Origin of the sequence: Aeromonas sp. ASNIH2, from assembly GCF_002934795.1 — a bacterium.
GTDB lineage: Bacteria > Pseudomonadota > Gammaproteobacteria > Enterobacterales > Aeromonadaceae > Aeromonas > Aeromonas caviae.
Map to the genome: position 1 here is coordinate 626,656 of NZ_CP026406.1, position 743,345 is coordinate 1,370,000.

General features: G+C 61.4%; 636 protein-coding genes, 10 tRNA genes, 2 rRNA genes, 28 pseudogenes, 4 riboswitches and 2 other annotated features (2 of these 682 only partly in view). Of the genes and pseudogenes, 314 read left to right on the top strand and 362 right to left on the bottom strand.

The genetic code is table 11. The annotated features are described in order from the left end of the window. The 3 genes and pseudogenes from C3F36_RS02870 to C3F36_RS02880 all read right to left on the bottom strand — a co-directional run. Positions 1–187: pseudogene (locus C3F36_RS02870) on the bottom strand (ISAs1-like element ISAs1 family transposase) (its annotated part extends 899 nt beyond the left edge of the window); the annotation flags it as partial. Between the two features lie 33 nt (positions 188–220). Beyond that, entirely contained in the window at positions 221–2,656 is a 2,436-nt protein-coding gene (locus C3F36_RS02875) for a DEAD/DEAH box helicase (RefSeq protein WP_104454432.1), read from the bottom strand. A 9-nt stretch (positions 2,657–2,665) separates the two neighbouring features. Further along, positions 2,666–3,313, bottom strand: a pseudogene (locus tag C3F36_RS02880) (DNA methyltransferase); the annotation flags it as partial. Positions 3,314–3,427: 114 nt separating this feature from the next. Here C3F36_RS02880 and C3F36_RS02885 point away from each other — a divergent pair. Then, entirely contained in the window at positions 3,428–4,702 is a 1,275-nt protein-coding gene (locus tag C3F36_RS02885) for an IS4-like element ISApu2 family transposase (protein ID WP_011191341.1), read from the top strand. On the opposite strand, the gene C3F36_RS02890 is transcribed toward C3F36_RS02885, so the two are convergent. From C3F36_RS02890 to istA (C3F36_RS02925), 8 genes are all read right to left on the bottom strand, one after another. After that, positions 4,683–5,792: a site-specific DNA-methyltransferase gene (locus C3F36_RS02890; RefSeq protein ID WP_104454434.1), complete on the bottom strand. Its 1,110-nt coding sequence runs from the start codon at positions 5,790–5,792 to the stop codon at positions 4,683–4,685. The two genes, C3F36_RS02885 and C3F36_RS02890, sit on opposite strands and share 20 nt — an antisense overlap. A gap of 23 nt (positions 5,793–5,815) precedes the next feature. Beyond that, positions 5,816–5,989 carry a DUF4276 family protein gene (locus C3F36_RS24130; RefSeq protein WP_199769702.1) on the bottom strand — a complete coding sequence of 58 codons (174 nt, stop codon included), beginning with the start codon at positions 5,987–5,989 and terminating at the stop codon, positions 5,816–5,818. Between the two features lie 6 nt (positions 5,990–5,995). Next, positions 5,996–6,946: an IS1595-like element ISKpn3 family transposase gene (locus tag C3F36_RS02900; protein ID WP_043851557.1), complete on the bottom strand. Its 951-nt coding sequence runs from the start codon at positions 6,944–6,946 to the stop codon at positions 5,996–5,998. A 70-nt stretch (positions 6,947–7,016) separates the two neighbouring features. Continuing rightward, positions 7,017–7,499, bottom strand: coding sequence for a DUF4276 family protein (locus C3F36_RS02905; RefSeq protein WP_104454435.1), 483 nt, complete (start codon positions 7,497–7,499; stop codon positions 7,017–7,019). Next, complete coding sequence (locus C3F36_RS02910; RefSeq protein WP_104454436.1) at positions 7,496–8,602, bottom strand: AAA family ATPase; 1,107 nt, start codon at positions 8,600–8,602, stop codon at positions 7,496–7,498. Before C3F36_RS02910 ends, C3F36_RS02905 begins: the two co-directional genes overlap by 4 nt. Continuing rightward, positions 8,599–11,346 carry an SNF2-related protein gene (locus tag C3F36_RS02915; RefSeq protein WP_199769656.1) on the bottom strand — a complete coding sequence of 916 codons (2,748 nt, stop codon included), beginning with the start codon at positions 11,344–11,346 and terminating at the stop codon, positions 8,599–8,601. Before C3F36_RS02915 ends, C3F36_RS02910 begins: the two co-directional genes overlap by 4 nt. Positions 11,347–11,486: 140 nt before the next feature. Beyond that, a complete protein-coding gene (gene istB, locus C3F36_RS02920) occupies positions 11,487–12,242 on the bottom strand; it encodes an IS21-like element ISAs29 family helper ATPase IstB (RefSeq protein ID WP_104454438.1) in 756 nt (251 codons plus the stop codon). Positions 12,243–12,256: 14 nt separating this feature from the next. Further along, positions 12,257–13,798 (bottom strand): IS21-like element ISAs29 family transposase, encoded by a 1,542-nt coding sequence (istA, locus tag C3F36_RS02925; protein WP_104454439.1) that lies wholly within the window; start codon positions 13,796–13,798, stop codon positions 12,257–12,259. A 126-nt stretch (positions 13,799–13,924) separates the two neighbouring features. Here istA (C3F36_RS02925) and C3F36_RS23555 point away from each other — a divergent pair, with 126 nt between their 5' ends. Further along, positions 13,925–14,176 (top strand): hypothetical protein, encoded by a 252-nt coding sequence (locus tag C3F36_RS23555; RefSeq protein ID WP_199769732.1) that lies wholly within the window; start codon positions 13,925–13,927, stop codon positions 14,174–14,176. On the opposite strand, the gene C3F36_RS24135 is transcribed toward C3F36_RS23555, so the two are convergent. Then, the gene (locus tag C3F36_RS24135; RefSeq protein ID WP_084202229.1) at positions 14,069–14,296 is read right to left on the bottom strand and encodes a CopG family transcriptional regulator; all 228 of its coding nucleotides are present in this window, start codon (positions 14,294–14,296) and stop codon (positions 14,069–14,071) included. The two genes, C3F36_RS23555 and C3F36_RS24135, sit on opposite strands and share 108 nt — an antisense overlap. A 208-nt stretch (positions 14,297–14,504) precedes the next feature. Next, entirely contained in the window at positions 14,505–14,804 is a 300-nt protein-coding gene (locus C3F36_RS02935; protein WP_104454440.1) for a type IV toxin-antitoxin system YeeU family antitoxin, read from the bottom strand. Here C3F36_RS02935 and C3F36_RS02940 point away from each other — a divergent pair. The 7 genes and pseudogenes from C3F36_RS02940 to C3F36_RS02970 form a co-directional block, all read left to right on the top strand. Then, positions 14,794–15,270 (top strand): annotated as a pseudogene (locus tag C3F36_RS02940) (IS630 family transposase); the annotation flags it as partial. The gene C3F36_RS02935 and the pseudogene C3F36_RS02940 sit on opposite strands and share 11 nt — an antisense overlap. Positions 15,271–15,366: 96 nt before the next feature. Beyond that, entirely contained in the window at positions 15,367–16,623 is a 1,257-nt protein-coding gene (locus C3F36_RS02945; protein ID WP_104454441.1) for an IS256 family transposase, read from the top strand. A 152-nt stretch (positions 16,624–16,775) separates the two neighbouring features. Further along, positions 16,776–18,134, top strand: coding sequence for an NCS2 family permease (locus C3F36_RS02950; protein ID WP_042648085.1), 1,359 nt, complete (start codon positions 16,776–16,778; stop codon positions 18,132–18,134). A 238-nt stretch (positions 18,135–18,372) separates the two neighbouring features. Next, positions 18,373–19,443 (top strand): dihydroxyacetone kinase subunit DhaK, encoded by a 1,071-nt coding sequence (dhaK, locus tag C3F36_RS02955; protein ID WP_043851210.1) that lies wholly within the window; start codon positions 18,373–18,375, stop codon positions 19,441–19,443. Between the two features lie 9 nt (positions 19,444–19,452). After that, a complete protein-coding gene (dhaL, locus tag C3F36_RS02960) occupies positions 19,453–20,082 on the top strand; it encodes a dihydroxyacetone kinase subunit DhaL (protein WP_075112818.1) in 630 nt (209 codons plus the stop codon). 1 nt (position 20,083) lies between these two features. Then, positions 20,084–20,800, top strand: coding sequence for a dihydroxyacetone kinase phosphoryl donor subunit DhaM (dhaM, locus tag C3F36_RS02965; RefSeq protein ID WP_075112817.1), 717 nt, complete (start codon positions 20,084–20,086; stop codon positions 20,798–20,800). 161 nt (positions 20,801–20,961) lie between these two features. Further along, on the top strand, positions 20,962–22,044 hold the full coding sequence (locus tag C3F36_RS02970; RefSeq protein ID WP_104454442.1) for a glycerol dehydrogenase: 1,083 nt from the start codon (positions 20,962–20,964) through the stop codon (positions 22,042–22,044). Between the two features lie 94 nt (positions 22,045–22,138). Here the strand turns inward: C3F36_RS02970 and dhaR are convergent, their stop codons facing one another. From dhaR to C3F36_RS02985, 3 genes and pseudogenes are all read right to left on the bottom strand, one after another. Beyond that, on the bottom strand, positions 22,139–24,040 hold the full coding sequence (gene dhaR / locus C3F36_RS02975) for a dihydroxyacetone kinase operon transcriptional regulator DhaR (protein ID WP_043850361.1): 1,902 nt from the start codon (positions 24,038–24,040) through the stop codon (positions 22,139–22,141). Between the two features lie 178 nt (positions 24,041–24,218). Continuing rightward, positions 24,219–26,525 carry a hypothetical protein gene (locus C3F36_RS02980; protein WP_043850357.1) on the bottom strand — a complete coding sequence of 769 codons (2,307 nt, stop codon included), beginning with the start codon at positions 26,523–26,525 and terminating at the stop codon, positions 24,219–24,221. A gap of 153 nt (positions 26,526–26,678) precedes the next feature. After that, positions 26,679–27,613: pseudogene (locus C3F36_RS02985) on the bottom strand (IS3 family transposase); the annotation flags it as partial. A gap of 87 nt (positions 27,614–27,700) precedes the next feature. On the opposite strand from C3F36_RS02985, the gene C3F36_RS02990 reads away from it, so the two are divergent. After that, complete coding sequence (locus C3F36_RS02990) at positions 27,701–28,798, top strand: ISAs1-like element ISAs1 family transposase (protein WP_010676219.1); 1,098 nt, start codon at positions 27,701–27,703, stop codon at positions 28,796–28,798. Between the two features lie 25 nt (positions 28,799–28,823). Here the strand turns inward: C3F36_RS02990 and C3F36_RS02995 are convergent. The 5 genes and pseudogenes from C3F36_RS02995 to C3F36_RS23705 form a co-directional block, all read right to left on the bottom strand. Further along, a pseudogene (locus C3F36_RS02995) lies at positions 28,824–29,051 on the bottom strand (transposase); the annotation flags it as partial. A 67-nt stretch (positions 29,052–29,118) separates the two neighbouring features. Then, on the bottom strand, positions 29,119–30,189 hold the full coding sequence (locus C3F36_RS23560; protein WP_043852304.1) for a LuxR C-terminal-related transcriptional regulator: 1,071 nt from the start codon (positions 30,187–30,189) through the stop codon (positions 29,119–29,121). 99 nt (positions 30,190–30,288) lie between these two features. Beyond that, a complete protein-coding gene (gene istB / locus C3F36_RS03005) occupies positions 30,289–31,044 on the bottom strand; it encodes an IS21-like element ISAs27 family helper ATPase IstB (protein WP_043851824.1) in 756 nt (251 codons plus the stop codon). 22 nt (positions 31,045–31,066) lie between these two features. Next, entirely contained in the window at positions 31,067–32,632 is a 1,566-nt protein-coding gene (istA, locus tag C3F36_RS03010) for an IS21-like element ISAs27 family transposase (protein WP_043851823.1), read from the bottom strand. A gap of 151 nt (positions 32,633–32,783) precedes the next feature. Next, a complete protein-coding gene (locus C3F36_RS23705) occupies positions 32,784–33,386 on the bottom strand; it encodes a hypothetical protein (RefSeq protein ID WP_233759701.1) in 603 nt (200 codons plus the stop codon). Between the two features lie 669 nt (positions 33,387–34,055). On the opposite strand from C3F36_RS23705, the gene C3F36_RS23200 reads away from it, so the two are divergent. Then, entirely contained in the window at positions 34,056–35,333 is a 1,278-nt protein-coding gene (locus C3F36_RS23200; RefSeq protein WP_128345156.1) for a hypothetical protein, read from the top strand. 140 nt (positions 35,334–35,473) lie between these two features. Here C3F36_RS23200 and C3F36_RS23565 read toward each other — a convergent pair. The 4 genes and pseudogenes from C3F36_RS23565 to C3F36_RS03045 form a co-directional block, all read right to left on the bottom strand. Next, positions 35,474–36,470, bottom strand: a pseudogene (locus tag C3F36_RS23565) (IS481 family transposase). A 205-nt stretch (positions 36,471–36,675) separates the two neighbouring features. Further along, complete coding sequence (locus C3F36_RS03035; RefSeq protein WP_043155092.1) at positions 36,676–38,091, bottom strand: efflux transporter outer membrane subunit; 1,416 nt, start codon at positions 38,089–38,091, stop codon at positions 36,676–36,678. Continuing rightward, positions 38,084–41,233, bottom strand: a complete 3,150-nt coding sequence (locus C3F36_RS03040) for an efflux RND transporter permease subunit (protein ID WP_041213203.1) — start codon at positions 41,231–41,233, stop codon at positions 38,084–38,086. Before C3F36_RS03040 ends, C3F36_RS03035 begins: the two co-directional genes overlap by 8 nt. Positions 41,234–41,250: 17 nt before the next feature. Next, on the bottom strand, positions 41,251–42,432 hold the full coding sequence (locus C3F36_RS03045; protein ID WP_104454445.1) for an efflux RND transporter periplasmic adaptor subunit: 1,182 nt from the start codon (positions 42,430–42,432) through the stop codon (positions 41,251–41,253). A gap of 154 nt (positions 42,433–42,586) precedes the next feature. On the opposite strand from C3F36_RS03045, the gene C3F36_RS03050 reads away from it, so the two are divergent. From C3F36_RS03050 to C3F36_RS03060, 3 genes are all read left to right on the top strand, one after another. Continuing rightward, the gene (locus C3F36_RS03050) at positions 42,587–43,222 is read left to right on the top strand and encodes a TetR family transcriptional regulator (protein ID WP_043155094.1); all 636 of its coding nucleotides are present in this window, start codon (positions 42,587–42,589) and stop codon (positions 43,220–43,222) included. Between the two features lie 91 nt (positions 43,223–43,313). After that, positions 43,314–43,877 carry a class I SAM-dependent methyltransferase gene (locus C3F36_RS03055; protein WP_233759702.1) on the top strand — a complete coding sequence of 188 codons (564 nt, stop codon included), beginning with the start codon at positions 43,314–43,316 and terminating at the stop codon, positions 43,875–43,877. 168 nt (positions 43,878–44,045) lie between these two features. Beyond that, positions 44,046–45,221, top strand: coding sequence for a dicarboxylate/amino acid:cation symporter (locus C3F36_RS03060; RefSeq protein WP_104454446.1), 1,176 nt, complete (start codon positions 44,046–44,048; stop codon positions 45,219–45,221). Positions 45,222–45,284: 63 nt separating this feature from the next. Here C3F36_RS03060 and tesB read toward each other — a convergent pair whose 3' ends face one another. From tesB to rnm, 6 genes are all read right to left on the bottom strand, one after another. Then, entirely contained in the window at positions 45,285–46,148 is an 864-nt protein-coding gene (gene tesB, locus C3F36_RS03065; protein WP_039039188.1) for an acyl-CoA thioesterase II, read from the bottom strand. A gap of 469 nt (positions 46,149–46,617) precedes the next feature. Further along, positions 46,618–47,541: a 23S rRNA pseudouridine(2605) synthase RluB gene (gene rluB / locus C3F36_RS03070; protein WP_039039190.1), complete on the bottom strand. Its 924-nt coding sequence runs from the start codon at positions 47,539–47,541 to the stop codon at positions 46,618–46,620. Continuing rightward, entirely contained in the window at positions 47,534–48,226 is a 693-nt protein-coding gene (gene scpB, locus C3F36_RS03075) for an SMC-Scp complex subunit ScpB (protein ID WP_043155571.1), read from the bottom strand. The genes rluB and scpB overlap by 8 nt, the downstream gene beginning before the upstream one ends. A 41-nt stretch (positions 48,227–48,267) precedes the next feature. After that, positions 48,268–49,149 (bottom strand): segregation and condensation protein A, encoded by an 882-nt coding sequence (locus C3F36_RS03080; protein ID WP_199769657.1) that lies wholly within the window; start codon positions 49,147–49,149, stop codon positions 48,268–48,270. Continuing rightward, complete coding sequence (locus C3F36_RS03085; RefSeq protein WP_010673702.1) at positions 49,142–49,762, bottom strand: L-threonylcarbamoyladenylate synthase; 621 nt, start codon at positions 49,760–49,762, stop codon at positions 49,142–49,144. Before C3F36_RS03085 ends, C3F36_RS03080 begins: the two co-directional genes overlap by 8 nt. 125 nt (positions 49,763–49,887) lie before the next feature. Beyond that, entirely contained in the window at positions 49,888–50,769 is an 882-nt protein-coding gene (gene rnm / locus C3F36_RS03090) for an RNase RNM (protein WP_039039192.1), read from the bottom strand. 424 nt (positions 50,770–51,193) lie between these two features. Between rnm and C3F36_RS03095 the strand changes: the two genes are divergently transcribed. The 6 genes from C3F36_RS03095 (at position 51,194) to trpA (ending at position 58,098) form a co-directional block, all read left to right on the top strand. Next, positions 51,194–52,828 carry an anthranilate synthase component 1 gene (locus tag C3F36_RS03095; RefSeq protein ID WP_104454448.1) on the top strand — a complete coding sequence of 545 codons (1,635 nt, stop codon included), beginning with the start codon at positions 51,194–51,196 and terminating at the stop codon, positions 52,826–52,828. 80 nt (positions 52,829–52,908) lie between these two features. Beyond that, on the top strand, positions 52,909–53,508 hold the full coding sequence (locus tag C3F36_RS03100) for an aminodeoxychorismate/anthranilate synthase component II (RefSeq protein ID WP_069785302.1): 600 nt from the start codon (positions 52,909–52,911) through the stop codon (positions 53,506–53,508). A 10-nt stretch (positions 53,509–53,518) separates the two neighbouring features. After that, the gene (gene trpD, locus C3F36_RS03105; protein ID WP_053288294.1) at positions 53,519–54,532 is read left to right on the top strand and encodes an anthranilate phosphoribosyltransferase; all 1,014 of its coding nucleotides are present in this window, start codon (positions 53,519–53,521) and stop codon (positions 54,530–54,532) included. Then, positions 54,532–56,037, top strand: a complete 1,506-nt coding sequence (gene trpCF, locus C3F36_RS03110; RefSeq protein ID WP_069785303.1) for a bifunctional indole-3-glycerol-phosphate synthase TrpC/phosphoribosylanthranilate isomerase TrpF — start codon at positions 54,532–54,534, stop codon at positions 56,035–56,037. The genes trpD and trpCF overlap by 1 nt, the downstream gene beginning before the upstream one ends. A 64-nt stretch (positions 56,038–56,101) precedes the next feature. After that, entirely contained in the window at positions 56,102–57,295 is a 1,194-nt protein-coding gene (gene trpB / locus C3F36_RS03115; RefSeq protein ID WP_041213214.1) for a tryptophan synthase subunit beta, read from the top strand. Beyond that, on the top strand, positions 57,292–58,098 hold the full coding sequence (gene trpA / locus C3F36_RS03120) for a tryptophan synthase subunit alpha (protein WP_041213215.1): 807 nt from the start codon (positions 57,292–57,294) through the stop codon (positions 58,096–58,098). Before trpB ends, trpA begins: the two co-directional genes overlap by 4 nt. 219 nt (positions 58,099–58,317) lie before the next feature. On the opposite strand, the gene C3F36_RS03125 is transcribed toward trpA, so the two are convergent. Then, on the bottom strand, positions 58,318–59,268 hold the full coding sequence (locus tag C3F36_RS03125; protein WP_043851557.1) for an IS1595-like element ISKpn3 family transposase: 951 nt from the start codon (positions 59,266–59,268) through the stop codon (positions 58,318–58,320). A 367-nt stretch (positions 59,269–59,635) separates the two neighbouring features. On the opposite strand from C3F36_RS03125, the pseudogene C3F36_RS03130 reads away from it, so the two are divergent. The 4 genes and pseudogenes from C3F36_RS03130 to C3F36_RS03145 form a co-directional block, all read left to right on the top strand. Beyond that, positions 59,636–60,642 (top strand): annotated as a pseudogene (locus tag C3F36_RS03130) (IS3 family transposase); the annotation flags it as partial. Positions 60,643–61,011: 369 nt separating this feature from the next. Then, complete coding sequence (locus C3F36_RS03135; protein WP_050498308.1) at positions 61,012–61,308, top strand: helix-turn-helix domain-containing protein; 297 nt, start codon at positions 61,012–61,014, stop codon at positions 61,306–61,308. Further along, positions 61,292–62,608 (top strand): HipA domain-containing protein, encoded by a 1,317-nt coding sequence (locus C3F36_RS03140; RefSeq protein ID WP_104454449.1) that lies wholly within the window; start codon positions 61,292–61,294, stop codon positions 62,606–62,608. The genes C3F36_RS03135 and C3F36_RS03140 overlap by 17 nt, the downstream gene beginning before the upstream one ends. Before the next feature lie 97 nt (positions 62,609–62,705). Beyond that, positions 62,706–62,930 (top strand): annotated as a pseudogene (locus C3F36_RS03145) (DUF3297 family protein); the annotation flags it as partial. Between the two features lie 80 nt (positions 62,931–63,010). Here the strand turns inward: C3F36_RS03145 and istB (C3F36_RS03150) are convergent. From istB (C3F36_RS03150) to C3F36_RS03165, 4 genes are all read right to left on the bottom strand, one after another. Beyond that, positions 63,011–63,766 carry an IS21-like element ISAs27 family helper ATPase IstB gene (gene istB / locus C3F36_RS03150; RefSeq protein WP_043851824.1) on the bottom strand — a complete coding sequence of 252 codons (756 nt, stop codon included), beginning with the start codon at positions 63,764–63,766 and terminating at the stop codon, positions 63,011–63,013. Between the two features lie 22 nt (positions 63,767–63,788). After that, positions 63,789–65,354, bottom strand: coding sequence for an IS21-like element ISAs27 family transposase (gene istA, locus C3F36_RS03155; protein ID WP_043851823.1), 1,566 nt, complete (start codon positions 65,352–65,354; stop codon positions 63,789–63,791). A gap of 499 nt (positions 65,355–65,853) precedes the next feature. After that, a complete protein-coding gene (locus C3F36_RS03160) occupies positions 65,854–66,288 on the bottom strand; it encodes a DMT family transporter (RefSeq protein WP_045524056.1) in 435 nt (144 codons plus the stop codon). Positions 66,289–66,298: 10 nt separating this feature from the next. Next, the gene (locus C3F36_RS03165; protein WP_104454450.1) at positions 66,299–66,787 is read right to left on the bottom strand and encodes a DMT family transporter; all 489 of its coding nucleotides are present in this window, start codon (positions 66,785–66,787) and stop codon (positions 66,299–66,301) included. Positions 66,788–66,887: 100 nt separating this feature from the next. Between C3F36_RS03165 and C3F36_RS03170 the strand changes: the two genes are divergently transcribed. The 6 genes from C3F36_RS03170 (at position 66,888) to tauD (ending at position 72,833) form a co-directional block, all read left to right on the top strand. After that, complete coding sequence (locus C3F36_RS03170; protein ID WP_104454451.1) at positions 66,888–67,781, top strand: LysR family transcriptional regulator; 894 nt, start codon at positions 66,888–66,890, stop codon at positions 67,779–67,781. A 149-nt stretch (positions 67,782–67,930) separates the two neighbouring features. After that, positions 67,931–69,034 (top strand): ElyC/SanA/YdcF family protein, encoded by a 1,104-nt coding sequence (locus C3F36_RS03175; RefSeq protein WP_069785308.1) that lies wholly within the window; start codon positions 67,931–67,933, stop codon positions 69,032–69,034. A gap of 288 nt (positions 69,035–69,322) precedes the next feature. Next, positions 69,323–70,297, top strand: a complete 975-nt coding sequence (gene tauA, locus C3F36_RS03180; RefSeq protein ID WP_069785309.1) for a taurine ABC transporter substrate-binding protein — start codon at positions 69,323–69,325, stop codon at positions 70,295–70,297. Positions 70,298–70,313: 16 nt separating this feature from the next. Then, on the top strand, positions 70,314–71,075 hold the full coding sequence (gene tauB, locus C3F36_RS03185; RefSeq protein ID WP_104454452.1) for a taurine ABC transporter ATP-binding subunit: 762 nt from the start codon (positions 70,314–70,316) through the stop codon (positions 71,073–71,075). After that, on the top strand, positions 71,072–71,902 hold the full coding sequence (gene tauC, locus C3F36_RS03190) for a taurine ABC transporter permease TauC (RefSeq protein WP_104454453.1): 831 nt from the start codon (positions 71,072–71,074) through the stop codon (positions 71,900–71,902). The genes tauB and tauC overlap by 4 nt, the downstream gene beginning before the upstream one ends. A 79-nt stretch (positions 71,903–71,981) precedes the next feature. After that, positions 71,982–72,833: a taurine dioxygenase gene (tauD, locus tag C3F36_RS03195; RefSeq protein ID WP_104454454.1), complete on the top strand. Its 852-nt coding sequence runs from the start codon at positions 71,982–71,984 to the stop codon at positions 72,831–72,833. Between the two features lie 142 nt (positions 72,834–72,975). Here tauD and C3F36_RS03200 read toward each other — a convergent pair whose 3' ends face one another. The 8 genes and pseudogenes from C3F36_RS03200 to C3F36_RS03240 all read right to left on the bottom strand — a co-directional run bounded on the left by C3F36_RS03200 (position 72,976) and on the right by C3F36_RS03240 (position 80,925). After that, positions 72,976–73,344 carry a DUF1428 domain-containing protein gene (locus C3F36_RS03200; protein WP_010673687.1) on the bottom strand — a complete coding sequence of 123 codons (369 nt, stop codon included), beginning with the start codon at positions 73,342–73,344 and terminating at the stop codon, positions 72,976–72,978. 72 nt (positions 73,345–73,416) lie between these two features. After that, a complete protein-coding gene (locus tag C3F36_RS03205) occupies positions 73,417–74,778 on the bottom strand; it encodes an MFS transporter (RefSeq protein ID WP_104454455.1) in 1,362 nt (453 codons plus the stop codon). A 280-nt stretch (positions 74,779–75,058) separates the two neighbouring features. Further along, positions 75,059–75,952, bottom strand: coding sequence for a heme o synthase (gene cyoE, locus C3F36_RS03215; RefSeq protein ID WP_010673685.1), 894 nt, complete (start codon positions 75,950–75,952; stop codon positions 75,059–75,061). An 8-nt stretch (positions 75,953–75,960) separates the two neighbouring features. Next, complete coding sequence (locus tag C3F36_RS03220) at positions 75,961–76,290, bottom strand: cytochrome o ubiquinol oxidase subunit IV (RefSeq protein WP_010673684.1); 330 nt, start codon at positions 76,288–76,290, stop codon at positions 75,961–75,963. Next, a pseudogene (locus tag C3F36_RS03225) lies at positions 76,291–76,938 on the bottom strand (cytochrome o ubiquinol oxidase subunit III); the annotation flags it as partial. It abuts the gene before it with no gap. After that, positions 76,907–78,883, bottom strand: coding sequence for a cytochrome o ubiquinol oxidase subunit I (gene cyoB, locus C3F36_RS03230; protein ID WP_041211612.1), 1,977 nt, complete (start codon positions 78,881–78,883; stop codon positions 76,907–76,909). The pseudogene C3F36_RS03225 and the gene cyoB, both read right to left, overlap by 32 nt. A gap of 3 nt (positions 78,884–78,886) precedes the next feature. Beyond that, positions 78,887–79,975: a cytochrome o ubiquinol oxidase subunit II gene (cyoA, locus tag C3F36_RS03235; protein ID WP_080767819.1), complete on the bottom strand. Its 1,089-nt coding sequence runs from the start codon at positions 79,973–79,975 to the stop codon at positions 78,887–78,889. A gap of 506 nt (positions 79,976–80,481) precedes the next feature. Next, positions 80,482–80,925, bottom strand: coding sequence for a carboxymuconolactone decarboxylase family protein (locus C3F36_RS03240; RefSeq protein ID WP_010673680.1), 444 nt, complete (start codon positions 80,923–80,925; stop codon positions 80,482–80,484). Positions 80,926–81,044: 119 nt separating this feature from the next. On the opposite strand from C3F36_RS03240, the gene C3F36_RS03245 reads away from it, so the two are divergent. Further along, positions 81,045–81,953: a LysR family transcriptional regulator gene (locus C3F36_RS03245; RefSeq protein ID WP_104454456.1), complete on the top strand. Its 909-nt coding sequence runs from the start codon at positions 81,045–81,047 to the stop codon at positions 81,951–81,953. A gap of 90 nt (positions 81,954–82,043) precedes the next feature. Here the strand turns inward: C3F36_RS03245 and C3F36_RS03250 are convergent, their stop codons facing one another. The 3 genes from C3F36_RS03250 to C3F36_RS03260 all read right to left on the bottom strand — a co-directional run bounded on the left by C3F36_RS03250 (position 82,044) and on the right by C3F36_RS03260 (position 83,873). Next, positions 82,044–82,373, bottom strand: coding sequence for a DUF3634 family protein (locus C3F36_RS03250; protein WP_042881649.1), 330 nt, complete (start codon positions 82,371–82,373; stop codon positions 82,044–82,046). A 95-nt stretch (positions 82,374–82,468) separates the two neighbouring features. Continuing rightward, positions 82,469–83,440, bottom strand: coding sequence for a nucleoside hydrolase (locus C3F36_RS03255; RefSeq protein WP_104454457.1), 972 nt, complete (start codon positions 83,438–83,440; stop codon positions 82,469–82,471). Positions 83,441–83,573: 133 nt separating this feature from the next. Then, positions 83,574–83,873, bottom strand: coding sequence for a DUF3861 domain-containing protein (locus C3F36_RS03260; protein WP_042881651.1), 300 nt, complete (start codon positions 83,871–83,873; stop codon positions 83,574–83,576). Between the two features lie 81 nt (positions 83,874–83,954). Between C3F36_RS03260 and C3F36_RS03265 the strand changes: the two genes are divergently transcribed. After that, the gene (locus tag C3F36_RS03265; protein ID WP_104454458.1) at positions 83,955–84,377 is read left to right on the top strand and encodes a MarR family winged helix-turn-helix transcriptional regulator; all 423 of its coding nucleotides are present in this window, start codon (positions 83,955–83,957) and stop codon (positions 84,375–84,377) included. A 129-nt stretch (positions 84,378–84,506) separates the two neighbouring features. Continuing rightward, entirely contained in the window at positions 84,507–85,076 is a 570-nt protein-coding gene (locus C3F36_RS03270) for a HutD family protein (protein ID WP_104455992.1), read from the top strand. Here the strand turns inward: C3F36_RS03270 and C3F36_RS03275 are convergent. Beyond that, positions 85,073–85,276, bottom strand: a complete 204-nt coding sequence (locus C3F36_RS03275; protein ID WP_039039209.1) for a hypothetical protein — start codon at positions 85,274–85,276, stop codon at positions 85,073–85,075. The genes C3F36_RS03270 and C3F36_RS03275 overlap by 4 nt on opposite strands. A 181-nt stretch (positions 85,277–85,457) precedes the next feature. After that, entirely contained in the window at positions 85,458–85,898 is a 441-nt protein-coding gene (azu, locus tag C3F36_RS03280) for an azurin (RefSeq protein WP_043155526.1), read from the bottom strand. 299 nt (positions 85,899–86,197) lie between these two features. Between azu and C3F36_RS03285 the strand changes: the two genes are divergently transcribed. Next, positions 86,198–87,241 (top strand): FAD:protein FMN transferase, encoded by a 1,044-nt coding sequence (locus C3F36_RS03285; RefSeq protein WP_104454459.1) that lies wholly within the window; start codon positions 86,198–86,200, stop codon positions 87,239–87,241. A gap of 41 nt (positions 87,242–87,282) precedes the next feature. Here the strand turns inward: C3F36_RS03285 and C3F36_RS03290 are convergent, their stop codons facing one another. Then, entirely contained in the window at positions 87,283–87,708 is a 426-nt protein-coding gene (locus C3F36_RS03290; protein WP_042864158.1) for an Hsp20/alpha crystallin family protein, read from the bottom strand. A gap of 270 nt (positions 87,709–87,978) precedes the next feature. On the opposite strand from C3F36_RS03290, the gene C3F36_RS03295 reads away from it, so the two are divergent. The 7 genes from C3F36_RS03295 (at position 87,979) to C3F36_RS03325 (ending at position 97,791) form a co-directional block, all read left to right on the top strand. Next, the gene (locus C3F36_RS03295) at positions 87,979–89,625 is read left to right on the top strand and encodes a response regulator (protein ID WP_104454460.1); all 1,647 of its coding nucleotides are present in this window, start codon (positions 87,979–87,981) and stop codon (positions 89,623–89,625) included. Between the two features lie 60 nt (positions 89,626–89,685). After that, complete coding sequence (locus tag C3F36_RS03300; protein WP_052816447.1) at positions 89,686–90,648, top strand: ion channel; 963 nt, start codon at positions 89,686–89,688, stop codon at positions 90,646–90,648. A gap of 252 nt (positions 90,649–90,900) precedes the next feature. Beyond that, complete coding sequence (xthA, locus tag C3F36_RS03305; RefSeq protein ID WP_010673667.1) at positions 90,901–91,707, top strand: exodeoxyribonuclease III; 807 nt, start codon at positions 90,901–90,903, stop codon at positions 91,705–91,707. A 183-nt stretch (positions 91,708–91,890) separates the two neighbouring features. Next, the gene (locus tag C3F36_RS03310; protein WP_069785316.1) at positions 91,891–92,379 is read left to right on the top strand and encodes a hypothetical protein; all 489 of its coding nucleotides are present in this window, start codon (positions 91,891–91,893) and stop codon (positions 92,377–92,379) included. Between the two features lie 283 nt (positions 92,380–92,662). Beyond that, entirely contained in the window at positions 92,663–94,180 is a 1,518-nt protein-coding gene (locus C3F36_RS03315) for an efflux RND transporter periplasmic adaptor subunit (RefSeq protein WP_199769658.1), read from the top strand. A gap of 73 nt (positions 94,181–94,253) precedes the next feature. Then, positions 94,254–97,382, top strand: a complete 3,129-nt coding sequence (locus tag C3F36_RS03320; protein WP_104454461.1) for an efflux RND transporter permease subunit — start codon at positions 94,254–94,256, stop codon at positions 97,380–97,382. 46 nt (positions 97,383–97,428) lie between these two features. Next, positions 97,429–97,791 (top strand): copper-binding protein, encoded by a 363-nt coding sequence (locus tag C3F36_RS03325; RefSeq protein WP_104454462.1) that lies wholly within the window; start codon positions 97,429–97,431, stop codon positions 97,789–97,791. 72 nt (positions 97,792–97,863) lie between these two features. Here the strand turns inward: C3F36_RS03325 and C3F36_RS03330 are convergent, their stop codons facing one another. Both C3F36_RS03330 and C3F36_RS03335 read right to left on the bottom strand, forming a co-directional pair. Continuing rightward, the gene (locus C3F36_RS03330) at positions 97,864–99,558 is read right to left on the bottom strand and encodes a pyridoxal phosphate-dependent decarboxylase family protein (RefSeq protein WP_104454463.1); all 1,695 of its coding nucleotides are present in this window, start codon (positions 99,556–99,558) and stop codon (positions 97,864–97,866) included. A gap of 176 nt (positions 99,559–99,734) precedes the next feature. Next, positions 99,735–100,748: a lipoate--protein ligase gene (locus C3F36_RS03335; RefSeq protein ID WP_104454464.1), complete on the bottom strand. Its 1,014-nt coding sequence runs from the start codon at positions 100,746–100,748 to the stop codon at positions 99,735–99,737. A 468-nt stretch (positions 100,749–101,216) separates the two neighbouring features. Between C3F36_RS03335 and C3F36_RS03340 the strand changes: the two are divergent. Then, a pseudogene (locus C3F36_RS03340) lies at positions 101,217–103,603 on the top strand (diguanylate cyclase domain-containing protein). Between the two features lie 33 nt (positions 103,604–103,636). Here the strand turns inward: C3F36_RS03340 and C3F36_RS03345 are convergent. Genes C3F36_RS03345 through C3F36_RS03365 form a run of 5 tightly spaced genes read right to left on the bottom strand, consistent with a single transcriptional unit; the run spans position 103,637 to position 109,055 of the window. Beyond that, a complete protein-coding gene (locus C3F36_RS03345) occupies positions 103,637–106,819 on the bottom strand; it encodes an efflux RND transporter permease subunit (protein WP_104454465.1) in 3,183 nt (1,060 codons plus the stop codon). Then, positions 106,812–107,831, bottom strand: a complete 1,020-nt coding sequence (locus tag C3F36_RS03350; RefSeq protein ID WP_104454466.1) for an efflux RND transporter periplasmic adaptor subunit — start codon at positions 107,829–107,831, stop codon at positions 106,812–106,814. The genes C3F36_RS03345 and C3F36_RS03350 overlap by 8 nt, the downstream gene beginning before the upstream one ends. Positions 107,832–107,870: 39 nt before the next feature. Beyond that, positions 107,871–108,317 carry a YeeE/YedE family protein gene (locus C3F36_RS03355; RefSeq protein ID WP_199769659.1) on the bottom strand — a complete coding sequence of 149 codons (447 nt, stop codon included), beginning with the start codon at positions 108,315–108,317 and terminating at the stop codon, positions 107,871–107,873. 13 nt (positions 108,318–108,330) lie between these two features. Then, the gene (locus C3F36_RS03360) at positions 108,331–108,744 is read right to left on the bottom strand and encodes a YeeE/YedE family protein (protein WP_199769660.1); all 414 of its coding nucleotides are present in this window, start codon (positions 108,742–108,744) and stop codon (positions 108,331–108,333) included. Continuing rightward, positions 108,741–109,055, bottom strand: coding sequence for an ArsR/SmtB family transcription factor (locus tag C3F36_RS03365; RefSeq protein ID WP_039039225.1), 315 nt, complete (start codon positions 109,053–109,055; stop codon positions 108,741–108,743). The genes C3F36_RS03360 and C3F36_RS03365 overlap by 4 nt, the downstream gene beginning before the upstream one ends. Positions 109,056–109,141: 86 nt before the next feature. Between C3F36_RS03365 and C3F36_RS03370 the strand changes: the two genes are divergently transcribed. The 4 genes from C3F36_RS03370 (at position 109,142) to C3F36_RS03385 (ending at position 112,310) form a co-directional block, all read left to right on the top strand. Beyond that, positions 109,142–109,327 (top strand): YgaP family membrane protein, encoded by a 186-nt coding sequence (locus tag C3F36_RS03370; protein WP_104454468.1) that lies wholly within the window; start codon positions 109,142–109,144, stop codon positions 109,325–109,327. A gap of 52 nt (positions 109,328–109,379) precedes the next feature. Beyond that, positions 109,380–110,651, top strand: a complete 1,272-nt coding sequence (locus tag C3F36_RS03375) for an NAD(P)/FAD-dependent oxidoreductase (protein ID WP_104454469.1) — start codon at positions 109,380–109,382, stop codon at positions 110,649–110,651. Between the two features lie 371 nt (positions 110,652–111,022). Beyond that, entirely contained in the window at positions 111,023–111,400 is a 378-nt protein-coding gene (locus tag C3F36_RS03380) for a hypothetical protein (protein ID WP_039039228.1), read from the top strand. Positions 111,401–111,581: 181 nt separating this feature from the next. Beyond that, positions 111,582–112,310: an MgtC/SapB family protein gene (locus C3F36_RS03385; RefSeq protein WP_041213246.1), complete on the top strand. Its 729-nt coding sequence runs from the start codon at positions 111,582–111,584 to the stop codon at positions 112,308–112,310. A 78-nt stretch (positions 112,311–112,388) separates the two neighbouring features. Here C3F36_RS03385 and C3F36_RS03390 read toward each other — a convergent pair whose 3' ends face one another. The 8 genes from C3F36_RS03390 to grpE form a co-directional block, all read right to left on the bottom strand. Next, positions 112,389–113,399 carry a substrate-binding domain-containing protein gene (locus C3F36_RS03390; protein ID WP_104454470.1) on the bottom strand — a complete coding sequence of 337 codons (1,011 nt, stop codon included), beginning with the start codon at positions 113,397–113,399 and terminating at the stop codon, positions 112,389–112,391. Between the two features lie 27 nt (positions 113,400–113,426). Next, positions 113,427–114,842, bottom strand: coding sequence for a glycoside hydrolase family 32 protein (locus C3F36_RS03395; RefSeq protein WP_104454471.1), 1,416 nt, complete (start codon positions 114,840–114,842; stop codon positions 113,427–113,429). Then, positions 114,842–116,206 (bottom strand): sucrose-specific PTS transporter subunit IIBC, encoded by a 1,365-nt coding sequence (locus tag C3F36_RS03400; protein ID WP_104454472.1) that lies wholly within the window; start codon positions 116,204–116,206, stop codon positions 114,842–114,844. The genes C3F36_RS03395 and C3F36_RS03400 overlap by 1 nt, the downstream gene beginning before the upstream one ends. Positions 116,207–116,289: 83 nt before the next feature. Next, a complete protein-coding gene (locus tag C3F36_RS03405) occupies positions 116,290–117,249 on the bottom strand; it encodes an aminoimidazole riboside kinase (protein WP_104455995.1) in 960 nt (319 codons plus the stop codon). Positions 117,250–117,360: 111 nt separating this feature from the next. Continuing rightward, positions 117,361–118,851, bottom strand: a complete 1,491-nt coding sequence (locus tag C3F36_RS03410) for a carbohydrate porin (RefSeq protein WP_080944225.1) — start codon at positions 118,849–118,851, stop codon at positions 117,361–117,363. A gap of 265 nt (positions 118,852–119,116) precedes the next feature. Beyond that, entirely contained in the window at positions 119,117–120,253 is a 1,137-nt protein-coding gene (dnaJ, locus tag C3F36_RS03415) for a molecular chaperone DnaJ (protein ID WP_010673647.1), read from the bottom strand. A 269-nt stretch (positions 120,254–120,522) separates the two neighbouring features. After that, positions 120,523–122,451, bottom strand: a complete 1,929-nt coding sequence (gene dnaK / locus C3F36_RS03420; protein ID WP_010673646.1) for a molecular chaperone DnaK — start codon at positions 122,449–122,451, stop codon at positions 120,523–120,525. A gap of 284 nt (positions 122,452–122,735) precedes the next feature. Next, positions 122,736–123,311: a nucleotide exchange factor GrpE gene (gene grpE, locus C3F36_RS03425; RefSeq protein WP_029314044.1), complete on the bottom strand. Its 576-nt coding sequence runs from the start codon at positions 123,309–123,311 to the stop codon at positions 122,736–122,738. Positions 123,312–123,574: 263 nt separating this feature from the next. Here grpE and nadK point away from each other — a divergent pair, with 263 nt between their 5' ends. After that, the gene (nadK, locus tag C3F36_RS03430) at positions 123,575–124,459 is read left to right on the top strand and encodes an NAD(+) kinase (protein ID WP_010673644.1); all 885 of its coding nucleotides are present in this window, start codon (positions 123,575–123,577) and stop codon (positions 124,457–124,459) included. 24 nt (positions 124,460–124,483) lie between these two features. Here nadK and C3F36_RS03435 read toward each other — a convergent pair whose 3' ends face one another. Continuing rightward, positions 124,484–125,641, bottom strand: coding sequence for a GGDEF domain-containing protein (locus C3F36_RS03435; protein ID WP_104454473.1), 1,158 nt, complete (start codon positions 125,639–125,641; stop codon positions 124,484–124,486). A 304-nt stretch (positions 125,642–125,945) separates the two neighbouring features. On the opposite strand from C3F36_RS03435, the gene recN reads away from it, so the two are divergent. From recN to C3F36_RS03470, 7 genes are all read left to right on the top strand, one after another. Next, on the top strand, positions 125,946–127,610 hold the full coding sequence (gene recN / locus C3F36_RS03440) for a DNA repair protein RecN (protein ID WP_104454474.1): 1,665 nt from the start codon (positions 125,946–125,948) through the stop codon (positions 127,608–127,610). A 467-nt stretch (positions 127,611–128,077) separates the two neighbouring features. Next, positions 128,078–128,518 carry a universal stress protein gene (locus C3F36_RS03445; protein ID WP_104454475.1) on the top strand — a complete coding sequence of 147 codons (441 nt, stop codon included), beginning with the start codon at positions 128,078–128,080 and terminating at the stop codon, positions 128,516–128,518. Positions 128,519–128,712: 194 nt separating this feature from the next. Beyond that, complete coding sequence (locus C3F36_RS03450; RefSeq protein WP_069785330.1) at positions 128,713–129,876, top strand: efflux RND transporter periplasmic adaptor subunit; 1,164 nt, start codon at positions 128,713–128,715, stop codon at positions 129,874–129,876. Next, on the top strand, positions 129,873–131,897 hold the full coding sequence (locus C3F36_RS03455) for a MacB family efflux pump subunit (RefSeq protein ID WP_104454476.1): 2,025 nt from the start codon (positions 129,873–129,875) through the stop codon (positions 131,895–131,897). Before C3F36_RS03450 ends, C3F36_RS03455 begins: the two co-directional genes overlap by 4 nt. Next, positions 131,894–133,267, top strand: a complete 1,374-nt coding sequence (locus tag C3F36_RS03460; protein ID WP_104454477.1) for an efflux transporter outer membrane subunit — start codon at positions 131,894–131,896, stop codon at positions 133,265–133,267. The genes C3F36_RS03455 and C3F36_RS03460 overlap by 4 nt, the downstream gene beginning before the upstream one ends. A gap of 132 nt (positions 133,268–133,399) precedes the next feature. Beyond that, entirely contained in the window at positions 133,400–134,206 is an 807-nt protein-coding gene (locus tag C3F36_RS03465) for a siderophore-interacting protein (protein ID WP_104454478.1), read from the top strand. Positions 134,207–134,457: 251 nt separating this feature from the next. Further along, positions 134,458–135,564 (top strand): 3-deoxy-7-phosphoheptulonate synthase, encoded by a 1,107-nt coding sequence (locus tag C3F36_RS03470; protein ID WP_104454479.1) that lies wholly within the window; start codon positions 134,458–134,460, stop codon positions 135,562–135,564. Positions 135,565–136,034: 470 nt separating this feature from the next. Here the strand turns inward: C3F36_RS03470 and C3F36_RS03475 are convergent, their stop codons facing one another. Together C3F36_RS03475 and dsdC are read right to left on the bottom strand one after the other, a co-directional pair. After that, positions 136,035–136,442 carry an H-NS family histone-like protein gene (locus C3F36_RS03475; protein ID WP_010673634.1) on the bottom strand — a complete coding sequence of 136 codons (408 nt, stop codon included), beginning with the start codon at positions 136,440–136,442 and terminating at the stop codon, positions 136,035–136,037. A gap of 349 nt (positions 136,443–136,791) precedes the next feature. Continuing rightward, positions 136,792–137,736 (bottom strand): DNA-binding transcriptional regulator DsdC, encoded by a 945-nt coding sequence (gene dsdC / locus C3F36_RS03480; RefSeq protein ID WP_104454480.1) that lies wholly within the window; start codon positions 137,734–137,736, stop codon positions 136,792–136,794. A 215-nt stretch (positions 137,737–137,951) separates the two neighbouring features. Between dsdC and dsdA the strand changes: the two genes are divergently transcribed. Continuing rightward, complete coding sequence (gene dsdA / locus C3F36_RS03485) at positions 137,952–139,283, top strand: D-serine ammonia-lyase (protein WP_104454481.1); 1,332 nt, start codon at positions 137,952–137,954, stop codon at positions 139,281–139,283. 339 nt (positions 139,284–139,622) lie between these two features. Then, the gene (locus C3F36_RS03490) at positions 139,623–139,799 is read left to right on the top strand and encodes a hypothetical protein (RefSeq protein ID WP_010673631.1); all 177 of its coding nucleotides are present in this window, start codon (positions 139,623–139,625) and stop codon (positions 139,797–139,799) included. Positions 139,800–139,865: 66 nt separating this feature from the next. Here the strand turns inward: C3F36_RS03490 and icd are convergent, their stop codons facing one another. After that, positions 139,866–141,119 carry an NADP-dependent isocitrate dehydrogenase gene (gene icd, locus C3F36_RS03495; RefSeq protein WP_010673630.1) on the bottom strand — a complete coding sequence of 418 codons (1,254 nt, stop codon included), beginning with the start codon at positions 141,117–141,119 and terminating at the stop codon, positions 139,866–139,868. 410 nt (positions 141,120–141,529) lie between these two features. Here icd and C3F36_RS03500 point away from each other — a divergent pair, with 410 nt between their 5' ends. Beyond that, on the top strand, positions 141,530–142,621 hold the full coding sequence (locus tag C3F36_RS03500; protein ID WP_039039248.1) for an alpha/beta hydrolase: 1,092 nt from the start codon (positions 141,530–141,532) through the stop codon (positions 142,619–142,621). An 84-nt stretch (positions 142,622–142,705) separates the two neighbouring features. Here C3F36_RS03500 and C3F36_RS23570 read toward each other — a convergent pair whose 3' ends face one another. Further along, positions 142,706–142,855, bottom strand: coding sequence for a hypothetical protein (locus C3F36_RS23570; RefSeq protein ID WP_199769661.1), 150 nt, complete (start codon positions 142,853–142,855; stop codon positions 142,706–142,708). A 558-nt stretch (positions 142,856–143,413) separates the two neighbouring features. Between C3F36_RS23570 and C3F36_RS03505 the strand changes: the two genes are divergently transcribed. From C3F36_RS03505 to pgl, 16 genes are all read left to right on the top strand, one after another. After that, the gene (locus C3F36_RS03505) at positions 143,414–143,707 is read left to right on the top strand and encodes a hypothetical protein (RefSeq protein ID WP_042014257.1); all 294 of its coding nucleotides are present in this window, start codon (positions 143,414–143,416) and stop codon (positions 143,705–143,707) included. Between the two features lie 103 nt (positions 143,708–143,810). Next, on the top strand, positions 143,811–144,593 hold the full coding sequence (locus tag C3F36_RS03510) for a hypothetical protein (protein ID WP_048208058.1): 783 nt from the start codon (positions 143,811–143,813) through the stop codon (positions 144,591–144,593). Positions 144,594–144,750: 157 nt separating this feature from the next. Further along, entirely contained in the window at positions 144,751–146,871 is a 2,121-nt protein-coding gene (locus tag C3F36_RS03515) for a hypothetical protein (RefSeq protein ID WP_104454482.1), read from the top strand. Between the two features lie 3 nt (positions 146,872–146,874). After that, positions 146,875–147,636 carry a DUF3142 domain-containing protein gene (locus C3F36_RS03520; RefSeq protein ID WP_104454483.1) on the top strand — a complete coding sequence of 254 codons (762 nt, stop codon included), beginning with the start codon at positions 146,875–146,877 and terminating at the stop codon, positions 147,634–147,636. Positions 147,637–147,643: 7 nt separating this feature from the next. Then, positions 147,644–147,832 carry a hypothetical protein gene (locus C3F36_RS03525; protein ID WP_233759703.1) on the top strand — a complete coding sequence of 63 codons (189 nt, stop codon included), beginning with the start codon at positions 147,644–147,646 and terminating at the stop codon, positions 147,830–147,832. Positions 147,833–147,834: 2 nt separating this feature from the next. Next, complete coding sequence (locus tag C3F36_RS03530; RefSeq protein WP_104454484.1) at positions 147,835–148,302, top strand: GNAT family N-acetyltransferase; 468 nt, start codon at positions 147,835–147,837, stop codon at positions 148,300–148,302. Positions 148,303–148,384: 82 nt separating this feature from the next. After that, entirely contained in the window at positions 148,385–149,293 is a 909-nt protein-coding gene (locus C3F36_RS03535; RefSeq protein ID WP_049636810.1) for a pseudouridine synthase, read from the top strand. A 64-nt stretch (positions 149,294–149,357) separates the two neighbouring features. Beyond that, positions 149,358–149,825 (top strand): NUDIX hydrolase, encoded by a 468-nt coding sequence (locus C3F36_RS03540; RefSeq protein ID WP_010673620.1) that lies wholly within the window; start codon positions 149,358–149,360, stop codon positions 149,823–149,825. A 303-nt stretch (positions 149,826–150,128) separates the two neighbouring features. After that, complete coding sequence (gene mnmA, locus C3F36_RS03545) at positions 150,129–151,235, top strand: tRNA 2-thiouridine(34) synthase MnmA (RefSeq protein ID WP_010673619.1); 1,107 nt, start codon at positions 150,129–150,131, stop codon at positions 151,233–151,235. A 483-nt stretch (positions 151,236–151,718) separates the two neighbouring features. Beyond that, the gene (gene hflD, locus C3F36_RS03550; protein WP_010673618.1) at positions 151,719–152,330 is read left to right on the top strand and encodes a high frequency lysogenization protein HflD; all 612 of its coding nucleotides are present in this window, start codon (positions 151,719–151,721) and stop codon (positions 152,328–152,330) included. Between the two features lie 30 nt (positions 152,331–152,360). Beyond that, complete coding sequence (purB, locus tag C3F36_RS03555; protein ID WP_104454485.1) at positions 152,361–153,731, top strand: adenylosuccinate lyase; 1,371 nt, start codon at positions 152,361–152,363, stop codon at positions 153,729–153,731. A 152-nt stretch (positions 153,732–153,883) separates the two neighbouring features. After that, the gene (locus tag C3F36_RS03560) at positions 153,884–155,014 is read left to right on the top strand and encodes a ribosomal protein uL16 3-hydroxylase (RefSeq protein WP_104454486.1); all 1,131 of its coding nucleotides are present in this window, start codon (positions 153,884–153,886) and stop codon (positions 155,012–155,014) included. Positions 155,015–155,417: 403 nt separating this feature from the next. Then, positions 155,418–156,830 (top strand): pyruvate kinase PykF, encoded by a 1,413-nt coding sequence (pykF, locus tag C3F36_RS03565; protein WP_010673615.1) that lies wholly within the window; start codon positions 155,418–155,420, stop codon positions 156,828–156,830. 149 nt (positions 156,831–156,979) lie between these two features. Next, a complete protein-coding gene (gene mscK / locus C3F36_RS03570; RefSeq protein WP_104454487.1) occupies positions 156,980–160,297 on the top strand; it encodes a mechanosensitive channel MscK in 3,318 nt (1,105 codons plus the stop codon). Positions 160,298–160,417: 120 nt separating this feature from the next. Next, complete coding sequence (locus C3F36_RS03575) at positions 160,418–161,026, top strand: LysE family translocator (protein ID WP_104454488.1); 609 nt, start codon at positions 160,418–160,420, stop codon at positions 161,024–161,026. 56 nt (positions 161,027–161,082) lie between these two features. Beyond that, positions 161,083–162,081: a 6-phosphogluconolactonase gene (pgl, locus tag C3F36_RS03580; protein WP_104454489.1), complete on the top strand. Its 999-nt coding sequence runs from the start codon at positions 161,083–161,085 to the stop codon at positions 162,079–162,081. A gap of 63 nt (positions 162,082–162,144) precedes the next feature. On the opposite strand, the gene C3F36_RS03585 is transcribed toward pgl, so the two are convergent. Both C3F36_RS03585 and C3F36_RS03590 read right to left on the bottom strand, forming a co-directional pair. After that, positions 162,145–162,885 (bottom strand): dienelactone hydrolase family protein, encoded by a 741-nt coding sequence (locus C3F36_RS03585; RefSeq protein WP_104454490.1) that lies wholly within the window; start codon positions 162,883–162,885, stop codon positions 162,145–162,147. 145 nt (positions 162,886–163,030) lie between these two features. Beyond that, positions 163,031–164,269, bottom strand: coding sequence for a uracil-xanthine permease family protein (locus C3F36_RS03590; RefSeq protein ID WP_041213272.1), 1,239 nt, complete (start codon positions 164,267–164,269; stop codon positions 163,031–163,033). 317 nt (positions 164,270–164,586) lie between these two features. Between C3F36_RS03590 and C3F36_RS03595 the strand changes: the two genes are divergently transcribed. Beyond that, positions 164,587–165,588 (top strand): Hint domain-containing homing endonuclease, encoded by a 1,002-nt coding sequence (locus tag C3F36_RS03595; RefSeq protein WP_104454491.1) that lies wholly within the window; start codon positions 164,587–164,589, stop codon positions 165,586–165,588. Positions 165,589–165,705: 117 nt separating this feature from the next. Here the strand turns inward: C3F36_RS03595 and C3F36_RS03600 are convergent, their stop codons facing one another. Continuing rightward, positions 165,706–167,415 (bottom strand): NAD-dependent malic enzyme, encoded by a 1,710-nt coding sequence (locus C3F36_RS03600; RefSeq protein ID WP_053288261.1) that lies wholly within the window; start codon positions 167,413–167,415, stop codon positions 165,706–165,708. A gap of 221 nt (positions 167,416–167,636) precedes the next feature. Here C3F36_RS03600 and mobA point away from each other — a divergent pair, with 221 nt between their 5' ends. The 3 genes from mobA (at position 167,637) to C3F36_RS03615 (ending at position 170,158) form a co-directional block, all read left to right on the top strand. Next, a complete protein-coding gene (gene mobA, locus C3F36_RS03605; RefSeq protein ID WP_104454492.1) occupies positions 167,637–168,251 on the top strand; it encodes a molybdenum cofactor guanylyltransferase MobA in 615 nt (204 codons plus the stop codon). Between the two features lie 56 nt (positions 168,252–168,307). Next, positions 168,308–168,997: a molybdopterin-guanine dinucleotide biosynthesis protein B gene (gene mobB, locus C3F36_RS24140; RefSeq protein WP_233759745.1), complete on the top strand. Its 690-nt coding sequence runs from the start codon at positions 168,308–168,310 to the stop codon at positions 168,995–168,997. 81 nt (positions 168,998–169,078) lie between these two features. Beyond that, positions 169,079–170,158 carry an FUSC family protein gene (locus C3F36_RS03615; RefSeq protein WP_045523960.1) on the top strand — a complete coding sequence of 360 codons (1,080 nt, stop codon included), beginning with the start codon at positions 169,079–169,081 and terminating at the stop codon, positions 170,156–170,158. A 69-nt stretch (positions 170,159–170,227) separates the two neighbouring features. Here the strand turns inward: C3F36_RS03615 and C3F36_RS03620 are convergent, their stop codons facing one another. The 8 genes from C3F36_RS03620 to C3F36_RS03655 form a co-directional block, all read right to left on the bottom strand. Continuing rightward, positions 170,228–171,601, bottom strand: a complete 1,374-nt coding sequence (locus C3F36_RS03620; protein ID WP_104454494.1) for an HD-GYP domain-containing protein — start codon at positions 171,599–171,601, stop codon at positions 170,228–170,230. An 84-nt stretch (positions 171,602–171,685) separates the two neighbouring features. Beyond that, positions 171,686–172,243, bottom strand: coding sequence for a DUF3332 domain-containing protein (locus tag C3F36_RS03625; RefSeq protein ID WP_104454495.1), 558 nt, complete (start codon positions 172,241–172,243; stop codon positions 171,686–171,688). 144 nt (positions 172,244–172,387) lie between these two features. Then, complete coding sequence (locus C3F36_RS24065) at positions 172,388–173,683, bottom strand: methyl-accepting chemotaxis protein (RefSeq protein WP_104454496.1); 1,296 nt, start codon at positions 173,681–173,683, stop codon at positions 172,388–172,390. Between the two features lie 202 nt (positions 173,684–173,885). Beyond that, positions 173,886–174,350: a GNAT family N-acetyltransferase gene (locus C3F36_RS03635; RefSeq protein ID WP_010673599.1), complete on the bottom strand. Its 465-nt coding sequence runs from the start codon at positions 174,348–174,350 to the stop codon at positions 173,886–173,888. 60 nt (positions 174,351–174,410) lie between these two features. Then, a complete protein-coding gene (locus C3F36_RS03640; protein ID WP_039039366.1) occupies positions 174,411–174,866 on the bottom strand; it encodes a DoxX family protein in 456 nt (151 codons plus the stop codon). Further along, positions 174,863–175,615 (bottom strand): HvfC/BufC N-terminal domain-containing protein, encoded by a 753-nt coding sequence (locus tag C3F36_RS03645; RefSeq protein WP_104454497.1) that lies wholly within the window; start codon positions 175,613–175,615, stop codon positions 174,863–174,865. Before C3F36_RS03645 ends, C3F36_RS03640 begins: the two co-directional genes overlap by 4 nt. Before the next feature lie 53 nt (positions 175,616–175,668). Continuing rightward, positions 175,669–176,511 carry an MNIO family bufferin maturase gene (gene bufB / locus C3F36_RS03650; RefSeq protein WP_104454498.1) on the bottom strand — a complete coding sequence of 281 codons (843 nt, stop codon included), beginning with the start codon at positions 176,509–176,511 and terminating at the stop codon, positions 175,669–175,671. A 59-nt stretch (positions 176,512–176,570) separates the two neighbouring features. Continuing rightward, positions 176,571–176,834: a BufA1 family periplasmic bufferin-type metallophore gene (locus C3F36_RS03655; protein WP_010673595.1), complete on the bottom strand. Its 264-nt coding sequence runs from the start codon at positions 176,832–176,834 to the stop codon at positions 176,571–176,573. 298 nt (positions 176,835–177,132) lie between these two features. On the opposite strand from C3F36_RS03655, the gene C3F36_RS03665 reads away from it, so the two are divergent. Continuing rightward, entirely contained in the window at positions 177,133–179,157 is a 2,025-nt protein-coding gene (locus tag C3F36_RS03665; RefSeq protein WP_104454500.1) for a BCCT family transporter, read from the top strand. A gap of 159 nt (positions 179,158–179,316) precedes the next feature. Here the strand turns inward: C3F36_RS03665 and C3F36_RS03670 are convergent, their stop codons facing one another. Next, the gene (locus tag C3F36_RS03670; protein ID WP_048208075.1) at positions 179,317–179,697 is read right to left on the bottom strand and encodes a hypothetical protein; all 381 of its coding nucleotides are present in this window, start codon (positions 179,695–179,697) and stop codon (positions 179,317–179,319) included. 284 nt (positions 179,698–179,981) lie between these two features. On the opposite strand from C3F36_RS03670, the gene C3F36_RS23210 reads away from it, so the two are divergent. Both C3F36_RS23210 and C3F36_RS03675 read left to right on the top strand, forming a co-directional pair. Continuing rightward, positions 179,982–180,926, top strand: coding sequence for a hypothetical protein (locus tag C3F36_RS23210; RefSeq protein WP_158656069.1), 945 nt, complete (start codon positions 179,982–179,984; stop codon positions 180,924–180,926). Then, a complete protein-coding gene (locus C3F36_RS03675) occupies positions 180,916–183,204 on the top strand; it encodes a UvrD-helicase domain-containing protein (protein ID WP_128345249.1) in 2,289 nt (762 codons plus the stop codon). Before C3F36_RS23210 ends, C3F36_RS03675 begins: the two co-directional genes overlap by 11 nt. A 546-nt stretch (positions 183,205–183,750) precedes the next feature. On the opposite strand, the gene C3F36_RS03680 is transcribed toward C3F36_RS03675, so the two are convergent. The 6 genes from C3F36_RS03680 to C3F36_RS03710 all read right to left on the bottom strand — a co-directional run bounded on the left by C3F36_RS03680 (position 183,751) and on the right by C3F36_RS03710 (position 190,740). Further along, on the bottom strand, positions 183,751–184,017 hold the full coding sequence (locus C3F36_RS03680; RefSeq protein ID WP_010673592.1) for a hypothetical protein: 267 nt from the start codon (positions 184,015–184,017) through the stop codon (positions 183,751–183,753). Positions 184,018–184,513: 496 nt separating this feature from the next. After that, on the bottom strand, positions 184,514–184,936 hold the full coding sequence (locus C3F36_RS03685; protein WP_104454502.1) for a YybH family protein: 423 nt from the start codon (positions 184,934–184,936) through the stop codon (positions 184,514–184,516). Between the two features lie 111 nt (positions 184,937–185,047). Beyond that, positions 185,048–186,322, bottom strand: a complete 1,275-nt coding sequence (gene thrC, locus C3F36_RS03690; protein WP_104454503.1) for a threonine synthase — start codon at positions 186,320–186,322, stop codon at positions 185,048–185,050. Beyond that, positions 186,319–187,299: a homoserine kinase gene (gene thrB / locus C3F36_RS03695; RefSeq protein ID WP_010673589.1), complete on the bottom strand. Its 981-nt coding sequence runs from the start codon at positions 187,297–187,299 to the stop codon at positions 186,319–186,321. Before thrB ends, thrC begins: the two co-directional genes overlap by 4 nt. Positions 187,300–187,312: 13 nt before the next feature. Then, a complete protein-coding gene (gene thrA / locus C3F36_RS03700) occupies positions 187,313–189,772 on the bottom strand; it encodes a bifunctional aspartate kinase/homoserine dehydrogenase I (RefSeq protein ID WP_104454504.1) in 2,460 nt (819 codons plus the stop codon). 57 nt (positions 189,773–189,829) lie between these two features. Next, positions 189,830–189,963, bottom strand: a sequence feature (Thr leader region). A gap of 69 nt (positions 189,964–190,032) precedes the next feature. Further along, complete coding sequence (locus tag C3F36_RS03710) at positions 190,033–190,740, bottom strand: tRNA/rRNA methyltransferase (protein WP_104454505.1); 708 nt, start codon at positions 190,738–190,740, stop codon at positions 190,033–190,035. Between the two features lie 195 nt (positions 190,741–190,935). On the opposite strand from C3F36_RS03710, the gene aceK reads away from it, so the two are divergent. Continuing rightward, positions 190,936–192,663: a bifunctional isocitrate dehydrogenase kinase/phosphatase gene (gene aceK / locus C3F36_RS03715; RefSeq protein WP_104454506.1), complete on the top strand. Its 1,728-nt coding sequence runs from the start codon at positions 190,936–190,938 to the stop codon at positions 192,661–192,663. A 102-nt stretch (positions 192,664–192,765) separates the two neighbouring features. On the opposite strand, the gene C3F36_RS03720 is transcribed toward aceK, so the two are convergent. After that, entirely contained in the window at positions 192,766–193,155 is a 390-nt protein-coding gene (locus C3F36_RS03720; protein WP_104454507.1) for an META domain-containing protein, read from the bottom strand. 166 nt (positions 193,156–193,321) lie between these two features. Between C3F36_RS03720 and C3F36_RS03725 the strand changes: the two genes are divergently transcribed. Beyond that, a complete protein-coding gene (locus C3F36_RS03725; RefSeq protein ID WP_104454508.1) occupies positions 193,322–193,798 on the top strand; it encodes a hypothetical protein in 477 nt (158 codons plus the stop codon). A 3-nt stretch (positions 193,799–193,801) separates the two neighbouring features. Here the strand turns inward: C3F36_RS03725 and C3F36_RS03730 are convergent, their stop codons facing one another. Continuing rightward, the gene (locus tag C3F36_RS03730; RefSeq protein WP_104455996.1) at positions 193,802–194,281 is read right to left on the bottom strand and encodes a putative 4-hydroxy-4-methyl-2-oxoglutarate aldolase; all 480 of its coding nucleotides are present in this window, start codon (positions 194,279–194,281) and stop codon (positions 193,802–193,804) included. Between the two features lie 107 nt (positions 194,282–194,388). Continuing rightward, on the bottom strand, positions 194,389–194,787 hold the full coding sequence (locus C3F36_RS03735) for a DUF3293 domain-containing protein (RefSeq protein ID WP_104454509.1): 399 nt from the start codon (positions 194,785–194,787) through the stop codon (positions 194,389–194,391). A 385-nt stretch (positions 194,788–195,172) separates the two neighbouring features. Here C3F36_RS03735 and arcA point away from each other — a divergent pair, with 385 nt between their 5' ends. Then, positions 195,173–195,892, top strand: a complete 720-nt coding sequence (arcA, locus tag C3F36_RS03740; protein ID WP_010673581.1) for a two-component system response regulator ArcA — start codon at positions 195,173–195,175, stop codon at positions 195,890–195,892. Between the two features lie 136 nt (positions 195,893–196,028). Here the strand turns inward: arcA and C3F36_RS03745 are convergent. Together C3F36_RS03745 and C3F36_RS03750 are read right to left on the bottom strand one after the other, a co-directional pair. Continuing rightward, positions 196,029–196,103 (bottom strand) — tRNA-Gly (locus tag C3F36_RS03745). 94 nt (positions 196,104–196,197) lie between these two features. Then, a tRNA-Gly gene (locus C3F36_RS03750) sits at positions 196,198–196,271 on the bottom strand. A 201-nt stretch (positions 196,272–196,472) separates the two neighbouring features. Here C3F36_RS03750 and cydD point away from each other — a divergent pair. The 4 genes from cydD (at position 196,473) to C3F36_RS03770 (ending at position 200,860) form a co-directional block, all read left to right on the top strand. Continuing rightward, positions 196,473–198,248 carry a heme ABC transporter permease/ATP-binding protein CydD gene (gene cydD, locus C3F36_RS03755; RefSeq protein ID WP_104454510.1) on the top strand — a complete coding sequence of 592 codons (1,776 nt, stop codon included), beginning with the start codon at positions 196,473–196,475 and terminating at the stop codon, positions 198,246–198,248. After that, positions 198,241–199,986, top strand: coding sequence for a heme ABC transporter ATP-binding protein/permease CydC (gene cydC, locus C3F36_RS03760; RefSeq protein WP_104454511.1), 1,746 nt, complete (start codon positions 198,241–198,243; stop codon positions 199,984–199,986). The genes cydD and cydC overlap by 8 nt, the downstream gene beginning before the upstream one ends. Positions 199,987–200,093: 107 nt before the next feature. Then, positions 200,094–200,465, top strand: coding sequence for an Rcs stress response system protein RcsF (rcsF, locus tag C3F36_RS03765; protein WP_104454512.1), 372 nt, complete (start codon positions 200,094–200,096; stop codon positions 200,463–200,465). A gap of 8 nt (positions 200,466–200,473) precedes the next feature. After that, on the top strand, positions 200,474–200,860 hold the full coding sequence (locus C3F36_RS03770; RefSeq protein ID WP_104454513.1) for a DUF488 domain-containing protein: 387 nt from the start codon (positions 200,474–200,476) through the stop codon (positions 200,858–200,860). A gap of 70 nt (positions 200,861–200,930) precedes the next feature. On the opposite strand, the gene C3F36_RS03775 is transcribed toward C3F36_RS03770, so the two are convergent. After that, on the bottom strand, positions 200,931–201,926 hold the full coding sequence (locus C3F36_RS03775) for an NAD-dependent epimerase/dehydratase family protein (RefSeq protein ID WP_104454514.1): 996 nt from the start codon (positions 201,924–201,926) through the stop codon (positions 200,931–200,933). A gap of 316 nt (positions 201,927–202,242) precedes the next feature. Here C3F36_RS03775 and tsaA point away from each other — a divergent pair, with 316 nt between their 5' ends. Continuing rightward, complete coding sequence (tsaA, locus tag C3F36_RS03780) at positions 202,243–202,947, top strand: tRNA (N6-threonylcarbamoyladenosine(37)-N6)-methyltransferase TrmO (protein WP_042864203.1); 705 nt, start codon at positions 202,243–202,245, stop codon at positions 202,945–202,947. Positions 202,948–203,017: 70 nt separating this feature from the next. Here the strand turns inward: tsaA and C3F36_RS03785 are convergent, their stop codons facing one another. The 3 genes from C3F36_RS03785 to C3F36_RS03795 are packed head-to-tail and all read right to left on the bottom strand — an operon-like array spanning position 203,018 to position 206,204. After that, positions 203,018–204,139, bottom strand: coding sequence for a beta-ketoacyl-ACP synthase III (locus C3F36_RS03785; RefSeq protein WP_104454515.1), 1,122 nt, complete (start codon positions 204,137–204,139; stop codon positions 203,018–203,020). Positions 204,140–204,194: 55 nt separating this feature from the next. Next, positions 204,195–205,358, bottom strand: a complete 1,164-nt coding sequence (locus C3F36_RS03790) for a vWA domain-containing protein (protein WP_104454516.1) — start codon at positions 205,356–205,358, stop codon at positions 204,195–204,197. A gap of 3 nt (positions 205,359–205,361) precedes the next feature. After that, the gene (locus C3F36_RS03795; RefSeq protein ID WP_104454517.1) at positions 205,362–206,204 is read right to left on the bottom strand and encodes an AAA family ATPase; all 843 of its coding nucleotides are present in this window, start codon (positions 206,202–206,204) and stop codon (positions 205,362–205,364) included. Positions 206,205–206,367: 163 nt separating this feature from the next. Here C3F36_RS03795 and cysK point away from each other — a divergent pair, with 163 nt between their 5' ends. From cysK to C3F36_RS03820, 5 genes are all read left to right on the top strand, one after another. Further along, positions 206,368–207,336: a cysteine synthase A gene (gene cysK, locus C3F36_RS03800; protein ID WP_010673571.1), complete on the top strand. Its 969-nt coding sequence runs from the start codon at positions 206,368–206,370 to the stop codon at positions 207,334–207,336. A 443-nt stretch (positions 207,337–207,779) separates the two neighbouring features. Further along, the gene (locus tag C3F36_RS03805) at positions 207,780–208,037 is read left to right on the top strand and encodes an HPr family phosphocarrier protein (RefSeq protein WP_005303128.1); all 258 of its coding nucleotides are present in this window, start codon (positions 207,780–207,782) and stop codon (positions 208,035–208,037) included. 44 nt (positions 208,038–208,081) lie between these two features. Beyond that, positions 208,082–209,809: a phosphoenolpyruvate-protein phosphotransferase PtsI gene (gene ptsI, locus C3F36_RS03810; protein WP_041213301.1), complete on the top strand. Its 1,728-nt coding sequence runs from the start codon at positions 208,082–208,084 to the stop codon at positions 209,807–209,809. 43 nt (positions 209,810–209,852) lie between these two features. Continuing rightward, the gene (gene crr / locus C3F36_RS03815) at positions 209,853–210,362 is read left to right on the top strand and encodes a PTS glucose transporter subunit IIA (protein WP_010673569.1); all 510 of its coding nucleotides are present in this window, start codon (positions 209,853–209,855) and stop codon (positions 210,360–210,362) included. A gap of 254 nt (positions 210,363–210,616) precedes the next feature. Continuing rightward, positions 210,617–211,162 (top strand): cytochrome b, encoded by a 546-nt coding sequence (locus C3F36_RS03820; protein ID WP_041214756.1) that lies wholly within the window; start codon positions 210,617–210,619, stop codon positions 211,160–211,162. A gap of 81 nt (positions 211,163–211,243) precedes the next feature. Here C3F36_RS03820 and C3F36_RS03825 read toward each other — a convergent pair whose 3' ends face one another. The 3 genes from C3F36_RS03825 to C3F36_RS03835 all read right to left on the bottom strand — a co-directional run bounded on the left by C3F36_RS03825 (position 211,244) and on the right by C3F36_RS03835 (position 216,761). Next, entirely contained in the window at positions 211,244–214,999 is a 3,756-nt protein-coding gene (locus C3F36_RS03825; protein ID WP_104454518.1) for an AAA family ATPase, read from the bottom strand. Continuing rightward, complete coding sequence (locus C3F36_RS03830; RefSeq protein ID WP_104454519.1) at positions 214,996–216,222, bottom strand: exonuclease SbcCD subunit D C-terminal domain-containing protein; 1,227 nt, start codon at positions 216,220–216,222, stop codon at positions 214,996–214,998. The genes C3F36_RS03825 and C3F36_RS03830 overlap by 4 nt, the downstream gene beginning before the upstream one ends. Before the next feature lie 110 nt (positions 216,223–216,332). After that, entirely contained in the window at positions 216,333–216,761 is a 429-nt protein-coding gene (locus C3F36_RS03835) for a GNAT family N-acetyltransferase (protein ID WP_010673565.1), read from the bottom strand. Between the two features lie 179 nt (positions 216,762–216,940). Here C3F36_RS03835 and rdgC point away from each other — a divergent pair, with 179 nt between their 5' ends. Further along, positions 216,941–217,852 (top strand): recombination-associated protein RdgC, encoded by a 912-nt coding sequence (rdgC, locus tag C3F36_RS03840; RefSeq protein WP_010673564.1) that lies wholly within the window; start codon positions 216,941–216,943, stop codon positions 217,850–217,852. 179 nt (positions 217,853–218,031) lie between these two features. Here the strand turns inward: rdgC and C3F36_RS03845 are convergent, their stop codons facing one another. Further along, positions 218,032–218,649 carry an arylesterase gene (locus C3F36_RS03845; protein ID WP_104454520.1) on the bottom strand — a complete coding sequence of 206 codons (618 nt, stop codon included), beginning with the start codon at positions 218,647–218,649 and terminating at the stop codon, positions 218,032–218,034. A 112-nt stretch (positions 218,650–218,761) separates the two neighbouring features. Between C3F36_RS03845 and ggt the strand changes: the two genes are divergently transcribed. After that, on the top strand, positions 218,762–220,543 hold the full coding sequence (ggt, locus tag C3F36_RS03850; protein ID WP_104454521.1) for a gamma-glutamyltransferase: 1,782 nt from the start codon (positions 218,762–218,764) through the stop codon (positions 220,541–220,543). Between the two features lie 174 nt (positions 220,544–220,717). Beyond that, complete coding sequence (locus tag C3F36_RS03855; protein WP_042017433.1) at positions 220,718–221,758, top strand: IS481-like element ISAs19 family transposase; 1,041 nt, start codon at positions 220,718–220,720, stop codon at positions 221,756–221,758. 25 nt (positions 221,759–221,783) lie between these two features. On the opposite strand, the gene C3F36_RS03860 is transcribed toward C3F36_RS03855, so the two are convergent. Continuing rightward, positions 221,784–222,949 (bottom strand): IS3-like element ISAeme20 family transposase gene (locus C3F36_RS03860; protein ID WP_442778395.1). Its coding sequence is split into 2 segments (ribosomal slippage): positions 221,784–222,682 and positions 222,682–222,949, totalling 1,167 coding nucleotides; the frame shifts between segments, so codons are not numbered across the junction. A 61-nt stretch (positions 222,950–223,010) separates the two neighbouring features. Here C3F36_RS03860 and C3F36_RS03865 point away from each other — a divergent pair. The 5 genes from C3F36_RS03865 to C3F36_RS03885 all read left to right on the top strand — a co-directional run bounded on the left by C3F36_RS03865 (position 223,011) and on the right by C3F36_RS03885 (position 226,292). Next, positions 223,011–223,292 carry a cysteine peptidase family C39 domain-containing protein gene (locus C3F36_RS03865; RefSeq protein ID WP_267893457.1) on the top strand — a complete coding sequence of 94 codons (282 nt, stop codon included), beginning with the start codon at positions 223,011–223,013 and terminating at the stop codon, positions 223,290–223,292. 7 nt (positions 223,293–223,299) lie between these two features. Beyond that, positions 223,300–223,959, top strand: a complete 660-nt coding sequence (locus C3F36_RS03870; RefSeq protein WP_104454523.1) for a hypothetical protein — start codon at positions 223,300–223,302, stop codon at positions 223,957–223,959. A gap of 62 nt (positions 223,960–224,021) precedes the next feature. Next, positions 224,022–224,315 carry a hypothetical protein gene (locus tag C3F36_RS03875; protein ID WP_233759705.1) on the top strand — a complete coding sequence of 98 codons (294 nt, stop codon included), beginning with the start codon at positions 224,022–224,024 and terminating at the stop codon, positions 224,313–224,315. 44 nt (positions 224,316–224,359) lie between these two features. Continuing rightward, a complete protein-coding gene (locus C3F36_RS03880; protein WP_042865359.1) occupies positions 224,360–225,277 on the top strand; it encodes an IS5 family transposase in 918 nt (305 codons plus the stop codon). 94 nt (positions 225,278–225,371) lie between these two features. Then, positions 225,372–226,292 (top strand): transporter, encoded by a 921-nt coding sequence (locus C3F36_RS03885; protein WP_052130402.1) that lies wholly within the window; start codon positions 225,372–225,374, stop codon positions 226,290–226,292. Positions 226,293–226,388: 96 nt separating this feature from the next. Here the strand turns inward: C3F36_RS03885 and C3F36_RS03890 are convergent, their stop codons facing one another. Further along, positions 226,389–227,666 carry an NAD(P)/FAD-dependent oxidoreductase gene (locus C3F36_RS03890; protein ID WP_104454524.1) on the bottom strand — a complete coding sequence of 426 codons (1,278 nt, stop codon included), beginning with the start codon at positions 227,664–227,666 and terminating at the stop codon, positions 226,389–226,391. 49 nt (positions 227,667–227,715) lie between these two features. Further along, positions 227,716–228,324 carry an HTH-type transcriptional regulator PuuR gene (gene puuR, locus C3F36_RS03895; RefSeq protein WP_029314011.1) on the bottom strand — a complete coding sequence of 203 codons (609 nt, stop codon included), beginning with the start codon at positions 228,322–228,324 and terminating at the stop codon, positions 227,716–227,718. Between the two features lie 309 nt (positions 228,325–228,633). Here puuR and C3F36_RS03900 point away from each other — a divergent pair, with 309 nt between their 5' ends. The 5 genes from C3F36_RS03900 to C3F36_RS03915 all read left to right on the top strand — a co-directional run bounded on the left by C3F36_RS03900 (position 228,634) and on the right by C3F36_RS03915 (position 235,147). Further along, entirely contained in the window at positions 228,634–230,097 is a 1,464-nt protein-coding gene (locus C3F36_RS03900; RefSeq protein ID WP_010673552.1) for an NAD-dependent succinate-semialdehyde dehydrogenase, read from the top strand. 231 nt (positions 230,098–230,328) lie between these two features. Further along, a complete protein-coding gene (gabT, locus tag C3F36_RS03905) occupies positions 230,329–231,618 on the top strand; it encodes a 4-aminobutyrate--2-oxoglutarate transaminase (protein ID WP_042014742.1) in 1,290 nt (429 codons plus the stop codon). Between the two features lie 233 nt (positions 231,619–231,851). Further along, entirely contained in the window at positions 231,852–231,989 is a 138-nt protein-coding gene (locus C3F36_RS23575) for a hypothetical protein (RefSeq protein WP_164882979.1), read from the top strand. Continuing rightward, complete coding sequence (locus C3F36_RS03910; protein ID WP_104454525.1) at positions 231,989–233,332, top strand: APC family permease; 1,344 nt, start codon at positions 231,989–231,991, stop codon at positions 233,330–233,332. The genes C3F36_RS23575 and C3F36_RS03910 overlap by 1 nt, the downstream gene beginning before the upstream one ends. A 471-nt stretch (positions 233,333–233,803) precedes the next feature. Further along, the gene (locus C3F36_RS03915) at positions 233,804–235,147 is read left to right on the top strand and encodes an APC family permease (RefSeq protein WP_039039328.1); all 1,344 of its coding nucleotides are present in this window, start codon (positions 233,804–233,806) and stop codon (positions 235,145–235,147) included. A 75-nt stretch (positions 235,148–235,222) separates the two neighbouring features. Here the strand turns inward: C3F36_RS03915 and C3F36_RS03920 are convergent, their stop codons facing one another. Further along, positions 235,223–235,615 (bottom strand): hypothetical protein, encoded by a 393-nt coding sequence (locus C3F36_RS03920; protein ID WP_069651686.1) that lies wholly within the window; start codon positions 235,613–235,615, stop codon positions 235,223–235,225. A 251-nt stretch (positions 235,616–235,866) separates the two neighbouring features. Here C3F36_RS03920 and C3F36_RS03925 point away from each other — a divergent pair, with 251 nt between their 5' ends. The 7 genes from C3F36_RS03925 to C3F36_RS23730 all read left to right on the top strand — a co-directional run bounded on the left by C3F36_RS03925 (position 235,867) and on the right by C3F36_RS23730 (position 242,043). Beyond that, positions 235,867–237,021: a sodium:phosphate symporter gene (locus C3F36_RS03925; RefSeq protein ID WP_104454526.1), complete on the top strand. Its 1,155-nt coding sequence runs from the start codon at positions 235,867–235,869 to the stop codon at positions 237,019–237,021. A gap of 137 nt (positions 237,022–237,158) precedes the next feature. Then, the gene (locus C3F36_RS03930) at positions 237,159–237,629 is read left to right on the top strand and encodes an FKBP-type peptidyl-prolyl cis-trans isomerase (RefSeq protein WP_010673545.1); all 471 of its coding nucleotides are present in this window, start codon (positions 237,159–237,161) and stop codon (positions 237,627–237,629) included. 298 nt (positions 237,630–237,927) lie between these two features. After that, positions 237,928–238,695 (top strand): DODA-type extradiol aromatic ring-opening family dioxygenase, encoded by a 768-nt coding sequence (locus C3F36_RS03935; RefSeq protein WP_103244471.1) that lies wholly within the window; start codon positions 237,928–237,930, stop codon positions 238,693–238,695. A gap of 321 nt (positions 238,696–239,016) precedes the next feature. Then, positions 239,017–239,721 carry a transporter substrate-binding domain-containing protein gene (locus C3F36_RS23715; RefSeq protein WP_233759706.1) on the top strand — a complete coding sequence of 235 codons (705 nt, stop codon included), beginning with the start codon at positions 239,017–239,019 and terminating at the stop codon, positions 239,719–239,721. Next, positions 239,721–240,332, top strand: coding sequence for a transporter substrate-binding domain-containing protein (locus C3F36_RS23720; RefSeq protein ID WP_233759707.1), 612 nt, complete (start codon positions 239,721–239,723; stop codon positions 240,330–240,332). Before C3F36_RS23715 ends, C3F36_RS23720 begins: the two co-directional genes overlap by 1 nt. Further along, positions 240,329–241,549, top strand: coding sequence for a PAS domain-containing sensor histidine kinase (locus C3F36_RS23725; protein WP_233759708.1), 1,221 nt, complete (start codon positions 240,329–240,331; stop codon positions 241,547–241,549). Before C3F36_RS23720 ends, C3F36_RS23725 begins: the two co-directional genes overlap by 4 nt. A gap of 89 nt (positions 241,550–241,638) precedes the next feature. Next, entirely contained in the window at positions 241,639–242,043 is a 405-nt protein-coding gene (locus tag C3F36_RS23730) for a response regulator (RefSeq protein WP_233759709.1), read from the top strand. A 273-nt stretch (positions 242,044–242,316) separates the two neighbouring features. Here the strand turns inward: C3F36_RS23730 and C3F36_RS03945 are convergent, their stop codons facing one another. Beyond that, the gene (locus C3F36_RS03945; RefSeq protein ID WP_104454527.1) at positions 242,317–242,517 is read right to left on the bottom strand and encodes a YbfA family protein; all 201 of its coding nucleotides are present in this window, start codon (positions 242,515–242,517) and stop codon (positions 242,317–242,319) included. A 215-nt stretch (positions 242,518–242,732) separates the two neighbouring features. Here C3F36_RS03945 and C3F36_RS03950 point away from each other — a divergent pair, with 215 nt between their 5' ends. Further along, complete coding sequence (locus C3F36_RS03950; protein WP_233759710.1) at positions 242,733–243,005, top strand: hypothetical protein; 273 nt, start codon at positions 242,733–242,735, stop codon at positions 243,003–243,005. 77 nt (positions 243,006–243,082) lie between these two features. Here C3F36_RS03950 and C3F36_RS03955 read toward each other — a convergent pair. Then, positions 243,083–243,156, bottom strand: a tRNA-Cys gene (locus tag C3F36_RS03955). A 55-nt stretch (positions 243,157–243,211) separates the two neighbouring features. Beyond that, positions 243,212–243,287, bottom strand: a tRNA-Gly gene (locus C3F36_RS03960). Positions 243,288–243,536: 249 nt separating this feature from the next. On the opposite strand from C3F36_RS03960, the pseudogene C3F36_RS03965 reads away from it, so the two are divergent. Continuing rightward, positions 243,537–246,973, top strand: a pseudogene (locus C3F36_RS03965) (response regulator). Between the two features lie 376 nt (positions 246,974–247,349). On the opposite strand, the gene C3F36_RS03970 reads toward C3F36_RS03965, so the two are convergent. Next, positions 247,350–247,439 (bottom strand) — tRNA-Ser (locus tag C3F36_RS03970). Between the two features lie 340 nt (positions 247,440–247,779). Between C3F36_RS03970 and C3F36_RS03975 the strand changes: the two genes are divergently transcribed. Together C3F36_RS03975 and C3F36_RS03980 are read left to right on the top strand one after the other, a co-directional pair. After that, positions 247,780–248,697, top strand: a complete 918-nt coding sequence (locus C3F36_RS03975; protein WP_104454528.1) for a L,D-transpeptidase family protein — start codon at positions 247,780–247,782, stop codon at positions 248,695–248,697. 13 nt (positions 248,698–248,710) lie between these two features. Continuing rightward, a complete protein-coding gene (locus C3F36_RS03980) occupies positions 248,711–249,703 on the top strand; it encodes a DUF481 domain-containing protein (RefSeq protein ID WP_042864215.1) in 993 nt (330 codons plus the stop codon). A 63-nt stretch (positions 249,704–249,766) separates the two neighbouring features. Here C3F36_RS03980 and C3F36_RS03985 read toward each other — a convergent pair whose 3' ends face one another. From C3F36_RS03985 to C3F36_RS03995, 3 genes are all read right to left on the bottom strand, one after another. Further along, the gene (locus tag C3F36_RS03985; RefSeq protein WP_042864216.1) at positions 249,767–250,492 is read right to left on the bottom strand and encodes a MaoC family dehydratase; all 726 of its coding nucleotides are present in this window, start codon (positions 250,490–250,492) and stop codon (positions 249,767–249,769) included. A 236-nt stretch (positions 250,493–250,728) separates the two neighbouring features. Continuing rightward, entirely contained in the window at positions 250,729–251,676 is a 948-nt protein-coding gene (gene rlmF / locus C3F36_RS03990; RefSeq protein ID WP_104454529.1) for a 23S rRNA (adenine(1618)-N(6))-methyltransferase RlmF, read from the bottom strand. Between the two features lie 151 nt (positions 251,677–251,827). Further along, positions 251,828–252,316, bottom strand: a complete 489-nt coding sequence (locus tag C3F36_RS03995; protein ID WP_199769662.1) for a C40 family peptidase — start codon at positions 252,314–252,316, stop codon at positions 251,828–251,830. 276 nt (positions 252,317–252,592) lie between these two features. On the opposite strand from C3F36_RS03995, the gene C3F36_RS04000 reads away from it, so the two are divergent. Together C3F36_RS04000 and C3F36_RS04005 are read left to right on the top strand one after the other, a co-directional pair. Next, positions 252,593–253,315 carry a 4'-phosphopantetheinyl transferase family protein gene (locus tag C3F36_RS04000; protein ID WP_104454531.1) on the top strand — a complete coding sequence of 241 codons (723 nt, stop codon included), beginning with the start codon at positions 252,593–252,595 and terminating at the stop codon, positions 253,313–253,315. Then, positions 253,312–254,160 carry a tetratricopeptide repeat protein gene (locus C3F36_RS04005; protein ID WP_104454532.1) on the top strand — a complete coding sequence of 283 codons (849 nt, stop codon included), beginning with the start codon at positions 253,312–253,314 and terminating at the stop codon, positions 254,158–254,160. Before C3F36_RS04000 ends, C3F36_RS04005 begins: the two co-directional genes overlap by 4 nt. A gap of 143 nt (positions 254,161–254,303) precedes the next feature. On the opposite strand, the gene C3F36_RS04010 is transcribed toward C3F36_RS04005, so the two are convergent. Together C3F36_RS04010 and ribB are read right to left on the bottom strand one after the other, a co-directional pair. Further along, positions 254,304–254,546 carry an Lpp/OprI family alanine-zipper lipoprotein gene (locus tag C3F36_RS04010; RefSeq protein ID WP_010634682.1) on the bottom strand — a complete coding sequence of 81 codons (243 nt, stop codon included), beginning with the start codon at positions 254,544–254,546 and terminating at the stop codon, positions 254,304–254,306. Positions 254,547–254,771: 225 nt separating this feature from the next. Continuing rightward, positions 254,772–255,425 carry a 3,4-dihydroxy-2-butanone-4-phosphate synthase gene (gene ribB / locus C3F36_RS04015; RefSeq protein WP_104454533.1) on the bottom strand — a complete coding sequence of 218 codons (654 nt, stop codon included), beginning with the start codon at positions 255,423–255,425 and terminating at the stop codon, positions 254,772–254,774. Positions 255,426–255,529: 104 nt separating this feature from the next. After that, a riboswitch (FMN riboswitch) is annotated at positions 255,530–255,687 on the bottom strand. Positions 255,688–255,896: 209 nt separating this feature from the next. Here ribB and purU point away from each other — a divergent pair. Then, positions 255,897–256,733: a formyltetrahydrofolate deformylase gene (gene purU, locus C3F36_RS04020; RefSeq protein WP_029313992.1), complete on the top strand. Its 837-nt coding sequence runs from the start codon at positions 255,897–255,899 to the stop codon at positions 256,731–256,733. Positions 256,734–256,791: 58 nt separating this feature from the next. On the opposite strand, the gene C3F36_RS04025 is transcribed toward purU, so the two are convergent. Together C3F36_RS04025 and cls are read right to left on the bottom strand one after the other, a co-directional pair. Continuing rightward, a complete protein-coding gene (locus C3F36_RS04025) occupies positions 256,792–258,060 on the bottom strand; it encodes a DUF945 family protein (protein WP_104454534.1) in 1,269 nt (422 codons plus the stop codon). A 109-nt stretch (positions 258,061–258,169) separates the two neighbouring features. Then, positions 258,170–259,651 carry a cardiolipin synthase gene (cls, locus tag C3F36_RS04030; RefSeq protein WP_010673520.1) on the bottom strand — a complete coding sequence of 494 codons (1,482 nt, stop codon included), beginning with the start codon at positions 259,649–259,651 and terminating at the stop codon, positions 258,170–258,172. Between the two features lie 96 nt (positions 259,652–259,747). Here cls and C3F36_RS04035 point away from each other — a divergent pair, with 96 nt between their 5' ends. Further along, positions 259,748–260,290, top strand: coding sequence for a DUF1439 domain-containing protein (locus tag C3F36_RS04035; RefSeq protein WP_029313991.1), 543 nt, complete (start codon positions 259,748–259,750; stop codon positions 260,288–260,290). 4 nt (positions 260,291–260,294) lie between these two features. Here C3F36_RS04035 and C3F36_RS04040 read toward each other — a convergent pair whose 3' ends face one another. Further along, positions 260,295–260,735, bottom strand: coding sequence for a GNAT family N-acetyltransferase (locus C3F36_RS04040; protein ID WP_223919618.1), 441 nt, complete (start codon positions 260,733–260,735; stop codon positions 260,295–260,297). Between the two features lie 342 nt (positions 260,736–261,077). Here C3F36_RS04040 and C3F36_RS04045 point away from each other — a divergent pair, with 342 nt between their 5' ends. Together C3F36_RS04045 and C3F36_RS04050 are read left to right on the top strand one after the other, a co-directional pair. Continuing rightward, a complete protein-coding gene (locus C3F36_RS04045; RefSeq protein WP_199769703.1) occupies positions 261,078–261,818 on the top strand; it encodes a lytic transglycosylase domain-containing protein in 741 nt (246 codons plus the stop codon). A gap of 14 nt (positions 261,819–261,832) precedes the next feature. Next, positions 261,833–261,936 (top strand): annotated as a pseudogene (locus tag C3F36_RS04050) (lytic transglycosylase domain-containing protein); the annotation flags it as partial. 105 nt (positions 261,937–262,041) lie between these two features. Here the strand turns inward: C3F36_RS04050 and aqpZ are convergent. The 4 genes and pseudogenes from aqpZ to C3F36_RS04070 form a co-directional block, all read right to left on the bottom strand. Then, positions 262,042–262,727 (bottom strand): annotated as a pseudogene (gene aqpZ / locus C3F36_RS04055) (aquaporin Z). A gap of 293 nt (positions 262,728–263,020) precedes the next feature. Beyond that, on the bottom strand, positions 263,021–263,542 hold the full coding sequence (gene ruvC, locus C3F36_RS04060) for a crossover junction endodeoxyribonuclease RuvC (protein WP_010673515.1): 522 nt from the start codon (positions 263,540–263,542) through the stop codon (positions 263,021–263,023). Between the two features lie 233 nt (positions 263,543–263,775). Continuing rightward, a complete protein-coding gene (locus C3F36_RS04065; RefSeq protein ID WP_104454535.1) occupies positions 263,776–264,684 on the bottom strand; it encodes a Gfo/Idh/MocA family protein in 909 nt (302 codons plus the stop codon). Positions 264,685–264,961: 277 nt separating this feature from the next. Next, on the bottom strand, positions 264,962–265,189 hold the full coding sequence (locus C3F36_RS04070; protein WP_010673513.1) for a hypothetical protein: 228 nt from the start codon (positions 265,187–265,189) through the stop codon (positions 264,962–264,964). A gap of 634 nt (positions 265,190–265,823) precedes the next feature. Here C3F36_RS04070 and C3F36_RS04075 point away from each other — a divergent pair. From C3F36_RS04075 to C3F36_RS04085, 3 genes are read left to right on the top strand one after another with little or no spacing between them, the layout of a single operon-like run. Then, positions 265,824–267,362, top strand: coding sequence for an OmpA family protein (locus tag C3F36_RS04075; protein ID WP_104454536.1), 1,539 nt, complete (start codon positions 265,824–265,826; stop codon positions 267,360–267,362). A 17-nt stretch (positions 267,363–267,379) separates the two neighbouring features. Beyond that, entirely contained in the window at positions 267,380–268,975 is a 1,596-nt protein-coding gene (locus C3F36_RS04080) for a hypothetical protein (protein WP_104454537.1), read from the top strand. A 2-nt stretch (positions 268,976–268,977) separates the two neighbouring features. Continuing rightward, positions 268,978–269,811, top strand: a complete 834-nt coding sequence (locus C3F36_RS04085) for a hypothetical protein (RefSeq protein WP_104454538.1) — start codon at positions 268,978–268,980, stop codon at positions 269,809–269,811. A 638-nt stretch (positions 269,812–270,449) separates the two neighbouring features. Here the strand turns inward: C3F36_RS04085 and C3F36_RS04100 are convergent. Together C3F36_RS04100 and C3F36_RS04105 are read right to left on the bottom strand one after the other, a co-directional pair. Next, a complete protein-coding gene (locus C3F36_RS04100) occupies positions 270,450–271,400 on the bottom strand; it encodes a transposase (RefSeq protein WP_104454541.1) in 951 nt (316 codons plus the stop codon). Between the two features lie 70 nt (positions 271,401–271,470). Further along, positions 271,471–271,728, bottom strand: a pseudogene (locus tag C3F36_RS04105) (alpha-amylase family glycosyl hydrolase); the annotation flags it as partial. A gap of 706 nt (positions 271,729–272,434) precedes the next feature. Between C3F36_RS04105 and C3F36_RS04110 the strand changes: the two are divergent. Further along, positions 272,435–273,466 carry an SIR2 family NAD-dependent protein deacylase gene (locus tag C3F36_RS04110; protein WP_199769663.1) on the top strand — a complete coding sequence of 344 codons (1,032 nt, stop codon included), beginning with the start codon at positions 272,435–272,437 and terminating at the stop codon, positions 273,464–273,466. Here C3F36_RS04110 and C3F36_RS04115 read toward each other — a convergent pair. The 5 genes from C3F36_RS04115 to C3F36_RS04135 all read right to left on the bottom strand — a co-directional run bounded on the left by C3F36_RS04115 (position 273,432) and on the right by C3F36_RS04135 (position 282,652). After that, a complete protein-coding gene (locus tag C3F36_RS04115) occupies positions 273,432–274,379 on the bottom strand; it encodes an IS30-like element ISAs2 family transposase (protein WP_104454191.1) in 948 nt (315 codons plus the stop codon). The two genes, C3F36_RS04110 and C3F36_RS04115, sit on opposite strands and share 35 nt — an antisense overlap. Positions 274,380–274,587: 208 nt before the next feature. Continuing rightward, positions 274,588–275,652 (bottom strand): IS481 family transposase, encoded by a 1,065-nt coding sequence (locus tag C3F36_RS04120; RefSeq protein ID WP_104454542.1) that lies wholly within the window; start codon positions 275,650–275,652, stop codon positions 274,588–274,590. 181 nt (positions 275,653–275,833) lie between these two features. Continuing rightward, a complete protein-coding gene (locus C3F36_RS04125) occupies positions 275,834–278,251 on the bottom strand; it encodes a YgiQ family radical SAM protein (protein ID WP_104454543.1) in 2,418 nt (805 codons plus the stop codon). Between the two features lie 196 nt (positions 278,252–278,447). Continuing rightward, positions 278,448–281,600, bottom strand: coding sequence for an efflux RND transporter permease subunit (locus C3F36_RS04130; RefSeq protein ID WP_104454544.1), 3,153 nt, complete (start codon positions 281,598–281,600; stop codon positions 278,448–278,450). Next, positions 281,600–282,652: an efflux RND transporter periplasmic adaptor subunit gene (locus C3F36_RS04135; protein WP_039039307.1), complete on the bottom strand. Its 1,053-nt coding sequence runs from the start codon at positions 282,650–282,652 to the stop codon at positions 281,600–281,602. The genes C3F36_RS04130 and C3F36_RS04135 overlap by 1 nt, the downstream gene beginning before the upstream one ends. Positions 282,653–282,862: 210 nt before the next feature. Here C3F36_RS04135 and C3F36_RS04140 point away from each other — a divergent pair, with 210 nt between their 5' ends. Together C3F36_RS04140 and rssA are read left to right on the top strand one after the other, a co-directional pair. Continuing rightward, the gene (locus C3F36_RS04140; RefSeq protein ID WP_199769664.1) at positions 282,863–284,419 is read left to right on the top strand and encodes a sensor domain-containing diguanylate cyclase; all 1,557 of its coding nucleotides are present in this window, start codon (positions 282,863–282,865) and stop codon (positions 284,417–284,419) included. Between the two features lie 34 nt (positions 284,420–284,453). Further along, entirely contained in the window at positions 284,454–285,323 is an 870-nt protein-coding gene (gene rssA / locus C3F36_RS04145; RefSeq protein WP_029313973.1) for a patatin-like phospholipase RssA, read from the top strand. A 65-nt stretch (positions 285,324–285,388) separates the two neighbouring features. On the opposite strand, the gene C3F36_RS04150 is transcribed toward rssA, so the two are convergent. From C3F36_RS04150 to C3F36_RS24145, 4 genes and pseudogenes are all read right to left on the bottom strand, one after another. Beyond that, a complete protein-coding gene (locus C3F36_RS04150) occupies positions 285,389–286,750 on the bottom strand; it encodes a sodium-dependent transporter (protein ID WP_104454545.1) in 1,362 nt (453 codons plus the stop codon). Between the two features lie 195 nt (positions 286,751–286,945). Continuing rightward, positions 286,946–287,212 (bottom strand): helix-turn-helix domain-containing protein, encoded by a 267-nt coding sequence (locus tag C3F36_RS04155; protein WP_010673503.1) that lies wholly within the window; start codon positions 287,210–287,212, stop codon positions 286,946–286,948. A gap of 222 nt (positions 287,213–287,434) precedes the next feature. Then, a complete protein-coding gene (locus tag C3F36_RS04160; protein ID WP_104454370.1) occupies positions 287,435–288,352 on the bottom strand; it encodes an IS5 family transposase in 918 nt (305 codons plus the stop codon). Between the two features lie 78 nt (positions 288,353–288,430). After that, positions 288,431–288,538, bottom strand: a pseudogene (locus C3F36_RS24145) (IS1595 family transposase); the annotation flags it as partial. Between the two features lie 130 nt (positions 288,539–288,668). Between C3F36_RS24145 and C3F36_RS04165 the strand changes: the two are divergent. Continuing rightward, positions 288,669–289,619, top strand: a complete 951-nt coding sequence (locus C3F36_RS04165; protein WP_043851557.1) for an IS1595-like element ISKpn3 family transposase — start codon at positions 288,669–288,671, stop codon at positions 289,617–289,619. Here C3F36_RS04165 and C3F36_RS04170 read toward each other — a convergent pair. Both C3F36_RS04170 and C3F36_RS04175 read right to left on the bottom strand, forming a co-directional pair. Next, the gene (locus C3F36_RS04170; RefSeq protein WP_233759711.1) at positions 289,528–290,826 is read right to left on the bottom strand and encodes a sensor domain-containing diguanylate cyclase; all 1,299 of its coding nucleotides are present in this window, start codon (positions 290,824–290,826) and stop codon (positions 289,528–289,530) included. The two genes, C3F36_RS04165 and C3F36_RS04170, sit on opposite strands and share 92 nt — an antisense overlap. Before the next feature lie 243 nt (positions 290,827–291,069). Further along, complete coding sequence (locus C3F36_RS04175) at positions 291,070–292,020, bottom strand: IS1595-like element ISKpn3 family transposase (protein WP_043851557.1); 951 nt, start codon at positions 292,018–292,020, stop codon at positions 291,070–291,072. Between the two features lie 184 nt (positions 292,021–292,204). Between C3F36_RS04175 and C3F36_RS23220 the strand changes: the two genes are divergently transcribed. Beyond that, positions 292,205–292,474 (top strand): hypothetical protein, encoded by a 270-nt coding sequence (locus C3F36_RS23220; protein ID WP_158656073.1) that lies wholly within the window; start codon positions 292,205–292,207, stop codon positions 292,472–292,474. On the opposite strand, the pseudogene C3F36_RS04180 reads toward C3F36_RS23220, so the two are convergent. The 3 genes and pseudogenes from C3F36_RS04180 to C3F36_RS04190 all read right to left on the bottom strand — a co-directional run. Beyond that, positions 292,465–292,632: pseudogene (locus tag C3F36_RS04180) on the bottom strand (IS1595 family transposase); the annotation flags it as partial. The gene C3F36_RS23220 and the pseudogene C3F36_RS04180 sit on opposite strands and share 10 nt — an antisense overlap. Positions 292,633–292,669: 37 nt before the next feature. Then, the gene (locus C3F36_RS04185; RefSeq protein ID WP_104454546.1) at positions 292,670–293,899 is read right to left on the bottom strand and encodes a sensor domain-containing diguanylate cyclase; all 1,230 of its coding nucleotides are present in this window, start codon (positions 293,897–293,899) and stop codon (positions 292,670–292,672) included. Between the two features lie 243 nt (positions 293,900–294,142). Continuing rightward, positions 294,143–295,093, bottom strand: coding sequence for an IS1595-like element ISKpn3 family transposase (locus C3F36_RS04190; protein WP_043851557.1), 951 nt, complete (start codon positions 295,091–295,093; stop codon positions 294,143–294,145). Positions 295,094–295,359: 266 nt separating this feature from the next. On the opposite strand from C3F36_RS04190, the gene C3F36_RS04195 reads away from it, so the two are divergent. From C3F36_RS04195 to C3F36_RS04210, 4 genes are all read left to right on the top strand, one after another. Continuing rightward, positions 295,360–295,947 carry a hypothetical protein gene (locus C3F36_RS04195; RefSeq protein ID WP_104454547.1) on the top strand — a complete coding sequence of 196 codons (588 nt, stop codon included), beginning with the start codon at positions 295,360–295,362 and terminating at the stop codon, positions 295,945–295,947. Between the two features lie 305 nt (positions 295,948–296,252). Beyond that, positions 296,253–297,272, top strand: coding sequence for a porin OmpA (gene ompA, locus C3F36_RS04200; protein WP_010673501.1), 1,020 nt, complete (start codon positions 296,253–296,255; stop codon positions 297,270–297,272). Positions 297,273–297,685: 413 nt separating this feature from the next. Beyond that, the gene (ompA, locus tag C3F36_RS04205; protein WP_104454548.1) at positions 297,686–298,687 is read left to right on the top strand and encodes a porin OmpA; all 1,002 of its coding nucleotides are present in this window, start codon (positions 297,686–297,688) and stop codon (positions 298,685–298,687) included. Positions 298,688–298,906: 219 nt separating this feature from the next. Continuing rightward, on the top strand, positions 298,907–299,965 hold the full coding sequence (locus C3F36_RS04210) for an OmpA family protein (protein ID WP_048208140.1): 1,059 nt from the start codon (positions 298,907–298,909) through the stop codon (positions 299,963–299,965). A gap of 74 nt (positions 299,966–300,039) precedes the next feature. Here the strand turns inward: C3F36_RS04210 and C3F36_RS04215 are convergent, their stop codons facing one another. Together C3F36_RS04215 and C3F36_RS04220 are read right to left on the bottom strand one after the other, a co-directional pair. Beyond that, the gene (locus tag C3F36_RS04215) at positions 300,040–301,734 is read right to left on the bottom strand and encodes an NAD-dependent malic enzyme (protein ID WP_039039301.1); all 1,695 of its coding nucleotides are present in this window, start codon (positions 301,732–301,734) and stop codon (positions 300,040–300,042) included. A 55-nt stretch (positions 301,735–301,789) separates the two neighbouring features. Further along, positions 301,790–302,647, bottom strand: coding sequence for a helix-turn-helix transcriptional regulator (locus tag C3F36_RS04220; protein WP_041213342.1), 858 nt, complete (start codon positions 302,645–302,647; stop codon positions 301,790–301,792). 120 nt (positions 302,648–302,767) lie between these two features. Between C3F36_RS04220 and C3F36_RS04225 the strand changes: the two genes are divergently transcribed. Both C3F36_RS04225 and C3F36_RS04230 read left to right on the top strand, forming a co-directional pair. Continuing rightward, a complete protein-coding gene (locus tag C3F36_RS04225; RefSeq protein ID WP_104454549.1) occupies positions 302,768–304,147 on the top strand; it encodes an MATE family efflux transporter in 1,380 nt (459 codons plus the stop codon). A gap of 151 nt (positions 304,148–304,298) precedes the next feature. After that, positions 304,299–304,547, top strand: a complete 249-nt coding sequence (locus C3F36_RS04230; protein WP_010673495.1) for a YciN family protein — start codon at positions 304,299–304,301, stop codon at positions 304,545–304,547. 30 nt (positions 304,548–304,577) lie between these two features. On the opposite strand, the gene C3F36_RS04235 is transcribed toward C3F36_RS04230, so the two are convergent. Then, positions 304,578–305,717: a GGDEF domain-containing protein gene (locus C3F36_RS04235; RefSeq protein WP_010673494.1), complete on the bottom strand. Its 1,140-nt coding sequence runs from the start codon at positions 305,715–305,717 to the stop codon at positions 304,578–304,580. A 243-nt stretch (positions 305,718–305,960) separates the two neighbouring features. On the opposite strand from C3F36_RS04235, the gene C3F36_RS04240 reads away from it, so the two are divergent. Next, on the top strand, positions 305,961–307,358 hold the full coding sequence (locus C3F36_RS04240; protein WP_104454550.1) for a nucleobase:cation symporter-2 family protein: 1,398 nt from the start codon (positions 305,961–305,963) through the stop codon (positions 307,356–307,358). A gap of 100 nt (positions 307,359–307,458) precedes the next feature. Further along, positions 307,459–308,172, top strand: a complete 714-nt coding sequence (locus C3F36_RS04245; protein WP_104454551.1) for a lipoyl protein ligase domain-containing protein — start codon at positions 307,459–307,461, stop codon at positions 308,170–308,172. Between the two features lie 201 nt (positions 308,173–308,373). Here C3F36_RS04245 and C3F36_RS04250 read toward each other — a convergent pair whose 3' ends face one another. Beyond that, on the bottom strand, positions 308,374–309,750 hold the full coding sequence (locus C3F36_RS04250; RefSeq protein ID WP_104454552.1) for an alanine/glycine:cation symporter family protein: 1,377 nt from the start codon (positions 309,748–309,750) through the stop codon (positions 308,374–308,376). A gap of 107 nt (positions 309,751–309,857) precedes the next feature. Beyond that, a riboswitch (glycine riboswitch) is annotated at positions 309,858–309,968 on the bottom strand. A 506-nt stretch (positions 309,969–310,474) separates the two neighbouring features. On the opposite strand from C3F36_RS04250, the gene C3F36_RS04255 reads away from it, so the two are divergent. Beyond that, positions 310,475–311,623, top strand: coding sequence for a type III PLP-dependent enzyme (locus tag C3F36_RS04255; protein WP_104454553.1), 1,149 nt, complete (start codon positions 310,475–310,477; stop codon positions 311,621–311,623). Positions 311,624–311,688: 65 nt separating this feature from the next. On the opposite strand, the gene C3F36_RS04260 is transcribed toward C3F36_RS04255, so the two are convergent. From C3F36_RS04260 to yfcD, 3 genes are all read right to left on the bottom strand, one after another. After that, positions 311,689–312,657, bottom strand: a complete 969-nt coding sequence (locus C3F36_RS04260) for a calcium/sodium antiporter (RefSeq protein WP_104454554.1) — start codon at positions 312,655–312,657, stop codon at positions 311,689–311,691. A 124-nt stretch (positions 312,658–312,781) separates the two neighbouring features. Next, complete coding sequence (locus tag C3F36_RS04265) at positions 312,782–313,252, bottom strand: peroxiredoxin (protein ID WP_041213349.1); 471 nt, start codon at positions 313,250–313,252, stop codon at positions 312,782–312,784. A gap of 112 nt (positions 313,253–313,364) precedes the next feature. Then, positions 313,365–313,895 carry an NUDIX hydrolase YfcD gene (gene yfcD, locus C3F36_RS04270; RefSeq protein WP_080769921.1) on the bottom strand — a complete coding sequence of 177 codons (531 nt, stop codon included), beginning with the start codon at positions 313,893–313,895 and terminating at the stop codon, positions 313,365–313,367. A 177-nt stretch (positions 313,896–314,072) separates the two neighbouring features. On the opposite strand from yfcD, the gene C3F36_RS04275 reads away from it, so the two are divergent. Then, positions 314,073–314,288 (top strand): DUF1107 family protein, encoded by a 216-nt coding sequence (locus tag C3F36_RS04275; protein WP_010673486.1) that lies wholly within the window; start codon positions 314,073–314,075, stop codon positions 314,286–314,288. 95 nt (positions 314,289–314,383) lie between these two features. On the opposite strand, the gene C3F36_RS04280 is transcribed toward C3F36_RS04275, so the two are convergent. From C3F36_RS04280 to C3F36_RS04375, 20 genes and pseudogenes are all read right to left on the bottom strand, one after another. Further along, entirely contained in the window at positions 314,384–315,127 is a 744-nt protein-coding gene (locus tag C3F36_RS04280; RefSeq protein ID WP_010673485.1) for an amino acid ABC transporter ATP-binding protein, read from the bottom strand. Between the two features lie 13 nt (positions 315,128–315,140). Continuing rightward, on the bottom strand, positions 315,141–316,235 hold the full coding sequence (locus C3F36_RS04285; protein ID WP_010673484.1) for an amino acid ABC transporter permease: 1,095 nt from the start codon (positions 316,233–316,235) through the stop codon (positions 315,141–315,143). A gap of 9 nt (positions 316,236–316,244) precedes the next feature. Then, positions 316,245–317,432 carry an amino acid ABC transporter permease gene (locus tag C3F36_RS04290; protein ID WP_223918159.1) on the bottom strand — a complete coding sequence of 396 codons (1,188 nt, stop codon included), beginning with the start codon at positions 317,430–317,432 and terminating at the stop codon, positions 316,245–316,247. 62 nt (positions 317,433–317,494) lie between these two features. Then, positions 317,495–318,514 (bottom strand): amino acid ABC transporter substrate-binding protein, encoded by a 1,020-nt coding sequence (locus C3F36_RS04295; protein ID WP_010673482.1) that lies wholly within the window; start codon positions 318,512–318,514, stop codon positions 317,495–317,497. A gap of 459 nt (positions 318,515–318,973) precedes the next feature. Continuing rightward, a complete protein-coding gene (locus C3F36_RS04300) occupies positions 318,974–319,285 on the bottom strand; it encodes a DUF2845 domain-containing protein (protein ID WP_029313965.1) in 312 nt (103 codons plus the stop codon). After that, on the bottom strand, positions 319,270–320,283 hold the full coding sequence (locus C3F36_RS04305) for an ABC transporter permease (protein ID WP_104454556.1): 1,014 nt from the start codon (positions 320,281–320,283) through the stop codon (positions 319,270–319,272). The genes C3F36_RS04300 and C3F36_RS04305 overlap by 16 nt, the downstream gene beginning before the upstream one ends. A gap of 79 nt (positions 320,284–320,362) precedes the next feature. Then, positions 320,363–321,244: an ABC transporter ATP-binding protein gene (locus tag C3F36_RS04310; RefSeq protein WP_104454557.1), complete on the bottom strand. Its 882-nt coding sequence runs from the start codon at positions 321,242–321,244 to the stop codon at positions 320,363–320,365. Between the two features lie 137 nt (positions 321,245–321,381). Beyond that, positions 321,382–321,993: an FKBP-type peptidyl-prolyl cis-trans isomerase gene (locus C3F36_RS04315; RefSeq protein ID WP_010673478.1), complete on the bottom strand. Its 612-nt coding sequence runs from the start codon at positions 321,991–321,993 to the stop codon at positions 321,382–321,384. 319 nt (positions 321,994–322,312) lie between these two features. Next, entirely contained in the window at positions 322,313–322,432 is a 120-nt protein-coding gene (locus tag C3F36_RS04325) for a copper homeostasis protein CutC (RefSeq protein ID WP_104454559.1), read from the bottom strand. Positions 322,433–322,440: 8 nt separating this feature from the next. Continuing rightward, complete coding sequence (locus tag C3F36_RS04330; protein ID WP_043152365.1) at positions 322,441–323,166, bottom strand: copper homeostasis protein CutC; 726 nt, start codon at positions 323,164–323,166, stop codon at positions 322,441–322,443. A gap of 41 nt (positions 323,167–323,207) precedes the next feature. Further along, positions 323,208–324,110 (bottom strand): ROK family protein, encoded by a 903-nt coding sequence (locus C3F36_RS04335; RefSeq protein ID WP_104454560.1) that lies wholly within the window; start codon positions 324,108–324,110, stop codon positions 323,208–323,210. A 109-nt stretch (positions 324,111–324,219) separates the two neighbouring features. Next, the gene (locus C3F36_RS04340; RefSeq protein ID WP_104454561.1) at positions 324,220–324,726 is read right to left on the bottom strand and encodes a GNAT family N-acetyltransferase; all 507 of its coding nucleotides are present in this window, start codon (positions 324,724–324,726) and stop codon (positions 324,220–324,222) included. Further along, a complete protein-coding gene (locus C3F36_RS04345) occupies positions 324,714–325,529 on the bottom strand; it encodes a M48 family metallopeptidase (protein ID WP_010673474.1) in 816 nt (271 codons plus the stop codon). The genes C3F36_RS04340 and C3F36_RS04345 overlap by 13 nt, the downstream gene beginning before the upstream one ends. A 152-nt stretch (positions 325,530–325,681) precedes the next feature. Further along, positions 325,682–326,656, bottom strand: coding sequence for a PstS family phosphate ABC transporter substrate-binding protein (locus tag C3F36_RS04350; RefSeq protein WP_039039286.1), 975 nt, complete (start codon positions 326,654–326,656; stop codon positions 325,682–325,684). Positions 326,657–326,929: 273 nt separating this feature from the next. Further along, a complete protein-coding gene (gene phoR, locus C3F36_RS04355) occupies positions 326,930–328,225 on the bottom strand; it encodes a phosphate regulon sensor histidine kinase PhoR (RefSeq protein WP_010673472.1) in 1,296 nt (431 codons plus the stop codon). Between the two features lie 72 nt (positions 328,226–328,297). Continuing rightward, the gene (phoB, locus tag C3F36_RS04360; RefSeq protein WP_010673471.1) at positions 328,298–328,987 is read right to left on the bottom strand and encodes a phosphate regulon transcriptional regulator PhoB; all 690 of its coding nucleotides are present in this window, start codon (positions 328,985–328,987) and stop codon (positions 328,298–328,300) included. Positions 328,988–329,089: 102 nt separating this feature from the next. Next, positions 329,090–329,499, bottom strand: a pseudogene (locus C3F36_RS04365) (VOC family protein). Positions 329,500–329,567: 68 nt separating this feature from the next. Next, entirely contained in the window at positions 329,568–330,269 is a 702-nt protein-coding gene (locus tag C3F36_RS23735; protein WP_233759712.1) for a GGDEF domain-containing protein, read from the bottom strand. A 27-nt stretch (positions 330,270–330,296) separates the two neighbouring features. Further along, positions 330,297–330,854 (bottom strand): hypothetical protein, encoded by a 558-nt coding sequence (locus C3F36_RS23740; RefSeq protein WP_233759713.1) that lies wholly within the window; start codon positions 330,852–330,854, stop codon positions 330,297–330,299. Between the two features lie 283 nt (positions 330,855–331,137). Next, positions 331,138–332,814: a sigma-54-dependent Fis family transcriptional regulator gene (locus tag C3F36_RS04375; RefSeq protein ID WP_104454562.1), complete on the bottom strand. Its 1,677-nt coding sequence runs from the start codon at positions 332,812–332,814 to the stop codon at positions 331,138–331,140. A gap of 288 nt (positions 332,815–333,102) precedes the next feature. Between C3F36_RS04375 and exaC the strand changes: the two genes are divergently transcribed. Continuing rightward, positions 333,103–334,620 carry an acetaldehyde dehydrogenase ExaC gene (exaC, locus tag C3F36_RS04380; RefSeq protein WP_039039283.1) on the top strand — a complete coding sequence of 506 codons (1,518 nt, stop codon included), beginning with the start codon at positions 333,103–333,105 and terminating at the stop codon, positions 334,618–334,620. A gap of 51 nt (positions 334,621–334,671) precedes the next feature. Here exaC and C3F36_RS04385 read toward each other — a convergent pair whose 3' ends face one another. Then, the gene (locus C3F36_RS04385; protein WP_010673466.1) at positions 334,672–335,466 is read right to left on the bottom strand and encodes an AraC family transcriptional regulator; all 795 of its coding nucleotides are present in this window, start codon (positions 335,464–335,466) and stop codon (positions 334,672–334,674) included. A 96-nt stretch (positions 335,467–335,562) separates the two neighbouring features. Between C3F36_RS04385 and C3F36_RS04390 the strand changes: the two genes are divergently transcribed. After that, positions 335,563–336,450 (top strand): DMT family transporter, encoded by an 888-nt coding sequence (locus tag C3F36_RS04390; protein WP_104454563.1) that lies wholly within the window; start codon positions 335,563–335,565, stop codon positions 336,448–336,450. 201 nt (positions 336,451–336,651) lie between these two features. Here the strand turns inward: C3F36_RS04390 and C3F36_RS04395 are convergent. Beyond that, positions 336,652–336,951: pseudogene (locus C3F36_RS04395) on the bottom strand (carboxymuconolactone decarboxylase family protein); the annotation flags it as partial. Then, positions 336,948–337,931, bottom strand: a complete 984-nt coding sequence (locus C3F36_RS04400) for an aldo/keto reductase (RefSeq protein WP_104454564.1) — start codon at positions 337,929–337,931, stop codon at positions 336,948–336,950. The gene C3F36_RS04400 and the pseudogene C3F36_RS04395, both read right to left, overlap by 4 nt. Positions 337,932–338,030: 99 nt before the next feature. Here C3F36_RS04400 and C3F36_RS04405 point away from each other — a divergent pair, with 99 nt between their 5' ends. Further along, complete coding sequence (locus tag C3F36_RS04405; RefSeq protein WP_043152344.1) at positions 338,031–338,939, top strand: LysR family transcriptional regulator; 909 nt, start codon at positions 338,031–338,033, stop codon at positions 338,937–338,939. A gap of 114 nt (positions 338,940–339,053) precedes the next feature. Here the strand turns inward: C3F36_RS04405 and C3F36_RS04410 are convergent, their stop codons facing one another. Continuing rightward, on the bottom strand, positions 339,054–339,746 hold the full coding sequence (locus C3F36_RS04410) for a response regulator (RefSeq protein WP_041213368.1): 693 nt from the start codon (positions 339,744–339,746) through the stop codon (positions 339,054–339,056). A gap of 3 nt (positions 339,747–339,749) precedes the next feature. After that, entirely contained in the window at positions 339,750–341,315 is a 1,566-nt protein-coding gene (locus C3F36_RS04415) for an ATP-binding protein (protein WP_103260630.1), read from the bottom strand. 258 nt (positions 341,316–341,573) lie between these two features. Here C3F36_RS04415 and slyA point away from each other — a divergent pair, with 258 nt between their 5' ends. The 4 genes from slyA to C3F36_RS04435 all read left to right on the top strand — a co-directional run bounded on the left by slyA (position 341,574) and on the right by C3F36_RS04435 (position 344,686). Further along, entirely contained in the window at positions 341,574–342,047 is a 474-nt protein-coding gene (gene slyA / locus C3F36_RS04420; RefSeq protein ID WP_010673459.1) for a transcriptional regulator SlyA, read from the top strand. Between the two features lies 1 nt (position 342,048). Then, positions 342,049–343,104, top strand: a complete 1,056-nt coding sequence (locus tag C3F36_RS04425) for an HlyD family secretion protein (RefSeq protein ID WP_010673458.1) — start codon at positions 342,049–342,051, stop codon at positions 343,102–343,104. Positions 343,105–343,114: 10 nt separating this feature from the next. Next, a complete protein-coding gene (locus C3F36_RS04430) occupies positions 343,115–344,143 on the top strand; it encodes a DUF2955 domain-containing protein (protein ID WP_010673457.1) in 1,029 nt (342 codons plus the stop codon). Between the two features lie 183 nt (positions 344,144–344,326). Continuing rightward, positions 344,327–344,686 (top strand): MliC family protein, encoded by a 360-nt coding sequence (locus C3F36_RS04435; protein ID WP_010673456.1) that lies wholly within the window; start codon positions 344,327–344,329, stop codon positions 344,684–344,686. 58 nt (positions 344,687–344,744) lie between these two features. Here the strand turns inward: C3F36_RS04435 and C3F36_RS04440 are convergent, their stop codons facing one another. The 4 genes from C3F36_RS04440 to nrdD form a co-directional block, all read right to left on the bottom strand. After that, the gene (locus tag C3F36_RS04440; protein ID WP_104454565.1) at positions 344,745–345,137 is read right to left on the bottom strand and encodes an energy transducer TonB; all 393 of its coding nucleotides are present in this window, start codon (positions 345,135–345,137) and stop codon (positions 344,745–344,747) included. 133 nt (positions 345,138–345,270) lie between these two features. After that, positions 345,271–345,441, bottom strand: a complete 171-nt coding sequence (locus tag C3F36_RS04445) for a YqaE/Pmp3 family membrane protein (protein ID WP_010673454.1) — start codon at positions 345,439–345,441, stop codon at positions 345,271–345,273. A 57-nt stretch (positions 345,442–345,498) separates the two neighbouring features. Further along, positions 345,499–346,008, bottom strand: coding sequence for an anaerobic ribonucleoside-triphosphate reductase-activating protein (nrdG, locus tag C3F36_RS04450; RefSeq protein ID WP_010673453.1), 510 nt, complete (start codon positions 346,006–346,008; stop codon positions 345,499–345,501). 113 nt (positions 346,009–346,121) lie between these two features. Then, positions 346,122–348,239, bottom strand: coding sequence for an anaerobic ribonucleoside-triphosphate reductase (gene nrdD / locus C3F36_RS04455; RefSeq protein WP_104454566.1), 2,118 nt, complete (start codon positions 348,237–348,239; stop codon positions 346,122–346,124). Positions 348,240–348,678: 439 nt separating this feature from the next. Between nrdD and C3F36_RS04460 the strand changes: the two genes are divergently transcribed. Next, positions 348,679–349,638, top strand: a complete 960-nt coding sequence (locus tag C3F36_RS04460) for an ABC transporter substrate-binding protein (RefSeq protein ID WP_104454567.1) — start codon at positions 348,679–348,681, stop codon at positions 349,636–349,638. A gap of 57 nt (positions 349,639–349,695) precedes the next feature. On the opposite strand, the gene ligA is transcribed toward C3F36_RS04460, so the two are convergent. The 3 genes and pseudogenes from ligA to C3F36_RS04475 all read right to left on the bottom strand — a co-directional run bounded on the left by ligA (position 349,696) and on the right by C3F36_RS04475 (position 356,313). Further along, the gene (gene ligA, locus C3F36_RS04465; protein WP_104455999.1) at positions 349,696–351,702 is read right to left on the bottom strand and encodes an NAD-dependent DNA ligase LigA; all 2,007 of its coding nucleotides are present in this window, start codon (positions 351,700–351,702) and stop codon (positions 349,696–349,698) included. A gap of 91 nt (positions 351,703–351,793) precedes the next feature. Beyond that, positions 351,794–352,924, bottom strand: a complete 1,131-nt coding sequence (gene zipA, locus C3F36_RS04470; protein ID WP_039039273.1) for a cell division protein ZipA — start codon at positions 352,922–352,924, stop codon at positions 351,794–351,796. Positions 352,925–352,939: 15 nt separating this feature from the next. Next, positions 352,940–356,313 (bottom strand): annotated as a pseudogene (locus C3F36_RS04475) (AAA family ATPase). 110 nt (positions 356,314–356,423) lie between these two features. Between C3F36_RS04475 and cysZ the strand changes: the two are divergent. Continuing rightward, positions 356,424–357,188, top strand: coding sequence for a sulfate transporter CysZ (gene cysZ, locus C3F36_RS04480; RefSeq protein ID WP_010673447.1), 765 nt, complete (start codon positions 356,424–356,426; stop codon positions 357,186–357,188). A gap of 135 nt (positions 357,189–357,323) precedes the next feature. Then, positions 357,324–357,938, top strand: coding sequence for a trimeric intracellular cation channel family protein (locus C3F36_RS04485; protein WP_104454568.1), 615 nt, complete (start codon positions 357,324–357,326; stop codon positions 357,936–357,938). 94 nt (positions 357,939–358,032) lie between these two features. Here the strand turns inward: C3F36_RS04485 and C3F36_RS04490 are convergent, their stop codons facing one another. From C3F36_RS04490 to C3F36_RS04505, 4 genes are all read right to left on the bottom strand, one after another. Continuing rightward, positions 358,033–358,284 carry a hypothetical protein gene (locus C3F36_RS04490; protein WP_010673445.1) on the bottom strand — a complete coding sequence of 84 codons (252 nt, stop codon included), beginning with the start codon at positions 358,282–358,284 and terminating at the stop codon, positions 358,033–358,035. A 103-nt stretch (positions 358,285–358,387) separates the two neighbouring features. Further along, positions 358,388–358,933 carry a DUF882 domain-containing protein gene (locus C3F36_RS04495; RefSeq protein WP_039039271.1) on the bottom strand — a complete coding sequence of 182 codons (546 nt, stop codon included), beginning with the start codon at positions 358,931–358,933 and terminating at the stop codon, positions 358,388–358,390. A gap of 148 nt (positions 358,934–359,081) precedes the next feature. Beyond that, a complete protein-coding gene (locus C3F36_RS04500; protein ID WP_052814335.1) occupies positions 359,082–360,563 on the bottom strand; it encodes a L,D-transpeptidase family protein in 1,482 nt (493 codons plus the stop codon). A gap of 91 nt (positions 360,564–360,654) precedes the next feature. After that, positions 360,655–361,422, bottom strand: a complete 768-nt coding sequence (locus tag C3F36_RS04505) for a substrate-binding periplasmic protein (RefSeq protein WP_052814336.1) — start codon at positions 361,420–361,422, stop codon at positions 360,655–360,657. A gap of 309 nt (positions 361,423–361,731) precedes the next feature. On the opposite strand from C3F36_RS04505, the gene C3F36_RS04510 reads away from it, so the two are divergent. From C3F36_RS04510 to C3F36_RS04530, 5 genes are all read left to right on the top strand, one after another. Beyond that, on the top strand, positions 361,732–362,277 hold the full coding sequence (locus C3F36_RS04510; protein WP_104454569.1) for a hypothetical protein: 546 nt from the start codon (positions 361,732–361,734) through the stop codon (positions 362,275–362,277). Positions 362,278–362,334: 57 nt separating this feature from the next. Beyond that, the gene (locus C3F36_RS04515; protein ID WP_041213382.1) at positions 362,335–363,393 is read left to right on the top strand and encodes a glycosyltransferase family 2 protein; all 1,059 of its coding nucleotides are present in this window, start codon (positions 362,335–362,337) and stop codon (positions 363,391–363,393) included. After that, positions 363,390–363,761, top strand: a complete 372-nt coding sequence (locus tag C3F36_RS04520; RefSeq protein WP_010673439.1) for a GtrA family protein — start codon at positions 363,390–363,392, stop codon at positions 363,759–363,761. Before C3F36_RS04515 ends, C3F36_RS04520 begins: the two co-directional genes overlap by 4 nt. After that, positions 363,761–364,927, top strand: coding sequence for a membrane protein (locus C3F36_RS04525; protein ID WP_029313951.1), 1,167 nt, complete (start codon positions 363,761–363,763; stop codon positions 364,925–364,927). The genes C3F36_RS04520 and C3F36_RS04525 overlap by 1 nt, the downstream gene beginning before the upstream one ends. Positions 364,928–365,134: 207 nt before the next feature. Continuing rightward, positions 365,135–367,258 carry an alpha-amylase gene (locus C3F36_RS04530; RefSeq protein WP_104454570.1) on the top strand — a complete coding sequence of 708 codons (2,124 nt, stop codon included), beginning with the start codon at positions 365,135–365,137 and terminating at the stop codon, positions 367,256–367,258. A gap of 64 nt (positions 367,259–367,322) precedes the next feature. On the opposite strand, the gene C3F36_RS04535 is transcribed toward C3F36_RS04530, so the two are convergent. Beyond that, positions 367,323–367,949 carry a glutathione S-transferase gene (locus C3F36_RS04535; RefSeq protein ID WP_104454571.1) on the bottom strand — a complete coding sequence of 209 codons (627 nt, stop codon included), beginning with the start codon at positions 367,947–367,949 and terminating at the stop codon, positions 367,323–367,325. Positions 367,950–368,107: 158 nt separating this feature from the next. Between C3F36_RS04535 and C3F36_RS04540 the strand changes: the two genes are divergently transcribed. From C3F36_RS04540 to C3F36_RS04565, 5 genes and pseudogenes are all read left to right on the top strand, one after another. Further along, the gene (locus C3F36_RS04540; RefSeq protein WP_041214700.1) at positions 368,108–368,752 is read left to right on the top strand and encodes a response regulator transcription factor; all 645 of its coding nucleotides are present in this window, start codon (positions 368,108–368,110) and stop codon (positions 368,750–368,752) included. A gap of 118 nt (positions 368,753–368,870) precedes the next feature. Next, positions 368,871–368,974, top strand: a pseudogene (locus tag C3F36_RS24150) (DNA-binding response regulator); the annotation flags it as partial. 160 nt (positions 368,975–369,134) lie between these two features. Continuing rightward, on the top strand, positions 369,135–369,716 hold the full coding sequence (locus C3F36_RS04555) for a TetR/AcrR family transcriptional regulator (protein WP_104454572.1): 582 nt from the start codon (positions 369,135–369,137) through the stop codon (positions 369,714–369,716). A gap of 72 nt (positions 369,717–369,788) precedes the next feature. Continuing rightward, positions 369,789–370,646 (top strand): alpha/beta hydrolase, encoded by an 858-nt coding sequence (locus tag C3F36_RS04560; RefSeq protein WP_048208776.1) that lies wholly within the window; start codon positions 369,789–369,791, stop codon positions 370,644–370,646. A 117-nt stretch (positions 370,647–370,763) separates the two neighbouring features. After that, positions 370,764–371,924: a patatin-like phospholipase family protein gene (locus tag C3F36_RS04565; RefSeq protein WP_010673432.1), complete on the top strand. Its 1,161-nt coding sequence runs from the start codon at positions 370,764–370,766 to the stop codon at positions 371,922–371,924. A gap of 27 nt (positions 371,925–371,951) precedes the next feature. Here the strand turns inward: C3F36_RS04565 and C3F36_RS04570 are convergent. Next, positions 371,952–373,903, bottom strand: a pseudogene (locus C3F36_RS04570) (cation:proton antiporter domain-containing protein). 187 nt (positions 373,904–374,090) lie between these two features. Here C3F36_RS04570 and C3F36_RS04575 point away from each other — a divergent pair. Continuing rightward, positions 374,091–375,017, top strand: coding sequence for a GGDEF domain-containing protein (locus C3F36_RS04575; RefSeq protein ID WP_039039444.1), 927 nt, complete (start codon positions 374,091–374,093; stop codon positions 375,015–375,017). Positions 375,018–375,059: 42 nt separating this feature from the next. Here the strand turns inward: C3F36_RS04575 and tilS are convergent, their stop codons facing one another. Next, entirely contained in the window at positions 375,060–376,394 is a 1,335-nt protein-coding gene (gene tilS / locus C3F36_RS04580) for a tRNA lysidine(34) synthetase TilS (protein ID WP_104454573.1), read from the bottom strand. 129 nt (positions 376,395–376,523) lie between these two features. Between tilS and C3F36_RS04585 the strand changes: the two genes are divergently transcribed. From C3F36_RS04585 to C3F36_RS04600, 4 genes and pseudogenes are all read left to right on the top strand, one after another. Beyond that, a complete protein-coding gene (locus C3F36_RS04585; RefSeq protein ID WP_104454574.1) occupies positions 376,524–378,554 on the top strand; it encodes a M13 family metallopeptidase in 2,031 nt (676 codons plus the stop codon). A gap of 79 nt (positions 378,555–378,633) precedes the next feature. Then, positions 378,634–379,071 carry a PliI family lysozyme inhibitor of I-type lysozyme gene (locus C3F36_RS04590; protein ID WP_104454575.1) on the top strand — a complete coding sequence of 146 codons (438 nt, stop codon included), beginning with the start codon at positions 378,634–378,636 and terminating at the stop codon, positions 379,069–379,071. Positions 379,072–379,351: 280 nt separating this feature from the next. After that, positions 379,352–381,079: an ABC-F family ATP-binding cassette domain-containing protein gene (locus C3F36_RS04595; RefSeq protein ID WP_104454576.1), complete on the top strand. Its 1,728-nt coding sequence runs from the start codon at positions 379,352–379,354 to the stop codon at positions 381,077–381,079. A gap of 72 nt (positions 381,080–381,151) precedes the next feature. Continuing rightward, positions 381,152–381,684 (top strand): annotated as a pseudogene (locus C3F36_RS04600) (GNAT family N-acetyltransferase). A 36-nt stretch (positions 381,685–381,720) separates the two neighbouring features. Here C3F36_RS04600 and C3F36_RS04605 read toward each other — a convergent pair. The 3 genes from C3F36_RS04605 to C3F36_RS04615 all read right to left on the bottom strand — a co-directional run bounded on the left by C3F36_RS04605 (position 381,721) and on the right by C3F36_RS04615 (position 385,866). Beyond that, on the bottom strand, positions 381,721–383,058 hold the full coding sequence (locus tag C3F36_RS04605) for an IS4-like element ISAeme15 family transposase (RefSeq protein ID WP_041205620.1): 1,338 nt from the start codon (positions 383,056–383,058) through the stop codon (positions 381,721–381,723). A gap of 109 nt (positions 383,059–383,167) precedes the next feature. Next, on the bottom strand, positions 383,168–384,448 hold the full coding sequence (gene yjeH, locus C3F36_RS04610) for an L-methionine/branched-chain amino acid transporter (protein WP_042015548.1): 1,281 nt from the start codon (positions 384,446–384,448) through the stop codon (positions 383,168–383,170). Between the two features lie 125 nt (positions 384,449–384,573). Then, positions 384,574–385,866, bottom strand: coding sequence for an HAAAP family serine/threonine permease (locus C3F36_RS04615; protein ID WP_039039437.1), 1,293 nt, complete (start codon positions 385,864–385,866; stop codon positions 384,574–384,576). Positions 385,867–386,362: 496 nt separating this feature from the next. Here C3F36_RS04615 and C3F36_RS04620 point away from each other — a divergent pair, with 496 nt between their 5' ends. Beyond that, positions 386,363–387,268, top strand: a complete 906-nt coding sequence (locus tag C3F36_RS04620; RefSeq protein ID WP_039039436.1) for a LysR family transcriptional regulator — start codon at positions 386,363–386,365, stop codon at positions 387,266–387,268. Between the two features lie 106 nt (positions 387,269–387,374). Next, positions 387,375–388,766, top strand: coding sequence for an MATE family efflux transporter (locus C3F36_RS04625; RefSeq protein WP_043152313.1), 1,392 nt, complete (start codon positions 387,375–387,377; stop codon positions 388,764–388,766). Between the two features lie 81 nt (positions 388,767–388,847). Here the strand turns inward: C3F36_RS04625 and accA are convergent, their stop codons facing one another. The 17 genes from accA to rpsB form a co-directional block, all read right to left on the bottom strand. Further along, positions 388,848–389,798 carry an acetyl-CoA carboxylase carboxyl transferase subunit alpha gene (gene accA / locus C3F36_RS04630; protein ID WP_010673419.1) on the bottom strand — a complete coding sequence of 317 codons (951 nt, stop codon included), beginning with the start codon at positions 389,796–389,798 and terminating at the stop codon, positions 388,848–388,850. 16 nt (positions 389,799–389,814) lie between these two features. Further along, complete coding sequence (gene dnaE, locus C3F36_RS04635; protein ID WP_042015569.1) at positions 389,815–393,294, bottom strand: DNA polymerase III subunit alpha; 3,480 nt, start codon at positions 393,292–393,294, stop codon at positions 389,815–389,817. A 53-nt stretch (positions 393,295–393,347) separates the two neighbouring features. Next, on the bottom strand, positions 393,348–393,938 hold the full coding sequence (gene rnhB, locus C3F36_RS04640; RefSeq protein ID WP_104454577.1) for a ribonuclease HII: 591 nt from the start codon (positions 393,936–393,938) through the stop codon (positions 393,348–393,350). 72 nt (positions 393,939–394,010) lie between these two features. Beyond that, positions 394,011–395,150, bottom strand: a complete 1,140-nt coding sequence (gene lpxB / locus C3F36_RS04645; protein WP_104454578.1) for a lipid-A-disaccharide synthase — start codon at positions 395,148–395,150, stop codon at positions 394,011–394,013. Next, positions 395,143–395,934, bottom strand: coding sequence for an acyl-ACP--UDP-N-acetylglucosamine O-acyltransferase (gene lpxA, locus C3F36_RS04650; protein ID WP_104454579.1), 792 nt, complete (start codon positions 395,932–395,934; stop codon positions 395,143–395,145). The genes lpxB and lpxA overlap by 8 nt, the downstream gene beginning before the upstream one ends. Before the next feature lie 2 nt (positions 395,935–395,936). Next, positions 395,937–396,398 (bottom strand): 3-hydroxyacyl-ACP dehydratase FabZ, encoded by a 462-nt coding sequence (gene fabZ, locus C3F36_RS04655; protein WP_010673414.1) that lies wholly within the window; start codon positions 396,396–396,398, stop codon positions 395,937–395,939. A gap of 24 nt (positions 396,399–396,422) precedes the next feature. Further along, the gene (gene lpxD / locus C3F36_RS04660; protein WP_039039449.1) at positions 396,423–397,442 is read right to left on the bottom strand and encodes a UDP-3-O-(3-hydroxymyristoyl)glucosamine N-acyltransferase; all 1,020 of its coding nucleotides are present in this window, start codon (positions 397,440–397,442) and stop codon (positions 396,423–396,425) included. Positions 397,443–397,445: 3 nt separating this feature from the next. Continuing rightward, positions 397,446–397,958: an OmpH family outer membrane protein gene (locus C3F36_RS04665; protein WP_029313943.1), complete on the bottom strand. Its 513-nt coding sequence runs from the start codon at positions 397,956–397,958 to the stop codon at positions 397,446–397,448. 147 nt (positions 397,959–398,105) lie between these two features. Next, positions 398,106–400,529, bottom strand: coding sequence for an outer membrane protein assembly factor BamA (bamA, locus tag C3F36_RS04670; RefSeq protein ID WP_041211294.1), 2,424 nt, complete (start codon positions 400,527–400,529; stop codon positions 398,106–398,108). A gap of 34 nt (positions 400,530–400,563) precedes the next feature. Beyond that, positions 400,564–401,916: a sigma E protease regulator RseP gene (rseP, locus tag C3F36_RS04675; RefSeq protein ID WP_104454580.1), complete on the bottom strand. Its 1,353-nt coding sequence runs from the start codon at positions 401,914–401,916 to the stop codon at positions 400,564–400,566. A 76-nt stretch (positions 401,917–401,992) separates the two neighbouring features. After that, the gene (gene ispC, locus C3F36_RS04680) at positions 401,993–403,189 is read right to left on the bottom strand and encodes a 1-deoxy-D-xylulose-5-phosphate reductoisomerase (RefSeq protein ID WP_104454581.1); all 1,197 of its coding nucleotides are present in this window, start codon (positions 403,187–403,189) and stop codon (positions 401,993–401,995) included. Positions 403,190–403,256: 67 nt separating this feature from the next. Next, positions 403,257–404,114, bottom strand: coding sequence for a phosphatidate cytidylyltransferase (locus tag C3F36_RS04685; protein WP_039039428.1), 858 nt, complete (start codon positions 404,112–404,114; stop codon positions 403,257–403,259). 27 nt (positions 404,115–404,141) lie between these two features. Beyond that, positions 404,142–404,918 carry a polyprenyl diphosphate synthase gene (uppS, locus tag C3F36_RS04690; protein WP_039039427.1) on the bottom strand — a complete coding sequence of 259 codons (777 nt, stop codon included), beginning with the start codon at positions 404,916–404,918 and terminating at the stop codon, positions 404,142–404,144. Positions 404,919–404,990: 72 nt separating this feature from the next. Then, positions 404,991–405,548, bottom strand: a complete 558-nt coding sequence (gene frr, locus C3F36_RS04695) for a ribosome recycling factor (protein ID WP_010673406.1) — start codon at positions 405,546–405,548, stop codon at positions 404,991–404,993. Positions 405,549–405,643: 95 nt separating this feature from the next. After that, positions 405,644–406,378, bottom strand: coding sequence for a UMP kinase (pyrH, locus tag C3F36_RS04700; RefSeq protein WP_010673405.1), 735 nt, complete (start codon positions 406,376–406,378; stop codon positions 405,644–405,646). A 71-nt stretch (positions 406,379–406,449) separates the two neighbouring features. After that, on the bottom strand, positions 406,450–407,331 hold the full coding sequence (gene tsf, locus C3F36_RS04705; RefSeq protein ID WP_010673404.1) for a translation elongation factor Ts: 882 nt from the start codon (positions 407,329–407,331) through the stop codon (positions 406,450–406,452). 104 nt (positions 407,332–407,435) lie between these two features. Next, positions 407,436–408,164: a 30S ribosomal protein S2 gene (gene rpsB / locus C3F36_RS04710; RefSeq protein ID WP_010673403.1), complete on the bottom strand. Its 729-nt coding sequence runs from the start codon at positions 408,162–408,164 to the stop codon at positions 407,436–407,438. Between the two features lie 358 nt (positions 408,165–408,522). On the opposite strand from rpsB, the gene map reads away from it, so the two are divergent. The 4 genes from map to C3F36_RS04730 all read left to right on the top strand — a co-directional run bounded on the left by map (position 408,523) and on the right by C3F36_RS04730 (position 413,682). Then, a complete protein-coding gene (gene map / locus C3F36_RS04715; protein ID WP_043152303.1) occupies positions 408,523–409,311 on the top strand; it encodes a type I methionyl aminopeptidase in 789 nt (262 codons plus the stop codon). A gap of 64 nt (positions 409,312–409,375) precedes the next feature. Further along, complete coding sequence (glnD, locus tag C3F36_RS04720) at positions 409,376–412,018, top strand: bifunctional uridylyltransferase/uridylyl-removing protein GlnD (protein ID WP_010673401.1); 2,643 nt, start codon at positions 409,376–409,378, stop codon at positions 412,016–412,018. 178 nt (positions 412,019–412,196) lie between these two features. Next, positions 412,197–413,024, top strand: a complete 828-nt coding sequence (gene dapD, locus C3F36_RS04725; protein WP_104454582.1) for a 2,3,4,5-tetrahydropyridine-2,6-dicarboxylate N-succinyltransferase — start codon at positions 412,197–412,199, stop codon at positions 413,022–413,024. A gap of 274 nt (positions 413,025–413,298) precedes the next feature. Further along, positions 413,299–413,682: a DUF3461 family protein gene (locus C3F36_RS04730; RefSeq protein ID WP_039039426.1), complete on the top strand. Its 384-nt coding sequence runs from the start codon at positions 413,299–413,301 to the stop codon at positions 413,680–413,682. Between the two features lie 163 nt (positions 413,683–413,845). Here C3F36_RS04730 and ptsG read toward each other — a convergent pair whose 3' ends face one another. The 3 genes from ptsG to C3F36_RS04745 all read right to left on the bottom strand — a co-directional run bounded on the left by ptsG (position 413,846) and on the right by C3F36_RS04745 (position 418,038). Next, positions 413,846–415,279 carry a PTS glucose transporter subunit IIBC gene (gene ptsG, locus C3F36_RS04735; protein WP_104454583.1) on the bottom strand — a complete coding sequence of 478 codons (1,434 nt, stop codon included), beginning with the start codon at positions 415,277–415,279 and terminating at the stop codon, positions 413,846–413,848. A 432-nt stretch (positions 415,280–415,711) separates the two neighbouring features. Continuing rightward, positions 415,712–416,581: a MalM family protein gene (locus tag C3F36_RS04740; protein WP_233759714.1), complete on the bottom strand. Its 870-nt coding sequence runs from the start codon at positions 416,579–416,581 to the stop codon at positions 415,712–415,714. Positions 416,582–416,763: 182 nt separating this feature from the next. Beyond that, positions 416,764–418,038: a maltoporin gene (locus C3F36_RS04745; RefSeq protein WP_103244426.1), complete on the bottom strand. Its 1,275-nt coding sequence runs from the start codon at positions 418,036–418,038 to the stop codon at positions 416,764–416,766. 315 nt (positions 418,039–418,353) lie between these two features. Here C3F36_RS04745 and C3F36_RS23225 point away from each other — a divergent pair, with 315 nt between their 5' ends. Then, positions 418,354–418,494, top strand: a complete 141-nt coding sequence (locus tag C3F36_RS23225; protein WP_158654935.1) for a hypothetical protein — start codon at positions 418,354–418,356, stop codon at positions 418,492–418,494. A gap of 71 nt (positions 418,495–418,565) precedes the next feature. On the opposite strand, the gene C3F36_RS04750 is transcribed toward C3F36_RS23225, so the two are convergent. The 3 genes from C3F36_RS04750 to C3F36_RS04760 form a co-directional block, all read right to left on the bottom strand. Next, positions 418,566–419,006, bottom strand: a complete 441-nt coding sequence (locus C3F36_RS04750; RefSeq protein WP_104454585.1) for a flavodoxin — start codon at positions 419,004–419,006, stop codon at positions 418,566–418,568. Positions 419,007–419,190: 184 nt separating this feature from the next. Beyond that, positions 419,191–419,967, bottom strand: a complete 777-nt coding sequence (gene truC, locus C3F36_RS04755; RefSeq protein WP_424930940.1) for a tRNA pseudouridine(65) synthase TruC — start codon at positions 419,965–419,967, stop codon at positions 419,191–419,193. Further along, positions 419,967–420,302 carry a YqcC family protein gene (locus C3F36_RS04760; RefSeq protein ID WP_041211288.1) on the bottom strand — a complete coding sequence of 112 codons (336 nt, stop codon included), beginning with the start codon at positions 420,300–420,302 and terminating at the stop codon, positions 419,967–419,969. Before C3F36_RS04760 ends, truC begins: the two co-directional genes overlap by 1 nt. A gap of 197 nt (positions 420,303–420,499) precedes the next feature. On the opposite strand from C3F36_RS04760, the gene C3F36_RS04765 reads away from it, so the two are divergent. The 5 genes from C3F36_RS04765 to C3F36_RS04785 all read left to right on the top strand — a co-directional run bounded on the left by C3F36_RS04765 (position 420,500) and on the right by C3F36_RS04785 (position 423,448). Continuing rightward, positions 420,500–421,528, top strand: a complete 1,029-nt coding sequence (locus tag C3F36_RS04765) for a DUF3549 family protein (protein ID WP_104454587.1) — start codon at positions 420,500–420,502, stop codon at positions 421,526–421,528. A 68-nt stretch (positions 421,529–421,596) separates the two neighbouring features. Beyond that, complete coding sequence (locus C3F36_RS04770) at positions 421,597–421,893, top strand: DUF3301 domain-containing protein (protein WP_039039421.1); 297 nt, start codon at positions 421,597–421,599, stop codon at positions 421,891–421,893. Between the two features lie 59 nt (positions 421,894–421,952). Beyond that, positions 421,953–422,189 carry a DUF2789 domain-containing protein gene (locus C3F36_RS04775; RefSeq protein WP_039039420.1) on the top strand — a complete coding sequence of 79 codons (237 nt, stop codon included), beginning with the start codon at positions 421,953–421,955 and terminating at the stop codon, positions 422,187–422,189. A 158-nt stretch (positions 422,190–422,347) separates the two neighbouring features. Further along, on the top strand, positions 422,348–422,653 hold the full coding sequence (locus C3F36_RS04780; protein ID WP_052816317.1) for a DNA-binding protein: 306 nt from the start codon (positions 422,348–422,350) through the stop codon (positions 422,651–422,653). 9 nt (positions 422,654–422,662) lie between these two features. Next, on the top strand, positions 422,663–423,448 hold the full coding sequence (locus tag C3F36_RS04785) for a Zn-ribbon-containing protein (protein WP_104454588.1): 786 nt from the start codon (positions 422,663–422,665) through the stop codon (positions 423,446–423,448). 73 nt (positions 423,449–423,521) lie between these two features. On the opposite strand, the gene syd is transcribed toward C3F36_RS04785, so the two are convergent. Then, on the bottom strand, positions 423,522–424,070 hold the full coding sequence (gene syd, locus C3F36_RS04790; RefSeq protein WP_069785577.1) for a SecY-interacting protein: 549 nt from the start codon (positions 424,068–424,070) through the stop codon (positions 423,522–423,524). 105 nt (positions 424,071–424,175) lie between these two features. Between syd and queF the strand changes: the two genes are divergently transcribed. The 7 genes from queF to C3F36_RS04825 all read left to right on the top strand — a co-directional run bounded on the left by queF (position 424,176) and on the right by C3F36_RS04825 (position 433,251). Continuing rightward, the gene (gene queF, locus C3F36_RS04795; RefSeq protein WP_010673385.1) at positions 424,176–425,024 is read left to right on the top strand and encodes an NADPH-dependent 7-cyano-7-deazaguanine reductase QueF; all 849 of its coding nucleotides are present in this window, start codon (positions 424,176–424,178) and stop codon (positions 425,022–425,024) included. 116 nt (positions 425,025–425,140) lie between these two features. Then, positions 425,141–427,411, top strand: a complete 2,271-nt coding sequence (locus C3F36_RS04800) for a hypothetical protein (protein ID WP_104454589.1) — start codon at positions 425,141–425,143, stop codon at positions 427,409–427,411. 85 nt (positions 427,412–427,496) lie between these two features. Continuing rightward, entirely contained in the window at positions 427,497–429,098 is a 1,602-nt protein-coding gene (locus C3F36_RS04805; RefSeq protein ID WP_104454590.1) for a GGDEF domain-containing protein, read from the top strand. A gap of 158 nt (positions 429,099–429,256) precedes the next feature. Then, positions 429,257–430,612: a nucleotide 5'-monophosphate nucleosidase PpnN gene (gene ppnN, locus C3F36_RS04810; RefSeq protein ID WP_104454591.1), complete on the top strand. Its 1,356-nt coding sequence runs from the start codon at positions 429,257–429,259 to the stop codon at positions 430,610–430,612. Between the two features lie 127 nt (positions 430,613–430,739). Continuing rightward, positions 430,740–431,537 (top strand): flap endonuclease Xni, encoded by a 798-nt coding sequence (xni, locus tag C3F36_RS04815; protein ID WP_104454592.1) that lies wholly within the window; start codon positions 430,740–430,742, stop codon positions 431,535–431,537. Between the two features lie 142 nt (positions 431,538–431,679). Beyond that, a complete protein-coding gene (locus C3F36_RS04820) occupies positions 431,680–432,687 on the top strand; it encodes an isocitrate dehydrogenase (RefSeq protein ID WP_049636264.1) in 1,008 nt (335 codons plus the stop codon). A gap of 120 nt (positions 432,688–432,807) precedes the next feature. Beyond that, on the top strand, positions 432,808–433,251 hold the full coding sequence (locus C3F36_RS04825; RefSeq protein ID WP_041211281.1) for a hypothetical protein: 444 nt from the start codon (positions 432,808–432,810) through the stop codon (positions 433,249–433,251). Between the two features lie 66 nt (positions 433,252–433,317). Here C3F36_RS04825 and rlmM read toward each other — a convergent pair whose 3' ends face one another. The 6 genes from rlmM to dinB form a co-directional block, all read right to left on the bottom strand. Continuing rightward, positions 433,318–434,412 (bottom strand): 23S rRNA (cytidine(2498)-2'-O)-methyltransferase RlmM, encoded by a 1,095-nt coding sequence (rlmM, locus tag C3F36_RS04830; protein WP_104454593.1) that lies wholly within the window; start codon positions 434,410–434,412, stop codon positions 433,318–433,320. Beyond that, positions 434,405–434,791: a DUF423 domain-containing protein gene (locus tag C3F36_RS04835; protein ID WP_104454594.1), complete on the bottom strand. Its 387-nt coding sequence runs from the start codon at positions 434,789–434,791 to the stop codon at positions 434,405–434,407. The genes rlmM and C3F36_RS04835 overlap by 8 nt, the downstream gene beginning before the upstream one ends. 43 nt (positions 434,792–434,834) lie before the next feature. Next, positions 434,835–435,470, bottom strand: coding sequence for an alpha/beta fold hydrolase (locus C3F36_RS04840; RefSeq protein WP_104454595.1), 636 nt, complete (start codon positions 435,468–435,470; stop codon positions 434,835–434,837). 12 nt (positions 435,471–435,482) lie between these two features. Further along, the gene (locus C3F36_RS04845) at positions 435,483–436,403 is read right to left on the bottom strand and encodes a transcriptional regulator GcvA (protein ID WP_029313926.1); all 921 of its coding nucleotides are present in this window, start codon (positions 436,401–436,403) and stop codon (positions 435,483–435,485) included. A gap of 286 nt (positions 436,404–436,689) precedes the next feature. Further along, on the bottom strand, positions 436,690–438,825 hold the full coding sequence (locus C3F36_RS04850; RefSeq protein WP_104454596.1) for a methyl-accepting chemotaxis protein: 2,136 nt from the start codon (positions 438,823–438,825) through the stop codon (positions 436,690–436,692). Between the two features lie 67 nt (positions 438,826–438,892). Beyond that, entirely contained in the window at positions 438,893–439,945 is a 1,053-nt protein-coding gene (gene dinB, locus C3F36_RS04855; protein WP_104454597.1) for a DNA polymerase IV, read from the bottom strand. Positions 439,946–440,163: 218 nt separating this feature from the next. On the opposite strand from dinB, the gene C3F36_RS04860 reads away from it, so the two are divergent. Then, entirely contained in the window at positions 440,164–440,376 is a 213-nt protein-coding gene (locus C3F36_RS04860) for a hypothetical protein (protein WP_039040708.1), read from the top strand. Between the two features lie 81 nt (positions 440,377–440,457). Here C3F36_RS04860 and nqrM read toward each other — a convergent pair whose 3' ends face one another. The 9 genes from nqrM to C3F36_RS04905 all read right to left on the bottom strand — a co-directional run bounded on the left by nqrM (position 440,458) and on the right by C3F36_RS04905 (position 448,283). Further along, entirely contained in the window at positions 440,458–440,682 is a 225-nt protein-coding gene (gene nqrM, locus C3F36_RS04865) for a (Na+)-NQR maturation NqrM (RefSeq protein ID WP_010673371.1), read from the bottom strand. Between the two features lie 11 nt (positions 440,683–440,693). Continuing rightward, positions 440,694–441,731, bottom strand: a complete 1,038-nt coding sequence (locus C3F36_RS04870) for an FAD:protein FMN transferase (RefSeq protein ID WP_029313924.1) — start codon at positions 441,729–441,731, stop codon at positions 440,694–440,696. Between the two features lie 3 nt (positions 441,732–441,734). Then, on the bottom strand, positions 441,735–442,958 hold the full coding sequence (gene nqrF, locus C3F36_RS04875) for an NADH:ubiquinone reductase (Na(+)-transporting) subunit F (RefSeq protein ID WP_010673369.1): 1,224 nt from the start codon (positions 442,956–442,958) through the stop codon (positions 441,735–441,737). 17 nt (positions 442,959–442,975) lie between these two features. Then, on the bottom strand, positions 442,976–443,572 hold the full coding sequence (nqrE, locus tag C3F36_RS04880) for an NADH:ubiquinone reductase (Na(+)-transporting) subunit E (protein ID WP_005303538.1): 597 nt from the start codon (positions 443,570–443,572) through the stop codon (positions 442,976–442,978). Between the two features lie 3 nt (positions 443,573–443,575). Further along, positions 443,576–444,208, bottom strand: a complete 633-nt coding sequence (locus C3F36_RS04885; RefSeq protein ID WP_005303545.1) for an NADH:ubiquinone reductase (Na(+)-transporting) subunit D — start codon at positions 444,206–444,208, stop codon at positions 443,576–443,578. Continuing rightward, the gene (locus C3F36_RS04890) at positions 444,201–444,989 is read right to left on the bottom strand and encodes a Na(+)-translocating NADH-quinone reductase subunit C (protein ID WP_052816328.1); all 789 of its coding nucleotides are present in this window, start codon (positions 444,987–444,989) and stop codon (positions 444,201–444,203) included. The genes C3F36_RS04885 and C3F36_RS04890 overlap by 8 nt, the downstream gene beginning before the upstream one ends. Next, on the bottom strand, positions 444,979–446,208 hold the full coding sequence (locus C3F36_RS04895; RefSeq protein WP_010673367.1) for an NADH:ubiquinone reductase (Na(+)-transporting) subunit B: 1,230 nt from the start codon (positions 446,206–446,208) through the stop codon (positions 444,979–444,981). Before C3F36_RS04895 ends, C3F36_RS04890 begins: the two co-directional genes overlap by 11 nt. A 3-nt stretch (positions 446,209–446,211) precedes the next feature. Further along, on the bottom strand, positions 446,212–447,555 hold the full coding sequence (locus C3F36_RS04900; RefSeq protein WP_029313920.1) for a Na(+)-translocating NADH-quinone reductase subunit A: 1,344 nt from the start codon (positions 447,553–447,555) through the stop codon (positions 446,212–446,214). Positions 447,556–447,974: 419 nt separating this feature from the next. Beyond that, positions 447,975–448,283 carry a BolA family protein gene (locus C3F36_RS04905; RefSeq protein ID WP_010673364.1) on the bottom strand — a complete coding sequence of 103 codons (309 nt, stop codon included), beginning with the start codon at positions 448,281–448,283 and terminating at the stop codon, positions 447,975–447,977. Positions 448,284–448,490: 207 nt separating this feature from the next. On the opposite strand from C3F36_RS04905, the gene C3F36_RS04910 reads away from it, so the two are divergent. The 6 genes from C3F36_RS04910 to C3F36_RS04935 all read left to right on the top strand — a co-directional run bounded on the left by C3F36_RS04910 (position 448,491) and on the right by C3F36_RS04935 (position 453,698). Beyond that, positions 448,491–449,624, top strand: coding sequence for a methyltransferase (locus tag C3F36_RS04910; protein WP_010673363.1), 1,134 nt, complete (start codon positions 448,491–448,493; stop codon positions 449,622–449,624). A gap of 24 nt (positions 449,625–449,648) precedes the next feature. Continuing rightward, positions 449,649–450,221 carry a YajG family lipoprotein gene (locus tag C3F36_RS04915; RefSeq protein WP_010673362.1) on the top strand — a complete coding sequence of 191 codons (573 nt, stop codon included), beginning with the start codon at positions 449,649–449,651 and terminating at the stop codon, positions 450,219–450,221. Between the two features lie 14 nt (positions 450,222–450,235). Continuing rightward, positions 450,236–450,787, top strand: coding sequence for a peptidylprolyl isomerase (locus C3F36_RS04920; protein ID WP_104454598.1), 552 nt, complete (start codon positions 450,236–450,238; stop codon positions 450,785–450,787). A 114-nt stretch (positions 450,788–450,901) separates the two neighbouring features. Beyond that, positions 450,902–451,231 (top strand): hypothetical protein, encoded by a 330-nt coding sequence (locus tag C3F36_RS04925; RefSeq protein WP_104454599.1) that lies wholly within the window; start codon positions 450,902–450,904, stop codon positions 451,229–451,231. 85 nt (positions 451,232–451,316) lie between these two features. Next, positions 451,317–452,720, top strand: a complete 1,404-nt coding sequence (locus C3F36_RS04930) for an AmpG family muropeptide MFS transporter (RefSeq protein ID WP_104454600.1) — start codon at positions 451,317–451,319, stop codon at positions 452,718–452,720. Positions 452,721–452,876: 156 nt separating this feature from the next. Beyond that, positions 452,877–453,698 carry a nucleoside-specific channel-forming Tsx family protein gene (locus C3F36_RS04935; RefSeq protein WP_104454601.1) on the top strand — a complete coding sequence of 274 codons (822 nt, stop codon included), beginning with the start codon at positions 452,877–452,879 and terminating at the stop codon, positions 453,696–453,698. Positions 453,699–453,801: 103 nt separating this feature from the next. Here C3F36_RS04935 and C3F36_RS04940 read toward each other — a convergent pair whose 3' ends face one another. Next, positions 453,802–454,284, bottom strand: a complete 483-nt coding sequence (locus C3F36_RS04940; RefSeq protein ID WP_010673357.1) for a YajQ family cyclic di-GMP-binding protein — start codon at positions 454,282–454,284, stop codon at positions 453,802–453,804. A gap of 358 nt (positions 454,285–454,642) precedes the next feature. On the opposite strand from C3F36_RS04940, the gene C3F36_RS04945 reads away from it, so the two are divergent. Then, entirely contained in the window at positions 454,643–455,590 is a 948-nt protein-coding gene (locus tag C3F36_RS04945) for a ketopantoate reductase family protein (protein WP_104454602.1), read from the top strand. 30 nt (positions 455,591–455,620) lie between these two features. Next, positions 455,621–456,196, top strand: coding sequence for a DJ-1 family glyoxalase III (locus tag C3F36_RS04950; protein WP_104454603.1), 576 nt, complete (start codon positions 455,621–455,623; stop codon positions 456,194–456,196). Positions 456,197–456,313: 117 nt separating this feature from the next. On the opposite strand, the gene C3F36_RS04955 is transcribed toward C3F36_RS04950, so the two are convergent. After that, positions 456,314–456,865: a hypothetical protein gene (locus tag C3F36_RS04955; RefSeq protein WP_199769665.1), complete on the bottom strand. Its 552-nt coding sequence runs from the start codon at positions 456,863–456,865 to the stop codon at positions 456,314–456,316. A gap of 100 nt (positions 456,866–456,965) precedes the next feature. Between C3F36_RS04955 and C3F36_RS04960 the strand changes: the two genes are divergently transcribed. Next, positions 456,966–457,916 carry an IS1595-like element ISKpn3 family transposase gene (locus tag C3F36_RS04960; RefSeq protein WP_043851557.1) on the top strand — a complete coding sequence of 317 codons (951 nt, stop codon included), beginning with the start codon at positions 456,966–456,968 and terminating at the stop codon, positions 457,914–457,916. Here C3F36_RS04960 and C3F36_RS04965 read toward each other — a convergent pair whose 3' ends face one another. The 6 genes from C3F36_RS04965 to C3F36_RS04985 all read right to left on the bottom strand — a co-directional run bounded on the left by C3F36_RS04965 (position 457,917) and on the right by C3F36_RS04985 (position 465,096). Continuing rightward, positions 457,917–458,096 carry a hypothetical protein gene (locus tag C3F36_RS04965; protein ID WP_104454604.1) on the bottom strand — a complete coding sequence of 60 codons (180 nt, stop codon included), beginning with the start codon at positions 458,094–458,096 and terminating at the stop codon, positions 457,917–457,919. Between the two features lie 119 nt (positions 458,097–458,215). Further along, entirely contained in the window at positions 458,216–458,713 is a 498-nt protein-coding gene (locus C3F36_RS23745) for a hypothetical protein (protein ID WP_233759715.1), read from the bottom strand. A gap of 23 nt (positions 458,714–458,736) precedes the next feature. Further along, a complete protein-coding gene (locus C3F36_RS23750; RefSeq protein WP_233759716.1) occupies positions 458,737–459,012 on the bottom strand; it encodes a hypothetical protein in 276 nt (91 codons plus the stop codon). Further along, positions 459,012–462,185 carry a T6SS effector BTH_I2691 family protein gene (locus C3F36_RS04975; protein WP_104454605.1) on the bottom strand — a complete coding sequence of 1,058 codons (3,174 nt, stop codon included), beginning with the start codon at positions 462,183–462,185 and terminating at the stop codon, positions 459,012–459,014. Before C3F36_RS04975 ends, C3F36_RS23750 begins: the two co-directional genes overlap by 1 nt. Continuing rightward, a complete protein-coding gene (locus C3F36_RS04980) occupies positions 462,182–463,051 on the bottom strand; it encodes a DUF4123 domain-containing protein (RefSeq protein ID WP_104454606.1) in 870 nt (289 codons plus the stop codon). The genes C3F36_RS04975 and C3F36_RS04980 overlap by 4 nt, the downstream gene beginning before the upstream one ends. Continuing rightward, positions 463,051–465,096: a type VI secretion system Vgr family protein gene (locus C3F36_RS04985; RefSeq protein ID WP_104454607.1), complete on the bottom strand. Its 2,046-nt coding sequence runs from the start codon at positions 465,094–465,096 to the stop codon at positions 463,051–463,053. Before C3F36_RS04985 ends, C3F36_RS04980 begins: the two co-directional genes overlap by 1 nt. A 45-nt stretch (positions 465,097–465,141) precedes the next feature. Between C3F36_RS04985 and C3F36_RS04990 the strand changes: the two genes are divergently transcribed. Beyond that, positions 465,142–465,387, top strand: coding sequence for a hypothetical protein (locus C3F36_RS04990; protein WP_041211262.1), 246 nt, complete (start codon positions 465,142–465,144; stop codon positions 465,385–465,387). A gap of 62 nt (positions 465,388–465,449) precedes the next feature. Here the strand turns inward: C3F36_RS04990 and hcp1 are convergent, their stop codons facing one another. Together hcp1 and C3F36_RS05000 are read right to left on the bottom strand one after the other, a co-directional pair. After that, positions 465,450–465,968 (bottom strand): type VI secretion system effector Hcp1, encoded by a 519-nt coding sequence (hcp1, locus tag C3F36_RS04995; RefSeq protein ID WP_005332563.1) that lies wholly within the window; start codon positions 465,966–465,968, stop codon positions 465,450–465,452. A gap of 231 nt (positions 465,969–466,199) precedes the next feature. Beyond that, entirely contained in the window at positions 466,200–466,964 is a 765-nt protein-coding gene (locus C3F36_RS05000) for a LuxR family transcriptional regulator (RefSeq protein WP_041214665.1), read from the bottom strand. 575 nt (positions 466,965–467,539) lie between these two features. Here C3F36_RS05000 and C3F36_RS05005 point away from each other — a divergent pair. Beyond that, positions 467,540–469,030: a SulP family inorganic anion transporter gene (locus tag C3F36_RS05005; RefSeq protein WP_104454608.1), complete on the top strand. Its 1,491-nt coding sequence runs from the start codon at positions 467,540–467,542 to the stop codon at positions 469,028–469,030. A gap of 144 nt (positions 469,031–469,174) precedes the next feature. Here the strand turns inward: C3F36_RS05005 and C3F36_RS05010 are convergent, their stop codons facing one another. Both C3F36_RS05010 and C3F36_RS05015 read right to left on the bottom strand, forming a co-directional pair. Further along, positions 469,175–470,254, bottom strand: a complete 1,080-nt coding sequence (locus C3F36_RS05010) for an ATP-binding protein (RefSeq protein WP_104454609.1) — start codon at positions 470,252–470,254, stop codon at positions 469,175–469,177. After that, positions 470,251–470,979: a response regulator gene (locus C3F36_RS05015; RefSeq protein WP_104454610.1), complete on the bottom strand. Its 729-nt coding sequence runs from the start codon at positions 470,977–470,979 to the stop codon at positions 470,251–470,253. Before C3F36_RS05015 ends, C3F36_RS05010 begins: the two co-directional genes overlap by 4 nt. 155 nt (positions 470,980–471,134) lie before the next feature. Here C3F36_RS05015 and C3F36_RS05020 point away from each other — a divergent pair, with 155 nt between their 5' ends. The 6 genes from C3F36_RS05020 to C3F36_RS05050 all read left to right on the top strand — a co-directional run bounded on the left by C3F36_RS05020 (position 471,135) and on the right by C3F36_RS05050 (position 481,070). After that, complete coding sequence (locus tag C3F36_RS05020; RefSeq protein WP_199769666.1) at positions 471,135–472,292, top strand: efflux RND transporter periplasmic adaptor subunit; 1,158 nt, start codon at positions 471,135–471,137, stop codon at positions 472,290–472,292. Positions 472,293–472,306: 14 nt separating this feature from the next. Beyond that, complete coding sequence (locus C3F36_RS05025; RefSeq protein ID WP_104454612.1) at positions 472,307–475,441, top strand: multidrug efflux RND transporter permease subunit; 3,135 nt, start codon at positions 472,307–472,309, stop codon at positions 475,439–475,441. A gap of 810 nt (positions 475,442–476,251) precedes the next feature. Next, entirely contained in the window at positions 476,252–477,613 is a 1,362-nt protein-coding gene (locus C3F36_RS05035; protein WP_158656075.1) for a putative glycoside hydrolase, read from the top strand. A gap of 61 nt (positions 477,614–477,674) precedes the next feature. Continuing rightward, positions 477,675–478,964 carry a carbohydrate porin gene (locus tag C3F36_RS05040; RefSeq protein ID WP_039041336.1) on the top strand — a complete coding sequence of 430 codons (1,290 nt, stop codon included), beginning with the start codon at positions 477,675–477,677 and terminating at the stop codon, positions 478,962–478,964. Between the two features lie 74 nt (positions 478,965–479,038). Further along, positions 479,039–479,908, top strand: coding sequence for a MalM family protein (locus tag C3F36_RS05045; RefSeq protein ID WP_039041337.1), 870 nt, complete (start codon positions 479,039–479,041; stop codon positions 479,906–479,908). A gap of 139 nt (positions 479,909–480,047) precedes the next feature. After that, entirely contained in the window at positions 480,048–481,070 is a 1,023-nt protein-coding gene (locus tag C3F36_RS05050; RefSeq protein ID WP_041201452.1) for a LacI family DNA-binding transcriptional regulator, read from the top strand. A 326-nt stretch (positions 481,071–481,396) separates the two neighbouring features. On the opposite strand, the gene C3F36_RS05055 is transcribed toward C3F36_RS05050, so the two are convergent. The 3 genes from C3F36_RS05055 to C3F36_RS05065 form a co-directional block, all read right to left on the bottom strand. Next, positions 481,397–482,728 carry an ABC transporter substrate-binding protein gene (locus tag C3F36_RS05055; protein WP_103244411.1) on the bottom strand — a complete coding sequence of 444 codons (1,332 nt, stop codon included), beginning with the start codon at positions 482,726–482,728 and terminating at the stop codon, positions 481,397–481,399. A 10-nt stretch (positions 482,729–482,738) separates the two neighbouring features. Next, positions 482,739–484,712, bottom strand: a complete 1,974-nt coding sequence (locus C3F36_RS05060) for a methyl-accepting chemotaxis protein (RefSeq protein ID WP_158656077.1) — start codon at positions 484,710–484,712, stop codon at positions 482,739–482,741. A 93-nt stretch (positions 484,713–484,805) separates the two neighbouring features. Next, entirely contained in the window at positions 484,806–487,526 is a 2,721-nt protein-coding gene (locus C3F36_RS05065; RefSeq protein WP_233759717.1) for a glycoside hydrolase family 3 protein, read from the bottom strand. Between the two features lie 799 nt (positions 487,527–488,325). On the opposite strand from C3F36_RS05065, the gene C3F36_RS05070 reads away from it, so the two are divergent. The 6 genes from C3F36_RS05070 (at position 488,326) to C3F36_RS05090 (ending at position 494,824) form a co-directional block, all read left to right on the top strand. Continuing rightward, complete coding sequence (locus tag C3F36_RS05070; RefSeq protein ID WP_232090119.1) at positions 488,326–490,554, top strand: glycoside hydrolase family 9 protein; 2,229 nt, start codon at positions 488,326–488,328, stop codon at positions 490,552–490,554. A 490-nt stretch (positions 490,555–491,044) separates the two neighbouring features. After that, positions 491,045–491,227 carry a hypothetical protein gene (locus C3F36_RS23230; RefSeq protein WP_158656079.1) on the top strand — a complete coding sequence of 61 codons (183 nt, stop codon included), beginning with the start codon at positions 491,045–491,047 and terminating at the stop codon, positions 491,225–491,227. A 152-nt stretch (positions 491,228–491,379) separates the two neighbouring features. Next, positions 491,380–491,685 carry a PTS sugar transporter subunit IIB gene (locus C3F36_RS05075; protein WP_010673339.1) on the top strand — a complete coding sequence of 102 codons (306 nt, stop codon included), beginning with the start codon at positions 491,380–491,382 and terminating at the stop codon, positions 491,683–491,685. A 27-nt stretch (positions 491,686–491,712) separates the two neighbouring features. Then, entirely contained in the window at positions 491,713–493,065 is a 1,353-nt protein-coding gene (locus C3F36_RS05080) for a PTS cellobiose transporter subunit IIC (RefSeq protein WP_010673338.1), read from the top strand. A gap of 57 nt (positions 493,066–493,122) precedes the next feature. Next, entirely contained in the window at positions 493,123–494,502 is a 1,380-nt protein-coding gene (locus C3F36_RS05085; RefSeq protein WP_010673337.1) for a glycoside hydrolase family 1 protein, read from the top strand. 10 nt (positions 494,503–494,512) lie between these two features. Then, the gene (locus tag C3F36_RS05090) at positions 494,513–494,824 is read left to right on the top strand and encodes a PTS lactose/cellobiose transporter subunit IIA (RefSeq protein WP_010673336.1); all 312 of its coding nucleotides are present in this window, start codon (positions 494,513–494,515) and stop codon (positions 494,822–494,824) included. 335 nt (positions 494,825–495,159) lie between these two features. Here the strand turns inward: C3F36_RS05090 and C3F36_RS05095 are convergent, their stop codons facing one another. Next, a complete protein-coding gene (locus tag C3F36_RS05095; protein ID WP_043851557.1) occupies positions 495,160–496,110 on the bottom strand; it encodes an IS1595-like element ISKpn3 family transposase in 951 nt (316 codons plus the stop codon). A gap of 62 nt (positions 496,111–496,172) precedes the next feature. Between C3F36_RS05095 and C3F36_RS05100 the strand changes: the two genes are divergently transcribed. Then, positions 496,173–496,799 carry a family 16 glycosylhydrolase gene (locus C3F36_RS05100; protein WP_104454617.1) on the top strand — a complete coding sequence of 209 codons (627 nt, stop codon included), beginning with the start codon at positions 496,173–496,175 and terminating at the stop codon, positions 496,797–496,799. A 94-nt stretch (positions 496,800–496,893) separates the two neighbouring features. On the opposite strand, the gene C3F36_RS05105 is transcribed toward C3F36_RS05100, so the two are convergent. Continuing rightward, positions 496,894–496,981: transfer RNA gene (locus tag C3F36_RS05105), tRNA-Ser, on the bottom strand. A gap of 198 nt (positions 496,982–497,179) precedes the next feature. On the opposite strand from C3F36_RS05105, the gene C3F36_RS05110 reads away from it, so the two are divergent. Beyond that, on the top strand, positions 497,180–497,929 hold the full coding sequence (locus tag C3F36_RS05110) for a DsbA family protein (protein ID WP_039041345.1): 750 nt from the start codon (positions 497,180–497,182) through the stop codon (positions 497,927–497,929). 47 nt (positions 497,930–497,976) lie between these two features. Here the strand turns inward: C3F36_RS05110 and C3F36_RS05115 are convergent, their stop codons facing one another. From C3F36_RS05115 to C3F36_RS05215, 21 genes and pseudogenes are all read right to left on the bottom strand, one after another. Further along, positions 497,977–499,314, bottom strand: coding sequence for an IS4-like element ISAeme15 family transposase (locus C3F36_RS05115; protein ID WP_041205620.1), 1,338 nt, complete (start codon positions 499,312–499,314; stop codon positions 497,977–497,979). A gap of 174 nt (positions 499,315–499,488) precedes the next feature. Next, the gene (galE, locus tag C3F36_RS05120) at positions 499,489–500,514 is read right to left on the bottom strand and encodes a UDP-glucose 4-epimerase GalE (RefSeq protein WP_104454618.1); all 1,026 of its coding nucleotides are present in this window, start codon (positions 500,512–500,514) and stop codon (positions 499,489–499,491) included. A gap of 85 nt (positions 500,515–500,599) precedes the next feature. After that, the gene (locus C3F36_RS05125; RefSeq protein WP_041211254.1) at positions 500,600–501,619 is read right to left on the bottom strand and encodes a hybrid-cluster NAD(P)-dependent oxidoreductase; all 1,020 of its coding nucleotides are present in this window, start codon (positions 501,617–501,619) and stop codon (positions 500,600–500,602) included. 100 nt (positions 501,620–501,719) lie between these two features. After that, a complete protein-coding gene (gene hcp, locus C3F36_RS05130) occupies positions 501,720–503,369 on the bottom strand; it encodes a hydroxylamine reductase (protein WP_104454619.1) in 1,650 nt (549 codons plus the stop codon). 236 nt (positions 503,370–503,605) lie between these two features. Next, the gene (locus C3F36_RS05135; protein WP_010673329.1) at positions 503,606–504,073 is read right to left on the bottom strand and encodes a Dps family protein; all 468 of its coding nucleotides are present in this window, start codon (positions 504,071–504,073) and stop codon (positions 503,606–503,608) included. Between the two features lie 129 nt (positions 504,074–504,202). Further along, positions 504,203–504,745 (bottom strand): DUF3833 domain-containing protein, encoded by a 543-nt coding sequence (locus C3F36_RS05140; RefSeq protein ID WP_104454620.1) that lies wholly within the window; start codon positions 504,743–504,745, stop codon positions 504,203–504,205. 11 nt (positions 504,746–504,756) lie between these two features. Further along, positions 504,757–505,299 (bottom strand): chalcone isomerase family protein, encoded by a 543-nt coding sequence (locus C3F36_RS05145; RefSeq protein ID WP_199769667.1) that lies wholly within the window; start codon positions 505,297–505,299, stop codon positions 504,757–504,759. Beyond that, complete coding sequence (locus C3F36_RS05150) at positions 505,256–505,474, bottom strand: TIGR02450 family Trp-rich protein (RefSeq protein WP_042880015.1); 219 nt, start codon at positions 505,472–505,474, stop codon at positions 505,256–505,258. The genes C3F36_RS05145 and C3F36_RS05150 overlap by 44 nt, the downstream gene beginning before the upstream one ends. After that, positions 505,471–505,950, bottom strand: a complete 480-nt coding sequence (locus C3F36_RS05155; RefSeq protein WP_104454622.1) for a DUF2878 domain-containing protein — start codon at positions 505,948–505,950, stop codon at positions 505,471–505,473. Before C3F36_RS05155 ends, C3F36_RS05150 begins: the two co-directional genes overlap by 4 nt. Positions 505,951–505,958: 8 nt before the next feature. Then, positions 505,959–507,209, bottom strand: a pseudogene (locus C3F36_RS05160) (class I SAM-dependent methyltransferase); the annotation flags it as partial. A gap of 106 nt (positions 507,210–507,315) precedes the next feature. Then, complete coding sequence (locus tag C3F36_RS05165) at positions 507,316–508,095, bottom strand: DUF1365 domain-containing protein (protein ID WP_042017709.1); 780 nt, start codon at positions 508,093–508,095, stop codon at positions 507,316–507,318. Continuing rightward, positions 508,092–509,351, bottom strand: a complete 1,260-nt coding sequence (locus C3F36_RS05170) for an NAD(P)/FAD-dependent oxidoreductase (RefSeq protein WP_104454624.1) — start codon at positions 509,349–509,351, stop codon at positions 508,092–508,094. The genes C3F36_RS05165 and C3F36_RS05170 overlap by 4 nt, the downstream gene beginning before the upstream one ends. After that, the gene (locus C3F36_RS05175; protein ID WP_104454625.1) at positions 509,348–510,082 is read right to left on the bottom strand and encodes an SDR family NAD(P)-dependent oxidoreductase; all 735 of its coding nucleotides are present in this window, start codon (positions 510,080–510,082) and stop codon (positions 509,348–509,350) included. Before C3F36_RS05175 ends, C3F36_RS05170 begins: the two co-directional genes overlap by 4 nt. Continuing rightward, positions 510,079–510,507 (bottom strand): nuclear transport factor 2 family protein, encoded by a 429-nt coding sequence (locus tag C3F36_RS05180; RefSeq protein WP_010673320.1) that lies wholly within the window; start codon positions 510,505–510,507, stop codon positions 510,079–510,081. The genes C3F36_RS05175 and C3F36_RS05180 overlap by 4 nt, the downstream gene beginning before the upstream one ends. A gap of 1 nt (position 510,508) precedes the next feature. Further along, complete coding sequence (gene phrB / locus C3F36_RS05185; RefSeq protein ID WP_104454626.1) at positions 510,509–511,933, bottom strand: deoxyribodipyrimidine photo-lyase; 1,425 nt, start codon at positions 511,931–511,933, stop codon at positions 510,509–510,511. After that, complete coding sequence (locus tag C3F36_RS05190; RefSeq protein ID WP_104454627.1) at positions 511,930–512,817, bottom strand: MerR family transcriptional regulator; 888 nt, start codon at positions 512,815–512,817, stop codon at positions 511,930–511,932. The genes phrB and C3F36_RS05190 overlap by 4 nt, the downstream gene beginning before the upstream one ends. Before the next feature lie 139 nt (positions 512,818–512,956). Beyond that, entirely contained in the window at positions 512,957–513,901 is a 945-nt protein-coding gene (locus C3F36_RS05195) for a YbgA family protein (RefSeq protein ID WP_010673317.1), read from the bottom strand. 173 nt (positions 513,902–514,074) lie between these two features. After that, positions 514,075–514,704 (bottom strand): outer membrane beta-barrel protein, encoded by a 630-nt coding sequence (locus C3F36_RS05200; protein WP_039041374.1) that lies wholly within the window; start codon positions 514,702–514,704, stop codon positions 514,075–514,077. Positions 514,705–514,882: 178 nt separating this feature from the next. Further along, positions 514,883–515,437 (bottom strand): DUF3157 family protein, encoded by a 555-nt coding sequence (locus C3F36_RS05205; RefSeq protein ID WP_042864298.1) that lies wholly within the window; start codon positions 515,435–515,437, stop codon positions 514,883–514,885. An 88-nt stretch (positions 515,438–515,525) separates the two neighbouring features. Further along, a complete protein-coding gene (locus C3F36_RS05210; protein WP_039041372.1) occupies positions 515,526–516,356 on the bottom strand; it encodes a hypothetical protein in 831 nt (276 codons plus the stop codon). Positions 516,357–516,503: 147 nt separating this feature from the next. After that, positions 516,504–517,103 carry an HAD family hydrolase gene (locus C3F36_RS05215; protein WP_042864299.1) on the bottom strand — a complete coding sequence of 200 codons (600 nt, stop codon included), beginning with the start codon at positions 517,101–517,103 and terminating at the stop codon, positions 516,504–516,506. 191 nt (positions 517,104–517,294) lie between these two features. Further along, positions 517,295–517,428 (top strand) — a sequence feature (Phe leader region). 38 nt (positions 517,429–517,466) lie between these two features. Between C3F36_RS05215 and pheA the strand changes: the two genes are divergently transcribed. Continuing rightward, positions 517,467–518,639, top strand: coding sequence for a prephenate dehydratase (gene pheA / locus C3F36_RS05220; RefSeq protein WP_103244400.1), 1,173 nt, complete (start codon positions 517,467–517,469; stop codon positions 518,637–518,639). 624 nt (positions 518,640–519,263) lie between these two features. On the opposite strand, the gene C3F36_RS05225 is transcribed toward pheA, so the two are convergent. Both C3F36_RS05225 and C3F36_RS05230 read right to left on the bottom strand, forming a co-directional pair. Next, the gene (locus tag C3F36_RS05225) at positions 519,264–519,689 is read right to left on the bottom strand and encodes an LPP20 family lipoprotein (protein WP_010673311.1); all 426 of its coding nucleotides are present in this window, start codon (positions 519,687–519,689) and stop codon (positions 519,264–519,266) included. An 88-nt stretch (positions 519,690–519,777) separates the two neighbouring features. Then, entirely contained in the window at positions 519,778–520,398 is a 621-nt protein-coding gene (locus C3F36_RS05230; protein WP_010673310.1) for a FlgO family outer membrane protein, read from the bottom strand. 265 nt (positions 520,399–520,663) lie between these two features. Between C3F36_RS05230 and C3F36_RS05235 the strand changes: the two genes are divergently transcribed. The 5 genes from C3F36_RS05235 to C3F36_RS05255 all read left to right on the top strand — a co-directional run bounded on the left by C3F36_RS05235 (position 520,664) and on the right by C3F36_RS05255 (position 525,154). Continuing rightward, positions 520,664–521,815, top strand: coding sequence for a flagellar assembly protein FlgT (locus tag C3F36_RS05235; RefSeq protein ID WP_039041370.1), 1,152 nt, complete (start codon positions 520,664–520,666; stop codon positions 521,813–521,815). A 50-nt stretch (positions 521,816–521,865) separates the two neighbouring features. Beyond that, a tRNA-Arg gene (locus C3F36_RS05240) sits at positions 521,866–521,942 on the top strand. A 209-nt stretch (positions 521,943–522,151) separates the two neighbouring features. Next, positions 522,152–523,102 carry a DUF932 domain-containing protein gene (locus C3F36_RS05245; protein WP_104454628.1) on the top strand — a complete coding sequence of 317 codons (951 nt, stop codon included), beginning with the start codon at positions 522,152–522,154 and terminating at the stop codon, positions 523,100–523,102. A 94-nt stretch (positions 523,103–523,196) separates the two neighbouring features. Further along, positions 523,197–524,186 carry a YqaJ viral recombinase family nuclease gene (locus tag C3F36_RS05250; protein ID WP_104454629.1) on the top strand — a complete coding sequence of 330 codons (990 nt, stop codon included), beginning with the start codon at positions 523,197–523,199 and terminating at the stop codon, positions 524,184–524,186. Beyond that, positions 524,183–525,154: a recombination directionality factor gene (locus tag C3F36_RS05255; protein ID WP_104454630.1), complete on the top strand. Its 972-nt coding sequence runs from the start codon at positions 524,183–524,185 to the stop codon at positions 525,152–525,154. Before C3F36_RS05250 ends, C3F36_RS05255 begins: the two co-directional genes overlap by 4 nt. 11 nt (positions 525,155–525,165) lie before the next feature. Here C3F36_RS05255 and C3F36_RS05260 read toward each other — a convergent pair whose 3' ends face one another. Further along, entirely contained in the window at positions 525,166–525,516 is a 351-nt protein-coding gene (locus C3F36_RS05260) for a helix-turn-helix domain-containing protein (protein WP_104456000.1), read from the bottom strand. Between the two features lie 101 nt (positions 525,517–525,617). On the opposite strand from C3F36_RS05260, the gene C3F36_RS05265 reads away from it, so the two are divergent. Genes C3F36_RS05265 through C3F36_RS05280 form a run of 4 tightly spaced genes read left to right on the top strand, consistent with a single transcriptional unit; the run spans position 525,618 to position 530,461 of the window. Then, positions 525,618–526,886, top strand: coding sequence for an IS4-like element ISAeme4 family transposase (locus C3F36_RS05265; protein WP_104454631.1), 1,269 nt, complete (start codon positions 525,618–525,620; stop codon positions 526,884–526,886). A gap of 10 nt (positions 526,887–526,896) precedes the next feature. After that, on the top strand, positions 526,897–527,325 hold the full coding sequence (locus tag C3F36_RS05270; protein WP_199769668.1) for an N-6 DNA methylase: 429 nt from the start codon (positions 526,897–526,899) through the stop codon (positions 527,323–527,325). Continuing rightward, positions 527,322–529,226: an ATP-dependent nuclease gene (locus C3F36_RS05275; RefSeq protein WP_104454633.1), complete on the top strand. Its 1,905-nt coding sequence runs from the start codon at positions 527,322–527,324 to the stop codon at positions 529,224–529,226. The genes C3F36_RS05270 and C3F36_RS05275 overlap by 4 nt, the downstream gene beginning before the upstream one ends. Further along, on the top strand, positions 529,223–530,461 hold the full coding sequence (locus C3F36_RS05280) for a UvrD-helicase domain-containing protein (protein WP_199769669.1): 1,239 nt from the start codon (positions 529,223–529,225) through the stop codon (positions 530,459–530,461). Before C3F36_RS05275 ends, C3F36_RS05280 begins: the two co-directional genes overlap by 4 nt. Before the next feature lie 196 nt (positions 530,462–530,657). Here the strand turns inward: C3F36_RS05280 and C3F36_RS05285 are convergent. From C3F36_RS05285 to C3F36_RS05310, 6 genes and pseudogenes are all read right to left on the bottom strand, one after another. Beyond that, a pseudogene (locus C3F36_RS05285) lies at positions 530,658–531,275 on the bottom strand (IS110 family transposase); the annotation flags it as partial. A 13-nt stretch (positions 531,276–531,288) separates the two neighbouring features. Continuing rightward, complete coding sequence (locus C3F36_RS05290) at positions 531,289–532,563, bottom strand: IS4-like element ISApu2 family transposase (RefSeq protein WP_011191341.1); 1,275 nt, start codon at positions 532,561–532,563, stop codon at positions 531,289–531,291. 69 nt (positions 532,564–532,632) lie between these two features. Beyond that, positions 532,633–533,772 (bottom strand): type I restriction-modification system subunit M, encoded by a 1,140-nt coding sequence (locus C3F36_RS05295; RefSeq protein ID WP_199769671.1) that lies wholly within the window; start codon positions 533,770–533,772, stop codon positions 532,633–532,635. Then, positions 533,769–535,265 carry a type I restriction-modification system subunit M gene (locus C3F36_RS05300; RefSeq protein WP_104454634.1) on the bottom strand — a complete coding sequence of 499 codons (1,497 nt, stop codon included), beginning with the start codon at positions 535,263–535,265 and terminating at the stop codon, positions 533,769–533,771. Before C3F36_RS05300 ends, C3F36_RS05295 begins: the two co-directional genes overlap by 4 nt. 212 nt (positions 535,266–535,477) lie before the next feature. Then, positions 535,478–535,585, bottom strand: a complete 108-nt coding sequence (locus C3F36_RS24080; protein ID WP_323136225.1) for a hypothetical protein — start codon at positions 535,583–535,585, stop codon at positions 535,478–535,480. A 95-nt stretch (positions 535,586–535,680) separates the two neighbouring features. Further along, positions 535,681–536,916, bottom strand: a complete 1,236-nt coding sequence (locus C3F36_RS05310; RefSeq protein ID WP_104454635.1) for a hypothetical protein — start codon at positions 536,914–536,916, stop codon at positions 535,681–535,683. 380 nt (positions 536,917–537,296) lie between these two features. Between C3F36_RS05310 and C3F36_RS05315 the strand changes: the two genes are divergently transcribed. Then, positions 537,297–538,214, top strand: a complete 918-nt coding sequence (locus C3F36_RS05315; RefSeq protein ID WP_104454636.1) for a WYL domain-containing protein — start codon at positions 537,297–537,299, stop codon at positions 538,212–538,214. 44 nt (positions 538,215–538,258) lie between these two features. Here C3F36_RS05315 and C3F36_RS05320 read toward each other — a convergent pair whose 3' ends face one another. After that, entirely contained in the window at positions 538,259–538,447 is a 189-nt protein-coding gene (locus C3F36_RS05320; protein ID WP_050664990.1) for a DUF3283 family protein, read from the bottom strand. Between the two features lie 115 nt (positions 538,448–538,562). On the opposite strand from C3F36_RS05320, the gene umuD reads away from it, so the two are divergent. Both umuD and umuC read left to right on the top strand, forming a co-directional pair. Then, positions 538,563–539,006, top strand: coding sequence for a translesion error-prone DNA polymerase V autoproteolytic subunit (gene umuD / locus C3F36_RS05325; protein ID WP_025327594.1), 444 nt, complete (start codon positions 538,563–538,565; stop codon positions 539,004–539,006). Beyond that, positions 538,987–540,246 (top strand): translesion error-prone DNA polymerase V subunit UmuC, encoded by a 1,260-nt coding sequence (umuC, locus tag C3F36_RS05330; protein WP_104454637.1) that lies wholly within the window; start codon positions 538,987–538,989, stop codon positions 540,244–540,246. The genes umuD and umuC overlap by 20 nt, the downstream gene beginning before the upstream one ends. Positions 540,247–540,277: 31 nt before the next feature. Here the strand turns inward: umuC and C3F36_RS05335 are convergent, their stop codons facing one another. The 3 genes from C3F36_RS05335 to C3F36_RS05345 form a co-directional block, all read right to left on the bottom strand. Further along, on the bottom strand, positions 540,278–541,306 hold the full coding sequence (locus tag C3F36_RS05335) for a Fic family protein (protein ID WP_104454638.1): 1,029 nt from the start codon (positions 541,304–541,306) through the stop codon (positions 540,278–540,280). A gap of 123 nt (positions 541,307–541,429) precedes the next feature. Next, positions 541,430–542,098: an inovirus Gp2 family protein gene (locus C3F36_RS05340; RefSeq protein WP_104454639.1), complete on the bottom strand. Its 669-nt coding sequence runs from the start codon at positions 542,096–542,098 to the stop codon at positions 541,430–541,432. A gap of 428 nt (positions 542,099–542,526) precedes the next feature. Continuing rightward, on the bottom strand, positions 542,527–542,703 hold the full coding sequence (locus C3F36_RS05345; RefSeq protein WP_013724060.1) for a helix-turn-helix transcriptional regulator: 177 nt from the start codon (positions 542,701–542,703) through the stop codon (positions 542,527–542,529). Between the two features lie 474 nt (positions 542,704–543,177). Between C3F36_RS05345 and C3F36_RS23235 the strand changes: the two genes are divergently transcribed. Then, a complete protein-coding gene (locus C3F36_RS23235; RefSeq protein ID WP_158656083.1) occupies positions 543,178–544,140 on the top strand; it encodes a hypothetical protein in 963 nt (320 codons plus the stop codon). 9 nt (positions 544,141–544,149) lie between these two features. On the opposite strand, the gene C3F36_RS05350 is transcribed toward C3F36_RS23235, so the two are convergent. From C3F36_RS05350 to C3F36_RS05375, 6 genes are all read right to left on the bottom strand, one after another. Next, positions 544,150–545,484 carry a tyrosine-type recombinase/integrase gene (locus C3F36_RS05350; RefSeq protein WP_104454640.1) on the bottom strand — a complete coding sequence of 445 codons (1,335 nt, stop codon included), beginning with the start codon at positions 545,482–545,484 and terminating at the stop codon, positions 544,150–544,152. Between the two features lie 408 nt (positions 545,485–545,892). Next, entirely contained in the window at positions 545,893–547,107 is a 1,215-nt protein-coding gene (locus C3F36_RS05355) for an HlyD family efflux transporter periplasmic adaptor subunit (RefSeq protein ID WP_104454641.1), read from the bottom strand. Further along, on the bottom strand, positions 547,097–549,205 hold the full coding sequence (locus C3F36_RS05360) for an ATP-binding cassette domain-containing protein (protein WP_199769672.1): 2,109 nt from the start codon (positions 549,203–549,205) through the stop codon (positions 547,097–547,099). Before C3F36_RS05360 ends, C3F36_RS05355 begins: the two co-directional genes overlap by 11 nt. 52 nt (positions 549,206–549,257) lie before the next feature. Then, the gene (locus tag C3F36_RS05365) at positions 549,258–550,553 is read right to left on the bottom strand and encodes a TolC family protein (RefSeq protein ID WP_158656086.1); all 1,296 of its coding nucleotides are present in this window, start codon (positions 550,551–550,553) and stop codon (positions 549,258–549,260) included. Continuing rightward, entirely contained in the window at positions 550,547–553,183 is a 2,637-nt protein-coding gene (locus tag C3F36_RS05370; protein WP_104454643.1) for a sulfotransferase family protein, read from the bottom strand. Before C3F36_RS05370 ends, C3F36_RS05365 begins: the two co-directional genes overlap by 7 nt. A gap of 152 nt (positions 553,184–553,335) precedes the next feature. Beyond that, on the bottom strand, positions 553,336–559,857 hold the full coding sequence (locus tag C3F36_RS05375) for a beta strand repeat-containing protein (RefSeq protein WP_104454644.1): 6,522 nt from the start codon (positions 559,855–559,857) through the stop codon (positions 553,336–553,338). Positions 559,858–560,216: 359 nt separating this feature from the next. Between C3F36_RS05375 and ppk2 the strand changes: the two genes are divergently transcribed. From ppk2 to C3F36_RS23980, 3 genes are all read left to right on the top strand, one after another. Next, entirely contained in the window at positions 560,217–561,041 is an 825-nt protein-coding gene (gene ppk2 / locus C3F36_RS05380; RefSeq protein ID WP_042864304.1) for a polyphosphate kinase 2, read from the top strand. A 159-nt stretch (positions 561,042–561,200) separates the two neighbouring features. Next, a complete protein-coding gene (locus C3F36_RS05385) occupies positions 561,201–562,262 on the top strand; it encodes a PQQ-dependent sugar dehydrogenase (RefSeq protein WP_104454645.1) in 1,062 nt (353 codons plus the stop codon). Between the two features lie 16 nt (positions 562,263–562,278). Next, entirely contained in the window at positions 562,279–562,434 is a 156-nt protein-coding gene (locus tag C3F36_RS23980; RefSeq protein ID WP_010673301.1) for an entericidin A/B family lipoprotein, read from the top strand. Positions 562,435–562,479: 45 nt separating this feature from the next. Here C3F36_RS23980 and C3F36_RS05395 read toward each other — a convergent pair whose 3' ends face one another. Then, positions 562,480–563,274 carry a DeoR/GlpR family DNA-binding transcription regulator gene (locus C3F36_RS05395; RefSeq protein WP_104454646.1) on the bottom strand — a complete coding sequence of 265 codons (795 nt, stop codon included), beginning with the start codon at positions 563,272–563,274 and terminating at the stop codon, positions 562,480–562,482. Between the two features lie 256 nt (positions 563,275–563,530). Here C3F36_RS05395 and ltnD point away from each other — a divergent pair, with 256 nt between their 5' ends. From ltnD to C3F36_RS05445, 10 genes are all read left to right on the top strand, one after another. Next, positions 563,531–564,439: an L-threonate dehydrogenase gene (ltnD, locus tag C3F36_RS05400; protein ID WP_104454647.1), complete on the top strand. Its 909-nt coding sequence runs from the start codon at positions 563,531–563,533 to the stop codon at positions 564,437–564,439. Further along, entirely contained in the window at positions 564,436–565,686 is a 1,251-nt protein-coding gene (otnK, locus tag C3F36_RS05405; RefSeq protein ID WP_104454648.1) for a 3-oxo-tetronate kinase, read from the top strand. Before ltnD ends, otnK begins: the two co-directional genes overlap by 4 nt. Then, positions 565,679–566,311, top strand: a complete 633-nt coding sequence (otnC, locus tag C3F36_RS05410; RefSeq protein ID WP_104454649.1) for a 3-oxo-tetronate 4-phosphate decarboxylase — start codon at positions 565,679–565,681, stop codon at positions 566,309–566,311. The genes otnK and otnC overlap by 8 nt, the downstream gene beginning before the upstream one ends. Beyond that, positions 566,308–567,081, top strand: a complete 774-nt coding sequence (otnI, locus tag C3F36_RS05415) for a 2-oxo-tetronate isomerase (RefSeq protein WP_010673296.1) — start codon at positions 566,308–566,310, stop codon at positions 567,079–567,081. The genes otnC and otnI overlap by 4 nt, the downstream gene beginning before the upstream one ends. An 11-nt stretch (positions 567,082–567,092) precedes the next feature. Next, complete coding sequence (gene denD / locus C3F36_RS05420; RefSeq protein ID WP_233759718.1) at positions 567,093–568,067, top strand: D-erythronate dehydrogenase; 975 nt, start codon at positions 567,093–567,095, stop codon at positions 568,065–568,067. After that, the gene (locus tag C3F36_RS05425; RefSeq protein ID WP_042017724.1) at positions 568,064–569,569 is read left to right on the top strand and encodes a GntP family permease; all 1,506 of its coding nucleotides are present in this window, start codon (positions 568,064–568,066) and stop codon (positions 569,567–569,569) included. Before denD ends, C3F36_RS05425 begins: the two co-directional genes overlap by 4 nt. A 90-nt stretch (positions 569,570–569,659) precedes the next feature. Beyond that, a complete protein-coding gene (locus C3F36_RS05430) occupies positions 569,660–570,550 on the top strand; it encodes a DMT family transporter (protein WP_104454651.1) in 891 nt (296 codons plus the stop codon). Positions 570,551–570,609: 59 nt separating this feature from the next. Further along, entirely contained in the window at positions 570,610–572,547 is a 1,938-nt protein-coding gene (locus C3F36_RS05435) for a methyl-accepting chemotaxis protein (RefSeq protein WP_104454652.1), read from the top strand. A 680-nt stretch (positions 572,548–573,227) separates the two neighbouring features. Then, the gene (locus C3F36_RS05440; RefSeq protein ID WP_104454653.1) at positions 573,228–574,628 is read left to right on the top strand and encodes an OprD family outer membrane porin; all 1,401 of its coding nucleotides are present in this window, start codon (positions 573,228–573,230) and stop codon (positions 574,626–574,628) included. A gap of 114 nt (positions 574,629–574,742) precedes the next feature. Beyond that, complete coding sequence (locus C3F36_RS05445; protein ID WP_104454654.1) at positions 574,743–575,573, top strand: SDR family oxidoreductase; 831 nt, start codon at positions 574,743–574,745, stop codon at positions 575,571–575,573. A gap of 59 nt (positions 575,574–575,632) precedes the next feature. Here the strand turns inward: C3F36_RS05445 and C3F36_RS05450 are convergent, their stop codons facing one another. Further along, positions 575,633–575,965 carry a DUF1904 family protein gene (locus C3F36_RS05450; protein ID WP_010673289.1) on the bottom strand — a complete coding sequence of 111 codons (333 nt, stop codon included), beginning with the start codon at positions 575,963–575,965 and terminating at the stop codon, positions 575,633–575,635. A gap of 70 nt (positions 575,966–576,035) precedes the next feature. On the opposite strand from C3F36_RS05450, the gene C3F36_RS05455 reads away from it, so the two are divergent. The 6 genes from C3F36_RS05455 to C3F36_RS05480 all read left to right on the top strand — a co-directional run bounded on the left by C3F36_RS05455 (position 576,036) and on the right by C3F36_RS05480 (position 581,753). Then, positions 576,036–576,923, top strand: a complete 888-nt coding sequence (locus C3F36_RS05455) for a TraB/GumN family protein (protein ID WP_041214639.1) — start codon at positions 576,036–576,038, stop codon at positions 576,921–576,923. A 155-nt stretch (positions 576,924–577,078) separates the two neighbouring features. Beyond that, the gene (locus tag C3F36_RS05460) at positions 577,079–577,228 is read left to right on the top strand and encodes a DUF3149 domain-containing protein (RefSeq protein WP_104454655.1); all 150 of its coding nucleotides are present in this window, start codon (positions 577,079–577,081) and stop codon (positions 577,226–577,228) included. A 115-nt stretch (positions 577,229–577,343) separates the two neighbouring features. Then, entirely contained in the window at positions 577,344–577,925 is a 582-nt protein-coding gene (gene smrA, locus C3F36_RS05465) for a DNA endonuclease SmrA (protein ID WP_010673286.1), read from the top strand. 106 nt (positions 577,926–578,031) lie between these two features. Continuing rightward, positions 578,032–579,510, top strand: coding sequence for a carboxypeptidase M32 (locus C3F36_RS05470; RefSeq protein ID WP_199769673.1), 1,479 nt, complete (start codon positions 578,032–578,034; stop codon positions 579,508–579,510). A 261-nt stretch (positions 579,511–579,771) separates the two neighbouring features. Continuing rightward, complete coding sequence (locus C3F36_RS05475) at positions 579,772–581,280, top strand: DNA-3-methyladenine glycosylase 2 (protein ID WP_104454657.1); 1,509 nt, start codon at positions 579,772–579,774, stop codon at positions 581,278–581,280. Next, positions 581,277–581,753 (top strand): methylated-DNA--[protein]-cysteine S-methyltransferase, encoded by a 477-nt coding sequence (locus tag C3F36_RS05480; protein WP_104454658.1) that lies wholly within the window; start codon positions 581,277–581,279, stop codon positions 581,751–581,753. The genes C3F36_RS05475 and C3F36_RS05480 overlap by 4 nt, the downstream gene beginning before the upstream one ends. 22 nt (positions 581,754–581,775) lie before the next feature. On the opposite strand, the gene C3F36_RS05485 is transcribed toward C3F36_RS05480, so the two are convergent. From C3F36_RS05485 to C3F36_RS05510, 6 genes are all read right to left on the bottom strand, one after another. Beyond that, positions 581,776–582,441: a class I SAM-dependent methyltransferase gene (locus tag C3F36_RS05485; protein ID WP_104454659.1), complete on the bottom strand. Its 666-nt coding sequence runs from the start codon at positions 582,439–582,441 to the stop codon at positions 581,776–581,778. A 111-nt stretch (positions 582,442–582,552) separates the two neighbouring features. After that, a complete protein-coding gene (locus C3F36_RS05490) occupies positions 582,553–582,810 on the bottom strand; it encodes a DUF1272 domain-containing protein (RefSeq protein WP_010673281.1) in 258 nt (85 codons plus the stop codon). A 44-nt stretch (positions 582,811–582,854) separates the two neighbouring features. Next, positions 582,855–583,184, bottom strand: coding sequence for a DHCW motif cupin fold protein (locus C3F36_RS05495; RefSeq protein ID WP_041214635.1), 330 nt, complete (start codon positions 583,182–583,184; stop codon positions 582,855–582,857). Between the two features lie 117 nt (positions 583,185–583,301). Next, positions 583,302–585,164: a peptidase U32 family protein gene (locus C3F36_RS05500; protein ID WP_104456002.1), complete on the bottom strand. Its 1,863-nt coding sequence runs from the start codon at positions 585,162–585,164 to the stop codon at positions 583,302–583,304. Between the two features lie 178 nt (positions 585,165–585,342). Beyond that, a complete protein-coding gene (locus C3F36_RS05505; protein WP_039041052.1) occupies positions 585,343–585,954 on the bottom strand; it encodes a LysE family translocator in 612 nt (203 codons plus the stop codon). 128 nt (positions 585,955–586,082) lie between these two features. Beyond that, the gene (locus C3F36_RS05510) at positions 586,083–587,036 is read right to left on the bottom strand and encodes a LysR family transcriptional regulator (RefSeq protein WP_104454660.1); all 954 of its coding nucleotides are present in this window, start codon (positions 587,034–587,036) and stop codon (positions 586,083–586,085) included. Between the two features lie 200 nt (positions 587,037–587,236). Here C3F36_RS05510 and C3F36_RS05515 point away from each other — a divergent pair, with 200 nt between their 5' ends. The 12 genes and pseudogenes from C3F36_RS05515 (at position 587,237) to fumC (ending at position 598,577) form a co-directional block, all read left to right on the top strand. Further along, positions 587,237–588,325: a ketoacyl-ACP synthase III gene (locus C3F36_RS05515; protein ID WP_104454661.1), complete on the top strand. Its 1,089-nt coding sequence runs from the start codon at positions 587,237–587,239 to the stop codon at positions 588,323–588,325. Positions 588,326–588,547: 222 nt separating this feature from the next. Further along, positions 588,548–588,632, top strand: a tRNA-Tyr gene (locus tag C3F36_RS05520). 42 nt (positions 588,633–588,674) lie between these two features. Beyond that, positions 588,675–588,759, top strand: a tRNA-Tyr gene (locus C3F36_RS05525). 31 nt (positions 588,760–588,790) lie between these two features. After that, positions 588,791–588,875: transfer RNA gene (locus C3F36_RS05530), tRNA-Tyr, on the top strand. A 136-nt stretch (positions 588,876–589,011) separates the two neighbouring features. Beyond that, positions 589,012–589,284 carry a hypothetical protein gene (locus tag C3F36_RS05535; protein ID WP_010673275.1) on the top strand — a complete coding sequence of 91 codons (273 nt, stop codon included), beginning with the start codon at positions 589,012–589,014 and terminating at the stop codon, positions 589,282–589,284. A gap of 113 nt (positions 589,285–589,397) precedes the next feature. Further along, the gene (locus C3F36_RS05540) at positions 589,398–590,129 is read left to right on the top strand and encodes an EAL domain-containing protein (RefSeq protein WP_104454662.1); all 732 of its coding nucleotides are present in this window, start codon (positions 589,398–589,400) and stop codon (positions 590,127–590,129) included. Between the two features lie 18 nt (positions 590,130–590,147). Then, positions 590,148–591,525, top strand: a pseudogene (locus C3F36_RS05545) (endonuclease/exonuclease/phosphatase family protein). A gap of 154 nt (positions 591,526–591,679) precedes the next feature. Next, the gene (locus tag C3F36_RS05550; RefSeq protein WP_104454664.1) at positions 591,680–593,374 is read left to right on the top strand and encodes a sensor histidine kinase; all 1,695 of its coding nucleotides are present in this window, start codon (positions 591,680–591,682) and stop codon (positions 593,372–593,374) included. Next, a complete protein-coding gene (btsR, locus tag C3F36_RS05555) occupies positions 593,368–594,105 on the top strand; it encodes a two-component system response regulator BtsR (RefSeq protein ID WP_104454665.1) in 738 nt (245 codons plus the stop codon). The genes C3F36_RS05550 and btsR overlap by 7 nt, the downstream gene beginning before the upstream one ends. A gap of 211 nt (positions 594,106–594,316) precedes the next feature. Next, positions 594,317–596,125 carry a carbon starvation CstA family protein gene (locus tag C3F36_RS05560; protein WP_104454666.1) on the top strand — a complete coding sequence of 603 codons (1,809 nt, stop codon included), beginning with the start codon at positions 594,317–594,319 and terminating at the stop codon, positions 596,123–596,125. 216 nt (positions 596,126–596,341) lie between these two features. Further along, the gene (gene pepE / locus C3F36_RS05565; RefSeq protein WP_104454667.1) at positions 596,342–597,106 is read left to right on the top strand and encodes a dipeptidase PepE; all 765 of its coding nucleotides are present in this window, start codon (positions 596,342–596,344) and stop codon (positions 597,104–597,106) included. 79 nt (positions 597,107–597,185) lie between these two features. Further along, positions 597,186–598,577, top strand: coding sequence for a class II fumarate hydratase (gene fumC / locus C3F36_RS05570; protein ID WP_104454668.1), 1,392 nt, complete (start codon positions 597,186–597,188; stop codon positions 598,575–598,577). Between the two features lie 204 nt (positions 598,578–598,781). On the opposite strand, the gene C3F36_RS05575 is transcribed toward fumC, so the two are convergent. Beyond that, positions 598,782–599,219 (bottom strand): VOC family protein, encoded by a 438-nt coding sequence (locus tag C3F36_RS05575; RefSeq protein ID WP_104454669.1) that lies wholly within the window; start codon positions 599,217–599,219, stop codon positions 598,782–598,784. Between the two features lie 398 nt (positions 599,220–599,617). Here C3F36_RS05575 and putA point away from each other — a divergent pair, with 398 nt between their 5' ends. After that, positions 599,618–603,565 (top strand): trifunctional transcriptional regulator/proline dehydrogenase/L-glutamate gamma-semialdehyde dehydrogenase, encoded by a 3,948-nt coding sequence (gene putA, locus C3F36_RS05580; RefSeq protein WP_104454670.1) that lies wholly within the window; start codon positions 599,618–599,620, stop codon positions 603,563–603,565. Positions 603,566–603,722: 157 nt separating this feature from the next. Here the strand turns inward: putA and alr are convergent, their stop codons facing one another. Next, positions 603,723–604,796 (bottom strand): alanine racemase, encoded by a 1,074-nt coding sequence (alr, locus tag C3F36_RS05585; protein ID WP_104454671.1) that lies wholly within the window; start codon positions 604,794–604,796, stop codon positions 603,723–603,725. Positions 604,797–604,934: 138 nt separating this feature from the next. After that, positions 604,935–606,329 carry a replicative DNA helicase gene (gene dnaB / locus C3F36_RS05590; RefSeq protein ID WP_039040054.1) on the bottom strand — a complete coding sequence of 465 codons (1,395 nt, stop codon included), beginning with the start codon at positions 606,327–606,329 and terminating at the stop codon, positions 604,935–604,937. Between the two features lie 421 nt (positions 606,330–606,750). On the opposite strand from dnaB, the gene C3F36_RS05595 reads away from it, so the two are divergent. Next, positions 606,751–607,605, top strand: a complete 855-nt coding sequence (locus tag C3F36_RS05595; RefSeq protein WP_010673257.1) for a Tim44 domain-containing protein — start codon at positions 606,751–606,753, stop codon at positions 607,603–607,605. Between the two features lie 193 nt (positions 607,606–607,798). Here the strand turns inward: C3F36_RS05595 and ushA are convergent, their stop codons facing one another. After that, entirely contained in the window at positions 607,799–609,469 is a 1,671-nt protein-coding gene (ushA, locus tag C3F36_RS05600; RefSeq protein WP_104454672.1) for a bifunctional UDP-sugar hydrolase/5'-nucleotidase UshA, read from the bottom strand. Positions 609,470–609,716: 247 nt separating this feature from the next. Between ushA and C3F36_RS05605 the strand changes: the two genes are divergently transcribed. The 3 genes from C3F36_RS05605 to C3F36_RS05615 all read left to right on the top strand — a co-directional run bounded on the left by C3F36_RS05605 (position 609,717) and on the right by C3F36_RS05615 (position 611,470). Continuing rightward, positions 609,717–610,055 (top strand): DUF2956 domain-containing protein, encoded by a 339-nt coding sequence (locus tag C3F36_RS05605; RefSeq protein ID WP_045523719.1) that lies wholly within the window; start codon positions 609,717–609,719, stop codon positions 610,053–610,055. Between the two features lie 115 nt (positions 610,056–610,170). Next, positions 610,171–610,506 carry a hypothetical protein gene (locus tag C3F36_RS05610; RefSeq protein WP_010673254.1) on the top strand — a complete coding sequence of 112 codons (336 nt, stop codon included), beginning with the start codon at positions 610,171–610,173 and terminating at the stop codon, positions 610,504–610,506. Between the two features lie 97 nt (positions 610,507–610,603). Beyond that, positions 610,604–611,470, top strand: a complete 867-nt coding sequence (locus C3F36_RS05615) for a tetratricopeptide repeat protein (RefSeq protein ID WP_104454673.1) — start codon at positions 610,604–610,606, stop codon at positions 611,468–611,470. 69 nt (positions 611,471–611,539) lie between these two features. Here the strand turns inward: C3F36_RS05615 and C3F36_RS05620 are convergent, their stop codons facing one another. Both C3F36_RS05620 and fkpA read right to left on the bottom strand, forming a co-directional pair. Next, on the bottom strand, positions 611,540–612,943 hold the full coding sequence (locus C3F36_RS05620) for a sigma-54-dependent transcriptional regulator (protein WP_042881314.1): 1,404 nt from the start codon (positions 612,941–612,943) through the stop codon (positions 611,540–611,542). Between the two features lie 148 nt (positions 612,944–613,091). Next, complete coding sequence (gene fkpA, locus C3F36_RS05625) at positions 613,092–613,901, bottom strand: FKBP-type peptidyl-prolyl cis-trans isomerase (protein ID WP_029313875.1); 810 nt, start codon at positions 613,899–613,901, stop codon at positions 613,092–613,094. Positions 613,902–614,020: 119 nt separating this feature from the next. On the opposite strand from fkpA, the gene C3F36_RS05630 reads away from it, so the two are divergent. Further along, positions 614,021–614,989 carry a WD40 repeat domain-containing protein gene (locus C3F36_RS05630; protein WP_104454674.1) on the top strand — a complete coding sequence of 323 codons (969 nt, stop codon included), beginning with the start codon at positions 614,021–614,023 and terminating at the stop codon, positions 614,987–614,989. 14 nt (positions 614,990–615,003) lie between these two features. Then, positions 615,004–615,219, top strand: coding sequence for a SlyX family protein (locus C3F36_RS05635; protein ID WP_010673249.1), 216 nt, complete (start codon positions 615,004–615,006; stop codon positions 615,217–615,219). Positions 615,220–615,283: 64 nt separating this feature from the next. Here C3F36_RS05635 and C3F36_RS05640 read toward each other — a convergent pair whose 3' ends face one another. Together C3F36_RS05640 and C3F36_RS05645 are read right to left on the bottom strand one after the other, a co-directional pair. Continuing rightward, on the bottom strand, positions 615,284–615,922 hold the full coding sequence (locus C3F36_RS05640) for an FKBP-type peptidyl-prolyl cis-trans isomerase (RefSeq protein WP_010673248.1): 639 nt from the start codon (positions 615,920–615,922) through the stop codon (positions 615,284–615,286). Between the two features lie 146 nt (positions 615,923–616,068). After that, on the bottom strand, positions 616,069–616,275 hold the full coding sequence (locus C3F36_RS05645) for a YheV family putative zinc ribbon protein (RefSeq protein ID WP_010673247.1): 207 nt from the start codon (positions 616,273–616,275) through the stop codon (positions 616,069–616,071). A gap of 39 nt (positions 616,276–616,314) precedes the next feature. Here C3F36_RS05645 and C3F36_RS05650 point away from each other — a divergent pair, with 39 nt between their 5' ends. From C3F36_RS05650 to C3F36_RS05660, 3 genes are all read left to right on the top strand, one after another. After that, positions 616,315–617,001 carry a hypothetical protein gene (locus tag C3F36_RS05650; RefSeq protein WP_104454675.1) on the top strand — a complete coding sequence of 229 codons (687 nt, stop codon included), beginning with the start codon at positions 616,315–616,317 and terminating at the stop codon, positions 616,999–617,001. Between the two features lie 138 nt (positions 617,002–617,139). Continuing rightward, positions 617,140–618,039, top strand: coding sequence for a chemotaxis protein (locus tag C3F36_RS05655; protein ID WP_104454676.1), 900 nt, complete (start codon positions 617,140–617,142; stop codon positions 618,037–618,039). 60 nt (positions 618,040–618,099) lie between these two features. Further along, on the top strand, positions 618,100–619,083 hold the full coding sequence (locus C3F36_RS05660; protein ID WP_104454677.1) for a hydrolase: 984 nt from the start codon (positions 618,100–618,102) through the stop codon (positions 619,081–619,083). Here the strand turns inward: C3F36_RS05660 and C3F36_RS23755 are convergent. Next, positions 619,065–619,589, bottom strand: a complete 525-nt coding sequence (locus C3F36_RS23755; RefSeq protein ID WP_324806584.1) for a diguanylate cyclase — start codon at positions 619,587–619,589, stop codon at positions 619,065–619,067. The two genes, C3F36_RS05660 and C3F36_RS23755, sit on opposite strands and share 19 nt — an antisense overlap. Beyond that, positions 619,575–620,204: pseudogene (locus C3F36_RS23760) on the bottom strand (membrane-associated sensor domain-containing protein); the annotation flags it as partial. The gene C3F36_RS23755 and the pseudogene C3F36_RS23760, both read right to left, overlap by 15 nt. Positions 620,205–620,293: 89 nt before the next feature. Between C3F36_RS23760 and C3F36_RS05670 the strand changes: the two are divergent. From C3F36_RS05670 to C3F36_RS05680, 3 genes are all read left to right on the top strand, one after another. Continuing rightward, a complete protein-coding gene (locus C3F36_RS05670; protein ID WP_010673242.1) occupies positions 620,294–620,539 on the top strand; it encodes a YheU family protein in 246 nt (81 codons plus the stop codon). A gap of 235 nt (positions 620,540–620,774) precedes the next feature. After that, entirely contained in the window at positions 620,775–621,644 is an 870-nt protein-coding gene (locus C3F36_RS05675; protein ID WP_010673241.1) for a phosphoribulokinase, read from the top strand. A 16-nt stretch (positions 621,645–621,660) separates the two neighbouring features. Beyond that, positions 621,661–622,194: a lipoprotein gene (locus C3F36_RS05680; RefSeq protein ID WP_043152620.1), complete on the top strand. Its 534-nt coding sequence runs from the start codon at positions 621,661–621,663 to the stop codon at positions 622,192–622,194. Positions 622,195–622,263: 69 nt separating this feature from the next. Here the strand turns inward: C3F36_RS05680 and C3F36_RS05685 are convergent, their stop codons facing one another. Both C3F36_RS05685 and C3F36_RS05690 read right to left on the bottom strand, forming a co-directional pair. Beyond that, the gene (locus tag C3F36_RS05685; RefSeq protein WP_104454678.1) at positions 622,264–622,563 is read right to left on the bottom strand and encodes a hypothetical protein; all 300 of its coding nucleotides are present in this window, start codon (positions 622,561–622,563) and stop codon (positions 622,264–622,266) included. A 48-nt stretch (positions 622,564–622,611) separates the two neighbouring features. After that, on the bottom strand, positions 622,612–623,016 hold the full coding sequence (locus tag C3F36_RS05690) for an OsmC family protein (protein ID WP_010673238.1): 405 nt from the start codon (positions 623,014–623,016) through the stop codon (positions 622,612–622,614). A gap of 373 nt (positions 623,017–623,389) precedes the next feature. Here C3F36_RS05690 and crp point away from each other — a divergent pair, with 373 nt between their 5' ends. Beyond that, positions 623,390–624,028: a cAMP-activated global transcriptional regulator CRP gene (crp, locus tag C3F36_RS05695; RefSeq protein WP_010673237.1), complete on the top strand. Its 639-nt coding sequence runs from the start codon at positions 623,390–623,392 to the stop codon at positions 624,026–624,028. Between the two features lie 127 nt (positions 624,029–624,155). Continuing rightward, complete coding sequence (locus C3F36_RS05700; protein ID WP_104454679.1) at positions 624,156–624,956, top strand: putative RNA methyltransferase; 801 nt, start codon at positions 624,156–624,158, stop codon at positions 624,954–624,956. 140 nt (positions 624,957–625,096) lie between these two features. On the opposite strand, the pseudogene C3F36_RS05705 reads toward C3F36_RS05700, so the two are convergent. The 4 genes and pseudogenes from C3F36_RS05705 to C3F36_RS05720 all read right to left on the bottom strand — a co-directional run bounded on the left by C3F36_RS05705 (position 625,097) and on the right by C3F36_RS05720 (position 635,117). After that, positions 625,097–627,695, bottom strand: a pseudogene (locus tag C3F36_RS05705) (glycosyl hydrolase family 18 protein). Positions 627,696–627,806: 111 nt separating this feature from the next. Next, a riboswitch (cyclic di-GMP riboswitch) is annotated at positions 627,807–627,893 on the bottom strand. Between the two features lie 201 nt (positions 627,894–628,094). Further along, positions 628,095–631,556 (bottom strand): hybrid sensor histidine kinase/response regulator, encoded by a 3,462-nt coding sequence (locus C3F36_RS05710; protein WP_104454680.1) that lies wholly within the window; start codon positions 631,554–631,556, stop codon positions 628,095–628,097. Between the two features lie 63 nt (positions 631,557–631,619). Then, a complete protein-coding gene (locus C3F36_RS05715) occupies positions 631,620–632,762 on the bottom strand; it encodes a 3-phenylpropionate MFS transporter (RefSeq protein WP_104454681.1) in 1,143 nt (380 codons plus the stop codon). A gap of 261 nt (positions 632,763–633,023) precedes the next feature. Further along, entirely contained in the window at positions 633,024–635,117 is a 2,094-nt protein-coding gene (locus C3F36_RS05720) for a TonB-dependent hemoglobin/transferrin/lactoferrin family receptor (RefSeq protein WP_104454682.1), read from the bottom strand. A 196-nt stretch (positions 635,118–635,313) separates the two neighbouring features. On the opposite strand from C3F36_RS05720, the gene C3F36_RS05725 reads away from it, so the two are divergent. Genes C3F36_RS05725 through C3F36_RS05735 form a run of 3 tightly spaced genes read left to right on the top strand, consistent with a single transcriptional unit; the run spans position 635,314 to position 637,295 of the window. Beyond that, complete coding sequence (locus C3F36_RS05725; protein ID WP_104454683.1) at positions 635,314–636,282, top strand: ChaN family lipoprotein; 969 nt, start codon at positions 635,314–635,316, stop codon at positions 636,280–636,282. 14 nt (positions 636,283–636,296) lie between these two features. Continuing rightward, entirely contained in the window at positions 636,297–636,830 is a 534-nt protein-coding gene (locus tag C3F36_RS05730; RefSeq protein WP_104454684.1) for a cysteine hydrolase family protein, read from the top strand. Positions 636,831–636,887: 57 nt separating this feature from the next. Further along, positions 636,888–637,295, top strand: a complete 408-nt coding sequence (locus tag C3F36_RS05735; RefSeq protein WP_010673229.1) for a hypothetical protein — start codon at positions 636,888–636,890, stop codon at positions 637,293–637,295. 64 nt (positions 637,296–637,359) lie between these two features. Here the strand turns inward: C3F36_RS05735 and hutZ are convergent, their stop codons facing one another. Further along, on the bottom strand, positions 637,360–637,917 hold the full coding sequence (gene hutZ / locus C3F36_RS05740; RefSeq protein ID WP_010673228.1) for a heme utilization protein HutZ: 558 nt from the start codon (positions 637,915–637,917) through the stop codon (positions 637,360–637,362). Continuing rightward, the gene (gene hutX / locus C3F36_RS05745; RefSeq protein ID WP_104454685.1) at positions 637,914–638,426 is read right to left on the bottom strand and encodes a heme utilization cystosolic carrier protein HutX; all 513 of its coding nucleotides are present in this window, start codon (positions 638,424–638,426) and stop codon (positions 637,914–637,916) included. The genes hutZ and hutX overlap by 4 nt, the downstream gene beginning before the upstream one ends. Before the next feature lie 167 nt (positions 638,427–638,593). On the opposite strand from hutX, the gene C3F36_RS05750 reads away from it, so the two are divergent. From C3F36_RS05750 to C3F36_RS05760, 3 genes are read left to right on the top strand one after another with little or no spacing between them, the layout of a single operon-like run. Then, a complete protein-coding gene (locus C3F36_RS05750) occupies positions 638,594–639,439 on the top strand; it encodes a heme/hemin ABC transporter substrate-binding protein (protein ID WP_103260746.1) in 846 nt (281 codons plus the stop codon). Beyond that, the gene (locus C3F36_RS05755) at positions 639,436–640,467 is read left to right on the top strand and encodes a FecCD family ABC transporter permease (protein WP_039040072.1); all 1,032 of its coding nucleotides are present in this window, start codon (positions 639,436–639,438) and stop codon (positions 640,465–640,467) included. Before C3F36_RS05750 ends, C3F36_RS05755 begins: the two co-directional genes overlap by 4 nt. Before the next feature lie 15 nt (positions 640,468–640,482). Continuing rightward, positions 640,483–641,274, top strand: a complete 792-nt coding sequence (locus C3F36_RS05760) for a heme ABC transporter ATP-binding protein (RefSeq protein ID WP_042016790.1) — start codon at positions 640,483–640,485, stop codon at positions 641,272–641,274. A gap of 97 nt (positions 641,275–641,371) precedes the next feature. Here the strand turns inward: C3F36_RS05760 and C3F36_RS05765 are convergent, their stop codons facing one another. Beyond that, the gene (locus tag C3F36_RS05765) at positions 641,372–641,980 is read right to left on the bottom strand and encodes a YitT family protein (RefSeq protein ID WP_010673223.1); all 609 of its coding nucleotides are present in this window, start codon (positions 641,978–641,980) and stop codon (positions 641,372–641,374) included. 292 nt (positions 641,981–642,272) lie between these two features. On the opposite strand from C3F36_RS05765, the gene C3F36_RS05770 reads away from it, so the two are divergent. Together C3F36_RS05770 and C3F36_RS05775 are read left to right on the top strand one after the other, a co-directional pair. Further along, complete coding sequence (locus tag C3F36_RS05770) at positions 642,273–643,622, top strand: UDP-glucose dehydrogenase family protein (RefSeq protein ID WP_104454686.1); 1,350 nt, start codon at positions 642,273–642,275, stop codon at positions 643,620–643,622. Further along, positions 643,619–644,617: an NAD-dependent epimerase gene (locus C3F36_RS05775; RefSeq protein WP_104454687.1), complete on the top strand. Its 999-nt coding sequence runs from the start codon at positions 643,619–643,621 to the stop codon at positions 644,615–644,617. The genes C3F36_RS05770 and C3F36_RS05775 overlap by 4 nt, the downstream gene beginning before the upstream one ends. 41 nt (positions 644,618–644,658) lie before the next feature. Here C3F36_RS05775 and C3F36_RS23765 read toward each other — a convergent pair whose 3' ends face one another. Genes C3F36_RS23765 through C3F36_RS05790 form a run of 4 tightly spaced genes read right to left on the bottom strand, consistent with a single transcriptional unit; the run spans position 644,659 to position 647,435 of the window. Continuing rightward, the gene (locus C3F36_RS23765) at positions 644,659–645,222 is read right to left on the bottom strand and encodes a hypothetical protein (protein WP_233759719.1); all 564 of its coding nucleotides are present in this window, start codon (positions 645,220–645,222) and stop codon (positions 644,659–644,661) included. Beyond that, positions 645,126–646,346, bottom strand: a complete 1,221-nt coding sequence (locus C3F36_RS05780) for an ArnT family glycosyltransferase (RefSeq protein ID WP_233759720.1) — start codon at positions 646,344–646,346, stop codon at positions 645,126–645,128. Before C3F36_RS05780 ends, C3F36_RS23765 begins: the two co-directional genes overlap by 97 nt. Beyond that, positions 646,336–646,695, bottom strand: a complete 360-nt coding sequence (locus tag C3F36_RS05785; protein ID WP_039040033.1) for a lipid-A-disaccharide synthase N-terminal domain-containing protein — start codon at positions 646,693–646,695, stop codon at positions 646,336–646,338. The genes C3F36_RS05780 and C3F36_RS05785 overlap by 11 nt, the downstream gene beginning before the upstream one ends. Further along, complete coding sequence (locus tag C3F36_RS05790) at positions 646,695–647,435, bottom strand: glycosyltransferase family 2 protein (protein ID WP_104454688.1); 741 nt, start codon at positions 647,433–647,435, stop codon at positions 646,695–646,697. Before C3F36_RS05790 ends, C3F36_RS05785 begins: the two co-directional genes overlap by 1 nt. Positions 647,436–647,746: 311 nt before the next feature. Between C3F36_RS05790 and C3F36_RS05800 the strand changes: the two genes are divergently transcribed. From C3F36_RS05800 to C3F36_RS05815, 4 genes are all read left to right on the top strand, one after another. Then, positions 647,747–648,586, top strand: coding sequence for a lytic transglycosylase domain-containing protein (locus C3F36_RS05800; protein ID WP_104454690.1), 840 nt, complete (start codon positions 647,747–647,749; stop codon positions 648,584–648,586). A gap of 198 nt (positions 648,587–648,784) precedes the next feature. Next, on the top strand, positions 648,785–650,452 hold the full coding sequence (ettA, locus tag C3F36_RS05805; RefSeq protein ID WP_010673216.1) for an energy-dependent translational throttle protein EttA: 1,668 nt from the start codon (positions 648,785–648,787) through the stop codon (positions 650,450–650,452). Between the two features lie 111 nt (positions 650,453–650,563). Further along, positions 650,564–650,893: a hypothetical protein gene (locus C3F36_RS05810; RefSeq protein WP_039040029.1), complete on the top strand. Its 330-nt coding sequence runs from the start codon at positions 650,564–650,566 to the stop codon at positions 650,891–650,893. A 255-nt stretch (positions 650,894–651,148) separates the two neighbouring features. Beyond that, positions 651,149–652,504, top strand: a complete 1,356-nt coding sequence (locus C3F36_RS05815; RefSeq protein ID WP_104454691.1) for an NCS2 family permease — start codon at positions 651,149–651,151, stop codon at positions 652,502–652,504. A gap of 85 nt (positions 652,505–652,589) precedes the next feature. Here the strand turns inward: C3F36_RS05815 and djlA are convergent, their stop codons facing one another. From djlA to C3F36_RS05830, 3 genes are read right to left on the bottom strand one after another with little or no spacing between them, the layout of a single operon-like run. Beyond that, positions 652,590–653,414: a co-chaperone DjlA gene (gene djlA / locus C3F36_RS05820; RefSeq protein WP_104454692.1), complete on the bottom strand. Its 825-nt coding sequence runs from the start codon at positions 653,412–653,414 to the stop codon at positions 652,590–652,592. Between the two features lie 19 nt (positions 653,415–653,433). Next, entirely contained in the window at positions 653,434–654,102 is a 669-nt protein-coding gene (gene murU, locus C3F36_RS05825; protein ID WP_104454693.1) for an N-acetylmuramate alpha-1-phosphate uridylyltransferase MurU, read from the bottom strand. Then, the gene (locus C3F36_RS05830; protein ID WP_104454694.1) at positions 654,099–655,109 is read right to left on the bottom strand and encodes an aminoglycoside phosphotransferase family protein; all 1,011 of its coding nucleotides are present in this window, start codon (positions 655,107–655,109) and stop codon (positions 654,099–654,101) included. The genes murU and C3F36_RS05830 overlap by 4 nt, the downstream gene beginning before the upstream one ends. 174 nt (positions 655,110–655,283) lie before the next feature. Here C3F36_RS05830 and lptD point away from each other — a divergent pair, with 174 nt between their 5' ends. Genes lptD through C3F36_RS05860 form a run of 6 tightly spaced genes read left to right on the top strand, consistent with a single transcriptional unit; the run spans position 655,284 to position 662,082 of the window. Beyond that, positions 655,284–657,716: an LPS assembly protein LptD gene (gene lptD, locus C3F36_RS05835; RefSeq protein WP_104454695.1), complete on the top strand. Its 2,433-nt coding sequence runs from the start codon at positions 655,284–655,286 to the stop codon at positions 657,714–657,716. Between the two features lie 30 nt (positions 657,717–657,746). Further along, the gene (gene surA / locus C3F36_RS05840; protein WP_048208296.1) at positions 657,747–659,039 is read left to right on the top strand and encodes a peptidylprolyl isomerase SurA; all 1,293 of its coding nucleotides are present in this window, start codon (positions 657,747–657,749) and stop codon (positions 659,037–659,039) included. Between the two features lie 50 nt (positions 659,040–659,089). Next, positions 659,090–660,085: a 4-hydroxythreonine-4-phosphate dehydrogenase PdxA gene (gene pdxA, locus C3F36_RS05845; RefSeq protein WP_042881321.1), complete on the top strand. Its 996-nt coding sequence runs from the start codon at positions 659,090–659,092 to the stop codon at positions 660,083–660,085. Further along, positions 660,075–660,887, top strand: coding sequence for a 16S rRNA (adenine(1518)-N(6)/adenine(1519)-N(6))-dimethyltransferase RsmA (gene rsmA, locus C3F36_RS05850; protein ID WP_010673207.1), 813 nt, complete (start codon positions 660,075–660,077; stop codon positions 660,885–660,887). The genes pdxA and rsmA overlap by 11 nt, the downstream gene beginning before the upstream one ends. Positions 660,888–660,891: 4 nt before the next feature. Beyond that, positions 660,892–661,254: a Co2+/Mg2+ efflux protein ApaG gene (gene apaG / locus C3F36_RS05855; protein ID WP_039040023.1), complete on the top strand. Its 363-nt coding sequence runs from the start codon at positions 660,892–660,894 to the stop codon at positions 661,252–661,254. 6 nt (positions 661,255–661,260) lie between these two features. After that, positions 661,261–662,082, top strand: coding sequence for a symmetrical bis(5'-nucleosyl)-tetraphosphatase (locus C3F36_RS05860; protein WP_104454696.1), 822 nt, complete (start codon positions 661,261–661,263; stop codon positions 662,080–662,082). A 126-nt stretch (positions 662,083–662,208) separates the two neighbouring features. Here C3F36_RS05860 and C3F36_RS05865 read toward each other — a convergent pair whose 3' ends face one another. Both C3F36_RS05865 and C3F36_RS05870 read right to left on the bottom strand, forming a co-directional pair. Beyond that, the gene (locus C3F36_RS05865; protein WP_041211140.1) at positions 662,209–662,694 is read right to left on the bottom strand and encodes a 2TM domain-containing protein; all 486 of its coding nucleotides are present in this window, start codon (positions 662,692–662,694) and stop codon (positions 662,209–662,211) included. Positions 662,695–662,878: 184 nt separating this feature from the next. Then, positions 662,879–663,868 carry a luciferase-like monooxygenase gene (locus C3F36_RS05870; protein ID WP_010673203.1) on the bottom strand — a complete coding sequence of 330 codons (990 nt, stop codon included), beginning with the start codon at positions 663,866–663,868 and terminating at the stop codon, positions 662,879–662,881. 216 nt (positions 663,869–664,084) lie between these two features. Between C3F36_RS05870 and C3F36_RS05875 the strand changes: the two genes are divergently transcribed. Next, on the top strand, positions 664,085–666,970 hold the full coding sequence (locus C3F36_RS05875) for an HD domain-containing phosphohydrolase (protein WP_104454697.1): 2,886 nt from the start codon (positions 664,085–664,087) through the stop codon (positions 666,968–666,970). A gap of 70 nt (positions 666,971–667,040) precedes the next feature. Here the strand turns inward: C3F36_RS05875 and C3F36_RS05880 are convergent, their stop codons facing one another. The 4 genes from C3F36_RS05880 to rplU form a co-directional block, all read right to left on the bottom strand. After that, entirely contained in the window at positions 667,041–668,411 is a 1,371-nt protein-coding gene (locus tag C3F36_RS05880) for a YjiH family protein (protein WP_104454698.1), read from the bottom strand. Positions 668,412–668,777: 366 nt separating this feature from the next. Further along, positions 668,778–669,980 (bottom strand): Obg family GTPase CgtA, encoded by a 1,203-nt coding sequence (gene cgtA / locus C3F36_RS05885; RefSeq protein WP_104454699.1) that lies wholly within the window; start codon positions 669,978–669,980, stop codon positions 668,778–668,780. Between the two features lie 189 nt (positions 669,981–670,169). Further along, positions 670,170–670,427 carry a 50S ribosomal protein L27 gene (rpmA, locus tag C3F36_RS05890; protein WP_010673199.1) on the bottom strand — a complete coding sequence of 86 codons (258 nt, stop codon included), beginning with the start codon at positions 670,425–670,427 and terminating at the stop codon, positions 670,170–670,172. Between the two features lie 17 nt (positions 670,428–670,444). Beyond that, complete coding sequence (rplU, locus tag C3F36_RS05895) at positions 670,445–670,756, bottom strand: 50S ribosomal protein L21 (protein WP_005304210.1); 312 nt, start codon at positions 670,754–670,756, stop codon at positions 670,445–670,447. Positions 670,757–670,998: 242 nt separating this feature from the next. Here rplU and ispB point away from each other — a divergent pair, with 242 nt between their 5' ends. After that, positions 670,999–671,970, top strand: coding sequence for an octaprenyl diphosphate synthase (ispB, locus tag C3F36_RS05900; RefSeq protein WP_103244303.1), 972 nt, complete (start codon positions 670,999–671,001; stop codon positions 671,968–671,970). Between the two features lie 84 nt (positions 671,971–672,054). Here the strand turns inward: ispB and C3F36_RS05905 are convergent, their stop codons facing one another. From C3F36_RS05905 to C3F36_RS05950, 10 genes are all read right to left on the bottom strand, one after another. Continuing rightward, a complete protein-coding gene (locus tag C3F36_RS05905) occupies positions 672,055–672,243 on the bottom strand; it encodes a DUF2065 domain-containing protein (RefSeq protein ID WP_103244302.1) in 189 nt (62 codons plus the stop codon). A gap of 84 nt (positions 672,244–672,327) precedes the next feature. Next, entirely contained in the window at positions 672,328–673,212 is an 885-nt protein-coding gene (gene hflC / locus C3F36_RS05910) for a protease modulator HflC (protein ID WP_103244301.1), read from the bottom strand. A gap of 3 nt (positions 673,213–673,215) precedes the next feature. Further along, positions 673,216–674,367: an FtsH protease activity modulator HflK gene (gene hflK, locus C3F36_RS05915; RefSeq protein WP_010673195.1), complete on the bottom strand. Its 1,152-nt coding sequence runs from the start codon at positions 674,365–674,367 to the stop codon at positions 673,216–673,218. Positions 674,368–674,460: 93 nt separating this feature from the next. Next, positions 674,461–675,747 (bottom strand): ribosome rescue GTPase HflX, encoded by a 1,287-nt coding sequence (gene hflX / locus C3F36_RS05920; protein WP_010673194.1) that lies wholly within the window; start codon positions 675,745–675,747, stop codon positions 674,461–674,463. A 63-nt stretch (positions 675,748–675,810) separates the two neighbouring features. Then, on the bottom strand, positions 675,811–676,074 hold the full coding sequence (gene hfq / locus C3F36_RS05925) for an RNA chaperone Hfq (protein WP_011704864.1): 264 nt from the start codon (positions 676,072–676,074) through the stop codon (positions 675,811–675,813). A gap of 72 nt (positions 676,075–676,146) precedes the next feature. Beyond that, positions 676,147–677,064, bottom strand: coding sequence for a tRNA (adenosine(37)-N6)-dimethylallyltransferase MiaA (gene miaA / locus C3F36_RS05930; protein WP_080770083.1), 918 nt, complete (start codon positions 677,062–677,064; stop codon positions 676,147–676,149). 92 nt (positions 677,065–677,156) lie between these two features. Then, the gene (mutL, locus tag C3F36_RS05935) at positions 677,157–679,040 is read right to left on the bottom strand and encodes a DNA mismatch repair endonuclease MutL (protein ID WP_104454700.1); all 1,884 of its coding nucleotides are present in this window, start codon (positions 679,038–679,040) and stop codon (positions 677,157–677,159) included. A gap of 106 nt (positions 679,041–679,146) precedes the next feature. Beyond that, positions 679,147–680,664 carry an N-acetylmuramoyl-L-alanine amidase gene (locus C3F36_RS05940; protein WP_202607998.1) on the bottom strand — a complete coding sequence of 506 codons (1,518 nt, stop codon included), beginning with the start codon at positions 680,662–680,664 and terminating at the stop codon, positions 679,147–679,149. Between the two features lie 23 nt (positions 680,665–680,687). Then, complete coding sequence (tsaE, locus tag C3F36_RS05945; protein WP_069651841.1) at positions 680,688–681,161, bottom strand: tRNA (adenosine(37)-N6)-threonylcarbamoyltransferase complex ATPase subunit type 1 TsaE; 474 nt, start codon at positions 681,159–681,161, stop codon at positions 680,688–680,690. A gap of 17 nt (positions 681,162–681,178) precedes the next feature. Further along, positions 681,179–682,681 (bottom strand): NAD(P)H-hydrate dehydratase, encoded by a 1,503-nt coding sequence (locus C3F36_RS05950; protein WP_104456003.1) that lies wholly within the window; start codon positions 682,679–682,681, stop codon positions 681,179–681,181. Positions 682,682–682,780: 99 nt separating this feature from the next. Between C3F36_RS05950 and queG the strand changes: the two genes are divergently transcribed. Continuing rightward, positions 682,781–683,935, top strand: a complete 1,155-nt coding sequence (gene queG, locus C3F36_RS05955) for a tRNA epoxyqueuosine(34) reductase QueG (protein ID WP_104454701.1) — start codon at positions 682,781–682,783, stop codon at positions 683,933–683,935. A gap of 83 nt (positions 683,936–684,018) precedes the next feature. Beyond that, the gene (ppgK, locus tag C3F36_RS05960) at positions 684,019–684,762 is read left to right on the top strand and encodes a polyphosphate--glucose phosphotransferase (RefSeq protein WP_010673187.1); all 744 of its coding nucleotides are present in this window, start codon (positions 684,019–684,021) and stop codon (positions 684,760–684,762) included. Between the two features lie 52 nt (positions 684,763–684,814). Here the strand turns inward: ppgK and C3F36_RS05965 are convergent, their stop codons facing one another. Continuing rightward, positions 684,815–685,270, bottom strand: a complete 456-nt coding sequence (locus tag C3F36_RS05965; protein WP_010673186.1) for a hypothetical protein — start codon at positions 685,268–685,270, stop codon at positions 684,815–684,817. A gap of 472 nt (positions 685,271–685,742) precedes the next feature. Here C3F36_RS05965 and metN point away from each other — a divergent pair, with 472 nt between their 5' ends. The 4 genes from metN (at position 685,743) to rfaH (ending at position 688,845) form a co-directional block, all read left to right on the top strand. Then, complete coding sequence (gene metN, locus C3F36_RS05970) at positions 685,743–686,786, top strand: methionine ABC transporter ATP-binding protein MetN (protein WP_039040957.1); 1,044 nt, start codon at positions 685,743–685,745, stop codon at positions 686,784–686,786. After that, the gene (locus C3F36_RS05975) at positions 686,767–687,420 is read left to right on the top strand and encodes a methionine ABC transporter permease (protein ID WP_029313844.1); all 654 of its coding nucleotides are present in this window, start codon (positions 686,767–686,769) and stop codon (positions 687,418–687,420) included. Before metN ends, C3F36_RS05975 begins: the two co-directional genes overlap by 20 nt. A 26-nt stretch (positions 687,421–687,446) precedes the next feature. Beyond that, complete coding sequence (gene metQ / locus C3F36_RS05980; RefSeq protein WP_010673183.1) at positions 687,447–688,247, top strand: methionine ABC transporter substrate-binding lipoprotein MetQ; 801 nt, start codon at positions 687,447–687,449, stop codon at positions 688,245–688,247. Between the two features lie 97 nt (positions 688,248–688,344). Then, positions 688,345–688,845: a transcription/translation regulatory transformer protein RfaH gene (gene rfaH, locus C3F36_RS05985; RefSeq protein ID WP_010673182.1), complete on the top strand. Its 501-nt coding sequence runs from the start codon at positions 688,345–688,347 to the stop codon at positions 688,843–688,845. 167 nt (positions 688,846–689,012) lie between these two features. On the opposite strand, the gene C3F36_RS05990 is transcribed toward rfaH, so the two are convergent. The 6 genes from C3F36_RS05990 to arcB form a co-directional block, all read right to left on the bottom strand. Further along, the gene (locus tag C3F36_RS05990) at positions 689,013–690,989 is read right to left on the bottom strand and encodes a methyl-accepting chemotaxis protein (protein WP_043152548.1); all 1,977 of its coding nucleotides are present in this window, start codon (positions 690,987–690,989) and stop codon (positions 689,013–689,015) included. A 37-nt stretch (positions 690,990–691,026) separates the two neighbouring features. After that, entirely contained in the window at positions 691,027–692,238 is a 1,212-nt protein-coding gene (locus C3F36_RS05995) for an EAL domain-containing response regulator (RefSeq protein ID WP_041214588.1), read from the bottom strand. After that, on the bottom strand, positions 692,231–696,505 hold the full coding sequence (locus C3F36_RS06000; protein ID WP_199769674.1) for a transporter substrate-binding domain-containing protein: 4,275 nt from the start codon (positions 696,503–696,505) through the stop codon (positions 692,231–692,233). The genes C3F36_RS05995 and C3F36_RS06000 overlap by 8 nt, the downstream gene beginning before the upstream one ends. Before the next feature lie 144 nt (positions 696,506–696,649). Then, positions 696,650–696,853 carry a hypothetical protein gene (locus C3F36_RS06005; RefSeq protein ID WP_041211124.1) on the bottom strand — a complete coding sequence of 68 codons (204 nt, stop codon included), beginning with the start codon at positions 696,851–696,853 and terminating at the stop codon, positions 696,650–696,652. Between the two features lie 293 nt (positions 696,854–697,146). Continuing rightward, positions 697,147–698,523 (bottom strand): dGTPase, encoded by a 1,377-nt coding sequence (gene dgt / locus C3F36_RS06010; protein WP_104454703.1) that lies wholly within the window; start codon positions 698,521–698,523, stop codon positions 697,147–697,149. A gap of 29 nt (positions 698,524–698,552) precedes the next feature. Next, positions 698,553–700,865 (bottom strand): aerobic respiration two-component sensor histidine kinase ArcB, encoded by a 2,313-nt coding sequence (gene arcB / locus C3F36_RS06015; protein ID WP_041214585.1) that lies wholly within the window; start codon positions 700,863–700,865, stop codon positions 698,553–698,555. Positions 700,866–701,056: 191 nt separating this feature from the next. Between arcB and C3F36_RS06020 the strand changes: the two genes are divergently transcribed. Beyond that, positions 701,057–702,055 carry a DUF2860 family protein gene (locus C3F36_RS06020; protein ID WP_104454704.1) on the top strand — a complete coding sequence of 333 codons (999 nt, stop codon included), beginning with the start codon at positions 701,057–701,059 and terminating at the stop codon, positions 702,053–702,055. 61 nt (positions 702,056–702,116) lie between these two features. Here the strand turns inward: C3F36_RS06020 and C3F36_RS06025 are convergent, their stop codons facing one another. The 4 genes from C3F36_RS06025 to C3F36_RS06040 all read right to left on the bottom strand — a co-directional run bounded on the left by C3F36_RS06025 (position 702,117) and on the right by C3F36_RS06040 (position 705,048). Beyond that, a complete protein-coding gene (locus tag C3F36_RS06025) occupies positions 702,117–702,809 on the bottom strand; it encodes a DUF3334 family protein (protein WP_029313837.1) in 693 nt (230 codons plus the stop codon). Between the two features lie 118 nt (positions 702,810–702,927). Next, positions 702,928–703,374: an HIT domain-containing protein gene (locus C3F36_RS06030; protein WP_039040966.1), complete on the bottom strand. Its 447-nt coding sequence runs from the start codon at positions 703,372–703,374 to the stop codon at positions 702,928–702,930. 73 nt (positions 703,375–703,447) lie between these two features. Beyond that, on the bottom strand, positions 703,448–704,071 hold the full coding sequence (locus tag C3F36_RS06035; protein ID WP_104454705.1) for a DUF2057 domain-containing protein: 624 nt from the start codon (positions 704,069–704,071) through the stop codon (positions 703,448–703,450). Positions 704,072–704,145: 74 nt separating this feature from the next. Next, positions 704,146–705,048 (bottom strand): LysR family transcriptional regulator, encoded by a 903-nt coding sequence (locus C3F36_RS06040; RefSeq protein WP_104456004.1) that lies wholly within the window; start codon positions 705,046–705,048, stop codon positions 704,146–704,148. A gap of 97 nt (positions 705,049–705,145) precedes the next feature. On the opposite strand from C3F36_RS06040, the gene C3F36_RS06045 reads away from it, so the two are divergent. Continuing rightward, positions 705,146–705,748, top strand: coding sequence for a short chain dehydrogenase (locus C3F36_RS06045; RefSeq protein ID WP_104454706.1), 603 nt, complete (start codon positions 705,146–705,148; stop codon positions 705,746–705,748). Positions 705,749–705,871: 123 nt separating this feature from the next. Here C3F36_RS06045 and C3F36_RS06050 read toward each other — a convergent pair whose 3' ends face one another. The 3 genes from C3F36_RS06050 to dapA all read right to left on the bottom strand — a co-directional run bounded on the left by C3F36_RS06050 (position 705,872) and on the right by dapA (position 709,143). After that, positions 705,872–706,975 (bottom strand): phosphoribosylaminoimidazolesuccinocarboxamide synthase, encoded by a 1,104-nt coding sequence (locus C3F36_RS06050; protein WP_039040947.1) that lies wholly within the window; start codon positions 706,973–706,975, stop codon positions 705,872–705,874. Between the two features lie 169 nt (positions 706,976–707,144). After that, positions 707,145–708,263, bottom strand: a complete 1,119-nt coding sequence (bamC, locus tag C3F36_RS06055; RefSeq protein WP_029313833.1) for an outer membrane protein assembly factor BamC — start codon at positions 708,261–708,263, stop codon at positions 707,145–707,147. Continuing rightward, complete coding sequence (gene dapA / locus C3F36_RS06060; protein WP_029313831.1) at positions 708,256–709,143, bottom strand: 4-hydroxy-tetrahydrodipicolinate synthase; 888 nt, start codon at positions 709,141–709,143, stop codon at positions 708,256–708,258. Before dapA ends, bamC begins: the two co-directional genes overlap by 8 nt. Positions 709,144–709,331: 188 nt before the next feature. Between dapA and C3F36_RS06065 the strand changes: the two genes are divergently transcribed. The 3 genes from C3F36_RS06065 (at position 709,332) to C3F36_RS06075 (ending at position 711,049) form a co-directional block, all read left to right on the top strand. Continuing rightward, on the top strand, positions 709,332–709,865 hold the full coding sequence (locus C3F36_RS06065) for a glycine cleavage system protein R (protein ID WP_010673166.1): 534 nt from the start codon (positions 709,332–709,334) through the stop codon (positions 709,863–709,865). Between the two features lie 23 nt (positions 709,866–709,888). Beyond that, the gene (gene bcp / locus C3F36_RS06070; protein WP_010673165.1) at positions 709,889–710,353 is read left to right on the top strand and encodes a thioredoxin-dependent thiol peroxidase; all 465 of its coding nucleotides are present in this window, start codon (positions 709,889–709,891) and stop codon (positions 710,351–710,353) included. 195 nt (positions 710,354–710,548) lie between these two features. Then, entirely contained in the window at positions 710,549–711,049 is a 501-nt protein-coding gene (locus C3F36_RS06075; protein ID WP_039040945.1) for a YfbU family protein, read from the top strand. 52 nt (positions 711,050–711,101) lie between these two features. Here the strand turns inward: C3F36_RS06075 and yfbV are convergent, their stop codons facing one another. Beyond that, positions 711,102–711,542 carry a terminus macrodomain insulation protein YfbV gene (gene yfbV, locus C3F36_RS06080; RefSeq protein ID WP_029313829.1) on the bottom strand — a complete coding sequence of 147 codons (441 nt, stop codon included), beginning with the start codon at positions 711,540–711,542 and terminating at the stop codon, positions 711,102–711,104. 301 nt (positions 711,543–711,843) lie between these two features. Here yfbV and C3F36_RS06085 point away from each other — a divergent pair, with 301 nt between their 5' ends. Together C3F36_RS06085 and pta are read left to right on the top strand one after the other, a co-directional pair. Then, entirely contained in the window at positions 711,844–713,046 is a 1,203-nt protein-coding gene (locus C3F36_RS06085; RefSeq protein ID WP_010673162.1) for an acetate kinase, read from the top strand. 70 nt (positions 713,047–713,116) lie between these two features. Continuing rightward, the gene (pta, locus tag C3F36_RS06090; protein ID WP_104454707.1) at positions 713,117–715,270 is read left to right on the top strand and encodes a phosphate acetyltransferase; all 2,154 of its coding nucleotides are present in this window, start codon (positions 713,117–713,119) and stop codon (positions 715,268–715,270) included. Positions 715,271–715,737: 467 nt separating this feature from the next. Here the strand turns inward: pta and ilvN are convergent, their stop codons facing one another. The 6 genes from ilvN to C3F36_RS06120 all read right to left on the bottom strand — a co-directional run bounded on the left by ilvN (position 715,738) and on the right by C3F36_RS06120 (position 720,887). Further along, on the bottom strand, positions 715,738–716,232 hold the full coding sequence (gene ilvN / locus C3F36_RS06095; RefSeq protein ID WP_010673160.1) for an acetolactate synthase small subunit: 495 nt from the start codon (positions 716,230–716,232) through the stop codon (positions 715,738–715,740). Beyond that, positions 716,232–717,950: an acetolactate synthase 3 large subunit gene (locus C3F36_RS06100; protein ID WP_010673159.1), complete on the bottom strand. Its 1,719-nt coding sequence runs from the start codon at positions 717,948–717,950 to the stop codon at positions 716,232–716,234. Before C3F36_RS06100 ends, ilvN begins: the two co-directional genes overlap by 1 nt. Before the next feature lie 390 nt (positions 717,951–718,340). Beyond that, on the bottom strand, positions 718,341–718,493 hold the full coding sequence (locus C3F36_RS06105) for a hypothetical protein (protein WP_010673158.1): 153 nt from the start codon (positions 718,491–718,493) through the stop codon (positions 718,341–718,343). Positions 718,494–718,528: 35 nt separating this feature from the next. Continuing rightward, the gene (locus C3F36_RS06110) at positions 718,529–719,638 is read right to left on the bottom strand and encodes an MJ1255/VC2487 family glycosyltransferase (protein WP_104454708.1); all 1,110 of its coding nucleotides are present in this window, start codon (positions 719,636–719,638) and stop codon (positions 718,529–718,531) included. Continuing rightward, positions 719,635–720,138: a phosphatase PAP2 family protein gene (locus tag C3F36_RS06115; protein ID WP_045523800.1), complete on the bottom strand. Its 504-nt coding sequence runs from the start codon at positions 720,136–720,138 to the stop codon at positions 719,635–719,637. The genes C3F36_RS06110 and C3F36_RS06115 overlap by 4 nt, the downstream gene beginning before the upstream one ends. 125 nt (positions 720,139–720,263) lie before the next feature. Beyond that, entirely contained in the window at positions 720,264–720,887 is a 624-nt protein-coding gene (locus tag C3F36_RS06120; protein ID WP_010673155.1) for a TetR/AcrR family transcriptional regulator, read from the bottom strand. 405 nt (positions 720,888–721,292) lie between these two features. Between C3F36_RS06120 and leuA the strand changes: the two genes are divergently transcribed. From leuA to C3F36_RS06145, 5 genes are all read left to right on the top strand, one after another. Further along, positions 721,293–722,855 carry a 2-isopropylmalate synthase gene (gene leuA / locus C3F36_RS06125; RefSeq protein WP_010673154.1) on the top strand — a complete coding sequence of 521 codons (1,563 nt, stop codon included), beginning with the start codon at positions 721,293–721,295 and terminating at the stop codon, positions 722,853–722,855. A gap of 111 nt (positions 722,856–722,966) precedes the next feature. Further along, complete coding sequence (gene leuB / locus C3F36_RS06130) at positions 722,967–724,052, top strand: 3-isopropylmalate dehydrogenase (protein ID WP_041211114.1); 1,086 nt, start codon at positions 722,967–722,969, stop codon at positions 724,050–724,052. 32 nt (positions 724,053–724,084) lie between these two features. Then, positions 724,085–725,482 carry a 3-isopropylmalate dehydratase large subunit gene (gene leuC, locus C3F36_RS06135; RefSeq protein WP_104454709.1) on the top strand — a complete coding sequence of 466 codons (1,398 nt, stop codon included), beginning with the start codon at positions 724,085–724,087 and terminating at the stop codon, positions 725,480–725,482. A gap of 12 nt (positions 725,483–725,494) precedes the next feature. Further along, the gene (gene leuD / locus C3F36_RS06140; protein ID WP_039041180.1) at positions 725,495–726,094 is read left to right on the top strand and encodes a 3-isopropylmalate dehydratase small subunit; all 600 of its coding nucleotides are present in this window, start codon (positions 725,495–725,497) and stop codon (positions 726,092–726,094) included. 112 nt (positions 726,095–726,206) lie between these two features. Beyond that, complete coding sequence (locus C3F36_RS06145) at positions 726,207–727,136, top strand: hypothetical protein (RefSeq protein ID WP_104454710.1); 930 nt, start codon at positions 726,207–726,209, stop codon at positions 727,134–727,136. A gap of 51 nt (positions 727,137–727,187) precedes the next feature. On the opposite strand, the gene C3F36_RS06150 is transcribed toward C3F36_RS06145, so the two are convergent. Beyond that, entirely contained in the window at positions 727,188–727,478 is a 291-nt protein-coding gene (locus C3F36_RS06150) for a PilZ domain-containing protein (protein WP_039041182.1), read from the bottom strand. A gap of 91 nt (positions 727,479–727,569) precedes the next feature. After that, positions 727,570–727,660, top strand: a riboswitch (TPP riboswitch). Positions 727,661–727,743: 83 nt separating this feature from the next. Here C3F36_RS06150 and thiB point away from each other — a divergent pair. From thiB to thiQ, 3 genes are all read left to right on the top strand, one after another. Beyond that, on the top strand, positions 727,744–728,724 hold the full coding sequence (gene thiB / locus C3F36_RS06155; protein ID WP_104454711.1) for a thiamine ABC transporter substrate binding subunit: 981 nt from the start codon (positions 727,744–727,746) through the stop codon (positions 728,722–728,724). Then, positions 728,700–730,328 carry a thiamine/thiamine pyrophosphate ABC transporter permease gene (gene thiP, locus C3F36_RS06160; protein ID WP_010673147.1) on the top strand — a complete coding sequence of 543 codons (1,629 nt, stop codon included), beginning with the start codon at positions 728,700–728,702 and terminating at the stop codon, positions 730,326–730,328. Before thiB ends, thiP begins: the two co-directional genes overlap by 25 nt. Before the next feature lie 141 nt (positions 730,329–730,469). After that, positions 730,470–731,177: a thiamine ABC transporter ATP-binding protein gene (gene thiQ / locus C3F36_RS06165; RefSeq protein WP_104454712.1), complete on the top strand. Its 708-nt coding sequence runs from the start codon at positions 730,470–730,472 to the stop codon at positions 731,175–731,177. A 66-nt stretch (positions 731,178–731,243) separates the two neighbouring features. Here the strand turns inward: thiQ and C3F36_RS06170 are convergent, their stop codons facing one another. The 3 genes from C3F36_RS06170 to C3F36_RS06180 form a co-directional block, all read right to left on the bottom strand. After that, positions 731,244–732,614, bottom strand: a complete 1,371-nt coding sequence (locus C3F36_RS06170) for a PhoH family protein (protein ID WP_041214576.1) — start codon at positions 732,612–732,614, stop codon at positions 731,244–731,246. Positions 732,615–732,820: 206 nt separating this feature from the next. Then, a complete protein-coding gene (locus C3F36_RS06175; protein WP_010673144.1) occupies positions 732,821–733,504 on the bottom strand; it encodes a TSCPD domain-containing protein in 684 nt (227 codons plus the stop codon). Positions 733,505–733,513: 9 nt separating this feature from the next. Further along, positions 733,514–735,661: an adenosylcobalamin-dependent ribonucleoside-diphosphate reductase gene (locus tag C3F36_RS06180; protein WP_104456005.1), complete on the bottom strand. Its 2,148-nt coding sequence runs from the start codon at positions 735,659–735,661 to the stop codon at positions 733,514–733,516. A 431-nt stretch (positions 735,662–736,092) separates the two neighbouring features. Here C3F36_RS06180 and istA (C3F36_RS06185) point away from each other — a divergent pair, with 431 nt between their 5' ends. After that, positions 736,093–737,658 carry an IS21-like element ISAs27 family transposase gene (gene istA / locus C3F36_RS06185; protein ID WP_043851823.1) on the top strand — a complete coding sequence of 522 codons (1,566 nt, stop codon included), beginning with the start codon at positions 736,093–736,095 and terminating at the stop codon, positions 737,656–737,658. A 22-nt stretch (positions 737,659–737,680) separates the two neighbouring features. Further along, positions 737,681–738,436 carry an IS21-like element ISAs27 family helper ATPase IstB gene (gene istB / locus C3F36_RS06190; protein ID WP_043851824.1) on the top strand — a complete coding sequence of 252 codons (756 nt, stop codon included), beginning with the start codon at positions 737,681–737,683 and terminating at the stop codon, positions 738,434–738,436. Between the two features lie 74 nt (positions 738,437–738,510). On the opposite strand, the pseudogene C3F36_RS06195 reads toward istB (C3F36_RS06190), so the two are convergent. The 5 genes and pseudogenes from C3F36_RS06195 to C3F36_RS06215 form a co-directional block, all read right to left on the bottom strand. Next, positions 738,511–738,951 (bottom strand): annotated as a pseudogene (locus tag C3F36_RS06195) (pullulanase); the annotation flags it as partial. A gap of 82 nt (positions 738,952–739,033) precedes the next feature. Next, entirely contained in the window at positions 739,034–739,789 is a 756-nt protein-coding gene (gene istB, locus C3F36_RS06200; protein WP_043851824.1) for an IS21-like element ISAs27 family helper ATPase IstB, read from the bottom strand. A gap of 22 nt (positions 739,790–739,811) precedes the next feature. Continuing rightward, positions 739,812–741,377, bottom strand: coding sequence for an IS21-like element ISAs27 family transposase (gene istA / locus C3F36_RS06205; RefSeq protein WP_043851823.1), 1,566 nt, complete (start codon positions 741,375–741,377; stop codon positions 739,812–739,814). A gap of 515 nt (positions 741,378–741,892) precedes the next feature. Continuing rightward, positions 741,893–742,007 (bottom strand): 5S ribosomal RNA (gene rrf / locus C3F36_RS06210). A gap of 84 nt (positions 742,008–742,091) precedes the next feature. Beyond that, positions 742,092–743,345 (bottom strand): 23S ribosomal RNA (locus C3F36_RS06215); it runs 1,635 nt beyond the window's last position.

Consider the following 743,345-nt stretch of genomic DNA (forward strand, 5'->3'; position numbering starts at 1 on the left):
TGGCAAAGGGGCGATGCTGACGGAGCCAATCGATCTTTGAATCGCCATAGGTTTCGATGTCATTCCAGCCCTCGGCACCACTCATGATGGCACTGATGACAAGGAACATGACATCAACCAGGTTATGTTTACGATTGATCTCAGAGCGAGTTTCTTCGACAAGGGTAAGGTGTTCAATCAACGTCATAGCGCGTGCCTCCTGCATGGAGACGCGATTAGATCACAGACGATCTGCCTGTTCAAATTTCATTAACAAAGTGCGATCCCGCCCTGGTTCGTTATGGGCATAGTTGAAGGTGGCTGGGCGTAATACATCAAACCCTTTAGTAACGTGGCCAACGTAATCGGTTGGTGTCGTCCACATATGCTGTTTCATCTGCACCCAGATAAAGTCTGCAAGTTGCCGCCCCTGTGTTTTGAGCAGAACCTCTACCTCTTCATCATTCAGGTAGGTTTGCAAATGCGCAACCATTTGCCCTGCAAGGCGGTAAAGCAATCCCGCATGCTCGTCATAATCGATTTCGTCATGGTCGAAGAGATAATGAACCAGGTAGTTTTCCAGACGCTCCTCTGACATGCCGCTTTGAGCCCAACTGATGGTGCTGGAGCTGTTGTCCTGCAGATTTTGCAGCAGCATCTCCTGACTACTTGGCCGCATCGCAATGCTGTTTAACCGACCCAACTCAAACTCTGCAAAACCATAGTTTACATCACGGGTCGGCAGGATCACGATCTGGGGAATGTCGATAGTGTGTTCTGCTACTTTTTCAGAAATCTGGCCAACTAGCTTCGCAATACTCTTCTCATCCAGCTCACGCGGAGCAATTGGAGCAGGGGAAGACATACCGGTCAGCTCCGGTTGAATGGCTGGGCTGGAGATAGGTGGTGATATTTCCTTCATTACCTGCTGAACCTTGCGGGTAACGCTTTGTAGCACTTCAGGTGTCATCAACTCTTTGCTGCTTCCAAGACGCTTGGCTTCATCGCTGATGATCCTGACAGTGATCTCGGCAACTTGCCGCTGAGCCTCAGTTGCGAGAATCGGTGGGAGATTACCTGTGTGTGTACTGTTGCCCTGGTATGGTGGAGCAAAGCCCTCCTTGACTTGATGGCCCTGACCATCAGTAGGAGTTAGTCCCAGCAGCGTATCGGCCTGCGATGGCACGATCACTTGATTCGGCTTATGTTCCGGGATCCCGTCATCGTCATCATCAGCACCGATGAAGAGCGTTTTCTTGATGATGGAGTCTTCCTGGTTGGAACGGTCAATGATCTCTTGAAACCGGTCATGGGCAATGATCGTCAATCGATCCACGGCCTCGACCTCTGTCCGTTTCCCATAGGGCAGGCGCAAGCCCCGGCCAATGGTCTGCTCGGTCAGAATCTCGGAGGCAGACGCACGCAACGGCACTATGGTGTAGAGGTTGGTGACATCCCAGCCTTCTTTAAGCTTGTTAACGTGAATGACTATCTCTGTGCTCTTGTCATGCTCAACCGCCAACAGGCGTTGAGTGTTTTCGTCAGACTCTTGGCCGGTCTGGTTAGAGTGGACGGTAATCACCTTACCCTTATAGGCACCATGGAAAAATTCACTATCTTCTATACGGGCCTTGATGGCTTCGGCGTGGTTGGTATCTTGCGCCACCACCAGCATAAAAGGCTTAACCAATGGCCTACCGGTATTGTTGGCATAGCTGGCCAACTCGGTTTTGACGTATTCATGATGATGGATGCCATCTTCCAGTTTGATGGTTTCAAGCTGCTGTTCGCTGTAACTACTGGCTTTGAAGTCTTTGCGGGTAGCCACTGCCGGAGTCTTGATGTAACCATCATTGAGGGCTCGGGCAAGCGGATAGTGAAACACGATATTCTTGAAATCTCGTGGCTTGGCCCCAGTGGTTTTCGGCGTTGCCGTCAGCTCGATACCCAACACAGGCTTGAGGTCGTTGATTGCGGTTGCACCAGAGTCTGCGTAGTAACGGTGGGCCTCGTCCATCAAGACCACCAGATCAGGCAAATCGGCCAGGTAGTTGAAGTAGGAGTCTCCGATATACTCCTGCAGGCGGCGTACTTTCGCATGCTTGGACTTCTCAGCCCCTTTCTTGTTATCCAGAGCATTGATCTTGGAAACATTAAAAATGTTGATATGCGGCGCGGTCTCGGCAGCAAACAAATCTCCCGTGGCACTCATCGTCTGAACCTGATCCAGACGAACGCCACGTCCCTCCTGATAGTCATCACCGGTGATCAATACCGGCGGTGTCTGAGCCAATTCGGGGATGCCTTGGAACACATACTTGGGCGAGCCGGGCAAAAAATCCTGCTTCAGCTTTTCATAGATTGTCAGGTTAGGAGCCAAGACAAAGAAATGCTGGCTACGCCCGGTCAGATAGAGCCATGCAATCATGGCTCCCATCAGGCGAGTCTTACCAACACCGGTTGCCAGAGCAAAGCAGAGCGAAGGGAAGTCTCGCTCAAAACTCTTGAATGGCAGCTTCTCGGCTTTGAGGAGATCAATCCAGTGTTGTAAATCAGGCTCTTTCTCCAGCTTCAGCTGTTCTAACAAGCGGCAGAGGATCGCGAGCGATTCACTCTGCGGCTTGCGCAGGGAAAGGCGCGCCCCGATCTGGTTGGCGATAGTGGTCCCGTTGCTCATGGCTTTTCCTTATTCTTCGCTGTCATCATCAGCCCACTCTTCGTCCTGCTCTTCTGGCAGCACATTGAGGGTGAAGCTGTAGTCATCATGATCCCACTCGCATTTGTTCAGAATGACTTTGGGGATTTTCTTCAGCGTCAAATTTGGGAAGTCGGCGCCATCCATCATAAACGCCTTACAACAGATCAACAGGGTACGCTCATTCCCCACTTCTTCGCTGATCCGCTTGAGCTGGTCATAGGCCAGTGAACCGGTGGTCACGTAGATATGATCCGTTTCGGTGCTATAGCCATGATTCCAGAACTGGGTTTGGCTCGGTGCGTAAATAAAGCCCATATGCTTGCACATAGCCTCAGCCAGCATCTCGGCGTTATATTCCTTGTTGATCACCCAGTTGCCCCAGTCATCTTTTTTTAGCAAAGAGGGGGCCAAGCGAAGATATCGGAAACCACCACCACCTTGCCAGTTAACCGCCTTGGAAATACCATCTTGATCTAGGCCTGTGATAACATTTTTTAATCTTGGTTGGATATGTGTTAATGCTTGTTCACCAAGCTCAATTGCAATCCAACGCCGGTTCATTTTGTGAGCTACTGCAGCAGTAGTCCCAGAACCAGAAAATGAGTCTAAGATAATGTCTCCCTCTAAAGTACATAGATCAAGGACTCTTCATGTACAGGATCTTTAGCTACAACCAATTGAAATAGATAGAAAAAAGGCTTCGTTTGTGATCTGATTTAATCGCCAAAAAAAACCGACACGCCCGAAGCCATGACTATTATCAATGCAACCCAGTACCTCAAGCAACTTCTTAGCTCTTCTGAACTCAACCGGATCGGTAAATTTACCGGTTTTTGTCAGCGACTCCGGGATATCCAGCCTGCGAGACTACTCCCGGCTCTGCTCTCAGGGCTTGGTTGCGACAAGGTGGATGGTATTGCTGGTTTGCATCGCCATTTCAATGCGTTGCAGCTCCATGATACTGACCAAATAGCGTATAAACCCTTTCACAACCAGTTACGCAAGCAGGGTTTTCCCTTGTTCATGCGCGCACTGGTTGAACGAGCCATCGCCTTACGCCTCAAGGAGTGTCTACCGGACGCCCACGGACTGGCAGGCTTTGAGCAGGTACTGCTGCAGGACGGGTCGTCATTCGCGTTACATCCGCAATTGGCAGAACATTTCCCGGGCCGATTCAATAAGCACAGCCCCGCTGCGGTAGAGTGTCATATGACCATGTCCTTGCTGGACCAGTCGCCGATATCGATGAGTATCACGGCGGATACCGAATCGGAGCGCAAGCATCTTCCGGCCGCAAATTCGTTAAATAACAAACTGTTATTGGCGGATGCCGGTTACATCAGCCGCGAGTACTTTGCTGATGTGACCAAAGCCAAAGGAAGCTATCTGGTCAGAGGGAGTCAAAATCTCAATCCCAAAGTACAGGCAGCTTACCGACAGGACGGCAGGGAAATGCCCAAGTTACTCGGAAAAAAGCTCAAGGATATCGATCGGAGAAGCTGCAGAGCCGAGGTTCTGGATCTGGATGTGAGTTCGGGAAAGTATAAATATCGACTCATAAGACGTTGGTTTGCAGAGGAAAAACGGTTCTGTATATGGATGACCAATCTTCCGCGTGAGCGATGGCCAGCCGAGAAGGTGATGGCATTGTATCGTTGCCGTTGGCAGATCGAACTGTTGTTCAAAGAGCTGAAATCACATAACCGGTTGAAGGCGTTCGCGACACGACAAAAAGCGATAGCGGAAGGCTTGATCTGGGCTAGTTTGCTGGCCTTGCTGGTCAAACGTCGGCTGGCGCTGACGCTGATTGGCAGCGCGGAGTTATCGATGCTGAAGATTGCCAAAAACAGCGCGCTTTGGTTAATGCCGATATTGGCGAGCATCATCCATGGTGCGTGGCAGGAAATAACAGAGAAGTTGGAGTGGGCAATGGTGTATTTATCCAAAAACGGCAAAAAGAGTAGGCAGAGAAAATCCAAGCAAAACAACACGTTAGACGGTATTATTAATTCGCTTGCCGCTTAAGGTTCTGTACATGAAGGACTCTTTTTATCAAGGCTTCTGGTTTTTTCCCTTTGGGGAATTTAACACCACCCTCTTTATGCAAGTTATTTGACAAAATGTCATCCCATAAATTAGTTAATGGCTCTCCAGATACAATTTCCCCATCTATTTCTTTGAGCTTCTTTTTATAAAACAACCAACGCTGGCCGTTTTTAAAGTACATGTCATCATGCTCAAGACGCTGCAGGTAAATGATTGAGTTTGGATTAGCCTTAGACTCATCGATAGCATCCCTTACATTTTGCCCAACTGCATTGTAATCAGGCCTTGCTGGCTGAACTACTTTATGAGCATTTTTTATCACGAATTCACTTAACAAATTCTCATATTGAGAACCAAGTTTTTTCTTCAGCGATTTACTATCCATGCCGTAACTATCAGCAAAGGCTTCACTTAGTGGGATAAGTGTCCATGATTTATATCCACCATCATAGTTATCTATAAACTGGGAGTATCTAGAATCTCGTTCTCTCGATGTAAACAGCCTATTCGGTCGCCAAGCACGTTTGTTTTTAGCATAAATAACAAGATAATTTGTTGTCGATACCAAGCCGGGATTTATAGCTTTATGGCCAGTTGCTGAGCCTTGTTTAAAGGTGACGATGTTGACCCTATTTTGTCGGCCAAAAATTTCATCAAGCAACACAACAAGATATGCCAGTTCATTATCATCTATATGAACAAATAGAGACCCATCTGTAGCAATAAGTTTATGAATTAATTCCAGACGGTCTCTCATTAACGTTAGCCACTGTGAATGTTCTAGGCCATCATCATAGTTTTCAAAGGCTTCGCCAGTGTTAAATGGCGGATCTATATATACGCATTTTATTTTATCAGCGTATTGTAGCTCTAAGGCTTTAAGTGCCAGTAGGTTGTCACCATGGATTAACAGGTTGTCATTAAAGACATTATTGACATCACTCTCACTATTCGTAGAGATTAATGGAGCCTGATAAGAGAGGCCTTTATCCTCCAGAAAAATACGCGGCTCAAGGCGTGGTCGTTTATCCTTGCCAATCCAGGTAAGTTCAAGTTTTTGTTTATTCATAGTGGCTCTAATTCCAATAGAAATTAACGAGGAAGCACCAGCAGGCGCTCAATCCAGCGATTAAAATGTGGACATTGGGCGCGGATCGCATCTAGGCCAATATCTTCAGCAATCAAGGGACCATGCAGTGTCTTTTTATAGTTCGGTACGAGTGCCAGGATCCGCTTGGAAGGCGCAGTTTGCGGGCTGTTATTGATACCTGATTACCCATGACCCTCAGCCAGCTTCAAGAGCCGATATGGCATCGGAGGGCTTGCCACGACTGCATGCCCCAATTCTACCAACATGCTATTGAGGTCAAAACGATGATTAAACCGGAAGCAGTATTCCGCAAGATGCCTTGGTAAATGCTTCGCTCCGAGCGTATGGCAACTGCCCCGCAGCGAGTTTTTCACATTTCCTATCATCGTGTTTACCCAGTTGAATGCCGGATGATCCAGCCAGTCCAGGTTGCCCCCGGTGACAACTCCCAGGTGCTCACAATTGGCCTCCTTGACCGCTTTGAAACAGGCCAATCCATCGGATATCACCGCGCTACCACTGGCAATATGCCGTTTTGCCCAATCAGCAACGGACTTGGTTTTGAAACCATCGACCACCGTCATCCGCATCTTGATTGGATGTCCTTCCTTGTTCAGGGCCACTGCTGCCACAAACGGCGTCTTGCCTGCCGCGCCCCGACCCCGTTTGCCACCACGGCGCTCGCCACCCCAGTAGACATCATCGAGCTGAATGATGCCGCTGATGGGCTGCTTGTCATCGGACTCTTTCATGGCTTGCAGCAGCTTGTGCTTGAGCATCCAGGCGGTGTCATATTTGACGCCCAACTGGCGCTTTAGCTCCATCGCTGACAAGCCTGTTTTGGTTTGTGACAACAGGTGCATTGCCAGAAACCACTTGGTCAGTGGGAGCTTGGTGTTTGCGAAAATCGTGTTTCCAGTCAATGACATCTGGTGACGGCAGTGATTGCATTGCCACACACGTGGCCGCCTTCTCAGGCGACAACAGGTCTTGTTGGCACATTCAGGGCAGACAAAGCCGTTAGGAAAACGCCAAGTGAACAGCGCGTTTTCGCACTGAGCCTCAGTGCCATAGTCCTTGAGAAACTCAAACAGGCTGTAGCCTTTCTGGAATTGGATTTTGCTTTTGGCCATGATCTCGCACCTCGATAACTGTACGTAAGATCAGTATAGTTCGTGGTAACTGACTGCTAATCATGGGTAATCAGGTATTGATATGCTCTGGCGAGTCAAACGCAGCACGAATGGCCTCCAGCTCAGCAACAGGCTCACCATCATCCAACCACTCGGCAAACTTGGCGGGGGCAGAAAAGAGCAGCGCTTCGAATTCATGCAGTAGCAGATTAGGGATAAAGTTGGGCTCATCGATATCCTGTTGTAGCGCCAGCTCTATCTGTAACACGCGTTGATGGGCATCCTGCACTTGGTTGTCTAACGCAGGAAAGTCAGTGGGCAAACCGTAGTAGTCGATCAAGGTGGTAACATAAGCCCCGTGATCTTGTCGACACAAGCGGGTGACTTGATGTTTTACCTTGCCATAGCTGACAATCCCGCCCTTATGACCCGGACTGGTCTGTGCCAGGATGGGGGTGAGATAAATGCCAAGTGGAGCGAAATAGGGCACCAGCAGATCGCGCACAAATGTTTCTTCGGTTTGCCCTTCTACGAAGACCAATACTCGACTCATGATTGTGGTCTCCCGCCCAACAGGTTTTTCTTCCACAAGTCACCAAGGCTGTAATCTTCTAACCATTCGCTTAATGACGCAGTCTCCAGGCGTTTGAAGGTTGAGGAGCCGCCTTGTTTATCTACCACGATCAAATCCTCGGCATCGAACTGGTTAACGAGCTCGACAGATTGTGTCGAAATAATCAGCTGATGCTCATGACTGGCACTTTTTATCAATTCAGCCAAAACATTGATCGCATAAGGATGCAACCCCAGCTCGGGTTCATCTACGATAATTGCGCTGGGCATAAACTCTTCTGGTTGCAACAACACTGTCGCTAACAGAATAAAGCGCAGCGTGCCATCCGACAGCTCACTGGCTTTGAAGGGGATATCGTGATCTTTCTCCGTCCATTCAAGCTGAATGCTGTCTTGGTTATCCGGCGTGGCGCGCAGGTAAAAGTCACCAAAATAGGGGGCTACCATGCGGATGGTACGTATTATCCGCTTGTAGTGGCTGGGATTATTTTTTTGTACCCGGAACAAAAAGGCGGCCAGGTTGGCGCCATCTTCACGCAGATAGTCATTATCGTTGATACGGTGGATCTGCTTGACCTTGGCACTTTCGCTGGTGTCATGGAAGTGGTAGACACGCCAGCGGCGCATGATGTTCAAATCGTGATCAAATTGATCTGATTTATATAAAACAGCCTGAGATTCAAAGTGGCCAGCCCCATCAAAAGCTTCTTCATATTTAAATAAACTATCGGAACCCCATGACAACCGCTCATGAGAGAAAATCATTCGATTGTCATTAGTAGGCTCAAGAATGAAATTATACTTCATATCCCCAAATGAAAAGTGGCCAGATAATAATCCACTCTGCTTTCGGCCAAAATGCAATAGCGAATCAGGTCCACCAGATTTACCAATCAGATATTGCAAACGACTATCCAGCATATAGGCTATTAGCTTGAAAAAGCTGATAAAGTTTGATTTACCTGCACCATTGGCCCCGATTAACACATTCAATCGAGTCATTGGCAGATCGCAGAAGGTGATAGATTTATAGCCATCTATTGAAATGAAACGGAGTTGGTTGCCGTCGCTAACACTCTTCATTTCGCTGCTCCTCTTTCTATCTCAACCAAACACCATGTTACCGCAAAGAGCTCAGTCACGCGGGTTTCGGTAGCTAGGCGTGCCTCAACCTCCTCCAACAGGCGATCCTCCTCCTGTTCAATCAGTTTCTTCTCTTCGTAATAATGCAGCATGGCGTTGTCTCGTTCTCTCTCTAACTGCTTAAGGGCTCTCTTGGCCTCCATCTTCTCCTGTAAGGAGGTCAGCTGCCGGGATGCCTTACGTGCTTCCTTGATCTCTAGATCCAGCTGTTTGATACGCAGGTCCAGAGCAATGCGTTTGTCTTCTGACCAGCGTTCCAGCTTCTCTACTTCCTCGCCATAGTAGGTTTCGTTATCCCGTTCCACCTCACGCTGGAAATCCCCCAGCAGTGTTTGCTGCAGATCTAACAGGGCTGATACATCGGGCTCTGGAATGACGAGTGGAGCCTGTGCTAACGGGAGTTGTAACAGTCGTTCGACCGTCTCGCTATGCAACTGATCGCCATGATGGTTAGTGGCTAATAGCAACAATTGTTCACGTCGCTGCGCCTCTGACTCAATGCTCACCTTGATGACTTTGAGCAAACCGCTATTACCTATCTGCCCCTTCACATCAACCCATTGTCCTTGCTCCGGAGAGCGTTCATAGACAAACTGAAGTGCAGCAGGTGGCAATGGAGCGGTCTTGGCTTGCTCGATCAATGCAGCACCCAGTCCATCGTGGGGGCGGAAAAACTCACCTTCCTCAATTTCCGCATTCTGCCAGTTCAGATTGTACTTGTTCCCTAGCCAGACAAAACCATCCATAGACTCACTAAAGTCACCATTCCCCTGTAAGGTCATACGCGCCAGCAACAACATCTTTTGCTGATAAGCCGTCAATTCCGCTGTTGTTTTGCCGCGACGAAGGTTAAGGCGGCGAACGACATCTGCATCGAAGTGTTCGAAGAGTGAACGCCGAGTGTCGCTGTTTTTGGCTTCCAGATGTTCCCTGAGTTCTTCTTGCAAAGCATTAAATTCAGACTCAATTTGCGCATCACTGCGACAACGCTGGTAGATATCATGGATCCGGCGTTCAATATCGACACCTGATTCGATAGAACCCAGCACTTCATCCGAGGCACCAAAGACGCCCTCGAAGAGTTGGAATTTCTGGCTAAGCAGTTCAAATACGCGCTCATCGGCGCGGTTGCCCTTGTTGATGAAATTGACCACGACCACGTCATTTTTCTGGCCATAACGGTGAACGCGACCAATGCGCTGCTCTACCCGCTGTGGATTCCATGGCAAGTCGTAATTGATCAGCAATGAGCAGAATTGCAGGTTAATACCTTCCGCACCGGCTTCGGTACAGATCATCAAGGTGGCATCATCGCGGAATTTCTCAACCAGAGCGGCTTTCATGTCTGCTGTTTTGGAGCCAGAGACACGGCTTGAACCTCTATGACGTTCAAGCCAGTCCTGATAGATCTGTTTCGACACAGGGTCGCTATTGCTACCGTTCAGCATCACGATTTGGCCGTCATAGCCTTGGGTGGCTAACATCTCTGCCAACCATGTTTGCGTCCGAACCGATTCGGTAAAAATCACTGCCTTGCGTGATCCACCTAGCTCAGCCGTTTTCTCAAATGCACGTTCGAGAACGCGAACAAGCGCATCAGCTTTGGCATTGTTCGAAATACTACTGGCAAGGCCTTGAAAATCCTTAAGTAGATCAATTTCGGCCTGAAGGGCTTGCGGGTCGATCAGCTCCTCGTCACTAATCCCTTCTTCATCCTGAAGGTCAGAGAAATTCTCATAATCCTCCAAGGCATCAAGCAGGGGCAGCTTTTGTTCCAGCCGTGCAATCATGGTCTGTAAAGTACCTTGAATTGCATGCGAAGAGGACGCCAAAATTTTACGAATAACCAGTGTCACCAGATGCCTAGCACCACTTTTGATTGCCAGCAGATCTTCACGCTGCAGGTACTCGGATACCTGCCTGTACAATTGCTCTTCTTGCGCTGACGGTCGATAGTCTTCAGTCATGGAATAACGGCGAGTAAAGCTGATCCCACCTTCTTCTTGGACCTGACGTCTGAGAGTTCGATTACAAACCTTGCTCAATCGAGTTCGCAGCATAGCCAGTTCAACCTGCTCAAGTTGCTGCCGACCATACCGAGCCTTAAACGAAGGTAAATCGCCAAAAAAGTGCGGATCTATGATGGATACAAGTCCATACAACTCCAGCATGCTGTTCTGCAATGGAGTGGCGGAAAGCAGGACCTTCTTGATGCCCATTAAGGCGTTATCAAGTACCTTGGCTGTTTTGGCACCATCACTTTTATAGATATTACGCAGCTTATGCGCTTCATCCATGACCACCAGATCCCAAGGAACTCGCTGTAGTTCCAACGCTTTCCGGGCGGCAAACTCGTAGGAACAGATACAGATTGCAGGCTGGCCAAAGGCACTTTCTATATCGAACGGATTGGCTATTCCTGCCTTTTTCGCCTCATTGAAGGACTTGGCCTCCATGATGAAAGAGGGTAGCGAAAACTTCTCTTCAAGCTCCTGGCTCCATTGTTTGCGCAAAGTTGCAGGAGCGATCAAAAGCAATTTTCGCCGACGCTCAGCCCATTTTTGCGCCAAAACCAAGCTGGCCTCGATCGTTTTTCCTAATCCAACCTCATCGGCCAGAATAACGCCATTAGACAAGGGGGATGCTAAGGCAAACATTGCCGCCTCAATCTGATGCGGGTTCATGTCCACCTTGGCCCCGGCCATCGTTTTGGTTAACGATTCTTCCGCCTTTCCCTCAAGGGTTGCGTATTCCGGCGAAGTTGAACAGCCATTCCGGCCAACGTGAACACCCTGATCCTTAACGCGCTCACGTCACCCCGTTTCTAACTCGAGTGTTCAGATTGGGTCAACTCACTTCTCCTCTTTCTCATCGATTCTCCCTTCAGTGACAGCCGGTGAGCGTTGTGCATCAGCCGGTCCAGGATCGCATCTGCCAGAGTGTTGTCCCCCAAGCTCGCGTACCACTCTTCCGTTGGCAGCTGACTGACCACTACCGTCGAGTATTTCCCGTACCGATCATCCATGATCTCCAGCAGGGCGTTGCGCTGCTCGGCATTCACCGCTTCTAGTCCCCAGTCATCCAGGATCAACAGCTCTATCCTTGCCAGTTGACCCAGCAGCCTGGCGTAACTGCCATCTACCTTGGCCTGGCTCAGCTCAAGTAGCAGACGCGGCAGCCGGTAGTAACGAGTGCTATGCCCTTGCTGACAGGCTTGGTAGCCCAGCGCACAAGCCAGGTAGGTTTTTCCACAGCCACAGGGGCCGGTAATGAGCAGGTTCTGGCCCCGGCGCAGCCACTCTCCTTGGGCCAGGTTTGCTACCTGTGACCGCTCTAGGTTGCGTGCTGACTGGTAGTCCAGCTCCTGCACCGTGGCCTGGAGTTTGAGCCTTGCCTGCTTGACCAGCCGAGCTTGCTTACGCTGCTCCCTGCTCAGTTGTTCGTGTTCGACCAGCAGGCTTAGCCGCTCGATGAAGGGCAGCCCTTCGTAGGTACTCGCCTGTTCAAGTTGTTGTTGCACGGCATCCGCCATGCCGGTCAGTTTCAGGTTTCTCAGGCGGGTCAGGGTTTGTTGGGTCATGGGGCGTATCCTCTTTAGTGGAAGCTCTGGGGGCCACGGATGTTCTCGTGCTCTTGCGGTAACTCTGGGTAGCTCAGCGGGCTTGCGGGCAGTTGGTCGCGGCCACTGGTCAGCACCGACTTGAGCTGCTTGAGCCGCACCAGTCCTTCCCGGTTAGCCAACTGGCAGCAAGCCTCGACCCGTGATGGCGGATACTCTCGACTAAGACTCAGTAGACCCAGGCAGAGTCGGTATGCCTGCTCGGCATGGGCTTTTTCTTCCAGCCGTTCGCTAACCCAGCACAAGGTGCCCGGTCCGATGTCAGCAGCCCACTGCTTAAGACGCCCTGGCGTCCAGCGTTGCTGCTTGCTGTGACGTTCCGGCATGTGCTCAGGGAGCGTGCTCATCCCCGGGATGGTTTTACGTGGATGGCTCGCGACCAGCTGTTGCTGGTGATAGACCTGAAGCAGGGTATCGCCCGCATGGAGCTCCAGTTGCTGACCCACATACTGGTGCGGCACCGAGTAATGGTGCTGCTCATAGCTGACGTGATAGTCGATGTTGACCTTGACCGTTTTGATGGCGACATAGCGATAGGGATGCACCGGTAGTGACCCCAGTGCCGGGCGGTCCAACTGCTCAAACGCCTCGCGTCGGTTACCGGGCAGCTGCTTGAACGGGCGCTCGTTGAGCTCATTCAACAAAGCCCGGATGCACTGGTTGAGTTCGGCAAGCGAGAAGAAGGTCTGATGGCGTAGACGAGCCAGGATCCAGCGCTCGACGATCTGCACTCCCACTTCAGCCTTGGCTTTATCCTTAGGCTTATAAGGGCGAGCTGGCATCACTGCCACCTGATAGTGCTCGGCCAACTGCTGGTAGCTGGGGTTTAGCTCGGGATCGTAACGGCAAGCCTTGCTGACACCGCTCTTGAGATTGTCGGGGATCAGGAGTGCCGGGGTCCCGCCGAAAAACTCAAAGGCACGGACATGGCTTTGCAGCCAGTCCGGCAGTGACTGTGACCAGGTGGCCTCGGCAAAGGTGTAGTTGGACGCACCAAGCACGGCGACAAAGATCTGGGCCTGACGGATCTCACTCGTGGAGGGCGAGACGATGGGCACCGTGGGCCCGCAGTAGTCGATAAAGAGCTTTTCCCCCGCCTTGTGGATCTGGCGCATGGAGCGTTTTTGCAACTGACACCAGGACTTGTAACGGTCGCAGAACTGGGAGTAGCTGTAACAGCTATTGGGATAGCGCTGGGTGTATTCCTCCCAGAGCAGTTGTTTGGAGACCCCCTTGCGCTTGAGCTCCTGATGGACAGAGGGCCAATCCGGCACGACATGGCGGGCCGAGATGGTGGTATCGGCCTGCGGATAGAACAGGGCAGCCAGTCGGGCATCATCAAGCTCGGTGGGCAAGGGCCAGGTCAGGCCGAGCGCCTGGGCACTTTTGAGGAGTTTCTGGATGGAGCCAACGCTGACCTTGGTGCAGCAACTTATCTGGCGAACAGAGAGGTCAGCCTCCAGCCGCAGTCGCAGCACTTCACGAATTTTACGCATTGCAATCCTCTTGGCAGACATAGGCTCTTCCCTGGCAAAAGGGAGAGCGTATCAAAGGTTGTTAAATCAATGCGTTAAGGATGATTCCGGTGAATGTGAACAGTGATTCCGGGATGTTGAACACTGTTTCCGGAAAGGAGGGGCAAAGTGTTCAGGTTGAACCGGAATGAGCGTTCACATTGGTCCGGAAATGGTGTTCACGTTGAACCGGAATCGGTGTTCATGATCAGCCGGAATATGCAAGGGTCAGGTAATGGGCAAGCCAAGCCTGTTGATGTGGTGAATAGAATGTCATTCCTGATTGCCTTCTTGCTGTGCAGTTTTACGCTTGAGGGGGTGGAAATGCTCCTCGTTATGAACTGCCAGAAAATCCCCTACAGCTTGGCGAATAAGCCATGAGATGGACACCTCATTGCTTTCAGCTATCCGCTGCAAGGACTCGAGCTGTGAATGAGATAAAGAGACGGTCGTTCTGACGGATTTCATAGCGCCTAAGTCACAGAGTGATGCGAGATGCATCACATTACATCACGGTATCGCTCGGAATGACACTCCAGATAACAACACCATGATCTTTATCGATAAAATTGGCTGAAGTGTAGCCAATCATCATTCCATGAAAATCCAATTGAGACACACCCATGAGCTATAAGGAGTTGCGCCCAGACGTTACGGGAAGGCCAACTCGTGACCTTCCCAACGATTTACAATCGTGCAGATATCAGAGTTAGCTCTGGCTATTCCTGACATCAGGGGTCGTCCCCATGCTCACTGCAGAGTAAATACAGATATAGACATAGCCGTGGCTACCCAGGGTATCGGCTTCACAGGTGAAACCTGCGTGCTGTAGGGCGATACGCTGCTGACGTCGGGCATCCAGTTCGCCTGTCAGCAATTTGCCCTCCAGTTCTTTGATGATGCGAGGAAAGGCAATTTCCAGCTGGTCTATTGCCTCCTCTGCCCATTCACCTACCAGTGATGCCCGATCTGACAGAAAGTGCAGACGATGATGCAGACGCACGGTCACTGATGTTCATCACCTTACCGGCGCTGCTCGCTCGACCATCGGCCGTTGGCTTCGATGGTATCGAGATGAAGGCATAGATGCGCTAGAAGCCTTACCGGCTGGCCGTGCCCCAGTCTTACCTGTTGCCAAGATTGTCACTTTACTGGTGCTGCTCATGCAGTTTTCTCCGCAAGATTTTGGTTATCAGCGCAGCCGCTGGTGTACCGAACTATTGGCTATCAAAATCAATCGGTTAACAGGCCTCAATATGGCAGCCTCCACGCTCCGTCGATGGTTACCGCGTATGGGCATTGTCTGGCGAAGGCCCGTGCCGACCTTGCGGATAAAAGACCCAGCCTATCAGGAGAAAATGGCGGATATCGACGCTGCGCTGGCCCGCTGTGATGCCGATAATCCGGTGTTTTATGAGGATGAAGTCGATATAGACCTCAATCCCAAATTAGGGGCCGACTGGATGTTCAGAGCGAGTTATGGTGATTTCTGGTGTACGGAGGGATAAAAGGAGTGGCGTATCCTGCTGATTGATTCCTGCAAGAATCTCAATCAACAGAGGTGATACGCCATGAACCATTTTACCCTCAGAACCCTGCCACAACTAGAGGTCAAGGAGTCGACCGACCCGCTCACCGAGTTGCTCCGCTCTGGGGCCAGGGACCTGATTGCTCAAGCTGTCGAGGCCGAGCTTGCTCTCATGCTCGAACAGCATCGAGAACACAGGCTTCCTGATGGCCGTCAGGCCGTTGTGCGGAACGGTTACCTGCCCGAGCGCACCATCCAGACGGGCATCGGGGATGTCGAGATTAAAGTGCCCAAGGTGCGTGACCGCAGTGGTTCCGGCATCAACTTCACCAGCTCACTGCTACCGCCCTATCTCAAACGCACCGGCAGCATCGAAGCGTTGCTGCCATGGCTCTATCTCAAGGGGATATCTACCGGAGACTACCAGGAGGCTCTTTGTGCGCTGCTGGGTGACCAGGCCAAGGGGCTATCAGCCAACACCATCTGCCGGTTGAAGCAAGACTGGCATGATGAGCACCGGGCGTGGCGTCAGCGAGACCTCGCAGGGCGCCGCTACGTTTACTGGTGGGCAGACGGGATATACAGCAACGTGCGGATGGATGACCGGCTCTGTTTGCTGGTCATCATTGGGGTGACAGAGCATGGACGCAAGGAGCTTGTCGCGGTGGAGGATGGCCATCGGGAGTCTGACGCGAGCTGGACGGAGCTCCTCATGGGGCTGCGAGGCAGGGGGCTTACCCTCAGTCCCAAGCTGGCTATCGGCGATGGGGCGCTGGGGTTTTGGAAGGCGCTCGCCAAGTGTTACCCGGACACGGCACATCAGCGGTGCTGGGTTCACAAGACCGCGAATGTGTTGTCAGTGCTGCCTAAATCGGTCCAGCCAAAGGTCAAAGAGGCCTTGCATGAAATCTGGATGGCCGAGACACGGGATGAGGCCTACCGGGCATTCGACCGTACCCTGGTGCGGTTTGAGGCGAAGTATCCAGGGGCCATGGAGCGATTGCGAAAAGACCGGGATGAGCTGTTGGCCTTCTATGATTTTCCGGCCGAGCACTGGGTAAGTATTCGGACGACCAACCCGATAGAGTCGACGTTTTCAACGGTGCGTCTGCGCACGAAGCGAGCTAGGAATTGTGGTTCGCGGGAGACCACGTTGGCAATGGTCTACAAGCTGCTGGAGTCAGCACAGAAGAACTGGAAGCGGCTCAAGGGATTTGGGCTGCTGACGTTGGTAGTGAACAACGTGAAATTCAAGGACGGAGTCCAGGTAGAGGAAGAGTCAGACAGGAACGCCGCCTGACCCCATACACCACATTTGACAATAACTCTCCAATGAGGCTTTAAATGGAAAAGTTCGGGAAAATGGTGCCTGATCCGCTGCAATCTCGCCAAATTCTTGCTATTTTGCGCGCCATTACGCAAACGATTTCCTTCACACATTCAGGATGAGTTATGGCAACGCAAGAAATGACGGCCCGCACCGGCAATAGCGGGTTTCTGGACTCCTATTTCTCCATCACCCAGCGTGGCAGCACTGTCCGCCAGGAGTTGCTGGCCGGTTTGACCACCTTCCTGGCCATGGTCTACAGCATCATAGTGGTGCCGAACATGCTGGGTGCCGCTGGTTTTGAGCAGGGCCCCGTCTTCGTGGCAACCTGCCTGATCGCCGCCTTCGGCTCCCTGTTGATGGGTCTATGGGCCAAGCTGCCGATGGCCATAGGTTGCGCCATCTCCCTCACCGCCTTTACCGCATTCAGTCTGGTACTGGGTCAGGGACTGAGCATTCCGGTCGCGCTGGGCGCCATCTTCCTGATGGGTGTGCTGTTTACCCTGATCAGCGTCACCGGCGTACGCCAGTGGATCTTGGATAACCTCCCCTCCGGCATCGCCCACGGCACCGGCATCGGTATCGGTCTGTTCCTGCTGCTGATCGCCACCAACGGCGTCGGTATGGTGATCAAGAACGAAGGTGCCGGTCTGCCGGTTCAACTGGGTGAAGTGACCTCCTTCCCGGTTATCATGACGGTGCTGGGTCTGGCCGCCATCTTCGGTCTGGAGCGTCGCAAGGTGCCGGGCGGCATCCTGATGGTGATCATCGCCATCTCCATCCTCGGTCTCATCTTCGATCCGAAAGTGACCTGGCAGGGCTTCTTCGCCATGCCGAGCCTGACCGGTGAAAAAGGCTCGCTGGTAGGCAGCATGGATCTGCTGGGCTCCCTCAATCCGGTGGTGATTCCCACCGTGCTGGCGCTGGTAATGACCGCCGTGTTTGACGCCACCGGCACCATCCGTGCCGTAGCCGGTCAGGCGGGCCTTATCAACGAACGTGGCCACATCATCAGCGGCGGCAAGGCACTGACTGCCGACTCCGTTAGCAGCATGGTCGCTGGCGTGGTGGGTGGTGCTCCGGCGGCCGTCTACATCGAGTCTGCCGCAGGTACCGCAGCAGGTGGCAAGACCGGCCTGACCGCTGCGCTGGTCGGCGTGCTGTTCCTGCTGATGATCTTCCTCTCCCCGCTGAGCTATCTGGTACCGGCTTACGCCACCGCACCGGCCCTGATGTACGTCGGTCTTCTGATGCTGGGCAACGTCACCAAGCTGGACTTCAGCGATTCGGTCGATGCCCTCGCCGGCATGCTGTGCGCCGTCTTCATCGTACTGACCTGCAATATAGTCACCGGTATCATGCTGGGCTTCGTGGCACTGGTCGTTGGCCGCATCTTCGCTGCCGAGTGGAAGAAGCTGAACATCGGCACCGTCATCATCGCCCTGGCGCTGGTGATCTTCTATGCCGGTGGCTGGGCCATCTAACTCGTCCGTTTATTCCGGTTATAGTGAAGGGCCCCGCGGGGCCCTTTTTCATGGCTGTGAGACCGCTAACAGTTTCCCGCCCGTTTGCCCCGCATCGTTTCAGATTGAAACGCTGATACCCCCTCTGCTGTTTCAAATCCGAACCAAACCGACCGTCATTTTTATCCTTCTTTCTGTCGTTAGACTGGCTCCATCAACCATTTGCCCACCCGTGCGGTGGCAAGCCAAGGAGTGAGCCATGAAGAAACTGATCAATGCCGTCGATGCCGTGGTCCGTGAACAACTGATGGGGATGGCCGCCGCCCATCCCGAGCTCAAGGTACGTATCGAACCCCACTACATCACCCGCGCCGACTCCCCCGTGATGGGCAAGGTCGCGCTGGTCTCCGGCGGTGGCAGCGGCCACGAGCCGATGCACGGCGGTCTGGTGGGCAAAGGGATGCTGGATGGCGCCTGCCCCGGCGAGATTTTTACCTCGCCGACTCCGGATCAGATGTACGAGTGCGGTCAGGCCGTTGATGGCGGCGCGGGCGTGCTGTTCCTGGTGAAGAACTACACAGGCGACGTGCTCAACTTCGAGACCGCGGTCGAGCTGCTGCACGGCGATGGAGTCAAGGTGGGCTTCTCGTTGATCGATGACGACGTGGCGGTCAAAGACAGCCTCTATACCGCCGGTCGCCGTGGCGTTGCCACTACCGTGCTGTGCGAAAAACTGGTGGGGGCCGCAGCCGAAGCGGGCTATGACCTGGCCCATTGCGAGGCACTGGCCCGTCGCATCAACAACCAGAGCCGCACCATAGGCGTCGCCATGCACGCCTGTACCGTGCCTGCCGCCGGCAAGCCCTCCTTCACTCTGGCGGACAACGAGATGGAGTTTGGCGTGGGCATCCACGGCGAACCCGGTATAGCGCGCCGCCCCTTCACCGACCTCAATACCCTGGTGGATGACATGTTCAGCGAGCTGGCGGACAACACCCCCTATGGCCGTACCCTGCGTCACTGGGACAGAGCCTCCGGCAGCTGGCAGGAAGAGCACACCTTTATCGAACCGCTCAACAAGGGCGATCGGGTCATCGCACTGGTCAACAGTCTCGGCGGCACCCCCATCTCCGAGCTCTATGGCGTCTATGGTCGCCTCGCCACCCTGTGCGAAGAGGCGGGCATCCATCTGGTGCGCAACCTGATTGGCCCCTACTGCACCTCCCTCGACATGACCGGCATCTCCATCACCCTGCTCAAGGTGGATGATGAACTGATGACCCTGTGGGATGCCCCCGTTCACACCCCCGCCCTGCGTCGCGGCTGCTAAGGAGAACCCATGTTAAGCAAGCATCACATCGTCAACTGGCTGCTCGACTGCGAACACATCTTTACCGAGCAGCGTGACTACCTCACCGCACTGGATACCGACATCGGCGACGGCGACCACGGCCTCAACATGCAGCGCGGCTTTTCTAAAGTGGCCGAGAAGCTGCCCGCGGTGGCGGACAAGGATATCGGTCAGGTGCTGAAAACCACCGGTATGACCTTGCTCTCCTCGGTCGGCGGTGCCAGCGGCCCGCTCTACGGCACCTTCTTTATCCGGGCGGCGGCCAGCACCGATGCCTGCCAGAGCCTGAGCCTCAGCCAGTTGTGCAAAATGCTGAGCGACGGGGTCGAAGGGATCGTCTCCCGCGGCCGCGCCGAGCCGGGTGACAAGACCATGTGCGATGCCTGGTGGCCAGCACTGGCGGCCCTGCAACAAGCCCAACAGCAAGAGCTGCCGCTCAACGAGGCGCTGGACAAGGCAGTAGCCGCCGCCGCTGCCGGTACCGAGGCCACCATCCAGATGCAGGCCCGCAAGGGGCGCGCCAGCTATCTTGGCGAGCGCAGCATCGGCCATCAGGATGCCGGGGCCACCTCGACCCTGCTGCTGCTGACCGCCCTGCGTGACAGAGCGAGGTTGTGACATGATCGGAATCGTAGTTGTCTCTCACAGCGCCATGCTGGCGGCCGGATTGAAAGCGCTGGCCGACCAGCTCGGCAGCCCGGCGAAACTGTTGCTGGCGGCTGGGGTCGATGACCCCGACCACCCCATCGGCACCGATGCCATCGCCGTGATGAGTGCGATTGAAGAAGCGGATGACGGCAGCGGCGTGCTGGTACTGATGGACTTGGGCAGCGCCCTGCTCAGCGCCGAAACCGCCCTCGAACTGTTGCCCCCCGAGTTAAGCGCCCGGGTACGGCTCTGCCCGGCCCCCTTGGTCGAGGGCACCCTGGCCGCCGTGGTGGCGGCCGGTTCCGGCCTGACGCTGGATGAGGTGGCCGCCGAGGCGCTCGGCGCCCTTGGCCCGAAACAGGCGATGCTGCCTGCAAGTGCGGCGCAGGCCGCCACGGAGACAGCCCCCGTTGCCGACGACGGCTGGCTGCGCTGCGAGGTAGTGGTGGATAACCCCCACGGCCTGCATGTGCGCCCCGCCGCCCGACTGGTGGCCGCCCTCAAACCCTTTGCCGCTGAACTCAAGCTGCAAAAGGGGGACAAAGAGGCCAACCCCCGCAGCCTGACCCGGCTCGCCATGCTCAACGTGCGTCAGGGCGACATGCTCACCCTGCTGGCGCGCGGAGAGGACGCTAACGCCGCACTGACCTGCTTCCAGCAGCTGGCCGCCGAGCGTTTCGGCGACTGACGCCGCACGCCACTGTTTCAAGGCGCTGCACTCGCTCGCTGAGCCTGTGCAGCACCACTTTCGTGCAAGTAAAAAGAAGACGAAGGCGTCCCCGGCACAGCCGCCCCTTCGCCCCTGTAAGTTTTAAGAGAAGTCTTAATTCATAAAGAGAGGGATAAAATATGGACCGCATTATCATCAGCCCCAGCAAATACGTACAAGGCAACGGGGCCCTCGCCAATATCGGCAACTACGTCAAGGCGCTCGGCAGCAAGCCACTGATCCTGGCCGACGCCTTCGTCACCAAGCTGGTGGGCGATACCGTGGCCACCAGCTTCCACGGCGCGGGCATCAAACCCGAGTTCGACTGCTTCAATGGCGAGTGCTCCCGCCCCGAGATCGACCGCCTGCTGGCGCACTGCAAGCAGACCCCGTTTGACGTCATTATCGGCATCGGCGGCGGCAAGACGCTGGATACCGCCAAGTCGGTCGCCTTCTACCAGAAGGTGCCTGTGGTCATCGTCCCCACCATCGCCTCCACCGATGCGCCGACCAGCGCGCTGGCGGTCATCTACACCCCGGAAGGGCAGTTCAGCGAATACCTGATGATCCCGACCAACCCCAACATGGTCATCATGGATACCGGCGTGATCTCCCGCGCTCCGGTGCGGCTGCTGGTCTCCGGCATGGGGGATGCACTCTCCACCTACTTCGAGGCGCGGGCCAACAAGGTTTCCGGTTGCCAGACCATGGCCGGTGGCGCTTCCACGCTGGCGGCGCAGGCCATCGCCGAGCTCTGCTACAAGACCCTGCTGGCCGATGGCTACAAGGCCAAGCTGGCGGTGGAACAGGGGCTCTGCACCAAGGCAGTGGAGAACATCATCGAGGCCAACACTTATCTGAGCGGTATCGGCTTCGAGAGCAGCGGACTGGCCGCCGCCCACGCCATCCACAACGGCCTGACCCAGCTCGCCGATTGTCACCACCTCTACCACGGTGAGAAAGTGGCGTTCGGTACCCTGGTGCAACTGGTGCTGGAGAACGCGCCGATGGCGGAGATCGAGACAGTGCTGGGTTTCTGCCGCTCGATCGGTCTGCCGACCAACCTGCATATGATGGGGGTCAAGGAGCTGGATATGGCGCGCCTGATGGAGGTGGCCAAAGCCTCCACCGCCGAAGGGGAGACCATCCACAACATGCCGTTCAAGGTCACCGCCGAGGATGTGCTGGCGGCCATCGTCACCGCCCACCAGCTGGGGCTGTAACCGCGCCACCGCTGACCTTGCCATATAACACGGCCCCGCAACTGCGGGGACGTTTCATTTTCTACGGGCTGCTTGGCGACGGCCTCAATAACCGTCAGCCGTGATAGTCGGCGGGATCGATCTCGAGCAGTTTGAGCCGCCGCCAGAGGGTGGTGCGACTGATGCCAAGATGCTGGGCCATCTGGCTCACCTGCCCCTTGCAGGCGTGGGCGCAGCGCAAAATGGCCTGCCGCTCCAGCTCTGCAAGCGTGAGCAGCGGTTGCCCCACCACCTCGTCCGCCACCTGCTGATAGCCGTGACGAATGGCGGCAGGCAGCGCCTCAGGCGGGATCTGCCCCTGACCGGCATGAAGCAGGGCATGCTCGACGGCGCTGCGCAGCTCCCCCAGATTACCGGGCCAGGGATAGGCGAGCAGACAGTCGAGGGCCGCCGGACTGAACTGGCGCACCGGCTCGCGCCCCTGCGCCGCCAGCTGCTGGCTGATAAGGCCCGGCAGATCCGCTGCGCGCTCCCGCAGCCCCGGCAGCCAGAGCTCGCACGCCTGCAGCGCATAGAGCAGCTGGCGGCCAAACAGCCCCTCCTGCACCAGTTGCTCCAGCGGGGCGCTGCTGGTGGCGATGATCCGCACCTTGAGCGGCAGGATACGGGCCGAATCGAAGCGCTGGATGCGACCGGTCTTGAGCAGTTGCAGCAGCGCCGCCTGCATGGGGGCAGAGAGACACTCCACCTGCTCCAGCACTAGCGTGCCACCGTGGGCCAGCTCGAACTTGCCCGCCCGCTCCTGCCCCGCCTCGTCGGAGCCCATCAGCTCCAGCGCCATCCGCTCGCTTGGCAGCGCCTTGCAGTTGAGGGTAATGAGCGGCCCGGCGGCCCGCTCGCTGCCAAAGTGGATCGCCTCCGCCAGCTGGGCCTTGCCCACCTCCTCCTCGCCGCGCAGCAGGATCGGCCCCTGACTCTGGGCCGCCTGCCGGGCATAGCGCAGCAGCTTGCGCATGGCGCTCGATTCGCCCACCAGCGCCGACAGCTCGGGCACCGTCTGGCGCAGCTGGTGAATGGCCCGCAGCCGATCGACCGGGTGCAGCAGGGCGATAAAGCTGACCCCCTCCGGCCCCGGCAGCGGCTTGAGGCTCACCAGCGCATTGATAAACTCCCCCTCCTGCGCGCCGAGCCGCTCCAGCGTCACCTCCACATGACTCAGTGGCGTCTGCCCCCTGATGGCCAGCTGCAACCGCTGGGGCAACAGCAGATGCTGCTCCAGCTGCTGGCCGAGACAGAGCGCCGGATCGAGCCGCAGCCGGTGGGCCGCCAGCGCGTTGAGGTAGCGCAGCCGACCCTGCGGATCCCAGGCCAGCACGCCGTCATCCATACCATCGAGCAGGACATAAAGCTCACTCAGGTGGTGCTGGGACTCCTGCATCAGGGTTTCCATCTGCAGCAGATGGGCCAGCTCGCGCCCCGCGCTGACGGTGAGCGCCAGATCGCCGGCGCTCGCCTCCTCCACCTTGCAGATCAAAGCGATGATGGCGACCTGACGGCCATTGCTGTTGTAAACCGGGCTGGCGCAGCTGTGCCACGGGTGGAGGGTCTGGTTGAAGTGCTGGGGGCCGCTGACGCAGAGCGGTACTCCCTCCAGCGCCGCCAGATTGATGGCATTGGTGCCGATGCGCCCCTCACTGAAAAAGGCGCCGGGGCCAAACCCCAGCTCTGCCAGCTCACGCAGGGTGTCGGGGTGGCCGGTGCGGGCCAGCACACAGCCGCTCTCGTCGGTGAGCAGCAGAGCGCAGGGGCGCCCCTCCATAAATTCGTAGAGATCTTCGAGGGCCATCTCGCCGGTGGTGAGCAGGTCCCGCTTGCGCTGGCGCAGGCTCTGCAAGGTCTGCCCCTTGGCGCTGTGGGGCGGATGCCAGAGGGTGGCACTGGTCTGGTGGGCGCAGCGCAGCCAGGATGCCTGCAAATAGTCGGGCCAAGCGAGCAGCGGCTGAAGGTCAGATGGCATGGTCACAGCAATATCCGGCAAGATGTGAGCCGACCATTTAACCACGTCAGTGCCCCCGATTCAGTGACCTGCCTCAGAGGGTGGCAACCACAGCGCCAGAGATGTAGTCCGTAACACATGCATAACGGGGCCCTCGCGAGCCCCGTTGCCACATCGTTTATATCGCCTCCTTGGCAATTCAAGGGGCCATGGCTACATCAGCATCCACTTCTCGCAGGTACAGTGTTGTGAGTGGATCCGTGTCACTCCAGCGGCGAAATGTCATGATCCCTTTCACCGGGTCAACACTGTCAAGCGAAGTAATACGTTGCTCCCAGCAGGTCCACCAGGCACAGGGTTCCGAACCTATTCCTTTCAGGAGTACCAGAGAAGTCATGCCCCCCGCCTGTTGTAACAACAGGTCCTGTGTGCCGACACGCTGACCATTCACTGTCATTTTTTGTTTGCCAGAGGCACCAAGCCAGCCGTCGTTTGTCACCAGGTAGCCTTTGAACGCGGTGGTAAACAGAGGACCAGACAGCGCAACTTGGTCATAAACCCCCAATCCGGGCAGCTCAGCAGCAGTAATTTGTGCAAAACTCTTACCTTGTGCCAGCAGCGCGAGAACTTTACCTGGGAGATCGAGCACCTCTTGGCTACCCCACTCGGCATAGTTATGCCCTATCCACCACCCTTTCATTGCATCCCCATCAACTTTGTGACGACGCATGACCTTGAACTCTTGGCCAATATCGTCACGGTTGAAGTCATATCCATCCAGCGCAATGTGCTGCCAGGTAACATGGATCTGATGCTCGTCGGCAGAAACTTCTTTTTGTTTTGCTTTGTACTGGTGAAACAGGTAGCCATCCGGGTGCGTATCATCGATCTTGCGCAGCTGTTTCTCCTCATCCAGCAAATAGCGCTTCCCTTCGGTGGTTAACTGTTGCAGCCCATCTCCCAAGGGGACATGTTCGACTACAGTTTCGTACCAGTAAGGTAAACGAGTGCCAGTGTGGAAGTTGTAATCAGCATACTCTTCGAACGAGTCATCAAGAGGGTTGGCCCAGACAATTTTGCCAGACTCATAACGTGTCGTGCCATTTTGGCGGCTGAGCAGTGACTCTCGCTGATTGATGGTGCCATCAGCGTTCCAATCATTCTCATATGTGGTACGTACACCATCAGAGTCTTTAACGTAATGCTCCAACCGGCGGAAACCGGGTTGTCCCGGATTGTCCAGCTTGAACCAGTTACGAGTCGGGGCATCGGTTTTGTACTCAATCATCTCGATGTCGTGGCCTGTGGCATTGCCCGTTTTCGTCCACATCTGAACAAAATCGATAGTACTGTAATCCTGTGCTGCGAACTCAGCTCGCAGGTCTCGCCCTTCATTTATCCGGGTGGGATCATTGCACTGATATTCATTCAGCTCTTTGCAGTTGGTGTCCTCGTCAAAATATTCCACCCACTTGGTGTCATTCCCTACACTCAGCGATTGTCCCTTGAAGTTTCGCTCGCCATCCTTGTTAAAGTCATGTTCCCATTTGGCATAGCGCTCGATAGTTCCGTCAGCTTTACGTGTGGTCTCCAGGCTCCATGTGGTAGCGATCAGTGGCGTACCATTGTATCTCTCATAATCGTTGGCATTTTTATCCCAGTAATATTTGGTCCCCTGGCTTACCTCGACACCGCCCTCAGTTTTACGGGTGGAAAACTCGATGGTGAATGTTGCCTTATGAGTGTTGTAGTCGATTTCACTCTTCAGGGTGGGATTGCCCTGAACAGTGATTTGTTCATCCGTCAATTTGTCGTAAATAGCTGTAGCTTCACCGGTTTTATTGTTAAGCGCCAAAAGCAGGACATCCTGTTTGTCTGCCTCTGCTGGCAACGAGGCTGGCAGAGCATCGGCGATCACTTTGGCAATAAACAGTGCCCGCCCATCTCCCAATGCGACAAAGTCTGCATCCAGCATGGCCGAGGAAATGCCAAGCCTCTGGGCCAGCACCTCCCGGGCCTGTACCGGATCGTTATATTTCAGTGTTTCGAGATGCAGTAACGTGGTCAGAGGCGATACGATTCTTACTGTACCACTGCTGCCTGAGCCTGCAGGAGCAACCATAGTAAAAGCGGTGTCAACCGGTCCCCGTTCCAGATCTACTGTTTCACCGGGAATGGTTTCCACATACACATTGGCGCTCAATTGGCCTGGCTCAAGAGTGAACAGTGCTCTCCCCTCGCTATCTGACTTGGCAAAAGGCTCTGCTGCATCACGCAGGCTATTTCCATTAAGATCGACCCACACCAGAGCACCCTGTAACACACCATCAATTGCTCTTATCTGAAGCGTGGTTTTAGTCTCTGGTGGCGTTGTACTATCACCACTACTGTCTCCGCCACCACAACCGGCAAGTGCGGTAATGATGCTTGCTGCCAGCCATGATTTAGTAAAAAGTTTCATACGTCCCCCAGTCCCTGACTTTTTATATTGCTTGCTGTCATCCATGGCAGATACATCGACAGACCCCTTGTAATACTTGATCGGCCGCTTTAACGACTGTGTTGGTTATAGGCTCCTGGTGAACAAACCGCATCCCCCTATCGGGGGAGCGGTTGCGTGTGAGGGGAGAGAAAATAGCGGTGAATCGCCCCTGGTTTTCTAGACACTCTGTTGCTGAAAAATAAACTGCCTTTCAAACTCTACCGGCGACAGCCCATCATTGGAACCATGACGCCTGATTGGGTTGTAAAACATCTCGATATAATCAAACACATCGCTGCGGGCTTCGTCTCTTGTCGCGTAAATCCTGCGCTTGATCCGCTCCCGTTTGAGCCACTGGAAGAAGCTCTCGGCGACAGCATTGTCGTGACAGTTGCCACGTCGGCTCATGCTGCAACTCAGGTTGTGGGTCTTCAGAAAGTCCTGCCATTCGCCACCGGTAAACTGGCAGCCCTGATCCGAATGCACCAGTACCGGCTGCTTGGGCTTGCGCCGCCAGACGGCCATCAATAACGCATCAACCGCCAAGTCTGCCGTCATGCGTGATTTCATCGCCCAGCCGACGATCTGGCGAGAGAACAGGTCGAGCACCACCGCCAGGTACAGCCACCCTTCTTGAGTACGGATGTAGGTAATGTCAGTCACCCAGGAGAGGTTGGGGGCTGGCACCTTAAACTGACGTGCCAGCGTGTTTGGAGCAACCAGTGGGCTCTTGCCTCCATAATGCCCCTTGCGGCGTTGATAGCCCGTTTGCGAACGCAGCCCTTCCCGCTTCATTAATTTGGCCACTCGGTGCTTGCCGCAGGCTTCTCCCCCGTCACGAAGGTCGCGATGGATCTTGCGATAACCGTAGACAGCACCACTTTCCAGCCAGGATTGCTTGACCAATCCGGTCAGTCGTTCGTCCTCCCGCTGTCGTGGCGATACGGGCTGTTTCAACCACGCGTAGAAGCCACTTCGGTGAACCCCCAAGGTCTGGCACAGGGTAACGACACTGTACCGGTCGAGTCGGGAGGTTATGAACGCGTACCTTTCCTTGACTCGCTGGCAAAGTACGCGGCGGCCTCCTTTAGGATATTGCGCTCCTCGGTGACCCAGGGCGGGATCGCACTTTGTTAATGAAATTTGAACAGGCAGATCGTCTGTGATCTAATCGCGTCTCCATGCAGGAGGCACGCGCTATGACGTTGATTGAACACCTTACCCTTGTCGAAGAAACTCGCTCTGAGATCAATCGTAAACATAACCTGGTTGATGTCATGTTCCTTGTCATCAGTGCCATCATGAGTGGTGCCGAGGGCTGGAATGACATCGAAACCTATGGCGATTCAAAGATCGATTGGCTCCGTCAGCATCGCCCCTTTGCCAACGGCATCCCGCGGCGTCACACGGTTGCCCGCATTCTGCGCTGCATTGTCATCGATACCTTGCTTGAAGCGTTGCTGTGCTGGGTCAATGAACAGCGCACTCATCAGGGCAAACCCATCATTGCCTTTGATGGCAAGGTGTTACGCGGCTCCTTTCGGGGAAATGCCAAGGATGCGCTTCAGTTGGTCACGGCTTACGATACCGAAAATGGGCTGGTGTTAAGCCAGAAAGCAACCCCTAACAAGAAGGGGGAAATCGAAACCGTCAAAGATATGCTGGACATTCTTGAGCTAAAAGGAGCCGTTGTCACACTCGATGCGTTGCATTGTCAGCGTGAGACACTGGAGAAAATCAGCGAGAAGAAGGCTCATGTAGTGGTACAGGTCAAGAATAATCAACCGAAGCTGTATCAAGCGGTTCAATCGCAATTCCAGTCACTGTTTGACGCCCAGAAAGAGAAGATTGTCGTCGAGCACAAAGAGAGTGGACATGGCCGCCAGGAAGAGCGTTATGTATTTCAATTAAAAGCCAAATTACCGCCAGAGTTGACGGAGAAATGGCCGACAATCCGCAGCATCATTGCCGTTGAGCGTCACCGCAGCGCCAACGGAAAAGGAACGGTAGATACCTCTTACTATGTCAGCTCGTTATCCCCCAAGCACAAGCTGCTAGGGCACTATATACGGCAGCACTGGCGGATAGAGAACAGCCAGCATTACATTCTTGATGTGGTGTTCAACGAGGATGCTTCCAGGATAGCGATGGAGGATGCGGTCGAGAATATGGCGCTATTCCGGCGGTTCGTATTGAATATCGTAAAACAGAGCAATTGTGGTGCTCGAAGTCAGAGAAACAAGCTAAAAAGAGCCGGCTGGAATGACGACTATCGGGCTCAGTTATTCTTTGGTTAAAATATCAACAAAGTGTGCTCCCGCCCTGCTCGGTGACCTGGCGCAGTTCGGCTTTCAGGCGGCGTATCTCGGCTTGCAAGGCAGACTCTTCGAGCTGCTGGTCAGCAGGCTTACCGTACTGCCTGAGCCAGGTATACAGACTGTGGCTGGAGACCCCAAGGGCTCGTGCAACGTCAGCCACCGGCCGTCCGCGCTCGGTGATTTGTTTAACGGCTTCGATTTTGAATGTTTCTGGATAACGCTGACGGGTCATAACACCTCCAATAGTTGCCTCATTTTAAGGCTATGAGGTGTCTAGGGAACTGGGGGCGATTCAGTGCTTAATGAGATATATTGAACAGCAAGTTAAGTAGATCGTTTTGATTATTGGTGCCGGTTTTATGCAACAGTGTTTTTATTTGGCTTTTTACAGTCTCCAAAGAGACCCCTCGAAGGCGAGCGACCTCTGCTCCGGTCAGACCACGCGAGAGCAGGGTAAGTACATCCTGTTCGCTCTTAGTCAAACAATAAAGTAGCTCCATACGTTGCAGGTGCCGCTCATGCTCCCATCGAGGATCAATCAACATCAATTCAAACCATCCGCTGGGCTCTGGCAGTGGAGTCCATTCGAGGATCACCTGATGAGACTCTGACAGAGACAGAACAAGACGCCCTTCAGTTCCACGGCTCAACGATTCCCGCCAAAGAGGTAGCCAGCGAGAAGGAATGACCAGTTGATGGTCAACAGGGTTCTGTGTGATGTGATATTCACCCAGCGCCTGCTGCATGGCACGATTGGTCAGTTGTAGATGCCCATATTGATCCACTACAGCGCGTGGGCGATTATCACGCTCCAGCAGTGCCGTCAGTAGTATACGTTCCTCATTGAACCTCTGACGTCGACGATAACTTCTGGCCCAACAGCCAAGTCCGTTGGAGAGCCATTGCAACATCTGTTGCTCAGCCGGAGTGAAAGGGGGTTGAGTCTTATCCCGATGGAGGGTGATCGCAAACTCGTCCCGGGTACTCAGAGGAACCAGAATGCACAGGGCATAACGAGCTTGAAAACGCGGCACCATCTCTTCCCTGAACACTGGATTGTCGATGCGCTCAAAGTTCAAGAGTTGATCAACGATGGCCGCCTTGCCAACCAGCATGTGCTGCATATAGGTGTTGAGAAAAACATCATCGGCCATGCGTTCAAAATAAAAGGCCAGATCAGAGCGAGAATAGCTTTTGGTCCAGACGATAGCATCCTCAGGGGTTTGTCGGGGGGCCAGTACCACGCTAGCAGCGGATGCATTGAACAGAGATCTCAACTCATCAAATATTTTGCACAGGAGGTCATAGTCTTGCTCAGCCTCGTAGAGACGCCCCTGCAATTCCAGTAGCTTCGAGATACAAATTGCCATACACACCAACCTCCATTGTTGGCTAATAACATCATGTCGATCAGCCAATAACATCATGCCGATCACTTTTTTTCTGCCCGCGTTTATAGCGTCTTCCTTTTACTCCGCCTGATCGGCATCGGTCAAGTTGGCGCCCTGTTTTCTCATCGATTCTCCCGTTAAGGTCACGCGCACCGCTCTGTGGATCAGTCGGTCCAAGATCGCCTCGGCGAAGGTTGCCTCTCCGATCATCCCGTACCACTTCTCCACCGGCAATTGGCTCGCCACTATCGTTGAGACGTTGCCGTAGCGGGTATCGATGATCTCCAGCAGGTTGCTGCGTTCGCTCGCGTCCAGCATCTCCATGCCCCAGTCATCCAGGATCAGTACCCCTATGTTGCTTACCCGCTCCAGCAGTTTCGGATAGCTGCCATCCGCTTGGGCCAGTCGCATCTCTTCAAGTAGGGTTTTCAGCCGGTAATACCGCACGCCCACTCCTTGCCGGATAAAGTAACGGCCCAGGGCACACGCCAGGTAACTCTTGCCACAGCCTGCCGCGCCCGTTAGCAGCAGGTTTTGTTGATGACTCAGCCAGTGTCCTTCCAGCAGTTGGCGGATCTGCGCTTTGCTCACGCCTCGACCCGCCCGATAGTCGAGCTGCTCCACCTGTCCGGCTAGCCGGAACCGGGCTTGCTTCTCCAGGCGGTTGGTTTTCCTCTGCTCCCGCTGCACCAGCTCATGGCTCAGTAATAGTTGCAGCCGCTCTTCAAAACCCATATCCAGGTACAGCATGCTCTGGGCCTGCTGCTGGTTCAGAGCCTGTTTCATGCCGCTCAAGTGCAGGCGGCTTAGTTGTTCATCGAGGTGTAATTGCATCGGCTTCTCCTGATCCGTGGGGTTAGTGGAAGTAGTGCTCGCCATGGACATTGTCATGACGGATGTCTTGCAGCGGATCCTGTCGCTCGTTGGCAATGAGTTGTTGCTCCTCCAGGCCATGCTTGAGCATGCTGCGGATGTTGTGCAGCCGGTTGGCGCCGGTCAGGTGCCCCCGGAGGCAGGCCGCTTCCAGCCGCTCCTTGCCATAGGTTTTGCTCTGCCCCAGCAAGGCCAGGCAAGGGCGCACCGCTTGCGTCGAATGCTCTGCCTGCCGGATAAAGCCATCCACCCAATGCGTGGTGTAGGGGCCGATGGACGCCGCCCAGCCAAGCAGTCGCTCTGGCGACCACTCCAGCAGTGCCTGATGATGCGCGGGCATGTGTTCACGCAGGCTGCTGTGCTGGCCTTTGTGATGACTCCGCTGGTGTTCGGCCACGATCTTGCCCGCGTGGTACAGCGTGACGGTATGCTCGGCCAGATGCGCCTCCAGCCGCTTGCCCTGCAAGGCATAGGGCACTGAGTAATAGTGCTTTTCCAGATCGACGTGGTAGTCCTTACCAACCAGCACCGGCACTACTTTGGTGTAGTGATAGGGATAATCCGGCAACGGCTTGAGCGCCGGTGCATCGAGCTCGGCAAACAGTGAGGCACGGCAGCCAGGCAGCTTCTGGAAGGATTTCTGGTTGAGCCGGGTCAGCAGTTCACCCATTCGCTGATTGAGCTGGGCCAGGCTATGGAAGGTTTCATGACGCAGCACCGCCAGGATCCAGCGGGTGACGATCTGCACGCCCACCTCCGCCTTGGACTTATCCTTCGGCTTGCGGGGCCGCGCGGGCATGATCGCCGTACCGAAATGGGCCGCCAGCATCTGGTAGGTAGGGTTGAGATCCGGATCGGTATTGCGCGCCACGCTGACGGCACTCTTGAGGCAATCAGGTACCACCAATTGCGGCACACCGCCAAAGAACTCGAAAGCGCGCTTGTGGCTCATCACCCAGTCATCGAGCTGCTGGGAGCGGGTGGCCTCGGCAAAGGTGTAGTTGGAGGCCCCCAGCACGGCGACAAAGATCTGGGCCCGGTAAAGGATCTCGCCGGTATGCGGATCGACAATGGGCATGGTCTGGCCGCAGTAGTCGACAAAGAGTTTTTCGCCCGCAATATGGGTCTGCCGCATCGAGGGTTGCAGCAGCGCCGCCCACTCTTTATAGAGCCGACAGAAGTGGTTGTAGCTGTAGTGGGAGCCTGGATGGCGCTCGGCGTACTCCTGCCATAGCAGCTCGAGGGTCACGCCTTTTTGACCTGGTTTTTTGAGTTCCTGATGCAACAAGGCCCAGTTGGGAGTGGGTTTGTGCTGAGTTTTATGGACAGAGCAGGTCTTGAGAAATGCGCGCTCCAGGGAGACATCATCCCAGGACTCAGACAGGGGCCAGGTCATGATACCCAGTTGAGCCGCCCGGTTGAGGTAATAGGATACGGTGCTAGGAGAGATATGCAGGCTGAGGGCGATCTGCCGATGAGCCAGTTGAGCCTGATATTTAAGGCGAAGAATTTCTTTGAGTTTTCTCACAGTGATAGGCCTCGCAGACATGCACGTTCCTCTGTTGGAGCAGATGGGAAAGTGCGGGTTTAACGAAGCGGGGAGAAAAAGTCACCAATAACATGGATGCCGATCATGGTTTCCCATCGAGGGTAAAAAGTGATCGGCGTGGGATGTTATTGAGTGATCGGCATGGATGTTATTACGTGATCGGCATGAATGTTATTGAGCGATCGCCATGCGTGGGAATATGCAGAAGGTAACATCGCAGGTCATTCGTCACGATGGCTAACGTTAACTGATCGTAGTAGTCTTCGTGATAGCCGATATCCAATCGGATGACTAATAGCTTGGCATGCTGGTCGAATAGGCTAGTAACATACGTCTCTATACTGAGCTGATTGCGGCATTCAACGCGTTTGAGGTTCTCTAGGCGCTTACGGTGCACCTTACTCTTGAACTCTCTTAGAAACGCATACAGCGCGTTATTGATATCCCTGGCCAATTCGTCACCGACATCACTATCGAGATCTTTCTCATGGATGAGGTGCAATCCATAGACCTCTCGCATATGCGTTAGGAATAGCTCTATCGTTGGATGTGATGACGATATTTCCTCATGACAATAAAAATAATCACACACGGTATCCAACGCATTAAAGAGTTTGGTTGATAGCCTACGACCTATGCAAGTGATGCGTGACTTATCTGGTGCTGAATAAACGGCTCTGACAATAGGAAGCGTTTTATTTTGGAGCAGGTCTGGTATGGATAGGATATCTAATAGTCTGGCTGAGTTAAACATGATGGCCTCACTTAGGCAGGAGTAACCCTACGCAGTGCTATAGACACACGCGTATATAGGGCGATTAGTGGAATGGTATTGGTTATATATGAGAGGCTGTATAGATAACTAGTGTTGAACTAAATAATAAATAAACCTAATGTTCGATACATTCATTTTCCCATCTAAATATCCGAACGAAAACATAAGAGGGAAACCCCATTTTATTTAATTGACAACTATTCAACACATGCGAGTTGTGGCTGTAAGTTATGGAGCTCACTAAGTGTGATAAGTGCACTCCAGACTGACTTCGACGCTATAGCTATAGACAATGTACTCACGAAAACCAATTGAGTACTGAATTGTCTCGGATGGTTTGGGGTATAAGTAGTCATAGCAAGCTAACATTTCCATACCGAACTGATTGATAAGGTCGTTGATGAGCAGATTTTTGTCTTGGCTGATCATGGTTATGTCGTGATTTTTGTCATCAGAAGGGTGTGTCAGTAAAAAAACATTAAGAAAATATGTATAGAATACAGATGGATATCTTAGATAAACAGTTTATCGGTCTACCTGTCGCCTTCACGATCGCGGATAGATGGTATAGGATAGCCAGAACACAAAATCGTAAGCCATTGTTTTTTATGCACTAAAAAAGAATATTAACTTTAATGGGGGGGAATCGTGGAATCAATTAGGTGTAAATATTCCTACCTTTCGGCTATAAATGAAGAGATGAGGCTTGCTTTCTTAAATTTTAATGAGTGTAGCCACTCTATTTACTATCGCATAGATAAGAGTGGCTCAATTTTGATTAATGCATCATCAAAACAACCTTCTGTGATTTTTTTAGGTTCATTTTATAGCGCACTCACTAGTTTTACTTCATGCATTATTAAATTAAACTCAGTTAAAGAATCGCTCCCTCCCCCAAAGAAAACAAAAGAAACAATAAGACCTGAAGCTAAAAGCGTTAACGTTTTGGATGTTGCCTATGAGCTACGAGATGAAATTGAAAAATTAAAAACTCATAAAATAAATCCATTGCTATACTTTTTTATAGAATTCTGTAAGTGCCATCGCATCAATATTTATGATATGCATCCACTTGATATACGTAAAAACTTCATGACGTTTATTTATCATAAACCGTATTACACAAGTGTAGCTAACCCTATAAAGGACATGAGTAAAGAGAGCGTTAATGACAATGAAACTCGCAAAACAAAAGTTATTAACAAGAAACAGATTAAAGAGTTCTATTTTTCTGCAGAGAAAAATATTGCTTCTTGTATAAATTACATTGATGATCTAGTTAAGATTCATGGTGGGTTACGTGTAGTTGCGATGCGACTTGGGATAATACCAAATAAAGACATATTTGATGACCCTTTTAAACGTGCAACATCCTTTTTAGATTGCGAGAGTGATTTAATCAGCATGCTGCATCTGAAAGACCGTCTATTAAGGAACTTAGTTAGAGACGCAACATTAAAAAACATGGTTGGTTATATAATGAAAGTGGATCACTCACCATATATAGGGTTTCATATCCACTTCATCTCTATATTTACCTCTGACATTGAAAGTGATTTACCACTATTAATATATGAATTCTGGAACAATAGGATAACCGAGAAAACTGGGTGCACATGGGGTTATCGTTTTGAGTCCCCTGCCTCAAGAAATGCATATGGTGATGAGTACACTCTTAGCATTGATGATTCCAAGGATAAGCTTGATTTAAAATCATTTATTAGGCAAATGCTGCTGCGAGACAAATTAATCAAGATCGATATTCCTAAGAGGCGTACTTTAGAACGAGGCATAATCCGCGACACCATTGAAAACAGAATACTATTAAGTAGTGAAAAAAGGGATATTTTACGTGATATATTTAGAAAAGCAAAAGATGACAATGTATCTATTAAGTCTCTAGTGGAGTTTTTCTCACAGGTTTAGCTAACACTTGCTTTTGTAAAATCACTACTATTGAAAATATCTCAAAAATCAATTTGTGATTATTTAATGCAGTGTTGTTGATTATAATAACTGTACCGATATGGTTATCACCTGACACCGGCCTCAAACCGGTGTTTTGGTTACGCTGATTTAGAGCGCAGTTCCTTCGGTGTCAACTTTTGCCCCTTCTTGAACATACGATAGGAGGTATGTACCTCCAACATCCTACCCAGATGTGACAGCTGGGTGTTGCAGCGCTCCAGGTAGCGATGTAAGTCTGTCTGAATCTGCCCCACTGACTCATTCCGGGACCTTACGGCTTGGTCGTCCGCCTCTTGATAAGGAAGTGTTCATCCAGCATGGTACGATGCAGTCGTTCGATAAAGTCATTGCTCTGTGGCCTGCGTACCGTGTTAGCCCAGAGTTCAATCCCCCAGTTGCAAGAACAGCTCGTTGGGATGATGGTCAGAGCGTCCGCAGAACGCGCGCCAGTTATCTGACAGGAGATGGGATAGACACACGGTTCATGTGCTTCAAAGAACGGCAGGACCGTTTCATTGAGCACATGAACCGAAGTCACCGGCAACTTGCCGGTATAGTGCCGTCCCCAGGCATGACGGTTTTAGCCGTCCAGCACGATTTCCAGATACACCTTGTCCCCCTTGAGTACACCGACGATGAAGGTATCGCACGCCACCAGTTCCCCAATGTAGTTAACTTCGATCTGGCGTTCGCGAAACTCAGGACTGAAGCGCTAGAGCAGGCGAACTTATTCATCATTGAGCTCCATCGTCTACTCCCGATGGGTTTTCTCGAGGCACAACAAGCGGCCGAGCTTGGAAAGCAGGTCGTGACGTTGTCATACGCCACTCAGATCGCCCGCACTGACGTTGATGCTTTGCAGACACGTCTTTGTGCAGACCACAGCGGGTACTGGGTTGGATTGGTGAGAGAGTTATCGAGGATGGCCTGTTCAATCTCGGGAGCGACCCGGTTGGGATGTGCCCTTTACAGCCGGGCAGTTTGTCGAGCAAGCCCTCGGCCGATCAGCTTGCAGGCTTTGCTTACGTTATTGAGATCTTTGGCGAGCTTTAACAAGCGGAGTTTACAGCGTGCTATTTTCTCGTTGCAGGTCAACGGTGACTCCAGATAACACGGTAGGGATACCGTTTTGTTATCCGGTTTGAAGCCATATGACCACTCCCTTGTGGACAACAGTCAGGTGAATAGCACTTTCATACCTTTGTCACCTGCCTCGATTTGGCTTCTCGACATGACAGATAAAAAAACGGGGCGAACCTAGTGGTTCGCCCCTGATGCTTTTTACGTCAACCCCGAGGGGTCAACCCTGTTTGTCTGATGCCGGCTCTGCGTCCTTCGGCGCCTGCCAGCCGCCACCGACGGCCTTGTAGAGGGCGACCTGGTTACTCAGCTGGGCGAGCCGGGTGCTGATGAGCCCCTGCTTGGCGCTGAACAGGGAGCGCTGGGCATCGAGGCGGGTCAGGTAGCTGTCCACCCCTTGCTCGTAACGCACCTCCGCCAGCCTGAAGTAGGTCTGATTGGCATCCACCAGCGCCTGTTGCGCCTGCAGCTGCTGCGCGTAGTCAGCCTGGGCACCGAGGGTATCCGCGACCTCCTTGAAGGCGGTCTGGATGCTCTTCTCGTAGCTCGCCACCGCCTGCCTGGTCCCCACCTCGGCCACGTCCAGATCCGCAACGCGCTTGCCGCCATCGAAGATGGGCAGATTGATCTGGGGCATGAAGGTCCAGGTGCCGGTGCCGCCGTCAAACAGACCGCTCAGCTGGTTGCTGGCGGTGCCCGCCGTCGCGGTGAGCGAGATGGTCGGGAAGAAGGCGGCACGGGCCGCCCCTATGTTGGCGTTGGCCGCCTTCAGGTTGTGCTCCGCCGCCAGGATGTCCGGGCGTTGCTGCAACAGGCTGGAGGGAGCCCCCACCGGGATCGGCGCCAGTTTCACCTCGGCCAGGGTGGCCGGTTGTGCCGCCAGCACCGGGATATCGGTGCCAAGCAGCAGGGCCAGACCGTTTCTGTCCTGCTTCACCAGACGCTGGTATTGCGCCTGGCTGACCTTGGCGTTTTCCAGTGCCGTGCGCCCCTGGGCCAGCTCCATCTCGGAGGCGGCGCCCAGGCGGTATTTGTGCTCGGTCAGGGCATAGCTCTCCTGCTCGGTGGCGAGGGTCGCCTGGCTCAGGGCCAGCAACTCCTGATCCGCCAGCAGGGTGAAGTAGGCATTGGCCACCGAGGCCACCAGGGCGATCTGGGTGCTGCGCTGGGTCTCGATTTGCGCCAGATAAGTCTCAAGGGCCTGATCTTTCAGGCTCTGGATCCGGCCAAACAGATCCAGCTCATAGGCGGTGATGCCGATGTTGGCGCCATACTGGCTGCTGATGGTGCCCTGCCCAGTACTACTGAGATCGTCGGATCCCTGCTGGCGGGTACCGCTGCCACTGGCGGCCAGGGTCGGCAACTGGGCCGCCCGCTGGATACGGTATTTCGCCTCGTAGGCCTCGACGTTGAGGGCTGCCAGGCGCAGATCCCGGTTGCTCTCAAGGGCGGTGCCGATCAGCGTCTGCAGGGCCGGGTCCTGGAACTGCTGGCGCCAGGGGGCAAGTTCCCCCTTGGCGGCCAAGTCAGCTTGCCAGGAGGCGCCTTGGGGCAGCTCGGGGCGCTGGTAGTCGGGGGCCATGGAGCAGCCCCCCATCATCAGGGTCACGCCCAGGGCGATCAGGGTCTTAGTCATGGTTGATCTCCTTGGTGTGGACACTCTCTTCCCCGGCATGCTTGCGTTCGGTGAAATAGCGCATCACCAGCACGAAGAAGAGCGGCACGAAGAAGATGGCGAGCACGGTGGCACTGATCATCCCTCCCATCACGCCGGTCCCGATGGCGTTTCGGCTGCTGGCGCCCGCCCCGGTGCTGATCACCAGGGGCAGTACCCCCAGGATGAAGGCGAGCGAGGTCATCAGGATGGGGCGCAGGCGCTGACGCGAGGCCTCCACCACCGCATCCCCGAGCCTCATCCCCTTGTCGTGCAGCTCCTTGGCGAACTCGACGATGAGGATGGCGTTCTTGGCCGACAGCCCGATCGTGGTGAGCAGGCCTACCTGGAAGTAGACGTCATTCTCAAGCCCGCGCAGGGTCGCGGCCAAAATGGCCCCCAGCACCCCGAGCGGCACCACCAGCATGACCGAGAACGGAATGCTCCAGCTCTCGTAGAGGGCCGCCAGACAGAGGAAGACCACCAGGAGCGAGATGGCGTACAGGGCCGGCGCCTGGGAGCCTGCCTGACGCTCCTGGAAGGAGAGGCCGGTCCACTCGATGCCGATCCCTTCCGGCAACTGTTTCACCATCTCCTCGATGGCCGCCATGGCATCACCCGTACTCTTGCCCGGGGCCGCCTCACCGACGATCTCCATGGCGGAGACACCGTTGTAGCGCTCAAGACGGGGCGAGCCGAAGCTCCACTCCGTGCTGGCAAAGGCGGAGAAGGGCACCATCTGGCCCGCGCTGTTGCGCACGTACCACAGCTTCAGATCTTCCGGGTTCATCCGGAAAGGGGCATCCGCCTGCAGATAGACCTTCTTGACCCGGCCTCTGTCGACGAAGTCGTTCACATAGGAGGAGCCCCAGGCCGCCGACAGGGTGTTGTTGATGTCGGTGATGGAGAGCCCCTGGGCCAGCGCCTTCTCGTAATCGATCTTGATGTCGAGCTGGGGCGTGTCTTCCATCCCGTTCGGGCGTACCCGCACCAGGTTGGGATCCTGCGCCGCCATGCCGAGCAGCTGGTTGCGTGCCTGCATCAGCTTCTCATGACCCAGACCGCCACGGTCCTGCAGGAAGAAGTCGAAGCCGGTGGCCGTGCCGAGTTCCGGAATGGGGGGCAGGTTGAAGGCGAAGACCTGGGCTTCCTTGATGCTGAACAGGAACCCCATGGCGCGGCCGATGATGGCATTGGCGCTGCGCTCTTCTCCCTTGCGCTCACTCCAGTCCTTGAGCTTGATGAAGGCCATGCCGCTGTTCTGACCGCTACCGGCGAAGCTGAAGCCCGCCACCGTCAGCACGGAGTCCACGTTCTCCTTCTCGTTCTCGAGGAAGTAGTCGCGCATCTCCCCGAGCACCACCTCGGTCCGCTCCTTGGTCGCCCCCACCGGGAGCTGCACCATGGACATGATGACCCCCTGATCCTCTTCCGGCAGGAAGGAGGTGGGCATGCGCATGAAGAGCACCGCCAGCACCGCCAGCATGGCCAGATAGATGATGCCGTAGCGGGTGCCCTGCTTGATCACCTTGCGCACGCCGTTCTGGTAACGGTTGGCGTTGGTGTCGAAGAAGCGGTTGAACCAGCCGAAGAAGCCGCGCTGGGCGCCGAATTCACCGTGCTTCATGGGTTTGAGCAGGGTGGCGCACAGGGCCGGGGTCAGGATCAGGGCCACCAGCACAGAGAGCACCATGGCCGAGACGATGGTGAGGGAGAACTGGCGATAGATGGCACCGGTAGAGCCACCGAAGAAAGCCATGGGCACGAACACCGCCGACAGCACCAGGGCGATGCCCACCAGGGCGCCGGTGATCTGGGTCATGGACTTGCGGGTCGCCTCGAGGGGGGAGAGATCCTCCTCGCTCATCAGACGCTCCACGTTCTCCACCACCACGATGGCGTCATCCACCAAGAGGCCGATGGCGAGCACCAGACCGAACATGGTCAGGGTGTTGATGGAGAAGCCGAAGGCCGCCATCACCCCGAAGGTGCCGAGCAGGACCACGGGCACCGCGATGGTCGGAATAAGGGTTGCCCGGAAGTTCTGCAAGAACAGATACATGACGCAGAACACCAGGAAGATCGCCTCGATCAGGGTCTGCACCACCTCCTCGATGGAGATCTTCACGAACGGCGTGGTGTCGTAGGGATAGACGATCTCCATGTTGGCCGGGAAGTACTCGGAGAGTTCACCCAGCTTGGTCCGCACGTGCTCGGCGGTGTCCAGGGCGTTGGCACCGGTCGCCAGCTTGATGGCGACGGCGGCGGTGGCCTGGCCGTTGTAGAGCGCGGTCGCGTCGTAGTTTTCACCGGCAAGCTCGACCCGGGCCACGTCCTTGAGCTGGACCTTGGAGCCGTCCTGGTTCACCCGCAGCAGGATGTTGTTGAACTCCTCCACGGTGGAGAGCCGGGTCTGGCCCATGATGGTGGCGGTAAATTGCTGATCGCTCACCGCAGGGGTCCCCCCCAGCTTGCCGAAGGCAACCTGGGCGTTCTGGGCCTTGATGGCGGCCTGAATGTCGGCCGGGGTCATCTGCACCCGGTTGAGCTTGTGGGGATCGAGCCAGACGCGCATGGAGTACTGGCTGCCGAACAAGGTGATGTCACCGACCCCGTCCAGACGGCTCAGGGGCTCCTTGATGTTGGCTACCACATAGTCCGCCAGGTCATCGTTGGTCATGGCGCCATCGGTGGAGATGAAGGCGGCCACCATCAGGAAGCTGCTGGAGGTCTTCTGGACCCGCACGCCCTGTTGCTGCACCTCTTGGGGCAGGAGCGACATGGCCTGTTGCAGCTTGTTTTGCACCTGCACCTGGGCGATGTCGGGATCCGTACCCGGCTTGAAGGTGAGGGTCACGCTGACGTTCCCTGACGAGTCGGATTGCGCCGACATGTAGAGCAGGTGATCCAGCCCGGTCATGTTCTGCTCGATGATCTGGGTCACCGAGTCTTCCACCGTCTTGGCGGAGGCCCCCGGGTAGCTGGCGGAGATGCCAACCGCCGGCGGGGCGATGGTCGGGTACTGGGCCACCGGCAGGCCGATGATGGCCATGGCCCCGGCCAGCATGATCACCAGGGCGATCACCCAGGCGAAAATGGGTCTATCTATGAAAAAACGTGCCATGAGGCGACTACTCCATCCTACTGCTTGGTTGCCGGGGTCTGTTGTGCGCTGTTGCCGGCACGTTCAGTGGGCGCCACCACGACCCCGGGTTTGACTTTCTGCAGACCGGCGACGATCACCTTCTCGCCAGCCTTGAGACCGGACTCCACCACCCAGCTGTCGCCGGACATGCGGCCGACCTGCACTTCACGCAGTTCCACCTTGTTGTCCGCAGTCACCACCATGACGGTGGCACCGCCCTTGGGGGTGCGGGTCACGGCAGTCTGGGGCACCAGCAGGCCTTGCGGGCGCTCGCCCTCCTGCAAGGTGGCGCGCATGAACATGCCGGGCAGCAGCAGTTGCTCCGGGTTGGGCACGATCACCCGCAGGGTCACCATGCCGGTCGCCTCGTCCACGGTCACGTCGGAGAACTGGAGGGCCCCTTTCTCGCCATACTGGCTGCCATCTTCCAGCTGGAAGCTGACACCGGCCCCGTCCTTCTCCCCCTGGGTCAGCTTGCCCTCGGCCACCAGGCGCTTGAGGCGCAGCAGGTCGGCGGTGGACTGGCGCACGTCCACGTACATGGGATCAAGCTGGGAGATGGAGGTGAGGCTGTCCGCCTGCTGGGCGGTCACCAGGGCTCCCTCGGTCACCGCCGACTTGCCGATGCGGCCGCTGATGGGGGCCGTGATGCGGGTGTAAGCCAGGTTGATGTTGGCGGTCTGCAATGCGGCCTTGGCGGCCCCGATCTCGGCCAGCTGCTGTTTCCAGGCCGCGTCGGCGTCGTCATACTCCTGGCTGCTGATGGCTTTCACCTTCACCAGCTCGGCGTAGCGCTGGGCCTTGAGGCGGGCGCTGCGCTCGTTGGCCTCGGCCTTGGCGAGGGTGGCCTTGGCGGAAGCCACTTCGGCCTGATAGACGGCGGGATCAATCTGATAGAGCAGCTGACCGGCCTTGACGTCGCTCCCCTCGGTGAACAGGCGCTTGAGAATGATGCCGTTCACCTGGGGACGCACCTCGGCCACCCGCAGGGGGGCGGTGCGGCCGGTGAGCTCGGACAACAGTTGCAGGGGCGCCGTATGGAGGGTGACCACGTCCACGGCGGCGGGAGGCATCTCCCCCATGGCCTGCTGGGCCCCGTCCTTGTCACCACAGCCAGCCAGCAGGCCGCTTGCCAGCAAGGCAAGGCCGACCGAACGTGCGAGAATATGTTTATGCATCAAGTCTCTGAACCTCAGTTTCAATCAAAAAGAAGTGACAAAACCACAGGGTTTATAAGGCCCCTGTTGGTAAAACGGCGAAGATGAGGCAATATACATACATTCATGAATGTATGTAAGAAACTTTTTTCACTTTTAAACAGGACCGGAGTCAATGGCCAGACGCACCAAAGAAGAGGCGCAGCAAACCCGCTGCAACATCATGAGCACGGCCCTGGATCTCTTCTGCCAACAGGGGCTGGCGCGCACCAGCCTGACCGATATCGCCAAGGCGACGGACCTCACCCGGGGCGCCATCTACTGGCACTTCAAGAATAAAGAAGAGCTGTTCGTCACCCTGTGGGAGGAGCTGTGTGCCCCCCTCTCCCACCAGCTCGATGCCTGCGTCGACGAGGCGGAGCCGGATCCCCTGGGCAAGCTGCGCAGCTTTCTCAAGGAGGTGATGCTCAAGATCAGCACCGAGCCCGCCCACCAGCAGATGTTCACCATCATGTTCAATCTGGAATCCATGGAGGGAGAGGCCGCCGTCATGCGCGAGCACATGCACCTGCAATCCATGAATTTCTTCCGGGATCTGGAGATCACCCTGGCCAATGCCGTGCACCGCGGCCAACTGCCCGAGGGGCTGGATCTGCGCCGCGCCGCCACCCTGCTCCACTGCACTCTGGACGGCTACATCATCAACTGGCTGCACTTCCCGGATCGCATCGATCTGATGGAGGAGTCGGACTTCCTCCTCGATACCCTGTTCACCCTCATCGCGAGCCCCACCCTTCGCCGCCACCCCTGAGTCAGCAAGACGCGCCGCCCCCGCCAATGCTCAACAGCCGGGGGCAAACCTGCTAGAGTAACGCCCCCCCACCACGATGAGCCCGACACCCTTGCCACACGCCCCCGCGCCGGCGCACGACGCCGCCCCTCGCCCCGCCCTCGTGGCAGGCGCCCATGCCCCCTTCCTGGCCCTGCTGGGCAACGGCCGTCATCTGCTGGAGGCCGGTTGCGGGGCAGGAGAGGATCTGCGCCTCTTTCGCCAGCAAGACCTCACCGTGACCGCCTTCGATGCGAGCCGGGCGCAGGCCGCTGCCGCCTCGCGCCTGTGCGGTCAGCCGGTGCGAGTCTGCCGCGTCGAGCAGATGCAAAGCGTCGTTCCCTATGACGGCATCTGGGCCAGCGGCTCCCTCCCCTGTCTGCCCGAGCACGAGATAGCCCCGGCGCTCGGTCATCTGGCCACCCTGCTCAAGGCCGGGGGCCCCCTCTACGCCTCCTTCCCCCACGGGAAGGGCGAACCGCTGCCACGGTCGGGGGAATATCCCCTGCAGACCCGGCTTGACGAGGCGGGACTACGACGCCTGATCGCTCCCCTCCCCTTCACCCTGCTCCATGGCTGGGTGGGGGAAGATGAGGTGAACGGCCCCTGGCTGCACGCCTTGCTGGTGCGGCGCTGATCCGCGAAAGCCCCCGGGGGCAGTGATACCTCACGGCATTCAGCCCATTAACAATATTTAACCCTGAGTTAACCACCATAAAGCAGACAAGATGCGGTGTTTGTGTTAAAAAGCGGCATTAAAATCAAAATTAAATAACAAATCAGACACCAACACCTGGATTCCCCCATGAAACTCGTTCTCAATCTGGTTGCCGGTATCCTCGCCGGCCTGCTGCTCGGTCTCTATGCCCCCGAATGGGTCGCCCGCGTGCTGTTCACCGCCAAGACGGTGATAGGCCAGCTCATCACCTTCACCATCCCGCTCATCATCCTCTTCTTCATCATGAGCGGCATCGCCAGCCTGCCGAAGCACTCCGGCAAGCTGCTGGGCAAGACAGTGGGGCTCTCCTACTGCTCCACCATACTGGCGGGCCTGTTCGCCTTCACCGTGGCGAGCCACCTGATCCCGCACCTGACCACGGCCGCCGAGCCCACCGCCGAGGCTGCCACCAAGCTCGCTTCCTACATCAACCTCGAGATCCCGCCCCTGTTCGGGGTGATGTCGGCCCTGGCCGCCGCCTTCGTGTTCGGCATCGGCATCAGTGCCACCCAGGCCACCGACCTGCGCCGGGTCGCCGATCAGGGCCGTGACATCATCGACCGCCTGCTGGCACGCGTGATCATTCCCCTGCTCCCCTTCTACATCGCCGGCGTCTTCGTCGAGATGACGGTGGAAGGCACCGTCTTCGCCACCCTCAAGACCTTCGGAGTGGTGCTGGTGATGGCCATCGTCATGCACTGGATCTGGCTCTGCGTCCTGTTCGTCGGCACCGGCCTCGCTCAGGGGCGCTCCCCCGTCATGCTCATCAAGAACATGCTGCCCGCCTACTTCACCGCCCTTGGCACCATGTCCAGCGCCGCCACCATTCCGGTGGCCCTGCAAGCCAGCAAGCGCAACGGCGTGAGCGACGGCATCGCCAACTTCACCGTGCCCCTGTGCGCCACCATCCACCTGTGCGGCTCCACCATCACCCTGGTGACCTGCGCCACGGCGGTGATGTTCCTCTCCGAACACCTGGCCATTCCGGGCTACGGCACCATGGTGCCCTTCATCATGATGCTGGGCGTCATCATGATTGCCGCGCCGGGCGCACCGGGTGGCGGTGTCATGTCCGCGCTCGGCCTGCTCACTTCCATGCTCGGCTTCGGTGAGGCCTCCATCGCCCTGATGATCGCCCTCTACCTGGCCCAGGACAGCTTCGGCACCGCCTGCAACGTCACCGGTGACGGCGTCATCGCCCTGTGGGCCGACCGCTTCGCCCGGGGCGAGCCAGCACTCAGCACCGAGCAGGACGCAGCCTGATAGCGCAGGCAATAAAAAACGGGAGCCATCGGCTCCCGTTTTTCGTTGGCGCAAGAGGGCGTCTCAGCCCCGGCGACGGATCACCCCTTCCTGCATGGTGCTCGCCACCAATACCCCATCCCGGGTGAAGAACTGGCCGCGCACCAGACCCCGACCGCCGCTGGCGCTCGGGCTGTCCACCACGTAGAGCAGCCAGTCGTCCAGCCGGAACTCCCGGTGGAACCACATGGAGTGATCGATGGTGGCCACCTGCATGTCCGGCTCCCAGTAGGAGACCCCGTGGGGCTGCAGAGCGGCGAACAGGAAGTGGAAGTCGGAAGCATAGGCCAGCAGGTAGTTGTGGACCCGCTGATCGTCCGGCACCGGGCCATTGGCCTTGAACCAGGTGTAGCGAAGGGGCTCGTGAACATCCGGGCGAATGGGGTCCACCAGGGTCACCGGGCGAATTTCGATGGGCTTCTCACACAGGATCTTGTCCCGCAGGGCCGCCGGGATCATCTGCTCGTAGGGACGCACCAGCTCCAGCTCGCTCTTGAGCTGCTCGGGGGGCGTGATGCCGGCCGGCATCTTCGCCTGATGCTCGAAGCCCTCGGCCTCCACCTGGAAGGAGGCGTTGAGGTAGAAGATGGGCTTGCCATTCTGGATGGCCTTGACCCGGCGGGTGGAGACGGTCTGGCCGTCGCGGATGTTCTCCACGTCGTAGACGATGGGCTTGTTGGCATCCCCGGGGCGCAGAAAGTAGGAGTGGAAACTGTGGACCTGGCGGTCGCTTGCCACCGTCTGCTTGGCGGCTGACAAGGCCTGCCCCATCACCTGTCCGCCAAACACGGATCGCAACCCGAGATCCTGGCTCTGGCCCCGAAACAGGCCCTCCTCGATCTTTTCGAGCGCCAGCAACGCCAGCAGCTCATCCAGTACCTTGCTCATTGGTTTCTCCTGTCTTTGTGCGCGAAAGGCTAACAAGCCCGTCCCGACAGGGCAACAGCTCCCTCGGCAGGGTCGAAAAAAAAGAAAGAGAAATTGATGAAAACAAAAATGCATTAGTAAAAGGAATGAAAAAGCCCCCTACGCCGCAATGCTGTTCACTTAAGAGAATTTGAGTTCCAGTCCACGTAGTATCAGGACAAAAAAGCGAGGGAGGCATGATGCCTCCCTCTTTCTATTGCAAGCCCCGCTGGATAAAGGCTGGAGGAAGATCGACTGGACACAGCCTTGCCCCCTCAACTCAAATCCAATTTATGAATAATCAGTCAAAAAAGTGCTTATCTGAACAGCATTGCCCCTACGCCGCCCTCTTTGTCGTACCAGGCCGGGAACATGTCCGGAACACAAAAAAGCCCGCACCTTGGGGTGCGGGCTTGTGGCGTGTCCGGGGCGAGCGACCCGTAGCGGCGGCTTACTTGCTGCCGGTGCCGGAATTGCGGGTGGAGGAGGTCGGCTTGCGACGGGCGGTAGTGGCACGGGCGCGCGGCTCCTTGCCCTGCATCTCCTTGTGGCGCTTCACGGCGCGACGGATCTGGGCGGCCTGCTTGTGGCGAGTGCTCTTGCCATCCTGCTGCAAATCGACCTTGGATTCGGTCTCGTTGGGCAGGTTGACCAGGCCGCGCAGGTAGTTCACTTCGGGCAGTTTCAGCTCCTGCCAGCCGCCGCGGGGGATGCCGCGATCCAGCTTGACGTCGCCGTAGCGGATACGCATCAGGCGGCTCACCTGTACTTCCTGGGACTCCCACAGGCGGCGCACTTCCCGGTTGCGGCCCTCGGTCAGGGTGACATTGAACCACTGGTTCAGCCCTTCACCGCCGGCCGGCTTGATCTTGTTGAACTTGGCCATACCGTCTTCCAGCTGCACGCCCTTGCGCAGGCGCTGCAACATGGCTTCGGTGATCTCGCCAAAGACGCGCACCGCGTATTCCCGCTCCACTTCGTGGCTCGGGTGCATCAGGCGGTTCGCCAGTTCACCGTCGGTGGTGAACAGCAAGAGACCGGAGGTGTTGACGTCCAGACGACCCACCGCAATCCAGCGGGCGCCATCCATCTTGGGCAGACGATCAAACACGGTGGGACGTCCTTCCGGATCGTGACGGGTGCACATCTCCCCTTCGGGCTTGTGGTAGGCCAGCACGCGGCAGATCACTTCCTCTGCGGCGCGGGTCTTGACCTGGTGGCCATCCACCCGGATCACGGCGTTCACTTCGACGCGATCCCCCAGCGTGGCGACCTTGCCATCCACGCTGACCCGACCTGCGGTGATCAGGGCCTCCATCTCACGACGGGAGCCTTGACCCGCGCGGGCCAATACTTTTTGCAGTTTTTCACTCATCGGGTTTACCTGATTGTTGATCGCTGCCCGCCGACATCGCGGACAACCTTGGCTCTTGTGGGACGGCCCCGTTGGCCTCCCCACCATGTTCATGCTCAGCACGGCCTGCCAGAGGCTGACCGTCACCGCCCTCGCCCGGCATGAGCGACAAGGGGGCCTGCAGCTCGGGATCCAGCTCGGGGAGCTGCTCCAGACTCTGCAGGTTGAAATAGTCCAGAAATTCACGGGTGGTGGCGAGCAGCTCGGGGCGACCCGCCACCTCCTTGTGGCCGATGCTGCGCACCCAGCCACGCTCCTTGAGGGTGTTGACGATCTGGCTCGACACCGCCACCCCGCGGATGGCTTCTATCTCCGCCCGGGTGATGGGCTGACGATAGGCAATCAGCGTCAGCGTCTCCATCACGGCGCGGGAATAACGGGGAGCCCGCTCGCTCCACAGGCGCGACAGCTCCTCGGCGTACTCCTGGCGGGCCTGGAAACGCCAGCCGGAGGCCACCTCTTTGAGCTCGACCCCCCGCTCGCTGTAATCCTGTCTGAGCTCTGCCAGCAGCAACTGGACATAGCGGCCGGTGACCGGGTAGTCCGAGAGCACGCTGCCCTTGATTTCGCTCACCGTGAGGGGACGCCCCGCCACGAAGATCGCCGCCTCGATCAGGGTCTTCAATCGTTCAGCAGGCAGCGCCACGGTGGACCTCCCGGGTCCACGCCCCTGGCGCCGCCCCTCGCTCAGTGTAGATGCTCATGCTCCTCCCCTTTCCCCTGACTCGCCAGGGCAAAATGGATGGGGCCCAGGGGCTCCGCCTGCAAGATCCAGATCAATTGCTCCTTGCACAGCTCCAGCAGGGCCAGGAAGGTCACCAGCACCCCCATGCGCCCCTCCTCGGCCCGCAGCACCTGCTCCAGGCGCAGGGTCTGGCCCAGGGAGAGCATGGCGAGGATCTCCGCCATCCGTACCCGGGTCGGGATCTGCTCGCGGCGGATCTGGTGATGTTCAAAATGAGTCGCGCGTTTTACCACACTTTGCATGTAAAGGGCGAGTTCAACCAGAGAAACATCGGGCACCAATGGCTTCAAGACACCAAAATCCGGCGCCATGGCGGCGGCGACGAAGATCTCCCGCTCCACCCTCGGCAGGGCATTGACCCGCTCCGCCCCCAGCTTGTAGCGCTCGTACTCCTGCAGGCGACGAATGAGGGTGACGCGAGGGTCTTCTCCCTCCTCCTCGGCTTCCAGCTCCGGGGCCTTGGGCAGCAGCAGGCGGGACTTTATCTCCGCGAGCCAGGCCGCCATCAGCAGGTATTCCGCCGCCAGCTCGAGGTTGAGCCCCTGCATCAGATCCACGTACTCCATGTACTGGGCGGTGATCTGCAGGATGGGCAGGTTGAGGATGTCGAGCTGCTGGCGCCGGATGAGGTAGAGCAAGAGATCCAGCGGCCCCTCGAAGGTGTCGAGAAACACCTCCAACGCATCAGGGGGGATGAACAAGTCCTGGGGCAGCTCATGGTAGGGCTGCCCCAGCACGGTGGCGATGGGCGGGGGAAGGGAAGCCTCCCCCGTCGTGCCCGCGGGGGTTGTCAGCGCGGGCACGGGGTCGGCAAGATCACTCAAACGGCGTCGGATCCCCGGCACCGCGGCGACGCAGCACGGGCTCGTCGTCGGAGAAGTCCACCACAGTGGTGGGCTGCTCGCCCAGATACCCGCCGTTGACCACCAGATCCAGCTGCTTGCCGAGCTTGTCGGCAATCTCCTCGGGGTCGAACTCCGCCATCTCGGAGCCCGGCAGGATCAGGGTGGTGGAGAGCAGCGGCTCACCGAGGGCCTCAAGCAAGGCCAGCGCGATGTTGTTGGCCGGGACCCGGATACCGATGGTCTTCTTCTTCTCGTTCATGAGGCGGCGCGGCACCTCCTTGGTGGCCTTGAAGATGAAGGTGTAGGGTCCGGGGGTGTTGTTCTTGACCAGCCGGAAGGCGGTGTTGTCCACCTTGGCATAGGTGGAGATCTCCGAGAGATCCCGGCACACCAGGGTGAAGTCGTGGTTCGGCTCGATGCGACGGATGCGGCAGATGCGCTCCAGGGCATCCTTGTTGCCCATCTGGCAGCCCAGGGCGTAGCCGGAGTCGGTGGGATAGACGATGACGCCGCCGTTTTGCAGGATCTGCACCGCCTGGCTGATGAGGCGAACCTGGGGATTGTCGGGATGTACGTAAAAATGCTGACTCATATGCTCTTCTCGCGATAGGGGGCACGCTCGTTGCCCGCTTCATGGTCAAGGGCCCCTTGGCCCATGACACTACCTTAACCTGTTTGACGCAGACTCGCCTGCATCAAAGATGCCGGCCCGGGGGGTCAGCGGCTGGCCAGCAGGCCCGCATGCTCCTCGGGGGTGAGCCCGAAATGACCGGGGTGACCGAGCCACAGCGGCATCCCCTCCTTGGGGAGCCAGAGGTGGCGGCCAAGCTCGGTCCAGTTGGAGGGGAAGTGAAAATCGGACCCCACCGAAATATAGAGATCGTGCTCCCTGGCCCACTGGCCGAGATTCGCCCGCTCCTGTGGGCTCTGCTGGGGCAGGGAGACCTCCATGGCATCCCCCCCGACGGCCTTGAAGGCCACCAGCAGCCGCTTGATCCACTTGGCGGTGAGATTGTAGCGGCTCGGGTGGGCCAGCACCGCCAGCCCGCCTGCGGCGTGGATGGCCTCGATGGCCTCCCCCATCCCGGGCCACTCGGCGGGCACATAGCCCTTGTTGCCCCGGCTCAGGTACTTCTTGAACACCTTCTGCATATTGTCGGCCACCCCGCGCGCCACCAGCACCCGGGCAAAGTGGGCCCGAGTCACGGCGGCGTCACCGGCGAGCTGCTTGGCCTCTTCATAGGTGCCCGGGATGAGGCACTTCTCCAGACGACGCCCGATCTCCTCGGCGCGCGCCTCTCGGCGGGCTCGCTGCCCTGCCAGAAAGGCGAGCAACTGGGGATTTTTCTCGTCCACCCCGAGGGCCACGATGTGGATCTCGTGATGCTCCCACCCGGTGGAGATCTCCACCCCGCTCACCAGGCGCAGTGGCAACTGGTCGGCCGAGATGGTCTGGCGCACCTCCTCAAGCCCGTCGAGGGTATCGTGGTCAGTGACCGCTAACACCTCCACCCCTTTTTCGGCGGCGCGGCGCACCAGGTCGGCGGGGCTCAGCACCCCGTCCGAGGCGGTGGTGTGGCAATGAAGATCGAATCTCATCGGCGTGTTTCGCTCTTGTTTGGGACCTGCCTGGAAAAGGCCGGCAAAAAAGCGACTTGACTTGGCCGCGGCTTTATCGTTTTCTGTAGGCACTTCATTGCAAACATCTTTTTACAGGACTCAATCTCATGCAAGCGACTTCCATCCTGACCATCTGGTGGTGGCACACTCCCTGACATGCGGGCGTGTGGTCGTTGCTGTACCTGTAATCTGACAGCAAGTTAAGAACCCAAAGAAAAAGCCCGCTGACCCCAGCGGGCTTTTTTATTATCCGGCAAATGGACCTGTGATGAAACCGACAATTCAGAGAAGCACACTGACATGGCGATGGCGAACTCGCTGACGTGACCCGAACCCGACCCATTTTCAAGAGAGACAGCGCCATGACCATCGGTGACACACAACACATGCAAGGGAAGGCATTATGACAGGCAACAAGACCCGTTTGCCCCTGGGCGAATTCGATACCATCCGGCTCAATGCCCCCTATGTGACAGACCCCCTGGCACTCTATACCCGACTCTGCCAGGACAGACCCAACAACCTGCTGCTCGAATCGGTGGAGATCGACTCCAAGGCCGGCACCCAGAGCCTGCTGCTGGTGGACGCCTGCCTGCGCATCGAGTGCCGCGGCCGCACCGTGCAGGTGCGCCCCCTCGGCGACAACGGCGCCGCCCTGCTGAGCCTGCTGGAGCAGCGCCTGCCCGCCGTCATCACCCAGACCCGGGTGGCGGACGAGCTGCACCTCGACTTCCCGGCGTCCGATCGGGAGCTTGACGAAGACAGCCGCCTCAAGGGCAGCAGCGTGCTGGACGTGCTGCGCACCCTGCAGCGGGAGCTGCAATGCCCGCAGGGCAAAGAGGCCCTCTTCATGGCGGGCAGCTTCGCCTACGACCTCATCGCCTCCTTTGAAGACTTGCCCGAGGTGCCAGAGGGGAGCAACGACTGCCCTGACTACTGCTTCTATGTGGCCGAGACCCTGATCACCATCGACCACATCAAGCAGAGCACCCAGTTGGTGGCCTGCCTGTTCGGCGGCGAAGAGGATGAGCAGCTGGACGCGCGCTACGCCCGCCTGACCGCTCGCCTCGAGTCCTTCAAGCAGGCCTGTCAGCAGCCGCTGCCTGCGCCGCAGGGCTCGGCGCCGCTGACCGGCGTCCTGGCCGTCGACAAGGGGGACAAGCAGTTCTGCGCCGAGGTCGAGAAGCTCAAGGGCTTCATCCGCCGTGGTGACATCTTCCAGGTGGTGCCGTCCCGCAGCTTCTCCCTCCCCTGCCCGGATCCCGTCGCCGCCTATCGCCGCCTCAAGCAGACCAACCCCAGCCCCTACATGTTCTACGTGCAGGACGAGGGCTTCACCCTGTTTGGCGCCTCCCCCGAGAGCGCGGTCAAGTTCTGCGCCAACAGCCGCCAGGTGGAGATGTACCCCATCGCCGGCACCCGCCGCCGTGGCCTCAACCCGGACGGCAGCATCAACCTGGATCTGGACGGCCGCATCGAGCTGGAGCTGCGCCAGGACGAGAAAGAGGTGGCCGAGCACCTGATGCTGGTGGATCTGGGTCGCAACGACATCGCCCGCATCTCCGCCCCCGGTACCCGCTACGTCAAGGATCTGCTGAAAGTGGATCGCTACAGCCACGTCATGCACCTGGTCTCCCGGGTGGTGGGCACCCTTCGCGCCGACCTTGACGCCCTGCACGCCTACCAGGCCTGCATGAACATGGGCACCCTGACCGGTGCCCCCAAGCTGCGCGCCAGCGAGCTTATCCGCATGGTGGAAGGCAAGCGTCGCGGCAGCTACGGCGGCGCCGTGGGTTACCTGAACGGCGCGGGGGAGATGGACACCTGCATCGTCATCCGCTCCGCCTTCGTGAAAGAGGGGGTAGCCCATGTCCAGGCCGGCGCCGGGGTGGTCTATGACTCCAAACCCCAGGCCGAGGCGGACGAGACCCGTGCCAAGGCGGCGGCCGTGCTGGCCGCCATCGCTGCCAGCCATGGCACCTCCCTGCAGGCCCTCAGCGCCCAGCAGGAACAACACAAGGACGTGAGCCATGACTAACATCTTCCTGCTCGACAACGTCGATTCGTTCACTTACAACGCTTTGACCGACCAGTTCCGCACTTCGAAGGAGCAGTCCCATGACTAACATCTTCCTGCTCGACAACTTCGACTCGTTTACCTACAACCTCGTCGACCAGTTCCGCACCCTGGGCTACCCGGTGCGCATCTACCGCAACAGCCTGCAGGCGAGCCGCATCATGAGTGAGATCGACGCCTGCGAAGGGGACGCCGTCCTGGTGCTCTCCCCGGGGCCGGGCGCGCCCCATGAGGCGGGCTGCCTCATCGACCTCATCAAGCTGGCCCGGGGCCGGGTGCCCATCCTCGGCATCTGCCTCGGTCATCAGGCCCTGTGCGAAGCCTACGGCGGCACCGTCGGGGCGGCGGGGGAAATCGTCCACGGCAAGCGCTCCCTCATCGAGCACAACGGCCATGGCGCCTTCGCGGGGCTGCCGAGCCCCTTGCCGGTGGCCCGCTACCACTCCCTGGTGGCCACCTATGTGCCACAAGAGTTGCAGGTGATTGCCCACTATCAGGGCATGCCCATGGCCATCGAGCAGCGTGACGAGCGGGTGCTGGGCTTCCAGTTCCACCCGGAATCCATCATGACCAGCGAAGGGGCCCGCCTGCTCACCCAGGCCCTCGCCCATGTCACCCGTCCAGAAAGCCACGTGCGGTAAGGAAGAGACCATGCATCAACATCTCAACACCCTCTATCAGGGTCAGTCTCTCACCCGCGACGCCGCCCGCGACGCCTTCGGCCAGGTGGTTCGTGGTGAAGTGGATCCCATCGTGCTCGCGAGCCTTTTGACCGCTCTCAAGATCAAGGGGGAGACCCCGGAGGAGATCGCCGGCGCCGCCGAGGCGCTGTTGGCCGAAGCCCGCGACTTCCCGCGCCCGGACTATGCCTTCTGCGACATCGTCGGCACCGGAGGGGACGGCCTCAACACCATCAACGTCTCCACCACCTCGGCCCTGGTGGCCGCCGCCTGCGGCCTGAAAGTGGCCAAGCACGGCAACCGCTCGGTCTCGAGCAAGTCGGGGTCGAGCGATCTGCTCGATAAAATGGGCATCAAGCTCGACATGAGCCCGACCCAGGCCCGCCGCTGCCTGGACGAGCTCGGGGTCTGCTTCCTGTTCGCCCCCCAGTACCACGCCGGGGTGCGCCATGCCATGCCGGTGCGCCAGGCCCTCAAGACCCGCACCCTGTTCAACGTGCTGGGGCCGCTCATCAACCCCGCTCGTCCCAGCTTCCAGCTGATGGGGGTCTATGCCCCCGAGCTGGTGCGCCCCATCGCCGAAACCCTGCTGGCACTCGGCCTGAAAACCGGTATGGTGGTGCACGGCGCCGGTCTCGACGAGATTGCCATCCACGGCCCGACCCAGGTGGCGGAAATCCGTGACGGCGAAATTCGCGAGTACTTGCTCACCCCGGCGGACTTTGGCCTCGACACCTACCCGGTCAGCGCCATCCAGGGCGGTGAGCCCGAGGAGAACCGCGCCATCACCGCCGCCATCCTGGAAGGACGCGGCAGCCCGGCCCACAACGCCGCCATCGCCGCCAACGTGGCGCCGCTCCTGGTCATGGCGGGCGAGGCCCCGGACTTTAGGCAGGCCGCCGCCCGGGTGCTGGCGGTGCTGGCAAGCGGCCAGGCCGCCCTCCTCGCCCGGGATCTCGCCACCCTGAGCCATCAGGAGGCATGATGTCAGCCACCACCGCAGCGTGCCCCAGGGGCACTCACCCAGAACGCCCGACGGGCAACAGCCAGCTTCGCAAGGATAACGAGATGTCAGATGTCATTGCTCCCCACGCCTTTCTGAACATGGCCTCCATCAGCCAGACCATTCTCGGCAAGATCGTGGCGGCCAAGCAGGAGTGGGTCGCCGCCCGCAAGGAGAGCCAGCCCCTGGCGAGCTTCCAGGACGCGCTCACCCCGAGCGATCGGGACTTCGAGGGGGATCTGCGCCAAGGCTCCACCCGCTTCATTCTGGAGTGCAAGAAGGCCTCCCCCTCCAAGGGCTTGATCCGCAACGACTTCAGCCCGGAGGCCATCGCCGACATCTATGGCCACTACGCCACCGCCATCTCGGTGCTGACGGACGAGAAGTTCTTCCAGGGGGATTTCGCCTTCCTGCCCCGGGTACGGGGCCGCGTCCAGCAGCCGGTGCTCTGCAAGGACTTCATGATTGACCCCTATCAGGTCTATCTGGCCCGCCACTATCAGGCGGACGCCATCCTCCTGATGCTCTCCGTGCTCACCGACGAGGGGTATCGCGCCCTGTTCAAAGTGGCGAAAGAATTGGGCCTCGGAGTGCTCACCGAGGTGAGCAACGAGGAGGAGCTGACCCGCGCCATCGACCTCGGCGCCCCGGTGATTGGCATCAACAACCGGGATCTGCGGGATTTGAGCGTCGATCTCGCCCGCACCCGGCAGCTGGCGGCCAGGATCCCGGGGGATCGGGTGGTGATCAGCGAATCCGGCATCAACCACCGCGCCCAGGTGGCGGCCCTGCGCCACCACGCCAAGGGCTTCCTGGTGGGCTCTTCCCTCATGGCGGAGCCGGATCTGGAGGCCGCGGTGCGCAAGCTCGTGCTCGGCCAGAACAAGGTGTGCGGCCTGACTCGTCCCGAGCACGCCGCCGCCGCCCATCAGGCGGGCGCCGTGTTCGGCGGCCTTATCTTTGTGGCGAAAAGCCCGCGCTACGTGGACATTCCCGCCGCCCGCGCCGTGATGGCGGGTGCGCCGCTCTCTTACGTCGGGGTGTTTCGCAATGCCCAGCCCGCCACCATCGCCAAGACGGTGGATGCGCTGGGGCTCGCCGCCGTGCAACTGCACGGGGATGAAGATGCCGCCTATGTCGAGGCACTGCGCGCGCTGCTGCCGGCAGGCTGCCAGATCTGGAAAGCGGTTGGAGTCACAAGTGGCGAGCCCCTGCCCGCCCTCGACTACCCGGCGGATCGCCTGCTGCTGGATACGAAAGTCGGCAGCCAGAGCGGCGGCACCGGTCAGGCGTTCGACTGGACTCTGCTGGCCGGGCTCGACAAGAGCAAACTGATGCTGGCAGGGGGGCTCAACCCCGACAACGCCCTCGAGGCCGCCCGGGTGGGCTGTGTGGGCCTTGATTTCAACTCCGGGGTGGAGAGTGCCCCGGGCAGGAAGGATGCCCACAAGCTGGCGGCCGCCTTTGGTGCCCTGCGCCAACTGTGAGCGCCCCGTGACTCATTCAACGAATTAATGAACTGCGTTTGCCCATAAGCACAAGGAATAATGTATGACCCTGCTCAATCCGTTTTTCGGTGAATTTGGTGGTATGTATGTGCCCCAGATCCTCATCCCCGCCCTGCTCCAGCTGGAGAAGGCCTTTGTCGATGCCAAGGATGATCCGGCCTTCGTCGCCGAGTTTCAGGCGCTCCTGACCGAGTACGCCGGTCGCCCGACACCGCTCACCCTCACCCGCAATTTGACCAAGGGCACCAAGACCCGCCTCTACCTCAAGCGTGAAGATCTGCTGCACGGCGGCGCCCACAAGACCAACCAGGTGCTGGGTCAGGCCCTGCTTGCCAAGCGCATGGGCAAGCACGAGATCATCGCCGAGACCGGCGCCGGTCAGCACGGCGTCGCCACTGCCCTGGCTTGTGCCCTGCTCGGCCTCAAGTGCCGGGTCTATATGGGCGCCAAGGATTGCGAGCGCCAGAAGCCCAACGTATTTCGCATGAAGCTGATGGGCGCCACCGTCATCCCGGTGCACTCCGGCTCCAGCACCCTCAAAGATGCCTGCAACGAGGCACTGCGCGACTGGGCTGCCAACTATGAAACCGCCCACTACCTGCTCGGTACCGCCGCCGGCCCCCACCCCTTCCCCACTATCGTGCGGGAGTTCCAGAAGATGATCGGGGAAGAGGCCAAGGCCCAGTGCTTCGAGAAGGAGGAGCGCCTGCCGGATGCGGTGATCGCCTGCGTCGGCGGCGGCTCGAATGCCATCGGCATGTTTGCGGATTTTATCGACAACCCTGAAGTGCGCCTTATCGGGGTCGAACCCGGTGGTCACGGCATCGAGAGCGGCGAGCACGGCGCGCCGCTGGGTCACGGCAGCAAGGGGGTCTTCTTTGGCATGCACTCCTTCCTGATGCAGGACAACCAGGGCCAGATCCAGGAGTCCTACTCCGTCTCGGCGGGGCTGGACTTCCCCTCCGTCGGCCCCCAGCACGCCCACCTGGCCGCCATCGGCCGCGCCGAGTACCCCTCGGTGACCGACAAGGAGGCGCTGGACGCCTTCCAGGAGCTGGCCAAATCCGAAGGGATCATCCCGGCGCTGGAGTCCTCTCACGCCCTGGCTCATGCCCTCAAGATGGCCCGCAGTGAACCGGAAAAAGAGCAGGTGCTCATCGTCAACCTCTCCGGCCGTGGCGACAAAGACATCTTCACCGTTGCCGACATCTTTGAAAAAGAAGGAACCTTGTCATGAACCGTTACGCTCAACTCTTCTCCCGTCTGGACAAGGCCAATCAGGGCGCCTTCGTGCCCTTCGTGATGCTGGGTGACCCCACCCCCGAACTGTCCCTGGCCATCGTCGATGCCCTGGTCCAAGGGGGCGCCGACGCCCTCGAGCTCGGTATTCCCTTCTCCGATCCGGTGGCGGACGGCCCCACCATTCAGGGTGCCGCCCTGCGTGCCTTTGCCAGCCACACCACCCCGGACGACTGCTTCGGCCTGCTCGCCCGCATCCGCGCCAAGTACCCGCAGCTCCCCATTGGCCTCCTGGTCTACGCGAACCTGGTCTATGTGCGCCACATCGACGGCTTCTACGAGAAGTGCCAGCAGGCGGGGGTGGATTCGGTGCTGGTGGCCGACGTGCCGGTGCAGATGTGCGCCCCCTACAAGGCGGCGGCCGACAAGTTCGGCATCGACAGCATCTTTATCGCCCCGCCCAATGGCGACGCCGAAACCCTGAAGCAGGTGGCGGAGCTGGGTAACGGTTACACCTATCTGGTGAGCCGTGCTGGCGTGACCGGTGCCGAGACCAAGGCCGGCATGCCGGTGGAGGGCCTCATCAACTCCCTGCGCGAGTTCAACGCCCCCCCCGCCTTGCTCGGCTTTGGCATCAGCGAACCGGCCCAGGTACGCGATGCCATCAAGGCTGGCGCCGCCGGCGCCATCTCGGGTTCGGCAGTGGTGAAGATCATCGAGACCCACCACCAGAACCCGGAGCATATGCTCACCCGTCTGAAGGAGTTTGTGGAAGGGATGAAGGCCGCGACCAATCGATAAGGGGCGCACTGGCCACATGCCCTTGGCCGTGAATGGTCCGGCTGCGTATCCGCCTCAGCCATAATGATATCAGCGTACCAAAGGGAGCCTAACCGGCTCCCTTTCTATTTCGTATTTGTTATGATCATTAACATCGTTGTACCGTTTCTTGGGAAGGCAATAGGAGAAGAACACTTGAGAACTAAACAATCAGATAATCCAACACTAAGCTTAACCTGATTACCCATGACCCTCAGCCAGCTTCAAGAGCCGATATGGCATCGGAGGGCTTGCCACGACTGCATGCCCCAATTCTACCAACATGCTATTGAGGTCAAAACGATGATTAAACCGGAAGCAGTATTCCGCAAGATGCCTTGGTAAATGCTTCGCTCCGAGCGTATGGCAACTGCCCCGCAGCGAGTTTTTCACATTTCCTATCATCGTGTTTACCCAGTTGAATGCCGGATGATCCAGCCAGTCCAGGTTGCCCCCGGTGACAACTCCCAGGTGCTCACAATTGGCCTCCTTGACCGCTTTGAAACAGGCCAATCCATCGGATATCACCGCGCTACCACTGGCAATATGCCGTTTTGCCCAATCAGCAACGGACTTGGTTTTGAAACCATCGACCACCGTCATCCGCATCTTGATTGGATGTCCTTCCTTGTTCAGGGCCACTGCTGCCACAAACGGCGTCTTGCCTGCCGCGCCCCGACCCCGTTTGCCACCACGGCGCTCGCCACCCCAGTAGACATCATCGAGCTGAATGATGCCGCTGATGGGCTGCTTGTCATCGGACTCTTTCATGGCTTGCAGCAGCTTGTGCTTGAGCATCCAGGCGGTGTCATATTTGACGCCCAACTGGCGCTTTAGCTCCATCGCTGACAAGCCTGTTTTGGTTTGTGACAACAGGTGCATTGCCAGAAACCACTTGGTCAGTGGGAGCTTGGTGTTTGCGAAAATCGTGTTTCCAGTCAATGACATCTGGTGACGGCAGTGATTGCATTGCCACACACGTGGCCGCCTTCTCAGGCGACAACAGGTCTTGTTGGCACATTCAGGGCAGACAAAGCCGTTAGGAAAACGCCAAGTGAACAGCGCGTTTTCGCACTGAGCCTCAGTGCCATAGTCCTTGAGAAACTCAAACAGGCTGTAGCCTTTCTGGAATTGGATTTTGCTTTTGGCCATGATCTCGCACCTCGATAACTGTACGTAAGATCAGTATAGTTCGTGGTAACTGACTGCTAATCATGGGTAATCAGGAAGCTTAAAGTGTTAGGCTTAATGACGAATATATTGACTCTGCACGTATTTTCATCAAAAGAGACTTTCATACCATCTGTATCTATGATGAGTGCACCGGTCATCCCCTCGAAAAGGCATCATATACCTTACAGTTTATCGTGATAACGAAAATCACCCCCATGAGCATTTCACAATAAACTAAGGAAGGTGCGAATAAGTTAGATTGGCCCCTTGAAGATCCAGACACTTCGCCCCTCTTAACTTAAGAGGTAGTCTTGGAGCTATGTTCAGTACTAGTCACAACGAGAAGATGGTCGAAGTGTTAACAGGGGCCGAGCGCCGTCGACGCCGGACTCCACAAGAAAAGATCGCCATCGTGCAGCAGACCTTTGAGCCCGGGATGACCGTCTCTCATGTTGCTCGCTTGCACGACGTCAACGCAAACCAGCTTTTCAAATGGCGTAAGCAATTCCAAGAAGGGTCTCTCACGGCGATCACCGCCGGTGAGGATGTTGTTCCTGCTTCCGAGTTGGCTGCTGCCATCAAGCAGATCCGAGAGCTTCAGCGTCTGCTCGGGAAGAAGACCATGGAGAACGAGATCCTCAAAGAAGCCGTGGAGTATGGTCGAGCAAAAAAATGGATTGCGCATGCGCCCTTGTTGCCGGGGGACGACGATTAAGTGCTGTGAGCCAGGCTCTTAATGTATCGCGTGCGCAGCTATCCGTTCGTGTTCATCGAAAACCGGGTTGGCAAGATGGTCGTCATCATCGCCAGCGTGATGATGCAGCCTTACTTGGCCGTATCATGGAGGCGATGGCAGAGCTTCCCTCCTATGGCTATCGCCGGGTCTGGGCGCTGTCACGGCGTCAGTCTGAGGCAACAGAACAACCTGTGGTAAACGCTAAGCGGGTATATCGCGTCATGCGCGAGCATGGCTTGCTGCTGGAAAGAAAACCAGCTGCACCATTGGCCCAGCAGGCACATAAGGGGCGTGTTGCCGTCAAGGAGAGCAATCGACGGTGGTGCTCAGATGGCTTCGAGTTTCGCTGCGATAACGGTGAAAAACTACGTGTCACGTTCGCCATGGATTGCTGCGATAGGGAAGCGTTGGACTGGGCGGCCAGTACTGGGGGTTACGATAGTGACACTGTGCAAGATGTCATGCTGAGGTCTGTCGAACGTCGCTTTGGGGATTCGTTGCCGGCATCACCGGTGGAGTGGCTGACTGATAATGGCTCGGCGTATCGAGCCCATGAGACCCGCGCGTTTGCACGAGAAATCGGGTTGGAGCCCAGGGAAAGTGCGAACAAGTATCCCACGAACAAAAAATGAAAATTTTAGTCATTTAATATCAATGGGTTACCATTAAATGCTCTCGTGCCATATGACTTATTCGCACCTTCCCTAGTCTTCAATTACTATCGGCATTACCATATGAATCTTTATTAAAAATTGACTTACGATGTGATCGGATTTAACTCCATACATCCAGACACTAGTCCCTACTCCACTGCGGAGGAGATAGTGTTGTAACTATGTGAATCGCCAACAGCTTTGTAGATTCCTCTACACTTTTATCTTGCAACCAGTACCAGAACCATCAAAAGTGCACCATCGTACACATTTGATTGATGTATTCTCACGCCATGGGTTAAGGTGTAACAACCTACACTTTTTTTCGTGATCATGATGGCAGACGCATCGTTGCAAGCCGGCCCGAAAGAACTGGATCCCGCCTCCCTGGGGCTGGCGATCCGCGAGAGACGCAAGGCCGCCAGGATGACGCAGGAGGTGACGGCCTCACTGTGCGGCATCTCCAAGAAGACCCTGATCAAGATTGAAAAAGGGGGAGATGTCTACCTCTCGACCCTGCTGCAGGTGATGAAGGCGCTGGGGCTGCACTTGCAACTGGTGCAGGAAGTGGGCTCACAGGTAGCGAGCGGCAACAGCCAACCCGAGGTCGGTGATGATGAATGGTTCTGAGCGCCATCGGCTGGAACTTCGGCTGGGTAACCAGCTGATCGGCCATCTCGAGTATGACTCCAGCCAGGATGCGTTTCAGCTCGGCTATACACCTGAGTGGCAGGCGCGTGGCTTCCCGCTCTCCCCCCCACTGGCGCTGGATGGATCGGCCAGCAGTGCCCAGATCCGGGCGTATCTCGGCAACTTGCTGCCTGAAAATCGCGGGCTGGACCATCTGATTGAGGCGCTCTCCGTTTCGCGCAGCAATCTCTTTGCCCTGATCCACGGCATCGGCCGCGATGTCTCCGGGGCTGTCACCTTTACCCTGCCCGCAGAGCCCGACGTCCCCACCCGGTTTCGCCCCATCACCCCAGAGGAGCTGTTGCTGCGCCTCGAACAGCCCGAGATCTGGCCGCTGGAAGTCTGGGATGGTCGCCCCCGCCTCTCGGTTGCGGGTGTGCAGGCCAAGCTCAACCTGCTGCGACTCGAGGGGGCGCTGGGATTTGGCGAGGGCGAGCTCTGTTCCACCCACCTCCTCAAGTTCGAGCATCACCCTCATCTGGTGATCAATGAGTTTGTGACCATGGGGCTGGCCGCACTGCTGGGCATGCCGGTGGCGCGGGTCGAACTGCACAGGGTCGGCCAAGGCGATAAGTCCCACCGAGGTTTGCTGGTAGAACGGTTCGATCGGCGCCTTGACGAGGATGGGTTGAGGGTGCGCCGTCGTCACATGATCGATGCCTGTCAGGGGCTGGGGTTTCCCGTCGCCCGAAAATATGAACGCAACTTCGGTGACGGGCGAGACGTGGCCCATATTCGGGAAGGGGTGAGCCTGCCACGGCTGTTCAGTCTCAGCGCACTTTGCGTCAATCCGGCGCAGGCCAGACTGGACATGCTGCAATGGCTGCTCTTCAACCTCTGCGTCAACAATCACGATGCCCACGGCAAGAACTACAGCTTCTTCGTATCAAAAGCAGGGCTGATGCCCACCCCCTGGTACGATCTGGTCAATGTGGGGCTTTACCCCGAGTTCAACCAGCATCTGGCCATGGCCATAGGCGACGAGTTTGCTCCCGAGGCGGTCAACGCATGGCAGTTGCTGGAGATGGCCGAGGCATGCGAGCTGCCCAAACGCCTGTTGCAGCAGACCTTGCACAAGATGGCCAGCGACATACTGCATCAGCTTGATGCCGCCATCGCCCTGGTTGAGACAGACAATCCCGCCGAGCTGGCTTATCTGGCACGTTACAGAGACGACGTTGAGCACCGTTGCCACCATTTTCAGGCGCAGGCGACGCTGTTGCCCGAGCTGCAACTGTAGCCAGACCTTGTCCACCCCCATGGGACGCAGCCCAGCCTTGAGCCCATGACGGGCATTGCCTACAATGACCCACTTTTTATCACACTCAGGTCTATAAATGAGCGACAACAAACCTGCACTGCCCGACCGTCTGGCGGCCAACCCGCGCAGCCCGCACCATGTGGCAGAGTGCTTCGAGCACGAGATCGGCATTCGCGTAAACGGCAAGGAGCGCACCAATGTCGAGGAGTACTGCATCAGCGAAGGTTGGGTGAAGATCCCCTCCCCCAAGGCCAAGGATCGCTACGGCAACCCCATGCTGATCACCGTCAAGGGCACCGTCTGGCTAATAACATCATGTCGATCAGCCAATAACATCATGCCGATCACTTTTTTTCTGCCCGCGTTTATAGCGTCTTCCTTTTACTCCGCCTGATCGGCATCGGTCAAGTTGGCGCCCTGTTTTCTCATCGATTCTCCCGTTAAGGTCACGCGCACCGCTCTGTGGATCAGTCGGTCCAAGATCGCCTCGGCGAAGGTTGCCTCTCCGATCATCCCGTACCACTTCTCCACCGGCAATTGGCTCGCCACTATCGTTGAGACGTTGCCGTAGCGGGTATCGATGATCTCCAGCAGGTTGCTGCGTTCGCTCGCGTCCAGCATCTCCATGCCCCAGTCATCCAGGATCAGTACCCCTATGTTGCTTACCCGCTCCAGCAGTTTCGGATAGCTGCCATCCGCTTGGGCCAGTCGCATCTCTTCAAGTAGGGTTTTCAGCCGGTAATACCGCACGCCCACTCCTTGCCGGATAAAGTAACGGCCCAGGGCACACGCCAGGTAACTCTTGCCACAGCCTGCCGCGCCCGTTAGCAGCAGGTTTTGTTGATGACTCAGCCAGTGTCCTTCCAGCAGTTGGCGGATCTGCGCTTTGCTCACGCCTCGACCCGCCCGATAGTCGAGCTGCTCCACCTGTCCGGCTAGCCGGAACCGGGCTTGCTTCTCCAGGCGGTTGGTTTTCCTCTGCTCCCGCTGCACCAGCTCATGGCTCAGTAATAGTTGCAGCCGCTCTTCAAAACCCATATCCAGGTACAGCATGCTCTGGGCCTGCTGCTGGTTCAGAGCCTGTTTCATGCCGCTCAAGTGCAGGCGGCTTAGTTGTTCATCGAGGTGTAATTGCATCGGCTTCTCCTGATCCGTGGGGTTAGTGGAAGTAGTGCTCGCCATGGACATTGTCATGACGGATGTCTTGCAGCGGATCCTGTCGCTCGTTGGCAATGAGTTGTTGCTCCTCCAGGCCATGCTTGAGCATGCTGCGGATGTTGTGCAGCCGGTTGGCGCCGGTCAGGTGCCCCCGGAGGCAGGCCGCTTCCAGCCGCTCCTTGCCATAGGTTTTGCTCTGCCCCAGCAAGGCCAGGCAAGGGCGCACCGCTTGCGTCGAATGCTCTGCCTGCCGGATAAAGCCATCCACCCAATGCGTGGTGTAGGGGCCGATGGACGCCGCCCAGCCAAGCAGTCGCTCTGGCGACCACTCCAGCAGTGCCTGATGATGCGCGGGCATGTGTTCACGCAGGCTGCTGTGCTGGCCTTTGTGATGACTCCGCTGGTGTTCGGCCACGATCTTGCCCGCGTGGTACAGCGTGACGGTATGCTCGGCCAGATGCGCCTCCAGCCGCTTGCCCTGCAAGGCATAGGGCACTGAGTAATAGTGCTTTTCCAGATCGACGTGGTAGTCCTTACCAACCAGCACCGGCACTACTTTGGTGTAGTGATAGGGATAATCCGGCAACGGCTTGAGCGCCGGTGCATCGAGCTCGGCAAACAGTGAGGCACGGCAGCCAGGCAGCTTCTGGAAGGATTTCTGGTTGAGCCGGGTCAGCAGTTCACCCATTCGCTGATTGAGCTGGGCCAGGCTATGGAAGGTTTCATGACGCAGCACCGCCAGGATCCAGCGGGTGACGATCTGCACGCCCACCTCCGCCTTGGACTTATCCTTCGGCTTGCGGGGCCGCGCGGGCATGATCGCCGTACCGAAATGGGCCGCCAGCATCTGGTAGGTAGGGTTGAGATCCGGATCGGTATTGCGCGCCACGCTGACGGCACTCTTGAGGCAATCAGGTACCACCAATTGCGGCACACCGCCAAAGAACTCGAAAGCGCGCTTGTGGCTCATCACCCAGTCATCGAGCTGCTGGGAGCGGGTGGCCTCGGCAAAGGTGTAGTTGGAGGCCCCCAGCACGGCGACAAAGATCTGGGCCCGGTAAAGGATCTCGCCGGTATGCGGATCGACAATGGGCATGGTCTGGCCGCAGTAGTCGACAAAGAGTTTTTCGCCCGCAATATGGGTCTGCCGCATCGAGGGTTGCAGCAGCGCCGCCCACTCTTTATAGAGCCGACAGAAGTGGTTGTAGCTGTAGTGGGAGCCTGGATGGCGCTCGGCGTACTCCTGCCATAGCAGCTCGAGGGTCACGCCTTTTTGACCTGGTTTTTTGAGTTCCTGATGCAACAAGGCCCAGTTGGGAGTGGGTTTGTGCTGAGTTTTATGGACAGAGCAGGTCTTGAGAAATGCGCGCTCCAGGGAGACATCATCCCAGGACTCAGACAGGGGCCAGGTCATGATACCCAGTTGAGCCGCCCGGTTGAGGTAATAGGATACGGTGCTAGGAGAGATATGCAGGCTGAGGGCGATCTGCCGATGAGCCAGTTGAGCCTGATATTTAAGGCGAAGAATTTCTTTGAGTTTTCTCACAGTGATAGGCCTCGCAGACATGCACGTTCCTCTGTTGGAGCAGATGGGAAAGTGCGGGTTTAACGAAGCGGGGAGAAAAAGTCACCAATAACATGGATGCCGATCATGGTTTCCCATCGAGGGTAAAAAGTGATCGGCGTGGGATGTTATTGAGTGATCGGCATGGATGTTATTACGTGATCGGCATGAATGTTATTGAGCGATCGCCATGCGTGGGAATATGCACCGTCGAGGCTTTCTACGCCTAAGCGGCCCTGACCGCGCGCCCCGCCGGGCCCGCCGCCATGCTGTTCAGAACACCGGCCTTGCGCCGGTGTTCTGCTTTTGGGCTGGCCCAGGGTTACAGGCAGCCTCTCTTTCTTTGCTCTCTTTTGCCTTCCTGTTTCTTCCTTTCCTTCCCTTTCTTTCGCCTTTTCCTTTTCATCTGGGCCCTGATCCGGCTGGCGAGCCGCCTTTGGCATCCAGGCAGGGCGACACTCTTGTCATCCCTGCCGGTTTACCCAGGCCATCACCGCATCACTCACCCTCGGGAGCGCGACTTGCCGCCCTGCCAGCGTTGCAGCGCAGCCCCCGCCAGCACCAGCAGGATGCCGAGCAGATCGCTCGCGGCCAGCCGTCCGGCCAGGGCATCGAGCAGGGCGCCCCCCGCCAGCTGGCCCGTGACGATGAGCAGGGCGCAGGCCAGGGCGCCGATCCGGCCGATGGCCCAACTGCTGATGGCGACGAACAGCGCCCCCAGCACCCCGCCGAGCAGCAGCCAGGGATCGAGCCCGGCTAGCCGCTCCCAGGGTGCCCCTTTGAGGATGAGCAGGGCGCCGAGCAGCCCGAAGCCGAGCAGGTGGTTGGCAAGGGACGCCGTCATGGCGCCCCGGGCGCTGGCGAGGCGGCCATTGAGGGTGCGCGACAGGCTCACCGCCACGCCGTTCAGCAGTCCCAGCAGGATCAAGAGGGTCATGGTGTCTCTCCTAATGCAGCACGATAAGCAGGGCGCCGGCCAGCACCAGCAGGGCGGCGAGCGCGTCTTTTCCCGAGGGGCGGCGGCGAGCCAGTCCGAGCCAGCCGAGGCCATCGCACAGGGCACCAAACAGCAGCTGGCCGAGCAGCAGCAGGGCCAGGGTGCCCGCCATGCCGAGGGGCGAGTTGAGGCACAGGGCCGCCAGCACCACGGTGAGCGCCCCCGGCAGACCGCCGAGCCAGGCCCAGGGCGGGGCCGCCTCCGGCGTCGGGGGCCTTGGGGAGAGCCACCACAGGAGCCCGGCCACCAGGCTGCCGACCCCGTGGGCCAGCCAACTTGCGAGCCAGGGGTCGGTGGCGCGGGACAGGGCGCCGTTCTGGGCGATCATCAGCGCCAGCAGCAGGCCGGCGGCGAAGGCGGCCAGGGCACCCAGGGTCTGGCCAAGTGTCTGTCCGAGGGCGGGGCGGCCGGGGCCGCGGTCAACAAGCGGGGGGATCATGGGGTTGCTCCTTGGTTGAACTGACGAGCAGGGTAAATTGTTTTTGATTTGGGGATAATCTACCATCCTGGAACAACATTGTTTCCATATCGAGAACAACATGAACCAGGAAGCCTTCGCCCTGCTCCCCGCCTTCGTCGCCGTGGTGGAGTCGGGCACCTTCTCCGGCGCCGCCCGTCAGCTCGGTCTCAGCAAGTCGGTGCTGAGCAAGAAGGTGAGCCAGCTCGAGCAGGCCCTCGGCTGCCAGCTCCTCTATCGCACCACCCGCTCCCTCACCCTCACCGAGGCGGGGGAGCGCTACTTCGAGACGGTGCGCCATGCAGTACGCCTGGCCAACGACGGGGAAGATGCCATCGGCGCCCTGCAATCGGCCCCCCGCGGCCTGCTGCGGGTGACGGTGCCCATGGTCTATGGCCGGCGCCACATCGCCCCCCTTGTCCCCGAGTTTCTCGCCCTTCACCCCGAGGTGCAGTTGCAGCTGGAGATGAGCGACGCCCGGCAGGATCTGGTGGCCGAGGGGTTCGACGTGGCGGTGCGCATCGGCGAGCTGGAGGATTCGAGCCTGGTCGCCCGCCGCCTCGCCCCCTGTCTCAGCACCCTGTGCGCCGCCCCCGCCTACCTGGCGCAGGCCGGCACGCCCCACACCCCGGCGGATCTCGAGCGCCACAACTGCCTCTTCTACTCCCTGTTTCGCGGCGGCACCCAATGGCGGCTGCACGGGCCCGAAGGAGAGGTGGCCATCACCCCTAGGGGCAATTTCGAGGTCAACAACAGCGATGCCATCCACACCGCGCTGCTGGCGGGGCTTGGCATCGGCAACATGCCGGACTTCATCGTGGCGCGGGATCTCGCCATCGGGCGGCTGGTGCCCGTCCTGCCAGACCATGCCCTGCCCGAGCACGGCATCTGGTGCGTCTATCCCAAGCGCCGCCACCTGCCCGCCAAGGTGGAGGCCTGGCTGGCCTTCCTGCAGGAGCGTCTGGGGCTGCGCTGAGGGGGGCATCGGGATAACCGGAACGGTTCACGTTTTTTTCATCGGGAAGGGAGTAGAGTAAGCAGCAAACCAAGCATCTGTTTTTATTGGAAAAGCATTCAGGGGACGAGCCACGGCATCGCGCCCCGCACCCCAGAGGGAGCCCCATGATGAAGAAAACCGCGATTGCCCTGACCCTCACCAGCCTGCTGACGCTGCCGCTCTTTGTCTCATCCGATGCCTGGGCCGCCCCGGTGCGCTCCCTGCAAAAGGAGCAGAATTACGAGCAGTTCATCAGCAAGCGCCAGGTGGTGGATCAGCTGCTGGCAGACGCCGCCCGCATCTTCCACTCCCCCGCCCGGGTCTCCGATGCGGGCTTCACCGCCAAGATGCCGAGCAACATGGAGCAGGTGACCACCCTGCTGCTGGAGGCCCACCAGCTCGAGCCCTATCGCACCGATCTGCTCATCTCGGCGGCCAACGCCCAGATCTACAACGGCAACGTGGACAGGGCCATCGCCCTGTTCGAGCAGGCCCTCACCGCCGCCCCGGACGATCTGGACATCAACACCTATCTGGCCACCTGGCAGCGCTTCAAGGGCAACCAGGCCAAATCCGATGGCTACCTCAAGCGGGTCGGCGAGCTCAATGCCGGTCGCGCCGCCGACTTGCAGCGGCTGTTCGCCACCGTGGACAGAGTGGTCGCCACCCCCCTCAAGGAGCGTCAGGGACGGGGCGAGAAGAAGGGGCGCCGCGCCATCGTCACCCTGGGCTATGCCCTCAATCCCGACGGCTCCATGCACGACATCCTGCTGGGACGCCTCGAGACCACCCGCGCCCTGGCCCAGGCCGATCCGGCGGCCCTCGTCATCCTCACCGGCGGCGTGCCCCAGAACCGCCAGACCGAGGGCAAGCTGATGGCGGACTGGCTGGCGAAAAAGGGCATCGACCGCTCCCGTATCATCGAGGAGAACTACGCCACCAGCACGGTGGAGAACGCCCTCTACAGCGGCTATGCCCTCGCCCGCCACGAGATTGAGTTCGCCACCCTGGTGAGCTCGGCGAGCCATGTGCGCCGGGGCCAGACCCTGCTGGAAATCGCCTGTTGGCAGAGCGGCCCGGCGAACATCCGCATCGACAGCGTCGCCTACCCGGACAAGCCCCTCTCGGCCCTGGCCAAGGCAAGCCCGGAGGAGCTGCTTGGCATCTACCGGGACGCCCTGCGCACCTATGGCCTGTGGAGCTACCGCTCGGCCCCGCTGGTGGAGCGCTGATCCCCCGGCCCCGCCACCCTGGCGGGGCCTTTTCCTCTCTTCCCCCTGCCAGTCACTGCGCCCCCTGGTGGCTGGCCCCTGCACGCACCTGCTGGCCCCTTGCGCCAGCCACCCGATAGACGGCGGGTGAGCAAGCTATCCACTTTCTGGCATATCTCAATCAGATCATTGATTTACCGTTCTTTTTCTAAGAACCAAACGGCATGAGAACACCCTTCTCGTTCCTTCGCCCCCGGGGATGTTCAGATAAAGATGTGGCTTCCAACACCCCCAACAAGGAAGTGCATCATGACAGCAAAAGGCATCTCTCTGTGGCTCGCGGCCTCCATGCTGCTCGGCCAGTCCGCCCAGGCCCTCGACGTCACCGTGGCCTACCAGACCTCCGCCGAACCCGCCAAGGTGGCCCAGGCCGACAACAGCTTCGCCAGGGAGAGCGGCGCCACCGTGGATTGGCGCAAGTTTGACAGCGGCGCCAGCGTGGTACGGGCGCTCGCCTCTGGTGACGTGCAGATAGGCAACATCGGCTCCAGCCCCCTGGCGGTGGCGGCGAGCCAGAACCTGCCCATCGAGGTGTTCCTGCTCGCCTCCAAGCTCGGGGAGTCCGAGGCCCTGGTGGTGAAGCAGGGGCTCGCGAAACCCGAGGATCTCGCGGGCAAGCGCATCGCCGTGCCCTATACCTCCACCACTCACTACAGCCTGCTGGCGGCCCTCAAGCACTGGGGTGTCGACCCCGCCGAGCTGCAGATAGTGAACCTGCAACCACCGGCCATCATCGCCGCCTGGCAGCGGGGCGACATCGACGGCGCCTATGTCTGGGCCCCCGCCCTCAACCAGCTCACCAGGGAGGGCAAGGTGCTGACCGACTCCGCCCAGGTGGGTGACTGGGGGGCGCCGACCCTGGATGTCTGGGTAGTGCGCAAGGACTTTGCCAAGGCCCACCCCGAAGTGGTGCAGGCCTTCGTGAACAGCACCCTGGCCGCCCAGCGCGACTACCTGGCCAACCCCGACGGCTGGCTCACCAAGCCGGACAACCTCGCCAAGCTGGCCAAGCTGAGCGGCGTTCCCGAGGCGGACGTTCCCGCGCTGGTGAAGGGCAACACCTACCTCGATGCGAAGGCCCAGAGTGCCGAGCTCGGGCGCCTCGTCAACCAGACCATCATCGACACCGCCCGCTTCCTCGAGAGCCAGGGCAAGGTCGCGAACGCCGCCTCGGACTACCGCCAGTTCGTGACCGATCGCTTCGTGAAAGCCGTGGCCCAGTAAATCCAAGGAGACGACCATGCTGCAGCTCTCTCATGTGTCCGCCGAGTACGCCGGCAGGCGGGTGCTCGACAACATCAACCTCTCCCTGTCCGAGGGGGAGCTGATGGTGGTGCTGGGGCCCTCGGGCTCGGGCAAGACGACCCTCCTCAACCTGGTGGCGGGCTTCGAGCCTTGCCACCACGGCCAGATAAGCCTTGAGGGCAAGCCGGTCACCGGCCCCGGCGCCGAGCGCGGCGTGGTGTTCCAGAGCGAGGGGCTGCTGCCCTGGCGCAACGTGCGAGACAACGTGGCCCTCGGCCTGCAGCTGGCGGGCGTGCCCAGGGCCGAGCGCACCGAACAGGCCCGGGCACTGCTGCGTCAGGTGGGGCTGGAGGGGGCCGGCGATCGCGCCATCTGGCAGCTCTCCGGCGGCCAACGCCAGCGGGTCGGCATCACCCGGGCCCTCGCCACCCAGCCCCGCCTGCTCCTGCTGGACGAGCCCTTCGGCGCCCTGGACGCCTTCACCCGGGAGCAAATGCAGACTCTGCTGCTGCGCCTGTGGCACGAGCACCGGCGTCAGGTGCTGCTCATCACCCACGATATCGAGGAGGCCATCTTCATGGCCACCGATCTGGTGCTGCTCTCCCCCGGGCGGGTGACGGAGCGGCTGACCCTGGATTTCGGTCGCCGCTTCGCCGCCGGGGAGCCCTGCCGCAGCATCAAGTCCGATCCGGCCTTCATCGAGCGCCGTGAATACGTGCTGGAACGGGTGTTCGCAGAGCGGGAGGCCTTCGCATGACCCTCGCCCTCGCCCGGCAACGGGATCTCACCCACGCACGGGCAGCGGGCTGGCCCCTGTCCCGCCGCCTGACCCTGAGCCTCGCCACCCTGCTCGTGCTGCTGGCCCTGTGGTGGCTGGTGGCCCACTTCGGCTGGGTCGATCCCCTGTTCCTGCCGCCCCCACAGCGGGTGCTGGCACAGCTCATCACCATCGCAGGCCCTGCGGGCTTTATGGATGCCACCCTGTGGCAACACCTGGGGGCCAGCCTGGGGCGCATCCTGGTGGCGCTCGCTGCCGCGGCGTTCTTTGGCATCACGGTGGGCATCGCCATGGGGCTCTCCCCCACGGTGCGCGGCGTGCTGGATCCCCTCATCGAGCTCTACCGCCCGGTGCCACCGCTCGCCTACCTGCCACTCATGGTGATCTGGTTTGGCATCGGTGAAACATCGAAGGTACTGCTCATCTATCTGGCCATCTTCGCCCCCGTGGCCCTGGCGACCCTGGCGGGGGTGCAGAGCGCCAACGCGGTGCGAGTGCGGGCGGCCCAGGCGCTGGGCGCATCCCGGTCCCAGGTGCTCTGGCACGTGATCCTGCCCGGCGCCCTGCCGGACATCCTGACCGGGCTGCGCATCGGGCTCGGGGTGGGCTGGTCCACCCTGGTGGCGGCCGAGCTTATCGCCGCCACCCGGGGGGTGGGCTTCATGGTGCAATCCGCCGGCGAGTTTCTCGCCACCGACGTGGTGCTGGCGGGCATCCTGGTGATCGCCCTGATCGCCTTCGTACTGGAACTGGGCCTGCGCGCCCTGCAGCGCAGGCTCACCCCCTGGCATGGAGAAGGACAATGAGCCACAGGCTGACCTCTTTCCTTCGCCCCCCTTTCCTATTGGCATCGGGCCTTCACGCCCCCAGACATGGAGCAAGACCATGACCGACAAGTTGACCATTACCCCCCTCGGCCCCCACATCGGCGCCGTCATCGCCGACGTCAATCTGGCCGAGCCCCTGAGCCAGGGGCAGTTCGAGCAGCTCCATCGCGCCCTGCTCAAATACCAGGTGCTGTTCTTTCGCAACCAGCCCATCACCCCGCGAGCCCAGCGGGCGCTGGCGAACCGCTTCGGGGATCTGCACATCCACCCCGTCTACCCCCACACGGAGGAGGCCGAGGAGATCATCGTGCTCGATACCCACGACGACAATCCGCCGGACAACGACAACTGGCACACCGACGTGACCTTTATCGAGACGCCCCCGGCGCTGGCCATTCTGGCCGCCAAGCAGTTGCCCCCCACCGGGGGGGACACCCTCTGGGCCAGCGGCATCGCGGCGCTGGCGGCCCTCTCCCCGCCCCTACAAACCCTGCTGGCAGGGCTGGAAGCCGAGCACGACTTCACCAAGTCCTTCCCGGCCCATCGCCATGATGACAGCGAAGAGGCGCGCCAGCGCTGGCAGGCGGCCGTGGCCCGTCACCCGCCCCTGCGCCACCCGGTGATCCGCACCCATCCGGTGAGCGGCCGTCAGGCCCTGTTCGTCAACGAGGGGTTCACCACCCGGCTGCCCGGGCTGCCCCCCAAAGAGAGCGAGGCCCTGCTCGGCTTTCTGTTCGAGCACATCACCCGCCCCGAGTTTCAGGTGCGCTGGCGCTGGCAGGAGAACGACATCGCCATCTGGGACAACAGGGTGACCCAGCACTATGCCAATGCCGACTACCTGCCGGCCCGCCGGGTGATGCACAGGGCCACCATTCTCGGGGACAAGCCCTTCTGGCGCCCGGGCTGAACATCCCCCATGGAGAGCGACCATGAGATAACGCCCAGCAAAAAGCCCGCCGGCTGGCGGGCTTTTTCATCATCTGACGGGCCTGGGTGTTGCTATCGGCCCTTGCGCTCCGGCCACCAGGGTGAAGCCCCGATGGCCGGTCTCAGCCCTTGAGCTCCAGCACGGTGGTGAAGCCTCCGAAAATCATGCGGGCGCCGTCAAACGGCATGGTCTGGTGCAGGGGATTGGCGGGATCCATCCTGGGGTCCTGCATCATCTTGCCCATGGCGTCGTCCCGCACCGCCTTGCTCGGCCACTCCACCCAGGAGAAGACCACGGTTTCATCCTCCCTGGCCGCCACCGCCCGATAAAAGTCGGTCTGCTTGCCGTGGGGCACGTCGTCCCCCCAGCACTCCAGCACCCGGGTGGCGCCGTATTCGAGGAAGATGGGGTCAAACTGCCCCGCATGATCGATCAGGGCCTGCTTGTTGGCCGTCGGCACGGCGAGCACGAATCCGTCCACGTATGACATCAGAGGTTCCTCCTGTGAGTGAGGATCTCAGCATAGCAGCCGCCCTTCAGCCCGCGCCTGCGCCGCCAGCCATCACAACGAGACCAGCCGCTCCAGATCGCTGCGGGTCAGGCGCTTGCTGTCCACCTTCACGTAGAGGGAGTGCTCCTCGCGCACCAGCAGCACGTCGCTTACCCCCTCGCAGGCGCGGATCCGCTGCTCCAGGGCCGGGGTGGCCTCGACCCCTTCCGGCAGCACGATGCGCAGGCTGCTCACATAGGGGGGCTCGGCCATGGTGAGGCTCACCCCGAGCCAGGCGAGGGCCAGGGCGGCGCAACCGCCAAACACCAGGGGGCCGCCCCCCAGGCTGTAGAGCAGGCCGCCGAGACTGCCGCCGATGGCGACCCCGAGGAACTGACTGGTGGAGTAGACCCCCATGGCGGTGCCCTTGTAGCCCGGCGGGGACTCCTTGCTGATGAGGGACGGCAGCAGCGCCTCCATCACGTTGAAGCCGATGAAGAAGAGCTGCAACCCGGCGAGCAGACCCCACAGCTGCTGGCCGCTCTGCCAGAGCACCAGCTCGGCGGCCAGCATCACCACCACGCACCCGATGAAGACCCGCTTCATCCGGCGGTGCTTCTCGGCATAGATGATGAAGGGCACCACGCTCACGAAGGCGATCAGCATGGTGACCAGATAGGCCTGCCACTGGCTGTCACGGGGCAGGCCCGCACGCTCCAGCAGGGGCGGCAGGGCCACGAAGCTCGACATCAGCAGGGTGTGGACGCAGAGGATGCCGAGGTTGAGTTTGAGCAGGCGAGGGTTGGTGAGCACGGTACGAAAGCTGCCTCGCACCATGGCGGACTCGCGATTTTGCAGGTGGGCCGCCGGGGTCGGCACCACCCAGAGCACCATGGCGATGGCGGCCAGGGCCAGCAGGGCGATGAGCCAGAAGAGGCCGGACAAGCCCAGGGCATGGGTGATGAGGGGGCCGGTCACCATGGCGATGGCGAAGGTGATGCCAAAGCTCACCCCGATGAAGGCCATGGCCTTGGTGCGATTCTGCTCCCGGGTGAGATCCGACAGGAGCGCCATGACGGCGGCGGAGATGGCGCCGCTCCCTTGCAGGGCGCGCCCGACGATGACCCCCCAGATGGAGTCGCTCAGGGCGGCGATGACGCTGCCAAGGGCAAACATCAGCAGGCCGCCGACGATGAGGGGCTTGCGCCCCACCTTGTCGGAGAGCAGGCCGAAGGGGATCTGGAACAGGGCCTGGGTCATGCCGTAGATGCCGATGGCAAGCCCGATGAGCGCCTCCGAGGCGCCCGCCAGGGACATGCCGTAGGTGGTCAGCACCGGCAGCACCATAAACATGCCGAGCATGCGCAGCGAGAAGACGGAGCCGAGCGCCCAGGTCGCGCGTCGCTCGCCCCTCGTCATGGTGAAATCATTCATGAGGGCCTCGATGAGTCAAAAAGAAGAGAGAAAGAAAGGGGTGACAGGCGCCCGGCCGCCCCCGAAAAATCGGTGATGCCCCTCGCAGGGCGGCGCCCATAATAGCAGAGCCGGGAAGATTCCCGGCTCTGGATTTCATGCATTTAAGGGGTGCAGTTCACACTATCAGGGCAGCATGCTCACCAGCAGCGGCGCTGCGTCCGGCTGGAAGCCCACCGACATCATCACGCTCAGGCAGGTGAAGATGATGACGACGATGGAGAACATGTCAGCTCCAGCGTCAGGGCAGCATGCTCACCAATACAGGCGCTGCGTCCGGCTGGAAGTCCACCGACATCATCACGCTCAGGCAAGTAATGGTGACGATGGAGAACATGAACAGCTTGCGCGCCCAGAGGGAGTCGTCCACCGCCGCCTTGTAGCCCGACAGCGCCATCCCCAGCCACCAGACGCTCACCGCGGTGGCCACCACCAGATACTTGTACCCGGCGTAGCCGCCGAGGAACAGCATCAGGGTCGGCACCATGAACGCCAGGATGTAGAGGGTGATGTGGAGCTTGGCCACCGGGATCCCCTTCACCACCGGCAGCACCGGGATGTTGGCGGCCTGGTAGTCCTTGAAGCGGAAGATGGCGATCGCATAGGAGTGCGGCATCTGCCACAGGCTGAAGATCGCCAGCAGGATCAGGGCCCCCGAGTCGAACTGCCCGCTCACCGCGCAGTAGCCGATGACCGGCGGCGCGGCGCCGGAGAGGCTGCCGACCAGGGTGCCATAGACCGAGTGGCGCTTCATGTAGAGGCTGTAGACCCCCACATAAACCAGGAAGCCCAGCACCGCCAGCAAGGCGGCCAACGGATTGGCCGCAAAGTAGAGCAGTGCAATGCCCGCAACGCCCAGCGCCGTCGCATACCAGAGGGAGACACCGGGGGCGATGAGCCCCCGCACCAGGGCGCGGTTCTTGGTGCGCTCCATGATGCAGTCGATGTCCCGGTCGATGTAGTTGTTGAACACGCAACCGGAGGCCACCACCAGTGACACCCCCACCATGGTCAGGATGAACAGGGGCACATCCAGGCTCCCCTTCGAGGCCAGCAGGAATCCCCCGATAACCGAGATGAGGTTGCCGAAGATGATGCCCGGCTTGGTCACTTGCAGGTATTGCTTCATCATCATCAACCCGCTCAGTGAACCATCATGTTGATGTTGAGGTTGTACATGATCCACAGGGAACCCACGACCACGATGGCGATGATGAGCACGGTAAAGACCAGTGCCACCAGGTTCCAGCGCTCCTCGGAGGAGGTGTTCATGTGCAGGAAGTAGACCAGGTGAACGAAGATCTGCACCACCGCCATGGCCACCACGGTGCCGAGCACCACGGCGTGGGAGGCGGAGCCGTCCATCACCATCCAGAACGGAACGGCGGTCAGGATGAGTGACAGCACGAAGCCAATCATGTAGGACTTGACGCTGCCGTGGCTGGCGCCGTGATTGTCAACGGAATGACTCATTTACATGACCCCCATCAGATAGACCACGGTGAAGACGCAGATCCATACCACGTCGAGGAAGTGCCAGAACAGGCTCAGGCACATCAGGCGAGTGCGGTTGCGCTCGGTCAGCCCCTTCTTGGTGATCGACACCATCATCACGATGATCCAGACCAGGCCGCTGGTCACGTGGATACCGTGGGTCCCCACCAGGGTGAAGAAGGCAGAGAGGAAGCCGCTGCGATCCGGGCCCGCCTCGTGCACGATCAGGTGATGGAACTCGTAGATTTCCATCGCGATGAAGCCGGCACCCAGCAGGAAGGTGACGAACAGCCAGGTGTTGACCGCCGCGACCTTGTTCTTGTTCATGGCCAGCATGCCGAACCCGAAGGTGATGGAGCTCAGCAGCAGCAGCATGGTTTCGGCGAACACGAACGGCAGTTCGAAGATGTCCTTGCCGGTGGGGCCGCCGGCAGTGCCGTTGACCAGGACCGCATAGGTCGCGAACAGGGTCGCGAACAGGATGCAGTCACTCATCAGGTAGATCCAGAAACCGAATACCTTGGTGGCACCGGCATCGTGGTGCCCATCCTCATGGGCACCGTGAGAGTGATGTAGTACGTCAGTCGCCATGGAATTAAGCCACCTTGTTGATGTTGTCGAAATGCTGACCTTCGATGCGCTCGATCTCGTCAACCTGTACGTAGTAGTCCACATCGTCGTTGAAGCTGTGGATGATCCAGGTGGCGATCATGCCGATGAAGCCGGCGATGGCCATCCACCAGATGTGCCAGATCATGGCAAAGCCGAACACCACGCTGAAGGCGGCGATGATGACACCAGCACCGGAGTTCTTCGGCATGTGAATGGGGGCATACTGGGCAGGCTTCTTGTAAGCGCTGCCGTCAGCCTTGGCTTCCCAGAAGGCGTCCAGACCGGTGACCTTCGGCTCGATGGCGAAGTTGTAGAACGGCGGCGGAGAGGACGTCGCCCACTCCAGGGTACGGCCACCCCAGGGATCGCCGGTCAGGTCGCGGTTCTTCTCGCGGTCGCGGATGCTGACCACGATCTGGATGACCTGGCACAGCACGCCCAGGGCAATCAGACCGGCGCCGCAGGCGGCGACCACCAGCCAGCCGTGGAACTCGGGATCGATGTTCTGGCTGACACGACGGGTCATGCCCATGAAGCCCAGCACGTAGAGTGGCATGAAGGCCACGAAGAAGCCGGTGATCCAGCACCAGAAGGCACGCTTGCCCCAGACGTCATCCAGCTTGAAGCCGAACGCTTTCGGGAACCAGTAGGTGATACCGGCGAAGCAGCCGAACACCACGCCGCCGATGATGACGTTGTGGAAGTGGGCGATGAGGAACAGGCTGTTGTGCAGCACGAAGTTGGCGGCCGGCACGGAGAGCAGTACCCCGGTCATGCCACCCACGGTGAAGGTGATGATGAAGCCGACGGTCCACAGCATGGGCGAGGTGAACTCGATGCGACCGCGGTACATGGTGAACAGCCAGTTGAAGATCTTCACCCCGGTCGGGATGGAGATGATCATGGTGGTGATGCCGAAGAAGGCATTCACGTTGGCGCCGGACCCCATGGTGAAGAAGTGGTGCAGCCAGACGATGAACGACAGCACGGTGATCGCCACGGTTGCCCACACTAGGGAGGTGTAACCGAACAGCTTCTTCTTGCAGAAGGTCGCCACCACTTCGGAGAAGATCCCGAACACCGGCAGCACCAGGATGTACACCTCGGGGTGACCCCAGGCCCAGATCAGGTTGATGTACATCATCATGTTGCCACCCATGTCATTGGTAAAGAAATGGGTACCCAGGTAGCGGTCTGCGGTGAGCAGGGCGATGGTGACGGTCAGGATCGGGAAGGAGGCGATGATCAGGATGTTGGCACACAGGGCGGTCCAGGTGAAGACCGGCAGGCGCATCATGGTCATGCCAGGGGCACGCATGCGGATGATGGTGGCGAAGAAGTTCACGCCGGTCAGCAGGGTCCCCAGACCCGAAATCTGCAGACTCCATATCCAGTAATCGACCCCGACCCCGGGACTGAACTCCAGCCCCGACAAGGGCGGATAGGCCAGCCAGCCGGTCTGGGCGAATTCACCGACCCCGAGGGAGACGTTGATCAGCACCACGGCCGCGGCGGTGAACCAGAAGCTCAGGTTGTTCAGGAAGGGGAAGGCCACGTCACGGGCACCGATTTGCAGCGGCACCACGATGTTCATCAGACCGATCACCAGCGGCATGGCCACGAAGAAGATCATGATGACGCCGTGGGCGGTGAAAATCTGGTCGTAGTGGTGCGCATTCAGGTAGCCTTCGCCACCCCCGGAGGCGATGACCTGCTGGCCACGCATCAGCACGGCGTCGGCAAAGCCACGCAGCAGCATGACCATGCCCAGAATGAGATACATGATACCGAGGCGTTTATGGTCGACCGAGGTCAGCCACTCTTTCCACAGATATTGCCACTTGCCGTAGTAAGTGATGAGACCGGCGATGGCCAGGCCCCCCAGAATGATACCGGCTATCGTGACCATGATGATGGGTTCATGGTACGGAATAGCCTCGAGTGTCAATTTTCCAAACATCGATTATTCCTCGGATCCTGCTTTCACACTCTTGTCGGCCGACATGGCCATGTGTCCGGCATGGGCGTCATGGTTCATGGCCTGGTTCTCCATGGCGTCCTCTTGCGAGGCCTCATGGTTCATCCCTTCGTGGTCCATGGCACCCGCTTTCGGGGCGGCGTCATGGTTCATGGCCTCGTGGTTCATGCCCTCGTGATCCGCAGAGCCCGCAGCCGGGGTGGCGTGACCACCATGGGACATGCCGCCCATGAACTTGTTGATGATGTTGACGAACAGCTTGGGATCGGCGCTGGCGAAGTACTCCACCGGGTGGTTTTCGCTCTTCTTGGCCAGGGCATTGAACTCATCCATGGTGCTCAGGGCCTTGGAAGAGGCCTTCACCTTGGCTACCCAGGCGTCGAAACCGGCTTGGTCCTGGGTCGCGATGGCCTTGAACTTCATGCCGGAGAAACCGGCACCGCTGTAACCGCCGGAGATGCCCTTGTACTCGCCCGCCTCGTTGGCAATCAGGTGCAGCTTGGTCTGCATGCCGGCCATGGCGTAGATCTGGCCGCCCAGTTGCGGGATGAAGAAGGAGTTCATCACGGTGTCGGAGGTCACCCGGAAGTTGACCGGGGTGTTGACCGGGAAGGCCAGCTCGTTGACCGACGCAATGCCCAGCTCCGGATAGACGAACAACCACTTCCAGTCCAGGGAAATGACATCCACCTGAACCGGTTTGACGTCCGATTCCAGCGGCTTGTAGGGGTCGAGGGAGTGGGAAGTTTTCCAGGTGATCACCGCCAGGATGACGATGATGATGACGGGTACAGTCCAGACGACTGCCTCAATCTTGTTGGAGTGGGCCCAGTCCGGCGCATAGGTGGCACTGGTGTTGGACGCCCGGTATTTGTAGGCGAACGCCACCGCCATGACAATCACGGGCACCACCACGATCAGCATCAAGCCGAGTGCGGTGAGTATCAGTGACTTCTGCTCCATACCGACCTGCCCCTTGGGGCTCATCAGTGCCATGTCGCAGCCACTCAGCAAGCTGGCGGTCGCGAGCAGCAGCAAAGCGCCCAAGCCCCTCTTCACATCAAAGAGTCTCATGCAATGTCCTCATCTTTTGAAGGCTTATTGGTATAAAAAAATGCAGCATTTTATTGCATCAGACCGGCATGTGAACAACATGAAAAATTAATCCCAAAAATGTTCAAAAGGTGATGGAAAGCGGCATCAGATGTTAATCCCTTGACAATGACCAATTTATTCAAGTTACACCGCGGCAATTCATCTTCCGTTAATCTCTCACGCCACCAAAAGTGACCACCAATTAACCAAAAAGATCCATATGGTCTGTTTTCAACCCGCCATTGCGATCAAAAAAGAGCCATACAGCCCCTTTTCGACTCACAGGTCATTTTTCCACACCTTGATCTGGATGGGTATTTTTCGGGGAAGATAAAAAAAATAATTAATCAAACGAATGTATGATTAACTTCCCGCCCCCCGACAACGGTCGCAACCCCTGGCGCCAGAGGGCACACTTCGTAACAAAACGGGCCCTTATGCGGGCCCGTTGACAATCGTTTTCTCTCCCTCCCTCGGAGTCGGAGTCAGGAGTGATCGTGTTCCATCCGGGTCGCCACGGCGATCCGGTTCCAGGCGTTGATGGTGACCACCTGCACCAGACACTGGGCCAGCAGGGTTTCCCCCAGTTGGGCCAGCGCCGCCTCATAGGTCTGCGTCGTGAGCCCCTTGTCGGCGATCAGGGTCACCTCGTCGGTCAGGGCCAGCACCGCCCGCTCCCGGGCGTCGAACAGCGGCGACTCCTGCCAGGCGGCCAGCGCCAGCAGACGCTGGGCGCTCTCCCCGTGCTTCATCGCCACGTCGGCGTGCATCTCGATGCAGTAGGCGCAGCCGTTGATCATGGAGGCGCGCAACTTGATGAGCTCCTTGAGCGACAGAGGAATGTCGGTGCCCCCGAGGTAGGACTCGAGGCCCATCATGGCCGAGACGGCGGCGGGCACCTGGTTGGCGAGCTGGATACGGTGTGACATGGCAAGACTCCTTTGATGGACCCCGGATGGGGCGGTGAGCTGATTGTTCACTTTTTCATTGTTGATTAGAATATCGTCATAACCTGCAACAGTTTTGCGTTTATCGCAAAGGTGAATCCATGCTGGATCGCATCCGCATCCTGGCCCAGGTGGTGGAATCGGGCAGTTTCTCCCGTGCCGCCCGCGCCCTCAACCAGGCCCCCTCCTCCGTGACCCGTGCCATCGACGCCCTGGAGCAGCAGCTCGGGATCCCGCTCTTCAAGCGCAGCACCCGCCAACTGGTGCTGACCGAGCAGGGCGCCTATTTTCTCACCCGCTCCCTGCCCCTGCTGGAGGAGGCGGATCAGCTGGTGCAATCCCTGCAACCCCTCTCGGTGGCGCCAGAGGGGCCGCTGCGGGTCTCGGTGTTCGAGAGCTTCGGCGCGTCCTGGCTCTCTCCCCGCCTGCCCGACTTCCTCGCCCGCTACCCCGGGGTGCGCCTGGAGGTTGCGCTGGACAACCGCATGGTGGATCTCGATGCCGAGAACGTGGACGTGGCGGTGCGCATCGGCAAGCCCGCCGACAGCAGCCTGCACACTCGTCATCTGCTCACCAACCGCTCGCTGCTGGTCGCCTCCCCCGCCTATCTGGCCCGCCATGGCGAACCCGCCCATCCCGCCGAGCTGGCCCACCACAACTGCCTCATTCGCGGCCATGGGCGCCAGCGCCAGCACTGGTACTTCCAGCAGGGCACGGAGCACGAGAAGGTGGCGGTGCAGGGCAACCTTGCCTCGGTCGGGGGCACGCCCCTGCTCTGCGCCGCCCTCGCGGGATGCGGCGTGCTGCTGCTGTCGAGCTGGATGGTGCAGCAAAGCATCGACGAGGGCACCCTGCTGCCGCTGCTGCCAGAGTGGCTCGCCTCCCCCTACGAGGATCGCCAGGACGAGATCCACGCGGTGTTTCGTGGCGGCCGCTTCCTCAAACCCCAGACCCGCGCCTTCATCGACTTTCTGGTCGAGGCGATCAGGCCCCTGCAAGGGCCGCGCTGACCGCAACAGGGCCTCCTGGCGAAACCCTGAAAACGCAGACGCCGGGCACAGGGCCCGGCGTCTGGAAATGAGGGCCGCCACGGCGACCGCTCAGCGTGATTTTCGCCCGTCAGGGCTCGGGGAGAGCCCCCGGTAATCCCCGTAGGGGAAGATGTTGCGCAGGCGCTGGGCCACGGGCTCGGGGATGGAGCGGGAGAAGACCAGCCTCACCCCGTTGCCGTCCCGCAGGCCCAGGATGCGCCCGCGCACCGCCTCATGGTGCAGGATCTGGGTCGCCTGGGTCACAAAGCGCGGCGGCACCGAGCCCCGCTTCACCACCACCTTGCCCGGCGCGAGCCGGACCTCGAACAGGGCACCGCGCCCCAGCGTCATCAACCACCCGATCAGGGCTATCGCCACCAACAGAGACAACCAGGCCATTGCGTCTTCCTCCCGTCAACCCGATGTTCACCAGTATAACCGGGGGCGCCTCACCATGACCCGGCCGCCATCACGCTTTCACTCACTGCCGGGCCTTATCGGCGCCCCTTGCCCCAGGCCACCAGGGTATCCCGATAGAGGGCGAGCAGGGCCTGATCCCGCACCGCGACCCCGACCTGCTGGGCCGGGCAGTGGGCCCACTCGTCATGGGGATGGCGGGTGTCGTCAAACTTTTGCAGGGTATGGCCGATGGCGGGCCCCTCGGTGATGACCCGCACCGGCCCCTTGCGCAGGGTGAACAGCGCAGGATCGATCACATAGGCGATGGCGGAGGGATCGTGAACATGGCACCCCGCCATGCCGATGCGCTCGGAATAGAAGCGCAGGTAGAAGCGGCTGACATCCCACAGGAAGCGGCCCGGCTCCCCCGCATCGTCCCGCAGGGCATCCAGATAGTCGGCGGTGAAGATGCTCTGCTGGGTGACGTCGAGCCCGATGATCACCAGGGGCCAGGGGGCGGTGAAGACCCGGTCCGCCGCATCGGGATCGTCGTGAATATTGGCCTCGGCATAGGGGGTCACGTTGCCGCGATGGCCGTTGACGCCAAAGGCGCCGCCCATCACGACCACTTCTTTCACCAGGGCGGCTACCTCGGGGGCCGCCTCGAGCGCCAGCGCCAGGTTGGTGAGGGGCCCGATGGTCACTAGCGTGATCTCGCCGGGGTGGGCTTTCACCGTTTCGACGATGTATTGCCAGGCCGGGTGGGGATCCGGGATGAGGGTCACCTCCCCCGCCTGGACGTCGCCAAACCCGCTCGGGCCGTGCACCACTGTCGTCGGCCCCACGGGCTCGCGCAGCAGCGGCGCGGCGGCGCCCCGGGCCACGTCCGCCTTCATGCCATATTTTTGTTTGAGCCAGAGGGCGTTGCGGGTGCCGTTTTCGATGGTGGCATTGCCAAACACCGTGGTGATGGCGAGCAGGTCAATGGCGGGGTGCGCCTCGGCAAACAGAATGGCCATGGCATCGTCGATGCCGGGATCGGTATCCAGAATGATCTTGTGGGTCATGGGTCCTCCGTGAAACGAGCTGCCAGTGTAGCGGGCCGTCGCCGCTTTGACAGCACCGGGATCACAACCTCGGGGTTTCCTTTGCATCAGGCATGCTGGCGGGAGCACTCGCCCTTGGGCTCAGGGCTGGGGGTCACTCGGAAGGGGCGACCACGGCCTCCTCTCCCCTGGCGGTGCGTTTCAGTTGCCCCATGAATTGCTTGAAATGGGGGAGAAACCCCTTGAACAGCTCCTCTTTGCGATGCTGCATCATGACTTCGCCAAACAGCTTCAACCCGACGATAAACGCCTGATGTTCCTGCTCCGACATGGCCAGCTTCCCCTTGCTGAGCGCCAGGATGGCAAAGATGTCGTCGTGATTCTGGCAGTCGAACTGCAACGGGGGCACCTCGCGGTCCAGCGACTGGACCTGTACACGATAGGTGTGTGGCATCTTTCATCTCCTCTCGGACTGGGCTTTTGCCCACATGGTTGATAAAATCAATTAAATCCTTTTAAGTTGACTTTATCAACCATGATGTTATCAAACCGCCTCTTCCGGATCCTCGATCAGTACAAAATCGCCATGACGCAGCATTTCCGGGCACAGCAGATCGCCCTTAGCCCCCTCCATTACAAGGTGCTGCAACTGATCCATGCGCTGGATCCCGCCACGCCGCAGCTCATCGCGCAGCGGTCGGGCCGCGACAAGGCGCAGGTGACGCGCCTGCTGCAGGAGATGGAGAAACAGGGGCTCATCGAGAAGCGGCCCCATCCCACTGACAGACGCAGCATCTGTCTGGCCTTGACCCCGCTGGCCTGCGAGCGGGTCAGCCAGGGGGAGCAGCAGGCCGCACGGCTCGACGAACGGCTGTGTTCCCTGCTGACGCCGGCGGAGATAGCGCAGTTGCAGCAACTGCTGGACAAGATAGAAAAAGGGCTTGAGTCGACCGATTAGGGTCAGCGTCAGGGGGGCCGCTGCCTGATTTGTGGCCAACCAGCGCGGCCTGCGCTGGCGGCGCCTTGTGAGCCACTCCCGGAGATGGTATCACTGGCCCCACTCTCCCCTTCCCGCCGAGGCGCCATCGTGATCACCCTGATTAAAGAGTCCGACCAGTTGAAAATGCCCTGGAAGAACAGGCAGGGCACCACGGCCCAGATCCTGATCTCCCCCCCTGGTTCGACCCTGGACAAGCTCGACTTTGACTATCGGCTGAGCTCGGCCCCCATCAAGGAAGCAGGGAGCTTCTCCCACTTTCCCGGCTACCAGCGCATCCTGCTGCCCGTCAGCGGTGCCGGTTTCGTGCTCAACGGCCACCCCTACGCCACCTTCGAGGCGGCCCACTTCAGCGGGGATGACGAGACCCGCTGCGAGCTGCTGAAAAAAGAGGTGACGGATCTCGGGCTCATCTACCACCCGGCGCGCATCAGCGCCAACGTGCGGGTGCTGAACCTGCCCTTCCCCCTCAGCCTTACCCTGGAGGCGGACAAGTGCTACCTCTGCCACCTGCTGGAGGGCCAGCTCACCGTGCAGGGACAGCAGGTCGCACCGGGCGAGACCCTGGTGGTGCAGGGGGAGGAGAGCATCCGCTTCGAGTGTGGCAAGAAGACCACCCTCGCCTTCTTTACCCTGCAGCCCAAGCAGTCCGCCGTTTAACGCCGGGGGGCACGGCCCCCGCTGTCGAGGCAGGCCTGCATGGTGTCATAGGGGGTATAGTGCCTGGTGCGGCTGTAGTAGGTGCCGCCCTTGGGGTGACAGATGCCGCTCCGGCTCTTCTTGACCGGGGGCTCGGCGGCCAGCGCGATGGCACACAACAGCATCAGGCAACAGCCAAGCATCCATTTCACTGCGTTCATTCTCTCTTTTCCGAAGGGGCGTAGGCGGGCCACTGGCCCATTTGCGGCCTATTCTACGCCGGTCATCTCCTTGCCACCCCAGACCAGATCATGAAAGCACCGCGACGCAGCGCAAGCGAAGACAAAAAAGCCGGGACCCTCCCGGCTTTTGCTTGTACTGGCGGCGACACGACCCTTGGCACTACCCCACCTTGAAGCTGCCCTTCATCAGGGCGAAGTGGCCCGGGAAGGAGCAGAAGAAGGTGAGATCCTTGCCCGCCAGGCCGTCGGTCTTGAAGGTGACGCTGGTGCTCTCGCCGCCCCCCACCAGCTTGGTGTGGGCCAGGATCCTGGGGTCATCCTTGGGCAGGTAGTCGTGATCGACCCCGGCGCTCATGCCGGCGGTGGCGATGGCCTGATAGTCGGCGGTGTTGGCCAGCACCCAGTTGTGGCCCATGTTGGCCACCGGCAGTTTGCCCGTGTGATTGAGGGTCACCGTCACCTCCTTGCAGGTGGCCGGCACGCTCATCGCCGTCTGGTTGAACTGCATGGCGTCATTGCCTTCGATCACCAGTGCGCACTCGTCGGCCAGGACCGGGGTGGCGAGGGAGCCAAGAAGCAGCAGGGTTAACACCTTTTTCATCACGTTCTCCTTTGATTGACGAAGGATGACAGCACAGGCATCTCGCCCCCGTGGGCGCGACCCGCAAAGATGCTGTCAGGATCGATCTTCATTATATTCAAATGTCACCGAAGGACGACCGCTTTTGGGCCAGCCTGCGGGCCCGGTCACTTCTTTTCTCCCGACCCCGGGCCCAAAGCGGGTTGCTCACATCCCCGTCCCGCTTAATTATTTGCGGCCTTCCCGCCCACGGCCACTCGCCAACACCGCAGCCGTTGGCTAAGCTGCTCCCCCGTCGATGACTCCCGCGAGAATGAGAGATGAAGTTCCCCTTTGCGCCTGCGCTGGCGCGCACCCTGCTGCTCTCCCTGATCCTGCTGCTTGGCGCCTGCCAGCCGGCCCCGACCCAGACCCGCATCCAGGGCAACACCATGGGCACCTATTATGCGGTGACCCTGAGCGACCCCTTCCCCGGCGGACAGGGGGCACTGCATCAGGAGGTGGAGGCGCTGCTGGCACGCCTGAACAAGGAGATCTCCACCTATGATCCGGGCTCCCTCATCTCCCGCTTCAATCAGGGAACGGGGCAGCCCCCCCAGGTCATCCCGGCCACCATGGCGAAGATTGTGCAACAGGGCATTGACGCCGGGCACCTCACCCGGGGGGTTCTCGATGTCACCGTGGGGCCCCTGGTCAATCTGTGGGGATTCGGGCCGGACAAGCGCCCGGTCAGGCGGCCCAGCGCAGAGCAGATCGCCAAGGCGCGGGAGCGGGTCGGCATCGACAAGCTCACCCTGACCCCCGAGGGGGATCACTTCCTGCTCGGCAAGGCCATCCCAGACCTCTATCTGGATCTCTCCACCCTGGGCGAGGGTGCGGCCTCCGACGAGATAGCCGGGCTGCTGGAGCAAAAAGGGGTCCACAACTACCTCATCGAGGTGGCGGGGGCGGTGCGCAGCAAGGGGCACAACGACAAGGGCAATCCCTGGCGGGTGGCCATCGTCGAGCCCTCTGACAGACCGGGCGCCATCGAGGATGTGGTGACCCCGAACGGCATGGCGGTGAGCACCGCCGGCAGCTATCGCAACTATTACGAGCTCGACGGCAAGCGCTACTCCCACATCATCGATCCTGCCACCGGCGAGCCCGTGACCCACAAGCTGGTCTCCGCCACCGTCATCACCCCCACGGCCCTGGAGGCCGATGCCCTCGACACCGCCCTCATGGTGATGGGCCCCGAGCGGGCGATGGCCTTTGCCAGGGAGCACAAGCTGGCGGTCTATCTCATCGAGAAGACCGCCACGGGCTTTGCCGCCAGCCACACCCCCGAGTTTGCCCCCTATCTGGTGCGCAAGCAGCCCTGAATGACGAGGCCCCGCAGTGCGGGGCCTCGTTCACTGACCGCCTATTCGATGGGGATGCGGTGGGGCGCTGGGCTGGCCGCCTGCTTGGGCAGGCGCAGGGTGAGGATGCCGTTGTCAAAGCGGGCGCTCACCTGCTCTGGCGACACCTCCACCGGCAGCTCGACGCTGCGCGACACGCTGCCATAGTAGCGCTCGCTGCGCAGGGCCCGTTCATCCTTGCTCTGGCTGTCAAACTGGCGGATCTCCGCCTTCAGGGTCACCAGCTTGCCGTGCACGTCCACGTGGATGTCCTCCTTCGCCACCCCGGGCAATTCCGCCTGCAGCAGGTAGTCATCCCCGCTCTCCCGCAGATCCAGCTTGATCTGGCTGGGCAACGGGTCCCCGTGCAGGGGGCGGATGTAGAAGCCGGAGGCCATGTCGTGGAACAGGTCATCAAACAGGCTGGTGCGACTCGGTAGCAAACTCATCTGATCCCTCCTTGTGAGCGGGCAAGGGAGCAGACGGGCACCCTGCCCTCTGCTGCCTCCCGCATGCTGACGCTCTTCAAGTCTAAAAACCGGGACAGCGCCTGCCAGTGCCAACTCGCCTTCCATTGACCGAGATCAAAGGCAAGACACCCTTTTTTTCACCCAAGGTCTGCGGGAAAAACCGGGGGGCCTCCCCATGTGCAATTGCCTGCCTGCGGACTTTGGTGGCACACTTCTCCCACCAGCCCGTAGCGCCTTGATGCCAGACAGATGCAGACACCGGACTCCGTACCCGAGAAGAAACCCCAGCCCAAGCCCAAGCGCATCCTGCTGGTCAACGAACAGCGTTCCTTCCAGATGATGATGAAGGCGATGCTGATCAACATCGGCATCAACCGCATCACCTACACCAACTCCGCCGACGAGGCGCGCCGCCGCTGCCAGAAAGAGAGCTTCGACATCTATCTGCTCGACTATGAGCTGGGGGCGGGCGAGAACGGCCGCCAGTTGCTGGAAAGCCTGCGGGATCAGCAACTCATTCCGCCCCAGAGCGTGGTGATCATGGTCAGCAGCGACGGCTCCCGCGCCATGGTGCTGAGCGCGCTGGAAGCCGAGCCCGACGAATACCTGATGAAGCCCTTCTCCCAGGAGCAGTTCTCGTTTCGCCTCAAACGCGCCCTCGCCCGGCGCCAGGCGCTGGAGAGCGTCTTCAGCGCCCTCACCCGGGACGATCTGCCCGCCCTGGTGGAGGCCTGTGCCAAACAGGCGGACGCGGTGCCCCGCTTTGCCAACTTCTGCCGCTGCCTGCAGGCCGACACCCAGCTCAAGCTGGGCCAGGCCAAGGAGGCCCGCAGCCTGATGCGCCAGCTGCTGGCGGGGCAGGAGAACAGCTGGGCTCGCCTCACCCTGGGCAAGGCGTGCCATACCCTGGGTCTGCACGAGGAGGCGGTGAGCCACCTGCAAGCCACCCTGAAACACACCCCCCTGATGGTGGAGGCTTACCTCTGGCTCGCGGAGTCCCTGCTGGCGCTGGGCAATGACGAGCAGGCCCAGCAGGAGCTGCGCCGGGCGGTGGACATCTCTCCCCAGTCGGTGCAGCTCTCCCGCCGTCTGGCGGAGGTGTGCCTGCAACGGCACGACTACGCCCAGGCCAAGGACGTGCTGCTCGCCCTCATCGACTTGTCGCGCAACTCGATCCACCGCACCCCCCATTATCTCGGGGCCTATATCCAGACCCTCACCTTGTACGCCCTCAACAGCAACGACGGCTACCACATCGCCAACCTGCAAAAGCAGGTGAACTCCGCCCTGTCGCGCATCCGCGACTCCCTGATGATGTCGGAGTTCAACTACCCGGTGTTCGAGCAGATCTGCCAGGCCCGGGTGCGCATCGCCCTGGGGGAGCTGCTCAAGGGCAAGAAGATGCTCTATCGCGCCAACCAGAACTGGCTGGACGAGCCCGCCACCATACCTCCGGCTCTCCTTGGCGAGACCATACTCGCCCTCTATCAGCTCGGGGAGTTCGAGTACGCCGAGAGCCTGCAACCCCTGCTGGCGGAGGATGAGGATCGGCTGCTCACCACCTGCATCCAGGTAACCCGGGATGACAAGACGGTGCAGGAGCGGCGCCAGCGCTATCAGCAGCTCAACGATCTGGGCATCAAGGCCTATCAGGCCGGAGAGCTGGAGCAGGCCCTCGGCCACTTTCGCGAGGCCCTGCGCCGGGCGCCCGCCAATACCGGCGCCGCCCTCAACAAGATCCAGGTGCTGCTGCAACTCATGCAGAAGAACCGCAAGAGCCCGGAGTTTGGCGCCGAGTGCAAGGAGACCCTGGAGGTGCTGGAGGGCATCCCCCTCAACCCCGCCCAGCAGGAACGTTTTCGCAAGCTGCGCCAGGAATATCATCAGCACAGCTGATATCCCCCCTCCTCCCCTCACCTATGCTGATACTGACTCAGGGAAGGGAGGGGCAACACCATGGCAATGTGCCGATACCTGGTGGCCGATGGCCGCCACTGCACCGAAGAGGCAGGGGATCATGATCTCTGCCGCTGGCACGACCCCGCTGCGGCCCACAACCCCCCTGATACCGCCGAGGCGCTGGAGCGCTATGTGCGCCAGGGAGGCCTGTGCCACGGCCTGCAACTGGCCCGCGCCGAGCTGGCGGATCTCAACCTGGTGAACAGGCAGGGTCCGGAGGGATTCTTGCTGGAGCAGTGCAACCTCTATCGCGCCAACCTGCGAGGTGCCCATCTCTACGGCATTCGCATCAAGGGCGGCAGCCTGATGAAGGCCGATCTGAGCGAAGCGAACCTCCACTGCGCCACCCTCGACGACGTCAACCTGCTCGGCATCCGCTGGAAGAACACCCGCCTCGACAACCTGGAGACGGGCAAGCGACTGATGCAGGACAGAAAGGGGCGCCGCGAGCGGGACCCGGCGCAGGCCCGCGTCTGGTTCAAGGAGGCGGAGGAGACCTACCGGGATCTGCGCAAGGCCTCGGAGGCCCAGGGCATCTTCACCATGTCCGGTCGCTACATCCAGCAGGAGCTCACCATGCGCCGCCTGCAGATGCCGTTCTGGTCCTACCGCCGCTTCGCCTCCTGGATAGTGGATCTCTTCTGCGGTTACGGCGAGGCCCCCATGCGGGTGGTGCTCTTCTCCCTGCTGCTCATCGTCATCTGCAGCATTTTTTACTTCTTCTGCGGCCTCAACTTCGCGGGCACCCACCTCATCTATCGCCCGGACGCTCCTCTGGAGCAGAACGCCATCTTCCTGATGGAGTGCCTCTACTACAGCGTGGTGACCTTCACCACGCTGGGGTATGGGGACTTCACCCCGGTGGGGTTGTCGCGGATCTTCGCCGCCTTCGAAGCCTTTACCGGCAGCTTCACGCTGGCACTGTTCGTGGTGGTGTTTGTCAAGAAGATGACCCGCTAGAAACCTGTCCACGATCTTGCTGGGAAGCCGCTTCCAAGGCTCATGTGCTGCTCGCTTATGTGTCGCCAGGCGCTTCCATGTATACATATGCACTCAGGCTCCTCTGCTGCGCGTCACCTTGCTGACAGACTCTCGCGACAGATCGTAAACAGATTACCGAGCCGCTGCGCCAGTCACAGCCCCCGAACTTGCATCCATCGCGGATTCCTAGTCCAATAAGCGACGAACAAAAATGACATGAGCACCCCGAACATGAAGATCATCTCTTTCAATATCAATGGCCTGCGCGCCCGTCTTCATCAGTTGCAAGCCCTTATCGACAAGCACCAGCCGGACGTGATCGGCCTGCAGGAGATCAAGGTGCACGACGAAGCCTTCCCGGTCGCGGATGTGGAGGCCATGGGCTACCACGTGGTCTTCCACGGCCAGAAGGGGCATTACGGGGTCGCCATCATGAGCAAGCAGGCTCCCATCGAGGTGCAAAAGGGTTTCCCCACCGATCCGGAAGATGCCCAGCGCCGCATGATCATGGCCAGCTTCAAGCGGGAAGACGGCTCCGTCATCAAGGTGATGAACGGCTACTTCCCCCAGGGGGAGAGCCAGGATCACGAGACCAAGTTCCCGGCCAAGCAGAAGTTCTATGAAGACCTGCAGCACTACCTCGAGACCCACCACACCCCGGACGACCAGATAGCGCTGATCGGGGATATGAACATCTCCCCCACGGATCTCGACATCGGCATCGGCGAGGCGAACCGCAAGCGCTGGCTGCGGGATGGCAAGTGCTCCTTCCTGCCCATCGAGCGTGAATGGATGGAGCGCCTGAAAGGCTTCGGGTTGACCGACACCTTCCGCGCCGCCAACCCCACCGAGTGCGAGCGCTTCTCCTGGTTCGACTACCGCTCCAGGGGCTTTGACGAGAACCGGGGCCTGCGCATCGACCTCATCATGGCCTCCGACGCCCTCAAGGACAAAGTGACCGAGACCGGCATCGACTACGAGCTGCGCGGCATCGACAAGCCCTCGGATCACGCCCCCATCTGGACCTGCTTCGCCTGATCCCCACGTCAGGCTAGCCCTCGCCAAAAGACCCTGCCCCCGCCCATGCGGGGGCTTTTTCTGTTCACTGCCCCGCCCTTTCTTAATCCATGTCAATTCCCAGGCAGACGGCGCTTGCTAGGCCTTGACCTTCTCCTTTCGGCAAGGTTTAGATTCGGCCCATCCGTCACAGGGAAGCCACCCATGCTCTCATCGAGATTGCCCACCACGTTCATCGCCCGGCTGTTGCTGGGGCTGATGCTCGTCTGCAATCTCACCCTGTGCATCGGCTGGCATGGGGCGGCCACCGCCCTGCCAAGCAGTGCATCCGCATCCATCCTGACTCCGGCGCAGTCCCCCCTGTCTCATGGACGGCACCAGAGCGAGCCGATGCAGCACACCGCCATGCACCAGGCCGACACAGCCTCCCTCTCCTGCCACGGCGGCCCCCAGAGTGAGGCGACCCCGCCCGGGGAGGAGTGCCAGATGCAGAGCGGCCTCTTCGGCGCCACCAGTGTGCCGCCCCTGCTCGGCCTGCTGCTGTCACTGCTGCTTCCATTGCTGTTGCTCCCTTCGTGGCGCCTCGCCCCCCTGCTGGACAACTGGTTGCGGGATCCCTTCCTGCGATCCCGCGGTACCCACCCTCCCTCCTGGCCACGCCGACACCTGATGCTGTCGGTGCTGCGCCACTAGAAAGCGCTTCTCTCGCGGCAACAGCAAGCCTCGGCTTGCCCGTTTTCTGCCGCCTTGCCTGACCCTGCGCCCTGGCCAAACCGGCCCGCTCGCAGGGAGCCGTGCACGCTGACACAGCTGCGCCCCGTTTGCCGCCTCGTGGTGATGCCCTGCCCGCGCGCACCACCACACTGGCGGCCTGACAGAAGAGAAGAGATACCATGTCATCCACCCCCGTTACCCGGTCTGCCTGTGCGCAGCCGTGCCAGCCCTCCCTTCGCCTCCCGCGCGCCGGAGGCTTGTCATGAACAAGACACTGTTGATGTCCGCCCTGCTGCTGGCCCTCGGCGCCGGTGGCGGCTACTGGGCCGCCAAACAGACCACAACTGGCACTGCAGCCAAGGAGAAGACGCCCCTCTACTGGGTCAACCCCATGGATCCCCGCGACAAGCGCGACGGCCCCGCCAAGGACAACATGGGGATGGACTTTATCCCCGTCTATGAGGAAAAACAGGGCGGCTCGCCGGGCACAGTCACCATCAGCCCCGAGATCCAGCAGAATCTTGGGGTGCGGCTCGCCAAGGTGGAGAAGCTGCCCATCCACCAGCAGATCGAGACGGTGGGCTACGTCGGCTATGACGAGGACCGGCTGGAGGCGGTCAACGCCCGCATGGCAGGCTGGATCCGCACCCTCGCCATCAAGAGCGAGGGGCAGCAGGTGAGCAAGGGGAGCCTGATTTACGAGCTCTACGCCCCGGATCTGGTCAACGCCCAACACGAGTATCTGCTCGCTCTCAACACCGCCAACCCCCTGCTGCTGCGCGCCGCCGAGGGCAAGCTCAAGTCCCTGCAGGTGCCGGCGGATCAAATTGCGGCCCTCAAGCGCAGCCGACAGGTGCAGGAGACGGTGCGCATCTATGCCCCGAGCAGCGGCTATGTCTCCGAGCTGAAGGTGCGCGAGGGCCAGTATGTGGAGCCCGCCGCAGCGCTCTTTAACATCAGCACCCTCAAGCAGGTGTGGGTGAGTGCCGAGGTGTTCGAGCGTCAGGCCGCCCAGCTGAAGGTGGGCGATCCGGTCACCATGACCCTGGATTACGCCCCGGGCCGCCAGTGGCAGGGGCGGGTAGATTACCTCTACCCCACCCTGGATGCCGCTACCCGCACCCTCAAGGTACGGCTGCGCTTCGCCAACCCGGACGAGTTTCTGAAGCCCAATATGTTCGCCAAGGTGACCATTCAGGCGGGCAAGGGAGAGCCGCAATTGGTGGTGCCGAGCGAAGCGGTGATCCGCACCGGCAACCAGGACAGGCTGGTGCTGGCGCTGGGGGATGGCAGCTTCAAGTCGGTGGCCGTCACTCTGGGCCCCCAGTTTGGCGACAAGGTTGCCATCCGGGAGGGAGTTGAAGCGGGGGACAGTATCGTCAGCTCGGCCCAGTTCCTGCTCGACTCCGAATCGGCCATCGATTCCGACTTCCAGCGCATGACGGCGGTGCGTCCCGCCCAGGTGTGGACCCAGGGGGAGGTGCAAGTCATCGATCTCGCCAACCGCACCCTGATGGTCGCCCACCAGCCCATCCCCGAGTGGCAGTGGCCCGCCATGGAGATGGAGTTCACCGTGGCCGAGGGGGTGGACATGAGCAAGCTGGCCGAGGGACAGACCCTGCACCTGCAGGTGATGCAGGAGGGGGATGAATATCGCATCACCACCATCCACCAGGAGAGCGCCCCGGCCAACGACGAGGCCGCGGCGCCGGAGGAGATGGAAGGCATGGACCATGGCCAGCATCAGATGGCGATGCCCGAGATGGAGAAGAAGTCATGATCCCGTCCATCATTTTCTGCCTGACAGGCAACCGCTCTCCGCTCTCTGCACCCAATGAGCAAGGAGCCCAACCATGATCCCCTCGATTATTCGCTGGTCCATCGGCAACCGCTTTCTGGTGCTGCTATTGACCCTCATGCTCACCGCCTGGGGGCTCTGGTCGGTGAAGCAGACCCCGGTGGACGCCCTGCCGGATCTCTCCGACGTCCAGGTGATCATCAAGACCTCCTACCCCGGCCAGGCGCCTCAGGTGGTGGAGGATCAGGTGACCTACCCGCTCACCACCGCCATGCTGGCGGTGCCGGGCGCGACCACGGTGCGCGGCTACTCCTTCTTCGGCGACTCCTTCGTCTACGTGCTGTTTGACGACGACACCGACCTCTACTGGGCCCGAGCCCGGGTGCTGGAGTACCTGAGCCAGGTTGCGCCCAACCTGCCCGCCTCCGCCCGCCCCCAGCTCGGCCCCGATGCCACCGGGGTGGGCTGGGTCTACCAGTACGCCCTGGTGGACAGAACCGGCAAGCATGACCTCAGCGAGCTCACCTCCCTGCAGAACTGGCTGCTCAAGTTCGAGCTGCAGACGGTGGACGGCGTCTCCGAGGTCGCCACCGTGGGCGGCATGGTGCGCCAGTATCAGGTGCGGGTCGACCCGGACAAGCTGCGCGCCTACGGCATCCCGCTCTCCCTTATCGAGACCGCCATCAAGCAGGGCAACCAGGAGACCGGCGCCTCCGTCATCGAGATGGCGGAAGCGGAATACATGGTGCGCTCGAATGGCTATCTGAAAAGCGTGGAGGATCTGAAGCAGATCCCGCTCGGCACCAATGTGCGCGGCGCCCCCCTGCTGCTGGGGGATGTGGCGGATGTGGTCACCGGCCCCCAGAGCCGACGCGGCCTGGCCGAGCTCAACGGCGAAGGGGAAGTGGTGGGCGGCATCATCGTCATGCGCTATGGCGAGAATGCCCAGCACACCATAGACGGGGTCAAGGCGCGGCTGGCGGAGCTCAAATCCAGCCTGCCGGAGGGGGTGGAGATCGTCACCGTCTACGATCGATCCGATCTTATCCAGCGCGCCATCGACAACCTCTCCGGCAAGCTGGTGGAAGAGTTCGCCGTGGTGGTGCTGGTCTGCCTCGCCTTCCTGTTCCACCTGCGCTCGTCCCTGGTGGTGGTCATCTCCTTGCCCATCGCCATCCTGACCGCCTTCATCGTCATGCACCTGCAGGGGATCAACGCCAACATCATGTCGCTGGGGGGCATCGCCATCGCCATCGGCGCCATGGTGGACGGTGCCATCGTGATGATAGAGAACGTCCACAAGCATATGGAGCGGGAGGCGCTCACCGACAAGAACCGCTGGCGCATCATCACAGAGGCGAGCATAGAGGTGGGGCCCGCCATCTTCTTCTCCCTGCTCATCATCACCATCAGCTTCCTGCCGGTGTTCGCGCTGGAGGCGCAGGAGGGGCGGATGTTCCACCCCCTCGCCTACACCAAGACCTACGCCATGGCCGCCGCCGCCGCGCTCGCCATCACGCTGGTGCCGGTGATCATGGGCTACTTCATCCGTGGCAAGGTGCTGGCCGAACAGGCCAACCCCCTCAACCGCTGGCTGAGCCAGGGTTATGTGCCCCTGCTCAAGGCCGTGCTGGCACACCCCAAGACCACCCTGGCCGCCGCGGCCGTGGTCACGGTGGCGGGCTTCTGGCCACTCCAGCATCTGGGCTCCGAGTTCATACCGCCGCTCGACGAGGGGGACATCATGTACATGCCCACCACGGCGACCAACATCTCGGTGGGCAAGGCGCGGGAGATTTTGCAGCAGACCGACAAGCTCATTCGCACCGTGCCCGAGGTGCAGAACGTGTTCGGCAAGGCGGGGCGCGCCGACTCGGCCACAGACCCCGCCGACCTGGTGATGATGGAGACCAGCATCCAGCTCAAGCCCAAGGATCAGTGGCGCCCCGGCATGACCCCGGAGAAGCTCAAGGAGGAGCTCGACTCCCTCATCCGCTTCCCCGGTCTCACCAACGCCTGGGTGCCCCCCATCAAGACCCGCATCGACATGCTGGCCACCGGCATCAAGACCCCGGTCGGCATCAAGATAGCGGGGCCGGATCTCAAGGTGATCCAGCAGCTCGGCCAGCAGCTTGAGCAGATCGTCGGAAAGGTGGAGGGCGCCTCATCGGTCTACGCCGAGCGGGTGGCGGGTGGCCGCTATGTCAAGGTGGACATCGACCGGCTCAAGGCGGCCCGCTACGGCCTCAATATCGCCGACGTGCAGGCGGTGCTCGCCACCGCGGTGGGCGGCATGGAGGTGGGCCAGACCATAGAGGGGCGCGAACGCTATCCCATCAACCTGCGCTACCCCCAGAGCTACCGCGATTCGGTGGCCAGCCTCGAGCTGCTGCCCCTGGTGACCCCCAAGGGGGAACGCATCGCCCTGGCGGACGTGGCGCGGGTCTACATCAGCGACGAGGCGCCCATGCTGCGCAGTGAAAACGCGCGCCTCAACGGCTGGGTCTACGTGGACATTCGCGGCCGCGACATCGGCTCCTTTGTGGCAGAGGCCAAGTCCGAGGTGGGTAGGCAGCTGGTGCTGCCGGCGGGCTACGCCCTCACCTGGTCCGGTCAATACGAATACATGGAGCGGGCCAAGGCACGCCTCGCCTACGTGGTGCCGCTCACCATCGCCATTATCGTGCTGCTGCTCTATCTGGCGTTTCGCCGCTTCCAGGAGGTGCTGCTCATTCTCACCACCTTGCCGCTGGCGGTGGTGGGCGGGATCTGGACCCTCTGGCTGCTGGACTTCAACCTGTCAGTCGCCGTAGGGGTAGGTTTTATCGCCCTGGCGGGGGTGGCGGTGGAGACCGGCGTCCTGATGCTGGTCTACCTCAACCACGCCTGGGATGACCTGGTGGCGAGCGGCAAGCCGGACAAGGCGGGCCTGCACCGGGCGGTGATCCACGGCGCCGCCCTGCGCCTGCGCCCCAAGATGATGACGGTGGTGACCATCATCGCCGGCCTCTTGCCCATCATGTGGAGCCAGGGCACCGGCTCCGAGGTGATGCAGCGTATCGCCGCCCCGATGATCGGCGGCATGGTGAGCGCCCTGGTGCTGACCCTGCTGGTGCTGCCCGCCGCCTACTACCTGTGGCGCAGCCGGCACCTTGGAAAGCCCGTGCCCGAACAGGCCGAATAATCCGCTTCAAACAACTCTTTTTTGCATAGATGACGAGGAAAACATGATGAACTACAAGACGTTGACGCTGACCCTGCTGCTCGGCCTCGCCACCCACACCGGTCTGCAGGCCGAGGAGATGATGCACCACGAAGGGCACGACATGGGCCAGATGGGACAAATGGACGGCATGAACGAGATGGGCGACATGACGATGACCAAGGGGGTCATCAGCCGCATCGACGCCCCCAACGGCAAGGTAGGCATCAAGCACGAGACCATCGAGAACCTCAAGATGCCTCCCATGAACATGGTGTTCCTGCTGTCGGACCCGGCCCTGCTCAAGGATCTGAAGGTGGGGGATGCGGTGCGCTTCCACGCCGAGAACCCGGGTGGCAAGCTGACGGTGACGGCCATCCAGAAACAGTGATGGCGAGACCACACACAATGAAAACGGCGGGCACTGGGCCCGCCGTCGTTTTATCTGCGATCCCGGCCGGAGTCAGCCGCGAATATGCGCGATAAAGGCGTCGATCTGCTCACGGCCGCAGGCGGGGTTCATAAAGACCGCCTTCTCCCCGGCGATATAGGAGTACTTGCCACGCTCGTCGTATTCCGAGTGCGCCACCGCCTCCACCCAGTTGGTGTAGAGCCCCACCTTGCCGCGCCCGGTAAACAGGCTGCGGTGGTAGTCGGTGTTGCGCTGCAAGCGCGCCTTGTAGGCCGCATCCGGGCTGCGCGCCAGCTCGAAGGCGAACTCGGCCTCGGGGTCCTGCACCCACTCGGGGTTGTAGATCTTGAAGCCCACGCTCGGCCCCTGGTTCTCCTGGGCCACCAGCTTGACGTTGCCGAGCTGGCTTAACCGGAAGCGGAAGTAGTTGGCGTTTTGCAGGCAGTGGGCCAGCACGGTGCGATACCCCTCCCCCCCCAGGTAGTTGAGCGCCGCATAGGCACCAAACAGGCCGCTCGCCCCGCGGGAGCACTCGATGGTGGACTGCAGGTGGGTCTGGCCCTGAATGTCCCGCTCAAAGTAGGAGAAGTTCTCCGGGTCGTTCTCCATCGCCTTGAGGTCGTCCTGCTCCTTGATCATCACCAGGCTGGAGGTGTAGGGCACATAACCCCACTTCTGGAAGTCGACGGTGAAGGAGTCGGCGTATTTGAGCTCGGCGAAGCGGCTCACGTTGCGCTCGATCCCCGCCAAGGTGGCGCTGTTGATGGCCAGCGGGTTGGCGGCAAAGTCGTAATCCAGGAAGAAGATCATCGACCAGCCGATGGCGGCGTCGACGTGGATGTGGGGCCTGACCGCCACCTCGAAGCGCTCGCAGAGGCGATCCCGCAGGTCCACCACGGGTTTCACCTGGTCCACTCCGAAGGTGTCGGTGGTGCCCATGGTAAGCATGATAGTGGGCACCACGTGCTTGAGAGCGAAGCAGGCGGTCAGGGTGCGCTCGAGGTGGTCGAGATCGATGTCGTTGTTCTCGCCAACCTGGATGCGGATGGTCTTGTTCTCGATGTCGACCCCGAGCAGGGAGAGGTTGGTGATGTTGGAGTAGTGACCGCCCTGGGAGTTGATGATGCGGTAATCCTGATAGTGGCCGAGCCCCTTGTGCTTGGCCTGTGGCAGGCTCTTGCGGATGCCGAGCAGGTAGCCGTAGAGGTTACAGAAGGTCCCCCCCTGGGTGAAGATGCCGGTGGCGCGGGCCGGGTCGTAACCCGCCAGCAGCGCTATCTGGCGCACCACCTTCTTCTCGAGCTCCTCGGCCACCCCGGCGTATTCGGAGTAGACCAGGTTAGGGTTGGCCAATATGCCCATCTGGGCGCCATAGATGGCGGGATCCGCCGACATGGTGATGACGTTCTCGACGCTGGAGGGGTTCTCCCAATCCTTTGACAGGGCGCCGGCAAACAGCAGCTCCGCCATGGGCTCCCCCGGCGTGCGCATGGTGGCCGGCACCGGCATGGTTTCGCAGAGATCGGCGAGACGGGCGCGGCCATCGGGCCAGGCATTGAGCCGCGCAGCCGGCGCCAGTCCACGGGCGCGAAACTCGTTGAGGGTGGCAAAGCCGGGCTCGCGAAAGACCGGCCAGAGGTCGGGGTTGCGTGAGAAAAAGTGGGCTTTGACGGTGGCAAAACGGCGGGCGAATTCGGGGGAGACGGCGTTGACGCCCTCACCTTTCAGATAGACCAAGTGATTCATTTTTATACCATTGATACTGCTGAGGTGCGGTTTTTATACTCCAGTGACACCTCTATCAACAGAGACAATAACTAATGATCTGCCCTACTTTTTGTCATGTTGGCGCCCTGATGGGCGCCGCGCCCCCTCTTCCCTCTTTTCCCCTGTTCATCTTGTGATCCTGGTCATGGGCAAGGTCAGCGCAGGGCGGTCAGCAGCCATGCCGAAAACCCTTCCAGCTCGGGGTTGGCCGAAAACGTCGCCCGCCACTGACGCAGCAACTCGTCGATGGCCTCGGGACGATAGGCCACCCCGGGCAGGCGTGCGGCCAGGTCATCCAGGGGCGCAGGGTCCAGGGTGTCACTGAAGATCTGTGCCCGCCCTATCACCCCCTTCTCCACATCGAAATGCAGCTCGACCCCGCCCCAGGGGAAGCGCTCCTCCAGCAGGTGACTGAAGGCGGGAGCATGGCCGAAGTTCCACTCCCAGCTGCGTTGGCGGGCAAAGATCTCGGCAAAGCCGGGCAGGTCGGGCATCCGCTCGGGGGAGATATGCTCGGGCTGCACCACCTCACCGTGATGGGCAAAGAAGGCGTCGCACAGGGCCTGCACCACCTGCTCATGACCCAGGCCAGGCAACAGCTCGCCAAGGTTCGCCACCCTGCTTCTCACCGAGCTGATACCCTTGGCCGCCAGCTTCTTGGGGTCGGGATTGAGGTAGTGGGCGAGGCGACCAAGATCGGCGTCCAGCAGCAGGGTACCGTGGTGAAAGCCGCGATCATGGGTCTCCCGGTAGGCCGAACCCGACACCTTGCGATCCCCGTCCGGGGTCGCCACCAGCAGGTCGTTGCGCCCGGAGGCAAAAGCACTCACGCCTAGTCTGGCGAGGGCATCAATGACGATGGTGGTGGAGACGCTCTTGTCATAACCGGGCTTGCCCGCCATGAAGGTGAAACAGCTGTTGCCAAGGTCGTGGAACACGGCGCCACCCCCGCTGCTGCGCCGGGCCAGGGTCACCCCGTCCTCTTCCATGCGGCGGGTGTTGCACTCCTTCCAGGGGTTCTGGGCCCGGCCTATCACCACCGTATTGTCGTTGCGCCACAGGAACAGCACCCGCTGGGCCGGGTCCATCTGGCGAAAAATGCACTCCTCCACCGCGAGGTTGAACAGGGGATCGTGGGAGTCGGAGAGCAGCAGGCGCAAGGAAGACATGACAGGACCTTCTCGGAAAACAGGAAACGGATGACTACCATACCACCCTGAACGGAGGAAGGCGTCCCCCGACCGCCACAGGTCGACACCCGATAGGGGCAAGAGCATCAACTTCTGATACGACAGGAGAAGACAAGAGGGAATTGCCGAAAACACGCAGTTTATCATTAACAGGCGAGAAGAGAGGCGGCAGCCACCCCTCCTGGAATGACACCTTATGCCCTTGTCACCGGGCCGGTGACGGGTTGACAAGGTTTCAAAACGAGCCGTGATGCCCATTGACGTGATGAATGACACAAAAATGACTTTTACTGCCTCCCGCGCCCCATCTTATTGGGGCCTGCTCCCCTTGCGAATGGCAGGAAATTGTTTGACTCTAGCCAGAAGAGCACCTCCCGAGAGAACAGCGGTATGACGGAGTCCGATGCATCTCGCCAGCCTGTACGCTGGCTTCTGCCTTTCTGGGTGATGATTGCCACCCTGACCACGGCTCCCCTCAGGGCGGATGAGCGCGTCATCCTGCAACTTCCTTGGCAGCACCAGTTCCAGTTTGCCGGTTACTACGCCGCCATCGCCAAGGGGTTCTACCAGGAGGTCGGCCTGCAGGTCACCCTGCGGGAGGCGGGGCCGGGCACCGACGTCATCAATGAAGTCACCACGGGTCGTGCCCAGTTCGGCATCCGCGGCAGCGATCTGCTGCTGGCCCGGGCAGCAGGCCGCCCTGTGGTGGTGCTCGCCGCCATGTTGCAGCACTCCCCCCTGATGCTCATCACCCTGGAGCGGCCGGATATCCAGACTCCGGGCGATCTGGCCAACAAGCGGCTGATGCTCGAACCCGGCTCCAACGAGCTGCTCACCTACCTGCATCGCTACACCCGCAGCCGGCAGTGGGATACCCTGCCCTACGAGCGGGGGGTACAGGCACTGCTGAGGGGCCAGGCGGACGCCATCAGCGCCTACAGCACAACCGAGCCCTTCACCCTGCAGCAACAGGGCATTCCCTACCGGGTGTTCAGTCCCCGCGACATCGGGTACGACTTCTACGGAGACAACCTCTTCACCTCGGAAAATGAAGTCTTCAACCAGCAGGAGCGGGTCCAGCGCTTCTTGCAGGCCAGCCTCAAGGGGTGGCGCTATGCCATGGATCATCCCGAGGAGATGATCAACCTGATCCTGGAGCACTACCCCAGCGGGGCCGGGCGCGAGGCGCTCGCCTTCGAGGCCCGTAAAACCCGGGCCCTGATGCAGCCCGACATCATCGAGCCCGGCTACATGCAGCAGGATCGCTGGCAGCAGATCGCCCGCACCTACCAGGAGGCCGGGATGATCAAGGCGGTGCCCAACCTCACCCCCTTCCTCTACAACAGTACCCAGGCGAGCCTTCGCCAGCAGCGCCAACTGCTCGACAGGAGCGTGGCCATCGCCATGCTGATCTCCTTCTCCCTGCTGGCCCTGCTCGGCGTCTTCCTGCACCTCTATCTGCGTCTGCGGGAAGAGGCCAGTGACCGACAGCGGCTCACCCGGGAACTGGCCCAGCGCGAGCAGCACTACCGTTTCGTGGCGGAGAACAGCGGCGACGTGATCTGGACCATGGACACCGACAGCCTGCGTTTTCGTTACATCAGCCCCGCCATCGCGTCCCTGAGCGGCTATGAGCCCGCCGAACTCTTTGCCCTCTCCCTGCGCCAGCTGCTCCCCGATGAGTCCTGGAAACAGCTTCGCGACGGCATCACCGCCTCCCTCGAGGCCTGGCAACGGGGGGATCATGGGCAGACCCGGTGCGTCATCCACTCCCAGCTGCGCCACAAGCAGGGTCATCTGGTGGCCATCGAGACGGTCACTACCTTGCATGGCAGCGCCAGCACAAGACCCGATGCCATTTTGGGGGTGACCCGGGATGTCACCGAACGTTCGGCCCGGGAGGAGATGATGCGCAGCCTCGCCTTCTATGACCCCCTCACCGGCCTGGCCAACCGCCGCCTGCTGCAACAGCGGCTCAAGGAGACCCTGGAGCAGGCTCCCCAGCAGCCCCTGGCCCTGGTCTTCATCGATCTCGACCACTTCAAGCCCATCAATGACACCTTCGGCCACGAAACCGGCGACCTGCTGCTCAAGCTGGTGGCCGAGCGCATGGGGGAGTGCGTCAGGGAAGAAGATCTGGTGGCACGCCTTGGGGGGACGAATTCGTCATCATGCTGCCCGATACGGATGCCTCGGCCCTCGCGGTCGCCGACAAGCTGCACCACTGCCTGCATCACCCCTTCCAGCTTGAGCAGCAGGCGCTGCGCATCTCCGGCAGCATAGGGGTCGCCCTCTATCCGGATCACGGCACCGACCCCAAGACCCTGATGCACCACGCCGATCAGGCCATGTATCAAGCCAAGCACCATGGCCGGGGCAGGGTCTGCCTGTTTTCCACCGAGCAGGATCCCCTCCCCGGCACCCTGCAATGGCAGCCCGCCCACGCATGCGGCCACCCCCGCATCGATGCGGACCACCGCCAGCTCTACCTGCTGGCCAACCGCTTGCTCGAGCACATGCAGGATCCCGGCATCCATCCGGATGCCTTGCTGGCAGACATGGCGCAGATATTCGAGGTGGCGCGCCAGCACTTCCTCCTCGAAGAGCAGGTCCTCGCGCAATATGGCTATGAGGAGCTGGCGGCCCATCGCCAGGAGCACCAGCATCTGCTGAAAAAAGCCGGTCAGCTGATGGCGGCCGCACAGGCGGGCACCCTTGGCAACGACGCCCTGCTCAACTTCATCATCCAGGAGCTGGTCGTGGGCCACATGAGCCAGGCGGATCGCCGTTATTTCCCCCTGATGAAAACCTGCGATGCCCGCGAGGCGGTGTGATGCCAGAAAACAGGGGGCATTGGCCCCCTGTGTTTACCTCTGACTTCGGCGCACAAGCAGGCTGTAGTAGAGCAGCGGGATCACCACCAGGGTGAGCAGGGTGGAAACCAGGATCCCGAAGATCAGGCTGATGGCGAGGCCATTGAATATGGGGTCATCCAGGATGAAAAGCGCCCCTATCATGGCCGCCAGCGCCGTCAGCATGATGGGTTTGGCCCGCACCTGCGCCGCCGCAATCACCGCCTGCTCGAACGCCATGCCACTCGCCCGCTGCTGCTCGATGAAATCCACCAGCAGGATGCTGTTGCGCACGATGATCCCGGCCAGCGCGATCATCCCGATCATCGAGGTGGCGGTGAACTGGGCCCCCAGCAGGGCGTGACCCGGCATCACCCCGATGAGGGTGAGCGGAATGGGGGCCATGATGATGAGCGGCACCAGATAGGAGCGGAACTGGGCCACCACCAGCAGGTAGATGAGGATCATCCCCACTCCGTAGGCCAGCCCCATGTCGCGGAAGGTCTCGTAGGTTATCTTCCACTCCCCGTTCCACAACAGCGCCACCTCCCCCAGCTTGTCGGGCTGATGCACGTAATACTGTGGCAGCGAGATGTCGGCACCGGCGGCAAACATGCCGTAGAGCGGGCTGTCGGCATGGCCGTCCATGTCAGCCACCACCATCACCATGGGCTGCATGTTCTTGTGCATGAGGTAGCTGGGGGCCACCTCGTCACGACGGCTCACCAGCTCGGAGACCCGCACCAGCTGGCCGCTCTGGCTGCGCACCTTGAGAGCCAGGATGCCGGTCAGATCCCGCTTGTCACCGGGGGCGAGCTCGATGCGGATCGGCACCGGATACTTGGCGCCTTGCCCCTGCAGCCAGCTCGCATCCTGATAGCCCACCCCGCCATTGAGGGTCGCCACCAGATCCCCGAGATCGACCCCGAGCAGGGCCGCCTGGGCGCGATCCACCACCAGCCGCCACTTGGGCTGAGGGTCGGTCAGATAGATGTCCACGTCCACCAGATCCGCCGTGGCCACGAAGCGGGCCTGTACGGCGCGGGCAGCGGCTTCACGGGCGGCCTGCGTCGGACCATACACTTCCGCGACAATGGGCGACCAGACAGGCGGTCCCGGGGGCACCTCCACCACCTTGAGATTGCCCCCTGCCGCGCTGGCGATGGCCTGCAAGGGCGCACGCACCGACCGGGCAATCTCGTGACTGCTGCGATCCCGTTCATGCTTGTCCACCAGATTGACCTGGATGTCCCCCACGTTGGCGCCACTGCGGATGAAGTAGTGGCGCACCAGCCCGTTGAAGTTGATGGGGGCGGCGGTGCCGGCGTAGATCTGGTAATCCTTCACCTCGGGCACCCTGGCGAGCTCCCGACCCACCGCCAGCAGGGTGCGCTCGGTCTGCTCCAGGGTCGCCCCCTCCGGCATGTCGAGCACCAGCTGGAATTCCGACTTGTTGTCAAAGGGGAGCATCTTGAGCACCACCCACTGCACCATGGGCATGGCGGCCGCCCCCGCCACCAGCAGCAGAATGACCAGCCAGAGCTTGTGTCTGGCGCGCTTGGCGCCATCACCGATCAGGAAAGGAGTCATCAGCCGGTGAAAGAGCCCGGCCTTGACCTCCCCGTGGGCGACATGCCCCTCGCGCTTGAGCAGGTGATTGGCCAGCCAGGGGGAGAAGATGAAGGCCACCAGCAGGGAGATGAGCATCCCCATGCTGGCATTGATGGGAATGGGGCTCATGTAGGGGCCCATCAGGCCGCTGACGAAGGCCATGGGCAGCAGGGCCGCGATGACGGTCAGGGTCGCCAGTATGGTCGGCCCCCCCACCTCGTCCACCGCGCCCGGAATGAGATCCTTGAGGGACCCCTTGCCCAAACCGCGATGACGGTGGATGTTCTCCACCACGACGATGGCGTCATCCACCAGGATGCCGATGGAGAAGATAAGGGCAAAGAGGGACACCCGGTTGAGGGTAAAGCCCCACGCCCAGCTGGCAAAGAGGGTCAGCGCCAGGGTGATGACGATGGCGACCCCCACCACCAGCGCCTCGCGCCAACCCATGCTCACCAGCACCAGCAGCACCACCGCCGTGGTGGCAAAAATGAGCTTGCCGATGAGGGTGTTGGATTTGGTCTCGGCGGTGACGCCGTAGTCACGGGTCACCGTCACCTCGACGCCAGCCGGGATGAGTCGATTCTTGAGGCTCTCGACCCGTTCTTCCACCCGCTTGGCCACCTCGACCGCGTTCTGGCCGGGCTGCTTGCCGATGGCCAGGGTCACCGCCGGATAACTGCGATCCCCCTGCCCCATCCAGCTGCGCTGGACCGGGGTCTCTTCCCCAAGCGCCACCCGGGCCACCTCACCGAGATAGACGGGCTTGCCGTCGTGCAACCCTACCACCAGCTCCCGGGCCTCCTGCTCGCTTTGCAGGAACTGCCCCACCTGCACCTTGATCTCCCGGTTATCCTGCACCACGGCCTGTTCGCTGCCCACCCTGTTGGCGGCAGAGAGACGCTGGCTCAGTTCGCCCCAGCTGATGCCATGGGCGCTGAGGGCCGCCGGGTCCGGCATCACCCGCAGCACGGCGCGCTGGCCCCCCAGGCTGTAGATGTCCCGGGTACCGGGAATGCGCTTGAGTTCGGTCTCCAGCTCGTGGGCGACCCGGGTCAGATCGGGGGCCTCCAGCTGCTTGCTCCCCTCTTTGCTCCAATCTTTGCTCCATAAGGTCAGACTGACGATGGGAACATCATCTATCCCCCTGGGTTTCACCAGTGGCTGACCGACTCCGATCCCCTGTGGCAACCAGTCGCGGTTGGAGTCGAGCTGGTTGTTGAGATCCACGATGGCCTGCTCCCGGCTCACCCCCACCTTGAACACCACCACCAGCAGGGCACCATCGGGTTGGGAGAAGGAGTAGAGGGTATCTATCCCCTTTATCTGGGAGACTACCTGCTCGGCAGGGGTGGTGACGAGGGACTCCACCTCTGCCGGGCTGGCCCCCGGGAAAGGAATGTAGACGTCGGCGAAGGTGACATCGATCTGGGGCTCCTCCTCCTTGGGAGTCACCAGCACGGCAAAGAGGCCGAGCAAGAGCCCCACCAGCGCCAGCAGCGGGGTGATGGCCGAGCCCTGAAACAGGGACGCCAGCCGACCCGCCGGCCCCAGGCGGCCATGGTTGTCGTTCAGCTTGCTACTCATGGGGCACCTCCTGTTGACGGGTCCAGGCATCGGGGGCCAGGGTGTCACCGCCCTTGAGACCCGCCAGGACCTCGCACAGCCCAGCCTCGCAGTGGCCGACCCGCACCGGGGTCAGGGCCCATCCTTCCCCTTCTTTGAGGTAGACGCCGTTGAACTCCCCCTGCCGCAGCAGGGCGGGCTGCGGCACTTGCAACACCTGACGCTCACCCTGTTTGAGCTGCACCTTGAGCCACATGCCGGGCAGCACCCCTGCCGTGTTCGGCGGCAGATCGAGGCGCAACCGGAAACTGTGGCTCTGGCTGTCGGCGTAGTTGAAGCGGGTCAGCTTGACGGGAGTCACGGCCTTGCCACCGGGCAGCAGCACCTGCACATCCGACGGCTGGCCGGCGAGAGCCAGCGCGGACTGGGGCAGCTCCAGCTCCACCCTCAGCTCGCCCAGGGAGAAACCGGATAGCAGCGGCGTACCGGGGGCCACCGTCTCCCCCAGCTCCACCAGCCGCCTGGTCACCACCCCGGCGTAGGGGGCGAGGATACGGGTATAGCCGTAGGCTTCCCGGGCCTGGATGAGGGCAGCCTCGGCGGCATTGACCTCGGCGCGGGCGGCCCGATCCGTTGCCTGGGCGTTGTCGAGCTGGGCCCGGGTGATCACCCCCTTGGCGATGAGGGCCTGATAACGGGTGAGCTGGCGCTCGGCCTCCACCTGCTGGGCCTGGGCCCTGGCCACCCGCGCCTCGGCGCCGGTCACGGCGGCAGATTGCTCCTTGCCGCTTATCTCGAGCAGGGGCTGCCCGGCCTGTACCTCATCGTTCACATCCACCAGCATGCGGGAGACGCGGCCACTGGTCTGGGCCGCGACCGTCCCCTGATGAATGGCGCTCACGGTACCGCTCAGGGTGAGCCAGTCGATGACGCGCTGCGGGGTCAGCGTCAGCGACCCCTTGGCCTCCTCGGCCGCCACCAGGGTGGATGTCATGACCAGCAGGGTGGTCACCAGCAACCGGATTGTGTTCATCATGATTCTCCTTCCCTGGCTCATGGGCACCTTGAAAACTCAGGCAATACGGTGCTGGCGAGCCTTCTCCAGCACCCTGTTCCAGACCTTGTCCACCAGCAGGATCCCGGCCGCCATGGCCCCGATGAACAACAATATCATGGGCTGTCCGCTGGAAATGAGACTCAAGGCAGGCCCTGGACAGATGCCGACCAGGCCCCAACCGATCCCGAACAGCGCAGCCCCGCCAATCAGGCGGCGATCCAGCACGGGAGCGGGAACCCGGACCATGGGCTCCCCCAGCAGGCTCAGACGACGGGGTTTCACCAGCAGGAAGTAGCCCGGCATGAAGACAGCCAGGGCCCCTCCCATCACGAAGGCCAGGCTGGGATCCCAGGCACCGGCCAGATCGAGAAACCCGGTGACCCGCGCCGGATCCATCATCCCGGAGAGGGTCATCCCCAGGCCAAACAGCAGACCCGCGAGCAAACTTGTCAGCAATGCCATGACGATCAACCCCTTACAGCAGATGATGAGTGACGAAGACGGTGATAAAGCCAGCCGCCATAAAGGTGAGGGTGGCCGCGATGGAGCGCAGGGAGAGCCGCCCCATGCCGCAGATGCCGTGACCGCTGGTGCAGCCATTGCCAAGACGGGTGCCGATGCCCACCAGCAGGCCGGCCAGCAGCACCACGGGCCAGCCGGGCAAGGCATCAAAGGCGGGCATGGTGGCCCAACCCAGGGTCAGCGCCAGCCAGGCCCCCAGTCCCAATCCCAGCAGAAACAGCACCCGCCAGGGGGTTTTGTACTGCATTGCACCGGCCAGAATGCCGCTGATCCCGGCCACCCGGCCGTTGAACAACATCAGGATCAGGGCCGAGAGCCCCGCCAGCATGCCGCCCCCCAACGAGAGCAGCCATTGGCTTTCCATCATCGAATTTCCTCATCTGAGTGACAAAAATGGGTTTGCAGCGCCGCCAGCACATCGGCCGCCGCCTCGCTCACCAGGGAGTAGTAGATCTGCTGGGAGACTTTGCGCGAGCGGATAAGGCCCTGGCGCTTCAATACCGACAGTTGCTGGGAGAAGGCCGACTGCCCGAGCTGGCTGTGGGCCAGCAGCTCCCCGACCCCCTTCTCCCCTTCCACCAGCTGGCAGAGCACCATCAGGCGTTCGGGATGAGCCAGCGCCTTGAGCAGGCCGGCGGCGGCAGTCGCATGTCGGTTCATCTCGTCGAAGTGGCTCATAAGATTAAATTAGCAATTGCTGATATTTGTTCTATTGTATAAAACAACTCTAAATTAGCAATCACTAAACAAAAGGGAGACGAGAAATGACCATCGATAACGGAGTCAGAGTGGTCGCAGGTGGCATGTTGCTGCTGTCGCTGCTGCTCACGACCTGGGTCCACCCGGGCTTTGTCTGGTTGAGCGTCTTTGTCGGGGTCAACCTGATCCAGAGCGCGTTCACCGGGGTCTGTCCCGCCGCCGCCGTGCTCAGGCGAATGGGGCTCAAATAGGCAGGCGGACATATTGGCTCACAGGAGCCGTGTAATAGAGCGGAGGCTCATTATGGCAACCATCATCATCATCGGGGCAGGGTTGGGGGGCATGTCGGCCGCCTACGAGCTCAAGGCCGAACTCGGCAAGCAGCACGACGTCATCCTGGTGAACGACAAACCCGACTTTGAATTCAACCCTTCGAACCCGTGGATTGCGGTCCGGTGGCGAGAGCGCAAGGATATCTCCCTCCCCATAGAGCCTCATGTGAAGAAGAAGGGGATCCGCTTCATCCACGCCGCCCTGACCGGGTTGCAGCCCCTCGAACAGCAGATCCGCCTCTCCGATGGCCAGCACCTGCACTACGACTTTCTGGTGCTCTGCACCGGCCCCGCACTCGCCTTTGAAGAGGTGCAGGGAGCGGGCCCGACGGCGGGCGGCACCGCCAGCGTCTGCACCCTCTCCCACGCAGAGGAGTGCCTGCACAGTGTCAACGGGCTGCTCGACGAACCGGGTCCGGTGATCGTCGGTGCCATGCCCGGCGCCTCCTGCTTCGGCCCGGCCTACGAATACGCCTTCATCCTCGATCGCCACCTGCGCGACAAGAAGGTGAGAAAGGACGTGCCCATGACCTTCGTCACCAGCGAACCCTACATCGGTCACCTCGGCCTCAACGGCGTGGGGGATTCCAAGGGCATGCTGGAGAGCGAGCTGCGCATGCGCGACATGCAATGGATCTGCAATGCCCGCACCGTGACGGCCAGGGATGGGGTGATGACGGTGGAGGAGCTGGATGAAGATGGCAACGTCAAGCGCACCCACAGCCTCCCCTACAAGCATGCCATGATGCTGCTCGCCTTCGCCGGCATCAGCCCCCTGCGGGGCCTCGAGGGGCTGGTCAATCCCCGCGAGTTCGTCATCGTCGACGAACACCAGCGCAACCCTGTCTTCCCGCAGATTTACGCCGCCGGGGTCTGCATCGCCATCCCGCCCCAGCACAAGACGCCGGTCCCGACCGGGGTGCCCAAGACCGGCTACATGATCGAGGCCATGGTGCGCACCTTAAGCCACAACATCAAGGCGGAGCTGGACGGCCAGCCCCCGGTCACCCGGGCGGTGTGGAATGCCATCTGTCTGGCGGACATGGGGGACACAGGGGCCGCCTTCGTGGCCATGCCGCAGATCCCGCCGCGCAACGTCGCCTGGTTCAAGAAAGGGAAGTGGGTCCACCTGGCCAAGATAGCGTTCGAGAAGTATTTCCTGCACAAGATGCAGGTGGGCGACACCGAACCCATCTATGAAAAACTGATGCTCAAATACCTGGGCATCGACAAGACCCGGTAACCCCCCAAGGGCACGCCGGTGAAGGGAATAGCGCTCCCTTTACCGGCGCTTTCATCTCTTTTTTATTATGTTTCAATATGTTGCTATCAAGGGCTCGGGGTTTACCCAGGCCGCCGTATCGGCTACCATGTCGCCTCTTTATCACTAGCGGAGACCATCGGTGGGCAACTCATCAAGTGACAGACGCACGCCGGCCCTCGTCGTCGGCACCCTGGTCGCGAGCTAGCCGCAGGTTTTTCTCTGCCGCGACTCGCCACCCTGCGAGAAGTGGATCCCTCTTTTCCCCGCTTTTCACACTTGACGTCAGGTGACGCGGACTCATCCCCCGACACCTTGCCTGCATAGTTTCTGCTTCCCAAAAGGAGGCTGCTATGCGCTTGATTTCAAACAACCCTGTCGCTGACAAATCCCCTTCCCTGCTGAGCAGACTGGGACGGGGCCTGCGACCACTCTGGCAACGTGGCAGACGGCGTCAGCACCTCTATCGGCTGCACATCCGCTGCGAAGACAGAGCCGACATGGAGCAGGTGCTGGCCGCGGTGAGCCACACCCTGCAACCGGCCGGACTCAGTCCTCTGCAGTCCATGCAGCCCGGGCGCGGTGAAGGCCGCGTGCTGGTGCTGAGCCTCTACTGCACGCCGCCCCAGCGCCGCTATCTGGTGCAGTTCATCCACCAGGTCGGGGCTGTCCACCCGGTACGCTGGGAACTGCGCCCCCGCGCCGGGGACGACGCCACCACCAGCCATTGACCCTCGAATGAGGCGGGTCCTTCCCGGGCAACCGTGAAGGGCCTCTTCCCTGTTCTGCGCCATCCCGCCCCGTCAGGAGGCGGGTCGCGCCCTTGCATTCACCACGATGTCGACCTTGCCCCCCGTCTCTCACGCAACCCGGGGGCGAAGGCTGGTCGGCATCCCCAGAAGGAGACCCTTCATGAGAATGTGGCAACAACTCGATTTTCTCGCCCTGCTCGACACCCTGGCCAGCCTGCTGCTCGCCTTCGTGCTGGGCAGTCTGGTCGGCCTGGAGCGCCAGTACCGCCAGCGCACCGCCGGCCTTCGCACCAACGTGCTGGTCGCCGTGGGGGCGGCCCTGTTCGTCAACCTGGCCCAGCGCATCTATGACCTGCATGGCGGCAGTTACGGGGTCGTCCACGTGGTGGCCTACATCGTCTCCGGCATCGGTTTTCTCGGCGCCGGCGTCATCATGCGGGAATCCGGCAACATCCGGGGCATCAACACAGCGGCCACCCTGTGGGGCGTGGCCGCGGTCGGGGCCGCCTGCGGCGCCGGGTTCGCCCTGGAGGCCATCCTCGGCGCCCTCTTCGTGCTGGCCGCCAACACCCTGCTGCGCCCCCTGGTCAACCAGATAAACCGTGACCCGGTGGACAACATGGACACCGAAGTGACCTATCACGTGACCGCTCTCATCGGCCGCGCTCACCAGAAGGAGGTACTGCCCTGGCTCGAGCAGATGCTGGAGCAGGCCCACTACCCCCTGAGCGAGCTCGACATCACCCCCTTCGGCGATCAGGATCTCGAGATCTCGGCGGCGCTGCTCGCCACCGCCATCGATGGCACCAAGCTCGATGCCCTGATGAACACGCTCGGGGAGCACCCTCACATCAAGCAGATCTTCTGGCGGGCCAGCATTACCGATTGACGCCCTCATACCAGTCGCAGCACAAAAAGCCCCGCCGGATCCGGCGGGGCTTTTTCACAGGAAAGGGAAGCCGTGTGCCTAGCGGCGGCTGCGCCAGCGCACCCTGGGGTTAATGACCTGGGCGGTCTGGGCAGGGGGATTGCCCGCGATGAGTTGCTGCATCATCTCGAAGGCGGCCCGGGCCAGGGCCGGGCAATCCTGGGCCACGGAATCGATGCGCATGGGGATGCAGTCGAGCAGATCGTGATCGTCGAAGGTACACAGGCGCATGCCGGTCTCCATCAGTTCCGCCTCGTTGAGGTAGCGCAGCACCCCCTCCAGCAGGGTGAAGGAGGCGGTAAAAAGCCCCTTCGGCGGCGCCCCGAGTTCGTCCACCAGCTCAGACATCAGCTGATAGCCCGAGCTCGGCTGGTAGTCACGGTGGCGGACCCGGTCTGAAGTGGCCTCCAGCCCGGCCCGGTGCAATCCGAGCTCGTAACCCGCCAGCCGGTGGCGGCTGGGGGAGAGATCCAGCAGACCGCCGAAGTAGTAGATCTCCTCCCCGCAATCCTCGGCCATATCCTGCACCAGCTCGGCGGTAGCCTTGCAGGCGTCCGAGATCACCATGGGCAGGCGCGACTCACCGATGTGGCGGTCGAGCTGCACCACCGGCAAGCGGTCGTGGATGCGGGCATAGATGTCGTCACTGTGGCCGCTGGAGGCGACGATGAGGCCATCCACCTGACGGCTGATGAGGTTGTCCACCACCCGCTGCTCCAGAGTGGGATCATCCTCGGAGCAGGCGATGAGCAGCTGGATCCCCGCCTCCCGACAGCGGGCCTCCAGGGCACGGGCGATGCTGGCGAAGCCGAAGTTGGTGAGGTCGGGGATCACCAGCCCCCAGGTGTAACTGCGGCTCTCGCGCAGGGAGCGGGCGTGGATGCTCGGCTGATAGTGGCACTCGTCCGCCACCGCCTGGATCCGCTTGCGGGTATCGTCGGCGATGCGGTATTCCGCACTCTTGCCGTTGAGCACCAGGCTGGCGGTGGCCTTGGAGACCCCCGCAAGCGTGGCTATCTGGGCAATCGTGATCCGTTTCTTCTTCTCCACCTGACCTCCCGGCAAACTGAGACCGGGCTATTGTACTAGGCAGGTCGCCAGCGGCCAGTGATCGAGGCAAATTTTGCTGCCATCACCACCACAACGTGCGGAAAGTACTGGGTTTTCGCCGGGGAAGTAACGGGTCGACAAGCTCTGGCGCCCGCCATCGACGAAGCACTCCAGGCTGGAGCGGTCACACAAGACGGTGATCTTGCCCCCAAGCCAGGGGGCGCTTCGCTCCTCCCACTCCCCGCTCTGCCAGTTCTGGCGCCGCAGGATGATGCGCCCCGGCTGCCACACCAGCTCGGCCACGGCGCCAAACCAGAGGCTGCCCTCACCGCCAAGCGCCAGATCGAGCCAGGCCGAGTCGATGGCCAGCCCCGGAAATTCACCGAGCGTCCCCTCGAAGCGGGTCTGCTCCCCCTTCAATGCCGCGAGCTCCGCCACTGGCCGCTGGCAGAGCCAGTCGTCTTGCCAGAACAGCTCTCGCGGGCAGCTCATCTGATGGAGCCAGCCATAGGGGATGGTCGGCTGGCTCATCTCGTTCTCCTCCGGCAGCCCCAGCCAGCCGAACAGCAGGCGCCGCCCCTGGCTGTCTTGGGTGGTTTGCGGCGCATAGAACTCGAAGCCCCTGTCCAGCTCGTGAAAGGCCCCGTGCTCGAACTGCTCGCCGTCGAAATCGCCCGCCAGCCAGCCGCACTGATAGAGGTTGCGATAATCCTCCCCTTGCGGGGCAATCCCCTGGGGGCAGCTCATCAGCACATGGCGATCTCCCAGGGGGAAGAGGTCCGGGCACTCCCACATATAGCCAAAGTCCCCTAGACCGCCGCGCCCGCTGCCGGCGATGGGGCCCACCAGCGTCCAGGCATCCAGCCTGTCGCCGCGATAGAGCAGCACCTCCCCCCGATCGTCCAGGGTGCGGGCCCCCAGCACCATGAGCCACTGCTGGCCGTCGTGCCACACCTTGGGGTCGCGCACATGGCCGCTGTAGCCTTGGGGCAGATCCAGCACGGGGCCCAGCTTGTCGAAACCACCCCGTCCATCGTCGCGGGCCAGAGACTGGAAGGCGGTGCGGCTGCCGTCCGGGTATTTGACGTTGCCGGTGTAGATGAGGGTCAGACGCCCCTGCTCGTCGCTCACCGCCGAGCCCGAATAGCAGCCGTGGCTCTCATAGGCCTCGGTGGGCAGCAGCGCCACTGGCTCGTGCTGCCAGTGCAGCAGATCGGTGGAGGTGACGTGCCCCCAGCCCTTGTTGCGGTGCTCGCAACCGAGCGGGTTCCACTGGTAGAAAAGATGGTAGCGCCCGTCGTACTCGATGAAGCCGTTGGGATCGTTGAGCAGCCCCACCGGGGCTGCCAGATGCCAGCGGGGCCGATGGGGATCGGCCGCCGCCTTGAGCTGTCCGGCCAGCAGGGACCGGACAATCTGGTTCAGGAGATGGCTTTCCTTCATCACTCCACCTTGTACTTGAGCAGGTAGGAGGCGGCGAAAGCGGCGCCAAAGGCGATCACCAGACCGATGACGTAGTGGATGAGGCTCATGGGCTGGACGATGGCCATGCCGGGGATGCCGGTCAGCCCCACCGCCGTCATGCCGACCTTGGCCGCCACCACGTAGGCGCCGCCGCAGGCCCCGCCAAACAGACCGGCCAGGAAGGGCTTGATGTAGCGCAGGTTGACCCCGAAGATCGCCGCCTCGGTGATGCCGAGCAGGCAGGACATGGCCGCCGGCACCGTGATGGCCTTGATCTTCACGTCCCGGGTCTTGAAGTAGACCGCGAGGCAAGCCCCGCCCTGGGCCACGTTGGCCATGGCCCAGATGGGCAGCAGGAAGTTGACGCCGATGGCAGGGTTGGCCAGCAGCCCCGCCTCGATGGCGTGGAAGCTGTGGTGGATGCCGGTGATGACGATGAGCGAATAGGTGCCGCCAAACACCAGCCCCGCCAGCCAGCCCGCCTGCTCATAGAGGGCGCTCAGACCAAAGGAGATGCCATCCCCCAGTACCCGACCCGCCGGGCCGATAAAGAGCAGCGCCACGAAGCCGGTGATGATGACGGTGAGAAACGGCGTGAGGATCAGATCCAGGGCGTCCGGGATGCGCTTGCGCAGCTGCTTCTCCAGATGTGACATGAACCAGACCGCCAGCAGCACGGGGAAGACGGTGCCCTGATAGCCGATCATGGCCACATCCAGCCCGAAGAAGTCCATGGTCTTGAAGCCACCCGCCACGCCCCAGGCGTTGGTCAGCGCCGGGTGGGTGAGAATGCCGCCAAGGGTCGCCCCCAGATAGGGGTTGCCGCCAAATTCGCGCGCCGCCGTAAAGCCGATCAGGATGGGCAGTATGATAAAGGCCGCCGAGCTGAACATGTCGAGCATCACAAACAGGGCGCTGTCTGCGTTGACCCAGCCGTAGGTGCGCACCATGCCGAGCAGCCCCATCAGCAGGCCGGACGCGACGATTGCCGGGATGATGGGGACGAAGATGTTGGAGAGGGTCCGCGCCAGGCGCTGTGCCACATTGAGCTTGGCCGTCGCCATGTCGGTCAGCTCCGCCTTGCTGGCGGTGCCGGTACCGGTCAGCGCCACGAACTCGGCATAGACCTTGTTGACCAGACCGGTGCCGAAGATCACCTGGATTTGGCCGGCGTTGCTGAAGCACCCCTTGACCCCGTCCAGCTTGTCGATGGCGGCCTTGTTCACCTTGCTGTCGTCCGCCAGCACCAGCCGCAGCCGGGTGGCGCAGTGGGCGGCGCTGACGATGTTCTCCTTGCCCCCGAGCAGGGGCACCAGATCCTGGGCTATCGCGCTGATATTCATATTCTTCCTCTTATGACCCGCCACGCTGGCGGGCCCTTGTCACATGAGAGTAGGGGCTGTCGAGCCGGGCTTCTAGCCGCAGATCAACAGCCGTCTGCGCCTGATCGCAAAAATTCATCCAGCCGGGTGCGGGTGGGCAGTGCCGTCATCGCCCCCTTGGCGGTGGTGGCGAGCGCCCCGCAGCCGTGGGCCTGAGCCAGAATGGCGGGCAGCTCGGCCAGCGTCGGCAGCGAGGTCCGTTCGGCCAAGGCCGCCAGCAGCCCGGCGACGAAGGCGTCCCCCGCCCCCGTAGTATCGAGTGGCGTCACTTTGGGCCCCACCCACTCCAGCAACTCGCCACCCAGACGGGCCACCACGCCCCCCGCCCCCCGGGTCACCAGCACCAGTGCCGGGCCTGAAAGAGTGGCAAGCCCCGCCGCCAGATCGTCCAGACCGCTCAGCAGTTGCAGCTCCTCCACCGAGAGCTTGACCACGTCTGCGAGGGCCATGGCCTCGCGCACCACGGGCAGCATCTCGGCAGGGTTGCCCCACACCTCTGGCCTCAGGTTGGGGTCGAAGCAGACCCGCCCCCCGACGGCACGGATGGTCGCCATGGCTTGCAGGCAACTGCTGCGCACCGGCTCGTTGGCGAGCGCAATGGAGCAGGTCAGCAGCCACTGCCCGGCCTGGAAGACCGGCAGATCGGCGTGGCTCAGGAATTGATCGGCACTGGGGCGCACCATGAAGGTGAAGCTGCGCTCCCCCGCGTCATCGAGATCCACCAGCACCGTGCTGGTGCGATGGGCCGGATCCTGGATCAGGTGGCGAATGTCGACCCCCTCCCTGGCCAGGGTCTCCCCCATGAAGCGGCCGAAGGGATCCGCGCCGACCCGGCCAATGAAAGCCGACTCCCCGCCGAGCCGGGCAACGCCCACCGCCACGTTGGCCGGTGCGCCACCCGGACATTTGAGGTAGTGCTGCTCCCCTTCCGGGATCAAGTCCACTACCGCATCCCCCATTACCCACACACGATTCGTCACCTTGTTGCTACTCCACTGCTGCACAGGATTTGCCGGGGTCAGCCCCGGGTTCTGGGTCCGCATTATCAGCTAAACCGTTTTAGCTAACCAACAGATCCCGGGGCCGCCTGCCATTTTTGTGATCGGGATAACGAACTAGAACCAGGTTTCCATCTGCACGCCAAAGTTCCACTCGCCCCCGGCGGTGAAGTTGCTCTGGCCCATGGCATCGGAGCTGGCGTAGTTGTCGAGCTCGGAGGACCAGTCCATCCAGGTGGCGAACACCCGAAGCTCGGGCCGCTCGAAGAAGCCGGCGGTCTGCGCCTTGAAGGTCGGCGCGAAGGTGAGCTTGGTGAAATCGCCGCTCACCGCCTGACGACCCTTGTAGCCCTTGGGATCGAGGTCCATGTACTGCCAGGTCGCCTCGTAAACCAGCTCGACGTTCTGGCTCAGCACCTGGGCCAGGCGGCCATTGAGGGTCACCCAGCGGTACTCGTCCCCTTTCACGTAACGATCCTGGCTGTGCTCGGCCAGCAGGGCCGGGGCCACACGCCAGCGGGGCGCAAGATCGGTGGCGCCAAACACTGCGACCCGCACCGCATCGGCATCCGGCAGCAGCTCGCTGTCGGAGCCCAGCCCCTTGAGCTCGGCACCCAGACCGTGGCCATACAGCACCGCCGCCTTGGAGAAACCGGGGTTGATGCCAAAGAAGCTGTCGGCGTGGTAGGCCACCAGGGTGTGGGCACCCTTGTTCGCCGCTTCGCTGCCCGCGCCGCCGTCGTTGATGCGCGCCTCGTTATCCTTGGCGGAGAGGCCGTTCAGCATCCACTGCCAGTTGCCAACGCGGTTGTTCATGGTGAGGATGTAGCTCTCGATGTCGGAGAGACCGCTCGCGCTGATGTCGCCGTAGTCGCGCCCGTAGAGGGAGAAGTTCGCCTTCCAGCTGTCGGCCAGCTGCACGTCGTAGACGCCGCCGCCGGTACCGGCCAGGAAGACCACGTCCGAGTCGAGCCAGTGGATGTCGAAGTTGTCCCGGTCAAAGCGCTTGCCCGCCCAGAGCACCGAGTGCTGGAAAGGACCGCTGAAGCTCGCCAGATCGCCGATTTCGGCAAACACCTGGCGGGTGTTGAGGCTGGAATCGCTGGCGGTCCAGTCGTTGCTGGTCTCCACCCCGTCCGCCAGCATCAGCTTGTAGCGGGCCCAGCTGCCATCGTCGAAGGTCTGGGTCTTCAGCAGGTTGGCCTCCATGTAGGTGTCATCCTCGTTGCCAAGGCGACCCACGGCGCCGCCCACCGAGCCGGCCGGGGTGATGTAGGGGCCGCCGCGGCCACCATTGCCGTTGCCGTTCACCAGCAGGCCCGAGCGGGCATAGCCGTGGAACTCGAAGCCCTGGGCCCCGGCGGTCTGCTTGTCCACCTTCTCGCTCTGGGCCTTGGCAACCACGGCGGTCTCGCGGGCTTCGTTTGCCTTGCTCTGGGCCTCATCGGCCCGCGCTTCGGCAGCGGTGGCGCGCGCCTCGGCTGCCTGCACCCGCGCCTCCAGCGCCGCCAGCCTGGCTTCGATACCACCATCCGCCGCCCACAGCGGGCTGCTCATTCCCAATCCCAGCGCCACGGCCAGCGCCAACTTGCTCTTGAACATCGTCATCGTCCTCACCTGTCTTCTGTCGCCCGTCCGGGCTCTGTTGTTGTTGACGAGCTGAGGATAGCTAAACCGCTTTAGCTGACTCAATATGCCAGCTAAACCGTTTCAGCAGGAGTGTGAGCGGGATAACATTTGTACAGGAGGAATTGGTGGAAGTTGTGAGGAGGATCCCTCATCGGGATCCACTCAATAAGGGGGGATCCAGGCCAGATGGCGGGCAAAAAAAAAGCCGGCACATCCGTGCCGGCTTGGGTAACGCGGGTCGCGTTTATTTGGTCAGGTCGTCGAAGAAGCGTTTCACCCCTTCGAAGAAGCCTTCGGATTTCGGCTTGTGAGTCTTGGCAGCGGCGCCGCTGAAGGAGTCGTCCAGCTGGCGCAGCAGATCTTTCTGGGTCTCGGTCAGCTTGACCGGAGTCTCGATCACCACCTTGCACATCAGATCCCCCACCTGGCCGGAGCGCACGGACTTGACGCCCTTGCCCCGCAGGCGGAACAGCTTGCCGGTCTGGGTCTCCGGGGTCACCTTGAGCTTGACCCGGCCATCCAGGGTCGGCACCTCGATCTCGCCGCCGAGCGCCGCCGTGGTGAAGCTGATGGGCACTTCGCAGTAGAGGTCGTTGCCGTCACGGACGAAGATCTCGTGCTCGCGCACGTGAACCTGTACGTAGAGATCCCCCGCCGATGCGCCGGTTTCCCCCGCCTCCCCTTCGCCGGAGAGACGGATGCGATCCCCGGTATCGACCCCGGCCGGGATCTTGACCGACAGGGTCTTGGTCTTCTGGTAGCGCCCTTCCCCATGGCACTTGCGGCACGGATCCTTGATGATCTTGCCGCGACCGTGACAGTGGGGGCAAGGCTGCTGCACCGCGAAGAAGCCCTGACGCATCTGCACCTGGCCGGAGCCGTGGCAGGTGGGGCAGGTCTGGGCCTGGCTACCGGTATGGGCACCGGAGCCGTTGCACACTTCGCAGTGGACCTGGGTCGGGATCTTGATCTCCTTGGAAACCCCGCGCACCGCCTCTTCCAGCGTCAGCTCCATGTTGTAGCGCAGATCGGCGCCACGGGCCGGGCCGCGACGACCGCCCCCGCGACCACCGAAGATGTCGCCAAACACGTCGCCGAAGATGTCGCCGAAATCGGCACCACCGCCAAAGCCGCCGTGGCCGCCACCCTGGCTCGGATCCACCCCGGCATGACCGTACTGGTCATAACGGGCACGCAGGTTCTCGTCGGTCAGGACCTCGTAGGCTTCCTTGACCTCTTTGAACTTCTCTTCAGCCCCGGCATCACCCTGGTTGCGATCCGGGTGATACTTCATGGCCAGACGCTTGTACGCCTTCTTGATCTCGCGCTCGTCGGCACCTTTCGATACCCCGAGCACTTCGTAGAAATCGCGCTTCGACATACTCATCCTGTTGCTATATCAGCAGTTACGCAGACGGGCGTTGGTTACCCAACGCCCGTAAATTCATTGACGAATCTGCTCACACTCTTACTACGAAGCCGTGATCAAGGCTCATGTGCAGCTCGCTTGTTTGTAACCAAGAGTGCTCATGTATTCACATAGACTCCGGTTCTTGCGCTGCTCTTTACCTTGCTGACGGCCTCTCGCGATAGACCGTGAACAGATTCTGAGCCGATGGGCGAAGCGGACTTCGCCCATCCGGGTCGGGCTTACTTCTTGTCGTCTTTCACTTCTTCGAACTCGGCGTCGACCACGTCGTCGTCAGCCTTGGCAGAAGAGGAGGACTGACCGGCGTCAGCACCGGCGGCGCCTTGCGCCTGAGCCTGCTGCTGAGCAATTTCCATCAGCTTCTGGGACGCTTCCAGCAGCGCTTGCTGCTTGGCTTCGATGGCAGCCTTGTCGTCACCCTTGATGGCGGATTCCAGCTCGCTCAGGGCAGTCTCGATCTTGGTCTTCTCGTCGGCAGGCAGAGCTTCACCGGCTTCGGTGACCTGCTTGCGCACGGAGTGGACCAGACCGTCAGCCTGGTTGCGGGCCTGCACCAGCTCTTCGAACTTCTTGTCCTCGGCCGCGTTGGCTTCGGCTTCGCGTACCATGCGTTCGATCTCGTCATCAGACAGACCGGAAGAGGCCTGGATGGTGATCTTCTGCTCCTTGTTGGTCTCCTTGTCTTTCGCGGAGACGTGCAGGATGCCGTTGGCGTCGATGTCGAAGGTCACTTCGATCTGCGGCAGACCGCGCGGTGCCGGACGGATGCCTTCCAGGTTGAACTGGCCCAGGGACTTGTTGTCGCTGGCGCGCTTGCGCTCACCCTGCAGCACGTGAATGGTCACGGCAGACTGGTTGTCTTCGGCGGTGGAGAACACCTGGGACTTCTTGGTCGGAATGGTGGTGTTCTTCTCGATGAGCGCGGTCATCACGCTGCCCATGGTTTCGATCCCCAGGGAGAGCGGAGTCACGTCCAGCAGCAGTACGTCGGTCTTGTCACCGGACAGTACGGCACCCTGGATGGCAGCACCCATGGCCACGGCTTCGTCCGGGTTGACGTCTTTGCGCGGCTCTTTGCCGAAGAAGTCGGCCACGGTCTTCTGAACCAGCGGCATACGGGTCTGACCGCCCACCAGGATGACGTCGTCGATCTCGCCAACCGCCAGACCGGAGTCTTTCAGGGCGACACGAACAGGCTCCAGGGAGTCTTTCACCATGTCTTCCACCAGGGATTCCAGCTTGGCGCGGGTCACCTTGATGTTCATGTGCTTCGGACCGGTGGCATCTGCTGTGATGTACGGCAGGTTCACGTCGGTCTGCTGGGCAGAAGAGAGCTCGATCTTGGCTTTTTCGGCTGCATCTTTCAGACGCTGCAAGGCCAGCTGGTCGTTGCGCAGATCGATGCCCTGCTCGCGCTTGAACTCGTCAACCAGGTAGTTGATGACGCGGTTGTCGAAGTCTTCACCACCCAGGTGGGTGTTACCGTTGGTCGCCAGCACTTCGAAGGTGGTTTCCCCTTCGACTTCGTCGATCTCGATGATGGAGATATCGAAGGTACCGCCACCCAGGTCGTATACAGCAACCTTGCGCTCGCCCTTGACCTTGTTGACGCCGTAGGCAAACGCAGCCGCAGTCGGCTCGTTGATGATGCGCTTGACGTCCAGACCGGCGATGCGACCGGCATCCTTGGTGGCCTGACGCTGGGCGTCGTTGAAGTAGGCCGGTACGGTGATGACGGCTTCGGTCACCGGCTCGCCCAGGTAGTCCTCGGCGGTCTTCTTCATCTTTTTCAGCACTTCGGCAGAGATCTGCGGCGGTGCCATTTTCTTGCCTTTCACTTCAACCCAGGCGTCACCGTTGTCGGCCTTGGCGATGGCGTAAGGCATGATTTTCAGGTCACGTTGTACTTCGTCATCTTCGAAACGACGGCCGATCAGACGCTTGATGGCGAACAGCGTGTTCTTCGGGTTGGTGATGGCTTGGCGCTTGGCCGGCTGACCAACCAGGATTTCGCCGTCATCGGCATAGGCAATGATGGACGGAGTAGTACGGTCGCCTTCCGCGTTCTCGATCACGCGAGCATGGTCGCCATCCAGAATAGCGACGCAGGAGTTGGTAGTACCCAGGTCAATACCGATGATTTTACCCATTTGACGAATCTCCAAATACTTTGAATAAACTGGCGAGGGGCTCGCCTTGATACGTTAACGGCTAGGTGGGGCCTGCCACTGTGGCTTTCAAGCTCCCGGCATCAAATTTTTTGTGCCGCCGTGGCCTTGCAACCTATATGGGGTCTCAAGTCGGCGCTTCAAGTCCGGCCCTGAAAAAACCTGCATACAGGCCACCTGACAGCCAAATGACGCCAGACAGTTTTTTTTGGCGCCACATCCAACAAAAAGCCCGCCAAGCGGCGGGCTTGGTGAGAACAGCGCGATCAGTCAGCGGACTTGGACACCATCACCATGGCCGGGCGGATGACGCGGCCGTTGAGCTCGTAGCCCTTCTGCATCACGGCGATCACGGTGTTCGGCGCCACGTCGGCACTGGGCACCATGCTCATGGCCTGGTGGGCATTGGGGTCGAACGGCTGGTTAGTCGGGTCCAGCGCCACCAGGCCAAACTTGGCCACGCCGCTCTGCATGGATTTCAGGGTCAGCTCGACCCCTTCAATCATCGGCTTGAGGGTGTCGTTCTCCTTGTCCGCCAGCTCGATGGCGCGCTCCAGGTTGTCCAGCACCGGCAAGAGCTCTGCGGCGAACTTCTCCAGTGCAAACTTGTGGGCTTTCTCCACGTCCTGAGCGGCACGGCGACGCAGGTTCTCCATCTCGGCGACGGCGCGAATGGCGCGCTCGCGCTCTTCCAGGGAGGCCTGCTGGGCCGCCTCCAGCTGGGCCTCCAGCTCGGCGATGCGGGCCTGCTCGGCTGTCACTTCACTGTCTACATCGGTCGGCTCGACTGGCTGGGCTTCCACTTGCTCCATCGCTTCAACCTTTTGTTCTTCGTGGCTCATGACATCTCCAATATTCAGGGGTTGCGTGTGAGGGTGGCTGGCGTTCAGACAAGCGACACGCGCCAGCAGACCCTGTGTTGGCGCTATTATGGGGACACAGCCCCGGCTTTCAAGGGGAAAAGGGCAGATCGGGCACAATGGCGCCCATCCGCGTGCCAGGCAGCCCCTTTTCGGGGCCGATTGCACCAACCGCCACGGAGGCAGACAAATCCCCGGCAAAGCGCGGTATACTCCCCCCAAGACTCTCCCAGACCCGATAACCTATGGATTCTCCGTTCAAAACCGTTGCCCTCATCGGCAAGCCCCATCACGAGGGGGCCAACCAGACCCTGACCGGCCTGTATCAGTACCTGACCAGCCGCGGCTTTCGTGTGCTGCTGGAGAGCCGGGTGGCCCATACCCTGGGGCTGCTCGGGGAGAACGTGATGGATCTGGTGCAGCTCGGCGAGCAGGCGGATCTCGCCATCGTCGTCGGCGGTGACGGCAACATGCTGGGGGCCGCCCGGGTGCTGTCACGGTTCGATGTGGCGGTGATCGGGGTGAACCGGGGCAACCTCGGCTTCCTGACCGATCTCTCGCCCCAGGATTATCTGCTGCCCCTGGAGCAGGTGCTCTCGGGTCACTTCAAGAGCGAGCATCGCTTCCTGCTGGAGGCCGCCGTCTATCGCCACGGGGAGCGCAAGTCGAGCAACCTCGCGGTCAACGAGGCGGTGCTTCACCCGGGCAAGATCGCCCACATGATCGAATTCGAGGTCTACATCGACGGCAGCTTCATGTACAGCCAGCGCTCGGACGGCATCATAGTGGCGACACCCACCGGCTCCACCGCCTACTCCCTGTCGGCAGGGGGCGCCATTCTCACCCCCAAGCTCAACGCCATCACGCTGGTGCCCATGTTCCCGCATACCCTGAGCAGCCGCCCCATCGTGCTGGATGCGGACAGCGAAGTGCGGCTGCTGGTCTCGCCGGACAACCAGGACGACGCCATGCAGGTGAGCTGCGACGGCCAGGTCACCCTGGCGGTCCACCCGGGGGACGAGATCCTCATCAAGAAGAGCAGCCACAAGCTTCATCTGGTGCATCCGCTGGATTACAGCTACTTCCACGTGCTGCGCAACAAGCTCGGTTGGGGCAGCAAACTCTTCTAGCCAGGCAACACCGGTGGCGAGGGTCTACCCCTCGCTGCTTTCGACCAGCCGAGGCAGTGCCGGCTCGAATGCCAGATGCACCCCGTTTCGCCCCGCCTCCTTCGCCCGGTACATGGCAGCATCGGCTTTGGTCAGCATCAGTGCCAGGTCAGCCTCGGCACTGGCGCACACAACCCCCATGCTCACCGTAACCCCCTCGCACGGCAGGCAGGCCCCCTGCCGGGAGCCCGTCTCTATCTGGCGGCGGATCCGATCACAGATGTCGCGGGCCATCTGGCCGCTCACGCCCCCCATGATGATGGCGAACTCCTCGCCACCGATGCGCCCCACCAGATCATCCTTGCGTACCTCGGCCACCAGCACCCCGGCCACATAGCGAATGACTTCATCCCCGCAGCCGTGACCAAACTGGTCGTTGACCCGCTTGAAGTGATCGATGTCCAGGACCACCACGCAGCGCGTCTGGCCAGGCGTAGCCCCCTCTCCCTGCCTGGAGAGGCCGCGCCGATTAAGCACCCCGGTGAGGGGATCCCGCTCCGAGAGCGCCAGCAATGCCTCCTCCGTCTCCACATAGGCCACCAGAGGCAGCAGCAACACCGAGCCGATGGTCAGCACCATGTGCATGAAGAAGATGAGATCGAGCCAGTCTCCGTCCCCTATCCGCTCTTCGACTCCCAGCAAGAGCAGCCCCCCCTGGCTCAGCAGGATGGTGAAATGCAGCAGGTAAATGAGCGCCACCGCATGGAGCACCCGCTTCTGTTGCCGGCCGAGAGAGACGATGAGGCAGGCGCACCACAGGTACAACATTGACTCCATCAGAGCCAGCACAATGCGCACGGGGGCGAGGCTGGACAATCCCAGATAGAGCAGCAGCAACACCGCCACGCCTCCCCTCACGGCACGGGGATGCCATGCGCGCTCGTAAAGCGCACAAAAACCGGCGAGCAACAGCAGGATGCTCATGAGCGAGACCAGGCCGCCGACCCGGATGCCCAGCGCCGGATGGCCGCCCAACACCCCCAGACTGAGCAGCAGGATGGAGAGGGAGAAGAGAAAAGCGGAGAGGGACCAGTACAGAAAGTTGCCTCGACCCGGCTTCAGGGAGTGAATGAACAGCATGATCAGCCCCGACATCAGGTTGATTGCCAGGGAGATCAGCAGCAGGGTCGGGGTATGGATCATCGTGACGCATCCTTGCGAAGAGGTCTGTGCACAGCCCAGGCTCAACCAGGACTGTTTCGAGTGTGTCTCAGCCAGCCACTCACCACAAGAGAGCCCCTTAAGGTGGCTTCTCGCATCGCCTCAGCCCATGCCAGGTACGCAGGTTGATTTGCAGGCCATCTGATCGGCGTCACACCCATGCCGCGGCCTTGACATCCTTGCCCTCCCCTGTTTCGCAAAAATCCTCCCTGCCCACTTTACTGTATATAAGACCAGTATATACTGGATGCATACACAGTAATGTTGACCCATACAGGATGAGACCATGCTGACCCAGCTGACCGTCAACAACTTCGCCATCGTCAAGTTTCTCGAGCTCGATCTGCAACCGGGGATGACCTGCATCACCGGGGAGACCGGGGCGGGCAAATCCATCGCCATCGATGCTCTGGGGCTGTGCCTGGGGGAACGCGCCGAAGCCAGCATGGTGCGCCCGGGCAGCGACAAGACCGAGGTGAGTGCCCGCTTCGTGCTGGAGGGTAATCCTGCCGCCCGGGCCTGGCTCGCCACCAACGAGCTTGAAAATGACGGTGAGTGCATCGTCCGGCGGGTACTGTCCGCCGAGGGGCGCTCTCGCAGCTATATCAACGGGGTTCCCGTCCCCCTCGCCCAGCTAAGGAACCTGGGTCAACTGCTGGTCAACGTCCACGGTCAGCACGCTCACCAGATGCTGCTCAAACCCGATTACCAGCTCGCCCTGCTGGACGGCTACGCCGGTCATCATCTGCTCCTCGACGATGTGCGCCGCCACTACCAGCAGTGGCGCCAGTTGCAAAACGAGCTCAACCGGCTCAAGGCCGAGCAGCAGCAGCGGGAAGCCCGCCGTCAACTCATCGAATACCAGGTGCAGGAGCTGGACGAATTTGCCCTTCAGCCGGGAGAGTTTGAAGAGATTGAAGAGGAGCATCAGCGGCTCGCCAATGGCACCGAGCTGATGCAGGAGTGCGGGTATTGCCTCGATCTGCTCTATGACAATGAAGAGACCACCATCGCCGGTCTGCTGCAGACGGCCGTGGACAGAGCCGAGACCCTGGTCGGCATGGACAGCCGGCTTGGCAACGTGCTCGGCATGCTCAACGAAGCCCTGATCGGCGTACAGGAGAGCCACAGCGAGCTGCGCAGCTATCTCGACCGGCTGGAACTGGATCCAGAGCGCTTCAACGAGCTGGAGAGCCGCCTCTCCAAGGCCATCAACTTAGCACGCAAGCACCATGTCAAACCGGCGGAGCTGGCCCTGCACCATCAGGAGCTGGCCGCCGATCTGGCCCGCCTGCACTCCGACGAAGAGCGACTCGAGGGGATGGAGGACGAGCTAGCCTCGGCCCGCCAGGCCTTCGTGCAGGCCGCCGAGGCCCTGAGCCAGAGTCGCCAGCGCTATGCCGAGGAGCTGGGCGCGAAGGTAAGCGCCAGCATGCACGAACTGGCGATGCCCGATGGCCGCTTCGCCATCGAGGTGCGACCCGATGCCCAGAGCAGCCTCTCGCCCCTTGGCATCGATCGGGTGGAGTTCATGGTCACCACCAACCCGGGCCAGCCCATCCAGCCGCTCGGCAAGGTGGCCTCCGGCGGCGAGCTGTCGCGTATCAGCCTCGCCATCGTGGTGATCAGCGCACGCAAGATCTCCACCCCGACCCTTATCTTTGACGAAGTGGATGTGGGGATCAGCGGTCCGACTGCCGCCGTGGTGGGCCGCCTGTTGCGCCAGCTCGGCGAATCCACCCAGGTGATGGTGGTCACCCACCTGCCCCAGGTGGCAGGCAAGGGTCACCAGCACATGGTGGTGAGCAAACACACCGACGGCAAGACAACGGAAACCCAGATGCAGGCGCTCACCCCGGGCGCCCGGCTCAACGAACTGGCCCGCCTGTTGGGGGGCGATCAGATCACCGACAACACCCTGGCCAACGCCCGTGAGTTGCTCGCAAGCTGACCACGGGGCGGACGGGATGCCCTCCCGTCCATGTCGGCCCTTTCAGATTGACCGTGCCATCATCGCGGTGGCTAGCTGAAACCTCTTGCCGACGGCGCCGGCCTGGTTGGCCGATGCCGTGAGCCGCAAGAAAGAGGGGCTGCCCTGGCTAATCCGCGGCACATGTCTTGATGCTCAATCTGAGCCTGTCAGCCTGGTCATCACCCAGTCGGGTTTCCATCGCCATGGTCAGAACGCCACTCATCTTCGTTGCACTCATTCACATATCGAACGGACCCACTCCTTCATTTTCCATTCAACTCAGTCTGTTATGATGATGTAAACGGACTCGGTACCTTCAGTTGCCATCGACAGAAGGTGACGCTTGATGCAAACACACCGGGTTCGTTTGAGCTGACATTTCGCGGGAAGGGAGGATGGGAGCGCGCTTCCACCGTCTGACCCGCACCTGCCAAGGAGAACTGCTTATGAGCCCGACCAATATTGTGCTGTTGCTGGAAGGCAAGGATTACGAGCAGGAGACACTGGCCAAGGCGAGCCGTCTGGCACAAGGGCTGGGCGCCAACCTGACCTTGTTGCACCTGACCCACAGCAGCAAGACCCGTCGCAATAGTCTGTCCCTGTCACAAGAGGAGCGCAGCGCCCAGGGCACCCTGGATGCCAAGGCGATCATCAGTGAACTCATCCCCCAGCTGTCTCATCCGGTGGATTACCAGTGCCTGGTGGTGGATGACGTGGTGCCGGATCTCCAGCGCTGGCTGACCGCTCACCCCGCCGACCTCTTGCTGGTCGGCAGCCGTCATCACTGGATGAAGGGCTCGCTGGCCCGTCTGCTCCTCTACAAACTGCCCCTCGATATCCAGATCTGCCACGAGCCTCACGCCGCCTTGCTCAAAGCCGTCGGTTGACACCACAAGACCCGCTCCCTGAGCGGGTCTTCTTGTTTCTGACGCCCCGCCGTCACCCTCCCCCAGCTTGACCTCCTCCACTGCGTCAACGCCAGAACCACACGATTTCTTACACATTGCTCGCTTCTTTTTGAGGGCCATTTGCTGCACGATATGGCCCTTGCACGCCTTCGCTCGTTTCGTTCAGGTGATAAATGAAAGCTCTTCGAAAACCCGGCAAGCTCGCCCTGCTCGCCCTTGTGCTGATCCCTCTCGTCACCTGGCTGGCCTGGCCAGGCAACACACCGGACCCGGTACTGACCGCAACGGTAACCCGCCAGGATGTGGAGCAGACGGTGCTCGCCAGTGGCGTACTGCAGGCCATCGAGCAGGTGGATGTGGGGGCCCAGGTCTCGGGTCAGGTCACCTATCTCGCGGTGGAAGCGGGTCAACAGGTCAAACAAGGAGAGCTGCTGGCGGAGATCGATCCCCTGATCGCCCAGAACAACCTCAAGACCGCCGAAGCTGAGCTGGCCAGCCGCCGCGCCCAGCTCAAGATCAAGCAGGCACAGCTCAAACAGAACGAGCTTGCCTGGCGCCGCCAGCAGCAGATGTTTCGGCAGGAAGCGAGCTCTCGTGCGGATCTGGAGAGCGCCGAAGCCCAGCTTGCCGTCACCCGGGCCGAGCTGCAAAGCGCCCAGGCCGACATCGACAACGCCATCATCAAGGTGGAGCGCGCCAAGACGGAGCTCGGCTACAACCGCATTCAGGCCCCCATGGATGGTACCGTCGTCTCCATCGTCACCCGGCAGGGGCAGACTCTGGCCGCCAGCCAGACGGTACCGACCCTGCTCAAGCTCGCCAATCTCGACACCATGACGGTCAAGGCCCAGATCTCCGAAGCGGACGTCACCCGTGTCAAGGCGGGCATGCCGGTCTATTTCACCCTGATAGGGGATCCGGATACTCGCTACCACGGTACCCTGCGCACGGTCGAGCTGGCCCCCACCAACATCAATGAGCAGACGGCCAGCACCACAGCCACCAGCAATGCGGCCATCTACTACTATGCCCTGTTCGATGTGCCTAACCCCGGCCATCAGTTGAGGGTCGCCATGACGACCCAGGTCACCATCGTGCTCGGCGAGCGCAAGCAGGTACTGGCCATTCCCCAGACCGCCCTCGGCAAGAAGACTGGCGACAACGAGTACGAGGTCAGCCTGCTCAAGGCAGGGGACCAGAGAGAGATCCGCCGCATCAAGACCGGCATGAAGGATGACATCAAGATTGAGGTGGTGAGCGGCCTGACCGAGCAGGATAAGGTGATCCTGGAGCAGGGCAAGCCGGCCCTGCACGATGAAGGGGAGATGGAGCCGTGAGCGAGCCCCTGATCCGTCTCAAGGGCATCGAGCGGCGCTACCAGAGCGGAGAGCACGAAGTGACCGTGCTGCACCCGCTGGATCTCGCCATCGATGCCGGGGAGATGGTGGCCATCGTCGGCGCCTCCGGCTCCGGCAAATCGACCCTGATGAACCTGCTGGGCTGCCTCGATCACCCGAGCGGCGGCCAGTATCTGTTTCGCGGCCAGGATACCGCGACCCTGGATGCCCTCTCCCTGGCACGGCTGCGCTGCCACCACTTCGGCTTCATCTTCCAGCGCTATCACCTGCTGCCCCATCTGGATGCGGCCGCCAACGTGGAGATCCCCGCCATCTATGCCGGCACTGCCCGCCTTGATCGCCAGGCCCGAGCCCGCACCTTGCTGACCCGCCTGGGACTGCAGGATCGCAGCCACCACAGACCCGGCCAGCTCTCCGGCGGTCAGCAGCAGCGGGTCAGTATTGCCCGGGCGCTCGCCAACGGCGGCGAGGTGATCCTGGCGGACGAACCCACCGGCGCTCTCGACAGCCAGAGCGGCAAGGAGGTGATGACCATCCTCAAGGAGCTGCACGCCCAGGGCCACACCATCATTCTGGTGACCCACGACATGGCGGTAGCAAGCCATGCGGATCGCATCATCACCCTGCGTGACGGGCGGGTAGTGGAGGACAGCGGCCATCGGGCGGCCGATGACAACGCAGCCTCACCCTCCCCATCCGGGGCGCCGACCCACCCGCAGCCGGGTGACGGCAGCCAGCTGGCCCCTCCCTCTGTCGGGCAAGATGCACAGGACACAGGCGCCGCCGTCCGCACCGCAAGCCCGGGCTGGGATCGCTACCGGGAGGCGGGGCGCATGGCCCTGCACGCCATGCTGGCCCATCGCATGCGCACCTTCCTCACCATGCTCGGCATCATCATCGGCATCGCCGCCGTGGTCAGCGTGGTGGCGCTGGGTCAGGGGGCGCGCGCCAAGGTGATCGACGACATCAACGCCATGGGCACCAACACCATCGACATCTTCCCCGGCAAGGACTGGGGAGACGAGAAGGCCGCCAGCATCCAGACCCTGAACGAGCGGGATCTCGACGCGCTGCTCGGCCAGCCCTATCTGGAGGGGGCCAGCCCCCAGATAGCGACGTCGGGCCAGCTTCGCTATCGCAACAAGACCAGCAGCGGCAGCGTGATCGGGGTCGGCAACGACTTTTTCCGGGTCAAGGGGATGACGCTCACCCAGGGGCGCCTGCTCGATGAGCGGGACATTCGCAACCGGACGGCAGTCGCCGTGGTGGATGGCAAGACCATAGAGAGCCTGCTCGGCCAGGTGGACCCGGTCGGCCAGGTGGTGCTGGTCGGCACCCTGCCGGTGCGCATCGTGGGGGTGGTCACCCAGGAGACCGGCTTTGGCCGCAGCAGCCAGTCGGTCAATGTCTGGCTCCCCTACAGCGCCGTCATGAGCCGTCTCCTCTCCCAGCAGCACTTCACCCAGATCACCATCCGGGTCAAGGACGGCGTCCAGCCCGCCCTGGCCGAGCAGGCGGCAGTCGCCCTGCTGACCCAGCGCCACGGCGTGAAAGACTTCTTCACCTTCAGCAGCGACAGCATCGTCAAATCGGTGGAGAAGACCACCGCCACCCTGACACTGCTGGTCTCCGCCATCGCGGTGATCTCCCTCATCGTCGGCGGCGTCGGAGTGATGAACATCATGCTGGTCTCGGTGGTGGAGCGCACCCGGGAGATAGGGATCCGCATCGCCGTCGGCGCCCGCCAGTCCGACATACTGCAACAGTTCCTCATCGAGGCGGTGATGGTCAGCCTGCTGGGGGGGCTGCTCGGTATCGGCCTCGCCCTGCTCATCGGCGCTCTCTTCTCCCTGCTCGTGGAAAGCTTCCAGATGCGCTTCTCGCTCTTCTCCATCCTGATGGCCTTCGGGTGCTCCTCCCTCATCGGGATCCTGTTTGGTTACCTGCCCGCCCGCAATGCGGCCAGGCTCGATCCGGTGGAGGCACTGGCGAGGGAATGACGATGCACAACCTATCAAGGCTCGGGCTAAGCCTGATGCTCACCGCCAGCCTCGGTGCCTGCAGCCAGCAGAGCACCTATCACAGACCCGATCTCGACGTGGCGCCAGCATGGCAGCAGGAGAGCCGGGGTCTCACCGCGCAGCAGGCTGGCCCCTGGTGGCAGGGATTCCAGGATCCCGCACTCGATCGCTTGGTCGAGGCGGTGCTGGCCGCCAACCCGGACATGCGGGTGGCCGGGCTCAAGCTCAAGAATGCCCTGCTCGGCGCCGATCTGGCTGACACCAACCTCACCCCCTCGGTCAGCGCCAATCTCGGGGCCAGCGGCACCAAGAACATGAAAGATGGCAGCGCCAGCAGCAACCTGGGCCCTTCCCTCAACCTCAGCTACGAGGTGGATCTCTGGGGCAGACTGGCCGCGGCAAGGGATCAGGCAAGCTGGGAAGCACAGGCCAGCGAACAGGATCTGGCCGCCACCCGGTTGCTGCTCATCGGCAAGACCCTGGAGCAATACTGGCAACTGGCCTACCTCGGTTCAGCCATTACCCTTAGCACCCAGCAACTGGCCAATCTGGAGCGCATTGAGCGCCTGACCCGCGCCAAATACGAGGCGGGCGCCGTGACCCGACTCGATCTGGTACAGGCCAGCCAGCAGAAGGCAGGCAAGCAGGCGGAGCTCGCCACCCTCACCCAGCAGCGGGCACAGGCGGGCAATGCTCTTCGCCTGCTGCTGGGCCGCAGCAGCGGGCCGCTCGCTGACGCTCCCGACGCCCTGGTAATGGGCCCGATCCCGTCCCTGGCGGCCGGCATTCCCGCCGATGTGCTGGCCCGGCGGCCCGATGTGCGCGCCGCCGAACTCAGGCTGCGCAAGACCCTTGCGAGGGGAGACGAGATCCGCACCGGCTTTTATCCCACCCTGAGCCTGACCGGCGGTGCCAGCACCACCTCGGATACCCTGACCCAGGTGCTGCAAAATCCGGTCGGCACCCTGGGCGCCACGCTGGCGCTCCCTTTCCTCGAGTACAACAAGACCCGGCTCTCCATCGCCAGCGCCGACATCGACTACCAGATTGCCGAAACCGAGTTTCGCAAGCAGCTCTATACCGCGCTGCTGGAAGTGGAGGATGGCCTGGCAGCCCGTCAGCAAGGGGATCAGCGGCTGCGCTATCTGGAGCAGCAGAGGGCCTATGCCCGGGAGGCCGAAAGGCTCGCTGGCGCCCGTTTCCTGGCCGGTGCTACCGGGGTGCAACCCTGGCTGGATGAGCAGAACCGCCTGTGGGATGCCGAGCTCGCTCTGCTGGCACAGCAGCAGGCCCAGCTCAACAACATGGCAGGCATCTATCGGGCGCTGGGGGGAAGCGATCGAACCTGACCCAGGCAGAGAGTGTGGGATCGCGATGGACATCCCGAGGAGGTCAATCGCGACCCATTCTGCCCACAAACCAATTGATAATAATTTTCATTTCATCAAGAATGGGCGCCATCATCAGCCAGGAGTATGCCCATGTCTCAACCCGCCCCGGCCAATCGCCCCCGCCTGCTCACCGTCAAGCATGTTCAGGATGTGAGCCCGCACCTGCGCCGAATCTGCCTGACCAGCCCCGAGCTTGTGGACTACCCCTTCAGCTGTGGCGGTGCTCATGTCAAGATCATGCTGCCCCGACCGGATCAGCGCGAGATAGTGTTGCCCACCCCCACCGACAAGGGGCCTCGCTGGCTCGATCCCGCCCAGAAACCCGTCATTCGCACCTTCACCATACGCGCGTTTCGCCGGGAGGCGCTGGAGCTCGACATCGACTTCGCCCTGCACGGCGAGGCCGGCCCCGCCAGTCGTTTCGCCCTGCACGCCAAACCGGGTGACAAGCTCGCCATCTCGGGCCCGGGCGGTCCCGACCCCATGCTGCAAACGGCCGAGCACTATTACATGGCGGGGGATCTCACCGCCCTGCCCGCCATCAGCGCCATGGTGGAAGTGATGCCAGCCCATGCCCGCGGCCATATCGCCCTGCTGGTCCCCCATCAGGACGACGTGCAGGATCTGTCGCTGCCGGCCGGCGTCGACCTGCGCTGGTTCGTGGGCAATCCGGAGCAGGCCGCGACCCTGGTGGCGCATTTCACCGCCCAGCCTATGGTCGCTGAGGGGAGCTATTTCTGGTTTGGCGGGGAAGAGAGTCTGGTCGTGCCGCTGCGCCGCCACGTCAGACGCACCCTGGATGCCGAGCGCCAGCGGGTCTACGCAGTCCCCTACTGGCGCAGCGGCAAGGATGAAGACGCCTACCATCAGGACAGGCACGCCGTGATGGACAGCTGATCCCCTCTTTATCTTGTGACTGGCGGGCTTCTTCCCTCGGGGAAGCGGCCTGCTTTTGCTGCGGTTCCCCCGCCATCGTTCTTTCTCCCCCCATCTTCGCCTGGCGATTTCATTGCACTTGCATTTGAGACAAACACCAAGATAATGACAATCATTCTCAACAACTGCGATGAGCCGTGAATCTGTCTGCTCCCAACAGGATGCCGCATACGGGTTCCCCATCGCACACATGCACAGCAAGGTAACTCCAGATGGCAGTTTTGAATTCGGTCATGCGCGCCTTCGCCATAGAGGCGCTACCCACCCCTGCCGAGCTGCTGGCGCAGCACCCCTGTCCGGCCGACATGGCCCGGCACATCGACAACCAGCGCCATCAGGCACGCCGGATCCTGGCAGGTGAAGACGATCGCCTGCTGGTCGTGATTGGCCCCTGCTCCATCCATGATCCCGTCGCGGCCCTGGACTATGCCGGACGGCTGGCACGACTCGCCACCGCCTATGAAGACAGCCTTCAGATAGTCATGCGAGCCTATTTTGAAAAGCCGCGCACCACGGTGGGCTGGAAGGGGCTGGTCTTCGATCCGCACCTGGACGGCAGCAACGACATCAATCGGGGATTGCATCTGGCACGCCAGGTGCTGCTCGACATCAATGGACTGGGGCTCGCCACCGCCACCGAATTCCTCGACACCACCAGCTTTCTCTATCTCGCCGATCTCGTCAGCTGGGGCGCCATCGGGGCACGCACCACGGAGTCTCAGGTCCACCGGCAATTGGCCTCCGCACTGCCCTGCCCCGTGGGATTCAAGAACGGTACGGACGGCAATATCCGGGTCGCCATCGATGCCATCCAGGCCAGTACCGCCTCCCATCTCTTCACCGCCCCCGGCAGCCAGGGCGGCATGGTAGTGATCAAGAGCGAAGGCAATCCCGACGGCCATATCATTCTGCGTGGCGGCACCCTGCCCAACTACCACCAGAGCGATGTGGCGGAGGCAGCAGACCGCCTCACCCGTCAGGGACTCCCCCCTCGCCTGATGGTGGATTGCAGCCATGGCAACAGCCAGAAGCTGCACACGAACCAGCTGAAGGTCGCCAAAGAGCTCTGTCGCCAGCTGAGCGAAGGGAGCCAAGCCGTCGCCGCCGTCATGGTCGAGAGCTTCTTGCTGGGAGGAAACCAGAAACCGGCTCCTCTGGGTGAGCTGCAATACGGCCTGTCAGTGACCGATGCCTGCCTCTGCTGGGAAGAGAGTGAACACCTGCTTGCCATGCTGGCAGAGGCGGTCCAGGCCCGTCGCCGCACCCGGAGAAAATACGCACACACCGCTCAGTCTGAACTCGGACAACCCGTCATCTAGCATTCGGTTTATTTGTTTGCCACCAATCCGTGTCTGCCTCATCCGCACGTTGTCCGGCATCGTGCGGATATATCGCAGAAGAGCGGTGTCAAACAGACCATAAATAGAGGGGATAAATTAATAGGCGGTGGGCGTCATGCATCAGCATGAAAAAGAGACGGGCCGCTCAGGCGTACAGATGAGGATCCACCGCCGCTATTTCATTCTGTCACAGCAGGTATCCATGTTCGTTTCTCACAAGGGACGAAGAAACACGGGCTGTATGAGTCCTCAGTGCGTATAAGTGGCGAGGTGGCGTGGAAGATGATGCGCCATCTTTATTGGGCACATGGTGGTTATGGCTATTCCAGACGAGGCTCTCCAATTAACCGGAGTAACCTGCGCAATTGGGTTTTACTGCGACATCATCTGAACCCTGAAAATAATAATGCCGCCCTGCAGGCGGCATTATCGAGAACCGGATCCGGTGATCAGATCAGGAAATCGTTCAGATCCTTGCCCAGCGCAACTTGCTCGGCGATGGCCTTGGGCATACGACCCTGACCGGTCCAGGTCTTCTCCTGACCGTCTTCCTGGTACTTGTATTTCGCAGGACGGGGAGCACGCTTGCTCTTGGTAGTGCCCGCCGCAGCCGGAGCCGCCACGCTGCCGATCAGCTCACGGGGATCGATACCAGCCTGTTGCAGCATTTCGGTGAATTCATTCAGTTTGCGCTGACGCTCTTCCTGTTCGGCGCGTTCCTGTTCAACGGACTCGGCACGCTCGTTATATACCAGGTCAAACTTTTCTTTCGCTTCTTGCAGTTGCTCAAACGGCAGTTCACGAATGGCAGCGCGCAAGCTGCGAATGTTCAGCAGAACCTTCAGAAACTCGTTCATTACTTCCTCACAGAATTATTTTTGTATGTCACAGGGATAACACGATTTGAGAATAGCATGCCCATTGGATAACAACATAATGTTTTTATACCATCCGGCAAAGCGCTGACACCATATGGACATTATTCACCGTGGTTAATTCCCTGCCTGATACTTATTGGGAATACTCTCACAGACTTTATTTTCTATTTTCCCCGGTTAATCTCTGGTTCACCTCATCCGTTGCTCACGCTGTTATCTCTTACCCGCGTCGCTCTGCGCCAGGTCATTTAGCAGCAGTGCTGGCCCTTATTGTACAAATAGTGCGCTCATGGCCATGACCTTCGCAGACAATAAACCAAGTCCCGTGTCAGGATGCCCCTTGCGCCTGATCCTGTATCCAGCGGATGAATGCCTGGATCTTGGGACACTGGCGGTGAGGGAGGGTCGCCAGGTAATAACGCGGCTCGCAGCGCACCGCCATATCCGGGAAGGGCATCACCAGCGCTCCGCTCGCCAGCGCCTGGCTTGCCAGTTGCCTGCGCCCCATGGCGACACCGGCGTGGTGGGTGGCGGCAAGGATCGCCAGATCCGCCCGATCAAATCCCATGTGCGACGCGCAAGCCTCCAGGGAGAGATGCCAGTGACTCCCCCAGGTGCGCCACTCGTCGCTGTCGGTGTCCTGGCCCCAGGCCTGCCTGTCATGGAGCAGGCGGCACTGCTGCAGATTCCCCACCTCCCCCATCAGACCGTGGTCGCTGGCGTATTGCGGGCTGCACACCGGCACCATGTATTCATCCATCAGGGGGTGGATGGCCAGGCCCGTTGGGGTTCTGGCATCGAAGTTGAGGGTCAGATCGATGCCGTAGCCGTGCAGGTTGATGTGCTCGTTGCCCGTCAGCAGGTTGAGCTCGATGTGAGGATGCAGACGGGAAAAATCGGCGAGCCTTGGCACCAGCCAGCACTGGGCGATGGAGGGGCGCGAGTGCAGCGTCAGAGATCCCGACAGCGCCTGCTCCCTGATCTCCAGCACCTCCTGATTGATGAACTCCAGGGAAGAGGTGAGCGCCCAGAAGATGCGCTGCCCCTCCGTGGTCAAGGCCACCTTGCGGTGAAAGCGCTGGAACAGCAAAAACCCGAGCGCCTCTTCCAGGGCCGAGATGCGGTGGCTCACCGCGCTTGGGCTCAAGGAGAGCTCGTCGGCGGCGAGCGCAAAGGAGCCGTGGCGGGCCGCTGCCTCGAAGGTGTGGAGCCTGGCGAGCTGATGGCTGCTGAGCAGCTTGCTCCTCACCCCCGGGTGCTCATCGCGTTGCATGGTTGGGCCTCCCTCTCTTTTATCTGGCAGATGATACCAGAAGGGCGAGGTTTGCATTCACCAGGAAGACTCAACTCACCCGTATGCGAAGACACAGCAGGGTAGATGACCATTTGCATCAACTGGGCTCATCCAAGCGACGCGTTTTATCATTTGTCACGGCAACGCTGGCGCCGTTCAATGGGATGATTCCGTCACCACCCCGAGAGGCTTTCATGACACACACCGACATTGCCGGGCTCATCGCCCGCTTCCCCCTGCTCGAACCGCTGATCGCTCTCACCCCTGTGACCTGGTTCAATCCGGGGGCCACCTCCCTCGCGGAAGGATTGCCCCATGTGGGGCTCACCCGGCACGATGTGGCCGCCGCCTCCGCCCGGCTCGCCCGCTTCGCCCCCTACCTGTGCGAGGCCTTCCCCGAAACCCGCGCCAGCCACGGCATCATCGAGTCCAGGATCGCCGCCATCCCGACCCTGCAGGGGACCCTCAATGGGCGCTATGGCGTCGAACTCACCGGCAGGTTGCTGCTCAAACAAGACAGCCACCTGCCCATCTCCGGCTCCATCAAGGCGCGCGGCGGCATCCACGAGGTGCTGGCCCATGCCGAACATCTGGCCATCCAGGCTGGGCTGCTGCGCGAGACGGATGACTATCGCACGCTGTTTTCGGACGAGTTCCGCCACTTCTTCGGCCAGTACAGCATCGCGGTGGGGTCGACCGGCAACCTCGGCCTCTCCATCGGCATCATGAGCGCCCGCCTCGGCTTTCGCGTCACCGTCCACATGTCCGCCGATGCGCGGGAGTGGAAGAAGTGCAAGTTGCGCGAACATGGCGCCATCGTCGTGGAATATGCCGACGATTACGGGGTGGCGGTGGAGCAGGGACGCAAGGAGGCCGAGCGCGATCCCAACTGCTTCTTCATCGATGACGAGCACTCCCGCACCCTGTTCCTCGGCTATGCGGTGGCGGGCGAGCGGGTGAAAAAGCAGTTCGACGAGATGGGCATCAGGGTGGACGCCGACCATCCGCTCTTCGTCTACCTGCCTTGCGGCGTCGGCGGTGGCCCCGGCGGGGCGGCCTTTGGTCTCAAGCTGGCGTTTGGGGACAACGTGCACTGCTTCTTCGCCGAACCTACCCACTCCCCCTGCATGCTGCTCGGGGTCCACACCGGGTTGCACGATGCCATTGCGGTGCAAGACCTTGGCATCGACAACCTCACCGCCGCCGACGGCCTCGCGGTGGGACGCGCCTCCGGTTTTGTCGGCCGCGCCATGGAACGCCTGCTTGCGGGCTTCTACACCCTGAGGGATCAGGAGATGTACGACCTGCTGGGGCTCCTGGCCCGGGATGAAGAGATCCGGCTCGAGCCCTCGGCACTGGCGGGCATGGCAGGCCCCTGGCGAGTGGCCACCCACCTTGAGTGGCAGAGTGGGCAGGGACTGGATGCTGCCAAGATGGCCGGGGCCACCCACCTGGTGTGGGCCACCGGCGGCGGCATGGTGCCCGCCGAGGAGATGGAAAAATACCTGGCCTGCGCCCGGATCTGATCTTTTTTTCGCCCCCGTGACCCGCCGACCTGGCGGGTTTTTCTGCTGCGAGATCAGCAAGATGGCACCTCAGCCCTCGCCCCCATGACACAGACGGCCAGACTGCTGGACAGCCTGATTTGTCATCCAGCCCCACCGACTGGTTATTTTGTGATACGATAGAGACCGTTTTTTGACATCTGCGCCCCGTTGTCCCCTTTTTCCGGTGAGATAACCACCGGTTCCGGCGACCAACACCTGCCGGGCGCAGCACAACATGTGCCCAGTTCGAATCGCTCCTGCGCAACCTTGACGCCTGGAGCACTCCCCTCTGGGCACCTTAGATAAGGAGATCGGGCGATGAAACAATATCAAAGCTGGTTGGGACAATATCTGATGAGCCGCCGTGACGGAGACCACGCCATGGCATCCGAGCTCGCCAGCTCCATCTGCGAATTCTGGCAGGCCCGTGGAGATGAGGCCGAGACCAGCAAATGGCAGCAGATCTACGAGCAGCACGTGGAAAAAACCACCTGACGACCTGCTCTCCTCCATAAAAAAACCGGCGCTCATGGCGCCGGTTTTGCATTTCAACGACCCGGATCACATCTGGTCGATCATGTCCTGGGCGAACTGGGAGCAGGAACGCAGGGTGGCCCCTTCCATCAGACGCTCGAAGTCATAGGTGACGGTCTTGTTGGCGATGGCCGCTTCCATCCCCTTGACGATGAGGTCAGCCGCCTCGGTCCAGCCCAGGTGGCGCAGCATCATCTCGGCAGAGAGGATGAGGGAGCCCGGGTTGACCTTGTCCTGGCCAGCGTATTTCGGCGCGGTGCCGTGGGTGGCTTCGAACAGGGCAACGCCATCGCCGATGTTGGCACCCGGCGCGATGCCGATGCCGCCGACCTGGGCCGCCAGCGCGTCGGAGATGTAGTCGCCGTTGAGGTTCATACAGGCAATGACGTCATACTCGGCCGGACGCAGCAGGATCTGTTGCAGGAAGGCATCGGCGATGACGTCCTTGACCACGATGGTCTTGCCGGTTTTCGGGTTCTTGAAGGAGCACCAGGGGCCGCCGTCGATGAGCTGGGCATCGTACTCTTTCTGGGCCAGGGCATAGCCCCAATCCTTGAAGGCACCCTCGGTGAACTTCATGATGTTGCCCTTGTGCACCAGGGTCACGGAGTCGCGATCGTTGTCGATGGCGTACTCGATGGCGGCACGGACCAGACGCTCGGTACCGGCCTTGGACATGGGCTTGATGCCGATGCCGCAGGACTCGGGGAAGCGAATTTTCTTCACGCCCATCTCGTTTTGCAGGAAAGCGATCACCTTCTTGGCTTCATCGCTGTCCGCCTTCCACTCGATGCCGGCGTAGATGTCTTCGGCGTTCTCGCGGAAGATCACCATGTCGGTCAGCTCGGGGTGCTTGACCGGGCTCGGGGTCCCTTCGTAGTAACGGACCGGGCGCAGGCAGACGTAGAGATCCAGCTCCTGGCGCAGGGCCACGTTGAGGGAGCGAATACCGCCGCCGACCGGGGTGGTCAGCGGGCCCTTGATGGCCACGCAGTATTCACGAATGAAATCCAGGGTTTCGGCCGGCAGCCAGGCACCTTCGCCATAGACATGAGTCGACTTCTCGCCGGTATAGATCTCCATCCAGGCGATCTTGCGCTCGCCTTTGTAGGCTTTCTCGACCGCAGCATTCACCACATTCAACATGGCCGGGGTCACGTCCACACCGATACCATCCCCTTCGATAAACGGAATGATGGGATTGTGGGGAACCTGCAGCTTGCCGCTGGCATCGACTGTGATTTTCTGGCCCTGGGTCGGGATAACTACTTTGCTTTCCATCGGCATCTCCTAACTTCCGTTTGTTATCAATCTGATCGTTGCGCGCGGCCATCTTAAGCCCATCCATTTGCATAATCAAATAGCGGGCGTGCATGTCAGACCATAGTCGGGGAGTGGATCACAGTGCGCCTGAGGATCCCCTCCTCCCTCGCCGCCCTCAGGTCCTGACGAGGCGCAGGCCCCATCCATCCGGGCCTCTTCCTCTCTTGATGACAGCCTCTCCATGCCCTCGCCGCCCCGAAGGCGCCACTCCCCCAAATCCCGTTCGCCTTTACATCGTCGTAACCCCTTTGGCGAGGCAAGGCGCGCCGGGGGACAGGCTGCCGGATCCGGACTAGGCTCTTTGCCAGTGATCGGGGCGCCCGGGGCGTGGCCGGTCATGAAGAGAGCACGACAACAAGGAGAACACCATGTTTATCGTCACCAACCGGATGGTCAACGAGCAGGGCAAGACCCCCAGCGAGATCTTTGGCGAAAAACCCGCAGAGGGCCCCAACGAACTGCGCCTCGCCGAGGCCCGGCGTCAGGGCAAGCAGTGGCAGCTGGACCTGCTGCCGGATCAGATCACCGCCGAGATGGCCGCCAGCGTCGGCCTTGACCCCGACCTCCCCCACCCGGCCAGCGCCTATGTGGCGCGCAAGCTGCTGGAGCGCTGCGCCGGGACCGGCAGCACGGCCAAGCAGAAGCTCAAGACTGGCAAACACCTGCTGCTGTTCGTACACGGCTTCAACAACGATCTTGACGATGTGCTGGAGCGAGCCGCGGGGCTCGAGGCCCGTTACGGCGTCGAGGTGCTCTGCTTCAGCTGGCCCGCCAATGGCGGCGGCGCCCGGGGCGTGCTGAGCTACAAGAGCGACAAGCGCGATGCCCTGGCCTCGGCCGGGGCCCTTGACCGGGTGCTGGAGAAGATGAAGGGGCTGCTCGACGAGTTCAACGGCCAGTATGTGACGCAACTGGAAGAGAAGGCCCAGAAGAAGTTCGCCGACAACGGCGAGGCCTGGGATCGCTACTTCGCCAAGGAGGTGAACAAGCGCTGCCCCTTCACCATCAACCTGCTGCTGCACAGCATGGGCAACTACCTGTTCAAGCACCTGCTGGGCAGCACCACCTACCACGCCAACCAGCTGCTGTTCGACAACATCATCATGGCCGCGGCCGACACCAACAACGAGCTTCACGCCCAGTGGGTCGATCGCATCCAGTGTCGCAACCGCCTCTACATCACCATCAATGAGCGCGATGGTGCCCTGATGGCATCGCGCATGAAGATGGGGGAGCAGCAAAAGGCGAGGCTCGGCCACTACACCCGGCGGCTGGACGCCAGAACGGCCACCTACGTGGACGTGACCAATCAGCCCCATGTGGGGGACTCTCACGCCTACTTCGAAGGGGATGCCCTCGCCAACGAGAAGGTGCTGCGTTTCTTCCACACCGTCTTCAACGGCGGCACCGGCGAGAGCGCGGAGCTGTTCGATGCGGCCCAGAACCTCTATCGCCTCTAGCCACTGCGCAAAAAAACCACCGCCCCGAACAGGGCGGTGGTTTTTCATTATGCGCTCACTTGGTGGCCACAAGGCCGCCAGGGGCTAGTGTTCTGCCACTTCCGGCTGGGGCGCTTCGCTGCGCTCCCGTTGCAGTTCATCGACCCTGGCCTGCCATCTGTCCTGGGCCTGTTTTTGCCCCTGGGACTCGAATTCCTGGCGCATGGTGTCGATTTTTTGGTCAAGTTTTTCCATCAGGATGTCTCCTTACATCTCGGGTTACACACTGGCTGACGGCACTGTTTGGCCAACCTGCTCACCCGATTGGACACCAGGTTTTCCCCAATTGTCCAACAAAATAAACGATTGATTATGCAAAAACTAATCTAGAAAATGGGTTAAAGCTCCTTATGAAACCCCATCACCCACCCTGAAAACGCCTGATAAAAACACTATTTTTACCATTCATATCAATATCTTGATATTTATCACTCGCTCAATGACTCCCTTGAGTTCAGCATGACGAGTGTATGCACATTTTTTTTCACAAAAACTCCCCGATCTCCAGGTTTTGCGACCGGAAAGTCCCCCTTTTCCATCCAAAAATGCGATGGGTTATGACACAACCCATCTCTTTAATGGATAGATAATCCCCAACCCCGGCCCTGCGGCTTGCCAGCCCGACCACCAGCAGGTTCGCTTGTTACCCATCCGGGCATATCCCGCCCCACTCCCGCCCCGATAAAATGAAGCCGCACCACGCCTGCTGAGCGGGTTGTTACCGCCCTCATCCCCTCTCGTCGGAGTCATGACATGGATCTCTTCTGGTGGTTTGCCCTGCCCGTCGCCGCAGGCACCTTCTATGGGTGCTATTTCTGGAACCAGCGCCATGCCCAGCCCGACTGGCTGCGCCTGCCCACCCGCGCCGACTACCTGCACCAGCATCCCGAATGCGCCATCGACGATGAACTGGGGGCGCGCTGCTGCGCCTGCGGCTCCGACAAGGTGCTGGGCCACCCCCAGACCGGCTGGCCTGATCATCGCTTTCGCCACACCTGCCTCGCCTGCGGCAAGGCGCTCTTTCGCACCGAAGAGCCCCCTGTATAAGCATCCACATTCGCCCTTTTTGTATGGCGATGTATGGCGATGGCAGATGCTGACACCCGCGAAGCAGCAAAGAGCACATGCTCAGGGCAGGGAGACATCTCAGATGGAAAAGGATTTAACCGCACTGAAGCGCAAGTGGCTCAAGAAGCATCTGCAAGCGCTACGGGCAGTAAAAGACGAGGAAGAAGAAAAAGTAGGCATGCCAGGGTTTGTCGGCATCCTGTGCGCCCTGCTCCCCTTGCTGACAGCGGCTATCTATTTGGTCGGGATGCGATATTACCACGGCTATCTTGACCGCTTCGGCCTTGAATACACCGAGTTCTCCCAACCAGCGGATGTCACTCTTTTTCACGGATTCCTGCTGCTGCTACAGCTGCTCTTGCCTTACGTGTTCCCTCTCGTCATGACAGTTGGAGTGCTCTTTGCCACGCTCTCATGCCTGTTTTTCAAGGTGAGGTGGCGCTTGACTCTCTCATGGTGGGTGGTCCGCTTTTTTGTTCTGCTTCCCATCGTGATGAAGGGTGGGAAAATTGCCCGCACCTATCCCGCTCCATTTACATTTAGTTGTCTGATTTGGTTAAAGAATACCTATTTGAAATTTGCACTTTTCATGCTTCCTATCCTGTTGGTCATCTGGGCATCTGAATACACCAGACCCATGGGGGAGAAAGAGGCTAACAAGCAGATCACCCTCCTCGAACAAGGCAACTGGCCAGAGAGTAAGGCCCATAGCCAGTCCCCTCTGCTGGGGGATGAACCCCATATCCGCATCGGCTGCAACACCTCCCACTGCGCCTATCGCCTCAAGGGGGGTGACACCCTGATCCTGCGCCTCGACCAGATAACCGAAACCCGCTACCAGCCTGACAAGGCCGCGCCGAAATAGACGGCATGGCGCAGGCGTCCTGACAGGGAGAGCGCCGACCAGGTCAGAATGGGTTGTCGTTTGTGACCCTCTTTCGTACTATTGCCCGCCACTGCGAACCCCCTTTTCCGGCCCGGGCGTCACGCACGGCGCGGGCCCACAAACGGATAGCGATCCCATGACATCTCTGACCCACTGCTCGGTGCTGGCGATGACGCTGGTTGCACTGCCCGCCCTCGCCTCCGGTGACGGTGACGGGTGCGGCTTCTGGCTCACCGACTGCCCTCTCCCCACCTATCCGCTCTATCTCAACGAGAACGACACCCGGGGCAACCTGCTGATGCTGCTGGGGGATGCCCAGCATCACCCCCTGCCCTTCACCCTGCCGGCAGATCCGCTGAACGAGCGCAGCCAGCCGCTGTTCTACCTCACCCGCCTCCCCCAGCCGGAGGAGGTGGAGGACCCGGCGCTGCGCGAGCAGCTCGGCAGCCGACTGGCCGCCTACGACCCGTCCCTCCCCCCGCTGCTCGAGCACTACGCGGGCCACGACTCCCTCTACGGCCACGCCATCTCCAACTCCCTCTCCTCGGTCAGCGCGTTTCTGGACGCCCTCGAGCAGAGCGAGGTGCCCGCCCCGGAGCGCACGTCGCTGCTGCGAAGCCGTCTGCTGATCCTGGGGCAGCAGGAGAGCCCGGCCCCCGCGACCGAAATGAGCGGTGCTACCCTGGAGTGGCAGGGGTATCTGCAGGCCGCCCGGCACTTCTACGAGAGCCGCTTCGAGGAGGCCCGCGCAGGCTTTGCCGCCTTGCAGCAGGCCAAGGCCCCCTGGGTGGCCGAGAGCGCGACCTACATGGTGATGCGCACGGAGATCAACCTCGCGATGAAGGAGGCGAAGGACGAATACGGCGATCAGGACGTGACCAGGAGTGACAAGGAGGCCCTTCGCCGCGCCATGGCCCAGGGTCAGGCCTATCTGGCGGCCTACCCGCAAGGGCGCTACGCCAGCTCTACCAGAGGACTGTTCAGACGCATCCAGTGGATGGCCGGTGATCTCGGCGCCCTGCGGGATGCCTATGACGAGGCCATGGCAACCCGCCAGCCCTTGCCGGCGCTGGAGGCCCTGGTCAACGAGATCGATCTCACCCTGCTCAGTGGCGATGCCTATCGCCATCAGGCGGCCTATCAGGACTCGGCCCAGCCGGCGCTGCTGTTCGTCAATGCCCTGCGGGGTCTCAGACCGACCTATGAGCGGCCGCGGGACTGGCAAGATGCCCAGCTGGACGACGCCATCGCGCACCTGCAAAAAACCGGTCACCAGGCGCAGGCGGCCTATCTCAAGGCCTACGCCCTCTTTTTGGACAAGCAGTTCGAGCAGGTGCTGGCCCTGCCCTCCCCGGGGCAGGAGGACGCCACCCTGGCATTCAGCCACCAGATGCTGCGCATCTGGGCCTGGCAGGGCATGAAGGCCTTCGACAAGGCCGAGCAGGCCCTGATGGCACTGGTGGCCTCCCCCCTGGGTCAGGCCCAGCAGGCGTTCGTGGAGAACGTGCTGGCGGATCACTGGGTGCGCACCGGCAACACGGCGGCCATCTTCCAGCCGGGCAGCCCCATCACCCAGCTGCGCATCCGCGCGGCCGTGCTCAAGCAGGAGGCCGAACCCGCCCTGTTGCGCCAGCAAGCCAGTCAGGGCCCGAGCGCGGCGGAGCGGCAGATTGCGCTCCATACCCTGCTGGTGCGGGATCTCATCGCCAGCGACCCGGCCACCTTCTTGCAGGATGTGGCCCTCATCCCCGCCGATTACAAGGAGGCGACCCCTCCCGCCGACGCGCCCTGGGAACCCGTGCCCAACGGGGATGTGCGCCTCTCGGCGTTCCAGTGGCGCGGAGAGGGGACGCCCCAGGGCTACCACTGCCGGGATCTGACTCAGACCCTTGGCACCCTGGTGCAGCGCCCCGACGATGGTCATGCCCTCAACTGCTTCGGGGAGTACCTGCGCAGCCGGGATCCCCATATCGACCTGTGGCAGGATCGCGAGATGATCTGGGGGCTGGCGCAAGACGAGCGCCCCACGTTCCCGAGTCGCCTCGCCCTCTATCAGGCCGTGATGGCCAACCCCAAGGCGGAGCCCGAAGACAAGAGCTATGCCCTCTATCGCGCCATCCAGTGCTATGCCCCCTCCGGCTACAACAGTTGCGACAGCCAGGAGATCCCCAAACGCACACGGCAGGCCTGGTTCAACACCCTCAAGCAGCGCTATGGCAACTCGGTGTGGGCCAGATCCCTCAAATACTACTGGTGAGCCATGAGCAGACGCTCTGAACGCGCCCTGCTGGCGCTGCTGCTGACGACCCTGGCCACCCCCCTTGAGGCCAGTGTCGATGCCAGCGCCTATGACGCCTTCTGGCTCTGGTCCGCCACCCGCCACCAGCCGGTACTGGAACAGGCCAGCACCCTCTATCTGCATCAGGGGGAGATCCTGGACAGGCCCGGCGGCTCCCGCTTCGTCAAGCTGGGGCGGGTTCCCTCCCCCCTCAAGGCCGGGCAGGTCTGGCTGGTGGTGCGTGTCAACGCCCTCCCCCTCTCCCCCGCCCACGAGCAGGTGCTGGTGCGCCTCTACGAGGGGTGGCGCGCGGCCGGGGCCAGGGTGGCGGGCATCCAGATCGACTTCGATGCGGCGACCCGCCAGCTCGATCGCTATGGCAACGCCCTGCAACAACTGCGGCGCGCCCTGCCTCCCGGGTGCAAGCTCAGCGTGACGGGGCTGCTCGACTGGGCGAAAACGGGGGACGTGGCAGAGCTCAATCGCCTGCCCGTGGACGAGCTGGTGATCCAGACCTATCAGGGCACGCGCACGGTGCCGGGCTATCAGGCCTATCTGCCCGCCATGGCGCACCTGACCATCCCGTTCAAGGTCGGGCTGGTGCAGGATGGGGAGTGGGATCCCGCCTGGCAGACAACACTGGCCGCCTCCCCCCACTACCGGGGCGAGGTGGTCTTCCTGCTCAACCGCCCGGCGCCGATCCCGGGGACCAGCGCCCCTGTTCCCCGGCATGACGCCCCCTGAGATGCGGGTGAACCCTATCGGGACACAGGGGCAAGGGCTTGCCCACAGCAAGCAGCAGTGGCAGACCCAGATCCGGCTGTTGGCATCCACACCGGGCGAGATGCCGTGCGAGGAGAACGCCGCCCGAGCCACCACATCGGTCAAGCCCGCCATCGTTTCGCGCGGCGCTCACCGTCACAAACAGGGAGAGAGATAAGGATGACGTTTGTCGAGATGAACCCCGCCCACCTGCCGCTGGCCCTGCTGCTGGAGGCCGATCCCGCCGCGTCGCGCATCGCCGCCTACCTGCCCGGGGCCTGGGGCTTTGCCGCCCTGGCGGACAACGAGGTCGTGGGGGCCTGCGTGGCGGGCCTGGTGGGGGAGCAAACCGCCGAGATATTCAACATCGCCGTTGCCCCCAACCGCCAGCAGCAGGGCATCGGCTCCGGCCTGCTGCGCTTCGTGCTGGAGAACCTGGCCGGGAAGGGGATAGGCCGCGTCGAACTCGGTACCGGCAGCTTCGGCCACCAGCTCGCCTATTACCAGCGCCACGGCTTTCGCGTCCATGCCGTCGTGAAGGATCACTTCCTCATCCACTATCCCGAGCCCCTGATGGAGCACGGCATCCAGCACAAGGACATGCTGCGCCTCTCCCTCGCACTGGCGCCGGACATCGCCACCCCCTGACCCGAGAGGGAAGCCCCGCTCTCCCCCTGATGGCCGCCCCCTGTGGTACACTCCGCCATCCCCTGTTTTTGGTAGGCATGCGATGAAATCAGCCCGTCCCCGTCTCTCCCTCTCCGCCCGCCCTGACGCAGGCCGCACGGCCAGCGGGCCTACCACTGTGCCCCCATCCCAACGCCGGGAGGCCCGGCACACACGGAGCGTCAACGAGCGCAAACCGGCCCCCGCCCCGGTGGATCGCAAGCTGCTGCTCCTGAACAAGCCCTACATGGTGCTCTGCCAGTTCACCGACGAGGCGGGCCGCGAGACCCTCAAGGATTACATCACCGAGCCCGGCATCTATGCCGCGGGCAGGCTGGATCGAGACAGCGAAGGGCTCTTGCTGCTCACCAACGACGGCAAGTTGCAGGCACGCCTCACACAGCCGGGAGAGAAGACCCCCAAGACCTACTGGGTGCAAGTGGAAGGCATCCCGAGCGAGGAGAAACTGGCCGCCCTTCGCGCCGGTGTGGAGCTCAACGACGGCATGACCCTGCCCGCCGGGGCGCGCATCATGGATGACCCTGCGGTGTGGCCACGCAACCCGCCCATTCGCGAGCGCAGGGAGATCCCCACCTGCTGGCTGGAGATCAAAATAGTGGAGGGGCGCAACCGCCAGGTGCGGCGCATGACCGCCCACATCGGCCACCCCACCTTGCGCCTCATCCGCTACGCCATCGGGGAGTGGACCCTCGATGGGCTGGCGCCGGGAGAGAGCCGCGCCCTGCCCGCCCCCGAGCTGGCACCCGCGCCACGACCAGCCGCCACGCAAGGCAAAGCACGGGCATCCGCCGCAGCCGGGGGCACTGGCCGCAGCGCCCCCCGCACCGCTCGGCCAACAGATCAGGAGCCACCCCAGGGGCGGGACCGCCGCGGGGCAGACCCGCGCCCCGGCAATCGCAGCGGCGGGCGCACCACCGCCCGCCGTCCGGCTCGCCCCAAGCCCTCTGAATGAAGGCGACAGCGGATCTGCATCGAGCGCCCCTGCCGGGGCACAGACAACAAGACAAGGAGTCCTTATGAGCGATCACCCACCGCTGCCCACCCGCCTCACCGTGGCCGCCCTGGTGCACTGGCAGGGGCGTTTCTTGCTGGTGGAAGAGGAGATTGCGGGCAAGCGCCGCTTCAACCAGCCCGCCGGCCACGTGGAGCCGGGAGAAGATCTCATCCAGGCGGCCTGCCGCGAGCTGAAGGAGGAGACGGGACTCACCGCCGCCCCCACCGGCTGGCTCGGGGTCTACCTCTTCAAACCGGCGGACAGCGAGGCCACCTTTGTGCGCACCGCCGTCATCTTCGACCTTGAAAAGTCGCCCGGTCAGCACCATCCAGAGGATCCCGACGGTGACGTACTGGCCTGTCACTGGCTCAGCCTGGAGGAGATTGCCGAGTGCAAGCCCGCCCTGCGAAGCCCCCTGGTGTGGCAGTGCATTCAGGACTATCTGGCAGGCACCAGGCTGCCGCTGTCGGCCCTCAAGGCCTTCATCTGAGAGCCTGCCCACGCTCTTACTGCGAGACCGTGATCAAGGCTCATGTGCTGCTCGGAATCCTCACGTATATCTATACGTTCCGGTTCCTGCGCTGCTCTTTACCTTGCTGACGGCCTCTCGTGACAGATCGTGAACAGGCTATGCGGGACCGTTTGGCGCCATTTTTTCATCATGGCGCCGACAAATAGAAAAACGATTTCCCGCCGCCGGGCTTCCAAGGGGAACGGCGGCAGGGAGATGTGACCGGGGGCGCAAAACTCTGGTAGAATACGCCCCGTTTAAACGAACTGGTAACTTCGACTAATGACAGACAACAGCCAAATCAAGGTGATCGTCGGCATGTCCGGCGGCGTGGATTCTTCCGTCTCGGCCTACCTGCTCCAGCAGCAGGGCTATCAGGTCGAAGGCTTGTTCATGAAGAACTGGGAAGAAGACGACACGGACGAGTACTGCTCTGCCGCCCAGGATTTGGCTGATGCCAAGGCCGTCTGCGACAAGCTGGGGATGAAACTCCACACCATCAACTTCGCCGCCGAATACTGGGACAACGTCTTCGAGCACTTCCTGGAAGAGTACAAGGCGGGTCGCACCCCGAACCCGGACATCCTGTGCAACAAGGAGATCAAGTTCAAGGCGTTCCTGGAATTCGCCGCCGAAGAGCTGGGGGCCACCTACATCGCCACCGGCCACTATGTGCGCCGTGACGACAGCACCGGCCGCCCGCGCCTGCTGCGCGGTCTGGATACCAACAAGGATCAGAGCTACTTCCTCTATACCCTGAGCGAAGCCCAGGTGGGTCAGAGCCTGTTCCCGGTCGGGGATCTGGAAAAACCCGAGGTGCGCCGCATCGCCGAGCAGCTGGATCTCATCACCGCCAAGAAGAAAGACTCCACCGGCATCTGCTTCATCGGTGAGCGCAAGTTCAAGGACTTCCTGGCCAAGTTCCTGCCCGCCCAGCCCGGCCCCATCGAAACCGTGGACGGCAAGATCATCGGCGAGCATCAGGGGCTGATGTACCACACCCTGGGCCAGCGCAAGGGGCTTGGCATCGGCGGTCGCAAAGATGCCACCGAAGAGGCCTGGTACGTGGTGGACAAAGAGGTGGAGCGCAACACGCTCGTGGTGGCGCAAGGGGAACACCCCCGCCTCTACTCCGACGGCCTGGTCGCGAGCCAGCTGCACTGGGTGGATCGCACCCCCATTCGCGCGCCGCGCCGCTGCACCGTCAAGACCCGTTATCGTCAGGAAGACATCCCCTGCCTGATCCAGCCCATCGACGATGAGACCATCCGGGTCATCTTCGACGAGAAACAGGCTGCGGTGACCCCGGGCCAGTCCGCCGTCTTCTACGACGGGGAAGTGTGTCTGGGCGGCGGCATCATCGAACAACGTTTCAGCCATCCGGTCTAAGGGCTGGGCGCTCACGAGCGTCCGCGCTGTACTCCCTTCTCCCCTCGCGGGAGAAGGGTTGGGGATGAGGGGGTCACCACCCTCACCCTGACCCTCTCCCTGAGGGAGAGGGGACAAAGAAAAACAGTACCAGGCAGCGATACATGATTGGCAACGTCCAGGCCGGATCATGGCATCGGCCGGTGAATGAACAGAACAGGGCTGTGAAGACATGGCCGACACATTCCAGGTCGGATCATGGCATCGGCCGGTGAAAGAACAGAACAGGGCTGTGAAGACATGGCCGACACATTCCAGGCCGGATCATGGCATCGGCCGGTGAATGAACAGAACAGGGCTGTGAAGACATGGCCGACACATTCCAGGCCGGATAATGGCATCGGCCGGTGAAAGAACAGAACAGGGCTGTGAAGACATGGCCGACACATTCCAGGCCGGATAATGGCATCGGCCGGTGAAAGAACAGAACAGGGCTGTGAAGATATGAGCGACAAATTCCAAGACAGAACCATGGCCTTCGCAGGCATCTGCCAGGCCGCCTATCTGGTGCAGAAAGTGGCCCGTGACGGCTCCTGCGACGAAGCCTCCCTGCGCGAGAGCCTGCAAAGCATTCTGGTCACCAACCCCACGCAGCCGCTGGAAGTGTTCGGCAGCCACCTGGCCATTCGCGACGGCTATCGCGCCCTGGTGGAACAGCTGGGGGCCGACGGCAGCCAGAAGAATGCCGAGCTGACCCGCTACGTGGTGAGCCTGATCGCGCTGGAGCGCAAGCTCGCCAAGCGCAAGGACATCCTCAACATGCTGGGGGAGCGGATCAGCCAGATCGGCCGCCAGCAACAGCATTTCGATCTGCTCGACGAGCAGATCCTGGCCAACATGGCGAGCATCTACAGCGACCTTATCAGCCCCATCGGGCCGCGCATCCAGGTGGCGGGCACCCCGCTCTTCCTGCAGCAGCCCCTGGTGCAGCACAAGGTGCGCGCCCTGCTGCTCGCAGGCATCCGCGCCGTGGTGCTGTGGCGCCAGCTCGGCGGCAGCCGTACCCAGATCATCTTCGCCCGCAAGAAGATGGTGGAACTGGCCAAACGATTTTAACCCCCACACCAATCATCAGGAGTTCACCCCATGGAGCTGTCCGCGCTGACTGCCGTTTCCCCGATTGACGGTCGTTATGGCGACAAGGCCGATGCCCTGCGCCCTATCTTCTCCGAATTCGGTCTGCTGCGTTTTCGCGTCGAAGTCGAGGTGCGCTGGTTGCAAAAACTGGCCAGCCACACCGGGATCCCGGAAGTCCCTGCCCTGAGCGAGGCAGCCAATGCCGTGCTTGACGGCATCGTCAGCAACTTCAACGAGCAGGATGCCGCCCGCATCAAACAGATCGAGCGCACCACCAACCATGATGTGAAAGCGGTGGAGTACTTCCTGAAAGAGAAGGTGGAAGTGAACCCGGAGCTGGCCGCCGTCAGCGAATTCATTCACTTCGCCTGCACCTCGGAAGACATCAACAACAACTCCCACGGCCTGATGCTGAAGACCGCCCGGGAAGAGGTGATCAAGCCTTATTGCGAAAAGCTCATCGGCGAGATCAAGCGCCTGGCCGTCGAGTACCGCGACATGCCGCTGCTGTCACGCACCCACGGTCAGCCGGCGACCCCGAGCACCATGGGCAAGGAGATGGCCAACGTCGCCTACCGTCTGGAGCGCCAGCTCAAGCAAATCATGGCGGTGGAGCTGCTGGGCAAGATCAACGGTGCCGTGGGCAACTACAACGCCCACATCAGCGCCTACCCGGATGTGGACTGGCACCAGTTCTCCGAGGAGTTCGTCACCTCCCTGGGCCTGACCTGGAACCCCTACACCACCCAGATCGAGCCCCACGACTACATCGCCGAGCTGTTCGACGCCCTGGCCCGCTTCAACACCATCCTGATCGACTTTGACCGTGACGTCTGGGGTTACATCTCCCTGGGTCACTTCAAGCAGCGCACCATCGCCGGCGAAATCGGCTCCTCCACCATGCCCCACAAGGTCAACCCCATCGACTTCGAGAACTCCGAAGGCAATCTGGGTCTGGCCAACGCCGTGTTCCAGCACCTGGCGAACAAACTTCCCATCTCCCGCTGGCAGCGTGATCTCACCGACTCGACCGTGCTGCGCAACCTGGGTGTGGCGGTGGGTTACTCCCTGATTGCCTATCAGGCGACCCTCAAGGGCATCTCCAAGCTGGAAGCCAACGCGGACGCCATGGCCGCCGATCTGGACGCCAACTGGGAAGTGCTGGCGGAACCCATCCAGACCGTGATGCGCCGCTACGGCATCGAGAAGCCCTACGAGAAGCTCAAAGAGCTGACCCGTGGTCGCCGCGTCGACGCCGAAGGGATGCGCACCTTCATCGACACCCTGGAGTTGCCGGAAGCGGTCAAGGTCGAGCTGAAGAAGCTGACCCCGGCCAACTACATCGGCGACGCCCAGCGTCTGGTCGATCTGCTGAAATAAGTGATGTAACCGAACCGGCGGGGGCTCTGTCATGACGGCAGGGCCCCCGTTGATTTTGGCCCATTTGATATGATCACCCTCTATCGGGCCATTTCAGAGCCCTTGCCCAAGCCCGCCTTGGGCAAGCCCTCTCACAAGATACGAGAAGCACCATGTACCAACTCAATCTGGATATCGCTCACTTCCTCGAGCACTACTGGCAGAAGCGCCCGCTCCTCATCAAGGGCGGTTTCACCGACTTTCAGGATCCCATCAGCCCGGACGAGCTGGCAGGTCTGGCCATGGAAGAGGTGATTGAGTCGCGCCTGGTCACCCGCTTCAACAACAAGTGGGAGGCGGCCCACGGCCCCTTCGAATCCTACGATCACCTGGGGGAAGAGAACTGGACCGTGCTCGTGCAGGCGTGCAACCACTGGGTACCCGAGGTGCACGAGCTGGCGGTGCCCTTCCAGTTCATCCCGGGCTGGCGCTTTGACGATGTGATGGTGAGCTTCTCCACCCCTCACGGCGGTGTCGGCCCCCACATCGACAACTACGACGTCTTCATCACCCAGGGTCAGGGCAAGCGCCACTGGCGGGTCGGCGATGCCAAGCCCCGGAGCGAGTTTGCCGCCCACGCCGCCCTGCTGCACTGCGAGCCGTTCGAGGCGATCATCGACGTCATCATGGAGCCGGGCGACATCCTCTACATCCCGCCCGGATTCCCCCACGAGGGCTACGCCATCGAGCCCTCCCTGAACTTCTCGGTGGGTTTCCGCGCGCCGGACGCCAAGGCCCTTGTCTCCTCCTTTGCCGATCACCTGATCGACAACGAGATCCGCACCGAACGTTACGGCGACCCGGACCTCCAGCCCCGCGCCCGCCACGGGGAAATCCAGCCCCATGAGCTGCACCGCCTGCGGGAGCTGATGCAACAGGCCCTCGACGACGAGACCCTGTTCAAGGAGTGGTTCGGCACCATGATCTCCGAGGCCAAGCACGATCTGGACGTGAGTCCCATGGAGCCTGACTACAGCGCCGAGGAAGTGGCCGACCTGCTGACCCAGGGGGAGCCCGCCATCAAGGTGCCGGGGTTGCGCAGCGTCTGGTTCAGCGGCGAGAGCCGCACCTGCTACATCGACGGCGAAGCCTGGACCCTGCCAAGCGAGGATCCGGCCGCCATCGCGCTCCTGTGCGACAAGGACATCATCACCCAGGACGCGCTGGTGGAACTGGCCGATCAGGCGGGCTTCCTGCAACTGCTGACCCGGCTGGTCAACCGCGGCTACTGGTTCTTCGGCTGATCCAGAGGGCTGCCGCCCCTCCCGGCGTGCCGGGAGGGGCGGCGTTTTTTCCGCTGTAGGCCTACCGGCTCCTACCCTGCGTTGCTTCGCCCTGACGCCGCGGGAGGGAGTGACTAAACTGGATGACGGCCAACGGCATCGGGCCGGATCGCCCCGGCAAGGGGACCCTGTTGTTTGTCATTTAACAACATGGGATCGGGCAGGATGCGGGGCCAGAAATGGGAACCAAATGGCCTCAGTTGCGGAAAATCAATTATTTTAGCCCCTAAAATGAGCTGTGAGCGAAAACGTTATCTTTCAAATTGAGGCCGTTTTCGCTCAAAACGTTGTTTCTGGATCATAAAAAGTATCCAAAAACTGGTGTATATTGCACGGCGGAAATTCCTTAACCATGAAGACTGACATGAAAAAGACCAAAATCGTCTGCACCATCGGTCCCAAGACCGAATCCAAAGAAATGCTGGGCAAGATGCTGGATGCCGGCATGAACGTCATGCGCCTGAACTTCTCCCACGGCGACTACGCCGAACACGGTGGTCGCATCAGCAACCTGCGCGCTGTCATGGCCGAAACCGGCAAGCACGCAGCCATCCTGCTGGACACCAAGGGTCCGGAAATCCGCACCATCAAGCTCGAAGGCGGCAACGACGTCTCCCTGGTCGCCGGCCAGACCTTCACCTTCACCACCGACCAGACCGTGGTGGGCAACAAAGACAAAGTCGCCGTCACCTATGCCGGTTTTGCCAGCGACCTGCGCGTCGGCAACCGCATCCTGGTTGACGACGGCCTGATTGGCCTGGACGTCATCGAAATCACCGAGCGCGAAGTGATCTGTAAAGTGCTCAACAACGGTGACCTGGGCGAGAACAAGGGCATCAACCTGCCGGGCGTCTCCATCAAGCTGCCGGCCCTGGCCGAGAAAGACAAGCGCGACCTCATCTTCGGTTGCGAGCAAGGCGTTGATTTCGTTGCCGCTTCCTTCATTCGCAAGAAAGAAGACGTGCTGGAAATCCGTGAGCACCTGAAAGCCCACGGCGGCGAGAACATCCAGATCATCTCCAAGATCGAAAACCAGGAAGGCCTGGACAACTTCGACGAGATCCTGGCTGTCTCCGACGGCATCATGGTTGCCCGTGGCGACATGGGTGTCGAGATCCCGGTAGAAGAAGTGATCTTCGCCCAGAAGATGATCATCGAGAAGTGCAACAAAGCCCGCAAAGTGGTCATCACCGCGACCCAGATGCTGGACTCCATGATCAAGAACCCGCGTCCGACCCGCGCCGAAGCTGGCGACGTGGCCAACGCCATCCTGGACGGTACCGACGCAGTCATGCTGTCCGGTGAGTCCGCCAAGGGCAAGTACCCGCTGGAAGCCGTGACCATCATGGCCACCATCTGCGAGCGTACCGATGCCGTGATGCCCTCCAACCTGTCTGCTGCCAACGACAGCAACAAGCTGCGCATCACCGAAGCGGTCTGCAAAGGCGCGGTCGAGACCTCCGAGAAACTGGACGCCCCGCTGATCGTGGTTGCCACCGAAGGCGGCAAGTCTGCCAAGGCCATTCGCAAATACTTCCCGAAAGCCTGGATCCTGGCCATCACCACCAACAAGAAGACCGCTGCCCAGCTGGTGCTGACCAAGGGTGTGGTTGCTCACGTGGTTGACTCCATCGCCTCCACCGACGACTTCTATCGCATCGGCAAAGAAGCTGCGCTGGAAATCGGCATGGGCGTGAAGGGTGACGTGGTTGTCATGGTCTCCGGTGCCCTGGTACCGAGCGGTACCACCAACACCGCCTCCGTTCACGTACTGTAATCCGTCCTGAACCGATGAAAGCGGCGCCTGCGGGCGCCGTTTTTTTTTATCTCTCCCCCTGCTGCCCCTCTTGCGCCGGTGCTAGAATCCACGCGGATTTTACCCTGGTGGAAAATCCCCCGAACATCGCATAATCACCCGGACGCTTTATGCTCTCAACACGCTTCAAAAGAGCCTCGGCCACCCTGCTGCCGCTGCTCTGTTTACTCATCACCTTCTGGACCCCGAGCACCCTGGCGCAGGATCTGCCCCAGCGCGCCACCGTGCAGCGGGCGCTCGACGCCCTCGGCAAATCGGACACCCCCACGGCCAGCCAGCAGGCGGACCAGAAGTTCCTGACTGACACCCTCTCCCTCCTCGACAGCATCGACAAGGAGAAGAGCAAGGCCAAAACCCAGAGCGAACGCCTGCGCACCCTGCCGGCAGAGCTCAAGGAGATCGGCGCCAAGCTCGACGCCCTGACCCAGGGCAAGAGCCCGGAGCAGCTCAAGAACGAATACGCCACCATGAGCCTGGCGGAGCTCGATGCCCGCCAACCCGAGATCATGGCCAACATGCAGGCGGCCCAGGAGGCCCTTGGCACCATCGGCAGCCAGATCACCAACCTGCAGACCCTGCCGGAGCGGGCCCAGGCCAGCATGAGCCGCGCCTATCAGCGCAGCCAGGAGATCCGCACCCGCCTCAACGCCGGGGACGGGGTGAGCAGCGCCGAGAAAATGAAGCTTAATGCCGAACTGGCCCTGCTGGATCTGCAACTGGCCAACCTGCAAAAGGAGCTGGACAACCGCACCAGCATGCAGGATCTGGTGGTCAAGCAACGGGACTACCAGAGTGCCCGTCTCGCCAGTGAAGAGCAGAAACTGCAGGCATTGCAGGAGCAGAGCAGCGCCAAGCGCCTGGGGGACACCGAAAAGACCGCCGAAGAGACCGGCGAACTGGTGACCGCCGAAGACAACCCCCTGGTGCAAAAAGAGCAGGAGCTCAACTACCAGCTCAGCCAGCAACTCATCAGCTCCACCAACAGCCTCAACACCCTGGCCCAGAAGAACCTGCAGGCGAAGAGCATGCTGGAGCGCGGCACCCAGACCGAGCGCAACCTCAACGAACAGGTGCAGATGCTCAAGGGCAACCTGCTGCTCTCGCGCATCCTCTATCAGCTCTACCAGCAACTGGAAGCGGCCCCCTCCACCCTGGTGAAGAACCTGGAGGAGCAGATCGCCGACCTGCACCTGGCCCAGTTCGAACTGAGCCAGCAGCGTGACCAGCTGTTCCAGAAGAACCAGTATCTGGACAACCTCATCGCCAGCAGCGGCGAGACGGTGAGCGACGAAGACAGGGCCAGCCTTGCCAAGCTCATCGACACCCGCATCGGCCTGCTGGATCAGCTCAACCGCCAGATGGATGCCCAGCTCACCAACGCCATCAGCCTGCAACTGACCCAGCAGCAGCTGACCCGGGTCTATGCCTCCATCGAGTTCACCCTGCAACAGCACATCTTCTGGGTGAGCAGCAACAAGCCCATCGACGCCAAGTGGTTCATCACCTGGCCGGCCCAGGCCTTCAAGCAGGCCTCCGACTGGGTGCTGAAACCGGACTGGAGCGGTTGGGGCGACATGCTGCTGGCGGTCTCTCTGCTGGCACTGCCCCTGCTGCTGGTGGGGGGCCTGCTGCTGTGGAAGCGCGGCACCCTGCTCGAGCGCCAGAAGAAGATCGTCAAGGATCTGGGACGTTTTCGTCAGGACAGCCAGTGGCACACCCCCCGTGCCCTGCTGTTCACCGTGCTGCAACGCCTGCCGGGCACCCTCTTCATCCTGGCCGCCGGCCTGCTGCTCGCCTATTGCGGCCTGCTGAGCCCGAGACTCATCTTCCAGATCACCCTGAACCTGGCCCTCGGCTACCTGGTGTTCAGCGTCTACCTGTCGGTGATGCGACCGGGGGGCATCGGCGAGACCCACTTCCGCATGCCGCGGGACGAGCTGCAGGCCAAGCGCAACAGCATGCGCTACCTCTGGCTGCCCCTGCTGCCCCTCATCATGCTGTCGACCAAGGCGGTGGTGGAGCCCTCCTCCCTTGGCAACGACGTCATCGGCCAGGGCATGACCATGCTGCTGCTGGGGCTGACCGCCTACCTGGTGCTGCCCATCTCCCGCGCCCGCATCAAGGGCGAGGCGAGCATGTTGCAGACCCTGACCGCCGTCGCCCTGGCGCTGGCGCCGGTGGCCCTGATGGTGCTGGCAGCCCTTGGCTACTACTACACGGCCCTGAAACTCACCGGCAGGCTCATCGAGTCCTTCTACCTCATCATCATCTGGGGTCTGGTCTATCGCACCGCCCTGCGCGGTCTTGAGCTGGCGGCCCGTCGTCTGGCCTATCGCCGCGCGGTCGCCAAGCGGGAACACAAGACCCAGGAGGATGCGGAAGGGGGCGAAGCCATCGAAGAGCAGCCCATGGATCTGGAAGAGGTCAGCCAGCAGTCCCTGCGTCTGACCCGCATCATGCTGCTGCTGGTGTTCGGCGTCGCCTTCTACTGGCTCTGGTCTGATCTGGTGGCGGTCTTCACCTACCTCGACAGCGTGGTGCTGTGGCACAAGAGCGAGGGGACCGGGGCCAACGCCGTGCTCTATCCCATCAGCCTGAGCGACGTGCTGACCGGCCTCTTCGTGTTTGGTGCGGCTCTGTCGCTGGCCCGCAACCTGCCGGGCCTGCTGGAGGTGCTGGTGCTCTCCAAGCTGCGCCTCGCCCAGGGCACGGCCTACGCCTTCACCACCATGCTCAACTACGCCCTGATCGGGGTGGGCAGCCTGACGGCGCTGGCCATGCTCGGGGTCCAGTGGGAGAAGCTGCAGTGGCTGGCCGCCGGTCTCTCGGTCGGTATCGGTTTCGGCATGCAGCAGATCGTCTCCAACTTCATCTCGGGCATCATCATCCTGTTCGAGCGCCCGGTGCGGATCGGCGACACCGTCACCATCGGCACCATCTCGGGCACGGTCAACAAGATCAGGATCCGCTCCACCACCCTCACCGACTTCGACCGCAAGGAGGTGATCATCCCGAACCAGCAGCTGATGATAGAGCGGCTCATCAACTGGTCCCTGTCCGACACCGTCACCCGGGTCATCGCCCGGGTCGGAGTGGCCTATGGCTCGGATCTGGATCTGACCCGCAAGCTGTTGATGCAGGCCGCCATGGAGAACAGCCGGGTGCTGAAAGACCCGGCCCCCATCGTCTACTTCCTCACCTTCGGGCCCAGCACCCTGGATCACGAGCTGCGCTTCTTCGTGAGCGAGCTGGGGGATCGCAACCCGGCCATCGACGAGCTGAACCGCCGCATCGATGTGCTGTTCCGCGAGCATGGCATCGAGATCGCGTTCAACCAGATGGACGTCTACATCAAGAACATGCAGGGAGACGAACAGAAGGTGGAATCCCGCCCGGCGCTGCCGCCGGCAGGGAACCAGCCCGTCTGATCCCGCCCACTTCACAGGCCCCGTCACGGGGCCTGTTTTTTTCTGCCCGCCCCCCGCCTTGGAAAGCGCAGATCGCCCCCAATATAGGGAAGACAACGGACTGTCTGCACGAGGAACCCAATGGACTCGCTCTACGCCGTGGTGCTCTTTGCCATCTCGGCATCGGTCACCCCCGGCCCCAACAACATCATGGTGATGAGCGCCGGCGCCAGCGTCGGGATACGCAAGAGCCTGCCCCTGCTCATGGGGATCTGCGTCGGCTTCACCCTGATGCTGTTGCTGGTGGGGCTGGGCTTTGGCCAGCGCTTTACCCGCTTCCCCGAACTCCACTTGTTCATCAAGTGCGCGGGCACCCTCTATCTGCTCTATCTTGCCTGGCTCATCGCCCGCCCGACGGACGGGATGACTGACAGCAACGGGGCCCGCCCGTTCGGCTTTTTCAAGGGTGCCCTGTTCCAGTGGGTCAATGCCAAGGCCTGGGTGGTTGCCACCGGCGCCATCGCCGCCTTCACCAGCGCGGGGAGCGACCCCTTTGAGCAGCACCTCGTCATCGCCCTGACCTTCTTCATCGTCTCTTTCCCCTGCGTCGGACTCTGGCTCCTGTGCGGTTCCCTGCTCAAGCGCTGGCTGGCAAACGATCTTGCCCGTCGCCGCTTCAACCAGGTGATGGCGGCCCTGCTGGCACTGTCAGTGGTGCCCGTCATTCGCGAGATCCTGATCCCCGCCTGAGACGCCGGGACTCCCTTTCCCTTGACCCGACGGATGGCCGTCGCAAAGGAGATGCAATGCAACAAGTGGTCTATGTGGCCAACCCGGTGAGCGGGTTGATCCATGTGTTTCGCCTCGAAGCAGGCACCCTCGCCCCGCTGCAGGAAGTGCAGACCGGCGGCGAGGTGCAGCCCCTGGTCATCAGCCCGGACCGGCGCTGGCTCCATGCGGGGGTGCGCCCCGATTTTCGGGTGCTGAGCTTCCCCATCGCCGCCGATGGGCGGCTCGGGGCCCCGACCTCGGCGCCGCTGCTCGGCAGCGCCTCCCACACCTGCACCGATGGGAGCGGCCGCCTCTTCTTTGCCGCCTCCTACGCCTTCAACCACGTCACCGTCTCCCGCCAGGATCAGGCGGGCCGGATGCAGCCCCCTCACCAGCGTCTCGACCACCTGATGGCGGCCCACTCGGTCACCTGGCTTACGGGGCAAAACGGGGAGCAGGATCTGCTGGTGGCCTGCCTGAAAGAGGACAGGGTGCGCCGCTTTGCCCTGGTGGACGAGAGGCTGGTTCCCCATCCCTTGGGGGACATTCACACCGCCCCCGGCGCCGGGCCCCGCCATCTGGCACTGCACCCGGACAACGGCGATCTCTATTGCCTCAACGAACTCGACGCCACCCTCAGTCGCTACCACAGGGAGGCGGACGGACAGATAGTGGCGCGCGAGAGCCTGGACATGCTGCCCCCAGGCTATGAAGGGGAGCGCTGGGGCGCCGACCTGCACCTGACCCCGGATGGACGTTTTCTCTACACCAGCGAACGGGCCAGCAGCCTGCTCACCCTGTTCGGCGTCTCCCCCCAAGATGGCGCCCTCACCCCCCTCGGCCACTTCCCGACCGAGGCCTGTCCCCGGGGCTTTGCCATCGACCACAGCGGCCACTGGCTCATCGCGACCGGGCAGCAATCCCATGAGGTGGCGCTGCATGCCATCGACCCCGAAAGCGGCCAGCTCACCCCGGGCCCACGGAACGAGGTGGGCAAGGGGGCCATGTGGGTGAGGGTGATCGCCCTCCCCTGAGATGGCAAAAAACGGGCATAAAAAAAGCCATGGCACTGCCATGGCCTGCGTGAGCCGGCCCCCTCAGGAGCCGGTCACCTCCTTCAGGAAACCGGTGAAACGCTGCCAGGACTTGGCATCGGCATCGGTGCGGTAGTTGTCCGAGCCAAAGACGCTGAACGCGTGGGGGGCGCCGCTGTAGCTGGTCGCCTCGTGCTTCACACCGGCGCTCTCCAGCTCGGCCACCAGCGCCGCAAACTGACCCAGAGAGACCGCCTCGTCGGCGCTGCCGTGCTGGACAAGCAACTGTCCCTTCGCCTCTTTGTAGCCCTGCCCGGCCGGGGTCTCCAGCCCGCCGTGTACGCTCACCACCCCTTTGAGATCCGCCCCGCTGCGGGCCAGCTCCAGCACGGCGGCGCCGCCGAAGCAGTAACCGAGGGCCACCGCATTGTCGAGCCGCCCCCCCTGCCTGCCCGCCTCCGCCAATCCCCCTTGCAGCAGGGTGCGCATCCTGGTCCTGTCCTGATAGAGGGCCCCGGTGAGGCGCTTCTTGTCTTCCACCGTGCTCGGCCTGACCCCGGCACCGAACAAATCTACGGCAAAGACACTGTAGCCCAGGGCCACCAGCATCTCGGCCCGCTTGATCTCGTAACCGTTGAGCCCGTCCCAGTCGTGCACCAGCACCACCAGGGGGGCATCCTTGTCGGCACCCGCCAGGTAATAGCCCTCGAACGGCTTGCCTTCGACCTCGTAGCGCACCGCACCGGCCTCGGCCGCGCCGCTCCCCATCAGCCCCAGCAGGGCCAGGATCCATGCCCTCTTCATCCTTTCGTCCTCTCCCGTCAATGGTGCCCCTGAGTGTAGCCGCTTCACATGGGGAGCCCGGGTTCAGTGGTACGCAGGCAAAAAGAGAGAGGCCACCCGAAGGTGGCCTCTTTTTCATCATCTCAACGTACAGCAAGCCAGGCGCTTAATCCTTGGCGCTCTCCATGGCACCCGTTTCGGAGTGCTGGGGCAGGATGAGGTTGAGCAGGATCGCCGCCACCGAAGCCAGCCCCACACCCGCCAGGGCGAAGTCGCCGATCTTCATCTCCAGGGCACCGACACCCACGGTCAGGGTCACCGCCACGATGGCGATGTTGCGGGACAGCCCCAAATCCACCTTGGACTCCACCAGGGTCTTGAGACCGATGGCGGCGATGGATCCGAACAGCAGCAGCATGATGCCGCCCATCACCGGCATGGGGATGGAGGTGAGCAGGGCGTTGAACTTGCCGAAGAAGGCCAGAATGATGGCGAACACCGCCGCCCAGGTCATGGTGACCGGGTTGAAGTTGCGGGTGATCATCACGGCGCCGGTCACTTCCGCATAGGTGGTGACGGGGGGACCACCGATGAAACCGGCGAAGCAGACGCCGATGCCGTCACCGGCCAGGGTGCGGTGCAGGCCCGGATCCTTGGTGTAATCCTTGCCGGTCACGCCGCCGATGGCCAGCACGCCGCCGATGTGCTCGATGCAGGGGGCGATGGCCACCGGCAGCATGAAGAGAGCCGCGGCCCAGTTGATCTCCGGGGTCTCGAAGTGGGGCAACGCCAGCCAGGGGGCGTTGACCATCCCATCGAAACTCACCTGGCCCATCAGCACGGCAGAGACATAACCGGCGATGACACCACACAGGATGGGGATGAGCTTGATCCAACCCTTGCAGAACACGGCGGCAATCAGGGTGACCGCCAGCGAGATCCCCGCCAGGGTCAGCGCCGTGGTGGCAGGCACCACCTGCTCACCGCCGGCACGGCCCATGGCCATGTTGCAGGCTACCTGGGCCACCGACAGGCCGATCACCATGATGACGGGACCGATGACCACGGGGGGCAGCAGCTTGTGCACGAAGCCCATGCCACGAGCGCGAATGATGGCCGCCAGGATGAAATACATGAAGCCCGCGGCAAACAGACCGAACATGGTGGAGGGCAGGCCCCAGGTCTGGGTGGCATAGATGATGGGGGCGATGAAGGCGAAGCTGGAGCCGAGGAAGATCGGCACCTGACGACGGGTGCAGAGCTGGAACAGCAGGGTGCCTACACCGGCGCCAAGCAGGGCCATGGAGGGGTTCAGACCGGTGAGCAGGGGCACCAGCACCATGGCACCGAAGGCGACAAACAGAATTTGCAGCCCGGCGACGCTTTGCTTGACCAAGGAAAACATGGGTATCCTTAATTTTTTGATAACTGACAGGGATATTTGACACTTTTCAGTCATCACAAGACGTTTTCAAGGCAGCTAACGGGCCAAACGGCGTCATTTGTTGCCTTTTACTGCTTGGGGAGGGCATGAAACTGGCTTTTTAGGCGGGATTCGCTGCTACAAGCATCGAGGAAGCGATTTTACGCACTTTTATGGCCAACGCCAATCGTTTTTCCGGCGAGTTGACATGACAAGGCTTTCAACTGGTCGACGCAGATATCGCCCCAATCCCCTCTCTATACTCGAAGGCGTGACCCCACACCGACAAGGAGTTCCCCATGTCACTGCCCTCGTTCAAACCCAGCCAGCGCCGACTGCTGCTGGGTTCGGCCATCGCCCTGGCCCTGTTCGCCACCCCGCTGAGCTATGACTTCGACCACCACCAGTGGCAGGTAAACCAGGCCCATGCCAAGTCCTGCTTCATTGCCGGTACCCGCATCCTGATGGCCGATGGCTGCGAACGCCCCATCGAGACCCTGCGGATCGGCGATCGGGTGCGGGGCAGGCACGGGCAGAGCAACCGCATCCAGGCCATCGAGCGGGTGGCGCTGGGGGCGCGCAGGCTCTACGGGCTCAATCATCTGCCCCCCTTCTTTACCGCCGAGCACCCCTTCCTCACCACCCGGGGCTGGGCGGCCATCGCACCGGCCATGACTCGCACCGAAAACCCGGCCCTCGCCGTGCTGCCGCTCTTTACCGGCATGCACCTGCTGGGTTGGTCAGAGGGGGGCAGCGCGGGCAACCTGGCGCTGGCGCCGCACCCTGTCGAACTGCCGGTGACCTCCCTCTCCTGGGTTGATGCCCCGCCCGCCACGGCGCTGTTCAACCTGATCCTCGATGGCAGCCACAGCTATGTGGCCAATGGGCTGATCGTGCACAACAAAGGGGGGGAAGGCGGCGGCAACAGTGGTAGCGGAGGCAGCAACAGCGGCGGCGGAGGCAGCAACAGCAGCGGCGGAGGCAGCAACAGCAGCGGTGGGGGCAATAGTAGCCACAGTGGAAACAATAGCGGAAATGGAGGCGATAGTAGCCATAACGGAAACAATGGCGGGGACGACAGCGGCCACGGCGGCGATGACCGTGGTCAGGGCGAACATGCCGGTGGCGACCAGCACGCTGGCGGCGATCGCCACGGCGGTGGCGACAAGCATGCAGGCGGGGAGCGTCATGCCGGTGGCCGGGTGGACGACAACGGTGTGGACGCCGTCGACGCCAATGGCAACCAGCTTCGAGGCGATGGCAGCGTCGATGACCGCCTGGTGCCCCCGCCCGCTCAATAGGTGGCAGCGTCCTGCCCCGCACACACAGCAGGGCAGAAAACAGAGAGGGTGGCCTGGGCCACCCTCTCTGTTTCTATGGTATCGTCATGCCCGCGACACGTGCGGGCAGGTCGCACCTCAGACCCGGCGATAGGGCAGGTAGACCGGCTCCCACATATGGCTCAGGATGTGCTCTTGCAGATCCTGACCGATGAGCGGGTGGGAGGGATCCCGGCGCACGATATCCTTGAGCACCGCGGTCGCCACGTGCACCGAGATGTTGCGCAGCTCGCTGATCCTCGGGTAGACGGTGCCCCGGGCGAGATCCGCCTCGCTCACGCACTCCGCGAGCGCAAAGGCGGCGGTGGTGAAGATGTCCGGGCTTATCTCGCGGATCTGGCTGACGATGGCCGCCAGCCCCACCCCGGGGAAGATGAAGACGTTGTTGCCCTGACCGATGCGATAATCCTGCCCATCATGATGCACGTCCTTGAACGGGCTGCCGGTGGCGACGATGGCGCGCCCCTGGCTCCAGCGGAAGATGTCTTCCGGCAACGCCTCGCAGTTGGCGGTGGGGTTGGAGAGGGGGAACACCATGGGGCGATCGCAGTGGGTCAGCATCAGCTGGATGTGCTCCTCCTGGAAGGCGCCACCGGCGCCGCTGGTGCCGAGCAGCACTGTGATGGGCACGTGGCGCAGCACCTCGGTCAGCCCCACCTTGCCCTGCAGATCCCACTGGGCCAGCAAGAGGCCCGGCTTGGCGTAGCGGCGCTTGTACTCATCCAGCCCCTCGCGGTTGTCACACACCAGCCCCTGGGTATCCAGGATGTAGATGCGATCCCGCGCCGCCTGCGGGTCAAGCCCCTCGCGGATCATCCCCGCGCAGATCTGATCCGCCACCCCGACCCCGCCAGCCCCGGCCCCGTAGACCAGGTAGTGCTGCTGGCCCAGGGTTTCCCCCTTGGATTTGACGGCCCCAATGATACCCGCCAGCACCACGGCCCCGGTGCCCTGGATGTCGTCATTGAACGACGGCAGCGCCTGCTGGTAGCGGGCCAGGTTGTTGAAGGCGTTGGACTTGCTGAAGTCCTCCCACTGCAGCACGGCGTTGGGGAAGTGGCGCTTGACCCCGGCCACGAACTTGTCGATGAAGTCGTCGTACTCCTTGCCGCGAATGCGCCTGTGGGGCTGACCCAGATACATGGGGTCATCCAGCAGCGCCTGGTTGTCGGTGCCCACGTCCAGCGCGATGGGCAGGCAGCAGGCGGGGTGGATGCCCGCCCCCAGGGTATAGAGGGCGAGCTTGCCGATGGGAATGCCCATACCCCCCACCCCCTGATCGCCGATGCCGAGGATCCCCTGGCTGTCGGTCACGACGATGATGCGCACCGCCTTGGCATCCATGTGGCGGGCGAGGGAGCCCATGTCATCGACGTTCTTCGGGGTGATGTAGAGGCCGCGCGGCTTCTGGAAGCGGTGGCTGAACTCCTGGCACGCCTTGCCCACGGTCGGGGTGTAGATGTAAGGAGTCATCTCCTCCACGTGGCGGGACAGGAGGGCGTAGAACAGGGTTTCGTTGCGATCCTGCAAGGCTCGCAGGTTCTGGTACTTCTCGATGTCGCTGCAGGCGCTCAGGAAGGCCTCATAGACCCGCTCCAGCTGGGCTTCGAAAGTCTGCACCTGGGGCGGCAAGAGGCCGCCCAGCTCAAAATCGGCCCGCTCCTGTTCGGTGAAGGCGGTGCCCTTGTTGAGGTTGCGATCGTTGAGCAGATTGGTGCCCGTCAGCGCAACGGGGCGAAAATCGTGACCCTGTGCATCTTTCCACAGCAGATATTGTCCGGTAGCCATAGTCATTCTCTTTGATTTACATGAAGTTGCCATCAGGCAGGAGAGCAAGGCTCAGAATGCTGGGGATCATATGACGTTTGCCGATCCGGTTTTGTGAGCTTGGACAAACCCTGCGGCCAAAGGCGCCTTTGCCGGGACAGCCGAAGGTTGCTCCCACGCCCGCCTTGGCGCAAGATCCCGACACGCCCCTGTGGGCATCCCTTTGCGAGCAACGGAGCACCATGACCCCTTCCTCTTCCCCCGCTTTTCTCGTCAGCGGCGTCATCCTCGCGGGCGGTCGCGCCACCCGCATGGGGGGCGATGACAAGGGCTGGGTGCCCCTCGCGGGCACTCCCCTGATCGAACACGTGCTGACCCGCCTGCGCCCCCAGGTGAACGAGGTGCTGATCAACGCCAACCGCAGCCAGGCTCGCTACCGGCAGCTTGCTCCCGTCATCGGGGACGCGCAGGCCGACTTCCAGGGGCCGCTGGCCGGCATGCTGGCGGGGCTGACGGCGGCCCGTCACGACTGGGTGCTGTTCGTCCCCTGTGACGGCCCCGCCCTGCCCCTTGATCTGATGACCCGCTTTCTCGCCGCCATCACCCCGGACACCGATCTGGTGGTGGCCCACGACGGGGAGCACCTCCAGCCCGTGGTCGCCCTGCTGCGCCGCGCCCTGCGCCCCTCCCTGCAACAGGCGCTGGCGGACGGGGAGCGCAAGACCGGGGCCTGGTTTGCCCGCCACCGGATGGCGGTGGTGCCCTTTGCCGATCTGCCCGACGCCTTCGTCAACCTCAACAGCCCGGCCGAACTCGCCGCCTGGGAGGCGAGGCTGCGGGAAGGGGGCGCGCCATAAGCCCCCTGCCCCTGCTCGGCTTCGTCGCCTGGAGCGGCACCGGCAAGACCACCCTGCTGGAGCGCCTCATCCCGCGCCTGGTGGCGCGCGGTCTGCGCCTCGGGGTGCTCAAGCACACCCACCACGCCTTTGACATGGACCAGCCCGGCAAGGACAGCCACCGCCTGCGCCAGGCGGGCGCCACCCAGGTGATGGCGGCCTCCGACCGGCGCCACGCCCTGATCCGGGAGACCCCGGAGGGGGAGCCCCCCTTCGAGGCGCTGCTGGCCCGCTTCGATACGAGCGCCCTGGATCTGCTGTTGGTCGAGGGGTTCAAGCACAGGCGCTTTCCCAAGGTGGAGCTGTATCGCGCCGCCATCGGCCGGCCCCTGCTCTTCCCCGATGATCCTGACATCGTCGCCCTCGTGAGCGACGCCCCCCAGGCCACGACCCTGCCCCGGTTCCCCTTCGAGGATCTGGAGGCCATCGCCGACTTCATCTGCGCCCGGTTGCCCCCGCACGAACCCCGTCAGGCCCCACCGCCCCTTCGCCTCTGCGCCCGGCTGCTGGCGGCCCTGCCCCCATCGGCAGAGCAGGGCGTTGTGCCCGGCTTGCTCAGTCAGGACGAGGCGGGCACCCTGCTGGTGCGCCCGGTGGATGGGGGCCACGACAGTGCCAACTGCCGCATCGAACGGGCGCCGGGTAGCGCGGCCCTTCCCCCCGGCGAGCGGGTTATGGTGCGCCTGCCGACAGGTGCGCCCGCATGAACCGGGGAAACGACGCAGGTCAAGGCGAATGCCGTCCCCCTTGCTATCCTCACCACCCTGACCCGAGATAAGAGAACGCCCTTGCGCCTCAATGCCCCGCTCTCCCGCTTCGATCTGCTCATCTATGGCCGCTACCGCCTGGTCCACGGCCTGCGCATCGCCCTGGCCTTCACCCTCACCTTCCTGCTGACCCGGGAGCTCAAGCTGCCGGAGAGCACCTGGCCCCTCATCACCCTGGTGGTGGTGATGGGCCCCATCTCGTTCTGGGGCAACGTGCTGTCGCGCGCCCTGCAACGGGTGGTGGGCACCGTCTTTGGCGCCGCCTGCGGGGTGGTGGCCCTCTATCTGGAGCTCTACTCCCTGCCCCTGATGCTGGCCTGGTGCTGCGCCATCATGTTCCTGTGCGGCTACCTGGCGCTCGGCAAGCGCCCCTATGTGGGGCTGCTCATCGGCATCACCCTGGGGGTCATCGTCGGCGGGGTGCCCGGGGACATCGAGACCGCGCTCTGGCGCAGCGGCGACGTCATCCTGGGGTCGGTGCTGGCCCTGCTGTTTTGCAGCATCTACCCCCAGCGGGCCTATACCCACTGGCGTCTGCAGATGCACGACACCCTGCAGCAGGCCGGGCGGCTCTACCACACCCACCTCTCCCCCAACGTGCTGGAGCGCCCCAAGCTCACCCGAAGCCATGCCCGCCTGCTCGCCAAAATAGTCAGCCTGCGCCCCCTGCTGGCCCCGGCGGTCAAGGAGACCCGCCTTGGCAGCCCGCTGTTCGAGGCGACCCAGACCACCCTTCGCAACAGCGTCTGCACCCTGGAGATGCTGGCCAACACCTATTGGCGGGATCGCCAGAGCCACTTCCTGATGCAGAGCCACCCGGGGCTTCGCGCCTGCCAGCAGGCGACAGAGTCGGTGCTCACCGAACTCGCCCTCATGCTCAAGAGCGGCGATACCACGGCGGCCGACCAGGCCATCGGCCGCCTGCAAGAGGCCGCCGCCAGGCTCGATGGGGACGCAAGCCAGGCGCCAGGCCAGGGACACGACCCCACCCTTGGCGGCTACCTCTGGCTCAATCTCCATCTCATCGAGCAGCTCGCCCACCTCCATCGCCTGCTGGGGCTGGTGCTGCAACCCTATGCCAAGCCCTCGGCCCGCCCCTGATCGCGCCGCCTGCAACCGCCCACAAAAAAGCCCCGCCGATGCGGGGCTTGTTTGTCTCGGGCTCGCGCCTTAGCTTGCACGAGCCAGGGGCTGCTCCGGAGTGAGGTAGAGGGAGAAGTCCTCTATCCCCGCCTTCAGGGCGGCAAAGCAGTCGGGGTCGATGGCCGTGCCCAGGTTTTCCGCCATCATCTCCAGGGCACGTGGCACCGGGATGGCATCCCGATAGGGACGCTTGGCGGTGATGGCATCGAAGATGTCGGCGGTGGTGATGATGCGCGTCTCCAGGGTGATCGCCTCCCCCTTGAGCCCCTTGGGGTAGCCCTTGCCGTCGAGTCGCTCATGGTGGGCGCCAGCCACTTGGGCCAGCTCCTCGAAGGCGCCGATGCGGCTCAGGATCTCCTCGGTGTAGGCGGCATGCATCTGCACCGCCGCCCACTCCTGCTCGTCAAGCTTGCCCGGCTTGTCGAGGATGGCGTTGCTCACCCCGAGTTTGCCCACATCGTGAAGCAGGGCACCCCGCTTGAGCCAGCGTCGCCGCGGCTCGGACAGCCCCATCTGGGCGGCGAGGATGTCGGTATAGAGCGCCACCCTGCCGCTGTGCCCCGCGGTATAGGGGCTCTTGGAGTCCACCACCTGGCCGAAGGCCGCAGCTATCTCGTCCAGATAATCCTCATCCAGCGCCACCTCCCCCTGCCCCGCCGGGTGGGCGAAGACCCGCTCCGCCAACGCGGGATCCGCCAGCCCTTGCCAGAAGGCGTCATCGGCCAGCGCCTCGAAGGCCTTGACCAGGGCGGGATCAAACCAGTTGCCGCTGAGCTCGCGCAGCTCCCTCATCGCCGCGTCCGGCCCGGCGGCGGCGTGAAACACGTCCACCACCTGACAGAGCAGGGCGATGCGGGAGAAGAGCGGGATGGCCTCCCCCGCCAGTTGTTGCGGCCGCCCTTTGCCGCTCCAGTGCTCATCCAGGGAGAGGATCCCCTGGGCCACCTCGTCGCTGAAACGCAACTGGCGGGCGATGTCCGCCCCCCGGTGGCAGCGGGTCAGGATCAGCTCGTTGGCTATCTGATCCCCGTTGCGAAAGATGTGGAACAGGCTGCGAAAACGGCCCAGCAGATCCGCCTGCAAGCCGGTGTGGCCCAGCACGAAGTTGACCACCTCGGAGAAGGAGCCATCCACCAGCTTGAAGTCGCGCTTGAAGTGAAGATCGTCGGTGAGATAGAGCTCGCAGATGCGGGCGGCATTGCTGCTGCACCCCAGATCCTTGAGCAACAGGGTGTAGTAGAGGTCGTGGCGCTGCCGGGCATCCAGTCCCAGTTGCTCCCCCAGACGAGAGCCTATCCAGCAGCAGCGGATGCAGTGGCCTCTCGGCTGCCCTTCCGTCATGTCCAGGGCATGACTGAGAGAACCAATCAGCTCTGCCAAACGCAATCCATTTACCGTCATAGCCCACTCCCTCTACATCGGGGCGTACTTGCCCGCAGGCATGTATAGCATTTGTCGGGAGTAAAGGATCAGGGGCGCGACAAATTATACCTGCACCGCTCCCCGACTTGCCGCCGCATCGCGCTGCTCACGGCTCAGGGTCGAGACCAGTTTGTCGTCCAGATAGAGATCCAGCCGCTCACCGCGCATCTCTCCCCGCATCAGGCTGCGCTGACCGTCGATGTAGTGGATCTCCATCTGGGCGGTGCGCTCGTCCGGGTAGCTCACCTGTACCTCGCGCACCCCTTGGGGCAGCAGGGCCAGCGGCACCTGGTTGAGGGCAGGATCCAGGTGCGGGTTCACCTTGATGATCGCATCGCTCTTCTTATCCACCAGGGCGGGCGCCTTGCCGGTGATGGGGTTCTTGCCGGACCAGAATTCGATGGTGTTGAACACGAAGAGATCCGCCGTGGCCGCCAGGCCATAGACGGGGGAAAGGAGCACGAAGACGCCGGCACGGCCGTAGCGGTTGTCCACCACGCTGAGGTTGCCCTTGGTCACCATGGAAGAGAGGCCCATCTGGCCCATGCAACCACCAAGCCCCAGGCTCGCCCCCACTCCCAGCAGCAGGGCCAGTGCCCTGCCTCTCTGTCGTACTGCCATTGTTGTCTACCTGCTCAATAAAAAGGAGGCGGCAGCCTAAACAAGGGGGCCGGGCGGCACAATGACGAAGGGGGGCGTCATACAGCCAGGGTTCAGCCTGGCCGTCCGATCGCTCACTCTGTTGGCAATCTTGCGGTCAGCCCCTCAGATGGAGAGGGCCGACACCGTCTGGGAGACCCTGTCCGCCTCCTGGTGGATCTCGCTCATCAGCTTGTCCACCCCGGCGATCTGCTGCTTGCCGAGTTCGGCGCTGCCCGCCACCCCGGCCATGTCGTCGGTCACCCTGGCGGTCAGCTCGCGGTTCTTCTGCACCACCCTGGCGATCTCGTCGGTAGAGAGCGACGTGCGGGCGGCCAGCTGGCGCACCTCGTCCGCCACCACCGCAAACCCGCGCCCCTGCTCCCCCGCCCGCGCCGCCTCAATGGCGGCGTTCAGGGCCAGCAGATTGGTCTGATCGGCGATGGCGCTGATGGTCGAGACGATGGCCTCGATGCTTCTGGACTGCTCGTTGAGCTGGCCGATGAGGGCGATGGCCTCATCCACCTGGGAGGCGATGAGGGAAGAGGTCTGCACCACGGCGCGCAGCAAGCCCGCCCCCTCCTCTGCGCTGTGCAGGGTCTCCTGGGCGGTGCTGTGGGCCAGGCGGGCCGCCTCCCGGGTGGCGTGGTTCTGCTCGATGCGCGCCGTGATGTCGCTGGCGAACTTCACCACCCGCACCACCTTGCCGCTGCCATCCCGGATGGGGTTGTAGGTCGCCTCCAGCCAGACGGCCTGCCCCCGGCTGTTGTGGCGCATGAAGAGGCCGGATTTGAACTGGCCCCGGGCCAGCTCCTCCCAGAAACGGGGCTGCTCGCGCAGGAAGGTTTCGTCACAGAAGATCCTGTGGTGCCTGCCCGCGATCTCACTCAGGGTGTAACCCATGACGCTCAGGAAGTTGGTATTGGCATGGAGGATGTCGCCGTTCGGGGTGAACTCGATCATGGCCCGGGAGCGGTCCAACGCCTCGGTCAGCGCCTCGAGCCGCTCCAGCCGCTGGTGCTGTTCGGTGACGTCGCTGGCAATCTTGAGTACCCGGGTCACCCGGCCCTGGTGCTTCACCGGGAAATAGGTCGCCTCCAGCCAGCGCGTCTCCCCCTGCCGGTTCACGCGCTCGAAGGTGCCTGACTGCACCTCCCCCTGGGCCAGGCGGCGCCAGAACTGGCGATAGTCACCGGACTCCCCCCAGGCCCTCGGACAGAGCTGGCTGTGGGGCTGCCCAATCAGTTCGGCGGCACCATATCCCATCAGGGCCAGGAAAGGGGTGCTCGCCTCCTGGATGATCCCCTCCGGGCTGAAGATGACGGTGGCGGCACCCGCCTTGATCGCCTCTATGATGCCCTGCTCCTCGTCGAGCCGGGTCTGACATGCCTGCAACTGCGCTTTGAGCTTCTGATTGAACATGACACTTCTTCCTCGTTGACCATCCCCATGGGCACCACGGCCTCACCCACAGAGGGTATCGGCACCGCCAGCGCCGACATAAGTGGTCGGACGACTGAAACGAATGGAGCGCGCAGTGTATAGAAAAGCGGCGATGCCGCCAAGGGCTCCCAGTACGCAGCCCTTGTGAAAGAGGATCAACCCGGTGCAGAAAAAGAGGAGGCTAACGGCCAGGTACGCACTCGAGGCAGGCGGGATTGCCGGCAAAGCCGAACCGTTCGTAGATAGCGCGCCCATCACTGCTGGCATGGAGCCACAGCTTGCCCAGTTGCTGCTCGCGGGCATACGCCACCATGGCCACCAGCAGGGCATTCGCCATTCCCCGTCTGCGCCAGGCCGGCCGGGTGTAGATGTTGAGCAGGTACCCTTCCCGCCCCGCCAGATTGCCCGGGTAGGGCGGGCGCACGAAGAGTGCCAGGGTGGCGCACGCCACCACCTCGCCCTCCTCTTCCACCACCCAGCTACGGGCGCTGCCCTCTTCCTGCGCCTGAATGAAGTAGGCCTGCGTCGCCTCCCTGAGGACCGGATCCTCATCGGGCCGGGCAAGTTCCCCCACCTCACAAAAGAGCGCCATGCGCAGTGTCGTCAGGGCGGGAATATCGGCCGCCAGGGCCTCGCGAACCTTCATCTCTTCTCCTTTGCATTCCTTTCCCACCCGTCAGTCAGGCAGGGCTCGTGTGCGGCCACCTTACGCCGGAGGCGAGCGACGGGCAAGGCGCCAGCTGTCGAGCCCCAGGGGGCCCGCCCCCCACACGGCCAGGGTCAGCAGCATCCAGCCCCACAACTGGTGATCGTGAAAGCCTCCCGCCCAGAGGGCCGGGTAGGAGATAACCGCCATGACGTTGAAGCCAAACAGCAGCAAGGCGACCGGACGGGTGAAGAGGCCCGCCAGCAGGAAGAGGGGCAGCAACAGCTCGGTCGCCGTGCCCGCATAGGCCGCCCACTGCCAGGGCAGCAGGGGCACCTGATATTCGAACTCGAACAGATAGAGGGTGCTGTCCCAGGCCGTGAACTTGAGCCAGCCGGATCGCAGAAAAATGGTGGCGACCCAGAGCCTGGCAAGCAGCAACAGGCCACCGCTGCACCAAGGCAAGATGCGTTCAACAAGGGGGCCAAGGGGCCTGGCAAGGGTTTGCGTTGTCATGGGGCAAGCTCCAGATCGACGAGCAGGTCGAGGGTGATGAGGGGGGCCAGGTGTTCGGCCATGGCGGGATCCTGAGCCAGCAGGCTGGCCAGCGGCCTGCCCTGCAGGCAGCCTTGCAGCAGACGCCAGGCGGCGGCATCCAGGGGAATGGGGTCGACCCGGTGTCCGGGACGTTTCTTCAGTGCCAGGGAGCAGACAGCATCCAGTTCCCTGACCGTCTCACCGCCGTGCAGGGCCATCTGCCAGAGCGCCAGCACCGGATGGGGGCTCTCCAGGAGCAGCAGATCGCAGGCAGGATGCAGCACCAGCCGCTCCCAGTGGTCAGGGGTCATGGCGGCAAGCCGCTCGGCAGGCCAGCGCCGCGTCTCTGGTGCAAGCAGCGAGACCCGCTCCAGCCCCCACTCGAAGCGGGCCAGATCCCCGAGCCAGGGCAACGCGGCCGTGGTGGGCAAGCGTGCCAGCCAGTCGCCAAAGCCCTCCCCGTAGTCCATGACGCTCCCCTCCTCCAGAGGTGCCGCCAGTACGAACCCTCGTGCCGCCGCCTCAAAGAAGGTCTCGCCAACCATGGCGCGTACCGCGGGGTAGCTGCTGGCGAGCACCTCGGTGAGGCCGAGGATGAAGTTGTTGCGATAGATCTGCAACAGGGCATCGGGGGCAAAGCGCCCCGGCTGGATGTGCCCGAGGATGGCATCATCCTGGCCGAGCAGACCGCTCGCAAAAGCGCGTTGCAGGGAACCTAGCTCACACATGGGCGGCCTCCCCGAGCAGACCGCTCACAAAAGTACCTTGCGGGAAAACACGCTCAGACATGGGCGGCCTCCCTGGATGTTTGCTGTGCCGCGCTCAGGATCTCGCTGGCACGCTGCGCCTCTCCCAGCAGTACCGGCAGCGGGGGGATCGCCAGATCCCATTCAATCAGGGTGGGGATGGCGCGCTGCTGGCAGACCTGCTCGTAGAGCACCCAGACGGGCTCGGCCACGGGGGTGCTGTGGGTGTCGATATAGAGGGGCCCCTGAGGCAGGTGCTTCTCGGTAAAACCGGCCAGGTGAATTTCGCCGACCGTGTCGAGGTCGATAGTCGCCAGATAGTCGTCCACCTCCAGGCCGTGATTGACCGCGCTCACATGGAGGTTGTTGAGATCGAGCAGGACGCCGCAGCCGCTGCGCCCAACCAGCTCGGCCAGAAACTCGGCCTCTCCCATCTCCCCCGCCAGTTGCAGGTAGGAGGAGGGATTCTCGACCAGCAGTTGTCTGCCCAGTGTCTGCTGCACCCGATCTATCTTGTCACTCATGTGCAAAAGAGCGGCCCGGGTGTAGGGCATGGGCAACAGATCGTTGAAATAGCGCCCGCCGATGCTGCCCCAGCTCAGGTGCTCCGACACCCGCACCGGCGAGATGGCCGCCACCAGGGCTGCCAGCTGGCGCAGGTGCCCGGCATCGAGAGGATCGGCGGAGCCCAGCGACATGCCGACTCCGTGAAGGCTCACGGGGTAGTGCCTCGCAAGCTCCGCCAGCACCTCGAAGCCCTGGCTGTGGCGCTCGAAGTAGTTTTCGCTGTGTACCTCAAGCCAGCCCACTCCGGGCAGGGTGTGGCGGATCTCGTCGTAGTGCGGGGGGCGTAAACCGATACCGATCAAGGGGTTCATGGCTGGGCTCTCAATAGATAGGGCCATGATGTGGCGGGCGCCACACCATGGCATGCGGCTTACTTGGGTTGCAGGGACCCGCCAGCGAGCTTCTCGCACAGCCCCTTGGGCACCACCACGAAGGCATCCCCCTGGGCATCCATCTTGGCGGTGCCGGCGCAGGATCCACCCTTGGTGGCGCAGTCGTTCTTGCCCGCCTTGACCACGCCGTAGCACTTCTCCTTGTCATCCGCAGCCATGGCCGGCGCGGCGATGAACTGGGCACCCAGGGCCAGCAGACCCGTCATGGCAGAGGCGATGGCAGTACTCTTTTTCACGTTCATGTCTCTATTCCTTGTTGTCGAGAGTGATGTCTCCGGCGCATCTCATCCGGCTACGTTCAATAGAACCGGACGAGGGGGGAAAAGATTTCCCAAAAAACGGCATCAACTCGCTATTAACAAACAAGAAAGCGGTAACCATCTGATTTAAATACATAAAGTACGATGAAAAAAACAGTACGACGAGTACCTCCCCCACGGTGCTCATGGCCGTTGACCCCGTCACTCGCCGTCCACCCCTTGTCTGCTTTGCCCCCGAGGGGCCTATAGTGTCTTGAGTCCTTCCACCCAAAGGTGTCCCATGAACGCTCCTCGCCCCCCCAGATGCACCCTGTCGCTGCCCATCTTCATCCCGGGTCTGCTCTTCATCCTGGCGCTGCTGGCCATCTGCTCCCTGGCCCCGGAGGCCGCCGCCCGCTTCTTCGGCAGCGGCCAGAGCTGGATAGCCCAGCACTTCAGCTGGTTCTATGTGCTGGTGGTCGGCATGTTCCTGATCCTGCTGCTGGTGATCGCCTTCAGCCACTTTGGCAACATTCGCCTCGGGCCGGACGATGCCCGCCCGGAGTTCAGCTTCACCTCCTGGCTCGCCATGCTGTTCGCCGCTGGGATGGGGATAGGGCTCATGTATTTCGGGGTGGGTGAGCCCATGAGCCACTTCGTCTCCCCGCCCCAGGCGACGCCCCTGACCCAGGTGGCCGCCCGCGAGGCCATGGTCACCACCTTCTTCCACTGGGGCTTTCACGCCTGGGCCGTCTACGCCATCGTCGGCCTGGTGCTGGCCTACTTCGGCTTTCGCTACAACCTGCCCCTGACCATCCGCTCCGGCCTCTATCCCATCTTCAAGGAGAAGATCCACGGGCCGCTCGGCCACGCGGTGGACGTCTTCGCCCTGGTGGGCACCATCTTCGGCATCGCCACCACCTTGGGCTATGGCGTGATGCAACTCTCGGCGGGGATCACCCGCCTCACCGGCATGGACACCTCGGGGGAGCTGTTTCGCTTCGGCCTCATCGGGGTCGTCATCGCCCTCGCCGGCATCTCGGCGGTCACCGGTCTCTACAAGGGGGTGAAGCGCCTCTCCGAGCTCAACCTCTTTCTCGCCATCGTGCTCCTGCTGTTCGTGCTGGTGGCCGGCCCCACCCAGTACCTGCTGGGGGCCCTCTCGGAGAACATTGGCAACTATGTCTCCTCTTTGAGCCAGCTCACCTTCCGCACCTTCACCTACAGCGAGACCCGCCAGGCGGGCTGGTTCGGCAACTGGACCCTGCTCTACTGGGCCTGGTGGATCTCCTGGTCCCCCTTCGTCGGCCTCTTTATCGCCCGCATCTCCCGCGGACGCACCCTGCGCGAATTCATCCTCGGCGTCCTGTTCGTGCCCACCGCCTTCAACCTGCTCTGGATGACGGTGTTCGGCAACGCCGCCATCTGGGCCAGCCAGCATGAGGGGGGCACAAGCCTCATCGACTCGGTCGGCAACATCGACACCCTGCTGTTCAACTTCTTTGACCTCTTGCCGGGAGCGGACATCACCTCGGCCCTCGCAGTGATCCTCATCAGCGTCTTCTTCGTCACCTCCGCCGACTCGGGAGCCTTCGTCATCGACAATATCGCTACTCAGGGCAAGGAGGGCTCACCAGTCTGGCAGCGCCTGTTCTGGGCTCTGCTGCTCGGGGTCACCGCGGGTACCCTGATGAGCACAGGGGGGCTGGCGGCACTCCAGTCCATGACCCTCATCGCCGCCCTGCCGTTTGCCTTCATCATGGTGCTGCTCTGCCTCGGACTCTGCCGCGGCCTTGTCGCAGACAAGGAGCACTCGGCCAGGCGCCTCTCCCCCGCCACTGACTTCTGGAACGGCAAGCAGTGGCGCACCCGGATGGATCACCTGCTGCGCCCCTCCACCGAGCAGGAGGCCCGCGCCTTTGTGGACAAGGTCGCCCTGCCCACCCTGACGGCCCTGAGTCAGGAGTTCGCTGCCCGGGGCATCACCAGCCGGGTCGAAGAGGATGGGCCGGATCAGTGCCATCTGCTGGTGCCCCAGCAGGGTCGCCGGGACTTCTGCTACGGGGTGCGCATCGAGGCCCGCCCCGCCCCCGCCTTCAACCCCCTGGAGGCGGCCCACAACCACGATCCCGAGGCCCGCATCTTCGAGCCCATCACCTATTTTGCCGATGGCCGTGCCGGTTACGACATCCAGTACCTGACCCGGGACGAGCTGAGTGCCGACGTCTTGCGCCAGTACGAGCGCTATCTGGTGCTGAGCCAGGACGAGGGGCAGGATCTGCTGAGCAGCGCCCCCGAACATACCCAGCCAACCCAGGGAGAGTGATGACCAGGCAGGGATCAAGTCAGCTCCGCGCCCGGAGCTTATCGCCGGGCACACTGGCGGCGAGGGCTGCCCCCACCCCCCATCACAACAGAGAAAGGGGCCCTGGGCCCCTTTCTCGTCACTGCCTCAACCGGCGTTGATTTCAGAGCCTCAACCGGCTCAGGCGGTTTTCACGCACTTCTGGATAAAGCTGTTCTTGGCCGCCCCGGCGAGCTTCTTGTCCGCCGCCGCCTTCTCGCACTGGGTCGCCTTGTCGGCGGCCCCGTCCGTCTTCACGCACTTTTGCACGAAACTGTTCTTGGCCGCACCGGCCAGCTTCTTGTCGGCGGCCGCTTTCTCGCACTGGCTCGCCTTGGCACTGGCGGAGGCATCCTTGACGCACTTGCCCACAAAACTGGTCTTGGCGGCGCCCGCCAGCTTCTTCACCGCCGCCTGGGCCTCGCACTCTTGCTGCGCGCCAGAGGTCGCGCCCTGGGCCACCCCCATTCCCATGCCCATGACCGTCACACACAGACTCAACACCATCAGGATCCGCTTCATATGTCACACTCCCATTGTTCTATCCATTGTGGTTGGCCCCCACTCACGCGGGCCAAACGAGGCACCCTTGCCTCGCTGCACTATAGTCCCCCCTCCCCGTGACAACAAAATGCCCCTTCCTCCTCGACAACCCCATCCTTGCCCCCGCTCCGGCCACCCGGCGCCTTCGCTTCAATTGTTGAGCTGGCGCAAAAAACGCAGATCTTCCTGATAGATGCGTCAATTTTTGACTGGTCAGTAGAGATTCGTTCGGATTACCATGGCCGTCGTGCCCATAACCTGAGATGGACAACAATATTGCATATAAACACTTTATAGGGCGCAATTATTGTTATCAGGCACCAGCGACTAAAAGGCGATGGAATATTTATAGGCTGAACGAAAAACACAGCCAAATAGCCATTAAAATTAATGACAACTTTATTTCAAGGAAACTAATGCGTGTAATATCAGACTTAGCCAACGGGAATTATTTTTCTCAAGGCTCAATATTTAATGGACTCAAAAATTCAAATGACCTATCCACTTTAGGAATCATTATAACTGCAAGATGTGACCTAGAGCACGACAAAGTCGATAAAGTCGTTTGCTTACCTATTTATCCCCTTTCCACATGGATGGAAATATATGGTGATGATGACTTTTATAATAAAAACTTAAAAGCTGCGACAACACAGTTTGATGATCTAGCAACAAAATACGAACTTAACTATGAGACATGTAAAATTTTTGGGATTGATGAATTCACACGAATTCTATCATCTCGCTGCACAAAAAGAACTGACATAGATAAAATAATTGAACTACATGACTTTATTTGCAATAAATGCAAATTACCAAAAATAAAAAACATTACTGACAGCAAAAAAAGATATATAGAATCCATTATTAACAACCAGAAACAAAACATACATTTCTTTGAGTGCCTTGAAGGTATTGAGCATATTGGACTAGTTGTCGACCTCTCAGAGCCAATCAGTCTTCCGATTGACGCCGCAAAAGGTATCTCCAATATACTATTTCACCAGAAATATAACCGAGACAAGGATGGAACATATCGAAACATCTTAATCAATGAAGATGAAAGTGCTAGTTTCAAGTGCATTATTAAATCACCATACATTGAGCATCTATTACAGAGATTTTCACAATTCTATGCAAGAATAGGCACTGAAGATATATCAGATAACGTTTCCAACGAAATCTTGGAGGTTTATTTTGCGCGCTGATTATATTGGTCTAACAGAAAATGCAGCCGGTATCATATTATCAAACAGAGGGTTGCAGAGTTCTGACTTCTCATTATCTGAAAACCTCATAACCATATTTAGAGGGGATGGAAGCGAGCACAATGGTAAAAATATAGGTTTAAACCTCATAAACTATAAAAATGGATATGTTTTAACATCTCCAACTGAAGAATTTTCTGCCCAAAAACACACTTTCACCCTAGACTTTCGATGCTGTGACCTTTCATCATTAAATGATTCAATGCTCATTACATTGATTCAAAAAACACTTCGCTTTTGTGTTAAATACTGGGGGAATTTAGGCCTAAACAATAATGAATATGTCCCCCCCAGCTCTAGTAAGGCCATTGTTTTCCCCTTTCCTGTAGCATCAAGTACCTCTTACAGGATCACTCTTGAAAGACAACCTTGCGAAAAAAGACTATCAAGACGATACCCTGGAAAACATTTATTAGCCTATAGGTTTGGAAATAATGGTGGGGATGGCATAAAAGAGGAATGCCCAACAACAAACTTTAATAAATCCATAGAGTGTTTGTTTTCACATTCTACATATGAAAACAAGAGCGACAATCAAAACTCAACTAATACAACAACAACTCCCTTTACAACAGCAAATTTAGCCACTGATAATATTGATACACCCACACTATTAGGTCAAATTAACCCTTATCAACATTTATCAGAAAAACAAAGAAAATTTATAGAGACAAATTATAATGAACCGTCACGTATAGAAGGGCCTGCCGGGTCAGGAAAAACTATATGTATGATATTAAAAATGCTGTACTGGGCTCATAAATGCCACGATGATGGTGTAGGGTTTAAATTTGTATTCATTGCCCCTAGTAGGGAGATTGTAAATAATGTAACATATTTTATTGATGTATTAACATCCAACATAATTGACTTCCCTCGAGAATCATTAAGTGGAATTGAAGTAAAGACATTACAAGATATATGTACTGATTTTTTAAAACAAGATATACATGAGAGTGAGCTTTTAGACGAGGATACTCTAGAGTCAAAGAACGTTCAGTTATTACATTTATCTGAAATAATTTCAGGAAAAATAAAAAACATATCATCACTCAAAGATTTCATTAGTGCTGAACTTTATCAATTTCTTGAAAATGAAGATGAACTGCATATATCAGAACTAATAAGACATGAGATTAGTGTGATTATAAAAGGTCGCTCTGCAGAAACCTTTGATGTATACAAGGACATCAGCAGGCCAAAATATGGCGCCCCTATATCTACAGTAAATGATCGTAGATTTATTTTCGATGTTTACACTGATTACACCGAAGTTCTTGAAAAGATATCGCAATTTGATGTTGATGATATTGCTATATCTGCAATGTCTAAGCTGGACTCACCAATTTGGAGGAGACGTCGTAAGCATGAAGGTTATGATTCCATCTTCATTGATGAGGTGCATTTATTTAACTTGAATGAACTGTCGCTTATTCATCACCTAACAAAAACCACTACTCTATCACCTATTTCTTACGCTATTGACTTGTCTCAGGCAATTGGCGACATCGCATGGAACGACATTGACTTCAATGAGTCTGTTGGGATACAAAACAATTCTGAAAAAGTTATTTTGAAAGCTGTTTTCAGGTGCTCACCTGAGATTACTGATCTTGCATTCTCCATTACCTCACACGGAGCAAATTTATTTACTAATTTTGACAACCCAATATCAGACTCTCCTTATATATATGGGAATGAAGTCGCGGATGAATATCCGACATATCATCTAATTGATAGTGCAACGAACATATTCCATAAAGCCTTTGATGTAGCTGACGAAACAAAGAATCGACTCAATCTTAAAACCCATCAAATAGCTATCATATTTTTCGATAGAATTTTATTCCACGAAGCGATTCAGTATGCAAAGGATGCCAGAAAAAGATATATAGAAGTCACTAAACGAGGGGATTTGATTAGTGTCAACCAAGCAGAGAAAGGAGCTTTATACGTACTAACAATGGCAGATTATGTTGGAGGGCTAGAGTTCGAAGGAGTTGTCTTAGTCGGTGTTGATAAAGGCAGAATACCGGATGTTAGCAAAGCAACCTCTATGGCAACCAAGATGTTCCAAAATTATGTCGCACATAACCGTCTATATGTATCTATAACTAGAGCCAGGCGCTCGGTAAGTATAATTGGTGAAATTCTTAGGGGAGAAAGTGAGATCCTTGAATCTGCAATAATCAATAAGAAAATCACCGTAATAAAGTAAAACCCGCGATCTTATGCACATTGCTTTAGTTATGACTAGACACCGGCTCCTAGCCGGTGTCTTTTTATATCAGCCGAAATATGGAGCGAAATCTGGGACACCCACCTTTTTGAGCCAGCCATTACCGGCTGGCTTTATTTTTTACCCCCCCCTATTTCTCCAATCACCCATTCCGTATCGGGCAAACAACGTTTACCCGGCAAGGAAATCTAAAAGAAATCTAGGACACCCACCTTTCTGAGCCGGCCATTGCTTAGCTGGCTATCTCTCTCATCACACACTGATCTTCCTGGAACCCGATAAATACCTTGTACACCAGCGACATTTACCCAGTGGGGTCGCGTGTTCAGACATGGCGATGCCCCAAACAAATGCCAAAGGAGTAAAACGGGATCTATCGGATTAACAAGGTGGCTGATGGCATCGTCGCTGACCACAGTGCCGGGCGAATTGCTGGCAAAAAGGTGGGTGTCCCAATTTGGAAGTCCAATAACCATCCCAACCGGGATGGTTATTTATTGGATGGCTCGCAAGGCTCAGGCTCTCTTACCACCGCCCCTGGGGTGGCTGCTGGTTGCGCGACTCCACCATGGCAATGAGGATGGCCATCAGGCTCGATATCAGCATCAGCCCCATGGCGATGGGAAACGTCACCAGGATGTAAGAGAAACGCCCGATCTCTGCCGCTGGAGAGTCCGATAGCATGATCATTGGCAGGGGGAATACCAATAACAGGGCCAGGTAAAACATGATCCTGGCGATCATCAGGGGGGTCTTGAGGGACTGGGTCACTATTTTTCGGTACGGCCACATGATGGTTTGCTCCCTGCACTGTGGTGTTGTTGTTGTCGATAAGCCGCGCCGTCGAGGCATCTGCGGCTCTGCTCGTCCATGAAGGGTGTCAAGCAGTCCCCTGATTAGCAGCCACGGCAGACCGGGTCAACGGGCCACGGGGGGCCGGAAATGACCCACAGACAGGGTTGTGCTGCCAGGGGCGAGCATAACAACGAGAGTGAAAACCAGATTCGTAAAAACGTCGCAGCAATCACTGTCGGCACACTTTCTGCCAGCAGGTTGTGAGGCACAACCAAAACGGGGAGTTGCGCCGTGGGCTGCGCTGTGATGCCCCCTCCCAGGCAGAGCGGTGCCCTGCGTGCAGCTCGGGCTCCCCGGCCTGCATGGCTTGGCTCTTGCTACTCAATCTGGCTACTCAATCTGACTAACCGGTCTGGCTGCACGGCCTTGATGGTGAGCCTTGATTACGCACGCTATACACGCACTCTGGCTACGTCGAGCCAGTGTGACTGCGCTAGTCAGTTACAGGCCGAATGCCGGGCTGCTGCGCCCCCAGCAGCGTGGTGCCGTAGGAGTTGTCCACCGTGCAGCGCCACTGGCCATCGGGCTCTTTGCGAAACACATAGGTGGCGCGCCGGGTTTCATCAATCCACCCCTCCCCGCCCGGGTAGCGCAGCCGGGTCTCCATGATCACCAGGGCATTGTCGGCCCCCTCGATCACCTCCATGGCACCCTGGGTCACCTCAAGCTGACCGTCAAAGTAATCGGAGATGGCAGTGAAGGCGCGGCGGATGGCGGGAATGCCACGCACCACCATGCCGGGTTTGACCACCAGGGCGGCGTCCTCGGCATAGAAGGTCATCAGGGCGTCGAAGTCGCGCCGGGAGATGGCGGCGTCACAGGTCTCGATCAGGGTGCGAAGGGGATGCGGGCTCATGCCGTGCTCCTTGTTTCAGGGGGATCAGGGCGGGCTACCCGCCCTATACCGGACATAAAAAATCCCCCGCTTTCGCGAAAAAGCGGGGGATCGTCAGCGTCTCATGACGGCTTAACCGAGCAGGAAGGCCTTGAGGCGGCCAAAGTCAGCGGGTAGATCGTGGGACAGGAGCGGCAGCGCGGCGTGCTTGGCGAGCGGGCCGGGCAGCGGTACATCCAGATTCAGGATCTCGTCCACCGACTCCTTGAACTTGGCCGGATGGGCGGTGCAGAGGAACACACCGACCTCGTCTTGCCCAAGCTGCTCGTTCAGCAGATCCCAGGCAATCGCCCCGTGGGGCTCGCACAGGTAATCCAGCTGATGCAGGCGCTGCAACGCGTCGCGAGTCTGGGCATCATCACGCATCCCTGAGCCCAAGGTTTCCAGCGCCCAGCCCTTGCGACGGCACAGCTCTTCCACCCGCGGCCAGTTGTTGGGGCGGCTCACGTCCATGGCGTTCGACAGGGTCGCGACTGTCTGGTGCGGCTCCCACTGGCCGGTTTTCAGGTAACGCGGCACGGTGTCGTTGGCGTTGGTGGCGGCGATAAAGCGCTTCACCGGCAGCCCCAGCGCCTTGGCGATGAGACCCGCGGTGAGGTTGCCAAAGTTGCCGGACGGCACGCTGATGACCGCCTTGGCGCGATCGGCTTTCGGCAACTGGGCCACGGCTTCGAAGTAGTAGCAAACCTGGGCCAGCAGGCGGCTGATGTTGATGGAGTTGGCGGAGTTGAGGCCGATGGCGGTCTTGAGCCCTTCATCGTCGAAGGCATCCTTGACCAGCGCCTGGCAGGCATCGAAGTCACCGTCGATGGCGAGGGTGCGGATGTTGCCGCCGAGGGTGCAGAAAAGCGCCTCCTGCAAGGGGCTTATCTTGCCCTTGGGGTAGAGGATCACCACTTCAATCCCCTCCAGGCCGTAGAAGGCGTGGGCCACGGCGGCGCCGGTGTCGCCGGAGGTGGCGGTGAGAATGGTGATCTTGTCATTGGTTCTGAACGCAGCCAGACACTGGGCCATGAAGCGGCCGCCGAAATCCTTGAACGCCAGGGTCGGGCCGTGGAACAGCTCGAGGGCATAGGTGCCATCTTTGAGCTTCACCAGGGGCGCCGGGAAGGTGAAAGCGGCGTCGATAAGCTCGCTCACCTTGGCAGCCGGTACTTCGTCACCCAGCAGGTGGCTCAGGATGCGGGCCGAGCGCTCGGCCAGCGGCAGATCCAGCAGGGCATCCACGTCGGCCAGCGGCTCCAGGGTCTCAGGGAAGAACAACCCCTGCTCGCGGCCCAGACCCTGACGCACCGCCTGCGCGAAGCTCACCTGTTCACTCTTGTCCTTGATGTTGTAAAGATTCATAGCTCGCTTCCTGTTACCCGTGCCCCGGCCATGTCCAGTTTGCAGACCCGGGCAAATCCATCTTCATTGCGCACGAAGTGCGCTTCCATCCACTCTTTCATGCGTTCGGCCTGGGCCAGATCCTTCATCACCACGAACACGGTGGGACCGGACCCCGAGATGCCGGTGGCCAGCGCCCCGTTCTGGGCCCCCTGGGCCCGCACCTCGTTGAAACCTTCAATCAGGGCCGCGCGATAAGGCTCGGCGATCACGTCTTTCAGGACGCTGGCGGCCAGCCCTTCCTGGCGGCTGTAGCTGGCATGCACGAAGGCGGCCAGCCGGCGGCCATAGGTGAGGCAGTCCTGGCGGCGATACTGGGCCGGCAGGATGGCGCGGGCGGCGGCGGTGGAGACCACGGTGCCCGGGTAGCAGACCACCCAGTACCACTCGTCAAACACCGGGATGCCCTGGCTGATGACGCCCCCCTCCTCCAGCACCAGCTGCATGCCGCCCAGATAACAGGGCGCCACGTTGTCGTAATGGACGGAGCCGGAGATCTTCCCTTCCATCTCCCCCATCAGCAGCAGCAGGTCGTGTTCATTCAGGGGCGCACCGTGGAAGGCGTTGAGTCCTTCCAGCGCCGCCACCACGCTGCAGGCGCTCGATCCCAGGCCCGAGCCCACCGGCAGGTTCTTCTCCAGCACCATTTCCAGCGGCTTGAGACCCAGGCCGCGCTTCTCAAGCGCCTCGCCATAGGCGACCCAGCAGTCGTGGAGGATGTTCTTTTTCGGGTCGTCCGGCAACTTGTGGGCGTAACGGCCCACAGAGGAGAGAGCGAAAGGCACCTCTGCCGATTTGACCTGGACGCGGTCACCCAGCAGGGAGCCATCCACGGGGGCGAGCGCCGCCCCCAGGACGTCAAAGCCCACACTCAGGTTGGCGCTGGAGGCCGGGGCATAGGCCACCACGCTGCCGCCGATTTCTACATTCGGGTTCATCTCTGAACTCATGTTACAGCTCCTGCTTCCAGTTCTGGGTGCGCAGCACGTCGGCGAAGACACCGGCGGCGGTCACTTCGGTCCCTGCGCCATAGCCGCGCAGTACCAGGGGGATGGGCTGGTAATAGGTGGAGAAGAAGGCGAGCGCGTTCTCCCCGTCTTTTACCTTGAACAGGGGCTCGTCGCCACCCACCGCCTTGATGGCCACCTTGCACTTGCCACCCTCGATGGAGCCGACGTAACGCAGCACCTTGCCTTCACGCTGGGCCGCCGCGAACTGGTCGCGGAACCAGCCGTCGGCCTCGGGCAGGCGGGCCATGAAGGCTTCCACGTCGCCGCTCACGTCAAAGCCCGGCGGCAGTGCCTGCTCCACCTCTACGTCGGAGAGCTCCAGCGCCATGCCGGCCTCGCGGGCCAGGATCAGGAGCTTGCGAGCCACGTCCATGCCGTTCAGGTCATCGCGGGGATCCGGCTCGGTGAAGCCGTTGCCGCGGGCGATTTGGGTAGCCTCAGAGAAGGCCATCCCCTCATCCAGCTTGCCGAAGATGAAGGAGAGCGACCCGGACAGGATGCCGTCGAAGGCGCGCAGCTTGTCACCGGCCTTGATGAGGTTTTGCAGGTTCTCGATGACCGGCAGGCCCGCGCCCACGTTGGTCTCGTACAGGAACTTGCGGCGGGTCTGGCGGGCGGTGCGACGCAGCGCCTTGTAGTAATCCAGCGACCCGGTGTTGGCCTTCTTGTTCGGGGTGACCACGTGGAAGCCGGCCCCGAGGAAGTCGGCGTACTGGACGGCCACGGCTTCACTCGAGGTGCAATCCACGATCACCGGGTTGATGAGGTGGCTCTCTTCCACCAGCTTCTTCACCGCCTCCAGGCTGAAGCTGCCTTGTGCTTCCACCAGCTGTTCACGCCAGTTGGCGAGGGCCAGACCATCCTTGTTGACCGCCATCTGGCGGCTGTTGGCAATACCCACTACCCGCAGGCCGGTGCCCTGCTCGGCCAGTACCGGCTGCTGGCGGGCAATCTGATCCACCAGGGCTGCACCGACGCCGCCTACCCCGACCACGAAGAGATCGATGAACTGCTGGCTGCCAAAGAAGTTCTGGTGGCACGCCTTGATGGCTTCCGCCACCTTGCCGGAGCGCACGACCGCGGAGATGGAGCGCTCGCTCGACCCTTGTGCGATGGCGACGATGTTGATGGAGGCCTGGGCCAGGGAGGTGAAGAAGCGCGCCGCCATCCCCTTGGAGGTGCGCATGCCATCGCCGATGAGGGAGATGATGGCCAGATCGGTCATGATCTCGAGCGGGTCCAGCAACTGGTTCTTGAACTCCAGCTCGAACTCGCGCTCCAGCACCTTGCGGGTCTTGTCGCTGTCGTAGCTGTGGATACAGAAGCTGACGCTGTACTCGGAGGACGACTGGGTGATCAGCACGATGCTGACCCCGGCGCGGGAGACGGCGGAGAAGATGCGACCGGCCATGCCCACCATGCCCTTCATGCCGGGACCGGAGACGTTGAACATGCACATGCCGGAGAGATCCGAGATGGCCTTCACCTTCAGATCGTCATCCCCCTGATCGACCCCGATGAGGGTACCCGGACCCTGAGGGTTGAAGCTGTTCTTGATGAGGCAGGGGATGTGGAACTGGGCCACGGGGGCGATGGTCTTCGGGTGCAGCACCTTGGCACCGAAGTAGGAGAGCTCCATCGCCTCTTTATAGGAGAGGGTTTTGAGCAGGTAGGCATCCGGTACCAGGCGAGGGTCGCAGTTGTAGCAGCCCTCCACGTCGGTCCAGATCTCGCAGCACTCGGCATCGACACAGGCGGCCAAGACGGCTGCGGAATAGTCGGAGCCGTTGCGGCCCAGCAGCACGGTCTCGCCCTTGTCGCTGCCACCGGTGAAGCCCGGCATCAGGTAGAGACAATCAGAGCGCAGGCCCTTGGCGGCGAAGCGCACCCGGGAGGCTTCGATGTCCACATGGGCTTCGAGGTAACCGCCATCGGTGACCAGCAACTGCTCGGGCACGATGAGATCCAGCTCGAGGCCGCGCACCCGCAAGAGCTCGTGCATGAAGGCGATGGAGAGGTTCTCGCCACGGCTCAGGATGCGGGCCTGGACGTTGTCCGGGCACAGCCCCAGCAAACGGATACCCTGCATCAGCCGCTCGACCTGATCCAGCTCGGCGGTGAGACGGGCCTGCAGCGCCTTGTCATCCAGCGCGGGATAGGCGGCCTTCAAGCCGGCCAGCAGGCGGGAGAAGATGCCGTTGATCTCGAACAGGGTACTGCTTGCATCCATGCCGCGACTGGTCTGTTCCACCAGGGCGACCAGGTGATTGGTCACCTTGGCCGGTGCCGACAGCACCAGGGCCACCTGGGATTGGCCGTGGGTATTCACCGCGATATCGGCAACCCGCAAGAAACGCTCTGCGTCGGCCAGTGACGACCCGCCAAATTTCAACACTCTCATCGCTATCTCCCTGTATTCCCTGCAAATTGATCTGCTAATTGGTCTAAAAACAATCCAACAAAAAAGGCCCGTACTGGGTGGGTACGGGCCTTTTTCTGATTTCTGTGCTTGTTCGTCAGCGCATCAACCGGCCCCAGTGCCACCTGTGGTGGTACCGGTAATAATGGTGGTGGTGATGATGTTGGTGAATAGCTGCATGACGAACACTCTTGAACGAATCTGGTTGTTAGCAATACCGCGCCCGGCGAGGGGCTGTCAACCTAAACCTCCTTGCCAAACTTGCGGGCAAGGTCTTTGCAGAGCAGATGGAGCATATTGAGATCCCGCTGCGGCAGCATGGGCACTCGGTCCATCACCCATTGATGCAGTTTTTCATCCTGCGAAACTCCGAGTTCACCAAGTAATTCTGCTGTTTTTGATTTCAGCACACGAACCTGCCCGGCACTCTCGAAATTTTCTGCTACGTCCTGCTTGTCGCTCACTTTCTGGTCATCGAGCAGCGGACTCAGCTCATAGGCATACAACATGATCGCCTGACCCAGGTTCAGGGACGGGTATGAGACCTTGAGAGGCAGGTAGCTGATGAGATCCACCTGGGCGAGCTGTTCGTTGGAGAGCCCGGACTCCTCGCAGCCAAACACGATGGCCACCTTCTCGAGGGAGGGCTTGGACCGGACCTGGTCGCGAATGTCCGCCGGGGTGAGGTAGTGCTGGTAGCGGCCGCGCTGCCGGGCGGTGGTGGCAACCACCAGATCCATGTCCGCCAAGGCCTCTTCCAGGGTGTCGAAGGCTTGCGCATCCGTCAGGATCTCCTGCGCCCCGTGGGCAACCCAGCTCGCCTCCTCCTCTTCGTGCACCCGGCTCCCCACCAGTCGCATGGCATCGAAGCCCATGGTCTTCATGGCGCGGGCAGCAGCCCCCACGTTAGCGGCACGGGCGGGCGACACCAGCACAAAATAGAGTTTCATCGGGTTCTCTCCAGGATGGGGCCGACGCCGCGAACTGCGGCGAACCGTCGGCAAAACAGGGGCGCAATCTACCGTTTATCCCGAAATATTGCCACTTGAACAGATGTTTGGATGTTGCCATAGTGGCCTTGGACGCGAGTCCGCCGCCTCCGGGCACTGACGCCATGGGCCCGACAGTTCACAAGGAAGAGAGAGATGCAGCAGCCATTGGAGCAGGCGGTCGCCGAGACGATCCTGCAACGTTTTGAGTCGTTTTACAGCCGCTTTCTCGAGATAACCCAGGGCAGCAAGAGCCGTTTCGAGAACAGCGACTGGCTGGGGGTGCAGCTCGCCGGTCGAGAGCGCATCCGCCTCTATGATCACCATGTCGGCGCCACCACGGCGCAGATCAAACAGATGATGGGGGAGCAGCTGCCGACCCAGGCCCTGCTCAAGCAGGTGAAAGGCGCCTTCAGCGATCTCCTGCCCCGCTGCGAGAACTTCGAGGTGGCGGAGTCCTTCTTCAATTCCGTCTATCGCCGCATCTTCCGCCATCGCAACATCCGCGACGAGAACCTTTATATCCACCCCTTCGTGAGCCGGGGCGACAAGCCTGACCTGGGATCCTTGCTGCGTATCTATCGCACCGATCTCTCCCACCTGCCCCAGACCCTGAGCCAGCTGCTCGGGGATTACAGCTTCACCCTCCCTTTCGAAGACAAGCAGCGGGACATCATGGACATCCACCGCCATCTGGCAGAGAGCGGCCCGGCCATCCTGCACGAGGAGCCCTTCGCCATCGAGCTGCTCAGGGAAGTGTTCTATCGCAACAAGGGAGCCTATCTGGTGGGGCTCATCCGGGTGAAGGGAGAAGTCTATCCCTTCATCCTGCCCCTGCTCAGCACCGGTCAGAGCATCTATGTGGACACCGTCATCTTCGAGCCGGAGCTGGCTTCCATCGTGTTCGGCTTCGCCCGCGCCTACTTCATGGTCTATGCCCCGGTGCCGGCGCTCTTTGTGGCCTTCCTTCGCCAGATCATGCCCCGCAAGCCGGACTATGAAATCTACAACGCCATCGGCTGCCAGAAACACGGCAAGACCGAGCTCTATCGTCACTACCAGCAGCACCTGGCCCAGAGCCGGGAGCAGTTCGTCATTGCGCCCGGCATCAAGGGGATGGTGATGAGCGTGTTCACCCTCCCCTCCTACGATGTGGTGTTCAAGGTGATAAAAGACGAGTTCACCCCGCCCAAGGAGGTGAGCCACGAGCAGGTGAAAGAGAAATACCGGCTGGTAAAACAGCACGATAGAGTGGGCCGCATGGCAGATACCCAGGAGTTCACCAACTTCGAATTTCCCCTCGATCGCATCTCGCCGGAGCTGTTGGCCGAGCTCAAGGCGGTGGCGCCTTCTGCGCTTACCCTCACCGCCGACAAGCTGGTGATCAAACACCTCTACACCGAGCGCAAGATGATCCCCCTGAACCTCTATCTGGATCAGGCGGACGAACAGCAGACCCGCCTCGCCCTGGAGGAGTACGGCAACGCCATCCGCCAGCTCGCGGCGGCCAACATCTTCCCCGGCGACATGCTGTTCAAGAACTTCGGGGTGACTCGCCACGGCCGGGTGGTCTTCTATGACTACGACGAGATCTGCTACATGACGGAGTGCAACTTCCGCCAGATCCCGCCGCCGCGCTACCCGGAGGACGAGTGGAGCGCCGAACCCTGGTATTCGGTGGCACCCAACGACATCTTCCCGGAGGAGTTCGCCACCTTCCTGCTGCAAAAACCCCAGGTACGGGAGATCATGATGCAGTTGCACAAGGAGCTCTTCGACGCCAACTACTGGAAGATGCTGCAGAGCAACATCAAGGAGGGGATGTTCGAGGATGTCTATCCCTACCGGCGCAAGAAGCGGTTTCGCTTCCAGCGAGGGGGATGACCCGACATCAGGCACAAAAAGGGACGCCATGGCGTCCCTTTTCACATTCTTCTGCACGCTAGCGCAGGGGCCGCCTGCGACAGCCTTTGACGAGATTCCGGCTTATTTCACGGCGTCAAAGGTCAGCAAGGTGGCCTTGTCGGCATCCTTGAGTACCAGCTGTTTGCCGCTGATCTGGAAGCTCGCCACCTTCTCCAGGGTCTGCAGGTAGTTCATCTCCTTGCCGGCCAGATCCCCCGCACACATCATGCGCGTCGAACCCATGGCGCCCAGCGTCAACACGCCGTCACCCTGCTCTGTGATGCCGCCAAAGTAGCGGTTGCAGCCGCCCTTGCCCGCCACCTTGTCACCGGCGACCTGCAGGGTGAAGGTATCACCGCTCGCCCCTTGCAGTTGCCAGGTCGATGCCTGCAATTGTGCCAGCGTGGAACCCGTAGTCATGGCGCAGCCTCCCAGGGCCAGAGCGGCCAGCAGGATCAGTTTGTGGTTCATCAGTTCACCTCGTGATGGCGCGTGTCGTAACGACACGGAGTGAGGGGCCTGTGTACCATGACTGCGGCGTCAATCAAAACTCTTTTATTGTGATCGGGGTTCCCTTTACTCCCCGCTGGCATGTGCCATGCTTGTAGTCCTGTTCGGACCCAGGGAGGGGAAACGAATGGTCAAGTCTCTCGTCATCGCCATGGCATCCAGCCTCGTCTTTTCGGCTCAGGCCGCCGACTGGAGTTTTCTCCAGACCGAATCGGACAACCCGCTCTACGTCAAAAGCTATTCCGGCGTACTGCTCGGCAACCAGAGCCATCTTGGCGACAACTTCGACCTCTGGCTCATCAATACCGGCTACCAATACCCGCTTCAGGATGACATCAGCCTCTACATGGAGGCCGGCCCCGCCATCGGCCCCCAAAGCGGGCAGGCCGGGTTCAATATCAGCTCAGGGGTGCGCTATCGCCTCTCCCCGTCACTCAACATCGGCAGCCAGCTCAAGCAGCTGGGGGTGAGCAAGGCCAGCACCCTGGTTGAGCTCAACAGCAGCCTGCTGCTGACGCCCCAGCTCGCGCTGACCGCCAACTACGGACTCAGTGCCTTCAGCACGGAACACTTTCTCACTCTGGGAGTGGGCTTCAACTTCTGAGGTTCAGAGGAGCCTGGCGCCGCTCACCAGCACACCGTTGAGGTCGGCGTAGACATAGTCGCCGGGCGCTATGGTCACACCGGCAAAAGAGACCACGGTGTCCAGCGTGCCCAGGCCCCGTTTCTCTGTCTTGACCGGGCAGGGGGCCAGGGCCTTGACCCCCAGCGCCAGGGTCGCCAACGTCCCCACATCCCGCACGGCACCATTGATGAGGATCCCCTCCCACCCCTGCTCCACCGCCTTGATGGCCAGCTGATCCCCGAGCAGCGCCCGACGCAGGGAGCCGCCCCCGTCGATCACCATCACCTTGCCATGGCCGGGACGATTGACCAGCTCACGCACCAGGCTGTTGTCTTCAAAGCAGGAGAGGGTCACGGCCTCGCCGTAAAACAGCGCCTTGCCGCCATAGTCCTGAAACAGGGGGTCAGCGACCCTAAGGGCATCGCCATGTTCATCGCAAAGGTCGGGCAGCAGGTCCAGCATGATCATCATCCTTCCATGGAGTGAAATGTGTCCGCTCATTCTTTCATCATGTCGGGGCGCTGACAATCCACCGGCCGGGTGCCCTGTCCGGATGGCGGGGGGCCATGTCAGCCCAAAGGCCTGAACCGCCAGCGGGACGCAAGCGCCCCCAGATGACAGGGCGGCCCTTCCAGCAACACGGGCACCAGCCAGAGCTCTCCTTCACGCACCCAATAGAGGGCATTCTGGCCAAATCGGGCGGCCAGCCGGATCGCCTCTGGCAGCGAAAGCGGCAACAATAGCGACGCCTCCTGCCAGCGCTCATCCTCATCGCTCCCCCAGACCTCTCCCATGACGGGACAGTCGCCCACTTGCCGGACAAGGGCTCGCTGGCGACGGGCATTGCGGCGCAGCCCCACCCACCGGCTGGCCGGGTTCCAGGCCGTGACAATGGCATAGGCTGGGCAGCTGGGAGGCGCAAAGGGGGCGATGAAGCACACTTTTCTGTAGTTTTCCCACAAAGTCATGTCAACCACATGTTACATCCCATTACATTTATTAAGGGCGAAAAAGCGGGTCAGCCCAAGTATGATGCAGCGAACTCGGGGATTGACTTATATCAAAGCTGAGTTAAAAAGTTGCTATCTGACGGCAAAGAGTGTTGTTATGCGCCTGTTAACTGATAAAATGCAGCAACTTTTGTAATGGACTACCTCTCCGGGCTTCTCTTGTTCAGACTTGTTGAGAGCCCATGTACGGCACAGGGATGCTTGCCGACATAGTTACCAAATTCGCGATGATTCGACCTGATATTCATACCCAGGATGACGTAATAAATTTTCAGGACCGGTCGGATAACGCCAAAGAGTGTTAAAATTTCGATAATTAACTGATAAGAATCTGGGAATACTCATGCAAACACCACATATTCTGATCGTCGAAGACGAGCTGGTCACCCGCAACACCCTCAAGAGCATCTTCGAAGCCGAAGGCTACATCGTGCTGGAAGCCAACAACGGTGACGAGATGCACCAGGCCCTGACCAGCCACACCATCAACCTGGTGATCATGGACATCAACCTGCCGGGCAAGAACGGCCTGCTGCTGGCGCGCGAGCTGCGTGAAGACGACAACATCGCCCTGATGTTCCTGACTGGTCGCGACAACGAAGTGGACAAGATCCTGGGGCTGGAGATCGGCGCAGATGACTACATCACCAAGCCGTTCAATCCCCGTGAACTGACCATCCGTGCCCGCAACCTGCTGAGTCGCACCATGAACGTGGCCGCCGGTGGCGAAGAGAAGAAGCTGGTGGAGCGTTATCTGTTCAATGGCTGGGCTTTGGACATCAACAGCCGCGCCCTGGTCAGCCCGGCTGGCGACATGTTCAAGCTGCCCCGCTCCGAGTTCCGCGCCATGCTGCATTTCTGCGAGAACCCCGGCCAGATCCAGACCCGTGCCGAGCTGCTCAAGAAGATGACGGGCCGCGAACTCAAGCCCCACGACCGCACCGTGGACGTGACCATCCGCCGTATTCGCAAGCACTTCGAGAGCGTGGGCGACACCCCTGAGATCATCGCCACCATCCATGGCGAAGGCTATCGCTTCTGCGGCGAGCTGGAGCAGGAGTAATTCTCCCACTCCCGAGTTGAAAAGGCGCCCTGTGGCGCCTTTTCCATGTCTGCAAGGCTCGCCCCAGGCAACTTGCCCCCTCAAAAAATGCACAACAAAAAGCCCACTCGCAGGAGTGGGCTTTTTGTGTGAAGACTGGAGCGGGCAGCGGGAATCGAACCCGCATCATCAGCTTGGAAGGCTGAGGTAATAGCCATTATACGATGCCCGCTAGGCATCAAAACTTGCTTGGTGTGATGGGGAATCCCCACGACAGACAGCCATCTGGCTGATATGGACAACGGCGCGTGCCGCTATCTGGAATGTGGAGCGGGTGATGGGAATCGAACCCACGTATGCAGCTTGGGAAGCTACCGTTCTACCATTGAACTACACCCGCGTCAGTGGCCTCTACTATATGCATTTTGCCGCCGAGCGCAATCACCGACCTCGCATTTTTTGCCATAAATCAAGCTGTTCGGCCAACTAATGAGCATGAAGCCGATTTTTCACACAATGATGTTCATCCGCCCGGTTCTGCAAGGTTGCCAAGCCGTGGGGGCGACGATAGTCTTGCGCCACTCGTTTGAGGAGGGTGGTAATGGACAAGAACAGACAGAAACATCTCTATGGCTGGTTGCGCAAACAATCGGGCCATGGTCGGCGCTGGATCGGCATCTCCATCGCCTTCGGGCTGGGTCAGGGCGTCCTGATGGTGATGCAGGCCTGGTTGCTGGCGACCCTGCTGCACGGTTTCATCATCGAAGGCTCCACGCCGGAGCACTCCGCCCCCCTCTTCATCAGTCTGTTGCTGGTGACCCTGACCAAGTCGGCCCTGGCCTATGGCCGCGAGGTGGCGAGTTTCAAGGCGGGCAGTGCGGTGCGCCAGGCCATCCGTGAGCTGGTGCTCACCCGCCTCGCCAGGCTCGGCCCTGCCTATATCCAGCGTCGCCCCGCCGGTAGCTGGGCCAGCCTGCTGCTCGAGCAGATCGAAGAGATGCAGGACTTCTTCTCCCGTTATCTGCCCCAGATGGCCATCGCCGTCTTTATTCCCCTGGTGATCCTGGTCTCCGTGTTCCCGGTCAACTGGGCGGCGGGCCTCATTCTGCTCGGCACGGCCCCCCTCATTCCTCTCTTCATGATCCTGGTGGGGGTGGGCGCCGCCGATGCCAACCGCCGCAACTTCCAGTCGCTGGCACGCCTCTCAGGCCACTTCCTCGATCGCCTCAAGGGGCTGCGCACCCTGCAGCTTTTCATGCGTACCCGGGCGGAAGGGGAGGCCATCCGCGATGCATCGGAAGATTTTCGCGAGCGCACCATGGAGGTGCTGCGCCTCGCCTTCCTGAGCACGGCCGTGCTGGAGTTCTTCGCCGCCATCGCGGTGGCCCTGGTGGCCGTCTACTTCGGTTTCTCCTACATCGATCACCTCAACTTTGGCAGCTATGGCGTCAAGGTCACCCTCTTTACCGGCCTATTCGTGCTCTTCCTCGCCCCCGAGTTCTACGCGCCGCTGCGGGAACTCGGTGCCCATTATCACGCCAAGGCACAGGCCATTGGCGCCGCCGAACAACTGCTGGAATTTCTCGAGGCCGACGTGAGCGAACCCGCCTCCGGGACGCACCCCTTCCATGCGGATGGCCCCGTCAAGGTAGAAGCCCGCAGCCTGGAAGTACTGAGCGCCGAGGGCAAGGTGCTGGTCGGTCCCCTCGATTTCACGCTGGAAGCCGGCACGCGCACCGCCCTGGTCGGCATCAGCGGTGCGGGCAAGAGCTCCCTGGTCAATGCCCTGCTCGGTTTTGCCCCCTATCGCGGTTCCCTGTGCGTCAACGGAGTGGAGCTTCGTACCCTGGACATCAGCCAGTGGCGCCAGCAGCTAGGCTGGCTCTCCCAGAATCCCCAACTCTTCCACAGCTCCCTGCGGGACAACCTGCTGCTGGCCAGACCATCCGCCAGCGACGCCGAGCTGGAATCCACGCTCAAGCGCGCCCAGGCCTGGGAGTTCGTCAACGAGAAAGGGCTGGACTATCGGGTCGGGGATCAGGCAGGCGGCCTCTCCGTCGGCCAGGCCCAGCGCATCGCCCTTGCCCGTACCCTGCTCAAGACGACCCAGATGATGGTGCTGGATGAACCCACTGCCAGCCTGGATCGCCATTCTGAGCGAGCCGTCATGAGTGCCCTCGAACAGGCCGCACAAGGTCAGACCCTGCTGATGATCACCCACCGCCTCGATCAGCTCAGCCAGATGGACAACATCCTCGTGCTGGCGCACGGCAAGCTGGTGGAGCAGGGACGTTTTGCCGCACTCGGCGAGGCCCAGGGCCCCTTCGCCCGCCTCCTGTCGCAATCCCAAGGTTTCGGAGACTCTCTCGATGACTGATCTATTGCCGTTCCTGCGCCTTTATCGCCAGCACTGGCTCAGCCTCTCCATCGGCCTGCTGCTGGCCCTGGTCACCCTGGTGGCCGGCATGGGCCTGCTCTCCCTCTCCGGCTGGTTCCTCTCCGCCGCAGCCGTCGCCGGGCTGGCGGTCGCCACCCGAGACACCTTCAACTACATGACCCCTGCGGGGGGCGTGCGTTTCTTCTCCATCGTGCGCACCGCCAGTCGCTGGGGCGAGCGGGTCGTGAGCCACGACGCCACCTTCCGGGTGCTGACCCGGCTGCGGGTCTGGTTCTGGCAAAAGCTCTCCCCTCTCTCCCCCGGCTCCCTTGCCGGTTTTCGCCAGGCTGACCTGCTCAACCGCCTGGTGGCCGACATCGATGCCATGGATCACGTCTATCTGCGCCTCATCACCCCCATTGGGGCGGCGCTGCTGAGCTGCGCCGGACTGGTCTTCTTCCTCTCCTTCTTCGATGGTCGCCTGGCGCTGACGCTGGGAGCCATTCTGCTCTTTGGCATGCTGGCCTTGCCCCTGGTCTTCTATTTTGCCGGGCGCGCGCCGGGCCGCCAGCTCATCGCCGAGAAGTCCAACCTGCGTACCCGCATGGTGGACTATCTGGACGGCCAGGCCGAACTGCAGATGTTCGCCGCCGCTCCCGAGGCGCTCACCGGATTGCAACAGGCGGAGCAGGCCCTGATCCGGGCCCAGGCCCGCATGGCCCGCGTCAGCGGCCTGGCCGCCTTCTCGGTGCAGTTGCTGAGCGGCTGGACTCTGACCCTGATGCTCTGGCTGGCCGGTCACGGCGTCGGTGGCAGTGCCCCTGACCCCATCACGGCACTTATGGTGTTCGCTACCCTGGCGAGCTTCGAGGCGCTGCTGCCGCTGGCCGGTGCCTTCCAGCACCTCTCCACCAGCCTCACCTCCGCCCGCCGTCTCAACGAGATCCTGCAAGAGGCCAAGGCGCCGGAGTGGGGCGCACAGCAAGCCCCCGCTGCCCGGGGTGCCGTGCAGATAAGCGACCTGTATTTCACCTATCCAGGCCAGGATGCACCCGTGCTGCAAGGGTGCACCCTGCAACTGCATGCCGGAGAGAAGCTGGCGCTGCTGGGGCAGACCGGCTGTGGCAAGTCCACCCTGATGGGGTTGCTGACCCGGGAATGGACGGCCCTATCGGGGGAGATCCTGCTCGATGGCAAGCCCCTCACCGGTTACAGCGAAGAGGCGCTGCGCGCCTCCTGCTCCGTGGTGAGCCAGCGGGTCCACCTGTTTGCCGATACCCTGCGTGGCAACCTCACCCTGGCCGCCCCCGGAGCCAGCGACGAACGGCTCATCGAGGTGCTCACCCAGGTGGGGCTCGGGACTCTGCTCCACGATGAGGGTGAGCAGGCAGAACAGGGGCTGGATGCCTGGCTCGGGGATGGCGGGCGTCCGCTCTCCGGCGGTGAGCGCCGCCGCATCGGCATCGCCCGCGCCCTGCTCCACGATGCGCCGCTCTGGCTGCTGGACGAGCCCACCGAAGGGCTCGATACCCAGACCGAACGGGAGATCATGGATCTGCTGCTGACCCTGGGGGCGGATCGCACCCTGCTGCTCATCTCCCACCGCCTGCTGGGGCTGGAACGGATGGACAGGGTAGCCCTGATGGAAGAGGGTCGCATCCGTCTGTGTGCCCCCCACCAGGAGCTGCTGGAAGATGATCACTACCGCAGCCTGCACCGGCGACTGGCTCCCGCCTGATCCGGGGTCGTCTCGCTACAATCCATTGATATGGCTAAAAATGGGGCTGGTCGCCATCGGCGACTGCCCCCTATAATGGCCCACTCGCTACCCAACAAGATGCCGATATGAAACGCCTGATCCTGATGATGCCCCTGATTGCCTCCGGTTGCGCCGACTTCGCCTTCAACAGCAATCTGGACAAGGAAAACTTCGACGAGTACTTCAAGCCGGGGAGCGTGCGGATCTACGAGCAGAGCGAGCTCGCCGACCTCAACTACCTCTATCTCGGCACCGTCGAGGGGGAATCCTGCCAGAGCGATGCCAATCAGGCGGTGCCCAATGCCGGTGAAGCCCGTACCCTGGCCCGCCGCCGCGTGGCGGACATGGGGGGCAACGGCGTCAGCTTCGACAAGTGCGCCGAGTTCAGCGTCGTGCCGGGCTGCCTGAAGCAGGTGATCTGCTACGGCCAGGCGCTGAAAGTGGCCGAAGAGAAGTAAGTCCTGCCATGGCGATCGCCATCGTGCGACTCGGCAGCCCCCGCCTCGAGGATGAGGGGCTTCGCATCGGCACCGTGCGTCGCCCCCCTCGCGGCGTGCCCAAAGCGGCGTTCGCCAGCCAGGATTGGTACGACGTCTGGTTCCCCAATCTGGCCCCCAGCGCCGAGACCATGAAACTCGGTCAGACTGCCGACACCCCGGCCCGGTGGACCGCCTTCTGCAAGCAGTACAAGGCCGAGATGGCCGCCCCGGCCGCGAGGCACGATCTGGCCCTGCTGGCTGCCCTCTCCCACACCACCCATTTCTCGGTGGGGTGCTACTGCGAACAGGAGTCCCGCTGCCATCGCAGTGTGCTGAGGACCCTGCTGGCCGACGCGGGGGCATTGCTGCGCTGAGCCCCGTCATGGATGAACACCCCACATGAGAAGAGGGCACCCCGGGGTGCCCTCTTCTTTATGATGTCGGCTAGTACGCATTCGATGACAAGGAAACCTCCACTCGTCGTCGCAGGGCCTGTTCCTCATCCGGGGTCATGCCTGGCAGCGGCCCCCGGGGGTTGCTGGCAAGCCATACCACCAGATCGTCAACCGTCTCCTCCAGGGGGCGAAAGTTCAGGCCATGGACGATGGCGGCCTCGGCGCTGATGGTGCCATACCCAGCATACTCGGGCAGCTCGTTTGGCAGCAGCGTGGGATAGCTTTGCCAGGGCGCCACCCCTGCCGCCATCAGGCCACGCCAGGGAGCCCACTCGAGCTGCAAGGGGGTCGCTGGCGTCAGCCGGGCAGCAAGACGCTCCACCCAGTCGTTCAGTGCGATGCCGGGCTTGATCAGGTTGAAGCACCCAGCGAGTCGCTGCTCGGCAGCCCGCAGCACGAACTCGGCGCAGTCGCGCACATCCAGGTATTGCAGCCTGTCCTCCCCCAGCCCCGGCAAGAGCCAGGGCCCGCCCCGCTGCACCCGCCTCACCCACCAGGCAAGACGAGCGGTCGGGTCAAAGGGGCCGCAGAGCACGCCGGGGCGCAGGGTGCACAGGCGATCTCCCCAGCGGGCGCGATACACCGACTCGCACAGCACCTTGAGGGGGCCGTAGTCGGTGGGCGCTCCTGCTATCTCGTGCAAGGGGGCCGACTCATCCATGCCGGGTTGGGAAAAATCGCGATAGACACTGATGGTGGAAATGAAGATGAGCCGATCACAGCGCCCCAGCAGAGCGTCAGAGAGTCCTTCGGCCTGTTCGGGGCGGTAGCAGCAGGTGTCGATGACCAGATCCCAGTGCCGCCCCTCGCCCCGCAAGGGGGCCAGGTCCCCGTCTCTGTCCCCGTGAAGCTGGGTCAGCTCCCGCCAATCCGGGTGCTGGCGGTGGCCGCGATTGAACAGCGTCACCTCGTGCCCCCAATCCAGGGCCAGCGTGGTCAGGTGGCGACCCAGAAAGCCGGTGCCGCCGATAATCAACAATTTCATCCCTGTCTCTCCTCTATGGCGCCCTCTCCTTGCAGCCCCTCCACGGGCAGCCGAAACGGCCATGGCCTGGCATGGTGAGCACACGTCCCAGGCACGCTCTGATGCCGCCAGGCATATCGTCATGGTGCGGGCAGCAGGCTCCTTGCCCGCTCCCCCGCCACCCCTTTTGCCGCCCCACCCTACGCAAGTTGGCACCAGGACACAGCCCCCGGGCACCGGGTCTGGGATCGGGAGCACAGGGGCCGCGTCCTGGTGCTCCCCCTGCGTTTTCGGCGTGCCTGTGCTACATTGCCCGGGTTTTCAGCCAGGATCCGCCATGAAGTTCGATATCGATACCCTAGGGATCATCCGCTCTCCCTACAAGGAGAAGTTCGCCATACCCCGCCAGCCCGGTCTGGTCAGCGCGGCTCGCGCCCGCCTCGAACTGCTTCCTCCCTATGATCAGCCCGATGTGCTGCGCGGCATCGAGCAATTCTCCCATCTCTGGATCAGCTTCGTGTTTCACCAGACCATGGATCAGGGCTGGCACCCGACGGTGCGCCCGCCGCGCCTCGGCGGCAACGAGCGGGTCGGGGTCTTTGCCACCCGCTCCACCTTCCGCCCCAACCCCCTCGGCCTCTCCGTGGTCGAGCTGCACGGGGTGGGACGTGAGCGCGGCAAGCTCTGGCTCGAGCTGGGCGCCGTGGACTTGCTCGACGGCACCCCCGTTGTCGACATCAAGCCCTATGTCCCCTATGCCGACAGCCTGCCCCACGCCCGTGGCGGTTTCGCCCCCGATGCCCCTACCCCGCCGCTGGCGGTGAGCTTCAGCGCCCAGGCCGAGCAGCAGCTCGCCCCCTGGCTCAAGGCCCACCCGGAGCTGCGTGAACTGGTGAGGGAGGTGCTGGCTCAGGATCCCCGCCCTGCTTACAAGAAGGGCAAGCCGGATGACAAGGTGTACGGTGTCAGATTGTTCGATGTGAACGTGCGATTTCAGATAAAAGAACCGCAATGTCAGGTACTGGCCATCGAATCCGCTTGAAAAAAGCCTCTCGGGCAGCATGAAAAAAGCCACCCTCTCGGGTGGCTTTTTTATGGGCAAAACAGGGTGCTCAGCGCCGCTGCAGCAGCAGGCTGCCGATGGAGTAACCGGCCCCAAAGGAGCAGAGCACCCCGCGAGCCCCGCTCGGCAGATCCTGGTTGAAGAGGTGGAAGGCGATGATGGAACCCGCCGAGCTGGTGTTGCCGTAGCGGTCGAGGATGACAGGTGCCTCCTGCTGGCTGGCGTCATGGCCCAGCAACTTGCGACTGATGAACTGGTTCATGGTGAGGTTGGCCTGATGAAGCCAGAGCCGGCTCAAGCCATCGGCCGCCCATCCCTGCTCCGCCAGCTGGGAGGCTATCTGATCGCACACCAGGGGCAGCACCTCCTTGAACACCTTGCGCCCCTGCTGGCGGAACAGCTTGTCGTCGCCGTAGCGGGTGCGCGGGCTGAGCCGGTTCAGGAAGCCGAAGTTGTTGCGGATGTTGTTGGAGTACTGGGTCACCAGCTTGCTGGCCACCAGTTGCCAGGGGTTGGCCACCTGGCAATCGGCCTCCCGCTCCAGCAGCACGGCGGTACAGGCATCCCCGAAGATGAAGTGACTGTCCCGATCACGGAAGTTGAGGTGACCCGAGCAGATCTCCGGATTGACCACCAGCGCCAGCCGGGCGGTGCCTGCCGCCAGCATGTCTGCGGCGGTCTTGATCCCGAAGGTGGCGGAAGAGCAGGCCACGTTCATGTCGAACGCCAGGCCGCTGGCGCCGAGATAGTGCTGCAATTCGATGGCCAGCGCCGGGTAGGGGCGCGGCATGTTGGAGGCGGCGACGATGACAAGATCGATCTCCCCCGGTTCACGACCGGCGGCGATCAGCGCCTGCTCGGCGGCCGCCACCGCCATCTCCACCATGATGGAGGGCTGATCGTCCGGGCGCTCAGCCATGAGCGGTTGCATGATGTCGGGATCCAGCACCCCCTCGCTGCTCACCAGATAGCGGCTCTTGATGCCGGAGGCCTTCTCGATGAACTCGCAGCTCGAGTGCTGTTTGGCAGGCAGCTGCCCTGCATCGATGGCGGAGGCGTTCTCCTCGTTGTAGAGATCCACGTACTGGTTGAAGGCCGCCACCAGCGCTTCATTGCTGACGGCAAAGGGAGGGGTATAGAGGCCTGAGCCACTGATTACGATAGAGGTCATCTTTGCTCCTGGCCGGGTGCAATCCCGGCTTGTCTGTTTTTTAGGGTTCAGAGGGTCACAGCTGGTCGATAGCCGCAGCCAGACCCGCCAGGGTCAGCGGGTGCATCCGCCCGCCGATCAATTCGTTCATCAACTTGATGGAGGGGTGCCACAGCCACTCCTGCCTTGGCAGCGGATTGACCCACACCATCTTGGGGAAATGTTGTTGCAGGCGCCCGAGCCACACCTGGCCGGGCTCCTCGTTCCAGTACTCTACGCTGCCACCTGGCCAGGTGATTTCATAGGGGCCCATCTTCGCATCCCCCACCACCATCACCCTGTAGTCGCTGCCGTAGGTGCGCAGCAGCCGCAAGGTATCGAACCGATCATCATGGCGCCTGGCATTGTCCTGCCAGACGAAGTCGTAGAGGCAGTTGTGAAAATAGAAGAACACCAGGTGCTTGAACTCGTGGCGCAGGGCCGAAAAGAGGCGCTGCACCTCGGCCACGTGGGCATCCATGGAGCCCCCTACGTCGAAGAAGACCAGCAGTTTGACCCCGTTGTGGCGCTCGGGCCGCAGCTTCACATCGAGCCAGCCTTGCCTGGCCGAGCTTTGGATGGTGTCGTCGAGATCCAGCTCGTCGGAATTGCCCCGGCGCACCCAGCGCCTGAGCTTGCGCAGGGCGAGCTGGATGGCGCGCTGCCCCAGGGGCGAGTCGTCACTGAAGTTGCGAAAGTGGCGCGCCTCCCACACCTTGGTCGCCCGCCCATGCTGGCCCTCTCCCCCCATGCGGATCCCTTCCGGGTGATAGCCGCCGTGACCGAACGGGCTGCTGCCCCCGGTGCCGACCCACTTGTTGCCGCCCGCGTGACGCTCCTTCTGCTCGCTTAGCCGCTGATTGAGGGTCTCCAGCAGCTTGTCCAGCCCGCCAAGGGATTGGAGCAACGCCTTCTCCTCCGGGCTTAACAGTCGCTCGAACTCCTTGCGCAGCCACTCCTCGGGCAGGCTCTCCGGCAACAGGGGGATGGCGGCCAACCCCTCGTAATACTCGGCGAAGGCGCGATCGAAGCGATCATAGTGCGCCTCGTCTTTCACCAGCAGGCAGCGGGATAGCTGGTAGAACTCGTCCATGTCGAGGCTGGCCAGCTGGGCAGCCAGCGCCGCGTGCAAGTCCAGCAATTCGCGCAGGCTGCAGGGGAGCTTGTGACGGCGCAGATGGGTAAAAAAGTCGATCAGCATGGGTCAGCTGCCGCGTCTGGCCAGAAAAGCGAGCTTCTCGAAGAGGTGCAAGTCCTGCTCCGTCTTGAGCAGGGCGCCGTAGAGGGCAGGCACCAGTTTGCCCAGCTCGCGGGTGCGCATCGCCTCGGGGGCGATATCGTCGGCCAAAAGCAGCCGGATCCAGTCCAGCAGCTCCGAGGTGGACGGCTTCTTGCGCAGCCCCTCTACCTCGCGCAGCTCGAAGAAGAGCTCCATCGCCTCACCGAGCAGGCTCTCCTTGAGGTTTGGGTAGTGGAGCTTGACGATGGCCTGCATCTCGGCCTTGTCGGGGAAGCGGATGTAGTGGAAGAAGCAGCGGCGCAGGAAGGCATCCGGCAGCTCTTTTTCGTTGTTGGAGGTGATGATGACCACCGGCCGCTGGCGCGCCTTCACGCGCTCGCCGGTCTCGTAAACATCGAACTCCATCCGATCCAGCTCCAGCAGCAGATCGTTGGGAAACTCGATGTCCGCCTTGTCGATTTCATCGATGAGCAGCACTGGCCGCCGCTCTGCGCTGAAGGCCTGCCACAGCTTGCCCCGGCGGATGTAGTGGCCAATCTCCCCTACCCTGGGGTCACCGAGCTGGGAGTCTCGCAGCCGGGCGACGGCATCGTATTCGTAGAGCCCCTGCTGGGCCTTGGTGGTGGACTTGATGTGCCAGCTGATGAGCTCGGCGCCCAGGGATTCGGCTACCGCCTCCGCCAGCACTGTCTTGCCCGTACCGGGTTCACCCTTGATGAGCAGCGGCTTCTCCAGCACGATGGCGGCATCGACGGCCATCTTCAGTGCCTGTGATGCGAGATAGCGATCGCTTCCTGCAAATCCCATGAGATCCCTTCCATTGGATGCCCAGGCAGCGGGAGCCCCCTCGGCAAGAGAGAATAAGTTCTATATGTTGTAATAACATATTGTTATAACGATTCGTCACTTCTCATTCAGAAACCACAGGGTAATCTTGTTTCATCGCCTTAACAAACACAGGGATAGCACCATGAGCAAAATTTTTGAGGACAACAGCCAGACCATAGGCAACACCCCGCTTGTTCGTCTCAACCGTGTTACCAAGGGCCGCGTGCTGGCCAAGATCGAGAGCCGCAACCCAAGCTTCAGCGTCAAGTGCCGGATCGGTGCCAACCTCATCTGGGATGCCGAGAAACGCGGCGTGCTGACCAAGGGCAAGGAGATCATCGAGCCCACCAGCGGCAACACGGGCATTGCCCTGGCATTCGTGGCTGCGGCCCGCGGCTATCCCATCACCCTGACCATGCCGGCCACCATGAGCCTGGAGCGCCGCAAGCTGCTCAAGGCCCTGGGTGCCAACCTGGTGCTGACCGAAGGTCCCCTCGGCATGAAGGGCGCCATTGCCAAGGCCAACGAGATCCTCGAATCCGAGCCGGGCAAGTACGTGCTGCTGCAACAGTTTGAAAACCCGGCCAACCCGGAAATCCACGAGCAGACCACTGGACCCGAGATCTGGGACGCCACCGATGGCGAGGTGGATGTGTTCGTGGCGGGCGTCGGCACCGGCGGCACCATCACCGGGGTCTCCCGCTACATCAAGAAGACCAAAGGCAAGGCCATCGTCTCCGTGGCGGTCGAGCCCAGCGAATCCCCCGTCATCAGCCAGAAACTGGCGGGTGAAGAGATAAAGCCCGGTCCCCACAAGATCCAGGGCATCGGCGCCGGCTTCATCCCGGGCAACCTGGATTTGAGCCTGCTGGACCGCGTCGAGCAGGTGAGCAGTGATGAAGCCATCGAGATGGCCCGCCGCCTGATGGAAGAGGAAGGGATCCTGGCCGGTATCAGCTCCGGCGCTGCCGTGGTCGCAGCCAACCGTCTGGCCGAGCAGCCGGAATTCGAAGGGAAAACGATTGTCGTCATCCTGCCGAGCGCCGCCGAGCGTTACCTCTCCAGCGCCCTCTTCGCCGGTGTGTTCAGCGAGCAGGAATTGCAGCAGTAGTTGATCAGCCAACACCAAAACGACGGCGCTCCTCGGAGCGCCGTTTTCATTATGCGCTAAACTCTCTAGCCATCAGTGCCACTCGGCCCCTTATTTTTTGGGGTAAAATAACAAACTTGGATATGACAAAAAAAGCAGACATTCTGTGATAAATCTCATATCCTGTGCGGCGTCACGAGGTGTTTGCTGGCAAGGTATCACAAGGTAACAAAGTGTTATTTTTCGTTAGAAAATAATTTCAGGCCAGGCCTGACGCGGCTTGCAGCCTGATAGCGAAAAATTACCTGGCCACGACGCCGAATACTGCACAGAAAATTGACCTGGATTAAACCATTGCAGGTCTGATTTCGTTACTTTACAACATATCCATACTGACACGGTGAGACAGGAAGCCTCATTGGCGACCATCTCTCCAAACAATATCAATAATATGGGGTGAAACCATGTACGAGAAGTCTGTTGTTATTACTGCTGAAAACGGCCTGCACACCCGTCCTGCAGCTCAGTTCGTGAAAGAAGCCAAAGAATTCCAAAGCGAGATCACTGTGGTCTCCGGTGGCAAATCCGCCAGCGCCAAGAGCCTGTTCAAGCTCCAGACCCTGGGTCTGACCAAAGGCACCAACGTGACCATCCAGGCTGACGGCCCGGACGCTCAGAAAGCCGTTGAGAAGCTGGTTGCCCTGATGGACGAGCTGGAGTAATCCAGCTTTATTCCTCCCCCACAGTCGTTTTAATAGGAAGGATTATGATATCTGGCATTCTTGCGTCCCCCGGTATCGCATTCGGCAAGGCGCTTCTTCTGAAAGAAGATGAAATCGTTATCAATCAGGGCAAGATTCCCGCCGAACAGATTGATGCCGAGATCAACCGCTTCCTCGAAGCCCGCACCAAATCAGCCGCACAGCTGGAAGCCATCAAAGAGATGGCCGGTCGCACCTTCGGTGAGGAAAAAGAGGCCATCTTCGAAGGCCACATCATGCTGCTCGAAGATGAAGAGCTGGAAGGGGATATCAGATCCTTCATCAAAGAACACAAGGCCTCTGCCGACAGAGCCGTTCACGAGGTGATCGAACAGTACGCCAAGATGATGGCCGATCTGGATGACCCCTATCTGCGTGAGCGCGCCACCGACTTCCGTGACATCGGCACCCGTCTGGTCAAGAACGTACTGGGCATCGCCGTTGTCAACCTGAGCACCATCGACGAAGAGGTCATCCTTGTCGCCAAAGACCTGACCCCGTCTGAAACCGCTCAGATCAACCTGAAATACGTGCTGGGCTTCGTCACCGACATCGGTGGCCGTACCTCCCACACCTCCATCATGGCCCGCTCCCTGGAGCTGCCGGCCGTCGTGGGCACCAACGACATCACCGAGCGCGTCAAGAACGGTGACATGCTGGTGCTGGATGCGATCAACAACCAGGTCATCATCAACCCGACTGCCGACCAGTTGAACGAAGCCAAGAAGTTCCAGGCCCAGTTCCAGGCAGAGAAGGACGAGCTGGCCAAGCTCAAAGACCTGCCTGCCATCACCCTGGATGGCCACCAGGTCGAAGTGTGCGCCAACATCGGGACCGTCAAGGATACCGAAGGTGCCATCCGCAACGGCGCCGAAGGCGTGGGTCTGTACCGTACCGAGTTCCTGTTCATGGACCGTGACGCGCTGCCGACCGAAGACGAGCAGTTCAAGGCTTACAAGGAAGTGGCCGAAGCCATGCCGGATCAACCGATCATTGTCCGTACCATGGACATCGGCGGCGACAAAGAGCTGCCCTACATGAATTTCCCGAAAGAGATGAACCCCTTCCTGGGCTGGCGTGCCGTGCGTATCTTCTTCGATCGCACCGACATCATGCACGCCCAGCTGCGGGCCATCCTGCGTGCGTCTGCCTTCGGCAAACTGCGCATCATGTTCCCGATGATCATCTCCGTCGAAGAGTTCCGCAGCCTGAAGGCTACCGTGGAGACGCTGAAAGCCGAACTGCGTGCCGAAGGCAAAGCCTTTGATGAATCCATCGAAGTGGGTATCATGATCGAGACCCCGGCCGCGGCCGTGATGGCTCATCATCTGGCCAAGGAAGTGGATTTCTTCAGTATCGGTACCAACGACCTGACCCAGTACACCCTGGCTGTCGACCGTGGTAACGAGATGATTTCCGCCATGTACAACCCGCTGTCACCCTCCGTCCTGACCCTGATCAAGATGGTGATCGACGCTTCCCATGACAATGGCAAGTGGACCGGTATGTGCGGTGAACTGGCTGGTGACGAACGCGCCACCCTGCTGCTGCTGGGTATGGGTCTGGATGAGTTCTCCATGAGCGCCATCTCTGTACCGCGTATCAAGAAGCTTATCCGCAACACCAACTTCGAAGATGTGAAGGCCATGGCCGACCAGGCGCTGAGCTTTGCCACCGCCGCCGAAATCGAAGCGTGCGTAGATAACTTTATTAAGCAGAAGGCAGTCTGCTAAGATCGGCTGCAAACAGCGACAATCATCTCTAGGAGCTTTTACTATGGGTCTGTTCGACAAACTGAAGAAACTGGTTTCCGACGATAGTTCTGACACTGGCGGCATCGAAATCTTTGCTCCGCTGTCCGGCGAAATCGTCCCCATCGAAGATGTGCCTGACGTTGTCTTCGCCGAGAAGATCGTCGGCGACGGCATCGCCATCAAGCCGGCCGGCAACAAGATGGTTGCTCCGTGCGACGGCACCATCGGCAAAATCTTCGAGACCAACCACGCGTTCTCTCTGGAGTCCGACTCTGGTATCGAGCTGTTCGTTCACTTCGGTATCGACACCGTCGAGCTGAAGGGTGAAGGTTTCACCCGTATCGCTCAGGAAGGTCAACAGGTCAAGCGCGGTGACACCATCATCGAGTTCGATCTGGCCGTTCTGGAAGCTAAAGCCAAGTCTACCCTGACACCTGTGGTCATCTCCAACATGGACGAGATCAAAGAGCTGGTGAAAATGACTGGCGCCGTGACCGTGGGCGAAACCCCGGTGATCCGCATCAAGAAATAATGCGCCCTGGCCTGACGCCAGTGACCGCCAAAAACCGAAGCCTGGTGCTTCGGTTTTTTTTTGCCCCTTCCATCTCCCGATACTCCATGGGCTCCCGCACAGGTCAGCATGACGGCAAACAGGCAGAAATGTTATCGAGATCAACACGGGCATAAGCAAGCCGAGTACCCTCAAGAGGGATACCTGCGGGTCCTTTGGCTCGATATGAGACGGGATGAAAAGAGATAAGCCGCTTAAGTGGCGAGGAGACAACGATGCTGAGAAATACCGAACAACGTTATGGCAGCCTGAGCATAGGGCTGCACTGGTTGACCCTGCTGCTGATGATCGCCGTCTACGGCCTGATGGAGTTCAGGGACATCTTCCCCAAAGGGTCGGCTGGCCGCGACCTGATGAAGGAGTTTCACTTCATGGTGGGTCTGCTGATCCTGGCGCTGGTGGTCGTGCGCCTGCTGGTGCGCGTGGGTAGCCCTTCACCGCGTATCGTGCCCGAGCTCTCCCCCCTGATGCTCACGCTGGCCAAGCTCGCCCACCTGGCGCTCTATGGCTTCCTGATCCTCACCCCGCTGCTGGGCTGGCTGCTGTTGAGCGCAGGGGGCAAGCCCATTCCCTTCTTCGGCCTGGCGCTCCCCGCCCTCATCGCCCCCGACGACGGCCTGAAGGGTACCATCAAGGAGCTGCACGAGACGCTGGCCAACATTGGCTATGCGCTGATTGCCCTGCACGCGGCGGCAGCCATCTACCACCACCATGTGCTCAAGGACAATACCCTGACCAATATGCTGCCCGAGCGCAAATAACCAGCGACGGGTTGCACACCAACAAAAAGGCCCCTGTGACAGGGGCCTTTTTGTTCATGGAGGGTCATGGGCGACACGTCGTCAGCCGGGCAACACTACCCGGCTTTCGCCGCCGCCGAGGGCCTCCACCCGCACCTGCACACCGATCCGCTCCACCAGGGTCTGCACGTGGGAGATGACCCCGATCTGGCGGCCGGCCGCCTGCAGGGAGTCAAGGCTTGAGAGCGCCAGATCCAGACTGTCCGGATCCAGGGTGCCGAAGCCCTCGTCGATAAAGAGCGATTCGACCTGGGTCTGGCGTGACGACAGGCTGGAGAGGGCCAGCGCCAGCGCCAGCGACACCAGGAAGCTTTCGCCGCCGGAGAGGGAGTCCACCGAGCGCACCTCATCCCCCATGTCGAGATCCACCACCTGCAGCGCCAGATCGGTGCCGGGCACCCGCTCCAGCCGATAGCGGGGGGAGAGCTCGGCGAGCTGGGCGTTGGCCTCCAGCAGCAGCCGCTCCAGGGTGAGGCTCTGGGCGAAGGTGCGCAGCTTGGCGCCGCTGGCAGAACCGATGAGATCACAGAGCCGCTGCCAATGATCCGCCACCGCCTGCTGGGCAGCCAGCTTCTCCTGCAAGGTGCCCGCCTTGAGGGCCGCCGCCTCGGCCTGGGCCAGCGTGCTCTTGCACTGGAACAGCTGCTCGTCGAGGGCGCGGCAGTGCGCCTCCAGCGCCGTCAGCCGGCTGTCGAGCTCCTGTGGCGCCAACGCGGCCAGCTCGGGGTGATGCTCGCGGTAACGATCCCGCTTGCTCTCCTCCAGCGCCAGCGCCCGCTGCCGCTCGGTCAAACGGGTACGCGCCTCGGCGCGGGCATCCTCCAGCGCCTGCAAGGCGGCGCGGCGCCCCTTGAGCTCATCCGGGCTCATGGCCAGCAGGCGGCGCAGATCATATTCGGCGATGCCGAGGCTGCTGGCGTGGGCAGCCCAGCGCCCCAGCACCTCCCGTCGCCGCCGGCTGCTCACCTGCTTCTCCTGCTCCAGATGGCTGAGACGGGTCTTGAGCTCGGTCTGGCGCTCGCGCAGGGTGCGGGCCGCCCCCTGCATCGTCTCCAGCTCGCTGGCCAGTTGCTGCAGCCGCTGCTGCCAGCGGCTCTCGACCAGGGCAATCTCCTCCCCCCCCAGGCAGGTGGCACGACTGGTAACCAGCCCCTGCCGTTGCTGTTCATGTTCCTTGTAGTCGCGCTCGAGCTTGTGCAGCAGCTCACGCTGGGTCTGCAAGCGCGCCTCCTGAGCACTCAGAGTCGGGGTGAGGCTGGCAATCTCGCCGGTCAGCCGCTCCCACTCGCTCTGGCCGTGCAGCCAGGCCTCGCAGGCCCGCTGCCACTCGCGCCACTGCTGGCTGCCCAGCCACTGACGCCAGGGCTGGCCTCCCATCTGCTCGTCGAGCCGGCTGCCCCCCTGCTCAAGGCGCTGGCGCAGGGTCGTTTCCTGCTCGCCCATCCCCTTCACCTCCCCTTCCAGGGCGATGCGCTGGCGGTCGGCCTCCTGCCACTGCTGCTCGAACTGCTGGTGCTGGCTGGCCAGCTGGCTCAGCTGCTGGCGCACGGCCTGCAACTGCTGCTGCCCCTGCTGGGCCTCGCGCAGTTGCTGCTGGCTGCGGGCCAGCCCCTGCTCCAGACTCTGGCCGCGGCCGAGCAGGGTACTCATCAACTCGTTCCACTCGATCGGGCTCTGACGCAGCGGCAGCGGATGGCCCAGCAGCTCGGCACCGCCCAGCTGCTGCCAACGCTGGGTCAGCTGCTCGGCGCGCGTCTCCAGCTCAGGTAGATGCAGCTGACGCACTGCCAACTGGCGGGCCAGCTCCTGGCGTTCGCTCTCGCACTGAATGTATTGGTGATTGAGCCGCTCCCACTCGAGCTCCAGGCTGCGGACGCGCTCCGCCAGCTGGCCGAGAATACCGGCCACCTGCGGCTGGCTCTGGTGATAGGGGTGCTCCTCGGCGCCGCAGAGCGGGCAAGGTTCACCGTCGCGCAGGATGTGGCGATGCTGCTCGAAACTGGCGATGGCACGGGACTGCTCCAGCGCGCGGCGTGCCTCGTCCCGTTGCAGGGCGAGCCGCTCGCGGGCCGGCGTCAACTCATCGCCGAGGATGGCCAGCTTGCCGAGCGCCTGCTCCAGCTGGGCGATCTCCTGCTGCAGGCGACCATGCTGCTCACCGTGATTGCGGCCATAGTCCGCCAGCTCCAGCAGCTGGCGCAGCTGGCCCAGTTGTTCGGTCTGCTGCTGCCACTGCTCCTGCGCCTTGGCCAGACGCCCCTCCCACTGCTGCTCCTGCAATTCGTGCTGCTGTTGCTGCAACCGGGTCTGCTCGCGCTGCCAGTAGTCGCGCTCCTGCTGCCCCTGCTCCAGCTGGTGTTGCAGTTGCCTGAGGGTGCGCAGCTTGTGCTCGCGCAGGGTGAGCAGTTGCTGCAGCCTGTCGGCATCCTCGGCCCAATCCTGCATGGCAGTGAGCAGCGGCTGCCACTGGCGGGCCACCGGCGCCAGCTCCTTGTGCTCCTCAAGCCAGGCGCCCCACTGCAGGTGCTGGGCCTTGAGCTGCTCCACCTGCTGGCGCTGCTGGCGCCAGCCCTGTTCCAGGGTGAGCTGCACCTCCCGCTCCTGCGACCCCTCCTGCTGGATCTTCTGCAGTTGCTGCTGCTTTTCCCGAATGCGGGTGTCGAGCTCCTGCGCCCGTTTGAGTTCGGGTTGCAGGGCTCCCCACTCGCGCTCGGCGGCGATCTTCTCCGCCAGCAGTTGCTGTTCGGTGAGGGCACTCTGCTGGGTCTGCTCCTCCAGCTTGCCAAGTTCGGGGCCAAGCTCGGCCAGTGCCTTCTCCTGCTGCTGCACCTCCAGGGTGAGGCGAGCCAGCTCGTCGTGATCGGCGCGGGCCACCTGGGCCTGCTCGGCGCGGGCGAACTCCTCCCGCTCGGGAGCGGCCGCACCGTGGGCCGCCTCCGCCGCGGCAAGGGCCGCCTCTCCCTCCTGACAGGCCTGCAACTGCGCAGCGATGCGGCCGTTGAGATCCCGCAAGTCCTGCATCAGTTGCTGTTGCTGCTGCTCGTGTTTGAGGCTGGTGGCGAGGCTGACCTGCTGGCTCACCCACTGCTCGCGGGTCGCCTCGTCCATCAACGCCACGTCACCGAGCCGCTGGCTGATGGCGGCCAGTTTCTGCTGCTCCTCCCGCGCCCGCTCATGGGTCTGGACCGAAATGGCGGAGTAGAGCTCAGTGCCGGTCATCCGTTCGAGCAGGGCCGAACGCTCGTCGGCGCTCGACTTGAGGAAGGCGGCAAACTCCCCCTGGGGCAGGATGACGGCGCGGCGAAACTGCTCCCAGGAGAGCCCCACCAGCTCGTCGATGCGATCCTGCAGCTCCCGCTTGCTGCCACTGAACACCTGGCCCGACGCCACGTCGGTCAGGCTGCGCTCCTGGGCCTGAAAGCGCCCCTCGGCGCGGTTGCGCGCCCGGCGCACCGCCCAGCGGGCCAGCCAGATGCGGCCGTCACAGCCGCGAAACTGCACCTCGGCAAAACCGCTGGCGTGGCCGCGGCTGAGGATACCGCGCACGTCGTTGGCCTTGAGTTTCTCCTCGTCATCCATGCGGCCCACTTCGGCGACGTTCTTGCGATTGGCGATAAAGCGCGGCATCTCGTCGTAGAGCGCCAGACAGATGGCATCGAGCAGGGTGCTCTTTCCGGCGCCGGTATTGCCGGTGATGGCAAACAGGCCGGCGGCCCCCAGGGCGCCGCCAGCAAAATCGATGGTAAAGGGGCCGGTCAGGCTGGCCAGATTCTCCCCTGACAGCGACAAGATTTTCATTGGCTGGCCTCCTTCACTTGCTCCAGGATCTCTTCAAACGACGCCACCAGCTCGGCCTCCGGCTCCCCGTCGAACTGACGCTGATAGCAGAGGCGAAACACCTCGGTGGGGGAGAGCTCATCGAGCCGGCGCTGGCCGGCACCATCCGCCAGCCCCTGGCCCGAGCCCTGATAACTGGTCGTGATGCGGGCAAGGCGCACCGGCTTGTCGCCGATGGCGGCCAGCACGCGCTCGCGGATGCGGGCCTCGGGTTTGGGCAGCAGCAGCCGTACCTCGAGGAAGGGCTGTGCTTCTTGTGGGCAAGGGTGCAGCGCCAGCGCCTCGATGGCCTTGAGCGCCTCGTCAAGGCCGCTCTGGGGCAGGCGGATCATCTCCACCGCGCGGGGCACCGGGATCCGCTCAAGGCGGGCCAGCTTGCCCCCCTCAAACGTCACCTCCAGCACCTGATGGTTGTAGTTCGCCTCGGCCAGCGAGAGCGGCAGCGGCGAGCCGCTGTAGTGCACCCCCTCGGCCGGACTCTGCGCCAGGTGCAGGTGACCCAGCGCCGTGTAGTCGGCGGCGGCAAACAGTTCGGCAGGCAGGGCATGCTGGTTGCCGCCGAGCACCCGCCGCTCGGAGAGCTCGGAGAGCTGGCCCGCCGCCAGATAGGCGTGGCCCATAGCGATGAGGGCCTGGTCCGGATGGCAGCGCGCCCGCCCCTCGCTCAGCACCGCCTCATAGACCTGGCGTACCCCTTCGATGAGTCTGTCCTGCCCCTCCCTGAGCCCTTCTGGGCGCAGATCGCTGCTGCGCAGAAACGGCACGGCGGCGCACCAGGCGGCCACCTCGCCGTTCTTGCCTCGCAGCGGCACCAGCAGGCGCTCGGTCTCGAGGCGTCCCTCGTCGTCCCGGCTGATGCTGCCCACCAGATGCAGGTCGAAGGCGCGTAGCAGCTCGTGGGGGGCATCCAGCTTGGAGGGGGAGTCGTGGTTGCCGCCGATGAGCACCATCTCCAGTGCCGGGTGCTCGGCGCGCAGCCGTGCCAGGAAGCGGTAGAGCTGCTGCCAGGCACTGGCGGGAGGGTTGGCGGTGTCGAACAGATCGCCCGCCACCAGCAGGGCATCGATGTCGCGGGTCTTGATGGTGTCGGCCAGCCAGTCGAGGAAGGCGTCGTGTTCGAAGCGGCGGTCGTGGCCGTGAAGCTGATGACCGAGGTGCCAGTCGGCGGTGTGCAGGATCTTCATGGAAAACGGCTCGATAAGGAGAAGAGAGCGGGGGCGAAGGCGCCCCGGGATGGAGACAAGATGAGGATGGTGCCCCCCGTTTTCAACCGGGGCAGCCCCAGACGTCAGATTCAGACGGCTTGGTAATGCATCTGGTACTGAAGATGGCCGGTGAGGGGATCGGGCACCTCCCCCCCGATTTCAAAGCCGTGGCGGCGGTAGAAACGCACCGCCGGCTCGTTCTCCACGAAGACCCGTGTATGCAGCTCGGCACATCTGGATCTGGCTTCCTGCAACAGGGCGTGCCCCACCCCCCGCCCCTGCCTATCGGGGCGCACGAAGAGTGCAGCCAGGTAATCATCCACCAGCGCCATGAAGCCGAGCAGGTCCCCTCGCTCCTCGAACACCCAGATGCGGGCGTGATCGAGGTAGCGGGTACGCAGCTCCTCCTGAGCCTGCCACCAGCAGGAGGCATCGACGAAATCGTGGGCCTGCAGGGAGGCCAGGAGCCAGATTTCGACGATCTCTTCCATGTCTTCCGGCCGACTCTGTCTCAACATGGTCGCCTCCTTGTCAGCAATGTGAACACTCGCAGTCTAGGGGAGTTGGGCCCGCTCCCGGGGGATCAAGGTGGGGCCCTGTGAGGTCGATCGCCCTTTTTTTAGCGAGAATGATTGGCTGATCACAAAGCGCCTCTCTAGTACAATGCCCGCCGGACAATCTAGAGACCGAGGACGCCATGTGGTTTAAAAACCTGCAGATTTACCGCTTTACCCGCCCCTTCGACCTGACCGTTGAGCAGCTGGAAACCCAGCTGGAAGCCTGCGCCTTCACCCCCTGCGGCAGCCAGGACATCTCCCGGTTCGGGTGGGTCAAGCCCCTTGGCAAATTCGGCTCCACCCTGACCCACGCCGCCTCTGGCCACATCCTGCTGTGCGCTCGCAAGGAAGAGAAGATGCTGCCCGGCACCGTGGTCAAGGAGATGCTGGCGGAGAAGGTAGAGGCCATTGAATTCGAACAGGGTCGCGCCCTCAAGAAGAAAGAAAAAGAAGCGCTGAAAGAGGAGATCATGCACACCCTGCTGCCCCGCGCCTTCAGCCGCACCAGCCAGACCTTCGCCTGGATAAACCCTGCCGACAACCTGATGGTGGTGGATGCAGGCTCCGCCAAGAAGGCGGACGATCTGCTGGCGCTCTTGCGCAAATCCATCGGCTCCCTGCCGGTAGTGCCGGTGGCCCTCAAGAACCCGCCCGAGATCACCATGACCGAGTGGCTCAACGAGGGCAACCTGCCCGCCGCCTTCACCCTGGAGGACGAAGCCGAGCTGCGCAGCGCCATGGAGCACGGCGGCATCATCCGCTGCAAGCAGCAGGATCTGATGAGCGAGGAGATCAAGAATCACCTGGCCAACGACAAGCTGGTGACCAAGCTGGCCCTCAACTGGGGCGAAACCCTGAGCTTCGTGCTGGGGGACGATCTCTCCATCAAGCGCCTCAAGTTCAGCGAAGAGCTGCGCGAGCAGAACGACGACGTCACCAGTGAAGATCCTGCCGCCCGCCTGGACGCCGACTTCGCCCTGGTCACCGCCGAGCTCTCCCAGTTCATCCCGGCCCTGTTTGCCGCCCTGGGTGGTGAAGAGCAGTCCATCTAAGCAAATTGGCTCAGCCTGATTGCAAAAAACCGCCTTCACGGCGGTTTTTTCATGTCTTCGGGCATTGTCGCCACGGGCTGGACGCCTCTGGAGTAGCGCCGTCGCCCTCCCGCCGCGCAATCTCCTGACCCCATAGGCTTTAGCAGCATGGCGAACTGCCCCGGCAGCATGACACCTCGCTAGAGTGCCCCCCTTTCCTGCAACAGTCGATGAAGTCGCTGCGCCAGGGTGCGGTAACCCTCGGCATTGAAATGCACCGCATCGGATTTCAGGGCCGGGTCTCGCAGCAACTCACCGATGCTGTCGTTGTCCAGCACCAGCCCGTACTGCTCTGCCAGCTCCTCGTAGAGGGGAGCGCCATCGGCAAACAGGGATTTTCGGGGCACCCCGACCAGCAGGGTCTGGGCCCCGCTCCCCTGCACCGCCTCTATCATGGCGGCGAGATTGGCCTTGAGGGCCGCCTCCCCGCTGCCACGCAGGATGTCGTTGCCCCCCTCCAGCAGGATGACCAGAGCGGGTCTGTGCCGGGCCAGCAACCCGGGCAGGCGGGCCCTGCCGGCCTGGCTCAGCTCTCCGGACACCCCGCCATTGACCACGGGATGGCCGCTCAGGGTCGCCAGCACGCTGGGGTAGCTTTGGGACGGGCTCACCCCGCGTCCCTCGGTCAGACTGTCCCCGAAGGCGAGCAGGGTCTCCCCCTGGGCCAGCGGTCTGAAGGTCGGCTCCTCGCAGGCCGTCAGCAACAGGCAGAGCAGCCCCGCCATGCAAGGTTTCGCCAGCGTCCCCCGGTGTGTCATGAGCGCCTCCTTGATAGTTTTGTAACCATATGAGTATTAAGACAAACTTTTAATCAAGCTCCAAGTGTGACACATTTCGGCAGGTGAACAAGAAACCGACAAGGAGCCTGTCATGTCCCTCAAACCCCTCGGCCTGCTGGTCGCCCTCGGCCTGCTTGGCGGCTGCGCCTCCCAGGATGGCTTTCACTATGTCCCTCCTCCCCAGACCCTGATCGCCCCGGAGGCGGCCAGCGGCTGGATTGACAAACCGGGCTGGCAGGGCCGTGACTTCATGGTGGCGGCGGCCAACCCGCTGGCGGTGGACGCGGGCTACCAGATCATCAAGGCGGGGGGCAGCGCCGTCGATGCGGCCATCGCCGTTCAGCTGGTATTGACCCTGGTGGAACCTCAATCCTCGGGCATCGGCGGCGGCTCCCTCATGCTGGTGTGGGACGGCAAGCAGGTGGCGGCGGTGGATGGCCGGGAAACAGCCCCCGCCGCTGCCACCGATCAGCTCTTCATGAAGGAGGGCAAACCCATGGCCTTCTATGAGGGGGTGGTGGGCGGGCGCTCCGTCGGCGCCCCCGGCACGGTGCGAGCCCTGGCCCTGGCCTACGAGCGCTATGGCAAGCTGCCCTGGGCCACGCTGTTCGAACCCGCCATCACCCTCGCAGAGCAAGGGTTCGTGATAAGCCCCCGCCTCGCCACCCTGCTGGCAAAAGATCCCTATCTGGCCGGGGATCCGGACGCCCGTGCCTACTTCTATCAGGCGGATGGCACTCCCAAGACGGCAGGTACCCGGCTCACCAACCCGGCCCTGGCCAGGGTGCTGCGTACCCTGGCCAGCGACGGCCCCGACGCCTTCTATCGCGGCCCGCTGGCCGAGGCCATGGTGGCCAAGGTGCACGCCCACCCGACCAACCCCGGGGTGCTGAGCGCCGCCGATCTCGCCAGCTACCAGGCCAAGCTGCGGGACGGGCTCTGCTTTGACTATCGCCAGAGCGAGATCTGCGGCTTCCCGACCCCCTCCTCCGGCACCCTGGCCCTCGGCCAGATCTTCGGCATGCTGGAGAGCCGGGACATGGCCGCCCTCAAACCGGTACAGGGGGAGCAGGGTCAACTGGCCGCCTCCAGCGAGGCCATTCACCTCTACAGCGAGGCGGCACGCCTCGCCTTCGCCGATCGCAACCAGTATGTGGCCGACGGCGACGTCGTCGACGTGCCGGTGACAGGCCTGCTGGACAAGGGCTATCTGGCGCAGCGGGGACACCTTATCGGCAACCGCTCCATGGGCGTCGCCCAGCCCGGCAACCCGCCCCGGGCGCTGGCCTGGGGCCGGGACGCCACCCCGGAGCTGCCCTCCACCAGCCACATCTCCATCGTGGACAAGAGCGGCATGGCGGTGGCCATGACCAGCTCCATCGAGGATGGCTTCGGCTCGCGGCTGATGGTCAACGGCTACCTGCTGAACAACCAGCTCACCGACTTCTCCTTCACCTCGGTGGACGCCGCCGGCCTGCCGGTGGCCAACCGGGTGGAGCCCGGCAAGCGCCCCCGCTCCTCCATGTCGCCCCTGCTGGTGTTTGACAAGGCAAGCGGCGAGCTCGAGATGAGCCTGGGTTCCCCGGGAGGCTCGGCCATCATCAACTACGTGGGCAAGGCGCTGCTCGGCACCCAGGATTGGGGGCTCGACCTGCAGCAGGCCATCAACCTGCCCAATTTCGGCAGTCGCAACGGCCCCACCGAGCTGGAGCAGGGTCGCACGCCCGACGCCGTGGTTCAGGGGCTCAAGGCCAGAGGGCACGAGGTCCTGCTTAACGAGCAGACCTCCGGGCTGCAGGGCGTCCAGCGCCATGCCGGCGGCTGGCTGGGGGCCGCAGACCCCAGACGTGAGGGGGTCGCCAGGGGAGAGTGATGCCCCTTCAGCACCCTCGTTCACCATGGAGGAGGCCAGCCTCCTCCATGCCGTGTGCTCATAGGTTGTATGGAGATGGTATTCACCTGACAGTTGCCCACAAAAGGGAGTGGTCATACGGCTTCAAACCGGATAACAAAACGGTACCCCTACCGTGTTATCCGGAGTCACCGTATGACCACCAACGAGAAAGTAGCACGTCGTAAACTCAGTCTGCTAGAGCTCGCCAAAGAGCTCAATAACGTCAGCAAAGCCTGCAAGCTCATCGGCTACAGCCGTCAGCAGTTCTACGAAATTCGCCGTAACTATCAGACCTATGGCGCCGAGGGCTTGCTCGACAAACTACCCGGCTGTAAAGGGGCGCATCCCAACCGGGTCGCTCCCGAGATTGAACAGGCTATCCTCGATTACTCTCTCACCAGACCAACCCATGGCCCGCTGCGGGTCGCGCAAGAACTGGCTCTGCAAGGCATCAACGTCAGTGCGGGCGGTGTGCGTGGCGTGTGGCAACGTCACGACTTGCTCTCCAAGCATGACCGCTTGTTGCGCCTCGAGAAAACCCACAGGGAACAGACGATTGAGCTCAATGACGAGCAGATCCGCCTGCTCGAGCGCTTCAGCCCCGAGTTTCGCGAACGCCAAATTGAGGTTCACTACACCGGGGAACTGGTGGCGGTCGACACCTTCTTCGTCGGCGCACTCAAGGGGGTGGGCAAGGTGTATCTGCAAACCGTACTGGACTGCTACAGCCGCCACGCCTGGGGACGGCTCTACACCAGCAAGCTGCCGGTGACCTCGGTCCATGTGCTCAACGAAACGGTCCTGCCGTTCTTCGAGGCTCACGAGGCGCGGGTCTATACCATCCTGTCGGACAACGGGCGCGAGTTCTGCGGGCGCCCTGACCATCACCCCTACGAGCTGTTCCTGCAACTGGAGGGGATTGAGCACCGGACCACCAAGGTACGCAGGCCGCAGAGCAACGGCTTTATCGAGCGGCTACATCGCACCCTGCTGGATGAACACTTCCGTATCAAGGGGAGGACAACCTGGTATGAGTCGGTAGAGCAGATGCAGACAGACCTGGACAGCTATCTGGATCACTACAACACCCAGCGGCCACATCAAGGCAGGATGATGGAAGGACAGACTCCCTACAGCATGTTCAAAAAGGGTCTGAAATTGATACCGAAGGAAGTGCGCACTAAAGTAGCGTAAACAAGACACCGGTTTGAGGCCGGTGTCAGGTGATAACTAGATCTGTACACCTCTTGTTAATCTCCGCCGGGCTGACATTGCCAAGTCGTGAATGCCGACGCTGGCGGTTGTAAAAAATCTCTATGTATTCCTGAATCGCTGCCTTGGCCTCCGCTCTCGTCTCGAATCTATGGTGGTGAACCAGTTCATTTTTAAGAGACCCCCAGAAGCTTTCTATCGGGGCATTGTCGAAGCAGTTCCCCTTGCGTGACATGGAGGTCTGCATGCCAAATTGTACCTGGAGAGCCCGGTAAGCCTTGGCACAGTACTGACTGCCCCGGTCTGTGTGATGAATAAGCCCAACGGGTGGCCTCTTCTGCTGCACAGCCCGAAACAGCGCCTGACTGACCAACCCGGTGGTCATTCGCTCTCCCATCGCATAACCCACTATCTCACAGGTAAACACATCCTTGAGACCAGCCAGATAAAGCCAGCCTTCGTCGGTGGCGATATAGGTGATATCACCGGTCCAGACTTCGTTGGGCTTCGTCGGCGCAAAGACCTGACCAAGGAGATTCTCCGCCACGGGCAGGGAATGAGCAGAATGGGTTGTCGCCTTGAATTTGCGCTTTTGTTTGCAAGACAACCCCATTTCACGGCGCAATCGTCCAATCCGGTCCCGCCCAGCGTAAAATCCTTCGGCGGCCAACTCAGCTTGTAAACGCGCTGCGCCATAGGTCTGGCGCGTCTTGCTGTGAGCAGCCCGAATGGCGACCTTGAGTCGTTCATCTTCTTGTTGGCGCTGTGACGGTGGACGGTGGCGCCAGTGGTAGAAGCCCGCACGAGAGACCTCCAGCACACGACAGATAACGGAAATGGGATAGAGGTCCTGTTGGTTGGCTATCCACGCGTACTTGGCAGTGACTCCTGAGCAAAGTACGCGGCGGCCTTTTTTATGATGTCGCGCTCCATGTTGGCTTGTGCGAGAGCTTTGCGTAGCCGGGCCACTTCAGCCTCCAGCTCGGCGACAGAACGCGCTCCGGGAATGGCCGATGTATCCTTTCCTCCTTTGGCTGCGACCACCCAGTTGCTCAGTGTGCCTTTGGCAATACCCAACCTTCTGGCGGCTTCAGCTTGGCCAAGGCCTTGCTCCAACACCAGTCGAACCGCCTCTGCCCGAAACTCTGGTGAATAGTGTTCTCTCGATTTCATTCAATACCCCCGATTGTCTCATCGTAACAATCGGGACTGTCTGTGAAAATCAGGATACCTCATTCGCGGCTATCAGCACTTTGCCGTGCTGCGGGCCATCGATCGCCACGATCGCGTCTATCTGGCAGACCCGGCCCTCGGCAACCGGGTGATCACCTTCAAGGAGTTCAAGGAGAGCTGGAACGGCATCCTCCTCGCCGTCATCGGCGCGGGCTATCGTCCCGATGCCCCCCTTGCCAACCCCTCTCCCCCGCTCTCTGTCAGAGGCAAGGATGGGCTCTTCGCCCCGGTCAATGAAACATCCCTGCTGGAATTCGGTTTTCAGCACAAAGAGCTAATGTGAGGTCATCATGAATACCCGACCCGCCCTATGCCTCCTCTGCAGCCTGGGTGGCATCGCCTCTCCGCTGCTGGCAGCACCGGACCCGCTGGCCCATCTGTCAGACCACTTTGCGCCCGAACTGGCGGACGGGGAGCTGGCCCACCTGCGCGGCCGCTATGTCAGCAGCCATGGCATCAGCTACTTCGGCATCGAGTTCATCTCGTCACTGACCACGACCCAGGCCCAGCAGACGGCGGCCATGAACCTGGCGCTGAGCATTGTGCAAAACAAGCCCAAGCTGGATGTGCGCGTCAAGGATGAGGTCAAGCCCGCGGCCACGCCCGCCAAGGAGGCCCAGGTGCAGGGGGCCGGGCTGGTGCAGGTCGTTCAACTGGAGGGGAGTGGCAACAGCTCGGTCAACCAGGCCGGTATTGAACTGACCACCCCCACCATGACGGGACACCTGGTTCAGGCGGGCAGCTACGAGCATCAGGGCGATCTTGGTACCGCCACCTATCGGGTCTCGGGGAATTATGCCGGCTTGCAACTACACTCTTCCGACGGCCGGGTCCTGCTGGAGCAGAGCCTGCGCGGTACCGACTTCAGCCGGGGGCTGCTGCAGTTCAACAAGGTCAGAGGGGACGGTTTGCAGACGCTCAATCAGACCCGCATCTGGTTTTCGCGCTGAGCACCGGTGAGCCCGGGGGCTGAACCATCAGAAAGGATGATAAACAACAAGGACGTATCCAGATGAAACAGTCTCGCATGCTGTTGATTGCCCTCGCCCCCTTCGCCTGCTGGGGGGCCACGGCCGAAGAGGAGTCCCTGCAACAACAGCTGGATCTCCTGCGCCAGCAACTGATCCAGCAAAACCAGGCCCTCCATCAGCTCCAGGCCCGCCTGGAGGCCGTCAAGGCCGCCGGTGCCACGACGGCAACCGCCGGGGTCGGAGCCGGGGCCGCCGTCGCCTCCACCCAGCAGGACGCCTCACGGCGCACGCGGCGTTGTTGCCCAAATCGATACAGCTTGAATGGAACTAACTGAGGACTTGGTGATCTGATCACCACCATCCTCTTCAAGTCTGCATTATGGGCACGTCGCTTCACCCCATCACCAACTGGCCTAAATACAACAAGTCTTTGATTAATCGTGGTTCACTCACCTTCTGGGTTGATGCCGAGGCCATGAGCAACTGGTTTCACCACGACCATCATGGACGGCGGGGCCGTAGCCAGCTCTACACCGACCAAACCATCGCCACCTTCCTGATGCTCAAGGGGATTTTCAACCTCACTTTGCGAGCAACCCAGGGACTACTCGACTCCCTGTTCGAATTGATGAATGTGCCGTTGTGCGCACCGGACTATAGCTGTGTCAGCAAGCGAGCACGCACGGTGACAGTGGCCTATCGACAGCCCCCAAAGGGATGCATTACCGACTTGGTTATCGACTCAACCGGGCTGAAGGTGTTTGGTGAAGGCGAGTGGAAAGTCAGAAAACACGGCGCTGAGAAGCGGCGAGTCTGGCGCAAGTTGCACCTGGCGGTAGACTCGGTAACCCACGATATCGTGGCGGCGGAGGTGTCATTGGAAAATGTCCATGATGCCGAGGTGTTGCCGACCTTGCTCAATCCACTGCGGCGCAAGCTGGGACGAGTTTATGCAGATGGCGCCTATGACAGCAAAGCCAGCCATCAGCTTATCTCGCGCAAAGGGGCGACAGCTTGTATCCCACCTCGCAAGAGCGCGGGGTTATGGAAAAAAGGACATCCAAGAAATGACGCTGTGCTGGTGATACGCAAGGAAGGGCTGGCGCACTGGAAGAAGATATCGGGGTATCACCGTCGCTCACTGGCAGAGACGGCGATGTATCGGTTCAAGCAGTTGCTGACGGGGAAAATCAGTCTGCGTAACTACAATGGCCAGGTGGGAGAAGTCATGGCGTATGTCAGTGCCATAAACAAACTGAATACCCTGGGCCTACCTGTCAGAAAGCCTCGAGTGTAGCGGTCACCCAGAGCTGGGGAAATCATGGCTTGCTGGCTTATTTGGGAAACAACGCCGGCGCACGCCGGAAGTCGGCCGCAGTACCGAAGACCTGATGATCGAACAGCACAATGTGTTCGACCGCGCCCTGACCGTCGATGTGGGCCTCTCCTACCAGCACTACAACCGCAAGGATCTCGCCCTGCGCGGCTTCCTCGCCCTGGACGCCATCTTCCTTGGCGAAATCAACCTGGATCGGGTGCGCTCCGATCAGTGGACGGCGGATGTCATCACCCGCTACACCCTCAACGATCGCTGGCAACTGGAGCTGGCCCTCCCCTACATGTTCCGCAACACCAACTACCAGAGCACCGGCAAGGAGAACTCCAGCCGCGACTTTGAGGAGCAGAGCGTCAGCGATGGCGGTCTGGGGGATCTCAGCCTCGCCATCTACTACAGGGTCATGGCCGAGAGCGAGGATTGGCCGGATCTGGTGTGGAACTTCCGGGCCAAGGCGCCGACCGGCAAGGATCCTTACGGCATCGAGATCAACACCTCGGAATCGGGCAACCTGGTGACCCCCAAGGAGCTCGCCACCGGCAACGGGCTCTGGCAGCTCTCCACCGGCTTCTCCCTGGTCAAGACCATGGATCCCGCCATCCTGTTTGCCAGCCTCAACTATGGTCACAGCCTCAAGCAGGACTTTGACGATATCTCCTACCAGCCCGGCAACCAGCCCGGCAGCATCCAGCTGGGAGACTGGTATGAATATGGCCTGGGGGTCGCATTCGCTCTCAACGAACGCTTCAGCCTCTCCTTCAACATCAACCAGCGCGTCACCATGGAGTCCGAGCAGGGGTCCGAAGGCTTTGCCATGGAGAAGGTCACCGGCTCCGATGCCAACGCCGCCAGCTTTGGCATGGGGTCGACCTGGGCCATCACCGACAACCTCTCCATGGCGGTCAACTGGTCTGCCGGGCTCACCACGGATGCACCGGACTACACCATCGGGATCCGCTTCCCCTACCGCTTCTAGCCCCGTGCCCGGGCAGGTTGACGACAAAAAACGAGGGAGGCATAACGCCTCCCTCTTCTTGTTGACGCCAGCCTGCCTGGCGGGCCATCGGTGACATCACACCCCCAGGCGATCGCGCAGGGTGTACCAGGCGGCGCCGGCGGCGGTGAAGGGGATGCGCAGCAGGCGGCCACCCGGGAAGGGGTAGTGCGGCAGCCTGGCGAACGCATCGAAGCGCTCCGCCTGACCGCTCAGCACCTCGGAGAGCAGCTTGCCCGCCAGATGGGTACAGGTGACGCCGTGGCCGCTGTAGCCCTGCATGTAGTAGATGTTGTGACCGATGCGGCCAAACTGCGGCAGGCGCGACAGGGTGAGCAGGAAGTTGCCGGTCCAGGTGTACTCCACCTTGACGTTGGCCAGCTGCGGGAAAGTCTTGCGCATCTTGGGGATGATCAGCCGCTCGATGTCCGCCGGATCCCGCGCGCCATAGACCACGCCGCCGCCATAGATCAACCGGTGATCGCCGGAGGTACGGTAGTAGTCGAGCAGGTAGTTGCAATCCTCCAGACAGTAGTTCTGTGGCAAGAGTGAACGGGCCCGCTCCTCTCCCAGCACTTCGGTGGCGATCACCTGGGTGCCGCAAGGCATGCTCTTGCTGGCCAGTTCCGGCACCAGATTGCCGAGGTAGGCGTTGCCGGCCACCACGATAAAGCGTGCCTTCACCGCCCCTTTGGCGGTCTTGACCAACGCCGGCTGACCCGGAGTAATGCTGGTGACGGCGGACTGCTCGAAGATAAGCCCCCCCTGCATGCGGATGGCTTCCGCCTCCCCCAGCGCCAGATTGAGAGGGTGAATATGGCCGCCGCTCTTGTCCAGCAGGGCGCCGACGTAACGATCGCTCGCGACCACCTCGCGCACCCCCTTGGCATCGAGCAGCTCCAGCTGGTCGTTGCCCCACTTCTCCCAGCGCGCCTTCTGCGCCTTGAGTTCGTGAAGCTGCTTCTCGGTCTCGGCGGCAAAGACCCCGCCCTCCTGCAGATCGCACTGGATGTTGTAGCGTTTGATCCGCTCGCGGATGATCTGGCCCCCCTCAAACAACATGGAGCCGAGCAGCCTGGCCTGATCCGGCGGGCAGTTCGCTTCGATGGTGTCGATGTCGCGGCTGTAGGAGTTGACGATCTGGCCGCCGTTGCGGCCGCTGGCGCCAAAGCCGACCCTGGCCGCCTCCAGCACCACCACCTTGTACCCCTTCTCCACCAGATGCAGCGCACTGGAGAGGCCGGTGTAGCCTGCGCCTATGACGCAGACGTCGCACTCCAGCTGCTCGGTGAGCGTGGGATAGGGCGCGTGTTTGTTGGCACTGGCTGCGTAGTAACTCTTTACATGTTCGGTCATGATCCCTGTTTCCTTACCGGTTCGTTTCCAACACAACGGGTTGTTCACATTAAAAGCTGGCCGGGGTGTGGGCGCTGACGATGCGGCAGACCTGCCCCGAGGGATTGCTGAAACTGTGGGGCTCGCCGGTGTCGATGACATAACTGTCCCCGGCGCACAGTTCATAGGTCTGGCCGGCCAGGGTCAGCAACACCGACCCTTCCAGCACGGTGCCCACCTCCTCCCCCTGATGCTTCACCACGCCGCCGGTGTCGGTGCCGGGGGCATAGGTCTCCAGCATGAAGCCGAGCTGGCGCCGATTGTTGCCGTTGTGCACCAGCTTCATGGAGACCCCCTGGCTGCCAAGCTCGATGAGCTGCTCCGCCTTGATCACCACGCTGGGCGTGCTCGCCACCTCCTCTTCGGCGAAGAAGCGCGACAACGGCAGCTCGTAGACGCTCAGCAGCTTTTGCAGGGAGGCCACCGAGGGGCTCACCTTGTTCTGCTCTATCATGCAGATGGCGCCGTGGGTCAGGCCGCTCAGCTCCGCCACCCGGCGCTGGGAGAGCCCGAGCTCCCTGCGGATCCGGGCAAGCCGCTCCCCCATGTTTCTCTCGTGCTCCGCCAGGGGGTTGTCCGTCATGGTCCGCCACCGGACCTCGCCACGGGATTGCTCCATCGCCCACCTCCTTCCATGGTCATTCGAATACCTGGGGCCGACTGGTCAATATAGTGAGTCAGGCACGTCAGCCCCGTTCACTATCCTGCACAACCCAGAGCGTTCATTATTTTGCACACCCTGCGCAATGAAAACCGCTACAATCGCGCTAACAGCCCCATTTCTAGCATGTGACGCCCAGTTCACTCAAATATATTTAACACTTGAAAAACATTTCGGCTCATTTTATGGTCGTTACGTGCTTATTATTCTATACGGCGGTGCCCACATAAACGCGCCACCCAGACCCACTATCGAGGCCCCTTACTTATGTCAGCATCACAACCTGCTCTCTCCCTGATCAAATCCCTGGCCTATGTCGACGGCCGCTGGTGCGAGTCCCTGGGCGGGCGCCGGTTCGAGGTCCTGAACCCGGCCACCGGCCAGGTCATCACCCAGGTGCCCGACATGGACGGGGAGGACACCCGCCTCGCCATCGCGGCGGCCCACGCGGCGCAACCCGCCTGGGCGGCCCTCACCGCCAAGGAGCGCAGCAGCAAACTCTACGCCTGGTTCGAGCGCATCATGGCCAACCAGGAGGAACTCGCCCGCATCATGACCTGCGAGCAGGGCAAGCCGCTGGCGGAAGCCAAAGGAGAGGTGGCCTACGGCGCCAGCTTCATCCAGTGGTTCGCGGAAGAGGGCAAGCGTGCCTATGGCCGCACCATCCCCGGCTTCTCCGCCGATCGGCGCCTGGCCACCATCAAGCAGCCGGTGGGGGTCGTGGCCGCCATCACCCCCTGGAACTTCCCCATCGCCATGATCACCCGCAAGGCGGGTCCGGCGCTGGCCGCCGGTTGCACCATCGTCATCAAGCCCGCCGCCGAAACGCCCCTCTGCGCCCTGGCGCTGGCGGTACTGGCGGAGCAGGCGGGCATTCCCGCCGGGGTCATCAACATCGTCACCTCCCATCAGGCGAGCGCGGTGGGCAACGAGCTGTGCAGCAACCCCGTGGTGCGCAAGCTCTCCTTCACCGGCTCCACCCGCATCGGCAAACTGCTGATGCGCCAGTGCGCCGACACCATGAAGCGCCTCTCCCTGGAGCTGGGCGGCAACGCCCCCTTCATCGTCTTTGACGACGCCGACCTCGACGCCGCCGTGGCCGGGGCCCTGGCGTCCAAATACCGTAACGCCGGCCAGACCTGCGTCTGCGCCAACCGCATCCTGGTGCAGGCCAGCGTCTATGACGCCTTCGCCGAGAAGCTCGCCGCCGCGGTCAAGGCCTTCAAGGTGGGGGACGGCATGGGCGAGGGCGTCCAGATCGGGCCCCTCATCAACCCGGCCGCCGCCAGCAAGGTGGCCGAGCTGGTGCAGCAATCGGTCGCCGCCGGTGCCCGGGTGCTGGTGGGGGGCGACGCCCACCCCGCCGGTCCCCTCTTCTATCATCCCACCATCCTGACCGGGGTCACCCGGGGCAACCCCATTCTGGACGAGGAGATCTTCGGGCCCGTCGCCCCCCTGGTGCGCTTCGAGACGGAAGCCGAGGCCATTGCGCTTGCCAACGACACCCCCTATGGCCTGGCCGCCTACTTCTATGGCCGCGACATCGCCCGGGTGTGGCGGGTGGCCGAGGGGCTCGAATACGGCATGGTGGGGATCAACGAGGGGATCATCTCCACCGAACTGGCACCCTTTGGCGGGATCAAGGAGTCGGGGCTGGGCCGGGAAGGGGCGGCCGAAGGGCTGGAGGAGTACCTGGAGACCAAATACCTCTGCTTTGGCGGCATTCGCTGAGGGGAGTGAAGGGGCAATCGCATCGTTAAAACAGATGCGTTATGACACAGCCCATCGCTTTTACAGATAGAAAGAGGGGGCCGCCGGTCACGACCGAGCGCCTTGTGGGCCCTGAGGGCACACCCGGGGCCCCCTTTTGTGAACAGGCCGCCCTGCCCGAGGGCAGTTGGCGGCACACATATGGCCAGATGGCACAGGAATAGCGGGGCCCATGCCCCTCAGGGAGGAAAGATGAGTCATTCAAGCAACAACCAGCAGTGGCAGGCCCGCCGCGAAGCGGCCGTGGTCCAGGGGGTCGGCACCCTGCTGCCGGTCTTCATCGACCGGGCGCACAACGCTGAGCTCTGGGACGTGGAGGGCAACCGCTACATCGACTTTGCCTCCGGCATCGCCGTGCTCAACACCGGCCACAACCACCCCAAGGTGGTGGCGGCGGTGCGCGAGCAGCTCGAGAAGTTCAGCCACACCTGCTTCCAGGTCACCCCCTACTCCGGCTATATCGAGCTGGCGGAGAAGTTGAATGCCCTGGTGCCCGGCCCCACCCCCAAGCGCACCCTCTTCCTCTCCACCGGCGCCGAGGCGGTGGAGAACGCCATCAAGATCGCCCGCGCCCACACCGGTCGCAGCGGCACCATCGCCTTCAAGGGGGGCTTCCACGGCCGCACCATGATGGGCATGGCCCTCACCGGCAAGGTGGTGCCCTACAAGACCGGCTTCGGCCCCTTCCCGGGGGAGGTCTATCACCTCCCCTTCCCCGCCGACTACCTGGGAGTGAGTGAAGACGATGCCCTGGCCGCGCTGGATCTCTGCTTCAGCGCCGACATCGAACCCACCCGGGTGGCCGCCATCATCATCGAGCCGGTGCAGGGGGAGGGGGGCTTCTACCCCGCCTCCGCCAGCTTCATGCAGCGCCTGCGCCAGGTGTGCGACCAGCACGGCATCCTGCTCATCTGCGACGAGATCCAGACCGGTTTCTGTCGCACCGGCAAGACCTTCGCCACCGAATACAGCGGTGTCGAACCCGACATCATGACGCTGGCCAAGAGCCTGGCCGGCGGCTTCCCGCTCTCTGCCGTGGTGGGCAAGAGCGAGGTGATGAATGCCGCCAAGCCCGGTGGCCTGGGGGGCACCTATGCGGGCTCCCCCATCGCCTGCGCCGCCGCCCTGGCGGTGCTAGAGGTGATCGAGGAGGAGCGCCTGAACCAGAAGGCCCTGGCCCAGGGGGAGCAGATCAAGGCTCGCCTGCACCAGCTGGCGACACGGTTTGACTGCATCGGCAACATCCGCGGCCCCGGCGCCATGGTGGCCATGGAGCTGGTGAAGGAGGGAGATGCCGCCAGACCGGACCCGGATCTCACCAAGCGGCTGGTGGCCGAGGCGGGCAAGCGGGGGCTGGTGCTGCTGGCCTGCGGCGTGCGTGGCAACGTGATCCGTTTCCTCGCCCCCCTGACCGCCCCGGCGGCCATCGTCGACGAGGGACTCGACCTGCTGGAGCAGGCCCTGTCCGCCTCCCTGGCCTGATCCGGAAGACCGCGTTCGCCCACGTGCAAAAAAATGCGTTTTTGCTCCCTTGATATGCTTGTCAAGGGGGCATCACGAATGCACAATGCGCCGCCGTATTCAAGGACCGTCCGCTCATCGGAGCCCGGTTCTTTTTTTGCGCCAAACAAATCCATAACGAGGCCGGAACAGACCGGAAATGATAACGAGGTGGCACGCCATCTCACGACACCCGCTTCTTAGTGAGGAACTCCATGGGGCATATCATCGCTTTCCTGCCGGCCCGCGCCGGTCTGCGCCATCCGTCCGCATCCCGGACTGGCGCCCCCACCGTGCAGGATGACCTCACCGTCAGCCTGATCCCGTCAGCCAGCCTGCGGGGGATCGCCTGATGCACCCGCACCCCGCCGGTCTGAAAAAAAGCCTGAAACTCTGGCACGTGATCATCATGGGGCTGGCCTATCTCACCCCCATGGCGGTGTTCGACACCTTCGGCATCGTCACCGAAATCACCGAAGGCCATGTGCCGACCGCCTACCTGCTCGCCCTCATCGGCATGCTGTTCACCGCCATGAGCTACGGCCACCTGGTGCGCAAGTTCCCCTCGGCAGGCTCCGCCTACACCTATGCCCAGAAGGTGTTCCACCCCTATGTGGGTTTCATGGTGGGCTGGGTCTCCCTGCTCGACTACATGTTCATGCCCATGATCAACATGCTGCTGGCCAAGATCTACATGGAGGCCCTCTTCCCCGGCGTGGCCCCCTGGACCTACATCCTGGCCCTGGCCGCCGTCATGACCTTCCTGAACCTGCGGGGCATCAAGCTGGTGGCGAACTTCAACAGCCTGATCGTCATCATGCAGTTCAGCATCATCGCCGTCTTCATCGGCCTCATCGCCTGGGGCGTGAGCCACGGCGAGGGCCTCGGCACGGTGGCGAGCAGCCGCCCCTTCTTCTCCGAGCAGATGCACATCAATCCCCTGCTGACCGGCGCCTCCATCCTCTGCCTGTCGTTCCTCGGGTTTGACGCCATCACCACCCTGTCGGAGGAGACCCCGAACGCGGATCGGGTGATCCCCCGGGCCATCGTGCTCACCGCCCTCATCGGCGGCGTGCTCTTCATCTCGGTCTCCTACTTCCTGCAGCTCTTCTTCCCGGACATCTCCCGCTTCCAGCAGCCGGATGCGGTGCTGCCGGAGATCGCCCTCTATGTGGGCGGCAAGCTGTTCCAGGCGGTGGTGCTGGTCTGCACCACGGTGGCGGTGCTCGCCTCGGGGCTCGCCTCCCACGCCGGGGTGTCGCGCCTGCTCTATGTGATGGGCCGGGATCGCGCCCTGCCGAGCCGCGTCTTCGGCTACATCCACCCCACCTGGCAGACCCCGACTCTCAACGTGCTGCTGGTGGGCATGCTGGCCCTCTCGGCGGTGGTCTTCGATCTGGAGATGGCGCTGGCGCTCATCAACTTCGGCGCCCTGGTGGCCTTCACCTTCGTCAACCTGGCGGTGATTGCCCACTTCTATCTCAAGCTGGGTCACAACAAGACCCTGAAGGATCACCTGCTGTTCCTCGCCCTGCCCCTGTGCGGCGCCGCCTGCATCGGGGTGCTCTGGCTCAACCTGGAGCCCGCCTCCTTCGAGCTGGGGCTGATCTGGGCCGCCCTCGGTGCCATCTACCTGCTGCTGCGCCTCACCGTGTTCCGGGTCCGCCTCGGCCGCCCCGAGCAGGACGCCTCCTGAGCGAAACCGGCGCCCCCAGGGCGCCGGTTTCGCATGGCGGCAAAGCAGGGCGCCAGCTGATGACAAGGTTGTCATCGACTTTTCGGCAGCGGTGGCGAAGTGATCGCTCACGGGGGGAACAAATTCCCCGCTGGCGGCCTTTTTCGCTTGTCTCCTCCCCCCCCCTGAGGGCACAATACGGCGCCCCTTGAGAGCCGATGTTTCAACAACATCGGTTCTTTGCTTTTCTGGGGCACACCACCATTCACCAAGAGGCCGGCCATGTGCCGGAATTGATACCCAGATTGCCAAGCAATCTCCCGACGTTGTGAGGAAAAACATGGGGCATTTCACTGCTTTCCTGCCGGTCCCCGCCGGCGTGCGCCACGCATCTGTGCCACAGATGGGCGCCCCCTGTGTCCAGCGACGCGTTTCCGCGTCCCTGATCCCGTCCCATCTCGCCCACGGGGCCTGTGCAGAGGAGAAAGCGTGATGGCCGGTGCCAAGCTGCTCAAGACCCTCACCCTGTTCCAGGTCGTGGTGATGGGTCTGGCTTACCTCACGCCCATGGCGGTATTCGATACCTTTGCCATCGTCGGTGACATCACGGATGGTCGCGTGGCCACCGCCTACCTGCTGGCGCTCGGCGGCATCCTGCTGACCGCGTTCAGCTACGGCCACCTGGTGCGCCGCTTCCCGTCCGCAGGCTCCGCCTACACCTATGCCCAGAAGGTGTTTCACCCCTATGTGGGCTTCATGGTGGGCTGGTCTTCCCTGCTGGACTACATGTTCATGCCGATGATCAACATTCTGCTGGCCAAGATCTACCTGACCGCCATGTTCCCCACCGTGGAGCCCTGGATCTTCATCTTCGGTCTGGTGACCGTGATGACCTTCCTGAACCTGCGCGGCATCAAGCTGGTGGCGAACCTCAACGGCTTCATCGTCTTCATCCAGATCGCCATCATCGTCACCTTCCTCGGCCTCATCGCCTGGGGCCTGAGTCACGGTGAAGGGGCCGGCACCCTGATGAGCAGCCGTCCGTTCCATGTGGAGTCTGCCAGCATGCTGCCGCTGTTTACCGGCGCCACCATCCTCTGCTTCTCGTTCCTGGGCTTCGACGGCCTGAGCTCCCTCTCCGAAGAGACCCCGAATGCCGGCAAGGTGATCCCCCGTGCCATCGTGCTGACGGCCCTCATCGGCGGCATCATCTTCGTCACCGTCTCCTACAGCCTGCAGCTCTTCTTCCCGGATCTGGCCCGCTTCAAGGAGCCGGACGCCGTGCTGCCGGAGATCGCCCTCTACGTGGGTGGCACCCTGTTCCAGAGCGTGGTGCTGGTGTGCACCACCGCGGCCGTGCTCGCCTCCGGCATGGCGGCCCACGCCGGCGTGTCGCGCATCCTCTACGTGATGGGGCGCGATCGCATGATCCCGGAGCGGGTGTTCGGCTATATCCACCCCACCTGGCGCACCCCGGCCATCAACGTGCTGCTGGTGGGGGCCCTGGCCCTCTCCGCGGTCTCCTTCGATCTGGACATGGCCCTGGCCCTGGTGAACTTCGGCGCCCTGGTGGCCTTCACCTTCGTCAACCTCTCGGTGATCGGCCAGTTCTGGGTGCGCGAGAAGCGCAACAAGAGCCTCAAGGAGCACCTGCTGTTCCTGGTGCTGCCGCTGCTGGGGGCCGCCACCATCGGCGCCCTCTGGATCAACCTGGAGCAGAGCTCTCTGGAGCTTGGCCTCATCTGGGCGGGGATCGGGGTCACCTACCTCTTCCTGCGCCTCGCCGTGTTCCGCATCCCCTTCCGTCAGTACGAGGAAGCGGCCGACGGCCAGTAAGGCGGCACACACGCCCAAACAGAAGGGGAGCCCATGGCTCCCCTTCTTGCATTCAGACGTCAGGTGCGCGGACCCTCACCCCTGATTGAGCACGGCCGTGGCGGCCGCCTTGACCGGATCCCTGGTCACGGCGTTGACATCCTTGCGGGTCTGGTTGACCTTGTCCTGCGCCTGCTTCACACCGGCACTCTGCTTGTTCAGGGCCGCATTGGTGTGCTGCCTGGTCTCTTTCAGTCCCGCCGTCTTCTTGTCCAGCACGTCCGTGGTGTGTTTCTTCACCTCGGCATTGGCCTTCTCCTTCTGCTGGCGCACCAGCTTGTCGGCATCGCAGTTGCCCTTGACCCCCAGGGTGGCGTTCATCGCCTCGTTCCTGACCGCCTTGTCGAGGTTGCACTCGGACTTGAACACGCTGGCCTGCGCACCGGCAGACAGCAGACCCAGGGAGAGGCACAAAACCCATGCACGCATCATCACTTCCTCAGTTTCAAGACAGGAAAGTCCGGCAGCATATAACCCTGGGATCCCAGTGCAAGGGCGGGGGCCGGTGATGAGCCGGATGGCGTCATATCGGCGTTTGCTCCGACACCTTTTGTCTGCGACGCCCCCTGCCGCCCTGTCACCAAAGCATCATAAAAGTGTCACGTTGTCATATTTCTGTCATGGAGCCTTGTTGTAATGCGCCCGTCCATTTTCAACGCAGAACGACCCCAAGAGGCCATATGCACAGCACCGCATCTTCCGCACCCCAGCAGATCCGTCGTCCCGGCCCCCTGTTCAACTGGCTCGCGGTGATCACGCTGATCTACCTGATCCTGGTCGCCGTTGGCGCCGTCTCCCACGGCTTCAAGGGCTTCTCCGGCGGCGCCGAGGGCGCGGCCCAGATCTTCGCCTTTGCCAACAACCCCTTCGTCGCGCTGCTGCTCGGCATCCTGGCCACCGCCCTGGTGCAATCCTCCAGCACCGTCACCTCGGTGATCGTCGGTCTGGTGGCAGGGGGCCTGCCCATGGCCATGGCCATCCCCATGGTGATGGGGGCCAACCTCGGCACCACCATCACCAACACCATCGTCTCCCTGGGGCACATCCGGGACAGAGGCGAGTTTCGCCGCGCCTTCGCCGCCGCCACCGTGCACGACTTCTTCAACCTGCTGGCGGTCTTCATCTTCCTGCCCCTGGAGCTGATGTTCGGTCTGCTGCAAAAGAGTGCGGAAGGGATTGCCAGCCTGCTGCTGGGCTCCGCCGACATGTCGATGAAGGGGATGGATTTCATGAAGCCCCTCATCTCCCCGTCCCTGGATCTCATCGACGGTGCCGTCGCCTTCCTGCCGGGCAAGGGGGGCGCCATCGCCACCATTCTCATCGGCATTCTGCTGATCCTCGGCTGCGTCACCGCCCTTGGCAAGGTGCTGCAACAGGTCATGGTGGGCCGTGCCAAGGAGCTGCTGCACAAGGCCCTGGGCCGTGGCCCGCTCACCGGCATCGCCTCCGGCACCCTGGTCACCGTGATGGTGCAGTCCTCCTCCACCACCACCAGCCTGATGATCCCCCTGGCGGGAGGCGGCGTGTTCAGCACCCGCCAACTCTATCCCTTCACCCTGGGGGCCAACATCGGCACCACCATCACCGCCCTGCTGGCCGCCACCGCCATCAGCGGTGCCGGTGCCCAGCTCGCCCTGACCATCGCCCTGGTCCACGTGCTGTTCAACCTCTTCGCCGTGGTGCTCATCTACGGGGTACCCTTCCTGCGGGAGCTGCCCATCAAGGCCGCCGAAGCCCTGGCCCGGGTCGGCAGCGAGAACAAGCTGCTGGCGCTGGGTTACGTGGCCGGGCTCTTCTTCGCCCTGCCCGCCCTGATGATGGTGGCCGTCAAGTAAATCCGAACCGGGGGCATCATGCCCCCGGTGCCTTGCCCGTCCGGTCACATCCTCCGGCATCCCCCCTCGCCCTCCCTCCCCGGCTGGGATAAGATGCCCCTTCATTGCACTCTGATTTCAAGGAACAGGAAAACCCGATGAAATTCATTCTGATAGCCCTTCTTATCGCCGGCGCCGCCTACTACTTCTACTCCAGCAGCAACAACCGGAAGCTGGCGGAAGAGAACGTGCGCAAGGGGGCCGAGTTCCTCGCCAGCAACCAGGAAAAACCCCTGGTGACCACCACCGCCTCCGGCCTGCAGTACGAAGTGCTGACCCCGGGCACCGGTACCGTTCACCCCACCGCCACCAGCAAGGTGAAGGTGCACTACGAGGGCAAGCTGCTGGACGGCACCGTGTTCGACAGCTCCGTCGCCCGTGGCGAGCCCATCGAATTCGGCCTCAACCAGGTGATCAAGGGGTGGACCGAAGGGGTGCAACTGATGGTGGAAGGGGAGAAGACCCGCTTCTACATCCCCGCCAACCTGGCCTATGGCGACAGAGCCGCCGGCAAGATCCCGCCGGGCTCAGTCCTCATCTTCGACGTGGAGCTGCTGGGCATTCAATAAACCCGCCCGGGGCCCGCGTTGATCTTGGCGGTGGCGCTGCGGGGCATCCCGTCAGAGGCCACGTCCGACGGACCCTGATCACAACGCCGGCGCACTGCGCCGGCGTTGTCGTTTCTGCCCCGGTCTCCCTCGCCCTGACGCCAGACTATCAACCAAAAGTGAAGAGTGCTTATCCTTAAAGCCTGATTGTTAACCCATCAATAGGGGCAGATAATGACCACATCGTCAGCGGCATGTCGCCCTGGCCTCGGGTTGTCGGTGCGCCGCGCGCATCGGCACAACGCATATGGAGTCTGTCATGTCTATCGCCCCTGTCTGGTTCATCTCCCACGGCGCCCCGGATCTGGTCCTGCGCGATCAGCCCGCGACCCGGTTCCTGAAGCAACTGCGCCTCGAGGATGCCAGAGGGCTGGTGGTGATCTCGGCCCACTGGTTCAGCCGAAGCGAGCTGCAGATCAACGTCGAGCCCAGCCCGGCCCTGATGTACGACTTCTACGGCTTCCCCGAGCCCCTCTACCAGATCCGCTGGCCCGCGACGAGCCCGCAATGGTTGCAGGAAGCGGTGAGCGATCAGCTGCTGCTGGCCGGCCTGCCCGCCACCCCGGTGCGCCGCGAGCTGGATCACGGAGTCTGGTCCCCCCTCTCCCTGATGGATCCGGACAGTGAACTCCCCCTGGTGCAGATCGCCATCCCGGCCAGCTTCACCCCGGCCCAGCTGTGGCAACTGGGGGAGGCATTGCAGGGGCTGCGCGAGCAAGGGATCGGCATCCTCGCCTCCGGCGCCATCACCCACAACCTGCGTGCCCTCGGGCCGGATGGCTCGCCGGTTCCCCAGTGGGCGAGCCAGTTTGCCCGCTGGCTGGAGCAGACCATGGCAGAGGGAGACAGGGGGGCGCTGGAAGAGTACCGGGCCCGGGCGCCGGGCGCGGTGGAATCCCATCCCCATGACGATCACCTGCGCCCCCTGTTTGTGGCGCTCGGCGCGGCGGGGGCCGACAGACCCCGAAAGCTGCACGACAGCTGGGATTACGGCAGCCTCTACATGGGGGCCTACCAGTTCGGTTGAGGGCGGGGCGGCCAGGTCGCCCTGCTTGCCGTACTGCCGCCGACGCGCGTGGAGAAATAGCGGACTCGTTATAGCCATTTTCCGGTAGAATGGCCGCCATTGGATGAGGCTTGGCAGGGATGGCTGTCGCGTCGGGTGGCTAGATGAACCTATATCGAACACTGATCCTGCTCTGTCTGCTCTGCCTTCAACCTGTGCAGGCCCTGACCCTGCACAGCCGCTACGATCCCGCCCCGCTGGTCGGAGGCGGAGCTCGGATGGCTGCGCCAGCAGTCCCAACTGCGGGTCGGCATCCTGCAAGAGGACTACCGCCCCTTCACCATGATCGCTCGCCAGCGCGTCGAGGGGCTCAGTGCCGACTACATCGACCTGCTGGCCCGGATGCTGGACAAACCCGTTGCCCTGAGCGCCTTCCCCGACAAGGCGCACCTGCTCCGTGCCCTGGCACGGGGGGAGATACACCTCGCCAGCCTCGGCAATCTCACCCTGGCGGACAGTGACACCCGGGCGATCCGCCTGAGCAACCCCTATTTCAGCAGCCCCCTCGTCTTCTCCGTGCCCAGACGTTATCGGGGGGCACTGCTCACACCGGGACAGCGGGTGGCCGCCGTCCGGGATCAGATAGACAGGGCGCGCTTTGGCCGCTACTACCCCACTCTCACCCTGGTGACCTATCCCTCCAACATGGAGGCGTTCGATGCGGTCTTCTTCGGCCGCGACGACATCCTGCTGGGGGATGCCCACGCCACCCACTACCTCAACAGCGAGCGCTTCGACCACCTTCGCCAGCGGGGCGAGGCCCCGCCCGATCTGGCGCCTGCCGAGTTCCGCTTTGCCGTCCCGGCCACCGAGCCCGCCCTGCTCAGCCTGGTCAACCGGGGGCTGGCGGCCATCGACGACCGGGCGCGCAACACCCTCTTCACCCAGTGGAACGGGCCCATCCGCGACATGAGCGAAGCGCCGATCTCTATGATGCCGCCGAGCGGGCCTGGATGCGGCAAGCACCCCCCATCAGGGTGTGGCTGATGGACAACCTCTACCCCTATGGCGCCCTGGATCATGACGGCCAGCTGGTCGGCATGACGGTGGACATGCTGGACAAGATCCGCACACGCACCGGCCTCACCTTCGAGTTCGTGCGGGCAGACTCCGAGCGCCAGTTGGCAAAAGCCATGCAGTCAGGCGCCATCGACCTCATCGGCGCCATCTCCCAGCAGGTGGCCGAACACTACGGGCTGCGCACCTCGGTGCCCTACGCCACCGACAACATCTATGTGATCCTCACCCGCCAGGAGGAACAAGGGATCGACACCCTCCGGAGTCTGGCGGGCAAGACGGTGGCGATGACGCACCATGTGCCCCTCGCACAGAGACTGGAGGGCAGCCGCATCACCCAGGTGGAGAGTGCCGCAGAAGCGATGGAGGTGCTCGCCCAGGGACGGGTGGATGCCGCCATCGTGCCCCTCTATTTTGCCCGCCATGCGCTGGACAATGATCCCCAGAGCCCCCTGCGCATCGCCGGCCCCGCCGATGACGAGCCGATCCGGATGGGGTTTGCCAGCCTGCCCGGACTGGGGATGCTGATGGGGATCCTCGACAAGACCATCCTCGCCATCCCCCCAACGAGCTCGCCATGATGAGTTACGAGTGGCGCAACCGCAAACTGCCGGTGCCCGGCTTCATGGATCGCCACGCCCACATCGTCTACCTGGTGTTCGTGGGGCTCATCACCCTGGCGCTGGTGCAGCTCTATCGCAACCGCATGTTCAAGCGGATGGCCAGCGCCGAGCAGGCGTCCCGCCAGCAACTGGAGGCCCATGTCAGGTTCATCCGGGCGCTGGGGGAGAGCCTGCCCCACCCCATCGTCGTGCGGGACAAGAGCGGCAAGGTGCTGCTGTGCAACAGCAAATACCTGACCCAGCTCGGCGCCGAGCCAAAGGCCATCCTGGGTCAGCCCTTCGCCCAGGGGCTGTCAGGGGTGCTCGATGCAGGCAGCATCGCCGTGCTGGAGCAGGACTTTGCCAGGGTATTGCAGGAGGGGCAGCCCATCTTTGCGGATCGCCTCTTCCATCACAGGGGGACCCAGAGCGACATCTATCACTGGATGGTGCCCTATTTCGACGGGGAGGGGGCCATCAGCGGGGTGATCGACGGCTGGATAGACATCACGGACCGCAAGCGGCTGGAAGAGGCGCTGCGCGAGGCCAAACAGCAGGCCGACAGCGCCAGCCGAGCCAAGAGCGACTTCCTCTCCACCATGAGCCACGAGATCCGCACCCCCATGAACGCCATCCTCGGCATGCTGGAGCTGGCCACCGAGGATCCCGCTCTCAGCCGTCACAGCGGCGAGCTGCTGCGCATCGCCGCCGACTCCGCCAACGGCCTGCTGGATCTGCTGGGGGACAGCCTGGATATCGCCTCCATAGAGGCGGGCCAGATGACCCTGACTCCCACCCCCTGCGATCTCGCCCCCCTGCTCTCGTCCGTCACCCGGGTCTTTGCGGGCATGGCCGAGCAGAAGGGGCTGATCTATGAGGTCAGGCTGCCCGACACCCCCATGCCAAGGGTGCTGATCGATCCCCTTCGCCTGCGCCAGATCCTCTTCAATCTCATCGGCAACGCCATCAAGTTCACCGAGCAGGGCCGGGTCGCCATCACCGCCACCCTGACCGGGGGCGAGCAGCCTCCTGTGCTGCACCTCACCATCACCGACACCGGAGCCGGCATTCCCGCGGACAAGCTGCCCCGGCTCTTCACCCCCTTCTATCGCGCCCACGGCCAGGGCCAGTTCCCCGGCAGCGGGCTGGGCCTCAACATCGCCCGCATCCTGTGCCAGATGATGGGGGGGAGATAGCCGTTCACAGCCAGGTCGGCGAAGGTACCCGGCTCGAGATAAGGCTGCCCCTCACGCTCGCTCAGCAACCCCCCGCCCCGATCACGGCAATGCCGGCGCCCCAGCCCCACCAGGCTCAACCCCTCCCCCATCGGCTGCATATCCTGGTGGTCGATGACAATCACGCCAACCAGATCCTGCTGCGCCAGCAGCTCAAGCACCTGGGACACGACGTCAGTGTGCGCAGCAATGGCCTGGAGGCCCTGCGCGCCCTCGCCAGCCACCCCTTCGATCTGGTCATCACCGACTGCCAGATGCCGGTGATGGACGGCTTCGAGCTGACACGCAGCCTGCGTGCCCTTGGCCATGACCTGCCCGTCTGGGGCTTCACCGCCCATGCCCAGCCTCGCGAGCGGGAGCTTTGCCTCGCCGCCGGCATGAACGACTGCCTGTTCAAGCCCATCGGCCTCGCCCGTCTGCGTGCGGCGCTGGCCACCCTTGGGCCTGCGCCCTGAGTACCACCAGCCTTTCCTCCCGTCATGTCGCACGGGCGCGGCTGAGAATGCGGCTGAGAGTGCGACTGAGAGTGCGGCATAAAGGGTCGCCCACAGAAACAAGAGACAAGAGACAAGAGACAACGTGGACCAGCCATGGATACAAGGCCGGTGGCGGTTCGAGCCCCATAAAAAAACCGACACCAAGGTGTCGGTTTTTTTATATCGGGAGGTGCGCCCTGCCTGCCTGTCACGCCAGTCTGGCACCGGGTGAAGCGGGCGTCACGGGGAGGATCAGTAGAAGATCCGCTCCCCTCGCTCGCTCATCTTGAGCCAGACCGGCTTGGTGCTGGTCTTGCTCCAGATGCGGTGCAGGTAACTGTAGAAACGGGCGCGATCCCGGCGAAACAGCATCACCGGGAAGGCGAGCAAACCCGTCATCAGGACGAAGATGCGGCGAAGGATTATCTGAGTCAGGGAGAAGGGATGAAACATGATGTAACGCCTCACTGGTAAGACCACTGAACAAAGATTACGCCAATCATTGTAGGATTACTACACCGACAGCGCCATTTTTTGATAAAAAATGGGTCTTAAAGCCTAAAAAATGAAACTGGGTTACATTCTTTAACTAAAAAACAACAAAGGTGGCAAAACGCGACCCCTGTTCCAGAGTTAACGAGGACTGGACCAGAACGGGGGAACACAGGATGAAACTTGCAGATGCGGCGCTGCTGGGGGCATTGGGCGTGCTCGCCTGGAGCCAGTGGCAGGAGTGGCGGCTCAATCGTGACGATGCCATCGACATCCCCTATCACGGGGTCCCCACCGCCAGCCTGTGGCAATGCGGTTTGCTGATAAAGGAGATGGCCGCACTGGCAGAACAGGGGGCGAAGAGAGGTCCGGATCCAGGGGCGAGGCATTGGCCGAGATGGATCAGCATCTGCACAAGACATGGCAACGGGAGGGTTGTTCACGGCTGACTGACATCCAATGAAGCATCATCCTGGGCCGCCATGGCGGATGGACAACGTCAGGGATATGGAAAACAGGGAGAAGATGGAGGCACGTTCCGGAGTCGAACCGGACTAAACGGATTTGCAATCCGCTGCATAACCGCTTTGCTAACGCGCCATGCTGACAAGGCATTGCCTTGAGAGTGATGTCCATGGTTGGTGCCATGGAGTATTGGAGCGGGAAACGAGACTCGAACTCGCGACCCCGACCTTGGCAAGGTCGTGCTCTACCAACTGAGCTATTCCCGCATGACTGCTTGCGTGCCAGTTGCCTGACAACGAGGCGCATTATACGTACCCCGAGCCCGGGCACAACCCTTTTTTCTCACTTTGAGCCCTTTCCCGTGCTGTTTGCTCACCCTTTAGACGCCTTGGTCGAAAATCCCCCCGCTCCCTGTGACCCGACGAGCGAATTTAAGATAAAGCCATTGAAATAGTTAGCCTTTAGTCAGAAACTCATCGCGCTTAGTAACTGGATTTTCAATTGAAAATCATGCGATGAAATGGAACTTCAGGCCTCGGGGGCTCAGACCGCAGCTGATGCTGGCTTTTTTCATGTTGGGCCTGGTGCCCTTCCTGGTCGTCACCCTCTTCTTCCTCTATAGTCACGGCAAGGATCTCACCACCCAGACCTCCAACCATCTGGTCTCGGTGCGCAACATCAAGAAAAACCAGCTGCAAGACTACTTCGGCAACCTCAAGGAGCAGATCATCAACTTCTCCCAGCAGGACTTTGCCGGCAACAGTATCGGTCGCTTCTACGGTTTCACCGGTGCCTTCGAGAAGCTCGGCACCACGCCGCAGGAGGCCCGTGCCCGCGCCCAGGCCCGCTATGTGCCGGGCTCCTGGGACAAGCTGCAACAGCCTGACAGTCAGGTGGAGATAGAGCCCTCCATCAGCGCCCTCATCCTGGCGGACGAGATGTATGGCCGCGTCCACCAGCGCTTCCATCGCGGCTACGCCGACATGGTGCGCAAATCCAACTACAGCGACATCTTCCTGGTCGACCTCAACGGTGACGTGGTCTACTCGGTCACCAAGCAGGCCAACTTCGCCACCAACCTGCTCTCGGGCCCCTACCAGTCCAGCGGTCTTGGCAACACCTTCGCCAAGATCAAGCGCCGCCTCGATGGCGGCCAGAAGCCCCAGCAGATCTTCGAGTTCACCGATTTTGGCCGCAACGAGCTGACCGGTCAGGTGGTCGCCTACCTCGCCGCCCCCGTGATGCAGTACGACTATGTGCGCGGCGTGGTCATCTTCGAGCTGCTGCCGGACAAGCTCAACCAGATCATGGCGGAGCGGGAGGGGCTCGGCGCAACCGGCGAGACCATTCTCATCGGCCCGGACAAGCGGATGCGCGCCAACGCCTGGCTCGCCCCTGAATTCAGCGTGGAGAACAGCTTCAGCCCCGACTTCCGGCCGCTGCAGACCCCCCTCATCATCAAGGCCCTCTCCGGGGAGCAGGGGGTCGGCCCCTTCCTCTCCTACCACGATGACGAGGTGCTGGCCGCCTATACCCAGGTGAAGGTGTTCGATACCGAGTGGGCCTTCATCGCCGAGATCTCCACCAGCGAGGCCTATGCCCCCATCCGCCAGCTCGAGACGCTGGTGATCCTGCTGGGGGCAGGCTCACTGCTGCTGCTGATCCTCTTCTCCCGCTGGCTCTCCCACTCCATCACGGCGCCCCTGCGATCCCTCACCGCCGCCGCCGAACAGGTGGCGGACGGCGCTCTGGATCACCCCATCACCATCCCCCGCACCGACGATGACATCGACCGGCTGGCCCAGGCGTTTCGCCACATGCAGCGTTCGGTGAAGGACAAGATCGAGCTCATCGAACGCCAGACCCAGGAGCTGCAACAGCAGGTCAAGCTGACCCACAAGCAGAACCTCAGCCTGCAACAGGCGGACAAGCTCAAAGACGAGCTCCTGGCCAACACCTCCCACGAGCTGCGCACCCCCATCCACGGCATCAAGGGGATGGCCGAGTCCATGCTCGCCAGCCAGCAGGACCTGACCGAAGGGCAGCAGAAACAACTCGGCCTCATCATCAAGAGCGCCGACGGTCTGGCCCGCCTCGTGGACGACTTGCTCGACTACCACCAGATGCGCTACGGCCAGCTGGAGATCCACCCCCAGCCGGTCTCCTCCAAGGGGGTCATCCGGCTGGTGCTGGATCTCTGCCAGCACCTGGTGCAGGCCAAGCCCCTCACCCTGGTGGACAAGAGCCCCGCCGAGCTGCCCCCTGTGCTGGCGGACGAGCAGCGCCTCGAGCAGGTGCTCTACAACCTGGTGGGCAACGCCATCAAGTACACCCCCCAGGGCAAGGTGGTGCTGAGCGCCCTGGTGGAGGGCAACTTCCTGCGCATCAAGGTGACCGACACCGGCATCGGCATCGCCAGGGACCATCTGGAGCACATCTTCGAGCCCCTGGTGCAGATGAGCCCGGAAGTGAGCAAGCAGGGAGCGGGCCTCGGTCTCTCCATCACCCGCCAGCTGGTGCACCTGATGGGGGGGAGCTGTTCGTGGAAAGCGAGCCGAGCGTCGGCTCCACCTTCGCCTTCACCCTACCGCTGGCCAGCGGCAAGGCGGGCAGTCTGACCCTCGACAGCCGCCAGATAGAGCACCAGCTGGTGCGCCAGCAACCCGTCATCCTGCCGGACTGGGAGAGCGAGGATCTGCCGCCCCCGCCGCAAGATGCCCCCGTCATCCTGGTGGTGGATGACGAGCCCATCAATTTACACATACTGCGCCACCTGCTGCAGCCCTGCGGTTATCGCATCCTGCCCAGCAGTGACGGTCACGACGCCCTGACCAAGCTGGCTCAGGAGCCGGTGGATCTCATCCTGCTTGACGTGATGATGCCCACCCTCTCGGGCTTCGACGTCTGCCGCCGTCTGCGCCAGCAGCACCCCAAGGAGAAGCTGCCGGTACTGCTGCTCACCGCCCTCAACCAGCCCAAGGAGATTGAAGAGGGTTTCAACGCCGGGGCCAACGACTATCTGGTGAAACCCTTCTGCAAGGAGGAGCTGTTCGCCCGGGTGAGAGCCCTGCTGGAGGCCGGCGCCGGGCGCGCCTCCCTGGTGGAGAACCGCCTGCTCAAGCAGGAGATAGAGCACCGTCTGCTGCTCCAGGAGCAACTGCACCAGGATCAGGAGCGGCTCCTCGCCCTGCTTGGCGAGGGGGCCGACCCCATGGTCTTCCTCGATGAGCAAGGAGGGGTGCTGTTTGCTTCCCGGGCCCTGGCGCGCCTGCTGGGTCAGGAGCCGGAAGCCATGGAGGGGCAGATGCTGGACGAGTGGCTGGCCGCCCCGCTGGCAAGCCAGTGGCCCGACATGACCGCGCAGCCGGAGCGGGAGCTGGACTTCCTGGTGGCGGGCCAGCGAGACACCCTCAACGCCCGCGCCCTGCCCATCAACCTGGGGGGGCAGCACGCCTATGCGCTGACCCTTGGCACCGAACCGCGCCAGGACGACAATCGCATGGCTGCACTGGAGAACGCCCTCAAGAGCCTCTCTCGCCAGGCCATCATCGAGGATGGCCAGTTGCTGGGGGAACTGAGCCGGCTGGGAGGGGAGTTCAGGTCGCTGGCGGACGACCTCATTCGCCAGCAGGATGACGAACCTCTGCGCCGCGCCCTGGTGGACACCATGCGTCTCACCCTGGAGACCTGGCAGCAGAGCACCGGCAAGGGCAAGATAGTGCTGGCGGAGAAGAGCAAGCTGTGGCGGGTCTACATGGACCGCTCCAGTCCCCAGACCCGCACCCTCGACAAGTACCTGAACCTCGACACCCTGCCCAAGGCACCGCGCTGGAAGACGGTGGTGGCCAGCGCCGAGTACGTGCTCAAGCACTGCGCCCTGAACGAGGTGCAGCACCAGAGTCTGTACCAGAGCACCCAGCGCCTTCGCCAGCTCGCCAGCCGCAAGGCATGAGTCTCCAACCCGCAGCCACGTTGCTCTGATGATGGCTGCGGGATAGAAAACCAAGCACCAATAGCCAACTCTGGACACATCTACTCGCAGGCTTTCTGCGCCTATCAGGGGGATCGCGATGGCTGAGGCCAGATGACCCTGCAGGTGCGGGCCCATGCCCCATCACCATGTTGGTGATGACCCCGGGAGACCTGTCTGGGCCGGCAAGTGGCTAATCAGGTGAATGGACATTCGAGAGAATGGGGTAAGACTTCGCGACCCCGTGACCACAGGCCCCAAATCGGAAAAGACATTGGGAGATGGCTGAGCCGGGGGATGGACAGAGATGAGATAGAAATGACAAACCCGCGACGGACGCGGGCTTGAGGGGAATAAATGGCGGAGAGACAGGGATTCGAACCCTGGGTGGCATTACTGCCACAATTGATTTCGAGTCAATCCCGTTCGGCCACTCCGGCATCTCTCCACGGGCACTCATATTGACCCAACCCTAGCCGGGAAATCAATGTAAATCTCGTTGCAGATCAGACGACTGGCGATAAAACCGCCATCCGGCGATCCCGCCCCTCCCAACGCCAGTGACTTTCACCCGGCTGCGCCTCCTCGCTCACTGCCTCCACCCTGTACCCGGTTCCGGGCGGGTGAATACGGCGAGCCTGATGGGCCAGTGACACCCTGTGACGCGCTCGCCTCCGCCCTCCCGGCAGTCATGGTGCCGGACTGGTAATCCCCGCGGGATTCGTTGACAATCTCTGCTCATTTTTTGGAAGGGAACCCGTCCCTCGCCCCAGCCGATAGGAACAACCATGCTCAACACTCGTATCGTCTCACTGCTGCTGGCCGCCGCCAGCCTCTGGGCCGCACCTGTCTGGTCCAACACCTATCCCCTGCCGCCAGCGGACAGCCGTCTCATCGGCGCCCTGGAAGATTACATCGTACAGCCTGGCGATCATCTGGAACTGGTCGGCAAGCATACCCGGACAGGCTTTCTGGCACTGCTCGAAGCCAATCCCGGCGTAGACCCCTATCTGCCCCCCCCGGGCACCCGGCTCACTCTGCCGACCCAGATGCTGCTGCCCGACGTGCCGCGAGAAGGCATCGTCATCAACCTGCCTGAACTTCGCCTCTACTACTTCCCCAAGGGCAAGCAGGAGGTGATGGTGCTGCCCATCGGGATCGGTGACATCGGCCGCGAGACGCCGGAGATGACCACCACCGTCATTGCGAAAAATCCCAACCCGACCTGGGTGCCCGGCCCCATGGTCCGCAAGTCCTGGCTGGAGCAGAAGGGGATCGATCTGCCCGCCGTGGTCCCCCCCGGCCCCGACAATCCCCTCGGCAAGTTCGCCATGCGTCTTGGCTATGGCAACAAGGACTACCTCATCCACGGCACCAACAAGGATTTCGGGGTCGGTCTGCGAGTCAGCGCGGGTTGTATCCGGCTGCGCCCGGATGACATCGAAACCCTGTTTGGTCTTGTTCCCGTCGGCACCCCGGTCCGGGTCATCAACCAGCCGGTCAAGATGGCGGTGGAACCCGACGGTCGTCGCTGGCTGGAGGTACACTCCCCCCTCTCCCGCACCGAAGCGGAGATGGCACAGGGGGCGCCGCTGGTACTCTCCCCCGAAGCCGAGCAGTTCATCGCTGCCCCCGACATCGACAGTGCCCGGGTGACCGCCCTGCTCGAGCACAAGAGCGGGCTGCCCAAGCCCGTGAGCGGCTGAAGGCCTGACCACCATGAACAGAACGGGTCATGTGGTTTGCCTGTTGCTTCTGCTGCCTGGCTCCGCGGCGATGGCGGACATCCTCTGGATGCGCAACGGCGATCGTCTGAGCGGGACCATAGAGGAGATCACGGACGAGCAGATCCGTATCAAGCCCGCCTACAGCCAGGCCATGACGGTCCCGCGCCACGCCATCAAACGCTGGCGTCTGGACAAGCAGGAGAAACCCAAGCCGCTCACCAAGACGGGGATCCCCCTGCTGGACTCTCCTGACGAGGCCAATGCCTGGCTGCTGACAGGGAACGGGGATCTCAACATCAAGCTCAAGGAGAACACCAAGAAGACCAACAACGTCAATCTCAAGGTCTCCACCGAGTTTGCCAATCTGGACTGGCGTTACAGCCTGGATGGCGAGTACATCTACGAAACGGCGAACAACATCACCGACAGCCACGAATACAAGCTCAAACCCAAGCTCGACTTTTTCTTCGACGATCACTGGTTCCTGCGCTCTTCCGTCGACATCGATTACAACATGATCGATGCCGGCTATCTGGAGATTGACTATGCTTCCGGCCCCGGCTACCGCTTCTGGAATGACAGGCAACGCCGGCTGGAGATCATCAGCCAGCTCGGCCTGGAGCGGGCCTATTTCAGGCCGGAGGTGTGGAGCAACTCAGACCTGTTTGACGACAGGATCATCAATTACCCCTTCGTCAGCCTGGGTTGGGACTACCGGCAGCCCTTGGCACTCTGGGAAGAGAAGTTCGAGCTGTTTGGCAAGGGCAGTTATGAAAAATTCGTCGATCAACCCTCCCCCTACCTGACCAGAAAACAGTCCGTCAGCGGCAGCCTGGGCCTCAGGTACTATTTCAACGATCACCTGCGCCTCTCCTGGTCAAGCGAACTGGATTGGGACGATGCCTGGCTCGACTACCATGGCCTGAACATGGATGTGAGCGAGAAGGAGTGGCGTCACCTCATCACCCTGGGGGCGAGTTTTTAACCCGCCAGAAACGACACAGGCCCACCGAAGTGGGCCTGTGTTCATGGGTGCAAGACGAGCGCGTCAGAAATAGATCCGGGTGACCGACTCGATGACGCAGCCAGGGCGACGGATCCCCTCGATCTCTATCTTGATCTCCTTGAGGAGCTCGATGCCTCCCTTGATGGGCGTGACACGCGACAGCTTGGTACGGGCGCGGATGTTGCTGTCCACCTTGATAGGATAAGGGAAGCGGACCTGTTCCAGGCCGAAATTCACCACCATGCGGGCGGTCGGGAACTCCGGCGTGCTCTCGTCCACCGAACCGGTCAACTGGGGCAGCAGGGCCAGAGTCAGGAAGCCATGGGCAATGGTGGTCTTGAAGGGAGACTCGGCTGCCGCACGCTCGGGATCGGTGTGGATCCACTGATGATCGCCGGTCACGGTCGCGAACTGGTTGATCAACGCCTGGGTGACCTGCAACCACTCACCCACATGGGTCTCTTCACCGATGCGGGTCTGCAACTCGGCATAGAGTGCCGCCGCTTCGCCTTCGAGCTCCACCACGGGATCCTGCGCCAGGGCAGGCTGGCCATTCGCGACCTGGGTGACTCTGGCAGCCTCTTGCTGGCGGGTATCCTGGGACTCCCCCTGCAGATCCAGCACTCTTCCCAGCAAGGGGTGAAGGTGTGCCTTTTGCTGAAACTCACGCCAGTAGTCGCGGATCGCCGGAGAGAGCCAATCCTTGAGCTCAAAGGGGTGTTGCGCCAGAATTTCGCGCTTGTGCTTCAGAAAATCGACAACTTTCATTTACCGATCCCTATTCGATTCAAAGCCTGTAAAGAGGTCTAACCAGTCCTATTTTATGAAAGTTTCATCAGCAAGTACAAAAAAATCTCGGCGTACACCTGTACCAGGCGCGAGAGTGGTCACTAACATGCGAGCAAACACGGGCAGGAAAACGATTGAATGGAAGGCTGCAAACGAATCAACATCTGATCTGAAAAAGAGACAGGGCCCGTGTCGCCACTGAGCCCCGTCCTCGATCATCTCCCCTGGGCTGTCCACCAGGACTTGCGCTGCCCATCGTCCAGGAAACTCCAGGCGAGGACCCGGCTCACCTTGTTGCCTTGCGCCATGTCGATCACCCTGACATCCTGCGCCCCCACCCGAGCCAACGCCTTTCGTGCGGCAGGCAGGTTTTCCTTTTTCGACACCAGCGAGCTGAACCAGAGGCATTGGCTGGCAAACTCCTTGCTCTGCTCTATCATGGCCGCCAGAAACGCCGCCTCGCCCCCCTCGCACCAGAGCTCGGCCTTCTGGCCGCCGAAATTGAGCACGGGCGCCCCGGCCACTGCCTGGCCCTTGCCCAGGTTGCGCAGCTTTCGCTCCGTCCCCTTGCTCGCTTCAGCCAGAGAAGCATGAAACGGCGGGTTGCACAGAGTCAGGGCAAAGTGCTCCTTCGGCCCCAGGATCCCGCGAAAGACATGCTTGGGGTTACCCTGATGACGGCATGTGATCTGGTTGCCCAATCCATTGCTGGTGGCCAGCAGGGTCGCCGCCTTCACCGACACAGGATCGATGTCTGAGCCCACGAAGCGCCAGCCATACTCCCGGGCGCCCAGCAAGGGATAGATGCAGTTGGCCCCGACACCGACATCCAGCACTCGAACCTGCTTGCCCGTCGGTACGCATCCCGCGCTCTCGGCCAGCAGATCCGCGGCTCGATGCAGGTAGTCTACCCGGCCCGGAATGGGCGGGCAGAGATAGCCGGGGGGCAGATCCCAATGCGCAATGCCATAGTGCAGTGCCAGCAATGCCCGGTTGAGCGTCTTGACGGCGGCCGGATCGGCAAAGTCCAGGGTTCGGGTGCCGTGCTCGTTGGTGAACACGAAAGGCGTCAACGCCGGGGTACGCTGGCAGAGCGCGTCGAAGTCGTAGGGTGCCTGATGGCGATTGCGCGGGTGCAATCCGGTTTTCTGCTGGGGTGTCATGCTGGACCTGCCGAGGATCAAGGGGGCCACACTATAGAGAGTCGACCAGGGAAAGTCTAAACGAGGGTCATAAAAAAACCGGGCCCTGAGGGCCCGGTTCAAGTGAGGTTGGAAAAACAGTCCGTACTGCGAGCCGTTTGTCCAGCCTGACTCAGATGTCTATCCGGCGTGCCTGCCAGAATTTGCTGCGCCAGTAACTGCTGTCGAGCTTGGAGCGCGTCACCCCGGCGCGGGTGGAGGCATGAATGAATTCGCCATTGCCGACATAGATGCCCACGTGATTGAGGCGGCGGTTGATCTTGAAGAAGACCAGGTCTCCTTCGACCAGATCCTGTTTGGAAACCCGAGTGCCTTCATGGACCTGGGAGCGGGTATCGCGGGGTAATTCGATGCCGACGGCATTGCGGAACACTTCACGGGCGAAGGCGGAGCAATCGATGCCTCGCTGGCTGCTGCCTCCCATCCGGTAAGGAACGCCGCGCCACTCTTTGTATACGGTCAGGATTTCGTTGACGTCAGGGGTTGGTGAAACTTCGGGTTCAATCACGGGTTCCATAATGGAAACCTCGATCTTGCTCGCGACCTCGGGTTGGGGTGCCGATGCACAACCCACCATTCCGAGCGCGACCAGCAGTAGCATCAGGTGGCGCAATCCTTTATCCCCGCAAAAAGAGTGAAACTTGTTAAAATGCAGCCCGAAAGGGCAATTTATAAGGCAACAGCACCCGACTATATCCAAGAATTCTATCGAGGCAAGCGAAAATCCCAATCGACCTCACATTTTTGCAAGGAAATGCTCTGTTTAGCGCAATTTATGTGATCATGCCCAAACAATATACAATCTTGAAAGCATCGGTTTTGAGCGCATCAAACGGACTGTTATCGCTATTTCACCCCCATTTTTAAGTGAAATATTATGCTATCTGCGGATCTCTATTTGTTAAATACGGCAAGCGTTGATGCAGACCTGGTGATCAGGCTGGCATCCGAACTCGCCCCGGATGAACGCCGTCACTGGCACGAGATCCACCAGGCGGGTCGCCAGCATGAGTACCTGCTCGGCCGGGTGCTGCTGCGCCGCCTGCTGGCCGAGCGGCTCCATTGCCGGGCCGATGCCCTGACTTTTGGCATCGGTACGCATGGCAAACCGACACTGCTCAGTCATCGCTGGCAGTTCAACCTCAGCCACAGCGGAGAGTGGCTGGTGATCGCCCTCTGTGAGGAGGGTCCCCTTGGGGTGGACATCGAGATGGGATTGCGTCACCGCCCCATACTGCCGCTGGCCAAACGCTTCTATGCGCCAAGCGAATACCAATGGTTGAACGCCCTGCCCCGAGAGGAGCAACATTCGGCCTTCTATCGGCTATGGTCTCGCAAGGAAGCTGTGCTCAAGGCGCATGGCGATGGTATTTCCGCCGGACTCGACAAAATCTGCTTCCTTCCGGAGCAGGCATGGCAGCTCAAAAATCATCTCGACAATCGCCACTATGAAATCCGCGACTGGCCCGCGGGCAGCGGATGGCTCAGCCTGGCTGCCCCGACTCGCCGGGTCGATGCCCATCTGCTGGATGCGCGCTTGAATTCCATCCCGCTGGACCCCATGTTGATCCACACCATTTTTCGAGAGTCAGCCTCATGATCGTCGACATCACTCCCCAGAACTTCCACGCAGAATTGCTCGATGCGTCCATGAAAAAGCCGGTCGTCATCTATTTCCACGCCCCCCAGATGCCGGAGTGCCAGGCCATGACCCCGCAAGTGGAAGCGCTGGTCGGCCCGGCCAATGCAGCGGTGACCCTTGCCAAAGTCGACATGAACGACCCCCAGTTGCAGCCTCTGGCCAGCCAGCTTGCCCTGCGCGCACTGCCCGCGCTGGTGCTGTTCCATCAGGGGCGCCCGGATGAACAGGCCATTCTGGAAGGGCCGCAGGATGAAGCCACATTGCGCCAGTATTTCGCCGCCTTTGCCCCCAAAGAGGAGGAGTTGCTGCTCGATCAGGCAAAGCAGGCGCTGGAGAACGGGCAAGCCTATGTGGCGCACACCCATCTTGGCCAGGCCCATCGCCTCGCCCCCGAGCGTCACGACATCACGCTCTGGCTGATACAGGCCGCGCTGGATCTCAATCTCCTTGACGAGGCGCAGAGCCTGCTTTCGACCATCCCCATGGTGGCACAGGATGATCATTACCAGACCCTGAGCTCCCGCCTCTCGCTGGCGCTGCAGGCCAGCGACAGTCCTGAGCTGCGCGCCCTGGAGCTGCGCCACGCTGAACAGCCGGATGACCATGCCCTCGCCCAGGAGCTGGCGGTGCTCTACAGCCAGGTTGGTAGACAAGAGGAGGCGTTGGCTCTGTTGTTCACCATCCTCAAACGTGATCTCGCCTTTGGCGATGCCAAGAAGATCTATCTCGATGTGCTGGCAACCATGGGTGCGCACCCGGCGGCACAGAGTTATCGTCGCAAGCTCTACAGCCTGCTCTACTGACCGATGCGGAAATGAAAAACGGGGTGATGCCGAGTGTTCGGCATTGCCTTGTCAGGCGGGTATTAGCGGGAAAAACGCGGGTTTTTGACGAATTTCAGGCAAAAAAAAATGGCGCATTGAAATGCGCCATTTTTTCGCATGGATTACTTCTTGTAGGAAGTAGCCATGTTGTCGATGCGCTGGTTAGCACGCATAGCTTCTTGCTTGGCTTCTGCAACATCAGCAGCGATCTTGGACTGATCAGCACGAACAGCGCTAACATCTTGAGCCAGTTGGTCAACTTTGTTAGACAGATTCTGAACGGAAGTTTCCAGTTCGCTGGTGTTTGCACAACCGCCCAGCAGAGCGGACAGACCAACAACACCTACCAACAACATTTTTTTCATTTTTAAAAGCTCCCTTTAACTCGCCAGACGTTTAGCAAGCGGCGTGATTATGGCACAAAAAAATCATAGTTTGGATAGGCCTCATCACAGATAAATGCGTTAAAACCCTCATTTTTTTTTAGTTGCACACTTTCCGTACAAACTTTAAGCAAAAATGAGTGTCCCTGGATGAGGTTCGCACAAAGCGTAACCAAAATTTGGGCTTATTACAATTTCGTATGAGGCTCAGGCTGAACGTTCTGACAGCAATTGACGATATTGCACCAGATCTTCGATGGTCAGGACCGGCATCCGGTGCTGGCGACCGAAGGCCACCAGGTCCGGCAGCCTGGCCATGGAGCCATCTTCCTTGGTCAACTCGCACAATACTCCGTAAGGTTTGAGCCCGGCGAGCTGCATCAGATCGACGGTCGCTTCGGTGTGACCACGGCGGGTCAGCACCCCACCCGTGCGGGCGCGTAGCGGGAAGACATGGCCGGGTCGATGCAGATCGGAGGGCCGGGCGCCGTCGGCGATGGCCGCGCGGATGGTGGTGATGCGATCGGCGGCGGACACCCCGGTAGTCACCCCCTGCGCCGCTTCGATGGTCACGGTGAAGGCAGTCTGATAGTGGCTGGAGTTGGCCTCCACCATCATCGGCAGCTCGAGCTGGCGAACCCGCTCGTCGGTCAGACAGAGGCAGACGATGCCGGAGCACTCGCGGATCATCATGGCCATCTGCTCGTTGGTCATGGTTTCTGCGGCAAAGATGAGATCGCCTTCGTTCTCGCGATCTTCATCATCGGCCACCAGCACACCCTTACCGGCACGCAGGGCGGCCAGCGCGGCTTCGACGCGAGCAATGGGATCACCGAATTCACTGAGTAGAGACTGATTCATGGTAAGACTCCTAAAAAAGACAAGGACCAGAATCAGGGCATGGAAAGGCAGACAGAAGTAGCCATGCGGCGGCCAACCCGGCAGGGTCTGGCCAGCAATATCTGTCTTATCCTCTTTCATCCGGACTATGACCGTCGGCTCCGGCATCTCACCGGATCTGCTGACCCCGTCCCGGATGAATGCCGGGTCGGGCGCTCGCGGGCTCCCCGAGTCACATCGGGATACCGCCGGTGGGGAATTTCGCCCCGCCCTGAGAATAAGCGCAGACAGCCTAAAGAAAAAAGACGCAGGATGCCAGCCAAAAACCCATCAAAGACAAACCGGGAGCTGGCTGCACTGCAATTTTCGCGCGAGCACCACCCGATACACGGCGCGCTGTCCTTTCTGATTTCGTTTGTGGCATAGTGCCAGCAAAAACGCGCGCGCCCGCGCAGACCGGGTGCCAACATCACAAACGGAATCATGACAGAGATGGAAAAGAAAATACTGCTGACCGATTGCCCCGACGCCAAGGGTCTCATCGCCAAGATCACCAACATCTGCTACAAGCACCAGCTCAACATCAACAAGAACGACGAGTTCGTGGATCACGAAAACGGCCGCTTCTTCATGCGCACCGAGCTGGAAGGGCGCTTCAACGACGAGACCCTGCTGGCCGACCTCGATGATGCCCTGCCTGCCGGCGCCCAGCGTCGTCTCGTCAAGGCGGGCAAGAAGCGCATCGTCATACTGGTGACCAAGGAGACCCACTGCCTCGGCGACATCCTGATGAAGAACTATGCCGGCGCCCTGGACATGGACATCGTCGCGGTCATCGGCAACTACGACACCCTCGCCGAGCTGACCGGCAAGTTCGACATCCCCTTCCACTGCGTGAGCCACGAGGATCTGAGCCGCACCGAGCATGAGGAGCAAGTGCGCACGCTCATCGATGGCTACCAGCCGGATTACGTCATCCTGGCCAAATACATGCGTGTGCTGACCCCAAGCTTCGTCGAAGCCTATCCGCGCAAGATCATCAATATCCACCACTCCTTCTTGCCTGCCTTCATCGGCGCCCGCCCCTATCGTCAGGCCTTCGACCGCGGGGTCAAGCTGATTGGTGCCACCGCCCACTTCGTCACCGACGATCTGGATGAAGGCCCCATCGTCGAGCAGGACGTGATCCACGTCGATCACACCTTCAGTGCCGATGACATGGCCAAGGCCGGACGCGACGTGGAGAAATCCGTGCTGAGCCGGGCGCTGGAACTGGTGCTGAACGAGCGGGTCTTCGTCTACGGCAACAAGACCGTCGTGTTCAAGTAAGCGGCTGCGCGCCCCCAGAAAAAAGGCTCCCGAGGGAGCCTTTTTCATTGCGCGGCACTCACGGGTGCAGCGGCAGACCATTGACGGTCACGACCCCTTTGTCGAGCTTGAGCTCGGCCTGAAGCTGTGACTCCTGCGCCTTCAGGTATCCCATGGCCGTGAATTGCTCCAGCATGGGGGCCAACTGGGGAACGGCCTGGCCCAGCTTCTCCCCAAGGTGGGCATGAAGCAGACCGGAGAGTGCCTGCATCCCCTCCTCGCTGCCCATCAACTGTGCCAGGGTGGTGGGCGCCAGCTTGGCCTCCCCTTGCAAGCGGACAGGCTCACCGTTCAATCGCGCACTCAGATCCGCCAGTTCCAGCGTGGCCCCTCTCTGGAGCATCTTGTCCAGCGCTTCCTGGATGGCCGCTTCGTCCACCCGTTTGCTGCTGGCCTCTTGCAGCGTCTGATACCCCTCGAGATCCAGCCCCTTGAGGGAGAGATCCAGATTTCCCTGGGTCAGCGCGAGCCGGTCTTCCTCGCTCTCCATGTTGAGGGTCGCCACCTTCATCTGATAGCGAGTGGAGAGCGTCTGAAGATCGTCCCCCGCCAGCTCGGTGGCCGTGGTCAGCCCCTCCAGCGTGATCTTGACGTTCCCCGGCTGGGTCAGGGAGAAGGCCGTGATGGTCGCATCGCTGCGGGGAGAGAGCCAGAGCCCGCTGATCTCGGCCATGTCGGCACTGCCCTTGAGATCCGCCAAGGCCAGATCTGTCTTGCTCTGGGCATCGTGGACCGTCATCCCCAACCAGTGGGCGGTGAGATGGCCATTGCCGTCGAGATCCCCGCGATAGTCGCCGTTCAAGGGCAGGAAGGTGAACTCGTTGAGCCCCTCCTTGACCTTGAAGTCACTCACCCAGAAGCGGGAGCTATTGCTCATGGTCCAGAGGCTGCTCGCCGATTCTGCCCCCAGTTGCCACTGCTGCATCCCCAGGGAGGTCAGAATGGGCGCCAGCGTGCCCTGTGCGGTATCAAGCTGGAGGTGACTCTTGATATAGAGCGGCAACAGGCGGCTGTTGAACGCGAACTGCATCTCGATGGGTTCGCTTCCCGCCAGTTGGGGATCAAAACTCGCCAGCGTCTGGGGCGGCACCACCACCTTGAGTACGCCGTCGCGGGTAAACAGATTCTCCGTCTCTGGGCTCCAGGTGACTTCGATCCCGCTCTCCTGCTGCGCCCTGGCGATCTGCTCGGCCAGGATCCGGTCGAACGTATTGCCCGTGTACCAGCAGGCGCCAAGCCCTCCCACCACCAACACGGCTCCGACGGCCAAGGCCACTTTTTTCTTCATCAGTTCTGTTTCTCCACAATGGTTCAATGGCGGGTGCATGGGCGCACTCTACGGGGAGGATGGGCATCAACACAAGCCAGACAACGGCTTGGGGTCCACGCTCTGGCTGTCACAGCAGGGGGCTGAACAGGTAGAAGATGTTCTCAAGCAATTTTTTGTACCAGGGGCGGGCACGCCACCTGGTCAGTGACATGGGGGTCGCCTCCAGCATGTAGCCCTGCACCAGCTGGTTCATCTCGGCGACAAACACCGGGTTGTCGATGAGCAGGGTGATCTCGAAATTGAGCCAGAGACTGCGCCGGTCGAGGTTGACCGTGCCCACCAGAGCGAAATCATCGTCCACCAGCACGCTCTTGGTGTGCAGCAGCCCGGCATCATAGCGATATATCTCCACTCCTGCCGCCAGCAGATCCTCCATGAAGGAGTTGCTGGCGTGGTTCGCCATCAGGGAGTCGTTGCGCGCAGGCAGCACCAGTTGCACCAGCACGCCGCGGGCCGCCGCCGAAGAGAGGGCCGCAGCCAGCGGATCGTCCGGCACGAAATAGGGGGTGGTCAGCACCAGATGGTGACGAGCCTGGTAGATGGCGAGCAGCAGGCTCTGCTGGATACAGTCACCACCGACGAAGGGGCCGGAGGGAATGAGCTGGGCCCGATAGTTGGTCTGTGGCCAGGCTTCCGGCTCATGTTGCAAACTGTCGAGCAGCCGCTCGCCGGTCTCCATCTCCCAGTCCCAGACGAAGGTGGACCACATCAACGGCACCACGGGGCCCTGCACCCGGATCATGATGTCGACCCACTGGCCGACCCCGGCATCCTGCTTGAAGAAACGGGGATCCACCATGTTCATGGAGCCGGTATAACCAACCTTGTCATCGATCACCACCAGCTTGCGGTGCATGCGCAAGTCCTGGCGCTGGAAGGGGATTCGCCAGGCGCCGACCGGCAACACTTCCACGACTTTGACGCCGGCGGCGCGCAAGGTTTTGGGCCAGGAGGAGCGGAAGAAGGTCTTGCTGCCGATGGAGTCGAGCAAAACACGACAATCCACGCCGCGTGCCGCCACCTCCATCAACGCCTCGCACACCTCGTCCACATCCCCGCCGGGGTGCCAGATGTAGAACTCCAGATAACAGGATTGGGAGGAGCCCCGGATGTCGCGCACTATCTCCTCTACGATGCTCTTCGGCTTGTGCAGCAGGGTCATCCGGTTGCCCGAGAGCATGGGCATGGCCAAGCGCCCCTGGATCAGATCGTGGAGCGGGCGTGCCTTGCTGCCCACCTCGCAGCAGTGCTGGGGGAAGAGGCGCGCGAGCTGGCGGATCCAGATGGCGTAAGGACGGTACATGGCCTGGGCCCGCTCCGCCCGCTTGCGACCGAGGCGTATCTCGCCAAACAGCACGTAGAAACCGACCCCGGCGAAGGGGATGGCATAGATGAGGGCCAACCAGGCAAGAGATACCCCGATGGGACGTCGCTTCATCACCACCCGCAGGGAGATCCCTGCCACGATCACGGTGTGAAACAACAGCAACAACCAGCCGAGAAAGCGGGAAAACAGCAACTGAATGTCGTATTCCAGACCGTCGAGCAAGGCGACTCCTTGGTGTATTGGACAGATGGCACGGGCAGACCCCACAGGGTCGGGATGGTATGCTATGGGGCACACCCATTCTATCAGGTCGTTAGCATGATCCTGCAATCTATGCTGCTGAGTCTGGCCATGCTAGGTCAAGGCTCATATGACATCAATGAGCAGCAGATAAATCAGTACCTGCAGTCCCAGGTGCAAGTGGACAAACAGCTGGAATTGCCCGGCATCATCAAGGCCCATGTGCAACTCGAGCAGAGCGATGTGCAGATTGGTCGCCAGAGCCCGGATACCGCCAGGGTGTTTGGCAAAGGCAAGTTGAAAATCGCGCTCCCGGATCAGACCGAGTACGACGCGCGCCTCAACATGACCTATGAGGCGAGGCCCCGCTACGACAAGGCCAGGAGTGCGCTCTTCCTCGACAACATGAAGCTCATCGATTACAAGCTGGAGCCTGCTGCGGCGGAACAGAAGTTTGGTTTCATGCTGAGGATGCTGCTGCAGAGCATGGAGAAACGGCTGGAGACCCAGCCTGTCTACAAGCTGGATGACAAGGACCCCAATCAGGCCTGGCTCAAGGAAAATCTGCTGGGGCTGGAGCTGTCACCAGGTAAGATCCACCTGCTGACCAAACCCCAATAAGACGTCAGTTGAAAACAGGCGCCTTCGCCTGACGCACCAGCAGCTCGATCTGATAACCCTGTTCGTGCTGCTGGTGATAGTGGGAGTGAAGGGGTCCGTCGAGTTCATGCAGGGGAAGGTGGTCAAATCCCGCCTTGAGGTAGAAGGGTTTCTCGAACGGCAGGGCGTGACAGATCACGGGCTTGTCGGAAAGATCGCGGCAGGCATGCTGCAGCAGGCGGGACCCCAGCCCCAGAGACTGGTAGTGAGGGAGCAGACGAAAGCCGCACAAGTGGTAGTAATCCTGTTCATCGCGCAGGCGCACCGCCCCCACCAGCCAGTGCGCATCACGAACCACAAAAATCCGTTCTGCCAAATCCGGCACATAGTGGGAAAACGTCGTCTCGTAATAGTCTCTGATGAGGGAAAGATCCGCATCACAGTACTCTTCGAATCTGAGCTCCATCGCTCGCCTGCTTGTCATGCCCATTTCGCTCTGGCCATACCGGCCCTCTCCTGCTCGCTCTCTGGCTCCACGAAGAGATCTGACCAGAGTGGAGCAACAGCAAGATAACACGCCTTTAACTTACAAAAAAGCCAATAACTAGATGGAAAAGACGAGGTTGCGATCATGCGTCCCTTGACGCCATGAACCGCGCCCCTTGTCCTGAGTGAGCACACAGGCGGGACGTCCCTCTACCATCACATTTCCAGCCTCCCCTGTTCACGGGCACTTGTTCTGCGCTATCCCGAATGCTTTACTCAACGTGGCTAACGAGGCTTAAGGAGCAAGCCGTTGAAAGCATGGATGTTGGTGGGCATGATGCCGCTGTTTTCCCACGCAGCCCCGGCTCAGATACCGCCGCCGGCAGAGGTGGTGATCCTGACCCCGGAGACGGCTGTCTCCTCCCCGGTTCCCACGCCGCGTACCGTGGCACTCACCACGGCGCCGCTCCCCTCCCCTGAACCCGCTAAGCCTACAAGCCGTCAGATCCAGGTCTACAAGTCGGTACAAAAGAACGGGGTCATACGCTATTCCGACATGATGCCGGAGCAGGGTCACTACGAACTGCTGTTGTTCAACGACTGCTATGCCTGCGATCCGGCGTCCAAGGTCAACTGGCGCACGACAGGCCTCTTCCTCTATGACTACGCCAGCACCATACAGGCGGCAGCCAAGGCTTATCAGGTCGAGCCTGCCCTCATCCGGGCACTTATCCATGCCGAGTCCGCTTTCAATCCTCTGGCCGTCTCCCGCAAGGGCGCCATGGGACTGACCCAACTGATGCCCGCCACGGCGCGCGAGCTCGGGGTCGGCAACGCCCTGCTGGCGGAGCAGAACATCTTTGGCGGGGTGAAATACCTGGCGGGTCTGCTCAGGCAGTATGACGGCAATGTGGCCCTGGCCACCGCCGCCTACAATGCAGGCGCCGGTGCGGTGCAAAAACACGGCGGCATCCCGCCCTATGCCGAAACCCGGGCCTATGTGGAACGAGTCAAGCTGCTGCATCAGCGCTACAAAGAGATGCTGAGCGCCAAGGGGTTGTAGGACCGGTACGGTACAAGCACGGCGGCATCCCTCATTGGCCGAAACCCGGGCCTATGTGGAACGGGTCAAGCTGCTGCATCAGCGCTACAAAGAGATGCTGAGCGCCAAGGGACTGTGATCATGCCGCACCCTATCGTCGGCATGGCGCCCTGCCCGGTATTCCTTCAGGCATAAAAAAACACGCCCGGGGGCGTGTCGATACCACACGTTAACTAACAACACATCACTCTTTCGTGGCGATCACACGATAGGCCAATGCACCCAGAATGGCACCGACAATGGGGGCAACCCAGAACAGCCAGAGCTGGCCCACGGCCCAGTCACCGACAAAAAGCGCCACGCCAGTGCTGCGCGCCGGGTTGACCGAGGTGTTGGTCACCGGGATGCTGATGAGGTGGATGAGGGTCAGGCACAGACCGATGGCGATGGGAGCAAACCCGGCCGGTGCACGGCTGTCGGTGGCGCCCATGATGAAGAACAGGAAGAAACCGGTCATCACCACTTCACACACCAGTGCGGCCAGCAGGCTGTAACCGCCGGGGGAATGCTCGCCATAGCCGTTGGAAGCAAAGCCGGCGCTCACATCAAAACCCGCCTGTCCGCTGGCAATGACATAGAGCACGCCACCTGCCACGATCCCACCAAGCACCTGGGCCACGATGTAGGGCAGCACGTTGGAGGCCGGGAAGCGACCACCGGCCCAGAGCCCGACGGTCACGGCCGGGTTCAGGTGGCAACCCGAGATATGACCGATGGCATAGGCCATGGTCAGCACAGTCAGGCCGAACGCCAGGGCGACGCCCAGCAGGCCGATCCCCACATTGGGGAAGGCGGCAGCCAGCACGGCGCTCCCGCAGCCCCCAGCACCAGCCAGAAGGTTCCCATAAATTCAGCAGCAAAAGGTTTCACTCTTGTCTCTCCCATGATGACTAACACGCGAACCTGAAAGGCTCATACGGACACTGTTATTGAACAGGCGCCATATTATGGGAGTGTGGCGGAGCAAGACGAAACCGACCCGATTCATCGCGAATATGTGATGAATGTCACAAGTTATTGATAAAGTAGAAAGATATTCACCCGCTCGGTGCGCTTCTCCATGGGAGTCCCATCGAGGGACGCGACAGATTGTGACCCGACCAGCGATTTTGCCAGCAGCTCCCCGCGCTCCCCTGCCAACACCAGAAGCCCTCCCCCGGGGATCAGCGATAACGGCCGCGCACCGATCCGCTGGCCCGCCCGGCCATGCGAATGAGGCTCTGACGGGTGTGGAAGTGGCAGAGCGCCACCCCGAGGGCATCCGCCGCATCCGCCTGGGGGGTGGCAGAGAGCTTGAGCAGATGGGTCACCATGTGCTGCACCTGCTCCTTGGCGGCGCCACCGGTGCCCACCACCGCCTGCTTGATCTGGGTGGCCGAGTACTCGCTCACCGGCAGCAGGGCATTGACCGCCGCGACGATGGCACTTCCCCTGGCCTGGCCGAGCTTCAGGGCCGAGTCCGCGTTGCGCGCCATGAAGACCCGCTCGATGGCGAACTCGTCCGGCTTGAACTGGGTGATGATCTCGCTCACCCCGTCATAGACCTGCTTCAGGCGAGACGGCAGCTCCCCCAGATCGGTGCGGATGCAGCCCGATCCCAGATATTCCGCCTTGCCCGCGACGATGCGAATGACCCCGTAACCGGTGATGCGCGAACCGGGATCGATCCCCAGAATGATGCTCATGAACGGAATACCCCGCCCACTGCGGTCAGCCATCTCATCTTCGACACCTTCTTCATTGCGATCTCTTGCCCTGCAGCTCTTGATGGCCGCCAAGATAACAAACCCGCCTTCGCTTGGCTCGCTCGCTGGCACCTTTCCCGGCTGACTGCGCAAGGAGCCACCATCTCATACAGTGCTCTGCCGCTTCTCTGGCCAGTGATGCCTGCCGGTGTCACCAGCCCCTTGCCTTCGGGTCATCCCTTTGCCAGGGCGACGAGGCGCTCTGCCAGTCGATGGCTTTTCAGGTAGCTCTCGACCAGCGCCCCGTCTGCCCGCCCGGCGTCAATCTGCCCATACCAGTGCTCGAGCATGGCGACAAAGCCTCGGCTCGCCAGCACGGGCTGCCAGTCGCCCGGTGCCATGGTCTGCACTGTGTTGTCTCGCGCAAGCAGGCCACGGGTGCAGTTCTCGATATGCAATGAGAGGTTGTCGCCATAGGCATCGATGCGCTCCTCGGTCATGCCGGCGCTGCGATTCATGCTGCCGCTCACCGCCATCTGCCCGCTCTGCCAGGCGACGCTCACCCCGGCCAGCAGCTCGGGCTGCTCACTGCTGCGTCGCAGCACCGCATGCAGCTCCCCGTCCGGCTCGCCGCCATAACAGCAGAGGCTGTCGAGCACATGGATACAGTCGTCGAACAGGAACTGGCGAGGCGCCCCCGGCAGGGCGTGCCTGTGCTTTTGCCAATGGAGCTCGGTCAGCGGCTGGCCGCGTGCGGCGGCCATGGCGGGCAGATAGCGACGGTTGAAGCCCACAAACAGCGGGCAGTCTCTGGCGATGGCGAGATTGGCGAGTGCCTCCACCTCTCCTGCGTTGTCACACAGCGGCTTGTCCACAAAGGTGGGAATGCCGGCACGCAGGCACAGCTCCGCCAGTTTGCCGTGCACGGCGGTGGCAGCGTGGATCATCACCGCATCAGGTCGGCTCGCCAGCAGCGCATCGACCTCGGTAAAACACTCGCCAATCCGGTACTGGCGCGCCAGTTCGCCGAGCACCGAGGGACTCCGGGTACAGAGCAGCGGGGTGACTCGCTCGTCGTTTGCAAGCAGCGGCAGATAGGCCTTCCGGGCGATATCGCCAAGGCCAATCAGGGCAATGCGCATGGGCACTCCTCTCAAGGGGATAACCAGATAACTGCCTGCACGATCTCAGGATTTCCCTCGCAGATCCAGCCTTGGCGCATCTCGCTCCAGGCGCCTTCTGATGCAATGCGGCATCGCCCCGCGACACCCTGGCCACCTTCCTCCATCGCAGCAAACCCCGGCGGCGCTTGAGCGGCAAACCGCGATAGCAAAACAGGCAGGGCGACAACAGTCGCCCTGCCTGTTACACCCGCACACACCGCCGCACTCGGGCGATTGGCGCTCTTCTCACGTCGAGTTACTCTGCCGATCCGGCCTGCTCTTTGGCATCCCGCCACTTGCCAATCCTGGCGCCCAGCTCGGCACAAAGCATGGCGCTGACCATGGCACCTATCATCCGGGTCATATCCGACATCTCTGTTGCAACCGGAAGCAGGGGCACAATCAGGTTAAAGGCGATGAGCCCCATCACCAGCCCGAGTCCGCTGCCTACCTTCTCTCTTCGGGATCGCGTTGTTATCGCCATCTGATTGCTCCTGACCAAACCCTTTCGACAATATTATCAAACAATGCGTTCAACAATGCTCTTGCAATGCTTCGCACTGCCTGTGCCCCAGTCTATAAACTGTTGTCAGACATATTTATCGACAATTAATCCATTATATAAACGGGATGCCAGACGTTATTCTGCCCATGAACATTATTTCGCCAGCACTGTCAGTGGGGGCAACCACATACTTCCCCCAACAGCCCTCATCCTCAATAGCGATAATCGGCCTGCGCCTTTCACAAACCACAAGAGCGTCACAATAACCCTCTTTGTGTTCAGCGTCGGGGAGATGGGCAAAGATATTGGAAAGTTGATGTTTTTCCTATGGTTGCATCACTTTTCCACTCGCATGATCAGGCTCGTTTGGCTTATCATAGCCACTCGATACCTATTGAACCGCATAGATAATTGCCTCTTCTGACACTCAGGACATATCAGACACAGCCGCTTGCGAGAATGATCACGCCTGGCGCCGATATTAAACATCAGCCCGCGCTAATATCTTTTATGTCAGCAAGTGTCGATATTTCACTCCGCCCGAAGACGCTTTTCTCTGGCCTCACTGGTATGTCTGAATCTCGCTATTAAATATAAATGGCAAGGAATCGCTATGGATAAATCGTTTCGTCTTGCACCTCTCAGCTGTGTATTGATTGCCGCCGTGGGTTGCAGCTCCCAGCAGATGCAAAATTTCAAATCCACGGTCAATGATATCGGCAAGGATTACGGCATGCCGGTGCTTTGTGGGGCTGGCATGATTGCAGGAGGGGCTGCGGGCTACGCCATCAACGGGAAAAAAGGGGCTGTCGCGGGGGTTGCCCTCGGTGGGGCGCTGGGCTGCGCGGCAGGCTATATGTGGCAGTCCAGGCTACAAGAGCTTGACCGGATAGCAAAGGAAGAGAATCTCAACATCGCTACCGAGAAGCTGACCGTTGCCGAGCCAGCCGCAGTGAGCGGTGTCCCTCAGGACGCCGGCCTTGTGGCCCAGATCCCCGATTCCGGCATGTTCTCGAGTGGTTCTGCCCAGCTCACAGAAAACGGCCTGCGCGTGGTCACGAAACTGGCCCAGCTCTATGCCAAACCCGCAGCCGCAGACGCCTCGGATCAGCGCCGTATCCTCCTCGTCGGCCACAGTGACGCCACCGGCCCTGCAGAACTCAATCTGCGACTCTCCGAGCAACGTGCGCGAGCCGTCGGCAAGGTCCTGGTCGCATCGGGGATCCCGGCCTCTTCCATTTACTATCAAGGCGCGGGTTCGTCGCGTCCCATCGCAGACAACAGCGACCCCTTGCTTCGCGGTCAGAATCGCCGGGTCGAAATTGTAGAACTGGCGAACGAGCAGGCTCTGGTCATGCGGGCCCAATCCGAAGAGAACAACACCCGCTATCTGCGTTACGGGGCTTCCGATACCGCCAAACCGCGTGTGGCTGCGACCAAACCGGCGGCTCAGTCCGCAAGCGGTTCAAGCAAGGTGGCGGCCACGTCGCAAACCGCCCCTCGCCAACCCGCCGCCAAGCAGAGCGCCTCAAACACCAGCACGGCCAAGGCCCTGCCCGATGCCAAGGCCGCAGTGGACTTCGGCGGCAAGCCTGCCGGCACCTATCAATGGAACATGGCTCAGAACATCAAACCCAAGGCGAGTGGTTTTGCACTGATCAGCAGCGCATACGCAAACGACATGCCGATGTCGAGCTGTGAGGCAGATAAGCCACGCAGTGCAGGCCAGGTGCTGAGCATGGCAGACGACAAGCCTCTCCCGCGCCATGCCACCAAGGAGTACATGCCCGGCTATAACAATCGCGTCTGGGCCAATACCGTCAACGGCCACCTGGTGACTGTCTCTCCGGTTTCCATCTTGCGTGACAACGCCCAGGTCGATCGTCAACCGATCCTGCAAGTCGTTCAGGGTTACAAATCCTCGAATCAGAAGAAGCCCCAGACCCTCAAGGCGGTGGCCAACACCTATGAGGGCGAGAGTGAAGTGCTATACCGCGTCTTCACCAGCGATCCCAAGGCGTCGGTGTCCTGCATGGACCTCGTGTTCAGCAAAGGCAACGCCAAGGTCAGCCAGGGAGCTCTGTTCTATCCGGCAGGTTCCGAGGCTTATGTGGCTTCGTACCTGCCCATTCCCGCCACCCATTCCAAATAAGAAAACGGAGAAACTTAGTGGAAGACTTTTCTTTGGCAGCGCTCAAGACGCTGATCCTCGCCAACCAGATGCTGACCGTTGGCATTGTTTCATTCCTCGTCAGCGCCGTGGTGGTGTGGCGGCATTGGGAGCATGTCTCCTACTTCCTGATCCGGGTATGGCACAGCCTGCCGCTGATCGGCACAGTGGCCCGTCTCGCCCGCAAGCCGGCCTCGGTCGATGGCGATGGCTGGATCAACCATGAAGTGACCCTGTCAAATGTGTACTACCGCGAATACAAGAAGCATTTAAAGGGGACAGAAGCCTACAACGCCTCCCTCGACTACCTTGCCAAGGCAGGAGAGGCCGGCCGCTCCCCGCGCCCGGCGTGGGTGCTTGCTCTGGTGCTGGTGCTGGTGCTGGTCGAGGCAATGGGCTTTGCCTACGTGCTGGCAGGCTGGATGAACATGGATGCCTCCACCAATGACCGTCACCTGCTGGCAGCCGCGACGGCTCTGCTGCTCGCCGTTGCATCCGCATTCCTGGCTGAAGTGGCCGGACACTCCCTGCATCACAACAGCCTGATCGCCCGGGCGCGTCACTGGTGGCAAGGGGAAGAGCCCTCAAAACGCTCCCGTACCCTCAAGGCAAACAAGGCCATCAATCTGGAAGACTCCTTCTCGGACTCTGACAAACCTGACTACGAGCAGTTGCTGGCCCGCCTGAAAGACGTGAATTCAGGTGTAAGCCGCAAGTTTGTCTGGCTGATTGTCTGTGCTTCGTTTGTTGCCTGCATGGCAGTGGGCGCCTTCGTGGTGCGTTCAGCCACCCTCGACAGCATCGAAACCGAGATGGTCAACAACATGCGCGCCGAAACAACGGCACAGAGTGACAGCAGCATGGGGTCGCCGTTTGATCTGCCGGAAGAGTCTCAAGCCATCAACAACGAGGCGGAAGAGGCCACCATCGAAGACAAGATGCAGGCCATCCGTGAGGCCAGCCTGACCACCTACGTCATGCTGTCGCTCATCTACATCGCCATCCAGGGGATCAGCATCTGGCTTGCCAGCAAATACCACTTTGCGGGCACCCATTCCAAAACAGCCTGGCGTCTGACACACGAATACGCGACCGCCGAAGAGATGCTGGACGCGATGGACCAGCAACGCACCGCCATTGCCAGCCATGCCGATGACAAACTCCGCCGCTTGCAGACCCTGTTGTCGAGCCGTGACCATACCAACTCGGGTGTGCTGGGGGCGCTGGAAGGGGAGAAATCCGCCCATCGCAATTTCCTGGCCTTTATCGAGTACAAGGCAGGCACCGTGCCGCCCAAGCCGGCCCCTCAGGCGGCCCCCCAGGTCGCACCGGCAGCGCAAGCCGAGCCGGCACCCGCCGTACAACCGGCTGTTGCGCAGGCAGAGGCGGCTCTCCCGCCCACCACTGACGCCCCCGGCCAGACCGGCGCTGCCGTCAAGGCCGCCGATTTCCATGATGTCACTGGCCTGCCCGAAGAGAGTCTGGCAGCAGCCAGCCGCGCACTGGGGGTGGACGAAGCGCAGTTGCGTGATATCCGTGAACAGCAGATGGCCCTCAAGACCCTGGGCCTCTTTCCCACCAAGCAGAGTGCCTAATCGTGAAGATCACCCAGGTATTGCTACTGGCGTTGACGCTGCCTTGTGCAGCGTTGGCGGCCGAGCGTAACGACATACAGAGCTGCTATGAGCGCAATGGCCTGACCGACATCAAGCCTGCGGGCACCGGCCGCGAACTGGTGGTCATCATCGACCAGACCATTCCGATGCCTGACGATCTGCAACGCAGCAGTTGGGGGCAGATCGAGCGGTTCGTGCAGGCTGGTGATCGCGTCAAGCTCTATACCTTCTCCGCCTTCTTGCCTGGCGAATACCTTCGCCTGGCCTACGCGGGGCAACTGGATATGCCGCTGGAAGGGGAGATCCGGGACGATGTCAGCATGCGCAAATTGCGCGGCCTGGACACCTGCCTGACGACGCAGACCAAGGTCTTTCGTAACGGCTTTGGCAAACAGTTCGTGAAAGCACTGCGTGATGCCCGCCAGGACATCCCCAAGAGCGAGATCATGAACTCGCTGCGCAAGGTGGGTGAAGATATGAAGGCCGAGCAAGGCGTCAATGACCGCGTCGTGTTCCTCATTTCGGATATGCTGGAGCACTCCGATTACACCAGCTTCTATGCCACCAACAAGATCAAGCAGCTCAATGTCGGTGACGAGCTCAAGCAGGCCAAGAGCAAGGGGCTGTTTGCCGATCTGCAAGGCGCTCGCGTCTACGTCACGGGCGCCGGGCTGGTGACCGACGCGGTGAAACACGCCTATCGTTCCGGCAAGACCATGGATGCACTCGGTGACTTCTGGTCACAGTACTTCGAGCACTCCCATGCCACCCTGGTGAACTTCGGCGCCCCCAGCCTGAGCACGGATTTGCAATAACCGTCACGTCACAGGCAGAGCACGCGCTTCTGCCCATCACACAAGGGCGACCAACTGGTCGCCCTTGTTATTTTGCCAACGCTGCCCCCCTTCGAGATATCGGCCAACCCGCCCCTTGGCATCAGGTTTGGTCATGCGAGCCAAAGGTGGGTCCCCATATTTGCCGACTCTCGTAAAAGATCCCCAAGGGACGTCGTCATCCACCCCCTTCCCCATAGGCCGAGCACGACAAGCTCCGTCATTTGGACCGTCATTTGGGACAGCCATCTTTGTGTACGAATTGTTCCATTGGAGGAACCATATCACTCACTCTGTTTCACTGATGCAAAAATCACCTGCTCAAGCAACACCCACGGTGTCGCAGCGTTGTGAAAAAACGGCCTGATAACAAAGGGCCGATAGTACATCTTCCTTAACCCTTCTCTTCTTATCTGCAGCCTTATCAGGACAGCCATCTTTTGGAGAAAGCCCTCATCCAGCGCCCAGCACAACTTGTCATCCAGCATTTGCGATGGCATTTGTGAAACTCGGGGGATTAAAGAGAATGTCTTGGCATCGATGACGCCAATTCAGATGCGATCACACCGGCGGGGTGATGGCGCGATACCGGACGTTGTTATGATGCGAGCATTCATCACTCAAAGGGATGGTTGATGACACCGTCGCTGGCCACAGTGCCAAGCAAACTGCTGACAATGCTCTTTGTCACCCACCACTCTGATGCCCTGGCGCCGAAACAGCGTCACTTGCTTGAGCCAGCGCACCTCGTCCACCCCCAGCCGCGCCAGGATGGGGGCAAGAGAAGCCGGGATATGGCCCCGTTTGTCCACTCGGATGGCGCGACCTGTCCAGTCCACCAGCATCAGGTAATCCGCAAAGGCATATGGCAGGCTATCGGGTCGTGCTTCGTGCGCGAATGGCAACAACAACGGCGGCAATGGGGCGGCGGACTGCTCGCCATCGAGACGCTGCTTGAGGCTGGTGTAATCGCTCTGCTCGGGCCGATCGGACAATCCCGCTCGTATCGGATTGAGATCAACATAGGCCATGCAGGCCAGCAGGGCTGATTCGGTGAGCAGGGCCTGGCTCTTGAAGCGCCCTTCCCAAAAATGGCCCTTGCAACCATCTTCCCGATTGGCCTGCCGAGCCAGGTTTTCGTTGAGCAACCGCACAAACCAGCTGATGGAATGCAGGCGCTCCCGCCACTGTCCTATCAGTTGTTGCACCACAGCGAGTTCAGGCTCAATCAGGGATTCCCCCTGATACCAGCGTCGTACCAGCAGCGGCCACAGGAACAGCGCCGCCCAACGCTCGGCCACCTCTCGCTCGCTCCAATTGGCAGCGGTATCCGACTCGACCTTGAGCACCAGGTGATAGTGATTGCTCATCACCGCATAGGCACAAACACCGATGGCAAACAGTCGCGACAATTGGCCCAACTTGTCCACTACCCACTGGCGCCGATGCTCGTAACTCTGGCCGGAGTGGGCATCTTCCCCGCACAGAAACGCCCGCCGCACACAGCGACTGACCACGTGGTAGTAAGGCGTATCCTGCAAACTGATTTGACGTGAACGGGCAATGGTCATGGCTCACCCCCTGGGCAGTGACACCTCAAGCCAAGTACAGGGCTACGCCGCTGTCAAAGAGGTGGGTGTCCCAAATACCTGCGGTATCCGACTCGACCTTGAGCACCAGGTGATAGTGATTGCTCATCACCGCATAGGCACACACACCGATGGCAAACAGTCGCGACAATTGGCCCAACTTGTCCACTACCCACTGGCGCCGATGCTCGTAACTCTGGCCGGAGTGGGCATCTTCCCCGCACAGAAACGCCCGCCGCACACAGCGACTGACCACATGATAGTAAGGCGTATCCTGCAAACTGATTTGACGTGAACGGGCAATGGTCATGGCTCACCCCCTGGGCAGTAACACCTCAAGCCAAGTACAGGACTACGCCGCTGTCAAAAAGGTGGGTGTCCCAGATTTCTCCCTTTGTCTTACAGTGGCAATCTGGAACCTGTTGAACTGCGATGGGTCACTGCCCTCGCTGGTCAATGGAGCATATTGGAAGCTGTAATCCATGGGCAGTAGCGTGGGATTTGGTGGCGTTACGCCTTGCTCAGAAAGGTGGGTGTCCTAGATTTTTCCGTTGGAGTGAGATAAAGGGGCACGGATCGCTCCTGCCAAAACATCCCCGGCAAGATAACAAAGCCTCCCCCAATAGGGGCAGCCATCTTTTGAGCTTAGGCATCCAATTCTTATCGCTACAGCTTGATGGCCAACTGCTAGTGGCTGACCTCTGCTGGGTGATGTGAAGGATCCGGAGCCAGAGAGTTTGATGCCGGTCAAAAAATGAAACTTTTCTGATTGTTAAGTCAATTTGATACTCACATCCGCAGTTTCGTTTGGCTTACCATAGCCATCCAGAACCTGTTAAGCCTCGATGGGTTGTTGCCCTTGTGGGTCAATGAGCATATTGGAAGCTGTAATCCACGGGCGTTAGCGTAGGGATTTATGGAATTAACGCCTTGCACAGAAAGGTGGGTGTCCCAGATTTCACGGTTTACATTGTGTAGTAGATAAAAATCACGACAGAGCAATTGTAAATGATGGAGTGGAAAGATTGAAAGCGACTACGGAGCCACAAAGGAAACGATTAATTTCTACACTGTTAAATGATTTAGCAGAAGATAATTTAGCTATTTTTGCAGGTGCGGGGCTTTCTGCCCCCGCTGGTTTTGTAAGTTGGACTGAATTGCTCCGTCCCATAGCTGAAGACCTAGAACTCGAAATTGAAAAAGAAACCGATTTAGTTGCTTTAGCTCAATATCACTGCAATTCAAACTTAGCAAACCGAGGTAAACTTAATCAGCTCTTAATAAATAAGCTATCCGATGATGTCGAAATAACCGAAAACCATAAGATTCTTGCAAGACTTCCAATATCTACATACTGGACTACTAACTACGATAAACTTATCGAAAAATCTTTAACTGAAGCAGGAAAAATATCCGATACAAAATATCGTGTTAAACAACTGAGTTTTACAAAGCGGGGCCGAGATGCTGTTGTTTACAAAATGCATGGAGACATAGATAATCCTGATGAAGCTGTAATCACGAAAGATGATTACGAGAATTATCATGTCAAGATGCAGCCCTTTATTAATGCTTTAAGCGGTGATCTAGTATCTAAGACTTTTTTATTTTTAGGTTTTAGTTTTACGGACCCGAACCTTGATTACATCCTGAGCAGAGTCCGAATTTCTTACTCGAATGATCAAAGGCAGCATTATTGCATTCAGAAACTTGTGGCTCCAACCACGGATGCATCTCAGGCAGACACAGAATATAAAATACGAAAACAAGAGCTTTTTATTCAAGATCTACTTCGGTTTGGTATCAAAACAATTCTTGTATCTGACTATTCAGAAATAACAGATATCCTTCATCAGTTGGAATGGGCATATAGAAGAAAAACTATCTTTTTATCTGGATCGGCACATGAGTATGGCGCGAATTCAACTTCGAAGTGCGACACTCGCCTATGCCGCCTGACAGTACTCTTCGAATACCTTGACCGCGAATTCAACTTCGAAGTGCGACACTCGCCTATGCCGCCTGACAGTACTCTTCGAATACCTTGACAGGCTGCCTGAATCCGAGACATTTCCGAGGTCGTAGGTTGAGCCACTGCTCCGCTCTCCTGACATCCTCGTCCGTGACCTCTCTCAGGTCTGTTCCCTTTGGGATAAACTGCCTCAACAGCCCATTGCTGTTCTCGTTCAGACCGCGCTCCCACGAAGAGTAAGGGTGCGCAAAGTAAGTCTCGGCACCCAGCGCTTCCTCTATCGCCTTGTGTTCGGCAAACTCGCCGCCGTTGTCAAAGGTGATGGTATGCACCTGCTCGATGTAGGGCGTTAACATCTCGATTATCGCATCCCGCACCACCCCAGCCTGTTTGCTCGCGACCCGCTTGACCAGATAGAGCCGGCTCTTGCGCTCCACCAGGGTGACCAGTGCACCTGTGCCTTGCTTGCCCAGCACCGTGTCCGCCTCCCAATCACCGAGCCGCTCCCGGCTATCGACGATAGCCGGCCGTTCATCAATAGAGCGGGCTTCCTTGATGGGAGAACGCAGGCTGCTCGCCCCCTTGCGGTAGCGCTTGTGGCCCTGGCGCAGATGGCGGTACAACTGGCCACCCCGGGCTTTGTCGGCGGCCACATGGCGGTATATCCACTCGTGACTCACCATGAGGCCTATCTGCTTGCCCACCGCGCTTATCTGCTCCGGGCTCCACCACCAGGCGAGTGTCAGCTCGACAAACTGGATGACATCGGCAGATAGCCGAGATTTGGCCGCACTGGCCCGTCGGTGGGTGGCGTGCTGATGCGCATTGTCTGGCTGGTAGCCCTGCGGCCCGGCGTTACGACGCAGCTCCCGGTAGAGGGTGGAGCGATGAACGCCAATGGCGCGTGCGGTGGCAAGGATGGACATCCCCTGTGCGCGAAGCACCGATAACTGGTATCGTTGCCCCTCGGTCAACTGCTGATAGCTCATGGTGATACTGCTTTTACTTTGGCGAGCATAAGGGTACCACCAATCAGCAGTTGGCCACCTCTCGCCATTCATCCATGAGTGTCGCACTTATTATCTGAATTCCCGAAGAACACTTAGCAAATGCTGTTGAAGAAGCAATTACTATTAGAAAAAACAATTTGTACAGATCTAGTTATCACCTGACACCGGCCTCAAACCGGTGTCTTGTTTACGCTACTTTACTGCGCACTTCCTTCGGTATCAATTTCAGACCCTTCTTGAACATGCTGTAAGGCGTCTGTCCCTCCATCATCCTGCCTTGATGTGGCCGCTGGGTGTTGTAGTGTTCCAGGTAGCTATCCAGGTCTGTCTGCATCTGTTCTACCGACTCATACCAGGTCGTCCTCCCCTTGATACGGAAGTGTTCATCCAGCAGTGTGCGATGCAGCCGTTCGATAAAGCCGTTGCTCTGCGGCCTGCGTACCTTGGTTGTCCGGTGCTCAATCCCCTCCAGTTGCAGGAACAGCTCGTAGGGATGGTGGTCAGGACGTCCACAGAACTCGCGCCCGTTATCCGACAGGATGGTATAGACCCGTGCCTCGTGGGCCTCGAAAAACGGCAGTACCGTTTCATTGAGCACATGAACCGAGGTCACCGGCAGCTTGCTGGTGTAGAGCCGTCCCCAGGCGTGGCGGCTATAGCAGTCCAGCACGGTTTGCAGATACACCTTGCCAACCCCCTTGAGCGCGCCGACGAAGAAGGTGTCGACCGCCACCAGTTCTCCGGTGTAGTGAACCTCAATCTGGCGTTCGCGAAACTCGGGGCTGAAGCGTTCGAGCAGGCGAATCTGCTCGTCATTGAGCTCAATGGTCTGCTCCCGGTGAGTTTTCTCAAGGCGCAGCAAGCGGTCGTGTTTGGAGAGCAAGTCGTGCCGTTGCCACACGCCACGCACACCGCCCGCACTGACATTGATGCCTTGCAGAGCCAGTTCTTGCGCGACCCGCAGCGGGCCATGAGTTGGTCTGGTGAGGGAGTAATCGAGGATGGCCTGTTCAATCTCGGGAGCGACCCGATTGGGATGAGCCCCTTTACAGCCGGGCAATTTGTCGAGCAATCCCTCGGCGCCATAGGTCTGGTAATTACGGCGAATTTCGTAGAACTGCTGACGGCTGTAGCCGATGAGCTTGCAGGCTTTGCTGACATTATTGAGCTCTTTGGCGAGCTCTTTGGCGAGCTCTTTGGCGAGCTCTAGCAGGCTGAGTTTGCGACGTGCTACTTTCTCGTTGGTGGTCATACGGTGACTCCAGATAACACGGTAGGGGTACCGTTTTGTTATCCGGTTTGAAGCCGTATGACCACTCCCTTTTGTGGTCAACTGTCAGGTGAATACCATCTCCATACAAACAATTAATTTATTATAAAAAGGCGACCATCTGGTCGCCTTTTTATTTATATCGTTTTCCCAATCAGCAAACTCACCGAGCCGGTCGCTTGGCACCATTCCCTTTGGCCGCAGGCTTGCCGCCCTGAGTAGCGGGTTTGGCACCCGGCTTGGCGGAGCCGGCGCGGGTCGGCGCCCTGCCTTTGTGAGCCGGTTTGCTCTTACCAGCACTCTGACCTGCACCCTGACCTGTACCTTGCGAACTGGGCTTGCCGTTGCCCGAGCCTTTCTGGAGCTGAGACCCCACCGGCTTGCCATTGCCCGCCTTGCCGCCGTTTCGGCTGGCTGCCGGGGCATTCCCTGCACCAGCCTCGCTGCGAGCAGCCTTGTTGCCCGCCCCATTACTGCGCTGATGGGTGATGGCGCTATGGCGGGTCAACGCGGGCTTGAGGCCCTTGTTGCGGCTGCGCTCGGCCTTGGCTTCGCCACGGCCTTCCGGCGGCACCAGGCAGTCGGGGCCGTTACCGATCAGGTGGCCCTTGCCCATCTCCAGCAGGGCTTCGCGGATCATCGGCCAGCCGGCCGGATCGTGGTAGCGCAGCAGCGCCTTGTGCAGGCGACGGCGACGCTCCCCTTTCACCACGAACACATCCCCGCCCTGGCGGCTCACCTTGTTGAGGGGGTTTTTCTCGGTGTAATACATGGTGGTGGCGTTGGCGAGCGGCGACGGGTAGAAGTTCTGCACCTGATCGAGCTTGAAGCGGTTTGCTTTAATCCAGAGCGCCATGTTCACCATGTCTTCATCCGTGGTGCCCGGGTGGGCGGAGATGAAGTAGGGGATCAGGTACTGCTGCTTGCCCGCCTCTTTGGAATACTTGTCGAACAGCTCCTTGAAGCTGTAGTAGCTGCCCATGCCCGGCTTCATCATCTTGGAGAGCGGGCCCTCCTCGGTGTGTTCCGGCGCTATCTTGAGGTAGCCGCCGACGTGGTACTTGGCCAGCTCCTTGATATAGCGCGGATCTTCCACCGCGATGTCGTAACGCACGCCGGAGGCGATCAGGATCTTCTTGATGCCCTTGAGGTCACGCGCCTTGCGATAGAGGTTGATGGTCGGGCTGTGGTCGGTATCCATGTGCGGGCAGATGGTCGGCCACACGCAGGAGGCGCGCCGACAGGTCTGCTCGGCCTTGGGGCTCTTGCAGCGGAGCTTATACATGTTGGCGGTAGGGCCGCCCAGATCCGAGATGACACCGGTAAAGCCCGGCACCTTGTCGCGGATCTCTTCGATTTCTTTGAGAATCGACTCTTCCGAGCGGCTCTGGATGATGCGCCCCTCGTGCTCGGTGATGGAGCAGAAGGAGCAGCCGCCAAAGCAGCCGCGCATGATGTTGACCGAGGTCTTGATCATGTCGTAGGCCGGGATCTTCTCGTTGCCATAGGCCGGGTGCGGCACCCGCTGGTACGGCAGGCCGAACACCCCGTCCATCTCGTCGGTCTCGAGCGGGAAGGCAGGCGGGTTGACCCAGATGATGCGATCGCCGTGGGCCTGGGAGAGGGCGCGGGCGCAGCCGGGGTTGGTCTCGTGGTGCAGGATGCGCGACGCATGGGCGTAGAGCACCTTGTCTTCCTTCACCCGCTCGAACGCCGGCAGCTTGACGTAGGTCAGCTCCCACGGCTTTTGCTTGGGCGGTTGCACCAGGATGGGCTTGGCTTCCTGCTCCATCGGCGCGGTACCATCGTCATCAGAGCAAGGCGCCCCTTCCATATAGGGGTTGGGGATGGGATCGATGCGGCCAATCTGGTCGAGCTTGCTCGAATCCACCCCGCGCCAGCCCGGCAGCGGCTCCTTGCGGATGACGGCGGTGCCGCGAATGTCCTGCATGGTGTCGATGGTCTCGCCGCCTGCGATGCGGTGAGCCACCTCCACCAGGGGGCGCTCGGCGTTGCCGTAGATGAGGATGTCGGCCTTGGCATCGATGAGGATGGAGCGACGGATGGTCTCGGACCAGTAGTCGTAGTGGGCGATGCGGCGCAGGGATGCCTCGATGCCGCCGATGACCACCGGCACCTCTTTATAGGCCTCTTTGCAGCGCTGGGTATAGACCAGGGTGGCGCGGTCCGGCCGCTTGCCGCCCACATCCCCCGGGGTGTAGGCGTCGTCGTGACGCAGCTTCTTGTCGGCGGTGTAGCGGTTGATCATGGAGTCCATGTTGCCCGCGGTCACCCCGTAGAAGAGGTTCGGCTTGCCCAGGCGCATAAAGTCATCCTTCGATGACCAGTCCGGCTGGGCGATGATGCCGACCCGAAAACCCTGGGATTCGAGCATGCGGCCGATCACCGCCATGCCGAAGCTCGGGTGATCCACGTAAGCGTCGCCTGTCACCAGCACGATGTCGCAGCTGTCCCAGCCGAGCTTGTCCATCTCCGCGCGGGACATGGGCAGGAAGGGCGCCGTGCCGTAGCACTCGGCCCAGTAACGGGGATAGGAGAAGAGGTTGGTAACCGGCTGCATTTTGACCACCTGGAACAATTCGGGTCGCGCATTATACCGGCAGAGCAAGGCGGGGGCGACGGCTTTTTGCCCCTACAGAACGCGAGGGGAAGGGGCGCCTTCGAGCGGGCGCGACAGGTCGGCGTGACAGACTCAGATCTCATCAACAAGCAGGGCGCCCATTGGCGCCCTGCTTGCTGTCATCCGGGTAGGCACGCTAGGCCGCCGGTTTGTCCCGCCCCTCGGGGGCCACCGCCCCCGGCACCGGGGAGGGACTGGCCGGGGTTGCCGTGGCCAGTACCTCGTCCACCAGTCGGTCCCGCGCCCCCGTCATCCCCGCGCGTCTGGCGATCAGGTGATAGATGGCGGGCACCACCAGCAGGGTCACCAGGGTCGCGAGCGACAACCCGAAGAAGACCACGGTCCCCACGGCCATCCGGCTCTCGTACCCCGCCCCCATGGAGAGCATCAGGGGCACGGCGCCGATGATGGCGGTGAGCGAGGTCATCAAGATGGGGCGCAGGCGGCGCACCGACCCCTTGATGATCGCCTCCTCGAACCCTTCACCCCGCTGGCGCAGCTGGTTGATGAACTCCACGATGAGGATGCCGTTCTTGGTCACCATGCCGATGAGCATGATCATGCCTATCTGGCTGTAGATGCTGAGCTCCTGCCCCGTGAGCCAGAGGCCAAGCAGGCCGCCGAAGATACCGAGCGGCACCGTCATCATCACCACCGCCGGGGTCAGCAGGCTCTCGAACTGGGCCACCAGCACCAGATAGACCACCAGCAGGGCCAGGCCGAACACCAGCGCCATCTCCCCCTGGTTGTCGCGATAGTCCTTAGACTCGCCGGCGTAATCTACCGACATGCCGGTGGGCAGGTGATCCGCGGCCCAGCCATCCAGGAAGTCAAGCGCTTCCCCCAGGGTGTGGCCGGGGGCCAGGTCTGCGGTGAGGGTGACCGCCTTCTGGCGCTGGTAGTGGTTGAGGCGCTGGGGACTCGCCACCTGGGTGACGGTCGCCAGGGTGGAGAGGCTCACCATCTCGCCGCTCGCGGCCTTCAAATAAATGCGGCTGATATCGGAGATGCCGTTGAACTGGGTCTGGTTGGCGCGCAGGTAGACATCATACTCTTCGCCCCTGTCCACATAGGTGGTCTGGCTGACGCCGCCGAGCAGGGCCTGCAGGGAGCTTGCGATGGTGGAGACCGGAATGCCGAGCTGGGTGGCTCGCTCCCGCTCTATGGTCACCTGCAGCTCCGGGGTCTTCTCGGCATAGTCGAGATCCGGGCTCTGCATCAGCCCGCTTTGGGCCGCCGCCTCCTTGAGCGCCAGCCCCTGCTGGTTGAGCTCGCCGTAATCGGAGCCTTGCAGCACGAACTGCACCGCCGCGGTGGATCCGCCTCTGAACCCCGGCTGGAAGGTGCGGATCATCACGTCGGGGATGCCGGCGAGGCGGCCGCTCAGGGAGCGGCCAAACTCGGTGGCCGTTTCGTCCCGCACCGCCCAGTCGCTGAGCTGGATGATGGCCATGCCGGTCTGATCGCCGCCGCGCCCGAAGGCCGGGGTGCTGAAGCTCATGGCCTGCACCACCCCCTTGCCGAGCAGCGGCAGGATGGCGGCCTCCACCTGCTGCATGTTGCGCTTCATCCGCTCGATGCTGGTGCCCTCCGCCCCTTTCACGAACACATAGAGCACGCCCCTGTCCTCGGTCGGGGTGAGGCTCGCGGGCAGCTTGCCAAAGAGGGCGCCAATGCCGCCGAGGCAGAGCAGCAACATCAGGGGCATCCAGACGGCACGGCGCAGCACGGCCTCCAGCACGCGGCGATAACGCTCCTCCACCCAGCTAAGTCCCTTGTCCAGGGTGGCGGTCAGGGCGTTGGGCTTGTCCACGGCACGCATCAGCCAGGAGCCCATGGCCGGGGTCAGGGTGAGCGCCACCAGGGAGGAGAAGAGCACGGCCAGGGAGAGCAGGATGGCGAACTCGGTGAAGAGGCGCCCCACCATGCCATCCATGAAGGCGATGGGCACGAACACCATCACCAGCACGGCGGTGGTGGCGATGACGGCAAAGCCCACCTCCCGGGTGCCGTGCCAGGCCGCCATCAAGGGGGACTCGCCCCGTTGCAGGTGGTGGTGGATGTTCTCTACCACCACGATGGCGTCATCCACCACCAGGCCGATGGCGAGGATGAGGGCCAGCAAGGTGATGAGGTTGATGGAAAAGCCCAGATACCAGGCACCGATGAAGGCCGAGATGAGGGAGACGGGCACCGTGATGGCGGGGATGAGGGTGGTGCGCCCCTGCCCGAGGAAGAGATAGAGCACGGCCACCACCAGCAGGGCGCAGATGGCGAGTGTCTCGTATACCTCGTCGATGGCTTGCTTGATGAAGATGGTGGAGTCGTAGTCGACCTCAAGGGTGGCCCCCTCCGGCAGGAAGCGCTGCATCTCCACGAGCTTCTTCTCGATGCCCTGGGCCACCGCCAGGGGGTTGGCGGTGGACTGGGCGACGATGCCAATCCCTAGGCTCTCGCGGCCGTTGCGCTGATAGGCGCTGTCTTCGTTCTTGGCCCCCACCTCCACATCCGCAATGTCCGCCAGATAGATGCTCTGACCATTGGTGGCGGTTTTCACCGGCAGGGTGCGAAAATCTTCCGCACTGTGATAGAGCCGTGCGATCTGCACCGCCATGGTCATGGTGTTGTTGCGGATCTCGCCGCCCGGCAGCTCGATGTTCTCCCGCTTGAGGGCATCCTGCACGTCGGCCACCGTGATGCCGCGGGCCGCCATGTCGGCGGGGCGCAGCCGCACGTACATCACCTGGGTCAGGTCCCCGGAGAGAGACACCTCGCTTACCCCGTCCACCAGGCTCAAGGGGTCCACCAGCATGCGATTGGCGTAATCCGTCATGGCGGTACGGTCCATCTGGGTGCTGCTGAAGTTGAGCCAGATGGCCACATCCCCGTTGCCGTTGTCCTTGGTCACCATGGGCTCGTCCGCCCCGTCTGGCAGCTTGGGTCTGGCCCGGGAGATGGCGTCACGCACGTCGGAGGTGCCCTCCAGCATGTTCCAGCCGAGCTTGAACTCCACCGTGATGGAGGAGCGCCCCTTGCGGGTCACCGAGTTGATGTTCTTGATGCCGCTGATGCCGGAGAGCTGATCCTCGATGGGCTTGGTGACCTGGCTCTCCATCACCTCGGGGGCCGCCCCCTCATAGGTGGTGGTGATGGAGACGGACGGGGTCTGCACATCCGGCATCTCCCGCACGGTGAGTTTGCTGAAGGCCACCAGGCCGAACACGGTGAGCAGGGCGCTGATGACCACCGCCACCAGGGGACGGCGTACTGAGATATCGGAGAGCCACATCAGCCTTTCACCTCGCCCAGATCACGTACCTGGGCGCCGTCGCGCAGATTGACCAGCCCCTCCACCGCGATGCGATCGCCGACGTTCAACCCCTTGAGCACCCAGACGGCCTCGCCATGGGTGTCGCCAAGCTCCACCGGCACCCGCTTCACCCGTCCGTCCGCCTCCAGGCGATAGACGAAGCGCTGCTCGCCGGCATACTCCACCGACTGGGCGGGGATCAGGGTCATCTTCTGGGGTGGCAGAGAGAGATCCACGTTCATCAGCATGCCGGGACGCAGCTGGCCACCGGTGTTGGGCAGGATGACGCGGGCCTTGATGTTCTGGGTGTCGCTGGAGATCCGGCTGTCGAGGGTCTCCAGCACGCCGGAAAAGGATTGATCCGGCCAGGCCGAGCTGGTTGCCGTCACCGCCATGCCGGGGCGCAGCAGGGAGAGGTAGCGCTCGGGCACCGCCAGATCGAGCCGCAGTTTTGCCAGCTCGTCCAGATGCAAGAGCACGTCGCCGCTGTTGACCAGGGCTCCTTCGCTGAGATCGATGAGGCTGACGGTGCCGTCGAAGGGGGCCGCCAGGGTGCGCAGGGAGAGCTCGTAACGGGCCGCATCGACCCGGGCCTGGGCCTGGGCAACAGTCGCCTCTTGCCCCTCCAGCTCCGAGGTGGTGACGGCGCCTCGCGCCACCAGCTTGCGCATGTCCCGCAGCTTGCGAGCCTCGTCGCGCACGCTGGCGCTCTGCTCGGCCAGCTCCGCCTGCTGCTTGCCCGCATCTAGGGCGATCAGGGTCTGCCCCTGTTTGACCTGCTGGCCGGAACTCACCGCGATGGTGGCAATGCGGCCGGTCACCTCGGGACTGATGGCCACGGAGCGATTGGCCGCAAGCTTGCTCACCAGCTTGATGGAGGGCTCGGCCAGACTCTGCCTGACGGTTTCGGCCCTGATGTTGATCTCTCTTGGTGCAGGCTTGCTGGCGGGTTCAGCCTGCCGCAGATGCCAGGCGCCCGCCGCCAGCAATAGTAGAAGAGGGAAAAGCCACAGCCACACGCGCGTTTTCATCACAAGATCCATGCAGTCAAAGAGAGAGGAAGAAGAGATAGCTTCATCAAGGATGGCACCATGTTACCCCCTGACTATGCCGTGACTATGTATAAATGTGACAAAACGTAACAGTCCGGTGAGAAGATCATCAAAAACGCATCTTGTCGGCACGCGCGTCAGGGTTCTGCCTTACACTGATGCCGACTCTCGCCATCTTCCGGTACGCCCATGTCCATTCCCTCCCCCGCCTTTGCCAGATACCGATTGCAGTGGCTGCTGCTGGGCCTCGGCCTGCTGCTGTTGCTGCTCGCCCTGCAACATGCGTTTCGCCAGGTTACCGAGATCAACAAGCGTGACACCATCAACGCCGCGACCCAGCTCAGCAGCCAGCACCAGCGGATGGAGACCTTCCTTGAGGCCATGCGCGGCCAGGCGGAGGAGCGCCTGCGCAGCAATCCCCAGTCCGTGCTCTCTCGCCAGCTCTATCAGGCGCTGCAATCCGACGGGGAGCACGGCATCAACCTGGATCGCATCCCCGTCGATCTGCCCCCCGCCCTCATCGGCAACCTGACCGGGCAGGGCCCGCTGCCCCACGACGGCAGCGAGCGGCAAGCCAGAATACATCTCGCCCTCAGCCTCTCCCCCTTGCTCGCCACCGCCAGCAAGCTGCTGGACAGGGACGTGGCCTGGATCTACTTCACCGGTACGGACAATTTCATCTACCTCTATCCCTGGGTGCCATCCAGCCAGTTTCGCTTCGATCCCGTGATTTACAGCAAGGCCTACTGGCAGGAGGCGATGGCCGGGCATCCCCACCCGGAGCACGCCATGCTCTCGCGCCCCTACCAGGATTTTGCCGGACGGGGGCAGATGATCACCCTCTCCCAGCCCATTACCCAGGGCGGCCAGATCATTGGCCTGCTCAGCATCGACATCCAGACCGTCACGCTGGCGCAGACCCTGCACCGCCTCGCCCCCCGGATTGGCACCCTGTTCCTGCTCAACGCCCATCAGCAGATCCTCGCCAGCAGCCAGTCCGGAACCGCGCCGCCCCCGGTCAGGACGGCGCAGTCAGCGGAATATGAGTGGCAACAGGGCGCCTTGCAGCTCGTCTATCCCATCCCGGAGACACCGCTCTCCCTCATCCATCGCATCCCGCTGCTGCCTCTGCTGCAGACGCTGTTGTGGCAATCGGCAACGGCGCTCATCACCATTCTCTGTCTGGTGGTGGCGACCGTCTCCAGCCTGCGTGCCCAGCGCCTCAACCGGCGTCTCAACTACCTGTCGCGCCACGATGCCCTGACCGGCGCCTTCAACCGCCACTACTTCGATGCCTTCGAACACCGCCAGGCCCTGGCAGGCCGCCAACGCATCGGCGCCATCATGTTTGACTGCGATCACTTCAAACAGGTCAACGACCGTTTCGGCCACGGGGTGGGCGATCAGGTCCTCATCCGTCTGGTGCAGCTCTGCCAGTCCCTGCTGACACGGGAGTGCCACCTGATCCGCTGGGGCGGCGAGGAGTTCCTGCTGCTCGTCACCGATGAAGCGATCCCTCTGGCCCCTTTGGCCGAGCGGCTTCGCCTGTGCATAGCAGAGCATCCCTGGAGCGCCATCGCGGCCGAGCTGAAGGTGACCGTCAGCCTGGGCCACTGTCGTCAATCACCAGCCATCTCCTTGCAGGAGGTGATCCGCCGCGCCGATATCGCCCTCTATCAGGCCAAGGCCGACGGCCGCAATCGCAGCGAAGCGTGGCGGGATGACGGACAGGAGAAGCCGGAGTAAGCTGGACTCCCACTTCATGTCAGGAGACGCAACTGTGTCACGAAAACCCCGTCTGGGATTGGCCCTGGGCAGCGGTGCGGCCCGAGGATGGGCCCACATCGGCATCATCCGTGCCCTGGAGCGACTGGGCGTCAAGCCGGATCTGGTGGCTGGCTGCTCCATCGGCAGCTTTGTCGGCGCCGCCTATGCCGCTGGTGAACTGGACAAGCTGGAGAGCTGGGTGCGCGGCTTCAGCCGCCTGCAGGTCATGGGGCTGCTCGATCCTGCCCTCTCAGGCGGCCTGTTTCGCGGTGACAAGGTGTTTGGCATCGCCGCCGGCCATCTGGGGGATCCCGCCATCGAAAGCCTGCCGCTGCCCTTTGCCTGCGTCGCCACCGAACTCGATACCGGTCGCGAGATCTGGTTGCAGGAAGGGCCGCTTCGCCAGTGTGTGCGCGCCTCCTGCGGCATGCCCGGCCTGCTCACCCCGACCCGGGTGGAGGATCGCTGGCTGGTGGACGGGGCCGTGGTCAACCCGGTCCCCATCTCCCTGGCCCGCGCCATGGGAGCCGAGGTGGTGATCGCCGTCAACCTCAACACCGACATGCACCAGCCCTGGACCGACGAACCGGACGAGCCCGTGCAGGGGGGGCTGCTCAGCCAGTGGTTGAACCGGGGCGAGCGCGAACCCAGTACCCCCGGCATGTGGGGGGTGATGACGGGCTCCATCAACATCATGCAGGAGCGCATCACCCGTGCCCGGATGGCCGGGGATCCCCCCGAGATCCAGCTCTGCCCGCGCCTTGGCAACCTCTCCATCATGGATTTCCACCGCGCGAGCGACGCCATCAACGAGGGGGAAGCCTGTGTCGAGCGCAACCTGGAGCAGCTCAAGGAGGAGCTGTCACGACTCTGCCTGATATGAAGACATATCGGGGTAAAAGACAAAAAGAGCGCCAATAGGCGCTTTTTTGTTTCTGGCGACGCGGCTCAGAACAGCCCCAGCCCCTTGAGCATCACTACCAGGATCAGCAGCGGCGACACATAGCGGATGATGAAAAACAGGGGACTGAGGATGGGCAGCGATAGCTTGCCTCCATTGGTCAGCGCCGTCGTCATCCGCTCGAATCCCCATACCCAGCCCACAAAGAGGCAGAGGAAGATGCCGCCAAGGGGCATCAGCACGTTGGAAGAGACGAAGTCGAACAGATCGAAGAAGGTTTTCCCGCCAACCTGCACATCCGCCAGCGTGCTGCTCGAGAGCGCACAGGTCGAGCCGACCGCCCCCAGTACCAGCAGGTTGATCAAGGTTGCCCTTATGCGGCTCATGTGAAAGCGCTCGGAGAGCACCGAGACCGGCACCTCCAGGATGGAGAGCATGGCCCCGGTGGCTGCGATGGCGGAGAGCACGAAGAAGAGCACCATGAAGAGGTGTCCAAACGGGATGCTGGCAAAGACCGCGGGTATGGTGATGAACAGCAGGGAGGGGCCTGCGCTCGGCTCGAAGCCAAAGGCAAACACCGCCGGGAAGATGGCGATCCCCGCCAGCATGGAGACGAAGAGATCCGCGCACATCACCCGTACCGTGGTGAGAGGGATGTGCTGATCGTCCCGAAAGTAGCTGCCATAGGTCATCATGCAGCCCATCCCGATGGAGAGCTTGAAGAACGCCAGCCCCATGGCCGTCAGCACGACGCCTGCGGTCACCTTGGAGAAATCCAGCGAGAACAGGAAATGCAGTCCTTCGCTCGCTCCGGGCAGAGTCAGGCTGCGCACGCCTATCACCAGCAGCAGGATGAAGAGCAGTGGCATCAACCGCTTGGTGACCGCTTCGATCCCCCTGGAGACCCCCATTAGCAAGATCCCCCCCATCAGGGCCAGCACCAGCCACTGCCAGAGCAGACTCTGCAAGGGATCCGTGATGAGCGAATTGAAGGCAGCCCCCGTGACGGCGGGATCGGTGGAGAGGATCTCGCCGCTGGCCGCCTTGAAGATGTAGGCAAACACCCAGGCCGCCACCTCGGAGTAGAACGACATGATGAGGAAGGCCGCGCTCACCCCCATGGCGGCGATCAGCCACCAGGGTTGCCCCTTCGGAGCCAGCTTGATGAGCCCGCTGACCGCATCCGTCCTGGCCTCGCGCCCCAGCATGATCTCGGAGATCATCACCGGCAATCCCACCAGTAGGGTGGCGATGACATAGACCAGCAGAAAACCGGCGCCACCGTTCTCACCGGTCAGATAGGGAAACTTCCAGATATTCCCGAGCCCGACGGCAGACCCCAGGGTCGCGGCCAGCACGCCAAAGGTGCTGGTAAACCCATCTCTGGCTTTGGTAATGGATTGGCTCATCGTTGTCTCGCTGTGTGGATCACCGCCTGAATTAAAAGGGTCGGAGTGTTCCGTGGATTAATCCAGCCCGACAAGATGATTTAGTGAAAATCGCCGTTGACCGCACACAACCCATTATTTAATTGAATAATCATCCATTTTGATAAATAAAAAATGCCGCCTCGAGGGCGGCATTTTTATCAAGGTTGAACCGAATCAAGCCTTGGCAATATCGTCCGGACCGATCTGGCCGATTTCGGCGACTTTCTTGTCAGCCAGCAGCCAGAGGGTGAACTTGTGCAGATCGGGGTGGTGGGCCAGGGCAACCAGGAAGGCGCCTCCAACTTCACGGTAACCCAGTTCATAGTTCTTCAGGGTGGTTGGGGGGACGCCCAGCAGATCGGCAAACTTGGGACGGCTCAGGCCTACCGCTTCGCGGATCTGACGGATCTTCTTGCCAACAGTTACGATATTTGAATTCATGTGTTCCATACTCCGTTCGGCGGATTGACTCCACCTTTATTTTTCGCGACGACTCGTAGTCAAGTGTATCAGTTTCCTGATTACCCATGACCCTCAGCCAGCTTCAAGAGTCGATATGGCATCGGAGGGCTTGCCACGACTGCATGCCCCAATTCTACCAACATGCGGCGTTGTTGATCAAATCCGTCGCTGGATGGCCGTTCCCCAACCCGTTGATACCACTCAATTCACTGGCTGGCGAACAGGCATACCAAGCCCTATCAGCTTGTTCATCACCTTCACGCCAGCCAGGATTTCGCCCACCTGGGCGTTGTAGTTCCGCAGGCTCAGCGTTGGCCCGATGAGTTGCTTGAACCGGTACATGGCGGTCTCGGCTATCGAGCGCTGGTGATAGCCGGAGTCTTTCTTCCATTGCTTCAGTTCACCGGCCTTGAGCGCCGTCACCGCCTCGTTGCGGGGATGGCCTTCCTCCCACGGTGCCGCATTTTTTCTCGGCGGTATGGTGGCTTTCGCCCCCTTCTTCTTCAGTAGCGCATGACAGGCCTTGGTGTCATACGCACCATCGGCGCTGACCTGTTTTATCTTGCGTCGTAAGGGGTTGAGCAACGTCGGTAACACCTCGTTATCCGCCACCGTCTCCAGGCTGACTTCGGCAGCGATGACCGCATGGGTTGTGGCATCCACCGCCAAGTGGAGCTTGCGCCACACTCGTCGCTTCTCCTTGCCGTGTTTGCGAATTTTCCATTCGCCTTCGCCATAGACCTTGAGGCCGGTGGCATCAATGACCAAGTGAGCCACCGGGCCTTGGCTGGGGACGCGGTACTTGATGTCGACGGTCTTGGCGCGCTTGCTGATACAGCTATAGTCCGGCGACTGCAAAGGCACCGCCATCAGTTGGAACAACGAGTTAATGAAGCCTTCTAGCGCCCGCAGCGGCAACTTGAACAAGCCTTTTAGCATCAGGGCCGTCTCAATGGCGGTGTCACTGTAGTGGAAACCTCTCCCTCGGCGGCCATGGTGGACCAGGCAATGCCACTGCTTAATGGCTTGTTCGTCCATCCAGATGGTCAACGAACCGCGTTGCACCAAGGCTTGGTTGTACTGCTGCCAGTTGCTGATCTTGTGCTTGGACTTGCCCATCTGATGCTCTCGGAGACTGCGCTACAGGATCAGATCACCGAGATGACAGATAGTTCCCCGATTTGAGCAACAAGGCCCCAACATGCTATTGAGGTCAAAACGATGATTAAACCGGAAGCAGTATTCCGCAAGATGCCTTGGTAAATGCTTCGCTCCGAGCGTATGGCAACCGCGATTCTCACTATTCAAGCCAAATTAAATCTTTTTATGCGATACATACACGATTTCTACCTTCGTTTTTCCTGATTACCCATGATTAGCAGTCAGTTACCACGAACTATACTGATCTTACGTACAGTTATCGAGGTGCGAGATCATGGCCAAAAGCAAAATCCAATTCCAGAAAGGCTACAGCCTGTTTGAGTTTCTCAAGGACTATGGCACTGAGGCTCAGTGCGAAAACGCGCTGTTCACTTGGCGTTTTCCTAACGGCTTTGTCTGCCCTGAATGTGCCAACAAGACCTGTTGTCGCCTGAGAAGGCGGCCACGTGTGTGGCAATGCAATCACTGCCGTCACCAGATGTCATTGACTGGAAACACGATTTTCGCAAACACCAAGCTCCCACTGACCAAGTGGTTTCTGGCAATGCACCTGTTGTCACAAACCAAAACAGGCTTGTCAGCGATGGAGCTAAAGCGCCAGTTGGGCGTCAAATATGACACCGCCTGGATGCTCAAGCACAAGCTGCTGCAAGCCATGAAAGAGTCCGATGACAAGCAGCCCATCAGCGGCATCATTCAGCTCGATGATGTCTACTGGGGTGGCGAGCGCCGTGGTGGCAAACGGGGTCGGGGCGCGGCAGGCAAGACGCCGTTTGTGGCAGCAGTGGCCCTGAACAAGGAAGGACATCCAATCAAGATGCGGATGACGGTGGTCGATGGTTTCAAAACCAAGTCCGTTGCTGATTGGGCAAAACGGCATATTGCCAGTGGTAGCGCGGTGATATCCGATGGATTGGCCTGTTTCAAAGCGGTCAAGGAGGCCAATTGTGAGCACCTGGGAGTTGTCACCGGGGGCAACCTGGACTGGCTGGATCATCCGGCATTCAACTGGGTAAACACGATGATAGGAAATGTGAAAAACTCGCTGCGGGGCAGTTGCCATACGCTCGGAGCGAAGCATTTACCAAGGCATCTTGCGGAATACTGCTTCCGGTTTAATCATCGTTTTGACCTCAATAGCATGTTGGTAGAATTGGGGCATGCAGTCGTGGCAAGCCCTCCGATGCCATATCGGCTCTTGAAGCTGGCTGAGGGTCATGGGTAATCAGGTCGTTTTTTGCTTGATATAAAGCACTATCCGCTTCTAGTAGTAATGTTTCTTCAGTCTTTATATGTGAGGTATTATCTGAACAGGCAATACCAAAGCTCATGGGGACAGAAAAATTGCCTTCATTCCTTTCAAATTTTAGATCAGAAATTGCTTGACGGATACGCTCTATAATTAACAGAGCATCTGTGGCATTGGTTTCACCCAGTATAATTAAAAACTCCTCACCACCATAACGCCCAACACAATCATGACTCCTTAAGTGGTTAGTTAAACTTTTACTGACCTCCTTCAGCGCTGTATCACCAGCAACATGACCATATGTGTCGTTGACATGTTTGAAATGATCTATATCAGCAAGTATTACAGTAGTAGGCTGTTTTTTTCTTGTGTCTTTTTCGATGGTGTTTTTTAGGAATTCCATTATAGCGCCCCGATGAAAAACACCAGTAAGTGCATCCCGAGAAGACTGCTCTTTGAGTTGCGCCAATGCATTTACCAACTGATTGTTTATGTCATAGATGCGTTGATAAAGACGGTTTTTTTCGACTAAAAATGATATTTGCCTTGCAAGGTTAATAAATATTTTTTGGTGGGCATCAATGTATGTGTTTTTTTCTTTGCTAGAGAAGAAAATGAAACCGATAGGCTTACCATCTGCAATGAGCGGGCAGGTTAAACTTGATTGAATGCCTTCAGCAACTATTAATTTAGTTGATAATGAGTTAGGGTTTTCAGCTAAATATAGTTGCAGGTCGTTAAGAATGCGGGGTTGTTGCGAGGTTAGTATCCCCTCTAAACTACTACCACTTAAAAAAGCAGTATATCCATTTTTGATCATTACTTTTTCTGGGTAATTGCTTTTTGTCCAATGAGCGAAAACCCGCTCATAATCATCAGATATTAATGCGCAGCCGATCCTATCGTAAGGTATTATTTCATGAAATGTGTCATATATGCGATTTAAAACCTCATCAAGAACACTGCCTTTACTGATTTCAGTGGATATTTCTTGAATTTTATTAAACCCATCAAGTCGGGCATCAAGCCAGGCAGCCAACTGAACAAGATCAGATTCAAAATCGAGAATGGATTCTATGTTGGTATCCTTCGGGAAAGATAAGGAACATTTGCCTTGTTTAATTTTTTTTATGGCTTCTCTGTATGAAGCTAACCGTTGAACTGATAGTGTTACATCGTTCATATCTTGTCCTTATCGGTACTGCGTTGACTTTTTGTAGCATAACGTCTGTTTAATCGATGATGCGAATAATACCTTGAGATCGTGATCTCCATCTAGATCTCTATCGCAGCGTGACATAATGGGTCATCAAATCATCTTCGCCGACAGTAAATTCAGCAGCAAGCGCCATCAGACCCGTAAAGCGATTTTTGCCCCTTCATGATCCCAGAAAAAGATCGTGAATTTAATCAATTAGCTACCTGATTACCCATGACCCTCAGCCAGCTTCAAGAGCCGATATGGCATCGGAGGGCTTGCCACGACTGCATGCCCCAATTCTACCAACATGCTATTGAGGTCAAAACGATGATTAAACCGGAAGCAGTATTCCGCAAGATGCCTTGGTAAATGCTTCGCTCCGAGCGTATGGCAACTGCCCCGCAGCGAGTTTTTCACATTTCCTATCATCGTGTTTACCCAGTTGAATGCCGGATGATCCAGCCAGTCCAGGTTGCCCCCGGTGACAACTCCCAGGTGCTCACAATTGGCCTCCTTGACCGCTTTGAAACAGGCCAATCCATCGGATATCACCGCGCTACCACTGGCAATATGCCGTTTTGCCCAATCAGCAACGGACTTGGTTTTGAAACCATCGACCACCGTCATCCGCATCTTGATTGGATGTCCTTCCTTGTTCAGGGCCACTGCTGCCACAAACGGCGTCTTGCCTGCCGCGCCCCGACCCCGTTTGCCACCACGGCGCTCGCCACCCCAGTAGACATCATCGAGCTGAATGATGCCGCTGATGGGCTGCTTGTCATCGGACTCTTTCATGGCTTGCAGCAGCTTGTGCTTGAGCATCCAGGCGGTGTCATATTTGACGCCCAACTGGCGCTTTAGCTCCATCGCTGACAAGCCTGTTTTGGTTTGTGACAACAGGTGCATTGCCAGAAACCACTTGGTCAGTGGGAGCTTGGTGTTTGCGAAAATCGTGTTTCCAGTCAATGACATCTGGTGACGGCAGTGATTGCATTGCCACACACGTGGCCGCCTTCTCAGGCGACAACAGGTCTTGTTGGCACATTCAGGGCAGACAAAGCCGTTAGGAAAACGCCAAGTGAACAGCGCGTTTTCGCACTGAGCCTCAGTGCCATAGTCCTTGAGAAACTCAAACAGGCTGTAGCCTTTCTGGAATTGGATTTTGCTTTTGGCCATGATCTCGCACCTCGATAACTGTACGTAAGATCAGTATAGTTCGTGGTAACTGACTGCTAATCATGGGTAATCAGGAAATGAAATTTGCGAAAAAACCAGTGATATTTTAGCAAACGGTGTCTTTCTATGGACTGAAACAAAGGGAACCGGACACGCCTTTGTTTCAGTCCACAAAGAATGGAGTATGCACGTATACACATACGGTCGATTTGATGGAAACCCTATATCCCCTGTAGGTGACGGCGTACTTATTCAATATGGTTTTACAAAAGCTCGGGAGTATTATCAGCACGAACTATACAGCATGAGTGCGAGAGCATTTAAAATCATGGATGTAGATGAAGGTTTGACGTTGGCAATCTTCCAAAAAAAATGGCTTTCCAGTTCCACCCAACCAAATAAAGATAAAATAAAAGAAACTGGCCGAGTGATAAATAAACCTGATTACCCATGACCCTCAGCCAGCTTCAAGAGTCGATATGGCATCGGAGGGCTTGCCACGACTGCATGCCCCAATTCTACCAACATGCTATTGAGGTCAAAACGATGATTAAACCGGAAGCAGTATTCCGCAAGATGCCTTGGTAAATGCTTCGCTCCGAGCGTATGGCAACCGCGATTCTCACTATTCAAGCCAAATTAAATCTTTTTATGCGATACATACACGATTTCTACCTTCGTTTTTTGCATGATATAAAGCACTATCCGCTTCTAGTAGTAATGTTTCTTCAGTCTTTATATGTGAGGTATTATCTGAACAGGCAATACCAAAGCTCATGGTGACAGAAAAATTGCCTTCATTCCTTTCAAATTTTAGATCAGAAATTGCTTGACGGATACGCTCTATAATTAACAGAGCATCTGTGGCATTGGTTTCACCCAGTATAATTAAAAACTCCTCACCACCATAACGCCCAACACAATCATGACTCCTTAAGTGGTTAGTTAAACTTTTACTGACCTCCTTCAGCGCTGTATCACCAGCAACATGACCATATGTGTCGTTGACATGTTTGAAATGATCTATATCAGCAAGTATTACAGTAGTAGGCTGTTTTTTTCTTGTGTCTTTTTCGATGGTGTTTTTTAGGAATTCCATTATAGCGCCCCGATGAAAAACACCAGTAAGTGCATCCCGAGAAGACTGCTCTTTGAGTTGCGCCAATGCATTTACCAACTGATTGTTTATGTCATAGATGCGTTGATAAAGACGGTTTTTTTCGACTAAAAATGATATTTGCCTTGCAAGGTTAATAAATATTTTTTGGTGGGCATCAATGTATGTGTTTTTTTCTTTGCTAGAGAAGAAAATGAAACCGATAGGCTTACCATCTGCAATGAGCGGGCAGGTTAAACTTGATTGAATGCCTTCAGCAACTATTAATTTAGTTGATAATGAATTAGGGTTTTCAGCTAAATATAGTTGCAGGTCGTTAAGAATGCGGGGTTGTTGCGAGGTTAGTATCCCCTCTAAACTACTACCACTTAAAAAAGCAGTATATCCATTTTTGATCATTACTTTTTCTGGGTAATTGCTTTTTGTCCAATGAGCGAAAACCCGCTCATAATCATCAGATATTAATGCGCAGCCGATCCTATCGTAAGGTATTATTTCATGAAATGTGTCATATATGCGATTTAAAACCTCATCAAGAACACTGCCTTTACTGATTTCAGTGGATATTTCTTGAATTTTATTAAACCCATCAAGTCGGGCATCAAGCCAGGCAGCCAACTGAACAAGATCAGATTCAAAATCGAGAATGGATTCTATGTTGGTATCCTTCGGGAAAGATAAGGAACATTTGCCTTGTTTAATTTTTTTTATGGCTTCTCTGTATGAAGCTAACCGTTGAACTGATAGTGTTACATCGTTCATATCTTGTCCTTATCGGTACTGCGTTGACTTTTTGTAGCATAACGTCTGTTTAATCGATGATGCGAATAATACCTTGAGATCGTGATCTCCATCTAGATCTCTATCGCAGCGTGACATAATGGGTCATCAAATCATCTTCGCCGACAGTAAATTCAGCAGCAAGCGCCATCAGACCCGTAAAGCGATTTTTGCCCCTTCATGATCCCAGAAAAAGATCGTGAATTTAATCAATTAGCTACCTGATTACCCATGACCCTCAGCCAGCTTCAAGAGCCGATATGGCATCGGAGGGCTTGCCACGACTGCATGCCCCAATTCTACCAACATGCTATTGAGGTCAAAACGATGATTAAACCGGAAGCAGTATTCCGCAAGATGCCTTGGTAAATGCTTCGCTCCGAGCGTATGGCAACTGCCCCGCAGCGAGTTTTTCACATTTCCTATCATCGTGTTTACCCAGTTGAATGCCGGATGATCCAGCCAGTCCAGGTTGCCCCCGGTGACAACTCCCAGGTGCTCACAATTGGCCTCCTTGACCGCTTTGAAACAGGCCAATCCATCGGATATCACCGCGCTACCACTGGCAATATGCCGTTTTGCCCAATCAGCAACGGACTTGGTTTTGAAACCATCGACCACCGTCATCCGCATCTTGATTGGATGTCCTTCCTTGTTCAGGGCCACTGCTGCCACAAACGGCGTCTTGCCTGCCGCGCCCCGACCCCGTTTGCCACCACGGCGCTCGCCACCCCAGTAGACATCATCGAGCTGAATGATGCCGCTGATGGGCTGCTTGTCATCGGACTCTTTCATGGCTTGCAGCAGCTTGTGCTTGAGCATCCAGGCGGTGTCATATTTGACGCCCAACTGGCGCTTTAGCTCCATCGCTGACAAGCCTGTTTTGGTTTGTGACAACAGGTGCATTGCCAGAAACCACTTGGTCAGTGGGAGCTTGGTGTTTGCGAAAATCGTGTTTCCAGTCAATGACATCTGGTGACGGCAGTGATTGCATTGCCACACACGTGGCCGCCTTCTCAGGCGACAACAGGTCTTGTTGGCACATTCAGGGCAGACAAAGCCGTTAGGAAAACGCCAAGTGAACAGCGCGTTTTCGCACTGAGCCTCAGTGCCATAGTCCTTGAGAAACTCAAACAGGCTGTAGCCTTTCTGGAATTGGATTTTGCTTTTGGCCATGATCTCGCACCTCGATAACTGTACGTAAGATCAGTATAGTTCGTGGTAACTGACTGCTAATCATGGGTAATCAGGATCAGTTTTGAACGGACTCGTTATGGTCGAGCCTCTATCTATAATCAGCGTCTTTCGACGACAACCCTTCACAAACCTCGGGGATGGTAATCGCTGCGTCGCCTCAGGTAAACAGTCTCGAAAAGAAACCTTTCTTGTTGCCCGGCCATCCCTCGTATAATTCGCCGGTTATTTCCAAGAGAGTCATCAACATGGCATTTCCCGGCATCATTTCCCGTCTTCATTCCGACCCGGACTCCCTCCCCCGTCAGCTCGCCCAGGGTCTGCAGACCCGGGCCGAAGCGTTCTGGCTGCCTATGGCCATGCAGGGGGACGCTGCCACCGTGCTGGCGGCCCTCCCGGACAGCTGCAGCCTCTATCTTGAAGGCCAGACGACGCTTCCCCTGCGCAGCCACGACGGCGTCGTGGCAGAAAACGGCACCCTGGCACTGGGCAATGGTCACACGATGACGCTGGCCAGGGAGAAAGGCGATGGCGGCATCGTGCCGGAAGAAAGCCTCGCCGAGATGGCCCAATGGCTGGAAGCGGGTCATCGGCACTTCATCTGCTCCACTGCCGTCCAGCCCGTGGCGCGGGCCATCCTCAACATCTGGCCTCTCGATCCCTACCTCGCCCGTCACTTCTTGCTCAGTTTCACACCCTTGCTGTGCGAAGCAACCGAGGCGGACTATCTTGCGGTCCTCTCGGTCAGGGCGGGTGACGCCATCCCGCGGCACGCTTGGGCTGAGGCTTATATGAAGCTTGAGAAGAAACTGCATCGCGCCTACTTGGATCACTAATAAATCCCAAGAAACAGCCAGTTATCCCTACGACACAATTTGCCCCATCCCTTATCTGTGAGCTTGATCATGTTTTGAAATGGGCATAAAGTGCGCCACGTCATCGGAATGACGTCGGCTGTTCGTGGCGGAGTATGCATTGTCGACAGTGCAACCCGCACACTTGTGCACCCAGATACGTGCCTCCTGGATGGATCTAGGATCCCTGTTCGCACCAACGTCGTTGGTCGACAGAGCCAGCAGCTTACATAAATTACAAAGTGCGAAGCACGTGAACAACGTGCCATCTCAACGAGGATTATTTTATGATGAAAATGGCTCCTTCCCTGATCGCCATCGCTATGGCCACCATGGGTGCAACTGCAGCTCACGCCGCTGACGACATCTACTTCGGCGCCGGTGTTGGTGCAACTCACTTCAACGGTCTGAACAAGATCGAAGGCGTGAACGTTGGCGAAGAAGATGCGGCTGCTGCCAATGCCTTCGTTGGTTACAACTTCAACGAATACTTCGGTTCCGAGCTGGGCTACCAGTACACCGGCCGTGGCAACACCGACGGCAACCGTTACGAGAGCCAGGGTGCCACCCTGTCCGGTATCGCTCGTCTGCCGCTGGGCAACGATTTCTCCCTGTTCGGTGAAGCTGGCGCCTACTGGGGCCACACCGACGGTCTGGGTACCAGCGATACCAAAGTATCCCCGCTGGCCGGTGCCGGTGTGACCTACAAGGTCAACGACGCGCTGGATCTGCAAGCTCGCTACCGCTACATGTGGGACGTGGCTGACCTGCACGCCGACAACGTACGCTACAAGTCCAACCAGAGCGTTGCGACCCTGGAAGCCGTTTACCACCCGTTCCGTACTTCCTACGTAGCGCCTGCTCCGGCCCCGGTTGTTGAAGAAGCACCGGCCCCGGCTCCGCAAATCGTTGAGAAGAACTTTGCCCTGAACTCCGACGTGCTGTTCGCCTTTGGCAAAGACAGCCTGAAGGCCGAAGGTGTGCAAGCCCTGAACGCTCTGTACCAGCAAATCGTTGAGTTCCAGCCGAAAGACGGCAACGCCGTTGTTGTTGGTTACACCGACCGTATCGGTTCCGACGCTTACAACCAGAAGCTGTCTGAAGCTCGTGCCCGCACCGTTGCCAACTTCTTGGTCAGCAAGGGTATGGCTGCCAGCAAGGTTGCCATCGAAGGTCGCGGCGAAGCCAACCCGGTCACCGGCACCAAGTGTGACGGCGTCAAGGCCAAGGCTCAGCTGATCTCCTGCCTGGCTCCGGACCGTCGCGTAGAAGTTCGCGTATCCGGCGTACAAGAAGTTCAAAAGTAATCTGACTTCGCTCAGGTAACGTAAAAAAGGGGATGCCACGGCATCCCCTTTTGCTGTCTCTCTCCTCCCCCCAGCGACACTCTCTGTCTCACCTTTTCTCCCCTTTGCCCCCCGTATTGCGGCCCCGCGACACCGGTGTCGGCGCTGCATATCTGTGCAGAAACTTGATCACGCTGATTCAAAAGAATACAGTAGCAACGCTTGTAAGACATTGGATGAACTATTAAAAGTGCTCAGTGCCCGGTTAGTTGTCCATGGAGAAACAGCTTCATGAGAATCCAGGTTTCCATCCATTTTTTATTCAAGCCGTCCGTGATCCGCTCACGGTGTCGCACATGAAGTGTCATCTGCGACCGGTATAACAAAGAGTGCGCAGTACGCCCATAGCACGGCAACTCAACGAGGATAAAACGATGAAAATGAAAATGGCACCAACCCTGATTGCTCTGGCCATTGCAGCCATGGGAACCACCACCGCTCAAGCGGCCGACGACTGGTACACGGGTATGGGTGCAGGTTGGGCCTATGGCCACGACCTGGATACCTTCGGCCAGGATGCTGACAAGGACGCCACCGCGCTCTCCCTGCTCGGCGGTTACAACTTCACCGAGAACTTTGCCGCCGAGCTCGGCTATCTCTATGCCGGCAAGGCTGGCGTCGATGGCGTCGACTTCAAAACCCAGGGTGCCACCCTGTCCGGTATCGCACGCCTGCCCATGAATGACATCTTCTCCGTCTTCGCCGAAGGGGGTGCCTATTTCAACCACGTCAACGGCAATGGCCAGAGCGACAACGGGACCTCGCCGCTGGCGGGTCTGGGTCTGACTGCCAAGCTCTCCGACCTTATCGACCTGCAGGCCCGCTACCGCTACATGTGGGATCTGGGTGACGATCAGAAAACCTGGAAAACCGACATGAGCGTCGCCACCCTGGAACTGGTGATGCACCCGAACCGCACCACCTATGTGGCACCGGCCCCGGCACCGGCTCCCGAGCCGGTTCCCGAGCCCGTCATGGTCGACAAGAACTTCTCCCTGAGTTCGGACGTGCTGTTTGCCTTCGGCAAATCCACCCTGAAGCCGGAAGGGGCTGCTGCGCTCAACACCCTGTATCAGCAGATCGTCGACGTCCAGCCGAAAGATGGCAGCGCCGTGGTGGTGGGTTACACCGACCGCATCGGCTCCGATGCCTACAACCTGAAGCTGTCTGAAGCCCGTGCCCGCACCGTGGCCGACTTCCTGGTTGGCAAGGGTCTGCCGGCTGGCAAGGTTTCCATCGAAGGTCGTGGTGAAGCCAACCCGGTCACCGGCACCCAGTGTGACGGCATCAAGGCCAAGGCTCAGCTGATCGCCTGCCTGGCACCGGATCGCCGCGTCGAAGTGCGCGTCACCGGCGTACAGGAAGTGCAGCAATAAGGGGACAACCACCTGTTAAAAAAAGGGGCCATTCCGGCCCCTTTTTTAATGCCCGAACGGCACCGCCAGCGCGGGCAGCCCACCTGCCTGTCTCACCGATTTTCCATACAGATGCGTCACTTAAATGGTTAATGCGCTCACATCGCCTATACATAATGTTGGCTATACATAGCAAAGGGCTGGGAGCCCTATAACACCCAACATCGACGAGGATACGCGATGAACATAAGACTGAAACCTGTGTGGATTGCATTGGCATTGGCGACGAGTGCCGCCCAGGCGGCACCTGTTCACGACTGGTATGTGGGGGCTGGGGGTGGCTGGGCCTTTGCCCATGACATCGATGATTTCAGCCAGGACGTCGGCAAGGACGCAACCGCCATCAACGCCTTTGTCGGCTACAACTACAACGAGAATCTGGGGGCAGAGCTCGGCTACCTCTCCACCGGTGACTGGGATATTGCCGGCCAGGACTTCAACAGCAAGGGGGCCACCCTGTCGGTCATTGGCCGTTTGCCCCTGGGGGACATCTTCTCTGTCTTTGCCGAAGGGGGTGGTTATCTCTATCACGTCGACTCCGTCAACGGGGGAGATGACAACCTGGCTCCCCTGGCGGGTCTGGGACTGACCGCCAGACTGAGCGACTGGGTAGACATCCAGACCCGCTACCGCTACATGGTGCGAGTCGGGGACGATCCTGACAACGACAAGGTGGGCAGCGGCACCAAACGCTGGGTCAGCGACATCAGTACCGCCACCATCGAGCTGGTGCTTCACCCCAATCGCACCGTCGCCGCAGTGCCGGTGGCCGCGCCTCTGGTCGTGGCACCGCCGCCCCCGGCTCCCGAGCCGGTGGATCAGACCTTCAACCTGAGTTCGGATGTGCTGTTTGCCTTTGGCAAGGCGGAGCTCAAACCGGAGGGGATGCAGGCACTCGACGCCCTCTACCAGCAGATCGTCGACGTCAAACCCAAGGATGGCAACGCCATGGTGATGGGCTACACCGACCGCATCGGCTCGGATGCCAACAACCAGGCACTGTCGGAGGCCCGTGCAAGCACGGTCGCCAACTTCCTGATTGGCAAGGGGCTGCCCGCAGACAAGGTGAGCATCCAGGGCAATGGCGAGAGCAACCCGGTCACCGGCACCCAGTGTGATGCCATCAAAGCCAGGGCTGCCCTCATCGACTGCCTGGCCCCGGATCGCCGGGTCGAAATCCGGGTCACCGGTGTCAGCAATCCCGCCGAGCCCGCCCCCGCCGAGCAACCGGCACAATAACCTCCTCTTCCTTCACAGCCGTGCACAAAAAAGGGATGCCGAGGCATCCCTTCTGCGTGTCTGTCCCCTTGGGATCAGAAGGAAGTACGACGATAGCGGCGGTACTCGGGGCGCCAGAAGTTCGCCTCGATGGCCTGATCGATCACATCATCGGGGGTCTGCACCGCCTTGCCCTGCAACATGGCGGTCTTGGCCACCATCTTGGCGATGTAGCGGGAGACCTGATGGATGTCCGCCAGATCCGGCAGCAAGGAGCCCTCTTCCCCCTTCACCAGGGGTGAACAATCCGCCAGGGCACGGCTGGCCGACATCAGCATGGCATCGGTCACCCGGTTGGCACCGGAGGCGATCACCCCAAGGCCGATCCCCGGGAAGATGAAGGAGTTGTTGCACTGGGCGATGACGTAGCGCTTGCCCTTGTACTCCACCGGTGCGAACGGGCTGCCGGTGGCGACCAGCACCTGGCCGTCGGTCCAGCGAATGAGATCCGCCGGGGTGGCTTCCACCCGGGAAGTGGGGTTGGAGAGCGGGAAGATGATGGGACGGGCACAGTGCTTGTGCATGGTCTTGACCACCTCTTCGGTGAAGAGGCCGGGCTGGCCGGAGACCCCGATCAGGATGTCCGGGCGACCGTGCTCCATCACCTCCAGCAGGGAGATGTTGTCCCCCACCGGCCACTCCTTGATCCGCTCGACCGGCTGGGAGAGCTTGCGCTGGAAGTCGAGCTGGTTGGGGATCTTGTCGGTGATGAGACCGAATCGGTCCACCATGAAGACCCGGCCCCGCGCCTCGGCGTCGGTCAGCCCTTCGGCCTTCATCTGCGCCACGATCTGCTCGGCGATGCCACACCCGGCACTGCCCGCCCCGAGGAAGGCGACCCGCTTCTCGGAGAGCTTGGCACCGGAGGCCTTGCAGGCGGCGATGAGGCTGCCCAGGGTCACCGCGGCGGTCCCCTGAATGTCATCGTTGAAGCAGCACAGCTCATCCTTGTAGCGGTTGAGCAGTGGGGTGGCATTGCCCTGGGCGAAATCCTCGAACTGCAGCAGGATGTCCGGCCAGCGGCGCTTGACCGCCTGGATGAAGGCATCGACGAACTCGTCGTACTCTTCGCCGGAGATGCGCGGATGGCGCCACCCCATGTAGAAGGGGTCGTTCAGCAACTGCTGGTTGTTGGTGCCCACGTCCAGCACCACCGGCAGGCAGTAGGCCGGGGAGATGCCGCCACAGGCGGTGTAGAGGGAGAGCTTGCCGATGGGAATGCCCATGCCGCCGATGCCCTGATCCCCGAGGCCCAGGATGCGTTCGCCATCGGTGACCACGATCACCTTGACGTTCTGCTTGGTGGCGTTTTGCAGCATGTCATCGATCCTGTCCTTGTCCGGATAGGAGATGAAGAGGCCGCGAGCACGACGATAGATGTTGGAGAACTCCTCGCACGCCTTGCCGACCGTCGGGGTGTAGATGACCGGCAGCATTTCGGTGAGGTGGTTGTTCAGCAGGCGGTAGAACAACGTTTCGTTGGTATCCTGGATGTTGCGCAAATAGATGTGCTTGTCCATGTCGTTGCCAAACGCCATGAACTGGCGATAGGCACGCTCTGCCTGCTCTTCGATGGTTTCGATGTTCTGGGGCAGCAGACCCTCCAGATTGAAGCTGCTGCGTTCTTCGCTGGTGAAGGCGCTGCCCTTGTTGAGCAACGGCGTCTCCAGCAGGGCTGGACCTGCGTAGGGAATGTAGAGGGGACGTTTCTGATTATTATCTTCAAACATGGATCTGTACCTTGACTGTGTGGCCCGTCGATCCTATGGGCTTGAGCCAACAATTTCAAAGGGTTTGCACCTCCCTTGCGAAAGGTTTGCGACCCAGTCGACGAAAGGCCCCCGGAGTCTGACCCGTCAGGCGGCGAAAACGGTTGGCAAAGTTGGCGCCGTCGCTGTATCCGACCCGGGCCGCCAGCTCGGCCAGCGGCCAGTTGGTGTAGAGCAGCAACTGGCGCGCCTTGTTCATGCGAAGCCCGGTGAGCCAAGCCATGGGGCCCATGCCGAACACCTGCTGGCAGAGCCGGTGCAGATGGGGCACCGAGCAGGCCATCTGGTCGGCCAACAGGGCCACGCTCCAGGGCTCGTCCAGACGTGCCTCCACCCGCCGAAACAGCGCCTGCAGCCGCAGCTCCGGCGTGCCGCGCACCTCCCCCTGCAGGGTTCGCTCCAAGAGCGCCAGCAGCAGGCTCAGCAGCTGGGGCTGGAGTGGCGAACGTATTCCCTCCCCCTGCATCAGGCTGAGCAGATGGTAGAGCTGCTCCCCCTCCTCCCCCTGCCAGATGCGATGGCCAAGCCGGTGCAGATGCTGCCAGCGAGGCACGTCGTCCAGCAGGATCCAGCTGGTATGCCAGGCTTCCCCCACCAGCCTGAGGCCCCCCGGTACGGCGGCCGGGAGAAAGACCAGGGCTCCCGCCGGGATGGGCTGCTCCCCGCCATCGGTGAGCAGGGCGCCCCCCTCGTCATGGCTCACCATCAGGATATGAAACTCCGGTCGGTTGCGGCGGATAAGGTAGTGCTCCCGTATCGTCGAGAGGCCGGTCAGGAAGACGCCTGCCTCCCCAAGCAGGGGCAGCCCTTCGCGTCCCAGCATCCGCTCTTCGCAGGCCGGGGCGATTTCCAGACACTCGCTGATAAATGGCATAGCACCTCAACAGGATAGTTTTGCACAAGAAAGCCGAGAGAGGCTCACAGTGAAGCCTCCCGATATCACCCCTATCATACCCACGACAAACCCTGATTTTTACCAACCCGGTTAACATAAATGAATTATTGGCAAGCGATTTTAAAACAAACCACCGATCGCGGGTTCATGACGCGACTGTGGCGACTGGCCCTGCCGGTTTCGCTGCAATCCATGATGTTCTCCCTGCTCGGCCTCATCGACATCATGATGGTGAGCCAGCTCGGCACCACGGCTGTGGCGGCGGTCGGCTTGGGCAACCGGGTCTTCTTCTTCAATCTGCTGGTGATAGCGGGGCTCTCGGGCGGGGTCTCGGTGTTGGCGGCACAATATTTCGGCCGTGGCGAGATGGCCGGGGTGCGCCGCTCCCTGGCCCTGGCCCTGGTGGGCGCCCTGGCGGTGAGCCTGCCCTTTGCCCTCGTCTATGTGTTCTCACCGGGCAGCGTGCTCGGGTTTGCCAGCCAGGAGCCCGCGCTGCGCGAGCTGGCCGACGAGTTCCTGATGATCACCGGCGCCACCATCCTCTGCACCGCCGTGGTGGTGCCCCTGGAGTCGGCCCTGCGCTCGGTGGGCAATGCCGCGGCGCCGACCCGTATCGGCATCATCGCCATCATCGCCAACGTCATCCTCAACTATGCCCTCATCTTCGGCCATTTCGGCGCCGAGGCCATGGGAGTAGCCGGTTCCGCCTGGGGCACCACCCTTTCGCGCCTGCTACAGACCGCGCTGCTGCTTGCCTATGTGTGGCGTACCGAGCCCCGTCTCATCCCGCGTAAGCAAGACTGGCTCGCCGCCTTCAGGCGCAAGGAGGTGGTGCGCTTCACCCTGATCGCCCTGCCGCTGTTGTTGCACGACGGGCTCTGGGCCTTCGGCATGCTGCTCTACGGCTTCCTCTACGCGCACCTCGGCACCGACGCCCTGGCCATCATGACCACCCTCGGCACGCTGGAGAGCATCCTCATCTCCCTCTTCTTCGGGCTGGCGGTGGCCTGCTCCACCCTGCTCGGTCACCGGCTCGGGGCAGAGGAGTATGACGAGGCCTGGCAGCACTCCCAGCTCTTCCTGCTGCTGGCCCCCGTCGGCGCCCTGCTGGTGGGGACCGCCGTCTGGCTGATGCAGGGCAGCCTGCTGCAATGGGTCGGCAACCTGCCGGGCGAGCTGATGACTGAGGCCGGCCAGGTGCTCGCCATCATGTGTCTGGGCATGCTGCTCAAGGTATTCAACATGGTGGGGATCGTCGGGGTGCTGCGCTCGGGGGGGGACGTCAACTACAGCATCTTCATCGACATCGTCGGCATGTGGTGCATCGGCCTGCCGCTGGCCTGGGTGGCGGTCAGCCTGCTGGGCTGGCCCCTCTCCTGGGTGGTGGCGGTGGTCCTGCTGGAGGAGCTCTCCAAGGTGCTGCTGGTGCAGCGCCGCATTCGCCAGCGGCGCTGGCTGCGCAATCTGGTGCTGGGATAAGGGAAGAGCGCAAAGCGGGAAAATGCGGGGTCATATCAATGACAGAAAATCCCGCTTTGCAGTATGCTGGCCCCCTCTTCAATCAGAGGCGGGGTGCGCCGGCCATGCCGACCCTTGTGCCCCTGCCCAGTAGTCGTTTAAGGAGACGAGCATGCAACCACAAAAAGAGCGGATCACCGAGACTGCCCTGCTGGAGATGGCCAACAAGATCATTCGTGAACACGAGGACTTCATCCACGGCATGCGCGCCGACTCGGTGGAGCAGAAGGGGGACATTCTGGTGTTCAAGGGGGAGTTCTTCCTGGCAGAGGACGGCACCCCGACCGGCAAGACCATGGCGGTGTTCAACATGTTCAAACTGCTGGCCCAGCAGCTCTCCGGCAAATACACCCTGGCCTGACGCCAGCCCCGTCATCACCGGATGCCGCCCTCAGGCGGCATCCGTTTTTGTGCGCCCTGCATCGCCCGCGGGTTTCCCTGCCTCGGCCACCACGCAGTTGCGACCCGCCATCTTGGCCATGTAGAGGCACTCGTCCGCCCGGTTGAGCAGATCCTCCACCCCCTCGCCACGCTGGGCCAGGGTCAGACCGATGCTCACCGTCACCTCCAGCAGTTCGTCGGAGGTGGGGCTTTTCACCAACCTCGCTTCCACCGCGACCCGCAGCCGCTCCGCCACCCGCTTGGCTTGTGCCAGATCCGTGCAACCGGGCAACAGGATGGCAAACTCCTCCCCGCCGTAACGCCCGAGCACCATGCCGGGCTCCAGTTGTTCCGACAGGGTGGCCGCCACCTCCTTGAGCACCGCATCCCCCGCCAGATGGCCGAAGGTGTCGTTGATGCGCTTGAAGCGGTCCAGATCCAGCAGCAGCACCGCGAAGGGAGCCTGTTTGCGGATCATGGCGGCCCTCGCCTTCTCGAGCTGCTTCATCAGCAGGCGGCGGTTCATCATGCCGGTCAGCTCGTCCGTGGTGGATTCCCGATAGAGTTGCAGCAGCATGTTGAGCTGGCCGCACTGCACCCAGGCGCTGGCGATGGCAAAGAGCCCCAGCAGCCAGACCTGGTTGAGGGTCTGCACGCTCCAAAGAGGCTGGCCCACCAGCAACCAGTTGCCCGCCAGCATGGTGGCCAGGATCCCCCCCGCCAGTTGCAGGCTGAGGGAGAGGGGAATGGGAAAGATGGCGAACAGGCTGATGAGCAGATAGGGGAAGGCCATGTAGCCCGCCTGCATCTCCTGATCCGCGCCGAAGCTGTGCAGGCAGATGAGGGAGAAGAGCATCATCACCGCCATCAGGTAGCCCAGCGCCAGCTTCATGCGCTCGCGCTTGAAGTGGATGAGATAGGAGAGGGGGATGAGGGGAGAGAGGGCCAGCAGGCAGAAGATCCTGACCTGGAACAGCGCCTCGAACTGGATGGCTGGCAGGGTCAGCCAGTCCACCAGGGCCCAGCTCGGGAGCCCCGCCATCAGCAGACAGGTGAGCAGCCGCAGCCGCACCGTCATGAAGCCCATCCGGGTCAGGGTAAAATCTTCGGAGTGGGCGCGGGCACTCCAGAACTCCGACAGCTTCAGCATCCAGAGTCTCCATCTTCGAACCGAGGGCTCATTCTACACCGTCCCTATCCTGATGCATCAGCCTCCCTCCCCTTTGTGAGGGATCGGTCTCACACAAACCGGCGGATCTTAATCGCCACAGGAAAACGTTTCAACCCATCAGGAAATAAACGAGTTTGCGCTCAATTAGCGCTGGAAAGCGCGATGCCAATCACTAAAATAGCGCCCAATTTTCTCCCCTCCCCCCACACATTCGAGGTATTTATGGAACAGGCTGCCGCCCCAAGCGCCATCCGAGAGACCCATCCCCCCAGGCGAGCCCACAGCGAACTGGTCTACGGCATCGAGGATGTCCCCCCCCTGCCCCAGACCCTGTTCGCCGCCCTGCAGCATATGCTCGCCATGTTTGTCGCCATCATCACCCCGCCCCTCATCATCGCCAATGCCCTCGGCCTCCCCGCCGACGACACCCGCTACATCGTCTCCATGTCCCTGGTCATGTCCGGCATCGCCTCCTTCGTTCAGACCCGCCGTTTCGGCCCCCTCGGTTCCGGCCTGCTCTCGGTACAGGGCACCAGCTTCAACTTCCTCGGTCCCATCATCGCCTCCGGCCTCGCCCTCAAGCAGGCAGCCATGCCCACCGAGGATCTGCTGGGCACCCTGTTCGGCACCATGCTGGCAGCGGCCCTCACCATCGTCGTCATGAGCCGCTTCCTTCACCTGGTCAAACGGATCATCACCCCGCTGGTGACCGGCATCGTGGTATTGCTCATCGGCCTGACCCTCATCAAGGTAGGGCTCATCAGCATGGGGGGCGGCTACGGCGCCCTGGCGGACGGCAGCTTCGCCAGTCACACCAACCTCTTTCTCTCCCTGCTGGTGCTCGGCCTCATCGTGCTGATGCAGCGCAGTCGCAACCCCTGGCTGCGCCTCTCCGCCATCATGATCGCCATGCTGGCGGGCTATGCGGTGGCGCTGCTGCTGGGCAAGGTGGCAGTCCCCACCTTCGACGGCCCGCTGCTGATGGTGCCTGTTCCGCTCCACTACGGGCTCGGCTTTGACTGGCAGCTGTTCGTGCCGCTCGCCATCATCTTCGTGGTGACGGCGCTGGAAGCCATCGGCGACATGACCGCCACCTCCGACATCTCCGGCGAGCCGCTGGAAGGACCGGTCTACATGGCGCGGATCAAGGGGGGCGTGCTGGTCGATGGCGTCAACTCCATGCTGGCGGCGGTCTTCTCCACCTTCCCCATGTCCACCTTCGCCCAGAACAACGGCGTCATCCAGCTGACCGGGGTGGCCAGCCGCCACGTCGGCCTCTTCATCGCCGCCATGCTGGCCCTGCTCGGCCTGTTCCCGGCGGTGGCGAGCCTGGTACAACAAATACCTGAACCTGTGCTCGGCGGCGCCACCATCGTCATGTTCGGCACCATCGCCGCCGCCGGGGTGCGCATCATCTCCCGCGAGGAGCTGGACCGCCGCGCCCTGATGATCCTGGCGGTGTCGCTCGCCATGGGCCTCGGAGTGGCCCAGGTGCCCGAGGTGCTGCAACACCTGCCGGAGCTGGCCAGGAGCGTGCTTTCCTACGGCGTCGCCACCGGCGGCCTCACCGCCATCCTGCTCAATCTGCTGCTGCCCAGGCGCGCCGCCGCACAGGCCTGACACTCCGCCATCCTTGCACTAAAGCCCCGCCATGCGGGGCTTTACCTTGTTTGCCCCCGCGCGTACTGTGCTTGGCAGCCTCTGCCAAAGGATGCCTTTCATGCCTTATACCCTGCTGCCCCCGCCGCCCGCCCACCAGACACCCGACCAGATCCTGGCCGAGGAGCAGCGCTGGCTGCGGGAGTGCGCCGGTGACGGCGAGCCCAGAGCCCTCCTCTGGCAGGGCCCCCAATGCCTCATCGTCACCCGCAAGGACACCCGTTTGCCCCGCTACCAGGCCGCCTGCGAGCAGCTGGCCGCCGAGGACTGGCCGGTGTTCGTGCGCGACAGCGGCGGCACCGCCGTGCCCCACGGCGCCGGCATCCTCAACCTCTCCCTCATGCTGCCCCGCACCACCACGGATCTGGCCCACTACTACCGGCTGCTGGGGGCGCCCCTGCTCGCCCTGCTGGGGGAATATGGTCTTGCGGGCTGCTATGACTTCGTGCCCGGCTCGTTTTGCGACGGCCAGTACAACCTGGTGATCGGGGGGCGCAAGGTGACCGGCACCGCCCAGCGCTGGCTGGCGCCGGGCCGGGATCACGACGGCGCCGTGCTGGCCCAGGCCATGCTGCTGGTGGCGGGGGATGTGGACGAGGGCACCCGGATGGCGAGCCGCTTCTACGAACTGGCCGGGGGCGAGCTGCGCTTTGCTCCGGGCACCTCCACCACCCTGGCCCACGCCATTGGCTGGCAGGGGGAGGAGGCGGCCCTGGTGAGCCGGGTGAGCAGTGCGCTGGCGCAGCGGCTTTCCGGAGATATTCCCTCCCCCTGACCCACTGGGGGCAACAAGCGCCGCCATTCATTGCGCAAAATGCAAAAAAGCCACGACCATAGTCGTGGCTTTTGCGTATTTCGCACAGATATTGTCAGAGGAGCCGGGATCAAGCCCCGGGTTTTGCCATCCCAGCCCGGATCCCGGTTGACGCCATGGACAGGGGCCAGGTGACAGGGCTCCCCGCAGGCCCGCTTCTCATCAGGCCGTCTGCGGCTCGGGCTCGGATTCCGTATCCCGGTCCCGGCTAAAGTAGGCGCGGGTCTCGGCAATCACCACGTGGCGCAGGCCGATGAGACCGATGAGGTTGGGCACCGCCATCAGGCCGTTGACGATGTCGGCCAAGAGCCAGATCAGGTCCAGATGGAGGAAGGCACCGCTCGCCACCAGCACCAGATAGATGAGGCGGTAGGGTTTGATCGCCTTCACCCCGAACAGGTACTCGGTGCAGCGCTCGCCGTAGTAGTTCCAGCCAAGGATGGTGGTAAAGGCGAAGAACAAGAGGCCGATGCTCACCAGATACTGGCCCACATGGGCATCCAGCCCCTGGGCAAAGGCCAGACTGGTCATGGCCGCACCGCTTGCATCGCCGCTCCACACCCCGGTCACCACCAGCGTCAGGCCGGTCATGGTGCAGATGATGATGGTGTCGATGAAGGTACCGGTCATGGAGACCAGCCCCTGCTCCACGCAGGAATCGGTCTTGGCCGCCGCCGCCGCGATGGGGGCCGAACCCAGCCCCGACTCGTTGGAGAAGACCCCGCGCGCCACCCCGGACTGGATCGCCAGCATAATGCCGGCGCCGACGAAACCGCCGGTGGCCGCATGGCCGGTGAAGGCGCTCCCGATCACCAGCATGACCGCATCGGGCAGGGCGCCTGCATTCTTCACCAGCACCCCGGCACAGGCGACGATGTAGAAGATGGCCATGAAGGGCACCACCTTGCTCGACACACTGGAGATGGACTGGATACCCCCCAGGGTCACCAGCGCCACGATCAGGGTCAGCACCACGGCGGTCACTTCACGGGGTACCGAGAAGGAGAGGCTCATGGCATCACTGATGGCGTTGACCTGGGGGAAGGTACCGATGCCGAAGAAGGCGACGCCGATGCCGAACAGGGCAAACAGCTTGGCGAGCGGCCTGGAGCCGAGCCCCTTCTCCAGATAGTACATGGGGCCACCTGCCATCTGGCCGTTGGCGTCCTGCTGGCGATATTTCACCGCCAGCAGGCACTCGGCGTACTTGGTGGCCATGCCGAACAGGGCGGCCATCCACATCCAGAACAGGGCGCCCGGGCCGCCGAGCTTGATGGCGGTGGCGACCCCGACGATGTTGCCGGTGCCGATGGTGGCGGAGAGGGCGGTGCACAGGGCACCAAAGCTGGAGACATCCCCTTGCTTGCCCTGCCCCTGATCGCGGCCAAAGACCAGCTTGAGGGCCAGCGGCAAACGCACGATCTGAAGCAGACCCAATCGCCAGGTGAGATAGATACCGGTCCCGACCAGCAGGATCAGCAGGGGGGGACCCCAGATAAAGCTATCGATGGCGGCGAGCGCCGATTGAATTGATGACATGCATCCTCCTTAAAAAACAACGATTAAGGAGGAGAAGGATGATCTTCCCATAGGTGTCGCGATCGGCCAGAGGCGATCGGATGCGGGCCAAGCCCAGGTACAACCATCCCATCCCCTCTGTCCTTTTGCCTGAGAGTTTCCGGCGCCAGATTGCGATGCAATCACGGTGCCTTGCTCCTTCGGCGCCCGATTCAACGGGTCTCTCCAGAGTATCGTCCAGTAGCAGTCCACACCGGTTGCCCGGTACCTGAAAGATTCACTTCTTCGGTGGATGGTTGCCCATCGCTCTCCTGCTACCTTCATCCGAACTAGTTTGGATTAGGAAGCGGGCATGGTAATCCAAAAAATGTGAGCTGTCTCGCACTCCCTGGCCCCGGCGCCCCCTTTTTACCTGGCCGCAACCCCCAGGCCTGATGTTATTAGTTCGTTAACTATCAACAGCTTATCAAGCTCCCTTCGGAAGTGCTCCCCATCACGGCCCTGATCGCCCCCCGTATCAAGAGCCTGTTTCGTCTCGACCAGAAAAACTTGCCGACATATCCAATCAAAATGCTTGCACACAAACTCAATAAGCCGATAATCCCGCGCATAACTAAGCACTTTGCAAGGGAGTTATGCAATGTGCCTGGTGGGTCCCTCCGGACCGCTCGCCTGAGCCGGCCGTCGCCGGTTCAATCGCATATGGCTTGGGCATATCACGCCCCCTAAGGACTATCAAAAGAGAATGAACGAGACCCTGGTCGCACAAGATTACCGTCAGTTGGTTGAACAATTCGGCTCCCCCCTGCTGCTGCTCGACAAGGCAGCCGTCCGCAAACAGTATCGGGCCCTGGCGGCCGCCCTGCCCGATGTGCGCTTGCATTATGCACTCAAGCCCCTGCCCCACGAGGCGGTGGTCTCTGTCTTGAAGGAAGAGGGGGCCTGTTTCGATCTGGCCACCAATGGCGAAGTGGATCTGGTGCGCAGCCAAGGGGTTCGCCCGGGACGCTGCATCCATACCCATCCCATCAAGCGTGACAGCGACATCCGTTATGCCCTGGAATTCGGCTGCACCGTGTTTGTCTATGACAACCCGCTGGAGCTGGAAAAGTTCCTGCCCTACAAGGATGAAGTGAAACTGCTGCTGCGGGTCAGCTTCCCAAACCCCGAGACCAAGGTCGATCTTTCCAAGAAGTTCGGCTGCACCCCGGAGCAGGCACTGCCGTTGCTGCAACTGGCCCAGGCCAAGGGGATCAAGGTGATGGGGCTGTCGTTCCACGTCGGCTCCCAGGTGCCCCACGCCCGTCGCCACGTGCAGGCCATCGACGCCTGCCGCGAGATCATGGAGCAGGCCTGGGAGCTCGGGCTCAAGCCCTGGGTGCTGGACATCGGCGGCGGCTTCCCGGTGGACTATGACGGCGGCGAGTTCGACATCGACGGTTTCTGCGCCCCGATCCGCGAGGCCCTGGCCAAGCTGCCCGCCACGGTGCAGAAGATTGCCGAGCCGGGCCGCTTCATCAGCGCGCCGGCCATGACCTCGGTCTCCAGCGTGATGGGCAAGGCCCACCGCGGCGACAAGATCTGGTACTACCTGGATGACGGTCTCTACGGCAGCTACAACGGCCAGCTCTACGACCACGTCACCTACCCGGTGAGCACGCCCTATGCCCACGGCGAACTGCACAATACGGTGCTCTCCGGCCCCACCTGCGACAGCGTGGACGTCATCCGCGACAGCATCATGCTGCCGGATCTCGAGATCGGCGAGCTGGTGGTGGGTCGGGTGATGGGGGCCTACACCTGGGCCTCCGCCTCCACCTTCAACTTCTTCCCCAAGGCGAGCATCCTGATCCTTGACAGCGCCCAGAAGCAGAAGCTGGTTGCCGTGGCCTGAGACCAGGACCCGCGCACAAAAAAGAGGGGACGCCGCGGCGTCCCCTCTTTCATTTCATCGTCAGACTAGATGAACTGGCTCGTCAGCAGCCAGCCGGTGTAGGCGACGAAGCAGGCGAGCAGCACGCCCCCCTCCAGCCGGTTGATGCGCCCCTGCCCCTTGCGGCCCAGACACATCACCAGCAGCAACAGGGTCAGCCCCATCATGATGCTCCAGTCGCGGGAAAGCACTTCGGGCGCCACCTCGAGCGGGTGGATGCCAGCGGCGATGCCCACCACGGCCAGGGTGTTGAACAGGTTGGAACCCAGCACGTTGCCAAGGGCCAGATCGTGCTCGTTCTTGCGAATGGCGATGAGGGACGATGCCAGCTCCGGCAGGGAGGTCCCCACCGCGACTATGGTCAGGCCAATCACCAGATCGCTGATGCCAAAGCCCTGGGCGATGGTCACCGCCCCCCACACCAGCAGACGGGAAGCCCCGATCAGCAGCACCAGACCGGCGATGAGCCAGAGGATGGCGCTCTTGAGAGACATGCCCTCGGAGACGATGTCCTCCTCGGTATCCGTATCCAGCGCATCCCCCTTGCCGTTCATGCCGGCCCAGATGGACCAGCCCATCAGCACTGCGAACACGGCCCCCAGAATGGCGGCATCCATCCGGCCCAGATTGCCGTCGATGAGCAGAGCGCCGGAGAGCAGGGTGATGCCGAGCAGGATGGGGATCTCCTTGCGCACCACCTGGGAGGCGACGGCGATGGGGCTGATCAGGGCGGTCAGACCCAGGATCAGGGCAATATTGGTGATGTTGGAGCCATAGGCATTGCCGAGCGCGAGCCCGGGATTGCCCTGGGAGGCCGCCAGCGCGGAGACCACCATCTCGGGGGCCGAGGTACCAAAACCGATGATCACCATGCCGATCAGCAGCGGCGGCATACCGGCGTAACGGGCGGTGGCGGCTGCGCCGTCCACGAACTTGTCGGCACTCCAGACCAGCAACGCCAGTCCGGCAATCAGGGCAACAAAAGCCAGGGTCATATTGTTCTATCTCATCCACGGCAAACACGAGAGCCAGGCAAGTTGCCTGGCTCCATCCAAACGCGGCCTCAGTGTAACGGGGCCGCTTGCTATTTCAAGGTGTAATCAAACGCCGATTAATCTTTCACAGCGCCGCCAGCAGGCTCTGGGCATCCGACACCTCGAACTTGCCCGGCGCCTCCACGAAGAGCCGCTCCACCACACCATCGTTGGCGATGAGGGCAAAACGCTGGGCCCGCACGCCGCCGAAGGCCCCGGTCTCCTTGGCAAGACCCAGTGCCCGGGTCCAGCTGCCGTCGCCGTCCGCCAGCATGGTGATGTCAGCGGCGTTCTGTGCCTCCTGCCACGCCTTCATCACGAAGGCGTCGTTGACCGACAGACAGCACAGTTCCACCCCCTTGGCCCTGAACTGATCGGCCAGCACCACGTAGCCCGGCAGGTGAGCGTTGGAGCAGGTGGGGGTGAAGGCGCCGGGCACCGCAAAGAGCACCACCCGCTTGTCGGCAAACAGGGCCCGGGTATCCTTCACCTGCTTGCCCTCGGCGGTGATAAAGGTAAATTCCCCTGCGGGCAGGGATTGACCGACCGTGATCATGATGACGCATCCTTCTGTGGTTCAAAGAGGCCCAGTCTACCCCATTCCACCAGAAGGCGAAGGGGTCCATCGAGCAGCAACAAAGCGATCGGGGAGCGAACGCCTGTCGCCCCTATTTCTGGCCTGATGGCAGGCGCCTTGCCTGCCAGGTGGCGATGGCGAGCAAGGAGTCGGGCGTGAACTCGCCCGCCCGATCGGCTATCTCGCCCAGGCTCATCCAGTGCACCTCGCTCACCTCTTCGGCCTGCAGTTGCAGCGGCCCCTGATAGTGACAGCTGAACAAGCCGCCCCAGACCCGGTAGCGGCTGCCGCTCGCCTCCCCTTCGGCATAGAAGGTGCCGTAATCCTGCAGGGGCACGTCGCGGATCCCCAGCTCCTCGGCCAGCTCACGCCGGGCGGAAAGGGCCATGGCCTCCCCCGTGGTCACCACGCCACCGGCGCAGGCATCCAGCATGCCGGGGCAAAAATCCTTGCTCGGGGTGCGCCGCTGCACCAGGATGCGCTCAGCCTCATCCAGCACCAGGATGTAGCTGGCACGATGGCGCAGGTTTTCCTGACGCACCCTGGCGCGCTCGGCCACCCCGATCACCCTGTCCTGCTCGTCTACTATGTCCACCCACTCCACGTGCGGCACCTTTGTCATGTCTGCAATGGCCGCAGTATATCGGGCCCCGGACCCGGACTCTCACTACTTTTTCAACGCCGGGGCTGCACGCCAGTCGATCACAAGACAGATTCATACAAATCTTTATCAAGTGTCACATCAGTGTCACGGTCCGTCGGCATAGTGTGCCCTGTCCAAACAACAGGGTCTCTTGCCATGAAGGTGTTCAAGCAGTGGTCTCCCCGTCGAATTGCTCGATATATCAAGAGCTTCCATCATGGAAGTTTCATGGTTGAAGCACTGGGGCGGTTTGAGTTTCAAGGGGGGATCATCGATGTGAAGCCGTTGAGCTGTCATCAGGCGCTGAGCCTGGCCCGGCAGATCAACCTGGCCGTGCGCGATCTGCGCACCACCACCCTGTTGCCGGGCTGACATACTCCTTTCTGTCTGTCGTCGACTTCCATGTACACATTTGCCCGCCGCTCATTCGAGCGTGCGGGCTGTTTTTCTGAAGGTTGTGCCCTGCCTCAGTGCTGCAGGATCTGGGAGAGGAAGAGCTTGGTCCGATCGGACTGGGGGTTGTCAAAGAACTGATCCGGCACGTTCTCTTCGATGATTTGCCCCCGGTCCATGAAGATCACCCTGTCCGCCACCTGCTTGGCAAACCCCATCTCGTGGGTGACGCAGAGCATGGTCATCCCCTCGTGGGCCAGCTCCACCATCACATCCAGCACCTCCCGCACCATCTCGGGATCCAGCGCAGACGTCGGCTCGTCAAACAGCATGACCTGGGGATTCATGCAGAGACTGCGGGCGATGGCGACCCGCTGCTGCTGGCCACCGGATAGCTGCCCCGGATACTTGAGCGCCTGTTCGGGGATCCGCACCCGGCGCAGGAAGTTCATGGCGATCTCCTCGGCCTCCTTGCGCGGCAACTGCTTGACCCAGATGGGCGCCAGGCAGCAGTTCTCCAGCACGGTCAGATGGGGGAAGAGGTTGAAGTGCTGGAACACCATGCCCACCTCCCGGCGCACCGTCTCGATGTTCTTGAGATCGGAGGTCAGGGCCGTGCCCTTGACCAGGATGTCTCCGCTCTGGTGCTCTTCCAGCCGGTTGATGCAGCGGATCATGGTGGACTTGCCCGACCCCGATGGTCCACAGATGACGATCTTCTCCCCTCTGCCCACCTGCAGGTTGATGTTGCGCAGCACGTGAAACTCACCGTACCACTTGTTGACCTCTTTCAGTTCGACAACTGCGTCCGTTTTCATATCAGAACGACTCCTAATGCTTGTGGCCCGTGTTGAGTTTGCGCTCCAGATAGATGGAGTAGCGGGACATGCCAAAACAGAACATCCAGAAGATCATGGCGATAAAGACATAAGCTTCGGTGGAATACCCCAGCCAGGCCGGATCCGCCAGGGCCACCTTGGAGATGGCCAGCAGATCGAACAGCCCGATGATCAGCACCAGGCTGGTGTCCTTGAACAGGGAAATAAAGGTGTTCACCAGGGAAGGAATGGTGATCTTGAGGGCCTGGGGCATGATGATGAGGCCCATCACCTTCCAGTAGGAGAGCCCGAGGGCATCCCCCGCCTCATATTGCCCCTTGGGGATCGCCTGCAGCCCCCCTCTCACCACCTCGGCCACATAGGCCGCCTGGAACAGGATGATGCCGATGAGCGCCCGCAGCAGCTTGTCGAGCTCCACCTCGGTACTCATGAACAGTGGCAGCATGACGGACGCCATGAAGAGCACAGTAATGAGCGGCACCGCCCGCCAGAACTCGATGTAGACGGTACAGAGGCTGGAGATGACCGGCATGTGGGAGCGACGCCCCAGTGCCAGCAGGATGCCGAACGGCAGTGCTACGACTATGCCCACCACCGCCAGCACCAGGGTGAGCATCAGCCCGCCCCAGCGGTTCGTTTCCACCACCTCCAGCCCCGCTCCCCCATGGATGAGGAAGAAGGCGATGACAGGGAACACCAGCAGGGTGAAGAGCGCCAGCCACCCCTTGCGCGGGGTCTTTGGCCAGATGAGCAGGGCCAGCAGCGCCGCCAGACCGGCGAAGGTCAGGTTGATGCGCCAGTACTGATCAGCCGGGTAGAAGCCATAGAGATACTGCCCCAGCCGGCTCTCGATGAAGATCCAGCAGGCACCGCCCTGGACGCAGGCCTCGCGGCTGCTCCCCTGCCAGGTGGCCGAGAACAGCGCCCAGTCCAGTGCAGACCAGATGAGTGGCAGCAACAGATAGGCCAGCACCAGGGTCAGCAGGCCGTTCCACCAGTTGGGGAAAAGGTTCTGCCTGATCCAGGCGAGCGGCCCCCGACGGTGGTTGGGAGGCGGCAGCGCCTCCTGCAATTCATTCACGAACATGACAGCTCCCTAGCGCTCAACCAGCGTCATTCTGCGGTTGTAGATGTTCATCAGCACCGAGGTGGTGATACTGATGACGAGATAGACCCCCATGGTCATGGCGATGACCTCGATGGCCTGCCCTGTCTGGTTGAGAGTCGTCCCCATGAACACCGAGACCAGATCCGGGTAGCCGATGGCGGTCGCCAGGGAGGAGTTCTTGGTGAGGTTCAGATACTGGCTGGTCAAGGGAGGAATGATGACCCGCATGGCCTGGGGAATGATCACCAGCCGCAGCGTCTTGGTGGGCGAGAGCCCGAGGGCGGAAGCCGCCTCCGTCTGCCCCTTGCTGATGGCCAGGATGCCGGATCGCACTATCTCGGCGATGAAGGCCGCCGTATAGATGGTGAGCGCCAGCAAGAGGGCCGCGAGCTCCGGCAGCACCGTCAGCCCCCCCCGGAAGTTGAACCCCTGCAGCGCAGGCACGCTCCAGCTGAGCGGGCTGCCCGCCAGCAGGAAGGTGATCCCCGGGAGCAAAATGACCAGGGCGGCCACACAGCGCCAGAACGGGAAGATCCTGCCGGTCAGGGCCTGACGGCGGCGAGCCCAGCGGCCCAGCCCCCAGCTCAGCAGCACCGCGAGCACCAGTGCCCAGAGCACGTAGCCGAATCCCTCTTCGAACAGGGGCTTGGGCAGATAGAAGCCCCGCACGTTGAGGAAGGCGAGCCCGCCTATATCCACGCTCTGACGCGGGGAAGGCAGGGTACGCAGCACCGAGAAATACCAGAAGAAGATCTGCAGCAGCAGCGGGATGTTGCGAAACGTCTCTATGTAGACGGCCGCGATTCTGGCCACCAGCCAGTTGCGCGACAGGCGCGCGACCCCGAGTGCGAACCCGAGCAGGGTGGCAAACAGGATGCCGAGCACGGAGACCAGCAGGGTGTTGAGCAAGCCCACCACGAAGGTGCGACCGAAGGTATAGGTCTCGTCGTAAGGGATGAGGCTCTGCAAGATGCCGAAACCGGCCGTGTTGCCCAGAAAATCAAAGCCTGTGGTGATGCCACGGGTGGCCAGATTGGTCAGAGCATTGTTGACGATGTAGAACAGAAACCCGATAACCGCCGCGATGGCCAGGCACTGGAAGAGCAGCGCCCGCACCTTGGCGTCATACCACCAGCGGCCCTGTTCTTTCCTATGGTTTGATGCGTGTAACGCCATGAGGATGACTCCGACAAAGCCAGGGATAACATGGGGGGCCAGGCCCCCCGGTGACTGTCGACTCAGCGGATGGGTGGCGCGTACATCAGACCGCCCTTGTTCCAGAGGGCATTGATGCCGCGATCAATCTTGAGGGGGGAACCGGCACCGACGTTGCGATCGAAGGATTCACCGTAGTTGCCGACCTGTTTGACGATGTTGTAGGCCCATTTGTCATCCAGCCCCAGCACAGTCCCTTTGGGCTCTTCCAGCCCCAGCAGACGACGGATGTCAGGGTTGGTGGACTTGAGCATCTCGTCCACGTTGGCAGAGGTGACCCCGGCCTCCTCGGCATTGAGCATGGCGTTGAGGCTCCAGCGCACCACCTTGAACCACTGATCGTCACCCTGACGCACGGCTGGGCCCAGCGGCTCCTTGGAGATGACCTCCGGCAGCACCACGGCTTCCTCTGGCTTGGTGAGCTTGATCTTGAGGGCATAGAGCTGGGACTGATCCGAGGTCAGCACGTCACAGCGGCCAGCTTCGAAGCCCTTGACGGTCTGATCCGATGTATCGAACACCACTGGGGTGTACTTCATGCCGCCATTGGCGCGGAAATAGTCGGCCAGGTTGAGCTCGGTAGTGGTACCGGACTGGATACAGACGGCGGCACCGTCAAGCTCCTTGGCGCTCTTGACCCCGAGGGACTGCTTGACCAGGAACCCCTGCCCGTCGTAGTAGTTCACCCCGGCGAACGTGAGGCCCAGCGACCCATCCCGGGTCAGGGTCCAGGTGGTATTGCGCGAGAGCAGATCCACTTCCCCGGACTGCAGGGCGGTAAAGCGCTCCTTGGCGGTGAGGGAGACATACTTGACCTTGCTGGCGTCCCCCAGTACCGCGGCGGCCACGGCGCGGCACACGTCCACGTCGAGCCCGGTCCAGGTTCCCTTGGCATCCGGGTTGGAGAACCCGGGCAGGCCGTCACCGACCCCGCACTGCACGAATCCCTTCTTCTTGACGGCATCCAGCGTACCGTCCGCCCACGCATTGGCTGCCATCAGCGACAGCGCCATCACCATACCTGCCTTGTGTATCTGCTTCATGTCACTCTTCCCTGTGGTTTGATTCGAACAGGCATCAAAATCTAGCGAGATGCCATCGTTTCCCTGCTTTTTGGCAGCTTATCCAGCCGCAGAAAAACCTGTCAATCGGTGCAATCCGGCCCAACCATGGTGCAACAGAACAAAATATCTAAACGGGGGAATATGCACTCTCAGAATCAAAAGTAGACCCTTATTTGCCAAATAGCCTGCTGCTTAAAACCCTTCTTGGCATGAGGATTATTTTTCGAAAATAAATCGGCTGCACCGCATTGGGGCAGCCATTTCTGCTGACAACTGACTCATCAGATTCGGTTTTATGCCAAAAGCACCAGAGTGAGGCAGCATGACCCCATATGGAAAAATGGCGATAACAGGCAGGGAAAAGCAACAGAAAGGAGGTAAAAGGCGGGGAAATGGCGACCTCATCTCCCGCAGGCTGGGCTTCAGAAAACCAGGAGGTCATCCTCCCCGTGGACCATCCGCAATGTCGGTGATGACGCCGTTTTCGACGGTGACAAACTGCATGAATTCCCGCTTGCCGAAGTTGTAGGTCCAGCGTTCGGCATACTTGACCGTCACTCTCGCCCCGAAGCCGTTCTCCTCGAAGCGGGTGAGATCTTCCTTGAGCATCGGCTGGCCGCAGCGAACCAGCAGCTCTGCCGTGGTGTCTCCCTCGGTCAGCAAGGCGTTCTTGCAACGCAGGGTACCTGCCTGCACAGGCAAGGCCGCCACCAGCAACAACCACAGAACAGGTTTCATTTTGCACTCCATTTGAACAGCATGGTTCCCAGCGAGATGCACACCAGGGCGAACACCATGACCTGGCCCAGAGGGCCTGCCACCTCCTGCCATCCCGCCCCTTCCAGCATCACGGCGCGGGCTGCTTCGATGATCTGGCTGAGGGGCAGCCTGGCCGCAAGCTGCTGCAGCCAGGCGGGCGCGCCTTCTAGCGAGAACCAGACACCGGATAAAAACATCATGGGCAAGCTGATGAGATTGAGCAAACCGCTCGCCAGCTCCTCGTTCTGCAGGCGAGCGGCGATGAGCAGGCCAAGGGAGGCCATGGCCGTTCCTCCCGCCAGAGCGATCACCAGCAGCAGCCACTCCGACCCGATGAGGGGCACATCCAGCAGCCAGTAGGCCGCGCAGAAGACCAGCAGGCTCACCACCAGGGTGATCAGCACCCGTGACAGCAACTGGGCGAAGAGAAACTCCAGCGCGCCGAGCGGCGTGGCTCGCAGCCGTTTCAGCACCCCGTTCTTGCGATAACGCACGATGACAAACCCGACCCCGAACAGGCCGGAGAACATCAGGTTCATGCCGATCACCCCGGGCAGCAGCCAGTCGCCGTAGCGGATGGCGCGCCCGCTCAGGGTCTCTCTTTGCAAGGGCACCTGCACCGCCTGGCGCAGCAGATACTCGGCCATGGCCCCCTGAGGAGCGTCCGGGTTTATCCAGTAACGCCCCCCGGCGGGTGAGAGCAGCAGGTCCAGCTGATGGTGACGGACCTTGAGCTGACCTCTCGACGCCTCGTCATAGGGGATGATCTTGAGCAGCGGCACGGCGCGCAGCGGGGCATAGGTTGCGGGCAGTTCCCCCACCACCCCGATCTGCACCAGCGGTTTGGGCGGGCCGGAGAAGATGAGGGAGAAGCCGATGACCAGCAGGAGCGGGAAAAGCAGGTTCCACACCAGGGCCGCGCGATCGCGTACGAACTCGAGGGTGCGGGCATAGAAGAGCGCCCCGATGCGCTTGAGGGATCCCTTCATCGTCCACTCCCGGGATTGCATGTCGGCAAGGCGTACCGCAGCACGGAGGCCACGGTCAGACAGAACTCGGTCATCCCTCTCATGCGCCGCTCCGCAGGCTGTGACCGGTCAGGTTCAGGAAGAGATCTTCCAGATTGGGGGAGCGCACCTGCATGCCGGTTAGCGGCACACCAAGATCCAGCAAGGCTGGCAACAGGGTCGCCACGTCGGGGCAACAGAGCTCCACCTGATCGCCTACCGGACGCAGGGGATAGCCGAGCCCAGCCAGGGCCGGGTGCCCCCCAAGACGCACCAGTACGCCGTCGAAGTGTTGCGCCAGCAAGGCAGCCGGCGTATCCAGGCTGAGCAGGTGGCCGTGATCGACGATGGCAATCAGATCGCACAGCTGCTGCGCTTCGTCCATGTAGTGGGTAGTGAGCACCACCGTCTTGCCCTGGGCCTTGATCGCCTCTATTCGCTGCCAGAAGTGGTGGCGCGCCTGGGGATCCAGTCCTGTGGTGGGCTCATCCAGAAACAGCAGTTCGGGATCCCCGAGCAGGGCCAGAGCCAGCAGCAGGCGCTGACGCTGGCCCCCCGAGAGCTTGCGACTGTCCCTGTCGATGAACTCGCCCAAGGCGCACAGATCGATGAGCAGCTCCCGTGGCAAGGGATTGGGGTAGAGGCTGGCGAACAGGCGCAGGGTATCGCGCACCGTCAGGAAATCCTGCAGCGCCGTGTGCTGGAACTGGATGCCGATGCGGGAGCGATAATCCGGGCCGCGCGGGGCGCCGTGAAACAGGCTCTGGCCGCTGTCCGGGGTGAGGATCTCCTCCAGCAATTCTATGGTCGTGGTCTTGCCCGCCCCGTTCGGGCCGAGCAGGCCGAAGCAGCTGCCGGCGGGAATGGCAAAACTGAGCCCGTCCACCGCCTTGACGCCGGGGAAGTGCTTGACGAGATCGACGACCTCGATGATGGCTGCCATGGCGTGTCTCCCTCACATGGCCGGAATGGACGACGCTCTGACTATATCCAAATCCCCGCCGAAGGCACATGGCCCGTTTGGGCGGCCCAAAAACAAACGGCGACCCCAGGGTCGCCGTTTGCATCACACCAGCCGGATCACAGGATGTCCAGCAGCTCCACTTCGAAGACCAGAGCGGAGTACGGCGGGATGGAGCCGGCGCCACGGGCACCGTAGGCCAGATCCTGCGGAATGTAGAGCTTCCACTTGGAGCCAACCGGCATCATCTGCAGCGCTTCCACCCAACCGGCGATCACGCCGGTCACCGGGAACTCGGCCGGTTGGCCGCGCGCAACGGAGCTGTCGAACACGCCACCGTGGGTGAAGGTACCGTGGTAGTGCACGCGCACGGACTGACCGGCAACCGGCACGGCGCCATTGCCTTCGACCATGACTTCATATTGCAGACCGGAGTCGGTGGTCTTCACTTCGGCGCGCTTGGCGTTGTCGGCCAGGAAGGCTTCGCCTTCGGCGGCAGCGGCCTTGGCGGCAGCTTCCTGCTCTTCCTGCATGCGGGCGGTGATCACCTGGAAGGCATCGTTGATATCGTCACGGCTGACCGCGAACTCCAGGCCGTTCAGGGCATCTGCCAGACCTTGTTGCAGGGCCGGGATATCCAGACCGGCGAAGGCTTGCTGAGCCAGTTGGTCGCCCATGTTGCGGCCGATGCCGTAGCTGGCCTTCTGTTCGATAGAGTCGTATTGGGACATTGAGAGGTTGCTCCGGGTCCTGATGGTAAAAGAAACGGGATGATAACAGACTTTTTCGCACCGTGCTGCCAAGACGCCCCTCAATTGCCCGTCGGTGGGAGACGCTTCACATCGGCCCCCTCATCCCCGCCCCTTCTCCCGCAAGGGGAGAAGGGAGCAAAACAAAGCACCATGCCGCCGCACGGCCTGTATCAGGTCCTGCCCAGCAACGCCCGCACCGCTGCGACCTTGGCGCCGTCGGTGATGTTGACCCGGCCGTCGTCCGAGGTGCCCATGTTGTCGTCACAGAGAGAGGCACCATGGCGCCGCACGGCCTGTATCAGGCCCTGCCCAGCAACGCCCGCACCGCTGCGACCTTGGCGCCGTCGGTGATGTTGACCCGGCCATCGTCCGAGGTGCCCATGTTGTCGTCACAGAGAGAGGCACCATGGCGCCGCACGGCCTGTATCAGGCCCTGTCCAGCAACGCCCGCACCGCTGCGACCTTGGCGCCGTCGGTGATGTTGACCCGGCCATCGTCCGAGGTGCCCATGTTGACACCATGGGGCACCATGCCGCCGCGCCAACCCATGCCGGACATGTGTACTTCATTGACGCCGGTGAATTCGATGATGGTGCGCACGTTGTCGGCGTTGACCCCGGCCCCCGGCATCAGGCTGGCCCGTCCCGCCAGCGCCTGGTGCATGGCCTGCAGGGTTTCGAGCCCCGCCAGCGCGGTCGGCGCATGGCCGGAGCTCAGAATGCGCTCGCAACCCGCCGCGACGATCGTCTCGAGATCCAACCGCCAGTCGGAGGAGAGATCGATGGCCCGGTGGAAGGTGACGCCAAGCGGCCCCGCCGCCTCGACCAGTTGCCGGAGCTTGCCTTCGGGTACCCGTCCATCTTCATCCAGCAGACCGACCACCACCCCTTGCAGGCCGGCGGCACGGGCGGCCGCGATATCCAAGAGCATCATCTCGAACTCGCCGTCGTTGAAGCAAAAATCTCCGGCGCGTGGACGGATCATGGCGTACACCGGCACAGTGGCGTGGCGGGCAGCCAGCTGCATAAAGCCATAGGAGGGAGTCAGGCCACCCAGCCCCAGCGCAGAGCAGAGCTCGATGCGATCTGCGCCGGCCGCCTGGGCGGTGAACAGGGATTCGAGGTTGTCGATACAGATTTCAAGACGGGTCATGATGACTCCTTGTTCGGGGAGATCAGACCCTCTGTCCGATCTCACAGATTGAGCAGGGCTGCACCGCGCACACCGCCGGCACCACCGAAGCGGGCCTCGCGGATCGCCGGCAGGGCGACACCGGGCAGCAGGTGGCCGGGCAGACGTTTGGGCAACTCCTCATAGAGGGCTGGCAGGGCGCTCAGGCCGCCCCCCAGCACCACCACATCGGGATCAACCACCGAGATGGCGGTGGCGAGGCCGGCGGCGATGATCTCGAGCCAGCAGTCGATGGTCGAGAGGGCCGCCGCCTCACGGGCATCGGCACGGGCGACGATCTGGTGGCCGCTCACCCGTTCTCCATGAACATGGTGGTATAGCCGCTCCAGGCCCGTGCCCGACGCATAGGTTTCGAAACAGACCAGGCGCCCGCAGCCACAGCGGGGACGGGGCAAATCCGGGTATTTCATCAGGATGGTGGCGGGCAGCGGGTAGTGACCTATCTCCCCCGCCAGCCAGTTGCGCCCCTGGATGAGCTTGCCCGCCAGGTAGATGGCGCCGCCGATGCCGGTACCTATGGTGACGCCGAGGGCGCTGCCAGCACCGTCTGCGGCCCCCTGATGCACTTCCGACCAGAGGAAACAGTTGGCGTCATTGTCGACCTTGACCGGTCGGCCCAGCAGTTCGGCCAGATCCGCCCCCAGATGGCGGCCATGGATGGCGGGCAGGTTGGCCGCCACTATGCTCCCGTCGAGGCGATTGAGGATCCCCGGAAACCCGATGCCGACGGCCCCTTTCACCCCGAAGCGCACATCCGCCGCCTCGACCCGCTCGCGCACAAGCTGCTGCAGCGCCGGGTAGTCGTTGCCCGGCGTGCTCACCCGCTCTTCATGGCAGAGGGTCAGGGCGTCGTCATACACCGCGAAGGCAATCTTGGTGCCGCCAATGTCAAATCCGTAGTACATGCCACACTCCCTTGCGGTGGACCCGGCCACCTCAGTCTGTCCAGATGGGGCACATTGTATTAATTCGCAAAAAAAATAAAGTGACCGGGGGCGAAAAACGGGAGCCAGCTCAAAGCAAACGGAACATTTGTCGCTGTTGGCAAGGTTGTCCGAGGCTCATCAGGGTGCGCTCCTGACCGTCGAACATGAAGCCGCGGCGCAGGTAGAATCCCTCGCCGATGTGATTGCCATCCAGCAGCCAGAGCCTGACGCACTCGCAACCGGCCCGGCGCATCTGTACCGCCACCGCCTGCCACAGCCGCTTGCCGTGGCCCTGGCGCCAGTGGTCGGGATGCAGGTAAAAGGCGCGGATCCAGGCGGTGGGGTACTCCCCCGCCAGCTCCGGCTGCCAGTAGAGCAGGCCGATGACCACGTCGTCCTGACAGACCAGCATGGGAACGGGGCCGGGCTCGGCGAGCCGGTGTCGCCAGATCTGCAGGTGGTCGGTCACCGCCAACTGGGCCAGCATGTCGGCCCCCAGCACCTCCCCGTAGGCCGCCAGCCAGCTCGCCCGCTGCATCACCGTCATGGCGGCGGCATCGGCGGGACGCGCCAGGCGCAGGCTTACGCCTTGCACTGGGGAACCAGCCCTGATGCTTTCGCCTGCTGGTACAGGGGCTGCACTTCGGCCTGCTGGGCCTGCAGGTTGGCGATCCGGCTCTGGTCGCTGGGGTGGGTGGAGAGCAGCTGGGGCGGTGCCTTGCCACCGGAGGCGGCGCTCATGTTCTGCCACAGGGTGACGGCTTCGGCCGGGTTGAACCCGGCGCGGGCCATCAGCTCGAGACCGAGCCGGTCCGCTTCGCTCTCCTGGGTTCTGCCATAAGGCAGGGCTATCCCCACCTGGACCCCGAGGCCCAGGGCGGCCATGGTGGCAGCGCCCCCGAGGCTGTCGCTGCTGCCGATGGCGGCGTCCGCCACCGCCAGCCCGATACCGGTCAGCTGATCCCGGGAGAGGCGCTCGTTGGAGTGCTGGGCCAGCACGTGGGTCAGCTCGTGACCGATGACGGTGGCGAGCTGGTCCTGATTCTTGGCGACTTTCAGCAGGCCGCTGTACACGCCGATCTTGCCGCCGGGCAGGGCGAAGGCGTTGATCTCCTTGGAGTCGAACACCACCACCTCCCAGCTGGTGATGCCATAGCTGGCAGGCACCTGGGCGGTCACCGCCTTGGCCACGCAGCCCACATAGGCATTCATCCTGGCATCCGTGCTCACCTTCTCCTGCTGCTTCATCTGGGTGAAGGAGTCGGCGCCCAGCTGGTTCATCTGCTGGGGGGAGAAAAGCAGCATCTGGTTGCGACCGGTCGGTGACTGGGCGCAGCCGGCCAGCAGGGCGCTGCACAAGGCCGTCAGGGCCAGTCTGGAGAGGGAAGATGCGCGCATGAGAGGGTCCTTTGCCGTGAAGTTGCCCTATTCTCGGAAATGCCGCCGCCCGGCGCAAGCCGGGCGCTGCGCCTTGCGACCAAAAAGATCCTGGGGCGCACCAATGAAAACGAGCCCGCATGGGGCTCGTTTTTCTGCAAGGGCATGTTCTGTTACATGATGCCCAGCTTCTTCAGGTCGGCCTGAACCACCTTGGCCGGGACCGGCACATAGCCGTCCTTGGCAACGATGGTCTGGCCCGCCTTGGAGAGCATCATCTTCACAAACTCCTGCTCCATCGGGGAGAGCGGCTTGTTCGGATGCTTGTTCACGTAGACGTACAGGAAGCGCGACAGCGGGTACTTGCCGGTGATGGCGTTGTCGGAGCTCGCCTCGATGAAGGTCTTGCCATCCTTGGAGAGCGGAACGGCGCGCACGCCGGAGGTGACGTAGCCGATACCGGAGTAGCCGATGCCGTTCAGGGAGGAGGAGACGGACTGTACCACGGAGGCGGAGCCCGGCTGCTCGTTCACGCCGCTCTTGAAGTCACCGTTGCACAGGGCGTGTTCCTTGAAGTAACCGTAGGTACCGGACACGGAGTTGCGACCGAACAGTTGCAGATCCTTGCCGGACCAGCTGCCGTCCAGACCCAGATCAGACCACTTGGTGGCCGCCTTGGCTTCGCCGCACTTGAGGGTGCTGGAGAAGATGGCGTCGATCTGCGACATGGTCAGCCCCTTGATGGGGTTGTCCTTGTTGACGAACACCGCCAGGGCATCGACGGCGACGCGGATGGCGGTCGGCTTGTAGCCGTAGCGCTTCTCGAATGCCTCCTCTTCACCGGCCTTCATGGCACGGCTCATGGGGCCAAACTGGGCGACGCCCTCGGTCAGGGCAGTCGGTGCGGTGGAAGAACCGGCGGCCTGGATCTGCACGTTGACGTTGGGATACATGCGCTTAAATTCTTCGGCCCACAGGGTCATCATGTTGGCCAGGGTGTCCGAGCCGACAGAGGACAGGTTGCCCGAGATGCCGCTGGTCGGTGTGTATTCCGGCAGGTCTTTATCCACACCGGCAGCCAGAGCGCTGACAGAAAACAGGGTTGCCGCGGTGAATCCGATGACACCAGCCAGTTTGTTGAGTTTCATCCAATCTCTCCAAGTCCAAGGTTGCAGAAGGCAATCGTCAGGTTGACGTCTAAACGTGGTTGACACCCGATCGCAATGATCCGTGGGCCAGCACCACTCCTTCTCCAGTGTTACAGAAGGTCCGTTCTTTAAGACGGCGCCAGTATCTGGCCTGGCAGTGACAAATTTATGGAATTTATATGACACTTTGATGACATGGACCGAGAGTGGCCCGGATGAAAAAAGGGCTGCGATGCAGCCCTTCTCTCGTTGCTAACACATTGACACAAAATATTATTTCACCAGCACCATGCGGGCGGGAATGAGAAAGCTGAAGCGGCTGCCCGCACCGACCCGGCTCTCGATATCGAGATGGGCATCGTGATGACTCAGGGCGTGCTTGACGATGGCAAGGCCGAGCCCGGACCCTCCGGTGTGGCGCGAGCGGGCCTTGTCGACCCGATAGAACCGCTCGGTGAGCCGTGCCAGATGCTCGGGGGGGATCCCCTCCCCCTCATCCTGCACCGCAAACAGCGCCATGCTCCCCTGCTTGCGCCACTCCACGGTGATCTTGCGCCCCGCCGGGGTGTAGTGGATGGCGTTGTAGACCAGGTTGGAGACGGCGCTGCGCAGTTGATCCTGATCCCCGCGCACCAGCAGATTGGGCTGGACCATGAAGACGATCTCGTGGGCCCGCTCGCCGGAGAGCGCCCGCGCCTCCTGCTCCAGCAGCCCCAGCATGGCGGGCATGTCCACCAGATGGGAGAGATCCACGGTGGGCGCCGCCTCGATGCGCGACAGGGTGAGCAGCTGGTTGACCAGATTGTCCATGCGGATCGTCTGCTCCATCATCACCTTGTGCGCCTTGGCCCACATGGCGGGGGGCGGCGGCTCCTCGGTCATCTCCAGATACCCCTTGAGCACGGTGAGGGGGGTGCGCAGCTCGTGAGAGACGTTGGAGACGAAGTGCTTGCGCGTCTTCTCCAGGCTGCGCAGCCGGGTCACATCCCGCACCACCAGCATGGCCTGGTCCTCCGCATAGGGCATGATGCGAAATTCGAGGAACTTCTCCTCGTTGATGGGGGAGTGCATCTCGAACGGCTCGTCATACTGCCCCTTGCCCAGATAGGCGACGAAGGCGGGGTGACGGATCAGGTTGCCGATGTGCTGGCCGGCATCCTCGGGCCAGCGAAAGCCGAGCAGTTGCTCCGCCAGCCGGTTGCACCAGAGGATGCTGCCGTCGGTGCGAAACACCACGGCCGCATCGGGCAGCGCCTCCGCCCCTTCCCGAAAGCGGCGGATGAGGCCCGCCAGCTCCCGGCGCCGGGCCCGGTGACGCTGCTGCAACTTGTAGATGCCGTTGAAGATGTGCTCCCAACTGCCGCTGCCGTGGGGCGGCACCAGGCTGCGATCGTGCCACAGCCAGTCCGACAGCCGCTTCTGGAAGCGGTAGTGCCAGACCAGGTGCACCACAGTGGCCACCAGCAGGCAAAGAACGAGATGATCGATTAACCAACCTACCAAGACGAAGGGACTGTAGAAGAACGCCATTCGCCACAACTGTCGCCGCCAGGCGTAAGGTTGCAACATTAAGATCTCCTAGAGACACCAAAGAGCCGGGTCCAATGCCCGCCGGCAGGGGCTGGCGGCACTGGCCCTGACCTAGAGACGGGTCGAGAAGCGGTAGCCGGCCCCGCGCACCGTCTGGATCAATCTGTCGTGCCCCGTCTCTTCGATGGCCTTGCGCAGGCGGCGAATGTGCACGTCCACCGTCCTGTCCTCGACATACACATTGGTACCCCAGACGTTGTTGAGCAACTGCTCGCGGCTGTAGACCCGCTCGGGGTGGGTCATGAAGAAGTGCAGCAGCTTGAATTCGGTCGGCCCCATGTCGAGGGCCTTCTCCTCGGCACTGACCCGGTGGGAAACAGGATCCAGCTTGAGCCCCTGCACCTCGATCACCTCGTCCACCGAGGTGGGAGAGACACGGCGCATCACGGCATGCAGGCGGGCGGTGAGCTCCTTGGGGGAGAAGGGCTTGGTGATGTAGTCGTCGGCACCGGCCTCGAGCCCGCGCACCTTGTCCTCTTCCTCGCCCCGGGCGGTCAGCATCACCACCGGGATCTGGCGAGTCATCTCATCCTGCTTGAGCTGCTTGAGGAACTGGATACCGCTGCCGCCTGGCATCATCCAGTCCAGCACGATGAGTTCGGGGTAGGGTTCGCGCACCTTTGCCAGTCCATCGGCGTAATCTTCTGCTTCTACTGTTTCATATCCCTTCTGCTCAAGCACGAAGCAGAGCATTTCGCGGATCGGTGCCTCGTCCTCGACCACCAGAATTCGCTTAGCCATATCCCTTCTCTCTCCTCTGTGAAGATGGGTGCGCCAATTATTAGAACTTTCTGTGACACTTTTATGACTTTATGACGGGCGGGATGATAAACGTTTTCAGATTCAGTTGGCAGCAGCGAGTTGCAGCAGGTCCCAGCGATTGCCACTGATGTCCTCGAACACCACCACGGTGCCGTAGGGTTCGAGGCGCGGCTGTTCACAAAAATGAACACCATAGGCCAGCATCCGCTCGTAATCGCCCCAGAAGTCGTCGGTCTCGAGGAACAGGAAGACCCGACCGCCCCCCTGGCGACCGATGGCGGCGCGCTGCTCCTCGTTGGCCGCGCGAGCCAGCAGCAGGGCGGAGCCGGGAGCCCCCTTGGGAGCGACCCGCACCCAGCGTTTGCCCGGTTTGCCCGGCTCGTCGAGGGGGTGTCTTCCAGTAGCTCGAAGCCCATTCCCCGGGTGAAGAAGGCGATGGCCTCGTCGTAATCCGCCACCAGCAGCGTCAGGGCGCCAATGTGTTGTGCCATGGAATCTCTCCTCGGATAAATGATGGGGCGCATGATAGCCCCGCCCGGCCATGGGCTCCAGCGCCGGATCAGTCGGGCGCCACCTCCACCCGGTTGCGACCATTCTGCTTGGCCTGATAGAGCGCCTCGTCGGCCCGCTTGAGCGCCTGCTCCAGGCTATCCTTGCGCCGCTCGGCCACCCCGAAGGAGGCGGTGATCCCGAGCCCCAGCGGCCAGTGCCTGTACCCCTCCAGTGCCCCTCTCAGCCGCTCCGCCAGGGCGGCAGCCCGTCCCTCGTCGTAATGGAGGCATACCAGCACGAACTCCTCCCCACCCCAGCGCACCAGTCGGCACAGGCTGTCACAATGGCGCAGCAGCTCGCTCACCATGTGCTTGAGCACCTCGTCCCCCACCGGGTGGCCGTGACCGTCGTTGACCCCCTTGAAGTGATCGATGTCGATATAGATGAAGGAGAGCGGCATCTCGCCGAGCTCCCCGAGCAGCTTTTCGCCACCGAGCCGGTTGAGGGCCCCGGTCAGGGGATCGTAGCGGGCCTCCTCCTCGGTGCGCCGGTTCTGCTCGCACAGGCTCGCACTCAGGGCTTCAGCCGCAAGGCGCGCCTCCCTGGCCTTGCGCAGCCGATCCCCGAACATCAGGTTCTGGACCAGGAAGAGCAGCACGCCGTAGACAAGCCACCCCAGCAGCAGATAGCGATAGAAGTCCCCCGGCTTGCACCAGCGGCCATAGAACTCCAGCCGCTCGAGCCGCAACCGGTACTCCCCCGGCAGCATCTTGTCATCGGAGGCGATCTCGATGGCCTAAACATGGTGCAGATCCGGCCCCCGCTGGACCAGCGGAATATCGTACTGCTGCACCCACCAGGAGCTGGGGGCAAAGACATTCAGGGGGACATCCTGCTCACGACCAAAATCCCTGGCGGTGAAGAGCACTTCGTTGAACTTGTGGGAACTCTCGTCTTCCCGCGTCGAGTAGACGGGATCGTAGTTGCGCAGATAAAGGCGCCAGGCCTGTACCCCCTGCCCTTCTACATCCAGCCTCACCCGCACCCCGGTGAAGCCGGAGAGATCCAGCCCCTGCTCGGGATCGGTCAGGGTCAGAACCAGCTCGCAGAAAGGATAGGCATATTGGCTTCGCAGAGTGCACTGGATGGCGGGTCTGTCGCCCCCCTGACTCAGGGTGGCGACGGAGGAGCCCTTGTGGGCCCTGTCATCCTGGGCACGCACGGACAAACCGGCCTGGCTCAGGATGTCGAGCCGCCGCTCGGGTCCGAATTCGAATATCGCCATGGCCAGCAGGCTCGCCGCCAGCAGGCACCAGAACAACAGCGTCGTCATGCGGGAATAGGAAGGGATCATCGGCATCACACCTGAAAAAGGGCTTTTACCCTATACCTTGAAGCGCCGGACCGCGCTGATCCAGATCCAAGGTTATTACACGCGCCGCACCGGGCGCAGACGGGTGCCGACTAACCGGCACGGGCCCCATGGGGCGCAAGCGGCATCGGCCAGCCGCCGGGAGAGAGGCGGGGGGCCTCGTCGGTCGTGAGATGGGTCATTGCGCACTCCCTGCGATGGAAACATAACGAAAAAACGTCCTTGCCACCGCAGTCTACACAAGCGCTGGACGGCGCGACACCCTTCACCCCTCCTCCCGCAGCGCCCGATAGAGGGTGGTGCGACTGATGCCAAGACGGCGCGCCGCCTCGCTCACGTTGCCGCCGCACTCTGCCAGGGTCTGCTGCACCCGCTGCCGACTCTGCTCGCGCAGGGTACTCCCTCCCAAAGGTGAGCTCGTTCCCCCCGCCACGGCGGGCAGATGCAGATGGGCAGGTTCAATCCAGCCCTGCCCCTCTGCCAGCACACAGGCCACCTCCAGCGCCTGTTTGAGCTGGCGTACGTTGCCGGGCAGAGGGTGGGCCAGCAACCGCTGCTCCGCCTCCCGGCTCAGTTGCAGTGCCGGGTCCATCTGGGCGAGCAGGTTCAGGATCAGCCCCTGACGCTCGGGCACCGACCAGGCCCGCAGGGGTGCCAGTTGCTGGCGCCAGCCACAGATGCGGTAGTAGAGATCTTCGCGAAAGGTGCCGGCCGCCACCATGGCCGCCAGATCCCGATGGCTGGCGCTGACCAGCCAGAAATCCACCGCCTCGGGTCTGTGGCTGCCCACCGGGGTGACGACGCGCTCCTGCAACACCCGCAGCAGCCGGGTCTGGGCCTGGAGCGGCAGCTCGCCAATTTCATCCAGCATCAGGATGCCGCTGTGGGCGGCGCGCAGATAGCCCTGGCTGCCCTGGCTGCGGGCACCGCTGAAGGCCCCCCCCACGTAGCCGAACAGCTCGGCCTCCACCAGCTCCGCCGGCAGGGCGCCGCAGTTGACGCACACCAGAGGCCGCGCCCGACGGCTCGAACTGGCGTGCAGGGTGCGCACCAGGTGCTCCTTGCCGCTGCCGGTCTCCCCCTCGATGAGCAATGAGATGCCCCGTTCCAGCATCTTGAGCGGCACCTGCTGCGCCTGCGATCCCCCCTCCTCAACCGCGCTCGGCAGGGGGAGCCTGGCGGCGCGCTCCCCCGCCTCCGGCACCAGCCGCAGGCCGCGGCGCTCGCGCAGCAACTGCTGACCGTCGAAGGGGTGCTGGCCGAGCCAGAGCCGACCGGCCCGGTTGGCCCCGAGCAGCTCGCCCCCTTCCCCCAGCAGCAGGCGGGCAGACCAGAGACTCTGGGGATCGAGATCCACCAGCCAGCCCGGCTGGCGGGCCAGCAGGGCGTTTTCCAGGGTCATGGCCAGGAGGCGCACGGTGCCCAGCATGTCGCCCCCGTGGTGGGCCGCATCGGTGGAGATGTCGAGCACGCCGAGCAGTTGCCCGTCCGGCCCGAGCAGGGGGCAGGCGCTGCAACTGAGAAAGCTGTGCTGGGCGAAGAAGTGCTGCGCCCCCAGCACCTGCACCTCGCTCTGCTCGGCCAGCGCGGTGCCGATGGCGTTGGTGCCCTTGCTCGCCTCCCCCCAGCGGGCGCCGCTGCGCAAAAAAATGCGCTCGGCATGGCGGGCAAACCGGTCGTCTCCGCTCACCGCGAGGATGGCCCCCTCGCCGTCACACAACAGCAGACGACAGGGTCTGCCTGCCAGCAACTGGCCAAAGAGCGGCAGCACGAAGCGCTGGAAGCAGGCGATGAGCATCCTGTGCTGCTCCTGGCGAGCCGACAGCTCCCCCTGGGGCAGCAAGTCCAGCTCGGCGCTCTGCTGGCGGCTCAGCCCCTGATGCAGGCAGCGCTCCCAGGAGCGCTGGATTGGGCTGGCACCGGATTGAGGCAACTCGCTCATCACACCTCCTTCTACACACTCGCGAATAGGGCCGCCTTGGGGGAGCGCCTTCATCACGTCTCCTGTTCACAAACGGCACAGTGTCACACCCGATGTTCAGAAACGGCACAGTTCGGGGGCCGCCCTAGGGGGCACTGGTTAACCAAGATACCCCTTGGCACCCCGTTTGATAACGTTTTTGCAACCTTTTTGTGTAGAGCGCCGCCCGCTGGCACGCCCCTTGCGATGACAGGAAGCAACCGGACTGCCCGCCAGGCCGGTCAGGACCACACACATAAGGATGATGAGATGATTTATACCGCTCCCGGTCAGGCAGGTGCCCTGGTCAGCTTCAAATCCCGTTATGACAACTTCATCGGTGGCGACTGGGTGGCGCCGCGCGCCGGCCGCTATTTCGAGAACATCTCGCCGGTGGATGGCCGGGTGTTCTGCGAGGTGGCCCGCTCCGACGCCGCCGACATCGAGCTCGCCCTGGACGCGGCCCACAAGGCGTTCGCCAGCTGGAGCAAGACCAGCGTCACCGAGCGCAGCAACCTGCTGCTGCGCATCGCCGATCGCATCGAACAGAACATCGAGCGGCTCGCCGTCGCCGAGACCTGGGAGAACGGCAAGGCGGTGCGCGAGACCCTGGCCGCCGACCTGCCCCTGGTGGTGGATCACTTCCGCTACTTCGCCGGCTGCATCCGCGCCCAGGAGGGCTCCGCCGCCGAGCTGGACCAGAACACCGTCAGCTACCACTTCAAGGAGCCCATCGGCGTGGTCGGCCAGATCATCCCGTGGAACTTCCCCCTGCTGATGGCCGCCTGGAAGCTGGCCCCGGTACTGGCGGCCGGCTGCTGCAGCGTGCTCAAGCCCGCCGAGCAGACCCCGGTCACCATCATGCTGATGATGGATCTCATCAAGGACATCCTGCCCCCCGGCGTGGTCAACGTGGTCAACGGCTTCGGCGCCGAGGCGGGCCAGGCGCTCGCCACCAGCAACCGGATCCAGAAGCTGGCGTTTACCGGCTCCACCGAGGTGGGCGCCCATATCCTGCGCTGCGCCGCCGACAAGCTGATCCCCTCCACCGTGGAGCTCGGTGGCAAGTCCCCCAATATCTACTTCGCCGACGTAATGCAGCACGAGAGCAGCTACATCGACAAGGCGGTGGAAGGGATGCTGATGACCTTCTTCAACCAGGGGGAGGTGTGTACCTGCCCCTCCCGCGCCCTGGTGCAGGCCAGCATCTATGACGACTTCATGGACCGGGTGCTGGCCCGCGCCCGCACCATAGTGCAGGGCAACCCCCTCGACACCACGACCCAGGTGGGGGCCCAGGCGTCCCGCGAGCAGTTCGACAAGATCCTGAGCTACATGGAGATTGGCCGCGGCGAAGGGGCCAAGATGCTGCTGGGCGGCGGCCCGGCCAAGGTGAGCGGGCTGGAGGGGGGCTTCTACATCCAGCCCACCATCTTCTCGGGCCAGAACAAGATGCGGGTGTTCCAGGAGGAGATCTTCGGGCCGGCGCTCGGGGTCACCACCTTCAAGGACGAGGCGGATGCCCTGGCCATTGCCAACGACACCCAGTACGGGCTGGGGGCGGGCCTGTGGACCCGGGACAGCAATCTGGCCTGGCGCATGGGGCGCGGCATCCAGGCCGGCCGGGTCTGGGTCAACTGCTACCACGCCTACCCGGCCCATGCGGCCTTTGGCGGCTACAAGAAGTCAGGGATCGGTCGCGAGACCCACAAGATGATGCTGGACCACTACCAGAACACCAAGAACCTGCTGGTGAGCCACGACATCAACCCCCTCGGCTTCTTCTAAGCCCATCCCGTGATCCACAAGGGCGCCTGCAGGCGCCCTTTTTCATGCGGTTCAGGCCACGGGTTGGCCCAGCTGCTGGCGATAGCGCTGGGGGGCGCAGCCCTGTTCGCGCTGGAACATGGCGATGAAAGCCGAGGTGGAGGCGTAACCGAGGCGCCAGGCGATCTCCTGCACCGGCATCTCGCCCCGCAGCCAGTCCAGCGCCTTCACCAGCCGCAGCCGGGTGCGCCACTGGCCCAGGCTCATGCCAAGCTCCTTCTGGCAGCGCCGCGCCAGGGTGCGCTCCGTGGTGTGCAGCGCCCTGGCCCACTCCACCAGCGTGCGGTTGTCCTCCGGCGCCGCCTGCAATGCCGCCAGCAAGGGTGCCAGCAGGCGATCCCGGCTCTGGGGCAGGTAGCTCGGCTGGCAACGGGTGCGGGCCAGCTTCTCGATGAAGAGCTCACCCTGACGGGCATCCCACTCATCCTCCATGTGCCCGACCCGGCGCTGGGTGAAGTCCTCCAGCAGGGCCCGCAGCAAGGGGGTGAGGGCTAGCAGCTGGGGTTCCCGTGGCAGGCGCGGGGCCAGCGCGTGGCTCACGTAGATGGAGGTGTAATCCAGGGTCTGCTCGTTGAAGGCGGTGTGGGGCAGGTCCGCCGGCACCCAGATGAGGTAATCCGGAGGCGCCACCAGACGCTCTCCCCCCACCTCCACCACCATGACCCCCAGGCTGATGAGGCTGAGCTGACCCCAGGGGTGGGCGTGCTCGGCGCAGGCGTTGCCCCCCTGGATCTGGCTGTAGCGAAAGTAGAGGGGGTTGGGGTCGGCCAGCAGGCGATCCTGCTCGGCCAGGGTGAGGGTGCCCATGCAGATTGTCCCAAAGCGGTTATGACATGTCTTATTTACGCTACTTACCTCGTTCAAGACAAGGCTAGACTCTCCCCATCGTACCAAGGAGTGCCTATGCCTTTTCTCTTCCCCCTGCTCGCCATCCTGATCTGGGCCGCCAATACCGTGGTCTCCAAGGCCGCCGCCGGCGTGCTGGATCCCGCCGCCATCTCCTTCTATCGCTGGGTGATCGCCGCCCTCGCGCTCTCCCCCTTCTGTCTGCCGCAGCTCTGGCGCCGCCGGGCCGACATCCGCCCCTGGCTCGGCAAGCTGCTGGTGCTCTCCCTGCTCGGCATGGTGCTCTACCAGTGCCTCGCCTACTACGCCGCCCACAGCACCTCGGCCACCAACATGGGGGTCATCGGCTCCCTGCTGCCCCTGCTCACCCTGCTCATCGGGGCCTGCTGCTTTGGCCAGAAGCCGGGCAAGCAGGCGCTGCTCGGCATGAGCCTCTCCCTGTTCGGGGTGCTCTGGCTGCTGGGTCAGGGCAATCCCCTGGCACTGCTGCACAGCGGCATCAACCCCGGCGACGGCATGATGCTGCTGGGGGCGGCCAGCTATGCCCTCTATGGCCTGCTGATCCGCCGCTGGCAACTGCCGTTCGGCCCCTGGCTCAACCTCTACCTGCAGATCCTGCTGGCAGTGCTGCTGCTCATCCCGGTGGCCCTCTCTGCCGACTCCCTGGCCATTCCCGCCCAGGGCTGGAGCATGGTGCTGTTCGCCGGCCTCGCCTCCTCCCTCTTCGCCGCCTACTGCTGGATGCGCGGCCTCGCCACCCTGGGGGCGGAGCGCACTTCGGTCTTCATGAACCTGATGCCCCTGTGCACGGCCCTCATCGCCGTCATCACCCTGGGGGAGCCCATCCACGGCTATCACCTGCTGGGGGGCGGCCTCATCCTGACCGGGGTCATGCTCTCCCAGCTCAAGCCGAGGGTACGCCGTCCTCTGCCGGAAGGGGCATAAGCCATCGCCGTGGCAGCATAAAGAAGGGAGCCTCGGCTCCCTTCTTGCTGCCCCCGTCAGGGCACACCTGACCTTTTCGCCATGGTGGCGTCTCCACCTAATCCCTGCCCCCCGTGCCTTGTCATGGGCGGCGAAGGCGCTGCGGGCCGCACTGATGCCATTCATGCAGGCGGGCACCACGGCATAGACGGCGACCTGGAGCAGGATCTCGATGATGGTCTCCCGGCTGACCCCCACATTGAGGGCGGCCCGGATATGGAACTCGAGCTGTCCGGGCGCCGTGCCCATTCCCATCAGGGTCGCCACCGTGAGCATCTCGCGGGTGCAGAGATCGATGCCGGGACGGGCGAGCACATCGGCAAAGGCAAACCCCAGCACCAACTCGGCAAGCTCCGGTGACAGGGCATCCAGGCTGGCGGCGACCCGCGTGGGCGCCTGGGGATCGAGCCGGGCCAGCAGCGCGAACGCCCGTTCACGGCGATCCGTGTGCGAGCCGCTCATGCGTTCACCCCCTTCATCCCCTCGGCGGTATAGCGCTCCCCCGCCACCGGCAGGGTCCGGATGGCCTGTCCCAGGGCCCCGAGCTCCGCTGGGGAGAGGCGCACCGAGAGGGCGCCGAGGTTATCCGCCAGGTGGGTCAGGCGCCGGGTGCCGGGGATGGGCACTATCCCCTCCCATTGCGCCAGCAGCCAGGCCAGGGCTATCTGCACCGCCGAGCATCCCTTCTGCTGCGCCAGGGCCATGACCGCCTGCACCAGGGTGCGGTTGGTGGCGAGGTTCTCCCCCTGAAAGCGCGGCAGACTGGCCCGAAAATCCCCTTCCTCGAACACCGCCTCCTGCTGGTAACGCCCGGTCAGAAACCCGCGCCCCAGGGGGGAGTAGGCCACCAGACCAATCCCCAGCTCCCGGCAGGCGGGCAGCACCGCCGCCTCCACCTCCCGCGTCCAGAGGGAGTATTCGGTCTGCACCGCCGCCACCGGGTGCACGGCATGGGCGCGCCTCAGGGTGGCCTCGCTCACCTCGCACAGACCGATGCGGGCTATCTTGCCCTCCTGCACCAGCTGCGCCAGCCCGGCCATGGTCTCCTCGACGGGATGGGCCGGATCGAGGCGGTGCACATAGTAGAGATCGATCTGCTCGATGCCGAGGCGGCGCAGGGAGCCCTCGCAGCTCTGGCGCGCATAGCGTGCACTGTTGTCGAGGGTACGCCTGTACTCCCCGTGCTGGCGCACGATGCCAAACTTGGTGGCGACCTTCACCTGCCCCCGCCGGGTCGCGAGAAAACGCCCGATCAGCGCCTCGTTGTGGTGGGGGCCGTACATGTCGGCGGTGTCGAGCAGGTCGATGCCCCGCTCCACCGCCTCCGACAGCACCCGCAAGGACATCTCATCGTCCCGCGGCCCGTAGAATTCGCTCATCCCCATGCAGCCCAGCCCCAGGGCAGAGACCTGCAGGTTGGCTCCCAGTGTTCGTCGTTGCATCGCATTTTCTCCCTGACAAGTTGCAGGGGAGTATGGTCTTCCGAAAATGAATGAGATATAGAGATAACTGGCAACCTATTTTCCGATTATGGAAAAACTATGCACGATCCCCTGCTCTGGGACGACGCCCGCGTCTTCCTGGCCATCGCCCGCAGCGGCACCCTGAGCGGTGCCGCCCACGCCCTGCGCATGGGGGTGGCCACCGTCTCCCGGCGCCTGGACAGGCTGGAGGCGGCCCTCGGCCTGCCCCTGTTCAGCCGCCACCAGCAGGGCTATCGCCTGACCGACGACGGGGAGGCCCTGCTTGAGCGAGCCGAAGCGCTGGAACATGCGGGGCTGGCCTTTGGCGAGGCGGGGCAGTTGCAGGGACAGGTGGCCGGCACAGTGCGCCTCGCCACCGCCGAGAACCTGGCCAATCCCCTCATCATCCCCTCCCTGCCGACGCTCTTTGCCCAGCACCCCGAGCTGAGGGTGGAGCTGGTCACCGGGGTGCAGACGGTGAACCTGCACCGGCGCGATGCCGATCTCGCGGTGCGCATGGTCAAGCCCGATGCCGGCCACCTCACCCTGCGGCGCCTGGGCACCCTGGGCTTTGGCCTCTACGGGACCGGCGCCTACCTGGATGCCCGCAGCCCGGGGGTGGACGCCGCCAGCTTCGATCAGGATGACTTCATCGGCTGGAACGAAACCCAGAGCCACCTGCCCGCCGCCAGATGGATGACCCGCATGCTGCGCGGCCGCCCCTGCCGGGTGGAGACCGGCACCCTGGCGGCCCAGCTCGCCGCCGCCCAGGCCGGTCTGGGGCTCGCGGTACTGCCCCACTACCTCGCCCGCCAGACGGATCTGGTCTGCCTGCTGCCGGAGCTCGGGGTGGATCAGCCCATCTGGCTGGTGCTCCACAGCGATCTCGCCCACTCCCGGCGGGTGCGGGCCGTGGCGGATCACCTCATCGCCCTGTTCGAGCGCGCCCGCACCGCCCTGCACCCCTTCTCGGGCGACCCCAGATAGAGGGGCCGGGTCGCATCGGGGCGAAACAAAAGGGAGCTCAAAGGCTCCCTTTTATCTGCGCGGCCTGCGCAGCATGGTGTGCGCGGCCTCTTCGGCGTTGTGCCTGCGGCGGGGTCACGACTCCCGGCGCCAGTGGTAGCGCCGCTCCGGGCGGCCGCGCTGGCCGTAGTTGAGCTCCACGTCCAGCCGATCTTCTGACTCCAGAAACTCCAGGTAGCGGCGGGCCGTGGTACGACTCAGGGAGAGGCGCAGGGCCACGGTGTCGGTGGAGAAGGTGTTGTCCGGCTCCCCCGCCAGCAGATCCAGCACCTGGCGCAGGGTGATGGCGTCGATCCCCTTGGGGGTTTCCCGCGCCTCCCGCCCCTGGTTGCGCGCCTTGCCCATCAGGCGGTCCAGGTCGCTCTGGGCCAGCTCCCCCGGCTCGCAAAGGCGGCGATGGAGGACCAGGATCTCCTCCAGGCTCTGCTGGATGCGAAACAGCCGCAGCGGCTTGATGACGTAGTCCTGCACGCCCAGGTTGAGGGCCTGCTGTATGGTCTCCACGTCGCAGGAGGCGGTCACCATCATCACCATCACCTCCCGGTTGTGGCTGCGCAGCCGGCTCACCCACTCCAGGCCCGAACCATCGGGCAGGGAGATGTCGACCATCAGCAAGTGGGGCTCGCTCCCTGCCATCAGGCGATCCGCCTCGGCCAGGGTGCCGGCCCGCCCCATCAGGGAGAACCCGGCCGTGGAGGAGACCAGCTCCCCCAACATGGCGCCTATCCGCTCGTCATCCTCGATAATCAGCGTGAAGATTGGCTTCATGACTTACACCAATTGGTTTTTATTCAAATAGATACCGAACAGGGTCGTCTGCTCGGCGGTGCGGCGCCATTCTATCACGCCCCCCCGCCTGGCCACCGTCTTCTTGACCAGGAAGAGGCCGACCCCGTGATCCCCGGTCTGGCGGCTGACACCGTAGTCGAACAGGTGATCCGCCAGCGCCTCGTCCACCCCCTCGCCACTGTCCTCCACCTCGATCACCAGCCGCCGCCCCAGATCATCGAGGGAGAGCAGCACCCTGGGCTCGGCGTGCTCGCGGTTCCCCCAGGCGGCGCGAATGCCGTTGTCCAGCAGGTTGCCGATGCAGGTGATGAGATCCGCCGACACCTCGGCCGGATACTCCCCGAGGGCCGACCCCGCATCCAGCACCAGCTCCACCCCCAGCTCCCGCGCCCGGCTGAACTTGCAGAGGATAAGCCCGGCCACCGGCTTGTTCTCGATGACCCGCAGCAGATCCTGCAACATGTTCTGGCAGGCTTCGTTCTCCTGCTGGATGAGGTCTACCGCCTGATCCACGTGGCCGAGCTGGAGCAGGCCGGAGAGGCTGCTGAGCTTGTTGGCGAATTCATGGGTCTGGATGCGCAGCATCTCGCCGTACTGGCGCAGGTGGGTCACCTGCATGCCCAAGCTGCCGGTGCCGTCTGGCCGGCTGAAGATGAGCATGCGCCCCGGCTCGCGACCGCTGAGCTCCTGCCAGTGGCCGACGAAGTCATCCCCCTGCACGGTGAACCTGACCGCCCCCCCTTGCTGCAACGTGGGCACGAGGCCGGGGGCCAGCTCCGCCAGGGAGCGGCCCAGCAGGGCGTGGCGTCCGGTGCCGGGCAGTCGCAACTGATAGAAGGCGGCGCTGTTGAGCATGGTGATCCTGTGCTGGTTGTCCAGGGCTACTATCCCCTCCGAGATCCCCTCCAGCACCAGATCCTGCTGGGCGAAGCGATTGGCGATGGTCTCCGGCTCCAGATCCAGCAGGGTGCGGCGCAGCAGGTGCTGCACCCAGAGCGCCAGCAGCAGGCCGCACCCCAGCACCGCCGCGATGGCGCCGACCAGCAGGGCGATCCGCTCCTGATAGGTGCCCTCCACGGTGCGCATCAGATAACCCACCGCCACCGCGCCGATGGCCTGGCCATCGGGCCCCACCACGGGAGCGAAGCAGCGGATGGCGGGGCCCAGGGTGCCCACGTCCCGGGAGCAGTAGCTCTCGCGCGACTGGAGTGCAGGCCAGATGTCCTCCCCCCGGAAGGTCTGGCCCACCAGCTCGGGGGAGGGGTGGCTCAGGCGCCTGGCATGTTCGTCGGTCACCACCATGTAGGCGGCATCGGTGCGGCTGCAGATCCCCTGCACATAATCCCGCAGCCCGGGATCGCTCCCCTTCTCCAGGGCCCGGACCACCCGGCTGTCCGCCGCCAGCACCCGGGCCAGATCGCTCCCCTTCTCCTTCAGGTTGTTCTCCAGCAGGTGGCGCATGAAGAGGGCGAGCAGACAGCCCAGGATCAGGATCAGCAGCAGTGACAAGCCAAGCGAGAGGGTGACTAGCTGGTGGCGCAGTTTCATCGTTCAACCTTGCAGCGGACAGGAAAGCCCAGGGTGAGGGTGTCCCCCGGCCGGGTCAATGGCCAGCCTGGCGCACCTCAAAGGTGGCCACTCTAGCGCCTCCCCCGGCCGTTGTCGGTTAGCTGGCCCGCAAAGCCATATAAAAACTTAAACACCACGGCCCGGGCAAAAAACCTGAACGTGAGCTGTATCACACTATTTACTTAGCCTGCGAAATAAATAGAATGCTTCGCAAGCTAAGTAATTGAGGTGCCCGTCATGAAAAAGGATCTGGAGATGTTGCGAGAACTCTCCCTCGCCGAGCAGCTGGGGCGATTGCACCGGCTCTGGCGCACCGTGGCCGATCTCGAGCTGGCACCTCTGGGGCTCACCCATCCCCGCTGGACCGCCCTGTGGAAACTCAGCCGCCTCGGCGGCCACCTCAGCCAGAAGACCCTGGCCGAGGCCCTGGAGATAGAGCTCCCCTCCCTGATGCGGACCCTGGGTCAGCTCGAGGAGCAGGGGCTGATCGAGCGCCATTGCTGCAGCCAGGACAAGCGGGCCCGCATCGTCACCCTGACCCCGGCGGGCAAGGCGCTGCTCGATCAGATCGAGGGCCGCATCATCGCCGTGCGCCGGGAGCTGCTCACCGGCATCAGCCAGCAGGAGCTGGCCCAGTTTGAAGACATTGTGCACCGCATCTCCGCCAACGCCCTCGGCAAGATAGCCGCACAGCATGAAGAGAGAGAATAAGATGACACCGGATCAACAATTCAAGCGCTGGATAAAGTGGGCCATCGTCTGCTTCGTCCTGGTGTTTGGCTACTTTCTGCTGGCCGACATCAAGATGCCCCTGACTCCCCAGGCCATGGCCACCCGGGTCGTCACCCGGATGGCCCCCCAGGTCAGCGGCAAGGTGGTCGAAGTCGCCGTCGCCAACAACCAGCACGTCAAGCAGGGGGATCTGCTGTTCGCCCTCGACCCGGAACCCTTCCAGCTCGCCGTGGATCAGGCCAGGCTCGCCCTGGATCAGGCCAGGCAGCAGAACCGCCAGCTGGACGCGACCCTGACCGCCTACGAGGCGGAGTACAGCTCGCTGCGCACCCAGGCCGACCAGAAACAGCGGGAAGCGGCGCGCATCGACGCCCTCTACCGCCGTCACATGGTCTCTGAACAGCAGAAGGATGACGCCGACAGCGCCGCCCGCACCGCCCGTGCCAACCTGCTCGGCAGCCAGGCCCGGGTAGAGCAGGCCCGCGTCAACCGCGGCTTGCCAGGGGAAGACAACCTGCTGCTGCGCCAGGCCCGCAACCGCCTCGCCCAGGCCGAGCTCAACCTCGCCTACAGCCGGGTTCATGCGAGCCAGGACGGCATCATCACCAACCTGCAGCTCAAGCCTGGCAGCGTGGCCAATGCGGGCTCCCCCCTGCTGGCCCTGGTCTCCGAGCAGGTGGACGTGATCGCCGATTTTCGCGAGAAGAGCCTGCGCCACGTCAGCGCCGGCAGTCAGGCCCTCGTCGCCTTCGACGGCGAGCCCGGTCGTCTCTATCCGGCCCGCGTCGCCAGCCTGGATGCCGGGGTCAGTGCCGGCCAGTTTGACGCCAACGGCCAGCTTGCGAACCCCGTCGAGTCCGATCGCTGGGTGCGCGATGCCCAGCGCCTGCGCCTACACCTGACCCTGGAGCAACTGCCCGCCCACCTGCCGGCCGGGGCCCGCGCCACGGTGCAGTTGCTGCCGGACAACACCCTGACCGGGCTGCTGGCCCGCGGCCAGATCCGTCTGCTCAGCCTGCTGCACTACATCTATTGAGATGACGACCATGAACCTGTGGCACAGACCCCTCACCCCCAACGAACTGCGCCAGTGTCTGCGCATCGCCTTTGGCTGCACCCTGGGGTTTGTGCTGTGCAAGATCTTCGGCTGGAGCAACGGGGTCTTCTTCACCGTCACCCCGGTGCTGCTGCTCGGCCTGGTGCCGGTGATGAACGGTCACGCCGCCCGCCAGCTCATCGCCTCCGCCGCCATGTGCGGTCTGGAAGTGGGGCTGCTCGGCGGCCTGTTCGGCGGCCACCCGGGGCTCATGACCCCCCTGGTCTTTTTGCTCTTCCTCTACCGTTTCGCCGCCATGTCCCGGGGCAGCCTGTTCCTGTTCGGTGCCAACGGGGTGCTCAGCCTCAGCATCATGCTGCACTTTGCCAGCTACCCCGGGATTGATCTGAACGACCTCATCTTCAGCAACCTCTGGGCCAGCGTCCTGTCGGTGCTCATCGCCTATCTGATGACGGCCCTCATTCCGGACGTGGAGGAGCGCCCCAGGCCGGCCCCCTCCCCCAAGGCGCCGCACCGGATGCGCCACGAAGCCCTGCTGGGGGCGTCCATCGCAACCCTCTCGTTCCTGGTGTTCCAGATCTTCGATCTGCGCGACTCCATGTCCGCCCAGGCCACCACCCTGCTGCTGCTCTTCCCCATGCACTGGAACGGCGCCCTGGACTATGCCCGCAAGCGGGCCATGGGCACCCTGCTGGGGGTGAGTTTCGGCATCCTGGGGCAGCTGGTGCTCTATGACTGGTCCGGCTTGCTGCTGCTGGTGACCCCGGTGCTCTGGCTCGGCGCCATGCTGTTCAGCTATGCCCATGTGAAGGAGGCGAGCGGCTCCGGAGTCGGCTTCGGTGCCCTCACCACCCTCGGCATCCTGTTCGGCCAGTACCTGACCCCGGGCAACGACCTGGTGTTCAGCGCCCTCTATCGGGTGAGCAGCATCCTCTTTGCCATCGTGGTCACCCTGCTCGCCTGCTACCTCATCCACCGGCTGCTCAATCGCTTCGAGGCGACACGGTTCGGCCACTGACCCTTTTCTGCAGCCATTGGACGGCTCCCTTTCGCCCCGCTTGCCTGCCGGGGCGTTTTTTTGCCTGCCCCACGGACCAGAGGGAGACGGACGCATCCCGACGCAGGGCTCCCGCCACGAGGTTGCAGTTGTGCCTCATCCTGTTAGGCTCAAGGCCATATGACACCGTTGTGAGGATCAAACATGAAACACGCCAAGCTCTTTCTACTGGGGGCGGGCGCCATCACCCTGCTCGGCGGCTGCGATCTGGGCAGCGGCAAGCTGGGAGTGACCGGCGGCGATCCCGTCACCTATCTGTGTGAACAGAACCAGAAAGTGCAGGTTCGCTACTTCTCCCTCTCGGACGAGAGCCTGAACTTCGTCAAGCTCTCCCTCCCCGATGGCAAGGATTACACCCTGCCCCAGGCGGTTTCCGCCTCTGGCGCCCGCTATACCGACGATCACGAGGTGGTCTGGTGGAACAAGGGCAAGGAGGGGTTCGTCGAGATGCGTGATGACGCCGGGGAGTGGCAGAGCCGCTACAACGACTGCAAGGAGCAGTGATCCGCGCCGTCATGGCACACAGCCCACACGAAACACCCCGGCCTGGCCGGGGTGTTTGTCATTTCACTTCCACTTCGAATCGGGCCACAACCCGAGCCGGAATAGCTTGCTGATTCTGATCCGATGGCCGGTAGCGCAGCTGCGCCAGCCCGGAGATGGCGATGAGATCCAGCACGCCGGGAGGCTGGGACTCCAGTACCTCTGGGCTGAACAGCGTGCCATTGGAATCGATGAGGTAGCGAAGGGTCACATACCCCTTGACCGGCCTCTTCGCCGGCAGCCCCCCGACCGGGTTAAAACTGATGGCATCCCCCACCAGCACCCAGTATTCGGGCAGCGTTTCCCAGGTGACATCCACCGGAGGCTGATTCAGCTTGGCGGTGGGGCTGGCACAGCCCCCGAGCAGGGCCAGGGCGGCCCACAGCAACAACCCTTTCACACGCACTGACATTCCCTCTTCGTTGTATCGCTCGATTCCATGAGCGACGCGCCAGTGTCAGGCAAAGGGGCTCATCCGGGAAGCCCCCATCTGGCAGGCAAAAAAAAGCCAACCCCGGAGGGCTGGCCTTGTGATCTCTCACGGCTCAGGCGCGCTTGTCGCTTACCACCAGCCAGAGGGCATGAACCATGCCGGGCAGACCGCCCAGCAGGGTCAGCACTATGTTGATGAGGAAATGGAGGCTGAAGCCTACCTGGATAAAGGCGCAGACCGGGGGGAGAAAGATGGCCAGCAGGATCTTGAGCAGATTGTTCATCGGGATTCCTCGTGTAAACAGCGCTTGGGGTTGGCCTAACCATAAACACCCAAGGCCTCAACTGCAAACCAGACAGGGGATCCGCTCTCCTCCTTTCCGCCAGGCGTTGAGGTCGTGAACCATCTGGTTGCTGCTGCCACGCCAGAGCAGACCGGGATCCGCCAGGGCCTTCTCGAACCTGCCATCCACCAGCACGTCCAGCAAGGCCACCAGCTCCCGCTGGGCCGGGCTGAGATCGGCCAGCAGATAGCCGGTCCAGCACCAGATGTCCTTGCCGGGGCACTCGGCCCGCACCCGCTTCACCAGCGCCAGCACATGCGGCACGTTGGCGGGGTGGAGCGGATCGCCGCCGGAGAGCGACAGTCCGCGCCGCTTGATGCGGCTGTCGTTGAGATCGTGAATGATGCGATCGCTCATCGCCTCATCGAACGGCTTGCCCCCATCGAGCCGCCAGGTGCTCTGGTTGTAGCAGCCGGGACATTGGTGCTCGCAACCCGACACGAACAGGGTGGCGCGGGTGCCTGGACCGTTGATCACATCGACCGGGTAGTACTGGTGGTAGTGCATTCGAGTTCTCTGGGTTAACGGCCAACCCCCTCCCAACCTCCCCCTTCGAAAGGGGGAGGAGCTTCTTTGCCCCCTCCCCTGCCAAGGGGAGGACTGGGGTGGGGTCTGCTCGCTTACATATGCTTGACCCGGCGTTTGACCTCTTCCTGCTTGCCCGCGTTGAAGGGGCGCGCATCCGGGCTGCCGAGATAGCCGCACACCCGGCGGGTCACCGACACCTTGGCGGGGTCATGGTTGCCGCAGCGCGGGCAAGTGAAGCCCTTGGAGGTGCACTCGAACTCGCCGGTGAAGCCGCAGTCGTAGCACTCGTCGATGGGGGTGTTGGTGCCGTAGTAGGGCACCTTGTCATAGCTGTAGTCCCAGACGTTCTCCAACGCCTCCAGGTTGTGCTGGATGTTGGGGTACTCGCCGTAGCAGATGAAGCCGCCGCTGGCGATGGGCGGATAGGGCGCCTCGAAGTCCAGCTTGTCGTAGGGGTTCACCTGCTTCTCCACATCCAGGTGGAAGCTGTTGGTGTAGTAGCCCTTGTCGGTCACCCCGGCCACCACGCCAAACTCCTTGGCGTCGATGCGGCAGAAACGGGTGCAGAGGTTCTCGCTCGGGGTGGAGTAGAGGCTGAAGCCGTAGCCGGTCTCCTCCTTCCACTCGTCGGTGGCCGCCTTGAGCCGCGCGATGATGGCGATGGCCTTCTGGCGCAGGGTCTCGCTGTCGAACAGGTGGACGTCTGTGCCATAGAGGGCGTTGATGGTCTCGTGTACCCCGATGTAACCCAGCGAAATGGAGGCGCGGCCATGTTTGAAGATCTCGCTGATGTTGTCATCGGCCTTGAGGCGCACCCCGCAGGCCCCCTCCATGTAGAGGATGGGGGCGACCCGGGCCTTGACCCCGTCCAGGCGCTTGATGCGGTACATGAGCGCTGTCTTGGCCACCCGCAGGGCGGCATCCAGCTTGTCCCAGAAGTCCGCTTCATCGCGGGATTTCAGGGCAATGCGCGGCAGGTTGAGGCTCACGACACCTAAGTTGTTGCGCCCCTCGTGGACCAGCTCGCCATTCTCTTCAAAGGCACCGAGGAAGGAACGGCACCCCATGGGGGTCTTGAAGGAGCCTGTGACCTTGACCACCTGGTCGTGGTTGAGGATGTCCGGGTACATCCGCTTGGAGGCGCACTCCAGTGCCAGCTGCTTGATGTCGTAGTTGGGATCCCCCGGTTTGTGGTTCAGGCCATCCTTGATGGCGAACACCAGTTTCGGGAAGACGGCGGTCTTCCTGTTCTTGCCAAGGCCGGCGATGCGGTTGCCAAGGATGGCGCGCTGGATGAGGCGCGATTCCCAACTGTCCCCCAGGCCAAAGCCGAAGGTGACGAACGGCGTCTGACCGTTGGCGGTGTGCAGGGTATTGACCTCGTATTCGAGGGACTGGAAGGCGTCGTGGCACTCCTTCTCGGTGCGAGCCATGGCGTAGGCGTCCACATCCTGGATCCCCCACTCCTCGGCCACCTCCCGGTGCTTGTGCCAGCTGATGGTCACATAGGGTGCCAGCACTTCGTCGATGCGGTTGATGGTGGTGCCGCCATAGATATGGCTCGCCACCTGGGCGATGATCTGGGCGGTCACCGCGGTGGCGGTGCTGATGGATTTGGGAGTGTCTATCTCCGCGTTGCCCATCTTGAAGCCGTGGGTCAGCATCCCCTGCAGATCGATCAGCATGCAGTTGAACATGGGGAAGAAGGGGGAGTAGTCGAGATCGTGGAAGTGCAGGTCGCCGCTCTCGTGGGCCTGCACCACGTCACGGGGCAGCATGTGACTGATGGCGTAATGCTTGGCGACGATGCCCGCCAGCAGGTCACGCTGGGTCGGGATCACCTTGGAGTCCTTGTTGGCGTTCTCGTTGAGCAGGGCCGCGTTGGTCTGCTCCACCAGGCCGCGGATCTCCTGGGCCAGGCGACCCCTGGCCTCGCGGGCCTGATCCCGGTCGTGACGGTATTCGATGTAGGCACGGGCGATGGCCTTGTCGTCGGAGGCCATCAGGTGGTTCTCGACCCGGTTCTGGATCTCGTGGATGTCTACCTCCCCTCGCCCCTCCAGCTCCTGGCTGACAGCGGCGGCAATGCGCTCTGCCAGCGCCGGACTGGCCTGATTGACCGCTGCCGCCGCTCGGCTGACCGCATCGCGGATCAGTTGGCCATTGAATGGTGCACGACATCCATCGCGTTTGATCACTACCGGTTTCATCGATTTTCCCCGTATTGAAAGACCTGGTGGCCACCCTCGGCTCACCCTCGTTGAGTCCCCTTCTCCACGCCCGTCCCCGGCGCAAACAAGGTCAGCCAAGGCTTGAAACACCTGGGCTGACACTGAGAGGGCGACCACTTATGCACAGCTTTATGACACTATATATGGGTGTTTTTTTTATGCTTACCCCTATATGTGGGGTCTATTAGGCACCAAAGCGGTACCCTGTTTCTTGATCCAGAACAGGTTTTGGAAGGAGTGGGGCAGTTCACGACCAGTGCCAAAAGGCGCTCCTTTTGCTCACCCCAGACGGGATGCGGGCTCCCGCCCGACAAGGGATAAAAAGAGAGGGGCACGCCTTCCGACAACAATTGACCGAGGCACCAGAGAGCGGGAGAGCACATACTGGGGAACAGTCTGTCCCTTGCGGAAAAAACACGTGACCAAGGTCTTGCTCCTGCTCTCCCTCCCGCTGCTGGCCGCCGAGATCCTGGTGATCAGCAGTTATCACCAGAGCAACCAGTGGGATCAGAGCTACAGTGCCGGCCTCGAGCAACACCTCGAGCAGGCGCATCACCTCGGCTATCTCTATCTGGACACCAAGCGCCAGCCCGGCCAGACCCGTGACGAACTGCTCGCCAAGGGAATGGCCACCTACCGGACCCACCAGCCGGCGCTGGTGATCCTGGGGGATGACAACGCCATCAACGCCCTCGCCCGACCCATCGCCGCCCGGGGAACGCCCGTGGTGTTTCTCGGGATGAACGAGAATCCGCGCCCCAAGGGGCTGGTCGGCCACCCCCTGATCACCGGCGTACTGGAACGCCCCCTGCTCAAGCGCAGCATCAGCGAGATGAGTCAGTTGATGGGAGGGCTGGAGCGCGCCCTGGTGCTGTTTGACGAAAGCGAGGTGTCCCGCACCGCCGTCGCCCACGAGTTCAAGGGGCGAGGCGAGCTGACGATCGGTCAGACCCGGGTCAGCAGCCGCCAGTTCACCGACTATGGACACTGGCAGGAGGCAGTGCTCGCCAGCCGGGAAAACGGCTATCAGGCGCTCTTCCTCGGCCTCTACCACACTCTCACCGACGCTCAGGGCCAGCATGTAAGCGAGCAACAGGTACTGGCATGGACCAGCGCCAACAGTCCGGTGCCACTGTTCTGCTTCTGGGCCTTTGCAGTGGGCAGGGGAGCCGCCATCGGCGGTCTGGTGCTCGACGGCCACAGCCAGGGAGAGAGAGCCGCCGAACTGGCCAATGCCATCCTCTCAGGCACGGCGCCCGGCGCCCTCTCCCCCCGCGCCGCATCCCGCGGGGAATATCTGTTCAGCAAGAGCGAACTGGCACGCTGGCACCTGACGGCTCCCGATGCCTGGCAGGACAAGGTGAGCTACATCGAGTGAGCCCACCAACGACAAACCCGGCCAGTGGGCCGGGTTTGTCTGCTCAAACGTGCATCCTCAGGGCTGAATGGCCGCCTGCAACTCGGCTTCGGTCCAGATGGTGATCCCCAGCTCCTGGGCCTTGGCGAGCTTGGAGCCTGCCGCCTCCCCCGCCACCAGCACGTCGGTCTTGGCCGACACGGAGCCCGCCACCTTGGCCCCCAGGGCCTGCAGCGCCGCCTTAGCGTCGTTGCGGGACAAGGCGGTGAGGGTGCCCGTCAGCACGAAGGTCTTGCCGGCAAAGGGCTGATCGCTTGTCTCTTTCTTCTCGATGGCCGGCCAATGGATACCGGCGGCCAGCAGGGCGTCGAGCACTTCGATGTTGTGGGGCTGGCGCAGAAAATAGTAGACATGCTTGGCCACTATGTCTCCCACGTCGGCCACTTCCAGCAACTGCTCCACCGAGGCGGCGCGCAGGGCATCCAGGGTGAGGAAGTGGTTGGCAAGGTTCAAGGCGGTCGCCTCCCCCACTTCGCGGATCCCCAGGGCAAACAGGAAGCGGGGCAGGGTGGTGCTGCGGGCGGCATCGATGGCGGCCACCAGGTTGAGGGCCGATTTTTGCCCCATCCGCTCGAGACCGGCCAGCTGGATGGCGTTGAGGCTGAACAGGTCCGCCGGGGTCTTCACCAGCCCCTTGTCCACCAGCTGCTCCACTATCTTGTCGCCAAGGCCATCCACATCCATGGCGCGGCGGGCGGCGAAATGCTTGATCGCCTCCTTGCGCTGGGCCTCGCAGAACAGGCCGCCGGAGCAGCGGGTCACCGCCTCCCCCTCCAGCCGCTCTACCGCCGAGCCGCACACCGGGCACTGGGTGGGGAAGAGGATCGCGCGAGCATCCGCGGGGCGCTGGGCCTCCACCACGGCCACTATCTGCGGGATCACGTCCCCCGCCCGGCGCACGATCACGGTGTCGCCGATCATCACGCCGAGCCGTTCAATCTCGTCGGCATTGTGCAGGGTGGCATTGGAGACGGTGACGCCGCCGACGAACACGGGTTTGAGCTTGGCCACCGGGGTCACGGCGCCGGTGCGGCCCACCTGGAACTCGACGTTCTCCAGCAGGGTCATCTCCTCTTCTGCCGGGAACTTGTGGGCGGTGGCCCAGCGCGGGGCCCGCGCCACGAAGCCGAGCTCCTGTTGCAGCGCGATGTCGTCGACCTTGTAGACCACGCCATCGATCTCGTAAGGGAGATCCCCACGGCGGGCCAGGATGTCGTCGTGGAAGGTCTGGCAACCGGCGGCCCCCTCCTTGAGCTTCACCTCGGGGCTGAGCGGCAGCCCCCAGGCCTTGAGCTGGTTGAGGCGAGCGAAGTGGGAATTGCCCAGCTCGTCACCGCCTATGCCAACCCCGTAGGCGTAGAAACTCAAACGGCGACGAGATGTAATACGAGAATCCAATTGTCTTAGACTGCCAGCTGCAGCATTACGTGGGTTAGCAAAAACTTTCTCACCTGTAGCTAAAGCCCGTTCGTTCAGGTCATTGAAGTCCTTCTTTTTCATGAAAGCTTCACCGCGAACTTCCAAACGTTGAGGCCAATCTTCCCCCTGGAGAGCCAAGGGTACAGATCTAATCGTTCTCACATTATCAGTAATGTTCTCCCCAACTCGTCCATCCCCACGAGTCGCAGCCTGAACCAGTATCCCATTTTCATAAAGCAGACTAACCGCAAGCCCATCCAACTTAGGTTCACAACAGAATGTTAACTCACGACTAGACCGTAAACGCCCTTCAATTCGATGGACAAAGTCAGCAAGATCTTCATTATTAAAAACATTATCCAAGCTAAGCATGGGGATTTCATGCTGAACTTGTCGGAATTCCGTCGATGGGGGACTACCAACACGCTGGCTCGGTGACATAGAAGTTCGCAGAGCTGGTTGTTGTCTTTCTATATCAATTAGCTCTCGCATTAGACGATCATATTCAATATCAGGGATCGTTGGTTCGTTGAGCGTATGGTATTGATAACCATAAAGAGTAAGCCGTCGGCTTAACTCACGATGACGGGAATACGTATTACTCATTGGTATATCTCGTAATTTAGTTAACAGATACACAAACAAAAATGCGGTACCTGGGTACCGCATTGTTATTCTCAATCGACCGCAGGCTGCCTTAGTCGCGGCTGGCCTCGTAGGCGGCCAGCTCGTGGCGATAACGGGCGATGTCGTCGTCGCTGAGGGGACTGCGCGAGGCGTCGGTCAGCATGGCATCGAGATCGCTCGCCAGCTGATCCGCGGCCTGCAACATGTGCTCGAAGGCGAAGGCGGCATTGCTGCGAAGGGGCAGTTGCATGAAGAGGGACACACCCGGGGTGCTGAACTGCTCCATGCGATAGGGGTTGAAGGTACCCGGCTTGACCATGTTGATCATGGAGAAGAGCACTTCACCCTTGCCGCCCAGATCTTCGTGACGGTGGAAGATGTCCATCTCGCCAAACTTGAAGCCCAACGCCAGCAGGGAAGAGAGCAGGGTCGCACCTTGCAGATCGTGGCCGGGACGGGCCATCAGGTTGATGACATAGACATCCTGCCAGATCTTCTCAACCGGGGCCGGGGCGGGTTCTGGCTCGGCTGCGTGAACCGGCTCTTCATAGGCTGGCTCGTCATCGTAAGCGGGCTCCTCATAAGCCGGCTGGGCGTAGCGGGGAGCCTGCTGGGCAACCGGTGCCGGCTCGCGTGCACCGAAGGTCGGCGCCTGGGCATAGGCCGGCTCCACCAGCGGCTCTTCGTCCAGCGGCTGCATCATGGGCTCGCGCTGCGGACGGGAACGGTGTACCGGCGTACGGCGGATCACCTGTGCAGGTTTGCGCACCGGCGCGGCAGGGGCCTCTTCAACAGGGGCGGCAACCGGCTCGTCATAGTCCTCTTCTTCCTCATACACAGGCTGAGGGGGGACAGGGCGAGCGGCAGGCTTGCGCACCACGGGAGGCGGCAGATCGGCGTCGTCATCTTCATCATCGAAGGCGGGAACGGGGGCGACACGGCGGGGTTCGGGCTGACGGGCCTCGTCGCTGCGCAGTTTGGGCTCGGCACGACGGCCACCGCTCACCACACGCACCTGACCGATGCCATCGCTGTCGAAGGCGTCGTTGTCACGCTCACGGGACTTGGACTCCATCCGACCCAGGGGTTTCTCCTTGATCGGTGCCTGACGATTCTTTCTGTTGCTCCACAACCCGTGAATGAGCAATGCCGCGATGGCAATACCGCCCAGGGCAACCAAGATGTAACGCAATTCCTGCATTAGCTGCTTCTCTTTCTAGTTTTGCTCAGCCAAAGCGACGGCTTCACCGATATCGACCGACACTATGCGCGAAACCCCGGGCTCTTGCATCGTGACGCCAACCAGCTGCTCGGCCATCTCCATGGAGACCTTATTATGACTGATGTAAACGAACTGTACTGTGCTCGACATCTCTTTGACAAGAGAACAGAAGCGACCGACGTTCACTTCATCGAGCGGTGCATCCACCTCATCCAGCAGACAAAATGGTGCTGGATTGAGTCTGAAGATGGCAAAAACCAGCGCAAGGGCGGTTAGCGCCTTCTCCCCCCCGGAAAGCAGGGCAATGGTAGCATTCTTCTTGCCCGGAGGTCTTGCCATGATGCTCACTCCGGCCTCCAAAAGATCATCCGAGGTCAGCTCAAGCCAGGCACTGCCCCCCCGAACACTTTTGGGAACAGGGATTTTAAATCTTCATTGACCTTATCGAAAGTGTCGCGGAAGCGTATTTGTGTTTCTTTATCAATTCTTTTAATGGCTTGGCTCAAGGTGTCGAGGGCCTGCTCCAGATCCTGGCACTGATTTTCCAAGTAGCTTGAACGGGTTTTCGCCTCCTCATACTCCTCCAGTGCCGCCAGGTTGATGGCGCCAAGCGCCTCCACCTGCGCCTCCAGAGTCTGGATCTCCTGGCGCAGCTTGCCGCGATCAGCGGCAATCAGCACCACCTGATCGAGGTCCACCAGGCGCACGCCCAACTCTTCGAACTGCTCGTGCAGTCCCTGCCTGCGCGTCAGGTTGCGCTCGCGCTCGAGCCGCAGGGTCGCCAGCTTCTCCTGAATTTTCACCAGCTGCTTGTGAGCGGCGCTTCTGGCCTGCTCCAGCTCGGTCAGCTGACGATCCAGCTCTGCGAGCCGCTGGTGACAGGCCAGTTGCTGCGCCTCAAGATTGCGCTGTTCGACCAGCAGGGGCGACAGATCCTGACTCGGAGCGGCCCCTGGCTCCTTGAGTTCCGCCAGCTCCAGGCCGAGACGGGCCAGCTCCTGCTCGCGCAGCGTGATGAGCTGGCGCTGGTTCTGCTGCTCCAGTTGCAACCGCTGGCAGGCCGCCTGCTGCTGCTCCCGGCGAAGGCGCGCTTCTTCCAGCGCCCGCTCCGCCCCGCTCACCTGCTCCTGGGCGAGCAGCAGCGCCTCGGCGAATACCTCCCCCTGCTCCTGCTGCTCGCCAAGGGCTGCTTCATCCTGCTCAAGCCGCTCCCCGGCCGACACCAGCCGCTGCGCCTCCTCAGCCTGCTCCTTGTCGAGCCGGGCCAGCTCTTCCCCCAGCTGGCCCAGGCGCTGCAAGCGCTCCTGGCGCTGCCCCTCGCGCAGACTCCAGGCTTCGCGCAGTTGCTGCCACCGCAGCTCCTGCTCGCGCAGGGTGTGCTGAGCCAGCTCATGGGCACTGTGCAGCTGGGCCCGCGCTGCATCGGCGGCGGCAAGCTGCTCGTCGAGTCTGTGCAGCACCTCCCGACCCGCGGCCAGCTCGGTGTGCAGCCGCTCACGCTCACCGAGCAGCGCCAGCGTACCGAGGGCCATGCCCTCCCCCAGATCCGCCCAGTTGGGGCCGAACCAGTCGCCGGCGGGAGTGAGCAGCGACTCACCGGCAGAGAGGCTGTGCAGGCGGGACAGCGCCTCCTCCCTGCTCTCTGCCAGCCAGATGGCATTGAGGAAAGCCGGAATGTGCTCGCCCCCCAGTTGCGCCGCCAGGGTACCGGCCCTGGCTGGCTGGGCCGGGCCAATCCAGAGTCCGGGTTGCGCCAGGTTGCACTCGTCCGCCGGGATTGCGGTGAGCCAGCGGCCGAGCACCTTGTCCAGCCCCCGGGCCCACTCGGGGGGAACCTGCAACCGATCCGCCAGGGTCGCGCCCGCCATCTGCTCCCCCAGGATCTGATCCAGGGTGGCGAGGCGCGCCTCCAGCTCGCGCAGCAGGCCCTGCTGGCGACCCTGCTCTGCCTTGAGCTCTTCATGGCGCGACACACCGGCCTGCCACGCTGCATCGGCTTCCTCATGGCGGGCGCGGGAGAGCGAGAGTTCCGCCGCCAGGGCATCGAGGGCCGGTTGCAGGTTCTCCCCCTCCCCGCCAAGGGGCCCGGCCTGTTCGTCTTCCAGCTTGAGGCGGGCAAGCCGGGTCTTGGCCTGCAGCTCCTGCAGGCCATTCACCTCGGCGCGGGTCTGGTTGAGCCGCCCCTGCAACTGGCCCAGCTGCTGCTGCCACTGCTGCTGACGCTGGCGCGCCTGCTCGAGCCGATCGCCCGCTACCGCACGCACGCTCTGCTGGTCGGTGAGCAACTGCTCACACTGCTCGAGGCGCGCCGACGCCACCTCCCCCTGCAACGTGCTGTCGCCCAGTTGCTCCAGCTGGCCGGCCAACTGGGCCTTGAGACCGTCGATACGCTCGCCGAGGGACTGCCGCCTCGCCTGCCAGTCGCGGCCAAGCTCGCTCTGGTGCAATTGCTGCTGCTCGAGGCGGGCGATGGCTTGCCCGCCGAGGAAAATCTGCTGCTGGCGGCTCGCCTGCTCGGCCTGCGCCTCCTGGCGGGCCACCGACAGAGTGACGTGGCGTCCTTCGTCTGCGGTGCGCTTGGCATCGAGGGCCGCCAGCGCCTGTTCAGTCTGGGCCAGTTCGGTCTTGGCTTCGCCAAGACGCGTCTCCAGCGCCCACAGTTCCGAGCCGATCAGCTCCGCACGAGCGGCACGTGATCGACTCTTGAGCTGCTTGTAGCGCTCGGCGGTTTCGGCCTGGGCCTTGAGATGTTCGAGGCGCGAGCCCAGTTCGCCACGGATGTCGCCAAGGCGTTCCAGGTTCTCCTGGGTATGGCGGATGCGCTGCTCGGTCTCCCGGCGCCGCTCCTTGTAGCGGGAGACCCCGGCGGCCTCTTCCATGAACAGCTTGAGATCGGCGGGGCGGGACTCCACCAGCCGGCTGACGGTGCCCTGTTCGATGATGGCGTAACTGCGGGGCCCAAGGCCGGTGCCGAGGAAGAGGTCGGTCACATCCTTGCGGCGGCACTTCTGGCCGTTGATCTGGTAGTGATTGGAGCCGTCGCGCAGCACTTCGCGGCGCACCGAGATCTCGGTAAAGCGGCCGAACTCGCCGGGTACCCGGTTGTGGGGATTGTCGAACACCAGCTCCACCGAGGCGCGGCCATGGGCGCTGCGGTTGATGGAGCCGTTGAAGATGACGTCGGTCATGTTCTCGCCGCGCAGATGGCGGGCGGAGCTCTCCCCCAGCACCCAGCGCACGGCGTCGATGACGTTGGATTTGCCGCAGCCGTTGGGGCCCACCACGGCGGTCATGTCGGCGTTGAGTTCGATGCGGGTCGGCTCGACAAACGACTTGAAACCGGCGAGTTTGATCAATTTCAGACGCATGGCGGCCTATGTGGGTAACGAAATAAAGAGGAGGCGGGCAGGCGACTTTACCAAATCAAAGGCTTGTTTGTAATATGCTGGCACTTTCCCCATTCACTGATGGAGCTCACATGAGCCAATCACCCCACATGGTCAAAGATTCGGTCAGCGGTGCAGACTACTTCCTGCGCGGGTTCTCACTCATCCGCCAACCCGGCATCCGCACCTTCGTGCTGATCCCCCTGCTGGTCAACTTCGTGCTCTTTGCCGGTGCCTTCTACGCCCTGTTGCTACAACTGGACGGCCTGTTCGCCTGGCTGCACCAGCAGATCCCGAGCTGGCTCTCCTGGCTTGATTACCTGCTCTGGCCCATCGCCCTCATCACCATACTGGTGGTCTTCTCCTTCATCTTCAGCTCGGTGGCCAACTGGATAGCCGCCCCTTTCAACGGCCTGCTGGCAGAGAAGGTGGAACAGATCCTCACCGGTGAAGCCATGAATGACACCGGCATGCTGGATGTGGTGAAAGATGTGCCCCGTACCTTCGGCCGCGAATGGACCAAGCTGAAATACTATCTGCCCAAGGCCATCGGCTGCCTGATCCTCTTCCTGATCCCGGTAGTAGGCCAGACCCTGGCACCCGTGCTCTGGTTCCTGCTCAGCGCCTGGATGATGGCGATCCAGTATGTCGATTATCCGTTCGACAACCACAAGATCGGCTTCATCACCATGCGCGACGCCCTCAAGCAACGTCGTGGAAAGTGCCTGAGCTTCGGCGCCCTGGTGACCCTCTTCTCCGCCATCCCGGTGGTGAATCTCTTCGTGATGCCGGTGGCCATCTGTGGCGCCACCGCCATGTGGGTAGACCAATACCGCAGCGAGCAACTTGGACGCTGAACCGCGTCATCATGATCAAAAGAGGGGGTGAAAGCCCCCTTTTTCATTACTTAATCTAATGCATAACCAAGATAGCTTGTCGCCCCAGCGCAGGGTTGTTAGGATGCGGGCCTTTCTCGCACCCTGGGATATCTCATGTTACATGCACTCTTCTTGCTCGGCCTGGTGGCCGAAGGGATGACTGGCGCGCTGGCAGCGGGTCGGCGACGGATGGATCTGTTTGGCGTCGTGATCATCGCCTCGGCGACGGCCATCGGTGGCGGTACCATTCGGGATGTGCTGCTGGGCCACTATCCCCTGCTCTGGGTCGAGCACCCCGAATACGTGCTGCTGGTGGCGGGCGCCGCCATGGCCGGGGTCATCTCGGCCCCGCTGATGCGCTACCTTGGCAAGCTGTTCCTGGCGCTCGATGCCCTGGGGCTCGTGGTCTTCTCCATCTTCGGGGCTGCCCGGGCGCTCGAGATGGGCCACGGGGCCGGCATCGCCTGCATCATGGCCGTGGTGACCGGCGTGTTCGGGGGGGTGCTGCGGGACTTGCTGTGCCAGCGTATCCCGCTGGTGTTCAAGCGCGAGCTCTATGCCGCCGTCTCGCTGCTCACCGCCGCGCTCTACTGCTTTGCGCTGCACCATGGGCTGCCCAACGACTGGGCCGCTTTCGGTGCCATCGGCATCGGCTTCGTGCTGCGGCTCCTGGCGGTACGCTTCAAGTGGGGACTGCCCACCTTCAACTATCAGTACGCCACCCATTGAACGCGCCAGTTCCTGGCAATATCGCACGGATAACGCCCAACAAAAAAGCGCCATACGGCGCTTTTTTGTTGGGCGTCAGCAAGAGAGGAAAGGGTCAGTTGATCCCTTCCGAGCTGAAGAAGGTCGCCTTGTCGGCGATGAAACGCACCTTGATGTTCTTGCCTTCCCCTCCCCAGACACAGCTCGTGGTGCCGAGAGCATCGTCGCAACGCTCGGCCTTGCCGAGGATGGCGCTCGCTTCGGCATAGCTCATCCCGACTTTCAGCTTGTCGTAGCTCTCGCGGTTGAGCTTGCCGCAACCAGTCAACAACAGGGCGATGAGCCCACCGATCACAATCTGCTTCATCTTTCTCTCCTCTGGCTGGAGTCCAGAGCCTAGCAGCTTGGGCCCCCTCAATGCCAGCGACAACAAGATACAATCGGCACTCAAGCTTTGAGACGATCCCGACTTACCAGCTGCGAACGGGGCCCGTATCCAGGTGCACGAAGTTGTCGGAAGGGTAATAACCCACACCGCCCACCTTGAGGTTCAGAGCGGCCTTGCGCAAGTGTGCCAGTTGCACGCCGGGGATGCGCACGTCAACCGCCTGCCCCAGGGTGTGGTAGCTGTGCTTGGCGACGCCGCGACTCTTGCGCCGCTTCTGCTGATTGGTGGCCGGGGAGCGATAACCCGAGATGAGCTGGATTTCGCCGTGGCGTCCCAGCTTGTGTTGCAGCAGAAAGAGCTGATCGAACAGCTTTCTGTCGATGTTGAACACTTCGTTGCGACGGTAGTCACGGAAAATATGGTTGAGCTCCGCCAGCCCGTCGCTCAAATAGTGGCCATCTTCCCAATAACTGGCGCGTACCCGCTCGCCGGTATTGAGGTTGAAGAAACTCAGTTCCCGTCCCGAAGTGCTGCGGCTCGCCAGCGCAGGGAACGACAGCAGGCTGGTCCCCATCAGGCAACCCGCCCCCAGCAGCAGACGGCGTCGGCTTATCTCTTGTCCCAGCATCCGTTGTCCGTCCATCTCATGGTGAAGTCACACAGGTGAATGAATTTGATACAAGGGCCGAAACTACCTGCCAGAAAAAGCGCTGTCAAACCCCATTCACCCATGAAAAAGCCCGGCACGGGCCGGGCTTGTCACTCTGTGGCGAGGATCACAGCAAGCGGCTTTGATAGCTGACTCTGTCGAATCCGTAGATATCGTTGCGCAGTTGCTGACGTCCCTCTTCATCAATCCAGCTGCTCCAGTAGACGGTAAACACCGGGATAGGGTTGCTCAGGGGCAGCCACTTGGTCTGGGTCTCTTTCAGGATGCTGGCTACCTTGTCCGGCTGATAGCGGGAGTCCGCCAGCAGCAGCTCTGCCAGATCGTCGGCGTGTTCCACCCGGATGCAACCCGAGCTGAAGGCACGGGCCCCCTGCTCGAACAGCGCCTTGCGCGGGGTGGAGTGGAGATAGATGGCATCGTTGTTAGGCAGATAGAACTTGTAGCGACCCAGGGCATTGTGATCCCCCGGCTTTTGCCGCAACCGGTAAGGGAAACCGGAGGCCAGCGCATGGTGCCAGCCATCTTCGCTGAACTGCACCGGATTGCCCTCGCCGTCGATCACCTCGAACTGTTCGCGATCCAGGTAGGCAGGATCGCGCCCGAGCTTGGGCAGAATGTCCTTGCTCAGGATGGAGCGCGGCACGTGCCAGGCCGGGTTCAGCACGATGGAGCGGATCTCGCTGGCGAGGATGGGGGTTGCCCGCTGCTCCTTGCCGACGATGACCCGACTAGTGAAGACCTCGCTGCCCGACTCCACCACGCTCAGGCGGTAGTCCGGAATGTTGACCAGCACATAGCGACCGGCAAGGTGATCCACCAGATCACGGCGCCACAGGTTGCGAACCAGCAGGCTGGCGCGCACCTCGGGGCCGGTATTGAGCCAGCTGCGGGTCTGACGGCCGATGATGCCGTCGGCGGTCAGGCCGTGGCGGCGCTGGAACTGCTTGATGGCCTGTTCGGTCTCGGGATCGTAGAGGCTGTCCTGGTGAGTCGGGGCACTGTCCCCCAGTTCGTTCAGGATGGAGCGGATCTGGCCGAGCTCGGTCGAGCTCTCCCCCGCCCTCAGGGTCGGCATGGAGAGGATGGGCCAGTGCTTGGCCATGGGCATGGCCAGCAGCTTGCGCACTTCTTCGCGCACGGCGTCGTATTCCGCCACCTGTGGCCTGAGTTGCCTGACCTGCTCCAGCAGATTGTCTCCCTGGGGAGCATGGGCCAGGGGGCGGTTCAGATCCAGCTTGAGGGTCTGCATCTGTTCGCGCGCGACCAGATCCATCCCTCGCCAGGCCTGCTGGAACCGGGCCAGCTTGCCAAAGGCCTCATCGTAGAGGGCACCGCGCCGATCCGCCGGGGTCTTTTGCAACTGCTGCCAGAGGCGGTAGAAATCCGGATGCAGCTGGGCCAACACCGCTTCCTGCAACTGCTGTTCAAGCTCATGACGAGCCTGCTCGGCCACCTCGTTCTGATACCAGTCATGCTGGATGCTGGGACTGGCCACTACCGCCTGTTCCGTGCTGGCATGAACCATGCTGGCCGGCCAGCAGCCCAGCCAGATGAGATTCGCCAATGCCAACCAATACTTCTTACCCATGCTTCTTACCACGCTTGCCTCAAATCGGTTCATTTCGGCCTGTCAGGCGCGACGGTCAGGACCCCATGATGCGTGAATGCCGACGACTTTGCTAGCGGACGGAGGTGTAACGACGCCAGATGAGTTCCTGCTCCCCGCTGTCGCCGACGGCCACTATCGCCTCGTTGAACCGCGCTACGAATTCCCCGGACAGGGTCTTCTTGCTCAACATGAAAAAGGTGGGCGTCTCATGGATCGCCATGGTGTGGGGGACGACCGCATCCGACAGCCCCTCTCTCTTCAGACCCCAGGGCGTGGCCAGACTATCCCCGAGAAAACCGTCTATCCGCCCAAGCAGCAGCTTGCGATAGTTTTGCACATCGTTGACCTCGCTCACCTGGTTGCGGTATCGCTGCAGAACCTTGGTGATTTCCGGGCCGTAATAGTAGTCCCTGGTCACACCGAGGCGATGCCCGTGGGCCAGCCAGCTCGCCAGATCCGACTCCTCCCCGGTACCGGATTTGCGTACCCAGAGCGATGTCCGGCCCGGGTTGTAGGGGATGGAGAACCAGGCATAACGCGCCCTGTCATCGGCAAAATACGCCTCCATCACGATGTCCAGCCGACCCCGCTCAAGATCGTGCAACCCCCGCTTCCAGGGACGCTCCACATAGACCAGATGACAACCCAGCCGATTCGACACGGCATTGAGGTAGTCGACCGCAAATCCACGCAGTTCCCGACGTGCTCCCTCTTGCTGGTAATAGTGGTATGGGGGCCAGTCATCGAAACCGACGCGAAGGGGGGAGGAGCAGAACGATTGCGCCCACAACGGTTGGAGGGGCAGACAGCAGAGCACACACAGAGAGAAGAGTCTCATGGGTCATCCTTGACAACGGGACAGGCCATCTTAATTCTGCCCGGGTGAAATGGCGACAGATCCTGCCACAACAAAGCACAATATCAGCCGTTTGCCTGATGCGCCCCAGGTGGCGGCAGACAGGTTGGCGCCGAAAAAGCCACAATCAAGAAGAGGAAGCAAACGACCCCAAAGCCCCTTGGTAAGCAGGGTGATTGAGGGTTAATATGTGAGCAAATATATTTTTGTGATCCACTATGCTTTTTTTGCAATTGGATTAGCATATGCGCGAAATCTGCCTATCAATCTGTCGGGCGTCGAGTGAGTAATATGACCTACAAAAAGTTCGGTTTTCTGGCTGCCATCCTGGCACTGAGCGGTTTCTACCTTTATACCCTCTATCTGGCCGCTCACCCCAACGTGAGCCTGGCTTACAAGCTCTATTACCTGGAAGGCAAGACCCGTTTCTGGGAGCACAACTCCAGCATGACCCTCCAGCCTGGCAACGAACTCAACCTGACCAAGCCGAGCCGCTTCCTCTCAAGCGAAGGCTGGGCCAAGAAGCCCAGCGAGCAAGGCACCGAGCTGAGCGGTCAGGGCGGTCTCTATTTCGTGCTGCCCAAGCAGCAGGCCCAGCCGGAGCAGCTCACCATCCAGGCCAGGATCAACAGCCCTCAGGCTGGCACCCTGCTCAAGGTGGCGCTGGGTCATGATTTCACCACCACGGTCAAGCTGGCCAAGGCGGGCATCAACGAGATCCGCCTCAGCCTGCCGGGCGACTCCCTGACCGCCGATCCCAAGCGTCCCAACTTCCTGGCGCTCTCCGCCCCGACACCGCTCAACGTCCAGTCCGTGCGACTGACCGTGGCTCAGTGAAGCGGAATGCCCCAAGTATCTGTTCCGTAAAATAATTCTTTCAATAAGGAAGTTCCCATGTCCCGTGCCGATTTTCGACTCTCTCTGGTCGTTCCCGTTTACAACGAGGAAGAGAGCATAGACGCCTTCATCAGCGCGATAGATACCGAACTGGCCCCGCTCAAAGACCAGCTTGAAATCGTGTTCGTCAACGATGGCAGCCGTGACCGCACCCGTGAGGTGGTCGAGCAGGCCATCGCCCGGGATCCCCGTGTGACCCTGGTCAACCTGGCCCGCAACTTCGGCAAGGAAGCGGCCATGACCGCCGGCCTGCACCAGGCCAAGGGCGACGCCATCGTCCCCATGGACGTGGACCTGCAGGATCCCCCCTCTCTCATTCTGGAGTTCGTCAAGCTGTGGCAGACCGGCGACTATGACACCGTCTACGGCATCCGGGTGGATCGCAGCGCCGATACCCCGATGAAACGCCTGACTGCCGGTGGCTTCTACCGCTTCTTCAACGCCCTCTCCACCAGCACCAAGCTGCCGGAGAACGCCGGTGACTTCCGCCTCATCGATCGCAAGGTGGTCGAGGCCATCAAGCAGTTGCCGGAGCGCAACCGCTTCATGAAGGGGCTGTTCGCCTGGGCCGGTTTTCGCGCCGTCGGCGTTCCCTACGAGCGCCCGGCCCGCCATGCCGGCGAAACCAAGTTCAACTACTGGAAGCTGTGGAACTTCGCCCTTGACGGCCTGATGAGCTTCTCCAGCTGGCCGCTGCGGGTGTGGAGCTACATCGGGGTCGGTGTCTCCTTCATCGCCTTCCTCTATATCCTCAAGATCATCACCCAGGTGCTCTTCTTCGGCATCGACGTGCCCGGTTACGCCTCCCTGATGTCGGTCATGCTGTTCCTCGGCGGCATCCAGCTGCTGTCGCTGGGCATCATCGGCGAGTACATCGGCCGCATGTTCGTCGAGGTGAAACAGCGCCCCGTCTACCTCATCGAAGGGGTCTACGGCCAGTACGCCAAGCAGGATGAAGAGCAGAAGCAGGAAGTGCCCACCGCCAGCAAGAAGAGCGCTGGCAAGAAGGCCGCCGCGAAAGCCGCTGATGATCAGCAGGAGCAGGCGTCTCAATGATCTCCCGCGAGGAATTCTGGCGGCTGGTTCGCTTCGGTTTTGTCGGCGGGGGGGCCACCCTCGTCGATCTGGGTACCTCCATCGCCCTGTTTCATACCTGGCCGGCCATCTCCGAGCACCTGGTCACGACCCTGGCCTTTGCCGTGGCGTTCTGGTTCTCGTTCTTCGGCCATCGCTACATCACCTTCCAGAAACAAGGTGCCGCCAGCAAGTTCCTGCTGGTTGCCCTCTTCTCGCTGGCGGTGCGTAACCTCATCCTGAGCGGTTTGCTGTTTGCCGGTCTCTCCGGCCTGTTGCCGGTGGTGATCGCCACCCTGACCGTCACCGTGCTCACCTACGTTCTCTCCCGTATCTGGGTTTTTGCCTGATGAATGATATGACCAATACCGCCCCGTCAACCGGGGCTGCACTCCCCTATCGCCCGTCACTGCGCATCAGCGGCCGCGACTGGCTGATGATCGTCGCCGCCTTCGTGCTGAGCCGGGTGGCGCTCTATGGCATGGGCTATTTCGGCGTCCAGCTCTATGGCGCCACCGACATCGGGCCGCTGCAAGCCTACTGCCAGTTCGACTGCGTCTGGTTCCAGCGCATCATCGAGAATGGCTACGACCTCTATCCACGCTGGTTGAGCAAGGGCAATGCGGCGAACTGGGCCTTCATGCCCCTCTATCCCATGCTGGCCGGCGGTCTCTCCAGCCTGTTTGACATGGAGAGCCTCATCGGCCTGATGCTGGTGGCCAACATCGCCTTCTTCATCAGCTTGCCCCTGATGCTGCTGGTGCTGCGCCAGCTCAAGCTGGGGGACGACACAGCCCGCTTCGGGGTCTGGCTGCTGGCCTTCTCCCCCTTCTCCGCCTATTTCGTCTCCGGCTATACCGAGCCCATGTTCATGGCGCTGATGCTGGGAATGTTCCTGTTCGCCTACCGCGAACAGTGGCTCATGGTCGCCTTCCTCGGCATCTTCATCTCCGCCACCCGCAACCTGGGGGTGATGATGGTGTTCCCGGTGCTGATCCTGGCCCTGCAGGCCTACGGCTGGCGCGAGTTCTTCCGCTTCACCGAGCGGGCCTTCAAGGTGGTGTTCACCCTCTGGCTCATTCCCCTCGGCCTCTTCTCCTACATGGTCTATCTCTATCACCTCACCGGGGATGCCCTGGCCTTCAAGCACATCCAGGTGGCCTGGGGCCGCTATATGGACAGCCCCCTGGACTGGTGGCTGAGCGGCTTCGAGCTGGGGGGGCGCAAGGCCTATCTCTCCATCATGGTGATCTTCGGCTGGTGCCTGAATGGCTACCTGTTCAGCCAGAAACGCTGGGCCGAAGCAACCCTGATGTTCATCTGCTGCACCATCCCCCTGATGACCGGACTCAACGCCATGCCCCGCTACATGTTCGGCCTCTATCCGACCCTGCTGGCCATCGTGCTGCTGGCCCATCGCTGGCCTGCCATCCGCCCTGCGGTGCTCTGCATCAGCGGCATGGTTGCCTCCTTCATCGCGGTGGCCTTCGTCAACTTCAAGTTCTTCACTGTGTGACGCCACCCCGAATGCCTACAAGCCGGTCAACTGACCGGCTTTTTTCATGGCCGCGACACCCGGTTCACACTTTTCCATTCTTGAAAACGTAACCATTTGAACTGACGTCACAAATCGGTATTTTACCGGTCCAAGCCTGCCCCAGCGCGCCCTAGAATGAGTGCCTCAACGGATCCTGCTCCTCACACTCTGCTCAAGGAATGGCTTATGCGTCTCTCTTCGCGCCCCGCTCTTCGCCCATCACCCCTGTGGCTGGCCGTGCTCGCCACACCGCTGTTCATCGGTCAGGCGATGGCCGCCCCCGAGGTCTATCTCCATGTGGATGGCAAACCGGTAGCCGAGGCGCTGACGCTGGACAAGGGCACCGTCACCCTGACCCACAGACTGGACAAGGGGAGCCACCAGATCCGCATCAGCGATGCGGGCAACAGCTGCGGCACCAGCTTCGGGCCAACCGAGGCCAAGCCCCTTCCCTTCGGCACCGCCCAGCCCATGGACAAGTGCAGCAAGGGGACAGACTTCAATCTGAGGGTGATGCTGGCGGGGGACTACGAGTTCACCTTCAACCCCGATACCCCCAGCCTCAAGGTGTTGCGGGCAACCAAAAAGAGCGAGTTCAAACGCCAGCCTCCGGAAGAGCCCTGCATCAGCTGGGATGGCGGCCCGGTCACGACATCACTCAAGGGAGTCTGGCCCGACGGCACACGGTTGCGGGATGCCTACTCGGGACAGGAAGCCGTGGTCAAGGGCGGCAAGATCACCCTGACACCGAGCAAGGAGAGCGGCGGCCTGCTGCTGCTCGAGCCGGTCAAGGCCGCCAAGCCTGCTCCCTTCAGCTGGGATCAGGCGAGCGTCTATTTTCTGCTGACCGACCGCTTCCACAACGGCGATCCTGCCAATGATCACAGCTTCGGTCGTCAGAAGGATGGTCAGGACGAAGTGGCCACCTGGCATGGCGGTGACTTCAAGGGGCTGACCGAGAAGCTCGACTACATCAAGCAACTCGGCATCAACGCCATCTGGATCACCCCCATGGTGGAACAGGTCCACGGCTTCATCGGCGGTGGCGAACAGGGGAACTTCCCCTTCTACGCCTACCACGGCTACTGGGCGCTCGACTTCACCAAAATCGACCCCAACTACGGCGACGAAGAGAGCCTGAAAACCCTGGTGGACGAGGCCCACAAGCGCGGCATGCGGATCATCCTCGACGTGGTGATGAACCACGCAGGCTACGCCACCCTCGCCGACTTGCAGGATCTGGGGCTCACCGATCTCACCCAGAACACCGGCAAGCTGCCGAGTCGCTGGAACGAATGGCGCCCAAGCGGCGGCCTCAACTGGCATGGCTACAACCAGTTCATCAACTACCAGTCATCCCACTGGGACAAGTGGTGGGGCCCTGACTGGGTGCGCGCAGGCCTGCCCGGCTACCCGCAACCCGGCACCGACGACGTCACCGGCTCGGTGGCGGGACTGCCGGACTTCCTGACCGAATCCACCAGATCGGTGGGGCTGCCACCGCTGCTCGCTGCCAAAAAAGACACCAGGGCCAAGGCCCTGCCCAACGCCACCGTGAGCGATTACCTCATTGCCTGGCACACCGACTGGGTGCGCCGCTTCGGCATCGACGGCTTCCGTGCCGACACCGTCAAGCACCTGGAGCCCGCGGTCTGGGCCAGGCTCAAGCAGGCGGGCACCGACGCGCTCAAGGAGTGGAAGGCCGCCAACCCGGGCAAGGCCCTCGATGACCTTCCCTTCTACATGGTGGGCGAGGTGTGGGATCACGGGGTCGCCAAGGACTTCTGGTACCAGCACGGCTTCGATTCCCTGATCAACTTCGACTACCAGCGTGAATTCGCCCTGCCCCAGGCCCAGTGCATGGCAGGGGCAGAGCCCACCTATGCGAGCTATGCCAGCCGCATCAACCAGGATCCCGAGTTCAACGTGCTGAGCTACATCAGCTCCCACGACACCAAGCTCTTCTTCGGCGACTACCAGGACGTGGCGCTGCAACGGCGGGTGGCCAACAGCTTCATGCTGCTGCCGGGGGGCATCCAGATCTACTATGGCGACGAGTCCGGTCGGGGGCTGGCCAAGGATGGCGGCGTGTTCGATCAGAGCGTGCGCTCGGACATGAACTGGCAGGAGCTGGCGAGTGGCGAGAAGGCGGAGCTGGTCAAGCACTGGCAACGGCTCGGCCAATTCCGTGCCGCCCACCCTGCCATCGCGGCGGGCAGCCACAAGAAGATTTCCGATGCCCCCTACGGCTTCGTGCGGGAGAAAGGAGAAGACAAAGTGGTCGTGGTCTTCGCGGGTCGGCAGAAATAGCGACCTGGCCTGAATAAAAAGGGGGAGCCGATGGCTCCCCTTTTTTGTCTTGCCGACGCCCGCATCAATCAGGCTGGCGGGCCGCCTTTGGCCACTGCAACCTCGCCCTGAGCAGGGTTTCCTGCCACAGGGGCCAGGCCAGCAAGGCCTGCTGATAGGCGCCAGCCTGACCGGGCAGCGAAATGCCATAGCTTGCCAGTCGATAGGCCATCACCGCATAGAAGGCATCCAGAATGCTCGCCTCGTCGAAATAGAAGGGCCCCCGCGCCTGGGACCAGAGGGTCTGCAACCGGGCCAGCTCGTCGATGACCTCCACCGGCGGTTCACTCTGGGTGGGCGCCCCCAGGAAGAAGGGCAGCAGGGTGCGGATCTGGCGAAAACCGGCGTGCAGCTCGGCGCACAGGCTGCGGGCCAGGGCCCGTTCGGCCTTGTCCACCGGATAAAGGTGGCGCTCCGGGCAGCACTCGTGGAGATATTCGGCGATGGCCAGCGAGTCGTGAATACGCAGCTCACCGTCGTCGAGCCAGGGCACCAGGCCGGCGGGGGCCGTGCGCTTGAGCCGTTGCAGCTCCTTGGCATCTTCCAGATCGAAGACCTGCTCCTGCCACTTGAGCCCGCTCATGGCCAGCACCAGCGCCGTTCTCATTGCCCAGGTGGAGCCCGTGCCCACCGTCAAAACCAGGGATCCCATCGATTGCCTCCTGCATGGGTTGTTTACTGGCCATCCCGCCGGCCCCGTGGCACGACATCCGATGACCACCTCACATTTGCGTACTGGCGGGTTTGACCCACTTGGGTAGCAGTGCTAGTTTGATTTTTCAAAACAATCAGTTAGCAACAATGTGAGCTATGGACAGCCAATTTACCATCGTCATCGCAGATGACCACCCCCTGTTTCGGGGCGCCCTCTATCAAGCGGTGCACATGGCCATCGACGACGCCAGATTGCTGGAGGCTGACTCCATCGACAGCCTGAGCCACCTGCTCGATGAACATCCCGACGTCGACCTGCTGCTGCTGGATCTCAAGATGCCGGGGGCCAACGGCTTCGAAGGGCTGGCCTATCTGCGCGGACATCACCCGGATCTCCCCATCGTCGTGGTCTCGGCCTCCGAGGATCCCGCCATCATCCAGCAGGTGCTGCGCCTGGGCGCGCTCGGCTTCATTCCCAAATCCGTTCCCATGAAAGAGCTGGTCAGCGCCCTCAATACGGTGATCGGGGGGGACAACTGGGTGCCCGAGGGGATCTCCCTCCATCCCGAGCCCGGCGAAGGGCCCGATTTCGCCACCAAGCTGGCCAGCCTCACCCCCCAGCAATACAAGGTGCTCATCATGTTGCGGGATGGCAGCCTCAACAAACAGATCGCCTGGGAGCTCAACGTTTCCGAGGCGACCATCAAGGCCCATATCACCGCGATTTTCCGCAAACTCGGGGTCAAGAACCGCACCCAGGCGGTCATCGCCCTCCAGCAGATGGATATCAAGGACAGTTGAGCCCCTTGTCACCATCAGAGCCCATATCACTCCGCCTTCCGCAAACTTGGGGTCAAAAACCGCACCCAGGAGGTCATCGCCCTCCAGCAGATGGATATCAAGGACAGTTGAGCCCCTTGCCACCATCAGAGCCCATATCACTCCGCCTTCCGCAAACTCGGGGTCAAGCACCGCACCCAGGCAGTCATCGCCCTGCAGCAAATGGGCATCAAGGACGACTGAGCTCGTCCCCGGCTGGCTCGTATCGAGCCAGCCACAACCGCCCCCCAAAAGACTCTCTGGCCCCCCCGTGGCAGCCGGAAACGGCCTCCCTGCACCATTTGCGGCTCGACAATTAGCACGGTCGTACTTTATGCTGCCAGCCCAGAGAGAGGAGAGCCGGATGAGCAAGGGACGTCTGACCCGCGACACCATTTTGCAGACTGCATTCGAGCAGGCGAGCCAGCAGGGGCTGGAGAGCCTCACCATAGGCTCCCTCGCAACGGCCTGCGAGATGTCAAAAAGCGGTCTGTTCGCCCACTTCCAGTCCCGTGACAACCTACAGATCGCCGTACTCACCCATTCCGCCAAGGTATTTCGTGAGCGGGTGATCCAGCCGGTGCGCCAACAGGGACACGCCACCCAGCAGGAGAAACTACTCGCCCTGTTGCAGGCCTGGCTGGCCTGGAACCAGAGTTTTGCCGGCCGCTGCATGTTCCTCGATGCCTGGACCTCCGCCCAGGAGGGTGAGGTCCAGCAGGCGGCACGCGAGCTGGTCCGTTTCTGGCTCGACTACCTTACACGCCAGGTAGTGCAGGGGCAGGCCAGAGGGGAGTGGCGCAGCGATCTCGACCCTTGGCGCGCCGTCTATCGCCTCTACGGCCTCTATCTCGGGGATCAGGTGTTCCATGCCCTGGGGCTCAGCGAGGATCCGGCCCGCCACTTCTGGCCCGAGGTGGAACAATTGCTGACCAGCTGGCGCTGACCCGACGGGCTCTTCCTTTTAAAAACTCGCAAAAAAGCACGACCGTTCGCACACAAAAGACACAGGATGACCATGAGCAGCAAGATCTACTTCAACACACGCCGCTTCAGCCCGAGCAAGTTGCTGCTGGGCCTCGGCACCCGCCTGCATCACGTGCTCGCGCCCACCCACGCCAAGCGCACCGCCAGCAAGCTGCTGCTCACCCCGCAGCGGGCGACCCGGGACGTCGCAGCCCCGGCCGGCCTGGTCGAGCAGGCCATCCACACCAGTGAAGGGACCCTGATGAGCTACCGGCTCGGCCAGGGGCCGGTCTGGCTGCTGATGCACGGCTGGTCAGGCAGTGCCAGCCAGTTCTATCCGCTGATGAGCCACATCGCCGCCCAGGGCTATACGGCCCTCGCCTACGATCACCCCGCCCACGGCCGGAGTGAAGGGAACAGGGGCCACCTGCCCCGCTTCGTGCGCGCTTTCGACGAGATCCTCGAGCGGGTCGGCCCCGTCCAGGGCGTCGTCACCCACAGCATGGGGGGCGCCGTCACCCTCAGCAGCCGTCACCCTGCCATGGATGCGCTGCCGCTGCTGCTCATCTCCCCGGTGCTCGACTACGTGCCCCAGCTCTACGGCATGGTGGCGCGCTCCGGCTACTCCATCCGGCTGTTCGATGCGGTGGTCAAGGAGATAGAACACGAATACCAGCACCCGCTCAGCACGGTTGACCCCCTTGGCCGGCTAGCCCGGCGCAGCGGCGCCGCCCTCATCGTTCACGATGAGGAAGACCGCTTCGCCCCCCACCGGGACTCCCTGCGCGCGGCCCAGGATGGCCGCACCCGGCTGGTGAGCACCCGGGGGCTCGGCCATGGCCGTATTCTGGCAAGCCCTCCAGCCTTCGCCGCCTTCGATCAACTGAGCCAGACGCCTTTGGCAAACTGAAAATGAAACGGGCCGCAAAAATTGAGCGTGCGGCCCATTTTTATCCGGTATACAACGTCTTATAGTTGAATTGCGCGGTGGCAACCCGCCCTGGCGATCACGATAAGGCGCACCCTCATGGCCAGACCCAATACTGCTCTTCTGCTGACTGGTGGTGGTGCCCGCGCCGCCTATCAGGTCGGCGCACTCAAGGCGGTGGCCGAACTCTACCCCCGCAACATCGGCATCCCCTTCCCCATTTTGTGCGGCACCTCGGCGGGGGCTCTCAACATCACGGCGCTGGCGTGCTACGCCTCCTGTTTCCATCTGGGGGTGCGCAAGCTGGAGTGGGTCTGGCGACGTTTCGAGACCCACCACATCTTCGACTTCCACCCCTGCCAACTGCTGTGGCGCACCCTCTATCAGGGCTCGGCCGGCCTCATCACCCCCCAGAGCAACCGCGCCTTTCACCTGTTTGACAACGCCCCCCTGCGCCGTCTGCTGGATCAGCTCATCGACTATCACCGCATCGATGACAACATCCTCTACGGCAGCCTGGAGGCCATCGCCATCACGGCCTCCGACTACGATGACGGCCTCTCCACTACCTTCTTCCAGGGGCGGGCCGAACATCAGCCCTGGGAGCGCGCCAGACGACGTGGCCTGCGTACCCTGCTCACCTCGGATCATCTGCTGGCCTCGTCGGCGCTGCCCTTTGTCTTTCCCGCCACCCCCATCGGCGATCGCGTCTACGGGGATGGCTCCATCCACCAGCTGAGCCCGCTCAGTCCCGCCATCCACCTGGGGGCGGAGCGGATCCTGCTGGTGACCCTGGACTCCCCTCACAGGGAGAACCCGACTCCCCGCCAGGGGCACCTGACCAGCTCCAACATCGCGAGCCATCTGCTCAACACCGTCTTCTCCGACACCCTCAATTCGGATCTGGAGCGGCTCGGGCGCATCAACCAGACCCTTTCCCTCATTCCGGCACGGGAGCGCAGTCGGCTGAAACTGCGCCAGGTGGAGACCTGCGTGATCCGCCCCAGCCAGGATCTCGACCTCATCGCCCTCGAATACCTCCCACGGTTGCCGACCCAGCTGCGCCGTCTGCTGCGAGTGCTCGGGGTCAACGGCGAAGAGAGCAGCAGCCTGGCCAGCTTCCTGATGTTTGACCCCGGCTATTGCCAGCGGCTCATCAAGCTGGGATACCAGGACGCGCTGGATCACCGCCAACGCATCGAGGCCTTCCTCGACCTGCCGGGCAGCGGGAGGCAGCAGCAGTTTCGCGAAGAGGCCTGAGGGGCCTTATCCCATGGCAAGGAGATCCTAGCGTCCCTCCAGCAGGCGCTGCTCGGCCTGTTCCATGGCCACGGCCGTGCCGAAAAGTACCAGGGTATCTCCCGCCGCCAGCACCAGCTCGCGCCTGGGATCCAAGCTGCGCTCCCCGCGATGAATCGCCTTGATGCGCACCTCTCCCAGGGCGAGATCCCGTACCCTGTGTCCCACCGCCCAGGCCTGGTCGTGCAGCAGCACGGGATGCAGCCGCTCGAGCAGTTGATCCGTCTCCAGATTGCCCGCACTCTTGCCGCCCCAGTAGAAACCGTGCAGAAAGCGATACTGGCTGCTGCGCTCGTGCTCCATGCGCCGGATCACCCGGCCGATGGGAATGTCGCAGTTGAGCAGCAGGTGGGAGACCAGCATCAGGGCTCCCTCCTGGGATTCGGGGATCACCTCGAAGGCGCCGGCCTGCTTGTAGTGTTCGAGGAAACTGTCATCCCCGGTACGCACCAGCACCTTGCTCTCCCCCGCCAGCTCCCGGATCAGCATCAGCATGGCATCGACCCGCTTGCGATCGTCGAAGGTGATGATCACCAGCCGCGCCCGCAGCAGACCGGCCGCCAGCAGGATGTCGCGCCGACTGGCATCGCCGAACGCCACCTGTTCCCCCGCCAGCTTGGCCTCGCTCACCCGCTCGGGATCGAGATCCAGGGCCAGGAAGGGGATCTCTTCGAACTTGAGAAAGCGGGCACAGGTTTGGCCGGTGCGTCCGAACCCGGCGATGATGACGTGCTAGTGTTTGCTCAGGCCCGACTGAGCCACCTCGGCGCGAGAGAGCAGGGCACTGTCGGTGAGGGAGTGGGCAAGCCCCAGCGCCCGCAACACCAGCCAGGGGGTGAGGGCGATGGAGATGACACCGATGCCGATGAGCAGAGAGACCAGCTGGTGATCCAGCAAGCCGTGATGACTCGCCAGCGCCAGCAGCACAAAACCGAACTCCCCGACCTGGCTCAACATGATGCCGGCGGCCATGGCGTCGCGCTTGCGCTCCCCCATCAGGCGGCCCGCCAGCAATATGAGCAGCGACTTGCACAGGATGAGCCCCGTCACACAGGCCAGCACCTGCCACCAGGCGTCCGCCACCAGCGCCCAGTCCATGGTCATGCCGATGGTAATGAAGAAGAGCCCCATAACACGTCGCGAAACGGCTTGATGTCCACCTCGAGCTGATGACGATAGTGGGACTCCCCCAGCATCATGCCCGCCAGAAAGGCACCGAGCGCCATGGAGAGCCCCATCCACTGGGTCAGGGAGGCCGCCAGCAATGCCACCAGCAGGGCACTCAGTACGAAGAGTTCATCTGAACGTGCGCGCGCCACCTCGAAAAACAGCATGGGCAGCAGCCACTTCCCCACCGCCAGCAGCACGAAGAGCGCAAACAACCCCTTGAGGGAGGCCCAGGCGACCTCCGCCAGCAGGGCGCTGCCCTGCACCTCGGGCTGGGCCAGGATGGGGATCATCACCAGCAGGGGCACCACGGCAAGATCCTGGAACAGCAGCACGCTCACCCCGAGCTGGGCTCGCCGGGTATGGAGCTGCTTGAGCTCTCCGAGCTGCTTGATCACCACGGCGGTGGAGGAGAGCGCCAGGGTGCCTGACACCACCAGCGCCTGGGCCAGACTCAGCCCCCACCACCAGCCGAGCCCGAAAAACAGCAGTGAGGTGAGCAGCACCTGCAGGCTGCCGACCCCCAGCACCAGCTTGCGCATGGCGAGCAGACGCGGCAGGGAGAACTCGAGCCCGAGGGAGAACATCAGGAACACGATGCCAAGCTCCCCTATGGTCTGCATCATGGCCTGACCCGTGACGATGGCCACGCCATGGGGGCCGAGCAGCATGCCGGCAAACAGATAGGCAAGGATCACCGGCTGGCCGAGGCGCCGGAAAATGGCCACCAGCACAACGGCGAAGATCAGCAGGATCAACACATCGGCGTACACCCATCCCTCTCCTTCATCTGCCCGGCACCCTCTTCCCTGCAAGCACAGCGCCCGCTCCCCATATGGCACGCCACTCGCTCAGCGGCAGGGATTTCCCCTCCCGTTTCATCACGTTAAGCCTAGCCAGCACCCTTGTTTTTCATCGGACATATTTTAGGCACAGGGCTTGCAAGAGCCTGCGCAATGAATGGAGAGGTGTAAGGGCTGTAACGTGGAAAACACATCGTCATTGAACGGCTTCGGACATGGCATAGAGCAGTGGGTACAGCAGATGGAGCGGCTTGCGCCGTTGACCGGGCAGGACCGCTATCAGCAGATAGAGCAGTTGCTGGGGCAACGGGATCTTGACGCCCTGCTGGCAATCTTTGCCGAGCGGGTGGCAAACATTGTCCGGATCCACTCGCTCCAGTTCGACTGTGGCCAGCCCCATCCTCTCATCTCGCACCCGCCCCAGGCCAGGCTGACCCTGCATGCCTATCGCTTCGAGCTGCGGGGACGACACGAGCAGTTGCTCGGCCAGTTGCACTACGAGCTGGAGCACCCTCTGAGCGACGGCCAGAGGCGGTTGCTTGAGCAATATCATCAGCTGTTCAGCCTCCCCCTGCCCCTCTATCTGCGGCTGGATCGGCTGGAGCAGCAGGTGCGGCTCGACCACCTGACCGGGCTTGGCAATCGCGCCTACTTCGACGAGGCCATTGGCCGGGCGGTGGAGCAACACAGCCGGGAACCCCACGGCCTGGTGCTGGTGCTGCTGGATCTCGACAGATTCAAGCAGGTCAATGACACCTGGGGCCACCCGGTGGGCGACCTGGTGCTAAGCCGCTTCGCCCAGTTGCTGCAGGGGTGCATTCGCGGGACGGATCAGGCGTTTCGCCTCGGCGGGGACGAGTTTGCCCTGCTGCTGCAACCCGCGGACCCCGAGGCCTGGCGCCCGGTCTGGCTGCGGTTGCAACATGTGCTCCACAGCCACAAGGAGCTCAGCGCCTTCTCGGTGGGGTGCAGCCTGGGAGCCGCCAGCTGGCAGTCTGGCATGGATGTGCAGCGCCTCTACGAGACGGCCGATACCCATCTCTACGCCCGCAAGAAAGCCGGGGGCTCCGGCCTGCCCGAATAGGGCATCCCCCTTCCCCTCCCGGCCCCCTGTCACTCTGCGATGTCAATCCGCATCCTGGGGGACGGGGGGCCGCCACTCCCACGCCACCCCCTCTTCTGGCGCCAGAAATCCGTCGCAGACAAAGAGCCCGGCCACCAGTGCCACCTGTTCACCGTAGTAGAGGATGGGAATGCGCCCCCGCTGCCAGGAGGGCACCCCGTACTCTTGCAGCAGCTTCTTGAGCCGCCGGCTGCCCACCCGCCCCACCGGTTTCAGCATGACGCCGGGGGCGACCTGAAAACGCACCGAGAGCGGCTCGTCCCCCCTCGGTGTCCGCAACCCTTCGCCATCCGTTCTCCAGAGCCTGAACTGCCCGAGCCCGTCCGGCAGGGTGAGCGTCTCTTCCATCCGGATGGGCAGCACCTCCTCGCGGGGGGCGAGATCTGGCGCTATCAGGTACAGGCGCCCCTGATAGCGGCGGCACGCCAACCCTTGCAGGCTCAGCCTGGGGTTGGCGTCATCGCGCGCCAGCGCCACCTCCTGCCACAGCAGGCCCAGCAGCTCGCGGGAGGGCATCTCTCCCCCCTGGCGGCGGATCCAGTGGCGCAGCAGGTTGTTGCGCCGCACGGGGGAGAGGGAGAGGAGTCCGTCAATGCGCAGCCCTTCTCCCTCACCCACCGCCTGCCAGTCCGCCTCGGCCAGCTCGCTGATGAGCGCCTCCTGCTCGGCGCACAGGGCCATGGTGCGCGCCGTCGTCCGGGCCATGGCGGGCCAGCGGTCCTTGAGCAGGGGGATGATCTGCTGGCGCAGGAAGTTGCGGTCATAGCTCGGGTCCTCGTTGCTCTCATCCTCAACCCAGCCATAAGGAAGTGACTGCGCGGCTTCCGCCAGCTCGGCCCGGCTCATGTCGAGCAAGGGGCGCAACAGATGGCCTGCGGCAAAAGGCTGGCTCACCACCATGCCCGCCAGTCCGCGCAGACCGGCACCCCGCTTGAGCGCCAGCAGCAGGGTCTCCAGCTGATCATCCTGATGGTGAGCGGTGAGCAGCCACTCCCCTTCCCCCAGGTGGGCGGCGAGTCGCTCATAACGCGCCGCCCGCGCCTGGGCCTCCAGGCTCTCCCCGTTGCCCCGACAGAGCTGCACCCGCTCCACGATGAGGGGCACCGCCAGTTGCCGGCACACCCCTTCGCAGTGAGCCACCCAGTCGTCGGCATGGGGGCTCAGGCCGTGATGAACGTGCAGGGCGTTCAGGGCGAGGCCGTGGGCGCGGGCAAAACGGGCCGCCAGCACCAGCAAGACGGTGGAGTCGAGCCCGCCGCTGAAAGCCACCAGCAGACCGCGGGAACCTTCCGGCACGGGCAGGGTCTGACAAAAACGAGAATAAATACGAGAAATCATAGGCTTCCCCAATACGACCAAGCCGATCTTAGCAGAGTCGGGCTTATCAAGCGCTAACCCGGCTGCTAGAGTGAATCGCTCCCTGCGTGGGCAAGGAAGCCATATAACCCGAATTGGAATAAAACCATAATGAACAACAAGAAACACATCCTGGCCACCCTCGTCGGGCTGGCCCTGCTGGCCGGTTGCACTCAGGCACCGAGCCAACCGGACAAACACTCCGGCCTTGCGCTGGCCAACATGGACACCAGCGTCAAGCCTGGTGACGACTTCTTCCGCTACGTGAACGGCCACTGGCTCGCCACGGCCAAGATCCCCGATGACAGGCCCGCCGACGGTGCCTTCTACCTGCTGCGAGACAAATCCCTGGCGGACGTGCGGGTGCTGGTGGAGGGGCTGGACGGCAAGGCCGCCGCCGGCACACCGGCCCAGCAGATCCACGACCTCTACCAGAGCTATCTGGATCAGGCCGCCCGCAACGCCAAGGGCACCACGCCCCTGCTGCCGATGCTGAGCGAGATCGAGCAGATCCGCACGCCGCAGGATCTCGCCCGGGCCTTCGCCCAGAGCGCCCGCACCGGTGGCGGCTCCCCCTTCGGTTTCTGGATAGACGCCGACGCCAAGGCCCCTGACAGCTATGCCGTCTACCTCTACCAGGCCGGCCTCGGCCTGCCGGATCGGGACTACTACCTCAAGCGCGACCCCAACAGCCAGGCGCTGCTGCACAAGTACGAGCAACACATCGCCGCCATGCTGACCCGCTTCGGTGAGACGGATGCCCAGGCCAAGGCGAAACGCATCCTGGCCCTCGAGACCAGGCTCGCCCAGATCCAGTGGGACAACGTGGCCCTGCGGGACAGAGAGAAGAACTACAACAAGGGACCGGTGAGCGAGCTGGGGCGCCTCGCCCCCGCCATCGACTGGGACGCCTACCTGGCCCAGGCCGGCCTTGCGGGGCAGCAGAGCCTGGTCATCGGCCAGCCCACCTATCTCTCGGCCCTGAACGAGGTGATGCAGCAGACCCCGGTCGCTGACTGGCAGGCCTACCTCAAGTGGCAGCTCATCACCGATTACGCCCCCTACCTCGACAGCCAGACCGATGCCCAGAATTTTGCCTTCTTCGGCACCGCTCTTAGCGGCACGCCCAAGCAGCGCGCCCCCTGGGAGCGGGCCCTCGGGGTACTGGACAACAACCTGGGGGAGGCGGTGGGCAAGCTCTATGTCGAGCGCTACTTCCCGCCAGCGGCCAAGGCCCGTATGGAGCAGCTGGTGGAGAACCTGCGCACCGCCTACGGCCAGAGCATCCAGGAGCTGGACTGGATGTCCCCGGCCACCAAGACCCAGGCCCTCGAGAAGCTCGCCAAGTTCAGACCCAAGATCGGCTACCCGGACAAGTGGAAGGACTACAGCGCCATCACCATTCGCCCCGACGATCTGGTGGGCAACCTGCAGCGGGCCCGCGCCTTCGAATACGCCGACAACCTGGCTCGCCTCGGCAAGCCGGTCGATCGGGACGAGTGGCACATGTCCCCCCAGACGGTGAACGCCTACTACAACCCGAGCAACAACGAGATCGTCTTCCCGGCCGCCATTTTGCAGCCCCCCTTCTTCGACATGACGGCGGACGATGCGGTCAACTACGGCGCCATCGGCGGGGTGATCGGCCACGAGATGGGCCACGGTTTTGATGATCAGGGGGCCAAATCCGACGGTGACGGCGTGATGCGCGACTGGTGGACGCCGGCGGATCTCAAGGAGTTTCGCTTTCGCACCAGCCGGCTGGTGGCCCAGTACAACCGCTTCGAGCCCATCAAGGGGCAGTACGTCAACGGCCAGTTCACCCTGGGGGAGAACATCGGCGATCTCGGCGGCCTCACCATCGCCCACAAGGCCTACCTGCTCTCCCTGGATGGCAAGGAGGCCCCGGTGCTGGACGGTTTTACCGGCGAGCAGCGCTTCTTCCTCGGCTGGGCCCAGGTGTGGAAGGGCATGTATCGCCCCGAGCTGATGCAGATGCTGCTCGCCTCGGATCCCCACTCGCCGCCGGAATACCGGGTCAACGGCGTGGTACCGAACATCCCCGCCTTCTACGAGGCGTTCAAGATCCAGCCCGGCGACAAGCTCTATCTGGACCCGGCCAAACGGGTCAAGATATGGTGATTACAACCCGGGCAGGGGGCGGCCGACCAGCGGTCCCCTGCCCGTCACAGACACACAAGCAGCAACAAGGGTCCTCTCCATGAAAGCCTTATTCCTTACTCTCGGCCTGCTCACCCTGCCCCTCGCCAGCCAGGCGGCGGACGGCTTCTTCAAACATCTGACACTCCCCTCCGGCCAGGTGGTGACCGTCAGCGAAGGGCGCGGCGAGCCCGCCTCCACCGGCAGCTACGACGTGCGCCTCTACTCCGGTACCAACCCCCAGTTTCCGCTGGATCAGTTCATCGACGGCAAGGTGCTGCCGCGCGATGGCAGCATCAAGGAAATCAAGCTGCTGGATCTCAACGGCGACAAGCAGCCTGAAGTCATCGTCGTGGTGGAGAGCGCCGGCAGCGGCAGCTACCTGAGCGCTGACGCCCTCACCATCAATCCCCAGGAGGGGCTGGAGAGCTTCAACCACGTGGAGGGACTGGCCCCCAGTGACGATGTGATTGAGGCCCTCAAGACTCCCCGCGACTGACCCCCCACGCCCCGTATCACGGGGCGTTTTTTACCCCGCGCCTCCCGATGCGGTGCTCACGGCCCCCCACAGGGCGAAATGGTTATCCAAGCGTGTCCGATGTTCTCGGCTCGCCTGTTCGGCACATTCAAGTGCTCTTGCCTGCATACCATCGCGCTGCGATAGCGGGTTCGAGCAAAGCCGACTCCCTTCCATACCGAGACCTTTCTCGACTCTGCCGTTGTCGCCAGCGCTCCTGATGACAGGGATTTCACATCCCGCGATTTAAGAGAGCAAGAGCATGACAACCCTGAAGAGTACCCATTCCCTGCAGATGAGTGCGGGGCACCTTCCCTTATTTGATCACCTCGAACTCGGCATTCGCGCAGGCGACCGACTCGGCCTGATTGGCGCCAACGGCTGCGGCAAGAGCACATTGCTCGCGCTGCTGGCGGGCGAGCGCACGCCCCAGGCCGGCCGGGTCGTGCAGGCCGCCGCCTGCCGCTGCGAGTTCGTGGCCCAGCAACTGCCCGCCGGGCTTTCCACCCTCAGCACCCGCGCCGTGCTGCTGGATGCCCTGGGCAACGACCCCGCCGCCGAATGGCAGGTGGACAAGCTGCTGGCCGAACTGCAGCTGGAGGCCCAGGCCACGTTGCCGGTCAGTGCACTGAGCGGTGGCCAGCACAGCCGGCTGCAGATAGGCCGCGCCCTGCTGCGCCAACCCAACCTGCTACTGCTCGATGAGCCCAGCAACCACCTGGACTTGCCCGCCCTGCTCTGGCTCGAGCAGTTTCTGCTGGGCTGGCGCGGCGCCTTCGTGCTGGTTTCCCACGACGGTCGCCTGCTGGACAGCGTCACGGATCAGACCCTGATCCTGCGAGACGGCCAGTTGCACCGCTTCGCCCTGCCCTGCAGCCAGGCGCGGGCGGCGCTGGCTGCCGAGGATGAGCAGGCCCGCCTGCGCCGGGCCGACGAGCAAAAGGAGATAGACCGCCTGAGCGCCAGCAGCAAACGCCTCGCCATCTGGGGGCGGGAGCATGACAACGAGAAGCTGGTGCGCCAGGCCAAGTCCATGGAAAAACGCATCGCCCGCCTGCAGGAGGAGCAGAGCCAGGTGGCGGCGCTGGCCCCCTGGCGGCTCGAGCTGCGCGGAGTGAGCCTGCCCGCCGACACCCTGCTGCGACTGGAGGCCCTCGACGTATCGCCGGCACCGGCACTGCCGCCGCTGCTGCGTGCCGAGGGGCTCTGGCTGCGAGCGGGGGACAGGGTCGCCCTGCTCGGTGCCAACGGCACCGGCAAGTCCTCCCTGCTGCGCCAGTGCTGGCGCGAACTGACCATGCAGAGTCCGCAGGCGGGCTGGTACTGCCACCCCGGCGCGAGCATCGCCTATTACGATCAGTCCCTGCAGCAGCTGGCTGACGATACCACCCTGAGCGACGCGCTGTACCCCCTGGCCCCTCTGCCTGAGGTGACGCGGCGACAGGCGCTGATCCGGGCGGGCTTCCCCTATGTCCGCCACGGCCAGCAGGTGCACACCCTGAGCGGGGGCGAGCGGGCACGGCTGCTGTTTCTCGCCCTGTCCCTCGGCAGCCACCACATGCTCTGGCTCGACGAACCCACCAATCACCTGGATCTGGCGGGTAAGGAGGAGCTGGCCGATGCCATTGCGGCCTTCCCCGGGGGCGTGCTGCTGGTCTCCCACGACCGGGAGCTGATCGAGCGCAGTTGCAACCGCTTCTGGCTGATACAGGACGGGCGCATCCAGGAGGCTCACAGCGCCGAGCGGGCCTATGCCGAGCTGCTGGGCGATGCCCCCTTGCCGCAGGCGGGCAGCCCGGCTCGATCAGGTGACCCGCAGACCGCGGCCGCCACGGGGGATGACGAAGAGGCGCTGCTGGCGCGCTGGTATGAGCTCGATGCCCTGCTCGCCGCCGATCTGGCCCGCAAGCCCAGGCACCAGACCCCGCGCCTGCAGCAGCAGTGGCGTGACGAGCTGACGCGCCTGGCCGAGCGGCTCGGGTTTGCCTGACGCCAGCCCGGATCATCCATCTCTTGTTACGCAACACACGCGGCCAGCCACGGCTGGCCGCAAGGAGTCATCATGACATCAGCACCACCCCACATCAGGCTGGATCCCGTCACCGACACCGACCTGCCTCACATCTATCGCGGCCTCTCCGATCCCCGGGTCGTCGCCTACTACGGCGTCAGCTACGACAGCCTGGCGGCATGCCGGGCACAGATGGATTGGTATGCCGAGCTGACCCGCACCGGCCGTGGCGCCTGGCACCTCATTCGCGACCGGCACACGGGCGAACCGCTGGGGGCCATCGGCTACAACGATGCCGACCCGACTCACCGGTGTGCCGAGCTGGGCTACTGGCTCTATCCCGAACACTGGGGCAAGGGGGTGATGAGCGCGGCGCTGCGGCTGTGGCTACCGCTCACTTACCGCACCACCGACCTGCACCGCCTTATGGCAGTGGTGGAGGAGCCCAATCACCCCTCCGCCTGCTGGAGCGGGCCGGTTTTCACTACGAGGGCACCGCGCGGGAGTGCGAGCGCAAGGGGGATGGCTTCATCTCCCTGCGCCACTACGCCATCTTGCGCAGCGACCTGCCCGCCAGCCTGTGACCAGCAACAAAAAGCCCCGCACTGCGGCAATGCTGTTCACTTAAGCGGAGCCGCATTGCGATTTACCGGAAAACGGGTCTTTGATATCTTCACCGCCCTGGGTCTCGATGGCCTGGGGCGTTTTTCTATGAACATGACGCCTATGCAGCCCCGCAACTCCGCCAACCTCCGTGGCGTATGGGCTGGCGATAACGCGCCCGCCATCACTGCCATCTGGTTCGCGATGAACTGACAGGCAAACTTAAAGCTCACCTCATTGGGCGCTCGCTGATGGGCTACGGCGGCCTGGCTGGCCTCCCGCCTGACCAGATTGTATCCAAGCAGCAATCCCCACAGCTCCTGATAGACCAAGTCCACTTTCTTGCTTCTCAGCGTGATGGCGTTGTGCTGCATCGCGCTTTTGATATCCCGGTATCCCAGCTCGATTTCCCAGCGCTCGTGGTACAGGGTCGCCACCTGAGCTGCACTGAATCGCGCCACGGGCAGGGAGGTAAAGACCGTTTTCTCCTTGCCTGCCACCTCATAGGTCACTGCGCGAACTTGCCAGTGTGTCGGCAACGCCGGGTTTTTCTTGCTAGCCTGAGGCGAGACCGTCATTTGCAACAGACGGTCACCGTCGCCATAGCGCTCAAGTTCCGTGTATACCAGCCCCTTGCGTTCCGGGATGAGCCAGTGACGGTCGGTGTCTTCGGCCTGAATACGCAGCAACAGGTCGGCACCGAAGAAGCCTTTATCCAGCAGGGTCACTGACTTGTCCGGCAATGAGTGAATGAACTCGCTGGCCAGGGGGATTTCCCCTTTGCGGTACGGGCTGATGGCCGCGTTGGCAATGACATGCGAGCGGACATTCATGAGCGTGACCAACCGCAGCATCGGGTAGGGTGTCTGCCGGTTGGTTGAGGTGTTACCCGAGCCGAAATGTGCTCTGAGTTCAGGCATATCCTGGGTTCGGAACAGGGCCCCATCGATGGCAAAGACCTGTAAACCGTGCCAATGGTCTTCAGGATAACGTTCCCGCCCCCACACATCGGCGCACTGTTTGAACAGCCACTCGAGCGGCTGTTTGCCGAGTCGCTGACGGGCCTGAGACAGGGCACTGTCCGCGAGCAAGGCATCATTGGCCAACCCTTCTGCACAGATGTTGAGGCGCCGAGCGACCTCGGAGATGGGCTCATTGCGGAAAAAGGCCATCCCCACGACGAGCCACAAGACCATATCAGAAGGTAAGCGGCGTCGGCGGATAGTGGCCTTTTCAGACAAGGCGGCAGCGGCAGTAATCCATTCGTCGGGAATATGGTCGGCAAAAATGGCCAGCCGAGCCAGCATGTCGCCAGATGCCTCAACAACATCGTTCAGATCGTTTGCAATAGACATAAAAAATCCGGAACTAGTGATTGGTTCCGGATTGTCCTACAGCAGAAGGATCGGTCAATGGATCCTTAACTGATCAGCATTGCCGCACTGCGGGGCTTTTTTTCGGGAGTTACTTGATGGCGCAGACACCCTCATCGGACGCCGAGCGGCGGCGTCTGCGCCGCCACAGGGAGAAGCCGCCATACCCCAGGCTCAGCACGACGGCATAGAGCACCTGGGTGGCGAGGGCCAGCAGCACCAGGGCACAGAGCAGCACGCTGAGGCCCGCCAGCCCCTTGCCGGTCCCCGACAACAAGCGCCAGCCCGCCGCCATGCAGAGCAGATAGACCAGCACGAAGTTGCCGTTGGCGTAGCGGATCAGCGCATCGAGGGGCAGACGCAGCCAGAGGATCAGGGTGATGGAGACGAAACAGATGGCGAGCACCCAGGCAAGGGCATGCAGGGGAGCGCCCCGGGCCGAGAGGCGAGAGAGGGAGACCGGCAGTTTGCCCTCCCGCGCCATGCTCCAGATAAGGCGCGCAAAACCTTGCAGGTAGATGTTGATGCTGGCGAAGCAGGAGAGATAGCCCAGCACCGCCACCAGCCACTTGGCGGTGGGGCCGAACAGCAGGGAGAGCAGGGCCGGAATGGCGGTGGCATTGGTCGCCTCGTCCCCGTAGAGGTCATATTTGAGCACCACCAGCGAGTGCACCCAGTAGATGAGCCCCGCCAGCAGCACGCCCCCCAGCAGTGCAAGGGGGTAGTCCCGCTCTGGCCGCTTGAACTCCTCTCCCATATGGGCGAAGGCCTCGAGCCCCACGAAACACCAGAACATCACCGCCAGCGCCGAGCCCATGGCGGGCCATTCGCTCGCCGTTGGCAGAGGCTGGGCGGCATCGCGCCAGCTGAGATCCCCCTTGACCCAGATAAGCAGGGTGAGCCCGAGAATGGCCAGGGCGATCAGCAGTTGCAGGTTGCCGGAGGAGCGCGCTCCCCGCAGCCCCAGCAGAAAGACCCCGAGCAGGGTGAGCAGCTGGATGCCCCAGAGGGTCCACTCCCCCATGTCGAACAGGGCGTGCCAGAAACCGGCGGCGATGGTGAGGGCGGCAGGCAGGCCCACCGGCAGCACCGCCAGAAAGAGGAAAGCGGAGAAGCGCTCGGCACCGTTGCCAAAGGCGAGGCCAATCAGATGGGGGGCGCCCCCCGCGTGGGGATAACGCCGCCCGAGGCGGGCGAAGGTAAAGGCGATGGGCAGCACCAGGGCAATCAGCAGCAACCAGGCCCACAGCGACGCCCCTCCCGCCAGCGAGGCGGCGGTGGCCGGTACCACGAAGATCCCGGTACCGAGCAGGGAGGTGGCGAGCAGCCCCATCCCCTGCCAGAGCCCGAGATCCTTTTTCAACCCAGACATATCCTGTTGTCCCGTCTAGAAAAACATCCCGCCATGTTAGGCCGCCATCACCGCTTTGTTAAGCATTTGCGCCCATAAAAAAACCGCCCCGGGGGGCGGCTTTCTCACAGGGATGAACGCTGTCATCAGGCAATCAGCTTGTAGATGATGCCAGACATGGCGATGAGGCCGATGAGGGTGACGAAGCCGTTGCTGAGGTTGCCGGCATATTTGCGCATGGCCGGTACCTTGGCGATGGCGTACATCGGCATCAGGAAGAGCAGCATGGCGATGATGGGGCCGCCCAGATCTTCGATCATGCCGAGGATGCTCGGGTTGATGGTGGCCACGGCCCAGGTGGTCAGGATCATGAAGACCGCGGTCACCTTGTTCAGCTGCTTGACGTCGACGTTCTTGCCCTTCTCGCGCAGGGACTTGGCCATCAGGCCGTTCATGCCCTCTTGCGCCCCCAGGTAGTGACCCAGGAAGGACTTGCTGATGGCAACCATGGCGATGAGCGGTGCCACGGTGGCGATCACCGGGTTGTCGAAGTGGTTGGCCAGGTAGGAGAGGATGGAGATGTTCTGCTCCTTGGCCGCCGCCAGGTCAGCCGGGGAGAGGCTCAGCACGCAGCTGAACACGAAGAACATCACCGTCATCACCATCATGACGTGGGCGCCCAGCAGGATGTTGCTGCACTTCTTCTCGGCGTTGGCGCCGTAGCGGCCTTTGTTGTCCACCGCGAAGGAGGAGATGATCGGGGAGTGGTTGAAGGAGAACACCATCACCGGGATGGCCAGCCACAGGGTCTTGATGAAGTCACCGTTGAAGGCCTCACCCAGCGCCGGGGCTTCGGTGATGATGGCACCGTTCCAGTGCGGGATCAGGTAGACCGCCAGGCCCATCAGGGTGACCACGAACGGGAAGACCAGCACGCTCATCGCCTTGACGATGACCTGGCCGCCCAGGCGAACGATCGCCATCAGACCCAGGATCAGCACCAGGGAGAGGATGGCACGGGGAGGTGCCGTCATGCCCAGCTGGTGCACCATCAGGCTCTCGACGGTGTTGGTGATGGCCACGGAGTACATCAGCAGGATGGGGTAGATGGCGAAGAAGTAGAGCAGGGTGATGAACTTGCCTGCGGTCTTGCCGAAGTGCTCTTCCACCACCTCGGTGATGTCGCCGTCACGGGTGGAGCCGGACAGCACGAAGCGGGTCAGGCCACGGTGGGCGAAGAAGGTCAGCGGCAGGGCCAGGATCAGCATGGCGACCAGCGGCCACAGGCCACCGACACCGGCATTGATCGGCAGGAAGAGGACACCGGCGCCGATGGCGGTACCGTACAGACCCAGCATCCAGACCACGTCGGCCTTGTTGATGCCACGGGAGGAGGCTTTGCTCAAGCTGCCTTCAACTGCAATGTTCATGTCAGACATAGGGGTGTTCCTGTCATCAAGGAAAGTGGGATCTTAACTTGTCAGTGGGCCTGGGCCCGGTTCCTTTCCCTGGAACTCCAGCTATTCGTCCTGTTTGTTCCTCCGCCCCGGCCATCCGGCCGCCACTCCCTGTGGCAACCTGATTGCAACAAACACGGGCGGGGAGTCGTAATACAGAGGGGATCGTGCTCGCTCGTTAACAACGGGATAACGCTCACCTCATCCGATGAGATGACTCTAGTTAAAAGGCACTATTAATCACAGCGTTTTTTTGAATCAATCAACAAAAGTTTGATTGGAATCGCCTTTCCGTCGCTTCAGATCACACTTGAATCGCCATATTGCGATTTTTTTTTAACATATAAACTTTTTGGTGTGATCCACCTCACCCTTGAAACGCGCAACAATTTTGTCACAACCCCCTCATTACCCCCCGATTGTCTCCCGTCGCCCCATGGCGTACCCTTTGTGTCCGCCCCTTTTCTGCGTACCGACCATGACCCTCTCCCGCACCGATCTCGCCGAGCTGGCCGTGTTTGCCGCCGTCGCCCGTCACCGCAGTTTCAGCAAGGCCGCCCTCGAGCTCGGGGTCTCCGCCTCGGCCCTGAGTCATGCCCTCAAAGGGCTGGAGAGTCGCCTGGCCGTCAGGCTGCTCAATCGCAGCACCCGGGCCGTGGTGCCGACCGAAGCGGGCGAACGGCTGCTGGCCCAGGTGCTGCCAACCCTGGGGCAGCTGGAGGCGGCGCTGGCGGAGCTGACGCGCCACGCGGGCGAACCCGTGGGCAGGCTCAGGCTCTGTGCCCCCCGAGCCGCCATCCAGGAGGTGCTGGCCCCGGTACTCATCGACTATCTGGTGCGCTACCCGCGCATGCAGGTGGAGGTGGAGGAACTGGAGCTGATGCCCCGCCTCATCGAGGATGGCTACGACGCCGCCCTCTTTTACGGCGACCTGCTGCCCCAGGAGATGATCTCGGTTCCCCTGGGCCCGCAGCAGCGCTATCTGGTGGTGGGCTCCCCCGACTATCTGGCGCGGCGTGGCACCCCTCGCCACCCCTCGGATCTGCGCCAGCACGACTGCATCGGTTATCGGCTCACGCCCCATCACCACTATCGCTGGGCCTTTGCCGCCGAGGGGGAGCTGCTTGAGATCGAAGTGACGGGCCCGCTCACCACCAGCACGCCCGCGCTCTACCTGGGGGCGGCCGAGGCGGGGCTCGGGCTCGCCTACTGCCATGAGGGGGAGGTGTTCGACGCCCTGGCATCGGGGCGGCTGGTGAGCGTGCTGGATGACTGGAGCCCCAGCTTTGCCGGGTTCAACCTCTTCTATCCGGGCCGGCACCAGCTGGGGCAAGGGCTGCGAGCCCTGATCGACATGCTGAAGGAGTATCACAGGATCCGTTGATTGATGAAATCTATTCAGCAATCCATCAAATGAAAGCCTGATTATCAATTAAACTATAAGAAACTAGACTGTCTGCTCGATTCCGGCCCTTTTCCCGAGTACAGATATGTCCGCCTACTTCCGTCTGCGTCAACGGGCCATGGCCCGCCGTTTCTGGGGCTATGCCCTCCCCTCCGTCATGGCCATGCTGGTCTCCGGCGCCTACTACCTGGTGGACGGCATCTTCGTCGGCCACTACGTGGGGGCCGCCGGCCTTGCCGGCATCAACCTGGTCTATCCGGTCATCATGGTGCTCATCGGCCTTGCCGCCATGATCGCCATGGGGGCCGCCACCGCCATCTCCTTCCAGCAGGGCGCCAGGAACCTCGCTCTGGCCCGCCAGGCTCTAGTCAGCGCCCTCTGGCTGCTGCTGATCCTGGGCACGGTAGCGCCGCTGCTGCTGCACCACTGGCACACCGATATCCTGCAGGCCCTGGGAATGGCCCCCGGCACCGACACCTGGCAGCAGGCCAGCGACTACCTCACCTGGATTGGCGGTGGCACCCTGCTGCTCGCCAGCAACCTGGCGGTGCCCTACCTGCTTCGCAACGACGGCCGCCCTCGCCTCGCCATGGTACTGGTGAGCGGCGGCGCCCTCCTCAACATCCTGCTCAACTACATCATGGTGGGCCGGCTCGGGCTCGGCCTCACCGGCACGGCCCAGGCCACCCTCCTCTCGGAGGCCATGGTCAGCCTGCTCGGCCTGGGGTACTTCTTCACCCGCCACGCCCGGTTGCGGCTGACCTGGCGCCAGCTGGTGCCACGCTTCCCGGCCATGCCCGGCCTGCTCTTCACCGGGCTGCCGAGCCTCATCGCCCAGTTCAATCTGGGGCTGCTGTTGCTGCTGCACAACAGCCAGCTGATGGTGCACGGCACGGTCAAGGATCTGGCGGGCTTCACCGTGGCGGGATACACGGAGGCGGTCTTCATCGTCATCCTGCAGGGACTGGCGTTTGGCATCCAGCCCCTGGTGAGCCAGGCAGCCGGGGCCGGGCGCCATCGCGACCTACAGTTCCTGATGGCGATGGGGCTCAAGATCACCCTGGTCTATGGCCTGGGGGTCTGGCTGATTGTCCAGCTGCTGCCGCAGCCGGTCGCCATGCTCTACACCGGTGATCAGGACGCAGAGCTGCTCGCCGCCGCCATCAGCAGCCTGACCCTCAACCTCGCTGCCCTGCCCCTGGAGGGGATCGTCATGTTCGGCATCGTGCTGTTGCAGGCCATGGCCCGCACCCGCCAGGCCCTCGTCATCTCCGTGGCCAAGACGGTGCTGCTACTGCCCCTCATCTTCCTGCTGCCCCTCTGGTGGGGGCGCGACGGGGTCTTGATGGCACAGCCCGCCACCGTGCTGCTGCTGACGCCCCCCCTGTGCTGGCTGCTGTGGCGGGAGTGGCGGGCCCTGAGCCCTGCCGGAGGGCGTGCTTCCGTCCGTATGCAACGGGCGCTGACCGCCCCCTGAGGCCCGCCCCGGCGTCCCCCCACAAACGTCGCCCATAAAAAAAGTCCCCGCATGCGGGGACTTTTTATTGGAAGCGGCAGATCAGCAGTAGCCGTAACCCAGCAGACGCTGATAGCGCTGCTCCAGCAGTTGCTCGCTGTCGAGGGGGCGCAGGGCATCCAGATCCTGCTTGATGCGCGCTTTCAGGTGCTTGGCCATCTTCTCCACGTCGCGGTGGGCACCGCCGAGGGGCTCCTCGACGATGTTGTCGATGAGCTTCAGCTCCTTCAGGCGCTGGGCGGTGATGCCCATGGCATCCGCCGCCACCGAGGCCTTCTCGGCGCTCTTCCACAGGATGGAGGCGCACCCTTCCGGGGAGATGACGGAGTAGGTGGAGTACTGCAGCATGTTGACCCGATCACCTACACCGATGGCGAGAGCGCCGCCGGAGCCGCCTTCACCGATCACGGTGCAGACCACCGGCACGGTCAGGCCGGCCATGACTTTCAGGTTGCGGGCGATGGCTTCGGACTGGCCACGCTCCTCGGCACCGACGCCAGGGTAGGCACCCGGGGTGTCGATGAAGGTGATGATCGGCATCTTGAAGCGCTCGGCCATCTCCATCAGGCGCAGGGCCTTGCGGTACCCTTCCGGACGCGGCATGCCGAAGTTGCGCTTGATCTTCTCCTTGGTCTCGCGACCCTTCTGGTGACCGATGATCATCACGGGCTCGCCGTCGAGACGGGCGATGCCGCCGACGATGGCCTTGTCATCGGCATAGGCGCGATCCCCGGCCAGCTCGTCGAAATCGGTGAAGATCTGCTCGATGTAGTCGAGGGTGTAGGGGCGCTGGGGATGACGTGCCATCTGGGATACCTGCCAGGCACCCAGATCGCCGAAGATCTTCTTGGTCAGCTCTTCGTTTTTCTTCTCCAGCCGGCGAATGTCTTCGCTGAGATCCACGGCACTGTTGTGCTCGCTCACATGGCGCAGTTCATCGATCTGTGCCTGCAACTCGGCGATCGGCTGTTCAAAATCCAGAAAAAGACTCATAGGGACAATAGATCCTCTAATCAAAAACCAATTCAACCCGCTCTCGTCCAAGCAGGACTCGCAAGTCATCTATCAGTTGATCGGTGGGCGTCACCCGCCACTCGGTACCGAGCGTCAATCGCACCCGGGAACCGGGGCGACGATAGTTTACCTGAACCGGACAGACTCCGGCACGGGCGGGCTCCAAAATCTCGCACAAACGCGGGAAAAAGCGCTCGTCAATGCGTTGTTCATCGAGGGAGATGCGGATTGCCCTGGCAAAACGCTCCCTCGCATCGTTGATATCCAGCAACTCGCGGGCCGACATTTTAAGGCCACCGGAGAAGTCATCAAAGCTGACCTGTCCAGAAACCACTAAAATACGGTCTTTTTGCATCAATTCTTCGTATTTTTCCAGCGCTTCACTGAAAAGGGTCACATCCAGACGGCCGGATCTGTCGTCCAGGGTGAAGATCCCCATCTTGTTGCCGCGCTTGGTCACCATGCTGCGCGCCGCGATCACCAACCCCGCCGCCGTGGTCACCGTATCCCGGGAGGTGGGATGCAGATCGCACAGTCGACCCGAGGTGTAGCGCCGCAGCTCGCTGCTGTACTGGTTGATGGGGTGACCGGTGAGGTAGAGCCCCAGGGTCTCGCGCTCCCCTTCCAGCCACACCTTGTCAGGCCAGTGCGGCACGTTGGCGAACGCCTTCTTGACGTCGTCGATCTCTTCGGTGAGCACGCCGAACATATCGACCTGCCCCACCGCCTGGGCCTTGGCGTGCTGCTCGGCGGCGCGCATCGCCTCCTCCAGGGTCGCCATCAGGGCGGCGCGGTGGGGGCCGAGCCTGTCCATGGCGCCGGAGAGGATGAGCTTCTCCATCACCCGTTTGTTGAGCTTCTTGATGTCGACCCGGTTGCAGAAATCGAACAGGTCGCGGAATGGACCGTCCCGATCCCGCGCGTCTAGGATCGCCTCGATGGGCCCTTCCCCTACTCCCTTCACCGCGCCGATACCGTAGACGATGTGGCCGTCCTCGTTGACGCTGAAGCGGTAGCGACCGGTGTTGACGTCCGGCGGGATCACGGTCAGCCCCATGCGCTGACACTCGTCCACCAGGGTCACTATCTTGTCGGTGTTGTCCATGTCCGCGGTCATCACCGCCGCCATGAACTCCGCCGGGAAATGGGTCTTGAGCCAGAGGGTCTGGTAAGAGACCAGCGCATAGGCAGCGGAGTGGGACTTGTTGAAGCCGTAGCCCGCAAACTTCTCCACCAGATCGAAGATCTTCATCGCCAGTTCGCCGTCGACGCCGTTCTTGACCGCCCCCTCCTCGAAGCCCGCCCGCTGCTTGGCCATCTCTTCGGGTTTTTTCTTGCCCATGGCCCGGCGCAGCATGTCCGCGCCACCCAGGGTATACCCCGCCAGGGTCTGGGCGATCTGCATCACCTGCTCCTGATAGAGGATGATGCCGTAGGTGGGCTCGAGTATGGGTTTGAGGCTCTCGTGCTGCCACTTCTCGTCCGGGTAGGAGATGGCCTCCTTGCCGTGCTTGCGCTCGATGAAGTTGTCCACCATGCCCGACTGGAGCGGGCCCGGGCGGAACAGGGCCACCAGCGCGATCATGTCTTCGAAGCAGTCGGGCTGCAGCCGCTTGATGAGGTCCTTCATGCCGCGGGATTCGAGCTGGAACACCGCCGTGGTCTCGAAGCGCTGCAAGAGGGCGAACGACTTCTTGTCATCGATGGGGATGGCGGCGATGTCCACCGGCGGCTTGCCCTCTTTGGCAAGACGGGGGTTTATCATGCCAAGGGCCCAATCGATGATGGTGAGCGTTCGCAGCCCCAGGAAGTCGAACTTCACCAGCCCGGCGTACTCCACGTCGTTCTTGTCGAACTGGGTGACCGGGTGATGCCCCTCGTCGTCGCAATAGAGCGGCGCGAAGTCGGTGATCTTGGTAGGCGCGATCACCACGCCACCGGCGTGCTTGCCGGCGTTGCGCACCACCCCTTCCAGGCGGCGGGCCATGTCGATGAGGTCCTTGACCTCCTCGTCCTGCTCGTAGAGCTCGGGCAGCTTGGGTTCGGCCTCGAACGCCTTGGCGAGGGTCATGCCGGGGTCGGGCGGGATCAGCTTGGAGATGCGATCGACAAAGCCGTAGGCATGGCCCAGTACCCGGCCGACGTCCCGCACCACCGCCTTGGCCGCCATGCTGCCGAAGGTGATGATCTGGGATACCGCCTCCCGGCCGTACATCTCGGAGACGTGATCGATCACCTCGTCGCGCCTGTCCATGCAGAAGTCGACGTCGAAGTCGGGCATGGAGACCCGCTCGGGGTTCAGGAAACGTTCGAACAGCAGGTCAAATTCCAGCGGATCCAGGTCGGTGATCTTGAGGGCGTAGGCCACCAGCGACCCCGCCCCCGAGCCCCGGCCCGGACCGACCGGGATGCCGTTGTCCTTGGACCACTGGATAAACTCCATCACGATGAGGAAGTAACCCGGGAAGCCCATCTGGTTGATCACTTTGAGCTCGATGTCGAGACGCTCGTCATACTCGGGACGACGCTCGGCCCGCACCGCCGGATCCGGGAACAGGAAGGCCAGCCGCTCCTCCAGCCCTTCCTTCGACTTCATGACCAGGAAGTCCTCGGTGGTCATGTCGCCGGTGGGGAAGTTGGGCAGGAAATACTCGCCAAGGCGCACCGTCACGTTGCAGCGCTTGGCGATCTCCACCGTGTTTTCCAGGGCTTCCGGGATGTCGGCAAACAGCTCCGCCATCTCCTCCTGACTGCGCAGGTACTGCTGGGGGCTGTAGCGGCGCGGTCGGCGCTTGTCCATCAGGGTGTAGCCGTCGTGGATGGCGACCCGGATCTCGTGGGCATCGAAGTCATCGGCTGTGAGGAACACCACCTCGTTGGTGGCCACCACCGGCAGTTCGAACTCGGTGGCAATGGCCACCGCCATGTGCAGGTAGACCTCCTCGTCCGGGCGGCCGGTACGCAGCAGCTCCAGGTAGTAGGCATCCGGGAAGTGGGTCTGGTAGAAGGCGAGGCAATGCTCCACCATCTGGCGGTTGCCCTTGAGCAGGAACTTGCCCACATCCCCCTCGCGCCCGCCGGAGAGGACGATCACCCCCTTGGCATGTTCGCCAAGCCAGGCCTTGTCGATGACGGGGCGCCCCTGCACATGACCGCGCTGATAGCCGCGGGAGATGAGCAGGGTGATGTTCTGGTAGCCGTCGTTGTCCATGGCGAGCAGGGTGAGGCGAAACTGCTCGTCCCCAAGCTCGTCGCTCTGCACCCAGAAATCCGCCCCGACCAGGGGCTTGATCCCCTTGCCGTGGGCAGAGCCGTAGAAGCGCACCAGGCCGCACATGTTCATCTGGTCCGTCAGGGCCAGGGCCGGCATGTTGTTGGCGGCGGCAGCGGAGACGATGGGACCGATCTTCTGCAGGCCGTCGACCATGGAGAAGTCGGAGTGCACCCTCAGGTGGATGAAACGGGGATCAGCCATGGTCACGCCCTCTCATTGCGCAAGCAGAAATCGTTCAGACAGATCGGCATCGGTTATTCGATCCCCAGGGCGCGGCGCACCGGCTTGAAGCTCTGCCGGTATTCGGGCAGCGGACCCCGTTCGGCCAGAATGGCGAGGTGCTCCGCCGTCGGGTAGCCCTTGTGGCGGACGAAACCGTACTCGGGATGGCGGCTGTCCAGCTCGGTCATCTCCGCATCGCGAGTCACCTTGGCGAGGATGGAGGCGGCGCTGATGGCGGCCACCAGGCTGTCACCCTTGACCACGGCGCGGGCCTCCATCGGCAATCTGGGGCAGCGGTTGCCGTCGATGAAGACCAGCTCGGGCGTCACCTTGAGCCCCGCCACGGCGCGCTGCATCGCCAGCATGGTGGCGTGCAGGATGTTGAGCTCGTCGATTTCCGCCGGGCTGGCGCGACCGATGGCCCAGGCCAGCGCCTTCTCTTTGATCTCGCCAAACAGGGCGAGCCGCTTCTTCTCGGAGAGCTTCTTGGAGTCGGCGAGGCCAAGGATGGGATTGGCAGGATCCAGGATCACCGCGGCGGTGACCACGTCACCCACCAGGGGGCCGCGACCCACCTCGTCCACTCCGGCAATCAGCTTGTCTTCGGGAATATCGATCGTCATCTCATAGCCTTGAATCAAAACCGGCCCCGCAGGGCCAGTGTCAGCACAATATCGCGTGGCGCACAGGCCCGGCTAGCGTTCCAGCAGCGCGACCACCGCCTCGGCGGCCTGCACGTCGGCATTGCAGCGGATCTTCTCGTGCAACTTGGTGAAGGTGGCGATGAGTTCGCTGTTGTCGTGCTCCAGCAACTTGCTTACCTCTTCCACCAGGTTGGCCGGGGTGCACTCGTGCTGGATGAGCTCGGGCACCAGCATCTTGTCCGCCAGCAGGTTCGGCAGGGAGACATAATCCGTCTTCACCAGCCACTGGGCCAGCAAGTAGCTGAAGTGTTTGAGCTTGTAACCGACCACCATGGGCTTTTTCACCAGCATGGCCTCGAGGGCCGCAGTGCCGGAGGCGAGCATCACCACGTCGGCGGCAATCATGGCCTCGCGGCCCTGGCCGTCCAGCAGCACCATGTCGAGCTCCGGAGCCACCTCGGCCTTGATGGCGAGGAACTGCTCGCGCCGTTTCTGGTTGACCAGAGGCACGATGAAACCGAGATCCGGGTTGTGCACCGTCAGGTGCTTGCACGCCTCGAGGAAGACCGGCGCCATGAAGCCCACTTCCGCCGTGCGGCTCCCCGGCAGTACCGCCAGCCAGCGACGGGCGGGATCGATGCCGAGGGCCTCGCGCACCGCCCCTTGATCCGGCACCAGCGGAATGTCGTCCGCCATGGTGTGGCCGACGAAGCGACAGGGGGCATCGAAACGGTCGTAGAAGGCTTTCTCGAACGGCAGGAAGGCGAGCACCATGTCGGTGGCCGCCTTGATCTTGTGAATGCGGCCCTGACGCCAGGCCCAGACGGAGGGGCTGACATAGTGGACCGTCTTGATACCGGCGCGGCGCAGTTTCAGCTCCACCCCGATATTGAAATCCGGTGCATCCACACCGACGAAGATGTCGGGGGGATTGGCGATGAAGTGGCGCAGCAGTTCGCGGCGCACCTGGAGGATGCGGGGCAGACGGCCCAGCACCTCGGTGATGCCCATGACGGAGAGCTCCTCCATCTCGAACAGCGCCTTCACGCCGAGAGCCTGCATCCGCGGCCCGGCGATCCCTTCGAACTGCGCATCCGGGTAGCGGGCTTGCAGTTCGCGCACCAGCCCTGCGGCCAGGATGTCGCCGGAGGTCTCTCCGGCGACGATGCCGATGCGAATGGGATCAGGCACGTATGATCCCGCGCTCGTTGTCCTTGAGGAAATCCACATAGAGCTGGATGGCCGGTTCGCTCTGGGCCATCTCGCTCAGCACGGGCAACACCTCTTCAATGGTCTTGCCGGAGCGGAAGATCTCCTTGTAGGCGCGCTTGACGGCGGAGATCGCCTCGGCGCTGAATCCACGACGACGCAGGCCTTCGGAGTTGACCCCGAACGGCTTGGCGTAGTTGCCGGCGGCCATCACGTAGGGCGGCACGTCCTTGTTCAGGGCAGCGCAGCCGCCGACGAAGGCGTGGGAGCCGACGCGGCCGAACTGGTGAATGGCAGACAGACCGCCGAAGATCACGAAGTCACCGATGTGCACATGGCCCGCCAGGGTGGCGTTGTTGGCGAAGATGCAGTTGTCACCGATGATGCAGTCGTGGGCCACGTGAACGTTGACCATGAACAGGTTGCCGCTACCCACCTTGGTCAGGCTCTGGTCCTGGGTGGTACCGCGGTGCACGGTGCAGTTCTCGCGAAACACGTTGTTGTCGCCGATCTCGAGGAAGGTGCGCTCGCCGGCGTACTTCTTGTCCTGGCAATCCTCACCGATGGAGGTGTGCTGGAAGATCTTGTTGCCGCGACCGATCTTGGTCGGGCCCTTGATCACCACGTGGGAGCTCACCCAGGAGTTGTCACCGATTTCCACCTCGGCGCCGATGACGGTGAAGGGGCCGATTTCAACCCCTTTGCCGATGACGGCAGACTCATGGACGATGGCGGTGTCGTGGATGATGGCAGTCTGATCGATCACGGTTATACCTCGCGCTTGGCGCACATCAGTTCGGCAGTACAGACCACTTCACCGTCGACGGTGGCGACACCGGTGAACTTGGCGATGCCGCGACGCTCCTTCAGGAACTCCACATCCAGCACCAGCTGATCGCCGGGGCCCACCGGGCGCTTGAAGCGGGCATTGTCGATGGAGGCAAAGTAGTAGAGCTCGTTGGGTGACGGCTTGCCCACCATGGTGAAGGCCAGGATACCGGTGGCCTGGGCCATGGCTTCCAGGATCAGCACGCCGGGGAAGACCGGCTTGGCCGGGAAGTGGCCCTGGAAGATCGGCTCGTTGAACGAGACGTTCTTGATGGCGCGCAGGGTCTTGCGCTCATCGCTGATCTCGTAGTTTTCCACCTTGTCCACCATCAGGAACGGATAACGGTGGGGCAGCAGATCCATGATTTCCTGGATGCCCAGGCTCTTCTTTTCAGTAGTCAAAACAGTACCCTATACCAATCGTGATTATTCTTGATCCAGCTTTTTCTCAAGCTTGCTCAACCGCTTGTGCATCTCTTCGATACGCATCACCCGGGCGGCGGTCTTGCGCCACTCTTTATTGGTTTGCAGGGGGATGCCGGAAGAGTAGATACCGGGCTCGGTGATGGGACGCATCACCATGGCCATGCCGGTGACGGTGGCCTGGTCGCAGATCTCCATGTGCCCGTTAAAGACGGAGGCACCACCAATGATACAGTATTTGCCGACCTTGAGACTACCGGCCATCACGGTGGAGCCCGCCACGGCAGTGCCGTAGCCGATCTCGACGTTGTGGGCGATCTGGCACTGGTTGTCGATGATGACGTTGTCAGCGATGCGGGTATCTTCCAGCGCACCGCGGTCGATGGTGGTGCAGGCACCGATCTCGACCCGGTTGCCGATGGTCACGCCACCGAGCTGGGGGATCTTGATCCACTCGCCGCGCTCGTTGGCATAACCGAAACCGTCTGCCCCGATCACGGTGCCGGCCTGTACCAGACAGTCCGTGCCCAGGGTCACGTTGTGATAGAGGGTGACGTTGGCCCACAACCGGGAGCGCGCTCCCAGTCGGGTATCCTTGCCAACGAAACAGCCCGGGCCGATGCGCACATCGTCACCCAGCACGACGCCGGATTCGATCACCGCATTGGCACCGATGGCCACTCTCTCGCCCAGTTGCACGTCCGCCGCGATGACGGCGCTCGGATGGATATCCATGGCCGGCTGCGGAGTGGTGTCCAGCAGTTGGGCAACCCGGGCAAAGCCCACATAGGGGTCTTTGAGCACCAGGGCATTGGTGGGGCAAAACGGCAGGTCTGCCTCGGTGATGAGCACGGCAGTGGCCTTGCTCTGCTCCAGAAAATGCCGGTACTTCTTGTTGGACAGGAAGGCTATCTCCCCCTCCCCGGCTTTTTCCAGTGTCGCGACCTTGCGAATTTCCCGGGTCCCATCCCCATGGACCTCGGCCCCCAGTTGCTGGGCCAGCTGTGCGAGAGTGAATGCCATCAATTAGTTGCTCTTGCTAACCTGAGAAATAACCTGGCCGGAGATGTCCAGCTTGCTGGCTGCATACGGGGCGGCGTTGCGCTCCAGCACCAGATCGTAGCCATTGCTCTTGGCGATGGCGTCGATGGCAGCCTGCACCTTGGTCAGGATCTTGTTGCGCTCTTCGGACTGACGGCGACCGTTGTCCTGCTCGAATGCCTGACGCTTCTGGTTGAATTCCATCTGCAGCTTGGCCAGCTTCTCCTGGCTCTGCTTCTTCTGTTCGGCGCTCATGAAGGCTTCGTCCTTCTTGAACTTCTCGACCAGTGCCTGACCGTCGGACTCCAGCTTCTGCAGTTCACGCATGCGCGGCTCGAACTCGCCCTTCAGCTTCTTGGCAACGGCTTCACGCTGGGGCAGCTTTTGGAAGACTTCGCCCATGTCGACCACGGCAATCTTGGTCTCAGCGAAGGCAGAACCCATGCCGGCAGCCATCAGTGCAAAGCTCAAACCAGCTACTTTCAACGCTTTATTCACACTTACTCCTTGGTCCCTCGGTCGAGGGCTACCTGATTTACCTGATTGTGCAAGCGATCTACGAGATCGTCTTGTTACCTGGTGAGGCACGCAAACGCGCGACCCATCATGCTTCCCCCCGCCATGGAGGGGGGGCGTCCGCTCCCCTTAGAAGGTACGGCCGATGTTGAAGGAGAAGACTTCGGTGTCGTCCCCTTCGTATTTCTTGATTGGTCTTGCCAGCACGAACACCAGCGGGCCCATGGGAGAGAGCCACTGCAGCGACAGGCCGGTCGACATCCGGATGTTGCTCGGATCGGAGTAGTCCATCAGATAGTTGCAACCACTGAAGCAACGGTTCTGATACTGGCTGTAGTCGAAGTGGGTATCCCACACGGAACCGGCATCGATGAAGAAGCTGGTCCGCAGCTGGGGCTGATAGGTCTCGGAGGCAAAGGGCGTCGGCACGATCATTTCCAGCGAGGCCACCGCCAGGGCGTTGCCCCCGACCGAGCTGTCGGTGCCCTGGATGACGTCGTTGCCGCCCAGGTTATAGTAGTAGAGCGCCTTCGGACCCACGGTGTTGCTCTTGAAGCCACGCAGGGTGTCGAAGCCGCCGGCGTAGTAGTTCTCGAAGAACGGCAGGACGTGCTCGTAGTCGCCATTGCTGCCGTAGCCGTCGCCGTAGGAGGCGCGGGCCTTGGCCAGCATGACCCACTTGTGGTCGGCATCAAACGGGAAGTAGTGAGCATCTTCGGCGTTGAGCTTGAAGTACTGCAGATCCATGCCGGGCACCGTCACCTTGGCGTTCACCCGCTGGCGATCACCGGAGGTCGGGAACTGACCCTTGTTGAGGGTGGAGCGGGTCCAGCCGGCGGTGACGTCCACGGTGTTGAACACCATGCGGTTGTCGCCATCCAGATTGCCGTTGTAGACCTTCCAGAACTCGTCCACCTGTACATAGGGGTTGGGCTGGGAGAGCTTGTTGTTCTCGTAGCCCAGGCTGAAGTCGAGACGGTTGTTCTCGTTGACCGGGAAGCCGCTGGAGAGACGGAAACCGACGGTGGTGTTCTCGTAGTCCACGATGTTGGCGTCGGCCGCACTGAACTTGTTGTAGTAGAGACGGCCGCCCAGGCTCACCCCGTCCACGGTGAAGTAGGGGTCGTTATAGCTCAGGTCGACGCTCTTGGAGTAGTCGTTGGTGCTGGCGTTGATGCCGATCTTCTTGCCGGTCCCCATGAAGTTGTCCTGCTGCAGACCCGCCTGCAGGCTCAGACCCGACTCGGTGCCGTAGCCGATACCGGCGTTGATGGACCCCGCCGGCTGCTCCTTGACCTTGAAGTCCAGATCGACCTGGTCATCGCTGCCCGGCACCCGCTTGGTGTCCACTTCCGCGGTCTCGAAGAAGCCGAGGCGGTTGAGACGGGTCTTGGACTGCTCGACGTTGTCGGAGGAGAGCCAGGTGCCCTCCATCTGGCGCATCTCGCGACGCAGCACTTCGTCCTTGGTGGTGACGTTGCCGCTGAAGTTGATGTTGCGCACATAGACCCGGGGACCCGGCTCCACGTTGACGATGAGCTCCACTTCCTTGGTCTGGTCGTTGATCTGGGGGAAGGTGACCACTTTCGGATAGGCGTAGCCGTAACGGCCGAGGAACTTGGAGAGCACCTCTTCGGTATGGGTTACCTGGCTGGCGGAGTAGACGCTGCCCGCCTCGATGGGGATGAGGCCCTTCATCTCGCCGCCGCGGTCGATGAGGTCACCCTTGAGCTGGATACCGGAAACCTTGTACTGCTCCCCTTCCTTGACGTTGAGGGTGACGTAGACCCCCTTCTTGTCCGGGGTCATGGAGACCTGGGTGGACTCCTGGGTGAAGCGGATGTAGCCGCGGTCCATGTAGTAGGAGCGCAGCACTTCGATGTCACCGGCCAGTTTCTGCTTCTGGTAGCGCTGATCGCCGGTGAAGTTCCACCAGGGCACGTCGTCCTTGAGGGAGAGCTGGGCCAGCAGCTTCTCTTCCGGGAAGACGTTGTTGCCGACGATGTTGATCTGCTGGATCTTGGCCGCTTCCCCTTCCACGAAGGTGAACTTGAGGTCGACCCGGTTGCGGGGCAGCGGGGTGACGATGGCCTTGACCTTGGCGGAGTACTTGCCCACGCCGTAGTAGAAATCTTCCAGCCCTTTCTCGAGGGAGCTGAGCACGGTGCGATCCAGGGGATCACCTACGCGGATCCCGGAGGATTCCAGGCTCTGGGTCAGTTGCTCTTCCTTGATATCCTTGTTGCCGGAGAACTCGATGCTGGAGATGGTCGGGCGCTCCTTGACCACCACTTGCAACACCTGACCGTCGCGATAGACCTTGACGTCCTCGAAGTTGCCGGAGGCATAGAGCTTCTTGATGGCGTTCGCCAGGGACACGGAGTCGACGGAATCACCGACCCGCACCGGCAGATTCAACAGGGCGGCACCCAGGGTCACCCGCTGCAGGCCCTCGACCTGAATGTCTTGCACCACAAAAGAGGCCGGGGCAGCCTGAGCCAGGAAGCTGGCCCCCAGCAGGCAACTCAACACCAATGCTTTTTTAACAGCCATTTTGTTCTTATGTGTCCTTGTTGATGCTCTGGCCTCAGAGGCGAGCGAAATCATTAAACAGCGCAATGCCCATCAGTAACATCAGAATGGCGGCGCCTATCCTGAACCCAACTTCCTGAATTTTTTCCGATACCGGCTTGCCGGTGATCGCCTCGATGAGGAAATAGACCAGATGGCCACCATCGAGCACCGGCAGGGGGAACAGGTTGATGATCCCCAGGTTGACGCTGATGAGCGCCAGGAATCCGAGGAAATAGACCAACCCGTAATCGGCGCTGCTGCCGGCCCCCTTGGCGATGGAGATGGGGCCGCTCAGGTTGTCCAAAGAGACGATGCCACCGATCAGCTTGCCTATCATGTCGAAGGTCAGGGTGATCAGGCTCCAGGTCTTCTGGACCCCATGCCACAGGGCTTGCAAAGGCCCATACTGTAACAGAGTTCGATACTCATCCGGTAATGGAACCAGTTGCGGCGACAAGCCCACAAAACCGACCAGCTGGCCCTTCACTTTCTTCCCGTCCGGGGTCAGGGTCAGGGTCATCTCGCTGCCCCCGCGCTCCACCGTCACCTGCAACGGCTGCGCCGGTGACTGCTGGACACGCTCGACAAACTGGGCCCATTCGGTGATGGCCTCTCCATCGACCCCCTTGATGCGATCCCCTACCTGAAGGCCAGCCTTCTCGCTGGCGCTCGATGGCACCACGGCCTCCACCACGGGCAACACCTTGCCACCGAGGGGCACTATCCCGAGGCTCCCGATGGGTGACTCTTTGTCGGGGTCAAACTTCCAGCCTGCCAGCTGCAGGGTCTTGTCCACTGCATAGCTGGTGTTGGCCGCCTTGAGCTTGAGCTGGACCGAGTCATCGCCAAGGTGACTGATGAGGGCGTAGGTGACGCTCTCCCAGTCACCGGTCTCCTCGCCGCCGACGCCGACGATCTCCATGCCTGGCAGGATGCCGGCCTCTGCCACGATGGAGGCGGGACGCACCTCGCCCACCACGGGTTTGACGCTCGGCACCCCTATCATGAACATCAGCCAGAAGGCGAACAGGGCGAACACGAAGTTTGCCATGGGGCCGGCCGCGACGATGGCCATCCGGGCCCAGACGCTCTTGTGGTTGAAGGCCTGCGCCTCCTCCCCCGGCTTGAGTTCGTCGACCCGGCCATCCAGCATCTTGACGTAGCCGCCAAGGGGGATCAGGGCCAGCACGTATTCGGTACCATCCTTGCCAAGGCGACGCCAGATGGCCTTGCCAAAGCCGATGGAGAAGCGCTCCACCTTGACGCCGCAACGACGAGCCACCCAGAAGTGGCCAAATTCATGCACCGCCACCAGCAGCCCGAGGGCCACGATGAAGGCGCCGATATTCCACAGAAGCCCGCCCATCAGCCGCGTACCTCGCGGTCATGTCCAGTCCTGCGCTCGAGAGCATGGAGAGGGGCTGGCTGCCACCACAGTCCGTTCATACGGCAAGCTCCTTTATCAGTTGCTGGGCACGGGCTCGGGCCGTACCGTCCAGGGCGATGAGATCCGCCAGAGAGCCGGCGGCACTGCTGCCCAGCTCGGCCATGACGGATTCGTTGACTCTGGCAATATCCATAAATCCGATCCGCTCTGCAAGAAAAGCCGCGACGGCCTCCTCGTTGGCGGCATTGAGGGAGGTGGTCGCCCCCTGCCCCTGCTGGCACGCCCTCATGGCCAGCGCCAGACAGGGATAGCGCTCATAGTCGGGCCGGATAAAGCTGAACTCTCCGACACTGAAGAAATCCAAAGGTTCCACACCGGACTCGATCCGTTCCGGATAGGCCAGAGCGTGGGCAATGGGAGTACACATGTCCGGGTTGCCGAGCTGGGCCAGCACGGAGCCATCCTTGTACTGCACCATGGAGTGAATGACGGACTGGGGGTGGATCACCACCTGGATCTGCTCGGGGGCCGCATTGAACAGCCAGCGCGCCTCGATGTACTCCAGCCCCTTGTTCATCATGGTGGCGGAGTCCACCGAGATCTTGGCCCCCATGGACCAGTTGGGATGGGCAATGGCTTGCGCCGGGGTGACATGGTGCAGTTCACCCACATCGGCATAGCGGAAAGGTCCGCCGGAGCCGGTCAGCAGGATCTTGCTGATCCCCGCCCCGGCCAGATCGCAGAAACCGGGCTGGCGCTGCACGTCGACCGGCAGGCACTGGAAGATGGCGTTGTGTTCGCTGTCGATGGGCAGCAGCTCGGCGCCGTGCTCGCGCACCGCCTCCATGAAGAAGGCGCCTGACATCACCAGCGCCTCCTTGTTGGCCAGCAGAATGCGCTTGCCGGCGCGCACGGCAGCCATGGTGGGTGCCAGACCCGCCGCACCGACAATGGCCGCCATCACGCTGTGGGCATCAGGGTGAGCAGCCACGTCGCACAGGGCTGCCTGACCGGACAACACCCGGGTGGTGCTGCCGTGTGCCTTGAGCCGACCCGCCAGCTCGCTGGCGGCGCCTTCGTCCACCATGACGGCGAACCGGGGGGAGAATTCGAGACAGTCGCGCAGCATGGCATCCACGCTGCGGGCAGCGGTCAGCGCCAGCACCTGCCAGCGCCCGGGGTTGTGGCGCAGTACCTTGAGGGTGCTCTGACCGATGGAGCCTGACGCTCCCAGGATCACCAGGTTTTGCATCAAGACTCCTGATTGGGTAACAGACTGATGGAGCGGGACGCTCCCGGGATCATCAGTGCGCGAAACATCAAAACTCCGGACCGAGCAACAGGTAGCTGAGCAGGAAGACGGGCAGCGCCGCCGTCAGGCTGTCGATGCGATCGAGAATGCCGCCATGGCCCGGCAACAGGGTGCCGGAATCCTTGATGCCGGCTTCCCGCTTGAACATGCTCTCGGCCAGATCGCCGAGCACGGAGGCCAGCACCGCCAGCAGGGAACAGAGCAGCACGGTGCCCATCTTGGCAGGCACGAAGCCCATGAACCAGGTCACGCCGATGGCCAGCAGGCTGGCGGTAAACAGCCCACCCAGCATGCCTTCGATGGTTTTACCCGGGCTCACGGCCGGTGCCAGCTTGTGTTTGCCGAACGCCTTGCCGAAAAAATACGCGCCAGAATCTGCCGCCCAGACCAGTCCCATCACGAACAGCAGGATCCAGGCCCCCATCATGGGGTCGTGGTAGAAGTTGTAACCGCGAATGGCCACCAGGGACCAGAAGAAGGGAACCAGGGTCACCAGACCGAACAGGGATTTGAGCCAGATGGATTCACGCCACAGCCTGGCGCTTTGCGGGTAGCGCAGCACCAGCAGCAGCCCCAGCAGCCACCAGCTGACAGCGGTCCAGAGCACGCCCATCACCAGCGGATGCAGTTGGGGGATCCAGAGTTGCTCCACGGGCACCCAGAACAGGCTGGCCCCCAGCAGCAGACAGAACACCAGCGGCAACCACTGTTGCGGCTGGGCAGTGACGAAGGCACTCCACTCACGGCTGGCCAGCAGAAAGACCAGGGCGGCGAGCAGGGCAAAGAATTTCAACGGCAGAAAAAACAGCGCCCCCAACACCAGGGGTACTAACAGTAATGCGGTAATAATTCGTTGTTTTAGCAAAAGAAACCTCTCTCTTGGGAGCGGGGTTTAGCCGGTCTGTTGCGCGGCGATCAATTCCCGGATCTGTTCACCCGTACACCCGAAGCGACGCTCGCGAGCAACGAAGGAGGCAACTGCCCCACTGAACTCGGCCTCGTCAAAATCGGGCCACAGGACCGGGGTAAAATAGAGTTCGGCATAGGCGAGCTGCCACAGGACAAAGTTGCTGATGCGATGATCCCCGCCGGTGCGGATCAACAGATCCACGGGGGGCAGATCAGCCATGCAGACATGACGACCCAATGCCGCCTCGTCGACCGCCTCGGCATCCAGTTCACCCGCCGCCACGGCGCGTGCCAGGGTCCGGGCCGCCTGGGCGATGTCCCACTGACCGCCATAGTTGGCGGCGATATTGAGGGTCAATCCCTGATTGTTGGCGGTCAGGGCCTCGGCCTTGGCGATCTTGGCCTGCAGCCGCTCGCTGAAGCGGGCAGTGTCGCCAATCACTCGAAGGCGAATGCCGTTGCTGTGCAACTTGCTCACCTCGCGACCCAGCACCGTCATGAACAACTCCATCAGGGCGTTTACTTCCCCTTCCGGACGGCGCCAGTTCTCGCTGGAAAACGCAAACAGGGTCAGCGCCTCCATCTTGGCACGAGCGGCAAAGGCCACGGCCTCACGCACGGATTTCACGCCCGCCTTGTGCCCGGAAACCCGCATCTTGCCGCGGTTCTGGGCCCAGCGACCATTGCCATCCATGATGATGGCGACATGACGGGGCAAGGACGAGCTGGCGCTATCGCCTAGCGCTGCCAAAAGCGACATTCATTTCTCCCACAAAGACAAAAGCGCCGTGCAGGGGCACTACACGGCGCTCGTAATATACCTGTCGGAGGCTTAGATTTCCATTAGCTCCTTTTCCTTCACAACCAGGGCGTCATCCACCAGCTTGATGAAGGTATCGGTCAGCTTCTGGATCTCTTCTTGGGCGCGACGGTCGTCGTCTTCGGAGATCTCTTTCTCTTTCAGCAGGGCTTTCAGATCGGCGTTGGCATCGCGACGGATGTTGCGAATGGCAACCCGGGCACCTTCGGCTTCGGCACGGACGATCTTGGTCAGATCACGGCGACGCTCTTCGGTCAGCGGCGGCAGCGGCACGCGCAGAGTCTGGCCGTTGCTGGACGGGTTCAGGCCCAGATCGGAGGTCAGGATGGCTTTTTCCACCGCCTGGATCATGGAGCGATCGAAGATGGAGATGGAGAGAGTACGGGCATCTTCTGCCACCACGTTGGCCAACTGCTTCAGAGGAGTGGCAGCACCGTAATACTCCACCTGGATGCCGTCGAGCAGGCTCGGGTGAGCACGGCCGGTACGGATCTTGGACATCTGGGTCTTCAGCGACTCTACGCTTTTGCCCATGCGGTCCTTGGCGTCGTTTTTAATCTCGTTGATCACAGTGGTTTTCCTTTTGGCGAACGAGCCGACAGGCGGCTCGTATCTATCTTGTTGACTGGCGTAATGGACAAGCGAGCCTGGGGCTCACACTTGCCTTACTTGCTGGCCTGGTGGATCAGGGTACCTTCCGGCTCACCCATGATCACGCGGCGCAGCGCGCCCGGTTTGTTCATGTTGAACACCCGGATCGGCAGATCGTGGTCGCGGGCCAGGGTAAAAGCAGCAAGATCCATCACTTTGAGTTCTTTTTCAAGAACTTCATCATAACTCAGTTCCTGATAGAGCACGGCATCCGGGTTCTTGACCGGGTCATCGGTGAACACGCCATCGACCTTGGTGGCTTTCAGCACGACGTCGGCTTCGATCTCGATACCGCGCAGGCAGGCTGCCGAGTCGGTGGTAAAGAAGGGGTTGCCGGTACCAGCAGAGAAGATCACCACCTTGCCGGCGCGCAGCTGGCTGATGGCTTCGGCCCAGCTGTAGGAGTCGCAGACCCCTTGCAGGGAGATGGCCGACATCAGGCGGGCATTCACATAAGCACGATGCAGGGCATCACGCATGGCCAGGCCGTTCATGACGGTCGCCAGCATGCCCATGTGGTCACCCACCACGCGATTCATGCCTGCCTTGGCAAGGCCGGCACCACGGAACAGGTTGCCGCCACCGATGACCAGACCGACCTGAACACCCAGCTCAACCAGCTCTTTGATCTCTTGGGCCATCCGTTCCAGCACCGCCGGATCAATGCCGAAACCCTCGGATCCTTGCAGGGCTTCACCACTCAACTTCAGAAGAACACGTCTGTATGCAGGCTTGGGATTGGTACTCATGTCACTGATTCCTGGTCATATAAAGACCGCGACATAAGTCGCGGTCTGGGGAAACGGAAAAACCGGTTCGATTAGGCCTTCTGAGCGGCCGCGATCTGGGCTGCTACTTCAGCAGCGAAGTCGGTCTCTTGCTTCTCGATGCCTTCGCCCACTTCGAAACGGGTGAAGGAAACAACGTCAGCGCCTTCTTTCTTCAGCAGCTCGGCAACGGTCATGGAAGGATCTTTCACGAACGGTTGACCAGTCAGGGAAACCTCACCGGTGAACTTCTTCATGCGGCCTTCAACCATCTTCTCGGCGATCTCTTTCGGCTTGCCGGAGTTGATGGCGATGTCGATCTGGATTTCGCGCTCTTTGGCAACGACTTCGGCAGACACGTCTTCCGGTTTGACGAATTGCGGGCTGTTGGCAGCAACGTGCATGGCCAGATCTTTGGCCAGCTCGTCGGTACCGCCAACCAGCTTGGTGATAACACCGATGCGGGAGCCGTGAACGTAGGTGCCCAGGTTGTCACCTTCAACCAGCATCACGCGACGCAGGTTCATGTTCTCACCGATCTTGGCGATCAGGTTGGTGATGGTCAGCTCGACGGACTCGCCGTTGCCGAAGTCGGCGGCTTTCAGCGCGTCAACGTCAGCGATTTTCTGGGTAGCAGCGATCTCGACGATCTTCTGACCCATGGCCAGGAAACCGGCATCCTTGGAAACGAAGTCAGTCTCGCAGTTCAGCTCGATCATGACGGCAACGTTGCCTTCGGTACGGGCGAAGATCACACCTTCAGCGGCGATACGGCCAGCTTTCTTGGCGGCCTTGGCCTGACCGGATTTACGCATGTTCTCGATAGCCAGCTCGATATCACCGTTGGCTTCTTCCAGCGCTTTTTTGCAATCCATCATGCCAGCGGCGGTGCGCTCGCGCAGTTCTTTTACCAGGGCGGCAGAAATGTTTGCCATGTCCAGTATCCTCGGTCTTGAATTGACAAGAAACAGGGGCCACAAGGGCCCCTGCTAACCAATTACATCAGCTTGGTTAATAAGGGCTTTTCAGTCCTTATCAATTACTCAGCTTCAACGAAGCCATCTTGTTCGGCTTGAACAACGATGTCCTGCTCACGGGCTTCCAGAACGGTGTCAGCAGCAGCGTTCAGATACAGCTGTACGGCACGGATAGCGTCGTCGTTACCCGGGATGACATAGTCAACGCCGTCCGGGTTGGAGTTGGTATCAACGATGGAAACTACCGGGATACCCAGGTTGTTGGCTTCTTTGATAGCGATGTGCTCGTGGTCGGCATCGACAACGAACAGAACGTCAGGCAGGCCGCCCATGTTCTTGATACCACCCAGGCTCTTCTCCAGCTTTTCCATTTCGCGAGTACGCATCAGCGCCTCTTTCTTGGTCAGCTTGTCGAAGGTACCGTCTTCGCTCTGGGTTTCCAGATCTTTCAGGCGCTTGATGGACTGACGAACGGTTTTCCAGTTAGTCAGCATGCCGCCCAGCCAGCGGTGGTTAACATAGAACTGGTCGCAACGCTCAGCGGCTTCTTTGACGGCTTCAGACGCGGCACGCTTGGTACCTACGAACAGCACCTTGCCTTTCTTGGCAGCTACGGAGCTGATGAAGTTCATGGCATCGTCAAACATCGGAACGGTTTTTTCCAGGTTGATGATGTGAACTTTGCTGCGGGCGCCGAAGATGTAGGACTTCATTTTCGGGTTCCAGTAACGAGTCTGGTGACCGAAGTGAACGCCGGCTTGCAGCATGTCGCGCATAGAAACTTTAGCCATTTTATACCTCTGTATTGGGGTTAGGCCTCCACACATCCCATATAACCGACCCGTTAAGGCACCCCGGCATATGTGTCGATGTGTGTGTGTTGTTGAGTAAGGGTGATGGCATGAGGACACGAGTTCCCCATTCCGGCGCGCTTTATACCATAACTTTGGTCATGACACCACCAGCCCGGGTGCTAAAAATGGATCCCGGACCATGGTGCGACCGCCTGATGACGTTGCGATGACGATCACACTGGAAGTAAACGGGGGTTGGGGATAAAATTTCGCCCTGATTGCAAACGCATCTATTTTTCATTACCTGGTTGTTGGGCATCGGCAGGATGCGCAATCAGGCCCCAAGAGAGATCCCATGTCCATTAAAATCAAGACACCGGAAGAGATTGAAAAAATGCGTGTCGCCGGCCAGCTGGCCGCCGACGTGCTGGTCATGATCGCCCCCCACGTCAAGGCGGGCGTCACCACAGACGAACTGAATACCCTCTGCCACGACTACATCGTCGACGTGCAGCAGGCCATCCCCGCGCCGCTCAATTACCACGGCTTCCCCAAGTCCATCTGTACTTCGGTGAACGATGTCATCTGCCATGGCATCCCGAACCACAAGAAGCTGCGGGAAGGGGACATCATCAATCTGGACATCACCGTCATCAAGGATGGCTATCACGGCGATACCTCCGCCATGTTCATCGTGGGCCAGACCACCCCCCTGCGCCGCCAGCTCTGCAAGGTGGCCCAGGATAGCCTCTATGCCGCCATCAAGCGGGTGCGCCCGGGCATGTGCATCACCGAGATCGGCGCCGTCATCCAGCCCATCGTCGAGCAGGCCGGCTTCTCCGTGGTACGCGACTACTGCGGCCATGGCATCGGTGCCGAGTTCCACGAAGAGCCGCAGATCCTCCACTACCGCAACGGCGGCAAGCTGGAGCTGAAAGCGGGCATGTGCTTCACCATCGAGCCCATGGTCAACAGCAAGAAGTACCACTGCAAGGTCAATCCGAAGGATGGCTGGACCGTGACCACCAAGGACGGCGGCGACTCCGCCCAATGGGAGCACACCCTGCTGGTGACCGAGGATGGCTGCGAGGTCCTGACCCTGCGCCCCGACGACACTATCGAGCGTTTTATCCACCACGTTTGACATTCAACCCCGGCCGCGCGCCGGGGTTGCTCTTTACCCGGCCCGACCGAGAGTGTGACATGCCATGGATGCCAGCCTGCTTTCTCCCCATCTGCTCCCAGACGATCAGCTCACCCGTGACAACTGCAAGGAGTATCTGAGCCGCTTTCTCGCCTGGCTGCATGAGCGCTTCGACGCCGGTGACAACATCATCGAACTGGTGGCCACCCGCTCCGAATACATGGACGCGCTGCTGACCAGGCTCTGGCACAAGTTCGGCTTCGACAGGACCGAGCTCACCCTGATCGCGGTAGGCGGCTATGGCCGCGGCGAACTCCATCCCCACTCCGATATCGACCTGCTGATCCTCTACGAAGGAGATGAACTGGACGAGGTGCTGGGGCTTCGCATCGGCGAGTTCATCACCCTCTTGTGGGATCTCAAGCTGGAAGTGGGGCAGTCGGTGCGCAACGTGGCCGAGTGCATCGAGCAGGGTCGCAACGACATCACGGTTGCCACCAACCTCATCGAGGCCCGTTACATCACGGGTCGCTTGGCGGGATTCGAGCAGTTGCAGGCTGCCACCCAGCCCCAGCACTTCTGGCCGAGCGAAGCCTTCTTTCGTGCCAAACGCGAAGAGCAGGCTCTGCGCCACCAGCAGTTTCTCGGCACCGCCTACAAGCTGGAGCCGGATCTCAAGAACAATCCCGGGGGCCTTCGCGACATCCAGACCCTGGCCTGGGTCGCCCGCCGCCACTTCGGCGCCACCACCCTGTTCGAGATGACCAGCCACGGTTTTCTCAACCGGGCCGAGTACCGGGAGCTGCTCGACTGTCAGAATTTCCTGTGGAAGGTGCGCTTCGCCCTGCACATGGCCATCAACAAGGGGGACAACCGCCTCTTGTTCGACCGCCAGCGCACCGTGGCCCAGATGCTGGGGTTCGAGGGGGAAGGAAACGGCCCGGTCGAGCAGATGATGAAGCGCTTCTACCAGACGGTGCGACGGGTGGCCGAGCTCAACGAGATGCTGCTGCAACTCTTTGACGAGGCCATTCTTGGCAACACCGCCATGGACGTGCGCCGCATCAGCGACGAATTCCAGCTGCGCGGCCGCCTCATCGATGCGGTGGACTCCGAGCTGTTCGGCCGGGATCCTGCCGCCATCCTGCGACTCTTCTACCAGATAGCCCAGCACCCGGAGATTGCCGGCATCCACTCCGCCACCTTGCGCCAGTTGCGCGAGGCCAGACGCACCCTCAACTGCTGGCTGCAAGATCTACCCGAGTGCCGCCGTCTCTTCATGGCGCTCCTGCGCCACCCCAACGGCATCGGCCAGCCGCTCACCCTGATGCACAAGTACGGGATCCTCGCGGCCTACCTGCCCCAGTGGAACCTCATCGTCGGCCAGATGCAGTTCGACATGTTCCACGCCTACACGGTGGACGAGCACACCCATCGGCTGCTGCAGAACATCCATCGCTTCCCGAATCCAGCCAGCCGCCAGACTCACCCGCTCTGCCACGAGGTGTTCACCCAGTTGCGCAAGCCCGAGCTGCTCAGCATCGCCGCCCTCTTCCACGACATCGCCAAGGGCAGGCGTGGCGATCATTCCGAACTCGGGGCCGTGGATGCGCTGGAGTTCTGCCAGTTGCACGGGCTGGATCGCTACGAGAGCCGACTGGTCGCCTGGCTGGTGCGCCACCATCTGCTGATGTCGGTCACCGCCCAGCGCCGCGACATCTACGACCCGGACGTGGTCACCGACTTCGCCCAGAAGGTGCGGGATGAATTGCACCTCGACCTGCTCTATTGCCTGACCGTGGCCGACATCTGTGCCACCAACGACAGTCTGTGGAACGACTGGAAGGGCACCCTGCTGCGCGAACTCTACTTCGCCACCCAAAAGGCCCTGCGCCAGGGGTTGGAAAACCCGCCGGACATGCGTCTCAAGATCCGTGAAAACCAGCGCCAGGCCAGGCAGATCCTGACCCAGCGCGAGGTGCCACAGGAGGCGGTCACCGCCCTCTGGAACGACTTCAAGGCCGATTACTTCCTGCGCCACAGCCCGGAGCAGATCGCCTGGCACTGCCGCAAGATCATCGCCCACGGTGACAACCCGGCCCCCCTGGTGCTCATCGGCAAGCATCCCATACGGGGCGGTAGCGAGGTGTTCATCTATTGCCGCGATACCCCCAACCTCTTTGCCACCGTGGCTTCGGCACTGGATCAGAAGAACCTCAGCATCCACGACGCCCAGATCATGAATTCGCGCAACGACTACGTGCTCGACACCTTCATCGTGCTGGAACCGAACGGCGAGCCCATCAGCCCCAACCGTACCGCCACCATCAAGAAGGCGCTGGAGAAAGCCCTTCAGGAGCCGGGCAAGCTGGTGCTGCGCAGCAAGCCCCTGTCCAGACGCCACCGCCAGTTCAGCGTGCCGACCAGGGTGGTCTTCCTGCCCCACAAGGGGGAAAACCGCCACACCCTGCTGGAGCTGACGGCCCTGGACACTCCGGGCCTATTGGCCCGTATCGGTGCCGTGTTCCAGCAGTGCGGCCTCTCCCTCCATGCCGCCAAGATCACCACCATCGGTGAGCGGGTGGAGGACTTCTTCAGCCTCACCACCCTGGCCGGAGAGCCGCTGAACCCGGAGGAGCAGCAAGCCCTCGAGGAGAGGCTGGTCAATCAGCTCAACCCCCAGGAACCGCTTGGCGAGAGCGCCTGACACGCTCGGATGAAGCCTCGAAAGAGGCTTTTTGACGTATTGATTCCTCAATCAGAACAAATGGTTGGACCACTCAAGTACAATAAATCGCCCTAATTCTGAAGAAATCGGCGAGAGCCCTTAAAAACGATTGGAAAAGTGTGATACAACAAACAGAATTTTATAAAGGAAACCTGTCATGACCCAGTTGCAACAGACCATCGAAGCGGCCTTCGAGCGCCGTGACTCCATCACCCCCGGCTCCGTCGATGCCACCACCAAGGCCGCCATTCTGGAAGCCATCGACCTGCTGGACTCCGGCAAAGCCCGGGTTGCCGAGAAGATTGCCGGCGAGTGGGTCGTCCACCAGTGGCTGAAGAAGGCCGTGCTGCTCTCCTTCCGCATCAACGACAACGGCATCATCAAGGGCGACGATGCCCAGTACTACGACAAGGTTCCCCTGAAGTTCTCCAACTACACCGAAGAGCAGTTCAAGGCTGCCGGTGTACGCGTCGTGCCGCCCGCGACCGCGCGCAAAGGCTCCTTCATCGCCCCGAACACCGTGCTGATGCCCTCCTACGTCAACATCGGCGCCTTCGTCGATGAAGGCACCATGGTCGACACCTGGGCCACCGTGGGCTCCTGCGCCCAGATCGGCAAGAATGTGCACCTCTCCGGCGGCGTCGGCATCGGCGGCGTACTGGAGCCACTGCAGGCCAACCCGACCATCATCGAAGACAACTGCTTCATCGGTGCCCGTTCCGAGGTGGTTGAAGGGGTGATCGTCGAGGAGGGCTCCGTCATCTCCATGGGGGTCTTCATCGGCCAGTCCACCCGCATCTATGACCGCGAAACCGGTGAAATCCACTACGGCCGCGTCCCGGCCGGCTCCGTGGTCGTTTCCGGCTCCCTGCCCTCCAAGTGCGGCAAGTACAGCCTCTACGCCGCCGTCATCGTCAAGAAGGTGGATGCCAAGACCCGCGCCAAGGTCGGCATCAACGCCCTGCTGCGCTCCATCGACGAGTAATCCACGCCGATGTCATCAAGGGCACCTCTGGTGCCCTTTTTCATGCCCGCTCTCATGGGTGGACGCCAACTCCCCTGCCCCACCAGCACTGCACACCCCCATGAGACGATACCGCTTATGGCAGTGCTGGCAAGGCGTTCACCCCTCCCCTTGGCTCATTGATTAAAGAAGACCTTTTTGACACCAATTTGAATTTGGCGCGCCTGTCACAGGCAAGGCGTCCGGACTCGGGTAAGATAGAGGGGTCAGGATCGTTTCAAACCAAGGAAGCCCGATGTACGAGAATCTCAAGAGCCTGGGGATCCAGGAACCCACCTCGGTGGACAGCTACACCCTGCGCCAGGAAGCCAACCACGACATCCTCAAGATCTATTTCAAGAAGCAGAAGGGTGAATTCTTCGCCAAGAGCGTCAAATTCAAATACCCCCGCCAGCGCAAGACCATGCTGGTCGACTCGGGGACCCATGAGTACAAAGATGTCACCGAGATCAACGCCAACCTCAAATACGTGGTGGATGAGCTGGACAATCTGACCCAGGGCGGCCAGCCTTCCGCCGATCCGGACATCAAGCAGAAAATACTGCGCGACTTGCGTCATCTGGAAAAAGTGGTGCAGAACAAGATCAGCGAGATAGAACGGGATCTCGAAAAGCTTTAAGCCGGTCTGATGCAGCAAAGGCGCCCAGGGGCGCCTTTTTCATTGGGTCACACCATGCTGGCGCCGCCAGGAAAGCCCCCGCACATGTCCCGCCACCAAACGCAACCCAGCAAAAAGGGAGGCTTGCGCCTCCCTTTTCGGAACTCGGATATCGGAGCGACAATCAGTTGCTCTTCATCCAGATGTCCATTTCAGTTTTCAGGTTGTCGGACTTGGTGCCGAAGATGGCTTGTACACCGGAACCCGCCAACACCACACCGGCGGCACCCAGCTTCTTCAGACCAGCCTGGTCAACCTTGGCCACATCCTTCACACCGACACGCAGACGGGTGATGCAGGCGTCCAGAGAGGCGATGTTCTCTTTGCCACCGAAGGCGGAGACCAGTGCAGCAGACATCTCGTCCTTGCTTTGACCGGCAGAGGACTCTTGGGCAGCTTCGTCTTCACGACCCGGGGTTTTCAGGTTCATGGCACGGATAACCACGGTGAAGACCACGTAGTAGATGACCGCGTAGACCAGACCCAGACCCACCAGCAGCAGCATGTTGTCGGCACGCGGAGATTGCACCACGAAGTCGATGAAGCCGTTGGAGAAGGTGTGACCGTGAACGACACCCAGCATGTTGGTCAGGACATAGGCCAGACCTGCCAGCAGAGCGTGGATGGCGTACAGTACCGGGGCCACGAACAGGAAGGAGAATTCGATAGGCTCGGTGATACCGGTCAGGAAGGAGGTCAGGGCAGCAGAAGCCATGATACCTACGATCTTGGCGCGGTTTTCCGGCTTGGCGGAGTGCGCAATGGCAAACGCGGCAGCAGGCAGACCAAACATCTTGAACAGGTAGCCACCCGCCAGTTGACCGAAGCCGTTACCGGCAGCACGGGAAGCGTCATCAGCAGTCAGGAAGCAGGTCATGATGCCGTGTACGGTTTCACCGGCGGCGTTGACGCAGGTACCAGCCTGATAGAAGAACGGCACGTTCCAGATGTGGTGCAGACCGAACGGGATCAGGGAGCGCTCAACCACGCCGTAGATGCCGAAGGCCAGGACCGGGTTCTGGTTGGCAGCCCAGTCGGAGAAGGCACCGATGGCACCACCAATAGGCGGCCAGATGAAGGAGAGCACGACACCCAGACCGATGGAAACAAAACCGGTGATGATGGGCACGGCGCGCTTGCCAGCGAAGAAGCCGAGGTACTCTGGCAGCTGGATCTTGTAGAAGCGATTGAACGCCCAGGCAGCCACGCCACCGGCGAGGATACCACCCAGCACACCGGTATCGATCTTCTCGACACCCATCACAGGCGCCATCACAGTCAGGGTGGCAGTCATGATGCCGTAGCCGACGATGGCGGACAGGCCGGAAACACCGTCGTTATTGGTGAAGCCAAGGGCGACGCCCACGGCGAACAGCAGGGCCATCTGACCAAATACGGAACCACCGGCCTGCTCCATCAGTTGGGAGACGATTTCCGGCAACCAGCTGAAGTGGGCAGCACCCACCCCCAGCAGAATACCTGCAACGGGCAAGACCGATACGGGCAGCATCAGCGCCTTACCGACCTTTTGCAGATTAGAGAAAGCATTTTTTAACATGTGTGCGCTCCTGAATGGAATGTCTTACCGTAGACGCTTCAGTCCAATTTATAGACGATCATCAACATCATCTCTCATCGGCATGAATTCGACGCGGGTTTGTTTATTTTGACCAGCTGAATATAACCCAGCAGATCGCAAATATCTTCCATCAGGGGTAAGCGAATAAAAAATTTGGAGGGGAGATCACAAGATAATTTCGGCGGGAATTTTCGGCTAATTACGGATATATTTCGGCATCTTCATGCTAAACCATAAATATGAAAAGTGCTGTTTCGCATTGTATTTTAGCCAATCAAACCAATACCCAACGAAACACACTGTAACTTAATGTAACCATTTGCTGTTTTTTCTATTTTAGTCTACCGATTAAAAAGGCCTCCAACAAGGGAGGCCTCAAATAAATATTATATTTTAAAGGCCGGGCAATATTCAGCCCTTTTGGGAACGCTTCACCGCATCAATAAAGATCGATTTCGCCTTGGTCGAACCGGCCCGCTCCGCCTCGCTGACCAGTTGCATCGCCTTGTCGATATCACCGGCTTTCACCGCTTTTTCGATCTGGGATTGATAGAAGGCCTCGGTTTCGCTCAGCATGGGGGCACTGCTCTTGACTGCGCCGGCGGTCGCCAGGGGCACGACAAGCTTGTTTGGTGCCGTGTTGACTACCGGGGTGTTGGCATCAATCACATCCTGATAGACAGGCTTGTAATAGTTGCTCTCGGTTTTGACACCACTCAAGTCCTCCACAGAGAGGCTGACCACGCCCCAGGGGGAGTGCGGAATGACGGGGTCTTTTTCACCATAATCAACCACCCCCAGCGACTTGGTCATCAGCTTGGAAGGGCTAAGGATGGTGGTTGTTTTGTCCAGACCGCTCTGGTCTGTGTAGATCACCATGTAACTTTCGTTATTGGGGTTACCAACATAGGAGCGATCCACGGTAAACACGGCTTCCATGCGATCCCCTTGCAGCATGCGTGCAGGCTCGTACTTGAACACGTCGCTGCCCAACTTGCGGGTCACATTGAATTTGGAATCCAGCATCAAGACGGTCGGGTTGAACAGCGATTTGTCGATCAAGCCATCAACCGTGATGCGCAGGTCACCGGAGTTGACCGGCAACCGGAAGGCGGCAAAGTGGCTTTTCCCTTCGCTGAAAGCGTAAACGGGGGAGCTGTCATCAATGGGGATAAGCTTAGTTGCGCCCGGTTGTATGTCCTGGAACGGCAGACTGGAGACATCGCGACAGCAGCTGCCAACCGTAGCCAATTGGCTCATCGCAACGTCGCGATTTCCCATGATGGACTTGAACTCCTGAGTCGGCGCTACCGTCGTTTCCAACGTGGCGCACCCACCCAGCACAACAGAACAGAATACAGTCAAGGCTAATCTGGAATATCTCATCGCGTGACCCTAAGAAACGTGTTGTAAAAAAAGAGCCCCCGTCATGCGGGGGCACTTGCAGTCATGACGTCAACAGATTACCACCAAGCTTCAGCTTGAACACCGAAGTTCCAGGAGTCGTCCTGCTTCACGCCATTGTCATCCGGGCGGAACTGGCCGTCAGAATCCAGGTAGGAAGCATATACGCGGATTTCCGGGCGGGCCCAGAAGCTGGAGCCAGCGGACCAGGCCTGAGCCAGGGTGTATTTCTTACCGATGGTGCTGGTTTCGGTGCCATTGTTCGGCTTGTAGCTGTCATGGTGATAGCCAAGCTCGGCGATGGTCTTCATGGTGTCATTCCACTTGTACATCGGGCGAACGACAACGGAGAAGGTGTCTTTGTCAGCGCTGTCATTGTCAATATCACTGGCAGTACCGTAAACCAGCTGATGACCGAACTCGACCTTATCGCCAACGGGCAGCACGCCCCAGTTGATGAAGCGCCAGCCATCGCCCTTGGCGGCAGATTGGCTCAGGCCGCTGCCAGAACCGCTACCGTAGTCAACAGCCTGAGCGGCATAACCGTCGGCGAAATACTGAACCACGGTCTTGTTGAAGCCACCCAGCATGGATTGGGTCAGCTCGGCGGTCAGCATGTGGCCGTTTTTCTCGTAATCTTTGCTGCCCAGAGCCGCTTTCTGCTCATCGGTCAGGTTACCGCGGGCGTAGTCATATCCCAGCTCCAGGGAGCCGTCTTTCCACAGCGGGATACCGGCATAACGCAGGTCCAGTACGTCCGTATCAACACGCTTGTCGACACCAACACCACCTACAAACTGATCGTAATCATCCCACGGGTCGTTACGCAGCCATGCAAAAGAGAGCTTGCCCGGACCAGCCTGGATATTTTCTACACCAGCACCGGCACCAGACACATCCCAGTAGTAGAAGTCGGAGATGTGGATGTCGTGACGTTGATAGTAACGCTTACCGGCCCACAGAGTGGCTTCCGGCGCGAAGCCCAGCACGCCTTTGGCCTGGACGTTGAATTGGCGCAGGGCAAAGTCGGCATCACTACCGCTAGTGCTTTCCCAGTCGCGACCTTGCTGACCAGAAACCATTGCAAACATGGAGTCTACGTAGAAAGACTTGCCGTCCTTGTTGTAAGCCTCTTGACCTAGCTGGACTTCGCCGTAGGTCTCGGCTTCATTGCCCAGACGACCGACTTTCGCCTTGGAATAGGTTTGCAGGCTGCCGTTATCGGAAGTACCGACACCGGAACGCATGTAGCCGTGGAAATCAACGGCGAAGGCGGCTTGGGAAGCCAGGGCTGCGGTTACTGCTGCAGCGATCGGGAGCCACTTTGCTTTCATTTTCATTTTCCTTATTCCCGCTGAGAGGAGTGTGATCCTGATATTCAAGTTCTTATCACCGGAAAAACGTTTTGGTGATAACCGAGGTCGATTATAGGTACCCAAATTCCCTGCAAACATGAGCTGATTCACAAAACGATGACAAATCGCACGCCACCGACAGCCACAACCACAAAATGTCAATTAATTTTCATTTTTTGGCACCAACCACCCAAGATAAGCACAAAAAAGAAAAACAATAACCAAAGAAAGCGCTTTCAAATATTAATTTGCAACGAGAGTTAAGTGATAAATCCGTGTCGCAGTAGCAAAAACATGACTGAAATCGCTTTCAATGCGGAACTTTTAATTTTTCAATTTGTCGTGGGTGATGATGAATATGGCCAACCGGTTATCATCATTGGCGAGAAAAATAACCGGACGAAAGTGAGGATATATTTGGGGGCTGAGGCGTGACGCCCCAAAAATAAAACACCCCCGTCAGCACACTCACGGAGGTGAATTTATTCTCGGGGAGAAGGGTCTGGCTACAGTCTACTTTCCCAGGTTTTCAACCAGGCCAGCGCTGCCACTTCAGGCTCATCTTCTACCGTCGCATCGATTTCCAGGCGCACAACCAGTGGCTCGGCAGCCAGCTCCTGCAACAGGGCATCCAGCGTTCGCCCCGCTCCGCAGAAGTGTTCATAGCTGCTGTCTCCCATGGCGATGAGGGCATAGCGCCATCCCTTCATATAAGGAGCACGATCGGCCAGGGCACTGGCAAAGGGCTGCAAATTGGGCGGTATATCCCCCTGCCCCGTGGTGGCGGTCACGATGAGCAGAAAGCGGGAGGCATCGATGTCGGTCAGCGCCGCGTCATCGAAGATCTGGCAGACATGGCCATTGGCTTGCAGGTGGTCACAGAGGGTCTCGGCCACCAGCATGGCAGAGCCGTAGACGGTGCCGACCAGGATATCGATCTCGGCCATCAGCGACTCCTCAGGGACAAACATTGGGCCCGGCAAGACCGGGATGGGTAGGAAGAGCCCCCCTGTACAGGCGGGGGGCACGCGATTGCGCAGGCGATATCTCGTTGAGCCATAAGTCATTCCTCTGACGTACCTAGGCTACAGCATGCCACAGCCCGGTCAGAGGCAACAGATGGAAAGAGGCTCAGGCGCCGTAGTCTTGCTCGCTGGCAGGCCAGCCCAGACGGGCGAACAGACCCAGCACCTCGGGGCCCAGGGGCGCCTGGATCCGCATCGGCACCTTGAGCACCGGATGCTCGAAGCTCAGACGGTGCGCGATCAACAGCAGGCGGTCGCACCCGTAATGCTCGCGAAAGAAGCGGTTGTGCCGGCCATCCCCGTGGGTGGTATCACCAACGATGGGGTGGAACAGGTGATCCAGATGGCGGCGCAGCTGGTGCTTGCGCCCCGTCTTGGGAAAGAGGCGGACCAGGCTGTAGCGACTGGTGGGATGCTTCTTGGAGACGGCGAAGGGCAACTCGACCTGATGCAGACGACGAAACGCGGTCACCGCCTCCTGGGCGGGGCGATCCGGGTCGCTGAAGGCATCGGCAATCTTGTCCAGCTGCTCCTTGAGCGGATAGTCGATGAGCCCCTCTTCGGGGGCCCATCCCCGCACCAGTGCCAGGTACTCCTTGTGGACCTGACGGGCAGCAAAGGCCTCGGTCAGGGTGCGGGCCACGGCAGGATCGAGAGCAAACAGCAGCACACCCGAAGTGGGCCTGTCCAGTCGGTGCACGGGGTAGACATGACGACCCCCGATCAGATCCCGGGTCATCTGCATGGCGAAACGGGTCTCGGCCTTGTCGAGCCAACTGCGGTGCACCAGGAGACCGGACGGTTTGTTCACCGCCACCAGCCAGTCATCCTGATAGAGCAGAGTCAGCTGCAAGGCATCCGCTATCCGGGTCTGCTCGTCCATCATTGTTCGACCACTTTGCCGGAGAGCAGCAGATCGAAACGGGCGATCAGACGAAGCAGGGCCTCGACCTCCGCCAGCTCCTCTTTATAGACCTCACTCGCCATGGGATAAAGGGAGACGCTGGTCGGCAGCGGAGCCTGCTGCACCACTAGCTGCTCCATGCGCGGGATCAGCACGAACTGCAGCCATTGATCGAAACTCAGGGTATCGACACAGAACGGCAGCTCGCTTGCCAGCGCCTCGCTCCCCGGATGGTCGGCTTGCCAGCGTTCCAGACGTTGCAACTCGGCAGTCAGCTCTCCCAGCAGACCGGCAACCAGCAGATATTGATTCATCTCGCTCACTTCCTCATCGCGGGCCCGGTCTGCGACGGGGCCCCACTCAATACGGCCATCAAAAAGGGGCGCTACTATACACCGACCCCGCAATGGCTGCCATGTTGCCGTCACCTTCATACCCTGCATCACCGCCTCTGGCTATCTGGTGCAGCCCCCTTATAATCGCCCGCATTATCTTCAAGCGGGATCTCTTCATGTCTTCCATCAACACCCTGACCGAGTTTCTGACCCAGGCCGATACCCAGTTCCAGCTGTTCGATCTGGGCCGCCAGGTGCGCCCGCTCCCCAGCGACCTCTTCGTGCGCATCGAGCAGCAGCAGGAGCCCTACCCCTGGCCGTTGCAGCAACACGCCTGGCTCGGCGTGCACTTCTTCCAGCCGACCGAATCCAGGCACTACCTCTGGTTCCTCAAGTTCGCCCTTGATGAACGCGGCCTGCTCATCTCCAGCGGCCCCAAGCATTTCATGGATCAGGTGGTAGAGACTCTGGGCTACAAGCTCACCGGTGAACTGGACGAAGAGAAGGCCCAGCGTCTGGCGGACAACCCCTATACCTTCCGCCCGGCCGAGGCCAAGATGGCCAGTGTGCACGCCAAGCTGGCCCGCCAGCTGGAACAAGCCCCTTCCGCTTACTACGAGGCCCTCTGCCACTATCTGGCGGCGCCGGGGGAAGAGGGGTGGCAGGCCCTGGGACTGCAAGGGTTTGCAGATCTCGCGGAGCGGCTGCAGGTTGAACGCAACCTGGCACTGGTCTGCAAGGCCTTGCCCGTGCTGCCGCAGGCCCCCCTTTACGCCCTGTGCCAAAGCCTGGAGAACGCCCCCCTGCCCCCTGCCCTGCAAGGCGCATTGCTGGAGCGCATCGGCAAGGAGCAGGAGTGCGCCGAGCCTGCCCCCGAAACCCTGGCCTATCTGTGCCGGGCACTGGCCTCCTGCCCGGGCAACGGACTGCGCACCAACAAGCTGCTGACCCTGCTGCAAACCCGGCCAAGCCCCTCCCTGCTCCTCGCCATCGCTGGCCGCCTCTGGCCCGATCTGAAACACCCCGAACTGCTCGGCCTGTTTCTGGAGCAGCTCGCCCTGCAACCCACCCAGTTCTTCAACCAGGTATTTGCCGAGCTCGTCACGCTACCGGCCCTGCGCAATGATATGCTGGCAAAACTGCGTGACCCCGAACGCAGCGAGGCCCTGGGTCTGGCCATCGGTCGCCTGTTCGCTGCCACCTAGGCCCGACACAACGGCCCTGTTGCCTGAGGTGAACAGGGCCCCACACACATCACAGAAGGAACCCGCTGATGGGAGAAATGCTTGGGATCTTGCTGCTCGGCCTCGTTGGCTGGGCCTTCTGGCAACAGCGCCGCCAGGCGGAGCTGGCCTGGCAATACATGCGCCGCTACTGCCAGCACCACGACCTGCAACTGCTGTCGCTGGCGCGGACACACCGTGCCCTGGGGCACAAGCCCCTGCGCCTGCTCACCTACTACCAGTTCGAGTTCTCCAGCGACGGTGAGAGCCATTATCAGGGGCAGCTCTGCATGCAGGGGCTGCATGTCGCCGGTGTCGAGCTGCCACCCCATCGTCTCCCCTCCTAGATTTGAGAGCACGGGGGCTGGCTATACTCTTCCACAGCCCCCTTCCAAGGAGTACCGACATGGAATTGCTCACCCATGACATGGCCGCCCTGTTTGCCCAGCTGGGGCTGGCCAGTGACGACATCAGCCAGCAGCGTTTTATCCGCGACCATCCCATCGATCGCCATACCCAGTTGCCCGACGCGCCGTTCTGGACGCCTTCCCAGGCAGGCTTTCTGCGCGATGCCCTCAGCCACGACGCCGACTGGGCGGAAGCCATCGACCAGCTGGATGTGATGCTGCGCCAGGGGACCTGATCCCCGCACTCCCGGCGGCCAGCGTTGGGTAGACGCGGAGCCGCCAATCCCCTCCCTCTCGCTACCCACGCCCTTCGCTCCGCTTTCCTGATGGACAGGCTTTGATTAAGCTCTGTGCCACTATCCACCCGCAGCAAGACGGCCGTGCAGGAGCCAAGATGTCAGCCCAAGAGATCATCCAGATAGCCAACGAACTCAGTGCCAGGGGGATCACCCCCTCTACCGCCATGGTCAAGGCCCGCCTCAGCCATCCCGTGCCCATGGCCGAGCTGCTCAAGGTGTTGAGCCAGTGGAAGCAGCAACCCCAGCCCGCGTCGACAGCGCCCGCCCCCGCCAGTGCCCCCGAGGCATCCCCCTTGGCCACGGAAAGCGTCACTCTTCAGCAACTGAGCGAACAGCTCGCCCGGCTGGAGCAGAAGGTCGATCGCCTCACCGATCTGCTGCTCAACCAGAAGCCGGATTGACCCATCGCCATGTATATCCTCGAACTCACCTTTGAGTGCTACCGCGATACCTCCCTCGGGGAGGCCGAACGGGCCATCGTCCACTACCTCGACATGCTGCGCTATCAGGGTCAGATCCTGGGGCGGGAGTTTCCCACCAGCATGCACGAAGGCTATTTCGTCAGTCGGGTGGTCTGCCCGGAGCAGGACAGCCTGCACCCTGACAACCAGAGCGAGCTGGTCGCCCTTGCCGAGCAAGGTCTGCACCAGGCGGGCCTGCTCGCCCCCAAACTCCACCTGCAAGGGGCGGATCTGCTCTCGGACAGCACGGACCCGTGCGCAGAGCAGGGGGAGCGTCCCAGCTGGATGCTGCTCTACACCAGCTTCCTGCACAGTTGCTCTCCCCTGCGCTGCGGCGACCACTTCGTTCCCATCCCGCTCTATCGGCTGCCCGCCGTCGCCAACGGTGACCACAAGCAGATCATCAAGTGGCAGGAAGATTGGGAAGCCTGCGATCAGTTGCAGATGAACGGCTCCATCGCCGAACACGCCGCCCTGCACGAAATCGGCGAGGTGGGCAGCCGCCTTCATCGCCGGGGCAGCGATCTCGCCAGACGGCTGGAGGTCCTGAGCGGCATCCCCACCTATTACTATCTCTACCGGGTCGGTGGCCTGAGCGCTGCCGAAGAGCGGGCTCGCCCCTGCCCTGGCTGTGGTGGCCCATGGGCGCTGGCCGCCCCCCTGCACGAGATCTTCGACTTCAGGTGCGAGCCTTGCAGGCTGGTCTCCAACCTCTCCTGGGACTTCAAGGAGTAGGTGCCCACCGCGCACAATGGCGCATTAAAAAGAGAGGGCCTTGCCAGGTGGCAAGGCCCTCTCTTTTGGGGCATCACTGGGGCAAGGTTTCCAGTCGTGCCAGAAAGGCCGGCAACGAGGGGGCCAGCGTCAGGCGCCGCCCGGAGTCCAGCCACTCCAGCCACACCTGGCCGCTCTCGTTATCGAGGGACACCAGCGTCATCTCGTTGCGGGTCGTGGCAATGAAGAGTGAGGGGGATCGCTTCAACTTGCGCAGCATCAGCAGGTGGCCGATGAGGTTCTCCTTGAGCAGATCCAGATCGGCATCGTTCCACGGCAGGATGAGTTCGATGCGCAACCCCTTGAAAGAGCAGGACAGAGGGCGGCTGAACCAGTGGCCAAACAGGGCGATGGCGCTAGGATGCAGGGTCAGCTCCAGGGCGTTCGCCATGGCCGTGAAGTCGGCTGCCTGCTCCCGCTGGAACGGACGCCAGGCGACCCGCCCCTCCCTGGGTTCATCCAGCTCGCAAGGAGAGCGCCAGTCGGCCTCCCAGTCACACAGGGGCAGCCCCCGCCTTCCTTCGCCATCGCGCTGCCAGCGTAAAAAGAACTGCTCCAGGGCAGACAGGACTTGATCCGACATCGATATTCCCCACAATAGCGGCCTCTGATGGCCGCAAGTACCTGATCGAAAAATCGGGCCATTGCACCATCAAACCCCTTATCAGACAAGCGTGAGCAAACCAGCATGAGCAAACAAGAGAGATACGCCGGCGCCAGTGCGCTGCAAGGCCTGAGCCTGGGGCAGCAGTCAGCCTACATCAGCCAGTACACCCCGAGTCTGCTGCAGCCCGTGCCACGCAGCCTGAACCGCGACGATCTTGGCCTGAGAGGTGAACTGCCGTTCCAGGGGTGCGACGTCTGGACCCTGTATGAACTCTCCTGGCTCAATGCCAAAGGCAAGCCCGTGGTTGCCATCGGAGAGGTCTTTGTGCCGGCTACCAGCCCGAATCTCATCGAGTCCAAGTCGTTCAAGCTTTACCTGAACTCCTTCAACCAGACTCGCTGCGACTCCCTGGAGGCAGTGCAAGCGCTGCTGGTTCAGGACCTGAGTGGCTGCGCTGGTGCCCCGGTGAGCGTCACCCTCTTCACCCTCGACCAGGCCCCCCACCAGATAGCCCAGCTGCCCGGTGAGTGCATCGACAGCCTGGATATCGAGGTGGACGGCTACGAGTTTGACGAAACCCTGCTGCAAGGGGCCGCCGGTCGCGAGATCGTGGAGGAGACCCTGCACAGCCACCTGCTCAAGTCCAACTGCCTGGTGACCAGCCAGCCGGACTGGGGATCCGTGGTGATCCACTATCGCGGCCCGCGTCTCGACCGGGAGAAGCTGTTGCGCTACCTCATCTCGTTCCGCCAGCACAACGAGTTCCACGAGCAGTGCATCGAGCGCATCTTTACCGATCTCAAGCACTTCTGCGCCCCGGAACAACTGACCGTCCATGCCCGTTACACCCGCCGCGGCGGCCTGGACATCAACCCCTTCCGCAGCGACTGGGAGCCGGTTCCGGCGAACCTGCGCCTCATTCGCCAGTAATCACCAGCGCCGCCATCCTGCGGGCTGCGGCCGGCTGCGCATCACCTCAGTAAACTCTGGACGGGCGGGGGTGGGCTTGGATAACATGCCTGCACCTCCGTGCCGTTCTTAATCCAATGAATCAACTGTTTTTTCTGGCAATGATGATGTCCTCCCTGTCGGCTCCTGATCTGGATCTGGCCAAGGAGCAGTTGTCCATCGACCTGCAGCAGGCCCAGACCCTGGTGCTGACCGATCCCGCCAGATGTGCCCAGATTGCCACCTCCTTCCTCGAACGCACGGCCAACAATCCCAAGCAGATCATCAGCAACCGTCAGGAGTACGGCTATCGCGAGCCGATGCTGAACTACGGTACCGCCACCCAGACCACGGGCGCCTATCTGCTCAAGGGGGAGTGTCTGCAGCAGCTAGGGCAGTTCGCCCCGGCACAGGAGTCCTTTGAGCAGGGCATCGCCATGGCCGAGAAAGAGCAGCAGTTCGAGCTGCAGGCCCATGGGCTCTATCTGCTGGTCCGAAGCCGCAACCTGCAACAGCATACCCATGGCGCCGCGGCCCCCCTGCTCGACAAACTCGACAAACTGCTGGCCAATCCCGACCTCAAGGAGAGCCAGTTGCAGGTCTACAGCCGCCTGCTGCGCGTCAACGCCAGCATAGAGGAGCGGCAATTCGATCTCGCCAAGCAGCAGCTGGCCGAGACCCGCAAATGGGCGGATCACGCCAAACAGCCTCTGGCCAGGGCCTGGACCAGCGCCGTGGGCGGGGATCTCTATCAGGCTCTGGGTCAGCCCCAGCTTGCACTGGGGGAGTACATCGAAGCACAACAGCAAGCCAAGCCCCTGCAGGATCCCCTCTTCCTCGGCCTGCTCTCGAACCAGATGGTCAGCCTCTATCAGGAAGAGCAGGAGCCACAAAAAGCGCTGCAATACGCCAGTGAGGCGGCCAACTATTTTCATGCCCTCGGCAATCCTTCCATGCTGAGCGACGCCCTGATCGTGCTCGCCCGCCTCAACCGGGATCAGGGCGAGATGAACATGGCGCTGGTCTATTTCTTCAATGCCCTCGACCTGCTGGACGAGAGCAGCAACCGCACCCGCATCGCCCACCTCAAGTTCGAGATAGGCAAGACCTACCTGCAGACCGGCAACCTCAACCTGGCGCGAAACTATCTGAACGCCGCACGCCAGTCCCATGAGCTGGGGGATGACAAGGAGTCGCTCATCGACACCCTGCTGTTGCTGGGAGAGCTGCACCTCAAGCAGCAGGAGGCGGGCATCGCCATCCTGCAGTTGGAGAACGCCCTCACCCTGGCTAACCGGATTGGGGACATCCGGCGCCAATTCGAGATCTTCCGCCTGCTCTCCGTCGCCTATGAGCAGAAGGGTTACCTCCAGCAGGCCCTGGAGAGCTACAAGAATTACCACCAGCGCAGCGAACTGGTTCGCCAGCAGCAGCTGGCGCTGGAGCAGGAGGCGGTGCGCGACAACTACGCCCAAGTGGAGCGAGTGCAACAGGTCAAGGAGCTGGAGCAGCAACTCGACGTCAGCCAGCACCAGCAGGAGCGATACCTCTGGACCAGCGTCAGCACCGGGCTGCTGCTGGCACTCTTCATCTATCTGTTCTTCACCCTCTGGCTGAAACTGCGGGTCGCGCGCCTTCATGCCAAACAGCTGGGAGAGGCCCTGCTGGTAGAGCCGCGCAGCGGCTTGGCCAACTGGCAGCGACTGATGAGCCGCTGGCCGCGGGAGATGGCCAAGCGCCAGCAGAAATCCGAGCGCTGGTACCTGAGCGAACGCCCCACCAGCGAATTTGACGACAAGCTGCACTACCTGCTGTTCCGGGTTCCCTTCCTGAGCAACAGCCTGGAGCAGCATGGGTATCAGGTCAGCCGCGAGATAGAGCAGGCCTTCGGCCGCTACGTCAACGAACTGACCCCGCAGGATGGCCGCATCTACGACCTGCGCGAAGGCCACCTGCTCTATGTGGTGCCCCAGCGTCACGTGGCCCAGTTGCATCAGCTGGCCCAGACCCTGCTCGACACCCTGGCAGCCTTCCCCTGCGAGCACCCGCTGGACAGGCGCATCAGCCTCGGCATCGTCAGTCATCCCTTCCTGCCCAAGGCGGCCATGGCCCTCGATCACCACGGCCTGTTCGATCTCTGCTACCTGGCCCTCTCGGGTGCCATTCAGCTCAGCGAAAAATGCCAGCAGAGCGTCTGGCTTGAGCTGGCCGCCATCGATTGCCAGCAGGCCGCATTTTTTAACGGAGATGTGTGGCAATGCTGCTTGATGGCAATTGACAAGGGACTGGTAAAAGTAAATTCTTCTCATGAAAAGCAATGGGTTAACTGGCTTGCGCTTTCACGGATGAAGGTTGCGGACAATCCTTGACAAAAAGGTACTCAACGGGGTCTTTGATTGGCTTTCTGTTGCTGGACGAAACAAAAACGATAATGACAACAGGGCGACCTGAAGAATGAATGATATGGCTGCCGTAACAGGACAACTGGCAAGACTCAGGGAATCCCTCCAGCAGAAACAGCAGGAGCTTGACGGCATGGCGAGCTTCTCCGATGCCGAACGCACCCGCAGTATCCAGTTCATCGGCAAGTTGATGCAAGCCTGTCGCGGCCACGATCGCGAGCTCGACAACCGGCTCGCCAAGCTCAAGCAGAAACTTGAAGGCAACCCTCCGCTCACCTCCATCGATGCCGATCTGATCGCCATCGAGAAGCTGTTGCAGCAGCACAGCCACACCATGGAAGAGTCCATCAGCCTGACCCGGGCAGCCATCGATCTCGGCAGCAAACAGCTCAAAGCCATCAAGGGGTTTCCGGAAGATACCCGCCGCGCCCTCAAGGAGTTTCTCGCCAGCCCGGAGAGTTACGGCATCGGCGATCACCAGAAGAAGGTGATCCGGCTGCTGGAGTTCTACCAGCAGGCGATCAAGATCCAGCTGCTGCCGCGCAAGCCGCTGATCCCCCCTTCGGCGGAGATCCCCACCGAGCTCTCCAGCCCGGCCCCTACCGACTCCTTTGACATCAAGGCACATGCCCAGATTTCAGACGAGTTGCAGCGTCTCATCACCGAGCTCGACTTTGCCGGCGCCGTGGGCGAGAGCCTCGCAGACATCCGCCGCCAGTTGCTCGGGGGCATCACCCCTGCCCTGCTGGCCGAAGTCTGCCTGCAGATCATCGAACTCATCATCGAGGGTACCCGGGAAGAGCGCAAAGCCTCCCAGGCGTTTCTCAGCACCCTGAACGAGAGTCTCTCCTCGGTCCATTACAGCTTTACCGAATCCCTGGATGAAGGGCGGGCGCTGCAAAATGCCGCCCATCTCAGCGGACAGGCGCTGGAGCGGGAACTCGCCGCCATCGATCGCGCCATGGCAGCCCATGACTCGCCACAGATACTCAGGGGCGCCATTTCTGGGCATCTGGACACCATCCGCCGGCTGCAGCAGGAGCGGGAGGAGATGGCCAACCGCGAGCGCCACCTGCTCACCCACCTCTCCAACATGGAAGCCAAGCTCAGGTTGATGAAGGACGAGACCGCCGAGTACAAGAAGCGGCTCAGCATCCAGAAACACAAGCTCTTCCTCGACAGCCTGACCCAGGTACACAACCGGGCGGCCCTGGACGAGCGGCTCGAGCTCGAATACAAACGCTGGTTACGCTATGGCACCCCCCTGTGCCTGGCCATCATCGACATCGACCACTTCAAGCACATCAATGACAATTACGGCCACATGGCCGGCGACAAGGCATTGAAGGTGGTTGCCAAGGCCCTGCAGAACGCCTTGCGCGACACCGACTTCATCGCCCGCTTTGGCGGTGAGGAGTTCGTGGTCCTGCTGCCGAACATCAATCCGGACAAGTACCAGAAGCCGCTGGAGAACCTGCGTCAGACCATCAAGAGCATCCCGTTCCGCTTTCGCGATGCCAGGGTCGAGATCACCATCTCCATCGGTGCCACCCTGTTTCGGACCGGCGACCATACCACGGATGCGTTCGAGCGCGCCGACAAGGCGCTTTACAGTTCCAAGCACTCCGGCCGGGATCAGGTCAATCTCGCCTGAATCCGCTTTGAGGGGCGGCTAAAAAAGCGGCAAACGCACAGTCCCCCTATTCCCCTGCCCACCCCCTTGCCTCTACTATCGAACCCGAGGGATGCCAAAGCATCCCGTTTTCTCCCCAGGGAAAGCACAACGATAACAAGCGAGTGAAAGGGGAAATTATGATTACACACATCAATCCCGTGGGCAGCATGGACCTGCTGTCCCAGCTCGAGGTGGATCGCCTCAAGCAGACGGCCTCCAGCGATATCTATCAACTGTTTCGCAACTGCTCGCTGGCGGTCCTCAACTCCGGCAGCCATACCGACAGTTCCAAAGAGATACTGGAACGTTTCAAATCCTTCGATATTCACGTGATCCGGCGCGAGCGCGGGGTCAAGCTCGAGCTGTTCAACGCCCCCGAGCACGCCTTCGTCGACGGCGAGATCATCCGCGGCATCCAGGAGCACCTGTTCTCCGTGCTGCGGGACATTCTCTATGTGTCGACCCAGCTCGAGTCCAATCGTCTGGTCAACCTGACCAGCTCCACCCATATCTCCAATGTGGTGTTCGCCATCCTGCGCAACGCCAAGGCGATCCTGTCCGGCGCCGATCCCAACCTGGTGGTCTGCTGGGGCGGCCACTCCATCAACGAGGTGGAATACCAGTACACCCGGGCGGTGGGTAGCGAGCTGGGTCTGCGCGAGCTCAACATCTGTACCGGCTGCGGTCCGGGTGCCATGGAGGGCCCCATGAAGGGGGCCGCCGTCGGCCACGCCAAGCAGCGGGTGCGCAACGGCCGTTACATCGGTCTCACCGAGCCTTCCATCATCGCCGCCGAACCGCCGAACCCCATCGTCAACGAGCTGGTGATCCTGCCGGACATCGAGAAGCGGCTGGAAGCCTTCGTGCGTCTGGGTCACGGCATCATCATCTTCCCGGGCGGGGTCGGCACTGCCGAGGAGCTGCTCTACCTGCTCGGCATCATGATGCACCCGGCCAACGATCGCCAACCCATCCCCATCGTGCTGACCGGCCCGAAAGAGAGCGCCGACTACTTCCGCGCCATCGACGACTTCGTCAAGGCGACCCTGGGGGAAGCCGCCACCAGTCTCTACCGGATCATCATCGGCGATGCGCCCGAGGTGGCCCGCGTGATGAAGGAGGCGATGCCGAAGATCCGCGAATACCGCAAGTCGGTGGGAGATGCCTACTCCTTCAACTGGTCCCTGCGGATCGAGCCCGAGTTCCAGCTGCCGTTCGAGCCGGATCACGCCAGCATGGCCAGCCTGGATCTGCATCGCAACCAGCCACCCCAGCTGCTGGCAGCCAACCTGCGCCGCGCCTTCTCAGGCATCGTCGCAGGCAACGTCAAGGAAGGGGGCATCAGGGCCATCGAGAAGAAGGGTCCCTTCAAGCTGCACGGCGACAAGGAGCTGATGCACCTGATGGACAGATTGCTGGAAAGCTTCGTCAAGCAGCAGCGCATGAAGCTGCCGGGCAGCCAGTACGTTCCCTGCTACGAGATAGTCAAATAGTCGGGACATCACAATGCACCGCACCGGAGGGGCCCATGGGCCCCTCTTTCATTGACTGGTCTTCTACGGGGTTAGCAGGAGACGCCACCATTGTTACAATGGCAATCCCCGACGCCCGGAGTGCCCCATGCCACACCTGCTCATCATCGATGCCCTCAACCTCATCCGCCGACTGCACGCGGTGCAGAGCCAGCAGGGACTGACCCCGGCTCAGGCCCTGCTCGCCACCCGTGCCAACCTCATCAACACCTGCAAGAAGCTCCTGGCGGCCAGCAAGCCGACCCACGCCATCGCGGTCTTTGACGGTGAGGTCCACAGCTGGCGCAAGACGCTCTATCCCCCCTACAAGGAGGGCCGCACCCCCATGCCGGATGAGCTGAGGGAAGGGCTTGCCGACCTGCAGGACGCCTTCTGGGAGTGCGGTGTGGATGCCCTGCTCTCCCAGACCGACGAGGCGGACGATCTCATCGCCACCCTGGCAAGCGGCATTGCCCAGCACGGCGCCAGCGCCACCATCATCTCCACCGACAAGGGGTTCTGCCAGCTCATCTGCCCGCAGATCCGGGTGCGGGATTACTTCAACAAACGCTGGCTGGATGCCGCCTTCGTCCAGCAGCAGTACGGCGTTACACCGACCCAGCTTGTGGACTTCTGGGCCCTGACCGGTATCGGCGGCTCCAACATCAAGGGGGTGCCCGGCATCGGCCCCAAGACCGCCACCCAGTTGCTGCAGCAATACGGGGACCTGGCTGCCATGCTGGAGGCCTGTGAGCGGGAGGATGCCACCAGACCCCTGCTCAAGCTGCGCCAGCACCGGGAAGAGGCCCTGCTGGCCCAACGCCTGGTCCGGCTGCAGCACGATATCCCGCTCGGATTCAACCTGCGGGAGATCCGCTACCCTCCCATCCATGATGCCGGGGCGTGATCCCCAGCACACCATTTCCCAAGACAGGCCGTACCTGTTGACATAAATGGGTAAAATGTAAAGAAACATGGAGGATGTGGTGCAAAAATGGTATAAAGCCGACGAATCCTCCCCCTCTGTTCCCTAGAAGTGGATACGCCTCATGTCAAAAAGAAAGATTACCGTCATCCCGGGCGACGGCATCGGCCCCAGCATCATCGAATCCGCCATCCAGATCCTGACCCACGCGGGTTGTGACTTCGACTACGAATACGCAGACGCCGGTCTGGTAGCCCTGGAAAAACATGGCGAACTGCTGCCCCAGGCCACCCTCGACCTGATCGAGAAGAACAAGGTCAGCCTGAAAGGCCCGCTCACCACTCCGGTCGGCGGCGGCTTCACCTCCATCAACGTCTCCCTGCGCAAGAAGTTCAATCTCTACGCCAACGTGCGCCCCGTCCTCTCCTTCAAGGGCACCAAGAGCCGTTACGACAACATCGACATCATCACGGTGCGCGAGAACACCGAAGGCATGTACTCCGGTGCCGGCCAGAAGCGCAGCGATGACAACCAGAGCGCCGAGGCGATGAGCATCATCACCCGGGAAGGGGCCGAGCGCATCGTCACCTTCGCCTTCGAGCTGGCGCGCCAGGAAGGACGCAAGAAGGTCACCATCATCCACAAGGCCAACATCCTCAAGTCCACCTCCGGCCTGTTCCTGGAAGTGGCCCGTCAGGTCGCGGCCCGCTACCCGGACATCCAGAACGAGGAGATGATCGTCGACGCCGCCTGCATGAACCTGGTGATGTACCCGGAGCGCTTCGATGTGATGGTCACCACCAACCTGTTCGGCGACATTCTCTCGGATCTCTGTGCCGGTCTGGTGGGGGGGCTGGGCATGGCGCCGGGCGCCAACATCGGTGAAGGGGCCGCCATCTTCGAAGCGGTGCACGGCTCTGCGCCGGACATCGCCGGCAAGAACATCGCCAACCCCACCTCGGTGATCCTCGCCTCCATCCAGATGCTGGAGTATCTCGGCATGCAGGACAAGGCGGAGCGCATTCGCGAGGCCGTGCGGACGACCATCGAGTCCGGCGATCGGGTGACCCGTGACCTGGGGGGCACAGCGTCCACCAGCGAATTCACCCAGGCCATCATCGACCGTCTATAAATAGAATCCAACCATATGATTTTAAAAGGGAGCTTCGGCTCCCTTTGTTTTATGCCAACGCCTCCCTACCTCCCTCGCCAGATGAATACTATGTTGATATGAGGGATAAGGAGATCCACCATGCGTGCTACTTTCATCTTGCTGATTGTCAGCAGCAGTGCCACGGCATTAGACAGGCCAGTCGACAATGCCTGGTTGACGCCGCCTCCCCAGCACGAGGCGCCAGCCAAGCAGACCTGGCAATCCACTCTGGATACCAACGATCTGCTCAAACAGCCCAAGCCGCTCTCTCTGGGGGTGGATATCACCACCGACAGCAACGGCAATCGGCAGGTCACCCCCTATCAGAAGCTGAACCTCACGGCAGAGAAGAGCGTCAGCCTCTCCTTCGAAAAGCAAAAGCCCAGGATCAAGTTCAACGCTGGCGGCATCAACACCTCGGTCAAGCTTCGCGGGGATGGCGTCAAGATGCAGTTCAACCCCAGTGACAAGACCATTCCCCTGCAAATTGAGCTGAAGATCACCGACGACGAGTCCATGATGCGTCTGGACTACCGCTTCTGATGACCCAGACACAAAAAAACCGGACGTCGCCGTCCGGTTTTTTCATGCCCTGTTCCCGATGCTGCTTCAGGACTTGGGGGACAGCTTGGAGACCCAGAACTTGTTGTAAACGTGCACCGTGATCTCTTCGCGATCGTGATAGAGCTGTTTGGCCTGAATGATGAAACCGCCGTCGATGTCGGCCAGCAGTCCGCGCAGCACCTCGATGTTGTGCAGCGCCTCGGCGTAGCGCTTCTTCATCGGCAGCTTGAGGTTGAACATGGCTTCCTGACAGTCGTTCTCCCTGAACCAGTCGGCCACCATGTGGGTCACTCGCGCCGGTTTGTCCACCATGTCGCACACCAGCCAGTAGGTATTCTTCTTGCTCGGCCGCCACACGAAACCATCGTCACGGATGTGCTTCACCTGACCTGTGTCCATCAGGGATTGGGCCATCATGCCATTGTCCACCGCCGTCACCATCATGCCGCGACGCACCAGCTGATAGGTCCAGCCACCCGGGCAGGCGCCAAGATCCACGGCCTTCAGGCCGGAGCACAGGCGCAAGTCCCACTCTTCCTTCGGCACGAAGACGTAGAACGCCTCTTCCAGCTTGAGGCTGGAGCGGCTCGGGGCATCGGCCGGGAAGCGCAGGCGCGGGATCCCCATGTGGAAGGCGGAGTTGTTGAAGGAGTAGGAGTACCCCAGCATCAGGTGGTCATTGGCCAGGAAGAAGGCGTGGAACACGGGACGGTTCGGGGTCTCCTTCTTGGTCAGGATCTCGTTGCTGCGCAGCGCCTGGCGAAGCGGCACGGTGAACTTGCGGCAGAAGGCGGAGAGCTCCTTCGCCTCGTTGGTATCGGCCGTCTCCACCCGAAGATCACCGCAAATGGCGTAACCGCTCGCCGCCTCCAGGATGGGAGAGACCCGATCGCTTATTTCCAGATCTTTCAGCTCGTGGGTCACCACCAGCATCTGGCGAATGAAGATGAGCTCGCGGAACGGCAGCTTGCGCGCCAGCAGATCGGCCTGCTCCTCGTCATACAACTCGAAGATCACATAGCCGCTGTCGTCCTTGACCCGGGCAAAGCCGTAGCACTGCATGTTGCCGGCACGCTCGGTGATCTCTGCCGCCGCCTCTTTCTCAAAACCCGGGCGGCAATAAAGCAGCAGATTATTCATTCTTTCCTCCAAGACGACAGCCGGCCCACATCAGAGCCGCCCATCCCAACATAAAACAGAGGCCACCGGCCGGGGTGATGAGCCCCAGCCCCTTGCTGCCAAGCAGCACCATGGCGTAAATACTGCCGGAGAATCCCAGGATCCCCAGCACAAAGACGGCGCCCGTGAAGGTGATCACCTTGCCGCGCACGCCGCACAACCCCAGCACCAGCAGGGCCAGGGCGTGGAAAAACTGGTATTGCACGGCGGTGTTGAACGCCGCCAGCAACGAAGGAGCAATGCCGGTCGCCGCCAGCCCGTGAGCGCCGTAGGCCCCGAGCATGGTGGCCGTCAGGCCGAAGAAGCCCGCCAGCACCAGCCAATGTCGTTGGATCTGCATCTTCTCTCCTTGCACGCTTCTTCTCTCGACCCGCTCGAGATGGTCAGGAGCGGCCCACCGCCGCGATAAAACCCTTGATCCGCTCCGCGGCCAGTCGCAGGTTCTCCTGCTCGCTCATGCCGCTCGCCTTTCTCGGTTTGAAACCATGATCCCCGTCGGTCAGCCAGTGGACCGATACGGCGGGTGAGAAGGGGAAATCGGCCAGCTCGGCGCGAGAACCGAAGGTATCACGCTCCCCCTGCAGCAGCAGCGTGGGCGTCGTGATCAGCTTGAGCACCTCGCCCCGCCATGCGTCGGGCTTGGCCGGGGGGTGGAAAGGATACCCGAGAACGATCAATCCTGCAGCATCCATCTCGTCGTCCCCCTCGCAAAACAGCTCGGCCGCCATCCTCCCCCCCATGGACTTGCCCGCCAGAAACAGCCGGGGATGGGCAAACTGACGCACCATCTCGCGCCAGTGAGCCAGCAGCACGGGTTGTCTGTCCGGCGGCCTGCGTTTGCCGTCCTGAGCCCGTTTGATCATATAGGGGAAGTTGAAGCGCACCACCTCGATATCCGGCCCCGCCAGCAGTCGCGACAACTCGGCCAGGAAGCCGTGCTCCATGCCCGCCCCCGCGCCGTGGGCCAGCAGAATGCGAACGGGGGCGTCACTCGCCCCCTCTCTTGTCGGGTCAGTCACCAGGTCAACTCCTCAGGCATCGGCAAGGCGGGCACGCCTGCGGGCCTCTTCCTGCTCCACCAGTTCCAGCATCCAGTCGCGAAAAGCCACTATCTTGCCCTGATCGGACTGCTGCTCCTGACACACCAGATAGAAAGCGTTCTTGCTCACCAGCACCTGTTCGAACGGGCAGATGAGACGACCCGCCTCGATCTCCGGCTGGGCCAGCACGCTGTGGCCGAGCGCCACCCCCTGACCGTGGATCGCCGCCTGGATCACCATGGTGGAGTGGCTGAAGATGGGCCCCTGATTGACATTGGGGGCGTCGATGTCGAGCTGGCGGAACCAGGCCTTCCAGTCGCGCCGGGAGGTGTCGTGCAGCAGGGTGTGACGGGTCAGATCGTCCGGGGTGCGCAGGGGCTTGGGGCCGGTCAGCAACAGGGGCGAGCAGACCGGGATCAGGTACTCGGTGTGCAGTTTGTCCGAACGAAGACCCGGCCAGTTGCCGCGGCCGTAGTAGATGGCCACGTCCACGTCGTCGGTCAGCGACCCCTCGTCCATGTCCACCGCCTTGATCCGCACATCGATGTCCGGGTGGCGTTCGCTGAACTTGACCAGGCGGGGCACCAGCCACTGGATGGCGAAGCTCGGCTGCAGGGAGACGGTGAGCGCCCCCTTGGCGCTGCGGGCCAGCAGCTTGTCGGTCGCCTCGGAGATGGAGGCAAAGATGTCCTTGATGTCGAGGAAGTAGCTCTGCCCCTCCTCGGTCAGCAGCAGGGAGCGATTCTTGCGGCGAAACAGCTTGATGCCGAGATACTCCTCCAGCGCCTTGATCTGGTGGCTGATGGCTGCCTGGGTCACGAACAGCTCTTCTGCTGCGCGGGTAAAGCTCAAGTGACGAGCCGCGGCTTCAAACGCTTTGAGTGCATTGAGCGGAGGTAAACGACGAGACATGGAATCGGCCGACGATGAATTTTTCTAATGGGGCGCATTATAAATTGTCGGTTGCGGGTCGACCAGTGAATAAACATAATTCGCCACGCAATTCGTTGTCATATGGCTCACACCTTCTCTTCCATGTTGGTTTACATGTGGTTTTTGTGAGTGAGTCGACAGTGATTGTGGTGTTGTGTTTCTTCCTCTGCGGGAAGAAGGGCTAAATCAGGTCGATTTAACCCAGTCTGTCATCTGAATGTGTTTGGCGCCTCCGGTTGGATGGCGCCTTTTTTCTTATCCTCCCCTACACCCGGAACTGGCCCACCAGTTGCTGCTGCTTGTCCGCCAGTTGCGACAGCTCGCGCCCGTTGTCAGCGGAGGTCGCCGCTTCCGCCCGAATGGTATGGCTCACATCGCGAATGTTGCTGACGTTGCGATTGATCTCGTCCGCCACGCCGCTCTGCTCCTGCGCGGCCCTCGCGATCTGCTCATTCATCTGGTGGATGGTGCCGACCGCCTGGATGATCTGCTCCAGCACGCTGACCGACTGCTCCACCTTGGTGAGGGTCAGATCCGCCTGGTGATGACTGGTCAGGATCGCCTTCACCACCGCCTCCGTCCCCGACTGCAACTGGCCGATGAGGTTCTGGATCTCGACGATGGCGTTCTGGGTTCGGCCCGCCAGGTTGCGCACCTCGTCGGCGACCACCGCAAAACCGCGCCCCTGCTCACCGGCTCGGGCCGCCTCGATGGCCGCGTTCAGAGCCAGCAGGTTGGTCTGCTCGGCAATCCCCTGGATCACCACCAGGATGTCGTTGATGTTGTCGCTGTTGGCAGAGAGGTGCTCCACCACTGGTTTGGCATCGCTTATCACCGTCATCAGTCTGGACATGGCCTCCTGGGTCTGCGCCACCACGGACTTGCCCTCCTGGGCCGCCGTGTCGGCCTCATCGGCCGCCGCCACCGCCGCATTGGCATTGCCGGCGACCTGCAGGGCGGTAGCGCTCAACTCTTCAAACGCGGTCGCCACCAGATCCACCTCCTGATACTGGGACTGCATGCCGGCGCTGGTACGGGCTGCTCCTTGCGCCGCCAGGGCCGCACTGGCCCGAGTGCCCGCAACGGTGTCGATCACCTGGCTGATGGTGGATTGCAGCTTGTCCAGGAACTTGTTGAACCACTTGGCCAGCTCGCCAATCTCGTCATCCCTGCGCAGATCGATGCGCTGGGTGAGATCCCCCTCCCCGCTGGCGATGTCCTTGAGGCGTGCCACCACGGCGCGGATGGGCGCCACGATGCGCTGGGCCATCAGCCAGATGCAGAGCAGGGCGAGCGCCGAAATCCCGCCACCTATGGTGAGCTGGGTGGCCACGCTGCGCTGGGCCTGATCCTCAAGCTCCCCTTGCAGTTGCAGGGCCGAGGCGAGCACCACGGCGCGGGGCAGCTCGATATAGGTGCCCCACTTGCGATCCGTACCGCGCATGCTGACCGGCACGAAGGTCTGCAACAGAGCGCCATCCGGGCTCCAGCGCGTCACCACATCTCCCTTGGTCAGCCACCCCTTGAGATCCTGCGCCAGCCCTTGCTGCTCCAGCAGATTGCCAAGGGCGACCGGGAACCCTTCCACGCCGGCCACCCGCCCTTCACTGCTGAGCAGAAGCACCTTGGCCTGCCCCTTGTAGAGGGTCCGGCCCATCTCTTCCACCAGGCTCTGCAGGGTCCCCAGGGAGATGTCAACCCCCACCATGCCAAGCAGGGAACCCTGGTCCAGCAACGGCACGGTCACCGAGGTCATCAACACCTGCTGGGTCCCCACCTCGTCCACATAGGGTTCGAGCAGACAGAGCGCCTTGCTGCGGATGCTGCAACTGTACCAGTCGTTCTCAAGGCCGCCGTGTCCGGAGGGCTTGTCGTTGGCCAGTATCGCCTCGTCCATCACCTCCAGACTGACCTTGCCGTCGACCCTGGCCCAATAGCTGGAAAAACGCCCCTTGTCGTTGGCCCCGAGCGCCGTCGACCCCTGATAGTTGTCATCCTCCCCGTCGAGCTGGTTGGGTTCGAATACCGCATAGACACCGAGCAGGTTCGCTGACGACTCCGCCGCATCCTGCAACTGCTGGTTGACGGCATTGCGCAGCGCCTCGGAGTGAACGAAGTTGTCGGCCGCGTTCTTGCGCTGGAACAAGATACCCTCGGCAAGCAGGGTCGCCCTGAAGTAAGCCTCATCGAGGTAGCTGGTCACCCGGGCTGCCTGGGTCGCTCCCATGGCCTGCATCCAGTTTTCTGCCGCGTGCTGCCCCTCCAGGGTGGTGGAGGTGAGCACCTGCTCCTGCATGCGGGCCGCGTTGAAAAGAGAAGAAGCCACCAGCGCGACGGCACTGGCCAGCAGACAGCAACCGGCGATCAGGGTGATCCGTCCCTGAACAGAAAGAGAACTCATGCCACTATTTCCTAACGTCTACAGATGTGAACACTATATCGGTTTTGGATACAAAAACTTAACTAAATCAGCAGAAATCCAGGCTTAATTGATTGATTTCACCCGCTCCGGGCAAACCAACGACCAGACCGAGCAGGCGAATGGGCTTTCCTTGAGCCCGTTGCAGTCCCTCGTGCAGCAGATCGTGGAAGCGGGCCGCCTGATAACTCCCCTTGCGATAAACGGTGGTCTGGTGAAAATCGGCAAACTTCAGCTTGATCCCCTGCCCCATCAGCATCTCCGCAGAGCAGGCCTTGGCAAAACGCTGCTCCAGCTCGGGAATGAGCCGGCTAAGCACCTGCCAGCAGGCGTCCTCGTCCAGCACGTCGCTGGCGAGCGTCGTCTCCACACCGATGCTCTTGCGCATCCGCCTAGCCTGCACCGGCTGATCGTCATGCCCCCAGATGCGGCCGGCCAGCATCTCCCCGAGCTTGCCGAAACGGGCGATCAGCTCCTCGTTGCCGAGCTGGCGGGCATCTTCGCACGAATACAGCCCGAGGGACTCCAGCCGCTCTGCCGTCTTGCGGCCGATGCCGGGCAGCTTGCCAAGAGGGAGCTGGCGCACGAACTCGTCCACCTCCTGGGGGCGGATGACGAACAGGCCGTCAGGCTTGCGCTGCTCGGAGGCGAGCTTGGCCAGAAACTTGTTCGGCGCCACACCGGCCGAGGCAGTCAACCCAAGCTCGGCGCTGATGGCGGCACGGATCTCCGCCGCCATCAGGGTGGCGCTGCCACCGCAGCGGGGACTCTGGGTCACGTCGAGATAGGCTTCATCGAGGGAGAGCGGCTCCACCTGCTCGGTGTAGCGCAGGAAGATGGCGCGCAACTGGCGCGAAGTTTCTTTGTAGACGGCCATCCGCCCGGGGATCAGCACCAATGGCGGACAGAGCTTTCTGGCCAGGGCGCTCGGCATGGCAGAGCGCACCCCGAAGCGGCGCGCCACGTAGTTGCAGGTGGAGATGACTCCGCGTCGGTCAGCAGCGCCACCGATGGCGAGCGGCACCTCCCTGAGGGCCGGGTTGTCCCGCATCTCCACCGCGGCGAAGAAGCAGTCCATGTCGATGTGAATGATCTTGCGCATGGCCGTGTCTGTTGCTGTGTCGACAGCCTCCCGAACAGATCATAGGGATAGACCCTGGGCATCCGGCGAGGAGGCGTGTCGAACGACAAAAATACTGTATGGATAATCAGTTGAACGTTCCATGCTACCCCAAGCCTGTCATTTCTGCCAGTCTGCGCGCGGGCGCGGCGGCATAGACTCTCAAGGCCACATCCACACCAAACTCAAGGAGGAGAAGCATGAGCATCATCCGGGCGGGGCTCTGCCTGCTGCTGTTGCCGCTAGCGACCATGGCCAAGGATCACCCGACAGCCGAATGCAGCTGGCTGTACAAGCGCATCGAGATACTGGAAACCGCCATCAGGCAGGGGGATGAACTGGGCACTAGGGAAGAGCTGGCAAAGCGAAAGAAAGAGTTCAAGGCAAAGGCATGCAGCCAATATGACTACTGACCCCATGCCACATATAAAAACGAGCCGACCCAGGGGTCGGCTCGTTTCGTTGCAAGGCTGCCTTCAGAGCGATATCCGCCGTTAGATGATGCGGTTGTCCACCAGCATCTTGCGACGGGCCTCTTCCTTGGCCATCTTCTTCTTGCGGTTGTCACAAGGCTCGGGGCAGTCGCACTCCTTCTCGATCCCGATGGAACCCAGGCCGCCACAGGAGCCGGAGATGGACTTGCGCTGGAAAATGTAGCCGATGGCCATGGCCACCACGACCATCAGAAACACCCCGAAGGTGATCAGAAAGATCTGCATGTAGTTACCCCTTACTTCTTGACCAGATATGGTTTGAAGGCATCCGAATAGGCCTCTTCGAACCCGTCATCCGTCTTGGTGATGGTGAAGATGGCCAGCCCCCGTTCCTTGGCATAGGCCAGGCTCTTCTCCGGCCCCATGACCATGAACACGGTCGCCAACCCGTCTGCAGTCATGCAGGAGGGGTGGATGACGGTCACCGACACCAGGCGGTGCTGGATGGGCTTGCCCGTCAGCGGATCCATGGTGTGGGAGAAGCGCTTGCCGTCCAGCTCGTAATAGTTGCGGTACTCGCCCGAGGTGGCCACCCCGTTGTCACCGGGCAGGATCACCTCCTGTACGGAACCGGCATTGACGGTCGGCTTCTCGATGGCGACACGCCAGGGATGCCCCTTGCCGTTGACACCATTGATGCGCAGCTCGCCGCCGATCTCCACCAGATAGTTGCGCGCCCCCTGGGACTCCAGGTACTCGGCCACCTTGTCCACGCCAAACCCCTTGGCAATGGCGGAGAGATCCACGTAGAGGTCCGGGATGTCCTTTTGCAGGGTATCGGCATCGGCAGAGGTTATCACATGCAGATTGCCAAGGCCCGTCTTCTGCCGGGTCTGGGCGATCAGCTCGTCGGACGGCACCTTGGTCGGTCTGGCATCCGGCCCAAAGCCCCACAGATTGACCAGAGGCCCGACGGTGACGTCCAGCGCCCCGCGGCTCTCGCGGCCAATGTGAATGGCCTCGGTCACCACCCGCGCGGTATCGCGGGAAACCACCACAGGGGTATTGCTCTTGTGCTGGTTGAAGCGTGACAGCTCGGAATCCGGGCGATAGGTCGACATCTGATCGTTGACCCGCTCCAGCAAGACGTCGACCTCGGCTTGCAGCCTGGCGGCATCCTGAACAGCGCTATCTGCCACCTTGATGGAGTAGTAGGTACCCATGGTGCTGCCGGTGATGTGGATCTCCGGCTTCGATTGGACCGTTTCCTGACCGCACCCAGTCAAGAAAAAGGCTAGCCCGAAGGCTAGCCAGGTCTTTACAACGCTGTGCATGGATTAACCACCGAAGTCATCCAGCAGGATGTTCTCGTCTTCAACACCGAGGTTTTTCAGCATGTTGATGACGGCGGCGTTCATCACGGGAGGCCCGCACATGTAGAACTCGCAATCCTCAGGCGCCTCGTGGTTCTTGAGGTAGTTCTCGAACAACACGTTGTGGATGAAGCCGGTGTAGCCATCCCAGTTGTCTTCCGGTTGCGGATCGGACAGGGCGACGTGCCACTGGAAGTTGTCGTTCTCGGCCTGCAGCATGTCGAAGTCTTCTACATAGAACATCTCGCGCTTGGAACGGGCACCGTACCAGAAGCTCATCTTGCGCTTGGTCTTCAGACGGCGCAGCTGGTCGAAGATGTGGGAGCGCATCGGCGCCATACCCGCACCACCACCGACGAACACCATTTCGGCGTCGGTGTCCTTGGCGAAGAACTCGCCGAACGGACCGGAGATGGTCACCTTGTCACCGGCCTTCAGGCTGAAGATGTAGGAAGACATCTGGCCGGGAGGGGCAGTCCAGTTGCTGGGCGGCGGAGTTGCGATCCGCACGTTCAGCATGATGATGCCGAACTCTTCCGGATAGTTCGCCATGGAGTAGGCACGGATGATCGGCTCGTTGACCTTGGACTCCAGCTCGAAGATCTTGAAGCGATCCCAGTCACCACGATACTCCTCGGGAATATCGAAGTTCTTGTACTGCACGTGGTGGGCAGGCGCTTCGATCTGGATATAACCACCGGCACGGAACGGCACGCTCTCGCCATCGGGGATCTGCAGCTTGAGCTCCTTGATGAAGGTGGCCTTGTTGTCATTGGAGATGACGGTACAGTCCCACTTCTTCACGCCGAAGATCTCTTCCGGCAGCTCGATGTCCATGTCGGAACGGACGGTGACCTGGCAGGCCAGACGCTCGCCATGACGGGCTTCGCCCTTGCTGATGTGATCCAGCTCGGTCGGCAGGATGTCGCCGCCGCCGGATTTCACACGCACCTTGCACTGACCACAGGAGCCGCCGCCGCCACAGGCGGAGGAGACGAAGATACCACTGCCGGCGAGCACGCCAAGCAGCTTGCCACCCGCCGGGCTGGTCACAGCCTTGGCCGGGTCGCCGTTGATGCTGATTGTCACGTCACCGGCGGTCACCAGCTTGGACTTGGCGAACAGAATGACTGCCACCAAGGCCAGCAGGATCACGGTGAACATGACCACACCCAGAATAATTTCCATCTATATTTCCTTTCCGATTACAGGGAAATACCAGAGAAGGACATGAAGCCCAGCGCCATCAGACCCGCGGTGATGAAGGTGATGCCGAGGCCGCGCAGGCCTTCCGGAACATCGGAATATTTCATCTTCTCGCGGATCCCTGCCATCGCGACGATAGCCAGCATCCAGCCTGCACCCGAACCCACGCCATAGACCACGGACTCAACGAAGTTGTAGTCACGCTGCACCATGAAGGAGACGCCGCCGAAGATGGCGCAGTTCACGGTGATGAGCGGCAGGAAGATACCGAGGGCGTTGTAGAGGGCCGGGAAGTACTTGTCCAGCGCCATCTCCAGGATCTGCACCAGGGCCGCGATCACCCCGATGAAGGTGATGAAGCTCAGGAAGCTCAGATCCAGACCGGATACCAGGGCACCGTCTTTGAGCACGTAGTTGTAGATCAGGTTGTTGGCCGGGACGGCAACGGTCTGAACCACGATAACGGCAATCCCCAGACCCATGGCGGTCTTGACCTTCTTGGACACCGCCAGGAAGGTACACATCCCCAGGAAGAAGGAGAGCGCCAGGTTCTCGATGAAGATCGAGCGAATCAACAGACTGATATAGTGTTCCATACCTTAATCCTTCGCCTCCACCTGCTTGGGATCCTTGGTGCGCACGCCCCAGATGATCAGACCAATGATGAAGAAAGCACTCGGCGGCAGCAGCAGCAGGCCGTTGGGCACATACCAGCCACCATTGTTCACCAGCGGCAGCAGCTCGATGCCGAACCAGGTGCCGGAACCCAGGATCTCGCGCACGGTGGCCACGGTCAGCAGCACGGCGCCATAACCCAGACCGTTGCCGATACCGTCCAGGAAGGAGGGCAGCGGGGCACTCTTCATGGCGTAGGCTTCGGCACGACCCATCACGATACAGTTGGTGATGATGAGGCCGACGAACACCGACAGTTGCTTGGAGATGTCATAGGCATACGCCTTGAGCACCTGGTCAACCACGATAACCAGCGAGGCAATCACCGCCATCTGGGCGATGATCCGCACGCTGTTCGGGATCTGGTTGCGGATCAGGGAGATGAACAGGTTGGAGAAGGCGGTGACCGCAGTAACGGCCAGCGTCATCACGAACGCCGTCTTCATCTGGCTGGTAACGGCCAGCGCGGAACAGACACCCAGCACCTGCAGTGCGATGGGGTTGTTGCCGAGCACAGGCGTCAACAGCAACTTTTTCATTTCGCTCTTGTCAGCCATTGTTGATTTCTCCTGCACGTACTTTGGCCAGGAAGGGACCGAAGCCCTTGGGGCCCATCCAGAAGTCGAAGGTGTGCTGTACACCATTACCGGTCAGGGTTGCACCAGACAGGCCGTCGACTTCATGCTCGGAACCAGCCGGAGCATGGCCCTTGATCACCCGCAGCGCAGGCTGGCCGTTCTGGTCGAACAGCTTCTTGCCGACGAACAGCTCGCGCCAGGCCGGATTCTCGATCTCGCCACCCAGACCCGGGGTTTCACCGTGGTCATAGTAGGTGATGCCCTTGATGGTCTGACCGTCGGCCGCGACTGCTACGAAGGCGTACATGGTGGACCACAGACCCTGGCCGTAGATCGGCAGGATGATGTTGTCGACCTTGCCTTCGGCATCTTTGGCGAAGAACACCGGGATCAGTTTGGAGATTTGACGCAGGCCGGCCTTGTCGTCGGCCGGGGCCAGACGGATGCTCTTGGCCGGGTCCTTGGCGGCAACCTTGGTGTCGAAGTTGTCGGCATCGCCGTCAACGAACTCACCAGTGGTCAGATCCACCAGACGCGCTTCAATCTTGTCGCCATAGAGCTGGGCCAGGTCACGCTTGGCCACGGCGCTGATGTCGACGCCGGCGACGGACAGGATGTTGCTTTGCTTGTCCAGCGCCTTGTTTTCCAGCTGGGCCGGACGCAGACCCACGGCGGCCACGGAGACCACGATGGAGCAGACCAGACACAGACCGGTCACTACGGCGAGAGTGCCGGTAGTAGAGTCTTTATTAAACGCCACGTGCGATCCTCCGCTTGATGTTCGCCTGTGCCACGAAATGGTCAAACAAGGGGGCAAACAGGTTGGCGAACAGAATGGCCAGCATCATGCCTTCCGGGAATGCAGGGTTCACTACCCGGATCAGCACCACCATCACGCCGATCAGGGCGCCATACCACCACTTGCCCTTGTTGGTGAAGGCAGCGGAAACGGGGTCGGTCGCCATGAAGGCCATGCCGAACGCGAAGCCACCCAACACCAGGTGCCAGTGCCACGGCATGCTGAACATGGGGTTGGTATCGGAACCGATGACGTTGAACAGCAGGGAGGTCGCGACCATGCCGACCATGACGCCGGCGATGATGCGCCAGGAGGCGATGCGCATGTAGACGATCATGGCTGCGCCGATGAGGATCATCAGGGTGGAAACTTCACCGATGGAACCGGGCAGGTTGCCAAGGAAGGCATCCATCCAGCTGATGGCTTCACCGGTGGCACCGTTGATCAGCGCCATCTGGCCGCCCTGGGCCCACTGGCTCAGTGCGGTTGCGCCGGAGAAGCCGTCAACGGCAACCCAGACCGCATCACCGGAGATTTGACCCGGGTAGGCGAAGAACAGGAAGGCACGACCCGCCAACGCCGGGTTCAGGAAGTTTTTGCCGGTACCACCGAACACTTCCTTGGCCAGCACCACACCGAAGGTGATACCCAGGGCAGCTTGCCACAGGGGCAGCTCGGGCGGCACGATCAGGGCGAACAGGATGGAGGTCACGAAGAAGCCTTCGTTGATCTCGTGCTTGCGCACCATGGCGAACAACACTTCCCAGAAACCACCGACGATGAAGACGGTGATGTAGATCGGGAAGAAGTGCGCCGCACCGATCAGCATCTTGCTGCCGATGCCGGCGACGGCCGGATCCAGCGAGGCACCGAACAGGGTGGCCAGGGCGTATTGCCAGGAATCGGCACCGGCCGCGCTGCCCATGTGGGCGATGGCGGCGATGGACTGGTTGCCGACGTTGTACATGCCCCAGAACATGGCCGGGAACACGGCCAGCCACACCATGATCATCATGCGCTTCAGATCGATCGCATCACGGACATGGGCGGCATTGCGGGTCACGGAACCCGGGGTATAAAACAGGGTGTACGCCGCTTCGAACAGGGCATAGTACTTGGCGTACTTGCCACCCGGCTCGAAGTGATGTTCCATATTTTCAAGAAGTTGCTTGAAACTCATCGCTTAACCTTCCAGTTCGATCTTGGTCAGGCACTCACGCAAGACGGGGCCGTACTCTGTCTTGCCGGGGCAGACGAAGGTACAGAGCGCCAAATCTTCCTCATCCAGCTCCAGGCAGCCGAGCGCCTGCGCGCTGTCGGTGTCACCGGAGATCAGATCCCGCAGCAGCAGGGTCGGCAGGATGTCGAGCGGCATCACACGCTCATAGTTGCCGATAGGCACCATGGAGCGATCACTACCGTTGGTGGTGGTAGTGAAGTTGATGAGTTTGCCCTTCATCAGGTGGGAGAGGGTGGTACGGGTGATGGAGAACTTGTTGGCACTGGGTTTGACCCAGCCCATGAACTCTTTCTCACGGCCTTCGCCCAGCACGCTCACCTGGTTGTGGAAGCGACCCAGGTAGTCATGGACCCCTTCGGCCTTGGCACCGCTCAGCAGGGAACCGGAGATGATGCGGTTTTCGTCCGCACGCAGCTCGTTGTTGGTCAGCTGGCTGAGGCTGGCACCCAGACGGGTACGCAGCAGACGCGGCTTGATGACGTTCGGGCCAGCCAGGGAGATCACCTTGTCGGTAAAGATCTGGCCGGTGGTGAACAGCTTGCCGTAAGCGATCACGTCCTGATAGTTGATGTGCCACTGCACCTTGTTGGCACCGACCGGATCCAGGAAGTGGATGTGGGTGCCCGGCAGACCGGCGGGATGCGGACCGACGAACACGGCTTCCTTGACCTGGGCCAGGGAGGAGTGCGGCAGGCTGGCTTCGCCCTTGCAGACGTGGACGGTACCATCGGTCAGGCGGGTCAGCACGGCCAGACCGTCGAGGAAGGCCTGGGCCTGTTCCTTGATGATCAGCTCCGCACTGGCGGCCAGCGGGTTGGTGTCCATGGCGGTGACGAAGATGGCGCGCGGGGTGGAGCCCACGGCCGGCACCTTGCTGAACGGGCGGGTACGCAGCGCGGTCCATTGGCCTGATGCGACCAGGATCTCCTGCACCTTGCTGCGCTCGAGCTGTGCCAGCTCGGCGGAGGCAAAATGCTCAAAGGTCACCTGCTCGTCGGACCCATCAATGTCGATGACGACGGACTGGAGAACACGCTTGGCACCACGGTTGATCTCAGAAACCACACCGGTGGCAGGGGCCGTGAATTTAACGCCGGGATTCTTCTTATCTTCGAAGAGCTCCTGACCTTTAATGACGCGATCACCTACTTTGACAAACATAGTAGGACGCATCCCCACGAACTCTTCGCCGAGTGTAGCAACACGGGTGATGGCCGGGCCATCGTAGATTACTTGCTCCGGAGCACCCAGCACGGGGATGTCCAGTCCTCTTTTAATTGTAATCATACTCACTTGCACTACCGTTAAGGGAAGACAGGTTGGTTAGCGCCGAGAAATACATCACGACGAGTTGTTGAATGAGCCCGTCAACATCGCGGAAAGCTGTCGAAGAAATAAACAAATCAGCAACATACAGGATCATTCAAAAGCGCCTGAGTTTACCACCTTAGGCGAGTTAGCCGCCACGCCAAATGGGGAAAATCCCCGCCCTATCACAAAATTAACCTTCACTGAATATTTCGCGCACGTCCTTGCAAACCGTGGTTTTAAAGGACTTTTCGCAAAACCAACCATATAGAGGTATTTTTCAGGCGTAAGGAAAAGGATTAGAAAAAATAATGCTACACCCCTCATCCCTGGCGGCACACCATTCGTGATAGCGCTGTTAATGGCCCGAGGAAGGCGCCATCAGAAGGTCCAACGGCTCACGCAAAGGGGGATTTGCTGACGCAACCCGGCGTCTTTGGCGCCTGCTCCCTGGCCTGCCACTCGGATTCGGTATAGGTATGCAGCGCCAATGCATGAATGGCTCCCGCCAGCTCGTCGGCCAGCACCCCGTTCACCTGACGATGGCGACCCAACAAACGCTGTCCCTCAAACGCCTGGCTCACCACGACTACCTTGAAGTGGCTTTCGGAGCCTGGTGCCACCCTGTGCATGTAGCTCTCATTGATCACTTCCAGGTGGCTCGGGGAGAGCGCGGCGGCCAGCTTGGCCTCTATCTGTTGTTGCATGCTCACGGTAAGGACTCCTCGTTGAATATCCGGCCATTGTAGCCAGGGTTGTGCGCCCGATGCATTAGGTACGAAGGATCCGCTCGCTCTCACCGCACCGGACTGGTGAATTTCTCCGCCGCCGCTAGAATAGCGCCACTTTCACCGCTGCCGGGCAACACGGGGCAGACGGTCGCCATTCATCAATCACACGTTGGACTCTTGCCTATGCAAACCCTGCTCGACACGGCCCACTGCCGCCTGACCCTGTATCGTTACCCACGGCAGAGCCAGGACCCCCTGCAGGCCTGGGATGCGGCGGACGAGTATCTGATAAGCCACCTTGCCGAATCGCAGCAGGCACCTGACGGCCCCGTCATCATCATGAACGACGGCTTCGGCGCCCTGGCAGGCTATCTGCATGCCCACGCCCCCGTCTGCGTGACCGACTCCCACATCAGCGAGCGGGCCACCCTGGCCAATCTGGCGGAAAACGGGCTGGATCCCCACGCCATCACCCTGCAGGATGCGCTGGCCCCCCTGCCCGATGCCCCCGCCCTGGTGGTGATCAAGGTCTCCAAGTATCAGGCGCTGCTGGAGCAGCAACTGCTTGCCCTGCGCGGGGTCGTGACCCCTGCGACCCGCATCATTGCTGCCGGCAAGGCCAAGGACATCCACACCTCCACCCTCAAGCTGTTCGAGAAATATCTGGGGGAGACCCGCACCTCGCTCGCCTGGAAGAAGGCGCGCCTCATTCATTGCACCCCGGCCGCCGAGCGCCCGTCCCTGACCAGTCCCTTCCCGACCGTCTGGCCGCTGGAAGGCACCGACATGCTCATCCACAACCATGCCAACGTGTTCTCGCGCACGAGCCTGGATATCGGCGCCCGCTTCATGCTGGACAACCTGCCCATCCACAGTGCCCGCAGAGTGATCGATCTGGGATGTGGCAATGGCGTGCTCGGGCTCTCCCTTCTCGCGCGCGACAGCGAGGTGGAGGTGACCTTCATCGACGAATCCCGGATGGCGGTGGCGTCCGCACGGCTCAACGTCGAGCACAACCTGCCCGATGCCCTGCCCCGTGCCCACTTCATGGTCAACAACTGTCTCGATGACGTTCCCGTCGGGGCAGCGGACAGGATCCTCTGCAATCCCCCCTTCCATCAGTTGCAGGCGATCACCGATCACATCGCCTGGCAGATGTTCAGCGATGCCCACCGGGTGTTGCCTCAGGGGGGCGAACTCTGGATAGTAGGCAACCGTCATCTGGACTATCACAACAAACTCAAGCGCCTGTTTGGCAACGCACAAGTCGTTGCGTCGAACAGCAAATTCGTTATTTTGAAAGCCATCAAACGCTAAAGATAAAGCTAAAGGAAACCCATGATGAAAAAGTCACTCTTGCTGCTGGCCGCTCTGGTATTGGGCGGTTGTGCTACTCACTGGCCCGAGAGCGCCCTGCTCAACCCGCAAGTCATCCCCTCCAACCAGCAGTACTACTCCGGCAACCGCATCACCATGGAAGGGGTGGACAAGCGTGAAGCCGCCTATGTCTTCTCCATCAAGAAGAAAGAGAAGGCTCCTGTGCTGGTGAACAGCAGTCAGCCTCTCAACAGCCTGCTGGCTGAAAAACTGGCGGAAGGGCTGCGCAGCCAGGGCCTGGAAGTGGGCAACAGCGGCACCACCAACCTGACGCTGGCCATCTCCACTGCCGCCGTCACCGTGGAAGAGAAGACCTTCACCTATGTCACCAAGTCCCGCGTCAGCCTGCAGGTGATTGCCGACTTCCAGGGCAGCAAGCTGACCAAGCAGTTCAACATGTCCTCCAGCAAAGAGAGCCCGGGCGAGCCGAGCATGGCCGATCTGGAATCCACCCTGAACCAGCAACTGGGCAGCGTGCTGCAGCAGATCATGGCCGACGAGGCGCTGCGCGGTTATCTCAAGGGCCAGCCGAGCTGAGCGAGGACATATAAATGAAGAAACTCTGGTTACTGGTCACCCTGATCGCCCCCCTGGCTTTTGCCGGTCAAAAAGTCCAGATGGAGACCAACCATGGCACCATCGTCGTGGAGCTGGCCCCCAAACAGGCACCCCAGACCGTGAAGAACTTCCTGCGCTACGTGGCAGACGGCAGCTATGACGGCAGCCTGTTCCACCGGGTGATCCAGAACTTCGTGGTGCAGGGTGGGGGCTACAACCAGCAGTTCCAGCCCCTGCCGACCTTCGATCCCGTGGTCAACGAGTCCAGAGGCGGCCTGCCCAACAAGCGCGGTACCATCGCCATGGCCCGCACCCAGGCGGTCGACAGCGCCACTCGCCAGTTCTATTTCAATCTGGTGGACAACGACAACCTCAACGCCAATGCCGGCGCCGGTTACACCGTGTTCGGCCTGGTCGTGAAGGGGATGGAGGTGCTGGACAAACTGGCCCAGGTCCAGACCGGCTACAGCTCCATCCTGCGTGCCAACGACGTCCCCACCAGCCCCATCATCCTGAAGAAAGTGGTGCTGCTCGCGGACAAATAACGCGGCCCGGATCACATTCCACCGCGTCCCTGAACGGGTCACCGGTCTCTTTTTCTATACTCTGCTCCCCGATGTGTGCCACGCATCGGGGAGCAGAACCAGAAGGAGGAGCCGGTGACCTGTCATGATTACATAACCCAACACGCCGACCCGCTGGCACAGGCGGTTCGCCATTTTCTGGCACGCAAGATTCCCTACCAGCAGCTGGAAGACTTGAGCTGGCAGATCCTCTCCCATTGGCAGGCGCTCTGCGTGATCCCCATGGACAAAACCCCCGCCAACGCACAGGAAGGTGTGTTCTGGCATCTGCTTCACAGCCTGCACCTGTGGGATGAGCAGCGCCTCCTCTGTGATGACGCGCTGCGCCTGCAACTCATGGCCTGCGCCAATTTTCTCGCCGACGAGGGCCCCTGCCCGCACCACTGCATCGGCTCACGTCCCTGAAACCTGCCGCCCGCCACTCGGCTTGCCTTGGCTACGCCTGCCGAACCTGACAAAATGACCCCCTTTTCCCAGAGGAGTCAGGCTGTTGAACAATCTCCGCCCGCCCAGTCACACACCGGGCCGCGCCACCCGCTGGCGAGATGCCCTCGCCGTCTATCTGGAAGCGCGGGTACTCATCCTGTTCGCCATGGGATTCTCCTCCGGCCTGCCCTTGCTGCTGGTCTTTGGCACCCTCTCGTTCTGGCTGCGCGAGGCGGATGTCAGCCTGACCGACATCGGCTACATGAGCTGGGTAGCGCTGGCCTACGGTTTCAAGTGGCTGTGGTCGCCCCTGGTGGATCGGCTGCCCCTGCCCCTGCTGTCACGGCTGCTTGGGCGACGACGCAGCTGGATGCTGTTCTCCCAGGTGCTGATCGCCCTCTCCCTGGTGGGGATGGCCTATTGCGATCCCAAGACCCAGCTCGCCCAGCTGGCCCTCTTCGCTCTGCTGGTGGCCTTCTCCTCTGCCACCCAGGACATCGTCATCGACGCCTATCGCATCGAATCTGCTCCCGAGCGGCTGCAGGCGGCCATGGCCGCTTCCTATATGACGGGGTATCGACTCGCCATGATCATGGCGGGAGCGGGGGCGCTAGCGCTGGCGGCCTGGCTCGGCAGCAACAACGGCTATGACTATCGCGGCTGGCAGCTCACCTATCTGCTGATGGGAGGGCTGATGTCTCTTGGCATCCTCACCACCCTGATGAGTCACGAGCCGCAGATCGATCTCAAGAGTCAGGACGAGCAGCAGATGGCGCGCAAGGCCACCCTGCTGGCACGGGGTTGGCCACCCACGCTGGCCGGGCTGGGGGCCTGGACCTACGAGGCCATCTGGTGTCCCTTCGCCGACTTCTTTCGCCGCTACGGCTCCTCGGCCCTGCTGATCCTCGGGCTTATCGCCTGCTATCGCATCTCGGACGTGGTGATGGGGGTGATGTCCAACAGCTTCTATGTGGATCTGCAGTTCAGCAAGACGGAAGTGGCCACCATCACCAAGGTCTATGGCGTCATCATGACGCTGGTGGGAGCCGCGCTCGGGGGCGTGCTGGTGATGCGCTTTGGCACCCTGCGCATCCTGTTCCTCGGCGCCGTGCTGACCGCCAGCACCAACCTGCTGTTCGCTCTCCTCAACGAAGTGGGCCACAACCTGGAGCTGCTGACTCTGATCATCTCGCTGGACAACCTCAGCGCCGGCATCGCCACGGCTGCGTTTGTGACCTATCTCTCGAGTCTTACCAACGTCGCCTTCTCCGCCACCCAGTACGCCCTGTTCAGCTCCATCATGCTGTTGCTGCCCAAGTTGCTGGCGGGGTTTTCTGGTCGGGTAGTGGAGCAGATCGGCTACAGCCACTTCTTCATCGGCACCAGTCTGCTCGGCATTCCGGTGATGATCCTGATCATCATGGTTGCCAAACGAGGCAGCACCTTGTCACCACAAACGAGCAAATAGCAAGCGTTTGCTAATTTTTGGGGGTGATTAGATTCACAAATCCTGACAAAGTTCCCTGGTGCTTGTTTATCCGTTGAATTTATTTGGCTAGAATCCCTCCCGCTCCTTGTGGGCAGGCTACGGAAAACCTCAACTAACGCACAAGAGACCAATAAAATGGCCAAATTTACCAAGACTCTGATCGCTGCCGGTCTGCTGGCTGCCTCCGCCACTCCGGCCTTCGCTGCCGACTACAGCGGTGACATCCACAAGAACGACTACAAGTGGGTGCAATTCAACGTGATGCACACCATCGACCAGCGCCCCTACATGGGCAGCGACTACAATGACACCTACTTCGAAATGGAATTCGGTGGTCGTTCCGGCCTATTTGACTTGTACGGTTACGTCGACGTCTTCGATATCTTCGACTCCCGTCACAGCGACAAGCACGGTGGCCAGAACATCTTTATGAAGTTCGCTCCGCGTCTGTCCCTGGATGCGCTGACTGGTAAAGACCTGTCCTTTGGTCCGGTTCAAGAGCTGTATATCGCCTCCCTGAACAACGTTGACGACTCCATGATGGAAAACCAAATCGGTCTGGGCGCTGACGTCATGGTTCCGTGGTTCGGCAAGGTCGGTATGAACCTGTACGCACGTCACGCCACCGAGAGCAGCTTCGACACTGAAGAAGGCAAGTGGAACGGTTATCAGTTCTCCATGAACTGGTTCAAACCCTTCTACACCTTCTCCAACGGTTCCTTCCTGTCCTATCAGGGTTACCTGGACTACCTGTTCGGTCGTGACACCTACGACAACGAGAACCAAAACGAGACTGGCGTGGCCACCTTCCACGGCCTGTACTGGCACTCCGACCGCTACGCCGTCGGTTACGGTCTGAAGTACTTCAACGACGTATACGGTCTCAAGAACGGTGCCTTTGGCGGTCTGAACACCACTGGTTTCGGCCACTACTTCTCCGTGACCTACAAGTTCTAATCGAACCTGTCGTCGACGGACGCAAAAAACCGGAGCCATGGCTCCGGTTTTTTTATGGCTTGATGCCGGGAGAAGGGGGAGAGCTTACCCTCCCCGCCCGCCATCAGTCGCGGAAGTTCTGGAACTGCATCGGCTGGCCCAGTTCGGCGCCACGCACCAGGGCCATGGTCTCTTGCAGATCGTCGCGCTTCTTGCCGGTGACCCGCACCTCGTCGCCCTGGATGGCGGCCTGCACCTTGATCTTGGAATCCTTGATGAGCTTCACCAGCTTCTTGGCCACTTCCTTATCGATCCCCTGCTTGAACTTCACGGTCAGGTGGAAACGCTTGCCGGAGTGGACGCTGTCACCCACGTCCATGGAACTGTTCTCGATCTGGCGCTTGAGCAGGGCGCCGCGCAGGATCTCGACCATCTGCTTGAGCTGGAAATCGGCGTCGGCTTCCAGCTTTACTTCTTCCTTGTTCAATTCGAAGCTGGCTTCCACACCACGAAAATCGAAACGGGTCGCCAGTTCACGGTTGGCGTTATCAACGGCGTTCAACACCTCGTTCATTTTGACTTCAGAGACAATATCGAATGACGGCATAGCCGGGCTCCTCATGCTGTACTTCAGGTTGTGCTGACAGGTGGGCAAATCTACCAGAAAACGGGCAAATTTGCTGATTTCGATGGGATTGCTCTGCTAGAATCCCCTGCGCACAGGAATGGTGAGACCCGTTAGAACCCGTCCAGGAGCGGTCGCGAGAGGTCCGACACTCGGTGAAGTGCAGCCCAGGAACCCGTATGGTCATGCATACATGAGGCTCCCTGGCTGCGCATGAGCCTTGAGCACGACCCGGCAGTCAGCTCATGCACCGGTTCCAGGTATTCACCAAGCGACATCTTCCCTTATCCCGGGTTGGCGGTTGACAGGATGGCAGCCCTTCCCATGATCGAGCCTCTTCATGCCAAGCGGATTACGCGACAACAACCTGAAAACACGCCGTCACCCTGTCTCTCCCGAGTGGACCTTGCTGGGCTGCGGCGCCCTGGGCGGCGTCTTCGCCTCCCTGTTGACCCAAAGCGGCCAAGCAACCCGCCTCCTGCTGCGCGAGCGCCATCGTGCCACCTTGCACCCCGGCGTCGACTTTACCTCCCTTGAGGGGCATACCCAGCTCCTGGCCATCGAACGCGCCTTCATCGACAAGCCGGGTAGCATCAAACGCCTGCTGGTCATGACCAAGGCGGGGCAGGTGATATCGGCCCTCACTCCCCTGGTCGGGCAACTGGCGGCAGGGGTGCCCATCGTGCTGCTGCACAACGGCATGGGGATCGCCGATCAGGTGGTCGCACTCTTCCCAGACAACCCGGTGATCGCCGGCGTCACCAGCCATGGCGCCATGCAGAGCGGCCACTTCGTGTTCCGCCACACCGGCAAGGGGGAGACCTGGCTGGGCCCTGTCAACGAAGCGGCCCGTGCCCATGCCCACCTCGCCGACGAGCTGGCCAGCGCCCTGGGTCAGGCCGGCTGGGATGAGCAGATCCTGACACGCCAGTGGCAGAAACTCGCCGTCAACTGCGCCATCAATCCCCTCACCGCGCTCTACAAGCTCAAGAACGGCGAATTGGCTGGTCCGCGTTTTGCCGATGCCCTGCAGCAAATCTGCGTGGAAGTGGCTGACGTCATGCGGGCCGAAGGTCAGCCTACCGGCAGCGAAGAGCTGTTGCGCCGTGTCATGATGGTGGTGGAGCTCACCGCCGACAATTACTCTTCCATGTATCAGGACATGGAACAGGGCCGCGAGACCGAGATCGAAGCCATCACCGGCTTCCTGCTGGGCAAGGCCGCCTTTCACGGTATCGCGGTGCCGGTCAATCAGGGCCTCTATCAGGCCGTCAAAGAGAAGCGCTGAGCAGAGCAGCTGGCAAGCAAGGAGTGCAAGATGAGCGTACTGGTACTGGTGGCCCCCGGGTCGGAAGAGATAGAGACGGTTGCCATCGTCGATACCCTGGTTCGGGGTGGCATCGATGTGGTGCTGGCCTCCTGCTGCCCCACCGGAGCGCGCCAGATCCGCGCCTCTCGCGGGGTGCAACTGGTGGCGGATTGCCATCTCGACGAGCTGACCACCCGTGACTTCGATGCCATGGTCGTGCCGGGCGGTCTGCCCGGCAGCGAAGTGATCCGCGACACCCCCCTCGCCATCGACCTGCTACGGGAGCAGGCAGGCCTCGGCCGCTGGCGCGCCGCCATCTGCGCCGCACCCGCCGTGGTACTGCACCATCACGGCTTGCTGGGGGATGCGAGCACCACCTGCCATCCGGGCTTTCAGGCCCGTCTGCCCGCGACACAATTGAGCACGGCGCGGGTAGTGACCGATGAAGCCCATCGCCTGATCACCAGCCAGGGCCCGGGTACCGCCATCGAGTTCGCCCTCGAGATAGTACGGGTACTGCGAGGTGACGAGGCTGCTCACGCGGTCGCCGGTCCCATGGTGTTGCCCCCTTCGGTGTTGCCATAATCGCACCGATCACTTCTCTGAAAACGGCAGAGCCCCTTTGCCACAGGCAAGGGGGCTCTGTTTTGGAGGCTCAGACGGCATGGAGATGGTCCTCGCCTGACAGGTGGAATATAAAAGTCAGGTCATTGGATGGCCTTTTATATATTTTATATCGACACATCTAATCTGCTCTTTGATCAGACCGACAACTTTTTCAAAATCTTCAGATTTACAATATAAATTATCGCTATGTGAAATCTTAAATGGCGTTGATTCAAACCTTAATGCTTTCTTTCTATTGGAGATGATTAACGTATAGTCCCAATCTTTTTTAAACATGGTTTCATGCTCTGTTACTTCACTTTTAAAATCAGTGAAAAATATCGCAAGGAGTGCCATCCCACCAGCACCGACCAGAGAAAATGGTCCCAATACAGCCACTGCAAATACACAGACCACCACGCCAAGCCAAGCCAAACTACGGACTATCGTATAAGCTACTTCTGGAATAACATCCTGATAAGTGACAATAACGCCTTCTGTTGTAAGACGGTAATGATAGTTTTTATCTGCCATCACTAAATAACGAAAATAAGGGATCATTGCTATAGCAACACCGAATGCTAGATAAGCAAACCCCCAATCAACATCACCTGTAAGTAATACACAACCTACAGCAAATAACGTCATAACTGCAGTGACTAGAAAAATAATACCTGATTACCCATGATTAGCAGTCAGTTACCACGAACTATACTGATCTTACGTACAGTTATCGAGGTGCGAGATCATGGCCAAAAGCAAAATCCAATTCCAGAAAGGCTACAGCCTGTTTGAGTTTCTCAAGGACTATGGCACTGAGGCTCAGTGCGAAAACGCGCTGTTCACTTGGCGTTTTCCTAACGGCTTTGTCTGCCCTGAATGTGCCAACAAGACCTGTTGTCGCCTGAGAAGGCGGCCACGTGTGTGGCAATGCAATCACTGCCGTCACCAGATGTCATTGACTGGAAACACGATTTTCGCAAACACCAAGCTCCCACTGACCAAGTGGTTTCTGGCAATGCACCTGTTGTCACAAACCAAAACAGGCTTGTCAGCGATGGAGCTAAAGCGCCAGTTGGGCGTCAAATATGACACCGCCTGGATGCTCAAGCACAAGCTGCTGCAAGCCATGAAAGAGTCCGATGACAAGCAGCCCATCAGCGGCATCATTCAGCTCGATGATGTCTACTGGGGTGGCGAGCGCCGTGGTGGCAAACGGGGTCGGGGCGCGGCAGGCAAGACGCCGTTTGTGGCAGCAGTGGCCCTGAACAAGGAAGGACATCCAATCAAGATGCGGATGACGGTGGTCGATGGTTTCAAAACCAAGTCCGTTGCTGATTGGGCAAAACGGCATATTGCCAGTGGTAGCGCGGTGATATCCGATGGATTGGCCTGTTTCAAAGCGGTCAAGGAGGCCAATTGTGAGCACCTGGGAGTTGTCACCGGGGGCAACCTGGACTGGCTGGATCATCCGGCATTCAACTGGGTAAACACGATGATAGGAAATGTGAAAAACTCGCTGCGGGGCAGTTGCCATACGCTCGGAGCGAAGCATTTACCAAGGCATCTTGCGGAATACTGCTTCCGGTTTAATCATCGTTTTGACCTCAATAGCATGTTGGTAGAATTGGGGCATGCAGTCGTGGCAAGCCCTCCGATGCCATATCGGCTCTTGAAGCTGGCTGAGGGTCATGGGTAATCAGGAAATAATAAGCCAAGCAAATGGTGTAGAAACCCGAATATTCCACTCCTGAAGAATTGGGGCTTCACGCACCATTTTCTGATTGGCATTGATTATACGTTGCTGCTCTTCCTGCGGTAGCTGCTGGAAAAGAGTCTCCTGCTCATTGCCCTCAATAACTTCGTTTTTCTTTTCCATTATTTATTCCCTTGCTTTCCGATTACCAGCGTCAAAAACACCATGGCGGCGAACCAATGAAACAGGACCGATGCTAAGGTTGAGCCAAGAGCAATAAACATGAAAGTCTCTCAGAATGATTATTTTAGCTCATCCAGTGTTCTTGGTACGCCTACATCCAGAGAACTGTGAGGAGCTCTATTTAATGACAATATAGTTTTAAATTCCCTATACTCCCGGCAATTTAATATTGGTAACAAGGATGCCAATATTTTTTTCAATTCGTTTTTATAGCAGTAAAAATTTGCAAAGTCTGAATAACCAAACGGGATGGTTTCGAATTGAACGAAGGCTGCGTTATTGACAACCTTAATCACATTGGCTTTATTTTTATTGAACAATGTATATTCTATATGTTCTTCCTTTTTGAAATCAGTGAAGAAAATTGCAAAAAGAGCCATACCACCAGCACCGACCAAGGATAATGGCCCTAATACGGCTACTGAAATAATACATACAAGTACACCCAACCAAGCCAAACCCCTGACTATTTTATAAGCTATATTGGGAATGGAATCTTGATAAATAGCAATAAGACCTTCGCTTGTAAGGCGGTAATGATAATCTTTATCAGCCATTACCAAATAACGAAAATAGAGGGCTAGCCCCCCCCCATAATAATAAACCCCCAGCCTATAGAGGCCATGTTATCTCCTAACGCTAACCAAGCGCCAATCAAGATCAATATCCCTATTGGTATTGATATGATCAGCCAAGCGTGGGGATTTCTAACTCTAATATTCCACTCATGTAGCGTAGGAGCCTCACGCACCCTTTTTTGATTAGCATCGATAATACGTTGTTGCTCCTCATGCGCTAGAAGATGGAAAGGGGTTTCCTGCTCACCCACCTCGATTGCCTCGTTCACCTTGTCCATTATTTATTTTCCCTATTGCCAACTACCAACGCAGACATTGTGTCTAGTTCGCCGTTGTAGCCATTTAATGTAACAGAACCGCTACTGCTACTGCTGCCCTTGAAAATAAACTCCCGCTGAATCATGCCCCCGAGATAGCCCAGTTCCAGCTTGATGGCCGAATTGGTATCCACACCCAGCGGCAGGGAATAGACCATATCATCCCAACGCCCTCGTAGTGTCTCTATCATCTTGGGTTTCATTGCCGCCAGATAACGGTCCAGCTCCTGTTTGGAGCGCGCGGGGATCATCTGACCAGCACTGGCAAGTGGTTGAGAAGTGACATTTAACCCTATGGTTTGTCCTCGCAAATGGGCAGGGAGTGAAAGTTGCAACTGCCACTGGGAACGACCTGTGTCCATCCACCCCTGAGGCTTGGAGCGAACCACAGTCAAGCTGGCTCCCGGTTTATTGACCAGCAACTCGAAGCGAGCCAGTTCATCCTCGGCAGACCAGTTGGCAGGCTGCTTGCCCCAAGTTGATTGCAGCAACCACTTCTCCAGATCCGATCGTTTAAAAATGTTAAGCAGCATCACCAAAAACAAATAAGCAAAACCTAATACAAACAAACTGATAATCATCCACGGGGCAAAAACAGCCCCAATCGTTATACTCGTGCCCCCCATACTTCCTAAAGCTATAATAGTCTGAGCACCAAAAATAGCGGCTTGCCCCCCTAACACAATGGTTTTAGCAACCAATAACGATTTTTCTATTCCACTGATTAAAGGATCCTGACTTGCCAAGGCGCTATCCCATGCTTCAAGCCCTGCGGCAACAACCCCAAGACTTGAGAAAGCCAACATTCGTAAAGAAAAAGATTTGACCATTCCTGCATATTCACCGATTGATGCATTTTTTATTGATATGGATGTTAGAGCTTTTTCTCCTGCCCGTAGTTGTTTCATTTCTCCCCACACAGCCCCCTGATAGAGCGCGGCGATGGCATTGCCCGTCCAGGCAAAGGCCGAGCCCAGCTGCATATTTGCCCGTTCCCGACCGATGGACTGGGCGTTTTGCGCCGTCCCTGCGATGACCACTGTCAGATTCCAGAGGTTGAGCAGGGCAACCAGCCCGCCAAAGGTCGCCAGATTGGGAATTCTCTCGTTCATGGCCGTGATGCGTTGATTCACGCCGCTACGCACGCCCGCCAGATAGTCACCAACATATTGTCTGGCTTGTTGCTGGTAGAGATCGCCTTTCAGTTTCACCAGCAGGGGCATTTCGCTGGCAATCAGGGTATCAAGCTGTTGCTGCAAGGTTTTTAGCTGACCGTTGATGGCCTTCACCGTGGTGCTGCGCCCAGGAGGGGGGGAGCTGATGGCCGACATCTCCTTCACAATGATCCAGACCTTCTGCTGGAAGCGGTTGTGGAGCATCCGATAGTCTCGGTTGACCTGCAGCGGCTGGTCGCCGAGCAGGGATTCCAGCAGTACCAGTCTGAGGTTGCCCGCCAGGCTGTTCTTCCAGGCATGGGGCAAGATGGCCGCCATGATCTGGGCGTGAGCCCCCTTGGCCATGGATTTTCCCGCTTCCTTCATCGCGCCGATCACGGCTTCCACCTTCTGGAACCAGGGTTTCTGCTTGAGCCTCTCCTCCCCCAGTAATGTCTCCAGTTCAGCGATACGACTAAAGAGAGCTGTCATATCCCCAGAGGAGGTGCTGAGCCAGACATTGTCTACCGTCAGCTCGCTCAATCCCTTGTGCAACGCGGCATCAAAGCCATAAGGGGCCAGCGCCAGCAAGTTGTCGCGGCTCTTTTCACCCAGCAGCTTCTCCAGCGCTTTCTTCCTCTCCTCCGTGTGGCAGCTAAGAGAGAGAACCGGCCCGGCCTCGGCAAACAGGGTCTGCAGATAGGCTTGTCCCTTGGGTGTTCTGTTGTCCAGACCAAAGGGCAGCGGATCGGCCTTGAGGCGGGTCACACCGTTGAACAGGTCTTCATGAGCTCGCGTCAGGGCCAGACCCAGCTCATTGAGTGGCACCTGATACTGCTTGATAAACGCATTGAGCCCGCTCCAGTTGACCTCATCCTGGAAGGCTGCGCGCTCTTTCCATTGGGAAACCTGTTTTTGAGATGGATTGAAACCATATTGTTCCCGCAAGATTTTCAGCTTCTCATCAGCCCGTTTCTCCATGGGGGAGTTGAACCGCACCATCCCGGGCTCTGCCGTCATGCTCTCCATGTCGGCGAGGTAGCGATCCCCAAGATAATCATCCAGCGCCTCTTCAAAGGCCTGGGTCCTGGCGACATTGCCCCTGACGGAGGCGGGCAACTCCTTCTCGTCGAGCCTCACCCTGGCCAGGTTGCGCGTGACCTCCGCCATCATCAGCTTGTGGCTGTTGACCTTGATAGTGGCATCATCTTTCCCCAGCAGTGCTTCGCGCTTGGCGAGCAGTTGATTGACCTTCATGGAAAGGTCGGCAAGGTCGGCCAGCGGGTCCTCCAGAGCAACCACCATGGCGCTCTTGGGATCCGGTATGCCCGCCTTGTAGGCAGTCGGTGAACTCGCAGGTTTGTGAGCCAGCAACTTGATCCCCTGCTTGTCCTCCTCGGCAGGCTTGGCAAGGGGGGTAGAAGAGAGCACAAATCCCTTGTTGGACATCCCCAGGTCCGCAACCTTGTCGAGCACATCTGGCAGACCGCAATGAGGGGCCTTCATGGTGCTGGCAAAACTGCCCAGTTTCACCTGCCGCATCCAGGTGGTGCGCAAACCGCCGCTCTTTTCCATCTCATGCTTGATACGCCCCGTCCAGCGCTGGGGAGAATAAGCGAGGGAGAGGGTATGGCTCGCCGGGTAGAGCAGATGCCCCTTGCTTCCCTTGCTCTGGCTGATGAAGGTCGCTCCCTTTATCTCGTACTCATCAAATGTCTTGGTCTTTTCGTCATACACATAGAGCCAGCCATCACGCAACTGGCGCAAGGCATAACCGCTCTCTTTCAACTTGAGAGGAACCACAAAGCCTGCTCCGGCGGGGACTGGGTGAGGCTGCTTTTGTGGCGGGGAGAACAGCTCATCCAGGGCATAACGCACCGGGATGATGGCAATCTTCTTGTTCTTGAGCGGACAGACTCCTGCCGGGCTCTTGCTGTCGGTCGTGTTTGCACACTGGGCGGCTTGATTGGGCGTATTCATGCGTCTTGATCCTTGTTGCTCAATGCGGCAGCAAGCTCGGCGGCCTGCTCGATACGTTGCGAAGGGGTCTGGGGCGAACGCTGGGTAATCAACGCCTTGATCCGGGGATGCTCATCTTCATCAAACCAGTCACTGCCGAGATACCCCATCACATTGAAAAACAGCAGCAGATCCCGCTCGCTCTCGAATCCCTGGGCATAGGCGTAATCAGCCCAATGGGCAATCCAGGCCATGGGTTCTGGCAGCGTCAGCATGCGAGCCCCAAACCAGGTGTGCATGTGTGCTCTTATCCCATCGAGGGTGTTCAACCAGCTCACCTCTCCCAGACGGCGCCACTGCGCATCGGAAAGTCGCAGGCGCTCCCCCATGGGGGACCCCATTCCAGGCGCGGCAACCTTGTGCTGCCACACCTGCCCCTCCCCTTGCCGGGTCGGGATCCAGACTTGAGCCACCCCCTGCCAAAGCCAGGGTTCATCATCCATAAACAGCCGCCACATGGTCTCCGGCATGGCCAGCTTGAGCAAAATCCTGCTGCCATAGGGACTCTCCACCTCGATAAGCCCACGCAATCGCTCGGCCAACGGCAACAGAGAAAGAGGGGACGACAACAGGTAACCCCATGATGCATCGCGGTTTTGCATAAACCAATCCAGCAGATTGGGCGTTGCACAGACCAGACAGGGGCTCACTTCTCGCAAGCTGTCCCAGGGGGCGTGAAGGTAAACGGGCTGATAGGAAGGCGATGGGTCCTGCTCGAACAACGCGCGCTCCAGCGCGGGAATGCGCGCCCCATCGAGCAACAGATAGAGTTGCTCTCCACTGTTCAGCTCGATGTCGGGACGCTCTGCGACGAAAGCCATGGTCATCAGCCACCACCCTCCAGTCTGGCTAGTTGTTCACAGATCTCGCACACAGGTTCGGCAGACTTGAGCGTCGCAATCTGACGTGCGGGGTCCATGGGCGGCGGTGGCGCCACCACTTCAACCGCTCCGGGCTGGATCGGCATCTGGCCACCCCAGCCAGAGCCAGAACCCGGGCTGCCGCCTGAGTTCATCTTGATGGAGCCGCCCGAGAGGGTGACACCGCTCGGATCGATTTTGACAAAACTCCCCCCCACCTTGAGGGTCAGCTCGGCACCCGCCTCCATCACGATCTTCATGCCCGCCTTGTGGTGTACCTCGGACCCCGCCTCCACCAGCAGGGACTGCCCCAGTTTCTGGTGCTGGCTGGCATCCACGGTCAGGGAATAGTCGGCCTTGATGTGATCCCGTTTTTCACCGTTCACAGTGAGGTGATCATTGGCCTTGATGCGGGTCACCCGCTCATTGTCGATGTCCCTGTGTTCGTCGTGCTTGATATGCCAGGCAGCATCGTTTTCGATAAGCACATTCAGGTCTTTCTGACCGTGGATGTAAATCTCTTCCTTGCCCGCCTGGTCTTCAAAGCGCAGCTCGTTGAAACCCTCCCCCTGGTGGGTTTCGGTGCGCAGCACGGTGCGAGTCTTGTTGGCAGGCAGCTCATACGGCGACCGGTTGGTGGCGTGATAGGTGCGGCCGGTCACGATGGGCTGGTCGGGGTCCCCTTCAAGGAAACTCACGATAACCTCGTGGCCGATGCGCGGGATGGCCATCATGCCGTACTGACCGCCAGCCCAGCCCTGGGAGACTCGCACCCAGCAGGAGCTCTGGTCGTTGGAGCTGCCGTAGCGGTCCCACGGGAATTGCAGCTTCACCCGGCCGTGCTCGTCGCAGTAAATCTCCTCACCGTCGGGGCCCACCACCATGGCGATTTGCGGGCCATCCACCATGGGCTTATGAGGGACTTCCGGGCTGCCGATGCGCGCTCGCCAGGTGGTGCTCGCTTTCACCACCCCGAACTCGTTGTGGTAGACGGTGGGGCCGCTGCCCCCCTCCTCTTCCAGCGCCTGTGGCTGCAAGCCGGTGTGCTGAATACGCACGATTTGCCAGTCGGTGTTGAGGCTACCGTTGGGATGTTCGGTGAGCGAGAAGCTCTGCCCCGGCATAAGGGCTGCGCTATTCGACTTGCCACTGCCCGCCACAGCATCATTGCGCAGCGCATCGAGCCGGTGCTGAGCAAACGCCTTGCCGCTGCCATCCTGCTTGTAGCGACCCGGATAGTCGAAGTGCTGGTAGGTATCGCGCTGGTGTTCGAGCTCTGTGCCCTGCTTCTTGTGAGAGAGACCATAGGCCGGGGTCTTGAAGCTGTAGTCCTTGAGCTCCACATCCGAGGGCCGCACCGCTTCGCGGTAGTGGAACTGACGGACATAGGGGCCCTGCTCCAGGGAGCGGTTGCCGAGGTTGAAGAAGAGCTCGGGGCCTTGAGTCAATGCCGCCGCGTCGTCGGCAAAGACGATGCGATGCTTGCCCGCTTCAAACTCGTGGAAGTAGAACATCCCCTCTTCGGCGGCGAGGCGATTGAGGAAATCGAGGTCGCTCTCCCGATACTGGACGCAGTATTCACGCTTGGCGTGCTCGTTTTTCAGGGCAAAGGCGTAGTCGGTGATGCCGTGCTCTTGCAAGAGGATACTGAGGATTTCATCGGGCTTTTGCGCCTGGAAGATGCGGGAGTTCTGGCGAAGTGACAGCCGCCACAGGGCTGGCTGCACCATGAGCTGATAGCGGGTGCGGCGAAAGCCGCTGTCCCCTTGCGCGAAGTCACTGACCACCCCGCACACCCGGCGCTGCAGCTCGCCGTTGTACCACACCAGCAGCTCGCACGGCTGGTCCAGCACGGCGCCAACGTCGATGTCGGGCTGGGCGCTTGCCAGCTCCAGGCGCAGGTTGAACGGCCGGTTCAACGCCTCATCCAGCGCAAATTCGGCCACCATGAAGGTGCTCTCGGGCAGAGCCCCCACCTTGACGGTGAATTGTAATCCTGTGCTGTCTGCCATGAGGGCTCCTTAACCTGCCAGTTCGCAGCCCCGGGAGCTGCACGGATGACGTCTGAGATCAGGCGCGTCGCAAGATGGGTCACCATCGCCATCAGCATCGCGAGGGAAGGCACGGTGCAAACTGAGAAGCGCCGCTTTCATCTGACAAGGCAATCGTGGGAGATGGCGCGACCGGCCTTCGTTGTGCTTTGCCATCCAGCCGCCATGCAGCCGGATGGCAAAACACAAAAGCTCCGACCACATCCGGTTGAATGGGTCGGAGAAAGCTTGCACGGGTCTGGTGACGGCTGACACGGCAGTCATCAGGCCCTGGGGTGCACTACAAGGAACAACGGCAATCAATAAATCGGTGATCAGGCCTCGATCGGCGCGCGCCAGTCATCCGCACCAGAGGTGCCGGCAACGGTGTGCTCCCAGTCGATCTTGCGGTAGGCCATGGAGACCTGGATCAGCTGGGTGAAGTCGGACTTCGCCGGATCCTGGCAGTGGGGCATCTGGCAGTCGATGTCGACGATGGTGGCATCGGTCAGCACAGTGCTGAAGAAGTGCTCCTGCTTGCCCTCGACGGAGGTGCGGTACCACTTCAGGGTCACTTTCGGCAGCATCTCGCCGGAGGCCAGGGAGTTGTACATCAGCGGCACGGCCTTGTTCAGGGCAACGGTGAACTTGAACGGCTTGTGGACACGCTGACCCGCCGGCTGGCCGGATTGCGGATCGGTCGGCACGGTGACGACGTGCTGGAACTCTTGTACCAGCATCTCGTCTTCGTGGCCCTGCACGAAGATGTTGCCGACGGAATCGGAGGTGAAGGCACCGGCGGTGATGTTGCCCTGGGTTTTACCTTCGATGCTGATATAACATGGGGTTGGCATGGAATTGCTCCTGATGGTTGAACGGTTATGACACTCGCCCGAATCCGTTAGCAGCGTCCATGCCACTCTTTTTACCCATTACATTTCAATCAGTTATAAAAAAATCCCCCACAAGGCAGTACGCTCGGCGCAATAAGTTGTACTTTTCAACACGTTTGACCATCAGTCATTGCACTGGCAGTTCAATATTCTGGTATGCGCGCAATTTTTTGCGCCAATCCGACGGGAACACTACTGTTCGTCCACATTGGCGACGGCGGCCAGCTCTACGTTCAACCTCACCACCCCCTGTTTCAACGCCCAGGAGATCGCCTGGCACTTGCTGCTGGCCCCCAGCTTGGTGACCACATTGTTCAGATGAAAGGTCACCGTGCGCGGGGTGATCCCCAGGATCTGCGCAATATCGCTCGTCTGCTTCCCTTCCGCCGCCCAGCGGCATACCTCCAGCTCGCGCAGGCTCAGGGCATCATGAGAGGACTCCCCTACCAGACAGACCCTCACCACCGCCTCGAAGATATGCATGGATAGCCAGCTGAGAAAAGGCACCGCGGAAAGCCACTGCGCTCTGGTGCGAGGCGTGCTGGTGATCAGGGAGAGCAGGCCCACATGACCGTTGGCTCCGTGCCAGGGAAACGTAATGCCGTCGCGCAATCCCGCCTGCTGCGCGAGCGTCATCACCGCAAGGCGCTCATCGTCACAGACCCCCTGCACCATGAGATCCGCCCACAGGATGGGGGTGCTCTGCTCCATGCCGCGCTGGACGACGGGATCGATGGCAAAGAAGTTGGCCTGGGTATAGGCGTCAACCCACTCCTGAGGACAACCATTGAAGATGGTGACATCCGGTCGCTGTATGGTGCTGGGAGACATCAGGGCCAATCTGAAGTAGTCAAATCCCGCCTGTGTCGTCAACTGGCGCAGCAACGCCACTATGGTGTGCTCATCGTCGGCCTGTTCGAACCGGGAGATGAGATCTAACGCGTAGCTTGTATCCATGTTGTCGAATTGTTTTCAAATGGTGTCGGCATTGTTTTTCATGAAACCCAATGGGAGCTGAATCACGTGCCAACAAATAGAAACGGAACCCGTGAAACCCTGATCTCAGGGCCCGCCACTAGCCTCGGGGGCTCGCTCTCGGCGGGATGGAGGGCATGACGCAGAGCGAAATACCAATAACCAGAACTTAACTGAATTAAAATCACGAGTTTTTGCAAAAAACATCGCAATCATATAACAGCACTCGACGGGGAAGGGATAATAAACTTTCCAGATGAGACCTTGGTCACTGACAGGCCGATCGTTTTGTGTCCCGTCCCCCGTTTCTGGCCCTTTACGGGCTTCCCCGGCCTGGCACCGGCTGTTAACATGCGCCCCTTATGCCTGTTATGTGCTCTGGGGTGGCCGTCACGCCGCCCTGACCCTGCCCTGTGCAGCCTCTGCCGCCTGACTCCGGTTATGCCGACCGGTCGGTTTACCCGGCCACCAACAGCCAATGCAACCCTGTGATCCCCGCCATTTCCCCTGATTTGCGGGCCTGTGGCCATGGACCCTCAACGAGCGAGAAAATCCCCATGCTGGAACGTGCAAGACAAGAGTGGTTCTCCAACATACGGGGCGATCTGCTGTCGGGTATCGTCGTCGCCCTGGCGCTGATCCCGGAGGCCATCGCCTTCTCCATCATTGCGGGCGTCGACCCCAAGGTCGGCCTCTATGCCTCCTTCTGCATCGCCGTGGTCATCGCCTTCGTCGGCGGTCGTCCCGGCATGATTTCCGCCGCCACCGGCGCCATGGCGCTCCTGATGGTGACCCTGGTCAGGGAACATGGCCTGCAGTATCTGCTGGCGGCCACCCTGCTCACCGGCCTCTTCCAGATAGCGGCGGGCTACCTCAGGCTCGGCAGCCTGATGCGATTCGTCTCCCGCTCCGTGGTGACCGGCTTCGTCAACGCCCTGGCCATCCTTATCTTCATGGCCCAGCTGCCCGAACTCACCAACGTCACCTGGCAGGTCTACGCCATGACCGCGGCCGGGCTTGGCATCATCTATCTGTTCCCCCTCGTTCCCGTGGTGGGCAAACTGCTCCCCTCCCCCCTGCTGTGCATCGTCATCCTGACGGCGGTGGCCATCACCCTGGGCATCGACATCCGTACCGTGGGCGACATGGGCGAGCTGCCCGATACCCTGCCGGTCTTCCTCTGGCCCGACGTGCCCCTCAATCTGGAGACCCTGGCCATCATCTTCCCCTACTCAGCGGGGCTGGCGGTGGTGGGACTGCTCGAGTCCATGATGACGGCAGCCATCGTCGACGAGATGACCGACACCCCAAGCGATCGCAACCGCGAGTGCAAGGGTCAGGGGATCGCCAACATCGGCGCCGGTCTGCTGGGAGGCATGGCGGGGTGCGCCATGATTGGCCAGTCCGTCATCAACATCAAATCCGGTGGCCGCGGCCGCCTCTCCACCTTCGTGGCGGGGACCCTGCTCATCCTGATGGTGGTCTTCATGGATGAGTGGATCCGTCAGATCCCCATGGCAGCCCTGGTGGCCGTGATGATCATGGTCTCCATCGGCACGTTTTCCTGGGAGTCGGTACGCAACCTGAAGAGCCACCCCCTCTCCACCAACCTCGTGATGGTGACCACCGTCGCCGTGGTGGTCGCGACCCACAACCTGGCACTCGGGGTCTTCGTGGGGGTGCTGCTCGCCTCTCTCTTCTTCGCCCACAAGGTTGCCCGCGTCATGCTGGTCAAGAGCAACAGCGAGCGCAGCGGCGCCGTGCGTACCTATCTGGTGCGGGGCCAGGTCTTCTTTGCCAGCGCCGAGCAGTTCCTGGCCAGTTTCGATTTCAGGGAGGAAGTGGAGAAGGTGGTCATCGACCTGACGCACGCCCACTTCTGGGACATCACCGCCATCACGGCCCTCGACAAGGTGGTCATCAAGTTCCGCCGCGAGGGGAAAGAGGTGGCGGTCATCGGCCTGAACGACGCCAGTGCCACCCTGGTCGATCGCTTTGCCATCCACGACAAACGCCAGGAGGGAGAGCCCCTGCTGGCCGAGCATTGATCCCGGCGCCCCATGAGGGCGCTGCCTGCAAGCCATAAAAAAAGCCCGTCTCTCCCCATGAGATGGGCTTTTTTTGGGCTGTTGGATCACAGTCAACACACGCGCCTCGGCGCGCCTATCCTCAACCGATGGGGCAATGCGGGGTCATGACCTGCCGTCAGGGTGCAAGAGGGGCCAGGAAAGCAGGAACAGGGTGCCGCCCCGCCCGCCGGGTTGGCAGACCGCACTGCCGCCGTGGGCCTCGGCAATCGCCTTGACCACGGCCAGCCCGAGCCCGCTGCCGCCACTCTTGCGTGAGCGTGACGGATCCCCCCGGCGAAACGCCTCGAAGATATGGGCGGCGACCTCCTCGCTGATGCCAGGCCCCTCATCTTCCACACTCAGGATGCACTGGGTGCCCGAACGATGCAGGCGCACGGTCAGCATGCCCGGCACCGCGTGCTTCTGGGCATTTTCCAGCAGCGCCATCAGGGCCTGACGGATGCGAAGTGCATCGCAACAGACCCAGAGTTCGGCATCGAGCTCCCGCTTGAGGGTGAAACCGCTCGCGGCCAGAGGGGTGGCAAACGCCTCGAGCACCACGGCAAGCTCGTCGGCCAGCCTGATCGCCTCTCGTTGCAACTCCAGGTGGCCGCTGTCGTTGAGACTGAGTACCCGCAAGTCTTCGATCAGGTGGGTCAATCCCTCCACCTGGCGCAGCAAGCCTTCAAAGAGCGCACGCTCTGGCGGAAATACCCCTTCGGCCAGCCCCTGCAAGCGGCCACGCAAGATGGTCACCGGGGTGCGCAATTCGTGGGCGATGGCGGCATTCCAGAACTCCCGCTCGCGGGTCATGCTCTGCAGCCGTTCGGCCATGGTGTTGAAGTCCCGCACCAGTTGCGCCGTCTCCCCGATCGCCTGTTCATCCAGCGGCACGCGCGCATCGAGTTTGCCCTCTGCCACCTCGCGCAGGCTGTTCGCCACCGAATTGAGCGGGGTCAGGATGCGCCGAGAGAGGCGCACCGCCACGTACAGTGCCATCCCCAATGCAATGAGAATGGTCGAGCCAATCCAGATCATCTCGACCCTGGAGGGCATCCAGCTCTCGGAGATGCTGCCAGGCACATAGGTCACGGCAATGGCGTAGAACACATAGGTGCCGATCACCGCGAGGGAGATGATGCCTAGCGCCATCAGCCCCAGGGAGCGGATGATTTGCCTGCGCAGGCCGGGGGCCGATGTCATGCATCGCCCCCGAAGCGATAGCCGACGCCCCAGACACTGGCGGGCACCCCCTGGATGCCCTGTGCCTCCAGCTTCTTGCGCAGCTTGCTGATGTGGCTGTCCACCGTGCGCTCCTGGGTATCCCCCTCCGGCAGGCAGTGGGTCAGCAGTTCGGCGCGGCTGAACACCCGCTTGGGTGCCCGCATCAGGGAGGCGAGCAACTTGAACTCGGTCAGGGTCAGATCCAGCATCTGCTGCCCCTCATCGCGGCAAATGCTGGCCTCGTGGCTCTCCAGATCGATCTGGAAGGGGCCGACCCGCAGCACCCGGGCCGTGGTCTGCTTCGCAGACTGGCTGCGTCTGAGCACCGCCTGTACCCGAGCCACCACTTCGGCCGGGTTGAAGGGTTTGACCACATAGTCATCCGCCCCCATGCGCAGCCCCATCAGCTTGTCGAGGTCCTGATCCAGGGCGGTCAGCATGATCACCGGCGTGTCGCCACGGGCCCGGATCTCGCTGAGCACCTGCCAGCCATCGAGCTGCGGCATCTGCACATCCAGCAACAGGAGATCGGGTTTGCATGTCTGGTGCATGGCCAGGGCTTCGCGGCCATCGGCGGCATGCAGGGTGCGCAATCCGTGGCGTTGCAGGTAAACGGCGAGGATGTCGGCTATCTCGGCTTCATCCTCTGCAATCAGTACCAGTGACTGGGCCGCCGGGTTGGCGGAAGCAGGAAGATACGACATGGTCGGCCTCGAAAATGGTGGGTTTGAACTTTATCACCGCCTCCATGGATTCTCCACAAAGCCTCGAATCATTCGCAATAGCCCCTCTCCATAATGCCCGCTCGATGTGCTCTCGCGGCAACACCATGCCCGGGAGGCGGTTTAACGAGGTGAATATGATGTTTGTCAAACAGCGGTATGCGGGCGCTTTGCTCGCCGTCATTGCCGTATTCGGATTGGCAGGTTGCGATGGGGCGACGCAAGCGCAAGATGCGCCGGCCCTTCCTCAGGTGTCGGTGATGACGCTGGCAGAACAGGACCTGGTCATCAGCGAGGATCTGCCCGCCCGGGTAGCCGCGGTGCGCAGCGCCGAAATTCGGGCCCAGATCAGCGGCATCGTGCAGCGCCGCCTGTTCGAGCAGGGTGCCGAGATCAACGCTGGCACCGTGCTCTTCCAGATAAATCCGGCCCCCTTCAAGGCGGATGTCGACAGCGCCGCCGCCGCATTGCAGCGCGCGGAGGCCGTGCTGGCCCGCGCCCGTATCCAGATTGACCGTCTGGTGCCGCTGCTGCGCACCGAGGCCATCAGCCGCCAGACCTATGACGATGCCGTCTCCCAGCGGGATCAGGCGGCCGCCGACGTGGCTCAGGCCAGGGCGACCCTGGCCCGGCACCAGCTGAACCTGCAATTTGCCAGCGTGGAAGCCCCCATCGCCGGGCGCATCGATCAGGCACTGGTGAGTGAAGGGGCCCTGGTGTCCCCCACCGACGCCACCCCCATGGCCAGGATCCAGCAGATCGATCAGGTCTACGTCGATGTGCGTCAACCGGCCTCTGTGCTGGACACCCTGCGCCAGCAAGCTGGCTCGACGACACCGGAACTGGCGGTGGACATCCTCGGCAGCGACGGCAAGCCGCTCGGCATGCAGGGGCACATCCTCTTCTCCGGCATCGAGGTGGATGCCGGGACCGGTGACGTACTGCTGCGGATACTGGTGGACAACCCGGAGCGGCGGCTCTTGCCCGGCCTCTACGTACAGGCGCGCATTCCCCGTGCCCGCTATGCCAACGCCCTGAGCGTGCCTCAGCAGGCGGTGGTGCGCACATCGGGCCAGACCAGCGTGTGGGTGGTGGATGGCCAGGGGCAGGCACAACTGGTTCCGGTCAACACCGCTGAACTGGTGAATAGCCAGTACCGCATCACGTCCGGGCTCAACGCCGGACAGCGGGTGGTGATCGAGGGGATCGACCGCCTGACCCCGGGGACGCAAGTCATTGCCCATCCCTGGCAATCCCCCGCAGTCAGCCAGCAGGCTGACGCCGGTAACCGTTGAATCGGAGACATTTCATGCCGCAGTTTTTCATTCATCGCCCGGTGTTTGCCTGGGTGATCGCCCTCTTCATCGTGCTGGCGGGGGTCATCGCCATCCCCAAGCTGCCCATCTCCCGCTACCCCTCGGTGGCGCCGGTGTCGGTGACCCTCTATGCCACCTATCCGGGCGCCACGCCGCAGACCCTGAACGATGCGGTGGTGAGCCTTATCGAGCGCGAGCTGTCTGGGGTGAAGAACCTGCTCTACTTCGAGTCGTCGGTAGATGCCTCCGGCAGCGCGCAGATCACCGCCACCTTCAAGCCGGGCACCGATCCGGAGCTGGCCCAGATGGACGTGCAAAACCGCATCAAGGCGGTCGAGCCTCGCTTGCCACAGGCGGTGCGGCAAACCGGCCTGCAGGTGGAGTCCGCCTCGTCCGGCTTTCTGATGATGGTCGGCATGACTTCACCGGATGGCCGCTTCAATGAGGTCGCGCTGAACGACTACATGGCGCGCAATATCGTGCAGGAGCTGCGCCGCATCGACGGGGTGGGACGGGTGCAGCTGTTCGGCGCCGAGCAGGCCATTCGCATCTGGGTGGATCCGGGCAAGCTCGCCGCCTACGGGCTGGCCATCAGCGAAGTGGCGCAGGCCATCGAGCAGCAGAACGTGCAGATTGCACCGGGGCGCCTCGGCGACGAACCCGCCCTGGCGGGGCAACGCCTGACGGTTCCCCTCACGGTCCAGGGGCAGCTGACGACCCCCGAGGCGTTCGCCGCCATCGTGCTGCGAGCCGGTGGTGATGGCGCCAAGCTGGTGCTGGGTGATGTCGCCCGGGTCGAGCTGGGGGCGCAATCCTACGCCTTTTCCAACCGGGAGAACGGCGTGGCCGCCACCAGCGCCGCCATCCAGCTCGCCCCCGGCGCCAACGCCGTGCGTACCGCAGATGCGGTGCGCACCCGTCTCGCCCAGCTCGCCCCCACCCTACCGGCGGGCATTGCCTATTCGATCCCGTTCGACTCGGCCCCCTTCGTCAAGGTCTCCATCGACAAGGTGATCCACACCCTGCTGGAAGCCATGGTGCTGGTGTTCCTGGTGATGTTTCTCTTCCTGCAGAACCTGCGCTACACCCTGATCCCGGCCATCGTCGCCCCCATCGCCCTGCTTGGCACCTTCTCGGTGATGCTGCTGGCCGGCTTTTCCATCAACTCCCTGACCATGTTCGGCATGGTGCTGGCCATCGGCATCATCGTCGACGACGCCATCGTGGTGGTGGAGAACGTCGAGCGCCTGATGGCCACCCAGGGGCTATCGCCCAGGGAGGCGACATCGCGGGCCATGAAGGAGATCACCGGGGCGGTGATCGGCATCACCCTGGTGCTCACGGCGGTGTTCATCCCCATGGCGTTCGGCAGCGGCTCCGTGGGGGTCATCTACCAGCAGTTCACCCTGTCGATGGCGGTGTCGATCCTGATTTCCGCCTTCCTCGCCCTGACCCTGACGCCGGCGCTCTGCGCCACATTGCTGCGTCCGGTCAGCCCGAGTCACCATGAGAAGCGCGGCTTCTTCGGCGCCTTCAACCGGGGCGTCGAGCGACTCACCGCAGGCTACGGCGTTCGGGTCACCCGGCTGGTCGGGCGCAGCGGACGCATGATGGCTACCTTCGCCGCCCTCTGCGCCGTGCTGGCCATCGCCGCCACCCAGTTGCCCTCCTCTTTCCTGCCGGACGAGGATCAGGGCTACTTCATGACCTCCATCCAGCTGCCGACCGGCGCCACCAGCGAGCGCACCCTGGCCGTCATCAAGGAGTTCGAGGCCCATGTGGCCTCTCGCGAGGCGCTCGACACCAATCTGGTGGTGCAGGGCTTCAGCTTCTCCGGCGCCGGCCCCAATGCGGCCATGGCCTTCACCATGCTCAAAGAGTGGGACCAGCGCCATGGTGCCACGGCCGCCGAAGAGGCGGTGCTGGCACAGGCCGCCATGGCCAACAGCAAGGAAGGCACCGTGATGAGTCTGCTGCCGCCCGCCATCGACGAACTGGGCACCTCTTCCGGTTTCACGCTCTTCCTGCAAGACAGGGCCAACCAGGGGGAGGCCGCGCTGCAGGCCGCTCAGGCCCAACTGCTGGCACTGGCGGCCCAAAGCGAGGTGGTGAGCGATGTCTATCCCGACAGCCTGCCCCCCGGCGAGAGCATTCACCTCGAGATCAACCGGCAGAAGGCCGAGGCCATGGGACTCTCGTTCACCAGCGTGAGCAGCACCCTGTCGGCGGCGATGGGGTCGCTCTACATCAACGATTTCCCCAACGGCGGGCACATGCGGCAGGTCATCCTGCAGGCCGACGCATCGGCGCGCATGCAGCTCGATGACGTACTCGGCCTGCGGGTGCGCAATGCCAGCGGCGGCATGGTGCCCCTGCGGGAGGTGGTGACGCCGACCTGGCGCCAGTCGCCGCAACAGATGATGCGCTTCGAGGGCTTCCCCGCCGTGCGTCTCTCCGGGAGTGCCGCCCCCGGGGTGTCCAGTGGCGCCGCGATGGCGGAAATGGATCGCCTGGTGGCGCAATTGCCGCCAGGCTTCGCCCTGGCCTGGACGGGACAGTCGCTGCAGGAGCGTCAGTCGGCGGCCGAGGCCCCCCTGCTGATGTTGCTGTCGGCGCTGGTGGTCTTCCTGGTGTTGGCCGCGCTCTACGAGAGCTGGTCCATTCCGCTCTCCGTGATGCTGGTGGTCCCCCTGGGCCTGCTCGGCGCCGTGGCGGCCGTGATGCTGCGCGGCATGCCCAACGACGTCTTCTTCAAGGTGGGCATGATCACCATCATCGGTCTGTCGGCCAAGAACGCCATCCTCATCGTGGAGTTTGCCCGCCAGTTGCACGGCGAAGGGCGCTCGCTGCTTGACGCTGCGGTGACCGCCGCCCGCCTGCGCCTGCGCCCCATCCTGATGACGTCGCTCGCCTTCACCCTCGGCGTGGTGCCGTTGATGCTTGCCAGTGGTGCCAGCGCGGAGACCCAGCATGCCATCGGCACCGGCGTGTTCGGCGGCATGATCAGCGGCACCCTGCTGGCCATCTTCTTCGTGCCGGTCTTTTTTGTCTTCGTCATCGGCACCCAGGCGCGCATTCAGGCCTGGCGGGCACAGCGAGCACAGCGAGCACAGCACCGATCATGCTGACCGCTGCGCGGGTTTGCTGGCCCTGGGGAGGCGATGATCATGCTATGCATGCCTGGCACCATTTTGCGTTCCTTCGAAGAGGATGAGCGCGCCATGGTGCCGGGCCTGTGGTTCATAGCCGGTGTTGCGGGGCGGCCTTATCGCGGGTTGCCTCTCCTGGGTTTGTGTCCAGCCCTCCGTCGCCGGTGCATCCTTGGTCTTCTCCAAGATGGCGATCTGCTATCTGGCACAGGGGGCTTGCACCATCCCGGGTCGGTGCCAACCCTGCCGGAACCCGGCCTCAGCATCGCTCTGACGGCCGACACCCTTGGCCTCATCGACTGCATGCTGTCTGCCATCACCAGTCAAGGCTGGACACTCCTGGTGTCTGAACCGCTGGAGAGGCCCCCGCAAGGTTGATGACACCCTGGTCCTCATGCAATACACAATGAAATCGAAGTCAATTTAAGTGTTGCTCAGAAATCGACACATCGCAATCACCTCAGATACATTGCAGATCTACTCCGATACTTTCCCTCTGATCGTCAGTCTCAAGAGAAAAATAAAATAAACCATTAAAAACAACATCATAAACTCTTTTCATTTAAAGATAACTCTTTCTTGCACATCCCATCAGCTGGTCGTCAGGACACGTTTTCTGTGATTTGAAACACAAACTTTGATCATCACAGGGGATAAGCATTGCATTGGAAATCGATTTCAAGAAAATGAAGCCAGCATGATTTGTCTTGGCATCGATTGCATAGCGTCTGTTTGAGTCTTGACGGTTCATCGCGGTGGATATTTTTCCCATTGATTGGAGTGGTCAGTATGAATGCATCAAAAAAAGGACTTTTGGCGTCGTTGATCGCCGCTGCCCTGCTTGGCGGGTGTGGTGGGGCCGATAATATCGACTCGAATAGTGGCAACACCGGTGGTAATAACGGTGGCGACAACGGTGGCACCACGCCCCCTGGCGACAGCACCCTGATCCTGTTCGGGGTCGGTGCCAATGGGGGTACAACCCCCAGCATCCAGTCAGAGAAGGACAACTGGAGCTTGCAACCGGTCACCGCTTCTCCCGTCGCCATGACCAGCATCAGCGCCGTGCTCATCAACAATGCCGGTACCGATGACACCGCCGATGTGCAGGTAGCCGGTGACGGAGATGGCACCTTCATGCTCAAATCCGCCACCCCTCTGAACCTGAGCAAATACGCCTCCGGTTTCATCGAGTTCCAGCTGCGGACCAAGAGCAAGGTGCCGGAAGTGCTCAATGCCTCCATCGACAACGAGTATCCCAACCGCAGCAGCCTGCCCATTGCCAGCGCCCTGACCGGTTCGGGCGACTGGGAAACGCTCACACTGCCCATCAACTGCATGAAGCCCTTCCCCGGTGCCACGGCCATCAACCTCGCCACTGTGGGCACACCGTTCCACCTGGCCACCAAGGAAGCCTTCAACTACGAAATCACCAACATCAAGTACCTGCTCACCACCTCGGCCAAGCCCGTTGTCGACCCGGTCACCTGTGAAGCGCCTGGCGGCGCTACCGACCCGGGCACAGACCCAGGCACCGACCCGGGAACCGATCCCGGTACCGATCCTGGCACCGATCCAGGTACCAATCCGGACACAGGCTCCGGCGTCAACAATGCCCCCGCGCTGGTAGCCACCGATGCCGCACTCTACTACTCCGGTGACAAGAGCCAGGCCCAGGACCGCAGCGCCGATTACCCGGCAGCCAGCTTCGGCGGCACCCTGACCGATGAAAACCAGGTCATCACCATGGACCTGCCAGGCAATGGCGCCGCCTTCCTCGGGACCGACAGCGCCAATGGGGATCTCTCCGCCTATCAGGACGGCGCCATGCTGCTCGACCTGAAAGTCTCCAGCTACGGTGACTCCCCCAACATCCAGATCCGCATGGACGGTACCGCAGGCCCGGACTTTGGCACCTTCTTCACCATGGACAGCAACATCGTGCCCGATGACGACACCTGGTACCGCTGCATCCTGCCGGTCGCCTCTCTCATTCCGGCGGCCAACACAGGCTCGGTGCAAAAGGCGCTCTACCTGAGCGGGGCCTGGGACTCCATGGCCGGTCTGCGCTTCGCCTTCACCAACGTGGCCCTGAAAACAGCCATCCCGGCAGACTTTGACAGCAATCAGCCCTGCCAGCAGATCAAGTGACAAGGCATTGAATCTTCGAGAAATCGATTGAAAATAATTTTCTACGGATTGGAGCAATAAGATGAAATTGAAGTCACTCGCCTTGTTTGTCGGGGCATGTTGCGGGCTGGCAGTGCCCGCAGTATCGAATGCCGCCGAGAGTTTTGGCTTCCACGGTTATATTCGTGCCGGCTCGATGTTTGACGCCAAGGACAACTTCGCCAAGGCGGGGTACGAATATGAGATGGACAAGACCATGGGGCGCCTGGGCTCCGAGCTGGACAACAGCTGGGAAGCGGGCCTGAACAAGTTGTGGGATCTGGGCAGCAACAAGTCGGTCAACATCCACTTCAAGGTGGAGTCCGATGCCGACGGCCTGCAAACCCGAGCCGCGCCTCGCGAAAGCGGTGTGTCAGAAACCTATGTGGAGCTGGGTGGCATCACCCCGACCGGGACCATGTGGGGCGGCCTGCGCTATTACGACCGCGAGAACTACATCTGGACCACCGACTATTTCTACACGGACTACTCGGGAACCGGCGTCGGCATCAAAGCCATGGAGATGGCGGGTGGCAAGTGGGACTTTGCCTATATCAACAGCAACGACACCAGCCACTCCGACCGCGCCAATGGCACTGAAGCCACCATGCACACCCTCCACACCAGCGCCCTCTACGGTGCCTGGGACATGGAGATCGCACTCAAGCAGATGCCCAGCAACGAGTTCACCGGCGATAACAAGCAATATGCGACCAAGGGGGCAGAAGGAACCGTCATCTATTCCCGCGACGACTTCTTCTTCATGCCGGGCGGCTTCTCCAAGTTCATCGCCCAGGCAGGACGTGGGCTGGGCTCAGGGGACTTGCTGGGTGCCAACCTGACCAATACCGCCATGTATCGCAAGGGCTCCCTGTATCAGAAGACACTGCAGGACAAGGCGGATGGCTATAAACCCTACCAGTCCAAGGTGATGGAAGGCGATCAATCCTACCGCCTCTTCCTCTGGGGTGGCTGGTATGGCGCCAATATTCATCTGCTGCCGACCCTCTCCTATCAGTACAACGACTACGAGCTGGGTGGCCATGATTCCTGGTATGCCGCATCTCTGCGCCCGGTATTCCCGATCAATGAGTTCTTCTCCATCCAGACGGAAGTCGGATATGTGAAAAACAACCTGATCATCGACAACGTCGAACGGGGTGGCACCTCTCACAAGGTCAGCATAGTGCCGACCTTCACCGTCAATACCGGCATGGGGCCCTCACCGGAGATCCGCATTCTGACGACCTATGTCGATCACAACAACGAGACCCCCTGGCAGGAAGACCGGGAAGATTTCCTGGTCGGTGTACAGGCGGACATGTGGTGGTAGGTTAGGTCGCGATACTTATCTGCACTATAATCTCGGGTCCCTTGGGGGGCCCGCATTGCATACGAGGAAACACGATGAAGGGAACGAAGCAGTGTCTGCCTTTCCTGGTCAGTCTGCTGATGGCCGGATGCGCCGGCATGGGCCCGGAGCATTCGCCAGGATCGGCAGTCTCCGCCCTGCAGCAACAGGTTGAGCAAGGTCGGGAACAATTGTCTAACAAGGTGGCGGTCGAGTCATTCAAGGAACTTCGCTTCCAGTCCCTCGGGCAGGAGAGCCGCTGGGTCGATGTGAGCACCGACAGCCAGGTCTATGCATTTGATTCAGGCAAAAGCTATGTAATGGCCTTCTCGCTGCCCGAAGTCAGCCAGGCGACTCGCGTCAAAATAACCATTCCGGTCGACTATACCGTCTTCCTGCCCAGCATCCTGTTGCTGGATGAACAATACAACGCCGTTCAAACCATTCCCGGTTCCACATTCAGTTATGACGGTCGTTCGTTAATTTCAGGGCAGAACATTCAGGGGGAATTCACCATTCCGGCCCCCATTGGCAGCGCTCGGGCCGCCTATATGGTGATCTATTCCACGGCGAAGGACATGCAGGGCAGTACCCGGCTCAACCCGGACGATCTCCAGCGCGCCATGCAATATGATCGCACCACGGATGTCGCCCGCCTCATCAATGTGGAAGTGCCTCACTCTGCTACCGGACGCCTATATTTGACGCTGGACGCAGAGCCCGCTGCAAATGCGACGCAGATCGCAAAAACCATATCGCCCGTGATGGTCTCACCAGATAAATCGTTGGGTGAACTGGATTATTATCAGCATATTCGCACTGCCGTTCAGAGCAAAAACTATGAGCAGGCGCTCGCCTGGGTCAAAGCCGCCGAGCAAGCCGGTTTTACCAAGGCAAAAGAGGTCTTTTTTGCCGCCCAGCAGTAGCATTCCCTCCCCTGGCAAGGCGCATCATCGCTTGTCACCACCAGGGGAAACGGGTATCCTAACTTGCTGATTTATTAAGAAGATATTCATATAACACTGGCCATGACCAGGGGTTTTCACAGTCGAGTACGGAGGGGGGATGTCGAAGTCAGCTCAGGAGAAAAAAGCCACTGTCTATGATATCGCCCGCCGAGCCGGTGTCTCGGCAAGCACTGTATCCCGGATATTGAACGGCTCGGCCAAAGTGGCCGCAGATAAACGTCAGGCGGTGGAAGATGCCATTCAGGAATTGAATTTTCGTCCCAACCTGATGGCGCAATATTTGAAAACGGGTCAGTCCATGACCTTGGGTGTTTTGACCCAACATGTGGAGAGTCCATTTTCCAACGAAATGTTGCGGGGTGTTGAACACACTCTTCAGGGCATGGAGTATGTGCCGCTGATTGTCAGCGGTCACTGGAATGCGGAAGAAGAAGTTGAGCGGTTGCGTCTGCTGGTGGCCCGGCGGGTTGATGGCCTTATTATTTTGACCGGCCACGTCAATCAGCAAACACTGCTCGAGTTTTCCCAGCAAATACCGATTGTGGCCACAGGTCACAATATCATGACCGAGCGGGTACACTCCTTCAGCATCAATAACCGGCTGGGTGGCTACATGGCGACTCGCTATTTATTGGATCTGGGTCATCGTGACATCGCCCATATCGTCGGTTTACCGGATCATAACGATGCCATCGAGCGTCATCATGGCTATCGCCAGGCCCTGGTGAGCGCAGGTATCGAATATGACCCCTCCCTGGTCATCCAGGGGGATTTCGCCGAGGTCGGCGGGCTCAATGCCGTCAAGAAGCTGGTGGAGAGCGGCCGGAAATTCTCCGCCATCTTCTGCGCCAACGATCAGACCTGTTACGGGGCCATTCTGGGGCTCAAGCAGTGCGGCTTGCGGGTGCCTGAGGATGTCTCTCTCATCGGTTTTGACGACCTACCCTTCTCTACTTATTCCAACCCGCCATTGACCACGGTACGCCAGCCCATCTACGAGATGGGGGTCAAGATGGTCAAGACTCTGTTGGGTTTGATCGAGAACACGGAGCTGAACTCGGACGAACTGCCCGAATTGAGCATTGTGGTGCGTGATACCACACTGCCCTACAAGGGGTGAACACAGACCGGGGCAGTTCCCTGCGCAGCATCAGATCCCTGCACAGCATCAGCGTAAAGCGGCCTTCGGGCCGCTTTTCTTTTGTCAGCCACCTGCCCAGCGAGCGACGAGTCCCTGCCGCGACTTCCACCTTGACTCTCTGACATAGCACAGAGACCACACACAACCTGGCATCCCTCTTCTGCGGGCCCCCAATCCGGCCTGGCCCCATGACACCAGCCAAAGCCTGGCAATCACAACCCGATGAACCCGGTCGACCTGAATGAAACAAGGCGCCTGAAGGCGCCTTGGGGAGTGTGCAGATCCCTGCGGGAGCGTGGCCACCGTCAAGGCGCTGCGAAGGGGGATTCCGTCCCGGTGGCCGCGCTGGTTGCCAGCGTGGGGAGAGGCTCGTCCGCTTCACACAGACTGGCTCTTCTCGTGGCCGCCTTCTGGGGGGGATACCAGCTTGCCAACCCCTGCTGGATGCGCGCGGCGGCCGCTTCCGGCGTCATGGTGCCGAGCACCACGGATTGCGATACCTCCGCAAGCTCTGTGGTAAGCGATGGCTCACCCCGGGTGAGGAACTGCGCCCCCAGACGCAAGGTGGAATCGCAGGTATCCCGCCAGCCCATCATGGTGCTCGCCACCGGATCCTTGAGCTCGAAGAAGTGGTTGGAGAGGGAGAAAAAACCGGGCACCGAATTGGAGAAACGCTCGGCAAAGTCGGCGCTTGCCATCCACTCCACCAGTTTCAGGGCGGCCTCCTTGTTCGGGCTGGCGGCATTGATGCCGATCCCCATGTCGGTGTGATCGGTGAAATAGCAGGTGTCTCCCTCCCGCGCGACGGGGGGCGGGAAGGCACCAAAATTGACCTTGCCGGTGAACTGGGCCAGCGACCAGGAGCCCGCCACTATCATGGCGGCCTTGCCCGCAGCAAAGGCATCCACCGCCTGTGCTTCGGTGGCATCGGCAGGATGGTCCCCTATGTAGGGCCGCCAGCTCGCCAGCTCACGAAACGCCGCCACATAAGGGGCATCGGTCACTCGCGCCTGACCGTTGATCAGCGCCAGGCGGCCATCTTCCCCATGCCAGTAATTGGGACCGATATTCTGATAACCAAGCTCGGAGACCACCCAGCTGTCGTGAGCCGCCAGTGCCAGCGGCAGATAGCGGCCATCCTGCTTCACCTTCTCCAGCACGGCGAAGAAGTCGGCACGGGTTCGCGGCGGTGTCAGCCCAAGGGCGTTGAAGATATCGACATTGAAGTAGAAACCCTGGATCACGGAGGCAATGGGCAGGCAGAAGGTCTGGGCCCCGGAGTCGGTCTGCCAGGCGGCCTTGGCAAAGCTCGGGAAGTTCTCCATCCCGGGCAGGTCCGTCAGATCCAGCAGATGCCCCTGCTGGAACAGCCGCAGGGACTGATCATAAGGACGGCAAGTGATGAGATCCCCTGCCTTCCCCGCCGCCAGCCGCTCGGCAAGCTCCCGATCGTAATCCGCCGAGCGCTGCGAATGCAGCTTAAGGGTGATCTCGGGATGGATCGCCTGAAAACGGGGCAGAAACTGCTCCTTCCAGAGCGCCTCGTCATCCACGCGCCAGGTTTCCAGCACCAGCTCCTGGGATACCGCCGCCGTACTCAGCCCCCAGACCAGCAGGGCACTCACAGATTTCCACATCGCCTCTCTCCTACACCTTGAAACGGGCCACCAGACTCTGCTGCTGGCTGGCCAGCCCCGACAACACCTCACCACTGCTCGCCGATACCCGGGACGCCTGCTCGGTCTCGTGAGCCACGTCTGCGATGGCCGCCACGTGCTGGGCCACTCCCTGACTCACCGAAATCTGCTCCGCTGCGGCATAAGCCATGTGATCCGCAATCTCCTTGATGGCCTCCATGCGCGAGGCGATCCCCGCCAGGGCACTCTCGACATCCCGGGTCTGCTGCACACTCTGCTGGGTCTGCTCATGGCTCTGGGCCATCACGCTCGCCACATCGCGGGCGCATCCCTGCAGGTTGTCGATCATCACCTGGATCTCCTGGGTCGCCCCTTGTGAACGGGTAGCCAGCGCCCGCACCTCCTCGGCCACCACGGCAAAGCCCCGCCCGGCCTCCCCGGCACGGGCCGCTTCGATGGCCGCATTGAGGGCCAGCAGGTTGGTCTGTTCAGCCATGCCACGGATCACCTCGAGAATGTTGCCAATGTTGCTGCTGTAGCCTTCGAGCTTGCGGGTGATCGCCATGGCCCCGGCGATGTCGGTCGCCAGTTGTTCGATGCCATCCCGATTGGCCTGCATCAAATGACGCCCGCGCCGGCTCTCGTCATTGGCCTCCCCCACCTCCCGACGAACATGATCGCTCGAGCGCGCCACTTCGGTCGCACTGGTCTCCAGCTCGAAGATGGCGGCCGCCACCTGATCGGTCTGGGCCTTCTGCGCCTGCACCTGCGACATCACCTGCTCGCCGATCTCCGCGGTCTTGCGCGTCTCGCTCACCAGGTACTCAGAGCCGGTCTGGACCTCCATCAGAAGCGTCTTGGTGTGGTGGGCCAGCTGGTCGATGGAGTTCGCGACCTCACCAAGCTCGTTCCTGGCGGGGTAGCGAACCCGCAGCGTCATGTCCCCTTGTGCCATCAGACCGAGAACCCGATTGATCCGCACCAGAGGCACCTGGATGCTGCGGGCCGTACTCCAGGCAACAATGAGGGCGATGAGCACGGAACACAGGGCCACCATCACGATCCAGGTGCGGGCGCTGTCAACCGCGACATCGGCACTCAGCCTGTCCTCCTGCATGCTCTGGTTGCTGATGGCGATAAGCCTGTCCAGGACCTCCCCCAGTTGCTGGCTCTGCGCCTCCTGCTGTTCACGCAAGCCATGGAGTTGCTGGCTGATTTGCTGACGGCGCACCAGGGTGGCAATCAGCCCCTTGTCGCCAAATACCAGTTGGGGAATGCGCGCCACATGGCGGGTGAACCTGGCCTTGACGTCATCGGGGACAACAATCCGCTCCAGACGCTGGTTCGCAATGTCGATGTCTTTGGCCAGCACCCCCTGTAGCGCCACCAGATCCGTGTTGCCGTCGGCACGCAGGATCAGCTTGAGATCCCGTGCAATACCGCTGGTGATGAGCTCCGCCTTGTTCTGCAAAGAGCGCCGACCCGCCGTGTAACGCACCAGCAGGTCTGCCGCCGAACGGTAGTTGTCGTCCAGGTGCAGCAGCTCGCTCCGCATCCGTGCGAGCACCCGCTCCAGCTCGACCGACTCTTCGTGCAGGCTCATCAACTGCTCAGAGATGGTAAACAGCCGGGGGGCCTGGTCGGTGACCCGGGCGAGTTGCCGCTCACTCTCGGTATCGAGTGTCAGGGCCGCGAATGCCTTGATGTGCTGCTCATAGCGGACCTTGTCATGGGCAACACGCTGACGGGACTCGGGGAACGCCGACGTCTCCCGGATGGCGAGATGCGCCAGGCTGTCCCTGTCGGCCATCAGCAACGCGGCGCGCAGCCGGCTGGCGGTCAGGGCCTGAGGTGTCGCCTCTTCGGTCACCTGCTGGAAACGACCGTGAATGGAGGTCGTCTTCAGGTAACTGATGGCCCCGAGCAATAGCAACAGGACCAGCAGCAGCGTAAAGCCCAATCTGATCCGCTGTACGATCGACATCCTTCTCTCCCACCTCTCCCTCCGCATCGGGGCGGAGCCGGTTATCAAGGCACCAGGAGCCCGACAGGCATCCTGGTGCATCTGGCTGACGGCTTATCGACTCAACCTGCCCTGGCAATCGAGCCTGACCACTTCCCCTGAGGCCCCCAGCAGAGAAGCCGGTACCCAGCGAACGGTCGCCATGTCGATACGCGCCTGTCCACTGGTACCCAGGATGAAGGGGGTATTGACCTTCGCGAAGTCCATGCCCTCTTCGAGGCAGCGCAGGGGCAGACTCAGGGTCACCCACTTCTGCGGGGGCAACTGGCGCAAGGCCGGAGCAATCTCGATGGACTTGCCGCAGGGCCAGCCACACTGCAGCCCCAGCGTCATGTCACCCGCTGGCGCCTGCTGCACCCGCAGCGTCACCTGCAGCTCGCTCTCGCCCTTCAGGTAGGTGCGACGATCCGCCCCCTTGACCTGGGTGGTCTGCAACTGGATCGTGGCTCCGGAGTCGACACCCGGCGTGTCCGCCCCGAGGAAGGTGACCGCTCGCGCATCCTGCTGGCGCAGGTAGTCGATGGGCTGAACCTTGATGAAGGTCATCTCGGTCACGCTGTTGCCGGAGACTTCAGTCCCCGTCCAGTTGCTGGCATCCCCCATGCGCAGACGGTGTTCTTCACCCGCCTTTGGCCCGAACAGCTCGAGCACCTTGTCAGCGGAGCTCAGTTTGGCGGGGTCGCTCTCGTTGCAGCCGAAGGTACGTTTATCCAGGGTCAGGGTATTGAGGTTGCTGACCCGGGCCGCCACAGGGGAAGACTTGCCGTAGCTGAGCCCGTAGCCATAGGGGAAGAGCGGTGCGTACTCACCCGCAGGATCCTGCTCGAAGGCTGGACGCTGCCAGCCCGGGATATGGGTGGGCGTGCGATTGATGGTGGTGGCGCACTTGCTGAAGGGCCACGAGAAGGAGAGGCGTCCCTGGAAGTCATGGGCCACCTTGCCCTTGGCATCCCTGAACAGCAGATCGGTGATCCCCTCCCCCTCGGTGCCCGGCAGCCAGGCGGCGACAAAGGCGGAAGAGAGATTGAGCTCCTCATTGACGTAGAGCGGACGTCCGGAGAAAAGCACGGTCACCACGGGGATGCCGGCCGCCTTCAGCCGCTTGAGGGTCAACAGATCCTCGTGATAGCTGCTCTTGAGATCCCCATAGGCAAGGGTCTTGTTGTCAGGAATGTCGCCGAACCACTCTGCATAGGGATCCTCCCCCATGACCAGGATGGCGACATCGGGCTTGGCTCCCGCAAACTCACCGGATCCCGTGCTCACCTGCACATGATCCGCACCGACGGTGGCGGTCACCGCATCCAGCACGCTCTGGGCACCGGGGAAATCACCGCGCCCGTTCTCGCTGCCTTGCCAGGTCAGGCTCCAGCCCCCCACCTGCTTGCCCAGATCGTTGGCGGCGCTCCCAGCCACCAGCACCCGGCTCTGCCGGCTCAGGGGCAGGATCCTGCCCTCGTTCTTGAGCAGCACCAGCGACTTGCGTACCGCCTCCCGGGCCAGCGCCTTGTGCGTCACGGCACCAAGTTCACCCTGCTTGCCCGCCAGCTCACGGGCCGACGGCATGGGTTTCTCCCACAGCCCGGCCCGCATCTTGACCCGCAGGATACGCGTCACGGCATCGTCGATCCGGCTTATCGGGATCTGCCGGCTCGCCACGCCATCGAGCAGGCTCTGGCGAAACTCCATCCAGTCCTTGCGCGCCGTGACCATGAAGATGTCGACCCCGGCCAGCACCGCAGGCAGGCAGCTCCCCATGGTGCAACCGGCGATCTCGCTGTGACCGTTCCAATCAGAGACGACAAGGCCATCAAAGCCCATTTTGCCCTTGAGCACGTCGGTCAGCAGATAGCGGCTGCCGTGCAGCTTGCCGTTGTACTCAACCCCGTCTTCTGGCAGCACGTCGCGGTTGAGCTCGTTGTGCCAGCTGTTGAACGAAGCCATGACCACCTGGGCACCGGCATCCAGCCCCGAGAAGTAGCCCACCGCGTGCAGGTTGCGCAGGTCCTCTTCCGAATAGAAGTTCTGACCCCGGTCGACCCCGTTCAGGGTACCGCCGTCCCCCACGAAGTGTTTCACGTTCGAGATGACATGGCGCTGGCCGCGCAGATCCGTCGCGGAACCTTGCAGGCCACGCACCATCTCTCCGGCATAGTGATAGACGATGGCGGGATCTTCGGAATAGCCCTCATAGGTCCGGCCCCAGCGATCATCCCTCGGCACCGCCACCGTCGGGGCGAAGGTCCAATCCAGCCCGGTGGCGGCCACTTCCCGGGCCGTCACCTGGCCGATACGGTAGATGAGATCCGGATCCCGCGCCGCCCCCAGGCCAATATTGTGCGGGAACAGGGTCGCCGCGAAGACGTTGTTATGGCCGTGCACCGCATCGGTCGCCCACATGAAGGGGATGCGATACCCCCTGCCCTCAAAGCCCGCTTCCGCCGCCTGCCAATAGGTGTCGGCCTGGTGTGCCCAGTCCTGGGCCGACGCGTGTTTGTTGTTGCCGGGCCAGCCACCCCCCCCGTTGAGGACGGAGCCAATCTTGTAGCGCGTCACCTCCTCAGGTGTCACTTCACGAAAGTCGGGCTGGATCATCTGGCCCACCTTCTCCTCCAGGGTCATCCGGGAGAGCAGAGCCTGGATCTGGCGCTCCATCCCCTCGTCCCTGACAATGGCGCTGTGGATCTGCGGCCAGGTGGAAAAATAGGGCATGGTCGACAACTCATCCGCCATCCCGGCACTCCAGATGCCGCACCCCACGAATAGGCAGGTCATAGACCTGGTGAGACCTGTAGTTTTACGCATTTTCCTTATGACTCTCCGGATGTTCTCGTTCATCGCCTGGACTCATCGTTCATGGCGAGTCGTCTTGAAAAACAGTCGAACCTGAAATCGATTGCAAGAATATTAAATGGTAAACAGAAATCTCTTCGTCATTCCAGCAGTATCTTTGTCATGCCATGACAAAGATCCCGCTGAAAGAGAAAATAGTGATGCAACTCACAAACTCGGGGGCGTGCCTCATCAGCAGAATACCCAGGAAGGAACAGGGAGAGCGGGTAGACTCATGTCAGAAAGATCAACAAAATAAAATTAAAACAATAATTTAAATGCAATCGATCACATTGATTTGCCGCATGAGCTGCCTGGAACGACACCGATATGGCCAAACGACTGGGGAGTCAGAGGAATGTTGAAAGGATTCAATGGAATTCAATTCAAGTGCATGAATATATCAATAAACGAAAATTTGCCGTCTCCATCACATTTCATAAAAGCAAACTTGATCTGCCAAAAAATTTACTGTTACCTGAATCGTGAAATCGATTTCCACTCAAGGATTGTGTGTGAATCTTGACAGTGAAATGCGGGCCGCAGGATGACTCGGTCATTTTCTGCGTGAGTGCGAAAATCGACGCCATTATTTCCGTCTGTGATCAAAGGGGTAACAATGAAAACATCTCGGCTTAGTGCCCTGACGCTTGCCATGTCTTGCGTCATTGGCTTGCATGGCTGCTCCCTGCCCAGCGCAGGAGCATCTGGTTCAGCGACCTCCTCGGCATCTGCCGGACCTGTGGGTGAATTGCTGACCAATGGGGGCTTCCAGGGAACCGATGGATGGTGGACGGCCGGGGGGACCCTGAACGCCGAGAACCAGATGGGCTGTATCACCTTCACCGAGTCGGGCTCCAATCCCTGGGATGTCATCCTGGGTCAGTCCAATCTCGGCCTGGTGCAGGGGCAAACCTACAAACTCCATTTCACTGCCATGGCCAAGAGCGACATCAACGTCAAGGCCCTGATCCAGCATGATGGCGCCCCCTACACCAACTACATGGTGCAGGACCTCGCCCTCGGCAGCACGCCCAAACCGTTCGATATCCAGTTCACACCTTCTGCCACTGACGAGAAGACCCAGTTCCAACTTCAGATGGGCACCCAGACACCGACCACTGTCTGTATCGGTGAAGCCACGCTATCGGGCCCCTCCTTGATCAAGAAATCGGAGCTGGGCAGCGTGCGCGTCAACCAGGTCGGCTATCTGAGCAAGGCTCTGAAACGGGCGACCATCGCCACCGACAGCAAGGACGCGCTCCCCTGGACCCTGCGCAATGCCCAGGGTGAGACCATCGCGGAAGGCAAGACCACGCCCTTTGGCCTGAATGCCGCATCCGGCGAGAACGTACAGATTGCCGACTTCAGTCAGGTCACCACCCCGGGCACCGGCCTGGTACTGGAGGTCGCCGGCCAGAAGAGTCATCCGTTCAGCATCGGCGATGACATCTATCACACCATGAAATTCGATGCCCTCTCCTTCTTCTATCAGCAGCGTAGCGGCATCGACATCGAAGCCAAATATGTCCAGCGCCCCGACCTTGCTCGCCCGGCAGGACACAAGCCCGAGAACGTAACCTGCTTCAACAAGCAGGACGCCAAGGGCAACCAGTGGCCTGGCTGTGACTTCACGCTGGATGTGACCGGCGGCTGGTACGACGCTGGCGATCAGGGCAAGTACGTGGTCAACGGGGGGATCTCGGTATGGACCTTGATGAACCTTTATGAACGGGAGCAGCTGGCGAAAGAGGGTGACAAGAGCGCCTTTGCCGACGGCAAGGTCAAGATCCCGGAACAGCACAACGGCTACAACGATCTGCTGGACGAGTCCCGCTGGATGATGGAGTTCTTCCTCGCCATGCAGGTGCCCGAAGGCAAGAAGGCCTGGGTGCCGGTAGGCGATCAGTCCAAGCAGCTCGACAGCCTGAAACTGACCGAGATCGATGCCTCCGGCATGGTATTCCACAAGGTCGCCGACGAAGCCTGGACCGGGATGCCGCTCCCGCCCCACAAGGATCCACAACCCCGTTTCCTGAGCCACCCCAGCACGGCTGCGACTCTGAACCTGGCGGCCACCGCCGCCCAGTCTGCTCGCGTATGGAAAGATCTGGATCCGGCCTTCGCACAGCGCAGCCTGCAGGCAGCGGAACGAGCCTGGAAGGCGGCCAACCGCCATCCGGACGTCTATGCCTATGACAACTTTGTGGGATCCGGTCCCTATGATGACACCAACCTGAAGGACGAATTCTACTGGGCTGCCGCCGAGCTGTTTGCCACCACCGGCAAAGCCGAGTACAAGCAGGCCGTCCAGCAGTCCCCTCTCTATCTGGCTGCCCCCAAGGGGGATCGCAGCGCAAGCGGTGATCTCTACTGGCAGGATCTCAGCAGCGCAGGGACCATCACGCTGGCCATGGTGCCTAACAAACTGGGCAAACAGGAAGTGGAGAAGGCACGCGCCGCTATCATCGCCGCAGCTGACGGCTACCAGAAGAGCGTGGCGACGGAGGGTTACCTTATCCCCTATCAGGCGACCGAATACCCCTGGGGCTCCAACTCCAACCTGATGAACCGCAGCATCTTCCTCGGGTTGGCCCATGACTTCACGGGAGAGCGCAAATACCTGCAGGCCATGTCCGATGCCATGGACTATGTGCTCGGCCGCAACCCCCTCGACCAGTCCTATGTGTCGGGCTACGGCAGCCGTCCGCTGAAGAATCCGCACCACAGGTTCTGGGCTCACCCCATCGACCCCGCGTCTCCCCTGGTTCCGCCAGGTGTACTCTCGGGCGGGCCAAACTCCATCAACTTCAGCGATCCCGTTGCCTCCACCCTCAAGGGCAAGTGTACCGGCCAGACCTGCTGGAAAGATGAGATTGGTGCCTGGACGCTGAACGAGGTCACCGTCAACTGGAATGCCCCCTTCTTCTGGACGGTCAGCGTACTGGATGAAGGTGGATTGACCCGCTGATCACCCTTCCAATGCTCCGTCCCCGTGACGGAGCATTGTTTTACTCCCCTGCCGACCTTGCCCAGGACAGCTCCCGCACCTGTCGCCGCCCTCCACTTTACGTTTTCAATTCCCCTTTTCCGTCATCATTCAGAGGCTGACGGCAGCAGAACCCTCTCTTATCGATCATTTCATCTGACCGCACCTTCGCAACCCTGCCTTTACATGTCCGTCTCTTGGCCACCTTATTTGCGCATCCACTTGATCCCTCATTTGCCATCAGATCTGCTGACGCCATCTGGGCATCACCCGCTCCCCGCCTCTTCTACAGTGCCCCCCGCGCGAAGCAGGCGGGAAAGCAGGATACCCGGCTCCTGAATCGGGTTTCGTGACCCTCAGCGAGAACCACAAGGCAACCCCAGGCTGAGCCCGCCATCTGAGCAAGACACTGTACAGAGCCCCTTAGCCGCCACCATGACCCCCTGCCACAAGAGGGTGAAGGAGCACGGCGATGGGCTCGGTTATCCGGGGTTGCTGGCATGGGCGCCGGATCGGCACCATGCCGAAAGCGCCCCCTGCATCATGCTGGGGGCAGGAGCAGCATGAAAACCACGACAAACTTGAAATCGATATTTCAAAAAGCCAAGTCGAACAAACATGGCGAAAGCCACATCACAAAAAAAACACCAATTGACTGATAAATAACGACATTTTATCTTGACCACCTTATATCAAATATCCATCAAGTGATCGCGATCACAATTACAAAACCCGGCCTGTGAAATCGATTTCCCACTTTGTTGCATCGATCTATAGTGAGCCCAGCTTAATAACTGAGGAATGATCATGAAAAAAATCATGTTGTGCTGCTCTGCCGGGATGTCCACCAGCCTGCTGGTGAAAAAAATGCTGGTAGAAGCCGAAAAACGGGGCCTGGCTGCCGAGATCAAGGCTTTTGGCGCATCGGAGTTCGATGACCAGATGCCCCATTACCAGGTGGTCTTGCTGGGACCGCAGATCAAGTACATGCAACCGGAGTTGCAAGCCAAGGCGGCGGCTCACGGCATCAAGGTACAACCTATCGACATGATGGATTACGGCATGCAGCGCGGCGACAAGGTGCTGGACTACGCCCTCTCCCTGATTGGTTAAGCGTGCTCACAAGGAAGGACACACACTATGAGTTCACTCTATGGGATGCTGGTCAAGTTGATCGAACAACGGATCGGCCCATTGGCAGGAAAACTGGGCCAGCAACGCTATGTTCTGGCCATCCGTGACGGTTTTATTGCCGCGCTGCCGTTCATGATCGTCGGCAGCTTCATGCTGGTCTTCATTTTTCCACCCATCTCCAGCGAAACCACCTGGGGCTTTGCCAGAGCCTGGCTCGATTTTTCCAACACCTATCGTGCCGAACTCATGTTGCCCTTCAACATGAGCATGGGGCTGATGACGGTCTTCATTTCGGTGGGCGTCGCATCCAGCCTGGCCAAACAATACTCCCTGGACCCCATCACCACGGGCCTGCTGTCGCTGATGTCGTTCATGCTGGTGGCGGCGCAATATAAAGACGGCACCATCTCCACCCAGTATTTCTCCGGTCAGGGCATCTTTACCGCTCTCATTTGTGCCATCTATTCGACCGAGGTCTACGCCTGGCTCAAGCGCAACAACATCACCATCCGTCTGCCCGAGCAGGTGCCGATGGGAGTGGCGCGCTCCTTCGAGGTGCTGATCCCGGTCCTGGCGATTATCCTGACCCTGCACCCCTTCAACATGCTGCTGCAGGAAACCACTGGCATGATCCTGCCCGAGGCGATCATGTCCATGCTCAAACCGCTGGTGGCGGCTTCCGACAGCCTGCCTGCCGTCTTGCTGGCGGTGCTGTTGTGCCAGATCCTCTGGTTTGCCGGCATCCACGGCACCATGATCGTCACCGGCATCATGAACCCCTTCTGGATGGCAAACCTGGCCAGCAACCAGGCCGCATTGGCCGCCGGGCAAGCCATTCCCCACACCTTCCTGCCCGGTTTCTGGGATCACTTCCTGTTTATCGGCGGCGTGGGCTCCACCTTGCCACTGGCATTCCTGCTGATGCGCAGCCGTGCCGTGCACCTGCGCACCATAGGGCGAATGGGCGTGGTCCCCGGGTTCTTCAACATCAACGAGCCGATCCTGTTTGGTGCTCCCATCATCATGAACCCGGTCTTCTTCCTGCCCTTCATCCTGGTGCCGGTGATCAACGCCATCCTGGCCTGGTTCGCGGTGGATCTGGGTCTGGTTGAGAAGGTCGTGATGCTGACCGCATGGACCACGCCGGCCCCCATCGGCGCCTCCTGGGCGACCAACTGGGCCTTCAGTCCGGTCATCATGTGCTTCATCTGCATGGGGATCTCCGCCCTGATGTATTACCCCTTCGTGCGGGCTTACGAACGCACCCTGCTCAAGCAGGAAGCCGAGACGGCTGAAGCGGAAGAAGCCGCCAGATCAGAAAAAGCAGACACAATCACACCGATTCAGAGTCAGGCGTAAGCGCCAGGCGTGCGGGCGCCACGCCGCCTGCACGCCGGTCATCAAGAGGAAACTGCAATGCAATATACATTCCCCGAAGGCTTCTGGTGGGGTAGCGCCTCGTCGGCCGCACAATCGGAAGGGGCTGCCAATGTGGGCGGCAAGGCACCGACTATCTGGGATCACTGGTTCGAGACTGAGCCACACCGTTTCCACGGTCAGGTTGGCCCGGCCAACACCTCCACCTTCTACGATCGTTATCGTGAAGACATCGCATTGATGGAACAGATTGGCCACAACAGCTTCCGCACATCCATCTCCTGGGCCCGGTTGCTGCCGGATGGCCACACCGTCAATCAGGAGGCCGTCGACTTCTACAACAAGGTTATCGATGAGCTGCTGGCCAAGGGGATCAAACCCTTCATCGGCCTGTTCCACTTCGACATGCCGATGTACTGGCAGGAGCAGGGGGGCTGGGAGAGCCGCGAAACCGTGGCGGCCTATGCCGAGTACGCAGCGCTCTGCTTCAAACTGTTCGGTGATCGCGTCGCCTGCTGGATGACCTTCAATGAGCCCGTTGTGGTAGTGGAAGGAGGGTATCTGTATGACTTCCATTACCCGAACCAGATGGACTTCAAACGGGCAGCCCAGGTGGCCTATCACATGATGCTGGCCCACAGTCTGGCGGTGAAGCGTTATCGCACACTCTCCCTGCCCGGCCAGATCGGCATCGTCCTGAACCTGACCCCCTCCTATCCGCGCTCTTCAAACCCGGCAGACTTGAAGGCCTCGTTCATTGCCGACCTGTTCTTCAACCGCGCCTTCCTCGATCCTGCGGTGAAGGGGGTTTATCCCCAGGAGCTGATCGATATCCTGCGCGAGCACGATCAGATGCCCGTGGTGCAAAGCGGCGACTGCGAACTGCTGGCCGCCGGCAAGATCGATCTGCTCGGCATCAACTACTACCAGCCGCGGCGAGTGAAGGCACGCATGACGGCCATCAATCCGGACTCCCCTTTCCTGCCTGACTGGTTCTTCGAGAATTACGAGATGCCAGGCCGCAAAATGAACCCTTATCGCGGCTGGGAAATATATGAGCGCGGTATTTATGACATATTGATCAACCTGCGCGACAACTATGGAAATATCCCAAGCTATATCTCTGAAAATGGTATGGGTGTCGAAGGGGAACACAGATTCATTGGTGAAGATGGTCAGGTAAAAGACGATTATCGTATCGACTTCATTCGCGGCCACCTCCAATGGATTCATACCGCCATTGCCGAAGGAAGTAATTGCCGTGGTTATCACCTGTGGACCTTTATTGACAACTGGTCCTGGATGAATGCCTACAAGAACCGTTATGGATTCATCAGCCTTGATTTGGAAAGCCAGCAGCGCACCGTCAAGAAAAGTGGTGAATGGTTCGCCAACGTCTCTCGTAATAATGGATTTTAAGGAGTCATAAATGATGGATCTTGAAGAAGCAGTCATGGGCATCATCGTCAATGCCGGCCAATCTCGCAGTCTCTGTTTCGAAGCCCTGCGTCAGGCTCGTGCTGGCCAGTTCAGCGAAGCGGATGCCTTGCTGCTCCAGGCCACCGACGCGGGGAAGGCTGCCCATGCCGTACAAACCAAACTGATTGAAGCCGATGAGGGCGAAGGCAAGACCAAGATGACACTGGTCATGGTACATGCCCAGGATCACCTGATGACCTCCATTCTGTGCCGCGAACTGGCCACCGAACTGGTCGAGATCTATCGCCGCCAAGCCAGCTGATTTTAACTCATCGGATCGGGAGTCCGTGCTTTTGCCACCGTTATATACGGTGGCTTTTTTTATTCTGGTTATACCAGCCAGCCGTCATGTCTTTCATACCTTTTTCAGGCAATTTCAAAAATATGAAACTGTCATGACGCGATACCAGTATAAGTTTCAACATCTGTTTATGGCTATTCTGATGCTGCTTGTAGTCATCAATAAAACACTCATTAATAAACACACAGGAATGTGGATAATATGCGTAAACTTGGACTGATGTCAGTATTGCTGATGGCGGGAGGATTATATTCCACTCAGGCATCGGCATGGTGGTGGAGCAATCAGGATCCTGATTACCCATGACCCTCAGCCAGCTTCAAGAGCCGATATGGCATCGGAGGGCTTGCCACGACTGCATGCCCCAATTCTACCAACATGCTATTGAGGTCAAAACGATGATTAAACCGGAAGCAGTATTCCGCAAGATGCCTTGGTAAATGCTTCGCTCCGAGCGTATGGCAACTGCCCCGCAGCGAGTTTTTCACATTTCCTATCATCGTGTTTACCCAGTTGAATGCCGGATGATCCAGCCAGTCCAGGTTGCCCCCGGTGACAACTCCCAGGTGCTCACAATTGGCCTCCTTGACCGCTTTGAAACAGGCCAATCCATCGGATATCACCGCGCTACCACTGGCAATATGCCGTTTTGCCCAATCAGCAACGGACTTGGTTTTGAAACCATCGACCACCGTCATCCGCATCTTGATTGGATGTCCTTCCTTGTTCAGGGCCACTGCTGCCACAAACGGCGTCTTGCCTGCCGCGCCCCGACCCCGTTTGCCACCACGGCGCTCGCCACCCCAGTAGACATCATCGAGCTGAATGATGCCGCTGATGGGCTGCTTGTCATCGGACTCTTTCATGGCTTGCAGCAGCTTGTGCTTGAGCATCCAGGCGGTGTCATATTTGACGCCCAACTGGCGCTTTAGCTCCATCGCTGACAAGCCTGTTTTGGTTTGTGACAACAGGTGCATTGCCAGAAACCACTTGGTCAGTGGGAGCTTGGTGTTTGCGAAAATCGTGTTTCCAGTCAATGACATCTGGTGACGGCAGTGATTGCATTGCCACACACGTGGCCGCCTTCTCAGGCGACAACAGGTCTTGTTGGCACATTCAGGGCAGACAAAGCCGTTAGGAAAACGCCAAGTGAACAGCGCGTTTTCGCACTGAGCCTCAGTGCCATAGTCCTTGAGAAACTCAAACAGGCTGTAGCCTTTCTGGAATTGGATTTTGCTTTTGGCCATGATCTCGCACCTCGATAACTGTACGTAAGATCAGTATAGTTCGTGGTAACTGACTGCTAATCATGGGTAATCAGGATCAGGATTGGCAGGTCTCTGATGGTTGGCGCAATGGCGGGTCAGAATTTGACTGCACCTGGCGTGCCGCCAACGTCTGGATGGAGTCCGGCACGGCCATCCTCCATGCGAAATCCGACAAAGGAAACAAGAGCTGCGCTGAGCTGCGAACCTACAACTACACCCGTAAGGGTCGTTATGAGGTGCAGATGCAGGCAGGATCGGTGCCCGGCACCATCAGCTCCTTCTTTACCTATACCGGAGATGCAGGCACCAGCTCTCACTATGAAGTCGACATCGAGCTGATGGGCGGCACCAACCTGCTCCATACCAACGTCTGGATCCAGGGGCGTCAGTATCCCCAGGACATCGACCTGGGCAAGTACGGTATCTCCATCTGGAACATGGAGCGCTACGCCTTCAACATCGACGAGGCGGGAGTCACCTGGCAGGTCTTCAGCCGCACCCAGAACAAATGGGTGAGCGTGCGCCGCGAGAGCCGCCCCGTCACCAGCTGGATGCAGACGTTTGTGAATAACTGGATCAGCGCCAACCCGAGCTTCCCGCCCAGCTCCTACAACGGCCAGCCCGTCTACGCCAAATACAAGTACGCCAATGTGACGCCCTGGGAGTGATCGCGATGGTCAACTAAATCCGGGCACACGGTGGCATACCCAAAACCGAAGACACAAAAAAGCCCAACTGAATAAATCAGTTGGGCTATATGGATGGCGGAGGAGGTGGGATTTGAACCCACGGATGGTCGCCCATCGCCGGTTTTCAAGACCGGTGCATTCAGCCGCTCTGCCACCCCTCCGCAGCAGTGCGACGCATATTACCCATGCCCCCAGCCCTTGTAAATCCCCACTCCGTTTGTTTGCCCATTTATTGGGCTATCTGGCGCACAAAACCGGCAAAACCGCTGCAAACCGTGCTTTTTCAAGCGGATGGCTTGACTTGAAAACAGACTCACCCACTATAGGGGCCACTACCACATCCCCAGCAAGATGGACTTATGAGAATCAAACATGCCCTGTTCGCCGCCCTGACCGGCGCGACCCTGCTTGCGGCGCCCGTGCAGGCGAGCGAGCTGACCAAGAGCGATGTCGAGCAGATCGTGCGCGACTATCTGGTCAAGAATCCGGAGATCCTGGTTGAGATGTCCAACGCCCTGCGTGCCAAGCAGGAGAGCCAGCAGGCCGAGAACGACAAGACGCTGATAGAAGCCCATGCCAAGCAGCTCTTCGCCAACCAGGATCCCGAGAGCGGCAATCCCAAGGGCAGCCTGACGGTGGTGGAGTTCTTCGACTACAACTGCGGCTACTGCAAGCGCGCTCATCCCCTCATTCAGCAACTGCTCTCTGAGGACAAGGAGATCCGCTACATCTACAAGCAGTTCCCCATCCTGAGCGAAACCTCCTACTACGCCGCCCGCGCGGCGCTGGCGGTGAAGCTCGGCCAGCCCGACAAATACCAGGCCTTCCACGACAAGCTGTACGCCCATCAGGGGCCCCTCTCCGACGAAGCCCAGGTGAAAGACGTCGCCAGGGCCGCCGGCGTGGACTGGAGCAAGGTAGAGGCGAAGATCAAGGACGGCAGCATCGATCAGAATCTGGGTACCAACCGGGCGCTGGCCGAAGCCATGGCCATTTCCGGTACCCCGGCCTTCATCATCGGCGATCAGATCCTGCGCGGCGCACCGCGGGATCTGGCCAGCCTCAAGGCCATCATCAAGGATGTCCGCGCCGGCAAGAGCATCCAGTAACCCGCGCGTTGTGCATGAAAAAACGCCCCGGCATGCCGCAATGCTGTTCACTTAAGCGGAGCCGCATTGCGATTTACCGGAAAACGGGTCTTTGATATCTTCACCGCCCTGGGTCTCGATGGCCTGGGGCGTTTTTCTATGAACATGACGCCTATGCAGCCCCGCAACTCCGCCAACCTCCGTGGCGTATGGGCTGGCGATAACGCGCCCGCCATCACTGCCATCTGGTTCGCGATGAACTGACAGGCAAACTTAAAGCTCACCTCATTGGGCGCTCGCTGATGGGCTACGGCGGCCTGGCTGGCCTCCCGCCTGACCAGATTGTATCCAAGCAGCAATCCCCACAGCTCCTGATAGACCAAGTCCACTTTCTTGCTTCTCAGCGTGATGGCGTTGTGCTGCATCGCGCTTTTGATATCCCGGTATCCCAGCTCGATTTCCCAGCGCTCGTGGTACAGGGTCGCCACCTGAGCTGCACTGAATCGCGCCACGGGCAGGGAGGTAAAGACCGTTTTCTCCTTGCCTGCCACCTCATAGGTCACTGCGCGAACTTGCCAGTGTGTCGGCAACGCCGGGTTTTTCTTGCTAGCCTGAGGCGAGACCGTCATTTGCAACAGACGGTCACCGTCGCCATAGCGCTCAAGTTCCGTGTATACCAGCCCCTTGCGTTCCGGGATGAGCCAGTGACGGTCGGTGTCTTCGGCCTGAATACGCAGCAACAGGTCGGCACCGAAGAAGCCTTTATCCAGCAGGGTCACTGACTTGTCCGGCAATGAGTGAATGAACTCGCTGGCCAGGGGGATTTCCCCTTTGCGGTACGGGCTGATGGCCGCGTTGGCAATGACATGCGAGCGGACATTCATGAGCGTGACCAACCGCAGCATCGGGTAGGGTGTCTGCCGGTTGGTTGAGGTGTTACCCGAGCCGAAATGTGCTCTGAGTTCAGGCATATCCTGGGTTCGGAACAGGGCCCCATCGATGGCAAAGACCTGTAAACCGTGCCAATGGTCTTCAGGATAACGTTCCCGCCCCCACACATCGGCGCACTGTTTGAACAGCCACTCGAGCGGCTGTTTGCCGAGTCGCTGACGGGCCTGAGACAGGGCACTGTCCGCGAGCAAGGCATCATTGGCCAACCCTTCTGCACAGATGTTGAGGCGCCGAGCGACCTCGGAGATGGGCTCATTGCGGAAAAAGGCCATCCCCACGACGAGCCACAAGACCATATCAGAAGGTAAGCGGCGTCGGCGGATAGTGGCCTTTTCAGACAAGGCGGCAGCGGCAGTAATCCATTCGTCGGGAATATGGTCGGCAAAAATGGCCAGCCGAGCCAGCATGTCGCCAGATGCCTCAACAACATCGTTCAGATCGTTTGCAATAGACATAAAAAATCCGGAACTAGTGATTGGTTCCGGATTGTCCTACAGCAGAAGGATCGGTCAATGGATCCTTAACTGATCAGCATTGCCCGGCATGCCGGGGCGTTTTGCTATTCAGGCTGCAAACCATCAGGTCGCGAGAAGCTGTCAGCAAGGCGAAGAGCAGCGCATGACCCTTGATCACGGCTTCGCAGCAGGGCCATAACCGTTCGGGTTCTGGCTTTGCCAGCGCCAGGTATCGATCATCATCTGCTCCAGCCCCCGCTCGGCCTGCCAGCCCAGCTCATCACGGGCCAGAGCCGGTTCAGCCCAGCACTCGGCGATGTCGCCGGGGCGACGGGGCTTGATCTGGTAGGGAATGGCACGGCCACTGGCTGCCTCGAACGCCTTGACCATCTCCAGCACGGAATAGCCCTGACCGGTGCCGAGGTTATAGGTGAAGACGCCGGTATCACTCTTGATGCGGGCCAACGCTTTGAGGTGACCGATGGCGAGATCCACCACGTGGATATAGTCGCGCACCCCGGTGCCGTCCGGGGTCGGATAGTCGTTGCCAAAGACCCCCAGCTCCTTGAGCTTGCCCACGCCGACCTGACTGATGTAAGGCAGCAGGTTGTTGGGGATGCCGTTGGGATCTTCACCGATGAGGCCGCTCTCATGAGCCCCCACCGGGTTGAAGTAGCGCAGCAGCACGATGGCCCAGCGAGGATCGGATTTGGAGAGGTCACGCAGGATCTCTTCGACCATCAGCTTGGAGCGGCCATAGGGGTTGGTGGCGCTGGTGGGGAAATCTTCCCGCAGCGGTACCGAGGCCGGATCCCCATAGACGGTGGCCGAGGAGCTGAACACCAGCCGGAACACGCCGGCCCTGGCCATCTCTTCGCACAGCACCAGGGTGCCGGTCACGTTGTTCTGATAGTAGGTGAGCGGGATCTGGCCGGATTCACCCACCGCCTTGAGGCCGGCGAAGTGGATCACGGATGCTATTTTGTGTTCGGCAAACAGCCGCTGCAGGCAGGCTCTGTCCAGAATGTCCCCTTCCACGAAGGTGACCGGCTTGCCGGTGATCCTCTCGACCCGTTTGAGCGATTCGGGGGAGGCGTTGGAGAGGTTGTCCAGTACTACGACCTGCTGCCCGGTACCAAGCAGCTCGACCAGGGTGTGGGAACCGATGTAACCGGCTCCCCCCGTCACCAGAATTGTCATTTTTTATCCCGTACTTTGCTGAAACTGGGGTTGAGTCTACCCGCACGACCCGCCCGGGAAAAGCTCGGGATACCAATGACGCCCGTCAATACTCCAGGCTCACATCCCCTCTGGCGGTGCAGGAACAGGCCAGCGCCACCCCGTTCTCGAGATCTTGCGCGCTCAGGGTCATCACGCTCTGGCGCTCGATTTCGCCTTCCGTGGTGCAGCGACAGGCGCCGCACACCCCGGCGCGGCAAGCGGCCATCATGGTCTCCCCCGCCCCCTCCAGTGCCGCCAGCAGGGTCTGGCCAGGCAGTATCTTCACTTTCTTGCCGCTCTTTTTCAGTGTCAGCCAGAAGTGGTCGCTATCGGCCGCAACTGGCGCCGCGCCCGATGTAACAGCAGGCAGACCGAATGACTCCTGGTGCAACTGTGCTGCCGGCAGTCCCAGCTCCGCCAGCATGGTGCAGACGGCGGTCATGTAGGGGGCTGGGCCACACAGATAGACATGGCGGCTCAAGAGATCCGGCGCCAGTTCCTTGAGCATCCCCGGTGTGAGCCGGCCAACCCAGGGATGAGCCGTTGGCGCCTCTTCCCCTACTTTCTCCAGCACTAAAGCATGGCGCACACCGGCATGAGCCTCGGCCAATGAAGCCAGTTCTCTCGCGAAGATCACATCCCCGGGGGTTCTGGCGCTGTGAATAAAGCGGATATCGGCGTCCGGCCGCTTGGCGAGCTCGTCCCGCAGCATGGCCCACATGGGGGTGATGCCGGAGCCGGCGCTGAGCAGCAGCGGCCGCTCGCAGGGCAAAGCAGTCAGGTGGAAGTCGCCGAAGGGGCCGTCTACCCGGATCTCGTCCCCCACTTGCAGGCTCTGGTGCAGATGGTGAGAGACCAGCCCCACATCCTTGATGGTGACCTGCCAGAAAGGATCCTGCGGGCTGGAGGAGAGGGTGTAGGCGCGGCAGTGAGGCTGGCCGTCAATCATCGTGTGCAGGGTGACGCACTGGCCGGCCAGCACGGAGGGCAGGTCGCCAGCCAGGGGTTCAAATTGCCAGCTCGCCACGTCGTGGGTCTCTGCCCGGCGGGCTATACAGCGCAGGCTCAAAGAGGTGGAGGTCATCGCAAGGCTCCTCTTGCTCGGAAATAGCGTTGAAAAAAGGCGAGCCATCAGGCTCGCCAAAGGCTTACAACATGCTGAGCGTGTAAGGCTGTATCTTTGCTCAGGCCGCCAGGATCTCGGCGAGATCCGCGTCTGCCGTGGTGGTTCCTTTCAGGCCGAACTGCTCCTCCAGCACCTTGAGCAGGGCCGGGGTGAGGAAGGCCGGGGCGGTCGGGCCGGTGCGGATGTCCTTCACGCCGAGTGCAAGCAGGGTGAGCAAAATGACGATGGCTTTTTGCTCGAACCAGGAGAGCACCAGGGTCAGGGGCAGATCGTTGACGCCGCACTCGAACGCGTCGGCGAGCGCCAGGGCCAGCTGGATGGCAGAGTAGGCATCGTTGCACTGACCCACGTCCAGCAGACGGGGAATGCCACCGATGTCGCCGAAATCGAGCTTGTTGAACTTGTACTTGCCGCAGCCCAGGGTCAGCAGCAGGCTGTCCTGCGGGATCGCCTTGGCAAACTCGGTGTAGTAGGCGCGCTCGGCACGGTCGCCGTCACATCCCCCCACCAGGAAGAAGTGGCTGATTTCGCCAGCCTTGACCTTGTCGATCACTGCGGGAGCGGCCTGCATCAGGGCGTTGCGGGCAAAACCGATGGTGATGAAGTGCTCGAGCTCAACGTGCTTGAAGCCTTCCAGCGCTTGTGCCTTGGCGATAACGGCGGAGAAATCTTCCCCTTCCAGGTGGGTCACACCGGGCCAGCCGACGATGGAGCGGGTGAAGATGCGATCGCTGTAGTTGCCCACGTTCGGGTCGATGATGCAGTTGGAGGTCATCACCACGGCGCCCGGGAAGTTGGCAAACTCCTTCTGCTGGTTCTGCCAGGCGGAGCCGTAGTTGCCCACCAGGTGCGGGTACTGCTTGAAGAAGGGGTAGGCCAGGGCCGGCAGCATCTCGCCGTGGGTGTAGACGTTGATGCCAGTGCCCCTGGTCTGCTCCAGGATGAGCTTGAGATCCACCATGTCGTGGCCGGAGACCAGGATGCACTTGCCCGGTACCGGAGTGACGCGTACCTGGGTCGGCTCGGGGTGGCCGAAGGCGGTGGTTTCACCGAGATCCAGCATCTCCATGATCTTGAAGTTCAGCAGGCCAATATCCATGGCGCACTTGAACAGGGGATCCAGATCGCAGGGATCCGTGCCGAGCCAGCTCATGATGCGATGGAATTCGGCGGCGACCCCGGCATCCTGCTGATCCAGCACCCGGGCGTGTTCCATGTAGGCGGCGGCACCCTTGAGGCCATAGAGGCAGAGCAGGCGCAGCCCCATGATGTCTTCGTTGACCTCGTTCTTGCCCCGGTTGACCGCGGTCTGCGGCGCCTGGGCAAGCTGGGCCAGCAGATCGGCACCCGGCTCGAAACGGGCGGCAGCGGGCAGTGCATCGGCCTGCACCGCCAGCGGTGCCAGCTTGGCGGCCAGTTGCTGGCGATAGGCCAGCGCCTGGTTGACGTAGGCGACGATGCGAACGGAGTCGAAGTTGACGTTGGTGAGGGTGGCAAAGAACGCCTTGGGCACGAAAGCGTCTATTTCGCTGTCGACGATGCCGTGCTCGCGGGCCGCCTGGGCCCAGGCGCTGAGCCCTTGCAGGGTATAGATCAGCACATCCTGCAGATCAGAAGTTTCAGCCGTCTTGCCGCACATGCCTTGTGCATAGGCGCAGCCGTTGCCTGCCGGGGTACGAATAGTCTGTTCACATTGCACACAAAACATCATGTCTCTCCTAATTGGACATTTCAGTTATCTGTTTTGTGGCGATTCTATTCCCCTCCTGGAAAACTTAATAGGCATTCAATTTACCAATTAACATTTCATTGATGCAGATCAAATAGAAAAAAGCCGCCCAAATCGGGCGGCAAGCGGGTGGGAAATCAAGGAGAGACAACTCGGGTTTGCAACAACAGGGGCAATGATACGGGCCGGAGCATGGGCAGCCGGCCCCAGGTTCATCAGGCCAGATAGGCGCGCAGCATCCAGACCAGTTTCTCCTGCTGCTGCACATAGTCGGAGAGGATGGACGCAGTCCCTTCATCACCGGCATCGGCGGCCTGACCCAGGATGCGGCGCTGGGCAACCAGCAGTTCGCGGAAGCTCGCTAGCAGGGATTCCACGCAGGCACGACCGTCATGCAGCCCCTTCTGCTCGGGGATGGCGGACACCTGGATGTAGTCGCTGAAACTGTGCAGGGGCACCCCATCCAGGGTCAGAATGCGTTCGGCCAGGGCATCGACTTTCAGCAGCAGGTCGTTGTAGATCTCTTCGAATTTCAGGTGCAGCTCGAAGAACTGGTTGCCGCGGATGTTCCAGTGGAAGCCACGGACGTTCATGTAGAGGATCTGGTAGCTGGCCAGCAGCTTGTTGAGCTCGGCGGCCAGAGCTTGTGATTGAACGGTATCAAGACCAATGGGGCTCTTCATGATTCACCTCCAGGTGGTAAGCATTATCGGGAACGGAGTCAGCTTATCCAGAAGCAGACTCAAAGGACAATCGTCTGTGCCTTGCCGATCCATAGCCAATGGCTATCGTCGGCAAAAATGCACCGGCTTTCATTGCTCAAGCCGTTCGATATAGAGGATCACCTCGCCGAGGTAAATGCCGAACTTGCTGATCTTCGCACGGTTGATCAGGCGATCGTCGTCCAGCAGATACATCCAGTCATCGAAGCTCACCCTCACCACGCTCTCATCCGGCAGAGCCAGATCGAGTTGATAACGCCAGTTGAGGGCAAAGCCCTCTGTCTTGCCTACCGTCTCCCCCACCACGTCTGAAGCCGTGCCGCGCCAGTGGCCATCCGCCCCCTTGCTCAAAAACCAGGTGCGGGTCTGCCGACGACCATCATCGAAGTAGAACTGCTCGAACAGCTCCCCCTTGCCCTCTCGCCAGTGCCCCTGCATCTCGACCCGAAAGCGACTGGTCACTTCGCCGCTGCGGTCCGTCACCAGGCCATGGGCCACCAGCTTGCCATTGAAGAAACGGGCGAGATCCCAACCCGGCCGGGAGCCGCGATAATCGTCAAGACCCGCGCCGCAACCAGAGAGCCACAGCAGGGGCAGCAACCAGGCAAGACGCCACCAAGAAGAGAACTTCATGGAATACTCCATCAGGATTGGCCGCGCAGGCGGCGGGTCAGAGCGGGATCCCGGCTGTCGTCAGTCAGCCAGATAGCAAGAAACGCGGGGGCGAAGGCGGGATCATAGAGAGAGCCAAGGAGGCGATCTCGCAACCAGAAGTGGCCCGTGCCTTGCTCGTCCACATAAAAAACCAGCTTGTCGCCGGGGGCGACATCCGGCCAGAGCGTGGCCAGTCGAGCCAGCCAGCGTTGGCGCTCACTCTCGCTGCCAAGGCCGAGTCGCTGCCACTCGGCGGCGGTCGCCTCCAGCAAATCCTGGCGCTCGATGGCCCTCGCGTAGGTAATGCTGAGGGCCTGCGGGTAGCGCCCCGGCTGATAGCGGCCGCTCTCGCTGTAGAGGGTGGCGTCATAGAGCTTGAACCAGAGCCAGCGCATCTCCCCCTGTCCCACGGTTCGCAGCCCCTGCCAGGGGGCGGCAACACTCTGGGCGGTCGCAAGCAGTGGCAGGCTCAAGGCCGCCAGCAGCAGGCTAGTTCCACCCCATGTGCCAACGGGCGGGATCCTCCAGTTCATGCCAGTCCATCTCCTGTTCCTGCAGGGTGTTGATATCCTGCATCACCACGCTCGCCAGATGCCCCTGGGCATCGCGCTGGCAGGCCACCACCAGGTAGAAACGATCGGCCAGCTCGCACTGGCCATCCCTGGTCCACTTGGAAAACAACAAGGTGTCGGTCGAAAAGGTGTTCATCTCGTCTCACCCTCCAGCTTGACCGTTACCCACAGGAGTACGGGTAACCACCACATCCAGATCACCGCCAGCAGCACTGCGCTTGTCCAGATGCCCCAGGGTAAGTTTACTGCCCCCATGGCGGCCCCCGCCATATAGGAGGAGCCCCCCCCCACCATGCCGAACAGCCCCTGTTGCCAGCGCGGCAAGAGGCGAAGCCAGGGAAGGCCGTGGGAGAGGGTCAGGGCGAAACCGCACCAGAGCAGCAACAGCCAGAGCGGAAAACCGGACGGAAAGTGAAACAGGCCGAGGCGCCAGAGCAGGATGTCGAGCAGGCAGCCTGCCAGGGCGACCGGGATGAGGCGCCAGTCCTGCCCGCGGCGGGGGGAGAAGATGAAATGGAGCAGCAGCATCCCGAGCAGCGGGCCCGGTTGCTGCCATCTCACCGCCAGCAACCAGTAGAGGTTGAATCCCAGCAGGTGGGCCCACTGCCACATGATAAGCGACCGTGTGCCGGCAAGTCCCCGGACCAGCCATGGGGCCCCGGCTTGGCGGCCTCCAGTTGCACCAGGCTGATGGCCCGCTCCCAGAATCCCCCTTCACAGTAGGCGAAATAGAAGTGCCAGAGCCGGATGAAATCCTGGCTGTAACCGAGCTTGGGCAGCTCTGGGGCCAGCGCCAGGAAGCGTTCGCACCAGTGGGCCAGGGTACGGGCATAGTGGTGGCCGTGATCGTGCAGCCGTACCAGCTGCATGTCGGTCTCCCGCGCCAGCAGACCCGCCATCTGGGAGACGCAGGGCAGGCAGCCTCCCGGGAAGATGTAGCGCTGGATGAAGTCCACCCCGCGCAGATACTGGGCGTGGCGCTGATCGGCGATGGTGATGGCCTGGATCAGCAGGCGTCCGCCGGGCTTGAGCAGGCGCGACAACTGACGGAAATAGTCGGGCAGGAAGGCGTGCCCCACCGCCTCGATCATCTCGATGGAGACCAGCTTGTCATAGCGTCCCTCCAGCTTGCGGTAATCCTCCAGCAGCAAGGTGATGCGATCCCCCAGCCCCTCCCGCTCGATCCACGCCTTGGCATAGTCGTGCTGGGCCCGGGAGATGGTCGTGGTGGTGACCCGGCAGCCGTAGTGACGGGCCGCATAGACGGCGAGACCGCCCCAGCCGGTGCCTATCTCCAGCAGGTGGTCGTCCGGCCCAAGCTCAAGCCGCTCGCAGATGGTGCGCAGCTTGGCCTGCTGCCCCTCCTCCAGGGTGGCATCCGGGTGGGGATAGATGGCGCTCGAATACTGCATGTGATCGTCGAGAAAGCCCTGATAGAGGGTGTTGCCAAGGTCATAGTGGGCGGCGATGTTGGCACGCGAACCGGTCAGGGTATTGCGATTGAACCAGTGGCGCACCTTGTTGAACGGGAAGCTGAGCCAGCCGAGGCGCCGTTCCAGGGCGTCGAGCAGCGGCAGATTGCGGGCCAGCAGGCGCACCAGTGCCACCGGCTCCGGGCTGGTCCAGAGACCCTCCACCCAGGTCTCTCCTGCGGCGATGCTGCCCCCCAGCAGCAGGCGGCGATAAAACGCCGGATCCTGCACCACCAGCTCGGCATGCAGGTCGCTGCCCGCCTTGCCGAAGCGGTGGCACTCGCTGCCGTCGTGAAGCACCAGTTGACCCTGCTCAAGGCGCGCCAGCAATTTGAGCAGCAGTTGCTTGGCCCCCTTGTCGATGAAAGAGGCAGAGAGGGTTGATTGAGCAAGTTCCATTAGCGGCTCTCCGAATGGGTCAAGAGTGAGGTCGTTCGGTTGGGATGAACCCGCACCATGGGCTGCTGACAACACCAGGAAGCGGAATTAAACGGGTGTGTCGGCGTCATGGGCGGCTCTCCGGATGGGTGAAGACGGGGGTGCGTTTGATAAAAAGGCGCAGGGCCTGCCAGTAGATCCCGAGCAGCACCTTCAGGGTCATCCAGGGCCAGCGAGCCAGCAGCGCCGCCAGCCCCTTGCGCGACAGCGGCGCGCGGCGCAGGGCCAGGGTGGCGTCAAACAGCTTGCTCTCACCGGATACGGGGTGGCTCTCGATATGGATCAGCGCCTCCTCTTTCGGCGCCCGGATGCGCCAGTGGTAGCGCATCCCCAGTCCCATGAAGGGGGAGACATGAAAATCCTTGTCATGGGGGGAGAGCGCCGCCAGATCCAGCAGGTAGTAGTGGCGCTCGTTCCAGGGGGTATTGGAGACCTCCGCCAGCAGGTAGCGGGTCTCCCCCGCCCGATCGCAGAAATAGAAATTAACCGGGCTGAAATAAAACCCGAGGCAGCGCACGTTGCCAAGGAGCAGCACCCGCCCGCCGGGCTCCGCATCCCCCCCAAGAGCCGCCACCTTGTCCCAGACCGCCTGCTTGAGGGGCCCTTCGCTGCCCCGCAGATAGTCCTCGCGGCGAAACGAGAGCAGTCCGGCCCGCTCCACGGCAAACCAGCGCCCCTGCTCAAGCCCGGGCAGTTCGTCCAGATCCAGCCCCAGCATGAAGAGGCTGTATGAAAAAGCATGGGCCCTGGGGGCGAAGCGGCGATGGCGCACCGAGCCTTGCCAGATGGCGCTGATCCCCTCCCCCATTCCCTCGTCCCCCTGCGTCAAGGCCGCGGCGCCGCTCATAGCTCGGCCCCGAAGCGTCTGGCCACGTCCAGGGCGCTGCGCACCCCGTCCTCGTGAAAACCGTTGTACCAGTAAGCCCCGCAGAAGTGGGTATGCTGATGGCCACAGATCTCGCCCCGTCGCTGCTGGGCGGCGATGGAGCCCTGATTGAATACCGGATGATGATAGACGAAACGGCGCAACACCTTGCTCTCGTCCACCCGTCCACGGGGGTTGAGGCTGACGCAGAAGGGCGCGGGGGAGCTCACCCCCTGCAGGATGTTCATGTTGTAGCTCACCAGGGGGCGCGCCCCGTCATCCTCACCGAGCTGGTAGTTCCAGCTCGCCCACGCCTTGCGGCGCATCGGCAGGCAGGAGGCGTCGGTGTGCAGCCAGACGTCGTTGGCCTGGTAGGGCATGTTCCCGAGGATGGCCCTCTCTCCCTCGCTCGCATCCACCAGCAGGGCCAGGGCCTGATCGCTGTGACAGGCGAAGATCACCTCGTCAAAATGGGCCTCCTGCCCCTGGCTGGTGACCACGACGCCATCCGCCACCCGGCGCACCGCCTCCACCGGGGTAGCGAGGCGGATGCGCGACTGCCAGCCCGCCGTGAGCGGCTCTATGTACTCTCGCGAGCCACCCGGGATCACATACCACTGAGGTCGGTTCGCCACCTCCAGCAGCCCGTGGTTGGCGAAAAACCGCAGAAAGAAGCTCAAGGGGAAGGCACGCATGTCCGCCAGGGTGGAGGACCAGATGGCCGCCCCCATGGGCAGGATGTAGTGGCGGGCGAAATAGTCGCTGAATTTCCCCGCCAGCAGGAAGTCCCCCAGGGTCAGCTCGGGGGTCAGCTCCCGCTGGCGATGCGCGGCCAGCCAGGCCCGCGCCTCCCGGTTGAAGCGCAGGATCTCGGCGACGAAGCGGTAGAAGCGCGGGCTCAGCAGGTTGCTGCGCTGGGCGAACAGGGTGTCGAGGTTGTGGCCGTTGTACTCCAGCCCCTCGGGGCTTCTGACCGAGAAGCTCATCTCGGCCGGTTGCCGCCCGACCCCGATCCGCTCAAGCAACTTCAGGAAGTGGGGGTAGGTGCGGTCATTGAAGACGATGAAGCCGGTGTCGATGGCATGGCTGCGCCCGCCCAGCTCCACGTCGACGGTGGCGGTGTGGCCCCCCAGGGTCGACGCCGCCTCGAACAGGGTAATGTCATGGAGTTTGTGGAGCAGGAAGCCGGCGGTGAGTCCCGAGATACCTGAGCCGACGATGGCGATCTTTTTCTTCATGAAGGGCGTCCTTTCGAAACGAGTGTGCGGCCAAGGCGCAGCCAGAGCCCTGTCGGCAAAGCCCCCAGCAGGCGCAGCAACCAGGTGAAGCGGCGGGGGAAGTGGATCTGGTGGCGACCGGCGGCGAGCCCCGTCATGATGGCGCGGGCAGCCTGCTCCACCGTCACCAGGCAGGGCATGGGAAAATCATTCTTGTCGGTGAGCGGCGTCTGCACGAAGCCGGGGCGGATCAGGGTCACCCCGATGCCCTTGCTGGCCAGATCCAGGCGCAACGTATCCGCCAGATAATCGAGGGCCGCCTTGGAGGCGCCATAGGCCTCCGCCCGTGGCAGGGGCAGCCAGCTCACCGAGGAGCTGACGATGGCAAGCCGTCCACCCGCCCCCAACCGCGGCAGCAAGGCGGCCAGGGCGTTGCCGGTGGCGATGAGGTTGGTCTCGATGACCCGGGCAAACAGGGCGCCGTCAAAGCCTTCTGCCGGATCCATGTATTCACAGTTGCCCGCATTGAGAATGAGCAGGTCGAGGGCGGGCAGGCTTGCGGCCACCCCGGCCATGGCGGCGCTGTCGCGCGCATCGAATCGCAAAGGGGTGATCCCCAGGTCGGTCAGTACCTGCAAGCGCGCCTCGTCCCGGCCACAACCCCACACCTGCCAGCCGGCGCGCCGATAATCCAGCGCCAGCTGGCGGCCGATGCCCGAGGTGGCCCCGGTGATCAGCACCCGGCCGCTCATGTCCCCAGCCTCCCCTTGATGGCCCGTACCACGGGCCCCAGCAGTGGCAACTGCTCGTAGAGCATGGCCCCGAGATCGAAGTAGTCCCGGTGCAGGCACACCTTGCCCCAGGAGTCGAACGTCAGCCGGGTGGCCCCCTCCACCCTGACGGCCCGGCCACCGGCAATCCTGGGGTGGGAGAAGGTCATGACCCAGGCGAGCCAGGCTTCGTTGCCCGACTGCTGCTGACTCGTTATCTCGAAACTGCACTGGGCAAGGCGCTCATAAAGGGAGGAAAAGTAGCGGGTGAGCGCGGCCAGCCCCTCTATCCGGTGCGCAGGATCGATGAAGAGCACCTCATCGGCATAGACCTCCGGCAAGCGGTGCAACTGATGCTTGTCCAGTTGCAGGTAGAGGATGACAAAGCGGGCCAGCGCGTCATTCATGCTAGTTTTTCTCCAGTTCGCGGAACATCTCGATGGCCCTCACCCGTGCAACGGCATGATCCACCATGGGGGCCGGATAATCCTGCCGCCCCTTGAGCCGCAACCAGTCGTGGGGCTCGTGGAGATAGGCAGCAGGCACATCCGCCAGCTCAGTGACCCAGGTACGAATGAACTCCCCTTGTGGATCAAATCGTTGCCCCTGGGTGGTGGGGTTGAAGACCCGGAAATAGGGCGCCGCATCGGCCCCGGTCCCCGCCGCCCACTGCCAGCCGCCATTGTTGGCCGCCAGATCCCCGTCGATGAGCCGACTCATGAAGTAGTCCTCCCCAAGCCGCCAGTGGATGTGGAGATCCTTGGTGAGGAAGCTCGCCACTATCATCCGCAGCCGGTTGTGCATCCAGCCGGTGGCGTTGAGGCAGCGCATGGCCGCATCGACCACGGGGTAGCCGGTGCGCCCCTCGCACCAGGCGGCGAAGGCATCCGGATCCCAGCTCCACGGCAGGGCCGCCGTCTCCGGCTTGAAGGGGCGGTTCATGGAGAGGCTCGGGATCAGCACCAGCAAGTGGCGGTAGAACTCGCGCCAGATGAGCTCGTTGAGCCAGACAAAACCGGGTTGGGCCTTCGACTGGGGCCGGTAGCCGAGACGCTGCTGCAGCGCCCCCACGCACTGGCGAGCACTGATGATGCCCGCCGCCAGATAGGGGGAGAGCACGGAGGTGCCCGCCAGCGCCGGAAAGTCCCGGGTCTCGCCGTAATCGAGCACCGCCTGATCCAGAAAAGCGTGCAACCGGCGGCTCGCCTCGGCCTCCCCCACCGGCCAGCGGGTGTCCGGCGTCAGATCCCCCAGCCCGTCGTCCACCCACTCCCGCTCGGCCAGGGGCAGCCACGGCAACGGCTCGCCGCGTGGTGCGGGGACACGGTGAATGACGAAGCCATCCTCCTCGAGAGCCTTGAGCCAGGCGCGGCTGAAGGGGGTGAAGACCTTGAACATCTCCCCCGACCCGGTCAGTACCCGACCGGGCGGCAGCACGCAGCAGCCGTTGAACCAGTGGCTGGTCATGCCCTGCTCCCCCAGCGCGGCGCTGACGGCGTGGTCGCGGCGCAGCTCGTCAATCTCGATGGCCTGGTTGGCGTAGAGCTGGCTCACCCCGAGCTCCCGGCAGAGCGCCGTCAGCGCCGTCGGCACCTCGGCAAAGGTCTCGACCCGCAGCAGATGAAGCGGAATGCCGAGGGCCGCCAGCTCGCGGCCCATGGCATCCACCTGTGCCAGCATGAAACGCTGGCGGACCGGGGCCAGCTTGTGCGCCTGCCACTGGGTCGGCGAGACGATGAAGAGTGCGGCGACCGGTTCATCTCCGGCGCAGGCGTGGCGCAGGGCCGGGTTGTCGGCCAGACGCAGATCGTTGCGAAACCAGACCAGCCTCATGACGGTGTTCTCCCGCCCTTGCCCTTCGCCTTGGCAGTGCGGGGCGTCGCATTGACCTCTGCCAGGGTGGCGTGCCAGTTGCGGGCACGCCGCCACGGCTCATCGTAGAGGCGTCCCAGCTCGCCAAAGAAGCGGGTACCCGCAGGCCATTCGGCGGCCTGGTCCTGCTTGCCGAGCCCGGCCCCCAGCAGGATCAGCCAGGGGGGTGTGGCGCGCCCCTCCAGCAAGGTGGCATGGCGGGGCTCCACCGCCCCCAGCAGTTGCACCTCATATCCCTGACCGATGAGCTCATACGCAGCCCAGACCAGATCCAGCGGCCCCACCTGCCCCCAGCTTGCCAGGGTGACGGGGACGCCCTTCTCCTGCTCGATGAGGTGGCGGGCGAAGCGGGTATGCAGCCAGCCGAGCCACACCTGTTGCAGCAGCTCGCCATCGGGGCGCTCGCGCCACAGTCCCAGCAGCCGCTCCACCAGGGGCTGCAGCACCCGGTTGCGCACCAGCTCGAAGGGGTAGCTCGCCAGCAGATCGCCAAGCTCGGCCTCCGCCTTGCGCTGGTTGAAGGCAAGCAGCGCCTGGCTGAACTGCTCCAGGGTCTGCTGCCAGTGATCGCTCACTGGCGCACTCTGGGGCTCGCTCAACAGCCCCTTCACCTGACCTATGCTCACTCCCCGCTCCAGCCAGCTCAGGATCTCGCCTATCTGGCGGATATCCTGCTCGCTGTAGAGGCGATGGCCCTTCTCGGTTCGGGCCGGTTGCACCAGCCCGTAGCGGCGCTGCCAGGCGCGCAGGGTGACGGCGTTGACGCCGGTGAGGCGGGAGACCTCGCGAATGGGGTAGACGCCCTCGTCGGGGAGAGGCGCGGCTGCTTGTGATTCATCAGACATGAGAGAGTCCATCAGACGTTGGGAAGAGGCCCCGGTGATCCGCCGGGGCCTGCACAGGGTGTTCAGAGCCCGTAGCGCAGCTTGAGCGTGTCGGGATGAAGGTCGAGGTAGGCCTGATCGGCCAAATCCAGCCACACCTTCACAGCCCGTAACGCAATTTCAGCGTGTCGGGATGGGGATTGAGGTACACCTGCTCGGCGAGATAGGGGTTCGGGTACTCGCGCAGGTAGTGGCGGATCAGGGTAAGGGGCACCAGCAACGGGAAGACCCCGGTGCGGTACTTGTCGATGGTGTCGCACAGCTCCTGCTTCTGGGCCGGGGTCAGCACCCGCTTGAAGTAGCCCTGCAGGTGCATCAGCACATTGGTGTGGCTGCGGCGGTTGGCCCGCAGGGTCAGCGCCGCCATCAACCCCTGGATGTAGCTGTCGGCCACCTCCTGCAGGTTGGCCTTGCCAAGGTTGGCGAGCAGGCGCCCCAGCGCCCGGTAGTGGGTGGTGGCGTGGGAGAGCACCAGGTACTTGTAACGTGAATGGAAGCGGATCAGGGCTGAAGCGGTGATCCCTCGGGCGCAGAGCTGCTGCCAGTCGTGGTAGGCAAAGACCCGCAGGACGAAGTTCTCCCGCAGGATGGGGTCGCACAGGCGGCCATCTTCCTCCACCGGCAGCAGGGGGTTGGCCTCCATCAGCGCCTTGGCGAAGAGGCCGACCCCCTCCTTGGCGCTCCCCTCGTTGTTGGCGCCATAGATACGCACCCGCTCCATGCCGCAGCTGGGGGACTTGGCGCAGAGGATGTAGCCGGAGAGGAAGTCGAGCTGTCGTGCCTTCTGCTCGCTGAAGGCAATCAGCTTGTCGGTGACGTCGAAGCTGCCGTTGCTTGCCTCGGCCCGCACCTCGCCCTGGCGCTTCACCAGCCGGATGGCGGCGCGGGGTGCGCCCAGGCCAATGGCCATCTCGGGGCAGACGGGGTGATAGTCGAAATGGGCGCCCAGATCCCGTTCGCAGAAACTGGATCGTTTGTGGCCCCCGTCGAAGCGCACTTCCTGGCCGAGCAGACAGGCACTGATACCGACCTTGATCTTGTACATGATGAAGCCCCTTGTATAAGCCTTGAGTAAGTTATAGCAGTTATACAAAAAATTGGAAGCTGTATAACTATTGCGAACTGATACGGCCAGGGGGCGGCGGGCGGATCAGCCCCCATAAAAAAAACCCATGACCGAAGTCATGGGTAAAGGTGAAGACCCTGCAGGAAGGATGATCAGAAGCTGTATTTCACACCCAGGCTGGAGATGGAGCCTTTTTGCAGATCCCAGTTGCGATAGGTGTAGTCGGCGGTGAGGGCCAGGTTCTGGGTCAGCTTGTAGGCCGCCCCCGCCTTGAAGTCGTGCATGTCGTCGGTCATGTTGGCGTAGCGATAGCCGGTGGAGAGCTCGACGGCGCCGATGTCGTAGCGCAGGCCCACTTCTCCGTAGAGGCTGCCGCTCTTCTTGCGGGCCAGGGTATCCCAACCGGAATGGTTCACATCGGAGGCCAGCTCCCGTTCCAGGCTGTAGCCCATCAGGCCGGTTTCACCGTAGAGGTTCAGGCCGGTGCTGAGGGGGGTGTAGACACCCATCCCCAGGCTGGAGATGGCCATGCTGTCGTTGCCGCTGCTGCGGGAGGTGTATTCGCTGCCGATCCGGCCATAGACATTGCTGGTGAAGCTCTTGGAGAGATCCAGGCTCAGGCCGCCGAAGTCGCGGTTCTCCCCATCCTTGCCACCGATGTAGTCAGACTTGGTGTGGGCCCAGGTGGCAGAGCCCTTGGCATAGCTGAAGGCATCTTGCGCCAGGACGGAGGTGGAAGAGAGACCGGCCAGAACCAGAACAGACAGTGCGATCTTTTGCATTTTGTTGACTCCATTGGTTGAGTTAGGCGGACCTAACTGGAATGGAGCCATTGTGACGGGCAAAGGGGGCAACGCCGAGAAGCAAGCTGTTGCCAAACCATGTCAGATGTAAGCGGATATTGCTGGCGGTTACCGGTGCAACACTCTGCGGGGGAGCCAGGGCTCCCCCGCCGTCATCCTAGCGGAACTCCACCTCGTCGATCTGCACCCGCACCAGCGGCTTGCCGGTGAGGCCGGCGGGTCGTGCCAGCTCGATGGCCCGGGAGGCGCGCGCTTCCCCCTTGCGCAGGTAGGAGTCAGGCAGGCGGTTCTCCCCGACCCAGAAGCGCACGGGCTCGGTCGAGAGCTGCACCCCGTCGGCGCTGAACAGGGTCAGGCTGCCGTTGACGCGCACCACGTTGCGACTGCCGGTGTTGCTCACCACGAACTGCAGGCTGAGGGGATCGTCCCCCGCCACCTGGTCCAGCTTCACCGTGATGCCGTCCCGGGTCGCCTGGGAGAGCAAGTCGGGATGGGCCATGGCCTGCTCGGTCAGCACCGGGGCCGCGACACTCGCCGTCACTGCCTGACCGGCTACCGTGGCTGCCGGCTTGACCAGCAGGTATTCCCAGGTGAAATCGTCATTGAGTTGCACCTGGCGACCATCCGGCAAGGTGATCTGGTGCAGGGGAGCCGCCTCGGCCAGCAGAGGGCACAGACAGAGGGCGACCAGCAGTCGGGAGAGGGGTTTCATGGGCAGGCACTCGATAAAGGATGCGAAGGGGGCAGTATAAAGAGTCGTGCCCTCCTTGCCTATGACCCCCCTCACGTTACGCCCCGGCTCAGATGACCAGGGGGTGGGGATCCTCCAGCGTGGCCAGATCCAGGGTCACCAGATCGAACTGGGCACTCCTGAGGGCCTTCTGGATGGTGGGCTGCATGTCGAACACCAGGGCCCGCAGCCGTTCGGGCACCCGGATCCTCGCAAGGGTGGTGACCCTGTCACCCAGGGTATGGAAGAAGACCTGGGCGCCCCCCAGTCCCATGTCCACCAGCATCTGCTCGGCCATGTCGACCATCCGCAGGTGCCGCCTGTCCAGGGAGGTCATATCGACAAAGCGCCGGCTCAGGCAGGCCTCCCCCACGTCTCCCCAGAGCGCCAGTTGCCGCTGGTGAAAACCGTAGCGAAAATCCCGGTTGGTCATCCCCTGCTCGGCAAAGATCCAGAGGGTGTTGGCGGGCAGGCTGTGAAAGCGACGCAGGTACTCCCGCTTCTCCTCCACCGAGGCTGACATCAGCAGCGGCGGGCCCTCTTCATGTTCGAGCTGCTGGCAGAGGTAGCGCACCGGGTCGGTCACCTCGGCGAGGTGGCCCAGGTGGGCGCTGAAGATCATCTCGTCGGTCTTGAGCACCTGATGGGGGATGCCGTAGTGCCGGCAGTAGCGCTGTGCCCTGGCCACCGACTGGCGGCTGAGGGTGGGGTTGTCCAGGGTGATGGCGCGAAATCGCACCCCGCTGGCCCGGCACAGATCCATGCTGTAGCATGATTCCAGTCGGCCGGAGAAGGAGACAAGCAGTTCGCTGTAACCGGCCAGGGTGTTGATGAGCCTCTGTTCCCTGGCTTGAAAGGTCTGATCGTATCCCCGATTCAGCGCAACGACATTGGCATCCATAACAACAACTCCGGATGATGAACTGGATACCATTTTGCCCACCCCAAGCTGAATATACACTTAAAGAGTGCGGGTAAAACTGTACATTATTTGCTCCAAATCAACGCTTCCCCCACTTTTTTCGCTGCGAAGCGAAACTGGCTCCCCTCAGGCCGGCAACAACCCCTGAGCGATCAGATACGCCCGGCACCGGGCCGGATCGGTGAAGATCAGCCCCCGCAGACCGAGCGCCTCGGCCGCCGCCACGTTGGCCGGGCTGTCGTCGATAAAGAGGCACTCCCCAGCCTTGAGGTCGAACGACACCAGCAGATAACGGTAGATGTCGGGCTCGGGTTTGAGCATCCGCACCCGGGCCGACACCACCTTGCCGCTGAAGAAGCGCCAGAAGGACTGATGCTGCTCCAGCCAGTCGATGCTGGCGTGCCCCATGTTGGAGAGGGCATAGAGGGTGTGGCCTGCACCGTGCAGTTCTTCGATGAGCGCCACCATGGCGGGATCCGGCACAAGGGAGGACGGCACCGCCTGCAAGATGGCCAGATTCTCCGCCATCGACAGGCCGGTGCGCCCCTGCGCCTGACGGGCCATGGTGTGCAGAGAGAGGGTCCCCCTGTCCACCTCCAGCCAGTCCGGGTGGTTGAACAGCTGCTCCGCGATCGCTGTCGCCCCCTCGGGTCCGCGCACCCCACTCACTATGGCCACCGGATCCCAGCGCACCACCACTCTGCCCAGATCGAAGATCACCGCCATCGTCTCGTCCCCTCTATGTGTTGTTGCCACGGATGTGGTTACAGCGGTTGCCATAAACAGGGACCAGAACGACGCTCACTCTCCCTCGGCAACCCGAGCCACCACCCTGCCCCGTTCAACGCCCCCGGGCAAGTTTTACTTGCATCGCACCGCCAAATCCCTTAATGGTTATGGCGTTACATTCAGGACACGCCCATGAACACACCATTCTTCTTTGTTTTCTCGTTTACCCGGCCCACATGAGGGAAGGCCCGTCGTCACGTGAACCATTCGCGTAAACAGAAACCAAAGACGAATCGAGCCTCCCCAGCGGAGGCTTTTTTTTGCACCACACACCACAGAATCACTGGATAGGGAACCACCATGGCAACGCTCGACGAGATCAGACACGACATCACCCAGTTGGATCAGGAGCTGCTCGCCCTGCTGGCCAAACGCAAGACCCTCAGCATCGAGGTCGCCCGCGCCAAGCAGGCCAATCCCCGTCCCATCCGTGACCACCAGCGCGAGCAGGACTTGCTGGTCGCCCTGATCCAGAAAGGGCGCGCCCTCGGACTGGATGCCCAGTACATCACCCGCATCTACCACACCATCATCGAAGACTCCGTGCTCTCCCAGCAGGCCTACCTGCAGAGCCTGCTCAACCCCCAGCAGCAGGAGCCCATGACCAGCGTTGCCTACCTGGGACCGCGCGGCTCCTACTCGAGCCTGGCCGCCCGCAAGTACCTGGCCCGCTACAAGGATCAGGTGATCGAGGTGAACTGCCAGAACTTCCGCGAGGTGCTGGACACCGTGGAGTCGGGCCGTGCCGCCTTCGGGGTGCTGCCCATCGAGAACACCAGCTCGGGCTCCATCAACGAGGTGTACGACGTGATGCAGCACACCACCCTCTCCATCGTGGGTGAGCTCACCTATCCCATCGAGCACTGCATCCTCACCGCCGTGCCCACCGAACTCTCTCGCATCAAGACCTTCTACGCCCATCCCCAGGTGTTCCAGCAGTGCTCCCATTACCTCAGCAAGCTGGAAGGAGCGCGCCACGAGATCTGCGACTCCTCCTCCAGCGCCATGATGAAGGTCAAGGAGCTGGCAAGCCCGGAAGCGGCGGCCATCGGCAGCGCAGCCGGCGGCGAGCTCTATGGCCTCGACGTGCTGGCCGAGCAGCTCGCCAACCAGAAGGAGAACTACAGCCGCTTCATCGTGGTGGCGCGCAAGCCCATCGACGTGGCGCCCCAGATCCCGGCCAAGACCACCCTCATCATGTCCACCTCCCAGAAGCCGGGCTCCCTGGTGGAGGCGCTGCTGGTGCTGCGCAGCCACGAGATCAACATGACCAAGCTGGAATCCCGTCCGGTGCAGGGCAACCCCTGGGAGGAGATGTTCTACCTGGATGTCTCCGCCAACCTGCAGACCCCGGCCATGCAGGCCGCCCTGCTGGAGCTGACCAAGATCACCCGCTACATCAAGGTGCTGGGCTGCTACCCGAGCGAAGACGTCAAGCCGACCGCCGTGCCGCCCGTCTTGATGGGAAGCTGATGGGGAGCGGATCCCGCCCCTGCCACACAAAGGCGAGCCCCGGCTCGCCTTTGTGCTCTCTGCTCCCTCCCCGTGAGACGCGGCCCAGTCCCACCCTTCCCTTCCGGCGTTAAACCGCCCTCCACCCCCTTCCTCGTGGACCCGGGATCCTGGCGCGGCTGTCTTTCCACTCACCATCAGGCCATCTTCCTCCCGTTGCGGCCCCCTTTTGCCGCCTGTCGGGCCTCTCTATCGTTTGGCTTTATTTAACGACATGGCTATATCGTTAGATTTCCCTAAACAAAAAAGGCCGCCATTCCGGCGCCCGGGCGCCTCTTGTACTACCTCAGCCCCCTTTTTCCTCGCCACAGGCCGGATCCCGCCCGGCCATCAACTCCGTTTCTCCTGCCGAAGACCAGTTCCCCACCAAGACGCCATCCCCGGTTATCCTCTCCAGGCCCTATCCCGTCCAAGGCGCCAGCCCCGGTTACCCTCACCGCTGGCCCTATCCCGTCCAAGGCGCCAACCCGGTTATTCCCCACAGATCCGAGCCCCTTCCCGACCAAACAAAAAGGCGAGCCTGCGCTCGCCTTTGTCTGTGCCGTGATGATCGCCGGGCTCATGCCGGCGCCCCCCGGACCCGCCCTAGAACTGGCCCGCCATCAGCTGGTTCAGGTGATAGAGGTTGCGGGTGTCGAGCTCCAGCTCGGTGGCATAGGTGTTGCCACGGGGATAGGTCGCCACCACCCGGGCACCGCGCACCATACCCGCCACCGACACATCCAGGGAGTTGGAGGTCTGGGTCAGGTCCTTGTAGCTGCTCTGGCCGCGCACCTGCTGGCCGTTGAGCTGCTCCGCCAGCTCCCGGTAGGCGTCCATCTTGGAGGCGCGGATCGCCTGCAACATCTTCTCGGACTGGGAGGGACCGGGCTGGATGTCGATCACCGCATACCCCACCGCCTTGAGCACCGGGAAATCATCGGGCTTCTCGCCCACGTCATAGTTCACCACCCGGTTGCCACTGCACGCCGTCAGCAACATGGCCATCAGGCAACCCAACAAGATTTTCATCGCTGTTTCCCCGTTTTCCTGTTCACCACACCCGATGTTTCACGGCTCAATGTCAGCCAGCCCGCTTCACGCTTCATGACGCGCCACCTCAAGGGGTCAGGTTGACCAGATGGCCGGACGGGCTCTGGCCCCCCCGCATCAGGTAACCGCGATTGATGGAGGCCCGGCCAAAGGAGTTGCTGGCACCGGACAAATATTGTTTCGGGATCAGGCTCTGGGCCGTGGTCTCCACCATCTTGGTGCGCAGATCGATGATGCGGGCGTTGACCAGGATCCCCTGCTGATTGCGGCTGAAGGTGCCGGTCAGGATGCGGGAGATGGGCAGCCGGGACGAGAGATCCTTGTAGTTGCGGCTCATCACGAAATCCCCCTGCGGGGTCACCTGGATGTTGCCCGTGGTCTTGAAGTCCACCACCACCTCACCGCGCCGGTTCAGCTCGTAGATGAAGCTCTCCTCGATCTGCTGCCCCATCCAGTTGGTGTCCTTCAGGGTGTCGAGATCGACAAAGGAGGCGACCGCAATGGGCTCGGTCAGGGTCGTGAGGGACTTGCGCTCCATCAGCTGATCCGTCATGCGGGCCACCAGCCAGTTGAGCTCCATCCCCTTCGCCGCCTGGCGGGGGTCTCCCAGCTCCCGATTGATGGGGTCGGCCGACCCGCAACCGACCAATGCCAGCGCCACCGCCAGCACCGTGATAACTCTCTTCATGGATACCTTTCCTGTATCTGCACCTGACCTGTTATCGGTCGCAACCGCCAACACTTGAGGCGGGAATGCGCGCAGGATCCTCGATGATCCCCGGGCAAAGGCGCGCACTGTGCCACCGGAGCCCACCGCGCGTGCTCCGGCCAGGGAAGAAGGCATGGTTCTTGCTTTTATTTGGTCACCCGCTCCGGTGCAGACCGGATCTGTGTCCAGGATCCCTGACCCGCCCCACCGGCGGCAGCGGGGTCGCCCACTCAAGGTGTTTGTTATGAAAGTTTCGCTGCTGTTCACCCTGCTGCTGGCCAGCCTGTCGGCCAGGGCCGAACTTATCGAGGCCCAGGGCAGTGCCGCCATTCTGGGGGGCGACGAGGTCTACGCCCGCGAGCAGGCGACCCGGGATGCCCTGCGCCAGGCGCTGCTGGCCAGCGGTGCCTCCGTCTCCAGCATCCAGCGCCTGGAAAACGGCAGCCTGCGCTCCGAGCAGATCCAGATCCGCTCCGGCGGCGACATCCGCCAGTACCGCCTCAAGCGCGAAGAGGTGCGCAACGGCCGCATGTACATCACCCTCGTGGCCGACATCCAGGCGGAGCGGCAGATCTGCCAGACCCAGCACTACGCCAAGGATTTGACGCTGGTGCGTCTGCGCATGCGCTACCCGGACCAGGCGAGCACCGGTGCCCTGGACGACATGCCCGCCGATCTCTCCCGCCGGCTGTTTGAAACCCTGGCGACGACGCCCCAGGTGGTCGCACGCCAGTGGCTGGACGAGAACCTGCGCATCGACCCTCTCCATCTGCAACAGGGGGATCGCAGCGCCCTCGAGGAGATCAAGGCCCTGAGCCTGCGCACCGACAGCCAGTATCTGGTGCTCGGCAGCATCGACGACCTCTCCCTCGAGCCCCAGGGCAACGCCCTCACCAGCTGGTATGAGGATCCCGTGCGCAATTTCTCCATGCAGCTCTACCTGTTCGACGGCATCAACGGCAGCCTGCTCGGCCGCAAGGAGTACAAGGGCCGCGCCAACTGGACCTTCTCCAAGCGGGAACAGGTGGGCAGCAGCGGCGGCCAGTTCTGGCAGTCGAGCTTTGGCCAGGAGGTGGGCTACCAGTTGAAGGAGGCGGCCCAGGACATCGCCGCCGAACTCGCCTGTGCCCCCGTCACCGCCCGGATCGTGGCCCAGCACGAGCGCGGCCCCCACATCAACCTGGGCCGTCGCAACGGGGTCAAGCTCGGGGACCAGTTCCGGGTCCAGCACAGCGCCGACTTCGTCGACCCCTATGGCAAGTCCAGGGTGATGCGCAACCCCGCTGACGGTCTGTTCGAGGTGGTACAGGTGTTCGAGGATGGCGCCATCATCAGCAGTCAGAACAAATATTCGCCGTTCAATGTCCAAATCGGTGACCTGGCCGTATTGGAATAGGAATCAAGGGTTTAAAAGCACAATGCTTCTTGTATAATGCCCGCCACAAGGTTCCCGTAGCTCAGCAGGATAGAGCGGTCCCCTCCTAAGGGACAGGCCACTGGTTCGACTCCAGTCGGGAGCGCCATATAAAACAAGGGGTTAGCATCATGATGATGCTAACCCCTTGGTCGTTTTTGGCCCGGGGTACCACACGGGGTACCACAGCGCGCATTCCATAGCTATAAACCAGAGAGGCAAATAAGTCTCATTTCAATTAATTTCAGATATATATTATCTCCAAGAACCTACCCAAGGGACTGTTCTGTGCAGTCCCTTTTTCATTGGAGATTTCTCATGGCTCACCTGATCGATACGATGGCCTACACCGGTCAAACACCCTGGCATGGCCTTGGCAATATTTTGCCCCCGCAACAATCTCTCGATATCTGGCTACAGGCAGCCGGGATGGATTGGACCATCGAGCAGAGCGACGTGATGTTTAACGTCGCCTCCGATGCACTACATATCCGCCCCTACAGCGACAGCAAGGTACTTTATCGCTCCGATACCCTTGCCCCCCTGTCGGTGGTCTCAAGTCGCTACAACGTGGTACAGCCTCATGAGGTACTGCACTTCTATCAAGACCTAGTGGAAGCCGGTGGCTTTGAGCTGGAAACAGCAGGCTCGCTCAAAGGTGGCCGCAAGCTGTGGGCACTGGCCAAAACCGGTCAGGATCTCAAGCTAGCAGGCGGTGATTTGGTGAAGTCCTATCTACTGCTGGCGACCAGCTGCGATGGCACGCTCTGCACCACAGCGCAGTTCACGTCTCTGCGGGTGGTATGTAACAACACCCTGCAGATGGCACTGCGCGGCGCTACCGGTGCCATCAAGGTGCCCCACTCCACTCAGTTCGATGCGGCTGCCGTCAAAGAGTCGCTCGGACTGGGGCTCTCCCATTGGGATGAGTTCAAAGTCCAGACCAAGGCGCTGGCACAGCGGCCCGTGGCCCCTGAAGAGGCACTGCGCTTTTTCAGCGACCTGCTGGCGCAACCGCGGGATGAGGAGAACATCATCCTCACCAAGCCGGTACAACGGCTGCATGAGCTCTATCAGGGCGCTGGCATGGGCTCAGAGCTTGCCAGCTCTCGCAATACCGCCTGGGGGCTGGTCAATGCGGTCACCGAATACGTGGATCACCACCGCCGCGCTCGCAGCCAGGATCACCGGCTCGATTCCGCCTGGTTTGGTCAGGGCGCCCAGCTCAAATCCCAAGCCCTGAATCAGGCACTCACTCTGCTGCAGTAATTCCGCTTCCCCATTCAAACCGCATAACGACCTCACCCGGACTGGCGCAAGCCAATCCGGGCGTCGCCATTTATGCCGTCAACAAGGAGTCGTCATGAAAGCAAAAGCCAAATATGGCCAAGCCCTGCGGCTGGCCTCTACTACCCAATTAACCCGCGAGCAGTGGCTCGCTATCCGCAAACTCGGCATTGGCTCCTCCGATGCCGCCGTGGCAGTGGGGCTCTCCCCCTACAAATGCCCGCTCAGCCTGTGGCTGGAGAAGACCGGTCGCAAGGAGTCGGAAGATATCTCCCACAAGGAAGCGGTGTTGTGGGGCATTGAGCTGGAGCCGGTGTTGGCGCAGGTCTATGCCAAACGCACCGGCTTTCGTGTACGCCGGGTCAACGCTGTGCTGCAACACCCCGAACAACCCTTCATGCTCGCCAACCTCGACCGAGAGGTGGTCGGCCATCCCGATGGGCCGGGCATTCTGGAGATCAAGACCGCCAGCTATCACAGCGCCCCCCAGTGGGAGGAAGGAGTGCCGGTGGCTTACCAGTGTCAGGTGCTGCATCAGCTGGCCGTCACCGGCCATGCCTGGGCCGAAGTGGCAGTGCTCATCGGCGGCCAGGATTTTCGGATTTACCGCATCGAGCGCGATGAGGAGAAGATCCAGGATCTCACCGAGCGGGAAGCGCAGTTCTGGCTGATGGTGCAACAAGACCAGCAGCCCGAGCCTGACGGTTCCAGCGATGCCGCCAATGCCCTGAGCTGGCTGTTTCCGCGTGACGATGGCCAGACGGTGGATCTCTCCGATTCCCCCGAGTTCAACCAGCTGTTTGGCGAGCTACTGCAATTGCGTCAGCAAAAGGAAGCTGTCGAGCTGCAGGAGTCACAACTCAAACAGCGGCTGCAAGCCACCTTGGGCGAAGCGACAGCCGGGCTGTTTGCCGACGGCAAGATCACCTGGAAGCGCAGCAAAGACCGGCTGGCACCGGATCTGGATAAGCTCGGGCAGGATCATCCCGACCTGCTCACCCGTTACGTCAAACCGGTGCCCGGCGTGCGCCGTTTCACCATTCAACCCTTGAGGCAAACACCATGATCAAAGGACTGGCGATAACCCCGCCCGTGATCGGTCGGATCTGCATCGGCAAGCTGGTGCAAAAACAGGATAAGTGGGTGCCGGAGAAGGACGACAGCTTCACTCTCACCACCCAGGTACAACAAAAGGGGGGATGGTTGCTCCATCCCCTGCATCAACACTATTCATCGCAAAAGAGTGGCCAAGGGCAGGAGCAAACCAAGATCCGCGCCATTCCGGTGCGAGTGCTGTTCAACGACAGCGACTTGAACCTGCGAGCGGAATACAGCGCGTTTGACCGGCAAACCGGTAGGCCGCTCTGTGTCGGTAATGGGGAGGTGGCAAGACGAGTAGGGACGCAAGGCGTGGAGGAGGTCAGCTGCACTGGGCCAGAGCGCTGTGCCTTTGCAGGGCAACAGGGCTGCAAGCTGTACGGGCGACTGAACCTGTTTGTGGAGGGGCAAGGGGATGAGCTGGGCAGCTTTATCTTCCGCACCACCGGCTACAACTCGGTACGCACCCTGGCGGCCCGGCTCAAGTACCTGGAGGCTGTGAGCGGTGGCCATACCCGCTATCTGCCACTCACCTTACGACTGCGTGCCAAGAGCACTACCCAGTCCTACCGCACACCAGTCTACTACGTGGATTTGACCTTGCGGGAAGAGACCAACCTGACCGAGGCAGTCAGGCAGGCGCAGGAGGCCGCCCAGCGTGACCAAGAGGCAGGCCTTGCCATCGACCTGATGGAGCAAGCCGTTCGTGAGCTGCTGCGTAACGGCCAGTTTGAGGATATCGATGAAGAGGTGCCGATGCTGCTGGAGGAGTTCTATCCGCAAGTCTGCAGCGATGAGACTGCGAATGGTAACGCAGGGGCTGTGGCGACTGCCTCGCTTAATGCTCCGCAAGGCCGAACACCACAGAAACCACAACCAAGAAGGAGTCCGCTTACCAATAAATTGGGGAAAGGGAACCCATCTCCTCCCCAGTGAATGGCGGGTGATCAGCGGGGACGAGCCAACCGCTCCACCAACCGTTCTACCGTTTCCAGCAACAGGGTTCGGTCAACATCATCAAGCCGGGCCAGTTGCTGGCTCAGCACAATGCCTTGTTCGGTCGGGCGGTTGCTGGTCTCACGCAGAAAATCCGCCAGCTCACAATCAAACAGCTGCGCGAGCTCCGCCAACCGCACCACGGTCGGCACCACGATTCCCCGCTCCATTCGAGAGACCGCTTCCATCCCGATACTGAGGTGTTCAGCCACCTGCTCTTGGGTCAGTCCAGCTTGCTGCCGTTGGCGGGCAATGGCTCGACCAACTGCTTTGGCCAACTGCTCAAGGTTGATATCCGTCATCATGTACAGGATCTTTAGCAGCAACCAATTGAAATAGATATAAAAATGGCTTCGATTGTGATCTGATTTTATCGCCAAACAAAACCGCCACGCACGAAGCCATGACCATTATCGATGCCAACCACTATCTTGAGCAACTTCTCTCGCCTGCCGAACTCGACCGCATTGCCCGTGACTGCCAATTTTGCTTGCGCAAACGAGCCATTACGCCTGCCATGCTGGTGACTGCACTCTTGCGGGCACTTGGCTGCGACCAGGTCGATGGTATCGCTGGATTGCACCATCATTTCAATGCCTTGCAACTGGTTGATGCCCATCAGGTTTCCTACAAGCCCTTTCACAACCAGTTGCGCAAAGCGTCGTTCGCCCTGTTCATGAAGGCGCTGGTTGAACGGGCTATCGCCTTGCGTATCGGCCAACAGATGAAGACTGCATCCCTTGGCGCATTCAAACAGGTGTTGTTGCAGGATGGTACTTCCTTTGCCGTCCACAAAAGCCTGGCCGAAGTGTTTCCGGGAAGGTTCAAGACCATTAGCCCGGCGGCAATCGAGTGTCATATGCTCATGTCTCTATTGGAGCAGCGTCCAGTTTGCATGCAGGTCTCTGCCGATACGGCGTCAGAGCGCCAGTTCCTGCCTGAGCCCGAGCGGCTCAATAACAGCCTGCTGTTGGCGGACGCGGGTTACATCGATATGGCCTACTTTGCGAAGGTAAACGAGGCGGACGGTTTCTATCTGGTCAGGGGTAGTAAGAGCCTGAACCCGAAGATTATCCGGGCATGGCGCGGTGACGAACGGGAAGTGCCGAAACTGGCGGGCCTGTCACTCAAGGATGCTGGACGGCGGCACTGTCGGGCAGAGGTACTGGATATGGTGGTGAAATCGGGCAAGTTCGAGTATCGGCTGATCCGACGCTGGTTTGCCGAGGAGAAACGGTTCTGTATCTGGATGACCAATCTGCCACGAGAGGCATGGCCAGCAGAGCGGGTGATGAGCCTGTACCGCTGTCGTTGGCAGGTGGAGCTGCTGTTTAAGGAGTGGAAGTCGCACAACCGGCTCAAGGGCTTTGTGACAGGTCAGAAAGCCATTGCCGAGGGGCTGGTGTGGGCCAGCCTGTTGTCGCTGGTGATGAAAAGACGGGTAGCTCAGACGCTGATGGGGGACGGTTTATCCACACTGAAAGCGGCGAAAAATAGCGGAACCTGGTGGTTCCCGTTATTGGAAGCGGTGGCTCATCGGGCGTTGGAGGAAATAAGAGAGCGTCTGGAATGGGCTGCCGTTTACTTGGCGAAAAATGCCCGTCGAACCAAGCAGCGAAAATCGATACAGAACAGGACCTTAGAAGGAATTTCAAATGAAGTGTTTTCTTAAGGTCCTGTACATGAATCTGTTCTACAACTCACCGATGGAATCTTGTGTGCTCGTTTGCAATCGACAGAAACCTGCCGAACGCCAGGGGAGGGTGATCTTTATCGATGCGGTAAACGAGGTATCTCGCGAACGGGCGCAGAGCTTCCTCAGGCCCGAACATCAGAAACGTATCCTTGGTGCATTTAACGCCTTCAGTGACGAGCTTGGGTTTGCCAAAGTCGCAACCCTGGCCGAGATAGGTGCCAATATGGGTAACTTGTCGATTCCGTTGTACGTCAAACGCCTGACGGCCGCTATGGGTACCGATAGCAACGGCGATAAGCTATCGCTGACATCTACTTGGGAACAATGGCAGACCGATGGACGAGCCTTCTGGCAGCAGATGGACGCATTAGTGGAAACGTTAGATGGGCTCTCAAAGATCGAGGAGGTGTCATGAGGCTTCAAACTATTCGGCTATCGAATTTTCAGTCTTTCGGTGAGTCACCAACTGAAATCGAGTTGGACGACATAACCTATCTGATTGGCCCCAACGGCTCAGGCAAGACGGCTGCGCTCCAAGCTCTGTGCCGCCTGTTTGCTTTCGACCCATCCTTGCGTCGCATCTTACGTTCGGACTTTCACGTTCCATTCGATGAGGAGAATGTGCCTGAAGAACGTCAGCTTTGGATTGAAGCTGATTTCCTCTTCCCGGAGCTGGTGGAAGATGAAGACAACAACACCGTTGCCCCCCACTTTGGCCACATGCGGCTTGATGAGGCGGATGGAATTCCGCGTGTTCGTTTTCGCCTCAGTGCCACAATGGGGCCGGATGGTGACATAGAAGAAACCTTGGTTTATGTCTTGGACATTAATGCGGATGGTTCACCGCTCAATACCGCGCAAGTGCCCCGGTCTGAGCGCAACCATATCCATGTCCACTACCTACCGGCTCGCCGTGACCCAGCAGATCATATTGCCTACGGCGCCAATGCGTTGCTCGGGCGTATGCTGCGCGCGGTGAACTGGGATGCAGAGCGTGATGTCATCAAGGAGCTCACTGACCGAATTAGCAACAGTCTGGCGGCCAACCCATCGGTAGATGCGTTTAGCACAAGCTTGAGGGCAGCATGGGGCTCTTTGCACAAAGGCAGTTTCTTTACCGATCCGAAAATCACCTTTGTGGCCTCCGAGGTTGAAGCCCTGCTGAGGCATATGTCAGTTTCCTTTTCACCTGGGCACGATGGGCAGTTGGTCGACTTCTCACGCCTGAGTGATGGCCAGAAATCCATGCTATATCTGGCCCTCGTGCTATCGTCTCAGGCAATTGGTCGCTCAGTACTGGCCGAAGAGGACCCGTCTTTCGATGCTGACAAACTTCGCCCGCCAGTTTTTACGCTGGTCGAAGTCGAGGAGCCTGAGAACAGCCTTTCACCCCATTACCTCGGGCGAATCGTAAATGCCCTGAACTTGATGACCGGTGGCGGCGACGCACAAGCGCTGATTGCCACTCACGCGCCATCGATGCTACGACGGGTTGCTCCTGAACGGATCCGCTATCTGCGTCTGGCTGAGGGACGAACAACGCGCGTTACCCATATCCAGTTACCCGACACTGCGGACGAAGCACACAAGTTTGTGCGTGAGGCCGTGCAGGCCTTTCCGGAAGTCTATTTCTCACGGCTTGTTGTTCTTGGAGAAGGTGACAGTGAAGAAATTGTGTTGCCGCGCCTTCTTCAGGCCAAAGGTGCGCCGGTTGATGAGTCTGCGGTCTCGATAGCTCCGTTGGGCGGGCGTCACGTCAATCACTTCTGGCGGCTACTGTCAGCCCTACAGATTCCCTATCTGACGCTGCTTGATCTGGATGTAGCTCGTTATGCTGCGGGCTGGGGGAGAATCAAGTACGTCAATGACCAGTTGGCTGTGTATGAGCCGAGCAAGGTCCTGCCCGCCGACTATGGCATCCCCAATTGGAAAGACGCTACCCAAAAAGTCAGGGATTACGACAACTATCTTGCGGCTCTTGAAAGACGAGATGTGTACTTCTCGTATCCCATGGACCTGGACTTCACCATGTTGCTTTCATTTCCAGAAGCCTACGGCGTCGAGGAGGATGAGCCGGATGAATCAACGATAAAAGCTGTTTTGGGTAAAAGTCATTACGACGCAACTCAGTACAGCGAAAATGAGCTGAAGCTATTCAATACCTACCATCAGCGCTTCAAGCTTGGTAGCAAACCCGCAGCCCATATTGATGCTCTGGCTCAGCTGACTGATGAAGAGTTGCTGGCTAACATGCCTGCATCCTTAAACAGATTGGCTGATGCTGTTATCGCCAAACTTGAGGAGTGGCCTGAGTGATAGCGGTGGATGTCTGGAAGCCCGCAGATGGGTTAACACTCGAACCCAACGCCTTGCGTGCGGCAAAGGAGCAAGAGCACTGTCTAGCGCTAACGGCTGGCCCCGGTGCGGGTAAGACCGAAATGCTTGCGCAGCGGGCAGACTTCCTGCTGCGCACTGGCACCTGTCGTTATCCCAAACGGATTCTGGCCATTTCGTTCAAAGTTGATGCTAGCAGCAACCTGAAAGAGCGGGTCAAGCGGCGTTGTGGTTCCGAGCTTGCCACGCGGTTTGACAGCTATACCTTTCACGCATTTGCCAAGCGCATCATCGACCGTTTCCGTCCTGTGCTGACGGGCGAGTATGCTCTGGATGTTGGGTACAAAATTGCGGATCGGAAGCATGGCCCATCACGGACGTTGATCGAATTTTCCGATCTGGTGCCGTTGGCGATCCAGATCTTGCAGAAGTCTGCAGTGGCGCGAAATGCCATCCGTCAAACCTACAGTGACGTATTCCTCGACGAATTTCAGGACTGTACCAACCTTCAGTACGAACTGCTCAAGCTCGCCTTTCAAGGCACGAGTATTCGTCTGACTGCAGTGGGAGACACAAAGCAGAAGATCATGGGCTGGGCAGGAGCTTTGGAAGGCATCTTCCAGACCTTCGTTGCTGATTTTGCAGCGACTCCGCTCAACATGTACCGCAACTTCCGTTCTAAACCACGTTTGCTGCGTCTGCAAAACGAAATCATACGCAAGCTTGATCCCTCATCTGTTATGCCAAGTGAAGATATTATTGGCGATGAAGGCGAAGTATTTGCGTGGCGCTTTGAAAGCAGCCGCCAGGAAGCTGATTATCTTGCTGGCTTGATTGATGGTTGGATAAAGACGGAGCAGTTGCCACCGGCCGAAATTGCGGTCCTCATTCGCAATCAGCTCGATCTGTATGCAGACCATCTTATGGCGGCACTAGAGGCACGTGGAATACCTTTTCGCAATGAGCAGCAGATGCAGGACATCACTGTCGAGCCTGTCGCACGCTTAATCGTGGATTATCTGTCGTGCCTATACGGCCAGCGCGAGCCAAAGGCTTGGATTCGGCTCATGAACCAGCTAGTCCCGTTTGCCGATGAAGACATTCAGTCGAACGTGCGCAAGGACCTTGATCGACTCATTAAGCATAGATGGTCGCCCCCGTTTGCCAAGCGAAATATGTTGTGGTGGCTTTACTCAGGTCATCGATTGCAGCCATAGATCCGGACTGTACTGAGGTAATAAAACGCCTCTGTCCCTGATGGAATCCGCTGATGGAGGCCTCAATCAACAACGCGCTCTTTCAAGAGCCTTGCCTAAACCGGGTTTTCCCCATCACGGTCTGACCTGTTTTGCCATCACTTCATGCTTGCCTGGGCAATCGGTGGTGTTATCCCTCTCTTGCTGACCCCGAATATTAAGCGTTCATCACTGGCGCGCAGTATTCCTGGTCTTTGGCCAATAAGGCCCACACTATCCGTGCATTCTTATTAGCCAATGCTACCGAGGCAATGTTGTTATTCCGGCGCTCCAATAGCCTACTGGCCCAACCCGATACGGTATCCTGTTTACGTTTGACAGACTGTAAGACTGCCCTGGCGCCATGGATAAGCAAGGTCCTCAAATAGGTATCTCCGCGTTTGCTTATCCCAAGCAGCACTTGTTTGCCTCCACTGGAATGTTGGCGTGGCACTAAACCAAGCCAGGCCGCAAGTTGCCTGCCATTCTCGAAATTGTTGGCGTTGCCGATGGTCGCAATTAACGCACTGGCGGTGATGGGGCCGATACCCGGGATCTTACCAATACGCTGGCATAGCGCGTTTTGCTGATGGCACTGCTCTATCTGTTTATCGAGCGTCGACACGACATCAAACAAATACTCAATATGTTTCTGTAGCAAACTCAGTTGAACACGAAACAGGCTGGGTAACTGGTTCTCTGCGTCCTCCAGGATCTCAGGTAACCGTCGTAGTAGTTGGTGGATCCCGATAGGCATGACAATGCCAAATTCAGCTAATAATCCCCTGATTTGATTCATGTACAGAACCTTAAGCGGCAAGCGAATTAATAATACCGTCTAACGTGTTGTTTTGCTTGGATTTTCTCTGCCTACTCTTTTTGCCGTTTTTGGATAAATACACCATTGCCCACTCCAACTTCTCTGTTATTTCCTGCCACGCACCATGGATGATGCTCGCCAATATCGGCATTAACCAAAGCGCGCTGTTTTTGGCAATCTTCAGCATCGATAACTCCGCGCTGCCAATCAGCGTCAGCGCCAGCCGACGTTTGACCAGCAAGGCCAGCAAACTAGCCCAGATCAAGCCTTCCGCTATCGCTTTTTGTCGTGTCGCGAACGCCTTCAACCGGTTATGTGATTTCAGCTCTTTGAACAACAGTTCGATCTGCCAACGGCAACGATACAATGCCATCACCTTCTCGGCTGGCCATCGCTCACGCGGAAGATTGGTCATCCATATACAGAACCGTTTTTCCTCTGCAAACCAACGTCTTATGAGTCGATATTTATACTTTCCCGAACTCACATCCAGATCCAGAACCTCGGCTCTGCAGCTTCTCCGATCGATATCCTTGAGCTTTTTTCCGAGTAACTTGGGCATTTCCCTGCCGTCCTGTCGGTAAGCTGCCTGTACTTTGGGATTGAGATTTTGACTCCCTCTGACCAGATAGCTTCCTTTGGCTTTGGTCACATCAGCAAAGTACTCGCGGCTGATGTAACCGGCATCCGCCAATAACAGTTTGTTATTTAACGAATTTGCGGCCGGAAGATGCTTGCGCTCCGATTCGGTATCCGCCGTGATACTCATCGATATCGGCGACTGGTCCAGCAAGGACATGGTCATATGACACTCTACCGCAGCGGGGCTGTGCTTATTGAATCGGCCCGGGAAATGTTCTGCCAATTGCGGATGTAACGCGAATGACGACCCGTCCTGCAGCAGTACCTGCTCAAAGCCTGCCAGTCCGTGGGCGTCCGGTAGACACTCCTTGAGGCGTAAGGCGATGGCTCGTTCAACCAGTGCGCGCATGAACAAGGGAAAACCCTGCTTGCGTAACTGGTTGTGAAAGGGTTTATACGCTATTTGGTCAGTATCATGGAGCTGCAACGCATTGAAATGGCGATGCAAACCAGCAATACCATCCACCTTGTCGCAACCAAGCCCTGAGAGCAGAGCCGGGAGTAGTCTCGCAGGCTGGATATCCCGGAGTCGCTGACAAAAACCGGTAAATTTACCGATCCGGTTGAGTTCAGAAGAGCTAAGAAGTTGCTTGAGGTACTGGGTTGCATTGATAATAGTCATGGCTTCGGGCGTGTCGGTTTTTTTTGGCGATTAAATCAGATCACAAACGAAGCCTTTTTTCTATCTATTTCAATTGGTTGTAGCTAAAGATCCTGTACATGAGAACAGATTAGGCCCTAGACCGATCACGGCTTCGACCCAGTCCTGCTCAATCATCTTGCTACGCATGGCCTGCTCTTCGTTACGAAACAGCACACCATGCGGCCACAATGCGGCACTTCGCCCCTTGGGGGTCAAGCTGGCCAAGATATGCTGCTGAAAGGCGTAATCAGCGCGGCCCTGCGGCGGAGTACCCAGGGTATTACGTCCCCATTTATCACAGCTCCAAGCGTCACGATCCCACTTTTTGATGGAGTACGGCGGGTTGGCCAAGATCACATCGAACTGCCGCAACTTGTCACCTTCGATGTGCTTGGGCTCAGCCAGGGTATCACCACGCATGACTGCAAAATCTTCTACTCCATGCAAGAACAAGTTCATGCGAGCAATGGATGACGTAATAAGGTTACGCTCCTGCCCGTATAGTCTGAGAGTCCGGTGTTCACCGCCTGAACGTTTCACTTCATCCAATGCCGAGATCAGCATGCCGCCGGTTCCGCAGGTTGGGTCATAGATAGACTCCCCTGCCTGCGGGGCCAAGAGCTGCGTCATCAAGTGAACCACCGTGCGGTTGGTATAGAACTCAGCAGCCGTGTGGCCTGAATCGTCTGCAAACTTCTTGATCAAGTATTCGTAGGCGTTGCCGAGCTCATCTTCTGGAACGTTGGCAACCGACAACGTCTGGGTGGAGAAGTGCTCTATCAAATTCTTCAGCGTTTCATCTGGCAGGCGCTCACGATTGGTCCAAGAGGCGTCGCCAAAGATCCCATCGAGCATCTCAGGGTTAGCTGATTCGATGGCACGCATGGCTTTTTGAATCGCAGCCCCCACATTGCGTGGCGTCTGACGGACTTCATTCCAGTGCGCATCCTCGGGGATCTGAAAGCGGTGGTTTTCGGCAAACTGCGCATAAGACAAGTCGCTATCGGAGTCAGCCATTGCTGCTTGATGCTCCTCATCCCAAACATCGGACACTCGCTTGAAGAACAACAACGGGAAGATGAACTGCTTGTAGTCACCTGCGTCAATGAGGCCACGTAGCAACACGGCTGCACCCCAGAGGTAACTTTCCAGCTCTTGCTGGCTAATGCGTTTGCTTGGGTGACTCATTGCAGCCATCCCCCATTTTTTATTACTTTTGCGAGGTGGTTTTCAGCCTTCCTACAGCGGGCGAGTGCCTTCTTAAATGCGAGAATGGCATCAGGCAATGACGGGATCTCCTCCTGCAAGGGCGGCAACACATAACGAGAGATGTTCAGTGTCCAGTCTTCACTCTCGATTTCGTCCAACGGCACGATTCGCACTGTATCTTGAACGTCAGCAAATCCGTTGTACCAACCCAGGATCTCAGCTGCATGCTCAGGTTCAAGGTAGTTCTGCGCCCGTCCACGTTTAAACAGGCGAGAGGCGTCAGCAATTAGCACTTTTTTCTTACGCTCGGCAGGCTTGTGCTTACGCAACACAAGGATGCAGGCAGCAAGACCTGTACCGTAGAATAGATTGGGAGCAAGTCCGATAACTGCCTCAATCAGATCTATTTCCAACAGCACTTGACGAATGTTTCCTTCCGTACCTTTTCGGAACAGAGCGCCTTGAGGAAGAACGACAGCCATGCGGCCAGCCCCGTCAGCCATGGATTTAACCATATGTTGCACCCAAGCAAAGTCTGCACTGCTTGATGGTGGCACCCCAGCGAAGTTACGGCCAAAGGGATCCTGAAGCCACAACTCCTCCCCCCACAACTTGAGTGAAAATGGAGGATTAGCGATCACACAATCGAAGGTGGCCAGCCGATCTCCATCGAAGAAGGCCGGGTTACGCAGGGTATCATCCCGAACAATCTGGAAGTCTTCCACGCCATGCAAAAACAGGTTCATCCGCGCGATGGAGGATGTGGTCAGGTTCTTCTCCTGCCCATACAACTTGCCCCACAGACGTTTTACGTCACCGTGCATCTCCTTCACATGCTGCACAGCAGCCAGCAACATGCCACCAGTACCGCAAGCCGGATCGTAGATGGTCTCAGCTTCTTTGGGATCGAGCATCTCGATCATCAACCTCACCACGCTACGTGGGGTATAGAACTCACCCGCCTTCTTGTTGGTGGCATCGGCAAATTTCTTGATCAGGTATTCATAGGCATCGCCGAGCAAATCTGAATTGACATTACTGTTACCCAGCGGCAATGCCGAAAAGTGCTCAATCAAATCTTTGAGCAGCGCATCTGACAGTCGCTCCTTGTTGGTCCACTGCGCATCACCAAACACCCCATAAAGGGCATCAGGGTTGGCTCTTTCAATACCACGCATCGCGTGTTGCAATGCTGCACCCACGTTCATGGACTTGGTGCGCACATCACTCCAATGGCAATCATCTGGGATCTGGAAGCGATGTGATTCAGGGAAATATGCCAGTTGCTCGTCACCAGTCTCCGCGACGATTTCCTTGTACTCTTCGTCCCAGACGTCACAGATTCGTTTGAAAAACAACAATGGGAATATATAGGTCTTGAAGTCGGCGGCATCCACCGGACCACGCAGGATGTTGGCAGACTCCCAGAGATGGCTTTCAAGCTGAGCAAGATTAACTGTTGGTTCTATCAAGTATCTAGTCCTAACAAAAACGAGCCATGAGGAACGAAAGAAGGGGCCGACTGATTACACAGTCACTACATCCTTCAAAAAGCTGGCCCGGAGTAATTCTGGTCATCAATTAGATTGGCTGGCAGTTTACCCTACCCGTATGACTTCGCCATGAGGAAGATCACACCAAAACACGCGAGGATAGTCATTCGTTTTCCTTTAAAAACACATACCTAATGTCCACCCTTGCGGGGTCCAACGAAGCGCAACAGCCCAGTCTTGACCAGGGCGTCTGCTGACCGTTCGACGGTACTGGCTGATTTGCCTATCCGCTCAGCCACTTGTTTGAGTGGTGAGCGTCAGCTAGCTTTTCCCCTGAACCAGAGAAGAACCAAAAAGATACCGCCACATTGGCGATATCTTGGATTTCAAAGGACTATTTACACTTCTCACACCACCAGCCATTAGGGCCGTTGCCTCTATTTCCCCCACAGTGAGGGCAGGAACCCGGTTTGATAGAGGAGTACCACTGGCGTTGCGTGTCGCTCACGGGTTGCGGACTGGCAACGGGGTTGGTCTGTTTCTGGGGAGTGCTGTTTACATTTACGCCACCTCGCATGCTGGCGTAGGAATACCGTGTAGACGCATCTGCCCTTTCTATTCGTTTCGCACGAGATCTGATGCAAACCTCGCGATAGCAGTAGCCGTCAGCATCAAGGCGCTGGTGCTGTAGCTGGCAATTACGGCACGCGGTCGGCGTAGATCGTGGATACTGCCCCCCATTGCTGGTCTTGTCGCTGTCTTGAGCAGCCAGTGTGGCATAGTCCCGTGCTCTCTGGGCGGCACGCTCCTGTTCAGCCAATCTCATCTGAGCAGTAATCGCCGCTTGGTGCTCACGTTGCATCTTTTGCTTTGCCTCATACTGACACCGCGCTTCCTCCAGTTGTTTTTGTTTTAATTGCTGCTGCCTGGCTTTCTCCTCTGCCTCTTGCCGTCGTTGTTCAGCAAGCTGTTCCAGTTCGATCAGCGCCGTCTCCTCGCGTGGGTGATAGAGCCAATGCAGACAGTTGGGATTGTCGCTCAGAATCGTTAGCATCAAAGTCGTCGTGTCCATCCCTGCCGGGCGAGACTTATCGAACATCCGGTCGCCAAATTGGCTATAACGAACAGCCAAAACGCCTGTTTTAGGGTGTTTGGCAATGAATCGCCCAAGCCACAGCGGGTACAACCCTACAGGCTCGTGCGCGGCAGGAAAGTGTAAGGCAAGGTGGAAGTCTGGTCGGGACATCAACTGAAATAGCCCTGCCGGAACACCATGGGTCTCTGCTTGCGGAACAAATTGAACGCCTATATCAGCATGGGCCTTAGCAACCAGTTCCTTGACCCCATCAAACGAGGTGTAATGGGCAGGGGTATTGAGCTTCACTACACTTTCCAGCTTAGAGAGCAGCATCAACCGCACACTGGTTTCAAAGGCGTAGAAGCATTTTTCCTTGCTGTCACGGTAATGAGCAAAGCAGTGGCGGTTTTGCTCACCTTTTCTGGCAACGAGCAATCCTTTACAACTGGGACAATGACAACCGGCTGCAAGTCCTCTTTCAACATCATCGACCGAGACAATTGCACCGGTCTCGGTCTTAATTGCGAAGGGTATTTTATTCTGAAAGTCCATCAATCGGTCACCTGAATAAGCTCAACCTTCATTTCTGGTAAGCTGCAGAATAGAGTGGCAACGTCCTCTGCCTTATCCCTTTACCTGCCCCCTTTGAATCTCCACCACGTTCATCTGCTTGGTACCCTTGTACTAAATAAATACACCTAATCGTACTACACCATCCCGAAAGCCTTGAGGTATAGGGCCTGGCGGCAAAGCCTGGCATGACCTTGTGATTGTGAGAGCAACCGAAGTTGAGCTGCACTTCGGCAATATGCTGGTAGAACGTGGTACAGACAGCACAATCTTTTTCACCACACTGTGATTAACTCAGTATATGTCGCCTGTATACTCATGCCGATACTGGTTACATACACATGTCGCATTTTGGAGCACATATGACCCCCAGAGAGCTCACTTGGGATCAGACCCTGCGCTTTCGCCTGCTAGAGATCGTGTTGCAATGGGAAGGACGGCTGACCACCAATCACCTAATGACAGCCTTCAATATCGGCCGCCAGCAAGCATCACGGGATATCAATCACTACCTGACCTACTACTCACCAGAAGGGTTGATCTATGACCGAAGTCTGAAGGGATACAAGCCCACCGAGCAATTTGTGCCGCGATTTAGTGAAGGAAAAGTAGATGAGTACCTGATGCTGTTACATCGTGAAAAACAGCACCAACGCCAACATGAAGCGGGGCTGTTGACCCTGCCGCTGATGGATTTGCGCTACGGCCATATCGAGATCTTGGATGTACCCAACCGCCATATCGACCCCAAGATTGTGCGGGGTCTGGTGCAAGCGGCTCGCGGTCAGTTGCGGGTCGATGTCGATTACGTATCCCTCAGCTCAGAGGAGCAGAGCGGCCGCAATATCGTGCCCCATACCCTGGTCTATGACGGGATCCGCTGGCACGTGCGCGCTTACTGCGAGAAGAAAGGCGTGTATCTGGATTTTGTGATGAGCCGGTTTCGTGGGGAACCTGAGCTACTGGATACCTCCCCTCACGGCCGGGATCAGGATCTTGAGTGGAACACCCAAGTCACTGCGGTGGTCATCCCCAATCCAACCCTCAGCGCAGGACAACAGGCCATCATTGCCAGTGACTATGCCATGCCAGATGGCAAGCTGCTGCTCAACCAGCGCATCCCTTTGATGCATTACGCGCTGGAGCGCATGCAAGTGAGCTATAACGGCGATCACGAACAGCATCCGCTGCTCTACCCGCTGGTGCTGGCAAACCGGGACGAGTTGGTAGCCAAGGGCTGCATCTTCAAGCTCCGAAGCCCGGATTTGCGTGAGAGTTAAGGGACTTAGGGTGTTCCCAGAATAAAAACATGACTACAGGAAGGCTAGCCCCGTTTGTACCTACTTACTTGCTCAAGAAAGTAGCTGCCCAGTTCACCCTTATGCTGGCTTGCTTCGCTTTCTGCGCTGGCCAAGTGACCGTTGCGCTCTTTCCATACGGCATATGCGGCAGCCTTCTCGACCTCGACCCGTTCTTGCTGCTCTTTCGGTAGAGCACACAGATTGTGACTCATACTGACCTCTTTGTTATTTGTTGGCGCCATGGTACGCCATCACTGGCATGCGGGACTTGCGCTGGTTCAAAGGTGGTGCGCTATAATGCCTGTATATAAACACAGGTATTTTGCCATGAAGCTGTTAACCCCAGACCCATCACCCGCCGAGGTGACCATCCCGCTGTTCTTGCACCGCGCCTCTTGCGGCTTTCCCAGCCCAGCCAGCGACTATCTGGAAGGGAAGTTGGACCTCAACACCCACTGCGTGGCCCACCCTGCAGCAACCTTCTATCTGCGTGCTGAGGGGGAGAGCATGACCGGGGTCGGCATCTTTCCCGGTGATTTGTTGGTGGTCGATAAGAGCCTGACCCCACGCCATGGTGATGTTGTGATTGCACTGCTTGACGGCGGCTTCACGGTCAAGACCTTACAGCTCAAGCCAAGGCTGCGGCTGCTGCCAGCCAATCCGGCGTTCGCGCCTATCGACCCTTGTATGAGCCTCTCCCTGGAACTGTTCGGAGTGGTCACCCATGTGATTGGCAATCTGAGGCAGCGTGATGGCTATAGCGCTCGTTGATGTAAACAACTTCTACGCCAGCTGTGAGCGGTTGTTTCGCCCTGAGCTGCGTGGCCGCCCGATCGTGGTGCTCTCCAACAACGATGGATGCGTGGTGTCACGCAGCCCCGAGGCCAAGGCGATGGGTATCAAGATGGCCGGGCCCTACTTCAAGATCCGCGAGCAGTTCGAGGCGCATGGCGGGGTGGCATTCAGCTCCAACTACGCACTCTATGGAGACATGTCTGGCAGGGTGATGAGCACGTTGGAGACCATGGCCCCCGAGCTGGAGGTCTACTCCATCGATGAAGCATTCCTGTCACTGTCGGAGTCGTTTGCCGGGGACCTGACCGCCTATGGACAACAGATCCGGCAGCGAGTGTGGCAGTGGACCGGCCTCACGGTAGGGGTCGGGATCGGCCCCACCAAGACCCTCGCCAAGCTGGCCAACTATGCAGCCAAGAAGTGGCCTGCCACTGGCGGCGTCGTGGACTTGCGTGACGAGCTGCGCCGTGCCCGGCTGATGGCTATCACCCCGGTGGACGAGGTGTGGGGCATAGGACGGCGCTTGGGAACCAAGTTGGTGGCACAAGGCATCAACACCGTGGCTGACCTGGTGGCTAGCGACGCCAAAGGGCTACGCGCCCAATACGGCGTGGTGGTCGAGCGGATCGTACAGGAACTGCGTGGCCTGCCTTGTGCAGAGCTGACCGTTGAACCGGCGGCGAAGCTGCAGATCCTCTCGAGCCGTTCCTTTGGTGAGCGCGTGACTGACCGTGGAGAAATGGCCCAGGCGTTGTCAGGCTTTATGGCTCGCGCAGCCGAGAAACTGCGGGCCGAGGGGATGTGTTGCCAGCGGGTGCACCTGTTCGTGCGAACCAGCCCTTTTGACGAACGAGCGCCTTACTACAGTGAGCAGGCTGGCGTCCGGCTGGTCTGCCCTAGCGATGATACCCGGTTGCTGCTGCAGCAAGTGAACGTGCTGTTACCGCAGATTTGGCGCGACGGTTACCGTTATCAGAAGGGGGGCGTCATGCTGAGTGAGTTCACCCCCAAGGGGCAACAACAGGCAGATCTCTTTGCCCCGTCCTCCGCTCAATCAGATGCGCTGATGGCAGTGATGGACCAGATCAAAGCCAAGGGATTGGGGCGCGTAGGCTTTGCCAGCCAAGGCACGGGGTCGCCTGAGTGGATGATGCGACAAGAGCACCTGAGCCCCTGTTACACCACCCGCTGGAAGGACCTGCCGGTGGCGAGGTAGCCCTGAGTCGGTTAGCTGCGAGGCTAGATGATTACACGTCAGGATCCAGTACCTCCCAACGTCCACTCTTACGCGGTCCAACAAAGCGTAATCGTCCATCTTTGACCAGCACGGCAACAGCTCTCTCCACTGTACTGGTCGACTTGCCAATCCGCTCTGCAACTTGCTTGAGCGTTATGGTCGGCTCAGCCGCCAGTTCCGCCAAGATGGCCTGGGGTGTTTTGACCCGCTTTTCTACCTGCGTTTCAACCTTCATTTCTACCCGCATTTTCTCCTGATGAGGTGATACTGCTGCTGGTTGAATCGCAATCGCCTGGGCCAGCGCATCGCGCAGCGCTTCCAGTAAAAAGAGGATAAACTCGGTACAATCACTGCGACTATCAGCCTGACTTAGCTGCTGATAGTAGTGATCTTGCCGAGCTTTGATCACCGTCTCCACTGGTAAGAAGGCCATTACTGGCTGCCAGCGACTCAATATCACCGTCTGCCATAAACGTCCCATCCGACCATTTCCATCCGCAAAGGGATGAATAAACTCCAACTCATAATGCAAGGCACAGGAAGCGATCAGCGGATGAGCCTCGGTCTCAGCCAGCCAAGTCAATAGCTGTCCCATTAGACGAGGGACCTGGTTCGCAGGGGGAGCCATATGCACTAACTGCTCGCCTCGATAGATACCTACGCCACCGCTACGCCAGTGACCCGCATCATCACAGAGTCCACGCATCAGGAGTCCATGAGCACCAAGTAAGTCTTCCGCTGAAGCCGGATCCCAATCAGGCATTGCTTCATAGGCCGCAAACGCATTACGGACCTCTTGGATTTCCCGCGGAAGCCCAAGCACCGTCTTCCCCTCAATCACTGCCGTCACCTGCTCGACACTCAGGGTATTGTGCTCTATAGCCAAGGAGGCTTGGATGGTGCGGATCCGATTCTCTCGACGCAGCATCGGCACCTGAGAACTCTGAGCAAACCGCCACTGCCCCACCAACTCGGCGATCTCCGCCACCCGACTCAACATGGCGTGGGTCAGGGTGAAGGGAGGGGAATAAGCTGCCATGGGTTACTCCAACTGATGCGATAACAAATGAGGGTTAGCTTAACAGATCCGGGAGCAGAAACTCCCGGATCTGATGCCATCTAAAACTGCAGTAAAAGTCTTTTTATCAACACCAATAAGCCTTCAAATGTTACTCCCCCCGAAACAGCGGTATCCTTCTCCGCGTCTCTTTGTCTCGTTTTTAGCCAGATAGGCTGTCCGCACAAGCATCTTCTTGAGTGACTCGGTATCATTCCGCTCAATGAGATACTCAGCATTATTGGGAAAATGCACCAATCCCATTTTTTTACAATCTTGCAGAGAGATATTTTCATCACTCACAGCGCTGTGCCACGCTACTCTTACTTTATTAGCAAGGTTCATTCTTTCAGATTCATAATTACCTAATTTGTAGTAAGCATCCCTATTTAAAAAAAACATCATGTGATAGTGAGGACAGGGAGCACCGGCTGTTTGCTCCTTAGCCCAAACGTATCTAATATCAGTCGAATGAACCCTTTTGCCTTCATAACGTCGTTCTGACTCATCGCACTCAATGAGCCGTTTAAGCCTAGAGAAGAACTCTTTAATTATCCTTGAGCCCGCCTCAGGTTTTAATGCTAAATACATTCCAAAAGCAGGGTCTTGTTGAAAACGGAGATCAACTCGAAAGGAAAACACTCTGGGGTAATGCTTAAGAGCGCTCTCCGATACAGAGAGGATTTTCTCTAAATTATCCACATTAAAGCTATAGTTCCGACCTTCGTAGAACTGCTGAGCAAGCAGGACATACTCTTCTATAGAAATAGACATTTGAACTCTCCCAATAGATTTTTGATAGACATTGAAGGTTTAAATCGTGATGGATGTATTTTGCGGATAGTGCCGTAGTATGTTTCAGACACGGTCTATTAACTGGTGTAATCACCAGGATAGTTTGTGTATAGATGCGATTAACACTTTCTTTGAATACGGAATAGAGCAATTAAACTACCATGATAAACGATGGCTATTGCTTAGCATGGTTCAAGCAGGCAGATTCATAAGCTTTCAATATACCACCAATGAAGATGTCATTGAGTTTAAATATACACATTCATTCAACTTAAAACATATATTACTATTACCTACACAAATGCATTGAATATCAAACCAGCTTGAAAACTCTTATCCCAGATAGAACAAGACTTGTAGCATGAGCAACAAGCTAATTTGTTCAAATTATTATTCAGAAATTAGCCCTAGCGAAGATTTATTTTCTCTTCAATCCATGACTCTATTTCAGAGCTAACCCAAGCAACAGATCTTGGGCCGATCTTAACTGATGCGGGAAATTTCCCGTCATTCATCTGACGGTAAACAGATGCCTTAGAGAGTGATGTCATTGCCATGACATCTTTCAACTTAAGTAGTTTCATGATGAGCTCCTTTGTCGTTCATAGTAGTAGGAGTCCACGTAAAAATATGAAGCTTGTTCTGATTGCTATCATTCAAAAAATAACAATTCCATAGATTTTCTTTAATAAGGTCTATTAACGATGATTCGACGTCAAATTGCTAGCCGTCAAGTTAATAAGGCATATTACAACTTTGACCCTTAAGAGCTTGAACATTGACAATTTCGATCTCCAAATTCATCTCCGCCACCTCAGCAAAATCCAAAAAAACCAACGTAAATAAAATACCAACTACAAGATAGTTGTTCTTATCGCATGCCAGGAGGACCATCTTTCTTTAGTCTAAAAAAAGCTAAGCCTCTCGACTTGATCAAGAGGGTGGCGAAAGTGAAAACCTACACAAACAGATTGAAAAACATGCAAGAATCAACGAAAATAACTCAAAACAAAATCACTTTTTAATCCAGAATTTACTAAGTAATGGCGATAATCTAAATGAAAAATGAAAACAATGTTCTACAACAAAAAACTTCTGACATTACGGCCAGACAAATGAATTTTATTCATAGACTGCTAAATGTCACTGTAGGTACAAATCTATCTAACTTATCTCTGACTGAGATATATAAACGCAATACTCAGGTTGTCTCGTCTAGAGCATCATTTAACAGCGATCCTTTTTCATGCTCTAGTGATTTTACTGATTTAATATCACTTTCAAGATTGGAGTGTATAAATCTTAATTACTTCTCATGGATTAATATAAATAACTCAAGGTTATGCAACTATATATGGTCATATATTAGACTCTTTAAAATGTCATCCATTACTAACTCTTTTATAGGTGCATCAAAAATTAATAAAGACGATATTTTAAATACAACATCAGATCCACGTGATAACTTTACGCTTAAGACATCCTTATATTTATACGAATTGTTTTGCCTCAAGTTATTACCTAACAACAATAAAGAAAAGAAAGATTGTGTAATATCATTTTTTGATATGTTGGATGCATCTCCAATTTTAAAAGGAAAAATAATCAATGAGCTAGAAAGAAAGTGGATAACTTATAGCGAGAAAAAGGATGTCGACAAATGGATCAATAAAGAAAATCAAGCATGGGCTTGGAATTACATTTATGCTAACAGTAATCCAGTATGGTTTTATGATAATGGACAGTTCAATAATCTACAGGATGGTATTGTAACTACATTTGATCTTCTTAATGAAATTCCAGATAGTAGACAACTTCTTTTAAAAAACATGAAATCAGCTTGGTCACAAAAAGCATATCGTGATAAAAACAATGGCAAGAAGGCTGTCAGTATTGTTCTATCTGAGGACATTATAAAAAAGCTAGACTTTATTTGTGAAAACACAGATAGAAGAAAAAATGAAGTAGTCACAAGACTGATTCGAGAAGAATACGACAAAATAAAAAAAGGCGGACACTAGTCCGCCTTTTTATTTTACTTTTTTGATGAATTCAATAACATTTCCATGATTATTATTTTTTTGCGGCTCATTTGCTACCTCAAGTTCAACCAATTCGCCCCAGCGTTGCCATAGCATTTTTTTCTTATCATCATGTCGCGAACGATGATAGGTTCTAACCAACTTATTGAGTGGGAGATGATTCAAACATAATTCGATCACTCTCTCTTCTGCATCTAATCTCTCAGCCCAATTTGTTGCAGCACTACGTCGTAAGTCATGTACGGTAAATGGCTCCATATCAGATAGTGAACGAGAAATGAAACGCCTTAAAGCTCTGGTTATCGAGTCAACTAAAATTGGCTCAATAACATCACTTTTAGGTCTGTCTGATTCAAAAACAAAGTCACCGTTTACATATAGTGCCTGTTCATCAATCAACGCTTTCGCCTGTCGAGATAAGAATACCGAATGTGGCCTCCCATTCTTGGTATCAGGGATCGTCCACATATCGTCTCTAATATGTGAAAAACGCATATTGGCGACTTCACCTCTACGACATCCAGTCAGTATTAATAGCTTGATCGCATTCGCTGCTGGTAGAGAAATAGTGGCATGGCGAGAAACACCACGCCCTCCAGCAGCTAAGCTACCACCACTGCCAAGATCCTCATCCATCGCCTTCCATAGCCTGCGCAATTCGGGGACTGTCAGCCATCTCTCTCTTGGCGAACCAGCACTGGCACCAAAATCCTTGGGCCGCAACAGTCTCGCAGGGTTGGCCTCGATAAGGCAGTGAACCACCGCATAATCCAACATCTGGTTCAGCGTTCCCAACCCCTTACGGGTTTCGTCTTTTGTTGCACGCCGAGTTATCTCTAACGCTTGCGCCAAGTGGGCACGAGTCAGATCGATTAGACGAATATTACCCAAGCTCTTCTTAAGGTGACGATTCCAACGCTCCTGATGGCACTGGAGAGTCTTTGGTTTAACGGCCTGGGCAACATGCTGCGCTTCGAGCCATCGCCCAAGTAACTCATCCATCGTCAGGGCGGTTTCATTTTTAGCCTTTTCACTAGCAACATGCTTACGTGGGTCTATCCCTTTCTTTACCAGGGCAGCCAGCTCTGCATGCTCAAGCCTGGCTCGCGCCAACGACAACGCTGGGTAATTACCCAGAACAACTGTCGCCTGAGTGCCAGCAATCCGATAACGATAGACAAACCGCTTGCTCTTCCCAGCCCTAACCTCAATAGCTAATCCACCGCCATGGGGAGATTTCACCGCATAGCGGGTAATCGAAGCCTCCCCTTGCAAAATCAATGAGGGGATCTCTCGATCCTGAGTTACCGGTTTTCTTGCCATAGCATTCTCTCCCCCCCTGTTTGGGGTACCACTTGGGGTACCACAACAAACATGATATAGGGTGAGACTTCATGAAACTAGCTGAAACCCACAACAAGGAAAATTGATATTAAAAACAATCAATTACCATCAATTAATCAACTTTATAAAACCTTCTGAAACACTACCTACCTTGGCTCCTAAGGGACAGGCCACTGGTTCGACTCCAGTCGGGAACGCCATACACAGCAAGGGGCTGGCATCGTCATGATGCCAGCCCCTTGTGCGTTTCTGCGCCATTTCCCCCTCATCCCGGGCGCCACATGGCGGACCTGGGGGGCGACAACCGTCGCCACGGCCAGTGCGCCATGCCCGCCAGATCAGGCAGGCATCAGCTCGGGGACGAGGTCAGGTCCCCATCAAGTCCATCTAGCGCTCTCCGAATGACTCGCTCAGGGTCTTGCGCAGGGGCTTGAGCAGGTAGTCCATAACGGTACGATCACCGGTGCGGATATCCACCTGGGCCGTCATCCCCGGCAACACGTCGATCTCCCTGCCCGTCGTGGAGGTCACGGGGTAGCTGGCAGGCTTGATCCGCACGCGATAATAGATGTCCATGCCGCGACTGGTCTCTTCCTTGAGGCTGTCAGCACTGACATAAGCCACCTCCCCCTTCACGCCGCCAAAGATGGTGTAGTCAAAGGTGTCGAAGCGGATCGTCGCTTCCAGACCCGGCACCACACGGGCAATGTCTGCGGTGCTCACCTTGGCCTCAATCATCAGGTCGTCGTCGACCGGGATGATCTGCATCAGCTCCTCCCCGGCCCTGAGCACACCGCCCACCGTGGTGACCCGGATGTTCTTGACGATGCCAGGCACCATGGCGGTAAACATGCTGTCCTGCTGCTCCTGCTTGCGCAGGGTCAGGGTCTGCGCGCCCTGCGCCATGTCATCCTCCGCCTTGGCCAGCTCCAGTCTGGCCTCCTCAAGGAACTGGTTGCGCCGGTTCACCAGCCGGGCCTCGGCCTCGTTGAGCCCACGCTGCACCCGCAGCAGCTCGGAGCCGCTGGCATCGCCATCAGCATAGAGCTGCTCCACCAGACGCAGCTCCTTCTGGGCCAGTGACACCGCCACTCGCATGGTTCTCAGCTCTTCCCTGAGGCCGGTCTGGCGCTGCTTGAACAGCGCCTCCTCGACACGGGCCGTCTCGGGAGAGCGTGCCAGCAGGTCAGGTGAGAAGGTGAGTCGCGGTTCACCGATGACTTCCGCCCGCAGCCGGGTGGCCCTCGCCTCCAGCGCAAACAGGCGGGCCTCCACTTCTCCGACCGACGCCCCCACTCTGGTCTGCTCCAGACGGGCGAGCAACTGACCGGGGGCCACCCTGTCCCCCTCCTTGACCAGCAACTGCTCCAGCACGCCGCCATCCACCGACTGGATGATCTGCACCCGGCTGCTGGCAATGACCTCGCCCGTGGCACGGGCGACTTCGTCCACCCGAAACCATGAGGCCCAGGCAACAAAGATCGCCATCAGGAGCGCCGTCATCCACAACCAGCCCTGACGGCTCCGGTGAGAGTTCTGCAACTTGCGGATCCGAGCCTGGGTACGCGCATCATCGTCTTGCAGGAAACGATCAGACCACATCAAGCATTCCTCCTTTGCCAGGGTGCAAAGATGCCGCCGGTCGGGCGAGCATCTGTGTCAGCACCCGATCCGGCGTGCCATCTTTGACCACCCGCCCCTGTTGCATGGCGATGACCCTCGTCGCCAGCCGGGCGGCCGCCATGGGCCTGTGGGTCGCCACGATCACGATATCCTCGGGCTGTATCGCCCTTTGCAAGGCCGTCCAGACACGCTGTTCGGATTCGCCGTCAAGGGCCGCCGTCGGTTCGTCCAGCAGCCATACCCTGGGCTGGTTGATCAGGACGCGAGCAAGCGCAACCAGCTGCCTCTGGCCGCCAGAGAGCCCCTCTCCTCCCTCGCTGATCACGAGATCCATCCCCTGAGGGCTGGATGCCGCAATGCCGTCGATACCGAGCTCGCGGGTGATCTGCAGCAGGCGAGAGTCGCTGGTCACGCCGGTCAGGGCCAGATTGCTGCGCAGGGTGCCCTTGAACAGCTGTACGGCTTGCGGCAGATACCCCACCTGGCTTGCCACCAGTTGGGGATCGATCTCCCACAGATCGGCGTCTCCCAGACGGATGCGGCCTTCGCTGGGGCAATACAGACCGGCCAGCATCTTGAGCAGCGTCGACTTGCCACACCCGATCGGCCCGACCAGCAATACCCGCTCACCGGATTTGAACTGCAGGCGCTCGATGTCGAGCTGGCAGATGGGCGATTCGGGATAAGCGAAACGCACGCGCTCCAGGGCCACCTCCCTGGGGAGTTCGTCCGGCAGCAGCAGTTGCTGCTCCGGGCGCCGATCCCGCGACAGGGACAAGACCTGGTGCACCATCTGCAACGCCTGTCTGACTTGCTGCCACTGCGCAAGATACTGGACGCTCTGGGCGATGGGGGCGATCACCCGCCCCCCCAGGATGCTGCACGCGATCATCCCCCCCATCGTCAGGAGGCCAGCCTCGATCTGCCATACCCCGACAACCACCGCGGCCACATAGGCCAGGGTTGACAGGCTGCTGGTGCTGACGCTGGAGAAACTGCTGACCGCCTTCTGCTGGATGTTGTAGCCATCGATGGTCGCCGTCACGTCTTGCCACTCCTGTGCAAAACGCCAGCCGGCATTGTTGGCGCGAATCGTCTCTGCGCCCCGGATCGTGTCGACCAGCAACCCCTGGCGCTCGTTGCTGCGCAGCATCTGCTGTGACAGCAAGGCGCGAAGGCGCCACTGGCTGACATATCCCAGCAGCAATGCCACTGGCAGCAGCAGGGTGTACACCCAGCCCACCGCGCCGCCGATGATGGCGATAAATGCCAGAAACAGGGCGGCAAAGGGCAGATCCACCAGTGCAAACACCACGCCGGCACTGAAGAACTGACGCACGGCATCCAGCCCGCCAACCTGGGCCGCCAGAGTTCCCAGGCTGCGCGGCTGCTGATCCAGACGCAGATGCAGCACATGCTCGAAGACCTGCTGCGAAACCCGCTTGTCGACGGCACAAGAGAGGCTGTCCAGGATCCTGGCCCGGGTGATCTTCAGCATCCAGTCCAGCAGGATGATCAATCCCATGCCGGTTACCAGGGTGGTCAGGGTCGAATAGGCCAGGGTCGGCACCACACGGTCATAGACCTGCATGGCGAAAATGGACGTGCCGACGGCCAGCAGGTTCACCAGCACGGTGGCCACGATGACTTTCCACAGCCAGCCCCGCTCTCGAAAGAGTTCTCGCCACACCAGGCGAGACGCCAGGTTGCCGGAGAAGACACTGTCGGCATCGGCACGTCTGCTCACCGGAGCCCGCAGCCAGACCACCAGGGCATCCTGCAGCTCGCTCTCATCGGCCTCACGGCGCATCCCTGCCCCATCGAGCAGGGTCAGGCGGCCCGTGGCATCCCGCTCCGCCAGCGCCCACTCCCCCTGGGCACAGACCAGTGCCGGCAAGCGGCGCTGATCAAGACGACGCCAGGCGAGTTGCACGGGTGCAAGGTTCTTCAATCCGGCCTGGATCAGTACCTGCCTCAACCACTGTGCGGGCCCGAGGGTGGCAGTGGCTGGCGCCGCCTGCTCCCACGCCTGTGCCAGTGCATCGTGGTCGAACGGGATCTGTAACGTTGCCAACAAGTGTGTCACCAACGCAGATGACATGCCGTGCGGCGCCTGCTCGGCGGTTTGCCTATCCATGGGGTTGTAACTCCTCACCGTTCAAGGTCACCAGGGGATCCAGCCCCCCTGTCAGGGCAGCCAATTGCAAGGAGTAAATCTCCCAGTCACTCTTTGCCTGGGCCAGTTGCAACTGCTGTTCACTGAATTCGCGCTGGATATTCAGCACATCGAGCCAGCTCTTGGTCCCTGCCACATACTGGCGTTGATAGGATCCCAGCACGGCCCCCAACTCCGCCAGTGACTCAGTCTGTACCCGCACCAGCCCGGCCTGCAGCTCACGGCTGCGTTGCAGGCGACGCACGCTGCGCTCCAGCTCGCTGACGGCGTAGGCCAGGTCATCTTCGGCCGCGCTCTGCTGCGCCACCGCCGCGTCTGTCCTGCCACGGGTCGCAAAGCCCATCCCCTCCAGCGTGCCCTCCAGCACCAAACTGACCCGGGTATCATCCCGGTAGGATGGCTGATCGTAATCCTGCTCTGCTTGCAGGTAGAGCGTGGGCATGGAGGCCGTTCTGACCTGCTCCACACTCGCCCTGGCCCGCTCGATCTCCTGCTTCTTGTAACGCACTTCGGCGCTGCCCTGCAGGGCGGCCTGGTGCAATGCCTCGCCCTCGCTGACCAGCAGCAGATCCGGTGTCACCGGTTGTCGGGCAGGCACGGGCGTCTGGGTCAGGGCCAGCAGATCGCTTCTCGCAATGGCCAGCTCCCCTTCGTATCGCTCCACCCTCGCCCTGGCTTGCGCGAGGCGAGTGGCCGCCAGGCGAACATCCGCCGTCGATGCCAGCTGACCCTGCTCCCGGCGGCTGATCTGCTCGAACAGCGACTGATGGGCAGCCAGACTGGCTTGAACCACCTCCAGGCGCTGACGGCTGCCAAGGACATGGGCGTAGGCCACGGCGGTCTGCTCCAGCAACTGGCGCCGCACCCGCAACAGGTCGACACGCTCGACCTCAGTGTCGGCATCGGCAAACGCAATGCTGTTGTCGATGCGCCCGAATGCCCACAGGGGTTGGCGGGCACGCAGGGTCACCGGCGTGGAGAGGTCCTCTCCGGTCGCGGTATCCCGGCTCGATTCGGAATACTGCTGCACCTGGGCGGTCACGCTGGGGTAGCGCTGACTGCGGGCAGCATCGGCCGAATATTCCCGCGCCTCGATCTGCGCCGCTTTGCCACTCACGGCCGGGTGCTGGCTCAGGGCCGCCTGCAACGCCACCTGCAAGCCATCGGCCTGCCGTGCATGCGCGGGCAAGGCCAACGCGGCCAGGCTCAGGAGCAGCAGACCCTGCCGCCCCAGCAAGCTAGTTACCATGACCATTCTCCGTCGATTTCCTGTTCGTTGTGGGGCAGGGCTGTCTGTGCCACAGGCGGCGCCTTGCCCATCAGCTGCGCCGCCTTTTCCGGCTCGCCCGATAGCGTGTATGCCCGCGCCAGATCATCGCGCCATTGGCCATGCCAGGGGCACAGCTCATGGGCCTTGCGCATCAGGGCAATGCCCTCGGTCACATGGCCCTTGCGCACATAGACAAGCCCCACCATGAAGGTGGCAGCGGCGTGCTCGGGCAGGTGGTGCAGCAACTGCTTGAAGCAGTGCTCGGCCTCGTCCAGCTTCTCTTCGCGGTAGTGCGCCACGCCGGATTCCAGCAAGCCGGGCACGGGCAGCGCCACCATGTCGTCGATCGGTTGCCATTGGATGCGGCCATTGGTGCCGCGCAGCAGCGGGGCAAGATGGGCCTCGTAACGCGCCCACTTGGCCACGGAGCTCTTGTACAGCGGCTGACGAACCTGCCAGACGCTGGCGGTTTTCACCGGCCGTTGCAACTCGCTGAAATTGAGGACCTGAGGCTCCCAGGCCACCCCGACGTAATCCAGCATGCGCCGCGCCTCGCGCTCGGGATCCGCCAGCACATCCTCGTAACGCACCTCCAGGATCTCCCCGGGGAAGAGCTGGTTCCAGTGGTGCATCAGCAGGTTATGGTCGGCGAGCTGCTCGCCAATCCAGGTCAGGTTATAGGCAAAGCCCATGCCGCCGTGCTTGGCCACGTAATCGGTAAAGTAGTTGGAGATGGCGATATCGCGGGGGTCGCGTCGCACCGAGATGATCCGCGCATGGGGGAACAGCAGTTTGATGAGACCGATGTTCTCGAAGTTGTGGGGCAGCTTGTCCACCACATGCCGCGCCCCTGGCGCGTACTCCTGCAGCTCCTTGAGAAGATTGCCCGTGATGCCCGCTATCACCTTGGCGTCGAGATCGTCCACGCAGTCGGGATAATGCCGACCCGAACCGACCCGGCGTTCCCACCGCTCAAGGCCCGCAATCACGCCGGGGATGAGCCCCAGCTCGCCCGCACCGTGGACCTGGCTGTGGCCAGCCAATATCTGCTCGATCAGCGTGGTGCCGGAGCGCGGCATGCCCAGCACGAACACCGGCAGGGTCGACTCATTGCCAATCCCACGGCGATGCTCATACAGCGAGCGGCTGAAGGCATGACGGATGCGCGCACAAGCTTGCCGGTGCGCCGCAGGATCATATTGCAGCAGGGTGCGGCTGGCGACGTTCGCCTCGTCTGCCAGGGCAAAGGCCTTGGCGTAATCCTCGCGCTTTTCCCAGGCGGCCGCCAACTGCAGCAGCAGACCGGGTTTCACCAGCCCCTCGGGGCCGGGTCGGCGGGCTAGCATCTCCAGATGGTGCAGGGTGGCGTCATCCTCCGGGAAGCGCCGCGCATTGATAAGCGCACTATGACCGCGCACCGGGTCGAGCACCTTGACCCGTTCAAACAGCGCCACCGCCTCGTCAAGACGGCCCAGTTGCATGTACAACTGACCCAGTCCCTGCAAGGCGGGCACCAGTTGCGGATGCGCTTGCAACACTTGGCCGTAGCGCGCCTCGGCTTCGGCATACTGCTGCTCCTGCGCCTCGACCCCGGCCAGCGCCACCTGCGCTTCGGCCAGCCAGTGGGATCGGGGCGCCCCGTCGAGACTCTCTGACGGCGGCAGCGCCTGCGCCTCTTCGAGTGCCTGAGTGGCCATCTCTCTGGCAAGCGCCGTCTGCCCCTGGGTCGCGACGGCAACCAGCTTGAGGCGCAATGCCAGCACGGGCTGTTGCTGCTGGTCCGCCAGATGGATAGCCCGGCGCAGCAAGGCGATGGCCTGGGGCGAGCGCCCTTGCAGCTCAGCCAGCTCGGCGCGATGCTGGTGCAAACCTAGATGCTCGGGATAATGTCTTCCGCCACGGCACAGGGCATCTTCGGCCTGGGCATGGCGACCTCGCTCGGTCAGCCGCTGGGCGTACCCCCTGACCAGACCGCAATAATCCCCTTCATCCAGTGCGATTTGCTGCTCGTCCAGCCAGGCATCGGCGGCGGCATATTGCTCTGCCGCCAGCCACAGTTCCAGACGCAGACCTCGCAGTTGCTGGCCATGCCAGGCCGCCTGTGGCTCGGGCCAGTGCTCCCGCTCCCCCTCCCAAAAGGCCTCGGCCCGGGTCAGCAGTTGCTCGCCCAATGCGATGGCCCCGTCCTGCAAATAGAGGCGCAGCAGTTGTTGATAGATCAAGATATTGGGCGCAAGGAAAAGGCTTCGCTCATACAGTTGCCGCGCCGCCGCCGTCTGTTGGCGTCGAAGCTGGCAGGTCGCCAGCCGCGCCAGCAAGAGCCCGTGCTCGGGTGCCTCAAGCAGGGCCGCCTCGAGCAAAGTCTGCGCCATGTCGAGCTCCCCCAGCAGCAGTTGGACGGCAGCCATATCGACACGCCCGTCGACGTCAAGAGCGGCAAGATCCAGCCCTGCCAGCGCGTGGCGTGCGGCATCCTGCTCGCCAAGCTGGGCACAGGCCAACGCCAGCAATACCTGTTCGGCGGGGCTTTGTGGGGCGCCGCAGGCCTCCTGCAACAGCACAAATTGTTGTTGCAGGGCCAGCGTGCGCAGTAAGGAGAGTGAACTCATGGGAACAGCGGGATCCTGGGGCTAGATCGCCCCCCAATGAGGGGCGATCAGGATGAAGAAGAGAAGGGCCGGGTTAGCTTCGTGCCGTGACTCGCATTGCCGCAACCTGACCTAGCGGAGTAACAGAGCAAGAAAATTCATTGCTCTGCGGGTTACACCAGACCTTGCGACGTCATGATGTTCGCTGGCATTTGATGAAGGTATACCTCCCCCAATCGGCTCATATTACCTAGCTGTTCAATGTTCGGATTTTGGGAGGTTGCAGCGGCCCAACTACCGTTCCAAAGATCCACGGTATTCTGCCCATACCGCATCAAGTCGCCATCTCGCTGAAGCTGGACAACCGGCATCGAACTAAACCAAGCAAGGTTGTTGGTACCGCTATAGAGGTTGGCACTCACGCCGCGTCCAGATACACCCACGACAGAAGTACCGGTACCGACCAGAACGATCTTGTCGTCAGGACCCAGAGTATTGGCGCCAGACCACATTCCCCAGGTACCTGGACCCGAGCCGGCGATACTCAACGCATCCAGGTTGCTGCTGACTTTGATGTAGATGGTGTAAGCCTTGCCTGCATCGAAGGTACGGCTGCTGTGGTCCGAACTGACCCCCTGCACCAGGTCAAACACCACTATGTTGGTGTTGACCGAGGTGTCGATCACGATGGCTTCGTTCGCCCCGAGCGAACCCGCCGCGCCCGGGCTGGGCAAGGTCAGGGTGGCGTTGTTGCCGGCGGCGTCGCGGATGGTGCCGCCATTGAGGCCCAGCGCCGCCGAGCTCAGGTAATCCAGATCGGCGCTGGTGTCCCCCGCCTGAACCGTGTAGTTGAAGGTCAGGGTGTTGGAGCCTGAACCACTGACGTAATTGATGGTCCGATCCGTGGCGCCGGTTTCCAGGGTCAGTTGCGGCGTGCCGGTGACGGTGACGGTCTCGCTGAAACTGACCTGGATGCTGATCACCGCCCCCACACCGTAGCTACCCACCGCCGTGCTGCTGACCCCGCTCACCACAGGGGCCGTGGTATACACCAGGTAGCTGGCGTTGTCGGTCACCAGGGAATGGCTCAGGTTCGCATCATTACCCGCGGCATCGCTCAGGGTGCCACCGTTGGCCTCCAGGCCATTGGCAACGATCGAGATGCCGTTGGCATCGGTCTGACCCGCCAGAATGGTGTATTGGAACAGCAATGAGGTCGTGCCACTGCCCGAGACGTAATTGGCGTAGACGGTGTTGCCCCCGATATTCAGCGCCACACGGGGCGTGCCGCCTGCGGTATCGATCACAGTAGCTTCAGCCATGGTCACTGTGATGCTCACAACGTCACCGGCATTCAGGGTGTTGCTCTGCGCACCGCTGGCCCCCGTGATGCCCACACTGCTGACAGTTGGGGCCGTGGTATCCACCAGGTAGTTGGCGTTATCGGCTACCGCACCATGAGTCAGAACGGCCGCATTGCCCGCCGCATCGCGCAGCGTGCCGCCGTTTGTTTGCAGCGCATTGGCATCCAGGCTGATGCCGTTGGCATCGCTCTGGCCAGCCAGAATGGTGTATTGGAAGAGCAGTGCGGCCGTGCCACTGCCCGAGACGTAATTGGCGTAGACGGTGCTGCCCCCGACATTCAGTGCCACACGGGGTGTGCCGCCCGTGGTATCGACCACAGTGGCTTCATCCATGGACACGGTGACGCTGACCACGTCACCGGCATTCAGGGTGCTGCTTTGTACACCGCTTGCCCCGCTGATGGCGATGCTGCTGATTGTCGGAGCGGTTTCATCCACCAAGTCGTTGATAGCCAGTGTGACTGTTTGCTCGCTGGCGTTGCCGGCGGCGTCGGTCGCCACCACGGTGAAGCTATAGCTGGCCTTGGTTTCATAATCCGGGTTGCCCGTGAGCGTCACCGCCCCCGTGGCCCCATTGATACTGAACAGCGCCGCGTCCGCTCCCGCCTTCAGGCTGTAGCTGGTGCTGCCGCTCGCCACGTCGCCGCTGTCGGTGCTGGTGACGGTGTAGACCACCTGCCCCGCCCCGCTGTTCTCGTTGATGGCGCTGGCGATACTGCCCGAGGTGATGGTCGGGGCCATGTCGTCCAGGTCGTTGATGCCTAAGGTGACCACCTGCTCGCTGGCATTGCCGGCGGCGTCGGTGGCCACCACGGTGAAGCTGTAGCTCGCCTTGGTTTCATGATCCAGGTTGCCCGTGAGCGTCACCGCCCCCGTGGTCCCATTGATACTGAACAGCGCCGCATCCGCCCCCGCCTTCAGGCTGTAGCTGGTGCTGCCGCTCGCCACATCGGCGCTGTCGGTGCTGGTGACGGTATAGACCACCTGCCCGGCCCCGCTGTTCTCGTCGATGGCGCTGGCGATGCCGCCCGAGGTGATGGTCGGCGCCGTGTCGTCCAGATCGTTGATGCCTAAGGTGACCACCTGCTCGCTGGCATTGCCGGCGGCGTCGGTGGCCACCACGGTGAAGCTGTAGCTCGCTTTGGTTTCATGATCCGGGTTGCCAATCAGCGTCACCGCCCCCGTGGCCCCATTGATACTGAACAGCGCGGCATCCGCCCCCGCCTTCAGGCTGTAGCTGGTGCTGCCGCTCGCCACATCGCCGCTGTCGGTGCTGGTGACGGTATAGATCACCTGCCCCGCCCCGCTGTTCTCGTCGATGGCGTTGGCAATGCCGCCCGAGGTGATGGTCGGGGCCATGTCGTCCAGATCGTTGATGCCTAAGGTGACCACCTGCTCGCTGGCATTGCCCGCCGCATCCGTGGCCACCACGGTGAAGCTGTAGCTCGCCTTGCTCTCGTGATCCGGGTTGCCCGTGAGCGTCACCGCCCCCGTGGTAGCATCGATGTTGAACAGCGCGGCGTCCGCCCCCGCCTTCAGGCTGTAACTGGTGCTGCCGCTCGCCACATCGGCGCTGTCGGTGCTGGTGACGGTGTAGACCACCTGCCCGGCCCCGCTGTTCTCGTCGATGGCGCTGGCGATGCCGCCCGAAGTGATGGTCGGGGCCGTGTCGTCCAGATCGTTGATGGCTAGGGTGACCACCTGCTCGCTGGCATTGCCAGCGGCATCGGTGGCCACCACGGTGAAGCTGTAGCTCGCCTTGGTTTCATGATCCGGGTTGCCCGTGAGCGTCACCGCCCCCGTGGCCCCATTGATGCTGAACAGCGCGGCGTCCGCCCCCGCCTTCAGGCTGTAGCTGGTGCTGCCGCTCACCACATCGGCGCTGTCGGTGCTGGTGACGGTATAGACCACCTGCCCGGCCCCGCTGTTCTCGTCGAGGGCGCTGGCGATGCCGCCCGAGGTGATGGTCGGGGCCGTGTCGTCCAGATCGTTGATGCCTAGGGTGACCACCTGCTCGCTGGCGTTACCGGCGGCGTCGGTGGCCACCACGGTGAAGCTGTAGCTCGCCTTGCTCTCGTGATCCGGGTTGCCCGTGAGCGTCACCGCCCCCGTGGCCCCATTGATGCTGAACAGCGCCGCATCTGCCCCCGCCTTCAGGCTGTAGCTGGTGCTGCCGCTCGCCACGTCGCCGCTGTCGGTGCTGGTGACGGTATAGATCACCTGCCCGGCCCCACTGTTCTCGGCGATGGCGCTGGCGATGCCGCCCGAGGTGATGGTCGGCGCCACTTCGTCCAGGTTATTGACCCCTAGGGTGATCACCTGTTCGCTGGCGTTGCCGGCGGCGTCGGTGGCCACCACGGTGAAGCTGTAGCTCGCCTTGCTCTCGTGATCCGGGTTGCCAATCAGGGTCACCGCCCCCGTGGCCGCGTCGATGCTGAACAGCGCGGCGTCCGCCCCCACCTTCAGGCTGTAGCTGGTGCTGCCGCTCGCCACGTCGCCGCTGTCGGTGCTGGTGACGGTATAGACCACCTGCCCCGCCCCGCTGTTCTCGTTGATGGCGCTGGCGATGCCGCCCGAGGTGATGGTCGGCGCCACTTCGTCCAGGTTATTGATGCCTAAGGTGACCACCTGCTCGCTAGCGTTGCCGGCGGCGTCGGTGGCCACCACGGTGAAGCCGTAGCTCCCCTTGGTTTCATGATCCGGGTTGCCAATCAGGGTAACCGCCCCCGTGGCCGCGTCGATGCTGAACAGCGCGGCGTCCCCCCCCGCCTTCAGGCTGTAGCTGGTGCTGCCGCTCGACACGTCGGCGCTGTCGGTGCTGGTGACGGTGTAGACCACCTGCCCCGCTCCGCTGTTCTCGTCGATGGCGCTGGCGATGCCGCCCGAGGTGATGGTCGGGGCCGTGTCGTCCAGATCGTTGATGCCTAAAGTGACCACCTGCTCGCTGGCATTGCCCGCCGCATCGGTCGCCACCACGGTGAAGCTGTAGCTTCCCTTGGTCTCGTAGTCCGGGTTGCCCGTCAGGGTCACCGCGCCCGTGGCGGCATTGATGCTGAACAGCGCCGCATCCGCTCCTGCCTTCAGGCTGTAGCTGGTGCTGCCGCTCGCCACATCGGCGCTGTCGGTGCTGGTGACGGTGTAAACCACCTGCCCGGCACCGCTGTTTTCATTGATGGCACTGGCCGTCGCCCCCGAGGTGATGGTCGGCGCCACTTCGTCCAGGTTGTTGATGCCCAAGGTGACTACCTGCTCGCTGGCATTGCCCGCCGCATCGGTGGCCACCACGGTGAAGCTGTAGCTTCCCTTGGTCTCGTAGTCCGGATTGCCAATCAGGGTCACCGCGCCCGTGGCGGCATTAATGCTGAACAGCGCCACGTCCGCTCCCGCCTTCAGGCTGTAGCTGGTGCTACCGGTCGCGATGTCGCCGCTGTCGGTGCTGGTGACGGTGTAAACGACTTGGCCTGCTCCACTGTTCTCGCTGATAGCTGTTGCGGTAGCAGCGGAGGTGATGGTCGGCGCCACTTCGTCCAGGTTGTTGATGCCCAAGGTGACTACCTGCTCGCTGGCATTGCCCGCCGCATCGGTGGCCACCACGGTGAAGCTGTAGCTTCCCTTGGTCTCGTAGTCCGGATTGCCAATCAGGGTCACCGCGCCCGTGGCGGCATTAATGCTGAACAGCGCCGCGTCCGCTCCCGCCTTCAGGCTGTAGCTGGTGCTACCGGTCGAGATGTCGCCGCTGTCAGTGCTGGTCACGGTGTAAACCACCTGCCCGGCACCGCTGTTCTCGTTGATAGCTGTTGCGGTAGCAGCGGAGGTAATGATCGGGGCTGTGTCATCCAGGTTATTGACCCCCAAGGTAACCACCTGCTCGCTGGCGTTGCCCGCCGCATCGGTCGCCACCACGGTGAAGCTGTAGCTCCCCTTGACTTCGTAATCAGGATTGCCAATCAGGGTCACAACCCCCGTCACGGGGTTGATGCTGAAGGCTGCGTGATCACCCACCACCTTGAGGCTGTAAGTGACATCGCCCGCATCGCTTGCGACCGCGGTATACACGCTCTGCAAAGCACCGCTATTTTCCAAAATGGCAGCAGCCGTCGCGCTTGAGCTGAATTTGGGTGCGAAAGTATCAACCACCCCGGCAACGGCATCCGTCAAATTCTGCCCCGTTTGCGCTGACGTATATTCCCCGCCCTGGACGACAATCCCCTGCGCACTTTCTGTCAACGTCGCCTTGCCGTTGCTGACCTGCAATCCGGCAAGCAGATCCTCGATGGTTTTCTGGCTATTGCCACCGTTCTGACTATCGGCACCCGATAGTGCTGCCAGTACGGCTCCATATATTTCGCCTGCGCTCAGGCCGTTGGCGCTATCAAAGGCGCCGCCATTGGTCGGCACTACCGTGGTGCCATGCAAACTCGGCAGACCAAACAGGTCGGCCACGGCATTGTTGATGTCGTTGACCATGGATTCGGCGGGCAAACTACCGGCAGCCGCATCTTGCACCTTGTGATAAGCCAGGGTGCTCAGGACGTTGAGATTGACGGTAACGGTAGAATTAGGCTGCGACACCACTTCCATCGCAAACAGCTCTGCATTCAGGTCTTTGCCTGCCTGGGTCGCTTCATCGAGATAGTCGGCGCTGGAGCCGGTGTTAACGACCCGGGCGATGACCACGCCAAGATAGCTGCCAACCGCGATTGAGAAGGTGCCATCCGGATTGACCTGCGCCTCTCCCAGCAGAGTGACACCGTCAGCCTGGTAAACCTCGACCCGCAGATCATTGCCAGCGACAACCGGGCCGCCCACTATGGTCCCCGCAACTCTGTTGACGACACCGGCATCGGTACCACCATCACTATCGCTGCCTCCACCACTGCCAGCAGCCAGCGCGATCCCGCCAAGACCAAGTGCCCCCAGCCCGACCGTGATGGGGGTGAAGAAATCACTATCAGAACTCCCCTGCCAGATGAGTTGCTCACCATTGGCAGCCGTCTCTATTACCGGGCTCTCACTCGTCACCGCGGCACCGTTCAAGGCCGAGCCATCCAGCTCCGCCTGGGGAATAAACGCAGTATCCGGTTCATCATAAAAATCGGTGAGTTCCACCAGAACGCCATCGTCACTGGATTCGATGATCAGCGAGCCGCCCTTGCGTTTGACGAAAAAGCCATCTGGGGATTTGCCGGTCGAGGTGTCGATTAACGCGTACTTGGCGCCAGATTGAGCCGGAATGATGACAGCATCGGTGAGAGGTATTTGCCGCAGTGAGCCGTCAGCAAGGCGCTCTACAAGTTGCAATGACTGTTTAACGCCTGTTTTTGAAGCCATGTAGATCTCCCTATCCACTTGTATTTAAATGACATATTTGTTAGGAATGACGGCCTGCGACAAAAGGCGACGGAGTCGATACTAGCAGACAAGTTGCAGTCGAAGATAGATGGTGCTGACCGGCCCGCCACGACTCAATCCAACCTGGAACATATGCCAAAAACCACATAAAAACAGATCCTTATGGCAGTAATCCCCCCCCCTCTTGCCATACCTTTGGACCCGCATCCTCCCCTGGACCTGATGTCTAACATCCCCCGGTAGTTGCCACCCCCGGTGGCGGCACACCGTCATCTACCCTTGAAGGGCGCCGTCCGGGAGGACGGCCCTCCATTCGCCGAGACACAGAGAAGGACATCATGGGCAGCAAACGAAAATCCAGAACGGAAGAACCGGTCGTGGCCGAGGCGCAAAAGCCCCTTGGCAACAAGGCATACGAAAAGGCGCTGCGCCTCTTGCACGTGGAGCTGGTCAGGCTACAGCAGTGGGTGGTGCACAAGGGGCTCAAGGTCTGCATCGTCTTCGAGGGGCGTGACGGGGCCGGCAAGGGGGGCACCATCAAGGCGATCACCGAGCGGGTCAGCCCCCGGGTCTTTCGGGTCGTCGCACTGCCCGCCCCCACGGAGCGGGAGAAGAGCCAGCTCTACTTCCAGCGCTACATCCCCCATCTGCCAGCGGCGGGGGAGATCGTCATCTTCGATCGCAGCTGGTACAACCGGGCCGGGGTGGAGCGCATCATGGGTTTTTGCAGCGAGGAGGCGAGCGACAAATTCCTGGCTGGCACCCCCATGGTGGAAAAAGCCCTGGTGGACTCTGGCATCATTCTGCTGAAGTACTGGCTGGAGGTGACCCCACAAGAGCAGGAGCGGCGGCTGCGTGATCGCATCGACGATGGCCGCAAGATCTGGAAGCTCTCCCCCATGGACATCAAGTCCTTCGATCGCTGGGATGACTACACCCGGGCACGGGATGCCATGTTCATCGCCACCGACACCGCCTGGGCCCCCTGGTTCGTGGCCCACTCCGAGGACAAGAAACGGGTGCGCCTCAACATCATCTCCCACCTGCTGGCGCACATCCCCTACGAGGCGCTGCCGACGGAGCCGGTGAAGCTGCCCAAGCGCAAGATAGGCAAAGTCAAACCATCGGAGCACCCGCTTCGCATCGTGCCAGCCCTCTTCTAGCCAGAGGGGGTGAGCCCTGGCTCACCCCCTTTCCCTTCCTGCCCCAAGGGACAACCGGCGCTGCCGGTATCATCCAATGGCTTGTTGTTGCTCACGTTTTCCCGTTTGCCTCCCCTATACTTCAGCGACATTCAGGTCTGGCCGAGCGAGGAGGCCCCCATGTTGCGACTGTTTGCCCTGCTGCTTGTCTGCCTGGTGCTCCCGGTGCGGGCGCTGACCCTGACCCCGGTGGCGGGGGAGCTACGCCACCCCTGGGGACTGGCCTTGCTGCCGGATGGCGGCTACCTCGTCAGCGAGCGCCCTGGGCGCCTGCTGCGCATCGACGCGGGTGGCAACCGCCATGTGGTCTCCGGCCTGCCGCCCCTCGCCGCCACGGGCCAGGGGGGTCTGCTCGATCTCGCCCTGGACAGCGATGGCTGGCTCTATCTCAGCTACAGCGAGCCGGGGGACGGGGGCGCCGGCACCGCCGTGGCCCGGGCCCGGCTGCAAAAAGAGGCCCTCGTCGACTGGCAACTGCTGTTTCGCCAAGAGCCCAAGGTGGCTGGCGGCGCCCATTTCGGCTCCCGCCTGGTGCTGACGGAGGATGGCTATCTCTTCATCACCCTGGGGGATCGCTACAGCGAGCGGGAGCGGGCCCAGACGCTGGACAACCACCTCGGCAAGACGGTGCGTCTGCACAAGGATGGCCGGGTCCCCGCCGACAACCCCTTCGTCAAGACGCCGGGGGCCCTGCCGGAGGTCTGGAGCCTGGGCCATCGCAACATGCAGGGGGCGGCCCTGCGTCCGGGCAGCCAGCAGTTCTGGGCTCACGAGCATGGTCCCCAGGGCGGGGACGAGGTCAACCTCATCCTGCCAGGCCACAACTACGGCTGGCCCAGAGTGACCTTTGGCGAGGAGTACGGGGGCGGCAAGATTGGCGTGGGCCAGAGCGCGCCGGGCATGACGGCGCCACGCTGGATCTGGGTGCCCTCCATCGCCCCCTCGGGCATGGCCTTTTATCAGGGGAACCTGTTCAGGGAGTGGCAGGGTGATCTGCTGGTCGGCGCCCTGCGCGGTCAGGCCTTGTTGCGCCTGCACCTCGACGGAGACAAGATAGTGTCGGCAGAGCGGCTGCTGACCGATCTGGGGGAGCGGATCCGTACCGTCAAGGAGGGCCCCGAGGGCGCCCTCTACCTGTTGACGGATTCAGGCCAGGGGCGCCTGCTCAAACTGACCCCATAGCATGAAAGGAGCAAGGATGAAGACGAATCGCATGCTGCTGGTGCTCTGCACCAGCCTCTGGTTGCTGGGCTGCAACACCATCCACGGGATGGGACGAGACATCGAGAAGGCGGGGGAGGTGATCCAGGGCTCCGCCAAGCTGACGGACGCACCGGCCGCAGAGGGTCGCTGATCCCGGCCAGGTGGCGCTGTGATTCGCCCCCTGTCGCCCCTTTCCTTACCCCTGTTCGGCGCTGGCCACCAGGCTGGCCAGCGGTGCCATGGTCACCCTGACCCCGTGCTGGGCCAGCGCCTCGCGGGCGCTCTGGGGCAGCTGCTCGTCGGTGATCACCTGATCGATCGCATCCCAGCCCACCACGTTGAAAGTCCCCACCTTGCCATATTTGGACGAGTCGCAGATGAGGATGCGGGTCGCCGCCGACTCCACCACGGCCCGCTTCACCGGCACCTTCTGTTCGCTAGGGGTGGAGATCCCCTGACTGTCCCAGGAGGAGGCTGACAGGAAGGCGATGTCCAGATGGAGGTTGCGCAGGAAGTGGGCGGTGGCCTCCCCGGCGCAGGACTGGTTCTCGCGAATGACCTGGCCCCCGGTGTGATAGAGGCGGCAGCGGCCGTGCTCGATGAGATAGGCGCACACCATGAAGTCGTTGGTCACTATCATCAGGTCTTCCCGCAGCGCCAACTCCCGGGCCAGCTCCAGGGAGGTGGTGCCGGCATCCAGATAGACGGTGCACCCCTCGCTCACCTGGGCGGCGGCGAGCCGGGCGATGGCCAGCTTGGCCCCCTGCATCAGGCTGCGCTTGGCAGCGTGGGAGGGCTCGCTCTTGATCCGCTGGGAGAGGCTGACCCCGCCGGAGACGGAGAGTACCCGCCCCTGCTCCTCCAGCTTCTGGATGTCGCGCCTGATGGTCATGTGGGAGACCTGCAGCCAGTCGGTCAGCTCCACTATGCTGACCACGCCGCGCTCTGCCAGCAGTTGCAGGATACGTTGCTGTCGCTCTACGGGAATCATCTTGCCTCGCGCCTCGGGAAAAGGAAGGTGCCATTCTACCCCAGCGACCTGGGAAAAAATGATAAATAACCTGAAACGGGCTCACAAATCACATTTATTCACACTAAAAACGCCAAAACTTGACTCGAAAGAATCTTAACCCACACAAATAACAAAAATTAACACCAAATAAGTTATTTTTTGTGACGACTACCTGATATTTCATCGCCGCAAGCCTCTACTATCGGCTCATCAGTCGTAATCGAGGAATCACGAGATGAGCACTCCCTATCATGTTGCGGTCATCGGCCTGGGCGCCATGGGCATGGGCGCCGCCCGCTCCTGCCTGCGGGCCGGGCTCACCACCTATGGCATCGACCTCAGCGAACAGGCCCGCGGCCAGCTGCAGCAGGCCGGTGCCGCCGCCGTCATGGCCGATGCCAGGCCCCTGGCGGAGACCCTGGATGCCGTGTTGCTGCTGGTGGTCAACGCCACCCAGGTGCGCCGCATCCTGCTCGGCGAAGCGGGGCTGGCTCGCCACCTCAAACCGGGCACCGCCATCATGGTCTCTTCCACCATCGCCGCCGAAGAGGCGAGCGCCCTGGCTGCCGAGCTGGCGCTGATGGGGTTGCCGATGCTGGATGCGCCGGTCTCCGGTGGTGCCATCAAGGCCGATGCCGGCGAAATGACGGTGATGGCCGCAGGCTCCGACGCCGCCTTCGACAAGCTGGCCCCGGTGCTGGATGCGGTGGCCGGCAAGGTGTACCGGGTCGGCAGCGAGCCGGGCCAGGGCAGCACGGTCAAGATCATCCACCAGCTGCTGGCCGGGGTGCACATCGCGGTGGCCGCCGAGGCCATGGCGCTCGCCAGCCGGGCCGGCGTGTCCCTGGATCTCATGTATGACGTGGTGACCCATGCCGCCGGCAACTCCTGGATGTTTGAAAACCGCATGCCCCGGGTGCTGGCCGGTGACTACCAGGCCCGCTCCGCAGTGGACATCTTCGTCAAGGATCTCACCCTGGTAGCGGACACCGCCAAGGCGCTGCGCTTCCCGCTGCCGCTCGCGAGCACGGCGCTGAACATGTTCCTCGGTGCCAGCAACGCGGGCCACGGTCTGGAAGATGACAGCGCCGTCATCAAGATCTTCTCAGGCATCACACTGCCGGGTCAGGAGGAGCAGCCATGAAACTCGGAGTCATCGCAGACGACTTCACCGGCGCCACCGACATCGCCGGTTTCCTGGTGGAGAACGGCCTCTCCACCATCCAGTTTGCCGGTATCCCGGCAACGGCGGACCTGACCGGGGTCGACGCCGTGGTGATCAGCCTCAAGAGCCGATCCTGCCCGGTGGACGAGGCGGTGCGCGACTCCCTGGCGGCCCTCGACTGGCTCAAGGCCCGCGGCTGCCCGCGCATCTATCAGAAGTACTGCTCCACCTTCGACAGCACGGAGGCGGGCAACATCGGCCCCGTCACCGACGCCCTGCTGGCGGCGCTTGGCCAGAACTTCACCCTGGTCTGCCCGGCCCTGCCGGTGAACGGTCGCACCGTCTATCAGGGCAACCTCTTCGTCGGCGCCCAGCCGCTCGCCGAGTCCGGCATGCGCCATCACCCCATCACCCCCATGACCGACAGCAACCTGCTGCGGCTGATGGAGGGGCAGGCCCAGGGCCGCGCCGGTCTGGTGCCGTTCAATACCATCGCACAGGGTCCCGGCGCCATTGCCGATGCCTTTGAGCAGCTAACACAAGCTGGCGTGCGCTACGCCGTGGTCGACACCCTGACCGAGCAGCACCTGCTGGACATCGCCACCGCCGCCCTCGACATGCCTCTGGTGACCGGCGGATCCGGCCTCGCCATCGGCCTGGCCCGTCAGCTTGGCAGCGGCGATCTGCAGGGTGCCCGCGAAGCGGGCTGGCCCAGAGGCAGCCGCGCCGCGGTGCTGTCAGGCTCCTGCTCCGAGATGACCAACCGTCAGGTGGCCCGCTATCGCCAGCACGCCCCTGCCCTGGCGCTGGATGTGGTGCGCTGCCTCGAAGAGGCCGACTACCCGGCCGAGCTGGCGCGCTGGGTACTGGACCAGCCCCTGACACCGGCGCCGCTGGTCTACGCCACCACCAGTCCGGTTGAGCTGGCCCGCATTCAGGAGACCCACGGCCAGCAGGCGGCCAGCGACGCGGTGGAACACTGCTTTGGCCGCCTCGCCTGCCTGCTGCAGGAGGCCGGGGTGGATCGCTTCATCATCGCCGGTGGCGAGACCTCGAGCCGGGTCACCCAGGCCCTCGGCGTGAAGGCGTTCCACATAGGCCCGCAGATCGCCCCCGGTGTGCCCTGGGTGCGGGCCATTGACGCCCCCCTGTCGCTGGCCCTCAAATCCGGCAATTTCGGGAGCGACGACTTCTTCGACAAGGCTCAGGAGTACTTCCATGACTGAACAGGCACTGCGCGACACCATGGTGATGCTGGGAGCCTCCCTCTTCCAGCGCGGTTATGCCACCGGGGGCGCCGGCAACCTCTCCGCCCTGCTACCGGACGGCACCCTGATCGCCACCCCGACCGGCTCCTGCCTGGGACGGCTCAGCGCCGACAGGCTCTCTCACGTCAATCTGCGGGGGGAACACCTGGGGGGAGATCGCCCCTCCAAGGAGGTGGCCTTCCACCTTGCCATCTACCACAACAATCCGGACTGCCGGGCCGTGGTGCACCTGCACTGCACCCACCTGACCGCCCTCTCCTGTCTGGAGGGGCTGGATCCGGCCAACGTCATCCGCCCCTTCACCCCCTACTACGTGATGCGGGTCGGCCAGTTGCCGCTCATCCCCTACTACAAGCCGGGGGATGCCCGCATCGCCGAGGAGCTGGGGCGCCGCGCTCCCGAAGGCAACGCCTTCCTGCTTGCCAACCACGGCCCCGTGGTGACGGGCAAGGATCTGGTGGATGCGGTCAACAACATGGAAGAGCTGGAGGAGACGGCGCGCCTGGCACTGATGCTTAATGGCCACTCCATCCGCTACCTGAGCGAACCCGAAATTGATGAATTGAGGAGGATGAAACCATGAGCAAGTTTGCCGCCAATCTCACCATGCTGTTTACCGAGGTGCCGTTCCTGGAGCGCTTCGCCGCCGCCCGCGACGCAGGCTTTGAGGCGGTGGAGTTCCTCTTCCCCTACGAGTGGCCGGCCGCCGAGCTGGGCCGCCGCTTGCGCGAGCAGGGGCTCTCCCAGGCCCTGTTCAACATGCCGCCGGGCAACTGGGGCGCGGGGGAGCGCGGCATGGCTGCCATCCCGGGGCGGGAAGCGGAGTTTCGCGGCCACCTGCCAAGCGTGCGTGACTATGCCCTGGCGCTCGGCTGCACCAAGGTACACGCCATGAGCGGCATCGTGGACCCTGCTCATAGCCTCTCGGCCCACCGCCAGACCCTGATCGACAACATCCGCTTCGCCGCCGACTTCCTGGCCGAAGACGGCATCAAGGTGCTGCTCGAGCCGCTCAACGATCGGGATGTACCCGGCTACTTCCTGGCCCACCAGCTCGACGCCCTGGCCCTGGTGCAGGAGATAGACAGACCCAACGTGGGGGTGCAGCTCGACCTCTATCACGCCCAGATCATGGACGGGGATCTCACCCGTCTCATTGGCAAGCTGGGCCCGGCCATCGGCCATGTCCAGATCGCCTCGGTGCCGGATCGCCACGAGCCGGACGAGGGGGAGATCGCCTACCCCCACCTGTTCAAAGCGCTGGCGCAGGCGGGCTACCACGACTGGATAGGCTGCGAATACAACCCCAGAGCCGGCACCCGGGAAGGGCTGGGCTGGCTGACACAACAATAACGACCCTGAACATGAACGAGTCTGAGGATAACAAGATGCAGATCATCATCACCGGCGGCGGTGGCTTCCTGGGCCAGAAACTGGCCCGGGCCCTGCTGCAAGGCCCCCACCCCTTCACCGAGCTGCTGCTGGTGGACATCCAGCAGCCGCAATCCCCCCTGCCGGACCCCAGGGTTCGCTGTCTGCGGGCCGACCTCACCGAAGCCGGTGTCGCCGAGTCCCTCATCAGCGAGCGGACCGCCGTGGTCTACCACCTGGCCGCCATCGTCAGCAGCCACGCGGAGCAGGACTTCGATCTCGGCTGGCAGGTCAACCTGGACACCACCCGCACCCTGCTGGAGGCGTGCCGCCATGCCCGGCCGAGCATCCGCTTCGTCTTCACCAGCTCGCTCGCCGTCTATGGCGGCCCGCTACCGGAGCTGGTGAATGACGGCACGGCGCTCACCCCCACCTCCTCCTACGGCGCCCAGAAGGCCATGGGGGAACTGCTGGTCAACGACTACAGCCGCAAGGGCTTCGTCGACGGTCTGGTATTGCGCCTGCCCACCATCTGCGTGCGGCCGGGCAAGCCGAACCGCGCCGCCTCCTCCTTTGTCAGCAGCATCATCCGCGAGCCGCTGCAAGGGGAGAGCGCCCTCTGCCCAGTGAGCCCGGATCTGCGTCTGTGGCTCTCCAGCCCCGCCACCGTGGTCGCGAACTTCCTGCTGGCGGCCAGGCTCCCCGCCACCGGTGACGCCCGCAGCATCAACCTGCCCGGCATCAGCGTGACCGTCGGCGAGATGCTGGAGGCCCTCGCCCGGGCCGGTGGCCAGGCGGCCCGGGATCGGGTGCAGTTTGCCGCCGATCCGGCCATCGAGCGCATCGTGGCGAGCTGGCCGGGACGCATCGACAACCAGCGGGCCAGCGCCCTCGGCTTCGCGGCAGACAGGACGTTTGCCGACATCATCGACAGTTTCATCACCCATGACATGCAGGAGGCATCATGAGCGACATCCCAACCCCCATCATCGGTCTCATCATCGCGGTCTTCGTGCTGGTGTTCCTGGTCATCCGCACCCGGGTGCACGCCCTGATCGCCATGCTGGCGGCGGCCTGCATCGCCGGGATCACCGGCGGCATGAGCATCGACAAGACCCTCACCGTGATCACCCAGGGCTTTGGCTCCACCCTCGGCAGCATCGGCATCGTCATCGGCCTCGGGGTCATGATGGGTCGCCTGCTTGAGGTCTCCGGCGCCGCCGAACAGATCGCCTACAGCTTCATCAAGTGGCTCGGCAAGCGCCGCGAGGAGTGGGCTCTGGCCATCACGGGCTACATCGTCAGCATCCCCATCTTCGTGGACTCCGCCTTCGTCATCCTCTATCCGGTGGCCAAGGCGCTGGCAAAAAGTGGCAAGCGCTCCCTGCTCACCTTGGGGGTGGCGCTCGCGGGCGGCCTGGTGGTAACCCACCATACCGTGCCGCCGACCCCGGGCCCGCTGGGGGTTGCCGGCCTGTTTGGCGTGGACATCGGCGCCATGCTGCTGACCGGCATGGCCCTGGCCATCCCCTGCGTGCTCGGCATCGTCTTCTACGCCCAGTGGCTCGACAAGAAGTACCCCGAGTTCGGTGCCCAGGCCGCCCAGACCCCGGACGAGCTGCAAGCCACCTATGAGCAGTACCTCAAGGAGAAGGAGGGCAAGACCCTGCCGAGCCTGACCCTGTCGCTGCTGCCGATCCTGGTGCCCATCGTGCTCATCTTCGTCAAGGCCATCTTCACCACCCTGGCCACCCTGGAGGGGATGGACGGCCTGATGGCGAACCCCCTGGTGCAGGGCATCAACTTCATCGGCACCCCCATCATCGCGCTGGCCATCAGCGTGCTGCTGGCGGTCTATACCCTGGTCCCGCACATGGACAGGCACGCCACCGCCGCACGCCTGGAAGAGGGACTGCAATCCGCCGGCATCATCTTGCTGGTGACCGGTGCCGGCGGGGCGCTGGGGGCCGTGCTGCGCGACAGTGGCGCAGGTCAGCAACTGGCCGAGCAGATCGCCCAATTGCCCATCTCCCCCATCCTGATCCCCTTCATCGTGGCGACCCTGGTGCGCCTCATCCAGGGGTCCGGCACCGTGGCCATGGTGACGGCGGCCTCCATCTCCGCCCCCATCCTGGCGCAGATCCCCGGGGTCAACATGCTGCTGGCCGCCCAGGCCGCCACCATGGGGTCGCTCTTCTTCGGTTACTTCAACGACAGCCTGTTCTGGGTGGTCAACCGCATGATGGGCATCTCCGACGTCAAGCAGCAGATGATCGTCTGGTCCATCCCGACCACCATCGCCTGGGCCATCGGCGGCACCGGCGTCGCCCTGCTGAACCTGCTGTTCGGCTCCGGCGGCACCTGGTTCGACCCCGTGCTGCCGCTGCTGGTGCTGGCCCTCATCGTCTGGTACGTCAAGGGGCAGTCCCTGGCTCCGTCGGCAGGGGCCGTCCCGAGCCGGGAGTCATAACCCGCACCGTCACGGCAACGCTGTGTGACGAGGGCCAGTCTGCTAGACTGGCCCTCTTTTTCGTTCATTCATCTTGCAAAGGAGTGTTGGATGCCTGCGTCTTCCTGGTGGGACAAGTCCACCGGTTTTGCCCTGCTCACCATCTTGTTGTGGGCCTCCCTCGCCGCGCTCACCTCCCGGATCACCAGCGTCTCGCCGCTGGTGCTGGTGGGGCTGGTGCTGCTGCTCTGCGGGGCGGGCACCCTGCCATTCTGGCGCCAGTGGCGCGCCAGCCCCCTCACCTGGCTGGTGACCATCACCGCCCTGCTGCTCTATCACCTGCTGCTGTTCACAAGCTTTCGCCACGCCCCCGTGCTGGAGGCAAACCTCATCAACTACCTCTGGCCGCTGTGCATCATCCTGTTCACCCCCTTGCTGCTGCCGGGTCATCCCCTGAGCCTGCACCATCTGCTGGCCGGGGCCCTGGGTCTCGCGGGATCGGTACTGGTGATGGTCGATGGTCACCTGCAGTTGCAACAGGCCCATCTGCCCGGCTACCTGCTGGCCCTCGGCGCCGCCATCGTCTGGGGCGCCTATTCCGTGCTCTCCCGCCGCCTGCCTCCCGCTCCTGCCGTGGTCACGGCCGCCGCCTGCCTGCCCGCAGGGCTCCTGGCCCTGCTGCTGGCATGGATGCTGGAGGGACCGCTGCCGGTGGCCCGCATCCCGGCAGGTGACTGGGGCCTCATCATCGGGCTGGCCCTCGGCCCCATGGGGGCGGCCTTCGTCACCTGGTATCTGGCGCTGCGGGACGGGGATCCGCGCCGCATCGGCGCGCTCGCCTACCTCACTCCCTTGCTGAGCACCCTGCTGCTGGTCTGGCTCAACGGCGAGGCGCTCACCCCGCGCCATCTGCTGGCGGGGGGGCTCATCATGGGCGGCGCCCTGCTCGGCCTGCTGGTGAAGAGCCCAAGTCAACGGGAGCTGGCACGGCCACTGTCATAAAAACGCCATCAGACCTGATTAAGCTCGCGCCCATTGCGTGATTCAAGCAGGAATCTGATGTGAAAATTGCCCATTTTGCCTCCCTCTCTTCCCTCGTCTTGCTGCTGGTGGCCGGTGTTCAGGCCACCGCGCTCTATCATGGCTGGCAACAATTCAACCACTCGGCCCAGGCCCAGCGTCTGCAGGAGCGCCTGCAACAGCAACTGAGCGGTCCGCTGCAGGGGGCGCTTCGCGACTATCTCGGCAGCGGGGATCCCCTGCTGCTGGCCCAGGCACAGGGGGTGCGCCAGCAGGCGCTGGCCCTGTTGTCCCGCCTGGAGGATCCCCAGACCCAGCCGCTAAACGCCCGGCTTGAGCAGATGAAAACCCGCATTGACGGCGACTATCTGGCGGCGGGCAAGCTCTCCGGCAACAGCCAGTGGTTGCTGCAAAATGCCGAGAACGAGTTGACCACCCAGGCCAAAGCCTTGCTCCGTTACGGCCAGCAGGGGGCTGCCGCCGGGCGGGATCCGGCCCTTGCCGAGCAGTATCGCCAGGGGGCGGCCGACATCCTGACCACCCTCCCCTCCCTCGCCCACCAGCGCCAGAACTACATGGAGCAGGCGAGCGCCAAGCGTCTCGAAGGGCTGCAATTCGAGCTGGCTGCCCTGCAAAAGCAGGCCGACTCCCTGGCCGCCCTGCCGAGCATGGAGCTTTTCGAGGAGGCACCGGCCGACGAATTCACCCTGGGAGAGCCGATACGCAAGGAGCTCGGGGATCAGCCCAAAGCCGAGCTGACCTCCCTGCTCAAGCGCTATCCCCAGGAGCTGGAAAACAGCCGCAAGACGCTGCAACAGCAGCAGGCCGCTCGTCAGATGGTGCAGCAGGACATCACCCAGCTGCTGCAAGCGGGGGAGCAATTGGGTGAACAACTCGCCGCCGCCCGTCAGACCATGAACCGGGAGCTGGCCACCGTGCTCGGCGTGCTGGCGCTCTGCCTGGTCGTGGTGGCCCTGCTGTTCGCCCTGGTGCAGCGTCGCTGGCTGGTCAGGCCCCTGCTGCAACTGCGGGCAGCCTTCCTGCAGCTCGACGCCACGGGTCAGGCCCAGCTGCTGACCCCGGGGCGCGAGCGCAACGAACTGGCGGACATCGTCGCGAGCTACAACCGCCTGATACGGCGCCTGCAACAGGATCAGCAGCAGAAAGAGGGCCAGCTATCGGCGGTGTCGCAAAGTCTGCAAGGGATGGTCAACCAGGTGCAGGAGATCCATCACAGCACCCGCACCACGGAGCAGGCGGTGGACGAGAGCGACACCATGATGCAGGAGCTCAACCAGCTCGCCAGCGAGGTGCACCAGGTCGCCGCCGAAATCGCCCAGCACGCCCAGCACAATGAACACTCCATGAGCCAGAGCGAGCGGCTGGTCGGGGGCATGCTGACGGCTACCGCCCAGACCGGGCTCGCCATCGACGAGAGCAGCGGCGCCCTGGCCCAGCTGACCCGCTCGGTGGAGGACGTGACCGCCATCGTCGACGTCATCAGCCACATCTCCCAGCAGACCAACCTGCTGGCCCTCAACGCCTCCATCGAGGCGGCCAGGGCCGGGGAGCAGGGACGCGGCTTCGCGGTGGTAGCCGACGAGGTGCGCCACCTCTCCGCCGACACCCAGCGCTCCCTCGGCCAGATCACCGAGATCCTGGCGAGCCTCACCCAGGCGGGGGATCAGCTCGCCACCGTGCTGGCCCGCATCACCGCAGAGGCCGCCGAGCAGCGCCAGCAGGCGGAGCAGCTGCGCCAGACCACCCTGACGGTGCGGGAGATGGCGCGCAGCACCGCCGTCATCGCCCTGCAGGGCGCCGACAATGCCAAGAGCCAGGAACACAGGCTGGCGAGCTTCGCCGCCCTCATCGGTCGCATCAGCCTGCACGCCCGCCAGGGCAGTCGTCTCTCGGTACAGGTCTCGGAGCACATACACCACCAGGCCCAGCAGATCCCCCGGATCCTGAGCCAGGCCTGATAACCCCCGGGTCTGGCTCGCACCAGACCCGGGGCGCGCTCCCTGTCTACCTGCCCGCGGTACGGCCTTGCCGCAACCCTTCTCTTGATGCTCCCGTCACGTCTTCACGGGCGATGACGGGTTGCCTCATCCATTCAGTCACAGGCTCCCTCACCCCTTTCACATCCCTGGTCCCCCTGTCTGTCGGGCGACGGCTCACGCTCACGACAGTGGGCATCCCGCCGGGCCCATCTTTTTTTGTGATACAAAATTATATGTTGCCACCGGGTTAACAAATAAAGTTCTGCCTTGACGGCAAGATCTGCGCAGGAGAACGGTGAAATCACAATGAAAGCGCTGTCATTGCCGACATGAGTGGCCTGGGAGTGCCCACACCAAGAATCATGATTATTTGCACTCGGTCATATTTTTGAAACTTGCCGGGAACTTTACATTGATATTTCGCACCGCGAACGTACTCTTGGTGATGTCAGATCGCCAAGGATCGACAGCCAAAAAATAACGACTGTAACGATGCAGATAGCCCCGACCGATGCGCCAAGGCATCAGGCACAAGGGCACGACAGAGAACCATTTTTTTGCCCTTCGGGGTGTTGATTGCAATGCCAATACCGAGCGGCGGGTGCCTACCCGGCTGCCGGATAAAAAAGCTAAGTCCATAAAATCAGGAGCAATAACAAATGGAAAAAGTGATCTTCAAGCGCGCCGCGTTGAGTGCTGCCGTGGTCGCGGCACTGGTCGCACCCGGCATGGCGTTCGCCGCTCAAGACATGATGAGCCCGGAATACGGCAAGTCCTACAGCGCCTTCATCGATGAAGGCAAGCTCACCGGTGGCCTGTTCTACTTCCAGCGTGAGCGTGATCGCGTCCAGGCCGGTCCGGGTCAGGATGGCAAATACCACTCCAACCTGAGCCATGCCACCACCCAGGCAGCCCTGAACTTCAACTCCGGCTATGCATGGGGTGTGGTCGGCGTCGACGTGGGCGGCTTCGGTGCCTACGACCTGGCCGTTGACGAAAGCAATGGCGTCAACGAAGAGAACGAGTTCTCCTTCTGGGGCGACAAGTGGGGTTCAGGTGGTGACGGCGTTCCCGAGAACGGCTTCAGCCTCTCCAACGCCGCCCTGAAATTCAAGTTCGGTGACGCGGTCACCGCCAAGGGTGGTTACACCCAGCTCTATGTCCCCGGCATCCTCGGCGTCAACTGGTCCTATCAACCCGGTACCTACCGTGGTGGCCAGATCGAAGGCACCTTCGGCGGCCTCTACCTGACCTACGCCATCGCCGACGAGTACAAGGCTCCCTGGTTCAAGAACACCACCGGCTTCTCCAAGAGCAGCCCCTATACCAGCGATCCCTTCACCGATGCGAACAAGATCGACTACATCCACGGTCTGGTCGCTCGCTACACCTTCGAGAACGGCACTGCCGTCACCGCTGGCTTCGGTCAGTCCGAAGGCTACATGGACAGCTACCACTTCAAGCTGGCCCACAAATTCGACGTACTGGGTGGCCTGAACACCAGCTACCAGTTCTACGGTTCCGACACCGAGAACAGCGACTATGACGGCCTGGCCTGGCAACAAGCCCTGACCGCCAGCTGGGCAGCCGGCCCCTATGGCTTCCGTCTGGAAGGCCTGTGGACCAAGGCTGAAGGGGATCTGGGCAACTACCTGCCCCGTCTGACCCGCGGCTACGGCAACTCCCAGGGCGCGAACGAAATCTGGTGGGATTCCCGCTCAGACTGGAACCACAACGACGAGAAGGCCCTGTTCTTCGGCGTGACTCGTTCCCTGGATGATCTGGTGGGTGCACCGGGCTGGGGCGTGGGTGTCTCCGGTGCCTACGGCTGGGATGCCAACAACGGCGACAAGTCCCTGGAAGGCGGCAAAGAGTGGGCAGCCAACTTCGACGTCATGTATACAGTGCAGGACGGCAAGCTGAAGGGCACCCTGTTCAAGCTGCACTACACCGACTACAACAACGAACAGGACGACAAGGGCAGCTGGTACTACCCGAACATGTTCAGCTCCGAGCATGACGTCAAGTTCCACATCATCATGCCGTTCACCATCATGTAATCAGGCATCTGACGTGACCGAAAACCGGGCCTCTGGCCCGGTTTTGTTTTTGGTGGCACCACGCTACCATGCCAGCTTCGGGCCACCTGCCGGCCGTCAATCAGGACCATGCTCATGCCCCATCCCTTCGTGCTCGTCACCGGCTGCTCCAGCGGCATCGGCCTCGCCGCCGCAAGAAAGCTCGGCGCCCGGGGCTTCACCGTCATCGCTTCCGCCCGCAAGGCCGAGGATGTGGCCCTGCTGCAGCAGCAGGGTCTGTTGGCGGTGCAACTGGATCTGGCGGACAGCGCCAGCATAGAGCGAGGGGCGACAGAGGCGCTGGCCCTGGCCGAGGGGCGCCTCTACGGCCTCTTCAACAACGGCGCCTACGGCCAGCCCGGTGCGCTGGAAGATCTGCCCACCGAGGCGCTGCGCGAGCAGTTCGAGACCAACCTCTTTGGCTGGCATCACCTCATTCGCCAGATATTGCCCCCCATGCTGGCGGCAGGCGAGGGGCGCATCGTACAGAACAGCTCGGTGCTTGGCCTGGTGGCCATGAAGTATCGTGGCGCCTACAACGCCAGCAAGTTCGCGCTGGAAGGCTATACCGACACCCTGCGCCTGGAACTCGCGGGCAGCGGCGTGCACATCAGCCTGATCGAACCCGGCCCCATCGACACCCGGTTTCGCGCCAATGCCCGGGAGGCCTTCCTGCGCCACATAGACCCCGCTACCAGCCGCCACCAGGACGCCTATGCCCAGACGCTGGCCAGGCTGGAGCGTGAAGGGGGTGCCCGGGGCTTTACCCTGCCAAGCGAGGCCTGCATCCCGCCGTTACTGCATGCGCTCACGAGCAAGCGTCCCAGGCACCGCTACCCGGTCACCTTCCCGACCAAATTGTTTACCGTGCTGCGCCGCCTGCTGCCAAGCCGCTGGCTGGACAAGCTGCTGATCAAATCCGCCTGATAAAGGTGCCCTCGGCGGGCCTCCTCTTGACATGCACCGGTCTCAGCAACGATGCCCGCTCAATAGTGCTGGCCGTTGCTGTAGTAGTGACTCTTGACGATGGGCAGCACCTGCACCACCACATAGGTCTGCTCCCCCAGCACCCCTTTCAGGTGGCGGGTGATGAGGGCGGCGGCGGCATCCTGCATCTCCTGCGGTCGCTCGAACCAGACCAGCTCCACGAAGGGGAAACCGGCTTCGGGCTGGCCATCTCGTACCCACTGGCTCGGTACGCACTCCAGGGTGACGAACTCCGGCTTGCCACCGGTCAGGGCGCAGAGATCCGTCATCAGGGGGGCGCTTATCCGCTGCAGGGTGTCGACAGAAACTGCCCGAAAACGAAGGTGGGGCATGGGAAACCTCTTGGCTGTGACAAATGAGGACTTATCATAGAGCACTCATCCCGCTCACATAAGGTGCCTCATGAGATTCCATCCCACGCTGCTCTCCTTCCTGCTCTGCCTGCTGCTGCCGCTCCATGCCATGGCCGATCCGGCCTTCTACCGCATCAACAAGGGCAACGAACAGCACTGGCTGCTGGGGTCCATCCATGCGGGCAAACCCTCTCTCTATCCCCTGCCGGACCCGGTGGAGCGCGCCTGGCAGCAGAGCCGCGCCCTGGTGATGGAGGTGGACATGACCCACATCAGCCAGGAGCAGTGGCAGGAGATGGGCGCCATCACCCGGCTCGTCGACGGCAAGACCCTCAAGGATCACCTGCCCATCGACCTCTACCGTCGCACCCTCATCGCCGCGGGCCAGAACGGTCTGAACGAGAGCATGCTGGCCCCGCTGCGTCCCTGGTTTGCGGCCATTACCCTGACCCAGGCAGCCCTGGAGCGCACCGGCTATCGCGGTGAATACGGTGTCGACCAGCACTTCGCCAAGCGGGCGAACGACGGCGGCAAGCCCATCGTCGGGCTGGAGACCCTGCTGGAGCAGCTCGGCTATCTCGCGAGCGTCGGCGACAACCAGACCTTGATGCTGGAGAGCACCCTGGACGAGCTGCCCGACATCCAGCAGGGGTTCGACGCCGTGATGACCGCCTGGCAGAACGGGGACGAGGCCACCCTCATCAATCTGCTCAGGGAGGAGATGGCGCCGCCCAAGCTGCAAGCCTGGCTGGAACAGACCCTGCTGGCAGAGCGCAACCGCAACTGGGTCAAGAAGTGGCCCAGCCTGCCGAACGAGAGCTTTATCGTGGTAGGGGCCCTGCATCTTTACGGCGAGCACGGGCTGCTCGCCCTGCTGGAGCAGCAGGGCTGGCGCATCACGCCCCTCACCGAACCGACCCTGGAGAAAGCAAAATAGCGTCCAGTCCGGCGACCTGACGCGCCGGATGCGCGTCGGCTCACAGAATTCGCTGCCGATTAAATAACCAGAGAGGGAGTTGATCGAGATCATCCCCTCCCTCCTGAAGAGGTATCTATCATGCCTGTCACCGCCCAGTAACAGGAGTGAACGAGATGGAATTCTGGATGAACCTGATGTTCGGCAACAGCGTGGGGCTGATGTCCATGCTGGTGATTTTCGGCACCTTCCTGCTCATCAGCGCCTATGCGGTCTATTTCATCTACAAGGTGATGCACGCAGAGCTGCCCAAAGAGGGGCAATAACCAGGCTCGCTCAGACCGCCCTCCCCGGCAGGGCCGGGGCCTGCGAGCGTTGCCATTCTAAGGCCCACCAAGGCCCGCTATACTGGCTCCCTCATTTTCATGCGGGGAGCCTGCCGTGTCTCATAACGACGAACTCTCACTGTTCCTGCAGGAAGTGGCCGACGTGCGGCCCCTTCGCAGCGACCATATCGCCCCCGTTGCGGGCAACAGCCAGCCCACCGAGGCGCAACTCGCGCGCCGGGAAGCCGCCACCGCCGAACAACTCACCCTGGATCACCTCGGCACGGAAGCAGTCGAGATGCTGGACCCCCATGCCATCGTCGGCTTCAAGCGTGACGGCGTGCAGGAAGGGGTCTACAAGAAGCTGCGCCTTGGCAAATACGAGCTGCAAGGCTCCCTCGACCTGCACCACAAGACGCTCAACGAGGCCCGTATCGCCCTGGTGCAGTTCATTGCCGAATGCGAAGTACGGGATATCCGCTGCCTGCTGATCCTGCACGGCAAGGGGGAGCGCAGCACCCCGCGTGCCCTGCTCAAGAGCCATGTCAGCGCCTGGCTGCCACAGTTGCCTTCGGTGATGGCCATGCACAGCGCCGAGCGCCGCCACGGCGGCAGCGGTGCGCTCTACGTATTGCTGCGCAAGAGCGAGCGCAAGAAGGCGGAAAACCGCGAACGGCACCAGAAGCGCCTCGGCTGACTGCCTGAGGGTAGCACCAGGGTGGATGGCAGTGCTAGCATCGGGCGGCCCCGATCATGCCAGGTACGGGGTGCATATCATCAGGGACGATAACAAGGACAATCCCATGTCATACCAGAAACTCGAACAACATCAGCAACAACTGCACCGCCTCTCCCACCTCTCCGCCATCTGCGGCTGGGATCAGGCCGCCATGATGCCGGAGGGGGGCAACGAGGCCCGCGCCGAGGCGATGGCGGAGCTCGGCGTGCTGATCCACGGCAAGCGCACCGCCCCCGAGCTTGGGGAGTGGATTGCCAAGGCAGAGAGTGAACCGCTGGACGAGCACCAGCGTGCGAACCTGCGGGAGATCAAGCGCCAGTGGCAGGATGCGAGCCTGCTGCCGGGGGCGCTGGTGGAGGCGCTTTCCCTGGCCGGCAGCAAATGCGAGCACGCCTGGCGTCGCCAGCGCAAGGAGAACGACTGGGCAGGTTTTGCCCCTAACCTCGAGGAGGTGGTGCGCCTGTCGCGGGAGGTGGCTCGCCTGCGCGCCGACGCGCTCGGGGTGCGTCCCTATGACGCCATGCTGGCGCTGTACGAGCCCGGCATGACGAGCGCGAGGCTGGATCAGATCTTCGGCGATCTGACGAGCTGGCTGCCCGGCCTCATCCAGACCGTGAGCGAACGGCAGAAGAGCGACGTGCTCCTTACGCCGCAAGGCCCCTTCCCGATCCCAACGCAGCAGGCGCTCGGTCAGGAGGTGATGGGGCTGCTCGGCTTTGATTTCGCCCACGGCCGGCTCGACGTGAGCAGCCACCCGTTCTGCGGCGGCGTGCCGACGGACGTGCGCATCACCACGCGCTACAACGAGCAGGAGTTCGTCTCCAGCCTGATGGGCATCGTCCACGAGACGGGTCACGCGCGTTACGAGCAGGGCCTGCCGCGCGCACTGCTCGGCCAGCCGGTGGCCGAGGCGCGTTCCATGGGCATTCACGAGAGTCAGAGCCTGTTCTGCGAGATGCAACTCGGCCATCACCCCGCGTTCCTTGCACAGATTGCACCGCGCATCCGCGCACACTTCGGCGAACAGGCCGCGCTCGCCCCCGCGAACCTCGAGAAGCTGTACAACAGGGTCGAGCCCGGCTTTATCCGCGTCGATGCGGACGAGGTCACCTACCCTGCCCACGTCATCCTGCGCTACGAGCTGGAGCGGGACCTGATGGAAGGGCGCATCGAGGTCGCGGACATCCCCGAGCTGTGGGACGCGAAGATGCAACAGTGGCTCTGCTTGTCCACGAAGGGCAATTACCAGAATGGCTGCATGCAGGACATCCACTGGACGGACGGCTCGTTTGGCTACTTCCCGAGCTACACGCTCGGCGCCATGTACGCGGCGCAACTGCGCTTTGCACTCGAGCGTGAGCTCGGCGACATGGGCACGCTCGTAGAGTCCGGCCGCCTGCCGGAGATCTTTGGCTGGCTCGGTCGCCATATCTGGTCCCAGGGCAGCCTGCACGGCACGGACGAGCTCATTCGCCGCGCGACCGGTGAGGCGCTCAATCCCCAGTGGCTGCGCAAACACCTCGAACAGCGCTATCTGAAATAAGCGAGGTTGAACCCCCTCCCAGCCTCCCCCTTCACAAGGGGGAGGAGCTAACCCCGCCCCCATTCACAGAGGGGAGCTGTTTGTCCCCTCCCCTTACGAAGGGGAGGGTTAGGGTGGGGTCCTGCCCCCCTAACCTTACAAAGGGAGGACTGGGATTCCTCGGATCGCACTATTTTTGCTATCCCTGTCCGTTTTTGGCTAGTCACCCCTCTCGCCCCCGCTTAGTCTCTGGGACATGCCCACAGCAACCCGAGCCATGCCATGACCACAGAGCCCCCGCATTCATCCCAACGGGACGAGATCATCCCGGGTCTCACCCGGGAGCAGTGCCACGCCGCACGCCTCGCGCGAGACGCGCGTTTCGATGGTCGCTTCTTCACCGGGGTGCTCTCCACCGGTATCTATTGCCGCCCCGTGTGTCCGGCGCGGGCACCGCACGAGCACAATGTGCGCTATTTTCGCTTCGCGGCGGCGGCGGAGCAGCACGGGCTGCGCCCCTGCCTGCGCTGTCGCCCCGAGCTCGCACCGGCCCAGAGCGGCGATCTGCCACCGCTCGTCGCCCAGGTGCTGGCGCGCATCGAGCGCGGCGAGCTGGCGGAGCACAGCCTGGGTTCCCTTGCAACGCAGGCCGGGATCACGGAGCGCACCCTGAGGCGTCAGTTCGAGCAACACCTCGGCGCCTCGCCAAAACAGGTGGAGCAGACGCGCCGCCTGCTCCTTGCGAAACGGCTGCTGACGGAGACGCGCCTGCCCATCACGGACGTGGCGTTTGCCGCAGGCTTTGCGAGCATTCGTCGCTTCAACGACGCCTGGCTGCAGGCGTATGGGATGACACCGGGCGCCCTGCGCAAGCAGGAAGGGGGCGCGGAGCAGGAGACGCCGCAATCGAGCCTGCAACTGCACCTGCTGTATCGCCCGCCGTTCGACATCCAGGCCATGCTCGCGTTCTACCGGTTGCGCGCCATTCCGGGGCTGGAGCGGGTGGATGAGCACGGTTACGAACGCCGTCACCGGGTCGGCGAGCAGGAGGGGCTCATCCGCATCGAGCCCGTCGAGGGGGAGAGGCTCAGACTCACGGTGCGGGATCTGCCGCCGGGTGCGCTGCCGGACATCCTGTACCGCGTGCGCCGCATGTGGGATCTCGACGCCGACATGAGCCGCATCGGCGAACACCTGGGGCAGGATCCGCTGCTCGCCGGCATCCAGGGGCGCTGGCCCGGGGTGCGGCTGCCGGGGGGGTGGGATGAATACGAGGTGATGCTGCGCGCCATCGTCGGCCAGCAGGTGTCGGTCAAGGGTGCCATCACCATCATGGGGCGCCTGGTGGCGCGCACCCAGGCTCAGTTCGGCACCGCGCAGCTGCCCACCCCGACCCAGCTGTGCGAGCTGGATCTTGACGGTATCGGCATGCCTGGCAGCCGCATCCGCACCCTGCAAGGGCTGGCCTCGGCGCTCGCAAGCGGCGCACTCACCCTCGCCACGGCAAGCGACGAGCAACTGCTCGCGCTGCCGGGCATAGGTCCCTGGACGGTCGCTTACTGGCGGCTGCGCTGCGGGCTCGACACGGATGCCTTCCCCGCCTCGGATCTCGTGCTGCAAAAGGCGCTGGGGGACGGTGACAAGCTGCCGGTGAAAGAGGTGACAGCGCGCAGCGCCCCCTGGCAGCCGTGGCGCGCCTATGCCGCGAGCTGGCTGTGGCACGCCATGAGTGAACAACCGACGCTGCTCACCCGGCCAACACAGACACAAGACGAGGAGAAGAGCCCATGATCCGCTATGACATGATGCTCACCGACCAGGGCGAACTGCTGGTCGCCATCGACGAACGCGGCCTGGTCCATGTGGACTTCCTGGCCGGACTGCGGCCGCTGCCCGACATGCAGGACTGGCAGCAGGACGGCGAGGCGCTCGCCCCCTTCCTCGCCGAGTTTCGGGACTACTTCGCGGGCCGGTTGCAGCGCTTCACCCTGCCGCTCGCCCCCAGGGGCACGGCGTTTCAGCAAGCGGTGTGGCAGGCGCTGTGCGACATCCCCTACGGGGAGACCCGCAGCTACGGCGACATCGCCCGCGCCATCGGCAAGCCAAACGCGGTGCGGGCGGTGGGTGCCGCGAACGGCCGCAATCCGCTCTCCATCATCATCCCCTGCCACCGGGTGATCGGCCAGAATGGCAGCCTCACCGGCTATGCGGGAGGCCTGCCCATCAAGCAGGCACTGCTGACGCTGGAGAGGGCCTCTCGTTGATCCGGCGCCACCCGGCCAGGGCTCACTGCCGCTGCGCCAGCCAGCCGTGAAACCCCAACGCCTGAAAGAAGCGGTGCGCCGCCGCGAAACCGGCCCCTTGCAAGAGGCGCCGGGTCTGTCCCTCGTCCAGGGAGGTGAAGTCCCCTCCGAGGCGGCGCACCATCTGCTCGCAGGCAGGAAGCGGCAAACCGGCGAGGGCGGCTTGCAACCCCATGGCCTTGCGCTCGAGCGGGTCCGTTGGCGCCATCAGATCCGCCAGCAGCAGGGGAACGCCAGGATTGAGCTGGCGATAAATATCACCCAATAGCGCGGCTTTGGGATCTTGCGCCAGAAAATGCAGCACCAGCAGACAGAGTGCGCCATCGCAAGGCTTATCCACCACAGGTAATGCGCCCAGGTGCCAGCACACCCTCTCCCCCATGCCCGCCTGCTCGGCCCGCATCCTGGCTTGGGCCAGCATGTCCGCCGAGATATCCTGGGCCACAAAGGTCCAGCGGGGGCAGAGACGGCCAAGCAGCAGCAACTCGCTGCCCGTGCCCACCCCCACCAGCAGCACCCGGGCCTCCTGGCCCAGCGCGGCCATCAGCCGGGAGGCACAAAGCTGGTGCAGCAGCTCATAGCCTGGCACCAGCAGGGGGATGCGGCTGTCATAGGCCTTCGCCCCTTCTCCTTCGAATCGCTCCGTCATCTTTTGCTCCTTTGGTGTGAGCCCCCTTGATAGGGGCTGCCGCCGGGAGAAGGTCAAGAGCCACCGGGGCGAGCCAGTTGCCAGCCCAGCCCTTCCCATGAAGGGAGGGCCCTAGCCCCCCTTGCCCAGCGCCGCTTTCAGAGCCGGATTGAAGACGCGCTGGAGGGAGGCGGGGTTGTTCACCAGCTTGGCCGCCGGGCGGCGCGGGCGCCTGACCAGCTCGCCGCCACAGTTGGGGCAGGTCAGGTGCAGATACTGATCGTTGCACTCGGCGCAGAAGGTGCACTCAAAGGAGCAGATGTAGGCCGTCGCCGTGTCGGCGGGCAGATCCCGGTCACAGCACTCGCAGTTGGGTCTGAGTTCAAGCATGACAAGTTCCTGAAGCGCAAAGGGAAAGCGGGAAAGAGGGCAGCTCAGTCGACGATAAAGAGGCGAGCGCCCAGTTCGGTATAGGAGCGATGGGGTTCGGCGTTGTCCGCCACCTGGTAGCTCATGCCCGGCGTCAGGGTGAAGACGCGGCCATCCTGCAACTCGGTGTGCAGCTCCCCTTCGAGGCAGAGCAGCACATGGCCCTTGCTGCACCAGTGATCCGCCAGATACCCGGGGGAGTACTCCACCATTCGCACCCGCAGCTCCCCGAACTGCCGGGTGTGCCAGCGGGCGACGCCGCGCTCTCCCTTGTGTTCGGTCGGCGGGACCTCGGCCCAGTTCGTGGTGCAAAACGGCAGTGCATGGATGTTCATGACGGATCCTTTGTCAGAAGAAGGCTGGGGGAAGGCGCCTCACCACGGGATATCCGTGACAAGGCCGCGCCCCATACTGCCATCAAATCCGCTCCAGCCCCATGCCCACACGGGCAATCATCCTCTCTTCAGGCTGCCCATCACCTGCATCTCGCAGCGGTGGCAGTCAAAACGCAGACGGAAACTCTCCTTGCCCATCTTGAGCTCCAGGGGCTCGGCCTTGAGACCGGGCATCTCCTTGGGGCAGAGCTGCTGGCTGTAGCGGATGCAGTGCTTCGTTGTCATCAGCACCACTTCCCGCTCCTCCTTGTTCGCCTCATACGCGGGGGCGATGCTCCCCACCCCGTGTTCGCGAAAGAACTGCTCCGCCGCGCTGTTCAGCACGTTGCCGAGGTAGGAGAGCCGATGCTGGGGATAAACGGCGCCTCGCAGGGGAATGCGCCGCTCGGGTCGCCGGTAGGCAGCCAGACGGGCCGCTTCCAGGGCGGCGATCCCCTCCCGGCGCAAGCCGTTAAGCTGTGAAGCCGCAATAAATAGCGGGCGAGTGAATGCCAACTCAATCTGGCGAGCCACAAACAGGGTGTTGCCGAGTTTGCCGAGCTGATCCCTGGCCTGTTGCAGCGCCCGTTCCGGGTTGTCCGCCGGCTGCTGGTCGCAGGGGAGCGTGACGGCGACACCAATGCCCTGCTCGTCCACAAGTTCGAGCCGCAGTCCCTCGTCGCACTCCGATAGCCGCATATCGACCCGGATGCGGCGATCCGCGCTCCCCTTTTCGAGCTGCTTGCTGAAGGCCTGATCGTGGTTGCGAAAGATCTCGGTGCCCACCTTGAGACCGGGCATGGGTTCCGACAGGAGTAACCGCTTGCTCTGTGCCTTCTCCTCCACTTTATTGAGGCGCATCCCCACCAGCTCGCCCCCCGGCTTGAAGAAGCCGAGGCCATCGCCGTTGTTGAGGGCAACGGCCTGGCCGTCGATCTCGATGCCATCGCGGGTCACGCTGGTGACGCGCCCGAGCGGCTCCCCGACGTATTTCGGGCTGCGCGGCGAGTCGATGCCTGGCTGTCGGCCATGGAGGAAGTAGTCGGTGCTGCCCCGGTTGAAACTCTTCTTGGGATCCGGCGTAAAGGTGTAGCTACAACGACCGGCGGAAGCCGCCACCAGGTCGGGGCGGCTCGCCAGGATGGTGTCCAGCTTCTGGCGATACCAGGCGGTGACGTTCTTGACGTAGTCGAGCCCCTTGAGGCGCCCTTCAATCTTGAAGGAGCGGATCCCTGCGGCGATCAGCGCCTCCAGGTTGTCGGTCTGATCCATGTCTTTCAAGGAGAGCAGGTGGCTGTTTTCCACCAGCACCTCCCCCGCCGGCGTTTGCAGGGAACAGGGCAGTCGACAGAGCTGGGCGCACTCGCCGCGGTTCGCGCTGCGCCCGGTGCGGGCGTGGCTGATGTTGCACTGGCCGCTGTAGGAGACGCACAGGGCACCGTGGATGAAGAACTCCAGCTGCACGCTCGTGGCGGCGCTTATCTCGCGGATCTGCGCAAGGGAGAGCTCGCGGGCCAGCACCACCTGGGAGAAGCCCACGTCCTGCAGAAACTTTACCTTTTCCGGGGTGCGGTTGTCGGTCTGGGTGCTGGCGTGCAGCGCGATGGGGGGCAAATCGAGCGCCAGCAGCCCCATGTCCTGCACGATCAGCGCATCGGCCCCTGCCTCGTAGATCTGATGGGTCAGGCGCCGGGCCTGCTCCAGCTCGTGGTCGTGCAGCAGGGTATTGAAGGCGACGAAGACCTGGGCGCCGAAGCGGTGGGCATGGCGCGCCAGCGCCTCGATGTCCTCGAGGCTGTTGCCTGCTGCGCTGCGGGCACCGAAAGCGGGGCCGCCCATGTAGACGGCGTCGGCGCCGTGGTTGATGGCCTCGATGCCATAGGCAAGGTTCTTGGCCGGGGCCAGCAACTCCAGGCGGTTGTGATGGTTCTGATCGCGCATAACGTCCGGTTCGAAGGGCTGCAAATGGCCGCCACTCTAACCAGACTCCCCGCCCCCCGCCTTGATCCCGCTTAAGATCACCGCAGAATGCAGGATTGACCCGGTACAAGGACATCTGGCTGCCCCCTCATCCCCCGGCCCTGAGAGAGTGCCGACTACGCTGGCACCCGACGCGGAGCTAGATCACGACCTTGAGGGCCAGCCCCAGCAGCACCAGGCCGCTCACCTTGTCGATCACGGTGGATTTGGCCTTGAGCCAGGCGAGTACGGGCCCGCGAGAGAGCACCAGGGCCACCAGCACATACCAGAGCGCATCGATACCGCCTGCGGTCAGCATCATGATGCCCCCCTCACGCCAGCCGGTGTCGGCGTGCACGAACTGGCTGAACAGGGCGATAAAGAAGATGGCGAGCTGGGGGTTCAAGAAGGCCACCATAAAGCCCTCGAACGCCCCTTGACGTCCCCGTGGCGGGTGCCCCTCCTCCTTGCCTGCCTCACCCCCTGCGGGCCTGGCCAGCAACGCCTTGATCCCGAGCCAGGCGAGAAACGCCGCGCCGCCGTAGCGGATGAGATCGAACAGCAGCGGGGTCTGGGTGATCAGGATGGCGAGGCCGAGGGCCGTGATCAGCGCATAGATGCCGACTCCCAGGCCGTGGCCCAGCGCCGTGGCAACCCCGTGGCCCTGCCCTCCCTGCACCGTATTGCGGATGATCAGTGCCAGGCTCGGCCCCGGGCTGATGGCCCCCATCACGCAAATGGCGGCCAGCGCCAGCCAACTCGTCAGCTCCATACCTTCTCTTCCTTCGTGTCGATTGTTGTCACCCGGGATCAGGGTAGGGGGTGGCTCGCTATGCCAGAAGTGAAAGTTATGAATAGAGTCCATAGCCAGTGGTTATAGAGTGGCACAACCCGCTGCCATCAGTGGCCCGCCTGCGACCCTCCAGCCAACTGCTTGCGACTCTCCCCCAGGGTGAATTGCAGGTGATCCCGCAGGAAGGGATAGGCCAGCTCGCGAAACCAGCGGTGAGCCGGATCCAGGTGGTGGCGCTGGTGCCACAGCAGATGATACTGCTGGACCCGGGTGGCGAAGGGGAGATCGCAAAAACTCAGGGCATGTTCCCGGGAGAGCTGCCAAGCGATATGGGCCGGGGTGGTCATCAGACAGTCTGTGCGCAGCAGCACCTCCACCGCGGCCTGGAAGAAGGGCACCCGGGCAAACCAGCGGCGGGAGAGCCCGCGGGGGGCCAGCACCTGCTCCACCGGGCTGTCCTTGTCCCCGCCCCCGCTCACCTGCAGGTGGGGCCAGGCGAGGTAATCCTCCAGACTGGGCGCCATGCCAGAGAGCGGGTGATGGCGCCCCATCAGCACCACCAGCCTGTCCTCCCCCTGATGCAGGCCGCGGATCTGGTCCGGCACCAGCTCCGTGATGGTGGAGACCATGTCCAGCTCCGATTGCCAGAGCTGGGGCAACTGGCGCTTGTCCCACAGGCTGTACTCCAGCGCCGCCCGGGGGGCGACCCTCGCCAGGGCCGCACAGATGTCCGGCAAGATGTGCTGGGCCACGTAGTCGGAGGAGGCGAGCCGAAACACCCGCTCGCAGCGCTCGGGGGCAAATTCCGGCGCCTCGTAGAGCCGCTCCAAGGCACCGAGGGAATCGGCAAGCTGGGCCGCCAGGGCCTCGGCCCGCGGGGTCAGCAGCCAGCGCTGCCCTTCCCGCACCAGCAGCTCGTCGCCAAACTCGCTGCGAAGCTGGCCGAGCTGCTTGCTGATGGAGGGCTGGCTCAGGTTCAGCAGCTCCGCCGCCCGGCTGATGTTGCGGGTCTCCAGCAGCACCTTGAGGGTGGGCAAGAGATTGAGATTCGCTTTGTGCACAGGAGTCACCTCGGGAAGGGGTCGCCGGGATCGGGCCTTCATCTTACGGCAAGGAGAAGCGGAAATTTAAGCAAAATCACGGTCTTGCTCCCGCCACTCCCCTTACACTGGGGGGACCGCAGGATGACAGTGAACGCCCCGTGCGGCATAATTTCGCCACTTTCCGCCCCAGGGCGGCCATCACGACAAGCGACGACAAGATGACATACGCCACTATCACCGGGTGGGGAAAATGCCTGCCCCCCGCCTCGCTGACCAACGATGACCTCGGCACCATCATGGATACCTCGGACGAGTGGATCTACCCGCGCACCGGCATCAAGGCCCGCCGGGTCTCCCATGTCAGCACCCAGGCGCTAGCCACCCTGGCCGCCCGTCGCGCCCTGGCGTGCGCAGGTCTGGACGCCGCCGCCCTCGATGGCATCATCCTGGCGACAGCCACACCGGGCACGCTGGTCCCCAATGGCGCCTCCGCCGTGCAGCAGGCCCTCGGCGCCCACAAGGCGGCGGTGTTCGACCTCAACGCCGCCTGCACCGGCTTCGTCTATGCCCTCTCGGTCGCCACCTCCCTGGTGCAGACCGGCATGATGCAAAAGGTGCTGGTGATCGGTGCCGAGCGGCTGACCCAGTTGCTGGACTGGGCCAAGCGCGACACCGCCGTGCTGTTCGGGGATGGCGCCGGCGCCGTCATCATCGAGGCGAGCGAGCAGGAGAGCGGCCTGATTGCCAGCAAGCTCGGTTGTGACAGCGAAGCGCGGGAGATACTGCACGTGCCGAACTTCGGTACGAATCGGGTGCGTTTCGCCGACATTGACGGCCTCTTCACCTTCAACTTCGAGGGGCAGGAGATCTTCAAGCGCGCCGTGCGCGGCATGGGCGAAGCCACCGGCACCGTACTGGCCCAGGCCGGCATCGCCCCCGAGCAGATCGACCTCATCGTGCCGCACCAGGCGAACGTGCGCATCATCGAGACCCTGGCCAAGCGGATGAACGCCCCCATGGAGAAGGTGATGGTCAACATAGAGCAGTACGGCAACACCTCCGCCGCCACCGTGCCCATCGCCCTGTGCGAGGCGCTGGAGCAGGGTCGGGTCAAGCCGAACAGCTACCTGCTGACCGCCGCCTTCGGGGCCGGGCTGACCTGGGGCGCCGCCCTCATCAAGTGGGGAGACCGCGTCACCCCGATCGCGAGTTGCGACGAGGTGCTGCCCCCCTGCGAGCAAAGCGCCCTCGAACTCATCGCCCATGCGGTGCAGGGTTGCCAGCAGGCTCGCCCCGCCGACGCCTGAGCGAGCGCCAGCGCCCCATGATCCGCCAGGAGTCCCGTGGCTCCTGGCAGCCAGCCCCCCACGCCCCTTCGCCGTTTCGGCAGCGACATAAAAGTCATTGAAAAGTGTGAATTTTGAGCGAAACATATCAAAAAATGACCACTTGACACTTTTTTGTCGTCAGAATGCGGCCAAGGGGTTCACAACCTTGCCGGATCTGGTAGTATGCGGCCTCGCACTTGGGGAGGGGTTCCCGAGCGGCCAAAGGGATCAGACTGTAAATCTGACGGCTCTGCCTTCGAAGGTTCGAATCCTTCTCCCTCCACCATTCAAGTGCGTCAAGTAAGTAAAAATCAGGAAAATACCCCGTGGAGGGGTTCCCGAGCGGCCAAAGGGATCAGACTGTAAATCTGACGGCTCTGCCTTCGAAGGTTCGAATCCTTCTCCCTCCACCATCTTCCTGAACACAATATGCAATGCCCCTGTGGAGGGGTTCCCGAGCGGCCAAAGGGATCAGACTGTAAATCTGACGGCTCTGCCTTCGAAGGTTCGAATCCTTCTCCCTCCACCATCCTTCAGACAACCCGGCCTCGCGCCGGGTTTTCGCTTTTCTGGATAGAATCCATATGGCGCTGTCAGATCTGACAATTGCCCTCCCCGCACTTTTTAGAAACAGTGGAGCCTCATGTCGCAAGGAGTGCACACAGATGTTTGAAATCTGGGATGAAACGGGTCGCGAGCACGGGCTGACACTGCCCGAGCTGCAACTGCGGCTGCGGGATTACCAGGGAGACGTGATGGTGCGTTACCTCAACCGCCTCGGCCTGCCGAGCACCCTCTTCCTGACCATCCGCCAGGGATGTGCCTATCAGCGCTTCAAGGCGGGTTCCCCCATGCTCGACTGGTCCTGGCTTGCCCAGGCCATGCACGCAGCCCCCCTGGCTGGCGCCGCACCTGCACAGGGCCATGCTCTTCCCTGACCCCCTCTCATCCTGCCCACACCCAAACAGGGCCCATTATCAGACTCTTCCTACAGCCTCCGTTTAGACCCTCCCTGTATGATGCGTAACCATGTTCCCGTCAGGTGAAGGCCATGTTTGCGTTCAAAGAAGAGTATCCCGTGAGTGCCATGGTCAGCATGGCGGATATCGTCGTCCCCTTTTATCAGCCCATCATCGGCCAGGATCGTCAGGTCAAGGGGTATGAGGTGCTGGCCAGGCGCTGGGATGCCGGCAGCCAGGGCTATCAGGGCATCGATTTTGCCGCCCTCGGCGAGGATGACGCCCTGCACCTGGATATCGTCATGCTCAGGGCCATCATGCGCGATCTGCCCGTGCTCGCCCAAAAAGGCCCCTATGCACTCTCCATCAACCTCAATCCGGCGCTCTCCAGCCCCACCTACCGCAATCTGCTGTTGCTGGTGCTGCTCCAGGCCCGCAAGCTGGGGATCGACATCTGGTTCGAGGTGCTGGAGCACGTCAGGATCAAACACCAGCACAGGGAGATGATCGAGGTGTTGCGGGCCCATGGCGCCCACATCGCCTGTGACGACTTCGGCTCCCTGGCGTGCAATTTCCAGCGCCTGATGATGCTTCCCTACGAGATCGTGAAGCTGGATCGCTCCCTGCTGCTTCAGGCTGCGCGCAGCACCCACGCCCTCAACATGCTGACGGGGCTGGTGAAATACCTGCAACGACTCGGCATGGCCGTGGTATGCGAGGGAGTGGAGACCCAGGCCCATATCGAGGTGGCGAACCGGCTGGGCTGCGACTACCAGCAGGGCTACGCCTACGCCATTCCCTCCCCTCTCTCCCGCTGGGCCTGAGCGGAGCGCTTGCGCGTCATGGGGAAACCCGGGCACCTTCCCCATAAAATCCGGCAGGGTGCTGCCATTTTCCTGCCAAAGATGGCAGGCTGTCCCGGCCACACTGACGCCGAGGCCCGCCATGGTTCGCTTTGCCAGCTTCAATCTCGCCTTCGATCGCACTGCACCCGGCATGCTGGGGGAAGAGCTCGCCCTGAGCCGCACCGAGCAGGACGCCCTGCTGGCCCGCCACCGGGCGGCTGATGCCCGCCTCGACCCGGGAACGTTCACCCGGGCCAACCACGTGCAGCAGATCCGCAACATCGCCGAAATCATCCAGCGTACCCGGCCGGACGTGTTGCTGCTGAGCGAATTCGACAATGACGGCAAGGGCAGCGACACCACGGACCTCAACGCCTTCAACGACAACTACCTGGCCCACGCCCAGCACGACGAAGTGAAGGCCATCAGCTACCCGGTGCTGCAGAACTTTGCCACCAACACCGGCCTGATGAGCGGCCATGACCTCAACCTGGACGGCAAGGTCAACAACGGGCCGGACGACGCCTGGGGCTTTGGCAACTACCACGGCCAGTACGCCTTCGCCGTGATGTCCCGGTATCCCATCGATACCAAGCAGATCCGCACCTTCCAGAAATTCAAGTGGAAAGACATGCCGGGCGAAGCGAACCCCGTCATCGACGACTGCAACAATGCCAAGGCGCCGATCCCGGCCGGCCGCCAGTGCGGCGATGCCTGGTATGACGACGCCGCCTGGCAGGCCTTCCCGCTCTCGTCCAAGAACCACGCCGACGTGCCGGTGCGGGTCAAGACCGCCAAGGGGGAGCAGGTGATCCACCTCCTTATCTCCCACCCGACTCCGCCCATCTTCGGCAACGCGGCGCGCCACAACGTCAAACGCAACCGTGCGGAGATAGCCTTTTGGCAGGACTATGTGGCAGGGGCTGGCTACATGGTGGATGACGCCGGCAAGGCCGGTGGCTTGGCCGAGGGCGCCAGGTTCGTCATCGCCGGCGATCTCAACGCCGATCCCCAGATTGGCGATGGGGATCTCACCGCCATTCAGGATCTGCACAACCATGCGCTGGTCAATCAGGCCGTCACCAACGGCGCCCTGATCCCGGTCAGCCAGGGCGGCCCCGAGTGCCTCGCCAGCCAGCCGGATCAGTGCAAGCGCAACAACAACCGCCCCACCCCGGAGCGCATCACCAGCAGCAGCGGCCTGCAGCTCGACCACGTGCTGCCCTCCGCCAACCTGAACGCGGTCGCCTCCGGCGTGTTCTGGCCGGCCAGCTTCGAGCCGGGCTACCACCTGGTGTACGACGCCAAGCTCGGCATCGCCAAGGGAGTCAGCTCGGATCACCGCCTGGTATGGGTCGACGTCGCACTCGATTGACCGGCAGACAGGGCGAAGGGATGCCTTTGGCTCAGGGTGCCGGCAAATCTGTGCGCAGGCGCGCTATTCCGGCGCCCGCGGCTTGCAGCGCAAATCGGGGTTTGCTAATACTCCGCGTCCATTGGATGAGCATCCCCTTTCGAGATAGTGTGCCGTGGCTTTCGAACAATTCGCGCTCGTGATATCTCTCTTCCAGCAGCTCTGCGTCTATCTGGTGATCGCCTGGCTGCTCTCCAAGACGCCGCTCTTCATGCCACTGACTCAGGTGACACTGAGCTGGCCCCACAAGATCCTCTGCTACCTCATCTTCTCCGGCTTCTGCGTGATGGGCACCTACTTTGGCCTCAGGATCGAGGACTCCATCGCCAATACCCGCGCCATCGGCGCCGTGCTCGGCGGCATCGTCGGCGGCCCTGTGGTGGGGCTGCTGGTGGGGCTCACCGGCGGCATCCATCGCTACTCGCTGGGGGGCTTTACCGCCCTGGCCTGCACCTTCTCCACCATCGCCGAAGGGCTGCTCGGCGGCCTGGTGCACCGCCACTTCGTCGCCCGCCACCGGCTCGATCTGCTGTTCAGCCCCTGGGTGGTGGGATCTGTGGCCCTCATCGCCGAGCTGATGCAGATGGGCATCATCTTGCTGGTGGCCCGTCCGTATGACGACGCCGTCCACCTCATCGAGAACATCATCGCCCCCATGCTGGTGGCCAATACCCTGGGGGCCGCCATGTTCATGCGGATGATCCTCGATCACCGCGCCATGCTGGAGAAGTACTCGGTCGCCTTCTCCGCCCGCGCCCTCAAGATCGCCGAGCGGGCGATGCGGGTGCTGGACAAGGGGTTCACCCAGGAGGCGTGCCAACAGATGGCGCGCATCCTCTACGAAGAGACCGGGGTGGGCGCGGTGGCCATCACCGATCGGGAGAAGCTGCTCGCCTTCATCGGCATCGGCGAGGATCACCACCTGCCGGGCACCGCCATCAACTCGGCCCACACCTTCAAGGCGATCCAGCACAACGAGGTGGTCTATGCCGACGGCAACCTCATCCCCTACAGCTGCAACCTGCATCCCCAGTGCCGGCTCGGCTCCTCGCTGGTCATTCCGCTGCGTGGGGAAGAGGGGTCGGTGGTGGGCACCATCAAGCTCTACGAGCCCAAGCGCAAGTTCTTCTCCTCCATCAACCGCACCCTGGGAGAGGGGATCGCCCGGCTGCTCTCCGGCCAGATCCTGGCCAGCAAGTACAACGAGCAGAAGCGGCTGCTGGCCCAGTCGGAGATCAAGCTGTTGCAGGCGCAGATCAACCCGCACTTTCTGTTCAACGCCCTCAACACCCTGGCGGCGGTGATCCGGCGCGACCCCGAGGATGCCCGCACCCTGGTGCACCACCTCTCCACCTTCTTTCGCAAGAACCTCAAGCGCCAGGGTGACGAGGTGACCCTGGCCGACGAGCTGGAGCACGTGAACGCCTACCTGCACATCGAGCAGGCCCGCTTCGCCGAGCACCTGAGCGTGCAGATCCAGATTCCCGAGCCGCTGCTGGAGTACCGGCTGCCCACCTTCTCCCTGCAGCCCATCGTCGAGAACGCCATCAAGCACGGCATCTCCCAGATGTTCGAGCCGGGCAAACTGACCCTGACGGCGCGGCAGGAGGGTGAGCAGCTGGTGCTGGAAGTTGAGGACAACGCCGGCCTCTATCAGGCCAGGCGGGAGGAGAGCGGCCTTGGCATGAACATAGTGGATCGGCGCATCAAGGCCCGTTACGGCGCCGAGTACGGGGTCACCATTCACTGCGAGCCCCATCAATCCACCCGGGTGAGGATCACCCTTCCCCTGCAGGAGAGCCCATGCTGACCGCCCTGATCGTCGACGATGAACCCCTCGCCCGCGAGGAGCTGCGGCTGCTGCTGGCGCAGGCGGGCAATATCCGCCTGCTGGGAGAGTGCGCCCACGCCATGGAGGCGCTGCCCGCCATCCATCGCCTCAAACCCGACCTGCTGTTTCTCGACATCCAGATGCCGCGCATCAGCGGGCTGGAGCTGGTGAGCATGCTGGATCCGGACTTGCGCCCCCACATCGTCTTCATCACCGCCTACGACGAGTTTGCCCTGCGCGCGTTTGAGGAGAACGCCCTCGACTACCTGCTCAAGCCGGTCACCAGCGAACGGATGAACAAGGCGCTGGAGCGCATCCAGCGGCTGCTTTCGCCAAAGGGTGAGCTGGCGGGCCAACCGCTGCCGGATCCGACCCGCATCGCCCAGCCCCTGCGCAGCATTCCCTGTAGCGGCCACAACCGCATCCTGCTGCTGCCCCTTGGCGAGGTGGAGTTCGTCCACAGCGATCTGGCCGGCAACAAGGTGGTGAGCGCCCAGCAGCAAGGCACCACCGAGCTGACACTGCGCACCCTGGAGGAGAAGACCGGCTTCGTGCGCTGTCACCGCCAGTACCTGCTCAACCCGGGCCAGATCCGCGAGATCCTGCTGCTGGACGGCGGCCTGGCGGAGGTGGTGACCCAGGGCGGCCACAAGGTGCCGGTGAGCCGGCGCTACCTCAAGCCCCTCAAAGAATTGTTGGAGATCCCCTGAGGGGCGGGCCACTCGCCCCGTCCCCTGCCCGTTACCGCTCACCCGCTTGCCGCGCCCGCCGGCTCATCCCTCAAACCGCTCGGGGCCGCTTTTCTGCCGCTCGCGGGCGGCCCTCTGCCACTGACCCTTTCTGCGCTCCCCTTTCCCTGCCGCCTGCGTAGAGTGCAGCCTGAGCCCGGCCAGATTGGCCGCAGGAAAAGGAAACTCCGTCATGCAACACGCAATCACCTTCGTCATTGCGGCCCTCTGCATCCTCGCCATCGCCTATCGCCTCTACGGCGTGTTCTTTGTGCGCAAGGTGCTGCGGGCCGACGACAAGCTGGTCACCCCCTCCCACGAGCTGGAAGATGGCAAAAACTATGTGCCGACCAACAAGTGGGTCAACTTCGGCCAGCACTTCGCGGCCATCGCCGCCGCCGGCCCGCTGGTGGGCCCGGTCCTGGCGGCCCAGTACGGCTACCTGCCGAGCTTTCTCTGGCTGCTGATCGGCTGCGTCATCGGCGGTGCGGTGCACGACACAGTCGTGCTGTTCGCCTCCATGAAGCATCAGGGCAAGTCCCTCTCCGAGGTGGCCAAGGCCGAACTCGGCCCCATCGCCGGCTGGTGCACGGGCCTTGCGATGCTGTTCATCATCACCATCACCATGGCGGGTCTCTCCATGGTGGTGGTGCACGCGCTGGAGCGTAACGCCTGGGGCGTGTTCGCGGTCTTCATGACCATCCCCATCTCCATGGTGGTGGGGATCTGGCACAAGCTGACCGGCAACCTGCAAGCCGCCTCCTGGGTGGGCTTCATCGCCGTGCTGGCCTGCGTCTTCTTCGGCCCCTACGTGCAGGAGAGCGCCTTCGGTGCCTGGCTGACCCTGCGCGCCGAGACCATCAGTCTGGCGCTGCCCATCTACGCCTTCTTCGCCACCGCGCTGCCGGTCTGGCTGCTACTCACCCCGCGCGGCTACATCTCCAGCTTTATGAAGATCGGCGTGTTCGGCGCCCTGGTGATCGGCGTCATCTGCATCAACCCCGAGATCCAGTTCCCCGCCATGACCCAGTTCGTCCACGGCGGCGGCCCGGTACTGGGCGGCCCGGTCTGGCCCTTCATCTCCATCACCATCGCCTGTGGCGCCATCTCCGGCTTCCACGCCTTCATCGGCTCGGGCACCACCCCGAAACTGGTGGACAAGTGGAACGACATCCTGCCGGTCGCCTTCGGTGCCATGCTGGCCGAGTGCGTGGTGGGCGTGATGGCGCTGATCGCCGCCACCGCCCTGCACCCGGCGGATTACTTCGCCATCAACGCCACTCCGGAGGCCTTCGCCAAGCTGGGGATGCAGGTGGTGGATTTGCCCTTCCTCTCCCAGGAGATCGGCATGGATCTGAACGGCCGCACCGGCGGCGCCGTCACCCTGGCGGTGGGCATGTCCTACATCTTCACCAAGGTGCCCTGGTTCAGTAACCTCGCCTCCTACTTCTTCCAGTTCGTGGTGATGTTTGAAGCGGTGTTCATCCTGACCGCCGTCGACTCCGGCACCCGGGTCTCCCGCTACCTCATTCAGGACTTCTTCGGCGAGTTCTACCCGCCCCTCAAGCGCATCGACTGGATGCCGGGCGCCATCGGGGCCAGCGTGCTCGCCTGCGTCATGTGGGGGTATCTGCTGATGTCCGGCGATATCGGCTCGGTATGGGCCCTGTTCGGGGTATCGAACCAGCTGATGGCCTCGGTGGGCCTCATCATAGGTGCCACCATCATCCTGCGCCTCGCCAGCAAGCGCCGCTATATGCTGACCTGCCTGATCCCGCTGGCCTACCTGTTCGTGACCGTCAACTACGCCGGTTACTGGATGATGCGCAACGTCTACTTCAACTCGGCCGCCAAGGGCTACAACCCGATGAACGGCGCCATCTCCCTCATCATGCTGGTGCTGGGGGCGCTGATCCTGATCTCCGCCCTGCGCAAGTGGAGCGAGCTGTGGAAGCTGCGCCAGCAGCCCGAGTTCCGGGTGGCCGAGGCGACCGCCTCCTGATCCGTCCAGCCCTCCTCGGACCCCGCCTCGGCGGGGTCTTTCATTGGCGCTGCGCATTCATCCATTGGCATTGACCCGCCCCTTCGCAGTGGTTGAATGGGTCCCCGGATCACAGAACCGCCCAGCCCGGGGTGCTAGCATGCCCCGACGGCCACTTGGCCGCACCGGCCCAAGTGATCCTCCCTCCTCCGCTTTCACCCTTTGAGGACAGCTTTCATGGAACTGCTTCTGCTCAGCAACGGCAAAACCACAGAACACCCCGGCCTGCTCGGCTGGGCCCGGGAGCGGGTACGAACCCTGCTCGCCCGCAAACAGGTCAAGCGCATCCTGCTCATCCCCTACGCGGTGATCCGCAGCGACTGGGACGCCCGCGCCTTCGAACTCAGCGAGAGCCTAGGGGTGAAGGCCATCAGCATCCACCAGTTCGACGATCCGGTGGATGCCATCCAGCGGGCCGACGCCATCTTCATCAGCGGCGGCAACACCTGGCGCCTGAACCAGCTGCTGCACGAATACGGCCTGGTGGTGCCCATCCAGCGTGCCGTGCGCGAGCGAGGCGTGCCCTATGTGGGCTGGAGCGCCGGCTGCAACGTGGCTACCCCCAGCATCCGCACCACCAACGACATGCCGGTGTGCAGCGCCGCCGTGCTGCCGGCGCTGGGCCTGTTCCCCCTGCAGATCAACCCCCACTACCTGGATGCCGGCATCAGCGGCCACATGGGGGAGACCCGGGACGAGCGGCTCGCCGAGTTCTGTGCCATCAACCCGAGCGAGTCCGTGGTGGCCCTGCGCGAAGGGAGCCTGCTTCAGGTAAGCGGCGAGCACGGCGGCGAGAGCATCGAATACTGGAGCGCCCGGGGCGAGGGCTTCAAGATCTTCAAGCACGGTGAGACCACTCAGGAGTTCATCACGGCCGCGCCCCTGGCCGGGCTGACGCCGTTTCACCGCCTGGCCGGGGCCATGACGACCGCGGTGACCTGAGCGTTCGCCCGCGGGATTTGCCATGCTGTGAGGGGCAAGGGATCTTCCCTCGCCCCTTTTCCTGCCGGCGGGAGGCACCATGACCATCAGGATTGAACACGACAGCCTCGGGGAGATCGCCGTCCCGGTCGATCGGCTCTGGGGCGCCCAGACCCAGCGCTCCCTGCATCACTTCAACATCTCGGGGGAGCGCCAGCCCATGGAGATCATCCATGCCCTGGCCCGCATCAAGTCCGCCTGCGCCCGGGTCAACCACACCCTGGGGCTGCTCCCCGCCCGCAAGGCCCAGGCCATCATGGCCGCCGCCGACGAAATCCTGCGCGGCCTGCACGACGCCGAGTTTCCCCTGATGGTGTGGCAGACCGGCTCCGGCACCCAGACCAACATGAACCTCAACGAGGTGCTGGCAAACCGGGCCAGCGAACTGCTCGGCGGCCCCCGGGGGGAAGCGCGGCTGGTGCATCCCAACGACGAGGTAAACAAGAGCCAGTCCAGCAACGATGTCTTTCCGAGCGCCATGAACCTGGCGACGGTCACCGCCATCACGCAGCGGTTGCTGCCGGCCCTCGCTGCCCTGAAGCAGATCCTGTCAGGCAAGGCCGCCGCCTTCGACCACATCGTCAAGATTGGCCGCACCCATTTGCAGGATGCCACTCCCCTCACCCTGGGCCAGGAGATCTCCGGCTGGGTCGCCCAGCTTGAACAGGGGGAGCGCCATCTACGGGCCGCCCTGCCCCATTTGTGCGAGCTGGCGCTCGGCGGCACCGCCGTGGGCACCGGCCTCAACTGCCCTCCCGGCTTTGCCGAGGCGGTGGCCAGAACCCTGGCCGAGCAGACCGGCCTGCCGCTCATCAGCGCCCCCAACAAGTTCGAGGCCCTGGCGGCGAGTGACGCCCAGGTCCATGCCCACGGCGCCCTCAAGACGCTGGCGGCCTCCCTCATGAAGATCGCCAACGACGTGCGCTGGCTGGCGAGCGGTCCCCGAAGCGGACTGGGGGAGCTGCTCATCCCCGAGAACGAGCCCGGATCCTCCATCATGCCCGGCAAGGTCAACCCGACCCAGAGCGAGGCGCTCACCATGCTCTGCGCCCAGGTGATGGGCAACGATGTGGCCATCAACATCGGCGGTGCCAGCGGCAACTTCGAGCTCAACGTGTTCAGGCCGATGATCGCCTACAACGTCCTGCAGAGCGTGCGGCTGCTGGGGGATGGCATGCAGACCTTCCACGACCACTGCGCCGTCGGCATCACCCCGAACCAGGCCAGGATCGACGATCTGCTCTCCCGCTCCCTGATGCTGGTGACGGCCCTCAACCCCCATATCGGCTATGACAAGGCGGCCGACATCGCCAAACGGGCGCACCATCAGGGGCTGAGTCTGCGGGAGGCGGCCATTGCCTCGGGCCACCTCAGCGCGGAGCAATTCGATGCCTGGGTGATCCCCGCTGACATGGTGGGTCGCACGCCATAAGGCAGCTCAGCTGCGCGATAATCCGAGCCCGGGTGATCCCCGTCGGCAGAGTGGGTCGCACGCCATAAAGCAGCTCAACGCACTGCACGGCAATCCCATGCCCGGGGCATACCAGCGCAGGTGGCAGGCGCAGCAAATAGGGACAGTGATGGGAAATAAAGATGAAAAGGGCGCCATGGCGCCCTTTTCATTGCAGATCTGCCGTCAGGTCTTGCTCTGGCAGTTGAACATCCAGTGGGTGCCGAACTTGTCCACCAGGGATCCGAAATAGTCACCCCAGAACATCTCCGCCAGCGGCATCTCCACCTGACCTCCCTCGGCCAGGGCTGCGAACAGGCGATCGGTCTCGCCCCGGCTGTCCGGCTCCAGGTTGAGGTAGCTGTTGTTGCCCTGTACCAGGGTGAACCCCATGCTGGCCGGAGCATCCGTGCCCATCAGCACGTGACCCCCAAGGATGGACAGGGCCACATGCATCACCAGCTCCCCGTCTTCCTCCGACAAAGGGGGCTGGCCCGGGCAACCCGGGGACTCCTTGAACCTGTGGATGGGGCCGCTGAAGTCTCCGCCGAACACTTCGCGATAGAAGAGGAAGGCAGCCTCCGTCTCCCGGGCAAAATTGAGATAGGTACTGACACGCGCCATGGGTTTCTCCTTGTCACCGATAGCTGGCCCCTGTGGCCAGCTAACAGCATAGAAGAGCACGGGGCTCTGTCAGGTGGCGCTCCGCCCCCTTCTGCGCACGGGGGAGCCGCGCTCACAGCCCGGGCTCGGTCGAACACGCAAAAGTGCAACCCGATTCGCAGTGGGTTGCACCTCATGTAGGCATTCATAAGATGCATTGCCAACCCATTAATAATGCTGTGAAAAGCGGACAAGCGGCGGGCTTGAAAGGAGCCTGATGGAGACCGGATTCATGGAAGAATTCAACAATGTAACCAATACATTAAAATTTCTTGCTTGAAGGTTGCACCTGGTTGCACCATCATCGGCGAAATTTAACCGTCCGGTAATATTGTTACCTTCTAGACACAGGAAGTCCCATGGCCACTACCACCCTCGGCGTCAAACTCGATGAAGCGACCCGCGACCGCCTCAAACAGGCTGCGCAGACCCTGGATCGCACTCCCCACTGGCTGATCAAGCAAGCCATCTTCACCTATCTGGAGCAACTGGATCTCGGTCTGACCCCGCCCGAGCACTCCGGGCTGGCTGCCGCCGCCGGGGAAGAGGCCGTCGAGACCCTGACCGAGCAGGGCATCCAGGTCTTCCTCGAGTTTGCCGAGAGCATTCTGCCCCAGTCCGTGCTGCGGGCCGCCATCACGGGGGCTTATCGCCGCCCCGAGACCGAAGCCGTCCCCATGCTGCTGGAGCAGGCCCGTCTGCCCAAGGAGAAGGCTGACGCGACCCAGAAGCTGGCCATGGGCATCGCCGAGAAGCTGCGCAACCAGAAGAGCGCCAGCGGCCGTCAGGGCCTGGTGCAGGGGCTGCTTCAGGAGTTCTCCCTCTCCTCCCAGGAAGGGGTGGCCCTGATGTGCCTGGCGGAGGCGCTGCTGCGCATCCCCGACAAGGCGACCCGGGATGCCCTCATCCGCGACAAGATAAGCGGCGGCAACTGGAGCCAGCACCTGGGCCAGAGCACCTCATTGTTCGTCAACGCAGCCTCCTGGGGTCTGCTCATCACCGGCAAGCTGGTGGCCACCCACAACGAGGCGGGCATGAACAACTCCCTCAAGGGACTCATCGGCAAGGGGGGTGAGCCGCTCATCCGCAAGGGCGTCGACATGGCGATGCGCCTGATGGGTGAGCAGTTCGTCACCGGCGAGACCATCGCCGAGGCGCTGGCGAACGCAGGCGGCATGGAGAGCAAAGGGTTCCGCTACTCCTACGACATGCTGGGGGAAGCGGCCCTGACCGAGGAGGACGCGAAACGCTATCTGGCCTCCTACGAGCAGGCCATCCACGCTATCGGCAAGGCCTCCCACGGTCGCGGCATCTACGAGGGGCCGGGTATCTCCATCAAACTCTCCGCCCTGCATCCGCGCTACAGCCGCGCCCAGTACGATCGCGTCATGGAGGAGCTCTACCCCACCTTGCTGGGCCTGACCCAGCTCGCCAGGCAGTATGACATCGGCATCAACATCGACGCCGAGGAGGCCGATCGCCTGGAGATCTCCCTCGATCTGCTGGAAAAGCTCTGCTTCGATCCGTCCCTCGCCGACTGGAACGGCATCGGCTTCGTCATCCAGGCCTACCAGAAGCGCTGCCCCTATGTGATCGACTACGTCATCGATCTCGCCAAGCGCAGCCGTCACCGCCTGATGATCCGTCTGGTGAAGGGCGCCTACTGGGACAGCGAGATCAAGCGCGCCCAGCAGGAAGGGCTGGAAGGCTACCCGGTCTATACCCGCAAGCCCTACACGGACGTCTCCTACCTCGCCTGCGCCCGCAAGCTGCTGGCGGTGCCCGAGGCCATCTATCCCCAGTTCGCCACCCACAACGCCCACTCCCTGTCTGCCATCTATCAGCTGGCGGGTCAGAACTACTACCCGGGTCAGTACGAGTTCCAGTGCCTGCACGGCATGGGTGAACCGCTCTACGAACAGGTGGTCGGCAAGGTGGCCGACGGCAAGCTGGGTCGCCCCTGCCGCATCTATGCACCGGTAGGCAGCCACGAGACCCTGCTCGCCTACCTGGTGCGCCGCCTGCTGGAGAACGGGGCCAACACCTCCTTCGTCAACCGCATCGCGGACAACAACATCTCCCTCTCGGATCTGGTGCAGGATCCGGTGCAGCAGATCGAGCAGATGGCCGCCCGTGAAGGGACCCTGGGTCTGCCCCATCCGCGCATCCCCCTGCCACGGGATCTCTACGGCGAGGCGCGCCCGAACTCCGCAGGTCTGGATCTCGCGAACGAGCACCGCCTGGGGTCACTCTCCGCCGCCCTGCTCGCCAGCACCAACACCGCCTATCAGGCCGTGCCCATGCTGGGTTGCGACACCGAGGCGCCGACCCAGTTCCAGCCCGTGCTCAACCCGGCGGATCACCGCGATGTCGTCGGTCAGGTGAGCGAAGCCACGGTAGCGCTGGTGGACAAGGCGCTCGCCTGCTCCCTCACGAGCGGCCAGATCTGGCAGTCCACCCCGCCAGCCGAGCGGGCCGCCGTGCTGGACAGGGCCGCCGATCTGATGGAATCCGAACTGCAACCCCTGATGGGCCTGCTGGTTCGCGAATCCGGCAAGACCTTCGCCAACGCCATCGCCGAGGTGCGCGAAGCGGTGGACTTCCTGCGCTACTACGCCGCCCAGGCGCGCAACCACTTCGCCAACGACACCCACAGGCCGCTCGGCCCCGTGGTCTGCATCAGCCCCTGGAACTTCCCGCTGGCCATCTTCAGCGGCCAGGTGTGCGCGGCCCTGGCCGCCGGCAATACGGTGCTGGCCAAGCCTGCCGAGCAGACCCCCCTCATCGCGGCACAAGCGGTGCGCATCCTGCTGGAAGCGGGGGTTCCCGCCGGTGCGGTGCAACTGCTGCCGGGCCGTGGTGAGACCGTGGGTGCGGCGCTCATCGCGGACGAACGGGTGCGCGGCGTCATGTTCACCGGCTCCACCGAGGTGGCGGGCATCATCTCCCGCAACCTGGCCGGTCGCCTCGACGCCCAGGGTCGCACCATTCCCCTCATCGCCGAGACCGGCGGCCAGAACGCCATGATCGTCGACTCCTCCGCCTTGACCGAACAGGTGGTGATGGATGTCATCTCCTCGGCGTTCGACAGCGCCGGTCAGCGCTGCTCCGCCCTGCGAGTGCTGTGCGTGCAGGATGACGTGGCGGATCGGGTGATCCGGATGCTCAAGGGCGCCATGGCCGAGTACAAGGTCGGCAGCCCCGAGCACCTCTCCACCGACATCGGCCCCGTCATCGACGCCGAGGCCAAGACCAACATCGAACGCCACATCAAGGCCATGGGCGACAAGGGGCGCAAAGTGCACCAGATCGCCCGCCCCCAGGGGGATGCCTGCAGCCGCGGCACCTTCGTGCTGCCGACCCTGATCGAGCTCGACAGCTTGGACGAACTGGGACGCGAAGTGTTCGGCCCTGTGCTGCACCTGGTCCGCTACCCGCGCACCCGGCTCGGGGAGCTGCTCGAGCAGATCAACGGCAGCGGTTACGGCCTGACCCTGGGTGTTCATACCCGCATCGACGAGACCATCGCCCAGGTGGTGAACGTGGCCAAGGTGGGCAACCTCTACGTCAACCGCAACATCGTGGGCGCCGTGGTCGGGGTGCAACCCTTCGGTGGGGAAGGGCTTTCCGGCACCGGTCCCAAGGCCGGTGGCCCGCTCTACATGTATCGCCTGCTCGGCGCCCGTCCCCAGGAGGCGGTGGCCAACCAGCTGCACCAGGAGTCCGGTGCCCTGCATGCCGAGGCGAAAGCCCCCCTCGTGGCCCTGCGCGACTGGGCGAGCAAGCAGGATCCGGCCCTCGCCGCCCTGTGCGATCACTACGCCGCGCTCTCCCAGAGCGGCCGTACCCAGCTGCTGACCGGCCCCACCGGCGAGCGCAACAGCTACAGCCTGCTGCCCCGGGAGCGGGTGCTCTGTCTTGCCCAGGAGAAGGCCGACCTGCTGGCCCAGCTGGCCGCCTGTCTGGCGGTCGGCAGCCAGGTGCTGCTGCCGGACGATGCCCAGACACGCTCCCTGCTCTCTTCCCTGCCGACCGAGGTGCGGGATCCCATCGCGCTGGTGGCGGACTGGGCCACGGGGGAGACGGACTTCGATGCCCTGCTGCACCACGGCGACTCGGATCAGTTGCGGGAGGTGAGCAAGCTCGCCGCCGCGCGCCAGGCAGCCCGTAACGGCGCCATCATCGGTGTGCACGGCCTGCATCGCGGCGAGACCGACATCCCGCTGGAGCGCCTGCTCATCGAGCACGCCCTCTCGGTCAACACCGCCGCCGCCGGTGGCAACGCCAGCCTGATGACCATAGGCTAAGCGCCACATAGTGACGGTGACTCAAGCCCCGCAGATGCGGGGCTTGTTCTTTCGTCTATGGGACACGCCCATGAAAAAGGCCGCCCCTGTCGGGGCGGCCTTTTTGTTCTCCCTTCTCCCCTCGCGGGAGAAGGGTGGGGGATGAGGGGCGGCTCGCCTACACGTACTCCATAAAGACGCGGGAGGTGAGCTTGGTGATGAGCTCATAGGGAATGGTGCCGATCTGGTCGGCCACCCGCTCTACCGGCAGCCCTTCCCCCCAGAGCACAGCCTCGTCGCCCGCCTTGTCGGTGGCGCCGGGACCGAGATCCACCGTCGTCATGTCCATGGAGACACGGCCCACCAGGGGCACGATGCGGCCATTGACCAGCACTGGCGTACCGTTGGGGGCCATGCGCGGATAACCGTCGCCATAGCCGATGGCGATGACACCGAGCCGGGTATCGCGATCCGACACCCAGTTGGCGCCATAACCCACCGGCTCGCCCGCCTTGTGATCCCGCACCGCGATCAGTTGTGTCTTGAGGGTCATCACCGGCTTGAGGTCGTAATCCGCCGCCACCGTATTAGGGAAGGGGGAGACGCCGTAGAGGATGACGCCGGGGCGGATCCAATCGCAGTGGGAATCCGGCCAGGCCAGGATGCCCGCCGAGTTGGCCATGGCGCGTTCGCCCAACAGCGGCGCGGTCAGCTGGCTGAACAGGTCGATCTGCTCGCGGGTGGTGGGCTGCTCCAGCTCATCGGAGCGGCTGAAGTGGGTCATGACGTTGAACGGCTGCACCACGTTCTTGCACTTGGCGAGGCGCTCGATAAAGGCGGGCATCTCCTCGGCCCGTACCCCGAGGCGGTGCATGCCGGTGTCGAGCTTGAGCCAGGCCACCACGGGGGCAGGCAGCTCCGCCAGCTCCAGCGCCTCGAGCTGCTCCCAGGTGTGCACCGCGGTCTGCAGGTTGTTGGCCGCCAGCACCGGCAGGTCGGCGGCGCTGAAGAAGCCCTCCAGCAGCACGATGGGCTTGACCACGGCGCAGGAGCGCAGCATCAGCGCCTCTTCGATGCGGGCCACCGCGTAGGCGTCCGCATCCACCAGGGTGCGGGCGACCGGCAGCAGGCCGTGACCGTAGGCGTTGGCCTTGACCACGGCAATGATCTTGCATTGGGGGGCGTGGCGTTTCACCACGGCGAGGTTGTGGCGCAGGGCCGCTGTGTTGATCTGGGCGATAGCCGCTTTCATCTGTTTTCCCTTACGAGGGCATGATAATCAGGCACCGGGTGGTGTCAGCCCTCAAATCTCATCGTCTAAGGCCGGACCGGCAGAATTGTCGAACCGGGAAAACTGTTTATGGATGCCGGGAGCAGGCTCCCGACTTACTTAGTAGTCATCGTCAAACGCCGGGCCCGCGTAGTTGTCAAAACGCGAGAACTGACCCTGGAAGGTGAGCCGCACTCGTCCTATGGGGCCGTTACGCTGCTTGCCGATGATGATCTCGGCGATCCCCTTGTCGGGGCTGTCGTCGTGATAGACCTCGTCGCGGTAGATGAACATGATCAAGTCCGCATCCTGCTCGATGGAGCCCGATTCCCGCAGATCCGAGTTGACCGGGCGCTTGTCGGCCCGCTGTTCCAGGCTTCGGTTCAGCTGGGAGAGCGCCACCACGGGGCACTGCAGCTCTTTCGCCAGCGCCTTGAGGGAGCGGGAGATTTCACCGATTTCCAGAGTACGGTTGTCAGACAGCGCCGGCACCCGCATCAGTTGCAGGTAGTCCACCATGATCATGCTGATGCCGCCGTTGTCCCGCGCCACCCGACGGGCACGGGAGCGCACTTCGGTCGGGGTGAGGCCGGAGGAGTCGTCGATGTACATCTTCCCCTTCTCCAGCAGCAGCCCCATGGTGGAGGAGAGCCGCGCCCAATCCTCGTCGTCGAGCTGGCCGGTCCGCACCTTGGTCTGGTCGATGCGCCCCACCGAGGCGAGCATACGCATGATGATCTGCTCGGAGGGCATCTCGAGGGAGAAGATCAGCACCGGCTTGTCGGCGGTGAGGGCCGCGTGCTCGCACAGGTTCATGGCAAAGGTGGTCTTGCCCATGGAGGGACGGGCGGCGACGATGACCAGATCCGAACGCTGCAGGCCGGCGGTCATCTTGTCCAGATCGTTGTAGCCGGACGACACGCCGGTCACCCCGTTGTGGGGGGTCTTGAACAGCTCTTCAATCTTGTCGACGGTCTGCTCGAGGATGAGCTTGAGCGGCTGGGGGCCCTCGTTGGCGCTGGTGCGCTGCTCGGCGATCTGGAACACCTTGCTCTCGGCCAGGTCCAGCAGATCGTTGGAGGTACGCCCCTGGGGCTCGTAGCCCGCTTCGACTATCTCGTTGGCGACCGAGATCATCTCCCGCACCACCGCCCGCTCACGCACGATCTCGGCGTAGGCACTGATGTTGGCGGCACTCGGGGTGTTCTTGGCGATCTCCACCAGATAGGCGAAGCCACCGGCCTCTTCCAGTTGCTCGGAGCGCTCGAGCTCCTCCTGCAGAGTGATGAGGTCGATGGGGTTGCCCGCGTTGGAGAGGCGGGTCATGGCCTGGAAGATCAGGCGGTGCGGGCGGCTGTAGAAATCCTTGTCGATCACCCGTTCGGCGACCCGATCCCAGGCCTCGTTGTCCAGCATCAGGCCGCCCAGTACGGACTGTTCGGCCTCAAAAGAGTGGGGAGGTACTTTCAGCTGTTGTGTCTTGGCGTCTTTTTTCGCCGTCACTTGCTCTGCCATACACATAAAAACCGCAGCGGGAAGGGGACGGGAATTTTACAAAAGAAACCCCGCCATCGCGAGTGCTAATACGTCCCGTCATCGCATCCGGCGACAAGACGGGACCCAGGCCTTGTCAGCGTCATCCACTTCTGCGCCTCAGACCTGCCTCACAGTACGAGAAAGGGCCAGACCAGGGTCTGATCTTTCGTTCTTGCTCTTTGTTTGTTGCGCAGCCTGCGCACCGAGCGACTCGGCCGTCTGTGTCTCATGGGCGCCTCCCCTGTCGGACGACTCAATCTGTTCATGAATAATTCATGCCATCCGTGATAATCATACCCGCAAGCTGCAACACAAAAAGGGACTGGCAGCCTGCCATGCGCCTCGCTGAGCTTGCACAAGCAGAGCATGCCCCCACCTACATGAGAGTGAAAGAGTCAAAATGAAAAAGATGCTGACCCTGTTTGCCCTGATCCTGGCCATTGGCCTTGGGGCACCCATCGCCGAGGCCAAGAAACTTGGTGGCGGCAAATCCTTTGGCAAGAGCTACAAGACGGCCCCGGCCCAACCTGCGGCCAAGCCGGTCGACACCAAGAACCCGACCGTGGGCGCCCAGGCACCCAAGAAAGGCGGCATGATGGGCGGCCTGCTGGGTGGTCTGCTGGCCGGCGGTCTGTTTGCCTACCTGCTGGGCAGCGGTGCCTTCGAAGGTCTGCAAGGGATGGACTTCCTGCTGATCGCCCTGCTGGCACTGGGCGGTGTCTTCCTGTTCCGAGCCCTGCGCAGGAACAAGGCGGCAGCGGCCCAGCCACAGACGGCCTATGCGGGTTATCAACCGCCCCAGAGCGCGGCCCCCCAGCAGTTCGAGCAAAGCCACAGCGCCCCGCAGGCCACCGGTTTTGCCGACAGCGACGTGCCCTTCCGTCTGCCCCCGGGCTTTGACATGAACGGCTTCCTGGCCGGTGCCCGCGATCACTACCGCACCCTGCAAGAGGCCTGGAACAAGAACGACCTGGAGAAGATCCGCGAGTACGTGAGCCCCGAGCTGTTCGAGCACCTCAAGGCCGAACGCGCCGAGCTCTCCGGTGAGCAGCACACCGAGGTGATGTACGTGGACACCCAGCTGGTCCGTGCCGACTACGGCAGCGACTGGGCCCAGGTGAGCGTGCGCTTCAGCGGCCGCTACATGGACCGTCAGGAGCAGGTCGAGGAGGACATCAAGGAGGTGTGGCACCTCGAGCGTGATCTCGCCAAGGACAATGCCCCCTGGCATATCGTCGGCATCGAGCAGCTCTAAGGCTCAACCGACCCATTTCATCAAGGTGACCTCAGGGTCGCCTTTTTATTGCCATCAGATCGTGTCATGCCCTATTTCGGGGCAGCTTCCCGTAGCAGGATATATTTCCCGAGAGACACGGCTGATGACATTGAAAATAAAAAGAGAGGCAGCCATGGCTGCCTCTCTTTTTTATTGGCTCGGGGTGCAGGGATTATTTGCAACCCTCTACCGAGGTGGAGTTGATATAGCTGACCTCGCCGGCTGGCTGATAATCGGCGACCTGAATGGTCTTCTTCGCCGCGATATAATCTTTCAGCACACCGGCATCCACCAGACCGGCATTGATGGTGTCGATCTTCGGATAACCGTCACCACCGGCCGCGCTGAAGCTCGGGATGGAGAAGCTGTAGGTTGCTGCCGGGTCGAAGGCCTTCCCGCCGATGGTGGCGATGTCCACGCTCTTGGCCTGGCAATCCACCGTCATCTTGATGCCGCCGAACTGGGCATAGCCACCGGTATTGGCGGTCTTGGTCGCGACCTGACCCAGGTAGGTCAGCAGCTCGTTGCCGCTCATGGTCGCCTTGTTGACGGTGTTGCCGAACGGATGCACGGTCAGCACGTCACGGTAGCTGATGTCCCCTGCCGCGATGGAGGCACGCACCCCGCCGGAGTTGACGATGCCAAAGTCGGTGCTCAGCTTCTCGGCAGTCGCGGTGGTGATGAGACGACCCAGGTTGGTCTGCTTGTTGCGCACGTTGGCGCGCTCACCGTCCAGTACGCCATCGGTGGCACCGATGACCACACCCAGCTCCTGCTGTCCCTTCTCCTGATAGGTGAGCAGGGTGTTGTAGAGCTCGGGATCCTTGACGATCTCTTCCTGAATGAAATCACCGTCCGCATTCTTCAGGTTGACCGGGATCAGATCGTACTGGGTCAGGGTCAGCTTGCCATTCTGATAGTCAAACTGGGCACGACCCACATACTTGCCCCACTCGTGAGCCTGCATGATCCAGGTGCCGTTCTGCTGATCCGGCTGGCAGTCGTCGCCCGGCTTGAAGTCAGCGTACTTGTCCGGGGTGCCCGGCTCCATGCAGACCGGGTTCTGGGAGTGACCACCGATGATGGCGTCCAGAGTACCTGCCGGCAGCGCACGGGCCATCTCCACGTCACCCGGTGCGTTGCTGCCGTGCTGACCATTCTCGTAATGGCCCATGTGGGTGATGGCAAGAACCAGGTTCGCCTCTTTGTTGTCGCGGATTTGCTTGCCGAGATTGGCGGCTTCCGTGGTCGGATCGCGGAACTCGAGGGTCTGGACGTTGTTGGGATCCACCAGCTGGGCGGTGTCCTCTGTGGTCAGACCCAGAACGGCGACCTTGAGGCCGCTCTCCAGCTTGAACACCTTGTAGGGGTCGAAGTAGCGCTTGCCGCTCGTCTTGTCATAGATGTTGGCGGAGATCATCGGGAACTGGGCCCACTGGCGCTGTTTCTCGAGGATGGTCAGGGGGTTGTCGAACTCGTGGTTGCCCACCGCCATGGCATCGTAACGGATGCTGTTCATGGCCATGAAGTCCGGCTCTGCATCCTGCAGATCCGACTCTGGCACCCCGGTGTTGACGTCACCGCCGGAGAGCACCAGCACTTCGCTGCCCGCCGCTTTCGCCTCGGCACGCAGCCGCTCGACCAGGGTCTTCTGGGCCGCCATGCCATATTCGCCCTTGTCGTTGTGCCAGAAACGACCGTGGGTATCATTGGTATGCAAAATGGTCAGCTTGCAGACATTTTCGGTGCAGGGGGCGACGCTGTCGTTGCTTGAGGTATTGCAGCCGCTCAATGCGGCAAGCACTACCAGTGCGATACTTCCTTTGACAAATTTATAATTCATTTCCATATCACCTTGTTATTTTGTTATTGGACGACCCTATCCAGGATCGGGCGGTAATATAACAAACAACATGTGACGGTTTTTCATCGGCGACTCACAAATTCCGCCAAATGTGATCATCCACGCAACCTGTTTCCCCTATTTGGAACAGAGGCACCCCACTCGCAGAGCAATTTCCCCCATGATAGCAGCCCGCCGGTAACGGTTATGGCATACTGCCGCCAATCAATGCCAAGGAGTGCCTGGAATGGCCAAGTACGACAAAATTTCCCCCGAAACCCAGCAGGAGGCGATGAAGATCGCCCGTGCCAACCAGAAGCCGGGGCAGACCAAGGAGCAAACCCAGCTCATCGCCCAGGGGATCCAGAAGGGCATTGACGAATACAAGAAACAGATGAAGGCGAAGGCCCGCGAGGCCAGCCGCCAGAAGAAACTGCAAGCCAAAGCCAGGCACCCTTCCCAAGAGACGCCGGAAGAGGAGAGCGAAGCCGAGGTCATCGAGCTCACCCGCCAGCACCCGCTGCCCTGGATCCTGCTGGTGCTGAGCTGGCTGGTATTTGCCGTGCTCTGGTTCTGGTTCCGCTGATCCTGCCCAGGCAAACCTTTGCCCTGCGATCCGCTTCACAGCCCGGGCGCGGGGGACTGGTCATTCCCCACCCGGACTGCCTACACTCTGCCCCCCTTGTCAGGAGACACTCATCATGAACCCGGCCCCGCTCTATCTGCTGGCTCCCCTCGCCCTCTTCCTCGTGACCCTGGTGCTCTATCGCATCTCGCCACTGCGGGCGGTTGCCGCCGGCCATGCCCGCTGGTTTATCCTGCCCGCCTTCACCCTCTTTATCCTGCTCATCGTCATCAATGGCGCTGCGGATCCCGCCCTGAGAAGCCCTGCTTTCCACTGGCTGATGCCGGGGTTCGGCTTTGCCCTGAGCCTGTTCCCTGCCCTGCCCAAGGCACTGGTACCGCGCCTGGCTATCAAGGAGGGAGCCTTTGCTGCCCTGGGTCTGATGCTGATGAGCCTTGCCATGGTCTACTGATCGGCAAGCGCTGGCGTCACGATGGCGCCAGCCCCCTTCTTGTACAAAGAATGGCCTTCAGGCATCTTGGTGGGCGGATAACCGGCATGGAGGCCAGATGAACAATCCGCCCGATTTCATGGCACTGTGGGATTATCAGGATCCCGTTGCCAGCGCCCAGCGTTTTCAAGCACTGCTGCCCGAGGCGCGTGCCGCCAACCTGCAATGGGAGCTGGAGCTCCTCACCCAGATAGCCCGCACCCATTCGCTGCAACGCCAGTTTGCACAGGCGCACCAGCTGCTCGACGAGATAGAACCCCGCCTCACCGAGGCGACTCCACGGGCCCGCCTGCGCGCCTTGCTGGAGCGTGGCCGCACCTTCAACTCCGCCGGTGACAAGGCCAGCGCCAAAGCCCTGTTTGAACAGGCCTGGCAACTGGGAGAGCAGCACGAAGAACACTATCTGGCCATCGATGCGGCCCACATGGTGGCCATCGCCGCCCCCTTGGAGGAGCAGAGCCACTGGCACCAGCTGGCGATGACCCTGGCCGAGCGCAGTCACGACAAACGGGCGCGAGGCTGGCTCGCCACCCTCTACAACAATCAGGGCTGGACCCTGTTCGAGCTGGGTCGCCTCGACGAGGCCATCGCCTGTCAACAAAAGTGCCTGGCCTGGCACGAGCAGCACAACAACCAGGGCAAAGCCTTTATCGCCCGCTGGAGTCTGGCGCGCCTGAGCCGGGCCCAGGATCGTCATGAACAGGCCATGGCCGAACTGGCGCAGTTGCGCGACGACATGGCCGCCGCAGGCGCCCCCGAGGATGGCTATGTGTTCGAGGAGCTGGGGGAGAATGCACTCGTGCTCAATGATCCCGCGGCGACCGAGTACTTTGCCCGCGCCTGGTTTCTGCTGTCACAGGATGGCTGGTTCACCGCCAACGAGGCAGAACGACTGGCCAGGCTCAAGCTGCTCGCCAAACTCTGATAAGCGTGCGGGGCGACCAATTGGCCGCCCCGCACATCAGCATGTCTGCCCGGGAGCAGAGGTGACGGCTCAGGCCGGACTCGCCTCTTCCCAGCTCTGCTTCTTGCGATAAATCGTGGAAGGGCTTATTTCCAGCAGGGCCGCCGCCTTGGGGATGTTGCCGTCACAACTGGCGATGGCCTGCTCGATGGCCTCCTTCTCCACCTGCCAGAGCGGACGGACCTGCCTGCGAACGACGACGGATTCTGACTGGGGATCCGCGATCCCGACCGCAGGCTCCGGGGCCAGGGTTCGCCCCCCGTTGAGGGGAGGTGGCAGGATATCCGGGCTCACCAGCTCGCCATCGTTGAGCACCACTATGTTGCGCACCACGTTTTGCAACTCGCGCACGTTGCCGGGCCAGGGGTAGTCGAGCAGCACCTGCACTGCGTCCGCATCAAAGTCCCTGAACCGCTTGTTCTCCTCACCGGCATAACGCAGCAGCAACTCCCGGGCCAGCAGCAGGATGTCCTCTCCCCGCTCCCTCAGGGGGGGCAGCGCCAGCGGGATCACGTGCAGGCGGTAGTAAAGGTCTTCACGAAACCGTCCGGCCTTGACCTCCACCAGGGGATCCCGGTTGGTGGCGCAGACAAAGCGCACATCCACCGTCTCCAGCTTGCCGCTGCCGACCCGCTGCAGGGTGCCGGTCTGGATGAAACGCAGCAGCTTGCTCTGCAGGTCGAGATCCATCTCGCAGATCTCGTCGAGGAAGAGGGTACCGCCGTCCGCCAGACTGGCCGCCCCCTTGCGATCCCCCTGGGCACCGGTAAACGACCCCTTCACGTGGCCGAAGATCTCGCTCTCCATCAGGTCATGGGGAATGGCGGCGCAGTTGAGGGCGATGAAGGGCTGATCCCGACGCGGGCTGCACTGGTGAATGGCCTCGGCGCACACCTCCTTGCCGGTGCCGCTCTCGCCAGTGATGAAGACGGTGGCCTTGCTCGGCGCCGCGCTCTCGATGATGCGATAGACCGCCTGCATCGCCATGGAGGCGCCGATGAAACCGGCAAAGGAGCTGCGCTCGAAGTTTTCCCGATACTGGGCCACCAGCGAGCTGAGCTGCTGGTGCTTCAGGGCATTGCGCGCCGTGGCGCACAGGCGCTTGCCATCGAACGGCTTGGTGAGAAAATCGAAGGCCCCGAACCGCATCGCCTCCACCGCCACATCCACCGAGCCGTGAGCGGTGATCACCACCACGGAGCAGGGCAGTTGCCGCTCCGTGATCTGCTGCAAGATGTCCATGCCGGACATGTCGGGCAATTCCAGGTCGAGCAGCACCACGGGGGGCGGGCTTGCCAGCAATTGTGCCAAAGCCTGCTGGCCACAATCTGCCAGCTGCACCTCGTAGCCATCCTGGGCCAGATACTGCTCATAGACGACCGCCAGACTGCGGGTATCTTCCACCAACAGGACACGGGGTTTGCTTTCAGCCACGAGATCCATCCTTGCGCTTGATTTTGTTGTCTATTCTGGGGGCTAGCCGCCACACACTCAAGACGGCCTCATCGCTTTATCCGGGGGATTGCGACAATACACAAGCAAAAACGGCTCCCTGGGGAGCCGTTTTTATGGTGCTTTGAGCTTATTTCTTGGCGTTGTCGCCATCGGCAGCCGGTTTTTCGATGGCCAGCAGCTCTACGTCAAATACCAGCACGGCGTTGGCCGGGATGGAACCTGCACCGTGCTCGCCATAGGCCAGCTTGGACGGCAGGAAGAACTTGAACTTGGAGCCGACCGGCATCAGTTGCACCCCTTCGGTCCAGCCCGGGATCACCTGGTTGAGCGGGAAGGTAGCCGGCTCACCGCGATCGACGGAGCTGTCAAACTTGGTGCCATCGGTCAGGGTACCGGTGTAGTGCACCTTGACGATGTCGGTGGCCTTCGGCTTGGCGCCGTCACCCATCTTCTCGACCTGATATTGCAGGCCGGACTCAGTGCTCTTCACGCCCTCTTTCTTGGCGTTGGCAGCCAGGAACTCTTCACCCTTCTTCAGGTTTTCCACGGCATCCTTGTCGGCCTTAGCCTTGGTCAGCTCGTTGATCTTGGCGTCGTATTCCTGCAGAACCTTCTGGATCTCCTCGTCGGTCATCTTGGCTTCTTTGCCCAGACCGTCGGTGACACCCTTCAGGATCACGGTGTTGTCCAGCTTGATGCCGAGCTCCTGCTGGCGCTCCAGGGTATTGGCGATATAACGACCCATGGAGAGGCCGATCGCATAGCCGGATTGCTCTTCAAAGCTCTTGGCCTCAGCCTTGGGGGCCTCTGCCGGCTTGCTGGCTTCTGCCTTGACCTCTGCGGTGTTGGTCGCAGCAGGTTTCTCATCTTTTTGGCAAGCAGTCAGACCGACGGCAACCGCCGCAGCCAACAGGGACACCTTCAGAAAATTGTTCATCAGTTTCTCCAAAACTCTAAATACCGCTCTCGGTTCCTTCGTGAAATGAGAGGTTTATCGTGATAAGCGCCTTATACTAACGCCGTGATCGCAGGTAACGAAAGCATGAGACAGGAAAAATGATCAAAAGTGCCATTTATCTCATCGGTATTTGCCTGATGCTGACGGGGTGCGAACAACGCTCACTTCCCAGCCAGCAGATCCGCCTCGCCAACCAGGGTCTGCTGAGCGCGGATCTCGCCAGTTCCGGCAAGCTCGCGCTGGTCTCCAGCCTGGGTCAGGGCACTGTGGTGTGGGATCTGGAACAGGGCAAGGAGCGCTGGCGCTGGCGCCAGAGCGATGACCAGGAGGAGTTCGTCACCCTGACCCGCTTCTCCCCCGATGACAGCCATGCCATCACCGCCACCCAGCACACCTTCGCCATCTGGCGCTTGCAGGATGGCCGCTCCCAGGGCTACTACTCCCTGCCAGAATCCCCCCTGCGCGATGCGGCGATCTCGGCGGATGGCCGCCAGGTGCTCATCGGCCGTGAAGACGGCAAGGCGGAGGTGGTCGACACCCAGACCGGACGCCGGCTGCAATTTCTTGGCCACACCGAACAGGTCAACACGGTGGATCTCTCCCCCAATGGTCGCTATGCCCTCACCGGCGGCAACGATTACAGCGCCTATCTGTGGGATACCCGCACGGGCCAGGTGGTGTGGCGCTTCAACCACGCCGGGCGAGTCGTGATGGCGAGACTGGATCCGTCCGGACGTTTCGCCTTCACCGCAGACAGTCGCCAGGCCAGCATCTGGGATCTCAAAACCGGCAAGGAGCACAGCAGGTTGCAATATGATCACCGCTTCGAGGTCTACACCAGCGCCCGCTTCGCCAACGGCGGCAACTGGCTCATCACCGGCGCCCCCTCCCGCCAGCTCACTCTGTGGCAGGTGAGTGACGGCCAGCCGTTGCAGAGCTGGCGCGTCTCGCCCCATCCCAAGGTGAAACCGCCGAGCGCTGTGGTCTATGGCGTGGCTTTGCGCGACAATGACCACCTCGTCAGTGCCAGCTCCAGTGGCCTGGCTGAAATCTGGACTATCAAGTAAGGACCAAAAGGCCCATGAGTCAGCAACTAAACGAACGCCTCGAAACCCTGGAAAGCCGCCTCGCTTTTGCCGAATACACGGTGGAGCAGCTCAACGACGAGGTCACCACCCAGGGTCGCGAGCTGGACCGGCTCAAACACCAGATCCATCTACTGGTGGATAAATTGCAGAGCGTACAGCCGAGCCAGATCGCCAGCATGGCCGAAGAGACGCCGCCACCGCACTACTGATGAGTGCCAGCCATAAAAAAACCCGCGCCATGCGCGGGTTTTTTTATCATCGGCCAGGCCGTGATCAGTGCTGATGGCCCTTGCCACCACAACCGCCACCACCGCAGCAACCACCGTGACCGTGATCGTCGCCGTGATCGTGTGCATGGTTGTGACCATGGCCGCCACAGCAGCCACCGTGGTCATGATCGTGATCATGGCCGTGATCATGGTCATGACCATGATCGTGACCGCAGCCACCAGCGCCGTGCACATGGCCATGGGCCAGCTCTTCGGCGGTCGCGGCACGCACGTCCTTGATCTCGACCTTGAAGCCCAGGGTCACGCCAGCCAGGGGATGATTGCCGTCCACCTTGATGAACTCCTCGGACACCTCGATGACGGTCACCGGGCGGTGGCCGTCGTCGGTCTCGGCCACAAAAGTATCCCCTTCAGACACTTCCATACCGTCGAACAGCTCGCCGGGCACTTCCTGCACCAGATTCTCGTCGTACTCGCCATAGGCCTGGTTCGGCGTCAGGGTGACGTCGAACGCCTCGCCCACGCTGCGACCTTCCAGCTCGGCTTCGAGGCCGGAGACCAGGTAACGGGTACCGTGCAGATACACCAGCGGCTCTTTACCGACAGTGGTGTCGATGACTTCACCGTGTTCGTCGGTGACCGTGTATTCCAGCGTAACCACGCTCAGGGGAGCTACTTTCATGTCAGGGATCCTGCGGATAGAAAAAAACGGGCTCAGAATACCTCAAAAAGGCAGACAAGCATATGGTCGGCCCGGCTTCAGTGTGATGAAAAAGTCATCAACAGCGACCAGCCTGACCGGCGTACCATCACCTTGAGGCATGGCACTCACTCGGGACGAAACACCCCTATCACCTGCTCCGCCTCGCGCGTCGCCTTGTCCACCTGCTCCTGGGTCTGCACCTGGGTATCCCCGCACTCGACACAGGTCACCTTCTCGACTCCATGCTCCATATACAGCATCATGGTGTCCATCTTGCCGCACGCCGGGCAAACCGCCCCAGCAATGAAGCGTTTTTTACGTCTGGTTTCCATTTTCGTTACCTCCATGCAGCATCATATCAGGGTTTTTACATGCATCACGCCATCGAATATCAGCATTTTTCCACTTCCACTCTTCAGGTAGGCCCCCGCAAGCGCTCCCCCATGGGCCAATTGCTGCGCGTCACCCAGGGGGCGGCGCTGCTGAAATTGGGTGTCCATGAGCTGCTGCTGACACCTGGCAGCCACTTCTGGCTCTGTGCCGATGCCCTCGCCGCCTTCACCCCTCTGGCTGACTGCCAGCATGATCTGCTAGCCTGCTCCGTGCGGGTGCCCCAGCCCGCCCAGGCTGGCTGGTTGCAGGCAAGCCCGTTGATGGACGCACTGCTGGACAGCCTGACGGCCTGGTCACGCCCCCGCGACTGGCAAGGCCCCTATGGGCAGCGGCTGCAAGTGGTGGGAGATGAGTTGCACGGCTGCACCATCTCGTCACTGGGGGATCAGGCACTGCAAGATGCCTGGCAAGCCCTGGCCAGAGCGCAGCCGGATAGTGTGTCTGCCTGGCAGACCCTGCTGGGCACTCGCGGTCTCGAGGGCCCGGACGCCCGGGCACTGCAGGATCAGTGGCAACTGTTGCAGGGGATTCGCCTGCTGCGAAGCGGCAGCACACCGTCACAGGTGGTGAGCAGGCTGGGTTATCGGGATGAAAGCGCGCTGGCCGAGGCTCATCTGCAATGGCTCGGGGCGCCCCTCTCCCCTCAGCCGTCCGCGACCCGATAAGAGAGGCATAAAAGGATGGCAAAAGAAATCCAGTTTTGCGGCTCACCGCCGCTAACAACAAAGGAGTCATTCATGTCACCATCCTTTATGCTGAACACCCGATTGACCGTCACCGACTAGATCAACAGGACATCCGCCATGACGAGCAAGGCCAACCAATCCCAGGGCATGTTGCTGTTCCACCTCTCTGCCAGACAATCCTTCGCCATCGGTACCCTCAAGGTGAAGGAGATCGTGCCCTACACCCAGCTCACCGCCCTGCCACAATCCCATCCCACCGTGCTCGGGGCCGCCAGCATGCGCGGCACCACCATCCCGGTGATCGACATGGCCATGGCCGTGGGCTACCGCCCCATCAGCCGGGAGGAGATGCCCCACTGCTTCATCATCATCACCGATTGCCGCCGCACCCTGGTGGGCTTTCTGGTGCGGGGCATCGACAAGATCACCGAGTGCAACTGGCGTGACATCGAACCGCCCCCTCCCTCCTTGGGACAGAACGTCTTCGTCACCGGTGTGACCCGGGTGGGAGATCAGTTGATCCAGTTGCTGGATGTGGAACTCATCCTGTCGCGGGTCTATCCGGATGATCCCAGCCATCTCTACCCCGTGCTGACCGACGTGCAGCGCGAGCGGCTCAAGCCGATGCGGATCCTGCTGGTGGACGACTCCTCTGTCGCCCGTCGCCAGCTCATGGCGGCGCTCGATTACATCAACATCCCCTACGAGGTCTGCACCAACGGACGCGACGCCCTCACCCTGATGCAGACCCGGGTCTCCCAGGGCTCGCGGATCGACATCCTGGTGAGCGATATCGAGATGCCGGGACTGGATGGTTACGAGCTGGCCTTCGAGGTGCAGAGCGATGCCAAGCTCGCGGGAGCCTACATCATCCTGCACACCTCCCTTTCCAGCGAGATCAGCGTGGAGCGGGCCCATCAGGTCGGCGCCCACGAGGCGCTCACCAAGTTTGAAGCCAACGAACTGATCCAGGCCATGCTGCGCGGCGCCGAGCACCACGATCGTCTGATGGCCTGATGTCGCGGCGAGCCAAGGGCTCGCCGCCCCCTTTTCCTCCCTGCTCTTCCGAGTCGTTGCATGTTGACAGAAAGCCACTTCCACGCCCCCTGGTGGGCCCGCAACCCCCATCTGCAAACCATTTTGCCCAAGTGGCTGCGCCGCTCGCCTGCCCGCTTCATCCAGGAGCGCTTCGAACTCCCGGACGGCGATTTCGTTGATCTGGCCTGGAGCGGCGAACCTGGCCAGGATGAACAACCCCTGGTGGTGGTGTTCCACGGACTGGAGGGGAGCATTCACTCCCACTATGCCAAGGGGCTCTTTGCCCACCTGCAGCGGCAAGGGAACGAGGCGGTGCTGATGCACTTTCGGGGGTGCAGTGGCGAGCCGAATCGGCTGCTGCAGGCCTATCACTCAGGCGCCATCGAGGACGCCCAGACGGTGATTGCCGAGCTGGAGCGGCGTTTTCCTGGCCGCCCCCTGGTCGCCATCGGCTATTCCCTGGGGGGCAACATGCTGGTCAATCTGCTGGCGCGGGCCTGCCCGACACCATTGAAGGCGGCGGTGGTAGTGTCGGCCCCGCTGCAACTGGCAAGCTGTGCCGATCGGGTCAATCAGGGTTTCTCACGGGTCTATCAGAACTACCTGCTGCGGACCATGCGAACCAACCTGCAAAGCAAGATCCGGCGCCAGAGCGCAGCACGGGCGCGCTGGCAGCCGGCCCAGATCACCCGCATCGCCACACTGAGGGAGTTCGACGAGCTGGTGACGGCACCGCTCCATGGTTTCGAAAGCGCCGATCACTACTACCAGACCTGCTCCGGCCTGGGCCTGCTGGCCCGCATTCCCATCCCGACCCTCATCATTCACGCCGCCGACGATCCCTTCATGACCGATGCCGTCATTCCGGCGGCGGAGCAGCTCTCCCCTCTGGTGCGCTACGAGCTGAGCCGCCAGGGCGGCCACGTGGGCTTCCTGCACGGCTCTCCCTGGCGCCCCCGCTTCTGGCTGGATGAGCGCATCAGCCAGTGGTTGCGGGAACAGACTCAGGGGGCGAACCGATAACCGTTGCGCCCCTCTTCCTTGGCCTGATAGAGGGCGCCATCGACCCGCTCGAGCAGCATGACGAGGCTCTCCCCGGCTCGCCACTGGGCTATCCCCTGGCTCAGGGTGAGGTGGGGGGCTGCGTCGGAATCCTCATGGGGCAGAGCCCTGGCCGCCAGAGTAGCGCGAATGCGCTCCGCCACCTCCTGGCCACCGGCCAGCGTCGTTTCCTGCAGCAACACCACGAACTCCTCTCCTCCGTAGCGCGCCACCAGATCGCCGGGCTCCCGCACACTCTCCTCCAGGCACTCAGCCACCAGGATCAGGCACTCATCCCCCGCCTGATGACCATAGCGATCGTTGTAGCGCTTGAAGAAATCCACATCGAGCAGGATCACGGTGAGCGGTACATCCTGGGTGGTGCCTTGCGCAATTACACGCTTGCACGCCTGATCGAAGTGGCGACGGTTGGCTATGCCGGTCAGGGGATCCCGGTTGGTCATGGCATTCATCTTGTTTGCCAGCATCAAGTTGTCGTGTTCCCTTGACACCGCAAGCTCGAACCAGCCGTTGAGCATGCGCCGCCCCGTCTCCAGCACCACCAGCAAGACCCCGACCACGATGGTGTTGACCAGAACAAAGGGCTCAGGACTCCAGGAGGCTCTCACCAACAAGAACAGCAGGGGGACAGAAACCAGTGCGTAAAACAGCCGCACATCGCAATACGCGGCGACGAGACCGGTCAGCAGCAACAGACTGACCATGTTGAAAATGAAACTGAAGCCCCCCTTCAAGTCGACGATCGAGATGGTGGCCCAGGCCAGCCCCCAGGCCAGGGCACAGACGCACAGGGACACCAGTCAGATGGCATGGGATTGACGGGAGAGCCAGCCCCACCCGAGCGGCAGCAGCAGGCCAACACCTATCATGGCAAAGAGCTGCCATTTGTAGGACCAGGGCAGGTTGCCGACCAGTACCAGGTGTGCATCCCGATAGATGTAGAAGCGGGTCAGCAGAAATACGAGGGCGATGAGATTGATGACCCAGTACCAGCGCAAACCGGCGCTCAGGGCGCGGCGGCGGGCATCGAACAGGTGCTGTTCGAATTGACTGGAGGGTCGGCGTGCGTCAATGGATTGCATGGCACCCCTCGTCCAAAACGAGACAAATCCCTTGCGCTTGCCGACCAGACACCGACAATATCCGCAACCCACTGAGTGAAGATGAAATCATGATTATCCCCTGGCAAGAACTGGAGCCGGACACCCTCACCAACCTGCTCGAACACTTTGTGCTGCAAGAAGGCACCGAATACGGTGAACAGGATGTCAGCCTGACCGACAAGGTCGAAGCAGTCAGGCAACAATTGCTACAAGGTAGTGCCGTGCTTGTCTACAGCGAGCTGCACGAAAGTGTCAATGTCGTCCCAAAGACTCATTTAAGCAAGTCACCCACTGACGACTTCCCCCAAGCGTAACGCGGTCACGGCTTATCGGGCGGCTCACCCCGCCCTCCCCCTATCCAGCTCGCATCATCAGGCCGCATGACCAGTTCGCCACCCAGCAGCACCTATTCCAACGTACCCAGAGCACAGGGCAGCCCTCGTTCACCGCTATTGCCGGGAAACGTGGGGGCAGCGGGAGGATGACGGCGCACTTGACCGCACTTTGGGCCACCCCTTATAACGGAACTCCCAAGGAAGAGAGAATTCTATGTCCGCCAAGCATCCCATCATCGCGGTCACCGGTTCGTCCGGTGCCGGTACTTCCACCTCCACCAACGCCTTCCGCTCCATGTTCCACCAGCTTGGATACAAGGCGGCCGTGGTCGAGGGGGACAGTTTTCACCGCTACACCAGGCCCGAGATGGACGTGGCGATCCGCAAGGCCCGGGAGCAGGGGCGGCATATCAGCTACTTCGGCCCGGAGGCCAACGACTTCGGTCTGCTGGAGTCCTTTTTCCAGGAGTATGGCCAGAGCGGCACCGGCCAGTATCGGCGCTATCTGCACAGCTTCGACGAGGCGGTGCCTTTCAACCAGATGCCTGGCACCTTCACCCCCTGGCAGGATCTGCCCGGCGAGACGGATCTGCTGTTCTACGAAGGACTGCATGGCGGCGTGGTCACGGGGGAGCACAACGTGGCGCGGCACGTGGACTTTCTCATCGGCGTGGTGCCCATCGTCAACCTGGAGTGGATCCAGAAGCTCATTCGCGACACCTCGGAACGCGGCCACTCCCGCGAGGCGGTGACCGACTCCATCGTGCGTTCCATGGACGACTACATCAACTTCATCACGCCGCAGTTCTCCCGCACCCACATCAACTTCCAGCGGGTGCCGACCGTCGATACTTCCAACCCCTTCAGCGCCAAGGTGATACCCAGCCTGGACGAGAGTATGCTGGTGATCAGGTTTCGGGGCATCAAGCAGGTGGACTTCCCCTACCTGCTGTCGATGATAGACGGCGCCTTCATGTCCAGGATGAACACCATCGTCGTGCCGGGTGGCAAGATGGGCTTCGCAATGGAACTGATCCTGCGCCCCCTGATCCAGCAACTGATCGAAACGGGCAAGATCACCTGAGCCAAGGAGCTTAACGATGCGCGCTGCACTTCTCTCATTCACGCTGGCAACCCTGCTGGGGGGTTGCAGCTCCGGCCCCGCCGCACCGACGGTCGAAACGGGCACCATGGTGGTTCGCCCGGCGGAGCATTGGACCTACGGGGCGACACCACGCTATGCGCTGGCCGAACAATTCCAGTATGCGGGCAACAGCGCCGCGCCCTGGCTCGAACCGGTACAGCAGGCCGTCATCCGGCAACTGGACGGCAAAGGCTGGCGCAGCGTTCCCCTGGATGAGGCCGACGTCTGGGTCGCCATCGGGGTAGCTGGCAGCCAGGACATGAGCGATGGCGAGATCTTCTCCCGCCTCGGCATGACACCGGGCCTGAACGCCGCCGCCAATGCCCGCAAGGGGACCCTGGCCGTCGTGCTGCTCGACGGGCATAGCCAGAAAGCGGTGTGGAGCAGCGCCATCCAGCTCGCCAGCGACGTGCCTGTCGCAGAGGAAGCCCGTGGCCAGCTTAGCCAGCAACTGGCCGCCCAGTTGCTGGGCTCGCTACCGTCAGACTGATGTCTCTTTCAACAAAAACGGCCTGCTTCACGCAGGCCGTTTTCCATGCACGCCGTGACGGCATCAGGGTCACTTCAACTCGCAGGACAGCTGGGTCACACCGCTCTTGACCAGGGTGGCCTGCTTGTCCTGACGGGAGAAGGTAGTCACCCCGTCGGAATAGCTGGCAGTCTCTTTGGGCGACTCGATGCGCCCCAGCTTGTGATAGACGCCGGCATAAGGGAACTGCACCATGTCGGCCTGGGCATCATAGGTGATGGCCAGCAACTCTTCCCCGCACTGATACTGGCTGTATTGATACTGGGTCGGCTGCGGCATGCTGCAGGCGGTCAGACCGAACAGGGGAAGCAACATCATCATTTTTTTCATCGCACTTTCCTTATGTCATGGCGTTATCGACGGGACAAACTATAGCGGTCAACCCTCAAGAATTTGATAACTATGGGTAATTTCTACCGCTTTTTCCAACATCAGGGAAACTGAACAATATTTTTCCATGGACAGATCCACCGCACGGGCGACCTGCTTCTCCGCCAGACCCTTGCCGGTCACCACGAACTTGAGGTGGATCTGCTCAAATACCCGGGGAACGGTATCGGCGCGGGTCCCTTCCAGTTCGACATGGCAGGCGGTCACGGACTGACGGGCCTTCTCCAGGATGGAGACCACATCGATGGAGCTGCAACCGCCGACAGCCAGCAGGATCATCTCCATCGGGCTGGCACCTTCACCCGGGTTGGCGCCATCCAGGGTCACCTGATGACCGGACTCGCTCTCCCCCACAAACTTCATGCCTTCCACCCAGCTGACCTTGGCTTTCATCTCTCACTTTCCTCTCAATGACGACGGTTCTAACGCCCATAGCATACCTCAAGCCGGGGTCGAGTGGCACATGCGCCAGGATCTTGCCCGTTCCCGACGATAAAGCCCCGTTTTGCGGCGACAAGCCTCTCCTGCGAAACGGACGACGACCCAAAGGGAAATAGATCGAAATCAACATCCGACCTCCTCTTCTTGCCTAGAATGCCCCGGACGACGCAGCAGATGGCGGCTCACCGGTGGACGGCAAAACCCCAAAGCCTTGTCAGCACAGGCAAAGGCTCTTATTCTACTGCGACCAAAGAGTAAGGAATGGCAAGCTTGGCAACTTGCCTGGACGCACAGTCCATAAAAATGACACTACAGAGGAAGTCTCATGATCATTGGCAAACCGCAAAGCGATCCCACCCTTGAGTGGTTCTTGTCGCATTGCCACATTCATAAGTATCCCGCCAAGAGCACCCTGATCCACGCCGGTGAAAAAGCGGAAACCCTCTACTACATCGTCAAGGGCACCGTCGCCGTCCTGATCAAGGATGACGAAGGCAAGGAGATGATCCTCTCCTACCTGAATCAGGGGGATTTCCTGGGCGAGATGGGGATGTTCGAAGAGAACGAGAATCCGGAGCGTTCCGCCTGGGTGCGTGCCAAAGGCGCCTGTGAAGTCGCCGAGATCTCCTACAAGAAGTTCCGCCAGCTGATCCAGGTCAACCCGGACATCCTGATGCGTCTATCTGGTCAAATGGCCAAGCGCCTGCAGCACACCAGCCAGAAGGTCGGCAACCTCGCCTTCCTGGACGTGACCGGCCGCATTGCCCAGACCCTGCTCAACCTGGCCAAACAGCCGGATGCCATGACCCACCCGGATGGCATGCAGATCAAGATCACCCGCCAGGAGATCGGCCAGATTGTCGGCTGCTCCCGTGAAACCGTCGGCCGCATCCTCAAGATGTTGGAAGAGCAGGAGCTCATCTCCGCCCACGGCAAGACCATAGTGGTGTTTGGTACCCGCTGACCGGGTTCCGCCGACGGCGCCCGCACAGCGCCGTTGGATAAAAAGGCTGCCCATGGCAGCCTTTTCCGATCCTCTCCCCTATAATCCCGAACGCCCCGCCGTCATGGCCTTCGCCAAGAGAACTCCTATGCACCTTCAATGCCCCCTTTGCCGCAGCCCCCTGCACCTTCATGCCGCCTCCCGCGGGGTCTATTGCGACAACAAGCACCACTTCGATCCCGCACCAGAAGGCTATCTGGACCTCATCCCTGGCAAGAAGAACCCCAAGGACAGCGACAGCCGGGCCCTGCTGCGCGCCAAGCGTCGCTTCCTGGAACAAGGCCACCAACTGCCTCTGGTGGACGCCATGGCGAACCTGCTCGCTCCTCTTGGCGAGCGCGAGCTTGTCCACCTCGGCTGTGGCGAGGGGTACTACTGCCGCGCCCTGGCTGAGCGGCTGCCCGGCTGGCAGGTCGGCGGTTTCGATCTGGCCAAGAATGCCATCTTCGCCGCCAACAAGGCGCAACCGGAAGGCCAGTTCGTCATCGCCGACCCGGCGCGCGCCCCGCTGCTGCCTGGCACGGCCCAGGTGCTACTGGTCAACGACCTCAAGGTCAAGACGGAACTCCTGGTCAGCTGGCTGGCGCCGGGCGGCTATCTGCTCCACGTGCAGCCAGGCCCTCGCCATCAGTGGCAATTGCGCGTCAGCCTCAATCCGGTGAGCATGGAACATCCCCTGAGCTGGCCCGCCTTCACCGGGCTCGTCAGTGTTGCCCAGCAACGCGCCCAGTTCAGTACGGCGCTGGATCAGGGCCTGCGCGAGCACATTCTGGAGACCAGTCGCCTCGGCTGGCGTGCCAGCGGCGAGCAGCGCCACGCCTTCACCCTCCAGGGGCCCGACGCCCTCGAGCAGGATCTGCTGCTCAGCCTGTGGCAAAAACCGCTGTGAACCGGTGACATACCATGAAAAAAGGCCCTGACGGGCCTTTTTGACAAAGCGAGTGCGCCTTTTCCCTGACAGGGAAGAGACACCCAACCACGCAGCAAGACAAAAATGGGGCCCTCGGCCCCATTTTTCTTCACGGCAGATCAGTTGCAGCTCGCCGCGCCCTGATCGACCCAGACGGCGGCCTTGCCGGGCTCGTCGCCCTTGGTCCAGTACTGTGCCTCCCACTTGCGGCCATTGTGGTTGGTGAAATCACCGCCGTTGTAGGCCACCCCTGCATCCCATCCAAGCTGTACCTGACTTATCAGCTTCCACTGATCGGCGGTGCGGCTCGGCTCATTGCCCTGGGTCCAGTACTTGGCTTCCCACACCAGCTGGTTATGGCTCACCGTATTGGGGGAAACGTAGACGGTGCTGGCGTTCCAGGCCGGATGGTTGGCCGCATCCGGATCGGTCGCGTTGCAGCCGCCTCCGGTGCTGGCCGGCTTGACGGTCAGGCGGGTGGTGGCACTGGCATCCAGCGCCCCGTCGGTGACCACCAGGGTCAGGTCATAGGCGGTGTCGCTGGTGACGCTCGGGCCCGTGACCACCAGGGTCGCGCTGTTCTGACCGGTGGCGGTGAGACCCGCTGGCAGGCTCCACTGATAGCTCAGGGTGTCGCCGTTCGGATCGGAGGCGCTGGCCTGGATGCTCACCTGCTTGCCGGACTCGACGGTTGCGGTGGCCGGAACCGTCACCACGGGGGCCAGGTTCGGCTGCGGTGCCTTGTTGGTCACCACCACCTGATCCTTGGCGGTCAGGCCCTGATCGTCGGTCACGGTCAGCTCGAACACCAGGTTGATGTCGGCGCTGACGGCGTCCAGCACCACGCGGGCCCTGGCCTGGGTGGCATCGAGCAGGGTCGCCTGCGGGCCAGAGACCTGCTTCCAGCCGTAGGTCAGCACGCCGTTTTCCGGATCGTGGGAGGCGCTGCCATTGAGGGTCACCTCGGCCGGGCCCGTGGCGCTCAGATCGCTGCCGGCATTGGCCACCGGCGGCTTGTTGACCGGCGGCAGGCTACCCTCGCCGTGGCCCAGCCCCTCGTGCATGGCGTTGAGGATGTCGCCGTTGTCCGCGTCTATCTCCCAGGCGAACAGACCGCCGAGCTGGTTCGCCAGCACGTACTGCCCCTTGGCCTTGACCGAGCGGTCGTTGTCAAAGGTGATGAGGTCGCCACTGCCGGCCTTGAAGACATAGGGGGCCTCGGCCGCCTCGTCATAGCCCTGCACCCAGCCTGCGCCCATGCGGTTGTTGACGATGTCGCGGTAATCCACCACGCCATTTTCCCAGGTACCGCTCACAGGTCCGGTGGCGGTGCCGGTGAAGGGGTTACCGGCCTGGTAGCCACTCACCCCGGTCCAGCCGCGGCCGTACATGGCTGCACCGACCACTATCTTGCCCGGCGCCACCCCCTGACCCAGCAGCGCCTTGACGCCCTTGTCGGTGGTGTACTTGGTGGCCGGATCCCAGCTGGAGGCAAAGAGGTTGGTCTGGTGGGCCAGATTCTTCAGGTCGAAGGCGCCGCTGAAGTCGTAGCTCATCAGGAAGATGTGGTCCATGTACTGCTGGGCCACCTGATAATCCACCTTGGCAATCTTGTCGCCGCCGGCGCTGATGGCCGAGGTGAGCTCATACTGGCGACCGGTCTCGGCTTCCAGCTCGTCGAGCATGGCGCGCAGCTCCTGCATCAGCACCACATAGGTGGCGCCATCGTTCGAGCCGCCCAGGTTGGGGTTGGCCCCCTGGCCACCCGGGAACTCCCAGTCGATGTCCACGCCGTCGAAGAACTTCCAGGTCTGCAGGAACTCCTTGACCGAGGCGACGAAGGTATCGCGCTTGGTCTTGTCACCCAGGAAGTAGAAGGGATCGGAGAGGGTCCATCCCCCGACGGAGGGCAGAATTTTGAGGTCCGGACGGGCCTGCTTGAGCGCCATCAGGTTGCCGAAGTTGCCCTTGTAGGGCTCATCCCAGGCGCTGAGGTTGCCCTGGGACATCTGGATCGCCGCCCAGGGATCATGGATGGAGACCTTGAAGTCTTCGCGACCGGCGCAAGAACGCTGCAGGGCCTCGAAGCTGCCGGAGATCTCTTTCAGGCTGTCGTTGATGCCGTTACCGCCGCAGATGGGGGTGAAGCCGTAGAGGATGTGGGTCAGGTTCTGGGCCGGGATCTTGTCCACGGTGAACTTGCGACCATAGACACTCCACTCCACGTAGTAGGCCCCCACCACCTTGCCGGACTTGTTGGCATAGGGCTTGTTGTTCTCCTGGAGGGGTGCGTTAAGCGGCGCCAGGTGGCTGCCGTCGGTATCGGCGACCATCAGCTCCTTCTTGTCGGAGAGGGTGCAGCCATCGGCGTTGCACAGGGCCACCTGCATCTGGTAACGCCCCCCCCTTGGTGACCTTGAAGTTGGCAGTACCCGCGGCGGAGGCCGGGCCTGACCACACCTCCTTGCCGTCGAGCAGTACCTTGGCGGTCTGTCCGACGTCACCGGACCAGAGGTTCCAGGTCACGCTGATGGGAGCGCCATCCTTGTGGACGGTCACCAGCTGGTTGTAGGCCGAAGCGGCCTGATTGACTTCAACGATGGCAAACTTGGTGGGGCCGGAGCCAATGGTGGGTTTGCCCGGGGCAGCGGCGAAGGCGGAGGTAGTGCAAAGCCCCCCGACCAGAAGCGCCAGCAGGGAAAGTTTTGGACTTAACATATTTGAACTTCCTTATTTCGTTATTGGAATTAACAACGAAAAAGGCAACGCAACCTGCCAGGTAACGCAGACAACATCGCAACCATGGCTTGGCCCATGGACGATACAACCTGTGGTGGCCCCGCTATCCTAGGTACGCAGACCCTTAGACCGGAAGCTTTGCGTCCCGGACTTTCATCCGGTTTGCCTTTTTGCACAACTTGATTTGCGACAAAAATAATCGCCGAATGACTATAGAGGAGAGTCGCTCGGCCGCCACCTGCCAAAAGTGACACCCAACAAGACTCAATTATCACCAAGCTCGGCAAATGGCGACGAAAGAGGCGCCATCATCGGCGATCATGGCGCCTGGATGGCATCAAAAAAATGTTCAGCCAATGCTCGATTCTGTGAGACCAGTCACTGAACCGGCATCAGCAGGCTGTTCATCAGGGCGCGCAGCTTGAGAGGTTTGACCGGTTTGCTCACGTAGCCAAAGCCGTGCTCACGGATCTGTGCCTGCAACTCGCTCTTGCGATCCGCACTGATGATGATGCCGCCGATACCGTTGCCGTGGGCCAGCCTGATCATGTGCAGCGCCTGCAACCCGGTCTTGCCGTCATCCAGGTGATAGTCCGACAGCACCAGCGCAGGCAGGAAGCCGCCGCCGATGATCTCCTCCGCCTGCTCCAGGCTCTGGGCACAGCGCACCTCGCAGCCCCAGCGTCCCAGCAGCGAGGCCATGGCGATGAGGATATCCTCCTCGTTGTCGATGCAGAGGATCCTGACCCCTTCCAGCTGACTGTCTCGCAGGGCCGGGGTCGTCACCTGGCTGGGGATGACGGGCCGGGTCGCGAGGTTCAGGGTGATGGCAAAGACGGACCCCGCTCCGGGCCAGCTGCGCAGGGAGAGCTGATGACCCAGCACCAGCGAAATGCCGCGGGCGATGGCGAGCCCGAGGCCAAGCCCCTGCTCCCTGGCGGTGCGGGAGTGATCGAGGCGGGAAAACTCGTCGAAGATCGCCTCCTGCTTGCCCTCCGGGATGCCGGGGCCGTTGTCCCACACCTCGATGCGCACCTTCTCCCCCATGCGGCGACAGCCAAGCAGCACCCGACCGCCGGGGTTGTAGCGAAATGCGTTGGTGAGGAAGTTCTGCAACACCCGCCGCAGCAAGCGCACATCGCTGTAGACCGCAAGGCGGCTCTCCACCACGGAGAACTGGATCCCACCGGCCTGGGCCAGCACGCCGAATTCCGCCTTGAGATTGTCCAGCACATCGCTCAGGGCGAAATCGAGCTTCTTCGCCTTGAACTTGCCCGCCTCGAGGCGCGAGATGTCCAGCAGATCCGTGATGAGATCCTCGGTCGCCCCCAGGGCGTCGTCGATGTGACGAGCGATGCGGGCCGGTTCGTCCTCCGGGGGCAGCATCTCCAGCAAGGAGGAGGTAAAGAGCTTGGCCGCGTTCAGCGGCTGGGTCAGGTCGTGGCTCACCGCCGCAAGGAACCGGCTCTTGGACTGGTTGGCCCGCTCCACCTGCTGGTTTACCAGCAGCAGTTGGCGGTTGAGTTCGGAGAGCTCGTGGGTGCGCTCGGCCACCCGCGCCTCCAGGTGCTCGTTCGCTTCCCGCAGCACCCGCTCCGCCGCCCTGAACGGGGTGATATCGGTAAAGGTCATGACAAAGCCCCCCGCAGGCATGGGGTTGCCCTGCATCTCGATGACCCGGCCATCGGGACGCTCCCGCGCCGAGACATGGGGGCTGCCACGCTTCATGAAGGCAACCCGCCGCGCCACCTGGGCCTCGATGTCTCCCTGGCCGCACAGCCCCTGTCCGGCGTTGTAGCGGATGATCTCCTCGATGGAACGGCCCACCTGAATGAGACCGGGGGGATAGGAGAACAGCTCGATGTAGCGTCGGTTCCAGGCCACCAGCCTGAGCTCCCTGTCCACCACGGAGATCCCCTGGCCCATGTGTTCGATTGCCCCCTGCAACAGGCCGCGGTTGAAGCGGAACATGTCGGAGGCCTCGTCCACAATGGTGGCGATCTCCTCGAGCTGCATGTTGCGTCCCTGCAGGGCAGAGGCCAGCACCAGGCGGGCGGACGAGGTACCGAATACCCCGGCCAGCAGTCGCTCCGTGTGGGCGATGAGCTCGGCGGAGGCCTGCATCTGGGGCGCCAGGGTGCCTCCCCGCTCGCCGGCGAAGCGGCCGAAGGCCCGTTTGACGCGGCTGGAACCGACGAAGCGGGCCGCCAGCATCTCCAGCTCCTTCACCGAGACCCGCGCCTGATAGAGCGCCGAGGTATCCCGGCTCGTCTTGCCGACGAAGTTGGCTGCCTGCAGCCGCTCGCTCACCGCCGCCCGTGACAGCAGGGAGCCCGCCACATAGCCGGCGAGGTTGAGCAGAAGACTCAGGAAGAGGCACCAGGCCCCCAGGCTCAGATCCCGCACCGCTGGCCAGTCTGGGGGCGCCAGCAGGGCTTCGAGGGGGGAGCCTGCCAGCAGTCCGCTCTCCGCCAGCAGGGTCACGAACCAGAGGCTGACCCCGAGGGAGAGTCCGAGATAGACGCCCTTGCGATTGCCATGACGCCAGTACAGGCCGAGCAGCAGGGCCGGTGCGAACTGGGCCACGGCCCCGAACGAAAGATAACCGATGCGTGACAGACTGGTGAGATCCCCGAGCCAGAGATAGAGCGCCCAGGCCGCCAGCAAAATCAGCAAGATGGCGCCCCGACGCACCTGCAGCAGCAACCGCATCAGGCGTTCGTCCCGCCCCTGTTGCCAGACCCGGCGCAGCAGGACCGGCAACACCAGATCGTTGCTCACCATGATGGCCAGGGCGATGGTGCAGACGATCACCATGCCGGTGGCCGCCGAGGTGCCGCCGAGAAATGCCAGCATCGCCATGCCGTCGAATCCGAGGGACATGGGGAGGCTTATCACATAGGTGTCCGAGGCCATATCTGCCCCGACCCACTGCTTGCCTGCCAGCGCCAGCGGCCAGATGAAGAGCCCCATCAGGAAGAGATAGAGGGGGAAGATCCAGCGGGCCCAGTGCAGATCCTGCCCCTGGTTGTTCTCCACCACGGTCACGTGAAACTGGCGCGGCAGGCAGATGACGGCGCACATGGCGATCAGGGTGTAGATGGCGAGCTCCAGCAGACTGCCCGGCGTCACCGCCACCACCGCATCGAGGAAGTCGCCCGCCGCCAGAGTACGCGCCTCGCTCGGTCTGGCGATGATGAGCCAGAGCGCAAAGCCCCCCACCGCCATGAAGGCGAGCAGCTTGACCACGGACTCGAAGGCGATGGCCACCACCATGCCCCTGTGGTGCTCGGTGGCATCCAGGTTGCGGGTGCCGAATAGAATGCTGAACAGGGCCAGCAGCAGGGTGACCCCCAGCGCCAGCTCCGCCATGTTGCTGGTGGGACTGACCCCCGTGCTGTTGGCCATCAGCAGATCGAGCCCGGTGACGATCGCCTTGAGCTGTAGCACCAGATAGGGAAGTATCCCCATGACGGCGATGAGGCTGATCACCATGGCCAGGCGCTGGGACTTGCCATAACGGGCGGCAATGAAATCGGCGATGGAGGTGATGTGCTCGCGCTTGGCCACCAGGATGAGGCGGGCCAGCAGGCGCCAGCCAAACAGAAACACCAGCATGGGGCCCAGGTAGATGGGCACCGGCGACCAGGGGGATTCGCTGGCCTGGCCCACGGTGCCGAAGAAGGTCCAGGAGGTGCAATAGACCGCCAGGGACAGGCTGTAGAGCAGAGGCTGCCCCTTGGGGCGACGGCGCTTGTTCTTGTCCGCCACATAGGCGATGAGGAACAGCAAGCCCAGATAGGCGAGCGACAACCCGATCAGCAGCCATCCTTGGTGCATCTCTCTACTTCCCTTGTCCAGATAAGTCGGAGGCCTGCCGCGCCAGAGACCGGCAGACCTGTGTCATCGGCCCTGTTCAGGGCTCTCTTCACGCAGCCGCAACACGAAGACCGGCAGCACTACCAGCACCATGATAAAGAAGATGCCGCCTCCCAGCGGCTCGAACAGCACGCCGCAGATCGCCATCAGGGCCGCCACCGTCATGCCAAGGCCCAGGGCCGCATAGAGCGCCTGGGTGGGGATCTGCTGCTCCGCGGGCAACTGGCGGGTCATGAAGCGGATGGCGCCGAGGTGACTGACGCAGAAGGTGACCCCGTGCAGCAGCTGGCCGAGCACCAGCACCGCCAGGTCGGTAGAACTGCCGAGCAGCACCCAGCGCACTACGCAGCCAAGGGCCCCTACCAGAAACAGGGTCTGGGCGCCGAAGCGCTGGAGGAAGCGCTTGTCCGCGGCGAACATGGCGATCTCCGCCACTACTCCCAGAGCCCAGAGATACCCGATCAGGGTGCCGCTGTAGCCGGCGCTCTTCCAGTAGATGGCGCTGAAACCGTAGTAGGCCGCGTGGCTCCCCTGCAGCAGGGCGGTGATGAGCAGGAAGCGGCGCACCGGGGCCGACCTGAGCGTGACGAGCAGCGAGGCCTTGGCCCGCTCCCCTTGCAGCTCCTGGGGGGCGGGTCGCAGCGGCAGCAGGCTGAGCCCCAGCATGATCAGCAACCCGGCCACCATGGTGTGCAGCACCCAGTCGCTGCCAAAGTTGCCCACCAGGGCCCCCACCAGGGTGGAGGCGACGATAAAGGCAAAGGAGCCGCACAGCCGCACCTTGCCGTAGTCGAGGTGGGTCTGAACCACCATACGGGTGGCAAGCGCCTCTCCCATGGGCATCAGGGTCGGGTAGATGAAGTTGGCCGCCAGGGTCAGCACCACCAGCCACCAGAGGTTGTGGCCCAGATAGAAACCGAGGAAGGCCAGCAGACTCAGCAGACAGAGCAGCCGGGTGACGGGCAGCAACTGGCCGGCACCCTTGACTCGCCCCATCACCATCAGGTTGCCGGCAAAACGGATGGCCATGCCCACCCCCAGCAACAGCCCTATCTGTTCAGTCCTCACCCCGATGCCTTCCAGCCAGAGCGACCAGAACGGCAGATAGGCGCCATAAACGAAGTAGAAGGCACCAAAAAACAGGGCTAACCAGGAGAACGCGGGCATAGAGGCTCGGGCTGCATGACAAGGGGCACAAATGATAACCGATTTCGGGGCGGGGATCCCCAGGCGGCATGACAGATAAAAACCATAAATATCAATAAAGTTGAACCTTTGTCACATCCCCCTGTCTATTGGGTAACACCGCTTCCTGATGAGTGTTGCAATCCTTCCACCCGCCCCTGGCGGGTTTCTTTTTTGCAGACGCCGACCTTCATGACAAAAGGGGCCCAAGGTCCCCTTTTCCTTCATGCTGGTCGACGACCATCAGAACACGTACTTGACCCGTGCACTGAGGTTGCGGCCAGGCTCGGTCTGCTTGCTGGTATCTGCGGTGGCGGCAAGGCCGGTGATGCTCTCGTAGCTCACGTACTCCTTGTCAAACAGGTTGAACACCCCCACGTTGAGCTGCAGGTCCTGCACCGGCTTGAACTGGGCATAGAGATCCACCACGCCCCAGCCTGCGCTCTTGATGTTGTCGTTGCCTCGCGCATCCTTGCCCACCTTGTCCATGTCGTCGGCAAAGCGCAATGCGGTGTTGATGTTCCAGTTCGGCTGCTCCAGACGCACCCCGACGCTGCCGTTCAGGGGGCTCAGGCTGTTGATGTAGTTGCCCTCGCCATCCTTGCCCTCGATGTAGGCCAGGTTGCCCCAGACGTTGACCAGCTCGTTCAACCAGTAATCCGCCTTGGCCTCGGCCCCCTTGGTGGTCGCCTTGTCCAGGTTCTGGTACTGATAGAGGGCGGTACGGCCTTCGGTGCCCACGGCCGTCAGCTCGATGAAGTCGTCGAACTTGTTGTAGAAGGTGGCCACTTCATAGCTGAACCCGCCACGGCTGCCGCGCACCCCCAGATCGATGCCGTCGCTGCTCTCTGGCTTGAGGTTCGGGTTGGGCTCGATGCGATAGCCATACGCCTGGTGGTTCAGGGTGGAGAAGGCGTTGTCATACATGGGCGCCTTGAAGCCGTGGCTGTACTGGGCGAACAGGTTCGCCGCCTCGTGCGCCTTGAATACCAGCCCCAGCTTGGGAGAGAACTCCCCTTCGGAGATCTTCTTCATGTTCTCGCCGGTGTAGGCGGGATCCTCGTCCGGGGTCATCTTGTAGTAGTCGTAACGCACGCCCGGGGTCAGCACCCAACGCTCGCCGAACTTGATCTCGTCAAAGGCCCAGAGCGCACTGCGCTCGCTGGTGGTGGAGGGGAAGCTCAGCTCGTTGTAGCCGACGAAGTCACCCGGAACGGTCGGCCCCTTGAAGCGGGTGCGCTCGTTGTCGGTGTGCTCGTATTCCAGGCCCCAGGCCAGACGCTGGCTGGCGAGCGCCTTGTTGAACTTCACCTGGGCGCCCAGGCTCTCCTGCTCGAAACCGTTGTGATCTAGGGAGTTCTTGGTCACATAGGGGTTGCCCGGCATGACCGGATACTTGGACGAAGCGTACTGATCCAGGGTCTGCTTGGCGCGGCTGTAGTAGATCTTGCTGTCCACGCGATCCGCCCAGGGGGCGTTCAGGGCGAGGCCATGATCCAGTACCAGGGAGAGGTTGTCGGTCTCCTTGTCGGTAATGGGCTGGTTGAAGACGGAGCCCGCCTTGGTCAGATCGATGGCATCCGGATCCTGCCCCTCGGTGAAGTAATCCACCGTCAGTTTCAGGAACTGATCATCGGAGAGATTCCACTTGCTCTTGAACAGCACGGCCTGGCTGACGATGTCGAACTCGTTCTTGTCGCCGTCATAATTCTGGGTGACACCGCCATCGCGCCAGGTGTAGCGCAGCAGGTTCTCGACATCCCCGGTGCGCAGCGCACCCGTGATGCCGGCCATTCTCTGGTGGCTGCTGGAGGCATAACCCGTGGTCGCATCCAGATAGCTGTCGCTGCCCTTGAGGAAGTCGCCAGCATCCTTGGTAGTGATGGCAATGACGCCTCCCAGGGCATCGGAACCGTAAGCGGCGGAGGCCGGCCCTTTGGCCACTTCCACCTGCTTAATCATGTCGGTGTCGAAGTAGGTCTGACCCACGCCGCCGTTCTTGTAGGCATCGTTCTGGCGCACACCGTCCTGCACCACCTTGACCCGGTTTTCGCTCATGCCGCGAATGGTGAAGGTCTGGGCATCTCCTGCGCCTCCCTGCACGCTCACCCCGGGCTCATAGCGGAACAGATCGGCGACGTTGCTGACGACCTGCTCTTCAATCTGCTCCGAGGTAATGACGGCGATGGGACCGGAAACATCTTCCAGCTTCTGTTCCATCCGGGAGCCGCTGACGACCATGACTTCATCGGCTTTCTTGTCTGCGGCGAAAGTGGGGGAGATCAGCCCGGCCGCCACGGCGAGGGCTATCAGGGGGGGGGTGTTGTTGTGCGCCACTGCAAAGTCCTTATTGAGAATTATTATCAAGCGGGAGGCATATTACCCCGCCAGAGACAAAGATCAATAATAAAGTGAATCATTCTCATTTCACTTCATCGTCATTCCCCCTTACACTGGCGCCACTTTTTCGCTCGCCATGCCGCCATCCCATGGTGCAGCCTTTTCCCATCCCCTGTTTCTTGAGTGAGTAACCATGATCCGACGACTCCCCCTGCTCGCCCTGCCCCTGCTGCTGGCCGCCTGCACCACCACGCCGCAGAACACCCCACCCGAGACCCTCTATCACGCACGGCTCGATACGGCCCAGGGGCAGGCGCTGACCTTCGAGCAGGCGGTGGCGCGGGTGGCGGATGCCGATATCGTGCTGGTGGGGGAGCTTCACACTCATCCAGCCATCCATCTGTTGCAGGCCCGTCTGCTGGCAGGGCTTGACGAGATATCGCAAGCCGATGGCCGGGCCCTGGTACTCTCCATGGAGCAGTTCAGCCGCGCCGATCAGCCGGTGCTGGATGCCTACCTGGCCGGACGCATCGGCGAATCGGCCCTCATTCGAGATGGCCATGCCTGGCCCAACTACCAGAGTGATTACCGCCCTCTGGTGGAGTTCGCCAAGGCGCAACACCTGCCAGTGATCGCCGCCAATGCCCCCAAACCCCTGGTGAGCTGCGTCGGTCAGGAGGGACCGGCCTGGCTCGACAAACTGCCGGCCAATCGCCGCAGCCAGCTTGCCCGCGAGCTGACTCTGGGGGATGACGGCTACCGCCAGAAGTTCATGGCCTCCATGCACCATGGGGATGCGGACGGCAATGCCCGTCGCTTCGCCGCCCAGACCAGCTGGGACGACACCATGGCCGAAAGCATGGTGGATTATCTGGGCAAGCATCCCGGCAGGCGCATCATGCATATCGCAGGCAACTTCCACGTGGAGGGGGGACTCGGGATCGCCAGTCGCATCGCCAGCCGCAATCCGGCACTCAAGGTGGCGCTCATCGTGCCGCAAACCGGTGACGAGACAGCCCCCGGGAGAGACGCAGATGTCAGGGTCCACATCGCTCCCCTGCCGGAACGCTGGCTAAATGCAAAGGAAATGAAGCAAGATATGGGCGCACTGCATCAATCCCGAAGCCGTGACTGCAGCCAATGGTTGCAACCCTCAAAATAGCCCAAGGATTTCATATGGATGAGTTACTCGTCATCGACATGCAACAGGGGTTGTTCGATAACCCCCGCCATCAGGATGCCCAGGTCATCGCCAACATCAATCGTCTGGCCGATCGCGTGCGGGGCCAACACGGACGGGTCATCTATGTGCAACACGACGAACCGGGTTCCGAGCTGGAACCTGGCAGTGCGGGCTGGCAACTGCACGCCGATCTTGCCCCGTCTCCCCACGACAGCCGGGTGCGCAAGACCGCCTGTGACAGCTTCCTCGACACCGAGCTCGGCTTCCTGCTGGCAGAGCAGTCGGTAGACAGACTGCTTATCTGCGGCTGTGCCACCGACTTTTGCGTCGATACCACGTTGCGCAGCGCCGCCGCCAGGGGCTTTGACGCCTTTGCGGTGACCGACGCCCATACCACGGCGGACAGGCCGCACCTGAGTGCGGAGCAGATCATCCAGCACCACCACTTCATGTGGCAGCATCTGAGCCTGCCTCAAGGCAGAAGCGTGACCCTGCTCACGACGGATGAGCTGCTGGCCACCATTTAACCCGAGCGGGCGTGTTAAGCTGCCCGTCCTGATGTGAACACCCGATTGGAGTCTTGTGTGCGTCTACTCTCTGCCGTTGCCCTCACGCTGCTGTTACCGGCGCTCACCGCCTGCTCCGGATTGCCGGGGGCAGCACCCGATGGCCCGGCCCCCCTGTTCCACACCCATATCAGCGACGACGGGAGCAAGCGCTTCACCTTCGAGGCCGCCCCTCTCGACGTCCTGCCAACCCGGTTGCAGGAGGGAGATGACAACCGGCTGAGCCGCCGCGACAAGAGCCTGCTGGAACGCCGGGAAGCCCTGCAGGACGAGCAGCTCACCCAGATGCTGGCCACGCGCAAGTATTGCCGAAGCGGCTATATCGTCCTCAGCCAGACCTCCTGGAAGATCCGCGGGGAATGCAACGAAAGCGCCAGCCAGGCCGATCGCGATGCCTTCCCCAACCAGGCAGGCTGGCAGGAGTAACCCGGGACATAACAACAAAACGGGCAGCCCATGCTGCCCGTTTCTCATCTCGCTGATTGTCCCCTCAAACGGGTTCATCCGCCGGGCTGGTCAGCTCGGCGCCGTTGTCGATGCGTTTGTGCCCTTCCACCAGGTGAACGAAGTCCACCAGCTCGTCGCCGGAGACACGGAACGCCTGACCGAATCCCTTGACGAACAGCCCCTGCTCGGGCTTGAGCCTAAACAGCACGAAGTCCTTGAGGTTGGAGAGCCCTTTGACTATCTCGCCGAAGCGCCCTTCCAGCGCCGCAACGGCCTTCTCCCAGCGTGCGTCGTCGCGGGCCACCACCTCGGCGACCGCATCGAAGGTCAGACGCTTGCGGGCAAACAGCTCGCGGGCACCGGTTTCGTCCTCGATCAGCATCAGCGATACCTTGGGCACCTGTTGCAGGTTGCGGGCGTGGCGAGCTATCTCGGAGATGAGCACATAGTATCCATCTTCCTGCAGCACGAAGGGGGCATAGCTGGCATTGGGGTTGCCTTCGCCATCCACAGTGGCGAGCTGCAGGGTACGGCAACCGTCGCGGAACTCGCGGATCTCCGGTTGCAGGCGGTTTTGCAGGCGCTCCTGACGTTCACTCATGCTTTCACTTCCTCTTGATACTGACGGCGCAGGGCCATGAAACGCTCCACCTGCTCAGGCAGCAGTTGACGCTGCTCGTCCCGGCCCAGGTAGATCTTGAAAATGCAGCGGCCACTGTGGCCGAAGAACTGGAAGGAGTGCCCTTCCTTGCCCATGAAGAGCTTGCTGACCAGGGCGATGCCCGCCACGTTGTCGAGCTTGAGGTGGCCGTGCAGTTCGCCGTCCCGCCCCATCAGGTTGTAGTAGCCGCGCGCGTTCTTGCCCTTGGGGAAGGGAGCCTTCACCTCGAAGATGGAGCCATCGGATTCGACGATGGTGGTCACCAGCCCCCAGCTGGACAGGTCCGCCAGCAGGGCTTCGGCCTCCCCGGCCGGCACTGGCGTCATCAGGGCGGCAGGCAGATGGCGTACCACCTCCCACTCGCTGACGGCCAGCTCGGTGGCGAGGGTGGACGGGTGGGCGCTCGGGTCTTGCTCCAGCAGCGCGTGAATGCGTTGTGCAATGCTCATCGGTTCTCCCTGGATGATCTGGCGATGGTGCTCGGTGTCGCGGCGGATACTGTAATAAAGCGCCCCAAGTAACGCAATTGATAATCGCTTTCATTCTCAGTGCATTTTGATGGACGACTTGATATTCTCGGCGGCAACCCTATTTCATTCACCCTTCGGAGGTTCGCATGGGCCGTCGTTTTGCCCTCGCATTCAGCCTGCTCGGCTGTGCCCTTTCCCTCTCTTCCCCATCCGTCATGGCGGGGGAGCGTATCGTCAGCATAGGCCCGGCCACCACGGAACTCATCCTGGCACTGGGGGGCGAGCAGAGCCTGGTCGCCACCGATGTCAGCAGTCCGGAGCCCAGAGGCGTGCCCAAGGTCGGCTATCACCGTGCCCTCGCCGCCGAAGGGATCCTGAGTCTCTCTCCGACCCTGGTGGTCGGCAGCGACGAGATGGGCCCGAACAGCACGCTTGATCAGTTGCGCCGTGCCAACGTCAAGGTCGAGGTCATGGCCACAGCCCCTACGCTGGCCAACCTCAACGAGCGTATCGACACCCTGGCCCATCTCCTGGGTGACCAGGCGGCAGGGAGCAAGCTCAAGGAGGAGATTGCCGCCCAGAGCGACACCCTGGCGGCGCAGGCGAAGCAGAACAAGCCCCTCAAGGTCGCCTTCCTGCTGCTGCACAAGGGTCAGCCCACCAGCATCGCCGGTGGCAACACCACCGCCAGCGCCCTCGTCACCCTGGCGGGCGGCGTCAATCCGGTGGCTGGGCTCCACGACTACAAGCCCGTCTCCACCGAATCCCTCATCGAGCTGCAACCTGATCTGGTGCTGGTGAGCGGCCGCGACTGGCAGCAGTATCAGGATCCCGACGCCGTCCTGAGTCAGGTGCCCGCCCTGTCAGCCACCCCGGCAGGCAAGAACAAGGCTATCCACGCCATCGACGGACATGCCCTGCAAGGGGGCCTCAGCCTTCGTTCCCTGCAACAGGCGAACCAGATCGCCCAGTGGATCAAGCAGGGTTCCTGATGCGCCTGCCTCTGCCCTGGCTGCTCGCCCTGACCGGCTGCGCGCTGGCGTTGCTGCTGGTCGGGTCCCTCGCGACCGGCCCCATGTCCCTCTCCCTTGGTGAGAGCCTGCGCGCCCTGTTTGCCGGACCACAGAGCGGGATTGAGGCTCACAAATTATTGATCGTGCAGGAGATCCGTCTGCCACGAACCCTGCTCTGCATCGCCGTGGGGGGCATTCTCGGCCTCTGCGGCGCCGTGATGCAGGGACTGTTTCGCAACCCCCTGGCAGACCCCGGCATCATAGGGGTGTCGGGTGGCGCGGCACTCGGCGCGGCCCTGGCCATCGTGCTGCTCGCCCCGCTGGGCTCGCACCTGCAGAGCCTGCTCGGCCTGGGGTTGCTGCCCCTGCTCGCCTTTCTCGGCGGAGCCCTCACCACCACCCTCGTCTATCTGCTGGGTACCCGGGAAGGGGGCACCTCGGTCACCGTGATGCTGCTGGCCGGGGTGGCCATCACGGCGCTCTCCGGCGCCGTCATCGGACTGCTCACCTATCTCGCGGACGATCAGATGCTGCGCAACCTGAGCCTGTGGCAGATGGGCTCCCTGGCGGCAGGCAAGCCGGTCGATGTGACGCTGGCGCTGCTGACCCTGGCCGCCCTACTGCTGTTGTTCATGCGCGATGCCAATCCCCTCAACGCCCTGCTGCTGGGAGAGGGAGAGGCACGGCATCTGGGGGTGAACGTGCAGACGCTGAAGCGTCGCCTCATCCTGCTCACCGCTGCCGGTGTCGGCGTGGCGGTGGCCGTGGCGGGCATGATCGGCTTTGTCGGCCTGGTGGTTCCCCATCTGGTACGGCTGCTGGCCGGTCCCAACCATGTCCGCCTGCTCCCGCTGTCTGCCCTACTGGGGGCTGGCCTGCTGCTGGGGGCCGACATGCTGGCACGCACCCTGCTCGCACCGGCCGAGCTGCCCGTCGGCATCATCACCGCCCTGCTGGGGGCCCCCTTCTTCATCTGGCTCTTGGTCAAGAGCCGCCGAACCCTGTAACAGGAGATCGTCACTTTGCCCGGATCCCCCTCCCCCCTGCTCAGTTGCCGGGGTCTTCGCCTCAGTCGTGGCAACCGGCTTATCCTGGACAGCCTGGATCTCGACCTGCATGCCGGCAGCCTGACCGCCCTGCTCGGTCCCAACGGGGCGGGCAAAAGCTCACTGCTCAAGTGCCTGACCGGCGAGCTGGAACATGAAGGGGAGATCCACCTGTTCGGCCAGACCCGCAGGGGGTGGGCCGACAACGCTCTGGCACACCGGGTCGGTGTGCTGCCGCAAAGCTCCTCCTTGAGCTTCCCCTTCCTGTGCGAAGAGGTGGTGGCCATGGGCCGGCTGCCCCACAGCGAGCCTGCCAGCCGGCGCGACGAGATAGTCCGCGCCGCCATGACCCACGCCGGGGTCGACCATCTGGCAAACCGCCTCTATCCCGGCCTCTCCGGCGGGGAGCGTCAACGGGTGCAGTTCGCCCGGGTGCTGGCCCAGATCTGGCAGGCCCCGGAGGAACCGCAGCAAGCGCGGCTGCTGCTGCTGGACGAGCCCACCTCTGCGCTGGATCTCAAATACCAGCACCAGTTGCTCGCCATGGCCCGAGCACTGGCCGGTCGCAATACCGCCGTGCTGGTGGTGTTGCACGATCTCAATCTGGCAGCCCGCTACGCCGATAGGCTGGTGATGCTGGAGCAGGGCAGGCTGATGGCTGACGGCAGCGCAGGCGAGGTGCTGACCCCAGCGCTCATCGCGCGCCTCTACGACTACCCCGCACAGGTGATCCACCACCCCGAGAGCGGCGTCCCCATGGTGGTGTGACACCCAAGGGCAGATAGCAACAGAGCGCCATCAGGCGCTCTGTCTTTTTGCGGTATCCAGCCCTGGGCTGACCTGCAGGGCAACTCCCACGGGCACATCAGGCTATCTGGTAGCGTCCCGGCTTGTGATTGAGTGTCAACACCAGATTACAGATGATGGCTGCCACCACGGAAAGCACCAGCAGCCAGGGGGAGACCACGAAGAAAGAGGCGACCACGATGGCGCAATCTAGCCCCATTTGCAGCTTACCTGCCCGCACACCCCATCTGTCCTGAATGAAGAGCGCCAGGATGTTGAAGCCCCCCAGGCTCGCCTTGTGGCGGAACATGATGAGCAGCCCCATGCCGATCAGGGTGCCGCCGATCAGCGCCGCATAGACGGGTTCGATCTTGCCGATTTGCAGCACGGCGTTGAGGTGATCCGTCATGAATGAGACGGTGGCCACGGCGGCAAAGGTATTGAGGGTGAAACGCGGCCCCATTCTGAGCCAGGCCAGGGCATAGAAAGGCAGGTTCATGGCGAAGAACAGCAGGCCGAAGCTGATGCCGGTCACCTGTTGCAGCAGCAGCGCCAGGCCGGCGGTGCCACCGGTGAGCAGGCCGACCTGATGGAACAGGAAGATGCCGAGGGAAACGAAGCCTGCTGCGGTCAGCAAGGCGAGCACATCCTCATAGAGCGGGTGCGCAGAGCGTGAAGTGTTGTCCATAACCAGGTATCCAGTCGCGAAGCAAGAGAGTGTTAGCCGCCCGTCGGGCGGAGCGAGCCCCGTTAACCGGGGCTTCGTTATGCCGACAGTCTCCAATTTGAGTGAGATGGATCACAAGTCCCGCCCTTCACGCGCCAAAATGGTGCGCGTCATCCAGGCGTTACAATCCTTGCACCAAAATGTCCCACACTCACCGCCGGCCTGATGCTGAAAAACCTGAAACGGGCCGCTGCCCCCGCGCCCGAATCGTTCTAGAATGAGTCGCTTGTCACTGCCAGCGGAACAACAGCGGATGAGAGTCACCGTATTCGGAATAGGTTATGTCGGGTTGGTTCAGGCCGCCGTACTGGCGGAGATGGGTCACAAGGTGGCCTGCGTGGATGTGGATGCCGACAAGGTCGCGGGCCTGAAAGAGGGGCGCATTCCCCTCTTCGAGCCCGGTCTCGCCCCCCTGGTGCAGCGCAACCATCAGGCCGGTCGCCTGATCTTCACCACAGACCCGGCACGGGCGGTGGAGTTTGCCGAGCTTATCTTCATCGCGGTCGGAACGCCGCCGGACGAGGACGGGTCCGCCGACCTCCATCAGGTGATGACGGTGGCGGACACCATAGGCCGCCTGATGCAAGGGGGCAAGGTGGTGGTCAACAAGAGCACTGTGCCTGTCGGCACCGCCAGCCGGGTACGGCGACACATTGCGGAGCGCCTCGCCGACCGTGGTCTCGATCTTCCGCTCGACGTGGTCTCCAACCCCGAATTTCTCAAGGAGGGCGCCGCCGTCGCCGACTGCCTGCGGCCGGATCGCATCATCATCGGCACCGACTCCGATCACGCCTTCTCCCTGCTGGAGGAGCTCTACGCCCCCTTCAACCGCAAGCGAGACCGCATCCTGCGGATGGATGCACGCAGCGCCGAACTGACCAAGTACGCCGCCAACGCCATGCTGGCGACCCGCATCTCCTTCATGAACGAGATGGCCACCCTGGCCGAAGCCCTGGGCGCCGATATCGAGGAGGTGCGCAAGGGTATCGGTGCCGATCCGCGCATCGGCCACCACTTCATCTACCCGGGCTGCGGTTATGGCGGCTCCTGCTTCCCCAAGGATGTCAGGGCGCTGATCCACACCGCGAAGGAGGCGGGGTGCGAGACCCCCCTGCTGCGCTCGGTGGAGCGGGTCAACGAGGCGCAGAAGCACAGGCTCATGACCCGGCTGCACCACCATTTTGGTGCCAGTCTGTCGGGGCGCACCTTCGCGTTATGGGGACTCGCCTTCAAACCCAATACCGACGACATGCGCGAAGCCCCGAGCAGGGTGCTGATGGAGGCGATCTGGGCGGCAGGAGGCCAGGTGCAGGCGTTCGACCCCGAGGCCATGACCGAGGCCGCCCGCCTCTATGGCCAGCGGGCGGACTTGACCCTGTGCGACACCCAGGAAGCCGCCCTTCAGGGGGCCGATGCCCTGCTCGTCTGCACCGAGTGGCAACAGTTCCGCGCACCGGATTTCGACCTGCTTCGCCAGACCCTGAAGCAGGCCATCATCTTCGACGGCCGCAACCTCTATGATCCGGCCCGTCTGCGCCAGCGCGGTTTCACCTACTATGCCATCGGCCGTGGCGACAGCCTGGCTCATCAGGAGGAGCGATGAAGTACCTCGTCACCGGCGCCGCCGGGTTTATCGGATTTCATGTGGCGCGCAGGCTCTGTGGCGACGGCCATCAGGTGGTGGGGATAGACAACCTCAACGACTACTACGCGGTGAGTCTCAAGGAGGCGCGCCTCGCCCTGCTCACGCCTCTACCCGGCTTTCGCTTCGAACACCTCGATCTCGCGGACCGCGCGGCCATGGCCTCGCTCTTTGCCCACGAGCAGTTTGACCGGGTGATCCATCTGGGGGCCCAGGCCGGGGTGCGCTACTCCCTGGACAACCCCTTCGCCTACGCCGACAGCAACCTCACCGGCCACCTTACCGTGCTGGAGGGGTGTCGCCAGACCCGGGTGCAACATCTGGTCTATGCCTCCTCCAGCTCGGTCTACGGGCTGAACGAACAGATGCCGTTCAAGCCGTCCGATGGGGCGGATCATCCCGTCTCCCTCTATGCGGCGAGCAAGAAGGCGGGGGAGCTGATGACCCACTCCTACTCCCATCTCTACGGCCTGCCCACCACCGGGCTGCGCTTTTTCACCGTCTACGGCCCCTGGGGTCGGCCCGACATGGCCCTGTTCAAGTTCGTGCACGCCATCCTGAACGGCGACCCCATCGACCTCTACAACCAGGGCCAGCTCAGCCGGGATTTCACCCATGTCGACGACATCGTCGAGGGGATAGTGCGCATCGCAGACAGCCCCCCCGCAGGCGATGCCCACTGGCAGGGGGCCCCGGACGCCAGCCCGGCCCCCTATCGCCTCTTCAACATCGGCAACGGCAGCCCGGTCAGGCTGCTGGACTTCGTGGATGCCATCGAGGCGGCCCTCGGCAAACGGGCCATCCGCAACATGCTGCCCATGCAGCCCGGCGACGTGCTCGCCACCTGGGCCGACACCCGCTCGCTGTTCGACGCCACGGGCTATCGCCCCCGTATCGGGCTCAAGGAAGGGGTAGACAGCTTTGTCCGCTGGTATCGGGACTACTACCGGGTCTGAGCCAGGCGAGGTGGCAGGGTCCCCTGGCTCAGACCCTGCGCTCAGGATGAAGGGGTATAGCTGAAGGGCACCATGGTGGGGGAGAGCCCACGACAGGCGGGTTTGAGGGCCTGCGGGCCTGCCAGCAGCCAGTCGGTGCGGTGACGGTTGCCGAGATTTTCCATCTTCGCGGGGTCAAAACACCTCACCATCAGGTCGGCGCTCCCCAGTACCCAGCGCCCGGGGGCAGCCCCTATCCAGGCGGCAGCTTCCCGAGCCTGCTCCCCGTCTCCCATCAGATAAGGGTAATGTTTCACTGGTTGCAGGCTAAACAGCAGATGCTGCTCCTTGAAGCCCGCCAGCAGCAGCTCATCCCCCGCAGGCACCTTCTGCGCCGCCAATGCCATGACCCCCTGAGGGGTGCGCACCTCGTTGAGGCGCACGCTGATCCAGCAGGAGTAGATCAGCCACCCCACTGCCAGGGAGCTGAGAATGGCGGTCAGTGGCGCCCGGCGAAGCCAGGCATTGATCAGCAGCAAGGATCCCCCCAGCACCAGCAGGGGAAGCCAGGGATCCGGCCCCAATTCCCCCAGACGGCTGGCCACTCTGTCGCTAAATGCCAGCACCAGAGCCCCCACCAGCCCTGCCCCCCCAGCAGCCAGCCGAGCCCGGCCAGCAGTCGCCCCGGCCAGACCCGGACCAGCAGGGTGCCGATGAAGGGTGCGGTCAGGAGCGCCAGGGCGGGCGTACCGGGCGTGATGTAGACGCCCCGCTTGCCCGGCGAGCAGGAGAAAAACAGCACCACCAGCACCAGATAACCCAGCAGCAGCAGGATACGCCTGTCCTGCGCCCGGATGGCGCGCCGCCAGGCCACCACCAGCCAGGGCAACAGCAGGGAGAGCGGCAGCCAGAACGGCGGGATCACCGAGGTGAGGTAGTACCAGAAGGGTTTGACGTGATGCCAGGCGCTGGTATAGCGAGTCACCGTCTGGCGCAGCAGTATGTTGTCTCTGTAGGCCAGCAGGAGGGGATCTCCGCTTCGGGTCACGGCCTCCAGCATGGGGACCAGCCAGAGGCCCATCGCCAGGGCCATGGCCAGCGGCCCGAGCAGGGCCTTCAGCCAGGCTGACAAGGGCGCGGCGCGGATTTGCGACCTGTGGGTCCAGAGCGCGGGAAGCAGCACCAGCAGGGCCAGTACTCCCACCCCCTTGGTGATGACGCCAAGCCCCGCGGCAAACCAGCCGAGCCAGTACCAGCGCCACCCGCCACCACAGAGGAGGAAGCGCAGAAAACCATAGAGACCGAGGGTGATGAAGAAGGTGACCAGGCCGTCGATCTGGGCCGTCTTGGCCTGCAGGGTAAACTGGACGGTAAAGAGCAGCAGCAAGCCCGCCAGAAATCCCGTCGCCGGATCCCACAGGCGGCGCCCCAGATCCCACACCAGCAAGATGGTCAGCAAGCCAGACAGCAGGGAGGGCAGCAGAAAGGCCACCTTGATGGAGCCAGTCAACACATAACCGCTCGCGATCCCCCACATAAACAGCGGCGGCTTGTCCGGATAGAGCTCCCCGCCACGCATGGGGAAGAGCCACTGGCCGCTCTCCACCATCTCCCGGGCGATCAGGGCGAAGCGCGGCTCGTCCGCCGGCCAGGGATCCCGCAGACCCAGCCCGGCCCCCAGCACCACCAGCGCGATCAGCAGCAACCAGCCAAGGGACGTCTGATTGAGCAGGGTGCGATCACTCACCATGACGGGCCTCCCCGGTCACTGCCTTGTCCCGCCGCCAGCCCCGATGCTGGATATCGAGATAGAGGCTGTAGAGCGCGGTGAAGGTGGGGAAGAGGTTTTGCAGCACGCCGACGGAGTCCTGCTTGGGAGAGAAGGTGAAGTAGCTGAGCGTCATCAGGCTGCCGATCACGCTCATGTACCAGAACAGGCGCGGGATGACGGGTCGTCCCGCCCGCCTGGACGCCAGAAACTGCACCAGCCAGCGTCCGCCGAACATCAGCGCCCCTGTGTAGCCGATCAGCTTCCAGCCGGTGACGTGCACCCCGGTCCAGTCCAGCCAGTCGATGGGGGCAGACAGCCAGGCGTCCATCACTCCAGTATCTCCCCGATTTCAACCACCTTGGATCGGCGCTGCAACCACCAGACCCCGACCACGTCCACCAGCCCGACCCAGAGCCGGTTCCAGACCCCGTATTTGGAGATGCCCGCCTGGCGTGGCCTGTGGTTGACCGGCCAGGGCGCCATGCGCCCCCCTTGTGCCTGGATCAGCGCGGGGATGTAGCGGTGCATGTGATTGAAGGCGGGCAGTTTCAGATACCAGTCGCGACGCACCACCTTGAGCCCGCAGCCGGTATCCGGAATGCCGTCGCGCAGCAGCAGATCGCGAAAGCCGTTGGCCAGCTTTGAAGAGAGGCGCTTGACCCAGTCGTCACGGCGGTTGACCCGGTGGCCGATGAGGCCCACCTGGTATGGATCGCTCTGGTAACGGCGCATCGCCTCCTCCAGCATGGCGGGAATGTCGGCGGGATCGTTCTGACCATCGCCGTCGAGTACCACCAGCCAGTCGCCACGCCCGTGGCGCACTCCGCTCAGCACCGCCATGCTCTGGCCCACGGCATGGACATGGCGTAGCACCTTCAGCCTGGGGAAACGCGTCTGCAAATCGCGCAGTACCACATGGCTGTCGTCCACACTGCCATCGTCCACATAGATCAGTTCGTACTCGAACCTGCCCCCAAGGGCGGCATCTATTTCGCCGACAAGCGGGGCCAGATTGTCCCGCTCATCCTTGGCGGGTACCACGACAGAGATATCGACCGATTCGACCATATGCATATCCTGCCCTCATCAGAGGCGCTATCGATTCACCCGGCAGACCCGACGACATTGCATCATGGCCTGGCTGACATCATGCAAATACAAGGCGTTAGAAAACAACTGTGTCAGCATATTGAACCTCAATTAACAAATCTGTCAAAGCAGTCACTGACCCGGGAGTCATACCGCCTCTCTCCTGCACCAAAAGTTCCATACCGTTTTCATCTCTGTTGCTCACCCACATAACCAGATGTTCCATCTGCTGGCTGGCGTACCTCCCCGGATCGGGCCTATATGTTGCGGATACCAAAGACGAGGTTTCCATGAAAAAACTACTCTGGGGCTGGGGACTCCTGATACTGCTGGCCACCACTTCCCACGCAGATCCCTTTCGTCAGGCCCCCAAGGCCATGAGCGCACTGCGCCAAGGCGCCGCCATGGAACAGGGCAATCCGAGGCAGGCGATCGCCCACTACTGCACCGCCGCCAACCTTGGCAACCCGGAAGCCTATTACCGCATCGGCCGCCTGCTGGCCCGCGGCCCCCAGGGGATCCGCAATGCCCGCAGCGCCAACGCCTACCTGGCCATGGCCATGCGCCTTGGCAACCAGCAGGCCGCCCGTTACTACAACGAGCGGGTCGGCAATGCCCCCCTGGGTACCTGCGGCATCGGAGGCGGTGGTGCTCCCTGGGTACGCCCCAGCACCCCCTTCGATCAGGAGCGCTACCTGGCCAGACAGTCACAGGCCAAGCAAAAGCTGGCCGTCATGATCCGCCAGGCCGCCCAGCGTCACAAAGTGGACCCCCAGCTCGCCCTGGCCATCGCCATCGCCGAATCCAATCTGAACAGCACCGCCGTCTCCCCCAAACAGGCACAGGGCGTCATGCAGCTCATTCCCGAAACCCAGGCCCGCTTCGGCGTGACCCGGCCGTTCGATGCCCAGCAGAACATCCGTGGCGCCATGATCTACCTGAAGTGGCTGGAGAAGCAGTTCGGTCCGGACTGGGTGAGGATCAGCGCCGCCTACAACGCCGGGGAGCAAGCCGTGCTGCGCCACGGCGGTGTGCCGCCCTATCAGGAAACCCAGGAGTATGTGCAGCGGGTGCTCTACTACTCGGGGCAGGATCCTGACAAACCTGCCCGTCGCAGCTCACCGCGCTGAGCTTGCCCGGTTGCCCCTCTTCCCTCGCGCCTGTCGGCCGTCCCGGCCTGCGGCGCCCGGCTTTGCCGCCCCTGTCCCATTGGTTTACAATCGACGGGTTTTTTGGAACCGGGTTGACGGCCCGTCGACCCGGCCCCACCACGACATCAGTTTGTTAATGCCAAGACATTAAACTGCTGAAAGGAAGAGAATTAGCCAATGGCTCAATTTATTTACACCATGAACAGGGTTGGCAAGGTCGTGCCGCCCAAGCGTCATATTCTCAAGAACATCTCCCTCTCCTTCTTCCCGGGGGCCAAAATAGGCGTGCTGGGTCTGAACGGCGCCGGGAAATCGACCCTGCTGCGCATCATGGCGGGTATCGACACCGAGATCGAAGGGGAAGCCCGTCCGCAGCCCGGCATCAAGATCGGCTACCTACCCCAGGAGCCGAAGCTGGATCCGGAGCAGACCGTACGCGAAGCGGTCGAAGAGGCGGTCGGCGACGTCAAACGCGCCATGGCGCGCCTCGACGAGGTCTATGCAGCCTATGCCGACCCGGATGCGGATTTTGACAAGCTGGCCCGCGAACAGGGCGAGCTGGAAGCCATCATCGCCGCCCAGGGCGGCCACAACATGGAAAACCAGCTGGAGCGCGCGGCCGATGCCCTGCGCCTGCCGGCCTGGGATGCCCAGATCAAGCACCTCTCCGGTGGTGAGCGCCGCCGCGTGGCCCTGTGCCGCCTGCTGCTGGAAAAACCGGACATGCTGCTGCTGGACGAACCGACCAACCACCTGGATGCGGAATCCGTGGCCTGGCTGGAGCGCTTCCTGCACGACTACGAAGGCACCGTCGTGGCCATCACCCACGACCGCTACTTCCTCGACAACGTGGCGGGCTGGATCCTGGAGCTGGACCGCGGCGAAGGCATCCCCTGGGAGGGCAACTACTCCTCCTGGCTGGAGCAAAAAGATGCCCGTCTGGCCCAGGAAGCGAGTTCCGAAGCCGCCCGTCGCAAGTCCATCGAGAAGGAACTGGAGTGGGTTCGTCAGAACCCGAAAGGCCGTCAGGCCAAATCCAAGGCTCGTATGGCTCGCTTCGAAGAGCTCAACACCAACGACTACCAGAAGCGCAACGAGACCAACGAGCTGTTCATTCCGCCCGGACCGCGCCTGGGCGACAAGGTGGTGGAGGTGGCCAACCTCTGCAAGTCCTATGGCGACCGCCAGCTGATCGACGATCTCTCCTTCTCCATTCCGAAGGGTGCCATCGTCGGTATCATCGGTCCGAACGGTGCCGGTAAATCGACCCTGTTCCGCATGATGTCGGGTCAGGAGCAGCCGGATTCCGGTTCCATCACCCTGGGTGACACCGTGGTGCTGGCCTCCGTGGATCAGTTCCGCGACAGCATGAACGACAAGAAGACGGTGTTCGAGGAAGTCGCCGACGGCCAGGACATCCTGCGCATCGGCAACTACGAGTTCCCGAGCCGCGCCTACATCGGCCGCTTCAACTTCAAGGGTTCCGACCAGCAGAAGCGGGTCGGCGAGCTCTCCGGTGGTGAACGTGGCCGTCTGCACCTGGCCAAGCTGCTGCAGACCGGCGGCAACGTGCTGCTGCTGGATGAACCGACCAACGATCTGGACATCGAAACCCTGCGCGCCCTCGAGAACGCCCTGCTGGAGTTCCCGGGTTGCGCCATGGTCATCTCCCACGACCGCTGGTTCCTCGACCGCATCGCCACCCACATTCTGGACTACCAGGACGAGGGCAAGATCGAGTTCTTTGAAGGCAACTTCACCGAATACGAAGAGTGGAAGAAGAAGACCTACGGTGCCGAGGCTATCCAGCCGCGCCGCGCCAAGTACAAGCGCATTGCCAAGTAAGGCGAGGCAACAGCCGCGCCGCCAGGCATGACGTCACAAGGGGAGCCGGGGCTCCCCTTTTTTGCCTCTTCTGACTTACAATCTCCACCTATTCTCCAGCGATAGCGACCCATGACCCAAGCCTCCACCACCAGACTCACCATCCAGATCCGGCTCGAACCCGGCTGCCTGGGGCCGGATGGCAAGCAGCACATCGATACCTTCTGCGCGGCCGCCAACCGGATCCTCGCCGCCATCGAACCCCGACGGGTGCACTGGGTGCTGCTGCCCCGCCATGACAAGCAACTGGCCGAGCAGGCCTACTTCCTTGATGGCCGCCCCTTGAGTGAAACCCAGGCCACCCTGCTGCTGCAACGCATGGGGTTGGCCCTCGATCCCTTGCTGGAGCAGAGCGATGCCGTGCTGAGCCAGCTTATCGAACGCTACCAGAAAAACCGTTGATCCCGATGTGGAAACGGGGCTCTATTGGTCCCCTTTCTCCGGCCTCCGGGAGAAAACGTTTGAATTTTTACTCTATTCATTGATCCGCCTCGCACATCCGGGGTTTGTAAACCTGGCCGCCTGTGTGAAAATGTGCGCGCTGTCACGGTATCAGGACGAGTCTGGTCACTTCACCGCCAGAATCAGGGTCCGTCGCCCCGCATGGATGGGCCGGGCCCCCTGCTGCCTATTTCACGTCACCCATTGGAATCCAACATGAATCAACCACATCACGCTACCGGGCAGACCGCCAGCCCGGCTGCCGGGCAGGGATTGCTCGAGCGCCTGTTTGCCCTGCGCGGTCATGGCACCACGGCCCGCACCGAGGTGATCGCCGGCATCACCACCTTCCTGACCATGGTCTACATCGTCTTCGTCAACCCGCAGATCCTCTCTGCGGCAGGCATGGATACCCAGGCCGTGTTCGTTACCACCTGCCTCATCGCCGGCATCGGCAGCATCCTGATGGGTCTGCTGGCCAACCTGCCCATCGCCCTGGCTCCCGCCATGGGCCTCAACGCCTTCTTCGCCTTCGTGGTGGTGGCCGGCATGGGCTACTCATGGCAAGTGGGCATGGGCACCATCTTCTGGGGTGCGCTGGGCCTGCTGATCCTGACCCTGCTGCGGGTACGCTACTGGCTCATCGCCAACATTCCCCTGACACTTCGGGTCGGCATCACCGCCGGCATCGGTCTGCTCATCGCCCTGCTCGGCCTGCACAATGCCGGCATCGTGGTCGCGAGCCCCGCCACCATGGTGACCGTGGGCAACCTCACCTCCCTGCCCTGCCTGCTGGGGCTGCTCGGTTTCTTCCTGATCTGCATCTTCTCCGCCCGCGGCGTCCACTCAGCCGTGCTCATCGCCATCGTGGTGACCACCACCCTGGGCTGGCTGTTCGGCGACGTCACCTTCAAGGGCTTCGTCTCCGTGCCGCCGAGCATTACACCGGTCTTCGGCCAGCTGGACCTGATGGGATCGCTGGACATCAGCCTCGCCGGGATCATCTTCTCCTTCATGCTGGTCAACCTGTTCGACTCTTCCGGCACCCTGATCGGCGTGACCAACCGCGCCAAGCTGGCCGATGACAAGGGGCACTTCCCGCGCATGAAGCAGGCCCTGGTGGTGGACAGCGTCAGCTCCGTCGGCGGCGCCTTCATGGGGACCTCGTCCGTGACGGCATACATCGAGAGCAGCTCCGGCGTCGCCGTCGGTGGTCGCACCGGCCTGACCGCCATCGTGGTGGGCATCCTCTTCCTGCTAGCCATCTTCTTCTCTCCGGTGGCCGCCATGGTGCCGGCGTATGCCGCAGCGGGGGCCCTCATCTACGTGGGCGTGCTGATGTGCTCCGAGCTGACCCGGGTGAAGTGGGAAGACCTGACCGAAGCGGTGCCGGCCTTCATGACCGCGGTGATGATGCCGTTCAGCTTCTCCATCACCGAGGGGATCGCCGTGGGCTTCATCTCCTACTGCGTGATGAAGGCGGGCACAGGCCGCTGGCGCGAGATCAACCCCTGCGTGCTGGTGGTGGCCCTGCTCTTCGTCCTCAAGTTTGTCTGGGTCGATGCCCACTGATTTTTCTTCCATGAAAAGAAAAACCAGACTCTGAAAACAAAAATGCCCGTCATCGACGGGCATTTTTTTATGGCGGGTACAGGGCTCAGCGGATGCCGCGGGCCTCACGGATCCACTCCCAGGCCTGCTGGATCTCCTGGGTCTTCTCCTTGGCCATCTCCATCATCTCGGGGGGCAATCCCTTGGCGGCCAGCTTGTCAGGGTGATGCTTGCTCATCTCCTTGCGATAGGCGCGCTTGATCTCCTGATCGCTGTCGCTCTCGTTCACCCCGAGCAACTGATAGGCATCCTTGAGGCGATCCCGGGAGGGGGGCTCCTGACGGTATTGCTGCCCCTGGCCACTGCCCTGCTGTTGCTGGCGGTGGAAGAAGTTCATCTGGGCCTCGGCCATGGCCAGAATGCGGGCAAGCTCGATGCGACTGAACCCCAGCTCGTCAGCGATGGTTTGCAGGATGGCCCGCTCGTTCGCCTCCACCTGACCGTCGGCGAAGGCGGCCTGCAGCTGGACCTCGAGGAAGAAGCGCAGTATGTCACGCTGCCCCAGGCTCGCCTGGCGAAACTCCGCCAGGGTCTCGCGCAGGGGGAAGTCCGCCTCCTTGCCCTGGCGGAATGACTCCTGGGCCCGTACCCGCTGCTCTCCGGCCAGCCGCATCCTGTCCATCAGGTTGGATGCGACCCGTATTTCATGCTCGGTGACCTGGCCGCTCGCCTTGGCGATGTGGCCCATGACGGCGAAGGTGGCATGGAAGAAAACGGCCTGCTGTTGCTGGCTGGGTGCCCGCTGGAAGGCCCCGCGGATCCCCATGCCCCGATCGAAGCGATGGCCGATCCACAGGCCCAGCAGGGCACCGAAGATGTTGCCGAGCAAAAAACCGAAGAAGGTGCCAAGCACCTTGCCCCAAATACGCATGGTTCAAGACCTCGTGAAGTTAATGGGTGCCGGCGAGCAGTTGCTCGTCCAGCTCGCGCAGCCGATCCACTGTGCCGATGTCGCGCCACTCGCCTGCCAGCAGGCTGCCACCCACCCGTCCCTGCACCATCCAGTCGCACAGCAGGGGAGCCAGCTTGCGCGCCCCGCAGGGCAAGCCGGCAAAGGCGGCGGGCTGATAGAGGCCGACGCCGCTGAAGGTGAGGGCCGGGGTGTCCAGCACCCGACCCGCTTGCAGGGAGAAGTCCCCTTGCGGATGCTGGGGAGGGTTGGGCACCAGCCAGAGGTGGGCGAGATCCTCCCCAAGCGGCTGGTTCACCAGAGCGCGATAATCCAGGTCGAGCCAGGTATCGCCGTTGATCACCAGAAAGGGTTCGCTGCCCAGCAGAGGCAGCGCCTGCACGATGCCGCCGGCGGTCTCGAGCGCGCTCTCTTCGGCCGACCAGTGGATGGATACCCCGAGCGCACTGCCATCGCCGAGGGCCGCCACCAGCTTGTGTCCGAGCCAGGCGTGGTTGATCACAAGCTGGGTCACCCCGGCAGCAGCCAGCTTCTCGATGTGGTGCACGATGAGCGGCTTGCCCCCCGCCGCCAGCAGCGGCTTGGGCAGCAGATCGGTGAGCGGGCGCATCCGCTCCCCCCGCCCCGCGGCCAGGATCATCGCCTTCATGGTGTCACCCCGGTGCGCGCCAATCCGGGCAGCACCACCTGCTCCAGCCACTGGCCGAAGCGGGCCAGCACCGGATAGGCGGCGCCATGGCTGCGACAGACATCGACCACATAGCCGAGGGTGCGGGGAATGTCCTTGAGGTAGCCGGCCTTGCCATCGCGGTGATAGAGGCGGGTGAAGAGACCCGCCGCCTTGAGATGGCGCTGCATGCCGGTGAGATCGGCTGCGCGACGAAACGCGGCATAGTCCAGATTGCCGAGCAGGCCGGCCCCTTGCAGGGTGTCGAAGCCAAGTCGCATGCCCTGCTCGATCACCGCGTCCGGCCAGCGCACGTAGCAGTCTTTGAGCAGGGAAACCAGGTCATAGCTCAGCGGCCCGATGACCATGTCCTGGAAGTCAATAAGGGCGAGGTCGCTCTCCGTCGGGTTCATCCCGCCGCACACCATCAGGTTGCGGCTGTGGAAGTCCCGGTGCATCACTCCTTGTGGCTGGGCCTGGTTGCTCGCCGTGAGGCAGGCGAAGGTCTCCGCCAGCAACTGCTGCTCTTCATCACTCAGGGTCAGTTGCAGGTGATGTCCCAGCAACCACTCGGGGAAGATGGCATTTTCGCGGGCCATGAAGGCCTCATCGAAGGGCTCGAGCTCGAGCGTCACGGTGCCGAGCCTTGGCAACAGGGCGATGGCCTTGCCATACCAGGCCAGTACGCTCGCTTCGTTCAGGCAGCCGATAAGCTGGGTATCCCCCAGGTCCGTCACCGCCAGCAATCCCTGCTCGTAGTCGACCCCCTTTACCTCGGGGGCCAGCAGCCCCGCATCGTGCAGGGCGGCCGCATTGCGAACGAATTCATGATTTTTTTCGGTTTTCGGATTAGCATCCACCCACACCAGACCGCCGCCCCGGAAGTAGCGGCGGAAACTGGCGTCACCGGAAATAAGCGTCAACGAGAGGTTGGCGTCACCGGAAATCCGGCGAGCCCATTGCAAAAGCAGGGAAGCGCGATCGTGCATGAGTCGGGAACCAAATTGGAAAGCAGCACTTGGCTGTTAGCCCTGGCCGCAATAATGCTTTATCATTGCCGGCTAACATAAAGCAATGACATGCAATGTCAACTCGATGGATCCTGACATAAAATGCATGCCCTGAATCCACCGTTTTTACTACGGATTGCGCGAGCCTTTCACATGACAAAATGGACACTGGGATACTCCTGTCCCATCGCCCTGACCATCAGCCTTGTTCCTGCCCTGAGCCCGCTCATGGCCCAGGCAGCGCCACTCAATGCGCCACCCGCTACCGGGATCCTCGACAGCCTCTGCTATGACTATGTTCCCAAGATAGAGAAGCCCAGTGCGGACCAGGACGCCAATGCCCAGCCCGTCGAGGTGGATGCCGATCGCCTGGAGGCCAAGCAGGGCGGTACCGCCGTCTACGAGGGTGACGTCAAGGTGCGCCAGGGCGTGCGCAAGTTCGACTCCGACTATGCCCAGCTCGACCAGAAGAGCCGGGATGTCATCGCCATCGGCAACATCTATTACAACGATGGCCAGATCACGGTCACCAGCGACAAAACCCTGAAATCCAACCTGGACACCAAGAACTCCGAGCTGGAAGAGGGCAAATATCAGGTCCATGGCTCACCGGTGCGCGGCTTCGCCGAAAAGGTGACCATGACCAACAACAACCAGAACATCACTCTGGAAGGGGCCCAGTACACCACCTGCCCACCGGGCCAGGAGGCCTGGACCCTGAAGGCCGGCAGCATCGACATCGATCAGTCCGAGGTATTTGGGGAGGCCTGGAACGCCAGCCTCTGGCTCTATGACTATCCGGTCTTCTACTTTCCCTATATCAACTTCCCCATCAAGGATGAGCGCAAGACCGGTCTGCTCTACCCGGGCTATACCCAAAGCTCCAAGAACGGCATGGACATCACCCAGCCGTTCTACTGGAACATCGCCCCCAACTACGATGCCACCATCACCTCCCGCTTCATGGACAGACGGGGCCTGATGGAACAGGTCGAGTTCCGCTACATGCCGGACCCGGCCCACGTGGGGAGCCTCTACTTCGAGAACCTGGCAGACGACAAGCAGTACGACGAGACGGCCAGCCTCAATCAGCATTTCTCTGATGGTCACCGTTACCTGTTCAGTGCCCGCCACACCTCCATGTTCATGGACAACGCCATGCGGGTGTCGGTGGACTACACCAAGGTACGGGACCAGGACTACAACTACTTCAACGACTTCACCCCCAAGGTGGGGACCCAGGTCGACAACCAGTTGCAGCAATCCCTGAAGGCGGGTTACTACCAGCAGAACTGGAACCTCGATGCCGAGGTACGGACCTACCAGATCCTGCTGGCCAGCGCCCAGCAGCCCCACGAGCTGATGCCGCGCATCAACCACAACTACTACCAGCAGGGAAGCTGGTACGATCTGGCCTGGAATACCGAACTGACCAACTTCGGCTACAACAACGATCAGGCCATCGAGCAGAACAAGGGTGAAGCCTACACCGGCACCCGGGTCTACACGGCCCCCACCCTAACCATCCCCCTCGTTGACGAGGCGGGTTACTTCCTCGACAGCCAGTACAAGCTGATGTACACCCGTTACGACCAGACGGTGCCTGACCAGATGAGCAGCACCTTCACCAATCGTTTCACCCCGAGAGAGGGCGGCGACGTCACCCTGGAAGAGGGGACCATCACCCGGGTACTGCCCTCGTTCCGTCTCAAGGGCGGCATGACCTTCGAGCGGGATCAGCAGTGGTTTGGCGAGGGAGCCAACCAGACCCTGGAGCCTGAATTCCAGTACCTCTATGTGCCCTACAAGGATCAGGACAACATCGGTGTCTATGACTCCACCACCATGCGCCAGGACTACTACAGCCTGTTCAGCGATCGCCGCTTCGCCGGTCTGGACCGCATCAGCGACTCCAACCGGCTCTCCTTGGGGGTCACCACCCGCATTTATGATCCGGCCGGGGATGAACGAATCCGGTTGGCCGTTGCCCAAGCCTTCGACTTCGTGGCGCCCAGGGTCAAGCTTTACAGCAGCGATGAGCTGAGTACCAATACCCGCTCCCCGCTATCGTTCGAGGGTGACGCCAAGATCAACGAGCAGTGGTATGCCCATGCGGGGGCACAATATGATATGGAACAGCGCCAGATAAGCTCTGCCAACAGCGCCCTGGAGTACCGTCACGAGAAGTTGATCAGCCAGTTGAACCACCGCTTCGTGCGGGATGCCAACTACGACCTCGACCACAAGGGCCAGGTGACGGATCTCAACCAGATCGGCCTGCTGCTGACCACCCCGCTGGACGATCGCTGGCACCTTTATGGCGGCTACTATCAGGAGCTCAACCAGAACGTCAAAGTGGACCGCAAGGTGGGTCTGAAATACGACTCCTGCTGCTGGAGCATCAACTTCAACCTGGAATGGGTCAACACGCCAGACAACGTGAACCTGACCCCGACGTCCGAGCGCAGCCTCGGCATTCAATTTGAAATGAAAGGATTGGGTAGCGTGGGTACCGGCTCCAAGGGCACCTCCCTGGACACCGAAGCACTGCCTTACATTCGTCCGTTTAACCTGCGAGACCAGTAATCGGTCTGGCAAACGCCTTGAGAGATGGATATGAAGAAGACGTTGATTTCCCTGCTGACCGCAGGCCTGTTCGGAGTCATGAGCCAGGGTGCCCTCGCCGCCCCCGAGCTGATGGACAAGGTGCTTGCCGTGGTCAACAAGGATGTGGTGCTGGCCAGTCAGCAGGAGGCCCTGGTGCAAAAGGTCAAGGCCTCCGCCCAGGAGAGCGGCCAGTCCCTGCCCGATGACGTCACCCTGCGCAAGCAGGCGCTGGATCGCCTGATCCAGGAGAGCCTGCAACTGCAACTGGCGGAGCGCCAGGGGCTCAAGATCAGTGACACCCAGCTGGAACAGGCCATTCAGAGCATCGCCGCCGACAACAAGATGAACCTGGAGCAACTGCGCGCCCAACTGGAGCGGGAAGGCCTGACCTACGCCCAGTACCGTGAGGAGGTGCGCCGCGAGATCCTGATGAACGAGGTGCGCCGCAGCCAGGTCCGCCGTCGCATCAACATCTCCGATCAGGAGGTCAAGCAGGTGGTCGAGGCCCTGAGCAAACAGGGCCAGCAGCAGACGTCATATCATATCGGCCATATCCAGGTCGCGCTGCCGGACAACCCGAATGCCGAGCAGCTCAACGCTGCCAAGGCCAAGATCGAGCGCATTCTGGCGTCCCTGAAAGAGGGGGCCGACTTCCGCAAGCTGGCCATTGCCGAGAGTAACGGTCCCAAGGCGCTGGAAGGGGGTGACTGGGGCTGGTTGAGCCCGCAGGAGATGCCCACCCTGATGGCGGAAGCCGTGCAAGGGGCCGGCAAGGGTGACATCGTCGGCCCGCTGCGCTCCGGCGCCGGTCTGCACATCATCAAGATCTTCGACACCAAGGGTCAGCAACAGGTCATGCAGACCGAGGTCAAGGCGCGCCACATCCTGATCAAGCCCTCCATCATCCTGAGCGAGGAGAAGGCCAAGGGCACCCTGGACGGCATCCTGCACGACATCAAGAGCGGCAAGGCCAGCTTTGCCAGCATGGCAGAGAAATACTCCGAGGATCCTGGCTCTGCGGTGCAGGGTGGCGAGCTGGGCTGGTCTGATCCCAACGTCTATGTGCCGGAATTCCGCGACATGCTGGGTCGCCTGCAACCGGGCCAGATCAGCGAACCCTTCCGTACCAGCCACGGCTGGCACATCGTGCAGCTCGAGGAGCGCCGCAGCCAGGACGCCACCGGCAAGGCCCAGGAGCAACGCGCCTACCAGCTCATCTTCAACCGCCGCTTCGCCGAAGAGTCCCAGGCCTGGCTGGATGAGCTGCGCGACGAAGCCTACATCCAGATCGAACCCAATTGATGGGCGACAAGCAGATGAACAAGGCGCATCCAGGGCACGCCGAGGCACAGCTGAGCTGCCACCGGCTTGCCATCACCCCGGGTGAACCGGCTGGCATAGGCCCGGATCTGGTCCTGCAGATTGCCCAGCGGGCCTGGCCCCATCAGCTGGTTGTGATCGCCGATCCCGCCCTGTTGCGCGAACGGGCCGCCCTGCTGGGGCTGTCCGTCGAGCTTGAACCCTATGACGAAAGCGCCCCCACCCGTCCGCAGCGGGCGGGGACTCTGACCGTCTGCCCCGTGCCGCTCGGCGCCCCCGTGGTGCCAGGCAAGCTGGATGAGGGCAACGGCGCCTATGTGCTGGCTACCTTGCAGCGCGCCTGCGACGGCAACCTGAGCGGCGAATTTGCCGCCGTGGTGACCGGGCCGGTGCACAAGGGGATCATCAACCAGGCGGGCGTCTCGTTCAGCGGTCACACCGAGTTCTTCGCCCAGCAGTCCGACACCGCCGATGTGGTGATGCTGCTGGCCACCGAAGGGCTGAGAGTGGCCCTCGCGACCACCCATATTCCCCTTGCCTATGTGGCCAAGGCCATCACCGAGGATCGCCTTGGCAAGGTGATCCGCATCCTGGATGCGGATCTCAAGCGCAAATTCGGCATCGAACAGCCCCGGATCTATGTCTGCGGCCTCAATCCCCATGCCGGGGAAGGGGGTCATCTGGGCCGTGAAGAGATCGATGTCATCGAACCCGCCCTGGTCGCCCTGCGCCAGGAAGGGATCGATCTGGTCGGCCCGCTGCCGGCCGATACCCTGTTCCAGGACAAATACCTCAAGGATGCGGATGCGGTACTCGCCATGTACCACGATCAGGGGCTTCCCGTGCTCAAGTACAAGGGCTTTGGCAACTCGGTCAACATCACCCTCGGACTTCCCTTCATCCGTACCTCGGTGGACCACGGCACCGCGCTGGATCTGGCAGGCAAGAACCTGGCAGACCCCGGCAGCCTCACCACCGCGATCAACCACGCCATCCAGATGGTAGAGAAAAAAAGATATGAGCAGTAAGGTGCACATGGGCCACACGGCCCGTAAGCGTTTCGGTCAGAACTTCTTGCACGACCGGTATGTGATCGACCAGATAGTGGCCGCCATCAACCCGCAACCGGGTCAGAATCTGGTGGAGATAGGCCCGGGTCTGGCCGCGCTCACCGAGCCGGTCGCCGCCCAGATGGACAAGATGACCGTGGTCGAGCTGGACCGGGATCTTGCCGCACGTCTGCGCGAACACCCGACCCTGAAAGAGAAGCTGACCGTCATCGAAGCCGATGCCATGCGCTTTGACTTCAGTACCCTGATGGGGGAAGGCAAGGGGCCGCTGCGCATCTTCGGCAACCTGCCCTACAACATCTCCACCCCGCTCATCTTCCACCTGTGCGAATTTGCCGACCGGGTGGAGGACATGCACTTCATGCTGCAAAAGGAAGTGGTGCTGCGTCTGGCCGCCGGCCCGGGCAGCAAGGCCTATGGCCGTCTGAGCGTGATGACCCAGTACTACTGTCAGGTAGTGCCGGTGCTGGAAGTGGGCCCGGGCGCCTTCAAGCCGGCGCCGAAGGTGGATTCCGCCGTGGTGCGTCTGATCCCGCACAAGAACCCGACTATCGTCGCGAAAGACATTCGTTGCTTGAACCGGGTCTGCACCGAGGGCTTCGGCCAGCGTCGCAAGACCATTCGCAACAGCTTCTCCAACTTCATCACCGACGCCCAGCTGACCGAGCTTGGCATCGATGGCAACCTGCGCCCGGAGAATCTCTCCCTCGAGCAGTTCGTCACGATCGCCAACTGGCTGGCCGACCAGCAACAGGCCTGATCCCATGACCCAAGCCCGGATAGTGGTCCGCCCCCACCCCAGCTATGTGGCGGGAACCGCAGATCCCTACCATTTTCTCTATCGCATCGAGATTGAGAACCTGGGTCCGGGCACGGTGCAACTGCTGCATCGACGCTGGCTCATTACGGATGCCAATGGCAAGATGCTGGAAGTGGAAGGTCCCGGCGTGGTCGGTGAACAACCCCTGATCGCCCCCGGCGAGACCTTTTCCTACCAGAGTGGCGTTCCCCTCGCCACACCGCTTGGCGTGATGGAAGGCAGCTACATCCTGCAGGATGAATCGGGGCAACGATTCGAAGCCCCCATCGCCCCCTTCACGCTGGCCGTCCCCAACATAATCAACTGAGGTTTCATGGCGAACTGTTTCGTCGGTGATATCCAGGGCTGCTACGACGATTTGCGCCGTCTGCTGGATCTTGCCGAGTTCGACTTCGATAACGACACGCTCTGGCTGTGCGGCGATCTCGTCGCCCGGGGGCCGGACTCCCTCAACACCCTGCGTTTCGTCAAATCACTGGGACAGCACGCCGTCACCGTGCTCGGCAACCACGACCTGCACCTGCTGGCGGTGGCCCACGGGGTCGTCCCGCTCAAGAAGAAAGACAAGCTGCAGGCGCTGATGGAGGCGCCGGATCGGGACGAGCTGCTGGAGTGGCTACGTCACCGTCCCCTGCTGGCAGAACACCCCGACCTGCCCATCATGATGGTGCATGCGGGCCTCTCCCCCGCCTGGGACGCCCACACCGCCCGCAGTTGTGCCCGGGAGGTGGAGAGTCTGCTGCGCGGGGATCAGTACAGCTGGCTGCTGCACAACATGTATGGCGATCAGCCCGACAGCTGGAACGACAACCTGCTGGGCATAGAGCGTTACCGCTACATCATCAACAGCTTCACCCGGATGCGCTTTTGCTACTTCGACGGGCGCCTCGACTTCAAATGCAAGAAGGGCCCCACCGAATCGACCCCGGGCCTGCGCCCCTGGTTCGAGCAGCGCGAGCACCATGTGGATGACCCCATCCTGGTCTTCGGCCACTGGGCGGCCCTGATGGGCAACACCGGCAAATCCGATATCAAGGGACTCGACACCGGGTGCGTCTGGGGCAACAGCCTCACCCTGTGGCGCTACGAGGACGACGCCCTGATCGCCACCCCCTGCCCGGCCTATGCCAAGTAGAGCGGCTCTTTGCGGAACATGGGAATGATCCGCCGTTGAGAGGAGAGCAATGCCCTCTCCTGCGAAATGGAGCTGAAAACAGAACGGGCCCGGCAATGCCGGGCCCGTTTTTTCATGATGAGCGGATCAGAGCCTGCGCCCCAGCCGTTTCTCGACCTGGCGCCGCTCCCATTCCGGGCCAAACAGCTTGAAGGGCTGGAACAGGTTGATGGCGTGAGAAGCCAGCCCCAGCCCCCATCCCAGCATGGGCCACCAGGCCCAGATATAGTCCGGGTTGCTCAGGTAGTTGATGACAAACAGCCCCCCTATCACCAGCACATAGCTCATGAGGTGGCCGTAGAAGCCCCTGAGCCCCTCCACGAACTTCATCGCCTCCCGCTCATCCCGCGCCACCTGCACGCGTCCCCGATCTTCGCCCTCATTCCCTTTCATCTCGCTCTCCTGCAGTTGGGTCACATCGAGCTCGAAGACGGCGGCCAGGGCCTTGAGGGATTCCAGTCCGGGTTGCTGGCCCTGCTCTATTCGCTGAATGGTGCGAACGCTCAGGCCAGTGAGGGTCGCCAGCTGTTCCTGGGACCATCCCCGTTGCAATCTCAACTTCCTGACGATCATCTTGCGCTCCTTGTGGTGATTGACAGGGCCAGCATAGGGGAAGGGGATGAGAGGCGACACGACAGATGGCCGACACTCACCTGACTTCCTTTAAAAATCATAAACTTACTACCACGCAATCGTGGCTTTTTCGCCCCGAGCAGCCAGGCTTGGCGTGCCGCTGGCGACCAGACGTCACGGGGGGTTACAACCCCTGCATCAGCTCGGCACCAATCTCGAAGGAGCGCAGGCGCGCCTGATGATCGACGATGGGGCCGTTGAACATCAGCTCGTCCGCTCCGGTCTCTGCCAGCAGAGCCTTGAGGCCGTGGCGTACCCGATCCGGCTCCCCCACCAGGGAGCGAGCCAGGGTCTGCTCCATCGCCATCAATTCGCGGGGAGACCACTCATCCCCCAGCGTCTGCACCGGCAGTGGCAGCTTGCCGGCATCCCCCCGGTAGAGACGCAGGAACTGCTGCTGCAGGGTGGTGAACAGGAAGCGGGCCTCACGGTCGGTGTCGGCGGCGATCAGATTCACGCACACCACTGCATGGGGTTTGGGCCAGCGGGCAGAGGGGCGGTATTGGGTACGGTAGATCTCCAGCGCCTGCAGCAACATGGCGGGAGCGAAGTGGGAGGCAAAGCCGAACGGTAACCCCATGGCCGCAGCCAGTTGGGCACTGTAGAGGCTGGAGCCCAGCAGCCAGATGGGCACATGGAGTCCCTGACCCGGCACCGCCTGCACGGCACCGACCTCGTCGCCAAAATAACTCATCAGTTCGCGTACATCCGCCGGGAAGTCATCCACCTCGCCGCTGCGCTGGCGGCGCAGCGCCTGCATGGTGCGCTGATCGCTGCCAGGGGCGCGGCCCAGGCCGAGATCGATGCGATCCGGATAGAGGGAACTCAGCGTACCGAACTGCTCCGCAATGACCAGGGGGGAGTGGTTCGGCAACATGATGCCGCCAGCCCCGAGCCGCAACGTCGTGGTGCCCCCGGCCAGGTGGCCAATCAGCACCGCTGTGGCGGCGCTGGCAATGCCCGGCATGTTGTGGTGCTCCGCCAGCCAGTAGCGGTGGTAACCCCAGCGCTCCGCATGGCGAGCCAGATCCAGCGAGTGGCGAAACGACTCGGCCGGCAGACCACCTTCGGGAACGGGCACCAGATCCAGCACAGAATAGGGGACGACAGACATGGGACACTCCATTGGTTCACAGGGCGTTTATCAGGGGAGCAATGTAGCACGAGATATCTGGACGAATCATCTCACCACAGGGCAAGGGGGCAGCCCGGAGGCCGACTGTTGATTTCGGGCCGAAGAGCGCAAGATCGAGTCCTAGGCTTTTTGTCATCCAGCAAGCACACTGTTAGGTGACCAATACGGCGATCGCCAGGGGACAAGGATCCGTCCATGACAAACGCAAGTCTCAGTCGCAGACCCTTTTACGTACACATTGCCACCCTTTTCATCCTGCTCTTCTCCTTGCTGGGAGGCGCACTCATCGTGCTGCAGTTCCAGCAGGGCATGCAGCAGGGGCTGGAGCACGAACGTCAAAGCTTCCAGCAATACCGGGAGCAGCTTGCCCTCGCCATCAAGCTGAACCAGCGACCGGCCCGCATGTCCCTGAATCTGCTGCGCAGCGGCCAGCTGTCCGCCATGACAGACCTCGAGACGCGGCTAGCCTTCCTGCCCCAGCTGGCGGAAGTGCTGGCCAACAGCACCAGTTACGGCGCCATCTATTCCGGTTACGAGGACGGCGATTTCTTTCTGGTACGCAAGCTGACCGAACGGGCGAGAGGGGCGTTGGAGGCGCCTCCGCCCGAGAGCCGCCTGCTGGTCCAGAGCCTGCATCAGGGACAGGGAGAGTTCCTCTATTTCGACCAGCGGCTGCGGCTGCTGGAGCGGCGCCCCATGCCGGATTACCGTTTCGATCCGCGAGATCGGGGCTGGTACAAGGAGGCGCGCTGGAACACCGGCATCATAGTGACCCACCCCTACCTCTTCTTCACTACCCGGGAGCCAGGCATGACACTGGCGGTGGAGAGCGACAATCGCCGGGCGGTGATCGGACTCGATGCGGGCATGGAGGGGCTCTCTTCCCTCATCGGCGAGTTGCCCCTGCCCGGTCACAGCCAGTTGGTGCTGTTTGACGAGGTCGGGACCCTGCTGGCCACGGATCCCGAGCGCCTTCCAAGCTTCGAGCAACTGAGCCGCCTGCCCATGCTGTCGGCCCTCAATCACCCCATTCTCACCAGGCTGCAACAGGAGATGGCCGCGCGGCCAGCCCTGCTGCATCACCCCGCCGAGCTGACCCTGGCAACGGTTCAGGGTCAGGAGTGGCTGGTCAACCTCTCCTCCCTCGGGGAAGAGTCTCCGTTTTATCTCGCCCTCCTGGTGCCCACCGAGGTGCTCACCGCCCCGGCGCGCCAGGATGCACTGCACAATCTCGCCTGGGCCCTTGCCGGTCTGCTGCTCCTGCTGCCCGTCATCTGGCTGGCAGCCCGGCGCACTGCCGCCCCTTTGCTGGTATTGACCGGGGAGGCTGAGCGGATCCAGCACTTCGACTTTGGCGAAAGCCCGGGGCCGGATTCGGCGATCCGCGAAATTGACGACCTCGCCCGCGCCATGTCCAGCATGCGCCTGACCCTCGGCAATTTCATGAACATGGGCCGGGCGCTGGCGGCAGAGCATCGCTTCGATTCATTGCTCAGCCGCATCCTGCACGAGACGGTGGCGGCTGCCCAGGCCGAGGGCGGCTGCCTCTTCCTGGCCCAGGAGAGCGAGATGCAGGCCGTTCACGCCATCTGGCAGGGGCAGCCGCTGGCGTGCGAACAGGTACAGTGGCAGGCGGCGCTGCTCGGCGGTCTCTACCACACGGAGCGCCTCTGCCTGCCCCTCGACGAGGCACAGTGGGCCCGCTACCTCACCGACTGGGGCCCCTTCCCTGGTGCCTGCCAACTGCTGGTCGAGCCCCTTCACAACCACCGTCAGGAGCTGATCGGCTGCCTGCTGCTGATCCTGCCAGACTGCTCGGCCCGCGAACTGGCCTCGCGCATCAGCCTCATCGAGGCGCTGGCGGGCACTTCCTCCTCCGCCATCGAAAACCAGCGCCTGCTGGAGGAGCAGAAGCAACTGCTGGAAGCCTTCATCGAGCTCATCGCCGGTGCCATCGATGCCAAGAGCCCCTACACCGGCGGCCACTGCCAGCGGGTGCCGGAACTGGCCAGGATGCTGACCCAGGCTGCCTGCTCACAGCAGACGGGGCCCTTTGCCGATTTCCGGCTCAACGAAGAGGAGTGGGAGGCCATCCATATCGCGAGCTGGCTGCACGACTGCGGCAAGGTCACCACCCCGGAGTTCGTGGTGGACAAGGCGACCAAACTCGAGACCATTTACGACAGGATCCACGAGATCCGCACCCGCTTCGAGGTGCTCAAGCGGGATGCTCACATCGAGGCGCTCTGCGCCCTGCTGCCTCCATCCGGGCAGCAGGCCGCCCTCAAGGCTGTAACCCCCCTCTGGCACACCCTGGATCAGGAGTTCGCCTTCGTGGCCGAGTGCAATCTGGGAGGGGAGTGGATGGCGCCGGAGAAGCTGGAGCGACTCGCCACCATCGCCAGCCGCACCTGGTTGCGCACTCTGGACGATCGGCTCGGCATCAGTCAGGAGGAGCGCAAGCGCCACCAGGAGGCCCCCTCTCCCCTCCCCTGCCGAGAGTCGCTGCTCGCCGACAAGGCGGTCCATCTCATCCCTCGCCCCGAGCACGACAATCTCGCCCGACACAACCCATGGGGCTTCAAGGTGCGGGTGCCCACCCACCTCTACAACAGGGGGGAGCGCTACAACCTCGCCATCGGCCGCGGCACCCTCACCGAAGAGGAGCGCTACAAGATCAACGATCACATCATCCAGACCATACGCATGCTGGAGAAGCTTCCTTTCCCCCGCCATTTGCGCAAGGTACCGGAGATTGCGGGGGGCCATCACGAACGGATGGACGGCACGGGCTATCCGCGCCAGTTGCAAGGGGGACAGATGAGCATTCCAGCCCGCATCATGGCCATTGCAGACATCTTCGAGGCGCTGACGGCGAGCGATCGCCCCTACAAGTCAGGCAAGACGGTCTCCCAGTCCCTGGCCATCATGGTGAAGATGGTGCAGGAACAGCACATAGACCCGGCCCTGTTTGCCCTCTTCATCGAGAGCGGCATCTGGCGGGACTACGCCAGACGCTTCCTCGCCCCCGAGCAGCTGGACGAGGTAGAATGCCAGGCCCTGCTGGCAGGATCACACTGACCTTCCGCTGGCACTCGCCCATAAAAAAACGGTCAACCCGGGTTGACCGTTTTTCGTTCCACTGCGCCCCTTAGAACAGCAGGTGCGCCACACCGGCAATCACCGGCAGGGTGACCAGGGTGCGCAGCAGGAAGATGACGAACAGCTCCCACAACTTGACCGGGATCTTGCTGCCCAGCAACAGAGCGCCCACTTCCGACATGTAGATGAGCTGGGTGACCGACATGGCGGCGATCACGAAGCGGGTGATGTCGCTCTCGATGGTGGAGGCCAGCACCGCCGGGATGAACATGTCGGCGAAGCCCACCATGATGGTCTTGGAAGCGGCTTCCGCCTCCGGCAGTTGCAGCAGCTCGAGCAAAGGCACGAAGGGCGCCCCCAGCCAGTTGAACACCGGGGTGTGCTCCGCCAGCATCAGGGCACAGGTCCCGACGGCCATCACCACCGGCAGCACGCCAAATACCATGTCCAGGGCGTTTTTCACCCCTTCACGCGCCACGGCGCCGAGATCCGTCATGCTGTCGGCCTTGGTCAGGGCACGATGGTAGCCGTAGCTCAGCACGCTGTGCTGATGGGGGATGGCCTCCTGCTTGCGGCACAGGGGAGTACCGTCGCTGTAGACATCCTTCTTCCAGGAGAGCGGCGGCAGGCGCGGTACCACGATGGCGGCCACCACACCGGCCAGGCAGACGGTCAGGTAGAAGGGGACGAACATATGCTCCAGCTTCACCTGGGAGATCACCACCAGACAGAAGGTGATGGAGACGGCGGAGAAGGTGGTACCGATGACGGCCGCTTCCCGCTGGGTGTAGAACTTGCCTTCATACTGCTTGCTGGTCAGCAGGATCCCGACGCTGCCATCACCGAGCCAGGAGGCGAAGCAGTCCACCGCAGAACGACCCGGCAGACGGAACACCGGACGCATGATGCGGGTCATCATGGTACCGACAAACTCCAGCAGACCAAAATCCAGCAGCAAGGGCAGCAGCAGACCCGCAAAGATGAAGACGGAGAACAGTACCGGCAGCAGATCGTGCAGCACCAGGCCGCCGGTCGCCCCTGAGCGCAGTACCTCGGGACCGGCTTCAAAGAAGGTCAACAGCACGAAGCCCCCCCCCAGCACCCGCACGCACGCCCAGAAGGGGGAGACGTTGAACAGGCTGTTGAGGAAGGGGCGTTTCACCAGGATCGCCGGTTTGAACAGCCAGGCGATCAGGGTCATCAGCATGGTGGTGGTGATGATGGCGCTGACCATGGCCACCAGATGATCGGCAAACACCGTTTGAACCAGCTTCGCCAACACGGCGACGGGAATGGTGACATTGCCGTCATAGATGACCGGGGTCATGAACAGCAGGATCCCGATCAGTGACGGGATCAAAAACATCAGCACGTTGCGGCGAGTACGGATTGCCGGTGCTTCCAGGGTCTTTTCCAACATATAAACAGCCTTAAATGTGACTTTTCCTTCAGCCGGGCCGCCTGCATACTCATGCCCTCGCCCGGAAAACGGGCGCAAGAATAACCCAAAAAACTGCACAAACAAGCCGTTAATTGATCATTTCAAGCATAAATATTTTATCAGGCGAACCATCCATAAGAACAAACCAAAACAGCCATGCATATCGATTCAATTTGAATGGTTAGCATAATGTTTCATACAGGTTACATTCAGGTGCGCAGTATAATCCGCAGCCACTGTCAGGCAATAAGAGACATGAAAAATATATCTATAGGGTGACCCCGTCGATCCTCCCATAAAAAAACCGGAGCCTGTCTGGCTCCGGTCTTGTCACGAACATGATGCTCAATCGCGAACGTAAATGACTTCGACGCCGTCGTCGTCCTCATCGTCCCAGTCGTCATCGTCCAGACCATCATCGAAGGCCTTGGACGCCGCCAGGGCATCGGCTTCCGCCTTGGCAAGCTGGTTCTTGTGATAGTCGTCCCACTTGAACTCCACCTTCTCGATGGCGTCTCTGGCATCTTCCGCCAGCTGACGGGGCATGGTGTCCAGCAGATCCAGGATGTCGTAGCACACCTTCTTGGTACCTTCCTTGCTGATGGCGGTGATGGCGTAGACCGGACCTTCGTGGTTGAGGGCTGCCTTGACGCGCTCCATCACTTCCTGAGCCTCTTCTTCCAGGATCAGGTCCATCTTGTTGAACACCAGCCAGCGCGGCTTGCCCGCCAGCTCGGGGCTGTATTTTTCCAGCTCCCGGACGATGGTCACGGCGTTCTCGGCAGGATCGGAACCATCCACCGGGCAGATATCCACCAGGTGGATCAGGACGCGGCAACGCTCCAGGTGCTTGAGGAAGCGGATCCCCAGGCCTGCCCCCTCGGCAGCCCCTTCAATGAGGCCAGGAATGTCGGCAATGACGAAGGAACGGGAGTTTTCACCGCGTACCACACCCAGATTCGGTACCAGGGTGGTGAAGGGGTAGTCTGCCACTTTCGGACGGGCCGCAGAAACGGCGCGAATGAAGGTGGACTTGCCTGCGTTGGGCAGACCCAGCATGCCGACATCCGCCAGCAGCAGCAGCTCCAGCCTCAGGGTACGCACTTCACCCGGGGTGCCGTTGCTCTTCTGGCGCGGCGCCCGGTTGACCGAGCTCTTGAAGCGGGTGTTGCCAAGGCCGTGGAAGCCGCCCTTGGCAACCAGCAGCTTCTGATCGTGACTGGTCAAATCCCCCAGCAATTCGCCGGTGTCTTCATCGGTGGCACGGGTTCCCACCGGCACGCGCAGGATCTTGTCCTTGCCGCGACGACCGGTACAGTTGGCACTCTGACCGTTCTCGCCACGCTCGGCGGCGTGGAAGCGCTCGAAACGGTAGTCGATCAGGGTGTTCAGGTTTTCATCGGCCACCAGATACACGTCGCCACCATCACCGCCGTCACCGCCGTCCGGGCCGCCGCTCGGGATGTACTTCTCGCGGCGGAAGCTCACACAACCGTTACCACCGTCACCGGCATCGACTCGAATCTGGACTTCATCAACAAACTTCATAGGTAACCGTCACCTTAATTCGAAAAACCGATACGCAATTATAGTGATACGGGCCCCTTCGGGCGAGGCGCATCTGGCCGATGAGGGCTGTCAGCGCCGGCTCATCCGCGTGCCGTTTTTTCGTCAAACTCATCAGAAAAACAAAAGCCCCGCCAGGTTGGCGGGGCTTCGGATCCTTGCGGTCCGTAATTACTCAGCAACGATGCTGACGTACTTACGATTCTGCGGACCTTTAACTTCGAACTGCACTTTACCGTTCGCGGTAGCGAACAGAGTGTGGTCCTTGCCCAGACCAACGTTCTCACCAGCGTGGAACTTGGTGCCGCGCTGACGAACGATGATGCTGCCAGCCAGAACTGTTTCGCCGCCGAAACGCTTCACGCCCAGGCGTTTAGCTTCAGAATCGCGACCGTTGCGGGATGAACCGCCAGCTTTTTTGTGTGCCATCTATCGGACTCCTCTAATTAAGCGCTGATGCCAGTGATTTTGACTTCAGTGAACCACTGACGGTGGCCCGCTTGCTTACGGTGGTGCTTACGACGACGGAACTTGACGATAGTCACTTTCTCGCCACGGCCGTGAGCCACAACTTCAGCCACAACCTTGCCACCTTCAACGAAAGGAGCACCTACTTTGAAAGTGTCGCCTGCAGCAACCATCAGCACTTCGTTGAAGTCGATGGTAGCGCCAGTCTCAACGTTCAGCTTTTCCAGACGAACGATTTGACCTTCGGCCACACGGTGTTGTTTTCCGCCGCTTTGGAATACCGCGTACATTTGATTAACTCCGTAAAGGCGTGTCTTTTGCTCAAGGCCAGACACGCACAAAAACCTATAACAATGGGCGGGCATTCTACGCAGAACGATTTGCCGAGGCAAGGCCAATTTAGCAAAAAGTTTATTTTGTGCGCATATCTGCCCCCGTGAATAAACGCCTAACTGTAACCCATTGTGAAATCGTGTAGAATCCCCGCCATTGCTAAAAACGCAGTAAATGCTGCCGTCACGTTACGAGACTTATGGACCAACAGACTATCCGTGCGCTCTGTGCCGCCGACATGACGGCGGTCAATGAACTGATCCTGGCGAGACTCCAGTCCGATGTCAGCCTGATCAACCAGCTGGGTTTCTATATTGTCAGTGCAGGCGGAAAACGGATGCGCCCCATGCTGACCGTGATGGCCGCACGCGCACTGGGCTATGAGGGTGAAGATCACCTGAAACTGGCCGCCATCATCGAGTTCATTCACACCTCTACCCTGCTGCACGACGACGTGGTCGACGAATCCGACCTGCGCCGCGGCCGGGAAACCGCCAACGCCCTGTTTGGCAACGCCGCCAGCGTCCTGGTGGGTGACTACCTCTACAGCCGCTCCTTCCAGATGATGAGCGAACTCTCCAACCTGAAGGTGATGGAGATACTCTCCGATGCCACCAACACCATCGCCGAAGGAGAAGTGCTGCAGCTGATGAACTGCAACGATCCGGATACCACGGAAGAGAGCTACATGACGGTCATCTACTGCAAGACCGCCAAGCTGTTTGAAGCCGCGACCCGACTCGCCGCCGTGCTGACCCATCAGCCCCAGCCCGTCGAGCAGGCCATGACCGACTACGGCAAGTACCTGGGTACCGCCTTCCAGATCATCGACGACGTGATGGACTACTGCTCCCAGAGCGAGGAGATGGGCAAGAACGTGGGTGACGATCTGGCCGAAGGCAAGCCGACCCTGCCGCTGTTGCGCGCCATGGAGGCAGGTACCCCGGAAGAGCGTCAACTGGTGCGCGATGCCATCGAGCACCGCAACGGGATGGATCACCTGGAGCGTATTCTGGGCATCCTGGATCGCACCGGAGCTCTCGAATACTCCCGCCAGCGAGCTCGGGAAGAGGCTGACAAGGCCATCGCCGCTCTCGCCATCCTGCCGGACTCCCGGCACAAGCAAGCGCTGGAGACCCTGGCCCACATGGCGGTACAGCGCAGCGCCTGATGCTCAGCCGGAAATAAAAAAGAGGCCCTTTGGCCTCTTTTTTATTGTCCGGAAAACACAGTCTGGCTCACTCATCACCATCCTCTATCGCGCCAGCGCCCACAGAATAACGGCCCCGGCCACCACCAGACAGCCGCCGATGCGGCGCAGCTGCTCGGTGGGCTGCTCGCTCAGCAGCCGCAGCATCTGTTGCCAGGCGCGCGGCATCAGCAGCGGTCCCAACCCCTCGAACAGCAACAGCAACCCCAGCCCCATCAACATGGATGTCAGCATCACCTCTCCTTATCCCCTGCCGGTCTGTGGCTGGCAAACAAAAGGGCCTGAATCATCAGGCCCTTGGGTCATATCAACACGTGTTTACTGCTTGTCACCGTGCGGCGACTTGAGGTAGCGGAAGAACTCGCTGTCCGGCTTCAGCACCATGAGGTCGTTGCCACCGGCGAAGCTCTTGCGATAGGCCTCCATGCTGCGCACGAAGCTGAAGAACTCGGGGTCCTTCTTGTAGCTGTCGGCGTAGATCCTGGCGGCCTCGGCATCCCCTTCACCGCGCAGCTGGCGTGCGTTGCTCTCGGCATCCGCGATCATCACGGTCACCTTGCGGTCGATGTCGGCGCGCAGTATCTCGGCCTGCTCGCGGCCCTGTGAACGGTGTTCACGGGCGACAGCGGTCCGCTCGGCCCGCATCCGCTGATAGATGGAGCTGGAGACTTCCACCGGCAGGTTGATCTGCTTGATGCGCACATCCACCACCTTGATGCCGAGCTCGGAGGAGCGCGCCATCTTCATCAGGGCATCTTCCATCACGGTACTGCGCTCGCCGGAGACGATGTCCTTGATGGTGCGGTTACCGATCTCGGAACGCAGACCGTTGTTGATCTTGCGTTTGAGCAGGTCTTCGGCCTGGATCTTGTTGCCACCGCCGGTCGCCAGGTAGTACTTGGAGAAGTCCTCGATCTTCCACTTCACGTAGGAGTCGATAATGAGGTCCTTCTTCTCGGACGTAACGAAGCGATCCGCCTGGCCTTCCAGGGTCTGGATGCGGGCATCCATCTTGCGTACCTGGTCGATGAGCGGCACCTTGAAGTGCAGGCCCGGCTCGTACAGGCGTGGTTCACCGGAGTCGACCCGTTTCACCTTGCCAAACTGCACCACGATCCCCTTCTGTCCCTCATCGACGATGAAGATGGAAGAGAAACAGACCATGGCGGCCACAGCGATGACACCAATAGCTAGCTTTTTCATCTATCAGTTTCTCCCTGTGCTGAAACGATCACCGCCACGCAGCGGGGTCGGAGTGGAGTTGGCCCCTTCGTTGGACGGCTGGGCCGCCTCGACTGCCGGGGTGCCCGCAGGACGTGCCGGTTGCACGGCATTCGCCTTGCCAGAAAGCTTGTCGAGCGGCAGGTAGATCATGCTGTTGTTGCCAGCCGGCATGTCGACCACCACCTTGTTGGCCTGCTGATAGAGCTCTTCCATGGTTTCGAGGTAGATACGATCACGGGTCAGCTCGGGGGCGGCCTGATACTGGGGCAGCAGCTCGTTGAAGCGAGCGACTTCACCCTTGGCCTTCAACACGATCTGGGACTTGTAGGCTTCGGCCTCCTGCTCCAGACGTTTGACCTGGCCACGAGCCTTGGGCTCCACTTCACGGGCGTAGGCTTCCGCTTCACGGATGAAACGCTGCTCATCTTCCTGGGCGGAGATGGCGTCATCAAACGCGTCCTTCACCTCTTCCGGCGGACGCGCCGGCAGGAAGTTGACGTCCACGATCTGCAGACCCATCTGATAGGGCTCGATGATGCTGTCGATCACCTGCCAGGTTTCCTGACGCACCTTCTCACGACCCGTGGTCAGCACATCATCCATCCGGGTGTGACCCACCACGTAGCGCAGGGCGCTGTCCGTGGCCTGGCTCAGACTCTCGTCTGCATTGGTCACGCTGAACAGATACTGCTCGGGATCGACCACGCGATACTGCACGTCCATCTCGACCCGCACCACGTTCTCATCCTGGGTCAGCATGAAACCGGACGCCGGCAGGGAACGGACAGACTCCACGTCCACCGGGATCACCCGGTCGATGAAGGTCGGTTTCCAGCGCAGACCGGGATCCACATTGTGGGAGTATTCGCCAAAGCGCAGCACCACGCCCCGCTCGGCTTCGCGAATGGTGTAGAAGCCGCTGACGACCCACACCACCACGGCCACCACCAAGGCGATGGAGAGGCCGAACTTGCCGACGTCACCACCACCGGATTTGCCACCACCGAGCAGACCGCCAAAACGACGGCTCACCTTGCGAAGCATCTCGTCCAGATCAGGGGGGCCCTGATTCTTGCCGTTGTTCCCCCAGGGGTCACGGTCTTTGCCATTGTTACCAGGCTCATTCCAAGCCATCAGCGTCTCCATTAATACATGCGGATGGATATCATCTCTATCGGGCCACAGAGGGGCGATGAAGTCAGCAAACCATTTATGTTCATCGACCCATCAATGCCTGATAAAGCGTTGTAAACTCTCACCTTCTTGTTTCATGAGGCGGTTCCAGTCAGCCAATTGCAGGCGTACTTCCAGCACAAAGTCCCCCTCCTCGCTGAAACCTTCCTGCTCGATACCTTTCAGCCGATAGAGCGCACTGCGCAGTCTGGCGGCGGAAGGGGGCAGTTGCAGGGTGTGATGCACCATGGAGCCGGCCAGCAGTTCGGTCAGTGCCTGGAACAGGTATTCACTACCCTCGCCAGTCTGGGCCGACAACCAGACTCGCACCGGTCGTCCAGCCTCATCCCGTTCAAGACCAGCCGGACGATCCCCCAGCTTGTCGATCTTGTTGCAGATCATCAGTTGGGGACGGTCATCCGCCTCGATCTCGGCCAGCACACGCTGGACCGACTCGATATTCTCCTGCATCTGTTCATCGGCACAGTCCACCACGTGCAGCAGCAGGTCCGCTTCGCGAGTCTCCTGCAGGGTCGCCTTGAAGGCCGCGACCAGATCATGGGGCAAGTGCCGAATAAATCCAACTGTATCCGCCAGGATCACATCACCCACATCCTGAATCACCAATTTACGCAGGGTGGGGTCCAGGGTTGCGAACAATTGGTCGGCAGCATACACGCTGGCATCTGTAAGTTGGTTGAACAAAGTGGATTTTCCGGCGTTGGTATACCCCACCAGAGAAACGGTTGGCACTTCGTTGCGGTTGCGGGCACGGCGCCCCTGCTCCCGCTGCTTGGCCACCTTGTCGAGGCGGCGCAAAATGGCCTTGATGCGCTCACGCAGCAGGCGTCGGTCGGTTTCAAGCTGGGTTTCACCCGGGCCGCGCAGACCGATCCCCCCCTTTTGTCGCTCAAGGTGGGTCCAGCCTCGCACCAGACGAGTGGAAAGATGGCGCAACTGGGCCAGTTCGACCTGCAACTTGCCTTCGTGAGTGCGGGCGCGCTGGGCGAAGATATCGAGGATAAGGCCAGTCCTGTCCACGACCCGGCACTGGAACAGACGCTCCAGGTTGCGCTCCTGGGCAGGGGTCAGGGCATGGTTGAAGATGACCACGTCGGCGTCCAGCATCTGGACCTGGGACGCGATCTCTTCCGCCTTGCCGCTGCCGACAAAAAATTTGGCGCTGGGTGCGCTGCGACTGGTGGTGATCACCCCCAGTGCATTGACCCCGGCCGAGCTCACCAACATCTTGAGCTCGTCCAGATCCTCCCGCTCGCCCTCATCGCTGAAGTTGACATGTACCAGAACGGCCTGTTCACCAGCTTCGTAACGGTCAAACAAGCGCTTGCTCCTTGACAGGTATCATGATGGATCTGAGTTGGCGAGTGAACTCGCCGCAGGATATCACGCCTCGGCTTCACCCTGCTCTTCACCGGCGGCGCCCGGGGCGTGCTGGTGATGGTTGACGGCACGGGCCGGCACCACGGTGGAAATGGCGTGCTTGTAGACCATCTGGCTCACGGTGTTCTTCAGCAGAATGACAAACTGGTCAAACGATTCGATCTGACCCTGCAGTTTGATGCCGTTCACCAAATAGATAGAAACAGGAATACGCTCACGGCGCAGCGCATTCAAAAACGGGTCTTGGAGAGATTGCCCCTTAGCCATCTTTCTTTTCCTTATAGTTTGTTGTTTTTAAACACCGGATATTCAATATAACAACCTGATTATACAGGAGTGTCAAGCCGGACCAGCTTGGGCGACGACCCTGGCCAGATTGCCAGACTCACCAGATTCCAACCAGGTCACATCAGGCCAACCGCGCAACCAGGTCATCTGACGCTTGGCCAACTGGCGGGTGGCAACAATGCCGCGATAACGCATCTCATCATACTCGACTTCCCCCGCCAGGTAGTCCCACATTTGGCGGTATCCCACGCAGCGAATGGAGGGAAGATCCGGGGTGAGATCCCCCCGCTCGTAAAGCGCCCTGACCTCCTGCTCGAAGCCGCTGCCCAGCATCTTGTCAAACCGCTGTTCGATGCGCTGGTGCAGCACGGCCCGATCCCTCGGCGCGATGGCAAACTGCAGCGCCCGGTAGGGCAGCCCCTCTCCCTGTACCTGGGTCAGCTCGGTGAGGGTCTTGCCGCTGATGCGGTAAACCTCGAGCGCCCGGCACAGGCGCTGGGGATCGTTGGGGTGGATGCGGGCACCGGCCACCGGGTCGATGCGCACCAGTTCGTCATGGAGCGCCTGCCAGCCGAGGCGGGCAGCCTCTTCCTCGATGCCGGCCCGAATGGCGGGATCGGCGGAAGGCAGCGGAGAAAGCCCCTCCAGCAGCGCCTTGAAATAGAGCATGGTACCGCCCACCAGCAGCGGAATGCGACCACGGTCGGCGATCTCTTTCATCTCCCGCAGGGCATCCTTGCAAAAATCCGCCGCCGAATAGCTCATGGCGGGATCCAGGATGTCGATGAGCCGGTGCGGGGCCTGTGCCAGCTCAGCTGGCGTCGGCTTGGCGGTGCCTATGTCCATGCCGCGATAGATGAGCGCGGAGTCCACGCTGATGATGTCGCAGGGCAGGGCCTGGCACAGTTCAATGGCGAGATCCGTCTTGCCGGAGGCCGTCGGCCCCATCAGAAAAATTGCAGTCGGCAAGTCAGCCACGTTAAACACTCCCTTCGGCCGCCCCTTCACGGGCGAGCAGGCATAAAACTGGTCATATGGATGCAACAGACGACGAGACGCCGTCAGTTGCCATCGGCAAACTCGGCCAGCACGTTCGCCAGCGACAACGGGCGTACCATGCGAACGTCTGCCAGTTGGTCACTGAAATCGGCAACAAGTTCCGTCAACAACCGGGTGGCAGTGGCAAAATCGTATATTTTTTCGGCACTTATGCCTTGTTCCACCAACCACTGGCATAGTACCCCAGCCTGCGCGTCGGCATCACTGTCATATCCGCTCTCGACCAATTGCAACAATTCGGGTAAGAGGCGGGCCAGATCGGTCTGGCGCAGCAGGGCGGGCACCCGAGTCAGGATCATGGTGTCGCGTCCCCCGCTTTTCAACTCCAGCCCCATGCGTTTGAGCAGGCGTTCCCGCTCCTCCACCAGGGCGACCAGGTTTTTCGGCAGCTTGAAGGAGACCGGCAGCAACAAAGGCTGGGCCGCCAACCCCTGGCCCCAGGCATCCAGCAGCCAGTGGCGCAACAACAGACGCTCGGCGCGCACCAGGGAGAGCAGCGCCAACTGCCCCTGACGCTCCATCAGCAGATAGGCCTGCTCGACCAGGCTCAGGGCGCGCCACTCCCCCGTTCGGACTGGCGTCTCGACGGCACCGCTCTCGGCTCCGGGCCGGGATGCCGGCGTCGCCACCTCGGGCAGGGTGGTGAGCAAGGCGCCCATGCCTCGCATCGCGGCCCGGCTCGGGGGTTCGGGAGGCTGGTAGTGTCCTCCCCTGCCACCACCGCCTTCCCGCACGCCGTCGCCATCTCGTGCAGGGGCAGGAGCCCGATAGCCGTGTTCGGCACCGTACCACTCGGTGCGCGGCGCCTGACCCGGATAGGTGATCTCCGGGATGCCCGGCAGCTCGACCTGGGTCTCGGCCAGGGGTGCATCGGTGGCGCTCCCTGCCCCGTCCTGACGCAGGGCGGTAAACAGCGCCTGGAAGATGAAATCGTGGATGAGACGCGCCTGATGGAAACGCACTTCGTGCTTGGCCGGATGGACGTTGACATCCACCTGGCGGGGATCCAGCTCGATATAGAGCACATAGGCCGCGAAGCGATCGGCGGGCAGCAGCTCGTCATAGGCCTGGCGAATGGCGTGATTGATGAGCTTGTCCCGCATCATGCGGCCATTGACATAGGTGTATTGCAGGTCGTTCTGCGGCCTGGCTCCTGCCGGGGTGGCCAGCCAGCCCCACAACCGCACGTCGCTGTGTTCGCTCGATACCGCCAGGGCATGGTGCATGAAGGGGGAACCGCAGACGGCGACGAGGCGGCGCTCCTGCTCCGCCACCGTGTTGGCCGCCTTGTACTGGCGCACCACCTTGCCGTTGTGGCGCAGGATCAGGGTAGCGTCGAAGCGGGAGAGCGCGATGCGGCGCACCAGTTCGTCGATGTGGGCAAATTCGGTCTTTTCGCTGCGCATGAACTTGCGCCGCGCCGGGGTGTTGAAGAAGAGATCCACCACCTCCACCGTGGTGCCCACCGGGTGGGCCGCCGGCTTGACGGTGACGCTCATCTCACGTCCTTCCGCCTGGGCCTGCCAGGCCTCGCTCTGCTCTGCCGTACGGGAGGTGAAGGTGAGGCGGGAGACGGAGCTGATGGAGGCGAGCGCCTCCCCGCGAAAGCCCAGGCTGTTGATCCCTTCCAGATCGTCCAGGGTCGCCACCTTGGAGGTGGCGTGGCGCGACAGCGCCAGCACTAGCTCATCCCTGGCGACACCGCAGCCGTTGTCACGAATGCGGATAAGCTTGGCGCCTCCCTTGTCGATGTCGATCTCGACCCGGTCAGCCCCCGCATCCAGGCTGTTTTCCACCAATTCCTTCACCACGGAGGAGGGCCGCTCCACGACCTCACCGGCAGCAATCTGGTTGGTCAGAATCGGCGGCAATATACGGATTGGCATCGCTTGCTCCTGCAGATGAAAAAGGGGAAGAGGTGGACCTGGCGCCATCAACGCTCACCGCCCCTCCCTGCCATCGGCAGAGAAGAGCGGCGTTCTTCAGCCCGCGCTATTTTCGCGGAATATAGAGCACCTGCCCTATCTGGATGTCCCGTGACTTGAGCTTGTTGATCTCCACCAGTCGCGCCTGACTCACCCCGTGTTTCTCGGCGAGACGGGAGAGACTCTGGCCACGGGTGACCACGTGGCGGATCATGTTGGACTTGTCGTTGCTCTGCACGCTGGCTACCGGCGCACTCGGCTCCTGGGCTGCGACCTTGTAAGGTTTGATCACGCCGGCACCGGAGGCGCTGCCGACGCTGCTGACCGGGGCGCCGCCCTCACCGACGCGATAGGGCTCGCTCGCCGGCATCCGGTTGGTCACGACCTGCTGCGTTGGCTGGGCAGCCGGCTTGCTGACGGCGACCGGTTTGCTGGCAGGCGCCTGACGCGGCGGGGCAGCAACCTGGCCCTTGCCGGTGAGCATGGGCCCCTTGGTCGGATGACTGCGGTAATAGTTGCGGATCCCCTCGAAGATGGCCCGGGCCAGCTGATCCTGATAGCTGGCAGTGGCCAGCAGCTTCTCCTCGGCGTGGTTCGAGATAAAGCCCGTCTCCACCAGTACCGAGGGGATGTCCGGCGCCTTCAGCACCGCCAGACTCGCATGTTCCGGCGCCTTCTTATGCAATCTGGCCACCCGGCCGAGCGAGCGCAGGATCTGGCGGCTGACGTCATAGCCTTCGGCCCTGGACTTGTCCATGGAGAGATCCAGGAAGGTCTGCGCCAGATAGGGGTTGGGATCAGACTCGGCCAATACCTTGCCAACGCCTCCCAGCAGCTCCCCCTGTTTCTCCTGCTTCTCGAGCCAGCTCCCCATCTCGCGGTTGGCGCGGTTGGTCGACAGCACCCAGACGGAGGCGCCGCGAGGAGTCGAGTTGTGGAAGCTGTCGGCATGCACCGACACCAGCAGGTCTGCCTTGGCCTTGCGGGCAATCTCGGAACGCTTGTTGAGATCGACGAAGTAGTCGCCACGGCGGGTCAGCACGGCGCGCATGCCGGGCTCCCGGTCGATAAGGGCCGCCAGCTTCTGGGAGACCGCCAGGGTCACCCGTTTCTCGTAGGTGCGGCGCGGACCGATGGAGCCCGGGTCTTCCCCACCGTGACCAGGATCGATGGCGATGACGATGGCCTTGCCGTGTCCCCCGACGGGAGCGGGCTGCGCCGCAGCGCTCCCCTTCTCTTCATAGGGAAGATCGATCACCAGACGGTGGCCATAGGGGCCTGCCGGCGCCAGCGGGAAGACCACCGGCTTGATGGCAGAGCCGAGATCCAGCACCAGTCGCAGGCCGCCCTTCTCCAGCGGCGTGCTCTCGCGGATCTTGCGCACCAGCTCGCTCTTGTTCTCGATGCGGGCCAGGTTGGTGGCGTTGCTCGCCCCTTTCAGGTCGATGACCAGACGGTTCGGACCGGTCAGGGTGAAGTAGTTGAAATTGGGGGCGCTGCTCATGTCGAGCACCACCCGGGTGTTGTCCGGTGATGGCCACACCCGCACACTCTTGAGCTGATTGGCCCAGGTGGGCAATGCCATCAGGGAGAGAACAAAAACAAGGATCACGCGCACTGAGATGACAACCGTTCCAGAATGGCTTCGCCGATAGCAGTGCGGGCATCAATCTGCACCTCGCGCTGCTCGTTTGCATAACTCAGGGTGATCTCGAGATCCGGGGCTGGCAGCCAGCCGTCGCCCTTCTGTGGCCACTCCACCAGGCAGAGGGTATCGGCGGCGAAATAGTCGCGAATGCCCATGAACTCCAGCTCTTCCGGGTCGGCCAGTCGATAGAGATCGAAGTGATAGACCTGCCACTGGGCAAGCTCATAGGGCTCCACCAGGGTATAGGTCGGACTCTTGACCTTGCCCTCATGACCCAGTCCCTGCACCCAGCCTCGGGTCAGGGTGGTTTTGCCGGCCCCGAGGGCACCGTGCAGAAATACCGTGGTGGCCTGCTGGCATGCCTTTGCCAGACGGCCACCCAGCGCCACTGTTGCTGCCTCGTCCGGCAGTGTCATCATCAAGGTTTTTGCCATGTTCTTCTTGTTACTTGTTACTGTGTCGGATTGACCAGACGACGGATCCAGGGCAGCAGATCCGATGCCAGCATGCCCCTCTCACCCTCGGCGGCGGCCAGGTCGGCGGCCTCTGCGTGGATCACGGCCCCGAGTCGGGTGGCCATGCCCGCAGACCAGCCCTGAGCCAGAAGGGCGGCGATTATACCAGACAAGAGGTCACCCATGCCGCCACTGGCCATGCCGGGGTTGCCCTCGTCGCACAGGGAAATGCGCCTGCCGTCGCAGATGAGCGACCCCGCCCCCTTGAGCAGCACCACGCCACCGTAGCGCTGTTGCAGCCGCGAGACGGCCGCAAACCTGTCCCCCTCGACCTCGGCGATGGTGCAGCCCAGCAGGCGAGCCGCCTCCCCGGGGTGGGGCGTGAGCACCCAATTATCCTGATGACGGGGGGCCTGCGCCAGCCAATTCAATCCATCGGCGTCCAATACCAGTGGCACGGCGGCTCCGATGCCCTGTTCGAACCGGGCCCGGCCCCACCCATCCTGACCGAGCCCGGGGCCCAGTACCTGCACCGATGCCCACCCTTCATCCATGTCCGCCGGGCATCCCATCAGCTCGGGTTGAACCAGGCTGGCCGCCGGGCAATCCGGGTGCTGGCGCAGGCGTACCAATCCCGCCCCCGCCCGCAGACAGGCCTGACCCGCCAGCAGGATGGCTCCCTGCATGCCGAGGTTCCCCCCCGTCAGCAGTACCTTGCCGCTGTGTCCCTTGTGAGCCGAGCGCCTGCGCGGGGTCAGCAACCCCTTGAGGCTGGGATAATCGATCCGCTCGGCAGCGGGAACCCGTTCCTCCCCCGGCGTCACTCCCAGGGGATCCCGGTCGAGGTGGCCGACTCCGTCTACCCCGTCGGCGGTGAGTATGCCCTGCTTGATGCCGATGAAAGTGAGGGTGCGGGTGGCACGCACCAGTGCACCCATGGCGCGGCCGGTGTCGGCATGGAGACCGGAGGGGAGATCCACCGCCAGCACGGGCGCGTTCAAGCCATTGATTGTTGCGACGATCTTTGTCATTGACGAGGAGAGGGGAAGCTGGACGCCGGTACCGAGCAGTGCGTCTATGACCAGATCCGGCGGCGGCAGCGTGGCGGGCAGCAGATCCTCGGCCATGGTCACGCTCCCCCCCGATGCGAGCCACTCTTCGGCAGCCCGCCTGGCATCTCCCCTCAGCAGGCCGGGAGCCCGGGCGGCAATCACCAAAGGCTCGAGGCCGATGCGCCGGGCAAGGCGGGCCAGCACGTAGCCATCCCCACCGTTGTTGCCAGGGCCGACGAAGATCCACCACTGACGGCTGTCGGGCCAGTGGTGACAGGCATAGTTGCACAGCGCAGTCCCGGCCCGCTCCATCAGCACATAGAGGGGCAACCCTTCCTGCTCGGCCCAGCGCCGTTCCATGCTGCGGATCTGCTCGGCCCGCCACAGGGGTTGTGCTAGACTCTCCCACTCATTTTTGCGGATAGCGTCCCCGAACACCTCTACCATGACGGCCCCCACGTTTCATCATCCCATGACCCGGCAACTGGCACGCCATATTGCCGCCCTGCGCCTGCCACACTCCTGCAGGCAGAGGGGGGATGCTGCATGACGGCTGCCGAACTTGCGCAACTGGCCCACGATATCAAGCTCTGGGCAAGGGAGCTAGGATTTGACCAGGTCGGCATCGCCGACACCGCTCTCACCCTGGAAGAGCCGAGGTTGCAGGCCTGGCTGGATGCCGGTTATCACGGCACCATGGACTACATGGCGCGCCACGGCATGATGAGGGCCCGCCCCCACGAGCTGTTGCCGGGCACCTTGCGGGTCATCTCGGTGCGGATGAACTACCTCCCGTTCGAGGCGGGCTTTGCCGCCACCCTGCGCGATCCCACCCTCGGCTACATCAGCCGCTATGCCCTCGGCCGCGACTACCACAAGGTGCTGCGCAACCGGCTCAAACAGTTGGGGGAGCGCATCGAGCAGCGGTGCGACACCCTGTTGCGGGCGGCGGGACAAACCCTGGGCGAGTGGCGCCCCTTCGTCGACTCGGCCCCTATTCTGGAAAGGCCGCTGGCGGCCAAGGCGGGCCTTGGCTGGGTGGGCAAGCACTCGCTGCTGATCAACGAGTCCGCCGGCTCCTTCTTCTTTCTGGGAGAATTGCTCATCGCCCTGCCGCTGCCCGTGGATACCCCGGTGGAGAAGGAGCTGTGTGGCAAGTGCGTGGCCTGCATCAATATCTGCCCCACCGGTGCCATCATCGCCCCCTATGTGGTAGACGGACGGCGCTGCATCTCCTATCTCACCATCGAGAATGACGGCCCCATTCCCGAGGAGTTCAGGCCGCTCATGGGCAATCGCATCTATGGCTGTGACGACTGCCAGCTCATCTGCCCCTGGAACCGCTATGCTGATGCCAGCCCCGAACCCGATTTCAGCCCCCGTCCCGACCTGCATCGCCCTCCCCTGCTAGTGCTGTGGCGCTGGAGCGAGGCCGAATTTCTCAAGCACACGGAAGGCAGCCCCATCCGCCGCATCGGCTATCAGCGCTGGCGCCGCAACCTGGCGGTGGCCCTTGGCAACGGACCGGCCAGCAGCGAGGTCCTGGCCGCCCTGCAACAGGCGTTGCCTGAGGCGGCGCCCATGGTAGCCGAGCATATCGAGTGGGCGCTGGCGACCCTGGCCAGGCGTCAGCAGGAAGAGAATAAAAAGACGCGATTGCTGATCCGCTGCATCGAAAAAGGTCTGCCGGATCACGCATAAGTGATCTGGCTCTTGCCGGATCGCAGCCATTTTTTCATGCTCTGCCGACCATTGAACATCGGCACAATAAAAGGAAGATTCTGATGCAGATGCTGGGAGTAGATATTGGGGGGTCCGGGATCAAGGGCTGCCTGGTCGACACCGAAACCGGGGAGCTGATTGGCGAACGCCACCGCATCGCCACACCGCAACCGGCAACCCCGGCCGCCGTGGCACACACCCTCAAGGCGCTGGTCGAGCACTTCCAATGGAAGGGGCCCGTGGGGTGCGGGTTTCCCGCCACCATCCACAACGGCATCGCCAAGAATGCCTCCAACATCGACAAGAGCTGGATTGAGACCGATGCCGCCCACCTGTTTGCCGATGTGACCGGCCTGCCCTGCCATGTCCTGAACGACGCCGATGCGGCCGGTCTGGCGGAGATGCGCTTTGGCACCGGGCAGGATCGCCAGGGGGTCATCATTCTCATCACCGTCGGCACCGGCATCGGTACCGCCGTCTTCGTCAATGGCCAGTTGCTGCCCAATACCGAGCTGGGCCACCTGATGCTGGAAGGCATGGTGGCCGAACACTATTGCTCCGATGCGGTGCGCAAGCGCGAGGATCTTTCCTGGGGCCGCTGGGGCAAACGTTTCAACAAATACCTGGCTCGCCTGGAGTTTCTGTTCTCCCCCGACCTCTTCATCCTGGGGGGCGGCAGCGCCGCCAAGCTCGACAAGTTCATCGACAAGATTGAGACCCGGGCTCCCCTGGTGGCGGCCGCGAACCTCAACCAGGCCGGCATCATAGGCGCCGCCCTCTATGGCGCGGCCCGGCAAGGGGGCTGACCGCCAGCAACATCAGAAGACCCGGCCCGTGCCGGGTCTCTCTCATCCGGGCTCAAAGATCGTCGAGGCGATGAGCACCGTGTACCAGACGGGTCAGGCGGGATTGGGCCATGGAGGCCAGGGCTTTCAGCAGCGCCGCCGTGTCGGGCGTGGGGCACTCCCGGGCCAGACGTTCCAGCTCGCCGATGAGCCTCTCCTCCTGGCGTGACACCAGGGCCACTATCTCCGCGGGCTGGGTTGTGGCGGGCAGCGCCAGACGATCCCCCTCGGCCAGCAGATCCTCGCCAAATCCCTGATCCAGCCAGGTCTCCTTCACCGCGCTTCCCATCTGCTCGCGATAATCGTGTAGATGAGCCGCCGCGGCATCCTCCCGCCCTTGCAGATAGGCCAGCAACATCCTGCTGCGCTCAGCATCCACCCGGGGGATCTGGCGTCCGTAAATGTGCCCTTGCCGATGATGAAGCTCCTCGAGATAGAGCATCAGGTCCTTGATCTGTTGGAATCGCATCTCGCCTCCCTCCTGGCATCCACCTGCAGCCAGTATAGGGAGCTGGCATGTCGACACGGCCACGAACTGGTCATTTATTGTTCTGCATCAAGGAGATGGAAAAGAAAACAGAAAAAGAGACGGCAGGAGGAAGGGGAAACCGGCAGCGATGCTGCCCGGACGACCGGGCATCTTGTCCGAAGGGGAGACATCAAATCGACGACATAAAATATATTTACCAGCTTATATTCGGACTAGAGTCATCAAATCGGAATCTAATATTGATGCTGGTGGTTATACCTCCACACCATAGTCAAATGGCGGGAATCCTTATCCATTTTTTAGACGTCTAGACGTAAAAACATGCGTTGACACAGCCATCCGGACATCTTAGCATCATCCTCCATGATGACAGAGCTACCCAGTGAAACCTCTGCCCAATTTACCCGCCTGTAGCGCCCTGTGCTTTAAGGCTGTTAGCACGGAAGAATCCATGATTAAGTTGATCGGTCTCAACAAAGTCTACGGTAAAGGCAGTGATGCCGTGCACGCCCTGCGTGACGTGAGCCTGCATGTGCCCCAAGGCAAGATCTTCGGGGTGATCGGTGCCTCCGGTGCCGGCAAGAGTACCCTCATCCGCTGCGTCAACCTGCTGGAGCGCCCCACCGAGGGGCAGGTCATCGTCGATGGCCAGGACCTGGTCGCCCTGAGCGAGCGGGATCTGACTCAGGCTCGCCGCCAGATCGGCATGATCTTCCAGCACTTCAACCTGCTGGCCTCTCGCACCGTCTCCGCCAACATCGCCTTCCCGCTGGAACTGGCGGGCTGGAGCAAGGACAAGATCCAGAGCCGGGTCAGCGAACTGCTGGCCCTGGTCGGGCTGGAAGCCCGTGCCCACGCTTATCCGTCCGAGCTCTCCGGCGGCCAGAAGCAGCGCGTCGCCATCGCCCGTGCCCTGGCACCGGCTCCCAAGGTCCTGCTGTGCGACGAGGCCACCTCGGCCCTCGACCCCCAGACCACACGCTCGATCCTGACCCTGCTCAAGGAGATCAACGTCAAGCTGGGGCTCACCATACTGCTCATCACCCACGAAATGGACGTGGTGAAGGGGATCTGCGACGAAGTGGCCATCATCAGCGACGGCCGTCTCATCGAGCAGGGGGAAGTGGCCTGGTTCTTCAGCAATGCCAAGACCCAGCTGGCCCGGGATTTCATCCACTCCACCATCCACCTGGAAGTGCCCCAGGAGTATCAGGATCGGATGAGTAGCGACCGGGTGCCCGGCAGCTATCCCCTGGTGAAGCTCGGCTTTACCGGGACCACGGTGGATTCGCCGCTGATTTCCGAGGCGAGCCGCCGTTTCAACATCGACATCAGCATCCTGAGCGCAGACATCGAATACGCCGGTGGCGTCAAGTTCGGCTTCCTGCTGGCGGAACTGTTCGGGGACGAGGCCCAGTGCGAGGCCACCCAGCAGTTCCTCATCGACAACCACATTCAGCTGGAGGTAATGGGTTATGTCCGAAGCAATGATTAATCTGCTGATTTCGGCTCTGGGCGACACCCTCATCATGGTGTTTGCCTCCGCCCTGTTCGGCTGCCTGCTCGGCCTGCCGCTCGGCGTTGCGCTGCACGTGACCAAGGCGGGCCAGATCCTGGCAAATCCGCTGCTCAACAAGGTCCTGGGCGTCATCGTCAACGTCGGTCGCTCGGTGCCCTTCATCATTCTGCTGGTCGCCATCATTCCGTTGACCCGCTTCATCGTCGGCACCAGCATCGGCACCATCGCCGCCATCGTGCCGCTGACCGTGGGCTGCATTCCCTTCATCGCCCGCCTGGTGGAAGGGGCCCTGATGGAGGTGCCTGACGGCCTGCTGGAAGCGGCCAAGGCCATGGGGGCCAAACCCCTGCAAATCATCGCCAAGGTGCTGCTGCCCGAGGCCCTGCCGGGGATCCTCAACAGCGTCATCATCACCCTCGTCACCCTGGTGAACTACTCCGCCATGGCAGGTGCCATCGGAGGCGGTGGTCTCGGTGATGTGGGTATTCGCTACGGCTACCAGCGTTTCGATCCCACCGTCATGCTGGTCACCGTGGTCATTCTGGTGGTGCTGGTTCAACTCATCCAGAGCGCGGGTGAGCGCCTGGTCAAACAATGTGATCATCGTTAATCGTCGATTTCTGACAGGAGGTTTTTATGAAATTGGGCATCAAATCCGCAGCAGCTGCGCTGCTGGCAACCCTGGTACTGGTCGGCTGCGGCCAGAAGGAAGAGAACAAGACCCTGAAGGTGGGCGCCATCGCCGGTCCCGAGACCGAGCTGGTTGAGACCGCGGCCAAGGTGGCCAAGGAAAAATACGGCCTGACCGTCGAAGTGGTCACCTTCTCCGACTACGTCACCCCGAACGTGGCCCTGAACGACGGCAGCGTCGACGTCAACGCCTTCCAGCACAAGCCCTACCTGGATGCCCAGATCCGTGATCGCGGCTTCAAGCTGGTGCCGGTCGGCAACACCTTCGTCTACCCGATCGCCGGTTACTCCAAGAAGGTCAAGGCCCTGTCCGAGCTGAAAGACGGTGCCCAGATCGCGGTGCCGAACGATCCGACCAACCTGGGTCGTTCCCTGATCCTGCTGGAGAAGCAGGGCCTGCTGAAGCTGAAAGAGGGTGCCGGTCTGGAAGCGACCGTACTGGACATCGCCAGCAACCCGCGCAACTTCAAGATCGTCGAGCTGGAAGCCGCACAACTGCCGCGCTCCCTGGAAGACGTGGATCTGGCCATCATCAACAACACCTTCGCCGGTCAGATTGGTCTGACCCCGACCGAGAACGGCCTGTTTGTCGAAGACAAGGAGTCCCCCTACGTCAACCTGATCGTTGCTCGCGAGAACAACAAGGACGACGAGAAGGTCAAGGAGTTCGTTCAGTCCTTCCAGACCGACGAGGTCTTCAAGAAGGGGACCGAGCTGTTCAAGGGCGGTCTGGTGAAAGGTTGGTAATCACTCACTCTGGAAAAAAGGCCACGTCAAGCGTGGCCTTTTTTTTTACCCCCGTTATCATAGCCACAAGCACGGCAACACGAAAAACAGAACAACAATGAAGAAATGGTATCTGGCCTACTGCAAACCCAAGGAAGAGGCCCGCGCCCGCGCCCATTTGGCAGCCCAGGGCGTTGAATCCTATTACCCCATGGTCGAGATTGAAAAACTGCGGCGAGGCAAGCGCGTGCCCCAGCGCGAGCCCATGTTCCCCAACTACCTCTTCATCTACGTGGATCTGGAAGAGGTCACCCCGGTCACCCTGAAATCGACCCGGGGCATCAGTCGCATCATCCACTTCGGCAAGGAGTGGACCCCCGTCAGCAGCCAGCTGATCTACCGGCTCATGAGCCGGGACGACAGCGACGAGGCGCGCGCCAGCTATGCCCGTCTGCCGACCCAGGGAGACAAGGTACTTATCGAATCCGGCCCACTCGCCGGGTTTGAAGCCATCTATCTGGAGCCGGATGGCGAAAAGCGGGCCATCCTGCTGGTCAACCTGCTCAACCAGGAGACCTGCAGCAGCTTCGAAAACCAGGCCTTCCGCCGCCTGGAGTGACCCGTTCTGCCAGCAGAAAGAGCCACAGGGCAGTACACAAGACACCATTCCTCTGCTCCCGATCGGTCAGGACCGCACCTGTGTCGTGCATCCTTCCACCACCAGGTTGTCGGGCCGAAAAAAACGGGGCAGACCCAGAGGTCTGCCCCGTTTTTCTCTCCCTTGCGTCAGGCATCCAGTTCGAATCGGCTGATGGCCGATGTCAGTCTCCCCGTCTCCCGGGTCAGGCGGGCGGCGATCTGCTCCCCCTGCTGGCCATGCTCGCTGGACTGATGGCTGAGCCCGGCAATCTCCTCCACCGTGCCCGCCACCTCCTGCGCCGCCCTTGACTGCTGCTCGGTGGCGGTGGCGATGGCGGCAAGCTGGCCGCTGAGATCCTGCACCAGCGTCGCCATCGACTCCAGGGTCTCGGTCACCGAGGCCACGGCGCCGCGCCCCTGCTCCACCAGCAGGGTACCGCTGCCCACGGTATCCGCGGTCTCCCGGGTCTGCTGCTGGATGCTGGCAATGGTCTGGTTGATCTCCATGGTCGATGCGCTGGTGCGGCTGGCCAACTGCCTCACTTCATCGGCCACCACGGCAAATCCCCGTCCCTGCTCACCGGCCCGCGCCGCCTCGATGGCAGCATTGAGTGCCAGCAGGTTGGTCTGCTCGGCGATGGTGGCGATCACTTCGGTGACCCTCCCCACCTGCTCGCTCTGGCTGCTGAGCTGCGTCATCGCCTGGTTTGCCTGGGCAATCATGGCACCAATCTGCGCCATGGTGGTCCCCATGCGGGCGAGGGCCTGCTCCCCCTCCCTTGCCTGTTGCTCGGTCTGGCGAGCCGCTCCCGCCGCGTCCGCAATGTTGCCCGCCACATCCCGGGTACTGACCGACATCTGCTCGATGGCGGCTGCCACCGCATCGAGCCGCTGATTCTGGCTCGCCAGATCATCCACGATGGCATTGGTGGTCTGGCCCACCTCGCGGCCAGCCCCTTCCACCTGACCGACCGCCCCCTGGATCTCCCCCACCAGCTCGCGCAACTGTGCCGACATCCGGTTGATGGAGCCCGTGAGCCCTCCCAGCTCATCCTGACGAAGCACGGGCAAGGGGGTGACGGGGAGGCGGCCATCGGCCACCAGGCCCGCCCGTTTCACCAGGCTGGCGATGTCCCGGGTCAGGCGCCGGCTGAACAGCAGGGCCACCAGGGTGCCCAGCAGGATGACGCTGGTGGTGGCCAGCAGCAGGGTGCGGTGAATGGTCTGACTGGCGGCCGCCATCTCCCCCGCCATCTTGTCCACCTCGGCACGGGTATGGGTCACCTGGGTCGCCAGCTGATCCGCCAGCCGGGTCAGGGCGGGCTCTATCTCGGTGGCCATCAGGTGGTTGGCCCTGTCCCAGTCCGGGGCCTGGCGCTTCTCGATCACCTGGCCGACCAGCTCGGCAAAGGGGGCTGACATCTCTTCAAAGAGCGTCCAGAGCCCCTTTTGTGCCTCGGTGAAGTTGGCCTCTTGCTGCTTCAGCTCGGCCACCCGCTGCTGGTGAAACTGGTAGTAGTCCCGGTACTTGTCCAGGTACTCCTTCTCCCCCGAGATGAGGAAATCCCGCAGGGCGGAGAGCGCATTGCCCAGGCTGTTGTAGGCATCCCCCACCTGCTTGAGCAGCAGGCGCCTGTCACCGGGCAACGTCGCCTGGGGCGTTGCCACCTCTTCATTGGCAAAAGACTGCAACTGATCGAGGGCCGACTCCGCCAGGGGGCCGGCCTCCAGCAGCATCAGGGTGTGGGCGGGCAGGTTCTCTTCGGTGTGAGCCAGGGCCCACACCTGTGACTGTGCCCCCTTGAAATCCTTGAGTGCCCGGGTCAGGTCGGGGGTGAAACGCTGGCGCTCGATGGCGTGCCAGGCCTCTTCCCACTCCTGCTTGATGCGATCACCCTGTGCCGGATCCTTGCCGAGGATGAGATAGGCCCGCAGGGATGAAACGGTGGCAATCAGGGCTTTCTGGCTCGCCTCGTCCCGCTGCAGGGCGGGCAGGGCCTGGGCCAGCAAGGCATCTTGCGAGCCTTCGATCCGGCCGAGCTGATGATAGACAAGGGCGGAGGAGAGAATGATGAGCAGGTTGATAAAACAGAAGCTCAACAACAACTTGCTTGATATTTTCATGGCCATCCTTGGAATTCGTCGGGCATCCTGCCCGGGATTAGCGTCTGATGAGCGCGGGCAAACGAGCCTGCCAACCCTGATGCCATCCCATCAGCTCCTCGCGGGGCATGGGACGGGCGGAGAAGAAGCCCTGGCATTGATCGCACCCCAGCTTCGCCAGCAATTGCCAGGTCGCCTCATCTTCGACCCCCTCGGCCACCGATTTCAAGCCCAACTTGCGAGCCAGCTCGATGCTGGACTCGATGATGGCTAGGCGAGAGGGATCTTCATAGCAGCGATCCACGAAGGATCTGTCCAGTTTCAACTCGGTAAAGGGGAGCAGGGCGAGCTGCTGCATGGAGGAGTAGCCGGTCCCGAAATCATCGATGGAGAGACCAAAACCGTGCATCCGCAAGCGGGTCAGCACCTCCAGCGACTTGCCGAGATCCTTGACGAAGGCGCTCTCGGTCACTTCGAGGGTGATGAGCTCGGGGTTGATGCTCCAGCGCTGGCAGTGGCTGAGCAGGGTGTTGCACAGATCCCCCTCGATGAGGGAGGTGGTAGAGAGGTTCATCGACAGGTTCAGGGAGAGCCCGGTCTTCTCCCACAGGTGGCCGTCCCGCAGCGCCTTGCCGATGATCACTTCGGTGAGCGGGTCGATGAGCCCGTTGTGCTCCGCCAGCGGGATGAAACGGGCCGGCGAGATGAGGCCATATTCGGGGTGCTGCCAGCGGGCAAGCGCCTCCATGCCGAGCCACTCCCCATTGTGAAAACCCACCTTGGGTTGATACCAGGGCAGCAACTGGTCCTGATCCAGCGCCCGGCGCAGCTCATCCAGGGTCAGGTGATAACCATCCTCTTCCTGGCTGCGCACCTGCTGGGGCCGCCAGGCACCGATGAGCTGCGCGATCTGCTGGGGAGACGCGGGTTTCTCGATGCGCCCCAACACCTGCAGGCCATAGGCCCGGCTCATGCGCAGCACGGCATCGACCACGTCATCCTCCAGGGCGCTGCACAGCACAATGCCGCCGCGGAACCCGCCAAGGGAGAGGCGGCGCAGCAGCGCCATGCCATCCATGCCCGGCATGCGCAGATCGCAGAACAGGATGTCGACCCTGTGGTGCTGGCACTGTGCCAGCGCCTCCTCCCCGTCCTGCGCCTCCAGCAGGTTGCCGTAGCCCAGTCCGCGGATCTGGTGCATCAGGGCCTTGCGCTGGAAGTTGTGATCCTCCACCACCATGATCGCCAACTCATGCCGTGCGCTATTCATCGAGCCATAACCCCGTTTCACCTCTGATAGAGTCCATCAATGCCTGTACCGCCCTGGCCAGGTCATCGAGCTTGTCCAGTTGTTTCAATCTGGCTGCCGCCTCCAGCCGGGCCGCCTCCTCTGCCAATGCCTGCTGTCCTACCATGCGCGCGGCCCCCTTGATGCGATGTGCCGTCTCCACCAGCGCCTGGGTATCCTGGCTGGCCAGCGCCAGCCTCATGTCCTCGCCATCCTGCTCGTTGGCTTCCAGGTATTCGCTGGCCATGCTGCGAGCCACCGCCTCATCCCCGAACAGGGTCAACCAGCTTATGCCAGGTAGCTGAACCCTGGCTTGCCGGGGCGCCTCCGAGGCGAGCTGCTCTTCCTGAGTCGGCAACCAGCGTCCCAGGGTCTGGCTCAGGGCATCCAGGCTGTAGGGCTTGAACAGCATGTCGTTCATGCCGGCATCACGCATCTGCTGGCTCGCCTCCTCAGAGGTATCGGCCGTCACCCCGATAATGGGAGCACTGTCCCCGGCATCCCGCAAGGCTCGCGTGAGGGCATAGCCATCCATCACCGGCATGTGGCAGTCGGTCAGCAGCAGGGCGAAGTCCTGCCCCTGCCAGGCGCGCAGCGCCTCCTCGCCATCTTCCACCACCTCGGATTCGAGCCCCAGGATAGCGAGCTGCCTCGTCAGCAATGCCCGGTTGACGGGGTGATCATCCGCCACCAGCACCCGCCCCCTGAGCTTCTCCCCCTCCATCCCCATCGACTGGCTCGCCTGCTGGTTGAACAGTGACTGGCAGGTTTCCAGCAACAGATCGGGGTAGAGGGGCGATTGTCCCAGTCGCCACCAGGCGTCACCACCCATGCGTCCCCGCAGGGCCTCATGGGGAGAGAGTACTATGCCCTTGAGGTTCGAACGCTGCAAACAGGCCAGCCAGTCACTGCCAAGGGCCTGCTCCAGGTGATTCTCCTGCGCCAGCAGATGCCCCTCGAGGGGCTGCTGCCAATGGTGTGCCTCCATGCGAACCAGTCTGGCGCCCAGCCTGGCCATCACCGATTCCAGCCCCTCATCCTCCCCAAACCACCACCATACCTGGCCGGTCAGGGGGGGCGCTTCCCACTGGCACTCGGCCAGAGGCAACGTGAAAGTCACGCAGGTGCCCATTCCGGGGGTACTCTCCAGGCTCAGGCTCCCCCCCATTTTCTGGGTGAGTTGATGACAGATGGCAAGCCCGAGCCCGGTGCCGCCAAACCGGCGGTTGGTATCGGACTCCACCTGCTTGAACGGGATGAAGAGGGTGCGCTGCTGCTCCAGGGCGATGTCGATCCCGGTATCCCGGACCCGGAAGGCCAGCCGGTCGTCTTCATAATCCACCTGGATGGCGATCGCCCCCGCCTCGGTGAACTTCACCGCGTTGTTCAACAGATTGGAGATCACCTGCCCCACCCTGATCCCGTCGATGCAGGCCAGATCCGGCACCGTCTTCCCCCACCGCAGCGTCACAATGAGTCCCTTGCCATAGGCCAGGGCCGCATGTCCCCGGATGACATCGCAAATCACAGAGGTCAGGCGGCAGTGATGGGGGTGCAGTTGCAACTGTCCGGCTTCCATCTTGGAGAAGTCCAGGATGTCGTTCACCAGATAGAGCAGGTGGTTGGTGGAGGTCGAGATATTGCGCAACATGTAGCGCTGATCGTCGTCCAGCGCACTCATTTGCAGCAGCTCCAGCATGCCGTGCATGCCGGAGATGGGAGTGCGAAGCTCATGACTCATGGTGGCGAGGAAGCGGCTGCGCGCCTGGGTCGCCTCCTCCGCCACCCGCCTGGCCTGGCGCAGCTCCAGCTCCTGGCGCTTGAGCTTGGTGATGTCCTGCACCACGCCGTTCAATATGACCCCTTCAAGCCCCTCCTGGTGAACGAAGTGACCACGGATCTGCAAATAGCCCGCCTCCCCCTGGCGCCGGATCTCCACCTCGAGATCCAGCGGCTGCATGCTCAGGGCATGACGATCCACCGTGGCCACGAAGTCCTGGTGCGCCTTGCCTGTCAGCCCCAGGATGGAGGCACCGGTGACCGCCATGCCGGCCTGCTCCTCTTCGACCCCCACCATCTCCCTGACCCCTTGCGAGGTGTAGAGGAAGTGCCCCTTGCCCGGCCCAAGCCAGTGATACTGATAGACCAGACCCGGCATGCTGTCGGTGATCTGGGTCAGCCGGGTCTGCGCCTCCTGGGCCGCAAACCGCGCCTGCTCCAGCTCGGTCACGTCGGTCAGCACGGTCAGGATCCCGAGCCGCTTGTCATCGGGCCCCGCAAAGAGCCGCTTGGTGTAGATCATCTGGTGCAGGCGATCGTCATCAAACCGGATCTCGCCCCGGCCATGAAGCTCCTCTCCGCTCTCCCAGACGCTGGCATCCTCCTCCATCACCCTGGCACGGATCGACTCGGGCAGTCGATCCTGGAGCAACCGCTCATAGGAGCCCGTCAGGTTCTCCCCGCCGAGGAACATCTGCCGATACGCCCGGTTCGTCATTGCCACTTCATAGCGCTCGTTGGTCAGCACCACCTGGTTGGGCAGGGCATCCAGCATCATCTGGACAAACACCAGCTGCTCCTCGAGCCGCCGCTCGGCCTCCCGCCGCTGGCTGATCTGGCGGCGCAACGTCCGGTTCCAGCCCATGAACAGCAAGAGGCAGAGCAGGAAAATGCCGCCGCCAAGGGAGGACCAGAGCAGCACCGTCTTCGGATCCAGTCCCGTCTGTATGGTCAGGGAGAGCCACTTTTTCTCCAGGGCGGAGAGCTCGTCGGGGGGAATGGCGATCAGCACCTTGGTGAGGATCTGCTGCAGCATGGGGTCCTGCAACTGGGTCGCCATGGCGATGGGTACCCGCAGGTCGCTGCCGGAGAAGACCACCTGGTAGCGGTCGCTGAATCCCTTTTGCAGCGACTGCTCCAGGGTGGTGGTGCTCATCAGCACATAGTCGACCTTCTGCTGGTCCAGCAGGGGCAGCAATTCGGCATCGCTGGCCACCGGCACGGCGATGGCCCCCACCTCGTTCAGCAAGACCTGCTCCACCGAGCCCCCCACCATGCCCACCCTGTGCCCTTTCAGTGCCCTGGCGGCGGTGAGCTCGGCCATCCCCTGCCTCGCCACGACCACCCGGTTGATCGACGCGTAGTTGGGGGTGAACCGGGCAAACTGCTGACGCTCCGCGGTGGGAGTCATGGCCGGGATGAGATCCAGCTTGCGATCCTGGAAGAGCGCCATGCTCTGGGCCCAGCTCCGGGTCGGCACCAGGGTGAACTGGAGCCCGGCACGCTGGCTCATCAGTGTCAGCAGATCGGCAATGAGCCCCTTGAGCCGCCCCCTGTCGTCCACCTCGCTCATCCCGGGCCAATCCGGGGCAACCCCGTAGCGGATGACCGGATGTGCTTGCAGCCACGCCTGCTCCTGCGGATTGAAGACGATCTCCCTGCTCCTTTTCACCAGGGCATAGTCGAGGATATCCCCCGCCTCCAGAATGGCGCGACGCTCGAGGGGAGAGATATCCTCGAGGGCCCGCTCCAGCAATCCCTGCAAGACATCATTCCTGGGCGCCACGGCCATGGCGAGGGAGGTATCCCTCATCCAGTCGATCCTGGCCAGCGCCATGCCCGCCATGGCTTGCAGCCTGTTCAGCATGGGCAGCTCGGCCAGGTAGGCATCCGCCTTGCCCTCCTTGAGCATGAAGATCGCCTCGTCACGGCTGTCGGCCGTGATCAGGTTCGAGATCCCAAGGCGCAGCAGCTCATCGCAGGCGCTGACACCGAAGACGCAGACCCAGCGCACCCCATAGGCCTCCTCCAGGGAGAGGCTCTCCCTCCCCCCCGTCAGCAGCACGGTCCGGGGCAGTGCCATCAGCTCGGAGGTAAATTGCATCTGCAGGGTGCGGGTCGGGCTCGGAGCCACCCCGATCAACATGTCGACCTTGCCATCCAGCAAGGCCTGCTGGACCGCCGCATTGTTGGCATAGGCACGGTAGCGAAGGCTCACCCCCAGCCTGGCTGCAATCTGGGAGGCGAACTCATCCAGGGGGCCGGTGAAGTTGCCGCGCCCATCGGTATAGACATAGGGTGGCCAGGCCGCCGAAGGCATGCCGACGACCAGTTCATCATGGGTGGCAAGCCAGTGCAGTTCGTCCAGGGTGAAGTTGCTCTGGTCCAGTTGCGCCGGCGCAGCCGCAACCATCAGGCTCCAGAAAGCCAGACCACATAGCAGGATGAGACGACAGCAGCGGCGGAACATTATCAACTCCCATACGAAACGGAGGGGGATCATAGAGTGTTTGACGCAATGTGCGACAACTAAATTGAGACAATGCTCATCAGGAAAGAAAAATGGCAGGCCCAGGCCTGCCATCCACCAGGTCGGGGGCCGGGCCCCCTCCCATCAGGTTATTCGGTTCCCGAGCCGGAAACCGGTTTGAAACTCCCGCTCACGGATGTGGGCGATCTGCACTTCCTTGCCTTCCAGCCCGATGTCTTTGAGCAGGGCAGGTGAAAGATGCAGGTAGCTGACGCGACGCTCCAGCCGGGTGATCCTTTTTTGAACCAGGGTCTCTACGTGGCGCAGCAGGGCGAGTTCGATAGACATAATATTCTCCAGTTGAACGTGCGGTTCCCCCGGAGAGAGGTGATCACCCTGCGGGACAACCGCGGGTGATGAAAAAAGCAGGTGTTACCTGTCCCCTCCACGCGGCAAATAAAGAGCACGAGTCTTCGCGCTGCCAGAGCAGCGATCGAACGCAACGTTGAACATGGAATGTTGCATGGTCGTCTCCTTACCGTGTGAAAGTTGAACAAGTTGCCGCAGTGTAAAAAAACACCGAATTTTACGCAATATCTCTCCCACCCATATGGGTGGAATGCGGCCAAAAAGAGGTTCAGTCAAATCCCTGACAACAGCCGGAACTCCTCCAGCGCATAGGTATCCGTCATGCCGCTCACATAGTCGAGCAGCAGCCGCACCCGGTAGTACCACTCCTGCTCGCTCTCCTTTTCGAAACGGGGATCCCGGCTCGCCACCGCCAGTCGATACGCCTTGAGGTGGCGGGCAGAGAGGCGGTGGAACAGCCGTCGGGCAAAGAAGAGCTCGCTCCCGCCGTTGCCTGCGAGCAGCCGCTCGAACTGGCTGGCGGGCAGGGCCAGCAGGCAGGCGTAGGTGGAGAGCACTCCGCGCAGGGCGGCATAGCCTTCCAGCTCCAGCGCCTCCACCTCCGGGCGCATGAACACCAGCTCGCGAGCCACCCGCTTGAGGGTATCGAGTACCCGGGCTGCCGGAGCCTGGCCGTGCAGCAGCGCCTGGGGATAGGCCCCGCTCAGGATCTGATCGTGCTCGGCCACATAGGTATGGGCGGCAAGCGCCACCAGATCCCGGGTCAGATGCTGGCGAAAATGGGGGAAGAACCCCCGACCAGAGGCAAGCGCCTCATCGAGCAGGTCGGCCATGTAACCGCCCTCGTCCGCCTCGCGCAGGGCTGTCAGCAGCTCGCTCTGGGTGAGGATGCGCCTGTCCACCGCATCCTCGAGATCGGCGATGCAGTAAGAGATGTCGTCCGCCGCCTCCATGATGTAGACCAGCGGATGACGGCACCCCTCGGCCAGCCCCAGGCTCTGGCCGAGGGCACGATAGAGGGGTTGTTCGCTGAAGAAGATGCCGCGCTTGCTGGTCCAGCCGTGGTGCTGACCATAGCCCTGGGGATGGTGCAATCCCGGCAGGGGCTGCTGCGGGTATTTGCACAGCGCCGCCAACTGCCCCAGGGTGAGGTTCAGCTCATGGAGGCTGTGCACCAGTCGCAGGCTCTGGGCATTGCCGTCAAACACCAGCAGATCCTGGCGAAGGGTTGCCCACTGGGGGCTCGGCAACTGGTCGTGGGCACGGGCGAAGAGGCTGTCCAGCTCCTGGGCAAGCCACTGACTCATCACCTGCTCGCCGAAATGGCCAAACGGCGGGTTGCCGACATCGTGCAACAGGCAGGACATCTCCACCAGATTGATGAAGGCCCCCTCGCACACCACTCCGGCTGGCAACGCCGCCAGGATGCGGCGACTGATCTGGCGACCGGTCTCCTGTACCTCCAACGAATGGGTGAGACGGCTGCGCACCGAGGCTTTCACATCGAGCGGGAAGACCTGGGTCTTCTGCTGCAACCGACGCACCGGCGCCGCCTGCACGATGCGGGTGCGGTCCTGCTCCGTCGCCTCCAGCAGGTCTTCGTCTCCCCAGGGGTGAATGCGCTCGGGGGGGATCAAACGGTCATACATGTCGTGGCTCCTTGCCTGAGGCGTCGTGTCTACGAGAGCAGCCAGCGCCGCAGGCGGGCGATGTCACCCGGGTATTCCCGGCGCAGGGTTTCAATCCAGTCTTCCACGTTCTCCCACCAGGCGGGGTGATCCGGGCTCTGGATAAGCTGGGCCGTCTGCTGCAACCGGCGCAGGCCGATGGAGCCCGCCGCCCCCTTGATCTTGTGGGCCTCCTCCACCACACCGGCCTGATCCCTGGCAATCATGTTGGAGTCGAGCACCGCCATGTAGTCCGGCATCATCTTCTCGAACAGCTCGACGCTGGAGAGCAGCACCGGCTTGCCGACCGTGCTGGCGTAATCGGTGAGGAAGGGCAGATCCAGCAGGGCATCCTGATGGTGGACATCGTCCTGCTCGTCCGCCTCGTCCCCGGCGAGATCCGCAAACAGGTGGCCTATCACCTCCCGCACCGCCTTGGAGCCCAGCGGCTTGTTGATCACATCCTGCATGCCGTGATCCCGGTAGTACTGGCGATCGCCGGTGGCGTTGGCGGTGAGCGCCACCATGGGGGGCAGGCTGTCGCCGTAGCGCGCGAGCAGTTGCTCCGCCACATCGAACCCCGTCATGTCCGGCAGCTGGATGTCGAGCAGGATCAAGTCGAAATCATCCGGGTTGGCCATGGCCAGCGCCTCTGCACCATCCCGCGCCACCTTGACCTGATGGCCGAGCTTGTTCAGCAGGGCGCAGGCCACAGTCACGTTGAGCTCCACATCCTCCACCAGCAGGATGTCGAGGGAGGGCATCTCGGGCTCCGGGGCCGCGGCCTTGGGCTCGACGCAGTCCACCTCCAGCTCGGCGGTGAAGCAGGCGCCTTCGCCCGGGTCGCTGTCCACATAGAGTTGACCGCCCATGGCCTGCACCAGCTGGCGGGAGACCGCAAGACCGATGCCGGTACCGGTGGCGTGCTTCTTGCCCTGCACCTGATAGTACATGGCGAAGATCTTCTCCTGCTGGGCACGGGGAATGCCCACCCCGGTGTCTTCCACCTCGAAGTGCAGCGCCAGTTTGCCCGGTTCATCAGCGGTGTGGGCGAGACAGCGTATGGTGACGCCCCCTTCATCGGTGAACTTGACCGCATTGCCCACCAGGTTCCACAGCACCTGACGCAGCCGGGTGCCGTCCGCCATCACGAACTGGGGCATGTCGCCGTCCCGGTCGAAGTGCAGGTAGAGCCCCTTCTGCTCCGCCTGGATGCGCGACAGCGTCTCCAGCTCGTCGAGGAAGGCGGGCAAATCCAGCGGAGCCGGCGCAATCTCCAGCCGACGACGGTCGAGCTTGTCCAGATCGATGATGTCGTTGAAGATGTTGCCGAGCGTCACCGCGCTCAGGTGGATGGTCTTGAGCTGCTGCTGCTGTCTGGCATCGAGGGGCGTATCCATCAGCATCCGGCTCAGGCCCACGATGCCATTGAGCGGGGTACGCAGCTCGTGGCTGATGGTGGAGATGAAGGTGGTCTTGTCCCGACTCGCCTTCTCCAGCTTGTCCTGGTACTGCTTGCGCTCGGTGATGTCGCGACCAAAGCCGAGCAGGCCGAGTCGCTTGCCGAAGCGGTCGAAGAAGGGCACCTTGCGCAGCTCGAAGTAGGCCTTGCGGCCATCGGGATACTCCAGCCACTGCTCATAGGTGAGCGGCTCGTTCTGGGCGAAGACCTGCTTGTCGGTCTCCACCACCTTGCTGGCGATGTCGTGCTTGTAGACATCGAACGGGGTCAGGCCGATGAGTTCCGCTTCCACCTTGCCGGTGAGCTCCTCCATGGCGCGGTTGCAACCGGAGAACTGCTCGTCCTCGTTGCGGTAATAGACCAGATCGGGGGAGCAGTCGATGAAGGAGCGCAAGAGGGCGGTACGCTCCCCCAGATGCAGCTGGGCCTTCTCCCGCTGGAACACTTCGTTTTCGAGATCCTCGATGGCTTGCTGGCGCAGGGTCTCGGCCCGGTTGGTCTCGGCGATCTGGGCGTTGAGCCGGCTGATGTTCTCCTGCAACTGGCTGTTGAGCTCGAGATCCCGCTCGCGCATGTCTTGCAACTTGCGCACCATCCGGGTCAGCCGCTGGCGGGAGTCCTCCAGCTGATCCACCACGATGGAGAGAAAATAGACGGCCCAGGGGGTCACCAGCAGACCGAAGAAGACAGAGCGCACCAGGTCGACGATGTCCACGGTGCCGCGCAAAAACAGGGTCACCCCCATCTGGATCGACACGGCCAGCACTATGATGGCGGTGGCCAGGAACATGCTGAAGCGCACCAGTCCCAGCTTGGTCATCAGGTCGACGTAATATTGCGCCCAGGATTTGATCTGCTTCATCTCGTTGTTTTCTCCCCTTTTCTTGCGCAAACAGGATACCAGTACGGCGCCATGAACTCTTGTCCGTCGCGTATTCAATTATTGATTAACGTCACACTCCGGCTGGGGTAGCGCCTCAGTCAGCACCGGTTCCACCGGAATACCGGGGCGCACTGTCACCCTTCTCATTCGTTATGTCAGGAGCATACCCGATGCGAAATCATGTTCTGTTGAGCCTTGGCCTGCTGGTCGCCACCACCGCCCACGCCGATCTGGGGGAGATCCCCCGCCAGACCGGCTGGTCCGGTTTTCTGCTGGGCGGGGTCAATGCCGGCAGCCACAAGTCCAACTTCTATGCCGGTGACGACAGCAACAGCCGTATCGATGATCTGGGCTCCCCCGGCCGCGAAAGCGGTCTGAGCCCGCTGCTCAATGCCGATATCCGCTACACCTTCGCCGATACCCGCACCCAGGTCTTCCTCGGCAACCTCATCCAGGACGCGGTGCGCTTCGACTTTACCCAGCAATTCGGTCTGCGCCAGGAGATGGGTGACAAGGGTATCGTCGCCACCTCCCTGGTGTTCAACCTCATGCCGGTGGAAGTGTGGAGCGATCCCTTCGCCACCGGCGTGGATCGCAGCGCCACCGATCTCACCTCGAAAGGGGTGCGCCTTGCCTGGGACAGGATCTGGGGCAGCAACGTCTACGCCACCCTGACCAGCCGGGAAGTGGAGCTCGACGAGGAGCGCAGTGGCCAGCAATATGACCTGACCCACGGCACCCACTACGCCTCCATGCTGAGCCGCAATGGCAAGGTCCACGACCTGGCACTCTCCTACCAGTACCACTTCGGCGGCGACCAGTTGCTGGAGCCCGCCTTCCTCTACAAGGAGGCCCGCCTGGACGGGAGTGCGGAGAGCTTCAAGAACACCGGTCTGCAGCTGACCTATGCCAAGCGTGCCTCCCAGTGGTCCATCGTGAGCAACCTCTACGCCGGCAAGCGCAAGTATGACGAGGCGAATCCCCTGTTCGGCCAGCGCGCCGATGCCAGCGAGTTCGCCCTCAATGGCACCTTCTTCTGGCACAACCTGTTCGGCATCAAACCCCTTGCCGCCACCTTCACCGCGGCCTACTCCAGCGCCGACTCCGACATCGACTTCTACGATGCCGAGGCGCTTCGCTTCAGTACCGGGCTGCTTTACAACTTCTGACCCGCCCCAAGCAAGGAGGCCACCCCCGGGGTGGCCTCTTCATTTGCACAACCCTCGACCATCAGATGCCGAGGGAATCCAGCAGATCGTCGTGCTCGTTGCTCGCCGGCGCGGCCGCCGGTGCCGGTTTGGCTGACTGCTTGGCCTGAGCGATCAGCTCGTCGGGATCCACCTCCTCCTGCACGCCGCCATCATGGATCCGGATAAACTCCGTCTTGTCCATGGCCAGCTCCAGATAGAAGATGTTGTTGCTGGCGGTGAAGAAGGTCACCCGGCGGGTCTCGGGATTGTCGAGGTTGGTGTCGACGCTCAGCATCACCTGCTTGTTGAGCGCCAGCATCTTGGGCTGGTTCTGGGTGATGTGGGTCTGCAGCTCGCGCCCCACCTTGGTGGTGAAGCTGCCGACGATCTGGTTCATCAGCTCGCCCATGACGTTGCTCACCTCGTCCGAGGTGTGGGAGATGGCAAGATCCTCCTTGGAGAGCCCCATACTCAGCATGTAGCTCTGGTAGAGCTCCATGGCCGCAGCGGCGGAGAAGTTGATCACCACCAGCCCGGAGAAGCCGCCGTCAAACAGCACGAAACAGCCGATGTCAGGCTTGAGGCAGGTCTTGCTGATCCGCTGCACCATGCCGGAGAAGCGCACCTGGGTCTGGGTCGCCGCACTCAATACGCTCGTCACCGAATTGCACAGGCTCAGCAGTACGTCCTCTGTGGTCAATACGGCATCATCCTCGGATCTTGTCACTATCATGGAACCTTCCTGCTGATCGAAATAATGGGGCTGTCACTCGTGTCGCCCATGTCACCATGCACCGGCGCGATACGCTAACATATTGCGTGATCCCGGTGCCCAAAGCGCGAGCCACCTCTCACTTGACTGGATTATCAGTCAGAAATGGCTGAAATCCATCCAGGGTAGCCAGACGGGTTTGCCAACTGGCAGCCGCCCCTTGCAAGGCCTGCTCCTCATAGGGAATGGCGGGACAGGCACCCCAGATGGGACCGGGCCAGGCCGCATCCGAGCTGAAGCGGGCCACGTGGTGCAGGTGCAGCTGAGGCACCAGATTGCCGAGGGCCGCCACGTTGATCTTGTCCGGGCCGAGTGCCCGCTCCATCAGGGTGGCGACGGCGCAGGACTCCTGCATCAACTGCTGTTGCTGCTCGGGGGCCAGATGATGGATCTCCCGCAGGTTGGCGACCCGGGGCACCAGAATCAGCCAGGGATACTGGCTGTCTTTGGCCAGCAGGACGCGGCACAGGGGCAGATCCCCGAGTATCCGGGTATCCGCCTGAAGGCGGGGGTGCAATTCAAACATGGGGGCCTCGCTGATCAACATGGGCACATCGGGAATCAAAGATGTGCCCACGTTACTGCAACGGGGAGCAAACTTAAAGGCGCGGCACGGCCCAACCGATGAAGCGCTTGCGAAGCGCGGGGTCCGCCTGCAGGAAAAGCTGTTGCAACTGCCCTTCCAGGGCGCTGGCCGGCACGGAGGAGGCCCGGGGCGTCGCCACGGCGGCCGCAGTCACATCCGCCGCACCGGCGAGCACGGCAGGCCCCTCGCCACGGTTGTACTCCATCAGCCTGGCATGCCAGTCCATGCCGATCTGCATCCCCTGCACCACCAGCGTATCCTGGCGCACCTCGAGGGGCTGCCCCCCCGCCACCAGGCCCAGGACAGGGGCCCTGGCGTAGCGTTCCATCCCGGCCTCGTCCGCAGGCACGGGAGCCTGCAGGCGCACCGACTGCCCGCGGGCCTCATAGCGAAGCACCTGGGGCTCGGAGCGAACCTGGCGATCATTGTCGCTGCTGTTGCGACTCGGGATCACCCCCTCGTAGCGCACCAGCAGTTGCTGCTCCCCGTCGGCCAGCACGGCATGCTGCTCGTCCTGCACCTTGCCGGTGCTCACCGCCAGGATCTGGAAATCCCGGGGCACCTCGACCCTGACCTCGGCCTGCACACCGCCGCAGCACAGCAGCGCAACCCCTGCCCAACCCTGATGACGCTTCATTCCCTGACTCTCCTTTCGCGATGAAGGGCGCAGGGTAGCAGCCCCAGATGACAGAAAAATAACGGGATGCAGGCTCACCCCAGCAGATAATGGGGCCGCTCGGCAAACCACTGGGCCAGCACCTGCTTGAACAGCCGGATCTTGCGCGGCACCCGGCGCTGCTGGGCGTGCAGCACATGGATCGGGTGCAGGCCGGTCTGCCACTCCGTCAGCACGGCCACCAGCTCCCCTCGGGCCAGGCTGGCCTCCACCAGCATCAGTGGACACTTGGCAAAGCCCATGCCCGCCCGGGCCAGTTGCAGCAGGGTGCTGTAGTGGTTGGCCCGCACTCGCCCCTGCACCAGGATGTGCGCCTCCTCCTCCCCCTGGCGAAAGTGCCACTGCTCCCAGTCCGGGTTGTGGCCCTGCAGCAGGCAGGAGCGCCCCCCCAGCTCATAGGGAGTGGCGGGGATCCCCTCTCGCGCCAGCAGAGCGGGGCTTGCCACCACCACATCCTTGAGCCTGCCGAGCGGCAGGGCCACCAGGTTGTCGGGGATCAGCTCCATGGCCCGCAGGGCGATGTCATTCTCCCCCTGGCTCATGTCGATCATGGCATTGGTGAAGTTGAGCTCGACCTGGACGCCGGGACAGAGCTCGGCAAAACGGGCGAGCAGCTCGCTCACCATGCGTTCCCCCGTGCTGACCGGGCAGGTGAAGCGCAGGCGGCCGCTGTCCTCCTCGGTCAGGGCGCGGATCCCCTCCTCCGCCTCCCGGGCCAGGGCGAAGATCTCGCCGGCCTGCTGGTGAAGCACCCGCCCCGCCTCGGTCAGGCTGAGTCTGCGGGTCGTGCGCTGGAGCAGCTGGGCATTGAGGGCGGACTCCAGGGCGCTGACATGGCGGCTCAGCATCCCCTTGCTCACCCCCAGGGCATCGGCAGCGGCGGAGAAACTGCCCCGTTGCACCACTTCATAGAAACTGGCCAGGTGGGTGATATCCATCATTAGCACCAATATGGAAACAATGGGTTCATCATAAGCGCTTTTTCTCCCTTTTTATCCCACTATCATCAACTCATCTCAACCAGGAGCGATAGATATGAAGATTGTGATTGTGGGTGCCTCCGGCACCATTGGCGCCGCCGTCAGCGAACTGCTTGCCCAGGATCACCAGGTGATCCGGGTCGGTCACAGCCAGGGGGATGCCAGAGTGGACATGCGCGACCCCGCCTCCATCCGGGCGCTCTTCGAGCAGATCGGATCCTTCGATGCCCTGGTGGTCGCCAGCGGCAGCGTCGCCTTCAATGCCCTGACCGAGATGACGGACGAGCAGTGGCAGGTGGGGCTTCAGAGCAAGCTGATGGGCCAGATCAACCTGACCCGGGCCGCCATTGCCCACCTGAGCGACCGTGGCTCCATCACCCTCATCAGCGGCATTCTGAGCGAGGAGCCCATCCACTGGGGGGTGAGCGCCACCACCATCAACGGTGCCATCGAGCACTTCGTGAAAGGGGCCGCCTGCGAGCTGCCAAGGGGCATTCGCATCAACGTGGTCAGCCCCACCGTGCTGGAAGAGTCCATGGGCAAGTATGCCGACTTCTTCCCGGGCTTCGTGCCGGTACCCGCCGCCCGGGTGGCCCAGGCCTACAAAAAATCGGTACTGGGGGTACAGACCGGTCAGATCTTCCGGATCAATGGCTGAGCGCTCCGGACAACCCAATGAAAACGGGCCCCGTCATGGGGCCCGTTTTGTCATCTGCGTTGCAAACGCCTCCCCTGCCACCGGCAAACGTTTGTTCGCCTGCGGCAAAAAAAGCGGTCGGCCTCAGTCGATCAGGCCGTACTGCTCCCGCAGTACCTCGATGATCTCCTGCTTCGGATTGGCACTGCGTACCAGCGGCTGACCGATGATCTTCTCGGCGATCCCCACATAGGTGCGGGAGATATCCATCATCACCTCGGTGGGCAGCTTGTTGTCACGGGCCAGGGCGAAGCGCTCGGGCATGCGGTTCTTGTTGAGCAGGATGTCCGGATCCGGGAAGTGGTTCAGCAGCCACTGGCGGAAGCCCTCTTTGGACTTCTCGATGATCTCGCCGCCGCGAAGGGCTGCGCCGTCCCAGATGCGGGAGCTGTCGGGGGTGCCCACTTCATCCATGTAGATGAGCTTCTCGCGACCGGCGGCATCGGTCACGTAACCGAACTCGAACTTGGTGTCGACGAAGACCTGATCCAGGGCAGCCAGCGCCTCGCTGATGACGTTGAAGCCCTCTTTGAGCAGCGCCTCGTAGCGGTCGATGTCCGCCGGGGAGCGGAAGCCGAAGGCCTGATGGTGGCGCTCGATGTCGCCGCGGGAGACGTTGACGTCGTCCGCTTCCGGCACGCCATCCAGCCCTTTGAGGATCCCCTTGGTGGACGGGGTAATGAGGATCTCGGGCAGCTTCTGATCCTTCTTGAGCCCTTCCGGCAGGGTGATGCCGCAGAATTCCCGCTCACCATCCTTGTAGGCACGCCACATGGAGCCGGTGATGTACTGGCGGGCAATGGCCTCGATCATCACGGGACGGGCTTTTTGCACGATCCAGACGAAGGGGTGCGGGATGTCCAGGATGTGGCTGTCCGCCAGCCCCTGCTCCTTGAACAGCTTGAACCAGTGGCTGGAGATGGCATTGAGCGCCGCGCCCTTGCCCGGCACGCCGTTCAGACCGTCCACCCCTTGCCAGATGCAGTCGAAAGCCGAGATGCGATCACTGATCACCATGAGGGCCAGGGGCGTATCGGCCGGCACATCATAGCCTTTCTCCCGAATGAGCCGGGCACTGTCTGCCGGGGTCAACCAGTAGACGCTGCGCACTTTGCCGGAATGGACAGGTTTATCGGTACGGATCGGCAAATCGTCGTTCACCGCCAATACTTGATCTGCAAGACTCATGGCTAATAACACTTCCTGTTGTGGGACTAGTTAGGCAGGGGCACCAGACCCCTGTCTGTGGGGGATTCACATCATCAGGTACTCAGGCCCGGGGCAACCGGCTCTGCACGCTGGCCCTGCGGCAACCCGGACATAACAAAACAGGGGCGCGAGGCCCCTGTTTCCATGCTTACTTCGCCCCCTGATCGGCCAAGCCCTTGGCAAAGGCCTCGGACAGGCTGATGTACATCTGGGAGATGACACCGGATGCGACAGGCTTCTTGTCCTTGTCGAACAGGGTGATGGAGGTCTTGCCGCCCGTCATCTCGCCGAGCTGGAAGCGATACTTGTCTTCCTCGAGCTTGAAGGGTTCCGCTCCCTTGGCCTTCCAGAACTCGCTGTCCGGCTCATCGTATTCCACGTCGATCCAGCCCAGGGACTGCTGGGTATCCTTGATGGTGAAACCATAGGCAGGCAGCACCTGATTGAGGCGGCGCCACACCTGGTCAAACGACCCTTCGGCAATCCAGGCGCTCAGCTCGTTGTTGTCCAGACCCAGCTCCAGCCCCATGCCATCGCTGGACTTGTGCTGTTCACGGGCCTTGAGCTGCTTGTCGTAATAGAGGGAAAACTGGTTCAGGGCGCGGGTGGCATAACGCTGGGCGTCCGCCGGCGTCAGCACAGTGCTGGTCTCGCCGTCGATGGTCTCTTCGTGATCCAGCACCCGTACCGACATCTTGATGGCGTGACGCTGCACATCGTTGCGCAGGGTGAACTGGTAACGCTGACGGATCTTGAAGTCATCGTCATCTTCCGCCCAGCCATCGAGCACCGCTGAGTTGTCAAACCAGCCGGTCTGCAAGACGCCGTCCTGCTGGTCCAGCTTCTCGGTGGTGACCTTGTGTTCGGCCAGGAAATTCATCAGGAAGGCCCATGTATCGCGCTCCACGCTCTGGGAGGTGCTGAGGGCATAGAAGGCGACGGTCGGCTCGCTGGCATTGGCCACCACCTGGCTTCCGGGCACCACGGTGAGCAACTGGGCGGGCGGACGCACGTCCACCTTGGCCCCGAGGGCGCCCTCACGGCTGCTCTCGGGCAGAGCCGGAATGTCGAAATTGCTGTTAAAGGCGGGGGTACTCAACCCGGCGGGCACAAGGAAGGCGCGGCCTTCGAGGCGGCTCTCTTCATACTCGAAGCCACGGTTGGCCATTTTGCGTTCCTGGGGTGAGCTGCAGGCAGCCAGCACGGCCACCGTCGCGACACTCAGTACCAGGCGCACTGCATTTCCCTTTCCATTTGCTTTAAACACTCGCCATCAACTCCGCAGTCGTCAGTGCTCGCGCCATCGCCGCTTCCCCCTCGGGGGTGAGATCGGTCAGGGGCAGACGCAAGGTCGCCGTCGCCATCAATCCCAGCCGGGCACAGGCCCATTTCACCGGGATGGGACTCGGTTCACAGAACAGAGTCTGATGCAACGGCATCAATCGATTGTTGATGTCATGAGCCTGCCCGGCATCACCGGCCAGGGCAGCACGACACATGTCGGCCATCTGGGGCGCCGCAATATTGGTGGTGACCGAAATGACACCATCGCCCCCTTGCAGCATAAAATCACATCCGCTGGCGTCATCGCCACTATAAAGCGCAAAATCCGGCCCGCACAGTTCGCGCAGCAGCGGGGTACGGCCAAGATCGCCAGTCGCTTCTTTCAAACCTATGATGCCGGGCACCTTGGCCAGACGGGCCACCGTCTCGGGTTTGAGGTCACAGCAGGTGCGACCGGGCACATTATAGAGAATTTGAGGCAGACCACTAGCCTCGGCGATCGCACAATAGTGACGATAGAGGCCTTCCTGGGTGGGTTTGTTGTAATAGGGGGTAACCGAGAGACCCGCCACCACGCCCATGGTGGCGAAACGCCGGGAGAGGGCGATGGCGTGAGCAGTATTGTTGGAGCCGCAGCCCGCGATGACGGGAATGCGTCCGGCGGCGTATTCCACCGTCTTCTCAACCACGGCGATATGTTCCTGCTCGCTCAGGGTGACCGACTCTCCCGTGGTTCCCACGGCGACAATGGCGCTGGTCCCGGCATCCACATGATATTCCACCAGCGCTGCCAGACTGACCCAATCGATGTCGCCCGAGGGCAGCATGGGGGTAACGAGCGCAACAATACTACCGCGTAACATGGATAATTCTCCCGATTTTCAGGGGCGTAATGGTAAAGCTGCCCCTTTTGAAAAACAAGGGAGGCACGGGACAAGCCGTGTTACCATCCGGCACAAAACGTATGAATGCACGAGCGCACAAGAGGCCTCACGGCAGGGTGCTGGCACCCGCGGTCAACGCATTCTCAATAATGGACGAGAGACGATTTATGACTCACTACCTGGTCGTAACGGCCATCGGCACGGACAGGCCTGGCATCGTCAATGAGGTGACCCGTCACGTCAGTGGCTGCGGTTGCAACATTGTCGACAGCCGTCTTGGCATCTTCGGCAACGAATTCACCTTCATCATGCTCCTGTCCGGTGACTGGAACAGCCTGATGCAACTGGAAATCAGCCTCCCACTGCGCAGCCAGGAGTGGGATCTCATCACCATGATGAAACGCACCGAGCGCCACCATTCCCTGCAATATGACATCAGCGCCAGCGCAGAGGTGCTGATCCGGGATCAGCCGGGCATCGTAAGTCAGTGCACCCAGTTCTTCAGCGATCACGGCTGGGACATCCAGGCCATGCAGACCATCACCCTGGAACAGCAGCCCTTCAACCTGCTCAAGGCGAACTTTCAGTTGAATCTCTCCAAGCAGGGAGAAGAGCCTGGCTCGAAGACAGCCTTCGCCGATTTCTGTCGTGGACTGGGCGCCGAGTCGTTCGAATTCATCGTCAATCACAAGTACGCCTGACGGCGTTTATCCGAGGAGACCCCATGTCACCACTAGAAGCTGGTACCCAGGCCCCCGATTTCTCCCTCTCCGATCAGGACGGCAATCAGGTTCGCCTCGCCGACCTGCGCGGCAAGAAGGTGCTGATCTATTTCTACCCCAAGGCGATGACCCCGGGTTGCACCACCCAGGCCTGCGGTCTGCGCGACGTCAATAGCGAGCTGGCTGCCCTCAATGTGGTGGTGCTCGGCATCAGCCCTGACAGCGCCAAGCGCCTGAAAAAGTTCGAGGAGCGCGACAACCTCAACTTCCGCCTGCTGGCCGATGAGGATCACGCGGTGGCCGATGCCTTTGGCGTCTGGGGCCCGAAGAAGTTCATGGGCAAGGAGTATGACGGCATTCATCGCCTGAGTTTCCTCATCGACGAAGAGGGCAAGGTTGCCCATCGCTTCGACAAGTTCAAGACCAGCGATCACCATCAGGTGGTGCTCGACCTCGTCAAGGGGTAAGCCACCAGCGGCATTGTTGCAGGGCTCGCCATGGCGGGCCCTGCTCGTTTCACCACGGCATCAGCCCCCACTCTCTGGCGGCTCACCAGGGCGCCTCCTCCCGCCTTTTCTCGCCAACCTCCCCTCTCAGATCAAAAAATTCATCCTGGATATGGGTTAACGTGACCCCAGATTCATTTTCCAGCGAGACAGCCCATGAACATGAGCCACACCGAACGCCTGATCCTGAGCAACCAGTACGAGATCCTGGCCAAACTCAATCCGGAAAAGGCGGCGTTTTACCAGCGTGCCAGCACCATCGTCGAGCGCGGCTACTGCCTGCAGATCCTCGAGCTGGAGAAGAGCTTCGGCCATCTGGATCTCGCCACCTGCCAGGAGGTCCTGGACACTCTGGAGCTGCACCATGCACTGGCCATCTCCTGGGGTAACCTGGATGCCAGCGCCCGGGCCGATGTCAACGAGAGCCGCCTTGCCTTCAACGGCTACAGCCGCAGCCAGGAGCGGGAACTGGCGGATTACGTCTGCTTCCTGCTGGAAGTGGACAAGCGCTTCCCCGAACTGCCCTGCCCCTGCGATGAGCTCTCCAGCGACATCGCCATGCGGGACAAGTACCAGCGCATGCTGGCGGTCTGGCGTCAGTGCCCCCGTCAGTACAAGCTCTCCATCCAGGAGATCAGCAAGGTGCTGGCCGCCTGAATGTGAAAAAGGCGCCTGAGGGCGCCTTTGTCGTCAGTCTGACTCAGGAAAGTCATTCGTAGAGGAAGGATTTGTCCAGCTGCTTGAAGGCGGCGTTGAGGGTATCGGCCAGCTCTTCGTAGCGGGGACGGGCCACCAGCTGACGCTGGCCCCCTTGCTCGTTCATCTTGCCGTTTATCTCCCGATACCAGGTGGCGAGGGAGGGGGGCAGCCGGGTATCGGCGCGCTGGCCGAGCCAGTAGTACCCTTGCAGCGGCAGGCTGAGCAGGAAGAGCACGGACGCCATCACGGAGGGCCAGTAATGAAGCTCGCCAAATTGGAACTGCACCATGACGCTGAGCACCGCCAGTGCCGGGATCACCTTGAGGGCGAATTCGGTGGCCTTGATCACCCGATTCTCCGGGAACATGGAATTAAGCTCGGGACGGCGCGGCCAAAGAGTCATATAATGACGGCCTTGCTGTAATTTAGTTCCAAAAATGTTCATGCTCATGCTACCTCCGAGCTCTTTTCGAACGCATTAACGGCAAAACCTCGACAATATTTGAGAGGCAATAACAAAGGTTGAGGATGACTTTGTTATTTTTCAACAATCAGGTTATCCTTTGTACGCCCATTTTTACGCTGGGGCACGGCCACTGACCAGTCAGGGACGTCTGAATTTCGGGTCTTGTATCACTATACAAGGGGCAAGCAACAGATTGCCAACCCTCATAAGGATAAGTTGATAGTTTTTGGACGCACCGCGTCCGGCGCATCCTCCAACCCAACCCAATCTGCGATAGGATTTATTCATGAGTAAGCTGGTTCTTGTTCTTAACTGTGGCAGCTCGTCCCTGAAGTTTGCTGTCATTGACGCAACCACCGGTGATGACCTGCTGTCCGGCCTGGCCGAATGCTTCAACCTCGACGACGCCCGCATCAAGTGGAAGCTGAACGGCGAGAAAGGCAACGCTGATCTGGGTGCCGGTGCCGCTCACCAGGAAGCGCTGGACTTCATCGTTCACAAGATCCTGCCGCTCAACCCGGAACTGTCCAAGAACCTGATCGCCATCGGCCACCGCGTGGTACACGGCGGCGAGCGTTTCACCTCCTCCGTTCGCATCTGTGATGACGTCATTGCCGGCATCGAAGCCGCCATTCCTTACGCACCGCTGCACAACCCGGCTCACCTGATCGGTATCCGTGCCGCCCTGAAGGTCTTCCCGGAACTGGCCGAGAAGAACGTCGCCGTGTTCGACACCGCCTTCCACCAGACCATGCCGGAAGAAGCCTTCCTGTACGCCCTGCCGTACAAGCTCTACAAAGAGAACGGCATCCGTCGCTACGGCGCCCACGGCACCAGCCACTACTACATCAGCCTGGAAGCGGCCAAGCAGCTGAACAAGCCGGTGGAAGAGCTCAACATCATCAACTGCCACCTGGGCAACGGCGGCTCCGTCTGCGCCATCAAGAACGGCCAGTCCGTCGACACCTCCATGGGCCTGACCCCGCTGGAAGGCCTGGTGATGGGTACCCGTTCCGGTGACATCGATCCGGCCATCATCTTCTTCCTGCACGACAAGCTGGGCATGAGCGTTGCCGAGATCAACACCATGCTGACCAAGGAATCCGGCCTGCAGGGTCTGACCGAAGTCACCTCCGACTGCCGTTTCGTTGAAGACAACTACGACAGCAAGGAAGAAGCCAAGCGCGCCATGGACGTGTACTGCTACCGTCTGGCCAAGTACATCGGTGCCTACGCCGCCGCCATGGACGGTCGTCTGGATGCCGTGGTCTTCACCGGCGGCATCGGCGAGAACTCCGCCCCGATCCGTGAGATCACCCTGAACAAGCTGGGCCTGCTGGGCTTTGACGTCGACCACGACGCCAACCTGAAGGCTCGCTTCGGCAAGGGCGGCGAGATCACCAAGGCTGGTTCCACCAAGGCCCTGGTTATCCCGACCAACGAAGAGTGGGTCATCGCCCACGACGCGCTGGAACTGGTCGGCGCATAAATTAGCTGTAGAGCAAGGCCGCCCCAGGGCGGCCTTTTCCTGATCCCAAAAAATGAACAAGGGGTAATAAGTGGCACGCACTATTATGCTCATCCCGGTCGGCACTGGTGTCGGCGTAACCTCCGTGAGTCTTGGCGTCGTTCGCGCCATGGAACGTCACGGTGTCAATGTCAGCTTCTTCAAACCGGTCGCCCAGCCGCGTCCGGGTGAAACCGGTACCGAGCGCTCCACCGCCGTGATCCGCGCCGCAGCCAACATCAACCCGCCCGAGCCGTTTGCCCTCTCCTACGCCGAGAACATGATCACCTCCAGCAACACCGACATCCTGCTGGAAGAGATCGTGGCCCGCTTCGAAGAGCACGTGAAGAGCAGCGGCGCCGAAGTTGTGGTGATCGAGGGCCTGGTTCCGACCGACAAGCAACCCTTTGCCAACAAGCTGAACTACGACGTCGCCAAGGCGCTGGACGCCGACATGGTGTTCGTGACCCATCCGGGCAACGACTCCAGCCAGAAGCTCAAAGAGCGCATCGAGCTGGCCTGCTCCAACTTCGGTGGCGTCAACAACCCGCGCATCGTGGGCTGCGTCATCAACAAGGTGGGTGCCCCGGTTGACGAGCACGGCGTGACCCGTCCCGACCTGACCGAGATGTTCGAAGCGCACCACCACGGCGCCGATACCGGCCACAACCTGGAAGTGCTGCAGGTCTTCGGCAAGAGTCCGCTGCGCATCCTCGGCTGCATTCCCTGGAACACCCAGCTGATCGCACCGCGCGCCAAGGATCTCGCCAAGCACCTGGCCGCCAAGATCATCAACAAGGGTGAGCTGGAAAGCCGCCGCCTGCAGACCGTGACCTTCTGCGCCCGCTCCATCCACAACATGATCGAGCACTTCCGTCCGGGCAGCCTGCTGGTGACCTCCGGCGACCGTTCCGACGTCATCGTCTCCGCCTGCCTCTCCGCCATGAACGGCGTCAAGCTGGGTGCCCTGCTGCTGACCGGCAACTACCACCCGGAACCCCAGGTGATGGCACTGTGCCAACAGGCCATGGCCACCGGTCTGCCGATCATGATCACCGGCACCAACACCTGGCAGACCGCCGTCAGCCTGCAGAACTTCAACGTCGACATCCCGGAAGATGACCGCGAGCGTATCGAGCTGGTGCAGGACTACGTTGCTGGTCACATCGACAAGCACTGGATCGAGTCTCTCTCCGCCAAGTCCACCCGTTCCCGTCGCCTGAGCCCGCCGGCTTTCCGCTACCAGCTGACCGAGCTGGCCCGTCAGGCCAACAAGCGCGTCGTGCTGCCGGAAGGGGAAGAGCCGCGGACCATCAAGGCGGCCGCCATCTGTGCCGAGCGCGGTATCGCCCGTCCGGTGCTGCTGGGCAACCCGGACGAGATCCGCCGCGTCGCTGAGCAGCAGGGCGTGATCCTGACCGACCGCGTCGAGATCATCGATCCGGTTGCCGTGCGCGAGCGCTATGTGGCCCGTCTGGTCGAGCTGCGCAAGAACAAGGGCATGACCGAAGTGGTTGCCCGCGAGCAGCTGGAAGACAACGTGGTACTGGGTACCATGATGCTGGAGCGCAACGAGGTCGACGGCCTGGTATCCGGCGCCGTGCACACTACTGCCAACACCATCCGTCCGCCGATGCAGATCATCAAGACCGCCCCGGGCTCTTCCCTGATCTCCTCCATCTTCTTCATGCTGCTGCCGGATCAGGTGCTGGTCTACGGTGACTGCGCCATCAACCCGGATCCCACCGCCGAGCAGCTGGCCGAGATCGCCATCCAGTCCGCCGACTCCGCTGCCGCCTTCGGCATCGAGCCGCGCGTGGCCATGATCTCCTACTCCACCGGCACCTCCGGCGCCGGCGCGGATGTGGAGAAGGTGCGTGAGGCGACCGAGCTGGCCAAGGCCAAGCGTCCCGACCTCATCATCGACGGCCCGCTGCAGTACGATGCGGCCATCATGGAGAACGTCGCCAAGTCCAAGGCACCGAACTCCCCGGTTGCCGGCAAGGCCACCGTGTTCGTGTTCCCGGATCTCAACACCGGCAACACCACCTACAAGGCGGTACAGCGCTCCGCCGAGCTGGTCTCCATCGGCCCCATGCTGCAAGGCATGCGCAAGCCGGTCAACGACCTCTCTCGCGGCGCCCTGGTGGACGACATCGTCTACACCATCGCCCTGACCGGCATCCAGGCAGCCCAGGCCGAGTAATCGACCCGCAGTCCGATGCACTGAAAAACCCGCCGAGAGGCGGGTTTTTTTATGGCTCGCGCCCAGAAATGTTGATCAGCAAGATCAGGTCGGGATCCCGTCCGGATCTACGGACAGATCCGCGTTCCGCCCTTGGCAAGGCACGAGGGATAAGCAAACGCTCACACCCTCGCCAGGGGATTGCACAAATGCGATCCAGCCAGGATCAAATTGAAATATCCTTTTAAGATCATGCAACTAACGCCAGACACACCGCTAATCTACAGAGTTTTCCACAGCTTTTGTGGATAGTTTACCGATCATTTGAAAGAAAATGACAGGTGAAGCCCCTCCCTTCTCCCTTCTCTTTCACCCCCTCGATAGCCCCCTGATGCTGTGGACTGCATCCCTACCGGCGCCCCCACGCTGCCAGACACGAAAAAGGGCTCCGAAGAGCCCTTGAACAGCTATTTTCACATCCGGCCACATCAGGGACGCAGGGATTTGTCCGCCCGGGAGATGCCGCAGACACCGGAGCGCACCACTTCGATGATCTCGTTGGTCTGGGCAGCCGTCTTGATGAAGGCGTCCAGCTTTTCGCTGGTCCCGACGAGCTGCACCGTGTAGAGCTCGGGGGTGACGTCGACGATCTGGCCACGGAAGATGTCCGCCAGCCGCTTCAGTTCGTCACGGGCACCACCGGCGGCGCGCGCCTTGACCAGCGCGATCTCCCGCTCGATGTGCTCCCCTTCGCTGAGATCGCACACCTTGAGCACGTCCACCAGCTTGTGCAGCTGCTTCTGGATCTGCTCCAGTACCCGCTCATCCCCCATGGTGACGATGGTCATGCGGGACAGGGTGGGATCCTCGGTGGGGGCCACCGTCAGGGTCTCGATGTTGTAGCCGCGCTGGGAGAAGAGGCCTACCACACGGCTCAGGGCACCGGATTCGTTCTCCAGCAGAACGGAAATTATATGTCTCATCAGGTTCTCTCCGTCTTGCTCAGCCACATCTCGTCCATGGCGCCAAATTTGATCTGCATCGGATAGACGTGCTCGTCCGGATCGACCGAGATGTCCATGAACACCAGTCTGTCCTTCATGGCAAAAGCCTTCTCCATGGCGCTCTCCAGCTCCGCCGGATCGCTCACCGCGATGCCGACGTGGCCATAGGCTTCCGCCAGCTTGACGAAGTCAGGCAGGGATTCCATGTAGGAGTGGCTGTGGCGGCCACCGTAGAACATCTTCTGCCACTGCTTGACCATGCCCAGCGCACGGTTGTTGATGGAGATGATCTTGATGGGCACCCCGTACTGCATGCAGGTAGAGAGCTCCTGAATGTTCATCTGCACCGAGCCGTCGCCGGTGACGCAGCAGACCACGGCTTCCGGGTTGGCAAACTGGGCGCCCATGGCGGCGGGAATGCCAAAGCCCATGGTGCCGAGACCGCCGGAGTTGATCCACTGGCGCGGTTTGGCAAACGGGTAGTAGAGGGCGGCAAACATCTGGTGCTGGCCCACGTCGGAGGCGACGAAGGCCTCCCCCTTGGTCACCTTGTAGAGAGTCTCGATGACCTGCTGCGGCTTGATCAGGGTGGGATGGGTTTCGTAGGCCAGGCAGTTGCGGGAACGCCACTGGTTGATCTGCTCCCACCAGTCCGCCAGCGCCTGCTTGTCGTTGTCAAAGCCGCACTCGCGGATCACTTCCAGCATCTGTTCCAGCACGGTTTCCACCGAGCCGACGATGGGCACATGGGCCTGTACCGTCTTGGAGATGGAGGTGGGGTCGATGTCGATGTGGACTATGGTAGCGTTGGGGCAGAACTTGGCTACGTTGTTGGTCACGCGATCATCGAAACGGGCACCCACGGCGAAGATGAGATCCGCGTTGTGCATGCTCTTGTTCGCTTCGAAGGTACCGTGCATGCCGAGCATGCCGATGAATTGCGGATGGGTGCCGGAGAAGGCGCCCAGCCCCATGAGCGTGGTGGTCACCGGCAGGTTCAGCAGCTCCGCCAGCTTGGTCACCAGGTGATCCGCATTGGCGTTGATGGCGCCGCCACCCACGTACATGACCGGGCGGCTCGCCTCGGTCAGCAGCTTGGCAGCCCGCTTGATCTGACCCTTGTGTCCGGCCTTGGTCGGATTGTAGGAGCGCAGGGAAACGGACTCGGGATACTGATAGGGGAACTTCTCTTTCGGATTCTGCACGTCTTTGGGCAGATCCACCACCACCGGCCCCGGGCGGCCACTGGCGGCAATGTAATAGGCCTTCTTGATGGCCTCGGGAATGTCGCTGGCTTTCTTGCACAGGAAGCTGTGCTTCACCACCGGGCGGGAGATGCCGATCATGTCGGTCTCCTGGAACGCATCCTCCCCGATCATGCTGGTCGGCACCTGGCCGGACAGGATCACCAGGGGAATGGAATCCATGTAGGCGGTGGCGATCCCCGTGATGCAGTTGGTGGCGCCGGGACCCGAGGTCACCAGCACAGTGCCCACCTTGCCGGTGGAGCGGGCATAACCGTCCGCCATGTGCACTGCGGCCTGCTCATGCCGCACCAGGACATGCTCCATCTTGCCGTTTTCGAAGAGAGCGTCATAGATGTCGAGCACTGAGCCACCAGGGTAGCCGAAAACGTGCTCCACTCCCTGATCTTCCAGCGCTCTAACCACCATCTGGGCGCCTGATAACATCTCCATGATAAAGCCCTCCAGGCTTTGCTCCGTTAAGCGAAAGCTATCGACAGTCCGCTGCTTCCCGGCAGCGCCGATCCGAGTCTTGTTGTTGTCTGCAGGCAGATCAGGCGAGTTCGGAGCCGTCGATAGTAGAAAAATAGGGGTTTTCCATCATTCACCCGAAAAGCGGGTGAAAAACCAACTTAACCCGCCCGTGAACGCTTGTCCACGGCTTTGTCTGGCCATAACAGTCATAAATTTCAAACAGCTATTAACATTCAGTGACTTGGCTACCAGACGGGCAACAAAGAGGGGCCCTGGGGGGAACAACCAGCGGATCATGCTGCCCGCGTCGGTGAGGAACAAAATAAACGGCCCACCCCGAGGGGGTGGGCCGTCAAAAACTGGCTGGTTTCACTGCTCGTCTTCGGGTTCTGCCAGCCAGATCTGCTGATCCGGATCCGTCTCTTCGCAGACCGAAATGCTGACACCCATGTCGAGCAGCTCATGCAGGGTGAGATTGTCTGCCAGGGTCATGGTGTCGCCGTTTTCATTGGTAAAGCGCATGGTGTCCGTCCTCTCCGTGGTGGGATCGACTCAGTTTAGTCAAAGGCGCTGAGTTGGGATAACCAGGGACGCTCCTGGCCGGTACGGCTGGCAAGCTCCCCCAGGCTGTCACACACCTCCTCCGGAAAGAGAGTCCTGCCCCAGAGGCGGCGGGAGAGCGCCCCCACCTCCTCCCCGGCCCCGTCCAGCAACCAGTCGGCCAGCTCTCCTGCCACATCGGGATAGCGTACCCTGCCAGGAGAAGGGGCCTCCAGCCAGCTTCGCACCGCATTGGCATCCAGGCTGTCCATCAACTGGGCCAGCCCCATCAGCTCCAGGGTCCTGCCGTTGGTCAACTGCTCGAACTGGCCACCCAGGGGTTTGACCAGCAGCTTCTTGCCCAAAGAGAGCGCCTCGGAGGCAAGCTCGAATCCCGCATTGCTGATGACCCCGCGACAACCGGCCAGCGCCAGCTTGAACCCCTCTCTGGCCTGAGGTTCAAAGCGGATGTTGCGCCACTCGCTACGCTTGCGCACCTCGGGATGGAAGCAGATGAACGACTGCGTGCTGAAACGCGACAACAGGGCCGCGATCGTCTCTGTCTGCTCGAATGGCAGATAGACCAGGATCTGCTGGTTGTCCGGCACCGGCTCGAGGGGATCGACGATGGGAGGCAGCAGGGGCTGGCCGAAATGGAACCAGTGCAGCCCCAGGGACTGGCGTACCGGCGCAAAATGGCGCATCAGCTGGCGGTTGAAGCCGCTCTCCCCCCAGCGCGGGATCGGCCAGTCGAAGCTCGCCTGATGGCTGATGGTGAGGCTGGGTTTGCCCCAGCGGCGAGCTGCATGGGCACTGAGCGGCTCGAAGTCGCTGATGACCAGATCGTACTCGCGACAATCGAGGGCACGCAGATCTTGCCAGAAACGCAGGGGAGAGAGTCCCTTGAGGGTACGCCAGCCCGAGATGCGCCCCTGATGGCTGGCGAAGGTGATACCGGGGAAGGTGCGATAATCCCCGAACTCCCCCATCTCGAAGTAACCGTCGGCGGCGCGCCCGCTGAACAGGTAGTCCACCGCCATTCCCCTGCTCTTCAATGCGCGCGCCAGGGTCCGGCTACGACTGATATGACCGTTGCCGGTCCCCTGAACGCCGAACAGTATCCTCATCCCTGGCTCCAACCCAGCGCCCAGAGGGCGCAACCACCGCCAAGCAGCGCCCCGGCCACCAGATCACTCAGATAATGCACCCCGAGCAGCAGGCGGGACGCCCCCACCAGCGCGGCCCAGACAAACAGCAGCGGTGCCCAGAGCGGGAAACTGGCGGCCAGTACGGTCGCCATCAGAAAGGCGGCCGCGGTATGGCCAGAGGGCAGGCTGTAACGATCCGACGGGGTGATGAAGACAGGCAGCCCTGCCGGGCGCTGGCGTTTGAGGGCATTCTTGAGCAGCAGGTAGAGCGGCAACTCGAGGGCAAACGCCCAGAGCGCCATACTGACCGCCTCCTGCCCGGCGCTCCCCTGCCACCAGAGCAGGCAGGCCGCCACGGCATAGAGGGGGCCGTCACCGGTACGGGAGACAAGCCGGCTTATCCTGGCCTGCGGCTGATTGTAGGGATGGAGCAGGCAGACACGGCACACCCGCAGGTCCCATTGCTGGATCTTGTTCATCACGGCCCTCCCTTGCATCCTGAGTGCAGACTAGGAGGGCGGCATGACACTTCGTTGACGCCCAGATAACAGATTGATGAAAAAAAGGGCCCAGGGGCCCTTTTTCATCCGTCATCCCGAAAAAGTCAGTTCAGGGCACCGCGCAGGCCGTTTTCCATCAGGCGGCAGTTGTGGGCCGCGAGGCGGCTCATGAAGTGCTCGTCCACCGTCAGACCAAACACCTGTTCGTAGAGATCCTTCATCACGAAGGGCTGCCACATCATGCTGAGGAAGGAGATCTTCAGCATCTCGGGGTCCAGGTTGTCCGCCAGCTGGCCGTTGGAGCGCATGGATTCGAGCAGGGCATCGAACTGGGGAAGTTGGCGATCCAGCAGGCGGCTCAGCACAAAATCACGCCCCGGGCTCTTTTCAGTGGACAATGCGCTGGAGATGGCGGAGGTCAGCTCGCTGTTGGGCGCCATCACCTGATAGTAGGTGTTGAGCAGATCGGTCAGGCTGCGGTTGCTGCTCTCGTCGTGCCAGGCTTGCTCGAGGGGCTCGGCCACATCCCCCAGCACCGCCTTGTAGAGGCCTTCCTTGCTGCCGAAGTAGTAGTGGATCATCGCCAGATTGGAGCCTGCCAGCTCGGCAATCTCGCGGGTCGTCACCTTGCTGTAGGGGGTGTTGAGAAAACGTTCGCGTGCGGCGGCAAGCAGCTTGTCACGAATGTCGGAACGTCCGACTGGACGGCCAGGTCTGCGTTTTTCCATGGAATACCTCAGATAATTCAGCAAGGGCTGATAAGTCGATCTGATTGTGCGGGTGATCGAGTACAGCAGGAATGACCAGATAATCAGGCATGAACCGAATATGGGACAAGAGAATTTGCACTCCTTTACAATCCGATTAAATAAACCAGTGGATTGAACCTGTCCATTCCGGTTGACACAGCATAAAAATCTCGTTATTGGTAGTAGCGTTATCGACTGGAAGGATTGAGACATCATGCGTATTGCCGCTCCGCTACTACTGCTCTCCCTAATCGCGACTCCTCGCGCGGGATCCTTGTAGCCGGGCTAAGGCATAGCCGGAATTTACAGAAACCCGTGCACCCCGCACGGGTTTTTTTATGCCATGCAGGATGCACGCAGCGAACTTAGGAAGAGGGAAGTCACATGTCAGATCGGGTCATCATATTCGACACCACCTTGCGTGATGGTGAGCAGGCGCTGTCGGCCAGCTTGACGGTCAAGGAGAAGCTGCAGATCGCCCAGGCGCTGGAGCGGCTCGGTGTCGATATCATGGAAGTGGGTTTCCCCGTCTCCTCCCCCGGCGATTTTCAATCGGTTCAGACCATCGCCCGTCACATCAAGAACAGCCGGGTCTGCGCCCTGGCTCGCGCCCTGCAAAAAGACATCGATGCCGCCGGCGAAGCCTTGAAAGTGGCAGAGGCATTTCGCATCCATACCTTCATCTCCACCTCCTCCATCCACGTGGAGAGCAAGCTGAAAAAGAGCTTCGAAGACGTGCTGGAGATGGGGGTCGGCGCCATCAAGCACGCCTTGCGCTACACCGATGACGTGGAGTTCTCCTGCGAAGATGCGGGCCGCACCCCGATAGACAACCTGTGCCGCATGGTGGAAGCCGCCATCAAGGCCGGCGCCCGCACCATCAATATCCCGGATACCGTGGGCTACACGGTGCCGACCGAATTCTCCGGCATCATCCACACCCTGTTCAACCGGGTACCCAACATCGACAAGGCCATCATCTCGGTGCACTGCCACGACGATCTGGGCCTCTCGGTGGCCAACTCCATCAGTGCCGTGCAGATGGGGGCCCGCCAGATCGAGTGCACCATCAACGGCATCGGCGAGCGTGCTGGCAACTGCTCACTCGAAGAGGTGGCGATGATCCTGAAGACCCGCGCCGACCTGCTCGGGGTACACACCAACATTCGCCACAGCGAGATCCATCGCACCAGCACCCTCGTCAGTCAAATCTGCAACATGCCGGTGCAGCCCAACAAGGCCATCGTCGGCGCCAACGCCTTCTCCCACAGCTCAGGCATCCACCAGGACGGGGTGCTCAAGGCGAAGAACACCTATGAAATCATCACCCCCGAGAGCATCGGTCTCACCCAGAACAACCTCAACATGACCTCCCGCTCCGGCCGCCACGTCATCAAGCACCGGATGGAGTCCATGGGCTACGCCGAGAGCAGCTACGACCTCGACGATCTCTACGCCAAGTTCCTCACCCTGGCAGACAAGAAGGGCCAGGTGTTCGACTACGATCTGGAGGCCCTCGCCTTCTTCAGCCAGATCCACGAGGAGCCCGAGCACTTCAAGCTGGAGTACCTCGGCGTGCAGAGCGGCAGCTCGGTGCTCGCCACCGCCTCGGTCAAGCTCAAGGTAGGCCAGGATCTGGTGTGCGAGGCCGCCACCGGCAACGGCCCGGTGGATGCGGTCTACCAGTGCATCAACCGCATCACCGGCTACGAGATCCGCATCGACAAATACGAACTCAAGGGCAAGGGCGAGGGCAAGAACGCCCTCGGCCAGGTGGACATCGTCGCCGAGTACAAGGGGCGCAAGTTCCACGGCATGGGGCTGGCCACCGACATCATCGAATCCTCGGCCCAGGCCCTGGTCCACGTGATCAACAGCATCTGGCGCGCGGATCAGGTGGCCGAGCAGATGGAGCGCAACCACACCATCAAATCGGAAACCGTCTGAGCCCGCCGCCGGACAAGATGACAACATGACATGGGGAGGACCGGGGCCAGGGCAGTGGCCCGGACCGGCCTCCCGGATGAAACGGAATCACACTATCAAGACGGAGAGAGTATGAGCAGTTATCGGATCGCAGTATTGCCGGGTGACGGCATTGGCCCGGAAGTGATGGCAGAGGCCATCAAGGTACTGGAAAAGGTGCAGACCAAATTCGGCTTCTCCCTCGACTATGACCGTCACGACGTCGGCGGCATCGCCATCGACAACCACGGCACACCGCTGCCCCAGAGCACGATCAAAGGCTGCGAAGCGGCCGATGCGGTGCTGTTCGGATCGGTCGGTGGCCCCAAGTGGGAACACCTGCCGCCCAACGATCAGCCGGAACGCGGTGCCCTGCTGCCCCTGCGTGCCCACTTCAAACTGTTCTGCAACCTGCGCCCGGCTCGCATCTACACCGGTCTGGAGCAGTTCTCCCCGCTGCGTGCCGACATCTCCGATCGCGGTTTTGACATTGCCTGCGTGCGCGAGCTGACCGGCGGCATCTATTTCGGCCAGCCCAAGGGGCGTGAAGGGGAAGGCGCCACCGAGAAGGCCTTCGACACCGAGGTGTACCACCGCTTCGAGATCGAGCGCATCGCCAAGATAGCGTTTGAATCGGCCCGAGTGCGCAAGGCCAGGGTCACCTCCATCGACAAGGCCAACGTGCTCGCCTCCTCCATCCTGTGGCGCGAGGTGGTGACCGAGGTCGCCAAGTCCTACCCGGACGTGGCCCTGAACCACATGTACATCGACAACGCCACCATGCAGCTCATCAAGGATCCGTCCCAGTTCGACGTGCTGCTCTGCTCCAACCTGTTCGGTGACATCCTCTCCGACGAGTGCGCCATGATCACCGGCTCCATGGGCCTGCTCCCCTCAGCCAGCCTCAACGAATCCGGCTTCGGCCTGTTCGAGCCGGCCGGTGGCTCGGCCCCGGATATCGCCGGCAAGGGGATTGCGAATCCCATCGCCCAGATCCTCTCCGCCGCCCTGATGCTGCGTTACAGTCTCGGCCAGGAAGCCGCCGCCCAGGCCATCGAGCAGGCCGTGGCCCAGACCCTGGCAGAAGGCTATTTCACCGCCGACCTGCATCAGGCCAGCGCCACGCACCCGGTGCAGAGCACGGCCGACATGGGCAGCCAGATCGCCGCGCGCATCTGATCCCACGGCATCGATAACAAGGAAACCGAGCAATGTCCAAGACCCTCTATCAGAAAGTGTTCGACGCCCACGTGGTGCGGGAAGTGGAAGGGGAAACCCCTCTCATCTACATCGACCGTCATCTGGTGCATGAAGTGACCAGCCCCCAGGCATTCGACGGCCTGCGCGCCATGAACCGCCAGCTGCGTCGCCCGGATCTGACCTGGGCCACCATGGATCACAACGTCTCCACCACCACCAAGGACATCGCCGCCTCCGGCGAGATGGCCCGCATCCAGATGGAGACACTCGCCGCCAACTGCAAGGCGTTCGGGGTTCGTCTCTATGACTTGAACCACAAGTACCAGGGCATCGTCCACGTGATGGGCCCGGAGCTCGGTATCACATTGCCCGGCACTACCATCGTCTGCGGTGACTCCCACACCGCCACCCACGGCGCCTTCGGGTCGCTCGCATTCGGTATCGGCACCTCCGAAGTGGAACACGTGATGGCCACCCAGACCCTGAAACAGGGCCGCGCCAAGACCATGCGTATCTCTGTCAACGGCAAACTGGCCGCAGGCATCAGCGCCAAAGACGTGGTGCTCGCCATCATCGGCAAGGTGGGTCACGCAGGCGGGACCGGCTACGTGGTGGAGTTCGCCGGTGAAGCCATCGAGGGGCTCACCATGGAAGGGCGCATGACGGTGTGCAACATGGCCATCGAGCTCGGCGCCAAAGCGGGTATGATTGCCCCCGACCAGACCACCATCGACTACATCCGTGGCAAGGAGTTCGCTCCCAAGGGGGAAGCGCTGGAACAGGCCATCGCCTACTGGCTGACCCTCAAAAGCGACGAAGGTGCCCACTTCGACGCCGAAGTGGTGCTCGACGCAGCCGACATCGCCCCGCAAGTGACCTGGGGAACCAACCCGGGCCAGGTGATTGCCGTCAATGAGCCCATCCCTGCACCGGAATCCTTCGCCGATCCGGTGGAGCAGCAGTCCGCCCGCAAGGCCCTCGCCTACATGGACCTGCAACCGGGCCAGAAGCTCTCCGACGTGGCCATCGACAAGGTGTTCATCGGTTCGTGCACCAACAGCCGCATCGAGGATCTGCGCGCGGCCGCCGCCATCGCCCGTGGCCGCAAGGTCGCCGCCGGGGTACAGGCCCTGGTGGTGCCGGGCTCCGAGCAGGTGAAGGCCCAGGCCGAGGCCGAGGGGCTGGACAAGATCTTCATCGAGGCAGGCTTTGAGTGGCGTTTGCCCGGCTGCTCCATGTGTCTGGCCATGAACAACGACCGGCTGCAACCGGGGGAGCGCTGCGCCTCCACCAGCAACCGCAACTTCGAGGGGCGTCAGGGTCGTGCCGGTCGCACCCACCTGGTGAGCCCGGCCATGGCCGCCGCCGCCGCCGTCACCGGCCGCTTCGCCGACATTCGCGCACTGTAAGAGGAAACAGCGATGACAGGATTCAAACAGCATAAAGGGATCGTCGTTCCCCTCGACAGCGCCAACGTCGACACCGACGCCATCATTCCCAAGCAGTTCCTGCAGAAGGTGAACCGCATCGGCTTTGGCAAGCACCTGTTCCACGACTGGCGCTTCCTGGACGATGCAGGGGAGCAGCCCAACCCGGAGTTCGTGCTGAACAAACCGCAATTCGCCGGTGCCAGCATCCTGCTGGCCCGCGAGAACTTCGGCTGCGGCTCGAGTCGCGAGCACGCCCCCTGGGCGCTGGCGGACTACGGCTTCAAGACCATGATCGCCCCGAGCTTTGCCGACATCTTCTACGGCAACGCCATCAACAACGGCATGGTGCCGGTTCGTCTGAAGGAGGAGGAGGTCGACGCCCTGTTCCAGCTGGTCGCCGCCCAGCCGGGCATCGAGATCGAAGTGGATCTGGAGGCGAACCAGGTGCGTGCAGGCAGCCTCACGTTTGGCTTCGAAATCGACGAGTTCCGTCGCTACTGTCTGCTCAACGGGCTGGATGCCATCGGTCTGACCCTGCAGCATGAGGCCGCCATCAGCGCCTTCGAGGCGAAGCAGCCAAGCTGGATTTGACGAGCCTGCGACAAGAAAGCGAGTAGAATCAACAGGGAGCCGAGGCTCCCTGTTTTATTGTCGGGTCGCTGTACAAAGCCCGCCACCTCTGCATGTCCGACAGGAGACACCTATGTCCGCAAGGGGCGCCCTTTCATTGCTCTGCCTGCTGCTCAGCCTCCCGGCCCTGGGCGGGCAGACCTCTTTCACCAACAGTGGCGGTCAGCTCAACGTCGGCTGGCAGGACAGAGAGGGCAAGGCGCAGCAGCTCAGCTACCGGCTGGAGGCGGGCAAGTTGCCCCCTCTCATCGCTTACCGTCCGGCCAGGATGCAGGAAGACGTACTGCAGAGCCTGCTGCAACAGGCCCCCCTGGCGTTCCCCGAGGTGCAGTTCTCCCTCGTGCGCCCCGCCATGAGCCTCAGCATCAAGAGCCGCAACGCCGACAAGGCGCGGGAAGCCTCCCAATGGGTCAAGCCCGAGCAGGCCAAACTGGAGGCTGCCTGGCTCACGCAACACTACTTCCAGCCCTTCACTGCCCCCGACGGCGCTCCCGCCATCAAGCAGGATCATGTGCGCATCGCCCTGGAGAGCCGGGACGAACTGGCCCCGTTGATGGAGCAGCTCAAGCAGGAAGGGGCCACCGAGACCGAGGCGCGCCAGAAGACGGTGGCCCACATGCTCGACTTCATCCAGGCCATCCCCTATCAACTGCTCGACAGCCAGTCGGGCCGCTCTGGCAAGGGGTTTCTGAGCCCGCGCCAGGTGCTGGAGCAGAACCGGGGGGATTGCGACAGCAAGGTGACCCTGATGGCCGCCCTGCTGGCCCAGGGGTATCCCGATCTCAAGCAGGCCATGGTGTTCGTGCCGGGACACGCCCTGCTGGGGGTGGCCCTGCCAGCCAAACCGGGGGAGGCCACCTTGAGCCGGGCGGGGGAGACCTACCTCCTGATGGAGCCGACCGGCCCGGCCCAGCTGCCCATGGGCCAGCTCGCGCCCACCAGCAAGACGCTGGTCGACAGCGGCCAGTTGAGCGTGCAGCCGTTGCAGGATGAGGGGAAATGAGACAGGCCAGCCCATGGCTGGCCTGTCTCGAGGAGGACGGGCGCCCGGGTCTCAGGTGAGGGAGAGAAACTCCAGTGCCAGCAGGAGACCGTCTTCTTCCTCCAGCACCCGCACGATGCGGGCCTGGGCCTCGAAGGGAGGCAGAAGATTGCTGCTGGTCGCCAGGCTCACCCGGATGGGCTGGGCCAGATCGAACGCGTGCTTGTTCACCTCAACGCCCATGCCGTTGGCGCTGAGATCCCGGCAGACCCCCTCCAGCACCTGCTGATGCTGGAACAGGGTGACGGGGGCATTGATGACCATGCGCTGGAAGGCACGTCTTTCCTTGGTGCTGGTGATCACTGGGGACTTCCTCCTTGGTGGTGGCTCGCACGATGCGGCCCGTGAAACATAGTGCTGGCCTCCCCCCAAGAACGCCAATACAATGCGATGCGTTGCTCAAACGGGGTGCGGTTTACCGCTGAGATTATACCCGTGAACCTGATCCAGATAATGCTGGCGGAGGAATTTGAGGCATGGCGCGCGTTTTTTGTGCCCTCATCCGCCGGCGCTCACCACACGCGAGGTGCCATTGATGAGCACCCCGACATCCACAGGAGTGCCATTGATGAAGACCCTGCTGCTGATCGCCACCAGCCTGCTCTCTGCCCAGGCGTTTGCCGCCGACACCCTCACCGTCTACACCTACGGCTCCTTCGCCGCCGAATGGGGGCCGGGCCCCAAGATCAAGCAAGCCTTCGAGAAGGAGTGCGGCTGCACCCTCAATCTGGTGCCCCTCGAGGATGGCGTCGCCATCCTCAACCGGCTGCGGCTGGAAGGCCAGCACAGCAAGGCCGACATGGTGCTGGGGCTGGACGATGCCCTCATCAGCGAGGCCAAACAGAGCGGCCTGTTCGCCCCCCATTCCACCAGGCTCGATGACCTCAAGGTGCCGGGTGGCTGGCAGGATGACACCTTTGTCCCCTATGACTACGGCTACTTCGCCTTCGTCTATGACAGCAACAAGCTCAAGCAGCCCCCCAAGAGCCTGAAGGAGCTGGTGGCGCGCCCCGATATCAAGGTGATCTATCAGGATCCCCGCACCTCCACCCCGGGTCAGGGGCTGATGCTCTGGATGAAGTCGGTCTACGGTGATGAGGCCCCTGCCGCCTGGGCCACGCTTGCCAAAAAGACGGTCACCGTCACCAAGGGGTGGTCAGAGGCCTACGGCATGTTCCTCGACGGCGAGGCGGACATGGTGCTCTCCTACACCACCTCCCCCGCCTATCACCTGATCGCCGAAAACAAGCCCCAGTACCGGGCGGCCGCGTTCGAGGAGGGTCACTACCGCCAGGTGGAAGTGGCGGCCAAGCTCAAGGGCGCCACACAGGGCAAACTGGCTGACCAGTTCCTGCAATTCATGGTGAGCCCCGCCTTCCAGAACGAGATCCCCGGCGGCAACTGGATGTATCCGGTGACAGACGTGGCGCTGCCCAAGGGGTTCGAACAGATGATCACTGTAGCTAAGCCCCTCACCTTCAGCTCTGACGAGGTGGCCGCCAACCGCAAGGGGTGGATCCGCGAATGGCTGCAAGCCGTTACCCAGTGAGTTCAGGTCGTCGTTCCCTCTGGTGGCTGCCCGGCAGTGCAGCCACCCTGGTCATCCTGCTGCTCTCCATTGGGCCGCTGGTCGCCCTGTTGTGGCAGGCGGGGGCCCTCTCCCCCCGCGCCCTGCTAGGCGATCCCTACCTGCGCCACGTGCTGGGTTTCAGCCTCTGGCAGGCACTGCTCTCCACCCTGCTGAGCCTGGGGCTTGCCATCCCGGTGGCCAGGGCCCTGGCGCGACGCCGTTTCACCGGACGCCGCCTGCTGCTCAAGCTGTTCGGCCTCTCCCTGGTACTGCCGGTCATCATCGCCATCTTCGGCATGGTGGCGGTGCACGGTCGTCAGGGCTGGCTGCCGCAACTGCTGCACGGCCTGGGCCTGGACCCCGGCAACTACCTCTATGGCCTGTTCGGCATCCTGCTGGCCCATGTCTTCTTCAACATGCCGCTGGCCGCCCGCCTCATCCTGCAGAGCATAGAGAGCATCCCCGAGTCCTCCTGGCGCCTCGCCAGCCAGCTCGGCATGCGCTCCTCCCACATCTTCCGGCTGCTGGAATGGCCGCTCATCCGCAGCATCTTGCCGGGGCTCGCCAGCCTCATCTTCATGCTCTGCTTCACCAGCTTCACCACAGTGCTGGCGCTCGGGGGCGGCCCCAAGTCCACCACACTGGAGGTGGCTGTCTACCAGGCGCTGCGCTTTGACTTCGATCTCGCCACCGCTGGCGGGCTCGCCCTGGTGCAACTGCTGCTGACCCTGGCCCTGCTCCTGCTGCAACACAAGCTGCAGACCACCCCGGCCAGTCGCCTCACCAGCCGTCGCCCCTGCCTGCGTCCCGACAGGCACCAGAAGGGCAGCGCGCTGGTGGATGGCCTGGCCCTGACCATGGGGCTCGCCATCTTCCTGCCGCCCCTGCTGGCCATCGTGGTCGCCGGGTTCAACCCCGGTCTGCTGGCGGCGCTCGGCTCACCCCGACTGTGGCAGGCAGGGGGGCAGTCCCTGGGCATAGCCCTGGCGGCGGGCTCCCTGGCCACTTTGCTGGGCGCCGGGCTGCTGCTCACCAGCCGGCACCTGAGGGTACGGGATCGCAAACGGCGGGCCGCCGCCCTGTGGGAGGCCAGCGGCTCCATGATCCTGATGATCCCGGCGGTGGTGCTCTCCACCGGCCTCTTCATCCTGTTCATGCCCTTCACCGACGTCTTTGCCCTGGGCCCCTGGCTGGTGGTGTTGGTCAACGCCCTGATGGCGCTGCCCTATGTGCTGCGCACCCTCTCGGCCCCCATGCAACTGGTGGTGCGCCAGTACGATCGGCTGGCGGACAGCCTGGGAGTGCGCGGCCTGCATCGCCTGCGCCTGGTGGAGTGGCCCCTGCTGCGCCGCCCGCTGGCCCTGGCCATGGCTCTCTCGATGATATTGTCCCTCGGGGATCTCGGGGCCATCGCCATGTTCGGCAGCCAGACCCTCACCACCCTGCCCTGGCTGCTCTATCAGCAGCTCGGTAGCTACCGGCTGACCGAGGCGGCCGCCACCGCCCTGCTGCTGCTCACCCTCTGCTTCTCCCTGTTCTGGCTGGTGGAGCGGGGACTGGGAGGCAGACATGTGGATCACTGATCCCCGGCGGCATTGCCGCCCCCCAGCCCCTAGGATCCGGCCGGGCACGCCCCTGGGGCGCCCCTTGGGGCAGTCACTCACGCTGCCTTTCATCAATTTTTCTTACTTGTTGTTCTATAAAACGACATTCAGGAGCCAAACATGCTGGTAATTGAGGAACTGGTCACCAGTTATCCCGACTGGCAGGTGACCTTCAGTGCGACCTTGCCCAAGGGGGAGATCACCGCCCTCATCGGTCCGAGCGGCGCCGGCAAGTCCACCCTGCTAGGCATGATCGCGGGCTTCGTGCCGGTGGAGTCGGGCACCCTCACCTTCGACGGCCAGGATCTGCTGTCACTGGGCCCCGCCGAGCGCCCGGTCACCACCCTGTTCCAGGATCACAACCTCTTCCTGCACCTGTCGGTGTTCGACAACATCGCCATCGGCCTGCATCCCGGCCTGCGCTTGAATCCGGCCCAGAAAAGGCAGGTGCAGGAGGCCGCTGACAAGGTGGGCCTGGGGGAGATGCTGACGCGCCTGCCGGAGCAGCTCTCCGGCGGCCAGCAGCAGCGAGTGGGGCTGGCCCGCGCCCTGGTGCGGGGCAGGCCGCTGCTGCTGCTGGACGAGCCCTTCTCGGCCCTCGATCCGGCCCTGCGGCGGGAGATGCTGGCGGAGGTCGCCCGCCTCGCCTGCGAGCAGGGCATCACCGTGCTGATGGTCTCTCACAACCCCGACGATGCCCAGCTCATCGCCGATCAGGTGCTCTTCATCGACGCGGGACGCATCGCCTTGCAGGGCAAGCCGGATATCCTGCACAGCAGCGATCACCCCGGGCTGCTGCGCTACCTGGGCCGACCGAGAGAGGCATGAGATAGGCGGGATCAAAAAAGGGGAAGCCGTCCGGCTTCCCCCTTCTCATGCAGAGGTCACGTCAAATCAGAGATTTTCCTCGGCGAACGAAGCCAGCCGGCTGCGCACCACCCCGTTCAGGAAGATGTTGGCACTGCCGTCGAAATCCTTGAACCGCTCGACGATGTAGGTCAGACCCGAGGTCACCGGGCTCAGGTAGTTGGAGTCGATCTGAGCCAGGTTGCCGGAGCAGACGATCTTGGTCCCCTCCCCGCAGCGGGTGATGATGGTCTTGATCTGGGACGCGGTCAGGTTCTGGCACTCGTCCAGCAGCACGAAGGTGTTCTGGATGCTGCGCCCGCGCATGAAGTTGACCGATTTGAACTGGATGTTGGCCTTCTCCATGATGTAGCTGAGGGACCCGCTCATGTTCTCGTCCTGCTTGTGCAGCACCTCCAGGGTGTCGGTCACCGCCGCCAGCCAGGGCATCATCTTCTCTTCTTCGGTCCCGGGCAGGAAGCCGATGCTCTCGGCAATTTCCGGGGTATTGCGGGTGACGATCACCTTCTCGTAGATCCCCTTCTCGATCACCAGCTCCAGCGCCGCCGCCATGGCGAGCAGGGTCTTGCCGCAGCCCGCCGGGCCGGTCAGGATCACCAGGTCGATGTGCGGATCCAGCAGGGCATCCAGCGCCATGCCCTGATAGACGTTCTTGGGATGCACTCCCCAGGCCTTGCGGGACATCAGCCGCTCGCGGCCGAGATCTTTCAGGCGGATCTTGTTGCCGTCGTGGCTCAGCACCCGCGCGGCAAAGAAGTTCTCCTCGTCCAGGAGGTACTGGTTGACGTGGACTCCCTCCAGCAGGTTGGCATCGATAACGTGGACCGTATCGCGGCCATGGGTTTCGCTGTCGCACTCGCCGACCCGCTCCCAGAAGCTGCCAGGCACCACCTGGAAGCCCTTGGCGAGCAGGCGGATGTCGTCGATGAGCTGGTCGCTGCGGTAATCCTCCACATGGGCAAGGCCAGCCCCCTTGGCCTTGAGGCGCATGTTGATGTCTTTGGTGACCAGCACCACCTGACGCTTCATCTCGTGCTTTTGCAGGTAGAGGGCGGCGTTGATGATGCGGTTGTCCGCCTCCTTGTCGGTGAACACCTCGGCATCCTGGGGCAGATGGTGGTCGCTGAAGATGGAGATATGGCCGCTCGCCTCGCCGGCCAGCGCCACTCCTTGCACTATCTGCTCCGGAGTCGCATCGCGGAAGACATCTTCCAGGGCACGGATGGCGATACGGGCATCACGGCTGACGTCCTTCTGGCGATCCTTGATGTTGTCGAGCTCTTCGAGCACCGTCATGGGGATGAGCACGTCGTGCTCTTTGAAGGAGTAGATGGCGAGGGGTTCGTGAAGCAGAACGTTGGTATCCAGGATAAACAGCTTTCGGTCCGTGTTGTCCATAAGCATCCTCCTTGGCACTGAAGGTGCCACGTGTGTGAATCTCAGATGTCATTGAAACCACACGGCCGTGACAGTTTTATTACCCCCAACGCTACGCCCGAATTTACCGGTGCGCAACAAATCGCTGCCATCATGGGCGTCGTTCGAACATAAAATCAGCAACGAAAAGGCCGGCATGTCGCCGGCCTTTGGTGGCAATCAGCCCCTCAACCGCACTTGGAATCCCCGCAATTGAGACAGGTCATGCAGCCATCCTTTTGCACCAGCGCCTTGGTGTGGCACTTGTAGCAGAGCGCGGCACTGGGTGGGAAACCGCTGCCCGCCGGCTGCTCTTCTGCCTGCTGCTGTGCCTGCAATTGCGCCTGCTTCTCGGCCAGGAACGCCTGCTGGTGCTCGTCCAGCCCGGGCACCTTGAGCATGCCGATCTCGGTGAGATGGGTTTCGATCACGTTGCCAATTTCGGCGATGAGCGAAGGCACGTACTTGCCCTTGTTCCAGTAGCCCCCCTTGGGATCGAACACGGAGCGCAACTCCTCCACCAGAAAGGTGACGTCCCCTCCCTTGCGAAACACCGCCGAGATGATGCGGGTCAGCGCCACTATCCACTGATAGTGCTCCAGGCTCTTGGAGTTGATGAAGATCTCGAACGGGCGCCGGGTCTCGTGCACCGTGCCCTCGTTGAGAATGATGTCGTTGATGGTGATGAACAGCGAGTGCTCGGAGACGTGCTCCGGCGTCTTCAGCTTGTAGGTGGTGCCCATCAACCGTTCCGGGCGCAGCACGGTTTCATGCATGTGCACCACGTCATCCTGGGGCGTCGGCGCATCTTGCGGCTCATCCCGGGTTTTTACCTTGTAGGCGACGATTTTTCTGTCGATCTTCTTGACCATGTCTCGTCCTCAGAACTTGCCGTAATAGCCTTCTTTCAAGGCGTCATAGAGGTTGGCGGCGGTGTGCAGCTCGCCATCGTATTCGATCTCCTCGTTCCCCTTCGCCGTGATGACGGTGCCATCTTCCAGGGTAAACTCGTAACTGGTGTTCTCCAGATCCTTCTCCTTCACCAGCACGCCCTGGAAGGCGGCCGGGTTGAAGCGGAAGGTGGTACAGCCCTTGAGGCCGGAGTCCGAGGCATAGAGGTAGATATCCTTGAACTGCTCGAACGGAAAATCGGTCGGCACGTTGGCGGTCTTGGAGATGGAGGAGTCAATCCAGCGCTGGGCCGCCGCCTGGATATACACGTGCCCGGTCGGCGTGATGTCGTCCGCGGTGATGAAGTAATCCGGCAGGCGGCTACCTTCCTCCTCGGCATAGGGCATGGCGGCCGGGTTCACCAGCTCGCGATAGGCCAGCAGCTCGAAGGAGTAGACATCCACGCTCTCCTTGCTCTTCTTGCCCGGTTTGATGACATTGCGGCTGTAGTGGTGGGCAAAGCTCGGCTCGATACCGTTGCTGGCGTTGTTGGCGAGCGACAGGGAGATGGTACCGGTCGGCGCTATGCTGCTGTGATGGGTGAAGCGTCCGCCCACCTCGGCCAGCTCGGCTACCAGAGCGGGATCCACCTCGGCCACCTGCTGCATATAGCGGCTGTAGCGGGCATGCAACACCTTGCCCTTCACCTTGTCGCCGAGCTTGATGCCATCTGCCGCCATTTCCGGGCGCAGACGCAGCATCTTGCCGGTGACTTCGAACTCCTGCTCCATGATGGGGGCCGGCCCCTTCTCCTTCGCCAGACGCAGAGACTCCTGCCAGCCGGTCATCGCCAGCTCCTGGGAGACCTGTTCGGTGAAGGCGACGGAGGCCGCAGAGCCGTACTTGATGCGCAGCATGGTGAGGGTCGAGCCCAGCCCCAGGAAGCCCATGCCGTGGCGACGCTTGGCGGTGATCTCCTCGCGCTGCTTGGCCAGCGGCAGCTGGTTTATCTCCACCACGTTGTCGAGCATGCGGGTGAAGATGGCCACCACCTTGCGAAACGCGGGCCAGTCGAAGGCGGCCTGCTCGGTGAAGGGATCGCGCACGAAGGTGGTCAGGTTGACCGAGCCCAGCAGGCAGGCCCCATAGGGCGGCAGAGGCTGTTCACCGCAGGGGTTGGTGGCACGGATCTCTTCGCAGAACCAGTTGTTGTTCATCTGGTTCACCTTGTCGATCAGGATGAAACCGGGCTCCGCATAGTCGTAGGTAGAGGTCATGATGACGTTCCACAGCTTGCGCGCGGGCAGGGTCTTGTAGACCTTGCAGGCCACCTGACCCAGCTCGTTGATCACCACACCCTCCTTGTTGGGCCAGTCCGCCCAGACCACCCTCGCAGGGTCATCCAGCGTGATGCCATCCTGCTCCACCTCCTTGGCGGTGTAGGGGAAGATCAGTTGCCAGGGAGCATCCTCCTTCACCGCACTGACGAACTCTTCCGTGATGAGCAGGGAGAGGTTGAATTGACGCAGGCGACCATCCTCCCGCTTGGCCTGGATGAACTCGACGACATCGGGGTGACGGATATCCATGGTGCCCATCTGGGCGCCACGACGGCCACCGGCAGAGGAGACGGTAAAGCACATCTTGTCGTAGATATCCATGAAGGAGAGCGGCCCGGAGGTATAGGCTCCCGCTCCCGAAACGAAAGCTCCGCGCGGTCGCAGGGTCGAGAAGTCGTAACCGATGCCGCAGCCCGCCTTCAGGGTCAGCCCCGCCTCGTGCACCTTGCCGAGGATATCGTCCATCGAATCCTCAATGGTGCCGGAGACGGTGCAGTTGATGGTGGAGGTCGCCGGCTTGTGCTCAAACGCCCCGGCGTTGGAGGTGATACGGCCCGCCGGAATGGCACCATTGCGCAGGGCCCACAGGAAGGGTTCATACCAGGTGTCGGGTTCGCGCTCCTGCGCAGCCAGCGCGCGAGCGACACGCTGGTAGGTCTCGTCGATGGTTCCGTCGATGGGGGCGCCATCCTTGCTCTTGAGACGATACTTGCTGTCCCAGATCTCGAGAGACGTCTCCTGCAGAGGGATCTGGCGGCTGGCGGTGACGCCCTCCAGTACCGGAATGGATTTAGCCATGGTCAATCAACCTCCTGTGAATGGGGCAATATCGTGACAAAAATACTACCAGTAGTGAATTTAAGAACTCAAAGCACAATATATTGTGATTCATCCGTCATAAGGGCGCCGATTCTATCGTAAAAAAATGCCCCGGCCAGCAGATTTCTGGGCCAGGGCATTTAACCAGTTCAATTTCCGAGAGATTTAAAGCGAGAGACTATCTCAGGGTTTCTTGACGTATACGCTGCATATTCCCACGCATGGCGATCGCTCAATAACATTCATGCCGATCACGTAATAACATCCATGCCGATCACTCAATAACATCCCACGCCGATCACTTTTTACCCTCGATGGGAAACCATGATCGGCATCCATGTTATTGGTGACTTTTTCTCCCCGCTTCGTTAAACCCGCACTTTCCCATCTGCTCCAACAGAGGAACGTGCATGTCTGCGAGGCCTATCACTGTGAGAAAACTCAAAGAAATTCTTCGCCTTAAATATCAGGCTCAACTGGCTCATCGGCAGATCGCCCTCAGCCTGCATATCTCTCCTAGCACCGTATCCTATTACCTCAACCGGGCGGCTCAACTGGGTATCATGACCTGGCCCCTGTCTGAGTCCTGGGATGATGTCTCCCTGGAGCGCGCATTTCTCAAGACCTGCTCTGTCCATAAAACTCAGCACAAACCCACTCCCAACTGGGCCTTGTTGCATCAGGAACTCAAAAAACCAGGTCAAAAAGGCGTGACCCTCGAGCTGCTATGGCAGGAGTACGCCGAGCGCCATCCAGGCTCCCACTACAGCTACAACCACTTCTGTCGGCTCTATAAAGAGTGGGCGGCGCTGCTGCAACCCTCGATGCGGCAGACCCATATTGCGGGCGAAAAACTCTTTGTCGACTACTGCGGCCAGACCATGCCCATTGTCGATCCGCATACCGGCGAGATCCTTTACCGGGCCCAGATCTTTGTCGCCGTGCTGGGGGCCTCCAACTACACCTTTGCCGAGGCCACCCGCTCCCAGCAGCTCGATGACTGGGTGATGAGCCACAAGCGCGCTTTCGAGTTCTTTGGCGGTGTGCCGCAATTGGTGGTACCTGATTGCCTCAAGAGTGCCGTCAGCGTGGCGCGCAATACCGATCCGGATCTCAACCCTACCTACCAGATGCTGGCGGCCCATTTCGGTACGGCGATCATGCCCGCGCGGCCCCGCAAGCCGAAGGATAAGTCCAAGGCGGAGGTGGGCGTGCAGATCGTCACCCGCTGGATCCTGGCGGTGCTGCGTCATGAAACCTTCCATAGCCTGGCCCAGCTCAATCAGCGAATGGGTGAACTGCTGACCCGGCTCAACCAGAAATCCTTCCAGAAGCTGCCTGGCTGCCGTGCCTCACTGTTTGCCGAGCTCGATGCACCGGCGCTCAAGCCGTTGCCGGATTATCCCTATCACTACACCAAAGTAGTGCCGGTGCTGGTTGGTAAGGACTACCACGTCGATCTGGAAAAGCACTATTACTCAGTGCCCTATGCCTTGCAGGGCAAGCGGCTGGAGGCGCATCTGGCCGAGCATACCGTCACGCTGTACCACGCGGGCAAGATCGTGGCCGAACACCAGCGGAGTCATCACAAAGGCCAGCACAGCAGCCTGCGTGAACACATGCCCGCGCATCATCAGGCACTGCTGGAGTGGTCGCCAGAGCGACTGCTTGGCTGGGCGGCGTCCATCGGCCCCTACACCACGCATTGGGTGGATGGCTTTATCCGGCAGGCAGAGCATTCGACGCAAGCGGTGCGCCCTTGCCTGGCCTTGCTGGGGCAGAGCAAAACCTATGGCAAGGAGCGGCTGGAAGCGGCCTGCCTCCGGGGGCACCTGACCGGCGCCAACCGGCTGCACAACATCCGCAGCATGCTCAAGCATGGCCTGGAGGAGCAACAACTCATTGCCAACGAGCGACAGGATCCGCTGCAAGACATCCGTCATGACAATGTCCATGGCGAGCACTACTTCCACTAACCCCACGGATCAGGAGAAGCCGATGCAATTACACCTCGATGAACAACTAAGCCGCCTGCACTTGAGCGGCATGAAACAGGCTCTGAACCAGCAGCAGGCCCAGAGCATGCTGTACCTGGATATGGGTTTTGAAGAGCGGCTGCAACTATTACTGAGCCATGAGCTGGTGCAGCGGGAGCAGAGGAAAACCAACCGCCTGGAGAAGCAAGCCCGGTTCCGGCTAGCCGGACAGGTGGAGCAGCTCGACTATCGGGCGGGTCGAGGCGTGAGCAAAGCGCAGATCCGCCAACTGCTGGAAGGACACTGGCTGAGTCATCAACAAAACCTGCTGCTAACGGGCGCGGCAGGCTGTGGCAAGAGTTACCTGGCGTGTGCCCTGGGCCGTTACTTTATCCGGCAAGGAGTGGGCGTGCGGTATTACCGGCTGAAAACCCTACTTGAAGAGATGCGACTGGCCCAAGCGGATGGCAGCTATCCGAAACTGCTGGAGCGGGTAAGCAACATAGGGGTACTGATCCTGGATGACTGGGGCATGGAGATGCTGGACGCGAGCGAACGCAGCAACCTGCTGGAGATCATCGATACCCGCTACGGCAACGTCTCAACGATAGTGGCGAGCCAATTGCCGGTGGAGAAGTGGTACGGGATGATCGGAGAGGCAACCTTCGCCGAGGCGATCTTGGACCGACTGATCCACAGAGCGGTGCGCGTGACCTTAACGGGAGAATCGATGAGAAAACAGGGCGCCAACTTGACCGATGCCGATCAGGCGGAGTAAAAGGAAGACGCTATAAACGCGGGCAGAAAAAAAGTGATCGGCATGATGTTATTGGCTGATCGACATGATGTTATTAGCCATACGCTCGGTGTCTCACCCGCCATATTCAGATAGAACTCATAGACGCCATCCGCCTCGGGCGAGAACTTCATGTCCTCATACTTGGAGCACGGATTGACCGGTACAGGTTCCCCGCCGAGCACGGCAACGCCATCGCTCGGGCTCTTGTAACCGAAGTTGGTGCCACAACTCCAGCCGGAGTCGGCAAACTTGAACTTGTAAGGAGCCCACTCTTTCTTGAGCGTCCCCTTGGCCATGTAGAGCTTGTCGGCAACCTTGACGACCTTGCTTTCGTCGGTGGCCATCCAGTCGTTCATCTCACCACGCAGGTAGATGGACTTGCCGCCGAAGTCGCTGTTGTCCGCCGCTGCCTGCTCTGCACCACCATTGGATGCGCAACCGCCTAATACCAGGGTTCCCGCCGCCAGCATCATCGTTACTGTTCTTTTGAACATGTTGGCTAATAACATCATGTCGATCAGCCAATAACATCATGCCGATCACTTTTTTTCTGCCCGCGTTTATAGCGTCTTCCTTTTACTCCGCCTGATCGGCATCGGTCAAGTTGGCGCCCTGTTTTCTCATCGATTCTCCCGTTAAGGTCACGCGCACCGCTCTGTGGATCAGTCGGTCCAAGATCGCCTCGGCGAAGGTTGCCTCTCCGATCATCCCGTACCACTTCTCCACCGGCAATTGGCTCGCCACTATCGTTGAGACGTTGCCGTAGCGGGTATCGATGATCTCCAGCAGGTTGCTGCGTTCGCTCGCGTCCAGCATCTCCATGCCCCAGTCATCCAGGATCAGTACCCCTATGTTGCTTACCCGCTCCAGCAGTTTCGGATAGCTGCCATCCGCTTGGGCCAGTCGCATCTCTTCAAGTAGGGTTTTCAGCCGGTAATACCGCACGCCCACTCCTTGCCGGATAAAGTAACGGCCCAGGGCACACGCCAGGTAACTCTTGCCACAGCCTGCCGCGCCCGTTAGCAGCAGGTTTTGTTGATGACTCAGCCAGTGTCCTTCCAGCAGTTGGCGGATCTGCGCTTTGCTCACGCCTCGACCCGCCCGATAGTCGAGCTGCTCCACCTGTCCGGCTAGCCGGAACCGGGCTTGCTTCTCCAGGCGGTTGGTTTTCCTCTGCTCCCGCTGCACCAGCTCATGGCTCAGTAATAGTTGCAGCCGCTCTTCAAAACCCATATCCAGGTACAGCATGCTCTGGGCCTGCTGCTGGTTCAGAGCCTGTTTCATGCCGCTCAAGTGCAGGCGGCTTAGTTGTTCATCGAGGTGTAATTGCATCGGCTTCTCCTGATCCGTGGGGTTAGTGGAAGTAGTGCTCGCCATGGACATTGTCATGACGGATGTCTTGCAGCGGATCCTGTCGCTCGTTGGCAATGAGTTGTTGCTCCTCCAGGCCATGCTTGAGCATGCTGCGGATGTTGTGCAGCCGGTTGGCGCCGGTCAGGTGCCCCCGGAGGCAGGCCGCTTCCAGCCGCTCCTTGCCATAGGTTTTGCTCTGCCCCAGCAAGGCCAGGCAAGGGCGCACCGCTTGCGTCGAATGCTCTGCCTGCCGGATAAAGCCATCCACCCAATGCGTGGTGTAGGGGCCGATGGACGCCGCCCAGCCAAGCAGTCGCTCTGGCGACCACTCCAGCAGTGCCTGATGATGCGCGGGCATGTGTTCACGCAGGCTGCTGTGCTGGCCTTTGTGATGACTCCGCTGGTGTTCGGCCACGATCTTGCCCGCGTGGTACAGCGTGACGGTATGCTCGGCCAGATGCGCCTCCAGCCGCTTGCCCTGCAAGGCATAGGGCACTGAGTAATAGTGCTTTTCCAGATCGACGTGGTAGTCCTTACCAACCAGCACCGGCACTACTTTGGTGTAGTGATAGGGATAATCCGGCAACGGCTTGAGCGCCGGTGCATCGAGCTCGGCAAACAGTGAGGCACGGCAGCCAGGCAGCTTCTGGAAGGATTTCTGGTTGAGCCGGGTCAGCAGTTCACCCATTCGCTGATTGAGCTGGGCCAGGCTATGGAAGGTTTCATGACGCAGCACCGCCAGGATCCAGCGGGTGACGATCTGCACGCCCACCTCCGCCTTGGACTTATCCTTCGGCTTGCGGGGCCGCGCGGGCATGATCGCCGTACCGAAATGGGCCGCCAGCATCTGGTAGGTAGGGTTGAGATCCGGATCGGTATTGCGCGCCACGCTGACGGCACTCTTGAGGCAATCAGGTACCACCAATTGCGGCACACCGCCAAAGAACTCGAAAGCGCGCTTGTGGCTCATCACCCAGTCATCGAGCTGCTGGGAGCGGGTGGCCTCGGCAAAGGTGTAGTTGGAGGCCCCCAGCACGGCGACAAAGATCTGGGCCCGGTAAAGGATCTCGCCGGTATGCGGATCGACAATGGGCATGGTCTGGCCGCAGTAGTCGACAAAGAGTTTTTCGCCCGCAATATGGGTCTGCCGCATCGAGGGTTGCAGCAGCGCCGCCCACTCTTTATAGAGCCGACAGAAGTGGTTGTAGCTGTAGTGGGAGCCTGGATGGCGCTCGGCGTACTCCTGCCATAGCAGCTCGAGGGTCACGCCTTTTTGACCTGGTTTTTTGAGTTCCTGATGCAACAAGGCCCAGTTGGGAGTGGGTTTGTGCTGAGTTTTATGGACAGAGCAGGTCTTGAGAAATGCGCGCTCCAGGGAGACATCATCCCAGGACTCAGACAGGGGCCAGGTCATGATACCCAGTTGAGCCGCCCGGTTGAGGTAATAGGATACGGTGCTAGGAGAGATATGCAGGCTGAGGGCGATCTGCCGATGAGCCAGTTGAGCCTGATATTTAAGGCGAAGAATTTCTTTGAGTTTTCTCACAGTGATAGGCCTCGCAGACATGCACGTTCCTCTGTTGGAGCAGATGGGAAAGTGCGGGTTTAACGAAGCGGGGAGAAAAAGTCACCAATAACATGGATGCCGATCATGGTTTCCCATCGAGGGTAAAAAGTGATCGGCGTGGGATGTTATTGAGTGATCGGCATGGATGTTATTACGTGATCGGCATGAATGTTATTGAGCGATCGCCATGCGTGGGAATATGCACATGTGTCCATTCCTCAAATTATTGTGATTCCTTGGTCCATCGATGTGGACCCGGGAATTAAACCAGAGCAGGCATGACAAGAAAGGTAGAAGCATCACATTCTGTGCTTTTTATATCCAGAATGCAGGCTTTCGAATAGATATTGAGCAGAGACGGGCCACAAACACGTCGATATTGGCTGGGATGATGAATGCGAGTATCAGAAAACACGGCGGGAAACAGCACCATAGTGCCCGTTTGCCCTCCAGTGAGGGCTGAATTTCAGGCAATAAAAAACCCGCTCGAGTGAGCGGGGTTCTTCGTGTTGGGTGCCTGGCAGTGTCCTACTCTCGCATGGCGAATGCCACACTACCATCGGCGCTACAGCGTTTCACTTCTGAGTTCGGCATGGGGTCAGGTGGTTCCACTGCGCTATTGCCGCCAGGCAAAAATCTTCAATCTGAAAAAGCTGATTTAGTTATTCGTTCTCGGTATCTGCTACAAGTCTCTGAACACTTCTTGGGTGTTGTATGGTTAAGCCTCACGGGTAATTAGTATGGGTTAGCTCAACGTATCGCTACGCTTACACACCCCACCTATCAACGTTGTGGTCTCCAACGGCCCTTTAGGACCCTCAAGGGGTCAGGGATGACTCATCTCAGGGCTCGCTTCCCGCTTAGATGCTTTCAGCGGTTATCGATTCCGAACTTAGCTACCGGGCAGTGCCACTGGCGTGACAACCCGAACACCAGAGGTTCGTTCACTCCGGTCCTCTCGTACTAGGAGCAACTCCCTTCAATCATCCAACGCCCACGGCAGATAGGGACCGAACTGTCTCACGACGTTCTGAACCCAGCTCGCGTACCACTTTAAATGGCGAACAGCCATACCCTTGGGACCGACTTCAGCCCCAGGATGTGATGAGCCGACATCGAGGTGCCAAACACCGCCGTCGATATGAACTCTTGGGCGGTATCAGCCTGTTATCCCCGGAGTACCTTTTATCCGTTGAGCGATGGCCCTTCCATTCAGAACCACCGGATCACTATGACCTACTTTCGTACCTGCTCGACCTGTCCGTCTCGCAGTTAAGCTGGCTTATGCCATTGCACTAACCTCCTGATGTCCGACCAGTATTAGCCAACCTTCGTGCTCCTCCGTTACTCTTTGGGAGGAGACCGCCCCAGTCAAACTACCCACCAGGCACTGTCCGCGAGCCCGATTCAGGGCCCTGCGTTAGAACATCAAACATACAAGGGTGGTATTTCAAGGACGGCTCCAGCGCAACTGGCGTCACGCCTTCAAAGCCTCCCACCTATCCTACACATGTAGGTTCAATGTTCAGTGCCAAGCTGTAGTAAAGGTTCACGGGGTCTTTCCGTCTAGCCGCGGGTACACCGCATCTTCACGGCGAATTCGATTTCACTGAGTCTCGGGTGGAGACAGCATGGCCATGGTTACACCATTCGTGCAGGTCGGAACTTACCCGACAAGGAATTTCGCTACCTTAGGACCGTTATAGTTACGGCCGCCGTTTACCGGGGCTTCGATCAAGAGCTTCGCTTGCGCTAACCCCATCAATTAACCTTCCGGCACCGGGCAGGTGTCACACCCTATACGTCCACTTTCGTGTTTGCAGAGTGCTGTGTTTTTGATAAACAGTCCCAGCCATCTGGTCACTGCGACTCCCGACAGCTCCATCCGCAAGGGACTTCACCATCAAGAGCGAACCTTCTCCCGAAGTTACGGTTCTATTTTGCCTAGTTCCTTCACCCGAGTTCTCT

Excerpts from the sequence above, each read along its gene's own strand:
- puuR (WP_029314011.1), bottom strand. The coding sequence starts at position 228,324 with ATGGAGCAATCCCGTGGCGAGGTCCGGTGGCGGACCATGACGGACAAC.
- C3F36_RS04780 (WP_052816317.1), top strand. The coding sequence starts at position 422,348 with ATGTCAGCCCAAGAGATCATCCAGATAGCCAACGAACTCAGTGCCAGG.
- C3F36_RS05225 (WP_010673311.1), bottom strand. The coding sequence starts at position 519,689 with ATGAAAATCTTGTTGGGTTGCCTGATGGCCATGTTGCTGACGGCGTGC.
- C3F36_RS04255 (WP_104454553.1), top strand. The coding sequence starts at position 310,475 with ATGAACGAGACCCTGGTCGCACAAGATTACCGTCAGTTGGTTGAACAA.
- C3F36_RS04005 (WP_104454532.1), top strand. The coding sequence starts at position 253,312 with ATGATCGTCGACATCACTCCCCAGAACTTCCACGCAGAATTGCTCGAT.
- crp (WP_010673237.1), top strand. The coding sequence starts at position 623,390 with ATGATCATTGGCAAACCGCAAAGCGATCCCACCCTTGAGTGGTTCTTG.
- C3F36_RS04035 (WP_029313991.1), top strand. The coding sequence starts at position 259,748 with ATGATCCTGCAATCTATGCTGCTGAGTCTGGCCATGCTAGGTCAAGGC.
- nrdG (WP_010673453.1), bottom strand. The coding sequence starts at position 346,008 with ATGCACTACCACCAGTACTACCCGGTCGATGTGATCAACGGTCCAGGC.
- C3F36_RS03450 (WP_069785330.1), top strand. The coding sequence starts at position 128,713 with ATGAAAGCTCTTCGAAAACCCGGCAAGCTCGCCCTGCTCGCCCTTGTG.
- C3F36_RS05490 (WP_010673281.1), bottom strand. The coding sequence starts at position 582,810 with ATGCTTGAACTCAGACCCAACTGCGAGTGCTGTGACCGGGATCTGCCC.
- C3F36_RS03365 (WP_039039225.1), bottom strand. The coding sequence starts at position 109,055 with ATGAGCCACTTCGACGAGATGAACCGACATGCGACTGCCGCCGCCGGC.
- trpD (WP_053288294.1), top strand. The coding sequence starts at position 53,519 with ATGCATCAACATCTCAACACCCTCTATCAGGGTCAGTCTCTCACCCGC.
- C3F36_RS05080 (WP_010673338.1), top strand. The coding sequence starts at position 491,713 with ATGAGTTCACTCTATGGGATGCTGGTCAAGTTGATCGAACAACGGATC.
- hcp (WP_104454619.1), bottom strand. The coding sequence starts at position 503,369 with ATGTTTTGTGTGCAATGTGAACAGACTATTCGTACCCCGGCAGGCAAC.
- C3F36_RS03510 (WP_048208058.1), top strand. The coding sequence starts at position 143,811 with ATGGAAAAGGATTTAACCGCACTGAAGCGCAAGTGGCTCAAGAAGCAT.
- C3F36_RS04410 (WP_041213368.1), bottom strand. The coding sequence starts at position 339,746 with ATGAAGCCAATCTTCACGCTGATTATCGAGGATGACGAGCGGATAGGC.
- lptD (WP_104454695.1), top strand. The coding sequence starts at position 655,284 with ATGACAAAATGGACACTGGGATACTCCTGTCCCATCGCCCTGACCATC.
- nrdD (WP_104454566.1), bottom strand. The coding sequence starts at position 348,239 with ATGAAACCGGTAGTGATCAAACGCGATGGATGTCGTGCACCATTCAAT.
- C3F36_RS05010 (WP_104454609.1), bottom strand. The coding sequence starts at position 470,254 with ATGACATCGGCCCCCGGCCTGCGCAGGCAAATCATCCGCTCCCTGGGG.
- recN (WP_104454474.1), top strand. The coding sequence starts at position 125,946 with ATGCTGACCCAGCTGACCGTCAACAACTTCGCCATCGTCAAGTTTCTC.
- C3F36_RS05670 (WP_010673242.1), top strand. The coding sequence starts at position 620,294 with ATGATTATCCCCTGGCAAGAACTGGAGCCGGACACCCTCACCAACCTG.
- C3F36_RS05155 (WP_104454622.1), bottom strand. The coding sequence starts at position 505,950 with ATGTGGCAGTGGGCCCACCTGCTGGGATTCAACCTCTACTGGTTGCTG.
- C3F36_RS03370 (WP_104454468.1), top strand. The coding sequence starts at position 109,142 with ATGACCATCGATAACGGAGTCAGAGTGGTCGCAGGTGGCATGTTGCTG.
- C3F36_RS05990 (WP_043152548.1), bottom strand. The coding sequence starts at position 690,989 with ATGAAAATATCAAGCAAGTTGTTGTTGAGCTTCTGTTTTATCAACCTG.
- C3F36_RS05310 (WP_104454635.1), bottom strand. The coding sequence starts at position 536,916 with ATGGACTTTCAGAATAAAATACCCTTCGCAATTAAGACCGAGACCGGT.
- dapD (WP_104454582.1), top strand. The coding sequence starts at position 412,197 with ATGACCCAGTTGCAACAGACCATCGAAGCGGCCTTCGAGCGCCGTGAC.
- mobA (WP_104454492.1), top strand. The coding sequence starts at position 167,637 with ATGACCCCTTCCTCTTCCCCCGCTTTTCTCGTCAGCGGCGTCATCCTC.
- C3F36_RS03050 (WP_043155094.1), top strand. The coding sequence starts at position 42,587 with ATGGCCAGACGCACCAAAGAAGAGGCGCAGCAAACCCGCTGCAACATC.
- C3F36_RS02915 (WP_199769656.1), bottom strand. The coding sequence starts at position 11,346 with ATGAACCCGCATCAGATTGAGGCGGCAATGTTTGCCTTAGCATCCCCC.
- C3F36_RS04965 (WP_104454604.1), bottom strand. The coding sequence starts at position 458,096 with ATGGAAAAGAAAAACGAAGTTATTGAGGGCAATGAGCAGGAGACTCTT.
- istA (WP_043851823.1), top strand. The coding sequence starts at position 736,093 with ATGTCTGCGAGGCCTATCACTGTGAGAAAACTCAAAGAAATTCTTCGC.
- C3F36_RS05630 (WP_104454674.1), top strand. The coding sequence starts at position 614,021 with ATGATCAAAAGTGCCATTTATCTCATCGGTATTTGCCTGATGCTGACG.
- C3F36_RS03670 (WP_048208075.1), bottom strand. The coding sequence starts at position 179,697 with ATGAAGCGGATCCTGATGGTGTTGAGTCTGTGTGTGACGGTCATGGGC.
- C3F36_RS05000 (WP_041214665.1), bottom strand. The coding sequence starts at position 466,964 with ATGGATACAAGCTACGCGTTAGATCTCATCTCCCGGTTCGAACAGGCC.
- C3F36_RS05085 (WP_010673337.1), top strand. The coding sequence starts at position 493,123 with ATGCAATATACATTCCCCGAAGGCTTCTGGTGGGGTAGCGCCTCGTCG.
- C3F36_RS04160 (WP_104454370.1), bottom strand. The coding sequence starts at position 288,352 with ATGGGCAAGTCCAAGCACAAGATCAGCAACTGGCAGCAGTACAACCAA.
- xni (WP_104454592.1), top strand. The coding sequence starts at position 430,740 with ATGCCACACCTGCTCATCATCGATGCCCTCAACCTCATCCGCCGACTG.
- C3F36_RS04405 (WP_043152344.1), top strand. The coding sequence starts at position 338,031 with ATGCACGATCCCCTGCTCTGGGACGACGCCCGCGTCTTCCTGGCCATC.
- dhaL (WP_075112818.1), top strand. The coding sequence starts at position 19,453 with ATGTTAAGCAAGCATCACATCGTCAACTGGCTGCTCGACTGCGAACAC.
- thrC (WP_104454503.1), bottom strand. The coding sequence starts at position 186,322 with ATGAATCTTTACAACATCAAGGACAAGAGTGAACAGGTGAGCTTCGCG.
- C3F36_RS05770 (WP_104454686.1), top strand. The coding sequence starts at position 642,273 with ATGAGAGTCACCGTATTCGGAATAGGTTATGTCGGGTTGGTTCAGGCC.
- C3F36_RS03045 (WP_104454445.1), bottom strand. The coding sequence starts at position 42,432 with ATGCATAAACATATTCTCGCACGTTCGGTCGGCCTTGCCTTGCTGGCA.
- C3F36_RS04805 (WP_104454590.1), top strand. The coding sequence starts at position 427,497 with ATGAATGATATGGCTGCCGTAACAGGACAACTGGCAAGACTCAGGGAA.
- C3F36_RS06025 (WP_029313837.1), bottom strand. The coding sequence starts at position 702,809 with ATGATAGTGACAAGATCCGAGGATGATGCCGTATTGACCACAGAGGAC.
- C3F36_RS23745 (WP_233759715.1), bottom strand. The coding sequence starts at position 458,713 with ATGGCTGATAAAGATTATCATTACCGCCTTACAAGCGAAGGTCTTATT.
- murU (WP_104454693.1), bottom strand. The coding sequence starts at position 654,102 with ATGAAGGCGATGATCCTGGCCGCGGGGCGGGGGGAGCGGATGCGCCCG.
- tsf (WP_010673404.1), bottom strand. The coding sequence starts at position 407,331 with ATGGCAAACATTTCTGCCGCCCTGGTAAAAGAACTGCGCGAGCGCACC.
- C3F36_RS02990 (WP_010676219.1), top strand. The coding sequence starts at position 27,701 with ATGACGTTGATTGAACACCTTACCCTTGTCGAAGAAACTCGCTCTGAG.
- C3F36_RS05255 (WP_104454630.1), top strand. The coding sequence starts at position 524,183 with ATGATCAAAGGACTGGCGATAACCCCGCCCGTGATCGGTCGGATCTGC.
- C3F36_RS05710 (WP_104454680.1), bottom strand. The coding sequence starts at position 631,556 with ATGCACCAAGGATGGCTGCTGATCGGGTTGTCGCTCGCCTATCTGGGC.
- C3F36_RS04945 (WP_104454602.1), top strand. The coding sequence starts at position 454,643 with ATGCCAAGCGGATTACGCGACAACAACCTGAAAACACGCCGTCACCCT.
- C3F36_RS04115 (WP_104454191.1), bottom strand. The coding sequence starts at position 274,379 with ATGAGCTATCAGCAGTTGACCGAGGGGCAACGATACCAGTTATCGGTG.
- istB (WP_043851824.1), bottom strand. The coding sequence starts at position 739,789 with ATGCAATTACACCTCGATGAACAACTAAGCCGCCTGCACTTGAGCGGC.
- queF (WP_010673385.1), top strand. The coding sequence starts at position 424,176 with ATGAGCAAACAAGAGAGATACGCCGGCGCCAGTGCGCTGCAAGGCCTG.
- C3F36_RS04295 (WP_010673482.1), bottom strand. The coding sequence starts at position 318,514 with ATGAAGCAGATACACAAGGCAGGTATGGTGATGGCGCTGTCGCTGATG.
- C3F36_RS04265 (WP_041213349.1), bottom strand. The coding sequence starts at position 313,252 with ATGATCACGGTCGGTCAATCCCTGCCCGCAGGGGAATTTACCTTTATC.
- C3F36_RS04760 (WP_041211288.1), bottom strand. The coding sequence starts at position 420,302 with ATGAATCAATATCTGCTGGTTGCCGGTCTGCTGGGAGAGCTGACTGCC.
- galE (WP_104454618.1), bottom strand. The coding sequence starts at position 500,514 with ATGACAATTCTGGTGACGGGGGGAGCCGGTTACATCGGTTCCCACACC.
- rsmA (WP_010673207.1), top strand. The coding sequence starts at position 660,075 with ATGAGCAGTAAGGTGCACATGGGCCACACGGCCCGTAAGCGTTTCGGT.
- C3F36_RS04330 (WP_043152365.1), bottom strand. The coding sequence starts at position 323,166 with ATGACCCGTCTTGAAATCTGTATCGACAACCTCGAATCCCTGTTCACC.
- C3F36_RS03315 (WP_199769658.1), top strand. The coding sequence starts at position 92,663 with ATGAACAAGACACTGTTGATGTCCGCCCTGCTGCTGGCCCTCGGCGCC.
- C3F36_RS04765 (WP_104454587.1), top strand. The coding sequence starts at position 420,500 with ATGTCTTCCATCAACACCCTGACCGAGTTTCTGACCCAGGCCGATACC.
- C3F36_RS03875 (WP_233759705.1), top strand. The coding sequence starts at position 224,022 with ATGAAACAGTCTCGCATGCTGTTGATTGCCCTCGCCCCCTTCGCCTGC.
- C3F36_RS23730 (WP_233759709.1), top strand. The coding sequence starts at position 241,639 with ATGCCGGCGCCCCAGCCCCACCAGGCTCAACCCCTCCCCCATCGGCTG.
- pyrH (WP_010673405.1), bottom strand. The coding sequence starts at position 406,378 with ATGAGTACCAATCCCAAGCCTGCATACAGACGTGTTCTTCTGAAGTTG.
- C3F36_RS06175 (WP_010673144.1), bottom strand. The coding sequence starts at position 733,504 with ATGGTCAAGAAGATCGACAGAAAAATCGTCGCCTACAAGGTAAAAACC.
- xthA (WP_010673667.1), top strand. The coding sequence starts at position 90,901 with ATGAAGATCATCTCTTTCAATATCAATGGCCTGCGCGCCCGTCTTCAT.
- C3F36_RS04490 (WP_010673445.1), bottom strand. The coding sequence starts at position 358,284 with ATGAAGCAGATTGTGATCGGTGGGCTCATCGCCCTGTTGTTGACTGGT.
- ushA (WP_104454672.1), bottom strand. The coding sequence starts at position 609,469 with ATGAATTATAAATTTGTCAAAGGAAGTATCGCACTGGTAGTGCTTGCC.
- C3F36_RS05595 (WP_010673257.1), top strand. The coding sequence starts at position 606,751 with ATGAAAAAGATGCTGACCCTGTTTGCCCTGATCCTGGCCATTGGCCTT.
- C3F36_RS05035 (WP_158656075.1), top strand. The coding sequence starts at position 476,252 with ATGAATGCATCAAAAAAAGGACTTTTGGCGTCGTTGATCGCCGCTGCC.
- C3F36_RS04230 (WP_010673495.1), top strand. The coding sequence starts at position 304,299 with ATGCAACCACAAAAAGAGCGGATCACCGAGACTGCCCTGCTGGAGATG.
- C3F36_RS04820 (WP_049636264.1), top strand. The coding sequence starts at position 431,680 with ATGTCAAAAAGAAAGATTACCGTCATCCCGGGCGACGGCATCGGCCCC.
- C3F36_RS03870 (WP_104454523.1), top strand. The coding sequence starts at position 223,300 with ATGAATACCCGACCCGCCCTATGCCTCCTCTGCAGCCTGGGTGGCATC.
- C3F36_RS05365 (WP_158656086.1), bottom strand. The coding sequence starts at position 550,553 with ATGGTAACTAGCTTGCTGGGGCGGCAGGGTCTGCTGCTCCTGAGCCTG.
- C3F36_RS03470 (WP_104454479.1), top strand. The coding sequence starts at position 134,458 with ATGGCAGTTTTGAATTCGGTCATGCGCGCCTTCGCCATAGAGGCGCTA.
- C3F36_RS03855 (WP_042017433.1), top strand. The coding sequence starts at position 220,718 with ATGACCACCAACGAGAAAGTAGCACGTCGTAAACTCAGTCTGCTAGAG.
- C3F36_RS02875 (WP_104454432.1), bottom strand. The coding sequence starts at position 2,656 with ATGAGCAACGGGACCACTATCGCCAACCAGATCGGGGCGCGCCTTTCC.
- leuC (WP_104454709.1), top strand. The coding sequence starts at position 724,085 with ATGTCCAAGACCCTCTATCAGAAAGTGTTCGACGCCCACGTGGTGCGG.
- C3F36_RS04505 (WP_052814336.1), bottom strand. The coding sequence starts at position 361,422 with ATGAGACTCTTCTCTCTGTGTGTGCTCTGCTGTCTGCCCCTCCAACCG.
- phoR (WP_010673472.1), bottom strand. The coding sequence starts at position 328,225 with ATGTTGCAACCTTACGCCTGGCGGCGACAGTTGTGGCGAATGGCGTTC.
- trpB (WP_041213214.1), top strand. The coding sequence starts at position 56,102 with ATGACCCTGCTCAATCCGTTTTTCGGTGAATTTGGTGGTATGTATGTG.
- C3F36_RS05940 (WP_202607998.1), bottom strand. The coding sequence starts at position 680,664 with ATGGCATTGCCCACCTGGGCCAATCAGCTCAAGAGTGTGCGGGTGTGG.
- C3F36_RS03595 (WP_104454491.1), top strand. The coding sequence starts at position 164,587 with ATGTCACTGCCCTCGTTCAAACCCAGCCAGCGCCGACTGCTGCTGGGT.
- hflD (WP_010673618.1), top strand. The coding sequence starts at position 151,719 with ATGAGCGACAAATTCCAAGACAGAACCATGGCCTTCGCAGGCATCTGC.
- metN (WP_039040957.1), top strand. The coding sequence starts at position 685,743 with ATGATTAAGTTGATCGGTCTCAACAAAGTCTACGGTAAAGGCAGTGAT.
- C3F36_RS03735 (WP_104454509.1), bottom strand. The coding sequence starts at position 194,787 with ATGACTTTGTGGGAAAACTACAGAAAAGTGTGCTTCATCGCCCCCTTT.
- C3F36_RS05200 (WP_039041374.1), bottom strand. The coding sequence starts at position 514,704 with ATGCAAAAGATCGCACTGTCTGTTCTGGTTCTGGCCGGTCTCTCTTCC.
- C3F36_RS05495 (WP_041214635.1), bottom strand. The coding sequence starts at position 583,184 with ATGAACATCCATGCACTGCCGTTTTGCACCACGAACTGGGCCGAGGTC.
- C3F36_RS05165 (WP_042017709.1), bottom strand. The coding sequence starts at position 508,095 with ATGAGCGGCGCCGCGGCCTTGACGCAGGGGGACGAGGGAATGGGGGAG.
- dhaM (WP_075112817.1), top strand. The coding sequence starts at position 20,084 with ATGATCGGAATCGTAGTTGTCTCTCACAGCGCCATGCTGGCGGCCGGA.
- C3F36_RS05780 (WP_233759720.1), bottom strand. The coding sequence starts at position 646,346 with ATGGTGAGTGATCGCACCCTGCTCAATCAGACGTCCCTTGGCTGGTTG.
- C3F36_RS03645 (WP_104454497.1), bottom strand. The coding sequence starts at position 175,615 with ATGTGTGAGCTAGGTTCCCTGCAACGCGCTTTTGCGAGCGGTCTGCTC.
- denD (WP_233759718.1), top strand. The coding sequence starts at position 567,093 with ATGAACGAGTCTGAGGATAACAAGATGCAGATCATCATCACCGGCGGC.
- C3F36_RS05455 (WP_041214639.1), top strand. The coding sequence starts at position 576,036 with ATGAGATTCCATCCCACGCTGCTCTCCTTCCTGCTCTGCCTGCTGCTG.
- C3F36_RS05635 (WP_010673249.1), top strand. The coding sequence starts at position 615,004 with ATGAGTCAGCAACTAAACGAACGCCTCGAAACCCTGGAAAGCCGCCTC.
- tauC (WP_104454453.1), top strand. The coding sequence starts at position 71,072 with ATGACCCTCGCCCTCGCCCGGCAACGGGATCTCACCCACGCACGGGCA.
- C3F36_RS03640 (WP_039039366.1), bottom strand. The coding sequence starts at position 174,866 with ATGACAACGCAAACCCTTGCCAGGCCCCTTGGCCCCCTTGTTGAACGC.
- C3F36_RS03220 (WP_010673684.1), bottom strand. The coding sequence starts at position 76,290 with ATGAGTCATTCCGTTGACAATCACGGCGCCAGCCACGGCAGCGTCAAG.
- C3F36_RS05860 (WP_104454696.1), top strand. The coding sequence starts at position 661,261 with ATGGCGAACTGTTTCGTCGGTGATATCCAGGGCTGCTACGACGATTTG.
- yfbV (WP_029313829.1), bottom strand. The coding sequence starts at position 711,542 with ATGAGCATGAACATTTTTGGAACTAAATTACAGCAAGGCCGTCATTAT.
- C3F36_RS04975 (WP_104454605.1), bottom strand. The coding sequence starts at position 462,185 with ATGAATACGCCCAATCAAGCCGCCCAGTGTGCAAACACGACCGACAGC.
- C3F36_RS04885 (WP_005303545.1), bottom strand. The coding sequence starts at position 444,208 with ATGGCTGACAAGAGCGAAATGAAAAAGTTGCTGTTGACGCCTGTGCTC.
- C3F36_RS04175 (WP_043851557.1), bottom strand. The coding sequence starts at position 292,020 with ATGGCCAAAAGCAAAATCCAATTCCAGAAAGGCTACAGCCTGTTTGAG.
- C3F36_RS04070 (WP_010673513.1), bottom strand. The coding sequence starts at position 265,189 with ATGGCGATAACAACGCGATCCCGAAGAGAGAAGGTAGGCAGCGGACTC.
- ppk2 (WP_042864304.1), top strand. The coding sequence starts at position 560,217 with ATGGGCAGCAAACGAAAATCCAGAACGGAAGAACCGGTCGTGGCCGAG.
- C3F36_RS06110 (WP_104454708.1), bottom strand. The coding sequence starts at position 719,638 with ATGAGGATACTGTTCGGCGTTCAGGGGACCGGCAACGGTCATATCAGT.
- C3F36_RS03910 (WP_104454525.1), top strand. The coding sequence starts at position 231,989 with ATGCACCCGCACCCCGCCGGTCTGAAAAAAAGCCTGAAACTCTGGCAC.
- ltnD (WP_104454647.1), top strand. The coding sequence starts at position 563,531 with ATGAGCACTCCCTATCATGTTGCGGTCATCGGCCTGGGCGCCATGGGC.
- ispC (WP_104454581.1), bottom strand. The coding sequence starts at position 403,189 with ATGCAAAACCTGGTGATCCTGGGAGCGTCAGGCTCCATCGGTCAGAGC.
- C3F36_RS03900 (WP_010673552.1), top strand. The coding sequence starts at position 228,634 with ATGTCAGCATCACAACCTGCTCTCTCCCTGATCAAATCCCTGGCCTAT.
- C3F36_RS04010 (WP_010634682.1), bottom strand. The coding sequence starts at position 254,546 with ATGAAAAAAATGTTGTTGGTAGGTGTTGTTGGTCTGTCCGCTCTGCTG.
- C3F36_RS24065 (WP_104454496.1), bottom strand. The coding sequence starts at position 173,683 with ATGTTCAATCAGAAGCTCAAAGCGCAGTTGCAGGCATGTCAGACCCGG.
- leuA (WP_010673154.1), top strand. The coding sequence starts at position 721,293 with ATGTCAGATCGGGTCATCATATTCGACACCACCTTGCGTGATGGTGAG.
- apaG (WP_039040023.1), top strand. The coding sequence starts at position 660,892 with ATGACCCAAGCCCGGATAGTGGTCCGCCCCCACCCCAGCTATGTGGCG.
- C3F36_RS05385 (WP_104454645.1), top strand. The coding sequence starts at position 561,201 with ATGTTGCGACTGTTTGCCCTGCTGCTTGTCTGCCTGGTGCTCCCGGTG.
- ruvC (WP_010673515.1), bottom strand. The coding sequence starts at position 263,542 with ATGAGCATCATTCTGGGGATCGATCCCGGTTCGCGCATCACCGGTTAC.
- C3F36_RS05535 (WP_010673275.1), top strand. The coding sequence starts at position 589,012 with ATGTTTGAAATCTGGGATGAAACGGGTCGCGAGCACGGGCTGACACTG.
- C3F36_RS02900 (WP_043851557.1), bottom strand. The coding sequence starts at position 6,946 with ATGGCCAAAAGCAAAATCCAATTCCAGAAAGGCTACAGCCTGTTTGAG.
- C3F36_RS04285 (WP_010673484.1), bottom strand. The coding sequence starts at position 316,235 with ATGTTCGTGAATGAATTGCAGGAGGCGCTGCCGCCTCCCAACCACCGT.
- C3F36_RS03490 (WP_010673631.1), top strand. The coding sequence starts at position 139,623 with ATGAAACAATATCAAAGCTGGTTGGGACAATATCTGATGAGCCGCCGT.
- C3F36_RS23560 (WP_043852304.1), bottom strand. The coding sequence starts at position 30,189 with ATGGCAATTTGTATCTCGAAGCTACTGGAATTGCAGGGGCGTCTCTAC.
- C3F36_RS04195 (WP_104454547.1), top strand. The coding sequence starts at position 295,360 with ATGGCATTTCCCGGCATCATTTCCCGTCTTCATTCCGACCCGGACTCC.
- C3F36_RS04065 (WP_104454535.1), bottom strand. The coding sequence starts at position 264,684 with ATGCGCATTGCCCTGATTGGCCTTGGCGATATCGCCCGGAAGGCCTAT.
- C3F36_RS05375 (WP_104454644.1), bottom strand. The coding sequence starts at position 559,857 with ATGGCTTCAAAAACAGGCGTTAAACAGTCATTGCAACTTGTAGAGCGC.
- bcp (WP_010673165.1), top strand. The coding sequence starts at position 709,889 with ATGTCACCACTAGAAGCTGGTACCCAGGCCCCCGATTTCTCCCTCTCC.
- C3F36_RS03880 (WP_042865359.1), top strand. The coding sequence starts at position 224,360 with ATGGGCACGTCGCTTCACCCCATCACCAACTGGCCTAAATACAACAAG.
- C3F36_RS04555 (WP_104454572.1), top strand. The coding sequence starts at position 369,135 with ATGAGCAAGGGACGTCTGACCCGCGACACCATTTTGCAGACTGCATTC.
- C3F36_RS05685 (WP_104454678.1), bottom strand. The coding sequence starts at position 622,563 with ATGAAAAAAATGATGATGTTGCTTCCCCTGTTCGGTCTGACCGCCTGC.
- djlA (WP_104454692.1), bottom strand. The coding sequence starts at position 653,414 with ATGCGTATTTGGGGCAAGGTGCTTGGCACCTTCTTCGGTTTTTTGCTC.
- phoB (WP_010673471.1), bottom strand. The coding sequence starts at position 328,987 with ATGGCTAAGCGAATTCTGGTGGTCGAGGACGAGGCACCGATCCGCGAA.
- uppS (WP_039039427.1), bottom strand. The coding sequence starts at position 404,918 with ATGTCGCTTTTGGCAGCGCTAGGCGATAGCGCCAGCTCGTCCTTGCCC.
- C3F36_RS06180 (WP_104456005.1), bottom strand. The coding sequence starts at position 735,661 with ATGGCTAAATCCATTCCGGTACTGGAGGGCGTCACCGCCAGCCGCCAG.
- syd (WP_069785577.1), bottom strand. The coding sequence starts at position 424,070 with ATGTCGGATCAAGTCCTGTCTGCCCTGGAGCAGTTCTTTTTACGCTGG.
- C3F36_RS03385 (WP_041213246.1), top strand. The coding sequence starts at position 111,582 with ATGAGAATGTGGCAACAACTCGATTTTCTCGCCCTGCTCGACACCCTG.
- tesB (WP_039039188.1), bottom strand. The coding sequence starts at position 46,148 with ATGAGCAAGGTACTGGATGAGCTGCTGGCGTTGCTGGCGCTCGAAAAG.
- C3F36_RS23210 (WP_158656069.1), top strand. The coding sequence starts at position 179,982 with ATGGACAACAATATTGCATATAAACACTTTATAGGGCGCAATTATTGT.
- yjeH (WP_042015548.1), bottom strand. The coding sequence starts at position 384,448 with ATGTCTGGGTTGAAAAAGGATCTCGGGCTCTGGCAGGGGATGGGGCTG.
- C3F36_RS05775 (WP_104454687.1), top strand. The coding sequence starts at position 643,619 with ATGAAGTACCTCGTCACCGGCGCCGCCGGGTTTATCGGATTTCATGTG.
- purU (WP_029313992.1), top strand. The coding sequence starts at position 255,897 with ATGGAAAAGAAAATACTGCTGACCGATTGCCCCGACGCCAAGGGTCTC.
- C3F36_RS03175 (WP_069785308.1), top strand. The coding sequence starts at position 67,931 with ATGAAGAAAACCGCGATTGCCCTGACCCTCACCAGCCTGCTGACGCTG.
- C3F36_RS03205 (WP_104454455.1), bottom strand. The coding sequence starts at position 74,778 with ATGAATGATTTCACCATGACGAGGGGCGAGCGACGCGCGACCTGGGCG.
- hcp1 (WP_005332563.1), bottom strand. The coding sequence starts at position 465,968 with ATGCCAACCCCATGTTATATCAGCATCGAAGGTAAAACCCAGGGCAAC.
- C3F36_RS04615 (WP_039039437.1), bottom strand. The coding sequence starts at position 385,866 with ATGTCTGACATGAACATTGCAGTTGAAGGCAGCTTGAGCAAAGCCTCC.
- arcB (WP_041214585.1), bottom strand. The coding sequence starts at position 700,865 with ATGAAGCAGATCAAATCCTGGGCGCAATATTACGTCGACCTGATGACC.
- C3F36_RS03820 (WP_041214756.1), top strand. The coding sequence starts at position 210,617 with ATGCTGAGAAATACCGAACAACGTTATGGCAGCCTGAGCATAGGGCTG.
- C3F36_RS05180 (WP_010673320.1), bottom strand. The coding sequence starts at position 510,507 with ATGAATGACGCGCTGGCCCGCTTTGTCATCCTCTACCTGCAACTGGAC.
- C3F36_RS04445 (WP_010673454.1), bottom strand. The coding sequence starts at position 345,441 with ATGAACAATCTGCTCAAGATCCTGCTGGCCATCTTTCTCCCCCCGGTC.
- C3F36_RS05575 (WP_104454669.1), bottom strand. The coding sequence starts at position 599,219 with ATGGCGCGTGTCAGTACCTATCTCAATTTTGCCCGGGAGACGGAGGCT.
- nqrF (WP_010673369.1), bottom strand. The coding sequence starts at position 442,958 with ATGGAAATTATTCTGGGTGTGGTCATGTTCACCGTGATCCTGCTGGCC.
- C3F36_RS23725 (WP_233759708.1), top strand. The coding sequence starts at position 240,329 with ATGATGAGTTACGAGTGGCGCAACCGCAAACTGCCGGTGCCCGGCTTC.
- C3F36_RS05560 (WP_104454666.1), top strand. The coding sequence starts at position 594,317 with ATGCAACACGCAATCACCTTCGTCATTGCGGCCCTCTGCATCCTCGCC.
- C3F36_RS05660 (WP_104454677.1), top strand. The coding sequence starts at position 618,100 with ATGTTGACAGAAAGCCACTTCCACGCCCCCTGGTGGGCCCGCAACCCC.
- C3F36_RS05315 (WP_104454636.1), top strand. The coding sequence starts at position 537,297 with ATGACCCCCAGAGAGCTCACTTGGGATCAGACCCTGCGCTTTCGCCTG.
- dhaR (WP_043850361.1), bottom strand. The coding sequence starts at position 24,040 with ATGCCATCTGACCTTCAGCCGCTGCTCGCTTGGCCCGACTATTTGCAG.
- C3F36_RS03950 (WP_233759710.1), top strand. The coding sequence starts at position 242,733 with ATGAAACTTGCAGATGCGGCGCTGCTGGGGGCATTGGGCGTGCTCGCC.
- istB (WP_043851824.1), top strand. The coding sequence starts at position 737,681 with ATGCAATTACACCTCGATGAACAACTAAGCCGCCTGCACTTGAGCGGC.
- C3F36_RS05075 (WP_010673339.1), top strand. The coding sequence starts at position 491,380 with ATGAAAAAAATCATGTTGTGCTGCTCTGCCGGGATGTCCACCAGCCTG.
- C3F36_RS05290 (WP_011191341.1), bottom strand. The coding sequence starts at position 532,563 with ATGACTATTATCAATGCAACCCAGTACCTCAAGCAACTTCTTAGCTCT.
- trpA (WP_041213215.1), top strand. The coding sequence starts at position 57,292 with ATGAACCGTTACGCTCAACTCTTCTCCCGTCTGGACAAGGCCAATCAG.
- C3F36_RS05125 (WP_041211254.1), bottom strand. The coding sequence starts at position 501,619 with ATGACCTCCACCTCTTTGAGCCTGCGCTGTATAGCCCGCCGGGCAGAG.
- C3F36_RS05145 (WP_199769667.1), bottom strand. The coding sequence starts at position 505,299 with ATGAACTGGAGGATCCCGCCCGTTGGCACATGGGGTGGAACTAGCCTG.
- C3F36_RS04000 (WP_104454531.1), top strand. The coding sequence starts at position 252,593 with ATGCTATCTGCGGATCTCTATTTGTTAAATACGGCAAGCGTTGATGCA.
- thiP (WP_010673147.1), top strand. The coding sequence starts at position 728,700 with ATGGCTGCAAGCCGTTACCCAGTGAGTTCAGGTCGTCGTTCCCTCTGG.
- hflC (WP_103244301.1), bottom strand. The coding sequence starts at position 673,212 with ATGAAAAAGCTAGCTATTGGTGTCATCGCTGTGGCCGCCATGGTCTGT.
- C3F36_RS04625 (WP_043152313.1), top strand. The coding sequence starts at position 387,375 with ATGTCCGCCTACTTCCGTCTGCGTCAACGGGCCATGGCCCGCCGTTTC.
- C3F36_RS03475 (WP_010673634.1), bottom strand. The coding sequence starts at position 136,442 with ATGAACGAGTTTCTGAAGGTTCTGCTGAACATTCGCAGCTTGCGCGCT.
- cyoA (WP_080767819.1), bottom strand. The coding sequence starts at position 79,975 with ATGAGACTCTTTGATGTGAAGAGGGGCTTGGGCGCTTTGCTGCTGCTC.
- map (WP_043152303.1), top strand. The coding sequence starts at position 408,523 with ATGTCCATTAAAATCAAGACACCGGAAGAGATTGAAAAAATGCGTGTC.
- pepE (WP_104454667.1), top strand. The coding sequence starts at position 596,342 with ATGGAACTGCTTCTGCTCAGCAACGGCAAAACCACAGAACACCCCGGC.
- rcsF (WP_104454512.1), top strand. The coding sequence starts at position 200,094 with ATGAAACGCCTGATCCTGATGATGCCCCTGATTGCCTCCGGTTGCGCC.
- C3F36_RS04150 (WP_104454545.1), bottom strand. The coding sequence starts at position 286,750 with ATGAGCCAATCCATTACCAAAGCCAGAGATGGGTTTACCAGCACCTTT.
- C3F36_RS03720 (WP_104454507.1), bottom strand. The coding sequence starts at position 193,155 with ATGAACCACAAACTGATCCTGCTGGCCGCTCTGGCCCTGGGAGGCTGC.
- C3F36_RS03135 (WP_050498308.1), top strand. The coding sequence starts at position 61,012 with ATGATGGCAGACGCATCGTTGCAAGCCGGCCCGAAAGAACTGGATCCC.
- C3F36_RS03785 (WP_104454515.1), bottom strand. The coding sequence starts at position 204,139 with ATGACCTCTATCGTAATCAGTGGCTCAGGCCTCTATACCCCTCCCTTT.
- icd (WP_010673630.1), bottom strand. The coding sequence starts at position 141,119 with ATGGAAAGCAAAGTAGTTATCCCGACCCAGGGCCAGAAAATCACAGTC.
- C3F36_RS03600 (WP_053288261.1), bottom strand. The coding sequence starts at position 167,415 with ATGGCTACCGGACAATATCTGCTGTGGAAAGATGCACAGGGTCACGAT.
- tsaA (WP_042864203.1), top strand. The coding sequence starts at position 202,243 with ATGAAGTTCGATATCGATACCCTAGGGATCATCCGCTCTCCCTACAAG.
- lpxD (WP_039039449.1), bottom strand. The coding sequence starts at position 397,442 with ATGGCATTCACTCTCGCACAGCTGGCCCAGCAACTGGGGGCCGAGGTC.
- C3F36_RS03355 (WP_199769659.1), bottom strand. The coding sequence starts at position 108,317 with ATGGCATTGCTGACAAGTTTGCTCGCGGGTCTGCTGTTTGGCCTGGGG.
- C3F36_RS05020 (WP_199769666.1), top strand. The coding sequence starts at position 471,135 with ATGATGTTTGTCAAACAGCGGTATGCGGGCGCTTTGCTCGCCGTCATT.
- accA (WP_010673419.1), bottom strand. The coding sequence starts at position 389,798 with ATGAGTCTTTTTCTGGATTTTGAACAGCCGATCGCCGAGTTGCAGGCA.
- C3F36_RS03290 (WP_042864158.1), bottom strand. The coding sequence starts at position 87,708 with ATGAGTTTGCTACCGAGTCGCACCAGCCTGTTTGATGACCTGTTCCAC.
- C3F36_RS03790 (WP_104454516.1), bottom strand. The coding sequence starts at position 205,358 with ATGCTGATCGACTTTTTTACCCATCTGCGCCGTCACAAGCTCCCCTGC.
- rdgC (WP_010673564.1), top strand. The coding sequence starts at position 216,941 with ATGTGGTTTAAAAACCTGCAGATTTACCGCTTTACCCGCCCCTTCGAC.
- C3F36_RS06065 (WP_010673166.1), top strand. The coding sequence starts at position 709,332 with ATGACTCACTACCTGGTCGTAACGGCCATCGGCACGGACAGGCCTGGC.
- fkpA (WP_029313875.1), bottom strand. The coding sequence starts at position 613,901 with ATGAACAATTTTCTGAAGGTGTCCCTGTTGGCTGCGGCGGTTGCCGTC.
- C3F36_RS03060 (WP_104454446.1), top strand. The coding sequence starts at position 44,046 with ATGAAACTCGTTCTCAATCTGGTTGCCGGTATCCTCGCCGGCCTGCTG.
- C3F36_RS03505 (WP_042014257.1), top strand. The coding sequence starts at position 143,414 with ATGGATCTCTTCTGGTGGTTTGCCCTGCCCGTCGCCGCAGGCACCTTC.
- C3F36_RS03685 (WP_104454502.1), bottom strand. The coding sequence starts at position 184,936 with ATGAGCCCGCATCCCCTTCGCACCCTGATCGAGACCTGTGACGCCGCC.
- C3F36_RS03535 (WP_049636810.1), top strand. The coding sequence starts at position 148,385 with ATGAAATCAGCCCGTCCCCGTCTCTCCCTCTCCGCCCGCCCTGACGCA.
- C3F36_RS05540 (WP_104454662.1), top strand. The coding sequence starts at position 589,398 with ATGTTTGCGTTCAAAGAAGAGTATCCCGTGAGTGCCATGGTCAGCATG.
- C3F36_RS05040 (WP_039041336.1), top strand. The coding sequence starts at position 477,675 with ATGAAATTGAAGTCACTCGCCTTGTTTGTCGGGGCATGTTGCGGGCTG.
- C3F36_RS03035 (WP_043155092.1), bottom strand. The coding sequence starts at position 38,091 with ATGACTAAGACCCTGATCGCCCTGGGCGTGACCCTGATGATGGGGGGC.
- C3F36_RS04590 (WP_104454575.1), top strand. The coding sequence starts at position 378,634 with ATGAAAGCCTTATTCCTTACTCTCGGCCTGCTCACCCTGCCCCTCGCC.
- C3F36_RS04235 (WP_010673494.1), bottom strand. The coding sequence starts at position 305,717 with ATGCTGAAGCTGTCGGAGTTCTGGAGTGCCCGCGCCCACTCCGAAGAT.
- gabT (WP_042014742.1), top strand. The coding sequence starts at position 230,329 with ATGAGTCATTCAAGCAACAACCAGCAGTGGCAGGCCCGCCGCGAAGCG.
- cysK (WP_010673571.1), top strand. The coding sequence starts at position 206,368 with ATGAGCAAAATTTTTGAGGACAACAGCCAGACCATAGGCAACACCCCG.
- C3F36_RS03435 (WP_104454473.1), bottom strand. The coding sequence starts at position 125,641 with ATGATCCATACCCCGACCCTGCTGCTGATCTCCCTGGCAATCAACCTG.
- leuD (WP_039041180.1), top strand. The coding sequence starts at position 725,495 with ATGACAGGATTCAAACAGCATAAAGGGATCGTCGTTCCCCTCGACAGC.
- thrA (WP_104454504.1), bottom strand. The coding sequence starts at position 189,772 with ATGAGAGTGTTGAAATTTGGCGGGTCGTCACTGGCCGACGCAGAGCGT.
- C3F36_RS05015 (WP_104454610.1), bottom strand. The coding sequence starts at position 470,979 with ATGTCGTATCTTCCTGCTTCCGCCAACCCGGCGGCCCAGTCACTGGTA.
- C3F36_RS04400 (WP_104454564.1), bottom strand. The coding sequence starts at position 337,931 with ATGCAACGACGAACACTGGGAGCCAACCTGCAGGTCTCTGCCCTGGGG.
- C3F36_RS05880 (WP_104454698.1), bottom strand. The coding sequence starts at position 668,411 with ATGTTGGAAAAGACCCTGGAAGCACCGGCAATCCGTACTCGCCGCAAC.
- C3F36_RS06085 (WP_010673162.1), top strand. The coding sequence starts at position 711,844 with ATGAGTAAGCTGGTTCTTGTTCTTAACTGTGGCAGCTCGTCCCTGAAG.
- otnI (WP_010673296.1), top strand. The coding sequence starts at position 566,308 with ATGAGCAAGTTTGCCGCCAATCTCACCATGCTGTTTACCGAGGTGCCG.
- pgl (WP_104454489.1), top strand. The coding sequence starts at position 161,083 with ATGCAACAAGTGGTCTATGTGGCCAACCCGGTGAGCGGGTTGATCCAT.
- C3F36_RS05215 (WP_042864299.1), bottom strand. The coding sequence starts at position 517,103 with ATGGCGGTGATCTTCGATCTGGGCAGAGTGGTGGTGCGCTGGGATCCG.
- C3F36_RS04485 (WP_104454568.1), top strand. The coding sequence starts at position 357,324 with ATGTTACATGCACTCTTCTTGCTCGGCCTGGTGGCCGAAGGGATGACT.
- C3F36_RS05170 (WP_104454624.1), bottom strand. The coding sequence starts at position 509,351 with ATGAAGAAAAAGATCGCCATCGTCGGCTCAGGTATCTCGGGACTCACC.
- C3F36_RS05350 (WP_104454640.1), bottom strand. The coding sequence starts at position 545,484 with ATGGCAAGAAAACCGGTAACTCAGGATCGAGAGATCCCCTCATTGATT.
- C3F36_RS03515 (WP_104454482.1), top strand. The coding sequence starts at position 144,751 with ATGACATCTCTGACCCACTGCTCGGTGCTGGCGATGACGCTGGTTGCA.
- tauD (WP_104454454.1), top strand. The coding sequence starts at position 71,982 with ATGACCGACAAGTTGACCATTACCCCCCTCGGCCCCCACATCGGCGCC.
- dnaE (WP_042015569.1), bottom strand. The coding sequence starts at position 393,294 with ATGGCTGATCCCCGTTTCATCCACCTGAGGGTGCACTCCGACTTCTCC.
- C3F36_RS04315 (WP_010673478.1), bottom strand. The coding sequence starts at position 321,993 with ATGTCCCAATACGACTCTATCGAACAGAAGGCCAGCTACGGCATCGGC.
- tsaE (WP_069651841.1), bottom strand. The coding sequence starts at position 681,161 with ATGGCAAAAACCTTGATGATGACACTGCCGGACGAGGCAGCAACAGTG.
- C3F36_RS05785 (WP_039040033.1), bottom strand. The coding sequence starts at position 646,695 with ATGGACGCCTGGCTGTCTGCCCCCATCGACTGGCTGGACTGGACCGGG.
- C3F36_RS05135 (WP_010673329.1), bottom strand. The coding sequence starts at position 504,073 with ATGAAGAGCCCCATTGGTCTTGATACCGTTCAATCACAAGCTCTGGCC.
- C3F36_RS03310 (WP_069785316.1), top strand. The coding sequence starts at position 91,891 with ATGCTCTCATCGAGATTGCCCACCACGTTCATCGCCCGGCTGTTGCTG.
- C3F36_RS06105 (WP_010673158.1), bottom strand. The coding sequence starts at position 718,493 with ATGCGCTTTACCAATGAAAACGGCGACACCATGACCCTGGCAGACAAT.
- rplU (WP_005304210.1), bottom strand. The coding sequence starts at position 670,756 with ATGTACGCGGTATTCCAAAGCGGCGGAAAACAACACCGTGTGGCCGAA.
- C3F36_RS05675 (WP_010673241.1), top strand. The coding sequence starts at position 620,775 with ATGTCCGCCAAGCATCCCATCATCGCGGTCACCGGTTCGTCCGGTGCC.
- dnaK (WP_010673646.1), bottom strand. The coding sequence starts at position 122,451 with ATGGGTAAAATCATCGGTATTGACCTGGGTACTACCAACTCCTGCGTC.
- dnaJ (WP_010673647.1), bottom strand. The coding sequence starts at position 120,253 with ATGTCGAAGCGCGATTTCTACGAAGTGCTCGGGGTATCGAAAGGTGCC.
- C3F36_RS03725 (WP_104454508.1), top strand. The coding sequence starts at position 193,322 with ATGGTCAAGTCTCTCGTCATCGCCATGGCATCCAGCCTCGTCTTTTCG.
- hfq (WP_011704864.1), bottom strand. The coding sequence starts at position 676,074 with ATGGCTAAGGGGCAATCTCTCCAAGACCCGTTTTTGAATGCGCTGCGC.
- cgtA (WP_104454699.1), bottom strand. The coding sequence starts at position 669,980 with ATGAAGTTTGTTGATGAAGTCCAGATTCGAGTCGATGCCGGTGACGGT.
- C3F36_RS04415 (WP_103260630.1), bottom strand. The coding sequence starts at position 341,315 with ATGAAACTGCGCCACCAGCTAGTCACCCTCTCGCTTGGCTTGTCACTG.
- C3F36_RS06100 (WP_010673159.1), bottom strand. The coding sequence starts at position 717,950 with ATGGAGATGTTATCAGGCGCCCAGATGGTGGTTAGAGCGCTGGAAGAT.
- C3F36_RS03085 (WP_010673702.1), bottom strand. The coding sequence starts at position 49,762 with ATGAGTCAGCATTTTTACGTACATCCCGACAATCCCCAGGTTCGCCTC.
- C3F36_RS23575 (WP_164882979.1), top strand. The coding sequence starts at position 231,852 with ATGGGGCATATCATCGCTTTCCTGCCGGCCCGCGCCGGTCTGCGCCAT.
- C3F36_RS04245 (WP_104454551.1), top strand. The coding sequence starts at position 307,459 with ATGCCTTATACCCTGCTGCCCCCGCCGCCCGCCCACCAGACACCCGAC.
- C3F36_RS05950 (WP_104456003.1), bottom strand. The coding sequence starts at position 682,681 with ATGGTAGAGGTGTTCGGGGACGCTATCCGCAAAAATGAGTGGGAGAGT.
- ligA (WP_104455999.1), bottom strand. The coding sequence starts at position 351,702 with ATGAGTAATACGTATTCCCGTCATCGTGAGTTAAGCCGACGGCTTACT.
- C3F36_RS04905 (WP_010673364.1), bottom strand. The coding sequence starts at position 448,283 with ATGCAACAACAGATAGAGGCCAAGCTGGCCGCCGCGCTCTCCCCGAGC.
- rpmA (WP_010673199.1), bottom strand. The coding sequence starts at position 670,427 with ATGGCACACAAAAAAGCTGGCGGTTCATCCCGCAACGGTCGCGATTCT.
- C3F36_RS05100 (WP_104454617.1), top strand. The coding sequence starts at position 496,173 with ATGGGTAATCAGGATCAGGATTGGCAGGTCTCTGATGGTTGGCGCAAT.
- C3F36_RS04500 (WP_052814335.1), bottom strand. The coding sequence starts at position 360,563 with ATGGGTAAGAAGTATTGGTTGGCATTGGCGAATCTCATCTGGCTGGGC.
- C3F36_RS04895 (WP_010673367.1), bottom strand. The coding sequence starts at position 446,208 with ATGAGTTTCAAGCAACTTCTTGAAAATATGGAACATCACTTCGAGCCG.
- C3F36_RS05690 (WP_010673238.1), bottom strand. The coding sequence starts at position 623,016 with ATGAAAGCCAAGGTCAGCTGGGTGGAAGGCATGAAGTTTGTGGGGGAG.
- C3F36_RS05055 (WP_103244411.1), bottom strand. The coding sequence starts at position 482,728 with ATGTGGAAATCTGTGAGTGCCCTGCTGGTCTGGGGGCTGAGTACGGCG.
- C3F36_RS05800 (WP_104454690.1), top strand. The coding sequence starts at position 647,747 with ATGAAAAAACTACTCTGGGGCTGGGGACTCCTGATACTGCTGGCCACC.
- thiQ (WP_104454712.1), top strand. The coding sequence starts at position 730,470 with ATGCTGGTAATTGAGGAACTGGTCACCAGTTATCCCGACTGGCAGGTG.
- C3F36_RS05655 (WP_104454676.1), top strand. The coding sequence starts at position 617,140 with ATGACGAGCAAGGCCAACCAATCCCAGGGCATGTTGCTGTTCCACCTC.
- C3F36_RS05275 (WP_104454633.1), top strand. The coding sequence starts at position 527,322 with ATGAGGCTTCAAACTATTCGGCTATCGAATTTTCAGTCTTTCGGTGAG.
- C3F36_RS05195 (WP_010673317.1), bottom strand. The coding sequence starts at position 513,901 with ATGTACAAGATCAAGGTCGGTATCAGTGCCTGTCTGCTCGGCCAGGAA.
- C3F36_RS05650 (WP_104454675.1), top strand. The coding sequence starts at position 616,315 with ATGCATCACGCCATCGAATATCAGCATTTTTCCACTTCCACTCTTCAG.
- C3F36_RS04535 (WP_104454571.1), bottom strand. The coding sequence starts at position 367,949 with ATGGGATCCCTGGTTTTGACGGTGGGCACGGGCTCCACCTGGGCAATG.
- C3F36_RS04740 (WP_233759714.1), bottom strand. The coding sequence starts at position 416,581 with ATGGGAAATCGCGACGTTGCGATGAGCCAATTGGCTACGGTTGGCAGC.
- C3F36_RS04185 (WP_104454546.1), bottom strand. The coding sequence starts at position 293,899 with ATGAACGATGTAACACTATCAGTTCAACGGTTAGCTTCATACAGAGAA.
- C3F36_RS04130 (WP_104454544.1), bottom strand. The coding sequence starts at position 281,600 with ATGTGGCTCTCCGATATCTCAGTACGCCGTCCCCTGGTGGCGGTGGTC.
- C3F36_RS03125 (WP_043851557.1), bottom strand. The coding sequence starts at position 59,268 with ATGGCCAAAAGCAAAATCCAATTCCAGAAAGGCTACAGCCTGTTTGAG.
- cydD (WP_104454510.1), top strand. The coding sequence starts at position 196,473 with ATGGACAAGAACAGACAGAAACATCTCTATGGCTGGTTGCGCAAACAA.
- C3F36_RS03245 (WP_104454456.1), top strand. The coding sequence starts at position 81,045 with ATGCTGGATCGCATCCGCATCCTGGCCCAGGTGGTGGAATCGGGCAGT.
- C3F36_RS05190 (WP_104454627.1), bottom strand. The coding sequence starts at position 512,817 with ATGTCTGATGAATCACAAGCAGCCGCGCCTCTCCCCGACGAGGGCGTC.
- C3F36_RS05150 (WP_042880015.1), bottom strand. The coding sequence starts at position 505,474 with ATGAACACCTTTTCGACCGACACCTTGTTGTTTTCCAAGTGGACCAGG.
- C3F36_RS04275 (WP_010673486.1), top strand. The coding sequence starts at position 314,073 with ATGAAGGTGTTCAAGCAGTGGTCTCCCCGTCGAATTGCTCGATATATC.
- C3F36_RS03100 (WP_069785302.1), top strand. The coding sequence starts at position 52,909 with ATGACTAACATCTTCCTGCTCGACAACTTCGACTCGTTTACCTACAAC.
- C3F36_RS23750 (WP_233759716.1), bottom strand. The coding sequence starts at position 459,012 with ATGGACAAGGTGAACGAGGCAATCGAGGTGGGTGAGCAGGAAACCCCT.
- C3F36_RS05475 (WP_104454657.1), top strand. The coding sequence starts at position 579,772 with ATGACCACAGAGCCCCCGCATTCATCCCAACGGGACGAGATCATCCCG.
- C3F36_RS04425 (WP_010673458.1), top strand. The coding sequence starts at position 342,049 with ATGACACCGGATCAACAATTCAAGCGCTGGATAAAGTGGGCCATCGTC.
- hutX (WP_104454685.1), bottom strand. The coding sequence starts at position 638,426 with ATGAGCATTGCACAACGCATTCACGCGCTGCTGGAGCAAGACCCGAGC.
- hflK (WP_010673195.1), bottom strand. The coding sequence starts at position 674,367 with ATGGCTTGGAATGAGCCTGGTAACAATGGCAAAGACCGTGACCCCTGG.
- C3F36_RS05790 (WP_104454688.1), bottom strand. The coding sequence starts at position 647,435 with ATGGTCGAATCGGTCGATATCTCTGTCGTGGTACCCGCCAAGGATGAG.
- C3F36_RS03500 (WP_039039248.1), top strand. The coding sequence starts at position 141,530 with ATGTTTATCGTCACCAACCGGATGGTCAACGAGCAGGGCAAGACCCCC.
- istB (WP_104454438.1), bottom strand. The coding sequence starts at position 12,242 with ATGACCCAACAAACCCTGACCCGCCTGAGAAACCTGAAACTGACCGGC.
- C3F36_RS04850 (WP_104454596.1), bottom strand. The coding sequence starts at position 438,825 with ATGAGTTCTCTTTCTGTTCAGGGACGGATCACCCTGATCGCCGGTTGC.
- C3F36_RS02950 (WP_042648085.1), top strand. The coding sequence starts at position 16,776 with ATGGCAACGCAAGAAATGACGGCCCGCACCGGCAATAGCGGGTTTCTG.
- dapA (WP_029313831.1), bottom strand. The coding sequence starts at position 709,143 with ATGTTACGCGGTAGTATTGTTGCGCTCGTTACCCCCATGCTGCCCTCG.
- ribB (WP_104454533.1), bottom strand. The coding sequence starts at position 255,425 with ATGAATCAGTCTCTACTCAGTGAATTCGGTGATCCCATTGCTCGCGTC.
- C3F36_RS03575 (WP_104454488.1), top strand. The coding sequence starts at position 160,418 with ATGGACTCGCTCTACGCCGTGGTGCTCTTTGCCATCTCGGCATCGGTC.
- C3F36_RS04155 (WP_010673503.1), bottom strand. The coding sequence starts at position 287,212 with ATGAATTCAAATATCGTAACTGTTGGCAAGAAGATCCGTCAGATCCGC.
- dnaB (WP_039040054.1), bottom strand. The coding sequence starts at position 606,329 with ATGGCAGAGCAAGTGACGGCGAAAAAAGACGCCAAGACACAACAGCTG.
- C3F36_RS03285 (WP_104454459.1), top strand. The coding sequence starts at position 86,198 with ATGAAGTTCCCCTTTGCGCCTGCGCTGGCGCGCACCCTGCTGCTCTCC.
- C3F36_RS06005 (WP_041211124.1), bottom strand. The coding sequence starts at position 696,853 with ATGTCTATCGAACTCGCCCTGCTGCGCCACGTAGAGACCCTGGTTCAA.
- C3F36_RS05060 (WP_158656077.1), bottom strand. The coding sequence starts at position 484,712 with ATGTCGATCGTACAGCGGATCAGATTGGGCTTTACGCTGCTGCTGGTC.
- C3F36_RS05210 (WP_039041372.1), bottom strand. The coding sequence starts at position 516,356 with ATGGATGCCAATGTCGTTGCGCTGAATCGGGGATACGATCAGACCTTT.
- C3F36_RS05090 (WP_010673336.1), top strand. The coding sequence starts at position 494,513 with ATGATGGATCTTGAAGAAGCAGTCATGGGCATCATCGTCAATGCCGGC.
- rseP (WP_104454580.1), bottom strand. The coding sequence starts at position 401,916 with ATGGGCGGGCTTCTGTGGAATATCGGCGCCTTCATCGTGGCCCTCGGG.
- C3F36_RS05115 (WP_041205620.1), bottom strand. The coding sequence starts at position 499,314 with ATGTCTATTGCAAACGATCTGAACGATGTTGTTGAGGCATCTGGCGAC.
- rfaH (WP_010673182.1), top strand. The coding sequence starts at position 688,345 with ATGAAGAAATGGTATCTGGCCTACTGCAAACCCAAGGAAGAGGCCCGC.
- C3F36_RS04845 (WP_029313926.1), bottom strand. The coding sequence starts at position 436,403 with ATGTCTCGTCGTTTACCTCCGCTCAATGCACTCAAAGCGTTTGAAGCC.
- arcA (WP_010673581.1), top strand. The coding sequence starts at position 195,173 with ATGCAAACACCACATATTCTGATCGTCGAAGACGAGCTGGTCACCCGC.
- C3F36_RS04750 (WP_104454585.1), bottom strand. The coding sequence starts at position 419,006 with ATGGCCGAGATCGATATCCTGGTCGGCACCGTCTACGGCTCTGCCATG.
- C3F36_RS05810 (WP_039040029.1), top strand. The coding sequence starts at position 650,564 with ATGACCCAAGCCTCCACCACCAGACTCACCATCCAGATCCGGCTCGAA.
- C3F36_RS03945 (WP_104454527.1), bottom strand. The coding sequence starts at position 242,517 with ATGTTTCATCCCTTCTCCCTGACTCAGATAATCCTTCGCCGCATCTTC.
- C3F36_RS02885 (WP_011191341.1), top strand. The coding sequence starts at position 3,428 with ATGACTATTATCAATGCAACCCAGTACCTCAAGCAACTTCTTAGCTCT.
- C3F36_RS04745 (WP_103244426.1), bottom strand. The coding sequence starts at position 418,038 with ATGAAAGCAAAGTGGCTCCCGATCGCTGCAGCAGTAACCGCAGCCCTG.
- C3F36_RS02970 (WP_104454442.1), top strand. The coding sequence starts at position 20,962 with ATGGACCGCATTATCATCAGCCCCAGCAAATACGTACAAGGCAACGGG.
- purB (WP_104454485.1), top strand. The coding sequence starts at position 152,361 with ATGGAGCTGTCCGCGCTGACTGCCGTTTCCCCGATTGACGGTCGTTAT.
- C3F36_RS05975 (WP_029313844.1), top strand. The coding sequence starts at position 686,767 with ATGTCCGAAGCAATGATTAATCTGCTGATTTCGGCTCTGGGCGACACC.
- C3F36_RS05870 (WP_010673203.1), bottom strand. The coding sequence starts at position 663,868 with ATGTCTGTCGTCCCCTATTCTGTGCTGGATCTGGTGCCCGTTCCCGAA.
- C3F36_RS02890 (WP_104454434.1), bottom strand. The coding sequence starts at position 5,792 with ATGAATAAACAAAAACTTGAACTTACCTGGATTGGCAAGGATAAACGA.
- C3F36_RS03915 (WP_039039328.1), top strand. The coding sequence starts at position 233,804 with ATGGCCGGTGCCAAGCTGCTCAAGACCCTCACCCTGTTCCAGGTCGTG.
- dhaK (WP_043851210.1), top strand. The coding sequence starts at position 18,373 with ATGAAGAAACTGATCAATGCCGTCGATGCCGTGGTCCGTGAACAACTG.
- C3F36_RS23715 (WP_233759706.1), top strand. The coding sequence starts at position 239,017 with ATGATCGCTCGCCAGCGCGTCGAGGGGCTCAGTGCCGACTACATCGAC.
- C3F36_RS04280 (WP_010673485.1), bottom strand. The coding sequence starts at position 315,127 with ATGAAAACGGACGCAGTTGTCGAACTGAAAGAGGTCAACAAGTGGTAC.
- ompA (WP_104454548.1), top strand. The coding sequence starts at position 297,686 with ATGAAAATGAAAATGGCACCAACCCTGATTGCTCTGGCCATTGCAGCC.
- C3F36_RS05205 (WP_042864298.1), bottom strand. The coding sequence starts at position 515,437 with ATGAAACCCCTCTCCCGACTGCTGGTCGCCCTCTGTCTGTGCCCTCTG.
- mutL (WP_104454700.1), bottom strand. The coding sequence starts at position 679,040 with ATGCCAATCCGTATATTGCCGCCGATTCTGACCAACCAGATTGCTGCC.
- C3F36_RS04530 (WP_104454570.1), top strand. The coding sequence starts at position 365,135 with ATGCGTCTCTCTTCGCGCCCCGCTCTTCGCCCATCACCCCTGTGGCTG.
- C3F36_RS04525 (WP_029313951.1), top strand. The coding sequence starts at position 363,761 with ATGAATGATATGACCAATACCGCCCCGTCAACCGGGGCTGCACTCCCC.
- tauA (WP_069785309.1), top strand. The coding sequence starts at position 69,323 with ATGACAGCAAAAGGCATCTCTCTGTGGCTCGCGGCCTCCATGCTGCTC.
- rluB (WP_039039190.1), bottom strand. The coding sequence starts at position 47,541 with ATGAGTGAAAAACTGCAAAAAGTATTGGCCCGCGCGGGTCAAGGCTCC.
- C3F36_RS23720 (WP_233759707.1), top strand. The coding sequence starts at position 239,721 with ATGGACAACCTCTACCCCTATGGCGCCCTGGATCATGACGGCCAGCTG.
- dsdA (WP_104454481.1), top strand. The coding sequence starts at position 137,952 with ATGACACACACCGACATTGCCGGGCTCATCGCCCGCTTCCCCCTGCTC.
- dgt (WP_104454703.1), bottom strand. The coding sequence starts at position 698,523 with ATGTATGACCGTTTGATCCCCCCCGAGCGCATTCACCCCTGGGGAGAC.
- C3F36_RS05715 (WP_104454681.1), bottom strand. The coding sequence starts at position 632,762 with ATGCCCGCGTTCTCCTGGTTAGCCCTGTTTTTTGGTGCCTTCTACTTC.
- C3F36_RS03985 (WP_042864216.1), bottom strand. The coding sequence starts at position 250,492 with ATGAAAGTTGTCGATTTTCTGAAGCACAAGCGCGAAATTCTGGCGCAA.
- C3F36_RS03250 (WP_042881649.1), bottom strand. The coding sequence starts at position 82,373 with ATGGCCTGGTTGTCTCTGTTGGTGGCGATAGCCCTGATCGGGTGGTTG.
- C3F36_RS05270 (WP_199769668.1), top strand. The coding sequence starts at position 526,897 with ATGAATCTGTTCTACAACTCACCGATGGAATCTTGTGTGCTCGTTTGC.
- C3F36_RS04860 (WP_039040708.1), top strand. The coding sequence starts at position 440,164 with ATGAGCATCATCCGGGCGGGGCTCTGCCTGCTGCTGTTGCCGCTAGCG.
- C3F36_RS05140 (WP_104454620.1), bottom strand. The coding sequence starts at position 504,745 with ATGAAGTTCTCTTCTTGGTGGCGTCTTGCCTGGTTGCTGCCCCTGCTG.
- C3F36_RS03320 (WP_104454461.1), top strand. The coding sequence starts at position 94,254 with ATGATCCCCTCGATTATTCGCTGGTCCATCGGCAACCGCTTTCTGGTG.
- C3F36_RS03775 (WP_104454514.1), bottom strand. The coding sequence starts at position 201,926 with ATGAAATTGTTGATTATCGGCGGCACCGGCTTTCTGGGTCGCCACCTG.
- C3F36_RS05260 (WP_104456000.1), bottom strand. The coding sequence starts at position 525,516 with ATGACGGATATCAACCTTGAGCAGTTGGCCAAAGCAGTTGGTCGAGCC.
- C3F36_RS05340 (WP_104454639.1), bottom strand. The coding sequence starts at position 542,098 with ATGTCTATTTCTATAGAAGAGTATGTCCTGCTTGCTCAGCAGTTCTAC.
- rnm (WP_039039192.1), bottom strand. The coding sequence starts at position 50,769 with ATGAGATTCGATCTTCATTGCCACACCACCGCCTCGGACGGGGTGCTG.
- C3F36_RS23225 (WP_158654935.1), top strand. The coding sequence starts at position 418,354 with ATGACTGAAATCGCTTTCAATGCGGAACTTTTAATTTTTCAATTTGTC.
- rnhB (WP_104454577.1), bottom strand. The coding sequence starts at position 393,938 with ATGACGATCGATATTCCCGAAGACAAGCTGATTGCCGGAGTGGACGAG.
- umuC (WP_104454637.1), top strand. The coding sequence starts at position 538,987 with ATGGCTATAGCGCTCGTTGATGTAAACAACTTCTACGCCAGCTGTGAG.
- C3F36_RS03930 (WP_010673545.1), top strand. The coding sequence starts at position 237,159 with ATGAAATTCATTCTGATAGCCCTTCTTATCGCCGGCGCCGCCTACTAC.
- surA (WP_048208296.1), top strand. The coding sequence starts at position 657,747 with ATGAAGAAGACGTTGATTTCCCTGCTGACCGCAGGCCTGTTCGGAGTC.
- aceK (WP_104454506.1), top strand. The coding sequence starts at position 190,936 with ATGCAGCAGCCATTGGAGCAGGCGGTCGCCGAGACGATCCTGCAACGT.
- C3F36_RS04775 (WP_039039420.1), top strand. The coding sequence starts at position 421,953 with ATGGAATTGCTCACCCATGACATGGCCGCCCTGTTTGCCCAGCTGGGG.
- C3F36_RS03655 (WP_010673595.1), bottom strand. The coding sequence starts at position 176,834 with ATGAACGTGAAAAAGAGTACTGCCATCGCCTCTGCCATGACGGGTCTG.
- C3F36_RS03445 (WP_104454475.1), top strand. The coding sequence starts at position 128,078 with ATGAGCCCGACCAATATTGTGCTGTTGCTGGAAGGCAAGGATTACGAG.
- C3F36_RS04585 (WP_104454574.1), top strand. The coding sequence starts at position 376,524 with ATGAACAACAAGAAACACATCCTGGCCACCCTCGTCGGGCTGGCCCTG.
- C3F36_RS03830 (WP_104454519.1), bottom strand. The coding sequence starts at position 216,222 with ATGAAGATCCTGCACACCGCCGACTGGCACCTCGGTCATCAGCTTCAC.
- C3F36_RS03260 (WP_042881651.1), bottom strand. The coding sequence starts at position 83,873 with ATGCCACACACCTATCGTGTACAGGTCCAGTCGCTGGACCGCGAGGTG.
- ptsG (WP_104454583.1), bottom strand. The coding sequence starts at position 415,279 with ATGTTAAAAAATGCTTTCTCTAATCTGCAAAAGGTCGGTAAGGCGCTG.
- C3F36_RS03265 (WP_104454458.1), top strand. The coding sequence starts at position 83,955 with ATGATGTTATCAAACCGCCTCTTCCGGATCCTCGATCAGTACAAAATC.
- C3F36_RS06035 (WP_104454705.1), bottom strand. The coding sequence starts at position 704,071 with ATGAAGCGTCATCAGGGTTGGGCAGGGGTTGCGCTGCTGTGCTGCGGC.
- C3F36_RS05830 (WP_104454694.1), bottom strand. The coding sequence starts at position 655,109 with ATGCACGATCGCGCTTCCCTGCTTTTGCAATGGGCTCGCCGGATTTCC.
- C3F36_RS04940 (WP_010673357.1), bottom strand. The coding sequence starts at position 454,284 with ATGCCGTCATTCGATATTGTCTCTGAAGTCAAAATGAACGAGGTGTTG.
- C3F36_RS04435 (WP_010673456.1), top strand. The coding sequence starts at position 344,327 with ATGAAACACGCCAAGCTCTTTCTACTGGGGGCGGGCGCCATCACCCTG.
- C3F36_RS05175 (WP_104454625.1), bottom strand. The coding sequence starts at position 510,082 with ATGAGCGGCCGGGTGCTGATCACCGGGGCCACCTCGGGCATCGGCCGC.
- C3F36_RS03770 (WP_104454513.1), top strand. The coding sequence starts at position 200,474 with ATGGCGATCGCCATCGTGCGACTCGGCAGCCCCCGCCTCGAGGATGAG.
- C3F36_RS05500 (WP_104456002.1), bottom strand. The coding sequence starts at position 585,164 with ATGCGCGATCAGAACCATCACAACCGCCTGGAGTTGCTGGCCCCGGCC.
- C3F36_RS04955 (WP_199769665.1), bottom strand. The coding sequence starts at position 456,865 with ATGACGTTATTTGCTGTAGGTTGTGTATTACTTACAGGTGATGTTGAT.
- C3F36_RS03170 (WP_104454451.1), top strand. The coding sequence starts at position 66,888 with ATGAACCAGGAAGCCTTCGCCCTGCTCCCCGCCTTCGTCGCCGTGGTG.
- nqrE (WP_005303538.1), bottom strand. The coding sequence starts at position 443,572 with ATGGAACACTATATCAGTCTGTTGATTCGCTCGATCTTCATCGAGAAC.
- C3F36_RS04260 (WP_104454554.1), bottom strand. The coding sequence starts at position 312,657 with ATGACCCTGGCTTTTGTTGCCCTGATTGCCGGACTGGCGTTGCTGGTC.
- C3F36_RS05445 (WP_104454654.1), top strand. The coding sequence starts at position 574,743 with ATGCCCCATCCCTTCGTGCTCGTCACCGGCTGCTCCAGCGGCATCGGC.
- ggt (WP_104454521.1), top strand. The coding sequence starts at position 218,762 with ATGTCCCTCAAACCCCTCGGCCTGCTGGTCGCCCTCGGCCTGCTTGGC.
- C3F36_RS03410 (WP_080944225.1), bottom strand. The coding sequence starts at position 118,851 with ATGACGATGTTCAAGAGCAAGTTGGCGCTGGCCGTGGCGCTGGGATTG.
- C3F36_RS05005 (WP_104454608.1), top strand. The coding sequence starts at position 467,540 with ATGCTGGAACGTGCAAGACAAGAGTGGTTCTCCAACATACGGGGCGAT.
- C3F36_RS04310 (WP_104454557.1), bottom strand. The coding sequence starts at position 321,244 with ATGGCAGCCATCATCGAGGTCGTCGATCTCGTCAAGCACTTCCCCGGC.
- C3F36_RS03845 (WP_104454520.1), bottom strand. The coding sequence starts at position 218,649 with ATGACACACCGGGGGACGCTGGCGAAACCTTGCATGGCGGGGCTGCTC.
- C3F36_RS05815 (WP_104454691.1), top strand. The coding sequence starts at position 651,149 with ATGAATCAACCACATCACGCTACCGGGCAGACCGCCAGCCCGGCTGCC.
- C3F36_RS23755 (WP_324806584.1), bottom strand. The coding sequence starts at position 619,589 with ATGCTGGCAAACAAGATGAATGCCATGACCAACCGGGATCCCCTGACC.
- C3F36_RS03160 (WP_045524056.1), bottom strand. The coding sequence starts at position 66,288 with ATGACCCTCTTGATCCTGCTGGGACTGCTGAACGGCGTGGCGGTGAGC.
- C3F36_RS05425 (WP_042017724.1), top strand. The coding sequence starts at position 568,064 with ATGAGCGACATCCCAACCCCCATCATCGGTCTCATCATCGCGGTCTTC.
- slyA (WP_010673459.1), top strand. The coding sequence starts at position 341,574 with ATGAAAAAGGATCTGGAGATGTTGCGAGAACTCTCCCTCGCCGAGCAG.
- nadK (WP_010673644.1), top strand. The coding sequence starts at position 123,575 with ATGGATTCTCCGTTCAAAACCGTTGCCCTCATCGGCAAGCCCCATCAC.
- C3F36_RS05230 (WP_010673310.1), bottom strand. The coding sequence starts at position 520,398 with ATGAAGAGAGTTATCACGGTGCTGGCGGTGGCGCTGGCATTGGTCGGT.
- C3F36_RS24135 (WP_084202229.1), bottom strand. The coding sequence starts at position 14,296 with ATGCATCTCGCATCACTCTGTGACTTAGGCGCTATGAAATCCGTCAGA.
- C3F36_RS04990 (WP_041211262.1), top strand. The coding sequence starts at position 465,142 with ATGACGTCTGAGATCAGGCGCGTCGCAAGATGGGTCACCATCGCCATC.
- istB (WP_043851824.1), bottom strand. The coding sequence starts at position 31,044 with ATGCAATTACACCTCGATGAACAACTAAGCCGCCTGCACTTGAGCGGC.
- istA (WP_104454439.1), bottom strand. The coding sequence starts at position 13,798 with ATGTCTGCCAAGAGGATTGCAATGCGTAAAATTCGTGAAGTGCTGCGA.
- C3F36_RS06030 (WP_039040966.1), bottom strand. The coding sequence starts at position 703,374 with ATGTTTGAATTGCACCCCCGCCTTCAGGCGGATACCCGGATACTCGGG.
- bufB (WP_104454498.1), bottom strand. The coding sequence starts at position 176,511 with ATGAACCCCTTGATCGGTATCGGTTTACGCCCCCCGCACTACGACGAG.
- rlmM (WP_104454593.1), bottom strand. The coding sequence starts at position 434,412 with ATGAATAATCTGCTGCTTTATTGCCGCCCGGGTTTTGAGAAAGAGGCG.
- C3F36_RS04910 (WP_010673363.1), top strand. The coding sequence starts at position 448,491 with ATGCAAACCCTGCTCGACACGGCCCACTGCCGCCTGACCCTGTATCGT.
- ppgK (WP_010673187.1), top strand. The coding sequence starts at position 684,019 with ATGCAGATGCTGGGAGTAGATATTGGGGGGTCCGGGATCAAGGGCTGC.
- C3F36_RS05605 (WP_045523719.1), top strand. The coding sequence starts at position 609,717 with ATGGCCAAGTACGACAAAATTTCCCCCGAAACCCAGCAGGAGGCGATG.
- C3F36_RS05470 (WP_199769673.1), top strand. The coding sequence starts at position 578,032 with ATGTCATACCAGAAACTCGAACAACATCAGCAACAACTGCACCGCCTC.
- C3F36_RS03795 (WP_104454517.1), bottom strand. The coding sequence starts at position 206,204 with ATGGGATTTGCAGGAAGCGATCGCTATCTCGCATCACAGGCACTGAAG.
- C3F36_RS04770 (WP_039039421.1), top strand. The coding sequence starts at position 421,597 with ATGGGAGAAATGCTTGGGATCTTGCTGCTCGGCCTCGTTGGCTGGGCC.
- cysZ (WP_010673447.1), top strand. The coding sequence starts at position 356,424 with ATGAGCCAATCACCCCACATGGTCAAAGATTCGGTCAGCGGTGCAGAC.
- trpCF (WP_069785303.1), top strand. The coding sequence starts at position 54,532 with ATGTCAGCCACCACCGCAGCGTGCCCCAGGGGCACTCACCCAGAACGC.
- C3F36_RS23735 (WP_233759712.1), bottom strand. The coding sequence starts at position 330,269 with ATGCTGCCGGGGGAGTACCGGTTGCGGCTCGAGCGGCTGGAGTTCTAT.
- C3F36_RS03520 (WP_104454483.1), top strand. The coding sequence starts at position 146,875 with ATGAGCAGACGCTCTGAACGCGCCCTGCTGGCGCTGCTGCTGACGACC.
- hutZ (WP_010673228.1), bottom strand. The coding sequence starts at position 637,917 with ATGAGTGAACGTCAGGAGCGCCTGCAAAACCGCCTGCAACCGGAGATC.
- C3F36_RS04135 (WP_039039307.1), bottom strand. The coding sequence starts at position 282,652 with ATGAAAACGCGCGTGTGGCTGTGGCTTTTCCCTCTTCTACTATTGCTG.
- C3F36_RS03360 (WP_199769660.1), bottom strand. The coding sequence starts at position 108,744 with ATGATGGAAAGCCAATGGCTGCTCTCGTTGGGGGGCGGCATGCTGGCG.
- C3F36_RS03975 (WP_104454528.1), top strand. The coding sequence starts at position 247,780 with ATGCTCAACACTCGTATCGTCTCACTGCTGCTGGCCGCCGCCAGCCTC.
- yfcD (WP_080769921.1), bottom strand. The coding sequence starts at position 313,895 with ATGACAAAGGTGCCGCACGTGGAGTGGGTGGACATAGTAGACGAGCAG.
- C3F36_RS03255 (WP_104454457.1), bottom strand. The coding sequence starts at position 83,440 with ATGACCCACAAGATCATTCTGGATACCGATCCCGGCATCGACGATGCC.
- thiB (WP_104454711.1), top strand. The coding sequence starts at position 727,744 with ATGAAGACCCTGCTGCTGATCGCCACCAGCCTGCTCTCTGCCCAGGCG.
- C3F36_RS02910 (WP_104454436.1), bottom strand. The coding sequence starts at position 8,602 with ATGAAGAGTGTTAGCGACGGCAACCAACTCCGTTTCATTTCAATAGAT.
- C3F36_RS03165 (WP_104454450.1), bottom strand. The coding sequence starts at position 66,787 with ATGATCCCCCCGCTTGTTGACCGCGGCCCCGGCCGCCCCGCCCTCGGA.
- C3F36_RS05235 (WP_039041370.1), top strand. The coding sequence starts at position 520,664 with ATGAAAGTTTCGCTGCTGTTCACCCTGCTGCTGGCCAGCCTGTCGGCC.
- C3F36_RS05265 (WP_104454631.1), top strand. The coding sequence starts at position 525,618 with ATGACCATTATCGATGCCAACCACTATCTTGAGCAACTTCTCTCGCCT.
- C3F36_RS05515 (WP_104454661.1), top strand. The coding sequence starts at position 587,237 with ATGACATACGCCACTATCACCGGGTGGGGAAAATGCCTGCCCCCCGCC.
- C3F36_RS06020 (WP_104454704.1), top strand. The coding sequence starts at position 701,057 with ATGCGAAATCATGTTCTGTTGAGCCTTGGCCTGCTGGTCGCCACCACC.
- C3F36_RS03665 (WP_104454500.1), top strand. The coding sequence starts at position 177,133 with ATGAACGCTCCTCGCCCCCCCAGATGCACCCTGTCGCTGCCCATCTTC.
- C3F36_RS03380 (WP_039039228.1), top strand. The coding sequence starts at position 111,023 with ATGCGCTTGATTTCAAACAACCCTGTCGCTGACAAATCCCCTTCCCTG.
- C3F36_RS03325 (WP_104454462.1), top strand. The coding sequence starts at position 97,429 with ATGAACTACAAGACGTTGACGCTGACCCTGCTGCTCGGCCTCGCCACC.
- C3F36_RS03460 (WP_104454477.1), top strand. The coding sequence starts at position 131,894 with ATGACGATGCACAACCTATCAAGGCTCGGGCTAAGCCTGATGCTCACC.
- otnK (WP_104454648.1), top strand. The coding sequence starts at position 564,436 with ATGAAACTCGGAGTCATCGCAGACGACTTCACCGGCGCCACCGACATC.
- C3F36_RS04565 (WP_010673432.1), top strand. The coding sequence starts at position 370,764 with ATGGCCAGACCCAATACTGCTCTTCTGCTGACTGGTGGTGGTGCCCGC.
- C3F36_RS04920 (WP_104454598.1), top strand. The coding sequence starts at position 450,236 with ATGAAGAAACTCTGGTTACTGGTCACCCTGATCGCCCCCCTGGCTTTT.
- C3F36_RS03920 (WP_069651686.1), bottom strand. The coding sequence starts at position 235,615 with ATGCGTGCATGGGTTTTGTGCCTCTCCCTGGGTCTGCTGTCTGCCGGT.
- C3F36_RS05645 (WP_010673247.1), bottom strand. The coding sequence starts at position 616,275 with ATGGAAACCAGACGTAAAAAACGCTTCATTGCTGGGGCGGTTTGCCCG.
- C3F36_RS06145 (WP_104454710.1), top strand. The coding sequence starts at position 726,207 with ATGTCCGCAAGGGGCGCCCTTTCATTGCTCTGCCTGCTGCTCAGCCTC.
- C3F36_RS05750 (WP_103260746.1), top strand. The coding sequence starts at position 638,594 with ATGGGCCGTCGTTTTGCCCTCGCATTCAGCCTGCTCGGCTGTGCCCTT.
- C3F36_RS04900 (WP_029313920.1), bottom strand. The coding sequence starts at position 447,555 with ATGATTACAATTAAAAGAGGACTGGACATCCCCGTGCTGGGTGCTCCG.
- C3F36_RS04870 (WP_029313924.1), bottom strand. The coding sequence starts at position 441,731 with ATGCACAGCGTTGTAAAGACCTGGCTAGCCTTCGGGCTAGCCTTTTTC.
- C3F36_RS06040 (WP_104456004.1), bottom strand. The coding sequence starts at position 705,048 with ATGGATATCACCCACCTGGCCAGTTTCTATGAAGTGGTGCAACGGGGC.
- C3F36_RS05865 (WP_041211140.1), bottom strand. The coding sequence starts at position 662,694 with ATGATCGTCAGGAAGTTGAGATTGCAACGGGGATGGTCCCAGGAACAG.
- C3F36_RS04540 (WP_041214700.1), top strand. The coding sequence starts at position 368,108 with ATGGACAGCCAATTTACCATCGTCATCGCAGATGACCACCCCCTGTTT.
- C3F36_RS06050 (WP_039040947.1), bottom strand. The coding sequence starts at position 706,975 with ATGAGTCTTGCAGATCAAGTATTGGCGGTGAACGACGATTTGCCGATC.
- queG (WP_104454701.1), top strand. The coding sequence starts at position 682,781 with ATGACGGCTGCCGAACTTGCGCAACTGGCCCACGATATCAAGCTCTGG.
- C3F36_RS05355 (WP_104454641.1), bottom strand. The coding sequence starts at position 547,107 with ATGTGGTCTGATCGTTTCCTGCAAGACGATGATGCGCGTACCCAGGCT.
- C3F36_RS05370 (WP_104454643.1), bottom strand. The coding sequence starts at position 553,183 with ATGAGTTCACTCTCCTTACTGCGCACGCTGGCCCTGCAACAACAATTT.
- C3F36_RS04375 (WP_104454562.1), bottom strand. The coding sequence starts at position 332,814 with ATGAGCGAGTTGCCTCAATCCGGTGCCAGCCCAATCCAGCGCTCCTGG.
- C3F36_RS03335 (WP_104454464.1), bottom strand. The coding sequence starts at position 100,748 with ATGTCTTCCTTGCGCCTGCTGCTCTCCGACTCCCACGATCCCCTGTTC.
- C3F36_RS06115 (WP_045523800.1), bottom strand. The coding sequence starts at position 720,138 with ATGAACAAGATCCAGCAATGGGACCTGCGGGTGTGCCGTGTCTGCCTG.
- C3F36_RS05110 (WP_039041345.1), top strand. The coding sequence starts at position 497,180 with ATGAGAATCAAACATGCCCTGTTCGCCGCCCTGACCGGCGCGACCCTG.
- C3F36_RS04620 (WP_039039436.1), top strand. The coding sequence starts at position 386,363 with ATGACCCTCTCCCGCACCGATCTCGCCGAGCTGGCCGTGTTTGCCGCC.
- C3F36_RS05245 (WP_104454628.1), top strand. The coding sequence starts at position 522,152 with ATGGCTCACCTGATCGATACGATGGCCTACACCGGTCAAACACCCTGG.
- C3F36_RS23235 (WP_158656083.1), top strand. The coding sequence starts at position 543,178 with ATGAAAAATGAAAACAATGTTCTACAACAAAAAACTTCTGACATTACG.
- btsR (WP_104454665.1), top strand. The coding sequence starts at position 593,368 with ATGCTGACCGCCCTGATCGTCGACGATGAACCCCTCGCCCGCGAGGAG.
- C3F36_RS04210 (WP_048208140.1), top strand. The coding sequence starts at position 298,907 with ATGAACATAAGACTGAAACCTGTGTGGATTGCATTGGCATTGGCGACG.
- C3F36_RS05430 (WP_104454651.1), top strand. The coding sequence starts at position 569,660 with ATGCCTGCGTCTTCCTGGTGGGACAAGTCCACCGGTTTTGCCCTGCTC.
- exaC (WP_039039283.1), top strand. The coding sequence starts at position 333,103 with ATGATTTATACCGCTCCCGGTCAGGCAGGTGCCCTGGTCAGCTTCAAA.
- C3F36_RS03295 (WP_104454460.1), top strand. The coding sequence starts at position 87,979 with ATGCAGACACCGGACTCCGTACCCGAGAAGAAACCCCAGCCCAAGCCC.
- C3F36_RS03995 (WP_199769662.1), bottom strand. The coding sequence starts at position 252,316 with ATGCTACTGCTGGTCGCGCTCGGAATGGTGGGTTGTGCATCGGCACCC.
- cyoE (WP_010673685.1), bottom strand. The coding sequence starts at position 75,952 with ATGATGATGAAGCAATACCTGCAAGTGACCAAGCCGGGCATCATCTTC.
- C3F36_RS06170 (WP_041214576.1), bottom strand. The coding sequence starts at position 732,614 with ATGGACAACACGGACCGAAAGCTGTTTATCCTGGATACCAACGTTCTG.
- otnC (WP_104454649.1), top strand. The coding sequence starts at position 565,679 with ATGACTGAACAGGCACTGCGCGACACCATGGTGATGCTGGGAGCCTCC.
- C3F36_RS05395 (WP_104454646.1), bottom strand. The coding sequence starts at position 563,274 with ATGATTCCCGTAGAGCGACAGCAACGTATCCTGCAACTGCTGGCAGAG.
- C3F36_RS04120 (WP_104454542.1), bottom strand. The coding sequence starts at position 275,652 with ATGACCACCAACGAGAAAGTAGCACGTCGCAAACTCAGCCTGCTAGAG.
- C3F36_RS04520 (WP_010673439.1), top strand. The coding sequence starts at position 363,390 with ATGATCTCCCGCGAGGAATTCTGGCGGCTGGTTCGCTTCGGTTTTGTC.
- C3F36_RS04800 (WP_104454589.1), top strand. The coding sequence starts at position 425,141 with ATGAATCAACTGTTTTTTCTGGCAATGATGATGTCCTCCCTGTCGGCT.
- phrB (WP_104454626.1), bottom strand. The coding sequence starts at position 511,933 with ATGAGGCTGGTCTGGTTTCGCAACGATCTGCGTCTGGCCGACAACCCG.
- C3F36_RS04225 (WP_104454549.1), top strand. The coding sequence starts at position 302,768 with ATGAATTATTGGCAAGCGATTTTAAAACAAACCACCGATCGCGGGTTC.
- C3F36_RS04495 (WP_039039271.1), bottom strand. The coding sequence starts at position 358,933 with ATGCTGGGACAAGAGATAAGCCGACGCCGTCTGCTGCTGGGGGCGGGT.
- C3F36_RS03935 (WP_103244471.1), top strand. The coding sequence starts at position 237,928 with ATGTCTATCGCCCCTGTCTGGTTCATCTCCCACGGCGCCCCGGATCTG.
- C3F36_RS03400 (WP_104454472.1), bottom strand. The coding sequence starts at position 116,206 with ATGAATATCAGCGCGATAGCCCAGGATCTGGTGCCCCTGCTCGGGGGC.
- C3F36_RS03350 (WP_104454466.1), bottom strand. The coding sequence starts at position 107,831 with ATGAACACAATCCGGTTGCTGGTGACCACCCTGCTGGTCATGACATCC.
- C3F36_RS03140 (WP_104454449.1), top strand. The coding sequence starts at position 61,292 with ATGATGAATGGTTCTGAGCGCCATCGGCTGGAACTTCGGCTGGGTAAC.
- C3F36_RS03805 (WP_005303128.1), top strand. The coding sequence starts at position 207,780 with ATGTACGAGAAGTCTGTTGTTATTACTGCTGAAAACGGCCTGCACACC.
- C3F36_RS04025 (WP_104454534.1), bottom strand. The coding sequence starts at position 258,060 with ATGAAGAAAAAAGTGGCCTTGGCCGTCGGAGCCGTGTTGGTGGTGGGA.
- C3F36_RS04950 (WP_104454603.1), top strand. The coding sequence starts at position 455,621 with ATGAGCGTACTGGTACTGGTGGCCCCCGGGTCGGAAGAGATAGAGACG.
- C3F36_RS23980 (WP_010673301.1), top strand. The coding sequence starts at position 562,279 with ATGAAGACGAATCGCATGCTGCTGGTGCTCTGCACCAGCCTCTGGTTG.
- C3F36_RS04430 (WP_010673457.1), top strand. The coding sequence starts at position 343,115 with ATGAACCTGTGGCACAGACCCCTCACCCCCAACGAACTGCGCCAGTGT.
- C3F36_RS05610 (WP_010673254.1), top strand. The coding sequence starts at position 610,171 with ATGAACCCGGCCCCGCTCTATCTGCTGGCTCCCCTCGCCCTCTTCCTC.
- rpsB (WP_010673403.1), bottom strand. The coding sequence starts at position 408,164 with ATGGCTAAAGTTTCTATGCGCGACATGCTGCAAGCCGGCGTTCACTTC.
- C3F36_RS03330 (WP_104454463.1), bottom strand. The coding sequence starts at position 99,558 with ATGAATCACTTGGTCTATCTGAAAGGTGAGGGCGTCAACGCCGTCTCC.
- C3F36_RS04165 (WP_043851557.1), top strand. The coding sequence starts at position 288,669 with ATGGCCAAAAGCAAAATCCAATTCCAGAAAGGCTACAGCCTGTTTGAG.
- C3F36_RS03540 (WP_010673620.1), top strand. The coding sequence starts at position 149,358 with ATGAGCGATCACCCACCGCTGCCCACCCGCCTCACCGTGGCCGCCCTG.
- C3F36_RS05250 (WP_104454629.1), top strand. The coding sequence starts at position 523,197 with ATGAAAGCAAAAGCCAAATATGGCCAAGCCCTGCGGCTGGCCTCTACT.
- C3F36_RS03530 (WP_104454484.1), top strand. The coding sequence starts at position 147,835 with ATGACGTTTGTCGAGATGAACCCCGCCCACCTGCCGCTGGCCCTGCTG.
- C3F36_RS03980 (WP_042864215.1), top strand. The coding sequence starts at position 248,711 with ATGAACAGAACGGGTCATGTGGTTTGCCTGTTGCTTCTGCTGCCTGGC.
- C3F36_RS23570 (WP_199769661.1), bottom strand. The coding sequence starts at position 142,855 with ATGGAAAAACTTGACCAAAAAATCGACACCATGCGCCAGGAATTCGAG.
- C3F36_RS04300 (WP_029313965.1), bottom strand. The coding sequence starts at position 319,285 with ATGGAGTGCAAAATGAAACCTGTTCTGTGGTTGTTGCTGGTGGCGGCC.
- istA (WP_043851823.1), bottom strand. The coding sequence starts at position 32,632 with ATGTCTGCGAGGCCTATCACTGTGAGAAAACTCAAAGAAATTCTTCGC.
- C3F36_RS06075 (WP_039040945.1), top strand. The coding sequence starts at position 710,549 with ATGAACATGAGCCACACCGAACGCCTGATCCTGAGCAACCAGTACGAG.
- glnD (WP_010673401.1), top strand. The coding sequence starts at position 409,376 with ATGGATGCCAGCCTGCTTTCTCCCCATCTGCTCCCAGACGATCAGCTC.
- C3F36_RS03680 (WP_010673592.1), bottom strand. The coding sequence starts at position 184,017 with ATGTGGCCGTACCGAAAAATAGTGACCCAGTCCCTCAAGACCCCCCTG.
- umuD (WP_025327594.1), top strand. The coding sequence starts at position 538,563 with ATGAAGCTGTTAACCCCAGACCCATCACCCGCCGAGGTGACCATCCCG.
- C3F36_RS03040 (WP_041213203.1), bottom strand. The coding sequence starts at position 41,233 with ATGGCACGTTTTTTCATAGATAGACCCATTTTCGCCTGGGTGATCGCC.
- C3F36_RS04440 (WP_104454565.1), bottom strand. The coding sequence starts at position 345,137 with ATGTCAGTGCGTGTGAAAGGGTTGTTGCTGTGGGCCGCCCTGGCCCTG.
- C3F36_RS23740 (WP_233759713.1), bottom strand. The coding sequence starts at position 330,854 with ATGATCCCTTCCTATTCCCGCATGACGACGCTGTTGTTCTGGTGCCTG.
- C3F36_RS04605 (WP_041205620.1), bottom strand. The coding sequence starts at position 383,058 with ATGTCTATTGCAAACGATCTGAACGATGTTGTTGAGGCATCTGGCGAC.
- leuB (WP_041211114.1), top strand. The coding sequence starts at position 722,967 with ATGAGCAGTTATCGGATCGCAGTATTGCCGGGTGACGGCATTGGCCCG.
- C3F36_RS03925 (WP_104454526.1), top strand. The coding sequence starts at position 235,867 with ATGCACAGCACCGCATCTTCCGCACCCCAGCAGATCCGTCGTCCCGGC.
- C3F36_RS05335 (WP_104454638.1), bottom strand. The coding sequence starts at position 541,306 with ATGGCAGCTTATTCCCCTCCCTTCACCCTGACCCACGCCATGTTGAGT.
- tilS (WP_104454573.1), bottom strand. The coding sequence starts at position 376,394 with ATGATTTCTCGTATTTATTCTCGTTTTTGTCAGACCCTGCCCGTGCCG.
- C3F36_RS04960 (WP_043851557.1), top strand. The coding sequence starts at position 456,966 with ATGGCCAAAAGCAAAATCCAATTCCAGAAAGGCTACAGCCTGTTTGAG.
- C3F36_RS03730 (WP_104455996.1), bottom strand. The coding sequence starts at position 194,281 with ATGCTGGACCTGCTGCCCGACCTTTGCGATGAACATGGCGATGCCCTT.
- C3F36_RS05440 (WP_104454653.1), top strand. The coding sequence starts at position 573,228 with ATGGAAAAAGTGATCTTCAAGCGCGCCGCGTTGAGTGCTGCCGTGGTC.
- istB (WP_043851824.1), bottom strand. The coding sequence starts at position 63,766 with ATGCAATTACACCTCGATGAACAACTAAGCCGCCTGCACTTGAGCGGC.
- C3F36_RS05480 (WP_104454658.1), top strand. The coding sequence starts at position 581,277 with ATGATCCGCTATGACATGATGCTCACCGACCAGGGCGAACTGCTGGTC.
- bamA (WP_041211294.1), bottom strand. The coding sequence starts at position 400,529 with ATGGCTGTTAAAAAAGCATTGGTGTTGAGTTGCCTGCTGGGGGCCAGC.
- zipA (WP_039039273.1), bottom strand. The coding sequence starts at position 352,924 with ATGCAGGAATTGCGTTACATCTTGGTTGCCCTGGGCGGTATTGCCATC.
- C3F36_RS04385 (WP_010673466.1), bottom strand. The coding sequence starts at position 335,466 with ATGGGCACCCTCACCCTGGCCGAGCAGGATCGCCTGCTGGCCGACCCC.
- C3F36_RS05460 (WP_104454655.1), top strand. The coding sequence starts at position 577,079 with ATGGAATTCTGGATGAACCTGATGTTCGGCAACAGCGTGGGGCTGATG.
- C3F36_RS04835 (WP_104454594.1), bottom strand. The coding sequence starts at position 434,791 with ATGCAGATCCAACGACATTGGCTGGTGCTGGCGGGCTTCTTCGGCCTG.
- dsdC (WP_104454480.1), bottom strand. The coding sequence starts at position 137,736 with ATGCAACGCGATGAGCACCCGGGGGTGAGGAGCAAGCTGCTCAGCAGC.
- C3F36_RS23230 (WP_158656079.1), top strand. The coding sequence starts at position 491,045 with ATGGGCTCGGTTATCCGGGGTTGCTGGCATGGGCGCCGGATCGGCACC.
- C3F36_RS03590 (WP_041213272.1), bottom strand. The coding sequence starts at position 164,269 with ATGTTTTCCTTGGTCAAGCAAAGCGTCGCCGGGCTGCAAATTCTGTTT.
- C3F36_RS03465 (WP_104454478.1), top strand. The coding sequence starts at position 133,400 with ATGTCTCAACCCGCCCCGGCCAATCGCCCCCGCCTGCTCACCGTCAAG.
- C3F36_RS04985 (WP_104454607.1), bottom strand. The coding sequence starts at position 465,096 with ATGGCAGACAGCACAGGATTACAATTCACCGTCAAGGTGGGGGCTCTG.
- C3F36_RS05680 (WP_043152620.1), top strand. The coding sequence starts at position 621,661 with ATGCGCGCTGCACTTCTCTCATTCACGCTGGCAACCCTGCTGGGGGGT.
- C3F36_RS05875 (WP_104454697.1), top strand. The coding sequence starts at position 664,085 with ATGACAAACGCAAGTCTCAGTCGCAGACCCTTTTACGTACACATTGCC.
- C3F36_RS02980 (WP_043850357.1), bottom strand. The coding sequence starts at position 26,525 with ATGGATGACAGCAAGCAATATAAAAAGTCAGGGACTGGGGGACGTATG.
- C3F36_RS04335 (WP_104454560.1), bottom strand. The coding sequence starts at position 324,110 with ATGTACTACGGATTTGACATTGGCGGCACCAAGATTGCCTTCGCGGTG.
- nqrM (WP_010673371.1), bottom strand. The coding sequence starts at position 440,682 with ATGCAGATCTTTCTGATCACCTTCGGGGTGTTTCTGATGGTCGTGGTG.
- C3F36_RS06045 (WP_104454706.1), top strand. The coding sequence starts at position 705,146 with ATGAAGATTGTGATTGTGGGTGCCTCCGGCACCATTGGCGCCGCCGTC.
- C3F36_RS04215 (WP_039039301.1), bottom strand. The coding sequence starts at position 301,734 with ATGTTTGAAGATAATAATCAGAAACGTCCCCTCTACATTCCCTACGCA.
- C3F36_RS04125 (WP_104454543.1), bottom strand. The coding sequence starts at position 278,251 with ATGCAGCCGGTTACCAACCTCTTCTCCTATCCCCGTTACTGGGCCGAG.
- C3F36_RS03375 (WP_104454469.1), top strand. The coding sequence starts at position 109,380 with ATGGCAACCATCATCATCATCGGGGCAGGGTTGGGGGGCATGTCGGCC.
- pheA (WP_103244400.1), top strand. The coding sequence starts at position 517,467 with ATGGCAACGCTCGACGAGATCAGACACGACATCACCCAGTTGGATCAG.
- ettA (WP_010673216.1), top strand. The coding sequence starts at position 648,785 with ATGGCTCAATTTATTTACACCATGAACAGGGTTGGCAAGGTCGTGCCG.
- ilvN (WP_010673160.1), bottom strand. The coding sequence starts at position 716,232 with ATGAGACATATAATTTCCGTTCTGCTGGAGAACGAATCCGGTGCCCTG.
- C3F36_RS03200 (WP_010673687.1), bottom strand. The coding sequence starts at position 73,344 with ATGTCATACGTGGACGGATTCGTGCTCGCCGTGCCGACGGCCAACAAG.
- C3F36_RS04980 (WP_104454606.1), bottom strand. The coding sequence starts at position 463,051 with ATGACCATGGCTTTCGTCGCAGAGCGTCCCGACATCGAGCTGAACAGT.
- C3F36_RS04345 (WP_010673474.1), bottom strand. The coding sequence starts at position 325,529 with ATGCGCGCATCTTCCCTCTCCAGACTGGCCCTGACGGCCTTGTGCAGC.
- C3F36_RS05320 (WP_050664990.1), bottom strand. The coding sequence starts at position 538,447 with ATGAGTCACAATCTGTGTGCTCTACCGAAAGAGCAGCAAGAACGGGTC.
- istA (WP_043851823.1), bottom strand. The coding sequence starts at position 65,354 with ATGTCTGCGAGGCCTATCACTGTGAGAAAACTCAAAGAAATTCTTCGC.
- C3F36_RS05065 (WP_233759717.1), bottom strand. The coding sequence starts at position 487,526 with ATGACCTGCCTATTCGTGGGGTGCGGCATCTGGAGTGCCGGGATGGCG.
- C3F36_RS05965 (WP_010673186.1), bottom strand. The coding sequence starts at position 685,270 with ATGCGATTCCAACAGATCAAGGACCTGATGCTCTATCTCGAGGAGCTT.
- C3F36_RS03835 (WP_010673565.1), bottom strand. The coding sequence starts at position 216,761 with ATGTTGAGACAGAGTCGGCCGGAAGACATGGAAGAGATCGTCGAAATC.
- pykF (WP_010673615.1), top strand. The coding sequence starts at position 155,418 with ATGAAAAAGACCAAAATCGTCTGCACCATCGGTCCCAAGACCGAATCC.
- fumC (WP_104454668.1), top strand. The coding sequence starts at position 597,186 with ATGACCATCAGGATTGAACACGACAGCCTCGGGGAGATCGCCGTCCCG.
- C3F36_RS05450 (WP_010673289.1), bottom strand. The coding sequence starts at position 575,965 with ATGCCCCACCTTCGTTTTCGGGCAGTTTCTGTCGACACCCTGCAGCGG.
- C3F36_RS02905 (WP_104454435.1), bottom strand. The coding sequence starts at position 7,499 with ATGAGTCGAGTATTGGTCTTCGTAGAAGGGCAAACCGAAGAAACATTT.
- C3F36_RS04575 (WP_039039444.1), top strand. The coding sequence starts at position 374,091 with ATGGAGAGGTGTAAGGGCTGTAACGTGGAAAACACATCGTCATTGAAC.
- C3F36_RS05640 (WP_010673248.1), bottom strand. The coding sequence starts at position 615,922 with ATGAAAGTAGCTCCCCTGAGCGTGGTTACGCTGGAATACACGGTCACC.
- C3F36_RS03300 (WP_052816447.1), top strand. The coding sequence starts at position 89,686 with ATGGCAATGTGCCGATACCTGGTGGCCGATGGCCGCCACTGCACCGAA.
- C3F36_RS05505 (WP_039041052.1), bottom strand. The coding sequence starts at position 585,954 with ATGGAGCTGACGAGTTGGCTGGCGCTGGCCGCCATTTGCGTGATGGGG.
- C3F36_RS05485 (WP_104454659.1), bottom strand. The coding sequence starts at position 582,441 with ATGACGGAGCGATTCGAAGGAGAAGGGGCGAAGGCCTATGACAGCCGC.
- C3F36_RS03885 (WP_052130402.1), top strand. The coding sequence starts at position 225,372 with ATGATCGAACAGCACAATGTGTTCGACCGCGCCCTGACCGTCGATGTG.
- C3F36_RS04190 (WP_043851557.1), bottom strand. The coding sequence starts at position 295,093 with ATGGCCAAAAGCAAAATCCAATTCCAGAAAGGCTACAGCCTGTTTGAG.
- C3F36_RS05295 (WP_199769671.1), bottom strand. The coding sequence starts at position 533,772 with ATGAGTCACCCAAGCAAACGCATTAGCCAGCAAGAGCTGGAAAGTTAC.
- C3F36_RS05095 (WP_043851557.1), bottom strand. The coding sequence starts at position 496,110 with ATGGCCAAAAGCAAAATCCAATTCCAGAAAGGCTACAGCCTGTTTGAG.
- C3F36_RS03890 (WP_104454524.1), bottom strand. The coding sequence starts at position 227,666 with ATGACCGAACATGTAAAGAGTTACTACGCAGCCAGTGCCAACAAACAC.
- rlmF (WP_104454529.1), bottom strand. The coding sequence starts at position 251,676 with ATGACACCCCAGCAGAAAACCGGATTGCACCCGCGCAATCGCCATCAG.
- truC (WP_424930940.1), bottom strand. The coding sequence starts at position 419,967 with ATGGACGAGCAGACCCGGATAGCGGATGCCTTGCAGCTGACTCTGCTC.
- azu (WP_043155526.1), bottom strand. The coding sequence starts at position 85,898 with ATGAAAAAGGTGTTAACCCTGCTGCTTCTTGGCTCCCTCGCCACCCCG.
- C3F36_RS04250 (WP_104454552.1), bottom strand. The coding sequence starts at position 309,750 with ATGTCATCAATTCAATCGGCGCTCGCCGCCATCGATAGCTTTATCTGG.
- putA (WP_104454670.1), top strand. The coding sequence starts at position 599,618 with ATGGCCACTACCACCCTCGGCGTCAAACTCGATGAAGCGACCCGCGAC.
- C3F36_RS06000 (WP_199769674.1), bottom strand. The coding sequence starts at position 696,505 with ATGTTCCGCCGCTGCTGTCGTCTCATCCTGCTATGTGGTCTGGCTTTC.
- mscK (WP_104454487.1), top strand. The coding sequence starts at position 156,980 with ATGCTCTCAACACGCTTCAAAAGAGCCTCGGCCACCCTGCTGCCGCTG.
- C3F36_RS23220 (WP_158656073.1), top strand. The coding sequence starts at position 292,205 with ATGCACGTATACACATACGGTCGATTTGATGGAAACCCTATATCCCCT.
- C3F36_RS05765 (WP_010673223.1), bottom strand. The coding sequence starts at position 641,980 with ATGGACAACACTTCACGCTCTGCGCACCCGCTCTATGAGGATGTGCTC.
- C3F36_RS04825 (WP_041211281.1), top strand. The coding sequence starts at position 432,808 with ATGCGTGCTACTTTCATCTTGCTGATTGTCAGCAGCAGTGCCACGGCA.
- C3F36_RS04785 (WP_104454588.1), top strand. The coding sequence starts at position 422,663 with ATGTATATCCTCGAACTCACCTTTGAGTGCTACCGCGATACCTCCCTC.
- dinB (WP_104454597.1), bottom strand. The coding sequence starts at position 439,945 with ATGCGCAAGATCATTCACATCGACATGGACTGCTTCTTCGCCGCGGTG.
- C3F36_RS04220 (WP_041213342.1), bottom strand. The coding sequence starts at position 302,647 with ATGCCATTTATCAGCGAGTGTCTGGAAATCGCCCCGGCCTGCGAAGAG.
- C3F36_RS05700 (WP_104454679.1), top strand. The coding sequence starts at position 624,156 with ATGCACCTTCAATGCCCCCTTTGCCGCAGCCCCCTGCACCTTCATGCC.
- istA (WP_043851823.1), bottom strand. The coding sequence starts at position 741,377 with ATGTCTGCGAGGCCTATCACTGTGAGAAAACTCAAAGAAATTCTTCGC.
- C3F36_RS04040 (WP_223919618.1), bottom strand. The coding sequence starts at position 260,735 with ATGGAGCTCAGATTCGAAGAGTACTGTGATGCGGATCTTTCCCTCATC.
- C3F36_RS04045 (WP_199769703.1), top strand. The coding sequence starts at position 261,078 with ATGTTGGTGGGCATGATGCCGCTGTTTTCCCACGCAGCCCCGGCTCAG.
- C3F36_RS05045 (WP_039041337.1), top strand. The coding sequence starts at position 479,039 with ATGAAGGGAACGAAGCAGTGTCTGCCTTTCCTGGTCAGTCTGCTGATG.
- C3F36_RS02945 (WP_104454441.1), top strand. The coding sequence starts at position 15,367 with ATGAACCATTTTACCCTCAGAACCCTGCCACAACTAGAGGTCAAGGAG.
- ompA (WP_010673501.1), top strand. The coding sequence starts at position 296,253 with ATGATGAAAATGGCTCCTTCCCTGATCGCCATCGCTATGGCCACCATG.
- C3F36_RS03585 (WP_104454490.1), bottom strand. The coding sequence starts at position 162,885 with ATGAAGAGGGCATGGATCCTGGCCCTGCTGGGGCTGATGGGGAGCGGC.
- C3F36_RS04350 (WP_039039286.1), bottom strand. The coding sequence starts at position 326,656 with ATGAAACTCAACAAACTGGCTGGTGTCATCGGATTCACCGCGGCAACC.
- C3F36_RS03710 (WP_104454505.1), bottom strand. The coding sequence starts at position 190,740 with ATGAAACTCTATTTTGTGCTGGTGTCGCCCGCCCGTGCCGCTAACGTG.
- C3F36_RS04290 (WP_223918159.1), bottom strand. The coding sequence starts at position 317,432 with ATGGCGTTACACGCATCAAACCATAGGAAAGAACAGGGCCGCTGGTGG.
- C3F36_RS04510 (WP_104454569.1), top strand. The coding sequence starts at position 361,732 with ATGACCTACAAAAAGTTCGGTTTTCTGGCTGCCATCCTGGCACTGAGC.
- cydC (WP_104454511.1), top strand. The coding sequence starts at position 198,241 with ATGACTGATCTATTGCCGTTCCTGCGCCTTTATCGCCAGCACTGGCTC.
- C3F36_RS04240 (WP_104454550.1), top strand. The coding sequence starts at position 305,961 with ATGGAACAGGCTGCCGCCCCAAGCGCCATCCGAGAGACCCATCCCCCC.
- C3F36_RS04170 (WP_233759711.1), bottom strand. The coding sequence starts at position 290,826 with ATGAACGATGTAACACTATCAGTTCAACGGTTAGCTTCATACAGAGAA.
- cyoB (WP_041211612.1), bottom strand. The coding sequence starts at position 78,883 with ATGTTTGGAAAATTGACACTCGAGGCTATTCCGTACCATGAACCCATC.
- C3F36_RS04390 (WP_104454563.1), top strand. The coding sequence starts at position 335,563 with ATGCCTTTTCTCTTCCCCCTGCTCGCCATCCTGATCTGGGCCGCCAAT.
- C3F36_RS04100 (WP_104454541.1), bottom strand. The coding sequence starts at position 271,400 with ATGACCATTGCCCGTTCACGTCAAATCAGTTTGCAGGATACGCCTTAC.
- C3F36_RS04730 (WP_039039426.1), top strand. The coding sequence starts at position 413,299 with ATGTACGAGAATCTCAAGAGCCTGGGGATCCAGGAACCCACCTCGGTG.
- C3F36_RS03625 (WP_104454495.1), bottom strand. The coding sequence starts at position 172,243 with ATGGCAGTACGACAGAGAGGCAGGGCACTGGCCCTGCTGCTGGGAGTG.
- C3F36_RS05725 (WP_104454683.1), top strand. The coding sequence starts at position 635,314 with ATGATCCGACGACTCCCCCTGCTCGCCCTGCCCCTGCTGCTGGCCGCC.
- C3F36_RS04560 (WP_048208776.1), top strand. The coding sequence starts at position 369,789 with ATGAGCAGCAAGATCTACTTCAACACACGCCGCTTCAGCCCGAGCAAG.
- C3F36_RS04935 (WP_104454601.1), top strand. The coding sequence starts at position 452,877 with ATGGCCAAATTTACCAAGACTCTGATCGCTGCCGGTCTGCTGGCTGCC.
- C3F36_RS03635 (WP_010673599.1), bottom strand. The coding sequence starts at position 174,350 with ATGAAGGTTCGCGAGGCCCTGGCGGCCGATATTCCCGCCCTGACGACA.
- C3F36_RS05615 (WP_104454673.1), top strand. The coding sequence starts at position 610,604 with ATGAACAATCCGCCCGATTTCATGGCACTGTGGGATTATCAGGATCCC.
- C3F36_RS03095 (WP_104454448.1), top strand. The coding sequence starts at position 51,194 with ATGACAGGCAACAAGACCCGTTTGCCCCTGGGCGAATTCGATACCATC.
- C3F36_RS03825 (WP_104454518.1), bottom strand. The coding sequence starts at position 214,999 with ATGAAAATCTTGTCGCTGTCAGGGGAGAATCTGGCCAGCCTGACCGGC.
- metQ (WP_010673183.1), top strand. The coding sequence starts at position 687,447 with ATGAAATTGGGCATCAAATCCGCAGCAGCTGCGCTGCTGGCAACCCTG.
- C3F36_RS05025 (WP_104454612.1), top strand. The coding sequence starts at position 472,307 with ATGCCGCAGTTTTTCATTCATCGCCCGGTGTTTGCCTGGGTGATCGCC.
- C3F36_RS03345 (WP_104454465.1), bottom strand. The coding sequence starts at position 106,819 with ATGAGTAGCAAGCTGAACGACAACCATGGCCGCCTGGGGCCGGCGGGT.
- C3F36_RS03620 (WP_104454494.1), bottom strand. The coding sequence starts at position 171,601 with ATGACGGTAAATGGATTGCGTTTGGCAGAGCTGATTGGTTCTCTCAGT.
- tauB (WP_104454452.1), top strand. The coding sequence starts at position 70,314 with ATGCTGCAGCTCTCTCATGTGTCCGCCGAGTACGCCGGCAGGCGGGTG.
- C3F36_RS04075 (WP_104454536.1), top strand. The coding sequence starts at position 265,824 with ATGGATAAATCGTTTCGTCTTGCACCTCTCAGCTGTGTATTGATTGCC.
- ispB (WP_103244303.1), top strand. The coding sequence starts at position 670,999 with ATGGACCAACAGACTATCCGTGCGCTCTGTGCCGCCGACATGACGGCG.
- C3F36_RS23705 (WP_233759701.1), bottom strand. The coding sequence starts at position 33,386 with ATGTTTAACTCAGCCAGACTATTAGATATCCTATCCATACCAGACCTG.
- C3F36_RS05730 (WP_104454684.1), top strand. The coding sequence starts at position 636,297 with ATGGATGAGTTACTCGTCATCGACATGCAACAGGGGTTGTTCGATAAC.
- C3F36_RS05995 (WP_041214588.1), bottom strand. The coding sequence starts at position 692,238 with ATGAATAGCGCACGGCATGAGTTGGCGATCATGGTGGTGGAGGATCAC.
- C3F36_RS04915 (WP_010673362.1), top strand. The coding sequence starts at position 449,649 with ATGAAAAAGTCACTCTTGCTGCTGGCCGCTCTGGTATTGGGCGGTTGT.
- C3F36_RS04595 (WP_104454576.1), top strand. The coding sequence starts at position 379,352 with ATGACAACCCTGAAGAGTACCCATTCCCTGCAGATGAGTGCGGGGCAC.
- alr (WP_104454671.1), bottom strand. The coding sequence starts at position 604,796 with ATGAAAGCGGCTATCGCCCAGATCAACACAGCGGCCCTGCGCCACAAC.
- thrB (WP_010673589.1), bottom strand. The coding sequence starts at position 187,299 with ATGAACCCGAATGTAGAAATCGGCGGCAGCGTGGTGGCCTATGCCCCG.
- C3F36_RS05050 (WP_041201452.1), top strand. The coding sequence starts at position 480,048 with ATGTCGAAGTCAGCTCAGGAGAAAAAAGCCACTGTCTATGATATCGCC.
- crr (WP_010673569.1), top strand. The coding sequence starts at position 209,853 with ATGGGTCTGTTCGACAAACTGAAGAAACTGGTTTCCGACGATAGTTCT.
- C3F36_RS03395 (WP_104454471.1), bottom strand. The coding sequence starts at position 114,842 with ATGAAGGAAAGCCATCTCCTGAACCAGATTGTCCGGTCCCTGCTGGCC.
- C3F36_RS05345 (WP_013724060.1), bottom strand. The coding sequence starts at position 542,703 with ATGAAACTACTTAAGTTGAAAGATGTCATGGCAATGACATCACTCTCT.
- C3F36_RS05905 (WP_103244302.1), bottom strand. The coding sequence starts at position 672,243 with ATGCTGACATCCATGTTGATGGGGCTGGGGTTGCTGTTGCTGTTCGAG.
- mnmA (WP_010673619.1), top strand. The coding sequence starts at position 150,129 with ATGACAGACAACAGCCAAATCAAGGTGATCGTCGGCATGTCCGGCGGC.
- C3F36_RS03560 (WP_104454486.1), top strand. The coding sequence starts at position 153,884 with ATGTACCAACTCAATCTGGATATCGCTCACTTCCTCGAGCACTACTGG.
- ppnN (WP_104454591.1), top strand. The coding sequence starts at position 429,257 with ATGATTACACACATCAATCCCGTGGGCAGCATGGACCTGCTGTCCCAG.
- C3F36_RS04140 (WP_199769664.1), top strand. The coding sequence starts at position 282,863 with ATGTCCATTCCCTCCCCCGCCTTTGCCAGATACCGATTGCAGTGGCTG.
- C3F36_RS04305 (WP_104454556.1), bottom strand. The coding sequence starts at position 320,283 with ATGAAGGGATCCCTCAAGCGCATCGGGGCGCTCTTCTATGCCCGCACC.
- C3F36_RS03275 (WP_039039209.1), bottom strand. The coding sequence starts at position 85,276 with ATGAACGCAGTGAAATGGATGCTTGGCTGTTGCCTGATGCTGTTGTGT.
- ptsI (WP_041213301.1), top strand. The coding sequence starts at position 208,082 with ATGATATCTGGCATTCTTGCGTCCCCCGGTATCGCATTCGGCAAGGCG.
- C3F36_RS04515 (WP_041213382.1), top strand. The coding sequence starts at position 362,335 with ATGTCCCGTGCCGATTTTCGACTCTCTCTGGTCGTTCCCGTTTACAAC.
- grpE (WP_029314044.1), bottom strand. The coding sequence starts at position 123,311 with ATGAGCCACGAAGAACAAAAGGTTGAAGCGATGGAGCAAGTGGAAGCC.
- C3F36_RS06120 (WP_010673155.1), bottom strand. The coding sequence starts at position 720,887 with ATGGAAAAACGCAGACCTGGCCGTCCAGTCGGACGTTCCGACATTCGT.
- C3F36_RS03240 (WP_010673680.1), bottom strand. The coding sequence starts at position 80,925 with ATGTCACACCGTATCCAGCTCGCCAACCAGGTGCCCGCCGCCGTCTCG.